Consider the following 922,746-nt stretch of genomic DNA (forward strand, 5'->3'; position numbering starts at 1 on the left):
AAAGTAGCCGCTTCATCTGCACTGTTCTTGTCACCTCGTCCCATCCAGGGGGCTGAAGCTAACGCAGCCAATTCTGTTACTCGGACAATTTCCAACGCCAGTTCGCGTTCCATTTTTCCCACTTCCTTTCCAGTTTTCAACAGCATACATGGAAAGTACTCCCAAATCCATCGCAAATCCGTATGGAAATGATCTATATACACCCTTTACGCTTCGATTAGACGTTTCTCCCTTTTTGTTTTGATGTGATCAGTTAATATGACTAGTGCTCATTTTAAAGACCTTCATCATATAAATACCTTTAACGATTGTTGAAAAAATTAAAAATATCCTTTCGTTTTTGAAACGATACTCTCTTTTTCATAAGAACAGCTTCAATCGAAATAATTTTACCAAATAAAATTCTTTAAACATTGTTATAGCTGCACTTTATACGATTTAACCCTAGCTCAACTCCCTGTGAGCAACCTCATTGCGAAAACGATTTACTGACAGGCGCTTTTAACAAGAATATTCACGAAATCACTTGATATTAGGAATGAAATATTTAAACTTTTGTTGGTTAAGTTATGAATGTGATTACCCTAATCATCGTCATGACTGTGATTATTCTTCATTTAGCAGTATAGATACAGCTTATAGGAGGTATTGAAAATTATAAGTTTACATAATAAATCTTATGTTAAAATTTCATTTGGAATAATCCATTTATTTCTAACCGTATTAAAAAGGGGATTGCTCATTCTCGATTCTCAATGATAAATCCGTATAGTTTATACAGAAAAGACCAGAGAAAAGGAGTCCCTTTTCTCTGGTCTTTCTTCCTTAATTCTTAATCTTGCTGCACAGCTGTCATTCGATCGGTTCTAACTTCATGGGAGGGTGCAACTGATGAATCAGTACAACTCTCACTTGCCTTACATACCGCCCGTATAATCCCTCCATATCCGGTGCAGCGGCACAGATTGCCGCATAATCCCGTTTCGATCTGTTCCTGTGTAGGCTGGGGATGATGATCAAGCAGTGCCTTGGTGGCAATGACCATTCCTGGTGTACAATAGCCGCATTGAAACCCGCCCTCTTCTACAAAGGCCTGCTGTATCGGATGCAGACTCCCTTCCCGCTCCCCGTGAAGACCTTCAATGGTCGTAATTTCACTTCCTTCACATTGATAAGCCATAATCAGGCAGGAGTTGACCGGCTCTCCATTCATAAGCACCATGCATGCACCGCAGCGACCAACTTCACAGGATACCTTGGTTCCGGTCAGGTTCAGATGAGTTCGAAGCACATCCACCAGTCGGGTTGTTTGAGCAATGTCAAGACGCTTTTCGTCCCCATTCACTACTGCTGACCAGATGTTACCAAGCGGATTGCTCATGAGGGACTCACCCCTTCCTGTAAAGGTACATGTAGTGATTGAACCAGTTGTTCGCGCGGAACGGGCAATCGATTCACCCACACCCCGGTAGCCTGATGAATTGCTGCAGTGATTGCGGGAGCGAGTGCAACAGAACCAATCTCGCCAATCCCTCTCGGTCCAAAAGGATCTCCTTCGGGAAGGTCTTCAATAGCCTCAACCTCCAGATTGGTATGGATATCCTGAATCGTTGGAATCAAATACGTATCCAGATTAGTAGTTAGATATCGACTATCCTGCATGACAGCATCCTCCGTTAACGTAAACCCGAGCGCCATTACACTCCCACCTTCGATCTGTCCAATGAAGCCCATCGGATTAATGACAGGTCCTGCGGCTACCACATGCCGTGTATCGAGTAATTTGGCTTCTCCGGTTAAGGTGTTCACTTCTACCTCTGCGGCAACCGCCGCATACGTATATAGATAGTGTCCGCCCACGACATGGTCTGGCGTGGTTGGATAATCGAAATGAGTATCAAATACCCATTCATCCGCCGTGCCCTGGCCCGCCAAATTCGTATAGGCAGTAACAAAGCCCGATGACTCAGCCTCAATATCATCACTAGGCAGCTGGCCCTTACGCCATACACCGGCAGGTCCTGTCACCAGTTCATTAGCCGGAATGCCAGACAAGGCCGAAGCTGCCGATAGGACTCTGGAACGGAAAGGGGTCTGCAATCGCTGCAGAGCCATCCAGGCCATTGTTGTCGAACGTGAAGCGGTGCTTGATCCACTGTGAGGAACCCGATCCGTATCGCCAATGATGATACTTAGATCTGAAGTACTACATTGAAACAGATCGCAGAGCATAATCTCCAATGTAGCGATCAACCCCTGACCAAACTCTTCGTAACTGAAAGCCACTTCTATTTTGCCTTCGGAATTAAGGGATAGACGGCCTCCTGCCGGGTCCGGGATTCCGTAACCCAATCCGGCACCGTGCATGGCAATTGCCGCCCCTACGCCACGCTTGATCCAGGGAGGCTGAGAAGGATCTGCCTGGGGATGCTGATGCTTTTGCCATAATTCAGAACGATCCATGGCTTCCCATACTTGTGACAGCCCGTCTGTAGCCAGAATCCTCTGATTTAACGGACCAGGATCAGCCTTTTCCCTCATGTTCCGTCTGCGAAACTCCCATGGGTCCATTTTCATGATCTCAGCGAGTCGATCCATTTGGCCTTCCACAGCAAAGATAGCCTGATTGCCACCAAATCCGCGAAATTCACCTGATAGCCCATTGTTGGTATACACGGACAAGCCTTCGACATCCACATTGGGGATGGAGTAAGGGCCTAGACAATGCTCTGTGCAGAAGTTCAGCACAGGTGCTCCAAGTGTAGCGTAAGCTCCTGTATCTGCTGTAATGCGAACCCGGTGAGCTTGAATGATTCCTTCACGGCTAATTCCCGTCTGCATTTCAATTTTCATCGGATGCCGCTTCAGACCTGCACGAACAGATTCTTTGCGAGAATTATGCATTTTCACGGGACGTCCGCTGGTCAATGCTAGAAGTGCGCCATATGGCTGCACGTTCAATTCGTCTTTCCCCCCGAAAGAACCGCCAATGGGAGACGATACAACACGGATATCTTCCTCGGGACAACCAATAATTCGTGCGAGTTGCATCCGGTCCTTGTACCCGTGCTGGGTGGCTGCGTAGACATTAAGCCTTCCTTCCTCATCCGGGACAAACAGGCCGCCTTCGGTCTCCATATAAGCGTGCATTTGACGAGGTGTGTAATACGTTTCCGTGACGATATGTTCACATGCTGCAAAGGCCTGCTCCACATTTCCACGCTTAATTTCGGTGCGATGCAGCACATTACCCGGTCCATGTGGATGCAGCTCCGGTGCGTCAGGAGCAAGAGCTGCATCCGTGCTATCCAGCGGGATAAGCTCCTCATACTCCACTTGGATTGCACTGAGTGCCAGTGCTGCCCGTTCCGGGGAATCCGCAGCTACTGCCGCAAGTGCATCACCGACATAACGTACAACATCTTCGCAAAATACAGGCTGGTCAGGCGTCGCAATTCCAAAACGATTCAGGCCGGGTACGTCTTTGGAGGTAATGACAGCATAGACTCCCTCCATCGCCTCTGCTTCCGTAGTATCTATAGATAGAATGCGAGCATAAGGATAGGTGCTGCGCAGAACTCTTCCATGAAGCATTCCGGGTAGAGTCATATCCGTCAGGTACTGGAGCTGTCCAGTTACCTTTGGAATTCCGTCCGGTCTCAAGTGCCACCGTTTTCCACTATGTTCCCGATTCAGTAGCATGGTCTCTCTCCCCTTATCTTGATCAAGATTTGAATTAACGGTATAGTGCTTCCCATAATCCAGCCCCCAGCAAATTACCTGCAGTCTGTTTGCGGTAATGCTCAGTTGCAAATACATCGCCATAGGTCACAAATTCTGAAGATACTGCCCTTCCTAGCGGTTCTGCTTGCATAAGAGAAGCTTCTTCGCGAAGCAACAGTTGTTCCGACTCAAGTAAACGCATGGCCACACCGGACCCTCCACCTGCAGCGATCGCAACCTTTTTCCAACGACCATCTGTATCAATCTCTCCTTGAAAAGCAACGGTCACGAGAGATGCGCTAAACGTTTCTCGCCTGCCCAGCTTGCGATAAAATGCAATTTCTCTCGGATCAGTTGTTTGGTTCTTCGTATTGGAGACAGGCAACTTCTCCAGCGGAACCTGGATCGAGATTAACACGTCACTTGGATTGCGACTGCCGTCACGCCCCCCTTTTAACCAGGAGTCCAGTGTACGGATTTCCACCCCTGTATCCGTCATCCACTGCAGTTCTGCGTTGTATGCGAGCAATGCGGGTAACGCATCTCCGACTCCTGATACAATGTTGCCGCCAATTGTCGCTACATTGCGAATGGAGGGCGCAGCTATCGTTTTCACAGCTTCTTGCAATAACGGCAGATGATGAAGTAATCCGTCCGTGATACATCTATTCAATCGGGTCAGCGCCCCGATCACCATTCGATCTCCATCCACATATACGTCACTTGTTCCTGGAATACGGGCCAGACTGATCATATGCTCCGGTGCAGGGACAAGACCGCCTTCCCACTGGGTTCGCAGCAATGTGGCGCCTGCAGCGTAACAGAAACTTCCGTTCAACCTGTTCCTCAACATCCGGAGTTCTTCCAGATCTTCCGGCTGCCATACCGATGGCATCGCTCCTGATCCATATGCTGGTATTACCATCGTTCCATCCCCTCTCTCTTTTAAGCACGCTGTTAGGCTGAATTTAATCCGTATAGGTGTTGGCTAATGAAGTTAATCCATGCCGCAGGATCCAGATAATTCTTCAAATCATATGAGACTAAAGGAGTAGCGTCAATTAGCTTCACATCGATTTGGATAAATGTATAAATACGATCCACGTTTTGTGCTTCATGCATGATACGAGTTACGATACCTAACACTGTATCTCACGTGAAATCCTATAAACGACACAAAAAGGCCAACCAAACGAACTGGATGACCTGTTTATGCTAAGAGAGCAGAGATAAGTAGATAACCTACGACTCTTTGTATTCAATTGAGGGGACATGTTATTGGGTCGAAGTTACTTCATTTGAGCTGATTCATTTACATAATCCATGATGCGTTTCAGTTCAGACTCGGTATCAGCGTCCCAGAAACAAAAGTCAGGCAAAGTTACCTGCGTTCCTGAGAAGGTGTCATTGCGCATAATCTTCCGCGCCCCCTCATCTCCGCCAAGAGCAAGGAGATGTTCAAACATATGGGAGCGAAAGGCAACGGGAGGCTTCAGCCTCTCGCCGTCCGCAGCAGCTGCATAATCAGACAGTTTGTTCAATGACAGTGCTGCCGAAACCTGATTAATATCCTGAGCCCTTATTAATGGCTGGTCAGCCAAAAGAATCATTACACCTTCAGCACCGTACTCCGTGGCTTCCTTAAGACCACATTGAAGCGATGCGGCCATACCAGAGGAATATTCTGTACTGAGAGCAATTTGAAGCTTAGTCCCTCTCCTATAGGTGCTTGAACATTCAGATACGTGGAGTATGTTCTCAGGAAGCCATGCCAAGGAATCCTCCGGCTTCACCACACAGATGACCTGTTCCAGATCGGAATCGAGTGCCGCTTGAAGCGACCAGGCCGCCAATGCTCTCCCATCCGGCATAACAACTGCTAATTTATCCCGGCCAAGACGGGTACTCTTACCTGCGGCGAGCAGAATGCCCGTTACTCGCATGCGTACTCCCCCTTTGAGCAGAGCAGTCTTCAGTCACAGCAGCGCGCTTGCACGCAATCAGTTCAGCAGCAATGCTAATGGCGATCTCTTCTGGACCCTCTGCCCCGATACTGAGACCTACCGGAGAATGGAGATTGGGTACCGTTGGTAAATCATTCAATAGACGTGCTGTCCGTGTTCTGGACCCCATAATACCGAGATAAGCATATTCACTTCCCGACAGCAGCTCCAAGAATTCACGTTCACGTGGGAATTGATGACTCATCAGTATGAGATAATCCCCACGTCGTATATTCAGCACAGGTATGATTTCAGCGGGAAAGCCAAGAACAAGATCTGCATCCGGAAACCGTTCGGACGTACACAGACCCTCTCTCCAATCAGCAATGATGACACGAAATCCTGATACCCTCGCAAGCGTGGCAACAGGTATCGCATCATTTCCCGCCCCGATTATAATAAGACGCGGTTTAGGAGTGTATATGGTCTTTATCTGTAAAGGCAGGTTCCAGTACTCTGCCTCATTTGATTTTACGTCCTTATCAATTTCTGTCCTGTATGAATCGGAAGACATGCGCGGTACATCTATGGAAGGAACAAGTTTCCTATCGATTGAATCAACTCGATGCCATTCATATTGAATAAGGGAATAATTATGCTGAAAGTAACGGGTAAACTCGGCAGCTGAACCACATTTGAAACAATCGTGCATCTCAGTTAATGCACTTCTCAGTTCGCCGCAGACAGGTTCCAGCAGGACGACGATCAATCCTCCGCAGCCAATCGTTTCTCCCCAAGAGAGATCATCTTCAGGGCGCATGTCGTATTCGGCAAATGCCATGTGTCTCGTGTCCAGCACATGTTTAACACGCGCTTGCAGATCACTCTCGAGACATCCCGGGCTGATGCTGCCATACATTCTGCCATCTTCGGTCAAGAGCATAGAGACTCCCTGCTTACGGTAAGCATGACCTTCCACCTTGACCGCCGTTGCAAGTACACAGCGGGCCTCACCTGCTGCAATTGCACACAGATCATGCATTTCCATATTCGTCTCCACCTTTCCGAAAAGTCTTCTGCGAGCAGCAGTTATACAACATTTCCCTCTGAAAATTCCTAACTCAGATTCTCTTCATCAAACGTGCAATGCTCTTATCCGACTCGCGAAGCACGATGCCACGGTCTATGGTCTGGATCTTGCGGTTTTTGAGCACAATGCTTCCATCAATAATAACCGTGTCCACACAGCTCCGAGTCGCGGAGTACACCACGCGGGAATAAACATCTGTCTCATACGAAGGATACGTATGGAAATCATCCAGATCCAATAACAATATGTCTGCCTTTTTGCCCACTTCCAGACTTCCAATTTCCTTCGACAGCCCCAGCACTTCGGCACCACCCATCGTAGCCATGCGCAGAACCGTGCGTGCATCCATGATCGTAGGCCCATGAGGAACCTTTTGAATTAATGCTGTCAGACGCATTTCCTGAAACATATCCAGGTTATTGTTGCATGGTGCGCCGTCCGCACCGATTCCCACTGCGATCTGGCGGTTAAGCAGGTCAGGAATTTCCGCTATACCCGATGACAATTTCATATTCGAGCCGGGACAGTGGGTAACTTTTACCCCTCGCTTACGAATAATTTCCTTTTCCTCTTCACTAAGCCAGACACAATGTGCAAGGACCAGACGTGGGGTTGCCAGTCCGATATGATCCAGATAGACAATGTTACGCATTCCGCGTTCGTGTTCAACCAGTTCAATCTCGCCACGATTCTCCGAAGCATGCGTATGCACCTTCACATGATACTTGTTCGAAAGATCACGTACTTCAACGAGCAGTTCCTCTGTACAAGAAACGACAAATCGCGGACAAAACGCATATTGAATGCGACCGCCTCCGAAACCATTCCATTTCTCCAGTAAGTCGACACTTTGCTGCAGCGAGGTTGCCGTATTTTCACGCAGCGGTTCAGGCACTTCGTCGCCATGGTCCATCATGACCTTGCCTGATATCACCCGAATGCCGCTCTGTGCCATCGCCTGAAAAGCCGAATCCGTGTGGTGCACAGTCTCCATATCCAAAATGGTCGTGGTTCCACTCGAAATCAGTTCGCCCAGCCCAAGCATCGCTGAATAATAGACGGATTCCTCATCATGCGCTGCCTCGAGTGGCCAGATCCGTTGACGAAGCCAATCCATGAGCTCCAGGTCATCCGCACGGCCGCGGAAGAGTGTCTGGCACAAATGAATATGTGTCTGAATGAAGCCTGGCAGCAAGACTTTGCCACGAGCATCAATGACCTGATCAGCCTGAACGTCAATACGCTCGGCAATCTCTTTGATTTTGTTATCCTCGATCAGCAGATCGCCTGTAAATACGTCTTCTTCCGCATTCATCGTGACAAGCTGTGCACCCTTCAGCAGGATCGTTCCCATGATAATCTCCCCTATCGTATCTATGTCTTTTTTTGCGCTGTTTCATGAGAAACCAAAACCAATCCAAGCAGCAATCAACTGCGGTTACCAACCGATGGCCATGCCATCTCCTCTGGGATCAGCAGCACCACTAATCATGCCATCCTCACGGATAACAATTCCTTGCGACTGGCCCATAATGTCATCCCATGGAGCTCTGATCTCCACGTTATGCCCCCAGTTGGCCAGCGTCTCGCATACGTCATCATGATAGCGATTCTCCACCCGCATCGTGTCGCCTTCTTCACCCCATGTCCGTCCGTAGACCCAGCGTGGCAGACCGATTGCTTCCTGAATGGTCAGGCCATAGTCCAGAACGCCAGTAAGTACGGATAACTGCGTCTGAGGCTGACCTTCGCCGCCTTGTGTACCCATAAGCATATAAGGCTTCCCGTCTCGGGTGACAAGACCAGGCATGAGGGTATGAAAAGAACGTTTATTTGGTTCAAGCACATTCGCATCTGTTGAATCGAGTGAGAAAAAGGACCCTCTATTTTGCATAATTACGCCCGTATCTCCCGGAACGTAGGCTGCACCAAAATCAAAGTACAGACTTTGAATAAACGAGACGGCGTTGCCTTCCTGATCGACTACAGCAGCGTAGGCTGTATCCTGCCCGATCGTTTTGGACAAGAAAGGCTGTGCTACTGGAGGTGCGGACTGGATCTCATTCCATAACTCATCCCCGTAAGTCTTCGATAACAGCTGATCCAGCGGGATTTCACGAAAATCCGGATCGGTGAGATACCGGTCACGATCACGAAACGCCTTTTTCACCACTTCAGCCATCAGATGGTAGAACTCCGGCGAAGTACGACCTACGGAAGAGAGATCTATGTGTTCGAGCATATTTAACATCATCAATATGGAGAAACCCTGCGAGTTGGGAGGCATTTGGTGAACCTGATAACCCCGGTATTCCGTGCTGACTGGCTTTACCCATTCTCCTTTGTGAGCTGCAAAGTCCTGTGGTGCCAGCATGCCGCCATCTTCTCGAATCGCTGAAGTCAGACGATCTGCAAGCTCTCCTGTATAAAAAGAATCCCGTCCTCCCGCCTGAATCAGGCGAATGGAAGCAGCGAGTTCGGTCTGTACGAGCAGCTCACCTTCCTGAAGAAGTATGCCTTTAGGGGCAAATATCGCTCGCAGCGGCGAATGCCCCATAATGAAATCTTCATCCCGTTCCAGCCACAGACGCAGATTGCGCGACACAGGACACCCCTTCTCCGCATACTGCAGGGCTGGTTCAAGCAGCTGCTCCCATGGTAATCGCCCATAGCGGGACCACACTTCCCACCAGGCATCCACCATTCCAGGAACCGTTATCGCACTTAGCACCCCGCGCTGGGGAATGGCGTTCATGCCCATCGCTTTGAATGTATCGGCACGGATGCCTGCAGCCGAGCGGCCACTTCCGTTATAGGCGGTAATTTCTCCGCTTGCTCCATCGTGAATAAGGAAAAAGGCATCTCCGCCAAGTCCGGTCATGTGCGGATAAACTACGCCAAGTGCTGCGCTCACGGCAATAGCTGCATCATAAGCGTTACCACCCATCTGGAGAACCGAGCTTCCAACCGCGCTTGCCAGATAATGTGGCGAGGTGACCATCACCTCTCTGGACACGGGCATATGATTTAACATAAGGCTCCCTCCTTTCCGGCGTAAACGTCGAGTGCTGCCTGCACTGCCTCACCCGCAGGCAGACCGTGGCGATGACGGAGCAGAACAGCTTCCAGGGCACCAAGCACATGCAGTACGTTTTTGCGCTGACAGCTGAAGCCCATCGTTCCGATCCGCCAAATTTTCCCCTTAAGTGGACCAAATGAACTCGCAATTTCGATGCCGAAATCATGCAAAAGCATGCTTCGAACCGTTTCACCATCAATTCCTTCAGGAATATGGATACACGTAACCACCGGAAGTTTGCTGGACATGTCTCCATATATCTCAAGTCCCATACCCTGAATTCCGGCGACGAGCGCGCTTTCGTTGATCCGATGCCGCTCGAAACGGGCTTCCAGTCCTTCCTGAAGCAAAATTCGCAGACCTTCATGAAGACCGTAGAGCATCGATGTAGCCTCTGTATGATGATTCAACCGGGCAGAGCTCCAATAATCCTGCAGCTGACTCAGATCAAAATAGTTGCTTGCAATGGTTCGTCCCTCTGCCCTAGCGCTTGTCGCGTCACGGAGCCCGCGTTCGACAGTCTTGCGGCTCATCAGTTTTTTCTCCACGCGGCTGTTATATGTCAACGGGGCCATGCCGGAAGGAACGGATAAACACTTCTGAGTTCCTCCCATTACCGCATCCAGATACCAGGCATCCGTCTTAACGGGCGTACCGCCGATGGTAGCAACTGCATCAACGACGAGGAGAAGATCCAATTCACGACACACTTTGCCAATCTCGGCGAGAGGTTGCATCTGACCGGTCGATGTCTCTCCATGAACCATGGCCACTAGATCTGGCTTATGAGTATGAATGGCCTTGATTACTTCTTCCGGATCAAAGACCGATCCCCAAGTAGCTTCGATGAATACAACATCGGCACCGCAGCGCTCCGATATTTCTACAAGCAAATGTCCAAATCGTCCGTATATGGGGACCAGCACCTTATCCCCCGGCTGGATCAGACTAACCAGCACTGCTTCAATGCCGGAACGTGAGGTGCCATCCACCGGATAGCACCACTCATTGTTCGTCATGTATAATTCACGCAGCATGGCCATCGTTTCATTCATCAGTGACGTAAACTCCGGATCAAACTGTCCGAGGATCGGGAATGACAAAGCCCTTAGAACTCTCGGGTCGACTTCAACTGGCCCCGGGGTCATGATGGTTCGTAAGGACGGGGATAATTCTCTATAGCTGGACATGGTCAATCAACTCCCGTAACCGTATTTATAGAGCAGCTGAACGAGAACCCGAAATCCTCGCATCAGGTCCTCCTCAGCTGTGAATTCAAGGGGACTATGACTGATCCCGGCCTGGCTTGGTACAAAGATCATCGCTGTCGGGCAGGCAGGCTGAAAAATCTGTGAATCATGACCAGCTCCGCTAGGCATATGCATATAGGACAGCTGCTCCTGCTTGCAGATGTTCTGAATATCCGCTGTAATCTGTTCGTTCATTGGAATCGGAGCAACTGATAAGTGTTCTTCCCAGTTCAATTCGAGCTGCAGTTTGGATGCAATCTGGAGAAAGGCCTGGAGCATGTCTTGCCAGCACCGATCGATACTCTCCTGCCGGATATGACGGATATCAAGCGAGAATTCGGCATGTGCCGCGACCACGTTACCTACACCAGGTTCAGCAGTGATTCGGCCGACCGTTGCCACAAGCGGTTCACCTGCTGCCATAGCAATCGTTCTAACCGCCGTAATCATCTCGGCTGCTCCTGCCAGTGCATCCTTGCGCCATGACATAGGCGTTGTACCCGCATGATTCGCTTCGCCACTAAGCGAAATGCTCAATCGCTTCTGGCCAACGATATCGGATACAATTCCAATCGAATGACCAAGTCGTTCAAGCACCTGACCTTGTTCGATATGCAGTTCGATAAAGGCACCATACTTTTGAGCAGCCGGTCTGTAACCACTGTCTGACCCGAATCCGGCTTCGCGAATCGCTTGTGAGAAAGGTATTCCGTCCTTATCCGTCAAATGTTGAATGTCTTCAAGAGAGGTAATTCCCGTAATGCTTCGTGATCCCCAATACGCAAATGGAAATCGGCTTCCTTCCTCTTCACATAGCGAGACCACTTGAAGCGTACGCTTGGGCGCCCCGAAGTGTCGTCGTAAGTACTCCAGGGCCAGTACTCCTGCCGCTACACCGTAGGCGCCGTCATATCTTCCACCGTAAACGACAGTATCAATGTGCGATCCGGTCACAATGGGGAGCTGCTCATCCCCTGCTGCAGAATCTGCGGCTTGTAGCGTGCCATATAGATTGCCGGATTGGTCGAATTCGGGAGACAGTCCCATGTGCTCCATTCGCGCAGCTAGCGCATGCTGTGCCTCGCACCAGGCTTTGTCATACAGCAGGCGAGTTACACCGCCTTTGGCATCAGCTCCGAACGTAGACAGCCAATCCAGCATGGCTTGCAGCTTCACTTCTGCCAGTTGCGGCAAGGGAAAAGTCGGCTCTTCCGTCCCGGAACCCATGAACGTTTCAAATTCGGTCATGATACTCCTCCGTTCCGTGTTCTCCACTCTTCCCGTAAGAGCCAGCAGCAATAAACTGCCCTGCAGGATTAGGGGGTAGCCCTCCCTTTGAGCTGTATACGCTGGTCCCTCGGCAGAACACTTCTGCTATGGCACAAGCGAATGTACGTCCGATATACGGACTCTGTTTATGGGTATATAGCAGATCGTCCACTTTTAATGTGGTACTCGTATTCCAATCAACAAGCACAAGATCCGCGTCTTTACCGATCGCAATTTCTCCTTTGTTCTCAAGCCCCAGCCTTCTGGCAGGCTGCAAAGCAAGAACCCTTCCGAGTAAAGGCAAGCTTACACGGCGGCCAAGATGCCCTTCATCCAGCATGATCAGCAGCGTGCTCTGCGCACCGGAAATACCGCCCCATATCTCAAAAAAATTGTCCGACTGTTTCATGGATGGTGGGCACGGTGAATGATCGGATGCGATGACGTCAATAAGCCCGGATGCCAGCGCGTCCCATAATGTCTCTTGTTCGGCGCTGCTGCGGAGAGGTGGAGCACACTTCGCCACAGCACCCAACCGAGCTACATCCTGTTCTGTGAGCGTCAGATAATGCGGGCAAGTTTCCGAGGTGACGTCCTGACCGCGCTCCTTGGCTTCCGCAATTCGTTCTAATGCTTCTCTCGTACTGATGTGCACGAAATGCAGCGGACACCCGGTTTGTTCTCCATATTGAAGCGCCTTGGTCACGGCTAAGACTTCAGCTTCCGCAGGACGGGATTTCACATAATCCATTGGTCCTGTCTTTCCTTCGGCAATGCTTCTCGCACCAAGCTCTGCAACCATTTCCTCATCTTCGGCATGAAGGGCAAGTACGCGATTGAGCCTCGCAATCTCATGCATTCCGTCCAAAAGCGTTTGCTCATCGGCTCTCGCAAAGATGTCCTCTCCTTCTCCGCCCGGCTCCGACATAAATGCCTTGAATCCGGCTGCGCCGGACTCGGCTAAGTTCATTAGCTGCTGCTGATTACCCGGAACCAGTCCACCCCAGAATGCATAGTCGACATAGGAACGGTCCTGGGCAGCCTTCATTTTCATATCCCAAGCTTCCGGACTTGTCGTTGGGGGTACTCCATTAAGCGGCATATCAACATAAGTGGTAATTCCCCCTGCAGCGAGCGCAGCCGATCCCGAACGAAACCCTTCCCAGCTGGCCAGCCCCGGTTCATTGAAATGAACATGGATATCCACTACGCCAGGCATAACGGTGAAACCAGCTGCTTCTATTACTTCCGTTCCTGCATCAACCTTCAGTTGCGTGGACAAAGCCGTGATTTTCCCATCTGTGATACCAACATCCAGTTCCTGCACACGATCTCTTAACACGACCTGGGCCCCTCGGATGATCGAATCGAAATTTGTCATTTGGATGCCCTCCCTGTGTTAGAACCTGTGTTCAAATTTCTTCAGCTTCCGCGGTATGTACTGTAACCTCCTGGAGCGATTAGTAAAGGGATATGATAATGACTTGTAGTATCAGATACGGCAAAACGGATCGGTACAACCGTCCATAATGCTTCCACCGATTCTTCGGGTGAACGAGTCGCATAGTACTTTTCGACGTCAAAATGAAGCTCATAAATGCCCTGTTCCAGACGGCCTCCATCCAGTAAGGGTGCATCCAGACGGCCATCACCGTTGGTCACCGATTCAGTAACTTTTAATCTGGACTCCGACTCTCCATCCTTTTGTACAAGATGCAGTACGATCCGAACTCCCTCGGCTGGTACTCCTCTGGATGTATCCAGTACATGTGTAGTTATGCGTCCTCCAGCCTTTGCCATTACGATCTACCTACTCTCTTCGAGTCATTGCCATCTGTTTCAAGATCATTCCTGGTCATTGAAAACCCTTGAAATCCGTATGGCGGTCTGGGCTCGGTATACACCTTGCCTTCTCCTTCAGCTACTTCTTCCAGCACGGTTTCCCACGTCCGATTGTTGGATTCAAACGATACCTCACTCAATTGCTCGAATCGCTTCAATACACGGAGTCCGATCTGATACAACAAATGTTGAATGGATGCAGAACGGCATTCGTGGAACACGGCAGCAGCAATATCACTTACTTGTTCAGCGGCCACATACCGTCCGCGCATATCGTCCATTCCATCTTTTGGGTCGTGGTACCGCCAGTTGATATCCAGAAAAATAAATAAGGGACGATCTCTTGTCTCAGGCAGTGAGGTATATTCATCCTTGATAAATCCCGCAAATTCACTACCCTTAACCTTGATGAGTCGCAGATCAGCTACACCGCTGAAGTGGTTACTCAGCTCAATTTGATTACCGTTTCGCGCAGCCTCTATTGCAGCCGTACCCCGATCATTTTGCGAATAACGGAATACTATCGTGCTTGATCGATAACTTCCATCGGCTCCGATGGGTACATCTTCAAAAGGGATCTGATCCGCTGTCATCTGGACTTTCATCATTTGAGGGTATGTCTTAAGAAACAGCTGACTCACATACGCAAGAAAACCTTCAACCGTAGCCCCGGTATAGCTCGCAGCGTGTTTGAGAATAAAATTCTTCATGGAATCCGTTGCCACGATACTGGAATTATCTCCTTCCTTAAACGAAGGCAAGAATGCATCTCCTTGTACGGCTACCTTGATGTTCATGCCGAAGAGAACGTTGCTTCTTCCGGTAAATGGGGATTCCGGTATTGATCCGATCCCGGTTAGCGGTTTGGCATAGGAGCGATACAACCACACGTCGCCTTTGCCGTAATACATGGTTCGTTTGGGGACCACAGCAGGCTTCGGATTAATTTCATGTTCATGCCCAATTTGAACCAGCCACTTCTCCAAACGGATGGATGCAATTTTGAATACTTCATCTAAAGCCGTGTGAAATTCTTCATCCCTATTCCGTGAGCGACGCTGACGCATCGATTCGAGAATGGATTGAGCAGTATGACCTTTTACCGCCAATATGAATGGAAAGCCGAATCGGCTTGTATATTCCTTGTTTAATTGGTTCAGTTCGCTATACATCTCAGGAGAGAGGGAGTCCAGTCCTGCACCTGCTTGTTCCTTCACCGAATTGCTGCTCATGCTGATTCTTGCGCCGAGATCAGGATGGTTGCACAGCAGCTGCAAGATGACCTTGTCGTCAGACGTTTCAACAACATTCTTCATGACATTCATCATGTGATCCAATGAATCAAAGGGTCGCAAAGTCCAGGAACGTTCAGCTACCCACGGTGATTCCTCAAATAAGTTACCAAAGGTATGCACGAACTGTGTGACAGACCAGCTGTTAACGAGTTTCATAAAATCGCTCATGTCAGAACCTCCGGTCTTTTGTGAATTGTTGTTCTTCATTCTAAGGTTCAGGGTAGGATGCAGCAATAATATCTACGCAATTTTGTAATATAACATAACATCATATTCGTGAACTGTTATCTGTGCACAGGGATTAAGGGTACCCATGTCATATAAACTAAAAAAACCGTACGCCTGATAAGGGGCATACGGTTCTTGTTCTGTATTATTATCATTGTAATGAAGCACAAATGTCGGAATGGAGGGATTTCTTCGAGTTGTGTATCTCTAAATGGAATCCGTTCACTCTCTGTCTAATGCATATTTATGGTCTTGCAGTTCTTTTATCCCGGCCAAATTTACGGAACGTAAATACCAGTTTTAACTTTAGCAAGTCATTCGTTTTCTTAAAGTCCATCTGCAGCAGGCTTCCGATTTTCTCCATGCGATAGGTAATGGTGTTGCGGTGAACAAACAGCTGCTTCGCAGCTTCGTTGATCAGTCCATCATTCTCAATGAAAGATTCGAGTGTGTTCATCAATATGTGATTAGGGTCGCCATCTCTAGCCAGCAGGGGTTCCAATACTTTATTACAGTAATTCTCCATAATGTTATCCGGGACATGTTGGAACACATAGGCAAACTCCAACATCTCAAACTGGAGTGCACGATCCTTCATTCCGAAGCGACGTGCCAGCTGCCGAGTATCCAGGCATTCCTGATAAGCTTCACGCAATGATTTGGGCTCATGTTTCATTTTGCTAATCCAGAATCTCGGCACAGATGCTCCTTTTGCCTCCTGGGCAGATAATACATCCGCGAAGCGACTGAGCAGAAACCCCGATAGTTCCTCCCCATAATCGCGCCCTGTCGGACATGTATAAATTGACAAAATGCCATCTTCCATCTGAAAATGCTGCGACGCCGTAAATTGCATCAATGGATTATACTGCAGTTCACGATGAATTTGCTTCAGCAGTTTCCCCTCGGCGAAGACCGAAGGTTCCAGCGTAATGAGCACGCATTGATAGGTACCCTGAAACAGATGAACGCCTTTGTTCTCACTCAGTCTGGTCAACTCTTCCACTGTCATTTTGTTATCGAGGTATTGGGTTAACAGTGTACGCATCTCATCCTGCACGGTCGGATTAATGTGTTCCCGGTAGGTCATATCCATATAAAAAGCCAGTACGTCCGCGGCCTGCTGAAATAATTCTTCCTCTGCCCGCAGGGAAAGTGCTGAATCAGTAAACACGAGCAGGAACCCATACTCTTCATCATTTTGTTTGATGGGAACCCGATGACAACTGCCCTGATTCCATTTCACGCGATGCATGACGGATTTCCATGGCCAGCCCTGCACCAATGACTCTCCGGTCATGCCCTCACTACCATAGAGTACGTGTCCTCGGGAGCCTATTACTGCAAGCGGGTAGTTTAATACGGTCGCAAGCTCGGCAAACACATTTCGATGCTGCTGCTGTTGTTGTAATGCAAAATGCATCAGCTTCTTCTGTTTCTGTACAACTTCATGCAGCAATCGGTGGCTACGCTCATGTTCCGCCTTAAACAAAGCATTCATTTGATCCGAAAAGGTGAATTGAAATGGCAGCTCCAGCAGCGGCAAGCGTAAACGATCCGCTTCTTCAATAAACCCTTGAGGAATGGACTGCCAGAAACGCCCAAGTTTAATGCCGAGTCCTGCACATCCGCGGTCATTCAGTCGCCGCATTAATCGAAGCGCATCGGTTTCGTTGTCTTTCATGATAAAAGCAGTAGTGAACAGCAACTCTCCGGATTTAATCCAATCCGCGATATCTGGAGCGTCCATGACGTTAACGGATTTCATCATCCGTGAAGTCCCTTCCCCGCCGGCAACGAGCCTGGCCTCAGATAACGGGTATACTTGCAAAGCCTCTTTAACCGTAAGCTGCATAGACACGACCTCCCATATATATAACTCAACTCGTTATACTTTTCTCTTAATATGGAAATAAAAAGCCCATTCCATGGTCCACAACCCATTTTATTCATCAGAATCAAACTATTTGTTAAGTATTATAACATCAATTTTGAATTTAGAGCTTACATGATAAAAATAAAACCAATGACAACATTGCAGCCTGAGCTTGGCAATGTATCATTGGCTTTATATCGTGTATTGAATGGATTGATTTACGATAAATAAGTTCTTAAATCTCTAGCGTTTCCGGGCTTAGCCATAATTTCATTCGGGATAGTACCTCTTTGATATTCAGCGGCTTGCTAATATAGTCCGAAGCTCCTGCTGCAATACATTTATCACGATCTTCTTTCATGGCTTTAGCCGTTAATGCAATGATCGGCAGCTTGGTAAGCTTCAATCGTTCCCGAATTTGACGTGTCGTATCGTAACCGTCCAATTCCGGCATCATGATATCCATTAAAATGATATCGGGATTGGCTTCCCCGCTTTCCAGCATCTCGAGACATTCATACCCGTTCTGGGCGGTAATGATATGCATGCCATACTGTTCAAGTGCATTCGCAAGGGCATATACGTTGCGAATATCATCATCTACGACAAAAACCTGGCGTCCCCTTAATAGTGATTCTTCCAGAGGTGTCAGCAGAATCTCATCCTTTGATGTGTTAGACAGAGATCCCACGATTGGAATCGTTGTAGCTACCTCGTTCAGGAATAGTCGTGAAGCGTTCTTTGTCTCAGGCTCCTCAGGTCTCAATGGCAAGAAAAGGGTAAATACACTGCCCTGTCCTTCTCGGCTGGTCGCCGAAATGGAACCTCCAAGCAAAGTGGCAAGGGATTGGGAAATGGACAAACCGAGCCCGGTTCCACCGTATTTCCTTGCAGTCGCACCATCCGCTTGTTTGAATGCGTCGAAGATTTGCAGCAGCTTATCGTCAGCAATGCCGATCCCCGTATCACTGACCGAGAAAGCAATAACATCCGTTTCCGGGCCACCAGCCTCCGGGCTTGCCAGATTCATTCGGGAGATAGTCAGGGCAACTTCGCCCTCGTGTGTAAACTTGAATGCGTTCGAGAGCAGGTTTCTTAGAATCTGATGCAAGCGCATCTCATCCGTGACTATGGTTTCCGGCAAATGGCCTTGCATTTGAATCCTGAAGTCGATTCCTTTCTGCTCAGCGGTTTTTAAGAAATACTGATTCATCGTTTCCGGCAGCACGCCGAGATAAACATCGCCAAGATCAATGTCCATCTCACCTGCCTCCACTTTGGAAAGATCTAAAATGTCATTGATCAGATTAAGCAAATCTTTGCCTGAAGTATGAATGACAGATGCGTATTTTTGTTCTTCACTACTCAAGTGCTCATGTTTGTTTTCAGCCAAAATCTCGGACAGGATAAGCATACTATTCAGCGGGGTACGCAACTCATGTGACATGTTAGCCAAAAATTCGGATTTGTATCCCGAACTTGTCCGCAGTTGGTCAGCTACACTCGCAAGCTCGCTCGCTGAGTTCTCGGCTGCATTTTTTTGCACTTCCAGGCGCTCGTTCAGCATATGTAGCTCTTCGGTTTGCATTTGCAGTTCTTCTGTCTGTGACAGCATTTCCTCGGTCTGCACCTGAAGCTTCTCCGACTGAGCTTGAAGCTCCTCGTTCAGTACCTGGGATTCATCATATAACTGCTGCAGTTCCATGCGAGTCGCCGTGGAGTGGAGAGATACACTGAAGATTTCTATTAATTCACTAAGCTGTTCAAGTTCTTTCTCCTGTAATGGCTTTAATGAAGCCAGTTCTATCACCGCGATCGTTCGGCCTTCGAAGATCACAGGCACGACTGTAAGAGATGTTGCAGAAGCATGGCCTAGTCCCGAAGAGATGCGAATATAGTTCTGCGGCAGATCATTCATACGCAGTATCCGTTTCTCCACCGCACTTTGACCTACAAGCCCTTCGCCCGGTGCAAGTGATACTTTGCCAATGGAGCGCTCTTTGTCCCCGTCTGCTGCATAAGCAGCTACGCGCAACAGCCGATTATCTTTTGAGTAGTACAGTACACTGTAGGGAACCTCCAGCAGAGTGGCAAGCTCGCTCAGGAACAGACGTGACAATCCCTCCAGATTAGTCGGGTTCTGCAGGAGTGTGGCGATATTCGTAATCTGATCCTTCACCCGATTCTGCTCCTGCACCTTATCGAGCAACATGTTAGTCTCCCGTCCAAGGTCACCTACTTCATCCTCTGTTCGCACATGAATCCGTTCTGCTAAATTGCCCCCTTGGGAAATATCGCTAATGGTTTGTCTTACGTCGCGCAGCGTTCTAACAATATTACCAGACACCATGATCGCTGCTCCGATTGAAAATGCAGCAATAGCAGCCCATAGGGTGTACATGATCGTAAGCAGGGTTGAACTGCGTTCAGCAAGATTGCTTACTCGTGCTTCCGTCAAAGCAATTTCGGTATTCCGAAAACTTGTAAGTTGAGAACGAAGTAAATCGATTTCGTTCTTACCCGGATCGGATTGAAAAAACGTAATCACTTGCTCCTGATCACCCTGTTTTTTCAATTCAATGGACGGTTCTGCTGCAACCTCAATCCAGCGTTCAATATGCGTTTTAATCGTTTGCAAACTCTGTTGCTGGGATGGATTATCACTGATGAGCCCGTATAACTGGTCATAGTTCGAATTCCACTCCGAGAGTGCATGGTTGTAGGGTTCCAGGTAGCTGTCTTTACCTGTTAGCATGAATCCTCGCTGTCCTGTCTCCATATCGAGTACATCCTTCTCAATGGCATTGGTCAGGTTATGTACTTCGAGGTCATGATGACTTATAAAATCGTTTTCTTTTTGCAATTCGTTAATCTGAGCCGATAGAACCAGCAAGGCGGCTCCAAATAACATCACAACCACTAGATAGCCCAACAAAATTTTGGAGCGTATCGTAAACCTTCTCTTCTTCGACAACGCGGAAACCTCCAATGGAATCAATCAATTCACCGCACAACAATTTAGATCTGCTTATGTAGTTTATATGGATACATGAAGTCTGACAAGCATTATATCCGATCTAATCTTATTTCGACATTGACATAGTTCAAGGTTGTCATTCTGGGGTTAAACGCATTTCGGTGATATAGATAAAGTCTGAATGTTCTGAGGTTGTAAGCTGTGCGGAATTCATACATAGTCAAGAAGGTTTAGACATATTCTTAACAAGAAAAAACGACCTGCTTATTCAGGCCGTTTCTTCCTCTAGCGTTTTTAACTGTAAAAAAACTTAAGCTTTCGGAGCAATCATTTTCGCCGGATCCACATACTGATCGAACTGCTCTTCGGTAAGCAACCCGGTCTGCAAAGCAGCCTCTTTCAGAGACAATCCTTCTTTGTGAGCCAGCTTCGCAATCTTGGCTGCATTCTCGTATCCAATGTGCGGATTAAGAGCAGTAACCAACATAAGCGAATTGTTCAGGTTATGTTCGATTTGATCCAGATTAGGTTCAATACCTACTGCGCATTTATCGTTAAAAGCAATGATGGAGTCCGCAAGCAGTTGTACGGATTGGAGGAAATTGTAGATAATGACCGGTTTGAACACATTCAGCTCAAAGTTACCCTGACTTGCCGCGAATCCGATGGCTGCATCGTTCCCCATCACTTGCGTTACAACCATTGTCAGTGCTTCGCTCTGGGTTGGATTCACTTTGCCCGGCATGATGGAACTTCCCGGTTCATTCTCTGGAATACGGATCTCTCCGAGTCCACTGCGCGGACCACTTGCAAGCCAGCGCACGTCATTGGCAATCTTCATCAGATCAGCTGCAAGCGCTTTAACAGCGCCATGAGCATAAACGACTTCATCATGACTTGTAAGTGCATGGAATTTGTTCGGTGCCGATACAAAATCCTTACCTGTATGTTTTCCGATCTCCTTGGCTGTATAATCGCCAAAGTCAGGATGAGCATTGATTCCTGTTCCCACGGCGGTACCACCAATGGCCAGTTCCTTCATATAATGAACACTGTCACGAATCATGCGCTCACTCTTGTCCAGCATTGCTTCCCAGCCACTAATCTCCTGTCCGAGTGTGATAGGAGTAGCATCCTGCAGATGGGTACGACCAATTTTGATAATATCCTTGAAAGCTTCGGATTTGTCTGCAAAGGTGGATTTGAGTACAGCAATCGCTGGCAAGAGCTGGTCTTCGACAGCAAGTACACCTGCAACATGCAGGGCTGTCGGGAACGTATCGTTGGAGCTCTGGGACATGTTAACATCGTCATTCGGGTGCAAACGCTCTTCCTTGCCCTTCTGTTCAAGAAGTTGGTTACCCAAATTGGCGATGACTTCGTTCACATTCATATTGGATTGCGTGCCGCTTCCAGTCTGCCATACAACAAGCGGGAAATGATCGTCAATCCGACCGGCAATGATCTCGTCCGCTGCATAGGCAATCGCATCCGATTTGGCAGCAGACAGCTTGCCGAGCTTATGGTTGCTCGCTGCAGCACTCTTTTTCAAAATGGCAAGTGCACGAATGACTTCCATCGGCATATGCTCGTGACCAATCGGGAAGTTTTCCTTACTGCGCTGCGTCTGAGCTCCCCATAGTCTGTCTGCTGGTACCTTCATCTCTCCGAGCGTATCTCTTTCAATGCGGTATTCCACTTGATTTTCCTCCTCCAAAAAGATGAATTATGTCTCTCGAAAATTTAATTATCTTGTCATATTATACATGATTTTCGTTCAGGTTTTCACCTTTTCGACAAAATTGTAAGCGTACATCAAAACACGCAAATGATTATTGATCAATGAATTTACGAGTAGATTGGATACAAACGACTGGCTTGTTCAAAGATCTCACCAGGCTCAAGTCCAATTAATCCGATTTCTTCGGCTGGTAGGCCTTGTACATTCGGTGCATTAACCAAGTTCATTTGGGGTTCAGGACAGAAGAATCCACCTTCCGTGTTGTTGTTCCAGATCATCCAGTGTTTGTAAGATGCTCCCACATCATAAACCAATTTATCCCCTGTACGTTGGTTCGTGAGCTCCATATAATTTCGACCATTCTGTGGTTCCGCTGTATAGTGATTATCCATGGATTCGAAGAATGGGCTGACACCTTCTGCCTTTAGTTTCTCCTCATTCGGTGAAAGCGGTTGAAATTGGCCAGTAGGCAAAGAACGTTCATTTAGCTCACGGCGCTGACCAATGGTGATTTTGGTGGTATAATCCGACACATCACTGTCGGGTACAAAGGCCACATTAATGGCTGTGTGGAACGCAAACAAATTGGGCATAAGCTCTTTCCCGTTATTGCGAACCTTCAGCTGTTGTTGAAGCCCTGTGCTGTCAAGAGAATAGCGAAGCGTTACCGTGAACGTGAATGGCAAATATTGATGGAAAAGGTGTCCTTCTTTTATTTCTTGGCTCAGCAGGATATAACTCTCCAGTTCAGTCGTTCCATATCCTTCTACCTTCCATTCTGCTTCGTGCAAAAATCCGTGCAAATGATTGCCCGTAGCAGGTTCATTCACAGGTAATTGATAGATTTCGCCATTCCAAGGAAAGCGGCCATCTTCATATCGATTCGGTGGAGAAAGAACGGGAATGCCGTAAACGGCCGGAGCAGCCTTGAATGCATCCATATTATTCAAATCAGGTTCACGAAGATAGCGATGACCGCGCTCTGTATCACGAAACGCAACCAGGTTAGCACCCACGCTTGGGATTACGGCCACCTCAAATTGATTGAATCGAAGCCATACCGCCGGAATTCCGCCAAATTGCTCCTCATACGCTGAATTCTGCTGTGTCATTGTTATATGTACCTCCTGCATACTAGGGTTATATTATACGGCTCGAATATATCATGACTGGGCACAAAATACCAATCTGTGATATAGAACATTTTCATCGTCAGGCGACAAAAAAGACAGCTGCGCTGTCGGCGGCTGTCCTCTAAATGGCAATTCCGATTCGTTTAATCGACATATTTGCCGTGTTCCGGCACAGCATTCTGTTCGAAATTCATATCTAGCTGCTCAAGCGAATCACGCAAGAAATCACCTGTCAGCGAATGTCCGTGCCCTGTGACCACTACGCGCGGCTCCAAGTTCCTGATTACATGAACGGATCGATGAGCCTCGTCCCAGTCCGTTGTAAAGTATGCAGGTGGGCCATGCATTTGTTCATCCTGCAGCAGCACACTCCATAGCGATTCCTGTTTTACCGAAATAATGGCGTCCCCCGCAATGAGGAAACGGTCCTCCTCGCGAAAGAGCGACACATGACCAGGTGTATGTCCTGGTGTGTGGATCCAGCGCCATCCAGGCATACCAGGTACCGTATGATTCTCCGGCAGGCTGAAGATACGATCATCCAGGTTAATTGCTTCATTCGGATAGGCAAAAGACAATCTTGCCATCAGTCCCCCACCTACGGAAGGATCGGCTGGTGGATAATCTTTAAAGCCCGTTAAATAAGGTAACTCCAGTGAATGGGCAAAAACCGGCACACCCCAGAACTGTTCAAGCTCTATCACAGTACCTACATGGTCGAAATGACCATGTGTCAATATGATGGCGGACGGTGGTCCCTGAAACCGTTCTGCAGCGATCCGCACAATATGATCTGTAAATCCCGCCATCCCGCTATCCACTAGAATCCAGTTCCTGCTTCCCGGTTCACCGATGAATACTACATTAACAAATAATGTACGCAGACTGAGGATATCATGCGCGACTTCTTCAAGCCCCGTCATTCCTGCTGTGATCAGATTGTCAGATGTCATCCACGGTTACCTCCCATTCAGGCGATTGTCCCTCTGTTTGCCATCCATAGACTGCCCCTTTTTGGGATATCTATTCCTCTCATCTAATAAAAATTAGACGATGCATACCCGTTCGGGCACACACCGTCTAGTATAGTCTGTTCATTCACATAATAGAACAACTTCCTCTGTTCAGATTATGCAGGAAAGGCATCCAAAGCCGCGTCAAGCAGCTTGTCATATACATCGTCGTCGTTTTCGAGCAGCTCGTCCATACGCAGAAGTTCTTCTTCATCACCGGATTGCTCCGTGAAATGGAGGCTATAATCCCAATCTTTGCCGTTCTTGCTCATGAACGTTACCTCATAAATGGACTTTTCCCCTTCTGCACGAAAAACGGTTGTTCCAATATAGGATTTCTCGTCTTCCCGACGCATCTCGGCACGAATAATTTCGATATTCACCAACATACACTCCTTTAATCTCTCATCTGTAACAGGTCTACAACAATTATGGTAAACCTAGTTTGGTAATTATTATTGGTTAATTGTACAATATATATCGTAGCAACGTATACCTTATTCAAATGAAGGCCCTCGGGAGTATCCTTACATACATGAAATGAGGGCTTCATGTTCCAGTGAACGAGCTACGAAAACCTTATATACAGGAGGAGAATATAGCATGAATAATAATTTTGAGCTTCATCTGCAGCAGTACGCGGAACTAGCTGTCAAGGTGGGAGTAAACGTCCATCCTGGACAAACACTCGTTGTAAATGCACCAATCACTGCAGCACATTTTGTACGCAAGATCGTGAAGGCTGCCTATGAAACAGGTGCCAAGCTGGTCAAAGTAAACTGGAGTGATGAAACCGTAACACGTCTTCATTATGATCTCGCACCGGATGAGGCATTCTCTATCGAACCAAAATGGTTTGCGGGCGAAATGACCGAACTCGTTGAAGAAGGTGCTGCCATCCTGCACGTCATCGCGGAGAACCCTGATCTCTTAAATGGTGTGGCTCAAGAACGTATCGTGACCAGTCAAAAAGCGCGCGGAAAAGCACTGGAGAAATATCGTGCCTATCAGATGGCTGATAAATTCAGTTGGTCCATCGTTGCGGTCCCATCTCCAGAATGGGCTGCCAAAGTATTCCCGGATCTGCCTGCGGAGCAGCAAGTGGATAAGTTGTGGGATGTTATTTTCAAAACCGTTCGTATTGGCGAACAGGATGCTGTTTCCGAATGGAAAACACATTTGCAAAACCTGGATTCCCGTGCCGACCTGCTCAATACGAAAAAATATAAAAAACTTCACTATACTGCCCCTGGAACGGATCTGACCATCGAGCTTCCTGAAGGACACATCTGGGTATCCGGTGGCAGTGTGAATGAACAGGGTCATGTCTTTATCGCCAACATGCCAACAGAGGAAGTATTTACGGCTCCGCTGAAAACGGGTGTCAATGGCACCGTTCGCAGCACCAAGCCACTGAGCTATGGTGGTAATCTGATCGATGGATTCTCTCTTACTTTCGAGAATGGCCGTATTGTAGATTTTACTGCCGAACAAGGACATGACGCCCTGCAAAATCTCATCGAAATGGATGAAGGTGCACACTATCTCGGTGAGGTAGCTCTTGTTCCTCATAAATCACCAATTTCCGATACGAACATTTTGTTCTATAACACCCTGTTTGATGAAAATGCATCCAACCACTTGGCCATCGGTAATGCCTATGCATTCTGCCTGGAAGGCGGCAAAACCATGTCGAAGCAGGAACTGATCGATAATGGTTTGAACTCCAGCCTTACCCATGTGGATTTCATGGTTGGATCGGCTGACATGAACATTCACGGTGTCACTTCCGAAGGCAAAGAAGAACCGATCTTCCTGCAAGGTAACTGGGCATTCTAATTTTTTCGCTACATGGAGAGAGGAGATTACTCCTCTCTTTTCCTGCGTAAGCAGGTAAAATTATAGATACGGAGGTCACTACCATGTTAAGTTTTGAACAAAAATTGGATCGTTATGCCGAGCTGGCTGTCAAGGTGGGGGCCAATGTTCAACCTGGTCAAATTCTGGTCATCAGCGCCATGATCGATACAGCTGAATTTGTACGCCTGCTCGTTCGCAAAGCATACGAAGCCGGAGCCAAACAAGTCATCGTAAAATATGGAGATGAAACCGTCAATCGCCTAAGATTCGAGATGGCTCCGCTGGAATCATTCCAGGAACCACCAAAGTGGCATGCTGCAGAGCTTGAAGAGCTGGCAGCGAACAATGCTGCCTTTTTGACTGTACTTTCATCAAGTCCAGATCTGCTCAAAGGGATCGATCCTGAACGAATTTCGACCCATCAGCGTACATATGGACAAGCCATGGCCAAATATCGACAGTATCAACAGGCTGACAAAATGAGCTGGACAGGTGTAGCCTGCCCTTCACCGGACTGGGCTGCAAAAGTGTTCCCCGACCTGCCTGCTTCTGAGCAGATGAAGCAGCTATGGGAAGCCATTTTTGCCGCTGTCAGAGCAGATTTGGATCATCCAGTTGAAGCTTGGGAACATCATATTGATCTTTTGGAACATAAAGCGATAGCCCTAAACAGCAAAAAGTATAAAGCACTCCATTTTGTCTCTCCTGGAACGGATCTAACGGTTGAATTACCTGAAGGTCATATCTGGGCACAAGCAGGCAGTGTAAATGAACAAGGGACTCGCTTCGTAGCCAATATTCCGACAGAGGAAGTATTTACGGCTCCTAGCAAACACGGTGTCAACGGTACTGTGTCCAGCACCAAACCGCTGAGTTATGGCGGAAGTATTATCGATCGTTTCTCTCTCACCTTCGAGAATGGCCGTATCGTTGATTTTCACGCGGAAGAAGGTCAAGACACACTGGAAAGATTAATTAGCATGGATGAAGGATCTCACTATCTTGGTGAGGTTGCACTTGTACCCTTCCATTCTCCGATCTCCGAGAGCGGCATTCTATATTACACGACGTTGTATGATGAGAATGCTTCATGTCACCTCGCGATCGGCAGTTCCTATGCGTTCAATATGGAAGGTGGAAAAACCATGTCCTCCGAAGAACTTGCTTCTCGGGGCATGAATTCCAGCATTACGCATGTAGACTTCATGATGGGTTCTCCGGAGACCAATATTTACGGGATTACGGCAAGCGGAGAGCGGGAAGCAGTCTTCCTTAATGGAGATTGGGCATTTTAAGCTTTTTCCAATTCATAATCATGTTATATTGAAATTTTTAGGCTGTCTTGCAGACCAGATTGAGTGGTTTGGCGGACAGCCTCTTTTGGTTTCGGGGTTCACCTTTCTAAGGTTGTCATAGCAACCTCCCATTGTATCGTTTCCATATAATGTTGTAAAATGAAATGATACCAATGTTTGTGGATTGTTCACCAGAAAGGAGAACATCATGGCCAATCGGCTTCAATTACTCTTGGCCTCAGATTTCCATAATTTGAGCCCCACACTTCAGGAAGAAGTGTATTACGAATACTATAATATGGTTCACGGACTCATCGTTTATATCATCAAGGAACGTGCTGCAGCAGAAGACATTATTCAGGAAGCATTCATTAAAATTATTAAAAATAAACCCTCTTTCGAGAACGAAATCAAACTGAAAGCCTGGCTTAAGGTCGTCACCCGGAATACCGCCATTAATTATCTTAGAAAAAATAAAAATAACCGTAACCAACTGGATACGGATAGTGTTTTTATAGATATGGAGACGATCAATCAGACGGCAGCTTCCGTAGAGAGCACCGTGGAGACGCAAATGATGCAGGAATCTATTGAGTTCTATCTGGAGCAACTTAAACCGGAATACCGGGTATTAATAGAGCTGCGCTGGAAAGAAGGTCTCTCCTATCGGGAAATGGCTGAGCTGTTGGACACTTCGGAAGAAATTGTGAAACAACGTTTGTTCAGGGCCCGAGGCAGTATCAAGAAGCAATTACATAAGGAATGGGGTGGGACCATTGAGCAAAGGCAAGTCAGATAGACATATTGAGCATTATCATACAGAGCAGGAAGAAGAATATTTTGATGCCGCGTTTGATCTGGCCTTTGATGAGGCTTTCAATCAGGCTGTCTCTGCTACCCCTGCCCCCGACTCCCAGCAGATACATCAATCCTGGCTCCGTGTTCAAAAGGAAATTACCCGGATTGCCGTTAGAAAGAAAAGAATGCGTACCTTGAAATTATCCGTTGTGGTAGCTGCCTCCCTAACGATCGGGGGCGTCATTTTCAGTCTGCCCTCCGGAACGCAGGCCGTTTCCCCATTTGTTCAATCAATCAAGGATTGGGGCAATGGCATGAAATCCATCATTATTGAAGATCGCACCGCACAGCTTGGCGCAGATCCTTCTACCGCAAAAACACTCCCACCGCCTGAACCCGGACTTAACGAAGCTCCTATAATTGCTACTGGCGAGGAGGCCGAGAAGTTGCAAGAACAACCCGTGGAGAAAGACATTTTATTTGATGATATCGTCGTAACGGAAGAAATAGCCCGCTCGGGATTCAATGGTGACTTTTTGTTGTCGAGAGCTATACCCGAGCGTTTTAAAGAGATAAAATTTGAACTTACCGTGAATCCTGAAATTCCGTTTGATTCAGATGAGTATTATAAATCCGATCGTATGAGAGTCCGTTACACGGGTGATAGCGTGAATGGTGAAGAACAAATTATTCAATTTGATTATTACCATGTTAAACCTGGGCAGGTCATCCAAGGGACCATGCTTCGTGAAACCAGTGTAGTCAAATTAGCTGACGGTAGTGATGCTTTTGTATCCATCGGCCCGCCATATAATACCTTTCAGTGGATGATGGGTTCGGTCAACATGAGCTTGTTTGGAACGGTCACGAAGGAAGAAATGATTGCCATTGCCAATGACCTGCAGGAACAAAAATTCCCTGGCAGCACGAGACAATGAATCAAAATAATACATTATTTGAAATATGGATTGTATTTTCAGAATTCGTTCCGTCATTCGCAGTATGTGTGCTAACGACCCGGTAGTAATAACCTGTAATCACCGTCCAGCTCGACTGTGCTGACAGGGATTGTGTTTGTGTTTTACTTTTGGTACCAGACCGATACGTCACCCAATTTGAGCCCGTCCAGCGTTCCAGCCGGTAATCGACCTGAAGTGATTTCATTTCCTTGTAGGTGGTTGTTGATGTAGTGACGTTCGCTGTCAGCCCTCCTCCCGGAGAAACGTTCCCTGCTGCCTGATATATATACTTGAGAGCTGCCAGTGAGTGAACAGTTTGCTCCTCTGGCGGTGGTGGTGCAGTGAGTGCACCAGATACAATGTCAGGACTAGCTGCGGCAGTGCTGCCAACAGGAATGGATAGAATTGCAGGTACCGATAATGCAGCAACGAAGGTGATTTTCAAAAGGGATGACAGACTCATTTTTAACATATGTATTCCTCCTCCAATGTCATATTTGATTTTGTGTAAGGTATAAACGGACAGAGTAGGTCATAGGTTTCAAAAATAAAAAAGACGCTCCGACCTTCATGTCGGTAGCGTCTTTTCTTACTGTGAAATCTGCAGCGTGAGTGAAACCTAAATATTTTCCATTTCGTATAGGCTTTAGAGAGTCATACCCACGTTATTTATAACTCAATGATACTCGTGGCGATATTCGAGCAAAATTCGCTGTCATGCTCCACAAAAAGAAGTGTTGGCGAGTGTTCAAGCAGCAAGTCTTCAATTTGCATACGTGAAATGACATCAACAAAATTAAGTGGTTCATCCCAAACGTGCAAATGTGCTTCCTCACTGAGGCTTTTGGCAATCAGTACTTTCTTTTTTTGTCCAGCACTAAACGTGGAGATATCCTTATCCAGCTGCAGCCTGGAGAAATCCAGTTTCCGTAATATTGATTTGAAGAGACTTTCATCAATACCCTGTGACATCGCGTACTCGGATAAGCCTCCCGCGAGACCCGATGTATCCTGTGATACGTACGATATTTTAACCTGAGGATCCTTGCGAAGATGACCTGTGTAGTCAATATCCTCGCCGCAAATTAACTTTAGAATGCTTGACTTACCTGAACCATTCTTACCGTAAAGAGCGATTCGGTCCCCTTTTTCAACCGTTAAATAAATATCCTTACAAACGATATTGGAGCCATATGCAATCGACACATTTTCCAATTGAACGATTTCATTTTTGTGATACTCCAATTGATGAATCTGCAGCCGCTCCGAACTTTCGATATTCTTGAGAAGTTTGGATTTTTCTTGAATGGCAGATTGCTGCCGTTGTTCGATGTTTTTGGAACGTTTCATCATTTTGGCAGCCTTGTGCCCAATGTAGCCTTTATCCACTTTGGAACCGGAGTTTCTAGTCCCATTTTTGGACTTTTCAACCTCATGTGACCAACCGCCAGTCCGTTTAGCGGAGTCGGATAAGCGTTTAATGTCTTTCTGTAACTTTTCGTTGCTTGCAAGTTCATATTGATCCTGTCTCTTCTTATTCTCCCACCAGGCGGAAAAGTTGCCTTTTTGAATCTCGATATTTGTTTTATTGATCGAAAGGATATGGTCTACGCTGTGGTCCAGGAAGGATCTATCGTGCGATACCAGGATAAAACCACTTTTTTTGCTTAGATAGCTGCTAACGAGCTTTCTGGCATGCATGTCAAGATGATTGGTTGGCTCATCAATGAGCAAAAATTGATTTTCCTTCATGAACAAGGCAGCCAGCATGACTTTCGTTTGCTCTCCATTGGATAGGGAATCGAATGGTCGATACAGAACATCTTCGGAAACTTTCAGAAGGTTAAGCTCCCGCACCAGTTCCCAATGCTGATAGTCTGGATAAACATCACTTATCACATCAAGCGTCATCGAGTCTTTATTCTCAACTGGGAAAGGAAAGTACTCGAAATCAACCTGAGCAGAGATGGTACCACTATATTCATATTTGCCAAGCAAAAGGTTAAGGAAAGTTGTTTTCCCTCTCCCGTTTCTTCCGGTAAAGCCTAATTTCCAGTCGGAGTCCAATTGAAAACTCACATTTTCGAAAATATTATCGTAACTGCCGTCATAGGCAAAAGTCAGGTTTGATACGTTTATCATTGACATAAGGGATCATCCTTTTCATTTATATTCAGATGGCTAAATAAATGAGGTTATGATCATGACATGATTCCCTTATTGTATCCCATCTTGAAAGAATCCAAGCATACGAAGCTCAAAGCCAGGTAAAACGATGCGTGAATGGATAAAGCTCCGAATTCCGATTCATGATTTGGTGAACCATGCCAATGTTCATATCCAGTGACAGGTCCACATAAACATCTACAACCTCTAATTCAGTCATAACTCTATCCCCCTTTAAAATCATATGGCTTCAACTTTTAGATACAGAAAACTTAACATGGATAGGATTCGTGGGTCAAGGATGTGGTTCAGAGTTCGCAGAACGATCCGTGCGCAGCAAAGGGAGCCCGTTCTTATCCGGATCTGGACAAGTGCTCGCTCCCTTTAGAATGGATTTCTATTCAATAACACGGCAATCTGCCATGACTTCCGGTTTATAACGCATACTGTCTGTCTCCGTAATTTTGCGAATGACTCTGCAGGGTACACCTGCTGCGAAGGAGTCTGCCGGAATGTCCTGGGTCACTACACTTCCGGCACCAATTACACATCGGTCTCCGATGGTAACTCCTCCGCATACCGTTACATTAGCAGATAGCCATACATCGTTTCCGATCGTTACGGGTTTGGCGTAACATAACGTCTTCGGGTCACCGTTCTGATCTAGCATTTGCCGGCGTTCAGACGCAACAAACGGGTGAATTGGAGTAACAATCGTTACATTAGGTCCAAAACTGGTGTAGTCTCCAATGGTAACCTTAGCATCGTCCTGAATGGTTAGATTGTAGTTCGCAAAGAAATGATGACCGATCTCTGTGTGAACACCATAATGAAAGAATACAGGCCCTTGAATGAAGCAGGATTCCCCTTTGCGACCAAGAATCTGTGTCAGAATCGCTTCACGTTCCTCTGCCTGATCCTCGAACATCTGGCTGTATTGATGGCTCAAGTTGTGCGAACGAAGTTTAATGCTCTTTAGTTCCGGGTGGCTGGGACTGAATAAAATCCCGTTCAATATCCGTTCTTCCTCAGTCATGTGATCAACTCCCATTCAATTCACGTTTTTTTGAAGGTCCATACAGTCTTGGATTGTCAGGAGAACACCGTTCTCCTCGTTGGATTTCGTAATAAAACGTGCTGCTTTTTTGGTATTCTCACAAGCATTGCTGACGGCAAAGCTGTATTTGGCAATAGACATTAGCTCTACATCATTCTCTCCGTCTCCAAAGGACATCGTTTCTTCATAAGTTACGCCGAGCAGCTCCTGCAATTTTTTAACCGTCTCTCCTTTATGCGTATGAAGTGCCGTGATATCAAGCCACTTTGGTTCTGAATCCACAATGTAGATTTGGCCGCCAAGTGTCTTTTCTACATGTTTCCTTAAGGCATTACTCCGTTCCTCTGTATCGTATACTGTTATTTTGATAAAACGGCTGTCGATCTCCTGGAATGAGTCAATCTTCTTAACCTGTTCGTATGAGCTTTTAACCACGTTGTACATTCCCTCGGAGATGGAAGAGTGAACATATGCTGCATCGCTTGCACATACAATGAGGGTCATGTCTGGGGCAAAACGTTGTATCGTTTCAATGCTTTGTAATGCAAGCTCACGATCAATGCTGAATTCTTTTACAACTTCCCCATCTTTCTTAATTCTGGCTGCACTATCTCCAAGTACCCATATCCCCTTGCCATGTTCTCCAAATAATTTTTCTACCCGTTCACACTGTTTTCCTGTGCATGCCACAAAGGTCATTCCCTGCTTCTGCATTTCTGCATGCACTTTGTTGAATAATTCAATATCGAATAATCCCTTGTTGTTCAGGAACGTCCCATCTAAGTCAGTTACTACAAGTTTAATCATTTAGCAATCCCCTCTTTGTTTAAGGCTAGTTCATTACACTTTTCATACAAACTTTATAATGTATGTTTATAAAGAGGACAGAAAAATAAGATGATCATGTTTACTTGGCAATCGGTATGCAATTAATAAACTACATAGCAAGCGTAATCCATGTAACTGGTTTCATGTCAACCCTCTTTTTTCAGAACCATACATCTGTCACTCAAACCAATCATCGATTGAGCGCATGGGTTTCACTTCAATAGACTGTTTCGACAAAGCTAAACACGCATAGGCTGCGGCCCAGATGATAACAGCTAAAATAACATATGCCATTTTCTCACCTCCCCACTTTCTGAGATTTTAGGAGTATGCGATTCACGGTTTCCGCGCTAAATAACATCAATACGAGCAGAACAAGCACTACAACCGGAAATGAATCTGTACTGGTCTTCGCTGCAAGAAACCCAAAGAGCGGAGGAAGCAGCGTCGTACCGCTATAAGCGACAGCCATCTGGTATCCCATTAACTTAACGGAGTTTTCTTTCCCGAAGCGAGCCGGCGTTTCATGCAAAAGTCCAGGGTAGATTGGAGCAAGACCCAGCCCGATTAAAATAAAACCTGCTACCGAAAACGATGAAGGAAGCGGAAGTAACAAAAGAAGACCTCCCAAGATCGTGATCCATTGCCCATAGCGAATCAATAATCGGTTATGGACTCTTAACGAGATAAAACCTGTAATGAACCTGCCAAACGTAATACCTCCGTAATAAAGAGAGATCCAACCCGCCGCCATCTCTGCCGAGATACTTCTCGTTCCAACCAAGTAACTGGCTCCCCATAAACCTACTGTGGTTTCAACCCCGCAATATAACAGAAAAGCGAGCAACGAGGGCTTAACCCCTCTTAATCTCAAGACGTTCCCCGGCATACGTAATTCCGATTTCGTCTCGCTATCGGCCATCGTTGTTGGTGCAGTTTCGCGCAATGCAGCTACCCTTTTCCACAACGGCAGCGTTATAAGAAGTACGATAACCAGTACGAACTGGATGACACCAACTGCAGCATAACCGCCTCTCCAGAAGTTCTGGTCTGCTATATAACCGGCCATGATGATGGGACCCATGGTAGCGCCAACGCCCCAGAAGCAATGCAGCCAGTTCATATGATGTGCTTGGTAATTTGCAGCGACGTAGTGATTCAACGCTGCATCCACAGCTCCTGCGCCCAAGCCGAGTGGAACGGCCAAGATCATAAACCATATCATGGAAGGTGCCATGGAAAATCCAATTAACGAAATTGCGGTTAGCAAACAACTGAACAACGTAATGTTACCTGTACCCATTTTCTGAATCATCTTCCCACTTGCCAGACTGGAAACGATGGTGCCTGCGGCAATAATCATGGAAATGAACCCTGCTGAGCCTACGGACGAACCTATTTCTGGCCATATGACCGGCCATGCAGATCCAAGCAGCGAATCCGGAAGCCCGAGACTTATAAAAGCCAGATAGATTACGATGAGAAACCAGGTTGCCATCTTTGTAACTCCTCTCTTGATGTAGTTCATCACCCACGTTAATAAATATACTTTATAAAGTATTTAAGATAAATATGCGGGATATGGTCTTCCTTTGTCAATACTCATCCTATGAGCAACATCAGATATATATATTAATCTTCAGCCAAATCCGGAAAACCGTAACATTTAATCGAACTTTTATATTGAATGTTCATTGGGGAGAAAGGCCTTGCAGAGTTTAATATCCATGCACCTTAGCCCAAAGTTTGAAATCTCAAAACATGAAAAAAGCAGCCAGGATGAAATATCATCACTAGACTGCTTCGATTAACTCATTCGGGAATAAAGCAGCTTGGCTTAAGCCCCTTCTTCCTCCACTAACATTTCTAACTTAATTACATTTACCCGTGAAATCCGCTTATGCTCCGTCTCCTGAATGACGAATACATATCCTCCATATTCAACGGATTGACCAACTTCAGGCGGAATCGTCTCCACTCTGGAGTACAACCAGCCACCAATCGTGTCATAGTCGCTCCGATCCATATCCAGTTCGAATCGCTCACTGACTTCTTCAATCAGCATCATGCCATCAATGGAGTATTCCATCTCATCCACTTTCTCAATGGCAGGACGCTCCTGATCGAACTCATCCTGAATCTCGCCCACGATCTCTTCCATAATATCCTCAAGCGTTACCATTCCGGAAGTTCCGCCGTACTCATCAATCAGAATCGCAATCTGTGTCTTGCTGCGCTGCATTCGCTTCAGCAGATCACTGATTGGCGTCGATTCCGGAACGGCAAGAATTGGCCGGATTACAGAAATAGTATCTGTGAGCTGGGACCGCATCAGGTCTTTGATGTGAATAAAGCCGATAATGTGGTCCTTGTCACCGTTATAGACGGGATAGCGGGTTCGCATGCTTTCACTGGCGATTTCCAGATTTTCCAGCATGGACTGATTGGCATTCAGACAGATCATTTCCGTCCGCGGAATCATAATTTCACGGGCGGTTGTTGCCGTAAAATCAAATATATTATCAACAAGCGCCAATTCAGTATTGTCAATTAAACCGCTCTTATTGCTTTCTTTCATGAGAATACGTATTTCATCTTCACTATGTGCCGAGTCATGCTCCGAAGCAGGTGCCATTCGAAACAATCTCAACAGGCTGTTCGCCATACCATTCAAAGCCCAGATAAAGGGATACATCAATTTGTAAAAGAACGTAAGCAGTACCGCAGACCATAACGTGACCGTCTCCGATTTGCGGATTGCCATCGTCTTGGGAGCAAGTTCCCCGAGTACAATATGCAAAATCGTAATAATAACAAATGCAATCACAATCGATATTCCGTGTACATATACTGGGCCGAGTCCAAACGCGGTAAACATGGGCTCAAGCAAGTGTGCAATGGCAGGCTCTCCGAGCCAGCCGAGTCCCAGTGAAGCCAGCGTTATGCCCAATTGGCACGCAGACAGATAGGCATCCAGGTTACGTACAATATTAGAAGCATAAATGGCTCTTTTGTTGCCTGCTTCCACCAAAGCCTCAATTCGGCTGCCGCGGACTTTTACCATCGCGAATTCTGCCGAGACAAAAAAACCGTTCATCAGTACAAGCAAAGCAATTAAAAATAAATTTAATATACTCGGTAAGGGGTCACTCAAATTGTCATCCTATTCGCCGTCATTCTTCGGCAAATAGGTCCACCTCCTTCGAAAATGTAGGATATTAGCCATTCTGCCGCTCATATGCAATTTCAACTTCCCAATGCTTCCACCTCCTTCTAGTTTGTGTCGAATAAAAGGATATGCTTCTTTTATTATATAACTCTAAACTACACAGTCAATCCGTGTCCTATGACAACGAAATGATGCTAACCAGCAAATTACTTTACAAAGGTAGCGAATACGCCGTCTTATTTACATTTGCTAACTAAGTATATTGAACAATCCCGAATGGATTATTGTTTATATCTTGTACACGGAAGGTGTCTAAATCAGATTCAAGGAAAATGTAAAACGTAAAAAGAGTATTCCCGTTGATATCCTAATTCAGGGAATACTCTTTGATGTTACTGCGAGTTAAGTAAGTAACGTTATGTGTTTATTTTAACAGGGAAACGGGACGCCGGATCCCATCGCCACTGTGGTTCTTCGCCTTGTCTGTTCCACAAACCGCCAATCCACATTTCGTCTCTTCGTAATTTTGCATAGTCTGCTTCTTCAGCGAGTACCTGGATGCCGAGCTCAGTCAGAGATAATACTGCATTGCGGAAATTTTCATCGTGCTGTGTAAAATCTGGGAACGTGTCTGCTCCGCTAATCTGTAGCAGAGCATGAGGCTCCTTGGTCATTCTTCTTAGATGTGCCCAATATTCTAAGTCTCCCATCCCCAATACATGCAACTGCTCACTCACACGCTTAAATAGTGGATATGGATGATCAACACCTCGACTCACAGCTTCCAGGGTCGCTTGTTCGATTGCACCCAGACCATTCATCTGTGAAGGCAGGCGGGTCAAGTGAGCCTCAAATGCAGCATGCGCAAATGGGAGAACCGTACTGTTTTGTTTTAAATAATCCATGTGATCCTGAATATCGGAAGAGGTGTACGCTTGCCAGAACTGACTTCCCGCCTGAATTTCCTCCGTCCCCATGACATGCCACGTACCAGACAAACGTCCGATCTGTCCGGGAGTTAGCTGGCCCAGTCCCCGAAAGTTCTCAATTTCCGGATAAGCATCAATACATAACAGGTTCAGCTTGGTGTCCCCAAGCGATTGACCATTAAAATAGTGCAGCAAATAAGATAACATCGCCTGATCATAGAGATCATATTCAAACCAGAGTACAATCTCCTTGTACTGATGAAACGCATGCAGCTTTCGCTCCAGCTCCGCGATTTGCAGATATTCCGTCTGGGGGATACCTAACTGCTGTTCCAGATAGGCAGCGCGCTTGCTTCGCTCCACCTCGTTCCCCATATCTTGGACGACAGGACCAAATGTATAAAGTTCCCGCCAGACCATAACCTCCCCTCCGATCCCGCTTTGCCGCAAACGATCTGCAGCATGGTCTCCATTGGTAATATGCAGCATGCCTTTGCCCCCTTCATAAAGTTCATTAAATACGGTTATAACGTCCGCAACGGGTAATGTACGCCTCAGCTTCGCCCGGGCATCAAACAACCGTTTCTTCAATGCCGGAACAGATACGCTAAGGAAATCGGAAATTTCCTTAAGTGAATATCCCTGAAAATAGAACATGTCCACTACATGCCGCATGGATAACGGCAGACTGGATATGGAATCGCGAAGAATCCGATACCTTTCCTTTTGCAAAACAAGCTGTTCGGGGTTATCTCCCTCTGTGCTCGAATCGATTTTGTACAGTAACTCCTGTACAGGGGAAGTGCTGTGCTGTTTGCGCCTTAACCAACGGTAACACTGTCTTTCAACGATCACTTTGAACCATCCTGGAAAAGCTTCGGCTGTCTCCAGCTTCGACAGATTAGCAAATGCTTCTGTGAACGCCTCCTGTACAATATCCTCAGCCCAGAAAGCATCCTCCAGTTTGTTATAGGCAACAGCGAGCGCCATTCCGCGGAACTGTTTCATTAACTGCCCATAAGCCTCAGGCTCGCCCCGGATGGCTCCCTCAATCCACTCGTTCAATGATGTAAACTCCTCTCTGTGAGCGTCTTGCTCAGCCTATATATGTATAAGTGCCATGATTGCGAGTAAAGGTTACTATACTCTCCATTATAACGAAAAAAACTGTCCCACTTGTGGATTTGATTCCACATGCAGGACAGCCTGGTTAAACAGTCTTTCTAGAGAACCCCCGTTTAATAACGAATTAGAATCTGCTTGGAGCTTGAGGATAGTTTCCGATAACGCCTGGATATTGGTACAACAATGGCTCATCAAACGTAGCATAATCGAAGTTAACCATTAACAGCATAATACGTCTTCCTGTCTTAGGATCGCTGATAATGATGTGATCACGACCTGCAGCTTCAATAATGCCTTGGAAAATGCGAGCATTCCATTCTTTGTTACCTTCATATGTCATGTAGAATGTACCAAATTTGCCGAGGTTCAGGCGCAGGATATTTTCGATGTATGATTGTTCAAACTGCGGCGCAGTTGTCGTTACAACGCCACCAGTTGGCGTCATTGGACTGCCGCTGGATACAAGCGGCGGTACGCTTGTGGAGCTTGGAGAAACCATGCTTGGTGAAACCATACTTGGAGATACCATGCCTGGTGTTGGGGACATCGAAGGCGCGCCATTACCGATTTTATAGGATGTTCCTTGAACTTGCGAGTTGGCTTGTTGACCCAGTGCCTGTGTTGTTGGTTGATATGGTTGATTAATCATTGTAATTCCTCCCATAATTTAATAAACTTCCGGACAATCTTCACCTGTTGGACTGAAGAAACAGTGCGCTTTGAAACGGCCCGTATTTTGCTGGTTATACCAGGTTGCAGGACAATCGCCTACAGGTCTGAAAAACCACAGGGCATTGCTGGCCGGCCAGATCCGTTCTCCATTGATTACACGTTGTGCCAAGCGAATCTCGGATTGTCTAGCCCGCTGATAGAAGTAGCCTTTTTGGGTTGATTCGAACCCACCGGGGTTTTGGAATACCATGCGGTTAATATCACGAATATCCCCAAAATCCAAACAGTCCACCAGCACCCGGTTCACACCCACATTACCTACGAGCAGCATGCCCTGTTCGCCGTCACCTTCAGCCTCTGCCCTCATCAGTCTTGCCAGCAGCTTGGCGTCTTCTGAGTTGGCTTTAATAACAGCCATATTCTGTTTCCTCCCTTGCTTCAGCTCTCTTCATCACCGTACATCGTATTGTGCAGGAGCCTATTCGGTGACACGAATCCAACTTTTTCCCACAAAAAAATCCCGGAACCTCACCCCATGTGAAGTCCCGAGACAAAACATTTCCTATATAACCAGCCTAATTAAGGCTTGGCATTAATCCAGTAATCGTACGCATGTACCATATTACCTTGATACGCTTCATATTCCTTCAGCAGTTCAGGCAGCTTCGCCAGCTGCAGTTCCATCTCGGCAGCTCCTCTTTCGTAAAATGAAATATGGGTGCCTTCGTGATTCTCTTTCATTTCTACCGAAATCAGCAGCGGCTTGCCCAAACGGTCGGCGATTTCCATCTCTTGTCTGACCACTGCCGCAATTCCATTGGACCCTTCAGCCGTGTTACGGAATGCCATGAGAGAGACATGATCCAAAGTGCGGATCATAAACTCACTAACAGACATGTCCTGTCCTGGCAAAGGGAACGTATCCAGCCAAACAGCCAGATCTGCACTGGTCTCCAAGCTGCTGTCTTTCTTCGTTTCTTCCTGGAAAAAGGCGATATTGGAAGCCCACTCTGTCAAAAGCGCATCCCGGTCGGAATTCCATTCCGGCAGTGTGTAGGGCTCGATATCCAGGTGAATGCCCTTGAATCGTTCTTCGGGTTCAACTTCGGCATTATAATTTTTCACATAATTGATCAGTCGCTCGATCCGTGGTCTGTTCTCGGATCTACCCCAGATCGGATGGCCGCCCATGGCATGAATCTCAATTCCTTGTGCCTGAGCTCGTTTTACAAAACTGCGGTAACTAGAATAGGGCTGGTCCAGATCAAGTCGGACATATAAAAAATTAATATTCTGTGCAGTAGCGAATTCAAGAATATGCTGACCGCCATCATCCGTTACCTGCGAGGCCTCCCAGATGTAAGTTCCGCGAATCTCAGGCTGTAAGGTTGGCTTCTCCGGCGCAGGCTGTTCTTCGGGTTCAAGCTGTCCCCAGTATACAATATCATGTACAGCAGAACCCCCATATGAAGTGTGATTACGTAAGGATTCCGCAACCTCTGCCATGACACTCTCAAGCTGTGCCGCTCCCTTTCCGGCAAAAGTCGTAAACTCTTCACCAGGCATTGGCTTCGTATTTACGCCAACGGTGACTGACGCACCACTGGCATCGGCCCAATTCATTTCCTGTTCAATAAGTTGAATAATGCCATTGTTCCCTTGTGCGTTATCGCGGTAAGCTAGTAAAGTAACATGATTAAACTGTTCCATAAACCAGCGTGATAACGGCGGGTTATCCGTATCATCTGTTGTTTTTGTACCAGCGATCGTATAAGAATCCAGCCAAAATGGCAGATCCACATTAATGTCGATTGCACCATTTGCCTCGACCTGTTCGAGCAACAATTTCATATTGGCTACCCATGACTGAACCAGAGGTTCTGAATCATCTCTCCATGCAGGCAGAACATAGGGTTTGATGTCCAAATGGATGGCATCAAATCGTTCTTCTGCAGCTACTCCCTGATTATAATCAGACACCCTTGCAGCCAATCGGAGCATTGGCGCCTCACGGTCATGGACAGCCCAGGACGGGTCCCCTCCTAGTGCTTCAACAGCAATACCCGCATCACTGGCTTTGGATATAAACGTGCGATATACGTCATCGGATACATTCATATCCACGTTCACATAGAGTCTGTTAATCTTATGTTTAGCTGCGTTAGCCAGCAGCTCGTCTCCTCCATCATCTTGGACAGACTTGGCCTGCCATACCCAGGCTGCCCGTATGTCGCCCGTGCCTGCCTCCACAGGCGAAGCAATTCCTGTCATTATGATCCCTCCAATCAGCAGTAATAGGCCAATGATCTTCCGGGATGAATTCCCGAACATATACTCCCTCCATTCCTGTTCTGTTGTAAAATCACATTCATTATAGCAACCGATTTCTGAATTTCAAATAAGCCCAAGTGCTTAACTTGGGCTTACGGATGCTAGAGCATTCAATTTGTACAACAGACCGAGGGAATCCCGGTTCTAGTCCTCATATATCATTTTTCGAGTCATGCCCCCATCAATCATCAGATTGGTCCCTGTGACAAAGGTATTGCTTGGATCCGACAAATATAAACATGCGCGGGAGATATCCGAAGGGACGCCTACGCGTCCTGCAGGATGCTGTTCATGATCTTCCGGCTTCAATTCGTCCACACTGCCCGTCTCAATCCATCCCGGACTGATACAATTGACCCGAATGCCGTCCTTGCCAAGTGAGACCGCCATCGCATGTGTCAGGGCCACAATGGCTCCTTTGGACGCTGCGTAGGCCTCTGTCTCCGGTTCAGACATAAACGCACGTGTCGATGCCATATTAATAATAGCGCCACCATGTTCATTTTGTTTCATATGCTTGGCCGCTTCACGGCTCGCGAGGAAGCAGCTTCTTACATTCGTATTAAGCACATCGTCCCATTCCTCCAAGGTCAGCTCGTAGGGTGACTTCCACCTGGCTACGCCTGCATTGTTCACGAGGATGTTGATTTGTTTAAATTCTTCCATGGTTGTACGAATCAAATTCGTAATATCCTGCTCCTTGCGAACATCACATTGTACGAAGATGGCTTCACCGCCTTCATTACGAATCGAAGCAGCAGCAGCGGCGCCTTCCGCCTCCTGATAATCGGCAAGTACAACTTTGGCGCCAGCAACCGCGTAAGCTTCGGCAACGCTGCGTCCGATCCCCTGAGCTGCTCCCGTTACAACAACGACTTGATCTGTAAATGACATGATTAACTCCTCCTCTATTAAGAGGCTTCTATCATCACATTCGAATATGTCGAATCAAGAAACCTTATTATTATAAAGACCCTCTCCTTATATAAAAACACGATACCACCTTTAAGAAACGCTTGTCCAAGAAAATTAACATTAAAAAAAGCTTACGCCACTATGGCGCAAGCCAGCCGGATTATCCGCGTACACGTTCTGAATACAGGCGGTTGTAACGCTCGAAGCCTATATACCGTGTTCCCTTGAAAGAAAGACGGCCTTCATCTCCTTCGGAGCACAATCCGTACTCTTCTCCGTTCACCTTGAATTCGAGCCGATCTCCGCTCTCTACTTCAAAGGTAATGTAATACAGCGTACGGGCTGAACTGCCTGGTTCAGCTTGCGACTGACTGATCTGCATTCTTCTGCCCGTTATCCGCGAAGGTACAGTAAGCAGAGGCTCTGCGTTGTTGCGCCCCCATCTCCATACTTCTTTCCCCACAGACAGTAGCACAATACCTATAATCAGAACAAATACGACTGGAAAGACGGTTCCGAAAAAATCAAACATCCAGGATGATTCAATGCCCATGTCTCTCCCCTCCGTTCTTACACCTAGGACAGCCAGAGTCTTGACCCGTCTCCTGTAAATATATATGCGCGAGTCATATGGAACTTGTTATCGGGAAGCAAATTGTAAGGAGCTACTTTGTATCCTTTCAAACTTGTGTATGATTATTGCTTACGTTAACATAGGAAATCTGCGTTAAAAAAATAATCATTTAAAGCGGGGTAGCAACATCAAAATGAAAAACAACAATAATTCTTATGTAGATGTATGTACGAAACCAATCCCGTGCTTAGAAAACGCTGATTACGAAGCATACATGTTTAATTTGAATGATCGCCGTATACATTCCCGCGTTGCAAAAACAACGCCCAAAAAGGTCGGATAATTTGTAACTTTTTATAAAAGAATCGGGGATAACCCAATCCAGCCCTATGACGACCAAGATCCCATCGATTTTTGGTTGTTAGCACGAGGAATGGTAACAACTTTGGACATTTCATAGTTCCCAAATCAATTCTTATTAAAAAGAAGATTTTATCTAATGACGGTGAGGGTGGTAAACGTGTGATGTGTATTTATCCGCCATGGGACATACCTACAAGTCCTCAAGCACAAAAAACTCAGTCCTGGCAGCTAACGTATTTCCTTCATATTCCTTTAGTCGAATCCATAGACATTAATCACGCAAGCTCGATTTACAATTTTATCCAATCCATCATAGGGCCTTGTACAATCTTCTGTGAAGATAATTGAATATATTATTCTATCTCAAAACCAGGAGGTAGAATAGATGGCCCGATTTCTTGATGGAAGAGTTTCGATAAATGCCCCTTTGTTAGGATCAATTTATACACCACTTCCCTTATTGAATGCACCTTTTCGTTTTGGACAGATAGGTCTTCAAACCCAAGGAGCCGGAGCTAATTTAAGAGTTCAGCTCGCAGGAACAGTGAGCGTTTTACTCCCACCTATTCCTGTTGGTATCACAATTAGAGTGGTCCGAGGAGCACTACCTTCAGATCCAGTCGTATATCTAGCCACTTATACACTACCTATGATCGCTCCATCTAATATAATTACGTTCTCAACCAATGATTTTAATCCACCGCAGTTAGATCAGTTGACATACACTGCATATATTTCTTCCAATATGGCAAACGTCGTTCGAAATGGTCCTGAAAATTTTGATGGATTTGTTGTTTCAGATTAAACTAACATTTCTCAACCAGTAATTATTCTGCTGAGACCCTCAAATTTTCAGATGTATCGAAGTACAAAACCAATATAAATAAGAAACGCCCCCGATCGGGGGCGCAATGTTGATATAACAGTATTTCTTTATCTAGGTGGATCTTTAAGCATACATCAGGTTCATGAAACCGCGGGTTGCTTCTGCTCCCTCCGCTTGTTCCGGTTCTTCTGGCTGAGTGTATTGTGCCATGCAGGCCTTCACTTCTTCTTCGGTTGTGCAACGGTTGGCATCATCGCAATTGTAGCATAAGTGAAGCATGTATCTCGTTAATTCATCCGCCTGCGTGAATTGAGTTTGTTCATTGGTTCTCATCTTCATCACTCCCATCTCTTCTTGAATTCAATATAACATCATTTAATCTAAGTTATTGTGATTTATTTCACAAAGTAGTTAAAAAGAAAAGAAACCCGACGGTTTCCCTTCTATATAACACCTATTTTTAACATACCTACAGCACTTTCCACTGTATACCACCATCCACAGTCTGCAGGAGCAAGGATCTCTTGGTATCCATATTCTCAACCAGAATCCAGCCGAGTTTCGAGGAAACCATCTGCAGCTTTACGATCTCCGGATAATCCTCAAGAATACCTTCGAGGACTTTACTGCCCGGAAGTGCCTTCCAGCTTTTTCCCGAATCCTTGGTCTGGTACGTCGTCCCTGACTGAACTACCCATCCTTCTGAAGCATTAAGGAAAGCGGGAGTCAGGTTACGATTGATTCCCTTCTGCTTATTCAGGCCGAAGGTCGATAACGTCCAACTCTTACCACCATCATCTGTGAAGTATCCGTTGAACTTGGTGTAATCCCCGCTGGAACAGGATAAAGGCATCCAGGCCCCCTTCGCTTCCCGACCAAAAAACTGAGGTGAACCAATGTTAAAATTGCCACACCCATTGAAGTCATTCCGGTCAAAAAATGTCGGTCCATTCTTCCAGTTCTCTCCGCCATCTGTAGTGACATACAGCTTCGGAGTTCCAAATTCAAGGGCCGTCAAGAAGCCGTGTTTCGGATCTGAAAAAGTCAGGCCCGTTGTATATCCACGTGTCGGAATCTCGGCCGAAGCCGGCTGATCGTCTTCATCGCTGGATGACATCTCCTTCCAGGTGATGCCTCCATCCTCGGTAACATACAGCTTTTTATCCTGCTTCCCGATTGCAGTATCCACCGTAGTCAGAATCCAGCCTTTCTCCGGGGATACAAAGGATATCGCAGTAACTTTGTCCGTCTTGGATAAGGAAGACAAGCTCCAGCTTATTCCCCCATTATTGGTGCGCAAGACCATCGTATCGGTTCCGCCCAACCCTTCACGCACGATCCATCCATGGGTACGATCCACAAAATAAATGCTTTGACCATACTGCGGGTTGGCCGGAAATTGCACATTCTCCGAAGGAGAAATATTCGTCCAGGTTACACCCTGATCCTGAGTGTAATATAAACGCAGTGCGTTCCTTGTAACACCCCATGCCAACCCACCGTTGTCATTAAGCAGCTGAAAGTCGGTCAGACGTGTCTGGATCTGGTATTCCGCCGTATCTGCAGTCGCTTGCGTACTGTTATCAGGAGGAACAACCGTTAAAGTCTGTCCGGTATTTCCGATCTCTTCCTGCTCTTGGGGCGGTTCTGCCACCGGGGTCTGACCTGAGTCGGTGCAGGCAGCCAGTAGGGCAGCTATTCCTATAGACAGCAATGCTGTCTGCGCGATTTTGGTCCATTGCAAACGCAAGTGGAGTTCACCTCTCTCATCCAATAGCAGGCGCGCATGCCTGTCCGATCGGTATACATTTTACGATTCATCAGAATCCACTTCTCCCATTCTACCACAAACCATGTCGAAAAGGCTCATCTTGGGTAATAGGGTATCAGAAGGTAACCGGTATCAAGTACTCGTTCCATAGTTGTATGCCCATGCCGTACTTTCGACTCATTCTTCCTTAAACAGACAACTAAAGTGAAATATTTTATAGACATCGCTTTCTTTTCAAACATTTATACCTTAATATGGATGGAAGTCTACCCCAAAAAGGAGAGGATATGAACATGTTAAACAGTGCATTGCTCAAACCAAGTCGCGTAGTCATTATTGGCATGGGCGCGGTGGGAACAACAACGGGATATACGCTGATGTTAAGACAGCGCTCATCCGAGTTGGTATTTGTGGATGTGAATCATGATAAGGCTACAGGCGAAATGCTGGATATGAACCATGGGCTTCCATTTACCGGAGGCGTCAAAGTATGGGCTGGCGATTACTCGGACTGCAAAGACGCAGACATCATTATCATTACGGCCGGAGCCTCCCAGAAGCCTGGAGAAACCCGCATTGATCTGCTGAAGAAAAATGCAAGCATATTCAAAGATATCATTGAACGTATTACAGAAGTGAACTCACATGGTATTTTGCTTATAGCCACCAATCCTGTAGACATATTATCTTATACATCCTGGAAACAGAGTGGCTGGCCTGCTTCACGGGTGATTGGCTCCGGTACTTTGCTGGACAGTGCCCGGTTCCGTTACCTGATTGGTAAGAACAAAGGCATTGATCCCCGCAGCATTCATGCACACATCATTGGGGAACATGGCGATTCCGAAGTACCTGTGTGGAGTCTAGCCAACGTGGCCGGAACAGATCTGGAACTCGACGAGGAAACACAGCAGGATATCTTTGATCGCACCAAAAATGCGGCTTATGAGATTATTAATGCCAAAGGAGCCACTTCCTATGCAATCGCACTTGCTTTGGATCGTATTGTAGCAGCCATTTTGGGCAATGAAGGATCAGTCCTGAACGTTTCCACATTGCTGGAAGACTACAACGGCGTCTCCGATGTGTATCTCGGAGTTCCATGCGTGGTGGATCGCAACGGCGTACGTGAAATATTGCCGCTTCCTTTGAATGAGACAGAGAAAGTCGCTTTCCAGGCATCAGCCAACAAATTAAAGGAACAGATTGCAGGATTGGAATAATGTCAATAATTCTAATATAACCAAAGGACCATCTGGATCACGTTTCCTGCTGATTCGGATGGTTCTTTCGTATGATTATATAATCGGTGGACATGTGATATACTTTATCATTATTTCAGTTTACATAATATTTATTTCGTAAACATAAATCATATATTTGACTTTAACCCTCCTCGAGCGAATACTGCATATTGCAATAAATTGAATTTCGTTAATGTTATATCGCTCGAAAACGAAAAAACCTGCCCTCTCGGACAGGTCTGAATCGATACACATTACTTTTCGCTTGCAAACTCCGGAAGCCTGACGTCCAGCAGAGCCATTGCCTCTTCCTTCTCACGGCTAGTGACGTGCGTATAAACGGTTGTGGTTTGAATCGATGCGTGACCAAGCAACTCCTGAACCGTACGCAGATCGGCGCCACGCCGCAGCATCATCGTTGCGAAAGAGTGTCGCAGCTTATGGCTGGAATAGTGCAGACGTTGATGAGTCGGAGACTCCTGTTGGAAACGTTCGAAGGTTTCCGTAGATATGAGCTGAATACTGCGAATGGATAATCGCTTCCCCTTTTGCGAAACAAACAATGCTTCTTCCTTCGCCCGCCATGGAGACAAACGCTCTTCTACAGCCAAGGTTAACAGCTCCGCAACCATCTCCGGAACAGGGAGTGTACGCCATTTACGGCCTTTACCGAAGACGTCCAGCGTACGGCGCTCCACATTATAGTCTTTACAGTTAAGCGCGTGGACTTCACCCACCCGTAATCCCATATATCCCATTAACAGAAAGATCGCAAGATTACGTGTACGGTACTTTCCTTCTACGGATTGCAAAAATCGCTCCAGACCGCTCTCATCCAGAAAGACGGGGGCCCGATTTTTCTCGGTTTTGGATTTTTTGATTCCTGATGCCGGATTATTCGTTAACACTTCCAATTCAATGAGCGACTTGAAGAAACAATTTACCGCTGCATGTTTGCGGTTTCTCGTCGCATCGCTAACTCCACGTTCGCGGGCACGTGACAGAAATGACAAAACATGCAGCTTCTTCACCTGTTCCAACGACTTCCCTTGAATAGAAGAGAGAAATTCAGCGACGTCACCCGTGTATGATTTGACAGTGTGTCCCGTGTAACCGGCGTCCTTCATCCATATGTGAAAAGCTTCAAGTTCATCAGCGTATTGTTCCTGAATTTCTTCACTCATCATCGGTATTCGTCACCACGATTCATTCTAGTGTATAAGTAAGGCAGGCCAATTCTGCTCACTAATGTTCTTGAAATAAACTACGTTTCATTTAATCAACAATGACGACATCGATTAGTGGGCTGATCTCCTTCGGACAACCTTCGCTGCGCGCAAGCACAAATGATGGAAGCGGATTTTCATACAAACCGTTAACAGATTCACAGATCTGTACATACAGGTCCATATGTAAAGTTTCCCCTTCCCCTGATACATCGATCACGGGCCAGTCCTTCGTGGTGCATGCCGGCCAATTGGCCAGTTCATGAGCAGGTATGATGCTTAACTGCTGTACAGCCGGTGCAATCCGGTAAACGCCTCTGAACTCAGGCTCCTCACCAAGCTTGTCCACAGCAAGTGTGGAAGCTGCTTGCTTGTCGGGTGCGGAGTAGAGTGAGTAACACCATGGAGACACCCCCCACGCAATAGCCATAAGTCCTTCCTCTAATAAAGTGTCCGAGAGGTCACCCTCTCCGAATTGTTCAATTAAATTATGATTACCAGAACCAATAAGCTCTCCCACTCGTTTCGACATGCGCGGCAGATCCGCCAATATAAATCCGCCACTGCCATACCCGTCAAATACATGATGATCTCTGCTCCATGCGGATGAAACGGCAGATTGATCTTGATTTGCTTCTGACGGAAACAAATTCATTAAAACCGTAATAACCTGCGCGTATTTCACCATCGCCTCTTGTTCAGGTTCCAGAGGACCTTCGGCAATCCGGGGCGTCTTCAGGTGCAATGAAATCCGAAGCTCGTAATCACCTTCTGCAAAATCGGCCCATCCCCACTGTATAGCCTGCTGGATCCCTTCTACGGAGTCTAGAGAAATCGTGCTTTCAGGTTTCAAAGAAACAGGATATTGGACCGAACCAAGTTCCTGACCATATATGATCGCAGCGTCATCCCGGTGAATAGGTGCATCAAGCTGCTGTGCAATAACGGATACTTTACGTCCATCTTTCAACTTGCGATCCGGATCAATTTCCAGCTGAAAGGCGATCTTCTCCTCAGGATGTGAGATATTCACTTTCGCCTCTGCAAGTACGATAGAGTCTGCTAGTGCAAATCCGAAATTCGGATTCAGGTGAAGCTGATTGGTATGTATTGATGTGGTCATGATACATCCCCTCTCCTATGTCTGATGGCATGTCACATTCCTCAATATATGTCATATTTGAACTGGCCGCAACCCCGAGCTGGATATGGTCGAGTATGGACATGTACTTTAATAGATACTCGAATATAGGTCTAGAGCCAACTTTCTTTTTCTTATTTCATCCTTGACTATATAACAGAAAACCCCATATTGCTCTAGTGTAAGCTAGGCAGTATGGGGTGGTGGGGTAGTAAGTATGCAGCAGGACTATCTAGTGTTACATAGCAATTATATTTATTATTTATTTCCCTTTGGCTTCATCAGCTGCTGATCCCCTTCGCAGAGGATTCAGGTGACTGTAGTGACGTCCATACATGAAATAAATAAACAAACCGATAACCAGCCAAGCGAAAAATGTGATCCATGTCAGAGCAGCTAGACGTGTCATCAGATATACACAACCAATCGCACTCAGTATCGGAATCCATGGAACAAGAGGCACCTTGAAGCCGCGTTTGAGCTCAGGGTTGTTTTTTCGCAGAACGATAATGCCCAGACTCACAACTGCGAATGCAAACAATGTACCGATGTTGGTAAGCTCCGCCAGATGACCAAGTGAAATGAAGCCTGAGAATAACGCAATGATGATACCTGCCACCCATGTACCTGTCGCTGGTGTTTGACTTTTACCACTGATTTTCGAGAATACCGGGGAAAGCAATCCATCACGTGACATGGAATACAATAGACGGGTCTGCCCATACATCATAACGAGCAAAACGGTTGTTATCCCCGTGATTGCACCAAGAGCTACAATCCAGGACAGACCATGCAGATTCACGAATTCAAACGCAAAAGCAACCGGATCGCTAACATTCAGCATGTGGAAAGGCACGATGCCTGTCAAGATCAAAGATACAACGATATACAGCAAAGTGCATATCGCCAAGGAAGCAATAATGCCAATCGGCAAGTCCCGCTGAGGTCGTTTGACTTCCTCCGCTGCCGTGGACACCGCATCAAATCCAATATAGGCAAAAAAGACGGTCGCCGCACCAGCGGTTACCCCTGAGATGCCAAACGGCAAAAAAGGCTGCCAATTGGATGGTTGTACATAAAACACACCCACTCCGATAAAAATCAGCACGACAATAATTTTGATCGCTACCATAATACCATTGGCACGGGCTGCCTCCTTGACTCCACGGGTGAGCAGAAAGGTGATCAGTAACGTGATGGCTGCTGCGGTAACATCGAAATAGGTCCCTTTTCCAGGATTGTATGCACTGCTGAGTGCATGGGGCAGCTGTAATCCGAAGCCTGACAGCAGTGACTGAAAATAACCGGACCATCCGCTGGCCACGGCCGCGCTGGCGAATCCATACTCCAGAATCAGATCCCAGCCGAGAATCCAGGCAATGACTTCATCAAAGGCAGTGTAACTATACGTATATGCACTTCCTGAGGCAGGTACGCTGGATGCGAATTCGGAATAACAAAGTGCAGCGAATGCACAGATGATGCCTGCAAGCAAAAATGAGAGCACTAATCCAGGACCTGCATAATTTGCCGCTGCGACTCCTGTTAATACAAAAATCCCTGTACCGATAATTGCCGCTACTCCAAGCGTCGTTAATTCCAAAGGACCCAGCGCCCTCTTTAACGCACTATTTTCTTCTCCAAAGGCAATTGGCTTTTTCCGAAGCAGCGAAGATCGTTTCTGATTCTCTGACATAGACATGTTCCTCTCATTACAAGCGTAGATTGAAGTATACCTTCATAGCTGCTTCATCTCGATCTGTTCTATAAAAAAGTCGTTTGTTCTATATTACCGGTCACCTACAAAAATCTATCGTATTCTACACGTTGTCGCGTTGCTATACTAAATTTTTTTTGATCACTGTACTATTTTGTGCTTTTGAGGCGAATAATATCATGAACTGATGGATAGGTAGCAAAATGAAAATCGATTTAAATCAAAACTGCGTATAATATAAATTATGCGCAGTTTTTTAAAGCCTAATTTTAGCTTAAATCAAGCATTAACTGGTTGTTATCTGCATTATCAAAAATAGTGGCTAATTTCGTCTTTTTTCACTGACCTCAGCATGCAAAAGTTGTCTTCTATATAAGGAATGAAGCGTTAAAACGCGACAAAGAGCCTCATCCATAGACGCGGCTCTCTTTCTTGTTTATTAGAATGACATGAACTTCTGTTCTGAGCTTCTGTACGTGAGATCACTTATTTTGCTCTGCTTTTCGCTTGGCTCGAAATCTTCGAACCTTCATCAGATTACCACACATTTTATCATCACAGTATTTCTGAGTGCGACTTCGGGTGTCGTCGTAGAAGATCCAGCGGCAATCCGTATTATCACAGACTCGAATTCTCGCCCCCTCCCCTTCTGCAAGTGTTGTTGCAAAATCAGCTGCGACCTCTGCCAAAACGTGCGCCCATTGAGAGCCGACAGATACCCACTCTACTTTCAGCTTTTGATCAACATAACGCAGCTTTTGGTACCCGCGCCCTTTATCCATCATGGAGTTAAGCCAATTTTGATTTTCTTCTGTTAATAATGCCCCGTGTGAAAGCTCAGTTGCCAAAGTAAGTAATTCATTTCTGATCATTCTCATCAAGTTCTCTTCTTCTATTGAAGCAGGTGTGGGCGCCTTCAGGCTCCACTTCTCCAGAAAACGTTGCTGCCACTCTGATTTCGCTAATCGATCCTCTGACCGATCTCCGCCGCGCCAATCATGATAATCACTGTTAATAAAGTCTGTCCAAAGTCTATCCATGCGTACCTCCGTAGAATGTAACTATCTAAAAATAAAAATGATGGTTACAAATATCCGTCATTGTGTTACATTAATTGTAACTACTTTGAACAACTTTAGCTAGTTACCATGAATTCAGGGAGGTATATCAATGAATACAACAGCAACAGATCTATTGCTCATTCAGAAAGATAGTACCTGGAATCAGATCGATTGGATCGTCCCTCTGTCAAAAGCGATTGAAGGACTGACAGCCGAACAGGCGGCCTGGGTTCCTCCGTCCGGTGGATCAAGCATCTGGCAGATGGTCAATCATATGTATTATTATAACCATCGTTTGTTGAATCGGCTTGAAGGAACCACACCTTCTCAACCTCCAGCTGATAGCAATGTTTCTACTTTTGGCGACTCTGGAGATCCACAGGACAATGAAGGTTGGAATCAACTCATGCAAGATCTTAATACAGTGGCTGCCGGACTTCGGGTGAAAATAGCCTCTTTACAGCCATCTGAGCTGGAAGCTTCATATATGGATACCGAGACAAAGTGGGGGCATGAACTCGCCCGCTGGGTCCTTCACGACGCGTATCACGCAGGTCAGATCGTGCTTCTACGCAGACAGCAGGGAAGCTGGAATATCATTTTCTAAAAAAAATGCTTGAACTGCTAGCGCTTACAGGAATAAGATGAACTTATTAATGTTACAACTTGTACTATAACCTATAAATTGAATAGGATCTTCGGGGTAGGGTGCAATTCCCGACCGGCGGTGATGTTCCACTCGGAACCAGCCCGCGACTCGCTGTTGACTGCTAAGGACAACAGCGACTGACTTGGTGAGACTCCAAGGCCGACGGTACAGTCCGGATGAGAGAAGATCAACACTTGACATACCGCTTCAGGGGGGAGGTTTCTTTCCTGACGATATGTTCATGGATGAGCCCCCGTTTATTTGGTGTATGCCAAAACGGGGGCTTTTGTCGATTTTGCCAACTGAAGATTCCGTGTTCTGACGAAGGAGTCCTGAATATGGAAAAGACACAGCATGCATCAACTGTTTATCGCAAGGAACAAAGCAATACCGGATTTTGGCTCGTTGTTCTCGGTGCAGCCCTTTGGGGCGTAGATCCATTGTTCCGCATTATTTTGCTGCAAACGATGACCTCTACTCAAATTGTACTGGTGGAACATATCATCGTGAGCTTAGTCGCCATACCCGTCTTATGGAAATTCCGCGCTGATCTGAAAAATCTGCGAGCCCGTCACTGGATCGCCGTTATCTTTATCTCATGGGGCGGCTCAGCACTGGCAACGGTTCTATTCACACTGGCGTTAACGCACAATGACCCTAATACCGTCTTGTTGCTGCAAAAAATGCAGCCTATCTTCGCGATTGTTTTGGCTAAATTCTTACTAAAGGAAACACTGCCGCGCCGATTCGGTTGGTTATTCATAGTGGCTCTTATAGGAACTTATCTACTTACGTTCGGCTTCACACTTCCGCTTGGAAACTGGAACAATTGGATTCACGCGGGCAGCCTGTTGTCACTTGGTGCTGCTGCCTTATGGGGCGGCTCTACGGTCATGGGCCGACTGATGCTGGGGCAAACCCGTTATGAGACGGTTACCTCTCTCCGCTTCGTCGTAGCTCTACCCTTGCTGATCTTCATGACCTGGAACGAAGGTGCAGCGTGGACCTTACCATCAGGTGCAGGAGAACAGGCAGCTGTTGCGCTCAACATTCTGGGGCAGGCGTTATTACCAGGTTTACTCAGTCTATTGTTGTACTATAAAGGTCTCTCGTCCACCAAAGCTTCTGTGGCCACACTGGCTGAGCTAAGCTTCCCGATGGCCGGTGTACTTGTAAACTGGATTGCATTCCAAACCTTCATCACATGGGAACAACTGCTTGGATTCATCCTCATCTGGATTGCGCTGTTTGCTATATCCAAACAGCAGGAACGATCTACCACAGCCGCAGACGCGGCTCCTAAGCTTCGAACAGAGTAATGAAGATCATATTTGCACTTATTAAGGCACTGACACATCCTTCTGGATCTGCAGTGCCTTTTGTCTTTTTATAATTCCAGTGGTACGATGACATATGGAAAGGTAATTATTCTATTTCATTTTTACGGAGAGGAACGATCATCATGTCTTCATTTTCATATACTTCCTATGATGCCATAGGTCTGGCTGAACTGGTTCGCTCACGGGAAGTCTCCCCCGTTGAATTGCTGGAAGCGGCTTACGCTCGCCTTGAAGAAGTTAACCCGCAGCTTAATGCGGTCATTCGTACATATGAAACACGCGCACGCGAGGAAGCCGGCTACGTTCGTCCTGGTGAACAGCCTTTTGCTGGCGTTCCATTGCTCCTCAAAGACATCTCGCAATCGCTGGAGGGGGAAATTCTGACTTCCGGTTCCCGTCTTCTGAAGGATCATCGAGCATTACGCAATTCCAACTTTGTATCCCGGCTCCGGGATGCAGGCTTCGTTATTATTGGACATACAAATACACCTGAATTCGGCCTCAAAAATATTACCGAGCCACGTCTTCACGGTCCGAGTCGCAATCCATGGAACACGAATCATTCACCGGGTGGTTCAAGCGGCGGTGCAGCTGCCGCTGTTGCTTCCGGTATTGTCCCCATGGCCGGAGCCAGTGATGGCGGAGGTTCAATCCGGATTCCTGCTTCCTTCAGTGGACTATTCGGACTAAAACCTACCCGTGGAAGAACTCCTGTAGGACCAGGTGTTGGCCGTCAATGGCAAGGTGCATCCATTGATTTTGCGTTATCCCGTACTGTACGAGACAGTGCCGCCCTACTGGATACACTGCAGGTTATTCAGCCTGAAGCCGCGTTTCATGCTCCGCTCTTTCCGGGCAGTTATTTGGCCGATATGAACTATCCTCATCAACGCAAACTAAGAATCGCTTATACAACCAATTCACCAGTAGGCACCCCTGTTAGCGAGGATGCAAAGGAAGCAGTGTACAAGCTGGTTCGGTGGCTGGAAGAACAAGGTCATCATGTTGAGGAAAAACTGAGCCCCGTCAACGGCGTTCGGCTGATGGAGAACTATTATATGATGAACAGTGGTGAAATGGCGGCGATGATCTCCTCCATGGAGCATGCGATGGGCAGATCTTTGACGTCTAGCGATATGGAGATTGAATCTTGGGTTCTGGCTGAGGCAGGAAAAAAAGTATCGGCTGCGGAATTCGTTCACAGTCTTGCCGAATGGGACGTAGCTGCCGCGCAGATGTCTACACTCTTCGAGCGTTATGACTTCTATATCACACCCGTTAATGCCTTTCCTGCACCAAAAGTTGGAGAACTAACCCCTCATGAGGAGCAAATTCAGCATCTGATGCAGATTAGCGAATTGGACAAGGTGCACCAGCAGCAATTGATCTATGAAATGTTTGAACCGAGTCTTACCTACACCCCTTTCACCCAACTCGCTAACCTGACAGGCCAACCAGCGATAAGCGTGCCGCTGCACCTCACAGCCGATGGCTTACCTATGGGCGTACAGGTTATGGCAACCAAAGGGCGTGAAGACTGGTTGCTCCATCTGGCTGGCCAGTTGGAAGCATCCGAACTTTGGATCGGAATGAATGGCAATCCGCTTTTCCCTTTATAAGAGAAAGAAAATGGACAACAATCTAGCTCCGTGACCAATTGAGAATATCAAGAGATCACGGAGTTAGTTGTCTTCAATTTTCTACTTACAATGAAATGTGTATGGCGTGTTCGTTTAATTTTAAGATCGGGAATGGCATACCATTTTTCAAATCATCAAAATTTCAATCAAATTAGTTTACATAATATTTATTGTGTATACTTATTGATATTTTCGTTCCATAATTAATTAAGTATATTTATATTTGAACGTCGCATCCGTCAAAAGGTACATCTCATTCAATGAGTTGAACGGCATTATGAATTGCATTTTGCTGTTCTTCTGAGAATCGGCTTTCATCTCCATCCCAATCCCCTAAAGCACAACAAAAAAAGCCGCTGCTTAGCGACTTTGTGTAAACGAAATTTAGTTTTACTCCGCACGAACCATCCGAACAGCCATATATTGTTGCCCTGGAAGATCTATACGGAATGTTCCTTCATAGACTCCGTCCAGCCTTTGGATAGTCATATTCCAGGTGTCGATCAAATCCACCCGGAATTTCGTCCCGGGGACAAGATGAAATTCGCGATATCTAGGCCGATTGAAGCCGAAATAATACAGTAGATATTCTGATTCCGCTCCCGCTCTCGGTACGTCCCATTCAGATGGGAGAGGATCAAGTTTTGCTCCAGGCGCTTCCTCCAATAACTGACGCAAGAATGAGATTCGATCCGGACTGCTTCCGTGCAGCTCCCCTCCCTTGGACCACCATAGCACTTCTTCATCATTGAGATACGTTTCCCCATGCCCGACGTAACCTCCACGCATCGCACCTTCCCAGAATCGCCGAACCATCTCTTCACCTGTAATATTACCCCATCCTTGATCAATGTCACCTTCATATGCACATTCATCAATTACAATAGGTTTGTTCCATTTCTCGCGCCATTCATTCGTAGCTTCAGAGGTTTTGTATACATCAACACGTTGAATACTGCAATGAGTTACCCATGGTTTTGAATAATCGTAGAATGTCATGCAGTTATGATTTGAGATAAGATGTCCATACGGGTCCTGATTTGTGACATTGTGTGCAAACCGCTCCCAGTCATCCAGTGACTTGTCTTGCATCAGATCATATTCGTTCGCAAGAGACCACCACACGTTATGAAACGAAGCCAATCTGGCCACGATATAGCGCAGGTATCTGTCGTCCGTATCTGCGTCCATTTTTGCGTATCCCCACCTATCATACGGATGGAAAAGGATCAAATCGGCCTGAATACCAACTTCAGCTAAGTCGTCGATTCGCGATTCCAGATGGCGGAAAAACTGTGGATTAAAACGTTCTGTATCCCATGTACCATCTTCCTGACGTTCAAAGGCCTCCAAACTCGGCTCATTATGGTTAAACAAGTAGGATTTCGGAAAAACACACATCCGAATTTTATTGAATGGAGACACTTTCAGAGAACGCAGTGTCCTTTCCTCAATCTCATGTTCCTGATGGGTCCAAGCATAACAAGTCGTTCCAATGGGGAGGTATGGCGTTAGATCTGAATATGCAAAATGGAATGTGTCCCGTACCCTCACTGGCCCGTGATTACCCTCTTTAGCTGGGGTACATTCAAATGATCCCTCTGACGCATCCAGCCATGAAAGATTGCTTGACATTCGGAACGTCCATGTACCGAGTGTTTCTGGCATGAACCGAACACGGTAAACATCCTCGCCGTCATAAAATCCGATTACATGCAAAGTTTGCCCATCGCTTATAAATTCAGCACTTAATTCCACATCAACATACGGGTTTCCTGGAGCTGGTCCCCTGAATTCAAGTTCAATTCTGTCCCACTTGGCTACGGACTCGGAGTAATGGACTTCGGTAATACTTTTTTGGTTGGACACCTGCATGTTTACCTCTCCTCTTTCCCTGATTTAAACTTGTAGATTTATAAATCAACGTGAGTAATCCTTGTCCTATCTATGTATTAGCTCTGGCAGAATTGAAATGTTGTGAATATATAATAGGACAGTTCAACAATACCATTTAATAATGAACCCTACAATAATATTTAGTATAATTTCATTTCTTTTTTTGATAAAAATTAGTTGTATTTTTTAGTCCCATTTTATATACCCTTCGTACATATCTCTATATTGAATAAAATTATCTATAATCTTCGCCTTTCCGGAGCATAAATCTGTATTGAAAACTAAATTTATTCTTTTACATCATAATAAAATTGTTAATTAAACTTAATTTTATTGTTTTTGTTAATATACAATTTATGAACAATCCCATAAGAAGTGAAGAGTTGAGATTACCTTTGAGTATTTTATTTTAGTTTATTTGAACGTCTGCCTTCTTAAACAGTATCCTTACTTTTTCTTCTCCCACATGTCAAAAAGAACAAGTTTCTGTCCTAAGGATCGCTGGTATTATCGGATTGGCTTAATATGTAAAATCTCCAATTCAGGATGTTATTTATTATGAATACATCCGCATACATGACGAGTTATTGCAAGATTACTCCACTGCCCCGGTGGCAGCGATTCGAAGATCAACTTCTACATCAAATTGCGCACGGGACAACTCTTTTCCCCAATTGTCCTGCACTTCCTTGTACGATGGGTACTGATATGCCCGCGCAAAGAATCCGAAACCGACAGGGTCTATTTCATATTGCTGGAATTTTTCAATGAGCTTCTCAATGGCTACTTTCATTTCCTCACTCAACTTTTTTTCCATGTCATTGAAATTATGCAGGAGTTCAAATTCAAGAAACTTTTCCGTGATGGCAATAATTGATTTTACGTTTACCTTGTATCGAAATTCCCCGTTCTCATAAGAAGATTTAATCTTGACCGAGGTACCCCCCAGAGTAAAACTTACTTTATCCACGTTATCCACGTTATACGGAACCGTTTGTTGGAGTTTATCCACTGGAAAAGTGAGACTGATTCCAGGTCCCGCCTCCTTTTTCAAAATTTGAAGAAGTGAACTTTCCTGGTAGGTCAGGGACGTTCGGTACTGGGCTTGATGTGAAAGGAGAGTCGTTCCTTTAAGTATAATTTTGTTATTCTCAATTTTGATTTCCGAGACGGCAGGGGTCATCGCCCGGTCATACAATTGTCGATGCAGCTCTTGCGCAGTTGTTGAGACTGTGGCTGAACTTTTGCTTCCTGATTCGACAATCGCTTTTAAAAAGATGAGTATTGGCGGCTGATCCTTCGATTGGAAGTTAAAGATATCAGAAACTGGACCATCAACTGCGATGATCCTGTCGGTAATTGTATTACGCGGGTCGCGGAACGTAACATCCATTACCTTAAACCAATCCTTGTATTTAAGTAATTCTTTCCCTACAACTATGACCTGATAATTTCGTCCCGCTACCGAACCTGGAAATTGAGCATCCTGCTGATTCTTGGACTGTCTTAATCCCTCAGCTATCCCTTCTGCTTCGCGGCTTTTCTTTTGGATGTCTTTGCTGAATACAGGAGCTGAGACATAATAATGAAGCTTTTGGTCTTCGACATCCAAGCCGAGTGCCAGTGGAACGGTAGCATCTTCCAAATTAGTTTTACCACTTCCGCACCCTGTGATTGAACACAACCATATACAAAGTACAATAGAAATGATTATTTTTTAACCCATTTCATGTTCGTTTGCCTCCCTTCCATTTTTTATAGATGATTACATACATAAGAAGGACTGCGGGCAATACGAATTCCATCACAAATCCAATGAAATTAAGTGAACTGTTGACTTGTGCAGCTGCCATAAAACTGGGGCGATAGATGAAAAAACTGATCTCAATGACAATACACCATATGGCAAGATGAGTTTTGTCCCGGCCTTTGCCCAACAGTGAAGCAGAACATCTGGATACAAGGTGCATGGCGGGAAGCCAAATACATGAGAATACAAACAAATAAAATGCAATAAATAACACTTCAACCCGTTCGATGAATTGAAATTCAATCGACTTCAAAATGCTGATCACCGGATCATTGTATTCCCCGATCTCATCAGGACTAAAATATACAAAGCAAATAATGGTGATCCCCAAATACGCCAGGCAAGTAAGAGTATTGGAGATTAACATAGCCGTCATGGCCTTTTCCTTTTTCACTAGATGAGGGTACAAAAACAAAACCTGTCCAATGCCCAGCAATGGATAGATCATGATCTTTATGGATGAAAGTACAGGAAGCCAACCCTCTTTAAATAGCGGAAGCAAATAAAGCCAGTGAGCACGATGCAGCGTTGACAGATAAACCAGGGGAATCCATATGGAAAACATCGAAACAATTTCGGTGTACCGCCCGATCACCTGAAATCCATGCTGTGCGATCTGATAGGTGGGAATCAGAAGCAGCAAGACCAGAATATATATATACGTCGTTGGCATCAACCAGAGTTTGATGACCAGCGTAGCAACCGCGTAACCATCATAAGCGAGCAGCAAATAATAGGCCATAAAAAGAAAAGTAACCAGTTTGGCTGCCCACCCGCCCATATAACGTCGAACTAATTCAAGTATTGTACTGTCCGGATTATGTTTCATCAATTTCACCATTGCTATGGAAGCTAACATCACCAGCCCCCATCCTAGAAAGATCGTCATCCAACCATCCGTTCCAGCATGTCTTGCAAGTTCTCTTGGGAGAGCCAGGAAGGCAACACTGATCTGGAAAGCAGAAATCATAAGGATGAATTGAAGCGTCGTTATCGGGCGATATGTCTTCATGTACTAATCCTTCTCCTTCCATCCCCTACTATTTCCTTGTCGCCTTGTCTGGCTAGATCGCGTGCTGATCGGGCGCGTGTTCATCATCCATAACGGCAACCGGAGTAAGGTATCCTTCCAATCCACGGGTCTGAATGGAGCAATAGGCGTACTATAAGAAGCGTTAAGCGAGTTTAACGTTATTAATCTGCCGATTATGGTCATCATGCCGACAACCAGTCCAATGAAGCCGAACCAGGTGGCGAGAATCATCATCATAAAACGCATTAATCGTACAGCCGCCACCATATCCTGATTCGGAATAATAAATGAGGATATCGCCGTAAACGCGACTACGATAACCATGACATTGCTAATCAGACCGGCCTGTACAACCGCCTGACCAATAACAATACCGCCGACAATACCTACTGTCTGACCTATCGGTGCTGGAAGCCGAACCCCTGCTTCTCTCAGCATCTCAAGCGTGAGTTCCATGATGATCGCTTCCACGAATGGAGGAAACGGAACTTGGCCTCTTGATTCACCAAGCGTTAGCAGCAGCTTCATAGGTATAATTTCATAATGAAATGAAATAACGGAAATGAAAAAGCCCGGCAGAAAGATGGCGATAAAAAAAGCAAAAATTCGCAATATTCTAAGAAATGACGAGATGGACCATCTGGAACTATAATCATCAACCGTTTGAAAAAAGAACATAAACGTAACAGGAGCTACCACTACACTCGGCGAACCATCAACGACAACGACACACCGACCTTGAAGTATTTGCGAAGCAGCCGTATCCGGTCTTTCAGTTGTAATGATCTGGGGAAGCAAGGCAAGCGGTTGGTCTTCAATAAACTCAACTAATTCGCCCGTGTTAATAATGGCGTCTACATCAATCGATTGAATGCGTTCTTCAAGAACTTTTATGATCTCAGGTTCAACCACATCCTCCAAATAAAGCAGGGATACAGCCGTCTGCCCTCGTGTCCCAACGATATACCGTTTAAGCTTTAATTCTTTGTCCGCGATATAACGTCGAATCATGGCTATATTTTGAGAACCATTTTCTATAAATCCCTGATGTGCCCCTTTCAATGAAGGTTCTTGTTGAGGGTCCTCAATTGCACGTTGAGGAATACCTTTTGTATCCAATACAAAGGCTTCACTTCGCCCTTCAATAAAAAGCACACTGTAGCCGATCATAATGGAAAGTTTGAGATCCTCCCACTTAGAATAAGGCTTTACGTACCCCACTGTTGTGATGAAGTCTTCCGATGGATTACCGGACTCTAGCTGAAGTGGAGAAAGAACATCATGATTAAGTATGGTCTTGTCAGTCATTTCATCCATGTATATGATGGCAGCTTGTTCACCGGTTTGTTTGATGCAGAGCTTTCGAACGATCAAGTCAGGAGTATTCGTAAAGATATCTTGAATTCTGGCGATGGATTCGCCCAAACTTGGAGTGATGCTATCATCTTTTGAGGTTGTGCCAGATGGTTGGGTAATTTTCTCATTCCACTTCCTTCTTCAAGCAGCATTTCCTTATTATGACGATTATTCTCGTGTATATGCATTTTGCTTAGGGAAGACAAACTCCAAGCTTGAAATAAAAAAAAGTCGCTAAACATAGCGACTTGTAATTGTGTAACATTATTTTTCATATTAGACTTTGAATTTCTCCGTCAACTCCTGAAGTCTTGCAGCCATTCGCGCCAGGTAAGTGGAAGATGAACTGATCTCTTGCATGGAGGCTAGCTGCTCCTCGGCTGCTGCAGATACGGCTTGGGCTCCTGCTGCTGTTTCGTGGGACAGATGAGAGATGTCCTCAATTGCTGCTACAACATTGGAAGTCTCCTTCACAATATGTTCTGCCATCATAGACACTTCTCCTACTTTGCCATTAACCGTGTCCACGGAGAGGTTAATTTCTTCAAACAGACGTCCTGCATGATCCATGATGACCATCCCCGTTGAGACCTCACCCATTGCTGCACCCATGGAACCTTCTGCTTGCTTGATTCCTTCATGAATGGATCCAATCAGTCCGTTGACCTGTTCGGCAGATTGAGCTGCCTGCTCAGCGAGTGTTCCCACTTCCCTGGCTACGACTGCAAATCCTCTACCGTGTTCGCCCGCTCGGGCCGCTTCAATGGATGCGTTTAATGCAAGCAAATTAGTTTGCTTTGAGATGTCAGAGATCACCTTAATGATCTGTCCAATCTCCTGCGAGATTTGAACCAGATGGTTGATGCCATCTGACACGTGGTTGACGGATTGATGGATGGTGCTCATTTGCGATACGGCTCCCTGAATGGCTTCCCCGCCTTCTTTCGATTTTTGGGCAACGTGAGCTGTTGCTACAGCCGTAGTAGAGGCGTTGTCTGCAATATGACCAATGTTCCCAGCAACATCCTGTATGGTAAGCAGGCTTTGTTCAACGAGCAACACCTGGCGATCAGCACCTTCCGCCATCTGTTCAATGATTTGTGTAATATGCCCTGTTGACGTTGCACCTTGTTCAGCATTCGCAGATAGCTGCTCAGAAGCCGCAGCAAGCTGACTGGATGAATCCGCAACTTCAGATACAATCCGATTCAGGGATCCTACCATTTGATTATAGGCCTCTCCCAAATCACCAAATTCGTCTCGCGAAGCAAGTGATGTATTACGGCTCAAGTCCCCTTGGCCTACTTCAATGGAGAACTCATTCAACGTTTGTAACGGCTTGGTAATGGAACGTACAATGACTACAGTGAGTCCAAAGCCAAGCAGCACAAAGACTAAAATGACCAGCAGCGTATTATTCCAGATGGGTTCAGCCGCTTGTACGACCTCGATGGGAGAGCGATCGCCAGCAATCTTCCATCCTGTCAATGCGTTGGTGATGTACACCAGTTCGCGCGTTTCTCCATTCGGAGATGTTTGTTCTATCTGCCCGGATTCTTCATTCAGCATGGATGCCGGAGACCCTTCGCCCTCTTGAGGAACTCCCTGCTCGAGATTCGTGGAAACGTCCTGCGGCGCATCTCCCGATTCCGGTGCTTCTCCTTCCGTGCCGGAACCCTCCGATCCCCAAGACGGTGACACAATCATGGAACCATCAGCACTAAAAATAACGACAAAGCCATTATCCCCAATCTGAATATCTCCTACGGTTTCCTGAAGTGTGCTTAAGTCCAGTGTAATGGAAACAACGGATTTTCCGTCACTGGACGCTTGTGCCATGTCTACAATGGTACGGCCCGACTCTTCAGAGGTATAAGGCTCGGACAACACAACGTTTTCAGGGTCAGCGATTGCTTTGGCATAAAATTCATGATCCTTTGGATTGTAATTGCTTGGTTCGTTATGGTTACTTGAGCTATATGTAAATTGACCATCATCCGCAACAAATACCGCGGCTTCCACTTCCGGATGGTTATTTGTATAGGCATTTAACAGCATATCGGGATTTTCGGCAGATGAAAGGGACTCGAACAACTGCCCAACATCTGCTATTTTGCTTTGTATGTATTGATCAACCATGCTGCTTACTAATGAAATGTCTGTATCCGCCATATTGGCAAGCTGTGTATCCACCTGATTCTTGGCCGTGAAGTACGAGAATCCGCCGATGACCAAGCTAGGGAGCAATAGCATGGCGAGCAGCGAAGCAGCAAGCCTTGTTCTGACCGATCTCAATTTTCTGAATTTCATGTGCATTTCTCCTTATGTACGATGTACGCTGTATGATGTATTTGCTCTATTAAGCAAGTTAAAACGATTGACTCAGTGAACTTGATTAAGCTCTCCTTGAGCACAAATCAACTATAAAACAGGTAGCTTAAATGAAACTGAATCCATCCATGTATAAGGTATAAGTCGCTTCAGACTCTACATGGTTAGTCTCAATTCCAGTGAGATACAAACTGACAGGTACCAATTACACAAAAAATAAGAAACAGGGACACGTCATTACACGCGTCCCTGTTCCCTTTGTTTTAATACTATTGCTCTGCATTCGTCTTCATATTATAGGCAGGAGTACACAACATTTCGCAAACGTCTCTGAATGTAAGGCTCTTGGCTATTAAGCAGATGCTGCGCATACATGACGGTGAGCCCGGAGTCCGGATCAATAATCGCCATGCATCCGGCAGCACCGCTCCAGCCAAATTCGCCATGAGGGCTTAGAGAACCGCTTTCTGACTTGGAGATATGCGTACGGACCCCGAGTCCAAACCCATATCCCCCCATATGATCCCAAGAGTAATCAGGGCGGGTCATCTCATTCAGATGATCTGTCCGCATCAATTCCACGGATGCCTGTGACAAAATCCGAACACCTTCAGGAGTGGTACCCTGACCAGTGAGTGCGTTCAGGAACAACGCATAATCGCGAACGGTAGATAGCAGTCCCGCGCCTCCGCTCTCCAATTCCGTACCAACACGGAACCCATTACCGTCCATGCGGATGGCTTTTTCGAGTTCATCATTGTATGCGTACTGCGGAATCAGACGTGACTGCTGCTTATCATTCAAATCGAAAGCTGTATCGTTCATGCCGAGTGGTCCAGTGATCTCTTCCTGCAGATATGTCCCGAAACGTCTGCCGCTTACCACCTCGATCAATGCTCCCAGCACATCGTGACACATGCTATAGTTCCAATGCGTGCCTGGCTCAAACAAAAGCGGTTCCTTCGCGAGCGCTTTCGCAAAATCACGTGTTGGCAGTTTTCCATTGGTACTTTCCACTGCCTCTTTGATGGATGGCGAACCAACGTCATACGAGAAGCCCGCCGTCATTGTAAACAAATCACGTACCGTAATGGCTCTTGTTGCTTTCTCCAGTCTGATCTCGCCATTCGGCATGATTTTCTTCACATTCATCTCTGCAAACTCCGGCAGATAGTCGGACACTGGATCACTAAGCAGCATATGCCCCCTTTCAACAAGTTGCAGTGCTGCAACGCAGGTCATGATTTTGGTCATGGAATAGAGATTAAAAATGGCACCATCGGCGATTGGTGTTTTCTCCTCCAGGTTAGCGTAACCATTACGATAGTGGAAAACGGTGTCATTTTGATGAATGATCATCACTTCTGCCCACGGAATCCTCCAGGATGTGATGCGATCAATAAATGAAGCAAGCGGTTTAAAGTCCATGTTTATCCGTCCTTCTATGTAGAATCGTTTATCATTGCACACTGTGAACCATGGCCACTCCACGAATCACATATTACTACTATACGACCATTTGTAAGCGTTGACTACCATCCGAAATAAGTTGCTCCACAAAAAGAAAAAAAGCCGCTAAACTAGCGACTTGAAGTTGAAACATATCTCTCTAACAGCAACTAACTCCGTCTTACACTTGATCTTATGTTGCCTTTTTGGTGTTGTAACTACAATTACAAGATTTCGATATACCCTTCTGTTCCATGCACACGAATTCGCTGTCCGTCTTGAATACGTTTCGTTGCATTCTCCACGCCAACCACTGCAGCCAAGCCGTACTCACGTGCAATAACGGCTCCATGGGTCATCAGTCCACCAACTTCGGTGACTAGCCCTTTAATGGATACAAATAGCGGTGTCCAGCTAGGGTCTGTAAAAGCGGTAACGAGGATATCTCCATCTTCCAGCTCAGCTTCCTCCATGTTCAGAATCACACGTGCACGCCCTTCGATAACACCGGAAGAGACAGCGAGACCTATTAATGCTTCGGCTGGGAGGTTATCTCTTTTATACTTACCCGTAATGATTTCACCATCTGACGTGATCACACGTGGTGGGGTCAATTTTTCATATCGCTTGTATTCGTCTTTTCGCCTGCTGATCATCTGGTCATCCACTTTACGGGTTCTAACCACTTCGCGAAGTTCTTCAAAAGTAAGATCATATATATCTTCTTTTTCCCGCAAAACACCCGCCTGAACTAGCCGCTCAGCTTCCTTGAGCAAAGCTTGCTTATAAATGAAGTAACGATGAACCATGCCGTATTTGGGGTATTCTCTGTACCCGCTCAAATTTCGAATGATGTCAATCTTTTCTTTTGTTTCTTTTGCTTTTTGCTCTCCATCAGGCAGTTGCTTCAATCGGCCTAATAACTCCTCTTCCTTTCTCAAGGCCTCCTGTCGCCCTTGCTCAAACTTCCGGCTCCCTTCATTAGGCTCAAAGTTTTTGATATTACCCAGAATCAGGGGAACTAGTGTCAGTGGTTTTTCAATCCAGCGAGTTCGGGTTAGATCAATCTCTCCGGCACAGCGAATTCCATATCGATGAAGATAGGCATGGATTGCTTCTTGCGCCTCCTGACCACCCGTGAATTGAACAAGCTCATCCAAGAATTGATCCTCTTGTACATGTTGTAAGTATTGAACGACCTCAGGAAAAGGACGAATCACATCTGCGACGTCCAATAACGCGAGCCCCATTTCGGAAGTGATATTGTTTGGAACAGACTGGGAGATTGCATCTGCAGCGTTTTTTTCACCTAACCATTCGTTCATTTTGTCATTCAGCCAGAACGAAGCGTTCATACCCGTTGTGATTACAGCTGAACTTCGCGGGTCAAATAATATTTCCCTAAGTTCCTGGATATCTTCCTGGATAAAATCAATCAAATTAGCTCCAGATTTTGTTTGAATGTTTTGTTCTAACTCTTCAATAGATGCTTCATTGTTCTTAATCAATTCAGTAACGATGGACGGATCTTGTTCATTGATTGGTGTATGAGAGCGTGCTGGAGGCAACTCTTTATTGCCTCGGCCGGAATTCTCTACGTGATTGTCGTTCGGTAATGATTCCACAAAATCTCCTCGCTCAACTACAGTCAATAATGCGTCTTTGATAAGCGGATCGGATTTGCCAAGGGCATTCACTATGTTATCTCGACTAACAGGTGAGGCTAGCATAGGCGTTACATCCACGAACAACCTCCCGCCCGCTACGCGCATGGGTGCAGGTGTCGTCATGAGATAAAATGACAGTCCCAGTGGTTTGATGGGATCGGTCATCATTTGTTGATGTGCAACTGATACGTACACATGATTTTCTTGATCATTCACTTCAGGGATCGGAAATAATGTTGTAATTGGTCGGCTCTGGACAATGTAGAAAGTGCCTTCGGACAAGCACCACTCCATATCCTGCGGACAGCCAAAGTAAGCTTCAATTTGCCTTCCTATCCGAGCTAGCTCCAGAATGTGTTGATCTGTAAGTGTCTGGTTTTTTTGCTGATCAGAATGAATTGTCCGCGTCTCAGTCCCGCCTTCTTTTCGAGCATAGATTGCGATTTTTTTGGTTGCAATTCTTTTATCGACAATTTCTTCTTCCCGTACCTTATAACAATCCGCAGATACCAAGCCAGAAACCAGTGCTTCTCCCAAACCATAGCTGGCATCGATCGATAAGAGTTTTCGGCTGGACGTCATGGGATCGGCAGTAAATAGAATTCCTGAAGCCTGAGGGAAAATCATCTTCTGAATTATAACAGCCAAGTATACCTGGCTATGATCAAATCCGTTCTGCATACGGTAGATCACAGCACGATCCGTGAAAAGGGAAGACCAACATTTGCGAATGTGCTCCAGTATGGCTTCCTTGCCGATGATGTTCAAATAGGTATCCTGCTGACCTGCAAAAGAAGCATGTGGCAAATCCTCGGCAGTTGCACTTGAACGTACCGCATATGCATGTTCATCTCCATACTGGGTGAGGTAGCGGCTTACTGCCTCGACAACATCGTAAGGAATTTCCGAATTTAAAATGATCTGCCGAATCTCTCTGCTGATTTCACCAATTTGATCTCGCTCTTCTGCATGAAGCCTCGTTAGTCGACTGAGTAAAGAGTGGTATGTTTTGTTCTGTTCAATGGCTTGCTGGAATCCCATCGTAGTAACACAGAATCCGTCTGGAACTTGTATCCCTTCCCTCTTCGATAATTCCCCCAGATTCAATCCCTTCCCGCCAACAAGCGAAAGCTGTGTCTTTTCGATCTCCTGGAAACTGAGAACCAAAGAACTCATTCAACATCTCTCCTAATCATCAAATTGAAAAAAAATCTTTTGACAAGATTTTAGCGGCATGTTAAAATAAAAATATAAGATGTAATATTTATGCGAACTTGCATAAATACACTCGTGAACTGATCATACCATCGTGTTAATTTATATGCAATATTAAAAAAAAAGGACCTGACTAATATGTCTGGTCCTTTTTTCGTCTTTCTTCAACTTATCCAAGTGTAATGGGCTGTCACGATTTGCGGATAACTTTTAATTCGTCTATGAATGAACGAAGTGTATTGGTTAGGAACGAATCTCTCCGGTGAATGAATACAGTTGAGACCTCATTATACGTTTGAGAAACAGGATATGCGTGCACTTTGCCTTCTTCAATCAAGTGACTTACAGATGATTTGGGAGCAATTGTGATCCCGATCCCTGCGGTAACACTACCGATTATCGTTTCAAATGTGCCGAACTGCATAATCTTTCTTGGAACCATACCTTCCTCCCTTAACCAGCCTTCTAACCGCTCGCGATAACTGCACCCTTTGTTGAATAACAACAGCGGTGTGTTCGTGACATCTTCAATTGTAAAAGAACTGCTCTTGGTAACAAGAATGAGTTCCTCCCGAAAAACCTCACTCGCCTCAATCAAAGGATGATTGATCGGTCCTGTAACAAAAGCCCCATCCAATTTAAAATTCATCACATCCTGAAGCAATTGTTCACTCACACCTACATTCAAGGAGAAATCCACATTGGGATACTTCTCAACATAGGAGGATAGTATGCCAGGCAAGCTGATCATCGTTTCTACGATTCCAATGTTAAGAATACCTGAAGGGGCATCCGCGCTCTGAAAAGTACGTTTCATCTCATCAAACTTGGCCAATATTTCTTCCGCGTATATCAGCAACCGTTTACCTTCCGCGTTTAGAATCATTCCCCGTTTATGCCTGGTGAACAACATGGTCTTTAATTCTTTTTCAAGCTGCTTGATTCTTGCGGTTACATTGGACTGAACATAACTTAACTCAACAGCCGCCTGGCTTACGCTTCCCCGCTCCGCAACAGTTTTAAAAATCCTCAAGTCATTTAATTCCAAATTGCTCGTTCCCCCATGTATATGATCATGCAGTTAACCATCTATCTTATCTATCTATCTCGTTCACCTATCATTTTAAATGATGATAAGTACGATTTTCAATCATTTTACTCCCCACTTTTTATATCATATGATTCACATGGATCAGATTGGACACCAATAATAAATGGAGTTGTCGTAATGAACAGAAAGAACGTTAGTCTGGGCACTGCTCTGTGCCTGATTGCCAGCATGTCTTGGGGTGCCATGTTCCCCGTAGCGCACAGCGCATTAGAATTCATGGATCCGCTGTATTTTTCGTTTTTCCGCTATTTCTTCGTGACGGTTGTACTCGTGATATTGCTTGTTTTCAAGGAAGGGAAATCCGCATTTCGGTTGGAGGGAAAAGGAGGAAAGCTCCTTTTTTATGGAACGATGGGCTTCACCCTGTATAACTTCATGATTTTTTCCGGACAGGACTTGATGGGCGATTCAGGTACAATTATTGCCTCTATTATGGAAGCACTTATGCCCATGATTACCATTGTCATTCTATGGTTCAGAACAAAAATCAAACCCGCACGATTCATGATGATCAGTATCCTGATTGCTCTAACAGGTGCTTTACTCGTCATTACCAATGGGAGTCTTACCTTTTTTGCAATGGCCGCTGAACACCTTGTCCCCGTCCTCTTTATATTTATTGGAGCGGTAGGTTGGGTTCTGTATTCACTGGGAGGAAGCCAGTTCGGTGAATGGTCTGTTCTGCGATATTCTGCATTAACTTGCTTGCTGGGGACGATTGTTTCCTTCTTTATTGTTGCGTTAGGTTCCTTGTTCGGTTTACTGCAGACGCCTGATTGGCATACGCTGTCTTCTGTTAAGTATCAAATGACGTTCATGGTTATTTTTCCTGGTCTTATAGCTCTGCTGAGCTGGAATGCAGGAATCAAAATGCTCTCCACCGTAAACGGGATCCTATTTATGAGTGTGGTTCCGGTAACCACCTTTGTACTCATGGCCTTACAAGGCTACAAAATCAGTATGAATGAATTCTACGGTGCACTACTTGTTATTTTTGCCTTGATTCAGAATAATTACTATCAGCGAAAATCTTTAAGGAGCCTGGACCTAGCTGAAAATGGAGCACTAAAGAAAGCCTTATAAAGACACTATCAAACCTACGCTCCGCACCTAAGCGGCTTGATTCGGTTATTCAGTGAACAATTCGGAAATAATTCTCTCATGCCGATTCTTCAGCAGCGTTGTTCTCGTCGTGATACTGCAAGCAGCAGCCTCAATGTAACATGTCTGAGGCTGCTGCTTTTGTGATGAGAATCATCTTACTACTTCGTATCTTTATACACATATCGTCTAATAAAATAACTTGGCGTACAGCTCCATGCATGACAATAGCTGTTGACCAGGTTGCTGCCGTAAGGAGAATATGTTTTATCATCCGGATTGTATAACTCCCAAAAGGTATCCGCCCCGTCTTTCAACATGCCTCCCCAGTATGTTCGAATTTGTTCAAGCGCCTTTTCCTTCTCTCCGCATAAGAGCAATGCATCGACGTAGTGATGAACCATATACGGGGTTGTCATGCCAATGGCATTGGCATGATGCTCCAGTCTTTCGAGCAATGCTGTGGCGTTTGGAACATCAATTACCTCTGCGAGGATCATCCATACTTGGGATGCCCAAGACACCTGTCTCTCTTTTCCGCTGATGAAGTACTTCTGTTCCTCGTCCCATAGATATGCGAGTGCTGCATTCACGGCTTTCTGAATTTGAACGTTAATCCAAGCCTCCTGATCCACCAAGTCCAGTTCATGAGCAATCTTCAATCCTCTTCTCATGCTATAAATGAGCACCGCTTGTGCCCCAGCCTGCTTGTTGAGTTCATCATGCCAATCCAGGAAGCAATACCAGGTGTCATCGTCTTGTACGATCCCCTGCTCGTTCAGCCTTGCGAGTGCAATGTGAATCTGCTCGTACGCTACTGGCCACAATTCTTCCAGCGTATTCCGATCCCCTGTCGTTTCATAATAATCATAAAGAGTGGCTACAAACAGCAGTGCGTAATCGTACAGATAAGTCTCGTCCACATAAGGCTCCGGATACTCATATAAACATGCCCCAACTTGACCGCCCTCAAGCCGTGATCCGGCAAAGAGATAAAGGCATCGTTTGACAAGTTCATTACAGCCGAAGGTTTCATAGTTGACGAGCGCCTGCAAGCGAAGGTCTCCGATCCACAAACGACGATCTCGCTTGGGACCATCCTCGAAGACAGTTTGCATGCAATCTCGCAACGTTTGCACAGCAACCCGATCGATGTTCGCCATTTCCAGTCCGATGTCTTGTCCCAATGGGGGCACTGCTGCCAAATCTGCTGAGGTAACTGTCGTGCAGTACAGATCGGTAAGTTGAACGTCATAACGAATCGAGGTTTCAAGGACGTCAATCTTCAGATAACGGAATGCATAACGGCGATCCAGCGTGATCGTTCCCGGCAGCACATCCACATTGATGATCTCATCCTGCAGCCAGGACCGGCTAAGCCATCCTTTGTATTCACTGAAATCCTCTCCGACTTCGCATGGCATTTCACCGAATGTCAATCGAAGGCGGAGTGGCGCATCGGCATTACTCCGCACGTTCTGAAGGGATATTGTTAAATAACCGACATGATGAGTTCCAAAATCCAGCGTGATGCAATCGCCTTTTTTCAAAATCTGATCGTAAACTTGAGCAGCCGAACCTACCGGTTCAACGCCCCACCCTTGGAAAGCATCCTCATCTTGAACCACATGCACCATGCGTTCCGGGTAAACTTTCTGTTGATGCAGTTCAGGGGTTAGTTGTTTTGCTTGGTCTAACCAGGTCGTTTTTATCATGTGTTCATTCATACACATATCCTCCTTATCCCTTGACCGCTCCAACGGTCATGCCGCCAATGAAATATTTTTGCAGGAACAGAAACGCGAGCAGCAGCGGCAGAGCACATAGAAAACATGCTGCAAACAACACGTTCCATTGTGTGGGATTTTGCTGATCCCCAAGAAATCCAAGCATGGCGAGTGGCAATGGAGAGTCATCTGCTCCCGAGATGAAGATCGTATTGAAGAAGTAATCATTCCAAATCCACACACCCTGCGTAATAATGACGGATACAGTCACAGGAATAAGCAAGGGAAACACCACCGTCCAGAAGCGTTGGAACAACCCTGCCCCATCGATATGTGCAGCCTCCTCCACTTCTTCAGGAACACCACTTCGAATGAAGCCGGTATACAGGAAAGTGGAGAACGGAAGACTGCACGTAATAAACATAAAGATGGGCGTATATTGGTTGGTTGGAATATGCAGCGCATTGATCATCTGCACGATCGGGATTAATACCATCTGTGCAGGTACAACGAGTCCCGACAAGAAAAACAGATACATGAACTTGCTTAATTTTGTCTTCAAACGCGCCATCGGATACGAAGCCATGGCTGCGAACAGAACCACGAATATGACCGATACACCCGTCAATACAATGCTGTTCCAGAGCGCTTCAGGGAAATGCATACGCTCGAAGGCTGACTTATAACTTGCGAGAGATAATTCCTGAAACAATGCCAGCGGGTTTGTATTATTGCTAGGATCACGAAGTGAAGTCGAAAAGGCGATAATCAACGGAATGAGGTTCAATGCCATAACGACGAGTACAACAAGCTGAACTGACCCTTTGCTAAGCCACTTACGAAGCATCATGCAGACACCTCCCGTTTGTTCATTTTCAGCACAAAGACGGCGGTAATCACGATAATTACGGCAAATGAAATGACACCAAGTGCCGATGCTTTACCGAAGAGCTGTTCCGTAAATGCCATTTTATAAATCGTATAGATCAGCGTATTAGTAGCCGTTCCGGGGCCGCCATTCGTCATAATAAACGGGAAATCGAAGGCTTTGAGGCCATTGATCAAGCTTAGCGTTACGTTAATGGTAATCGCTGTTGCCAGCAATGGAATCTTGACATGGCGCAGCAATCTCCAGGAACCACAGCCGTCCATTCGACCGGCTTCCAGCAGATCAGTAGGAACGGTCTGAAGCCCTGCGAGAAAGATAATCATCGTTGTTCCGATGGTCTTCCAGATTTCGACGAAGATAATTGAATATAAGGCAGTCGAATAGTCCCCCAGGAAATTCAATTCGTTCGCGATACCTAATTTATCGAGAAAGGAAGAAATCAGTCCGTAATCCGGCATATAGACGTAGCTCCACAAAAATCCGACTACAATTGCACTAAACAATGTGGGAATATACGCCAGGGAACGATAGATCCCGGTTCCTCTTATTTTCATGTTTAACAGCAGAGCCAGTGCCAACCCGATGATATTGCCGGCGATCACGGTGACAAACGTATAGATCAGCGTATTTTTTAATGAAATGCCAAGGATATCGCTGCTGAACAATTCCTTATAGTTGTCGAATCCGATATAGTTGTAGGCTTGGGCATACCCGTTATAGTCCGTTATGCTGTACTGGAACAACCGCAGGATCGGGAAGATCCAGAAGGTCAGGTAGAAAAGTAATGCCGGTAAGGCAAACCAGTACATGGACTTTTTCATTACAGTAGAGCTCATCCTGCTCCATCCTTTCCAAGAAGGCCTGCAGCAAGGGAAGAAAGACTACCTTTCCTTCCCTTTGCGGCAGACAGCATCATTCTAGTTTTTCCACAGCTCTCTGAACTTGGTTTCCATGGCGTTAGCCACATCCTCAGGCGTTGTTTTCTGACCTGCGATGATTTCAGCAAACTTCGATTGCATAACATCCGACACTCCCGCCGGCCACATCTGATTGCTGAAATAAACGGAGTTTCCGGTTTGTTGATAGTTATCGTTAACTTCCTTGAACAATTCGTTCTCAAGCTGCACATCTTTGTACACGCTGATTGAACTGTTGGCTTCCACAAACGCATTGAAAAGATCTGATTCACCGTCGAAAAGGTAGTTCAGCACTTCTTTGGCAGCATCCAGGTTCGCCGATTTCGCGTTCAGAGCATACCCGGCTGACGTTGCCGCGGATACAAACACCGGCTGTCCAGACTCGTTACCCGGCAGTGAGGCAAATCCGCGTGTAAATTCAGCTGCACCCTTGGAGGTCATGGAAGCGTAGTCCCATGTTCCGGTTAAGGTCATGGCTGCTTTGCCATCGATGAACAACTGTGCAGATTGGGCACTTCCAATGCCAAGCGAGTTTTTAACCACATAGTTCTTATCATAGAGTTCTTTATATTTGGAGATCGTTTCGATCCACTTAGGATCAGTCAACGATTTCTCACCGTTTTGCAGCTTAACATCAAAATCCATCTCACCCGGATAGACAACGTTCGCAGCGATTGGATACATGCCGAATTGAATCATCCATGGGTCTTTATCGCCCATTGCTATTGGAGTTACGCCTGCAGCTTGCAGCTTTTGGCACAGTTCGAGGAAGGAGGACCAATCCCTCGGAAACTCGGTATACCCCACCTGTTCTAACAATTCCTTGTTGTAGTAAACACCCAGAAAATCAAGTCCTTCCGCTACTCCATACGGCTTGCCCTCGTAGGACATGTCTTCCTTCGCACCCTGACTGATATTATCCCAGAACGTCAGGTCAGACAGATCTGCAGCGAATCCTGCCTTCGCAAAATCATTAACGCCGCCAGCCGCATTCTTCGGAAAGATCCAGAAAATGTCCGGACCCTGTCCTGCTGCAAGCTTGGTTCGCACAGAAGTGTTGTACTGGTCGTCAGGCAGCTTCTGCACTTCCAGCGTGATATTCGGGAACTTTTCCTTGACGAGGCGCGGTAAGGTTTCCAGCTCAAAATCCTCTCCTTCAGAGGCCTTGTTTCCTGATAGCATCATTGTTAACGTAATGGCCTTCCCGGACTCCTCTGTTCCCCCATTGCTATTATCCGTTCCACTCTCTTCCGAGCTACCAGAGCTGCATGCACTCACGAAGATCATGAGAAGCACCAGCGTTAAGGACCAGAGTCGTTTTCTTTTTTTCATCTTGTCATTCCCCCAATTCATGTTTATTCTTGCTTTGTGCACATTCTCATCATAAGGCGCGCTCAAGTGCATTTGCTTTGGCTCGTTTGGTGCACTATTTTTAGATTTGACAATGGCGGGAGGAGCACGTATGATTCTGTTCAACATCAAAACTAAACTTTTTCTGGTCCTCGTCCTCGTGTCGATTGTGCCGATTATCGTTGTTTCTGTCAGTTCTTATCGAAGTTACACAAAGCTGGTGAACGAACAGACCTCACTCGTGACGTCGACAACCATCGGCAACTCGGTAAAAAGTATGGAAGAGATTTTGCAGAACATTGACCGAATATCCGTCACGTTACTTCAGCAATCCTCTAATGCAACCGCTTACAGCACAGTGAGTGACGAACTCATCAAATTAAACGGGACGAACGACCAGTATGAAATCTTCATGATCCGCAGCAAATTGAAATTAATCTTCGAAAACATCCTGCTTGGCTACAATTACATCAATGGGTTATACCTGTTCACGCCAGATGGCAAATGGATCAGCTATGGCAGCAGCGGCACCGACCTGAGCCTCGATTATATCGCTCTTCGCGATGAGTGGTACCTGGATACGATCCAGCGTAAAGGCGATCTATATATTGGTGAAGTCGGCGTCAAACCGTATATCATTAACGCGAAGGAATCAATAGGATTCTCCAGAGCCCTCTACGATCCAAACAATAATGAATTTCTTGGTGTGTTTATGCTGGATTGCAGTATGAACATCTTTGACGGACTGAACCGAAATCCGGCCCCAAGTCTGTCCAATCTGTATCTGGCAAATGATGCTGGCGAGATTCTCTATTCATCAGATGGAAGCAAGATGGGCACGCCTCTCTCTGCTTCTCTTGTTACGGCAACTCAGCAAGTCGCCAGTAATGCCCAGTACAAATCCATACAGGATAACATGATGACGGTGATTCAAAAGGTACCAGGACGCAATTGGAACGTGATCGCCAATATCTCCATGGATCGGCTGTATGAGGAATACAATATATCGCAGAAGCTCTTGTTCTATGTGGCTGTTAGCTGTGGAGTCATCTTCCTGCTGCTTTCCTTCTTTCTGTCGAACCTGATCACCAAACCCATCATTGAATTGACCAAAATGATGCGTAAAACCAAATCTCATCGATTCGCAACTATCAAACCTCAAGTGGCCAGGCAAGTCGATGAGATTGGCATTTTGTATCACGAGTTCAACAAAATGATGAAAGATATCGACACCCATATACGGGAGAGCTACCAGAATAAAATTCTCATGCTGGATTCACAGATGAAAGCGCTCGAAGCCCAGATTAACTCCCATTTTCTCTATAACACCTTGGAATCAATCAATAGTATCGCAGAGATCGAAGAAGTCGAGAGCATCGTGGTGATGACCAAGTCGCTCGGAGACATGTTCCGGTACAGTATCAAAACAGAAAGCGAATTGGTCATGCTCAGCGAGGAACTTAAACATGTCGAAAACTATATGGCCATCCAGCAAATCCGGTACGGTGACAAAATCAGTTTCGATCTTCATGTGGACCCGGACATACATGGCCGTCGCATGCTGAAACTGCTGCTGCAGCCCCTTGTGGAAAATGCCATTTATCACGGGCTTGAGAACAAACGCGGAAAAGGCTCCATCTCCATTACAGGCTTCTTTCAAGGTGACCGAATTGTATTTCAAATCAAGGACGATGGTATTGGCATGTCAGAGTCACAGGCGGAAGAGCTTCGACAACTGCTCCTGCAACCACCTGAGTTTGTCGCCGTTGGCCAGCGGCAGAAGCAAAGTATTGGCATCAAAAATGTGCATTCAAGAATTGCACTGTATTACGGAGAGGCCTACGGACTTTCCTTCGATACCGAGTTGAATAAGGGAACACAAATTACGATTGAGATTCCAGCCGATTGGGAAAAGAGGTGACCGAACGATGTACACGTTTATCATTGTGGATGACGAGCCGTTGATACGCAAAGGTCTGTTGAAAAAATTAGAGACTTTCGATCATACGCTTAAGCTTCTTGGCGAGGCGGATAACGGTGCAGATGCACTCGCTCTGATTGATTCATCCAAGCCGGATATTATCTTTACGGACATGCGCATGCCCGAGGTTGATGGCAAGCTGCTAATCAGAACGGTAAGGCAGCAATATCCGCGGATGAAGCTTATTGTCATTAGCGGCCATGCCGATTTTGATTACATGCAGGAGGCCATCTCAGCCAAGGTCGTCAATTACCTGCTGAAGCCTTTTAGCAGAGACGAGATTCACAGTACGCTCCACCAGGCCATCCATGCTATCGAACAGGAACGCTCCTTGGAGCGCGAGGTCATTCTGCGAACCGTCGAAACAGAACAGATGAATATTGATGCTGATACGCAGGCCTTCCTGAATGTTGTGCTGGCTCCCAATGCATCCAGCAAAAAGCCTGCGTTCCGTTCTGCAGAATTTGCTGCTATCTTCGCATCTGAGCAGTCTGTTCTAATGACGGTCTATAGCCCTCAACCGCTCTCGGCACAGCAGCTGCCTACATTTTCAAATGGTCTGTACATTCCTCATCCGCAATCGGAGCAGCTGCTGTTTTTCCTGATTTATGAGCAGGGATGTACAATTCATGAATTGCAGAAAAAGGCGCTTCAAACAGCAAACGTGATTTTGACGAAAGCGCAATCTGCAGACATCTGCATTGGGATCAGCTCGCCGCTCACAGGCATTGACGGTGTCCGAGAAGCGCACCACCAAACCATCCTTGCCTTAGATGAACGATCCATAACTGATTTTGGCAAGTGTTACGTGTATTCCGAGAGAAACATTCCGTTCAGTCCTCTGAAGTGGACTCGAATGTTTGAACTGCTGTTCTTCATTGAGAGCGGAAATTCACAGAAGGTTGACGAACTCATCACCGATTTTTTTGCCTTCTACATCCGGCAGCCTGACACCTTGCTTACTCATCTGAAGGAACAATGCAGGGAGATTATTACAGAAACTAAGCGACTGTTAAATGACTATCTTCAAAACGGGAGCAGCAATAATGCTTCCTCAAGTCTTGAGGCTGTTCTAAACGTCTCGTTTGATATGGAATGCATCCGGGAATACATGAGAAAGGTACTGACAGGAGCAGCACTTCTGCTGAAAGATGATAATCCCTACGCATCGGATCAGGTAATCGATAACGTCAAAAAGTATATAGATACTCATTTTGCCAAGGATTTAACGCTGGAATGGGTATCGTCACTGTTCTATCTAAACCCGAGTTACCTCAGCTATCTATTTAAAGAAAAGACCTCCGAAAACTTTACCGATTACGTGAATCGTCTACGCATCGGGCATGCCAAACACCTGTTAGCGAGTACGGACGACAAAATCTACCGTATTGCCAAACAGCTGGGTTACGATAATCCAAAGTACTTTTTCCGGGTATTTAAAAAAGTGACGGGTTGGACTCCAGAGGAATTCAGAAAACACCATAAATCCTTCTCCGCAAACAACAAGGAACCAGGCCATGTTTGATGGCCCAGTTCCTTGTTGTCGTAGTGCTGATTAATAGCTTAATGATCAAGTAATGTTGCAATCTGATCGTGAACTCGGACAATGACCGCAGCAAGTTGTGCGCGTGTCAGCGTGCTCTTAGGTTGCAGTAGTCCATTCGGCGAACCCTGGAATACACCGAGCTTGATGGCTGTTGCCATGGCTGGTCGGGTCACAGGTGTTAGCTGAGCCTGATCCTTGAAGTCTTCCAGCCAGGAATCCATTTCGGCTTCCGACAGCTCTGTATTTACCCCAGCCAATTTCAATGCTCTGACAAGTACCGCCGCCATGTTCTCTCTGGACATTGGAGCGTTAGGCTCGTATTGCCCTTCTTCCATCAAGTCATACTTCACGGCAGCTCGTAATACCGGATCAAACCATTTTTCATTGGATGCAGATGCTTCCGGCTCGATGCCTAACACATTCAGAGCGACCATTAACGTTTGGGCGGATGTTGTCGTTCCCTGCGGCTGCATGCGTTGATCCGAAACGCCATTGATCAGAAGCAAACTGCTTGCTTTAGCTATATCTCTGGCATACCAAGCCGATGAATCAACGTCAACAAAGCTGCGTGATGCCTGAATAGCTGCGTAGGTTCCTCCTTGATTAAGCAGCACGTTCCATACCTTGTTACCATTTGTATCCTGAGTCAAGACGCCGGGGACTGGAGTAAGTGCTCCTTCTTCTCCAATATATGCAATTGTTGTGGCGTCTGCAGCAACGTTAGCGTCAACCGGCAGAGTTGCGGTGAAGAATATACCTTGCTTAGTTTTAATGGTCACATTCCACGGCTCCCCGATTATCTTCACGCCCGATTTTTGAATGCGTTTTACCTTCTGTTGGTCCGTCTCACTTCCCTTTTCTACAGAGACGGCAGCAGCGGGATTCCCTCCCGAATCAATCTCGCCTTCATTCTCGGATTCTGATGCGGGTGTTTCGCCAGGAGTACCAACACTGCCCGAACCTGGCGAGCTTGGCGAACCAGGATTCGTTCCCGGATTCGTGCCTGGGTTTCCTGGATTAACCTCCGTATCTTTTACAGTGAACGATAATCCGTCGATTCGAAGATCTGGTTCATGGAACACCAAGTACAGATCATGCACACCACTCACGGCAGAAGAAATATCGACTTCTACCTCAGCGTATCCTAATTCCTTGACTGAGACGTTAGCGGTACTAATCTTGTAAGAGACAGGCTCTGTCACCGGTACATTCCATACAGCAAGTGGGACAGAGTCAGGCTTATCTGCATGTAATGAGATCGTTCCCCCTTGTGCATTGGATGCGACTGACGCTTTCACCTTCTGAGCACCTGTCAGATTGACCTTCGGTAAAGCAACCCACGATCCGTTTTGCTTCGAACGAACGGCATAGTAGCCTCCTACGATCGCTTTTGCTTTTAACTGGGCTGCAGTGCGTTCTTTGGACACTTCGTGATAGACGACTTCGTTGGAAGCAAATGCATGATCAAATACATTAATAGGCTCGGTGAGAGATAAAGTCGCCACAGACTTCCCAGTAATGTTTAATGATTTGGAAACTCGCACGTCCGCATCTGCCGCCGAAGTTCCAATCATAAAATCATAGCTTCCTTGCTCAACGATCCAATCGTTCCAATTCACATCCCATAATGCGAGCGTTTGTGGATCGACCTCAAGCTGCACTTCTTTCGTTTGACCTGGGTCGAGATGGACCTTATCAAATGCAGCCAATTTCTTTTTCGGCGCATGCGCACCGTAAGCGGAACTGCTGTTACGGGCGTACAACTGAACCACCTCGGACGTCTCAACTTCACCCGCATTCGTAACACGGACTGAAACCGTAAATGGCTCTTCCCCTGTAACCGAAGAAGGTACGTTCAACGAATCGTAGGTAAATTCCGAATAAGACAGTCCATAACCGAACGGATAGGTCACCTTGGCGTCTGTGTACATGTACGTCAACCCAGATTCAATGGGATCTGCATTTGTCATATCTACTGTGAAACGAGGGTCGATCGTGTCGAGACCAGATGCGTTACCTTCAGGCACGACGTAGGAATTAATCGCCGGAAAAGCATCCATGCCCGCATACCACGTGGACGACAAGCGGCCTGTCGGGGCGTATTCACCATACAGCACCTGGGCCAGTGCATACGAATCATATTGACCGCCGTACGGCTGATATACAACGGCGGATACATTTGGATTGTTTTGAATGCGTTCCATACTTACAGGAAAGCTCGATTTAACAACAACGATCGTTTTCTTACCTTCGGCTGCAAAGGCAGCAGATACATTATCAATTAGTGCATAATCAGCCTCACCCATATCCAGGCTTGAGCGATCATTGCCCTCGCCTGCACTGTGACGTGGTGGTGCTCCTACGAAAACGATCGCATAATCGTCTTCAGCAGCTCTTGCTGCGGCATCTTCGCCCGCACTTCTCACAATGCTCTTCTCAAATTTAGCCACGTCGGGGCGATTCGCAGCATTTTCTTTGGTTCCTAGCGGTGAAGGTGCAGTCACGAGCTTTCCGTCCCCATCTACTTGGATGAAGCGCCCATTGGCATAATACCAGTTGGTAAAGTCGCCGGAGAATCCAGTACGGTAGCCATTGGCAACAATAGATACGGATCCATCCTCATTGTTTTCCATTCGCAGCGTTGGCGGGATGGCACTCGTGTCTCCCATCATATCCGGAAGGCTCCAATCGTTATTTGTCAGATTCAGGCTCGTGCCATCCGTGTTACCCACCGCTGCATTATTGGTCGCAGGCGAAGTAATCCAACGTTGATTATGGAGTGACAGCAGACTCGCCCCCGCTTGACCCCAATCATATACACGGAACAAATGGGAAGAACTGTCCTCTGCTGGCGTATCCGAAGTCGTGATGAGCTGCGCTCCCTCCGTTCCGGCATTTGGACTGTACACATCTGCCGTAACGGTTTGTTGGTTGGCTTTGGAGGTTAGCATAATGACTTCACCTCCAGGGGCATAGTTTACGTTACTGCTTCCGTTCATTTTGATGATGGAACGCAGTGGAGATTCACCGGAGTTCTCCAGTTCGGGTGTTGCCCCGACTGAGTATGTCGTTTTGAAACGGGCATCGGCATACACGCCGGAGACAGCAGCACGATTTCCTTTGTCGAGTGGAAGCGTACTGTCATTTTTGAGCAACACAATACTTTCCTGAGCCGCACGAAGGGCAACTTCCTGATGGTCCAACTGGTTGTAGTCAGAAGGTGGAGATGTTCGTACGTCTCTCGCTTCACTCGCGAACGGATAATCTTTTGGAATGCCTTGCTCATCGGTTTCATTAAAAATTCCCAAACGCACAAGTTGGTTTACATGGGGTCTGGCCGCTTCAATAAGCTCTTCCTTGGTAATACCGTACTCTCCTTGTTCCACAAGGGCCACAAGGTCAGTCACATCGGCAGGAGTGGTACCTGAAGGCCGTCCCGCATTGGCTTTGGCAAGAGCCATGAGGACGGTTGCATGACCACGATCTACAGCATACCGATCATCGTACCCGTTCCCAAGTTGGTTTGCGTTAGATACAATGGCATCTCCATTAAAATCAGGTGAGCTGTATACGCCATATTTGGCGTTCATATTGGCTAATAGCTGCAGCGGAGAAAGGATATTAGGAATGCCGTTCGTCCGTCCATACGACGTCATCGTACCAGCTAACGCACCCGATTCGAAGCCCGGCAGAGCCGCTTTCGTTTGATACTCGAATAACGAACGTGCTCCCGCGCTGTTATTGGCGGTTTGTCTAAACCATTGTGCATTATAGACGGAATAATGCTTGGTTCCTACGGCAGCCCGCATCCAGAATCCATCCTCACTGGCCGGCTGGTCTACTCCGCTTAGACCGGTAGCCATCTTGTCAATCAGCACTCCCGCCATGTTCGGGTCCTCAGAGAATCCTTCATCGAAGCGGCCGCTGAGCGGATTAATCCGCATGTCACTGACAACCGTGAATGCAACGCTTAGAGATGCATCGTTACCCCCATGTATATTGGACTCGCCCTGTTTTACCTTCAGTTTACTGATTTTCTCACTGCCCATTACTTCTCCGATATCGGACAAAAGTTCCTTATTCCAACTCTGTCCCATGCCAATAAGCGCCGGAAAATCTGTCGATACCCCCTGAACGTTATCTGCAGCAGATAATGCGCCTGGAATCACCTTGCCCGCATTCGGTCCTTTCGTAAGGGTATAATGGTTACGAGAACCTGTAACATATACTGCTGGTCCTTCTAGTCCGGTGTAATCAAAATAGGTATCCACGAAAGAGTTTAAATGCTCCGGATTACCGTCAAACAAAGGCATACCATCAAACACGCCTCCTTGCTGAGTTTTGAACTCAACTTCGTTCGCAGCTGATACAGATGACGGTATAGTGGCCCATGAACCCATCATCAGACTCGCAATCGTTACCAATGAGAGCATCCTCTTACCCACTTTTTGTCTTAAAATCCTTGGCATGCGCTGTAACCCTCCCCGTATTTTGTAATCGCTTTCAGTTATCGATTATAAAGGGGCTCGCAGTGCATTTTGTTTGTGCGTTGAAGTACAGTATTTTTAGGTTAACGTCATACGGAGAAGCCAACACAAAAAAAGCCGCAAGTATGCGGCTGCAATCTCTTCGTTTAATTCTATAATGATCGTAGATCATCTCACATCCATTTTATATATTATACTGCCATCATTAATCATCATTTTTAATTTTCTTCAAGCAGACAACAGCTTTTCCGTTTACCCTACCTTCTCCCAGGTCACGAAGGGCCTGAGATGTTTCACTTAAAGCATATTCCCGATCAATACGTGGAGTAACCTGTCCTGATTCAACAAGTTCCTTCCATATGGTCTGGTCTCCATCGTTTGGTTTATGGATAAGAAGAGTTAATTTCTTGTTTTCCAGCCAAGAAACGAACGGACTCCATACGAAGTTAAGCAAGATATGCAGCATCGGGCCACCGATCATGACATAGGTGCCCCCCTTCACTAACGCTCGCTTCAACGCAAAAGCAGATCGGTTGCCGACTACATCAAGAATCAAATCATATCTTGCTCCACTCGCTGTGAAATCCTCTTTGGTATAATCCACGACGTGATCGGCGCCTAATTCAAGAAGCATATTCAGCTTCTCACCACGATCCACAGCGGTTACTTCTGCTCCCTGCAATTTGGCATATTGAATGGCGAACGTTCCAACTCCGCCTCCAGCTCCATTAATTAGAACATGTTCTCCCTTTAACAGGTTCCCATGATTCCTAATTCCTTGCAGAGCTAGAACGGCCGCTTGGGGAATGGATGCTGACTGCACATAAGTGATTTCCGCTGGCTTGGGAGTCAGCGCCTCCTCATTCGCACATACATACTCCGCGAACCCTCCCCAGCCACAGCCGGACAGATCTCCGAACACCTCATCTCCCGGTTTAAATCGTTTGGCAGCGGGTCCAACCTTGATCACCTTTCCTGCAATGTCTGCTCCAAGAATCGGGTAACGCGGGTGACGAAACGCACCGATACGGTTAATAAATGGTTTCCCGCGAAGGAGATCCCAATCCCAGGAATTAACCGAAGTCGCATGGACCTCGATCAATACTTCATTGTCCTTTGGCATCGGAACGTCTACCTCTTTTACTTGCAGGACCTCTGGCGTTCCGTAGGTATCGTAGACCACCGCGTTCATTACTGCTGCATTCATTTTTGGGGATATTCCGGTGTCAGTCATCCTTATTTCGCTCATGGGCATTCTCCATTCGATAGACAATGTGTTTCACCTTCAAACAACTGATACGCTCGGAAAAAAGTGTAGTTTCATTTTGAGGTTGCAGATGCCGATTTAATGTATAGATTGGAATTGAACCGTTTAGAACAGCTATTCCAGCTGGCTTGACTCTGGTATTGTACCAGGGTTTATCGTGATCCATAGCAGATATGGTTTTTCACGAACAGGGGGGAATAATAATGTTTATCGATCCATTTGATCAAGTATTTGAAATTATGAAGCAGTCTTTTCCCGAATCAGAGTACAGAGAATATGCGCACCAGAAGAGATTGCTGGCTAATTCACGTTATCAACTACTGACTGAGAAGAACGAGCAGAATGAAGTGATCGGCTTCCTCGCAGGATGGGAGTTCGAAAAATTCAGGTATATTGAGAATGTAGCCGTCTCTCCTGCCATTCGCGGTGGCGGCATCGGCAGACGGATGATGGAACGTTTCATTAAGAAGTCGGACAAACCCGTTGTATTGGAAGTTGAATTGCCTGAGGATGATCTGAAACGAAGAAGAATCGGTTTCTATAAACGACTGGGATTCCACTTGGAAGATTATGCGTATGTTCAGCCGCCTCTCCGTGAAGGGCAGCGTGCCTTGCCTCTTCAGATCATGAGTTATCCGGCCCCTTTGACTTCAAGTGAGTTTGAAACGGTTCGAAACGTATTGTATAAGGAAGTGTACGGCGTCTCCGACTCTTACGCGTACGCATTAAATAGATAAGTGCAGATAGAAGGGAAAACCATGAAAAACGATTATAAAATCAATGAAATCGCAAAGCTCTACGGCATAGGTGTTGATGCGCTACGTTATTATGAGAAATTGGGATTACTGTCTCCTGTACGGGATAGCAACGGATATCGCCTCTATCGTCTTCAAGATATGTATAAATTGAACATCATCCGTGACCTGCGTCAGCTGGACTTCCCCATGCAGCAGATCAAAACGTATCTGGATGATCAACGTGTTGAAAATACGCTTGAATTGTTGTTCAAGGAACAAGAGCTGATCCAGGCGCAGGTTGCCAAGCTTGAAATGACGCAGCAGATCATTCAGAGCAGAATCAAGGTACTGACCGAAGCGATGCAGATCGAGACGGGCGTTTTCACGATCAAAACTTACTCTGATAGACCATGCTTGCAATTAAATACACGGATTACCAGGGATGAAGAAATGGATTATGCCATTAAGAAGCTGCACCAGAAACATAAAAGTCACGTGTTGGATTTTGGAAATCAGTTGTACGGGGCATCAGTTTCTCTTGAAGACTTGAAGCAAGGTGTAAAAGATATATTTAATTCGGTCTTCTTTATATTTAATCCGGATGAAGCAGAACGAATTGATCCTGATTATTCGCTGCCTGCTGGTGATTATTTGTCACTCTACTATCGGGGTCATTATCGTCAAAGTCACGAGAAAATGCTGGACGTTATGACGTATGCAAACGAACAAGGGCTGAACATATCCGGAGATCCTTTTGAAATTTATGAAATTGATAATCGGGATACCATCGTTTCCGATCAATTCTTGACGGAAATCCAGGTGAGAGTCATAGCCGGATAAAAATAGGTAAAGAAACAAATAAGCCGATCCGATAATGGATCAGCTTATTTGCTTATCTCATCCGTTAAGCACGCTTGTTCTCAACAGATTTCATGCGGTTTTGATCATCATCCTGCCGGTCATGACTGAATTCTTGCCCGGCTTCTACTTCACCTTGACCTGAAACGCTTCGGGCAAAATTGGTGAACTGCCTTTTATGCTCGTCCAGCTCGTGTTTCTGTTTAAGAAGTTCCTGTGGATCCTGATTCGTCATCTGCTAACCCTCCTACACCATCAAAATAGTCTCCACATTATGAGTTTTGCTGATGTTTGGATTCATCTTGAATTTCTTCACGGAATCCGGAAATGCTATGTTTACGGCGCTCATTTTTTTCCTCAATCTGACCTTTTTCCCGAGCCGGAATTTCATCACCGAATTCTTCGAGATAATCCTCTGCTTCCCGGTAATTTTCGATCGTGTTTTGAACCGCATTTTGCAAATGCTGCACGTTGTCTTCACGGTTATCCGGTTTGCTCATACATCTCACCTCCCCAAAAATGGAATCAGTGCTGTTTATTCGCACTACAGAAGTGTTCCATAAGAGAGCGAAGCTTATGCATGGAATTCAATCTCCTTTCCTTCGATAATACAATGGCGAATGGCCTGTGACCGCTTTGAATACACGACCGAAATGGGTTACACTCCCGAACCCTACCTTCCTCGCAATCAAATTGACCTTGAGGTTTGAGCTCTCGAGCTGCTTTTTTGCTTCCTTGATCCGCACACTATTGACGTATTCCACAAAAGCGAATCCTGTCGCTTCTTTGAAGGAACGACTCAAATAATAAGGACTGATATAGAACTTATCTGCCAGCAAATGAAGCGATAGTTCCTCCATGTAATGGTCGTTAATATAACGGACAATCTCTGAAATTCGCTCATGCATGGGACTCGGTGATACCAGCGGTTCCGCATCATGCTGCCTGAATTGTCTACAGCACATGATAAGCAGCTGCACGGCAAGTGTCTGGGCATACAATTCGAAGCCGCTTCCGCGCTCTTTCATCTCCTGCATAATGGCTCTTGTATGCAAATCTATCAGCTCTCTACTGCGCAGGGAACCTTTCAAAATCAAATAATCCCGCTCCAGCATCGGCTGAAGCACTTCTTCATGGGAACCGTCTGCGGAAAAATACTGTGCATGCATGTTAATAATAAGCCTCTCATGCTTCGGCCGTTCCGCATTGGTTGTGCGATGCAGAACGTCTGGAGCAATGATGACCACATCGCCCTCGGCGATGGTAATGGTCCGGTCCTGAATAAAAAACTCCCGCTCCCCTGACATCAGTACATAAATTTCATACGTGCTGTGAAAATGGCTTACCGGCATGTGATGGCTTAATGCTTTCCGGTGAGATACCAGAAATGTATTCTCCGAATTCTCAAAATATAGGTTCCCCATTAAAGTGTGTGCTCCCTTCCGTTCCGTCCTGGATGTTTATATTATATCGCAAGAAATAAGAAGAAATAGGCAGATTCCGCAAATCATGTACATAATCCGGTGATAAAATGGGAGTACAACCAACCAAGGAGGAAGGATACATGCAAACCACCTCATCTACCACGACGCCAATTCAATGGGCGTTAAAAGCCTGTGAAGCAATTATGGATAAATTCGAGCCGGAACATCTTCCGCCAGACCGATTCCATTATCATCAGGGTGTCTTTTTATCTGGGATGGAGAAATGTTGGCGACAAACTGGAGAACAAAAGCTCTATGATTACATGAAAGGCTGGGTCGATAGTCAGATCCTGGAGGATGGCAGCATCAAAAAGTATAAGTCTGACGAACTCGACGACATCCAGCCCGGTGTTCTTCTCTTCACTCTCTACGAGCAGACGGGAGATGAACGGTATAAACAAGCGCTGCACACCTTAGTTCCTCTTCTGAAGTCCTGGCCGACCAATGCCTCAGGCGGATTCTGGCACAAGGGACATTATCCGAACCAAATGTGGTTGGACGGTTTATATATGTCTGGACCCATCGCGGTGCAATTCGCCAAAACATTTGGTGAGAGCGATTACATCGATATGATGACCTATCAGGCACTGCTTATGGAAAAGCATACAAAAGATCCTGTCACTGGCCTGCTCTACCACGGATGGGATGAAACAAAAGAAGCCAAATGGGCCGATCCTGTTACGGGCCTTGCTCCGGAATTCTGGGGCCGTGCTATAGGCTGGTATCCGGTCGCACTGCTTGAAATGTTCGAATACATGCCAGAGGATCATCCGGACAAAGACAAACTCGTAACCATCGTACAGGACCTGCTGATTGCTCTGACGAATTACCAGGACCCTGCTACCGGATTATGGTATCAAGTCATCGACAAAGGGGATCATCCGGATAACTGGCATGAGAATTCCTGTACGGCACTCTTTGCACATGCCATTGCCAAAGCCGTTCGATTCGGCTATCTGGACCCTAAATATTTGCAGTATGCATGGAAAGGTTATCAAGGCGTAATTGACACACTTCAGTTTGACGAGAACGGGAACGTTATCATCGGTAATATCTGTATTGGCACGGGAATCGGCGACTATGATCACTATATTGCTCGACCAACCAGCGAAAACGATCTGCACGGGGCCGGTGCCTTCATACTCATGTGCGTAGAAATGAATCTGGCGGCAAAATAGGTTGAACGCCAAGAAGACAGGGACATAATCTCTGTCTTCTTTATTTTCTTCTTGTTCTCTGAAGAATGAAAACCATGACGATATTAAGCGGTTCTCCGTGTACGTTTCCAAAAAGCTCTGGACGATGCTCTACGGGACATTATATTTGCCGATAACAACATGCCCATAATGACAATAATACCGCCGACCATTTGAGAAATCAGCAGTTCCTGACCAACCATGACGGATAGAATTGCAGTGAATATAGGCATCAAATTCATTGTAATACTGGCTTTCCCTGGTCCAAGCTCCTTAACGCCCTGGTTCCAGAATAGAAATGAGCCGATGGAAGGGAATAATCCCAGATATATAATTCCGGTTATTCCGAAAGTCGTGATGTTCTCCATATGCAGCGGCTGGAAGAATAACAACGGAATCATACATATAACACCGATGAATGCTGTAAAAGCAACGAACGTAATTGGCGGGAGATGTTGTCCTCTTTTGCCCACTATCGAATAGACCGCCCATAAAAACACCGCCAGCAGCATAATGCCGTCTCCTTGGTTATAATGCGTACTGAATAACCCAAGTAAATGGCCTTTCGTTAGCACAGTCAGGACACCGAGGAACGATAATACCAACCCTGCGCCCTGCCATCCTGTTATTTTTTCTTTCAGGAAAACCAGAGACAACACGATCATCACGGCTGGAGTTAGACTGTTAATCAAGCTGCCGTTTGTAGACGATGTGTGCTGTAATGCCGTGTATGTGAGAAGTGTGTAGGACACAACACCTACCAGGGATAAGAATAACAGAATGCCCCAGTTATTCTTCCATACTTTCAGCCAGTTTGGTTTCTCCACCAGCTGCGCGAGCGGAATCAATACAATTGCCGCAATCACCCATCTTAGAAAAGATGCCCAGATCGGCGGAAAGTCGGATGTTACGGCCTTTCCAAACATCAGGTTTCCTGCCCAGAATAAATTAGCCAAAATCAAAAATAACCAAGCTCTTACTTTCATATCATCTTCCTCCTATCCGCTTGTGTTCTAGATTCCGGCATCTAAAGTGTGATGTGTCAATGGAATCAGATACGTTTAGTTACAGCTCCTCTGTTTCTGCTTTGCTATAAACATGATACAATACAGTCAAATATAAATAAAATGAATATAACTTATGAGGGAGTTACCAAATTTGATATGAACAAATCTCTTCTGCAGTTAATCGTTACGATATCGGAGACCCGCAGTTTTACACTCGCCAGTGAAAAAATGAACATGACACAGCCCGCAGTCAGCCGTGCAGTCACAACTCTGGAGCGCGATCTCGGAGTTACGCTTCTTATCCGAGACCGTCGTCGCGGTGTTGCACTCACACCGATCGGTGAACGTATGGTCCGGATTTTCCGGGAAATCCTGCAAGGTTATGAGAAAATTGATCAAGAAATCTCGAGTGAAAAAGGATTGGAGATTGGCTCCGTCCGTATTGGTGCTTTCCCTGTAGCTTCGTCCTACTTTGTCCCAAAACTGATCCGTTACATGAAGCAGCAATACCCCAACCTGGAATTCAGTATCATGGAAGGCACGATTGCGGAGGTACAGGATTGGTTGGATAATCGACAGATTGATGTAGGCCTGCTCATTCCTTCCGAAGAGACGACAGATTCGTTCCCTCTGTATCGTGAAGGCATATATGCTGTCATGAGAGATGATCATCCTTTAACAGCGAAAGACATCATTCACCCTGAAGATCTGCGGGAGGAGCCCATGCTTCTCTGGAAAGCCGGGTATGAGCCGCCTGTCCTGAAGTGGTTTGAAAGTGCCGGAGTCACGCCACAAGTCGAATACATCCTTTACAATTACAGAACGTCACTTCAGATGATTCTGGCTGGCGAAGGATTGGCTGTCATGTCCGAGTTGTCCCTCCTGGATTTGCCGCCGGGCATCTGTCTGAAACGCCTGTCACCAGAAGCCTATCGGGATATTCATGTTGCCACGAGTCCGGAGAATGAACGTACCCTTGCCGTAAATGCCTTTATTAACGCTGCTCAAACCTTATTTCCATTTGAAACGGATCGGAAGCCTTTGATTGTCGTTTGAGATTAAAATAATTTTAAAAGCATTAAAAAAGGGCCGCTAGATTTAGCGACCTTTTGTTGTATCTATGTTTATGTCTTGCCAACAAGCTTAAGTATTAGTGAATATCTTTCTTTTTGAAGCTGCCGCCCTTCACTTCTGCTACATCATACACGACAACAAAAGCATTCGGGTCAATTTCATGAATAATCTCTTTAATTTTGCTCTCTTCCATACGGTTGATTACACAAGTGATTTCTTTGAACTGTTCATTGGAGTATCCGCCATAAGCATCCGTATAGGTTGCTCCACGACCTAATCGGTCACGAATGGTTTCGACCATGATTTCGGGTTGATTGGTGATAATTTTAAACGTTTTGGAACCGCTCAAGCCTTCTTCAACGATATGAATCACTTTAGAAGCGATGAAATAAGCTAGCCCCGACAAAATGGCCCCTTGCAAACCAAATACAGATGATACGACGATAAATACAAACATGTTTAGGAACAAGATTAGATCACTGGTACCAAAAGGAACTTTTCGTGAAAGCAGTACAGCAAGCATATCTATTCCGTCCAAAGCCCCGCCGTTACGAAGTGCAAGACCCATACCGAAACCGATGATAATCCCGCCGACAACGGTAACCAGCAGTGTGTCCCCTTCAATAATTGTAGGTACATGGTGCATCAGACTGGTACTTACTGCGAGTGAGGCAATACCGATAATGGAATAGAGAGCGAAACTTTTACCTATTTGCTTATATCCCAGCCACACAAAAGGAATGTTGATTATTCCAATTAGCATCCCCAGTGGCAATCCAAACAATTGTGAACCAACGATACTCAGACCCGTCACACCACCGTCCGAGACATTGTTGGGGATCAAAATGGCTTCAAGACCGTATGCCGTAATAAAAGCCCCGATGATGATCAATAATACTTTTGAAAAAATTCTTGCCTTATTCGATTTTGTTTTCTTTCTTTGATGCATTCAATTTCCTCCTTGGATAAGAACTCATAAAATATAGTTTATATTAATAATCACCAATTTGACAAATTTTTCGCATGTATTATGACTGTTAGTATTGCTTTTTTTCGTTCCTGTTACCCATTGAATCCCTCCACAAACCTTAAAAGTAAAGTCCTGAAAATATAAAAAAAGACACAAAAAAGCCGCTATATCAGCGACTTAAGGCGTGACGCATTTTATAACCACATACACTCAACTACTTGTCATTAAGTCCTTTCCCATCAAGGATATGCGGGATGTACTTTTCGACTCTCGACTCTCGGGTCTTGGATTGTTTGGGTGAGGAGAAATGCATAATATAAGCTCTTTGACGTCCTGGTGTCAGCTCTTCAAAAGCTGTTTTTAGATCGGGTAATTCAACGAATTTGTTGGCTAACTCCTCAGGTATGGTATACTCGTCATGCTTTTTAAGCTCAACTTGCAGACCCGCTTTCTCAATTTGTACGGCTTCCTCAATATAATCTTGGATGATCAGCTGCATTTCTTGAATCGTCTGAGCATTGGTGAACCGAATCTGACGTGCCGCCTGCACATTCTCCGTTTGCTGAATCAGGATCCCATGAGGGTCTTTTAGCAACGCACCTTTGTGAAACAACAGGGCACAATACTCCTTGAATCCATGGATCAGAACGATATTTTTACCGTCCAATGTGTAACAGGGATGCATCCACTTAAAATCTTCAGTCAGCCCGCAATCCAGAACGATCTCTCGCAGCAGCTCGAATTCTTCTTTCCAATTCTTCAGCTTGTTGAAATAGGGATCAATTTTTGTATTTCTTTCACCTTTTAACATCAATGTCCCTCCTTTGATTATGCCAAAAGCTTTTCAAGCTCATCGCACCATTTACTCCAGCCATATTTAGCACCAGCCAGTGCTTGAGGGTTGGAAATTCCGGTTTGCTCCAGGTGAAGGTTTACTTTACCGTTTCCTAAGTCATGTAATGTCCAGGTAACCGTATGTTTCTCCCCGCTTTCCCAGGTATAGGACAAGCGATGTGGTTCTTCCACGATTAGGACTTCTCCTTCAATAATTCCGTTCCAGTACTCTGTAGCTTGCGTACGGAATTGAAAACGGTGCCCAACGACTGGTTTGAAATTATTGTCCATCCCTTGACCGGTATGAATGTTGGCCACCCACTTGGCAAGCTTGCTAGAATCCGTTAAGGCTGACCAGAGCTTCTCGACCGAAGTCGTGTACTGATAATCCAGTTCCAATGTTAAACTCATTCTTCTTCCTCCTTTAATAGTTGGTCCAAGCGCATCATATTTATACTCCAGAACTTGCTGTAGAAAGCCACCCAATCTTGAACTTCTTGTAATGGTGAAGCATTCAGCCTATACCTCGTTTCCCTGCCGACTTTTCGGTCAACGACCAGATTCGCCTCTTTAAGAATGGTCAGGTGCTTGGATACCGCTGTCCGTCCCATCTCAAATTGTGAGGTCAACTCGTGAAGCGGTACTTCCTCTGCTTCGGTTAACATCTGCATCAACCGGCGCCTGGTTGGATCTGCAATGGCATCAAATACATCACGTGATCTTTGGTTCTCACTCACACCACTTCCCTCCAATCTGCTGTATCAGAACATGGATGATACGGAGGATTTGTTTGTAATGTCACTTTATATTTCTGTGAAATGTCCTAATCAGACACCTTTTGGTGTCGAATTGATTATATGACACCAAATGGTGTCGTGTCAACAACATCTGAAAATTAACCTGTGAGTGGCTTTTTTCTCGGTTCACAGCAAATTTCCAAATAAAAAACACCTCTTACGAGGTGTTTTTACGTTTCTCCAGTTAGTCAATGGGTCTTTATAAAAGGAAAGTCTATGTTCTGAACGACGTTTATTGATAATTGCTCCCAGCAGTATTTACGCTACGACTTTCAATTCTTTATTTCTGATTTGATAAGAATGGTATACACTATTCCTCCAAAGAATAAACCGACTGTTAGTCCGTTCGCAGAAGAATATACCACGTGGAAAAGATCACTGTGATAGAAGACCAGCATGACATTCAGAGCATACTTAACTACAAAGTTAAGCAGGACAATCACCAGAGGAAGATAACTTGTCTTCTTATAAAAGGTTGTATTCTTGATATAAAATGCTTGAAAGTTTTTGTTCAGGACATATCCAATCAGAAAGCCAGGAACGATAAAGATAACATAACTCGTTAAGGTTAGACCGATATGAGAGAATGATGTCGTTATGGTCCACAGACCCCATATCATGAATATTAATGGGGCAACAAACATCTTGGCCAAGTTAACCGCTCTTTCCTGTGAATTTTTTACGCCCAGTATAAATAAAGCCACTAAGAGCATCCATACCCAGGTTGGTGTGTTTACAATAATCTGTTGGACTGTGATGTTCATTATATTTCCTCCTATTGTCATCTCATGCACTTATGCAATGAAGTTTTTTTGAACTTATAATTCAATAGTAAAGAATTTTATGATACCCCACATCCACATAGCGATTGATTCTGGTCTTGCAATAGCTCTATCTAGAGATATACATGTCACCAGTCAACCTGACTTTTGTCATAAAATCAAGAAAGACCGGCTGAACTCTCGCCGGTCTTTCTATATATTGCTTTACTTCACTGGTCACTCTACCATACCTGTTCGGATTGCCAAAACGACAGCTTGGGTACGATCTTCAACTTCAAGTTTTTGGAGAATTCGATGGATATGAGTTTTGACTGTACCTTGGGAAATGTATAGAATTTCAGCAATTTCAGAATTACGGCGGCCGTAAGACATTTGTTGCAGCACGTTTAACTCGCGTTCTGTCAGCAAATCTGACGAATTCGTTACTTGCCCTGATTGTATGGGTTTTCCATCACTATAGATAGCTTCAGCCAGTGCTTTGCTGGCCGTTGGTGTCCTGAAGATCGCATTCCCTTGAAATGCCCAGCGTATACCTTCAAGGATTTCCTTCATATCCGTGTCCTTTAACAAGTAACCTACTGCGCCAGCTCGTATACCTTCGATAACATAGGTTTGCACATCAAAGGTGGTTAAGAGCACTATTTTAATTTTTGAATTATCATGCAGAATTTTTTGAGTTGCTTCAAGCCCCGATGAATGCGGCATCTGAATATCCATTAATACAATATCGGGATTCATTTTCATTGAAATGTGGTAAGCTTCGTTGCCATCGCTCGCTTCCCCCACGCATTCCATATCACTCTGAGAATCTATGATGTATTTTAACCCTTGTCGGACAAAAAGCTGATCATCAGCAAGTACAATCCGAATTACATCTTTCATAAACATTACTCCTTCTCTTCCACAATAGCCATACGTTCAACAGGGAGCATAACTTTTACACGAAAACCATGAGGCTCGACTGATGAAATAGAAACACTTCCACCCCACTCTTCACATCGCTTTATGATTCCATTCAACCCATAACCCAAATGTCCCGCTCCTCCCTTTTCAGTTGTTCCATTATCTGTGACTGTAAGTTGTATTCTGTCACCAGCTTCATCAATATCAATCCAGGCCTGATCTGCATCTGAATGACGAAGGATATTGGTTAACGATTCTTGTAGAACTCGATATAGCACAATACTCGTTTCAATTGGCCATTCGGATAACTCCGAGTTTTGATTGAATTTGAACTGCACGGAAGATCTACCTTGTGTTTGAGAGACCAGGCCTTTGAGTGCAACGATTCCCAGGCCCATTTCGTCATTGGTCCATTCCTTGACAGCTACTCGTACTTCGGCCATGGCTTGACGTGCAATGCCAAGTAACTGGTTGATGGAATCCGAAGCCTTTTCAGGTTCCGCTACATGCATAATCTGTAGCGCCTGTAATTGTACAATTAGAGATGTTAATTGATGGCCGAGTCCATCGTGAATTTCTCTTGCAAGTCTTGTCCTTTCTTCTAACGCTGCATAACGTATCGAATGTACAGTCGCTTCCTGAAGCTCCTTATGAGCTACCTCCAGCTCCTGATGTGCTCTATCTAGTTCTTTAAGATGAAGAGTTGTCAGTAGATGAGCATCTCTTCTGATTTTGATACTTCGAGCAACGAGCATCACGCCAAGCAGTCCTAAGATCGTACTCAAAGACAACGTATTTACCCAAGCAATACAAGATAACGTAATTAAGCCCATAATCAGCGAAACACGGGGATACACTCGGTTCATCATCAGGATAATAAAGTAAAGCGGCCATAGTAATGTGATATGTGGTGAGTCAAAAACATAGTGGAGAACTAGAATAATCGAGATGATCATCATTGAAACAACATAATACTTCACTTCATTCCACCACGTTGTCTCTGCCCAAATTAAGACCATGTACAGCAGCAATACAAGAAACCCACCAATTAAGCTGATGGGAGCCTGATTGATATATTCATAATAATAGGATAATGCCAAGAGCAAAGTTCCAAGTATACGAATCAAATTGATGTATAATTTCTCTTCCTTCAAAGTAGATGCCACGGAAAACCTCCCCATCTAATGAATTGTCCAGCAATTAGATACTATACGTTAAGCTCAATACTCAGGACAAGAGTGTTGATTCCATAAAACCGAACAGCCTATAAAATTTCGGCATCCATGGGCTTCAACCCATTCCCCTGTTCAAGTGCCTACATACAATACCTTAGACTAATGAACAGGAGTGATGATACATGACATTTTTACCTCCCTTTGGACCTGGTGGTGGGTTTGGTGGACCAGGTGGACCTGGAGGTCCTGGTGGAATTTTCGGACCGGGTGGACCGGGTGGTCCAGGAGGCCCATCAGGTCCTCCCCCGTTCACCGGAGGTGGAGGCGGTGGACCTCAAGGTGTGCAGCCCCCTCCCGGACCGCCGCCTTCATTTGTTCCACAGCAGTCGCCTTCATTGTTTGCAGTAGATCCAAGAGCAATCTCCGGGTGTCTGTTCCGCTACACATATATTTGGCCGAATCGCGGTCCCGGTTTCTGGATGTACCCGGTATTTGTCGGCAGAAATTCGGTAGCCGGCTTCCGCTGGACTGGATTCTTCTGGGTGTACAGCGGCATTGACTTGCAGCGGATCAGCTCATTTAGCTGTTTCTAATACTTAAACACCCTGATTGTGGTTGTTTCCACAATCAGGGTGTTTTACATTGACCAGGGTCTTGCTACTTGTTGATAGACTCCAAAGAACTCTTCATTTTACTAATCGACCAGAGCGCGATCGGGAACCCAATGCCGAAGATCATGGCATAGTAAGGCCAAATCTGATTTATTTCAATGATATATGAAACGTTTGGCCAGATAAAATCAGCCATGGCCAACATGATCAGTATCAAAGGAACGAATAGTGAATTCATGCTTCGAAGACGAAAAGCTTCTGCAAGTCCTTGTGCTGAAACATATAGAAGCAATGCAAGTCGAAAGAAAATCGTAACGAACCAAACAATGGCAAGGATGATTTCAAATCGCTGAAGAAACTCACCAATACTAATCGTCCGATCAATAAAAAAAGTAGGGAACGTCAAGTCCGCCACGACACCAGCGCTGATCACAGCGATGATCTGCATAACCATGAAAAAGTACATAGCTCCACTAATTAGAGCACTTACGATCACCGATTTTCTCCACTTTTTCGGATCAGGGAAGTGATGGGCAAAGAAAAGAAACAATACCGCCTCCAGATAAGGAAAAGCAAACAGATTAATGGATGCGAGAACGACAGGCTTCAGTCCGTTTTCCAAAACAGGAAGAAGGTTTTTGAAATCTGCATCCGAAAAGAGTGTGATCCTAACCAACAAGTATAGGGCCAGAAGAAAAAAGATAAGAATCTCCGCACAACGCCCGATGACAACCGGACCCGAGCGAACGGCAAAATAGACAGCTAGGAGCATAATAAAATATATGGCATCATAAGGAGTTTCGGGCATTATTGAGGTCGTGACAAAGTCTCCCAGATTTCGAAGGGTCATGATGCACTCCAAAAAGGGAAAGGCAAATATAAAAATGATGCTTATGGTCCCGCCCAAGGGACCAAAGACATTTCGGAGATACTCAACGAAGGTTCTACCCTTCATTTGCCTGACGATGGAAGTGTATAACGGTATCAAAAGCAAATGAAAAGCCAGGGAAATCGGAACGGAAAGCCAGGCATCCTGTTTAGCAACTGAAGTTATCGCAGCTGGAAGCACCAAATATGCACTTCCGATCTGATACAACACAAACCATGTGATGGCTTGTCGAACAGTTAATTTGCTACCCACTCCCGTCCCCCCCTTTAAGATAAAATACTAGCAATGTACTGGCTTACCGGTTGAAAAATCATCCGGATACCCGCTAACGGACTCGGCAGTTCAGCGTGTACGATGTTCAGAACGATCAATATCGCCCCTGCAGTGAACAATATGGAGCTAACCACCATTTCGCGCACATGATGCTTCTCCTTCAATTGACGAAACTCATAAAACATGGTCAGGATCGAGATGATAAGTACCGCATACAGCATATACATTCACTCCTAATGTTGCGGTTCAGAGTCGATGGGATTGGTAATTTTCCCAACCCGGTTTAAATGGAAATGGATATCTAGCTTTACCTCAAGTTTTTGAAATTTCTGCTTCCAATCCGCTCTCCATTGATGCCACTGACGAGGGAATTTTTGATGAAAGGCTTCCCCGAATCCGAATATGTCGGAGCCAATCTGCTGCGCTTTTTCGATACCTTCCTTCAGGATCTGTTCTTGTTCTTCTCTGGCTGCTGCCTGAAACTCATTAAATGTCTTCTCATCCTTTAGGTCAGCATCACATGAAACCTCTCCGATGTTCGCTTCTGTTTCCACGACAAGAGAGATACTCGGTTCATTCTCTTTTATTTCCGGATGAATCCTGACGTTGTTACGTATGATTTCAAAAGCAAATTCCCCTTCTGAGTTTGGGCATCCGATGGAGGCTACAGAACTGGAAACACGGTTCGATATGTAGGTAAACGCCTTGCTTTTGGATTCTTCTATCCAGCCGATCAGACGGTCTCCCTGAAAGACACCAATGCCTGTAAATAAATAATTCGCATGTTGTGGTGACTTCGTCACATTATCCACGTTCAATCCTTTGTCTAGATTGTTCAGTCGAATGCCAGTCAAGACCGGCTCAATGCCATCTTTCTTTAGACGCTGCAGAAGGTCTTTGACATTGACCGCGGAAGTGGGCGCCCATGTCTTTTCAGACACATTTAGAGCTTTATACATATCCATTGCAGGCAAAACCTCGGTTGGAGCCACAAACGTAACCGCATCCTTAGCCGAACTGCCTCTGACAACCGCCAAATGAAAATCAGGCCGCACTTCATGATCACGGAACAGAAAATCCAGCGGCTTTTTGATTCCCTTTTTTGCTGTATCTTCGTCAAAGATTACAAACTTTAGATGAGACAGATACATCTTCCGTGATGATTCCGTCGTGAGTTTTCGGAGGGCTTCAAACAGCGTATTTGCACGGCTAGAAAAAACGATTGTAGGTGACCGTTCCATCGCCCGATTACGAGACATTTGAGAGGGATCAACCACTTGCAGACTGATCTCATATTGGCCATCTACGGTATCAATACCCATAGCCATCACGACGGATATTTCGTTTAACTCCTTACTATTCCAACAACCCGTAACAATGACCATAAGCATGATGCACACTAGCAATGTAGACATGGTGGATCGGTACGAGTTCATTGGCTTACTCCTCTGGTTTGTTGTTTTGATTTGCTTTGTTCCTAAATGGAAACCGCAGTACGGCATCGCTGTGTTTCGACGATTGAAAATTGGCTATGGGGCTCATATACGGAACACCGAATGAATGAAGACTATTCAAATGCACAAGGAGTATAAGCATGCCCACCGTCAATCCGTATACGCCAAACATGGCGGCCATTCCAATGAAAGCAAACCGTAATATCCGAATGGGAATAGCCATGGTGTAGGACGGGATAACAAAGCTTGAAATCGCTGTAATGGCAACAACAATGACCATAACGGGCGAAACGATGTTTGCTTCTACAGCGGCCTGTCCGATGACAATGGACCCAACAATCGAAACAGCCTGACCGACCGTTCGCGGCATTCGTAGACCTGCTTCTCTCAGGATTTCGAATATGACCTCCATAATCATCGCCTCAACAAATGCAGGAAATGGTACACCTTCACGTTGCGCAGATAAACTCAGTAATAGAACGGTTGGGATCATGTCCTGATGAAATGTAGTTAGTGCCACATATATTGCTGGAGCCAGCAAACATATTGCCAGGGAGATGTACCTTAAGACTCGAATGATGCTGCTGTAAATAAAAGATTGATAATAATCCTCCGCGGATTGAATGAAATCAACAAATACTGCAGGCGCAAGGATGACAAAAGGAGTTCCGTCGATAAATATCGCAATTTTCCCTTCCATCACACCTGCTGCAATAGAGTCCGGGCGATCCGAATTATAAAAGATTGGGAATATGGTCATTTGCTTTTTCTCAACTAAACTTTCTTCGAGGTACTCCCCTTCAAGCACGCGATCCACATTCATGTTTTTCAGTCTGGATATCAAGTCCAGTACCAATTCATCATCGGCAACTCCATGCATATACATGACCGATATGTCTGTCTTTGTTTTTTCGCCAACCTTGACGTTCGTTAGCCGAACTCTTGTATCCTTCACTCTACGACGGACCATCGTTGTATTCGTACGCACATTCTCTGTAAACGATTCTTGAGGACCTCGGATCACTGGCTGCGTCTTCGATTCCGTTATACTGCGTTCTTCCCATCCAGGTATGGAAACGACCAATCCGTCCCCAATCCCGTCGATTAACAGGAGCAGTCCACCTGATAGAATCTGATCCAGCGCATCTTCAATACTGTTAGTGAAACTTGCTTCACCAACGTCAAGAACACTATCTTTTAAGAAAGATAAACGGATATCATCCGATGAAGTCTCGTGCAACGGACGAATTACGTTATCCTGTATCTTCTGCATGTCTGTCATACCGTCCAAATAAAATAAGGCGGCGTGGTAACTACCCACCGTGATCTCACGAACAACAAAATCCGAACTGTTTCCCATGAAGTCACAAATGAGATCTATATTTTGATGAATTTGCTTAGAAAACTCGCGTTGTAACTTCATTTTCACCATCCCCCTTGGATATGTAGTATTGGTACAAATTCGAATAATAAACTTCTCCCCGGCAGAATCACGGTATCCGCATAAGCTAAAAAAAGACCGTCCAATTGAACGGTCTTCACTAGTACACATATATTACATCTTTATTCCAACCCTTTTTTGGCGTAATCCGTTAAGAATTCAACGGTTTGCGGATCATAGTGAGAGAAAAATGCACTTTCCTCTGTATCCAGAGCAGCGATTTTATCCATATCCTGAGCGGTTAATTGAAAATCAAAAACGTTAAAATTCTGTTCCATTCTATCTTTATTGACGGTCTTCGGAATTACAACCACACCACGTTGAATGAGGAAGCGCAGAGCGACTTGCGCTGTCGACTTGTTATATTGATCCCCAATCTCTTGCAAAGTAGCGTTCGTGAACAGATCCTTTCTTCCTTCTGCAAAAGGACCCCACGATTCAATCTGCGTATTGTATTTCTTCATAATGTCATGCGCCTTAATCTGTTGGTTGAAAACATGTGTCTCCACCTGATTCACTGCAGGTACTACTTCACTGAATTGGACCAGGTCGATGTATCGATCCGGATAGAAATTGCTTACTCCAATAGCTCTGATCTTACCAGCCTTATAGTATTCCTCCATTGCCCGGTATGTTCCATAGTAATCACTGAACGGCTGATGGATCAGAAGCAAATCCAGATAATCAAGCTGGAGTTTTCTCAGGGACTCTTCAATTGAAGCTTTCGCCCTTTCATAACCTGCATTGGATATCCAGACTTTCGTCGTAATGAAGAATTCTTCTCTCGGCACACCGCTTTTCTGGATGGCACGACCCACAGCTTCTTCATTCCGGTAAGCCTGGGCCGTATCAATGGAACGGTATCCAACACTTATCGCATCCAGTACACATTTTTCACATTCGACCTGATCTGGAATTTGATAAACTCCATATCCGAGAATCGGCATCTGTACCCCATTATTTAACGTCACATATTCCATTCTGCATTCCTCCTATTCAAGCTATAGCTAATCCAAGAATCGCCTAATCCTATTATGCAACAAATGAAATATTATCAGTTATCTCATTTGTCTCATATATTTGCCTATTCCTCTTACGCGGATAGTTTGGGTCTTTCATCTATCAAATTTATAGAATCAGTCATCAAGTTAAACATAAAGGTTTACATAATAATTAATATGAATACTCATAGATTTGAAGAAGTATGTTCCATAGAGTAGCACTCGTTCTTTCTATACTCCTAAATGTAGTTGCAGCTCCCTTTATATTTGGTATGAGAATAAGAATCGCGCCTCTAAGGAGTTTTGTTACATAAATGAAATTCTTCTGGTCAAAGATCTAACTTATTGGTGATTTCCTATAAATCATTGAAATTTGATTCGCTATATGTTCTGAGCTAAAGTGAATTCCGTCGCGAATCCACCACATGATGATTCCGATAATTGAAGATGTCAGGATTTCGGTTGATACCAAGCGCTCTGGTAATCCCCTCCTGATTTGAGCTTTATCTCGTCTCGTTTCGATCAAATTTTTAAAAAGATTGAATAGTCTCGACTCATACCTCTTATGTTCAAATAGTACTGCGAATAGCTTCCTATTATCATAGATATAATCCAAAAACTGGGTGAGGTCGTCTTCGTTATCAAGAACTTCAGACTGTACAAGCGGCTCCAACTTTATCGACAAGTCGTCAAAGATCTCATTAGTGACCTTCATTATCAGATCATTAATATCCTCATAATGAAGGTAGAACGTCGCTCTATTTAACTCTGCGCGATCAGCAACTTTCTGTACGGTTACCTGTGAAAAGGACGGTTCTTCGATCAGTAGTGAACGAGCGGCTTGTTTGAACATATTTTTAGAACGAACCGATCGAGGATCTTCATTTTTTCTTATAGACATTTTTTTCTCCTTTGTCGATTATATGATTTTTCTTACTCGTTTTTTTATCCCCTGTTGTTTAAACGACGATCTGCATGAAATTGCGAATGGTTAGTACTTTTTCATTGTGATACCATTTATTTTATTGATACTGTGTTGATAAAGCAATGCTTGGAAGGAGCACCTTAATGGAACAAGAGAAACCCGATGTAAAAAAAGGAATACTATTATTCATTCTAATTTTAGGTTGTTTTTTATCGACCTTAAATCAGACCTTGCTTAATGTAGCACTTTATGATCTCATGGATGTTTTCAACGTGTCAGCTACAACTATACAGTGGCTTGCAACTGGATTTATGCTCGTTAACGGTGTACTTATTCCCGCCACCGCTTATCTAATGAAGCGTTTCACCACAAGACAGTTATTTGTCAGCTCTATGCTACTGTTGTTGATTGGAAGCATTGTATGTGCAATATCTCCTAGCTTCAGTATTTTACTTACCGGAAGAATGATTCAAGCCGCGGGTACAGGAATCATTACACCGCTTATGATGAGTGTCATTCTTATCGTCTTTCCTATTGAAAAAAGAGGCAGCATTATGGGCTTAATCGGCTTTGCCATCATTTTTGCGCCGGCAATAGCCCCTACCTTGGCTGGTTTCATTATAGAATATGTATCTTGGAGATGGCTCTTTATCGGGCTAGTGCCTTTCGCGGCAATTGTCTTATTACTATCGCTAAAATACCTGGCTAACGTTTCTCAAACCGTCAAAGCCAAGCTTGATGTAATGAGTGTTGTATTGTCTACAATCGGATTCGGTTGTGTATTATATGGATTCAGCACCGCTGGAAGTAAAGGCTGGGCTTCCTCCAGTGTGATCCTGTCTTTAATCATTGGGCTTGTGTTTACATTTCTATTTTGCATACGGCAAATCAAATCCAAAGATCCTTTATTAAACCTGGATGTATTTAAAAATAAGATCTTTACATTCACTTCCGTCATAAATGTACTCGTTACAATGCTTATGTATGCGGACTTGATTCTGCTCCCGATGTATCTTCAGAGCGGTAGAGGCTTTACCGCTTTTGAAGCCGGCCTGTTATTACTTCCCGGTGCGGTGATCAATGCACTGTTATCTCCGGTTACAGGCAAGCTGTATGATCGATTCGGAGCAAAACCACTGTTTATTACGGGACTACTCTTCATTATTCCATCTATGTGGGCGGTAACTGACTTATCTAGTGACACTTCATATGTGTATTTAATGATCCGTACCATCTGTCTACGAATTGGCCTTAGTTTTATTACAATGCCACTCAATACTGCCGGTTTGAACGCCTTGCCAAGACAATTGGGCACACACGGCTCTGCGGTCAATAATACGGTTCGACAATTAGCAGGCGCAATCGGAACAGCCGTAGTGATGACGATCTATACCGCTCAAGCAGCAAGTCATTCGGTTGATCTACAAATTCAAAATCCTTCAGCTTCATCCGACTTTATCGCAACTCTTGCCTCCATACTAGGCTCAGGTGATGCATACTTCTTCATGATGATTATAGGGATCCTTGCACTCGTGATGACGCTATTCATACCTCGTAAGAAAGCGCAGCATCAAGTAACTGAACATGCTCTTGAGAAGAAAGAGAGCGTACTATCTAAATAACGAATTCAATCATAATAATAAGAAGAAGATATGATCAGCAATATGCTGTGCTATATCTTCTTCTTATTTGTTAGCTCCAATCTGTATGCGGCAATACATAATGAACATCCTGCAATTTGGACAAATCAGTTGTCACATAACAATGTGAACACTTTCATGAATTATGGTACTTAGTTCGGTACAAGTTCTTGGCCTTGGCTCGGACAAGAACTTGTACTGATAAAATAAATATGCCTCAAAAATAGCGATTTCAACGGGGATATGCTCTTGTCCCTAAAACAAAAGCTACTATGATTAAGCAACAGTTTTAGCCTTACTTGTCTACCGTATACACGAACAACTAGTTCGTGCCTACTGCATCACCCGAAACGATATTTCTCCAGCCTCCCAGATGAGACATATCCACCGCATCCTGAGCAGCCGAAGCTTCACATATGAATCCGGATACCACCCTGCCGTCCTGAAGCATAATTTTCCCTATGCCTAAGGGAGCAGGAATGGCTGCTGTGAATGAACCAAAGGAGGAAAGCGGCATGCTCCACAGTTCCAAGTCAATGGATTTCCCTTCTTCAAGGGAATGCACCAGCCCCGGCTTGGCAGGACTTGTGTTCAGTTTGTACAGACGATATTCTGGAGCCGTTCGGGTTTCCTCCACAAAAAAGGCTCCTAACCCGGTCATCTGGGGTTCCAGTGACATGCCTCTCATATGCAGTCCACAGACAGCTACCAACAGACGTTCTTGGTGCGGCTCAAGTATTCTTGCCGCTTCAACCATGGAAGCTTCCTGCTCAGGCAATGTGAACAGGGTTATTCCAAAAGGCATATTCTCTGCAACCTTGCCTGCCGGAACAGCAATGGCGCTCAAATCGAGCAAATTGCAATGATTGGTATACAATCCCATGTGACTGTTGGTTTGAATCGGATCCTGCTGCACTTGTTCTCTTGTCCATGTTCCTCCGCAAGTGGGCAATACAAGGACGGCGTTATGCAGCAATTCTGCCGTGCTTCGCCGAATTTCGGCTAGACGGTGCTGTGCACGGAATAGTGCAGCAGCTGTAAATGTTTCCTTGCTGCCTGTTCGGAGCACTTCCTCCGTTACGGGAAACAACGCTCCTGGATGCTGATTGACGAACATCTCCAGATCGGCCCATCGTTCAGCAACGAGCGGTCCTTCATACAGAAGTGCTGCAGCCTCCTGCAGCATGGATATATCGACCTCTTCGACATGTACTCCGGACTGCATCAAGGATTGTTTGGCGGCTTGCCAAGCCGTCTCGTATGCTTCTGCGAAGGGACCGAAGAAAGTCAACTCTCCCTTAGGTAACAACCATTTGGCAGGTGCAAGGGTTGGTCCCAAAGGACGTACTTTGGAAAAAGCATCTTCGGCATGCGGGCCCCTTACGATCCGGTCTACGGAAACAGCATCTTCGAGGTGATGGGTAAAAACGGTAATGCAATCAATGCTGCGGCATGCAGGCACCAAACCAGAGGAAGGCCATGCGCCTACTGCAGGTTTGTAACCAACCAGACCATGCAGCCCAGCCGGAATTCTGCCTGATCCGGCGGTATCTGTCCCAAGGGAGAAGGCTGCTTGCCCTAACGCCACTGCCACCGCCGAGCCTGAACTGGATCCTCCGCTGATCAGTTCGGGCCGCAATGCGTTACGTGTCTCCCCATAAGGACTTCTCGTACCTACTAGTCCTGTGGCGAATTGGTCCAGATTGGTTTTACCGACAGGTATCGCACCAGCAGCAATAAGTCGTTCAACAACAACGGCATGTTGTTCCGAAACCGATGAGAACTCAGGACAACCAGCCGTTACAGGCCACCCTTGAACCTCAATGTTATCTTTGATGGCAAAAGGAATGCCCCACAGTGGATATTCGGTAATGGACAAGTATGGAAGTTTCTCCAGGTACGGCGTAATGCGTTCCATGGATGGCTGCGTGATCCAGGCATGGTAATCCTCCGTATCCTTTGCCCGCTTGATGATACTCTCCACCACTTCCGCTGGTGTGAAGCTTCCTCGTAGATATCCTGTACGCAGTGCATGAATCGACATGAGTTTGGGAATGGCATTTACCGTCATCGTGCAACCTCCTCCTTGATCGTTGGAATGATGGCAGCGATCCAGTCTCCCGACTTGATCTGATCACCTGGCGAGACATAAATGGAAGCAATAATTCCATCCGTTGGAGCGAGCTGCGGAAACTCCATTTTCATACTTTCTTCTATTATAATAGTGTCTCCCTTTCTCACTTCCTGGCCAGGTTCCACCAGTACCTTCCATACACTGCCCGACATCGAACTGCTTATGCCCAGACTCCCTTCCGGCATCTCCACTTCTTCCAGGGCTGCGGCTGCTTCAGGCTCGGATACGTACTCGGCAATACCGAGTTCCTTCCAGTAATTACGTTCAGCCTGGAACGCACTTTGCTGCTGCTGACGAAAGGTTCCGGACTCGTTCTCAATGGTTTTCAACCAGTTCAGATAGGACCCCAAATGGAATTTGGTTTCCTCCACTTCAAGTTTAAAACCTCCTCTCGGGAACTCCTCACGCATTTTCAGCAGCTCAGCTTCCGAAACAGGATAAAATTGAAGCTGATCAAAGAACTGCAGCAGCCAAGGTTTTCCTGCCTCAAAATTGCTTGTTTCCCTGAACGAGTTCCACATTTGTACAGTACGCCCGACAAACTGATATCCTCCCGGGCCTTCCATGCCATATACGCAGAGGTATGCACCGCCTATGCCAACGGCATTTTCCGGTGTCCACGTCCGTGCAGGATTATATTTGGTGGTTACGAGTCGGTGGCGCGGATCCAGTGGTACGGCAACAGGTGCTCCAAGGTACACGTCACCAAGTCCCATGACGAGATACGAGGCGTTGAATACAATCTCCGCCACCTCTTCGAGCGAACCGAGTCCATTCATGCGCCGGATAAACTCCAGGTTGCTGGGGCACCAAGGTGCATCAGGTCTAACGTTTTGCTGATAGCGCTCAATGGCGAGTTGCGTCGCTGGGTCATCCCACGACAATGGTAATTTGACGATTCGCGAAGGTACTTCAATGGTTTCCAGCTCGGGAAGCTGCAGGTCCAGCTCCATGATCCGTGCCGCCGCTTCTTTTACCGTCATACGGGAAGCATCCAGGTGGATTTGCAGAGAGCGAATGCCTGGTGTCAGTTCGATATAAGGAATGTTTCCATTCTCTTTAATTGCTTCCATGAGTACGTATGCCTGGAATCGATATAACAGGTTCAACTCGCGTTCTCCGTATTCGACCAGAATATTTTCATCACCAGAGCAGCGTACGGTAATGGAGAAACGTCTGCCTTCCACCGCTTGGGCCAGAATCGGCATATACTCACCAGTTGATGTTTCGGGTAAAACCGGCAATTCATGCAGAACGTCCAGCTCCCGTATATACTTCTCTTGTTCCGCTCTTAACTGTTCGGCTTCCTCAACGGTCACGAGTCTGAAACGGACTTTGTCACCAGGGCTCAGTTGACCCAGCTTCCATAATTCAGCGGTGGCCGTTGTCACCGGACAGACAAAACCACCAAGACTGGGACCATCCGGACCAAGCAGGATCGGCATATCGCCTGTCAGATCCAGTGCACCGACGGCATAGGCGTTGTCATGAATGTTGGAAGGGTGCAGTCCTGCATCTCCACCATCGGTTCTTGCCCATAGCGGGGCCGGACCGATCAATCGGACACCTGTTCGGGAACTGTTGAAATGCACTTCCCATGTTGTCTCAGTCAGCTGATTCAGATAAGCCGGAAGAACATATTCGTCCGTACAATGAGGTCCCGGTATCACACCAATCGTCCATTCATTGTTGTATTGCGGTCTGCGTTCTGTACGGAGTGGAGCAAGCAGAACCGGAGCATTTACTCCTCTTTCATGCACGCGGAGAACTGCACCCGTTCGCAGCGCACTCCCCCTGTGCCCACCGAATCCTCCCAATGTAAATGTAGCTGAGCTGCCAAGTGTGATCGGCATGTCGAGACCCCCGGATACGAGCAGGTATGTTCGCATTCCCTGTTTGGCTTCACCCAGAGTCAGTACTGCACCAGGAGATGCCATCGTTGGTGTGTAGGGTTCAACGTGGACGCCATCCAGTTCGGCTTTCATATCCGCTCCTGTCAGGCAGAAGGTCATTTCGTCCCTGAAGCGATAAGTTCCCCCACGCAAGGTCATTTCCAGTCCGGCCGCTTGTGCGTCATTACCAAGCAATCTGTTACCAATGCGGAAAGCAAGCTGATCCATCGGGCCGGACGGCGGTACGCCGATATCCCAGTAGCCGATTCTGCCGGGACTATCCTGCACAGTCGTCTGAACGCCTCCGTCCAGAACTTCGATCGCAAGCTCCCTCGGTTTAAAGCCCGAAAGCATTCGGGTATATACTTCTCCATTAGCGAAGGCATCGTTATCCAGAAATGCTTCAATATAAGCCTGATTGGTGGTGACACCGTATACCCGTAGTTCACGAAGCGCACTCTTCATTTTGTCTATAGCTTCCATGCGCGTGCTCGCGTGCACAATTAATTTGGCCAGCATCGGATCATACAAGGTAGTTACATTCAATCCAGGCTGAATCCAGCTTTCAACTCGCACGTCATCAGGCCAGTGAATGGCATCAATGCGTCCATCGCTTGGACGAAAATCATTCATGCAATCCTCAGCATACAGACGTACCTGGAGACTGTGTCCTGTTGGTGCGGGAACCGTAACGTTCAATGAATCGCTCTCGTGCGCTGCCTCATTGACCATCCATTCCACCAAATCAATGCCAAGTACCTCTTCTGTCACCCCATGCTCCACTTGAAGTCTGGTGTTCACCTCGAGAAAATAAAACCGCTGCTCATCAGGGTCGTACAGAAACTCCACCGTTCCCGCGTTACGGTATCCTGCCGAAATTGCCAGTCTGCGGGCACACTCGTGCATCTCTTGCCGGATTACATCCGGCAGGCATGGCGCAGGAGTTTCTTCAATGATTTTCTGATTCCGCCGTTGCACTGAACAATCCCGTTCTCCCAAAGCGACCGCTTCACCGTTACCTGTGCCAAAAATCTGAACCTCAACATGACGTGCACGCGCAATATATTTTTCAATGAACACGCCCCCGTCATTAAAATTGGCGGATGCCAAACGTGTTACGGATTCAAATGCTTCCCTAAGCACATCCTCGTGTTCGCAGACCCGCATGCCAATTCCACCACCACCGGCAGTGGATTTCAACATCACAGGATAACCGATGATTCCAGCTTGTTGAACCGCATCATTCAGCGATTGTATCAGGCTTGTGCCCGGCAGTAAGGGGACGCCAGCTTCTGCAGCCATTGCTCGTGCCGTATGCTTCAAGCCGAAGAGCTCAATATGTTCAGGAGAGGGACCGATAAACGTAATACCTTGCTCCGCACATGCTCTGGCAAAAGCCACGTTCTCACTCAGAAATCCGTACCCGGGATGAATCGCATCTGCCCCTGTCTCTGCTGCGGTCTGGAGTACCAATTCGGCGTTGACATAACTTTCTCTAGCAGGGCCTTCTCCGATAAGTACTGCTTCGTCGGCAAGCTCAACATGAAGGCTGTCTCGATCTGCCTTAGTGTAGATGGCTACACTGGAGATACCCATCTGACGCAAAGTCCGAATAATGCGTACCGCAATGGCACCCCGATTCGCAATCAATACCTTATTAAACATTGGCGCTCACTCCTTCTGCATCCCATATAAGGACTTTGGCTGGTGTTGGGTTGTAGGCATTACATGGATTGTTCAACTGTGGGCAGTTACTGATCAGCACGGTTACCGGTGCCAGGGCAAGGAGTTCAACATAGCGACCTGGTGCAGATAAACCATCAGCGAAGGTTAACTCTCCTTCCGGTGTCACTGGCACGTTCATGAAAAAGTTGACGTTCGGGGCGAGGTCCCGCTTGGTATATTCATCCCGCTGAGAGAGCATTAACATAAAGGTGTCACGACAGTTGTGCATGGGCAGCTTTTCATGCGCATAGCGGACGGTATTGCTCTGAGCTGAGCAGGCGCCGCCGATGGTGTCATGCCTTCCGCAGGTATCCGCTGTAATCTGCAACAACTCTCGGCCTGATTCGGCGAGCAGAGTCGAACCTGTTGTCAGATACAGATTTCCTTGGCGGGTAATCGTTCTTATTGCGCTGTAATGATCTGACGGATCCTCCGTGGAATAAAACAGCGTATCAACAGCTTGATTGCCTTCCATATCAACAATGCGAAAAACCTGGCCTGGGAGCAAATCATGTATCCAGCCATCACCTGCTGGTATAACTTGTTCATACAAAGCCTTTTCGGTCAATAATGGACTCTGGACAGGTTGAAATGTACTCATATTAGTTGGCTCCCTTCAGCAAAATATTTGCATTCCACGTATTTTCAAAGGCTCTCTGATTCTCATCACAGTGCAGTACACACGGGTCCATCTCAGAAACAGGTTCGGCATCTGCCACGGTAACAACAATCGATGCGTCCGGGTATTGTCCAGAAGGATCAAGTGGATGAGGTGTGTTCGATAACACGAGCAGAATATCCATTTCTGTGCGGATGGTCACCGAGCGTTCTGACGTTTCCTGCAGCGTGTACTTCATCGTTCCGTCCAGCTCACAAACGACTTTGGAGAAAAAGTTGACCGGAACCCCGATATCGCGCGGTGACAGATTGTTCCGGAACAATTCAACCTTTAAGTTCTCTTCCCCACTTCTCAGCCAGTCATTGCGCTGCTCCTGATATGTTGTCTTCCCATACTTTTCATCCGTACCCTCTCGGGTTGTATACCCCGATAATGGATCATGCCAGCCTACCGAATCCTCTGTAATGGAAGCAAGCGCCTTTCCCTGATCCGTCATCAATATATTGCCACTTGTCAAAAAAGCGGTATGTTGGGCTTTAAGCGTATCAGGCATGTTGTACCTTTCCGCTGGATCATGGGCGTGGAAGAACAATGCGGATAAATTGGCACGATCCCCTGTTGCCTTTAAAGTAATTGATTTTCCTCTTCCTACATGAGCAGACCATTTGCTTCCAGGCTGCATCGTCATTGTAAATAGGGTTGTCATTGTTCATTCCTCCAGTAGAAAAGTATAGAAAAAAGCCCGGGAGAAACATCAAAGATTGCTCTTTGATCGATTCTCCCGGGCTTTTGTCCCGCCGTGTACATCAGGTGTAATCCCCAATGCGTTTTCTCTCGGACCAGTCAGCCAGTGGATGGCTCGGAACCCTAGAAAACATTTTATTTATTTGATGTTATGAATACTAACATGTAAAATTACATTTCACAATACTTTTTTTAAAAATATACGATAAAGAAACCAATTTCACTTGCACTTTTTTCTTAAACTTCTCAAAATTACGAAATACCTACTATAGAAAATGCACTAATGTTCGTATATTTCTAAAAAAATAACTTGATTTTTAATAAAACCCCTGTAAAAATGTGAAGTGTCATGACATAGCATTACGATGTATCATTCTCGATTCTGAAGGAGGTTTTATTATGTCACAAAATATAACACTAAAAAGAAATCTCTCCTTGAGCCATGTGGTGACCATGGGGCTGGCCTGGATGTCTCCCATGATTTTTTTCACAAGTTTCGGCGTGCTGCATGAGGGTTCACAGGGCATGCTCCTGGCTGCCTATGTCCTTGCTTTTGTAGCCATTTTATTTACAGCTGGCAGCTACGGACAGATGGCCAAGGCTTTTCCAGTGTCAGGTTCCGCATATACCTATGTAAGCCAGGCCATGAATCCGTTTATCGGTTTTCTGGTGGGCTGGGTGATTCTGCTTGATTATCTGTTTTCCTGCATTGTAGCTGTACTCATGTTTGGCATTAATCTACATGCTCAGTTTCCCTCCATCCCTTCTCCTGTCTGGATTGTACTTCTAACCCTAATTGTGATGACCATCAACATCATCGGCATCAAAACGTCAGCAAACGTCAATAAAATCTTTGTTCTGATGCAGATCATTTTTATAGCTAGTTTCTGTGCCTTTCTTGTATACAAAGCTGTGACACAAGGGGTATCTGCAGGATTTAATCCTCTTCATTCCGTGGAAGGTGTTCCTTTCTCCGCCGTAATGGCAGGCGCATCTCTTGTCTGTTTCTCTTTCCTTGGCTTTGACTCCATCACAACAATGGCAGAAGAAACGCGAAAACCTGAAAAAACGATACCTCGAGCCATCCTGATTATCGTTAGCGTCGCCGGTATCATGTATTTTGCAACGGCATATTTAATTCAACAAATGTATCCTTCGTTCACTTTTACACATATGGACGCTGCAGGATTCGAATTAATGCAGGTTATAGGAGGAGGAACGCTTGCATCTATATTCACTTTTGTCGTGATTTTCTCCGTGCTCGCACAGGGCATGTCCTCCATGACAACCGTTTCAAGGCTGCTGTTCGTCATGGGTAGATCCTCCTTGCTTCCTCGGAAATTCAGTTCGGTTCACCCCAAATTCCGTACACCTGTGTTCAACATTGTGCTGGTCAGCGTCATTTCCCTAGCTGCCTTATTCATTAGTCTGGAGACAGCCATCATGTTTGTCAGTTTCGGTGCGCTAACGGCCTTCCTGTTCGTTAACCTTTCCGTCATCTGTCATTACATCATTCGCGAGAAAAAACGCAGTATGCAGGACTGGATTCTACGAATGGTCTTTCCCTTATTAGGCGCCATGTTCATTCTATATCTCATCACTCAACTTGAAGCTTCTTCCTTGCTCCTTGGTGCGGGCTGGATCGCTCTTGGCCTCGTTCTGTATGTGAATCAACGAATGAGATCCTCTTCCGTATCCAAGGCATTGCCAGAGATTGAAGAGGCCATGTGAGTGGAATCAATCATTCATTCGTGAGTTTTCTCCCCTTGTGTGTACCATAAAAAAGAACCTGAATTCAGTATTCAGGTTCTTTTTTTTAACGGTACCAATATTTAGATTTTCACAATGCAAGAGCTACGAAGTTTTGCTAAGCTATGCGAGAGTTTTGCTCATAATAAAATCGGTTTGCTCTTCATCCCCCATATAAAAGGAATGAGCTCCTGTCTGGATAAATCCCATCTTGTTATAAAAAGCAATTGCCTTCCTGTTCTTCTCCCATACCCCTAACCATATTTTGCTCTTGTTCTTGTCCATCGCTACTTCAATTGCTTTATTCAATAAATGCTTACCAAGCCCATAGTTTTGGAACTGATTTCTTATATAGATCCTTTCAATTTCAAGGAACTCTTCACCCATTTTCTCGGATTGTGCATCATTGACATTGACCTTTAAATAACCAGCTAGTTCTTCGTTGTAATTAATAAAATAAATGTCTGAAGAAGGATTGGCTAACTCTCCTTCCAGCTGTTCTAAGTGAAATGCTTTTCCCAAATATGCCTCCATATTCTCAGGCGTATTCTGATCTTTGAATGTATCATGAAACGTGTCTATACTGATTTTCTGGAGTACCTGCAGATCTTCACAACTGCATTTTGTAATTTTTATTGTCATTTTAAGCTATCGCCCCTTTATAAAATAAACGGTCTTCGTAGTCCGTTTTCTACTTTTGAACCCTCATTTTTTTGTTGCAAATGCAATAAAAAGTGGTTATATTAAATCCACTTCAAACATGTTGTATTTGCAACAAAAAAACTAAAAAAGAGGTAGAGTGAATTGAAATATGTATTTTTTTGCGTTGGAATCTTGATTTTGACTCTTGGCATCTCACTCACAATCCATTCCGACCTCGGAACCTCTCCTTTTGACGCTCTTTTGATAGGTTTGTCCGTTCAGGTGGGGCTCTCTGTGGGCAGCTGGGAAATTATCATAGCGTTACTTCTACTATGTTGTAATTCGCTCATACTGAGAAGCAGACCGGAAATTCTAGGATTGTTAACCGCATTTGTTACGGGGATTGGCATCGATATTTGGCTTTTTCTATTGCGCAGCTGGAGTACACCTGAGTTGTGGCTTCATAAATTGGTATTCATAGTTATCGGCCTGATCCTCATTGGAATAGGAACTGCCACATACTTATTGACGCATTTTGCACCGATCCCTCTGGACCGATTAACATTAATTGTACAGGAACTAACTCGAACGAATCTCTTTGTAGCTAGAACGTTCATTTATCTTATTTTCCTTGGATTAGCATTGATCCTAAAAGGTCCAATCGGGATAGGAACGATCCTAACCGTTTGTTTAGGCGGATTCATATTGAATATCTTTATGCCTTTGACCAAAAGAATTTTGGAACGTTTCATCCATCAGGCCAGCTCATGGTCAGATTCATGAAATATTCCCGTGCGAACAGTAAACATAACAAACGGTCGCTATTTCCATTATAATCATACTTATTCCACTAGCTAAATCGCATATATTCTTAGAACCATAAGGAGATATTCATGGACATACCCAAAGGTACATATGGCTTTCGATTTGCTGAAGATCCGGAATTGCATTTATGTATATTATACGCGGCAGGCTCCGATACCATCAGCAATCCTTCCTATCATTGGGACGGGTTGACGCGAAATGATGGACCTCTCCTCCTTTTCCAGTACACGCTTTCTGGCCAAGGAGTATACGAATCAGGAGAACAGCTGCACTGTGTCTCTGCCGGACAGGCTTTTCTTGCTGAAATTCCTGGACCCCATCGTTATTACTATCACCCTACATCCAGTGAACCGTGGGAATTTCTGTTTTTGCTTTTCCGCCCGAATATAATCCTGCCTCACTGGCGTAAATTTTTGCGCGAAGCAGGGGAAGTCCCTTACCTCCCAGCAGACTGTGCACCAGTAAAGTTGTTGCGAATGATTGTGAACGACGCAGCAGCCGGCCGAATCTCCGATCCCTTGATCGCATCTTCTTCGGTATACCAATTCATGACCGAGCTGGCCAGATTGCAGGTTACGACTCTGCGGAACAAGTATACTTGGCCGGATAACGTCAAGCGTGCAGCTGAGTTCATAGAACAACATTATTCACAAATGATTAGTATCGATCAGTTAGCCGAACATGTCTCCTTGTCCAAATACCATCTGATCCGGCGCTTCTCGGCCAGCACAGGACTTACTCCCGTTGCTTATTTGACTCGAATTCGCATAGATAAAGCCATGGAACTGCTTCGGGGAACCGAGCATAGCATTGACTTGATTGCCGAGCGTATTGGGTATTCCAGCGGAAGTTATTTTATTAAAGCATTTCGTACCATGACCGGACTTACACCAGGAGAATTTCGCAGCGGCGGCGAGAGCCTTGCTTATCGCAAACTGTTCTTTGATTAACAGCAATATAGTACTATTCAGCTTCCAAGATTACTATAGATATTGCGTATCTCCTTGATTAAGATGAACATAACCAGAGCAATAATTAATCAGTTAAAGGAGATTACACATGAATCACAAGCATGCAGCACCCACACCACCGCTTGGTTGGAACAGCTGGGATTGTTACGGTGCGGCCGTAACGGAGGAAGAAATTCGCGGGAACGCGGAATACATGGCTGAACATCTCAAATCCTTCGGCTGGAACTACATTACCGTCGACATCCAATGGTATGAACCTTATGCGAATTCCTCTCAATACCGCGCTTTTGTTCCTTTGGTGATGGACGAATATTCCCGGCTTATGCCTGCCGAGAACCGCTTTCCCTCTGCAGAAGGCGGCCAAGGATTCAAGCCATTAGCCGATTATGTACATAGCCTTGGATTAAAATTTGGCATTCACATTATGCGTGGAATTCCAAGGCAGGCTGCACATGCAGCTACCCCTATTCTCAATACAAGCGTTACAGCACGCGAAATTGCACATACCAATTCCATCTGTCCTTGGAATACGGATATGTATGGCATTGACGCATCGAAGGAAGGTGCACAGGCCTATTACGACTCTCTTTTTGAACTCTACGCCGAGTGGGGCGTGGACTTGGTCAAGGTAGACGACATCGCTGCCTCTAGACTGTATGATACCCATCAGCCTGAGATCGAGCTAATCTCCAAAGCCATTGAACGCTGTGGCCGTCCCATGGTACTGAGTCTCTCTCCTGGTCCCGCTCCTGTGGAATACTCCGCGTTCTTCGCTGATCATGCCAATATGTGGCGGGTCACGGATGACTTCTGGGATCAATGGCCGCTGCTGCTGGATATGTTTGACCGCTGCCGAACTTGGCAAGGTATCCCGGAGGCGGGCTGCTGGCCGGACTGCGACATGCTCCCGCTCGGCCATATCGGAATCCGTTCCGTTGACGGAGGCGGCGCGGATCGCTGGACTCGCTTCACACGGGATGAGCAGCTGACCATGATGTCGCTCTGGAGTATCTTCCGCTCTCCGCTCATATTCGGCGGTGAGCTTCGGGACTGTGACGAATGGACCCTATCCCTGTTAACCAACAAGGAAGTGTTGCGCATGAATCAGGATAGCCATGGAGCCAAGGAAACGCTGCGCCAAGGCAATCTCATTGTCTGGACTGCAGAAGCTGCTGATCAATCCCGTTACGCTGCATTATTCAATGTAGGTGATTCTGAGCTTCCGGTAAGTCTCTCTGTTGATGACATTGATCTTACGGGTTTCACCTCAGGCACCGAGCTGTGGAGTGAAACGCCAGCGGAACTTACAGGAGACGTTCTACAGACGAATATTCCTTCGCACGGCGTACGACTCTATCGATTCTATTGATCCTGAGTTACATGGTTTAGAGCAACTCCGATAACGAAATGAGCCAGTCATCTGAAATATAATGGCGACTGGCTCATTTCTTTTTTTTTATCCATTTTTATTATCATATCGTTGCTTTTTTCAATTGTTATAAGAAGTATATTGTTCTTTATCCTTTGGTCGCGCCGGCAGAGATCCCCTTTACGAAGTATCTTTGCAGAGCAACAAAAACGATCAGTACAGGTACAACCGACAAGGCAGTTCCGGCAAATATCATATCCCATCTGGAGGAAAACTCACCGATATAGCGGTAAATTTCGACAACCATGGTTTTGGGCTCACCTGAAGGAAGAACGAGCATTGGCATGAGAAAATCGTTCCAGATACCCAAGCCGTTTAGAATAATCATACTGGCCGTAACCGGTCCGAGCAGCGGGAATACAATTCTCCAGAATATGCTGTAACGACTGCATCCGTCAATTTCTGCCGCTTCTTCAATCTCCTTTGGTATCCCTTTGACAAAGCTGGTGTATAACAGGCAACCAAATCCAATAGCTCCTGCGATATAAACCAATATCGGACCAGCGAGACTGCCATAGAGGCCCAGCATTTTTAATTCTTTAAATAACGGAATCATGTATGCCTGAAATGGAATCATCATCCCTGCCAAGAAGTAGAGAAATACAAAATTCGTCCATCTGGCATTTCTCCTTTCAATGGCATAGCCAGCCATAGGAATGATCAATATCTGCATCACAATGGAGACTACGGTCAGGATCAGGCTATTCAGGATCGCCCTCGGGAACTCTGTTTCAGTCAACAGATACTTGAAATTCTCAAGATACAACGAAGTTGGAAATGAGAGCGCATTGCGCATGATTTCACCATTGCTTTTGAAGGCAGACATTAAATTAAAGAAGATGGGAAAGAAGAAAAGGATAGCGAATATCAGAATAACGACGAAGAGCATGACATCCGTTGTTTTTTTGCGTGTCTGCATACTCATGTTAATACTGCACCTCCCGCTTGCGAAGGATTTTCACTTGAATCACGGTGATAACTAGAATAATCACAAATAGCACCATGGCAAGAGCTGTCCCGAAGCCCTGTCTTAATTCCCCGAATCCAACTTTGTAGATGATATAAGTCAATGTTTCTGTTGCGAAACCTGGTCCTCCATCGGTCATTACGGCAATTTGATCGAATATTTTCAGCGCGCTAATCATCGAAAGAACCATACATACGGTAAGGGACCCTGCAAGCAGTGGAAAGGTAATGAATCGAAATTGCTGCCAGCCATTTGCACCGTCTATATTGGCTGCTTCGGACAATTCTGCGGGAATACTCTGAAGTCCGGCCAAATAAATGATCATATAGTAACCTGCCCCCTTCCATACGGTTGACAGGATCACGGACAGCATAGCGTATTTCGGATCTCCCAACCAATCCACTGTCCAACTTCCGAGTCCAATTTGGTTCAGAATTTGATTTACCACACCAAAGTTGTAATTCAGGATCATCGCCCAAACGAAGCCCATTACAATTCCGCTCAGTAAGGTAGGAAAGTAAAATATGCTCCGAAACAAATTTTTGAACCAACGGACTTTATCCACCATGAGGGCCATGGCGATCGCAGCGATATTTTCCAGAACAACCAGACTCACCGTCATGATAAGCGTATTTTTCAGGGCATTATGAACCCTCGGGCTGCTCCATATCTCAATAAAATTGGCAAAGCCGATATAGCGGATATCATCACTTATGCCATCCCAGGAGGTAAAGCTTAGATATGCACTCCCCAGAGTAGGCACAATAACAAATAGCGTGTACAGAATTAATGACGGAAGTATAAAAACAACAGCAAAAGCATGATGCTTTTTCTTCCGTTTACGAGCGGATGCAGCTGCCAAAGTTGCTTTCTCCGTTGATGCAGGTATTCCCATTTCATATACTCCTTCCTTATCCAAGGAGATCCACCGAGCAGCGGTCCCCATGAATTAGTTTTACATCGAATTCGCCTTGACCTGGTTATCGTATTCCGCATCAACCTGTTCCATATACGTTTTCACATCACCATCATTAAGGACCATTTCCTGCAGCTTTTTATAGAACCAGTTTCGAAATTGTGGCGGGATTAAGTTCTCTCCCCACCAATTGTTAATCGCCAAGGACTTCGTTACATTCGGATCTGACATCAGATCAAGGGCCGTCTGCATCGCTTCTCCGGTTTCATATGTCACTTCTGCTTGAGTAGATGGGATTCCGTTAACACTAGCAAGATACTGAGAATACTGCTCTGGCTCGAAGAAGAAACGAATGAACTCCTTGATGGCTTCTGTCTTTTTCGGATCCTTAGCTGCCTCAGCAGAAAGTGTCCATCCGGCAGGTGATGGAAGTCCGATCACATTCACGTGACCCTCCCGGTCCGGAACCGCATAGAAACCATATTCAAAGCTTGGATCTGCTTCTTCGATCTGTGAGAACATCCAAGTACCCGAGTATAGTTGTGCCGCCTTTCCTGTAATTAGAAAAGAAGCTGTTTGGTTATCAGGAGTACTTAGCCAACCTTTGTCTACATAATTTTGGAACAACTCTTTGTAATCCGTCATCGCCTGCACGACGTTTTCATCTGCGAAGCTGACAGCTTGCTCTGTCTTTTTGGAATTCCATTCTGGATCTTTCGCATATACCTCATCAATCAGAAACTTATTCACCCAGAATCCCATATGAAATATATCTTTGCCTCCAACAACGATCGGAGTTATACCGGAGACCTTCAGTTTTTCCTGGATAGCAATGAATTCGTCATACGTTTTGGGGAGCTCAGTAATCCCCGCATCGGCGTATGCCTTTTTGCTGTATATAATCCCTTGAGGCACATTATTGGCTATAGGTGCATTCCAGATTTTCCCGTCAACCTCAGGTGGTGAATCAAATAGTTCAATTAGGTCAGAAGGAAGTTCCACGATTTTACCTGCATCCGCAAAAACCTCTGTATCCCTCATCTCAACAAGGTCAGGGAACTCGCCGACTGCATCCTTTGTTTTCAACCAGTCCAGGTAGGAATTGCTTGTGTTCTCGCTCATATCCTTAATTTCAATACTTGGATTCGCCTCCGTGAATCTTTTGATGGAATCAGCAATCGCCTTTTTGGCAGCAGGATCACCTGAAGCATACCCAATGGTGAAACTTACTTTGTCACTGCTGTTCGTTGACCCGTTTTCATCGGAATTCGGACTACTGCTTGTGCTGCAAGCGCCTAAGGTCATAGTCACTGCGAGCAACAAAGCCGACAACTTGAATTTTGATTTGTTCAGCATATCGTACAAAACTCCTTTCCATATCAACAAAGTTAAAATCAGCTTTCCCTTACAGGTAAGCGTTTTCGTATCTAGAATAGCATTGCCTGGTTTTTGTTTGTATGAACTTTTTAAAGCCTCATGTGCTGTAAATTTAAGAATAAAAAAAGAGCGGACAAGATCATTCGCTCTTAAAGTGGCGCTATTCAGGAACAGGAAAGCTGAGCAGCACTGACGTCCCGATATTTTCCTGACTGCTCACAGAGAGGCCATAATTTTCTCCATACATCGATCGGATTCTTTCATGTACATTTTTCAGCCCCACTGATCTGTTATGCGGATTGACCGTGTACAGACCTTCATTAATGCTTTTCAGTTTTTCTTCGCTTATGCCTATACCATTATCATAAATAACAATGACCAGATTCTGCTCTTGCTTCTCTATCGTTACCCCAACCGTCCCTTTTTTCCTTTCACGAAGTCCATGCTGAATGGCATTTTCGACGATAGGCTGCAAACATAATTTCAAGATCGGCCATTCCATTTGTACGTTAGGGGCAATGTCACATTGCAGTACATATCTGTTTTCATAACGAATGGAGATGATGTAGAAATAATCATGCAGATGTTCAACTTCTCTCCATAGACTTACACGATCTTCTCCGTAATCAATGACATATTTCAGTTGATTGGATAAGGAATGAATCATGTCAGCGACTTCTTCAGCATCCTTATCTACTGCATTCATGCGAATCACTTCTAGTGTGTTATACAGGTAGTGCGGTCTAATTTGACTTTTTAGTGCGTTTAGCTCGGTCTGCTTTTGTTTGATCTGAGCGACATAAGCTTCATCAATGTGTACTTGCAACCGCTCAACCATTCGATTGAATCCATGGGTCAGTCTGCCTATTTCATCATTGCTGGTTACAGGGAGTCTGGCATTCAGCTTCCCGGACTCCACTACAGCCATTTGCTGAATCAACTTGCGAATAGGTGCCGCGAGCCGGCGTGAAAACCATGCCCCCATAACCATTAACACAATGGTGCAAATGAGGATGGCCAGATATACGGTAGCCCTGGCGGAGAAAAGCTGTTCAAACAACCCGGCTCGATGAATAATTGCAACCAATTGACCATGAATAAAAGGGATGTCTTCCCGGAGCACCAGCATTTCGGTATCCTTACTTTTGGAGATGAATTCATCCAGTGTCCTATCCTTTTGGTTGCTGAAATACATCTCATTCTGATCATTGAGCAGAACTAGTTCATCCTGAGTACCGAGGGAAACCTCATTCAGAAATTGCTGGAACATGGTGGTATCGACGTCCAGGAAGAGCGTACCAACCACTTTAGGTTCCCGTGTTAGGCGTCCGGAGGTATCAATCAGATTACGTGCAAGCGTAAATACTTCGCGTTTGGAACCAGTAAAGTAATCATCCTTATGCGTCGGAATAAGCGAGGCTTTTGAAGGCTGGCTTCTCATCGTTTCTTTCCATTCATGAACCGGAAGTGTATCCTCTGTCAGGCCTCTATTCTCTCTTTCTTGAGAGTAGATTTTGCCGTCTGACGACCTCATAAAATAAGCAGCTGAGATATAATTGTCGCTAAACACTAATGTCTTCAGAAACGAGTCGATGGGAATTGAATTGATCTGTTCCAGCTCATTGACATTGAACGTTTGATTTTGATTTATGTTTTCGGCCAAACCCTCGTAGCGTACGTTATACATGAGCTTGGAAATATCATTATATTGCTGAAATGCTGAGTTCAGATTGTAACTCATATACATAATCATCTGCTGTTGATTACTTGTAGTGTACCGTTCCACATAGCTTGAGAATATTTGCACGGAGAAATAGCTTAGCGCAAAGAGTGGGATTAACCCCACCAAAATAAAGGAAGCTGAGAATTTGACAAATATGCTTTTGGTCAAGAAACGCATGAAGGAAACACCTTCTTTATTGGTTATGTTTCAAACTGGCGGAAGGACTGCCTATAGTCTTGCGGCACCTTTCCATATTTTTTCTTGAACATATCACTAAAATGCCTTACGTTGTTGTAGCCTACACGGTCGGCAATCTCATAAACCATAAGTTCCGTCTCCATAAGCAGCTTTAGTGCGTGGCTCATACGCACTTCTGTGACATAATTTTTAAAATTTTGGCCGGTGTGCTTTTTGAAGAAACTGCTGAAATAGTAGGGGTTCATATAGACCAGGGCCGCCATGGATTCCAGGGAGATGTTACTGTCATAGTTTTCTTCTATATACGATTTGACTTTCGTAAGCAATGCTCGTTCTTTCCCAGGCACCCTACCCGCAAGGCGCTGCTGCATTTCCATTAATACCGCTTCGACCTCTTGAGCAACCTCTGCATAAGAGAGACAATCCGTGAATTTTTCAAGCAAGCCTTGTTGGTATTCCTCTAACTCTCCGCCGAATTTCTCCAATTCCTGAATCAACGTCAAAACTGCATTGTATACTCCTGTCAGCGCGAGGCTTTTGTTGTTGCCCACTTGTATCCTGATTTGATCAAGGAGTTCCTTAATCAACGGTTCGATCTTCTCTCGCTCCATAGCGGTTAATGCTTTTGCTAAATGGGATTGAAGAACGGTTATGGACCTGTTTTCTTTATTTACTTCCGTCGCTGCTTCTCCAAAACGAATAACTTGATTGGATCCCACAAAAAATTTTCTGTTAAGCGCTTTCAACGACTCGCGGTATGTTTCTTCTGCTTTCTCAATACCTTCCTTGCTCGTACCAACTCCGCACGAGACACTTAGCTTCAAATATTGCTGAATCTTATGGCGAAGGTCTTGTGCCAATTGAAGAGGATAGTCTTTCTCCTCATGCTGAACCAGTATCGTAAATAATCCTTCCTTTTGAACTAGCAAACCATTTCCCTTCATCGATTCCTGACCCAATGTCTCTCGAATAATGTTGGACACTGCAAAGTTCACCAAATGACGCTCACGCTCTTCCCACCGGGAGGTGACGACATAATCGTCCATTTCCAATACACAAACGGTAATAAAACGGCTAACTACGATGACACCCAATTGTGTCAAGTCAGCTATGGTATTCGTATCACCGTCCATTAATCCGTCAAGAAGCTGCTCAATGGTATTAACTCGATTTTTTTCCTCATAGTAATTTAACATCTTTTTGTTTCGTTCACCGTCCGATGTTTCGCGGATCATGGAAACGGCTTTCCCAACTACCCTCTCCAGCTGAACTTTGTTTATTGGCTTTACCAGATAATCCAGTGCTCCTAACTGAATCGCTTGACGGGCATATCCAAACTCTTGAAAAGCACTAATAAATATAACCTTGCCGCTGTATCCCTGTTCATTCAACTCCGTAATTACTTCTATCCCACTTCCACCTGGCATACTGATATCACTAATAATAAGTTGGGGATTATGTCTGGCTATCAGATCTCGTAGTTCGGTCCCATCATTAGCTTCAGCCACAATCCGAATTCCAAGCTGTTCCCAGGATATCAGTTTTTTTAGCCCACGCAATATGATAGGTTCATCATCTGCGAGTAATAGTTTTATGTATTGCATACAATCACCCTCCTTAACTCAGCTGAAAATGAACAACTCAACTCTTCATATAGAACATAGGGGTCCAACCTAAACTTCGCATCTTATCCCAAAATGAATAGAAGCACACAGAAGAAGATATGATCTTATTGCATCTCATTGTACGTTTTTTTCAGCATTTGTGCTGCACAATTTTCACACGTCGATTATACAACGATTGTGTTCCAGTCATATGAAACAACCCACGACTTGATCGGTAGTGGGTTGTTTCTCTACATTATCGTTATCAATCTACCAAATATATAAATCCGTACCTTTTAGTTTAAATATCGCTTCAATAAAAAAATAATCTCCATAAATGATAGACTGATGGTGACTTTTGGCGTGATAAGCTGCCGAACCGTTTTGGAGAATACAATCGCAGCCGGGAGTCCAATCGGTCCGTAACTGATCAAGCGTTAGTAACAGCTTCAGCGCTGCATCCTGATATAACTGTTTCTCGTGAGTTCCAACAACTTTGGCGATCTCAATCAAGCCACAGGCCGCGATGGCCGCTGCCGTTGAATCCTCCAGTACAGGCCCTTTAGGCTGCCTAAAATCAATAGGAATGATTCCGTGTTCAGGGATGTTCGCGATAAAATAATGAGCTACTTGTTTAGCCGTATCCAGATACTCTTCTTTTTGCGTCCAGTTGTAGCTCATCATAAAACCGTACAATGCCCAACTCTGTCCCCGTGTCCAAGAAGAACCTTCCTCGTATCCCTGTCCTCCATAGGTTTTGACGACCCCACCCACCGCCGGATCCAATTCAACAATATGGTTAACCGAACCGTCTGGTCTTACAAAGCTATTCATGGTGGTATCGGCATGTTTCATCGCAATGTGCTGAAAACGCGGATCTCCTGTTTCCTTGGAGGCCCAATATAAGAGTGGTATGTTAAGCATACAGTCAATGATCGCCCATCCCCTTGTGTCTTCGCCCTCAATATCATTCCAGGCTCGGATGAATTCCCCTGCCGGATTGTACCGGCCAGCAAGTAGATTGGCGGCATGCAGGGCCCTATTGCGCGAATCTGGATTCCCGGTAAGTTTGTAATTGGCGACACTAGTCGGCAGCCACATAAACCCTACGTCATGGTGCAGCCCATCAAACTCTAGAAAGCAGCTATCTAATTTTACTTCAGAGATTTCAGCAATTTGTTTGTATTTTGGTTCCCCGGTTGCATTAAACAACTGCCACATCATGCCTCCCCAGAATCCATTCGTCCACCAACATATTCCGTCGTCAGCTGAACAGGTTGGATTATGGACTGATCTGTCATCATGTTCACCATCAATGGTCGTATATGGGATTTTGTTTTTGGATTTAACACTGACCCAATCCATTTTTGCCGTGATTTTGTCTACAACGTGATTTACCCATTCCGTTTTGTCGTCTAATGTAAGCATACATCAGTCCTTCTTTCTTCTCGAGAAGTTGTCTTTGCCAATCTGGTACACATATCGAATTTAGAATACCACTCGTCTTGAAATGTCTGTATGCAGTTTTTTAAGCTTCATATGCTATAAATTTAAGAACTACGTAAAGGCGAGCAAAGTCACCTTTATCCGAAACCACTAATCATATAGATGCATATTTTAGCTCAAGTAGATCAGATTCGTGCTTCAAAATGAAAAAGAGCAGCTGCCCGCTGCAGCTCCTCTTCATTGATCTCTATTATGTAATGCTTTTTAAGATGAGTACCTTCTTCTTGATAATAATTGCAGTCCCATGGCAATCTATTCTCAGGATTCATTTTTTTGATCCAAGACCTCAACTATTTTTTCAAGCTTCATATAGATCGCACGCAAGTAAACAACAATAAAGAGCAAACCCAAAATTAAGATTATAGCGAGCATAAATTACCTCCTCCATTAAATCCTATTAACAAAGTCATGGATAATCCACTTTACACTCTGATTATACATAAAAAGGTAATCCTGTGCAGTTAGCTACTGTTAGCTCGCTTGCAGTGGTTAAATAAAAAACCGATAAACCCTATCCTCAGGGTCTACCGGTAATGCAAATTTTCGATATAATCAGATCACTTACAATGTTTTCAAATACCAAGTATCACATGCATAATGTTCAGATCCATTCAAGGGCTTGTCTAATGCAATAAATCCATTTTTCGCATAAAACTTGTTGGCTGCAGTCATATTGCTCAGCGTTTCCAGGTAACATTGTTCATAATGATCTTTCGCATAATCAAGGACAACGTGCAGTAATTCGCTTGAAATACCTGTACCTCTGGTTTCTTTGAATGCATACATTTTTTGCAACTCACAAATCTGAGGATAACCGTCAATCGGACCAATACCACAGCCCGCTACGACCGTAGAATCTTGCACAACTACCCAATATTTAGACCCTGCATTTTGGTACAGATGATAGAAATCTCCCAAATGTGGATCTGTCCAGGCTGTCCCTGGTTTGTTTGCTCCGAATTCGATCAAACACGTTCTGATCAGATGTTCCACCTGTTGATTATCTCTTTCTTCAATCTCTCTGATCAACATAAAAGTAAACCTCCGTAAGTATGTTCCTTTTCCATTTACGCCAAGTAATCATCAGACGTTCTGAATCGTATGGCTGGACAGCCAATAATGTTTCAATTCATAGACAAGTATCGCCCAGTAATCGACTGTTCTGCATGGATGATCTGTGAAGGAATACCTTCATATACAACTTGTCCACCCTTGCTTCCTCCATCCGGTCCCATATCGATAATCCAATCGGCCTGGCTGATCACATCGAGATTATGCTCAATCACAATAACCGTGTTGCCTGCATCCACGAGACGGTTCATGATCTCCAGAAGATGACCAATATCCGACATATGAAGACCTGTCGTCGGCTCGTCCATTACATAAATACTGCCTTTTTTGTGCAGTTCACTTGCGAGTTTGATTCTTTGGCATTCCCCGCCTGAGAGTGTGCTTAACGGCTGGCCAAGTGTAATATAGTTCAATCCGACGTCGCTCATCGCCTGAAGCTTACGTACCACCTCTTTTAATTGAAAAAACTCGAGCGCTTGCTCAACGGTCATCTCCAGCACTTCAGCAATCGACTTGCCACCAAGTTTGTATTCCAACACTTCGTCTTTGAACCTTCTGCCTTCGCATACGTCGCATGGCAGCTTCACGCTGTCCAGAAAGGAAAGGTCTTTATATAAGACACCAAGTCCTTGGCAGTTGTCACACGCTCCCTTGGAATTGAAGCTGAACAAGCCCTGATTCACCTTATTTTCCTTGGCAAACGCTTTGCGTACGTCATCCATAATGCCCGTGTACGTTGCCGGGTTCGACCGTGTGGATACACCTACTGCTGACTGGTCGATTACTATTGCATCTGCATGCTGACTGAGAAATACGTCGTTGATTAGCGTACTTTTTCCCGATCCGGCAACACCTGTAACAACAGTAAGCACTCCGGTCGGAATATCAACACTTACATTCTGCAAGTTATGCAACGTCGCATCTTTAATAAGCAGTTTGCCAGATGGCTGCCTGCAGTCGTGTTTTAACTGCAAAGGCCGCTTCATGTGGGTGCCAGTCAGGGTGCCAGATTCCAGCAATCCACTGAAACTTCCTTCATATACAATGGTACCACCGCGTTTACCAGCGTAAGGTCCGACGTCCACGATATGGTCCGCAACCTTGATGACATCCGGATCGTGCTCAACAACAATCACGGTGTTACCTTTGTTGCGCAGCTTTTGAAGCAATTCATTCAATCGGTGTACGTCACGAGGATGCAAGCCAACACTGGGTTCATCGAAGATATAGGTGACATCGACAAGACTGCCGCTTAGGTGCTTCACCATTTTGACACGCTGTGACTCGCCGCCGGATAACGTATCAGTCTCACGATCCAATGTCAGGTAGTCCAGTCCAATATCCACTAGATGCTGCAGCCGTTCCAACAAAGACTTGATGACCGGTGCTGCAACGGCATCATTCATTTCCCGGATGGTGCGAATAAGCTGGCCCACTTCCATGGCAGACATCTCCGCAATATTCCATCCATTAATTCTGCAATTGAGTGCTGCCTGACTAAGTCGCGCACCGTTACAGCTGGAGCAGGGACCTTCAGAGATAAACGGCATGACCGCTTTTTGAGTACGTTCCGATTTCGTCTTCACATCCTGCTTGATGTACTTGTTCGTGAATTTCTCAATAACACCTTCTACGGTAATATTCGTTGCTTTACCAGCGAAATCCATTTTTACTTTTCTTGCCTTACCATATAAAAGAAGGTCCAATTCCGCTTCCGAGTATTCGCTTAACTTCTTATCGGGATCAAAGTCTCCTGATTGCAGCACCATGTTCCAATCCCAGCCATCCACGGCATAATCCGGTAGCATGAGCGCCCCTTCGTTCAGAGATTTCTCCATGTCCACAGCCTTGTTCATATCCACGCCAAGTCTGCGTCCGATTCCGTTGCACTCGGGACACATGCCTTGCGGATCATTAAACGAGAACATGTTTACTGGCCCGACATAGGGCTGTCCAACGCGAGAGAATAAAAGACGAAGAATAGGCGAAATATCGGTGATTGTTCCCATTGTGGAGTGAGATCCGCCGCCGAGCCGCTTCTGGTCCACAATCACCGCCATGCTCAGATTTTCAATGGCATCGGTATCTGGCTGCGGAACACGAGGCAGAAACGTACGAACGAACATACTGAAGTTTTCATTCAACAATCGAGTGGATTCTGCCGCAATTGTATCAAAGACAATCGATGACTTGCCGGATCCGGATACTCCGGTGAAGATCGTAATTTTACGCTTTGGGATGCGCAAGGATACGTTCTTGAGGTTGTTCTCCCTTGCACCAGTGAGTACGATGTACTCCTGATTAGATTCGCTCATGCGTTAGAACCTCCGATTTATTATAGTTTTTTGTAGGAGAATGCCATTCTTAATGCATATTCATTCATTAATAATTACAACTTGCAGTAAGGTGATTATTTTTTGGTAAATTTCTATTTTCAAAGATACTTTTAGGTCTGTCCTAATTATGGATTAATAATAAGAAACCATTTAGGGACGTTGTGATTGTAAGACGTCATTTAGTGTCGTGTCAACTTGTCTCTATGAGATTTCTTATGAGATTTCTTATGAGCTAGCCATAATCTGAAATATAAGCTGTCGATTTAATCAAACGTTATATTTTTTATAAAATCGGTGTTTTCAATTTAAGGAAATGAAAAATAAAAGACTATTTCACAGACAGATGTACTTGTCAGGAAATAGCCTCGAATATAAACGTCCTTATTTGATGCTTCTACATCATATCATTGTTACTTAGTTCCAAGCATTTGAATGACACGCAGAATCATTGTTGCTGCCTCGGCACGGGTTGTTTTCCCTTGTGGCTTCAAGGTTCCATCCATATATCCATTCATTATGCCTTCGGCTATTGCTGCAGCCAGTGCCGGGCGAGCCCAGTCCGATATATTGGTAGCGTCCTTGAAATCAATGTTATGGCTGCTTGCATCAAGCTGGGCTCCACGCACAATAAAGGATGCCATTTGCTCACGAGTAACCCATTCATTGGGCCCAAAAGTGTTATCACCGTAGCCGTTGGCTATTCCAAGACCACGAGCGACAGCAATTGCCTCATGCGCCCAGTGAGCATTGGTGTCTGTAAAGTCGGATTTCTCCGCCGATTCCAATCTAAGTGCCTTAACCATCATACTGATCAACTCGGCACGGGTAACATTGCGGTCAGGTTGAAAAGATTGATCCGGATATCCGTTGATGGCTCCAAGTGAAGCCAACTCGATAATGTTAGCGGCTCCCCAATGTCCGTTGATATCATTGAACATGTCAGCAGGTACAGGATCAGCCGTTGCGCTTGCACCTGAAACCAATATAGCAAATGTACCCAGAGTAGTCGTTGTTCCGGATATGATTCCATTTGCCCGATCCACTGTCATATCATTGAACAGCATCCATTGCTTGGTCTGTTCATTATAGCTGTACAATCCAATGGTCTGATTCGATTCCACCTTTGTATTGTCGAAAGGTAAGGTTAACGTAACCGGCTTGAGGAATGTGCTGGACGTGGTCCGGAATGCCTCCCCAATGAATTGGAAAGCAGTATTTCTCACGAGCTCTGCAGCGTTAGATACGCTTGTGAAGCTTAATTCCGTACTCGCTTGTACTGCTCCATTTGGGACTTGAAGTCTGATGCCCTGGAATGTAAATTCTCCGCCACGAACAGGAACGATCATTGCATTACCCGCCGTGTTTCCACTATTCCCGTTATTTCCTACATTACCTGTCGAGCTTCCGCCACCACCGCCACCAGAAGGATTCGAAGGTGTAGGTGTTGTAGGTGTTGTTATACTACCACGCGTGACGGACAGGTGATACGTTTGGATCGATCCATTTCGCGCAGTCACGATGATCGAAATCTGATTTTGTCCGGAAGACAATAATATCGATTGTGGCTGATTATTGGAATAAAAATTACCATTTATCATCAAAGTCGCCTTGCCATCTGTAGGCTTGGCAGTGAGATCCAAGCTTGCCACATCCGCTTCCACAGTTACGCCATACTGCGTTACTTCTGGTTTGAAGACTGGTGTGATTGTGCCACGGTTCACAGTCAATTCATCCAAGGTTGCTACATCAATCAGTTTACCCGCTCGCATATCCTCTTTCACGAGCGCAAAGTCAGCAACAATCTGCTGGGAATAATCTTCAGCAGCATTTAAGATCACTGGTACGAGTGCGTCCCACATTGGAACAATCTCTGTAACGAACCGATCTTCATATTTGTAGTTCAACGTATCTGAAACTTGATCGAGACGTGAACTCGCATACGCATAGGATTTGGCTGAATCTATCAAGTATTGCTCCAGCTCTTCTTTGCTTTGGAAAGGTTTGTCCGTATAGTCGCCCTTAAAGGGTGAAACTTCACGAATCAAGTAGGATCGTTGAGCTGCGGCCAGCGTACCAAGATAGGCATCAACATCAACCCCCATGTTCAAATAGGCATCTTTAGATAAGGAAGCGTCAGGAGTCTGTTCCTTGACATCAAGAAGGATATCGTCCGCAAGTCCGTCACTTGGACCTTCGATCAGCACGTTGTAGCGCTTGACGCCAATACTGCCAATCCCCTGGTTGATACGCCTTACTGCGTCTTTCATGGTGAAATATTCATTAAACTGTTCATCGGTCAGATTCGGAAAGTTATTTCTCACTTCAGCTTTGTACGCTTCCCATCCAGCTTGAAGTGCGGTCACCTCCGCTTCTGTAGGCTGCTCGAATTTATCCGGATTGCCTGCAATGTTAAGTTTACCGTCTAGCGCACGTTTTCCAAGCAATTTCTCAAGCGCTTCTTCATAGGATTTTTTGGAGACACTGTTCATGACTGATTTGGTATATGCTGTGACATCGCTAGATGTCAGCTTGGTATTCTTAAGATTATTATTGTTATGGATCGCAATCAGCGTATCCTTGTACGTTTCCAGGAACACTCGGGAAACATCCCGATAATCAGACGTTTGCAGGTGCTGAATACCTGAACTGTCTTTGTCGTATTGAACAACATATACGCTAGTCACAAAGCGAAGCAGTTCTTCATAGAAGCTTCCGATGCCCGCTGAATCAAAATCATTGAGACCAAACACCATCTGATGGGTACTATCATTGAATGTGCCCACATTTTGAATATGCGCATCGCCTTCCGTGTAGGTCAGAATATCTTTATTGTTCCAACCTTCAATCCACTCTGCTGGTGAAGCGATCAGACCTGATGCCAGATCGGCTTGGAATAGCGAGTTGGTACCCCGTAAAAAGGTGTATTCATTCGCAGCAAGACCTTCTGTTCCATATTTATACTCTTTAATTAACGGATCGTTGAAAAATGTGTTATCTGCAATAATGCTTTGTACAACTGTATTCTTACGTGTTTCACCAGTTAGAACTGGCTTAGTATAGCGGCGAAGTGTCACTTCCATCGGTTCGGAAGCAATCCACTCATCCCCTTGCTGCACGGATTGCGAATTCAGAATGATATGAAGTTTCGCTTCGTCCATCAATGCAGTATCTGCTTTACCCGCTATAGAAATGGTAACGGATTGATCTTCTGCATTACCCTCCGCTGTCAAATTCCAGTTTCCAGACGGAAGTCCTGAGATCGAATAGGCATCTGGTGTTAAGATCCCATCCACGGGTTGACCTGTCGAGAGCGAAATGCGAACCTGAGCATCCAGGTCCCTTGCGCCGCTCATACGAATAACGGCCGAGTTTGCATCCGGTAATGCAACAATCTGATTATCCGGCGTAAATTTGACCAAAGTGACTTGATTTGTGCCCTGGTAAACGCTAACAGGTTCGAACGGTTTATTCGGTTGGTCCCATGCACTTGGGTTAATCTCAAACGTCATTTGGCTATCAGAAGAGACGTTACCTGAACCATCACCTAGGATATTCAAATGAATCTGATCGCCACTCGCGCTTGCCTCAGCAAATATCCCATCTGGCAGACCAAAAACGCTGAAGTCGCTGGAGGACCATTGTCCTTGTTTTAACAAACCGCCAACAGCAGTTAGTACAATCGTGTTAAACTGCGGATCTATGTCCGATTCGGATGTCATCCGAATGACCTGATTCTGTTCAAGAATAGCGTAAGCTGCTGAAGTTCCAGAATTGCGAACGGGTGCACCTTTAACTTTCTCAAAGTCGTTGCCATTATTGCGAGTATCCCAGTTGTTGCCACGATTCGGGAACGATGCCGCTGTTGTCTGTTGGTCCGGGTTCAGTGGATCAAAGACAAAACGTTGAATTGTGCTCTGTTTGCCGCTTTCTGGAGCCGGACTTCCCAGATAGGCTTCTGCACCATAACCTACGAAATCGACGATATTCACGTTCAACGCGTCCGCCAATGGATCGTTTGCGATGAGCATTTGCGTTGTGTTTAAGAGAACCACTTTACCACTTTTGTTGCTTAGTTTGATGTCAGCACCTTCTGCGTCGGCTTGTGGAAGTGCAGCACCAACATTCCCGTTACTACCAAGAGACACAAGATAATAACCATAAGCGGGAATCGAATCATTGATTGTTCCCAGAGTGGCTATTTTCCAGTTGTTCTTCTGACTATCCGCGTACTGTATGGACCAGCCATTTAGTGAAACAGGTACACCTGTCGGATTATGTAATTCGACAAAATCATTGCTATACGCATCTTCGGCGTCATCCAACTTGCCTCCATAGAATTGGCTGATGACGATGTTCTTCGCCAAATGCTCCGTGGTATATGAAGCTGCCCAAGCAATGCTTCCTCCTGCCAGCGACCATAATGCTTGTACGACTAAGGCCGTTGCAAGTACGGTGGCCAACCAACGTTGTCCATATTTTCTCATGCTGTTCTTCCCCTCTCCCAATCCAAATACACGTTAGTATAGCAAGCTTGTGTCAGGTGAGAGTTAAGCTATATCAATGCTTGGTAAAATAAAAGATAAGTACGTACTTCCATTCAGTCATTTGCAGCAAGGCTGAACAGTTGAATAGAGATTCCCAATAAAAAAAGGTCGCCAGGTTGGCGACCTTTACGGATTATTAAGATCAAGTATTAAGCTCTAAGACTGAGTTCTTTTACGCAATAGGTGTCCCAGGTGGTAGTCCAATGTCTGGTTTTAACAACACCACATCCCCTTTTTCGGGTACACCTCCTAGAACCAAAACCTCCGACTTGAATCCGGCTATCCGGCGCGGAGGGAAATTTACAACCCCAATGACTTGTATGCCGATAAGCTCTTCCGCTTTATATCTTTTCGTAATTTGTGCACTCGATTTCTTGATCCCAATCTCTTCTCCGAAATCAATCTCCAGCTTGATCGCAGGCACTTTTGCTTCTGAAAATAATTCTGCGTGAGTAATCGTCCCAATCCGCATGTCCAGCTTCATAAAATCTTCAATTGTTGCCATGTATAATCTCCTCATCTTTTGTTCTATTCAAATATAATACACTATATCCATTTTTCTTTAGCTACGAAATGATTTGAGGATCGTATCCAAAAGTGCATGCCCATACCTAACAATGTAATTAATCCACCTGTTGATTGAAATGCAGATATCGTTTCACCCAAAAATAGATATGCGAGAATAATAGCGAGAACAGGCTCTCCAATAATTCCTACAGAAACCGTCGTTGCACCTATCGTTTTTAATAACAGGTTAAAAATATTCTGACCAAAAATGGTTGGGATTACGGCCAGCAAAAAGAAATAGGTCCAATCCGAAGAGCTGTAACCCACCATTGGGATATGCTTGATCAAGCAATAAACCAGCATCACGGTCCCGCCCAGGAAAAAAACGAGGATACTGTATACATTAGAGTCTATTTTACGACTTACCTTTTGCCCTGCAAGCATATAAGCAGAAACCAAAATGGTTCCCACCAAGGATAGTCCGTCTCCTAAGATCGCCTCTCGCGAAATCCCGAGATCGCCCCAAGCAATGATAATTGAACCAATGAGGGCAGCAATTAAACAACAGATCGTTAACATGCTATTTCGTTCTCTGAACATAAAATAGGAACCAATCATTACGAATAAAGGCTGCAATGACAAGATGACCATGGAACTCGCCACCGAAGTATGAACCAAGGATTCCATCCAAAATAAAAAGTGTAATCCGAGAAATAGCCCTGCTACCACTATGGTAACCCAATCTTTTTTGGTCATCTCAGAGATTCGAAGGGATTTCCAGGGTACAAAAGGAAGCATAATGATTACGGATATGTACAATCTGTACATTCCAGCCACAGCAGTTGCCGTATCTGATGATTTGATCATAATTGATGAAATTGAAACAGACAGGATGCTGATTAAAAGCAATATATACGGATGAAACGGTAATGACGATTGTTTGATTTTCACATGTAAGGCCTCCAGGATGTTTTATCAATCGTCTGTGCACAGGATTGTATTGATAACCTTAAGATCTGATATAATAATATCATCGCTTATAGTTAATTAGTGCAATAATATCTTTCATTTATATCGAAATATCGTCATTTGAGAGGAATTTAGGCTATGGAGAAACCCTTGCATGAGACCATCCAATATCCCGATACTTCATTCCCTTATATCATGTACACGCATACGGTTCACGATAGCATCCCTGAAGGGAGAGGATTTAACGATCTGCATTGGCATGAAGATTTACAGATTACGTTGGTTACCAGAGGAACATTGGTGATCCAGGTTAACGGGATGGATCATGAATTACATACAGGTCAGGCCATTCTGATCAATAAAAGCATTCTTCATGTGACGACCCATTTGACGCATAACGGACAGTATGTCAGTTTTAATTTTCCAGAGAAACTACTGGCTTTCTACTCGGATAGCTCCATGGAGAAAAACTATGTCCTCCCGTATACCAACTCGTCCTTTGTATCACTTGTAATCAAAGGCGAAGTTAAATGGGAAATCCAAGTATTAGAGATGCTGCAGGATATGAAAACAAAATTTGAGATGACCAAACAATGGGGCTGGGAGTATGAGGTTTCCATTCAGACGGTACAGCTGTGGCTGATTATAATCTCCAATTTCTCGCTATCGACAGAGGAAGCATCAGAGAACGCGAAGCGGCAACAGGAGAGACTTCAATTCATGCTCAGTTTCATCCACCGGCATTATGCAGATCCGATAACTTTACAGGAGATCGCAGATGCAGCACATCTAAGTGTATCGGAATGCACCCGAAGTTTTAAGCGTACAATTCATATGACTCCTTACGCTTACTTAATTAAGTATCGAATTAAAAAAAGCTGTGAGTTATTAAGCTCGACCGACTATACAATAACGGAGATAGCCCATAGAGTGGGCTTCAATCATGTGAATCACTTTATTCAGTCTTTCAAAAAACAGCATCAACGAACACCTAACAACTTCCGCAGGGGGCGAATGAAATGATTGAAATTACGACTGAACTGGTACGTGAATTGATCCAGAGTCAATTTCCCCAGTGGAAGCACCTAACTATTGCACCCGTAGACAAAAGTGGACACGATAATCGGACCTATCGATTAGGAAATGAGATGACGGTTCGTTTACCGAGTCATGAACGATATGCCTCTGCTGTTCAGAAAGAATTGACATGGCTGCCTGTATTCAAGCCTTATCTCTCCTTACCAATTCCAGCACCGATCGCAAAAGGTGAGCCTACGGCAGAATATCCTCTTCCCTGGTCTGTTAACCAATGGATTGAAGGCAATACCGTCACAGTTGAGAATATAGCTGATCTGAACACATTTGCTGAGGATCTCGCTCGTTTTCTAATTGAACTGGAGGCGATCGATGCAAGTGAGGGCATTCCCGCAGGCATCCAAAATTTTCATCGCGGAGGAAACCTGGCTGTCTACGATCAGGACACCAGATCCGTCATTGACGTTTTGCCCAGTCACTTCAATCCAAAGCTGTTATTGGAAATATGGGAGCTTGCGCTTGCCAAGAAGTATGAAGCACCGCCGCTCTGGCTGCACGGTGATGTTGCTGTAGGAAATCTGCTCGTACAAGACGGCCGATTGTGCGGAGTCATTGATTTCGGAACGATGGGCGTGGGTGACCCTTCCAGCGACCTGGTGATGGCATGGAACTTTTTTGATGATACCAGTCGTGATATTTTCCTCCGCCGAATGAACGCTGACCAAGATATGATTAACCGTGCCCGAGGTTGGGCATTATGGAAAGCACTTATCACCTATGCCTGGAATGAACCAGATTCGGAGTCATCGAACTGGGGAAAACGGGTTATAGATGTGATCAGCCGAGATTATAAATCACTATAGTCCCTATAGTCCTTGTATTGCATCTAAGATAAAAATAAAAACCGGATTCCTGATAGTGGAATCCGGTTTTGTTATTAAGGATATATATAATAGCTAACTAAGCCAGTCTCATTTTGAAATCCTGATATCCGAATTCACGGACAACTTCACAATCTCCATCTTTTCGTTTTACAGCAATGGCTGGCAATGGCATTCCGTTGAATGTATTCGTTTTGACCATGGAATAGATCGCCATATCTTCAAAGACCAGACGATCGCCTTCTTTCAATGGCTCATCAAACGAATAATCTCCAATGACATCACCAGACAGGCAAGTTTGACCGCCAAGACGGTACAAGTGAGGCTTCTCTCCTGCTTCTCCGGAGCCAACAAGCGGCGGACGGTATGGCATTTCCAGTACGTCTGGCATATGACAAGTGGCTGAAGTATCCAGAATGGCAATGTCCATTCCGTTTTTGTGGAAATCCAGCACAGAGGTCACCAGATAGCCCGCGTTAAGCGCAACTGCTTCCCCTGGCTCCAAGTATACTTCCAGGCCATATTTGTCCTGCATGCGTTTGATGCATGCCTCCAGTCTTGGAATGTCATAATCCTCACGCGTAATGTGGTGTCCACCACCGAAGTTAATCCACTCCATTTGAGGCAGCCATTGTCCAAATTTCTCTTCAACCGCATTCAACGTCGTTTCCAGATCGTCGGAATTTTGTTGGCATAATGTATGGAAATGCAAACCGGAGACGCCTTCAAGCAGTTCTGCGCGGAAATCCTCCTGTTTGGCACCGAAACGCGAACCCGGAGAGCACGGATCGTAAATCTCGTGCCCTTCCTGGGTTGAGCATTCAGGGTTAATACGCAGGCCAATCTTGCGACCAGCCTGAAGTGCTTTATCCTTAAATTTCGCAAGCTGCGAAAAAGAGTTGAAAATAATGTGATCGCAGATTGAAATAATCTCATCGATCTCGTCTTCGCGGTAGGCTGGTGCAAATACATGATTCTCTTTGCCCATTTCCTCGTGGCCCAGACGGGCTTCATACAGCCCACTTGCCGTTGCCCCGCTCAGATATTGTCCGATTAGTGGATACATCGCTGTCATGGAAAATGCCTTTTGAGCCAGCACGATTTTGGCACCTGTACGCTGCATGACACCGTTAAGGATCTTCACATTTCTCTCAATAAGCGCCTCATCAACAACAAAGCAGGGTGTCGGTAATTGCTCAAACCGCATCTTAACGAACGAGCTCCGATTCTTTGGCTTCTTCTGGCAGTTCGTCAACAAGAACCGGGTTGAAGTCTTCTACCCATGGAAGTCCCCATTTGTTCAGCTCTTCCATGAATGGATCCGGGTTGAACTCTTCCACGTTGTATACGCCTGGTTTGTTCCATTTACCTGTCATGACCATAGCTGCACCGATCATTGCTGGAACGCCTGTAGTGTACGAGATGGCTTGGGAACCAACCTCTTTGTAGCACTCTTGGTGATCACAGATGTTGTAAACGTAGTACGTTTTGTCCTTGCCGTCTTTTTTGCCTTTGAAAATGCAGCCGATGTTCGTTTTGCCCACAGTACGTGGTCCAAGGGATGCCGGGTCAGGCAGTACCGCCTTCAGGAATTGCAGCGGGATGATTTGTTTTCCTTCGAATTCGATAGGTTCGATGGAAGTCATGCCCACATTTTCAAGTGCTTTCAGGTGCGTCAGGTAGCTTTGGCCAAAGGTCATGAAGAAACGAATCCGTTTCAAGCCAGGCATGTTTTTCGCCAAAGATTCCAGCTCTTCATGGTACAACAGGTACATGTCTTTTTCGCCAACTTCCTTGAAGTCGTAGACACGTTTGATTTCCATCGGTTTGGTTTCGATCCATTCACCATTTTCCCAGTATCTACCGTTTGCCGAAACTTCGCGGATGTTGATTTCCGGGTTAAAGTTGGTTGCGAATGGATAGCCATGGTCGCCGCCGTTGCAGTCCAGGATGTCGATGTACTCGATTTCGTCAAAATAGTGCTTCAGGGCATAGGCAGAGAATACGCCAGTTACGCCTGGGTCAAAACCGCTGCCGAGCAGTGCAGTGATTCCTGCTTTTTCAAAACGTTCTTTGTAATCCCATTGCCAGCTGTATTCGAATTTTGCCGTATCTTCTGGCTCATAGTTTGCAGTATCCATATAATGCGTTTTGGTTGCAAGGCATGCATCCATGATCGTCAGATCTTGATAAGGCAGAGCCAGGTTCATGACGATATCCGGTTTAACTTCGTTGATCAGAGCAATCAATTCGTCTACATTGTCCGCATCCACTTGTGCTGTAGTAATTTTTGTTTTGCCACCGTCCAGCTTGGCTTTGAGATCATCACATTTGGATTTGGTACGACTCGCGATACAGATTTCCTCAAAAACTTCGCTATTTTGAACGCATTTGTGTACTGCCACAGAAGCCACGCCGCCGGCGCCGATGATTAGTGCTTTTCCCATTTTTACATTCTCCTATCCCATATGTAGATTTTTTTGGTTTTTGATTCAAATGTCCGTTCCAAGGTCTTCTCATTTTCCAACTTCAGTCAATTCCTGACAACAAAAAAAGCAAGGTGAATAAATGCCGCAATCCGCGCATCATCACACTTGCTTGTCGATATACATCGTGAAAAAACGTAAAGTCTCCATAACCAAAAAAGTTCAAAGAACTCCTCTGGTGGAAAGCTCCCTCATGTATATCAATATCAGATCAGAGTCTATATAGCAAATAATTCGCCTTTACCACTCTTATTGACCGTTTCACAAGTTGATGTGCAATTGCACTGGTTGTAAAGTAACCAACTTATAAAATTTGAGCTTTTAACTCAATCAATAAGGCAACATAAGTTGCCAATCGGCGTTTGACCCGGCTGTCCGTATGGCCTTGACTCCCTCATGGAAGTGGTCAAAATTATCTGCTGGAAAGTGCTCGTTCCAATTGATATAACTGCTTTCCAAAATCACAGGTTAAACAATAACAAACACTTTTAAAAAAATCAAGGGATAACTCAAAAAAAACTTATTTCCTCATTCTGGTCGAACTTTTTACTCGATCAGCTGTCCATTTTTCCGTTAAACTTTCCGAGTTTGTTTTGGAAATTAATTTGGTTTCTCATCTGCTCAGATGCATGTTTGTAGTTTGCACAATGTAACATCAACATATGATTGATCATCTTCTTCAGTGAAAAATAACCATTTTCAATTGGTCAATAACCGTTTACTTAAGAAATGCGAATCATCCCTCCTGTCGCAGATACAATAAGTTATCCATGAAATCATGTTAATCAACAGGCATTAGTATAGTTACTAAAGATATCGAAACTTTACACCTTTACCCATTTATAATGTTGTCCCATTTCTTTGTACTTATTTACTTTAGGAAACTATCAAGCATCGGGTTCATTCTTCTCTCTCAATCTTGCCCGCTATAATCTGAGGTGGATCAGATTGTCTGACAAGATAAAATCCATCCTCATTCACTTTGGGAGTAACTTTAACTTTGTCCCCTACTTCAAGCTGCTCAAGGAGCTCCGAATCTTCAACAATATAATGGATTAGATTGACCTTTTTTTCTCTAAGATCAGCAAAAGGATGAACCGCATCTTCTCTAGATATATTTTCCGCTAGCAGAATTCGATCTTTTTCCTTCTGAAGGATGTAATCCCCAATTTCACTTTTCCAGAATATTTCGCATCCACTAAGTGTACATAGAAGGAAAAGTAGCGTCACTCCTATGACCAATTTTCTCAATCGTATTCCTCCTCACAACACAACTACCTTCTACATATCAGACGTTTCAATTGGAAGGTTTGTTGCTTCTTCAGCTAACATCCATCAACAAAAAAAGCCGCGATATGCGGCTTTAACTCATGCGTTTTTTAAAAATGCTCAAGAACAATTTTACCGACTGTCCGCCCGGTTTCCAAAAGATAATGCGCTTTGCGTAGATTCTCTGCGTTAATCGGCTCCAGTCTCTGAGCAACGGTCGTGCGGATAACACCCTGGTCCACAAGACGTGCAATATCATTCAACAGGTTATGTTGTTCAATCATATCCGGCGTCTGATAGGTTGAACGGGTAAACATGAATTCCCATACAAAGGTTGCGCTTTTATTTTTCAGTAGTGTCAGATTCAGTAATTCATCTGTTTCTACAATAGAACAAATCTTCCCTTGAGGAGCAATGACTTCGGCCATGTTTTGCCAATGCTGCTCTGTACTGTTCAAGCAGAACACATAATCAACCTGATCAATACCAAGCGCCTGAAGCTGAGACACAAATGGCTCATAGTGATTAATCACAACATCTGCACCTTGTTCCTTCACCCATTCAATCGATTCTGGTCGGGAGGCCGTACCAATCACCGTTAAACCGACATAGTTGGCCAGCTGAACCGCAATGGAACCCACACCGCCAGCAGCACCGATAATCAAAATTTTCTTGCCCGTATTTGTGGACTTCTCCATGGGTATACCTAATCGATCAAATAATCCTTCCCAAGCCGTAATTGAAGTTAAAGGCAAAGCTGCTGCCTCCGCATAATCCAAACTGGACGGTTTTGATCCTACAATTCGTTCATCCACAAGGTGAAACTCGCTGTTTCCTCCGGGACGCACGATGCTCCCCGCATAGAAAACTTCATCGCCTGGTTGAAATAATGTAACTTCTGGTCCGATTTGCTCTACAATGCCCGCGACATCCCATCCAAGTACTTTGAGCTCATTCTCGGTGCGTTCCTTCGGCGCTCTCACTTTGACGTCCACAGGGTTAACAGAGACTGCCTTCACTTTCACGAGTAGGTCTTTTCCGGTTGGAACCGGCTTCTTCACTTCCGCATCAACGAGACTATTGGTATTGTCTATGGGCAGGTATTGATAAAGTCCTACGGCTTTCATCGTTTCTTGAGTCATTCTATATTCGCTCCTTTAAATTGAAGTTATATGATTCTACTGTAAAAAAAATGATTTACCAAGGAAGCTGACTATCCATATAGTAGAACCCGCCTGTTGGACCGTCTTCAGACAAGGTAGCCAGACGCACAGCAGTTTTTGCACCGTCCTCTGGGGACAACTCTGCCTTTTCACCGCCCATTTGTGTTTTAACCAAACCGGGATGTACGGAATTCACTTTAAGATTCGTTCCTTGCGCTTTTTGAGCCCAATATGCTGTCAGCATGTTTAATGCTGCTTTGGATGCTGAATATGCAGGTGTAGCAATCCGCTGTGCAAGCTCATTGGTAAGCAGAAATTGTATGGAACCGAGAGCGCTGCTCTGATTGACTATTCGACCAGCTTCACTTTTTAGAAGCAGAGGCATTAAAGATTCTGTGAGATAATAAGGACCAAATGTATTGACCTCAAACGTCTCACGTAGTGCATCGCCTTCGTATTCCTCTTTTTCAGCCCATACCCCCGCATTATTGACCAGGATATCCAATCGTCCGTATGTTTGACTAATCCATCTGGTTACCTCCGCAATATGCTCTGAGTTCGTCACATTCAGCTCTACACCCACGGCTTCGATGCCTTTCTTGCTCAGTTCATTTGCTGTTTCTTCAGCTGTTGCTTGGTTTCGTGCAGCCACCAAAACCGTAATGCCTAATTCCCCCAACTGTCTTGCGACCTCATACCCAATCCCTTTGTTCGCTCCAGTAACCAATGCAATTTTGTTCGTCATTTTTTGTTCCTCCTCCGAAGTTTTATGATTATTTGTTAATGGTGACCAAACCCGATGTTTGCACATGTCTTACACTTCTTAGATGATCCACGTAAGCCTCTTGGCTAATGGCGATCTGCTCATCTGTGATATGATTGGCGTTATGGATGGCAAATGGCGGCAGATAATGGGCTCCAACATAGTTGACGAGCGCCTCCATTGGTTTTGCAATATCACGAATTGTAAATAGATTGTAGCCTCCAGGTTGGTACGAAGCAGCCGTTCCTGACGTCGAAATGGCAATGCCGATCTCTTTTCCTTTAAGATGCTCTCCACCCGGGCCGAATGCCCAACCATATGAGAGGACTTCATCGAACCACTGCTTCATAAGTGGAGGTGTGCTGTACCAATATAAGGGGTATTGGAAAATAATCCGGTCATGACGATCCAACAGTTCTTGTTCATGGATCACATCGATTGATTTATTTTGATAAAACTCATCGAGCACATGTACTGTCGTATCCGGCTGCTCCCTCATCGTATTGGCCAATGCTTTATTAATTCGTGAATTTTGCAAATCCGGATGAGCTAGAATAATTAAGGTTTTCATTTTTAAACATTCCTTTATTTTTATATGAGAATGATCGTTCTAAAAATGACACAAAAGAATGTCCTACATTAAGGCAGGAGCTGGCTCCTGCACTTAACAATCTGCCATTGCTTTTATTGAGTACAACCGTTCTAAATATCTCGTCAAGAAAGCAACAATTTTACTTACTTCTCTAACAACAGCATGCTCATTGTGGAAATACGCTCTAGCTTTTCCTTAGGCACTGATGTCCGGGCCATTACCCTTATACCGATTAAAGCATTATGCAAGTACTCTGCTAATTCTTGTGCACCATACTGGCTTGAGAACTCCCCATTTTCTTGCCCCCAGGAAACGATCTCCACAAGAAGATGCTCCACTTTTTCAAAAGCCCCAACAGCTTTGGCATCTACATCCTCATCCCGGCAAGCCATTTCTACTGCAGAGTTCACAAACATGCATCCAGGTGGCTCGCCCTCATCAGTGCTGCTCATATAATCAAAGATAAATTGAAGAGCTTCCTTGGCTGTCTTGGATTGTTTGACGCCTGCGGCCAATTTGGCATCGGTACGATTGCCGAACCGTTCCATTGCTTTGAAGAACAAGGTACGTTTATCGGTGAACGTATCATAAATGCTTCTGCGATGAATACCCATGTGCTCAACAAGATCACTCATCGACGTTTTCTCATACCCCTGCTCCCAAAACAGCTTCATAGCTTTATCCAAAACTTCGTTTTCCTCAAACTCTTTGCTTCTCGCCATTTCAAATTCCCTCCGATCATCTTGCCATCATAACATTTTTAGAATGATCGATAAAGAATGTCGTTGGAGTCTTATTTTCTCCTTCAAACTAGGTTTAGCAGATCATTCAGCATCTCTGACATGGAAGGATGAGTAAAGATTGTATCACGCAGAACAGTATACGGCTGAGATGAGTTCATGAATACGGAAACGATATTCACGACTTCACTGGATTCTGCACCAAACATGGTGAACCCGAGCAATTGCTCCGTTTTTGAGTCAACAATTGCTTTTAGTAGACCATCAGTCTGTTTCAACTGACGAGCACGCGTGGAAGCCGTGACCGGTAATTTGACGACCCGAATGTCATATCCTTGCTGCAAAGCTTCCGTTTCCGAAAGTCCAACACGAGATAATGGTGGGTCGATAAATACCGAGGTAGGCACCGTCTTCCGGTCGCTTGTTGTCCGCAGTCCGGTTCCAAACCAGTGATCCTTTATAATCCGGTAATCATCCAGGGAGATATAGGTAAATTGTGGGCCTCCATTCACATCCCCAAGTGCCCAGACATGCTGCTTGTTCGTCTGCAGCTTATCATCTACCTGAATGAACCCGCGAGCCGTTAGTTGTATTCCAGCAGCTTCAATATTTAATCCATCTGTATTCGCTGCTCTTCCGGTTGCCACCAATACGGCATTACCTCTCCATTCCTTCAGGCCATCGGGAGATGATAGATCGAGTTGGACCTCGTTCTTTTCTATGTCTTCAATCTGAACAACGTGCGACTGAAGTTCAATTCGGATCCCTTTTTGCTCAAGTACCGTTCGAACTTCACTCGCGATATCCTGATCTTCTCTAGGCAAAAATGTTGCACCTTGTTCAAGGATGGTCACCTCCGTACCAAAACCGGCATAAATAGAAGCAAATTCAAGACCAATGTACCCGCCTCCAATGATTGCCATGCGTTCAGGAAGCTTACCTAGATTCAACAGTTCCGTACTGGTGTATACCTTACTGTTCTGAATACCAGGTATATCGGGAATAATCGGCTTCGCGCCTGTATTAATAAGTATCCGGCTTGCTTCCACCAGGATCGTCCCATCTTGTGTTTTTATTTCTACGATATGATCTGTGAGGAAAGAAGCCTTCCCCGTTATAACGGTAACTCCAGATTGTTCATTCACCATCTTTAAATTCTTCCCACGCAGCATAGTCACCAATTCGTCTTTTTCCAAGATTGCCTGTGCGTATCTCTCTTGACGAGCTTCCGTATTACCCAGACCATATTGTGCAATCAAATGTGATTGATGGGCCAAGGCTTTGGTTGGAATGCAGCCTACATTAATGCAGGTTCCGCCATACATTTGTGAAGACTGTTCAACGACAATCACGCTAAGTCCTTGTTTGGCAAGATAAGGAGCCAGTGTTTTACCGGCTTTGCCAAAACCGATAATGAGTACATCCACTGTATGGTCCATCTCAAATCAATCCTCCCTCTTTCCAATCCCTATTTTGAGAATGATCGTTCTACAAAATGGGGATTGGTTTGTCTTTCCTGTGAATTGATCCTAACATAATGAGAACGATCAGTAAAGAATTATTTTTACCGATCGTTCTCATATTGTGTTACACAAGGACTTATGCGGGTTTTTCCACGATAACGGTAACTGAATTCCTCCTATTTATTACAGTGGATTCAACAGGATAATAACTCAATCTTCGCAGAAAAAGTTCTTGTATTTTTCTTAAGGATCGTGAATTTCTTAAAACAATGAGGGTGATCTGACATAAATGATAAGGAATGTAGAAGCAAAGTACGTAGAGTGTTTTTTCTATTGTGAATTTTTCATATGTTTAAATATTGTAATTAGAGTTAATTGAAATCTTTGCTTCGTGGTTTCAAACCTTTTGTCATCCATTTTGTTCATTAATTAAACAGTTAATGGTAGGGATTAATTGAAAATGGAGGCTCTCTCTAATGAATAAACGGTATTATGACATTTTCTCTGTTGTATTGACTGTGCTCTTGCTTCAATCTGCTTGTGCAGCATCCGATGGAGAATCGATGAACAATCCAAGCCACACACATACAAACAGCAATACACCAGCTATTCAAATACCTGCCGCAACCCATGCTGCCAATAAAGAGGAAAGATTAATTGATCCAGAAGGATACGAATTCAAGGAGATTGGAGCGGAAGATTTTAAAAAAGGCGTTTTTATTGATTTTGAACGGTACAAAAAAAACTTTTTTAACGATGACATTATTTCGAAATTCAAAGGCAATCTAGAAGGTATTGTTGAAAATGATATAGAGAAGTTTAAAATTCATCTCTATGAAGGTTCTCAAAAGGAATCTCTCTTCTTCCATGAAGAAAACGTTCAATATATGTTTAATGATCTGGACCTGCTAGAGAAAATAATCATTGATGGGCGTGAACAAATTCGGATAGGCGTTCAATATGCCAAGAATTATTCGGATGGGACTGTTGAGAATAAAGCCATTACATACTTCTTTACAGAAAATAAAGAAGGCGAATGGCGTATCGAAAACATTGATTAGTTCTTGATGTGAGTTCGTTTAAATTAACTTTGAACAAAAACAGAAAGCAGCTGCCACTGCAGCTGCTCCACGATTGAAAATAAACTTTGATCTGAAACTAATGATACATTGTCAAACACCTTCTCAGTGTCTTCTACTCGTCAAAACGCACAGTGAACACAAGCGCCCAATCCGTTTTGCTTAATGCTTCCTCTGTGAAGTCTCCAGCAAATACCTGGTTTGAACTTGTGGCATGCATAGCAAACGTAGGAATCGGGCGATCGGTTGTATATGTTAAAGTTTCGGTATGTTGAATCAACCCTCGTCCTTTCAACTCCGGATTCCAAGGCAGAGTAAACGTAGCTAACCCTGAACCTGTACTGATCTTAACAATACATGTTTCCTTTTGCTCCTCTATTCTTACTGTATCAATGGATATAATAACTTCGATTTCAGTGCTATTCTCCATTTGCCCTTCTGGACTAAAAAACAAGTCTCCTATAGATCCTGCAAAATCGACTTTCTCTCCATTCTTCCAAATGTCCATATCCAAATTGGCCCTCGGTTTCTCTCCCTCATACTTTAATTTGAATGCACCGGACATCGTGCCAAGAAAAGGTTTTAATTTGGCAGCTTCTCCTTTGGTCAGATCGACTGGCGTTAACGTGAGGCTGTTGGAGATCTTTTTGTCAGGTATAATGGTATCTTCACTTTCTCCAGAACAGCCTGTTAGTACCAACAAGAAGAGCAATATGTAAATGGTTAATCGCAATTTTTCTCACCTCCAATCCAAATTCAGATCAAGTTCACTATTTAATTTTATTGTAGCATACATTTTTTACATATTTATCTATAATCATAAAGCAACCTATCTCCCATATCACGGTTATAAACGTTATTTACTTCAGAACATCATGAAAAGTTAAACTTCCTCTGTATTACTCACGTTCTATAATAGAAAGGAGTTGCTTAATATCCAGGAAACCTTCACAACACTTATCTGTTTACTATTACTAATACTTATAGTATGGAAACAACGGCATCTATTAAAGACCTGTTCACCGAAGCAAATTATAGGAATTATCGTTACTTAGGCTTTAGCAATCTTCGTTGCATTTGTTTGTATTTACCTAGGAGGGAATTGGATCGCAGACCTCTTCCCGATAATATTCCTTAGTGTTTTTGTTTTTGTTTTAATTGTGATCACCACACTCTCCATACTTCATTTCTGTTCACTTAAAATCTTGTCCAAAATCACCAATGGCGTTATGGGTCGTTAATGATCTTACAATCTAACGACCATATTGAAAAAAGCAGCCGATCGCACGGATCGGGCTGCTTTATTGTTATGCTGTTATCTCGTCGACATTGATCTCATAACCTATGGATGCACTGGAGCTAACAAACGCTGAAAACAACTTTTGGCTATATTCATCTACGGTGTAACTGTACTCCGGATGCCATTGAACAGCCAAAACAAATTTATGATTTGGCATAATAACGGATTCAACAAGTCCATCTTCAGCGATTGCCACTGCAATCAACTTATCGGATAACATTTTGATCCCTTGATGATGATAACTGTTCACTTTAATCGTATCTGCTCGAACAATGTCATGCAGCAAATTATTTTTTTCAATATGTACATCGTGTACAAGATTCGTGTATGGAGGAGTCTGCTTATGATTAACGGTATTGCTTACCGTAAATTGTGTAGGGATGTCCTGATATAACGATCCGCCGAGTATCACGTTAAACAGCTGTAATCCCCTACATATGCCAAAGGCAGGCTTATCGAGGTCAATTACTTTCTGAAATAGGAGTGACTCCATCATATCGCGTTCGATACACAACTCCCCGCAGGTATCCTCTACATTTTCATGATAAAGCTCCGGATTAAGATCATGCCCGCCCGTAAACAAGAACCCGTCAAACTCATTCGCCAATGTTGTGATAATCTCAAGATTCGTAGTCAACGGTAGCATTATTGGAATCCCGCCCGCGCCCTCTATTGCTTTCATATAATCCGGAAGCATCCAGTAACTATTTTTGTTGGAATCATACAGCGGCAGGACTCCAATCATGGGCTTTTTCATGGGTTTACCTCCTAATGGTCATCTTCTTGTTGATCGCTTGGTTGGAATAGAACATCTTTTTCATTCAATTTTATCAGATCTCGTTATATACTAACTCACCGAATTATTGTATTTTTCTACCTAACCCAGTTTATTCGTTGCTCACTTGAAAAGGCAAAACAGCCCCTGAATTGGAACATGCTGTTCTTCAGGAGCCGTATCTTGTTCTGAGTATTAAACATCTTCAATCCATCGCTTGATGTATTTAGATCTTGGTCGCCGAAATCGAAAAGGCTCATCCTTAACTTCGAGCAAATAATACCGATCTTTAGGATTGAAGCACTCTGTGAGATATTTCTCCAGTAAATCGATATCGTCGTCCGTTTTGATCAAATATATTTTATTGTGCAGATGTTTTACGTCATACAGCGATTCCAGATGTGATTCAATACAGCGCTCTGTCCAGCCTGGTTTAGAAGGTTCATATGAAAAAAGAAAGATATTCGCAACCATATGCTCCTTATCCCCTTTCAACCGCAATCCTATCGTCCTTGAACAGAATTTTTAACATCGGAGGTGCAATCAGTGTTGTTAGAATAATTGTGATGATGATCGTGGTAAAATGCTGCTGCATAAGTAAACCGGCCTGTAATCCCGTCGCGGCTATAATTAAGGCCACTTCTCCACGTGATACCATTCCTGAGCCGATTGACAATGCCGACCGCATATTGAATCCCGTAATTCGGGCACCAATTGCTCCACCAAACCACTTTGTACATACGGCCATAATCGTAAGAACGATCAGGAATCCCATTTGACTCCCCACTCCATCGAACGAAACGTTTAACCCTATGCTTACAAAAAAGACAGGTACAAAGATAGAATATGCTATAGGCTCGACTCTTTTCTCTACATGATGTTTATGCTCCGTTTGGGATACTGCAATTCCTGCCGCAAATGCACCGATGATCCCCGCGATTCCCATTTTCTCTCCGAAATAAGCAAACGCAAAACAAAAAACCAAGGCGATCGAGAGTACCGGCTCTGAAACGCGTAGTTTGGACGACCAACTGAGCACTTTAGGAACAACTAGCCATCCCAATGCACCCACCACTGCAAAAAAGATGATTTTCTTACCAATTAATAAGGGGATGGAAACATCGCCGCTTGCTCCAGTTCCAAAAAAGCTAGTTAACACCGCCAGCAGCACCACCACCAAAACATCATCCACGACGGCTGCTCCAAGAATTGTTGTGGCTTCTCTCGAGTGTAATTGATTCATTTCTTTTAATACCTGAACAGAGATACTAACGGATGTGGCACTAAAGAGAACTCCAATAAAAAGAGAATGAATCGGTGACATGCCAAAGAGCTGGCCTGCAGCGTATCCCCCAATTACAGGCAGTACGATTCCTCCAATGGCTACAGCCATAGCCGGCTTCCAGTTTTTGCGTAATTGCTCCAAGTCTGTTTCCAATCCTGCCATAAACATAAGAAGGAGAACACCAATCTCAGCGAAAAAGTGGATGAAATCACCATTGCTGATCCACCCCAATACAGCTGGCCCAAGTACTATCCCCACAATTAGTTCACCAAGCACCGACGGTTGACCAAGTTTAACCGATATATGTCCTGCCAATTTTGTACCTATTAAAATCAAAACAATGTACAGCACAAATTCCATTCAATTAAGCTCCCTTATCTTCAATAATATTTGATCCGGATCAACAACGATAGATTAACACAAAAAACATGTGTATAAAATATCGATTTTAAGGCCTTTAACAGCACCTCTGATGCTTTGGAAAGGGTGTCCGAATCCCTGTATACGAAAAACACTATATAATATCTTAAAACGAAAAATAGAGCTTGGTTAACTATCTGCTTTCTTTCAGCAGTCATCACCTGTAGCATAACCTTTTCTTATCCCATTTTATAATTAAAAATGAATCAAAAAAAACAAAAAAAGCCGCTAAAATAGCGACTTATCATGCCTAACATAACGAAGAACACACAAGATCAAACTAGGCCGCGCTTGAAGTAGCCTCTTCTTCTGAATTCAACTGAATGGTACGCTGGCATATTCTTGTAATTCCAAAAGCCAGCAAAGCTAACACCACGGCTACCGGAGGCACCCATGCCACACCACCAAGATTAACGGCAAGTCCACCGACCCCAGAGCCGAGAGCAATGCCCACATTGGCCGCCACAGGCAGCAGTGTGGATGCAAAAGCTTTGGATTCCGGTGCAATCGTTCCAGATACGTCAAACAGGTATAACTGGGATGCAGCGCTCATTGACGACGACAGACAGCCGATCAGGAACAGGAACGTCAAACCTAGCCATAAATTGGACACAGCGAAACTCAGTCCGAGGAAAATAACCGCTTGAATGACGAAAAGCCACTTAAGTTTGGGTAGAAAATCACCCTTGGCTATTTTGGCACCGATCCAATTGCTCAGAATGCTGCACGCTCCGTAGATCAGGAGTATGGCGCTTATCCAACGTACGGGTACCCCCATAGACTCGCTGAGGAGCGGTGTAATATAAGTGAAAGTGACGAAGATACAGCTGTTACCCAGCACTGGAATTAGGCAGGCTAACAATATGCGAGGCTTCATAAAGAGAGCCATCTGATCGCCAAACGAACCGTTAACGGTAGTCGTGCGGCGTGGAAGGATTCGGAACATGAATACAAACGGAACAACACCGATGCATGCAGTAACTACGAATGTCATGGACCAGTTCAGATGCTGTCCAATAAATGTACCGAGCGGCACACCTAGTACATTCGCGATGGAAAACCCTCCCAAAATCCAGGCGATAGCTTCCCCTCTCCGATCCCGATGAACGGCGTCGCTGGCGATTGAGATCGAAAGCGATATCGTAAGTCCGCAAGCAACGGCCGAAACGATGCGAATAGCCATCAAAGAAGGGAACGTTGTTGAGAACACGGTTAATACATTCAACACAAGCACAATGGCGAATCCGATTAAGATGGAGCTTCTTCTGGATATTTTGGCCAAGGATGCCACGGCGAATGGTGTCCCCACTGCATAAGCAATAGCGAATCCGGACACCAGCGCACCTGCAGCAGCGAGAGATACTTTCATATAAGTTTCGATTTCTTTCAACACACCGACAATGACATACTCGGTTGTTCCCAGTACAAAGCTTACGAGCGTGAGCGTTAAAATAAGTAGATTTTCTCTAGTTCTGGTCATCAAATTAATTTCACTAATCCTTTCTAATGTTGCAAGCGCTTCAATTCTTGAGACAGCTCCTACTCTATGTATTTTCTGCTTTCCCATCCCTTCGGTTTCGATATATAGTACATATTGGATAGTGAAATTGTACTGTCAGAGTTGCCAGACGACAATCAAGGTTGTTGTGGTTTTGATTTAAAACATTATGAATGTTGTCATTTTTCATCATAGAACCTCGAAGGGAAGACATAGATGGATACACGCCACGAACCCGGCCAACTATATGAAGATCAGGATTGTATCATTATTTATGTCGGGAAGCTGGCGGACAATCCCCAGTGGAGTTTTCCGACTCATAAGCATGACGACCTGCACGAGATTATTTACGTTAATGAAGGAAAAGGTTCATTCACCATTGATGGTGCAAAGCATTTGGCCCAAAAGGGAGACCTGCTCGTATACAATAGAGGCACACTTCACGAAGAAAAGTCTGACCCCGAATATCCGTTATCCACCTTTTATTGTGGCTTTCGTTTCAGAGAGGGTATCCAGAGCGATGCCGATTGGGTCGTACCTCCAGGTGGTGAACCAATCATTCGCGCAAACCGGTATTCGGAAGAGCTGCATTCGTTAATGCAGACCTTATTCAGTGAATTCTCCATTCGTGAGGATGGATACGAGCGCATCTCCCAGCATGTGTTGAAAGCCGTACTACTGATCATCGGACGCATGTCCCGCCATCAACAATCTGCTGGACAGATCATACGGGGCAACACCCTTGCTGCGAGTATTAAGGACTATCTGGATACGAACTACAGGCAAAACATTAAACTGAAGGAACTCGCTGAACAATTTCATATCGACTTCTATTACCTGATTCATATGTATAAGAATTGCTACGGCATTTCCCCCTATCATTACTTGATCCAACGACGAATGGGTGAAGCAACCCGGCTGTTAGTCTCGACCAAGAAGAAAATATGGGAAATTGCCAAATTAGTTGGGTATGATAACCCCAATTACTTCACCATCCTATTTACCAAAACGGTCGGCGAATCCCCGCGAAGCTTTCGCAAGCGAAACCAAAAAGATATGTTTGGGGATGCTGCCTCCCAATCATAAAGAAGAAATCTCCCTGACCTGTACTTCCTAAACACACCATTCCGGCTGGTAAGTTAAAATGTACAAAGGCGCTCCCTATAAGAGCGCCTTTTGACGTTTGATCATAACCTTATATTTAATCTAGAGTGTAAATCGACGGACCAAATTTTGCATATTTTCAGCTGTTTTGGATAATTGCACGGATGATGCAGCAATCTCCTCCATGGCCGCCATTTGCTCTTGGGCTGCTGCCGAAGTGGTCTGGGCACTGTCAGCAGATACTTTGGAGATATTGGCCATTTCTGCCACAGAAGCAGAGACTTGCTCCGTACTTGCTGCCAGCTGCTCTGATACAGCAGATACATCCTGGATCTGATCCACAATATGAGTCGTATATTGTTCAATGTTCGATATGGTTGCAGAAGCCTCGCGGCTGATCCGCATCCCTTCGCCGACTTGATTTCGAACGTTATCATTCATTAGTGATGTGGATTTCTCAATCAGGTCGAACATTTTGCCGATGGTTGCGCCTATTTCTTCTGCGCTTTGTTTGGATTGCAAGGACAGCATGCGTACTTCACCTGCAACGACAGCAAAACCTTTTCCATGCTCTCCTGCCCTCGCTGCTTCAATTGAAGCATTAAGTGAAAGAAGATTCGTTTGGCGAGAGATATCCGCAATCGCCTCGTTCATTCTGCCCGCTTCAGCTGATAGATTAGACAGCTCGTTAATTAATGCCGAGGCTTCTTGGACGGCCACTAGGATGTGTTCCATTTGGTCGCCGACTTGGTTGATGGTTTTCCCACCGTTTGCGACAGCACGCTCTGTCTCTTCAGCTGAATCTACAATGGCACTGGCAGACTCTGCGATGGTACTGATCCCTCTGGCCATTTCTTCCACTGCATTCGCTGTTTGTTCAGAACTTTCTGCGCCAACGACTGCGCTTTCAGCGGTCTGCTGGATCGTTTCAGCAACATGTTGAACAGAAGCGTTCGTTTGTTCGGTGCTTTCATGTATCATTTGCGAGGTATGGTTTAAAAGCGACGATGTCTGATTAAGTTCAGAAACGACAGATTGTAATGAAATGGTCATCTGGTCAAAGTCATTCGCCAGTATACCAAATTCATCTTTATTCCTAAGATTAACCCGTTCCGTCAAATTTCCTTCCCGTACACGACGGGTTGCCGTTCGCAATTTTTGCATAGGTACCATGAAGGATCTCAAAATAAAGAATATGATCATTCCAGCCAGCACTGTAGAAATGATAATTACGGTAAGACTAGTGACCAGGATTGGTTTCGCAGCTGCGATAAAATCTTCATGGCCCATCAAAGTGATAACATTCCAGCCGGTTAACGCATTAACGCCGTTATTAACCTCCAAGTCATATTCCAGATCTGTTCGGACAAATTGGGAGAATGCCATGGGTTCATCAGGACTTGATGCCGTATTGGGATGGACAGGTATTCCTTCAAAAAGTGGTCCGCCGAGCATCACTCCTCCACTATCTACAATGGCACCAGCCCAAGCTGCGATGGTTCGATTGGAGTCAACTATAATCAAACTTCCATTACCCCCAACATCCACGTAGGAGATCTCTTCTGCTAATGGTGCCAGATCAAGCTTTATGCTTGCTACGCCTTGTCCACTTGAGAGAGCTTGGGATATCTCGACATATATCTCCCCCGAATCGGAGTCTTTCATAATGCTGGAAAAATAGACCGATCCATTATTATTTTTACCATTGGTGTACCAATCTGTACTACGTGGATCATATGTTGTCTCTCCGATCTCTGGAGAAGTAATAAAACGGCCCTGATCGTTACCTACAGTAATCGCTAGAATATCAGGATATGTATCTGCTAACTGGTTTAATTCTGCTTGCACTGCTTCAATGTTTACCTGACTGGCGTCAGCACTTACCAATCGATCTATATAACTTAACAGTTCTGCTTTTGTCCCTACCAGATTATTAATATGCTGTCCTGCCATTGTTAATATGGTATTCATCGGATCTGTCATGCTTTTTTGGACCTGATCCTGTGCACTGTGATAAGAGAAATATCCGATAAGTGCTGTTGGAATGATAAGTACCGTGAGGAAAGCTGCAATGAGCCTGGTGCTCATTAAATGTGAAACAGATGCTAGTCTCTTTATTAATGACACTTTATTCTTTTTCTTTTTTTCGTTCAAATGGATCTCCCTCTCATGTTAAATTAAGAACAAAACTATATATCGGTATATCTAGTAAATAATTTAATTAATGGTATTTATTAATTTTTATTAATAGCTAATATTGCTTTGTAAACGACTTTGCTCCAGTGATGAAAGTCCCCCCCTTATTGATAATTTATTGATGTATGTAAACGCAAAAAAACCCATATATATGCACACTCAAAGAAACTTTGAGCATGTATATACACAGGTATTGCCTGATAAAAATCAGTAACAAGCCTTATTTGTTTTGTATTATAGCATAGATAGGACCGTTATGTTAACCATAATTTGGTTTGTCATCGACATATACTCGGATCAAAATGTCCTGATCATGGTTACCAAAACCAGCTCCATACAACGTTAATCCCCCTACATGATCTGCCTGCTCTTCAACCGCAAACCTGAGTGTCCAGAACGGTTCTCCCAGCCTCACATCATTCAGCGTCACGTCTGACATCAACTCTCCATCTATCGTTGTCCCGAAAGCATCCACTCGAATTGTCTTCAATAATCCATATTGATTCACGTTGCGATGCCACCATTCCGGTGTATATTTTCCTCGTGCCGCCCTGCCGAAATCCGCGGGACTTGTCCACGTTCCGAGCTCAATGCCATTAAAGCTGAAGGTAATATCTGATGGCCAATCATCTCTTAAACCTGGTGCTTCAGAAGCCAACTCCATGGATATTTCTATAGCGTCCGCACTGGGATTGGGATATAGATAGTTAGGCGTTTTATACTCCACATAACCTCTCCCGAACCACAGGATGGAAGCTTGAACCCGTTCAGGATCCAGGAAGTAGCGCGGATCGTCCCATACCCCAATTTCCTTCTCTCTCGTACCCAGACCGCAAGTGGGATGAATATCAAACGCAGTATAATGACCAACCGAGATGGTCTGTTCCCTCATATTCGTAACTCTGCTGGCTGCGGGCAGCTCAATTTCAATCTTTTTTTGTTTGAGAAAACACATTTTGTGTGTTCCTCCATTACGCCGGACTCTGTGGCTTCCGATTAATTCGGCTTCTTCCAATTTTCGGATATGCATTGTAACAATGGACGGGCTAAGTTTGATCTGTGCGGCGATATCCTTGACACTCATCTCTTGATCGGCTATCAACTCCATAATCCGCCAGCGAACTTCACTGGCTAGCGCATCGTATAAAGGCATAAACCGGGACTCCCCGTTGGATTGAATCATTTTTTACACTCTCCTGCTCACACTCGGTGAAATCACATTTATATAAATTTAAAGAATATTAATTGAAATTACAAGTCCCTTCTATTGAAATGGACAGTGGGTTGGTGTTTAATTTCAGTAGCTTCCTATTATTAGAATTCTTATTTTTATGAATTTATCATCGAGGTGAAATAACAAATGAAGTTTAACAATCCCGTCATCAAAGGGTTCTATCCAGATCCAAGCGTCTGCAGAGTAGACGATACGTATTACCTAATTTGCAGTTCATTTCAATTTTTCCCCGGAGTACCGATTTTCGAAAGCAAAGATCTGATTAACTGGAAACAGATTGGTCATTGTCTAACGAAAACGAGTCAGGTACAACTTGCACATGTGAACAGTTCAGGAGGCGTATTCGCTCCTACCCTTCGGCATCATAACGGGCGATTCTACATGACGACCACGAATGATACGACCCGCCAGAACTTCTATGTGTGGACAGACGATATCTATGGCGAATGGTCTGAGCCCATATTCGTGGATCAGGGTGGAATCGATCCGGACTTATATTTCGAAGACCAAAAGGCTTACTTTATGAGTAACGGTTCTGACGATTTCGGCGTCTCGGGGATCGTTCAATGTGAGATCGAGATTGAAACGGGCAAAAAGCTTACACCGAGCCGGACCATATGGCAAGGTACCGGAGGACGTTACCTGGAAAGTCCTCATATGTATAAGATCAACGGTCTTTATTATCTGCTGGCTGCTGAAGGAGGTACCGAATACGGTCACATGGAAACATATGCACGCGGATCCTCTGTCTCCGGTCCTTTCGAAGCTTATCCTCACAATCCGGTGTTAACCAACCGTAACCTGGGCGGTTATGAGCTGCAAGGTGTTGGACATGGCGATCTGGTTCAGGATGTTGAGGGAAATTGGTGGCTCTTCCACTTGGGATTCCGGCAGATCGGACAATGGCAGACGTTTCACCATCTTGGACGCGAAGTTTTTGTAGCACCTGTGACCTTCAATGAAGACGGCTGGTTTACAGCGGGTCACAATGGAACGACTTTATTAACTTTTGAAACAGACCGGATATCCGAATCTGTCGTTCAGGTGGAGAAGAAGTCATTTACTTTTGACAACACGGAATGGGACAAGGATTGGTGCTATCTCAGACATCCTCATCCGCAGAATTATATGCTGCAATCCAACAAGCTAACGCTTAAAGGAACGGACGTCTCGCTGGATCAACCGGGCACCCCTACCTTCATCGGTATACGACAAAAGGACTTCAATGCCATCATTTCTTGTGATGTTAGCCTTACAGACGGAGAAGCAGGCATCACCCTGTATATGGATGAGCACCATCATTATGATCTGGCTATACGAAAAGACGCTGAAGGTTATAAGGTGATCGAGCGCCTTAATATCGGAGATATCAAATCGATTGAAAAAGAAGTGCATCTCGGAAGCCGTAACCAAGCCACATTGAAGATCCGGGCAACCAATGATCGTTATACCTTTAGCTTGGATAACCAGGGTAAGGAGATTGAATTAGGCAACGCACATACGAAATACCTATCCTCTGAGGTAGCCGGTGGGTTTACAGGCGTAGTCATCGGTTTATATGCCTATGGCGAAGGATCTGTGGCAGAATTCTCAGAATTCAAGTGCGACTATAAATAATAGCCAGATCTACAAGTTAAACAATAGAAATTTACATTTCTAACTTTTGTCTAACTGCATGTAAAAAAAGCGAGGATGTCCTCAAAGTCAACACTTTGGAGACATCCTCGCAGTCTTATACAACTGGAACTAAACTAATTTAAATTGAAAACTTACATCGTGCTCGTATCAATCACGAATCTGTACTTCACATCCGAAGCAAGTACACGTTTATAAGCTTCATCAATTTGGTCAGCCGAGATGACTTCGATCTGAGGTGTAATGTCATGTTTCGCACAGAAGTCCATCATTTCCTGGGTCTCCCGGATACCACCAATCATGGAACCTGCAAATGAACGACGGTGACCGATGAGAGACATGACGTTTACTGCGAGCGGCTCACCAGGTGCACCTACGTTTACGAGTGTACCATCCAGCGTAAGCAATCCGAAATAAGCGTTAATGTCAATGTTGGCACTTACCGTGTTAATGATCAGATCAAAGGAACCTGCAAGCTTCTCGAACGTTTCTGCTTCACTTGTGGCGTAATAGTGGTTTGCACCAAACTGCAAACCATCTTCTTTTTTATTCAGGGATTGGGACAGAACAGTCACCTCGGCACCCATGGCATGTGCAATTTTGACAGCCATATGGCCGAGACCACCCATCCCTACAATCGCTACTTTTTTCCCTGGAGCTGCTTCCCAATGGTGAAGCGGCGAGTATGTTGTGATACCTGCGCAAAGTAACGGTGCAGCGGCTTCGAGTGCAATGTTATCCGGAATTCGAATAACGAAATTTTCGGTCACGACGATGTGAGTCGAATATCCACCTTGTGTGGGTTCACCGTATTTATCAACCCCACCATACGTTTGAATATTGCCTTTGAGGCAGTACTGCTCTTCTCCTCTGCGGCAATTTTCGCATTCCCCACAGGAGTCAACCATACATCCTACGCCTACTCGGTCACCCACTTTATATTTTGAAACTTCAGTTCCTACTTCTGTGACAATACCTGCAATTTCATGTCCAGGAACCAGCGGATAATTCACCGGGCCCCATTCACCGTGAGCCGTATGAATGTCAGAGTGACAAATGCCGGCATATTTGATTTCAATCAGGACATCATGTGTGTCCAGATCGCGTCGTTTGATTTCAGCCGACCGGAACGATTGATCCGGTCCGTCCACAGCACGTGCTTTAGCAGTTATCATCATTGAAACCTCCTAAGATGTCATTTTCCAAGAGAATACACCCATTCAGTGGCAAGAATCATGATTGATATAATGATCAGTCATTCCTTCTTTTTCTCTCGCAAAATCATCTTAATCCCTCTAGTTAACTCTAGGTCAAATATCTTTTCTAAATTTTTTTTATAGTAATAGTTAAAGATAATTCTAAGCTCCCTTATTGTCATTGCTGACTTTGACATCCTGTATATACCGTGATAAGATTCCCCACAGAAGCTAGAGTTAACTCGAAGTCTATGCCGTAAGAAAAGGAGATCCGTATGACATACTCAATCAGCGAAGTTGCCAAAGAATTGAATCTCACCGTATATACATTGCGTTATTATGATAAGGAAGGGCTTATGCCTTTTGTCGAACGTACCCCTAGCGGAGTGCGCAAGTTTAAAGAATCCGACATTGATTTTCTGAAAATTATTCAATGCCTGAAACTCACGGGTATGCCGATTAAGGATATCAAGGATTTCATTGAATGGTGTTCCGAAGGCGACTCCACGCTGCAGGAGAGATATGACATGTTCATTGAACGCAAAGCCAGTGTGGAAGCACAAATGGAAGAACTGAGAAAGACCATGGAAGTCATTGAACACAAATGCGCCTATTATAAAACTGCCATCGCTGCAGGAACGGAAGATATCCATAAAAAAAATAAAATGGGTCAATCAGTGACGAATTAAAGAAACACCAAAAACCTAGAATCCATTCGGACCTAGGTTTTTTGGTGTTTCTTACTGAAAGGTTACGGATTCAATTTGATTGTTCCAGCTAATCACAAATTGAATGGGATCACTTTTCTATCTAATTATTACCCAGTAAGGGTAATTACAAATTATTCTAAATACCAGGCATCAGTTCCTTATATTCCGTAGGGCTGTATCCGGTATACTCCTTGAACACCTTAGAGAAATAATGCTGATCACTGAAGGATAGAAGGTCCGATAATTCCTTAAACTTCATATCAGGTTGCTGTTCCATCAGCCTGCAGGCTTCCTGAATTCTCAGCCGGGTATAATACTGAACAAAAGTGGCTTGCGTTACGTTTTTGATCACCCTGCTAACATAAGATGGACTGACGTGAAACTTCAAAGCGATGTCGTTTATGGATAAGTGGGAATATTTATTGAGTTTGATGTACTCATCCATCTGCTCGAATAGAAGCTCCTTGCTTTTTCGGACATGCGACTGCAGCATATCAAAACACTGCCCTGTCCATTCCTGTAGTTCCCGGCAGAAGTCGGCATATGTCGTTGCTTCCAAGAGCTGTTTGGCCCGGTGCTCCAGACCAAGCCTGATCCCCGATCCTTGTTCTTCGTACAGATGAGCGAACGTATCCACCAATAACCCTATGAAACGTTCCACCTCTCTCACATGCACATGCTCCTCCGCCCATCGGTCCAGCAGCTCGGACAACTTCAGAATGAACCGCTCTTTCTGATAAGCCTGTATCATTTGTACAAATGCGGATTCCAATGCAGAATCCACACATCCTGATTCCAGTCTCGCCGTCGATACTGGATTTCCAGTGTCGAGTGCCAATCCTTGTTTTAACCGCTGCTGTGCAGATAATATCGACGTTATTTGATGATAGACTTCAGGCAGTTGTCCCGACTCGGAGGACAGCAGTTGCCCTCCAATCATCGCATCCATGTGATACGTAACCAAATGACGCCGTAATGATTCCAGACATTCATGCATGGAGGAATAAGCAGCAAGCGCTCCCTTGTTTACGAAAACGATAAATTGATTCGGCGTTTGACTACGTAACACACGACAAGACTGGGGAGCAAAAAGAATCTCCACTGCATCAAGAAGCGTCTGCTGTGTCCATTGTTCCTTCCCTGGTGTAAATGGCTGCTTACGCAAAATAATCATCATCTGAGAAAGCAGCGAAAAATCCTCCCCCTTTTGCACTTCAGCATAACACTGAGGGTCGACAATCTCTTGCAAGTCATTTGAATTTTTGGATTTCTGTTGATCAAGCTGGTCAATTACCCGTCTCATGACCTCTTCTAACGCCTCTTGCTCAACCGGTTTCAGCAAATAGTCGAACACCTGCAGGTTGAGTGCTTTTCGTGTGTATTCAAAGTCGCTATAGCCACTAATTAGAATCACTTTCAAGTCCGGGTTCTCCTTCTTCGCTTGCTCAATCAACGATAACCCATCCATCTTCGGCATCCGAATATCGGTTAGCAGCAGATCAATGGGTTCAAGCTGAATTGCAGCCAGGGCATCCTCTCCATTCGTTGCCGTAGCCACCACATGAATGGGAAGGGTAAGCGCATCCAAAAGCATTTTTACATTACGCAGTATTGGCTTGCTATCATCTACAATCATGACGTTATACATCACATGTCTCCCCTTTGCCTAGTAAAAGTCCTTTGTCAGCGAACCAATGATTTGAATGGTGGCTCCGTTTTCGCCATGTGCGTGATTGTTGAAAATGTTGAAAAACAGCCGATTACTATACATCAGTTTAAGCCGATTGATGCTATTGAGCATCCCCATATTACCAAGGGACGTTGGATGGTTGAGAAGATGGTTCTCTCCAGCAGCGGATTCCTGAACCTTTGCGAGGATCTCCTGCATTTTATCAAGTGGGAAACCTTCTCCGTTGTCTTTAATCTCAAGTGCCCATAGTCCGTTATATTGTTTCACCGTAATTTGAATACGCCAAGGCGGTGCAGTATTGGAAAAGGCATGTTCAATGCAATTTTCTACGAAAGGTTGAATGACCAGCCTCGGAAGTCGAATTTCGCTCGTTAAAGCGTCGGCATGAATCTCCCACTCCAAATCTTCTTCATACTTCTGCTGTACAAGTGATAAGTAATGTCTGGTATGATCCAGCTCATCAGCCAAAGTCACATGTGCGTAAGGCGAAGAAACAATATAGCGTAGACTGTCCGAGAGATGTTTGCACATATCCGATACAACCTTGGTCTTTCCCTCCTGTGCTGCGATGCTGATGAGATACAGGACGTTGTGTATAAAATGAGGAGCAATCTGAGCTTGCAAAGCCGAATTACGTGCCATGACTTCTTCATGTAATGCTGCCTTTTCCCGGTCTATGGATTGCTGCAATCGTTCCATCAAATCCTGAAAAGCTTCATTCAACAGCAGCAAATCATTGTTCTTCGGTCTCTCGTCGACCTTCAGATTCATATTGCTGTAATTGATACGCCAGATCTGACTGCGAAGCTTGCGGATCGGAAGCAGCAAATTGCGTGTAGTCAAGAGGATGTATACAAAAGAAACCAGCATCAAGGCTGTAATCAGTAGAATCGACATGCTCTGTACCGAATGGATTGAGCCTAATACCGAATGTTTGGGTGTAACGATATAGGTAATCCATCCTGTGCTGGGGGACGTCGAATGCGTGACGTAGTTGTTCTGTTTGTCCACGTCCAATCCCTCGTCGGATAACGGTTTGGTCCATTCTAACAAAGTGGTTCCCGATTCCGATCCGGTCATTTGATTACCTTGCTGGTTTAGAATATACACTTCGCCTGCAGCAATTCCCTCCGTGAGTTTTTGGATATACGCCTGATCCATTTGAATACTCAGATAACCGTACACCTTCCCGTTCTGATCATTGATCGTGCGGACGAAGGAGATCGTATCCTCTTGACGCACCAGAATGAATCCGTTCCCTTCCCACTCTCGTCCATCGCCGCTGGTAGCTACCATATTGCTGAGCATCGCGGGAAGATCTCCACTCCCCAGGTACGAGGTGAGCAGCACCCCTTCCTTGTCATAGATCGTCATGTCCTTCATATTCATGCTGGGTCCGATGGCCTGAAACATAATGTCTTTCAGCTTCCGGATCTGATTCAGCCTCTCGTAATTACTATGAGCCGTGGAACTCTTCTCCATCGTTGCGAAGATATCCTTGCTGGCCAAAATTCGCTGGGACAACTGGTTCTGCTGCTCGACATAGAGATCAACCTGCTCTCTGACCTTAGTCGCTGTCACAAGCATATCCTGCTCCGTTTTTTGTTTGAGCGGGCGGACAACGATCATGTTTACATAAACGATAAAACAGCCCAGCACGAACATTAGCAGGGCCAGAAATGTCAAGAATACCTTCGTTTGCAAACTGAATTGAGTTGCCCGATGTATCAGCTTTATCATCCTTCTAAATGTCCTCCTGTTCCCCCATCATGATGCGTCTCTCAACCATTTATGTCCTACTGTATCATGTGAACGATTGAAATGATAGCGATTTCAAGTTCAGAATATTACACATGAACGTTCAAGCACAGACATGTACCGGGAACAGATAAAAATTTATAATCGAATTTGTAAACGGATTCATTAAACGTTTTAGAGGGGGATTTGCATTGAAGAATCATAAAAGAAAAAAAGCAGCAGCTATTGTTTTGGCCAGTTTATTATCCATATCATTAACCGCCTGCGGATCTGGAGGAAGTGATTCCGGAACAGCTGCTGGCGGAGACAGCAAGGGTTCCAAGGTCACACTGGAACTCGCCATCTCCAAGAGCTCGCAGGACTCTGCCTTTATTCAGCAGGACATTCTGGATGAGTTTGAAAAACAGACGAATGTACGTGTGAATCTGCAGCTTATTCCAGCAGAACAGACCACGACCGTACTGCAAACCAAGCTGGCTGTCGATGAAACGCCTGATATCATTCAATACAACCTGGCGAGCGCCGTGACGGATCTGAACCTGGAACGCAATTTTGAAATTCTGGATAACGAGCCTTGGGCAAGCAGAATTGTGAACAAGGACGTCCTTTCTTCCGGAGGTCATCTCTACAGCTTCCATGTCAGCCAGGATACAGGCATGCAAGGTGTTGTTTACAACAAACAGATCTTTGCAGACCTTGGTTTGTCGATTCCGACAAACTACGAAGAGTTTTTGGCTATCTGCGAAAAGATCAAAGCAAGCGGCATCACGCCCGTATTTATGCCATACAAAGACGCCTGGGCTGCCAACATTTGGCCAGCAGCAGCTTTTGCCGACTTTACAGCCAAGAATGATCCTACGTTCTTTGATGACCTGAACAGCAATAAGAAAAAATGGTCTGATATTCCGGAGTTCAAAACCTTCCTGGAGCAGCAGTACGAAGTGTACACCAAAGGCTACACCAACACAGACGTGCTTAGTGACAGCTACGATATGGCCGTGGGTAAATTCCTGAACAAGGAAGTAGCCATGATGTTTATGGGTGACTGGTTGATCGAAGGTGTGGCCGAGCAGGACCCTAGCATGGAACTCGGCGTATTCCCTATTCCGTCTTCCCAGGATGCGAGTCTGGGCGCGAGTCCACTCGGCGGACAACTGTTCATTCCGAAGAAATCCAAACATCTGGAAGAAGCCAAACAGTTCCTGGACTTTATTGCTTCAAAGGAAGTTGCTCAGCAGATCGTTGATTCGAAAGGTTATGTATCCAATTTCAGTGACGTAACAACGCCTGAGCTGCCTGCCTACAAACAGGATATCGTAGACAATTACATTACACCTAAGAAAACAGTGCTAACTACTGATGCTTATATGCTTGTTGACCGCAGTGAACTGTACAGATTACTGCAGGATCAATTTGCAGGCGGACTGACACCGGAAGAAGTACTGAAGGCGTGGGACGAGAAGTTCAGCCAACTGATGCAAGACAAAGGTGTGGCCGGTTTCTAAGAGAATAAAAAACCGGGCAGCATAGAATCTTGTTTCCTATGCTGCCCGAGCTATAACGGAGCGTGAGACATGAAAAGGGCTAAAAATCTGTATTCGTACTACATGATATATCCGGCATTGCTGATCTACTCCATCTTTTTCGTCATCCCTGCCATCGCAGGATTTTACTATTCATTTACGGATTGGCGGCTGGATCGACTGGAACTTCAGTTCATCGGTTGGGACAATTTCAAGAAGATCTTCTCTGATAAAACGCTGATTCTGGCATTGCAAAACACGGCGATCTTCGCGATTGTCACTGTAGTTGGCAAAAATGTCATCGGTCTATTGCTGGCCGTAGGACTGAACATGAGATTAAGAACCAAAAATCTACTGCGTGCCATCTTCTACTCCCCTTCCATTCTTAGCATTCTCGTCATCAGTATTTTGTTTACACCGATGCTGCGAACCGAAGGCACAATTAACAACTTGCTCGAAGCTGTAGGCTTGCATTCATTAAGCCAGGCTTGGCTGACCAATCCGTCCATCGTCATCTGGACCATCGCCATCGTCTCCATTTGGCAAAGCGCCGGATTTCAAATGGCCATCTATCTGGCCGGCCTGCAATCCATTTCCCAGGAATATTACGAAGCTGCTACCATTGACGGGGCCAGCTCATGGAAAAGCTTCTTTAAAATCACGCTGCCACTTCTGCTGCCAGCCATTAATATTAACTTGATGCTGACCCTAATCGGTGGACTCAAAGTATTTTCGGAAGTCTACGTCATGACCGGCGGCGGCCCGGGCAACGCTTCTCAGGTTGTGGGTACCATTATTCTGCGCTCCTTCGGTGAAGGCAACTGGGGACTCGGTACCGCAGTCAACACACTGCTGTTCGTTGTTGTCACCATTATCGCCATTCCACTGTTGATTTTCATGCGTCGTAAGGAGGTTACCGAATAACATGGGCTATACTCGCAAACTTGCCATCCGCAATTACATTGTGGAAGGATTCCTGATTCTGGCCTCCCTGATTGTTCTCTTGCCGCTCGTGATCCTGATCTTCGGTTCATTTAAAACAAGCGCCGAAGTACTCAGCTTCTCCCTAAGTTTACCTGATACATGGCAATTCTCGAATTACGTGCGGGTCTTCGAAGAAGGCGGCCTATCGAGGGCTTTTCTCAATAGTATCTGGATTACTGGCGTATCCTCGGTAATCAATATCGTAGCATCTTCGGCTGCATCATTCATTCTTGCACGCAGAGAAACAAAAGTCTCCGGAGCGATCTATATGTATTTCTTCATGGGGCTAATTGCTCCAATGTCGATCATTACAACGATTCGGGTTGTACAAGGTTTGGGCTTCTACGGAAGCATAACAAGCGTTATCCTGATCTATGCCGCTCTTAATACGGCGTTCAGTGTGTTCTTGTACAGCGGTTTTATCAAAACCATTCCGAGAGCGCTCGACGAAGTTGCTTTTCTGGAAGGTGCAAGCGTGTTCGGCGTATTCTTCCGGATCGTCACGCCGCTCATTCTGCCGGTTAACGCGACAGTGGCAATAATGGTGTTCATGTCGGTATGGAATGACATTACGATTCCGGTTTACTTCCTGACAGACAGCTCCACGTGGACGATGCCGCTTTCAATCTACAATTTTTACGGCAAGTACAGCCGGGACTGGAATTTGATTTTTGCCAATCTTGTACTGACTTCGCTGCCTGTATTCATCCTGTACTTATTCGGTCAGAAATATATCGTAAGCGGCCTCACGGCTGGAGCAGTCAAAGGCTAATCAGCTCTACAACCAGAGCTCCTTTTCTTAAATGCTACCCAAAGAAACCCACCTTGTTAGGTGGGTTTTTGTCTTTTAACTTTTGGCTTCAACTTAATAGGGATATCATATCCTGCTCTAAGCCTCGCTCTTCTTTATTACCCGCTTGGGCCTTGTCAAATCGTAACTGTGCTTAATCATTCCCTGCACATCCTCCACAGGCAGATTGCCTTCCACATTCACCGTGTTCCAGTGTTCCTTGTTCATATGGTAACCGGGAATCACCTCCGGGAATGCGTTTCGCAGGAAATCCGAACGTTCCGGATCACACTTCAGATTCACACTGACATGTCCGTTGTAGTTGTGCAATATGAGTGCAAAAAGTTTTTGGTTTCCTTGGTGGCGTATCGCCGTCCATCCTTCTCCAAATGGATGATCTTCATATGAACTGGGATAAGACAAGCAGTATTCCGTTAATTCTTCCAACGTCATGATCTTTTTTCCTCCATTATAGAAATCCTTCCATCCCATTTTGTATGAACCGTTGGTTATATGCAAGTTTACTTCATCGTGAAAGACAAAAAGGAACCGGCACTTCATGCCGATTCCTATGTATTGCACATATGATGTTATTGCTGTACTACACCTCTTGGGCAACTTGTGGTAATTTATCCGGTGCTTTGTGGTTCATGATTGGAATCATGGCCAATGCGCCAATGAGAAATAAAAAACCTGCTCCGCTATAGATCGTGCTCAGCGAAAAGGCATCTTTTAACGCTCCTGCGAAGGACATGGAAATGACCATCATGCCTACGAACATCGGATTCAAAACGCCATTCACGCGGCCAACAATGGAAGCCTCCGACCATTTCAGAATCATGGTGCTAATCCCAATATGAATGCAAGGAAACACCAGCCCATTCAGAAATTGAACAGTCAGCGTGACGGGGACACTTGTCGAATAACCCACGATGGCTGTACAGACTGCACCCGCTACCATTCCAATGGCTAGCAGAATTTGTGGTGGAACCCTCTTCGCAAACGTAGCTACTATTCCCCCACCAATTAGCATGGCTGCACCATTCACCATCAGGAGATATTGCAGGAATTCCTTGCTCCTGTCGAGCTGCTCTGTAACAATGAACAGATTGAGCGCTTGGGCTACACCAACGGAGAGACCAGCAAGTATAAACGCTAGCCCGAGCATCCGGAGCACCTGACTTTGCCAAACGTAACGAAACCCTTCCACGAATTCTTTTCGGAACTGCCCTTTAACCGCAACCGTTTGTGTCTGCATCTGATCCTCGGGCAGACGAACAAGAACGAGTGCGGACAGCAGGAAAACGAGGCCCATAACAGCGATGGATATTTCCAGGCCGAACGTGCTGTATACGAACGTGCCAAGCATCGGGCCAAGCACCATAAAGATGGCCATCAGCGATTGGAATAGAGCCATGCCTTGCTGCAGCTGTTCTTCTGCAACATGGTACTTAAACAATCGCATGCTTGAAGGTTGAGAGAACTGAGACAGAATTGCCGAGATAAATGCAACGAGGTAAACGGAGTGCCATGAGCCGTAATGTATGGTCAGGAGAACTGCAAATACCGATACGGCAGATAATACATCGCACCAAATCATCGTTCGTTTCGGCCGCCAGCGATCAGCAAAGGTACCTCCGATGAACGAAAAAACAAAAATCGGGGCAAACTCGGCCACACTGATGAGTGAAATGGCGTATGGATCATTATTCGTTGTCTCCGCCACATACAGTAGAATTGCAAAATTCCGAACCCAGATGCCGATCTGTAGGAGAACGCTGGATAACAAGATTGTCTGAAGAAACCGATTGCGAAACAGGCTTGTTGCATTAGTGCCTTGGACGTGCCTATTCAATCTCCTCAACCTCCATTTGTCATAAAGATGCCCATACTTTAATGATATGACGTCTCCTTTCACATCAATAATTATACGGACATCAACTTCCCACGCCTCCGACTAAAGACTGATTTTTCCAATTCGGATGATTTTCTCAAATTACATCATGATGTCCAATTCAGCACTTCGGACCATCCGAACGCAGCTGTTCATCCAGCCACATGAGAGCAGATTGCAGCCTCTCTTCCGGTACGGTTTCATATCGGTCTCCCAGAGAAAGTTCAAATGAACAATGCCCGGTCTCGCTATTTTCTTTTAGATACGAAGTTAACCCTATTTCAAACTGCCGCGTCATTCTGGTAAGAATGGGTTCAGCCTCTGCCGGAGTTCGTTCGACGTGCACATGAAACATATTCGACACGGGTACTTCGGGCAGCGTACGTATTCCATAACATTGATTCAGCAAAGAAGCGAGCTGCTTCGCTTGTTCATAATAGATTCCCATTTTATTGATACGTTGATCATAATAATATTGAGCACTTAGAATATAAGGATACAGACCGATCAGATCCCCGCCAAACCGGCGTTTCCAAACTCGGGACTCTTTCATCATATCCGTATCTCCAGCCAATATGGCTCCTGCTATACCGCCAATGCCTTTGTAAAATGATACATACACACTATCAAACAAGCTGCAGATCTCTGCTGCCGACTTCTGATAGTAAGGTGTGATCTCAAACAGTCTCGCTCCATCCAAATGCAGCTTGATTCCGCGTTCACGGCAATAAGCCGAGATGGCTTCGAGTTCTTCATATGCAGGCAGCTGGCCGCCAATTTCCCGCTGTGGCAATTCAAGCAATAGACAGGCAATGTCGCCTTCGATGGCTTGGACATCATCCAATCGTATCAATCGGTCCTTGTCCCCAAACAGAACCGCTTCAATCTGATGAAGTTCCTTCAGGGTGTTCTCTTCATGAATTTCAATGTGACACAGGGGATGATAGGCTACACGCTTCAGTCCCTTTTGATCACAATAAATACGCAGCGCAATCTGCTGCGACATGGTACCACTTGGGAAAAAGATGGCTGCCTCCTTGCCCAGTACTTCAGCCATCAGTCGTTGGAAGTGTTCAATGGTTTCTCCGCTCCCGTAATGATCGCTGTCTATCTCACCATCAATGTGCTGAAATGCTTCCTGGAGAACCCTGATTTTGCGACTGCCATGACCGCCAACGATATACTCAGCCTCTCTGAACGCTTCCATTAATGAATCCGGTGTATCGCTCAAGCCATATCCTACAGTATCTTCAGCAGATGTCTCTTCGAAATCACCTTTCGTTTGATTACCCGTATGTTTCCCCATCTGGCTCACACCTCTCTATTTAAACTTTACTAAACCATTGCCATTCGCGAAACGCCGTTATATCATGCTTTGCTTTTACTTCCGCCAAAAAGTTGAGCAGTCTGCCTTGTCTGTAATATTAAATGCAATAATTCTCTCCAGCAGAGCAAAATCCACCGGTTGACTCCATTTGATTCGAATCAATTCTTTCGTATGATCATAGCCAGCCTCCACAATCTCATCTGAAAACTGAAGAATGCCTGCCTTCTCGGGAGCAATCGCCATATGCTGTTTGGCAACACTGAATCCGATAATGAAGGTCTCATGATCCGTAAACATTGGCTGATTCCAAGCAATCTTCGCCTTTAGGTTAGGAAATTTCGTAGCCACCCAATTCAGTACTTCTTCGGCTCGAGCACGCTGGTCCGGGTTGTCCATCCGTGTCAAAAAATCTTCAAATTCGTTCAAGTAAATTCCTCCTATATGAAATTAGTTAAGTTCGTTTGTTTATTGGTTGACTTACTCTTTTCATCAAGTATACACGTTCGTTACAAGTCTCCAAACATAAATTCGTTTGATTCATGCTGTATCACTCTGGAACAGCTTAAAGTTCTTGCCGCTAAGCGGACAACTCCTTCAAGTGAGCAACATATCATATGGCAAAATGATAGATTGGAGGAGTTGCTATGGTTCGTACACTTGACGCCCGTACATCGCTGGGGTCAGCAGGTATTACCCCTCTCAACGTTCCGCTTGGCGCAAATACACCTACACTGCTGGGGATTGTTGGTCTTAATATTTTCAATCCGGGGCCGATTATTCGAACGCAATTCAATGGGACCTATCGGATTTCGGTATCCAATTTGTCTTCCTTGCCTTCTTCCATTCGTTTTGAAATATTCAGAGGGGCAACATATACGGGCCAACCGATCTATGTGGTTTCCCAGCCTGTATTTCCTAACGACAGTACGATTCTGGCGAGCTTTGAAGGTTCGGATTACAATGTGCCTGCACCTGCCAATGGACAGCTCATCTACTCCTGCTTTGCAACGTTTGTCCCTGTATCCGCATCAGAACAAGCCACTCGCCTTGGACCGGAGTGCTTCAATGCGGTCGCTTACAGCGACGATTAACTCCACATTTCGATTGCTCCTTAGCTTCGAAGAAAGGAGGACTTCAAATGGTTAAGACATTAGATGCAAGAACGTCTCAAGGCTCTAAAGGTCAGGGCGTTCTCACTCCCAGTTTCACAAACGGCGTTCCATTATTGTTCGCCCAAGTTGGGCTGCAAGTAAGTAATCCGGGTCCAATCATCCGCACACTTTTCTCAGGTATCGTAACGGTAACGGCCAATCAATTATTTAACAACGGTTCTCTTGCCATCGAGGTATATCGTGGTCTGGGAGTCTCACAGCAGCTTGTATACCGTGCAGAAAGGACTGTCCTCGGCAACCCTTTCTTCAGCCCGTGTGTGCTCAGTTTTACGGGCTCCGATTATAACGTAACTCCACCAGGAAATGGCCAGCTCGTCTACTCTGTCTATGCGACATTCTCCTATGGTCCGGATACCGGCGTAAGCAATGTCCGGCTCGGGCCGGAAAGTTTTAACGCAACTGTGTATTCCGATGACTAAGTTGATGATTCGGACAAAAAAACGCTATCATGTCTCGTACGTATAGACTACTTATAAGGATGCTCGATCCAAATCCAGTGCTCTCCGATGGTCAGAGCTGGAGGGATCAGGCATCCTTATTCTTGTTTCGTATTCAATTTTGCTTGTTAATGACAATGGAAAGACTATAGTTCGCATGTTCGTTCAAACGAACAAGGAATTGATCCAAAACTTCATTCGATGGAAATCTGGCCTCCAGAATGTAACATCCGTTTCCGCTCACTTTATAGTTATTTAGTACAAAATCATTTTCAGTTTTAACAAAAGACAGGAACGACTGATGATGTGGATTCGTCAGTTTGATCGTGATAAACGCATGGATTAAACAGTTTAATTTGACTTGATTTACTTGGACGGTGTATTTTTCAATAATTCCGTTTTCCTCCAGCTTCAACACTCTCGAAGCAGCTGCTTGGCCAGTGAGATGAACCTTCTCCCCCAACTTTTTCATCGTAATGCGACTGTTCTCTGACAGCTCTTGAATAATTAATTGATCTATGTGATCGAGCACTCGTTATCCTACCCCTTTAATTTTAGTATCATCACCAATGAAAACCCAATTCATGAGATAAGTAAAGCTTACTCAATTCTACATACAAACCCATCATGAAAAGAAATACTTTCATAATTCAAGTAAATGAGAAGAAAGACTTGATTCTATGCATGTACGCAGACATCCGGAGGTTGTAAGCTATTTATATATTCATGATCAAAGGAGAATTACAATGAAAATAACTCAAATCCGAAATGCTACAATTATCGTTGAGTATGCAGAACAACACTTTTTAATTGATCCATTCCTGGCTGACAAGGGCGTGTATCCTCCATTCCCTAATTCTGCGAGGCAGGATCAGAAGAATCCATTGGTCGATCTTCCGACATCTGTTGAAAATATAATCCGTGGCATCGACGCGGTTATCGTTACTCATCTTCATTTGGACCATTTTGATGATGCCGCAAAAGAAGCGCTGCCCAAAGACATCAAAATGTTTGTACAGAACGAAGCTGATGCGACTGAAGTTAAAAATGCTGGCTTTAACAACGTAGAGATTCTTCATGAAGATTCAGTATTTCAGGGAATTCAACTCATTAAAACAAAAGGGGAGCATGGGAGAGGAGAAGTCTTGAAGCTTGCTGGCGAAGTATGTGGTGTAGTCTTTAAACACACTAGTGAGCAGACTTTATATGTAGCTGGGGACACCGTTTGGGTCGAATCTGTTCAAGAAGTGATCCACACTCACAAACCTGAAGTTCTTGTTGTTAATGGAGGAGATAATCAGTTTCTGGAGGGTGGTTCCTTGGTTATGGGCATAGACGATATCTATAAAGTATATCAAGCTGCACCAGACGCGAAAATCATTGTAGTCCACATGGAAGCAGTTAACCATTGGGGTCTTTCCAGAGAAGATTTAAGAAGCTTTTTGAAGGATAAAGGGATCACCAATAACGTTGCTGTTCCTGAGGATGGGGAATCCTACGTATTATAATTCAGCTATAAAAAATTGAACACTCCTCCGTCACTTCGTGACGGTCAGGAGTGTTCTTCTACAGCTTACTTCACAGAAAGCAAGCTGTCCGTAAGAAATTTCAGTTGTCCTTCCAAAGTGATCGGATCGTTATATGTGTCCGAAGTGTTATCCAGCTGGAAGACATGTCCTGCCTTAACAGCAGGCAGATTCTCCCACAATGTATTGCTGTATACGACTTCGGCATCACTCGTATCTCCCGACCACGGGCTGGTAAAGATGATGTCACCTGCATATTCCGGCAGCACTTCCATGGAGATCGATGCAAAGCCTGTTCCACTGTCAATCGCTTCTGCCTGAGCCTTGGTTGGGGCCTTCAAGCCAAATTCGCCATAAAGGATTTCACCACCACGACCATAGTTATGGCCGAATACGTATAGTCCCTTCGCATATGGATTCAGAATGGAGACAGTACGATCACCTACTGCAGCTTCTACTTTGGGTTTCCATTCGTTAATCTGAGCTTCCCAGTTTGTAACCCATGCTTTCGCTGCATCTTCCCTATTCGTCAGCTTGCCTAATTCAACCATCAGATCTTTATAGTTGAGTTTGCCATACTGGATCTGCACCACAGGGGCAATTTGAGACAATTGATCAAGGCCCTCTGTGCCCTTATAAGCGATGATCAGATCCGGTTTGAGGCTTACCAGCTGTTCCGCTGTAGGCTGCTCACCCAGATCGGTTGTTCCTTCACTTATTAATTGATCCTTAATATACTTATTGCCCATTGCTCCAGAGAGAGCTCCTACCACGGGAACATCCAGTGCTACAAAGTATCCTGTCGTAAACGCCGTCAAATCAATGACACGCTGCGGTGTTTTCGGTACCTCAATTTCTCCTGCATCCGATTGGTATGTAACGGTCTCCCCTTCGTCAGTTGTTGCTGCTTCAGCTGCTGATGCTGAGTCAGTTGTCTGCTCTGTCGTGTTTGCACTTGCATCCGTCGCTGTACTCGTCGTTGCGGTTTGACCGCATGCACTTAGTACCAGCAGCACGGTTAGTGCCAGTATAAGCAAGACCGAATTAGATAGTCTCAACAATGTAAACCCACCTTTTTTTAATTGATATTGATAATCGTTATCACTTTATCATGATGCAGTCTATTTGACAAGCTAATTCTAGTTCTCTTTGTAAAATGTAGTTATATTAGATGTTTCACCCCGTAGTCAGACTTCCATTCCATGATCAAAAAAGCCGCCAAGGGCGACTTTAAAGACATGATTTTTAGTTTCCGACAACTTTATATTCGCTCGTAACCTTCTCCTGTATTAGCTCTCTTTCAAGGAAATATGATCAACTACCATCCAGTTGTTATCCCTATATTGCAGCGTTAATTTTACAGAGGTGGAACCCTCATTCGAACGATATTTACTTACCACAAGTGTGGCCTCATTCTTCTCGTTTGCCAGCTCGACCTTTTCAATCCGCAGTAAAATCCCTCGAAGATTGCTTGGATTATCTTCATATAAACTTTCCTTAAGCAATTGTTCATAAGTTAGGTTATAAACATCCACCTTATATTTCGTTCGTAAGAATTCCATTACATGTTGTCCATCCGAATCACTTAATGCAGGAGTCTGAACATCGTCTATTGATATATACTCCATTGATCTATTAAGAGCTGAATCCGTCAATATGACCTCTTCCAATGCTGCAAGATATAGTTCGCTTAAGCTAGTTACAGCCTCTGTGTTTGTAAACTTGCTTGCACAAGATGTTGTCAAACTAACCAGTGACAGAACATAAATGAAGTACAATAACTTCCTTGGGATGACCCTCACCTCCTATGGATTCCTTAACTCATTAACGGCAATCTCACGGAACATGTTGCACAATAAAAAAAGCAGTCCTCAGTGGACTGCCCGTTCGATTTTTACATTTTCAGATCCAATTGAAACTGATCCAGCTCTTCTTCTGCATCACGCATTAATTCCACTAACTGATCAGCGTATTCTCCAAGCACAGCCCTGCTGGCCTCAAAGTTAAGCCATTGAATGGTTAGCGGAATTGAAATGAAGCCAGTAATGACATCCCATAACGCATCGAGATTCCGCCCGTAAGAGTCATCTAACCCCAGCTTCGCCTGAAGAATATCATGCAGCTCTTCTTTTCCATGAATATCATTTCCATCAATGATTACTGTCTTCATACCATCCTACCTTTGGTCATTTGATTTGTTCAAACGTACGATAATGATCGGTTGTCTTGTATATTAAGCCATCACTGGAATAGAGGATTCGGTCACTCCCCCGGGTTCCACCGGAATAATTGATATCTGCCTCGTACCACGTTCTTGCCTTTTTCTTAGGTAACAAGCCTTCCCGATTCTGAAAAATATCACCGCCGATACTTTTGCCTGGGGCCACATCTTGCAGATTTCCCTCACTTGGTTCCCAGCCTAAAGCTCTGGCCTCCTTCTTGGTAATATAATTATCTGGAAGTTCCTGATGCTCGGTAAGATAATTGGCAACTTCGTCAAATTGGTTCAAGACAGCATGAGTCTGGGTCGAATCATCTACAGATAGCGATTCAAGCGAACAGCCTGCGAACAGCATCGTCGCAAGAATAATGAGTACAGCACCTAACCATTTTTTAATATTCACTGCTTATAATCTCCTTTTAATCTTCTTAACTCAAAAAAGTATATACCAATCTGGACACAGTTCCAAGTATAGCTAAAAGTTAAAGGATTGAAGTATATTTCAGTCATCTGCCATTACACCCGTCCCGGGTGGAGTAGGTCCCGTGACCATCGCTACGCTGATCGAACATACGATCAAATCAGCCTGCATGCAATCCAAAAAAACTTCATAATATGTACGAAAGTACGCAAAGCTCACTCTTTTCATGAGTGCTTTGGGTGCTTCTTTGTATATAGACATAAAGGGTAATGATCATTGACAGTGCGTGCGTCTGCTAATTCAATTTTCGTTAATACTTATCTGTTCATGTTCTTTTTATTTTTTGGCATATTGTAAAATGGCCGTCGCCGCACGAATACGAAGTTCCTCGTTCTCACTCTGTAATGCATTCTTTAGTATGTCGAGAGCTTCCTGTACTGTTCCGTCATCTACGCCAACCGAATGTTGAACTGCCGTTTCTGTTTCGGGAGTTCTTGAAATCCACGGATCCAATTGAGCCTGTGATCGTGGATACTCGAATGTTGAAATGATCGAAGCATTCGAGATCAGAGTACGTACTTTATCGTTTATCTCTGTCAGTGGAATTCTTCCCAACCACGTTATTCCTCGCCGATGACATATCGAATCTTCCTCAATGCTAACGGAATCATCGTAAAAATAGTCGCCCACATCCCCAACATATACCCACTCATCGTCATGAATTAAGACATGGTCTCCATCCTGCATGATGTTTACAAACATCTGTAGGGTACCTATTACTCCGCTCAGTTCCGAGTCAGGTATTGCATAATGCTGCCCGATTTGTTCTTTCCATTCTTCAGCCGATAGTTGTTCCAAATCCCCTGTAGCTGGCCAATCGATCCCGATAAAGTTATCTTCCAGGAATGCTGCAGTTCGATCCGTTCCGTGTATGATGGATTGAATGTGAAAAAGGTTCATGCTGCACTTATCCTCCTCTGATGCTATAAGCGTATTTTACGTTCTACACATTATAAATCGTTTCATTTGGCTTATTTTTTTGTTTCCGAAATGCCGATGGTGTCTCGCCAAAGGCTTCACGGAATTTTCTTGTAAAATGTATGCCACAGTCAAATCCAACATCCGTAGCGATCTCTGCGATTTGCCGGTTTGTCCCAGCGAGAAGCTGTGCTGCCTTCTCCAACCTGAACTTGTGAACTGTATTAAGAATCGTATCTCCTACCTGCTCCTTAAATAAATGGGAGAGGCGTGAGGTGGATAAACAGCATCGGTTCGCAAGTTCCGGTATGCTTATCTTCTGCGCAGGATGCATCTGCAGATAGCGCAAGATCTCCGCAATTCGGGGATCCATCGTCGCCGGAACATCCGGTGGATAGGTGTGTTGAATGTGAATCAACGTCTCTTCCAGGGCCAGCTCGGATAATCGGCGATATTGTTCCGAACGGCCTTCCGAAAATCCGTGACGCACCAATCTTCGAAGTGCATTCTGCATATCATGCCGTACCTCTTCCGAAACAATCCGCTGGTAGATGAAACGAGCTGACGTTTCGGGAAGCTTCAACCATGTACTCCAATGGGGATCGGGTATGAAGTGTACCCATATAAATTCCCAATGTTCGTGCTTGGTTCTATAATGGTGCGGAAGCCCTGGCATAAGAATTGCCACATCCCCCGCTGTGCAGGTTATCGAATTCTTGCCATGCTGTATTTCTCCTTCACCGGAAAGCGTATACATTAATAACCAGTCGATGCTCCCTGTTGGTCGATGAATCTCATATCCGTTCAACTCCTTATAATGACCTGCGATCAATATTCCAAAGGGCCTGTGTCCAACTATAGCATAATCCGCATGTTTTTCAGCCATTATCACACTACCTCGCTATGATCTATTCCATATAAAATATAGCTGTATCGATATTTCTTTTATTTTTGAACACAGTAGAATTCATCGTAAAGAACATATCACAAGGAGGTCGTCACAGCAATGAGCCACGTTTCGAAATTATCATTAATAGATGCGGACCGTAAGAAAATCCATCCGGGTAAATTGGGCATGCATGGTGGAACCAATCCCAAAGGAGAAGCCTTTGGATTCACCAATTATTATATGACTCGTAATGGCGAGCCCTTCATTCCGATCGTAGGTGAATTCCACTTCTCCAGGTTTTCATACTTGTACTGGGAAGAAGAACTGCTGAAAATGAAGGCCGGTGGAATTCACATCGTCGCCACATATGTATTTTGGAATTTCCATGAGGAAGAAGAAGGGATTTTTGAATGGGGTGGGAATCGGAATCTGCGCCATTTCATCGATCTCTGTGCCAAACTGGATCTCCCCCTCATCCTTCGTATCGGTCCATTCTGCCACGGCGAAGTTCGTAATGGAGGAATTCCGGATTGGGTAGTTTCCAAGCCTATTGAGATCCGCTCCAATGATCCCGAATATCTGAAGCTGACACGCAGACTGTATCGGGAAATCGCTAGTCAAATGAAAGGCAGCCTGTATCAAGACGGAGGACCCGTTATTGCCGTGCAATTGGAAAATGAATTCATGCACGCCGGAGCACCGAATGATGCTTGGGGTTACAAAACCGGTAAGTTTCTGTCCTCCGGAACCGGAGGTACAGCTCATCTGGCCGAGCTGCGCCGTATTGCCGAGGATGCAGGCATACATCCCCTGTTCTTCACGGTTACCGCTTGGGGCGGAGCTGCCGTTCCCGAGGAAGGATTTTTGCCCATGCTTGCAGGATACGCCTATACGTCATGGCTGCCAGACCAGCCTCCAAGCAAGGAATTTGTGTATCGGGATCTTCATATTACTCCGGCAGAGCCTGTTCATTTCGACACGCCCGAATATCCCGTTGCGTATTGCGAAATGGCTGGTGGTATGCAGGTTAGTTATAATGTGAGACCGTTCGTTCCGGAAAATAGCATCGAGGCCATGACCCTTGTCAAACTGGCCAGCGGCAGCAATCTGCTCGGTTATTACATGTATCATGGCGGCTCCAACCCCGTCGGCAAGAAAAGTTATCTCAATGAGCAGTTCCTGCCGAAAATTACGTATGACTACCAGTCTCCATTGGGTGAATTCGGCAGAGTCGGTGCATCCTATGATCGCATCCGCGCCATCTCTTTGTTTCTTGAGTCTTTCGGATCGGTCCTTGCTCCGATGAAAACGGTTCTGCCTGAAGGTCAGTCTACCATCGATCCAACAGATACAGAGACATTACGCTGGTGTGTTAGACATCAAGACGGCTCAGGCTTTGTTTTCCTGAATAATTTTCAGGACCAGGTCGACATGCTCCGCCGTAAAATACGAATCGAATTGGAAACATCCAAAGGCAGCGTTGCCTTCCCTGCTGAAGGTGAACTTGAGCTTCCTGAAGGAATTGGATTGATGCTGCCGTTTAATCTGGAACTTCATGGCATTTCCCTACTTAGCGCAACGGCTCCACTGCTCACCATGATTGATACAAATCGAGAAAAAACGGTATTCTTCTATGCACATGAAGGAATGACACCGGAATACGTCGTTTCCAAAACGAATCTAAAGGATGTGCAGTGTAGTGGAAGTGAGATATCGGACCAAGGGTCATATTATGTGATTCGACCAAACGTGGACAAAAATCATTCAGTTAACTTCCTAACCACAGGTGGTGATTCCGTAAGTTTTGTGCTGCTTTCCAGAGAAGAAGCGCAAAAAGCATATACCTTTGAACTATGGGGACAACCAACGCTGGTTATCAGCGATTGCCCCGTAACAGTCAGTAATCATCAGCTTATCTGCACATCGACAGGATCTTCCCGTATTGCTGTTTCGCTGTATCCGAAGCCAGAGCAAGATTTGCAAACCCAAAGTTGCAGCACTGTTCATTGTCAGAACGGGGGTTCCACTCTTTTTACTACCTATACAATAGACCTGCCTGAATATACACCAGAGGTGTTGATGAAGAAACCAGCGGAGAAATCGGCCTTGCTGCAATTTGCCGGAGAATGGCCGGCTCATGTTCATGATGTATGGCTTGAGGTGGATTATGAAGGTGATGTGGCCGAAGCGTTCCTGAATGGCCGGCTCATGACAGATCATATTTCTTACGGCAAGACCTGGTCCATAGGCTTAAAAGAATTCTACACTCAGCTTGAATTCTCTGAATTGCACTTATCCATAACGCCGCAGCGCAGAGGAACGGTCCATACTTTTGTCAATCAGGCACAAATTGAGCGCTTTGAGGGAGTTGAGATCGCCGAATTCCGCCGCATTGAAGCCATTCCGCAATATCAAGTCGCGTTGTATCGGGTTAAAACTGCTGCGATTGAACAATTATCCGTCCCATTCTCCAGTTAAGATAATCTAAAGTCCTGAATGTGTTCAGATCGAACAATTCAGGGCTTTTTGTCATGTGTTTTTCCAATTCTTTCGTTGAAAATGCTTAGCTTCGTGGTATCCTTGAGTAGAAAATATAGGCAATACACATACATATTTTTCCAGAAGAAGCATGAGAAGTGAGGAGATTCTTTTGAGTAAACCAATTCGCTTTGGGATTATAGGATTCGGCTGGAGAGCAGAAGCATATCTGCGGATTGCGAAGCAGCTCCCCCATGTGTTCAAAATTAGCGGAATAGTCGTGCGTGATTCGGTCAAATATGCGGAGGCTGCCAAACGTTGGGGCGTCACCCTTTACGAGTCATCCTATGAGATGGCCCGTCATTGTGATTTTCTTTTGGTTGCGGTGTCCAAAACATCCGTTCCTGCCGTCCTTGAAGAACTTGTTTCATTACAGGTTCCTCTCTTGGTTGAAACACCGCCGGCTTTTGATGAAGAAAGCTTGAGGACAATGTCCTCTTTTGCCGAGAAAAACGGTCAGATCCAGATTGCAGAACAGTATCCCCTGCAGCCGCATCAGCTCGCTCGAATGTCCCTGATCCAGTCAGGGAAACTGGGTCAGGTTCATCATGTTCAAGCATCCATAGCACACGGTTATCATGGGATCAGTCTGATACGTAACTGGCTGTCGCTCACGGATATCAGCTGCGAAATTGTCGGCCGTCGCTTCGAGCTTCCGATTCTGGAAGTACCTTACCGAGGTCGACAAGTCCAGGATCGAATCGAGAATGAAGTTCAAGAGATCGCCATGTTGTCTTTCCATAACGGCAAGAGTGCTGTGCTGGACTTCACCCGTTCTCAATACTTTTCGCCTCTTCGTCAAAACCGGGTTCTGATTCGCGGGTCCCATGGGGAGATCCGGGATAACGAAGTTACAATCAGCTTAGGTACCGATGCGTATGATACATACTCCATCCATCGAATTCAAAGCGGCATGGAAGGAAGTTTGGGACCGCTCTCTCTCCGTGAGCTACGCGCAGGACAAGAGTGCCTGTACCGAAGCCCCTTCCCTTCTGCCCCGTTTTCCGATGAAGAGCTGGCCATGGTTGAAATTTTGACGCGCATGTCTACCTTTGTGAGAGAGAATATTTCTTTTTATCCCCTGACAGAAGCTCTTAAGGATGTGCGCTTGTCTCTAGCCATAGAGAAAGCAATCGCAACTCAGGAATCGGTAAGCATCTGATTTTAAATGTTTATCTGAACGAATCGTTTAACGAAATCGCTCTTTGAAAGGTGTTTCTTACATGTTTGCAATCGTCATTACAGGCTCTATATTCTTTTTTCTTGGAGTGTGGTATGTCATGTATCTTATATCCCAACATTCCAAAGATCCGTGGCGTTTATCAGCTCGAGTCATGAGATCTGTCTTAGCCATATCCATCATTATTCTATTGGTTCAAGATTACATCGTTAAAACAGTACCGTCTAATACCATATTAATCGTCGTTTTTATTGCTGTTTTGATAGCCACTAGTTCATTGACAGATAGGAACAGAGAGAAGAAGTAAATAAGTTTAAACCCGGAAAAACTTAAAAAAGATGAGATCGCTATTTCATTTGGAGATACTGCAAAAAGCTCGTTAGCAATATATGATCCAAGTAAAGACAGTTTCCACGGCAAAAAAAGAACTTACTCCCTAACAGGAATAAGTTCTTTTTTGGTTACTCATTTAGTATTTCGGACCAATTAGGATCTTTATATCGTTTATCTACCACTTCTCTCACTAGGCTAAGCTCTTCTGGAATTTGATCTAACCCCTCAATACGGTATTCGAAAGGACTATTCGTTTTACGGTCTCCCATGCTTATAAATCCCTCTCTCCAGTGATCAGGCAGGCTGTTCTCAAGTCTCGATGATCCTCTTTTGCTAACATTATATTGTTTACCTGCCGAATCATATGCTTTCCAAGCATCATTACGAATTTCATTATCCATCTCTCCGTAGAATAAAACAGCTAATTCATCAGCTTCGCCACCACTTTGTGATTTCTCCAACGAAGTCCCAATGACGTCCAATCTATCCTTTAAAACATTAAAAGACTTAGGCTCTGTTAACTCCGCAGGTTTAAAGGAAAACTTGCTACCATCCACTTCTGCAATAGAGTATCCATCCATTACAAAACGGTAAGGTTCATTTTCAGGGAGATACTTAAACGTATAGCTCCATCTCATTTTTCCTTTTTCAATTACGCTATAGTCAGATGTCATCAGGCTGTCCATGTAACCAGATTTCCATGGATTTACTGAGTGTATTTCTTCGTTTTTGAGATTCTCAAAGTGAAAGCTCAATGTTTGTTTTTCCCACAAATCACCGGGGGATCGAGCCATTGCTGCATCGTCAAGCTCAGTCTCCAGTTCGAATCGTACGCCCTGAACCATTCGTGTGATCCTTTTTAAATTGACAGTCAATCCATGTGGTGTTGTGTAAGTTCCAGAAAGTTCCTCTGTTCGGGTCTTACTGTTCGCCTCTTTCATATCCAAGTCAAAGCTAAAATTCCAGTTTCCTTCTAATGTATGTTGATTGCCGTTTCCAAGATTATTAATATTCCCCTCAATCGTAATCTTGTCCGTTTGGAGCGGTTCACTAAAGAACTCCACCATATAATAAAAATCATTTGTATAACCCATATCGTACATACTGCCTACGGTGTTTCCATGAGCATCTTTAATAGTAATGGTGTTCGGTTCTCCAAGACTCAGCTTATGCCGATCATGCTCTCCTTTTTTATCAAAAAGTTGGAGCGCAAGCGTAACTCGTGTAGGATCCGCTACAACTTCCTCAATGACAAGCGTATAACCCTTGTCCTTTACTTTAATATGTGGGTTATGCACCAATCCCAGCTCTTGTGCTCGCAGGAGTCCGATATCGGGGTTATCTTTGGTAAATAAAGATCTGATCATTCCGGCAAAGGTTGGGACTGTATATATCATGACCGCCCCTAGAGCAAATAAGAGAGCTATCGACGCAGCAACCCATCTCCAACGATTAAAGCGAGCGTGCTTTTTCGACCTTTGCTCAGGTAATGAAGAAAGAGCATTCTCCACAGCCATTTGGACTGCATCGGGGAGGATGACGTCTTGTGATTTCGGCTTAAGAAACTGTCTAATTTCGTGATCAAGCGGATCATGATAACTCATATTTATCTTCCCCTTCCCCTAGCATGAGCTCAGAAAGTAGTTTTCTAGCCCTGAACAGACGTGACTTTACAGTACCTTCAGAAATTTCGAGTACCTTCGAAATGTCCTTAACCGCCATATCCTCGATATAAAAGAGCGTGACGATGGTTTGAAGCTGTTCATCCAGTTCATCAATCACCTCGAATAGCTCAACCTGTTCATACTCATCCTTGTATGAAGTCTTTCTCAAGTCGTAAGGGAGCAGAGATACTCGCTTCTTTTTTCTATTCATTTGATTGCACTCATTGATTAGTATCCGAATAATCCATGTTTTAAAATAAGCGGGTTCTTTTAATGTATGTATACTCGTAAATGCTTTGGTAATGGTCTCTTGTATCGCATCTGCACTATCTTCGCTGTTCCTTACAATTGATCTTGCTATAACATAGAGGCTCTGCTGAATCGTCCGTATTAATGATACAAATGCTTGCTTATCCCCTTTTCGTGCAAGTTCTGCTTTCTCGGCTAAATCCACGAAGAATTCCCCTCCTCCTCAATACTATCTAATCATTAGATCGTCAAAGGCTTCATCTGGTTCACAAAAGGTTACTTTTATTTTCGAATAATGTTTAAATTTTTAATTCCAAATCAAAAACAGCCGAACATAATCGTTCGACTGCCTTCTGTGTCTACATAGTATATCAAGACTGCTCAATGTCGTCTTCGTCTTCATCCGCTCTATATTCCAATAGATCTCCGGGCTGACAATCCAGCGCCTTGCAGATTGCCTCCAAAGTAGACAAACGTATCGCTTTCGCCTTCCCGTTCTTCAATATGGAAATATTGGCGATCGTGATCTCAACTCTCTCCGCAAGTTCGGTAACTGTCATTTTCCGCTTAGCCAGCATCACATCAATATTGATTATAATAGCCATGTCTTCACCTCAAACCACTAGGTCATTTTCGGATTTAATATCAATGGCTTCCTGTAACAGTCTTTGGAGAACAGCGGAAAACACTGCAATGACCAGTGAAGCAAAGATGGGAACCATTCCGATAATAATAAGCCCTGGAGCATCATCTTTATCTGCTACCAGAAAAACGAACGGCAGCATCACCAGATATAGGCTACTAATTACAATAGCACAATATTTTATGATTTTTAAAGATCTGACTGAGAATGAAGAAAAGGCTTCGTTCTTATCGATGTAGCTCAGGAGACGGAATGATTGGAACAGCGCAATGATAAACGGTATGACCGAGATATACATAATGATCACAATAGGATATAGCGAACCGGCATAATTCGGATTCACCGGATGATTCGCTAACCAAGGTATGCCGAAGATACACAGAGCTAGAATGGGAAGCCCAATAAGCAGAACAGCCATTTTTAGAAAGATCGTTGAACCTCGTTTCACAAAAAGCACCTCACTTGTTTTAAGTGATTTGAATTTATCACATTGTTTATCGTTTTACAATAAATAATTATTGATTTTTATTGTTTTATTATTGTTAAGCAATTAGTTGTGATATAATAACGACCAACTATGAAGAATAAAAACGGTGGACAAGGCGGTCCTTACTCATGAAATTGGAACGATTAATCTCTATGATCTATAAGCTGCTGAACAACGAAGTTGTCTCTGCTTCCATGCTGGCCGAAGAGTTTCAGGTATCCCCAAGAACCATATATCGGGATATCGACGTGATTTGTGCCGCAGGCTTTCCGGTGGTTTCCTATCAGGGAATGAACGGCGGGTATGGCATGATGGACGGATATAAAATGGACAAGAGCCTGCTCGGATCGTACGATGTTCACTCTCTAATAACGGTTCTGCGCAGTCTCTCCACTGTATTTGCAGATGAGCGTGCACAAGGCACGATTGAACGCCTGCAAACGGTTGGCTCTGAGCTGCAACCCCCGACCCTGGCGGTGGACTTGGAAACTCATCGGACAGATCACCATGCGCTTCGCGAGCTGCGGTCTGGGATAACGAAGCATGTCGTTGTCCGCTTCGATTACATTAACAACCGGAATGAACGCACAGCCCGTGAGTTGGAACCGGTGATGCTTTATTTTAAATATCGAAATTGGTACGTATATGGATTCTGTCGAGTACGTCAGGATTACCGGGAATTTCGTCTATCTCGAATGATGAATCTCTCACTGACCCAAGACTCATTCCTACCGCATCGTGAGGTGCCAAAAGAGCGTTCTTTGCAAAACGAGGAATGGCAAAATCAGATAAGTGACGTTGTCTTTCGGGTTGCGCCTGAAGCATTAGCAGAAGCGCTTGACCATTTTCATCAGGCAGAGAAGCAATTTAACGAAGACGGAAGCATGACCATGCAAATTTCCGTATACCAACCCCTACAGGCAAGGTGGCTTCGATCATTTCTGCTGAGTTTGGGCAGTGGAGTCGAAGTGATTAAGCCGCGAGAACTTCGCGGGATTCTGAAAGAACAGCTTCAACAAGCCATTCTGCTATACGAAGAAGTATGACACGCTGTTGTCATACTTCTTTTTTTATAATCACAACAGATAACAAAACAAAAATCATTGTACAACAAAAGGAGACCATTCAAATGACTAATTATCCGATTGAAATGTTCAATTACCACACTTGGGCCAATCAAATCATCCTGGGCAGAATTAAGGAATTGCCCTCATCTGTTCTTAGTCAGGAATTAAACAGTTCGTTCCCCACCCTCGCCCATGCCCTAAGCCATATTTACGCAGTAGATCAGATGTGGTATCTCGTTTTATCAGGTATGCCAATGGGTGAAGCGCTGCAAGAGTGCATGCCATTAAATGACAAAACATTCCTTACCGTGGATGAGTACTTGGATACCTATGCCGAATTGGCAGAACGATACAATGAATGGATACAGCGTCAAACTGATTTGGAGCAAACTATCACACTTGATAATCCATACGCCGGCATCTGCGAAACAACGTTGTCCAACATGCTGCTGCATGTAGTGAATCACGGTACTTATCATAGGGGCAATGTTTCTACAATGCTGCGTCAAATGGGACATGCGTCCACCATGAACGACTATTGTCTATATTGGTATCAGCAACCTGTACAGTCCAATTAAATCAACACCGAATCAGGATCGTAAGGATTGGAGTAGTCGAACAATGGAAATTCAGAATTTACTATCTGTAAACTCAAGAGAAGACTTAAGATTATGGTTGCAGACCCACTGCAGGACTGAAACTTCCTGCTGGGTCATTGTAAGCATGACTCCAAAGCCGGGTACGCTATATTATTTGGACGTGGTGGAAGAGTCCCTTTGCTTTGGTTGGATTGATGGGCTGAAGAAGAAAATTTCTAATACAGAGCTTGCACAGAGACTGTCACCCCGAAGCCATAATAGTTCCTGGACTGAATTGAATAAAGAACGGGTTAGGCGTCTAGAAAAGCTAGGATTCATGCGAGATGAAGGAAGACACGTGCTGCCGAACATGGCAATCGATTCTTTTCGCATTCCTGAGAATATAGAGATCCGGGTTAAAGAGGATACACGGACTTATGAGAATTTTATGGCTTTTCCCGCTTTATATACAAGAGTACGCATCGACACAATCCAGAGTGTTGAGAATCAACCCGCAATGTTTAATCACAGATTGGATAAATTCATTACACACACAAGAGTCAACAAGATGTACGGTCAATGGAATGACGGTGGGCGCCTTCTATATTACTGAATGGTATTTCCCGCCTATCACATTGAAGTGATATAGGACAGTCACCATTTTGCCTCTGGACGATATCCTATAGGTAAAAGGAGGACTGTTCATGTCGCTTTTGTATCAACATTCTGAACTGGAGAATGACAATGCTCCTCTGGAAGCATGGAAAAAGGATGCATACCGCTTGTTTGCCTCCAAAATGAGTGATCGGGAAGCACGTTTCCCTTGTATTCCGGCGACTCAGGCCTACGCCATGGGGCATCTACGGTATGGTTTTGTTTCTGGTTCAGATCACCAGCCCTCGTATCGTAAACTTGCGGAGATCATTTCAGAATACGGCCGGGCATCGCGTTCTTTTGGTGAATACTCATCCCTCATTGTTTTTCTTGAATTAAGGGATACAACGAGAACGGTTTTGGAGTATGAAGCGTTTTTTTGGGAGCTGCTAAGCCAGGTCAGTGATTTGGATGTAAAGCCATGGCCGGAAGATATACCGGAGAACCCGGAGAATCCCTTATGGGAGTTCTGTTATAACGATGAACGTTATTTCGTCTATTGCGGGACCCCTGCTCACACGTCCAGGCTGAGCCGAAGTTTTCCTTATTTTATGCTCGCTATGACGCCTCGCTGGGTACTGGATCAATGGAATGCTCACCCCAAGAAAGCTGCTGCCATTGGTCCTAAGATTCGTGAAAGACTTGCCGAATACGATGCTGTACCCGCTCATCCGGAATTAAAACAATACGGAGCACAGGGGAATCTTGAATATAAGCAGTATTTTCTTAGAGATGACGACACCTCCCCTTCTCGTTGTCCTTTTCTTCGCGCTCTACAAGCGGAGAAGATCCAGGAATAGAAGTTTACCCTTCCTTGTCCTAAAAGAGGCCTCCTTCGAATAAGCTGTACTCTGCAGATATTAGAAGGAGCGTCTCATTAACCGGATTCAGGAAAGGGACATGATTATGGACATAGAACTGTATATCAAATATGTTTTGATTGGACTAGCTATCGCCATGCCAGTCGGAGCAATCACCGTAGAGATGACCAAACAAGGCTTAAAAAATGGTTTCATTCACGGCTGGGCTGTTGGTTTGGGCGGGATGACCCTGGACACAGCATTGATCCTCGCGATGTATTTTGGATTCGCCTCCATCCTTTCCCTACCGTATGTCCAGATTCCTCTATGGCTTGTTGGAGCCGCTTTTCTTGCCTATCTTGGCTATGATTCGATCAGAAATGCTGATCAGGATATCACACCAACCGACGAGAAAGTGAAAAAATCGTTTTGGAAAACGTACCGTAATGGCCTGCTTGTAGCCATCTCCCCAGGTAATCTGATCTTCTGGGTATCCGTATTCGGAGCCGTGCTGTCTGATTCCTATCGTTTGGCTGGGAAGGAAAGCTTCGCTATTGCGGCTTGTGGGGTGCTGTGCGGTATTCTGATCCACGACCTGGGTCTGGTCTCACTGGTTTCTATCACACGAAAAGTGATGAGCCGGCGAATGATCCATTGGGTTTCGGTTGCAGCAGGCATACTTCTGCTCGGTTTTTCGTTTTATTTTTTGTATGAATTTATGCTTTCTCTCTGGAGATATATTCAGTAACCGCCTTAGTTGGTTGGACAACCCTCCAAATCCTAAAGAATACCGAGATAGATAAGGAACCCGTTTATAGGGTTCCTTTTTTGTTGTCTCTTCCTAGATATGTGCTTCCTGATGGGCGCTATATCGCTGTTTACACGGCAAAAAGCAAGTAATGAACACCGGCGCAACGGATGACTACTCGCTGTAACGTCACGCTATTCCGCACTCTACGGGCTATCTCCACAATCAGGGACTATCGACGGTAATTTCATCCCTCCACTATGATACAGCTAAGATTGCATCCCCATATGAGACTCTTGAGGAAAGGAATGATGTCCGATGCAAAGAAATACAAAAGCTACCACACTCATGTTCCCCGCCTCCAGAGCACCAACGCTGTTAGGCAGAATGGTAAGAAACCGATGGTTATATTTCATGCTTCTGCCCGGCCTGCTGTACTTTCTTTTATTTAAGTACTGGCCCATGTATGGAATACTCATCGCCTTCAAGGATTACCAGCCATTCCTTGGCTTCTGGGATAGTCCTTTTGTAGGGCTCAAACATTTTGAACGTTTATTTAACGATCCTAACTTTATCGTTCTTTTCCGGAATACGCTCATGCTTGCCATGCTCAACATTCTGTTTTTCTTCCCTTTACCTATTGTTATTGCACTCATGTTAAATGAACTTCGCCACCACTTGTTTAAGCGAACGATTCAGACACTGGTGTATATTCCGCATTTCATGTCATGGGTAGTTGTCGTGGGGATTGCTTACATTTTCTTAACTACAGAAGGCGGTATCGTCAATGATCTTCTGGTGTACTTTGGCTGGGATAAGATTAATTTTCTGGCGAGCAATGAGTGGTTTCGAACCATCGTTACTGCTGAGGTGATCTGGAAGGAAACGGGCTGGGGAACGATCATTTTTCTTGCGGCGCTTTCTGGGGTCGATCCACAGTTGTATGAAGCAGCGCGGATGGATGGAGCGAACAGACTTCGCCAGCTCTGGCATATTACCCTGCCTGCTATTCGCAGCACCATTATCATTCTGTTGATTCTTCGTCTGGGGAACTTCCTGGATACCGGCTTCGAACAGATCTTCCTGATGCTCAACGCCATGAACCGGGAAGTCGGGGAAGTATTTGATACTTACGTATACTCCGTAGGGATTAGCCAAGGGCAATACAGCTTCAGTACCGCAGTCGGTTTGTTCAAGTCTCTAATTGGATTGGTGCTCGTAGTTGTAGCTAATCATCTGGCCAAGAGGTTTGGTGAAGAAGGAATTTACTAAGGAAGGAGCTCATCATGAAATGCCTATCAAACCTAGCGTGGGAAGTCGGATTTTCGATGTACTGAACATAACGCTGTTGACTGTATTTGCACTGCTCACGGTACTCCCCTTCGTTTATGTTATTGCCGGCTCCTTCGCCACTCAGAAGGAATTATTATTACGTGGGTTCATTTTATTTCCAACAGAGTTTACACTGGATGCATACAAGTACATTTTTTCAACCCCTACTCTTGTCAAAAGCTTGCTTGTTACCATCTACATCACCGTGTTCGGCACGCTGATCAACATATTTTTGACCTGTTTGATGGCCTATCCATTGGCTCGTAGGGACATGGATTTCCGCAAACCGATTCTCATGCTGATCGTTTTTACGATGTTATTCAGTGGTGGCATGATTCCAACGTTTCTTGTGGTCAAACAGTTAGGTATGATCAATACGTACTGGTCCTTGCTTATACCTGGAGCCATTAGCGCTTTTAACTTGATCATTATCCGGAACTTCTTTCAGCAGCTTCCCGAGAGCTTGGAAGAGTCAGCCAAGATCGATGGTTGCAATGATTTAAGCGTATTTTTTCGCATCGTACTGCCTCTTTCCATGCCAGCAATCGCTACCTTCTCCCTGTTTTACGCCGTAGGGCATTGGAATACTTACTTTAGTGCTGTTCTCTATATTAACGATAACACCAAATGGCCAATTCAAGTACTATTACGGCAGTTCGTTATTTTGGCTTCTGGCGGAATCGGGGACTCCACTGCCATGGAATCAGACTATGTTTCCCCACCGGAGCAATCCATTAAGATGGCTGTCATTGTTGTATCCACTCTACCGATCCTGCTCGTGTATCCATTTTTGCAAAAGCATTTCGCCAAAGGCGTATTACTTGGTTCTGTAAAAGGCTGATCGTAACTTAAATGATGAAATCACGATTAGGGGGATTTGAATATGAAAAAATCATATCGGAAGTCATTGATTAGCACTGGAGCTCTCATCGCTTCATTAAGCTTAATCTTTACAGCTTGTGCCAGCAACAATTCCAACGAGACTCAGGGCACAGGTACGGGTGGTGAGCAAGGGACTCTTCCCTTGACTATGATGCTGCCTACGTATAGTGCGGAACAGATGAATGCGAACAGCTCCATTTTGGCTCTGCTTGAGGAGAAAACGAACACGGATCTGACCGTATCCTGGGTCCCCTCATCATCCTACACGGATAAATTAAGTGCTACCGTTGCCTCCGGCGAGTTGCCCAAAACGTTCGTTGCTTTGGAGCCAAAAGCTTCCTTTATCATCAATGCTGCTCGGTCAGGCATGTTCTGGGAATTGGGACCGTATCTCGACAGTTATCCAAATCTGAGCAAGATGTCTGATGTTGTGTTAAGCAACTCATCCATTGACAACAAGATTTATGGCCTGTATCGCGAACGGGATATTGCCCGTTTCGGTCTGATGATTCGCCAGGACTGGCTGAACAATCTGGGTTTGGAAGCTCCGAAAAATGTGGATGAACTTTATGATGTTTTGAAAGCGTTTGCCACAGAAGATCCGGATCAAAACGGCAGACAGGATACCGTCGGTCTCGCGGTAGGGATGCAGGGAAATAATATCGCCGGATTCAAAGACATCTTGGTCTATCTGGGAGGCCCAAATGAATGGGAACTGAAAGACGGGCAGTTAATCCCGGCCCACATGACCAGTGCGTATATGGATACCTTGAAGTTTTACAAGAAGTTATATGATGAGAAGCTTATCAATCAGGATTTTGCGCTCGTTCAGGATGGTCGATCGGTGATGTACAAAGGTAAGGCAGGATTGTGGATTGACAACATGGTGGATGGAAAGAACATTGAAGAGAATATCAAGAAGGTCACTCCCGATGCCAAAATCGATCTGATTAACCGGATCTCTGGCCCGAACGGAGACGGCACGCGAGCAGGCACAGGTTATTTGGGAATGTATATGATTCCGAAAACAAGTGTCAAAACGGAGGAGGAATTGAAGCAAATTCTTGCATACTTCGATAAGGTATCGGAGAAAGACATGCAAAACCTTTTAAAATATGGCGTTGAAGGTAAGCAGTACACGGTTGAAAATGGAGAATACAAGCAAAACCCGGATCCCAAGTTGCGGTCAGAAATGACAGATAGCAACCAGTTTATGATATTGCAGGACCAGGTGGAGAACTTCGGTACCGAATTGGAGAAGCTCAGCACAGAATTGTTCAAAGATAACGCCACTTTTGCCATTCAGAATCCTGCCTCTCCTTATATCTCTAATACCGCCATTGAGCTCGGCAATGAACTTAATAAGATCATACAGGATGCCACGGTCAAATTCATTATGGGTACCGCCAGCGAAGAGGATTGGAATCAGGCGGTGGATAAGTGGCTGCAAGGTGGCGGAAGCAAAATTATTGAAGAGATCAATGCAGATTATGCTAAAACTGCCACTAAGTAATATCGGGTACCATCTCGTAAATTCACAAATAGCCCCTAGGACGCTGAATTTTATCTCACGACCTAGGGGCTTATTTTGTCTAAGAGAAGCTGGCAGCACGTTATTGTTCTTCCCTGTACTTTCCGGGAGTCGTTCCCGCAATTTTCCGGAAGGAGCGAATAAAATTGGCCGAGTTATTGTACTGCAGGCGCTCTGCAATTTCAGCAATTTTCATATCCGTCTCCTTAAGCCACTTCTTAGCCATATCCATCCGGTACATTGTCAGGTACTCTCCGAAGTTTACCCCCGTCTCCTGTCGAAATACCCGGCTCACATAATGAGGGTGATAATTGATTCGAGCTGAGCAACTTTCCAAGGTTAACTCCGAATCGAATTCCCGTTGAATCATGTCGATGATGGCTTCCGATATATGTTTAAACTGCGTTTCACGGCGATGCTCCAGTTCCTTGGCGTATGGCACAACAAATAATGTCCAAAACCAGGACTTCATCTCCGTAACGTTCCGCAGCTTAAATAATGTATCAATTAGCGAGGACTCATCTCCCTCAATGCCTTCCATTGGAATAGCAAGCTCATGACCGAATTTGAGAAAATTCACCAGCAGCCTCAAAAGTGACAACTGATAGTGCTGAAATGGTGTTTGGGCCGGAAACAGTTCCTCCATAAAATGTTCCAATTCGATCTCGGATTGGGCCAGATCTCCTGCTCGTATGGCATCGAACAGCGCTAGTTCCCGGTTATGTGGAAATCTGCCCGGATCATTCTTCTGCGGCTGCACGTCCTCTATAAACAGAATGGACTCTTGCCCAAGTCCCACACTAAATTTCAGTGATGTCATGGCTTCATGCAATGCATTCCTTGCTTGGTCAAAAACGTGAAATGGACGACTAATTCCGATACTAACCCGGATCCCCAGATATTGGGCAATAGCTTTCTGGACCTCCACACACAACATGAACAACTCTTCCTTAAGCTCTACACCCTTGTTGGATGATCCGATCAGGGTGACTTGGTAATCAGTGGTCACCACCGGTACCAACCTGTTATCACCTGGTATCAGTTCACCGACCATATTACTGATTGCAAACAATAATAAGTCCCGATTCCTCTCCTCATAGCGCGTACCTATAAGGGTATCCATCTGGATCGCCACCAGGCTCATGGACGACCATGTCTGCTGCACGCCATACAGTCCCAATTTCTCTTCAAAATCAGTATGAGCAATCTCACCCTTCAGCAATTTATGCATGAAGAACTCTTTCAGCTGTGATTGTTGGCCCTGGAGCTCGTTCATGACAACAGAGTGGTTACGGATCAGATCGTTTACCCGTTCTCCGATCACTTGCAGCTCTCCGGCAGCTCTCTCCCGCCCTGCTTGCGGGGTGGCAACAGCTGCAAGGGTTGAATAGATGGATCGAATCGGGCTATACATTCTTTTTGAACCGAACCAGGCCAGAATTAGAGTAATGAACAGGATCAAAAAGCAAACGAGTAAGGTAAGCCAGCCAATGATCTGATTCTGTTGGTTCACTTGTTCGTTAGAGGCTACCGAAACATAAACCCATCCATTGTAGGAAGATTTACGATAGGTGACGGTTACCTTCTCCCCCTCATGCTTGGATATGTACTGCCCGGTGGTGGATTCGGTTTCTTGAAGCTGTTGAAGATAGGACTCACCCGACATATTGCTTCCTGGTGACGCACCTCCATCACTTCGATGAATAAGCTTTAAATCGCGATCCAATATGAAAGCGTTTGCTATTTTCCCGTTTTGAACGGATAACGTTCTTCTTATCACGTCAGGAGACAGCGATACACTAATCAGGCCTTTGGGATTCGCAGCGTTAAAAGGATATTTTTTGACGAAATAGACAGACTCCGACGAATCCGGCAGATTGTCCTGCCCTCTGCTCCAGAAAGATCCAGCCTGCTCATGAGAAAACTTCTCGAGTTGTGACTTGAATTCAGGGGAGCTGTATTCATTCACACCGGTGCTTGTGACTAGCCATTTCTTGTTCAAACTGTACAAATAGATCTCCTTAATTCCCAGCTCGTACGTTTGAATTGTAGCAATACCCTTATACAGCTCATGAACCATTTCAAAATCCTCATTCGTAATCGGCTTGCTGAATGCCTGTCTAACGATCGGAGACTGCAAAAACTGCGTTGCCGAGTTATCAACGGTTCTCAGCATTTGCTCTACACCCATCTGCGTTTGCTGCAGCAGCAATTTATTACCTTCATTCACCTTTTCCTGAACGGTCAAAGAGGAATTATAGTATGAAAAGCTACCAAGAACAATTACCGGGAGAGTTCCTATGACAATAGAAAACAACAATAGCTTCCATAAAAAAGAAAGGGAACGTAATTTCATAATGCCTCCTCGGGAGATTCCGGTTTATTACATTATTACATTAGTTCCCAGATGAGGATACGTCAATCCTTTTTAACGTTACCTTGTCACCACGCTGGATTCTGTCTTCCTTCTCTGACTCTATTGACTCTATTTTTCCAGTTTCGCAGCTGCCTCCAGCAGAAAAACTCCGCTTAGCTGAGCCGTAAGGTGGAGCGGATTCTGGGCGGGTTGACCCCATGCCTGACCGAATAATCCATTTTTCCGGCTGCCTTTCCATAACACATCTGCATTCCGGAAGATCGCTTTCTTCAAATTCTTGTTATGTCCAGCATCATACAGCTCCACCATGTAACGGATCAATATGCCTTTGAACAAAGCACCATCTCCATCCCCATCCTCCAAGAAAATCCCCGTTTTCTCATTCGTCAGAGACTTCAGGGAACCTGCTGCTGTCTTCTCTGCATCCTGCAAATACGCCTGATCTCCCGTAATCCGGTAGAGCTCCACTCCGGCACCTATGAACGTACCCTGGTTATAGGTGAAGATCCAGGCCTCATTCACATCTAGCGTGCCATCGTCACGCAGTACCAAGCCATCTGCGACGAGTCCAGTTTGCGGATTTACGAGATAGCGTTTTTCCCATTCATATATTTTTTGAGCCCATTCCAGATCCTGAGGATCTCCAAAACGCTCATACAGCCTTGCTGCCAGAATGGAAGCCGGACCATTTGAACACGCATTACGGTTGTATCGCTGGTCCTTCTTCCAAGCCATGCCTCCCAAGTCATCCTCCCACCAGGCAGTCTTGATATCTGCCCAGAGTTCCAGCACGTAATCTTTCATTTCTTCACTGCCTGTGGCATCGTAGAGGCGTAGAGCAGCAAGAGCCAGCCATTCCATATCATCATAAAATTCATTATGAAGTGAACCATTTCGTTCAATAATACTGCGCACCAATTCTTCCGCCCGTTCTGTATACGCTTCGTCTCCTGTTCGTTCGTATCCGTCTACCAGTGCATCAACAGCATGAGCCTTCCACCAATAATTCAGAGGCTCTTCACCTTCCGGTGTCGATGGATAAGCGTTATTCATCATTTGTGCTTCATCGTTCCAGTAGTATTCATGCAGTTTCTCTTGCGCCCACTGCGCTTGACTGGCATAGTGCTTTTTGCCTCCACCACTTGCACCCATCGTAGTAACCAAAATAATACTGAGCACCACCGTCAAACTTACGATTTTCTTCTTTCGCATTCGGATATCCCTTCCTTTCTTAAAGTCATCAGATTATTCCTTCACTGCTCCGAGAACGATACCGTGGATCAAATAACGCTGTAGAAAAGGATAGATTAGTAGTATGGGGATCATCGAGACCAGAATTTTGGCAGAATTCAATGTCGTGTTCGAAATTTTATTGTACTGCTGCAGCTGTTCTACAGAGAGATTCTGCATTTGGTCTCGCGTGAGACTAAGCCGCTGCAGATAAGTCTGAAGCGGTATTTTGGAGCTATCGTTAATGAGAATGATTCCGTCAAAGAAGTTATTCCAATGTCCAACGATGACAAATAACATAATGGTCGCCAAACATGGCATGGAGATCGGGATGAAAATGTTAAGCAGAATTTTGATCGGACCCGCTCCGTCAATAAAGGCAGCCTCTTCGAGTTCCTTGGGTATTCCTTTGAAGAAGTTCATCAGAAGGATCACATTGAACACGGGTACCGCACCCGGCAAAACCAGCGCCCATATGCTGTTAATTAGCCCAAGCTTGCTAATTACCATGTACCAAGGAACAATTCCTCCGCTGAATAACATCGTAAACACGATAATCCACATGTAAGTGTTCCGGGATCTGAATTGTGAAATACTGCGTGACAATGGGTAGGCCATAAGAATGGTCAAAATCATATTGATGGCACCACCAAGCACCACCCGTTCAACTGAAATCAGAAACGCATTCCAGAACTTCGTATCTTTTAAAATCTGTGCGTAGGACGAGAAGTTCAGCTCCACCGGAAGAAAGTAAACCCGGCCTGCATTCACTGCCGTACTGCTGCTGATGGAAACCATAATCGTATTTACGATCGGGGCCAGGGACATGAAAGTGATCAAGATCAACGTGAACATAATCAATAGTCGGGATAGCCTGGAACCGAGTGTTTTGGATTGAATCATGCTAACCCTCCTAGAAAATTCTGTACCCCGCATACTTGGAAGCCAGTTTATATGAAATGACAATCAGAACAAAGCTGATCACCGATTTCATTAAACCAATGGCTGTTGCGAACGAATACTGCATATTGATCAGACCCATACGGTACACAAAGGTATCAATGATATCACCCGTTTCATATACGAGCGGATTATACAGGTTGAAAACCTGATCGAATCCGGCATTAAGGACGTTTCCGAGACTTAATGTACCCAGTAGGATAATGGTTGGGAACATGCCGGGCAGTGTAATGTGTAGAGTCTGTTTCCAGCGATTCGCACCATCCATTGCAGCAGATTCATACAAGGCAGGGTTAATTGCCGTTAATGCCGCCAGATAGACAATGGTTCCATAACCGAATTCCTTCCAGGTATCCGTTACGATCAGGAGCGGTCTGAACCAATCATTGCTCGCCAGAAACATAATGCGTTCCAAACCGAGAAGCTCAAGGAAATTGTTAATCATGCCGTCAAAAGAAAATATCATGGTCAGCATCGTGCCCAAGACAACCCATGACATAAAGTGCGGTAAGTACACAATCGTTTGAATCGAACTCTTGAACACTTTCAGACGAACCTCATTAAGCAGAAGGGCAAATACGATAGGGACTATCAATCCCAGCACAATTTTCCCAACGGCAATCACCAGTGTGTTGATAAAAATCTGCTTCGCGTCCGGCAGTTGAAACATATAGGTGAAATTGCTAAGCCCCGCCCATTTGGAACCGAATATGCCTTTGGCAGGAATGAACTTCTGGAACGCCATGATCACGCCGAACATGGGCACAATGGAGAAGATAAACAGCATCACCATGCCGGGCAGAAGCATTAAATGATAAGTCATTTCGTCAAATCGCTTACGTTTCTTTTGGACTGAGCGTACTTCCCTTATGGGCTGTATCGTCGTTTCTGCTCGCGCCATTGCGACTTTCACCTCCATCTTGCCATATCTATAGGCAGGTCATACTGCTAAAGGCAGGAGCGGAAGTCTGGCATCAGGCTTCCGCTATACTCCATTCCTGCTTCACACAATTTGTTATCACCTCTGAGCCATCTCGTTGACTTCCTCCGTAATCTCATCTCCGCCTGTGCGCTTCCATGTATCAACAAACGTATCAAATTCGTCAATAGGAGCTTGCCCCATAATGATCTTGAGAATCGTTTCTTCTTCCAACTTTTGCAGGTTCGCCCACTTCAGCTTCATCGTCTCCGTCGTCCCATAAAAGCCTGCAGGAGTCACTTCCAGGTTGGTGTTATTCGCTTCTCGTTGTCCTTCAATTCGAGATAGGTATTCGCCATAGGTGTTGACGTCAACGGCATTGCCTTTCTCTTTGAATTCCTGATAAGCCTTGAACGAGACGACCCGGTCTTCCTGAACGGCAGAAGCATCTCCGGACTCATCAGCTTTCATTAGATCTTCGTAATAGCGCTTCAGCACATCGTCATAATCGACCTGCATTGGAATCTGAGTAGGATCGTTATTCCAGCGGCTCGCATCAGTCAACATCTCATCAGGATGTTCCTTCTTATAGTTGATCGCATCATCCGTTAAGGAATACAGGAAATCCGTAGTCAGATTGACCGATTTCATTATGGCTTCAGGATGGGCGAAATTCTTGTTCACCACAACGATCCCTCCCCCTACAGGATCCTGACGAATTGTTCTGAACTTACCGTCCTGATCCAGCGGTGCAGATACCGCGACCCATACGGCTTCAGGATTTTGCTTGATGGAATCCTTATAATTGGTGTAGCCGATCCACCATGGATTGAATACGATTCCCGCCTGTCCGTTGATCACCAGTGCTTCTTTCTCTTCACTCGACCGAACTGCAAATTGTTTATCAATCAAGCCTTCTTTGTACATGGCGCTAACTTCAGCAAGTGCCTGCTTCATCTCAGGCTGAACGGATCCGTATACCACCTGACCATCTTTCTCGATCCAATTCGTTGGAAACGCGCCATGCGTAGCGAACATTGGGCTAAAATTCATCGCATTCGAATCCATTACCATGCCCACCGTCTTGCCTGTGCCAGATACGTCCTTTTCCACAAATGTTCTGGCGAGATTCCACACATCTTCCGCGGTTTCCGGCAGCTTGGCACCCACCTTATCTACCCAATCCTTCCGAATCCACAGCAATTGATGCTGATTACCGATATTCGTCATCGGAAGCCCCATAATTTTGCCATCCACCTTCACCTGATCGAGCAGCAAGTCGCCGTAGGAGCCATAGATGTTTTTCACACCTTCGGATGCTGTCTTCTCATAAACCTCAGTCATATCGGCAATCAGATCATTATCTACCAACTGATTAAATATTTCCCGGCTGACTAACATGACGTCAGGCAATTCACCCGTGGTCATGGATAAGGACAGCTTCTGATCCATGTCGTCCGTTTCCCAAGCCACCTTCGCTTTGACATTCACCCGATCTTCTACATATCGTGTGGCCAAATTGTCCTCAATGGTATCACCAGGCGGCAGGTTGTTCACATGATTGGTATTACGACCGATCGTGAACTCGACTGGCGTCTCATATTTGCCGTAAGGTTCGTAGTCCTGCTCCGATATCTGCGGCTGGGCGTTGTCACTAGTCCCCCCACTGCAGCCACTGAATACAACCAGTACCATACAGGCCATCAGCAATGAAGCGATTTTGCTGCGTTTGTGCATCCTGTCATCCCCTTTATGTGATTTACTTGAATAATCAAATTGTATGCGTTTCCATTTTTCGCGTATATGCAATTTTTTTCGGATATGTATCACTTTTTTCATGACCTCTACCATATGATGGTCTCTGTCATTTCTAACACGGAAACAAAAGAAACGGCTGCCGCAGCAACCGCCTTCATTTTTTAGCATTTTATTAGGAGTACTACTTCTGCTTACAGTGAAGATGCCGGAATCACCATGGACACTTCTGTTCCGGAACCGGGTTCACTCCGAATAACGCAACCATAATCCTGCCCATAATAGAGCTTCATTCGATCATTTACGTTACGTATGCCGCATCCCCCATTTTCACTGGTTAACAACTGTGTGATCTGTTCTGAGGTCATGCCTACGCCATTATCCGTAACAGCTAATCTGATGCCTTCGCTCACTTGCCGAACCGTAATCTGAATGCAGTAATCCTTCGCTGCTGTCTCTACAAAACCATGCTTAATGGCATTTTCCACAATCGGCTGCAGCACAAAATGAATGACTTGTTCCAGCTGTACCGCTTCGTCAACATCATAATCCACGTCAAACAGACCATCATTCATAATGAGCTGCAAATCCAGATATGCCTTAATATGCTGAATCTCAGCCTCAATTGTGGTCATATGCCTTCCTTGGTTCAACGTTGTTCTGTAGAAACGTGCTAATGCAGATACCATATAACTTGTTTCAATATCTGCCTTCTTCTCGGCCCTCCATCTGATAAATGAGAGTGTGTTATACAGAAAATGAGGATTAATCTGACTGATTAGCCTGTTATATTCACTTTCCTTCTTGGCAATCTCGGCGTGATAGACCTGTGAGATCAGACTGTTGATCCTTCTGAGCATCTTACCGATCCCATTCGTCAGCTCACCAAATTCATCACGGGATGAGCTCTGAATGATCACATCCAGATTGTTTCGTTCCACCTTATCGACTTTGGTCTTGAGGCGAAGAATTCGGCGTGTAAAGTTAGTGGAGATGATATATATCAGCAGAAAGGTAATGATCAGACTAAGGACAATGACGAATAGCGTAATTTGAAAAATGCTCATTGCATTCGCGTAAGCATTGGTATTCAGCAAATTGTAGTAGATCGTCCAGCCATTGCTCGCAAGGGAACGGCTTAAGCTCAGGTCTGTCATTTCCCTTTTCTCCAGATCGACTGCGCCAATCCGCTTTCTGTTTTCCTGAAAAATGATATGTTGATCCGGATCTTCCATATGAACGGATACGTGCTCAGACAGATTATCCAGATCGCCAAAAATGCTGTCATGCTGTATCGATATGACCATAAAGTTGCTGTCTTTTGGATTGCTGATCAGTTCCTGAACCAGGTAGACCTTCTCTCCGTCCACAATCCAGCGTCTGCCCCGGAAACCATCGTACCAAGCTTTGCTCCTGAGCTCCCCTATGGGCAAAATGTTATTGCGAATCCCGAGCAGTTCTCCGGATGTGTAGAAAGTGATCCCTTCAATATCATCGTCCATCATTTTGATGTTCGAGATCATCGGCTCCATAATATCACGAAAATCCAGGTACATCTGATAATAATTTTCATCATAGTCTTTGGTGAATATCTGGGAGAAATCTCGATTAAGTACCATAAACTCACTTAGCGTATTGTAACGATTGATTTTGTAATCCATAATGCTGGCTACCTGCTCCAGGCTTGCTTCGGCTTCGCTTCGCAGCTCTTTCATCTGAATACGATAGGATTGAATGAAGGAGAGCAGCCCAAGCAGAAGAATGGGAATGAGGGCAATGACCAGATGAGATAGCAATAATTTGTTGCGGAACCTGATGTCATTGAACCTGCTCTTGATCCACCCGATCATGAAGCACCCCGCACTCTCTGAACTGTAAAGGACTAACGCCGAATTTGTTTTTGAACAGCTTGGCAAAATATGAATGGTTATCGATGCCGACAGCCACCGCAACATCATTAATTTTCATATTGGAGTGAACAAGCAGATGGCTCGCACGGCCTAACCGGTAATCCGTCAAATATTTGGAGAAGTTCTCTCCGGTTTCTTTCTTAAACAGAATGCTTAAGTATCCTGGAGACAGGTACACATCGTGAGCTGCTTCTGTTAGGGAGATATCTTTCTGATAATGATCCTTCACATAGTCCTTAACCTGCCGGATCACCTTCATTTCCATGGTTTCAGGCTCAGGCTTCCCAGTGGTCGGACTCATCTTCGTAATATCCACCATCACCTGCAAAAACTCTTCCTTCATAAGAGGTTTGAGCAAATAATTGACAACTCCCAGCCGGAGGGCACTGCGTGCGTATTCAAACTCATCGTATCCGCTGCAAATAACAATATCGATATTGGGCTGTGTTTTGCGTGCGATCCTGCTAAGTTCCAGTCCGTCCATGAGTGGCATTTTGACATCGGTAATCAAGATATCAATCGCATTTCGTATCAATAGCTGCTCTGCTTTCTTTCCGTTCTCCGCTTCCATGATATGAAAAGGAAATCCATACAGGGCAATCAAGTCCTTGATTCCTTCTCTTTGAACACACTCATCATCCACAACAAGAACATTAAACATCAAGACATCTCCTTTGCGCGTGAAAGTGAGAGGATAACCAGCAGAAATATCTCTTCGTTATTCATGGTATGTCAGTTACAACGTAGTATATCATAGAATGAAGAAAGGGCTTTCATTTATATGCGTATTTTCAGATCCGTGTTTTATTAAATAAAAAGAAGCCGCTATTTAAGCGACTTCTTCTCTCATGATGATCAATACATCATTCCCCGTCTGACTCATCCTATTGAACTGACCTGGAAGCTTCGTTTAAGAAACGTGGATTGCCTTTTCCATAACAAAATCATCCATGACAAAGCCATTGCCGATATCTGCAACCTGTTCGCGAACAGTCCGGAATCCTTTTTTCTCGTAGACAGCGATACTTGATTCGTTATGGCGATTGACAGTCAACCAGATCAGATTAATGCTTCGTTCCATGCATAGCTTCTCCAGAAAAGCGAACGCTAGGCTTGCGTAACCTTGGCCCCTGTGTTCCTTGCCGATGTAAAACTTACTCAGGAACATCTTACCTTCCTCTACTTTTACAGACATGTATCCTACAGGCGCATCATCACGTTGAATGAAATAATATTCATAACCCTGCTCATGGATTTGTTCCGTAATCGCTGATACAGATTGGTATTGTTGGATCATGTAATCAATCTGTTCGAGCGTAATAATGGATACGTAATATTCCTGCCATATCTCGGCGGCCAATCGGGACAGCTCAGCGATTTCTTCTGGTGTACTAACTTTCGGAAATATAAGATTCATGGTTAGCCTGCCTTTCTTAACTCTCTCATTATTCATTCAGACTCCCTACATCGTATCAAATATTCCGATAGAATGTTAGTCACACCTATGTTCGAATCTATTCACCATTACGTATTTAATATCGGGATCTCGCTGAGCAGATCTCTCATATGAATCGCGTCCCACGGCATATGCTCGGTTATACCCAGTCCCACGACCTCAGTTTCCTCAGACAGCTCCTTAAGCAAGTGCAGAAGTTGAGGTAATTGCATGGTTCCTGCAGGTGAGAAAACATACGGTTCATCAGGATTAGCAAATAGTAGAGAACGGAATTTTTGGGGGTCCAGTACATCCAGATCAATATGGACAGCGAGATGTTTGATCCCACTTTCTCTGATCCATTCTTTTATCCCTTCTGTGCTGCTCGATAACTCTTCTGTTCCGGCTGTTTTGATTCCCAGTCTTTGAATGACTTCTGTATCCGATTCCTCAGTGTATACACCCATTCTTTCAAATGCTTCCGAAATCACTTCCATCTCTTGTTCTGTAGGAACTGCCAATCCCGCCATAAAGATATTTTCGGGCTTCAGAGGAACCTTCACATGTCTCGAGAACTCCTCATCTCCCTCACCCAGAAGATTCCCGAGCGGCAGTGTATGTCCGTTATCATAGCCAACATAACGCACTAAATCACTGTGTGCATCAATCCAAATTAACCCAAGATCCCCTCCATATCGTTCGTTCAGATAGGCAAAGGGAGCTTGTTCGACCAAACAGTCGCCACCAAACATAACAATTCGATCCGGCTTGTGAGCTTGGATGATATGCTCGGCAGCCTCCAGCTGTTCCAGCAGTTGTGTTCTTCCATTCATGCCGTTTTCGTTCACAAGCGGTGTTCCATCATAAGCATGAACAGGAACCTTAATTAGCGGTTGATCATTATCTGGGGCGAGCCAAGCTAGAAGTTCGGCTCCAAAAGAATAGTTAGGATTATTGCCCCCCTGCCATTGCGGCATTAGTAAGCGTATTGTTTTTGTAGACATATGATACTCTCCTTTACTTGAAAGTAAGGCTAGTATAAACTGAACAAATATATAATCGTAGTACGCACTTTAATGATAGGTACTACCCGAAAGGATAGTGTACGTATGAGCATGACTGAATATAAAGGTAAAGTGAAGAACATTCAGGATACCCCTTTTGGTTATACCGTGTCTGTAATCGGGGGTAAATGGAAGATGGTGATCCTCTACCTTTTGGCTGAAGGTCAAACCGTTCGATTCAATGATTTGAAGAGGCAGATTGGAGCGATAACCTATAAAATGTTAAGTTCACAACTCAAAGAATTGGAAGCCGATGGCTTGGTGAACCGGAAGGAGTACCCGCAAGTTCCTCCCAAAGTCGAGTATAGTCTCACCGCCAAAGCAGAGAGCTTGCTGCCGATTATGGAAGAGTTATGTGAATGGGGAGTTAAGAATCAACCATAACGCCGATCTAGGGGTTCAATGATTTCTTGGTTTGCAATTCACTGTTGAACCTTGTCCATATCCACTGGTTCAATCGGTATAAACAAAAAAGGGTTCCCTTTTAAAAATTCTCTGATTAATGCTTGAGCGTACGGTTGTTCATCCACTAAATTTGACGTTTCTTCTGGATTAGAGGCGTGATGACAGTAGTTCTCAATCATGAACATAATGAAGAAACATTCCAAGTCTCGTAGATAATCTGTCCCCAGTTTTCTCACGTTCTCGTAACCTTGGATAAAGGTCATTCGTTCTCTGGGATAAAGTCCAATTAAACTGCCTGCCAGATCATAGAGAAAATAGCCAAAGCCACATCTTCCAAAATCGATTGGATACGGTAGATCATCCTTGAAAACGATGTTACCGGCATGCAAATCCGCATGAATTATTCCGTAGTTTTGTTCATTTTTCTCCATACCCACAAGTCTACTTAATATTTTCTCGATAGCATGTTGATATTCCGTCCAGGCTTGATCCGACAAAAATCGTGTATAATAACGCTCAAGCTTCGCCAACTCCGTTCTAAAAGAGTCTGCTCCCCAGATGGGGCGTACAAAGTTGCGAGGTAAGTTAAAGCCCGAAACAGCTTCATGAAGCCTCCCCATCATCGCTCCCATTCTAGAAACAATAGCTCCCGTCATTTCGCCCTTCACATGCTCTCCTTCCACCCACTTCATCACCGTAACATACGGTCGTCTATAACCCTCAATCGTATCCACCTCTACTACATGAGCACCTGTAAGAGAAACGATCCCCGCTGGGACATGAATGTCATCCACTGTATTCAAGGATTGAAGAAATATAAGTTCTGATTGTATTTCTTCCTTGCTCCAACGATCTGAATGAATTCGAAGCAAATAAGTATCGGGTGTACTTGTTTCAACTTTGTAAGTGATCGTATCGGATACGTGTATGAACTGAATGCGTTCCCATGCCAAATCATACTGCTGTAATGCATTTAGTGCTACATTTCTGGCTCTAGCCAGTAGAGATTCTCTTTCTTCCATCGTGTCATAGCGAAAAAAATCTTTCATTTGTTTTCTTTACTCCTTTTCGTTCGTTAATTTGGTCATGTTCCTCATATGAATAATTATAGGTATCCTGTTGTTTGGGATATAGGTAACGTTTCATTAGAAACCGATTTTTACCTGTCAAGGGATTAATATATTCCTCATACCATGAGAAAAACCATGACATCAGGACTGTCATGGTTTTATCTTTCAGGCATATTAAAAAGATTTTTCTATACGATAAGATCTTATGTAACTTCATATCCATCAGGCTATCTAGTAACCCCTATACGGTAATTTTTAAAGTCGTCAAAAGCATCTCTGTGCTGCTGGTTAAACAACTCCGGCATGAATTCAGGGTGGAAAAATTTCAACTCAAGGCTCTCTTCATTGCAGGCAGCTAATTGTCCACCGATTACTTTTCCATGATACATAAATGCAATGGTCTGAGCCTTATCACCATTAGGATATTCATCAAAATACTTTGTATATACGCCAACGAGTTCCCCTATGGATATGATTAAACCCGTTTCCTCTTTTGTTTCTCTAACGGCTGTTTCTACTGCTGATTCTCCCAGCTCCATTGCGCCTCCAGGAAACCCCCACGCATTTCGGTCCCGCCTTCTCTGAAGTAGAATCTCTTGTGTCTCATTCTCAATAATCGCGCCTGAAAAATTTAGAATAATCATATCTTTTCCGACCTTACTTCTGATCCATTTAATATAATCCATGGTCCCTCCGCTCTCTATTGATTGAACTCAAACACAAACGGATCTTTATGATGAATGCAATACTCAATTTGTTCTTCAAAAGATCGCCAAGTAACCATTCTCTTCGCATCCTCAATATCGAAATAACCTAAATCGATACTTTCACTTGATGTTCTCAATTCCCCTCCAATTGGTTTAGCCATAAACAATGTACTGCAAATTGATCCCTTTACATCTTGGAAGATTCCACAAAACCTAATGATTTCAATATCTATTCCAGTTTCCTCTTTCGTTTCTCTTATCACAGCCGAAGAAAGCGGCTCTCCCTCCTCAACATGGCCTGCTGGCATTTCCCAACCTCTTTTTGGTCCATTGATAAGTAAAATCTTATTATCCTCATTTAATACGACCGCTACAGCAGTTACTCTATGTTTAGGATGTCTTTTCATTAAGTGTTCCTTTCTGATATGTTTTCGCTAGTTTCATGTCTCGTTGCAACCCCAACGAAGGCTAACTAAACTAAATGATTCAGAGTTCTAATACCGTTACAAGCTCGCCGTGGCACACTTCACCGTTCTCGTTGAAGCCTAAACTTTCATATAACTTCTTGGCAGCCAGGTTATCTGGGCTATACGGAATCCAGCAAAGTTTGGCAGGCCCCGCCGGGAAAGTGCGAATGAATTCAATTACCTCTATCATTGCTTCACGGCCATATCCTTTATTCTGGTGTTGCTTGTCGATCATGAGCCGTAATATGCAGTAGTTATTATCAGCGATGTTGGGGAGATCATAACCTGTAATTCCATACGTAATCATTACAAACCCAACAGGTTTATCTGCATAGATTGCAAATGGAAAAGGCGAGCCTCCATTGGTCGCTAAAACATAACAGGAAGCTACACTTGAAAGATTGGATGCCACATATTTTTGCTGTTCTTCTGCAACTTCCAAGTTAAAGATCGTACGTCGGTTATCCAATGTAATCTTTCTGAGCGTAATCACGATTGATTAGTCCCTCCCTTACGGATTGTCAGATCTTATTGAACTGAATACTACGTCCATGTCTGAAAGAATTTCCTTTTCACTTCTATCTTATTGTGCTCTGCCCATTGGTGAAGTTCAATTAACCCTTCCTGCTCTTCATTCTTATCAAAATAGAAACATAAATCCATCGGCACTAACCGCCTGCCATGCAGCTTGAAACCAATTCTCTGGTTGTTCATATAGATACACTTGATTTGAGAAGCATCGTATTTGTTTGCCTTCGGGGAAACAACGTAATCTGTTCCGAACGTAAACGTTAGTTTCGTAAATAACATTTTTAACAACACAATGATATAAGTCAAAACGTATATGGTAAAAAACGCGAGAAAAATCGTAGACCATCGCTCATCGCTCCTGTTGAGACTAACAAAAAAATAAATTTCCAACATAGACATGGTTATCAAATTCCGTTTAACTCTTGGATAAAATGTTTTAAATGTTCTCTCCACTCTCCCGTTCCTTTCCGCCTAAAATTCACACCGCAAGATTGATCCTCTCAAATAATAACCCATAATACACCAATAAAGATATATTTTTATAGATGAAAAAGTATATCTAACACCCATCAGCCTAACATGCAGATTACGAAGCCGAAAAACGAGTTGATTGGAATGAATTCATTTCAATTATTGGAATTGCTGTACTTAAAACAAAGAAAGCCGCCATATCGGCGACTTCTTCTACAATCATATGCACTATAGATAATCCACATGCTACGTTGCAATGCTGTTTCTTTTCATATTATCAATCTTCCCTTACTTTATTTCGCACCTGCCTGAAGCAGAATCTCCTCGATTTCCTTGAAGCCCTTCTTCTTGGCATGGATCAGAGGCGATACACCATCACCATCCGCAAGATTCACATCTGCTCCATGGTCTATGAGTAGTTGAATCGTTTCCTGCTGCCGTGTATTCCCATCGTTCAACAGGATCGCTTCAAGTAATGCCGTCCAGCCCAGTTGATTGACATGATTCACATCTACTGAAGTTTCAGTCAGAAGCTCCCGTATCACATCCACATATCCGTGCTCTGCAGCGGGAATCAGTGCTGTTCCTCCATATCGATTCGTCATCGATGGATCGGCTCCCGCATCAATTGTGAGCTTCAAAATATCCAAGTACCCTTCAGCACCAGCGTACAGAAACGGATTGTTCTTCATATCGTCCTGAATGTTAACATCTGCTCCAGCCTCAATCAGCAATTGAGCCGTTACCAGATCATTGTTGTAAGTCGCAATCATGGTAGCTGTTCTTCCGCTATCATCTTGAGCATTGATATCGGCACCCTCTTGAATTAGCCTTTCAATCCTCTCATGATCTGATTCCCCTGCTGCTTCTAGAAGCTGTTCATTCAGAGAAACTGCCTGCTCCTCCACCGTGGAGTTGTTATTTTCTGCCGGAGCACAGCCTTGGACGACGAACATCGTGCTGATTAGAATAGCTATCAATATTGACTTGCTCATACTGCCTCCTTACTGTAGCGTCACTGTTACCTCCGAAGCGACACTCCAATCCCCCACTGGGCTTACTTCATAGGTAATGTCTGGATTTAACTTGCCATCGTTAACGAGGTCGAAAACTCCTGTTGCACCTTTCCGGCTTGAATATTTATATGTCGCCGTCAGAGTGTCACCGCTCGGGGAGGTTAACGTAACACTTCGACCCGAAAACAGCTCATCCCCAGGATCTTGTGCAAGTGTAACTTCAATGGATGTTTCACTCACCGCCTGTGCACTTGCAACTTGCAGCGCATCAAACGATTGTGCGGTGAATGTCGCATTATCGATGTTCGCCCAATCCGAAGATACTGTATATTGGACACCGGATTGCAGGGTCTGTCCGTCAGGCAATCTGAACTTCGGTTCTTGTTTGCCGTCTGTTGATTGCGTAAACGGAACATATCTGGCCACGATCGGTTCTCCGCCTTCCGGCGTAATCATGACTTGTCTTGCTTGCATGGAAGAGATTATCTGGTATGTTTGTCCTCCAGCTTGTTCCTGGTCGTCCAGCACGAACGCATTTGCCCCTCGACCACCACTGTAAGCTGAGATGATATAACCATAATCAACTACACCGTTTTCCTGCAACGCTTCAATCTCGAACGTATCGTTCGTTACTTGACTAACTTTCGTCATATTTAATTTTGTTCCACTGCCTTCGAAGGAACCAGCATCTTGCCCTTTATAAGTAAGGTTATATACCTCACCCGCTTTTTGAACAGACGTTGGAACGATGTATGTTGCAATGGATCCTGTTTTCAGGCGAGGCATATTGGTTAACGTCAATCCACCACTTAGCGCAAAATCCATTTGTGCTTTGGCAAATACTTCATCAGCTGCCGTGAGTGGTTTATCAAAAGTCACGATTAACGTAATGGCATTCAGCGATCTGACGCTCTCAATCTGAGCCTGCTCGGAAGGAATGGCCTGGCGGGCCGTATTCAGCAGCAACGCTGTTTCGCCGCGAGTAGACGAACCATTCTTGGCATAGAACGTGCTCATCCAATGGTGAACGGATTTCACGTCACGCTGCATCGCTTTGGATACAACCTGTTCAAGTTCTGCATCCGATACTTGGCTTTGCGGATTGAATTGACCCTCATTTGCCTCCATGATGCCCAGTTCAACGAGCTTTGTTGCATAAGGCGCATACCATGCAGCCGGATTAACGTCCGTTAGTTCTACGCTTTCTCCAGTCTTGTCTTCCAGACTGAAGGTTTTGTACACCAGTGAAGCTAGTTCTGCGCGGGTAATGGCTCTTTGTTCACCCATGGATTGATCGGCATATCCGTTCATGATCCCCAGGCTGTTCAATTCCTTGATGGCAGCGTCGATCTGCTGGCTGCTAAGCTGTGCCGTTGTTGCGGCGACGTTTGTAACGTATGTAGCTGCATGTACTTGGTTTGCAGCAAGCGGGAATACTGCTGTACCTAATGCAGTTATGGTCAGAAATGTAGCGATTTTTCGGGTTGTCGGATTCATGGTTGAATTCCTCCTCTATAGGTTGGTCTTGCCTGTATCTATAGAATAGAGGACAAAAAGAAACTCCCAAGGTCAAAATTATTAACAAAATATAAACTGAAGCTAATTTTTCTCGAAACTTATACGGTAAACCGGTAGCCCGCACCCCATACGGTTTCAATGTAATCCGGATTTTTGGGATCTGTCTCCAGCTTACCGCGCAGCTTGCGAATATGAACAGTAACTGTTGCTATATCTCCGCTGGAATCCATGCCCCAGATCCGCTCGAACAGATCGGATTTACTGAACACACGGTTCGGATGACTCGCCAAAAATACAAGGAGATCGAATTCCTTGGTTGTAATCGCGACCTCTTCACCGTTCAAGAAAACGCGGCGCGATCCTTTTTCGATATGAAGTCCGCGAATGTGAATCTCATCCTGCTCGACCGGTTTGCTCATGCCAAGCAGTCTCTCGTAGCGGGTTAGATGAGCCTTCGCTCTAGCAACCAACTCGCTTGGGCTGAACGGTTTTGTAATAAAATCATCGACTCCCAAATTAAAGGTTCTAATCTTATCGATCTCCTCTTTTTTTGCGGAGACGACAAGAATCGGTACTTCCTTCACCTCGCGAATGCGCCTGCAGCATTCGAAGCCGTCGAGCCCCGGAAGCATCAGATCAACAATGATCAAACTGTACTCTCCCTCCAGAGCCAGCTTCAAGCCTTCCTCTCCATTATGACAGAGCTCCACAGTGAATCCGTTAAGCTCAAAATAATCCCGTTCCAGTTCGGCAATGGTTGTTTCGTCCTCAATGATTAATATGCTTGTCACTCCCGCTACTCCCCCTGTTCCATAAGCCTTTTCAATTGAATATAAATCGTTGTACCTTCACCAGCCATACTGTCTGCCCAGATGAATCCTCCGTGTCCATCGATAATCTGACGAGCGATTGCAAGTCCTAGTCCGCTTCCCCCTGTCGAGGAATTGCGAGATTGCTCTGCCCGATAAAAACGCTCGAAGATGTGAGGCAGCGCCTCTTCCGGTATCCCCTTGCCATTATCCTTAAACGCCATCGTAATCCATTCGTTATCTGCTTGAAGTGTAATGCCGAATCGTTTGTGTTCATTCTCCATATACTTCAGTGCATTATCAACTACATTAACGACAGTACGTTTTAATTTATCGAGATCCACTGAAGCCATAACTGGACCTGACGCCTGGTTGTCCCAATCGAGTACAACCCCGTTATCCTCCAGATCGTATCTCAGCTCTTCAATGCTGTCTTCGAGGAAATCAACAAGGTCTACGACCTTGAACAGGAAAGGCTCCTGATTTAAATCCAGCTTCGAATAGAGGAACAACTCGTCCACCAACTTATCCATGCTGACTGCCTTGGAATGAATGATATTGACGTAGGTTTCCATTTTCTCCGGAGTATTCGCCACCCCATCACGAATCCCCTCAATATAGCCTTTAATGTTGGTGATCGGTGTCCTGAGGTCGTGAGAAATGTTGGAGATGAGCTCTTTGCGATTCGCTTCGTCCTGCTGCCTTAGTTCATTGGAACGCTGCAGTTGATTCCGCATACTCTCAAACGCTTCGCTGAGCTGGCCAACCTCGTCATTGGAATTAAGCTGGAGCTTGAAGGAGAGATTCCCTTCCTTAATCTGCTCTGCGGAGTTCCGCAACTGATTCAGCGGTTTAATGAAGCTGCGAGTAATCCAGCGGAACAACAGCAGATTTGCAATAATGAGCACCCCGATGAGCAGGATTGACATCACGGGCAGCAGCTTACGGGTCAGTTCGGCAAAAGGACTCCGTTCACGAATGACGAAGATGCTTCCCCGTTCCCCATCCGTATATTTAAAGTCGAATTTGGCATAGGCATAGAAGCGTTCACCAATATTAAACGTACTGCGAATCTGATAGTTGTTCAGATCATAGGCAGGCAGTGCCTGCTTCAGTTCAGGCTGGTTGAATGTCAATGATTCGAATATTTGGCTGTTCTCGCGTCTGACATAGAGACCTGACTTCTCGGCTCGAAGTTTCATGTCGTATTCACGCAGCAAAACTTTGTTTTGCAGCTCATCAGGTTCATTTTTGGCCATAAACTTCATCTCTTGAAAGATCGATTCTCCCTGTTCAGTGAGTGGGTTAATCTGATAGTGTACCTTATAAATATCACGAAAGCTCTGCAGATCTCCTGTTGCCGCAATCGTATATAGACTTGCTGTAAGCAGGATAAACAGCAGACTTATCACGAGCATGCCCGTGAAGGACAGCAGCATTTTTATTCGAATGGACATGGGTTCCCCTTTTTAAGCATGGAATAGGATTAGTTAGTGCACATGTTAACACAAGATGGATTCAATTGCCCAGATGCAAAAAAGCTTTATGATCACATGAATAATGTTTGGAAATCCTATTTTGTATAGGCAATAGCAAAAAGCCAATATGGAATGCTCTCCATATCGGCTTTGATTTGTTTCTGTTACATAGATATGCGTTCGTAGCTTTTAATACAGCATAGGATGTTACTGCGAAACTTCAATGTTCTTGATCACCTTGGCTGGATTCCCTCCAACAACCACGTTGTCCGGCACGTCCTTGGTTACCACGGCTCCGGATGCAATGACAACATTATTGCCAATGGTGACTCCAGGATTGATGGTAGCTCGTCCGCCTACCCACACGTTATCTCCAATTGTTACCGGCTTACCGTATTCGGGCCCTTCATTTCTCTCCAAAGGATCAATTGGGTGTGTCGCCGTATAAATATGAACACCTGGCCCAAATAAGCAGTGACTGCCGATTCTTACCTCACACACATCCAAGATGGTGCAATCGAAATTGGTGTAGAAGTGATCACCCACATGGATATTGTAGCCATAATCAAACCGGATGTTAGGCTCCATGCTTAAGTGCTCACCAGTTGATCCCAGCAATTTTTTCAAGATGTCTGTTCGAAGTTCCTCATCCGTTTCGGTACTCTGATTATACATACGAGTCATCCGTCTTGCGTATGCTCGATCACGCGTCAGTTCAGGATCCCAAGCTTTATATAGCTCTCCATTCAGCATCTTCTGTTTTTCCGTTTTCATATCCACATTCAACATCCCTTTCCATATTGTATTAATCATGGTTATATCCGTTTTTCCACAAGCTGCAGCGAATACGAAAGGCTTTCCAGAGTCATTGATAATAATCCGAACATATAATCCTCATCTGGGTCATTCAATAGTCTCATCTGAGGCATATGCATCTCTGGTATGTACTTCAAGCATTCCTTCCGGATAATCTTTACATCCTCCGGCTGTACCAGCGTTCCAGTTAATGCAAGGGTTTCGGGGTTCATTACGGCTATCAGACTTGATACTGAACGTGCAGCAAGTGTATGGAACGTATCCCGATTATGGAGTAACCTGAACTGCTCATCATGAGAAAGGCCAAGTGGCAAAAAAGCGATTTCTCCGGCAAACTGGGTATTCCCCCTGTGTATATGCCCATCTATCATGATCCCGGCTCCCGGTAAGGAGCCTTCGATGAAAGTCGCAACAACAATCGAATTCTCATCCTGGTATTCCCGCTTCTGATAGAGACCGTACACGGTTAAATTCATATCATTCTCGACAACAACTTCGACCTCATATTTTTCTCGAATGAATGCTCCCAGTGGAACACCAACCAGACGAGGAATGTCGGATACATTGACAACACCTTGGTGGACTGCACCTGGAACCCCGATTCCCACGGCTCGAATTAAGGGGAATCTCCTTAAAAGGCTATCAATTATTTCATAAATAATCCCTTCATTCATTTGATCCTTTTGAATTTCCCGATACCCTTCCTCGACAGTCTCCCCATACAAGTTGTTTACGGTAAACAAGATGGAGTGGAACTTGACGCCCGCTTTAACAATCAAACAAGCAATATATGAAAAGTTTTCATTAAACTTATAGATCTGAGCTGGTCTGCCTCCATTCGATTCCTCCATGTCCAGTTCAACGAGTTCACCGGCTTCAAGCAGTTCTATTAATATGCTGCGACAGGTTGCTACGCTTAATCCTGTAGCCTCGGCAACCCTTGATTTCGTACCTTGTTTCAACTTTTTTAACGTTTGCCGGACCAATTCCTGGTTCATTTTTTTAACGCGCATGGTGTTGTTGGTAATCATGTTACTCATCATCCCTTTTCACCTCCAATACTTACAAAATAACTTTAATTAAGTATTAACATAAGTCATTTCCCCTTTAAAGTCCACCTCAATATTTACTCATCCAAATATAATGTGAATGCAATTACCCAGTTTCCCTTCCCTATGAGCAACATTTCCCTTAATGCAAAATTGCACAATGGGCAACGAATTGATATTATAGATGTGTTCATATATTAATTTGGAAGTGGAGGTGGATACATATGAAGCAAAGTTTACGTGCCATGAAGAAGGAAGCGACGGCAAGTGCCTTATCTGAAGCTGCTTTTCAATTAGCCTTAGAACGAGGAATGGACGGTTTCGTGGTTGAGGATGTCGTGCAGCGTGCCGGATACTCCCGTAGAACGTTTGCCAATCATTTTTCATGCAAGGAAGAAGCTGTGGTCATGGCAGGCGAGCACTTTCACCGAATTGATGAGTATTTGGAAATGATTAATCAGCTGCCCGAAGATATAACACCACTTGAGGTCATGTATCAGTTTATTAAGATGCAATTAACAGAAGAAGTCCTTGGTAGGATCTATAAGATTATTGAGTTATCCAAAACATTTCCGAGCTTGAAGCCTCACACACTAAGCCTGTTGAATCGGTTGCAGACTGCCGCTCAAGAGGCATTAAATGAACTATTTAAAGGTCGTTATCCGATTGGATACAATCACTTTCTTGCAGGTGCCGTTTGTGCGGCCATCATCCCTCTTCTGGATGGGAGCGTTCGAGTTCAGCTGCCTGGGATTCACTTGGAAGAGACTGATGAATTGATCATTTCATTCGATGAATACATCAATTCTGCTTTTACGTATTTGCGCGAAGGATTCTAATTCATTAGAGATATAAGGAGAGAAATCAATTCGATGTCAAAATTACTCTACAGGCTGGGGAAAACGGCCTACGATAAACCGTGGTATTTCATTATGGGTTGGATTTTGGTGCTCGGCATTGTAGGAACAGCGCTTGGCATAAACGGTGTGCATGTTTCTTCAGACATCAAACTCGAAGGAACAGCATCCCAGAACGTCTTGGACAAATTGGAAAAGGAGCTTCCTCAAGCCTCTGGTGGTCAGGGCAGCGTTATATTTAATATCCCGGAAGGCGAGCGTTTGGATACGCCTGAGAATTTGGCAGCGATCAGTAAGGCTGTAAGTGAGGTTTACAAACTGGATTATGTTATTAACCCTGCTGAGCTCGCCGCTGCCAGTGGCGCCGATGCCTCAGCTATGCAGGAACAGGCCAGTCAGAGTGCTGCTGGAGCAGGCGAGCAAAGTGCGGATCCAAGCAACCTGCCTCCTTATGGACCACTCATGATTGAAGGAATGCCAGTACCTGGCGTGTTGATCTCGAACGCTGGTGATGTGGCGCTGTTCCAGTTTCAATTCACAGTGCAGCAAAACTCCCTGCCTAAAGGTGTCACGGATTCGGTTGTGAACGCAGTTAGCGAAGCCGAACAAGGTACAAACATCTCGGTTTTGCCAAGTGATTCCCTGAAAGAAGTGGGCATACCGATTGGAACCAACGAAATCTACGGATTGGTCATTGCGGCAATTGTGTTGTTCATGACACTGGGATCCGTTGTTGCCGCAGGTTTGCCGATTGTCATTGCCCTGTTCGGGGTTGCGGCTGGTGTTGGTGGAGCATTTGCTGTCTCCAACTTTGTCAGCATGACATCCTTCACGCCTGTACTCGCTCTCATGATCGGACTTGCCGTTGGTATTGACTATGCATTATTCATCGTCAATCGTCAGCGCAGACTGATTTTCGACCAGAATCTGAATGCCCGCGAAGCGGCCAGCAGAGCTGTTGGAACAGCAGGAAGTGCCGTGTTCTTTGCTGGATTAACAGTCATTATTGCACTTTGTGGGATGCTGGTTATTGGTATTACCTTCCTGAGCATGATGGCTATCGTCGCATCGGTTACCGTGCTGTTCAGCGTACTGATTGCCCTTACTCTTCTCCCGGCATTGCTGGGTCTCCTGGGTGAGCGCATCTGCTCTCGTAAAGCAAGAGAGAAAAATCAGGCCAACGCACACAAAAAATCAAACGGGTTTGCAAATCGCTGGATCTCCGGTGTCGTTAAATTCCGCTGGCTTGTCATTGTAGCTGTTATTGTCGTTCTGGGTACGGCTGCAATCCCGGTAGCCAAAATGGAACTGGGCATGCCTTCTGGCGCTACCGCTAACCTGGATACTACTGCACGGCAAAGTTACGATGCCATTACGAAAGGTTTTGGTGAAGGATTCAACGGTCCCCTGCTTATTGTTGCAGAACCTACTGACGCTTCCCAAACCGTATCATTACAAACATTGGGCGCCATCGCCCAGGATCTGCAACAATTTGAACATGTCTCTGTCGTCACACCAGCAGGAGTGAGTGAAGATGGCAAAATGGCTATTCTGAGTCTCATTCCAGATTCGGGTCCTACAGACGCAGCAACCAAACAGCTGGTTGAAGAATTGCGTTCTCCTGACTCTACCATTGCAACCAATCACGGTATGAAGCTTGGTGTTACCGGACTTACAGCAGTCAATATTGATATGTCAGCCAAATTGGCTGAAGTTTTCCCGGTATATATCGGAATCATCGTTATTCTGTCCCTGGTCATCCTGCTCTTGGTCTTCCGCTCCATCCTGGTTCCGATCAAGGCAACGATTGGATTCTTGCTTAGTATTCTCGCTACGTTTGGTCTGACTACTGCCGTATTCCAGTGGGGTTGGGCGAAGGCGTTGTTTGATTTTGACACGGGCGGTCCTCTGCTCAGTTTCATTCCAATCATGGTAACAGGGATTCTCTACGGTCTGGCCATGGACTATCAGGTCTTCCTTGTTTCTTCGATGAGAGAATCTTACGTCCATGGTCATCGTGGAAATCAAAGCGTAATGAATGGCTATCAAATGGCAAGCCGCGTTGTGGTTGCAGCTGCCATTATCATGGTATCCGTATTTGCAGGCTTTATTTTCACGCATGATATTATGATTAAACAGATTGGATTCGCCTTGGCCTTGGGCATTTTGATTGATGCATTCGTTGTTCGGATGGCGCTGGTTCCGGCAGTCATGTCTCTCTTCGGAGATAAAGCCTGGTGGCTGCCGAAATGGCTGGATCGCTCGCTTCCCAACCTCGATGTTGAAGGTGACAAGCTCATTGCTGAACTGAATGCAAAGGAAAAACAGCAAGTCAAATAGGATAGGATTTCACCTGTCTATTGCGTCATTTCTGGACTAATTAAGTACGTTATATACGCAACGTTTGTTGTATTTATTATTAGTTTCCCAACCAAAATAAAGCACTTTCTTGGCCATCACTTGTCATACGACAAGCTTAAAAGGCCTTGAAGGTGCTTTATTTATGTGCATTTTTTTGTACTCGGATAAGCAATATTTATTCAATTCACTCGCTGATGCACCAGGTCTTTCTGAAAGGCAAGAACCCTTTCCCAGTCGCCACTGAAAATCGGAATGCTGTAATACCCTACCCTTTCATATAGCGCTGCAGCTTCTGGCTGAAGTGGCCCCGTCTGAAGCTTCAGATTAGTATAACCGAATTCCGCAGCCATACGCTCGGCTTCCGCAAGTATGGCCTGAGCAACGCCTTTACGACGATAACCGGGTCTTGTATACATACGCTTAACCTCAACCGATTGATCATCCAGCGGCCTAATGGCACCGCACCCTACCGGATGCCCATCCAGTCTGGCTACAATAAAAGCAGCACGAGGCGTTTCGACGTCCGATGGTTGAAAGCCTGCGGTTCCATCCCCGCCGTATAACAAGCCCAGCTCACTGCTTAATTCCCGGATCAACTGTACTGAATCCTCGCTGCGTACGTCCTCAGCAGCCGCTTGTACAACCAACGACATATGCCAAATCCCCTTTACTCTATTGGTTTTATTGGTATTATGGATGTGTATAAAATAACATCTGTTGAACGCAGCGTCAATTGTTCCATCGATAGATCTTTTGTATAAGGAAGTGGCTGCAGTCGCTCTCTCATCATCTCGGGAGTTTCTTGATCTTTGTTCATCATTTCCCTCCAATTGTTCAGATCAATGACTTATCCTCATCAGAGTCAATTTTTGTGCATGCGTTTAGGTAATCATATCATATGGATTAAATCTCCAATTCCTTTTTCACCAATCTCCTCTCTTCTGATATAGTCTCAGGCTATAGCTAGATATAATTTAATGGAATTACATTATAACTTCACATCTGTGATAACTTTTTTGTAACACATTTGAAGAGGGGTTATGTAGATGACAAAAAGCAGTGTATTGGGTTACCCGCGAATTGGCGCTGATCGGGAATGGAAAAAAGCACTCGAAGCCTTCTGGTCGGGCAAACTGGATGAAGACACGTTTCACACCCGTTTGCAGGAGATCCGATTAAACCATTTGCGCAAGCTGCATGATCAAGGAATCGATCTCATTCCAGTCAACGACTTCAGTTATTATGATCACATTCTTGATACAGCAGTGATGTTCGGGATTGTTCCCAAACGATTTACATATGACGGCGGTGCCGTTCCTTTGTCCGTGTATTACGGCATTGCACGAGGCACCAAGGATGCTGCAGCCAGCGAAATGACGAAGTGGTTCAACACCAATTATCATTACATTGTCCCCGAGCTGAATGATGTAACTCCGGCACTTACTGAGAATAAACCTCTGATCGCTTACCGCGAAGCCAAAGAGAAGCTCGGGATTGAAGGCAAGCCGGTCATCGTCGGACCATTAACCTTTCTGAAGCTCTCCAAAGGGTATGACAAATCCGAGACTGAAGCCTGGCTGGGACGTTTACTGCCACTCTACACACAGGTCCTTCAGGAACTTGCTGAAGAAGGTGTTCAGTGGGTTCAGATTGATGAACCCGTTCTGGTTACCCAGTTGAACAAGGATGACTTACAATTGCTCCAGAACATCTATAAGACGTTCGCAGACGCAGTCCCTAATTTAAACATATTATTGCAAACTTACTTTGAATCCGTAGATAATTATAGCGACATCATTACCCTTCCCGTACAAGGAATTGGACTGGATTTCGTCCATGGGCTCTCGGGCAACCTGCAATCCATTAAGACAAAAGGCTTCCCGGCTGATAAAGTTTTGGGCGCAGGCATTATTGACGGTCGTGGAATCTGGAAGGCTTCACTTCAAGAGAAACTGTCTTTGCTTGATGAGCTGATCGAACAGGTTGCACCCGAGCGTATAATCGTACAATCGTCTTGCAGTCTGCTGCATGTGCCTGTTACAACAGAACGTGAGTCCAACCTCGACCCTGCGCTCAAGAGCTCGCTCGCCTTTGCAGATGAGAAGCTGAAGGAAATAGCTCTTTTGACAAAAGCATGCACATCAAGACATGCCGACATTCTGCATGCGATTGATAAAGCAGATCAGGCGCTGCTGCCTCTTAAGCAGTCACAAGAACGTAATCGCATCGACGTGCAGCAGGCTGTCGCAGCTATACGTTTGCAAGAGCCTTCGCGCTCGCTCCCGTTCGCTAAACGTCACATTGCTCAGCAGGAAAAATGGAAGTTGCCTCTTTTTCCAACAACTACGATTGGCAGTTTCCCTCAATCTGCGGAGGTACGCAAAACTCGTCAACTATGGCGTAAGAGTGAATTAAGCAACGAACAATATACCCAATTTATTCAGGAACAAATTGATGCCTGGATTCAAATTCAGGAAGAGATTGGACTGGATGTCCTCGTGCACGGGGAGTTTGAACGCACGGATATGGTGGAATTCTTCGGTGAGAAACTCGCAGGATTTGCCTTCACTCAATATGGCTGGGTACAATCCTACGGTTCCCGGTGTGTTAAACCACCGATCATTTTCGGTGACGTAGCCTTTGTTCAGGCAATGACGGTTGAAGAAACCAAGTACGCTCAGTCGAAGACCCAACATCCGGTAAAAGGAATGCTGACCGGACCCATAACCATTATGAACTGGTCGTTTGTCCGGGATGATATTCCGCGCGAGCACATTGCTTATCAGCTGGCCTATGCGCTCAGACAGGAAGTGGAAGCACTTGAACAGGCGGGTATTGGTATGATTCAGGTGGATGAACCTGCTGTTCGTGAAGGCCTTCCACTCAAACAAAATGAGCAAGCTGATTATCTGGCTTGGGCGGTCAAAGCATTCCGCATCTCCACATGTACGGTACAAGAAACAACTCAAATTCATACCCACATGTGTTACTGTGAATTCCATGACATGATCGATTCTATTGAAGCCATGGATGCTGATGTCATCTCCATAGAAACATCACGAAGTCACGGCGAGCTCATTCACAGCTTTGAATTAAACACGTACAAACTCGGCATAGGCCTGGGTGTGTACGATATCCATAGTCCTCGTATCCCGAGCGTGGAAGAAATGACAACCATGATTGAGCGTGCCTTGCGTGTGCTGGATCCCAAGCTGTTCTGGATTAATCCCGATTGCGGCCTGAAAACCCGCGGACGTGAAGAAACGGTTGCTTCCTTGCGCAACATGGTTGAGGCGACCCAAATTGCTCGTGAACAACATCATGCCATCAAAACAGTTTAAAATTAAATAAAGAGCAGAACGCCCCTCCTTCATATGGGGTGTCCTGCTCTTTTTCATTTCTTGCTTTTTTCAGAAGTCTTCAGTCCAGTTAACCTTAACCCTGTAAAAAATCAATCAATGCTTCATTAAATTGTTCAGGGTGGGTCGCATTAAATCCGTGTGGTCCACCTTCTACAACCACCAGACGGCTGCCTGGGATCGATTCATGAGTACGTTGTCCACTCACTTCCAGCGGAACAATGGCATCTGAATCACCATGGATAACCAGTGTCGGAATATTGAATTTCTCCAAGTCCTGACGGAAATCGGTAAGGGCAAAGGCAGCAATACAATCTAAAGTTCCTTTAGGGGAAGCCAGAGCTGCAATATCCCGGTTATAGATACGGAACGGTTCGCTCACGAGGTCCGTACGATCTCCTGCAGCGAAAAAGTTAGTTGTGAAACCATCCAGGAATGCGAGACGATCCCCTTTTACGCCGTTTTGAAATTCTGCAATCGTTGCATCATCCAATCCACCTTGAGGGTTGTCTTCAGTTATATAGAGATAAGGAGGAACTGCTCCCGCAAATACAGCTTTGGAAACACGTTCGGTTCCGTAAGTTCCGACATAGCGAGCTACCTCGCCGCCTCCCATGGAGAACCCTACCAGTGTAACATCGCGCAGATCAAGGTGCAGAATCAATTTATGTAAATCCGAAGCAAAGGTATCATAGTCATAACCATCCCAAGGTTGGGAAGACTGACCAAAGCCACGACGGTCATACGTAATAACACGGTAGCCTGCTTCGATTAGGGCAGGTACTTGCTTCTCCCAGGATCGTCCGCTCAAAGGCCATCCATGAATAAGGATGATGGGTTTTCCCGCGCCAAGATCTTCATAATACAGTTCAATTGGTTGTGCATTCTCTTCGCCTACATTTACTTTAGCCAAGGAAAATCCCTCCGTTAGTTATTATATTTTTGTTTGTTACTATTTAAATGTTACATATGCAAACGTTGATTGTCAATCGTACCCAAGAATTAAATAGGGTATGCCATTGGAACTGAATACATCGAATAATCATTGAAATGACAGTCATTCTATCAGCAAAAAAGCCGCCTTGTAGGCGACTTATAGTGCAAACATATTTCTATTTCTGTGCTTATATGATGCTTGTCATATTTAATGAGCGTTAGTGGTTGCTACGCCAGGTGCTGGCGCTCTATGCAAAGCCACACGTACACAGGTTATCCCCCATGTAACCAGTGCAATTAAAAGAAGATTAATCACGACTGAAGTCACTGGCGCTCCGCTATAGATGAGTCGGACATACCCCCGTACAGCGTTGGATGCAGGCAGAAAATCTCCGATGTGTCGATAGAACGGCGTGAGCATTTCAGTTGCAATTATGTTGCCTGCTGTCATGAGCTGGAAAGGAATCATGGCTACGTTAAACAGAGCTCCTAATCCACCAAATAATACAAATGACATTTGAGTCAGACATACGCAGGCGATGTATACGAGAATATGGAATCCCCACATTTCCCAGAAGGAAGCGACAGGGGTAACAAACAACATGGCTACTGTCGTAATAATGAGCGGCGCTACAATACACACCATCAGTAAAAGAAGCTGTCTGGCCCAGAAAATTTTCCATCGGTCGTATTTGCGGCTAAGGATCATCGTCGACAGATTCAATTGAATATTCATGGTCATCACTGCGATATATGTGATAAAACCAAGGATCATGGGCAGCATGCTGAGTGCAAAATTGGTGATGTTGTTAGACTTAACCACATTTGTCGTGACCACTTCTTTTTGAACGTTCCCTGATAGCTGAACGCCTACGCTGGTAGATATACCTTCAGCCGACCCTTCCAATATGGATCTGGAAACTTCCGAAGCTGCCTGATTGACATAATACGTTAATTGCCCTTCCCCTTGGTCCAGGTTCGCAGCGAACTCGGCAGGAATGCTTACGATCATGCCAATATCCCCATCATTCATGACTTGCTCAGCTTCCTCAAGAGATGCATAGTTCTCTGTTTTGAAAGGGACTGTTTCCTGAATGATCTTTTCGATTTTCTGTCCATTCGCTCCGTCCGAGTTAATAATACCTATTTTAAGCTGGTCCACTCGTTCAGTTGCTCCGTTGTATCCCGTTAACCAGACAATGGTGAATATCAGTGGAACGACCAAAGCAAAGACCAATCCGATCTTGGTTTGTAGAATCTTCAAAAAATCTTTTAATACTGAAAAAACAGACATGAATTTCTCTCCTTCTTGGATATAGCTCCAGTTGCAAATTAATAGGCTAGCATATAATAGGCCATGCATGTATCTCTGCAAAAAAAGTCAGCTGACGAATCAGCTGGAGATTCCTTTATAAATTTTGTTGAGCAGTACGGCAAGTTGTTCTGCTCCTTCCGGGGTAATTAATTCCCTTAATGACTGATCCATATCATTCATCAGAGGTACTACCTGTAAATATAGCTCTTTCCCTTCCTCGGAAAGCCGCAGCAGGATGGCACGCCGATCAACAGGATCGGTGCTTCGAATAATAAGATCCTTATGTTCCAATCGTTCCAATGTCTTGCCGACACTCGTTTGATCTTTACCGTGGAGTTCGGATAACTTCTTCTGTGTAATGCCTTCGTTCTGATACAATTGTTCGAGCATCCCATATTGTTCAGGTGTTATGCCGTAATCCTGCAGTAGATGGGTAACTCTTTTTTTGTGGACAAAGTACGTTCTGGATAGTAACAATCCAATGGGATCTTTCTCTTGATGAGTTGACATCAGGTAAGCCCTCCCTGAAATACTAGCATAGCCTATTAATATTCTTTAAGAAGAATATCCCTAATTTGAACCTTTGTCAATCTAATGTTTCTGAGCCGTATGTCCTTCTCGGTTAAAAATAAAAAAGCCGCCATGTTGGCGGCTCAGCTGTTCTTTCGTTTATAGGGTAAGCCATTTTACTCGAAGCGATACGTCCAGAATGCTTCTCTGCCGAATCTGCGCTGGATTTCTTCATCATCCAATTTCCGGTTGCCGACAAGCTCTGCAGCCTGAAATTGCGAACGGTGAGCCTGAATGGCTCCCATTTTTTGCTCCAGATATCCCCTCACATCGACATGTACATCTGCCTTTCCGATGGCCTGCTCATGATTTTTGGAGAAAGCTACACAATATACGATTGGTCTCTCTTCTGCCGCTAGCCGGGAAATAGTCCGTATGACTGCGGCACCGGTAGCATCATGGTCGGGATGCACACTGTAGCCTGGATAGAAGGTAAAGACGATGGTGGGTTTAAGCTCCTCTATCAAATCCATGATGCGGCTATCGAGCAGATGAGCGTCCTCGAATTCGATCATCTTGTCGTGAAAACCAAGCATTCTCAAGTCCTGAATACCAATCGCCTGAGCGGACTCTTCGAGCTCCACCTTGCGGATGGCAGGCAGAGTGACCCTGTTCGCAAATGGCGGAATGCCCATATTGCGTCCCATCTCGCCTAAGGTCAGGCAAGCATAGGTAACGTACGCACCGCCATCAATATATTTTGCGAGCGTTCCAGCAACGGAAAAAGCCTCGTCGTCAGGGTGGGGATATATCACTAAAATGCGTTCATTTTCGTATGGTTTATTGTTCATGCTGTTTCGATCCTCCGCTTCCATCAGAAACTCTCCCGACTAAGTTGAAAGGCTACAACCAATTTTCCTTGGCTGTCATGACCAGCCAAAATCAGTCGATCCTTTTCATTCTCATCAATATGGGTAAGGCCTTCCGCATAAACCCAACCCGTCGTCGTTTTTAAACCAACCCGGTATGGGTTCGTGCCTGAAATTGATCCCTGTGTGTATCGAATGGCCGCATTGGAAATGAAAGCCGACGCAGGGTGACGAGTACTATCATAATGATTCGCATACGCACCTGTTGTCATTTCGAGGTGTAAGTATAGATCCTGATCAATGAAAGCATTGAGCCGGGCTTGGACATCTTGAGGTTGTATAAGTTGCATAGTGATCTCCTTATGTGGTCTGAAAGATAAATACTTAATCCATTTTACCATATGTCCATGGAGAATTAACAATTCGTAATCACCTGACCGCTTACATTACATCGGTGAGCACTAATATGTCCTCTAAATGAGCCTCTAAGTAAATAGGTTTATTGCACTCCTTATGCTGTATACGTACCAAATTCCGCAGTGAATGTAATTGCGGTCCCGCGCACAGTCGGATCTTCCGCTTCAATAGCAATGTCACCATTCATTAACTGTACAATCCGATGACATATCGCTAATCCAAGGCCTGTACCTTCTGTCCGGCGTGTAACGCTGTTGTCAACTCGGTGAAATGGTATAAACAACTGATTCCGTTTATCCTGAGGAATTCCGATCCCTGTATCCCTGATCCTAAATTGAAGCCGGACCTTACCAGCATCTGTGGAGAGCCGTTTGGCCTCCAAGGCAATGTCACCTTCATCCGTAAATTTCACTGCGTTTCCCAACAAATTTAGAATCACCTGTCTGAATCTCCCATCATCTCCGATTAGAATCTCTGGAATATCCGGATCAATGGATACGTTGACTTGCAGTTTCTTATTCAGAATTCCAACATGAAGAATATCCAGCGTCTCCGTTACGGCTTCCCTGACACTAAAGGCTTCCTTCAGGAGCTGTTCATGATTCGAATCCAATTTGCTATAATCCAGAATATCATTGACGATGCGAAGTAGAGACTTCCCACTTTTTTGCAGTGTGGCGACATATTCCTTCTGTTTATCGGTAAGATCGGTTGCAGCCAACAGATCCGTGATTCCCAGCACGCCATTCATCGGGGTCCGAATCTCGTGATTCATGGTGGTAATAAACTCACTCTTCACCTGGTTGGCTATTTCCATGGCTTCCTTCTCGATCAAGAGATGCTTCTGTTCGTTAAGCAATCTTCTCTGTACTGATAGTGAAGGGAATACGACCTCCTCCGAAAGTAGATGACTATATAAAGGTGATTTCACAAATTCCGTGTCAGTCATCATATACTCATGCTCTCTCATCATCTTAAGCTGCAAAGATGAAGAGATGGCGGCTGCATTATATGCGCAGACAGATACCATCCCGTATTCACGAACTACGCCGCATGTTTGTCGCTCATAATTGACCAAATTTCCCTGGATCTTGTCTTCGTTATGCTCCCCCCACGTCATTACATTGGCCCACGTACGAATGGACATGTTATTCTCTTGTACATTCCCCATTACCTGATGAAAATGAGTGAGAATATGCTGAAAACTAAAATCCCCCCGTGATCCGTAATAATCCACGTTGTTTGCGTAATGAAGGTACCTAAGCTGGTCACCGGAAATAGCATCGTTGAGCTTATTATAAATATGATGATATGTGTCTGCTTCTTCTATCAATAAGATGTGATGACCTTGGTCTATACCCGTTAGAATATATGATACCGCATTATCAACATAACGATCGAAATCCTCGAACAAGTAAATGATATGGCCTCCGTCCGTGACGCTGGTCAACGAGTTTAACGGTACTGCTTGTTTGTTCATATAAGGACTCCTCGGATCTTGCTTTTATTTTCTACTATAAGGGATAAAGATTCATACGTCACTTCTATTATAGGAAAAATACGGAACTGCCGAAGTAAACGAAAAAGGCCGCCATAGTGGCGACTTATAACGAAATCTATCTTGGCATCTATTTTTCCTTATGGAACATTATACGTGTTTCAGTGATATAACTTGGATTATTCTCCAAACTCTCTCTTCATTTTAATCAGCTTCTCTAAATGAGGCTTAATGGCTCTCTGAGTAAAATCCTTAATCTGCTCTTTGGTTGAAAACTCTCCCCATTCGATAGCGTAAATAGCCTTTCCCTTAAATTCTTGCAGGGTATCGTCCAGCGCTCTCAGCTCTTTGTCCATGGAATGGAGCATTTCTTTTGTATCCTGAGGAATCTGTTTGGGCACCTACGGTTTAAGGCTTGAGAGATCACCTAAGTTTTATAAAATAACAAAAATCCTGACAACAATAGTTGTCAGGTCTGACAGTACGCTGGACACATATTTAATTACTATCATTCTTGGTAACAATTAAAGTTTTAGGTGATCCATTCTTTATGGAAATGGAGTAAGGCCCTTCATTAAAGTTAAAGCTTTTACTTTCCAGGGTCTCCACATCAATGTCCTTATAACTTGTCAGGATTTCATCCATGGTTTCCTCACTAACGTTCAGCGCATGTAACACGAGAACAGGATATTCTAGATCCGCACCAATGTAATAGATCTCGTTTAAAGTCCCATCCTCTTCAATTTCAAAATGTATCTTGTTCGAATATTGATTGGCATCATTGATCATTGCTGGATCGGATACCGTAATGACCGTGCCTTGTCCATCGTAAAAGGTTGTTCTCTTGAAATCCAGGCCTTCCGTCGAGATCGGCTGAAGGAACCCTACGTCTTCATTTTGACTGACAAGGTTGTTAAATGCGGTGATGAACTCCTTCAGTTCTCCTTCCGGATTGTACTTTTTCTCTTCGGCCTTGGGTGCCTCAAACAGCTTTTTCTGAGATTTAAACAGAACCTGACCCTCTTTGGAAAATTCAATTCGCACCGTTGCGCTGCGTTCAATTCCATCTTGTCCATCATAGATCCATACATCATAGGGATTATTGGTTTCTTTCTTAGCGGGCTGACCCGCCAGTTCTTCTACTTCGGGCTGGCTCATGCCTTCCTGAATCTGTTTGTACACTTCCGGGGTTACCCCCTTCTGCCCTCCACAAGCAACAAGAAACCCGAAAAGCATGAATGTTAATAAAGTGTAATGCCATTTCTTCAAACCTAATCTTCCTCTCTCTCATATGTAGAAATCCTAATTTTCTCTCATGAAGCAACTTTTGTATATAAATTTAAACCATTTTAGGTATTTTGACACGTATATGCCTATACGAAAACACGAAGATATTCATTATTTAATTTCTCTTTTTTCTTCTGTTTCGTCTCTGTATGATTAACGGTAGCTCTACATATGTACGTATAAAAGACAAACATGAATTCTACATCATTATTAAAACAAGGCACCGGAAGGAGAACCCACGATTTGAAAGCTTTTATTCAATTGTTGCATTTTGGCTATCATCAGGCGATGAGCTGCATTTTCCCTGTGGCCATCTTCGGAACCTTAGCCATCACCAGCGTGATCGAGGTTCCATTCTTTCATCGCTATGATGCCATTCTCCTGATCTTGCTTGGCGTCCAGTATCTCATGTACCGTAGTGGGTTGGAGACCCGGGATGAAATTAAAGTCATATGTGTGTTTCATATTATTGGACTGGTACTTGAACTGTACAAAGTAAGCATGGGTTCATGGTCATATCCTGAGCCTGGATTCACCAAAGTATTTGGAGTGCCGCTGTATAGCGGGTTCATGTATGCGAGTGTGGCAAGCTTTATGTGTCAGATCTGGCGCAGGTTACGCATGGACATGACAGGCTGGCCCGGTTTTGCACCCTCCTTTCTGCTCGGAGGAGCCATCTATCTCAACTTCTTCACCCACCATTTCATTCCTGATTTTCGTTGGTGGCTCACGGCTCTGGTCTTCATCGTTTTTTGGAAAACATGGATCATCTACCGGGTACGAACCAAGACATATCGCATGCCTTTATCGCTTGCTTTTGTCATTGTAGGTTTCTTCATCTGGGCTGCAGAGAATATTGCTACATTCTTTAATGGCTGGAAATACCCTGACCAGCACGATGCCTGGCAATTGGTTAGTTTTAGCAAAATCAGCTCATGGTTCCTGCTTGTGATCATTAGCGTCATCATTGTCGCTCAGCTTAAATATGTCAAAGCCAATCGAACTAACATTGAGCCCGACTAAGTATTAAGACTAACATTAGAAATGATCTAACCGTCCAACAACTACTCCTTTAGCAAAAATTAGGAGCCTCATCCCCGTCTGAAACGTATAAGAAGGATAGTCATTCTAATCGAAAGGGGATTTTGACGGATGAAGCGACATTCTTGGCTCTTTGGGTTGATGTTATTGTCTATCATTATAATGATGACCGGGTGTCTTCAAACCGAGGCAACAAACGAAACCGAGCAATCCATACCTAATGAAAATACGATTCTTACACCTACACAAGAAGCCACCATTGCAGCGGAAGTCTTTAAGACAAAAGAATATACCATCGACGAGGTCCCGGAATCGCCCTTACCTGAAGATGTTGTGCTGGAGAGGTATGCCGAGATGGAGCCTTACTATGCTGAACGTTATGAGGATAAACCAGTGAATTATAGTTACGTATTGCTGGCATTGAAGGCAGCACAGATTCAACAGGCCTCACTTCAACCAGAAAATATGAAGTTCACTGTGTATCAGGAGCTCGAAAATTACGTCGATCTGGACTACACGATGGATCTGGTGTTGGATCAGCAAAACGGAAATCTGGAACGTGTTCCATTGGAAGGACGACTTTCCCTTATAAAAAAAGATGGTACATGGCTAATACAAGCTGACGATTTTGATAACAAGGCTTTCTTGAAGCTTATTCCTCAATAACATCACAAAAAGGGCGCCAATGCTGGCGTCCTTTTTGGTGACTGATATAATTCTTTTTCTTCTAAAATTACTCTTTAAGTTCTACTTACTCAGACCGCTCCAGGTCAATTTAGCATGGTTTACTTTTTTACAACGACTTTAACCGATGATCGCGATGTGTTTCCTGCTCGATCTGCTGCCTCATAAGTAATCGTGTAGACACGATCCTGACCTTTACCTTTTCCAGTACGTTCGGCACGAAGCTTAAACTCAAAATCAGGAGTGCCGTACACTGCTCCCTGAATGTCAGGTGATTTGTTTCCATTTCCCTTGCCTTTATCTGGTTGGTTGCTTGTAATGGATATAAGTTTGACAGAGGCTACCCCTGTTCCTTGATCGGTGGCATCGGCTGTAACACGGATGGTCTCCATTTTGTTTGCATTTTCTTTCAGAACCGGTTTATTCACTTTAAGCCTCAGCACCGGTGCCGTGGTATCTCTAACGGTTTCCGCCGAGAAGTTGATGCTATAGGATTTCACGCCACCGTCCTGCCCCGTAACCTTCACCACAGCCTTACCCGGTACAGCCGCAGCTTGCTTCACTTCAACAACAGATCTGCCGGATACAGCATCGGCTGAAACAAGAGGCAGGGCGCTGCCAGCTTTAACTTCAACCTCATAGTTTTTCTGAGACGAGTTAAATCCTGATAGAGGTTTACCATTGACGTCTAAACTGGCCAGATCCCGATTCGCATGAACCAATGAAACATCTAACGATGGATTCCATGCATCAGATCCTGCAAAATGCTTAGCCGGAAGGTATTGTCCCGCTTCTTCCGCAGTCAACTGAGTGGACCAGTTACTTCTTCCTTTGGCATTGGCACCGGGTCCATAACTGGCATATTCAGCGAAACGGGCGGTCTTTTCATTATCAGCGTTGCTCCAATTATTCCAACCTGCAGGACTGATATGATCATCCAAATAACTGTTAATGTAGACAACACTCGCGTTCGGCCGCCACGGTCTGCCAAGAGCCACATTGCCTGTCAGTCCAGATTCGGCAGTAATTCGACTGTTTAGAAAAACATACCCTGGCTTGCCTTCGGCTGTGGAGGCCGCAGTCACATACCCGTTACTTAGACTATGGATGATGCTGTTCTCAAAGAGAGCAGCGGCATTACCAAATATGAAGTCGACATCGCCTTCGATGTAACTGTCAACATAGTATTGTCTGCCGTCATTGACATATAACGTATCCTGCCAGCCTTTCAGACTGACATCCCGAAACACAAGCCGATCCCCACGTGCCAATAGCGCTACCGCTTGCCCGGCATGATCACCCGCATCATTCTGTATTGTCAGATGTTCAGCTGTAAAGTCATTCGTTTGAATCCTGAAGCTGTAGCTGTTCGATGTACCTAGCGGATTGCCATTCCCGTCTAGTGTGCTAGCCGAATCCCCATAGACCAAAATGGTCCCTTCACGGCTCTCTCCAATCATACGCAGGTGGATTTTACTCGATGGCACATTTAATTTTTCACGATAGACTCCATCTTTGATTCGGATAATGGTAGGTATAGTCGCATTGTCAGGACTTGCATCAATGGCTTCCTGTACTCGCTCGAATTCTGCACTACCATCGGAAGCGACGGTTAAAGTGACTGCCGGGGTTTCAAATACTGAAACAGATGACATCCCCTCTCCTGCGTCGTTATTTGCTGTCACCAAATAATAGTATGTCTTCCCGTTGGTTAGGCCCGAATCGGTATAAGATGTTTCGGTCACCTCGGCAGCAACCGATACGTAAGACCCAGCGGGGGAATCACTACGTTTTACAGCATAGCTGTCTGCTCCCTGTACGTCTTCCCAGGTTAAAGTGATTCCACCATCTTCCGGCTCTGCATGTAATCCTGTTGGAGACATGAGGGTTCCGTCATCAGCGGACGGTCTTGCTCCTGTAGGGGCAGACTCGAGACTATGCGTATCTCCGCTTATAGCAATAATTTTGTAATAGTAAGACACACCGTTCGTGAGCCCTGTATCTGTGTATGAAATTTGGGACTGGGCTTCAGCTACCACTTCATACGTTCCGTTTAAATCATTGGAGCGCTTGATCTGATAGGTTGCCGCTCCCTCAATCGGTTGCCACTCCACCTCGATTGAATTCGGCTGGGGTTTTACGACAGGCTCAGGTGTAGACAACGCTCTGGACGGTGTAACCGCAACAGGCGCTGAATCTGCTCCTTCACCACCAATGCCAGTTGCCGAAACGACATAATAATAGGTGACTCCATTATCCAGTCCACCATCCCGGAAGGAAGGCTGCGTCAGTTTCGCCGCTACAGAAGTAAATGGGCCTTCTGCCTGAACGCTGCGTTTAACCGTGTAGTGACTCGCCTGTTCGATGGGCTGCCATGCCAATTCTGCCTGTGCATCTCTGGATTTCCCCTCCAGTTGCTCTGGAGCTTCGGGTTTCACGGCATCCTCTGAAGGTGTGACTTCCACTTGGTTGGAGGGTCCGCTTTCTCCTGAAGCACCCAGTGCAGTGACGACATAATGGTATGTTGTACCATTTACAACAGTGTCGTCAATATAGCTGGTGTCTGCGACTTCAGAAGCAATTGGTTCGTAAGCTGACTCTCCCCCTGTGCTTCGTTTGATATTGTAAGTTGATGCTCCTTCGGCTTCGTCCCAGTTGAGTCTAACCATTCCGTTTCCGGGCTGTGCAGTGAGTCCTTTAGGTGCTGCCACAGGTTCAACGTAGAGACGAAGGTTATCATAATATATTGTGCCTTTTCCTGTACCAGGGGTTTTGGCCAGAATGCGACCAATTCCATCGGTGAGCACATCCGCCTGAAACGGAATGTTATCCGCTACTCGTACATTGTCGATATAGATATCCGCTTTTTGCATAGCTACATTGCCAGTAATCTTCAGGTTGTACCATTGATTGTTTGCAGGGGCGTCTAACAATTTATGATCCACGCCGTCTTTCTTATAAACCAGCGTATAGGTGTCTTCCGCTGTGGGAGCAGCCGGTTTACGAATTTCAATCGAAAGAGGCGTGCGGGTTCCTGCGTTATTCTGCAGCTGCAATACATAAGCTGTTCCAGGCCAGGAAGGTGACATAAGATCCGTTTCCAATACAAAGCTGCCGAGCTGAGGTTGAAATGCACGTGTAAATTGTGTAGTGCCTGGGGCATTATCATACAGTTTTAAAGACTTTGTCGACGTATTACCGGTGGTTCCAGAAGGTACTTCCGCCACCTCAACCCGATGGTCCGCATCTTGAGGATCAGGGAGCACGACATACCCGGGTGGTGTTTGGTTAACCTCAAGTCCTTCATAGTCATCATGAATATATTCGATGGTTTCAAGCTCACCTTCGGGAACGGCGTGCGCTTCTTCCGAGGAGAAGCTCGTTCCTTTGTCATTTACTGCTCTCACGACGTAATAGTACGTCTTCCCGACAGTCAGGTCCGGATCCGTATATGAAGCAGATGTTATTCCGCTCTGGAGCTCCGTGTAAGGCCCTCCGGAAATTTCCGCACGAAAAACAGAATACGAGACAGCATTGTTCACCTCATCCCAGGATAATGTGACCGATTTGGGTCCTGCTTCTGCTCTTAGTTGGGTCGGAGCTACAGGGAAATCTGCATCCAGCTGCTGAACAGCTGCACCAGAGAATACAGATGTATTCAGTTTATCTACTTCGTCGTCCGGTTTGGAAGCATCCGCCGCAAGTCCGACGTAAACGGTGCTGTTCACGGGGAAACCTACAGCATTCAAAACGGACCAGTCTGCTCCGTCTTTGGAGACGAGAGATGTAACTTGATCACCGAGCCTCACCAGCTTCACCCAGTAAGGGAGCGTGATGAACGTCTCTGGTTCCTGAACGGAGACATCCGCCCCTTCGGTTTCACGCGTTAAATGAATCGCCTTTTGCCCGCCTTTGACATAGGACGCCATTAAGGCGACAAATGGAGAGGAAGCGTCCAGACTCTCGCGGATCATTACACCTGCTTCTGCTCCATCATCCGTGGCTGTTACGTGATCGACTCTAGCAACGATCTCACCATTCCCCTCCAGCGTCTGGTAGGCATAGTGAAAATGATCCGAAGTGCCGGCAATGTCACCTGATGATTTTACAGTTACATCCGTTTCTAATGCACCAAGCTGTGTATGGCCGGCAACGCCAGGTGCTCCAATGTCTGTTGAAGCCCATGGTGCAATACTGCCTTCCTTATTCACATGTACGGTGACATTATTCGATTGGGTTGCTGTTCCCGTATCGTCAATAGCTCGAACCGTGAGATAATGTGTACCATCTTTTACATTGTCCCAGCTCAAAGCATATGGAGGCGTATCATCTTCGCCCAACTTAATATCATTTTGATAAAATTCCACCTTGGAGATTGTGCCATCCGGATCAGAGGCCGAGGCCACAATTTCGATGGAAGACCCCTCTGTTGCAATCGTATGGTTGGCAGGAGAATCAATCGAAGTTACAGGGTTCGCTGACCCATTACCTGTTATGCTGTTCAGATACATTTCAAGATGGGTATATCCCGATTCATGAATTTCATTTCGGTCAGAGGCATCGTTTGGGTTCAACCCTTGAGCGATTTCCCAATCATTCGGCATTCCGTCATGATCATCATCTGCCAGTGTGGATAATACTTCTTCAAACTCCACATATCCTCCCACTTCTTTTTGGGAATTGATATGCTGACCGGAACGGTTTTTAACATCATTAACGATTCTTGCATCAATCGCATCCCTTCTCGGCAGGACAGCTCCAGCTTCGGCAAGGACACGATCATACGCCGTTTCTGCATCATCCATTGGTGACGGGTTGGTCATGATAACCGGAGATTCAAGCTTCGATTCCGGATTCGCCAGAGTCCCGACCCCAAGCCAGTTATCCGCAGTAATCTCGGGATATCCGTCCACTATATTGCCGCTAACATGGAGACGGGTATTGGCACTTACATCAAGGAAAAGCTGATCCCGTACGGAACGATACGTATTGGGGCCGTATTTGTAATAATTGTTCATCAAATTGTAGTTGCCTTCCTCACCACCATAAGCAGAGAAAAACCCCCAGTTGTATACGACATTGTTGTATGATTCAGTATTAAATCCGGGAGACCCGGCAAATCTCGGGTTACGGCTTACATTGTGGGCGATGATATTATGATGGAATGAGGTGTTGTTTCCGCCCCAAATGCCGGCATATCCATGCCTGCCCTTTTGGTGAGTCGTCATCAGCATGCTCTCGGCAATGACGGACCACTGTACGGTTGTATTTTCGTTTACATACATGCTAAGGACTTCATCCACAGACCAGGTGAAAGAACAGTGATCGATGATGATGTTTTTATGATATCGCCCGCCAAATACATCATCCTCACTTGGGTGTTTGTCTCCAAGCCTGAAACGCATATGTCTTACGATAATGTTATCTGCCTGAAATGTGGTCCAATAATCGGAGACGGTGATCCCTTCTCCAGGCGCAGTCTGCCCAGCCAGGGTAAGATTGGAACCTGATATAACCAGAGGAGCTTCCAGATGAATGGTTCCACCCACTTTGAATACGACAGTTGTATCATTTTGACGAACGGCTTCGCGAAGAGAGCCGGGGCCCGAGTCAGCCAGGGTAGTTACTTCGTAAACTGAACCTCCCCTGCCGCCAGTCGTATACATCCCACCGCCTTCAGCTCCAGGAAAAGCAGGCAGCATACCTGAATCTCCTGTTTCTTCCGCAGCAGCCATTCCCGGCAAAACACTGAACAGCATCGATACGATCAAGATGAGCGACACAATCCTTTTCAATTAAATCTTCCTCCTCCGGTTTCGTATACTCCAATTGGCAAACGCAGCACTGAGAGGCAATTAACCTTCAGCGGATCCAATCACCCCCTTCATCCAATGTAAGCGTTATCACAATTAATCAAATTGAATAACCCGTATTGTCCTGTGAACAAAAAAGGTGTAAGGAGTATGTTATGCCCGTATCGTTTTGATCCATTTAACGGATACGGGCATTTACAGGTGGAATGAACTATCCCTTTCGATTTAACATATATTCATATTCGGTGCAGGCCAGCAAGAAAGCTCCCAGTCCCTTTTGATCGTTGGTAATAATGGGTTCACTAATATAATAAGCATAGGTACCGTCCCGTCTCGGTTCTCCTCCAAGACCTGCAACCTGACAGTTTTTGTACAGATTGATCCAGCCTTCTTTGGTTTCCATGACAAATTCTGAAATTAAACCGGCGTAGGCATGGTCCAGCGAGTTCACCCAGTTTTCGTCCTGTAACCAACCGAGTCGAATGCCTTTGGCCATGGCATACACGATCATGCTGGAGGCAGAAGCCTCCAGATAATTTCCTTTTCGAGTTCCTTCATTAATTACCTGGTACCACACCCCGGAAGAAGAGTCCTGGAAACTTCGCAGTGCTGACATCGTATCATTCAGAATTTCAATCAGCTTCGCGCGGTCCTGATGAGTGTCCGGAAGCAATTCCAGTACATCAACCAGCGCCATGACGAACCAACCCATGGACCGGCCCCAGAAGTTGGGCGATTGTCCGGTATTCGGATCACTCCAAGGCTGCGTTCGCTTCTCATCCCAGGCATGGTAGAGCAGACCTGTCTTCCCGTCACGGTTGTGTTGTGCGCAGAGAATAAACTGCCTTGTCACATCATCCAGATCCTGCTCATCTTTCTGTTCGAACTGAAGCATATATTCAAGATAAAACGGCGTGCCCATATACAATCCATCCAGCCAAATCTGATAAGGATACACTTGCTTATGCCAGAACGCCCCTTCTGATGTACGCGGGTGACTGCGAAGCTGCTCCCTTAGAAGAGAGGCAGCCACTTGGTATTTTTCCTCGCCAGTCATCTGAACCAATCCAAACAGCAGCTTGCCGTTATTCAGATGATCAATATTATGCTCATCCTGGCGGTATCCGCGAATTGTTCCATCACTTTGTATGAAGTAATCCATGTTGTCCCGAATGTACTCTGCATACTTGCTTTCGCCGGTCACTTTCCACAGCAGCTCAAATCCCTTCAGAATAACCCCATAATCATACGACCATTTCCCATGATATCCGTTTGCCTCATACAGTCTGGGCGTACGCTCCATAATGGTATCTGCGGTATGCACTGCCCACAGGCATGGAGACTGAATCTGAATCATGGCTTATCTTCCTCCTTCGATGAGTCATGATTTTATTTGTTCTGCACAGCTTGATATGCAGCCTCATATTCCGTAATAATCTTATCGCCACCGGACTTTCTCCAAGTTTGCACCGCATCCTGGAATCCTTGCAAGTCCAACTTGCCGAGAATGTATTTGTACGTAGCATCCGTGATGATTTTTTGCAGTTCCGATCCTTGCTCCGAGAACGTCGCAGATTCAAGAGAGTACATCGGATTAAGCACTGCATACTTTGTGTTCTCCTGAATTAAACGATCAGACTCCACCCGTAATGGGTCAGAATCATGAATGTCGTATCCATTCTCATTCGGACGTGAGGAAGAGAACGGCTGTACTTCCTGTTCCCAGAGCTTGGTATCGGTAATTGTTGCCGCATTGCCCTCCAGGCTGTAGTGTACATCCTTAATACCATAAGTCATTAATGTATATATTTCTTCACTCATCAGATCGTCCATGAATTTCAAGACCTGTTTTAACTCAGCCTCATCCTTCACTTCCGATTTGGGGAATGCCAGCAGCCCGCCTACACCATTGGACGTGGACCAGATGGCCCGATCACTTTCGTTACCTGTAGAAGTAATGTCGTTTACCATGATCAAATCCATGTCATCCTGTACACCTTTGGCCAGGTTGAGCAGGTTTTTACTATCAAACAGCGCACCAACATAGATTCCCGCTTTCCCCTGAGCAAAACCCTCCTGCTGATCTTTTTTGGCCGTTACTGCAAAGTCCTGGTTAATATAGCCGTTGTTGTACAGCTCCTTCATATAATCCATTGCTTTAACGTAACCTTCGGATTCAAACTCGGGCGTTACCTTGCCATCCTCGCTGACCGCCCATCCGCTCGGAGTTCCAAAGTATGAACCCAGTGTCTTGAAAGCACCGAATACAAGATCGCTGCGATCAATGAAACCGGTCGTATCTTTGCTGCCATTACCATCAGGGTCCTGCTCGGTAAATGCTTTGGCAACTTCCATCAGCTCTGCAGTTGTTTTGGGTATAGGTAATCCCACGTTATCGAGCCAGTCTTTGCGAATGATAACACCGTTACGGGAAACCTGTTTCTGCATTGGAATGCCATACAACTTCCCATCAATCGAAGCAGAGTTTCTCATATCCGCAGATATCTCTTTCAGATTCGGGAATTCGTCCAGATAAGGTCCCACTTCCCAGAAGACACCGGCCTTCAGGGCATTTCGAACCGACGAATTCTCCAGAATCGTGAGTGAAACAATGTCAGCCAGAGAGCCAGAGGCTAAAGAGGTGTTCAAACGCTCCTCTTTCGAGGCATCCGGAATCCAGGAAAATTGAATATCCGTATTCGTCAGTTCCTCGATTTTGTTCAACACAGTATCCGTTGGCGGCGAAGCAGAATGCAGTATGTTCAACCAGCTAATAATAGGCTTTCCTTCTGCATTCGTTTGCGGCTCTGCATTCTCTCCCCCGCAGGCACTGAGCAGCAGACTGCCACAAATAGAAAGCGCTATCAACTTGGCGTAACGGAATTTCATGTACATATCCCCTTTACATGTTTTGAGTTTTGTTGTTATCTATTTCAGCTATTCTAAGCGAGTTAATAGACTCCATCTTCACCAAACTTTTTGGCGAGCTTATTGGCTATGATCACCAGAATCAATCCAACCAAGCCTTTGAACAAGCCAACCGTAGTACTAAAGCTTAATTGCCCGTTCTTCAAGCCAGCCGTGAAGATGTACGTATCGAAGATCTCTCCAACTTCCCGATTGAGTGAATTAAGAAGCAAATACATATGTTCAAAACCAAGCTCAAGCGTATTACCGATCTTCAGAATTAACAACGTAATAATAACGGGGCGAATGGCTGGCAGAGTCACATGCCACATTTTACGTAACCGGCTCGCGCCGTCCATATCTGCCGCTTCGTAAAGCTGCGTGTCTACTACGGTAATCGCTGCAAGATAAATGATGGTGGACCATCCGGCCTCTTTCCAGATGATTTGCAGAATGTACATGGGACGAAGCCATTCTGGTGAGGTAAGGAAGCTGATTTTGTTTCCGCCAAAAGCAGCAATCATCTCGTTGACAACCCCGCCATCCACACTCAGAAATACATAGGTAATGGAAACGATGATGACCCAGGACATGAAGTGTGGAATGTACACAATGGTCTGAATTGAATTTTTAAACATCTTATGTCTGACTTCATTTAGCATCAGGGCAAGAATAATGGGAATCGGAAAAAAAATGATCAATTCAAGTGCAAACAATATTAGTGTGTTGCTGAGCAGCATGGCAAAGGTTGGTTCGGTAAACAGCCGAATGAAATGCTTGAATCCGACCCACGGGCTATCCTTAATACCGAGATACGGCTGATAGTCCTGGAATGAAATGATCAGTCCACCCATCGGAAAATACTTGAAGATAACAAAGTAGACAAACCCCGGAAGAATCATCAGGTATAGAAGTTTGTTGGCGGCAACACTTCTTAATTGATGACCGATTCCGGTTTTTCGATGCAGTTTGCCTTGTAACGAAACAACTGAGGAATTGGAATCTTTCACTGCTCGCTGACCTCCTTGATCGGTTAACATGTGTTCGAAGTCAAGCATATCCGCTCAGATTCATTCCGTACATAATCATTAGCTATCATGCTTCCGGTAGTCATGACATAAGGGCTTGTGACAAGGCTTTTTCCCGTGCGGATTGTAGCTTATGATTATTAACTCGGTTAATGATTATCATGCTGATTCTCCTTGAACTCTCCTCTCAAACCGGCTGCAGCAAGGTCTTAGGATATGATTATATACGTTATCCATAACCCTTGATATGGTGGGAAGAGATCAATTCTTAAGGAGGAACCTATCGACATGTCAAAAGCCGTACTCAAGAAGGAAACGCTCGGAAGCGTCATATTTAACGTAGTGAACTATACACTTCTTCTCCTTTTTGCCCTTGCCTGTCTCTTGCCTTTCATTAATGTGGTTGCCAGTTCATTTGCCTCAACCCAGGAGATCGTGCAGAAGAAATTTATTCTGTTCCCAACGTCATTTTCGCTCGACGCCTATCGGTATATCCTGTCTACTCCAACCATCTTCAAAGGACTCGGTGTTTCCATCTTCATCACCCTCATCGGTACCGCTGTCAGCATGACACTTACAGCACTTATGGCGTACGGATTATCCCGACGGTATCTTCTGGGGAGAAACGTCATCAACTTTATCGTCGTATTTTCCATGTTGTTCAGCGGTGGCATGATTCCCACCTTTTTAATCGTCAAAGCAGCCGGGTTGATCGACTCCTACTGGTCCATGATAATCCCTACAGCCATTAACGCGTTTAACCTGATTATCATGCGCAACTTTTTCCAAGCCTTACCGGACAGCCTGGAGGAATCCGCCAAAATTGACGGTGCGAATGACTTCCGCATATTGTGGCAGATCATGCTTCCACTAGCTCTGCCATCGATTGCCACATTATCCCTTTTTTACGGTGTCTCCTACTGGAATACTTATATGAACGCCATTCTGTATCTCAATGAATCCAAAATGTGGCCGCTGCAGGTACTTCTTCGTCAGATCGTCATTGTATCGAGTGGAATGGAAGGCAATAGTTCTGCGGTTGATATTGTACCCCCGTCACAGACCATTAAGATGAGTGTAATCGTCGTTGCAACCGTCCCCATGCTCATTGCCTATCCTTTTGTACAGAAACATTTCACAAAAGGAGCTTTACTCGGATCAGTAAAAGGTTGATCGATATGCTGCTTCTCGATATAAAACCAATCCCCTTAGGCCAAGAACCTAAGGGGATTGGTTTGCTTACATTACTCCAAACGTAATCGCCATGGTGGAATAACTCCCTTACCTTCACAGCTCTAGTTTCATTTTTCGATAGGCGCCCGGCGTGACATGCTCTTTTTTGCGGAACGATCGAATAAAGTTCTGCGAATTCTGATAGCCGAGACGTTCTGCGATATCCTTGATCGGCATGTCTGTATCAACCAGCCATTTCCTCGCCACTTCAAGCCGGAACCCCATCAAATAATCGCTGAAGGTCATCCCATATTCTTTGCGGAATATGCTGCTGAGATAATTGGGGGTATAATGCAGCCTTTCGCTAATGGATTCGAGTGAAAGATCCTGATCATATTCCGTACGAACAATAGCAGCGATCTGATCAGCGACCGAACGAAATTGGTGGTTCGCCTTTTCCTGCATACTAACAACCATTGGATAAATGACTTCATGAACCAAAATATGCTCGATCTCCTCCGGGTTTAGCGTGTTCAGGAGCCTCTGGTACAGCGTGGCATTGCTCTGAGTTAACAAAACTTCTGCCCCGATCAGCTGCTCCAGATGGATCAGGTTGTTCACGAATCGAATCAGCGTGATCTCCAGGTTCATTGGATTCTGGCTATGCTTCATCATATCGGCCAGAAGAGGATACAGCGTCCGGGTTGCTTCATCCTTGTCTCCAAGCCGAATGGCATCAAAGAGCTGGGATTCCAGCTCCTTGGGGTAATGAAGTAACGTTGGTCCGGTATTCCCTCTAGAGATATCTTCATAAAAGATGACGGATTCCTTACCCAGTTTCAAGCGCTGATATAACGCTTCAAGACTCATTGCACATGCTTCACGGCTGTTCATTAGATCCTCATAAGGTGCACTAACACCCACACTCACCGAGGCATTCCAATAATCTCTCGAAGAAATGATCATATTCTTCGCATATTGCGAGATCAGGTTCCGCATCTCAGCTACTTTGTCCGAACTGCAAAACAATAACGTCGCTTGAGTGCGCTCGTTCAATACGACGGGCAGCATGCGTTCTGTCTCCGGAATAATCTCTTGTACCAATTGGTTTACTGTAAGTAAAAGAATATCTTTGTCCGACAGTGACCCTTCACCGCATCGATCCACTTGGATCAGCATCGTGATGAAAACCGTACTGCTGTCGATGTTATATCCGAATCGCTCCAGATTCTTCTCTACTTCTTCTCTTGTCAGACGGTTCTGTAGTAAATTAAGAACAAATTGGGATTCGAGTTTAGGTTTTTCAAGCTGAATGAGCTGTTCCAGATCCTTTTTCTCGGATACGATTGAATCGATCGACTGAATAATCCAATCGACTTCATCCTTGACCATTGGCTTGGAAGTGTCTGCCAGACTCTTTTGAATTTTGCGAAAAGGCTTGGTGAGATAGATGGAAATGATGTAAGCTATAATGACCATAAGCCCCATGATCACGATCCCCATCACAATAAGACCTATTCGGATCGGCGTTAAGGCGCCGCTGACTTCTTTGGGGTCAAGCAGCGTAACATACGTCCAGCCATTGTAATCTGATCGTGCGTATAGGGCGATGATTTTATCCCCCGTCGTGCCTGGCAGTTCCAATTGCCCAGTCTGTGCTTGATTGACAGTACGCTCGCTGATAAGTTTCATTTGCTGGTTGGATAAGTGCTCTTGATCCGACTTCGTTGTGTACAGGGCCTCCCCTTGTTTGTTTAAAATATAGATGGATGTATTCGGCTTAACCAAAAGCGAACGATTAAGCGTCTGAAGGGAGAGATCTGACAAAGCAATGGCTTGTTTTTTCTTGGAATGTACAGGAAGTCCCTGCAGGAGCCGGATACCATCTGCCGTTTTCGTCCAATATAAGCCGCTGCCTTCCTGCTCTGCGAACTGATTCTGATACTCCTGTGTCTCTTCAGAAGTCAATCGGAACACCGTACCATTGGACAAACTCCACTTCTGCTGCAAGCTGACTAATGTGTACTGAACTCCTTCAAGACCCATCGTAGCAATATAGCCCAGTTGAGACTTCAACTCCCGATACGCTTCAAATTCCTGTTCCGTCATCGGACTATTGATGACCGATCGAAATGACGGAGTCGTGCTATAGGTAGCAAACGCATATTCTATGGTTTGAATTTTCTGTTCCAACGTATTACGAATCTGTGTGATTAGGCTCTGTTGGCCGTCTCCTACCCGGTCCACGACTGAATTGGTGGTTGAGATATAGATGTAACTCCCAAAGCTGATAACAATACCAACACTAAGGAGCAGAACCGGAATAAAAATATTGTAAAACGTTTTACTTTTTCTCAAAGTACAGTTCCCTCCTTCCAACATTGTAGCGTTATTCACTGGTTATCCATCGGCATACAAATATCGAAGATCAATGATTCATTCAAGTGTAAGCGATTACAAATAAAGGAGGAGAAATTCTTGCTTTCTCCCTCCATTTGGTAATATTCACTTGAATTTTAACACAGCAAATGATATGAGTTTAGACATAACGTATTAGAAAGTAGCCAAATATTGCACAGGAGTGATTGAATCATGCTGCCATTTTACGAGATTCGCAAAGATGATTTTGCAATTATCCGCAATGCCAGGCAAATCGCTTTTCCCACACATATGCACAGTGCAATTGAGGTATTGTACGTCTTCTCAGGCACACAGTCTGTCGAGATTAGCGACGTTTCTTATGAATTGCAACCAGGTGACGCAGCTGTCATTTTTCCGGATATCATTCATCGATATGTTAAAAGTGGTCAACAAACTGCAAATGCCATTCTGCTTATTATTAATCCCAAAGTATTTGAAGGCATTTTCCCCGATTTCAATCAGCTTCAGCCTGTAACTCCCTTTGTTTTGAAGAAATATGTACATAAAGATGCGGTGTATGCATTTAGAAAGGTGAAAAAAGAAGATGACTATGCCATCAAGCTTGGTTGGGCCCATATCATCTTGTCGCATCTGCTGTCTCAAACCCAGCTGGAACAGCGACAACGAACTCCTGTACTGGATATGCCTCATAAAATTATGGAATACATGGCTAATCATTTTACGGAGCCCCTCTCCCTGGACACACTTGCTGCCGAGTTTAATGTGAGTAAATATTATATATCCCACATCTTTTCCACACGGATACAGATGAATTTTCGCAATTACCTCTCCATGTTGCGGGTCGAATATGCAGCCAAATTAATCCGAACTACGAATGTATCCTTAACCACTGTAAGCAGCAGTGCAGGCTTCGAAAGCCAGCGGACATTTAATCGCGTTTTTCAAGCCATGTATGGAATTACACCCAGGGAATTTCGAAATAATGTGAGCACCTACTTAAAATGACAACAAACCAAAATAGGAATTAAAAAAAGGCTCCCTTCAAGGGAGCCTCCTTCATATTAAAATCCATATTTATTTAGCAAGATATCCGCCGTCTACGAAGACTGTAGTTCCTGTAACGAAATCATTTTCGGCCAAGAATACGACTGCATGTGCAATTTCTTCCGGTTTGCCCAGACGTCCAATCGGATGTTTAGCAACCAGGCTATCATAGAACTCACCAAGAGCTTCTTTGTTTACCATGCCACTTTCCACAAATCCAGGAGCAACTGCGTTGACACGGATATTACGGTCAGCATACTCCAGAGCGAGTGATTTCGTAATTTGGTTGACTGCACCTTTACTAGCCGCATAAGGCATGGATGTTGGTTCACCAACGGAGCCTAGGATCGAAGAAGTGCTGATTACAGATCCTCCGCCCGTTTTCAGCATTTCACGGATCGCATATTTCGCACCGTAGAATACGCCGTCCTGGTTGATAGCAATGACACGTTTGTATTCTTCGTCAGTCAATTCGTGCGAAGGCTTTTGCACACCAATGCCTGCATTATTGAAAATGACATCCAGTTTACCAAACTGTTTCACTGTTTCTGCTACCAAGTTTTCAACTTGTTTTTCGTCGGCAACATTGACTTTAATGAACAGTACATCATCATTATATGTTTGTTTTAATTCCTGCTCGGCAGCTTTACCGTGCTCTTCATTATAATCTGCAATAACAACCTTCGAACCTTTATCCAAGAAGGCTTTTACTGTAGCCAAACCAATTCCGGAAGCTCCGCCTGTAATGATTGCTACTTTGTCTTTAAGATTAGTCATGGTGATTCCTCCAGTAATTGTTGTAATTTAGACAAAACTAAACGTGATTTATATGTAACCATAATCATATGGTTTAAGCAATAACGTGAGTTTTGTCATTTATTTGACACAATTAATCGTACTCCTGTTAATGAGTATTGTCAAGCTACTATATATTTACCAGTTAACATATTAAGTAATATTAAGCAGAAATATTGAAAGCAACTCGCAAAAAAACTCCTCATTCCCTTGCGTTTGTTAGTGTGTTCCAAATCACTGGGATTATGTACCCCGCACGGGCGGGCTGTCTTATTTTCTGTTACAATATGAAGCGGAAAGGAGTGAGACTCATGCTAGATTCAATTGATAGTCATATTCTACGAAGACTGGCTCAAAACAGCCGGATATCCTATACCGATTTGGCCAAAGAGGTTGGATTGTCTGGTGTTGCCGTCAAAGAGCGCATAGACCGGCTTGTCAATCAAGGAATTATTGAACAGTTTTCCATTGTGATTAGTGCCGAAAAGCTCGGCAAAAAGATATCCGCCTATTTGGAGCTTGAAGTGGAACCTGCACATTTGAATCAGATCATAAATGTGCTGAAACAAAATGACCGAGTTGCTGTGTTATACGAAATGACAGGCCCCTGCATTCTCCATATACATATTCTTGTCGAGAGTATTGAAGAGATGGAACAATTCATGAATGAATCCATCTATTCGCTGGAAGGTATCGTCCGCGCTGAAACCCAGATTCTGATGAAACGACACAAAAATCAGGATGGATTGAATATTTAAAAAACAAGAACCGTCAGGCATAAAGACCAACGGTTCTTGTTGTTAATATTAAGGTATTATTGCTTTATGAAATGGGTTAGTTTGTCTTCGAAAGCTTGGCTTGATAGAAATCGACGAAGTACTCGCTTACCTCCGCTGACTTCTGGGCATTTAATTGAATAGGAGCAATCAATCTAACGGTTTCTCCATTGAATGCAGCCTTCGTTTCTCCAATCTTTGCTGACAGTGTATTGCCATTATACAGAATTGAAACCATTTTCGTTTTTGGCTCCCATTCGATCTTGGCACCAAATTGTTCAAAGCTGCTGCGTAATGGCGTCATAGTCCGTTCAGCTTCTCCAAACAATTTTTTGTCAATAATAGCATGAACTCCCCAGTTCCCATCGACCACCTGAGTAACTCCGAAATCGGTGGTTACCGACATTAAAGAGTAAGCCTCGTCTTCGGTTAGTTCCATGCCTCTCACCAGAAACGCCTTGGTTTTATGCGCCGCATCTTTCATCGCCTTGTCGAGGGAAGATTTATTGAAGATTTCCTTCTGGGCATCCTCACCCAGTTCTTCAAGATGGTTCGCGTAGCTGAAACCATGGACTACCCACTCGTTCTCATTTTCCAGCAGCGGGAAATTTAACGACTTTAATTTGTTATCCAGCTGATCCTTTTTATGAAGAATAATCTGAACATCTCCGGTTACAGAAGTTTCAATGGCTGTTCCATTTAATTCAGAGTCTCCTTGCCCTGCGTGCGGATCACCGATCGACAGCAGTGCTCCCGGGACGGAAACCGGATAGTACATGGTTGCTCCTTCGGTAACACGCCAGTCATCGATATTTCCGCCATAATAGGAAGGTGGAACGGAATCAACGATATCCGCTTCCTTCGGAGCTACACTCATGGTACCGAAATGGAGCCGAACAGGCACTCGAACGTCTTTCAGAACATTATGATTTTCCTCCACCGTTGTATGGTCGACAACCACACCTGGATAATCTATTGTAGGATGCACAGTTCCATCCGGATCCGTTTGAGGTGTCCATCTGTAGCTATACAGTGCCTTAGCATAATCCGTACCGCCTTCTGAATCCATCTCGTAAATGGTCACAACCTCACGAGTCACCGGTTCTTCTTCCATCTCGCCATATAGCAGCCCCCAGTTTGCAGCCACGTTGGAACCATACGTTTTCCCTGCATATTCGCCGTTGCCATTAGGACGAAGTTTCATATCCAAAATCTTCACTTCCAGTACATCTCCCGGTTCCGCTCCTTCAACCGCGATTGGGCCTGTCATGATATGTACTCCCGGACCACGATCTGCTTCCGTCTTCTCGGATTCGGTCCAATGAAAAATATCTTCGACACCTGCGTCACCTTTGATCATTCGTTCATAATCGTCACCGGAATGGTGAGTAATCGCATCCACCGTAACGATATCTCCGGAGTTGACGGTTAGTACCGCTTCACCCTTGCCGATATTGCCCCACCGGACATTTTCTGAATTCGCCTTCAGGACATGTGTCTTTGGCTTGATCGACACTTGATCAATGTCAGCATTAACTACATTCACACCTGGTATTAGCAGTGAACCAATGGATAAAGCAGCGAAAACCTTCCATTTCAATCGATTTCCCATTCATAACTCCTCCTGTCATCTTCTCATGTCATATTAGTTAACTTGTTATGAACCGAAGTATAACAGACAATCCGAAAGTTAACAATATAAAGTTTTAATCGTTTTTTGATTTATTTTCTTAATATAAACAGCGAAAATATATTAATATTATTAACTTTTACAAATCCTCCAGAGATTCTATGATCTAGTAACACAATAAAAGAAGTCGCCACTTGGGCGACTTCTTAAGCGTCTCATATTACACCGTGTTCAGTTCCACTGACCACTGTTCCCCCTCTTCTAATTGAAGCAGGAATGCACCGTTTTCCATGGAGATTGATTTGAATTTCTTCTCCCCGCGCTGTTTACATAAGGAAATATCAACCCAGTCTGGAAGCTGAAGTTTCGTAGACACCGGCCGAATGGCGGCTAACTCGGCTTGAAATGTCCCTGACACGCGGTCCCATGTTAGCGACAGAGTGCCTCCGTGTATGCGCCAATTCTGAAGCTCTCCACGCAACATTCTGGCAGGAAGTGCCGGGAGCAGCTTGATCCGTTGAGGCGAGACCATAAGCAGCATTTCCTGTACGGCATTAACCCAGCCCATATTGGCATCCAGCTGAACTGGAGCTGTATCTAACGTCAGGCATATTCCCATATTGCGCCAATCGTTATGAAGTGTGAATCCGTTAGATAGAACACAGGACCGGGCAAGATGATCCAGACTGTCCAGAGCCCGTTCTCCGTCGCCCAGCCGGGCATAAATCGATGACATGTGAGCCAGGGACCATCCACTCTGTGCTCCAAGTTTCCGCTGGTGTACTGCTTTCTCGAAGGCTTCAAATAGTAGTGGGTCGTCTTCAAGGCTGACTTCCTGTCCTGGAAAAACAGGGTATAGATGGGACAGATGACGATGATCTTGCCGATCCTCAAACGCAGGATGAAGCCATTCCTTGACAGCCCCCTCCTCATTCAACATGTATGAAGGCAGACGTTTAAGCATGGCTTCCCACTCTGGTATTTTGCTGGTGTGAGCACCGATTATCCGACTCGCTTGTATGGTATGCTGCAATAATTCCTTAATGATGGCGACGTCCATTGTGGCATTAATGGCTGTAGGCATGGGATGCGCGAGCTGCTTTCCATCCATTGGCATGAAATTCTGCGGTGTGTTCTCGGGTGAAACGGATGGATATATCATATACATTCCCTCTTCGTCCAGCACCAGAAAATCTTCATAAAACTGCACTGCCTCTCTCATAAAAGGCAACGCCTGCTCACGCAGAAATTGCAAATCACCCGTATACCAAAAATGCTCATAATAATGTTTGGCCAGCCACCCGGCTGCTCCGGTCCAGTTCATGATGACAGGAACAATCTGATTAGGGATGCCCATGTCTGGCGTAGTTCCAGCGGGGATGTAGATCCCGCGACAGCCATAGAGCTTGCGTGCATTTTCCTTGAAGACATCCATCAAACCGTTGTAATACCGAAACAAAGACAGGTTCATGCAGGACAATCCCCCAACCGCCGAATGCCAATACATCATCTGCACATTTTCATTCGCCATGTGATGACCCCAGATTAATCGGTAATCTCCTCCCCATAGTCCGTAAAGACCAAAAGGTATATTTCCTTCCTCAGAGGTTCCGCTAATGAATAAATATCGACCATATGCCCACATCTTGCGAATCAGCCCCAAGGGAGCTTTGCCTTCATAGGCATTTAGCAGAAGCTCTTCATTACTGAGTCCGTCATCAGCCGCATCATCCAGATCAAGCTCTACGGAGTGAAACAGCGGCTGATGAAGCTCCTTGTGTCTGGATAACATTGAATTATAATCAGCATCTAACCCTGCCAGCTCCTGCTTCAGCCGTGCCCATTCCTCTTCTCGCTTGCCTGTAACAAACAGTTTAACGAGAACGAGCACATCGCCTGACGTTTCGAACGGGAGTACTGCGTGAACTGCTTGTCTTCCGCTGTCATCATGCTGATCCTTGTCTGGAATGGCAACCCCTTTTCCCGGGAAATGTAATGCTCTCCGGGATGGCCTCACTCCAGCCCCAGGTTCATCTTCCACACAGATTAGACGCATTACAGCGCCATAATCCTGTCCATCGTCATTTCTGCCACCATAAAATACGTATTGCTCATCTTCATCCGTTCTGACCATGACGGACATCTTCAGTTCCTTAAACTCTTCATCTTCCCGCTCATGGTCACCTGGTGGAAATTGAAGCCCCACACTTCCCGATATCATTGGCGTACTTCCTGTTTCCCGAACCTGTGGAGAATCACTCGTGCTCAATACTTCAGCGTTTATTTTGAACACCACACAATCATCTGCACGAGAGACAAAGAGACTCCTTGAAATTTTTCGTTCCCCTTCCTCCCAGCAGACATGAATTTCTCCCGTTTCCATATCCAATTCCCTGCGATAATGGTGAAAAGCGTTGTCACAATTCATGGTGAGTGACAATTCAGCCAGAGGAAAACGAGAGGATAGTTTGGAAGCATATCCTTCCGCTTGCACAGCACGGGTCAGATGCCAGCTTGCCTCCGAATATTCCCCAGCATCCATAAGTCTCCGAGTCTCCTGCAATGTGTGACTGACGTCGGGGAGTTCATCCTTTCTTCCCCAATGCCATAGTTCACCATGCTGCAGTAAAATCACCTCTTGATGTATACCACCTCGCACAGAGGCACCCATTATTCCATTACCGGAAGGAAGAGCCTCCCGCCACATCCCCTTCCACCATGAAGCGGGATACTTTAGAATCATTTTGTTTTTGTCGGGTCTGCCCGCTTGAAATCCGATAGATTTCTTCACGCTTTCCCTGCTTCCCGCATCTCCATTTCAATACTGGCCAGCAGGAATGGCGCGACTCCCATTTGGGCATCGCTAACGATCTGTTCGCTAATATAGTAGGCATAAGAACCGTCACGATATTTCTTGCCTCCGAGTCCAGCCCCATGACAAATGCGGTGCAGGTGCACCCCCTGTTCATCCTCCGTGACAAAGTGACGGAGAATACCGGCATACGCCAGATCAACAACTTTGCGATCCAATTCAGCCAAATAATGCAGACGCCGACCTTTGGCGAGGGCGTAGGTCAGCATGCACGAAGCCGATGCTTCCAAATAATTGCCTTCCCTGCCGTTCTGGTCCATGACTTGATACCACAGTCCGCTCTCCTGATCCTGGGCATGGGCGATTGCATAGGCCATTCTCCCGAAGATGCCCATAATCTGGCCGCGCTGAGGATGATTAATTGGAAAATGCTCCAATGCATCCACTACTGCCATCGCATACCACCCCATCGCCCTGCCCCAGACGTGGAACGATTGACCCGTGTCTTTGTCGCACCAGCGCTGTTCCCTGCTCTCATCCCATGCATGGTGTAGCAGACCGGTTCGCGGATCCCTGGTCTTCCGCTCAATCAGCAGAATCTGACGCGCGACTTCATCGAAGGTCTCAGGGTGATCGAACACACGGCCATACTCAGCCAGAAACGGAGAAGACATATAGATCCCGTCAAGCCACATCTGGAACGGATATATTTTTTTGTGCCAGAATCCACCCTCACTGGTTCGGGGCTGCCCTTTCAGCTGGGCGACGAGTCGTAAAATGGCTTGATGATATTTCTCTTCCCCAGTTTGCTTCCACATGGAAAAAAGATTTTTACCTTCATTGATCATGTCCAGGTTATAATCCTCAAGTTGGTAGTTACTGATCGTGCCATCTTTATCGATCAGGCCATCCATGTGATGGCGAACCAATTCATTGTATCGAGGTTCACTGTTCCATACTGCGGCACGTTCCAGGGCCAGAAGCGTCATTCCGGCAACGTACCCCCATTTCCCCGCAATTTTGGGGTGATTGCCATCCCGGCATTCGGAGACCAGCGTATCCGCAATTTTGGCAGACATTCTGCGATTTTGAGTAGAGACCTTTGTTAACGTTTCAACCAACGTAATCGCTCCTTTTTCGCTCGCGTTTTATTGCTCAAGCAAATTCGAATCTAATCGGGATCAGGTCAGGGGGTGAAGCCCCTCCCATTGAACTGACCAGCTTCCGTCCTGCGGAAATCCCGGATTGTTCCCACCTTCCTGACCGCTCCATCCGGCAGCCATCATTGCTACTGCAGTTAACAGTCCACCATTTCCAGGCAGATACGCCCATAATCCTGGCCTTTGATAATTGTGTCCATTGGGCAAATAGGTGTTTTTGGTGGCATCCATCAATAAAAAATCAATCGCTAGCTCAGGTTCTCCCAGCCTTGCCGCTGTCATCGCACACATCGGAAAGTCCCATCCCCATGCGGATTCCCAGTCCCAGCATTCTTTCACTTTGAGAAGTGTATTTTTCATGATTTTTTCGTCGATCAGCGTTCCAGGAAGCAGGCCAAGCGCTCCGAGCATGGAAGGATGATCATGGTTCTTGGCAGTAAATGTGTCAGGACAATTCTCGTGCGCAAGATAAACTCCATTCTCATGCACAGGACTTGCCATATGAGCCGCAACCTTTTTCCAATCCGGATTCGCTGGCCGCTCCAGCCGCTCCGCCCACATAGCGGCAATCTCAAGCCCGAATTTCCAGTATTCCAGCTCATATGGCGGATTCAGACTTTCATTCATGGCATGATTCTCCTGAGCCGGAATCAACGGCGGTCCAAGTACATATGCCTCTTTATCTGTATCCCAGTGGGCAAAGGAAACCATAAAATCAGCGGCCTCGAATACGATGTCCTTATACCGTTCCAATACAGACCTCTCAGGCCGGGCCAAATAACACATCTCGGCAAGTGCCATCGGATGAGGTTGCTGCCAGATTAACCCCGGTGCTACCGGTGACGGGCTCTGTTCACCGTTATATCCGACCATTTTGGGCCAGCGCGCACCAGAATATCCCTGTGAACGTGCCAGTTCACGAGCTTTGGGCAAAATGGAGATGTACCAATCCATACTTCGACGAAGCAGATCTGTACGGTTCCACAGAGGAAAATGTGCAGCATGCCACCAGTGCATTTCCAGATGCATTTTACCGAACCAGCTATTATACATGTAGCCCGTTTCCTGAGGCGGCATGGAGCCACCACTGTGTACGGCACATAGGAACTGGGACAGCACAATTCGTCGCTCCAGTTCTGCTGCTCGGGGATCTTTACTACCGGATAGATCCATAGCTGCCCCACTGTTCCAGAACTGCTCCCAGTGGACCGAGCTGGCTTGGAATACGGCCTCGGCTGGTTGAACTGATGGATTTGACGCAGCAAAAGCAACACTGCAAAACCAGCGATCCGAATGCTGCAGCGCTTCGGGAATAAGCGTGAACTCATGTGCTCCGGTCTGCTCCAGACGCCCCTTGTCCCAGATCCACCGCACTCCATATTCGTCTTCATCCAAGATCCGTTTCAGTGAAGCTGAATCCGAATCGTTCTCCATTAGCTCGGTGCGATGTCTGCTGTCCTGTTCCCAATCGGGAAAAACGGACTTGGACCAGCTCCGATGTGTCATATCAGGACAGGGGAAAACAAGGAACAAATGCAGACGCCCCTTGCGGATTAATTCTGAATGTACACGAATGCCGATGCCATCATTCTCCGGATCACAGGCAGTCTCCACCAGAACCTTGAACCCATCTACGGTGAACTCACTGTGAAGTGTACCAGTCCACAGATCTAATTCCTGTCGTACCGGATTCACATGTGACGTATCTGCTTCTTCTCCATCCTCTTTCAGTATTCGGAACGCGAGGCGTCCCAGTTGAAGACGATGCGGATTCTGCCGCAACCAGTGATAAGCCTCTTCTCGGTTCTCAGGTTTCATTGGATACTCCACTTTCCATCCATACGTTTCAAACGACTGGTAGACGATATCCTCATCGCCGAAAACCTCATGCCCTCCGGTATAATGCCACCCCCAATTGGACTGCGTGCCAAGAGGGATTTCGTATGCTTCCGGAAAGGTCTGAAGGCCGGTAAAATCAGCACTAAACGCAAATTCACCATTGCCGACAGACAAAGGAGACCTGGGCTCAATCTGGGTCAATATCGGATGGTTTCGAGTGACAATCGTTTTACGGTTCATGTAAACTGTCCCTCCTTCTCTTGATTCGGATGTGAGACTAGGATTCCAATAGGGAATCCCTGCGGGCCCGCATCATCTCCCTGTATTTTCCCGGAGTAATATCCTTGGTTTTGCGATATACGCGAATAAAACTATTCTCGTGCTGGTACCCCACCATAGAAGCGATTTCAGATATTCTGTAGTCGGTTTCCAGCAGGAGCTCACACGCCCGGTCCATACGCAGCTTCGTAAAGTAACCTAGAATGGTATCGTTCATTTCCTGCTTGAACAGCTGACTCGCCAAACTTGAACCGATACCCGCATGCTCAGCAATGTCCTGGATGCTAACCGGGTCTTCCAGATGGTCATTCATGAATGCAATCATCGTTTGGCAAACGATATAATCCTTCCTGAGCTGCATACTGTCATACCATGCTGCGAGCGCTTCTGCCTCATTGCGCAGCAGTGACCATGCAGACTCCAGATTCATCGTCCGAAGACCTGAAACTCGGAACCCGCAAGCTTCAGGATCCCGTTTCATGCGAATTCGTTCCAGCGTCTCCGCTACTGATTCAAGAAAGGATATCGCCGAGGACGGGTGCCACTGTTCACTCTTCATTCGGTTCAATGTTTTATCAATGAGCCTGATTGCCTCTTCACCGCTGCCAGCTTCAATCGTTTCAGTCAATTGGGTCATGAGTTCATTTTCCTCTCCACGTCCAGGTTCTTCATGACCAGAAATGTCCTCAAACCGTATCACTTGTTCATATCCGCGGTACAACCTGAAACCCAGAGCGCTGTCCGCTTGCTGCATCGCCTGTTGAAGTTCCTTGAGACCGCCTTGATCCTCGCTTACACCTGCGGAGACCTGGAACTTGAGCAGTTTCGGGATCATCCTTAGCGCTTCACCAATTGAAGTGGATGCATCCATTTCTCTGCCGAGTTCAAGCGGTTGCAGCATGATTATCAATCGGTCCCTGCCGAGATCTGCAGGAATGAGACGCCACTCCCCTGACAACAGTTCTGCCAGGATATTGGCAATGGCAAATTTCAGAAGGGATTGATCCGACTTCTTAAACCTTTCGCACCATGCATGATAATTATCAATAGACAACATAGCAACTGTCAGCGGACTATCACTCCATTCCTTGAAGTAACGGTTCCACTTTTCACCCATTTCCCGGTAACCCGTCATGTGTCCCGCATAGATATCGGTCAGAAATTTGGAAGATGCTTCAGGAAGTGTTTGTCTGAGATTAATGGCTTGCTGTGCATGGTCCGTCAATAGTTGTCCTGTTATTTTCTCGAGATCAATTAGCTCTGGACTGATACGGTGACGATCATATCCGCTAAGTAGTTGTCTCATCCGTTTCACCGGTTTAAAGGCTGCTCTGTTATAAAAAGCAATCGTAGCGGCGCCTGCGGCAAGTGCCAGCAATGAAACGAAGAACACAATGTTCCTGATATTCTGGGCATTGGACAGTAAACTTTCCTGGGAAATAATTGAAAGATAACGCCAACCTGTATACGGGGACATCGTCTGTGAAGCGAGCAGTAATTGGCCCTCGTGCTTGAACTCACCAAGCTTTTCTCCTTCCAGAGTCGCGAGAACCTGTTCCACAGCTTCCTCTCCAACTGGATAGTTGCCAAGATCATATAATGGCTTATTTTCGGCATCGAGAATGAAACGATGATTATCGAGATCAGAGACGGAGGAAAGAAGCATGTGCTTGAACATTTGATCCGTTTTGAAATTGATGGCAATGATTCCTTTAAGTTGACCCGCCAGCATAATCTTGCGATAAAGTGTAATCTGGGAGGCAGGAATTCCCGAACCTGCAGCAATCTCCCGCCGCTTCACCAGCATGGGTCGGTCATCTAATTCAGCAGCCACACCTACCCAACCCGAATCGGGAAAATTGACTTTGCTTGAACTATAGCCCTGGGGAAAAGCGACCATGCTCTCCCTTTCCACATCATAAATGTAAGCGCTTTTAATATAGGAAGTACTGCTAGTTAAGGTTTCAAGAAACTGTACCAATTCGGTGACATTGTGGTATGACCCCTGAACCTCACTCGCGAGAAACTTATACACATAGTTATTCAGTGCAATTTTTACAGCAATCTGGTCACTTTCCCGAATAACTTCATCAATATCATTCATACTGATGCGCAGCATCTGGTGCTGCGGTTCACTGAGCTCCTGTTGTAAAACCGACTTGGCCGAGTAATACGTTGTCATGCCTACTGCGATAATAATCATGAAGACAACAATGGTCAAAATAAGCAGCAGCCGGGTCTGGGTATTGGTGAAATTGAATTTTAACCACTTCAAAAAGGAAAGGGTCACAGCTATCTCCCACCTTATGTGCAATATACCGCAATTATACAGTTTCGCCCTGCCCGGTGCGACCCGGCCTAACAGCCTATTTTGACTTCTTCATGTATCTTGATCTCATACTTGCCACTGTTTTGCTGTTTTCACCATCATTTAATGTAATTAAATGTTCACTCACTTCTTGCATTCTGCATAGACACCGTATTCCCCCAGCCGCCTAGTACCTCTTCAATGGATATGGGACGATGTTCGGAGACCGAACGCCATACGGCTTCCCCCGCAGCGATGGAATAAGCTCCATCCACGGCTCCGGATAGAATCCGGAAAGGACGGTGTTGATCTTCTCCAAGAAAGATATCCTCCAGAAGTAATGGATCCCCTCCACCATGTCCGCCTTCCCGATGTACGACGTGTATGGTCTCTTTGGAACCAAACAGGGGGAAATAGTCGATGGTCTGAACCGGTGTCGGAAAAGGAGTACGCGCAGGCATGTGATATTCAAGTGTTTCCAGGCGCCCCTTCGTACCGTTCACGGCCAGCCGATAGCCTTCATAAGGAAGGGAAAAATTGACCGAATAACTCATGAGTGCCCCGCCACTATATCTCACAGATGCTGTATACGTATCTTCGATCTCAATGGTGGAATCAAAAATGCATTGATCCGGACGGTATGCTGTGTACGGAAAGTCTGTAGTTGCCGAACCTAGCAGGTTTAGATGATCATCCGGAACGCGGATCTGCCGACTGCGCGGTGTCCAACGGGAGTAGTACGCGCAATCTTCCGAAACATTGCACGTACGACAATGCCGCCCATCTTCCCGTGCCGGATTCCACTCCCCATCTGCACCATAATAATTCAGTGCTCCATAAGCAAAGACTTCCACCGGCTTTTGGTTAATCCACCACTGAACCAGGTCAAAATGATGGGTGCTTTTGTGTACGGACAGTCCACCTGAATAAGTCCGCTCACGATTCCAGCGCTTGAAATAGCTGGAGCCGTGATGCGTATCAATATACCAGTTGAGATCGATGGAAGTGACTCGGCCAATCTTGCCATCTTGTATCATTTCCTTAATCCGCATGTGAATGGGCATATATCGATAGTTAAATGTTACGATGACTTTGCCTTTACTCAGTGCTTCAGCATCGAGTATTCGCCGGGCGTCCGCTCCGGTTGTCGCCATTGGCTTCTCGGTAATTACATCCAAATCCCGCTCCAGCGCGGCGGTAATATAGTGGACATGGGTATCATCCCTGCCGGCAACAATAATGCAGTCTGGCTTGGTATCCTCCACCATGGACGCAAAATCAGATGCTCCATACACAGCAACTTCCAAGTGATGCGGAAAGCGCGCACGATAGGCTTCGAATCGTGCGGGATCCGTATCCAGTAGTGCCACGATCTCCGAATTGTGAGTGAACAACTCATGTATAGGCTTGGCGAACTGCCCCAAAGCTCTGCCGCTCACTCCGCATATAGCATATCTTTTTTTCACTTCTTCACCTTCTCATACCATTCCTGGACCCGCTGGGTGACCACTTCGCCTCCTGAGGTATTCCATTTCTTCACGTATTCATCATAAGCCTCCAGAGGAAGCTCTCCGATAACGATCTTGGTCAATACTTCCTGAAACAGCTTATGTGACTGGATATCAGGAAACCCTTCATACACGGAAGCCGGGAGACCATCACCCGCAATTTGCCGGGCATCAGCTGTGCTCACAACGAACATGTCTTTCACCATTTGCTGTTGGTCCTCAGGATAAGTCTCTTCAATACGTTTGTTCATGTCCTCAGCGGTAGTCAAGTTCTTCATACCCAAGGCAAGCGGTTTGTTGTCGGCAGGCGGAAGAATGACTTTACGTCCATCTTTGACTTCATGCTGCTCCCCTTCCAGGCCGAAACGGACAAATTCATCATGTTCAGGGTTGTAAAAGAAATCAAGCAGCTTCAATGCATTGGGTGCATTATCCTGCTTCGCGGCAGGAATCATCCATTCCGGCTCACCCATGCTCTTCTGCGTTACGAATGCTTCGAAGCCTTCGGCTTTTGGCAGCGGCATCGCTGCGATATAGGCATCCGGTGCCTGTGTCTGCATGGCGTTAAGTCGATCCCGAACATTCGCCGGAAGGTGGTACCAGCTGCCCACCAGGTTATTGTTAATTTTGGCTTGCCATACTTCCCCTTTGTTCAAAAACGTTTCATTATCGAGCAGTTTTTCTTCATATAACATCCGGATGAATTTAATTGCTTCTCTCATGTTATCTGTTGTCCCGGCATACTGAATCTTGCCATTGTATTCATCCCATTCCGGATACCCTTCCCACATGGCGACTCCGTACATAGCAAATAGATGGTCCATCCATCTTCCGAATTCTCTTCCGCTTGTTGGCAGTTCATCTGCTTTGCCATTGCCGTTCGGATCCTTGTCACGGAAGGCTTTGAGCATTTCAACATAGTCGTCAACGGTTGCTGGCATTTCCATGCCTACCTTATCCAGCCAATCCTTGCGAATCAAAGGTGCACGTTCGGGGACAAGGAATACTTTAGGTACATAATAAATTTTGCCGTCAGGAGAAGCTGAGCGAACAATATCCCAGGCTTCTTGGGGAATACTTTCCCAGACATGCGGAGCGTACTCAGGGAGCAGATCATCCAGCGGCAAGGCTCCGCCTTGTTGGATCAACGTTTGTTCAACGCCACCGATCGGGCGCAAAATATCCGGCAGCTCATCGGAAGCGATCATCAGGTTCAGATATTCCGAGGGTTCCGAGCCGGGAGGCGTCGTAATCAGCTCGTATTGGACACCCGTCTTCTCAGCGACATATTTCACGTGTGGATCGTCAGCTGCGGGCATGCTCCCGATACCCATATGACTCTTGAATACTTTTACGATTGGAATACCGGAGCTCCCTTCAGCAGAACCACTCCCTGAATTGCTGGTATTGGAACTGCAGCCGGCGACTACCAGCATGGCCATACTGAGCACAATCGGTACAAACTTTTGGGTCAGTCGTCTTCTCATCGAATCATCCCCTTGATCATGATTTATTCTTTCAGCGATCCAAGCAGCGAACCTTTCACAAAATATTTCTGTAAATAAGGATACACCAATATAATGGGAACGCTTGCAAAAAGAATCGTTGCTGCTTTCAATGTGGTGGTGTTGAAGTCGTAATCATCAAGGAACATATTGACCTGAGCCAGTTCTTCCGGACTGGTCAAATAGGCACGCAGCTTCATCTGAAGCGGCCACAGATCAGGATCCCGAACGAAGAGTACGGCGCGTTGGAACGTATTCCAATATCCTACGGCATAGAACAGGCTGACTGTGGCAAGAACCGGTTTGGACAGCGGCAGATAGATCTGGAACAGGATTCGAAAATCGTGACAGCCGTCAATCCGGGCAGTATCATCCAATTCCTTCGGCAAGTTCATGAAGAACGTGCGCAAAATGACCATGTTGAACGTACCGATGACCCCCGGAATAATTAGTGCCCATATGGAATTCATCATTCCCAGCTCTCTGACCGTCAGGAAGAAGGGAATCATCGGCGCATTGAAGATCATCGTGATGACAATCCCGAGCATGACCTGTTTGCGGATTAGAAATTCTTTGCGTGATAACGGAAAGGCGGTCAGCACGGAAAAGAGCATACTCAGCGCTGTCCCTGCTACCGTTATGAATACGGTTACACCAAACGATTGCCAAAGACCCGAACTCTGTAAAATATGTTTCCAGGAAGCCATGGTAAAGCCGACCGGCCACAGAAAAACTTCCTTGGAATCGGCGGCAATCGGCGAACTTAAGGATACAGCGAGCAGGTGAAGCAATGGCAGGATCATGGTTAAAGCTGCAGCTGTCAAGAACACATAGTTGGCGACTTGAAAGCATTTTTCACCAAAGGTTTGTTTCATCACCACAACCCCTCCCCTGTCTTTTTGGCCAATCGATTGAAGACCCAGAGCAGGATAAACCCGATGACGGATTGGAACAGTCCAATGGCTGTCGTGACACTATACTGCCCCTGCAGCACACCTGAGCGGTATACATATGTCTCAATAATATCCCCTACCGAATAGGTCATTGGCGTCAGCAAGTTATAGACCTGATCGAAACCAAGCTCCAGGAAATTGCCGATATTCAGCAGGAACAGAATCAGGATCGTTGGGAACAACGCGGGCAGTGTAATATAAATCGCCTGTTTCCACTTATTGGCTCCGTCCATGACGGCAGCTTCATATTGGGTTGGATCAACACCACTGATGGCTGCAAGATAAATAATGGTCCCCCATCCCACTTCCTTCCATATGGAAGACAAGACAACAATGGGCCGGAAATATTGCTCCTGCTGCATATACAGAATGGGCTCGAAGCCAAACCATCCACGGACAGCGTTTACAAAACCACCCGAGGCAAGAACTTCAAAGACGATTCCACCCACAACGACCCAAGAGAGGAAATGCGGTAAATAGAACAGACTTTGCAGGAATCGTTTGGCCAGCATCTTCCGTACCTCATTAAACAGCAGCGCAAGCAGGATAGGAGCTGGAAACCCGACGACCAGCTTGTAAAACGCTATCAGAGCTGTGTTTCGAAGTACATTATAGAAGTCCTGATACGTAAAAATAAACTTAAAGTTATCCAGGCCTACCCATGGGCTGCTCCAGATCCCTTTCATGATCTGAAAATTCTGAAATGCAATGACGCTTCCTCCCAAGGGGATATACTTAAAAATAATGTAAAACAAAATACCAGGTAAGATCATGACATACAGCATCCAATGTTTCCTCATGTTTCGCAAATACCCTTTTTTGACGCGTTTGCCCACTGTAACTCCGGGTTGCCGTGCAGGTGTTTCCGTGAGCTCAGCCATACGATCTCGGGCCCCCTTTAGCAGTTAATAATGTGAATGATGAGCAGGATCCTCTGTTCACATCATATGGGCGAGCAGCATGATCAACAATCGTGCAATCGGCCAAATCATGAACCAATCGCTTATACAGCAAGCTTTTGCAGGATCGGTTCATTCGGTGGAGAATCGGTTGGTAAGGGTAAAAGCATCAAAAAGGCCGCCTCATATGGCGACCTAAAATGCGTAACACTTTAGCTTTTTTGTTCGGGTTGCAATTCTTAACACGCTGAGTGTAATCAGTCTTCAATCATTAGAGATCCGCTGTCGTTAGGATCCTCAATCTCCTTAATTACGATAAGTACGCCTTCTTCGTTAAATGCCTTTATTTTGAGTGGAGTGCTTGCAGACGAGGGAAGTAATACAAACCATATGTTTCTTTCAGCCCCCACCTCAACCATTTTAGCTTCAGTAGAAATCTGTTTTCCATTTTCCTTCGTTTCGACCGTTATCCGCTTGATTGCAGGGTTCAGTACATTTCCGAATATGATAGGAAAAGGGGACTCGATGTGCTCCAAGCGAGGCATACTCATATAGTCCAATGCGGGTGGATTTGATGGAGATTTACTAATCCCGTATCCTCCTCCCCATCCCCATTTCCAACCAAAAATCCTCTTTCGCACATACTCTATTTGAAGGTTACTGGATTCTGTGCTTGCTCTTTGTGTAAATACAATCATACCGCCTTCCACTGGCTCTTCATGGATAAATTGTGATGTATACTGTTCAGATCTAAACTTTTGAATCGCCATTTCCGGAGTTTTCCCAGTAGGGATATGTATGGTCTCATCCATGCCAAGCAATTTTGACATCCGTTGATCTGAAAATCCACCCGGTCTATCGTTAAGATAGACATAAGATAAAAACGAGGAGATCAAGAAAATAATCACAACTAAAAGTATCCCGATCCGTCGTTTCATTCGAAGTTGCATTATCTCCGAACCTCCTTGTTTATTTAAATCAACTTATGAGAAAAATAAAACCCTTCTAATATTACCATATTTAACCTCTCGATTTCTGATTTATATATAACAAAAAAACCTTCAAGCACAGTGTCTTGAAGGTTTTTTCGTTGGATATTAAAGAACTTTTTCCAAAAAGCTGATGGTTCGTTCATGCTTCGGATTACCGAATATTTCGGCAGGCGTACCCTGCTCGATGATATATCCGCCATCCATGAAGATCACCCGATCGGCAACTTCACGGGCAAATCCCATCTCATGGGTTACGATCATCATCGTCATTCCCTCGCTTGCGAGGTCCTTCATTACGCCCAAAACCTCACCAACCATCTCGGGATCCAGCGCGGAAGTCGGTTCATCAAACAGCATGACGTCTGGGTTCATTGCAAGCGCGCGAGCAATGGCAACCCGTTGTTTTTGACCACCCGAAAGCTTGTTAGGGTAACTGTCCGCCTTATCCGACAAGCCTACCCGCTCAAGCAAGCGCAGCGCGGTTTCCCGAGCTTGCTGCTCGTTCAGCTTACCAAGCTCTCTTGGTGCGAACATGATATTTTTGAGCACGTTGAAATGTGGAAACAAGTTAAAGTGCTGAAATACCATCCCGATATTTTCACGAGCTTTATTGATATTGGTTTTCGGATCATTCAGATCCTGGTCATCAACGATAACCCGGCCTGCAGTGATCTCTTCCAATTGGTTTATACAGCGCAGAAACGTACTTTTCCCCGAACCGGACGGGCCGATGACACAAACCACTTCACCTTCGGAGACCGTCATATCGATACCTTTCAGAACCTGATTCGAGCCAAAACTTTTCTTCAATCCTTCAACCTTAATTTTACCCACGGCGAACTCTCACCTCCAGATAGTCAGCGATTTTAGTCAATGCAATGATCACAATCAGATACATGATCGCAACGGTCAACCAGATGTCAAAAGAGGCGAACGTTCTTGCGATGACAATTTTACCCGATTGCGTCAACTCCACCAGACCAATGACGGACAAGATCGACGTATCTTTCAGTGTAATGACCATCTGATTGATGAATGATGGAATCATAATCCGGATGGCCTGAGGAATAACGATCTTCATCATCGCTTTGCGGTAAGGCAGACCCAGTGAACGGGCGGCCTCCATCTGTCCACGATCAATCGATTGAATCCCCCCGCGAATAATTTCGGTAACATATGCTCCTGCATTCAAACTAAGCGTCAGAATGGCTGCCAGGAACAGAGGCATGGTGAAGCCCAGCGCCTGCGGAATCCCGAAGTATATAAAGAAAGCCAGGACAATCAATGGAATCCCGCGGAATACGTCCACAAATACGGTGGCTACACCGCGAAGGAACTTATTATGTCCCACTTTCATAAATCCGAAGATCAATCCTAGAATAAAGGCAAAAAACAATGAAACAATGGTGTATAAGAGCGTGTTACCCAGACCTTTAATCAGGGATGGCAGGGATTTCTGAACCAACTCCCAACGCCCCATATTGGCAGTTGTCGAAGCATTTTCACCAACATAGGTCTCAGTAATACGTTTATACTCCCCGTTTGCCTTGATATTTGTTAGTCCATCATTGAACATTTGCAGAAGTTCCTGGTTCTTCCCTTTACTTACGGCGAACCCATAGGAACCTCCTATTTCGGGTTCTGTAACCGTTTTAAGACCGTTATTCTGCTTCACCCCGTAAGCAAGTACAGGATAATCTTCAAAACAGGCTACGGAGTTTCCGGTTTTGACATCATCATACATTTGTGAGGAATCATCAAACGGAACAATTGTAAAGCCATATTTCGAGGCAATAGACTCTGCAAAAGTGTATCCTTCTGTTCCCGTTTTCACGGCGACTTTTTTGCCTCGGAGGTCCTCATAACTTTTTACGGAATCGTTATTGACGCTAACGCCCATAACTACACCTGAGTCGAAGTATGAATCTGAAAAATCAAACTTTTGTTTTCTCTCATCAGTAATACTCATTCCCGCAATAACACCATCGACCTGATTTGCCTCAAGTGCCTGCACGGCCGCGTTAAATCCGAGAGCTTTAATTTCATACTTAAAATTCTGATCTTTGGCAATGGCATCGAGCAAATCCATGTCGATTCCGACAAAATCACCATTTACATCCTGAAATTCAAACGGAGCAAATGTAATGTCTGTGCCGATGACATAAGTTTTGCTGGTGTTAGACTCTGCATCAGCAGCCCCCGCCCAACCGGATAGTCCGGTTACCAAGAGCAGCACTAGCGAAAGTACAAAAAACGAGACCTTTGTTGTTTTCATATGTCCTCCCCTTCTCGGTCTACTACGTTACTGTGTTACATTTTTTTCAGACGTATTGCCCATTATACAGTCATATTGTTTTTGTGAAAATAAACATTTTAAATTTTAAGTATTGATTTCTTTTCCAATATGATGCTCGACCGGTGGCTAATTAAGTATAGTTTTGCACTCACTCTTTATTTACCGTTGTAAAGCGCACTCGTCCTTTCGTTCATTCCACAACCCAACCAATTTTTGGTGCATGTTGAATATGTGTTTTTTTCGTACGGAATTCACCCGTAATATGTTTATCATTTACAATAATCCCTCTTTCAATCAAAAATGTTTTGTCTCATCCATGTACTTATAACTCTCAACAGGTGCACCTTCCATTACCTTATTAAGCACTCGCTTGAAACACTTTTTCTCGACGTTCCCGCGAAATTTGATGTTGACGTGTCCTCCATAGAAAAGGAGACCCCGCAATCAGAATATTACCAATCAGTTCAATGCCTGCATGTCACCTGAGCATATGTCCATACTGGATGCTAAGCTGGAACAGTTTGCACCGGATAAGCCTGCTGGATGAAGCTGAGGATCTACTACACCGTAATTGCTAGATATTGCATGGGGCTCATGTGAACAAAAGGGCTCAGCTCAATCAGAGCCTTTCAGGCTTGCAGACGTCGGACTTCGGTTTTATGGACATTTCTAAGATATGGATTAAGCAAGAAAAACGAGAAAGGACTTCTGTCAAAAGACGGAAATCCTTTTTCTATGGTTACTTCTATTTCATATCTTCCTGGTACAATGCGAACCCTAAGCTAAATATGAAATGGATCTACCCACCACTATCATTGACTATGTTGTAAATCTTGCTCCATGTCCTTTCTGAGCCACAGCTCCCGGAATGGTTCGCAGTTCTGAATCAGTTTATCGAAAGGTCCGTGACCGGCCAATCTTCCTTGGTCCATAACTACGATCTGATCGACCTGCCGGATGAAGTTCAATCGGTGTGCGACGATAATGACAGTTTTACCGCTGAACTCTTTCAGGACAGTTTCCATGATGCTTTTCTCCGTAATATTGTCCAACGCCGACACGGGTTCGTCCAGAATCAACACGTTTCTGCGCTGTAATAGGATTCGAGCAAAGGCAAGCCGCTGCCGTTCCCCGCCGGACAACTTCAACCCTCTCTCGCCAACAAGCGTGTTTAATCCCTCTGGCCATTTCAGAATGGTATGTTTAAGATGAACTTTATCCAATAATTCATAGAGAACTTCATCCGGAACCGATTGATCAAAACAAATATTGTCCCGGATGGTTGCATCGAATATTGGCGTCTCCTGTGACAAATATGAGATATGATCATAGTAGCTATTTAGCTTCAGCTCATCGATATCAACGCCATCCACAAGCAGCTTGCCGCTGTTCTTTTTCACCAGACCGGTCAACAGCTTGATCAACGTTGATTTTCCGCTCCCACTCATGCCAACCAGTGCAACGGAAGACCCTTGGGGAATGGTCAGCGAGATATCATGTAAGATCCTATCCTGACCATAACCGAATGAGACGTCGCGAAACTCTATATTCCCCTTGAGCCCCATCAATTCATGACCACGATCCAGGTTGCGGTCCTCTGGAGCTTGAATGAACGCTTCAAATCGCTTATAGGTCACTTGATTCAGCCGATAATCCACGAACAGGACATTAAAAATGGCGATAGGTGAGTATATCTTTTCTATAAAAAGAAACAATGCCACAATAACGCCTATGGAGGAGTCTCCTATAATAACGCTCTTCACCCCAAAGAACAGGATGACAAGCTTGATTACGGTAATAAAGACCTCAAATATGGCAAAAAAAGCTTCATGAATCATCCGCAGCTGCGCGCTTTTGTTAATCATTAGCCGTGCTGATGCGCTGAGTTTCGCCATTTCCTTCTCATATCGCTTGTTCGTCCGAAACACGACCAGTTCCATGAATCCACGTACAGAGTATCTAGAGATGGACTCCTGTTCGTTTAATATCGTTGATTTCATTCGGTACAGAAATTTCAAGATGAGGTTCGTTACTCCAAATACGACGACATAACCCGCCGCAATAATGAGCATAATCCGTGGATCGTAGAAACTGATAAACAGCAGACTGAACAAAATCGTCGGTAGCAGTTCATGTAATGTCTTGAGATAAAAGCCATAAATGATCTCATTCCCTGCTTCTGCACCATTTTCGATGACTTTGATCATTTGACCTGTTCCCACGTTTTGATAAGCCTGATAATCGATTTTTGCTATTTTGGCCAGTGCCATGATCTTTAATTGCTCGGTCAACCGCTTGGACAGATAAACGCTTGGATACTCATCCGCGTAGTTCAGAACGACCGTCCCCACCAGAAGTGCTCCGTAGATCATAATCAAGTGGATCATATCGTCCATCCGATTGACCTGTATCGCCGTATCCAATATCTTCTGGAAGAAGAAAATCCCCAAGCTGCTGAATAGCTGAATGGCCCAGCCTAAGGCAATGTATAGAAATATCCACCATTTTAATTGAAATAAACATTGTTTTAGCACTGCTCTCTTGCCCCTTTATCTTCTAAAATGAGAAAAAAGCCAGGACGATTCCAGTCATGGACTTCTGCTAGACCTTCTCTATGAGAAGGACGTTGTAGGTCCCATGGATCTGGTGTGTCCTGGCCGCGAACAAAATGATTGCCTGGGCACCATCCAAAGTTTCCAGTTTCATGCGATCAAATGGGCATACGAACCCCTTGATAGCCGGTACGCGTTTTGATCCGGCCCGAAAACTAGTTACTTCGAACGATACGGTAAGACATTCATTTCACCTCAATTCAAAAGATATGGTCTAGTATAGCCGTTGGCCTCCCTTAAAATCAACCAATTATTTCAAGTGAATCATGCAAGTTTTATATAAAAACTTGCAACTCAATAAGAGAACAAGCTATGATCATGATAGAATGAAAACCTATGTATATTTTCTGGAAATAACGTCAAGGAGGAGAAGATGGAAGACATTATTTTGTGGTTAAAGTATTTGTTTTTGGGTGTGGTCCAAGGAGCAACGGAACCCATCCCTGTATCTTCTAGCGGACACCTAATCATTGCACAACGGCTGATGGGGATGAAACAAAACGGATTATCGTTCGAAATTTTAACCAACACAGCTTCACTAATAGCAATTATTTTTATCTTTCGTGAAGATATCAAAAAGCTGATTGTTGGCGCTGTTCAATACCTTCGTACACGTGACCAACAATACAGGGCAGAATTTATGTTTGTGCTATACATTATTATCGGTACGATTCCCGCAGCGCTCGCTGCAGTACTGTTCAAGGATCGCATTGAAGAAGTTTTCGCTTCCGTACATACCGTCTCCATTGCTCTATTAGTTACCGGTGTTGCCTTATGGCTCATTCGCAATCTGCGCGGCCGTAAACGTGATGGAGATCTGTCAACCAAAGATGCAATTCTGGTTGGTCTGGCTCAAGCCGTTGCCCTGATTCCGGGGATCAGCCGTTCCGGAGCAACGGTAATAGCTTCCATAGCTGTCGGCATGAAACAGGAAACAGCCTTGAGGTTTTCCTTTATGCTCTACATCCCGATTAGCTTGGGTGGTCTGGTCTTGGGAGCGTCCGACATTGCAAACGACCCCAATCGGTCAGAGCTTGCCATTCCTTATCTTATCGCCTTCATAACGACACTCGTAGTCACGTATTTCTCAATGAGATGGTTCATGGGCATTATGGCCAAAGGAAATTTAAAATATTTCTCCTACTATTGTTTTATTGCCGGAACATTATTACTTATCTTTTTATAAATTTAATATCTGTACTTCAAAGGAACATCAGGCGTTCAGCCAGGTGTTCCTTTTTTATTGATCAATTCGGAGCAAAAACTGCTTAAGTTAATATCTGATATTTATGTATATGAACAAAGCGCATGACAAACCCCATAGAAGACATAGGCCTGTCCTCTATGGAGTCCGGTTATACACGTTAAAGATTAGTGCGGCAAGTTTCCACCTGTTTGTGATGCAATCATGGATGGCGCAAACCCGTTCAGCATTTGCTGCATGTCCTGCTGAGGCAGTTGCGGTACCTGATAGAAACCGTTCTTATTTTGATAAATCGAGATCTCATAGGCCATCTCGATACAGTTTGGCAGCGAATCTGCCAGTACACGACGTACCACCGGGTTTGTTGATTCCAGCGCAGCCGATGTTTTCATTACTGCTCCCGATTTTACTGCATTCAACATGCTCAGAGAGATGCTTTGGTCGCAAATTTCAGTTGCGGAGAGCATTGGCTTCATTGGTTGGCTTGGTTTCATGCCATACGTGAAGTCGTTATCCTGTGACATCTTATAACTTTGCGTTGGTTTGGATGGGTCTTGTCCTGTTCTGAAGCATTCCAGTGTAATGTTGTACTCTTCGGACATGAATTGCTTTTGACGCAACAAAATATCACGAAGTTCCGGATCTTTAACATGTTGACTCAGCATTGTATAGGTATTTAACGTATTGATTGCTCCAGCAAGCACCTCATGGACATCAAACATCTCATGTCCGCCATGATTGAGTTGTGGTGGGATTGTTCCTGTTTCAATGTTTTGATGGTTTTGCAATTGCATGTAGAATTACCTCCGATTAATCTGTTATTTTTGGATGTCCCATTTCGCAGACTAATGTATTATGAAGTTTAGATCTTCAAGATATTCGGCATAAATTTTGGTTAGTGTATGTTACAAAAAAAGAAAGACCGTCACAAGTGGCGGTCTTTCTTACATCCATTTTATTTAAACAGCAGTTGATTCAATGCAGTAACAGTCATCTCATGAGTTGGTTTAAAATCATCACTTTCCATATATTGCAGCAGACTGTGAATAAATTGTCGCCCTTCGATCTGACCAAGCAGTTGATCATAATCCAGTGCCCCAACTAACACTTTACCGTTGCCTACTTTGCACTCAAATAACAGTCCAAGCTTATGATTACGCTCAAAGTTATCGATCGTCTGTACAATCGGCTGTAACTCTGCCGGGAGGTCGTCCATAATGATTGAACGCGAATGGGTAACAATATTCCACCATGGATATGTGGAATGCATCTCGCTCGGGAAATGCTGAAGAGCCGGATGATCATTCTGAATCAGCAAACCCAGCGTACCTACCGGAACAGGTTTATTCATGCTTTCCGAGATGGATCGGAACATGGGATAACACCAGAAATCAGTACTATATAAACCCTCAATAGCGTTGGTAACCTGTCCGGGAGAAGCCAGCAGAAGAACTGAGTCCCCCTCCTCCAAACTCTGCAGAGCTGCTTTTGTCAGCTCCTTGTATACAGGTGCATCAGCAAACTGACGATCCTCTTGGTCAGGGTAGACCCAAATGTTATAGGATTTATAAATATCCGTATTCGATATGGACAACTTTAAGGTTACCTGAGTCATATTCTCTACACTTGGAAGAATTACATTAATGTTCCCAAGCTTCTGGTAAGGCTTCATGTGATCCTCTGTAATGAGCTGTTCTCCTTCAGATATAACGCGGTTTCCTTGAGTACATTCCCATCGCAACGTTTCCCCTTTCAGAGGGACCTGACGATAATAACTCAACTCTACCGATGCGTTGAATGTCTCACGAGCCGCATAGTTGTACTTCTCAAAGCGAGCCAAAAGGACAGCATCCGAGCAGAAGGTTCGCCATTCTTCAGCACTGATTAAACCTTTGGAGTCCATAAAAGCGTCCAATATGCCAACAAGGGCCGTCCCTTGTCCGCTAAAGTCCTGCAAATCGAGCAGTTGGAAGCCTGCAAGGCGCTCGGATCGGAAAGCTGCCTCAAGCTCTTCCTTGTAACAATCTACAGCCAGTTGACCTGAGGCACGGAAGAACGATTCAGCGAGATGCCCCATGCCCTTGGCCTGTAAACGTTCTCGAAAGGTTTCAAAGTTATGTGCTTTGATAGAGCCTGTATACTTTTCAATCTCCGCAAAATCCGGATACATGGCATACTGGCCAATCTCGTGAGAGACAACTGGAAGATGCGGAATGAGCTCCTTGTCCGTTGCAGCCGCTTTCACGGTTTTGGAGACTGTCCCGTATTGGATCTGAATCTCCTGTTCCTGTGAATGGGAATCCTCTAGTCCAATTTGCTGCTGAGGGCGGATGTGCTCGTCATAATCCTTCATTGTGCCAGGCAGATCGGTTTGAACATGGCCCAAAGGAGCATCACACATCGCATAGGAACCTCTGATCAAGCGATCGCGGGAGAACCGCACACCACTGAAGAAATCTTCTTCCTCCAGAATAACCGGGGTAAACTGAAAATTGTTGGAGCCTTGAGTATATAGATGGCGTTGATCGTATGCCTTGTACTCTTTCAGAATGGCACTTAGCTTTTCCTTGCTCCCCCATAGCTCATTCCCCAGTGACATCATGACAAACGAAGGATGATTCCCGAAGCTGCGCAGAATGGCGAATCCTTCTTCAATCAAATAATCCTGCTCTGCCTGGTTATGGTTCGCATCACTCTCATCCGTAATCGTTCCCCAAAATGGCAGCTCGGGTTCCATGTAAATTCCCAGCAGATCGGCTGCAATAAATGCTGCTTCAGGTGGACAACAGGTATGGAAGCGATAATGATTAATACCGTAGGATTTCGAAATCCCCAGAATTCTCACCCATTCGTTCACGTCCGTTGGTGCATAGCCAGTTAACGGGAAGATCAATCCATCATGCTTGCCGCGCAAAAAGGTTGGCCGATTATTGATTGTAAACTTGTCTCCACTCGCCTTGAAATCCCGCAGTCCAATTACAATGTCACGATCATCAATGATTCTCCCATTTTCTTCGCGCAACGTGATTGAAATTTTATATAAATGAGGTGCATCGTCACTCCATAAGAGCGCTTCATCTCCCAATGCATAAGAGATACTCATTTCGTTATGATCAACTGGATACACCTGCTCTGTAACTTCATGTAGGCCTTCTTCCACGTTGGAAGCTTGCTCATAAATGGCGAAACTCTTGGCAGACACTGCAATTTGGGTACCCTGAAACGCTCCATCCATTTTCACCGAAAGCGTTATCGATTTATGCATCGCATCGGTGTAAATTTGCACATCACTCATACGTGCTTCATTACTAAACTTCAATTCCAGTTTACCCGTAATGCCGTTCCAGTTGGTCTGTGTATCCTTGGAGGTCATATGCCCGCCTTTGGTTGGGTAGCTCGTGTTGTCCACCTTGATCCTAACCGTATGTGTACCTGCAGAGAGCCCTTCATTCAGAACATACTCATGGGGCGTGTTGAGACTATTACGTGTACCTAGTGGAATATCATCGATCCAGACCGTTGTCACTCGTGTACGCTCCAAGTGCAGACAGCAATACTTTCCTTCCAAATCCTCAGGAACCTCAAATTCCCGCTCCAGCCAGAGCCATCCCTCGAAGGCGTATTCGTCCGTGAGCGCTCCAACCTCAGTCAGCTCGTTTTTCTTTCCCTTCCTGGCATGGGACGTTGTATTTGGCATGGATATCGTGTCGTCATACGGAGAATTAATCCCCAGCTTGTTCTCGTCAAGCTGCATTCTCCAGACTCCTTGCAAGTTAATAATGGGCAACATGATTTCAACTCCTAATTATGGGTTAACCGCACTTGTCTATCATTGTATCAGAGAATCGAATACCTATCTGTGAAATTTAAATATAAGGATAGTTCTGTTTACAAAAAAAAAACCTGACCCCAGGCAAATAACCGTCCAGGGTCAGGCAGACTACCAACGAATAATCTAGTTTTGTTCCAGAAGACTTAAGATTAATTTGACCGATTCAGCCCGCGTTGCCGTTTGCAATGGTGCAAATCGATTACCGCCTACACCGTCAATCAAGCCGGCCTCAACCATGGAAGCCACGTAAGGCGCTGCCCAAGCAGGAATCTGATCCCGGTCTTCAAAAGAAAGCGAAGCCGTGGTACCTTCCGGTGTGCTGCTTGCACGAGCAATCATGGTCACCATTTCAGCACGGTTCAGTGGTTTATTCGGCTTAAATGAGCCATCCGTGTATCCACTGATAATGCCTGCTGAAGCTGCTTCCACAATATATGGAGCAGACCAGATTGGAATCTGTTTTGCATCTGTATAGGTTGTTACCGTGCTGCTTGTATTCAGTTGCATAGCTCTGCCCAGCATGGTAATGAACTCTGCACGTGTTACTTTTTGATCCGGACGGAAGGTTCCATTACCATAGCCTTGTACAAAACCTGCAGTCAAAGCTTGATCGATGAGCGACTTCGCCCAGTGTCCTTCCGTATCTTTCAGCTGTGGCGGATTTCCATTGCTGCCGCCAACAGTTCCAGTGCCAGGTTGACTCGGATTAATGGTGTCCGGCTTGCTTCCCTGCTCTGTTCCTGGCTGCGACGTTTCAGAACCTGTTCCAGGTGTTGGGGTAGTGGTTCCAGACCCGCCACTGTTTCCAGAACTGCCACCTGATCCAGGGTTCGATGTACCCGGTCCTGGGTTCGGCGTTTCCGTATTCGTCTTCTTGATCATACCAAATTGATCAATAATAAACGGTATAGCGTTATTTTTATTCTGATCAATCTCATACGTTACGGCTGTAAGCTTGTTACCGTCTATAGTGATGCCCACAAAGTTTTGAACCTGTCCGCGTTTCGGACGACGATCATCATTTGGATCTGGTCCATACTCCGCAGCATGATTTTCTTCTGCCCGTTCGAACAAGCTGTAATATGCTTCTCCAAGAACAGGATCCTGATTTTTATAGTATACTTTCGGTCCGGCTGTTGCTGGAATCAGATAGATGGTGCCATCCGGGTTCACCGAGTATTCAATCTGTTTACCGTTCAATGTCTCCGTAATCTTAACAGCATCATTCGCTTTTCCAGTTTTATCAATCGGTTTGGTACGGGCGTAGATATGATCATGCCCCTGTAACACAAAGTCGATATCCAGTTCTGCCATCAGCGGAGCGATTTTGTTACGAACCCCGTTTGGTCCGATAATATCCGAATCCGTCGCATGATTGGACGTTGTATATGGGCCTTTATGGATGTTGACGATGATCCAATCAGCTCCGTTTTTGCGAGCTTCTTTTACATCGTCCTGCAGCCACTGTACCTGTTCTGCCGAGAAATTGTTATACTCTTCTGAATCCTCATTCGAATTCAACACCACGAAGTGTGCATTACTGTAATCGTACGAATAATAAGCACCTGTCTCTGTTGCCGAGTTTGCTGGCACATCCAGGTTAAAATGATCGATAAACGCGAAGTTCTCATCTTCGTGGTTACCCGCTGATGGAACAATTGTTGTATTCAAAAGGCTTGATTGAGAATGACCGAGCAGCCAGTTCCACTGCTCTTCTTTAACACCTTTATCAACAATATCTCCATTGTGTACCACAAATTGAGCATTCGGAATGGTAGCAAGTGCTTTGTCCAGTGTCTCGGAGGAAAGGATCGCTTCATCCTCATCCTTCGCCTGCGTATCGGCCAGGTCAATAAATGTAAAGGCTCCTGTCTTCGGCGCTGTACGGAACGTGCCCACCTTGCTCCATGTATTGCTGGAAGCTTCGCCCACTCTGAAGTAATAGACCGTATCTGGCTTAAGATTCGTTGCTTCCGCTTTGTGTACAAGTTCTGTAGACGAATTCACGGACTGGCTGGAACGCCCTTCAAAAGAAATGGCTTTAGAGAAGTCAGCCATGTTTGCTGTTTTTTCAACAACCTGAAGATCACTTGCTGGAACCTGTTCGGATGTGTACCAGGCAAATCCTTTGCTAGTTGTTGGATCTCCATTAAACGTAACCGTAACCTTGCTCACTTGCTCATCATTGGATTCACTGTCTTTCGTAATTCCGAATGTATCTACGACAAAAGGTTCAGCATTATTTTGCTGTTGATCGATTTCATAAACGATCGCTGTAAGCTTGCCGCCATCCACAGTCAGTGAGGTGAAATTCTGCACCTGACCTCTTGCTGCACTCGTTGTATCTCCATACTTGCGGGCATGATTCTCTTCTGCTCGTTCAAACAGGCTAAAGTATGCATCGCCCAGTGCGGGTTTCGTATTTTTGAAGTATACTTTGGCACCTGCCGTACCTGGAATCATATAGATGGTTCCGTCCGGATTAACCGTGTATTCGATGCTTTGTCCTTTAAAAGTTTCCTCAATTTTGGAAGCTTCTTCTGCTGTTCCATCCTGCTTGATCGGTTTGGTCCGAGCATAGATGTGATCATGTCCTTGAAGCACAAGATCGATGCCAAGCTCATTCATAAGTGGAGCAATTTTATTTCTAACACCGTTATCACCAATAATATCCGTGTCGGTAGCATGATTGGACGTTGTAAACGGTCCTTTGTGGATATTGACGATGATCCACTCAGCTCCAGCAGATTTGGCCTGCTCCACATCCTGCTTCATCCACTCCACTTGTTCGTTCGAGAAGTTCGCATAATCCGTCGAATTTTCATTGGAGTTCAGAACGATAAAATGCGCATTACTGTAATCATAGGAATAATAAGCACCTGTGACCGTCGCCGCATTCTCTGGCTGTTTTACATTAAAGTGGTCATAAAACGCATAGTTTTTGTTCTCATGATTACCCGCAGAAGGTACGATCGTTGTTCTCATCAAATCCTCTTGTGAATAACCAAGCAGCCAGTTCCATTCTTGTTCCGAGGTCCCATTCTCGACAACATCACCGTTGTGAACGACGAACTCTGCATCCGGGACGGTAGCTAATGCCTTTGACAGCGTTTCCGCTGATAAACTCGCCTCTTCCTCATCCTTCGCTTGCGTATCGGTTAAGTCGACAAAAGTAAATGCTCCGTCAATCGGAGCTGTTTTGAACTCCCCTGTTTCACTCCAGAGGGCAAGCCTCTCATCACCTACACGATAATAGTATGAGGTGTTTGCTTCAAGTCCGGTAGCTTCTGCTTTATGAACCATTTCTCCCGGAGAGTTTCTGGAGATGATCGCTTCACCACTAAACGTTTGTGCCGCATTGAAATCAGGAGCTCCGTTCTCTTTCTTAACCACTTGCACATGACTATTGGTCGAAGCAAGCGGTGTATACCAGGTAAATCCTTTACTTGATTTGGCATCACCGTAGAACGTAGCTGTTACTTTGCTAATATCGATTGCCGGTGCCTCAGCTAACGCTCTCAGCTCCATATCAAAGTACAGATCTGAGCTTCCATCGCTTTGCTGATGTACCTCTACTGCAATGATATTCTCCCCGTCATGCAGGAGCGTTTGAAGTGGTTCGGTCAAATCCACATCTTCATACATGACCGGCAGATCTTTTGAAGATGTTGCTTTGGTGGAATAGTTAATCTCACCATCAGGCATACCGAATCGGCGAACTTCCGTTCCATTCACATATAGAACAGCACCATCATCAATGCCGAAAGTACCCAGAATTTGACCATAATTTTGGATTTGATCCTGGTTTACGTTCAGTGTTGTCCGGAAATATGTAGTACGGTGTTTCAAATCTTCGTTACCACCATAGTCCACTTCTGTCTGTAGCGGTCCGAAATATGTCGTTGATATGCCGTTACCATTGTCTTTGTAACCAAAAGGAGCATTGTCTACTGCCCATGTATTGTCTTCATAGACAGCCTGCCATACCGATTTTAAATCTTGACCTTGATCAAAATACTTCCACGTTGAATTTTTGCTAAGTAAGATGTCTGCTTGAGGTTCAACGGTCTCTGCTGCCTTGACTGCTGGGACTGCGCCCAGTCCCCCGAACCATCCAATAATCAGTGCGGTTGATAGCAGGATGGCTAGAACCTTTTTGAACAATGGGTTAATCATCATGTTCTCCTCTCAATTGGCAATAATGTGAATCTAGCGATATTTCATTTGTGATTACTAGATTAGCCAGCTATATCATACGAGAGGAATATGTTGATTTTTGCATGTTTACGTAAATTACATGTAAATAAATCCATATCAGATTGGTTGAAGGGAATGTTGTCTGCTTTTGACCCGAGGAAAATGTTCATTTACAATCTTCGTTTTTTAATTTAAGATGATTTACACAAAGTAAATGTTTACACAACGTAAACCAAAAGGGGTGCCATTTTAGATGAGCGGCTTGCCGAAGTCAGCCAGATTTCCACTGTTTATTTTAATGCTAAACTTATTTATTGCTTTATTAGGTCAAGGTATGGTCATACCCATTTTGCCAGAGTACTTAAAAGAATTTAATGCTGCTGGCGCAGCAGCCGGTTACCTCATTGCCGCTTTTGGGACAGCGCAGTTTATCTTCTCACCGATCGGTGGACAGCTTTCGGACCGGTGGGGACGAAAATCAATGATTATCTCCGGCCTGTTTCTAACCGTTATTGCTGATCTGCTATTTGCCTTGTCGACAACCTTACCCCTGCTGTATATCGCACGATTTATTGGCGGTATCGGCATTGGTCTGATGGTCCCTGCTAATATGGCTTACGTGGCAGATATCACCACACCTGAAACTCGTGCCAAAGGCATGGGATATCTGGGCGCATCCATTAACCTCGGAATGGTACTCGGCCCTGGACTGGGTGGTTTAATTGCCGAATTTGGCATAAGAGTACCTTATTTTTTTGCCGGAGGACTTGGACTTGTAGCTACACTGCTTAGTCTGTATATGCCAGAGACCCTTCCCAAGGAGAAACGGAAACCAGCCAGTGCATTGGTACGCCGCGAGCCAATCCGCAATCAAATACTGAACTCATTCCGCACACCCTATTTTCGTTATCTGCTCCTTATTCTGATCATGACATTTGGTTTGATGAATTATGAAACCGTCTATGCTCTTTTTGTGGAACAGAAGTACGGATTTGATGCCACCAAAATTTCAATTATCATCACAGTCGGTGCAGTGATCGGTATCATTGTTCAGATCTGGCTGCTGGACATTCTTATTAAGAAGCTCGGTGAAATGAAGCTGATTCGATTATCTCTTCTGATGACTGCAGTTGCTTTGTTGCTGATGATCATCAAGTTCAATCTAATATATTTGTTGGCCGTATCAGCACTCTTTTTCGCCTTTAATGCCTTCTTGAGACCTACGGTAAGTACACTCATTGCCAATTCTGCCGGAGACCGCCAGGGATATGCTGCAGGATTAAATACAACCTATTCCAGCATAGGCAACATTATTGGACCACTGTTTGCTGGATTGCTGTTTGACAAACACATTCATATTCCTTATATTGTTGGTGCACTTATCCTTGGGCTCGCCCTTGTCCTGACGATGCAAAAAACAAACCATGTGAAAGAACAGGTTATCTCCTATGACTGAGAACTGGCACCAAAATTTCAAAAACAAAAACAGGGAAGCTTTAATTGCAGCAGCCAAAGAATTATGCATGAAGCAGAGCTTCCTTAATGTAAATATCAAAGATGTATGCAGCGAAGCCGGTATAAGCCGGGTTACCTTTTACAAACACTTTCAATCCATGAACGAACTGATTCTGGCGGTCCAAGTTGAGATTTTGGAGAGTATGACCGGATACGTGAAAATGGCCGCTTCAACGGAAATGAGCGGCAAAGAAATGCTTGCTTCCATGCTTGAAGCCTGGGTAAATTACGCCTCCACTCATCTCGGATATATCAAGTTTGTATTATTATTCGACCTGCATTATGAAGCCTATGATTCCGGCCAAGAGTTGAAAGAACAATACAATCTGTTTATTAAGCGGAAAAAGGAACAACATTTCCTGTTAGATGCCCTGGAGACTGGATATAGGGATGGTACGCTGAAGAGTGACCCTGATCCCCTTAACACTGCCCACTTTATCTTTGTATCCATGATGAGTATGCTGCAGAAAATGAGTCTAGCTTCAGAAGAAGATCACGTTACCGTTCAAAGCGATCTAAAATTCGCTGTCCGATTCGTTGAGATGCTGGTACAGCATTTGAGTAATTGAAGAATGGCATGAACACTAAACCTATATAATTGAAAGAAGACGATAGTGCTTGCAAAAGCTGCAATTCAAAAAAGACCAATCCAATTGGATTAGGTCTTTTTTGTATGTACAGCATCCATTTTCCCTTAGCAGGGTATGATCATTCAGATGAAATTCGGTTTATATCCGGGTCATCGCCGCTGTGTATGTAACCCTTCTGGGAATATGTAAATATAAATCTAAGGCTAGTCTTCATTTCCTCCTTTCAATTTACGATAAATAGTATGGGGTTATACGAATAACCATGTTGTTTTAACTACTTCCAAGGGGGAACAGAATATGAGACAGACTCGCAAAAAAAAGATGGATTTAAGGCTCAAACTGTATTTAATTATTCTGGTGCCATTACTGGCCATGGGCGGTCTCATCATGTGGACGACCATCGACTCCAGTGAGAATGCATCTGTAATGACCATGCAGCATAAGAATCAGCAGTTAGCAGTAAACACCGCCTCCCTGCTAGGCGAGGAATCGGAATCAATCAAGACATTAACATCTACGGCTTCAGAGGAAAGCGATGAATACAAAAGTCTTAGAGACGAACTCGTTAAAGTCCGGCTTCAATCGGGGGCCCTCTATGTATATATGTATAACAAAACCTCAGACGGGTGGATTTACACGGTAGATGGAGCAGATTGGGACGATGCGGAATATAGCCCTTATGGGACGGCAATGGAATTCAATCCCCAGATTCAGGAACGCTTGTTAAGCGGTGAAGTCGTTACTACAGGCATTGTGGACGATCCAACCTGGGGGCAGCTCCTCTCCTCGTTTACACCCATCAAGGATTCACAAGGTGAAGTTGTTGGCTATCTGGGCATTGACATTTCCGCTGCAGCAGTGAATCAAGTGTCCGCTGAATCGGTGAATAATGCGTATCGGACCATTATCCCGATTTTTGTGGTTGTACTGATTCTATCGCTGGTCATGATGCTATTGGTGGTAAGAGGCATCCTCAGACAAGTACGCGATATTAAGTCGAGCCTCGAACAGGTCGCGGATGGTAATCTCAAAGTTGTATCCACTCATATGAGCAACGATCAGCTAGGTGACATCAGTGATCTGATTAACGTCATGGTTGCGCAGTTGACGAACATCCTGATGGGAATACAGCAAGGTTCGAATACGCTGCAGCAGTCCTCGACAAATATTGCAGAAACGGCTCAAATGAACCAGCGTCAGACCGAAGAACTCTCCAGAGCAATCGAGGAAATCGCTATAGGCTCCATGAAACAGGCAGAAGAGACAGAACACTCCGTCCAGCATTCAGAGAACCTTGGCAAAATTATGGATGAAGTAGGTTCATACGTGCAGCAGTTCACCCATACTTCAGAGCAGCTGTCTGCCGTACAAGTGCAAGTTACACGTGAACATGAGGTTCTGCTTGAAAAAGGCCGGGAGAATGCCAAGCGTGTTGAGCATCAGCAGGAAATTTCCAGGTCTTTGACCACTCAATCGGAACTCGCTTCCTCCATTAGTGGACAAATCCACAATATCCTGAAACAGACCCAGATTCTATCGCTGAATGCTTCCATCGAGGCAGCCCGTGCTGGCGAGGCAGGTAAAGGTTTTGCAGTCGTTGCTGGTGAAATGGGGCAGCTCGCTCAGCAATCGGAACGTTCAATCCAGGAGATTGATGAGATTCTAAGTTCGTTTGTTCAAGAGATCCACCGGATGGGCAGTCATTTTGAAGCGAATATGGTGGCGGTCAAGGAGCAGGAAGAGCAGATTGCTGATTGTCTTCAAGCATTCAGACAAGTTAGCCGCTTATCAACTGAAGTGCACGAGCTTGCTCAGCGTTTGGAAAACCGTACAATGAATATGCATTCCATTCGTCAGGAAGTGGAACAGCACCTAAGTTATATCGCTTCTGCAACGGAGGAAACTTCGGCCATGGCTGAAGAAGTCACCGCCAGTGCTGTGGAGCAGCAGCGGTCTGCGAGCGAACTGTCGGATATCTCTGGTCATCTTGCCAGCCTAGCAGGCAACCTCAAATCATATTCCGATCAATTTCAGATCGAAGTCACGAAATCAGATCCAAAATAATGAAGTACCCCGCTACCTGACGAATCAGGCGGCGGGGATTTCTTATGTCATTTGCCTTATGTAATAAACCTGATTCTATGCCATTCTGTCTTAGGGGTTCTGCCTTCGTATCATTTGGCAAATGTATCGGTCATCCATTCATAAAATCTTTCCTTTTCTTCAAACTGTGGATAATGAGCAGAATCCTTGTAGGTAATAAACTCCTTTTGATCGGCATCAATCTGGTCAAAATACTGCCGAGCAGCATTCGCCGAAGTCATATAATCATAATCTCCCATAATAAAATAAAATGGTAAATCAAGTTTCGTAACCCGTATTGGCAGTGGTTTCTCAAACACTTCTTCTATTAAGTTACGCTGGGAATGTGTTATACCTTGGATATAGCGAATAACATCCAGCCCATTATATTCACTGCTGAAGATCATGCGCACAATATTGCCGTCAGGAGAATTCATGAGCCGTGCAGCGCCCCCATATTTTACAACATAATGACGAGGAGTTAAGGATTTGCCATTCCCGACTTCTTCAGCTACCTGCTGCAATTCATTTACATCATCCCAATTTTCAGCTGCCTGGGCTTCGCTTAAAACATAGTTCAAGCTATCCATCTCGCTTCTAGTCGTATCCCCCATCTGACCAATCCCAATATAAGCTGCATATTTCGTCGGAGCTAGATAAGCTGCCTGAGTTGCAATATATGTGCCATATGAATGGCCAATCAGGATAACTTTTTTTTGCCCGAACCGCTCTGAAATATAATCCGTTAAAGCGAGCAAATCATTGACCAGCATGCCAGAAGACAGTCCAGAATAATCTTCACCAAAATGATAGGACTTGCCGCTTCCTCTCTGGTCGTAATTAACAATCGTAAAATGTGTCTCCAACAAATCCTGGTACCGACGTGCGTAAGGAATCTCAGAAGCTCCGGGGCCTCCATGAACATTAATAATTACCGGATTATTTCTGTCCTCGCCACGTATCATTATTTCATGAGTGGTTCCATTTAGCTTTACTTTTTGCAAAAGGCTTATGCTGTTATTTCCTTTGACTGAAGATGTCCACGCGGGAAAAAAAGGATGATCAGTCCCAATGTCATAACGCTCAAGACTATGACTCCTGTCCATTTCAAAGTTCTTTTCATGTTGAATGAATTCCACCTTCCTAAGAATGTAATCCCATCGTACTGGTTTGCCCACACTCTGTTATCCTTCGGAGGTCTGAAATCGCTTCGGTCTTCAGAAGAATTTCAGTGTGAAAAGTTAAAAAACCGCCAATCGGCGGTTTATTTTTGATTTCATAATATAGTGAACAAATCCAGACTAGACAAATTCCCTATAAATCCTTTCTCGCAAACAAACGAGTGGTTAGAACATAGGATGCGCAGAAGATGAAGATAATTCCAATCGATATCATGGCTATAACCTGCCCATTTACGCCCTTCTCACTGACCATATTCATAAGCACGGCAAAGGGCTGCGCGAGAAGAATGAGTGCAACCATGAATATGGCATTGATAATGCCGGCTCCCTTTTTACTAAGTGCATAAAAAAGCGGCATATAGATGGAGACCAGCACCAGTACCATGCCTATGGAAACCAAGATGTCCATGAGGCTATAGCTTGGCTTGTTCAGCTCAGGAAAATTCAAGTCAACCAGCCAGTGAATGCCGAACGAGGCGAGCACACCAAATAAGGTATATAGTATCGCAGACAAATACTTGGCTTGCACGATGTTTTTGCGGCTAACCGGGAGGGTAAGCAAGAAATTGTGATTATGGTTTTTGATATCAATCATGGTAGCCAGGATCACCGAACCAAATGCAGTGTAGATCCCGACAAAATACATCGACATTTCGCTCTTGGGTATGAATGCCAAGCTAAACACTACGAGATATAATCCAATCGTCCACAGTGAACTTTTAAGCGCTATGAAGTCTTTGCGAAGCAGGTTAAGCATGTTTGCGTCCCCCTTTTGCCGTAAAATAGATCAGATCTTCTAAGGATGGTCTTTGCAAAAGGGCAAAGCTTCCAAATAACCGTTCTGCCTCTTCCCTGTTGTCTGCCAGTGCCTCAAAGCCAACTGGCGTCTCTCGAATTCCGATAAATTGATCTCGGATATCCCCATCAAGGAGCTCCATATCTCCCTTAACGATCGTATATTTCTCAAGTACATCATCTTTCGTTTCGTTAAAAACGAGTTTGCCCTGATTGACGAATGCAATATAGTCCGCAATACGCTCCAGATCCGTCGTGATATGTGTTGAGAAAATAATGGATCTTGTCTCGTCCTGTATCAGATCTGAGAGCAGATCCAGAAGTTCTCTTCTAAAAACAGGATCAAGCCCGGACGTCGGCTCATCCATAATGAGAAGATCGGCATTGTGTGACAGAGCGATAGCGAGAGAAAACTTGATTTTCATCCCCTTGGACAAATCAGCGATTTTCTTCTTCGGGGACAATTCAAATTGCTCCAGGTAGTCGTTGAATTTCTGCTCATCCCACTTTTTATAGAAGGGTGCAATCATCTTTTTCATTTCCCGAATCGTAAGATGTTCATAATAAAAGCATTCATCGGAAACAACACCAATGCGCTGCTTAATGTTTACTTCCTGTGCAGGCATCTCATGTCCCAGTGTCCTGATCGTACCCGAGTCTGGGTGGATCAAGCCAATGATCATTTTGATCAGGGTGCTTTTCCCCGCCCCATTAGGTCCGATGAGTCCTGTAATATAACCTTGCTTTACATTCAGGGATACGTTATCCACCTTAAATAAGGGATACGTCTTCGTTAAATTGCGCAGTTCAATCGCATTCATGATGAAGTTTCCTCCTCGATCAACAAAGTGAAATGATCAATTACATCTTGCTTCGTCATGCCTATTTCCTGGCTATCCCGAATAATCTCCAGCATCTTCTCTTCCATTTGTTTCATCCGCTGCTCCCGAATAAAATCCTGATTGGCACCGGAGACAAAACAGCCCTTGCCTACGACGGAATCAATCAATTTCTCTTTTTCCAGCTCTTCATAGACACGTTTGGTAGTGATCACGCTAACTTGCAGATCCTTGGCGAGCTGCCTGATGGAGGGAAGACTATCCCCAGCAACCAACTCCCCGCTCAAAATACTCTGTCTGATCTGGGTTAATATCTGCATATAGATGGGATCGCTCGAAGCGTTAGATATCAGAATTTTAATGGTCATTCACCTCATTGGTGTTTATTAAGTATATAGTGTGTATATATAATATATACACACTATATACTTATTCGTCAATCCATATTTGCCCAACTTGTTGGATGTCTCTGCATAACAAAAAGGACGGAAAATTCCGTCCCTTCCCTATCACCTTATAGATCACGCCACATGAATTGGATCTTATACCTAACATGATGTTGTGTTCAACTATTGAGAGTTACAACACACCTTCACCCTTTGGTTGAGTGCTTATTTCAGAGAAGCTGGAAGTTTGACGCCAATCAGTTTGCCTTCGGCCTGTATGATGATCATGCCACCCGTCTTCAACGTTTCTTCGTGCAAGTCAGCCCCGGTTTTCACACGAAAAACCGGCTGACTTGTCAGCATATTGATTCCAAGCAGCGTTCCATTCCGCTGTGCACGATACATCCCTTTGCCATATATGCTAACCTGGGACACAGGGGCATCGCCATTCCACTGAACCGCACTGCCGTTTACCAGTTTGATACCCTTTAATTCACTATCTGTAACAGAGTCTCTATAGATCAGACGTTCCTGAACAATGCCCATCAGTTCTCCTTGAACCCCGCCAGGTCGATTAAACGTCCTCATTGGAGCATCTCCATTTTTGTAGGTACTCAGATCGTATTCAGCAATCGTGCCGGCTTGTTCAATGTATATCTTTCCGTCATTAGCCAATACGCTTCCTTGACCCCGCTCAAAAGGCGGGTCGCCGGGCATCTTCCAAGTAAAGTCCAAACTCCCTTTAAGTGCACCGGTCTTATGATTATAGGCATTTACCTGTACTTTCCGATCCGGGACAGATTCATAATCTTGAAGCAGCGGAGTGTAATAGTCGACGGAGTACACCAATCCGTTTTTAATTTGAAGTGCCTCTCCCTGTCCGAACTCACTCCATAGCTTTTTCCCAGTTTTCTTGTCATAGGCATTCAATTGCACAGAAGTCAGTGCCCCCTGTACGAAGAACGTTCGCAGCACAACCCCATCCGATTCATGCAGATAAGCGGTACCATTACCTTCGGCTAATGCTTCATCAACCTCCCACCTCAGCTTGCCTGTCTTCCGATCAAAAGAAAACGTGGTGCTACCTTTAATTACGTAAAGTGTATCCGCTGTAGGAATTAGCGCTTCTGTGCGTTCAAGTGTGTCCAACCAAGTCGATGTGCCCGATTGCCATACAACCTTTCCTGTTATGGCATTTACAGCATATGGCTTATGGTTCGAGGACAGGCCATACAATATGCCTTTATCGTAAACGATGCTAGGTGTCAGATTACTACCATACGTCCACAGCTGCTTACCTGTTGCTGCATCCCATGCGACCAGCTTGCTGTTGGAAAAAGCAAATACCTTACCGTCTTCAGCAACCGCCTGTTGTCCGAGATAGGCTTCATTCTGCTCCGTATAAGGGTCTACCTTCACTGTCCAGGAAGGTTTAAGTTCAGGCACCGTGAATTTCGAATATGAATTCCAATTGTATATCGATATATCTGCTTTATCTGCAGAGGCCTGCGCAGGAAAAGCAGCATAGCTCCCGCTCACAATACATACTGCTGCTGTTATTCCTGCCACAGTACGACGAAAAAGAGGTTTATTTCGTTTCTGATAACGCGACGTAGTTTGCATATGAAGCATGAGTATTCCTCCCATTAGTAAAAGTAATTTAGTCGTTTCTCGTTTATGACTAGTCTAGTAGAATGTAAACATCTGGAATGCAATTAGTATACTAGATGATAAATTTGGGAGCAATTAACAGACCATATCAGTAATTATCCATTACTGCTAATTAAGTGCATTACAATCGATCAGAACCTGAATATTTCAAGCAGCCTACTTGCATACTACATCAAGTAATTCAAACTACACTTAGGAGGCTACTCACTTGAATCAATTTTCACAGTCCCAACAAATTACCCAACTGGCCCAGCAGCTTACACAGCAGACTCAGCAGGCATCCATGCAATATCAACAACTGTTGAGACAGGAGCAAAGCAACGCACAACAGCTTGAACAACTCGCTCAACGCGAGCAGCAAGCGGCTCATATTATTCAAACAGCACTTCAAGGGCACCAAACAGCCATCCAACAATTACAGCAAATCGCCAATCTCGCTCAACAGCTCGTGAGCACGACTTCTCAACATGTCTCATACTTAGAACAACCTTATAACAACCCGAATGTCGGCATTCCTGGTCAAACGTTCGGACAGTTTCCAAACCAGCATCGTCAATAACATATGTATAAAAAAAGGAACCCACCAATATGGGTTCCTTTTTTTGCAGCTATTATTCCATGTAAGTAAGTGCTCAGGCTCAGGCATTCAAATCATGCAGTCCCGGGCTATGTTCATTCGGAAGCTCCGGCATATGTGGGAGTGGGAATCCCTGTGGAGGGTCAGTAACTTTCAGTTCGCCGCCATTCCGACTAGGTGATTGGCCGCTATATATTTCAGCAATCCGGGTATTGTCCAACCGGAAGTTAAACTGGGCATTATGGAAGCCGAGGTCAACGTATTTCTGGCATTCCGGATATTTGTTGATATCGTAGTTCGGAACGGGAAACACCTTTCCCCAATTCACACCCAACGTTTCAAGGGCCTTCGCGAAAGCATTTTGATGTGCATTATCACGAACAATCAGGAAACCCAACGTTTCACGGAACGCTTTGTTTGTGCTCATTTCATAGATTCTAGTTTTTTGTAATACTCCCGTCGATTCCAACACAACGTTGTCCAGCAAATTGCTGACCAGATTGCCATGATCATACACATAATTCCCAAGCCATGGGTTACCGGCAGCATCTACAGGCAAAGAGCTCTGAGCCCCCATAATGTAGTGATGCGGATTTGCGTGCTTGATGGCTTCGTCCAGTGGAGCCCCGTCAATACCCGCATCTCCTGCTCCTTCTGCACCTGCTCCGGTTAATAGTTGATTTATCGTTTGCTGCACCAATTCAATATGGCTTAATTCTTCGAGAAAAACACCGCGCAGCAGGTCTCTGTACTGTGTTGCTTTCCCTCTGAAATTGCTGCTTTGAAAGAAAAACTGCATCATGGTCCGCATTTCGCCAAATTGTCCACCAAGGGTTTCCTGCAGCACTTTTGCTGCAGCCGGATCGGGCTTGTCCGGGACGATCATGTTAATTAAGTCTTCGCGATAGAAAAACATGGTTGTCCTCCATTCAAGTAAATTGCAAACCTAGTTTCTGCCTTATTCCTCGATTTATGTGATTACCTGAACAACCAATGTTTGGTTAAAGACGGGAATATAAATTTTTATATGTGGTAAACAAAACCTGGTAAAATGACAAATTTAATTTGGAGGAGAACAACAATGGGCATTTTAAGCGGCAATCCCAAAAATGAACCGATGCATTACGGGGAGATCTTCAGTGTTTGGCAATGTTCGATGGTAGCCAAAGCCGCAGCCGACACTTCACTAGGATTGGTTGCAGCGAGTCAGGTCATTGGACAATCCATCCGGGAAGATATTGGGGCATTATTCGCCAAATATCACGTAACCAAGACAGTTTTGGGTGTGCGCATTCTGCAAATGAATAAAGAAAAAGGATGGCTCATCCCTCCACCTCTTCAGATCAAAAGACCTGATTCAGACAAAGCATAATAAGTATTATCTCTGACCCCCTATAAAATTCATACAAGGACAAAGAAGGAGAAGCTTGCCTCTCTATTCTTTGTCTTTTTTTTGCTATACCCTTTGTTTAGAATCATACCGGCAGGTTATATACATTTAGAATTAATCAATCATACCACTGGAGGGATTCATATGTTTAGACATCAGAAGGAACTACAATTCGAAGTAAAAGTAGATCGCCCGGATCCCGTATTCGCTCGTCAAGTCCAGGAAGTATTGGGTGGACAATTTGGGGAAATGACCGTAATGATGCAGTACCTCTTTCAAGGATTTAATTGTCGGGGCGAAGAAAAATACAAAGATATGCTTATGGATATAGGCACAGAGGAAATCGGCCACGTTGAAATGCTCTGCGCTTTGATTAGCCAGCTGCTGGATGGCGCCACACCTGCTGAACAGCAAAAAGCAGCGGAGGACCCTGTTACTGCTGCCATTATGGGAGGAATCAATCCTCAACATCTGCTGGTGAGCGGACTGGGCGGCTTACCTACGAACTCTACCGGCGTACCTTGGAATGGTTCATATATTGTGGCAAGTGGCAACCTTCTCGCAGATATGCGTTCTAACCTGCATGCCGAGAGTCAGGGGCGTCTTCAAGTAGCAAGGCTCTATCACATGACCACCGATGAAGGCGTTCGCGCAACGTTCCGCAAAATGTTGGCTCGTGACCGTTATCATCAGTACCAGTGGATGGCTGCCATTCAGGAGCTGGAAGAAAAGAACGGCGTGGTTGTACCTGCTTCCTTCCCACCTGAAGCAGAGCAGGAATCTCAACCTGAAGCCTATGAGTTCTGGAATCTTTCGGAAGGTACTGAATCCAGTGAAGGCTTATGGGCGAAAGGAAGTGCTCCAGATGGTACTGGAGATTACGTGTACGTTTCCAACCCGGTTCCAAAAGGACAAGTCTACGAGCCTGTCATCCCGGCCACAGAACTTCATCATGATTTGGATGGAAAAACGAGCGATAAGTAATCGTTAATCCATTGCAATCATCATTTTATACCCATCAAAAAATCGCCGATTATATGATAAAAAATGAAATGTATCATCCTTATAATATCGAAGAACAAATCGATCATGATTTGAAAAAGTCGGATACAGCTCTGAAATTAGCAGACATCAAATAAAAGGTTAAAGTAAAACGACTCAGTGTCTTTACTGAGTCGTTTTATTGTTCGCTTTTCCATTTGCCACTATTACTAACTAAATCAGATCTTCATTTCAACTTTATGCTCGTTCCTACTCATCCCTTATTTGTTTTCATTCTTTTCTTCAGGAGAATAACAATTAATAATATGCAGGGAATGAAAATTTGAAAAATCGGTGAAGAATAGAGCAAAGCAACACCTCGCCCAATTTCAAGGTGCTCTGTAAAATTCGGAGACAAAAATGACATTCCATACAGCATAATCCCTACAGGCAATACCCATTTCCGATAACTGGCTCCGGTGACTCTTTCAAGCCCAATTACTGCACCTTGGAAAAATGCGGCTATCTTGATCCCCAATCCCAAAAACAGGAGCAGCGTGAATAGTGCGTCCATCCGTTCAAGTACCTCTGTCATGTCAATCAATTGAACGGTTTGCAACAATGGGAGTGTGCTAAACATTGCGATGTCGGGTCCCATAACGAAAATAATGAGTTGATTGATAAATGTTAGACTGACCGCGGTAGCAATGTATGCTATGATTACCATTTTGTTCAGATTCTTCCCCTTACGAGCATAAGGATAAAATACCAAAAACAAAACGACTTGGCCGAATGGAAAGGATATAATTTCTGGAATGGCAGCGTTGAAAATGTTCCCCCACCCATTTTCCATTACAGGCAAACTCAAGTCTGTATGGAAAAGACCTGTAGCAGGAATAAGAATACTAATTAACACGTAACCCAGAACCATTACAGGAAACAATATCATGCAAACGAGGAACAGTACACGATACCCGTACCGCACGGTATTGGATACAACCAAAAGAGTGATTACACTGATCAACCACATGGGTGTTTTATTCAACAATGTCAACGTAGTTACCTCACTGAGATCCCGCAAATTCCGGGATGCTTCATAAGCGAAATAACCGATAAACGATAAGCATAATACCGTTCCCGGTATCTTGCCCATATAGCGTTGTAACAGAAGGAACAAATCCAGTTCAGGTTCCTGCTGATGAATGATTAGATGAATAATTAACAGCAATAAGCCAGCAACCGCTCCAATCAGCATAGCTATCCATGCGTCCTGCTTCGCTTCTCCGCCGATCAGAAACAAGGTTGTACTTCCAACTTCGAACAGGGAAAGACATACGGCCAATTCGGATACACGCACAGTTCCGGCTGAATTCATAATTACACATCTCCTTGGCGTTAATGTTCCCCTTGGCTTTCCTTATAAAGCAACCGACTAAACGAGTCCTGAAGCAAACCGGTTCGACTTAAAATAACGTCCGCTTCTACATTAATGTCCATCTGTGCCAACTCCTGCGGCCACTTATCTTTTAATGTATTCCAGCTCTTTGGATGTCTTTGATGAATTTTGTTGGCAATGCCCAGCATATCCACATGGAGCCGCTGACTTGCATTCCAACCCTCCATAATCTGTGATGTAATGATTTGCTCAGCTTGCAGCTGCAATTCGTCAATAATGTGGGGGTTTGTTATATCTACAAGTGTTGTACTCTCATCCAGTTCGGCTCTGACTTTAGCTTTCACTTGAATGCTGTAATGATTGCCTGACTTAATAGGCAGAACCTTGACGCTTGCTTTTCGGACAAAAAATGAATTTACTTCACCACGTTTATTGACATAACTCAAGTTCGTCCTGTTCACTCGGTCCGTTAGCCATGAGATGCCCATGCTCTCTCTTTGATTCAATACTCCGATTTCCTTACCTTTGTAAAACACACTCAATCCTTCTAGTTTCAGCTTGCTCGGCGTTGATGTCTGCTTAAATATATCAATAGACTCCAGTTGACCAACATTTTGTCCACTAACCGTGATGATGGGAATTCCAGCGGCTCCACTATCGGAGGTTATTTTCAAAGCAACTTCATGCAGGTTCATAATAGGATAGAACGATCCCATCTCATTGTTACGCTTTACGATCTCGGATAACGCGCGACCCGGATGCTTTTCAGGAGGGACCAGTTTCTTAAGGTACTCCCTTGCCTGCCCATCTGCAATGATCACCTTAACCGATTCCCTGGCATCAATATTGCGGTAATAGTCATCCAAGATCTCTGACAGTCCATATTGTGCGGCTTCTTTGCCAATTAATATGACATTGTTATGTGAGAAGTATAACTTTTTGGGATTCTCCAGACTGCTTTTAGCTACTGCTTCCCGAATCGTTTTCCCTTGAGAGGAAAAGGTAGTCACCGCTGATTGTGATCCACCTGAAGATCCACTCGTACTGCTCGCAGGTGGAACAATGATCTGATAGGTAATAATCCAATTACCGTTCTGTCTGTCATACCCTGCAGCAGTGGTAATACCCAGCTCATTCAATTCGACACGATTACCACACCCGGCAATTGAAATCGCTAAAACAAGGAGCATTAGTATGTAGAAACGTCGGATCACACAGCAGCCTCCCTCTTATCTGTCAGGTTTAGGTTCTTGAATATGTTCTACAGTGTTGTCGGAGCCTGAAGGATATTGATGCGCCGATTGCCTCGTTTTGTTCTGTCCCGCTTTTTCATTCGGCCGTGTCTTCATCGCCCACCAAGGGACCCGCAAGATCAGATCCTTCATGTTGGACTTGTAAAATGGACTGAAAGGCATCATATAATCCGCACCAAATGACTTAAGCGATATCAAATGAACCAACAATGGCACTGCACCTACCAATATGCCGAACAATCCAAGGGTACCTGCCAGCAGCATGAATGGAAAGCGCATCAATCGGACTGCTGTTGCCATGCTGAAGTATGGAATAACAAAGTTGGATATGGCCGTGAACGATACCACGATAACCATCGCTCCGGAGACCAATCCCGCTTCTACTGCTGCTTGGCCAATGACCAAAGCACCTACAATAGATATCGCTGGTCCAATCGCTCGTGGCATCCGAACGCCCGCCTCGCGGATGACCTCAAACGTAATTTCCATAAGCAACGCTTCAAGTAACGCAGGAAACGGAACACCCTCCCGCTGTGCGGCAAGTGTAATCAATAAGGTGGTAGGAATCATCTCTTGTTGGAATGTGGTTAATGCTATGAAAGTAGATGGAAGCAGCAAAGAGACCAGAAATGACATTAATCGAATGGCCCTCAAAAAAGTAGAAATATCATAACGCTGGTAGTAATCTTCTGTCGTTTGAAAAAAGTTAAAAAAAGTGACTGGCGCAATAAGAGCAAAGGGTGTTCCGTCAACAAGAATGGCTACTTGTCCATCGAGCAAACTGCCTGCTACGGTATCGGGTCGCTCGGTATTAATCATGGTTGGAAAAGGGGTAATTGGAGCATCCTGAATGAATTCTTCTATGTAACCACTCTCAAGAATACTATCGGTACGGATGGAATTTAGCCTTTTCTTCACCTCTTCTACCACTTCCGGCTTGGCGATGCCATCAATATAAGTCACAGCAACTGAAGTTTGAGTAACGTCTCCAATATGGTGCATTAGAAATTTCAAATCAGGTGTCCGAATTTTCCTACGAATTAAGGTCATATTCGTATTAATTTCCTCTGTGAACCCTTCCTTCGGTCCCCTTACCACGGTCTGTGAAGTCGGTTCTTGCACTGACCTTCTTTCTCCCCCAGAGACAGGGACTGCTATGGCATAATTCTCACCATCAACCAGAACAACCACATGTCCGGTTAGAATAGCTCGGTAAATCAGATCAGGTGAATCCAGATTTTCAATATGACCCATAGGTAAGGTTTTTCTTACGACATCATCTGCTCGTAACTCCTCAATAGATGGGGCTGTGTTAACAAGATGAACGACATGTTCCATTAACTCTATGAGCAGGACTGGGTCTGTTAAACCTTCAATATAACAAACCGCGAGTGGGGTATCGCAGGCTGCAGATTCAGCAAATTCACGAACGACAAAATCAGGGCTATCCTTAAAAGCTTCTCTTATAGTGCTGAGTGTATTAGAAAGTGATGGATCCAGTTTTGCAAATGGCTTTGGTTGATTTTGAAAGGATTTCTCGCTCTTCTGAGGTAATGGTTGTGATTGAAATACTCTTTTCATCCAGCGGAATAGCATGTTCTCACCTCCTTTATTTTCCGTATAATATGGTTCATATTTGTAAGTATTATGCAAAAAATAGACGTTGTCCTATCTCCAAGCTTCCGTGAATAAGCTAATAAAGTACATGAAAGGAGAGAACAACGTTCCATGATACTAGGTTATATTTTGCTTGGAATCTCATTATCAGCCCCAATCGGCCCCATCAATGCCGCTCAATTGGACAAGGGTGTCCGTGGTGGATTCATGCCTGCCTGGTTTGTTGGACTCGGCGCGATTGCTGCTGATATCATTTTCATGCTGCTCGTTTATTTCGGCATTATACATTTACTTGATCTGCCTTTTGTAAAGGCTTTCTTATGGCTGTTTGGTTTTTTTGTGCTTGTGTATACCGGTGTGGAAAGCATCAAAAATGCAGGAACTCTTACGCAGTCGAATATGAGAGGGGACGAAGCAGCGCTATCCAAATCGTTCATGAATGGATTCCTAATGTCACTGTTCAATCCCCTATCCATTATGTTCTGGCTCGGCATTTACGGATCCATTCTGGCCAAGGCCGTGAATGATTCAACCGTGGAGCAGACGCTGATTAACAGCGGAGCCGTTATTCTGGGTATCTTGATCTGGGATATATTCATGGCCGCCGCTGCGAGTTTATTTCGCAAGTATCTTACCTTAGGCGTACTCAAGGGTATATCCATTATCTCCGGCCTCTCTCTCATCGGTTTCGGTTGTTATTTCGGAGCCAAAGCCGTTCAGTTTCTTTTTTTCATTTAAGTTTGCTCTTGCGAAGCCGAATCCCGGTAATGTGGAAGCTGGGACTTTCCAAGGTATTGTGTGGTTCTTTTTCTCCCTGATCTGTGGTGGAAGACTCTTCATTTTTCTTCTTCTTACGAACCCTTTGCACAATCATATCGCTAATACCAATAAGTAAGACTAGCAGCAGGCTGATAAAGAAGCCCGGTCGACTCAGCGAATGGAAAAGAGTACCTGTTATAGCGAGGCCAATCAGTACCAGTCCAATCCATCGTTTGACAACGCTGAACCTCCCTGCTTTCAGGAGTCGGCCAGAAGATAACAAAATAAACAACCAATTGTACATGAGCATCAATCCGGCTGCAGTTGTTACATACTCATACACCTTGCCAGGAAGCAGCAAAGACATGACGATGGTCACGATAAGCCCGCAACCTATCAGTGACAGCGCGAATAATGGATACTTCTTCTTCCATTTTCGCGAGAATAACCTCGGAGCGTCACCTTCCTGGGCCAAGGTCAACATCATGGAAGTCACTGCGTAGAGTGATGCTGTCATGGTAGAGAAACCTGCTACAATCAACACACCATTGAACAAATGTGGAACAAATGCCAAATGATCACTGCTCAGTGCCAGTACAAAGGGACTCTCTTTGGGATTGAAGGCACCCAGTGGTACCATCGTCAAAGCCAATCCGATCGACACAACGTATACCGTTGAAAGTGAGATCAGCATCACTTTTCCCGCCTTGGGAGCCTCTTCCGGTTTTTGAAGGCGGTAAGACATGATTCCAAGAACCTCAATTCCCCCATAGGCATAAAAGGCAAATAGAAACGCAGACCACAGACCAATCCCGCCTTTCGGGAAAATCTCAGTCATGCTTAGCGGTACGTTATGCTCGTACTTTGTTCCCCCAATCCATCCTGCGAGAAGCGCGATGGCAAGTACCAAAAACATAAGAATTGCTGCGATCTTAATAATGGCAAGTACATTTTCAACCCGGTCAAACCCTTTATTCCCGAAGAACACGATGCAAAGTCCGACAATTCCAAATCCGGCAGCAAATATCCAGAGAGGTACATTCGGAAACCAAAAACGCGAGAAAATGGACAAGGCCGTCAACTGACTTCCCATAATAAGCAGCTCTGAAAACCAATACACCCATCCACTGGCAAAGCCTGCCCAGCTTCCGAATGCCTTCTTGGCATAGGAACGAAAAGATCCCTGCTCCGGATGATCTGATGTCATTCTCGCCAAGGCATCAAAAACAACATATGTACCGAGAGCAGCCAAAATGTAACCCAGTAATACTGCCGGGCCACCGATCGAAATTGCGAGGCTGGAGCCCAGAAAGTATCCTGTACCAATTGTGCCTGCTACACCAAGCAAGCTTAGCTGCCACCACTTTAGTTTCTTTTCCTCCGTTGAGGCCTCTGATGCTTTACTCATTTCTTCATTCCTCTTCTGTAATATTTTGGAGCGCTTAAGGTATCCTTTCCCAATTGACCCTTTTTCATGTTGAAGACGGGAAAACAAAAAAAGCGAATGATAGGGCAAGCCCTTCATCCGCTAATATATTTACACTGATTATTGGATTGGAATTAAACCTACAACCGGATGTGGCACATAGGGTTCTTCCAAGAACGCAATTTCCTCTGCTGTCAGCTTCACGTCCAGGGCTGCAACTGCTTCCTCCAGATGTGAAATTTTCGTCGCACCGATAATAGGAGCTGTTACAGGCTGCTTCTGCGTCAGCCATGCCAGAGCAATGTGAACCCGCGGTACACCGTGCTTGCTAGCGATCTCAGCAACCCGCTCTACAATGGAGCGATCCGTATCGGCAGTAGAGTCGTATTTGGATTTTTGGACCTGATCCGTCTCCGAGCGATGCGTTGTTTCCGACCAGTCACGTGTCAGTCTTCCTGATGCAAGCGGACTGTAAGGAATGACTCCGATTCCTTCCTCCTTGCATAGTGGAAGCATCTCCCGTTCCTCTTCACGGTACAGCAGGTTCAAATGATTTTGCATGGAAACGAATTTGGTCCAGCCATTGCGCTCAGCGACAAACAAGGCCTTTTGGAACTGCCAGGCATACATCGCAGAAGCACCAAGATATCTTACTTTTCCGGCTTTGACTACATCATGTAATGCCTCCATGGTTTCTTCGATTGGGGTATGGTAGTCCCAGCGATGAATTTGATACAGATCCACATAGTCCGTTCCAAGCCGCATCAGACTCTTATCGATTTCACTCATGATGGCTTTACGGGACAATCCGGCGCCGTTCGGTCCTTCATGCATTCGTCCATGCACCTTGGTGGCAATAACAACCTCGTCTCGTTTGGCATAGTCCTTCAAGGCCCGCCCAAGGATCTCTTCACTTGCACCCAGCGAATAGACATTCGCTGTATCAAAAAAGTTGATGCCGAGCTCCAGAGCTTTCTTAATGACTGGCCGGCTATTCTCCTCGTTCAGTACCCATTGATGAATCCAGCGGCTGGCATCCCCAAATCCCATGCATCCCAGGCAAATTCTGGACACATCTAACCCTGTCTTCCCCAGCTTCACGTATTCCATTTCTTCGTCCTCCTCGTTATTCTTTTCTTATGTTTAGTCGTCTATATTCGGTTGGCGATAGTTCAAAGCGCAGTTTAAACACTTTGGAAAAGTGAGTCGTATTTTCAAACCCGCAGGCGTAACAAATATCCGTTACCGATTGTGTCGTCTCGAGCAGAAGCTGACTGGCCAGATCCAATCTGCGGTTACGAATCCATCTTAGCGGAGAAGAGTTATACAATGCCCGAAATTCCCGCTTGAACGTTGACAGACTTCTGCCAGATAAATAGGCCAGATCTTCAATGGAAACGGGATTGGTCACATTCTCTTCTACAATTTGTGCAATCTGACTCCGTTCAGTAGGATGAGGATGCAGTAGCTGTTGCAGCAAATTCGTATTTGTTTCAGCAAGATGAAACAGCAGCTCCATGAACTTGACTCCTATCAATCCATCGCTGATTGAATCAGATTGGTTAAAATAAGACTTAAGTGAGGCAATATATGCTCTCATTGGTGCGTTAACTGGAACGACAGATACCGGAACGACATCATCGGTGGAATGATTGGTCTTCCATTCTGCAAAATCTGCGAACTTATGAAGTATGTCCCCATTCAGATAAAACATTATATAATCGAGCAGATATTCAGTACCGGGCTCACCAGACTTCTCGTATTCTACCTTGATCGCTTTGTGCAAGAATATCATCTCATTGCTCCGAACCGTATGCTTCTGATTCCTGTATTTAACCGTATATACGCCTGATTTAACAAACAGCAGCAGATGATCTTTCAGAAAAAAGCTTCCTTTGGTTCCCTGCGTATGCAAACAAAATTGGATGACCGTTAGCCCATTCCATTTTAAGCTTCCCTCTTTGTCCGGTGCCAGTTCCATCCCTTTTGGAGCACTAATCAATTTTCCGGTTCGTACACCCATTCATACTCCTACCTTCTGTCATCTCCTGCATACATAACATTAATGCTTTTCAGCAAGAAATACTTTGCTCTGAAGCTCAAGTCACGTGATCATTTCGTTCATTTTTCTCAAGGTAATGCATCCGTCAACGCTAAATCAATTAAACCAAAAACGGGTTCCAGCAACCTGGTCCCCGTTCTCTCTTCCATTCGATTGGACTTTGAACAACTTACCCTCTAGGGTATTTATCCTTATCTGCTTCCGTAATCGCTCGAATGATTCGGCATGGGTTACCTGCAGCAATGACTCCTGCCGGTATATCCTTCGTCACTACGCTTCCCGAGCCAACTACCGCATTGTCTCCGATCGTTACACCTGGCAGAACAGATACGCCTCCGCCTATCCATACATTGTCCCCTACTGTAATCGGGAGAGCAATTTCCAACCCTTGATTGCGCTGTTCTGCATCCAATGGATGGCCAGCAGTGTAAAAACCGCAATTGGGTGCAATGAACACATTATCCCCAAAGGTAATCTTCGCCGCATCCAACATCACTGCATTGTGATTACAATAAAAGTTTTCTCCAATCTCGATGTTGTAACCTTGGTCACAATAAAATGGTTGTTCAATCCAAAACTTCTCTCCTGTTTTCGCCAAAAGTTTTCTCATAATGCCTTCTCTTTCGGATATCATGCGCGGACGAAGATGGTTGTAGTCGTAGCACAGCTCTTTTGCTTCAAGGCGTTCGTTGACCAATTGTGGGTCGTTGTTATTATCATATAAAAATCCTTTTTGTGCTTTTTCTTTCTCGGTCATCGTCATTTGTGTAAGCTCCTTCGTTGTGTCTATTAGGGTATTTCTATGTATGGAAGCAACAATGTACAATACAATCTATTATAAATTCATCCATTAGAAAAATACAAAAAAAACACGAGTGACCTATTAGATCACTCATGTTTCATTCAGCTGCTGCCGAGTTCTCTCTATTCATTCAATGCTGTCTTGATTAAGGCATTAACCCGTGAATTGAAGAGCAGACCGATATGGGACACAAGCGAAACCTGTATGTTATTCGCTCCGCTCAAACGGGAAAGTGCAGGAGATACGATCGTGTCACTGGTAGAGTAGATTGAAGTCACAGTTACTCCCTGTGGCGCTGAAGTTGTAGTCAAACGATTGGCCCCTCCTAAAGTAATCAGCTTGTCTACCTTGGAAGAACCACCTCGATTCAATATGTAATATAAACTATTAGCCCCGCCCATACTATGAGCCACAATGTTGACCTTACTATGACCCGTTTCCTCTAGCACACGATCTACGAATTGACTGATTGCTGCAGAATTCAACAGCTGATTGCCTTGCTTGCTCGGCAGATCAATAGCGAATAACTCATTACTGGACCATCCTTGCCCACGCAGATAACTTTCAATAAAAGTGAAATTGCTATCGGAACCTGTTAATCCATGAACAAAAACGACAGGTGTCCGTTCTGTCGCTGCCGCTGCCTTCGAACTTTGACCGATACCAGGTACAGAGATGACTATTATTATACTCATGACCATGGCAAAAAATAATTTACTCTTTTTCACATTATTCACTCTCCTAAATATAATTTACACTATATATAATATAAGTGAATAAATGGTATTTAAATGGATCTTTAGTCTCAATTTTAATAGATGAAATGGTTAGTAAAGATTTCCTTTAGCCATCCATCCCCTTCTCTGTTATGCTGAATGACGGCAAATTTCAATTTACAGGAGGAACTTCCTAGATGAGACAAACGATTAACCGCATCACTCTTTTCTTCTTTGCCATGATCCTTGTGGTATCCCCTTTTTCGTGGAGCAAAGCCCATGCTGCCGATTCGTACAAATCGCTAGATTTGTATTTCCCGACAGATATTGATGGCCACTGGGCGTACGATACGCTCGACAATTTCGTTAACGCTGACCTTCTTAACGGTTACAGCCTGGGCAATGGCGAGGTCGCTCTTAAGCCTAATCATCCCATCACTCGTGCAGAATTCGTAGCTATTCTTGTTCAGGCTACAGGACTACATAGTTCAACTCAAGGAAAATCCTTCAGTGATGTAAAAGCAGGCAAATGGTATGCGGAGTCCATTCGGATTGCCAGTTCACTTGGCGTCGTTGGAGGTGTAAGCAGCACTGAATTCGGACCTGACCTCCCGATCACACGCGGTGATATTGCGGTAATGGTCGTACGTGCCTTCTCCGATACGGTTGAGTTTAAAGGTGCCTCCAAAACCTTCAAGGACGTTTTAAACTACTATGCTGCTTCCGCCATCACCAAAGCGAGCCAGGCTGGTATTGTTTCAGGAATGACAACGACAACGTTTCAGCCTTTCGCAAAAGCAACGCGCGCCCAAGCTGTAGTCATGCTGGAACGTGCTTTACAATTGGAGCAAACAGAGCTTCCGGAGACATCTGAACTGACCGCAATTGCCTCCACTGCTACGAAATCGGAGATCCAAGCCATGGCGGAGCATAAGTATGATCAGTTGTCCGTAACCTATGCTACCTATTACACAGGATATCAGCTTTCATCCAATTTTACGTCTCTGGAGGATATCACTTCTGCAGTAGATGAGGAAACCACTATGGATATTGAAATGCTCTCCCAACCGAATTTTACCGTCATTGAAACCTCTAACCGCTTGGCTGTATTAGAGGCAGAGGGTGGCAAAATGAAAGTAACAATCCATTCGGGTACAGAACAACAGGAAGAAACAGTTTCCATGGACGGATTGTATAAACTCAAAAAAATGAATGATAACAGCTGGAAAATCTATGCCATTCTTCCTTATGAAGAATAGTCGCTAGTATATCATGTAGTCCATAAATACCAAAAAACCACTGAATGCTAATTCAGTGGTTTTTGTGTCTATTAGATTATATTCATACAGCCATGATCACTTAATTTAACCATTCAACAGCGTCATCTGCTCCTTAAGATATCGGGTACCATGAATCCCATTTTTGGGGCTTACATTCTCAATGCGTACCAGATCTTCTGGAGTCAACTCGATTTCCAATGCTCCTACATTTTCCTCCAGATATTTGATCTGTTTGGTTCCAGGGATTGGCAATGCTCCATTGGCCAGCGTCCAGGCAATGGCAAGCTGGGAAGGTGTGCAATTTTTTTCGCTGGCTATTTTTTTAATTTGATCAACGACCTCAACATTCTTTTGGAAGTTTTCACCTTGGAAACGAGGCATATATCTGCGAAGATCATCCGCAGCCAGATCCTCAAACGTACGTAATTCACCTGTAATAAAACCACGGCTTAGCGGACTATAGGCCACATGAGTAATGCCCAATTCTCTAACGGTTGGAAGAATTTCATCTTCAATATCCCGGCTCCAGAGTGAATATTCACTTTGTAAAGCGGAAATAGCATGTACCGCATGCGCTCGGCGAATAGTCTCTGCAGATGCTTCCGATAGTCCAAGGCAGCGTACCTTTCCAGCCTGAACCAATTCGGACATTGCGCCAATCGTTTCCTCAATAGGAACATTGGGATCTACCCGATGCTGATAATAGAGATCAATATATTCTACGCCTAATCGGTGCAAACTTTCATCCACTGCTTGTTTTACATAATCAGGATGACCACTAATTCGCTCATAATTTGGCGTATATGAAAATTTGGTAGCAATGATCGCCTGGTCACGCCGGCCTTTGATCGCCTTGCCCAGAAGTTCTTCGTTATGGCCATTTCCATAAACATCTGCCGTATCCAGCATCGTTACACCCATTTCCAGAGCACGATGTATCGTTTTGATTGAAAGCTCATCGTTAACCTCACCATACATGCCCGGAGACATCCCCATTAATCCCAGTCCTATCGAAGATACCTCCAAATTACTGTTTCCCAATGTACGACTAAACTTCATCCCAATCTTCCTCTCCTGTTTGAATAAATGTGTTTTAAACTGGACATTTCCTGTAATAGTTTATTCTCTGAATCCTCTTTGTCTTTTTCCATATCATCATAGATTGATAATTTTTGATTCACCGCTTCTAAAGCTTGATTAAGATCGTTTTGTCGTTGATGCAATTCTTTTTTATACTGCGTGAGTATCGCTTTTCTGAGAGGTATCGTTGAAGCACCTTCCATGGCAAGATTGACCATCTGCTTCAATACAGACACTTTCATGCCTGTAGCTCGAAAACAGGACATCACTCTCATCCAGTCCAGATGCTCTTCTTCAAACAATCGATTTCCATTCTGATCCCTATTGATATATGGGAGCAAACCTTCTTTCTCGTAATAACGAATTTTATGTGCCGGGCAACCTAGCCGTTCCGATGCTTCTTTAATAGTAAAGCTCATATCGTTTTTTCCTCCTTTGGATTCACGTGTCCGGCAGGTTCTTTCACATCATAAGTATTAATGTGCACTTTAAGTCAACCATCTATTTTTTTTGAATTTTTCCTATCCTTTTTTTCTATTAAAAAGGATTCAACATGGGTGTCTAGTCTAAACCAACCTGTCCGGAACAAAAATATAAGAACCTTGAATTTTCAAGGTTCTTATATCGGTAAGTCAGAAAACTATCGTATATAGTTATAGAAATATCGGAGTTACAGATCGGGAACCTTTAAACGTGTCGTTTGCACCCACAGCAAGCTGACCATATTCAATAGTTAATCCATCTTGCCGATAAGGATAGTTTACCGTCTATCCATCATTTCGTAACTAGCCTGTTATGCCAACCTTCTTGCTTTAAGCGCCAGTTCGTAGGCGTATCCCCTTCCCATAGCCGGAATGCCCGATAAAATGAATTCTGGTCTTCATAACCAATAAGAAAGGCCACTTCTTTGATATCAAGTGACGGATCAGCTAAGTATACTCGCGCCTGCTCATGTCTGGCTTGTGTCAGAAGCTGCTTGAAGCTGGTGTTCTCATCGGTGAGTCTGCGCTGTAATGTACGATCACTTACGCCTAACTCCTGCGCTACGATTTGGATATCGGGACGTCCACCTGTGAGACTCCGTTTGAGAATCCATACAACCGCTTCTGTCATGGATTGAACCTGTTTCTGTTCATCTAGCGAGCGATCAAGTATGGGCGTCAGCATCTCAATCAGCTCTTCGTTATATGAGATGAAAGGCAGATCCAGATCTTTTTGACGCAATATTAATCGATTGCTTGGTGCACCCATCCGGATATCGCAGCCGAAGTAAGCCTCCAGAGCCTTCACATCCCCCATGGGCTGTGAAAATTCGACCTGCAGCGCATTCAAAGCCTGCCCCGTTCCTCGTCGTCCTAGCTCCAGAAGAAAGGCCAGCGTGATTCCAACCAAGACGGGAGGCCCGGACTGTCCACCATTCATCCACTCCAGTTCAATAATGCAGCGATCATTCTCCTCGGTAATGCGCAAACTCTCGGGAGGACACATCTGTTTGTAACGGGCCATACGATACAGTGCATCACGGTAGTCACGAGCATGATAAGTGGCTAATACACTTGGTGGATAGTGGGCTGTTTCAAAAGCGGTTGCTAGTTTGATAATTCCTTCAGCCGTGTCACCTATGAGGTCGGAATAAGCATGCCAGATTGCAAAATATTCGTCAGTATTGACGATTGCATTCGTAATCTTGGTGAGTGGCAGATGTGCTTTGCGGGCTACGACATGGGAGTCGATCCCCAATTGCTCCAAACCTGCCCAGAATCCGGCTGGAATCTTAATACGGTCATTGGAATGCGGCTTCATCTTTCGGTCTCCTTGTATGGATCATAAGTATAAACAAGAATACTCCTTCGTTCACCAGATGTCTAATTTCATGATCATATCAACAAGAAGAATAACCAAAACATATTAGCCCCTAAACTGACCTAACGCATTTGCCTTGAATGCAAAAAAAGCCGCCATAATGGCGACTTCTTGTTCTTGCAATATGGAAGCAGTTTTACTTCATATTATTTCTTAATAATTCCTTGTTTGAGCAGCTCGTTCACATTGAGCGATTGGTCATAAGGAACATCGATCTTGCCTTCATTCACCAGTTGAATGATCTCATCCCGATAAGGGCTTGCGAGATCGATTCCAACGATCTCCCAGTTATTGTCCACTTCCGGAGAAATCTCCTGATGTTCTTGAATGTATTCAACCAGGTAATCCCGAATGCTGCGCGGTGATTCCCAATCGCGGTTTGCTTCTACCAATTTGTAAGCTTTCAGTGCACTGCTGTATCGATAGTTGTTTACAGCAAGCTTCAGTTCTTGCGTATCAGCCAGAGGCTTGCCTTGGTACATTACATCGACGATACGCTGCCCTGCAGGCTTGGACAGGTCAATTTTGTAGTCTACACCAGCAAACATATCATACAAATAACCTGGAACTTCAGGATCGAAGCTGATTGAAACGTCTCCCTCTTTCCACTGGTTGTAGTGTGAAGCAGACCACTCCATATACGCCTTCAGTTCTTTACCCGTAACCTTAACGGTATAGAGCACATTATCGAATTTGTAAATGTCGAAAATATTCGCATACGTGATATTGCCTTTTTTCAGATTGGAGGTGTCTTTGAAGAGTGCAGCAGCTGAAACATCGGCTCCGCTCACTTCCATCTGAACCTTGTTGATAAGATCAACCACGGCTGTATCTTGAAGCTTGCCTTCAGGGATACCATTAATTTCATCCACAGGCTGGAAGTCCTCGGTTGCCTGACCAAAGATACCGCCAGACGAGCCTTCCGCTCCCGCAGATCCACCACCTGTAATGAATTGGATCGTAGCTTCGTGCTCTTTCTTCACCAGGTCACGAATCGCTGGATCAGGTGTGTAGGAAGCCATGTCAACCACTTGAACCTGACGGTCCGTCACTTTATTTTTACCTTGATCTTTTTTCACTTCGATATCAAAACGCACAATGTCACGGCCAAGGTTACGAGGGCCACCGATCACGGTTTGTCCGATTTTTTCGTTAACCACGATATGCATGTGTCCAACGAGCATGGCATCAAGTTCAGGCACCATGTTTACAATTCGTTCAGCCGAGTCTGAAGCTCCGTCTTCGTCGAATTCAGCAAACATGCCGGCATGCGCACTCGCGATAAGTACATCTACTTTTTCCTCATTTTTGAGGTATTGTGCATATTTCTTCACCGTTTCACCCATATGCTCGAACGTAAGGCCGTCTACCTTATCGCCGTCCCAACGAGGTACATTCGGTGTCGTTACACCGATAATCCCTACTTTTATACCATCCACATTGATAATCGTGTACGGCTCTCCAAGCGTTCCGCCATCTTCTGTCTGGATGTTGGCTCCAAGTACGGGAAAGTTCAGTTCGTTCATAATTCGATCCACATGATCCAGTCCAAAATTGAATTCATGATTACCGAAAACCATGGCATCATACTTCATCGCATTCATGGCTTTGGAAACAGGATGTATAACATCCGTGTTTTTACGATAGATATCATCCGTTAAAATATTACCTTGATATGTGTCCCCATTGTCAATCAACAGCACATTAGGGGAGGTCTTTTTCACTTCATTAACATATGTAGATATCCGTGCGAGCCCGTTATTTGTTGTTTCCGCACTGTCTTCATAAGTATAGCCCCACAGATTTCCGTGCACGTCAGAGGTGCCCAGGATGGTGATTGTAGTGGATTCAGCTTCCTCTTCTTTTTGAGGAACCTCACTCCCTGTGGACGGCTTCTCAGGAAGCTTTAACGTTTGGCCAATTTGAAGGACATTCACGTTTTTCAATCGATTGAGCTTTTGCATCTCTGCTACGGTTGTCCCATTTGTTTTGGCGATGCTCCACAACGTATCTCCTTTTTTGACGGTGTACGTCTCGGCAGCCGCAATTCCACCAAAAAGAGTGGAGAACACCAAAACCATGATGACAATCCAGCTGAGCTTACTACGATGCTTCATAAATCCCTTTCACCTCTTGTCTTATGATGTGTATTACCAGGTCTATCCTTTAGATCATAACAAGATAAATGAAAAAATTGGAGATTAAATTTACGTTTTGGACTAAATTATTACATTTTGCAACACATTCTTGTCGTTCCGGTAGGATTATTTTATATTTTATTGATATCGATCCAATATTTAGGAATTCCCCGAATCATTATATTGTCATAAAAAGAAGCCTGATCCAATTAAGGACCAGGCTAGAATATACTATCCCTCTACGATATCTGCTTGTAGAGCAGTTGCGACTTCAATCATCTTGGGAACCACAGCTTCACTGGAAATGGCCACGTATAGATCCCCCGAATATAGCCGGAAAGGAATGTCCATGTTATCCTGCTTCCACATAAAGAATTCACCATCAATAGACATGGTACTTTCGGTTCCTTGAACGGTATACACCTGTGAATACGCAAAGTCAGGCTGAGTTGCAAAGTACGCCTTGCATTCTTCGAGAGTAATGGATGGTTGCTCATTCTCTTCTTGCATGGATCGGGTGATACGAAAACGCTGATTCATTGATATGCCTCCAAATTGAATAATTCAAGTGTATATTTTCAACCTCCATTGGAGGTCCTGATGATCGTCATATGAACTCTATTGCTGAACAGTACCTTTGCCAGTTTTCACCGTCTGGACTTCATACATATTTACGGTTGTACTGATCAGATATGCTGGTTTCTCCTGCCCTCTTTTGTTGCGGTGGCCCTGGATATGGGCATCGCTTTTCTCCCAGTTTTTCCACGCTTCTTCTGATTCCCAACGAATCAAAACCATAACCTCTTCATGTTCCTTGCTCTTCTTGTTGACCATGACACTAAAATCAATCAGACCAGGCATGTCCACCACTGGAGTTGGACCATTAAAACGTTCCAGTACCTTATCACTGTGCCCTTTTTCTATTATCATGCTGCGCGTTTGAATCAACATCATTATTCCTCCTGATTGCAGTTACACTGTACACCCACCAGCCTAACGCATTTTGGTTTACTCTTTCAACTATTGTAGCCCAATTGAAAATGATTATCAATAAAGCCGCGTTTAGTTATCTTGTAATTGGAACTCTATGAAAATTTTGCTATACTACACTATGCTAGATTACTGTCCATACGTCTTTTTTCTACTATTTTATGAATGTGGAGGAAAATAAAAAAATGGTACGTAAACACATAGGTAAAACCATTGCTGCCACCCTCATCAGCTTGTCCTTGCTTGGAACGTCGGTAAACATCGGTGATGTGCAAGCAGCACCAGCCATATCGGTCAAGTTGGATAATGTAGCACTCCAATTTGATGCTGCACCGCGAATTGATAAAGGAGTTACGTATGTCCCCTTCCGTACCGTAGGTGAAGCATTGGGAATCCAGATTACGTGGAACAGCAAAACGCAAACCGTCAAAGCCGTAGGCAGTGTTAAAGGTCAAGCCACAGAGGTCCTCCTTCAAGTGGGAAGCACCACAGCTACCGTTAACGGCACCAAAGTGAAGCTGGCCGCCGCCCCGGTTCAACGAGAAGGACGCGTGCTCATTCCGCTGAGTTCGTTCAGCAGTCAATTCGGCGTGGGTGTGAAATGGGATCAGGCCACACGTACAGTTTCTCTCGTATCTCCGCAACGTGAAATGCACTTGAGAGCATTTTATGCTGTTCGGGCATATCATGAAATCGATCTGGTCCCATCCATGAACTCTGTAGCTTTTGGCTGGAGTCGAATTGACCGGAATGGCGAATTCACGCTTCAAGGGGAGGAGTATTATCTGCCTGAGGCAGCCGGCGAAGTGACCCCTCAGTCCATCGTGGCGGATGCTGCAGATCAGAACATTAAACCATACCTTATGGTATATGCATTGGATGGCCAAGGTGAGCTAACCAAAGTTTTGAGTGACAGCAATCTGCGCGAGAAATCGATTCAGGGTATAACGGATGCCGTTTCAGAGAATGAATTCGGGGGCGTTGTTCTTGATTTCGAAGGATTAGGTTTCAAGCTGGATGCCAAGCAGCAGCAGAAGCTGCTTAACGACTATGTCAAACAGTTAAAAGCTTCCTTGCCAGGTGACATCTCGATATCACTGGCTGTACCGCCTCTAAACAGTGCATATAAAGGCTATGATTACAAAACGCTCGCTTCCTTGGCAGACGATCTTATTATTATGGCTTATCAATATAACCCTGCGGGTACCAAGGCACAGGTTCCTGAACCCAACAGTCTCGTTGACCAAGCCATCCAGCTTGCACTTAACGCAGGTGTTCCAAAAGATAAGCTGCTGCTTGGGATCAACTTAAACAGTGAAACCGTCTCCTCCGTTGATGACAAGCTTGGATTAGCCAAGAGATATAATCTTAAAGGAGCTGCATTCTGGCGTCTCGGGTTATTCCGTCTATTCAGCAATCAGATGGAAGACGCGGTGAATGCGTCGGTGATCAAAGAATAATTTTTAAAAAAAATTCATGTTTATGTAAAATTTCATGTGAATGCATCAAGCCATTCACATGAAAAGAGTCCATGCGAACTTGTCTTCTATGAATATACTATTCTATCTTATCGGATAGGAGGTATGCAGAATGACTCAGTTTCTGGATGCAAGAGTCTCGATCAATGCAACGTCGACCAACTCCATCTCTGTACCCATACCCGTGATCAATACGCCAACGTTATTTGCTCAGATTGGTCTTATTACTGCGGGTACAGGAGCTAATCCCAGAGTTCAACTCAAAGGAACGATTACGGTACAGTTGCCTCTGGCGCTTTTTGTCGTGACAATTACCATAGTGAGAGGTACGCTGGCGACAGACCCGATTATTTATTCGGCTAGCTCCACTTATGGATTGAGCGGTGTGCTTGCACCTGAAATCATTACTTTTTCTGCAAATGACTTCAACCCGCCCATCACACCACAATTAACGTATTCAGCATTTATCAGTACAAACTTGCTCGGAACCGTCCGGGTGGGTCCAGAGAATTTTGACGGCTTTCTCGTATCAGACTAATCATTATTTGATTTCCATTCACAACCCTACCGGTACAAGTGCGGTAGGGTTTTTTTTGATTAAAAAAGCCCCTTCACAGTTGAAGGGAATGCTTACCACAACAGCTGTAAAGGGGACTACTCTAATCAAACGATATTACGAATACTGCTTCAATACCTGCCCCAGAATTTCAATTCCCTTCACAATCTGTTCATCGGAAGGTGTGGAGAAATTCAATCGGATCGCATTGCAAGGTTCACTCTCATCAACGAGGAAGGCCGTGCCTGGAACAACAGCTACACCACTGGCTGCAGCTGCCTTGGCATAATCCAGCATCGGAATATGAGCAGGCAGATCACACCAGAGGAAAAGACCGCCATCCGGCTGGGTAAACGTAATGGAATTCCCCATGTGTTCCTTGAGTTTGTCCATCATCAAGGCAGATTTTCTGCGATAGATCTCACGAATACTGCTGATGTGTTCGGCATATTGGTATTCTGCCATGAACTTGTATGCCAAGATCTGAGGAAGCATTGCCGTATGTACGTCTTCTCCCTGTTTGGCAACTACCATCTTTTGCACAACTTCGTTCGGTGCCAGCACATAGCCAACCCGTAAGCCGGCAGATAGAATTTTGGAGAAGGAGCCCACATAGATAACTAGCCCCTCTTCGTCCATGGATTTGATGGTAGGTACATCTTCTCCGCTGAATCGAAGCTCACCGTATGGATTATCTTCCAGAATCATCACACCATACTGTTTGGCAAGAGCATAGATGGCTTTGCGTTTCTCCAGACTTGTCGTTACTCCCGTCGGATTTTGGAAACTCGGAATCAGGTAGATCAATTTCACATTCTGCTCCGTCTGCAGTGCATGTTCAAGCTTGCCGATATCAATGCCGTCGCTCTCCATGGGAACGCCAACCAGTCTTGCACCTGAAGCCCGGAAGGAGTTCAACGATCCAATAAAGCTTGGGCTTTCACAGATGATCGTGTCTCCCTCATTACAGAATACTTTGCAGGCAAGCTCAATACCTTGCTGTGCACCCGAGACAATAAATAGCTCGTCCGAATCTGTACCTGTGTTATAGTTCGTCTTCAAGTGATGGGTCAATGTATCGCGCAACGGGGCGTACCCTTCGGTTATCCCGTATTGCAGAGCCGTTACCGGATCCTGCTCCAGTATGGACTGTGTGAAGGTCCGAATGGCTTCAATGGGAAAAGTCTCCGGAGCGGGATTTCCCGCAGAGAATGGAATAACATTCTGACCCGAGGATGCCTTCAGGATCTCTCGAATAATGGATGGCTGCAGCGCAGCAATCCGGTTTGAAAATGAATAGTTCATCTTAATATAGTGCCTCCCTACTTCAAATCTGACGCTCAATATTACTTCTACATTCTTTTCTATTATACGAGTACTTGTCAGTTTTCAAAATGGTCTGCTTCAAATTCGTCAAAAACAATAAAAAAGAGGTCGACATAGGCCGCCCCTTTCAGATCCATCATTATGACATGTTTTCCCATTAACCGCGAGCTGCATTCATCTCCGATAACCTTGTAGCCTTGACCAGATATGTTGCCAAACCAGGAAATAAGCGGGCCAAAGCGGGATAATATTTGTTGGTTTTGGCAAAAGCAAGCTTTTGGATTCTCCTTGCCCGCCGAAGCAGCTCAGTAAATTCATCGCTCGCGTCTTTCGTATATCCTTCCTTCCACTGTGCAAATCCAATTTCCTCTTGCAAGTAACGGTTGGTCCACTCCGCACACAGAATGGAAGAACGCAGCGCAATAGACATGCCATCACCGCACAGGGGAGGGATCATCAGCATCGCATCTCCAATATGCGGGAACTGAGACCAAGGCTCAGGCACGTTCGACAAGTGAAGCGGGGCTATGGAAACCTGAGTTCCCTGAACAGGCTCTCCATCTGCCAGTCTTGCTGCGAGCCTGCCATTGGTTTCAGAGGAAGCCTTCAGGATATCGGTTACAGACTTGCCGCTTCCCTGCACCGTATCCAGTGTTAACAAGGCTGCTACATTCGCATAGCCATTCTCGATCGGTGAAATGCCGACGTATCCTCCCTCACAAAAATAAAGTTCTACCCTAGCAGGCATGTCGAGTCCGCTGTAATGAGACTTTACCCCTACATATACGGTTTCATCCCTGATTTCAGGCGGAGACGTCATTCCACGCGGCTTTTTGGTCCCATACGCCCCGATGACAGCCTTCGTTCGATAGCTTAATCGTTCATTCCCTTGTTTGACCTGCACCTCGTAATGATCATCTTCAAGCAGCTGAATACCAACGATGGTTGCTTTTGTTATAATTTCGGCTCCCGCAGCTTCAGCTTGCTTGTGGAGAATTCGATCCAGTTCATGTCGACTGATGCCATAAGCCGATCCTGGCAGGGGAGCTTCAATCTGACCGCCCTGAGGCATAATGATCTGTGCATGATCCATCATGCTGGGCTTCACTTCCTGAAGCTGAATATTTAGATACTCCAGCATTTCTTTGGTCTCTGGTGACATGAATTCACCGCAGGTTTTGTGCCTGGGGAATGACTGTCGATCCAGCAGAAGCGTACGATGACCTTGTCTGGCCAGCTGCAGGGCGCATGAACTTCCAGCAATTCCAGCGCCAAGTACAATGATATCTAGTGGTTCGGACATCTAGTATCACCTGCCTTTAAGTTGAATTTTGAGCAGCCATGACTGTAATGCCACCTTCATTACCCTGCCTGATGATTCGGTATTACGACAGAGTAGCGGAACAGCGGTTTCCATTTATAGGTCATGGTGTCATGGTTCAATTGCTGTTTTAACTCCTGCCAATCCTTAGCCGTGAAGCCTTTGGCAACAGACAGCGGACCGTCATGACGGATATAACGATTTCGTGAGATCATCCGGGTTGTAAGCCATACCGCGGTATAGGACACCGGATGGCGGTGGATATCGTTTATCACAACGCCATGCCTGGAGACACGCAGCATATGTGAAACGATTTCAAGCAGCTGCTGTCCCTCAAAATGATGTACAAACTGCGATCCTGTAACGATATCTGCCGATGCATCCGGCAGTTTCATGACATCGGCTCGCTGTACATTGACCCTTGGTTCATTTTGAAAGAGCAGTCTTGCCTCTTCACAAGCTTCCTCGGTCAGATCGACCAACGTGATCGTGAGGTCAATACCCTTCTGCTTCGCCCAATGCAGCAGCTTCTGATTCACGTCTCCTGAGCCTGCCCCTACATCCATAATGCTCAGTTTAAGAGGTCTACCGACAGATATCCATAATTTCTCAACACCGTCAAGAGTAGGCCCGGGAGCGGCAAATATTTTATTGAGCCGCCGCAGGTGCTGCAGTGCTTCACGCAATTCTTCCCCGCCCATGGAGAAATCATCCATCAATTCATCTTCCTTCGCACGGATCGACAAGTTTCTAAAGAAGGACATGATCCTTCTCCTTCAGCGCTGGCGTATAGGACGGTACGTAAGTAAATTTCATGAGCTCAGCGGTCAGCCCAGGTCCAAAAGCCATTGCCACACCCTCCGTTGAAGATTGATTACGGGCTTTCATATCCTCACGCATGGCATGAAGTACAAATAAAATGGTATTGGATGATAAGTTGCCTACGGTTCTAAGAATTTCCCTGCTGTACATTGTCTGTTCTGCTCTTAAATTCATGACTTCCTGAACGGAGTCAACAATCCCCCGTCCGCCTGGATGAATAGCCCATAGTTCGGGTGAACTGTCGCTCCCGAGCAATTGATAGAGCTCGTTCTCCAAGTGAGCACCCAGTAGTTTGGGGATGCGAGGTGATAAATACAGATCGTAACCTTGATTGCCCACCTCCCATGTCATATCCTCCGTTGAATCAGGAAGCAGAACGGAATATCCGGTTCCAAGATCGAGGTAATGCCGCTGCTCGGATTCCGGAGCACCAACGATACAAGCAGACGCTCCGTCCCCGAAGAATGAGGCTGCAAACAGCGCCCCTCTCTCCTTAACCGGTTGAAAATGCAGGGTGCAGAGTTCAACGCACACCACCAGCACTTGTGCATCAGGTGTTCCTTGGACGACATCACGAGCCATCTGAATGGCTTTTAATCCCGCCGCACAGCCCTGGAAAATCAGTGGTAACCGGTTTACGCGGGGGGATAATCCTAAATCGCGAATTAGCATGACATCCAGACCAGGCAGATACTGTCCTGTGCAGCTAACCGTTATGATATGTGTAATCTGTTCAGGAGACATGCCCGCATCCTTCAATGCCTTCTGGGCAGCCTCCATCCCAAGCGGGAGAGCCTCCCGTTTGTATGTATCCATTCGTTCCTGCGTGGACGGAATCTGAGAATGCTCACCAGAAGGCAGGTAACGACAATCCTCAAGTGATCCAAGATAACTGGGTTCAACCGTATAACGTGTTTCTACGCCGCATGACCTGAACACTCTTTTGGCAAACCGGGCTAAATCCTGTTGATCCTCAAGCGATGAGGCAATGAGTTCAGCAATATCGGACTGGGCAACTTCATGAACAGGTAGTGCAGTTCCCATGCCCAGGATGGCGATATCGGTATGGCTATGCAAGGATTGATTCATATTAAACCTCCTATGATGGATGAGTGATATCCTTTAATTAACAACACTTACCCTTAACAGCGTCGTTGTAATCTGTCGTATCCGTTATATTTATTTATATGGTCTATGCTGACCCACATGCTCCATTCATGTGCTCTTCTTCGAAAAGTGTAAAAAAAAGAAGCCGCCCAAGGGCGACTTATCTAAAATGAGTGGACTTGCGTCCAATTATTTATTCAATTCATCGCCAATGATGACGACTTCCGTTTCCAAATTCACATTGAACTGGCTTCGCACCTTCTCCTGAATGAGCGCAATCATATCGATGTAGTCCTGCGCCGTGGCATTGTCCACATTCACGATGAAGCCCGAATGTTTGCGAGATACTTCGGCACCGCCGATTCGAGTCCCCTGAAGTCCGCAATCCTGAATCAATTTGCCGGCGAAATGGCCTTCAGGACGTTTAAAGACACTTCCGCAAGAGGCGTATTCGAGTGGTTGCTTGGACTCTCTCGCATAAGTAAGTTCATCCATCTTGGCCTTGATCTCTACCGGATCTCCCGGCTGCAGCTGGAACTTCACCTCGATGATGATGTCCCTTTTACCCATAAATACACTTTTACGATAACCCAGCAGCAGCTCCTCGCTCTGCATCGTGATAATTTCGCCTGCCTCTGTCACGACAATGGCAGACTCGACCACATCAGACATCTGTCCTCCGTATGCTCCTGCATTCATAAAGAGCGCTCCACCTACAGAGCCTGGAATGCCGCAGGCGAATTCGAGTCCGGTAAGACTTGCGTCTAACGCCTGGCGGGATACATCGATAATTGCTGCACCGCTCTGTGCAGTCATGGTATGACCATTCACGTTGACCTGATTAAGATTTTTCAGCGACATGGTAATCCCCCGAATGCCGCCATCTCTGACAATCACATTGGAGCCGTATCCCAGTGTAGTTAACGGGATATCATGCTGAACCGTAAGCTTCACAATGGTGGCTACTTCATCTATGGTCTCAGGGAATATCAGAATATCTGCTTCCCCGCCGAGTCGCGTGTACGTATAATTTCGGATCGGTTCGGAATATCGAATGCGGTCTTCGTGAAAGTTGTCAAACAGGGTTTTGCTTAATAACTGATATGAATTCATGATTTTCTACCACCTTGTCTTGATTGCATCGTATAGGTTATTTTACTCTGAATAGCTCCATTTTGTCGCAATTAATTCGAATTAATAATCAATTTTCTAAAATCATGTGCAGGACTGGAAAAAGCCGCCATATGGCGACTTCGGAATTCGTTGTCTTGCCCTAATTCATTATAACTCATTTCAACTAAGCGAGCATTATGCTTGCCCTTCCCCCTTTTTGCGTATAAAAGTGAGTAGCAGCAGCACCAAAGGAATAGCCCCGAATAACAGAATAAAGGAGTCCCCCAGAAGGTCTCCCAGAGCCAATATTCCATTTACATCGTGTGGTATCATTGCGATGAGATAGACGACAGGAATCAAGAGGAAGACAATTGCAATGAACTTCTTCGGGAGTCGGAATAGATCAACAATTCCTCTCGAAGCACAATAATGTTTGAGTCCAAAAGTAGAGAAAATTTGCATGATCCAGATGACAAGCAGCCAGGATTCGAAGCGTTCGAAGATCAATCCTTCGATTTCATAACTTCGAACCAGATCGAGTGTCGGCCAGGACCGGCTTTTAACCCCGTCCAACGACAAACTTCCGACTACCATCAAAAAGGTTACCAAATAAAACATCATCGAAATGGAAATTCCCCATACCATGGCCTTACGACTTTCTTTGGGATTTTTAACATAGGCATTAATAACAATCATGACTTCAAAGCCGTTGTATGCCATCAAGGCTGGCCTTAAGTCTTTCACTAGCGGCATGACTCCATCTCCAAGCAACGGTCTCAGATTATTAAGTTCAAACAACTCACTTGCAAACAAAATCTCAATGACAAATATAACCAGAGTGATGGGAAGGATGATCTCAAAGACCCGTATCATAACGTCGAGGCCCCCCGTTATCATGTATATGCCAATCCACATGAATGCCATGACGATTGCCCACTGAGGCGTACCTTCCAATAGGTACATACTCGTGACTTCCGCCATGACTCTAATTTCAAAAGCGGAGGAGATCAGAAAATAAAGAATGATGGCCAGACCTAATACATAAGCAATCCATTTTCCCGTAATTTCGCTAGCAAACTCATACACAGTCTTACCGGGAAACTTCATGCACAAGGTACATAGAGCCCATCCAATACCGATAAAGACCAGTCCAGAGAACATTAACGAGATCCAAGCATCAGGTGTTCCCCCGGGAACGCCGACCGTTCTTGGGAGCGTTAAGATGCCCGCACCAAGCATGGCGTTAATGATGGTTACCGTCGCCTGGGTCAAACTGAGGTCCTTGCCGGACTCCTTCATCCCGTCACCCCCTCTTTTGTGCGTAAAAAATCTGACAATATTCACGATGTATGTAGAGTTTCCCAATTGTTCTATTTCATTCTTATAAAAGCACAAAAAAAGGGCACTAGGCCCAGAGTTTCATTGATCTATTTAAGGTACCTATCCCTTTACAGCCCCTAATGCCACACTGCCTATAATCTGCCTAGAGAAGATCGCAAAGACGATGATGATCGGCAAGATGGAAATCGCAACTCCCAGATATAACAACCCATAATCCATGCCATAATAGCCCTGAACCAGAGCAACGAGTACCGGAAGCGGATATTTGTCCAATGAGAAAAACAGAACGAGCGGTGTGAGGAAGTTGTTCCATGAGCCGATAAACGTAAATATGCCCAGTGCCGAAATGGCAGGTCCCAGAATAGGCAGCACAATCTGATTGAATGTCCGAAACTCCCCTGCGCCATCCACACGTGCCGATTCAATGATCTCGTCCGGGATACTGCTCTCCATAAATTGTTTGATGAAAAATACGTTAAAGGCATTGGCTGCCGCAGGTAAAATAATAGCCGCGTAGCTATCCAACAGCCCCAGTGTACTGAACAGCCGGTACATCCCGATCAGAGCCAGCTGCCCAGGCACCATCATCGTGGCGAGTAAAAACATGAACAGCCAGGTCCGTCCCTTAAACTTGAATTTGGCAAATCCATATGCGGTTAATGAACCGATATACAATGACAGGACGGTTGAGGTGCCGGCAATAAAAAGACTGTTCGCAAATCCGCGCCAAATGTTAATTTTGGAAGCCATGTTCAAATAATTATCCGCTACAAATGGTCCGGGAAGGAAAGTAAATGTGGATGCAATGGTCGCATTATTATGCGTGGAATAGATAATCATCAGATAAAACGGAACGATGCAGATTACAGCCAGACCTGTTAAGAACAAGTAAATGATCACTTTGCCGATCGTAAGTCGCTTCGTACTGACATAATGCTGGATGGCTGCATTCGGTTGTTCAATCGATTTTGCGGTTTGCATAATGCTTCCCCTCCCTATGAACGACTCTTCCGACTGGTCATGATGAAGGATACAACGGATAAGAGAATGATAATGACGAACAGGCAGAATGCGATAGCTGCGCCGTAACCGAAGCGTGTGCTTTGGAATGCCACATTGTAGAGATACATTATACTGGTCATGGCTGCACGGTCCGGGCCACCACTTCCATTCGTGAGCGTGAAGGGCTGGTCGAAAATCTGAATGCCTCCAATAATGGAAGTAATCATCTGAAAGAGAATGATCGGCCGCAGCATCGGCACAATGATATGAATAAAAATGTGTTTCTTCTTCGCCCCATCTATCTGAGCGGCTTCCTGTAGTGCCGGGTCTATTCCCTGAAGCCCCGCAAGGTAAATGACCATTGAATATCCGAAATATTGAAAGAACAGAATGGCTGACACAATGAGTCTCATAAACCAGGGATCATTTTTCCAGTTGATCGGGTCATCAATCAGCCCAACCTGAACCAGGAAGTGATTCAGGCCGCCAGACTGCCAATCAAAGATTAGGCTGACAAGCAATCCAAGTGATGCTGCCGTAACGATATTCGGGAAAAAATATACGGCTCTGAAGAAGTCTCTTCCCTTAAGCAGCTTGTCGTTCAGGATAAAAGCTAGAACAAGAGAGACGGTGAGCTGCGGGACGACAGATACCCCCCAGATAAATAAGGTGTTGAACAACGTCTTATAGAACAGCGGATCTTGCAGAACAGCAATATAGTTTCCTATCCCAACGAATTCAGGCGTGGTGATGCCATCAAAGTTGGTAAAACTGATGTAGAGTGAGTACAGAATGGGATAAAGTCCAAAAATAGCGAAAATGATAAAGAATGGAGCGATAAAATAATAGCCGTAGTGGTCTTTGCGAATAGATTTGGCAAACATGATGTGTTCCTCCAGTCATCGGATGATTAAAAGGTTTCGTTCTCCTCGGCTAATCCACTTCCAGCTCAGGAAATCTCAATTTCACATCGCGATTGATTCGCTTCACCGCTTCTTCTTTGGTCTGGATGTCATTATTGAGATACAACTGAAGGACATTTTTATAAATGTCACTATTAATAATGGAGTCATACTTGGTTCGCTCGTAAACCGGAACCTGCTTGGCTGCCTCGGAGAAAAACTCGAAATGCTTTTGCCCTCCCAAATAAGCTGAAGTTACAGATGGTGCCAGCTGATCATTTACGACCATGTTGCTTGTAAAATAATCCTGTTCCTTCGCCAGCTCAGACAGGAAATCATGGTCAAAGTTATAAAACTCAATAAACTTCCAAGCCGCATCCTTTTTCTCACTCTGACTGTACATTGCGATATATGTGCCTCCTGCGCTAAATGCAGACGGACCAGATGCAAGCCCCCACAATCCTTCGGTATCCGGCGCATTCGCCTTGAAGGTATATTGCAAAGCCCAGGTTGCTCCAGGGTAGAACATCACTTCCCCCTTTTGCATCGAAGCGGCATGCCCCGCACTTCCTTCTTCATACTCTGCAAGCACCTTTCGCTGACGAGCTTCCCGCACAAGGTCCAGTACCTCCATATACGTTGGATCGATGACAAGCTTGCCATCCTTTACCCATGGGATTCCATCATAGGAGTTGGATATGGCATTCCAGTTTGCCAGTGCATGTACTTTATTTCCGCTCTCCTGCTGCACCCTCTCTCCAATCTCAAATATTTCTTCCCATGTACCGATCTGCTCGCCCACTTTTACGGGGTCGTCCGTTCCCAAATATTCTTTGGCCAAATCCCTGCGATAATAGATGCCTCCTGGCGTTCCCTGATACCCAATGGCCCGAATATGGCCTTCACTGTCCTTCTCATTTGCCTGCACGAAGGGGTATTGTTCTGGAATCAGCTCCTCGGCGTTATACGGGGATGAAGACAGATTCTCCAGATAAGGTACATCAATCAACTCTCTGATGTTGGCATTTTCGATCATAAATACATCAGGTGCTTTCGACGTGGTCTGCAATGCTGATTTTAATTTGGTAATGTAAAAGTTTCCGGGGATATTAACGAAATTCACCTTGATGTCTGGATACTTTTCTTCGAACTTCTCAATCGCATAACCGGCTTCATCAGTAAAACTCCAAACCGTTATTTCTTCCTGCTTGGATGCTTGCTCTCCCTTGGACTGACAACCGGATACGATCATCACTGCACTTACAAGTGCAATAATCGAGAGATACTTCAATTTAAATGTCTTCATGGGCCCCCTCCTTCAATAAAAGGAAACGCTTACATTTTATTCGAGTATAGTGATTTTGGAGAGGGCTTTCTCCTCAAATATTGTGAATCATCCTTCATATTTTGTGATATGAGTCTGATGTTTCTTCCTGAATTCAGACGGTGTACAGTCATTATATTTTTTGAACAGTCGGTTATAGGAATTCACATTGTTAAATCCATGCCCGATGGCGATATCCAAAATGGAGGTCTGACTAAACAATAATGCCCATTCCGATTTGATAATACGAAAGTGATTCAGGTACTCCATCAACGTGACTCCCTTATTCTCCTTAAACAACTTGCATACATGAAATTTGCTGAATTTGATATGCTCAGCCACGTGATCCAGCTTGACGGGTTCAGCGTAGTGCTCCTCCAAATATTCACAGACGGACTCAAGAAATTCGAATCTTTTGGCTCCGTTACATGTTTCTTTGGAAGCGCATGATTCCGTCGTTGGTTCCTTGGTACGCAGCAGGTGGACAATGAGATCATACAGCCTTGCTACCATTAACCAGCGGTATCCCGGCTGCTGCTTTTTCTCCTCTTCGGAAATGGCCTTAATATACTGGTCCAGATTCTTCTCATTACAGATGGGCGACGGAATCATTGCTGTTTTATGAAAAAGTTCGCGGAGGTCATGGGATTCATGATCTGCTGCCACATTTCCCGTCAACCATTCCAGTCGAAACAGGATAATTGTTAAATAATCGGTGCCCGGCAAAAAACAGTGCACATCTCCCGGCTTGATCAGAAGGACGTCTCCATGCGCAAGCTCAAATACCTGGTTGTTCACTCCAATTCTCGCGCGTTCTCCATTCACAACGACCAATTCAACTTCTTCATGCCAGTGTGCAGCAAAATTGAATTGTTCACCCGTGTGAATTACCCGGATTGGAAACCCTTCTGTCATATGACCTGTTTCAAGAAACGTTGGAACTCCCATCTGATCACCCTTTCCATATTTTCCAATTTCCAAGCCCTAGTAATCATATTATGCATGAAGAGCGGGATTCCTTTCGAATGGATCAGGAAAATAAATTCACAAATAAAAAAAGCCGCTCGATATGGCGGCTAAGAAAAGGTTACACCATTGTCACTGCACGAACGGACTGACGTTCCACACATTGAATATCCAAGGTGAATACAGGCTTAACTTGCTCTCCGTTCAACATCTGAATGAGCAAATGTCCGGCAAGCAATCCGGCATCTGTCTTAGGTTGTCGAAACGTCGTTAGCGGCGGAGAAACATATTGTGATACATGGATATTGTCGAATCCAACGACAGATACTTGCTCCGGTACTGAAATGTGATGCTCGCGGAATGCTTCTAGACCACCGATTGCCATGTCATCATTTGCAAAAAACACAGCCGAGGGGAGACCATTCTCTATCAGCATTTTGGCAGCATGATAACCGCTCTCTTTGCAAAATTGTCCACCCAGTCTCCATTCGCTTTTTTCTTCGATGTCGGCTTCGCTCAGCGCTCTCAAAAAACCTTGATAACGAAGAAGATTACAATCCGAACTGAACGGTCCGTTAATGTAAGCGATCGTGCGATGACCTTGATCAATCAAATATTTTGTTGCCAAATATCCCCCTTGCTCATCATCCATTAGAACATTAACGATATATTCATTCGCAAGTTCCCGATCCATCACCACGATCGGAAACTCCCTGGCTGCAGCTTCCGTGAGCAGTTCATTAGGAATATCCTGCGCGATCACAATGGCTCCATCGATTCGCTTTTCCCGAATATATCGGTTCGCCGTGGATTTCTCACCGCCCATTGAACTGCATACAATCAGATCATAACCATGACTCTTAATTGCTGATTCGATGCCGGGTACCAAATCCGAAAAATAGGGACTGGACATGTCGTGAACCATCACGCCGATGGTTTGGGTATTTTTACGTTTTAATTCCGACGCTGGTCCATGTTTAACGTAATTGAGTTCGCTGGCTGCACCGAGCACCTTCTGTCTGGTCAGTTCACTTACATTGTCTTTCCCATTAAGCACACAGGATACGGTAGAACTGGCCACACCAGCCCTCTTTGCTACATCTTTAATGGTTATCATTATAATGCTCCCTCAAAAAACCAATCCTTTTTGTTATTAGAAACAACATCGTATGTCTCATTCACTGCATTTTATCACGCTATCTGGTGCATGTCTCCTCGGCATACCCTTGTTTATAGAAAAAAGGTACCGATCCGTATTTTCTACCTGACCAGTACCTGTAAATTATTAGATTAAGCCTTTTATGCCCTCTTCGAGAATGCCCATCACCGTGATCGTTTCTTCATCTTTGATGACTTTATCCTTGCCGTGAATGATGGCCTCATAGATATCATCGTACACACGGGCATAATCTCCCTTTTCAGAGACCACCTTCTCCTCATGATACACACCTTCCTCATCGATATAGGTTAGCGTGCCATAATGTTGGGGCAAATCCACACCAAAATCAGCATGTCCTTTAGGGAGGTAAAATAATTTCAGGTGTTCTTCCTGACGGTCTTCCGATTGTTTGACAAACACTCCGTTTTTACCATATACGACCAGGCTCGGTCGTGGCTTCAAACGGAAAAAGCTCGATTTAACGGATACCTTCAGGGTTGCATAATAAAAGTCCAGATCAAAGTAATCGTTCATTCTGCCAGCACCCAGTAATTGACGCACATCAGAGTGAATCTTGTCCGGTTGACCAAAATAGGATATCACTTGATCAATCGTGTGCACTCCATGTCCGTATAAGTAACTGTTGTATGGAGAGAAGTGGGCCGTACCGTTCGGCGTCTCGGGGCGATAATAATCATAGTGCATCTCCACTTCAAGCAGATCCCCAAGCTTCCCGGATTCAATAACTTTTTGAGTTGTCAGAAAATCCGAATCATATCTTCTATTCTGATAACATTGAATGACCAGGTTTTTCTCTTTGGCATATTGAAATATGGATTCCGTTTCCTCTTTGGTTAACATGAATGGTTTCTCAACAAGCACATGTTTACCATGGTCGAGTGCCATCTTGGCATAACTATAATGAGATTCGGTATGCGTACAGATCACAATCAACTGAATCTCTTCATCATTCATCAGGATCGAAATATCGTTCGTATAGTGAACCCCTGGCACCTTGTCCCAATCCGTTTTGTCCGGATTCCGGGCGTAGATCGTTTTTACGTTTAAGTGTTCCCGATTCAATGAAAAAGGAAGATGATAACGGTTTGTGCTTTTGCCATTCCCAATATAACCAATCGTTAACATGGTTGTTCCCCCCTGCTGCTCTTTTTCTTTTATTATAAAAGAAGAGCGCTGTACGTAAAGGTTAATCATGCATAATGGTACATTTGACCAAAGATCAGTTACTATGGCACATTAATATTGGGCAAAATGTTCAATTAAACATCATTTCAGCTCAAAAGAAGTATAGAATCCGGGGTGAGCCTATTGAAACTGCTGATGCAATTGTCAGAAATGCAGCACTTTACACCTAACGAACAGAGCATTGCATCTTATGTTTTGAGTCAGCGGGAACGCATGCTTCATTGCAATATTCAGGAGCTTGCTCAAGTTACATACACATCGCATTCTGCCATAAACCGTCTAACGCGCAAACTTGGGATGACAGGTTACAAGGAATTTATCATCACCCTTGCCCGTGAATTCCAGCAAAGTACCCAGAATGGTTCCAACCACGTTGATCCCAATTATCCATTTGTTGTCGGTGAATCCACCCTTCAGGTGGCTGCCGAAATTGCCGATTTGATGAAAGAAACGATCTCAAAAAACGCTGCCATTCTGGACGACGGCCTGCTCGCCCAAACAGCACTTCTTTTTAACCAAGCAGATCGAATCTTCATCTATGCCTTGGGTGATTCGCAGATCCGGGCCAAAAGCTTTCAAAATAAGTTGTTCAAAATCAACAAATACGCAATCATTGCGACGGAACTTTCCGAGTGGGCACACCATACTATCAATCTAACTTCAAGAGACTGTGCCATGTTTCTCACGTATCACGGGAAGTCATTAAGCTACATGAAGGCAGCACGTCACTTCAAACGTGAAGGTATTCCGTTTGTTACAATAACAGCAGCACCCCAGAGTGAGTTGGCTAAATGGAGTACCTTATGTTTACAGGTTGCCAACGACGAGGAGAAGTTCGCCAAGATCGGAACCTTCTCTTCGCAGATTGCCCTGGAATATGTGTTAAACGTGCTGTACGCCTGCATTTACAATATGGACTATGCCAAAAATAAACAAACGGCCACAGAGTCTCTCCAGAAATTTGCCATGAGTGACATGATGAATGATATATAAATAAACATACGAAAAGAACGAGGTGCCCGCATTGAAATTTAGTGAATATGTCGTAGGTCAGCGCTACGAAACCAAATCGATTAAACTGTCCAAAACCGATATTATGGAGTTTGCGAAGATTTATGATCCACAGTACATGCATTTGGATGAGGAAAAAGCCAAAAAAGGTCGTTTCGGCAGCCTGATTGCTTCGGGCATGCAAACGATGAACATCTCCTTCAAGCTATGGATTGAGGTAGGCGTTTACGGAGAGAATGTTGTCGCAGGTACAGGGATGAATCATATTCAGTTTATCAAGCCTGTATTTCCGGATGATGAGCTGAGCGTGGTCGCCGAAGTGATTGAACTGCTCCCAAGACGAAGAGGCAATGGCATTGTTACCGTGCAGCTCACGACCTATAATCAAAATCATCAAAAAGTATTTCAGGCAGATTTAAGCGCGTTAATTGATAATTGAGTTCATGGTAGAATGATAAGGAGCAGTTGATCCAGCCATCGCTGCATGAACTGCTCCCTATTATGATTATATGATTACGATTCATTTCGGCAAACGCCTTACAATAACAATGATCCGGAGTACATGTCTTCTCGATCTTGCATATGCGCAAGTTTAGCTTAGATTGATTTTGCGAATGACATCCAAAGGTACCTTTGGCTCTCGCTCTTCGTTTAACAAGCCATTAATCTCCTGCTGCACATCTGTGAGCTGTGTATAACAATAGCCTGAAATATAGGGAACCGCTTTGATTGCTCCCGTAATTGAACGGAAGCGTTCAATAAAGGCTTCAACTGATTCGACCTGATTGCCGTATCCCCACCCCTTGTCTGATTGAAAAGCTATGCCGCCAAATTCACTAACAATAATGGGTTGGCCCTTGTAATGATGTCCTTGGGCATACGCATATTTCCACTGATTGAAGGAGATCTGATTGTTTACAATCGCTTCCTTATCTTGATACTGCTTCTGAAATACCTCGCCCGCCTCCACATAATCATGAAGTGTCAAAATATCCGAAATGGTATGTTCCCAGCCATCATTCGTCACAACCGGACGATAAGGATCCATTGTTTTGGTCAGATGATAGATGGTCTGCGTGAACTGCTGCTGTCTAACATCTTGGGCAATGGCTGGAATTCCCCATGATTCATTGAACGGAACCCAGGTAATTACACTTGGATGATTGTATTGTTGTGGCACAATCTCCAGCCATTCCTTCGTGAATCGGGTAACCGCCTCGTCATTAAACTCAAACGTGGAAGCCATCTCAGACCAGACCAGCATTCCTTTTACATCACACCAATACAAAAAGCGTGGATCTTCCAGTTTCATATGTTTACGAAGGCCGTTGTATCCCATCTCAGCTATTCGATCAATATCCAAAATCAAGGCTTCCTCTGAAGGCGCGGTCAGATGGCTTTCCGGCCAATAGCCTTGATCCAAAATCAGTCGTTGATAGAGCGGACCATTATTCAATTTAATCTGCCCGTTCTCTATCGATATTTTCCGCATGCCGAAATAGGACTGGACACGGTCGATCTCCTGCTCATGTTCATACATGACGAACTCAATGTCATATAAGTTTGGTGATCCTGGAGCCCAAAGAAGCTGCTTCCATGGACCTCCTGCCTCGTGCCGCACATCAATCTCAAGTGTGGTCCAGGGTCTGTCTGGGGAGAAGTTTACCGTTTGTATATGCTGACCTTTCAGCTCAATACGTGTCTCCAAACGCAGATTGCTTCGGCCTTCAATTCCGCTCAGTTGAAAATCCAAACGGATCATATGCCGGTCGATATCAGGCGTCATTTTAACTGAATCGATTCTTGTTTCATGGACAAATTCAATCCAGACACTTTTCCATATCCCGGTACTTTGTACATAGAAGCATTCAAAATTTTGATCCACCCAGCGTTGTTTTCCTCTTGGCTGTGCACAGCTCTGACTATCTTCTACTTCGAGGATGATACTGTTCTCCGCACCATAACGGATATAAGGCGTGATATCGAAGGAAAACGCAGCGTAAGCTCCCTCGTGTTCACCTGCAACCGTTCCATTCACCCAGCATTTTGCGTGATAATCGACTCCCTGAAAGTGTAGTATAGTCCTTTTGCCTTGGGCCTCTATAGGAATTGTCACCTGCTTGCGATACCAGACTCGTGGATGAAATGTTTCGTCGCCAATTCCGCTGGCTTTGGTTTCATACGTGAAAGGAACCTGAATGGTGCTCCCTTTCGGGAATTGAGCCTCATCATACCACTGCTCTCGTACCCCCACCTGATTGTCGTCAAAGCTAAAATCCCACGCTCCGTTCAAATCCATCCATGGTGTGCGAACAAATTGTGGTCTTGGATAATCTTTGATATACGATTTCGTTGTCATTTGATTCCCTCCGCTCTTCACATCGTTCGTTCAATTATTTCATAATTTATAAATCAATTGAACATTCGTTACATATTTATTGTATTTATACCGGGATTATAGCGAGACTACAATCATATGTCAACGCTTACAAATCCGATTTCCAACTATTTTTGCATAAAAAAAGCATTAGATACCATGTATACGTATCTAATGCTTTTGTTTCACTGTTCCACGCCAATCACCAAGGAGCATTGTTAAATTGCTCTTCGGTGATTGGCATGTCTATCGTAATATAGTTTGGCTCCGAGGAGCTGGTAAACGTTCATGCGTTTGTTAACCTTTGCTGATCTTGCTGTTGTTTGTCCTAGTCTTCGTTGTTCTTGCGTTTGTTTGTTTGCTATGGCTCGTTTTCCCCGGCTTGGTAAACCATTCGGACTTGGGTTTGCGCGCGGGGTTCTTCTTAGCCTTGGCAGGTTTATTGGTCATGGAATGGTTGGCTGCAGCCTTCGATCCCTTGCTGTTTTTTACAAACACAGGAGCACTCGTCATCGGATAAGGATGATCTTTGACTTCCGGAATGCTCTTCTTGATTACCTTCTCAATATCCTTGAGGAACGGCATTTCTTCCTTATCGCAAAAAGAGATTGCCATACCACTGTTCCCTGCTCTACCCGTACGGCCAATTCGGTGTACATAGGTTTCCGGAATATTAGGCAGGTTAAAGTTGATGACATGAGAGAGCTCTTCAACGTCAATTCCTCTTGCCGCAATATCTGTCGCTACCAGCACTCGTGTTACTCCGCTTTTGAAATTGTTCAGCGCTTTTTGTCGATCGTTCTGAGACTTGTCACCATGAATGGCTTGAGCAGTCACATTTACCTTGGTCAACTCACGTGTAACACGGTCAGCGCCGCGCTTCGTGCGGGTGAACACCAGTGCCGAAACAATGGATTTATCCTGCAAAATATGATTCAACATATGTTGTTTCTTGCCATTCTCCAATAAATACACAGACTGTTCAATTCGGTCTACCGTAGAAGACACCGGTGTGATTTCAACTTTAACAGGATCTATGAGTAACGTTTTGACCATTTTAGTGATTTCCGGAGGCATTGTAGCTGAGAAGAAAAGGGTTTGTTTCTTGCTCGGCATCTTGGAGATGATTCGCTTCACATCATGAATAAAGCCCATATCCAGCATCCGGTCAGCTTCATCTAATACCAAAATCTCAATGGATTTCAAATCAATACGTTTTTGGTTAACCAGATCCATCAATCGGCCTGGCGTTGCGATAATAATATCTGCACCTTGGCTCAGCGCACGCTCTTGCACCTTCTGTGAAACACCACCAACGATAGCGGCGCAGCGAATATCCGTGTATCGGCTATACGTCTTAATGTTATCCGCAATCTGGATAGCCAGCTCTCTAGTTGGGCTCAAAATCAAGGAGCGAATACGGCGTCCTTGTCTGGGGCCACCAGCCTTTTGGCTTAATAATTGAATGATTGGCACCGAAAACGCTGCCGTCTTCCCTGTTCCTGTTTGCGCACAGCCAAGCAAGTCTCTGCCTGCCAATACGGCTGGGATCGCTTGTTCCTGAATAGGTGTAGGGTTCGTATAGTTCGCTTTGTTCAATCCTTCTAAGATTGGGGGTATAATATTCAAGTCTTTAAATTTCATTGAGTCTCCTTCATGACGTCCATATCTATTAGATGTGTCTTGTTTTCACACGTAACGAATAAGGATACCATTAAAAAGACGATCTGTATATTATCTTTTAATCCCAATGTCAGCTCACCAGTTTCAACCCAACCGCAGATCCAAGCACCATGGCAATAAACAATATTCTAAGTGCGTTTCGGGATTCTCCATAGAAAATCATGCCAAGAATCGCTCCTCCGGAAGCACCTATACCCGTCCAAACGGCATACGCCGTACCCATCGGCAGTGTTTTCATGGCCAGAGACAGCAGCCAGAAGCTTAACCCAAAGCCTGCAACTAAGAGCAGGATGGATATCCAATTACGGTCTTTGTTCCATTTATTAATCATCAATACACCCAGCATCTCGAATAGGCCTGCCATAATAAGAAATACCCAGTTCATGAATGATGCGCCTCCTTCGTTTTCTGCTTGCTTACCATTTTCAGTCCGATTACACCGAGCAATAACACACCAATGAGTATCATTTTCCCAGCCTGGACAGCAGCACCGAATAACAGGATCTCCGCCAGCACCGTGCCAGCCGTTCCCAATCCGACAAATACCGCGTATACCGTTCCGACATCGAGTGTACGGGAAGCCGCAATCATCAAGGAAAAGCTGACGGCAATGGCGATCACCGTTGCTCCCCATTCCAACAGACCACTCGCATGCTTTAAGCCAATCACCCAACCCACCTCGAAAAGGGCTGCAATAATAACAGACAACCAGGTTTTGTTCATTTTTGACCTACTCCTTTTTTATCAAATTTCATACAACAACAATTAGTATGTGTATTAGAGAGCAAAACAAAAAAAAAGCCTGGGAAACAAACTGCATTCAAGCAGTTTATCTCCCAGGCTTTTATCCCTCCGTGGCACAACCATCAGGTTATGAGCTTTCTCTCGGACCAGACCGATCTCACCCGCGGAACCCTAGAAAGCATGTCGTATGATTTTATGTTTCCTATTATACACACTTCTCCCCTTGGGGCAAGTCTTTTATGATTTGATTACAATTCCCATTAATCCAACGAAGGTCGCCGCTTGATAGGGTGAAATAACGCAGCCGTTCAGATCTTCCATGTTCAATACCAGGGAGTCAAATTGGCAATTGCTAAGATCCAAGCCTTTTAATTTCGTACCTGTCATGAAAGCCTGATCGATATTGCAATGTTCCAGCAGGATTTTTTGCAATGCTAGATAGGCAAAGTCAGCACTAATTAATGAACATTCAGCAAAAGCGACTTGTTTAAGGTGGGCAAATCTAAAATTGGAGTAATCCCCCACACTCGCAGCAAATTGAACGTTTTGCATCCTGCTGGTGGAAAAATCCGTGCCGACAAATTTACAGTTGGTCCATGCGGTTCGGTGCATGATAGCACCTGAGAAATTGACGTTGGAGAAATCGCAATTTTCAAAAACAACATCCGTAAATTCAAATTGCTCCAGCGAGGAATCAGAGATCATCATATTTCTGAAAATGATATTCTCGAAGGATACTTTGAGTGCTTCCTGGTTATCCAGTGAGATATGTTCAATGAGTTGATTCTGGTATTCTGTTTTGGACTCCAAAACCTGGATGGTCTCTATGGTCATCGATTGTTCCTGAATTTTCGGGCTATCTATTTTCATACTTCTTTCCCGCTCCTTTATAAGCTACAATTCTCACACGACTGGTATCCAGAAACCACTGCCATTACGCTTAAGTTTTGGCCAAACCTTTTTCCCATGGCATCAATCTTGATTTCAGAGCAACATGAAATAAAACAGCATAAGTTGATGTTATGGCTGCTACAATGCTTCATCTTTCTGCAGATACGGTTTATTCCCTGGAATGGACTTTTTCACATATATAGCAAACAACAATAAGGCTACCAAAACAGATAGAGCGCTGACACTAAATAGAACGCTGTAGCTCATGTATTCCGAAACCAAACCCAGCAAAATCGCGCCCAGACCAATTCCCAGATCCGTTGCTGTCGAGAAAAAGGCATTGGCAGCACCTTGACGTTCCTTCGGCGCCATACGAAGTGTTATGGCCTGAAGAGCAGGCTGCGCAGATCCAAAACCGATGCCGTACAGAACAGCAGAACACAATACCCCAAACAAACTGGTTGAGAAGCTCAGGACAAGTAGTGCTGCCATCGTAATAATAAGAGACGGCACAATCACAGCCACCTCTCCAATGCGATCGGAGAGTTTTCCTGCGATTGGACGAGAAAGAGCAAGCGTTGCTGCGTAGATGAGAAAAAAAGTGCCGGAATTGACCTGAATCTCAGCTGCAAATAACGGAACAAACGTTGTAATTCCTCCATACGCCACAAAAAGAAAAAATATTGGTGCCATTACAGGCAATACGGATTTTTCGAATATCTGAATCTTCTTCTGATTCGCTGCCGGCGTGAAAGGTATTTTAGCTGCAAGCGTCAATGACAGTGCAACGGCAGATAGAACAACTGCAAACAGGAACATGCTCTGATAGGATTGGCCTTGCATGATACTTAATCCAATCATGGGGCCAATCGCCATCGCGAAAGTCATGGAGGTACTGAACCAGCCCATCCCTTCTCCACGACGATTAGCCGGAATCATATCAGTGACGGCAGTCATCATGGAAGTTGTCGACATTGCCCAGCTTATACCGTGTACCATTCGGAGTCCCATCAGTACCAAGACGCCACCAACCCAGTTATACATATACATGGATGCAATGAAAACGAGCAATCCCACAATCATAAACGGACGTCTGCCGAATCGATCCAGTAACCCACCGACAAACGGCCTGAATAGGACAGAAGATAACATTAATGCTCCCATTGCCAGTCCCACTTGCTGTTCATTGCCGCCCATCTCTTTAATAAATAGCGGGAGCGTAGGATACAGCATATAAAAGGCAGTGAATAAAAAAAGCAATCCCAATGTCATTAAAATAAAGGACCTGGTCCATAAACGTTCCAACCATTTTCCACTCCTTATCAGTCAGCAAGAATTAAACGATTAAAAAAGTCGCCTGTAAGGCGACTTCATTCAATTTATTTCAACTCTAACTTAGGTTACCCGTCACCGGATGAGGGATATAGGCTTCCTCCAGGTAACTGATTTCTTCTGGTGTCAGCTTCACTGAAAGCGCGGATACCGCATCTTCAAGATGATGAATCTTGGTTGCACCAATGATGGGTGCGGTTACTGCATCTTTTTGCAGCAGCCAGGCCAGAGCAACCTGTGCTCGTGCAATACCCCGTTTTCCAGCCACCTCAGCTACCCGTTCGACCACCCGGCGATCGGCTTCAACCATTGTACTTTCATAGAACGCTTTTCCAACCGGATCAATCTCCGAACGGGCAGTCTGTTCATTCCAGTCCCGGGTCAGTCGTCCTTTGGCTAGCGGACTCCACGGAATAACACCTACCCCTTCTTCAAGGCATAGTGGCAGCATTTCACGTTCTTCTTCACGATATAACAAGTTTAAATGGTTTTGCATGGAGACGAATTTTGTCCATCCGTGTCGCTCGGCAGTATGCTGGGCTTTCATGAACTGCCAGGCATACATGGAGGAAGCACCGATGTATCTGGCCTTCCCAGCCTTCACCACATCATGAAGGGCCTCCATCGTTTCTTCAACGGGCGTTGTGTTGTCCCAACGATGAATCTGATACAGATCCACGTAATCCGTACCCAAACGTAAGAGACTGTTATCGATTTCGTTCATGATCGCTTTTCTCGACAGTCCTGCACCATTTGGTCCCGGAGACATCCGAAAAAACAATTTCGTTGCCAGGACAATCTCATCCCGGCGGGCAAAATCCTTCAACGCACGTCCAACAATTTCTTCACTGGTTCCGTCTGAATAAATGTTCGCCGTATCAAAAAAATTAATACCCGCCTCCAGCGCTTTTTGGATAAACGGGCGGCTCTGCTCTTCGTTCAGTGACCAGGGAGCCATCCCACGTTCCGGGACGCCGTAACTCATACACCCAAGACACAGTTTCGAAACGTCCAGACCTGTTCTTCCAAGTTTAACATATTCCATAAATCACGCACTCCTAACATTTTTTATTTGTCGTTGAGGTACCTTTTATTTTCTTCCGAATTTAAGGTAAACCAATAACGAAGGTATGCATCCTTGAAGACTGGATTTCCTTCCATTTTGATCTGGGACTCCAGCCTGTCGATTAAAATTTGCTTCAAGCATTTCAATACTTCCTTGATCAAATTATTCATCCAACTTTCTACAAACTCCTGTTAACTCGCAGCAGAAATTGACTCTCCAACATTCTCATAAACGTCACAGACCTGTTCTTCTCTCCAGTTCTTCCGTATATCGAGCACCCATCAAGGTGATCTTCGAGGCCGCTTCATTTATACTGTGTACATCCTCAGGCTTGAGCTCAATATCTGCGGAATTCAGATTTTCTTCCAATCTGCTCAATTGGCGCGTGCCTGGAATCGGCACTATCCAAGACTTCTGAGCTAGCAGCCACGCAAGCGCTATTTGGGCCGGGCTGGCTTGTAGTTCCTCGGCTTTTTCTTTTAGCAAATCAACCAATACCTGGTTCGCTTCTAGCGCTTCAGGTGTAAAACGAGGCAAAATGTTGCGCAGGTCACCTTGTCCAAATGTCGTTTTTGCGTTAAAACTTCCTGTCAGATATCCTTTACCCAGAGGGCTGAATGGAACGAAACCAATCCCCAGCTCCTCCAATGTAGGGATCAACTCCTCTTCAGGGCGTCTCCACCACAGGGAATATTCACTCTGTACTGCCGCAAGAGGCTGCACAGCATGTGCACGCCGGATCGTTTGCACTCCTGCCTCGGACAATCCCCAATGTTTTACTTTTCCTTCCCGGATCAAATCCTGAACGGCTCCTGCCACTTCCTCGATTGGTACATCCGGATCGACCCGGTGCTGATAATATAGATCAATGGCTTCAATCTGCAGACGCTGCAGCGATTCTTCCGCCACTTTGCGAATATGTTCGGGCCGGCTATTCATACCGCTCTGTTTGCCGTGCTGTATATCGAAACCAAATTTGGTGGCTATGACGACTTGATTTCGAACGGTTTTAAGCGCTTCTCCCACTAGCTCTTCATTGGTATATGGACCATATACTTCAGCAGTATCGAAGAACGTCACACCCCGCTCCACTGCTTCTTGAAGAACGGAGATCATCTCCTTCTTCTCCGAAGCAGGACCATACCCATAGCTCATTCCCATGCAACCAAGGCCAATGGCCGAAACCTCCAGCCCGCTGTTTCCCAATGTTCGTTTGTGCATCATTCATCATCCTTCCTCATTTGATTATTTTCATTAGTGATAACAATCCAGATACTCGGACATCATACTCTCTCACTTGCTTGATTCTGTGAGGTTAGTCTCATTATGACGAAGCATGCTTACCAAGCGGTATATCATTTATCTTAATTGATTGCCCAATCCTATCAGGGGTCCTTTTGTATTCGATAATTAAGTCGTATAATGAAACGAGGTTAGAGCCGCAAGGAGGAGTCCAAATGACTGAGGAACTGCTTCAACAGAAACGGGAACTGAGCGAGTTGGTTGAGCGCCACTCCGTTCGTAATGGTGCCATGGAAACGCCGATCCCTTCCCTGTTTTTCTATCATCATACGAGTATTACTGAACCGGCATACAGAGTTTATAAGCCTGCTTTTTGTGTTATCGTGCAAGGCCTGAAGGAAGTATTGCTCGCGCAAGAGCGCTTTGAATACGGTCCATCCAATTATTTGATCGCTTCCATGAACCTCCCGGTAATTGGGCAGATTATTAAGGCATCCGCTGATGCACCCTATCTAAGTCTTAAGCTGGAGTTCACGAAGAATCAGATTCTGGAAGTACTGAATGAATGCAATATCCAAGTCACTACCAAAGAAAACGCCAGACGAGCCATGTTCGTGGGACAGATGGAATCTTCCATTCAGGATGTTGTGCTTCGCCTTATCCGCTTACTGGATACTCCGGAGGAAATCCCTTTCCTTGCCCCATTGTACATCAAGGAGATTTTGTTCCGTCTTCTCCAGGGACCCTACGGAGGCGAGTTGGCCCAGATCGCGGTAGAAGGCAGCAGTACGTACCGGATCAGGGAAGCCATCGAGTATATCGTTCATCACTGGGAGCAGCCTTTTCGCATCGAAGATCTTGCAGAGACAGCCAGCATGAGCGTATCCTCGTTCCATCGGCACTTCAAGGAGATTACGGCCATGAGCCCGCTGCAATTCCAAAAACAACTGCGATTACAGGAAGCTCGGCGCCTTCTGATGGCTGAGTCTGCCGATGCGGCAGATGTAGCATTTCGGGTTGGCTACGAAAGTGCCTCCCAGTTTAGCCGTGAATATTCACGTATGTTCGGCGCGCCTCCACGAAGTGATATTAAACGACTGAAGGAAAAATACGATCTGATCTTGAGCGAATAATGTCTCAAGTGTTTCAATAAAAGCGAACAAAAAAAGGACGACAAAATGTCGTCCTTTTTTCAGTATATCGCAACTATTCATCCTACATTTTCACTGTTAAACCAGTGCTTCAGCCAGTTCCCGGGTTTCACTAGGTTCATGCATTAATCGTGCGATATCACGAGCCAGCGCATCCACATTCTCCTGCTCAGTCGCCCAGCTTGTGCAAAAACGAACTGCACTATGTGTGGCATCTACCTTCTCCCAGAAGGTGAACGTGTATTGACTGCGTAATTTCTCAAGCAAAACATCTGGCAAGATTGGAAACTGCTGATTGGTTGGTGATTCATATAAGAATGGGATATGCTGTTCGTCAAGCGAATCGTGAATTCGCATGGCCATATCGATGGCATGTCGCGAAATTTCCAGATACAATCCGTCTTCGAATAACGTTTCGAATTGAATGCCCAGCAATCTGCCTTTTGCGAGCAGACCGCCCTTCTGCTTGATCATGTAACGAAAATCAGGCTTAAGTGCATCATTCAGGATGACTACAGCTTCCCCCATCAGGGCTCCGATCTTGGTCCCCCCGATATAGAACACATCACATAGACGGGCGAGATCAGCAAGGGTCACGTCACAGTCCGGGGATGCAAGTGCGTATCCGAGCCTTGCCCCATCCACAAATAACGGGAGTCCGCATTTCTTACTTGTCTCAAATAATGACTGCAATTCAGCCTTACTATACATCGTACCGTTCTCGGTTGGCTGGGATATGTAAACCATTCCTGGCTGTACGCAGTGCTCTGGAGAAGACTCACTCATATGCGCTTCATAGACTGCTTTCACTTGGTCAGCTGTGATCTTCCCGTCTTCACTGGGAACAGTAAGTACTTTATGGCCAGTTGCTTCAATTGCCCCCGTTTCGTGAACGGCGATGTGGCCCGAAGTAGCCGCAATGACTCCTTGATAGGGACGCAGTATGGATGCAATGACCGTTGTGTTGGTTTGAGTGCCTCCGACCAGAAAATGCACATCAGCCTGCTCACTGTCGCATGCTTGACGAATAAGAGCTCTCGCCCGATCACAGTGGGGATCTGTGCCATAACCGCTCGTTTGTTCCATATTGGTCTCGATCAGTCTTTGCAGAATGCGTTCATGCGCACCTTCGTTATAATCACATTCGAATCGTATCATCGTGTTGTCTCTCCTGCCTTCTTCGTTAACTTCTCTTGTATGTTCATCATGGAAGCATAGACCTCTTGGATCTCTTCCTCATTCAAATCCTGCATTAACTTCAATATTTGCTGGTCAGATCTATCGTTTAATTCGGCGTAAAGTTCCTTGCCTTTATCCGTCAGACGAATGAGACTGACCCGGCTGTCAGCTTCCGAATTCACTTTGATGAGCAGGCCTTCCTTGGACAGCTTGTTCACAATCCGGCTCATATAACTGCGATCGATGGTCAGTGTATCCACCAGATTGTTGGCAATACTTTCTCCACGAATGCCAATTTCAATGATGACCCTTACCTCGGCAAACGAATACCCTGTGCCAAGGATATGCTTATCCAATACACCAAGAATATTGGTATAAAAACGGTTGAAACGCCGCATGTCAGCCAGAATATCAGAATGTATATGCTGAGAGTCGATGTGAAGCCCTCCCTTTTAGTGGACATTGTCAACATTATAATAAGTTGATTAGTGGACGTTGTCAACATAATGATCACGTCTGCCGACGAATAATACGATTGAAGCCCTATTAGACGCAAATTAAACAGCAAAAAACCGCGCAAAATGCGCGGTTCGGTCACAACAACCTTTTTCTATGAATGACTGTACTGCACCTGATGAAGTCGGCTGTAGATCCCACCAGCAGCGACCAACTCCTCATGGTTCCCCTGCTCGGCAATGCCATCGGAGTTCACAACCATGATGCGGTCTGCATTCTTAATGGTTGTCAGGCGGTGTGCAATGACCAGCGTAGTTCTGCCCACAGACAGTTCTGCGAGAGCTTTCTGAATTAAAGCTTCCGTTTCCGTATCCAGAGCCGATGTAGCCTCGTCAAGGATCAGAATCGGTGGATTTTTCAAGAACATGCGGGCGATGGACAAACGCTGCTTCTGTCCTCCTGATAGCTTAACCCCACGTTCACCGATGATCGTATCGATGCCGTCCGGTAATGTAAGAAGTAATTCCTCCAGCGATGCCCGGCGCGCAGCATCCCAGATTTGCTCATCCGTTGCCGCGAGATCCCCGTAGGCGATATTCTCCTTAATGGTTCCCGAGAACAGGAATACATCCTGCTGAACGATACCAATATGCTTGCGAAGGGATTGCAGCTGGACATCTCGAACATCAACACCATCAACCGTGATTCTACCCTCTTCCACTTCGTAGAACCTTGGGAGCAGACTGCAGATCGTTGTTTTTCCTGCACCGGAAGGCCCAACGAATGCAACAGTTTCTCCTGGTTTAATAGACAAACTGATATTATTCAATATACGGCGGCTGGATTCATAACCGAACGATACATTCTCAAAACGGATATCGCCCCGAACATGTTTCAGCTCAACTGCGTTTTTGGCATCCGCGATTTCAGGCTCCGTATCAATAATTTCCAGATACCGCTTGAAGCCGGCAATTCCCTTCGGATAGCTCTCGATGACCGCGTTGATTTTCTCAATTGGACGGAAGAAAATGTTGGAGAGCAGCAGGAATGCCATGAAGTCACCCATGTCGATTTTGCCATCAATAAAGAACCATGCACCACTAATCATCACAAATACAGTAACCAGTCTCATCATCATATAGCTGACCGAGATGCTCTTCGCCATCGTTTTATAAGCAAGCAGTTTGGTTTGGCGAAAGTTTTCATTGTCGACGGAAAAGAGTTTTTTCTCATGTTCTTCATTCGCAAATGATTGAACTACACGAATGCCGCCTACGTTATCTTCGATCCGGGAATTGAAATTACCCACGTTGCCAAATAGACGCCGATACGTTTTGGTCATGCGTCCACCAAACACGATAATGACCCAAGCCATGATTGGTATGATAATAAATGTAATCAATGCCAGCTCCAAATTAATATTCGCCATGAGCCAGAATGAACCAATCAATGTCATAACGGCGATGAAGACATCCTCCGGTCCATGGTGAGCAACCTCTCCGATATCATTCAGATCATTTGTTAAATGACCAATCAGATGGCCCGTTTTTCGATTATCAAAGAAACGGAAAGACAACTTCTGCAGGTGAGCGAACATCTTCTCACGCATGTTGGTCTCAATGTTAATACCAAGCATGTGACCCCAATATGTAACAACATAATTCAAGGCTGTATTAAGTGCATAGATGGACAACAATACAACACAGGCCAGGATAATAAGCGGCCAGTCCTGACCAGGCAGTAATTCATTTATAAATTTGCTAACGGCCAGTGGAAATGCCAGTTCCAGCAGCCCTGCGATCACTGCACATCCAAAATCAATAACAAACAGTTTCTTGTAAGGCCGATAATACGAAAAGAAACGACGAATCATTCTTATTCACTCTCCAAATCCTTATTAGGGCTTTCATGTTCATCCTGCAGCTCGAAGAGATGAATATACTCATCGATAACCTGGTCAATGGCTTTCAGTTCACCACTAATCATTGGACGAATATGCTCATATTCAGCTTGACCCAGCTGTCTTGCCAAGGTCGTTCTCCGATTTTGCATTTGCTCCAGAAAAACCAGAATGCGGCCACGGCGGAACGTTTGCGCTCCGTTCCCTCGCTTACCGTGATGTTCACCATGTCCTCTGCCCCTTCTGGACCGTTCACCACGCTGCTCTTCTTCTCCGCGTCCACGTCCTGAACGCACATTTTGACGTTCTGCAGACTCATTTGCGTATTGTTCTCTCATTTCAAGAACACCTCCACACCGTATACATTTGTATACGAATTAATATGTATACGATTGTATACGCAGAAAACCATTCTGTCAACCTGTTTTTTCCATTTATGAGAGTGTCCTTTTCTATGAAAAAAATGCTGAGGACACATACAAATGTTCTTGTATGTAATCCTCAGCAGATATCGGCTAGACCGTTGAAGACACTGTAACCGTCTATCTATGTTTTTCTGCAGCATCGATCGGCAAGGTGATGACAAATGTTGTTCCCTCGCCCTTCTTACTCTCCACCTGAATGTCTCCTTGATGAAGTGAAACAATCTGTTTGACGATGGCAAGTCCCATTCCACTACCCTCGTATTTACTGCTGTGGGAACGATCCGCCTTGAAAAAGCGCTCAAAAATACGCTGCTGATCCTCTGTTTCAATTCCAATTCCGTTATCGGATATGCGTATGATCACATCAGAGTGATCCCGTCTAATGCTGACAGCCATTGTGCCATCATCTTCGGAAAATTTGATGCCATTCCCGAGAATGTTCATCCAAACCTGATCCAGCTGATCGTGGTCTGCTGTTACTTTGATCGCCTGCAGATCCAGCTCGAACTCAATGTTTCGGGCAGTCCATTGTGGCTGCAGTGCCACGATTACGCGCCGGATCTGTTCATCAAGATTGCGCTCCGTAAATCGCAGTGATTGCGAATCGGATTCCAGCAAGCTCAGCTTCAGCAAGCTGTCACTCATTTTGGACATCCGCTTTGCTTCAGCAATAATGATATCCAGATAGCGGTCTCGTTCATGCTCCGCGAGATTGACCTGCTTGAGCGCTTGGGCATACCCGGAGATGGACGTAAGCGGCGACTGAACCTCGTGTGATACATTAGCAACGAATTCTCTGCGCATTTGCTCTAGGTGCTGGAGATCATGAGTCATTTCCTCAAAGCTTCTAGCCAAAGTTCCAAGCTCTCCCGTTTGCTTAATATTCAGCCTGACATTGAAATCTCCTGATGCGAGACGCTTGGTTGCCTTGGTAAGCTTGTTAATCGGCTTAACCACGAATATGGAGGCAACCAAAATCAGCAGACTTCCGATAACCAAAGAATAGATAAAGAACGTGGATATCCATTTTACGTTGAAGGAGGCATAGGGAGATACAAGAGGTTGAACAAATAATGCTTTTGTTCCTGACTCCGTTCTTAATGGAAGTCCCAAATAACCGGTATACTCTTTGGTTGCATTAACCCGAACGATGTCCCCATTCAGTACGTTTTGGATTTGCTCCGCTGACACTGGAGCTGGGGACTGTTCACCCAGCTTACCGTAGGAGCGGAACTCATTATTCTCATCAAACATGCGAATATGATAGGTATCCAGCTGCTTCATCTCAGCTACAAACCAGTCTGCTTCACGCTCAGGTATCGTCTCGTAGATCCGTACGATATCCTGCCCAAAGCTTAATAATTTGTCCTGCAAATTTTCGTTCAGATTCTCGCGGAACACCAAAAAAGTAATAATAAATGCGAGAATGATACCCGCGATAACAGAAACAAGAAAAGTCAGGACCACACGAATATAGAGAGATCTGATCATCCACAAACCTCAAGCCGATACCCAAGACCACGAACGGTTTCAATTCGAAAATCCGTTGAAGCCATAAACCTTTCCCGCAAGCGTTTAATATGTACATCAATCGTTCGATCATCTCCAGCGTAATCAATTCCCCAAATTTGATCGATCAGTTGTTCACGCGTATATACCTGTCCAGGTGTCCCCGCAAGTTTGTATAGAAGCTCGAATTCTTTGAGCGGCAGCGCAAGAGACTCCGTGCCATTAGTGATTTTATAGGTTTGCTTATCCAAAATGAGCTTGCCCAGCTGGATCGTTTGTGTTGAACCAATCCGGTAGCGCTTCAGCAGTGCTCTGACCCGAACCGTCAATTCCAGCGGGTCAAACGGCTTGGTCAGATAATCATCTGTTCCCAGTTCAAAACCCTTTACCTTCTCCCATGTTTCACCTCTTGCAGTCAACATTAGCAAGGGAAGGTCAGGACTTGCCCTGCGCAGTTCCTTGCATAATGCCCAGCCATCCATGATCGGCATCATAATATCAAGCACCACCAGATCGACAGGTGTCGAGGCATAAACCGCCAGGGCCTGCTTGCCATCTGCAGCTTCTACCGTGGTGAAACCATCATTCTTCAGAAATAAACAGACAAGTTCGCGAATGTTCGCATCATCGTCAGCAACAAGTATTGTCGGCATGTGTTTCTCCTTTTCCTCCATTGCATTCTAAGTAGTCTCAACTATTATACTATTAATTCACTTGGTTGACCCCCTGTGGGATGTTTGTCCGGACTTCCGCTTTGAAACTCTCATTGCTTTTCATAGGTTGGAGCAGTTGTATGGAGATTGCTCAATCTACGCTGCATGTCTGCCTTGTTCTGTTGAAACTGTTTGAGCCGATAACCGTTAGCACCGGACGGATGAGGGAAGCCCCACAATATCCTTTTCCCCTGTATCCGTTTCTCATCAAGCAATTGACGAAGCACAGCTTCAACTGACTTCCCGAGCGGAATAACCAAGGATTCGTTCAGTTGATTCCACTCAGGCAGAAAAGACCCAAGCACAGCTTCATATAGAAAGTTATTCTGGGTAATGGCAGGCTGATGTCCCGTATAATTTTGCTGTTTCACTAAGATTGGATACCGAATCAGGGAAGTGGTGTGCAGAAGCGTGCATTCTGGATCAAAAAGCGCTTCTACATGAGGTACATTTAAAAATTGATGCAGGCCTATATCCTGAAGCATTTGAATTACGTTTGTTCGCATGACTCCAGCCATTCTGGCGGCAAACTTTGCTTCCTGACAGGCTGTTTCGTAGGTGGCATGACGCTTCAAGGCTTGGATAGCTGTTCGAAAAGCAATCTCCATCTGCTGCCAGCCAGGTGTAATGCCAACCAGCATAACTTTGGCGGAGGAATTGATGTATTCATTATGCGGAGAATAGTACATCTCAACGTCTCCTGTTGATCCCAATTTCAGATCATTAATGAACAGATCCGCTTTGGAGTACCTCTGTTTCAGGGGAAATGACTTCAAGATCCCGATCAGACGTTGATGTTGGATAGAATCGATCAGCAAAACGTTCCCTCCTTTACTTCAAGCATTTTGCAGTTAGAAAAAAACCGCCCATAGGCGGTCTTGAAATTGGATATTTCTATACGTAGCATGCCCATAACATCGGAGTTACGCTGGATTCAGCGTATACTTCACTCGCATCATAATATGCTGCTCATGATCACCAAACTGATTACCAAAGAGGTTCATTCCGCCCTGGTGTCTGGCATTGGGATCAATTCCAATGCGGAGTCGCAATTTTGGTTTGCCCTCCAGTGCCAGATTAGTCAGAGAAATGTCGGAGACCTTCTTCATATCCAATGTGGTCCGTTTCTGGTCTACTTGCCATGTCTTCAAAATTCCATACTGCGTAGAGCCGTTGTACCACCAATCCGGATTCAGCTTGCCCCGCCTGTCACCCAGATCTCCCGGACTTGTCCACATACCGATCTTAATTCCGTTCACCCAAACAGAAATATCAGACGGCCAGTCATTATTGTAATGAGACACTTCAGAGCACATTTCCATGGACAATTCCAATGATTCAATCATTGCCCCAGTAGGAATATCCATCGGAAGCAAGTATTCCAAATACCCTTCACTTAACCAGATAATCTGAGCATTCACATGCTCGGGGTGATAGAAGCTTGCCGGGTCATCCTCTTTGAGAATAACACCTTCACCGCTTGCCATGCCACATGTTGGTGTCACCTCGCAGTCACTGTAATGTCCGATCGGCATCTGCACCTCATACAAATGCATATCCGACGTCGTATCAGCCGCCACCTGATTCAGAACAATGTGTATATCCTTATAATTGAGACTGCACAATTTCATGGCTCCACGTGATGCCGGAAGCATCTCTGTATGTATTAAGTTGGCAGCTTCAAGCACCTTGATATGATTCGCGACTGTTGATATCGGTAGACTTAGCGCCTCGGCAATTTCAATAATATTTAACTTGTTCACATGTAACAGCTGGAGAATATCAATCCGAGAACGGGTCGACAAGGCATGGGTGACACTTACCAGTTTATCCGGGTCATTGAAACTGAGTTGCAACACGTAACCGCTCTCCTTTTGAAATTATAAATTAGCATCATTCTAACCAATAACCAAAGTGAACACAATCCACTCTCTTGATTAACCACCCCAATAAGGATGACCTACTCTGTAACCAAGACGGCTTTACGATCATAGGTGCTATCGTTCACATGTTTAAGCATAAAATCTGCCAAATTGGCACGTGACAGCTTGAGTTTCCGAGACTTGTCCGGGTGGATCTCCGTTTCGTGAATATACTTTCCATTATAACGATCCATCGTGAGCACGGGAGGCTGAACCAGTATCCAATTCAGCTTGCTGCTGGTTACGAGGTTGTCCTTGTCCAGGTGATCGCGAAGCAGATTGGTCATGACGTTCGGGATGACATATTTGTATAAGAAACCGAGCTTACCGGCCTCTCTGTGAGTACCAATAAACGACACATGAATCAGTTTGCCTGCTTCGTTATTTTCCATCGCCTGGATGATATTTTTCAGAGCATCAATAAGAACGAGATCTCTTTTGAACATGCTCTGTGCACCAAGAACCGAAAAGACTGCATCAAATTTTTCGTTTTTCAGGACAAGATCAACATCCGTATACCGGGTTACTTCACCCTGCACGACCTTTAAATTTGAATGAGAAATACCCAGTTTGGAAGGGTTTCGGACAAAAGCAGTTACGGTATGCCCTTCATCAAGTGCACGCTGCAGCAGCTCCTTTCCCGTTCTTCCGGTCGCTCCAAATATGATAATGTTCATGGATCCCACATCCATTCTTCGTTGTTATTTACATGAAACCTTTGTAAGAATACGAGCGAATCAATGAAAATTGTTTGGCCAAAAAATGAGGGGCATAAGGCATGTCATTGCGAAGCCAGGCTACAATGGTTCCGATCAGTGCCGATGAACTGTACCAAATCGCAATTTCCTTATGGATGCCTGCCTGCGCAAAAACACTTTCCATCTCCAGCTTCTCTATTTTCTCTGTAACGAGTCTAGTTAGCAATTTCAACAACCGTTCTGTGAAAATAGGGGTTCGTTTGGAGGCGAGCACGACACGATAGAATTTGGGATGATCGGCAAAATGCTCAAGCACTTTCACCAGAACCGGCCAGGCCTCCTCTGTCTCATTATTGTCAAACCGGTGGTACTGATCAACGATCCGTTCAATATGCTCGTTCATTTCGTCTGCCATCTTCTCCATCATATCCGTAATATCACGATAATGAAGATAAAAGGTTACCCGATTAATGGTCGCACGTTCGGCAATCCGGTTCACCGTTAACTTCTCAATATCCACTTCCTGCAGCAGATCTACGAAGGCATCCCGAATAAGCTGTCTTGTCCGAAGGATTCGCGGATCGGTAGCTGACTTGTTATCGTTTTTCATAACGTATCACTCCTTCAATTTAAGAAAATTACAATTTTAAATAATGAGTCGTTTATTTTCGCAATAAGCTACATAATTAAACATTCTGTAAAATAAGCAACGGATATGCCCAGAAGTGTAAATTGTAATCTGCGGGAATATGTATATAATTCAATAAATACAATGTAAACTATACAACACGTTGTAAATTTAGTCACGTGTAGATTGAAAGGATGGAATGGATTGAGTCAGGCTAGATTAGATGATGAGAAAAACATCAAAAAAGGTCCCATACTGTTTGTCATGATTCTGGGTGCATTTCTTGCCACATTGAATCAAACCCTAATGAGTGTCGCCACTCCGGAGTTGATGGGTGATTTCAATATCTCCGCTACAACGGCGCAATGGTTAACCACCGGCTACATGCTGGTGAATGGCGTACTTATTCCAATTACTGCGTATTTCATGCAGCGCTTCTCGACAAGGCAGCTCTTTCAGGCTTCCATGTTCATTTTCCTGATCGGCACGATCATATCGGCATTAGCGACTAACTTCGGTACACTGCTAACAGGTCGTATGGTGCAGGCTGCTGGAGCAGGTATTATCATGCCGCTGCTGATGCATGTCATTCTCACATTGTTCTCCCCTGAGAAACGAGGAGCTGCCATGGGAATGGTCGGCTTCGCAGTCGTTTTTGCCCCGGCAATTGGGCCTACCCTCGCTGGATACGTGCTCGAGAACTATTCGTGGCAAACGATGTTTTATGGAATGATTCCATTGACGGTCATTGTTATCGTTTGTGCATTTGTATATTTGAAAAATGTATCAGAACGCATAGATACGAAGTTCGATACGCTTAGTGTGACACTATCGACAATTGGTTTTGGTGCACTGTTATATGGATTCAGCCGCGCAGGAGGCCTGGGATGGTCCAGTGCGGAAGTGCTCATCTGTCTTGTGGCCGGAATTGTGGCCCTGGCCTTATTCACTTGGCGTCAGCTCGTTTCTGCAACCCCGCTGCTCGACCTTCGTGCGTTCAAGTATAATATGTTCTCCTTGACCACGATCATTAATATCGCAATTACGATGATCATGTATGCAGACATGATGCTGCTGCCTCTGTATCTTCAAAATGCACGTGGTTACACCGCACTCGAATCCGGATTATTGCTGCTTCCTGGTGCTCTCGTCATGGGATTCCTGATGCCGGTTACTGGACGTTTGTTCGACCGCTTCGGTGCAAAATGGCTTGCCATCATCGGTATGGTCATAACAATCGTAACGACGATCGGCTTTATCGATCTGACCGATTCGACCAGCTACACATACTTGGTTCTGATGTCCACTGGACGCCGGATTGGTATGGCTCTGCTCATGATGCCAATTCAAACAGCAGGTCTGAACCAGCTGCCACCAAGACTCGGTCCTCATGGTACAGCGATCTCCAATACGGTCAGACAAGTCGCTGGCGCGGTCGGTACTTCATTACTCGTGAGTGTCATGACCAGTCGGACAACGACACATGTACAGGATATGATCGCAAGCGGTGCTGCGAACGGCTTGTCCCGGGAACAATTGGCGATGGAGTCCATGATTCAGGGAATCAACGATGCTTATGTCGTTATTATCGGCATAGCAGTAGTAGGGCTCGCACTCTCTTTCTTTATCAAACGTACGAAGCAGGCCACTGAAGAAGAAGTGAAAATGCCTGTTAGACAGAAAGTTTCCATGAATTCGAACTAAACTGAGAATGATAGTAACCTAAAAAAAGCGGCAGATCAGGACGAACTTTATGTCCTGTCTGTCGCTTTTTACTTGAATTAACGTTAGCCTAACCTTATTTGAGCATCTTCAGCGGTAAATGCGTCAAGGACTGTCCTGGAGCAGAAGTGGACAGATTTCGTTCAAGCTCAAATGTGTCCACAGCTTCTATACGATCAACCCTCTCCACAAAGGCAGTTAATACAAGAGTGAGCTCCATCCTTGCCAGCGGTGCCCCGAGACAAAAGTGTGGGCCATTGCCAAAAGTGAGATGTTTTTTATTGTTGCGACGGTGAATGTCAATTTCAAACGGGTTATCAAACATTCGCTCATCCATATTCGCCGCGCTCATCCAGGAGATGACGACGTCCCCTTTCTTCAGATCAACACCAAGCAACTGATTGTCCTTCTTGACCGTTCGATGTCGTTTCGCATTATGGAATCGGTATCGTAGCATTTCTTCCACGGCAAGCGGAACCAGTTCCGGGTTCTGCCTTAACTGGTCGTATAGATTCCCCTCGTCGTACAAGAAAGAATAAAATGTGCTTGAAACCATATGGCTTGTCGTTTCTATACCAGCACCAAGCAGGAGCATCGTTGTACGGACGACTTCATCATCCGTGAATTTCTCTCCTTCAACGTCAACATTCAACAAATCGGTAATAATATCTTCACCGGGATTCTCCCGCTTCTTCACTACGAGTGGATACAGAAATTGATAATACTCCTGAGCAGCAGCCTGTTTCTTTATTTCACTTTCTTGCGCGTTCTCTTCAGAGGTAGGTTGGAACAGGATGTCCACCCAGCTTTTAAACCGGTGGCTTTCCGTGAGCGGAATCCCGAGCAGGTCCGCCATGACCATGGCAGGCAGTGGAGCAGCAAGCTTCTCGACGATATCTATAGTTGTATTAAACTCAAGGTCTTCCACCAGCTGCTTCGCAATGTTGCGAATACGAGGTTCCCAGTTTTTGAGACTGCGGGGTGTAAAGGCCGCAGATAACAATGAGCGACTTTTTTGATGTCTTGGCGGATCAATGCTTGAAATGTTCAACTTGTCTGGAGGTGTGCCTTCCTTGTTCTTCGCCCCAACAGCTATGGTTGTTCGGGTTCCCTCGGCGGAGAAATATTCATGATTGCTTAGAACCTGTTTAACATCATCATACCTAAATACATTCCAGGTATCGGTATCCTCATGGTAGTGCACTGGGCTTTCGGACAACATTTTTTGATACCATTGGATGGGAAAAAACTCCTCGGATCTGGACTGAAATCCGGTGATATCCTCAACTCGAATCACTTCTTTGTACATGCTGATGCCACCTCCTGGAATATTTTTTGATTGAATGCTAGTAGTAGAGTAAAGGTTCTTGCCTTGGAATTATCGTAAAGGCCCCTCCTCCTTCTTCGGTACATGAATTGACAGTTCAGCACCTAGTTAAATTTTATACGATTCGTCTATTTTATGATATAAACCATTCGAACTAAATTAAAAAAACCCTCTAAATTAGAGGGTTTAATTTATACGATCCGTATATTAAATAGTTTAATATGTTGTTTACCAGCTATTTTGCAGTCTCCATCTTTCCATTCATTTCAATAAACCACCAGCATGACTGAGCAATCGTTCTGGATTGCACCTGTTCAGATCCGGAATCAAAAGCAGCTTGAAAGGCTGTTAACGTAATCCTCAGCATTGAAAAATTAAGTGTCTCTTCCCGAAACAGGGACCATAGTCCTTGGGTTAATTCCTTAGCCTGGATGGATAATTGCGATTTCTGAATAGATCGATTAAACTTCTCCAGCTCAGCAAGCAGATGCTGCTTATCCGGTACAGTCTGCTTGAATTCAGGATTGATAACAGCCAGACTCGCTGCATCAATAATATGCTCCTGCTTGTCCACCATGTCTCTCAGCAGAACCTCGGTATAGTTCAGGAGCTTCGGCACAAGTGCTTTCCAGTGAGGCTGGTTCAGATGGAAGTTTCTCCACGTATTCGAGATCTGGTGAACCATCCCGAAACAAAAAATGGCCCCTTCGCAGGCGTATGGCCTTACTTCTTCACCAAATAACTGTACCAATCGTTCAGCAAGCCAGTTTAACTGGATTCGTGTGAGATTTTCGACATCAAATTCCCCGGAATAAAATCCTGTCCAGAACAACTCAACCACTCGCTGTTTGTCCGGGGATATCATCGGCACCACGATCTGTTCTACCAGCAAGTCAAAGTCAGAGTTATGATTTTGTGCCTCAAGTTTCTGACGAATCATCATATCTTCCTGGATGCGCTGCTCAAGGATCGCAAGAACACAATCATCCTTGGAACTGAAAAATTTATAAAATGTGCCTTTCGATACACCTGAATGATCAAGGATCATCTGGATGGTTGTATTAGACACGCCATTTTTCTCAAAAAGCATAAGTGCCGTGTCCAAAAGCAGTTGTTTTCGTTTATTCATAGGATAAGGACCTCTCAATCTGCCAACTTCTCCATATCATCCTGCAATTGAATTAGCCGTGTACGAATTGCTTCCATACGACTCTTCACTTCGGCTATTTGATTCTGCAGGTCTTCTTCAATGTCGATATCCCGGAATAAATGGGCATCATCCGCCGGAGGCGTCCTGAGCTGATTCAGTTCAGATTCGTACTTGATCTGCTGCCCTTCGGCTTGTTTCAATTCGTCCTCCGCTGCACCGATCTGATACTCCAGATAGGATATATCGGAAGAACTTGCTTGAGTTAATCGCTGTGAATAGGTCATGGTTCACCTCATCATTTCCTTCTTAAGATTAATCCATCGCTTTGGCGAGATCATACGGCTGGATATCGATATCCAGCTCCTGATTCAGAGCCATCTTCGCTAACTGACTGCCAATAAAGGGGCCCATCGTTAAGCCGGAAGCACCAAGTCCGTTGGCCGCGATCAGTCCCTCCCATCCAGGAACAGATCCCATTACCGGGAGAAAACCTGGCGTAAACGGCCGGAATCCAACTCTTACCTCCTGAAACGTGCTGTCCGACAGACCAGGTGCGAGTTCCAACCCTTTATTCAAAATTTCCTGCATACCACCCGGTGTGATTCTGGTATCGTAACCTTCAATTTCATTTTCATGTGTTGCCCCGATCACGATTTTGTGCTCGCCAAATGCCAAAAGATATTGATCAGAAGGTGGCATAACCACAGGCCAACTTTCTGTGTCTACCTGATCGGATACCTGCAAATGCATAATTTGTGCTTTTTGGTAATGAACCTTAAAGTGAATACCCAGAGGCTTCATGATCGAATTGGCCCATGCTCCGGCACATACAATGACTTCATCTGCCAGGAAACGCTCTGTATCAACCGACACTCCTGTTACTCGACCAGAATCAAATAGAAGAGCAGCATCCCCATGAATGAGGACGGCTCCATTCCGCTGCGCGGATCGAATTAAGGCATCTCGCAGGGCGCGCCCATCTATGCGCGCTGCACCGCTAATATATACCGAATGATATTGTTGATCCAACAATGGAAAACGTGCATGCGTTTCCTCTTCGTTAAGCCTTGTAATGTCCCCGACTTCCGGTGCATCTGCTCTTCGAAGATGGGCACGCTCCTCCATCTTGCCGATCTTATCGATATCCGAATGGATACTCAATGCCCCCACTCGGGCATACCCGGTTTCCGTTTCTCCCTCGCTCTGCAGTTCTTCTATGAGTCCGGGGTAAAAGCGTGCGCCGGCCTTGGCAAGCTGGTACCAATCCTGGTTGCGCCTCTGCGACAACCAGGGGCAGATGATGCCTGCGGCAGCATCCGTAGCTTGTCCGATATCACCACGATCCACAAGGATGACTTCCGCACCCATTTTTGCTAACTGATAGGCTGTCGAAGCCCCCAGTATTCCTGATCCTACTACGATGACTTTCTTCATGCTTGCATTCCTTTCCTCTATCACTGCTTCCATTATAGCGTATACTGTTTCGCATCCGATTAGCAAGAGATCCTCATTTCAATATGCCAAACTAAAAGGTTTTCGCTCTAGGATTCAATGTTGCAATCGTGTTATTTAAAATAATGTTAATTATGTAATATAATTCAAATTAGGTTTCTTTTAACGCTGTATCCGCGCCATCAACGCACAAGATCCTTTAACGAAAAGAGGAATAACTCAACGATGCCGAAACCTAGCATGGAGAATCCACTGGATGCCGAAATGCCACTAATGATTACAGGGCAGATCCAGATGAATGCTGATGAATTCAAGCATTGGAGCGACCATTCACGGGATTACACCATTGTACAATGCATCGGAGGAACCGGGCGAATCGCAGCCAAAAATCATGAATTCTTGATCCGTGAAGGAACCGCTCTTATTATGTTTCCTGAAGTTACCTATCGTTATCACAACCTGAGTGATTCATTGCTGTTTGATTGTCTTACGTTTAATGGCTATTTGTTGCCGCGCTTCCTGCATACCTTGCAGATCGGGGAGCTGCGCGCCTTCAAGCCGGATGGAATGCTTCATATCCTGCTGCATGAAATAACGTTGGCGCTGCAGTCCCGGCACAAGGATCAGATCTGGCACGTATCCGCACTGCTCTACATGCTTCTGGTCAGATTGACGATCGAAGGAGATCGTTATGGTGCTTATGAACGCTCCGATGCACGCTTAAAGCTTGCCGGACTCGTTACTTTTATCAAACAGAATTATCATGAGGATATCTCGCTTTCCATGCTGGCTCAACAGATGAACGTTACCGAACAGCACTTAAACCGGATATTCAAGAAGGAATTCCAAATGACTCCACTTGAGTATCTGACACGATATCGTCTGCTGAAAGCCAAGGAAATGCTCATCCAGAATGATGCCATTACCGCTCATGATATTGCCAAAGCAGTCGGTTTTAACAGCGCCAGTTACTTTGGTTCCGTATTCAAGAAATACGAAGGTATCTCTCCGATTGAGTTGCGCAAGCAATACCTGGGTTAGAGAATCTCCACGTCTATCTCAGCCAGCGAGGATAACCGCAGATCATGAAGCTGGAATTCCAGATCGCGAGTTACCTCGTTCGGCACAATAACGCAGCGGACCCCCGCGGCCTTGGCTGCCTTCAGCCCATTAGGCGAATCTTCAAAAACAACCGCTTCCGAAGCCTTGATCCCCAGACTGTGCAGAGCCAGAAGATATAATTCCGGATCCGGCTTGACCCGCTTGACATCCTCAGCCGTATGAATGACGGCAAATTGTTCGAATATGCCCAGCTTGTGCAAATAGCCATGCACCCAATCACGCGTGGAGCTTGAAGCAACGGCAAGCTGAATCCCCTTATCACGGGCTGACCGAAGCAATTCATGCACTCCCGGCAGGATGGTTGCCTGCCCCAGGTAGGATGTATACTTCTGTTCCGATAACAGCTTGATCTGATCATGATCAATCGGTTTTTGCAATGCCTGTTCCAGGTACAGAAACGGATGAAACTCTTCAAAGTTGGTTCCTACATTTTTGGACCAGAGCTCCAGTCCGAGTTCAATACCGTGCTCCTGATAAATATCCCGAAAAGCATAATACCAGGGTGTCTCTGTATCGAGGATCAGTCCATCAAAATCCAAAATAAAAGCTTTTATCATTAACCTCTTCTCCCTCCATTAATCGGCAGGGGAAATGGCTTAGAAGCGTGCAGTCAAATCAGGACTTGTAACCTCCAGGGACAAAAAGCGACAGGTACAACCTGTTCCCGTTGGTGACTGTGAAACCACGCCAGCCTGAATCTCCCCCTGTAGCGGCATGCCGAAGTAGCGTATTAATTTCCACTCTTCCCCATCAGGTGAATAGAAAAATGAAATGCAGCCCTCTACCTTGCGTACGCGCAGGTATGGATCGGGTACGGGAACTTCAATCGAATTGCAATCGTCAGATGAACCGTCCCGGGTAACCACCGACACAATGGTTGCCGCTTTTCCATCATACTCAAAACAAAGCTTGCACCAGTTTCGTTCATCTGCCATGACCATCAGACATCCGGAGTCATACTGGTGTTTCATGTCCACGGTTAATTGAGTGGTCAGTTCAAAATCACCTGAAACAGGTATCGCCAGGAATGGTGCGGATGTACGGACGTTAATGCCCGCGGGATCCTGGAAAAAGTCTGTATCTGCCTGAGTCTCCACAATGAGTACACCCTCTTCTGTGAAAGACCAGCTTGCAGGTTCATTCATCCAGTTCATTTGGCTTCGCTTTTCTGTTGCAAATACGTTAGACATCTCTTAACCTCCCAAGTTCGTTTTCTGTATTACATATTCTTCCTATATACAGAAAACCCCTTCTCCTACATATTTTTGTAATTTTCGATCGCTTGGGTATGTTTCTGTGGATCAGGCAGGAATAACATAATGACCATCAAGATGACGTACAGTGCAAGAATGACGCTGAACAAAAGTACGGGATGATGATGGTACAGCAATCCTGTCAGATAACCTGATGGAATGGCAGTCAGTGTCATAACCGTCTGTACGGCAGAGAACATATCGGCTTTTTCATGCGTGCCCAGTCTGTTCATAAGCAGGGAATCCCGATACGTCTGCAGTATGAAATTACCGGCTGCAAGCACAATTAATGTCAGGAACAGCATGGCTATGCTTCCAACAGGTATCAGGAGAAACAGCACGGCTCCGATTGTACTTAATATGATGGAAAACCCTACATACTTCTCCTCTGATCGTTGTTTCAGGCGTGGTATGATGACCAGATACAGCAGCATGACCGTTAATGCGGTCACTACCGGGATAAATGAAATCACACGATCATTAAACTTGAGCTGTTCCTTGAAGAAAATGACCTGAAAAAAATTCAGCTGCAGAATCAGATTGGAAAGCACGGTAATCAATATGATCGGAAAGAGTCTTCGTTTATAAAACGATCTGCCAAACAATCGCAAACTTGAAGCAAGGCTGTACAGCACCCTCGTTTGACTATGCATGCCCATCAGCTCTTTTCCAACCTCGGTTTCATCGGTATACCGATTGCGAACGAAGAACATCGCGGTCATCAGAATGCCTCCGACGAAATAGATGCTGGCCAGCGTTGGCACAATACCAAAATCAGCAATAACTACGCCTGCGATTGGCGTTAATACTCCCGCTGCCGTGATAATCATGTTAAGAATGCCGAACACTCTGGAACGCTTATGTTCCTCGACATCCTCAATGATTAGACAGTTGAAGGATACCGTTACAAATTTTGAAGTGGCATTCAGTAGGTAAGCAATCAGAAACAGCCAGAAATTATGCGAAAACGCCCAGATGAACATCGGAATACTCCACGCAACCAGATCAAAGATCAGCGTTGTCCGTTTCCGGCCCAGCTTATTCGTAATAGAGCCCGCAAACAATTGAAATATAAAGGCGAAATAAAGATTCACCGAATTGATCAAACCGATTTCAATGTCCGAAAGCCCGGCTTCCTTCATATATAATGGAGCATAAAACAGGACAATCGTACCCGGGATAGCCCATACCGGTTCAAGTAAAATGGAATACCGCGGATTTCTCGGCAAATCCTGAAGCAGCTTCAATCCATATCCCCCTCTTTCTGCGGATCTTGCCGCCGCGGTGGTTATCCTTCGCAGCGGCAATCCCGAGACTTCTATACTCCTATAAAATGAGAGCTGTTTTGACCGAATTCATCGGCAGGGGCTCCCCGGTACGCAGATGATATCCCACCGTACCGTTGAATGCCTCCTCATAATCAGATAGCAGCTCCTTGGCCGTCACCATGTGCTCCAGCTCTGGAATGCTTTGCGCGAATTTCAATGCCGTACTAATCATCGAATGCACGGCTACGGCGCCAATAATGCTTATCCCATCATTAATCACGTCCGTTGATTTGAATGTCACCTTATAGCTGTCGTCATAGCCCATGGGAATGATTCTTCCCCCTTTGGCAATCATCTCAAATCCAACATGAAGCTGATTCCCTACCGCATCGACTACGATATCAAACTTTTTGTTGTTATTGATTTCGTACACGTTATCCAGCGTCAGTTCCTGAGGATAAAACACATGATCAGCTATTCTTGAAGCAAACTCTTTGCGGTACGGATCTACTTCTGTGCCAACGGTCAGCCGTGCCAATCGTTTGCTTACAAGCTGACACAGGGAACCAATGGCGCCCGAACCCAGAACGAGCACTGAATCACTTGGCTTAACACCTGCTTTCATAAACGTTTGCAGCACACAACCAAGCGGCTCAATCATCATCGCTGTCTCCCAGCTCATGGAATCCGGAATTGGGTAGATATATTTCTCATCCCCCACGTAATATTCCGCAAATGTACCGTGCGTGGTCATGCCTACCTGATAGTCATCGAAGTTTTCGCAATAGATAAACAATCCTTCGCGGCAGTAGGAGCAGGTTCCACAGGATTGAGTGGGATCGATCAGAACCCGGTCGCCTACTTTAAATCCGCGGACTTCGGGGCCCACCTCCACGACCGTACCCACGCCCTCATGACCGATAATCGTTCCCTTGTTTGCCGGAACTTTACCTTTGACAATGTTCAGATCCGTGCCGCAGATGCCTGAGCCATATATTTTGACTTTAACCTGGTTCGGTTTTTGAATGCTTGGTTGTTCAACATCAAGTAACGCTACCTGTTTATGATCCTGATATACGAGTGCTTTCATGGATTATTCCTCCTAGTCGAATCCCCCATAGGGATGAAGTTATAAACGTTTTCGAAATTGTTACTGAGCAAGGTGTTCCTGTTTACGCAGCTCTTTCCAGTCCGAAAGAGTCTGCAAGAGTGCTTCTTCCACCCATAGCAATTCTTCGCGCGTATGGGCGTCCGAGAAAATAAAGTACCCCTTGGTGAAAATGCCGAAGTGTGCCATTTTTTTTACGATAAACTCACGGAAGGGGTCCGATTGGAAGTTATCCTCCGTAATCGAGTGAATGTAGAAGCTTGCATAGGTTCCCTTCAGCGCCAGTTGGTCCGTCAGCCCAAGAAGTACAAGTTCTGCTTCGATCAGATCCATGATTCGGATTGTGGCATCCCGCCAGCTTGGCCATACCTTCGCAGCTTTCATCAATCGTTCACATGCGATGGCTGCTGCAAGTGCAGTGGTCTCACTGGAATGGGCATTACTGAATCTGACTTGTCCTGACAAGGACATCAAATGCTGAGGTCCCATCACGGCTGCGAGGGGCAGTCCGTTCGCCATCCCTTTGGAGATACAGAGCAGATCCGGCCAGATGTCATACTCTCCTGCTGTTGCCTGCTTGCCCATCCGAATGCCCGAAGTGACTTCATCAAAAATCACAATGATATCCAATGATCGGCAAAGGGAAACGACTTGCTCCAGCTGTTCACGCTTCCATTCATTGGGACAGAGCACAATGCATGCGATGTCTTCCGGTGACGCTGTAATCTGAGCTTCAATTCGCTCTGGTGAAGGCTTGTCTACCCAGATCGTTGTACGTTCAATATCTACTGGTATACCGCGCTCTTTCGTTTCGCGACCATAATAACCATAGGCTGACCAGTCATGCCACCCGTGATAGGCTGTTGCAATCACCTTGCTTTTGCCGCTTCCTGCCCTAGCTAGACGCACGGCTCCACTGACAGCGTCAGCACCGCTCTTCGTGAATCGCAGTGAAGGGTATCGCCCACCAAACCGCTGCAGGATGAGGTCAGCACACTCCAGCTCAATGTCAGCCGGGATGGAATAGCTTGTCCCTTTTTTCAACTGATGAATGACGGTCAATTGAACTTCATGCCGTGCATGTCCCCATGGTGCCGTACCCATCGCCATCTCGCAATCCAGCCATTCATTCCCATCAATATCGATAAAGCGGGAATTCCGTGCTTCTGCACAGCATACGGGCGTGTGGCCTGGAAACAACCGTTCAGGTGCTTTGGCAAGTGTACTGCATCCGCTCGGAATAACCTTTTCGACGTGCTCTAACCACTCCAGATTCCGGGTAAACCTTACGGCACGGTCCAGCGTGCTCTCTTTTGATTTCACCTATGTTCCCTCCCTGTACACTTGGTTTAAACGTTAACGGACCTTGGTTCCAGGCCAGCAGCCATCATAGATGCGATCCATCGTAATGACATTGCCATACAAATCGATAATCAGGTCCTTGGCCCGGTGTGCATGTCTCATCTCGATCCAATACCGGTTTTCCAGCAAGCGGGCAAAGTTATCTACCAAAAACAGTAACCGGTTCTCACTATTGATCAGTTCCTTGCCCAGTACCTGCGGCAGCCAGATCGCCCCGTTTGAATTGAAGCGGTTGGAATAATCACGTACCTCTGCAATAGGTGCAATTTCCGCTTCCTCAAGCTTCGTCCAGAACGTATCCGCATCACTTCGCACTTCAGCAAGATCAATGCCGACAATCGGCAGATGTTGGTGCTCGGGTTGATTATCAAGCTGTTCTTTCAAGTGGCTGAACACAAACGGCCAAACATCAGCCTCGATCTCACTGCCCCACTTTTTCCAGAAGCGGGCCAGATTGTTTTTCCGGTTGAAATTTCGATGAATGCCGCTGCTGCGCTCCCAGTGGTAAGCGCGAATGTTCGGATTAATGACCGTATCATAACCGGCGGCACGTGCACGCATCTGGTAATCAAAATCCTCGTATCCATTGAAGAATTTCTCATCCAGGGTACCGATCGTCTCGTAGACTTCCCGCTTCATGCCGAACATGGCGAATACAACCAGCTGCACCGAGAACGTCTCTTTCGGAATATCTTCAGGGGATGCATTCAGGTAAAGGTGTCTGCCGATGGTGTCTGCAAAAGCAATACCACAGTGCTGCACGCCCCCGGTTTGCGGATACAGCAGCACACCGCCAATCATGCCGATTGTAATATCGCTATCCAGCGTCTCTCTCATCATCGACTGCCAATCCGGCTGTAGAATCGTGTCGGAATCCAGAAAGAAAATATAATCTCCCTCAGCTCGCCGCAGTGCACTGTTAATGGACACCGCGCAACCGAGTGGAAAATCATGCTGTAGAATTTCAATCGTTACCCCTTCTCGAACTTCCTGCTTCAGTTTCTCCAGATGTTGAAAGACTGCCGAGCCGGAACCATCGTTGATGAAGATAATCTGTGTGGACGGGCTAACCGTCCGAAGCAGTGAATCCGTGAACAGGTTCAGAATGTTATAATCCTGGTTAACTGGCACAATAATCGTATAAAGCATGGGATCCCTCCTAATTGGATATGATGAAATGCGTTCAAGCTGTTAACTCTGGAAAATATGTCTGGATACCAGCCTCCTTGTTCCGAATATGCTGTCTTAATTTGGTAATGTTTTGGATCTACTAGAAATTTATATCATTTCTTGTAATTATAAAATCTTAAATTCTGAACTCTATTAATATTTGAATATGATCAAAAAAAAACACCTCTGGAGTAATCCCGCACTGCCCGCGCGGTTGACTCTCCAGAGGTATATTTCAGAAGTGGATAAACAAATCAGTTTCTGCCGTAATACAGCTTGCGATTGGTGATATCCACCAGGTACAGAATGTCGACTCCATTGGCATTGCGCTCAACACTGAGCCTTTCTATCGGCTTGCCGGAAGCAATCGATGTTTGGGTCCATCCACCGTTGCCATCCGGAACCGCCATATATGCACGGTCCGTGCCGCTATATTTCGTATAATAGACCCGAACATTTGACCCCGTCCACGTTATATCAATTCCTGCTCTCGTTGCCGTAGCATTGTATACCGTCTGCTGCGTCCATCCGCCTGCATCATAAGAGGCATACTTCACGGAGAAGTTCGTGCTTCCTTCCTCACGGTATCGGTAGACAATCTTCGGATTGCCTGCTGAATCTACGGCCAGCTTGGCGCTCTGGATTCCCGGTCCCCCTGGATCGCCTCCATCCTTGACGTAGGCCTCGGTTGGAGCAAACGGCTGAACGATATCCACATTACTAAGCGATACCGGCGAAGGTATAACACTGCCATCTGCTTTATAGAAAGTACCTGTAGAAGGTCTGTATTTCACGTAAGACAAATCATGACGGAGAGCACTCGAAACAAAAGCAGACCATTCGAACAGGATGTGTAAGTCGCCTTGTGCATCGAAAACCAGATCATTGGGGTAGAATGACCGACCGGCATTCGCACCGACGACCGCCTCTTGACTCCAGCTCGACTGGGCATTGTTCCAGCGATACAAAATTCCAGGACGATATCCAGTCGTGTCATCGCTTGATCGGATCAGAAGATAAACATCACCATTCGGTGCTGTAGTCAGAACAGGGTATGTCCCCTTGAAAGTGGAGAAGGAAGGCATATCGGAAGAATGATTCTGCGGGGCGCCTCCAACGGTATCTGACCTGAAATAACGCCAGCTATCGTTGTGCATGGAAGCAAATACATGAAATCGGCCGCTGCCGTCGCGGGCTATGGAAGGTTGATTGTGCCCGATGTCATCACTATACTGAGCAACGGTACTGCCATTCATCACCGGAATGTTGGACCACGTTCCTGATCCATCCCGTCTTGCAATATTTACAGTATGTGTGCTCTCTGTGCCTCCCGGGCCGTTGTATGCCAAGTAGGCATACTCATTTCCCGTGCCATATGTCTCAAGCGGCGTCCACCATCCCGCCTGATTGCTTGAATCCATGGCATAAGGTACCTCCGTGAGTGTTGCTGCTGCCATACCGGTGCTCGTCGGCAGTACGGATATGAGCAGTGCGGCAACGGCGCCTATCTTCCAGAACCTTCTTTTTCCCAAGATCATTCGCCTCCTTCATGAATGGTGTAACATGAATTCGTAGAGAAAGGATCCCCGGCCGGGAATAATTAAAGCGCTTACAGTTTACTGGGTGCTTGTTAGCGCCATCATCATGGTAACATGAGTTTTCCGTTGTACGTCATATACAAAATCATGCTTTTGATAGAACAAAATTTTGATATTTAAGCTTCAAGATATAATGGAATAGAACATTTCATCACTTCCGGTTTTGCTAAACGTTTTCGAAATATTCAATCGACAAAAAGACCGAATGGGTTACCATTCAGTCTCCTTGGCTCCGAGGTTCGTGACGAATTGGCGCAATGCATGAGATACCCATTTTCGGGTGTGAATGACTAACTGGATTTCGAGTCTGAATTCGCCATGCTCCAGTGGCAATACGGTAAGTTCCTCCCGCCGAATCTCATCGAGCGCAATCATTTGAGGCAAAAGCGAGATACCCGATCCTGCCATAATACTTCGCTTAATCGCCTCAGGGCTTCCCAGTTCCAAGCCTACTTTGTAAGGAATACCGTTCGTCCTCAGCACTCTCTCCAGCAGCTGCCTGTAGTTGCAGGTATCCTCGGGCATAATCCATTCTTCGTCAGCCAGATCGCTCAATTCAATTTTCTGCTTGTTCGCAAGGGGATGATCTGTGTTAACGATGAGGACCAGCGGCTCTTCCCGGATGGTAATCCACTGCAAGCCTGATTCAGATGATGCATTCGCCAGAATAAGTCCCACATCGGCTTCTCCCTCTTTTACTTTCTGCAAAATCATGTCTTCCCGATCGGTCTGCAGCCGAATACCCAGTTCAGGATACTGCTTGCGTGTCGTCTGAATTGGGGCAGGAAGAAAATAGGAAGCGAGCGAATCCATCGTTGCGATAGTAAGCGAACCTCCGCCCTGTTTGGTCAGCTTTTCCTGCGAATGTTCATATATCTCCAGGAGTTGTCCGGAGAGCTTGAACAATTCTTCCCCTGCAGAAGTAAGTCGGATTTTATTGTTATTGTAACGTTCGAATAATTTGACCTGATAGATCTTCTCCAGCTTTTGAATCTGTGTCGTTACACTCGACTGTGCATAGCCAAGCTCTTCTGCCGCCTTGGTGAAACTTTGCCGCACGGCCACTTCACGAAAGGTTTGAAAATAATTCAAATCCATGTTCTTGAACCCTTCCTTATCAAAATAATCGATAACACCTATCATCTATTATAGTTAACTATGATGCCAATTCCCATGGTAAAGTGAATTTATTGTCATTTCAACATAAATGGAGGCCATATTATGCTAACCGAACAACAGATTCAAGGTATTTATGTACCGGTAATCACCCCTTTTACGAAGGATAATCAGCTCGATATCCCTTCCTTTCGGAACTACATCACACATATGGCGAATAGCGGAATTCATGGTTTGGTTATTAACGGCACTACTGGAGAGTCACCTACGGTTTCATGGGATGAAGTGGAGCAGCTCGTTCAAGTCACGAAGGAAACCTTGCAAAGCATAAATAAAACGATACCTATCGTCGTTGGGACCGGAACCAACGATACAGCATCAACGGTTAAACGAACACAAATGGCTGGTGAACTCGGTGCGGACGCCGTTCTTGTGGTAACTCCCTACTACAACAGACCAACAGAGGAAGGCATTTTTGAACATTTCCGAGTGACTGCCGAAGCGGGAGTACCCATTATTGTATACGAAATCCCTGCACGCACGGGTGTCCGTGTCTCGGTGGATACGATGAAAAGAATCATGAACTTAGACGGGGTTATTGGCCTTAAGGACAGCACCAACGGCGTGGAATTAATGTCGGAACTGGTACGAAGCGGATCCAAACCTATCCTGTGCGGGGATGATGCATTCTTTTACGACATGATAAGTAAAGGTGCTGCTGGTGGCATGCTGGCATCTGCCAATATTAACACGGAGCAATTCATTGAGGTGTATGATCGCTTCATCGCTGGAGACAAGGATGGCTCGCTCGAGCTGTTCAATGAGCTCGCTCCTTTTATTGACCACCTCTTTGCAGAGCCGGCTCCTGCCATGCTCAAATGGCTGCTTGTCAATCAAGGAATCATTACTTCCGATCAACTGCGCCTGCCGCTCATGCCGGCATCTGATCAATTAAAAGCCAAAATGGATCAATACACGGTGAGCAGTAACGTAGTAGGTTAAACCTTATAATTAAACGTCCATGCATAGACAACAAAAGCCGCAGATCTGCGGCTTTTTCAATATGCTTCATCATGAAATTCTAAATACAAGAACTAGCCGAATTCGTAATCATCACCTACGTTCTTACTTCGCAACAAAGCCATGATAAAAAGTATCCACCACGAGTGCCGCTGCCGACTTTCTGGCAATATCGCCACTGATGACCTGCTGCCAGGTAAGAAACAAAATGGAATACAGTACATCGACAATCCAGTTCTTATCCACATTTTGACGAAAGTACCCTTTTTGCTGCAGCAGACCGACTACATGCAATATGGGTTCTCGCAACTTCAGATCGGCCCCCTCGATCTCAGGATTGTAGTGAATGGTTGCATCATGGGTTAGAAAATAGATTTTATCCCCTAACGGAATAAGTGCTTCGATGAGCTCCGGTATGTACTTCTCACAGTTCTCTTCATCCAGTTGGATATTCTGCATCGCCTGATTAACAACCTCAATGGCACGTAATCCCAGATACACCATCAGCTGCTCCCGGCTCTCGACGTATCGATGCAATGTAGCAATGCCGATATTGGCCGACTCGGCAATTTCATTCATGGACGCATTCGGTTTCTCAATCAGCAGCTTGGTAGCTTCATCCAGAATGCTGTTTAGCCTCGTTTGTTTAATGGAGGTCATTTCTTTTTTCATTATCGTTCACACCTTTTGGAGAGATTCAAGATTCATTCAATCCAATGATTCAATTATCTCTCATATGATCGTCATATCTACATGGCATTATAACACAAGCATCTTCTATGGTGGTGTGTTCAGGGTAACCAGGTATCCCATGAAGACAAAAGTAAAAACGAACCCAGAGTCCTAGTAAGGATCTGAGTTCGTCACATACCGCTGCAGAAATGCTATTCATTTGATGAATAATTTAGTATAAGGGCTTCACGTGTCTGTTCATCATAACGGATCCAGAGCTCATCGCCGATCTCTACACCGAATACAGGGTCTATCGACTGATAAATTTCATAGCTCTGTCCACCTCGATCTACAGTAATCAGCGCCAAGGGGCGCTCGCCGGCTGTGATTCCTTCATACGTGACAGAGCGAATCGTTGCCGCACCCTGTTTGCCTTTCGCTAAACGAAGCTCACGCTCATAATCTTCACGTTTCATATGCATTGGAATCCGCGTGCCGTTCTGAACAATAGTCCCCGATGGTACGAACAGGCTGTTTGTTTTGCGGATGCTGTCCTCACCACTTGTTATGATCAAATCCATGATCAGCAGTTCCCGATCCAGAAACTCTGTCTCCTTCTTCTCGATTCGGACAACTTCAGCTTCCAATGGTAATTGATCGGTGAGTTCGGAAGTACCCACGCCATAAGACTGAAGGCGAACCTGGCCTCCAGCCATAATCAACGTTGCAGCGGTCCCTTCACGGTAGTTGAAGCCTGGGGGCTGCACAACCGGCACCTCGTATTCTTCTTCATCCGCTGTAAAATGGAGCAGGAGGACCTTGCCGCGATTGAGGAATCCATAATGATCAATACGTTCAAGAACAGCATGATGTATGGTTGATGGCATCTGGGCCTGTACATCCTCATCGGATATCAACATGGCCTTGTCCTTTTCCCGATTATAGCTGATAACTACCTGATCGCCGATACGATTAACATTCAGGAGAGAGATCACCTTTTTGAGTTCAACCTCCTTCCGTTCACCATCCACCTCGAAACGAATTTTGAAGCGAACCAGCGGCTGATTGTTGACGTAGGTGCCTGTCTCTGCCATCTCCATGATCGTACCATTCAACAGTTCACCCTCGTTAATCAGCTGTGTTCGCCTTTTAAATATTAGTGGCAGGACGAACTGTGGCACGATGATTACTAACAGCGGAATGGCGAGCCAAACTGCCCAGTTGAGGACAAGCCCCCCCCCATCACCAATATGACCTAGGAAACCACGGAAGGATAACTGTCCTTCATTCGCTGTTCTGATCCATTCGAGCATCTGATCCTTCGTCTGAATATGGACTAGTCCTGTCTCCACGTTCATGGCGCCTGCCACTTGTTCGCCGCCCGAGTAATAGAGCGTATCATCTTCAAGAGCTTTGTAAAATTCAACCTCCGTGTTCTTCAGATCCTCATATGTTAATTGCCCCACCATTGCTCCTACATCCATGAAAGACTTTTTCTTATCATTGTAGATATAACCGCGAACTTCACCTTGTTTCTCATCCTCCATGGAAGATCCAACAATGAAAATCTCCTGGTCATTCAATAAGAATACACTCGCTTGGTATACCGGTTTGGGAGTGTTAACGACAGATCCCCACTCATTCGTTTTGGCATTATAGAAACGGACTTGTTTGGGATTGGAATCCTGGGCGCGAACCAACCGGGTGTATTCAATGCCGAATGATTCGGCAAACGTATTGGAAGCCTGTTCCTGTGCAAGGAAAATACCTACATCCTCAGTCTGGACCTTCACAGCCGGAAGTCCATCCTGTTGAAGAATTCCACTCACATAGGCCCTTTGGCCATGTTCAAGTACGACTTCAAATAAAGGAACAGGTAGTTCGTTTTTGAAGCTCCCGTCTACATCAGAGATACTATCCGGATCCGACGGAAGTACATCTGGACTATTAAGAATCTCTAGTTTTACTTCTGCGTCCCTGACCTCTGCAAGGTATGTCGTTGAACCTGATGTTTCTCCATTCACAATGAGCCTGCCACGCCATGCATGTAAACCTGCCCAAGGAGTATCGAGCTGCATTGTACTTCGGGCTAATTCTGTCACTTCTCCCGTATCCCGTACGTGAGTCAGCTGTAAGCTCTGACTGCTATCTAATGTTGGGATGATCACACCGTTATTCTGATATGTAGTTGCTGCTAATGGACCTTGTGAATTGGCACGGATCATTTGTTCTTTGATCAGGTTTCCCGTGTTAGCCTCATATAGGTGGAGCCTCGAATACTCGCCGTCCATTTCATCCGTTAAAGCTACAATTTTGTTCCCCCCATCAAGATAATACATGCCTGTCAGATTGGAGTATTGATCTTGGACTCTCATAACCCCACCTCGATAATCATTCCAGATCTGTACAGTTAAGATCATCGCAGGAACAAAAAATACGAGAATTGTAAACGGAATTCTATTCTTCTTCTTTTTCAAAAAACCTCCCCCTTTCGCACATCTAAACATTATTAATAATTTTCATGTTATAAGCAACTTTTTTAAAATTCAGAAAATGAAAAAAGCCGCGAATATCGCGACTTCTTCTGAATCATACCAATATGGAAATGAGGATCGGCAGTGAGATCAGTGACAGCACGGAGCTCATGACAAAGGATGATGCCGTCTCAACCTCAAGTGTATCGAACCTCGATGCAATCATCGCAGCTACGGCTGAACCTGGAAAGGATACAAGCAGGATGACCATAGTCATGTCGGTGGATGATAATCCCATTAACAATGCAAACATATACGTAAATAACGGCAGAGCAATCACTTTCAACAGCGAAATGCTGATGGCATTCAGGCTGAATTTGATCCGGTTAATACCCACCGTTACCCCGATTGCAAACAAGGCTGCTCCGGATGTAATGCTACCGATCTGATCAAAGGAGCTTTGCAGCAGCTGAGGTGACTGGAAGCCAACAAGTGTCAGGATTACACCCAGAAGCGGAATGCAGGCAAGCGGTTCTTTCAGACCATGGATGATGGAATGGACTGTAAGTTTAAACAAGCTCTCGCCATGACCACTCTGCTTGCCCTCTTCCGTTTTCTTCCCCACAGAACTGACAATGGTCGCAATTGGATCAAGCAGCGCATTAACTACAATGCCCGTAATTGCAATTGGAATGGTGACTTCAGCGGCACCGAACAGGTTACCCAAAACCGGAATCCCCATAAATGCAAACGAAGGTTGAGTAGCATTCAACGAAAAGATCGATGACTGGCTAAGGTTTACTTTGAAAATGAAACGCATCACCAACAGTAGTACAACATAGAAGCCGATGATTCCCAGGAATATGGTCATGAAGAATGGCCACTTATCAATCAGGGTCTCTTTTTTTGTCGTTGTGATACCAATGAACAAATGTGCCGGCAGCGCAAACTTGGTCACTAGTGTATTCAGGCCTTTGGAGGATGCGGAGTTAAATACTTTGAAGTAGCCTCCAAAAAAACCGAGTAAAATTACAAAAAATATAGGGATTAATATAATGAAAATGTCACTTACTGACATGTTGGTCAAACCTCCATTTATGATCTGAGCATTTGCAACAATTCAACAAATGACAATAATTTTGATCATGTGATATGTTATTTTCAATTTTGGACACAGCCAAGGAATACCTGTACGCATGGACAGGTATTCCCTTCGGTGTGACGTATTGTCATATTAAAACCATTGCGTGTTTACGTTTATTAAACTGCTGCAAGGATAGGTCTGTATACAGGATGCCACATGGCTTCCTTAATGGCCTCTTCCACGTTTTCAAGTTCCCGGCGGGCGACGCCGTCTTCTATTGCTGCTTTGGCTACAGCAACTGCCACTTTGTAAGAAACATTCTGCAATTCTTTCACTCTTGGCAGCAGTGGTGCTCCTGGTTCAGAAGAATCCACTGCACCAGCAACCGCGATCGCCGCTGCTGTAAACATATTTTTCGTAAATTTCGAAGCTTTGGATACAATAGCTCCCAGTCCCAGACCAGGGAAAACAAACGCATTGTTGGATTGACCGATCTCAAACTGGATGTCATTATACATTACGGGTTCAAATGGGCTTCCTGTCGCGATCAATGCTTTGCCATCTGTCCATTCAATTAGGCTTTTCGGAGCTGCTTCGGCAAGGGATGTTGGATTGGACATCGGCATAATGATTGGACGTTCCACATGCTTCGCCATTTCCTTAACAACCTGTTCATTGAAGGCACCTGTAACACCAGATGTACCGATAAGAATGGTCGGTTTAATACGGCTAACAGCTTCAAGCAGATTTACCTGACCCTGTTCATCCCGATTCCAATCCTGGATTTCCTCCGCTTGACGTACATATGGCTTCTGGAATTCAAACAATCCCTCGATCTCGTCCGTCAAGATACCACGATAATCGAACGCCCAGAAACGATTCTCTGCTTCTTCCTGTGTAAGTCCTTCTTCCATCATGGCATCTCTGATTTGATCCGCATTACCAATACCGGCAGCCCCTGGGCCAAATACAAGCACACGATGCTCACGAAGAGGTACACCCGTAACTTGAACACCTGACATCACAGCAGCAAGTGTGACTGCACCCGTTCCTTGAATATCATCATTGAAGGTGAGCAGCTCTTCTCCATATGTATGGATGATATTTCTGGCATTTACGCTGCCCATGTCTTCCCAGTGAAGCAGAACGTCCGGGAACCATTTGGTCGTTTCCTTCACAAAAGCTTCAATAAACTGATCATACTTCTCACCGCGGATACGTTCATGACGATTTCCCACATATAATGGATCATTCAGCAATGTAGGATTGTTGGTTCCCACATCAAGTACCACTGGAAGCACTCGGCTTGGGTCAACCCCTACGGCAGCGGTGTACACCGCCAGTTTACCGATAGCAATGTTAATTCCGCCTACACCCCAGTCTCCGATGCCAAGGATGCTTTCCGAGTCGGTTACCACAATGAGATCCACGTCTCCAGCTTGCAGACCGCTGTTCCGGAATGCCTCCTCCAGGCCGTCCATATCGTTAATGGATAGATACACTCCGCCAGGTCTGTGGTATTGATGGCTATATTCCTGAATCGCTTGCCCGACCGTAGGTGTATATACAATCGGCAGCATTTCACTAAGATGTTCTTTTAATAAACGATAAAAAAGGACAATGTTTCGGTTGAACAAGTCATTCAGCATGATGCTTTTGCGCAAATTATCAGATTCATTTTGCAGCTGCTGGTATACCCGGCTCACCTGTTCTTCAATATTTAATACCATTGGCGGCAAAATGCCGTTCAGGTTAAGTTCTTTTCTCTCTTCTTCGGTAAAGGCAATACCCTTGTTCAGCATTGGATTGGATAGAACATCTTTACCTCTTAATTGTGTTTTCAGATTCCCGCTCGAATCAACAAAAAATGTGTTCATTACTAATAGCCTTCTTTCATGATGTCTCTTTAGTTTCTTTTTTACACTAGGTAACTTAAAGTTAGTTGTTAACCTTCCGATGACAATTATATGACTTTTTTTCTTTGATGTAAACGAAGTTGTGAAACTTTCATGAAAGGAATTTAGTTACTATTCGATAAATAATATTTATCAATTTATTATTTTTCAAGAAAATCATTTTATAGCATTCTTTGGCTTAAAGATGAGGAATGCTGACATGACACAGACATAAGAAAAAACCGCATTGCTGCGGTTACAGTAAGAATATTTGTGAGAAATGGAGTGTTACGGGATGTAAGCATCCACAACCTCTACCTTTTTCGCTGCCCCATCCTCTATGTATCTCACATCTATTTCGCTACCTCTCTGAAATTTCGGGACATGAATGATCGGAATATACGTCTTCACAATCGTTTGAAAGGTCTGACCATCTTCCTGGGTGACTAACAGATCAAGACGCACGCCAGGCCGTCCATCCATGCTGGATGAAGTCTCAGCGATATCCTGGATGATTGCAATTGCAGGAGTTCCGAATTTTAGAATCTCCTTTTTGATCTGCATCTTCTCTTGACCCGTACGCATTCTTTTGGTGACATTTAGGACGAGAATCAATCCTGTGGTCAACCCGAACACAACTATCACTATACCAATGATTATGGTCATTGCTGCTGCTGTCATTTCGTCCTCCTTAAATGAGACTTCTTACAGATTACTTCAAGATTAGATGTGATATTCCTGCAAATGTTTGAAGCAGTCAGCCTTGACCTGGTGTGTACACCAGGTTTTATTCAGACTTATCTTTAATTAATTCATAGTTATATGGGGCGCTCACAGGAGCGCCTTTTTACTTCAATGGATGTTACCCTTTAGATTTCCTTGTCTGCGAAAGGACGAAACTGGTCTGTAACGGTGAGTAGTTTACTACCTTGCAGATAAAATGTATCATCTGCTTTCCACGTATGGCTTTTCTTATTCTGCCTCCGGTGATAGACATAGTTATAGGGTGAGGTCGCATAGGTTTTGAAGCCCCTCTTCCTGCATTGCCTCAGAAACGTAACATCTTCCCCCACGGAACGGTCGGTGAATCGAACCTTCTTGAGCACTTCTTTTTTGAACAGGATCGTGCCCCCCTGCACAAACTCTACGAATTTACTGGCTTCCTTAGGGGATCGGATCAGAAGTTTTTTGGAAGCGCCGAGATATACCAGACAAGAATGTTTGCCCACGATATCACTTCGGGTCCGTTTTAATGCGCCTACTTGTTCTTTCAGATAATAGGCAGAATAATAATCGTCATCATCAAACTTAGCAATTAACGAGAAGCGAGCACGTTCAATCCCCGCATTCAAACATTGTCCTAACGAAATTCTCTCAGGAACCTGATATACGTTTATATTGGCATGGCCTCGAACACGGTTTCGATATGATTCCAGATTCATGCCGTCATGATTCAGAATGATAATTAACTCTTTATTCCGATAATGTTGCCTCTTAAAATTCGTCAGAATATTATCAAAAAACTGTGACCGGTTCGTACATACAATAATGGAAACCCCATGTCCACCCTCTTTATTGTTCAAGGCTTAACCTCTCTTCTATGAATGATCTTTCATCATATGTAGAAGAATAGATCGGGTGTAGGCTTAATAGAAAAGAATTATAGATTGAGCCTTGGCTTGTCGCCAAGGCCCTCAAATCATGGTTACGTGCCAAAATAAATGTCCAGTTTCCCTGTTGGTGGCGTAGTCGCCATCCACACGGCAGCCAGATTATCAGGAGCTGCGGTAGCAGCCGTAATATAATCCCCAATGAGTGGTGTTGGAATCGGGTTATTTCCATTCGGATTAAAAGAAGTCGTCGTGAGTCTACGGTTACTGAACGTGGCCCCGCCGTCAAATGATTCAGCAACGAATACATCCAGAAGGAATCCGTCGATCCGATTGGTCATATAAATGACCCGAATCGTTCCAGCAAACGGGGACACCGTTATAAAAGGAAAGAAGTTCTGTGTACCCGGAGGGGCGCCCGTTATACTTATGGGCGTGGACCATAGCAGTCCATCGGGAGATTCGCTGAGGAACACATCCGTGTAACCATTACGTGCATCGTTCCAGACCCCGTATACGGTTCCACTGTTCGGTCCAATGGATATATCAGCACCCAGACACAGGTTGGTTTGAACTCGAAATGCGTAATTGGGCACAGGTAGTGGCGAAGGAGCAGGAACGACCGATGAGATAAAGGTGGGCTGACGCTGAATGGGAGGCTGGTAATCAATTCCACCGTCATAAGATATCCTCAGTAATGCAGAAGGACTGGCAGGGCCTGTAAGAATATATCCTGCATATACTTCGCCAGAAAAGCCTACAGCCAATGCCGCACGGTCATGTATCCCACGAGGGTTAGACTGTCGATCTGGCGGATCCCAAGACAGACCCTGCGTTACGGATCTTTGGGTGAAAATGGCCGAAGAAGTTGTAGCGAGCGGAGTGTAGCCCACGTATGCATTACCACGATAAGGACTCCCCGGAGAACGGTCCACGGCGATGAAAGGTTCATCATTATGCACAACTGTGCCGAAACCTGCCTGTACAATCACAGGAGGTTGCCACGTTAGCCCATCGTCAAAGGAAGTATAACTGACAATCGTCCCGTCATTGATTCCGTTAAATACGTGAACCGTCACAATAAAGGTGTTCGGAAATGTATAGTCAATCGTAGGTGCCTCTGCTCCGGAATATCCGGCAGGCTGTGGAAGCACTGTAGTCGACCATGTGTTTCCACCATCGATTGAACGATAGAAGCCAGTTAGCGTGGGCCCTGTGCTGGTGTCCACCGCAACGACGCACATAATATTCGGATTTAACGTATTTACAGCAATGGAAGGTTCAAACTGGTTGCCTGCCAAGGCTCCGGTAATATTAACAACTGGCAAAGTGCTCACCTCACGTCCTTAAGGGATATTTGTGAATCGGTCTATGATTGACATTTCCGACTGTAGAACCCGTTGAATCACCTGACCTGTAGAATCTACACCGTAAACATTAATCATAGTACTCGTTGCGCTGAAAAAGTCACTTTGAACCTCAAAAAAAGCGGCATTAATGAGTGGATAAATGATTGTTCTGGTAATTTGCGGGCCTAATGCAAACAAATCATGACCAACGGGTACACGTACCGTTTGCGTTGTGTCCCATCTGAATATTTCAAGTTCAATATTAATAGGGGTATCCAGAGAATCATTAATGCAAGTTATCAGAACCTGAGTGGATTGCGTCGCACCATTGACCGGGTTATAGATCAATCCTGTACTATTCGGCAAAACATTTCACTCCCTTCTCAGCAGGAAAAGGTACTATTCTTCCGTTTAGACTATACTATGTTCCAATCTATCAACCGTCACGGCTAATATAAGTGTCCCCTCGAATGTTCCTGTTCCTTTTTTTTCATTCACTGCGTAGTCCTGCGCATCTTGCCCCTCCGCTGATCAAAACAAAAAAAGCCCTGGTAATTTCCCCAGGACCTTTCCATATATAAGATTGCGATTTATTTAGGTTGAATTATTGATATTTCAGTTTTATCCCCACGAGAATATCGGCTGAGAGCGCTGCACCTGCCTCATTATTTCCCTCTTCAATAACTTCCCACTGCCGGCCAATAAGCATGCGCAGCAATTCTATCTCTTGAGCGTTTAATCGGATATGCCGCAGCGTTAACTCCTCTTGGCTATAGTCCCGATCAATCTTACGATCAAAACGAAAGTCCAGCACCCTTTTCAGTCCGTTGATATGCAAAAACTTAAACTCGTATCCGCTGCGAAGAGCCTCCGCCCAATCCTCGGCAGCTTCTTCTGCCGTCTGCAACCGTTCTTCCACATCCATGGTCGGTTCCTTGATCTTGGACAGCAAAGGTGCGAGATCTCTCCGACGCAAGCGATCGATGATAACCTCAATCGATTCACCACTTGTCAGAACATTCTCCACCAGCATCCCTACAGGAATCGAAAGCCGCACCTGACTCATGCTCAGGCCCCCTCTTCTCGAAGATGCTCATTGAACCAGGCATTGATCTGTTCGAAACTGTCCACTCGTAGTGAAGGCTTGCCGCTTTTGAGCAGCGAATGATTGGAACCAGGGTAGCGAATCAGTTTGGTTGTTTTGCCGTAACGTTTGAGCGCGGTATAGAGCTCCTCCGCCTGGGCAATCGGAGTCCGATAGTCCTGCTCTCCATGCATGATAAGAAGCGGTGTGTCGATCTTATGTGCGTAAGCCAGTGGTGAACGGGACCATAACAGCTCGGCATTCGCCGCCGGATTACCCCCAATGACTCCTTCAACATAAGATATACCTATATCACTGGTACCGTACATGGACAGCCAATTGGAGATGCAGCGCTGGGTAACAGCTGCCTTGAACCGATTGCTATGGGCAACGATCCAGTTTGTCATAACCCCTCCGTAACTGCCGCCTGCAACACCCAGACGTGATTCATCAAATTGCTCGTATGTGTCAAGGGCATAGTCAACCGCCTCCATTAAATCACGAAAGTCTCCACCCGCGAAATCACCACGGCAAGCTCTTGCAAATTCCTGTCCGTACCCCATACTTCCTCGCGGATTCACCCATAGGATGGCATACCCTTGTGCTGCAAGTGTCTGCATCTCATAACTGAAAGTACCCGTGTACATTGCATGCGGGCCTCCATGGATTTGTAAAATTAATGGAGTTTTGGCACTCGAATCATGCCTCGCAGGTTGCAGCAGCCATCCCTGGATGCGCCAGCCGTCTGTGGATGTAAATTCAATCCGTTCAGGTACATTCACTTGGAGCGCGTTTATCCATTCGTCGTTTCTTCGGGTGAGTCGGTCCATTTCGCCAGTCTCAACATCCACGCGATACAGCTCCGCAGGGTGGTCAGCTGTTAGAGCAGCAATGACGAGTGTGGCTCCATCGGGTGACAATGTGTATTGATACACATCCTTTTCACCTTTTCCGGTCACGGGCTGACAGTCGCCATTTTCATGGATGCGGTACACATCCACGCTTCCATCATGCGTACCAAGTACAAACATACCTCGTTCAGGATGGTTAGCATCCCAGACCGGAGATGGAGACGGACCGGCAGACTTCATATCTCCGAGTGCTGCGTTGCCTAACTGCATATCCAATTTCGATGTGATCGGCTTGAGCGTTCCACCTTGCACGGGGACTGCGTATAATCGGTTATGACTGCCGCTGCCGAATTCCCGGTCGCTGGCAATCAGGTTGAGTACCTGACCATCGGGAGAATAGGAGAACTGGCTCACCAGCAGACTGGAATCCGTCACTTTGGAAGGCTTATTCACTCCCGGTCGAATAGTGTATACGTCTGTAAAGTACAGAAGGTCCGCATCAGCTCCTTTATCCTCCACCTGCTTCGAAATAAAGGCAAGACTCTGACTATCCGGGGACCAAGCAGGTCCACTGACGTTCCAGGTTCCGGTGGTCACTGAAGTGATCTCTCCACTTCCCACCTCATAAACAAACAGATGGCTGTATAGTCCGTCCCACCAGCCGGATCCCTCCGCTTTCGGCGTTGTACGTTCATACACTTTGCCACGCAGCTCAGGTGCTGTTTCATTCTTCGGTTCATCTTTGCCCTCTGCGTCTTTGATCTGCACTTTGCTGGTGAAGGCAATATACAGGCCGTCAGGTGACCATGCGTAATCCAATATTTTTCGTTCCGGCGGAATAAGATTAACAGGTTCGTTCTCACCTGCCGCAAGAGTCCATAGTCCTTTACCTCCATCTTCCAAACGCAAGAAAGCAAGCCGTGTTCCATCAGGTGTCCAGCTTGGCGCTGTGTCCTTGGTGCCATCAGTAAGCTCGGTATCATTGCTTCCATCCAGCGAGATTCCCCGAATCCGGGTGTTGTACTCGTTCTTTTGCCGATCTATGGTCTGCTCTACGTATGCCACCTGTCCATTCGGATGGATTACGGGTTGGCTAATGGAACGATAGTGATATAGATCCTCCGGCATGATCGGTCGGTTGCTCATATGAAGCTCCCCTTTCTCCAGTGCTGTTATTTTTTATTCGTTTCCGTACGTGGATCAAGTACATCGCGCAGCCAATCACCGAGGAAAATAACACCAAGTACTGTGAATGTGATGGCTAGTCCCGGGAATGTGGCTACCCACCAGCTTGTGGCTACATATTGTCTTCCATCACTGAGCATGCCTCCCCATGAGACGTCCGGCGGCTTAATGCCCAGACCGAGGAAACTAAGCGAAGCTTCCATAATAATGGTGGTTCCAACGTTCATACCGCAGATGACAATAAAGGAAGACAGGATGTTTGGCAGAATATGTTTTAGAATCAAGCGTCCATTCTTGGCTCCAATAGATCTGGCTGCATGAACAAAGTCACGCTCCTTAATACTGAGAACCTCACTTCGAACGATACGGGTAAACGGAACCCAGTTGGTTACACCGATGACAAAGATCAAGGTCGTTATTCCCGGGCCAACGATAGCCATCACAACGAGCATGAACAGAATGGTAGGAATCGCCATGAAGGCATCTCCCACCCGCATGATGACCGCATCGAGCCATTTCCCATAAAATCCGGATAGCAGTCCCAGGATGGCTCCGATCACTCCCGAGACAATGACTGCCCCCATACCTACGATTAATGAAACGCGTGCACCATATACGATTCGGCTCCACATGTCTCGGCCCAGGTTATCCGTACCAAGCCAATGCTCCGAGGCTCCTCCATCCATCCAGGCAGGAGGTTTAAGGCGATTAAGTGGATCGACAGCTGCAGGATCGTGACTCGTTAGCAGAGGTGCACATATGGCAATCATGACGACCAACAAAACAAGCACAGAGCCAAGCATTCCGGTCTTGCTGATGATCAGTTGTTTCCATATATAGCGAAATCCCCCTTGGCTACGTGAACTCTCCTTTTCCTGTTCCGCACCCGAAATTGGCATTTCATTGCTCCCTGTCATAGGTTGCACCTCCTTTTAGTCGAATTTAATGCGCGGATCAAGCAGCCGGTAAGCTACGTCCGTCAAGATATTGGTTACAACTACGATTACGGCAATGACAAATACGGCTGCCTGTACAATCGCCATGTCATGTGTATTAACGGCGACGACCAGAAGCTGTCCAAGCCCCGGCCAAGAGAACACCGTTTCCGTAATTAGTGTTCCGCCGATTAGGCTTGTAAACTGTAAACTCATTATCGTTACCACCGGGATCAAGCCGTTCCGAAACGCATGCTTCCCAATCACGACCATGCGGCCAAGCCCCTTGCTGCGTGCCGTACGAATATAATCCTGACTTAGAATTTCCAGCATACTGGAACGAATTAGACGGGTCATCTGTGCGGCTAAACCTACGCCAAGGGTAAATGCGGGCAAGATCAAATGCGACAGACCACCCCGGCCCGAGACGGGCAGAACGCCCAACATAACGGAGAACAACAGGATCAGCATGATGCCCATCCAGAAGTTCGGCATGGCCTTGCCGATCACGGATATTCCCGAAATGATCAGATCGGTAAACGTATTGCGCTTAACCGCCGAAATGACACCCAGCGGCACTGCCATCAGAACGGCAAAAAACATAGCTGCTACGGCAAGTTCAAAGCTGGCAGGCAATCTCTCTAGTACAAGCTGCAGGGCTGGTTGTCCATAGCGAAAAGATTGACCGAAATCGCCCTGCAATGCACTGCCCAGGAATTTCACATACTGCGTGTAGAGCGGTTGATCCAGCCCAAGCGCTTCTGTTAGCACCGCGCGGTCTTCCGCTGTAGCGGTTTCGGGCAGCATCAGGGCAACAGGATCACCCGTGACCCTGACCAAAATGAACACAATCAGCGATACAATAAATAATACCGGTATGACTTGCAGTAAAGATTTGAATACGTACTTCCCCATCCTCATTCACCTCCATGCGATACAAAAGAACGGCAGGAACTTGGTCTACCCAGTCCCTGCCGTTCACGGCCTATCGTTGCAATGACCAGTTGTTCTGCCGGGTCTTACTGTGCTGCAGTTGCAATCTCGTCGGCATAGAACATTTCATCACTGCGCGGCGTGAAGTTCACGCGTGCATTCGTTCCGTAGACCCCTTCCATCTGGTACAGATACACGGCTGGACGTTCTTCTGCGAAGATTTGCTGTACTTGCTGGTACTCTTTTTCCCGAGCCTCAGGGTCCATGTTCACGAGTGCAGATTGAAGCAATTTCTCCACTTCCGGATTATTGTAATCCGACTCTCCTTTAGCTTCTTCCAACATGTAGCGGTTGTAGTTATTTGAAGCGTCGAACAAGGAGTTGCCGATACCAATCATGAAGATTTCCTTGAATGATTTGGAACTGTAACGTTCACTGAAAGCACTTGGCTCAAGCACATCCATATTGATTTTGAAGCCTGCTTGCTCCAGCATGGCAGCAACAACTTCAACCTGTTCCTTATATTGCGATGAAACGGAAATGGTCATCTCGGCTTCGCCTTCGGCGTAACCCGCTTCTTTCAGAAGCTGTTTGGCTTTTTCCAGATCATATAGCGATGTTTTGTATAATGAAGGATCTGCACCAAAGTTACCTGGCGTTACGGATGTACGGGTGACGATACCTGCTCCGCCAGCAATGCTGTCGACAATACCTTGTTTGTCGATGGCCAGATCAATGGCTTCACGAACTTTCGGATCAGCTGTAATGCTGCCTTCTGTTTGACGGAAGATCAGCTGCAGTACGCGCTGGATTGGCGCTTTGACAATTTTCTTGTCTGCTTCACCTTCAATACGGGCAATGTCTGTAGATGGAATCGATGCAGCAACGTCAACTCCACCCGCGAGCAGTTCGGATACCCGTGTGGAAGCCTCAGGGATTACGCGGAATACGACTTCATTCCATTTCGGTTCATCGCCATAGTAGTTCTCATTCTTCACGAGTACCACACGATCATCTTTGGTCCATTTGCTGAATTTATAAGGTCCGGTTCCTACCGGCTGTTTCAGGAAATTATCCATGCCATTATCCTCGATATATTTGGCAGGCAGGATGCCTGCTCCCATTTTCGAGAGGCGGTTAAGCAGCAGCGGATCTGGTCCGTCCGTAATGATATCTACGGTATGCTCATCAACCGCTTTGACTTCAACGATATTTTTGAAATAGCTGTTTTGTTTAAGCGTTTCATCTTTGGCTACACGCTCGAGTGTATATTTGACGTCTGCTGAAGTGAATGGATCGCCATTATGGAACGTAACCCCTTCACGCAGGTTGAAACGCCAGGTGGTGTCATCCATTTGTTCCCAGGATTCAGCAAGTCCAGGCACTTTATTTTGTTCACTGTCGTTTTTGATCAGATAATCGAATACGTTAACCAGAACTGCCTCACTGGATGTATTGTTGTTGTTATGTGGATCGAAGCTCTCAATATCGGTAGCTGCTGCAATCGTAAGTGTTGTGCTGGCAGCTCCGCCGCCTTCCGTTTCACTTAATGACGAGTTGCTATCTGTGCCTGTACTTGTTCCACCGCATGCGCTGAGCACCAATGCTACAGCTAGTAATGTAATCCACATGCCAGTCCATTGTCTTTTTTTCATTCGGAACGTTCCCCCTCAGAAGTCGTGTTTCTTGCCAAAAACTCAAGTGCTATGGATGACAGCAAACCTACACCATAAGGCATTGCCGTTTCATCCAGATCAAACATCGGATGATGCAGCGGATATCTTGTCCGCTCTTCCTCATTGCCCGAACCAAGACGGAAGAAAACGCCAGGAATCTGTTCGCAATAGAAGGCAAAATCTTCACCGCCGGTAGAAGGTGGAATGCTGCTCCATCCTTTTGCCCAATCCAATCCATCAACAGTTTCGGTAAGCAAGTCGACCATCGCATGATCGTTCACCACAACCGGATATCCATCGCCGTAAACGACCTCATGTCCTGCGCCGAAGGAAGCGCACACCCCACTAACGACTTGTTCAATCAATGCAGGCATACGTTCACGAAGGATGGGTGAGAGTGTGCGGACCGTACCGATCATCTCCACCTCTGGCGCAATAGCTGTGCCCATATACCCACCAGTAATCTTGCCAATGGTGACTACAACGGGTTCCAGCGGATCCACCAAACGACTGGCGATATTCTGCAGCGCTGTGATGACCTGAGCGGATACGGCAATCGCATCGATCCCTTCATGCGGCCGTGCAGCATGTCCACCTTTGCCGAATACACGAATCACCAGACGGTCTGCCGAAGCAAAAGCAACCCCTTTACTGACACCAACGGTGCCCGTATCCTGGCCAGGTGTCATATGCAGACCTGCGATCGCATCCACCTTCGGATTCTCCAGTACTCCGTCCTGAATCATGGCCCGTGCACCGGCTAGCCCCTCTTCTGCTGGCTGGAATACAAACTTGATGTTGCCCGACTTCGGTCTGCCAAGACCGGTAAGCAGTTCAGCCGCTCCCATCAAAATGGTGGTGTGGGCATCATGACCACACAAGTGAGCCTTGCCTTCAACCTGGGAACTGTACTCCGCTGCTTTCTGGTCCTGGATCGGAAGAGCATCCATATCTGCCCGGAGTGCAATGGTTGGACCATCCGTTTCCCCCCGTAGCAAACCTACAACCCCGGTCTTGCCTACATGACGTGTCACTTCAAGCCCGAGGCTTTCCAGATGCTCAGCCACGATGCCTGAAGTACGCACCTCTTCGTATCCGATTTCCGGATGGCGATGAAAGTCTCTCCGCCAGTTCGTGAGCTTTGGCTGCAGCTGCTGTGCAAGATTCAATAGTCTTGTTTGTTCCATTAGTGCTCATTCCCTTCTTGTGGTTCCGATGAGACCAACCGTGAATAGATGGCATCAGCGGAAAATGCAATGTGACGTTTCATCGTATCTCGTGATTTCACCGGATCACGTGACTTCAGTGCTTCAAGGATCTCGGTATGTACTCCTTGGTTAAGGACCCGAATGTTCTCATCGTATGGCATCAGATCCAGTGCAGGGTTGATCTTGGTTCGAATCTGTCTGACTGCCGTTTCCAGGTAAGGATTCCCTGATGCCTTGGCAATTGTCAGGTGAAACTTGACGTCCAGTGCCCTGAACCATTCCCGTGTACATTCTGGCTCGGTACTCTGTTTGATGTAACCTTCCAGCAGTTCCAGTTCGCCTGCGGTGATCCGCTCAGCAGCCAGAAAAGCGCCTTCCGGCTCCACGATTGTCCGATATTCAAACACATGTAACATCTGATCCCAGTCACGCATGATTTCTTCCTTGGTTCTTTTGTGTGCATTGGCCGTGATGGGAAGTACGAATGTTCCTCCCTTGGCACCAACACGTTTTTCAATCAATCCCTTACTCTCAAGAGCAGATAAGGCTTCACGAACCGTAATTCGGCTTGCATTGAAAATTTCGGCAAGTTCACGTTCCGAAGGGAGCTGATCTTCACTCATGATTTCTTTAAGGATAATAGCTTCCTCCAACTGTTCTCTGATGAACTCACTGACCTTTATTGCAGAAACTTTCTCAAACTGGAAAGTCGCTTGGTTGAACATATCAACACTCCGATCGATATAATGTCTAAACCTTATACCATTAAACTCTTACTCATAATATAATTCCGACTAAACAGATATGCAATGATTTTTTTTCAAAATATCACAATTTTTTTTGAATCCGACGAAAATCCCTAACCTAATAACGAAAAAGACGCTGCCGATTTACAGCAGCGTCTTCCCATTCGTTTAATTTGTGGTGCTTCGAAACAATTAGTTTTGCTCGTTCAAGTACACTGCTTTTCCCGTGCGGGCAGATTCATAGAGAGCTTCGAGAATTTGCGATACAACCAGAGCTTGTTTAGGTGTAACTACAGGCTCTAGATCCTTATCGATAGCTTCAATCCATTTTCTCATCTCCACATCTGGCGCACTTTCCGACTTCCCGTCGTAGAACGCTACTCCGTCTGCACTAAGCGAGATCTCATTTGTATAGAGACGGCTGAATTTCTCGCCGTTAATGCGCAGGCCGTTCTTCATGTCGGCACCAGCTTCCGTTCCGCTAAGGCTGCATTTTGCTTCATCCACATCCAGGGAATTTAGCGCCCAGCTGGATTCGAGCATAATGGTCGCACCATTTTCCATAACGATCATGCCGAAGGCGGAATCTTCAACCGAGAATTTCTTCGGATCCCACGGGCCCCATGCATTTGCTGCATTTTCTTTTTGGGATAGTTCATGATAGGTCGTGCCCAGAACTACTTTGGGTTTGTAATTGTCCATCATCCAGAGTGTCAGGTCCAGTGCATGTGTACCGATATCGATCAATGGTCCGCCGCCTTGTTTTTCTTCATCGAGGAAAACACCCCACGTTGGTACGGCTCTTCTGCGAATCGCATGTGCCTTGGCATAATAGATCGATCCCAGTTCGCCTGCTTCGCACATTTGTTTCAGGTATAAGCTATCTTCCCTGAAGCGGTTATTGTATCCAATGGTCAGCTTTTTACCTGTACGTTCAGCTGCTTCAAGCATGCTCTGTGCTTCAGCGGATGTCTTCGCCATCGGTTTTTCACACATGACGTGTTTGCCAGCTTCAAGCGCAGCAATGGAGATTTCAGCATGCGAAATATTCGGCGTGAGTACATGAACGATATCAATCGTTTCATCCTTCAACAGCTCCTGATAATCCGTATATACTTCGGCTTCGGCACTGCCATATTTCTCTTTGGCTTCTTCAGCACGTTCAGGAACGATATCACAGAATGCAACCAGTTCAACATTATCTAGCTTACTCAAACTTGGCAGATGCTTGCCATTCGCAATTCCGCCACATCCAACAATCCCGATTCGATACACTTTACTCATATCCATTCACCCTCACTTTTGATTTGGTTTGTTTCATCTTCCGAAAAGCAGACGGGGTCATCCCCAGGCGCTTGCGGAAGACGGCATGCAAATAGTTGGCATTGGTAAAACCGGAGACAAGCGCAATTTGTTCAATTGATCCATTGCTTTCCTCCAGATTGCGGCACACCGCGCCAAGGCGAATATCCTCCAGCACACGGCTGAACGGCATTCCTGGCTGCACCTGATAAAATATCCGCTGCAGTTGTCTGGTGCTGATATGTAGCTTCTCTGCCACATTCTCCAGTGTTACGGCATTAGAATAGTTGGCCTCCATATACTGGACAGCGTATTCATACCTGTACATGGACATATCCCGCTCCGGTGCTTCAACCCGGATTTCGCCGTTATCATGGGCACGAACGGTTCTCAGCAGAATGCTGATCACAAGCTGTTTAATGGATGTATAATACCCGATCAGTTTACGATCACATGCTTCATACGCTTCCAAAAAACAGTTCATGGCCCGGTGATAATCATGCACCGGAACGAGGGGCAGCGCCTTGAGCTTGGCGATCGTTTCCTCGGATTCTGCGGCTTCCCACGGATCTACATCCTCTCTGGGCTGCTCGACAATATCCACATGAAGACACAGTTCATCCATGTCCTCATCGGCATCAGCCTCCTGATAGTGAACGACGCCAGGCCCGGTCAAATATAGCATGCCTTCGGACAAGGAATGCATCTGGTCTCCCAAGATGACTTTGCCCTTGCCCCGCGGAATAAAATGAAATTCAAATTCCGCATGGTTATGAAAATCAACGATTCGACCTGCCGGAAATGACGTCAAGTGAAATCGTAAAACCCGTATTTCGTAATGTCCCCAAGCAATGGATATGTCCAAACGCTCGAGGAGATCCTGTCGTTCAAGCATTTTTTCAAAAGGATATCGGTTCAATATCGTACCTCCCCAACCAGCCTAAGCTTTCAAATCACGGAGGGAGATCCTGCGTCCTTCCTTGGCAGAGGTGTTGGCAGCTTCCATCAGGCGTGTCAGCTCGGCGGCAATCTGCAGATTCTCAGCAGCCAAGGAATTGTTCTGAATATGGGAAATCCACTGCCTGAATGCGCTTTCTCTTTTCTCCAGCAACGGAAGCTCAGTCCACTCCTTAACCGCCTCTGTACCCACATTGGTCCGGATCAGCAGCCTGTCGTCAGGTGTACCATACAACAAGGTCCCTTCCGTACCATGAACTTCAATGGTAAATGGCGAGTGACTGTTCACAAAACCGGCCTCAACCACGCCGATCGCTCCAGAATCCGTAAATAGGGTTGCAACTGCATTATCTTCTACCTCTTTGCCAGTGACATAGCCGAAATTGGCACTCACGCCTGTCACTTCCTGGCCCAGAAAGAGTCTGGTTAGATACATCGGATGGCACCCCAGGTCAATCATAGCACCTCCCTGACATTCCTCCAAGTTATAAAAATGCTGAGGAAGCCAGTCTGCAATTGCTCCATTATGAGACAGGCGAACTCGGACATAAGTCACTTTTCCGAGCAAACCTTGCTGAAGCACATCCTGGATGGTTAACGTGTACCCGTCATTCAGACGTGGTAAGGACACCGTCATTTTGACTCCCTGCTCACGGACTTCAGCCAGGATGGCATTCACCTCTTTTACCGTTGAGGCAATGACTTTTTCCGTGAAAATATGTTTACCTGCTTTTGCAGCAGCGGTGATGACGTCCTTGTGGTCACGGGTAGGTGCATCCACGATCACGGCGTCAATATCCTTCTGTGCCAGCATCTCTTCAAGAGATGAAAAGTAGGGGACATTCAGTCGTTCGGCAGCTTCCTTCCCTCGCTCGGAATTGTCATCCCATACCGCTGCAATTTCAGTGTCTTCATGTTCCTGAGCCTGCTTGATATAATCCCATGCGTGCACATGCCACAAGCTTATTTTACCAATTCGAATGGTCAAATCGTCTTACCTCCTAGTATATAATATCCTGACATCTAAATATAAGTTATCACAGACTTCATTACATTTTAATAGAAACAGGCGACAACAAATATATAAAATTACGACATCCTATTCAGAGTCGTCATTCTGAGTTCAACAAAATAGGAAGGCACCTTCTCCACGATATTGCGTGTTAGAAGCCGTAATGTTTGGGTTACAAGGCCAGCCATGTAAATCTAAAAAAACAGGTGCTCATGCAAATGCATGGGCACCTGGTCTTGATCCAATTACAGATTTTGACTCATGATTTCATTTGAGATTTAAGGAAGCAAGTTCTCTTCGCCAGGTGACTCTGGTTCTGGCTCGAGTTCGGGTTCCGGTTCAGGGGTGTTCTCTTCCCCGGCAGTTACGTATAACCGGCCTGGTGCTTCGGTCTCGATTTTGTTGCCCGCTGCATCCTGAACGCGAATAACAATGACTCCACCCTCAAGGACTAACGAGGAAGGTGTAGTATATGTGACCGTATAATGACCAGGCTCTGTTTCCACTAGTGGAATCTCCGATCCGCCTTCTGCATTCAGATTCAGTGGCAGCTGGATTCTGAATGCAGCCTGCAGTCCTGGAGCACTGTCGAAGGAGACTGTCACGGTTTCTCCCGAAGCAATTCGTACGTCTTCGGCAGGTGCAATATTGGTCAACTCAGGCAGCGTGGTTTCCACATAAACCTTACGGGTTAGCGTTGTTTTATTGCCCGCGACGTCCGTCGCAATGACCGTAATCGTGTTCTCGCCTTCATTGACGAGAATACGATGACTGAAGCTTCGGTCTCTCTCCAACTTGACTGTCTCGCCGTTTACCGTAACCTTGTTGAGGAATTGATCCACTGCGCTGCCCGTAACATGCACTACTTCAGCGTTGGTTCGGCTTCCTTCCTCAGGCGTAATAAGAGTTAACTGCGGCGGCGTTTGATCTTGGATAATGACAACGGGAAGCGAGCGATCCGTTACTTTTCCATCAATGATTGCCTCTGCAGTAAAGGCATTGACCCCCGAACGAAGTTTGGCGTCAAACTTGAACGTTCCGTTGGTTACCGTTGTTGTCCCTGCGACATCTTTGCCATTGTAGATTTTGATCTGAGCTCCATTCGCCGGAGAAGTACCGGATACGGTGAATGTCGATTTATTCGAATAGGTATTGCTTGGTGGAGTAATAACTGGTGCGTTTACCGGATATCTCACCACCGCCCGAACCATATAGTTCCCTTCTTCTGTCGGTGCTGTGCTCCACACGCCGCTTACGCGCTGCCAGCTTCGCCCGGCATTGGTGCCGTTCTCATCGGTAGCTAGTCCTGGCGCACTTGTCCCTGCTACGGATTGTACATACACGATATAGAAATCTCCGCTCGTGATGACTGGTTCAGGGAATTCAACGCTGGTCCACTGATCGTTGCGCAGTGCTGTTCCGTCATACGGTCCTGCCAGTAAACGTCCAGGTGCTCCATCTGCTCCGGATGCATCATAGACAGCATATTGGAATGCGGTTCCACCAGGTACAGGCCACTCTGTGTTCCAGAACCGGAACGATGCGCCCGTTACTTGAGCGGTTGCTTGCTCAGGTGTCATCCGAACAGCCCAGGCATTATCTGCGGCTACAAAGGCTCTTGCATTCTCCGCTGTACCGTCATCATATGCGATTTCCCCAGGGAAACCGATAAATGGCTTCAATGCGACACTCGCATCAGCTGTGCCATTCCCTGGTACTGTCACATTAACGGTTTTACTATAATAGTCTGCAGCTCTGACGGAGACGGTATAACTCCCTTCCAGCACATCCAGTACGAAACTGCCGTCCGACCCGGTGCGAACCTCACCGACCTGGGCATCCTCCAGTACCAGCACGGAAGCATCAGCGAGAGGTTCGCCTGTCCGCTCGTCGGTAACGATACCTTCAATCGTACCATGAGGTATAGCTTCCAGATTGAAATTGGCTTTTGCGCCACTACCATCGGTGATGGTTACTGCTTGTGTGCGTGGATAATAACCATAAGCCTCTGCTTTCAATGTATAATCACCCGCCACATGAGTGAAGCTGTATTTCCCTGTGGATGGATCTGTTTTCACCGAACGTCCGGTTTCAATCACCGTAACCGTTGCACTTGCAGGCAGGCTTTGCGGATTAATAGAACCCGTTTCAGGTTTCTCAGCTTCAGGCTGCTGCTTGGATTGATTGAATTCTGCTTTATCGGTTCGTGTAACTTTGTACCAGGAATTGTCATAATCCGGTTTTGGCTTGTCACTGCTGAGCGTTACCGAACTATCCTGTGTTACCGTCTCCGGAGCAATACTCAAGATGCGGAAATCGTCAATATACCAGCCTGTCTTGACCACACTGCTATCTGAAGTCAGGCGGAATCGGAATTGAACTTCGCTTCCAGTCAGCGCACTCAGGTCATAAAATACCGGTGTCCATTGCTTGCCATTCGAATTATGAGAGAACTTGCCCAGCTCTGACCATGTGCTTCCACCATCAGATGAAGCTTCCACATAGCCAAAATCATATCCGCCCTCAATTTCATACCAGTGGTTGAATGTCAGGGTGGCATCATTGGTATCCGTTAAATCCACAACGGGTGATACCAATGAATAGTTTGAACCGTTCTCATACGTACTGTCCAGATCAGTTGCCCAAACATTTGGCGGAGAAACGGCACTCGCAGGTCCATTGACTGGAACGCCGCGTTCCCATTCATCCTTCGTTCCCGAATGGGTCCAGCCATTATCGTCACTTCCGTCAAATTGGTCGACATAAATGTCTTCCGGCACCTCAACCGAGATGGATACCTCATTCGACTTTTCACTTTCATTACCGCTATAATCCAGAGCCGCAACGGTGTAATAGTACGTTGTATCCGTTACTGTAGCCGTATCCGTAAATGTTGTCGCTCTTGTATTTCCGATCTCCTCGTATTCGGTGCCCGAAGTTGTCGAACGATACACGACATAAGATTCCAGATCCTCATCGTCAGGTCCATTCCAGGATAACGCCACATTACCCAAAACGTCAGCCGTAGCGCTCAGCTCTACAGGTGCACCCGGAGCGATATCATCTGGTGATTGTACAGAGAAGTCATCGATATACCAGCCTGCCTTCTGTACAGAGTTGTCACTGGTCAGATTAAACTGAATGAACACCTGTTGTCCCGCATATTCACGCAGGTCCACATACTGGGTTTTCCAATCACCGCCTGTGCCCGTAAAGCTTAACAGTTCTTCAAATACATAGTCACTGTCTTCCGTCGCGATGTATACCTTACCGAAGTCAATATTGCTCTCCAGATCAAACCAGTGTTTGAACGAGAGTAATGCCCCTTCAGGACTTTCGGTCAGATCAACAGGTGGCGCGAGCAGATAGGTGTTGCTATTTGCTGCGTACGTACCCTCCAGGTTGGTGGCAATGACCTTCTCTCCGGAGGCTGCACTGCCAGGTCCGCTGATTGGCGCACCCCATACCCATGTGCTTCCTGTGCCTCCTGTTGTGAAGCCTAGCTGATCTTCTTCAAAATCCTGGACATATCCAGGCTGGACCCCATTGGATACAGCCACTTTGTACACCTGACTGTCAAATCCGTTGTTGCCGTAATCGTTAACCCGGATATAATATTCCACGCCTGCAGGTTCAATCAAGAATGCCGGAATGGTAGTCGAATACGTTCCGTCCTTGCTGTCCCCCGCTATGCGGTCCATCGGCAGATAGACATACTGGCTTGTTCCCGTCGTTTTGGCAAATGCCTCTACGGAGACCACTCCCACATTATCCGTTACATGAGCCGTCAGCGGAATATCGAGTCCGGTAAAAGCTGAATTCACAGGTGTATGCTGAAGTACCGGTTCTTCCAGATCATCTCCTGCCGTTACTACTCGTCCGGATACAGTTCCTATTCCTTCAAGCACGGAACCCACAGCGTCCAAGGCGTTGATAATGCCATGCCCGTAACCGTTGTTGGGCGAGGTCGGATATTGACTGTCCGTGCGCGGTGTTGCTGTATCCATAATGATCTGTTCCAGCTGATCCACGCTCAGGGAATGATTGGCCTGAAGCAGTAATGCAGCAAGTGCTGTCGTATGAGGACCCGCCATGGAAGTTCCATCCCAGCCTCCCTCGTACACTCCGCCAGGAACAGCAGATCGGATATTGACTCCTGGTGCCGAGACTTCCGGCTTGATCTCATCATATGGAGATGGACCCAGAAGTGAGAATGAGGCCAGATTACCGTTAATATCTGTTGCTCCTGTGGCGAAGCTTTCCGGATAATTTGCTGGATTCGCAACTGAACCCGGGCCACCTGGATTCGTTAATCTCACATTACCTGCCGAGAACTCAGGGAAAATCTGTGCATCGCGCCAGGCTTGTACCATGGGCCGGAACCACTCGTCCAGTCCTGCGCCACCACCCCAGGAATTGTTGACCACATCCGGGGCGAGTTCAGGGTGAAGGTTGCCTTCGGCATCCACTGGAGCTATTAGCCACTGCCCACCGTCCAGGATAATGGCATCGGTAGTTTCCGGATTGAATATCCGCACACCGATCCATTTGGCACCTGGAGCCACACCGATCTGATTACTTCCATCTTCCTCTGAACCCACCATCGTACCCATCGTATGTGTACCATGCCCGTCTTCATCCGCAGGCAGGGAAGCGTTACTATGTGGATCATACCAGCTAAGCTCTGGGTCAACGATATTACCAGATGCATCGATTCCTCTCCATTTGCTGCGAAGAGCTGGATGATTGTAATCAACCCCACTATCCAAGTTGGCAACGACGATGCCTGTTCCATCGATCCCTCTCTCCCAAACTGCGGGTGCATTGATATAATCGATATTCCATTCGACATTTTCTGTTGCCAGGTTATCCTTTGATGCAGATGCAGAGTCCTTGGAAGTTGCTGCATCTTCTTTGGCCGGTGTTTTTGCAGGATCTGCAGCCGGAGCAGCACTTGCCTTTTCTTTGTTCACCTCAGCTTTTTGCAAGTAACGCGTTTCGTTAGGGAGTACTTTCTCCACTTCAGGCAGCAGAGCAATCTGTTCCATGACTTCCTTGGTACTCGTTACAGCGAGAGAATTGACGATAAAATAGCTTTTATATTCTTTGACCTTGCCCTGGTCAATTTCCTTCTCGAGATAGCTTTCGAGCGTGTACTGCGTCCGCGAAGCCGTTTCCCGGAGAGAGCTGACAACCGAATTTCGTACGGACAGCTTGGTCGCTGAAGCCGTCTGTTTCTCGATCGTCGCCTTTTCCATGGCCTGTTTGGAGACCGCTGACGTGTCGACCTGCTCCTTCATTTTCACAAGATAGGTGACATAGTCGTTATCCTCAAACTGTTTGGTCAATTTCGCGTTGACTTTGGATGTCGAAACCTTGGCCAGGCTTGATTTCATGTCGATTTTTTGTGATGTGGAGTTTTCAGCTGAAACCGGATGTACAATCGAAAATGCAAGGAGAAGCGAGAGGCCCATGGAGATGGGCTTGCGTAACCGATTAATCTTTATCAAACTTTTCCACTCCTTTTACCCGGTTTTTGTATTATTCTGGTGCTTATGCCCTTCTCAATCAAAATCAAAATGGAATGACGGCCTTTGCGGACACCAATAGACGCCCGAATCATTACATAGAGCCTCACCTCCTTTAAAGGTCTGGTTACACAGGCGATATGAAACGGTAGCAGCAGATTGTAAGTCTTGGAAGTTTAGAAATGGAAGATTGATAGGCTCAAACATGAGAGTGAATGTCGATAAGCATTCATATAGGAGGGTAATCACGAGCGTTAGCAGAAAGCTTTGCCAGGGAGTGAATGAAACGTACATTTGCGATTCGTTCGAGTGATGTAGGAATCTCTTTAAATAACGTGTAATAACCAAATTGCAATTTAATTGGATTTTTATGGAATAGTATATCGTCACCATTTGATATGTACAAGCACTTTTCTAGAAAATTATAGAAAATAAGCCTTTTTAATGCTTTTATATGTCTGATGTCTCTCTTAACTAAAATCGTTTTTTCATAATTGCGCATTATCGAAATTTTGATAGACTCTAACCATGTCTTTATGACTAAGACTTGCTGCGTAACAGACAATTGAAATGCATGGTACCATCCTCGGGTAATCCATTGGAACAACAAAAAGAACCGGCAATACTGCCGGCTCCATCCTTCTCTTAGTCCATTTCAATCTTAAATACGACAGGCGATTCACTCTGCACATTTGTTGTAGTGATCGTCAGCGCATCTGCTGTTCTTACCCATTGAGGCTGTTCATCAAACCCCAATATCTCAATGCTTTTGATTATTCCCTGGAAGTGATGTGAATTCTCCTTAATGGATCGAATACGAACCTCTCCATTGTCCGGATAGACAAGAACCGTTGCGTAGAGACTGCTGTCTTTTACGGTAAAACGAATATCTTCACTGGTGAAAATCTTGGTATCCCCGTCTGTGAATTGGCCTTCCTTCACTTCAGTCGGACCTTCGCCGTAAGTACGCCAGAAGGTAGTATCATAGATGGCCTCTCCATTCACCTCGAGCCACTCACCTATGGCTAACAGAATATCCCGGTCTTCCTTCGGTATGCTGCCATCCGCTTTGGGTCCAACGTTGAGAAGCAGATTACCGTTTTTGCTTACAATGTCGACCAGATCCCTGATGATTTCATTCGCTGTTTTGTAGTTGTTGTTTTCCGTGTAGCACCAGGAGTTTTTGGCGACAGCCGTATCCGTTTGCCAGTAATAGGGCTTGAGATCGGCGAACTGCCCTCGTTCCACGTCGGGAACAGCACAGCCCAGAACAAACGCGTCATGTTTGTAGTTAATCACTACAGGAATTCCCCACTCTTCTCCTTTGTTATAGTAATACGCACTGAATTTTTTCAGATAGGGCTTGAAGGCTGCAGTCTGAATCCACCAATCAAAGTAAAAGACTCGCGGCTGATATTGATCAACCAGCTCACAGCAGCGAACCAGCCAGTCTTCCAGAAACTCCTTGGAAGGAGGCGATCCATACAGATCATGATGGTCTGGTTCAGGCATGGCAGGCCAATAAAAATCTCCGCGACTAAGGGGTTCCTGGATATCCGATTCGAATTCCTTCCCGTGGGACATGAAGAACCAGTGCTCTGCCCGGTGCGAGGAGACGCATAATGTAAGGTCTTGCTTCTCATAAGCGGCCTTCATCTCCCCCAGAAGATCCCGTTTGGGTCCCATTTCAACTGTGTTATAGTGGGAAATGGAGCTTTTATACATTTGAAATCCATCATGGTGCTCAGCGACAGGCATCACGTATCTGGCTCCAGCCTTTTTAAATAGCGTGGCCCATTCGTCTGCATCGAATTTTTCCGCACGGAACATGGGGATGAAATCCTTATATCCAAAATCCTTCGGGTGGCCATATACTTCAAGATGGTGTTCATGGGCTTTGGAACCCTGGATATACATATTACGTGAGTACCACTCACTATCATAAGCCGGAATGGAATATAGTCCCCAGTGAATGAAAATGCCGAACTTGGCATTCTTGTACCAATTCGGGACCTGATAATTACGAAGTGACTTCCAGTTATCCTTGAATCGGCCTTCAGCAATGGTGTCTTCAATCTTTTGCAAATATTCGGTATGGTCCATACTCTGTTCTCATCCCTTTCGTTATTCTGTTCCCTTGTATTGTAGCGGCATGATGAAGGGTTAGACATGCAGAACACTAACTTTTGGATGCACAATATTAACCTTGTAAGGAGATAAGCACATGAATCATCAGACACTGCTTACGAACTACCTATCCAACCTGCAGGTGGAACTGTTCATGGTCAACTATAATCGATGCGATGCCGACTGGCGTGATCTGGATTATACTCCCGACTACAGCAAATTTTATTGGATCAGCGAGGGAGAAGGATGGTTGAAGATTGGAGATCAAGAGTATTATCCTGTACCTGGACAGCTTTTTTTGATGCCTGAGGGGGTCACCCAATCCTATTCGGTCATTAGCGATCAGCCTTTTCTGAAGTACTGGTGTCATTTCAGTGCTAAGGTCGGGGGAATCAATCTCTTTCAGATTCTGAAGTTCCCCCATTTCAGTTCCATAGAACACCCTGAGTTGATCAATGAAATCTTCAAACATATACTTCTGCATGCCAGATCCGGTGAAGTGTATGCTCACATGATGGCCAAGAGCAAACTAATGGAGCTTATATCCCATTACCTGATGAATCTGGATTTGGAGCAGATCACGTATTTGAATATACCCGTCATGGAGAAAATGTCTGCCATACTGGCCTATATTGATGCCCATATTGAAGAAAATATCACCATACAGGATCTGGCGCGGATCGCTTATATGCACCCCAACTATTTCATTCGCTTCTTCAAGCAGCAGGTTGGCATCCCGCCCATCCACTACATTACGGGCAAAAAAGTGGACAAAGCCAAGGAGCTGCTCAGCTGTACGCCGAACACCATTACCATGATTGCCGAACATCTCGGATTTCGGGATTTGTATTATTTTTCAAGGCTGTTTAAGAAGCATACCGGCTTAACCCCGACTGAATTCCGCAAACAAACGACACTGCTGGTAACATAAGACTGGTTATGTATTCCTACACTAGAACTTCAAAAGGAGTTCCCTGAATAAGGAACCCCGTGAGTTATAACAGCTTGTTATGGATTTCAATGACTCCTTGCCTGGAGGAGTTTCTTAATTTCTTTTAAATAGGCATATCCGTACTCTTCATCCGGTTCAAGGTATGCCCCTTCCGCCCACTCGTTCCAGGCATTGATGAACATGAACCCACTCTTGTTCCCATGCCGGCTTCGTTCCAGCTGTCTTGACAGATACACCCCAAACTTTTCAGGAGTGGAGCCGATGGTACTCTGCCCGTCCATGCCGCGACGCGGTGTATTATCCCAATTTACAAAAGCACCAGGGTAGATAATCTCCCTGTTTCGATGCGGTGATCTTTCCAGAATGGCAGACCATACCTTATCGTAGTTCACCACAATATGCTTGTAACTGCCGATATTCAGCTCGATCCAGATTTCGTTTGTGTGACCATGGGCAAAGGTATAATGCGGCTCAAATTCCATGCTTGCGTCAAAAACCTGACTGTTGTAGGTCGGGAAACCGCCTATCGTTTCAACAATATGAATACCCTCAAGTCCGTGCTTTACAGCCAGCTTGCGCCAGTATCGAATCATATCCTCACACCGAGGGATGTTGACAGGCCGATAGATAAGGAACATGGGTTTACCATCCACCCGGATATACCGTTTGTCTTTGAATGCCCTCACCAAATAGTCAAAATGTTCTTTCCAGTCGTTCTCGTCCCCATAGTCCTGTGAGATGAGAACGTCCGATTCCTGACCATCCCATTTACGTGTCCAGGTTTCATTTGCCCACGACAGGCAAAATGGAAAATCGGGTTCTCCGGTTTTTATAATCTCATCAAACGGCTTTTCGAGCAGACGCTTGCCCTTAAACCAATAGTGATAATAACAAAATCCATAAATTCCGTGATTCCTTGCAGTATCTGCTTGCCATTTGCGCACTGCAGGGTCGGTCAGATCATAGTAATTCTCTTGTAACGGTTTCCTGGGCTGAACATGCCCTGAGTATAAGGGAACTGACTTTTTCACATTGGTCCATTCGGTGAAACCTTCTCCCCACCACCTGTCATTCTCGGCAATCCGATGAAATTGAGGTAAATGCAACGCAATAAGTTTCAATCGAGATTCCTCCATACGTCAGCGGGATTTATCGGAATATTCGATCCAGAAGCTGCAGGCTGCTCTGAAGATAGGATTGATTGTATTTGACATAAGCCATTGCCCTGGAAGCCGCCAATCTTCGCTGATCCACCCGGTTCCAGTAGAAGTCAAACTTCTGGGTGAGCTCCTCCTGCGAGTTATAGCTTGGGAACACGTCCGTATCCAGATTTCTATTCGTAGATATCGAATTCAGCTGAAACGTACCACATGCAGCTACCTCCAATACGTTTCTAACCGGAGAGTTGTCCTGAATAACCATTTTGCTACCGTTATATAACGCAGCTCGGTCCTCATGAGCATGTACGGGAATAAATGATTCGAATCGCTTCCACCCTTTCCCCTCCACTCGAACCACTTTGCCAGATAACAACGCGTAATTGGCCAAATGAACAAGGATGCTGCCTGGCTGAGCATCTCCAATGATATAGACGTCCGACTCATCATGCTTAAGAACGGACTGCGGATAATATACGTTAGGATTCGGCGGAAATGGAACTTCATAACATCGTGGGTTACTCATGCGTCCATAGGTTGGAATGTTCTGTGCTTCTTGTGTAAACACATAGTCGAATACGGAAATGAATGATTCCGAATGCTTCACACCAGATAGGTCGTGTAACCAAATGGCCTTTTTGACCGGTGAATTCCTCAATGCTTCCACGCTCTCCTCTGGCAGAATCTCTCCCTCCTCCCCGCCCAATACGAGAGCCAAATCCGTTTGGGAAGGTTCCAGATAAGGTCCAATAGGCTGAATCGCCTTAATCTCATATATGCTTTTCACCAGATGTCTCAAACTCTGTTCCACGAGAATGGAAATGGAAGAGGATGCTCGATCATTACAAGGCGTAATGAAGAGAACATTTAATTGTTTGTAGACGACATCCGGAGGAACTTCCTTGGGTGGACGAATGACATCCTGTAGAGTTTCCATCAAATGCTGCTGCAGATCCGCCTGTTGGATGGTCAAATGATGCTGAATTGACTTCAGTTTCCGATTCAAAGTGGCATTCATCTGTCTCATCAGCAATCGGTTGGGTTGCTCTGCAGAGAGCTTGCTTTTATGAGATTTGACTTGCATCCGTCTCTTTTTATTGATGACCGATCCCTCCCGTCTCAAGCGGATTGACGCTCACTGCCTACAATATGCATGGAAGACTGGCTAGGTTTCTAGAGTTGTATATTTAGGTGTTCAACCAGGAGTATTGGGAACTCTCCTCATAAATGTGCAAGAACCCCGTGTCCATCCGGTTCTTGTCCTCATAAACTATATCAAGACCAGATGGGAGTTGATATGTTTGCCAACATTTAATAGCATTCTCGTTACGGGAAGCCAGACCATCAATCAGGATCTGCAGGTGAATGGAAACCAGACCATTGCGAACAGCCTGCAGATTAACGATAGTGCATCTATTACGAATAATCTTGGTGTCGGTGGGGTGATCGAGGCAGGGGATAGTGTAAAAGCAGCTACCCAGATCATGGCTCTGAATCAGCCAACGCTTCCTGCTGTCCTACCGGCTGTGCAGCAATTGTTATATTATAATCCGGGCGTCTTGAATCAACCCGGCCTTGTCTTGACAGGAACGAGTGGAAATCAATATGTATTATTCGTCGACGATAGCGGAGGAACACCAAATCTGGCTATTCAGATGATATAAAAAATGTAACGTATACAAAAGGCCGATATGCAGAGTGATTTCTCACCTGCATATCGGCTTTTCTCTGTTCTCATGATGGGTTGGGTATCAAGATAGACCAGGCGCTTTGTGGCTCCATTGTCAGGTTCAAGAGCTCATCATTGTGAAGCTTCAATTGAATGTTTTCAGACGCCTCTCCCTCATTGAAGAGCACTACGGCAATCGAACCATCCTTGTTACGGAAGGCAACGTTGTAGATTGACCCGCGACTGGAACTGGAGTCAATCCGAACGGCCTGCGGGCGAATGATTGCGCTAAAATGAGCCAAGGCATAATAATCCAGTGTATACACAAGCTCACCTGTTTGCTGATTCACCTGCACGATTCCCCGGCAAGTACTGCGACCAAAGCCCGGAACCGTCGGCCCGTTGTTTTCATCAAGTGCCATATTCCATAGTACAAAAGACTTGCTGTAGTTGCGTAATATCTGAATTCCCGTACGCATGACATTAGAGAAGGCTTGTTTGAATGGAGGAATCCATTCTCCTCCTGACCCCTCTGTGAAATGTACTTCCTTTTCGGCGTATGCTTGATACACCTTCGATTGTGCCGATGCTTCCCCCCCGTACCAGTGCCAGGCAACGCCGTCAACTTCCTCTCCCGCTTGCTCCAGCACCGTAAGTGGATAACCCGGTTCATCCCAGTTGTGATCATAACAGAGAATTTTGCTCTGAATGCCTTGGCTGACAAAGGCAGGTTTCAGATGATTTTTGATAAAATCCGCCTGTGCTTCTGCTGGCATTAGCATGCCTGGGTAATGGCCTGGCTCATACAATGCTTCATTCTGAGGTGTCACTGCATGGACAGGCAATCCATACTCCGCGTATGCTTTGATCGTTTTGGCAAAATATTCGGCGTACACCGGATAATACTCAAGCTTCAGTTGTCCCGTAATCATCGACCCGCTCGTTTTCATCCAACCCGGAGCACTCCAAGGCGAAAGAAACAGCTTCAGATCCGGATTTAATTCGAGCGCCTTCCGGGTCAAGGGGATTACATCCTCCTCATCATGCGCAATACTGAAACGGGCGAGAGCCGGATCCGTTTCCCCTTCAGGCAGATCATTGTAGCTGTATACCGTTCTGGCATAATCCGAAGCGCCCATTGGATTGCGAATGACCGACAAGCCGATGCCATCTCTGGGGTGGAACAGCCTGATCATCAGCTCCTCCCTCTGTTCTTCGCTCAATTTCTGATGAATCAGATACGCTGACGAATCGGTAAATGAAGCTCCGAAACCATCCATCTCCTGAAAAGTATGCTGATCATCCAGCTTGACTTCGATTATCTCCCGGTCTGCTTGAAGCGGTTGCAATTGTTCCTCTGATACAGGCTCAAATAGTTCATGTTCTCCTGTTGATCGATAGATCCTGAATTGGCTCATCTAATCCCCTCCGTTTTTTTATTGGATGCCTAATTTCTCCTTATTCTGTTTCATCTTCTCACTGCGAACCTTCACGATCTCATCCCAGCGATTTTCATCCAAGAATGACTTGTAAGCGGCAAGTGCACCATCAAATGAAGCATCATCCTTCGCTCGAACCATGCTTACGAGTGTCGAATTCCATTTGGTGTTGATGGCAGACAAGGCACGTGCTTCCTGTGTTCCTTGATCCGGATTGATATTCTCCAGAATAAAATGAGGTTTCAGCTTGCCTTTGCCCCATTCCTGCATTTGTTTAATCGACTCCGGAAAAGCATCCGCACTTAGCGCTTTGTGACGGTCATGACCGAAGAACATGAATTCGCCCATGCGATAATCCTTTTTGAACTTATCCGCATTATTGAGCTGCAGGTCCTTCACCGCTGGCAGCAATTCAACCGTACCGTCCGCTTGGGTCTGATAGGTTTCACCTTCGATACCGTAGTTCATCAGCGTCTGCCCCTCTTCGCTGAGCAGATACGTGAAGATTTGAATGGCTTTCGCCGGATCCTTGCTGTCCTTGGAAATAAAGTTGATCATCCAGCCCGTTATGCCCGATTGATTCAGCGTTGGAGCGTTGCCTTTGTTGCTCTGTGGACCGTCGATTGCAATATACTCCTTGCCAGGGTTAGCACTCATATAAATTTGAAGATTTCCCCCTTGCTGTGGTGTGCCATCCAGCAGCATCGTTGCATATTTTCCCGATTTCACTTTTTCCTCGAACGCCGTACCGTCATCTGCAAAACTGTCATCACTGATATTGCCATCTCTGTACACGGTGTTCAGCGTTTTCAACCAAGCGAGATAGTCCTCATCAAGATTACGATCATAGAATTCGCCGTTCTCGTTCTCCAGAGGTACACCGATGAAATCCTGCAGTGTATCTCCAAGCGAACCTGTACCCTCTCCAATAGAGTTAAATCCGAATGGGGTCAGTGTTGGAAACTTCTCTTTGATCAGCTTCATTACACTCTGGAATTCTTCTGGTGTTCCAATGACTGGACTTCCCAGTGCCTCATACACATCCTTGCGGATGACAAATGCTGTTTTGGCCGGGATGTTGCCGCTATCATAATCGGCTTGTGTATTAGAATAGTTCGGATATCCGTAGGTCTTGCCATCAGCCAGCTGGAACCAGTTAAGGGTATCTGCCGCAGCTACCTTATTGAAATACGGATCGTATTTCTCAGCCAGATCATTCAGCGGCAGTGCCCAGGTTGCAGCCTTTTGCACGACTGGAGAGTTCGAGTCGAATACAGTCAGCAGGTCTGGCATCTCCCCACCGGCAAAAAAGGTATTTAGTTTCGTATCATCACCTGTAATGAATTTAATGTTGATGTTCAGGTCCTCTTTGATTTTCTTCGTAACGATGTCTTTACCAAAATCAGTGTTCCACCAGTCCGCGTTGACGTACCAGGTTAGATCCGTAACCTCTTCTTTTTTGTCGAGCTGCCATGCTGGCTTCTCTGGATCAACCGTGTATCGGTCTTCAATGGAAACCCAGTTCCCCTCACCGGAGCTACCTGCTCCTCCTCCGCATCCTGTAACCAGCAATACCGCTGTCAGCAGGGCAGCACTTAGTTTAATTCCCGTCTGACCGATGGCCTTCTTCATGTTCAACATATGGATTCCTCCTCAGAATGTGGTAAAACCTGGACAAGCATTCAAAACCTTCATAGATCCAACTTGAGTTTGGCTTACTCTTTGACAGCCCCCAGCATCATTCCTGATATAAAATATCTCTGAAGGATGGGATAGATCAGCACGATTGGCAAAGTGGTAATAACGATCGTGGCGAGCTGCACGCCTTTGGTCGTCGTTTCAATGACCGCAGAGCCTCCGATATTTTGCATGGATTGCGTCTGGGATTGCACAATAATTTCATATAACATCATCTGCAGTGGATATAATGACTGATCCGTAATGTACAACTTGGTTGTCATGAAGTCATTCCATTGTCCCACTCCATTAAATAGCGCAATCGTAGCCATTGCTGGCATGGAGAGCGGGATGAAGATTTTGAGGAAGATATGCCAGTCTCCAGCGCCATCAATTTTGGCTGACTCCTCCAGAGAATCCGGGACGTTCCGGAAGAAGTTCATCAGAATGACGACATCATAGAAACTGAACAGTGCCGGAATGATGTAAACCCAGAAGCTGTTAAGCAGTCCGAGTGATTTGATCAACAGGTACGTTGGAATCATCCCCCCTGAGAAGAACATCGTGATAACACCCATGGCAACATATAGCTTCCGGCCCCGTATGTATTTTTTGCTCAGGCCGTAACCCACCATCGCACAGAAAAATACGTGAGTAACCACTCCAATTGTCGTTTTGGAAACGGATATCAAGAAGGCTTGCCAAATACTTGAATCATTAAATACAGCACGGTAGTTCTCCAATGAGAACTCTGGTGACCAGAAGATGAACCCGCCCTCCGCCAGCGCCCTGCCGGAACTAAAGGAAGAAATAATCACATTCCAGAGTGGGACCACAATAACAATCGTACATATGACCAGCAAAACAATATTCAGCGTATCAAAGATCCGGCTATCGAGATCTTCTTTTGCCACCTTTCCATTCACGCGTTACGCCTCCTTCTAGAGCACAGATTGATTATCGTTCAGCTTGCTCGTGATCTTGTTTGCGGTAACCAGCAAAATGACGGACACAATCGAGACGCCGAGTCCAACCGCTGTCGCATACGAAAAGTCACCCTGAGACATCCCCATACGATATACATAAGAGTTGATGACTTCTGCTTTTTCACGGTTTTGCGAGTTCATCAGGACGAGAGTCTGGTCCAGGTTCGAGCCAAGTAAACCGCTTACAGTTAGAATCAGATTCAAGCTAATGATGGATCTCATGTTCGGAAGCGTAATGTTCCAGATTTGTCTTAGCCTGCTTGCACCATCAATTTTGGCAGCCTCATAGTACGTGGGGTCAATCTTCGACATAATGGCCAGATACAAAATGGTCCCCCAGCCGGCCTCTTTCCATATATCCGATAACGTAGCAATCCACCAGTACTTTCCGGCATCGAGCAGGATGTTTTGCGGCTGTGAGATCAAGCCCAGACTAAGCAGGATCTGGTTGAATAGCCCGGTCGTTGAGAACCAGGTGATGAGCATGCCCCCAAGAACGATCCAGGACAAAAAGTGCGGCAAATATGAAACCGTTTGCACAAATTTCTTGAACCGTCCACTGTTCAGCTCGTAGATCATGATTGCAAGAATTATGGGAATGACGAAGCCGATCCCCAATTTGAGAAAACTGATGCCCAGCGTATTCACAACCGCGTCCCAGAAATATTTATCCGACAGGATAATTCTGAAATTCTCCAAGCCAACCCACGGTGCGGTAGCGAGCGTATCAATGACCGTATAATTCTTGAAGGCAATCGTTAGACCGTAAATCGGAATGTAACAAAAAATGATCATAAAGATAATGCCTGGTATAATCATCGACTGAATTTCCCACTGTCTGCGATAGTCGACGACGAACTCCCTAACCCGCTGCCCTAGCGGCTTCCTGTGTTTAGGATCAGGACCAGTCGGTGTATTCCCGGCTGCCTTCTCAACAGCTAATTTACTCACGTTCCATAGCTCCCCTCTGTCTTTCCACACTCATAAAAACGTTTTTATTTTTGTGCATAAAAACCCCCTTATTCTGCTTCAATCATTTAAAAAAAGACCGAAATGACCTTGCACAACTATGCTTCAATATCATTCCGGCCGATCTTTACGTGGCTTGAGCCTCTTACGATGAGTTCACCCGATAATTTTTGAGCTACACCTTGCTCTTTCTTCTTGATCATGCCAACCAATTGGTTAATGGCCAGTATTCCTTGCCTTGCAATCTGATTCCTTACTGTCGTGAGTGGCGGTGAAAAATATGGGGCAATATCAATATCGTCAAAACCCACCACGCTTACATCTTGAGGAACTTCATACCCTTCGGATTTTAATGCATGAATGCAGCCAACTGCACTCAGGTCATTACCTGCGAGAAATGCGTCGGGACGTTTGCCTGGATGCAGGTGCAAAAAGGACTTAATGGCACTGTACGTGCCCTCTTCCTCAAAATACCCCTGAATGATATAGTCATCATCCACCGGGAGTTGGTATTCACGCAAAGCTGCCAGATACCCGTCTCTACGCTGCACGCTGTCAAACATCGTATCCACACCGGAGATGTAAGCAATCTTCTTGTGTCCAAGTGAGATCAGGTACTTCGTTGCTTCGTAAGCTGCCACATAAGAGTCGAATATGATACTTCCCATCGTTTCACTCTGATAGACACGGTCCAGGAAGACTGCCTTGATCTTGTCTTTTTGCATGGACAGAATATCCTGCTCATCAATGCGCAGTTCTTCATAAATAATGACACCATCCACGCGGCGCCCCATAATATTGCTCATGATGACCTGTTTATCCTTAGTGACAAATACATTCAGCCCATATCCGAGGCGGTCACACTCGCGGGACATCGACTCAACCAGTTTGTAAAAATACGGTCCTGATACACTGGTCGTGAAGAAGCCCAGCATCTTGGTTTGTCCCGATTTTAACAATTTGCCATTCAGATTGGGAACGTAATTTAACCGCTCAGCTACCTTCAGCACGTGAGACTTGGTCTCCGGGTTCAGTACGTCCACACCATTCAGAGCATTGGACACGGTGGATATGGAAACACCCGCTTCCCTTGCAACATCTTTGATCGTAATCTTAGCCATAATGATTAGTCCTTTACTATAAAAACGTTTTTATATTGTTAAATTAGCATAAAACCGCTTTCAGCACAACACTTTAATTTTTTTTACGCTGATGCTTTATGCTTTTTCTATGTGTATGAGCTGTAAATCTGCTCCAATTGCTCTCCCAAACGATCCAGACGAACGAACCGATCCGCGCGTACAACTTCCTTCTGCTCCACCAGAACAAGCATAATTGGAACGGTGAAAATGAGGAACTTCGATGCCACCTCTTCCACCTGGTTCGCATCGATGTGTCCCAGAGCAATCGAAGGATAAGGCTGTAGCAGTTCTCTGATCTTGGGCAGCAAGGCATGACACACACTGCATTCCTGCCGGCTAACATACAGTAAAGTCAAGGTATGCTGCTGGATAAACGAATCAACCATGTCCATGGACGTTAACTCATGTATTTCTTTCATTTGTGCCTCCGTCTCAATCCAAACTGATATAACAAGTATGAGTGTACCATGATTAAATGCTCTTATAAAATGCACAACGGAGTGAATCATCTATTCAATACCAAGCGAAGTTCCATGAACCATAAAATCTCACTTTCCAAAATACCCCAATTTGAATTACACTAGAAGTGTATAACCATCTTAATTGAAATGAGGTTTATCTATGAAAAGAAAAAGCATGCTGCTCCTCGCTGCCCTCTGTCTATTCGCTTCATTCGCTGCTTCCGCCTCCGCTGCTTCAGTTGACAACGGATTCAACCTACTTTCGGATCGACAAACGGGTACAGTTAAATAAGAAGTTCTTTAGTTCTTAACTTCTTAACAAACTCTCAAAAGCTTACTTCTTAGTGATTACATATAACGAATCGGCTTCATGATGGCATGAAAAAGGACACGAACCTGTAAATTCATACAGGCTTGTGTCCTTTTCATTTGGTGTCAATCTACCTTAGCGCCATATGAACGCATAAATAATACAGCCTGTTCCCTGTCTATACGAGCACCCTTGACGTCCAAGGATTTCAGATCAATGCCTTCTAGGTTAGCTCCGCGCAGGTCCGCTCCCATTAGTTTAGCCCTGCTCAGTGTTGCTCTGGTCATGTCACAATCTCTGAGATCCGCCCTTCCAAGGTCCGTATCCGAGAAATCCGTCTCGTAGAAGCGAATGCCGCGCAGATCCTGCTTGCCCAGCTTCGTGTGTCTCAGATTCGTATAGGACCAGTCCCCCTGTATAAGAGTAACGCCATCCATCTGTGCTCCCGAGAAATCAGAACCGGTCATTTTACAGGACGTAAATTTGGAGACAAAAAGGTTAGCTCCACTGAATGTACAGTTCTCAAAAGCAGATTCCGTATGAAACGACCCGTTCATGCTCGCTCCTCTGAAGTCGCATTCGATAAAGCGGCAATTGCTCGTCTCGATCTCTTCCATGGAGGCATTCATAAAGGTACACTGCTTGAAAACACAGCGCATCAGCTCTCCGTATCTCAAGTCGTGCCCGTCAAAATGCACTGCTTCATATTCCTGATCCTTGTATTGGTACACGATTAAACCTCCTGCTTACATCTTCATTCTATTCATCCAAACTTTTTATACTATACCATACCCCTGTCAAGTACCTGCCTAAGTGACCGTAAAAGTCAAGGCATTTAATTTGCCACGATCACAGCTAACAAAAAAAGGCGTCTCTTCTGCTACTGTGCTTTACAGTAGGCTGATCGCCTTTTTCATCATGAGTATAAGGTTTATTTCCAGTCTCTCTTCTTCAAATAAGATTCAAAAACAAATGTTCCAAATGGCAGCAAACCAGCCACGACACCCATGAACCAGCGTGCCGCCTTCCACCTGTTTACAACAGCCAAATGTACCAATGCAATAAGATACAGAGGGAACAATATCCCATGAATCATGCCCATAATGGCCACCGGAGAAGAGATATCCGCGAAATATTTCAAAGGCATGGCAATAAAAACAAGCAAGAGCAAGGAAACCCCTTCGCATATTCCTGCAATTTTGAATCGGCCGATCACTGTCTTCATTAAATTCCATCTCACCTTTCCAATCCTGGTTTGTGAATTATGTAACGTTCTCCACATTCAGTATAACGCATGGCTTGGAAGCATAAATGGTTCAAATTTGAATAATTATTGAATCTGCATCCCCATCATTGAACCATTCCTTCAGTTCAATGAAAATAAGCCGCAAAAGTTGCGGCTAAATTCAAGTCGTTTCACGCTCAATCAGTTGATAACGCAGACGCTCAGAATGCAGTTCCTCCTTCCCCAGTACGGCCCAAAGTTGATGGAATGCCTGGGTTGCCTGTTCTGCGATCGGATTATGTATAGTCGTTATACCAAGTACACGGGACAATTCGATATCGTCAAACCCGACAATCGCGAGCTGCTCAGGAACCTGGATATTCTGTTTGCGCGCTTCGCACAAAATCCCAATCGCTGCGTAGTCATTTGAACACAACACAGCTTGTGGAAGCTCAGGAGCTTGGACCAGTCTACGCATGGCTTGCTCTCCATCTGTTGAAGTAAATATGGAATATTGATACGCCTCACGCATCACTGGGAGTCCCTTCTCCTCCATAAAGGATTCATAGGCCTGTCTCCGGCTCTGGGTGTTCAAGCTCTCGGCTCTGCCAAAAGCATTGGCAATTCGCGTGTACCCCTTGGAAACGAGGTGCTCCAGCGCCAGTCTGTATCCTTCGGCCTGATCCATCGCTACAGACGGAATTTCATCTTGTCCCATACGCTGCCAGGAAACAATCGGTCCATATTCGCAATATGCCTTCAGTTTCTCCGGAGGATTCACACAGGTCATAATCACCAGCCCATCCACCCGCTTGCTGCGCAAATCTTCGAATGCCTGCAGCTCAATCTCCGCATCGCCACGCGTCGTGTAGATCAGGGTCTGGAACCCGTAATCCATCGCTGTATCAATGAACTGGTTCATAAACGCCAGTATGATCTCATTGGTTGCCGATGTGACGATCCCTATCTGTTTGGTTTGTCCGGTAGACAGCGAGATCGCATTGCGATTCGGAATATAATTCAATTGTTTCATGATTTCCGTAATTTTCTGACGGGCTTCGGAGCTGACATGCGGAGAATGATTAATCACTCTGGATACCGTCGCTTTCGAATAGCCCGACCGCTTCATAATTTCATCGAATTTGGACATTGGATCACCTTTCTTGCCTACTGCCTATGCTGAATTATAGTATGCCTCATCCAAAGATGAAAAGTAAAACTTGACGTGTAACCCGTTCCAACGTTTAAGCTTTTTTTGTGCAGTGCTGCGAATCTAACAAACAATGATGACGAATGGAGCGATACGCATGAGCAATTCTCAACTTCAAACATTTCATTTCCCCGATAACTTCCTGTGGGGCGGTGCCATTGCAGCCAATCAGGCGGAAGGTGCATATAACGAAGGTGGCAAAGGGCTGTCTACACAGGATGTTGCTCCCAGAGGAATCATGGGTCCCATCACGGAAGAACCAACCGAAGACAACATGAAACTGATCGGGATTGATCTATACCACCGTTACAAGGAAGATGTCAAATTATTTGCTGAAATGGGATTCAAAGTGTTCCGTACTTCGATCGCATGGTCCCGCATTTTCCCAAAAGGGGACGAGCTGGAGCCTAACGAAGAGGGTCTGCAATTCTATGATGATCTCTTCGACGAATGCCATAAGTATGGCATCGAACCACTGGTAACGCTATCCCACTATGAAACGCCTCTTCACCTGTCGAAGGAATACGACGGCTGGGTTAACCGTAAAATGGTCGGATTTTATGAGCGTTATGCTACCACTGTATTTAAACGGTATAAAAATAAAGTGAAATACTGGCTCACATTCAACGAAATCAATTCGATCCTGGAAGCCCCGTTCATGAGCGGAGGTATTTACACCCCTAAGGAGAAGCTCAGTAAACAGGATCTGTACCAAGCCATTCACCATGAGCTTGTAGCCAGCGCTTCAGCGGTGAAGCTCTGTCACGAAATTATCCCTGATGCTCAGATTGGCTGCATGATTCTAAGCATGCCAACCTATCCGCTCACGCCGAACCCGGATGACATCATTAAGGTGATGGAATTCGAACATAGCAACTATTTCTTCGGTGATGTGCATGTTAGAGGTCGCTATCCAGGATACATGAAACGTTACTTCCGGGAAAAAGGCATTGAAATCAAGATGGAAGCCGGTGATGAAGAGATCCTGCTTCATACCGTCGATTTCATTTCCTTCAGCTATTACATGAGCATCTGCCAAACGGCCGATCCGGAAAAACAAGTCCCAGGCGAAGGCAATCTACTTGGCGGTGTCCCTAATCCTTACCTCCCGGCTAGTGAATGGGGCTGGCAGATCGATCCGCAGGGCCTGCGTTATGTCCTGAACATGTTCTACGATCGTTATCAGAAACCCCTATTTATCGTGGAAAATGGTCTGGGTGCAGTGGATGAACTTATTACAGGTCCGGATGGCGAGAAGACGGTAGAAGACGATTATCGGATTCAATACTTGAACGATCACCTGGTTCAGGTTGGTGAAGCCATTGAAGATGGTGTTGAAGTTATGGGTTATACATCCTGGGGATGCATCGATGTCGTGAGCGCTTCATCTGCCCAGTTGAAAAAACGTTATGGTTATATCTATGTAGACCGTCACGACGATGGATCAGGCACGTTGGAACGTTACCGCAAAAAGTCATTCCACTGGTATAAGGAAGTCATCGGAACCAACGGAAAAAGCCTTAAACGGTAATTATTCCATCATGAAAATGAATCAGTTGTAGATTGGCCCCTCATACAGAAAACACAGACGCACGCACCGTCATTATATACGAGCGACTTCATCTGTGTTCTGTCTGAGGGGTACTTATTATATTGAATGATTCACGTAATCTGAATGATGTTAGGCTCAAGCTCTTTTAAAGTTAACCACCGCATGCCCGCTTCAAAATGCTCCTGAAAAGATTCATTTAAAATGACTTCTGGGAAAACAGGCATGCGCTGCCCAGCTCGATACGATTCCCAGCCCCGAATAAATGCCTCTGCTTCTACCTGGCTCTGATAAACAACAACTCTGTCCGGTGCGAGAACCGCATTAACGATTTGAATAATTTTATATACCGATTCAGCAAACACTTCTGACTGCATGGGACTGTACCAGTCCATATCCAAGGGAAGAAATTTGATCTCACCAGCCATGCCGTTCTTGCCTTTAACCACTTTTCCATTAAGGTAAATGCCCATGCCCGGAGGATAATGGGTCGGAAAGTAAATTCCGATCACGCTGTTTCCCTCATCCATTTCCTCCTGAGAACAATAACCGCTAACTGCAGCGTTCACGTCATTTTCCACCATGACTGGCAGTCCAAATCTTGCTTCAATCTCCTCGGCCATACGAACACCCTTCAGCTGCTGATGACTGCTTACCGTGATCTCTCCGTTCACCGTTTGCCCGGGAATCCCGATTCCAATGCCTTTGATAGAAGGATGCTGAGTGAGAATTGGTTCAATGATTCCGAGAAATTGTGTTTGATCAAATACAGGCAGTGTATGTTCTTCCTTCAACAAAATGGTGTTCTCCAAATTGATGACGGTTGCCGTAATGACATCCTGCCCCTGCTTGTCATTCATATAGATCACCAGGGCCAGGCTGAAATCATAATTATAGCGGTAAGTTAGCGCGGGCCTGCCCCCGTTGGAGGGAATTGTCTCATCCTCGTAGAGTTCCCCGAGTTCGCACAATTCCTTAACCAGTGAATTCACCGTAACCACACTCAATTTGGTCAAGGACGCAAGTTGTGGCTTGGTTGCTGTCTCCACCTGTTTCATGACTTGGCGCACGTTGTTTATATTAATCTCTTTCATCAAATTAGCATTTGCTATTTTCATAAGCGTTCCAGCCTCCAAATTTCGAACCTCAATGTAACCACTATACAATATCTTGAAAGTGATTAAAAACGGCTGCTATGAAAACGAATCGTTGACATGACCCATGTTCTGCGTTGTTTCAGGTTTACGAATACAAAAAGAGCACACCGTCTATGCTGGTTCGATAGACTGGCGCACTCTTTTCGTATCATTCTTATGCAGGGGCCTGTACCGATTGTTCCTTGCGGCTAATCGCATATATGGCCGTGACCAAGCCCAGAAGAATCAGAATCGAACCTACCCAGCCGTTATACAGAATGGTGGAATGATCAATCACCATCCCGCCAACATACGTGCCGAGGGCAATCCCTGCGTGGGCAATTCCGGAATTGGTGCTGATCAATGATTCCGCTGTTTCTGGAGATGTTTTGATAATTAGACTATTCTGCACTGGCGTAACCGTCCAGCTCAAGGCACTCCAGATGCTCAGCAGGATGAGGAACGCAATTAGAGGCAGTTCAACACTGAATGGGATAACAGCCATACTCACAATGAAAGGAATTAACACAATGACGATGGCTTTTGCTGGATGCAAGCGGTCCGATAGCACGCCCCCAAGTCCGCCACCGGCAACAGCCGCGATGCCAAACATCATGTAGATAAAGGTAACCATCGTCGAACTTGCACCAATCGTTTCCTGGAGAAACGGTGTGAAATACGCATATAACGTCAAATGACCCGCCAGAACCAATAAGGTAGTCGCATGAATCGCGAGCATCCTCGGATTCCACAGTGCAGCAAACTGACGTTTCAAAGAGACGACAGGCACCGGCTGAACCCGCTGCATGACAAGACCAATGGCTACCATGACAATTGCAGTCAAAATGGCAATAAAAATAAAGACTTCACGCCATCCGGCCAGATTACCCACAAATATTCCGAGGGGAACCCCGAGAATGAGTGATGCACTCCCACCCATCGTAATAATACCTACCGCACGTCCTTTGTACTTCGGTTCCACAATGCGAGCAGCAAGTGTCAGAGACAATACGAAAATGAGCGAGCCTGTCGCAGCACCGAGTGCCCTGCCTGCCATCAGCATATAAAAGTTGGCACTGAAAGCGGAAATAAGATTGCTGACCAGGAAGATCAGCAGGGTGTACATGTATACCTTCTTACGCTCAAATCTGGCCGTTACGTTTAACAGAATCGGTGCAGATATGGCATATACCAACGAAAAGATGGATATTAAATAACCGGCTTTCGCCAGAGTCAAATGAAGATCTGCAGCAATCAGATCGAGAATACCGCCCAAAATAAGTTCCACGGTTCCAACCACAAATGCCGCAATTGCAAGCAAATACACTTTTTTATTCATTTCATAAATCCCCCTCAAAAGTTACAACTACGATAGTAACCTATAAAGGGTGAAAATTCAATAAAAAAAACTATTCCATAAAAGAATAGCTTTCTAATAGATCAACCGGGCCAGCAGCTTGGATATTTCTTCATCCTGCAGTAGTTGATCTCCATATTTTTTGGTGATTTGAGTGAGGGCAATATCATGATAAAAATAATCCGTCATCGCTTTGACAATCGGCTTGGACGTCGTCTTAATCGCTTTCCAAGAGTCATTTTCAATGCCTGCGAACAGCAGATAGGCATGGTCTACAATCAGCAGCTGCAATGGTTCCAGCTTGTCCAGCATGGGAATTAAAGCGTACTTGTTCGTTAAGGATGTCTCTAATCCTCCCACCGATAACACCTCAACATGCACACCTTGCTGTTCCTTTTGTTCCAACAGTGTACGGTAGTTCTCCATCTTCTCATTCCAGGCCAGAAATAGAATTGATGTATCGGCCTCTGCCATAAGCTGTTCAATATTGGAACCAATCGATGTTTCATCCTTCAGTGTCCAAATATGCTCATCCGTGAACGTTCGTTTGATTTTATAAGCATTCAATTCCTCGATATCCTTCTCAAAATCCGCTTTGATCTTCAAAATAACGGACTGGAGATCCACGGCCGTATACAATTTTTTCTTGCCATTCATGGTGGTCAATACAATCCCTTTATCGATAAGCCGGTTTAATACTTCGTAAATTTTGGCTTTGGGCACATTGGAGTGATTGACGATGGATGATGCATCGAGTGGTTCCTCTTGAGCGAAGATGGCCTCATACACCTGACTTTCGTACTGCGTAAAACCGAATTTCTGTAACATGTGTGGACCTTCGCTCCTTCTGGATATGTATCGTTCTGTATGTTTTCAGTTTAGACATCGGCTTCGCCCTTGTCCAGTTTCATATAACGGACTTCGGGTGGTTATATTAAGATTCGGGTACACATTTTGATTATAAAGGAGCTGTATCGTCCATGGAAAGCACCCATGAATTTGTACAAAAGGTAAATGAGAATGCCGAGAAGGCCCGTCATAACAAGAACAATGGTAAAGGAACGCCGAGCGACAAGCTGCCGACCAAACAGCACGGAACCAAAAAGTAAGTTAAATGAGTGGATTCTAGTATTTTGGACTAAGCTTCCTTCGTAATCATTGTTCCCGTAAGTGAAAGGATCTCGCGGTAGAGATCCTTTCCTCTCAATCAAACCGAATTCACTTCCAAAGCTTTCTTTATTGATATCAGCCTGTTTATATAGCATGGAGTAATTCGTCTAGCACATCCTATCACTGCTTTTCATTTAATATAGAGAACCTATAATAATAGAAAAGAGATGATACGATGGCTTGTCGAACTTGTAAAACAGCACCTCGTCAACCAGATCTCGTGTTAATCTACTGGTCCAGAAACCCGCTTGTACCGGGATCTGCTCGAAGAATCAGAAGTGTTCGTGTGATTGGAAACACATCACCATGCACATTCTCCCTGGTACCCGGTGCTTTGTTAATCAATGCTCTAAACTGTTTGCTGGACCATGACATCGGTTTTAAAGTCGTATATCGTAAAAACACATCCCCGATCTCCGGGGTTATACTATTGAAACGCAAATAAGTAATGAAGTCATTCCGTTTTTAAAACACATGGATTACACTATAGTCCTAATATATTGAAAGTATATTCAAGTACCAAAAGTGCCACAATACAAATTCAATTGTACTGTGGCACATCTTGTTTATTTATTGGCATTAATGGCTTCATTGACTTCCTGTGTAATCTGATCTCCGCCAAGCTTTTTCCAGTTGGCTACAAAGTTATCGAATTCATCAATCGACAGGTTGCCATAGATGATTTTCAAAAATGTCTCCGCTCTAAGCTTATCCAGTGTAGCCTGCTTCGTATTCATGGTTCTCGTTGGAGCATATATAAATTCATTCATCACAATCAGGTCATTGTCACGATAGTATTTGATAACGCCTTGTGAGCTTTCCGGTCCAAAGATGCGTTCCATATGCCATTTATCCAGATTACCGTTACGGTAATCCATAATATCATCATAGAACAGCTTCGCTTCAAGCCCAAGTCCAGAAATGTCTCCGGTTTTCAGGGCCTGTTCCACTTCGTCCTGAGCCTTTACGTTTTTGTTGGCAGGCAGATTGGACACCGTTGCGTTATGAAAACCAAGTCCGGTTAAGCCATTCAAATAATCTGCGCGCTCCTTCTCTGCCGATTCTCCGAACATCTTCTCTGCCTGGAAGTTCAGGAGTTTAACGAGTGCTTCCGGATGCTCATACCCTTTGCGGACTGCGAATATGCCGCCCAGACTGAGGTGGTTCTGTGTTTTGGCTGGCTGATCATCGATGGATTGTACTGGATAAGGCAACCAATCGACATTCTGGTCTTTCTTAATCATACTGCTGACTTGAAATGGGGCCCATTGCGGTAAAAAGAACATGCCAGACTTCCCTGCGTTCACGTCCTCCATCATTTTCGCAAAATCCTTCACCCCGAATTCGGGATCCAGCACGCCCTTTTGATACAAATTCTGCAGTTCTCTCAAGCCTTCCTTCACCTCGGGCTGAATGGTACCATTCACAACCTGCCCAGATGCGTCCTTGATCCAGGTTTCGAGATACCCATGATACCCCAGCAAGAACGCATTGATGGGCAAATCCTTATTCAGCGCGATCCCGTACGTATCATCTTTGCCATTGCCATCCGGATCTTCGAACGTGAACGCTTCTGCAATCTGGATGACATCCTGCATCGATTTTGGCGCTTCAAGCCCTACCTTTTTCAACCAGTCCTGTCTGATCCAGATCATGTCCGATGAATCAAGTGAACCCGGAAAACTCACCATGGCGTAGATCTTGCCATCTTTGGTCACGGGTTTCAATCCTGCTCCGTCTTCTGCAGACATAAATTCTTTGACCAGATCCGATGCGTACTTATCATATACTTCCGTTAAATCTTCAAGCATGCCCGCTTCATGTAATTGCTCGAACTGCACCGCACTTACTTTCAATACGTCAGGCAAATCTCCGCTTGCAAGGGTCACATTCATTTTATCGTTGTAATTGGCATCCGGCACAATCCAGTCATATGTTACTTCAATGCCGAGCTCATCCTTGTAACCGCGGGTCCAAATATTGTTCGCATGTGTATCCCCTTGAGCGAGCGATTCCTTACCCGTTTCGTTCATCGTCGAGGTTAATTTAATTGGCGGGTCATACTTGGTGAGTGGTCCTCCAGCATCCTGCTGTGTACTGGGCTTGGTTTCGCTCTCTGCGTTACCAGCATCTGATGAACAGGCTGCAAGAGTCCCTGCCAGGATCATGCTAAGCGATAACAATGAAAGCCTTTTGAATGACATATTCATACGACGAATCCCCCTTTTTGTTCCTCCCGTGAGGTATGTGTTCATTGTATAAAGAAAGCGCTATCAGTTCGAGTGGATCTCGTTTACATCTGGTATCTTTGATTTACCATTTAAAACGGTTTTTAACTTTTTTGATCCCTATACTCCTGAGGCGTACAGCCGATAGCTTTTTTGAAAAAACGATAAAAGTAATGCTGATCACTGAACCCGACCTTGGCGGAAATTTCATGCATTTTACACGAAGAACCGAGCAGCAGTTCCTTGCTTCGTTCGATGCGGCGATCATGAATATATTCCGAGATGCCCTTACCCGTGATTCGTTTATACCAACGAGACAAGTACGAAGGATTGAGAGAGACTTCCTGCGCAATACGGGTAAGAGAGAGATCGTCCTCCAGATGATGCTTGATGTATTGATGGATCGAGATCAAGATTTGAGACTGGTCATTCAGGCGGGTATCGCTCCGCTTCGATATAATCCATTCAAAGGCAGACTGATAGAAGATGATGAGTTCGGGCCATGGTGTATGGATATCAAAATGCAGCATGCGGGAGAGACCCACCTCTTCCTTCGCAGGTTCATATAGACCCAATTCATGAAGCAGGTCAATCAAGATACTCCCGGCTTCGGTGTATACCTTCATTCGAAAGAACGGATCTTGAAGCCCCTCCTTCGAACTCTCAGTCCATTTCTGATAAGAAGTAATCCATTCACTGTCCCCCGCTGCGACATGCTGCTTGACCTGATCCAGATGTAGAGACGCAACCGCCTGCTGGCTCAGTGGATTTGGTACCACGTTTATATCCGGCTGTACGTTGACACGAAGGAGCTTTTCCATCCCGAGTCCAGGTCCTTCATGAATGGATAATCGCAGCTGCGCGATCGCCTGATTCAATTCCATCCAAGCTACAGCCTGTTCACTCACCATGATCGATACAGAGAGGTTAAGGCAATCTGCACACGATTGCTGCACAGACTCAAGCGTTCCATAGACAAAGCGAAGCGTTTGCTCCCACTGTTCCTGTGCATTCACACGATACGCGGCTGGCTGGATTAAACAAGCAATAACCTGATAATCCAGATCAATTGCCTTGACTGTCGACTTATCCTGAAGCAGCTCCTCTGCCACATTTGCCACAGCATACCTGATTAAACTTCGATCGGCCTGCGTCTGATAGTTGTTCCATTCCTCCACTCGAATAATGACGGGAATAACACCCTCCCCTGAGCGAAAAGGAAGCTGTACGGCATCCAATTCTTCCTGAAGCGAGGAAACATCATGCCTTTCCGTTCGTTTCATAAGATCGAGCATTAATTGGCGCTGCAGCTGGGGCAGGGCTCTTGGCAGCTTGCTGCGGAACCAGGCATTCTGGTACCTGAAATCATTTTCTTCCGAGATTTGTGCTAAAGCACGTTCTACTGCCGTACGAATCTGACTCATGCCCTCCGTCTTGAGAAGGTAGTCCACCACACAGGGATTGCGTATGGCCTGATGTGCATAATCGAATTCGTTATGGCCTGTCAGCAGTAATACTTTGCATCTGGGCCATCGGTCCATGATTTTCTCAATGAGCTCCATGCCATCCATTCCAGGCATACAGATATCGCTAAGTACAATATCCACCTTCACAGAGTTCAACCACTCGATCGCTTCGAAGGCTGAATGGGCCTTGATAATCTCCATGTCCTGAAGATTCGCCTTCTGAAAGAAGGCATATAGTCCGTCCAAAATGACCGGTTCGTCATCAACGATCAGCATCCGCTGCATGAGGCAGCTCCCCTTTCCATGGAACATTTACGATAATACATAAACCACCCAGGTCACTGCGCCTTGCAGCAAGACCGCACTCTGAACCAAACTTGATTTTCAGCCTCTGGTTCACATTGATAAGCCCCGTAATTTCCTCATCTTCCTGTCTCTGCGCAGGCTCCCCAAAGGACTGATTCAGCTCAGCTAACATCTTGTCCGTTAACTGATCACCATCATCTTCAATCAGAATGGACAGCCTGTCCTCCGCCGTCTGATAGGAGAGTTTAAGAATACCTCCCTGACTTCGTTTGGCAAGTGCATGTTCGAAGACATTCTCTACGATTGGCTGAACAATGACTCTCGGGATCGCAATCGATCTGTACACAGGGTTCATATCCTCAATGAGCAATTGTACCCTTGATCCGAATCGGATCTTCTGAATCGCAGCATAGACCATCGCATGGTCTACCTCTTCACCGAGCGATACTTCGGTATGGGAGTCACGTGACATATACCTGAAATACTGACCCAGATAGTCGGTAAACTCCTGGATTAATTCAACATTCTCCACCTCTGCCATCTGTTTAATACTGAACAGACTGTTGTATAGAAAGTGAGGTTGAATCTGGGATTGAAGATGTTTGAGCTCTGCTTCACTCGTTCGTATTCTGGCAACATAATTTTCTTCAATCAAAAGATGTAAGCGCTCTATCATATGGTTAAAACGAGAGTATAAATATCCGAATTCATCCCGTCTTGAATGTGGAATGCGAATGTCTGGCTGCCCTTGCTCCGCCATTCTGAATCCTTTGACGAGTGCAGATAACGGCTTGTGGATCGATTTATAAACAGATAATGAGAAGATGATAATAATGACCATTGACATTACGGTTAACATCCATAACCATAACTTATATCGTTCCAGTGGTGCCTGAAGCACTTCTTCAGCAATACTGGAGGTTAGTGTGAATGAATGATCCGAATCATAGAGGGAGTAGTACAAATGATCATCGGAGTGGTATCTCGTTACCTGCAGCGCATCCTGCGATTCGGTTGGGAGCATCTGTAACAGTCCGGTAGAGACAGCCTGCTCTGAGGAGGAAATGACAACTTCGTGCTCATCACCAAAGCTCAGCGTGATATCACTTCCACCCGTTTCCGACAACTGCTGCAGCCTTTTCTTCAGCTCATCCGCAGATAAGCGTATTCCCAATATAAAATTGGGCGGCTCCTCGTGATTCATATTGTACGGATTGCTCTTCAGGAAATAGAGATCATCTGCCGAAGTCGATAACTCCCCATTCAGATTCCCCATGGTCGCAAGCAGAACTTTCCACTCGTCGTCCTCAACGCTGCGGATGCCATCCACTGCACTTACCCGCTTATGAAGCGCAGGAACATAGTACACCACATCACTGATGTATGGACTGGTCACCATGATCTGACTGAGTTTCTTATGTATGTCATTCAGACTTGATGTAATCTCATATCGGCTCATAATGGGTGCTCTGGTACTTAATGTGGACATCGGTTCATCGAACGAAAATTCATTCACAAGACTGCTCATTCGCTCCAATTCGAATTGCAGATGATTGTGGTAGAAGTGCAGCTTGGAATCATGCGCATTTTCCACTTCGGTCTGCATTTGCTTGGAGCTATACTGTGTAATTACAATGCTACTTCCATATAGCGGGAGAATAACCAATACAAAAGCAATCATCAGTTTGACCACAATGGAGTTGGTCTTCCAGTTCCCCCCCAATAATCTCATTCCCCTTCCACTCCTCTCCTCAAGCAGCAAAAAAGGAGCCGGAAATCGGCTCCTCTACTCGGTTTTCCTCCTACCGATCTTATCCCTTTACACTGCCGACAACAAGCCCATGGACGAAATATCGTTGCAGAAATGGATAGACGAGCAGAATGGGAATAACGGATAAAAAAATCTGGGACGCCTGGGTCGTTCGATCCGACACCTGGCTTAACAGCGTTGCATCCTCCAATGTCATCATTTCACTCTGGATCATCGTCACTTGCTGCAGCATGGATTGCAGATACGTTGCGAGTGGATAATGTTCCGGGCTTTTCATATAGATCATGCCATCAAACCAGGCATTCCAGTGTCCGACCATGGCAAACAACGTGATGGTTGCGATACTTGGCAGAGAAATAGGCAGATAGATGCTCCACAGTGTACGGAAATGCCCTGCACCATCCATCCACGAGGCTTCTTCCAATTCTTTCGGCAAACCTCTGAAGAAGTTAAGCATCAGCAGTACATTGAAAATGGGCACGGCCCCAGGTAATATCAGTGCCCAGATCGAATCCAGGAGACCAGCTTCCTTGACGACCAGATAACCTGGAATCAACCCTCCACTGAACAGCATCGTGAATACAAATATCCAGGCATAGAATGTTCTGGAACGAAATCTGGAAGCTTCTTTGGAGAGAGGAAAAGCTACAAGAATTGTGAAGATCAGATTCGTGGCAACTCCCAATACCACCCGAAGCAGACTCGTGCCAAACGAGTTAAGGAACTGTTGATTTTCCAAAATGTACTTATAGGACGATAACGTGAAATCCACGGGCCAGAACGTAACACTCCCTGCTTTGACTGCATCACTCGAACTGAAGGATATCGCCAATATATTCACGATCGGAAACAGACAGAGCAAGGCAAGAATCGTCAGGATGACGTAGTTAAAACCTAAAAACCAGCGATAGGCTCTCGATGCATGGTGCATGATTCTGCCTCCTTTCTAAAATATGCGATAATTGGCGAACCGATAGGCCAGGAAATAACCAAGTCCGATAAAGATAAATGAAACTACCGACTTAATGAGGCCAAGTGCCGTAGAAACTGAATATTGGGCATCCTGCAAACCGATTCGATAGATCATCGTATCCAGGATATCACCGGATTCATAGACGAGCGGGTTATACAAATTGAACACCTGATCGAACCCACCATTAAGTACGTTTCCAAGACTCAGAGTAACCATTAGAATGACAATGGGGCGAATCCCCGGCAGTGTAATATGCCAGGTCTGCTTCCATCTACCTGCCCCGTCCATGACGGCGGCTTCATAGAGAGACTTATCAATGCTGGTCAATGCTGCCAAATAGATGATGGTGCCAAAACCGAACTCTTTCCATTGATCAGTAATGACAAGTATGTACGGAAACCAATCGTTGCTGGCCAGAAATTGAATGGGCTCTAGCCCCAGTGCCTTAAGCAGCATATTCACAATTCCACTGCTCGGGGATAACACATCCACGATAATGCCCGCCAGGATTACCCACGAAAAAAAGTGGGGCATATAAATGACCGTTTGAATCGTTCGTTTAAATCCAGTTTTGCGTACTTCGTTGAGCAGCAAGGCTACGAGCACCGGAATCACAAGGCCGGAACTAATTTTCATGACAGAGATGAATACCGTATTCCACACGACCTGGCCAAACCCTGGAAGATCAAACAGGTATCTGAAGTTATCCAAGCCTACCCAGTTCATGTTCTTGAATCCGGCAATCGGAGAGAAATTCTGAAAGGCAATCGAGAGACCTGCCATTGGAATGTAACCGAATACAATAATGATGATCAAACCTGGCAGAATCATAAGATGAAGCGGAATGTTTCTGATAAATTGTTTGTAGTTGGAACGCATGAGCTGTCTCCTCCTTCAAAATTTATTATAGGAGCAGGCATGCTGAGGAAATAGTGTAGGTTATTTACTTTGGGTATCTTCTGTTGACTCTCCATCTGAAAATACAAAAAAACCGCGATTACTCGCGGTTTCTTCATGAATAACGTTCTCTTCCTAGGGGAGAAACATAAATGAAACTACAAATCCAAAATCAATACATTCACTGAATGAGCGGGTAACTGAAGAACTACGGATTCACCATTCAGTCCAATCTCCTGCTCATATGGAACCACCTTCTCATCGTTCTTCTGGTTCACATTCGGAACATGAACCAATGATTGATCTCCGCTGAGTGTGATCAACCGTGCTGCAGATTTCACATTCAGATCCTCAAGATGGACATGTGTAGCTTTGTCCACGCTATCTGCATTCACCAGTTTTACATATACATGCTTCTGATCTCTCGTAACGGAATGGAACACCTCACGGTTATATGCTTCGAGCTTGTAATCCAGCACTTTGCTGGTTGTATATCCGTCTGTGTAGGAGCAGATCAAGCTCTTTCCTGTTTCGCCGCCATAATTGACAGTGATCGTATAATCGGTACCGCTCTCCAGCGGTTCATAATTCGCAGCTCTCAGGTTACCCGCTGCTGAACTTGAAGAATAATCACCGAGAGTATATCCTTCGATACCTTGTTTGTACACTTTTATTCCCGTTGCATCACCACCGTAACCAATCGCATATTCAATGACATCCTTCTTGTCAGATGAAATATCCGTAAGTCCCACCCCAACATAGAAACCGTCGTCACCCGACAAGCGCTTGGTTTCCACCTGCACCTTATAATTGGTCCATTCATCATTCAGAAGATATATCCCGTTCAGGCCGCTGGTTTGCGCCTTCAGGATAAGTCCGTTTCCAGATTCAAATGTATATCCTTTCGAACCAGGAATCAGACCCCACGCCTCACTCAGCTCCGTCTGCTCCCTGAAATCTTCACTCAACAGCACGCTGCCATCCTGATTGGATGTGACCGTAACCCTTTTCACGACAATTTCTGCATTACCGGTCGCAATCTCAATCCCTCCATGAGGGATGAGTCCCACCTGTTTCCCCTTGCTGTACGTCTTAAACGAAGTGCCGATCACTTGATCTCCAACGTATTTGGCAAAAAGGTGCTGAACGTAGTAGTTCGGTGTATACCATACCGTCTCATCGTCAAACCAGATGCAATCCGGTGTCCAGCGATAGGTTCCATCCGTCAGCACTTTATTGAACAATGGCGCGTAGGCAGCCAAACGAACGACATCTGCATTGTTTTCGAAGCCGGTCATGATTGCTGCTTCAGCAACGGCACCCGCCAGTGTATTTTTGTCCGTGGATGCGTACTCTCCAACAAAAACTTTGGAAGTCTCTTTCCAATTAATTTGCCCTTCTTCTTGGTATGCCCGATGGTAGTAGTTATAACGATCCACGTTATTCATCAAGTAATCATTGGACCGATAATAGTGTTCGTCTGCAATGGTATCCATGTAATCATCCTGCTTCTCATACCAGGTTACCGTTTCTTCAATGACCTTCTGTCCATCTGCAAATGCAACTTGGGCCGAACCCGTAAGGTTACCGCTCAGGAACTTCCAGCCTTGTTGGTATGCATCATCGTCCGCTTGTGCACCAACGGTTGAAATAATATGCAATTCATGATCCGGATAGTTTAGCTTCATATAATCATCAATGGATGCTTTGAACACTTCAAAGTTGGCGAAAAATTCGGTTCCCCAGTTCTCGTTACCTACACCAAGGTAGCGCAGATCGAACGGCTCAGGGTGTCCCATTTGGCTGCGTATTGCCGCCCATTCGTTATGTTCAACATCTGTACTCAGGGCAAAATCGATCAAGTCAGTGAAGTTTTTGATGTAATAGTCTCTTAATGCGCCGCCAGCCGGATGTGCGTAATCCGAACGTGCCTGGCACAGAACTCCACAGGCCATAACGGGAACCGGAGCAGCATTCAAATCTTCCGCGAGCTGGAAGTACTCCATGTATCCAAGACCCATTGTCATCATGTAACCCCAGACATTGTAGTTCTCTTTGCGCAGCTCTACCGGACCAACCGAGTCCTTCCAGTCGTACACATTATCCCATATGAAGGACCCCTCCGAGATGCAGCCTCCCGGAAAGCGTAGAAACTTGGGATGCATATCAACGAGAGCCTGAACCAGATCCTTCCTCAGTCGATAGTTCGGATTCCCCTTGTAGTTAGCATGTGCTGATACGGAAATGCCTGCTTCATCAGGAACTGCGCCCCATACGTCTCGTGGGATCAGAGACACCATATCGATGGAAATATCTCCTTCAAACGTAAGCACGAGCTGTCCAAGTGCTGTCTCTGTTCCAGTAAGAACAAGAGCCTGATTTCTCGTATCCGAATCGACGCGGACTGCACCGTACTTTTTCCAGGTACCTCCTCCATCTACATGAACCTTGACGGAATCACTGATTGCAGTTTTCGAGCCATCCTGCAGTTGTATGGTGATCGTACCGGCCGAATCTGCTTTTGCCCAGATGGTGAAGTCGTATTGTTCACCTTTTTTGATGGACATGGCACAATGCTGATTGGTATCGGAAAAACCGCGATTTCGTATCGTAGCGCCATCCTGAACCGTCACATAGTAAGCATTTGCATCCGGGTCTTTGAGTTTGAAGTGTTCATTCAATCCACCTTCGTGATGCACATTCATTTTGCTGGTATCGCCAGACCAGGCGAATAACGGATCCCGGTTCCGCCCCGTCGAACATCCGCATTCACCGGAGGTATGTGAGTATGTATCAAATGCAAAAGACTCAAATGAACGGTTCTGAACCAGCTCGGCATAGATTCCGCCATCCGCCGCATTGTTAATGTCCTCGTAGAACAAACCGTACATGACCTCGCTAATATCAGCGACTTGCTGATCGCCGTGGATTGTTATGGTATAAGGCGGCAGATCCTCCGGCAATACGGATACGTCAAAACGTTTACTCAGCGTGCTTTCGCCTTTACTCAAAATCGCATTCAGGCTTGCTTCCTGTGCCGAGGTTATGAGCTGCACTTCTCCATCATGTGATAGCACTTCAGGGCGATTGGACTGCCAGCGGACCTTCACTTTACCTCCTAGCAAGTCAGCAGGCAGCGAGATGTTCTTCGTAATGATCCGGGTCGGAAATGACAAATATTTATCTCCTGCCAACGCAACAATCTCTTCATCGGTTAATGATTCACACATGACTTCGATGACTTCATCCATGGTTAATCCGGCCTGATATATCCGAAAATCGGACAGCGATCCGGCAAAATCCACATCGGCTGCATACTGAGAGCTACCAATATAATTCTGGCTGTAATTGGCCGAATCCGTGAAGGAATCGAACCATCTGCGCAGCTTCGCATAATTACCACTGGACGTCTGACTGATAGACCCATCCGCTATTTTCTCTCCATTCACGTAGACGATCGGGCCAGCACTGCTAAGCGTACCTCCCTGAGTACCCGCTACCGACAAAGCGATATGCATCCATTCTCCCGTTGCAAATCCTCGGCCCGGATCCACAACCAAATCCCCTTCTGCAGACATCGTTCCTCTCAGTTGTCTTGTCAAAAACAGATTGGGGCTCTGTTCTCCTTTTCCAAAGTCAAAAATGCGTTCCCACACACTGGACCCCTTGTTCAGATGCACCCACGCTGTCACAGTGATGCCTGTTTTATCACTTACATGTTGAAATAGATCTGAAGGTAACTGTAGATACGACGTTCCATTGTCCCCCCCTGCAAAAGTAGCGGCATTCCTTCCACTCACTTTCGACACTGACGGTACGGAAAGACCTGCAGCAATGCCATTCTTGCCTTGGCCAGAGTAATCTTTACCAATGTTGCCCGCATCCTCAAACTTGTAGTGTGCAATGATATGTTCCTGATAACTGCTCATTGTTATGCCTCCTATGTAGATCGTCAATTAATTCATAAAAACATGAATCATTAATAAATTTATAAATATATTATCTACTCGTTATAGTACTCATTTCGAATTAGATTTTCAACAAAAAACTTCTAATCGGTGTTAAATTCGAAATAAATTCAAACTTTAGTTATTCATTTCGCTTTTTTTAACTCATTTCAACAACATGGTTTACAAAAATATAAATTAATTGATATTATAGCAAATGTAAGCGCTTGATTCGAGCAATAACAGAAAGGAGGACTGCACTACCACGTTTATCCGCTTTATTTTTAACATGTTTTATATTTTGTGAATGAAGAAAGGGGACACGTATGAAGCGTTATTTGGTCATTGCACTTAGTACGGCATTGCTCTCTGCACCAGCTCTTTCGCCAGTCTCCGCTTTGGCGGACAATACAGCCTCAACTGCTTTTAATTCGCAAAGTTCCACTATATTAAACGAAAATCAGTTACCTGCATTTAAGAACGTCTCCGTTCATGACCCTTCTGTTATTAAGGTCGATGATATGTATTATGTCTTCGGCTCACATCTACAGGTGGCTAAGTCCAAAGATTTAATCAGCTGGGATTCCGTCGCTTCTGGCGTTACGGATGACAATCCCGTCGTTCCCAATGTAACCAAGGAATTCGCTGAAGCTCTGCAATGGGCTCAGACGGATACGCTCTGGGCAGCAGACGTCATTCAACTGGCAGATGGAAAGTTCTATATGTATTACAATGCCTGCAAAGGGGATTCTCCCCGGTCTGCCCTTGGAGTCGCCGTAGCTGACAACATTGAAGGCCCATACAAGGATCAGGGACTTTTGCTGAAATCAGGCATGTGGGATGAAATTAGTGAAGATGGCACCATATATGATGCCACCAAGCATCCTAACGTGGTCGATCCGGATGTGTTTTTTGATAAAGACGGTAAGCTATGGATGGTGTATGGTTCTTACTCCGGGGGGATTTTCATTCTGGAAATGGATGAAACAACCGGCAAACCACTTCCTAATCAAGGTTATGGCAAGAAGCTGACCGGAGGCAACCACAGCCGAATTGAGGCCCCTTATATGCTCTACAGTCCCGAAACCGATTATTATTATCTGTACTTGTCTTATGGAGGACTCGCTGCTGATGGTGGATATAACATTCGCGTTGCTCGCTCCAAAACACCTGACGGTCCCTTCTACGATGCTGAAGGCAACGATATGATCAAGGTGATGGCAGATAAGGATAAGCCGTTGTTCGATGACAAATCCATTGAACCATTTGGCGTAAAACTGCTCGGTAACTACCTCTTCGAGAGACAGATCGGCGACCCCGGCACCGGCCAGGGAACAGGATATGTATCTCCAGGACACAACTCTGCTTACTATGATGAAGAGACCGGCAAGCACTTCCTCATCTTCCACTCCCGCTTTCCGAATCGCGGAGAAGAACATGAGGTACGGGTTCATGAGATGCATATGAACTCCGAAGGATGGCCAGTCGTATCTCCTTACCGTTATGCAGGCATGGAGAGCGATTCTGTTCAATTGACCGAACAAAGTGCAGCCGGTTCATATAAGTGGGTTAATCATGGGAAGGATATCACAGCAGAGATCAAATCCTCCCAGATCGTTCAGTTTGCGGCAAACGGCCAGGTTACTGGTGCTGTAACAGGAACATGGAGCCTCCTGGAGGACAACAAGGTACGAATAACGTCCAACAATGTGGTATACGAAGGCGTCTTCACCCAAGAATGGGATGCGGATTCTCAGCAGAACGTCCTGACCTTCAGTGCTCTCTCTTCATCGGGTGTAGCGGTCTGGGGAAGTCAGATGAAAGCCATGAAAGATCAGGATGTGGTACAGGCTGTCAAAAAGGATCTGACGATTGGAAATACGGAGAATATCTTCTATGACCTCTCCCTTCCCATCACAGGTACACGTGATAGTCAGATTACATGGAAATCTTCTCTTCCCTCTGTCCTATCGGCTGATGGAGCGGTAAACCGGCCACGCAGCGGCAAAGGGGATGCCAAAGTAAAATTGACCGCAACCATTCAGAAAGGTAAGGCCTCGGCCAGCAAAACGTTCAGCGTAATCGTGCCTGAACAGGCAATGGGCCCGCTGCTGGGCGAGTATACGTTTGACAACAAAAAACTCGCTAAAATCGCACAGGATTTCAGTAAAAACGGTTATCATGGCCAGACCTTTAATGTAGTAAGCTCAGCAATTAGCAGCAAGAATCAGGCTGCTGCCTTTAACGGAAAAGACAGCTACATTCAACTGCCTGGACTCCTCACAGACACCACGGACTTCACGTTCAGTGCTTGGGTAAACTGGGATGGAGGCGGGGCTTGGCAGCGTATATTCGACTTCGGCAATGGCTTGACCAGACATATGTTCCTTACACCATCCCAGCATACCGGTGCTCTGCAATTCACTATTCATGATCAGGGTCGGGATCAGAGTCTTATCGCGACTGAAGCGCTGCCCACCAATCAATGGGTTCATGTCGCTGTCACATTGCAAGGAGACACAGGCACCTTATATGTAAACGGCAAATCAGTAGCAAGCAGCTCTGAGATCACGTTCAATCCGAAGGATCTACAAGCTGCGGAAGCCTATCTGGGCAAAAGTCGATATGCTGCCGATCCGTTCTATCAAGGCAAAATGGATCAGGTTAGAGTGTATGACAAGGCGCTAAGCGCCAAAGACATCCAGCGTCAAGCAGACGCACATCCTTGAACGGTTGAGTTTCTAATGCATCAACTTCTGAATTAATTCAAAATGATACCACCTAAAAGCAGTCACCTTAGAACTCCCCTCTTAAAGTTAGACAAATATTATTATGCAACTTGTTTGGCATGTTCTCGGTATTATACCGGGCTCATGCCTTTTATTTTGACTTAATATGTTGTGATTGTAGTAAACCATGTATCGTGCTTGCATTCATTTTTATGAATGAATTACAACACCCCCCCCACTGCATCGTTTAACGGACAGTAAGCTTCTATTTACGAATAGTAATCCCCTAAATGATATGTATTCTAATAAATCTCCTATAAATTTCAATTTCACTGTAACATTAGTCTCCATTCCCCGTTGTCTAAATAGAAGGAGGAGGAAACTTGAAATGAGGAGTGATCTATATACCGAACTATTCAAACAGTACCAGTCCTCCCTGTATCTCTATCTATACCGAATGTGTGGATCTCCGGAGACAGCTGAAGAGTTAGTTCAAGAAACCTTTTACAGAGCTATGGTTTCCATGAAAGCCGAGCATGCTAAATATGCTAGAGCTTGGTTGTATAAAGTAGCTCGGCATTTATTTATCGATTGGTACCGTAAATATCGTGGAGAAAAGCAAATGAATCAAGAGTTGGAGAAGCAAGGCTTAAAAAATACATATCGGACTCCTGAGGAAGTACTGACTGCTCGTGAACATACCATTCGTATTCAACAAGTGATGAAGAAGCTGCCCGAACAATATCGAACCATTTTGTTACTACGTGAAATGAACGAGTTATCTTATAAGGAACTTTGCGAGATCCTGGATATGAATATGAACCAGGTGAAGATCACTCTTTTTCGTGCCAGAGAACGATTCAAAGCAGAGATGCTTCAAATGAAAGGAGATGTTTGAATATGTCTAAAACACCACATGATGAGGAACGTTTATTTCAGGAAGATGATTTTGAACAACAGCGTCCTGAATGGGGTCACAAGCAATTTAAACGAATGGTATGGAAAACAAGATGGAAATTTTTTCTTAATGCAGGAGGAGCGCTTTTTCTAGTTTTTTTGGTCTATCACATTTACGTCTCAGCTCTCCATATCTATTTTGATCAATCAGAGGTACGTAACAATTTCTTGCGTTCTATTATCTCTGTTGTTGAAATGCATGGTGATGGACTGCGGGTAGAAAAAAGAATATCTGCTCAACCTTTTGAAGTAACTCCTTTTTTAACTCAGAAAGCTAATCTGAAAATTTACCGACACGTGGGTTCATGGGAGGTAATCACAGGTGAGATTCAAGCTAAGCTCAGTATAACCGGTAAGTTTACCTATTCTATTACCAATACAGGAGCGTATTTGAATGGCAATAACCCCGGGCCTTTCTATCTCCCTTACTCACTTGTTGATGGTAAACCTGATCATAATGATTCTGAGGAAAATAGCAGCCTCAAACGGCTAGTTGAAATTGATGATGGACATGTAGCAGAGATGTCATTATCCTTGAAAAACCTAGCGTCTCCCGATCAACTGATGAAGCTTCTTTCAGATTACGATGTTGCGGTGACTGCTATGCCGATTTATTCAGGCGAATCCACCCAGCCTGGTGCTTCCTATTCACTGGCAGGTATGTTCGATTATAATATTCCACATCTTACCCTTAAACCTCTTTATGAATTTAATGAGAACGGTGCAAGGTGGTTTAACTACTTCGTTCCTGAAGATACAGGTCAGATGCAGGAACAGATTGACGCCATGATGACTGAACTAAAATGGATGATTAATCATCTTGATTACAACGAAGCTACACAAGATAAACAGCGGCTTGCCTACTTAGAGAAGACAGGAGTTCAAGTATATGGTGCGGTTGTTACAGGTCCTGTGCGGGAGTTGGAGAAACTTACAAAGTTAGCTGAATTCCATCATTTCCAATTGAGTCGTGTAGAGGTATGGAACTGGGATTGAGCTAGCAAACGGGTAGTTCCTAATCGTATAGTGCGGTTATGTTCCATATAAGTAAGAGATGATAACTGTTATTCCAAAGTAACATCTCTTACTTATAATTAGTAATGTTTCTATACTCTTCTTTTCTTCTAAGTTTATGTTTTAAATTAGAGACAAGAAATACCGATCCTTCAACTTCAAAAAATCGCTAGCATTTACAGATGAATTGTAAACGTCGGCTTGCTTCCAAAGCGTCCACAAAGTCAGTCCTTTTAACTCGATAAATCGAAACCGATTTACCCGGGATAATGAATAACCATGCTTAATCGGTTCTCCGAAACTCCAGAGTTCTTATAACGATGCGGCTTGTCTGCTCGAAAGCGAATGGACTCTCCCCGTTTCACCGTAAAATCTTCTCCCCCGACATGAATCGTAATTTCTCCTTCAAAGACGGTAATCAACTCCTCTGTTCCATCAACGTGCGGCTCTGCACTCCATGAAGCTGCCTCATCCATCTCCAGGACATACATTTCGAATCGACGACCTTCTTCAAAAGAAAAATGCGGATAAATCCGTACTCTTCCATTTTCCTCCGTTAACACTTGAATATCATCGCCCGTCACAATCGAAGCATCCGATTTCGGTTCATGAATCAATGTAGTGAATGATACTTTGAGGCCGTTCGCAATTTTCCACACTGTTGCGATGGAAGGGTTCGATTCTCCCCGTTCAATCTGACCTAACATGGTCTTGCTGATCCCTGACATTTCGGCAACCTTATCCAGACTAAGTTTTCTTTGCTCCCTGATCTGCTTCAGATTTTGAGCAAGTACAGCGTTGATATTTTCCATTCTGTAATCACCTCTTTAAAAATTAGTATTGTGCAATATAAAGTCCATATCGTACAATGGTAACGCACAAACGTTATAGCGTACATTTCATGCAATTATAGCACACAACAATCTTTTTGCGGAGGTCAATCATGATTATTCCTTTATTGACGTATGCCATTGTCGCATCATTTACACCGGGTCCCAATAACATTATCGCCATGACCCAAGCTAGACATCGGGGATTTGCCAAGACATTGCCGTTTGTTGGTGGTGTAGCCGCGGGTTGTCTACTGATTATGTTTCTATCCAGTTATTTCAATCTGGTTCTGCAGCAGTATATTCCGAGAATCAGACCTGTTTTGAATATGTTAGGATGTGTCTATCTGATCTATCTGGCATTCAAAATTATGCGTAGTACGTCTGCAATCCAGGGAGACACTCGCACCAATCCCTATTCATTTTGGTTTGGCTTCACTCTACAGTTCATGAATCCCAAAGTCATTTTGTATGGTTTAACCGCAATCTCGGTATTTGTCTTGCCGCTTACCCAATCAGATGCTCACATGATTATATTCTCTGTATTGTTAACGGTTGTGGGGATCAGTGCCAATATGACATGGGCGTTATGCGGGGTAATATTTCAAAATGTACTCGTGAGATATGAACGCCAGTTTAATATAGTGATGGGTATTCTCTTAATTTATAGTGCAATTTCAATGTTAAAATAAACTAAAAAACGTCCACTCATGTGCTGAGTAGACGCTGTAAGATTACTAGAAGCCGGATTCCCACCAATGCTCCGTTGGATAAATTCCGGTATGGATCTGAACCTTTTCTCCAATTCTCGGAGTTGCGATATCGATATTTGCATCACGTGCTGCCTGGGTAATCCGTTCAACCGGATCCGTCCAGGCATGGTAGGCAAGGGTGAATGCCCCCCAATGAATGGGAATGAGCAGTTTTCCTTTTACATCAAGATGGGCTTGTACGGTTTCTTCCGGCATCATATGTATGTTGGCCCACCGTTCGTCATATTGTCCACATTCCATCATCGTCAAGTCGAATGGCCCATACTTGTCACCGATTTCTTTGAAGTGAGGTCCGTACCCACTGTCTCCACTAAAAAACACCTTTGTTTCATGTCCGGAGATCACCCATGAGCACCATAACGTGGAGTTACGATCGAATAATCCTCTCCCCGAAAAATGCCTTGCAGGCGTGCATGCCAGTGTCAGGCTCTTGAATTGAAGCTCATCCCACCAGCCATGCTCGGTAATTTTATCCGAAGGCACACCGATTTGAATCAAACGCCGGCGTACGCCAACCGGCACGATAAACCGTTCGGTTTTATTCATCAACCTCCGAATGGAGGAATAATCTAGATGATCATAATGATCATGAGATAGGATGATGGCATCCAGTGGCGGAAGATCTTCTGGCTGAACTGGCAAATTAACATTGTAGCGCTTTGTCCCCACCCATGATACCGGAGATGGACGGTTACCCAGCATGGGATCAAAAAACAATCTGGTTCCTTCCATTTCAAGCAGAAAAGCCGAATGTCCGAACCATGTCACTTGTGGATGAACATCAGTATTTACCGTTTCACTAAACTCACTTTTCAATATCGGTATATGACTCAAAGGTCTTCGTTCCTGACCACTTTTAAGGGAATCCCGAAGCATGCTCAGCATAGCCTTTAAGCTCATATTCATCGATGTTGGAATCTGATTTTCGTATTTGGTCATCTTATTACCTTCTGTTCTGCATAATGGCTGGTTCACTATGAAATAATGGATTCATTAACCCGGGATTGGAACTGCTCCAGTGCGCGCTGAGCCTCTGAAGCTGTAAGGCCGTGCCGAAACAGATAATCCTGTATTTCCTTCACTTCTGCTTCATCACCAGCTTGAACCCCATTGATTCTTCGAATCACTGCATCTTCCATACCTTCTCGCTCGGGTCCTGCAGGCTCACATAGCCAATAGTCAGTTCTTTTAACATGACCCTCGCCCGTCCAGAGTAAATTTTCATAACGTATCACATCCCAATCCCGATATCCAGACTGAATCTGCTGAAGTTCGGAATATAACATATCGTAGATCAGGTTACACGGAATGTGCCCGAAGTACTTTCGATACTGTCTCAGATTATATCCATCAATCCATTCGGTCAAGATAAAATGTCCTGGAGAGTAGGCATACAGTTTGGGGACATGGCGGTTGCTTTGCATTGACATGATGGCATCACACTCGAGTTCTCCACCGATCTTTCCACGCTGGGTATACACTTTGAGGCAGTATTCCTGTACTTTATAGACAACAGACTGTTTTCCCAGCAGCGAAGCCTGCATGTTTAAGTGCCCGTTCTGCTCATAACGCGATAGCATATCCGCCATATGTGGTGCTAATGGTTGAATGATTTTCATAAAGAGTTCTCCTCGATCGATTATCAAAACTAAAACGTTTTCCATTCTGTGTGATGAATCTTACATCACTTCACTATTATTGTCGCTAAATTAAAAGTTGAACATATCCAATTTCGTCAGAACATGAACTATTTGCTTGCAAGTTCATATATGTGACAATTGATGAGCCACAGCTGACTTTTTTCCACTCTAATAGATGGAACCCGTTTCATGTCAAGGTGACAAAATATAAAAAAACGATGTCCCTCCAGCCGCAGCTGGAAGAACATCGTCTTATGTTATGTGATATCGAATTAATGCATAGGACCTTGTTGGCCTTGTTGAGATCCAACCTTCACTCGTTTAACAAAGAAAGAGGTCACCAGACCGATCACGGCAAGAACCAGTGCAAAGACAAATGCATTCTGTACCCCTGACGTGAAACCAGCGAGCTGGTTTTCCGGGCTTTCCGGATTAGTTACATTGCTCAAGAAACGAGTCTGACCTGCACTCAGAATACTTACCGCAACCGCAGTACCGATCGCACCGGATACTTGCTGCAATGTATTCATAATTGCTGTTCCGTGAGGGTAGTACTCCGGTGGCAACTGGTTGAGACCGTTCGTTTGAGCAGGCATCATGATCATGGAAATCCCGATCATCATAAACACATGCATAGTAATGATTGTACCCAAAGCTGTCGTCGGCGTAATGCCTGTGTACATGAACAGAACAACAGCCACGATCGCCAGACCAATAATAACGAGCCATTTTGGACCAAATTTATCAAACAAACGTCCCATAACCGGAGACAAGAATCCGTTCAGCAAGCTGCCCGGCAGCAATACCAGACCTGCAGTCAGTGCTGTAACAGCCATACCTTGCTGCAGATACATTGGAAGGATCAGCATTGAAGACAACATCATCATCATACAGATGAAGATCAGGATCAAGCCGATCGTAAACATTGGATATTTGAATGCGCGCAGATCCATCATTGGCTGCTTCATTCGTAACTGACGGATGCTGAATAACAGCAAGGACACTACTCCGACAACCAGGGTAATTACCACGACCGGACTGGTCCAGCCTCCGCCTGTATCCCCATGTCCACCTGCACTGCTGAATCCATATACAATTCCGCCAAAACCAAGGGTAGACAATATAATGGAAATAACATCAATTTTCGGCTTGGTCAGTTTCGAAATATTCGGTAAGAACAACAAGCCGCACACCAGTGAGATAATGAAGAACGGCAATGAAATCCAGAAAATCCAGTGCCAGCTCAGATTAGCCAGAATCAATCCGGAAATACTCGGACCACTCGCTGGCGCAAACATGATTACGAGACCGATTAATCCCATGGCAGCACCACGTTTTTCAATCGGGAAAATAACCAAAATCGTGTTAAACATCAAAGGTAGCAATAGAGCTGTACCTACAGCCTGCAACACCCTTGCAACCAAAAGCAGTTCAAAACTTGGTGCGATTGCAGCAACAATTGTTCCCGCAATCGAAAATATCAGAGACGTTGTAAACAACTGTCTCGTTGTAAACCATTGTAACAACATACCGGAAACCGGCACCAAAATACCTAGTACGAGCAGGTAACCTGTCGTCAACCATTGAATCGTTGTGGGTCCAACTTCAAGCAGGGTCATCAGCGGCGTCAGTGCCACATTAAGCGCTGTTTCACCGAACAGGCCAATGAATCCGCTCAATAGCATCGCGAATAATATGGGCAGTACCTTATATTGCTTTGTTTCTTCTTGGTCCTGTACAGAACCAGCTTTCATGGAAACCTCCACGATCCATCCTCCTCAAACGTTATAACTGTTTCTCTCTTTGTGCAGACTTATTGAATCCCTCTGGCATTCTTAGCCACACTTGACAAATAATCAGCAGCCGTCAGCAGAGGCTGTTTATCCTGATTGGTCAGACTGATAATCAGTGCTCCCTCCATTAAAGAGATGACCAAAAGACCCGTTTCTCGTGCTTTCTCCTCACCAACGCCCTCCATCATCAGATGTTTCGTAATGATGTTCTGCCAGTTCGCGAATACACCCTGACATGCCACACGCAGTTGATGACTGATACAGGAAGTCTCCACGGCCGCCCAAAAGCTGAATGGCAGAAAACCCGTGAAACCAGCCGCTTCTGTTTCATCAGCCATGTCATGTATAAATCGCTGGATGGCGTCCCCTGTGCTCTCATGGGCTGCAAAGGTATCCTCGAATTTCTGCATGATGTGTTCATTGGCTTTCTGGATGCACTCGTGAGCGAGCTCTTCCTTGCCGTGCGGAAAATAATGATATAACGATCCTTTCGGCGTACTGCTCTCCTTAATAATCTGATTAAGACCGGTCGCATGATATCCTTGTGAAAAAAACAGTCTGGCTGCTGTGCTGACAATTTGTTCTTTAGCATTAGACTTTTCACTCAATGGAGCCACTTCCTTAATCTGAATTATAACAATCGGTCTACATAATTAAACCCGTTTCCAGAAGTACTGTCAACAACTTTATCAAAGAAATGTTATGAAAACGCTAACAGTTTGTTATCTTCATATTAAAAGCAGCGATAGACTTGATTATCGGCTAGGAATAATAAAAAAAGGCGGCTTTTCGCCGCCTTGATCCTAATATGTCTGCTCGTACTCAATCTCTGAAACATCATCATTCCGTTTACCTGCCCAAACGTCCTGAACGTACCGTCCTTCAACCTGAAGCTGCATGATCCAATGACGGGCTTCCTCAAGACTGGCTCCACGCGCCTCCTGGTACATTTGGCGTAACGTCCCTTCTACTTCAGGGGCCATATGGGTTCCATCTCCACAAATATATATTCTTCCATTCTGATCAAGCAGCCGAACCAATACTTCGGCCTTCCTGCTCATCAGATGTTGAATATAGGTTTTGGGTTGATCCGCAGCCCGTGAATAAGCGGTATGAAGCTTCACCACCCCTTGCTGTTCAAACTGTTCCAGTTCATCACGATAGATAAAATCACCATCATTTCGGCATCCAAAGAAGAGATGTGCTTCGCCAAGCTCTGCTCCCTTTTGCTTCAGCGCCGCCCTCGCTTGTAAAAATCCTCTAAATGGAGCTACACCCGTTCCTGGACCTACCATAATGACCGGGGTATTCACCTCTTCCGGAAGGGCAAACCCGGATTCTGGCGTACGAATAAACATGAAGATGGATTCTCCTGGTTCCAATTGGGACAAATAGGTGGAGGCAACACCAAGGTATTCCCCTTTGCCGCTCCATGCAGGCTCTCTAACCACGGACACCGTTATGCTAGCCTGTTCCCTATTTAACAGCGGTGAGCTGGAGATGGAGTAATATCTTGGTTTTAGAGGTGGCAGCAGTTCAAGAAAATTCGCAAACGGAAGCTCACAGGCTTCGTATTTTTCCAACAGATCCAGCATACTGACCCCAGCTCCAAGGATGGTTCTGGCATAACTTTCATCTTCCAGCATCATCTCCAACTCACGCTTGTGTGGTGGACATATGGTATGGTTAGCCATTTCCCTCAGCTGCATTCTCGTTGCCGGACCCTGCAACTCTACACAGTGAACGAGCAAGTCACGTAGTTTCACTGAACGGCCCAGAGGCAAATGCATCAGATTCGTTCCTCTGGTCGTTAGTTTTATGCGTTCTTCACCTGTAAGCTCAAACCGTTTCAATACACGTTTAACATGATCAGGTTGATTTTTCGGCAGTACACCGAGATGATCCCCCTCTCTGTAGGTTACTCCCTCAGGTAAAATGATCTCGATGTGGCGTGTACTTCTATCGCTTTTCGGAGCATGGAGTTCTTGGTTTACCCGCACGAATGCGTGAGCCGCACCATAGGTCTGTACGAGTGGAAACTCCGTATTATCCTGAACCCATTCCATGTGCAGTGCATTTTGTTTGGTGGGTTCTTTATCAATAATCTGAATACCTGGCACATCACGTAATGACTGCCACGCCAATTCCTCCCACTCCTCAACTTGTTTCTCCATATCGCCTCCTGCGTCCATTTCCCCGCGTGTTAACCATCGCTCGCCTCCGAGCAACGTTAATTGTTCATCCAAGTAACGAGGAATACTCTGATAGGTTCCGGACCAACCCCGATCTCCGCAACCGAGAACCGCATACCGAATTCCCTGGACACTAGCCGGTTCAGCATCTCTTAACCAATCCACAAATCCTTTGGCATTATGCGGCGGTTTGCCATTATAGGAAGCCGTAATGATCAGTATGATAGCCTGCTTCGGCAGCTTTCCGCTCCATTCATCCAGCGGGCACACTTCAGCTTGAATTCCGTTAGATTGGGCCTTTTCACCAAAATTGCGGGCGATCCCCTCCGCTGTCCCCAGGTTGGAGCCATACAGGACAAGCAGCTTCTGATATGACTGATGTGCTCCTGTTTCTGTTTGGCTCGGTAAAGGACTCATTCGTTTCACATCTTTTGTTCGCTGGCCAGACTTCATGGGAGAGCTCTCTTTCACCTGTGTGCGAGGTTTAACCTGAATCTTAAAATCGCCGGGTTTTAACGTTAATGTCTGTTTCACATCTAATTGATAATCGCTGTAATCGATCAGTTCAAAATGCTTCAGAATCATCCCCAGCACAAGTGTTGCTTCATAGAGTGCAAACTGCATCCCGATACATGCTCGTTCCCCGTTACCAAACGGCTTGTATGCGTGATGAGGCACCTGGGAACTGTCTTCAAATCTTTCGGGTCTGAAGTGTTCAGCGTCTTCTCCCCAAGCATCTGGATCCCGATGCAGTTGTGGGAGCAGTATACTGAGACTTTCCCCCTTCTTCACGGCATACTTTCCGCCGATCATCGTGTCTTCTTTGGCATAGACGTCGAATCCCGGGGCTGTTGGCCATAATCGTAATGATTCATTCAGAATCATGCGGATATATTGCAGCTGGAGCACTTCTTCATACTGCGGTGTGTCACTGGTCAAGATCCGATCAACTTCAGCGTAAGCTTTTTGCAGAGAATCAGGATGTTTTAACAAGAAATATAGTGCAAAGGACAATAAGCCACTGGTGGTTTCATGCCCTGCAATCAGGAAGGTAATAATCTGATATCGAATATTTTCATCATCCAGCGCTGCGCCAGTTTCGGGATCTCTTCCATTTAACATACGGGCAAGCAGATCAACGTCTTGATGATCCGTACTGGATTTCCGCTCCTCAATAATGCGGTCCACCAGTGAGAACATCGTTTCAATATCATCCTGGAATTGGCGTTTCGTTTTGACCATGAGCATGTTTTGGATTTTCAACCTCGAGCTTTTTTGCATCGCTTCATTCAGGGCCCGAACCATACTTACGATAAATGGACTGTGATCCTGTCTGTAAAAACTGTTAAAACGATAATTGAATCCGCACAATCCTATCGTATCCAAGGTAAGTCTGGTCTGGTCATGTCATCGGCAACGTCAATCGTATCTTTCGGATTGAGCCGTTCCCATTTATGGATGAGCTGTTCGGCGATGTCGATCATCATGGGATGATATCCTTTCATCGCCTGTTTACTGAAGGTGGGCAGCAGGATATTGTGTGCCTTTTTCCAGTTCGGCTCAGAGGTCCTGCTCGTAAATAACCCGTCACCTCCAAAAGCACGCACGTTCTCCAGTTCGTTATATATGAATTTGTCAAAACGGGTTACATCACACGCTTCTGCAACAAGTTCATGCCCGGAGATCATCAAGCCGGAGTAGCCTGGCACGGTAAGACGGTAGATGGGACCAAGCTGTTCAGCGAGTACTCCAAGTGACAATGAGGGTTTTTCTTTATCAATCAGTGGCAAATTACCGAGTGGCCCATACATTTTAGGCTGTGGTACAGTTACGGCTTCTCTCATGAATTAACGCCTCCCATGGGTTACATACAGATAGATTTGGATCGATCAAATACACTTTTATAATTAAAATTGATAGTTATATCTATCATTTGATATTATAATAATTCATTTTATATCCATATTCAACTATTCATTTACTGCTGCATTCTAGCTAGAGAACGCAAAAAAGAGGTATTTGCCTGCAGGCAAATACCTCTTGGAGAACATCGCTTCATTTATTAAAACAAAATTGAACTACTCTACTGAAATTAAAGGATTTATAACTTACCTGAATTATCCCAGGCCTCGGCGTTCAGCTCACTATTAATGCTTACGGCCGCCAAAGCACCCAACGAAGCAGCGGTAATCGCCTGATACATTTCCGATGCAGCATCTCCCGAACTAAAGACACCCGGTATTGACGTTTTGGCAAACGCATCTACCTTAACGGTCCCTGACTCCGTTACTTCACACCCCAGTGTTTGAGCCAGATCCGAACCGATGACAAGCTTTGGTGCGAAGAAAATGCCTGTACACTCCACGGCACTTCCATCCTCCAGCACAATTTGCCGAACCATTCCGTCCTCCGACTCAATGGATTGAATCGGTGCGTCCAATACAGGCACCTGATGCTGTTTCAACTCTTCTCGCTGTTCCTCTGTCAGTCCATTTGCTCCGTTCGTTAATATGGTGAACCGGTTCGTCCAACCGGATATCACTTTGGCCATGTGTACGGCTTTATCACCACTCACAATAATGCCCAGTGGCTGATCCCTTAACTCCCAGCCATCACAGTAAGGGCATACAAAGGCACTCTTGCCATATACCGCGGACAGTCCGGGAATGTCGAGTGGCTGGTCTTTTTTACCGACTGCAAAAAGAAGCTTCCGGCCTCTTACCACCTTGCCTTCTGTCGTTGTCACTTCAAATGAACCTTCAGTACCTGTGACGGCAGCGGCCGTGTCCTCCATGATATGTACAGAAGGATAGGCGAGAATCTGCTCTTTGGCAATTTGGCGGAATTCACTAGGCGTTGCCCCGTCTCTTGTCAAGAAACCGTGAGTTTCACGAGTCACCTTATTACGCGGTCGACCATCATCGATAACGACAACCTCTTTTCTGGCTCTTCCGAGTACCAGTGCGGCATTCAGACCGGATGGTCCACCGCCAATGATAATCACATCTACTGTTTTATTCATTTTAAACACCCTTTCCAGATACTTAAAGTCTTTAATTAACTCAAAAAAATCTTTTTATTCATACGATATGGATCAAAATAGTCTAACCTGACAATAACAACCAGATAGGCTATAATAAAGAGACTGAAATTAAAATCAATTAAAGACCCTTGATATCTACAATAAACCCTTGTTTGTAATTACGCAAGCATATTTTTCTCATTTTTTATCATTTTTTTGTTTTTTTCATGAATTCTGTAGCACAGAAATTCAATTTTAACAATTAAAAAAAACCTTGTTTTTAAATTGTTCACAATCAATTGACAGTATTTTTAAACTAAAACGTGTTTTAATTCACATAGTAAACTAAATGCTATAATAAGGGCACGAGATATATAAGTATAGATATAGGAAGTGAGCATTTGAAAACATTGAATAAGGGGTCTCAACCCAAAATTGAACTAGAGTATAGCTCCATTCCGAAAGTATTCATGGACACGATCAAAGTCGGAATCATCAAGTCCAATCTGATCGCCATGCTTGCCGGTTTGTGTCTGGCATTGTATGTATTTGATGCCTCATTCATAGCCAACATTGTACCGATCATACTGTCTGTCATCGGTTCCTCCCTGATCATCGGGGCTGCTGGTGTGTTCAACAACTTGTATGACCGGGACATTGACGCCATTATGGAACGTACAAGAACGCGTCCGACCGTTACGGGTCAGGTCGATACCAAGTCCGGACTGATTCTGGGGATCACCATTACGGTGATTGGGGGCATTCTACTGTATATTGCTTCACCTTCAGCAGCAGTATTCGGTATCTTGGGATTGTTGCTTTATGTCTTCCCGTATACCATGTGGACCAAACGCACAACAATATACAATACCGAAGTAGGTAGCTTATCCGGTGCCGTTCCACCACTGATTGGTTGGGCGGCAATCTCACCGGAGCTCGGACATTTCGAAATCTGGGCTTTGGTGGTTACCATGCTCTTGTGGCAGATGCCACACTTCTACGGTATTGCCATCCGCCGATTTGATGAATATAAGGCAGCTGGTGTCCCAATGCTTCCTGTTGTGAAAGGAATCAGACGCACATATATTCAAACGAATGTCTATCTGGTATTGTTATTGCTCTCCAGCTTTTTATTCTGGCCGCTTAGCCCATTTGTGGCGATTGTAGCTTTCTTGGTCAGCTTGGCATGGCTCATTCTTAGCGTGGCAACATTTGATCGTACCCAAACCAAGAAATGGTCACATAAAATGTTTATTTTCTCCATTAATCACATTACGATTGTATTCCTGGTGATCATCGCTTATTCCCTGATTGCACAGCTGCTCAGATAAAGAATTGCAGCAATGTTGAATACAAACAAGCCGTACAGACAAACTCTTGTATAGAGTTGACTGTACGGCTTTTTTATATGGTTGTTTGTCTGATCTTATCCCACTTTCACAGGTGCTTGTTCTCCCTGCCAGAGCAATTGCATTTCTTCACTAGTCGCAAGCAGCTCGCTCAAGCTTCCTTCTGCTTCAATACGGCCATCTTTTAACACAATAATATGATCTGCCTTCGCAAGTGCTGCACGCCGGTGTGAAACGGCAATACATGTCACATGCTGCTCGCAGGATAATCCCTCCCATACCTGCTGTTCCGTCTCTACATCCAGTGCACTCGACAAATCATCGAATATATACAGGTCCGCTTCAGTCATTAGCATCCGTGCTGTGGCTGCACGCTGAATCTGTCCACCTGACAGCATCACGCCTCTTGGACCAACAGAGGTTTCCAATCCCTGATCGAGGTGATCAATATCCTTCTTCATTACAGCCAGACGAATGGCACGTGTGAGCGATTCACCTACTCTGCCCTTTTTGCCCTGCACAATGTTTTCTTTCAATGTATCACTGAACAATCGAGGGACCTGGGGAGTGTAAGCCGCCCGGGGCGGCATCAAGAATGTCGCCGGATCTACCTCCACCCCGTTCCATCGAATACGCCCCTCCTGTTTCGGCAATAATCCGAGCAGCGTTCTCACCAACGTGGATTTTCCCGATCCGATTCGTCCGGTAATTACAATAAATTGTCCGCGTTTCAGTTGGAGGTTAATATTTTGAATTCCATTTGGAGAATTAGGATACTGATATGTCAGATTGCTGACTTCCAGTTCTCTAAGTTTATCGTCCTTTCCTCTCTGTTGTTCAACAGGTTCCGGCGGATCCTCATACAGATAGATCTCTCTTGATTCGATGATGCAGTCTTCCTCACCAGGACGAAATAGCTTACGCATGCGGTCAAAGGAGACCTTCAAACGTTTATGCTGGAATACCATGTACCCGAATAAGGAAATGCTAAAGCCTATGTTTGCAAGATACGATGTAAACAAGGCAAAGTCACCTACAGTGAATTGTCCGCTTCTCATTTCGGCTGCACACATCAGCAGGATTAATCCTGTACAAATGCTGAGTACATGCTGATTCAGGGATCTCATCCACTGTTTGAACAGATTATCCCTTAAGGCTGCTTGACGGCGATCCTCATTAAGTTGATTGAACCGGGCTGAAACATGCTGCTCTGCCTGCCCCAGTTTCAGAGCTTGCACCGCACCAAACGTTTCTGCGATAAAACTCGTAATACGCCCTGTCGCTTCCCGATTTTTCTGGGCATATTTACGTGCGCGATTCCCTGACAGATTGTTCAGCAGTGTGACCACAAGTAATGGCAAGACGGCAACCAGTGTGATTTTCCAGTTAATACTCGCCATAATGACGATGGATACAATTGCAAATACGAGCCTTCCCCAGAAGTCTACCCAGGATTCAACATACTCGACAACTTCGTCCACATCATCACGAAAGCGACTCATCGCTTCTCCCGGTGAAGCCGGAAGATTACGTCCAGGCCACCGCATAATGCCGGCCAGCATATTGGTACGAAGAATGGCCTGAATATGAAAGACGTATGTAATCCACGCATAGAAAGCGGCAAAGAACGTACCCACTCTGACTAACCTTATTAGCGCAATGAATATTAGCGGAACTGCCAGCCATAAGTAGTCATTGGATCCAATCGTGACCCGGTCAAAAAACCACTGCATCCCAATACCAATAGCTAATGGCAAGGAATGAAATATACACCACAGTAATCCGTTAATCATAAACAATACAGATCTAAACCGAAACAGTCTTCCCATAAATCCTGCTACATTCACGCAAGTTCCTCCTCTCTGCCCGTCATTCTCAGTCGTGCATAATGTGAATTCGGATTATTCGCAAGTTCTTCTCTGGCACCGAATTCCAATATCCGGCCATCTCCCAGCACCATGATCTGATCTACCTGTTCAAGGGTAGCCAGACGATGCGCAATTATAATTCCCGTACATTGCTCCATCAACTGGTTGACAGCCGACTGAAGCATGTGTTCCGTAGCCGCATCCAGACGTGAGGACGGTTCATCCAGAATGACCAGGCTCGGCTCAGTCAGAAATACCCGGGTTAAGGCAAATAACTGCGCTTCCCCTGCGGACAAGGAAGAACCACCCGCAGTCAAATGAGTACCCAGCCCATTGGGCTGGGTATCAATCCATTGACGCAGACCAAGTCGATCCGTCGTTTCCAGGATCATGTTATCCGACACCTCTTGATTGAACAGTGTCAGGTTATCCCGCAGTGTGCCATCGAACAGCTGAACATCCTGCGTAACCATACCCACCCGTCTGTACAGCGCCTTCAAGCTAAGCTTGGAAATATCCTTGCCGCCAACGCGGATAACACCGCGGTCCAGATTATACAAACGAAGCAGCACCCGGCTCAGGCTTGATTTACCGCTGCCTGTGCGACCAATAATACCAAGCCTTTGCCCAGGCTCAATCTTAAAATGGATATCCTGTAGAACAGGCTTATCGATGTTATAGCTGAAGTGTACATGTTCAAATTCAAGACCCAGCGCTCCACTCGGCAGCTGATCCTGGTTTCCGTCTTTGATTTCACTGCTTAGGGCAAGCAGTTCCCTGGAACGAAGCATACCGGATTTCGCTTTTTGAAACTCCTGCACCTGATCTCCCAGCATCTCAATCGGTTCATTAAGCATCTGGGTATATTGATAGATCAGAAACAAGGTTCCGAGGCTGATCGCCCCTTGCATAAAATAATGAACACCCAGCAAGAGCACTACTGTGACAGCAACGGCAAATAAAATCACGGTGGTATTCCACGGAATTACACGAAGCATCCAGGCTTTCCGGCCTTTCAGGAATACGATTCGCATTAATTTGTAGAAACGGCTCATGACATACGGCACGTGTCCGTTCGCCTGTACATCCTCAATTCCGGCAATCCGCTCTTCGATCATGCCGAACAGCGATGCACTTGCTTCACGCTCATTTTTGGAAGATTGGACACCGAGGTTACGGATAAATACCATAAATAAGATCGATAATAACGTAAACACGGTCATGACGATTGCAATAGGTATATTCACCGTGAACATAAATCCGAGTATGCCGGCAAGCAATACAAAACTCCCGATGACCTGAACGATAAACATGGCGAAAAAGTTTGAAATGCTCGTTACATCTCCATCGACACGTTCAATCATCTCCCCGGGTGTTTTCACATTGTGGAAACGCATATCCAGATGCAGACAATGTTTAAGCAGATCTCCCCGCAGCTGATTGGTTGCACGCCACGACACATCATTTCCAAAATAACTGACTGCCACCGTAATCAACTGATTACATACAGCAACGACCAGAAAGAGGCCTGCGAGCTGAATCAGACTTGTGAGTATTCCACCGTTAGCAGCTGTATCAATAAAACGCTGGATGATCTGCGGATTCAGTAGCTGTAAGCCGGTAGATGTCAGCAGCATTACCAGCAGCAGAGCGAGCCGCCCTTTTACAGGCTTCAGGTAACGCAAGAGCCAGGTCATGGATCTTTTTTCTTGTTTGGGCATACTGCCCACCCCTTTGCGTCTATTTATATTCCTATTTCAATGAACTTCCATTACGCCTTCATGGTTGATGGCTAAGACGAATCATGCAGAACAACATGAAATACCATCTCTTGCACCCAAAGATCATATTTGACTTGTTGTTTTACCATCTCGTATTCTCCCATCCCTTCTGGCAATCTTCCCGGAACCTTTGTACCCACTGCTCGGATACCTCATCCGCGATAGGATCAAAAGCGGGAGGCGAAACAGTAACGTCAGCAGACGAAACATCTAAGTACTCCAGCACCTTCCGAACAGTCCCTTCATAATTTTGTACGAAATCCTCGTATACGATCGTTAAAGGAACAATGCCTGACTCCGAAAGAAAATCTTCGATGGCAGCTTCACACATGCTGCTCTCAACAAGCAAATGTTTAATCGCATCAAAATGGTATTGATCTGCAATATCTTTCTCTTCAGCCTGAGCACCATGCTGACGATGCCACTCACCTGAAACAATGGCCCGCCACCAGGAAACAGCCAATCTCACTTTGTTTCGGCGTGTCATGTAAATATGCTTCGTGCAGTTCGGAAAACCTGTACTCCATACTTCCGCCCTAGGCGTTTCGGATGGCAACTGATACAGTTTGCGAATGGCATCGATCCAACGCTGTTCAAAATTGATTTTGATGCCAAATACCCCATTAGGTGTTGTACCCAGCTCCCAGATTTGCTCCAGATCTGCGTGCTGCAACGTTTCCGGACTCTTGTGCTGGAAATGCAGCCATTCACCAGGTTTACCTGCAACGCCTGTTGAACTTAAAGCTTCACCGAGCAGTGTACTTCCTGTGCGCTGGGAAAACCAAATCGTATAACTTTGAGAAGGTTTACTCATACTTTTACCTACTTTCTTCCCTTAGGATATAAAATGAATTGAAGCCCAGACCTACAAGATCTCCTTTCCATGTGAACTCATTGGCGGGATGCATGCAAAAAAGCCATAGATGAACTGATGTTCATCTACAGCTTTGTATCACAAGAGAACCATATGAAATCAAAATCGTTTCCGGATTTCTCCTCTGCATCGCAATAATGAATAGTGTTCACGACAGGGGCTGCACAAGCACGACTGTCCACACACTGACATTACTCCCAAGATCGTATCTATGCTCATGCTTATTCAGTTATTGAATGTATATCCCTTATTAGCATGAACATATTCATCTACCCACCCGTTACACATATTTGTTATTTATCTTATTCGTTCCACCACATTACGTCAAGAACATTTTGTCTTAATTGTAATTTCCTACATATCGATCATCATATGTGGTTAGCTTAACGATCATACCCCAGATTAGGAATCGTTCTATAAACAAATTTCATTTGATTGACCTTCCATACACCTTCATGGTATACAAGTTCAATATTTCGATCATAGACATAGTGAGATTCACCTGTTAGCGTATTTCCAAGAACGAATGATTGGGATAACGTCCCTATGGTAGGACTCGTATAATAAACGATGTTCTCAGGTACATCATACTGAATCCATTCATTTTGCAGCTCCTGCCCTCCAAGAATAGATCGGACCAACTTCTCTGTAAAATAGGGTTTGAAATACGTTTGTATATGTTTAATCTCAGACAACTTTGACGTTTCGTTCAATTTTTCCGACAATAAATTTAACCTGCCTTGGCTTATTTTAAGAGAATCGGTTATCCGGGATTCATCATTCTGGACATTCACAACCACCGTCTGATCATCTAACATGATTGTAGCCTGCTTGCTCTTATCATCCCAGTTCAGCTTCGCTCCAAAGGTCTGACTGACAAATTTTAAGGAAACATACGTCACGCCTCCAATTAATAGCACGGGCGAATCCATCGTTATTATCTTGTCATTTACGCGCGCATTTTTGAAGTTTACAGCCAGCAAAATCTCCTTCTCTTTTGTTTTAATCTGTATAAATCTATCTTCCTTATACCATTTTATATCTCCCCCCAGATTGCTGGATACAACTCTTAAAGGGATTAGAACCCGATTATTGAATAGTACTCCATCATCAACCTCTACTGTAGCATTCCCAGCAAAGGCAGGTGCAGTAAATGAGACAATCATTACAATTGCCAGCAATGATATAGCAAGTTTTTTTAATTTCATGTAACATCCTCCCATGGAACAAATGACATAACCATTCTTTCTGGAATAGTTAACGTTAACCAACCATAGAAAGTTGGCACTTCACATAAAAAGAAAGCTGATATGGGATAACAAAAAACCGCTCCCTTATCTAAGATAAGGGAGCGGTTCTATTGCCCATCAAGTGCTGGCTCGTTCAGAGATAACGCTTTTCGAGATCAATGATGAATCTGTTTCTTGTGGTAATACGTCTCCATCACTTGCATAATGGACTCGCTCTTAATAGGTTTGCTTACATAAGCATCCATGCCTGCCTTCAAGCATTTATCCATGTCGCCACGGACGGCATTTGCCGTAACCGCAACAATATATGGACATGCTTCAGGGTCCGAAAGTTCCTTAATCGCTTTGGTGGCTTCAAATCCATCAAGCCGCGGCATATGCACATCCATAAAAACAATATCATATGCATGATGTTTGACAGCTTCAACAGCCTCCACACCATCTGCTACATGATCTACAAAATGTCCCTTTTTCTCTACCATGCGGCTAAGAACAAGCTGATTAACCTCATTGTCTTCCGCAATCAGAATGCGCAGAGGCGTACTTCTATTCTTTTTCTGCTGTTGATCAAACTGGTTGCCACCTTCATCATTGTTTAGTTTGAAGGAAGCCGTAAATATAAAGGTTGTACCAGGTTCATCCGATTCCTCGATCCAGATATCGCCCTGCATAAGCTCTACCAGCTTTTTGCTGATGGCTAGCCCCAGACCAGTCCCTTGAGGTTTACGGGTCATAAAGTTCTCCAACTGGTAGAATGGCTCAAACAATTGCTGTCTTTTCTCTGCTGGAATCCCTATGCCCGAATCCTTCACTTTAAAATGAAGAATGACGTTATTGCTGCACTGCTCCTTAACTCCGACTTCAATTTCCACGCTGCCTTCTGGCGTAAATTTGACCGCATTGCCGATGATGTTAGTGAGTACTTGTTTCAAACGGTAAGCATCGCCATAGAGTGGAGTCGGTATGGCCTCGTCCAAACATAAACGAATATCCAGCTTCTTTTCACGAGCAAGTGGTTTCACAATTTGCACGGTCTCTGTCACGATTTCTCCAAGATCAAAAGGATCGTCTACCAGATCGGTTTTACCTGACTCAATTTTGGAGAAATCCAGAATATCATTAATGATGGCCAGCAGAGAATCTCCACTCTTCTGAATAATATGAATATATTCCTTTTGCTCCCCACTAAGTCCCGGAGTATCCAGAAGCAGGTCTGTCATACCGATGACGCCGTTCATGGGTGTGCGAATTTCATGGCTCATCATTGCCAAAAATTCACTTTTGGCCTTGTTCATTCTCTCCGCAGTCTCTTTGGCCACAAGCAGCTTTTTCTGTTCGGTAATATCCTTCGCAATCAGATAGAATCCGACATTGGTCTTGTTGATGATGATCGGAGCAAGTGTAGCCAACACTTCTGTCTCACTGCCATCCGTGTGACGAACGGCGTTAATTTCCTTCTCAGCTAATTCGTAGTTGCTTCGCAGGATCATTCCCAGATTGACAGCTCCGATGAATCTGCTAATGCTCGTGCCGATCATCTCTGACACAGGACAACCTGTCATCTTCACCGCTACAGGATTGGCATTCATAATGTTGCCGTCCATGTTAAACGAGATAATGGCATCATGATTATATTTCTTAAGTGAAGTGTAACGTTCCACGGATTCCTGCAATTTAAATTCAATGAGTTTCCGTTCGGTGATGTCCTGCAACGTTCCGTTCAATTGTACTGGCTGGTGATGTTCATCAAACGTAATCAGCCCGCGCAAATGAAGATATTTCTCACTTCCATCAGATCGTATATGTTTGTATTCGAAATCAAGCGGCTCACCTTGCTTTGTGCCTCTGATTTTTTCTTGCAAGGATGCTGCATCTTCAGGGTTCATCACCCGAAGAACATCCCTTGCACGGTATCGTTTGTGTGTGCGCTCGAGCTCGAAAATTTCAAGCACCTGATCTGAAGTAGCGATTTGGTCATTGACCATATCCCATTCCCAACTACCAATCATCGCAATCCGTTCGGCCTCTGCACTGATATCTTCATGTTTCTTACGTTCGGATATGTCTCGTCCGATGGTAAGTATCTGCCGTTCTTGCCCGGCATCCCCAATAATCTTGTATGTGGTCTCGAACCATAGATAATGTCCATCTTTATGGCGCACCCTGATATTCAGCATATTCCCGGTAGTCAAGTCCATATGTGAGATCTGTTCCAGGTCAATTGGATGGAAATATGCATTGTTATTCTGGCCAATAATGTCTTCTGGAGAGTAACCCAGCAGATCTCGAACCGAAGGTGAGCAGAACCGGCAAACCCCTTCAAAATTGGCGATGTAGATGATCTCCTGTGCATTATCCGAAATCAGTTTGAACATCTCTTCACTGTGCAAAAGTTTTTGTTCGGACAACTTACGATCCGTGATATCTACAATATGACAAATGAAATAAAGCGGCTCATCAGTTGTTTCATCCCGAGCCAATGATATATGCAATGAAATCCAGAGTACGTCACCATTTTTTTTGATGTAGCGCTTCTCGTACGTATACTCTTTCGATCTGCCTTCAAACAAATCACAAGCATAGATGACATCCTGCGGGCAGTCATCCGGATGTGTAATATCCTGGTAGCTTAGACTCATGAGTTCCACACTGGTGAAGCCCATCATGCAGCAAAATGCAGGGTTTACTTTCATCCATTGACCGGACGGAGCCACGAGTGCAATTCCAATAGGTGCTTGGTTATAAATCTGCTCGAACAATTCGTGATGGTCGACCTTTTGAACCTGCATTTTAAGATCTCCTTTTTGAAATATATACTCAAGTAATAGATTGTCGAAATTTCAAATTTTGTTTCATCTTGTCCGTTCCGTAAGGAATGGTGGTTTTAGAACCATAATAACTGCTTAGTACCCAGTATTATAGCGATTGAAACATGTCTTTCCAAGAGATTTGTGTCTTTTAAACGGAAACAAGGCCTGGATCCCATAGACATGGAATTCCCGACCTTTGTCGCTAAAGTTCATTATAAGTCATATGGTGCAACGAAATCGCGAGTAAAATCTGTCAGCGCTCACGCCCAACAATGTAATCCAACAGATGCTTCAAAAAAGGGATAGGCTTTGGCATTTCGGCAAGTGCATCCGTTGCGAGACAATAATGTTCCCACATCGCTTTTTTCGCTCCATTCTCCCCAAGGATGGAAACGAAGGTTGAATTGTTGTTACGAACATCCTGCCCGGCCGGTTTACCCAGCATCAGATTATCCCCGTCCAGATCCAGCAGATCATCCTTGATTTGAAAAGCGATACCCGCATGATAGGCAAATTTCTTCAAGGAGGAAATTTCAGAATCCTTTACCTGTGCCAGAATAGCAGGCATGACCAGCGCTGCTTCGAAGGCAATGCCTGTTTTGTAGAAGCAGATCATGTTCAACTGATCCAACGTCAGAGCTTTTCCTTTGGAGTTCAGGTCCATCGCCTGCCCCATACACATATCTTCTGCTTTTTCAGCCGAATATCGAATCAAGGTTAGCACCGTTGCAGCATCGAATTGACTGAGCGAGGATTGTTCTCCAATGGCTTTCTGGATCAGAAAGAGGCCTGTTAATTCAGCTGTGGCACTGTTATGCACCTGGTGCAAGGTTGAACGGCCCCGCCTGGTTGAAGCATTATCCTGCGTCGGCAGGTCATCAAAAATGAGGGAAGCGGTATGCATATACTCCAGTGACCTTAATAGCGGAACGATCGACGCTTCTGTCAGCCCATACTCTCGCACACCCATAACCCATGTTAAAATCGGCCTCAGACGTTTGCCACTCCCCTGCAGGCTATAATTGGCTGCATCAATCAGCGTTTCTTTCATTTCCGGAATTTCATTCGGTTTGGATATTTGAACTTCCATGTTAATCCGTTCACGAACCGTTCGAACAGTTTGAATAAAGTCTTCTTTTTCCTTCTTGTCATTTTTCAGATGGGCAATAACCTGATCCCTGAGCAATTTATCGAGAAAATCTACGTCATCCGCTTTTTGAACCATTCGTTGAACGAGATCGTTAAATCCAGGCTGGCCCGAAGCAAAGATGTCCATAATTTCATTATATTTCGCTGGTCCCAGCCTTTCCTTGCTGCGCTTGAGGCCATTGATCGCACGATCCAATATGACCTCACGCGTCTTCGCATCCGAGTCATACACGCTATGGATCAAGTGAGAGATCACCGTCCAATAGAGCTCATATGGATTAATTAAGTCAGGACGCAGATCCCGGTATTTCAAATAATACGTATATGGGGTCACTGCCCCCTCTTCCAAGTCGTCAAACATATCTGCAAAATCATCGGCCAGTTGATTGTAAATTCCATAATAGAACGTGCGGAGATCAAAGCCTTCATCCTCCGAAGCACTCAGAACGGAACGAACAATTAGCCTGGATGAAGATGATTTGATAATAATCGGGATATAGAGCTCTTCATTGGTATAGTTCGCATTGGTAAGTTTCTTGGCCCGGTCCAGCTCTTGCGATTGAAAAAACACATAGGATTGCTCGAAAAAGGTTCGCTGCATTTCAGGTCGTTGGTAATTCTTGATGTATTCAAATGCCTCCCGCAGTTCCGAGTGAACATAGCGAATGACTTCCTCATTGTCTCCGTTCCATTCGCCAATGTCAGGTACAATTCCGGTAAGCAGCGCCTTCCGTATCAGAAGGGAATACTGCTCTTTTTCCTGCGAAGTCAGTGCCTGTGAATCCAACAGATCATCAATGAAGGGATAGGTTAACCCATATGAATACCCCAATCTAATGGCTGCATCAAATCTCTTCGAACGTTCCGGGATTGGCGTCGTCTCATCAAGTTCATCATTCACATGCAGAACAACGCCAAGAATGATCTTAATCAGCTTGCGTTGGGCCTGCTCTGCATCGAGCTCCTTCGGAATATTTGAAGCGACGTTTTCGAGTTTCTGAATCAGCCAGATTACGGCAGTCTCCACGTTTTCCTTCTGAGCCCAGCGATACAATGCCGCTAGACTGATAAAATCGGGCTGGCCCTGGCCTTTCGCTCGATCGGTACGCATGAAATATTTCTTCGTATCTTGCGCAATCCGCTGAATACGAGCCTGTGTCTCAGGAGCATCCAGCGCCTTGCCCAGATCTCTCATATAAATATAGGAGATGCTGCGGTCCAGATACTCATCCAGTTTGCCGGTCACGTTCAACCAGTGGATATATCTATATACATCCCGGGAATCGGGTTTTCTTGTGCTTCGTGATATCCAGGGTAACCATGAGAATCGATGAATATGTTTCTTTTGCCATAGATGAAAATCTTGTTTTAGAATCGTTGTATACGTGTTATTCATTAGCTGGTCATGAAGGGAAGTAAAGTATTCGGCTGCCTTATGCTCGGCTATCTGATATCCTGCTTCGGCATGATCGATAAGTGCGTTATTCATAGGATGGATACCTCAACTTCTATTAATGTTAAACATGTATCCATGAGAGGAGTATGAGGGTGCTCCATGGACGAAAACTGTTGTGAATTCATGCTGTACCAAATTCGCAAGCTCATGTTCATAACCTTTATACGGCGCTTAAACCGTTTGGTTACGAAATCGTCATGGTCGCTCCACTGAACCTTGTTTTTACAGAATAGAAGCCCACACTTTAACGGCAGTAACAGCAATGAGAACAATTAAACCATAGCGAAGCACCCTTACATTGATCATTGAACTGACTCTTGAACCGAGTGACGCCCCTATTAGACTCCCTATAACGGTGTAGATGACTGGCTCGATCGGAATGCCTCCAGCACTGATTTTCCCGATGACTCCACCAATCGCGGATATTAACACGATGGCCAGGGACGAGGCAATCGTCGTTCTTGTAGGAATACGGAGCACCGTCAGCATGAACGGAATCAGAATAAACGCACCTCCCGCGCCAACAATTCCCGAGACGACACCCACTGCCAGAGCCGAACCTGCCGCAATCCATCGGTTAAATTCCACAACATCAGAAGAATCTTCTGTACCTCTACCCGGAATCAACATGAGGATAATGGCGATAACCGCCAATATGCCGTAAATCAAATTAATGACATCTCCATCCAGATGGCCGGATATGATGCCACCGATCAAGCTGCCGATGAGAATACTGATGCCCATGTATACCACGAGCGTCCTATTCACCAAAGCATGCCCATCTCGGACCTTCCTCTTTTTTCTCTGAAATGCGACTACACCTGCCAACGAGGAAAAGAATACCTGGAACATGCTAATGGAGGAAACCTCATGAGCAGTAAAAGGCTCAATTCCCATAAGAGAGGGAACATACAGCAACAGCGGGTAGTTAATGATAGCTCCACCAATACCCAGTAAACCGGAAAAGAAGGAACCGACCAGACCCAGTATAAACATGATGATAAAAAGCAGAACATCCATCGGTAATTCTTCCTTTCTTGCGCTTGAAAAACCTTGTCAAAAAACTGTATACGCGGCGAAATTTATCGGCTATAATAAAAACCAAGTAAATTAATCAGAAATGAGTGATTAAGCATGCTTAATCTGTTCAAGACTCTTTTTGAAAATAAATGTCCTCACTGCAACGAAAAATTGCATGTATGCAGTGATTCGCTCTGCGCCACCAAGACTTGCAGCCAGTGCAATTACAAGGAAGAAAGCTACGGCTCTCTCGGTGTACGCATTGTGTATGACACCACAAAATGATAAAAAACATTCCTGCTCATTGTACCACGTCTCCGCTGGCTCGATAAGCGGTAAGCCCCTGAGAGCAAGTGAAATCGAATAATCCAGCATGTAGAAATATAAAAAAAGGTGCTAAACGAATTACTTCGTTTGGCACCTTTTTTTGCTTCATATTCGAAATCCGGCTTATTCATTTCCTAATCCGCTTAACGGATCTTTTAGATTGTTGATATTATTAATCAGATCCGGAATTCCGGTCTTTTCCCAGTTTTCTGCAGTAAAGCCCTGCTCTGATATGGTGGTCTCGAAACGATCCACAACTTCGGTTAACTGATTGTTATAACTGACCAAATTTTCATGGATGCTCTCACCGATGGCCGGAGCCGTAAGCTGGGAGAATTCACTGGCTTCTGCTTGAATCTGATCAATTTTCGTTTGAATCTGCTCGGTAATCTGAGGATTGTTGACGGCATCTGATGCGAGCTGCTGAAGCTCTGCGCCAGCACTGGATATTTGCTCGATATAGTCCGTTGCTCCGCTAACATAGTTTAAACTTTCGTTTGCCTGCTCCACTACCGAACAAGCCGAGATGACAAAAATACTTGCTGCAATAAAGCCTGTCATGATCAGTGTTTGCCTTCGTTTACGTAAAATCATGAGCATCTTCCCTTCCTTGTATCAGAAGTTATTTACTTAACTGAATGATAGCTGTTCCGGATACCCGAATGCAAATCGGTCTGCACTCATAGGATTGAACATGTATAATGGAAGAATCATACGGTAAAGGGATGTCATGAATATGCTTCAGGCTTTGAATCAGCGCTTGAACCGCATCATGCCACTGATTACTCCAATCAGCATTATCATAGGCGTACTTTGCGGAAGCTTTCTTTCTTCGTACACTTTTTTATCCCCTTGGCTTTTTGCATTTATGACGTTTGCAGGAAGCATCAGTCTAGGGTTCAGGGATTTTCTGAATGTTTTGAAAAAGCCTTTTCCCCTGTTTGTTTGTCTGTTCATATTACATTTGGCGATGCCTCTGATCGCGCTGGGTATGGGGCATCTGGTTTTTCCGATGGACGCTTATACGATAACCGGACTGGTTCTGGCAGCCGTAATTCCGACAGGTGTAAGCAGCTTCATCTGGGTTAGCATTTACCGTGGCAATATTGCACTGACGCTATCCATCATTCTGATCGATACCATGCTGGCCCCTTTTGTCGTTCCGGGTGTTCTTTCACTGCTGATCGGCACCAGCGTTACACTGGATATGGGAGCAATCATGAGCAGTCTGTTCTGGATGATCGTCGTGCCATCGTTGGTGGGCATGCTGCTGAATGAATGGACCAAAGGAGCCATCGTACCGGTATGGGGACCAAGGCTTAATCCACTTTCCAAGTTGTTTATGGCGGTGGTAGTTGCTATCAACGGATCAGTAGTTGCTCCATATCTCGCCAATTTCAACTGGAAACTGGCAGGCCTTGCGGCAATCATCATTTTCCTGGCTTCCTTAGGCTATGCACTTAGTTATTTCATTGCAAGATTGCTGGGCTGGAATGAGGCTGACCAGGTGGCACTCGTATTCAATGGAGGCATGCGCAATATCAGCGCAGGAGCGGTGCTTGCCGTATCCTATTTCCCACCTCCCGTTGCTGTGCCGGTTGTTCTCGGAATGGTATTTCAGCAAATGCTGGCTTCCCTGACAGGTTATCTGCTTGGACGTCGCTCACAACTACTGCAAAATGCAGATAAAACGTCGGCTGCCTAGGGACGTAAACCAAAAAAACGCCAACAACGGTTGGCGCTTTTTTATATTTAAAATATGATTTTTTTATTTCGGTTGAATGTATCCTTCAGCTTTAAGCAATTCCGCGATCAGAACCGCACCGCCTGCTGCTCCGCGGAGCGTGTTGTGGGACAATCCCACGAATTTATAATCATAGAGCGAGTCTTCGCGCAGTCTTCCTGTGGATACGCCCATTCCGCGTTCAATGTCACGATCAAGCTTCGTTTGCGGTCTGTTTTCTTCCTCGAAATACGTAATAAACTGTTTCGGTGCACTTGGCAATTCCAGCTCTTGCGGACGCCCCTTGAATTGCAACCAACGCTCCAGAATTTCATCTTTGGAAGGTTTTTTCTCAAAGTTGACAAACACCGTAGCCAGATGCCCATCCGTTACCGGAACCCGGATACATTGTGTCGTGATGAGTGGAGACGAAGCTTTCACAATCTCGTTGTTCTGCACGCTTCCCCAGATGCGAAGCGGCTCTTGTTCACTCTTCTCTTCTTCGCCACCAATGTATGGAATGACATTATCCAGCATTTCAGGCCAATCCGTGAAGTTTTTGCCTGCTCCTGAAATGGCTTGATACGTGGAAGCAACCACTTGAGTCGGGTTGAACTCACGAAGCGCATGCAGTGCAGGTACATAGCTCTGAATGGAGCAGTTTGGTTTAACTGCGATGAAACCGGTTTTGGTGCCCAGACGTTTACGTTGTGCTTCAATCACTTCCAGGTGTCCTGGGTTGATCTCTGGAATAACCATAGGTACATCGGCAGTCCAGCGATGAGCCGAGTTGTTGGAAACAACCGGAGTGCCTGTTTTGGCATAAGCTTCCTCAAGCGCTTGAATCTCATTCTTTTTCATATCTACGGCACAGAAGATAAAATCAACCTGGCTGGCAAACGCTTCAACCTGGGAGGCATCCTGTACAACGATTTGTTTCACAGCTTCCGGGATAGGAACTGCGAGTTTCCATCTGCCCTGAACGGATTCTTCGTATGTTTTGCCTGCAGAGTTGGCACTTGCTGAAATGGCTGTTACTTCAAACCATGGATGGCCATCCAGCAGGTCCACAAAACGCTGGCCTACCATTCCTGTTCCTCCGACAATACCGACTTTCAATTTTGCTGTCATATAATCATCATTTCCTTTCGGTGTGAGTTCGATAATAGCAATTTTCATTCCTGCATCGGTTGATGGGACTTCATGATTCTTCCCTTAGTAAACACTATTCAGGTGATTCCAAAGCGTGTTGCGAGCACCCCGGAAAAACCAAAAAAATCCCACCCCCAAGACAGAAGTCTCAGGGACGAGATTGAACACTCGTGGTACCACCCAGATTCGCCCATATGTCGCCATATCAGCCTCTAAGAGTTAAGGATACAACCATTAATCAGTTGAACAGCCTATACTCCAGCTCTGTAACAGGAGCTCCTGTCACACCATCCCTTATATGCCAAGTTCCGATGTGCTGCTCTGAGTCTTTATTCAATAAAAATTCTTTACCCCTTTTCAGCTGCCGGGGCTCTCTGAGAAAGAATACTTTTATTTACTCGTCTCTTCATCGCATTTGATATTGCGATTATAATATCAAAGTTACCATTGCGAAGTAAACATATTTTTTATAATTTGCTGCAAATGGATATTTATTTACTACGTTTTAGTGACAAAAGCATTCGTTACCAATAGAGTAAGCCTGCAATATACGTTAGATCACCAGATTTTACCGGATTAATTGAAGTGCCTAAACATTCTGCAATTTAGCCCCACTGCGTCGCAAGCTGTTTGAGGTATGGGGACAGTACTGGCTGCAGCTCCTTACGCATGAGCCCGATCTCCAAAATAGCCTGAATGTAACCGAACTGATTGCCAATATCGTAGCGGCGGCCCTCAAGCTCAAGAGCGAGCAGCTCCTCCAACTGACTCACTTCTTTTAACGCATCGGTTAATTGATATTCTCCTCCTGCGCCTCTCTCGATCCGATCCAAAATGGGAAATATCGATGGTTTCAGAATATAACGTCCCATTACCGCAGTTCTTGATGGTGCCTCCTCCATTGAAGGTTTCTCCACCAGATTCGTAATTCGGTGAACCCGATCTTCCGCACCCGCTGAATCGATAATTCCATATTTGCTTACATCTGCAGGCTGCACTTGACGTACACCCACGACCTGACTGCCGGTCTTTTCATACAAATGAATCATCTGTGCAAGTGCCGGCGGATCGGAAACCATAATATCATCCCCCAGCAGCACAGCGAACGGATCCTCTCCCACAAACTGCCGCGCACATCCGATGGCATGCCCTAGTCCCAGTGGTTCTTTCTGGCGGATAAAATGAATGCTGGCCATATCACTTATCGCCTGCACCTGTTCGAGCAAATCCTGTTTACCTTTGGCATAGAGGGAGTGTTCCAGTTCCACCGATTTGTCAAAATGATCCTCGATCGATTTTTTGTTGCGTCCGGTCACAATAATAATATTTTCAATACCCGATTGAACCGCTTCTTCAACAATATATTGAATGGCGGGTTTGTCCACAATGGGCAGCATTTCTTTGGGCTGAGCCTTGGTTGCTGGCAGGAAGCGGGTACCGAGCCCGGCTGCCGGGATGACTGCCTTTTTGATTCTCATATCATGAAACACTCCTTTCGTTCGTATCTGTATTCGGATAGGGCGCTGTCGCGGACACAACTCGGAAAACCCAATATCGACTGGCGATATAGTTCAGGATCATGCCCAAGAGGGTCGCTGCTGCCTTGCTTATGACCAGATTCAAGTCAAGTATGTTGTTCGAGAGAAACAAGATCAGGGATGATAAGGCGAGGACGATTAGATTTGTAATCACAAAACGCAGCAATTCATTATTCGGACCTTGTCTTCGTGCATCCCTGAATGTCCATCGTCCGTTCCACCAATAACTGTTCAAGACCCCGCAGCTATAGGAAATGACCTGGGCAATGAGAGCGGGTGTTCCCAGCGCAGCGAGCATGGTAAACACCAATGCATCCACCGCCGTATTCATCACACCCACGATCCCGAATTTGATCATTGTGGCCAACCGATTAATCATGGTGAGCAACTCTGCCTGTCAACCGTACTTGCCCGGGCTGACTCTCAGATTGATACACGTCACGCACAATGTATAAGGGTCTCGCCTTGGTTTCATCATAGATGCGGCCAATGTACTCCCCAAGAATGCCCAGCATAATTAGAATAAATCCATTAAATATCAGCATGATGCTGACGATGGAAGGCCAGCCTTTGATCGTTGAATCGGTAAAAATAGCAGAAATGATCACGCTGAGCATGTAGATGAATCCGCCTACGGACAGAATAGCTCCCAAGTAACCCGCAAGCTTGAGCGGTTTATACGAGAATGAAGTAATGCCATCCAGACTCAGTTTCAGCATGCGTTTCAGCGGATATTTGGTCTCTCCTGCCAGACGCTCATCCCGTTCGTATTCGATCGCAGTTTGTCTGAATCCAACCCAACTGACCAAACCACGGACAAATCGATTTTTTTCCGGAAGGCGTTTCATCTCATCGCACACTTTGCGATCGATTAGGCGAAAATCTCCTGTATCCACTGGAATATCCGTATCGGTTGAGGCCCGGAGTACGCGGTAAAACATGCTTGCAGACCATTTCTTGAAGCGGGTCTCCCCGCTTCGTCTGGTCCGGCGGGCATACACTACCTCATAGCCCTCTTTCCATTTGGCAATCATGTCCAGAATCAGTTCGGGAGGGTCCTGAAGGTCTGCATCAATAATGACAACTGCATCACCTGCTGCATAATCCATCCCTGCGGTAATCGCGATCTGGTGACCGAAGTTGCGAGCAAAATCGATTAATTTCACACTGTCATCCCAACGTGCGTAGTCACGGATCATCTGCGCACTTCGGTCGACACTGCCATCGTTGACAAACAGCAGTTCATACGTTTCTCCCGTACTGCCCATAACCTTTTTCACACGTCGATAGGTTTCTTCAATGACTGCCTCTTCGTTGTACATCGGAATAATGATGCTGTAACGGCACTTTTGAGCCATATTCGTTCCCTCCCTTTTCAATTTCGGTTCGTTCCACTTAACCATTTCTATAACTTCACTTCGTATAGGGTGCTCTGTCCGCCGAAGCCAGCTCCGCTATCCGTACCTGTCATCCATTCTGATGTCGGAATTTCGGTACCATGTTCCATGATCCAGCTGCTGAGATCCGAATTGCCTCCTCGGCCGCCCATGCCGCCAACCATGAAGTATTTCACTTGTCCGCTCTTCACGAGCTCTTCCAGTTCGTCCGTGGTATATACCGGATCAGAACCGGAGAAACCTCCGAGTGTAATGACAGCCTCGTTCTCATCAATGATGTAAGGAGCTGCCTGGTTATAATCTGTCGTTGCAAAAAGATAGGTCTCTCCTGTGTTATTTTCTCTGAGATAATTCAGTGTTGTTGTATCTACTTCTTCGTTCCTGTTTCCGGCTCCGCCTCGTCCGCCAGTAGCTCCCATCCCGCCACCACCAAACATGTTTCCACCAGATGCCGGAGGTGTTCCTGTACTTGAATTATCATCAGCAGCTCCGCTGTTAGAAGCACCAGGGAAGGATGGATCCGAATCACTTGTAGCATTAGGTGGAGTCATCTCGCTGTCTCGATCACCTTGTCTGTCTCCCATAGCCATGCCCATGCCGCCGAATATCCCATTTGAACCCGTAGGGCCCGCCGCAGGAATCATGCTGTTGCCACCGTAGGTAATTGGCGTGAACGCCCAATAGACTGGACCAATAAGCATAACCATAAACCCTGCCACAATGATTCCTTGCTTCCATTGATGTGAACGATTGAGCATCACGATTAGGATGAGCGTGATCACAATACCTGCAATTAATTCGCTGATCGACCAGCCTGCACCAATGGTGTCATCATAGACCTGCATGATATACCAGCCGAAGATCGTCGTAAGCAGAACGGCAAGAGGAAGCAGCCAGGCTTGCCAGCCATTGCGTTCTCGATAGGCTTGCCACATGGCTACAAATCCGGCTCCGGTCAAAGCTGCAACCGGCGGGGCCAGCATGATCAGGTAATATTGGTGGAAGAAACCAGCCACACTGAAGAACGCTGCAACCGGAAGCAACCAGATCAGCCAAAACGCAGCTTCCTTATGTTTCATCGTAATATTTCTCCGTCTGAGACCCGCAAAGAGAGCAATGCATCCCAGCAGTACCGTTGGCAGAAGCCAGCTGGCCTGCCCGGACAATTCGGTCTGGAACAATCGAAGCACACCTTTCTCCCCTGTGCCGAACATGCCACCCATTCCGCCACCATTGCCTCCTCCGAAATTCCTTCCGTTTGGCATTTCAGCGCCGTTCGGCATCTGTCCGCCTTGTGGGAAATTCATTCCGTTCATTCGACCCATCTCACCCGTTGAACCGTCGTTCGATGGGTTGCCTGTAGCAACGGAGTTGTCTGATGAATCAGAATCCGGGGCTGCTGTCGAAGCATCGTCACGGCTTCTACCACCTGCCATGTTAGGCATGCCTGCGCCAGCGGTTCTGTTCTGCTGACCTGTAAGACGGGACAGACCGTTGTAGCCAAATGCAAGCTCCAGCACCGAATTCGTTTCGCTGCTTCCGATGTAAGGCCGCTGACTCTCCGGTATAGAATCGACCGTCACTGCCCAGGATAAGGAAACCACTGCCAGTACTGCGGTACTACCAATAAGCAGAAGGATCTTCTTTTTCCATTTCGCTTGGAATGCAAGCAGATAGAAGATATAAAATGCCGGAAGAATCATGTAGGCTTGAAGCATTTTCATGTTAAATGCTAATCCAATAAGGCCAAATGCTACGAGGACCCGCCACGTACTGCCCTGCTTGGTACCTTTGAATAAAAACCAGGAACCGAGCAATAGCGTAAACACCAGCATGCTGTCAATATTGTTGGTACGGCTTACTGCCGCCACAACCGGAACCGTAGCCATGGCCAGAGCAGCAATACGTGCCGCCACAAGTCCAAAGGTTGGTTTTACCATGAAATAAATGATCAGTACCGAACCGATTCCTGCTAATACTTGCGGCAAAATAACACTCCATCCATGCAATCCGAAAACATAGGCAAAAGCCGTCTGAATCCAAAAAACGACGGGTGGTTTATCTACCGTTACCGAGCCAGCCGAATCAAGGGATGCATAGAAGAAATTGTGGAAATTTCTCAGCATGCTCCCTACGGCGGTCGTATAGTAGGAATTGGCATATTGATCGTTCCAAATCCCGTATCCGTTCAGAATTGCCGCCAATATGACAATCGGCAGAAGGACCAGATCAATCCTTCGTTTGGCATGTTTCAATGTCAATCACTCCTTCTCGTTCTTCATGATTGTATTGTGACATGCCAAAATAAAATTGGGATGAGTCCCCGCTGAATGTTAACTGAGGATAAGTTCCAAACCTTTCAGCTAATTTTCAGTTTGGCAAGCGATAATACAATATAATGCCCTTAAGATGGAGGCATTCAATAAATGGATTTAACAGGGAGGCATGCCCGTTTATGAAGTTAAGTACTGGGATAAAAATCCTTTTGGCCGATGATGAACCACATATTTTGCAATTTTTGGAGCTTGGATTGAGCAATGAGGGCTTCGATGTACGCACAGCTCCAGATGGTGCTGCAGCGCTCGAACTTGCGCTTGAGTTTCGTCCGCATATGGCCATTTTGGATGTCATGATGCCGGAAATGGATGGATTCGAGGTGGTTGAACGACTGCGCAAGACCGGAGCCCAGGTTGGAGTCATCATGCTTACAGCCAAGGATGAAGTCGAGAATCGGGTTAAAGGTCTGTGGCTTGGTGCTGACGATTATATGATCAAGCCCTTTGCCTTCGATGAGCTGCTCGCCCGGATTCAGGCAAGGCTGCGCAATCAGTTTCCATTGCTCATTGGGGCCGTAACACATGGTCCTTTCCGAATCGACGATCAGCGCAAGGAGATCACGTATCATAATCAGATTCTTGAGTTGTCCCCTACCGAATATGAACTATTGAAGTTCATTGTTCTGAACCACGGCATCGTGCTAAGCAAGGCAACAATTCTTAGTCGTGTGTGGGGGTATGATTTTGGCGGAGAAGAAAATATTGTCGAGGTCTATATACGTTCACTGCGTGACAAACTTGGGGATAAAGAGCACAAACTCATTCGCACTCTTCGGGGTGTTGGATACCGAGTGGATCTCTGATGAGTCATTCGAGGAAATCAACTACCAAATCTCTACTGGGACGACTGCAGCGGTTGATCTGGCCCCGTTCGCTCCGTTCTCAGCTGCTCGCACGTTCTCTGTTTATTCTTGCAGCCTTATTCTTGTTAATTGGCATTTTTCAGTTCTGGATTATGGAAAGCTTCCTGTATCGCAATCAGGCCAAAACGATGGAAGAGCAGATCATGTCCATGCCTCCTGTCTGGCTCGGCTTATCTTCGCGGAATGAATCATTCAACAACCCATTTGCCGGACAGGCAGGCACGGATGCACGCGTGTCGGGTAACAGGATGCTCTACATTCCCGATCGTTCACTTGCCCTATTCGATCAAAATGGCACATTCGAGGATATATTCGGTAAAGAAGACGGTCTGGCAGCTCCCCAACTCACTGCCGCCGAATACAAAACAATTACGAACCAATTAATGGACAAACGACATGCTCCATACCAGATCGTGACGGATCGTACAGGCAGTGAGCAATTAATCGTTTTTGCCTCGCCCGGTCCACGCAATAGGGATTTCACCATGGTTCAGATGGGTACCCCTACGAAACCAATAAGAGATTTGATTGTCAAACAGCTGCTCATCTTCGTCATGTTATCTCTTCTGGCGATGGTCGCGGGTCTCATTCTCTATACCAGAACGCTCCGCCGTACACTGATTCCGTTGTCCAGTATGGTCGATACCGTACAGCGGATCGATGCAGGCAGCTTGGCAGAACGCCTTCCCGCCACGCAGGGTCAACAGGAAGTGGATCAGCTCGCGCAGTCGTTTAATGGCATGCTCGAAAGGCTTGAGCAATCATTTGAAGCGGAACGTGAATCCAAGGAACAGATGCAGCGTTTCCTGTCCGATGCTTCCCATGAACTGCGGACTCCATTGACGTCCATCCACGGATTCATTGAAGTTCTCCAGCGGGGCGCAGCGTCCAATAGTGAACAACTTTATAGGGCACTGGACAGCATGTATGGCGAGTCTGTTCGAATTAACAAGCTGGTTGAAGATTTGCTTATGCTAACCAAGCTTGATCATGCTCCGAAGCAAGAACAGGAGATTATTCAGCTGGATCATTTGCTGCTGGAGATGCAGCCACAGCTGAACATGATGGCACGGGAACGCCATGTACACTTCGACCTGACTGCCGGTTTATCCATCATGGCTGAGCCGCACAAGCTGAAGCAGGTGGTACTCAATTTGTTCCACAATGCGGTGCAGCACACGCACCCGGAATCCGGTTCCATTACTGTGACGCTATATGCTGTTCATAACAAGGCAGAACTGACCGTAAACGACAACGGCACCGGCATTGAGCCAGAACATCTTCCCCATATTTTTGAACGCTTCTATCGAACCAGCTCTTCCCGCTCCAGAAAGGAAGGCGGCGCCGGCCTTGGTCTGGCCATTACACATTCCATTGTGGAAGCACATGGCGGGAGTATTGCGGTGAATAGCAAGTTAGGTGGCGGAACAACGTTTACCATTTTACTGCCTTTGTATGAGACAACTTTCGATCATTAGCATGACCAATAACCCTTCCCAGCTCCTTAGGGACTGTGAGAGGGTTATTGGCTTAATACTCATTCTTTTCAATTCTAAGCTCCTACGGTAAGTATATAGTCTATTTTTTCAATCCAATAATGTTGTTCATCTGCAAGCACTGTTTCCCATCCAAGCTGCATAGCAGGTTTGAAGTTTTTTGATTGATCATCCACAAATATAATACGAGTTCTCAAGTTCATATGGGATTCTACGATTTCATAAATCTCTCTATGGGGTTTGCAGAACCCAACCTGATTTGAAATGGTAATACTTTTGGTGTGTTTTTCGATCGTCAGCAATATCGGTTTAACCCATTCATGGCAATGATTACTTAGCAGATGTATGTCAGCGTGCTGACTCCATCGTTCAAGATAATGTATCGCAGGTAATGTTTCTGTCGTACGATTTAGTAATTCATACGCATAGGTTTTGTCTATCTTGGGGTATTGCAATTGCAACCAGATCCAGAACTGTTCCTCTTTCAATTTTCCTGTCCACAGGTCTTTCCGAATAGCGCTCAGCTGTTCAATGAATATAGGGAAAGTCGTGCCTGCATGACCTGCGAGCTCCCGCCAAAATGAAGAGGAAAGATTCGTAATCAGAACTCCAGCTATATCCAAAACAAGCTGAGGCTTATCTTCCATTCCATCACCTCTGTTAAGATAGACTTCTCACGTAAATGTTCCTTTTCCATATCCCTTACCCACACTAACTTTCCGGTTTCCATGACTGTATCACCTTATGATTGACATCGATGGCATGGATATTGTTGAACGTCTCCATGAGACTAAGCTCTGATTCGTTTTGAAAGGCTACTGGCATTCTCACGATAAACGTATTATTTATTGCTTTTACATCCTGGGTCTCTCCATTGATATAATCAATTTGAAACTTGACAATGGAGATGTCGGAATATAAGGCACCCCATATGAAATTTCCGCGATTGTTTTTGGGCTCCGCGACAACGAGGAACGCAGGACCTAAATCTGAACTGGCCGTCCAACCCGACTCACTGTCCGCATTTACATGAAATCTTCCACGCTTTTGCTCATAGGCTGCGAATACATACTGTGTTTCGTCCAGGTAAAGAACCGACTCATTCTTCTGATCAACATTCACAATCTTCACCTGTGTCTTCCAATTGGATTGGACAGCCTGGTCCAATGTTGGATATCCGAAGATCCGATTCGAGAAAAGGTTGAGACCTGCAATGAGCAGCACAAGCAGACTGATGCTTATCCATATTATTTTCTTCATGTTCCCCCCTTTTACACCTTACCTTCTATTCATTTCACGAGCTAACACTTGCACACCATTAACAGGTTTCCATCCGGATCCTGAAAGTTAAACCAATGATCATGCTCAATGGGTGTTGTTATATGAACATCTTTGGATTGCATAAACGCAAAGGCTTCCTCAATATCTTCCGTATCAAAATGGAATGCAGGCGTTTTGAAGGTATGCTCCTCGGCATAAATTTTGCTGTCCAGTACAATCCGTGTTCCGTTCATCGGAATGATATATAAGTGTCCAAACAATATCTCGCCATCCGTAGGCAAGCCCAAGATGTCACAATACCAATCTCGCGCGCGCTCAATGTTACGGACTGGAATAAACACTGTACCGATCTGATTTAATAGAGGGCTCATGCCAATCCCTCCTTCTCCATGAACTCCTCCTTAGTCAACCCAAACAGGATCATGTCATGGTACTTGCCATTCGTGTATATAACCTTGCGTCGTACGCCTTCCTGAACGCAACCCAGCTTTCTCATCATGGCTGCTGAAGGTTCGTTCCCTTCAAGGACACTATCATTGAATTTATTCAGTCTTCTCTCGAAAAAGGCATACTTCAGCAGAATGCGAACGGCTCGCGTTCCAACCCCTTTGCCCCGATGATCACGGTCAACCTGAATACCAATGCTGAATGTGCCGTTCCGCTCGTCTATACTGTTTATGTTAGCGCCCCCAAGGTACTCTCCATGCCAATCCTCAATCGAGAACATGATGCGTCCATGTGTACTGGAGAAATTGGAGAAGTTTTCTGTAAAATGTTTGGCCTCGGCAGACGTCGGCGGCAGTTCTACTGCACATTCGAGCAGACGACGAGCAGATGTATCAAAACGATTATAATAATGAGCTTCCCAATCTTCCTCGCGCAGAGCACGCAGCCGGATCAGCTCATCCTGCCAAAAGTACTGACTATAGTCAATCTCTCTCATTTCTTCATCCCCATTTCCCTTGTACTCACCATCTGTTGAACTAAAGCTATGATAACCCAAATTGTGGAATCTGTGGTAGATCTTTTTCCATGAGTGCACGCCAAACAGCCCCCAAGCAAAACATTCTGCCAGGAGACTGTGATTTATTTTTATATACGATGAAACACTCCGATTATTCCGAGTATTGGGGCTTCGTCACGCGATCAGGAACCGATTCGTCGAAGACATCCTGACCTGGATAATCTCGTACTTCCCCTTCATGGAGCTCGTGGTTCTCATAGTCAAACCGATGTGCGGATCGCTGATCCACTCGCCACGGAGAACTCTTTCCAAGTGATTCTGACAGTAACGATGAGCCGTAAGGACCTTCCGGAAACTCCTCCAGTGCCAGATCATTCCGCTGCGACTCCACCGTAGACAGATCGGTATATTCACTCCGCTCTTCCTGCAAAAATTTATCCTTCATCGTTCGTCCCTCCATATCCGCTTTGAGGTATCCAAAGCACGTCTATTTTGAGCGAAAACCATATTAATTATGCATAATCACTGGAAAACACTGCGTTTCATGCCTTGATTCATGGGAGGAATCTGTGCTGTGCTCTCTCGTCATCACTTACGTATCGATATGAACAAAACAAAAACAATAAGGCCTATACCACAGATGATCGTATCCCTTTTGGACCATACCAACAGGGTGGAACGTACGCCCAGCATGGGATTTTCTCGCACTTTCCGCATTTCCATGGCAATCGTCATATCTTCTGCTCGCTGCAATAACGACATTAATAAAGGGATAACCATCGGTCCCAGGTCCCGGACCCGAACCGTATTGGGTTTCAGGGCAGCTTTACCGCGAGACCGGACAATAAGGGAGAACCGCTGCCACTCGCTCCAGATCATCGGGATAAACCGGAAGATCAATGAAACGGCAAGTGCAAACGAAGCAACGGGCAGCCTGATTTTTTTACCTATGCCCAGTACCCAGTTTAACCCTTCTACCATTCGGCCATAAGGCGTGGTAAGGGAAAACCAGAGACTCGCCAAAGTAACGATAAACAAACGATACACATTCAGGAGAGTTGCCTCCGCCTGCAGCAAGGAAAAACCGAATCGTAAACTCCCTCCTTCTGCATCAAGCGTGGTTCCAGATAACGCTGTAGATATGATGAAGAACAGTAATAAGGGCTTCATTAACTTCACGCAGCCTGCCAGAGTCTGACGAGGCAATACACTTAGCGCCAAAATGACCGGTATCAGTGTGAGGGACAACCCAATCCAGCGGTGCTGCAGCATCGCTGCAGTCACGAGCAGAATGTACAGCAGCCATTTGAGACGTGGGTCCATGTTACGGTAAAGGTCTTTGGGTGGAAGTACCTCTTGAGCTTCAATGGAACGCTCCGTTTTTGCAGAGTCTTGCTGGCTCCCTTCACTTGTCTCTGGCACACTTGTCTGCTCTTCCCGCTGGTAAAGTTTATCCGACGCATTAAATGGGGACTGAGCAATACCTGCAGCCATCTCCTCTGGCGTCAATGCCGTGGGCAAATCAATGCCAGCCGCTCTAAATTGCTGGGCAAGCCGCATAGAAGGCGGCAACCCAATCTCAGCCTTCTCCAGGAGTTCGGGTTGCAAATGGAGTTCTCTCGGTGTAAGATCCGCAATCAACTGCCCTTCTCGCAGCAATAGAACACGATCCGCAACCGGCAAAAATGTATCCAGGTCGTGCGTGGCCACAACCGCTCCCTTACCTGCATCTCGGTGCCGTTCAAGCACGTCAAGCAGAAGCAAAACGCTCTGTGCTTCCAATCCGGCGCTCGGTTCATCAAGCAGCAGCCACTCAGGCTTCGTTGCCGTCCCGAGTGCGAGGCCGAGCCTTCTTCGTTCACCCCCGCTCAGCGCAAAAGGAGATCTATCCGGATTGAAGCGCTGCTTCATCTCAGCTGGATCCGTTGGCGGATCCCATTGTACAAGCGACTCGGTCATCTGGCGTTTCTTTTGCTCTTCCGATAGTGGGTACGGGCGAAGCGAGTACGAGAATTCCTGTTGAATGCTTCGGGCAAATAACTGCTGCTCGGGAAACTGGAACACCAATCCCATCTGCAGCAAAATAGACCTTGGTACTTTGCCATTTTGCCAAAATGGTTCACCGTTCAAAGTAATATGACCAGTACTTGGCAGTTTAAGACCTGCTATGGTCTGCAATAAAGTGGTTTTACCGGATCCTGTACAGCCTAATAACAGGGTTATCTCACCGCTGTTAAACTGAACGGAAATGTCCTGCAAAAGTGCCTTCGTTCCGGATTCAGGCGCTTCTACGGTTACGTGATCTAGTCCAATAGTCATCGAGCAGCCTCCTTCACCAGTTGTTCCGGCCTGAGTGGTGTGGCGGCTTGATTCAAGAACCCTTGCTGTTTGAGAAGGAGAGCTGTTTTTACTGTAAAGGGTGGGTCCAGTCTCAGTCGCTCACAGGGTGTGCGTCCCTCAGCCATGGTTGCCGGGGTAGTCTCGACCGTACCTCCATAGAAAAATGACGATGGTACCCCATCATATACACTGTGTCCTTGTTCCATCGCCATAATCCGGTTGCTTAGAGTTGCTTCTTCCAAGTGATGCGTAATCCAGATAACTGCGGTTCCTTGCCGGACGACTGATTCCACAATGGATTCTATTCGCTCTCTCGCTCCCGGATCCAGCATAGCTGTAGGTTCATCCAGAACGAGTACATCCGGCCTTGAGGCCAATGCTACCGCAATATTAAGCAGCTGCTTTTGGCCGCCAGACAGGCGAGATATGGCTGTGTCCGGGGAATATTGAAGGCCTACCATATGTAAAGCGTCTTCTCTACGCCGTAATTGTTCCTCTACGGAATCAACGAACGGCGACAGACTAAAATGAAATTCTTCCTCAATCGTATCTCCAAGCACCTGCGCATCTGGCTGCTGAAGCACTCCGCGAACGGCAAGCCCAGGAGCCGCCTGTCTAGTTCCGCCTGATAGTTGTGTGAAGCCGATTAGCACTGCGGCCAGTGTACTTTTCCCGCTGCCATTGGCTCCCACAATACTAATCCATTCCCCGGGATATACGTTCAGGGAAACCCCATCGACTGCCTTGCGAACTTGGCCGGATTCGGCCGCATAATGGACTCGTGCATGTTCTAGTTTAATTAAAGGCATAACGTCCTGCATCGAAATTTGGTCCTTTCCCTTTTGCTTCTTTTGTGGTACGATCCAAATCGTTAACCACCGTTTCTTGTTTTGGTTAACAATAAGATTACCAAAATCGAAAGGATTGTTCAATCATGAAGTTATCTTTACGTGGTATTGTATTCAGTGCACTCATGGCAGCTATACTCGTTCTTTTTGGTTACATAAGTATTCCCATCGGTTTCTCACCCGTCCCCATTACGCTGCAGACGCTTGCCGTCATGCTGGCGGGAGGATTACTGGGCCCGTTATACGGTTTTCTAAGTATTGCTCTCGTCGTTATTTTGACGGCTCTCGGGTTCCCGCTTCTGCACGGGGCTGGCGGCCTCGCCGTACTTCTGGGTCCAACAGGCGGATACGTCATCATGTGGCCTTTCGCCGCCCTGCTCATTGGATTGCTGCTGGCACGAATCAAGCTGAGAGGAATCGGCGGTTATGTACTGGCATTTATCGTGTTTGAACTGTTCGGATCGCTGCTGATCTATGTCTCAGGCGTACCTTGGCTGGCTTATGCCTATAAAATGTCTCTTCCGGAAGCCATGATTCAAGGTTTCTATCCTTACATTATCGGAGATCTGATCAAAGCACTCTTTGCTGCAATCATTATCGCTCCAGTTCGTATGGTATACCCGCCGCAGCGACTGACAGGTAATTTGAATTCGACCATTGTGAAGGCAGATTCCTAAGGAACACATAATATAACTATTGCTCAAGCCAAAAAGTCGTTTCCGCGTGCAAGTAGGTACTTACGTCCACGCAGGAAACGACTTTTTAAATAGCAATGAGAAACTTAGCTAATGAAATGAATCATGAAAGTGATTCTTGCTCCCCAGCTCTAACGACCAGTTAGCGAACAGGAATCTTTTAACGCGATGTGTATCCTGCATCGGCATGAATTGTTGTGCCAGTCACGTAAGAAGAAGCATCGGATGCCAGCCACAGACTTGCTTGAGCTATCTCGTCAGGTTGTCCAAAACGATTCAGCAAACTGAGCTGCGGTGCATACTCTTCTGCCGTGAAGCCGAATTGATCCAGTGCACCACGCAGCATCGGCGTGTCGATTGCGCCTGGAGCAACCGTGTTGACACGAATATTGTGCGGTCCATTTTCCATAGCGGCAACTTTGGTCATGCCGACAACACCGTGTTTGGCAGCAACATAAGCGATGTTGTTTGGTTGAGGACGGAACCCGCTCACGGACGAAATGTTAATAATGGATCCGCCCTTGCCTTGTTTAAGCATCTGCTGAAGCTCATATTTCATGCAGAGCGCAGTACCTGTCAGGTCAACCGACATCAGGCGGTGCCAGTAGGCTTCGTCGAATTCCGCTGCTGGTTTATCATCCGGAGTAAGGGCGGCATTGTTCACAGCCACATCCAGTTGTCCGTACGTATCCACTGCAAATTTAACCATAGCCTGTACTTCTTCGGATTTGGAAATATCCACTTTCACGAAAGCGGATTCACCGCCTTCCGCACGGATTGCTTCTACAACAGCTTGTCCCTTTTCTTCGTTAAAATCCGCTACCACGACTTTGGCTTTGGCTGCTGCAAACAGTTTGGCTGTTGCTTCGCCCATGCCCATGGCTGCACCTGTTACGATTGCTACTTTTCCTTCCAAAACGGGAAATGTCATTATGAATACCTCCAATTTAATATGAATTCTAAACAATCCTCAATATATCCATATCATTACCCTTATTCAATCCGTAATATGCCCTTAACTGTATGTTAATGTACAGAACATGACATTCTGTTCATTAAGTTGCGTCATTATGACAATTCAACCATACTATAATAGAGGTGAATATAAGATGACCGTGCAGCTGGACAAGCGCATTCTGCGCTCCAAATCCGATATTAAACATACGTTTTTGCGTTTACTTCAGGATAAGCCTTTTCATCAGATCTCCATTTCGGAGATTGTAAGGGAAGCGAGCTATAATCGGGGAACATTCTATGCCAATTTTGCAACCAAAGAGGATCTGCTAGGTGAAATTATTCAGGAGGTTCTCGAAGAATTTGTTAATCAAATCAAGTATCCCTATCGGTACATAACGAGAGTAAACCTGAAAGAAATGCACACCGAGGACATCACGTTGTTTCTGTACTTGAAAGAACATGCTTCTATATATAAGCTGCTGCTCAGTGACCATATCCAGGTTGATTTTCGCTACCAACTGGCGAAGACGATCGAAGAACTGTTTGTCGCTGAATATGAATATGAACTGGAGGAAGGATCACGGATTGATCCGAAATGGCTGTTTATCTACCGGGCGCATGGCGTTGCTGGACTGTTGATTCGCTGGATTGAAGAGGACTTCCCCACCACTCCTCAATATATGAGTACTCAGATTGTAGAATTAATGCTGCTGTCTACAGCCGTCTTCCATGTAAAAAAGTAATTCCATGAATCTGCTCTAACCCATTCCATTCGAGACAAATGTAAAATGAAAGGGCAGCGCCGACGGCGCTGCCTTTTTTTAGGAATATACACGGACTTCAATCAACTCGGCACAGGAACCTCCATTGGTCTCCTCAATGATGATGCGCAAATTACTTGTCGATACAAGGTTCTTCAACGCAATACGGTTAGTACGTCTGCGATTGTCCTTCACGGATTCAACCAGAACCCGTTTGCCTTCCACCTCTGCCTCAATTCGGTACGCTTTTACGAGCTCCGGAATGATCTCGAATGGAGTCAGGTGATGATGCAGATTAATGAGATCTTCATTCACATCATCATTCCACGTCAGAAGAATCTCACGGATAGACACCGCATTTTCCCATTTCAACTCCACCCAGGCTTCCCCATTCTCGTTCTCATTCAGAGGAAGAGACATCCAGGAATGAGGACCGCCATAAGCGCGTTTATAGCCATCGATTACTTTTTCCGGCAGATAGGAATCCGTCTTCCCTGTGATTTTAAAACAAAATGGCTTGCGGTTCAGTGCCTTCATGCTCCAGGCAACAACGGGCTGAGACTCATCATGATCCTCCAGGGAAGCGACCGCGTGCGGGGCAGCCCCCTTCTCAAAAGCCAACACACCGGATACTTGCTGACTGGATTGATAGAGTCTAATCCTGTCATTCTGTCTGATTACAACAAATGCATTCTGCGAGTGGACAGGCTCCCATTGGATGTTGACATGAAGCCATTGCTCTTCACCCTGAGCTACAGGAATGGTCGTTTCGGTAATCTGTTTTGCTGGAACGTAGTTCTCCTCCCGCCCTGTATCCCAAAGTTCTACTTGGAGCTCTGTATCTTCCTCTGCCGATACCAGTAACTCCATCCCCTGAAGCGAAGGATCAACAGGAAAAATAATTCCGACGTCTCTCTCCAGTACATATGATGTATCCGGTTGGGTAACTTGAATCGTTCTACAGAATGTGGATGCGATAACTGCAGCCCTAGGGGCCAAATCCTGACCGTCTTCATTTCGCACACCGATAATCGATGCATCCTGTCGCAGCAGCGTCTGCTGCAATTCCTCCAGATGCTGGCTATAGATCAAGCGTGGCGATACCCCCTTGGCTGCACAGAGCGCAGCAGCAGTTCCCGCGGCTTCACCCATTACTGCACAGGTAGCCATAACTCTTGTCGTTCCAAAAGCCACATGTGAAGCACTTACATTTCTTCCCGCAAAGAGCAGGTTCGACACATTCACCGAATACAGTGAGCGATAAGGAATATGATAGATGCCGTCGGCATGCATATGCTTGGAACCGCTGGCTTCGGCGTACATGCCCTGCGGTGGATGCAGATCAATGGACCACCCGCCAAAAGCAATCCGGTCGGCAAAAGGCTCCTGAGCAAGAATATCATTTTGATTGAGTACATAATCTCCTACAAAACGTCTGTATTCTCTTTTGCCCGGAATAGAACCCACCCACTCCAGTGTCATCGTTTCTGCATCAAACTGTCCTGAATTCTTAATATAATCCCAGATGCCATAAATGACCGACCAGAGTTCGTCCCGGATCCGTTCGTTCTCGTGAACCGTGTCCAGTTCCCCTCCCCATTCGATCCACCAATAATGACAGCCTGAATCACCGCTGCGAATGACACGTTTGATTGGAATGGGCGTTTCCTCAATGTTCTTGGCAAAGGACGGAGGCACGAATCGGACAGGTCTACCTGCATCCTGTGTGTAAAATAGCAGCGTACTTCCCAGCGTTATCTGATCAGCCGTCTCAGGTGCCCACTCTTCTCCATATTCATGTGCCGCCTCACGGCCCAGACGATAGCGAGCTCCAGCCAGAAATCCGACTAGGCCGTCTCCTGAACAATCAAGAAACACCGGACTTTCAAAACGAATGCGCCGTTCCGATCCCATCATCCACCCCGTTACCGAACGGATATGACGGTCTTCCTCCGATCCATCCGCCTCCACCTCGTGTACATCCGTATTCAGAAACAGGGTGATCCGCTCTTCTGCTCGAACGGCTTCCATAAGAACCAGGTCCCACAAATAGGGATTGCCTTCCGGATTGCGATACTGATTCTCCAGGAACAACTCTCCCATGATGCCCGTCTCCCGGGCATACCGATTCGTTCCATGTGCTGTTGCTCCGCAAACCCAAACCCTTACTTCACTGCTTGAATTACCGCCAAGCACTGGCCGGTTATTAATTAGTGACACCGTACTCCCCAATCTCGCCGCCGCGATGGCAGCACAGATACCTGAGAGCCCGCCCCCGACAATCGTAACGTCACTGGTAATCTGTTCCGTTCTCATTGTTCATCACCCTTTCACGGCGGAATTGGTCAACCCCTGAATGATGTAACGCTGCCCTATAGCAAATACAATGATCATGGGGATAATCCCCGCTGATGCAGCAGCCATCATGCCATTATAATCCACCGTATTTTCCAATATGAAATTTTGTAGTCCCAGAGGAACCGTATACAGATTCTCGTCGATCAGAAACACAAGTGCATTCTCATAATCGTTCCACTGCCAGGAAAAATCAATAATGGCCAGTGTGGCAAGTGCCGGCTTGGCAAGCGGAAGAATCAGGCGAAAGAATATGCGGAAGTGTCCCGCACCATCAATGAAGGCTGACTCTGATATTTCATTCGGAATGGACAGGAAGAATTGACGAAGCATGAACACCCCGAAAATAGTGAACAAGCCAGGCAAAATCAATGCCAGATGTGTATTATAGATTCCCGCCCACTCAAACATGATGAATTTCGGAACGAAAAGTACTTGCGGCGGAATCATCATCATGGATAGATAGAGCAGAAACAGCGCATTCCGACCCTTGAAATCTATCCGGGCGAACCCATATGCGGCAAAAGCGGAAAGAAAAGTTGCACCTACCATGCCAATGATGGATATCTTGAGTGAATTCAAATAATAAGTACCGAAGCTTTTGGCGCCGGACCATACTTTTTGATGATGCTCCCAGGTCAGATTGGATGGAATCCATTCAATGGGATACTTAAAAACTTCAGTAGGAGTCTTCAGCGAGGTGCTGATCATCCATAGAAAAGGAATAATCATGACCACGGCCAGTGCCAACATGATGATGGTGATGAACAAACTGCTTGGCTGCAGGATGGATAGGCGTTTTTTGATTTCCATTTCTTCTGTCTCCCCTCATCATTTTAATAATGGACCCAGCGTTTTTGCCCTACCCACTGAAGAACGGTAATCAGCAGAATAATGGCGAACAGTGCCCAGGAGACCGTTGCAGCGTATCCCATATCGTAATAACGGAACGCATTCTGGTATACATACAGAGACAGGATGGTTGTACTATTACCAGGTCCGCCCTGCGTCGTGGCCTGAATGATTCCGAATGTTTTGATAGCCATGATCAGTCCGGTAATCAGCAGCAGAAATGTGGTTGGACTTACTAAAGGCCATATGATTCTGCGCAAAATCTGAAGCGGTCTTGCTCCATCGATCTTGGCTGCTTCCAGCAGCTCTGATGACACTTCCTGTAAGGCAGCAAGGTAAATGATCATATTGTATCCGAGCATAAACCAGATCCAGATGATATCGATGGCGTACATGGAGGAGGTTGTCGTGGAAAGCCATCCGGGTGGGTTATCTACGCCAATACTGCGCAAGAAACCGTTGATCGGACCCTGATTCGGCTGAAACAGCAGCATCCAGACAAATGCCACGGCCACTCCGCTCGTGATATAAGGCATAAAGTACAACCCGCGCAGCAGTTTTTTCAGATAAATCTTTTGATTCAGGATGACGGCTACAATAAAACCAATCACAATCGAGACAGGCACAGCGAGCAAAAATATCAGGGTATTACGCAAGGATAAAAAGAACAGCGGGTCTTTCATCAGTCGCTTGATATTGTCCAAACCTATAAACGTCATATCCGGGTTCATAAATTTGTAATCCGTGAACATGAGACCAAAAGAGTAGATGGCCGGGATCAGGAAAAAAAGCAGAACGCCCAGCATGTTTGGACCGACAAAAATATATCCCAGCATGCGCTGTCTTCTCATCCAGTTGTTATGCATTGTTCTTCGCCTCGTTTCTTCCAGGGATAAACCAAGTCTACCAACCCGGCAATGTTCCCATAAGTAACAAATCCACCTTGTTCATAAAACAGAATGATGCAAAAAATGCTTTGCCACCGGCGGTCTGATCATAAAAAAACATCAATTTGTTCTATTCTGCAAATTCCTGTCCATCTGCCGCCAAAACAAAGAGACTGCCCCATGAACGTGGGGCAATCTCTTTAATTTTCTACCTTTTGGAGTACACGAATAATGTTGCTCTTTTTATTTGGCCGTCTTGAGATAATCATTATGTCTGGAGACCATTGCAGAGATCGTTGTATCCAGATCCTGTACGCCGAGAAAATACTTTTCGTACTCCTGCGCTCGCAAATCCATCACTTCCTGAGGCACGGTCCGGACATAGGTAGGCGTTTGATAATCAAACATGACATACATGAGTGACTCCAGATCATACGTATCTTTCTTGTCCCCCAGCATGCTCTCCATCGCCTTATCCTGATCTGCATCCTTGGAAGCTGGGAATCGGCCTCCCTCAGCCATTGGGGCCATGCCGCCATCCGCATACCACTTCAGAAATTCCCAGGCTGCTTCCTGATGTTTCGATTTGGCATTAATGGAGATGTAATCTCCCAGTCCACCCCGCATAACATACCCTTCCTTATCTTCAGACAAACGCGGTACCGGTGCGAAGGCGATGGTGAAATCCCGCGGGTAATCGGTAAAATTGTTCGAGCTGCGGAGAAGCCAAGCCCCAATGTTAAGCATAGGTACTTCTCCGCTCAGAAACATCTGCTCCACTGGCATTTTCGACGTCAGCTGCTCTCCGAGCGGCGGTGTCGTCTTATCCTCAGCCATCATGGCATTCAGGGTTTCCAACCACTTTCTCACCATGGGATGATCCAGGTTGGACGTTCCGTCTACTTTGGTGTACCCTTCCTGTGACAGGACGGAATCCATCGAATCAACGAACGGTTCTGTGTTTTGAATGAACCCGTATCCACTATCCTTTTTTAGCTTTTTCGCATATTCTCTCATCTCATCCCATGTCCAATCCTTCGGAACAGGCAGATTGGCCGCATCGAGTGCTTCCTTGTTCAATGCCACGAAATAGGTGCTCTTTGTGGTAGGCACACCATAATACTTCCCATCAATTTTCCAGCCCTCTGCATCAGGACCCATTTTCTCGTCGATGTTGTAGTCGGTGAAGGAACTCAGGTCAGCCGCAGCACCGGATGCGACTCTCTTGGCCGTATGGGAGATCGTATAATTCACAAATAAATCCACATCCTGACCTGTCATGATGGCGGTATCCAGTTTAAGATTGCCTTCGTCATCATTCACATAACGTACATATTCAATCTGTGTTTCGGGATGCTCCTTGTTCCACACATCGATGACTGCCTGCGGCCCCGCTTCAGGCGGTACGCCTCCCCACATTTTCAGTTTGACTGTATCACCCGAATTGTCAGACGCACCGGTCTGAGCATTGGAACCTGAATCATTGGAACAACCTGCGATCATGCCCACAACTAGGACAAGTGATACCATTCGTGCAACCAAGCCTTTTTTTCTCACCAAGAGACGACCCCCTCGTAAATTCTGGATTGAAGTTTGCAACTTAAGGATAGCAAATGAGTGAGAATGGCCGTAAGTAACAGAATCATGATTGCCATGGAACAGAAATACACATTTGAAACCGCTATCATAACTCAAGTGAGTCATTTTGTTCTATTTCTGATGACGGTATTGACTCGGGGTTGTACCCGTCATTCGTTTGAAGATTTTGATAAAATAATTATCGTTCATGAAGCCAACCTGGTGGCCAATCTGGTTCACAGGCCAATCGGTATCCGTCAGATACTCGATCGCTTTGTTAATTCGTGTTCGATGCAAATAATGAATCAGAGTCTCCCCAGTCTTCTTTTTAAACAGGGCACTCACATAGTTTTCACCCATCATGACGTAACGTGCGAGGAACTTCAGTGTAATATCCTGATCATAATGCTGTTCAATGTATTGGATGATCTTATTCACTTCCGGATGCGTAATTTTCTCTTTGGGCGCTGTGGCTGCTGGACGAATGGCGCGCTCTTGTGGCACTCCGTTATTCGATAATTCCTTACTTATTTTAGCAAGGGTTTCTCGCAGATCCTTCACACTCATCGACAACTTCAGAATGTAATTGGAAGCTCCATATTCCATGGCCTGCCGCATGGATTCAAAATCACCCATGCATGTCAGCATGACAAATTTGGATTGGATGCCAGCCTTCCTTGTTTCCTGAAGTAACATTAATCCGTCCATTTGCGGCATGACAATGTCACACAGAACAAGATCCGGAGGATCCTGTTTAATCATTGGTAACGCTTCCAATCCATTGCTTGCTTCTCCTGCTAGCGTGAACCCCATGTCCTCCCAACGAATGATCTCCTTCACGGACTCCCGGACGAATGTCTCATCTTCCACTAGTAAAACTTTCCACATCGTAGTCCCTCCATTCCGTTAATCCTCGTCATTCTTGTCTTCTAGATTTTGGTTCGCATATGGTTCGGACAGCAAAACAGGCAGATGAATCCGGCACAGTGTGCCCTGTTCCAACGAGATTACCTCGAGTTCACCTTTGTCCTTGAACAGAAGTCTTAGACGCTCCCTGATATTCTGCAGTCCAATACTCGGTCTCTGACGACCCTGCTCCCTGTTATCCTTCGAATGATCCATCCCTACCCCGTTATCCTCCACCTCCAGCGTCAAACGTTCAGGCATGGCTGCATTTCTAAACATCCGGATCTGGATCCGGCCTCCCTCAGCCATATTGCCAATCCCGTGTCGAATGGCATTATCAATCAAAGGTTGCAGACTGAGCTTGGGAACAAGGGCATATAGCAGCTCTTCGTCATAACTAAACTCTATATCAAATACATTTCCATATCTGACTTGTTGGATATACAGAAAAGCTCGCGTCAGATCCATTTCATCACGTAGGAGAATGAGATCCACATCTGAATTGAGGCTGGTTTCCAGCAGTTTACCGAGTGAAAGACATATTTCCACCGTTTCTTCATTCCCGTTCCGCAGGCCAATCCATTTCAGTGTATTGAGCGTATTGAGCAGAAAATGAGGATTCATTTGAGCTAGAAGCATCTGAAAATGGACGGCATCCTTCTGCCTTTCTTCGATACGAAGCTGTTGAACCAGTCGGTTCATATCTACCATCATCGTATTGAAGGTGCGTGTAAGATCAAGCACCTCCCCCCGGTGATTTTCCTCTGGCAGCCGAATGCGGAGATCCTTACCAACCGCTTCTTTCATCTTGACCTGTAGACGGGACAACGGTCTTGTAAATGTATAAGCAATCATGAAAGCAATAGCAATAAAAAGCGCCGTTATGGCATAGAAAGTTGCGAAATAATGCTTCTTCAGGCTTTCAATCTCACCAAACAACAATTGTAAGGGAATGCGGTTTATCATGTACCAATCCAGTGAAGGCAGATAACTATAATTAATGAGTGACTCACTTGACTTGTCAGTCCAATATCCATTACTCGGTTCGCGGGAAACCTCACGAATAACTTCACCCGGCAGCTTAGACTCGGAATTGGAACGTGCAATCACTTCGCCCTGTCGGGTCATGATAAAATAGAGCTGGTCACTCTCGGACTTCTGCAATACAGACTGAAACCAGTAGGAGAAATCAATGCTGATTCTTGCCAGTCCGTATGTATTGTTATTCCGGTCACGCAATTTGGCATACAAAGATAATAGGGTCGGGCTCCTGGTCACATCACGGGATACGTAATTCTCGTCATTCGACGTCCATACATATGAAGTTCCACTGTTCTGAAGGGCCAAGAAGGAACGATCTGATGCAACGGTGTCATAATCTAGCGGGACTTTGGGCTGATAAGAGGTGTAGATATGCCCGTCTTCATCGAGCAGCGTAAAATAAACAGATGGATTGTATAGAAAAAAGCTGTTATTCAACCCTTTGAATTTGTCCTCCATACGTTCCTTGTTGTCCAAGACATTGTGCTCACCAGGATTTTGAAGAATTCGGCGAACTTCAGAGTCCTGTTCAAGGAAGATCAATGTTTTGAAAGCGATACTGAGCTGATCTTCCAGTGACTGGTGGAGATTATCCAGCTGTTCATGACTCTGTTCACTGATCTTCTGCTGCACAAGCGATTCAATTTTTTCGTAATTGTACAGATTGAGAATGCTGAATGGGAGCAGAATGACAAGCGCAAAACCTGCAAACAAACGGTATTTGAGCTTATGTGGGATCATCCGTCCCAACCATTTCCGCATATGTACCGACTCCTTTTGCTGTCCTCTGGTGAGCTTATTATATCACCCTGTTCATGCAGCTGGATGGCTGATTTTGCTAATGATATCTTCATTTTAAACAACCGGATACCCCAGTCATAGAAACATATTTCTCATTGCATAGAACATATCTACACATTAAAGCCTGTTTCTTATCGAAAATACATGCTTTCCTCTCCGAAAAGTTCATTCATCCTATTATCGTGAAATGGATCACTAATTTACAACTGATTTCTGTTCCAATTATGATGGTATCCACTTCTAATATTCTATGTTATATTAACATCTACGAAAACGCTTTCAATACATATTCTGGAGGTGATTCTTCCTTCGTACATCCTGTCTGGACTGTTTTATAACTGAGCTTTTTCTCCATCTGAGCAAGCATAATTCATCAGTTCAACTATTCCAAGAATGAAGGAGACACTGTTAATGAAGAAAAATCGTAGAAATGTTCTATCCCTCACTCTGGTCATAGCCCTGATTCTGTCTCTGTTCTCTTCTGCCATGGCCTCTGCAGCTCCTGATCACAAAGGCAAGCCAAGTAAACCTGCTGCCCCAACCAAAATCCAGTCCTACGTCAGCGCCATGGAACCTGGGTGGAATTTGGGTAATTCGCTCGATGCTGTGGGCGAAGATGAGACGGCCTGGGGTAACCCGAGAATTACCAAGGAACTGATCAAGCAGATTGCGAAGCAAGGTTATAAGAGCATTCGCATTCCTGTGACCTGGGAGGCCCATATCGGTGAAGCACCCAACTATACCATTGATCCTGCATACATGAACCGTGTACAGGAAGTTGTGGATTGGGCACTCGATGCCAACCTCTATGTCATGCTTAATATCCACCATGATTCCTGGCGGTGGGTCAGTTACATGGAGAAGGATCACGACCCTGTGCTCGCACGCTATAATTCCATATGGACCCAGATTGCTAAGCAATTCAAAAATGCTTCTTCCAAGCTGATGTTCGAAAGTATTAACGAACCCCGTTTCACAGAAGGTGGAACGACGGATACCGCGGTTGGTTACCGCATGCTCGATGAGCTTAACACCTCTTTTCATCAAATTGTAAGGTCTTCAGGTGGAAACAACAAGACACGTCCACTTGTACTCCCGACCATGCACACCTCATCCGCACAAGCCGATCTGGATGCATTGAATGAGACGATTACGAAATTAAACGATCCAAACATTATTGCGACAGTTCACTATTATGGCTTCTGGCCATTCAGTGTGAACATCGCTGGTTTTACCAAGTTTAATGAAGAAGTACAAAAAGACATCACAGATACATTCGATCGCGTATACAACGCTTTTGTAGCCAAAGGTATTCCAGTTATTGTTGGTGAGTATGGCCTGCTGGGCTTCGACCAGCATACTGGCGTCATCGAACAAGGTGAGAAACTGAAATTCTTCGAATTCATTGGACAGTATCTGCGTCAAAAGAAGATGACCACCATGCTGTGGGATAACGGGCAGCATTTCAGTCGTACAAACTATACTTGGTCTGACCCTGCTCTCTATAACACGATGAAAGCGAGCTGGAAAGGTCGTTCGTCCACAGCCGAATCCGATCTGGTCCACCTCAAAAAAGGAGCAGCCGTTCAAGATCAAACGATCCGATTGAATCTGAATGGAAACACCTTCAAATCTCTCGCTAACGGTAACAAGAAACTGTCTAAAGGCAAAGATTACACCATTAAGGGTGACGTGCTTACTCTAAAATCCAGTCTGTTAACCAGACTGACCGCTTCCGGCAATCTTGGTGTCAATGCGAAGCTTACAGCGAAATTCAATAAAGGGGCCGACTGGAACCTGAATATCATTACGTATGATACACCTGTGCTGAGCGATGTTACAGGAACTACGGATTCTTTTGCAATTCCAACAACGTTTAACGGAAACCAGCTGGCCACCATGGAAGCAACTTATGCAAGCGGAGGTAACGCCGGTCCGCAAAACTGGACTTCTTTCAAGGAGTTCTCCTACACCTTTAGCCCGGATTACAGCCGCAATGTCATTGAACTGAAACCAAACTTCTTCAACGAAACGAATGATGGTGAGGTTATTCTCAAATTCCACTTCTGGAGTGGCGAGGTACTCACCTACAAAATAACGAAGAACGGTACCAATATCGTTGGTCAAACGTCTTAAGTTGCAAATGCGAACGTTCTGTTCAGAGCAAGGCTCTGGCAGAACGTTTTTGTTTTGGCTAAATGTCCGAATAACGTACAAGTCATGCCTCATACCTTTACAGTAATTTGGCTTGAGGAGGCAAAATCATGTTTAAACGGGTAGACCGCCTTGCAATTGAACTGCCGATCTCCAATAACCCTGACCCCAATGGAGCAAGCGCAGTTCAGGAACTGCTTGGTGGAAAGTTCGGCGAGATGTCCACGTTAAACAACTACATGTTCCAATCCTTCAATTTTCGGGGCAAAAAAAAGCTGCGTGCCTTTTATGACATTGTGGCAAGTATTACGGCTGAAGAATTCGGTCATGTGGAGCTTGTCGCCAATACCATTAATCTGATGCTGGTTGGCACTACCTCTCCGGGAGATCCAGATACTACCCCGCTTCGTGCAGGCAAGGATGCTCGTATTACTTCCCATTTCATTGAATCGGCTCAGACTGCGCTCCCTTTTGATTCCATGGGCAGACCCTGGAACGGTTCGTATGTCGTGAACAGCGGCAATCTGATCTTCGACCTGCTCCACAATTTTTTCCTCGAATGTGGTGCACGTACTCACAAGATGAGAGTGTACGAGATGACGGATCATCCGACTGCCAGGGAGATGACCGGTTATTTGCTCGTTCGTGGTGGCGTACATATTCTCGCTTATGCCAAAGCGCTGCAGATTGCAACCGGCGTGGATGTGACCAAGATGTTCCCAATTCCCCGCCTCGACAATAAGGTGTTTGACACGACCCGGAAATGGGAAGCCATGGGCGAACATCGCAGGCTCTACACCTTTAGTGACAAGGACTATCAGAACATCGCCCAGATCTGGAAAGGCACACATCCGACAGATGGCGGAAAACTCGAGGCATTTGCAGGACTGCCCGGACACAGTGGTGCTATTCCCGATCTGCCGGACCTGCCGGAAGAATTCGCCCCTGGCGTATCTGCGGAAGATCTGTTACAGATTGCAGAACGGCTGAAGCGGCAAGCAGGTTTGTAGTGCAGAACATATGCCAAGCGGTCATCTCATTATTCGAGATCACCGCTTGTTATCTTTGCATGACCGTCCCATTACAAAACAAACGATATGTTTCCGCTTCGGCTGTGTATGACATATGATGCTCCCAACCCGCGGTAAACCAGTTGGACCGGATTCAGGCTGCTCGTAACCACATAAAGCCGCTGCGGGCACCAGCTATGGCATAATTGAATATCCTGACAACACTCTGGCAGATTTCTTTCAAATACAAAAGCATGTCTTACCGCCCACTCCGAAGCAATGGGCATCCCGTCTGCCGAACCAGAATTATAAAGGCGATGCACACGAATTTTTCCAATCAACTCAGTCAGCTGCTGTTCCTCTTCTGCATTGTGGACAAGCACGATTACACCGATTCCTCTCTTCAGCAATAAACGAACAAACTCCATTCCTGCTGAGCTCTGTCCCGTTGAAACTAACATTACAGCGTCCTCTGACATCATACTCCCTCACCTTCGTCTCCAAGCCAGCAATCACACCCTCTGGCAAGATATGAGCGAATCATAGTCCTGTTCTAACAGGGCTGCAAGGCACTAAGAGAACGATTTGCTGCGTAAATCAGCCGTTTCTGGCGAAATTCCAGTTCATTTTATCTGCAAGCTACTCCTGGCTTGATCTAGCTTCATTTTATCGCGGAGAAAATCAGCTAATGAAATAAACAGATGTAAACAGCAAAAATAGCAGACTGATCTAGATTTAATCGCTTACATCACGGAAATATTCACCCGGAAGCACTTAAATGCGGTAAATAAAAGATCCCAGCATTTTACTTCATCGTCGCTCAGCCGTAACATAGACCACAGTACAAATATCATAATATTGCATTGGTCATATGGAGGTTGTTGGCGTGTTTCCGAGTTGTGAATTCATAAATCAAATAACAATAAACCATGAAATGAAGATTACTTCCATGGAAATCATTCGGTACGATGTGCGAAAGTTGCCGTTACTCCCCAATGAACATTCAAACAGCTATTGCGGATTGTTCAAAATCTCGTGTGGAGGCATTCACGGATTTGCAGAATTTGCTTTACCGAGAGGTTCAGAGCCCGCTGATCTGGTCAAATGGGCTTCGGTATTCGGTTTGTTAAAAGGGCTGGATCCGAAGCAAGCGATCCATTACATCACCGAACACCAAAGTCTGTGGGGGGAGGTTCGTGTTCATTTTCTTCTAAAATGTCTGGACAATCTCATTTCCAATCTGGAGAACAGTGAACATATGGCTATGAGTCAGGATCAGGTACGTGCCTTTCTTATGAAGTATGCACTGACTTATTATTCGTTTTAGCGCTGCAGCACTTGTCAGATTCAAAAAAAATCAGGCAAAGAGTCTGGTCGAATCACCAGCCCTCTCTGCCTGATTTATTTCATTGGTTAGTTGAATTTCACAACAAGTATGGTTTCCCCATTTGCCTGCACACTGCCAATCTTGCCCGTCTTCACTTCTTCTATCGTTTCATTTCCGTTCGGGATCAGAACGGGAGTGATTAGTGGCAGCCCGGCAGCCTGAATACCATTCATGTCAAACTCAATCAGTAATTGTCCAGCGGTGACCACATCTCCGCTTCTGACATGAGCGATAAACCCTTCTCCCTTTAAACCAACGGTGTTGATTCCAACGTGAATAAGCATCTGCAGGCCAGTCTCATGCTCCAGAATGACAGCGTGTTTGCTCTTGTTCATCACATGGGCTACAACGCCATCAAAAGGTGCAAACACTTTACCCTCCGTAGGCTCAATGGCAATGCCCTCACCCATATGTTTCTCTGAAAATGCAGGATCAGGTACGTTGGCCAAAGCCACCGCTGTACCGGTCATCGGCGAAGCAATTTCCAGCTTATCCACTTTGGGCCGATGTACCGCTGCTTGATTGTTACGATCATCCATACCTGCGGTTTGGACAGTCGAAGGTTCATTCTCATTTCCATTGTTCGTTGTCTCCTCTGCAACAAGTGGCTGATCCTTGTAACCGAAGAACCAGGTTAGCGTAAAGGCCACACCCACAGCAACCACATTGACAAGAATGTACAGGGGCAGCTGACTGTTCAGATACAGCAATGTTCCGGGAATCACCGTTACGGCCATGCCTGTGCCCTGAAGATGGAACAAGGACGCCAGAAAACCGCCGACTCCGCCACCAACCAGTCCCATAATGAACGGTTTCATGAAGCGCAAGTTTACCCCAAAAATGGCAGGTTCGCTGATTCCGAGAAAAGCGGATAACGACGATGGCAGTGCCAGAGCCTTGAGTTTCGTATTCTTTGTTTTTAATCCTACCGCTAAACAAGCTGCTCCTTGCGCAGCCATTGCAGAAGTTACGATGGCATTGAACGGATTATAACCTGTATTCTCCAGCAGCTGGATTTCCAAAAAGTTAAAGATGTGATGTACACCGGTAACGACAATAATCTGATTGAAGAACCCAATAATAATTCCGGCAATACCGAATGGAAGGCCCAGAACGGCTGTCGTCCCATGAAGCACCCACTCTTCAAGTGAATGAAATACAGGACCGATTGCAAAGAGTCCCAATGTGATCATCACCGTCAGTGTGATAAAAGGCGTGAGGATCAGGTCCAGCGCCTCCGGCACCCGTCTTCGCAAAAACTTTTCGAACTTTGCTCCAATAAGTCCCACGAAAAATGCAGGCAAAACGGATCCCTGATAGCCTACCACAGGTATAAATCCGAACATGTGCAATGCTTGAGCCGATCCATCTGCCACAGCATAGGCATTCGGCAGAGCCGGATTCACAAGCATCAGACCGAGTACGATTCCGAGCACAGGGCTGCCGCCAAATACGCGGAATGCAGACCAGGCCACCAGTGCAGGCAGGAATGCAAATGCAGTATCCGTCAGAACTTGCGTAAACAACAGGAAATTAGGCGAAATGTCCTCAGGGGTTGCACCGAACAACGACAGAATTTCATTCTGGGTAAGCAGTCCGCGCAGCCCCATGAACAACCCTGTAGCCACCAGCACAGGAATAATGGGTACGAACACATCTCCGAACGTGCGGATCGCCCGTTGAAATGCATTGCCTTCCTTTTTCCCCTGATTCTTCACGTCTTCCTTGGAGGTACCTTCGATTCCTAGCTTCTCGACCTCTTCAAAGATCCGGTTCACGGTACCCGTACCAAAAATGATCTGATACTGTCCGGAATTGAAGAAGGCACCCTTGACCTTGTCTATATTCTCGACCTGCTTCTGATCGATCTTCTCTTTGTCATTCACCATAATGCGAAGGCGTGTCGCGCAGTGGGCGAATGATGCGATGTTATCTTTGCCCCCAATGGCTTGAATGACTTCCTTGGCTATTTGTTGATTATCCGACATGGTATTTCATTCCCCTCACCTGATATCTAGTAATCCCATTTCGTCGCTTTGAATTCAGCCTTGCCCTCACTCGCAAAGAAGCGAATTCCCGTACTTTCGGGGCTCGGGAAAATTCGGCTTGTGAACACCTCTTCTCCATCGTTGACAAAGATTTCAACTGATGACGTATCCACAAATAGTTGTAACTTGATCCGATCTCCGTTCAGCTTGCACTGGCGTACCGTACCATTCATGCCTCCCATTGGAGCACCTGATAAGGATCGGTCCAGTATCAACTTTTGCTGGAGACGGTCGTATTGCAAGATGGTCTTTTCTTGACCGCCTGTTCGAAATTCAATCCCGAATCGTTCAGCATCAACATGACTGATTTCACACTCCAGCTCATAGGCAATCCCGTTGAATGCAGCAACGGTTTCAGATCTGCTCTCAAGTGTCGTCTGATAACGGAGCCCCTCGGATTGTTGACGCAGCTTCTTCATTTCATCCACAGGACGCTGAATGAGTTTGCTGTCTTTCAGGGTCAACTGGCGTGGGATCGTAAGACAATGTGCCCACCCACTCGCATCGGTTGGATACTCCACATCCGGAAGTCCCATCCATCCAATCATTATGCGTCTTCCATCTGGCGCTTCCATCGACTGTGGAGCATAAAAATCGAACCCGCGATCCAATTCCTGAAAACTTTCGTGATCAAACTCTCTGGTCTGTAGATTCAATGGCTCGCCAATCAGGTAACCTGACTGAAAAATGTTGTTATACAAATCCCCTTCACCATCGATACCCTGCGGTGAAAAAAGAAGCACGCCCTTGCCATTCATCTCAAAATAATCCGGACACTCCCACATATAGCCGAAATGTGAGAGATGAGTCTGGATATCACCCAGAAACTCCCACGCTGTGAGGTCGGATGATCGATACAATACCGCGCATCCTGTCATGTCTGTCCGCTGTGCGCCGATTACACAATAATAGGTATCTCCAACTTGCCAGACCTTCGGGTCTCTGAAATGCTCGGTGTACCCTGGCGGTACTGAGGAAATAACCGGCTGCTCTGCTTTCACAACTGAACCGCTTTCATCCATTATCGCCATGCACTGATATGGATGTCTAACCCATGCTTCATCCCTGGTGTTGCCTGTGTAGAGCAGATGCAGCTTGTCATCCTTGACAATGGCACTTCCTGAATAAGCTCCGTGCGAATCGAATGTATCACCCGGACGGATGCCGATTCCCACCTGCTCCCAGTTCACAAGATCTGTCGAGCGGACATGATACCAATATTTCATTCCGTGCTCTGTTCCCAGAGGAAACCATTGATAGAAGAGATGATAGTATCCTTGGTAGTATGAGAATCCGTTAGGATCATTGAGTAAGCCCGTAACAGGTTGAATATGATAGGACTGTCTCCACGAGCAAGCGGAAATCAACGCTTTCAGCTTATCGATCTCTCCTTCTTCCGCCTGCTCAATGAATCTGTAGCGCTGCTCTCTGGTCATTTTCATAACATATCTCCTATCCTTGCCCAAAATCATTAAAACAAAGAGGAACCGGTTCCAATATAATCAAAAAAAAATAATTCCACGGCATACAGCCACAACCATCATTCCTATTCGAATATATAAGACGAATGGAACCGGTTCGATGGAATTATCATAAAGGATATGTTTATACGTTGTCAACGCTTTCTCGGGGAATCAATTCCACATCAAGTATGGTTCGTTTCTCTACCGGCTCGCCTGTAACCTGACGAATCATATGGCTCGCAGCCAGTTTACCGGCTTGCAAATAATGAAATTTCACTGTTGTCAGCGCCGGATGAATCATTTCCGTGATATCATATCCGCCAAATCCGGCGACCGACAATTCGTGCGGTATTCGAACCTTATTAGAGAAGGCTGTCTTCATTACACCAAGAGCAATGTTATCCGTTGCGCCTACAATGATGGTCGGTTTATGGTCTCGAAGGATGGCTTCTGCTGTAACAATCGCTTCGGACATTTTGAAGCTTGTCTCATAGTAGGTAACATCACAGCCACCTCCACCATATTCGGCGATGGCACGCTGAAATCCCTGTCTTCGATGTATACCTACAGCCTGGTCCTTCTCCGTTACTCCAATATAAACGATCTGGCGGTGCCCCTTCTCAACCACATGTTTGCCCATTTCATATCCGGCTTGATCATCGTTGTGAACCAGACTATGCAGACGTTCATGCTGTTGTCCCACCAATAACACCGGAATGCCAATCTCTTCGACTGCCTTCAGATGTGCTTCAGTCACTTCAGCAGCAAGTAGAATAATGCCGGATACCTTCTGCCGTGCAAAATCATAAATGGCGTCTATCTCGCGGTCCATATCCTGACTTGTGTTGGCAATCAACATCTGATACTGATTGTTTCTTAATTCCTCATCAATGCCGATTAGCGTCTGTGAAGTTGCAAAAGAGTCCAGCCTGGGGACGACCGTCCCGATAATGCTGGTTTTCTTTGCTTTGAGGCTCTGAGCAAAGGTATTGGGTACGTAATTGTATTGTTTGATAATTCGCTCAATCTTCTGGCGTGTGTCTTCACTGACCGAGCCACCATTGAGGAATCGGGAAACCGTGCTTTTGGCCACGCCTGCCAATTGAGCAATATCGGAAATGGTTTTGTTCATAGTTACTCCTCTTGTGTACAGCTTGAATGAAAATGGATAAAGTACCCTACTTATTATACTTGGTTGATATCATTGTGGCGAATATCATTGTGATGCAGTACAGCGTTATTGATTTACGGTTTCACTTCAATTCATTGCATGCATAATGTGTACATGCTAGTATAACTTCAATTCATATCGTGCACGATGGAATATTAACACAACAATAAACCATTTACAGGCTATGACGGAAAGAGTAAGCGGAATCTGGCGTTGATTACAGGGACGTGGTGCCAAAGACTGAGAGCACCCGAAGCAACCATCCGCCGAAGTTCACTCCCGAGCCGATTGCTGAAAAGCAGCTTCTTCGAGAGCCAGCTTCTAGGACAATCCGTTCCTTGCGTTAAAAGGTCAAAGTGAGAATCGGCATGCCTGCAATCAGGCTGAACCGTTTCTAATTAGGGTGGTACCACGGCTTCTTCGTCCCTTGCGGATGAAGGGCTTTTTTTGTTTTTTAATAAAAATGAATTCATATCCAACGTAACGGAGGAGTAGTTGAAAATGAACGAGAACAAAACCTTGGAACAATTACGAAGCCGATTGAATGAGATTAACCATGATCTGCTTCACTTACTATCAGAACGGGCGCAAATTACACAGGAAATCGGTCAGATCAAGGAAAAACAGGGCGTTCCCAAGTTTGACCCCGTTCGTGAGAAAGAAATGCTGGAAGAATTGACTGCAGCCAATCCTGGGCCTTTCCAGGATGAGGCCATCAAGCTGCTGTTCAAACAGATTTTTCAGGCTTCCCTGCATCTGCAGGTCGACGAGCACAAGAAACAGCTTCTAGTCAGCCGTAAAAACCAACAGGAGGATACGATCGTCTCCATTGGTGATATCAAGGTTGGCGCGGGCAAACCAATAATGATTGCCGGACCTTGTTCCGTCGAGAGCTACGAGCAAGTCCGGGAGGTTGCCAAAGCATTGAAAGAAGCCGGGATTCCGGTTATGCGCGGCGGAGCATTTAAACCTCGTACCTCCCCATATGATTTTCAGGGATTAGGCATTGAAGGACTGAAAATTCTCAAGGAAGTGGCTGATGAGTTCGGTCTCAAAACGATCAGTGAGATTGTGCATCCTGGCCATATCGAGCTGGCAGCGGATTATATCGATGTGATCCAGATCGGTGCCCGAAACATGCAAAACTTTGAGTTGCTCAAAGCAGCGGGCGACGCTCATATTCCCATTTTGCTTAAACGGGGTTTGGCAGCAACCATTGATGAATTCGTGCATGCTGCAGAGTATGTCGTGTCCCGTGGGAACAAACAAGTCATGCTGATTGAACGAGGCATTCGTACTTATGAAAAAGCCACACGTAATACCCTTGATATCTCTGCCGTACCTATTCTAAAACAGGAAACCCATCTGCCCGTTCTGGTGGATGTAACCCACTCTACCGGACGCAAAGATATTCTGGCTCCGTGTGCCAAAGCTGCCCTGGCGGCTGGTGCCGACGGCGTTATGGTGGAAGTGCATCCGAATCCAGCGATCGCGCTATCCGATAGTGCGCAGCAATTGAACATCGAACAATTCCATCAGTTCCTCTCCTCTGTGAGACAATCCGGTTTATTGAAGGATTAATAAATGCAGAATGAAGTGAATCTTATTTTGTAAAAGCAAACAAATTCAAAAAAAGCCTGAAGGAACTGCCTATTCATCAAGTATGAATGAGCATTCCTCAGGCTTTCTCTTATTCTAACCATTTTTCATACCTCAATGATAATAGGCAGGATCATTGGTCTTCGTTTCGTCTGGGCGTAGATGTAATGTCCGATCTCGTCCTTAAGCTTTCTTTTGATGACATTCCACTGGTTCACTCCGGCTCCAGTCAGTTCTTCCATTCTGGACAGTACCAAGGCGTGAATCTCCTGCATAAATTCTTCCGAGTCTTTCACAAACACAAATCCTCTGGAAATGATCTCTGGAGATGTGACCATTTGCTTCTCCGTTTTGCTAAGTGTTGTCACAATGACCAGCATACCGTCTGATGATAGCTGTCTGCGATCCCGCAGCACAATATTACCTACGTCCCCCATAATCAAGCCGTCAACCAGACTGTTGCCCGAGGCAATTTTGGGACCCGGTGATGCTACGCCATCCTTGTACTGAATCATGTCTCCATTATTTACGATGAATACGTGATCAGGGTCTATGCCAACAGATTCAGCAAGCAATCTGTGCTGGTACAGCATGCGGAATTCGCCGTGGATAGGAACCAGGTAATCCGGCTTCATCAGTGTCAACATGAGCTTCAACTCTTCCTGACTGCCATGCCCCGACACATGCATGCCCCCGGACCCACTCGAACCATATAGTACTCTTGCTCCTAATACATACAGGTTATCAATAACGTGGGCTAAATTGCGTTCGTTGCCCGGAATTGCTCCTGCCGCAATAATGACGGTGTCTCCTGCTGCCACTCTCACATGAGGGTGTTTACCTGTCGCGAGCCGTGACAGTGCAGCCATAGGTTCACCTTGGCTTCCTGTGCAGAGAATGACCACTTGTTCGGGAGGAAACTGATCCGCATCAATCGCTTCAATCAGCAGGCCGTCAGGAACATCCAGGTATCCTAGTTCACTTGCAACCGACACAACATTAACCATACTTCTGCCCAGCAAGGCCAGTTTGCGGCCGGTCTCAAACGTGGCATTCACAATTTGTTGGACCCGGCTTACATTGGAAGCAAAGGTGGAAATGAATATTTTTTGCCTGGCTCGAATAAATGCATCCAGAATGCGATCCCCTACAACACGCTCCGAAGGTGTAAATCCAGGCCGTTCGGCATTCGTACTCTCCGACAGCAGCAGATGAACGCCTTGCTTACCAATCTCCGCCATTCGATAAAGGTCAGGATAAGGCCCATTAACGGGTGACATGTCGAACTTGAAATCGCCGGTATGTACCACATTTCCACCAGGTGTACAGAAGAAGACGCCCAGGCAGTCCGGGATGCTGTGGCTCGTTGCAAAAAAGGAAACGTCGATATCCCCCAGCTTTACAGTGGAGTGAGCATCAATTGTATGAAGATCTGCGGTTCGCAGCATGTTATGCTCTTTCAGTTTCAGTTCAATCAAGCCTCGAGTAAGCCTGGATGCATACACGGGGATATTCATTTGTTTCAAAAAATAAGGTATGCCTCCAATGTGATCTTCGTGTCCATGAGTAACAACAAGCGCTCTCACCTGGTCCAGATTCTCCAGCAAGTAGGAGACGTCTGGAATAATCAGATCGATGCCCGGCAAGGTCTCATCGGGAAATTTGGAACCACAATCGATGACGATTATATCCTTGTTGTACTGAATAATGTACATGTTCTTACCGATTTCGTTTACGCCGCCAAGTGCGGCGACATACAACTTATTGTGGGCTAGATTCAATTTTAATGCATCCTCCTTTTCATTTTGCTGCAGTAACTGGGCTATTCTACAAGCCTGTTTATGTATTTGTAGTATGTTATTTCTCGCTTCACTTATGCATTGCGAATGATCGCCACGCCAAAAAGCCCACAATGGATGCGAGCTCCACTGCGGACTTTTATCAGTTTAGGATGAAGTAATACAAAATTGCTTTACAAGATTAAGTTAAACGAGCGATTTACCACGCTGCAGCAAAACATCTTCTTCATAGGTTTTGATCTCGGAGATCCATTTCTCGCGAACAGGCACTCCCTGCTGGGCACAATAATAATCCCAGATGGCACCAAATGGATAGGATTTGAATTCTTCGGTCAGTGCAAGCCGAACCGTATAATCACCTTGCAGTTCAGCGGCTTTTAGTGCATCCACCGGTTCCAGCATGGCACGCAGCAGAGCTTTGATCGTGTTACGCGTTCCGACAACCCAGGCAGCTACCCGATTGATACTGGCATCAAAGAAATCAAGACCCACATGCGTCGTTGGCAACAGGTCGTGACGAATAAGTTCACGTGCAATTTCCAACAATTCATCGTCCATAATGACGACATGGTCACTATCCCAACGCATTGGACGGCTCACATGCAGCAGAATGCCACTTGTAAAGAGTGCAAGGGAGGACAGCTTGTTGGAGATGACCTCTGTGGGATGGAAATGGCCTGCATCCAAGCAGATCAAGGTCTCATTTTGCAATCCATATCCCATATAAAACTCGTGTGACCCAACCACGTAAGCTTCCGAACCAAGGCCGAACAGTTTACTCTCAACCGCGTCCAGATTATGCTTCGGATCAAGCTTCTCTGCAAATACTTCATCCAACGAATCCTTAAGGCGTCTGCGCGGTGTCATGCGATCAACCGGATTATCCTTGAAGCCATCAGGAACCCAAACGTTCGTTACACACGTCTGGCCCAATTGTTCACCGAAATAAGCGCCGATGCGCCGAGACGCCTTGCAGTGATCAATCCAGAACTTGCGGATCTCCGGATCAGGATGACTCAGTGTAAACCCGTCGCTTGATTTCTCGTGTGAAAAACACGTCGGGTTGAAATCAAGCCCCAGTCCCTGCTCCTTCGCCCATTGCACCCATTTTTCATAATGCTTGGGTTCAATCTGATCCAGCTCCACTTTTTCGTCCGTATCGGTATAGATCGCATGCAAATTGACCTTATGCTTGCCTGGTATCAGCGAAAAGGCCTGTTCCAGATCCGCCCGAAGTTCAGCAGGAGTGGTGGCTGCACCCGGATATTGACCTGTAACGGAAATGCCTCCCGTCAACTCTCCATCCTGGTTTAAAAAGCCTTTCACATCATCACCTTGCCAGCAATGCACAGATACCTTAATCTCTGCAAGCTTCTCCAATACCTCATCCGTATCAATTCCATGCTGGGCATATAACAATTTGGCTGCTTCATACGCTTGCTTGACTTGGTTATCCATTCGCAGAAACCCTCCTCTTAACGTGTAAATGCTGCCGGTACACCGCCATCAATGGTCATCATGCATCCGGTTGTTTTCTCGGATTTGGAAGAAGCAAAAAAGGCAATTCCTTCCGCAATATCTTTCGGATAAATATTTACGAGCAATGTCGTACGCTTACGGTAGTACTCCTCCAGTTGATCGGGCTCAATACCATACGCTGCCGCACGTTCGTTTCTCCAGGAACCATTCCAGATCGCAGACCCTTGCAGAATCGCGTCAGGAAGTATCGTGTTGACACGAATGCCATATTCGCCGCCTTCAGCTGCAATACAACGTGCAAGGTGAGCTTCAAGGGCTTTCGCCGAGCTGTATGCCGATGCACTTTTACCAGCATAGACCGAGTTTTTGGACCCGATGAAGACCATACTGCCGCCAATTCCCTGCTGTTTCATCAGCTTGAACGCTTCACGGGCAACGAGGAAGTATCCGGTACCCAGCACATTCATGTTGAGGTTCCATTCCTTCAGGGATGTTTCGTCAAATGGACTCGATGTGGCAAGACCCGCATTGTTAACGATAATGTCCACTCCACCATATTGTACAGCTACTTCAGCGTATGCCGATTGCACAGCTGCCTCATCCGTTACATCCATTTTTAGCGCATATGCGCGATTCGCACCATATTGGTCATTGATTTCCTGGGCTACTTTTTGAGCCCCTTCCAGGTTCAGGTCAGCCAGAACGACGTGAGCTCCCTCGGATACCAGCCTGCGTGCAGTCTCACTGCCGATCCCACCGGCGCCACCTGTAATAAACGCTACTTTCCGGGAGAATTCCGTCTCGGCCGGTGCAAGGGACAATTTATACAATTCAAGCGGCCAGTATTCTACATTGTAAGACTCATTTGCACTAAGGGATACGAATTTACCCAGGCTCGTCGCGCCCCGCATTACGGCAATCGCACGGTGATACAGTGCTCCACTTACTTGGGATAGCGCCCAGCTCTTGCCTGTGTTGATCATGCCCACACCCGGGATGAGAATAACGCGAGGGGCTGCTTCAAACATGACATCGCCGTCGTTTTTGTTGCTTTCAAAATACTGTTTGTACTGCTCTTTGTATTGAGCTACGCCTTCGGTCAGCTTGGCTTTCAGACCATCAATATCCTCGGCATCCGGCGTCCAATCGATAAATAACGGAACGACTTTGGTATGTACCAGATGATCCGGGCATGCCGCCCCCACCTGTGACAGCTCTGGTGAATTGGCTCCACCGACAAAAGCAAGTACATCGTCCTGATCGTCATAGGACAGAATCATTTTTTTGCTATCCGATACTGCACCGCGGAGCGTTGGCATGATTTTGGCTACTATCTCACGCCGCACTTCAGCAGCAAGCGCCGGATGTTTAACGCCACCAAACAAACTTCCTTCATCCACACGAGCTTCAATGAACGCTTCCGCCTCATTGATAATCTTGATGGTCTGTGCGTAACATTCCTCGGACGTCTCTCCCCAAGTGACGAGTCCGTGCTTCTCCATTAGAACCAGTTCCGCATTCGGATTCGCGAATACGCTTTCAGCAATCATCTTGGATAATGTAAAACCTGGGCGAACATATGGGACCCATACAAACCGATCTCCATAAATCTCTCTCGCCAACTCTTTCCCGTTATCTGCACAGCACAGACTGATAATTGCATCCGGATGTGTGTGGTCCACGTGGTTATATGGAAGAAATGCATGCAGCAAGGTTTCGATCGAAGCACGCGGATGTTTGGAATCTATCATGCAATGACCCAAATATTCAACCATCTCTTCATCCGTCATCGATTCACGTTCAATCAGGGGACGAATGTCTTCCAGAGCCAGGCCTGTAAAATGCTTCGCTTGCATCGAGCCCAGGTCTGAGCCACTACCTTTCACGTACATAACTTCTACATCGCGCCCACGAAAATCCTTCACTGTTGTTTTGGTAGACGTGTTTCCTCCATAGATGTTGCATACACTGCGGTCTGCGCCAATCAGATTGGATCGATAAACTAACTGCTCAAGTCCCGTTGTTTGCTCAGAAGCCTGTGAAGAATTCCATAAACTCTGTACCATTCATTTCCCTCCGATAATGTTTGTTTTATTCCTAATCAGAGTTTATCATCTTTGTTTTGTTTTGAAAACAAAAGATTTTAAATATAAACGGAAAAAATCAAAAGATCAAGCTCCCTCTTAATACGTTTAATCAAAAGACACCCTGACGTTTCCGTCAGAGTGTCAAGAATGCAGTGAAAAACCAATAAAATTTCAAAATGCCTATTAAAATTCAACAATCCTTACCTGAACAATATTGATTGAAATAGGTATAGATTCAGAAAATTCCCGCTTTTTGGGAAGTGTTTTTAATTCCGTAAGTATCATTGACCACCGTATTACCATAGCTCGTCAAGCTACCGTTAGGTCCTGTTGCCAAATCAAGATAGTTTAGTCCAGAGCTATTACCGTACCAGGACCATGCAAGCCATCCTACCCCTTTTTCCTGACCATATTTCATGATTGCATATTCATCGACATCTCCATTGGTATGATATCCTCCGAATTCCCCAATGATTAACGCCAGCCCCTTGTTCAGCACATTTTCCATATTGGATTTGACGGTGACCGCATCCTTGCCTGCATATTCATACATGTGAATGGAAAACACCGTATTTTTCTGTGAATCCGCGGCGAATACGCTTTGGCCGTAATCGACGATCGATTGAGGATACTGACCCCAGCCTGCTGCATCTACAATCAAGGTATTTTTAATGCCTGCATCTCTTAATTTCGGAATAGCCTTTTTGTACCCGTCAGCCCAGGCGCTTCCGTTCCATGTTCCATACCACTCGTTTGCAATATTTACAATAACCCGATCTTCCTTCCCGATCAGTGCTTCCTTGATACTAATCCAATAGTTGACCGCTGCATCCAACGAATTGTAGTCATCTTTGCCAGTGGCATCGTGTACTTCAAGGACAGCGATCATCTTGTTCGCATGTACGACATTAATGATGTTTTTTACGGAATTCAGATCATCTTTGGTGTATTGTGTACCGTTCGATAAAACAATTCGTACCGTATTGGCGCCTTTTTTTGCGATCGCAGGGATAGCTGTGTTCAAATCATTTTTGAACCAGGAGTGCCCATGATTGATCCCCCTCATGTAAAATGGTTTACCCGTAGAATCGTACAATTTGCCTCCGTTCACGTAAAAACCTGAAGCTGCTGCGGCTTTGGGAGCCGCGCTCCCCAGAATGACAAACATCAGTGCTGCAATGATTGTTAAGATTGTACCCTTTTGCAACTTGGCCATGGCATATAACCTCCTGAGTTTTTTATATTTCAATTAACCCTGCACAAGGCAATAAGTTAACTAAAATCGAATTGATCAACTAATTAATAAAGTTATAACAAGGAATAAATTCAAGTGTTTTATTTATAATTTACTTTATCGTTTAAGTTATAAAATTATAATAAATTGAAAACGCTTACCAGTCAACTCATTCTTACTCTTTATGGAAAAAAGAAATACCCGTCCAATGATGAAGAAGTGGACAGGCATTTCTTTTTTTCCATTGCAATTATTTACGCCTTGCAAAATCAACAAACCTGAATTTGTCCGGACGGTGCCGGGATTCCGTGAACTGAAAAGGACTCGCATCCTCCAGATAGACCTGGCTGCGTACAACGACAACATTGTGGAAACCTTCCAGATCCATCAGTCTTCGATCTTCTTCGGTAGGCTCTTCCACCAAGATCTCTTTCTTGGCAAAAGAAATGGACAATCCAAGCTCGTCCTCAATGTACTCATAAATGGAGTCATTACATATCTCTTTGTTCAATCCCGGAACAAGACGCTGACTGATATAGTCCTTGTCCAGAATGACACGTTCTCCATCCACATTTCTTACGCGCACGATTTTCCATACCTGTTCGCCCATTCCAAAATGAATGGTTTTAAATAAGGCTTGATCTACTTTCTGTTCCTCAAGATCCTCAACATGGGTTCTTGCCCGATGTCCCATTTTCTTGGCCAGTTCCTTGAAGCTGACCAGTCCCGAAATGGGGAAATCAATTTTTCGAATATCCAGTACAATGGATCCCTTGCCTTGAATTTTCTGAATATAACCTTCTTCATACAGCATTTTCAGCGCTTTGCGTATCGTCTCTCTGGACGTCTGATAGCTTTCGGACAAATCAAGCTCCGATGGCAAAAGCGAACCCGCCTCGATCTCTCCAGTCCGAATATGAGCTGCGATATCTTCGTAGATTCGGATAAACTTGTTATTCATCATTCATCACCATAGTTCATTACCCTTTTTATCATATTAGCAACCTATTATAGCATTATTGAGGGGGTTAATGCACTTGATGGATGGTTCTCCAGGCACGGCTGATAAATAACTGTCTACAAGGAGTGACTCAGAAACCACTTGTACAAGTCCGGATTACTGTATGTCTCATCCCAAGCATTATGATTACCTTCCGGATAGACTGTCAGCTTCACGTTTGCCTTTATCGCTTCAAGGGCATCCACAATTCCCTGTGATTCCGAGAGAGGAACAACATCATCCTTGGCACCGTGAAATGCCCAGATCGGCACATCACGCAAGGCTTCCGCCTTGGATGGATCTATTCCCCCGCACACAGGGGCAACGGCAGCAAAAACATCGGGATAATCGATTGGCAGATGCCACGCCCCGTAACCTCCCATGCTTAATCCGGTAAGATACACTCTCTTCGGATCTGCAGGATGGTTCTCCAGCACATGTTCAACAATGGCGTACAGAGCTTCCTTTTCCATTGCCCAGAATTCATCCTCTGGACATTGGGGTGATATGACGATAAACGGAAAGCTCTTGTCCTGATCTACAATGTGCGGAAGTCCGTTCGCTTTCACCTTATTCAAATCACTGCCGCGTTCGCCTGATCCATGAAGAAACAGAATAACAGGCCACTTCTTATCTGCTGGTCGGTCTTCCGTATCGGGAATGTGCAGCAAATAGTCCAATGTCAACGTTTTGGTTATTTCCTTGACGATTCGATGCCCCGTCTGGGTCATGACTGTCCCCTCACTTCTATTCTCTAATCTTCTTCAACGCTTCGTCCAGAGCTCCAACCACCTTGTCACACCAAACGTCAAATTCAGGATCTTCGGTTTGCAGCTCTGGATGATCCAGCATATAATGTATCGTTTTCCGAATTCCCTGATCGGCTCTCGTTGTTGCTACAAATTCAGGTACAAGCCTCTTGAGTTTACTATTGTCGAACACCACCGTGTTGGCCTTATCTCCAAGCAAACCGCCGCGAAGGTCCTGATCGCTGCATGCAGCCAAAAATTCCGAAGGTACATGAACCGCATTCAGCTTGACACCAAGTACTCCTGCGATAATCTCATAGATTTGGTTCCACGTCACAGACTCGTCTGAGGTAATATGTACAGACTCACCAATGGCATGGATATTCCCCATAAGACCGATAAAACCTTTGGCAAAATCACTATTATGCGTAATCGTCCATAGGGATGTGCCATCACCGTGAATGATTACGGGTTTACCTTCGCGAATCCGCTTGAGAACCTGCCAGCTTCCTTTGGCTCCATGCACGCCCAGGGGCACAGACAGGTCACCATACGTATGGCTTGGACGTACAATCGTCACCGGAAAACCATGTTCCCGGTACTGCTTCATCAGATAATCTTCGCAGGCGATCTTATTGCGTGAATACTCCCAGTAGGGGTTGGATAATGGTGTGCCTTCCGTAATGCGATAGTCGGCAAGCGGTGTCTGATAGGCTGATGCCGAGCTAATGAATATGAATTGTTTGGTTTTGTCTTTGAATAAACGATAATCTCTCTCGAGCTGTGACGGTACAAAAGCTATAAAGTCTGCAACGACATCAAATTCAAGATCCGCAATGAGTTCTGCCACCCGTTCTTCATCATTGATGTCGGCCTGCAGCACATTGACTTCAGCGGGCAGATCATCATTACGATTGCCGCGATTGATCAAGTAAAGCTCACAACCCTGACTGGCGAGCTGATGCGTAATTGCTGTACTGATTGTACCCGTTCCTCCAATAAATAGCGCTTTCATATTAGGCCACCTCCAGATGGAATGTCTCACAAGTACATGATAGCACGCATGCAAAAGAGGAGCAAAGCCAGCTTGTCACTGACTCTGCTCCTCTCGTTTAAACGACCTTAATTGTTCCGTATATCATGTACATGCCGCAGTGAATTTCATATTCTCCAGGCTGCAAATTTTCATCAACCGTATAGTAGTTGTCTCCTTTTTGCATGTACAAATCCATTCCCAGATCTTGTGAACCAACCGATTTCACATGGGTGACTGACCGGGTAAGAATAAAATTAATTTTAGTGGGAACTCCCGCTTTAACCTCAATCACCCCAGGCTCAAATCCGTCATTACTCACATTCACATCAATGACTTCATATCCTTCCAATTCCTCAGTCGTCTCCGCTTGTGCTGTAACCGAACTTCCTGAACCGGGAGACATGTCCTTGCCCATGAAATAAAAGAGAAATGACCCCAGTAATACAATAACAGCAAGGCCCAGCGTAAGCCACGGCCACATTTTCTTGATCGAGCTATTCATATCAGCATGCCTCTTTTCCTGAATTAAAAGTACAGCCTATATCATACCTTAAGCCGCTGCAGATAGAAATGGCTCCTATGGGCCATGTCAGATCAACCTTAGCAAGTGAGGGTTGGATATCCAACTTAAAACTTCGTTTTATCAAAAAAAGCCTGATTGCTCAGGCTTCTCTATGTTTATATTTATATCCATGATAACTCTTTCGCATTCCCAGCTTGATAGATTCGTTAAGAGGAATACTGCGGAGCACTTCGACTCCGTTTCAGCCGCATCTTATATAGCTCTGGCAGCGCAACGCCGATCAGAACGATAATGACGCCAAACCACTGCAGTCCGCTGACATGCTCATGAAGTACGACGGAAGATAACAACACTGCAACCGGAAGTTCTACTGCTCCCAGAATGCCTGCCATATCGCCCCCAATATGAGGAACCCCAATAGCGAACAGGACTGGCGGAATGAAAGCACCGAAGAAACCGAGCAGTAATCCGAACACAAGCAGCTGGCTCCAGATCAGTCCGTTAAACAGGAACGTCGGTGGGAACAGAATGCAGAGCAGAATTAATCCGCCGGTAACCATCCACGCGCTGCGAAACGCAGGATGTGCGGACGGCACGGCTTTGCCGCTAAACAGTACAAACAGTGAATAACTCACAGCTGCCATCAGTCCGAGTGCAATTCCCAGACCGTTAAACTCGCTCAGTCCCTGCTCCAGGAAACCTGCAGCAAGGAGTGTACCTCCAAACAGGATAATCAGAGTTAGGAAGGTTACTTTGTCTGGACGTTGGCGTTTACTTACCGCCTGAATCAACACGCTAATCCAGGTGAATTGAAATAGCAGAATAATCGCGAGGGATGCGGGAATGTAACGTAATGACTGATAGTATACCAAACCTGTTATAACTGTTGGCGTTCCGGCAGCCATTAACAGCAGACGCTGCTTCCATGTCAGTCGTGTAAACACACTGGTCGCTGCTGATGATGTTTTGCTATTTTGTGATCTGCGTTTTGTTTTAAATTTCGTGAATAGTGCCAGCAACCAGGACAGGATGAACCCTGTGACCAGCTGTGAACCGACAACCTCTCCGAGTTGATATCCTTCACCGTATGCCAGCACAACTATAGTTGATAAGATGCCATAGCTCATCGCTCCAGCGAGAACGGACAAATAGTACTTCATTATGAATGAACCTCCTGATGATCGATAATACGTCCGCATGTCTAATCCATGCCAAGGCCACACCCTACCACCATCCAAACGCAAAAAATCCTAACTTCGAGCAAGGAATAAACGAAATTCCTGGCATCGTAGTTAGGAAGTATAGGCTTCCCGTAGAGACCCTCGCCCTGTGTACACTTTTGGCCTGCGAGGTTATACGAAATGAAGTATGCTTTTGTGATGTTACGTATGTGACGACTTTTCATATATTACATGGCAGGTGAGATGGTGTCAACCCCATCATTCATTGAAAAATGAAATTGGCCAGCTAGGGGGTATCGAACGATATCATTCACGGCGTTATCTCATTCAGGAGATTCCCAAGCCAGCGTTTGTTCCAACCCCTCCTGTAAACCTTGCAGATCCAAGCCGTCCACGGCATAAGCTTCCCGGATCAATGGCGGCGCCACAAATTCATCGTATTTGCCTAGATACGGGGCCTCGTCTTCCGCCAGCAGTCCTGAAGCATCCTCAACGGTTCGGCATTCACTCATAATCTCTGCCAGAAGTGTCCGTGCATCCACTTTACCAGAGACGACAAAATAATAAGGCTCCATAGGTACGACAGAACGCAGCGCAAATCGATCAGACAGATTATGCTTCATCAACCGTTCCAGTGTTCGAAATGATTTGCTTCCCACCCAGGGGAGAACGTACAGGGAATCACCGCCAGCCGGAATAACCACCTGCTTCAGCAATCCGCTCTCCCGTGCCAACCGGCGTGCACGCTCCAAGCGATTCACCGCTTGTGGAGACAGATAAGGATAGATCACTGAATCCGACAGAACTTCACGCATTTTCTGAATGACCAGCGTATGAATGTCACCCCCCGCTCCAAGCCATAGGGTGTCCACTTTGCCTTTGGCCGCCTTCACATATACGGCTTTGTGTTTATGACCCACTTCTTCCACTTTCCACAGCTTTCCTGCAAGCGAGAAGCAATAGCCGGGCGGTGGAACTGTCGTAATCGAACCGATTTCCTCTGAACCATTCAGCACCTTGTGTTCCTCATCATCTTTGAAAACAGCATAAAAGCGATAATTATTCACCGTTTTCTCGCCAGTGAGCCCAATGATTAATGTCTGTTCTTCGGTCCACTGCAGATGATCGGTTTCAATCAGATAATTTAAGAACGTCTGGTACTGATCGGCCCGGATCTGACTGAACGGCGCAAGAGACAGCACGGCATACGCGAGTTCGCGTGGCTCTGCCTCCCCCATGCTTTTCAGCATGCTCATCGTCTGATGGTAGAGAACACCCATTGGCATTTGGCGAGCCTCAAGCGGTTCGACCCATTTGGTCTTCACATACAGTTCTATGACTGCAATGGCACGAAGCAGCGTCCATGGCATGCGAGCTGGAAGCTGCGCTTCTTCATCCTCTTCTTCCGGACAAACGAATAACATTTCTGAAGCCATGTCATCCCGTCTTCCTGACCTCCCCAGACGCTGGACAAAACTCGATGCGCTGTAAGGAGCACCTAACTGCACAACCCGTTCCAACTCACCGAGGTCGATCCCCAGTTCCAATGTTACCGTAGCCGCAGCTACTGCAGGCCCCAACCCGGTCCGCAGGGCCGCTTCCGTCTCTTCCCGAAGCATGGCCGATATGCTTCCATGATGCACATGAAACACATCCCTTTCTTCTCGCCGTGCAGCGACCCTTCTCATTTCAAGAATGGTCACTTCGGCATCCGTCCGGCTGTTGGTGAAGATTAGCGCCTTTTTGCGATGTGTACTCTCATAGATGAAATCGTAATAGGCTTTGCGTGCGTTGTGCAGATGTTCGGCCTGCTCCTCATCCCGGGCATCAGGAAAAGAGAAATGCTCCACCCGCAAGCGCAACTTGCGGCCGCCTGGAGAAGACACGACATCTACCGCTTCCTGCGTTCCTGCTGCCAGCCAAGAAGTTGCTGCCTCATAATCACTCAGCGTCGCGGATAGTCCCACTCTGCGGGGTCTGCAGCCAGCCATCCGCTCAATCCGGGCCAGTTCACTCAATACCTGAATGCCCCGATCTGCTCCCATGAATGCATGGACCTCGTCAATAATAACGTACCGCAAATCATGAAACAGCGCTGGTATGGCATTGGGACGGTTCATGAGCAAACCCTCGAGCGATTCCGGTGTAATCTGGAGCACGCCGGACGGATTGCGCACCAAACGTGTTTTTTCCGCTTGAGGTACATCCCCGTGCCAGTGCCACACCGGTATGTTGCCCTCGGATAACAGATCCTTCAGGCGCTCAAATTGATCATTAATCAGTGCCTTAAGTGGCCCGATATACAGAATGCCCACCGATTTGGAAGGACGTTCATACAACTCGGTCAGTGCAGGAAAAAAAGCTGCTTCCGTCTTGCCTGAAGCCGTTCCTGCCGCGATCAGCATATGATGCGGAGTATCGAAGCAAATATGACAAGCCTCAATCTGTGCAGGGCGGAGCGAATCCCATCTTTTTTTATAAATAAATTCCTGGACAAAAGGCGCCAGTCTGTAAAAAGAATTATCGCTCATAATTCAAATTCCGCCAGAAAATCGTCCATCTCATCCGGAGCAGTTGATGCTGTCGTTCCTTTTCCTCCATCCTGTGGCGCTGCTGCCCGCTCACCAAGCAATTGGGCATAAGTCACTTCCGGATTCTGGTGGAGCGTATGCAGTACATCCATAAAATCTCGCACTACTTCACGGGTCGTTAGCAGCTCATCCGCCCCAAGACGGTTCACCGCAGTTTGCATGAAATCAACCAGATCTTCATCCGTCAAGCTGGCCTGGTAACCAAAATGAAGGGCATGAATCTGACGCAGCTTCTGCAACAGGATGAGAATCTCTTCATGGGATAACATCGCCAGCTTCAGGATAGGTCCTGTGTAATTCGCGTATTCTCTCGCTGCATACCGACCATCAATCAGTCTGGAACGAAGCGCCTCATAACTAAACAATCCGCGTCTCTCATCCTCCACAAATTGCGGCGTACCGCCAACAAAGATGCCGAGGTGCTCTGCCTTGCCCTGCATCGTGTCATTGAACATGGTCAGCAATTTCTCATAATTGCTTTGCCGGGAGATGCTATTTGTAATCTTGTACAGATTCACCGCTTCATCGACAAAGAGCAGCAATCCTTTATAACCAATACGCGCCGTAAACTCCGACCATAATTTGAAATAATCATACCAATTGTCATCATCAATGATCACGCCGACAGCAAGTTCCTTCTTGGCTTCCGTCTTGGTGGCATACTCCCCTCTGAGCCAGCGAAGCGCAGCCTGTTTGCGATCATCATCTCCCAGCTTGTATCCGTTCCAGTACGAAGCAAGCACTTTGGCAAAATCAAAGCCGTGCACCAGGTTCTGCATTTCGTTCGTGACCTCGTAAATCTGCTTCTCCACTTCTAACGGCAGGGCAGGATCATCAGGTCTCAAACCCTGGTTCTGCATCGTTTGCTGCTGTAAGGCAGCAATCCACTTCTGCAGGATCGGTTCAAGTGCTCCGCCATCCGGGCGTGTGCGCGTGGACAGACGGGTCATTAGTTCACGGTACGTTGCGAGTCCCTGACCTTTGGTCCCTACCAATCTTCGCTCTGGGGACAAGTCTGCGTCTGCTACAACGAACTCCCGGTCCATCGCATAATTGCGAATCATTTGTAAGAGAAAGCTTTTTCCGCTACCGTACCTTCCTGTAATCAGCTTGAACGCGGCTCCGCCTTCGGCAATGTTATCCAGATCACGCAATATCGCGTCCACTTCGGGTTTGCGGCCGACGGCAATCTGCTCCAGTCCAATTCGCGGCACAACTCCCGCTGTCAATGAATTCACCAGTGCGGTGGTCAGCCGTTTCGGTATTTTTAGTTCTGTCACTGTCCTCTCACCTCTTCACATGTTCAAATACATTCATATATTCAGAAACTATCCGGTCACTTTCGATCAGCAGGTCGCCAATGGTTTCCATGGCAAGATCATTAATTTCATCCAGCAGAAGTGCAGGCATGGTTCCATATTGTTCAGCCACACGGTTCAGTTCAGTATCTGGCTTCTCGCCGAGCAGAGCATAAATGGCCAGCACATGCTGAGGAGCAAGCTGATCCGCCAAGTGGAGCCAATCCTCATCCAAATCCCCGGCACTTTCTTCCTCCCACTGCAAACGGACTGACGTAGCACTTGTTGCGATGACTTTAGCAGGTTCAGGTAACGCCTGATGTTCGAAGGGAGCCGCTTCCTTTGCCTGGTCGACATCTTCCTCAATCGTTAAAGCCTGGCGGACATATTCGCTCTCCTGCTGTAATGACGTCAGTTTCTCCGGATCAATTCGAATCATTGGTTTCTCGGCGGCTTCTGCTTGTTTAGCAGCATATACCTTGTCCAAATAACGTTCGATCAAGCCTGCGAGTTCAGGTTCAAGAGTCTTTCCGCGCAATCGGCCTCTGAATCCGAGCAGTTCCCGGCATTTGTTTTCGGTACAGCGAAAGATGCGTGTAACCAACTGAACAAAATCCGAATTCTCTCCAACCGGAACATAGGATAAGGGAACCGTTTTCCCATAAAGGGTATCGTCATATACCGCTTTGCGAAAGAGCACCCGCTCCGTTGTTCTCGGCTTACCCTGTATAAACTGGTTCGCGATCCCTTCCTGACGTGTTCGTAGAAGATAGGAATCTACGAGCACCATAACCTTGGGGATAAACTCTTCCAGCACTTCCTGGCCGCCATCCCTATAAAATTTGCTGAGCGTGATGTCATAGTCATAATATCGACGCAGCAAATTCAACGAAACATCGGAGATTCGATTCTGCAAAATCCGCTGCATCTCCATATCCTGTATCTCAGCGGGAAGATATCCGCTTGAAATGTCGAGAATCTCGGACAACGGCATGTCCAGTTGATGAACCAGCGTGTAATCCACGAGCCATTCCTGCATATACATGTCCAGCTGCGGATTCCGTACACGGTAATGTATCCATAACTGTTTCAGTTGATCGAAACCCGCTTGAGGATCTCTCCACCCTACGCCGTTAATCAATTCATACGTATGAACGAATACGTAGGACAGATCTGTATCCGGGAAACGTCTTTGCCTCACTTCCGACCTCCAGTACAAGTACCACTCGCGCTGGGACTCGTTCATGACACCATAAGTCGGCCAGTAGCTCATAAAAGGAACAAACGGAGCAGGTTCTCCCTCGGCTTCTTCAAGCTGCCGCGCCTCTTCCACGAATCGCTTCTCCGAAGACAATATGCTACCGCCAGTCTGGCTTGAATGAAATTGCCTGTGGGGAATGGTTGAACGTTCAGGCACCGGAACAGCCGAAGCTTCTGGTTCTTCGGTCAGATCGATCTCCATAAATTCCAACTGTCTTGAATGGTCTTTCATTGAAACTGTTTCACCATCCTCCATAATACCTAATACGAACAAGTGTATCCATATCCATCATTATAGCACTTGTCCTGTGACAATGGCGATGAGAATGCATTTTTCAAAAAAAGAAAGAATGGCGCTTAAACTGATCTCCAGTTCAAACGCCACCCTATAATTGATCAACTGCCTTAATAAATGAATTTGTAATCCGTGATGGGATATCAGACCATGGTGATCCGATTTTTCCCTTCACTCTTGGATTGAAGCAGAGCCTGCGTTGCCTTTTCAATTAAATCAGACACTGCCAGACTCTCTTCAGGTACCATGACAGCACCGCCCACACTGACGGTAACGACTTCATCCGGGCTGGACGGATCCCGCTGAATTTGAAGAGCAAGCACATGTTGTCTGATCTCTTCTGCAAGCCGGTCAGCCTGCTCTGACGTCGTGCCCTTAAGCTTAAGCATAAATGTGCCTCCTCGGAGGCGGGAGATCAACGCTTCATTCTGCTCACTAACGACAGCCAGCACTTCGCCTATCCACTGCAGGCAGAGATCTCCGCCCTGAAGACCGTAGGTAGCATTGTAGGATCGGAAATCGTCGATATCAATAATCAGCAGTCCCAGACTGCATTTTTCTTGCAAACACTCATCCCAATCTTCCTGAAGCTGAGATTTAAATATGGATTGAATCGGCATCTCCGTTAATGGATCTGTATTAAGATAGTTTTGCAGTTGATTGGTTGTCTCTGTATAACGTTCCTGATCGTGGTTGGATACTCCGCTGTTCAGAACGACCATGACGGAAGGTTTGCCTGCGTGCGTAACCGAAGCAAGTGTAACTTCCAGGAGCAGGGAAGCTCCTGCAGCTGTTGTGAAATAGGATTGATTCGTGTACAAACGTGTATCATCCCATTTGAGCTCCTCCAGATTTTGCTGCAAGATGGCTCTTGCATTATCAGGTACGAATTGGCTGAAGTCCATGCCATTCAGAAGTTTGGAGTTTTCATATCCCAGCAGTTCAGCTGCCCGGTTATTGCAGTATATAATTTTGCCATCCGTCAACGTAAAGAAGGCTACAGGTGAGAACTCCATCAGCTGCAAATAGCGTTGTTCATTTTGCCGCAAAATACGAGCATTTTGCAGTGCCTGTTCTTCGGCCTGAACCAGCTGATTTTCCGTTTGACGACGCACAATGCTTTTGAGCAAAGGCAGCACATTCAGCTCTTTTGTTGTCCATGGATAGGAGGTCGATTGTACAACCTCTCTCCATTTTTCAAACGATTTACGCGGAGAGAGTCGCATCCCGTCATCGGTCTTTATTACTGCTTTGGCAGGGTCGCCTGCCCAATCGACAAGCTGAATGACCTCAGGCCGGAACCAGATCATATAATGATGCTGCCCGGGGGAAATCGCAACATAGATTACGCCAGACACTTTGTCCTTGTAGGCAGACGCAGGTCCGTACTCCAAACTCAGCTTGGACGTATGGTAACCGTAGTCCTCTGATTTACCCGCTAGCCAAGCTGAAAGCTCACGTACTTGTTCACGTGTCGGTGTATCGCCATACAACATTAACTTGTCCTGATAGCAAATAGCAGCCCCGGAAGCACTCATGAGACCAAGTAACGTCTGTTCTTCACTCTGAAGCTCTTCCAGAATTCTGGCAGGGCTGGTATTCCCGATAAATATGCTCGAAATCCGGGAGGCGGCTTCCCGCGACCTGATCTCTGCCTGATATTCATCCAGCTGTTGACGCTGGAACAATTCACTGGAGAAAAATGCGCCGAGGAAGTTGCATAAGTTTCGCACACGATGAGGTACATATCTGGCAGAGTAATGATGGCATGTAATCAAGCCCCACAGTTGATTGTCATGAATCAGAGAGATCGTTACTGTCGCACCAACGCCCATATTCTGTAAATATTCAATATGCAGTGGTGATACACTGCGCAGGACCGAAAGACTCAGATTCAGTGGTCTACCCGTCAAGGGCTGCAGTGTAGGGATAATCTCTACAGGCTGGTAATTGACATTAACGATGGTACGCAGCCAGTTCCGCAAATACAATTCACGCGCTTGTTTAGGAATATCCGATGCCGGGTAGTGATGTCCTAGAAATGGTTCAAGCTGTTCCTCACGCGCTTCGGCAATGACCTTTCCATTCCATTGTTCGTCAAATTCGTAAATCATGACTCGGTCATAACCAAGCATTTCCTTCACTTGCTCAGCTGCAATCTGACTGGCCTCAATTCGGCTGTCCGTGCTCTTAATCCGTCCAAAAAAGCGTGAGATCCACTCAAAATCATTACCTTCCATCGTTCTGCTCTCATTGTAAGGCTCCATCTCCAGTATGAGCAGACCTTCGCTCTCATGGATCACCGACGTGAACACCTGATCATGTCCACCGATATTGATCGTGAGATCCATATATTGCAGATCTGAGGTTACAGAGGCACTGAAGCTGCGTGCAAGGATCTGGTGAAGACTCTCTCTGCCAATCAGATTTTCGAGAGGCAGACCAAGCACTTTATCAGTTTTAATGCCGAGAAGCTCTTCTGTATTCTGACTGCATTGTACAATTGTGGGGACATTATGGGTATTCACAGCCAAAAGCACACCATGAGGCTGAATGAAGCCGGGGATATGAATCGGTTCTTTATCACAATTGTTAAGATCTATGGGATCATTGGTGTACGTACCTTGATGAAGCAGCGTACGGTTCAGCAGATTATTATCTTTCCTGGACTTCGATTCGGCCATGGCCTGAAAAAAACCCTCTCACGATATCCCCAATATATAAAATTAAAAGGATTCTTTCATTGCAAGTATTCGCTAATTACATTACAAGTTTATATATTTCATTTGGTATTAATCCATTGGTCAAGTAACCGGAATGTTTCCGATGCAGTATGGACCATGACGTCTTGTTCTTCCTCGCTGTGAGCGAATTGAACCAGCTGCTCCATGAATTCAGCCCATTTTGTTCTGGTTTCGGAACCATAAGCGTTGAAATATTCTAGTCCGCGATCCGCTTCAATCGGCAAAAACTGTGAAAGACGTTTGGTAATGATTTGGCCTCCGTTAGTAGACCCTTCAATGACGTACAGATACCCAAACAATCGTGCTGGCGAAGATATATCCGGCAATTCCTCACATCTTGGCAGCTGCTTGATATCGTCATCACTGGAGCCTAAATGACGCAGGTCGTTTTCAAGCAAAATGGCTTTGCCCCGGATCCCGTAATCAAGTCCAGTATTCTCCCAAAACGGCTGCTCCAGAGCATGTTCTTCCAATGGTTTTAAGAAACCATAAAATTTCTCTAAATATTCCTTATACTCTTCTAAGCTCACGGTTTGATTCATAATAGCCTTCGCATAGTCGTTCTGTTCCACTTGTCTGTGATAGTGAGCTGTCTCACTCTTCAGACGTTCCATAATGGTACTGGCAGTCATGTAATCACACCTTTCTCTACTTCCTTTATCAAAATTAAAACCCAAACGAGAACCACATGTTCAATGCAGGTTGTAATGGATGCCTACTTAATCCAGATAAAGATTCTATGTAAGTATACTTTTTCTCACAGAAGAAAACTACTTGTACCCCGCACCGTTACCTTTGAGACGTTATATAAGGTTGTTAATGTACGTTCGCCTCGTATGTATAGTCTATTATCCTTGTATCACGAGGTAAAAAGGCCCCGGAGATTATGTTTACCGGGAGCCACCATTAATTTATATCCACTATTGACATTGGTCAATCTAGCAATGAAATGGACCACCCCTTATTTCGTAGCAAGTCTACAATGGTTAATGCTGTCATTTCATAAGAATGATACACTAAGGATATATTCTGTCATTGGAGGTACATATTCATGGAGGTAAGCGTTCAAGAAATTATCGATCATTTGACTGCTCATGTTGAATTGCGGGATAACACCGTGGATCAGTTAATTAGCGGATCGATGGATCAGCTCGTCACTGGTATCGTTGTTGCATTCATGCCCACTCAGCAGGTCATTGAACGTGCAGTACAACAGGGAGCCAACCTGATCATCGCCCATGAGCCCCCCTTCTATAACCACCATAGTCATACCGATTGGCTAACCGAAAATCCTGTCTATCAGACAAAGCGTAACCTCATTGATGAAGCCGGAATTGCCATTTATCGCTGCCATGATTCCATTCACCAAGTTCAACCCGACGGCATCACCGAAGGTTTAGTTCAAGCATTGGGATGGACAGCCTTCCTCGAGCAAAGGAAGCCGGAAGCAGATATTCTATCTTTTGATACGGGTATGACGGTTCAGCAAATTGCAGAACATATCAAACATACACTTCAGATTGAATATGTGCGTGTTGCTGGTAACTTGGAGATGACTTGCCAGCGTGCAGCCGTTTTGGTCGGCTTTCGCGGTAATGGGAATCTAACCATCCCCCTACTACATAACGAACGCTTGAACCTGATTATCGCAGGCGAGGGATTCGAATGGGAAACACCGGAATACATACGTGATGCTGTACAGCAAGGCAGGCAGCAAGCCCTTATCATGATGGGACATGCCGAAAGTGAGTCTTCCGGGATGAAACTCCTTGCCACGAAGCTTGATCAAGCTTACCCTGAATTGCCTGTAACCTTTGTTGGAGAACAGCCTGTATATAACGTGCTTTAATTGATTTTGGATTAATCGCCGCCCTCTGCGAAGAGGGCCTCTTCTAGTTTTCATCAAAAAAATTCTTAGGTGCTGTCTGATTATGTTTAGATTGTACAACCTCCACTTCGCTCACATATGGATTTTTGTACTCCAATGTTGTACGCTGATTGCTATGGTTTTGGAGTTCAGGACATTTGTCCTTGGCGATTGGGGCACTTCTATCATTTAATAGAAGTCGAAGTAACACAGTGATAAGGAGCGTACAGCATGAAAGGAATTATTTTTGCATTACTTGGCGGTGCCTGCATTACGCTGCAAGGTGTGGCCAACACACGGATTAGTACGGACATGGGTACATGGCAAGCCGCCACCATTACACAGTTTACCGGCTTTATCTTGGCAGCCATCATTTTGCTTTTTGTCCGTGATGTCAATCTTCAGGGATTAAAACAAGTCAAACCGCTATATCTCGCCGGAGGTGCCTTCGGTGCAGTTATTATTTTCAGCGAAGTATCTGCCATTCAACAAATTGGGGTAACCTTCACGATCTCCGCCCTGCTGATTGCACAGCTGTTCCTGACTTTTCTGGTCGACAGTAACGGGTGGTTTGGTGTAGTGAAGCAGAAGATGAAGCTTCCGCAATTTCTAGGCATAGCACTCATGATTACGGGTGTTGTTATTATGAAACTGTAGGTTTCTTTTTAGTTTGCACAAGAACAGGTCGGGGGCGAAGTACTATATGGAAGAAGTCCATGATGAACACCAATTGTTGCACTACTTGAAGCAGTACCAGCTCGAAACGGTATTTCCCGAGCCCCTGCGTCCATCGATGACCGTATGTCATTTTGAAAAATGTGAATTGATCTGCCGCCAGGGTGAAGCATCCGAATACTTATATGTGCTGGTGGGAGGCAAAATCAAGATTTTTACCACGTCCGCCCAGGACAAAACTCTCGTGCTCTGCTTCAAAACACCACTTGAAGTTGTTGGGGACGTGGAGTATGTCCGGGAAAGCCATATCATTAATACCGTGCAGGCTGTCACGCCTGTCGTCATGCTGCGTATCCACTACCAGCAACTGGCTGAACATGCAGGTGACTATGCCCCTTTGCTGAAATTTTTGCTAAAGATCATTTCTCATAAGTTCTACATTGATTCGAACTTTTCGAGCTTCAACCTGATGTACCCGGTTGAAGTGAGGTTAGCCAGCTACCTGCTGTCCATCTCCACCGAGGAGGCAGGTGCCGTGGAACATGAGGGTTTGGATTCGTTTAATCTGACCGACATTTCCAATCTGATCGGTACAAGCTACCGGCATCTAAACCGGGTCATTCAGAAGCTATGTACGGACGGGTTCATTGAACGCAATCAAGGATTTATTCAAATTAAGGATCGAGCCGGTTTGCGTCAAATTGCAGGTCACAACATCTATGAATAAGGAGATTACAGCTCATGATTGTTACGGGTATATTGCTCGCATTACTTGCAGGTTCACTCGTCAGTCTGCAAACCGTTTTTAATAGTAAAGTCAATGAAAAGACCGGGTCATGGTCCACGACAACGATGGTTCTTTTCACCGGATTTATTGCCTCTTTCCTGATTTCACTGCTGGTGGAAGGCAAAAACACGTTCAGCTTCCAGCATATGCAGCCATGGTACTGGGTAAGTGGTGCTATCGGTGTAGGCGTCGTATTCTGTCTCGTTCAGGGAATGAAGCTGCTCGGACCTACCTTTGCCATATCCATTGTCCTGACCTCCCAACTGAGTTTTGCCCTGTTGTTTGATTCGATGGGCTGGCTCGGACTGGAGAAGATCCCCTTCTCCTGGAATCAGCTTCTCGGCGTACTTGTAATTGTGGGAGGAATTGTCGTGTTCAAATTTGGCGGCAGTAAAAGTAATACAGCGGAGAAACCCCGTAGAGCTCTGCGGTCCAACTCTTAATTACACATGCAGAAAAAGAGTGTCCTGCCATCATCAAGATGGACTGGACACTCTTTTTCTTATAGACACAAGCATATGCATGAAGTCTTATACAAACTCTACGTTGTGGTACACTTGCTGAACATCTTCCAGATCTTCCAGGGCATCAATCAATTTTTCGAATTGAGCCTGTGCATCCTCGGGAAGTTCAATATGGTTTTGCGCCAGCATTGTCAGCTCGGCTACAGTGAACTCGGTAACACCAGCAGCTTTGAAAGCTTCCTGTACGGCGTGGAATTGGTCTGGCTCTGCGTATACGATCACGGATTCATCCTCATCCACGATATCCCGCACATCCACGTCTGCTTCAAGCAGGATTTCCAGCACTTCTTCGGAGTTTTTGCCTTCTACACCGATGACCGCAGTTGGATCAAACATGTAAGCAACCGAACCGCTGACGCCCATGTTTCCGCCGTTTTTGTTAAACGCGGAACGAACTTCAGGAGCTGTCCGGTTCACATTGTTGGTGAGTGCATCCACGATGACCATCGCACCATTTGGTCCGAAGCCTTCATAACGCAGCTCTTCATAGTTCTCATCCCCGCTGCCTTTAGCCTTTTCCATCGCGCGATCAATAATCGCTTTTGGTACATTATACGTTTTCGCACGTTCCAGCACGACTTTCAGCGCACGGTTTGCCTCCGGGTCTGGTTCACCCTTCTTGGCAGCTACATAAATCTCAACGCCGAACTTGGCATAAACCCGGCTTGTATTTGCATCTTTTGAAGCTTTTTTTTCCTTAATATTATTCCACTTACGACCCATATCGTTTCCGCTCACTTTCAACATGTAATCTGCATTCTACCTAGTTATTATATCTTGTTGAGACTGCTTCAACAAGTTCAGTATGACGAAATAATGGTAATGTTTCATAGCAAACGGTCGTCAGATGCAGCCTGAAACGTCATTTGCCCTTTCATTAACCTTCTCGCTCTCACCCAAATATACTTCAGTTCCTATAGTATGACGAGCCTCGCCATTTACCAGATCAATCAACGAATCTAGCACAAAGAGCATTCCCACAGGAATGCTCTTCTAACGAACGCAATTCAATCAGGCATGAAACTGCTGGCCGTCCAGCACTTCAGGCACATAACCGGCACGAATAACAAAATCACCGAAATGTTCCCCTTCATGACGTTCTCTCGCAAACTGATGCACCATCGGAGTCAACGTATTCAGGATCTCTGCTTCACCAATGTTTTCTTTATAGAGCTTGTTCAGGCGATGACCAGTAAAGCTGCCACCCAGATACATATTGTATTTGCCGGGAGCCTTCCCGATAAATGAAACCTCGGCGAGCATTGGGCGCGCACACCCATTAGGGCATCCAGTCATACGAATGACGATCTCTTCGTCTCTCAGCCCTGCTTCATCCAGAACGGGTTCCAGCTTGTCGATCAGGGACGGCAGATACCGTTCGGACTCCGCCATGGCAAGACCACATGTAGGAAGTGCCACACACGCCATGGAGTTTCGGCGCAGTGCAGAATAATGAGCCCCATCCGTAAGATTATACTGCTGAATCAACGCTTCAATTTTTTTCTTCTTCTGACTGCTAATGTCCCCGATAATCAGGTTTTGGTTGGCTGTCAGCCGGAAATCGCCGCTATGAATCTTGGCAATTTCACGCAATCCGGTCATAAGCGGGTAGCCGTCGATATCTTTTACCCGTCCATTTTGGATAAACAACGTATAATGCCATCTGCCATTGCTGCCTTTGACCCAGCCGTAACGATCTCCGTTATGATCAAAATGGTAAGCACGTGCTGCTTCCAAGCTCCACCCCAAGCGATTCGTCAATTCCTCCACGAACCAGGCGAGCCCGCGGTCATCAATGGTATATTTGAAGCGTGCGTGCTTGCGTACTGCACGATCTCCATAGTCCCGCTGAATCGTGACCGTTTTCTCCGCAACATCAATCATTTGCTCGGGTGTACAGAAGCCGATGACTTTGGACACTTGTGGATACGTCTTCGGATCACCATGCGACATCCCCATTCCGCCGCCTACCGACACGTTGAATCCCTGCAGCTTGCCGTTCTCCACGATAGCGATAAACCCTAGATCCTGTGAAAATACATCGACATCATTCGATGGAGGAACCGCAATCCCGATCTTGAACTTCCGCGGCAAATATACTTTACCGTAGATTGGTTCCACTTCCTCGTCACTCGCTCCGGTATCGATCACTTTCTCCCCGTCCAGCCACAACTCATGATAAGCCCGAGTACGCGGATCCAGGTGGTTGCTCACCTGACATGCCCACTCATATACTTCTGCATGCACATCGGACTGATTCGGGTTCGGATTACACATTACGTTCCGGTTCACGTCTCCACATGCCGCAAGTGTGCTCAGCAGGGAATCGTTCACTTCACGAATCGTGTTTTTGAGATCCCATTTCAATACACCATGAAGCTGGAAAGACTGACGTGTAGTCAAACGAATGGTTCCGTTCGCATATTTATGGGCTACTCGGTCCATCATGAGCCATTGCTCAGGAGTTACAATTCCGCCAGAAGCTCGTACACGCAGCATGAACTGGTAAGCAGGCTCAAGCTTCGACTTGTTTCGTTCGTTGCGCAGATCACGGTCATCCTGCATATAGCTCCCGTGATGCTTCATCAGCCGGTTGTCATCCTCCGGAATGGAACCGCTAATACGGTCCGCCAATGTTTCGGTGAGACTGCCGCGCAAGTAATCACTTTTGATCTTTATATCTTCCACATCACTGTTAGCGCGCTGCGGATTTAATAAGTTATTATAAGCCATGCTGCTTTCTCCTCTCGTCTCTGCGGGTGCCTTCATCCGGTATTTCCGAATTAATACACGTCCCGCTGATAACGTTTTTCCTGTTGCAACCTAGTCAGATACTCTGATGCCTGCTCAGAAGTCAAACCGCCCTCTTGTTCAAGAATGGTAGCAAGTGCGCCATGAACATCATGAGCCATCTTTTTCTCATCACCACACACATAGATGACTGCGCCTTCCTGAAGCCATTGATACAGCTCTTTGCTGTTCTCCAGCATCCGGTGCTGCACATATACCTTATGCTCCGTATCCCGAGAGAAGGCCACGTCCATCTTGGTGAGCACGCCGTCTTTGAGCCAGCGCTGCCATTCGGTTTGATAAAGGAAATCCGTGAGGAAATGTTGGTCCCCGTAAAACAGCCACGTTTTGCCCTCCGCTCCCGTTTCTTCACGCTCACCCAGGAACGATCTGAATGGGGCTACTCCCGTTCCCGGTCCAATCATGATGATTGGGGCATCCGGGTTCTCCGGCAATTTGAAGTTCGGATTATGCTGAATGTATACGGGCAGGCTGTCTCCTGTCTCAATACGCTCTGCCAGATGAACCGAGCATACCCCGTAACGCTCTCTTCCGCGCGCTTCGTAACGTACTGTACGCACCGTGAGATGTACTTCATCCGGGAATGACTTCGAACTGCTGGCGATGGAGTATAAACGTGCAGGGATTTTACGAAGAACGGCAACAAATTCTCCAGCCGGTATGCCCTTCAGATTATAATCCTGTACCAGATCCAGCAGATCGCAGCTGTTCATAACATTGCGGAACTCGGCGTCATTCGCGAGCAAATTTGCAAGTCCGCTGTCAGGACTTAGTTTTGCAAGCTCCTGAGCTACCGGTTTGGTGACAGACGTAATTTCGAAATAGTGCAGCAATGCTTCATATACCGATACCTGCTCACCGGATTTGTTCACCGTTACACGTTCATCGGCATTCCATCCCATGGCTGCAATCAGCTCATCTACCAGACGAGGATGATTTTCCGGGAATACGCCCAGGCTGTCTCCCGGTTCGTAGTCCAGATTGGAGCCTTCCAGAGACAATTCGATATGACGAGTCTCCCGGTCTGATCCCCTGCCGTTCAGATTAAGATTCTCCAGCACTTCTGCCTTGAATGGATTGGTCCGATTATACTCGGATTCCCCGCCACTCACCGCAGCGACGACAGCTTCGCTAGAGATGGTACCCGCAGTCGCTGGCGTGCTGCTAAGGGAGGCAAGAACGTCATTCATCCATTCCGCTGCCGCTTCGTCAAAATCAACATCACAGTCTACACGAGGAACAATTGGCGTACCACCAAGCTCCTGCAGACGAAGGTCGAAATCTTTGCCAGTCTGGCAGAAGAATTCATACGACGTATCTCCCAGCGCCAGCACGGAATATTTTAATCCATCAAGCTTCGGAGCACGTTTGCTGTTCAGGAACTCATGAAGTGGAATCGCATTATCTGGCGGCTCGCCTTCACCGTGAGTACTGACAACAATGAGAAGATTCTCAATTTTTTTCAGTCCGTTCGGTTTGAAATCTCCCATGGCTGATAACGTCACCTGAAGACCTTGCTCTTCCAGTTTCTTAGCCAGCTTCTTGGATAATCCGCTGGAATTTCCCGTTTGGGATCCGTAAAGTACCGTTACTTCCCTGGAAGCCGGAGGTACACTGACAGCCGATACCGCTTCCGCTTGTACGTTTGATGCAGCACCTGTTCCGGCCGCTACGGCTGCGATCCCCTGAATAGCTGTTAAATATCCGCTAAGCCAAGTCTTTTGTGCATCGTTCAGTGTAGGAATAAGACGGTTGAGCAGCTCAACCTGTTCCTGATTAAAAGGGCTGTTTGTCACTTGAAGTTCCACCATTTGCCACCTCGCGCATTGCTTCAATTTTAATTCCTACTAAAATGATCAAATTTATTTCTACTCTCTAGAACCTAACACACCGGGTGTTGGGGGTCAATTTCAATGATTTTATAACATTTATCAGTTTCGCTGATAAAGGAACAATATGTACGAACCAACTCCATTTATGGTCATGCAAAAAAGGCTTACTAAGACCTTCAATCCAGGTCTTAGTAAGCCTACTTTTCCTTTTGTTCGCTAGTTTGTTTTCGTCAGTTTGGCCAGACCAATTTGTCCATCATTGCGTACACAAGCGCAGCCGATTCAGCACGGGTTGCTTCGGCAAGCGGCTTGACCTCGCCGTTGTAACCGCTAACGATGCCCAGATCCACTAGAATGGCCACACTATCCCGGGCATATGGACGGATTGCAGAAGCGTCGCGGAAACGAGTAAGGCTATCTGTGGAAGCCGATTCGGGTTCGACCAGCCCTGCCACCTCCAGCGCTCTTACCGTCAGCGTCATCATTTCCTGACGGGTGATGGTGGCTTCAGGCTTAAAGCGCCCATCTCCCATGCCGCCAGTAATGCCAAGTGAGCGAGCGGCATTAACTGCTTCGTAATAAGAAGCGTTAGAGCTGACATCCGAGAACGGAATACCAGATGTACCATTTAAGCTGAGTGCCGTAATCAGCCACTGCACGTACTGACCACGCGTCATCTCTTGTTTCGGATGTAATTGACGTTCGCTGCCGTTTTCAGCTGCATCCAAGACGCCGCGGACAGCCAGTGCCTCCAATGCATTCTTGGCCCATGGCACATCGGTAATATCTGTGAATTCCTGCTGCACAGATACGGCTGCATAATTTCCTGCTGCCGACACCACGGAGAATGCTACTTCCCTCTTCTCTTGATCGTAACGGCTTTGCGACAACGGGGTCGCCACATGGTTCGCATTCAACGCGAACGCTACGATTCTATCTCGCTCTACACCTTGCAACGTTCGGTAAGGCAGGTGAAGCTTCAGCTCATGTGTTTCTGGCCAAGCATCGCCATCCAAAACGAGTTCAAGGCGTACTCCATACTGCGTACCGAGTTGATCGGCGACTGTTTTTGGCAGTTCCATGCGGATGAATCGCACCTTAGCCAGTTCGTGGCCTGCCAAGTCTTCTGTTGACAGCGTCGCAGGAAGTTCTAGTGTTCCCAGTTCCGTAACGAGCTGGAACACATGCGATTCGCCTTGATCCGCCAACGCCGAGGCTGGCAGAGACACTTCATAAGTGCTTGCCCCTGAGAGTGGTTTCTGCCGAAGTTCAACCTGACGGATACCCTTACCTGTAGGAGGTGCAACTTGGAGGGCTTCTTTGATTACAGAAGCATCCACTTTCGTCTGCACAATCCCATCCTTATCTACCACCCCTTCTAACTCAAGAATGGAGCGATCTTTTTGTGGTCCAGGTTTTGGCGAAGCATTCCCTGGTGTCGGAGTACCAGACCCCGGTTGTCCTCCGGAATTGCTCGAGCCTCCGTTAGAATTTCCACCTGAACCATCGGATCCGGATCCACCCGGGGAAGGCGTATACGCTGGTACGTACACCGTTAACGGCTGGGTCATGGCTTTGCTGTCATCCGAGGTTCGAGTAACCTCCAGTTCCAATGTCACCGCAGTTTCCTTGGTTGGCGGCACGATTGTTCCATCGGTTTGAATGACGGATGGTAACGAGCTGGCAGCGATCTTTACTGTAAAACCTTGCGGTACAACCGGCAGTTTTAACTGCTTGGCACCTGCAGAAGGCTGCTCTAATGTTGTAAGGCGTGCAGCCACATCAGCAGCGGTCTCTTCAGCGGTACGCATTAGATAAGCAGAGGATACACCACGAATGGTACGCCCCGAGGCATCAAAGGCCTCCACTTTGTAATAGTAATCGGTGCCAAGACGCAACCCGCTGTCGATGTATTCCCGCAGACTACCACTGTAAACGATAGTATACTCACCCTGTTCCTTGTTCGAACGGTAGAGCTTGTAACTTGCCCCACCTAGCTGAGCATCCCAGCGAAGCTTAGCGCTCTTCGCATCCGATATATCGGCATCCAGTCCGGCCGTGTTGTCCATCGGTGGTAGTCCATCCGGTTTGGCAATGACGATCCAGCTGATCAGCGGGTCCTGTGATGCCGTATTGCGCACCGTCAGTTCAAGCTTATTCTCTGTAACGGCAATACCTGTATGAGCTCTGACATTAGCAGGTGTATACGTCACCGGACCCGTGTTATTGCCGTTGATCAGGAAGTTTGCTCTGCGGGACGTATTGGTCCACGGATCGTTGAAACCTGCGTACACATCATAAGTTCCATTCGGCACTTCAAAGGTATAGGTTAGGTCGCTGCCCTTGGGCGAATTGCTCACATTGCCGCCGTTCAAATAGCGCACGGTGGAGTAAATATCCCCGCCAGCTGAACCGGATGGCAATGCATCAGTACTAACATAACCCCAATTACGTCCTTCCGCCGGTGCATACAGCTGGTCAGCCGTTCCCGGATTGGCAAGCGAACCTTTCATATATTCACCCATTAGTTTGTAATCAGCCGTTTCATAGCCTCCGCTGTTCACAAAATAGAGTGCATTCTCCGGTACGACATATACACGGACCGCCTGTTTCTTGTTGCCGTACTCCGGTGTCGTTACCTGCAGCGTGACCGGTCCCGGTTTGGCAAAATCCCCTGCTGTCATCGCCCGGTTATCCACCGTCCATACTGCTGGTGTTGGGACAAGCGATCCTCCATCACGCACGTTAACCGTTGTTGGCAGAGAAGGCACTTTCCCCAGAGGTACGGCTTCAGGCAGCGGATCGGCGATGTCCACCTTGCCCATTGAATTCAGCAAATCAGGTGTCCAGCTGTCGTACCATCGAATTGCAATGTCGGAGCCCATGCCAAACTCAATCGGCAAGAATACGTATTTAGCCCCGTCATTTGAGAAGTTTCCGCCGTTCCACGTATCCCCCACGTAAATGAATTTCCCTTTTTCCGGGTCAACAGGAATGACTGATGTAGTCTGCGTGCCGAACGCCTTGCCTGGATCAGGATCGCTCGGCAGCGTACGTATAAACGGATTCGTCATCGTGGACCATGGACCAAAAATGTTGTCCGCCACGGTTACCTTGTTTTCGTTCGGTGACCATCCTGATGCACCGGAGGTCAAAATGTAATATTTGCCCTGATACTTGAACATAGCGGGTGCTTCGCGTTGTCCACCCGGGAATACTCTGACGTAGTCAACGCCGTATTCCGCCTGATACGTAGCATCGCGCACCGGATTGCCATTCTCATCCGTTAGACCTTGCTTATGCCAACCTGTCACATCGCTGTAATCTTCGTTCAGTTTGGAAATATACAAGGTCAAATTTTCCTCACTGGAATAGATCAGGTATGCCGTACCATCGTCGTCCTTGAATAAAGTCATGTCACGTGCCATGCCCCGATCACTTGGGAAGTAATCTTTCTCCCCTTCCGGAGCTCTGTCCATTCGGTAGCTCTTCTGGTAAACGAACGGCCCTGTTGGCGAATCGCTAATGGCATAACCAGCCTGTGCTTTTCCGTAATTGGCACTATCGTTGTATGGATCCTTATCTCCATCCATGTGAGCCCACATGACGTACTTTTTCGTTTTGTCGTTATAGATCACCTTCGGACGTTCAATAATTCGCCCTCTACGGATATCTGCCCAAATGTTTACCCTATCTTCACGCCCTGCATACAACTTGGAAATCAGCGGATCATTCTCGAAATCATCCATGGATTGTATCATCGTGAGTGCCATGCCTTCATCCGTCCAGTTCAGCAGATCTGTCGATGAATACGCACGGACCCCAACGGCTGGCCATCCTCCTGTATGATACTCCCCATACCAATAGTACTTTTCGGTCTGCTCATCGTAGAAAAAGCCCGCCCCATGTGCGTCGATAGGTTTACCACCCAGGTCAGGCCATAACTGGCCCGGTGTAAAACTCGTGCGAATTGTGGCAGCGCTGAGCGGTGCCGATGCAGGAGAAGGAACCCCTTCCACAGTTGCCTGAAGAATATAATAATATCCTGTGCCCATCGTCAGGCCGTCATCGTTAAATGTGTTACCGCCACCGCTATATACCTCCTGATACGTACCGCCTGCACTGGTGGCCCTGGATACGGAATACGTCACTTCGGAACCAGGCAGCGGATTCCACCCGAGAGTAATCGACGTATCAGTCACAGCCGAAACGGTAAATTCGGCGGGGGAATCCATTAGGTACGTTGTCACCTCTGCAGCTGCATATTCGGATTCTCCGGCGGCGTTATACGCCGTTACGCGATAGCTGTAGCTTTGGCCGGACACAAGACCTTGGTCCGTGTAAGTGAGTGCCTGGCCTTCGTACACCTGCTCATATTGCTCATTGCCCGCTAACGATCGATCGATGCGGTAGCCGGTTGCCTTATCCACAGCTGGCCAAGACAATTTCACGCTTGAAGTATTAAGGGCTTGGGCCTTCAAATCACCTGGAGCCTGAGGTGAGGTAGCTGCCGTCCGAACCTCAAGCGGTGCCGACCATAAAGATTCTGTCATTCCCCCGTATTCGTAAGCGAGCTTGTAATAATACACCGTATCGGTGATTAAACCATCGTCTACGTAACCCAGTGATGCGGTATCCGTGACCAGGGAATATCCACCTTCAGGCGAGGTGGAACGATACAGGCGATAGCTGGTCGCGCCTGCTGTCTCGGTCCATTGCAGCGAGACCGAAGATGACGTCTGACCGTTGGCTGAGAGTACAGTATCGTTTCCCGGCGGCGGCTCGGCGATGGCTACGTCATCTGCATGAACGGATTGCCAGCGATTTCGTATGCCGAGGCTGCCCGCACCGTATGTAGTATCAATCAGATCGAATACCAACCGATTTGCTCCGTTTTCGACGATGTACCCGCGAATGGAATCACCTGACAGTACTATTTTCAGGGTATACCATGTATGTTTGGCAAAAGAATAATCCACCGACTTTAAGGTGGTATCCACTCCATTCACCCGCTTGGAGAAGACGAGTTTATTGGCTGGAACCTGCATTTGAAAATAATAAAAATTGCTTTTATCCTGAAACCGCGGCAGCATTCCCGGATATCCCTGACCATCTCCCGTGTAAAAGCGCATGGACACCGTCATGTCGGACATGATGTCGCCCGTGGAGATGATGCCTTCCCCGGTATCGCTCTGAAAAAGCGTCTGGTTCGATGCGTCTGTAGGATCTGAGGTTACCTCCCACAGACCTGAGCTTACGTTCCATGCGGGTGATGCCGAGTAATCTCCATCGGAAAAATCGTCCTGCAGCAGTGTACCAGGCATGCTGTAAGGATCAGCATATGTCTTGCCTGGCAGCATCAAAGGTCCGGAAGATAACACGAGAGTAGCAGATAACATGAATATCAACGGTTTTCTGAGTTTATCCAATATCCATTCTCTCCTTTGCCTCGGAAAATGAAAGCATGGTCTTGATCACACGGTACTGTTAATCAGCATTATCTGTGTATCCAGCGCGTGGTAAGGCGTTTCACCTCCTTCGTTTAATGAAATCGGTTTCATTCGAGCGCAAAAAAAGACCTGTCTCCCCTGTTAAGAGCAATGATCCCAATACGGATTACCGTGTCTTCTTTGCCTTAAGTAGTGAAACAGGTTGCTTATGTCATGTGAATGTAAGTGCTTTCTCGCATTATATTATCGCCTTATTGACGCTGTCAACCACATCACAGCTCGAACATTTTTCGCGGAACAACGCAAAAAAACACGCATTCTGCCCGCTTCCGCAAGCAAAATACGTGTTCTTGATCATTGGTTCGAGCTTGTTCGCAATTCCGCTTATTCGACACCATTCAGGCCAGGGCCAGAACGGAGCATTCTCTAATTGCGACAAATCTCACCTTTTTCATTTCGACATCAATTTAGAATACTTTGGTTGTCCACGATTCACAGTTCCAAGTTTCCGTCACAACATCACGATAGAATTCAGGTTCATGCGAGATCAACAGAATGCTGCCTTTGTAGGCTTTGAGCGCACGTTTCAGCTCATCCTTGGCATCCACGTCCAGATGGTTCGTAGGCTCATCGAGTACAAGCAGGTTGGTTTCGTTGTTGATCAGTTTGCACAGACGCACTTTAGCCTTTTCTCCACCACTCAGCACAGCAACCTTACTCTCAATGTGTTTCGTGGTCAGACCACATTTCGCAAGTGCAGCACGAACCTCGAATTGTGTATATGACGGGAACTCCTGCCAGATCTCTTCGATACAGGTATTGTAGTTCGCATCCTTCATCTCCTGCTGGAAGTACCCGATCTCCAGATGCTCCCCGCGCTGAACTGTTCCTTCCAAGGCAGGAATTTCACCCAAAATGCTGCGCATCAGAGTGGTTTTACCGATTCCGTTTGCACCCACGAGTGCAATCTTCTGACCACGCTCCATACGCAGATCCAGCGGTCTGGACAATGGCTCGTTGTACCCGATCACCAGCCCTTTGGTTTCAAAAATAAGCTTGCCGGATGTTCTGGCATCACGGAAGTTGAACTGTGGCTTCGGCTTCTCCTTGGCGAGTTCAATTACATCCATTTTGTCGAGTTTCTTCTGTCTGGACATTGCCATGTTGCGTGTCGCCACACTAGCCTTATTACGTGCGACAAAATCCTTCAGATCCGCAATTTCCTGCTGCTGACGCTTGTAGGCTGATTCCAGCTGCTGCTTTTTCATTTCATAAACTTCCTGGAAGTGATCATAATCGCCCACGTAACGGGTCAGATCCTGATTTTCCATGTGGTAGATCAAGTTAATGACACTGTTCAGGAATGGAATATCATGCGAGATCAGAATAAATGCATTCTCATACTCTTGCAAATAACGCTTCAGCCATTCGATATGCTGTTCATCCAGATAGTTCGTCGGCTCGTCGAGGAGCAGAATATCCGGCTTTTCAAGCAACAGCTTGGCGAGCAGTACTTTGGTCCGTTGACCACCGCTCAGATCATTAACGTCCTTATCGAGACCGATATCCGTCAGACCCAGACCGCGTGCAGTCTCGTCCACTTTTGCATCAATCATGTAAAAGTCCTGGTTGGTCAGAGTATCCTGGATGGTTCCGACATCCTCAAGCAGCTGTTCCAGTTCCTCAGGAGTAACGTCTCCCATCTTGCCATACATCTCGTTCATTTCCTGCTCCATGTCGAACAGGTATTGGAACGCACTGCGCAGGATATCACGAATGGATTGTCCCTTGTTCAGCACGGCATGCTGATCGAGATATCCAACGCGCATGCGTTTGGACCACTCGACTTTGCCCTCATCGGGCTGGAGCTTGCCAGTAATAATGTTCATGAAGGTGGATTTACCTTCACCATTGGCCCCGATCAGTCCAATGTGTTCGCCTTTCAACAGGCGGAAAGATACGTCGTTAAAGATAGCACGGTCACCAAAACCGTGACTTAATTTTTCCACATTTAATATGCTCATTCATGACACCTTTTCTATATAGACTTCATTCCTGTATATTATAATCGTTATAACCTGCACAACTCAACGCCATATTTGCCTTATATGCATGAATCGGTTAAAATTTGGCCTTAAACTACTATAGAACGGAGCTCTCTCAGGCGAGCATCAGGTGAACATTATGATTGAAGTAAAACAATCCAAATTGGGTGATGGCGAATTTAATCGAGGGGTTTTTGCCACAGTGGATATTCCCAAAGGCCAATTGATCCATCAGGCCCCGGTTGTCCCTTATCCCAACGAAGACCACGAACATGTCGAAAAAACAATCCTGGAGGATTATGTATTTGAGTACGGTGCCAACCACACCGCCATTTTGCTGGGATACGGCAGCTTGATCAATCATTCGTACGAGCCCAACGCAACCTACGATATCAACTTTGAAAACCATACATTTGACTTCTATGCTTATACAGATATCAAAGCAGGCGAAGAGATTCTGATCAATTACAATGGCGAAGAAGAAAACATGGACCCGCTATGGTTCCTGGACGATTATGAAGAACGAATGCGTGAGCTGAACGAAGCTGAGGAACACAACGAAGAGAATGATGAGAACAACGACGCGAAATAATCTTGGTAAAAAAACGAGCAATCCAGTGATCAGGGACAGAACTGAAAAATTACAGCGTTACATCTCGCTGAAATCCTGCTAAGCACTCTGGCTGCTCCCTTCTCACAACGTAAACAAGCAAGCCTTCCATACAGGAAGTACTTGCTTGTTTGGCGTGGAATAAATCCGTTCAACGGGCACCGTTCTCAATCCATTATGGGCGGATCGATGTGCAAATCCTCATCAGGTGTCGTTTTTCTCCACTTCGTAAATGCCACTTCAAACCCCGCACGCTTGGGTGAACACAGGAATGGACCCGCTTGCTTGTTCACCGGATAAGCAAAACGCGCAACCCGAATGGTTCGCCAAGGATGTTCGTCCGTACGTGCCCGAATGACTACCGCTTCGTTGTGGTAGGAAGCTCGAATGGTAACCTTACGGCCACCCCATTCCGGAACAGGGGATAACGACCAGTCCGAGAAGTGATCCGTTACTACAGCGCCAATATGAACGACCCCGTCGTTCACTTCCACGCCAGCCTTGATCCATTGTTCACGACTGTGCCAGAGCATTAAACCTGCCTGATCATAAAGTTCAGTAAAAGAACTTAGATCAAACGTAATTTCGACAGCTTCATTTCCGTCCCACGGCGTCAGAAGGGCATGTCCATTTTGATGACTGAATCCGTAGAACGTATTCTCCCAAAAATCACTGCCTTCCTGTGCCTCCACGATGAAACGGTCTCCCTCTGTACGGGTTGCAACCGGTTCAGTGGTCCATTTGGCATCTGGTGTACCCAGAAATTGTGCTGCAGACATGTATTTAACACCCTCCCATAATCAAAACGTCAAATCAAAGAGCTCAAATCCGATGCAGCCGTAGGATATGCAAAATTCATGGTGCTTAACTGATCAGCTGTCAGTTCGAATTGAATGGCCATGGCAAACAGGTTAATCAGCTCTTCGGTCTCGCTGCCGAGTACATGGGCCCCCAGAATGCGTCCTGAGTCGTTATCGATCACAACTTTGGCCATGGCATACTTCTCATTTGTCCGTTTATAAGTATACCATTGCGACATGTCATTTACCTTCACCTTGTATCCTTTCTCTTCCGCTTGATCCACAGTAAGACCAACAGAGCCAAGCGATGGTACGGTAAACACGATGGACGGCATAACTTTGTAGTTCGGCATAGTATGATTGCCCTTCAGCAGATTAAAGGCGACAGCCCGTGATTCCTGACCGGCCAGAGGCGTTAGGGGAAGCCCCTTCGTTGCTGCAACGTCTCCGGCTGCGTATACTTTGGGGTTGCTGGTGCTTTGTAGATACTCATTCACGGAGATGCCTTTCTCACTATAACTGACCTTCCCCTTTTCCAATTCCAGTCCATCCACATTAGGGATACGTCCCGCCCCATGCACGACCCGTCCCCCATGCCACTGATGATCGGCTCCGTTACGGATACCACTGACCACGAAGGTCTCCCCCTGTTTCCGAATGGACTTCACTTCCGCATTCAGATGAACGTGAATGCCGATCTCTTCCGATTTTTGAACCAGCAAGTCAACAAGCTCTGAATCAAACTGCTCTAGAGGTCGCTGTCCCCGGTGGATAATGTGTACCTCGCTTCCTGCTCTTGCAGCGATGTGGGCAAATTCAAACGCAATGTAACCTCCACCCACCAAAACCAGTTGATCCGGAAGCTGATCCAGTTCCAGAAAATCATCGCTGTAAAGAAGATGTTCTGAGCCATCTATTGGGAGCGGTGCAGGTTGCGCGCCAGTTGCAATCAGAATATGTTTTCCATGCAGCACTTCATCTCCCACACGAATGTGATCTTCATCTACAAAAGAAGCCTTGCCATGGAAGGTATCTATGCCGGCCTGTTTGAATTTATCCTCGCTGGCTCTCGGAATGCTCGCCGTAAATGTTCGTTTGAAGGCCATAAGTTCCGGCCAGTTGATGGTCGTTCTTCCCTGAACACCCTTCCCCAGCAGTCGTTCATTCCAGTCGATCAGTTCAGCAGCTCCTGCCAATACTTTCTTCGGATCGCACCCTCGCAGGGCGCAAGTGCCGCCAAATTCACGCTCATCAATCACGGCTATTTTCCACCCGGCTTCAGCACAGCGAGATACAACTGAATTCGCTGCACTACCGGTTCCTATTGCAATTAGATCGTATACTTGTGTCATGAGTTGTTCCTCCTGTTCCCTTTTCCCAAAACCTTTTATTCTCATCTATTACCCCAAAAGAACACCCCAATAATCATCACCATGCACGGAGATCTTCTTCCGATCCGACCAGACCTATATAAATTATTTGCGTTGATTTGGAAGCAAGGTGGTATAATGAAAGAAGAGCAACTACATCATTTACATTTCAGGATTATTTTCAACATATAAGGAGTGAGCACGATGCATATTCAAATTACAGATCTGGCTGCAGCGAGATTAACCGAGAGCTTGAATGACCAACCTGGCTACTTCAAAGTGTTCTATGACACTGAAGGTTGTGGATGTAACGGAATTCTGGTCCTCTTGATTGTGGATGAGCCTGCTGCACTGGATGAGCAGATCGAGACCAATTTGGTTCCATTCTATGTTGATCCAAAACAGCAATTAAATCTCGAACAGCATATGAAGCTGGATACGGAAGAAAACTATCCTTCCTTCACATTGAGCAGTGATTCCGGTGTACTTAGCAGCAACGTTCGTGTTCGGGACACGCGAACTGTGAATGCGGGAAAATCCACTACACCTGATGCGTGCATGCTGTAAACAATAACCGTTTATTTTCTTAAACAATCGTTGAACATTAAATATTCAGATAAGCAAAGACTCTGCATTGAATGCAGAGTCTTTTTTATGTTCTACTTGGCCAAATGACCAAAACTATGAATCTCGCATGATTTGTTTACAACTCGGAAACAATTGGAGAACCTATGGATATAATCCTCTAGTATACTCGGTATATAGAAAAGCATGTCTGGTATCAAACAGATGCAGCATGCTAGAGATTCATTAACCCGAGGAGGAACATCATGAAATCATTCACACGCAAATCTATCATATCCACTCTACTCATAGGCTCTGTCGTAGCAGGCGCTGCCTTCACTGCCTTTCCCTTTGTACCATCCATGACGCCAGTCGCATCGGCTGCAAGCTCCAGTTTCACTCAATTTTTGCATGATAACGCGCCAAGCCGCACCATTAAAACTAGCAGCAGCGGTCTCGCAACAGTAACGAATCTAGCCAGCACTGTGGTACTCGTGAACAAAAAAAGAAATCTGCCTTCAACCTATGCACCAAAAGATTTGGTTGTACCGAATATTCCATTCAGCTTCTCCGGCTCCAGCCCGAAGAAACAAATGCGTAAGGTCGCTGCTACCGCGATCGAAAAGCTGTTTGCAGCAGCCAAAAAAGATGGCATTGACATCAAAGCCGTATCAGGTTACCGTTCCTATTCGACACAGAAATCCATCTTCGAACGAAATGCAAGTATCAAAGGTGAAGCAGTAGCCAACAAGACAAGTGCTCGCCCAGGGCAAAGTGAACATCAAACCGGACTTGCCATGGATATTTCCAGTGCATCCGTAGGCTATGATCTGCAGCAAAGCTTCGGCAACACCAAAGAAGGCAAATGGCTGAAAGCCAATGCCCACAAGTACGGATTCATCATTCGATATGGCAAAGATCAGGAGAAATTGACCGGCTACTCTTACGAACCTTGGCATGTACGTTACGTTGGGGTCTATATCGCTGGGGAAATTACAAGTCAGAAGCTTACTCTGGAACAATATCTGGAGCGCGCCAAATAACGAATAGTTTGCCTTACACGAAGAAAAAAATGAATGAATCAGGAGCCGGAGCCCGGAAGGGGGCATTCTGCTCCTGCATTCTGCACGATAACAACATTGTGCTTATGGTTAAGACATCATACGTTTCTGCAGCAACATTCTTTTGATCAAAAACTGACCATTCTTTTGACCGCGAGAGGCAGTCGTTTCAAACCTTCGGTTCCCGCCCAGGAACCCGCTCCTGCCAAGAGTGCATTATGACACAAATAAAATGCAGCATGATAGGCAAGCGTGCCAACGATGATTTCCATGACCAAGAATTTTTTTAGTGTGGAAGATTGGATGACATATACCTTGAATTCGTGATAGGAGCTCTCCCTCCTGAATCTGGTGATGAACGTCCTCATGTTTCACCTCTACTGTTTTTATTATAGGTTATGGCCCTTTGGTCTTGTCTTATTCGAAAATAATACTTACCAAAAGTAACCATGCGTGTTATAGTCAATTTATACTTTATACATAAGCGAGGTAAACCACCATGAGTGCACTTGAAAACTTGGTCAAAAGCCGTAGATCCGCCGTTATTTTTGAAGAAGGTATCGAAATCCCGGAAGCCGATTTGCAGCAGATGTTCGCATTAAACAAATTTGCTCCATCAGCCTTTAACCTTCAGCATACCCACTACCTGGTCTTGACCGACCCGGCCCAAAAAGAAAAAGCATACGAAGCCTCACAGCAATACAAAGTAAAAACAGCCTCGGCTGTCATCGTTGTTCTGGGAGATATCAAGGCTCACCACCACATCCGCACGATTAACGAAGGTTTACTGCATTTGGGTGTACTCAATCCATTTGAATATGAACAGGAGTCCCAGAGTGTTTTTGATTTCTATGAAGCCCGTGGCAGTGTGTTTCAGCGTGAAGACGCCATCCGTAATGCCAGCCTGTCGGCGATGCAGCTGATGCTGATTGCACAGGATATGGGATGGGATACGTGTCCCATGATTGGTTTTGATGCCGATGAACTGCAGAGCAACCTGGATGTTCCCGAACATTACGTTCCTGTCATGATGATTACGATCGGTAAAAAGTCAGAAGCCAAACAGCGCCCTCGCGGCTATCGCAAGCCCATCAACGAGTACGTCAGCTTTAATAAAATGCATGCAGAGTAACGCCATTCAAATAGATCTACCAAAAAAGCCACGGTTCCGTGGCTTTAATACATTTCATAGATCAGCTGCTCTGATAATTGAAGGTTCTCATCGAACTCTGCATAGATGTACATTCGGCCTGCTGGTGTATCACCCGCGTCATACCCGAGCCTGATAACCTCACAGTCCTGGAATTCCACATCTGCCAGAACCAGTTCTGATAAATCCTCATCCGGATGAGCTTCGGCGATTAACACCAGCGCCTGTTCAGCAAGCGACTGCCATCTCTCCCACGCTTCTTCCATATATGGTGTCAGTTCTTCCATCTCTGCCTTAGTCGAAACCTGTGCGGTAACGACGAGCTCACTTCCCTCCTGGATTGGCAAATTCAGTTGATAGTTGGAGAATGTCCCATTGTATTGAAACATACCCATTCCCTGAACTGTATGAGCAGGTTCCGTCATCAGATTATCCACAGCATGCAGTTTCTCCAGCTTGGAATTATGACTGCGGTCCAGCTCTGTGAGTTTGTTCTCTGAACAATAGAGTTCTCTAAGCTGCGTATTATGTTGAATATCCAGCTTGCGGATATGGTTGTTGAAACACCGTACACTCTCAAGCTTCAGGTTAGAACTTAAATCCAACTCTTTGATATGGTTATCATGGCACCGAAGTTCATTTAATGCTGGACAGTTCGTTATATCCACACTTGTAAGATAATTACTGGCGCAGTTGAGCCGCTTAAGCAGTGCATTATGACGAAGCTCAAGTGAAAAGAGAGCATTATAGCTGCAACCCAGTTCTTCAAGCTGTACCTGCTTGTCCAGATCCAACTGGGACAGCATGTTCCAGTGACATTCCAGATACATCAGTTTGGGATTATGACTTAAATCCAATTGTCGCAGTCGATTGAAGCTACAATCCAATTCTTCCAATTCGGGATTCGAGCTAAGGTTAAGCGAGAGAATTTGATTTTCCTTGCAGTGTAAGATTCTGAGCTTATCATTGCGTCCTAGATCCACAGACGTTATTTGATTGTAGCCACAGTCCAGTTCTTCGAGGTCTCTAAAATATTCAATCCCGCTCAAACTTCTCACATCTTGACTCGTGAGTTGCAATGATGTTACCTCTTGGATGTCACTCTCCTGAATAGAATCCCGCTGATTACAAAAGTGGTCCAATACATACTGTCTGAAACGTTCATCTGTAAAGGCATGTGTAATATCCATATCCGGAATCTCCCTTCCTCATTTCATATCGAAACGTCCATCAAGCATATCATTCTTATTCTATGGTGTACCGCTTCAAGAATCAATCAGGAAGCTTACATACAAGACCTAGAACCCAGCGTTAAATGAAGTCCCTTTCCTGCGACTCTCCTTAATCGAAAAGAGTTATGCAAATTTTTTTATACCATGTTAACATCCATCAAGTAAGATAATTCCTTAGGGAAGGGAAGATAGAAAATGGAAATGTCTATGGAAGATCTGGCGGCATGTCGAATCGCTTATGTAAGACAAGTAGGTCCTTATGGTTCTGCTAACGTCCAAGCTATGAACCAGTTGAAACAGTGGGCAATTGAGAAACAATTACTCACTGAAACAGCAATTTTATTTGGCATACCACAGGATGACCCAACAACGACACCACCGCACCATTGCAGATACGATGCGGCAATCGTGCTCCATGAACTTGAACTCCCTGAAGATGACTCGATCGAGATTGGAGAGCTCCAGGGTGGCAACTATCTCATCTGCAAGGTTAGGCATACGGCAGAAGGTATTCAGCAAGCATGGAATGATATGATTCCTTATTTACAAAACAACCAGTATATCATTGATCAACAACCAGTTCTGGAGCGATATCGATGGGATCTCCTCGAACAGCATGAGTGCGAAATTTGTGTGCCTGTGAAAAAGGTCTAATCTAATACGTTGGAAAGCACAAAAGGAGTGACTTCATCAATGAAGTCACTCCTTCTTCAATCTACTCTGTAAAAATATTAAAATGCCCAGTTGCCTTTGCGGAATACTGGCTCAATTGTGCCATCCTGCAGCTCGCCGTCAATGTCCAGTTCAGCCGACCCAATCATGAAATCGACGTGAGTCAAACTCACATTACACTCATGTTTAAGCAATTCCTCGTTAGACATCGTTGTGCCATCCTTCATGTTAAACGGATATGCGCTGCCTACAGCCAGATGGCAGGATGCATTCTCATCAATACCGGTATTATAGAAAATACGATTCAGGTTGGAGATAGGTGAATCATGCGGCACAAGTGCCACCTCACCCAGATAACGCGCTCCTTCATCCGTAGCAAACAGGTTTTTCAGATGCTCTTCACCGGAAGCCGCTGTGAAAGCCACAACCTGTCCGTCCTTAAACGTTATTCTCATCTGATCTACCAGCTGTCCGTTCAAGTTCAGAGGCATCGTACTGCTGACATAGCCATTAACGCCGCTGCGCTTCGGCATGGTGAATACTTCTTCGGTTGGCATATTCGCAACGGTGTACACGCCCGCTTTGTTCTCACTTCCGCCGCCACCCCAGATGTGATTATCTACCAGCTCAATTTTCAAGTCCGTTCCTGGTGCACGGTAGTGCAGGCTTTTATAATTTTTCTGGTTCAGCTGATCACTCTTCGTGTTCAGGGTATCCAGATGCTGTCTCCAGTTCTGGATGGCATCACCGCCATCCACGCGATTCATTTTGAAGATGGTGTCCCACATCACATTGATGCGGTCTTCCTCAGGTATATCGGCAAACACCTTATTCGCCCATGCCTTGGTCGGCGCCTTGATCAGGCACCAGCTGATTTCATGGTTGCGCGTATATTTCGAATAACCACGGCGTGCCTGGGCAGCCGCCTTGGTAGCACGTGAAACCTTGTCGGAATCAATTCCGTTATACAGTTCCGGGTCCGGTACTTTGATGGTTAAGGTAGCGCCACCAGCTTCTGCAAATCTCTCCATCATGTCTCCCTTCCATGCCGGATAGTAATCGAAGCTGTCGTCAGAACCTTGCTGGAAACGACTGCGTGTAATTTGATCGTCTTCAAAATCCACCTGTACATACTTGGCGCCGGCAGCGTATGCCTTGGCAACGATCAAGCGTGTAAACTCAAGCGTTTCAATAGGAGCTGTGACAAGCAGATCCTGTCCTTTTTGAATGTTCACGCCTACTTTGACCACCAGTTCTGCGTATTGTTCCAACGATTGCTCAAACGTTTGCTCGAAATTACTCATAGGTCCATTCACTCCTGGTTCATATTAGATTAATTCATGTTTTACGCGTTTCTCTTTTCTTGCTCGCGCAGTTCAATCCGGCGGATCTTGCCGGAATTCGTCTTCGGCAAATCCGACACAAATTCAATTTTGCGTGGATACTTGTAAGGTGCGGTCCATTCCTTGACGTGATTTTGCAGCTCTCGCACCAGTTCTGGTGAACCAAGGGACTCGTCTCTGAGCACAACAAAGGCTTTGACCACATTGCCCCGAATTTCATCCGGACTGGCAACAACGGCACATTCCTTCACGCTGGCGTGTTTCATCAGCGCCTCTTCCACTTCAAACGGTCCTATCGTATATCCGGAGCTGATGATAATGTCATCGCTGCGGCCTTCAAACCAGAAGTATCCTTCTTCATCTCTGCGTGCACGGTCTCCTGTTACGAAATATTCCCCGCGCTGATTCGCTTCCTTCCGTCCTGCATCCTTATAATACGTACGGAACAAGGCAGGCATATCCTGATGAACGGCGATATCACCCACTACCCCTGCTGGCTGAGGTTGTCCGTCCTCGTTAACAATCTCGATGAGTCCCGGCGTAATCGATTGTCCCATGGACCCGATCCGTACTGGTGCACCTTTCAGACTGCCGATGAGCAATGTACTTTCGGTCTGACCGTATCCATCACGAATGGTCAGGTCGAAGTGACGCTGGAAGATCTCAATCACTTCCTGATTCAAGGGTTCACCAGCTGACACCGCACTGCGCAGTTTGGACAGATCATAGTGACCGAGGTCATCCGCTTTTGCCATCAGACGATACTCCGTAGGCGTGCAGCACAGGACGTTGATGCCATGCTCCTGCATTAGCTCCAAGTAGCGCTTCGGCTGGAATGACCCGTTATAAACCAGTCCAGTTGCTCCTCTTCCGAGTACGGAAAGGAACGGACTCCAGATCCATTTTTGCCATCCGGGTGCGGCCGTCGCCCATACGATATCCGATGGCTGAATATCAAGCCATAACGTGGAAGCGATACGCAGGTGGGCATAGCCCCATCCATGGCTATGTACAACTCCTTTTGGATTTCCGGTCGTGCCGGAAGTGTAGGCCAGAATGGCGATATCGTCACGATGCGTCTCTACCGCATTCATCTCGTCCGATTGACCTTCCATGAGCTGCTGCACATTAACCCAGCTATCAGCGGGAACGCTGCTGTCGCCAGATGGGGATGCCACGATGCGGTGAGCCAGCGCAGGCAGGTCTGCATCCATCTTTTCCACTTCAGCCGTCGTTTCGGACCATACAATTACAGCACGTGCCTCGGAATGACGCAGGCGATATTCCAAGTCCTTGGCACGCAGCATTTCGGAAGAAGGAATTACGGCAATTCCGAGTTTCAGACATGCGATATAAATCACATAGGCAATGATGCGGCGTGGTACCATGACCAACACCCGATCTCCTTTTTCCAAGCCCAAATCACGCAAACCTCCCGCAAGGCGGTTGGCCTGTTTCAATAACTCTCCGTACGTGATCTCTTCCAATTCGTTATGATCGCTGAGCCATCTAAGTGCAATCCGGTCTGATGGATGGTTCTCCATCTCGGATGTCAGGTTATAGGTTTCAGGCGAAATCCACTGTTCAAAATTCAAATGGAGCCTCTCCTTCATATTTCAAATGTATAGCTTCTATATATTATACCCTAAATCCTAGGACCAGGTGCTATGATATGAACACCTTTTTGAAAAAAAAATAAACACAGGTCAATTATAATGAACACTCATTACAACTGACTTGTGCTTATTCTCACAATTTTAATCCTGATTGCCGAACGTTTTTCGCTTCATTTATTTTACCAGGCGTAATTTCCAATCCCGTTCAGAATGCCTTCAATCTCATTCAATTCTTCGGTTGTCAGGCTAGGTGCGTTCAATGCGGCAACATTCTCTTCGATCTGTGAAACACGGCTTGCGCCAATCAACGCAGAAGTAACGCGGTTGTCACGGAGAATCCAGTTCAACGCTAATTGGGATATCGTTTGTTCTCTACGCTCGGCAACGGCCTGAAGGGCTTCAAACTTGGCAATCCGTTCGTCTGTATAGGCTTCTGTTCTCATATTGCCTGTTGGGTTGGCACGTTCTTCCTTGATCTTGTCCACGTATTTGTTCGTCAGTTGACCTCGACCCAGAGGACAAAATGCAATCGAGCCCACGCCCTGCTCATCCAGTACGTCCTGTAGTCCGTCTTCGATCCAGCGGTTAAGCATGGAATAGTTCGGTTGGTGGACGAGGCAAGGCGTTCCCAGATCACGCAAAATGGCGACCGCCTCTCTTGTCTGATCCGCATCATAGTTGGATAATCCGACATACAGCGCTTTGCCTTGTCTTACAATATGATCCAGGGCAGCCATCGTTTCTTCCAGCGGTGTATTCGGATCCGGACGGTGATGATAGAAAATATCCACATACTCAAGCCCCATCCGTCCAAGGCTCTGATCCAGGCTGGCAATCAGGTTTTTACGGGAGCCCCATTCGCCATAGGGACCTTTCCACATGTAATATCCTGCTTTCGTCGAGATAAGGAGTTCATCCCGGTATGGAAGCAGATGTTTTTTGAATAAGACGCCAAAGTTCTCCTCGGCAGATCCTGGAGGTGGTCCGTAGTTGTTCGCCAGATCAAAATGGTTAATTCCCAGATCAAATGAACGCAGAATCATCTCTTCCTGAATATCCAGCGTGCGGTTTCCCCCGAAGTTCTGCCATAGGCCAAGCGCAATTTGCGGCAGTCTGATTCCGGATTTGCCGGAACGTGCATACTTCATCTCATCGTAACGCTGTTCATTAGCAGTATAAGGCATATTATTCTCTCTCATTTCTTGTTAAAGTTGTTGAATACCCTCTCATCTTAGTCAGTTTTGGTCCAAGACGGTATGGCATATCGCTATAACCATATGGAATAATACTTGTTATCTATTCGTATAATCACATCTATAATTCATATCCTTATACTAAAATTATGTTAAAATGCAAGATGAAATGAATTGCACAGGAGTGAATGCCTTGATTACATATATGTTCAAAAACAATCCGTTTCAGGATCTGCAGCTCCTTCATTACGGAACCGAACCCTGTACACCAGGTCACCACTTTGGCCCAGCCATGCGAGATCATTACAAAATCCATTATATTTTGGATGGGAAGGGCACTTTCGAAGTCGGAGGCAAAACTTATGAGCTGCATAAAGGGCAGGGCTTTCTCATCGTCCCCCATTCCGTGGTGCACTATAAGGCTGATCAGGAAGATCCGTGGGAATACAGCTGGGTTGCTTTTCAAGGAAATGCCTCCCATTCGCTATTACAGCAGGCCTGCCTGTCTGAGCAGCATCCGATCTTCGAACTGGAAAATGACGATGAGATGCGTTCCTGTCTGCATCGCATGATCAGTTCCCGGAATTCGCATAAAGGATGGGAGATTAGCATGACCGGATGGTTATATCAATTTTTCTCCATTCTGATCGATCATGCAAACGAAGACATCCTTCCACCGGAGCAAGAGTTCTCCAAAGAAACATATGTCACCCAGGTCATGGACTTTGTCGAGATGAACTATGCGAACCCAATCACGGTGCAGTCCATTGCTTCTCATATCGGCTTGCAGCGCAGCTATCTGTGCTCCTTGTTCAAAGACCGGATGGGCACGAGCATTCAGTCCTATTTGGTCAACTACCGGATGCGCAAGGCTGCCGAATTGACTCTGGATACCGGGTTAACTATCGGGGATATTTCCCGCTCTGTCGGATATACTGATCAGCTTCTCTTCTCCAAAATGTTCAAAAAGGTAATGGGAGAAGCCCCCACCCATTACCGCAAACACAAAACAGCACCTTCCCGGTTAAGCGGTTAACGGGAGGTGCTGTTCTTTTACTTACATATAAGCTCAGACAGTATAACCTGTCCAACGCTAGTAATCCATTCATTTTCCAGAAGAGACTACCTCAACTACATTTGCTCCTGCATGGATACACCGACGACATGTACTTTAATTTCATTGACCAGAATGCCTGTCATCTGTTCCACGGCCTGTTGTACATTGTGCTGGAGCTCCTTGCACACTTGATGCATCTTGTAACCATACTGCACATTAATACGCAGCTGGATGGAGGCCTGGTCGTCTTTTACATCGACGTCAATGCCTTTCTGCAGGCTTTTGCCGCTGATGCTCTTCGCAATGCCTTCGGTCAACCCAACGGACATGGAAGAGATGCCAGAGGTGGCCTGTGCTGCAATACCCACAATCTTGGATACGACATCGTTAGAGATGTGAATGGCACCCATCCGGACGGATTGAGGTTCGATGTATTCGGGTTCAATATATTCTTTAGGGATGATTTCAGACATGGTTCCCACTCCTTCTATGGTTGATTGATTTAGATATAAATGCAAATGAAATTTTTACACGTTAACGGAGAGTGCAGTACCAATCTGGAGAAGCGAAGCGCTCGCCTTTATCACCAGAGTTTCTCCCTTATAAAATTAATCAAAGAAACTCGGGGATAACAGCGATCGGAAGATGGTACTGCAATCGGAGTGACTGAGTGTAACAGCCCTTTCGTTTAAATCCTATAATCAGGCATTCTGCCATTTCTCCTTGAAGAACAGCTGGTAGACCCTGACCAGGATAATTTTAACGATCATGTAGACTGGGATGATAATCAAGATGGCAATGATCCCGCCGAGATCCCCTGCACCCAGCACCAATATAATGGTGGTCAGCGGATGGATGTCGAGCTTTTTGCCAAACACATACGGAGCGACCAGATTGTCCTGAATTTGCTGGGCCACCAGAATAATAATCAGCGACCAGATCGCCACCGATGGCGACTGAATCAGACCGATAATCACAATAGGGATGGACGACACGATAGCACCGATAAACGGAACAAAGTTCATGATGACCGCGACGACGGTAAGCAGCAGTGCATACGGCAGACCAATGATCAGAAAACCAATATACATCAGTACGCCAAGTGCTAGGTTAACCAGTACTCTTCCGACAATAAAGCCACTCAGCGCCTGATCAATCTCGAGAACAACCTCACGGCTGTCATTTTGGAATCGTTTTGGTGCGATATGCACCAGTTTGCGGCCGAATTTCTCTCCCTGTTTCAGCATGTAGAACAAGATGATCGGGAATGTAAACAGAATGATCGCAAAGCTGGAAATGAGCGAGAACAATCCACTCACATAGTTGGTCACGAAGGTAAATCCTTTATTAATATAGTCTGTAAGCTGAGAAAGCGGCGTGGATCCCTCCGGGAACAATGCCTGGATCGCTCCGTTCTGCTCCAGTTCTCTCAACTGTACACTGAGTGAGTTAATCAAATTCGGTGCATTATCCACCAGATTGATCAGCTGTTCACGCAAGGACGGCCATAATCCCACAATGAACAGGACGAGCAGCACACCGAAGACCAGATAGATCAGCAATATGCTGAGTGTTCGGTTCAGCTTCTTCCGTTCCATGTAATTCACAAGCGGCCTTAACAGATAATAAAAGAATACGGACAGCATCATCGGCACCGTGATAACCGTAAGCATGGTCACAAGCGGCTGAAATATAAAGCTGACGCGTGATAACAGGTAGATATTAACGAGCACCAGAGCCAGCGCGATGCTGAACCGGACAAACGAACTTCCTTTAAACAAAATGTTCCCCTCCACATAACCTTTTCTTTTTTCAGGATTTTTCTACAGATTTTTTCTGCCCTCTTCGTTGCCCGTTTAAATATACATTCAACTTCTTAATTTGGGATTTGAATGGTAAACACGGTTGTCTCCTTACCTCGCTGGGACAGGATCAGTCGACCGCCCATCTTCTCCGTATTTCGCCGGGCAATCGCGAGTCCAAGTCCGGTTCCGCCCGTACCGGTGCGTGCTTCATCTCCTCGTACAAATGGATCAAAAATGGTGCTCCACAGTTCCTGGGGAATACCCACCCCCGTATCTGCAACCTCAATGACTACATGCGTGTCCAGTGGAACCAATTCCACCCGCAGCTCTGTTCCCTTCGGATTGTAAGACAGCGCATTGGTAATGAGGTTTTGAATGACCCTAGATAACAATTCAGGATCGTATCTGGCGTAAATCTCCTGATCAGGTACAAGCACGTGAAGTACAAAATGCTTCTGTTCGATCTCACCATAGGTATCGGCCATGACTTCACGCACGAATTCTCCGATCTCTCTCTTTTGGATCTGCATGTGATAATCGGGAGAGTCCACCTTGAGCAGTTCGAGCATATTCTGTATCATTCGTGCCACCTGGACAGACTTGTTATAAATATATCCAAGATAACGCTGCTGTCTTTCCTTGTTTTCTCCCCGTCCCTCCACGAGGGCCTGAGCATATCCCTGAATGGAGGTAATTGGTGTTTTCAGATCATGCGACAGATCCACAATCAGCCGCTGTTTACTCTCTTCCGCATATCGCTTCTCTGCCGAGGTGTTTTCAATGACATCTGCCATATAATTAAACGTCTCGCCGATCTGGACAAATTCCTTCTCTGCCGAGATGGACAAACGTGTACTGTAATTCCCCTGAATCATCTGTGTAAGTCCCAGTGACAAAATACTTAGTGGTTTTTTGATTCGACGTGCGACCCAATAACTGTATACAAATATCAGCAGCAGGACGAAGCCAACTCCGATCATGATGTAAAAAGACAGGGGATGCTTCAGATTGGTAATCAGCAGATTTTCATTCATGCGGATACTTACCAGATCACGCGGTATTTTCAGCAGTACATACTTCGCCTCTCTCTCTGCTGCGTATGGAGAAATGGAATAATAATACGTAGTATCGCTCCGATTCTCCAGTCCGGCGTACAACTCCGACTCACTGTAATGTTTAACCGCATCCTGCTTGGCACCGATCTGGCGAATGACCGAACGATCTGCATCCAGAATTTCAATCCATCCTCCACTATCCATCAGACGCTGGATTTCCTTGCTTGAAGAGTCATCCTCAAGCCTCTTGTTCAATTCGGCTGCATAGACATGCGCCTCGACATTCAGGTCAGGATCAACCACCTGATCCGAAATGCGAAAATCCACGACGTCCAGCGAAACCATGAGATAGACAATCAAGACGAGCAGCAGCAAAAAGAAGTTGAACAACAGGAAGTCCAGTGTCAGGGATGTTTGCAAAAGTCGCTTTTCTCTAGCTTTCCGATGGCGCTTCAATTTTGTATCCGAGTCCCCTTATCGTTTTTAAATATTCCGGTTGCCTGGAGTCGCGCTCGATCTTCTCGCGAATGTTGCTGATGTGGACCATAATGGTGCTGTCTTCATGCGCGTAATAGTCTCCCCATACCGCCTCGTATATTTTCTTGCGCGTAAATACCCGGCCAGGCTGTTCCAGCAGCAGATCCACAATTTTATATTCCGTGGAGGTTAGAGTTACAGGTTTGCCCGATCGAAAAAGCACACATTTGGAGCGATCCAGCATAAGTTCACCGAGAACAAGATTCGTCTCCTGGGGTGCAGCGGATTCCTGGGCGTCAAATTGATTCACACGTCTTAACAAAGCTTCTACACGAGCAACAATCTCCAGCGGATTAAACGGCTTCGAAATATAATCATCCGCACCGAGTCCAAGTCCGAGAATCTTGTCATGGTCCTGGCTTTTGGCGGATAGAAACAGGACGGGCATATGATGGGTTGCCCTGATTTGCTTGATTAATTGAAGTCCATCCATTACAGGCATCATAATATCCAAAATGACAAGATCCACCGGTACAGAACGAATGCATTCGAGCGCCTCCGCTCCATTCGCGGCAGTCCTGATGTCATAGTCCTTTTCAAGGTACAGTTGAAGCAGTTCCACGATCTCTGGTTCATCATCTGCAATCAATATGGTGTATCTCATGTTATTCCTCTCATTTCTTCATTCCTTAATCATCAGCTGTGTATTCTTTTACATGTATCCTACTACTATATACCACGTCTCTTAAATCCACCTAAATCAAATCTAAAGATAACCTAAATAAAAGCCCTGGCATATGCCGGGGCTCGTGATTCCATCCATGATCTCCATGATACTGAAGCTTCAACAACTACTTCATATGGAGCCAAGGCTCAACCTTTTTATTCAGACTTTTCTTATCATATTGCAAATACTGGCTTGCACGGTTGCGAACCGGATCACCTGCGTAGTAACGCTCATATAGATCATGCCTCGCCCCAAGTGCACTTCCGGTCAGATCCCAAGCTAGCTGAAACAGACGGATTTTCTCTGGCGCTTGAAGTGTCACTCCACCAAGATATTTGGCCATCAATGGTCCTACCGTTTCATCCAGATCGAATCTGCCCGACGGGATCTGAATTAGTCCTCCGGCTGCAATGGTTTTCAGAATTTCGACCGCTCTCGGGTAGTATCGGCTGCCCAAATTACGGGCTGTCTCAATGTATTTGAATGACGGGAGCCAGTTGCCATGCGCATCTGGCTGTGCCTGGGCCTCAGAAGCAATGATTAAGCCCTCAATGGTCTGCATCTGGCTGATCATCTCTCCGAGTTGTTCCTGTACATTCAGGAATGAATCCACACCGATCTCCTGCGCAATGGCTGCCGTGACGGCTGTGATAAATTCCAGCTTGGAGTGCAGCCGAATGATGCTCTGATGGTAGGCCAGACTGGAAGAGGCTGCGTTACAGCGAACCTGCCACACGGCTTCCGGATTGTTGTGCAGCAATACACGCTCCCATGGAACCAATACATCATCAAAAAATAATACAGCGTCCATCTCATCATAACGGGCACTGAGAGGATGAGCAGCATCCAACTGCGGAGCGGCAAAAGATTCCCGGCAGATCAGATGTAAACCCGGACTTCCCACAGCAACAATCACCATATGTGCCAGTTCCGGCAGATGCCCCGGAATCCGCTGAATCGGATATGCAATGATATCATCTGCATAAGGAGCTGCGGTCGCCACCATCTTGGCACCCCGAACAATAATCCCTTCTGAGTTGGTTCTCACAATCCGCAGCATGGCATCTTCATCTTCCCCAACAGGCAGGGATCGGTTGATCTGCGGGTCGCGCTGGACAATCGTCAGGAATGCATCTTTTCGTTTTGCCTCCTGATAGTAGGCTGCTATCTTATCTGCATACATGGCATCATGCTGTGCCATATCTTGACGTGTGGCATACCATCCGGCAAGACGGGACCGGGCATAATCCGACAGTCTGCTCATGACTCCATAGGTTCGATCCGACCAGATTCGAAATGCTGCCGCTCTACTGCTGACATCTTGAGTAGAGTGTGGCACCCGAAAAGCCTGATGCACATAACTTCCCGTCTGTTCATCCCAATATGCCACTGTTTCTCGTGTATCGGGTTCATCCACCAAATCGAACAAGTTCTCAATGGTCTGCAGTGTTCCCTGAAAGGCGGGGTGTTCGGTTACCCGGACACGCTTGCCATCCAGCCATACGTTTCGCTCATCATTCAATCGGTGTATGTAAGCTTGTCCGCGAGACATCGTGATGCTCATGATACGTCCTCCCTCTCAGGCAAAAAGTCTACTATTGCTACAAGCCTCAAAGTACAACTGTCACATGCTGAAGTTATGTATGATACACAATATGATACAATTTGTATCTAAAGAAATAGTACTGTGTCCAGGATAGAAAAGTCAACAAACACCGAACGATGCGTCCGATGTTTGTTGACTTATGTCAGTTTAGATTAATTTGGAGTACATATGGCGTAAATACCGCCAGCGCACAAGCGCAAAGAACAGGATCTGCATGGAGGCAAAAACGAAGAAGATACGCAGGCTATATCCCATAACCGAAAAATCGACCAACTGCTGCAGCGCCACAAATGCAATCGAACTATGAATCAAAGCAATCAGTAATGGTAGGAAAAACATAAGCAGCAGCTGCTGAGTTACAATTTTACGAAGTTCAGGACGACTAAGTCCCATCTTTCCAATCATGCGATACTGTGCCTCATCCCTTTCCAGATCCGCGTAGAGTCTAAAATAGGTAAAGCTTGCCGCAAAGGTGAAGAAGACAATACCGATCAGACCGCTCAGGATCAAAATGATCCCGTTGGTTTGTTTCGAATTCAGCCAGTCCACAACGAGAGCGCTGAACATGAAGTAGCCTTTCGTACGCGGCTGATTCTGAATCGAATTAACCAGTTCAGGGGCGAAGGCCCGTGTGCCCATCCAATCTTCCACCACAAATTGAGTCATTTTATTGGAATAGAAATCTTCACTCAAGTCTAGGAAATCATTGTACGCTCGCCTCATCTGTTCAAACAATTCATCGGAAACGACGTAGATATCCATTTTGAAATCAACAGGAATAACGATTTCGGTAGCTGGAGGAGACAGCTGAACCTGTTGATGATACTGTTCAACTTCAAGATCGACCTGTGTTGGTGAGAACCCCTGCTCCACTTGTTTACGCAGCTCTTTGCGTGCTGTCAGATTCGATGGCGTCATAAAGGCCCCATTTTCCGTATCCAACGTGCGCTCTTCGTAACCAAGGGCCTTGGCCAGATGGTTGTATTCACTCAATTTGATAATGTAGCCATTGTTGTTCTCGTACAACGGGGCGTAGCTGCCTTTAACATAGGGAACCTCATGGTCAACAAGCGTTTCCTCAATCTGCCTGATATCCTCCTCTGCCTCAGGAGCATTCCATGAATCCGTGTAAGTAAATGCATACGGATTCGTCATCGACGACAACCCTGGATCAGCGATCGCCAGCATGGTGCCAATGCCGGTAAATGCCGAGGCTGAAATGACACTTACCATGAAAAACATGACAGCATTATCTTTCATGCGATACGTAAGCTCGGATAGAAACAGTACATTGGTTTTGCGGAAAAACAAACGCTGATTACGTTTTAATGCCCGAATGACATACACACTGAGCTGCGTGAACAGCAGGTATGTACCTGCGATAACCATAATGACACTCCCCAGGAGCAGCGGGAAGGAGAACGTCACCCATACAAAAGCGAATACCCCTGCATAGCCACCGCCAATCAACAACACGGATAGAAACGCGAGCAAGCGTGATGCCTTCGGCTCCGGTTTCGGCTTTTCCTCCGATTTCACCAAATCAATCAGCGTTCCCTTGCGGATAAGCAGAGAAGAAGACAGTGCAATGACAGCAAACAGAATAAGGAACGCGACAGCTGTCAGAGCAATTGCTTTTAATGGAAAATAAAATCGTAGACTGTTCTCCACAGCCAGCAGTGAACCGCAGATGAGCAGTATCAGTTTTCCGAAGATCATCCCCAGTCCAATACCCGCTGCAATGGCGGCGATCCCAATACACATGTTCTCCATAAACAGAAGCCGGTTCATCTGTTTGCGTGTCATCCCAATGATCAGGAATATACCGAATTCCTTCTTGCGTGTTTTCAGAAATGAACCGACCGAGTACAGCAAAAACAGGAATGAAAAGATAAAAATAATGATCTCTGCAATCATAAAGCCCTGATTGGCAAGCACAGTAACCGTTTCACTTGATCCCCTCAAGCCATCCTTCAAATCCGGGTGAAACAGAAGCAGTGCATATGTGAAAAATATCATGACGGAAAATGTGCTGCTCAGAAAATGAGCCAAATAAATCCGTTTGTTGCGAACCACATTATTAATGGCGAACTGGCGAAAATTCATGTCCTGACCCTCCCATTAGGGATAACACATTAATAATCTTTTGATAAAAAGCTGCCCGGTTATCACCATAGTGAATCTCATTATAGAGTTTGCCATCCTTGATGAAGACGACCCGACTGCAGTAGCTCGCTGCAACTGCATCGTGTGTAACCAGCAGCATCGTCGCCTGATCCTCCTGATTGCGAAGCTCCAGCATCTCCATGACATCACGTGCCGCCTTTGAGTCCAGATTGCCTGTTGGCTCATCCGCCAATATTAGTTTCGGGGAATGGATTAGTGCTCTGGCAATGGCTGTTCTCTGTGCCTGTCCACCAGAAATTTCATAGGTCCGCTTGTCCAGAATCCCCTCAATCCCCAGCTTGCTTGCGAGCCGTTCCACACGAGCGTTCATCTCCCCCAGCGGTGTTCCATCTAGCGTAAGCGGCAGCACGATGTTCTCCTTCACCGTAAGGGTATTGAGCAGATTGAACGATTGAAATACAAATCCCAGCTCTTTGCGCCGGAACAGCGCAAGCTCATCCTGGTTCAGCTCGAATGGATTTTTCCCGGCAATGCGCAGTTCTCCCGATGTCGGATGGTCGATCGTGGAGATCATGTTGAGCAGTGTCGTTTTGCCGCTGCCGGATGGACCCATGATTCCTACAAATTCGCCTTCCTGAATGCTAAGGTCAATCCCTGATAATGCCTCATAGGACACAATCCCTTTATAGATTTTGCTGATCTGTTTTACCGAGCATATTTCCATATGTACCACTCCTTTTTTCATTGAACTTAAGTCAACCATGACATACTCGCGTCTATTCATTCACTATTAAATCTTTTTTCACCCTTGTTGCCCTGACTTCTGACTTCAGTTTACCCGAAGTTTCGGCTAATCTCCTATGGCTTAACCTTTCACTTGCATGACAAAGTTGTAAGGTTGCTTCTATATAAAACAAAAAAGACATCATTACCCCGGGGTAATAGACGTCTATGATCTTGAACAATCCTCTAGGAAAACAATATAGAAAATCACCATACATTCTTTAGATACTAAATGTAATCCGAACCGTCGTCCCTTCACCGTATACCGATTCCAGATCGATCCGGTGATTCATCCGGGTCAGGACCTCTTTTACGATGTACAGCCCCATGCCGGTTGACTCCTTGAAATGACGGCCATTCTCTCCAGTGAAGAAAGGCTGGAATACCCTGTTCAGATCAGACTTTGGAATCCCTGCACCATGATCTTGAACTTCTAGAATAATGGACCGTTCTGCTTCATATGCACGCAGGTATATCTTTTGTCCGTTACCAGCGGAGTATTTGATAGCATTGGATAACAGCTGAACGATGACAAAACGAATCCATTTGGCGTCCGATTGCACGATTAGCGAGTCATCCATCTGAATCTCGGGATAGACATGATTGCGAATGAAGAAACGCTTCAGCTCATGGATGGCCTCTTCGCCTGCTGCCTTAAGTGTAACCGGTTCAACACTGAAGTCCTGTTCAAATGTGTCCAAACGCGCTACGTACAGTACCGTTTCCAATCCGCGTCTCATCTGATCTGCTTCCTCACGAATACTCTTCAGACGTGGATCATCGTCCTCCTGATCCTGCACAGTCAGTTCAATTACCGATAAAGGTGTTTTCATTTGGTGTACCCACTGATTCATAAATGTGAGATATTCCTGCTGACGCTGCTCCAGGCGGTGGAGATGGGCATGATAATGACCATATTGTGAGTCCAGCAGCTTCTCCAGCGCTACCGATAAGGGAACCGTCTCTTCGAGCGGGACAAATTCATTAAGCGAATTCATGGATTGTGTCATTCGGGTATAGAACGACCGGTGAGACATATAACGGTAAGTCAGGTAACCTGCATATAAAAATAACCCCAGTGATACGGCATAGATTGCCGTCAACACATGGTCGTAACCGTCGTACCAAAACACGCCGACGACGGTAAGCAAGATGACGACCACCCAGCAAGTCAAAGCAAGGTGTTCTCTCATAAACAGCTTCATGATGATGAAGCCGTATTCCAGTTCGCATTTAAACGATAACCGGAACCCCTTACCGTTTCCAAAGCGTCTATTATGCCTATTTCGGCCAATCGCTTGCGTACACGGGTTACATTGACACTGAGTGTATTGTCGTCTACAAAGGAGTCATCCCACAGTTTCTCCAGAATGGTCTCCCTGCTCACGAGCTTCGGACTGCGACGAAGCAATGTTTCAAGCAGTATCGTTTCCTTCTTCGTCAGCTGCACTTTGCGATCACCGAGCTGAACCTCTAGCCTCTCCAGGTATACCGTCAACCCTTCCAGCTCAACCTTGCGTTCTTCGTCACGGGCTGCATAATCTCCATATACACGTCGCAGCTGACTTTTGATTTTGGCCATCACAATCTCATGTTCGAACGGCTTCGTAATATAATCATCCGCTCCGTTTTCCAGCGCCATCACCTGATCCATCTTGCCACTCCGGGCAGAAATAAACAAAATCGGACATGTGGACATCGTACGGATCTGACGACACCAGTAGAACCCGTCATAGCTAGGCAAGTTGATATCCAGAAGAACAACATGTGGCTGGATTTGCTCAAATTGCTGTAACACCCGCTCAAAATCCTCTACCAGAACGGCTCTGTCCCCGTAGCGTTCAATATGGGATTTCAGCAGTCCTGCAATTTTGGGATCATCTTCAACGATCATTATGCTATACATAAATGGGCCGCACCCCTAACCTGTAATAATGAAATGTAATATGTTCTCTCTCATTCCAAAATCATAACACAGGATGGATTATTCGGCATGAACCTGTTTGCGCCACTGCACTATGTCTGCGTTCAATTGCTTGAGGTCACCGGATGGCTGCTGCTCATCAGACAGCTTGTACGACTGCTTCAGTGCCAGAATGCGATACACGCTTTCATCAATTCGAGATTCGGTGATTTTGCCATTCTTCACCGCATTTTTCAATGTGTCAAATATCGTTTTGGCACTTTCATAGCTGTGAGCCACGAGCAAAATATCACTGCCTGCCTGAACGGTCGCGATCGCAGCTTCATTCAGTTTATAATTTTTGGCGATTGCACCCATGCTGAGATCATCTGTAATGACGACACCGTCATAATTGAATTTGCCCCGCAGATGTTCGCCAATAATGACTTCCGATAACGAAGCAGGATGATCCGGATCCAGTTTAGGGAATAAAATGTGAGCCACCATTACGGCTTCTACATGCTCTTTCACCGCGGCCTGAAACGGAATCCATTCCAGCTCAGCCAGCTGCTTCTCTGTTTTATTTACCACGGGAAGATCCAGATGGGAGTCCACCGACGTATCCCCATGACCGGGAAAATGCTTCACGACCGGAATCATTCCCTCGCTGCGCAGACCTTTCATCTCAGCAACGCCGAGACGAGACACCAGTTCAGCCGAACTGCCAAAGGAACGGTCACCAATCACCGGATTGTTCGGATTGCTGTTGACGTCCAATACCGGAGCAAAATTCACATTAAAACCTGCAAGTTGGATCTGTCTTGCCAGTAACTTACCCATCGTTTCTGCCAGTTCGGCGTCTTTCGTCGCTCCGACTTTACCATTTGACGGGATACTCTCCACTTCATCCGGCATTCGGCTGACCTTCCCTCCCTCCTGATCCACACTCATGAAGATCGGCACGGGATTGGAACGGTTTGCTTCTTTGATGGACTGCACAAAATCCGCTGTTCCCTGCAGAGTCGTCACGTTATTCCCATAGAAAATGATGCCTCCTACCTTTTGGTCCGCAATCATTTGTTTGGCCTGGTCATCCAAAGCAGTCCCCTGGACCCCAGCCAAAATCATCTGTCCAATCTTTTCATCCAGCGAGAGCTGGTCCAGCTGCTCCTGAACCGGATCTGCCTCTTCCTGAGGAGAAGCATGATTCTCCTCATTGTTCTCCTGAGCTTCCTCCGCATCAGAATCACCACTGCCTTCTGGTTCAGCTTGTTGTTCTGTAGTAGAGCCTGCAGAGGAATTCGCTGTGGAGCCGGGCTTTTGTGTTCCTCCACATGCGGTAATGAGCATAAGGACTGCAATAATCAGAAAGAACATTTGCACCGAGTGTCTTCGTTTATTTTTTATAGAACCGTTATGTACATACAAGGAATGTCACCCTCCTAATTCATGTTGGCATGAGTACCGTCATGTTCAGGCATAACATTAACATAAGCCACTCTTTTTTCAAAATCACCAGCTGTAATTAAAGAGTGAGATATGAATCTGATTAGCTAAAAAAATCTTTGCATTTGAGAGTCGTAGTATGGTTTCTAATGATTTTTCCAACGAAGTGCGTGGTTGTTGTATGGATCAACGGAGAACGTAATTGCGGGCGAGAAATGGTATTCTGTTGTGAATTTTTCATATGTTGAAATTATTATTATAGAAGGTTGAAAAAGCCGCCTTTCGGCGGCATAAGGTTGTTGTTGAGTGCTCGTTTTTTGTCATCATGCTATGTGGAAATGTAGAAGAATGCTGATGAATGGTTACTACTTCAGTGTTTTCAACACTTCAGTTGTAAATGGAATGATCTCGGACTGGCGTCCTTCACGCACTTTTGCAGGCCACTCCGGATCACTAAGCAGTACACGTCCCAGAGCGATCAGCTCAAACTCCTTGTTCTCTAACATTGCATTTAATTGGTCCAAGTGAGCATCGCCAGTTCCCTGATTCTCGGTTGATCGGTCCACGAATTCGGCTTCCAGACCAACGGACCCAACGGATATCGCAGGTTTCCCGCTTAATTTTTGTGTCCAACCGGCAAGGTTTAACTCAGATCCCTCGAATTCCGGCAACCAGAAGCGACGAGTCGAGCAATGAAAGATATCTACACCTGCCGCAGACAACGGCGCAAGAAATTGCTCCAGCTGTTCAGGGGTATCCACCAGGCGAGCATCATAATTGCCCATTTTCCATTGAGAGAAACGAAGTACGATCGGAAAGTCCGGTCCAACCGCCTTGCGACACGCTTCAATAACCTCAACTGCAAATTGTGTGCGTTTGACCAAGTCACCGCCATACTTGTCTGTACGTCGATTGGTATGCTCCCAGAAAAACTGATCAATCAGGTATCCGTGAGCGCCATGCAATTCTATGCCATCAAACCCGATCCGCTTCGCATCTGCAGCTGCTTGTGCAAACGCTTGTACCAGGCCTTGGATCTCTTCTTCGGTCAAAGGTTCCCTGTTCTCTTCCCCTGCCATGCTGATGCCAGAGGGGCTAACAGGCTCTGCTTCCGCATGAGGCAGATCGCCTGTACGACGGGCCGTGCCCACATGCCACAATTGAGGCATGATTTTACCGCCTGCGTCATGGACGGCCTGGACCACATTCGACCAGCCCTGGAGAGATTCATCACCATGAAATAATGGGATACTCGCACCGCTTACAGAGGAAGGATGGTTAATCCCTGTCCCCTCCGTAATAATGAGCCCTACACCGCCAGCTGCTCTGCGCTTGTAATATTCAGCAACTTCCGGCCCGGGTACACCCTCTGGAGAGAAACCGCGAGTCATGGGTGCCATGACGATCCGATTGGACAATGTAAGCTTGTCTGAAGTGAAGGGTGTAAACAACGCTGAAGGTATATTCATTTGTTTATAGCTCCTTTATCTTGTGGAATGTCAGAACCCAATTACCTTTCCATTTTATAGTTTGTGAGTTTTATTTTCAAACTCGCTAATGAGATGGTCTCTTATGTAAGAAAAAAATAGAGCACCCCCGCAGCAAGTAGCAATACAATTACGCTGCTGCACGTGTATGCTCTGTGTTTACCGTCTTAATCCTTTTGCAGGTTAACCAATAATAGAAATGAAGCATAGTATATACTCCTTACTTTGCCTTTGCGTTCCCTTAATCCGAATTCACAGGAATGTCATTGCGATGAACTCTGAGTATTTTGCCCGATGAAGTTGAGACTACGTCCGGATCCGTGCCCAAACCGAAATAGAAATCCCCTTCATGCTCTTCAAATGACTTCGCATACGTGTCCTGGTTAAACCGGAGGATTTCATGCCAATTGATCAGGTCCGTGGTTTGGTACACCCGGTTAATATACAGATTTTTATTTTGGAACGTGTAGGTGAGTACATACACTTTACCGTCGCGCAAAAGCAAGTCTGTTGGCAATGCTTTGGCATCTGGCAAAATCACGCGTCTAGCCTGATTAATGGCAGTCATGACATTTAAGGATTTGGGAAGTAGCTGACCATCATTGAATACGCCACCCGCGATATAGACTAACTTGTTATCAAAGTTAACATTTTTTCCGATTTTGTTATACGGAACCGTGCCCTGTTGATAGGTCAGTCCCGGCAGGATTTTGTTACCATAGATCACAACGTCTTTCTTCTCCAGATTCGCGTTAATCTCCAGGAAATTGGTCTTGTCATTCCAGATTTTATTGGCAGGATACATCATGCCGGATGCATACAGCTTGCCCCCCAGCTCAAACAGCGTATATGCCCGTAGCCCGAACGTATTAATGTTTGCAAACTTCTGCCAGCTTACGCCCATATCATGTGAAATCAGAATTGTAGGCTTATCCTCTGTTCCGAGAGCGGCAAACATTTTGCCTTGAAACAGGGCAAGATCATAAACGTGTACCCCAAGCGGAAGGTTACGGTATTTCGTCCATACGTCCTCATCCAGCCGATAAAAGTTCCCGAGACTCCAGTGCTCTCCGTCGGAATCATTTCCCGGAATATAGAGCTTGTCGTCCAGGACCTTGTAGATATCAATCTGTTCCTCATCCACGACCATTTTGGTCGATGGAACAATTCCTGGATTGCTATTGCTGACTGCCTGTCTATTAAACGATGAGGTTGCTGTATCAAAGTAAATGACCGGGATGGGACCGGAGTTCGGCGCTACCCCCATATTGCTGCTGTTGCCATGACCCAAATAGATCTTGCCTCTGTACAACTGCATATCCCACACATTGTTGGCGTAAGGCGTTTTGGCAAAGGGTCGTCCAAGTAGCTCAACCTTGCTTGTCACATCGGCAGAACTGATCGGTACATTGGATACTTTCGCCATAGCCCGTTCAACAGTCGGCTTGCGCTCGGCCTTGTCACTGTTTTTGGGCTTGGCACTCCCTGTAAGCATCCAACCTACGCTTGCAACGATGGTCAAAATAAGAGCTGCCCATTTCGTGTTATTGTGCATGCCCGCTTCCTCCTTCGTTTTGATAATGAATGCCTTTTCATATAAACGATACAAATTGTATCTTTTTATATTATGTAAAACAGAACAAGCATGCAATACATTCCGCCCTTTTCAACAAAAATAGACAGCTACATCCGAAGATGAGCTGCCTACGCAAGTATTCCATTTAGTCATATGATTTCGTTTTAATACATAGAGAAGATTTCTGAGTTGTTGCTACTCGGCTTTGACCAGGATTTTCACCTGATTTTTCTCCTTCAAGAGAGCCTCAAACCCTTGATCCACCACTTCATCCAGCGAGATGCGCTTGGTCACCAGCTTGTCTGCTGGGAAGAAGCCTTTATCCATCAGACTAATCACAGCCGGGAATACATCCCGATAACCAATAATGCCGTTCACCGTACGTTCTTTCATGACGATAGAGTTCGGCAGGATCGGAGCCGCTTTCTCAAAAATGCTGACGATCATCAGCTCTCCGCCAATACGTGTCGAGTCGATCGCTTGCTGCAGCACAGGTGGAACACCTGTAACTTCATAAGCAACGTTCACGCCGCCTTGCGTACGTCTATGAATCTCTTCCACGACATTGTACTGGGTTGGATCAATAACGATAGCGCCAAGCTCTTCGGCTTTCGCTTTGCGCTCCTCGGACAGCTCTACCACGTAAATGTCGGAGGCGCCGGAAGCTTTCAATGCTTCAATAACGAGCAGACCGATGGGACCCGCACCAAATACAGCTGCAGTATCGCCTACTTTCAGCTTACTTTGACGCACAGCATGCAGGGCAACAGCAGAAGGTTCCACCAATGCTCCCTGTTCGTAGGAAATGGAGTCAGGGATGGCGTGTACCATATACTCTTCAGCTGTAACGTATTCGGAGAAACCTCCGCCTCCTCCGGCGAGACCGAGGAATCCCATCTGGTCGCACAGATTGTATCTTCCCTGTTTGCAGGCTTCACAATGTCCGCATGCATATATAGGTTCAACGACAACACGGTCTCCTGCTTGAAAACGGGTAACACCTTCACCCACTTCAACGACTTGTCCCGAGAACTCGTGTCCCATCACTACAGGTGCCTGTTCGCCTGTTAGCGGATGCGGTGCTTGGGCTGGAATGAAAATCGGTCCTGCGGTATATTCATGCAGATCACTGCCGCAGATTCCGCACCATTCCACTTTTATTTTAACTTTCCCCTGTGCCGGGCTAGGTTCATCGATATGTTCGAGACGTAGATCTTTAACACCATGCCAACGTAATGCTTTCATTCATTTCATCTCCCAGATCATAGGTTTAAATATAATCGGAAACGTTTCCGTAGTTAAATATGTCATAGTTTAGATAGTCTGTCAAACACATTTTCCCATAAATACGTCGAATTCATGAATTTTATGCCTTTACATGCTGCATGATAAAACCTGCTTTGATTGCCTCTATCCAAAGCTTTGCAAATTATAAGCTTAAGAACGTTTGGAATAAGTTAACACCGTGCTTACGGTTATAGCTAATGGAAAGTCTATTGACTTACAAAAAGTGTTATAATCAGAGTATACACATGAATTCAACAAGAAATTACTTTAGATTCGGAATCGTTTCCGATGAAGTGAGGTTACCCAAACGTGAGCAAAGATCAAAAAGTCACCATTAAGGATGTGGCGGAGTTAGCGGGAGTGGGAATTGCCACCGTCTCAAGAGCCATCAATAATTCTGAAGGTATCAGCAGCAAAACCAGAGATAAGGTCATGCAGGCCATTGAAGAGCTCGGTTTTGTTCCCAACACCTCCGCTCAGAGTCTAAAAATACGCCAGACCCACCAAATTGCCTTGGTTGTACCTGATATACGAAACGCGATCATTCCAGAGATCTCCTGGTCTGTTGAACAAACAGCTAAGCAGCACGGCTACCACGTGGTACAGATTAATACGGCGGGGAATGCCCGTACAGAACTGGAAACCATCCGAAATATTAAAAAGCTGCATGTGGACGGCCTCATATTCATGCCGCTTGCTTATCCCAAAACGCTGCCAGGTTTGATCGATAAGGCTCCCCTTCCCATCTCCATGATTAACTACGGCAAGAGGCTCGAACCCGGCATGAAGGCAGATATCGTTTCTCTATCTCAGCCTGAGGGAAAGCTTGTAATGGAACATTTAATTAAAATTGGACGAACCCGGATTGCCTATGCGGGTGCCCCCAAGGACATCATAGAAGAGCGTTATCGGGCGTATGAACAAGCTCTGCCTCATGTCGATATTTCACTTGTCTATTTCGGAGAAGATTTCTCCCTGAACACCGGAGCAAACGCTGCGGATTACTTCCATGGATTGACCCATATGCCAGACGCAGTCTACGCCATCAATGACATGGTAGCCATCGGATTGGTTAACCGGTTCAAAGAATTGGGTGTACGTGTACCCGAAGATGTCGCCGTGGTTGGGGTCGATAATAATCAATGGACTACCGTCTCATCCCCGCAGATCAGCTCGGTTTCCATAATGGGTGAAGAGGTTGCCAGGCTGGCGACAGAATTGCTGCTCAAACGAATTCGAGAGATGAGCACTACAGACTATGAGCATATCCAGTTTGAACCCAGACTTATCGTACGTGAATCAAGTGTAGCGATGATTCGTCCCTCTTCATCAGGTTCCTAAAGGTGTATCCTAGTAGATGATGAAATTCCCATGCAAAAAGGTGTCCTTACAGCCATTAATCACGGCCTGAAGGTCACCTTTTTTTTGATATCTGTATCGCTTTAATGAAAACCGAAATCTAGCATGGTTTGTTACTACTTCACGATCAACTGTCTAATCGGGCTGCCTTGTAGAAACATCTCGATGTTCTCTACCGCATGATTGTAATAGATTTCATAATTTCCTCGGGTCACATAACCCAAATGCGGTGTTGCCAGCACGTTAGGCAAGGTTCGCATGATATGATTAACAGGCAAAGGCTCCTGTTCAAAGACATCAAGTCCTGCCCCGGCGATCTGACCATTTTGCAATGCCTCAACCATAGCCTCCTGATCCACAATTCCCGCACGGGAAGTATTGATCAGCAATGCTGTCTTTTTCATCCGCTGGAATTCAGCCTGTCCAATCAGATGACGAGTACGTTCACTTAGCACCAGATGAATGGACACAATATCACTTTGCTCCAGCAGCTCTTCCTTTGTTTCGCACCAGATTACGCCTTGTTCTCCGGCTTGTCCAGGTGTCAAATGCTGACTCCAGGCCATGACGTTCATGCCAAAAGCCTTGGCAATCATGGCCATCCGCGAACCTATCTTGCCCAATCCGAGCAGCCCGAGAGTCTTTCCGTACAAATCCATGCCGACCGTACTCTGCCAGTTGCGATTGGATTTCAGCGCATTATTTTCTGTAACCAGCTGCCTGGACAGTCCTAGGATAAGTGCCCAGGTTAGTTCCGTCGGTGGATTGGAGCTGCCTTCTGTCCCACACACCGTGACCCCATGGCGTTCCGCAGCCTTAAGATCAATCGAGGCATTTCGCATCCCTGTTGTAATCAGCAGCTTCAGCTTGGGAAGCCTGGATATAACCGATTCAGGAAACGGAGTACGCTCACGCATCAGGATGACGATATCCACATCCTGCAGCTCCTGAATGACCTTTTCTTCCGAGCCCATGTAATGATTAAAGGTCTGAACCTCAACCCGATCCTGGACTGAACTCCAGTCAGCCAATGACAGGGCGACGTTCTGGTAATCGTCCAATATGGCGCAACGTAATTTCGTTTGCAATCTGTACCCCTCCTCCAAAATGCGTTATATCCTACACCTACCCGTATTGTACCAATTCGACTCCGGTCTGCCCAATGTCCTTAGACATAAAAAAAGAGCCGGAAATATGTTCCGCCTCTTCAATTCATATTAACATTTTAAAAATTAGCGCCGTGATTACAATCGCAATCGTGACCTTTGATAATCCACGAACTTTGTATACAAACCGATCTAATTTTCCCTGATCATTGGTAAAGAGAGATGCTTCTATCGCCGCCAGAGCCAATAATCCGAACATGATGAGACTGAATGTTATGATGCCTACTCCACCAAGAGTCGTTATCGATACACCTAGGACATAAAAGATAATAAGATACAATCGCCAATATGTAGTAAGTACCATGGAATTCCTCCTTGGAATTGAATGTTACTATATTTACGTTTCACTTTACATATAGTCTCATATAATCAATATTCTCCTATTGATTTACGATATTGGGGTTTATCAAGCACCCAACCCTTAACGCAAAGCATCCAGTTCAATTTCATGACTGACGTATAGCTCCATTCTGGATCTCAGTTGATGATATCGTTCGATCAGCACATGATCCATTCCGAGTGCATTCGTAATCACACCTAATATGGAATCATCCACATGTGGTGTACTCCAGCTAAACAGCTGCTGATACAGGTTCATCATGGATTCTTGGTTCTCCTTAACATATCTAAGCGGGTGTGAGATGGATTCAAGTTTTAACTGCAGCAAGTCGTGAAGCACGTGAAACCGATGCTCCTCAGCCATGCTTCTTGTTAAGCCTGCTTGGGAAGTCTGCACACTACTCGCTTTATCTGTAAATGTAGCTAAGCCCGCTTCGTCCTTCAGATCTCTGATCAAATCCGAAAATGTTAATCCAACCATGGGCATAGCCATGTAAGCCCACCAATGACTGCCTGTTCCATTACCGTACAGCTCCCAATTCGGATTCCATAACATACTTCGAATATGTTCTTTCTGAGAGGTTCCGTACATCGCAATACCCCATACCAGCCCGCCATTGCAGTCCACTGAAGCCTGTTCTCCCCACGCCAGAAGCTTCGGCACCATGTTCTCGGCAGGAGACCATTTTGCACATAATGCAGGGAGTATTTCCGGGAAAAGAGTATTTCCGTATACTTGCTCGAATTTATCACGCAACCGCTGATGTTGATCCTCACAAGGCATATGCAGCAAGGCCAAACAAGCATCTTTAGACAAATACCGGTCTTCTAACATTACACAATCCACAAGATATTCGGTGCTGAGTTGATGCCCCATGTAAGCCAGCACATGCAGAACGTCACCGGGAGTTCCCTCTTTTAGCTTTCCATTCACAAAACTACATTGATGAAGCTGACGCGCAAGCTCCATATCACCGCAACGCATGACGACTTCCAGCAGCAGTACATATCGATAATCCTCCGGATGCTCCAAATATAACTGGAGCAAGACCTCCGCGTCCTCCCGGTTCCCATACCTCGCAATAACTCGGCAATAGGATTGAATCACCCCCGTATCCAGAGGATGGCCCGAACGAAACCATTCCAGCAATTTTTCGGTGGGCTGAATCATATCGATTCCCCTCCAATAATCCATAACGCCGCCTCAATACTTTGCTCCACAAACAAGCGCTCCGGCCCCGATTTCATCAACACAGTAAGTCCAATCATTGAAATAACCAGAGATTTTGCAGCTGCACTCGCATTCAGATCGCCGGACAATTCTCCGGACCGCTGCCCCCGTTCGATCGTCTCCTGAAAAATCACGCCCAGATACATCTGATGCTCTCGGGTTAGAACGACGAATTTCGAGTCGTGCGGTGCCAGTTCAACCATCGTATTAATGCAAAAACAACCGTGACTCGGCTTGGACACATCCCCCTCCGCCCCAATGTGCTCAAACAGCGCACGAAATGCCTGTTTTACAGAACCTTCATGCTGAAGCCTCGATCTAATTTGCGCGGCATGCAAAGTGGTATATCTGCGCAGCGCTGTCTCGAATAACTCTTTTTTGTCCCCAAAGGCAGCATACAAACTGGGACGTTGAATACCCATTGCAGATGTCAGGTCAGTCAATGACGTTGCTTCAAATCCTTTATCCCAGAAAATGTGCATGGCTGCCTCAAGCACTTTATCGGTATCAAACTCCCGTTGTCTCACCATATTCTTTCTCCTTTTTATGTACCAATCGATATGTTATATCGTAGCTTTCATCCAGAATGATGTCAATTCCACTTCTCCAATAATTGATTGAAATAAATAACATACAACTGCGTTGAAAAGTTTGTAATTGACATTCGGATTACATATACAGTATGTTAATCCAGAACTAAAGTGTACTGATCAGTACATAATAAAAATCAAAAATTTATATTGAAAGGTGACTCTCATGAATACTCCGATTCAACAGTTACATCCATCTTCAAAAGCTCATGCTGGCATGTCCCGACTTGTTGCGCTCCTCTTTGCTCTGTGCAGCGGACTTTCCGTAGCCAGCATTTATTATGCTCAGCCCCTTTTGGATGCCATGGCCAGTGAATTCCGCATCTCCCACTCACATATCGGCGTCATCATCACGGTGACCCAAGTCTGTTACGCCATTGGTCTCTTTTTTCTTGTTCCTCTCGGTGATCTTGTTAACAGGCGAAATCTCATCATCGTGCAGATGCTCTTCTCTGTTGTGGCGCTACTTGTCGTTGGCACCACATCATCCAGTTCCATCCTGTTCACGGGAATGGCACTCGTCGGATTACTGGCTGTTAACACTCAAGCCCTCGTTGCCTTTGCCGCAGCACTCGCTGCCCCTTCGGAACGCGGACGAATTGTAGGCCTCGTGACTAGCGGAATCGTGATTGGCATATTGCTCGCTCGAACGGTTGCAGGCACCTTGAACGATTGGATTGGCTGGAGATCAGTTTACCTGTTCTCTGCATCGCTAACATTGCTCGGAGTAGTCGCCTTACTCTTTCTTCTGCCCAAGCATGAGCCTCAGCGAACAAAATTAAAATATGTACAATTGCTTATTTCGGTAATTCAACTCTACCGCGAGCTGCCTATGCTTCGAATCCGCGGCGTGCTGGGCATGCTGATTTTTACCGCATTCAGCATATTATGGACTGCCATGGTCCTTCCACTCAGCGCACCTCCATTCTCGTTGTCACATACAGCCATTGGCGCTTTTGGTTTGGCAGGTGCTGCGGGTGCACTGACTGCTGCCCGTGCCGGCAAGCTGGCTGATAAGGGTCTTGGGCAGCACACAACTGGATTCTCTCTTCTACTTCTCCTTCTGTCCTGGCTGCCGATCGGATTCGTTCATCAATCGTTATCGTTTCTAATCGTTGGCGTCATCGTTCTCGACCTCGCTGTACAGGCAGTCCACGTCACGAACCAGAGCCTAATCTATCAGGTTCGCCCTGAAGCACAGAGCCGTCTTACTGCTGCTTACATGATATTTTACTCAGTTGGCAGTGCAGCCGGATCTATCGCTTCGACTATGATGTATGCCTGGTCAGGATGGACGGGGGTATGCTGGCTGGGAGCAGGAGTGAGTGCAGCCGCATTCCTGTTCTGGGCTATTGACCGTTATTTACAACGAAATAAAATCCAGTCCTCTTGTGTTCCGACACATCAAGGAAATTGAATTATTTCTCTAACTTATTCCAAACAACGATGAACAGTGTTGCAAGCGGACCACATAAGAGGGAGATCAGAAACCAGTTAAGCCCACTTCTGTTTTTCCCTTGAGCAAGTCCGGCATTGATTAACGCCAGGGTGCCCCAACCAACAACATATTCGTTATCCATCACTCATCACACCTTATCAAGTAATTGTCGTCTGACCTATTCATTCTTCTGTTCCAATATAGCTTTCAGATTCATATTGCGGCTTTGGATAAAAGCATGCATATAATTCTTCAAGACGAGACGCTCAGCCAGTCTTCCCAATACACCGTATGGTGCTTCAAATTTCAGCATGTCTTTCATGCAAGTGGTCTGGTCATCGATCTTGCTAAAATGATGTTCATGACGCATACTCTGGAATGCCCCACTTACCATCTGATCGACAAAAACATGCGGACGTTCATATTGCACAATACGGGAAGTCAGTTTCTGCCTTATGCCAAAATGAGTTGCCTGAAACGTCACCGTGTCACCAGCATCTATTTTGCCGGATGTTACACCCGAAACAGCGCGTTCATGTGTATGTTTCCATACCGTCTGTGTATGAACATCAATATCACGGGCATAATCAAAACATTTTTCAATTGAGGCACGTATCGTGATTTCGGTTACCACTTCAATCAAGGTTTATCGCTCCTAGGGTAAAATGGATTTTGTACCCAGTATACGCCTGCTCTCCGTAGAGAACAATGCACCCAAAGCCGTTACACAAAAAAAGGGTCCCCTGTTATTATGCAGGAGCCCCGTTGTCACTCTAAATTTAATTAAACTTAAATAATCAGTTCTTTAATGGCGATGCTGCGTTCTTTGGACAAATCACGATACTGCTCGGACTCGACCTTAACCAGTGGATTGAAGATGTCGGACGTATTATTCATGATGATTACCCCTTTTTCACCATTGCTCAGAAGTACTTGCTTACCGATAAAGTTCGGAAGAAGGTGCTGCATCAGGGCCTGAACCGGCTTTTCATTCAACTTGCCAAATCCCATCGCATAAATGTCACGCAGATTGTTGATCAGGTTCGGATTGCTGCCACCGTGAATGCCGGATCTCATACCGATGTATACGTCAGCCACTGACACGATCTGCGTGTATGGATGGATTTCATTTTTATCTATTTGCATCGGATACCCCGAGCCATCTTCACGTTCATGGTGCTGAAGCGCTACAAGCGCAGTAGCCTCATCCGTCATGGAGCTCTTGATGATATCATGGCCATAAATGGTATGACGCTGTAATTCAAGCTGTTCATCCGCCGTTAACGGTTCCATTTTGTTACGAATTCGATGGGACACTCTACATTTGCCTATATCATGCAGATAGCCGCCACGGCTGATCTGGTAGCTTTCCTTCTGGGAATAACCCATCCAGTTGGCAAGATAGAAGGACAGTAATCCAACCTGAATGGAATGCGTGTAGTTATTTACATCATCACGTTCCAGCATCATCAGGAGATGTACGACATCCTTTTGCTCATCTAATCCGTCCACCATGGGCTGCAGTGCATCATCCACCATGGTAGCATTGAATTTACCTACAGTGAGTGCTTCGAGAAATGCATTTTGGTAATTATGTACAGTCTGTGTAAATTGGGATTTCATTTCTTCTTCAGGCGGTTCTTCCTTAATACTCGAACCGACTGCATTACTCGAACCGGCTGCAAATTTGGCCGCAGCGGCAAAAAACTCAGCTTCTGTTATTTCTTCTTCACGTGATTCAATATCTACATAGTCCACACGGTGCTGCATGAGCAAGGAAATATCCTCACTTTTGATTACAGTCCCTTTCCCGAGAATGTGCAACCCCGCATCGCTAAATGTATCCTCAGTCAGACGGTCTCCGTCTTGCAGGTTCATAATATGGATTCTCAATCGGTATTCCCCCTGAACAATTCATTATAGTAACAGTACCCGATGGATTGGGTCCCCAAAATACCTATACTTCTTTATATCGATCATTTTCTTGATTTTATGCATAGTTCAAACGACCTTAATCGCAAAAGGAAATACGAACGAGTAAGACTTTCTTCTCATTCATATTTCTAAAATAATCCCGGTTTTGCCCAATAAGGAACATCGAATGTTACCTTTCTTAGGATTAGAGAAAAATAAAGAGCCCAAACTTCCGTTTGGGCCCTTCCCTATAGCGTTAAATTTTGACCGATGCCAGACTGGCTCCACTGACAAATAAGCGTTCGATGCTTTTCTCAACCGCAGGATCAGGTATAAGCGGTGGTGCCTGATGCGGCTTCACCCGGGCATCAATAATCATCTGGTCGCACCCCCAGTGCTTATGCGTATAGCTGCTGTTTACACCATACATGTCGTGGGATGGATTGCTGCGCGTAAATGTAGCCCATAAGAAGTTACTGAGGCTCGCGCTCAGGAAAGAGCTGTCATCGCACAGAATGATCAATGGACAGGAATCGAGTCCTCCTTGTTCCTTCAGCATATCCGTAAATTGCTGCATTTCCCGCGCCGTCTCTTCATAACTCGTAAAAGCTGACGTCTGAATCGATACGATTCCCGGCATAATCAACTGCGCATTGGTATAACCACGAATATTCTTAAAGGTATCCGGCACTTCTGTGCACAGCTCCCGAATCTTCTCACCGTAGGCTGCAAAAACAACCTTACTACCGGTATTTAACCCGGTTCCTGAGTAATCCAGTGTATCGATGGTTGTATTGGTATGGAAATGGATATCCCGCTGCAGATTCATGCGCTCCAGAATATAGGTCAGGAATTCCACTTCGCGGTGGGTATCCAGCGGCTGCTGATCCTCAGCTGTAATAAACAGATACTTGGCCAGACTAAGCTGCCCCGTACCCAGAATACGGTTAGCAATGGTCAACAATTCCGTCGGCTGCTTCACCGTCTGGTATGGCGTATAACGCTCACTTCCGATTGCGAATAACAGAGGGTGCACCCCTGCAGCGTCTACAGCATGTACTTCTTTGACACCCGGAATCTCCTGTTTGATCGCATCGCCCGTAATTTCATGGATCAGATCACCAAATGCCGTATCCTCCTGCGGAGGACGACCGACAACTGTAAATGGCCAGATTGCATTAGGCTTCGCATACACTTTGTGTACTTTCATCAGCGGGAACTCGTGTGTCAAACTGTAATAGCCCAGATGATCACCAAACGGCCCTTCCGGTTTCGTTTCACCTGGATAAATATCTCCGGTAATGACAAAGTCGGCATCATTGCTAATACAGTATCCATCCTTGTAGCTATAGCGGAAACGACGACCAGCGAGCAGACCGGCGAAAGTCAATTCACTGAGGCCCTCAGGCAAAGGCATAACCGCAGACAGGGTATGAGCTGGAGGGCCACCGATAAAGATACTGACTTTGAGCGGCTCCCCCTTTTTGACAGCCTTCGCCTGATGTATACCAATCCCGCGATGAATCTGATAGTGCAGCCCGATTTCCTTGTTCATCGCATAATCATTGCCGCTCAGCTGGACACGATACATACCCAAATTGGAGTTCATGATCCCCGGTTTATCCGGGTCCTCCGAATAAACCTGCGGCAATGTTACAAAGGCGCCACCATCCATAGGCCAGTGCTTAATCAGTGGCAGATCCGAGATTTGAATTTCCTGAGCCGACACAGGCAGACTAATCGACTTCTGTTTGGGCAGCGCCTGCCAGGCTGCAAGACCTGTGCTGATGTGCTGCAGAGGCGTCTTGAGCGCCTTCATTGGATCGTCCCGTACTGCCATGACGCGCTGTACGCCTTCGAGCGTGTTACGGAACATGAATTTGCAGCGTTCGAGCGTGCCAAACAGGTTGGATACCGCTTGAAACTTCGAACCTTTCACATTTTCAAACAACAGCGCCGGGCCTTTCGCCTCGTGCACCTTCATATGTATCGCTGCCATTTCCAGATTCGGGTCTACTTCTTCCTTGATCCGGATCAGATGTCCATGCTGCTCCAGATCGTTGATGCAATCTTCCATATTGCGATATTTCATGGGATGGCTCCATTCTTTTGATATAATATATTTTTATGTTCATATATTCACATGGACGTGCAAACAATTAAATTGAACAAACCGCCTGCGTCCACGTTCTAATCTACTTCATCCTAAAAGATCACTCTTCACGTCTCTTCTATTTTATCAAATGATCTGCTAGTAAACAAAAAATATATATTATCCTCACTGATAAAGGTCAAAGATGGAGATCCCGAACATTACACTTCCGGGTACATGCAAAAGGCCAGCTAAGAACCTCGGTTCCAAGCTGACCTTCTTATCCCTCATACGAAAGATAATATTAAATTCCCTCAACAATCCGCTTCGCTCTAACTTTCACCTCACGATAAAGTTCATCCTCATCGATCGTTAAGAGCTTCCTGCCTCTCATCAGAACCTGTCCATTTACAATCGTCGTATCTACGTCTGCACCATTTACGCTGTATGCAAGTAGAGATTCCACGTCATGTACAGGCTGAAGATGGGGCTTCTCCAGATCGATCAGTATCAGATCCGCCTTTCTCCCTGCCTCCAGCATACCTACATCTTCCTGAAGCTTAAGCAGACCCGCGCTGCCCCGAGTAGCCATCTGCAGCACTTGCCTTGCCGGCAAGCAAGTCGGATCTCCGTAATCAAGCTTTTGCAGCCATGTTGCAGCTTTGATCTCTTCAAACATATCTACAGTCGTCGCACTACCGGCTCCATCTGTTCCGAGTCCGACATGAATCTCCTGTGCAATCATGTCCGTGATGGGAGCGATGCCGCAACCCAGCTTCAGATTGCTTACCGGATTGTGGGCTATGCCTCCACGCATGCCTTTCAGCCTGCCGATATCTCTGCGATTGAGATGCACTCCATGGGCAAGCAAAACATGTGCGTTCTCGAACATACCAGCTTCCTCAAGATATTGCGTTGGCGTCACACCATAACGTTCACGGATCTTCGCGACTTCTTCCTTGGTTTCGGCCAGATGGATATGAAGAGGTATATCTTCCTGTTCGGCCAGGGCAATAACTTCCATTAGCGGTTCAATAGGACAGGTGTATGGCGAGTGTGGCCCATACATCGTTGTAATTCTTCCATCCGCCTTGCCTGACCAGCGTTGAACGAGATCAATGGCTTCCTGCATCCTACGGCCGCCATCATCCTCCATAAATACCATTCCCCGTGTGAGAGATGCCCGAATGCCCGTTTTTATTACGGCTTCAGCGATCTCATTCATGTGGATATACATATCTGCATAGGCTGTGGTACCTGATCGAATCATCTCGGCCATGGACAATTGGGCTCCCCAATAGATGTCTTCAGGCGTCATCTGTGCTTCAGCAGGCAGCATTTTGCGGTCCAGCCAATCCATTAACCTCAGATCATCCGAGAACCCCCGAAGCAAACTCATTGGGGAATGCTGATGTGCATTAATCAACCCCGGCATGGCAAGCATGTTTTTTCCGTTCATGATGTCGTCACCCGGATTGGCGGCAAGGTGATGCGAGATCTCGGCAATCCGGTCTCCTTCAATACGAATATCCCCCAGGAAGGGGGCCTCTCGGTCTTTCATGGTTAGAATCATCGCTTGCTGAATCAATATGCCCATTCGTTTCACAGCTCCTCTGGATTCAAATAAATAGCTCAGATCCACAGGATAAGCCTTCACGTAACGGAAAGGTCAAGTCATGAATATTTCTGCATCGTGATCTTTCGATAACTTTGGATGAAAGGTTTGGGGTCCATTTTCACCATATAGGGGTACACCCCGGTACTTGTATGGAGGTAGAAAAATCCCCCCTCATTTCCCATTCTTCGAAAGGACATGTCGAATACATCCTTGATATGAAACTCGCGATATTTCGTTACAATTTTGTCCGAGTACAGGATCATGGATCGTTCGTTCGACTTGATCTCTTGTGCGAGACCTGTCACTTCCCTCTGTACTTTATAATAAGGCAGTACTGCAATACAGGTCATGATCCCCCTCCGCTCTTGTCATGATTCTGGTTCCATCATAGCAGATTGGAGAGGTGAGCCAAAATAATCAACTTGAATTACGATCTATAAAATTGAAGCTTGGAGCGCACTTATGGGGTTTATCCAAATGCTCACTTGATAACGGTCACGACATTCAGCGGAGATGGGAGCGCATTTTGAACATCTTGCAGGGTGAGACATTGTTCAATATGGAAGACGCCGTGGGCCAACTCAGTCCGGTACATTCGTTCCGCAACCGCTGCAGCCACTGCTGCCGTCGCATCGGCTTCGCGCTCACCCACCAGCAGGTGCTCTATTCGAACCGGTTTGCCTTGCTTCCATCCAGCTGCATCCACCTTGACCGCAAACATCTCTTCTCCGCCGGGAATGAGATTGAATGCCTTGACCGTTCCGCTTCGGATGGAAGGGTAACGCAGCAAGCTGAACACCCCTACTCTCTTTGTAATCGCCATGGATCTTGTAATCCAGCGGGAATCCAGGCATAAGCGTGTGGACACGGTTGGAATACGCAGCGTGCGGGCAACCGCATGTTGATCCGAAAAGTTAAACCGATATGCCTTTCTGCGTCCCAACTTTGGTCCAAAATCAATCCATTTGCCATCCTGGAAACTCCTTACCTCCGTTGGCTTACCATCCTTCATCACAGTATAAGTCGCATTCATCTGATCAACAGTCCACTCCACCGCTGCCTTTCCGTGCTTCTCCCCCAGTCCCAGCATGACGGTAATATCTGCTTCATCCACCTGATTCAGTTGAGCAGCAGCTTCACGTACAAGCAGATTCGTCACGCCAGGTGACAGGCCCACACTCAGCATGGCTGTTGCCTTGTGATGCTGCATTTTCTTATGTAATGTTTCCACTTGAGCAAGAAAATCCACCTTGGCCGAGATATCCATATAATCCGTTCCTGATTGTGCGCATGCCTCCACAAACCGCGTATCCGATTGATCGACACACATGATGACCAGCTTAACTGATTCCAGCATGACTGGATCGATAGCTTGCCTCACATCCAGCTGCAGCGGCTTCACAGTCCCTCCTGTAGTGCGACTGAATTTCTCCGCTCGATTCATTCGAGTTCCCGCTGCCCACACCTTACCCGGGAACAATTGCCCGAGCTGGGTGCATATCATTTGTCCTACTTGGCCATAGCCGCCTACGACCCAGATCTGGTCTTTATTTGCCTTAACATTAGATTCGAATTGCATAATAACCCTCCACCCAAAATGCTCCAAAATAGCGTGTAATATGAGTAAAACCACATTCAGAGAGCAGCGCCACGGTCTGCTCGGACGAGATCGGATCAGACTCCCTTCCCAGAGAAGCCACAAACCGATCCCACTCTTCCCGAGTTATTCCCGCACATAACATGTGGTCCCTCCATGCGTTCATCATGACCTTATGGGCAGGTGAACTCAGATCAGCGTTGACGGCGGCAAGAAGCAGCGGCGCTCCGGATTTAAGCCTCGCAGCGAGACTGGTCATAAATTTCCTCTTCGCCTCCATACCCTGAAGGAAATGCAGCATCAGCATGCTTGTTGCCCCTTCGTATAACTCATCCAGCGGCAGTTCTTCCACCGTTATGCCTTCCAGTTTCACTCTTGGACCTAATCCTGCTTCAGCAACCCTTCGCTTCGCTAACTGAAGCATGGGTCCGGAAGGATCTACACCGGTGAAGGTCCACCCTGGGTGTCTATCTGCCAGCAAGGTAATCTCTTTTCCTCCTCCGGCACCGGCAATGAGTATCTTAGATTCGTTGTTATCCGTTAACGATGCAGCCAGCAGCCTCTCCATCAGATCATGCATATGAGAATATCCCGGAATCTTCAGGGAAATGGATTGTTCATAACGGTTTTCATCTGCTGTCTTCCAGCTCATCAGGGATGAGTGATCCGCGTTCATGGTGCCACACTCCTTCTATGTTGAAGTTAGACTTGACTCCTGATTCGTCTAATTTCATTATAAAAGAGTACGATAAGCCTACAATCCCAGAACAATGGGATATCCCACGCGGGAGAGGAGACACCTTATATGAAATCAGCATTAGAGCAAGGCAGAACATCCATAACTTCTCTCGAAAAAGGATCCTGGACCTCCCGAACCTATAGGGAAGCCGTACTGAAAGCAATCCAAGCCGTTGTCCCCTTTGATGCATACTGTTTCACGACAGTGGACCCACAGACCCTGTTATCCACTGGTGCTGTGACGGAAGACGGCATTGAAGCGATACATGATTGGCTGTTCATTAACGAATATACGGAAGATGATGTACATAAATATGCAGACTTGATTCGCTGGAACAAGCCTACTGCCCTTCTACAGGCATCAATCCATGATATGCCCGAACGAAGTTTGCGATATCGTTCGATCTTGCAGCCTGCTGGTTTCGGAGATGAGCTTCGAGCAGTCCTCATATGTGACGAGACGTGTTGGGGTTACCTCACCCTCTATCGAAAGGTAGATCAGCCTTTCTTCTCGGAAGAGGAAGGGCAATGGATTGAAGAACGGACCACTTCCATAGCCAGGATGTTGAAAAGGACCAGTCTGTCACTTATGGATGAGATCAAACAAGGTAGTCCAGCCGATCCGGGAATTGTGATGATAACCGATACCTTTCAGTTATTGTCTTCCAATGCCTCCGCACAATATTGGCTCACCCAATTGCAGCGGCTTGAGTCAGTGGGCCCGGACATTCTGCCTCGTCCAGTACGGGCAGTTAGTTCTCATTTGTTGAGCCAGACGCTCGAAGAGACTGTATCTTCGGAGTTGTCCGCAAAGTCACCTTCCAAAGTATGCATACAGCTCCTTGATGGTCGCTATCTTGTGCTACACGCAAGTCGCATGCAGCAGATGACTGGTCCGGATCAGATCGCCGTTAGACTTGAACAGGCCATGCCACAAGATTTGCTGCCCCTGCTTGCGGAAAGTCACGGTTTATCCGCGCGTGAACGGGAATTGCTCGGATATGTGCTGCGGAGCTACTCTTCCAAAGAAATCGCTGCAGCGATGAATATATCTGCGTATACAGTCCAGGATCATTTAAAATCCATTTTCGCCAAGACAAGCGTATACTCCCGCCGGGAGCTCATTTGGTATTTTGTATCCCGTTTCCAACTTAAGGATGATCGTGCTGTTTAAGAAATGACGTAAGAAAAAAAGAAGCGTAATCCATCTACGGATTACGCTTCTTTTTTTGTTCTAGTCGCTTGAGTACACCAGCCAGCTCCCGCTCCTCATGCTTTTTTTATTGATAAGTCATACCTAGGATTTTGCGGGTTTGGTTCCTTTGGCTGGTTTGATCTTCTTCTCCTGCAGGATTACCGTTTCCTTAGGATGTTCCACCGGATACAGTTTACGGAACAATAACGTCTGAAGGACGAGGAATGAACCGCCAACTGTCCAATAGAGCGGCATGGCTGCAGGTGCTGACAGAGAGAAAAAGGCCATCATCAGCGGTGAAATGTATCCCATGATCGCAAACTGTTTCCGCTGTTCAGGTGCCATATTGGCCTGTGAAACTTTTGCCTGAATCAGGTAGATCACCGCAACCACAACAGCAAGCACATAATCGGGTGCCCCGAGTTTGAACCACAGAAATGAATGTGAAGACAGCTCTGGCGTTAGCCGAATGGCCGTGTATATCCCCGAAAGGATAGGCAACTGTATCAGCAGCGGCAAGCAGCCGATATTCAGTGGATTAAAGTTATGCTTTTTGTACAGTTCCATCGTCTCTTGGGAAAGCTTCTGACGATCTGCAGCGTCATTCTTGCCTTCGTATTTTTTCTTGAGTGCATCCATCTCAGGCTTCATGGCATTCATGATCACTCGGGTTCCCTGCTGGGATTTGGCCTGGCGCATCATCAAAGGCAGCAGCGCAAGCCGTATGACCAAAGTAATCACGATAATCGAGACGCCGTAACTGCCACCAAAGATGGTTGCAATGTGCTGAATCAGATACGACAGCGGAAATACAATATAGTGATTGAAGAATCCAGGTGTTGAAGCGTTAATCTCCGATACATTGTTGCTACATCCGGCCAAAAGCATGACTGCAAATAAAATGGCAATCAGCCCATAGATCCGTCCCTTGCCAGATGTAAAAGTGAATCCCTTGCTTGTCTTATGTTCCATATATATCCTCCTCGTTGATTAGGTTTCAATGTGTCCAACGAGGATTTACAATCTGGCTCATCTTCATCCGGTGCTTCTCTACGTCTGATCATCCTGGTTAAATCTTCAGGTCTATGCTGTCCATCCAGCGTCAATGCAGGGAGTCCGGATTCGACGCCGTCTCCCCCTCCGCCTTCCATCCAGTACTCTGTCAACCCACAGTGCAGATGGGCAATATAGGCATAGCTCACGGTGAAAATAAGCCCTATTGAGAATAAATAAGGTAATAACTCCTGAAGTTCAAACAAGGGATTCACCCCCTTTATAGGTTCATTTTTATATTATAACACTTACATATCTGTTTTGCATAAATTCACGGCTCAAATGTCATAATCAATCGCTATTCTGTTCTCAATTTGGACAATTCCTTCGCAGCCCTAGTTCTTGCCACGTTAAATGAAGGCCAGGAACTGTTGTTTACTCTCTCATTCATGTAAGCTTCACGCTCCAATAAATGATCCTTCAGCGCCGGGAATTCCTCTTGCGCAAACTTCCGTAACTGCGGAATCGCATCCGCTGACAAATTCGCCAGATAAGCTGCATCAATGTTCCCTGTCTTATGGTAACGTTCCATGTTCAGCTCGGCGATGCGGTTATCCATACCCACATAATTGACGGCTGCATAGGCTGTAAGTGACAGTACAATATACCAGCGAAGCAGTGGAATGGATGTATATCGGATGCGTAAACCGGCTATGAAAAGCAGCAATGCCAGAAAAATCATGAATGCATGTACCAAGAATCGAATATACGTGTACCCGTAAGCCTGTTCGTACAGATGGAGACGCATAAACGCAGAATACAGCATGATGGCTGTGCAGCCCACAAGGATAAGCAGAAGCACCTGATGAATAATCGAAGCTGTTCTCCCACTCGGTCTAGTACATTGGAGTGCAACAATTAAAATGAAAAAGTTAATACTGGTGACCAGCACCAGCTCAGCAAAACCACTGCGGGCATATTCTGCATAAGACAAGTCAGAGGGAAGATGCCCACTCCCTGCACCAAATAGGTAGGTAAACTGTACAAATACAAACAGTACATACACACAGTTAATAACGAATAGCATGGTGCCCACGATGATGGGATCCAGCTTCAACGTCTCCCTGCCGGTACGGATGGAATGAGCATGGGTTTTGGGTTCACCTGTCTTGCTCGATTCGGTTTCTGTATTCTTCTGGCCTGCATGGTCATGATCGGAGACTTGCACTGCTGCAGGCGATAACAGGGTTGCATTTTTCCAATGGGCAGTCTCCCTCTTCTCGGCTTCGTATTCCATAGGTTGAACGAATCCCCATACATAACTAAACAGCAAAATGCCGCCTATCATAATCCAGAGGATTCTTGGAAATCCGGGTGTTAGCGTCAGATGGTTCAACCATTCCGGAAAACCGGACAAATATTGATTGAATACACCATCTGCGGAAGTCAGCAATGCAATCACCACAACCAGGATCGGGAAGGATGCGGCCAGTCCAATGAGAACTTTGACCAGAACTGCTTTCTGGGACTTCTCCATTCCACGTCCCCTTGCTTTTACCACAATGCCCCCGATGGTCCCCCAGTGGCGAATCAATTGTGGCAGCAAATGATCCAGGGAAGTACCGATGATTCGGAGATCCCACCACTGCCTCCGTTTACGTCCAGCCAAATAAGTCATATGTAAAATAATCAAACCGGGGACAAGCAGAAAATTGAGAACACGCAGCAGCACATTGTCAAAAAGTAAAAAGGTTAGCGCGAGCATGAGTACGACTGCAGCCATCCATGCGTCAATCAGGGTTAATGTCCGGATTCGATCCCTCGCAAACACATACATAAATGCATAAAAGAGAAGCACAAAGAGCAGATACGATACGCCTGGCTCTCTTCCATAAAACAAATACTGATGAATAACCGCCAGGAGCAAGGCAGACAACAGCGTAACCAAAGCACGATTCGGTGAAGCCAGTATTTTCTCAATCATGGGAAAAACCTCCATTATCTTTCTAGACTTTATTCTAGATGATAAAATAAGAAGATAAAGAGAAATTATAAGAGATAAAATTTCTTATTTTAGTCCGGTTGCAACAACAGCTCTTTTCCCAAGGAGGCTTGAAATCGTGAAACTGCATCAACAATATTTGCTGCTTCATAACCGCTTTGGTGATATGTCCGAGCATGAAGCTACGCTCTCCGATCTCGCAGAACTGCTGGATTGCACACATCGAAATACCCTTACCATTGTCAAAAAAATGGCGGCCTGCGATTGGATTCGCTGGATCTCCCAGCGTGGTCGAGGTCGCAGGTCAACACTCACGCTGCTCGTACCAGCCGAACAGATCGCAGCAGAATATATGATGCAGGCCCTCAATCGCCGGGAATTGCATCAGGCCGCTGAACAGGTGCGCGCCTTCTCCACCTCAACCATGATGCGAGAGCATTTAAACCACTGGCTGCTCGGTTACTCGGGCCATCATACCGAAGCAGGAGAGCATAACGAGCGAATTGATACGTTGAGACTGCCACTGCAGCAGCAGCTTCATGCTCTTGATCCGCTGTATATTAATCTGCTTGCCGAGTCCTTTGTCACCAGTCATGTGTTTGATGGGCTGGTTCAGCGTAATGAGCAAGGGGACATTGTTCCATGTCTTGCCCACACCTGGGATGTTAGCCCAGATCGGAAAACCTGGCTTTTTCATTTGCGTAAAGGTGTCTTGTTTCACCATGGAGGACGATTGACTGCAGGAGATGTGGTGCATACGTTTGCCAGGCTGCAAGCTACCGAGCGACGGACATTGTATCGGGATGTGAGCAAACAGATTCTGTCTGTCGATGCCCTGAACTCGCTCACCGTAGTTTTCCGACTCAAAGCACCGCATGAATTATTCCTGTCCTTTCTAGCCACAAGCCGTGCAGTCATAGTCCCTTCGGACAGCATCATGAAGCCTGGCGATGACAAGTCAGTTGAATCTACATCCATGCAAAAGCCTGTAGGAACAGGCCCCTTCAAGGTGACATTATGGGATGAACACCTGTGCAGACTGGAAGCATTCCCAGCCTACTTTCAAGGAAGAGCCCATCTGGACCGGGTGGATATTCTGCAGATTCCTTGGAGTTCCGAGACCGAATGGGGAGAACATGCCGAAGCGGAAACGCCTTTCTTCCACCTTGTTCCGAATCCAGCTGTCGCTAAGGGAGCTGACTGGACACAAATTAGTGCAGGTGTCATGGTGAACAAGCTGCTCACTTGTAACACGCAAAAGACCGGACCGCTAAGCGATCCGGCTGTACGAACTCATCTATATGAATGTATTTCTGGCGTGGTGCAATCCTCTGAAAATCCCTTGGTCAAGGATCAGTCGATTCCTTTACAGCTGGCTACCATTCCACAATATCGCAAGGATGCTGCTCTCATCGCAGCCAAACTCGAACAATGCGGATATGCTTGCAAGATTCATACGGCAACGATGGAACAATTCAAAGGTCCATTGCGGCTGGAGTCCGATCTCATTTTATTCTCCCTGATCCGGGACCGGGATGAAGAATTGCGCAGGACTGACCTCTATCTAACCCTGTCGGAACATCTGGATGAATCCTCACAATGGCGTGTGAAGATGATGCTGCAAACCGTTATCGAGTCACGATTAATGACAGAACGAACTGCAGGACTTGACCGGATTGAACAATTTTTGCTGGATCATCATCTGATGTTTCATTTATCTGAGAAACCTGTGGAAACCGCCTATTTGCCTTCCGTGCGCGGCCTTTCGTTTAATAGTCAGGGCTGGGTCAACTTGCGCCATATCTGGTTTCCATCTGGAAGTACAGTGTTAGAAAATTGAAAGGCAAGTTACCGTTCAATGAATGTCTGCATGATGATAGATCTGCTCATTGTATTGGTGTCGTCGTTGGTCGGCTTTTATTGTTCTTCAGTGAAACGGTGTCTTTGCGGCGATACACTCCAAGAAGCAATCCCATCATGGCATAATCAAAGATGAGATGGTTGCCGTATCCTATAAAAGGAAAGACCACACTTAAAATCGGAACTCTCCCCGTGGTCATCGCCAGCGAATAAACCATTTGCAGTGTGAAGATGGACGTAATAATGACGATAATCATCCGACCAAAGTCATCCCGAATGCGAGGGAGCGTATTTACCATACTTGCAACAAACCAAATGATAGCCACCAATAGTCCTATTCCGGCTGCCCAGCCAAACACATCGATGAGCAGCACACCTGGGTAGTCAAAATAACTCGTTTTAAACCTGTCAAATGCTGTATCAAGTCCATTTCCCCACCATCCAGCTGATTGAAGGATGTTCATGATTGAAAGGTTGTAGTAGCCATTTCCCATTGGGTCATCATCAAGATTGAACACAACAGAGAATCTTTCCAACCGATGGAATGAATCTGTGGTGAGCAACAACAAAAATCCGATACATGCAGTTATAACTGTTGCTATGACTGTATAGAGCCATTTACGCGTGATCCAACCAAATAATACTAGTGAAATAATCACGAACATCATAAGGCGAACCAAATCCGATATTTGAAACAACAGAGCTGCCGGTAACGCCACCATCGCGATGTAGGATAGTATGGTCTGCACACCAAAATGGGAACGAAGCTTATCCATCAAAATAGCACCAATGGCAAGTGGTAATACCCACATTGCAGCAGTGGTCAGATCTAATACAAAACCAAATCCGGTGATGTATCTGTTGGTCCCATTGATGCTTGGTGATATCATTGGATTGATCCACAACATGAGATTAAATAGAATGTAAATCCACCAAGCGGCTCTTCTCCATTTACGATAATCAAAAAATATAAAGAAGGACATGAACATTATCCCCATGACGGTGTAAACTACATGATTGTAATATATGGATTGGTACATTGTATTTGTGACATTGGTTGTAAAAATCCACATCAGAAACAGGCTAACGATGGCTAAACTGATTAATCCGATGATCAGCCCCCAATGCATCCGATGACGATACAGCCTATGCATGCTTTTGCCTACTGCTCCGGGATCACCCATTTGCTTTATGGCATACTCAGCAGCCTCTTCCTGAGTTAAGCCCTCCTGTTCCTTGTCCAGCATCATCTCTCTTATGTGGTTCCCCAATTCATCCCGCAGATCGGTATGTACTTCACGTGCTTTGACTTGACTACACATCTCGTCCAGATAACGTTTAATCTTATCATGCTGATCCGTCATGTTAAGCCTCCCTCCCCAAGTACACGATCCACAGCACGCCGGAATAAAAGCCACTCGTTTTTTTTGTGCTGTAAAGCCTCTACGCCCTTGTCTCGAATGGAATAGTATTTACGTTTTCGGCCATCTACCTCCATCCAATAGGATTCCACCCAACCTTCAATCTCCATGGCATGGAGGATGGGATATAATGTGCCTTCTTTCAAATTAAATACACCTTCCGATTGACGGTGAAGTTCCTTGATCAATTCATAACCGTAAAGTGGCTGATTGTGCAATAACGTCAAAATTAAAGTTTCTGTGCTTCCTTTAATCATTTGTTTGTTTACATTCATATGATTTCTCCTCCTTCCTGTCATTCAATTACTTACATCGGAAACCTATGCATAGTTAATCTAGGTATTATACTACCTTATTCTTCCTTTTCTGTCTATCCATCGTTACGATCTGCTTTGTGATAAAATAACCCTATTAAGGAGGGTGACTCTCATGAGTAAACTGATTTTCTTTCTCGGCGGTGCCGGCAGCGGCAAAACGACCCTGGCCAAAGCTCTTTCCCGCAAATATAAGGCAGCCTTCTTCGATATGGATATCCTGCTCCGCCCAGCAGCCGAGGCAATCATGACGCTTCAGGGACTGGATCCATCTGACAGGGATTCACCTGAATACAAACGCTTATGTCGTGATCTGGGATATCGCATTACAATGGATGCGGCACTGGATAACGTTCAATTAGGAATCGATACCGTGGTCGTCGGACCGTTTACCAAAGAAACCGAAACAACGAATTGGATTGAGCAAGAGCTCAGCCGAATCGGACGTTCGCTCGAAGATACGGATGTCCGCGTAGCGTACATTTATTTGGCGAACGAAGAGTTGTATCACAAGCGGATTATGGCAAGACAATCTCCTCTTGATGAATACAAGCTGGCTAACTGGGACACCTTCACCGCTTCCCTTGCCCGCAAGCAAGTGGCCTGGCCGCTGCCTACTTCGTCCGTCGTTTATATCGATAATTCAGAGGAAGATGTGAATGTGGCTCTATCCGAAGTTGAAAGACACATGTACGGGTAATGTTGAGATCATTATTCTATTCCAGCAAGTAAATAGACAAAAAAGGATTGGTTGGTTCCCAACGGGTTCCTTTCCAATCCCCCTAACCCCATACATAATTGAGGCTAATCGTTCAAATTTTTTTTCCATTCTTGTATTAAACTATCCAAATCAACATTGTATGTTTCTTTAACTTTTGTCATATCGCCATAAATCACCATAAATTTTTCTTTTCCATAGGTTTGAATTAAATAATGGACGAATGAAGCTGCTTTGTTATAATCATTCAGATCTTCGTTGTAATCTGGATCTCCTGCTTTATATTTGAGAGAGTCCAATGGATTTTCCCATCCTTTCCTAGAGGCCATATTAGCCCACACGTGCATCACTGCTATTAAATCTATGGGGTTAGATGGTTGATATGGTTGTCCCGAGTATTTTTCATAATTTTGAATTACGTTATAGAGTAGGGCATTTTCGTTTCTTCTTTCATATGTGAAAATGAGATCCTCTTTAGACTTGTTGTAAACATACAGCCGTTTCTCTGCCTCAAATTCATACATTAAAGCTTCAGCAAGCCCTTCTGTTAAAGGATAGAAATCCGAAAACATCCCCATTTGAAAAGTTATTGCGTGAACAGTCTCATGTACTGCTCTGTAAGGTGGAACTTCGAAGACCTGATACAACTCAATTGCGTAATCATCTCCTGATTGGTATGTGAGGCCACCATAATTAGGCTTATAAGCATTTTTATGTGGATAGATTGTAAACGTCAGCGGATAATTCAATGTGTAATTCATCCAATTTTCTACATAACGAACACCTTGATTCAAATAGTTTTGATACTCAACCACCTGTCGATGATTCCAGTCTTCTTTCTTATATCTCGCGTTGACTTTATCTGTATGAACTTCAAACCAAATCTCTTCATATGAAAATATATAACGATAACTTGTATCCATAGCAGTGTTAGGAGTTTCGATAAATTCACTCCAGTATTGTCCTAATAGATTTAAGTCTTCATTTCGATCCTTCAAAAATATATCTACAACAGATTCTAACTGTTTCTCATGATCCAGATATTGAATAAACATTAGGGCAATCTGTTGTGCTTCTCCTACAATTTCTTCTTCGAGATAATTCGGGATAAACCATGCATCCCCGAAATCTGGATATTCCCAAGATTTAGCTGTCTCAATCCATTTACGGATGCTTCCTACGAATAGCTCAGAGGACTCACCCTCTTCCCTATCATCTTGCCAATATAATTCCAATCCAACACATAACCAAGCAGGAAGTTTATAATCACTCAAATAACTTACGATTGCACCTTGAGAATTTTCCCGGTCTTCAGACACAACTATACGGGTCAAACTATTATTAAAGGGGACTTCACCATCTCTATTGAGATAAATTTGAATTGTTTTCTCCTTACGGGGAATATCCAGATAATCCTGCATATTTCGGATAATAATTTCCGTTTGATTTACAAATGCTTTGTTATGAGAATCGTTAGTGGTGTTAAAGTAATACTCAGCGTTTTCAGTGCTAGTCTTAGAAACAAATCCAAATGTAGCAATCGAATCTATACTCTCAAAAGTTAACTCTTTTACATGGTGTCTCGATACAAAATTCCCCCATAACAATACGATTAATATAAAAAATACAAATAATGTACTAACCAGAGGGCGTTTTGTTATAGCAATCTCTCCTTTCGTGGAAATAATATGTTTCTATTTCAATACATCTTTTCCTGCTTAGCAATATATAGAATATTATCCCATATTTATTTTATATTTCTATATAACTCTTCACTGTGATCTAACTCACTTGGTAAAATAACTAAAAAATAAAGCTAGCCTTCCAAAAAGTCTAATGTTTCTGTTTTAGACGTTTATATGTTTCCGAAATGATGACCCTTACATAGAATGAACTATCACTAGTCAGGAGGGGTCGCAATGAACAGAAAGAAGCATAGATGTCATCCACCCGTAACGAAATGTTATTACAAAAAGATCACCAAAACTTGTGTAACCAAAATCAAATATGTTCCCACCAAGGTTAAAAAGCACTGTCATGTTACTGTTAAATATGGTGTAATCAAAAAAAGAAATCATCATTAATAATAATCTTCTTGCCCTTCTCGATGGAGAAGGGCTTTCTTAGTACCAAAAAAACCGGGGGCATGATGCCTCCGGTTTTTCTTCCACATGACATTAGGTTTTGGATAGTTCAATAAATCCTTCACCGAACACGTCGCGAACATCGTGAATCGTGATAAACGCGATCTCATCTTCAGCACGTACAATTTTCTTCAACATGGGAACTTCCTGTTTGCTAATGACAATATAGAGAATTTCTTTCGGTGTTTTCGTATAGTAACCATGGCCCGACAGAACCGTTACACCGCGATCCATTTTCTCGATGACCTGCTTCGCAATCGCATCCTGCTTTGTCGAGATGATGGTAACGGCCTTTTTTGGATTCAGCCCTTCGATAATAAACTCCATCGTTTTGGTTCCAACAAACAGCATGACAATCGTACACATGAGTCCCTGTGCCCCGATAATGAAGAAAGAGGAGAACGCCACGATCAGATCAAAAAACAGAAGCCCATAGCTGATGTTCCAATCCAGATACTTATTGGCGAGTCTCGCCAAGATGACGGTTCCCGCGGTTGTGCCGCCAACTCTCACAATCAAACCAATCCCGAGACCGGCAAATAATCCCCCAAAAATCGTATTGATCCACAGCTCATGCGAATCAATTGTCCAGCTCTCGGTCAGATGCAGGAACAAGGAATTGAATACCACTGCAATAATGGTATATACCGTTGTGGTCTTGTCCAGAAACCGGTAACCCACAATTAACAATATCCCGTTCAGAATCAAGTTCATTAAACCTGGTGACCATTCGAACAGATAATACAAAATAATGGTGATCCCCGTTACGCCACCCTCAGCAAGATCATTTGGAATGACGAACAGATTCACCGCCAGGGCAAATAAAAAAGCCCCCGCCATAATAAATAAAATATCCGTTATTCGTTTCTTCATCATGTATTCCTTCCAATCCTTCAGAAATCAACCTATCCATCAGGCTCATAAGTTGTCATGTGCACTCACAATGATAGATTCTACCATGTCACCAGCAAAATTTGTATACATAATACAAATTGTTGCACGAAATGTGCAAAGGATTCAGCAAATTGCCTTCTGGGCAGCTAAATCCGGAGCTCGAACTAGATTCGAACCATGACAAATGTCATGTGTCATCCTTGATATTCATCATTACACATGGCTGACGTTTATGACTTACCGGATGAAATGGATTCTTTTACAATGATAAAAACGCTTCCCTCCAAGATACATCAGGGGAAACGCCGGGTTATAGCCGTGCTTGGTTATAACGACTGAAGGAGGACTATCATTCATGAGCAGAGCAAAAGAAATGGCACTGAAAAAAGAAGTTACCCCTTACGAGAAAAATGATCTTCGATTAAGTATCCGACAAATCATAAATACGATCCTTCCACTTTTCTTATTGTGGGCCGCCGCATATTACAGCTTATCCGTTTCGTATTGGCTAACCTTCCCGATTGCCTTGGTGGCATCCGGATTTGTACTACGAACGTTTATCATTTTCCATGACTGCTGTCACGGTTCCTTTTTCAAAAACAAACGCGCCAACGACATTCTGGGTACCATTACAGGCGTCTTGACCCTTACTCCCTACCAACAATGGAAAGCTGAACATTCCATCCACCACGCTACCAGCAGTAATCTCGACAAACGTGGAGTAGGCGATATCTGGGTCATGACCGTTGAAGAATACAAAGCGGCATCTCCTTGGGGACGGCTATGGTATCGCATCTATCGTAATCCGTTTGTCATGTTTGGACTCGGTCCAATCTATGTATTCCTGCTTGCTTATCGTTTTAACCGCAAGGCTGCTCGTCGCAAAGAACGCATCAACACACATCTGACTACGGTACTAATCATTGCGCTTTATGCATTCATGTCCTGGTTGGTCGGATGGCAGGCCTTTGTCATGGTGCAGACACCTGTCTTTTTCTTCTCCGGTTTCTTCGGAATCTGGCTGTTCTACGTTCAGCATCAGTTTGAAGACACCTATTTCGAGCATGAGGATGAATGGAGTTACGTCAAGGCTGCTGTTGAAGGCAGTTCATACTACAAGCTGCCGAAGCTGCTGCAATGGATCAGCGGTAATATCGGATTTCACCATGTGCATCACCTGAGTCCGCGTGTACCGAACTATTATTTGGAAGAGGCACATAATGCGACACCACCTCTGCAAAAGGCAACGACAATTACCCTTCGTTCCAGTCTGGTAGCCCTTCGCTTCCGTCTGTGGGATGAGGAATCCAAACGATTTATCAGCTTCAAGGAAATCAAATCGTTATACCGTAAACCATATGCTCAGCCACCTATACGCGTAAACAATCAAGCGGGTCTGACAGAGAAGCCTTAAACTCTGTCGGATTCGTTTTCTTGTATTCAGGCTGAAGTCGTGCTACAGTCAGGCTAAAGTTGGAATACAACGCAAAGTCGTGCAAGGAGGAGAATTTTCATTCAAAAGTGGATGCAGCTCTTTTATAAAAATACAGGCTTGAATCCGTATGTGTGGCTCGTCTTTTTCATCCTGCCCTTCTATTATATTTCGCAATACTCACAACTTTGGACTCTGGTGACAGGAATTGTGATCATTCTTGTCTTCTTTGTCTGTTATTTGCTTGCCTTCATCACCAAGGGTTGGCAGGTATATATGTGGATCGGCTTCCTGATTGCCATATCCATTACGATGACGATCGCGTATGATTATGCGTACTTCTCGCTATTTCTTGCTTTTTTCATTGGGAATATTAAAAATAAAGCCGGTTTTTTTACCCTCTATTCAATCAACCTGGCAGCCAGTTTTTTAACTATTAATTATGGCTTCATTAATCAGAGCTCTAGATTACTCAGTCAGTTTCCGTTTGTATTTATTAGTCTGATGGCATCGATTCTGCTTCCGATCAGCACGTATAACAAAAACAACCGTGAGCAATTGGAGGGTCAGCTGGAGAGTGCCAACAAACGACTGGATGATCTGGTCAAAATGGAAGAACGCCAGCGGATTGCCCGTGATCTGCACGATACCCTTGGACAAAAACTTTCCTTGATCGGCCTTAAAACCGATCTGGCGAAACGTTTGCTTCGTGTCAATCCCGATCAGGCCGAGCTGGAGCTAAACGACTTGCGTCAAACGGCAAGCACAGCGCTCAAGGAAGTTAGGGAAATGGTTACTACGATGCGTGGAACACAGCTGGTTGATGAATTGTACCGTGCTGAGCAGATCCTGAAGGCTGCTTCAATCGAGTTCAAGCTGGATGGTAACCCCAAGCTGCAGGACACCTCTCAGCTTAACGAGAATGTCATTGGTATGTGTCTGAAAGAGGCCGTTACGAATGTGGTCAAGCATAGCCAGGCAACACTATGTACCATCAGCCTGAAAGAAACACCTTCCGATAACATATTGACTGTTCACGACAACGGAATTGGAATGGAACATAGTAAAAACAAAGAACGCCGTGGTACAGGAATTCTTGGCATGAAGGAACGACTGGAATTTGTTAATGGTTGTCTGGATATTCGCTCCGGAACAAACATAGACGGAACGCAGCTTATTATTCAGGTACCGAAGCTGGTTCGCAAACCAATCAAGGAGGAATAAACATGATCAGAATCGTCATCGCCGAAGACCAACGCATGATGCTGGGTGCCCTCTCCTCCCTGCTTAATTTGGAAGAAGACATGGAAGTGGTTGGCCGGGCAAGCAACGGGCAGGAGGCTCTCGAACTCGTCCAGCAGCATGCACCGGATATATGCCTAATGGACATTGAAATGCCTATCAAAAGTGGGCTGGAAGCTGCAGAGGAATTGAAAGGAATGAACTGCAAGGTTATTATCTTAACAACCTTTGCTCGGACAGGATATTTCGAACGTGCACTAAAAGGCGGGGTGAGAGGTTACCTGTTAAAGGATAGTCCGATTGAGGAATTGGCTGAAGCCATACGCCAGGTCATGAATGGACGACGGATCTTCGCCCCTGATCTGGTTGACGAGGCCTATGTAGAAGAGAATCCACTTACGGAGCGAGAAAATGCTGTTCTCGGCCTCATGGCTGATGGTAAAAATACGAAGGAAATTGCCAAACACCTCTTTATTACGACCGGCACGGTCCGCAACTATATCTCCATCATTTTGAACAAATTAAATGCAAGCAATCGGATTGAAGCCATCACCCGTTCCAAAGAAAAGGGCTGGTTCAAATGAAAGTACCGCTTCAACCCATTACGACACAAATAATAGCTTGGTCAGGAGCTTCCACTCCCAGCCAAGCTATTTTATTTACGTATATTATTTGACCGATGCAACCATACCTAATGCGTCATTCGGCACCTGGTTCGTTTGCAGCTGATGGATCTGCTTGCCTTCCTGCCATGAGATCGTGACATTCACCGTTTTCCCGCCACTCGGATATTCCACGTTGACGAAGCCTTTGTCCTTCGGAGCAGGCAGTGTATGTGATTCCAGGTACTCGACCATTTTCTTGGCAATCCCCGGGTTGTTCATGTTATCTTCGGAAACCGATCGAATTTGCAAGGTCCATCTGCCTTCCTTCCAGGTTAGATACTGACTCCCTGCTGCACCTTCGGCCATGCCTTTGATTCCATGTCCAAGATTAACTGACATTTCATCGGGTATGTTGCCCAGATCGGTATCCGGGAAAATCCCTGTACTAGCCGGGTCCTTATAGGTCTTCACTTCATAGGATGCGAGCACATCCGGTGCTTGTTTTGAAGACGTCAACGAAGCATCATTGACCGGAATGGACTGATCCACGGAATAGAAATTCACTTTGAATGCATCTGACGAATTGGCAGGAATGGCTGCTGCCAGATGTTTTCCTTTATCCAGAGCGAATGAAGTTGGCAGCACGGCATTCTTCATCTTCAACTGGCTGCGAATTTCCTGAATGACATCGCTCATGCTGGGCTGCCCTTGTGTACCAGTTGTTTCACCTGCGGATGTACCGGCACCCTCTGAGCTATTCTCATTATTGGCTGAGCCTGCTGCCGTGTTGTTTCCTTCTGAAGTGTTCGAAAAATCGGCCCCACCGCTCCCGGATTGAGTTTGCTCTCCTGAAGTCGAGGTGGGCGTATTGCTTGCCTGTGACGTATTGTTATCCTGCCCCCCACAACCTGCAAGCGCAAGTAACACAGCAGTGGTAACAGGAATGATGACCCAACGTTTTTGCTTTTTCATGATGATAACCTCCTTGATGTCTTTAATTCCAGTGATTACGTTTCAGTAAAAGTTGCATAAAGTGTAACAAGATTAACGTTTATCGTTCCAGAAGTTAACCGGCTGTACTTTTTTGGTCAATACTTTGAACTGGTACCCTTCTGCTTTCAATGTTTTCAACAATTGCGGAAGTACCTTTAATGTCGCTTCCTGATCATGCATCAGTACAACCGGTGTTGTACCACTCTTTTGCACGTTGTGAATCTGTTTCATCATACTGTTGTATACCTTTTGGTGATCTTTCTTGTATTTCCAATCCTCGGAATCCACATTCCAATCCCAGAGATGGAATCCACCCTGAGCAAGTAACACATTACGGTATGACGACTTGAGATAAGGCTTACTGCCGTATGGTGTACGAACAAGACTTGTTTTCACCCCGGCAACTTTGTTCAGTGTCACATTCGCCTGCTGCATTTCCTTCAGTCCGCTATATGCCGATTGATAAAATTTGCTAGGAACGTGTGTCACGCCATGAAGACCCAAACCGTGCCCGTCTGCAACAATACGTTTTGTTGCTTTCTGATATTGCTGCATTTGTGGCCCGAGCATGAAGAATGTCGCTTTGGCATCATACTGATCCAGGATATCCAGAAGTTGTCCGGTGTGGGCTGTAGGCCCATCATCAAACGTAAGATATATGATCTTCGCATTCGCTTTTGCTCCAGCAGATTTGGAAGCACTTGGCTTCGCGGAAACCGACTGAGGCAAAAGGAGTGGAATCATAAGTAAGATGGCGAGTGCAGCAATAAATGATTTGCGAATATGTAACATAAATATAAATCTCCCTTGTGTCTCGTATTTCCCCGGGTGTCTACGAATCTCTCATTGCATCCCTTGGCGATAATCCTAATACTAACAAAAAGGACATGCCTCGTTCTCGCTTCAAATGCTACGTTCGAGTTACACTTTTGTCAGATTAGCCAATGAAATAAAACGAAATTGATAGATTTGCAGTGAAAATCATGCCCGTCAGGATAGATCATTTTTGACATATGTTTCATTAACCTATTTTGAATGATCTGATAGATTCAGATTAGAAGTTGTTTCTTCTTTGGTCCATTTAGAACAAAAAAACACAGCAAAAAAGCCTGCACAAGGCAGGCTCTTCATATGTAGAACGGTATACTCCATTCACATGGAATACGTGTGACTATTGTGAACTCGCTATTACTCTGCAGGAGCGGTGAATGAACGTTTACCGAACTCAGCGTCAAGCATGTAGAAGGCATTGCTGTCTTTTTCAATACGACGCAGCTTCTGAATGATGCTGTCAAACAACGCTTCTTCCTCTACCTGCTCATCAATGAACCATTTCAGGAAATACATTGTGGCATGCTCGCGTTCATTCAAGGCAAGGTCAGCCAGGTTGTAGAATTTTTTTGTGTTTTGCTGTTCATGTGCGTATCCGTGCTCGAACACATCCAGCATGGAAGTATACTCATTTTTCGGTTCCGGCAAAGCTTCCAGCGTCGCGCGTTGTCCGCGATCATTCAGGAACTTGTATATTTTCATGCCATGGAATCGTTCTTCTTCAGCCTGTACAATGAAGAAATTCGCGAAGCCGTCCAGACTTTCACTGGAACAGTATGCTGCCATCGCGAGGTATACATGGGCAGAATAAAATTCAAAGTTCATCTGTTGGTTCAATGCTTGTGTTAGCTCTTTACTCATGTTCGACACACCTCATGCTTTCTCTAGGAATGGTCCTATTCTATCATAATGAACGTTCGACTGAAATGGATTATCTACCTAATCGGCTAATGAACGTTTAATGACCTTTATATGAGATATGCAACGAGTCAAAAGAAAAAGAAAGCTCTGCCGGCATGGCAGAGCTCTCTTCATTCATTTGGAGAAATGAATTATACCAAGAACGCTTTGGAGATGATAACCAACAGGATGAACAGAACCAGAATGGCACCTACAGAAGTGAAACCTCCGTATCCGTAGCCTCTCGTTTCTCCACCTAATACTTCGCTCATTGACCGTACCTCCTCTGCAACAGGTATGGGATATCTTATGCAGGAAGAACGGGTTTGACCGGGCGAATGCCCTATTATTTAAAATTGCACTTCTTAATAACGGGGAGATTCCACCCGCATAATATCGAGGAAAGGTACTTTTGCCATGAACTCCTCTTCGGTGTGTTCTACATGTACCAGCCGAGTGCGGGAATCCAGCTTAACAATAACCCCTTGTACCTGCTCTTCCTTCCCCCATACCGTCAACAGTACTTCCGAACGCTCATGAAACGCTTCAACTAATTGATTCCCCAACTCTTCCAGCTCAAATTCATCCCGGGTAGGTCTTTTTGCAACTTTTGTTTTTGCCAATGTGGAGCCTCCTCTACAGCTAATCCGACGTCCCGATTCCACGGGTTGTTTGCCGAGGGCATATTCAATTAGTATACCATTCATTTGCGTTCGTGTAATGTCATGACAGTCATTTGGAGCAAATTTTCCAATTCAACACTTTAAGCTGATTGACCCTATTCTTCACGGTATTCGATAACAATCGTGTACTCGTTCGATCGAGCTTCACCGCTTCGTCTCTGTCCGTTCAGTTCATAGGTATACAGGGCAGTCAGGAAACCATTCAGCGTTCCCGTCTCCTCTGGAGATAGCTGCGCTACATAGGAGATATTTTTCTCCGCACCCGGGGCCAGTTCTCCCAGATGCAGATACCTCGGCGAAGAGTATTCGGGTATGTTCCATTGAACCTGACCTTCCGCCTGACCGCGCCATTTGGCTCCCGTTGGAAGAACGCCTGTCAATTGTACACGTGCAGACAGGGAACCTGTATTCTCGACCCGGACCTGAAAAACAACGGATCCTCCCTGCTCGACTAAATTGGGGTTCACTTCAACGTGAACCTTGATCATCGGGCTTTTCAGGTAAACCGTTGCTTCGTTGGAAGCGGCCATGCGCTGCACCGTTCGTGAATCCGGCATGCGATACGTATACAAGAGCCGCGCCTGGTTAACCAGCTCGAATGGGTCAGACCTCGCAGTCACGTGTTCATTAATTCTTGCTTCAAATTGAATGTTGATGACAGATCGTGCAGTCAATGTCCCCAGGCTAACTCCTTTGACCGGATTGGCCCCAGGCCGCTTGACTCCATTCCAGCTGAGGCTCCCTTCCACAAAAGTCATGCCAGCTGGCAATGAATCCGATACCTTGGCATCCACCGCATAATTGCTTTCATTCGCAATGGTAATGTCATATCGTATGGTGTCATCGACTGAGGCAACTACCGGATGCACCCTTTTCTGAATCGAAATAAAAGGCTGAATGACTTCAAGGGTAACTTCGTTTGAATAAACGATCTCCTGCTTGCCAGCAGAAGTATACTCCAGCACCGCCTGAGTTGGAATACTTTCAGCATCTCTTACCGAAACAACCTGGACCCGATATTGAATACGTATTGAACTTCCGGGCTCAATATCACCGATCTCTATGCCAGAATCCGGAGTCATCTGGGGGGCGAACATTCCATTGATCACAACACTTGCGGGAATAAACACAAGGCCCGGGGACAAAGCGATGGTAACCCTGGCACCTGTAGCTGTCAAAAACCCCGGATTGCTCACAATAACACTGTACAAAACAATATCGCCTGAAAAGGTCTGGATATGATCCGTCTGAAGGGACACCTCCAAACGGGATGAGGCCAGAGTGACCTCAACCGTATTGGAAAATTCTCGGCCTGTAACTGTCCTGCCTTCTGGAGTTAGAAATTCATAGTCTACCTGCGCCTGATTGAGCAGCTTCAATGTCGGAGGTAATCGCACGATGGAAACTTGAAAGTGATAGCGCAGTGTAGCTCCCGGCGTAACCTCTGCAGGAGGCAGCCCAAGCTGAGGTGAAGCACCGGGTAATGGAATTCCATCACGAAGTACACTATTCGGAAGCAGTGACGTTTCTTCCGAGAGCGGATCCACTACGTACACGATGGCGGTTCGGTTACCGGTATTCGTAATCTCAATCTGGTAAGTTAGCGACTGTCCCAGTGCAGCAACAGTGACATTGGCTTCTTTTCTCACTTCAAGCTTGGGTCCAACCCATGGTGTAACAACGGTATTAGAGTAGGCCACCTGTTCCAGTTCAGTCGTACCCGAGCTGAATCGAACCAGTGACTGATTCTGTAGCCAGTGGGACAACGGACCGGAAGTTTGGCTCATATCACCACGACCTCTACTCTGAATGTCACGGTAACCGAAGCACCAGCAGCAATCGAGCCGAGCGTTATTCCCGTATTTGGATTGCCGGTTGGTCTTGCCACTCCATCTACCGTTACACTTCCCGGTACAAACACCGTTCCTACCGGTACAGGGTCAACCATGACCACATTATTGACCACTTCTATACCAGCGTTTGTAACAACAACCGTATAAGTTATTACATCACCGACAACAGCATCAATGGCGTCTGTACTTTTGACAACAGTCACATTAGGTGCAGATACTGGAATCACAAGGACGTTGGAAGACACCGTACCCGTCAACTGACGGCCATCCGGCGGACTGAACGTATAATTGGCCACGGCCTGATTCACCAGCTGCTGATTCTGCGGCAGTGAATCCACAGTAACCTCAAGGGTGACGGTCACATTAACAGATCCCCCTGGCGGTATGGTACCTACAACAATGCCTGTTTCCGGGTTGGCTCCTGGCTGCGGAACACCATCAATCAATACACTGTTCGGAAGAAGCACAGCCCCATCCGGAATATTATCTGTCAATGTCAGATTGGCAGCCAGATTTCCACTGTTGTTAATGGAGAAAGAGTAGACAATGGTATCACCAATTGTTGCATTGGACGTACTTGCGGTTTTGGTTACAGCGATAATTGGTTGATAAATCGGTGTTACCACGATATTCGAGTATGAAGCACCCGAGAAGACACCCGATGTGAAACTTACGGCAGACTGACTGCTCACAACAGGTGGTGTAGGCAGCGTATTGACTCGCACTGCATAGGATATTGCTGCTGAGGCTCCTGGAGCCAGTGTTCCAATGGCGATGCCCAGCGCTGGGTTAGCCGATGTACGCGGAACACCGTCCACCAGGACACTTCCGGCGACAAATGTGGTGGCTGGATCGATGGGATCGGTTAACACCACATTGTTAACGGGATCTATCCCGTTATTGGTTACAACCATTTGGTATACGATCGTGTCGCCAACCACTGCATCTACCGCCGTTGTTGTCTTCGTTACGCTCACATCCGGAGCTGATACCTGAATGATAAGGGAATTGGATGTTAGACTGCCTCCCAATGTTCTTCCGTCTGGCAGCGTATACGTAAAAGTTGCAGAAGCCTGATTCGTAATGGATTGACTCAATGGAAGTGTGACAATGACAACTGAGAACATGACCATGGTTGTTGTTGAAACGACGCCCAGCGGAATTCCCGAAGCCGGATCGGCACCCGGTACAGATGCACCATTGACGATAACGCTATTGGGTACAAGTTCGGTTCCAGCAGGGATCGTATCGGTCAATGTAATGGAGGCTCCGTAGTTCCCGGCATTGGAGATGGCGATGCTGTACACAACGGTATCCCCTACCGTGGCTATCGCCTGATCTCCTGTTTTGACCGCAGTCAGAATCGGCTGGAACACCGGTGTTGTGACCGTATTGGAGAAAGTGGTGGCTGAGAACGCCCCTGATGTAAAGCTGACCGTGGATTGATTGTTCAAAACCGCACTTGCAGGGAGAGCTGTAACCTGCACACTAAAAACAACGGTCACGGTAGCACCAGGTGCGATGGAACCAATGGTAATTCCCGTTGAGGGGTTAGCACCAGGACGGAGAACCCCATCCACAAATACGCCGGTCGGTGCAAGAACGGTGCTTGCCGGAATCGGGTCCGTGAAGACTACATTATTGACCGTCGCAATTCCGTTATTTGTCACTGCTACGCTGTATGTCACAATATCACCAACGGATACCGCTGTTGATGTCGTGGATTTCACCACATCTACATCCGGAGCCGACACGGTAATGGTAAGTACATTGGACAGAACAGAGCCTGTAATCGTCCGACCGTCCGGCAATATGAAGGACAGAGCGACCGAAGCCTGATTCACCAGCTGCTGCGGAGACGGCAAGGTATCAATAACCACGGAAAAGGTAATGGTTGTTGTCGCACCGGCAGCGACAGTGCCTGCCGAAATGCCTGTGGCTGGATTGGCGGCTGGCAGTGGCTGGCCATTCACAATGACACTGTTCGGAACGAGAATGGTTCCCGCCGGGATATTGTCCGTCAAGTTAATCTGGGCCCCATAGTTACCCGTGTTGGAGACAGTGACCGTGTAGCTAACGGTATCACCTACGGTAGCGTTCTGTGTGCTTGCCGTCTTGGTTGCAGAGAGAATGGGCTGGAACACCGGCGTGACCACTGTATTGGAAAACGTCGTACTTGAGAATGCCCCTGAAGTGAAACTTACTGTGGATCGATTACTCAGCTGGCCGCTTGGCGGTATCGCATCCACCCGAATGCTGAAAGTTACGGTTGCGGACGTTCCTGGAGCAAGTGTGCCGAGTGATATACCTCCTGCCGGGTTGGCTGCAGGTTGTGCCACGCCATTCACCGTCACACTGCCTGTGACAAAGGAGGCTCCGGCAGGAATCGGATCCGAAAACTGAATATTATTTACCGGTGCTATACCGCTGTTCGTTACTTGAATGGAGTAAGTGACGGTATCACCTACGGCAGCCGCAGTTGAAGGTGTACTCTTAACAACGGCAACGTTTGGAGATGAGACCGGAAACGTCAGTGTATTGGAAGTGGCTGTTCCTGTTAGCGTTCGTCCGTCAGGAGGTGTAAAGGTAAAGGAAGACGTAGCAAAGTTGCTGAGCTGCTGTGGAGACGGAAGTGTATCCACGACAACAGCGAACGTGACAACCGCTGTTGCCCCAGCAGCAACAATGCCTACCGGAATACCCGTTCCCGGCGTCGCTCCAGGCTGTGGCACACCTGATACCACAACACTGTTGGCTACAAAAGAAGTCGCAGCAGGAATCGTATCTGTGACGGTAACATTGGCCTGTAAATTGCCCGTGTTGCTTACAGTCACCGTGTATACAACCGTATCACCAACGGTGGCATTAACTGTATTGGCCGTTTTGACGAGTGAAATCTGCGGTTGGATAACCGGAGTCTGTGTCGTATTGGACGATGATGACCCCGAAAATGAACCGGATGTGAAGCTGACCGTCGACTGGTTATTAATCTGCGAAGGGATCGGCATGGTAATCGTCACCTCAAAAGTTACGGTAACCTCAGCTCCTGGAGCCAAAGTACCGATTGGAATGCCGGCGGTCGGATTGGAGAGCGGGAATGAAGTCCCGTTCACAATGACGCTTCCGGGTACAAATGGGGTATTCGGAGGAAGAGGGTTGACATATACCACATTGTTAACTGCTACGGTTCCGTTGTTGCGGATAACAGATGTGTATCTGATGACATCCCCGACTACGCCGTACTCTACATTGTCACTGTTAACAATCGTTACATTGGGCAGAGAGACAGGAATCGAGATGGTGTTGGATGACGAGAATCCGGCAATCGTTCTTCCACTTGGAAGTGTGTAGGAGAATGAAGCGACCGCCTGGTTAGTCAACTGTCTTGAATCTGGCAAGCTCGTGACCGTTGCGACAAAAGTAACCGTTGTGCTTGAGTTAGCTGCAATGGATCCCAAACTAATCCCTGTTGCCGGACTTACACCAGGTGTAGGGACCCCATTAATAATGACACTGTTCGTACTGAAAACAGCTCCAGCAGGAATAGGATCCGTCAAGGTAACCGAGGCCGCAATGTTACCTGTGTTGTTAATCTGAATGCTGTAATTAAAGGTATCCCCCACCGTCAAGTTGGTTGTACTTGCTGATTTCACCACTTGGATGACGGGCTGAAATATAGGTGTACTAACCGTGATCGATGATGAGACCCCATTAAAACTGCCTGACGTAAATGCTGCGCTAGCACGGTTCGTTACTGTTCCTGTGGAAGGAACAGATGTAACTCTGGTCTGGTATGTCACGGTGACACTGCTTGAGCTGTTCAAAGTTCCGATAGCAATGCCCGAGACCGGACTTGCACTTCCAGCAGCTGTTCCATTAATGGTGACACTGCCTGGCACAAACTCCGAGCCGGTCGGCGTATCCGAGATCACCAGATTTTGGACCGCACTAACTCCCGCATTGGTTGCAATAACGGTATAGGTAAGAATGTCACCTACAGTCGCATCTGGTGTATTTACGGTTTTGCTAATTGAGATGTTGGGGGCAGATGCAGGTATGCGAACAATATTCGACTGACTGGCGCCTGAGAGATTACGTCCGCTCGGAAGCTGGTACGTATAAGTTGCAGTACCCTGATTCTCCAGGGTCGGCGGAGATGGAAGTGTACTCAGTGTAGCGCGGAACACTACCGTTGCCGTGGCTCCTGGCGAAAGACTGCCCAGCGTTATTCCGGTTAGTGGGCTGGTTCCCGGACGCGCAGTACCATTCACCGTTACGGAATTCGGAACAAACGTCAGTCCAGCAGGAATGGTATCGGTTACCGTAACTTGAGCTGCTATGTTTCCGCTGTTTGTCACCACCAGTGTATAAGCAAGCTGATCTCCCAGCGTCGCATTCGTTTGACTCGCCGACTTGTTGATCGCAATGATTGGCTGGTACACCGGAGTAGTAATCGAATTGGAGTTGGATATGCCCGTAAATGCACCTGAACTATAGGACACAGAAGCCCGATTAAGCAGAGAACCTGATGCGGGTAAGGATTGAACCGTAACCTGAAAGGTCACCGTCGCGGAACTTCCGGCAGTCAATGTTCCAACAGATATGCCACTGTTCGGATTAGCCGATGCTACGACGGCTCCCCTTACGGTCACACTACCTGGAACAAAAGTGGTTCCTGCAGGGAGAGAATCCGTAAGAATCACATTGTTAATCGGCTGAATGCCGCCGTTCGTGGTAACCACGGTGTAGGTGAAAGTCTCCCCTACGGCTACATCACTGACGGAAGCGGATTTAACCGCGGTTACATTGGGTAATGTCACCGGTATTGTCAAGGTGTTCGATGCTACTGTTCCTGTTATGGTCCGTCCGTCAGGCGAGTTGAAGGAATATGAAGCGGTAGCCTGATCCACAAGGGTTGGCGGTGTAGGCAAGCTTGTGACGAGCACTTGAAAGGTGACAGTATTCGCGCTGCCTGCAGCAAGACTTCCCAAATTCACACCAGTTGCCGGATTGGCACCTGCTATTACGTTTCCGTTCAGGCGGAAGCTGCCGGCTACATACGAACTACCACTTGGAATGTTATCCGTCAATGTGACGTTAGCCGCAACATTCCCTCCGTTGTTTACCTGAAGCGTGTACGTTACCGTGTCACCTACCGTGGCGTTGGTGGTACTCCCTGACTTCACAATGGACAGGTTCGGTGAATATACAGGAAGTGTGGAGCTGTTGGAGGGAATTACGCCTGTTATGGTCGGACCTCCTGCCACACTCTGAAACGTAAAAGCCGCATTGGCCGAATTCACAAGCTGCAAGATGCTTGCATCCTGTCCGATAAGTGCCCGGTAGGTTACAACAATACTGCTGGACAGGGCTAATGAACCCAGCGGAATGCCTGCGGTTATATCCAGTGTTGGACGGGATACACCTGCAACTGTGACGCTCCCAGGAATAAAAGTTAGTCCAGCAGGCAACGAGTCTGATAGCACTACACTGGCGGCGCTGGCCGTACCTGCGTTGGCAACCGTAACCGTATAGAGAATACTATCCCCTGCTACCGCACCGGTGGCCGTTGATCCCTTCGATACGGTAATTCTTGGTGCATTAATATCAACCTGAATGGCATTGCCGTTAACGATGTATGCATCTCCGGATGTTGTTAACGTCAACACGGCTGAAGATTGATTGTTGATCAGTCTGGCTGACACATCCACATTGGTTATGTCCCAGCCCTGTCGTCCGCCAGAAATGTTAGAGCCTGGTGCACCGTTGATCTGGTTCCGGGTTCCAAAGGTTCCTGTCGTGTTGAGTGCTCCGGTGTCTCCGTTAATTTGGGATGCAAAAAAGTTGGCTGCCAGGTTGTTAGGCCCCGACAAAGCAACCGAAGTCGCCGACGTTGGTCCAAATAACGCCTGGTCTCCGGTGCGATTCGCGTCACCTTCCTGCGCACTGAACAGCGCTCTTCCTCCGAGCGTGCCAGAGATCGGAGTCGCAAATCCTGTCAGTGTGGTAACCACCGGTGCTGAAGTCGATTGGACAAGTACTCCGCCAGCCCGCAGTGACATGTTACGGAATGGCAGGTTCGGATTTTGATAAATAACTCCTAGTGTCCAGCCTGCATGGTTGGCCGTGGCATCATTGTTGATAACGATCGTTCCCACAACCGCTCCGGTGATATATGTACCCGCTCCCCCACTTTGTACAAGCGACGTAACATTGGCAGAACGCACATATCCGGCGGCGCCGTTCCCCAGATCGAATTGATTGTATGTCGCCGGGTCAGGAGTAACGCTGGATGTTCCTGCTGGGGTGATAAACGTGACCGGATTGTTAATGGCTGCACTCAGGTTCACATTGCCATTAATATAACTTCCGCCCCAGATCAATTCTGCGTATAGAACTGTACTGCCCGCAGGAAGGACGAGTATCGCAGCTGAGCTGTTGCTCTGATACAAGCTTGTCGTACCTGCTGGATATGTCCCAAAAGTCAAGGCCGTATTGGTCGTCGTGAATGCCCCGATACTGTCCTGTGTTCCTGGCACCCCTGCCGTATCAGAACGACTCAAACCAAGTGTATTACCTGTAAACGTAATTGCTCCCGTAGCGTTGACGGTTGAACGAACGACAAGAGGAATAGAGATCACCTCCTTCATCAAGGATTGTAATCATCGTATGAGACGGAGCCTTGTATCAGTCTATGAGGTTCATTCCGAAATTTGTTTGTCCCTGTGAAAAGTTTCTGCTTCGTTCTGCGTATATGTCACTTTGTTTCCACCCATTTAATTGACATTTGCGTTTTGCACAATCTGTTTTATAATCAACTAATACGAGAGTCATTCTGTCGTACCATTATGATGCAGTCAGCGGTGATATATGAAGAGTTTGTCTACACATAGCAACCATATTCCAACAGAATATGAATTCAAGCATTCCAAATGGATCAAAAAAATGCTTCATGCTTATTGGGTTGTTGTAATCACACATTTCGTTGTTCAGATCGGCTGTTTCCTATTCCTGGATTATGATCGCACTCCTGAGGATTTTATCATTCATGTTCTAATCTGGCCCACAGCCTCAGGCATTGCTTCCATTTTGATTGCCAGTTGGATTGATCAGCGCTTCAGTGCCTTTTCGTTCTATGCCATGTCAGCGGCCAGCACAGTTGTTGCCTGGACGATCATTCATGTCAATTATGACATTCGAATTATTCAAGCGATCAGCCTGCTGCCCATCTTCACTTCGGTTTTGTTTTTTAGCAGAAAACGGGTCTGGACCGCATGTTTGATGCAAACGACGGGTTATGTTTTGGTTTTGTTTGATTCAGGATATCGTTCCTATCTGACTTCCTTTGACATGGTTTCCATCCCAGCCTTTCTCGTTGTCGGTACATATGTAGCTCAGGTCATTGTCACAAGTGGTGTTGAAGTACTGGATGATCTCAAGGACAGCATGTTAGCCAAGCAGGAACTGATTGTACGAAATGCCATTATGACCAAGCAATCCAAAACAGATGGGCTTACCAATTTGTATAATCAGAGCTCATTCAAAGACTATTACGATAAAGCATATGAGTATGCCAAGAGCGGTATGAGCCTTCATTTGGCACTAATTGATATTGATGATTTCAAATCAATTAATGACACCTATGGACATCGGGTGGGTGATATCATTCTGGAGAAAGTTTCGCATGTCATCCAGGAGAACATCACTTCAAGCGATATTGCAGCCCGTTATGGCGGTGAAGAATTCGCATTGCTTATGTTTGAACAGTCTTTCGATCAGGCTTACGCGCTCGTGGAACAGATTCGTCAGAAAATAGCCCTGATGGGCCATTTGGAACTGGAGGGGAATTCCATCACCGTAAGTGTGGGACTCAAAAGTTTCAATGCCCGGCTGACCAAAGAAAAGCTGTTTGAAGAGGTGGATGCCTGTCTATACGCTGCCAAACGGACAGGTAAAAACAAAACCGTGACTTCCCTTGACCTAGTTGAGGTTTAGTGAATACAAGAGACATAAAAAAAAGTTGTACCGCAAACCGAATTCGGTTGTGCAGTACAACTTTTTTACATCTAGAATATTCGTCTTACTCGGCCCATTCCCAACGGTGAGCATATTGCTCCAACTTGGGATGAAGCGTACCCGGCTGGCCATCGATAAGGAGACGCAGTTTCGTAATCCAGTCCTTGAACGAGTCGAACGATGCAAATAAATTCGCCATTTCAGAAGTGAGATACAGAAAATGAGGTGCCGGATATTCAGCAGTCAGATGACGCAGAGCCGAATCAATCGGCGTGTACTTCTTCCTCTTGCCTTCCAGTCCCTCCACCTTAATGCGGAACTCGGAATGATCTCGCTTCCACTCATGCAGGCGGTCCTCTCTTCTATAGTACGGCTGCACTCCATCCTTGCTCATGCGCTTGACGGTGCTCTCGTGCAGCGGATAGAGTACCAACTGTGTAAAAGCGCGTGTATCCGAAGTGGATGCCGCATGTTCAAGTTGTTCATTGGTCACATGCTCGAATGAATCGTAGAAAATCAGTGTACCTTTCCGGCTTGCTGCAGGCGGTTCGTAACCGTATGGAACCGTTGTATAATTTCCAGACATGATCTTCCTCCAGTCCGTTATAAATGCTTATTTGTTATGGGTATCCTGCTCAGTCTGATCTTTGTTCAAATCCACATAGAATGTCATTTTATTCTTGCCCGAACGCTTCGATTCATACAAGGCTTCATCAGCCATACGGATAATTTCACTCGGATTGCCGCTGTTTGTCGGATACTCGGCACCGCCGATGCTGCATCCAATGTGGATCAGCTCATATTCAATGATAAAGGGTTTATTCAAGCTCTGGATAATCTCATCCGCATATGCTCGTGCCTCTTCTTTGGGATTAGCCCCAATGGAACGGAGCACGATGAGAAATTCATCACCGCCCAAACGAACTGTTATTCCTTTGTCGTGGCTGAGGGCCATCAGACGCTGGGCCACTTTTTGGAGCAGGACGTCTCCGGTTTGGTGTCCGAGGGTATCATTCACACTTTTGAATCCATCCAAATCCAGATAGAGGAAAGTCAATGTATGATCCGTACTCTCCGTCTCAAGTGATTCCTCCAGATAAACTTCAAGCGCTGTCCGGTTCGGCAAACCTGTCAGTTGGTCGTAATGGGCCAAATTCTGCATAAAAACCAGTTCCGAGTCTTTATTGGTAAGTGCGGTTAGCATGCCCCTGAGCGAGCGACATAACACTTCGATCTCCTTAATCCCCCTGTTTTCCGGAATCTGTACCTCATTACCTGCACGAAGTTGGTCTGCCACTTTAGTTAATCGTGTAATTGGCGAAGAGATTAGGCGAGAAACCAACCATCCAATGAGCGCAAATAATACGGTAACTGCAAGCCCCGCCCAAACGTTGAACCATAACATATCGGATACGGAAGCAAAAGCCGTTGATTTGAGCTGGCGAACGACAACAGTCCAGCCGAGACCGGGATAATCCAGATGACCCTGGCTGTATGCGAGTCCGGTAACATATTCCTTACCGTCAGCCCACTTCTCTATGGACCAACTCGTCTTGTTGGTCTCTGCTGCTTCCATCCCGGACAACTTCAATGGTTTTCCAACCCATTCCTCAGGACCAAGCAGCACCGTATGCTCTCTCTTGCTTACAATGAACATCTCAATGTCCTTTTCCCGGTATTTCAAAGGCTCAAGAACGCCTTTCTCCACTTCTTTAGCCCATTCCCAGCTTAAATGCGCAGCCAGTACGCCAGCAATCTCACCATTTTTATATTTCAAGGGAAAACTGATATCGACAAATTGCAGTGGTTCTCCTGTAGGGTTTGGAAGCAGCTTGGCTAGAAGCACTGCGTTATGTACGTCTCCAATAAACTTACCCTTGATTCCTTCCTGATACACAGGTCGTTCAGACAAATCTTCACCGCGCAATATGCCGTCCGTTGAGGCTAGTACTTTTCCTTTTGGATCCATGAATCCAACCCAGGAGAATGAGGGAAAGCTATTCTGTAGCTGATTCAGCAGCATCTGAATATCAGCAGGTTCGAAGCGGTCTTCGAGGGCAGCCATCTGGCCAAGTAGATCCAGTTCTCCGGAACGCGCCCACATGAAGCGATCCAACTTGTCTGTTGTTTGAGAAGCCGTGCTGGTCAAGGAATGACCGATCTCGGTTTCAACAGCGACCGCTGATTTTTGACTGAAAATATAACCGATCGTTAATGTCACCAGCAAGGACAATATGGCGAAGGTCACGGTAAGTATCGTTCTGAGTTTGTAAGACATGTTGGCCTCCAATAATCGGTGAAACCATTTTGCTTTTTCAACACGAAACATGCTGTAAAGGGCACACGGGATGTCACCTATTCGTTTTCATCTTTATCGGAAATAATGACCTGTTTTATTATACATGCTTTTGCATTATTCGGTTCAAGTTGCTCCGTCAAACAACCGTGTTTCTTCCATTCAAAGAATAGTCACGATTCTGTATATACATACTTGGGTTATGAATATAGAGAGCAAGCATATCATCCAATGATGAGATGATGATTCAGCATGTCTGTCGTACAGAGAGAACTTCAACTAGAAATTGGGGGTGTAATATTGAGCCTGCTTCATCTTGCTGTTATTTTCCCTTTTGCCATGGGGATTTTGCTTACGATGCTGAACCGCTTTTTCCGTAGAATACATATGGGGTGGCCAGTTCTTATTGTTCCGGCAGTTTTGTTCGGTTATTTTGCAAGCCTCATACCTTCCGTGTCTCAGCGAAATATGATATCCGGTTATGTGCCCTGGATTCCGTCACTTGACATTGGATTTAATCTATATCTGGATGGCTTAAGCCTGCTGTTGACACTACTTATTACCGGGATCGGAGTTCTGGTGGTGTTTTACTCCATTTACTACATGGACAAAAAAGAGGATTTGAACCGCTTCTACCTGTATTTGCTCATGTTTATGGGGGCCATGCTGGGGGTTGTACTGTCCGATAACATGATTGTATTGTACGGATTCTGGGAACTTACAAGTATCACGTCATTCTTGCTAATCGCCTTTCATTACAAACGCAAGGCTTCCACTTCAGGCGCACAAAAGTCGTTTTTGATTACCGTGTTTGGCGGGTTCGCCATGTTAGCGGGATTCATGATGATGTATTTGATGACTGGAACGTTTAGTATCCGTGCAACCATTACGGAATGGGGACAGATTCAGGATAGTGCATTGTTTTTGCCTGCACTGGTGCTGATTCTGATCGGGGCATTTACCAAATCCGCGCAATTCCCGTTCCACATCTGGCTGCCGGATGCGATGGAGGCTCCAACACCCGTCAGTGCATATCTGCATTCGGCCACGATGGTTAAGGCCGGTTTATACGTTATAGCCCGCTTCACTCCCATTTTTGGAGGAGAGGGAACCTGGTTCTGGCTGGTCACTGGCGTAGGTCTCCTGACCTTGTGTTATGGATCGTTCCTTGCTGTGAAAAAGAACGACCTTAAGGCAATTCTCGCTTATTCCACCATCTCGCAGCTTGGATTAATCATGTCCCTGCTCGGTGTCGGTTCTGCTGCACTCTACTTCGGTTATGGCGATTCCTCTGCCGTTTATACGGTTGCAATTACAGCAGCCCTGCTTCATCTCTTCAATCACGCAACTTTCAAGGCAGCGCTGTTTATGGTCGTTGGCATTGTTGATCATGAAACGGGTACACGCGATATTCGGAAGCTCGGAGGGCTGGCTTCCTTTATGCCCATCACGTTCACTGTAGCGCTTGTAGGAGCACTTGCCATGGCAGGCATTCCGCCTTTCAACGGTTTCTTAAGTAAAGAGCTGTTCTTCCAAGCCATGGTTGAAGTGACACATCTGCGCATCTTCGGACTTGGTTCATGGAGTATCCTATTGCCTGTACTCGCTTGGCTCGCCAGTGTATTTACTTTAATCTATGCGCTGATCATCGTGTTCAAAACGTTCCTCGGTAACCGCCGCACGGAGCTTCCGGCGGAGAAGCTGCATGAAGCTCCGGTGGGTATGCTGATTCCTCCGGTCATCCTCGGTGTACTTGTCATTACTTTCGGACTCTTCCCGGATCTGCTGGCTGGATCGCTTATTAAGCCGGCGATGGCCTCCGTGCTTCCAGCGCTACTTGAGGGGAACGAGCATTTTGACGTTCACTTCTCCTTATGGCACGGAATCACACCGGAATTAATCATGACCATCGGTGTTATTATTCTTGGTATCACGTTGTATAAACTGTTACCTCGCTGGAGAAATGTATATGAACATTACCCGCAAGGCCTGACCATTAACAATATCTATCATGTCGTGCTGGATAATGTGCAGCATTATGCTCGCAAATGGACAGAAGCTTACATGAACGGATCTGTCCGCAATTATCTGGTGTACATCTTCTCGTTCACCGTTGCACTGCTCGGATATGCCTTTTTCCGTTCAGGCGAAAATATTACCTGGAATTTCAAGGGGCATGCTCCCTTCTCATTCTATGAAGCAGTCCTGCTTGTCGCTCTGATTGCTGCTGCAGTCTCCATTCCTTTTGCGAAAAATAGACTCTCTGCGGTCATTATGACTGGTGCTGTCGGGTATCTGGTCACTCTGCTATTTGTATTGTTCCGTGCACCCGATCTGGCATTGACCCAGATGATTGTGGAGACCGTATCGGTTGCGCTGTTCCTGCTGTGCTTCTACCATCTGCCTGAGCTTCAACGTGGGCGGTCCAGCCGCAGGTATCTCAGCGTGAACATGATTGTCGCTATTGCGGTGGGGATCGTAATGACCTTCGTAGCTCTTGCCGCAAGTGGAACAGCTTCACTGGAGAGCATCTCCAATTTCTTCATTCAGGAGAGCTATGACCTTGCAGGCGGCAAGAACGTCGTCAATGTACTGCTCGTAGACTTCCGCGGATTTGATACGATACTGGAAATTATGGTGCTGGGAGTAGCCTCACTATCCATCTATTCCATGATTAATCTGAATCTTGAAGCCAAGGATCTCGGAGCACGATTGAAATTCCGCAAAAAAGAAGAAACCAAAGATAACGATAATCTGGATGAAGAAGCGGATAATACGAAAAAATATGGCAATCAGGAACGCAGCTCATCTACCTGGGATACCGTTCCCTTACAGAGTAACGATGTGCTGCTGCAAACAACAACCAAAGTGGTCGTGTTTATCATTCTGACCTTTGCGCTGCATTTGTTCTTCGCAGGACATCATAACCCAGGCGGCGGTTTCATCGGCGGATTGGTCACGGCTGCTGCACTGGTCCTGATTGCTCTTGCGTTCAGTACGGATACGGTACGCAAGGCGCTGCCAATCGATTTTCGTACGTTAACGGCTGTTGGATTGGCTATTGCCCTGTTGACAGGGGCAGGTTCCTTTTTATTCGGAGCTCCCTTCCTCAGCCAGACCTTCGGATATTTCGAACTTCCTTTGCTGGGAGAGACAGAGCTTGCTACCGCGATGCTGTTTGATCTCGGCGTATATATCGCTGTCCTTGGCGTCACCATGACCATCATTCTACAGATCGGGGAGGATCGCTGATATGGAAATATTGATGTGCGTTGCCGTTGGTATACTGTTTGCCGTCGCCGTCTTTTTAATCTTGTCACGGAGCCTGCTCCGAATCGTATTAGGTATGTCCATTCTCACGCATGGGGTGCATCTGCTGCTGATTACGATGTCTCGCCTTAAAACAGGTGCCCCTCCCTTGCTGGGAGAAAAGGCAGGTAGCTATGTCGATCCGCTGCCTCAAGCGCTGATTCTGACTTCCATTGTCATCAATTTCGGGCTAACCGCTTTCTTCTTTGTTCTGTCCTATCGCTCTTATCTAAAATTGAGAACAGACGACATGGAAGAAGTAAGGGGGCGTCCATATGAATAATCTTGTGGTTCTGCCTTTGCTGCTGCCGCTGATCACAGGTGTGATTACCATACTGTTTTTCCGCAAAGTCCGCATTCAGCGCATCGTCAGTGTCATGGGGACGCTGTTGACTGCCGCTGCCTCAACCGTATTAATTACACAGGTTGCCAGTTCGGGCGTACAGACCCTTAATATGGGCGGCTGGGCCCCGCCTTACGGTATCGTTCTGGTAGCTGATATGGTATCTGCGTTGCTCGTTGTGGCTGCTTCCATCATTGCTCTAGCATGTCTGCTGTATGCTTTTCGAAGCATCAACAAAGAGAGGGAAGAACATCATTTTTACGTCTTCTTTCACTTTCTCATTGCAGGCGTGAACGGTTCTTTTCTGACAGGCGACCTGTTTAACCTCTTTGTCTGTTTTGAACTGATGCTGATCTCTTCCTATGCGCTAATTGTGCTGGGAGGAACGGAAAGACAGCTTCGCGAAACGATTAAGTATGTTCTGATCAACATTGTTTCTTCCGCCTTATTCGTCGCCTCCATCGGCTTCCTCTATTCGATAACAGGCACACTGAATATGGCGGACTTGTCCAATCGGATTGCCGAAGTGGGTCAGAGTGGTGTAGTTACCCTGATTGCTGTCCTGTTTCTCATTGTGTTCAGCATCAAAGCCGGCCTGTTTCTCTTCTTCTGGCTGTCAGGCTCCTATGCAGCTCCCCCTGCAGTAGTAACGGCATTGTTTGCCGGATTGCTGACCAAAGTAGGGCTATATGCGATTGTGCGCACATTCACACTCATTTTTTATCATGATCCGGATTTCTTCAATGCACTAATTGGTTGGATGGCTGGCGCAACCATGATCCTCGGGGTCATTGGCGCCATCTCCTATCGTGACGTGAACAAAATTTTGGTCTATAACGTGGTTGCAGGTGTCGGGTTTGTGGCATTCGGCATGGCTGCTGCAAGTCGTCAGGCACTGGAAGGCCTACTCTTCTATATGCTACATGACATGTTGATCAAAACGCTGCTCTTCTTGCTGGGAGGTGCCCTGATTGCCGTTGCGGGCACGTCTAAACTTGAAAACATGGGGGGATTGCTCCAACGCTATCCGCTGTTAGGATGGATGTTCTTCATCAGTGCACTTGCACTGGCTGGTATTCCTCCATTCAGTGGTTTCCCGGGTAAGCTGCTGCTCTTCGAGGGTGGTTTGCAGGCCGGTCTATATGGTCTTACGGGAATTGCGGTGCTCTCCAGTCTGCTGATGCTGTACTCGGTCCTGCGTATTTTCATTCAGGCCTTCTGGGGCGAACCTCCAGCAGGCATCGTTAGACGACCTTACGCTGTAAACGGACTTTTAATCCCTGCCGGCATCCTGTTCATATTTATTATCGTCATGGGCTTGGGGGCTGAAGGAATGTTTCAGCTAACCTCCCGCGCAGGCGACATTCTACTGCATCCCAATATTTATATTGATGCAGTATTGAAGGAGTAGATGCTTATGGCCTTTCAGATCATACTGAATCTGATCATTGCCTTTGTATGGATGTTTCTGAATAATGCCTGGAATGGCGTTGGTTTTCTTATTGGTTACCTGCTGGGTCTGCTGCTAATCGGGAGTATGCGGCGCTTCTTCCCTCAGCGCTTCTATATCGTTCGAGTCTGGGCCATCATGAAGCTGCTCTACCTGCTGTTCAAGGAATTAATACGAGCCAGTATTGAGGTCATTCGTCAGATTATCAAGCCCAGGCTTGAAATTAGTCCCGGCATATTCACCTATCAGACTCAATTGTCCTCCGACTGGGAGGTTACCTTTTTATGCCTGCTCATCTCGCTGACACCGGGATCATTACCACTTGAGATATCTGGAAATCAACGGAAGCTGTTCATTCATGCGCTGGATATCAAGGATGAGCAGAAAATGAGAGATGATATCAAAAATACGTTTGAAAAAGCCATTATGGAGGTGACGCGATAATGCTATCCTCAATGTTATTTATATCCCTTCTTGTGCTGTCCTTGGCAATCCTGGGTTGCTTGTACCGTGTGTTGCGCGGTCCTTCCATGGCTGACCGGATTACTGCCCTGGATACCATCGGCATTAACGTCATCGCCATTGTGGCTGTACTGTCCATGATGCTACACACGCAGGCCTATCTGGATATCATCCTGCTGATTGGTATTCTTGCTTTTCTAAGCACGGTCGCATTCGCACGTTATATTGAACGGGGGGCGGTATTCAAAAATGAAGGAGATCGTTAATGGAACCGCTGAAATAGCTATCGGTCTGATCGTTCTGTGCGGAGCTCTACTGAGTGCACTTAGCGCATTTGGATTAATACGATTACCAGACGTTTACCTGCGGGCACATGCTGCGACAAAAAGTACAACACTCGGTGTGTTCTGCGTACTCATCGGAACATTTTTCTTCTTCTGGTACTTCGACAACTACATTAGTGCACGTGTACTTCTTGGCATTGTGTTTGTCTTTATTACCGCTCCGGTTGCCGGGCATTTGAATGCACGCGCAGCATATCGGACAGACGTTCCACTCTGGGAACAGAGCGTACAGGATGAACTTGAACCGCTGCTCAAAGGTAAAAAAGTCAACCATGAGGCCAAGGATATGATGGAATGATGAAGATTCCCTTTTTTCATATTGGAAAAATCAAAAATAACCCCGTAGGATGCGCACCAAATGCGTGCAGCTACGGGGTTATTTTTCATGTTCAGTGACGCGGTATTTATATAAACCTATTCAGCCAATCGTAAGCCTTAGCACCACTGATTTCGTGCCCGCCTGCAAAGAAGTCGGCACCTAGAACATCCAGTGCCCCCTCTTGTGAATAAATCTCCTTCAACCTGGCGAAAGCTTCTCTTGCCGCGGCCTGTGGAAATACCCGATCTTCCCTTCCTGCTTCAATGAATAATGGTCTTGGCACGATCAGACCAATAATATCCGGCATCTCCGCTTCCCGCAAGATGCCTGGAATGTAATTATCAAGACAGTGGTTCCGGTCCAGAATACTTGCTCGAAAGGTGCTGGTATATCCGCTGATTATCGTGGCCCGGAATCTTACATCCAGCGCGGAAGTAAAGGCAGCAACGAGCCCTCCACCCGAGATGCCCATGATGCCAACCCTCTCTGCATCAACTTCAGGGCGGGTGGACAAATAATCGAGCACCCTCATCGTCTCGTAGACACGATGCCCGGCCAGTGTCTGTCCGGCCATAAGCAGATGGGCTGCAATCTTCGTGCAGGAGCTAATTCCTGGCGGTTCATCCTTATCCTCTTCCAGTCTTCGATCACCTAATCCGAGCAGTTCAGGAGCAGCAACCATGTACCCTCGCTGTACCAGGGATAGAGCAAAATCTTTATGCAGTCCCGGTGCTGCCGCTCGCGGAGAACCGTCAGGCTCCATGCCGCTTATCTCCCTGCTCCCATAACCATGGCCATGACAGGCAATCATGGCAGGCACCGGTGTATTTATGTTACTTAACTCATTAGGAATCAATACGTATATTGGCATTCGCAAGCCTGCATAAGTCGTAATTTCCACGCGTTCCCTCACGTAACCATCGCAGGCAATACGCTCCAGCACGACAGCATCCAGCTCTGCATCATTTGCCGGAAAACCACCCAGCCGTTCACGTATTCCCGAACGCAACTGTTCACTCCATTGTTCCAGAGGCTGTCCCGCCTGATATGCAGAACGTCCGCGCTCAGTCGTTTGTTTTTGCAGATAAGATTCAATCGCAGTCACTAATGGTGTACCTCCTTGTTCATTCGCTGCACCTATCCATATGAAATAAAACAATATGAATGATCTAAACGAATCAAGATCCATACTTTTTCCAGTTCATTATAGTGCAAGCCCAATGCCCATGAATTTAATATTCATGCCGGATTACCCCGAAACCCTGCTATTCTTATGAAAAAAAGAGACATTCCCCTGGCCTGCAACGCAGACTTCAAGAATCTCCCTTTATTATATGGTGGCTGCTTTATAGCAACGATATACACGATGAGTAACCAGAGTAATGTTGATCTAGCGTTATGTTTTTTGACCTGGGAGCCACCAGTTCCATTTCCCCATCAACTTCATTAGTGCTGGCACGAGCAGCAAACGAATGATGGTGACATCAATGAGCACTGCAGCAGTAATGCCAACGCCAAGCTGCTTCACTCCTTCCACATCTCCAAAGGCAAACGGAATAGTCACAGCAAGCAGAATGGCAGCCGCCGATGTAATCAGTCGACCCGTTGACGCAAGTCCATGCATGACCGCCTGGTCACTGTCTCCTGTCAGACGATAGATCTCCTGTATCCGGCTAAGCATAAACACGCCATAGTCCATCGAGATGCCGAAGACAAGTCCTGCGATAAACACCGGAATCATGATGGCAATCGCCGAGGGCTCCATCCCCAGATGACCCTGATTGAAGACCAGCACCAAAACTCCAAAAGAAGCTGTCAGGCTGAGCATATTCATCAGAATCGCTTTGATTGGAATCAGCAGCGAACGAAATGCCATCAGCAGTACAATGTAATTAGATACGATCACGAAAACCACCACCTTGGGCAGTTGTCCCAGAATTTCCTGCATAATCTCAACTTGCGAAGCAGCTTCTCCGCCATAACGAATGGATATACTCTGAGCGCCGTGTTGAGCGTCCCGGTCATTCATCATGTTCAGCCAGTCTGCAGCTTGTTCTGATCCTGGTGCTCCCTTAATGGTAGCCACCAGACGAATAGCATCCTCAGATACATACGAGGAGAGAAGCGAATCGTGCAATACCAGCTCGCTGCTCGCGCTTCCAGTCTGCAGTGTTCTGTTCTGTCCTGGCCTGTACTTCTGATCCATTCCCCAGACGGATTCAATCTGAATGACATCCTCATCCTTTTGCAATTCCCTTACCTTTCGAAGCGCCGTGTTCCAGTGTAATGCGGTTAACCTCTCACCCGTTCCTCCAATGAGAATATCGACGGAAGCGATGTTCTCCTGAGCGAAAACCTGCTGCACCTTCTCTGCAGCTTGCCTGGATTCTATTGTTGCTGGCAATGAGGTTGCATCTGGAATCGCCAACTCCAACTGCTGAACCGGAAGCAGACAGAAAAGCAGAATGCCTGTACCCAACAAGGTCATGCGTATCGGTTGTTTCATCACTGTGCCAAACCAGTGCAGCCATATCGAGGGTTTACGCGGCGGCGTACGGATTGAAAAATGTTTTTTTCGTTTAAAAATCCGCTGCGCATAGAGTGTAAGAATGGCTGGTAGCAAGGTCACATTGATTAACACGGATATCATCAGGACCGTCATGGCACCGAGCGAGACACTTAGAAACATGGGAAGTCTAATCCATACCAGCGACAATAGGCCAAGCAGCACACAAGCTGCAGAAAACAAAACAGCCCTTCCGGCTGTACGCAGTGTCCTCTGGATAATCTCATACGAAGCCTGCCCATGATCATGCGGATACAACTGCATCTCATCCCTGTATCTGCTTAGAATAATCAGTGCAAAATCGATGCTTAACGCCATTCCCACCATCGGTATGACATTGATAACGAAATTCGACAGTTCCACGTAATGCCCCATGAGTGAGGTTATACCCATGGCTGTGACCACACCGACTACACCCATAATTACGGCAACAAGTGCCGCATATAATCCTCGAAAGGCAAAACATAGAATGAACAGTGCAATCGGTAAGCCAACGATTTCCGCCCGCTCCAGATCCCGAAAGCTCAATTGATTCACATCCTGCTGAACGACAGGCTTGCCGGTTAAACGAATAATTCCTTGATCCTCTGCTCTAGTTAAGGAACGAAGTTGCTCAATGGGCGCATTCATTTGGTGCGCCGGAACATTAAAATCCAGGAGTGCATATGCCGTCCCGTCTCGCATCATTGCGCTTCTTCCATCCTCAAGCGGAGAGATTATGGTTGAAAGATTGGGAAGAGAGCGTACCTCCTGTAAATGCCTGTTGATCCAATTCCGAAATTCTGTCCCAGAGGTGCCTGTCTTCTTTTCATAAACAACAATAATCGGATCATCCGGTATTCCGAAATCATCCTTGAGAATACGCTCAATATGCTGTGCATCTCCATGAATCCGTTTCAACCCATGATCCTGAACAACACCGGGCAGATTCCATGCCCATACGGCGGATATCCCGATCATAAAAACCCAGCTGATCATGATGAACCGTGGATATCGGCCAATAAGGTAAGCAAGGCTGCGATAACCCATATCCAAGCTCCTCTTCTATCCGATTGGCATTTCATCATTCATCTATGGCAAAGCAAAGGGCATATATGATGATTAAGTAACGTACCAGAATAGTACAAGTCTATTCACGCCAGGGTGAGTTTATGTTCAGCAAACAAGGAAAGACGGACAAGACCTGCACGTTCGCACAGGTTGTCCGTCTTGATTAATGGATTAAGATAATCAGCCATTTGGATCCTATATGAGAAGATGAAAAGTAAATGACCATGTGAATTGAGCTTATACGGGCCGTACCACCGTAAATCGCTCGCCAAGTTTAGCGTAATCATTGCCGGCAAGCCGACTTACGGGTTTAAGGTGATCCATCAAAATGTAATGATGAGCGGGGTCATACACTTTTTCATTAAAATGATACTGTACGATGCGAACGAGAAGCAGATCCGTTACAGGTTTGCCTTCGTCATTAGAAATCGGTACATGTTGATATAGACGGCATTCCATGCGGATCAGTGCTTCCTGTATCCCGGGCACCCTCACAACTGAACTTGGTACCGTCGTCAGGTTAGTACGCTCCAGCTCACTCTCATGCGGTTCAAGCAGTGCTGCTGTCTCATTCATTTCGTTAACGATTGATTCGTCACAGATATGTACGACTAGCTCTTGCCCTGTAATTGCATTGCGGGCAGTATCTTTCATGACTCCATCCTTACGGTTTATGGAAATGGACAACAACGGCGGATCAGAGCTAACGACATTAAAGAAACTGAACGGAGCTGCATTTACAACGCTGCCGTCCTCTGAGACGGTTGTGACAAAAGCAATCGGGCGCGGCACTACCGAACCACTCATCAGTTTATAATTATCCCTGCTCGTCAGATCATTTGGATTCAATGTGTACATCATAGACCTATCCCCTTTCCTAATCGGGAACGAATGGTTCCCATACAGACACTGTTACTTCGTAAGTATATATCGGGTCATACTAAAAAAACAAAAAACTCCCTGATGCCCATGACACCAGAGAGTTGTACGATGATGTGAAGCACACATCATGTTCCATTCATTTATTTAACAATGCTTTTCTGGATATCTTCCAGAATTTGCGTGTTCGCTTGCACTCCGCTATACAACCAGCTGCTCGTGCTCTCAAACTCGTATACTTCTCCGTTTTTGACAGCAGGAATACTTTGCCACACTGCATCTTTCAACGCTTCTGCCCCTGTACCCTTATCACTGTTAACCAAGAAGAGATAGTCAGCATTCATATCTGCGATTCTTTCCAAGGAAACCTCGGACCAGTTACCTGTTGCTTTTGCCGATATTTCCTTCACAACTTCAGGCTGTTGCAGTCCGAGTTCATTGTACATGACTTCACCACTGGAGACATTGTTACTAACAACATAAAACTTGTTATTGAATAGCCACAATGCTGCTGCAGTTTTTGTACCACCTGTTGCGGCAGCCACTTTTTCCTTAATTTCTTTTGCTTTTGCATCGTAATCGTCAAGAGCTTTTTGAGCTTCATCTGATTTGTTCAACAGCTCTCCTATTTTCAAAAGAGCCTGACGCCAATCCTTGTTCACATCATCACCAAGTACATAAGTCGGAGCAATTTTATTGTATTGTTCGTACTTCTCCCCTTCTACAGTACTTTCAGAACCCATGATGATCAGGTCCGGCGAGAAGCTGGCAACAGCTTCAAAAGGCAGTTCGCTTGCAATTGTAGGAACCCCATTCAGATTTTCTTGAAGATAATCCTGCACACTGCTGCCATCACGGGCTGACCATTGTGCAGCTGGTTTAACGCCAAGTGTTACCAGATGATCTTCCAGATAGGAAGCGATAATGCGCTGAGGATTGGCTGGAATCGTTACATCATGACCCTGAGCATCTTTTACTGTACGTTCTGTTGGAGCTTCTGTCTGTGTCTCAGTCTCCGTTGTTGTATTCGTCTCTCCTGCTGCAGTTCCATTATCTGCGGACTTCGTTCCGCATGCAGCCAGCCACAATGACATGACCATAATCGTGATTAGCAGCATGATCCCTTTTTTATTACTTTTCAACACGTAATTATCCCCTTTCATGATGAACACCTCAATATGAGCTGGTATGGAAAATTTAAAAAGGGCCCTATTCTCTCCGGTATATGATCCCTGTATGTACTTGTCCATTTCCATTGACAATGATAATTGTTATCAACTAAGTTGTCAATCCGATTTTACTTTTACAACGGCCGATATGTCCCGATCAATGCACCTTTGGGCGAATGCCCCCATATGATGTTTTCAGAATACGACAACAGGAAGGATGTTCGTAGATGGATTACATCAATTATACCTATGCAGGTTACGGTGAAGACCGCTCTGTACAGTTTCCTCCATTATTCCCGGGTGGCAGTCAGGGAGGGCAGCCCATCCAAGGAATTCCCGGAGGACAGGGATCTTTTCCCCCATACTTTCCAGGTGGAAGCACCGGCGGACAGCCACCTTTCTTTCCAGGAGGCGGTCAAGGTACGGTTCCAGGCGTTCCCGCACAGTTGTCGCAAGGCAATCTGCCTACCCTGTTAGGCGCCTATCCACGTCCGGTTGGGCAGCCACCAGCTGAGATGGTATTTCTCTACAATCTGATCAAAAGCAGCCCCGGGCTTCTTCCGTTGTTTATCCAGCAACAACCACAGAATTTGACTCAGGCTGTGCAATTCGCCCAAACAGGCGTAACCGCCCCAAGAGATCAGAATCAGCGTGTACTGCAGAACTTTTGTTACAACCGGTGGTCCCTTGTATTCACCTACAATGACGTTTTTCTCATGTGGCCTGCCACTAATATCTTTGGTTTTGTCGTCGGTTACTTCTATCCGTTCCTAACCCCTGGCATTTTACTCAATACGCAAATCTTGTTCGCTCTTTGCTAACACACAAGCGCCCCTCCCGAAGTTTAGACCTTCGGAAAGGGCGCTTTGATATTTTATATAGGATTACGGGACTGCTGACGGTGCCCATGCTTACCTACCATAACCAGATAGAGCAGTAACGCCCCAAGGTCGGCACATGCGATAACGATCCCCATTGGTACCGCGGTTCCCTCTCCTCCCAAGCCTACGAGCGGAGCTACGATCCCGCCAAACAAGAATGTCATAACCCCTATTAGTGCAGAGGCACTGCCAGCTGACTTCTCCTGGTTAGCCATGGCCAGCGCGAAGGAAGCCGTGTTGACGAGACCCACACTGGAAACGACAAGAAATAACGGAATCAATATGGAGATCAGATTACCTCCCAATAGGATGGCAACAAGCAGAGATATGCCCCCCACAGCAGCCGCAACCAGACCGGCTATGAGCAAACGCGTTTCGGACACTCTACCCGCCAATCTCCCAGCAATCTGGCTTGCCAGAATGATTCCGAGACCATTAACGGCGAAGCAGATACTGAACATCTGCGGAGAGACGCCGTAAATCTTTTGCAGTACGAATGGTGAACCCGATATGTACGCAAACATTCCGGCTGCTACAAATCCTTGAGTTAATGCATATCCCATGAACAGACGGTCCGATGCGATCTGCCGGAATGTGACCAGAGTCTGCTTCAACCCTCCGCTGGATCTTCTTTCGGACGGCAGTGTCTCTCCAAGTCCAAAAATAACGGCCAGCAACGTAAGCACTCCAATGAGACTCAACAAAATAAACACACCACGCCATGAGGTATAAGCGAGCAATTGCCCACCGATAATCGGTGCTGCGATAGGCGCTACCCCGTTAATAAGCATCAGCAGGGAGAAGAAACGGGTTAACTCCGGTCCGGAATACACATCCCTTACCACTGCCCGGGAAATAACGATTCCGGCTGCACCGGCTGCTCCCTGAATAAAACGCAGCACAACAAACGAACCCATTGTCGGACTCACCAGACATAGCATGGAAGCGATCGTATATAGTACAAGTCCTGCAATAAGCGGCATACGGCGTCCTCGTACATCACTAAGGGGACCTGCCAGCAGTTGCCCTGCAGCAAGCCCGACCATACAAGCTGTTAAACTAAGCTGTGCATACGAAGGAGAGGAATTGAAATCCTCAGCCAGTGTAGGCAGTGCGGGCAGATACATATCCAGGGACAACGGACCGAAGGCAGACAGTGTCCCCAATATTAAGGCCATACGCACACGTGATGATGATTGATGATTTAAGGAGGCTGATGTACTTTTCATAGTGAATAAACTTGTTCCTTTCCTTACGATGTTTCCTGTTTTCTTTAGTGTTCTCCGTCTCCAAGCAGCCGCAGCAGGTTGGATGGCAGTGTAAACTGCTGATTGTTAATGATAATTCGGCGCAGCTCCTCTTCATCCCGTTCATTCTCTGCATCCTTGATCTCTTGAATCTCCCGGTGCAGCCTCTCCATCTGTTGATCAAGGGCATTGGCGGAATCTGCTGCACTTTTCAGTTCCTTGGTCAGACGTTCAGGAACGTCCTTATTGTATTTATAAAAGATTTTATGTTCAAGGCTCGCCCAGAAATCCATCGCAATGGTACGGATCTGAATCTCAACGCATGCCCGCTCTTCACCATTGGACATATAAACAGGCACATCCACCAAAAGGTGCAAGCTTTGATATCCATTGGGTTTCGGATTCTGGATATAATCCTTCACTTCAAGCACACGCAGATCACTCTGATTGCACAGCATATCCTTGATCCGATAGATGTCCGAGATAAAGGAGCATGTGATGCGAACACCGGCAATGTCCTTGATATTTTTCTTGATACTTTCGAAGGTCAACTCATGATTTTTGCGAAACATCTTATTCATGATACTTTCAGGAGACTTCAATCTGGATTTCGTATGCTCAATCGGGCTGTAATCATGCAAGGACTGAAACTCTTCCTTTAACACTTCAATTTTGGTTTCCATCTGATCCAGAGCAAATTTATAAATCATCATGAATCTGGTAATTTCGTATTTGAATTTCTTGAATTGGTCAATCGGATGTGGAGCGTTCATCATGGTTTTCTTCCTTTCTTTTATGCACACTTGAGTGATTTACAGGTATAAGAAATCAGGCTGTCGCACCTGTCTCAAATTCATTATAAAACATATGGAGCCAATAAACGAATTTGTGACACGTAGGCAGTTGGGATTAACGAGAGGTATGGGATCGGATTTTTGACACATGCTACATGTTATTCCATACTCTGCACCTTGTAATATCCACATCTATTGACCATGAAAGAGGCTGATTTTTCTTGTTGTATCAAGTGACCTATTCCTCCAATGAATTACGGGTCAAAGCGTATATGTATCTGCCCGAAGGCTGTATAATCTCTTCTCCTTGCCACAAGCAGGAGACGGAGGAACGTGTTGGAACATGCAGTACGGACTTATTAAATGATGTGAAATTACAGCTGCTGGCAAGTCGGTATCCCCCGAAGCAAACCAAGAACAATATGCAAAAACGTTGGCCTGTCCTTATCTATTGTCGCGGAGGACTTGGCAACTATGGCGGTGTAAAAACGGCCTGGGTGGAACAGTTTGCGCACAAAGGATACATCGTGTTCGCTCCCTCTTATCGCGGTAATGAGGGCAGCGAAGGCCGGGACGAGTATGGTGGTCATGATATTGAAGATGTTCGTGCCGCTTACCGGCTAGTACAAGCACTTCCATATGCCGATTCAACGCGCATTCGCTTATGGGATTCTCCCGCGGGGCCATCAACGCCGTCCATACAGCCACCTTCTTCAACGAAGGCCCCCATCATGTACATAAACTTGTGCTTTGGAGCGGTGTTGCCGATGTCGAACGGACATATCATGAACGAACGGATCTGAGACGCACATTGAAACGTATTCTGGGCGGATCGCCCCGTGCCGTTCCCGAAGCTTATCTTGCCCGTTCTCCGCTGGCTGCCGTCTCCAAGCTTCGCTGCCCCGTACTGATCATGCACGGGACAGAAGACACCCAGGTCAACTATAGTCATGGAACCCGTATGTATCATTGGTTGAAACGAAGAGGAATCAAAGTGACCTTTCATGCCTATGGGGGACAGAATCACTGGTTCCATGACAATATCCATGCAGCTGCAGTAAACAACATGTTTGATTGGCTGGCTTCCCCTTAGTTCCACACCAAAAGTGAACGCGTCGTCTTTATTTTATAAGATGATGCTGTATACTTGAGGGGTTGAGCATTTATTGAAAGGACGGATTCACCATGCAACAACCTCTGCAAAAGTATTCACTTCTGCTTCTATGTCTTGCAGCTGGAATGGTCGATGTCATTGGATATCTGGGACTGGGGCATGTACTCACTGCGAATATGACCGGTAATATTGTACTGCTGGGAATCGCAATTGCCCGTGCGCAGGAATTTATCGTGCTGCGTTCCCTTATTGCTCTGGCAGGCTTCATCGCCGGTAATGCCATTGCTGCACGCATGATCGGTACCAATCAGACCAAAAACGGATGGTCACCCCGAGTGACCCGTGTTTTTGTCGTTGAAAGCATCCTACTTCTGGTGTTCGCCATCGTCATGATCAGCCCATATTCAGAACAGCTCGCCTATCTGTTAATCGCAGTACTGGCTGCTGCTATGGGCATGCAGACTACAGCTGCGCGGCGGATCGGTATCGCCGGAATCTCCACCACAGTCCTGACGAACAATCTTGCTGCAGTCGTCGAAGATGCCGTAAGCATTCTGCAGCGTCTCCGGCACGCGAGTATAGGTTCACTGATGAAGGCTTTATCCAATGACTCGTATTTGCGGGTGTTTGCCGTAATCATTTATCTGATTGGTGTCATTGTCGCGGCGCTGATGTTCCACAACATTCCTATGGTTGCTGTCTGGATACCGGTACTCGTTGTTGGAGGCGTGACTTTGATTGCCCTCTACCGGTTTAACGATAAGCAAGCTGGCACACCCGAGCGTTAAGGTTTGATGTTTTATATGCCATGTTAATCTTGATGTGAAACATTCAGAGCGGCATGTAGTGTTGGTATCCATTCTCAGATACCCTCAATTCTTGTAGCGGATGTCATCTCCGGTTATCCGGGATGCCTCCTGCCGAATTAGCTGTACCAGATGCTGCGCTGCAGGTGATAACACCTCACCAGCTCGGGTACACACGGCAATCTTATTCTTCAGATGAATTCCTCGAACATACACACGTGAAAGCCTTCCCTCACGAACATCTTCCTTCACTACCAATGAGGATATAAAGTTTGCCCCATAACCAGCCTTTACCGCACTGATCGTCTCATTCAACCCGTTGAACTGCAGCGCAATCCGTGGGGCAGCCACGTTGTTCATACTGCATAGTGAGAATAGCCGCTCACGTGTCGCACTGCCCTCTTCTCGCATGATGAAAGGTTCTGCTACCATTTGGGCCAAGTTCACTTCCCGATCAGCATACGGATGCGATGGATGCACTACAAACCACATATCATCCTCAAACAATTCATCCCAATGTACGCCTTGATGCGTAACCCCACTCCCACCGTATACGGCAATCTCTGCCTCATATCGCAGCAGTTGATCGAAGGCCATCCGGGTATTGGTCGTACTAACCACCAGTTCTACATCTTCGTGCGTTTGCTTGAACTTCGCAATCCATCCAGGCAGCAAAAAATTAGAAGGCAAGTACGTTGCCGTTAACCGAACGATGCCTTTTTTCCCTTCCCGCATATCCTGCACAAAGTTCTCTACATCCTGTTCAAGCAAAAACAGACGTTCTGCGTATTCTTTTAATTGCACACCCACATCGGTAAGAACCAGTCGTCTACCTTCCGAAACAAATAAACGAATGCCCAGTTCATGTTCAAATTTCTTCACCTGTGACGAGACTGCAGGCTGGCTAATATTAAGTTCTTCTGCGGCGCGGGTAACGCCACCAAATCTTACGATGGCATGAAACAGTCTTAGTCCGTGCAAATTCATTTCTGTCACTCCTGTATCCTCAATATATAACTTTAATTTATGATTTCATATATAATATATATTTTATTTATGAATCTGCAATCATTATAGTTGAATTATGAAATTCAAACTATAGTTTCGGGAAAGGAAGAAACCTTAATGACAAACGCAGATTGTTCTTCTCTTGAGCACACTTGGAGTCAGGTCGACGACTATTTGAATCAGATGTTGATTTCCTCAGATCCTCTGCTGGAACAAACGCTTCGCAGGAATACGGAAGCCGGATTGCCAGCCCATGACGTTGCTCCTAACCAAGGGAAATTCCTACAGCTCCTGCTTCAAATCCACGGATCGGCACGTGTGCTTGAACTAGGTACGCTTGGTGCTTATAGCACGATCTGGATGGCAAGAGCACTGCCTGAACACGGGAAAATTGTTACTCTAGAAGCTGATCCACATCATGCGGAAATCGCACGTACCAATCTGGTGCAGGCTGGGCTAATCGACAAGGTTGATCTGAGAATTGGACCTGCATTAACAACCCTTCCTGACGTTCAAGAAGATTACAGGGAGCCTTTTGATCTGATCTTCATTGATGCAGACAAACCGAGTAATCCCGAGTACCTCCGATGGGCACTCCGTCTGTCCCGGCCGGGAAGTCTGATTATCGGAGACAACATCGTCAGAGACGGCGAAGTGATCTATGCAGAGAGTACAGACCCCAGAGTTCAGGGCGTACGTCAATTTCTGAAGCTGATCGCCGATCACCCTCGTCTTGAAGCAACTGCACTGCAAACGGTAGGCAGCAAAGGGTACGATGGATTGGTCATCGCTCGTGTAATTGCGTAATTGAGCCTTATGACAAAATAAACAGTGGTCAATTCTTCCGCAAATCCCCCTTTCCTGTTAAACTGAAATCACTGCACTGGTAACGACTGGGGGATTACACTTGAGAGTTTTACGACAGATCCATGCTGAAATTCGGGGCTGGTCCCGAAATATTCAACTCTTTTTTCTGGCAAGCATCCTGTATCAGATCGGAAATGGCATGTTCTCGGTTTTGTACAATCTGTACATTCAGGGTCTAGGCTACAATGATACAATGAACGGCCAGATCGTTAGTATACAATCGTTAGCTACAGCGATCATGTTTGTACCTATCGGGCTTGGCGGTGATCGTTTCAGCCGAAAAAGACTACTTATCGCAGGAGCTTTATTCAGCGGAATATTCCTGATCGGCCGGTCGTTTGATTATTCGACGAGCGGCTTAATCTGGTTTGCTGTATTTTCAGGACTATTTGCAGGCGTATTTCAGGTCCTGGCCATTCCTTTTCTTGCAGAGAATGTGAAGAAGAGTCAGCGGTTGAAGATGTTCAGCTACTACTCCTCCCTTGTACTCGCCTCACAGGTGCTCGGAAGTCTTGGCGGCGGAGTATTTGCTGACCTTCTGCATACGCTGGGAATCGCCAAGGTTACTGGACTGCAAACGGTATTGTTCATTGGGGGTGCAGCAACGCTGGCCGCATTTATTCCGATGCTGTTTGTATCCGAAGATAAATCTTCCGTACAGACAGTGACTACTGATCATGCAGTTTCTGCGACGACTGTATCTGAGGATAAGAATTCGTCAATTCCCGATCAGCCTGGGAAATTACAGGACAAAAACAAAGATTCCCGACTGATTGGTCAGTTTGTTATCACCCAGTTATTGATTGGCTTCGGCTCCGGTCTGGTTGTCCCTTATCTGAATCTGTATTTTACCAATCGCTTTTCCGTCTCGCTAAGTGCCATGAGCTTACTTATTTCGCTTGGACAGATTATGACGATCGTCTCCATGCTGATCGGACCGACGCTTGCCGCCAAAGTCGGAAGTGTCAGAGCTGTAGTCATATTTCAGGTCTTGTCCCTGCCATTTTTGTTGTTGACCGGCTTCACTAACGTACTTTTCATTGCTTCCGTGAGCTTTTTGTTCAGACAAGCTTTGATGAATGCAGCAAATCCAATTCAATCTGCCATTCTGGTAGACAGGGTATCCGACAAGCGTCGCGGAATCGCCAATTCCCTGATGCAGACTGCATTTATGACTGGGTGGGCAACGATGGGACCTGTTCAATCCTACCTCGTAACCACATATGGCACTTACTGGGGCTACGCCATTACGTTTAGTATAACGGGAGGTTTATACGTGATTTCCTCGCTGATGTACTATATGATGTTTAAAGAACCCAAACCCTCAGCACGTGTACGGTTAAACTAATCAAGCTGTGGTCAGTTCGCTTGACATGTAGTAGTTCGTTCATAGCGAATTGTGCGGGATACATATTTAATCATCAGGAGTGATTTTCATGATTCGTACTCTTCATGCAGACTCATACTCACTGCTCAAACAATCTGATTCAGCAGAAAGACAAAGCGGATGGAACTGATGCATAAGCTCAGTCCCTCCGCCTTTTTCCGATTCATTCTTAGTCTGAGCGTCTCGTTACTCGGCGGACTTCTGTTCACAGCCATTCACACCCCGATTCCCTGGCTGCTCGGCCCGATGGTATTTATGCTGCTCGGATCGCAGGTAGTTAAACTGCCGCTCCTGTGGCCTACGTCCATCCGGGATTATGGGATTCTGATTGTCGGATATTCCATTGGGTTAACACTGACAGCAGATGCACTGCAGGGCATTCTCCACCAGCTTCCCGTGATGCTACTTATGACCCTGCTGTTGATTGGATTATGTACATTAACCGCATACATCGCATCCAAGCTGACTGATTTTGACTTCCCTTCTCTCCTGGTCGGCAGTATTCCAGGCGGGTTGTCCCAAATGGTATCGCTTGCGGAAGAAATGAAGTCCATTAATCTGACGCTGGTCACCTTCCTGCAAGTGACTCGGTTGATCATGATCGTGTTCTGTGTACCGTTCTTGCTGTTCAGTCCGTGGATTGGCGGTACGACGGGCGCCGCAACTGATCTGCAAGCGGTCCAGGCTGCGACATGGATGAATCTCTTTCCGGAGATCCTGCTCTATGGTCCGCTCTGTGTAGCTGGTGCCTGGGTGGCCCGTAAGTTTCGCTTTCCTACAGCGTTTATGCTTGGGCCGATGATTGTCATGTGTATCATTCATCTGACTACAACGATGCATACATCACCTCTGCCATCTTCCTTGCTGAATATTTCGCAGCTGATGATTGGCAGCCATGTGGGTCTCATGCTAAGGCCTCAGCATCTGCAGCGCAAAACACAGACCATTACCCTCGCTGTGCTCAGCAGTGTTCTCCTCATTGCCGGCTCGCTTGGGCTAAGTTATGTACTCATGCAGTTATTTTCTCTTTCAGCCGCTACCTCACTACTCAGCATGGCACCAGGTGGAATGGATCAGATGAGTATCATGGCCCATGAAGTGAACGCCAACTTGTCCGTAGTGTCAGGGTATCAGCTGTTCCGAATCCTTTTTATTTTCTTCATTGTATCCTCCGTATTAAAGCTGCTTCTCACACACATGCTGAAGAAAAAAGAACATGCTCGTTCTTCCGTATCCTGAGGGACAAGCACGCCAAAAAAAGAGTATCCTTGGTTGTTATCCACGGATACTCTTTGGGCTTTTTTTAAGTGTTGAATTTGTTTCGTGCAGGATTGGTCTCCTTTTCCATCCAGTGCAGGATATCAAATGCCTCCTGATCCGAATCTCCACACATTTCAACCGAAGCCTGGAGTCCACTGCAAACAGCCGGACGTTCCGGGTGACCAAAGATGCTGCATCGATTATCGGCTGTCAGTTGTACGCAGCGTACACCTGCGGGTTTACCATCTTTCATGCCTGGTATCGGTGAAGAGATGGATATGGCGATACAACATGCGGCACAGCCTGTCCTGCATTCCAAAATAATTCCCCCTTTACTTCAGTTCTATCTTGATGTTAAATGTCATTCACGATTCACCCAAGTCCAGGTCCGTGCCAATCCCTGGGCAATCCTGCGGTTCATGGCACTATTATCGAAGTATCCCCCATGACTGAGCGGATTCCAACTCCCAATCAAGCCACCCGAGTTAATCTCTATATCTTCCTTAACCGCGGCTTCATAAGCCGGATCGATAGGTCTTAAGGGATATCCAAGAATATCGTCCCGATCATAAAAATTAACCCATTCCCCCTCAAGCCCGGGAAAGTACTGCTGTGCCGCCATGGAGGATGGCACCTTAATCGGACTGCTAAAGTCATGATAACGAAGACTCCAAAGCGGCAGTGTCGTTCCGAACGAATAGAAATTGGTCAACGTATCTCCCCGCTCCAATGCAGAGGTCACATCCACAATCGATGGCACCCGACTCGATGGAAACTGGAGATCATAAAAAAAATTGCTAGCAATGACAGCACCTAGGCTGTGGGCAATCACGCAGAGCGGAGTCTCGGGTCCGTTGCGCTGTGCTAGTGCATGCATGGCCCGGTTGAGGGTACTGTGCACGGCGTCATAATTATGGCCTTGATGCTCCACAGGCTGATAGGCAACGGCATCCGCCAAGTAGTGGATAACAAATCTGCGCAGCACCTGATAATTCAACCGCTGAGAGCTTACTAGCTGCTGGAACAGCGCTTCTTCCCTTTCTTCAAAGACGTCTGCCCAGAAGACCGGCTCAATATCCAAATATTTCTCCGCTGCACCACGCATGACCATCACTTGATCAAATTCCTTATGCAAACGTGAAATCAGTTTATCCGCATAATCATCCTTTTGCATACCCAGCCCATGTATAACCATCACTGCTACACGAGTCATGGCTCTCCTCCTATCGTCCTTATCACTAGGAACTCTCCTCAGAACCATATGAATAATTCATCCATAACATGCATACACGTGGAGATCAACGATAGTCTATTTCAAATTTTAGTTATACATAGTGTATCATGACCCCAAAGAAAAACGAACCAGTTACAGGCTCGCATACCTGTACTGGTTCGTCTTTAATAGAAGAAAGCGGATAATTTTATTAGCTCAGGTCGGTAATTAGCCCTTCAAATGAACGGTTAGTATACCATTGCGATTCGATGAAACGTCACCTGTAGTGACTTCTACCCGATCAACCATATCCTGACCATCCGGAATAATGATTGGTGTAATAAGAGGATATCCAGCAGCTTCAATGACATTACGATCAAATTCGAGCAGCGTCTGTCCCGCTCTTACATGTTCACCAGCTTCGACATGCATGTTAAAGCCCTCGCCTTTCAGCGATACGGTGTTGATTCCAACATGGATCAAAATTTGCAAGCCACTTGCATGTTCCAGAATGACCGCATGTTTGCTTTTGATAACATGTGCAACTTGGGCATCAAACGGGGCAACGACCCGATTGCCTGAAGGTTCAATGGCTACCCCTTCACCCATCTGTTTCTCGGCAAAAGCCGGATCCGGCACCTGGTCGAGCGGAACTGCTGTTCCTGTTAATGGTGCCATGACTTCAAGCGTGTTCACCGGTTCGTCTCCCACTTGTGCGTTTGTGCGCGTCCGTTCGGCTACGGCTGCATCCGCACCGGAAACCTTTGTAATGCTCGCGGAGACTGGTGTTGTTTTGCTTCCGGTTACCGCTTCAGCATTAGTACTGCGATCTTGCTTTCTCAATTTCGCTCTGCCGAAAATTACCGTCAGGACGAATGGAACAATGAGCACAATCGCCATGCCGATGAAGAATACTCCCCATTTGTTCGGGAAAATGGACAGGAATCCGGGAACCCCGCCTACACCGATGGAAGTCGCCTGAACATTATTCATGGTCAACAGAACGCCACCAATGGCTGAACCAACCATACCGAAGATAAACGGATAACGATAACGGATGTTTACCCCGAAGATTGCAGGCTCTGTAACGCCGAGGAACGCTGATACGGACGAAGTAGCCGCAAGTCCCCGCATCTTCTGTTCGCGCAGAACAAGCATCATTGCAAGTGCCGCAGATCCTTGGGCGATATTGGACAGCGCCAGCATCGGCCACAAGAAGGTACCTCCCTGACTACCAATCAATTGCACATCTACCGCCAGGAACGTATGGTGCATACCGGTAATAACCAGCAATGCATATAGACCACCATAGATTAGACCACCAAGCGCAGCATAGGATTCATAAATATAGATCAGGCCTGATGTAATCGCATTCGCAATAGCGAACGTAACCGGACCAATGATGGTAAACGCAAGGAATCCGGTAATAAGCAATGTTACAGGGGCAACGACAAGCAACTTAACGGAGTCATGCACTCGTTTGTTCAGGAAAATCTCAAGTTTGGCCAGCAGGTAGGCCGAAACCAATACCGGTAGAACCTGGCCTTGGTAACCGATTTTCTCAATATGCCAGCCGAAGAGATTCCAGGTTGGCACGGTGCCTTCATTTACTGCATTCGCATAGCTGTAGGCACTCAGCAGGTCAGGGTGCACCAGGATCAGGCCAAGCACGATCCCCAGCAGTGGGCTTCCGCCGAATCTTTTTACTGCTGCCCAACCAATTAAGGCAGGCAGGAAGGTAAAGGCTGTGCTCGCAATGGTATTAATAATGGACGCGAGGTCCTTCCATGCTGGGTAGACATCAACCAGCGATTGTTCATCAAAGAATATGCCCGGCCCTGTCAAAATATTGTTGATTCCGAGCAGAAGACCTGCCGTAATAATGGCAGGCAGGATCGGAATAAAAATGTCCGAAAGCGTTTTGATTGCGCGCTGAATCGGATTTTGCTTTTTGCCGGCAGCCGCCTTCACATCGTCCTTGGACGCACGGTCACCGCCTGTAATCTGGATCATCTCATCGTATACCTTATCGACAAGTCCAGGTCCGATAACTACCTGAAATTGTCCTTGCGATGAAAATTGCCCTTTGACCAGGTCATTCTGATCCAGACCTTCAGTATCCACTTTACTCTCATCATACAAGGCGAACCGGAGTCGTGTGACACAGTGCGTCGCAGCTTCGATGTTTTCTTTTCCACCGACAGCCCGTACGATCTCCTCAACCTGTTTTCTATCGATTGCCATATTGTCACTTCCTATTAGTTAATGTGAATTAGTCCTGTTGTGGTACAAGCCACATATAAGATGCGTACGGGCTGAGTGAGATGACCTGATCCAGAGCAGGTGCCTCCTCTGTGTTGCCAATCAGTAATTCAGCCGTTTTACCGGATACATGATCGTCCCAGACCGCTGTTGGTAATGAGAAGGATACCTCTCTCTCGCTAAAGTTGGACACAACGATCAGTGTTGCATTTCCATTTGTCCGGGCATAAGCGAATACTTCGGGATGTGCATCATCCAAGCGTTCATACAAACCGTCTGTCAGTACGGGAACCTGTTTGCGCAGTGCAATGAGCTTGCGGTAATGATAATAGATCGAATTCGGATCAGCCAATTGTTCAGCTACGTTTATCGATGGATAACGTTCATCAACTTTGATCCATGGTGTACCTGTTGTGAATCCGGCGTTCTTGCTGTCATCCCATTGCATCGGTGTACGGGAATTATCTCGGGAGCGCTCTTTCACAATGGCAAAGGCTTCTTCCGCTGATTTTCCGCGTTCCTCCTGAAGCAAACGGTACATATTCGTGGATTCAATGTCACGGAATTCGCTTACGTCATTCCAGACGGGATTCGGCATTCCGATCTCTTCACCTTGATACACATAAGGCGTGCCCTGCATGCCATGGATGGTTGTTGCCAGCATTTTGGCACTCTCGGCACGATAGTCCCCATCATCTGCGAAACGGGACAGCGCTCGTGGCTGATCATGGTTGTTAAGGAAGAGCGCGTTCCAGCCTCCACCAGCCTGCATTCCTGTCTGCCATTCACTGAACAAGCGTTTCATCGCTTCAAAATCATAAGGCATCAATTCCCACTTCTGTCCATTCGGATAATCCACCTTCAAGTGATGGAAATTGAATGTCATTGAAAATTCACGAGAAGCCGGATTCGAATAGCGGATGCAATGTTCCAGCGTTGTGGATGACATCTCGCCAACCGTCACCATGTTATAAGGACCGAACACTTCCTCATACATCTCGGTGATATATTCATGAACACGTGGTCCATCCGTATAGAACTTGCGTCCATCGCCTGGTCCTTCGCTGCCATCATCATTCGGGAAACGCTGATCCTTGGAGATTAGGTTAATGACATCCATCCGGAAACCGTCTACACCCTTTTCTGCCCAAAACTTAATCATGTCCCGTACAGCCTTGCGAACCTGTTCGTTTTCCCAGTTCAGATCGGCCTGAGTTTTGTCAAACAAAGTCAGGAAGTACTGACCTGTCTGCTCGTCGTACTGCCAAGCCGGTCCGCCAAATTTGGACTGCCAGTTGTTCGGTACTCCGCCGTCCGGAGCGGGATCTTTCCAAATGTAATAATCCCGGTATGGATTATCCTTGGATGAACGCGCTTGCTTGAACCATTCATGTTCCGTTGACGAGTGGTTTACCACAATATCGATCATCAGTTTCATGTCACGAGCTTTCAAGCCCTTCAATAATTCATCAAAATCTTCCATCGTACCAAAGTCCGGATTAATCTCATAATAGTCCGCTACGTCGTAACCATTATCATTCTGCGGAGATACATATACCGGCTGCAGCCACACAATATCAATTCCGAGGTGCTGCAAATAATCCAGCTTCTCGGTTAGCCCCCGAATATCCCCGGTACCTGAACCCGTGGTGTCGTTGAAGCTCTTGGGATATACCTGATACACCGTGGAGGTTCTCCACCACGATGAGGAAGTTGTATCGTTTGAACTCATGTTAACGCCTCCAATAAATTGTATTGCTCATGATCAATATTTCAGTTAACTACATTTCTATATTACATAAGTAAACATGTATATACAAGTTGAATCTAAATTATACCTAGAATATTCCTCTTCTACACATTCCCCATTAATGTTAGCTCTGTAACAACAAATTTGAAGGAGATGTTCGCCAGCTCCCTGATACCTGTATCGGAACACAAAAAAGCGAATAACACGTCCTACATAGGACGTGTTATTCGCCTTAAACCTTTTATTCATATCGTCTTGCGAGCAACGGTTGCAATGAAAAGCTCTTACTCAAAGAATGAAATAAAAACCATTATTCATCCAGTACAATTTAGAGCGTGATCGATTCGCCTGGTGCGAGGACCTGACCTTTCAGTCCTTTGGCAGCAAGTTGCTGTACAAACTTCTCAGAATCCTGACGGATCACCGGGAATGTGTCATAGTGCACCGGAATGGTCAGTTTCGCGTTAAACCACTCTGCAGCTTGCAGTGCATCTTCTGGGCCCATTGTGAAATGCCCGCCAATCGGCAGAAAAGCTACGTCGATCTGATGACGATCACCAATCATTTTCATATCGCCGAACAAGCTTGTATCTCCGGCATGCAGAATCGTTTTACCGCCTATGTTAATGATAAATCCTGCAGGCAGTCCTGCGTACATGATTCGCTGTTCCTCTTCAAGCACAATCCCCGAAGTATGAAATGCCTGAATCATTTTGGCTTGAGCAAAATCCAGATCTACTGTTCCGCCCATATTCATGCCAATGGTGTCCAGCCCTTTCCAGGACATATATGTAGCCAGCTCCACGATGGCGACCACTTTGGCATTATTCGCCTTGGCAATCGGTTCGGCGTCGAGAATATGATCCATATGTGCATGCGTCAGCAAAACAGCATCGGTTTTGATGTCTTCCGGCTTGGTAACGGCCAGTTCATTGCCACGCAGGAACGGATCGATAATCAAAGACTTCTCCTCCGTACCCAATTGTACGCTGGAGTGTCCATGGTACGTCATTTTCAACATCTTAAGTCCTCCTGACGATTCGATGTGAGCAACCTTGTTGCTCAATTTCGTTGCATTCACATCCATCTTAATGGCATTTACCTATTTTATTATAAAGCAAACCGTTAACGGGAAGCAAAATGTCGCCTTCAGGATTGCATTCGGTATACTCTGGCTTCATAGGGTTGGAGCAGAATGGTACCCTCATCCGTTGAATACCGTCTTTTCACATTGCTGATGATCAGCTTGGCACCGTCCTCTGTCCAGCCTTCCGGCCAGTGCATCTCCGGTTCATGCCCCCGAAAATTAAGGATAATGAGCATCTTCTCGTCATCCAGGGTACGTGTATATGCATAGATGTCCGGGTCATCAGGCAAGAGCAGTTCATACTCACCATAGATCAGCACTTTGCTCTTCTTCCGGAGGGCAATTAGCTTGCGATAATAGTGCAATATGGATCCAGGGTCATTTTCGGCAGAAGCCACATTGATCTCTGTGTAGTTATCGTTGACCTGAATCCATGGTTCGCCTTCCGTGAACCCTGCGTGCTCCGTGTCATCCCACTGCATGGGTGTGCGTGCGTTGTCCCGACTTTTCAGCCAGATGGCCTTCATAATGTCATTTTTGTCCCGCCCTTGGGCGATATAATGCCTGTAATAATTCATCGTCTCAATGTCTCGATACTGCTCAATATTCGGAAAGGCGACATTTGTCATGCCGATCTCCTCACCCTGATAAATGTAAGGCGTTCCTTCAAGGGTAAGCATCCAGGTAGCCAGCATCTGGGCAGACCGAACTCTGTAAGGGCCATCGTCTCCGAAACGGGAAACCGGGCGCGGCTGATCATGATTGCCCATATAGTTGGCATTCCAGCCTCTACCATGCAGTACTGTCTGCCAGCGACTCATGATTTCTTTCAGTTCAGTCAGCTTCCACTCCCTGTAATTCCACTTTCCTATCCCGGAAGATTTGGCGTCCACAAACATATGCTCAAACTGAAATACCATGTTCAGCTCGTTGCGATCTGTCCCCACGTAAGCAAGAGCCTGCTCGGGGCCCAGACCTGACGTTTCTCCGACGGTCATGGGACCATACGGCTTTAGAATCATGTCGTTTAACTTGTTCAATATGGAGTGTACTTGTTCCAGGTTGGAGAACAGCTGGTATGCTGGGACAACTGGCAGATTCTCAGGATTGTGTGCACTAGGCAATCCTTCCGCCTTGGCAATATGGGCTACCGCATCAAAGCGGAATCCGTCCACCCCTTTTTGCAGCCACCAATGTACCATCTCATACATTTCCTCGGCCATCTGTGCATTGTTCCAATTCAAGTCTGGCTGATGCTCCGAGTACAGATGAAGGTAGTATTCATTCGTTTCGGGATCATGCTTCCACACGGACCCGCCGAAATAGGATTCCCAGTTATTCGGAACCTGACCGTTTTTACCCGATCGCCAAATGTAATAATCCCGCTTGGGGTTCACTTTGGAAGAACGGGATTCGGCAAACCAGGCATGCTCATCCGATGTGTGATTCAACACCAGATCCATCATGATTTTGAGCCCTCTGCTGTGAGCCGCTTCGAGTAACCGGTCAAAATCCTCCATCGTGCCGAATTTGCGCATAATGGCATAGTAATCGCTGATATCATAACCGTTATCATGTCCGGGAGATTCATAAATGGGACAGATCCAGATGACGTCGATCCCCAGATCCGTCAAATAATCAAGCTTTTCATATATGCCTTGCAAATCACCGTGACCATCACCATCCGAATCCTTGAAACTGATGGGATAGATCTGATATACAACACTCTCTTTCCACCACACGATGTGGATCACCCCGTTTCTGCTCTTCACTAGTTTTCATCCGTACATTCGCATAATTCCGATATCTGTCATGAACATAGGTCATTTAGGTACAGAACAACCCGTTAATATGTTTTATCCGAAATGCCGTCTGTATAAACACAAACGTGTCCCGAAGCACACAAAAAAGACCAGAATGAGTTCCCGCCTGAGTGGCAAACTTCTATTCTAATCTTCTTGTCTTCATGAGCTGTATAAACAGACGGAATACAATATTACCGATCCAAGCACCAATGGTATTCAGGATGATATCATCCACGTCAAACGAACCCACACGTAAAACCAGTTGCGCCAATTCAACGGCAAGCAGCAGCACAATAACGGTCATTGTAAATTTCAACCCCGTTCGGCATGGTCGGAACAACCACGGAATCCATATGCCTAGTGGAATAAACAAAACGATATTACCGAACAGGTTCTTCACCCAGGCCTCCGTACTATAACGTTCCCTCTCTAGTAACAAGGGTCCGATCGTCTCGAGAGGTACCAGATTGTATTGATAACGATCCCCTGGAGCCCTCCCATGGATAAATAACAAATTCCCCATAATCCATAGGTATACTATTGCAAAAACGGCAACCAACATCATGATCCAGGGTTTGTATATTCCCCTACCTTTTTGCATCGACCAATATCCTCCGGGAATGATTTCCGCAGCGCGGCTTCCTTATTTTACCGGAATATAGATCTTCATGTCCAACTGCTCAGGGGTGGATTTCCACACATCGGTTATCTCAAAATCAGGACCTTCCCTGCGTTCATAATTGGAGTGGGGCAGCCAGCTGCCATAAATCATCTTGCGTATATCCTGTCCAGAACCATCCACTGTGAATTCAGCGTACAACCCACCTGGGATCTCAAATGCTGTATAACCTGGTTGAAGTAGTGCCCTGTCAGATGAAGTTTCCTCACCAACAAGAAATGTGAATGCACCATCATCCTCAAATTGACAGGCGACGCCATAGGCCAAATCAGGACGTACTCGTTCAGGAATATTCATGAATTTCTGTTCTGAACCGAAATCATGATAGAATCCCGGAATCTCGTTATAATGCTGGTCGTTATTCAAATTCGTGTGGTAGGCGTAACCCATGATCTGAATGGCCTCCATGGTTACAAGTCGTGGTTTGTTCATGATAAACCCTCCTCCAAGCCGAGTACGATAGTCATTAAAATCAATGCTTCGCTGCATCTTTGCAGAAGCGGGCAGCTCATTCAACTTGCGAAAGCGGGCCGGTGTCTCCCCCCAATGAGCTGTGAACGCCCTGGTGAAAGCCTCCTGGGAATGATATCCCCAGTTCAAGGCTACATGGAGGATGCCATCTGCCGAGTCGAGCAATTGCTGAGCTGCTTCAGTCAGCCTGCGTTTACGCACATATTCGAGTACGGTAAACCCAGTGATCGCCTGGAATAAACGCTGAAAATGAAACGCTGAAAAACCCGCGGCTGCCGCTGCCTCCCTCATGTTGAATTCATCTTGCAAATGATCCTCGAGATACCCAATAGCCCGTTGTATTTGCGAGTAATGATCCATAACGAGTGATTTCCCTTTCTTGATAGAAATAGAGATGAATGCTGTCCCTTTGATAAGATTATCGCTTAACGGAATTTTACTTTTTTGATATTGCGTGCGGTATTAAATCCTTTTTCACATGAAAATAACACAACAAAGTCCCCTTGCATCAAGGGGACTCCATCTCCTAACTTAGTTACCTTAACCTTTCCAATGTCCCGAAACCGGATGAATCCCCCAGATATCGGTAGCATATTCACTAATGGTTCGGTCACTGGAGAAGATACCGGATTGAGCCGTATTAAGAATCGTTCGATGTGACCAGCCGGGCACATCACGATAAGCCTTATCAATGGCCGCGTGAGCATCTGCATAGGCAGCAAAGTCACGCAATACAAAATACTCATCTCCATGTGCCAGCAATGAATCATAGATATCCCAGAATTCGCCTTCCCGACAACAGAATGGTCCTGGATGAACGAGCTGTTCTACCACTTCACGAATGCGTTCATCCTGCTGCACAATTTCGTTTGGACGATAGCTGCCGGAACGATAATAATCCAGCACTTCATCCGCTCGCAGACCGAAGATAAACATGTTCTCTTCTCCAACCTGCTCAGCCATCTCCACGTTAGCCCCATCCATCGTACCAATGGTTAACGCGCCGTTCATCATAAACTTCATATTGCCCGTACCCGAAGCTTCCTTCCCTGCAGTGGAGATTTGTTCACTGACGTCCGCAGCCGGAATAATTTTTTCAGCCAGAGAGACGGAATAATTTTCGAGGAAAAATACTTTCAGCCGGTCATTTACCGCCTTATCCTTGTTCACGGTATCCGCAACCGTGTTGATCAGCTTGATGATTTTTTTCGCAAAATAATAACTTGGTGCAGCCTTCGCTCCAAAGATGAACGTACGTGGCACGATATCGAATGACGAGTCATTCTTAAGACGATTATACAGGTGCATAACATGTAAAATATTGAGAAGCTGGCGCTTGTAGCCATGCAGCCTTTTCACCTGTACATCAAAAATGGAATCCGGATTAACCGCCGTTCCGGTATGATCCAGAATGTATGCAGCAAGTCGTTCCTTATTTTCATGTTTGATGGACCTGAACTGCTGCTGGAATGACGCGTCGCCTGCATATCCGGTGAGTTCATTCAATCTGCCTGGCTCTGTCATCCATTCACTACCGATCGTATCGGTAATCAGGTTGGACAGTTTGGGATTCGCATGCATTAACCAGCGACGATGCGTTATCCCATTCGTCTTATTGTTGAAGCGCTCCGGATATAGGGCATAAAACGGCGCCATCTCCCGCTCCTTCAAGATTTCGGTATGCAATGCAGCGACACCGTTAATGCTGTGACTGCCGACAATCGCCAGATGTGCCATACGAACCTGATCGTTCGCAATGATAGCCAAATGTTGGATACGCTCCTGCTCTCCCGGATAACGGTCCAGAAGCATGCCGCAGAATCGCTTGTTAATCTCTTCAATGATCATATAAATGCGTGGCAGCAGCTTGCTGATCATGGATACTGGCCATTTCTCCAGCGCCTCACTCAGCGTCGTATGATTGGTATAAGAGACGGTACGCGTCGTAATGTCCCACGCTTCATCCCAACCATAACCCTTCACATCAATGAGAATCCGCATCAATTCCGGAATGACCAGCGTCGGATGGGTATCATTGATGTGGAATGCCACCTTGTCTGGTAACCGGTCATATGAAAGTTCCAGTTTGTTAAATGTACGCAATGCACTTTGGACGCCGGCAGAGCACATGAAATATTGCTGTTTCAAGCGAAGCAGCTTGCCCTCGTACTGGGAATCGTCCGGGTATAGAAACTCGGAAATCGACTCCACCGACCGGCTGTAATCCAGGTAACCATAATAGTTCGAAGGGGTATCCAACGAGGTTTCCCTCTTCGGCTCTGCACTCCACAGGCGAAGTGTGTTCACATGCGGCTGACCGTATCCAATAACCGGAATATCGTAGGGTACCGCAACGACGGATTCCGCATCCTTGGTCACAAAATGATAGTGTCCATCCTGCTCATAGGCCTCTACCCGGCCCCAGAACTGAACCTCGACCTTTTTGTCCGGACGTCTTACTTCCCACTCATTACCCTTATCGAGCCAATTGTCCGGAAGCTCTACCTGGTTACCACCGATAATTTTTTGCTCAAACAATCCGTATTTATAACGGATACCACAGCCATGGCCAGCGTAACCGAGGGATGCGAGCGAGTCCAGAAAGCATGCCGCCAAACGTCCCAATCCGCCATTACCCAAGCCGGCATCCGATTCTTGTTCCTCGATATCCTCCAGCGAGAAACCCAGCTCAACGAGACTGTCGCGAACCAGTTCCAGTTCATTCACGTTCAACAAATTGTTGCCCAGCAGACGTCCAATCAGGAATTCCAGCGAGAAGTAATATACCTGTTTATCCTGGCGCTGCTTGAATCCCTGATTCGACGCTGCCCAGTCCTGACCCGCATACTCGCGAATCATGCTGCCCAGAACGTGATAGACGTCTTCGTTCGTGGCTTCTTCAAGTGGTTTGCCCAATTTGCTGACCAGATTCCGCCCAAAAATACTCTTGAATGTTTCCTTGTTGTCAAACAAAAGCAGGTTCCTCCCGGTGAAATTCTGTAGGATGGTTTATTTCATACGCTTCACTGCTCAAATCCAGCATGTGCCCGTTCCGGTTACGAATCGATCTTCCGATCGCCGTTATCCCTGGATTTTTTCAACTTTTTAATAAGGTGAAAATCCAGGGATAAATGCGAACGCGTTGCTTCTCCAGAATCGACTTCGTCCCCTTCACTACTTCTGCTCTTTCTGCTTGAGCATTGCAATTACGCGTATAACCATCCTTCAGAATTTATATTTTATTTATAGATGATATCGGTTAACAGCTGGTATTAGATAATAGTACTCTTCGCCAAGATATACGGGTTCGACGGGTCCCCGATGAGCGTCTGCCCACCGGTCAGTTTCACGTCTTTGTCCAGAATGACATTCTCCAGTACCGCATCTTCACCGATGTAACATTTCTGCATGATAATTGAGCCTTTAATTCTGGCTCCCTTCGCTACGTGCACACCCCTGAACAAGATGCTGTTCTCCACTTCTCCGCCCACAATACATCCATTGGCAAGCAGTGAATGTTTGACCTCGGCGGTGTCGAGATATTTTGCAGGTGCCTCGTATTTAATCTTGGTCTGAACGGGTTCTTCTCTGAAAAGTTGTTCATACAACCCCGTATTCAACAGCTCCATACTGTTGCGATAATAACTGTCAATGGAATTAATCACGGCATGGTAGCCCTCATAAGCATATGCGGCAATTTTTAATCCATCCGGATTTTTCTGTATGACATCACGGAAGAAATGGCTCTCGCCATGATCAATGCAGCGCTGGACCTGGCGCAGGAACAACTCCTTTTTCATGATGAAAATTTCTGTATATATATTCGGGTGATCGGCGCTTTGGTGAATGTCCACCACATTACCGTTCCCGTCATGTTCAACTTTGACACAGGCATCGTGCTCAGGCAGCAGTTGATCCACTCTTTTGCAGATCAGCGTCACGTCTGCTCCCTTGTTCACATGATATCGATAGGCATCCTGCAGATCTACTTTGGTCACATGCCGACTGCCGGCATGAACCACATATTCCCCCGAACCGCGGTGGAAGAAATCGAGATTATTGTGAAAATGCTGCAAATCCCCCTGTGACGTATCCGTTGGATCATTCCAGTCCGGCGGCAAGATGAACATGCCTCCGTGCTTGCGATCCAGATCCCAGGGCTTGCCGTCACTCAGGTGATCCATTAACGAACGGTATTTACGGCGGACAAACACACCAATACTCTCAATGCCCGCATTCATCATATTGGATAATACAAAATCAATTAGACGGTAACGCCCGGCATAAGGCACCGCGGCTCCGCAGCGAAAGTACGTCAATTCCTTCAATTCCTCAAGTTCCTGATCAAGGTTAATAACACCGATTAATGGTTTCATCGCATGCACCGTCCTTTGGGCTCAGTTTAGACTTTAGTTGTCATTCCCTGTTGAAGCTGACGTTCCAATTCTTCATGGTCCACAAGCAATACGTCACTTTCATCCTCAGGCGCAGGGGATAGGTAGGCACCATCTGGAATGACCAGTCCTTCGGCAATAATGGCTCTGTGAATGCGGACGTTCTTCCCGATCTTTACCCGTGGCATCACGACAGAATCAATGACGGAACTGTGCTCTCCAACCTCCACCCCGTAGAACAGTATAGAGTGGTTAACCTCCCCATGCACAACGCTGCCTTCACTAATTATGCAATTCCGCACCTTGGCCGCAGGCGAAATATACTGTGCAGGCTGATTCGGATTACGGGTGTAAATGCGCCATTCGGGATCATTCAGGTTGAGCGGTGTTTCCTCATCAAGCAGATCCATGTTGGACTCCCACAAACTGCGGATGGTACCTACGTCTTTCCAATAGCCTTCAAAAGGATAAGCGTATAAGGATTTTTCATTTTCAAGCAATAAGGGAATGATGTCTTTGCCAAAGTCGTATGAGGTGGATGCCTGTTGTTCGTCCTGGATCAGGAAACGTTTCAGTACATCCCACTTGAAGAGATAAATACCCATGGAAGCAAGTGTGCTTTTGGGTTCAGGAGGCTTTTCTTCGAATTCGTAGATGCGGTAATCATCGTGGGTGTTAAGCAGCCCAAACCGGCTGGCTTCTTCGAGCGGAACGTCAATGACCGATATGGTGCAATCCGCGTCCTTTTCCTTGTGATACCTGAGCATTTTTTCGTAATCCATTTTGTAAATGTGATCCCCTGAAAGAACGAGTACATGCTCTGGATCGAATTGTTCAATGAAATTCAGGTTGCGGTATATCGCATCTGCTGTGCCTCGGTACCAGTTACTCCCGTCTTCACGCTCATGCGGTGGAAGGACGTATACTCCGCCATTTTTGCGATCCAGATCCCAATCGCTGCCAATGCCGATATATGAGTGCAATACCAGAGGTTCGTATTGTGTTAGTACTCCAACGGTATCGATGCCTGAATTGGAGCAGTTGCTTAGAGGAAAATCAATAATCCGGTAGGTCCCGCCAAAATATACAGCCGGCTTCGCCAGTGATTTGGTCAACCCTTTTAACCTTTTGCCTTGCCCTCCTGCGAGCAGCATCGCTACAACTTCTTTTTTTGCCATCATTACAGCCTCCTCCACGCGCATTCATTCTGGTTCATTTCAGAGCCCATAATCCAATATTCTGTTGTGTGGACGCTGTTGTCATGATTAGGAGCACGCTGTACAGACAAACCGTATTGATTGATATCGCATTCTCGCCCGAGATTGTAGCGGAACGTAATTTGTTGTTATGTCTGAGTAGGATGATCATTACAGAGTAGCCTTGACTTGCCGTGCAGAGGTGATTGGTGGAATTGAAATTAAGATGTACCCCGTGAGAAATGCAATCCGTAATCCCTAAATAACATTAAACACGAAACGGGCCGAGGAATCTTGCTGGAAACGTAAGACAAAAGTTCAGGCTGATATCACTCCTTTTTGATGCTGCTGTGATTCAATTATTGTATTCGCTGTTGAGAATCAAAATCCTTTTGCTTTTGTACGATTGATTAAAATGGAAAAATAAGTAACTCCCCGCCTTGGGCATGACAAAAAGCCAGGACTGCGCCCGGCTCATTGCCTGTTCATTTTTCGCTTCTGAATAAACACTGTTCAGGATAATGATACTCGTATCTATATAATTTTGCGAAAAAGCTCCATCACTTCTTCTCGCGAAGGCTGATACGGATTGCCGGGAGCACAGGCGTCTTTCATCGCATTATCTGCAAGCAGCTCAAGATCGGGATCCGTCACGCCCAGTTCGGACAATTTCTCGGGAATGCCCACTTCCCTGGAGAGCTGGCGTATAGCGTCAATGACATACATGGAGCACTCTTCATCACTTTTATCCTTCACATTCATGCCGATGGCTTTGGCGATATGCCGGAATTTGCCGGGCACATGCTTCGCGTTCATCTCCTCCACATAAGGGAGCAGCATGGCGTTACATACACCGTGCGGCAGATCGTACACACCTCCAAGTTGATGTGCCATGGCATGCACATAGCCGAGACCCGCATTATTAAAAGCCATTCCTCCCAAGAAGCAGGCATAGGTCATATGTTCCCTGGCTTCAAGATCGCTCCCGTCTCTGACCGCTCGCGGCAAATATTCAAAGATCAATTCAACCGCTGCGGCAGCGGTCGCACTGGTCACTGTAAATCCGCCTGGCGTTACCATCGCTTCCACCGCATGGGTCAGAGCATCCATGCCAGTTGCAGCTGTCAGACTGGCTGGTTTGCTAAGCATCAATTCCGGATCGTTCACTGACAGAGAGACCAGACTGTTTCGATCCACCATCACCATTTTCACCTTGCGTTCTTCATCCGTAATCACGTAGTTAATGGTCACCTCACTCGATGTACCGGCAGTCGTATTGAACGCTACAAGCGGTACAGACTTATGATGCGATTGATGCAATCCTTCGTAGTCCCGAATATGTCCACCATTGGTAGCGACAATGCCGATAGCCTTCGCTGCGTCCTGGGGTGAACCTCCGCCTATCGATATAATGGCATCACAGCCATGTTCCTGATACACTTTGAGGCCTTCATGCACATTTTGACACGTTGGATTGGGTTGTACTTCATCATATACAACGTAGTCTAGCCCTGATTTTCTTAATATAGACAATACCTGTTCAGCTACACCGGAAGAGATTAACTGCCGATCGCTGACAACTAACGCTTTACGAATATCCATGTCCTGAATCATCTTGCCTGCTTCCTGTAAACATCCCCTGCCCATCAAGTTCACGGGCGGAACATAATAAGCATGTGTTGCCATCTGAACCAGCCTCCTGTAACCCCTGATTTACTGTCTTTATTGTACCTGAATCCGTTTTCAGATATAGTGAAATAAATCACATTCATTGGAGAAATGTTACACTTTCCCTTTCCTAATGCTGAGTCTCTCCTTCCTTTTTTTTATTTCACAAGTTATAGATACGTGCAAAAAACGGCCTGAAACCAGAGGTTTCAAAGCCGTTTTTCAAGTATTATCATCTTAATCATTTACCCTCAGCACTGTATGGAACGATCGGTATCATGTCTGCATATAACTTGCTTACAGAGCTTTATCGTCTACTCCATCCAGCCATGCTTCAATATCACCGATCACGGAAGAGACACAGCCGTCCTCAAACGGTGAATTAAGACCAGCCAATTCAACCAATCCTGTGAAGGAGAGACTTCCGCCCGCTTTGCACAGGGTCAGATAATCGGCCCATGCAGACTTCATATCCTCGTTACTGCGTTTCCAGAATTGGAAAGCGCAGATCTGAGCCAGCGTATAGTCGATGTAATAGAACGGCGAGGAGAAAATGTGCCCCTGCTTATGCCAGAATCCACCCTGCTCCAGATAGGCATTATCCTTGTAGTTGATGTGTGGCAGATACGTTTTCTCAATGTTGCGCCATGCTTGTTTGCGCTCAGCCGGCGTTGCATCCGGGTTGGCATAGACGAAGTGCTGGAATTCATCCACGGCAACGCCATAAGGAATAAAGAGCAAACCGGAGGACAGGTGATCAAACTTGTATTTGTCCGTATCTTCCTTGAAGAACAATTCCATCCACGGCCATGTGAAAAATTCCATGCTCATGGAATGAATCTCTGCCGATTCGTAAGTCGGCCAGTTGTATTCCGGCACCTCAAAGTGACGGCTCTCATACACCTGGAATGCGTGACCGGCTTCGTGTGTCAGGACATCGATATCGCCGGATGTACCATTGAAGTTCGAGAAAATAAACGGTACTTTATAATCATTCAGGAAGGTGCAATATCCACCGCCCTGCTTGCCCTTTTTACTAACCAAATCCATTAGTTCGTTCTCCGTCATCATCTGGAAGAACGTATCTGTCTCAGGTGACAGCTCAGCGTACATTTTTTTACCATTTTCAATAATCCAGTCCGGATCCCCTTTAGGAGTCGGGTTACCTGTCTTGAAGCTGAAGCCCTGGTCATAAAAATAGAGCGTATCGACATCGATCCGGCTGCGCTGACGCTCTCTGAGCTTCGTGGCCACGGGTACAATATAATCACGAACCTGCGCTCTGAAATTGGCAACCATCTCTGCGTTATAATCGGTACGATTCATGCGATCATAACCAAGTTCCACATAGGATGGATAGCCTAGTTTTTTGGCAATTTGCGTACGTACCTTTACAAGCTCATCGTAAATGCGGTCAAATTCCGCTTCGTGCTCAGCCATGAATGTATATCTTGCTTCCGAAGCGCGTTCCCGCATGGAACGATCTGTAGACAGTTCAAACGGATGCAGCTGTGGCAAGGTACGTTCTTCGCCTTCAAACGGAATTTTTGCGGAAGCAATCAATTGATTATATTCTGTGGACAGCTTGTTCTCTTTTTGAAGATCCTCGATAATTTCCGGGCTGAAGGTCTTCAGGGACTGTTCTGCCAGTTGGAACAGCTGTGTTCCCCATTTTTGCTCCAGTTCCGCACGGAATTTCGAGTTAACCAGTGCCCGATAATAATCGGTGATGTACTCTTGAATAATCGGCGAGCTTTCATCCAGAAATTCGTTTTCTGCTTTGTAGAATGTATCATTCGTGTCAATGGAGTGGCGGATATAGACCAATTGTGCCATGGTCTCAAAATCACTGCGCAATGCATTAATCTGATCCATGAATCCGCTCTGCTCATCCACCGTAGCCGCAGCTTCAAAACCTTTCAATAGCTCACGGAAAGATGTTTTGATTTTTTCCAGATCGGGACGTGTATACGTATATTCACTAAATTTCATTTATGTACACCCTTTCCTGTTAGGCATATTTCGGGAAATATCCCGAGTTGGACTAATCCCTATTATACAAAAGAGCAGCCTAAAAATCCCATCTTTACGAAAAATATTTGTCCATCGGTCAAATTGTGCGACACCTCTCGTTATATATATTACGTGCTTATGTAAGGTACAAACTTATATGTAAGTAACGAAATGTACAGAGCATCAGGATAACATCTTACAAAACAAATAAACCTGCCTCGCATACGCGCGAAGCAAGCTTATGGCTTGTCTCATGTCCATGTAATTTATGGTTTAGCTATTGTCTTTGTCAAGAATCTGAAAGAACCAGCCCATTCCGATCATTCCCACAACCATTACTGCAATTAGAATAATGATGTATGTCATGAATGTACCCCTCCCTGCATCCGATTGATCAACATACTATAAACAGTTTACACGGTGAAACGCCTTTTGAATTGTCCTAACATTGACAAAAATACGACATCTTTAATTTTAACATAAACTAGTATTGCACAACTATTGGATCTGCATCCAACTGGTCACATCGAAATTCTCATCAAATGAGCATGACTTACCAGAAGTTTCATCCGTCATATTTACGGTGTATACTATAATCCTATGATTCATAAATAAAGGATTGAATGCAGCATGTAGTATGGATTTATGCAAATCGCTTACGTAGAAAGGTTGAAATCAATGTCGACTCGTATCACCTTACGCCATCTATTTATTACCATTATGCTTGGCCTCATGCTGATTATTCTATCCGCTTGTGCCGATGGAGAAGCCCATCTGACCGTCAACATGGATGGTTCAACGGATCTGGATATCCATCTCGGTGTAACCGAATCCGCGCTCGGGAAGATTGGACAAGACAATCTGATGCCCCTGCTTGAGGAAGTCCTGAAGAAAAATAACTTCCAGGCTGAGGTCGTAGACGAAGGAGAACGGAAGCAACTCTCGGCAACAACACACTATGAGAAAAGCAATACCGCTGCTAGCTTCGATATGTCCAAACTTCCAAAAGGTATCCAGGTTGAGCAGACAACGGAACCAGGCTTCTTCACTTCCAGATTCCATGTTACTGCCACCGCTGACCTGATGGAATCCATGCCGGATGGGGAGATTAAGGATCAGATCAACAAGGTGCCAAGCTTCCTTAAAAACCTGCTGCTCAAGGATGTGAACTTCGACTTCAAACTGAGTCTGCCCATCCAAGCCGAAGATTCCAACGCGGACCTGGTTGAGGATCAGGGGAAGACACTGACCTGGCACCTTTCTCCCCTCAATTCGAATACACTGGATTTGACAGTACAGGTTCCCAACATTCGTAACATTATCATTACTGCAGTCATTGCTTTGATTGTTGTCGCTGCTCTGCTCATCTGGTTCTTTGTCCGTCGCAAACGGACAAGACGCCGCCGTATGGGATAACTTTACCCGGTAAATGTGAATACTGGAGCATAATTGGATGTTTGACTTGCCAAACCGTGTTATGGATAGTAGAATACATCCGTACTGTGTGAACGGTTAAATTCATTATGGAATAACTAAAGAGGTGACAGGTTTCATGAATATCCGGGAATGCCCACTGCCTGGTATCGGAGTTAAGTACCAGTTTGATACAAAAAGCGGCAACCAACTGGTTATTATTAAACACGAAGATGGACGCCGTGAATTGTTCTCCGTTGATCCAAGCGATCAGGAAGAACTTACATTGATTGCGGAACTGGAAGATGATGAATGCGTAACCCTCTCCGGGTTGATCGGAGGATGGTCCTGATTCCTTGCGGTCATGGACTACGGTTATAGACCAAAGAACCTGCCCCTTTAACCGGGAGCAGGTTTTTTGGTTTCATTTTAATTTTTCAAGTGTCCAGCATTCACCTATTAGCCCGGATATAGGGCACCCAGGTGCGCAGTACACGAGTAATTTCGGATGAACTGAATGGCTTGCTAATAAAATCCTGCATTCCGCACTCCAGGCATGCCTCACGATCACTCGCACCCGCAAATGCCGTTATTGCAGCGATGACCGGAATCTCGGGATGGCTTTGTCTTATTTTACAGGTTGCTTCAATTCCGTCCATGATAGGCATTTTGATATCCATGAAGACGATATCGTAGGATTCCCTTTCGAGTGCGCGCACCGCTTCCTCTCCATTCTCAACGATGTCACACACTCCGCCCAGCTTACGCAGCAACTCTTCCATCAGGTGGCTGTTCACCGGCTGATCCTCCGCAATCAAGATGCGAATATTTGCTGCAAGCAAGGATTGATCATCTTCGATCCAAGTATGATCTGAGGCTTCCATTCCATCACCAGACTCGTCCTGCCACTTCTCTAGCAGCAGAGTAAAATGGAATTCGGCTCCATTACCCATTTCACTATGCACCCCAATGGCACCATCCATTAATTCAACCAGCTTCTTGCTAATCGCAAGTCCAAGACCAGTTCCACCGTATTTGCGATTAATGGCCGGGTCAAGCTGGGAGAAGGATTGGAACAATTGATGCTGTTTGTCCATGGGGATGCCGATTCCCGTATCCTTTACGACAAAAGAGAGCTGGAGTTTGTTCGGATCACCATCTTCAGGGACGTTCACACCCACACGAATCTGAATGCTCCCTTTCTCCGTGAATTTAACCGCATTGCCCACGAGATTGATCAGAATCTGACGGATTCGGGTTTCGTCCCCCCTAACACGCTCAGGAATCTGATCAGACATCTCACAATACAGTTCTATATTTTTTTCGGCAGCTTTTAGGGCAAACAGTTCGACAACACTCGCCAGCATCTCCTGGATATCCACTGCGTCGCGCGACAGATCCATTTTACCCGCTTCGATTTTACTGAAATCAAGTATCTCGTTGAGAATGTGAAGCAGCGACTCCCCACTATCAATAATGATCTCAGCAAATCCGGATTGCTCTGCATCAAGCTCTGTTTCTTTTAACAGATGGGCCATACCCATAATCCCATTCAGCGGAGTACGCAGCTCATGGCTCATAATCGCAAGAAACTCGGATTTGGCACGGTCCGCCTGCTCGGCTGCTTCCTTGGCACGAATGATGTCATTTACCGAAGTCATATCCCGGAACACCAGCACTCCTCCGCGGGTATTTCCTTGATCCATAATCGGTTTCAGCTGAAATTCCGCGAGGAAGCTGGAACCGTCCTGCCTCCAGAAAACGGATTCCGATCTAGGCAAACTGCGACCTTCCCGAACAGCCTTTACAATGGGTGTTTCATTGACCGGATAAGGAATTGCCTCGTTTTGCATCTGCAAAATAATCTGCTCGAAGTGTAACCCATTCATCTCGGTTGGACAGAAACCCATCATCTCAGCTGCAGCCGGGTTAGCAAATATCAATTTTCCGTTTTGGTCGAGTCCAATCACGCCTTCAGACATCGCATTCAGAATCAGGGCACGTTCGTAGCTTAGATTCTCAATTTCCTCCACATATCTTTTGGACTCTGTGATATCACTTGTAATACCGTACACCCCGACAACTCGATCCTCAAGGATTATGGGAACGTTGATAACTCTGGATTCAATTCGGCGTCCGTCCTGATGAATAAGCCCAATCTCATAACTCTGGGCTTCTCCTTTGACAGACTCTTCAAAATGGTATCGGGTCTTGGCCAGATCCACAGGATCAATAAGATGATCAAAGGATTGACTGAGCAGTTCGTCCTTGGAGTGTCCCGTCAGATGCTCTTGGCTAACATTTGCCTTCAGCAAATTCCCATCCAAATCAAGCGAAGCTACGCCTAACGGGTTACAGTCAAAGAGTGACTGATACTCCTGTAGACTCTGCTCCTGCTTTTTGCTCGCCGTAATGTCACGGGTCACCGCAATCATCTCCTGCAGATTTCCCTGCTCGTCATAGATGTAGTGAGTTATCGTATCGGCCCACACTACAGAACCATCCTTATGCAGCAGACGGTAGCTAATACGGTCTGGTGCCAGACCCTGGATCTGTCCTGCAACATACGCCTCCACGAGTGGAATATCGTTCGGATGAATGCAGAATAGTCCGGATTGACCCACGATTTCTTCAGGCTTATACCCCAGCATCCCAAGACTGGCTGGTGACACATACTTGAAAGTGCGTTCCTGATCAGCACGATGTATGGCAATAAGATCGAGAGAAGACTCCGTAAGCATACGAGAGATTCGAGTGCTCTCTTCCAACTGTTTGCGCTGTTCAATCAAGTGCTGCTCCGCTTCCTTTTGCCTCGTAATATCCGCTGCCTGTACAAGCAAATAAAGCGGATTGTTGTTCTCCTCATCCCTAACAATGCAGGCCCGTATGGTCGACCACAGAAGAGTACCATCCTTACGCTTTAATCGAACTTCAGTCTCATACATCTGGCTTACCCCATTCGTCATATCCCAGAAGTTGGCCCTGAATCTCTCCATCTCCTGATCTACATCATGGATCATATGTACAATCGGTGAGTCGATTAGCTCATCTTCACTGAATCCCAGCATTTCGCAAAACGCAGGATTTAGCTGGAGCCAACATCCGTTCACATGCGAAGCAACAGCAATGCCGATTGGTGCATATTTATATAATTGCTCAAACAGAGAGCGACTCTCTGTAATTGGATTCGACACCGCTTATCCTCCTTTTTTCAAATTATTCTTTCATCCATATTATTCGTAATTAACAGCCTGCGCTGTACATAACTTCATCTATAGAGTAGTACCCCAAATAGGATGATGATTAAACGATATCTACTGAATCTTTTGCATGAATCGACATTTTGTGTGCGTTTTTCCCCGGATTGTTCAAACGGAGTACAATTCCGGGTGCCAATCGTCATATATATTAAAAGATACGCGTGAGGTTCCGGTTAACACAAGCCCGAACATTCAACGAAACGGAGGTTGTCATGTATGATCATCGTTGCGAATCAACCCGTTGATTTGGTACCTACTCACTGGTCTGCTTTTGAATGGCATTGGTTGCAGCAGCTTCAGAACAGACCGACCATATATTCCTATCAATCCATGGATCATCTGCAATTCGAATGGAAGCTTCGCGCCTCTCTGGTTCACGCAGCTGAGGGGTTGAATGCCAGCGGGGTCAGCTTTGCTTCATTTGAAAAATCCCGATGTAATCCCGCCTACTGGAATCTCAACAATGAGGGAGGATTTGAACTCAGACCGGATGTAACTCCGGCCGAAGGCATTCGGGACATTTGGAGGAATGGCTCCCTGTACGCGTTTGAATGCGCAACCGCAACGGTCATTGTGCTGTACGGAGGCGTGCTTGGAAGTATTCGCGAAGAGGCCTTCAATTCGCTCTTTCGCAACTTGCTGCTCTTCGATTGGCACTACGATAGCGATCTGCGCTTAACTGAGAAGAACGGCAGCCATACCGCACTTCCGGGGGATGTACTCTATTTCAAAAACCAGGATGTCTCTTCCGAAACGCCAGAGTGGCAAGGGGAGAATACGATTATGCTCCGTGAAGACCTGTACTATGGTCATGGCATCGGTATCGCCTCCGGGGGACAGATTATTCGTACATTGAACCAATTCCGCACTCCCGGAAGTCAAGTTTCAGCCTACTTGATGGATAACGTGATTTATCCCGATTTTTATTATCTATCCCGATTCGCCGAAAATAGTGATATGAATGCACCTGCAGGAACTACGCCTGTATTGCCGGGGCAATTATATGTACGGATTGGCGGCAGCCGGTATCTGCGAACATGAAGCTGAACGTTTGGTTAACGTGGATTCAGAGAAAAGTAAAACGTTTGTCCGCAACCTAAATAAAGCCCAATGAAAAAACAGATTCACTGTCTTTTCATTGGGCTTCTTTGCATAGCATATTGGAAACCACAACGGCTTGCCAAACTTCGGTACGTCAGGTACAAATCAAACTGTTATGCGTTTGGGTCCAACTGGACAACAACCTGCTTGCCACTTACCTGAATACCTGTTGTCTTGCTGCCGTATTCAGCCAGAGATTTACTCAGTTGCTCAGCCCACTCCTTACCTGCGGCGCCTTCTTTGCTTCCGTGAACCTGTATGACCAGTCTTACCGAATCACCTTTTTTCAAGATACGCTCCGCTTGAGCTTGTTTCGTATCTCGGTCATGGTCTTCCATCTGCAAGTTGAGACGGATCTCCTTAACCTTGCGTTTATCCGGCGATTTACCGGATTTTTTCTTCTCCTGTTGAGCTTCCTGTTTGGCTGCTCCAGCACGGATGAGTTTGCAGGGTGGCGGGCTTGTCATCAGCGACAGGCATACCAGATCAACTTTATGCTGCTTGGCAAGGGCCAAAGCTTCTTTTGTGGACATGATACCGAGATCTTCGCCGTTCAGTCCGGTCAATTCTATCTCGGATGCTTTGATATTTTCGTTCTTAATCATGGTGTACCCTCCTTTACGGGAAAAGCCTGTCCTGACCTATGACAGATCAGAGCAGGCTTGGATCAGATTAACGCGATATTCGTGTTCGATGGTTCACTTACAGGGTATTGAACGCTTCGGTCAGAACAGGAACGATTTGCGATTTGCGAGACACAACGCCTTTCAGCACTGCCTTACTATCGGAAAGTGTCACATTGTATGCTTGTTCAACCGCTTTGGTAGACTTACCGTAAGCCAGTGCAACGGAATCATTGTTCAGAATGTCCGTTACCACGAATAGGAACAGATCGAGACCTTTACTTGAAATAATCGCTTCGATCGCTGCTTCAAGTTCAGGTTGTTTCACAAGCACATCGTTAACGTCAACAGCGTTCACTTGTGCAATTTCCACTTTGGCTTGTCCCATGGCAAATTCTTTGGCATCCAGGGAGATCAGTTCTGCAATTGTTTTCTGGCTCAGATCCGCACCGGCTTTCAGCATATCCAAACCGTAGCTGTCAGCATCCACACCCGCAATGGCAGCCAGCTCACGTGCTGCTGCTACATCCTGCTCCGTGCAAGTTGGGGATTTGAACAACAGGGAATCCGAAATGATCGCGGACAACATCAGTCCTGCAATTGGTGCGCTAATTTCAACGCCGTTTTCTTTGTACATTTTATTCAAAATGGTTGCTGTGCAACCTACTGGTTCTGCACGGAAATACAGAGGCTGACTTGTTTCGAAGTTAGCAATGCGGTGATGGTCAATAACTTCAGCCACGGTCACTTCCTCAATATCGCTTACACTTTGCTGACGCTCATTGTGATCGACCAGAATAACCTTGTTTACTTCGTTCGCAGCCGTTTTGATCAGACGTGGAGCTTCCACTTTGAAATGATCGAGTGCAAACTGGGTTTCGCCGTTCACTTCACCAAGACGCACAGCTTCAACGTCCTGTCCCAGTTTAGTTTTGAGATCCGCATACGCAATTGCAGAACAGATGGTATCCGTGTCGGGATTTTTGTGACCAAAGATTAACGCTTTTTCCATATTTATAGCCCTCCGTCAATTGTGATTAGAATAATCATGTCATAATTCAAATCATACCTTACTGATTATAGCGTCAATAAGACTTAATTCCAAACCCTTAACAGCGTTTTGATTGAAATTCGTTCTCAGGGTCTGCTTCATACTGGAAAAGGGAGAATGCCTGCAATACTATTTGGAGGCTGGTTGAGCCACGTTCGCAATCAGATGACTCTCCAGCTTCTCCCCTTCACAGAGTGCCTGTACCAATGCACGGCCGGATTCCGGGGTCATTTTGCCATACCAGTCTCCCTGCGGATACACGATCGTCACGCAAGCATCGTCACATTGCCCGTTACAGCGTGTTCGTGTTGTATGAATAAATCCACCGGCCTGCTGCTTCTGAATTTCATCCCGTACAGCCTGAGTGACTTCCTCTCCTTCGTTCCGCATGCAAGTACCACCGTTGCAGAGCAGGATGTGGTGCTGAAGTTGATCCAGATTATAAATAGCCAAAACTCGGTTCATTCCCCTCGACTTCTATGATATGTATTGATAATCAAGTATCTTTCATAAAAATATAAAGTAGCACACGGAACCTGGTTACGCAATGCAAATATTAATCTGCCAAGCCTTCTCCAGTCTCTCCCCTTTTCACATGAAATGTCTGTAAACTGCCATCCTCACAGATCTCAAGCAGGTTCAATTGCTCACCGTACGCGCATCCGCCATCTATGCCGATCTTGTCACCACTAGGGTCAAACCAGATATCTGCACGATCATGCAGGTGCTTCACTGGTGTGTGTCCAAATACCACCGTATTCGGGATGGATGTGGGCCTTGAGTAAAAGTCCTCCCGAATCCAGATAAAGTCCCGTTCAGGCTGGCTGCGCCAATCCTCTACATCCGGATTGATTCCTGCATGCACAAAGATATAACCTGGTACTTCATGAACAAGTGGAAGCTCACTCAGAAAACGGAGGTGATGCTCGTATCGGCTGCGAATCCAGTGCTTGGCTTCCATGTAGGCAGTCCAATCCATCTGCTCTTCATCAAAACGGATCTCCACGTAACTGCCCAGAGTCTGCAATCCGCCATTGCGAATCCAGTGCAGATCATACTCTTCCACGTCATTCATTAGGGCTTTGACCATCATCGCATCATGATTACCCTTAATCACCACAACACCATGTTTCTCCCTAAGTTCCATGATCTGCTCAACCACCTGCCGACTTTTCGGTCCCCGGTCCACATAATCTCCAAGGAGAATCAGTTCATCCTGATTGAGGTCAACATGCACTTGACGAAGCAGCGCATTGAATTCATCATAACAGCCATGAATATCACTTATGATACATCTGCGCATGTGAATTCCTCCTCTCTGCTTACACAAGAATACAATTGAAGCCCCGCATAGCGGGACTCCAACCCCTAAGAATATAAATTCCAGTTCAACCGGCTCTAATCCTTCTTGAGACCAAAAGCTTCAGCAATCAGGCCAAAAGAGCGCAGGCGTGCATCAAACGAATGAATGGCTGATGCAATAATGACTTCGTCTGCTTCATGACGTTCAGCCATGGCCGTAATTTTGTCCTTCACTTGATCCGGTGTACCAATAATGGAGAAGGAGCGGCGCTGGCGAATCTGTTCCATTTCCATCGCGGTATAAGGATAATTATGCACTGTTTCCAGCGAAGGAAATGAACTCTGCTCTAATCCTCTGCCCAGACGCAAAAAGAACAGTTCATTACTACGAGCCAGTTCTGCTGCTTCTTCCTCCGTCTCTGCGCAGAAGGCCGCTACGGCAATCATGGAATGAGGTTTGTCATTCAGAATGGATGGTTTGAAATGTCTGCGATAGTATTTCATCGCTTCTTCCCCACCAGGTGTTCCGAAAAATTGTGCAAATGCATAGGACGTACCCTGTGCTGCAGCAATTCGGGCACCTTCCGAACTGGAGCCCAGCAGCCATACTTCAGGTACAGTTGGTACAGACGGTCCGGCTACCAGAGATGCAAAACGGTGATCCTCTGGCAGCTGCTCGTGGAAATACCCGCCCAGGTCAGCAATTTGCTGCGGGAAAAATTGTACATTGGAAGCCTTGCCCTCATTCAGAGCCCGGCTCGCAATCGGCATGCCGCCTGGCGCTCGGCCAATGCCAAGGTCAATTCGTCCAGGGTGCAGTGCCTCCAGTAGACGGAAGTTCTCCGCGACTTTGTAGGCGCTGTAATGAGGCAGCATTACGCCACCGGAACCGACCCGAATCCGATCGGTATGAGCTGCGACATGAGCGATCATGACCTCCGGACTGGAAAAGGACAGTGCTCCGCCGCCATGATGCTCGGACATCCAGAACCTGGAGAACCCCAGTTCATCGGCATGCTTCGCTAACGTCACAGTCTCCTGAAGGGTGTCCTGCACACTGCGTCCTTCATTGATATGTCCATGTTCAAGTACACTAAGTTTCATCTATATTCATTCCTCTCGTCGAATGCGTTGCTGGCTGTATTTTTCTAATGCAAAATTCACACTTACTTCATTGTAACATTATTAATTACAGTTTCAAAATCTCTTTATTCTTATCTGTGGAATTGCGATTAAAAAAACTTGTTCCTCTTCTTCTTTAATATACACGGTCCCGTTTACACTGAATAAAAAAATGCCACCAGCAACAGCTGGTGGCACTTCATATTATAATCAAAGCTTTATATTCTGATTATGGTGCTCGTTTGGGCAGCAGCTTCACATACTCGTCAGATAGCTTCATGAGGCTGAGTACATGCTCGTAATCGGAACGATACGGCTCCAGATCGGTAACCGGTTCATATGTTTTAAGCGAATAAGCTGTTCCGTCATCAAAACCTGCACCTGGTATAAACATAATGTCATTGTTGACAAACGAGCCTGTCGGCAAGTAATACCGAATACCGAATGCATTGTGGTCCATATTCAGCAGATCATGCCCAAATGCAGTGAACTGTTCTTCTTTTAACGATACACCCATTAGGTTCATTACTGTAGGCAGAATGTCGAGCTGACCACCAGGCTGTTCAATCAATTGACCTTTAACCTGGTTTGGCGTGTGAATCAAGAGTGGGATATTAAAACGGCTCACTTTGCCATCATACGGAACATTCAGGCTCGCTTGAATCTGTTCGGTAATCTCGTCATTTGCGGGCAAGCCGAAGTGATCGCCGTAGATGACGAGTGTCGTATTCTCCCATAACCCGTTCGCTTTCAACTGATCAATAAGCTGACCTACTGCATAATCGGTGTAATTAATCGCCTGCAAATAATCATGAAGCAACGTGTTCGTGATCGTTGAAGGAATGGTAATGCGCGCCCGATCCGCTGGAACCGTGAACGGTGAGTGGCTCGATGCTGTAATGAACTGGGCATAGAACGGCTGGTTTGCCGCTTGATGTGCAGCCATTTTCTCCACACCTACACGATATAACTCCTCATCCGAAGGACCAAAATCGTTAAAACGGTCATTCTCGAAGCTTGGCTTATCGAAGTATCGATCAAAACCGAGAGCCGGATACATCTTGTTCCGATTCCAGAACGTCACGTCATTGACGTGGAACGTCTCTGACTGGTAGCCTTCGTTGCGAAGCAGCTTCGGAAGACTTGGCAGCTCGCGGTCACTATACCCGGCAGACATCGGAACGACCCCGGTTGGATAGATGGACGTATTGGACATAAACTCGGCATCCGAGGTGTTTCCCTGACCGATCTGTTGGAAAAAATGAGAGAAATAATAGCTTTCTTTGGCTAAATCGTTCAGTACCGGCGTCAATACTTGACCATCCAGTGAAGCGTTAATCGGGAAATTCTGAAAGGATTCCAATTGCAGTACAATCAGATTGCTGCCTTTGGCCTGACCAAAATATTTGGCTTTGATCGCCGATCCCTGGTTAGTTTTGTCCTGATATGGATATTTGCTCACCAGTTGATTAATCTTGTCAATCGTTTCATTAATATTGCCGTTCGCTATAGCTTCGTTTTCCTTGCTGGTCAATATCGCCGAGGAGACCTGATAATTCAAAAATCCGAGATTTTCAGCTCGTACCAGTTCGTTATCAATGGTTTCGCCTTTGACAATAAAACTGCCTGACAGCACGATACAGAATGCAGCCGTAAGAGCTACCCCCAGCTTGCCCCAGTATCTTCTGCGCATTTTTCCGAAATGCAAACCGCTGTCCCGGTAACTTCCGTTCCTTACACCCGAATGCCTGCGACGCATAATGAGCCAAACCGGCAGCGCAAGCACGATGTCAACAAAGAACAAAAAATGGGAAGGACGTATCAGTGGTCCAATACTCCCCCGTACCTGAGCAACCTGCCCGATCTCGCTGAGTGCCGTGTATGTGGGTACAGAGCTAAAATGCACGTTATACAGCGTTGCCGCAAATAGGACGAGGGAAAAGAGCAGGTTAAACCCGCCGTACACCATCCGCTTCCAGCGTTTCGGCACAATGAGATCCAGGATGCACACGACGGTCAGAGCTCCCAATGCATCTGTCACCAGACCGATCCCGGACAGCCCTTGGAAAAAGAAATACCGCAAAAGCGACAGCTTCAGCAGCATAAGGATAAACAAAACGGCAAATAAGATCCGTGAAGAGGTCCGTTCATTTTTGGAATTTAACATGGTCGCTTTCAACCCTTATCTGAAATTTTACGTTCATTTAACAAAACGCATATTTCAGTATAACAGTTTTGCTATTTGTATTCCATGAACGGACCCGAATTCCTGTAACTAGCATGCTGCAGCATCCGGTCTGAATTGAAATTAGGACAAGAACGCCTATTACAATTTATAATTTACATATAGGAAGACGTTCATTGAATCGTGCCAATCGCCTAGGTTAAGCTGTCGTTGATATATCATCAACCTGTACGTCACTGTTCTGCATTCGTGCAATGAGTACGGCCTGAGCAGCAGCAATTCTGGCGAATGCCACCTGTTTAGGCGGACAACTTACGTAATCCATTCCCATACGCTGGCTGTAGGTAAAGGTACTGAGGTCAACATGTTCCTCCGCACAGAGACCTACGATCAACTGAGGTTTACGAAGCCGAGCCTGAACGACAGCGCGTTCCAGTAGTTGTTCTCCCCCATCCAGATGCAGAATCTCTGCTCCAAATGACAGGAAATCAGCCTGCCTGGCTGTATGGGCCACGGTCAGAGCCATCTGAGCCCCTTCAATCAGCGAGCCTACCCTGTAATGGCAGTGACGTCTCTCCTCCCCCAGAATCTGTTCAGCCACTTGATCAATCAGTTCTCTGATTATTTGCAGCTCGCTACCGGGCCCTCTTGACGTTACGAGAATTTCCGGGCGAACCCACAATCCCTGGCGAATGCATTTGAGCGCCGCACGAAAGATGGCTTCTGCCTGCATTTCATAGATTTCCGGGAAAACGGTTCCAATATGACACCCATGCTGCCTGCTGATCGGATGCTGCTCATGCAGCCGCTCTACAAGCTGGATCATTCGACTTAGCTCCTGCCGGTGCACATCAAGTCCTCCTGCATGGCCTAGCTGTAATGCCTCTTGACGTTTCACCAACTCATCCACATCCGGGAGAATTTCATATAATGGAGGATCGAATAGTCTTATCGTTACTGGTAATCCATTCATTTCTTCGAAAATCTGCTCTACATCAGACTGCAGCATAGGCAGCAGCCGTTCCAGACCACGTTTGCGCTCAGCATCGGTTTCTGCCAGCACCATCTTTTGTACATAAGGCATCCGCGAGGAAGACAATAACATATGATCGGTTCGGCAGATGCCAATTCCGTCGGCTCCAAGCGTGCGGGCTATGACAGCATCACGAGGATGACTTGCATTTGCGAGTACCGTTATATTTTTCACATCATCTGCCCATTCGAGCAACTGCTGAAGTTCAGATGTGGGAGTTACGTTAGATGACTCGACACGCAGCAGTGCCTCTTCCCTGGTTATCAAACCTTCATTTGCAAAATCCACTATGGTCCTGATTACAGCTTCAGAAGTTAAACGTGCATCCCGGGCTTGTAAAAGGTAAAGCTTCCCGGACTCAATGACAAATTTAATTTCTTGAACAGTGGTGTTCACTCTCTCCAGCTCACGGCTCGCTTGCAATAGCTGGTCAACCAACTCTGGTTCCGCATGCCTGACCTGCTCCAGTTCCTCCAGGTCAGACCCTGAGCCTGTAAACGTCATGTAATCGCCATAGATCCCTCTGGCCCCAGTCAACGGATGACGTGAGTAGATTGTACCGGTTCCGCAGCGATCTCCACACTCTCCATTCACCATCACTTGAATCAAAACGGGCATACTATAGGCCATCGAAGTGGAGCTCAGGCTTCGGTTATGCAATCCTAAATCGGAAAGGGAGAATGCATGGATGATCCTGTGCAGTTGAAGCTGCACATCCTGAGGGAAAGAGGGATATCCCTGTTCTTCAATAACGCCTTTATATTGCGCAATAGCATACTCAAGTCTCGTTTCATCCAAACTCGTGATATCGCCCAATCGTTCATCGAAAACCTCATGTGGGATGCCATAAACCAACCAGCCATAATTCTGCAGCAGTACCCGGTAACAGTTGAGTGCATACGGGCGGTTGTTGATGCGCTTGGCAAGAGCTTCTACTGTAATGTCATTAAGACCTACGTTAAGCAGCACCAAGGAGTTCGCATCCCGGGGAAGCACGTCACTGGATTGCACAGCAAGCAGAAGCGGAGCCTCCGGATCACCAAAGGCTGTGCCCGTATAGCGTTCCAGGTGCTGAACTGCCCTGTCTAGATCTTCGGAACCTTCGGCAAAAGGTGGTTCTGAGTAGCTAAGGAACTCGTGACAGTGTTCCGTTGTAATGGTGAATCCTGCCGGAACAGGCCACCCCGCCTGGCATAACTCCGCAAGCGCGGCTCCTTTACTGCCCAATAGTCCCTTCATCTCTGCCGTGCCTTCTTCCAACAGAACTACCCGTGTCGTCATTACAGCGCTCCCATCCGCCATTCCATGGCTATGCTTAGAGGTATTCGCATGTTGCGAATTACCCTCTTGTTAATGGTATGATGCAAACGCGCAGTCAAGGACATCTGTGTACGCATTTTGTACTCAGAATGTAAACGTTTATCAAAAGAGTTTTATGGTAATATATAGCTTGACTCAAACAAATCAAACTTAAGAATGGCGAATCCTATGATTACAAGGCTGGATCAATACGATAACTGGGGAGTGAGTATCATTGTTTAGCAAAGTTGGTCAAATCATGTTGTATGTTAACGATCAGGACAAGGCCCTTCAATTTTGGACAGAAAAAGCAGGCTTTCACGTGGTCTCCGAAGTCAACGGCGAGGGTATGCGCTGGATTGAAATTGCTCCTGAAGAAGGTGCCGAGACAACCCTTATCCTTCACGACAAGGAATTCGTAGCCAAAATGTCCCCCGAGTTGAATCTGGGTACACCTTCGCTCATGTTTTTCACCAAAGATCTCGATAGGCTCTATGCAGACTTGGCCAGCAAACAGGTTACGCTAGGTGAACTGGTTACGATTCCGGGCGGAAGAGTCTTCAACTTTGCAGATGATGAAAACAATTACTTCGCTGTGATGGAAAGAGAGTAGATTCGTGAAATCTGGAGATGTGCTCTCTCCATTAGGCGGCGTTATGATTGCCACCCTTCATATTCACACAAAAAAGGCGTCTGACAAAGAGTCAGCCGCCTTTTAACTGTTATTCATATATATGATCTAATTGATACAGCTCCAACACATGCTCCGTTTCGAAGCCTGCTTTTCGGTATAACGATAGCGCACCAAAATTCGTTTCATCTACACATAAGCGGATTTCACTTACTTGGCTCTCCTGATTCAACTCATATAACGCCTTGTTCAGTAAAAGCGACCCCAGTCCCTGCCTGGAGTGATCCTGATTCACGGCAATATATTCAATACTGCCCTCATTAAATTCAGGATCGGCTTCGGCGTAGACATATCCGCGAATCTCCCCTTCCGAGCCAGACAATACGTATAAATGATGATGATCCTTGCTTGAGCGCTGAATGAGTGTTTTAGCATCGTAATACGTTCCGGCAAAGGTGGAATCATGTAACTGGATAAAAGATTCATACTGACTGGGAGCAATGGTCTGAATCCTGTTATTTGTGCCCTGATCCAGGCCTACTTCATTCAATGAGCGATTATGCAAAATAACCTGCCTGCTCTTGAGTTTAGCTCCCTTGCCCTTCATAAACGTAATGGCATTCGCATGATGTTCATTATGAAACCCGTAGACTTTCCGGATATGAATCCGATTTTCGCCTAGCTTGTTCGTTCCCTGCTCCCACAAACGCTCTGCTAATTCTTGCCACTGCTCTGGAGCACACTGAATAAATGGACCCCACAACTCTACAGTCCCTGTATCCGTATCTGTATCCATCCCGAGGACTCCTGTCAGCTGCCCATTCTCATCCAGGGTACTGATCCACAGGTCCGGTTGATCACCGAAAGCATCCATCATCGCCTGCTCAATTTCAAGCGCATCCTTGCCGCAATAACCAATATGATGCTCATGAAGCTGATTCATCTTCGCAATAAAATTAGCGATCACTGACTTGTCCATATACTGAATAATATTGCGTTCCATGACTGCTCTCCTTCCAAAGGTGGTCGTCTAGGCCAACACACGCAGGATATCATCGATTTTCTTTCCATGGGAGATAACCCCGTAATTCATCCAAGTTAGGAAGTCCACTTCGTATACACATCCGTTTCTTACTGCTGCAAGCTGCCGCCATTCCCTGCTGTCCAGCAGCTTCCGTTCATCTCCGATCGTTGCAGAATCCAGACAGTCAAATGTAATAAATAAATGATCTGCCTGCAATAGCTTCAATTGATCAACGCTTATGCTGATTCTACGTTCCTTCAGTGCCCATTGCTGCACCAGAGGATGTGGAGATAACCCCAAATCCTGATACATCACAGGTCCAACATAACCCTGCTGTACTCCGTACAACACAATTTCAGAGGCAGTGATCCGCAAAAAAGCTACCGTTTTTCCTTGCGCAGATCGTGTTAGTAAAGCCTTGGCCTCACGAGCCTTTTCTTCATATGAACCTACGACGTCCCTAACCCGATCTCCTTTTCCCAATACATCCGCTGTTGACCTTAATATGGAGCGCCAGTCCTCTCCCTTATGATTCAAATAAAACGTAGGTGCCACTTGTTCGAAACGGTCCAGATTCCACCGCTCATAGCCATCACTTAGCATAATAAAGTCCGGCTTATGGCTCTCTTGGAACATGGCATCCTGATGGGTCACATCGAATTCGGGGACATCTTCCATCCCCAAGTAGTGCTGCTTGCCCCACAAATGGTGAGCGTATTGAAGCACGGGCTCCACGCCTAGCGCTAATACGAAATCTTCGAGGTACGGTGCAAATACTCGAACATCCTGACGATAATGACGTCTGTATACTCCCGGTGAGATGCCAGCATATTGCTTAAACCGACGACTGAAATAATATTCGTTACTGAATCCAACACTTTGGGCAATATCGTGCAGCCGATCATCTGTCAGCTGTAATAATTGTTTGGAACGTTCCAAACGAATCGAATTCACATAATCCAGAGGAAGCTTGCCGGTCATCTCCTTGAATTGTCGCGTATAGCTGGACCTGGTAAGCCGAACACCCTCAGCCAGTTCATCCACCGTAATGGATTGGTTGTAATGATCACGGATATAGCGAATGGATTGTTGTAAGCGAGTCCGATGATCCATGGAAGCATTGCTCGAATCATTTTGCAGAAGCAGCATCCGGAACCATTCCTGAAAACGAAGCTGCCAGTCCCAATGTTTCATCCAATCCTCTGTCGCCTGTTGCTGTAACAGTTGATCCAATATATCCAGGCAGGAGCTCCAAGGCGTGTAGGACAACTCAATAGGCGATGATGATGCCGAGATGACTTGCGACTGTGGAAAAGTAGGGCTTATCTCTACGAGTGGAGTGGTAGATCCCACCTTGCTTGCCTCACCAGCGGCCAGATCAAGCTTATAATAATGGAGCTTGGATTCTGAACCATCTCCAGTTTGCAGAGGTAAGACGGGTATATCGGAAGGGAAAAACAGAATTGTCCCTTTATTTAACTTGTAGATGACATCTTGCGCCATCAGTTCTCCCTGTCCTTGGGTTACGACAACGATCGAATGGCCCTTCGACGATGTGCATTCTAAACAATTGTAAGGTTCCAAGACAGAGTTTTGAACGTATTGAATATGCTGAAGTGAACACAGCCAGGGCATGGGGAGTATCTGTTCTATGGTATGAGGCATTCGTCATCTTCCTTAATTGAGAATAGTTATCATTAGGAATAGTCTAAACCAAAAAAGAAAGCTCTTCAACCCTGGTTGAGGAGCTTTCTTTTTTTACTTTACTTTCTATGGCTGTTTATTACGGTGTCATTTTTTCCAGAAGATCATCCATTTTCATCGAGTTTGCTGTAATTGCACCTGATTGCCAGTGAGATCTCTCCATCTTGTACACTTTATTGCTTTTCACGGCCGGCAGAGACTTCCACAGCTTGCTATCCAATACCTTGATAGCTTCCTGATTTTCCGGAGAGGACCAATCTCCATCCGAAGGGAATATGATGATTCGGTCTGCATCGATCTGCGGGATCGCTTCCTCGGATAGAACCTCCTGAAAAGCTTCCATACTTCCAGCCAGGGCATGGGGTGTCAGGCCAAGCTCTGAATATATGAACCCGGTGTAGCGGTTTTTTACTCCGAACAGCACCAGGCTGTTATCATCCACATTCAGACGAACAACCGCCACTGTCTCGTCTCCAACGCTTTCCGCAAGCTTAGCTTTGGTATCCTTGATTTTCTCTTCGTAAGCCGCAGCCACTTCCACACCTTTTTCCTGTTCCCCTACAATATCCGAAATTTTAGCCAGAATCTGCTCGGAATCCTGCAGGATGCTCTCAGGTAAACGATATGTCGGTGCCACTTTGGAATACATCTCATATTTCTCCCTGTCCACTCCACCATCCACAATGATGAGATCCGGATCATATTCCAATAGAGCTTCAATGCTGCCTGTAGTATCAAATTGAGGCACATCCAGATTTAGATAGTCCTGTACGCCCCACATCGGATTATACCACTGCACGACAGGTGTGATATCCAGAGCCTTGAGATAGTCCTCCACATAGATCCCGGCAATACGCTGCGGATGAGCCGGAATCGTTACATCTCCGAATTCATCCTGTACCACACGCGTTTCTGCTTCTTGGTTCGGCTCGGATGAATTGCCGCTGCTGGCCGTTGTGCTCTCCGTCACTGGCGACTGAGCCTGTTCCTCCGTTGCTGCGGAATTCGAACTGCATCCCGCGATAATTGATGCCATGACCAGAACGGTGATTCCCCAACCTTTGATCCCTTTATTGAAACTTGCCATGCTACTCTCCACCCCTATGTAATCAGCTGTATTAAAGAGAATTCGAATCTACAATGATTATCATTCTCAATTAATGTCTAAGGTGAATTGTACCTCATGCCTTACTGCACTCACAATACACATTTGAATCCATTTTTTTATACAAACGAAAGATGCAGGCCACCCTTGCCCCTGCTAGAGCAGAGGCAGTTTTCCGTTATGGTAACTCTTAAGCAAATGACCTACGAAGGAATGCTCACTCTCACCCTGCAGCATTGCAGCCCCAATAAGACCAATATCATCACTCACATAACCAGCCAATTCGGGATCACCTGTATGGTGCAGCGTCTGTTTGAATGCCTGTTCCCTCGATGCACGAAGCAGTTCGTCTTCCGCGATAGAATCAGCATCTTGTACCCACCTCTGATATGCCGACATCCATTCATCTGCAAAAACCGAATCATCGCGCTTGTCCAGGTAGCTATCGATATCCAGCCCTTGAAACATATCGTTAGTAATCAGCCTGCCTTCATTAAGTTCGTTAAGGAGCTTCTCCGCCTCTCTTCTATTCATTAGGTAATCCCTCCATCTTCTGTGATGCTGTACATTTCAGGTATTTCGAATCTTCGTATGCTGCGGGTCGGATCGGCTGTAAAATGATCCAGCCCCCTCTCCTCGTACTCCCGCAGAAGGTGTTCAAGTATGCGAGCTATTACGCCGCAATCCGCCAAGGCATCATGCCTTCGAATGCCGTCTGTATTGATATTATAATGCCGAATTAGATAATCCGTGGATATGACTTCATGTACTTCAGGATGAATATAGGTAAACATCGCTTTAGTATCCAGCACCTTATTGCTAAACATTGTCACGCCAAATTGCTCGCAGTGGCGCTTCAGTATAGGTAGATCATACTCATACCCGGCATGAGTTACGAGAATCTTCTCCCCGATAAAGGTGGAAAATGAATGATAGGCTTCTGCAAACGCAGGAGCAGTCATCATATCCGCATTTGATATGCCCGTTAACTCTGCTACAGCATCCGGTATCAGTTTGCTAGCACGTGACAGCATGGAGAATGTTGGATGGCCAACCTCTCCACGTTTGTATTCCATCGCGCCGAATTGGGTTATGCTCTCCCGATCAGGAAGAATGCCTGTTCCCTCCAGATCAAAAATGCAGTATAAATGCTCATGCAGCTTAGGGACGTGTAGATCGTCGATTACATAATGATCAGGGTTAAATGTGATTTTCATATGTTCTATTCCCCTTGCCACAGACGGGTGACCTGTACCAATTCATGCCCCATGTTAAACTCCAGCTTATAGATATCCGGCATCGTCGTACTTTTCCAGAACTCGTAACCGTAGGACGTGTCGTAATGTTGGAAGATCAGGGTCATCACATCTCCATGTGTCCCGATCGCTACTTTTTGTCCCGCATGTGTGTTCAGGATTCGATTGATTACGGCTACGGCCCGAGAACCTGCCTGTTCACCTGATTCCCCGCCAGGGTATGAAAAAGAAGGCTCCTGGTACAATCGTAATTTGGATTCAAAAAAGTTGGCGTGCTTTACACGTTTATCGGATAATTGGCGTTCGCGCAAATCTTCCTCCATCAACACAGGGGCGCTCGACCTGTCAGCCAGTTCCTGAATGGTATCAACTGCTCGCCGATATGGACTGGAATAATACCATTGAATCTTCTCCTGACTGAGAACTTCTGCAACAATGGCAGCATCTCGGCATCCACGCTCTGTGAGTCCTCGCTCTCGTTCCTGTCCTTCCACATAGGCTGATTCTGCATGACGCACAAAATACAGGGTAGTTCTGAACTCTTTACTCATCCGTCAGCCATTCCTTTCTTCTTCTCAATCACAAGGAGGCAAGTACTGTCTGGCAAGCGTGCAGGTTGTCCGTCTTCCATCATGAACACAATACGTCCCTCAAGTGCCTCGGTATATCCTTTCTGCAGAAAATGCTCCAGCTTAATAATCTCTGCCTGCTCACCAAGCGCTTCACGAATACAATTCTCGTATGCCGATGGAGTGAAAATGCCAAACTGTTCCTGAATTTCGTGAACGTATGCTTCTTCGCCCCACGTATACGTATACAGGAATTCCATGGCATCATTAATGTTAAGCACTGCCTCATTCTCAGCGACCCGTTCAAATGTAATCTGCCGGCCCTGGAAATCCTGAGCATATCGTTCCAGCCACTGCATACCATCCGGTTCCAAAAACCGAATCCGTCTTTTCTGCTCATGAGGTTCTGTCATAATGCCATCCCGGATCAATATTCTTCCACCTGGCGACAATACATGAAACGAACTTCGAAGAGCTGCGACAACTGTATCCGTGTTAAATCTCCGCCCATCCCGCTCTATATAGGAGTACAATTCATGCAGGATTGACGAGAAGATTACCGTATCCACCGTGCCTGGCTGCACGTATTGATCCAGTCCGAGGGCATCCCCCTTCATCACTTGCCAGCGGTGACCTTCTCGCTGCTTCTTGCGCTCTAGCGCTTCGATGACATTGGCAGAAATATCAATGCCAATCGGCTCCACTTCCGGCTTCTCCTGCTCAATAAGATCCAGCAGAACTCCGCCGCCTGGACCGATATCGAGTACACGCTTGCCAACGATGTAGTCAAGCAGTACCTTTTTATAATCCCCCGAGCTGTTCATGTCTGCCAAATACGTTTCTTCATTATGGAACCTGTCATACGCATCCCGCCGCAGTCCGAACAAATCAAACAGCAGCAATACGGCCTTCTCATATAGCGGTGATTTCTCAGCCTCAATACAGAACGCAATCAGCTTCTCGGCCGCCGGCGAGAACTCAAAGGTCACAAAAACCGTATCCGGCAGATCCGGTTGACGCACTACGCGATGGGTCAAATGAGGATAAACGACCGGCTGCCCCTCTTCAATCTGCTTCCATGACCATTGTTCGAGGTACTTTTCAATCATTCGTTTTTTGTAAATATTCAGCTTCTTGACACCTTTATAGTCGTAATACATCGTATTCATTAATGGTTCAAAACTGATATGACGTACCTCGTCTGTGTCATTTCCGGTGTGAGTCATATCTTCACGATGCAGTGAGAGAAGGAACACTTTTACCATTTCCTGCAAGGAAAAATCCTTCAGTGCAGATTCCACATACCACAATGTACGGTGAGACAGAGGAGCCAGCATTTTATCTACATCAAGCTCTGTTTGCAGTTCAGCGTAAGCCTCATCCAGCGCCTCGCCTTCGCGAATGGACGAGCTTCGGAGCCGGGATAAACGTTCCTTCAGAGGCCAGTCTGCATGATTCGGTTCGCTGATAATCCACCCAACGATTCGCTCGACTTCCGCTTCAACCTGCCCCCATAGCTTCGGATCAACGCCAGCAATGATGCATTCATTGAGCGCCATCAGAACCGTGTGCAATTCTTCAGCTGTCAGCCAGCCATGAGTGATAAAAGCATGCAGCGGAGCATTCTCGGCAAAAGGTATCTCCCCGCGTATGTATTGTCCAATCAGTCCATGCGTTGCAATGAGAGCATAGATCATTTGCTGTCTTGGCGTAGCTTCTTTCTTCTGAATTGGATTCGCCTCATTAACCTGGGCCACAGCTTTATCGTCACTACCGATGTTTCCCGTACTGCGATTAATAACGTACTCCCTGTATAACTGCGCAGAACCCTTATTATGTACAAACAGATTCACCCCTGCGCGCTGCCACGCCTTCCTTTGCTGCAATGAGCCTGCCTTGGCTGTCTCTGACCAGACCAGTACTTCCTCCACGACCTCTCGCACCCAGAAGGAAACGTTCAGCTGATCCAGTATGTGCAAGGTCCGCTCGACGTAGTCCAGAACGGGATTGGTTCCCTCAAGCTCAGCCATGGAGTGAATGCGTTCAAGATTAATATGGGGTTGCTCGGCCGCCGCCAGCAGCTGCAGCCATAATTGCTGCTTATCCTCTGGGATGTTGCCTGTTCTATACGAATGTATGGCTTCTAATGAGTGCAGCATGTTGACATTCACCTCGTTATTTTAGTTCAATTCATCTGTCTAGATGGTTCAATCGATCCTTCACAAGTTTCAGCACCTTTTCTGCTTCATTCCCCGGTAAGCTCTCTTCCAGGCGAGCAGCTGCAACGGGCAGAATCCATCGTTCGATCTCCTGCCAGGTTAAGCCTGATAGATGCAAGTAATGGTTGATGTACCCCTTCACTATCGTATCACGAGATCTCTCAAACCCCAATCGTATCACAGGGTCGGCATCCTCCGGCAGCGATGCGCTCGTTAATATGACCCAACTGCGTGCCACATCACCTGCAGGATCGCCCGACATGCCTGTCATCCAATCGATAACATCGTAGGCGTTCTTCATCTCGTTCATCATCACATTATCGGGATGATAATCACCGTGACAGATCTGTATTCGCTCAGGGAGACGGGTTAGATAATCAAGTATCCGGGCTTTGTCCTCTGCAGACAATAGCTGTGTTCTCTGAATCGCCCCTGACAAAACCTGTTTCTGTGAAGGCAGGACTCTCTCATCATCACTTTGGGCATGTAGCTCCTGATGACAGGCAGCCAGATGATGTACCCGTTCTTGAAGGCTTGAAGGCTGACGGAACATCATGGAGAACATCGTCTGACCTTCAATTCGTTCAAAAACAATACCCGTGCGATCCCCTTCAACTATAATATTTCGTGCCTGAGGCACGGATAATTTCTTGTCATTTAACAGCTGGGTAATTCTGAATTCATTCTGGATGGCTTCAAGCGGAAAGTCAGTTTGGTACAGTTTCAAAATTTGATTGGACGAGTAAGAGAAGATGTCCGCAGTTCGACCTTGACCAATAAGCTTCATACTTTAGCCTCCATCGGTTATTCGAATTCCTTGCCCCTGATTTTGCTAAACACCATGACATCTACCAGGGTACCTGAACTGTCCCGGCGCATACTCCGCAGTATGCCTTCAAGGGTGTAACCTGAACGCTCAGCGACCTTGGCACTACGTACATTCCGAGAATCACAGCGAATCTCCAGACGGTTAGCGCGCAGATATGTCGTTGCAAATTGCTCAATTCCTTGGACAGCTTCCGTCATTAATCCTTCACCTGCACGTGACGATCTGATCCAGTAGCCGATCTCGAAGCAGCGTGCATTCCAATCGATACGATGCAGGCCGCTGCTGCCTACAAAATCATTAGTTTGCCTATCTCGCAAATGAAGAACTAGATCTGTCCGCTCCAAAAACTGTAATCTGGCTTTGCGAACATGTGCTTCGGATTCTTCAAGCGAAGGTACCTTTTCGGCAAATGGCAGCCATGGCCGCAGCTGCTCAATACTCTCGCGAATAGCCTCGTTGACTTCCGCGCCGTCTCCCCACTCTGGAGCTCGGATCGTGAGACGAGCTGTGTCGAAGTGCTCGGGAAATGACAGCATTATTGGATTTATTGGTTCCATGTTAGACATAACCTCCTACTCCTCTACTTGGAATATCGAATCCACAATAAGGGGGAGGTTATCCCGTACGGAGACAGCTCCAAAAACCGAACGTGCATGCACGCCCTTTACCTCAAATACATCCATCATTAGATCTGAAAACCCGTTCAACACCTTGTGGTGTTCCTGATAAGAAGCCGACGCATTAACAAAACCCTGGACTTTGACTACTCGTTTCACCCGATCCAGTGAACCCAGCACATCCTGGACCACAGCGAGCACCTCAATCCCGGCATTTCTGGCAAATTCGTATCCCTGTTCCGTCGTGAAGTCCTCTCCCAATTTGCCACGCTCCACCGTATCCGGACCTTTCCCTGATACATACATTAACCCATTTACAATAACTGCATTGGCATACTTCGCAGCTGGAGCGCTTGCCTCAGGCAAAATAATTCCCAGTTCACTCAATCTCGTTGCTATCATCGCTTTTCCTCCCAAGAGACAAATGTCAAAATATAAACCTATCAATATATTACTATTTTGGATAAACATTAATATACGCTCGATCTTAGGCTTAAGCAATGATCGCTTCGATCATGATGGACGTTTACCTTTCAGTTTCTATGAATGTCACTTTGATGATGTAACGTCATACTCTAATCCCGCTACGTATAGTTTATCAGATCATTGGATCATCCAAAAACGCATCTAAATTGTAATCCTCATTTTAGGATTAGTTATTATATTAATCCTAATCTTTTGAAAACGTTATATTGTAATTCCTGTCATTCTCTATTACGATAGTTACAAACAAGTACATAAATGATCTGTTTACTCAAAGGAGGACGTTATCTTGAATGCACCCTTATTTCGTGATCCCATCTTCGATGGAGCCGCTGATCCGGTGGTTGTATGGAACCGCGCTGAACAAACCTGGTGGATAATCTATACCAACCGCAGAGCTACTGCAGGAGGACCGAAGTTTGCCTGGGTTCATGGCACGGATCTCGGCGTTGCCTCATCCTCCGATGGAGGACAGACGTGGACCTATCGTGGTACGTTAACCGGCTTGGAACTTGAATGGGGACATAATACGTTCTGGGCGCCGGAAATCTTCTGGCATGATAACACATATCACATGTATGTCAGTTATATTCAAGGCGTGCCCCATGACTGGCCGAATCATGACCGCCACATTTTACATTACACGAGCCCGGATCTACTGACCTGGACATATCATGGCAAACTGGAGCTCAGCTCGGACCGTGTCATTGACGCCTGCATATATCCACTGCCGGATGGTCGTTTTCGGATGTGGTACAAAGATGAGGCAAATGAATCTCATACCTATGCCGCAGACAGCACGGATCTTTACCATTGGGATGTTATCGGTCCCGTTATTACAGGTCGCGCCCACGAAGGTCCCAACGTTTTCCGCTTTCATGACACCTACTGGATGATTGTGGACGAATGGAGAGGACAAGCTGTATACCAATCGGATGATCTGGAACACTGGGCATGGAACAGCATGATTCTCGATCAGCCGGGGACACGTGAAGACGATGGCGTTATCGGTTTGCATGCAGATGTAGTGGTCCAGGATGATGCAGCTTATATTTTCTACTTCACTCATCCCGATCGCATTGAAGGAGTAGATCATGCCAGTGAGCCTGCTCGTCGTTCCTCCATTCAAGCCGCACGTCTGGATGTTGTGAATGGGGTTATGGTCTGTAATCGGGATGAAGAGCTGCAATTACAGCTTCGTCCGGAGACAGATGATAGTCATATTTCTGTTTGAATCCCATGAAGTAGATGATTAACACCCTTTATATTGTGAAACAAATACAGAAAAAGACCTGAACAAGTTCCTGCTGCTGCAGGCTTAATCAGGTCTTTTTGTACGATCTGTGCATGATCCTGCAATCGCTGGATCGATTATGATGGACGCAACTTCCCATCCCCCTGCCTGTATGTTCGTGGAGACATCTGTACGGTACGTTTGAACACTTTGCCAAAATGAGAAAAGTTGCTGAAGCCTGCCCGCCAGGCGATTTCCGTAATGGAGTCCTCGCTCTCGCGCAGCAGTCGCTGCGCTTCCTTCACACGAAGCAAATTCAAATAATCAATGAAGGTAAAACCCGTGGTTTGTTTAAACAATCGACTGAGGTAATGCGGACTAATTCGGAATTCTGCTGCGACTTCCGGCAGCGTTAGAGGGTTCCGATAATTATCATTCAGGTAGCGAACAACGGCTTGCGTCTTGGGATGAAGGACTGGCTCGCTCTCTACTGGATATACCCTCCCCTGCTCCTGATTACGATACGCAATTAATAGCAATTCAATGGAGCGGTGGCGCAGCACAAGGCTGCTTCCAACCTTAGGCTGAATTATCTCATCGATCATTTCATGAATGATCCGTTCTGCCGTTTCGCTAATAGGTGATGGAAGCCGTAACATCGGAACTTCCCATTCAAAGGGCTCCTTTAACCCCTCCATCAACGCAGGAGCAATACTCATTTCTTCAAAAAGCTCCTGCTTCAGATACAGTACAATTCGTTCATGATCAGGCCTTCCGCTTTCCAGTGTCTTATGTACGGCATTCCGGTCAACGAAAACAAAATCCCCTGCTCTGACATGGTATGAACGGTCTTTAATAAAATAGATGCGTTCGCCCTTCAGGAGATAATAGAGCTCATAATGATCGTGGAGATGATCCGCGGTCATGGAATAATAACCCACCCTACGATCATATTCAATATCCAAATATCCGGTGGAATCGTGATAATCCGCTCGAAACGGCTGTGACATGAAGCAGCCCCCTTTTCAAGGATTATAGCAAAATAAGCGGGGTTTGAAAGCGATTACGCAAAAAATGCGGCGAAAGAAGTATTCCCTTGTTATAGGCTAGAGCTATATTCAAGGAGGCGATAGATATGAGTAGCAAAAAACGCTATGTATTGGTCGGGACCGGTGGCCGTGCAGAATTTTTTTATGGAGCATTAGCGAAAAACTTCCGTGAACAATCCGAGCTTGCAGCTTTTTGTGATATTAATCAAACGCGGATGAATTATGCGAATCAACTGCTGCGAGAACGATATCAATACAATGAGGTTCCTACCTATACAGCAGACCAGTTTGACCAGATGATTGAGAACGAGAAACCCGATGCCGTCATTGTGACCAGCGTTGACCGTACGCATCACAAGTACATTATTCGTGCGATGGAGCTTGGATGCGATGTCGTGACTGAGAAGCCCATGACCATCGATGAGCACAAATGCCAGGATATCCTCGATGCTGCCAAACGGACCGGACGAAATATCCGGGTTACCTTCAACTACCGATATGCTCCCCATCATACCAAGATCCGTGAGCTGATCATGAACGATGCCATCGGTAAAGTTACCTCCGTTCATTTCGAGTGGCTGCTCAATACCCGGCACGGTGCAGACTACTTCCGTCGCTGGCACCGCGACAAACGTAACAGCGGAGGATTACTCGTTCATAAATCCACCCATCATTTTGATCTAGTCAACTTCTGGATCGGCTCCCAGCCTGAAACGGTCTTCGCCTTCGGTGATCTCATGTATTATGGACGGGAAAATGCAGAAGAACGAGGCGTTACCCAATTTTATAACCGCGCCACCGGCAACCCGCTCGCTAAGGAAGATCCTTTTGCCCTCCATCTGGATTCGGATGCTCACCTCAAAGCGATGTATCTGGATGCGGAGCCCGAGGACGGCTACCAGCGCGATCAGAGCGTATTCGGAGATGGCATTAATATTGAGGATACGATGGGCGTGCTCGTCCAGTATCAGAACAAAGCCATTTTGACGTATTCCCTTGTCGCCTACCAGCCGTGGGAAGGATACCGTATAGCCATTAACGGCACCAAAGGCCGGATCGAGATGTCCATCGTTGAACAGTCCTATGTCAATTCACTCGGTGACAAAAGTCTCGAAGGTGCGCTGATCGGCAAAACGCTGCGTGTGCTGCCCATGTTCGATGCTCCATATGAAGTGCATGTCGAAGAGCAAAAAGGCGGCCATGGCGGAGGCGATCCGGTACTGCTCAATGATCTGTTTGGCGAACCTGCGGAGGATCCGTATGCACGTGCTGCCAACCATATTGATGGAGCAAGATCAATCCTGACCGGTATTGCAGCCAACCGTGCGATTTCAACCGGGTTGCCGGTCCACATCAAGAGTCTGGTTCAGTTTTAATTTGATGGAAAGTTGATCGTAGAACGGTCAAGATTCAAGGCTGCGTATTTACGCGGTCTTTTTTCCATTTGCACTCTCTTCTGAAGAACCAAAAGCAAACATTGAATGATCGCCAAGTTGAAGGAGGAAATGGATGTTCTTTTCATTAAAAAGCCGCTTAATTGCCTTAATTCTTGTCCTGTTCGTCCTCTCGTTCGGTACGCTCTCCTTCCTGTTGTTTGCGGAATCCCGGGCTGTGATCCGTTCCTATATCGAATCCTCGGCCCTCGAAAAAATGGAGGAATACGGCTCTTACATCGATATGGTACAAATGCAAATTTATGATGTAGCCTCTCTCGTCTTCAATAGCGATATGGCGAAAAATTGGGATAACGCCATGAGTGATCCACAACTGTCCGAGGGGGAGAAAATGCTGGCTAACCTCGCCATGAGCCGCTTTCTTACGCAGGCCACGAACAGCTATACCAGCATTTCAGATGTGTCCATCTATCGGTTAAACGGGCTTCGGATTGGCGGCGAGAATCAGGTCGTAAGCGACCTTTCGTTTTTGCAAGAACCATGGTATACAAACTTCTTCACATCCGGAGACAGGTGGCTGGCTGCTCATACCGACGTTCATGAAAGGGTCAGGGACCATGGCAACCCGGTGGTCAGCCTGCTTATGCCTCTGGGTACCTTCCATCATGCTACATCGCGTAATGTCATGAAGGTCAATGTAAGCGAGTCTTATTTCCTCGAACCCCTCAGCCGGATTCATCTGGCCAACAATAGCACTATTTTTCTGCTCAATGAACAAGGTCGGCCCCTCCTCTCCCAACAAGCTCATGAGCTTGGGGTCGGAACTCTATCGGGCATCGAACATATTCGAAACAGCACACCAAAATCAGGCGTTGAATACCTGACCAATGATGTAGGCGGGCGAGACATGATGGTGTACAAAAAACTCGGGCGCACAGGCTGGATGCTGGTAGGTCTAGCGCCGGAAAAAGAGATGTACTCCTCTCTGCACAAACTCCAAACGACAACATTCGTGGTGACAATTGCCATCATCCTGGTGTCCCTGTGTGCTGCGGCCTGGCTGTCTTACGGCGTAACCAAGCCCTTAACCCGTCTGGTTCTGGCGATGAGACAGGTACAGCGGGGTGCGTTTGATCAGGCCGAATCCCTGCTCCCCCCAGATCAGAATGTTAAGAGCGAAATTAGTTATGTGATATCTACCTTTCGCTACATGATCGTCCGGCTCAGACAGCATATCCAGAATGAATTTGAGCTGAAGCTGCTTCGACAACAGGCGGAATATAAGGCTCTCCTGATGCAGATTAATCCGCATTTTATGTTCAATACGCTGGAACTGGTCAGCAGTCTTGCGATGCAGCGCCGAACGGACGATACCGTGCAGGTCATCGAGGATCTCGGGAAAATGATGAGGTACTCCATGCATACGAATGATGATCGTGTGTCACTGGCCGAGGAACTTACCTACGTCCGCCACTACATCTCCATTCTTCAAACCCGCTTCGGTCCCAGGCTCGATATTTCCACCCAAGAATCGGGCAGGCTGGATCACCTCGTTATGGTCAAGTTTATTCTGCAGCCGCTGATCGAGAATGCAGTCAAATACAGTTTTCAACATCAAACGACTGCTCAGGTGCGTATTCGAATCTGCAGGAAGAATGAACGGCTGCAGCTCCAGATTAAGGACAATGGTCCAGGGATGCCTCACGACATCATCTCCAGACTGCAGGATCCTGAGACTGTTACAGCACAGCTCGAACCAATGCTTCGCAATTCGAGCTGGCATATCGGACTTGGCAATGTGATTGCCCGGTGCCGGCTGCATTACGGTTCCCTCTTTGCCATCCATATTACGAACGGGGATACCCAGGGCACTTGTATTGAACTGGTTCTGCCCGTACAGGAGGAAAATCATGTACAACGTATTGATTGCTGATGATGAGATTGAAGTCCGTGAAGGACTGAAGCTGAAAGCCGACTGGGGTGGAATGGGTTTTGCGGTCTCAGGTGAGGCCGCAAACGGAGTGGAAGCCGCTAGGTTGCTCCAATCGGGACACTATGACCTGCTCCTGACAGATATGAATATGCCGGTCATGGATGGAGTGCAGCTGCTGGACATCTGTAGAACCCACAATCCATCCATCGAAATCATTATCATCACGGGATATGAGGATTTTCAATATGCCAGAGCCGGTGTACGGAACCATGCCATGGACTACTTGTTGAAGCCGGTAACCCGGGGAGAACTGAAAGCAGCCTTGACCAGAATCAAGGAGGAGTTGGATAAGAAACGCAAGGCTCGGGATGAATCCGAAAGGATGCAATGGCGTCTGTCCCAATACTATCAACAGATGAAAACACACTTTATTCTGGATCTCGTCAAGGGTAACAAGCTCCCTCCTTCTTCACTGCCTGAACGAATCCGATTATTTCATCTGGAAAAATGGCAGCATTCCGAGGTCTGCTTCCTGACTGCCGGTTTGCGGGAAACAATCCATACTCCTGCTTCTGAAATCCGGATTCCGGAGGACATGCACCTCCCATTCCAAATGGTCTGTCATGAGATTGCTGAATCTTATACAGGAACTGCACTTGTATTTCAGGACACAGCCCATCCTGGAATCATGCATTTCATGATATTGGACGGAATGCAGCATGAATTTGCGGAAAGGCTCCACACACAGATCATGTCCTATCTGACAATGGAAGTGCAGATTGGAATTGGACTGACGGTAGCTGGACTCGAACGCTGGAAGGAAGGGTACGTCCACTCCCTGCTGGCATGGAACCTGGCCGGACGTCAGTCTGGACAAGCTGAGACAATAGAGGTAACCGATCACAGTCCACTGATTCCCGAGGAGATCAACCGCGCCATGCATCGATGTCTTCTTCGAGGGGACCTGGATTCCTTTCGCAGCATGATCCGAAATGAGCTGGACGATGCCTTTCGCAGATCCTCTTCCCGTTTAATCCGCTGTTTATTGCAAATTTCACTGCTAATGGAGTCTGCCGCCATGGACTACATGCAACATGCTCATGGCACACCATCTCGCTGGATCACTCCTGAGTGGGTACTGTGGCTGGAGACTCCCGAACAAGCAGAACGGCTGCTGATGCAGTGGGCACAGGATTTTGTAAACGGACAGCATCCACCCGAGACCGCAGAAGCAACCATGATTGAATCAGCGAAATGTTACATCGAAGAAAACTACATGCAGGAAATTACGCTCACCTCTATCTCGGAGCAATTTAACTATCATCCTTCCTACTTCTCTGAAATGTTCAAGGAAGGTGCAGGCATCTCATTCATTCAATATTTGACGGAAACCCGGATGAAACACGCAACACGCTTATTGAAGGAAACTCAATTGAGTGTATGGGATATCACTGAGCTTACAGGCTTCTCTTCCCCAAGCTATTTCAGCGCTCGCTTCAAAAAGATGCACTGCATGAGTCCTTCCGAATACCGGTTGCTTCAATCCGAAAAAATCACTAGTGAGAATCCGAAGAAATGAGATTCCGGCCGCATTGGCTCCCAGGTAAGATGAGGTTATCAGAACGTTCACCGCTTATCATGTAAGCGGATTCAGTAATTGGAATTGAGAATGTTCAACCACTCTTAGCCTGAAGGGAGGCAAATCATGAAAAAAATGTCCACGCCCTTATACGGCCAGCAAAATAAAACAGCCTACTTGTTCCTATTGCCTTGGCTGATCGGACTATTCTGTCTAACGCTGGGGCCAATGGCTGCATCGCTGTACTTATCCATGACCAAATTCAATCTGTTATCACCGCCCACGTGGACGGGGCTCAGCAACTATGTGCAAATTTTTAGTGAAGACGATACATTTCGCAGATCGCTGGGGCTTACCTTCTTTTATGTATTCTTGTCCGTCCCGCTCCGCCTGGCCTTTGCTCTGCTGGTAGCGATGGCGCTAAACAAAGGCATTCGCTGCCTCGGTATTTATCGAACCGTATATTACATCCCTTCCCTGCTGGGAGGAAGTGTTGCCATCGCCATTGTATGGCGTCAAATCTTTGATGGCAACGGGCTCGTTAATCAATTTCTGAACTGGTTCGGCATAGCGGGACCTTCCTGGATTGCACATCCCGACTATGTCATTTATACCATCGTAACCTTATCCGTGTGGCAATTCGGGTCGGCGATGGTGATCTTCCTGGCTGGCCTGAAGCAGATTCCTGCCGACCTTTACGAAGCGTCGGATGTGGACGGGGCGAGCAAGCTGCGTCAATTTTTCCGCATCACGCTGCCCATGCTGTCACCCGTCATTTTTTTCAACCTGATCATGAGCATGATTAATTCCTTCCAGGCCTTTACACCGGCATATGTCATTGGAGATGGTCGCGGAGGACCACTCGATGCCACCATGTTCTACACCTTGTATCTGTATCTGAAAGGCTTCTCGTTCTTTGATATGGGTTACGCCTCAGCACTCGCCTGGATCATGCTGGTCATTATCGGTATATTCACTGCAATTGTCTTTCTTACATCCAGGTTCTGGGTATTCTATGGCGACAATCAGGAGGGGAGGTAATGCATATGCCGTTCAAACGAAAGCTGATTCAAACCGGAAGACATACGGCCATCATCCTCCTCGGGCTGCTGATGCTGTACCCGGTGTTATGGCTGATCTTCAGTTCGTTCAAACCTAACCAGCTAATCTTTACGAACAGCAGTCTGATTCCGACCAGCTTCACACTGGATCATTACGTGAATGGCTGGAAAGGATTACAGGGCGTTTCCTTCGGCCGATTCTTCGGCAATTCGGCACTCATCTCGGTCATGAGCGTCCTGGGGAATGTTATCTCCTGTTCGCTCGCTGCCTATGCTTTTTCCAGACTCCGATTCAAATTAAAAACACTGTGGTTCAGCATCATGCTGGTCACGATTATGCTGCCTTACCATGTAACACTTGTACCTCAATATATTCTGTATAACGAGCTGCAGTGGATCAATACGTATTTCCCGCTTATTTTGCCGAAGTGGCTGGCACAGGACTCCTTCTTCATTCTGCTTATGGTGCAATTTATCCGTGGCATTCCGCGGGAACTCGACGAGAGCGCAACGATTGACGGGTGCGGACAATCCCAGATTTTTTTCCGAATCGTGGTGCCTCTCCTTGTTCCTGCATTGATCACAACGGCAATCTTCACCTTTATCTGGAGCTGGGATGATTTCTTCAGCCAGATGATTTACCTAAGCAAGATCGATCTGTTCACCGTACAGCTGGGCATACGTTCCCTGTTTGATCCATCAGGACAATCCGATTGGGGAGCATTGCTTGCCATGTCCACGTTATCCCTGCTGCCTGTAACGATCATCTTTCTGGTATTTCAGCGCTATTTTCTCGAAGGCATTGCTACTACAGGTCTGAAGTAAGTTCTATTTTCGCAATCACCATATTCGTTAGGGGGATGAACAATGTTTAAGCGACTCATGATTGGAATGGCCGCCTCACTCCTGCTATTTGCAACTGCCTGCTCGGGTACGGATCATACAGGTGCTGGCGGTAATACGGATCAAGGTAACGAATCAAACGGCCAGGTCGAACTGCGCATGATGTGGTGGGGTGATCAGAAACGGGCAGATATTACAAACGAAGCTCTTCAAGTCTTTCAGGAAAAACATCCGGACATCAAAATTGTAGGTGAATTCGCTCCTTCCTCTGGATATTTTGACAAATTGAATACACAGCTGGCATCAGGGACGGCACCCGATGTATTCTTCCTGGGTGGCAATGTGGTCGATTATGCCAAAAAGGATGTCTTGCTCAACCTCGATTCATATGTCGGAAATGAACTGAACCTGGACGGCATGGATACCACCATGGTGGAATACGGTCGTCTTGACGGGAAGCTTCAGCATATTTCAGCAGGCGCCAACGCGCAAGAATTGTAATCAACAAGGCGTTGTTCGAAAAAGCTGGCATCCCTCTACCTGAGACGGACTGGACCTGGGAAGATTATGCGGCAATCAGCAAGGAGCTCTCTGACAAGCTCGGCGATGGCATATTTGGAACGTATAACTTTACGGTGGACGGTATGGATATCTACCTGAAGCAGCGTGGCAAACAGCTGTATGACATGACCAACGGTACATTGGGTTTTGCACAGGAGGACATTCTCGAATGGTTCCAATATTGGGAAAAGGCATCGGCCGACGGTGGTGTAGTCACACCTGAATTGCAGGTATCCAATCCGCATGATGACACGAGCAAATCGCTGCTGATTACAGGCAAAGCGGCCATGACCCTGCTTCCTTCCAACCAGCTCGCTGCATTCCAGAGCTTGACGGAGGATCCGCTCATTCTGCATCCGGTTCCGCGCGGACCCAAGGGTACAGGTGTTGTATTTGAATCCAGTCAGGGATTGTCCGGCTATGCGAATACGAAACATCCCAAAGAAGTAGCCATGCTGATGGACTTCTGGATCAATGATCCGGATGCAGCCCGAATTCTTGGCAATGATCGCGGCGTCCCGGTTACGGAAACCAATCGTAATCTTCTTCAGGAAGAAGCCGGGGCCGTTGAAGAACTCGTTTATGACTATACCAATTTTGTATCTGAAGCCACCAAAACGGAGCCTTTTGACGTGAGTTATAACCCTCCTGGATTTGCGGAATTCTCCAAGCTGGCTCAGACGACAACCCAGGAAATCGGATTTGGACGCAAAAGTGTCGAGGAGGCCGTTTCAAGCTTCTACAGCGGTACTCTCCGGATATTCGAATCCAACCAATAACAAAAACCACCACATCCCATTAGGAGGCGAACATGGCAGAAGCACTATTGAACCGGCTGCGCCAGATCTCCATTCAAGACTTTGTGCAGCCTGGCAAACCCGAGGATGAGGAGATCATGAAGGAGTGGCAGGAATCGGGAGTTCGTTTTGCCGCTTCGGGAGGAGGCCTGGAACAGGCTTATTATGCAGCAATAGAGAAGCTGCTGGCCTGTATCGTCCCCATGAGAAGCGGAGATCCTGTTCTCCAGGAAGGAGGCATCTATCTCGGTTGCTGGCTGGAGAGCACGGGCACAATTAACGCAGAACTGCTCTCCCGCCTACTTCCTTCCGTCTCCCGAGCAACCTATCTAAGCTTTGCAACTCATCAACGGGAGGATGGGTTACTGCCTTACAAACTGACAGAGAATGGCCCCTCTTTCCGCCAGATTCAATTAGTTACTCCGCTTGCAAGAAGTGTATGGAATCACTATCAACTTCACGGTAAAGATCGGAGTTTCCTGAGTACAATGTATACAGCCATGACACGTTATGACGAATGGATTACGCAGCACAGGGATACCCGGGGAACCGGATGTGTAGAGGCCTTCAGCACATTTGACACCGGACATGATCTATCACCCAGGTTCTGGCATGTGCCCGATACGCCATACCAGAATGATCCCGGTGCATACCATCCGGATTCTCCGATATTGCCGTTCCTGGCACCAGATTTAACCGCCAATATCTATTGCCAGCGCATGTACCTGTCACGTATAGCAGAGGAGCTTGGCGAATCGGGTCAGGAATGGAAAGCAAAAGCTGAATTCAGTCTGGACCGACTCTTTCGCTACTGTTATGACGAAGAAGATCAGTTCTTTTATGATCGTGATCGCAATGACAAGCTTGTTCGAGTTCAATCGGATGTCTTGCTGCGTGTCATGGCCTGCGAGGTGGGTGACCAACACTTGTTTGACCGAATATTACGAAGATATCTGCTCAATACAAGCAAGTTTTTTGCCCGATATCCCTTTACGTCCTTAGCCATGGATGATCCCAGGTTCGACCCTTCATCCACCTATAACAGCTGGGGTGGGCCGTCCAATTTCTTAAGCCTCATTCGGGCTCCCCATGCCTTCGAAAATCACCATCGCTATGTGGAGTTGACATGGGTGCTGAATCCGATCCTGGGTGCGTTATCCAGAGCAAAGCGTTTTGCTCAAACCCTAAGTCCATGGACCGGTGAAGAAGGCTTCACGGAAACCTACTCCCCAGCTATCCTGTGTCTACTTGATTATGTGGAAAGGTTATGCGGCATTATGCCTGTCGGTTCAGAGCAGTTGTGGTTTACCGGACTCCTTCCCCCGGCTATGGATCATGGCGGAGAAGTTGCCGGGAGTACAGCCTACAGCCGAACGGTTGACGAGCAACCGTTTGAACTGGTGAATACCCCAGATCAGATGGTGGTCTATCGAAAAGGCAGCATTCATATTCAGGCTCCGGCTGGCATCCGGCTGATTACCAATCGTAGTGGAGGGCTGGAAAGTATCATTGGGATGAGTGCGCGAACGATTGAGGGCGAGCTTACCTATCAGGGGAAATCCTTTCCGATTCGAATTAAAGGAAATGAGATGCAGTGCTTTATTAAGGATGGTTTGCAAACCGTCCGGGATATTGGCATGATCTATCCAAGCTACCAATAGTAAAAAGGCGCAAGTGCAGAGAAGTCCCCGTGCACTTGCGCCTTTACTATTCCAAAGTATATTCATTGCTGAGGAGAATGTGTCCATTTCTCCCGGTTAATGATGCTATTGAGAAATAGACTCCCTCAAGCTTTTCGCTGCCACGACGGGTGGCGATAAAACTCAATCGTATCAATGAAACTTACGTTGTATTCTCGCTCCACTTCCGACAAGTCCAGCAGTCGGCGGTCAATTTCTTTTAATCCCATGACCACGTCATGCCGCAGCAGGTCCATTGCAATTTTGCCTACAAACCCGCCCTCGTTCTCCTTGTGTCGATTACGAAACTCTTCATTGTATATGAATTCCGGGGTAAAGGACGACTCAACAAACGCATTGACGAGCGTTAGCTCTTTTCCTTCCAAGTTCACCGCAATATAGTAATTTCCGCGGTCATCCTTGACCAAATCTTTACTCAGTTCCACGTTCATTGGAATCACTCCCTCTATCTTAAATAATGTGCCAATATGATAAAACATGGGCAGGCAATTGCTCACAACCGGACCTGATCCGCTCATATAATAGGTATAAACGGAGAACGGAGGATGACTTATGAAGTGGCATCATCTCCATACAGGCAAAACGCTGCAGCAGCGTCTGGCGGAGCTGCAGGGACATCTGGCCGAGCTCAATACACCGCGGTCAGGACTTGAACCAGGCCGGATCAAACGGGTGTATTCCCGCAATTTTATCAAAGTGAATCGACAATTGTTTATTCCGCTCAGCCTGTTGTCCATCCGTGTGTTTGATACGCATCAGACACGCCGGGGTGTTCGAGTAGGCATTCGCACCGTGTTCCCATCCAAAAATGCTTTTCGAAATATTAGACTGGTTGGCGTGGGACTTGATTATCTCGAGCTGCAGGGAACCGGCAAATTTCCTTCCCGCATCCTGTTTCCCTTGAGCCAGATCGAATCCATCCATCGTCCAACAATCAATAAGAAAAAGCAGACACGTTAATCCGCTCTGTGCCCTCTATAATCCATACTTCCCATATCATTATAACGCAACCTGTATCGATTTGCCTGCTTAGGGCATCACGGCAAAAACGGTGAGCACAGAATTTCTCTGTGCCTCACCGCGAAGTTCATCAATTAAAGCTTATCCATATATGAGCATTGCACTTTGCTCTACTTGGGTTATCTCATTATATCCCTGTCCACACATCCTTGGCATAACGACCTTCCTGCTGTAAACGTTCGAGCCACGCATCTGCCTCATTCGCGGGATTGCCACTAATATCGGTGTATGCCTGCTTGAGTGTTGCCTCCACATCAGGGGCCATCTTGCTGCCGTCTCCGCAAATATACAGATGCCCGCCCTGCTCAAGCAGAGGAATCAATTTTTCGGCGTCATCTCTCATTAGATGCTGAACATAACATTTGTCCTGTCCATCGACTCTGGAAAAGGCAGTGTGAAGCTGGACAAGTCCTTCTTGCTGTGCTGCTTCAAGCTCATTTTTATACAAATAATCATGCTCCGGGTTGCGGCATCCAAAGTACAAATGGGCTTCGCCCACGTTCTGTCCTTGTTCCTTGAGAACCCGTCTTGCTTGCAGGAACCCACGGAATGGTGCCACTCCCGTTCCTGGACCCACCATGATCACAGGCACTTCTGCATGAGATGGCAATTCAAACCCGGATTCAGGCGTTCGGATGAACATAACCACCTCTTCACCCGGTTTCAAGGTTGCCAGATAATTGGAAGCAATACCTTTATACTCCCCTTGTCCGCTCCAAGCCGGAGCACGAACTACACTGACCGTAATACTGGCCTGCTCTGGCTGTACCCGAGGCGAACTGGAGATGGAGTAATATCTCGCTTTGAGTGAAGGCAGCAGTTCCAGGAAGCGTTCGAACGGCATTTCGCACGCCTCATACTTCACGAGATAATCCAGCATCGATACCCGCTTGCCCCGCACTTCTTCCATATAAACGGATTCATCCAAAAGCGCTTCAAGCTCCTTCTTGTGCGGCGGGCATACGGTGTATGCTGCCAGCTCTCTCAGCTGGGCACGTGTTGCTGCCTCCTGCAATTCCACGCTGTGGCTGAGCAAGTCAACCAGATTAACCGGCTGATGCAGAGGCAGGTGCGCGGCGCTTCGACCGGATGCATCCAACACCAGGTGTTCCGTACCCGTAAAACCATAACGCTTGAGTACACGCTCCACGAGTTCCGGTGGATTTTGCGGGAGAACACCCAGATGATCGCCTTCCTTGTATGTCATTCCTTCAGGCAGCTGAATCTCCAGATGACGCGTGCTCCGGAGGCTGCCAGCATCATGAAGTTCCCGATTCTCCAATATGTGAGCCACATGGGCATCGTACGTATCTGCAAGCGGCGTCACCGCATGCCCACTGACAAATTGCACGGACAACGAGCTGCGCTCACTGCCTGAGCTGCTGTTCAGCTTCAGTCCCATCGCCTGTGCCAGATCCGGCCACAATTGTTCACTCCAGTCCTCAACCTGCTTCTCGAAATCTCCGCTGGCATCACTTTCGCCAAGTGGGGATAACCGGGTTGCCCCCTTAGAAGAGAGCTGTTCATCAATCAAACGCGGAATACGCTGATACGTGCTGGCCCAGTTATGATCCCCGCAACCAAGAACAGCAAAGCGTACGCCTTCAAAAGCCTTGGCATCTGCATGCTGGATCCATTCCACAAAATTCTTGGCATTGCTTGGCGGCTGACCATTGTAGGATGCACTGACAATAATAACGGCACCATCCTTCGGCAAATTGCCTACCCGATTGTCCAGTGCCTCTACTTCGCTACGAAAGCCCTGATATCGCGCAGTATCTGCAATTTCACGTGCAATGCCTTCCGCAGTACCCAGGTTGGAACCGTACAGGACCAGCATCGGGGTATGATGGGCATTTGCCGTATCCAGCTCTTTTCGTTTGATCGCAGGAGATGACTCTTCCAACGCAACACCCGGTACAGTCATGACAGGCTGCCCCCCACGTGCACGAACACGGATAGTGAAATGATCCGGCTTGAGCGTCAAGGTCTCTTTCACCTTCAACTGATAATCCGTATGATCAATGAAGTCAAAATGTTTCAGTACCATGCCCAGCACAAGCGTTGCCTCCTGAAGCGCAAACTGCTGCCCGATACATGCCCGCTGACCGTTACCAAAAGGCTTATACGCATCGTGCGGTACCTTGCTTGGATCCTCAAATCGCTCCGGACGGAACTCTTCCACATCGTCACCCCAGGCATCACGGTCACGATGCAGCTTGGGAATGAGCACACTGACGCTGTCCCCTTTTTTCAACGGATACTCTCCGGCGAGCACGGTATCTTCTTTGGCATAAAGGGAGAACGCTGGAGCTGTCGGCCACAGACGAAGTGCTTCGTTCAGTACCATGCGGATATATTTCAGACTCCGAACCTGATTGTACGTTGGAACCGGATCCTTCAGAATCTGGTCAGCCTCGGCTTGTGCCTTAGCCAGCTTATCCGGATTTTTCATCAAGTAATAGATGGCAAAGGATAATAGTCCGCTCGTTGTCTCATGTCCTGCGATCAGGAACGTAATGATCTGGTAGCGGATATTTTCATCATCGAGTGTTTCTCCCGTCTCCGGGTCCTTACCGCTCAGCATATGGGATAACAGATCGTCTGCGCCCTCCTGAGGTTGTTCTTTGCGCTCGGCGATAATATGATCGACCAGCGCAAACATGGAGCGAATATCTTGCTCAAATTGTTTCTTCTTGCTAATCATCAGTTTGTCCTGAAGACGAAGGCGCTGCAGTGAACTCATGGATTCATCCAGTGCGCGCACCATGCTTGTAATAAATGGATGGGGTTCTTCCCGATAAAAGCTGTTAAAACGATAATTGAATCCACATAACCCGATCGTATCCAGCGTTAGACGTGTCATATCATCGGGTACATTCACCGTTTCATCGGGATTCAGCCGAGACCATTTCTGAACAAGCTGCACGGCCAGATCGATCATTTTATTATGATATCCTTGCATTGCACGCTGACTGAAGCTAGGCAGAAGCACATTATGTGCTTTTTTCCAGTTAGGTTCATCGGTCCAGCTTGTAAATAAGCCATCTCCAGCAAACGCACGAACTTTGGCAAGCGGTGCCCATACACGCTTATCGAATTTGGATTCATCCGTTACCTCGGCAACCAGCTTATGGCCCGAAATGTACACCTCGCTTCGCCCCGGGTATTCCATTCGAAAGATCGGTCCGTATTCCTCAGCAAGTTTAACTAGGGATTGCACCGGCTCATCAAAGTTCAATTGTGGCAAGTTACCCAGTGGTCCAAAGGTTTTGGGCTGGGGTACTGACAATGGCGGCATAAATCTTCACTCCTATTCCAACTCATATGTTTGACCTGATCATGAATAATGACTCTGTTACTTAAGCATTCGAATGAAAAAGGTATACCATCATTTTCTACAAGTACTCACGTTTGATTCAAATCATGATAAAACATAACAGAACCAATTGACCAATTTGGTATATCGGTCAGTTTTGAGTAAAAAAAATGAGGTGCTTCGTTATCTTACTTTTACCCTAACATTTCCAGTTCTAATCTACAACAGTCTCAAAGTCATAGGACCATCGGGTCGCCCCTGCTCATTGACCTAAGTGGTTCCTTGGCCTGAAATCTATTCAGGCCTTCGCCACTCTTGATTTTCAAGGCAACTTCGCTATGTAATCTAACATTGCTTCAACAGTTCCCTGATTTTCGTTTCCATCATCGAAGGTTCAACTATGGTTTCATAGCGGTCACTAACCTCGCCATCCGCTCGGACTAAAAACTTGGTGAAATTCCACTTGATCCCGTCCCCCTGATACAAAGCAGGATGGTTCTCCCTTACAAAATGATCCATCCACCGCCCTTCTTCCGTTTCGAGATCATATCCCTGAAATGCTGCCTTTTCGATCAGATGACGAAACAGCGGGTGACTGGATGTTCCGGTAACCTCGATCTTATCAAATATCGGAAAGGTCACATGAAAATTGCTTTTACAATATTGGGTGATCTCAGCATTATTACCCGGCTCTTTATGGTTGAATTGATCACAGGGAAACGCCAAAATCTCCAGTCCTTGCTCGCCATACTTGTCATAGAGCTGCTGCAGCTCCGAAAATTGTCTGGAATAGCTGCACTTGCTGGCCGTGTTGACAATGAGTAGTACCTTTCCCACAAACGTTGATAAATCAGCAATATGCCCATCCTTCGAAGAAACCTGATAAGAATAAATATGATTCATACATAGCGCCCCCCATAAGATGTAAACTAAAATTAGCTCTTTACATAAGTATATCTACATTCATCTTATAGTTGAAATATATAAATCATATTAAATTGATAGTTAAAATCTATAACGCATGTGAAATTATAACGAAAAAACAACTGTCCTGAGTAGAGAAAATCTCTACTCCATTGGACAGTTGTGGTGCTGGATTTTTAGATAATTAATAGTTTTAGAAGATTCAGACGTTCACTTCATCCCATAATCAGGCCGTATACTACACCCGGACCATGTACGCCAATCGTCAGATCGTTTTCGATATCGGAAGACCGACTTGGACCCGAAATAAAATGAATACCTGCAGGAAGATTCTCTCTTCCCACTTCATCAAAGCGATTCAGCGTCTCACCCAATCGGGTACGCAGGCGTTCTACCGGAATGATAATGATTAATACGGTTGGCAGAAGGCTCACTGCACGTCCCTTCTCTGGTGAAGAAAGTACTGTAACTGAACCTGTGTAAGCAGTCGCATAATCCGCCATGACCACGCCAATATCAGCCTCCGCGGCACGGGCTTTCCAGTTTTCATCCGGCTTGCTGTTCCATACAGAAATCTGCACTTCCGGCAGGTTAGCTTCAAGTAGCAATTCATCCAGTTCCTGTTCGTTCTGCCGAATCACATACTTTGCTCCCAGTTCATTCGCTTTGGTTGTAATAAACGCGGAAGCTTCCTCCAGATTCTTCACCCGAGCAATGTGGGCACCAACACTCACAAAGTTATCAGTAAATGCCTGTATACGTTTCTCTTCATCCCATTCCAGTTCATTCCAGAATGACGGAGCACCTCGAAAAGGCTGCGTTGGCGCATGTTTTTGGCGGGGCCTTCTTAACTTGGAAGCAATACCATTCATGAACTTCTCCTGTTTCTCACGCGACTGCTTCTCCAATTGGTTCAGCCAATGCTGATGCTCAGTGCTCATGCCTGTCGCCTCCTTGCTCCCGTTCTCGCAAAATGTGTTCCATCCGGTTGCGGACGCTGCTATCCATTTCTTTTGGATTTTGATCCAGTTCCTGATCCAGCTTGCTCCACTGCTGGCGGAATGAACGTTTGGCCAGGCTCGGTGCAACTCGGTAGGTGTTCCAGCCCTTGAGCGGACCAAGCTTGAGAGAGATTCCCTCATTCCGCACAACAGCCTTCTGGCCAATCTGACCCAGACGAATAGCTGCACTGAAACGTTTGGAGCTGGACACCACTGCGGCAAATCCCTTCATACCTGCTCCCTCCAGCTTGTTCCCATGGCCCTCTTCAACCTTGCGTCTGCGTAAATACACGAGCATATCATGTAAAGGTATCTTGACAGGACAGGCCTCATAACAGGCCCCGCATAAACTCGAAGCACTGGCAATGTCGTTCCACTCGTCTATATTCCCATTCAGTGCAGGCGTCAACACCGCACCAATCGGACCGCTGTAAGTTCCACCATAGGCATGACCGCCTATATGACGGTATACCGGACAAGCATTAAGACAGGCTCCGCAGCGTATACAATTGAGCAGTTCCTGAAATTCAGGATCACCCAGCTGCAAGGATCTACCATTATCCACGATGATGATATGCATTTCATCAGGACCATCCCCATCCTCTGTTCGGCGAGGCCCGGTTATGCCTGACATGTACATCGTCAATTTCTGCCCTGTTGCTGAACGCGGCAGCAGCGTGGCCATTACTTCAAGATCGGTCCAGGATGGAATAATACGCTCCATTCCCATCAATGTTATCTGAGTTTTGGGTACAGTGGATACCATGCGGGCATTGCCTTCATTTTCGAACAGCACCATGGAGCCCGTCTCCGCAATAGCGAAGTTACAGCCCGTCATGCCAATGTCCGCTTCAAGGAATTTTTCCCGCAGCTTTTTGCGTACAAATCCGGCGAGCACGGTTGTATCCGGTTCAAGGGTTTCCCCTGCTTCTTTTGATAATAATTCTGCAATCTGGTAGCGATTTTTGTGAATGGCCGGGATTACGATATGTGATGGTGCTTCGCCAGCCAACTGGATGATATATTCACCCAGATCGGTCTCAATGGCTTCAATGCCGGCAGATTCAAGCGCATGGTTCAGATGTACTTCTTCCGACACCATCGATTTCGATTTTACCACTGAGGCAGCTTCCTTGTGGGCCGCTATATCAAGCGCAATTGCAGCTGCCTCGGCCGATGTATCTGCAAAATGGATATGGACACCGTTAGCACGGGCGTTGTTGACGAATTCATTCAGATAATAATCCAGATGTGCGATGGTGTGCAGTCGAATCTGGCGGCCACGTTCCCGCCATTCATCCCAGTTTCCGTGCTCTTCCGAAGCGGATTTCTTTCCGTTCCGCAGACGTTCTGTTGTGAACTTGACAGCTTTGCGCAGAAAATCATCATTGAGCGCGAGCTCCGCACGCTCCTTGACAGACACATCCATTACACCAGGCTGACTCATCCTGTTCGCACCCCCTCATACAGTAATTCCGCCAAATGCATGACACGCACCGGTTCATTCCGGTATCGCAGATTACCTGCGATATTCATGAGACACGCCATATCCAGTCCAACAAGCACCTCGGCATCGGTCTCTTTGATATGATCGACTTTCTCGGTTACCATGGCGCCGGATATGTCCGACATTTTCACAGCAAACGTTCCCCCAAACCCGCAGCAGTCCTCTCCAAAAGGTAGGGGTACAAATTCCAGCCCTTTCACTGCAGACAACAGTGCCATCGGTTCGTCTTTCACCCCGAGCAGCCTGCTGCCATGGCACGATGGATGGTAGGTAACCTTGTGAGGGAAATGAGCTCCCAGATCCGTTATCCCGAGGACTTGCACCAGAAATTGTGTAAATTCATAGGCTTTCGCTTCGAGCCGTTTTGCCTTATCGAGCCACACCGGATCATCCGCAAACAACTCGGGATAATGGTGAATCATATAGGTGCAAGACCCGGAAGGACAGACTACAAAATCGCTGTCATCAAACGCTTCCAGAATGGTTTTGGCTGCCACTCTTGTCTCATCCCAGTACCCGCTATTATAAGAAGGCTGACCGCAGCAGGTTTGGACAGGTGGAAATTCCAACCGAACGCCGTGAGCGGCAAGCAGTCTGACCATCGCTTCTCCGACACGCGGGTAGATGGCATCGCTGAGGCAGGTAATGAATAAGGAGACCTTCATAAATACACGCTCCCATAATCAATTAGTAGTAGGTCTATTGAAGTTAACGCTAAGTATCAAAGTCAGAACGAGCAGACTACGTGCCCGTTTGCTTATACAGTCGTAATTTGGATGTCATAGTCCTTCAAACGTTTCATGAGATTATTATCCAGTTGCTCATTGAGAATGACAGCATGAACTGCATTTAATCCGGTTACCCTGGCGAACGCACGCACACCAAACTTGCTGGCATCTGCGAGCAAAATAACCTGGTCGGAGATGCCGACCATCTTCTGTTTCAACCTGGCTTGCAGTTCATTGGACTCGCTAATTCCACCACCATCCAGATGGACCCCCTTGCAGGACAAAAACAGTTTATCAACGTGATACGTTTCCAGTGAACGTTCGGCGAGCGGTCCGACAAACGATAGCGAACGCTGTGCCAATTGGCCCCCGGTAGAGATCACCTCTATCTTGTCCTTGCTGCTAAGTTCGGTCGCTACCTGAATCGAGTTGGTTAACACCGTCAGCGGAATATCCGGCATGTTCGCAGCCATATAACCTGCAGTGGTGCTGGCATCCAGGAGTATTCGATCCCCGGGACGAATCATGGCAAGGGCTGCCTGAGCAATTCGCTTCTTCTCTTCCGCATGCGTCGTTTCCCTCACGCGATAGGGGATCTCCGGCTGATCATCCTTGATGCTCACAGCCCCCCCATGGGAACGTTTTAATCGCCCGGCTTGTTCCAGCCGATCCAGATCGCGGCGAATGGTCTCTTCGGTTACCCTACAGCGATCACTTAGCTCGGACACACGCATGCTTCCGCTTTCATTAACCATCTCGACAATCCGATCATACCGCTCAGCAGCCAGCATGGTTACACCTCACTTCCGGCTTGTGATTTCAATGAGTCCGTTAACCTAAGAAATCTGCCGTAAGCCTCTTCCCAAATCGATCTGTCTTTCGGTTCATACTCCGTTACCGGGAACGAATCACGTATGACCCTGCGCGCCTCCCAAATGTCCTTGAACGCTCCGCTGGCAATCCATTGGACAGCCATGTTCCCGATTGCACTTCCTTCTGCCGGACCTGCCCATACCGGTCTGCCAATAGAGCTTGCCGTCCACTGGCATAGCAATTTATTCTGGATGCCTCCGCCGACCATGTGCAATCCATTGAAAGACTGACCCGATATTTGTTCCGTCCATTCCAGCACTCTTCTGTATTTCAGCGCAAGGCTCTCCAGGATGGATCTGGCAATAGCTCCTTGATCCTGTGGTTCTTGCTGCCCAGTATCTCGGCAATACTGACGAATCCGAATGGTCATGTCACCTGCTGGCATAAACAGATCGTCATCAGGATCAAATAAACTTGCAAATGGAGGAGCCACTTCAGCTTGTTTCAATAATTCAGCGTAACTGATCCCCTTCCCCTGACGCTCCCATTCACGCATGCTCTCCTGCAGTATCCAGAGTCCCATAATGTTTTTAAGCAGACGGAATGTTCCGCCAGCTCCGCCTTCGTTCGTAAAGTTCAAGGCCAAACTTTCGGCAGTAATGGCAGGATGATCAATCTCCGTTCCCATCAAGGACCAGGTTCCACAGCTCAAGTAAGCAAATGAACGATCCGTTGCCGGGACAGCGACCACTGCTGAACCCGTATCATGCTCGGCTACTGCAATAACAGGAATCGCTGATATCCCCAATTCACCGGATATACTGCTGCGTAGTTGACCGACTCGTGTACCCGGCATCACCGCTTCACCAAATAGCTGATCCGAGACCCCGATGTGGGCAAGCAATTCTCCGTCCCACTGCCCGCTCACCGGGTTGTAGAGCTGTGTTGTCGTCGCATTGGTAAACTCATTCACCGCTTCTCCAGTCAAAAAGTACCGAAGCAGGTCCGGAATCATAAGGAAACGATCTGCTGCACCCAGCAGTGGTGAACCGTTCCGCTGCAGGGTTGCGAGCTGGTACAAGGTATTAAAACTTAGAAATTGAATACCTGTTCGCTCGAAGATCCGTTGGGAGGTTAACTCATTGCGAATCTGTTCCATCGTGCCGCTAAACTGCCCATCACGATAATGATAGGGGTTACCGAGCAGTTCACCATTGTGGCCCAGAAGTCCAAAGTCAACTCCCCAGGAGTCGATCCCCAAACTGTCTGGCTGCTCTCCCTGCTGCTTGACCAGGTGCAGACCTTGCAACAATTCATGATGTAAACGCAGAATGTCCCAGTGCATTCGCTCACCTGCTTTGACCGGCTCATTCTTGAATCGATGAACTTCGGTGGCCGTTATGACCCGATCATTCAAATGACCCAGCAGCGCCCTACCGCTTCCAGCTCCCAAATCATATGCCAACACGCTCACTGCTCTACACCAACCTTTCTATACAAATGTTGTTTATTCCCTTACTTATTTGTTTGTTTATTTTTGTTTTATACTGTTTAGCTTTATTTCACGAGTATATCACTGATGTAAGCGTTTGAATACCCTGTGTTTTGTTCTTTCCCAACAAAAAAACGACCTGATCCCTTGGATAAGTCGTTCTTCTGGTTCGATTACGTTTGGATTACGTATAAAAGCGGCCATTGCTTACGCCGGACTGGGGCTGCACGTCTCTCTCGAAATGCTTGAACCTTGTGCCCTGATACGTCAGCATGCCTTGATCATCTTCCACCAGCATGCCGTAGTTGCTTCCGCCGACGTTCAGTTCCACACGTTCTCCATTATCCAGTTGAAATGTTGCATAGTACCAGGTGGAAGCACTACTGTCCCCGCTCCCTCCGGTAACTTGGGTTCTCTTCGCCACCACTGTGCAGTGCAGCGTGAGTAGAGCTGCAGCATTATTAGAAGACCATGTTCGGACCCCTGATATAATGACGTACACAATCACACATGCAATAATGAGAAATATAGCACCAATAAATATGGATCCAAATGCACTCATGGCCCCAAACTCATTAAATCCCGAAAAAAACCCCCCCTGATTCCCCTCAAATCCCGGCACACTATTCATGTCGTCAAATACACCGAAGCCGTCTGTGGTTAATAGGCCCAGCGATGAGAATATGCTGATCGTCGTCATTATCATCGTTCCTTTCCGGCTCCAAAATAAGATGCACCGTCCCTTGCCAAGGAGACGGTGCACGCGGACAACCTTACTTGCCTTGTCCGTATACTATATGAGCGTAATTAGGAATACAGACGTTCAAGTTCATCAACCAGACTGCCAACATACGCCACGGCAGCTCGGATCGGCTCGGGTCCGGACATGTCCACACCCGCAAGTTTCATTAGCTCTTGAGGTGCGAGACTACCGCCTGCTTTTAATGCTTCAAGCCAGCGATCCACGGCAGGCTGTCCTTCCTCGCGAATCAGGCCGGCAGCTGCGGTCGATGCTGTCAAACCGGCTGCATAGGTGTACGGGTACAGACCCATATAATAATGAGGCTGTCTCATCCAAGTTAGCTTCGCCCCTTCATCCACAACCAAGTCTGGGCCCCAGAACGCGGAGAGAATATTTCCTTTGAGCTCACTGAGCAGCTTGGCTGTAATCGGTTCATCCTTGGTCGCAAGTGCATATACTTGGCGCTGTAATTCACCTTCAAGCAGGTGGGTTACGAAATTATGGTAATACGTGTTGAGCAATTGCAAGATGACCCAGCGACGCATTCTTGGATTGTCAGAACGTTTTAACAGATGATCAGCCAGCAGCATTTCATTCATGGTAGATGGTGCCTCGATGAAATACAGTGAAGGCCTCGTATTGGTAATCCGCTGATAGCGTCCAGCAAGCATGAAATGCCCGGCATGCCCTACTTCATGAGCGAGCGTAAAAGCACCGCGCATATTGTTAGCCCAAGAGATAAGGATGTACGAATGCGCACCATAAATGGATGAACAGAAAGCACCCGTCGACTTGCCGGCATTATCTGCGTAATCCACCCAACGTTCGCTGAATGCCCGCTCCACTATTTCGCCGTATTCAGGTCCAAGCACAGCAAGCGCTTCACGGATGAGCGTGCAGGCTTCCTCATATGTAATGGCAGGACTGAATTCCGGATCCAGCGGGGCCTTCAGATCACAGAACATTAGCTTGTCCAGTCCCAGCTCGCGTTTCTTGAGAGCCGCAAGTTTGCGCATATGAGGTGCAAGTTCCTGCTGAATAATATCCAGGATATTGTTGTACATTTCTTTGCTAACTTGCTGCGGGCTAAGCAGCATGTCGGTGACGTCGTCGTAACCGCGGAGCCTTGATAAAACAACCTGTTTCTTCACTTCGGTTGCATAACCTTCGGCAAATGTATTTTTGTAATCATTTAGCTTGGAACTAAAGGCTGCATAAGCAGAACGGCGCAGCTTGGTATCGGAAGACATTTCGTAGTTATTTTCATAGAAAGACCAGGACAGTGGACGGTTATTGTCTTCTCCATCCAGCGCATCGTCGAAAGTCATGTCTGCCAGTTTACCACGCAGGTAAATCCGGTAAGGTGAATCCAATACTTCACCGAGGGAAGCCAGCACCTTCTCCGTCTCCGGTGAGAGACGATGTGCTTTTTCCTGAAGTAAAAGATTCAGGCTGCGAGCATAGGGCTCCAGTCCGGGAAGTTCTGCAATATAACGTTCCACTGTACCCTCGGGAAGATCCGCAATTTCCGAATGGACAAAAGACAAGGAAGACGACAGAGAAGACAGAATATCTCCCGCCTTGGCCGAGTTCTCAATGTTTACCGGATTGGTACTATCCTCTGATTGTTTCAGTCGTGCGTAGGATGCAGTCTTCACAATTCGTTCCTGAAGTGCTTCACGAGCGTCCAGACAAGCCAGCAGCTGTTCGGCACCTTCGCCCAGACGTCCTTTGAACGTTTCGATATTGACAGCTGCTTCAGGGAGTGATCTGAGTTCCTGTTCCCACTCCGCATCTGTCCCAAACAGATCTGTGAGATTCCATGTCGTTTCCTGGCTTACTTCGTCGCGTGTACGTATTTTTTCCATCAGTATATGTCCTCCTCCTTGCATTTCCAATATCTCTCATCGTATCATATTACGACCGTTTATACCTGACATCTCCCAAATTGAGACTTTGGGTTCAAGCCGAATCAAAATAAACCGCTGAGGTGTGGAATACTCCATATCTCAGCGGTTTATTTGACTTAGATTTATTTGACCTGGACTTATTCTGATTTCCAGATTACATTTTCTCCGTAATTTTTGCCCCAATCGTACATGGCTCGTAGGACTGGCATCAGACTATGTCCATGGTCTGTCAAGCTGTACTCTACCCGAGGAGGAACCTCTGCATAAACCTTACGCTCAATCAGCCGATCTTCCTCCAGCTCCCGAAGCTGGTTCGTCAGCATTTTCTGGGTGATATGTGGGATCAATCGCTTCAATTCACTGAATCGCTTGGTTCCTTCCAGGCCCAGATGCCACAATATAATGAGTTTCCATTTGCCGCCAATAACAGCAAGGGTCAATTCCTTCTCACAGTTGATTTCTTTCAAATTAATCCGTTCCTTGACTTCGGCTGCCATGGCTCCGAGCCCCCTTAGCTTACATTCTTATATCAATAGGTACATTATTCTGATATAGCTTACTCTTAATTCTACTACAGCATGGCCCGAATGCATAGGAGACGTGACCTATCACCTTATCAAGCATGACAGAAAGGACCGGCTCCCCTCTTATTTAAGGGATACCGGTCCTACCTATGTTTTGCTTCAAAATCTATAAGCGATCTTCTATTCGAGATTCGCGTGACGGCCAAACATGTCCGCCCCAGTCATCTCTTTCTTTTCCATCAACGTGAGCACTAGAGCATCCATAGCTAGCAGTAATCCCTGTTCAAAAAGGGAACCCATCGGCTGAATCGTGACTGCTGCGCCTGATGTTGCCGTGTCCTCTTTCGCAGATGCAGGAAGACGAACGACGGTGCTAGCCAATTGGCCAATAGTGGACTCCGGCTTGATCGTGATCAGACCGACAGGAGCACCGGCTTTACTGGCCTTTTGAGCCATTGCCGCCAGACTGCCCGTTTCTCCCGAACCCGAGCATAACAAAAGGAAATCCTTCGGACTGATGCCTGGTGTGACAGTCTCCCCGACGACGAATACCCGGGACCCCATCTGCATCAATCTCATGGCAAAAGCCTTTCCCATCAAACCGGAGCGTCCAGCACCTGCCACAAAAATCTGTTCAGCAGCCAGAATATGCTCAGCCATCGCCTGCATCTCCGAATCGTCGATCTGGCTTAGTGTACGTTCCAGCTCCTTCAGAATGTCTGCTGCGTATTGTCTGCTGCTCATTCCGTTACCCTTGTTGAACGAGACGTTGCATTTCAGCCGCAACTTTGGCTTTGTCTGCTTGTCCAGTGATTCCGCCGCCCACAATCACCAGATCCGGTTGTGCTTTGATTACTTCAGGCAATGTTTCCAGCTTGATGCCACCAGCTACAGCCGTTTTTGCGTTTTTCACAGCAGCTTTGATCGTTTGCAGATCTTCGAACGGGCTTTGTCCTTCAGCTTGCAGGTCATAACCTGTGTGTACACAGATGTAATCTACGCCAAGCGAATCAACTTCACGAGCACGTTGTTCAAGGTTAGGTACGTTGATCATGTCCACAAGAACTTGTTTGTTTTGTTTCTTCGCTTCTGCTACTGCACCTTTGATCGTACTGTCATTGGTTGCCCCAAGCACAGTGATCAGATCCGCACCAGCTTCAGCTGCCTTCATGATTTCATATCCACCAGCGTCCATGATTTTCAGATCGGCCAAAACTTGCAGGTTAGGAAACGCTTCTTTCATCGCTTTTACCGCGTGCAAACCTTCATTAATAACGATTGGTGTACCAATCTCAACGATATCGATATATTGTTCCACTTCTTTAACCAGAGCGATACCTTCAGGGATGTTTACCAGATCGAGTGCGAGTTGCAATTTCATGATTCATTTCTCCTTTGTTGTTCAAGTATGAGTATTGCTGTATAGGATTTCTAAATAATTAGCCTGCACCAATCAGCCTCTTCAGATGCATGCAAAGTTTATCTTGGCTACTCATTCATTGTAGAGGCTGACTTTCCATTCAGGAAGTACGCACTTTGAAGTCAGGTAGTTACCTACACGATACTATTGATTAATTTATATTGTTATACGAAGCCTAATGATCAAAATCAATCAAGGAACACCCTATAGAGAAGTAGCGAAAACAAACCTTTTCCTCAACATCATTAAAAATACCCTGCCATAAGGCAAGGTATTTTTAATGTATCTATGCATGTACAACTGAATCAATACGGTTTAGAAATAAACGGGTTTTACACATACCGGCTTGGATGCACCTGTACTATGTCCTGTGTATTTCAGACGTCCGCTTTCTTGATCTACAGTGAACGTAACGATGTTGTTGGTATCACGGTTGGCTGCAATGAGCAGTTTACCATTCGGTGTCAATGCAAAGTGACGTGGATGTTCACCTTCTGCAGACACATGTTCAACCAATTTCAAATGTCCTGTTTCAGCGTCTGCTGCGAATACAACGATGCTGTCATGTCCACGGTTCGATCCGTATACAAAACGTCCATCATTCGATACAGTAATCTCAGCAGTTGTATTTTCAGCGCCTTCGTAGCCATCCGGCAAGGTCGACACAGTGCTTACCTCAGTCAGTGTACCTGCTGCTGCATCATAACGGTAAGACGTAATGGAAGAATCCACTTCGTTAATCACATAAGCAAATTGACCATTCGGATGGAACGCCAAGTGACGCGGACCTGCTCCTGCATGGGTTTTTGTTTCGCTATGCAGTACAAGCTCATTGTTGTCAGCATCGATTGTGTAGATGGCAATCTTGTCAGCACCCAAATCCTGTACCATCATGTATTTGCCATCCGGGCTGAAGAAAGCAGAGTGAACGTGAGGCTTGTCCTGACGCTCTGGATGTGCACCTTTACCCTCATGTTTTTTCTCGTCCAAAAGCGCTCCGACTTCACCGCTATCCATCAACGATTGCAGACCTACCAGTCCACCATGATAGCTGGAGAGGATCAGGTAACGTCCCGAAGGATCGCGCTGGATATGACATGGTGGAGCCGAGATGGAATCATTACGATTAAGCAAGGATAGTTTCCCTGTGGAAGGATCAATGTTCAGAGCAACCGCTTCGGACATTTTGTTTCCCTCTGGAGATACAGCTTCCCCAATCGCATACACTTTGTTGTTTTCGGCATTTACGTTTACAAACGTTGGGTTTTTCACACCCGAGATGCCGTCCAGCTTGCTTAAGCTGCCTGTATCCTCATTCAATTCATATGCGTAAATGCCCTCATTTTCCGCTTCGGCATAAGAGCCGACCAATACGAGCAAGCGTTTTGATTCACTCATTACAGTTTCCTCCTCTATGTGTATGTAGTCTAGTTGCACCTCTTCTATAATAAATCTGCCATATCAAAATAGCAATCCGCCCCCCCTTTCCATGCTCAACATACAGGCGTTCGTGCACGTTATTGCAGAAATATCATGCGGGTATCCATTCACGATGCAGGACAACTTCTGCTATGATTAGATAGGTTTTTCATCATGAAAGGACTGAACTCGGTTGCTGCAATCATTTTTGCTTACGCTGTACCATGTTTTTTTGCCCATATCCCTGCCAGTCATCGGAGGCATTCTGTTAAAACGGTTCAAGAATTGGGATACCCGGTCACTGTCAACCTTCTCCCTCTATATTCTGAGCCCTGCGCTGATCTTTGATACGCTGCTGCATGCCGAAATTACCTGGACGGACGTCACAGGCACGTTCTGGTTTTCCATTATTAATCTGATCGCGTTATGGGCACTGGCCGAACTATTAAGCCGGATCTTCCACCTGGGTGCAAACGAAAAAGCAGGACTAACCCTTGTCTCCACGTTTACGAACTGTGTGAATTACGGGCTCCCGCTCGTTTTGCTTGCCTTTGGACAACTGGGGTTGGACAAGGCTTCGGTCTATGTGATCGGACAGATGATTATTGTGAATACAGTCGGGATCTTTTTTGCAGCCAGGTCGGAATTCACAGTCAAACATGCCATTTTGTCCGTGTTCCGTATGCCGTCCATTTATGCCGCAGCCATTGCAATCGTTTTGCGGTCCACCGGCATCAGTCTTCCTGAAGCTCTGGATGGTGGTATCTCGATGCTTGCAGCGGGCTATTCCCCAGTCGTGCTTGCCATATTGGGTGCACAGATGTTACGACCACGCGGTTCCGCAGAGCCATGGCAGTCTAATGTGCGGCGTGCTTTCTGGACTGGACTTGTCGTACGTCTCGCTGCTGCGCCGGTACTATCTTACCTGATCTTGACCGCACTTCAGGTCGAAGGCACCTTATTTAGCGTGCTGTTGATTCTGGCATCCATGCCGACGGCAGTGAACGCAGTGATTTTGGCTGAACAATTCAATGCCTCACCGCAATTTGTATCCCGCTGCATTCTATGGACAACCGCTGCATCCATGGTTATTCTGCCGGTTATGATTGTGATGTCTTCCGGATAAGCACGGGTGCTGGTCCAGGAGACATCGCCGCTAGGCGGCGCTTCTCCAATCTTCGTTCATGGCGACGCCGGAGAGCTCTGACATAGAAAAATTTGACCACAAAATACGAAATGGACCCCAGGATCACGCCAAAGACAGACATGCCTGCGAGGATATCGAGCCCACCCAGCAATAGTTCGCTTAGCGCAGACCAATTGCCTCGAAACAGCTCCATGAAGGCACTCTCGTGAACTGGGCCCTGTCCCATGCTGTGCGCTGGCAATATCCATGACCCGATCTGCTTGGCAAGCGGCATGAGCAGAATCGGCAGAAACGTCAGTTTTCCAATCACATTGCCTACGATGGCAGCCGGAAGTGAACCGCCAGACAAACGCACAATGGGGTAAAACACGAGATAGATCAGTGATGCCGTGGAGATAACGATCAATTCGAGCCCAAAACCGATCGCAAATCCGGTGGAAACCTTATGTGCTCCTCCGGGAGCGCGTAACAATTTAAGAAAATTCAGCTTCAACGCACGTGTTAAACGCGCGAATCGGTTCGCTTTGCTTTTCTGTGAATTCATACTGAACTTCCCCTTATTTTACACAAATGACGGCTCGCGCCGTCTCTTCATATCTATTAGACTGCTCTAACATCGGCTGTGACAATGACAGGCTTCGTTTCGATGGTTACATTCCCTGCAACCGCTCTTGATATCATACATGACTCTTCGGCCTTATGTGCAAGTCGATCCGCTTTGGCCAGCTCAGCCTCTGTTGCATTAGACTGCAGCACAATGCGTGGTCGATGCACAATTCGTTCATAGGTAAATATGTTATGGGTGACATCCACCGTTGCTTCCGACTCCAGTGTCAGCTCATGCGGTGTAATATCCGACCGTTCCAGCATGGCCGCCAGGGTAATCAGATAACAGGTGGAGGCTGCACCCAGCAGCATTTCATCCGGATTGGTTCCTGTACCTGGACCCCCCATCTCCTGAGGGATGGATATGACCGACTTTAATCCTCCCGCATCAATCGTGCCCTCACTGTTACGTCCGCCGTTCCATACGGCTTTCAGATGAAAAGGATGTTTCATTTCACTCATTCCTTTCTATAACTACACTCGTTTACATGGTATGGATTGTTCGTTCAGTGCGCTAACATGCTCTTCGTTCAACCCCACATCGGTAATGACCTGTGTCACACTGCTGAGTTCTGCGACTCTTGTAAAAGCCTGTATATCAAACTTGCTCGAATCGGCGAGCAAAATAACTTCATCCGCAATACTGATCATCTTCTGTTTCACCAAAGCCTGCAATTCGTTCGATTCGCTGATGCCTTTGGTCAAATGCACTCCTTTGCAAGACAGAAATACCTTGTCCACATGATAGGCATCCAGTGAACGTTCAGCGAGCGGGCCTACAAAAGACAATGACTTGGAAGCAAGCTGCCCTCCCGTGGCAATAACCCTGATCTGTTCCTTGCTGCTCAGTTCAGCGGCCACCTTGATGGAGTTGGTCAATACAGTGAGCTGAATATTCGGCAGCCCTGCAGCCATATACCATGCCGTTGTGCTCGCATCCAGTGCGATTCGGTCGCCTGGCTGTACCATCTTGATGGCCTCTTCAGCTATTCTGCGCTTTTCCTCAGCATGCGTAATCGCACGTTCAGGATAAGGGATCTCCGCTTGTCCTTCTTCTTTGTATTTTACACTTACCGCACCGCCGTGGGATCTCCTCAGCCTGCCAGCCTGCTCCAGCTTGTCCAGATCGCGGCGAATCGTCTCCTCCGTCACCCCGCAGCGCTCACTAAGCTCGGTTACACGCATGCTTCCCTGCGCATCCACCCATTCCACAATTTTCTCATAACGTTCAGCCACGAGCATTATTCATTCACTCCAAACCGTTGATATCCAAGATGAATCCTGTACATCCCATCATACCACAGCGCTACCTGAAGGAGAATTTTAATCGGGATGAAGAACGTGCAAAAAGAGGGAGCCTATGCTCCCTCCATAACATGCTGAGATCTATTATTTATCGTCTGCCAAAGGGAACCAGCCCGGTGTGTTAATGATGGCATTCCACAATCCGTCAGGGATAACCAGACGCTCTTGATCCGCTTTTGTCAAAACGGTCTCGATATCTTCTTCGCGTCCGCTCTCGATTTTCTCTACCCAGTCTGGTTCAATAATCAACTCACGTCCGATGGCAAGCAGTGGCACGCCAGTTTGAAGAGCCTCCGCTGCCTCGTCTGCCGTATGGATTGCACCTACACCAATAACCGGCAATTTGCCGCCTACACGGTCAAGGATAAATTCCATTCTGGAACGGGTATCTGCTTCGCCCCGGCGTGGTTTGGACCAGAACTCGTTCAGGGATACATGCAAGTAATCCAGATTTTTTTCTTTCAGTGCGTCAATGAGTGCGTAAGTCTCTTCCATAGTCAAACCCGGTGTTTCGGGTTCTTCAGGAGAGAAACGGTATCCGACAATAAATGGAAGCTTGGTATGTTTCGCTACAGCCTTATTCACTTCATCGATAACGGCCAGTGGGAATGTCAGACGTTTCTCAATGCTGCCACCCCAGCGGTCTTCACGACGATTCGAATGTGGAGAGAAGAACTGCTGGATCAAGTAACCATTTGCACCGTGGATCTCAACACCGTCGAATCCGGCTTCAATGGCTCGACGTGTCGCTTCACCGAAATCGTTGATAATGGACGTAATTTCTTCGTCAGACAGTTCTCTCGGTAGAGGCGATCCTGGACGCTCACTGGCAACTGTGCTTGGCGCAACCACTTGACCAGCAGGTACAGCTTGTTCCGGAGTGAGACGTCCGGCATGGAAGATCTGAAGTACTGCTTTGGAACCTTGCTGCTTTATCGTGTCAGCGAGTTGTTTCAGGCCAGGAATGAAGCTATCGTCATAAGCGGCAAATTGCGCCGGAAATCCGATACCGTTCGGTGTAACATACGTTACAGCAGTCACGGACATGCCTGCACCGCCAGTGCGACGAGCATAATAAGCCAGTTCTGCATCCGAGACAGTACCATCAGGATTCGAGGACATATGGGTCATAGGAGCGAGTACGATCCGGTTTTTGAGACTAATGCCGCTCGGTAGTGAAACTTGTTCAAACATTTGGCTATACTTTGGATTCATTCGTGGTTCCCTCCTGATATTAATATCTCTTTAAATAGATATATGAATACGTATTTCGATTACTGTAACCATTATAGTTACTATTACTCCATATTTCAACTTTTCATTTTTCAAACCGTTTAGACGATTCAATTCCTCCAATTATTAAACACATTCACGTCTCATCAAGCTCACAGCAAAAAGGGCGAAGTGACTTGCTACACTCCGCCCCATGGAGACCCATCCACAGAATGCGTCTAGAAATTGCGTACATATGCGAGTTTCAGATCCATCTCTTCCACACATTCATAACAATCATGTTCATCATTAGCTACCATAGGTGTTACCGGATACAGATTCATATCTGTCGTATTGTACGATTTGAGAAGTGGCAGCAGCTGTGTCACTCGTGTATTAGCGGGGTCAAGCCAGGTGTTGATTTCGCCTTCCGAGAGAATCGCCGGCATTTTGTTCCCAAATTCCCGGGTTACCATGTTGGCACCAGTCATTAGCATTGTGCAGGTACGAAGCGGCTGTTTGCGGGTATCTTTCCAAATTTCATATAGCCCTGCGATACCAAACAACCCCCGATCAGGCATTACCACTCGTACCGCATAACTTTTTTTACCTTCCTTACGCCAGTAATACAGTCCGTTACAAGGGATAACGCATCGTTTCGTTTCTACCAGTTTGTAGTAGGATGGGTTCTCATGCACCGTCATCAGGTTGGCATTGACAGCATCACGTCCCCAAAACGGAATAAACCCCCAGCGAAATTCATCCAATACCCGTTCACCGTCCTGATGCAAGATGATCGGCGTATGCTGCGTCGGACTAATGTTATAGCGGTTCTTGTAATAGTACATCACGCGTTCAATCTTGAAATGGTCCCTCACTTCATCCAAATCAGCGGCCAATGAAAAACGATCGCACATGCTTAACGCTTCCTTCCCTGTGTGAATTTGAATGTATTGTTTGTTATTAAAGGGAAATTATGCATGGCAATATTCAAAGTATTGATGCGCAACCACTGCGTACAAGACGTTACATCAGAGACACTTATGAAAATGACAAGATCATGCTAATCATCACAACATGATGTTATACTCCGCTGAAAATATCCATTATACAATGAGTTAGAAGCACCTTACGTTTATAGGATAGTGTTGATGATATGACCGTTTCAAGCATATGAACTTCATATGCCGTTTACTATTTCGACAACAAAGGAGATAATTCACATGGAATTCAACCGTCCCGTTCGAATGGGCGTCGATTATTATCCAGAGCATTGGGACTCTGCGTTATGGGAACAGGATGCCCGTTTGATGGCCGATAGCGGTGTACACCTTGTGCGTGTGGGTGAATTTGCGTGGAGCCGTATGGAGCCTGCGGATGGGCAGTTTGATTGGAAGTGGCTTGATCAGGCGCTGGATACCCTGCACAGTCATGGATTAGAGATCATCATCGGAACCCCCACTATGACACCACCACGTTGGCTCACTGAGAAATGTCCGGATATTCTGCCTATCCTTCCCAATGGTCAACGATACCACGAAGGGGTTCGTGGCCACCGCTGCTATAACAGTCCGAGCATGAGAACGTACAGTGCACGCATCGTGCAGAAACTGTCTGAACGCTATGCCAAGCACCCGGGAGTAGTGGGATGGCAAACAGACAATGAATTCAGCTTCACGGATTGTCAGTGCCCCGCCTGTGCGGAGTCTTTTCGCGAATGGGTTCAAGCGCGGTATTCGACATTGGAACAAGTCAATCAACGCTGGGGTACTGTGGTGTGGAGCGGTGAATACAGTGATTGGGAACAGATTACACCGCCCTATGGGGGATCCACGTTTCAGAATCCTTCATTTTTGCTGGACTATTCCCGTTTTCAGTCGGATTCCATCGTTGCCTTTCAGCAGATTCAGGTAGACATCATTCGCCGCAATTGTCCAGACCACGTGATCACACATAATTTCCATAGTTATCCGCAAAAAGCGGATCAATATAAGATTGCAGCAGAGCTCGATTTCGCTTCCTTCGATTATTATCCGAATCCATCACCAAACAAAACCGAAACGGCACCATACAGCGGGGCGCTGTCTCTGGATCTGACACGTGGCATCAAACGCCGCAATTTCTGGATTATGGAACAGCTAAGCGGGCCGCCAGGATGCTGGTTTCCGATGTGGCGCGCACCTCGTCCAGGTTTTCTACGTGCTTACTCGTGGCAGACTATAGCCCGCGGAGCGGATGCGGTTGTGCATTTCCGCTGGCGGAGTGCTACGGCAGGAGCAGAACAGTTCTGGCATGGCCTGATAGACCACAGTAATGTGCCCGGTCGGCGGTTTAAAGAATTTCAGCAGCTGTGCACGGAGGTGAACAAACTCGGCGAGCGTCTGCAAGGTTCAACGCTAGACAACGAAGTTGCCATCCTGCATTCGCATGAGCAATTATACGCCCTGCACATTCAACCTCAGGCTGAGGGATTGAATTACTACGAGAACATAAAAGTATGGCACCGTGCCCTGACCAAATTGGGAATCAGTTCGGATGTCATCCACTCTTCCACATCACTGGACGGATACAAAATCATCATTGCTCCTCATCTGTACCTCCTGGACGAGGAAACAGCAGAGCGACTCCAGGCTTTTGCAGCTGCAGGAGGAACCCTGATCCTAACACATCGTTCCGGCGTTAAGGATGACTATAATATATGTGTGATGGCCCCGCTTCCGGGCTTGTTGTCCGCTTGTTCCGGTGTGAGAGTGACCGAATATGACCCAGTAGGCGGCGACACCATCACGATTCGGGATGATCAGGGCAATGAATATGCAGCATCCCAGTGGGCAGATGTACTTGAACTCGATACGGCACAACCAGTCGCTGTATATGCGGATCAATTCTATGCCGAAAGTGCAGCTGTAACGTGGAACCCTTGGGGTGAGGGTGAGGTCTATTACATAGCCACCCAGCCAGAAGAGGCTTATCTGCGCAAGCTGCTGCGAACGATTGGAGACAAACGCCAGCTTGCGGGAATTGAAGCTCTACCTGATGGGGTACAGATCACCACCCGGACGGGTCCAAATGGATCATTTCGTTTTATTCTGAATTTAAGCCCCGAACCTGCTTCCATCCAGTTGAATGCTACCTATACGAGTGCGCTGGACGGTCTAATCAAGGAAGATCAGCTGCTACTGGACCCGTATGACCTTGAAATCCTCGAAATCGAAAAATAAGAAGCATCCTCTAATGGTGTTGTGAGATAGAGAAACTAAAAAAAAGGCCTGGGTACACGATATGTGCACCCGGGCCTTTCACATTTGTTCATTCAATAAATTAATAATAATTACAATTACAGTTTAATAAAATCAGCCATGGAACGAACCTCAATCGCACCAGCTTTCGATACTGCACCAGCATTCTGTAATCCTTCTCTGGACATGAATTTGACCTTCACCGGAATGCCAGGAATGAGATCGAAGAAGTTATCGGAGAACACGCCTTCAGCTTCTGTAGAGATCCATACCTGTTTAGCCAGTGTGTCACTTTCCAGAACCAGATATGAACCATCGTTCTTTTGCACTTCAGTCACTTGGATCGAAGCTTGCTTCAAGCCAATATCCTTCGACGGGGCAAAATAGTGTTCCTGCACTATGTCAGCGTGACCCTTCTGCTTCAGATCCAATCGCAACAGGGTTGTTGCCGCATCGTGGCCTTGGAGCCAGTCGGAGTTGTTCAGGGTCAGGATCTGTTTACCCGAATTCGATTCCAGAGTCACTGCGTGCTCTTCCTCCCGGTATACCGTACCATCGAACCCTATGAGGCGCACTTGCAATTGGCCTTCAACCGGCTGCAGCTGATCCGAAATCAGGTAAACATCCGTTCTGTCTTCCTTCGTACCATCCACTGAGACCAGTACGTCACTAAAACTGCGTTTGGCATAATACTGCAATGCCTTCCAGTTACCGAAGTAGTCCATGCCTGCCCACGAAGCGACCGGCCAGCAATCATTCATCTGCCAGTAGAGTGTTCCCATACAGTACGGTTTACGACGGCGATGTGCCTCAATGGCTGTCTTCATCGCTTCAGCCTGAAGCACTTGACTCATGTACAGGAAGGATGGGAAATCTTTCGGTTCATGCATATACATGTCCATGTACTGTTTGATCAGACGGTTACCTGCGCCGTTCTTTTGATGAGCCAGCATCACTTCGGATTCCAGTGCCAGATCCTCTTCCTCGGCATATTTACGAACAGATTTGTATTCCGGGAACGACTGGAAGCCATATTCACTCATAAAACGGCCAACGTAAACGTTGTAGTTTTCAAATGGTTCAACGCTGTGCCACACGCCCCAGTAGTGAATATCCCCTTCCGACGTCGATGGATTAGCATGCTGCTTCTCATCACCCGTCAGAGACACCAGTGGCGAAGAAGGCCAGTAATCTACGCCTGGCGCATAGGCTTCAACCACTTCCGGAAGAAGCTCGTGGAAGATGGCTTCATAATCTGCCCAGATCTTCTCGCGCTGTTCGGCATTATAATCCTTTTTCCAGCCCCAGCCGCCGTCTTCAATGTAATGGGCCCAAGCCGAGTCGATTTCGTTATTTCCGCACCACAGTACGATGCTTGGATGGTTGCGCAAACGTTTAACGTTATCGATGGCTTCGTGTCTCACGCTGTTCAGGAACGCTTCGTCACCCGGATACATACTGCATGCAAACATAAAGTCCTGCCAAACCAGCAAGCCGTACTCATCGCATAATTCGTAGAACACATCTTCTTCATAGATACCGCCACCCCATACCCGCAGCATGTTCATGTTGGACTCGGCTGCTGAGACAATCTCATGCCGATAACGCTCTGCCGTAATCTCCGTAATAAAGCTGTCATTTGGAATATGATTGGCGCCTTTCGCAAAGACGGCAACACCATTCAATTCAAAGTAGAAAGAAGCTCCAGCTTCATCCTTGTCCCGCACCAGACGAATAGATCGAAGTCCTGTCTTAACCGTCGAATCGGCCAGAACCTGTTCTCCCTTGAGCACTTCCGTAACAAAGGAGTACATATGCGGGTCACCCAGTCCCCGGCTCCACCACAGCTTCGGTTCGGTAATCGAAACTGGAATTTCGATCGTTTGCACCCCTGCTTGCAGTGAAGCAGCCTGTTCCCATGTCTGACCATCCGTACCAATACGAATGATTGCTTCAATTGGGTTGAACGTTTCAACTTCCACGATGGCCGTCAGCGAGGCTGCGGAAGCGGTTACTTCATTTTGCCGAATGAATACATCATTGATTTTCACTTCGGACCAGCCTTCCAGCCGCGCTTCACGCCAGATACCACTGGTTACGAAGCGGGGACCCCAGTCCCAACCATAGTGATAAGGTGCTTTCCGGGCAAAAATACTCACTCGTTTATCACCAAGTCCACCGACATCGGACTGATCATTGGATGCAGGCAATGCATATCCTAACTTCTCCAGCTTGGGCAGATCTTCTTGGATCGGTGAGCGAAAACGAATTCGCAGTACATTACCACTGGACTTCACAATGGACTTCACATCCACATTCCACACTCGGAACATGTTGTCGGCGGATAATACGTGCTGGTCATTCACATATACATCCGCATATGTATCTAGACCGTCAAATACAATCTCCAGATGTTCCTGTGACAACAAATCCTCGTTTATATCAAACTCTGTCCGGTATTCCCAATCCTTCTTGTCAATCCACTGAATCTCTTTCTCATTCGTTCCATAAAACGGGTCCGGAATCTTATCCAGTTTCAGCAAATCCGTATGGACACAGCCGGGCACCTGAGCCGGCAACCATTCTTGATCCTCACAAGCCTTGAACGTCCAATTTTGAAAAATCTGTGATTGTATTTTACTCATAACAGCCTCCGTTTATCGATGAAGTGTCTTAAGCGAATCATTTTGTTAGGTTTTGTTATTAAATTATCGAATAACTTACAAAACAAAATTAACATGATAACCCACTCAACGTCAATCCGTTTTTCTGAAATAACAAAATAGGAAAACAAAAAGACATGAGCTGTTCATTGCTCATGTCTGCTTCCATATCCGATAAGCATTTATTCACCTTGATCTTGCTCACGACTGGCGTGGTACTCATCCCGGACAACCAATTCGGAATAGATTAACTTGCGTTCATACGGCTCATGGGGATGATCCATACGCCACATTAGTTGATCCACTGCCCTAATGCCGAGGTTTTCCTTGTTGATATGAACCGTGGCCAGAATAGGCTCATCTGCACTCGTATTATCAAACCCGGTCACTGCACAGCGTTCAGGCACCACAACGCCTCGACTCTGCAAGGCTCGCACTACCATGACTGCCGTATGATCATTGGTACAGACGATCACTTCAGGAATATCTGCTAACGGCATTTCGGTTATCGCCTTCTGAATGACCTCAAGATCCGGTCCCAGCAAGTCGGCTTGCTGCATTACTGACAGCTGCATTTCTTCCAACACCGTCCGGTATCCCAGCCATCGCTCTCGAAAGCTTGCAGCATCAGGAAGCTGGCCGGCAAACTGGAATCGTCTGTACCCCTTGCTTACGAGCATCAGCACCAGCTCTTTCATACATTTGATATTATCCGTAAATACGGTATCCCCGTGAATGGCCGGGTCTTCATGATCCACCATCACGAGCGGGATTTGAAGTCTATAAATCTCAAGCAGTATAGGAGTGGAGATGGAGCCTACTGTTATAATGCCGCTAATCGCTTCAGGATTAAGTACCGAGAACATCCGGTCCGAAGAGGGTTCGGTTAATGTTAATATATCCATCCCCTGTTCGTTAAGGCGTGCAGAAATACCGTCAAATACAGGCCCCCAGTACAGTGAGGAGCGATTTTGGGAACGAATATTGGGGAACAAAATCAGAATCGTGCCTGACTGCACTGGCTTGCTGCTGCGTACAGGCTGTGACTCAACAGGAAAACGCTTGGTTTCCGTTTTGAAATAACCCAGTTGACCTGCTGTTTTTACAATCATCTCTCTGGTTTGTTCACTCACCCCAGGTTTTCCCGTCAGAGCACGTGAGACTGCGAATTTTGACACCCCCGCAGCATCGGCGATTTGCTGCATGGTCACTTTTTTGCCCATATTACCCACTCACCCGTTCTCCCTTAATTTACATTCAGTGTAGCATAAAAAACAAAGTTCAACAAAACAAGTTGTAATTTTGTTTGGTTTGTTAGTCAAGAAGGATTGTTATTCAAACCAAAAAAGGGTTCGTCCACTCTTCAACGAAGAGATGTCCGAGCCCTTTTGTCTCATGCTGATTTTAAACCCCGGAAGCTCCCTGCTCCCCAAGGTCTGCAGGTATCGTCCCCCGCTTCCTGCGCCAAAATCTGACGTCCATTGTTTTGATTTCTGTTATTAATACACCCAGGAGCATCAATGCGGCTCCCGTATATCCTTGCAGCGTTAGTGTCTCTCCCTGAAAGCTAAAAGCAAAGGCTGCCGCAAACAGCGGTTCAAGAGAGAAAATGAGACTGGTCCGGGTAGGCGATGCATGACGCTGAGCCAGTGTCTGCAGGATATATCCAATACCACTGCACAGTATCCCAAGTCCGAGAATAGCTACCCAGGATTCCGGGCTATCTGGCAACCGTGGACTCTCGAACAGGAAAGTGGCCCCGATTCCCCAGAGTGCTGCAACCCCCAACTGAATGGTACCGAGCGTTAAGGGATCATGTTTCGGAATATACCTTCCAGCGATCATAATATAAATTGCATACGTTAGAGCAGCCAAAATACACAGGATATCACCGGTATGCAGGCTAAGCTCATGCTGTAGTGTTAGCAGACCAAGTCCGGCAACAGCCACAATAATGCTAATCATCAGTCTTCTATCCGGCATGCGTCTATGTAAGATAGTGCTTAGGATCGGCACAAAGATTACGGCCAAACTAATCAGAAATCCTGCCTGCGAAGTCGTTGTCCGCTGTACTCCATAAGTAATCAGCACAAAAGCTGCAAATAATGCAGTACCCATGATGGTACCTGCCCCAAGTGTTTTCAGATCCATTCGGAACAGTCTCCGGTGGAAAATGACCGCTGCGGCAATAAAAGCGATACTGAAGCGGAATGCGACCAAATTGAGCTCTTGCATGGACTCCAGACCTGACTTCATGAATAAATAGGAGGAACCCCAAATAACGGTTGCTAGCAGCATCTGCAGATCTGCTCTTCTTGAAAAATTGACTTGTTTTCCAATGACTCTACCCACTCTGCTTCAACCTTCATTCTATGTTTTGTTCTATGCTGAGTCCGTACCAATTAACTCGCCTTGGCAAGTATAAACGATCTCTTTCCATTATAAAAATGAATATTTATAATAGTATTTATGAAATAATTTCATGCATTACTCACCGGAAGGAACGGATTGAATTATGTCATTGGTCAAGTATGAAATTCTGAATGCCGTCGTAGAATACGGAAGTCTCACCAAGGCTGCGGATGCCCTTAATATTACTCAGTCTGCTATCAGTCATGCCATTGCCAGTCTGGAGTCGGATTGCGGATTTACATTGTTGAATCGAGGCCGAACTGGTGTAAGGGTTACTGCTGAAGGGGAGCGGATTCTTGGTTACACTCGTGAAATTTTGCGTTGGAACGAGCTCATGAACCAGGAAATATCCCTGATTCGCGGAGCTGAAGTGGGTACAGTACGCATTGGTACATTTGCCAGCGTATCGACCCAATGGCTGCCTGGAATACTGAAGCAATTCCGCTTGCGGCATCCTGGTATAGAGATCAAACTGTGGGAGGGTGACTATGCTGAAATTGAAGCCTGGCTGGCTGGCGGGGCTATTGATCTCGGCTTTTTATCCCTTGGCGAACCGATGTCTTATGAGACCATCCCATTGCAAAAAGACAGGATGATGTGCATCCTGCCCCTAGGTCATCCACTTGCAGATGAGACTTCTGTATCGTTTGAATTGCTCCTGGAGCAGCCTTTTATTCTGCCCCGCTGGGGTGGTGACAATGAGATTGAACGTTTGATTCGGCATCACACCGCCAAGCTGAATGTAGTTTATGAAGTTGCTGAAGATCAGGCCATTATGGCCATGGTTCGAAACGGACTCGGGATCAGTCTCCTGCCTGAGATGGTATTACAAGGTCATACGAATGAACTGGCACTTGTACCACTCAGCGGCGACCCTTACCGTACCATTGGACTAGCCTGTCCTTCTCTTGCCAATCTGTCTCCAGCCACCCGCCGTTTTATTGAAGCTGTGCAGGAATGGCTGGCGCATACCCCTTAGTCAGAATAGGGGAGTGCGCCTCCCCTTCCCCTTAACTCGCATTACTTACAAATTGTATAACTCCGATGCATATCATGAGTATAAAGAGGAAAGCCAACACAACAGCAAAGCCAATCAGAAATCGCATAGCGGGTGAACGCCGGTTTCCCTGAAGATGATATGCCAAGTAATCCAGCTTCTGCTCAAGCCGATCCATTCTTTCGTTCATCTGTTCCAGTTCTTCATTGGAACTCATGATATCATCCCCTCTTATTTAATGCTGACTTAAAAAATGTTTTACTCCCAGATGCGATCCAGTTGATCCGAATAAAAGCGGATTGCCTTATGATAATCATGTATGCCTTGATCCGACGATGTATCCGCCAGCTGAACCAGCAGCCGTTTCATGGCTTCCGCATGTTCCCCAGTATTATAAAGTACCATGGCATAGAAGACTTCAAATTCCCGCTGCTCCGGAAATTCTTCGATCCCCGTTTCCAACCACTTCTTAGCCTGTTCATATTGACCCAAAGTCCGATATGTACTGCCGAGACCCAGAATGGCTCCTGCTCTGTCTTTCCCCTTCAATCCCCGGCTTAGCGCTGTTTCATAATATGGTACGGCTTCGCGTTCCAATCCAAGTGAATCATGCGCCCAGGCCAATTGATACCATACGTCCGCATTGCCCGGTTCCTTCTCAGCCATGATATGCAATAACTCGATTGCTTCCTGCGTCTTGCCTTCCTGTCTTAACCGTATTGCTTGTTCTAGTTGACTCATATCTCTCCCTCTCTCTCCCAAACTTACCCAATTAAACACATACAACATCTGTTAATTATATCAAAAAAACACCTCAGGCCCTTCATGAAGACAAATTAGCTTGTCTACACGCTGTACCATAAGGCGTTCGTTTTGATGTGTTTACCTCCAGGTCGTATTCACAACCATCAAGATAAAAATAAGCATTAAATAGTTAACCGAAATCAAAAAGTTGATTTTGGCCCATTTCTCGTCATCCTTCGTCTTCAACCCGCTAAGGGTATGGATGAACCAGGCCACACTGCTTAGCAGTGACACGATTAGAAAAACAAGTCCAACGTAATCGTAGTAGTACAACAAAAATACAGCAGGGAGCAACAGGAACACGTAAGGCACCATTTGAAACTTGGTCCGTTTAATCCCCTTCACAACAGGCAAAAGTGGAAAGCCGGCTGCACGATATTCCTCAACTCGCCGAATCCCAAGCGACCAGAAGTGTGGCGGCTGCCATAGAAATAACAATGCGAACAGCAACCATGCACCCATATCAATTTGATTGGTCACTGCACAGTAACCAATTACCGGCGGCATCGCACCGGCTATGCCACCAAGGGAAGTGCTCCAGGTGGAGCTGCGCTTCAGCCATATCGTATAGATCACGATATAAGCAAACCACCCAAGAAGTGAAAGCCAGCCTGACAGCGGGTTCACCCAGATGTATAATACAGCAAAACCAGCCAACCCGAGAATGATACCGTACCAAAGTACAAAAGCGGGACGAAGATGGTTGATATATTCAATGCGTTTCTTGGTCCGTTCCATCTTCTGATCAAGTTCTCGATCCCAGTAATTGTTGATGACACACGCCGATGCGATAACGAGAGTAGATCCAATAATGACAAGCAGCAGGGATAACCAAGAGATATCCCATTTTGATGCGACCCAGAATCCTACGGCAACCGCAAATACATTGAGCCTCAGAAGTCTGGGCTTTGTTAATGCAATCATGTCTTTAAGCATGAGAAGCCTCCTGAACTATGTAAAAACACCATTCCAATAATGATACATGTACCTACAATGAATTACAATCTTCTTTAACATTTTGTCATAATCAAAAAAGCATCCCTCACCGTTCTCACGAACAGGAGGAATGCTAACTAAGCTCTAATGTTATGGGATATATTGCTGAACGATTTTTGTAACCTTTCCATCTTGCACAGTAATGTGATATGGGAATACGGACAGATCCACAATGTTTTTGTTCTCGTACAAGGATTCAAATTTGCTGAGAGCAATCGGTTCATTCCACTGAATCTCTGTCCCTTTTACCGTCCCATCCCGATCATACAGCTGCATCAGCACTTCGGCATTGCCGCTAACTTCAATCTTGTCCTGCTCCTTGCTGTCGTTGATAATATAGTATCCATCCGGAGCTCCATCTATACCCGAATCAGGGTTGCGCTGCTCAAACACTTTATCCGCTTCTTCTCCCTGATACCATCCGATTCTATCCACGATCAAATAAAGTTTGCCATTATCCTGCTGCAGCTCATCCACATAAGCTGTATACATCTCGGAATTGGCTGCCTGAGCTTCTTTTGCGGAAGCCTGTGAGGAACCGGCACTCTCCTCGGCATTCGCCGGTGTAAGCAAATATGTAGTAAGCACAATGATACCAAGCAATAGCGCAGCAGTACCAAGTATTTTTAATTTCCATTGTTTCGCCGCGTTCTTCATAGGCAGCATCTCTCCTTATATGAACGTTACTATTTCCTTAACCGGAAGGGTTTGGCTTCAAACGGTCATGTGAAAATTCGTTTCAACTTTTACTAAAATCATCATACTTGTTTACAATCATTTAAAAGTATCAGCGAGATGAAAAATAGTTACAATAAAAAAAGAACCTCAAATGCTTCGCATCCAAGGTTCTCTTGGTATTAATGAGTGTGCTGTGCAAGACGGACCAGCATATGGGCCAGCATATGTCGTTCCTCTTCCTTACCTACATTCCATAGCTCCTGCAGCAATTTCTCTTCACGATTGCGGGGCTCTTCTTTGGCTGCCAGATAGTCAGCTACCTTCTCTGCAATTTTGGCCATCTGTTCTTCACCCAGGCCAATGGATTCTCCCATAGCAATCCGTTTACCCAAATACTCTTTAAAGGCATCGAAGTTCTGCAGAATCTGTTCTCTTTCCTCAGGCGCAATTTTGTCGATTGCGTTCTCTACCTTCTCCGTTGCCACTTGACCATCTTTATGAATTACATGATTACTCTCATTCATTTTGAATTCCTCCTTAAGCGTAATATTTGGCTTGTCATCTATAATATAAACGTCTCGCTGGAGTTTAATCAGGCTATTTCAACACTTCATTTATTAACGGGTTGTTGCATCATTCGACCGCCATATGGATATACTTCCCCAAACATACAACATAGCACTCAAATAAAACAAAACATCAATCGTAAGCCAATCGATCAGCAGTCCACCGATAATCACGGCAAATCCTGATGCAGCTGATGTCCAGAAATGATAATTGCCAACCGCTTTGCCCCTTTTACCTGGCTCCGTATAGTCTGCAAGCAGCACCCGTTCACTCATTCGCTGCATGGCATTGCATAGCCCCATGATTGCCTGCAGCAGCAATACCCATATATAGCTTGTAATCCACGGAAAAGCAACCATTGCGCCAGCCATGCCCAGTGAACTCATCATGAGCCACCGTTTTGCATACGTGTCCAGCCGAGGGGCCAGCCACTGTGATGCGGCCGCTGAACTAATTGTAAAAACAGCAAAGGCAAGTCCATATTTGGAAAAGCTGTTACCGAGATTTTTAAGAAACAACAAATAATAAGGATAAATCATACCCGAAGCAAGGGTAATCACGCTCTGTGATCGGACCAACCATTTCATATTCATTTACCGTTCCCTCCGTATTGCTCCATAAAATAGTTCATGAATACATGTTCTGGATCATACTGTTCCTTCGCTGCAAAGAAATCATCCTTGTGAGCGTAGGCTTGATCGAATTGATCTGCTGTGGCATATGCCTCATAGGGCAAATAATAGGTACCTTTGAAGCGGATCACTGAATCTATGATCTTCTGCAAACTAGCCTTGAACTTACTCTGTTCTTCGTCTGACAGCGAGGCATGGAATAGGCATACCAGACCAAACATGTCCTGTGTCGCATAGGATAGAACAGCTTCATCGTCTTTTGGTACATAACGAACGGTTATGTTCAGCAGATCCAGTTTCTCTTGGGAAACGATATCCCCCATCTCCTCAACGAAAGCTGGAAAAGCATCCACAGGAATAAAATACTCCTGCAGCAAATCGTTAGTGCCGGGCTGATGATATTCCATAAACGCAGATGGAGAAGCCATCGCATTATTCCGGCTGATCTTCGTTCCGTCCTGTGAATCGAAATATCGCTGCTGCAGTTCCCAAAACCACTCTCTGCCCCAAACCGTTCCGCGATTAAGGTTAAATAGAATCTTGGCCGGCAGCACGCCCGGTTCACGGACAGACATTTTATTATAATCCTGAAGTGAGGCTTCTGCATCGATCGCATAATTAAGAGCATACATGTCGCTAAAATACCCTTCGCCCGGCTGAAGTGAAATACGGGCCAGATGCATCCGCATATCCGGATCGCCAAGTACATTATTACGGAAATACGTTGGATACGCTGCGGCCTGCACCCGGTCTACGTTAAGTTGATATAATTCATCGTCCGTCAACGTCAGCGTTACATCCAAAATCAGGCCAAAGAGTCCATATCCGCCTAATGCCAATGGAAATAGTTCCGAATTAGACGTACGGCTCACTTCCCGGATCTGCCCATCTGCAGTTAGGAGACGAAATGATTCCACACTCTGAATCAGTGATCCGTTGCGAAGCTCCCTCCCGTGGGCATTTACACTAATCGAACCTCCGACCGTAAAGATATTTTGAGACTGCATATTTTTGAGCGAAAGTCCATAAGGATTGATTGCTCGTTGCACATCAGCCCATGTAGCTCCGGCCTGAACAGTTATTATTTTGGCTTCTGGCTGAATGTCTAGTACACGGTTATAGGAAGTCATATTAATAACGATGCCGTCCCGGTAATAAGTATGTCCGCCCTGACTATGACGTTGTCCTGCAATGGACACCGTCAGATGATTCTCCCTTGCATCCTTTAGCAGCTCTACAAGCTGCTGTTCCTGATGACCCTGTACGACTCGTTCCACTTTTACCGGGTGTAGGCGACTGTAGTCTGTAATGAGATATGGATTCTGATCTTCTCCTCCCGTTCTCCAATACGTCCAAATACATAAAACGAAGAGCAGCAGGAGCACACCCATTTTTTTGAACACATAACTACCTCCTTAACCCAAAACGTTTCAAACCTATTCCAGCGGTTAATCGTTTACATATACATTACAACGTTTGGAGATGTTAAGGAACACCCTAAACCTGATTGAATAAGGAGGATATATGTATGAGTGAACCTAAAAAAGAAAAGAAAAACAAAAATCTTGAGCCCGGCGTTAACACTGTCCTTCATCCGGATCCCGACAATCCTGGCCCGACAGACATGATTGAGGATGCGGTTGGAGATATCGTAGACAATATTTCTGGACATCCCAAAGACAAGTCTGCAGCAATCGAAAAAAATAACTCAAACCAATAGAATTTCAATCGTAAGCCAATTAAAAAAGTCCTTCAACCTAAACAGGCTGGAGGACTTTTCATGTGTCTATGAAAGGGAAACCTAGTCACGCTTTGCTTGTGTCTACAACTGCTTCACTTTGTTTTCCTTTTTAATCTTCTGTAACTCTTTGTGAATCCAGATGGCCGCTATGGAGCCTTCACCCATCGCTACCGTAGCTTGCTCCGCATGAAGTCCCAAATCCCCTGCAATCCAAACATTCGGGGCAGCCTGCAAACTGCGACGATCGGCTTCAACATGTTTATTATCAGCGATAACCGCTCCAAGCTGCTCTGCAAGCTCGAAATGCACCCGGTTGCCGCCAAAAGCAATAAATCCTCGTTCTGATTCATAGATCTGCCCATCTTCAGTCAGTACTCCTGTAATATGTCCGTCTTCTGTTTGTTGAACTTCCTGGACCGCAGCTTCAAGATAACGTACGCCTGCCTCCTTCATACTTCGGTGAAGCTCGGCAGAGATCGGTTTCTGTTCATGGTTGATATACAGAAGATCATCAGTACGCTCGATCAGAATCATGGCCATATTGGCACCCGCTTCTCCTGAACCCAGCAGTATAGTGCGACGATCCTGAATTTCATAACCATCACAGTCCGGGCACACGTAAACTGATCTGCCCAGCGTTGGCCTGAGTCCCGGAATCGCAGGGAACCGATCGCTAAGCCCGGTTGCCAGCAGCACAGTCCTTGCTGAATAGGATCTGCCGGAGGAACCCGTTAATTGAATCTGTTCTCCAACCCGTTCTGCTTGAATGATACGATCCTTTTCAAATGCAACTCCGGTTTTCTCGGCTTGCATTCTGCCTTTGGATCGCAATTCTTCACCTGACACACCCTCTGGAAATCCCAAAATATTATGATAGGTTCGGCACAGGGTTGACCTGCCTTCTCCAGCATCCACCACCAGCACCTGATGCGAACTGTAACGTCCCAGCTGAATGGCAGCCTGAAGTCCTGCGAGCCCGCCACCTACGATGATGCAATCATACTCTCGCAACCTTCATCTCCTCCAGTCCATCCTTTTGTCTTGGTCTCTGTAGATCGCTTCCGATCCTTCTATACATTAAACCGCTCAATCAGACTCAAACGTCCTAGCTCTAGCTTGTACAAAAAATAAATAACCCAAACCGTCCGCATGGTTCACGGTCAGGTTTGGGTCCCTTATTCCTTATATTTGATTAAAATAGATATGATTCAAAACGGGAAGCGTTAGAAATGGCATTCCAGACATCCGCTGTTTCCCCGCCCATGTACCAATAAGCCAGCCCAGCTATCTTCCGGTCTGTACTCATTCTTACTTTGGCAGTTAAGGAGCGGCTCTCCTCTGCCCAGATGTATCTTGCCAAGCCGTTACTTGAATAACCAATAACATATTGCTCCAGACTTGCATTCCACTGTCTCACAGAGCCCACAGCACGTGCCCGTGTTCCCTGCTCCGCAAGGGTAATATCCCATGAACCTGTTGCCGGGCTAGCCGATGACCAGTCTCTGGTGTAGAGCGGAAGCGCCAAAATAACTTTGGCACGCACAACGTCAGTAAGCATGGTATCCAGTGCTCTTTCTACCCAAGGAAGTGAGGCAACCGATCCAGCTATAGGATCTCCATTCCAATGTTCTTCATATCCCATAAGAACCATGTAATCAGACACGGCGCCAAGCTTGGCATAATCGAATGCTTCGGTCCAGTCCGTACCCAGATCAGGAGATACATCCACCGAAACGACAGCACCAATCGTATGCAGCGAAGCCGCAAGCGACGTCACAAAAGCAGTCATGCCTGCCCGATCCGCTGGCAATACGTTCTCAAAATCCACATTAATGCCATCCAGCTTGTATTTCTTCACAAATGCAGTAACCTGAGTGACGACCGACGTCCTGTTGGCTGAACTGGATAACATCTGGTGCGTCATCGCAGCATCCGAACGATTGCCAAGCAGCGGCCAAACTTCCCGATTGGTAGACGTTGCCCATGTGAGCAGCGTAGAGTCTGTATGGTCTGTAATTTGCATGCTGCTGTTCAAAAAGAACCACCGGGGAACCAGTGTATTCACCTTGGATTGTTCAACCTGCTTCTTGAATTCCGCAGTAGTGGAGTTATACTGCCAGCCCAGTTGTATTCCCAAGGAATCAGCATTCCCAAGCTGCTGCGACCATTCTTTCTTTTGTAAAATGGCATCCAGCATCACGGCAGCTTCCTCGCGAGTCACCTGATCCTGTGGTCGGAATAACCCATCGCTACCACGCATCAGTCCGAGCTGATACACCTTCTGTACATAAGGCTTCGCCCATACGGAAATATCCGATGCATCAGCATAAGTCGTAGACAAAAGTCCTGTTGATCCGGAAGTCTGTTTCAACATTCTCACGAGCAGGGCAGCCGCCTCTTCTCTCGTAATCGATGCGTTTGGTTGAAAGGTTCCCTGCCCTTTCCCCTCCAGGATGGAAAGATTGGTCATTGCAGAAACATTGCCATAATACCATGCCGTAGTACTAGTATCATTGTATGGACTAATATTATTTTTAACAGGTTTCAAGCCGAGCAATCGAACTGCAAAAGTCGCAAATTCAGCTCGTGTCACGGCCTTCTTGGGTTCAAACCTGGTTTCTGACGTTCCGGCAGCAATACCCTCGTTCACCAGATGAGTTATCGCATCTTTTGCATAACTGGTGCTAATATCCTGGAACTGCTGTTTTGCCGTTGCTGCTTCCACGGAAATGGGAAAGCCCGGTAACAGTGCTAGTATCAATAGAGCAACCAACAAGACTGTTGCCACTTGTCGACCAGCATGTTTCTTTATTCTATTGTTCACATCAAAAAGCCTCGCTTCATTGGAGTACGATCTTACATCATCGTATCAAATTGAAGCGAGGCCGTATGTGTTTAAATGTTGGAAATCTATTTAAAGCTTAATACTTATTTGTGTACTTTTACACGCTCTTCAACCGGCTGGAATTCTTTCTCGCCTGGTGTAGCTGTTGGTTTACCAAATGGCATCTGAGCGATCAGTCTCCAGTGCTCAGGAATATTCCATTCTTGTTTCACTTTCTCATCAATCAGTGGGTTGTAGTGCTGCAGTGAAGCGCCAAGACCTTCCTGCTCCAATGCTGTCCAGATTACGAGTTGCAGCATGCCGTTGGATTGATTAGCCCAGATCGGGAAATTATCCGCATAGGCTGCAAAGTTCTGTTGAAGTTGTGCAATCACATTGTTGTCTTCGAAGAACAATACTGTACCGTATCCGCTGCGGAATCCGGCCATTTTCTCAGCTGTGGATTTGAAGGCTTCTGCATCCCCAACTACTTCACGCAAGATTTCTTCAGTGTGGTTCCACAGTTTATCATGTTGTTCACCCAGCAAAACCACTGCACGGGAAGTTTGTGAGTTAAAAGAAGTTGGCGTATACTTTACCGCTTCCTCAACGATTTCTTGAATTTTCGCATCCGAGATCGTGGATTCCTTGCTGATTCCGTAATAGGATCTTCTGTTTTTCAACGCGTCAAAGAAAGATTTAGACATAACGATTCGCCTCCACAATTGGTTTATTATTATATTTTTAAACTAACATTAGTAACTATAATATAGTAACATACATTAGTCAACATACTATTATATCTTCACTAAATATACAAATTAACCTTTATCGGTCTCCCGATAATCCGCACGGTACTTCTCTTCAGTCGAAGAGTTGCTCTTGGTCTGATCCTTATTTTTCTCTTCTTGCTGTTCCATATTCAGGTCCTCCAAGGGAATGGGGTCCACTGTCTGCTCTTCTTCAAACTGGTCAAGCAAACTTTCCTTCTCCGTGGGATATTGTTCGGGATTATCATGCGCATGCTCCTTATTCGATTCTTTATTCTGACCCGGAATTTGATTTTTCATTCTTGTACGCCTCCTCTGGTTTCATTACCCTTTCTTTACCTTTTCTGCATGTCTTCTAAACACAGCAAAAAGACCACCCTCAGGTTATGGGTGGCCTTTAATCTCAATATTCACTATTTAAGCAACGACCTCTTCTAGGCTTAACTTTGCTTCAAAAATGATATTCTGCGCATCTGCTCCTGATCGTCCGCGAATCCAGATTACCCCATCCATCGCTTCCGTCCGTTCCACGACCAGTTCTTCCTGCATTCGAATTTCCCGGTGATATGATATCTGCATGTGTGTCAGACGAGCCGTAAGTTCTTCAGCAGTAAGTGCGTCACAGCATACATCGGCGTATCTGGCATTATTCATATGACCGTTGCTGTCCGTGCTGCTGTATCTAACGATTAGTCGATAGTCTTCCTGTGGTGCCAGTGCTGTAGGAAGCATCACTTTCTCCGGGGGTTCACCCAGCGATAATTCGGAATGTGACTTCACTTCAAAAGGCAGTGCCGTAGGTCTCAGAATCTTTCGTTTCTCGAGATCGACAAGCGCCCAGGAAGTCCGTGCCTCCGCGATATGATTCCCCTTTGTATCGGTAAGAACATAATCTCTCAGCCACATGACGCCTTTGTTGCCTTTATGCCAGGTCTGGAGACTCACTTCTTCCTCCAATCGAGCTTGGCGGAATATGGTCAAATCCGTCGTGAGTAACATCCACCCTAGCCCCTGATCCAGCATTTCCGATACAGTAATACCCATCCGGGCCAGATCGCGGTCTGCTGCAAGCTGCATATGTTCCAGCAATGCGGAAGGCCGATATAATGACTTATAGTCCGATTCGGATGATCCGATTCGGTACTGAAATGCATAAGGTAGTTCCGTTGTCATTACGTTAAAGCCTCCTTCGATTTGTACCAGTTATACGTATTGATAGGGGTTATATCATGCCGTCCCATCACTAGGTCCGGTGTAAGCGAGTACGATAGAGATCAGGGGCACAGCCCACGTTTTGTTTGAATATTCGGCTAAAATGTGACAAACGCTTAAACCCCGACAATCGACTTGCCTCAGTTACCGAAATATCAGGTTGAAACTGAAATAACAGTTTGGCCTGATTGATACGGCGGTCATACAGATATTTAAATATGGTGCTGCCTGTCATTTCCTTGAACAACCCTGCCAAGTAAGGCTTGGATAAATGAAGCTCGCTCGCCAGATCATCCAGACCGATATCCTGCATATAATGCGTATCTACATAACCCATGATGTGCTGGACGTGGCGCTCCTTATCCGATGAAGGACGATGATCCACCACGATACCATGGCAAATGCCAGCCACAAAATATAACAAATCGCATAAACGTACTGTCATTCGTTCCTGTCTGAACTCGCCTGAATTCACAGATAGTTGATCCAGGTTCAGCAGCAGGGATTCAAATTCCCTACGGATGTCACCCGTCAGATTAATTCGGCAGTTTCGCAGCTCATCAAAAGGCATAAGTACCTCGCTGATTCGATCTGGATGAAGGCTGCTGCGAATAAGTGATGGATCAAAGTGCAATGTAGTGCGTTCATATAAACCGCCAGGTACCGGATGTGCCCGATGAAGCGTCATCCCATGCATTAGAATCAGATCTCCTGGTTCCAGGCTGTACACACGGTCGCCTATAATATAAGTACACTCTCCGGCATGAAAATAATAGACCTCATAATGCGGATGAGAATGAAATCCGTCAGACGCTCCGTTGTAAAAAGTGCGTGTTGAACGATAACTGTATTCCAGCGGTGCATTAAACTGATGCATACGTGTCATTTTGAGCGCCCCCTATGGGAGAGGTTTTCTTATCTAGCATAGAAGCCATGAACGTACCGTTGTTCACGGTTCAACTCATGGCCTCTTCAAAATCTCTATAATTACAACAATTGCTCAATGCTGGCCTGAACTGCATCCATGGAATCCACAGGTTCGAAGCGTTTGACTACTTGCCCGTCGGCATTGATCAGAAACTTCGTGAAGTTCCACTTGATTGCATCTCCGTGCAGCCATTCAGGTGCCTTGTCCGCGACCATTAACTTCAACAGTTTGGCTTGCACATCGGACTCGTCAAATCCTGCGAACGGTCCTGATTTTTTCAGGAAGTCATACAGGGGATGTGCCGTATCGCCATTCACGTCCATTTTGGAGAACATGGGGAATTTCACACCATAATTAATCTGGCAGAACGAAGCCGCATCTTCACTGCTTCCGGGCTCCTGTTCAGCAAACTGATTACATGGAAAACCGATAACCTGAAGACCTTGATCCTTATACTTATCGTACAGCTTCTGAATATCATCGAATTGATGTGTATATTTGCATTTGCTTGCTGTATTCACAATCAGCACGGGCTTTCCTTCATATTGATAGAGCGGGAATCGTTCTCCGCTAGTTTTGGTAACTGTAAAATCGTAGATTGTTGCCATAAGTTCGGTGCACCTCATTGTTATGTAGTATGTAGAATGATACGTGTCCTCTATTATATACGAAATGATCTCTGCTGTATTAAAAAAAGTATGGACATCCTCATTTCAATGCCACAAACAACGTAATCTCATTATCGGGGCTATCGGGCTGGTACCGCTCATCCCAGATCTCAAAATCATAGTCCTTCGGCTCATTCCCAGACTCACTCATCCACTGACCGTATAGGTAGTCATATGCGAGGCTAAGCTCCGATTCAGGCCCTTTGTGAGTGTATGTTACATATGGGTTTGCAGAAACTGCGTGACTCATCATACCAACTGGAATATCATCAGCTGAATGTACTTCATAACAGAGCAGATGTACGAAGTCATCCACCTTCGGATTGAATTCACAGTGCAGAGGGTAAATTTGCATCAAAATGACATTGTGATTTTTTCTATTGTGTATTTCATCTTTTCTACCCACTAGCTCCTGATAGACACGCTTACCGTGGCCAGATTCAAACGTTTCAACTGTGGCTTCGATTTGATAGCCTACTACTTGAAAAGCAGGTAAAGATATTACTCGAGCTTCCATGTAATCCCTCCCTCGGTTAGAACTACCTCAATGGATAGACCAGTTGGATCGGTTCTTCGGTAAGTCCCTCTTGAAACAGATAATTATGATCCGCTCCTACAATACACAGAATTCGCTTACCCGGTTTCGAATCATATGTATTCTTCACCCGCTGAATCATGATTTGATTACGCACAACCCAGCGAACATTGTTAGCCGTTGGATTGATTTGATTTAACCATTCATATTTCAGGCTGGTCATCTCATCAAACTCTACCGAATTGAAGGGTATGTTTCCAGAAGCATGTGTACTCATTTGTTTGAGAAACCATTCATCGTCTTTTTTCTCCAGCTCTTTACGTTCCACTTCAGAGTAACCGCCAAATGGATCGAAATTATTCCACACATCTAATTCAAACCAGTCAATGGGTACAAATTCAATGTTGTTGTTCTCGCACATTGGAAATATGAGTTCCCAATACTCGCTTGCCGGCTCTCCCCAATATCCCTTGTTATTGCGGTCCTCGATGTATTTCTGCCAGCTTAACGGATGTACTTCTCCGCATATGACATCCGGCTTAAATTCAGTAATAAGAGATTCGTATAGGGCGAGTGAACAATCATATTTTTCTCTCAATTCCGGATTATGAATGGTTCCGAGTATACCTACAACAGTCATTTCCCTCACCTTCCTCTATCAAAATAAGCTGCCCGTTGAGGCAGCGTTTTATAGTTCTGAAGCATTTGCCATATGAAAATAACCCATTACTTTCCTTTTTTCATAGAAAAAAAGTTAAAACTGGCCTGTAGCAAGCATACGCTCTCGGGTAATAGGAATGAGAGATAACACAACCTCTTGAGCTGCCTTATAATCATTGCTGGATAATGCCTGCAGCGTATCCCGATTAATTCCGATCGCACTGTAGTGTTTGATATGTGGAGTTCGCTTGAAGCGAACGATGGAATACATGTAAAGCTTATCCCGAAAGGAATCAAATGTGTTCAGCATGACGCCATTGTTCAAGGATTCAACGATCTCCCGCATGAATAGAAAATGATGTTCGGTGTATAAAGGATAATCATTCTTTTTCTCGGCGGTTCGCTGGACCTCCACATGAGCTGCAAGCGATTCAAGATTTAAATAGATCTCTCGGTTCGGGTTTTTCATCATTTCGAAACTGTAAAAAAGCATGGATTGAATCTGTTCGATCAGATCAAGAAATTCCTTCCCGCCTACATCCTTAACCAATACTCCGCGATTTTTGAGAGCAGTTACATAACCTTCTGATTCAAGACGAGCAATGGCATGACGAATCGGTGTACGGCTCATCTGGTACTCCTCCGCCAATTCGTTCTCGGATAGCAGGGTTTCGGGCATCAATTCTCCGCAAACCATTCGCTCACGCAGCATCATGTATGCTGTATCGACAAGCGATATTTTGTTCATATCATAATCCCTTTCTCCCATTGATGAGGACTTCATTTGAAATTTAACGCGATCTACACATTTCACCCTATATTACCAGTCTTAGGAGAAGTTGCGCAACCGACTGAGGCAAGAAGGAGTCCGAGCACTGTATCCCAGTGTCTGGACTCCATTTCTTTAAACCAGATATTTGTTTTGAAGAGCTGTCCTCTGCGCTGCACTAATGCCTAGTCCCTCTGTAAGATACTGTTCGAAAGACCCATAGTTCTCGTCGATTGCTTCAAGTGCAGCTTGTATAAAGGCCGCTTTCATCATTTCCGGAATTACTCCCTGTAATTCAGGCATTTGATCCATATATTTCTGATAGTCCTTGTTGTTTCCGGATAAGAAGCGCTGCATAAGTCCGTCCACCGCGAGATTCGTTAGCTCGTAATCTTCAATAACCATATCACGCGGAACCCCCAAGGTGAGAAGGATCAGTGCACATACAACTCCGGTCCGGTCTTTACCAGCGGCACAATGGAATAAGGAGGTATCCCGCTCTTCTTCTAGTAGTTCGTTTAGGATAAGTGCACACTTGTCTGTGTTTAATATCATGGCTTTGTAACCTGCATGCAGATCATGTCCGATCTTCTGCATTTCCTCAGGACTTGCTTCTGCCATAAAGGGAATATTCGTGTTGATCGCATGACCAATGGCTGGGCTTGGACGGCTGGCTACTTCAAAATCGCTGCGCAGATCACAAATCCAGTCAATACCAAGCGCGGCTGCCGTTTGCATGTCCTGCTCACTAAGCTCATGCAGATCAGCAGATCGCAGCAGCATCCCCCAACGGGTCGTACGACCATCTTCTGTAAGGTAACCGCCCATATCCCGGAAATTAATTACGCCATCCGTGTAGATCATGCGATCGTTAATGGTTGACACCGACCCATTCGTAAACTTCACATGATAATAGTTGCGGCCAGGAGATGCCATTCTCGTAAATACCGCTCCTGACGGGTCAATCTGTATATTAAGCAGCGTGCTGCTGGACTCCATAAATTCCGGACTAACAGAATGATAGACTGCCGCCGCCTCCATGTTCTCTGCCATATTCCAGGCTAATGTAATTCCATTATTATCGCTGTATTTAGCCTGAACCGTTGGGCCCTGTTTCAAAAGTGAATTAGATGTTGACATTAATATTCCTCCTCAAAGTGATTTGCACGTTATGGATTTGAATAAATTAGTTCTGACGTGTTTTTAACTTCATTTTGTATCGGTTTGCCACAAACTCCACGCTGAATACCATGGCGAAAACAACCAGTCCGACAAACAAAGCCGCCGCAAAGTTATAGGATTTCATGGCATGTGTCATCTCGTAGCCAATACCTCCCGCTCCAACCGCGCCGAGAATTGTGGATTCGGCAATGCCGCCTTCCAGCTGCAGCACGCACCAGGCAATAAAGGCTGTCTTCACCGTAGGCAAAATACCCTGCATGACAATTTGCAACCAGCTGGCACCCGTAGACTGCATCGCTTCGAGTACGCCCTTGTCGATTTCCTCCAGTGACTGGGCAAATACTTTGACAAGCATACCTGCTGCAGACACAGCAATCGCTAGCACTCCGGGGAGTGGTCCGAGACCAACAGACACGATAAAGATGAGAGCCCACACGATGGTAGGAATCGCACGAAGCAAGGAAGCAGCACTTCGAATGATCCAAGCAACGAAAGGATGAGGCGTCAAATTGCTTGCAGCCAAAAAGGAGAGAAAGAACGCTACGACAATCCCCAGCACCGATCCAAGAATGGCCACTTGCAATGACTCTACAGCCGCGAGCAGGACATGACGCCAGGCCGAGAAATCAGGTGGAAACATGGTTCCCATGTAACCGCCTAGTTTCGTAAAGCCTTGGGCAATCTTGGAATAGTCGAACTGCAGCTGAACGAGACTGAACACAAAAAGTACAGCAATAAGCGGCAGACCGATCACTAACAACTTGTTCCTTTTCGGCCTGGGTGGCTCTGGCATGGAAGTATACAGTGTAAAAGATGGCTTCACTTCGTTCATTTGCATACTCATATGATTCGCTCCCTTACACGATTGGTGATCGTTTCCACAACAAGAACGATAACAAGCACAAGCAGCACGGCCATGCTCGCTTCCTGATATTGAAACAACTTCAGTTTGGATTGCAGGATAAAGCCGAGGCCACCGCCTCCAACCATGCCTACAATCGTGGATGCGCGTACGTTGATTTCGAAGTTGTACAAGCTCCAGCCGATAAACCCGGGAAGGAATTGTGGAAATACGGCTTGGGACAACACTTGAAAATAACTTCCACCAGCAGCACGAACTGCTTCTACCTGCCCCATATCAATCTCTTCAAGCACCTCGGCGAAGGAACGCGTCAGCATCCCAATCGAGATCAAAATTAGCGACATCGTACCAACTACAGCACCAAGTCCAAACGCTGCAACAAGCAGTATCGTCCAGATAATGACCGGAATGTTACGAAACAGCGATGTAGCTGCACGAACAAATACCTGAAGGTAAGGGTGCGGACTTGTCGTGGCCGCGGCCAAAAAGGATAACATGCCTGCTACAACCGACCCGATGACCATCGCTACCACACTCATATAAAGAGTCTGCAGTGCAGGTTCAATGAGCTGGGAAAGCGAAGAAAGATCAGGTGGAAGAAAATCAAAAAAGATAAATCGGAAGCTCTCTCCTACCCCTGCGAACAAAGCTCCTAATGAAAACTCTGCCCCGATGGAAGACCAGATGATAAGAGCCAACAGCACGATGAAGAAGAATATCGTCTGCGTGCGTTTCATTTTTCGGGCAGATTGCAACTGAGCCGCATTCATGTCAGGCTGTCTCCTTCACTTTGGGATTGGTCTGGTTGTAAATGAGCCGGATGATATCTTCCGTCAATTCATCAGGTGTTCCGTCAAATACCTTGGACCCCTTATGAATACCGATGATACGGGTTGCGTATTTCTTCGCAATATCTACCTGATGCAGATTGCACAGGCAGGCAATGCCTTCCTCTTTGCAGATCGTATACAAGTAATGCATGATCGTCTCCGAGGAAGCAGGGTCAAGACTCGCTATCGGTTCATCCGCCAGTATCAGATCCGGCTTCTGCGAAAGTGCACGTGCAATGCCGACTCTCTGCTGCTGTCCTCCACTGAGCTCATCTGCCCTCTTGTACATCTGTTCATGTAAACCTACACGGTGGAGCATGACCTTGGCTGCCTCTGTATCTGCTTTGGAGTAGAGACCCAGTGCGCCTTTCAGCGAATTCATGTAGCCTAATCGTCCATGCAGCACGTTATTAAGAACGGATACCCGGGTGACCAGATTATATCCCTGAAAGATCATGCCCATATGACGGCGGAGTTCACGGAGCTTTTTACCCTTGAAGCCCATGGTTTCACTGCCTTTAAATTGAATCTTTCCGTTTGTCGGCTCGATCATTCGGTTCAGGCTTCGCAGCAAGGTGCTCTTCCCGGCGCCACTCGGTCCAATGACGACAACGAACTCTCCGGCATTAATCGTCAGGTTCAAGTTATCAAGCGCTTTTGTTCCGTCCGGATATATCTTGGACAACCCTTCCACCTGTAAAAGTGTCATATTATTTCCTCCTTATCTTTCAAGTTTGAATCTTATTTCTTCAACAATTCCTCTGGGGACATATCCAGTGCTTTGGCGACTTCCCGGATTGGATCAAAATCACTGTCACTGCCTTCTACAAAACGGGCTGCGCCTACACTCTCGAGGAATTTAGGGTTTTTCGTATCATAGTTCAGCATAAGCTCTCGTAGCTGTGTAACCAATTCTTCTGGCAAGTCTTGACGATACAGCAGTGGAGCACCTCCGACAATCGGATCCGACTCGGCAATCACGCGGAAATCTTCCTCTTTAATAAGTCCTGATTCTGCCATCATTGGCACCATGAGACTTGATGTACCAATTGCATCCGCATTGCCGTTTGCCAGTGCAAGCAGTGATTTGTCATGTCCACCAGAGAACGCTACACTGCCGAAAAAGGAATCCAGTTCCTTGTTAGAAAGACCAAGCTCTTTCATCAATGTGGCACGTGGGTACAGATTACCTGATGTGGATGCCGGATCAGCAAACAAAAAATCTTTTCCTTTAAGGTCTTGTACACTTTGATATGGTGAGTCATTACGAACGAGGATGACCGTATTCGATTGTTGATCACTTTCGGAGCGGACAAGCAGTTTGGCATTGGCTCGTTCCGTTGCGATGATGTAACCAAACGGCCCGATCAGTCCAATTTCAATTTTGCCTGCACGCAGGGCTTCGATAACCATGTTATAATCTTCAGCTACAAAAATTTCAGCAGGGATACCGGTTGCTTCTGTAATATCTGTTGCTAGCTGTTCCTGGGAACGGTTCATCTCGCCCTCTTCGCTTGGCATAATACCAATTCGGATGACTTCGGGCATTCCGCCTTCACTGGAGCTTGAGCTAGCTGAGGCACCGCATCCCGACAGGTTGACAAGCATAAATACAAGCGAGAGGATCAAGCTTTGATAACCTTTGCGTTTACTATTTTTCACAATGTATACCCTCCTGAAATGTGGTTGATTCCATACTGATATTTCTCTGGTACACAAGTAGGATACAAGTTGAATGTAAGAAGAATGATTTGGTAAATCACTGAATTTGTAAAACATTCTAGGGTATTAGTAATCATAAAAATGCATAAACATACTAAATTATGGGATAAACCACTATCTTCAGGGAGGATATATGTTCGTTTCTGAATGGAAGGAGAAGTATCGATTTACTCATATAGGAGGGATGGATTTATTTCCGAAACCTAAAAAAGAAGCAGACAATGAACGGCTACACAAGCCCGTCATTGTCTGCTCATCCTTTAAAATATGTGGAAATAAAGCTGTGAAGCTTATATCTGCGATTTACAATTCTGAGAAATCATAAGCTGCGTTTATTACTATTTCCCTTTTACAATTCCATAATAGATCAGATTTTCGTACTGGCCCTCTTTCTTCACATGATCAATGAAGACACCTTCCTGGGTCATGCCTATCTTTTGAAGAACTTTTCCAGATGCCGGATTAGAAACAAAGTGTCGTCCGTACACTCTATGAAACTTTTTCACATGAAAGGCAAAGTGCAACATCGCTTGTGAAGCTTCTATCGCATAACCATTTCCCCAATACGCCTCACCGATCCAATAAGAAATTTCGCCATGATCGTACCGATGATCACAAGATAAGGCTATCGCGCCATATAGTGTTCCTGTTGCCTTATCACAAATCGCAAATTCATAGTGCTTATCCCTCTCGAAATTGTGTCGATGATGCTGAATCCAGGATAACGCACAATCCAATGTATAGGGATAGGGTAACGTAAGTGTGCTTTTATAAATATTGTAGTTGTTACACAGCTCCGTGACGGTTGCAGCATCAGATTCGTTGAACAACCTCAGGCACAGCCTCTCCGTAGTCAACGTTTGTTGAATGTCATTATACTGCATGAGGGCCCCTCCTCCATGATCTGTAGCTATTGATTTCCTTCGCATAAATTAAGAATGGAGTAACTCAAGTTTTTTTGTATCCGTTAAGATGATCAGTTTGTGATGATACAGATGCAGTCTTTTCTCAAAATCCACTCGATTTCTCTCAAAATCCCTTGTCCATTTGTACATCATTTTTAACATATGTACATCAGGTGTGTAATGACTCTTTTCAATTCCTAGATTTTGTTTGATAAATCGCAAAACGATTCTCGCTTTTCGTTTCCACAAGGGTGTATCCAAAAAGATAATTGTATCTGCCATGTCCCATAAGCATCGGTAAGATGCCCGATCCGTTCCTTCGAATATCCATGCTCCGTGACGATCAATGTCCTGAATCACCGTAATTTGCTCATCCGATGTTCGTTTATTTCTTCCATGAGGTGTCTCATGATGGACGATCGTATCCAGCTCATACCACGGTATATTTATTTTTTGAGAGATTTCCTTAGCCAATGTCGTTTTGCCACTCGCCACAATACCCAGGATTAGAATCTTTTTCATTTAAGTCTCTCCTATGAATTACGCTCTGTGGACCGTTCCGAACGAAATTTTCATACTGGGTGCATACGTTAGCCAGGATTCCTGATTAAATCTCTTGGAAAACATTAATTCAGCTTCATATTGCTCGCGTGCTTCCTCTGGCTGTAATTCTCGATTCACTAAGTTGTGCATGCTCTCATCGAAATCACCGGGTTCCTGTCCAAACCCTTCTTCTTTCAATGAAGCAAACAGAGCGATTTTGCTATCCATACCCATGTTCTGATCCAAAAAATTAACCTTATCACTCATCCTGCATTCCACGTTCTGTAATCCCAATTGACTCATTCGTACAGGCAGCCTTATCCCAATGTTACCATCCTTACCTGTACGTCTGTAGTCGTTTTCAAATAGCTTTTGCAGGACGCCTAGCTTAACTACGTTGCTTTGTTCAACACCATCCAGGTGACAGTTCGCCATATTACCAATCCAATGAGGTTCGAAACAGATGACTTTTCCTTGATCCTTTACGCTTTCAATCATCTTCTGTAGGATCACATTCGAGTTATTCATATGTAATAAAAAAGCATGACTCACGGCAATGTCATACTTCTCTTCTACCTCTAACTGTTCAATATCACATGCTATAAACTCAGTCTGAAACGAAACGTTTGAGAACGTCTCCCTCGCTTCTTTTATCAATTCCTCCCCCTTGTCCACTCCTGTATAGCTTGAGCCTTCAGGCAACAATGGAAGCAGTTTAAGACCTAGGTAACCGAACCCGCAACCGTAATCAATAACGCTTACAGGTTTGGTGATTTTCCACACACTCTGTACAAGAAATTGCAGGTAATCGTCATTATAATACAGCCCACGCGTATTCCTCAGATATTCGATTTTGTTGTCCCAGTAGTATTCAGACATTATCTCATGCTCCCTCTCTTTGGTACGTTATTTATAGAACTATTTATACATCGTTATTCATCTGTCCCTCAAATCATCTGGAAGTCTTATCATGAATCGATCCCGGTTTCTATGGAATTGATACTGTTCGTATAGTTCATGTGCATCTAATGTTCCGAGTAATCCCATTACATTTTTGAAACGGTCTGACTGTGTGATTACTTCAATGAGTTTCTTCCCTAGGCCCTGTTCCCGATAATCCTCATGGATAAAAACATCACAAAGCCAAAACATGGTAGCCTCATCGGTTACCACCCTTGCAAATCCCACTTGGATCTCTGCTTTGTAGATTCCATAACATATGGAAGAATGGATGGATTTCTCAATGATTTCTTCTGAGCGCTTGTTCGCCCAGTAGCTTCCTGCAAGAAAGCCTTTTACCGTAGGAAGATCGATCTTCTCTTTGTTATCACTAATAAGATATTCTCCATATACGAAATCCATTGACTCAGCTCCTTCGGATATGTTTCGTTCTTCCTACGAAAATTTTCCCCCTAAAAATAATGCCACTCTGTGATCTTTACAAATCGTTCCGCCTGTTCTATCAATTGAATTTTTTATCTTATTTAATAAGATATCTTTTTGTTCATTAGGAAGCTGTCTATGCTTCGAATTCGTGTTAAGCAATGCAACGTAGTCGTCGCTTGAATATGTAAGGAATTGACTATATTCTCTAACCATTATATTTGTAAAGATTCCTGTCTCCTCCGTGATTGCTCTTCTTTCTTCGATGGTTTCTTCGGGGGGTTGGAACGTTGAATCGTCTAGATGTGGTGCAAGTTCTTTATAGTGAGATCGTATTTCATTATGGAGCTCATCAAACATGGGCACATGTATGGTCCAAAAAAAAGCAATGGAACCCGAACTCTCAAGAAGTTCCCATACTTTACGGTAGCCAAACTTGGGTTCGATAAAATGAAATGCTGTACCTGAAATGGCTAACTTAAAAGGGCCTCCTTCACCGTTCCATTCTTCAAAGGAGCTATTAATCACCTTGATCGTTTCATAGGATTTAAATTTCTCTGCAGTGAACTGGGCCAATCTGTCACCATATTCAATACAGGTAATCTGTTTGTAATCTCTTTCAACCATTCCTCCCGTGGCTTGGCCTGTCCCGCAACCAATCTCCAGAATTTTATCTTCTCTATCCAGATTTGAATAATCAAATATATCGTTATACATTTCATATGGGTAGGTAGGTCTATATTTTTCATATTCATTTGCAATTGAATTAAACGTCTCTTTATTCTCCAATTCAATAACCTCCTACGGTTCTAATTTAATATTCATCTACATGAACTAAAGAATGGATGGCAACTATAAGACGAACTTCTTGACTGATAGGACTTGAATATTCTTCAAATTGCTGACTGATCTTCCTCATCTCCAATAAGTTCAGATCAAAGTTGGCTCATCCATTCCTCTCTTAATAATCCCATACGGATCGAATCATAGTATGTATTATTGTAGAAGCGGCACTTCCGAAGTCTTCCTTCCAGCTGCATACCCAGTTTCTCTGCGACCTTCATCATTCTTTCATTTCCTGACCAAGTTGTTAATCCTACTCGGACTATAGGCAGCTTATTGAACAAGTAGTCAATCCACATCTTCAAAGCAGCCGTTCCATATCCACCATTCCAATACTCAGGTTTATATATGACGATCCCCACTTCCATCCAATTGGATGGTTTGTGCTCCCAATAATAATTCACTGTGCCTACGATCTCATCATTAATTTGAATGATCATTCTATGAGAAGGCTCACAGTCTTCTAGCATTTCCTTACTCGTATATTCTTGAAATACAGCATAACTGACATACTCCAATGGAAAATAAGGTGCGTCCCACTTTTTCCACTCCGGTTGTTCTTCACCATATATCAGCTCGTAGAGCTCAGGGATATCTTCGTGCTCTATCTGCCTAATTAGAACTTTATGATCTAACACCATGTTTTCACTAATGATCATAGAAATTTTAACTCCTATTCTTTTTCGATGTATTAGTCCTATGCCTATCAGTAAATCAGTTCACAATCATGATGTTCCCAAACGTCAAACAAATTCCCGTCCAGATCTTCAAACACAAAGAACTTACCATACTTGCCTTCATCACTAATGTTTCTGACGTTAACACCCGCTGTTTTCAGGTCGTTATGTAGAGACAGGATATCATTGGTGAAGAATGTAATTACCCACCTTTTTTGATTGTTTATTTCGAATACAGCTCTGGTATCATTATCACTTTGAATCAAATCCAAGATCGGTCTATTCTCCCTAAACAGACTTAGATAGCCTTCTCTTCGGTTTCTGATATTGAATCCAAAATGTTTAACAAACCAGGTAGCGGATTGCTCCACGTCGTTAACCGGAATCACATTGTAGGCGATCCCTATTATTTTCCCAACTTTCATAAAGCCCCCCGGATTCGTTTGAAATTTTGTCTATCAATTTCATTCCTATGAATTTAAAATATATTTTTCAAATGTAGTACTGGGCTTGAGACGCTCTCGGATAAAATACTTGTAAAGACGGTAACTAATAGTTGGTCCCGGTTAACAAATATATATTGTCCTCTCTTGCCTCCCATTCCCATGGCATAATAAGTCTTATCTTGGTCACCGTCTTGCTTCTTGTTATACAACATCCACCAATGATATCCATACTGTGATTCTGCAAAAGTATTGTGATTAGTTGATGTTTCAATCCAATCTGGAGGTTTCCGTAATTGTATACCAATCTATCTAAATTCAATTGCTGACTTCGCTCAGTTTTTCAACAAACTCATCTTTCGTTAATCCGAACAGGATATAATCTAAATATTTTCCGTTAACATAGGCTACCTCGCGGCGAACACCTTCCTGCACACAACCGAGCTTCCTCATCATTCTGGCTGATCCTTCATTTCCTTCAAGAACATAGTCATTGAATTTATGGAGTCTGCGTTCCAGAAACGCATATTTTAATAAGATGTTCATGGCACTTGTGCCATATCCCTTCCCACGGTACTCCTTATCAATAACAATGCCTATACTAAATGTTCCATTTCTCTCATCGATGCTGTTTAAATTAATGCCGCCTATACTCTCCCCATTCAGGTTTTCAATCGTAAACATAATTCTTCCGTTCGTAGAGGAAAAGTTGGCATTTTGTTCAACAAATTTCTTGGCTCCTGATTGAGTAGGCGGCAATTCCACTGCGCATTCCAGCAGAATCCGGGCAGGAGTGTCAAAATCACTGATATAGCAACCTTCCCAGTCCTCTTCCTTTATCGCGCGTAATCTTACGTTGTGATCTTGCCAGAAATAATTGGTGTAATCAATTTCTCTCATCGTGACCTCCTTAAGTGTCTGTACTTATGCTCCCACACGGGTTCCTGCACACATCTGGTTTGCTCTAAGATTCCTAGCTTATCCGATCCATTTTTCGTTGGTACGCTTCTTCTAATACCTCCTTCAGCCCTTTACATTTCCTTGATATAAACGTTTCCCAAAATACTCTTCCCTTCTCGGCCATCTCTTCCTTGGTTAATTCTCCCCGCACATAGTTTCCCCAACACCCGTCTTTAGTTAACTTGTCCCAGCCCATAAAATCAGCAAATATTCTATCCCTATTTGGTATTTCAGACCCCATTGATTGTAAAATTACATTCTCTGGGCACAACCACAAAGCGGTACACACGGACATAAAGCCGCCATGTAATTCTTCTATCCCTTCAAAGCCTGCTGCTTTTACTGCTACTGACCATGCATCATGTTGATGATGCGGGTGGATCACCAGAATATCTGGATATTTATAATTGATATGTTTAATAAAAGCCCCTTCCCAATAAGCACCTCCGTGCCCGGAACAGATAAGAAATTTACAAAAACCCTGTTTGGATAAATTAAAGATGATCTCTTCCAGCATGGCTGTTAGTATATTAGGGCTTATGGTTACAGTACCTTTAAAATTCGCATGTTCTTCGGATGTGTTAAAAGGAAGTGCCGGAAGCACATAGGCATTAAGTACTTCGCCATAGGCCTTAGCATATTTTTCTGCAATTAATGTATCTAAGTGCATTGGTAAATAATCTATAATTCCAATTCATATTTAAGCTGTTTTTTGGTATTTCCTCCGATTATTTCAACCTTCTCTTCTGTTTCTTTAAATCCACACTTCTCATAGAACACTCTTCCTATATCATTGTCTTTGGCTACCCAGGCAAACAGATGCTTTATCGGTGCTAACACTTGAATATATCTCTGAATAAAGCCTGTTCCAATTCCCAACTTGTGATATTCTGGCCGTATATAGATTCGGATTAATTCATACTCTTCTTCATGAACTTGAGTTGTTTGGGCAAAGCCAACGATGACGTTATTATATTCCGCTGTTAAAAACTTTCGTTTGGAACTCTGCAGATCTCTCTCTACAGAACGACTTAAGTTCTCCGTCGAATAAGCAACACTTAGAAAGTTATGAATGTAATCTTTGGAGTAAATGTCTCCATAAGTGAACATCCAGGTATCATGCGCAATGGTTTGGATATGAGGGATATCCCCATTTGTAACAAATCTATATGTAATCATGTGGTCACCCTTCTTCCAATTCACATTTTGGAACCTATTTTTCTCTCCTCCGATAACTTCCTGGAAAGCCGGAAACGAGCAGCACAAATCCGATAAAAAACAGGAAGTAGACAAGCCAGCCTGATCCATTGTCATTCAGTGATACGATCTCTCTTGGATTGCCGCCGGACGCATAACCTGCTTCCACAATCGCTGCAGATAATCGTACGGAGATTCGCTCTATGGTTGCCAAGCCTACACTTCCCAGCATCAGCGCCGCACCTAGTATCTTATTCGTATTATTCATAAGTTAGCTCTCCTATTCAGCAAATTCTGCAAAATCTCGTTATCTTCATTAAGGACGATTACACTTGCAGAAACGATAAATTTCATAACACTCCTCCCAGTTTGATTTACTATCGACTCTCAATACTAAAAAACATCCTTCAAATCTATGTAATCATATTTACTATTATTTTAGACAACACACCAACTTCATCCATGATAACCCATATAATTACATTTGCGAAGTCGTCTAATGAAAAAAGGCAACCTGGCTGCAGGTTGCCCTCTTAATATTGAAGATGACTCTTAAACTATTGATTCACTTGAATAACGTTTATTTCGCGCCGCTGCTCCAGACAACTCTTTCGCTCATAGCTTTATGCTGCGCAATTAGGCAGAGCTCTGCCGCCTTGAAAGCATGTTCCTGTGTCATGGCTGTCTCCGTCCGCTCCAGACAATCACGAATGAGATCTCCGAAGAACGGATAGCCGACCTGTCCTTTGACACTGTAACGGTATTCACCTTCATGGTTAACCAGATAGACCTGATCTCCCGCCCGCTCTCTCCCGACGTCGATATATTTCCGCAATTCAATATACCCGTCAGTTCCCAGGATTACAGTGCGCCCATCTCCCCATGTTCCGAGACCGTCCGGTGTGAACCAGTCTACCCGGAAGTAACCGGATGCCCCATTGTTGCCAATAAGAGATGCTTCGCCGAAGTCCTCCAGTTCAGGGAATTGTGGATGATGGAAATTATGTACCCGACTGAACGCAACTTCCGCATCCGTGCATGAAGCGAACGTGAGAAACTGTTCAATCTGATGACTTCCAATGTCACAGAGGATACCGCCATATTTATCGTGCTGGAAAAACCAATCCGGACGTCCTGGAGCATTCAATCGATGCGGTCCTGTGCCCATCACCTGCACAACCTTACCGATGGCTCCTTGCTCAATCAGCTGCCCGGCATAGATCGCACTTTCCACGTGCAGGCGCTCACTATAATAAACCATGTATTTCTTTCCGGTCCGTTTCACTTCTTCCCTTGCCCTGGATAATTGGTCCAAGGTAGTGAATGGGGCCTTGTCTGTAAAATAATCCTTGCCTGACGCCAAAACTCTCATGCCCAGAGATGCGCGTTCTGAAGTGATGGCTGCTCCGGCCACTAACTGCACCTGATCATCTGCCAGCACTTGTTCTTCCGAAGCTGCGGCCTGTGCTTGTGGGAACTGTTTGCGAAATGCCTCCACTTTGGCTGGATCAGGATCATATACCCATTTGAGCGTTGCCCCTGCCTCAACCAAACCTCCAACCATACCATAGATGTGCCCATGATCGAGTGCTACAGCAGCAATAGTAAACTCACCTGGACCACATACAACCTCTTTTTTCACACTTTTGGGTGCATAAAACATTCCATCTTTAGCCACGTCATCTCCACCTTTTCATTAGATTCAAGTACAACGATTGTTATAACAGGCCTACTTAAATGTTTGCGTCAGATCCGCAGGCTGGCTGCTGCTGTAACCTTTGTCTTTCTTGGTGTTCGAACTGGCAATACGCTCCTGCAAATGTTCATAAAATAACTCTTCATCAATGGGCAGCTCAACCCAATTGTCCGTCCAGGTCGAGAGAAGCATCGCATTGGACAAGGTTAATCCGTGTATGCCTTCTTCTCCTGGAGCAATGAGCGTGGCACCTGTTCGGATGGCATCAATCCAGTTACGAATGAGTCCTGGGTGGCCGGATTCGGTACCCGTAATCGGAACTTCACACTTCCAGCATTCCGGCTGTCCGAAACCTCCCGTAAACCGTTTGTTAAATTCAGGCTCGGACTCCCGAAGACGCCAGAATGTCAGCTGACCATCTTCAATCACGATTTTACCGCGGTCGCCGTTGACCTCGAATCGGTTGGTACCTGGAGCTTCACCCGTAGTTGTTACAAATACACCTGTTGCTCCGTTTTCATACTCCACATAAGCCGTCACATCGTCTTCCACTTCAATATTCCGATACTTGCCGAACGAACAGAATGCACGCATTCGTACAGGCATCATGCCGATGGTCCACTGCCACAAGTCGAGCTGGTGAGGATCCTGATTAATCAGCACGCCTCCTCCTTCACCAGCCCAGGTCGCCCGCCAGCCACCTGAATCATAATAGCTCTGGGATCGGTACCAATTCGTAATAATCCAGTTTGTGCGTCTTACTTCCCCGAGTTCTCCTGAAGCAATAAGATCTCTCAGTTTGATATACAGAGGATTCGTCCGCTGATTGTACATCATGGAAAACACTTTGCCGCTGGCTGCAGCAGCTTCATTCATTTTGCGCACCTGTTTGGTGTATACACCGGCCGGTTTCTCAATCATGACATGCAGGCCGTGCTGAAAAGCCTGAATGGCCTGTTCGGGATGATCATAATGAGGAGTTGCAATAATGACCGCATCAATGGTGCCGGATGCCATCATCTGCTCCGCATCTTGCCAGTAACTGACCGAAGCTGGGAAATTACTGGCTACCCAGCTCTCCATCTCCTTTCGGACATCACATACGGCTACCAACTCTGCACCAGGCACATCTCCGGCAATCAGGGTTCTGGCATGTGCGGCACCCATGTTTCCAATGCCAATTACGGCTACTCGAATCAAACTCATACCTGTACCTCCTCTTCCAGACGACGCTCGATTTCGCCGAATATCTCAGCAAAATGCTGTAACATCGCTTGAGAATTAAATTCTCCACTGAAATCTTCAATACCGTAATATCCATCATATCCCACTGATTTTAGGTCACGGAACACTTGCATCCAATCCACGATACCTTCAGTTAGCGGTGACCAATGACATCTCCATTTCGCGGATACAGAACTCTTCGCACTCTCTCCGTTTTGCTCCTCCTTGTACCACGCTGCATTCTTCACATGAACGTGGGCAAGGTAAGGACCCAATAGTTCCAGTCCCATTCGATAATTTTCATATCCTTCATGTACCATGTTGCCCGGATCATACAGCACGCCAACATGCTGGGCATCCAGCGACTGCACCAGTCGGTAAGCCAGTGAAGCAGTTGGAGCGATCGTCTGGTGATGCGTCTCTACCACGGCTTTGACGTGATACTGCTGAGCCATCTCCTGCACTTCGGATAAATACCTAACAGCTCGGCTGTACAGCTCAGGATAACTGGTTGTACGATCATATCCCGGCACACCTACACGCATCATGGACGCACCCAGATCAGCTGCTGCCTGAAACGCCTGCTCTGTCGCTTGAAGATCCCCACAGCTCAGATACGGTACTAATGCAATGGAACGTCGACCGTGTTTTGCAGTCGCCTCACGAAAATCAGGGACCTGTTCCTCCCACTTGGCCGGATCAATCGAACTCCGATTATGCCTCCAGAAAGATGGTTCCTCAGTACGTGCTTCTTCCGGTATTCCGCGGAACCTCCACTCGATTCCGTCAATACCTGCCGATGCTGCCGCAGCAGCCAGTTCTTCTGCGTTCAGGTCCGGGGTCGCTACAGTGAATACAGACAGTTTCATCTTCGTCATCTCCTTATGTAAACGTATTCAAATTTATTGGATAAACGAATTGTATCATTCCTGCATATGCACAAATAGTGTTCTGCTCCAACAGATGAATAAGAGATAAACGTGAGGCAATATTCCCCATTCAGGGATAACTGTAACTCGGCTGCGGAGGATGTCGCCATACCTCTCCAGAGTCATTCATACGCAAAAAAACATCCCATCCAGATGCTTAATCTGAAAGGGATGCAATGGTTCGTTCATATATTCAGTCGTTATCTATTTTCGATCAAAAAACACATGCTCAGCATGCAATTTTCCTAGACGGGTCGTCATGATTCCGAACGAATACTTCGGCTGGCGACGCCGATCCGTCGGTGAACCCGGGTTGAATATCAGCACATCGTTGACGGTATGCATCAATGGAACGTGCGAGTGGCCAAATATGATGGCATCTACCTGCTGACCGGCAAAGGTATGAATGGCATTCTGTTCCGTCGTTTTCGATCCCTGGTGCCCATGCACCAGACCTAGACGCAAACCGTCCGCCTCCACAATACGGGAAAATCCCAGCTTCTTGCCAATTTCAGGTGGATCTGTATTGCCTGCTACGCCTGCAACGGGAGCATACTCGCTCAGCAGCTTGTATACACTCCAATCCGACCAGTCTCCTGCATGTAAAATGAGGTCAGCCTCCGGCAGGACTTGGAGCAATGGTTCCGGCAGCTGCTTTGCTCTTTTGGGCAAATGTGTATCCGAGATCACGATTATTTTCATATCCAAACACACCTTCCTGGTTCAGACAATACCCTACTCTGCAAACGGAGGCACAGTCTCCATCTGGGAGCAGGAACGTTCCATATCTTCAAGCGTAATGGATGCGAAGAACTGTTCGACTTTTGCCTCTGCCACCTGATACAGATTCGTCAGCAGACTGTCTATGCGAAGGCCAACATCACAATTGGGGTTGCAATTGCCATGAATCGGAAATAACGGACCTTCGTCCTTGGCAGCCTGATAGATCATGGACAAGGTAATTTCATTAGCTGGCTTGGCGAGGTAAAAACCTCTCGTTCCGGGAGAGGAGTCGACCAGACCTGCCTTTTTCAGCCCGCCCAAAATACGTCTGACGACAACAGGGTTGGTGTTGACGCTTCCTGCAATCATAGCGGAAGTGATTCGTTCAGGCGCGCTGGAGGACAACAACAACAAACAATGCACACTGACCGAAAAATGTGTACTCATGATTAACCACCTTTAACGTAATATAATCCTGGTGCTTCAATCTATTCAGGGAACAGACTCTGTTCCGGACGTGCCTTGATTTTCAGCTGCCGCACGCTGTACTCCAGCTGCTTCACAATATCATCAAGCTGTTTGCGATCGATTTTCGTTGGATCATCCACGGGTCTGGCCGTCGACTTAAGATCCCGAATGGTGAGCTGCTGCTCCTGCCATTTATCCATCAGATCGGCAATATTGGCATAAAAGCGTTCGTAGTCCTTGATGACCAGGTCAAGATATGCGTCGACTTCATCCGGGTCATAACCACGGAGCTTATAATTGAATTGTTTTTCATGAATTGATAATGCATCGAGCTGTACGCCCAGTTGTTTAAACAATTGTCTCTGTTTATCCAATCTTCGTTTCATATGTTCATCCATCTTGACAACCTCCATTATAAGAAAAACGTCTTACGACGTATGTTCAAAAGTAGCCGGGACCGTCTCTTCAAGGAGTACGGTGCAATACGACTTCGCGGGGAAATCGCGGCAGTTTCTCTCTCTATTTTTTATAACACATTATCGGCCAGATATAAAATCAAACGCCTCTTCAAGGATACAAAATGATTGTATGCCGCCAAAATCGGGTAAGGACAGACTACACACCCCCAAGCGGGAAAGGAGCATGTCGTTATGAGTACATTAACCAAAGATCAACTTCAGGAACTCAAGAACACCCTTCTGGAACAACGTGATAATCTGCAGCGTCATTTTGAATCCAACATGGAAGATGGAGCTCCGACCGAGTCGCTTAAAGATTCTACAGGCGAGCTGTCATCATACGATAATCACCCGGCTGATGCGGGGACCGAGACGTTTGAACGCAGCCGTGATCTGGCCGTAGACGATACATTAACGGATGAATTTAACCAGGTGATCGATGCCCTGGAACGAATGGAAAAGGGAACCTACGGAACATGTGTCACTTGTGGACAGGATATTCCGTTTGAGAGGCTTCAGGCCATTCCATACACGGCCTACTGTATTGACGATACACCTAACCGGGAGCTCAGCAATGATCGCCCTGTGGAAGAGCAGGTGATGACCATGCCACCAACGGGTGCCGGAGAGGTCAGACAGCGGAACGCTGGCAAGTTCGATCATGCCGAAGCCTGGGAAGCTGTGGAGGATTACGGCACATCCAATTCGCCAGCTACCGCTGCCAAACGTGAAGTTCGGGATTACGATGAAAACATGTAGTTCTGACGATGATTGCCGTCCTCTCTCCATGTATATGTGATATGGTTGAGCAGTCATCATCGTCCTCATCACACATCAAAAAGCCGCCATCAGGCGGCCTTTTCTTTGTTGTCGCATGGGTCTACCTTGATCATATTTCCTTTGCATCGTCATTCGGATCAGAATCCTGATCTCCCGGCTGATGCGGTGGGGCTTTACTTTTCTGAGATTCAACTGGTTCATCCACATGTTGGGACAACGTCGCAAACAGTTGAAAAACCTCCTGATCTTCCGTCTGTTCATTCCGCTTCGTATAAGGCTCACACATTTTCGTGATATCCCTGTACAGCTTCTCTACTTCCTCACGGCTCGCATATAAGGTCATGTCCGAGATTTGTCCAAACATGTTCTCACCATGCTCCGCCTGTTTCATAAACATTTGGCGGCTCTGTTCATACATTTCATTTAACAGTTTAAGCGTCTCTGAACGAAATACCTGCTTCAGTGGCGAGTGGTCCTCATCTTCGTGACGAAGATGAATTTCTCCCTGAAAGGGTTCGTAGTATTTAGCAATGATTCCATTAATCTCTCGCGTGGATACGATGGTAAGCAAACCAATCTTCTCCAGCTTTTTCACGTGATAATGTACTTTCGCCGGCACTTCCCCCAGCTTATCAGCTATTTCTTTTACGGTAGAAGGTCTTCCCTGTTTATTAAACATATTCAGGATCTGGATCCGATACGGGTCGGAGTAGATCTTGATCTCTTCGATCGTTGACAGTACTTTCTGCTGCATACCTGTATCCTCATTTCCGGGGTACCTGTTGTCCTTATATATGCATATTATACCGTTCAGTCCGGTTCCCGGTCAAAACAGGTCTTACAGAAAGATACAGGAATTAGGTTATATACTACGCCGAAATGTTTTGCTGAGCAGGAGCGATATGGCTGACATGGCAAGCAAAATGCCAAAAGTAATAAATAACGCAGGCGTGGAGGCCCATTCTGCTGCTGCACCCGCAACCAGACTTCCAAGCGGTACAGCACTTAGGCACAGCATACTCTGCAGTGCAGATACCCTGCCAAGCATACCGGGTGGCGTAACCTCCATCAGATACGAAGCAAGAGGTGTAGTAGCTAATGGTATGCCGAACCCCATCATCAAGCAAAACATAGCTGCAAGCGGTAGCTGATAAGTTGACATATACGCAGGAAGCGCGGTCATTGCATAGCTAAGACCCAGCATGATGATTCCACTAATAATCAAGACACTCTTCCGATAGCTGCTGCCTCTGTGAGTCATCCACAATCCACTCAGCACCATGCCCCCCACCATTAACCCACTAAGCAAACTTAACCCCCCTGCTCCAGCATGCAGAATATCGATAACATATGGAGTTCGGAGAACATTGAAGGGCATCAGGCAGAAGTTAACGAAGGCAAATAAAATGGAGGTAATAAGCAGCAGGACGTGTTTGCGCATAAAATGAAAGGCTTCCACCATATCCGAAAGCAAACTTCTGGGAGTATCTGTGGAAGATGACTTCTCCGCGGATACTTCTTCCATGCTGGGATCGGATGGATAGACAACTCGGCTCATTAGCACAGCACTTAATGCAAATAGGCCAGCATCCATCAAAATCGTCCACGTCATTCCGACAGTTGCAATGAGCGCACCTGCTACGGCAAGCCCGGCAAGCTCGGCCAGTCGAGTAGCCGAAGACGACATGGCATTGCCGGAAAGAAGCATCGATTGCGGGAGCAGTCGCGGTACACTGGACATCTCGGCAGGTGAAGAGAAGCATTCAAGCAACGAATTCATAATCGTGACAACGAACAAATGCCATACTTGCAGTTCTCCCATACCAAATAACAGAGCAGTTATACCAACAAGCAGTCCCCGGCCCGAATTCGTCAGAACGATGACCTTCTTGGGAGACATGCGATCCACGACCGCTCCTGCAAAAAGGCCGAGCAGAATATTGGGCAGAAAGTTGACCGCGAGCAGCGTACCCATCAATAGTTTAGAACCTGTCAACATGTACACCATCCAGCTATATGCAATCGAGTCAATGGAATCACCGAACCTCGCTACCATCTTCCCCAGCATAAACTGCATATAAGGTTTGACTTGTATTAACTCACCAATCCCTTGCTTATTAACCGCTGTGCCTTCGCTCATTATCCATTCCGCCCTTCAACGTTAAAATAATTTTAATGTTAATATTATTTTAACGGAGGATTCCTGGAAATCAACCCCTTCGTGAAAATTTTTTTAACGTTTAGCTGATGTAGTTCACACTAAAAAACTCCACCCTTAAGGATGGAGTCTGGTTTACTCAATTTATCAAATCAATGAAACGCGCTGCCGAGTCCGTGCCGATTGCAAACAGGCGTCAATCACCCGCATATTCGCTATCGTATTTTCCGGAGTAAACGGCAGTGGTGTTCCATCTAGCACAGCTGCAGCAAAGGCTTCCGCCTGCAGAACATAAGAATTAGATACGGATACCCGTTCTTCCCGACTGACCGAATCCGTGTGAACAATAATTTGTGGTGGGATATCGCTATTCTCCCAGCCGAAGACTTTTGGCAATTCAATTCGTCCGTCTGTCCCTAGGATCTCCATCTCGGCCCTCCCGGAAGCCCACATGCCGCAATCAAACGTTAACGCCACGGATCCCGGAAATTCCACAAGCCCCGATGCCATCATATCCACTCCATCATGTTCATCGGAGAATAAGGCATGTACCGTAACTGCTTCGGGTTCCTGTCCCAGGTACATGCGTGCTGCCGAAATGGGATATACGCCAAGATCAAACAGCGAGCCTCCGCCCATTTCCCGTTTGAACCTTACATTATCCTTATCATCCGCCGTATTACATGTAAAATTGCCATGGATGGCACGAACGGCACCAATCTCCCCACTCGCGATAATCTCCTGGACACGCCGATGCTTGGGATGATAACGATACATGATCGCCTCTGCGAATAGAACGCCGTGCTCCTTGCATACCTGAATCATTTCGGCAGACTCGTCCGCATTCAGTGCAGCTGGCTTCTCGCATAATACATGCTTTCCGGCCTGAGCGGCTTTTATCGTCCATTCCTTGTGCATATGGTTAGGCAACGGAATATATACGGCTTCAATATCGGGATCTGCAATGAGCTCATCGTAACTTCCATAGCATCTAGCAATGTCCAATTCTTCGGCGAGCGCTTCAGCCTTTTCCTTGCTTCGACTCGCAATAGCAAGCACTTCTCCCCGTTCGGATTGCTGGATTGCCGGAATTACCGCATTCTTGGCAATGGTGGAAGTACCGAGTACTCCCCACTGTAGCTGCTTATTCATGCTCATCTTCCTTTCGTCCCGTAATTGTCCTCTTCTGCCTTGTGCAGCATGCCTAGACAACGGTCTAGGTCAGCCTTGACCTGCTTTTTGTACAATTCGGCCTTTTCCGCTCCATCATCCGTAAAGTGATATAAAACGATTTCCTGAAAATCCACTTTGGGATCGCTGCCCTTCAACTTCTTCGTCCGATAAAATACACCCTGCTGTACCAGTTCATGCAATGCCCGATATACCTCACTCTGAGGCGGCACATATCCGTAATCTTTAAATTCCTGCTTCATGGCCTCCAGCATTTCGTAACCGTATCCTCTGTGCTGTTCAACCATGGTAATGAGATACAGCTTGATAAATGCCCGCTGGGCGATCATAAAAGCCATGCTTGTTCCCCCTATCCTCTACCGCTCTACTTCATATTATAAAACTTGTGTTCGGTTTCTGCCATCTTTCTCCGTTTTTCCCGTTTATGCAGCTGGTGAGAACAAATCAGGAAGGATACTCAGAATAGTGTGGCAGAACGGCTTTAGGGTTTTTTATTGTGAATTTTTCATATAATGAGTTTTTGAAACAAGAACCAAAAAAAGATTCAGTTCGACAAAAGCAAAAGCTGACTTTCATCCACAACCATAGATCGCTACCTTTATGAATGATTCACTTCTATTGTGAATTTTTCATTTGTTGCCTCTTTCACTTTCTGAAATTGGCCTTCGGTACAGTGCCCACGATCCATTTCCCCCAGCTTACACGCGAAATGCACCAAGTGAGCCCACAGGATAGGGCTAAAGCAAGAACCCACGTCAGAATCATTCGTACGGTCGGATTTAGGCCCCATGCAACATAAAAGGATTCATCCGGAATGTAACTGTAGCGCAGCATAAGCATATGCATGAGGTAACCGCCGTAAGAAACGCTGCCAATCCATCCCAGCCAGCCAACGGCCAGGAGGTTATGCAGTTTGCCTGCGAGCTGATACATGACCATGATCGACGCGATTAGAAAGAGAGCCATATCCGGCCTGATCAAGCTAACGGTATAAAATGTGATCTGAATGCCTTCAGGCTTTTGAAATTCCAGCATTAATAGATATGTAAACCGAAGACCCATGGTTATAAACACGGCCCAATATACCCAGCGCAACCGATGAATCCACATGTTCCAGCTTTCAACAGATAATCCGGCAGCCGCACCTAGTACAAAATAAAAAAAGAAATACAGGAAATTGCGGTCGGCATAGGTTGTGAATACATCGGTCAGTACTGGAATATTAAGTCGCTCCATGACTCGTGCAATATTCCCCAATTGATCGGCTAACACGAGGTATACGGCTCCCGTAATCAGGACAGCAATCAGGCGTCCCCGTGAATCGTAGCGGTTATATACATATCGTACGGCCTTTAGAAACAAGGGGAAAAGCAAATAAAATTGAATCAGCATGATAATGTACCAAAAATGAGATGTGGTCTTGCCGGTAAGCAGCTTCAAACCAAGTTCAGGGAGATCCTGCCAGCTAATACCGACCCACCCCTGTGGTGTCAAGGTGAAGTACACCAACGACCACACGACATATGGTGCGATAACATCCGTTAATCGTTTCTGCATGAAACGGCCGTATTTCAGCTGCTCTCCCGTGTTATAGAACAGGACCATGCCCGTGATGAAAATAAATAAAGGGACGGCAAATTTGGAAGCCATCAACAGGATTGCAAGCAAAACCCCATCTTCCAATCCTGCTTCCGGAACCAGAGAAAAATGGGCAATGGAATGCTGGAGTACAACAGCTGCAAAAGCAATCCCCCTTAAACTTTCAATTTCAGCAATTCTTTCTTTTTGTGGCATAGCGTTCAGCCGCCTTTCTTGGTTTTACAGTAAAAAATAAGTACAATGATAGTCGTATAAAAGATGAACGGAGGGATTCCTATCGCTGATTCCGAACTAGATACCCCCACAATTGACTCCAAATATGTACAACAGCATATGGCCAATGAGCGAACGTTTCTGGCCTGGGTTCGTACCGGAATAGCCATGGCCGGTATCGGATTCCTGGCTGCCGGATTCGGATTTAATTCTTCCTCTTATGACCAGATTGCACACATTGCCGCCATTATAACCGGAGTGATCTCACTCGTCAGCGGCATTGCCATCATTCTGTGTTCTGCTGCTTCGTATCACCGCAAACGCAGGCAAATTAATCAGCAAACCTTTCAAGCCTCAACCCGATTGATTCGCTTCCTGACGCTTACACTGTTGGTCATTGGCCTAGCGCTTGCTGTTCTGCTCTATGTATTGTTATTCCCTGCTTCTTAGACTTGCCTCTACACAGCATCAACAATCATCAACATTCCAGGATGGAATTACAGGGACAAAAGCCGGCTTCCCCGAGGGAAACCGGCTTTTGAGCGCCTGACGGCTCACATTGACCAAATCATGATTTATATGTGTTACTCCTGTATAGCCTTGGATACAAATTCAGTGTACTAGTCTGAACAATCCAAGCTTATAGGAACGTGTTGTTTCCAAATCGTGCTGCTTTATTCTGAGCTTCCAATCTGCGTTCTTCCATGTCCAGATCCGGACGCTCTGCTGGCACATCCGTACCATGAGCAGCGTATCGATCACGATTCAGATAGCTGGTATTGCTGAATACATCATAGACATCCGAATCCCGATCGGTGGAATCAACCAGAAGGAGAATTTTGCCGTTTTGTACATATTCCTCATACTGTCTGGCATCCTCTTCAGGAATACCCAGTCCCACAAGTCCACCGACCAAACCGCCGGCACCGGCACCCACTGCCGCTCCCGTAAACGCAGCTGCGATCGGACCTGCCGCCAAAATCGGACCTATCCCTGGGATGGCCAAAGCCCCGATACCAGCCAGCAATCCGGCTACGCCTCCTAATACGCCTCCCGTGGCTGCACCTGCCGCCACGCCTTCAGGCGCCTTCGTTCCCGTCTCTTCCCGGATGGCCTTCAACTCGTCCCGATCCTGCGTCACTACCGAAATTTCGTCTGAATTGAATCCTTGTGCTTTCAAGCCCTCTATGGCCTGAGATGCCTCACGTTCTGTATCAAAAACACCTACGATTTTCTTCTGCATAGTGAATTCCTCCTAATCATTTAAGAGTTCGCTTCGCTATGTTATTACCCGTAAGATTTTCTTTCAAACGCTTCCTGCCCATTATATCGTGCACAAATACGAATAATTCAGCTTCAATTCCAGAGAAAATATAAGCTCCTTAAGTCATTCTCATCAAGGGCTCTCTCTGAAAAGTCGGACCAATATTCAAGCCTTCATATATGAATGGTGAGAGGACAGAAGTCACATCGTTCCTAGCCGCGCGGCTTCGCCCGATTGGTCGCCATGGCCTCCAACGGATTATCTGGCCAGTAATGCTTCGGATATCGGCCTTTCAGGTCTTTTTTCACCTCGAAATAAGTCTCCCGCCAAAAGTTCGTCAAATCCCGGGTCACCTGTACAGGCCGGTGCGCAGGCGACAACAGATGCAGGGTTAACGGCACCCGACCTCCAGCAATACGCGGTGTATCCTGCTGTCCGAACATCTCCTGAAGCCGTACCGCCAGTGTAGGGTCTTCGGGTCGACTATAATCAACCGGAATGCGTGATCCGCTAGGAACCTGAATATGGGTTGGCGCTTCCCGGTCCAACTGCTGCCGTTGTTCCCAGCTCAATCCGCTAAGCAACACGTCCTGCATGGACAGTTTCTTCAGATCGGAAGCTGAACGCATTCCTGCCAGAAAAGGACTGAGTTGATCTACGAGTTCCGCTGATACATGATCCGCCGCGAGATCCGGCCACCCCGGCAAATGATGATGCAGAAAACGCAGTCTGTCTGCCAGCTGCCTGGATGATTTGGTCCAAGGCAGACAATCCTGACCTTCTGTCCGGATTCCAGTTAGGAGTGCTTCCAGCACCTGATCTTCCGGAGGCTGTGTGATACTGCTCTCCTTCATCAAAATTGATCCAATTCGCAGCCTTCGATGAGCCCGCACACTTCGTGTACTGCGATCCCATGCAATCTGCACATCCTCTTCTATGAGATCAGCACCATAGCCTAACAAAAGCTGCTCACGCACCGGTGCAGCCAGCAGGATGCGTGCATCCGCGCCCTGGTCGTCCGCCTCGGCAGCGACCAGATAGGCTGAACTGCTCAGCGACTCTGCCTGGCTGAGCCTTACCCCTCGGCCGCTGCTCAGCAGGTAGCGGCCGTCCTCCCGGCGCTGTCCGATCCGGTCCGGATAGGCGAAGGACAGCAGCAGCCCACAGCTGTCCTCGTTCGGCCGTTCCGGATCCTCCGGCGCCGGGCCGAGAGCCGTCCGCAGCTGGCGGCTCTCCTGCATAATGCGCCGTACGGCAGCGATGTCTGCGACCGACGCTGCCGCTTGCGGCGTACCGCTGCTGTCCGCAGTCAGCAGCGCTTCCACGCGCGGGCGCAGGTCCGTGCCCGCGCCTGCACTGCCACTGCTGCGGAGGCCGCCAGGCTCCTGCAGCAGTGCCGCCAGCATGCTGGCGTAGCTGGCCAGCCCAAGCTCCGCCGCGCGGAGCAGCATGCTGGCCAGTCGCGGATGCACGCCAAACGCGTTCATCCGCCGCCCGAAGGGCGTGATGCGGCCTGTGTCATCCAGGCCGCCCAGCTGGCGCAGCAGCGCCTGTGCCTGGCCGTAGGACGCGGCAGGCGGGATGTCCAGCCACTGCAGTTCTGCAGGGGACTGGACACCCCAGGCGGCAAGTTCCAGCGCCAGCGGTGCGAGGTCCGCGGAGGCAATCTCCGGTCTTGCTGCTTCCGGCAGACCGTCATGAACCTCTTCGCTCCATAATCTATAGCACACCCCTGGTGCAATTCGCCCTGCACGACCCCGACGCTGATCGGCTGAAGCCTTGGACACCGTCTGGGTAACAAGACGACTCATGCCAGTACGCGGGGAAAATACGGATGCACGACTCAGTCCGGCATCAACAACCACTCTGACACCCGGAAGGGTAAGGCTTGATTCCGCAATGGATGTGGACAGTACGACCTTACGACTTCCTTCCACTGCAGGGCGCACAGCCTCATCCTGACGTTCAATCGGCATGCTGCCATACAGAGAATGAACCTCGACATGAGAAGAAAGATTCAGCTTCGAAAGTTCCCGTTCTGTCCGGTGTATCTCTCTGGCTCCTGGAAGAAAGACCAGTATGTCTCCTTCCTGCTCTACGACAGCTTTTACAACCGCATGAGCTGTGAACTCCTCTAGCACGGCAGAAGCCGGTTTCGGTACATAACGGGTTTCCACAGGAAATGTGCGTCCTGGACAATCAATCGCGCGGGTTTCTTCACCAAGCAGTGTACAGATTGGGTCAGGGTCCAGCGTTGCCGACATAATCAGCACCTTCAGGTCTGGACGCAGCATCGCCCGTGACTCCAGAGCCAAGGCCAGGCCAAGATCACCGTGCAGATGACGCTCGTGAAACTCATCAAAGATAATCATCGCTGTATCTTCAAGCCCCTGATCCTGCTGAAGCATGCGTGTAAGGACCCCTTCTGTGACTACTTCGATCCGCGTTGCCTGACTGACCCGAGTGTCCATGCGTACACGGTAACCTACCGTCTGTCCTACTTTTTCATTCAGAGCTGCGGCCATCCGCGCCGCGGCTGAGCGCGCCGCAAGTCTGCGGGGCTCCAGCATCATGATCTTACGCCCGTTTAGCCATGGTTCCTCCAGTAAGGATAGAGGTACTACGGTTGTTTTACCTGCCCCCGGCTCCGCAATAAGTACACCCGTATCCTGCTCTCGAAATAGCTGTTTCAGCTCAGGTAAAACCTGTTGTATCGGTAACTCTAAATTCATATTATCGCTCCTAATTCATAAGGCACCATGCAATATATAATCAATCCAATGTGAATGTTAGCATTATAACAAAAAAAGCCGTTCCAGAGGAACGACTACTTGGATCAAGCGTATTAACGAAGCAATGATTCGGCGCCATCAATCACAATCTCTGCACCCGTAATATGTTTGGATTCAGACGATGCCAGGAACGCGACGAGATTGGCCACATGCTCCGGCTGTCCAGGGCCATCTGCGAGCGGCTGTTCCCCTTCCGGGAACTCCATTGGAATAACGATTTGGTGCAATTCATCCGTTTTTACCGTGCTTTGATCGATATTGGTTGCGATGGCTCCCGGACATATGACATTAACCCGAATTTTGAACCTCGCCAGTTCCAGTGCAGCCATCTTCGAAAACGCAACCTGTCCTGCTTTCGAAGTACTGTACGCCGACATCCCAAAGCTGGTGAACCGTTGGTTACCATTAATGGAACTCGTAATTACAATGCTTCCCCCGCCGCGTTTCTTCAGATGTGGGAGAGCGTACTTGATTGTAAAGAACGTACCATCCAGATTGGTCGTAATGATCCGCTGCCAATCCTCCACCTGAATTTCCTCAATTGGCGCCGAGACACCGTTAATACCTGCATTGGCAAACACAATGTCCAAACCGCCGAACAACTCCACGGTTTCCAGCACCGCTTTTTCCACACGGGCCGGATCGGAGATATCCACGTCAAATGCGCGTGCAGCACCTGGATGTACGGCATTAATTTCGGCTTCCGTCTGAGAAATCCGGTCATTCACCAGATCAAACAGCGCAACGTGAGCACCTTCATTTGCCAATTTTAATGCTGTTGCCTTACCAATGCCGGAACCGGCCCCAGTAATGATAGCTACTTTGTTTGCAAACCGAGACTTGTCGTTATGTTGTGTCATGCTCCATTCCACTCCTTCTCAGCAATTATGTAAGAATGTACATCCAAGACTTGTGTATCAGCATGATGCAGCATGCTAACTAAGTAGATTCTTCACAAGATTACCCAAAAAGAGCGCCTTTTAAATCAATACCGACAAGTTTTTTCTCAGTTGATTTTTACCGCTAAATTAAACATGCTTAAGACGAATGACTTGTCTAAAATTAGACATCTACCATTCCAGCTCAATGAAAGCGGCATCATCTTCAAGCCCCCCCGTATGCGTAGCATCCAGCAGTACCTGAATGTGTTCATCCGGGATATATGCCTGTATGGCATCCAGGTCATTCAAACCATCCGTATACAGCTGCAGACGAATTGATTCATTGGATAGCTTCGCCTCATAAATATGAGGCTTGCCTCCAACTGGCCCTTCCAGGGTTGACCAGCGTTCATTCGTCCGGCAGTGGTTCTGAAAAGCTCCGGATTGTTCCTGACCATTGCGCCAGAGACGTATACGTGAATCTCCTTGCCAAGCCATCCAGATACGGCTTTTTCCCATACCCCGAGACAGCTCAATTCGACCACACACATACATTGCCTGGCTGCCTCTGCTTCGTTTCTCCATTAACACTTCGCGCAAAAGCAGGGGCGAGTTGTCCAATGGCTGAATTTTCTTCAGCTGCTCCGATGCCGGAACCGTCAGTTCTTGAAGCAGATGCTCCATCGCTTCTGCCGAAGGATTAGAGGTTGTATCCAACCACTCGAGGAGCGCATTACCCAGAAAACGCGCGGCAAAATCACCAAGGTAACTCATGCCTACACCATCACACATGACGAATGTACATACATTTCCGTCCATGCGAACGGCAGCAAAGTCTTGACCCGAATCCCCCTGATGAACTGTCTCTGCAGCTCTTCCATAGCCATAGCGACACTTCAAAGCACCCTGATAACGAGTAAGCGGCTGTTCTCCGGTCTGTGCGCTAACATAGCGAAAGATTCCACGACGCTGCTTTCCTTGGCTTCCTTTCTCACCAGCAGGCAATGCTGCCAATCGCATCGTTCTCAAATGATCCCCTCCTATCTCACAGGCGTAGCAGCAGACATCTGAAACCCGATGGACACCAGTTCTGCACATGTGCCTGGCAGCATCATCAATGCACCGGGTGCGAGCAAATAGTCCGCCTCGACAAGCATTTCACGGTAACTTTCAGGCAGAACCGAAGACATATTACGCAGCTTCTCTCCATGCTCATCCTGAAGAACGGTTTCCGGCGAAATCCCCTTCCATCTTCTCGGTTCAGGGATAGGACCTTCCAATAGGTGATCGGATATGAAGATATTTTCAACAAGTACATTGCCATCAGGCACACTCATGCCCATGATCCGTTTGGCAATCGGTTCAGGGTCTTCGCCCGTAGCCACGCCATCCGTCATATGACAAACCAGCGGCGCAGGACAATCCTGCATGTTCGGTATTTCAGCCTGCAGAATCTTCTCTGCTTGCAGAAAAGCTTTGGCCGAATCCGAGAAACGTTTAGGTGTCAGGTCTGGCAATGAACCCACTGCTGCAATTTCGTCGATTCCCTTGATTCCATTCAACAAGTCATAGACATCATCGCTGTATGCAAGGATGGCAATCCGATAGCGAGGCGTTAATCGATTTCCTTTGGTTGAGCGAAACACCATCTGGCGTATGGCCAGGGCCAGGGCATCATAGACGACATCAATCCTTCTGCGGTTTTCCAGAACCATATTCATGGAGGCACTGATATCAATGAGATAAATAATAAGTGCGGGTGTGCGCTGGGATGCTTGTATTGTATAGTTCATCTGGGCCTGGGCCACCTCCGTCGTTCACATAATTTACAAGTTGGGTAGATTATAGTTGTTATTGCTCAAAAATTTATTAATTGCACTCATTCGCGCTGCGACTTTGCCTACCCCTTTGAAGTATGAGGCATCCGTGTTATACAAATTTTTAAAATCACGGGCATAAGACTCCGCATTTTCGATCTTCTTACCCTTTTGAGCATTATACGCCTTGTTATAGTGAGCAATCAGTGTAACCACGTTCTGAGCACGTTTTTTCTTAAGTGCAGCTTTGTTAGCAGCTTCCTGGGCTGCTTTTTGCGCTTCCAGTTTGCGCTGAGCTTCAGCCGCTGCCTTGCGCTCCGCTTCCTGCTTCGCTACTTGAGCATCATGCTCTTTCTTCCAGACCAGATAGGCTTCATACTTCGCCTGCTTGTCATACTTCTCCTGCAGCGCCTTCTTGGCTGCTTCTTTCTTCTGCTCTTCCTGCTTAGCGAGATAAGCCTCGTATTTTGCCTGTTTATCGTATTTCGCCTGGAGAGCTTTCCGTTCTTCTTCCTTTTGCTGTGCTTCAGCCAGTTTTTGCTTTTCCTCGGCTTCAAGCTTGGCCGCTTCTGCTTCCTGCTTCTTCTTCGCTTCTTCCTCTTGCTTCAGCGCAGCAGCTTTTGCGGCTTCTGCTTCTTCGGCAGCCTTGATTTCTGCCAGTCTTGCTGCTTCTTGTTCCTCCTGCTGCTTGACTTCGGCCTGATCAGCCAAAATTTTGACAGTCGGCACGGTACCAGCCAACAATACAACAAGCACAGCGGAAGAGATCATAAACTTTTTGGATCTGTAAAAAGGAACGCGGACAGGCTGTGCGGCTTCTTCCTTGGGAGCCAGCTTAGCATCGAGCTCGTTGATGGCAGCCTCAACTTCCATCTGCATCGCACTGTTAGCCGGAATGAAATGATACAGAGAACGGTATACTTCCAGGGCTGCTGCAGGCTTATCTTCATCCTCAAGAGCACGCGCCTGCAGGAAGAGTCTGTTCACAACAGCTTCCTGCCCCGGCGGCGCTTCAGGTATCGACGTGGACGAATTTTGTCCATTTACTGACTTCGAATCTGCTGCGCCAGTCTCCGGTGCACTTGCGATTGTTTGGCTCGCCGCTTCTGCATTTGCTGCACCTGTTACTTGGTCCTCAGGTTCCTTTACTCCAGCCGCTTCCGCCTGACTGGCATTTGCTGATGCCAAAGCAACAAACCATTCACCAAATGTTGGGCAGCTGCTCAAATCGTGACTCTCCCAGGCACGAATGAACAGATCGGATATTTTGGAACCCCATCGCTTCTGAAGTGAATCCCGCATAGCAAAATAGCGTTCACTCAGCGTTTGCATTTCATGCTGGTCAAAATAACTTTCTCCCCATGCTTTCTCCACAATGGTCGAATCAGACCAGCTTAGCATCTCAGCGATAATAACTGCACCAGCAAAACGATCGGCATATGAGCTCCACAGACCACTGTGTACTGCCCGGTGAGCTGCATAACCAGGAGAACCAGCAAGTAGAGCATCTGGACGATCCATTTTGGAACCGTACATTTGCTCTACATCGACAAGTTCAACCGCGGATGGGGCTCCCAGGTTTTCCACTTCGGAAAAAAACGGAATCATCACATTGGGTGCGGACAAATCACAATGAGCAAGTCCTCGTTGCTCCATGGCCGAACCAGTCCCTGCTAGCGCTCTAGCCAACTTCAGACTTTCTTCTGCAGTCAGCTGTTTCTGATCACTGATTACGTCAAACCAGGTCAGACCCTGCACCCACGGCATCATAACCGCGTATAACAAATCGGGATGTTCACCAATGAGCGCTCCGTTTCTTTCCGGAGTGAGCACATCACGCTTGCATACCTGCAAACCTGGCAGTTCACTATAAGGCTCCATATGCTCAGACTGATAGACCATAGCCGGGATACGGAATTTAGGGAAAAATACTTTTAGTGCTTTGGCCCCACTTATCGAACCATTTCGGGGTATTAACTGGTAAACGATCCCTTGCCTTCCGGCTTGGGCGTATGCCAGACCGGGCGCTGCCGGGTGCTGCCCAATGGTATAGGCAATGTCATTGATCACCACTTCATCCCCGGGATTCGGTTGAAAAGACATGCTCATCCCTCTCTCTGTCATTCTGTCATAGTGCAGCAAAAACCGGGAGTCGTAAAACGCCCGGTTTTTGCTGCAGTTATACATCTTCAGCTTGCTGCCTGCGTACGATCCAGTGCCGGGTCAGACATGACATCGGCCTGATCTATGTAAAGCAGTTTAGCGAGCTTGGTCAGCTGTACGGAATTTGTTGGCAATAGCCGTCAGTTCCGCGCTGATGCTGTTCAGCGTTTGAACGAAAGATTGCATTTGTTTGCTTGCTTCCTGGAACTCCTGGAAGAAACGTTGTTTCGTCATACCTTCCCATTGTCCTTCCATGCTTGTGATGGACTGAGTCAATGTAGAAACGATTTGCTGACTTTGCTCACCGCTTTGTTTGAATTGGTTGGAAACCTGATCAAGTTGTTCTGGGGTAACTAAAATGCGTCCTGCCATGTGTAATTTCCTCCTTGGTTTGTGCAATTAAATTTTTGCTTGTTCAAATTGTACTATACCAGGATCGATCGAACAAAAGCCGAAGGACCTAATCCTATTTACCCCATTTTTGGTGATTGAAACTTCCCCTAACAGACTATTTACATAAATAATTCACTTTCTGCTGTGCTTATTTCGCACTTCTGTAAACTGTCTAATCAGGATACCACAGGTTCGGTTCCTCTTCTCCCCCGAAAGGTGGGATCTGTGAATCTCCACGCTACAGGTTCAGGCTGCATCGCCTGGATCAATGTAGCGGGGGAACCGTCGGGCGGCGCAGCATCCTGCACCCGGTATACTGCCGCCACCGCGGAAAGGGGATCGGATACTACAGCAGCAGCTGCGGCGTGTGTAGGCATGATTTCTCCTACACGATTGTTTTCAAGAACGTTAAGCATATTGACCGCATTGCCATAGGCTGTGTTCACATGACTCAGCACTGTACGATACTCCATGTCTGCCTGCTGGAATAACAAGGCCTTGCGTCCCAATTGCACGCTTAAGTCCATAAAACGACGCACCGCATCTTCGCCGAGTCGCTTGCTGTGACTCCATTCACTCATCACCGCAGCGCGGGCCTCAATATCCCACTCCAGCGAATGAATTGCCTGTTCCAACACTGTCATCTTTTGCTGTATTTGCTCCGCCGCATACTGAATCTGCCTGCTCAGTGCCCGAAGCACATCCGGTTCCACACGAATGCGCATTTACCATCACCTTTCCTCTTCCCCTGCAGGCTGTTTAAGCCAGTCCAGCAGCATCTCGTGAAACTGTTCTCTCGTCGTCAGTGCCGCAACAAGCCAATCATCTGAAGCGGCTGTACTCATGCGGAACAACCAGTTGGATACAGAGCTAGCAGCGAATGCTGCAGACTGCGACTTCCAACCTTCTCCGTTCCATACAAGCAATCGCAGTTCACCGTCTGATTCTTTGTTAACCAGACAACGTGCAAGAGCTAGCGAGCCTTCCGGATCGTTCGTCTCCTGTGCCAGTTCATCAGCAACCGCGGATTCTTCTTTGTTGTTAAGCTCGTTCATAACATCATAGAATTTTTTCTTGGAGCACATCAATGCCGGCTTCTCCGCTGGTGAATGGCCACTCCACTTCATCCTTTGAATCAGGAAGTCAATCGCTTCACGAACGTTCCCGAGATCGGATAACCGGTAGGAATCCGGTTCATCAGCAACACGGGAAACTTCAACGACCCGTTCGTCCGTGCAATGGATATAGCTTTCATACGAAGTGCCGCTGGATGTGTAGCGAATCCAGCAAGCCCTGTCTGACAATCCAGCAATGGCTACTCTGGAGAAAACGGTCGGTGTCATGATCAGCTCATTGCTGTCCTGATCCTGAATCAAATATCCCTTTTCGAGCAGAGAAGTTTTGACGTGCTCCCATTCCACAGCAATGTCTTCTGCCATGTAACCGCGGAAGGGGTCTTCAACGCCAAGCAATCGGTCTGAACCGAGAATCCCGGCCAGGAAAAAAAGTTCTTTTATTTGCAAAGTGACTACCTTTTGCTTGGAATCATGAACCGTCAACATTATGAGCCACCTCCCCTCAAACTACAACATGCCATCGGTCACGAATTTCAGAAATCCAATCTGTCATTTTCCAGGTGTCATCACAAGGAACTGCACCTTTAACCCTGGAATATTTGCGTTTAACATAATAACCTTGACCTGGTGGCAGTACCTTCAGCCCAGCTGAACTGCCTCCAGATTCGGTATAAGGAATACGGAAGAACGAGAGATCGTTAGGGTCTAAAGTCCCGAACAACAATCCACTCTGGGAAGCCTTAACATCACTTACCCAGTCTGAACCAAACGTTGGGAAATCCGCTGGAACACCCGAAAGTATAACATGTATTCCACGATCCCGTCCTTGACGAACAATCGCTCCCAATTGATCTTTCACGTTAAAATCATTCAACTGTTTAGATAGGGTATCTGCATCATCGATCACAAGCACGATTTCAGGTCCACCCTTTAACTCGCCTCTTTTTAGAACCTCATCGTACAACTGTTGGATCACAGGCGCAAGCTGTTCTTCACGAGACACATGTCCGCGGACATGGGACAAGCTACTGATCTCTCCCAGTCCGCCGGTACCATATCTCATATCTACCGTATATATTTGTATATCTTCAGGAGAAGCATGATAAGCCAAAGATAACATCCATGTCAACAAAAATGTCGTTTTACCGCCCTCCATGGGACTTGTGACCATAAAATGCGGACCTTCACGCAGATTCAGCAAGAAAGGCTCCAAATCATCAGTCAACAAGCCTACAGGAACATTGATAGTCGAAAATTCTCCTGGTTGCGCAAACGCCCCCGTACTTACAAGTAAATCCTTGAGTTTCACTTCTTCAGGAAGCGGAGCAATCTGCGGAGCTTCTTCTCCTGTCCAGCTATTCCGAATCTCTGCGATCATTCCGCGGAGAGCAGACGAACGTTTCCCTTCATCCTCACCGGACGATGGCAAAGCCGCTTGGAACATTAATGGTGGTACCTGTCCTTTCACAAGACCTCTGCCTGGTGGAAGCTGGCTTGGTGCCTTGGAAGGCCTTCCAACTGCATAATAATAGTCACTTGGATCAGATAGTTCAAAGGAAACCGCGTTTGGTATATTGCTTCTGAACTTCTCGAAGACATCTGTTACCCGATTCGCAGTCAGAATGAACGTAATTCCAAGACTTCCACCTTCACGAAGAATCGTTTCCAGCAGTTCATTCTCTTCTGGGTAAGCATTGCGGAAAGATAGATAACCATCAATTACAACAACAATCTGCGGAACAGCTGCATGTGCTGTACGACGATAAGCCGAAATCGTTTTAACCCCTGCCTCCGAGATCATATCCTTGCGCTGTGCTGACAGCTTCAGAATATACCGGAATAGACGTTTGATCCGATCCTCCTCTTCGGCCATCAGTACGCCACCGATCTGCGGCAGTCCTGTAAAGTCCTTCATCATCCGTCCCATATCGATAATGTATCCATGCCATGGATCCGTACGACGAGAGCGTGCAAGTGACATCAGCAAAGTCTGGACAAACGTCGTTTTACCCAAACCAGGCATGCCGTACACAATCAAATGCCCTTGATCCACGGGGAGTGCAAGAGGCATCTGACGCTGGTTAGGCAGATCGTCAAGCAGCCCAACGACCGGCTTCAAGCCGCTTGCTCCGCCGTCAAGCAGTAGCTCGCTGTGCTCTTCATCCTGCCAATCCGCTAGACTGTCCCATTCCAGCGTCTCTGGAAGCGGTGGCAGCCATGGACCAGGCAATCTTTTGATTCCTGCATCTGCGGCAGACTGTGCCACATAATCGATGAAGACCTGTAGTTGTTTAGGAACATCTTCGCCTTTGAGGACTGCCCTGCGTTCGCCAGTCAAAAGTGGTTCTCTCTTACCATTAAGACGTACTTCCATGACAGGCAGTACCGTTGTTGTGTCCTCCTGCTGGTTGTATGGCGCACCACTCCAGGCAAACTGCATCTCCTCAAATACCTCATCACTGCCGACCTGGAAATATCCTCGGCCCGGCTTGGTAATCCATGCTGCATTAGGGATCTTGATCATATCCCGGCTGTCTCCCTCGCTCTGTACACGAAGACAGATACGGAAACGGGAGTTACTCCATATTTTGTCATCCACTACGCCTGCCGGCTTCTGGGTTGCCAGAATCAGATGGACACCCAGTGTTCGGCCAATAGCCGCAATACTGATCAACTCATCCATGAATTCCGGCTGGTCCCGTTTCAATTGAGCGAACTCATCAATAATAATGACCAAATGAGGCAATGGCTGTTCATGTCTGGAACGTAAAATCTTGTAATATTCGTCAATGTGCTGAAGGTTACCGGCATCATTCAATATCTTCTGTCTTCTGACCAATTCGGCCCGAAGTGAGATATTGGCCCGTTCAATCAGGTTGCCATCCAGGTTGGTAATCGTACCCACCACGTGAGGCAAACCTACGAACGTATTGGACATCCCCCCACCTTTGTAGTCAATCAACATAAAGGCCAGGTCATGGGGATGGAACTCGGCAGCCAGGGAAGCCACGATGGACTGAATGACCTCACTTTTACCTGAACCCGTCGTACCTGCGATCAATCCGTGCGGGCCGTGACCTTGACGTTCAATTTTGTCATGCAAGTTGATGGCTATTTTCTTGCCACCTGCGCGCACGCCCATGGGTACAGGCAGCGTATCCGGATATCTTGTCTGGCCCCAGCGGGTGATTACATCGAGATCTTCAACACGAGAGGTGCCAAGCATATCAAATAACGGAAGGATTTGCGGGATGTCCGAAGCGGAAGATCGCTTCAGCCGAATGGGAGACATGTAACGTGAGAGTGCCTCAGCGGTCTCTTTTGATATCACGTCCGGTGTGTACGTCTGCTGTACAACGTCAGCGTCTTCCGTTTTTTTGATGTACACGCCCTTGCCTTTGGATGCTTCCATGATCAATTGACAATGCATCGGAAGGGATTCCTTGCGGTTTGCCAGGATAATGGTGCACACATCAATCTCCTGTGCAGATTCAAGCAATAATGGAAGAAGAGGCTCTTCTTCAATAAGCTGCGTGTCCGAGAGAACAACCACATAACATGGAGTCTGCACACTTTTCTTGTATCGATCTTCTTTGTTGTTCCGACGACGGTTTAGCACGGAAAACAAGCTGTCCGCCAATTGATGCGCACCGCTGTGCCTGTCGGCCATATAGCGTTGTCCCTGATCTTCATCCCAGATATGGGGTAACCAGCGTAGCCAGTCCCATTCCTTTGCTTCTTTCTCTTCATAAAAGGCAGCAATCTTCAATTCATCAGGCGAATGTCGCACCGTAAGCTGTGAAATGATGACGCGTAGGGAAGCAAGCACTTCTTCCCGATTCCCTACCAATCCCATCACTTTCGATTGAAACAGCGGGAGCGTAATGGAAGCATCGGGGACCGTCTCAAATTCTGCTGCAAGTTCATGAGCTGCCTCGATTAATTCATCTTTTTCATAACCATCCACTCGTGGAACCTGCAGTTTAATTCGAAACGGAATTTCTCCCGTACCAATCCGTACCTGCAAGAAATCGTCATCTTCCGGTGAACGTTCCCACAGGGAGCTGTTGCGATTCTTCACAACTTGGAGACAAACATTGGGATCCCCATGAATCTCGTACAGGCTCTTAACCTGCTCTGCCTGAGCTTCCTTGAGCTCTTCACGGTGCTTATCCAGTTGGGCTCGGTACATGGCCTTACGTTCTTCAATTTTTTTGCGATACGTCTTTTTGTTACTCAGATACACAAAGAACGGAATAGTGTATGACGTAAGCATCATCATGACAGTCATCATCTGAAACATCATATAATTGGGGTTGCCCATTTTGCCCGTCATGTTGATATATACGTAGAATCCGATACTGACCATCGTCATCATGATCGGTATTATAATAGAAATCATTGAAAACGTAGGTTTGCTCGGCTCCGTTGGAGGTCTGAGAATTTCCAGCCTTTCTTCCTTAAGAACCGGTGTCATTCTTGGAGAACGTTGATATAACACATTCACGAAGAGAAGACCTCCTTATAATTGGTTCGATAATGAATGTATACGTCAAATAGACTCATTCGTTGCTCTCCTGCTGAAATAACGAACGTCTTCCGTATACAGGTGCTTCTTCCGTAGTGGTTGAGAATGCCCGCTGAACCCGTACACAGCTTCCTTGCCGCAGGCCTGTTTCCATCAGCTGCTGCGAGTTCTGCGGAGAGAACCACAACCCTTCGGGAAATTTGGCTTCAAGGATGTATTGGATACCATCACCAGGTGCCTGTCCAAAGATCCGCACCCCAAGCAATGTTTTTAGATGTTCAATCGTACACTCATCCGGGACTTCAATATCGAACCATTCACCTTCCTCCCGGCCGGAATACACGGTAAGAATCATCATAATCCCTCCCATGGTCTCATATGTAAATTGTCCTAATGTCAAATTAAATCAAAAAAAAGCGGTTGAATCGCTATTCCAACCCTATTTTCTTACATTAACACCCTATTTGCAATGTACAACCTGTATTTTTGTTACATATGACCCACATAAATATTAAAATATCGTCCAATGGACTCAGAACTTTTGAGGCATTATTCACGTTAATTGTTGCGAGGATGCGAAAACACTTCTTTTTCTTCCATATAAATGGGAGAGAACATTTCGTATTCGGGACTTCCTATTCCTTCGTCCACAATCAAATTGTGAACACTTTTCAAACATTGCCCACCTTTATGTTTTCATAAGCTGATTTTAAGGTAATTTTAAGCATTGGAATTTAATATAACCAGTATGAAATAACTCTCGTGAGGTGATTTCTAGTGAGAACACTAATAACTTTTCAAAACAAATCAATCCCTGTATATTTCAATCAAGAAAACAAACAACCTATGCAAAAGACATTACGACTGCTTAGCAGTGCCCTTGAGCATAAAATCAGTAATGGTAAACGCGCTTTGCAAAAATGTCTGCACTCTTTGATTAGTATTGAGATTGTCGGTTGTGAGGCCATTCTGCACAGCCGCAGTGAAAATGACTCTCTAGCCTTGTCGCTGTATTAAAGCAGAGTCGGTAAAGAAATTGCATATGCAAACAGGAAAAGGAAGCTGTCCATGAAGACAAGCTTCCTTTTTTTGATGAAGGCAAGGTTCTCTATCTATTTTAATGCACTTTGCTGACAGCATAAGTAGTTTCATGCTCCTCTGCGATCTCGGCTCTGCGGATGCGAATGACGAACAGCCGAACCAGATTGGCACGTGTATGCTCTTCCTGACAAGTGCTCAATTTTCTCAGAATAAAACGGTCAATGGACATGGAATTCAAGCCCCTTTACCTTTGGATTTACGGATCGGTACTCCCGTGTATCCATAAATAACCAGATTGGACGAGTCCCAAACAGCTTTTCTCTCGGATTTCTTTTCGTCCAAATTCGTGATGTAAAAACGTGCAAAAGCCCGCCACCTCAAGCCAGGAGCGGACTTTCGCATTCCATGTCGATCTTTCTCGAATGATCGGTTTAATTGATGCCAGGGAAATCCCGGTATTGATGCTGCAGACTGATCCAACGGGTACGTGTGAATTTCTCGATGGCCCAATCGCCGCCAAAGCGGCCAATCCCGGAAGACTTTTCGCCGCCAAACATGACATGAGCCTCATCATTTACAGATTGGTCATTCACATGTACCATGCCGGATTCAATGTTTTGAGCTACCCGGTAACCTCTCTCCAGATTGCTTGTAAATACAGAACCACTTAATCCGTATGGTGTATCATTCGCCAGACGGACAGCTTCTTGCTCGTCCACTGCACGCATGAGAACGGCCACCGGACCAAAAAGTTCCTGTTGGACAATATCCTGTTCAGGTTTGACATCTACAAGCACCGTGGGTTCCAACACACTGCCCTTACCAGACCCGCCTAGAAGCAAACGCGCTCCATCTTGCTGAGCAGTCTGGATCCATTCCAGCAAGCGTTGTACCTCTTTTTCACGTATAAGGGGACCCACCATCGTTTCGGAATCTGAAGGATCGCCTGTTCGGATGCTCTTCGTTTTGTCCACGAACGACTTGACAAATTGGTCATATACATCGGCATGTATGATGATCCGGTTTAGTGCCATGCATATCTGCCCCTGATGAAGAAATTTGCCAAAAACCGCAGCCTCGGCGGCTCGTTCAATGTCTGCGTCTTCGAGTACCACCATTGCATTATTGCCGCCAAGCTCCAGGGCTGTTTCTTTCAAATGTTCTCCTGCCAGTTTACCGATCCCCTGCCCGACTTTGGTCGATCCTGTAAAGGAAATCACCTTGGGAATGGGATGGGAAACAAAATAATCTCCTATTTCACCACCACTTCCGGCAACCACATTCAGAACACCTTCAGGTAATCCGGCTTGATGAAATAAATCCGCAATCAACCAGCCTGCCGTAATCGGCGTGTCCGATGCCGGCTTAATAACTACACCATTCCCGAGTGCAATGGCCGGAGCAACGGAGCGAAGACACAAATGAAGCGGGAAGTTCCATGGTCCAATGACTCCGACCACACCCTTGGGTTCGCGAATGACTCGGTTTTCTTTGCCTGGTGTGTTTGAAGGAAGCAGCTCACCTTTCATTCGGTAGGGAAACGAAGCCGATTCATCCACTATGCGTTTCGCTGCGGCAAACTCCGATTCTGCCTTAATACGTGTGCTCCCCGATTCTGTAATCAACAGATTCAATATTTCTTCTTTGCGATCGGTCATCAAGGATGACACTTTTCGCAATATGCCTTCTTTTATACCTGGCAGGGACTTTCTCCATTCCAATGAGCTTTTTTGGGCGGCTTCGTATGCCCGATCTATGTCCGTCTTACTTGAAGAACGCCAGGTTGCAATCACTTCCCCCGTATAAGGGTTCATGTTCTCCATCGTTTTCTCACCGGAGCCTTCTACCCAATCGCCATTAATATACTGTTTGGTCCAAGTTGCAGATGTTTTCTCCATTAAAGTCATCTGGATGCGCCTCCTAATCAAGATTAGATGTTCTTCTTCTATAAGAAGTGTAGTACTTCATTAACCTGATTAAAGATTGCGCAAACGCGTCACTCAGACTCTACTATTCCGATGGAGGCGCCTCCTGTCTGGCAAAATCATTCAGATTTCCCCAGCCGTAGGCTATCTCAATCAGATCTTGCCCTCCTATTCGTATGGGTTGTGTATGGACAGGACTCCCACCCATCTTTTCATAAAAACGGCATGCCGAATTTCGCTCCAATGCCCAGATCAACAGACGCTTCATGTCCAGAGAATGAAGATACCGAACAACTTGCACGGCCAGTTGCTGACCAATTCCCTTTTGTTGTACATCTTCCAGCAAATAAATGGCATATAACTCCGCATCATAAGGCAGCTTACCTTCGCGCTCCCTTCCTCCGCAGGCAAATCCGACAATATTCCCGTCCGGCTGTTCAGCCACCATCAGAATCTGATTTTTTTCGTCAGAGCGTATGGTTTGCTCCCATTGGGATATTCTTGTCTCTGTAGTCAAATGGTCCAAAAAATCATCCGGTATAATAGTTCGATATGTCGTCTTCCAACTCTCTGTATGTACATGGGCAATTCCTTCTGCATCCCCTTCACGGGCTTGTCTGATCTGTATCAACGAACACTCACCTCCCTCTCAGATTGTAGTGATTGTACATTATTATAAGCATGTTGCTTCCATATACCAAATACATCCATAATGTCCAATTTAGGAGAGAGTAACGATCTGGCACTATGGCCGGATCGTTACTCTTGTGCCTATAGATACCTTTGAAGAGAGATCCAGCACGTCTGGATTGTACATACGGATACATCCGTGTGATACAGACTTGCCGATGGACGAAGGTTCATTCGTCCCATGGATGCCATAATGAGGTTGAGATAACCCCATCCACAGCACACCAAAGGGTCCACCCGGATTGGGTTGTTTATTTACAATGGTAAATTCTCCGCTCGGAGTCTGAGTGAGCATCTTGCCTGTTGCCACAGGATAGCCCTTGATTACCTGATTCCCATCGAGAAGATATAACATGTGATCTGACAGATCTACAATAATTCTGTAATCCGGCATTATGACATCCCTCCTGACCTATTCTATGCTGCAGCCATAAGGATGCCCGCCTAATTTAGAGCTCTTCCCAATCGTTTACTCTCCGGGCATGTTTGGATTTACGTGAATTCACAGGTTTGCTTGTTGCAGTCCGCCGCTTGGAAGCAACTGCTTCTTTCCGCTGCTGATACTGCAATTCCTTCTGCATTTTCAGGTAATTGTTTAGCCTTTTTTCTTCCAGAGACCCATTTTGAATGGCTTCGGTAACAGCACAGCCCGCTTCACGTGTATGACTGCAGTCCACGAATCTGCATGCTTCAGCAAGTTGCTCAATTTCACCAAACGCCTGGGAAAGTCCATCATTGCCCTCGTCCCACAGGTTCAGCTCACGCATACCAGGTGTATCAATGAGTACAGCCCCTTGGGGCAAAACGAACATCTCCCGATGGGTTGTCGTATGTCTTCCACGGCTATCGTCCTCCCGGACGGATTGGGCAAGCTGTACATTCCGTCCCATCATCCAGTTGACAAGAGTAGACTTGCCGCTTCCTGAAGAACCCGTCAAGGCTACTGTGGCCCCTGGCTGCAGATAGGTTTCAAGTGAAGCTTTTCCATGATCCTGGGCAGCTGACAGGGCCAGTACTTCAATGCCTGGAGCAATCCCTTCTACCATAGCCCTTTTTTCCTCAACATCAGTGCACAGATCACTCTTGCTCAAAACGATGACAGGTCTAACCCCTCCATTCCAGGCCATCATGATATACCTCTCCAACCGTCTAAGATTAAAATCATGATTAAGCGCTGCGACGATCAGCAACGTATCTACGTTTGCAGCAATCAGCTGCTCTTTCGTTACGGACCCGGCAGCCTGCCTAGATACACGGCTCTGCCTTGAGAGAATACCGTGAATTGTACCCTCTTCTCCGGGCTCACCTGTAATTGCTACCCAATCTCCCACTGCTGGAAGTGTCCCTGTCTCCAGATTGTCATGACGCATTCGCCCCGATACCCTTCCCCAGCATTCGCCTTCGGCTGTGATAAGACGCTGCAATTGTCCGTGGTCAGCAATGACTCGTGCAGGTTTTCTCATTTGCTGTTCTACCCCTGATTGCTGCCAAAATCCCTGCCATTTAGCAGACCATCCGTACTTTTCCAAGTGATTGTTCAACTGTTGATTTCCTCCCAAATTATGTTTTTAATAACTACCTACCCATGATGTGAACAAGCCCTCCAGAACGGATAAATGCAAATAAACCACGAGTGATTAACCACCCGCGGCAATTCGAAGTTAACAGAATCAAGATTATCCTATAGGCATTATCCACAGAACGTTAAGTTTAACAATCTGCAGCATGCAATACGGGACACCCTTCTTTCCGGTAATCAAAAAAAGCCACGGGTGCGTCACCCGTGGCTTCATCTGTACATGTAATTATACTCTACGCGAGTCTGGACATACCTGTCCAATTCACGTACATTTACATGTTTTGATCCGTTCCGGAGACGCTGTCCATATTCAAATTAACGTATACTGCCGTTAGGTTTGTCATATAACATCGCCTCCCTTGTAGATTTATCCAACATGTTACACATGGTACTCTGCTTTTGTCAAGCCCAATTATATGTTGCCTACCTCGTTTAATTATTTGCTTTTATTTCTTTTATTATGATGTTTATTTAACCTGATCCCAGCGAGTCCACATTTCCTTCGGATTAAGCTCGTAGATTCCATCTTCCCGGTACATAAATTGATGCATGATGAATTCCCGGCGGATCGTGGCAAAATCTTCATGGTACGTACGTATAAATTCATTGATTTCTTTCTCCGTATACTTGCGTCCGAATTCAAGCTGTTCAACCAAATGACCAAGCACGATCAGCTTCTTCTTGTACTGGGCAGGAATTTGACGCAAGCGTCCATCTTTGGAAAAGAAATTTCGCATGACCGATGCTTTTAGCGTTTCGTTCACATCACTCATATCAGCTACCTCCTCCCTTTTGAAAATAAAGTCAACGGAAGCTTGAGCGTGCTCCCGTATGAAGGATGGGTTGAGAGAGAAGAACACCGTATTTTTCTCCCTCCGTTCCTTGATCAATGCCGCTTCTCTTAACTTGGATGCGTGATGAGTAACTGTAGGCTGGGACAAATTCAGCTTTTCGGCAAGAGCCTGTCCGTGCAGTTCTCCCTGAGATAGCAATAGCAGCATACGCAGCCGGGTAGGATCCGCCAGGGCTTTGTGGTAAGCCACAATTTTCTCCAGTTGCATGGGCGTCGCCTCTTTCGTTTAGATGAATATCTAATTTGATGTTAATCTTTTCTCTCGACAAAGTCAAACCTGTTATTCGGAATTTTCTTCCGCCAATTCCTGGCGTGAACTGGCATTACATGACTATTTACGGTAGGATAATATTGCTTGAATGAAGGAGGAGTAAGAACATGGAAGATGTAATTATCATTGGCGGAGGCCCTTGTGGTCTATCTGCCGCCATCGAATGTGAACGGCTGGGTCTGTCAGCTGTCATTGTAGAGAAGTACAATATTGTACAATCCATCTATCTGTATCCAACCCATATGCAATTTTTCAGTACAGCGGAACTGCTCGAGATCGGAAATGTCCCGTTCAGTTCGCCAAACGACAAACCTTTTCGCTATGAGGCACTCGCCTATTATCGCAAAGTAGCCGAACACTTCGGCCTTCGTGTTCATAATTATGAGGAAGCCCGCGAAATCAAACGAAAAGACGATGCAACCTTTGAAGTACATACGGTCAATCGTCGCGGGGAAAGCCTTGTTCATCAGGGACGCAATGTCATTGTTGCAACTGGCTACTTCGACCACCCGAATTACCTCGGTATTCCGGGAGAAGACAAAGATAAAGTGACTCACTATTTCCGGGAAGCACATCCCTACACCCGTACGCGTGTAGCAATTATCGGAGGTAGCAATTCGGCTGTGGATGCAGCGATGGAACTCGTCCGTGTTGGCGCCCACATTGACATGGTATATCGGGGTACGGGTCTGTCCGAGCATATCAAACCATGGGTACGCCCACTATTTGAGAGCATGGTTCAGAAAGGCCGCATTACGCTCCATCTCGGTGCACGGGTTAATGAGATTTTGGATGATTCCATTCGCCTGCTTCATGCAGATGGATCAACAAGTGAGCTTGATAACGACTTCGTTCTGGCTTTGACCGGTTTCCGTCCGGACAGAAAACTCCTTTCTTCCGTAGGCGTTGAAATGTCAGATGACCTGGACAAACCTGTGTATAATGTGGAAACCATGGAAAGCAGTGTGCCGGGAGTTTATGTTGGCGGAGTTATCGCCTCTGGACGCAATGCCAATGAAGTATTCATCGAATCCGGACGCTGGCATGGAAGATATATTGCGGAGCATATCGTAAGTCGGCAACGCGGGCAGGCTGAAGGGAATTGAAATCCATGGATATGACCTCTTTGCTGTTGCTCGTGTTTGCAGCACTTGGTATTATCAGCAGCAATACACCTGTGACCGTAGCCATGGTATTTCTGCTTCTGTTACGTGTATTGAATGTGAACCAAGCTTTTCCCTGGCTTGAAAAATACGGGCTTACGCTTGGCATTATCATCTTGACCATCGGGGTCATGGCGCCCCTTGCCAGCGGTAAGATGAGTCTGCAGACGATCGGGGAGTCTTTCCTTCACTGGAAATCGCTACTCGCCATAGGTGTAGGCTTACTGGTGGCTTATCTGGGTGGACGGGGCGCTACGCTAATGAGCACGCAACCAACAGTTGTTGCTGGGCTTCTTATTGGAACCGTACTGGGGGTTGCCCTATTCAAAGGAGTCCCAGTAGGACCACTGATTGCGGCAGGGATACTGTCCCTGCTGCTCGGCAAATCCTGATTGAAGTTGGGACTTGACATTCTACTGACTGGCTGTATTTCCCACCGTTGTATGATATACTACTATTCATGCAATTCATGCATCCATGTCCATAGCAGAGAAATCAATTTAATTTGTATTCGTTTGCATAACCAAATTGATTCACCTCGCAATTATTAATGGCCGCAGGAGGATTCAGGTACCCATGTCACGTCAGTTTATTACAGAAGCCGTGATGGTGGCTATTTACGGTCAATTGCTCGCGCCGCCCGCGCCTGTTGAATATATTGTTCCTTATACCACCATCTTGGAGTTATATGAATTTCAGGTCAGCCCGGATCCTTTGATGGATAACCCGGCTGATGATCAGCATGTAAAATCGAAAATTAACGAGATCATTTCTTATTTTGAAGAACCGCTGAATAAGAAGAAGATCGAACGTGCCCTATCCGTTCCTTGGGCAAAAAGCCCGTCAATCCTGTTTGGTGATCAGGTGTCCATCGCCATAATCAATGCAGTGGATACAGCTCAATATGGTGAGTATTTCGATCCGATTGAGACAGAGCTGCTGCTTACTTCACAGCGCCTAAGTATCCCAATTCTCACGGATCAGGTTGAACTGATCGCACGAATTATAGAGTCATCGGCCCCTGTGCAAGTATTTGATATTGATGACTTTGATTTTGCGATGGACGAGGAACCTCTCGATCAGGTCTAGCTGATCTGAAGCATTCTGTATGCGCATGTGCTATAGCCAAAAGAAGCCTTTCCCCGTTGGAAAGGCTTCTTTTGGCTTGCCGCTTAATCTAATATTGTACGTTCAAGCAACATACGACTTAAGCCATTCAACACCGGAAGTGATTCCGGGTCAAAAAACTTCAACCCTGCCTCGCTGTTTACTCGCGACTCCACCAGACGATCCTGAATGATTCGTGCTCTGAACAGGGCAATTACATAATAATCTTCATCCCCGCTGGAATGCAGCTGTCTCAGGTCGGGACCCGAATGCAGTGTTTCAAGTGTCATGCTGTTTGCTGTCCATCCCGTCTCCTCCCACAATTCCCGATGAGCTGTATCTTCAATGGCTTCGCCAGGACGCATCTGTCCAACGGGAATACGCCAATGACCTTGCTCGGCGTGCTGGATCAACAACAATTCACCTCGTTCGTTTTCGGCCCAAACTGCAGCCTTCACCACAATATGGGAGCGGTGTGCAATATATTGGGCCAAATCTCGGGCTGGCGGATTCAATTCCTATCCCTCCTGTTCGAAGCCGGCAGAAGCCAGCGGTACAATCCATGCTTAGACACATTTCAATCCAGTTCCTTCAACTCATTACACAGGTTGAACTGAAGGTATTGCCAAAACAATCCTGATTAGACCTCAGTATAACGATATTCGATATCTTGTCCTTCTTCTACTACATCGACATGCAGCTTGTGGCCTTTCAGGTACCAATAATCGTGATCTTCCATAAAAAAGCGAATACCCGAAACTTCTGTTTGCTCAGCTGGGTGGCTCGGTTCCTCAACAGCAATTCCCAGTGAAAAACCAGGGTGGAGACCTCCACCGGAGCTATAACGCGCGAAGAATCGGATGCTGTCTCCTTCGTTCAAGTTCAGTTCTTCCTTATACCAGCGGGCAGCGCGGTCAGATACATGTATGGTACTCATTTGATGTCAGCTCCTTCTCTATATATATGTTACATCATATCGCTTGATGGGCTTGAGTTCAAACATTACACCACAGAAATAAACAAAAATAGCTGCTCATGCAATTGTGAAAAAAGTTTGACAGATCCCAAAAGGCGGTGTTAAGATGCAAACATACGAGATCCACATTCAATTTATTTCCAAAACAGAAAGGGTGATTACGGTGTTTAACATTCATATGGATGGTCTATTCAGCTCACAATTAAATACCGGAGCGCCCTCGAAATCGTTATTCCGTTCTTAAGTCAGCAATGCAGTAATCCTGAATAAGGTTAACTGCTGCGCACACTTACGATACTTATGTTCAGCGGTGGCTCTGCTCTCGGAGCCATGCGCCGTATGATTGATATCCAAGACATACCGCCTGCGTGCGGTATGTCTTTTTTTGTGGGTAGAAACCGGTAAACATGAGTAGATAACGTATTTCACTGACACATGAAAGGAAGGGATACCACTTGTTCTCTGTACTCAAAAACCTAGCCTGGTTCTTCCGGCTGGAACGCAAACGATACCTGATCGGTGTCATTTTGCTCATTCTCGTAGGTGTAGCCGAACTGCTCCCCCCTCGTCTGCTCGGCAATGCCATTGACGAGATTGTTCGCGGTTCCATTACTGGCGCCTCACTCACACGTTACATTCTACTTATCCTAGGAACAGTCGTTATTATCTATCTGACCACGTACATATGGATGCACAAACTGTTTGGTGGTGCGAATCTGGTTGAACGCTTGTTACGATCGCGTTTCATGGATCACCTGCTGCGGATGACCCCGCCTTTCTTTGAGAAGAACAGAACGGGAGATCTGATGGCTCGTGCTACCAATGACCTTCGTTCCATTGCCACAACAGCAGGCTTCGGCATGCTGACACTAACGGACTCAACTGCCTTCCTGGCAACTGTATTGTTCGCTATGGGTTTTCTGGTGAGCTGGAAACTGACACTTGCTGCAATTCTGCCACTGCCATTTATCGCCATTGCCATGATGATCTACGGGAAAGCCGTCCATCAACGTTATACCTTGGCACAAGATGCGTTCGGGGACATGAATGATCAGGTTCTTGAATCCATCGCGGGTATTCGTGTGGTTCGTGCTTATGTTCAGGAACGTCTGGACCAGAAGCGGTTTGCTGATGTCACCGAAGATGTATACCGCAAAAACCTGGCTGTAGCCAAGATGGATGCACTGTTTGAACCTACGATTCGGCTGTGTGTCGGTCTCAGTTATGTGATTGCGCTGGCCTATGGGATTTATCTCGTGTTTCACAATGAAATTACCCTAGGAGATCTCGTATCGTTCAATATGTATCTGGGGATGATGATCTGGCCTATGTTTGCCATTGGCGAACTGATTAACCTGATGCAGCGCGGCAGTGCCTCACTGGACCGAGTTAATGAAACTTTATCTGTAGCACCTGCTGTTCAAGACGTCGATCAGCCTGCACATATTACGAATCCTGAAGAGATTTCAATGCGTGATGTGACATTCCGTTATCCAAGTTCCACCGTCGATAATCTTAGTCATGTCAGCTTCTCGCTTCGCCGTGGTCAGACACTCGGTGTTGTGGGACGTACGGGAAGCGGTAAGTCTACCTTGCTCAAACAGCTGCTTCATGAATACCCTGCCGGTTCTGGCACACTAAGCATATCCGGACATCCGATTCAGGAGATCGCCAAGGATGACTTACACAGCTGGATTGGTTACGTTCCGCAGGAACAGGTGCTGTTCTCCAAGTCGGTTCGTCAAAACATTCAATTCGGCAAGCCGGGTGCAAGTGATGAAGTCATTATGGAAGCCATCCGTACCGCAGCCTTTGAGGGAGATTTGGGTACATTATCCGATGGACTGGATACCCTTGTTGGTGAAAAGGGAATTGCCCTGTCGGGTGGACAGAAACAGAGGGTATCTCTGGCACGTGCCTTTATTGCCGATCCGGATATTTTGATCCTGGATGATGCCCTATCCGCGGTCGATGCAAGGACGGAAGCTAAAATCATTGAAAACATACGCAACAAACGCTCGGGCAAAACAACGCTGATCTCAACGCACCGCCTGTCCGCCATTGAACACGCAGACCGGATCATCGTACTGGAGCACGGGAAAATTACGGAAGAAGGAACCCACCAGGAACTGCTTGCCATGAACGGCTGGTACCGTGAACAATATGAACGGCAGCAGGTGGAATCCAATCTGTCCACGTAGGAGGTCAACGTTTTGAAGTCGAATACAGGCAAAAGGCTGCTTCAATATGCCCTGAAAGCCAAAGGTACTTTTATTGCAGCATTAATCATGTTAACGATCGGTGTAGCCGCTGAGCTCGCCGGTCCGTTCATCGCCAAGTCGATGATTGACAATCATCTACTCGCCATTGAACAGCCGTTCTATGAGACGGAGGCTTCATCCGAAGCAGCTGTATACAACGGTAAGAATTACAAACGAGAAGGCAGATTCGAAGCCGGTGAAGTAAAAGGTGCCGAAGTCAGAGTACTGCAAGCCGGCAAAAGCTTTTATTTCGTTAATGAACCCGTAAGTGCACCCGATGGAGATCGTTCATATGAAAATGGAACCCTGACGGTTACGCGTGCGGGTGAAGTGACCGGCCAATATGCGGCAGAGCCGCTTTCCGCTGGTGAACTCTTTGCTTTTTACAAACCTGAGATGCCAAGCATCTATCAATTAATTGTATATTACATGATCTTTCTCGTGATCTCGGTCATTATGGAGTTTGGTAAAACCTACTGGCTGCAATCCTCAGCAAACAAGGTTATTCAAAGGCTTCGTAATGATGTCTACGCCCATATTCAAAGGCTGCCTGTGCACTTTTTTGATAATCTTCCCGCAGGTAAAGTCGTTTCTAGGGTCACAAATGATACTGAAGCCGTTAAGGATCTGTTCGTTGCCGTACTGTCGAACTTTTTCTCAGGGATCATTACGATTACAGGTGTATATGTCGCCCTCTTCCTGCTGGATTTCCGCCTTGGTCTGATCTCGTTGTTCGTTGTACCGATGCTGATTCTGTGGATTGTGCTCTATCGCAAATTCGCTACGCGTTACAATACCATTATTCGTTCACGGCTGAGTGAGATCAATGCGATTATTAATGAATCCATTCAAGGGATGTCCATTATTCGTGTATTCCGTCACCAGAAGCAGACCAAACAGGAATTTGAAGATTTGAATGATGATTATATGAAACACCAGAACAAAATGCTGAACCTAAATGCCTTCACTTCACACAACTTGGTTAACGTATTGCGGAATATCGCTTTTGCAGTTGTTCTGTGGTACTTCGGTTCCAGTGTGCTGGACGGCACTAGTATTATTTCACTGGGTGTTCTGTATGCATTCGTCGATGTTCTGGGTCGTTTGTTCCAACCGATCACCGGTATGGTGAACCAACTGGCGAACCTGGATTCTTCCCTCGTATCCGCCGGACGTGTCTTTGAGCTAATGGACGAACAGGGAGAACCTGTAACCGATGGCTCGATGCCAAGGTACAAGGGAAATGTGGTATTTGACGATGTATCCTTCGCATATAAAAAAGACTTCGTGCTGAACAATATTTCGTTCAAAGCCTCACAGGGCCAAACCGTTGCCTTGGTCGGTCATACCGGTTCGGGTAAAAGTTCGATTATTAACCTGTTATTCAGGTTCTATGATCCGCAAAAAGGCAAGATTACCATTGACGGTCAGAACGTCAAAGAGTTGCCGAAACAGTGTATTCGGCAGCATATGGGGATCGTGCTTCAGGATCCATATTTATTCACAGGAACCATTGCGTCTAACGTAAGTCTTGGAGATGAACGCATCACTCGCGAACAGATTGAGCAGGCGCTTCGTGATGTGGGAGCAGAACGGATCCTGGCACATCTGCCTCAGGGATTCGATGAACCCGTTATCGAAAAAGGAAGTACGCTATCTGCCGGACAACGTCAATTAATTTCTTTCGCCCGAGCACTCGCCTTCGATCCGGCAATTCTTATTCTCGACGAGGCAACGGCCAATATCGATACCGAAACGGAAGCCTTGATTCAAAATGCACTGGAAGTCCTCAAAAAAGGACGGACCACATTCATCATCGCTCACCGCCTCTCAACGATTCGTTCTGCTGACCAGATTCTGGTCCTGCACCGCGGTCGTATTGTGGAACAAGGGGCCCACGATGAACTAATGCAACTCCAAGGACGATATTATCAAATGTATCAGCTTCAGCAAGGGGCACAAGCGGTTGGCGTAGTAAACGAGAACAGCAGCTCAGACAAGGCCATCCAGACATCTGCTTCCTTAGCTGGAGGTAATCTGTAACGCCTCATTCATCAGACATTTATTGAACTACAATGTCTTTAAAGTTCCCCTTTTCCCCGCCCTGTGCGAAGACTTTCCGGTCTGCGTACAGGGCGTTTTTCTACTGTAAATAAAGCAAAGTGCATTTCCTGCTATCGTTAGATTACACTTTTTATTTTCCTCTTATTGACATTCAAGATATTTAGCCTTATTATACATACCAACGGTCGGTATCTTAAATTAGGAGGTTACTATGGCTAGGAACAAACACCCTGAACAGACCGTTCAGCACATTCTGTCCGTCGCTGCGCAACTGTTCACTGACAAAGGATTTGAGAAGACGAGTATTCAGGATATCCTTGATGCCCTCGGTATGTCCAAAGGCGCGATATATCACCACTTTAAATCCAAGGATGAAATCCTGAATGCTGTTATGGAGCAACAGTTTGACTACTCGGCGCGCATGCTGGATCAATTGGTGATTGAAACCCATGCAGCCACCGCACGAGAAAAATTAGTTCATATTCTGGAACAGGTTCTTTCTGATCCACAGGCCCATTCCCTGGATCGAGTTCTTCAAACTCAGATCAAAAATCCACTCTTTATTGTCAGAGGCATTCAGCAGGCCGTTAAAATCGACGCACCCGTTATTGCGGACATCCTGAGAGAGGGTGTTGTGGATGGATCGATCAGCACAGCTGATCCCGAGGCAACGGCCGAAGTATTTATGATGCTGGTTAACATCTGGATCAATCCTGCGATCTTTGGCCGCACGATCTCAGATACGAAGCAGCGCCTCCACTTTTTGCAGACGCTCATGAGATCACTTGGGGCAGACATCGTGAACAATGGATTGATCGAACGAATTCTGGCACACCATGAGAAGATTGGTGCATTTGTACACGAGTAGAATGACAGGGGTAAAAAATGAGGAGGCGTACGATTGAAACGTGATGGACTTATCATTTGTAAAGAAATGAAGTTAGAGACACCTGTTCATTTCCTCCATCTGGATTGGATGCATGGTAATGTGCATATTGCCACTGGTTCAGATCAGGATGATTTTATTCGCATTGTTCAACGGGCCAATATCCGCTTTCCTTTGGCTCGGTGTTATGAGGCTAGGATTAGTGACAACACGCTTCACATTATCGACGGATGCAAAAATGCATTCCCGCTCGGCATAAACTTTCAGCGCACATCACTGAGCATCCTGCTCCCTCCCCACACAATGAAACGAATATCTCTGAAAACCGTCGGGACACGGATCACGGTTGACAACATCGATGCGCAGCATTTGGATTGTCACTGTACATCAAGCAAGCTGAACTTATCGGGTTGTACAAGACACTTTCATTTGCGTGCAATCGGCAGTCGGATAGATGGTGTCAACCTGCATTCCAATCAACTCATGCTGCATGCGACCTCTTCTCCCGTCCATCTACATGGACAATTCACTTATATTCATTCGCGAACAACTGGCAGAACACTGACGATCCAGTCTTCCTCTATGCTACATTCGTTGGACCATGTCTCTACCAGCAGCCATATAGACGTTCAAATTCCGGACAATCACGAAGGATTCAAACTACACTTCAAGCAAACTGGAGGGCGCTTCAAAAGTGATCTTACGCTTCGGAATCTTGGAGATCAACGTATTTATGGTCACGGTATGTATCCATTTCAAGTAAAAGTTAGAGGCGGATCATTTCTCGTCGGGAAATATTCAGAACATCTATCATAAGCAGGAGGGATTCTTGTATGAGTATTGGCTGGATTGTAGGCAGCAGCTTGGCTACTGCCGTATTATTAATGGGGATTATCGGTTTGATCCTTGGCAGACGCAAAGGGAATATCGTGCGCTGGCCCTGGTGGTTTATCGGGTTTGGTGCAGCAGCGCTAGTGAGTGCAGCCATTAATTATCCGGGGACATAGCAGCTGCCCAGTTGTGCAAAAAGAAAAGACAACCTACAATTCGCCTCAAGGCTACTGAAGATTGTCGATCCATCCTTTTACCGTATACCCCATGTATAATACAGTCTCTCGTGCCAAAAATGGAATTTGGCTGCGCCAGGTCTGATAGGCTGTCGTTTGGGTTGGAGACGGAACGGCATCCATGCCTAGTTCGCTTGCCAGCTTCATGGCCCGCTTCATATGCAGCGGGTCACTTACAATCGTATAATTCTGGTATCCTGCCTTATCCCCAATCACGATGGAGTTGACCAAATTCTCCTCTGTAATTCTCGATTGTGTTTCGAACAGAATATCTGCAGGATCTACGCCGTGAGCAACTGCATAATCCCTTCCCACTTCCGCTTCAGAGCGCTCACCATCATGTCCAGAACCGCCGGTAAAGATGAGGTTAGGTATCGTCCCCTGACGATACAATAAAATTGCATGTTCAATCCGCTCTCGAAATACTGGCGAGGGATTATCCCCGTCTACAGCAGCACCAAGGATGATGGCGGCATCACTCTGTCTCGATGATTGCTCAGCCGTGTAAGCCATGATTAACCAGGCCGTAACTATGGCCCAGAGAAATCCCATGAGCATCAGGGATGTAATGGAAATGACCAGCCAGTTTCGCTTCCCTCTTCTTTTCCGTTTTCGTCCCTCTACCTTGCCGTCAATCACGTTAATTCTCCTCTTCCATGCTTCGGGCATGCAAGCTCTCGGAATGCATATGTTCAAGTCGCCGCAGCGCCGCAGCTGATTCCGCATTCAATCCAAGCTGTGCAATCCAGGCGCCCGTGTATTGTTGAAGGCTGATCTCCAGCTCCTGCGCACGGTCTTTGAAATCTTCCAGTTCCTTGATCATGCGTGATCGCCCTTCGGGACTAAAGGTCTCGTGTATTCGTTCCTTAAAGTAGTGATGCACAATGCTATTCCGCTGCTTCCATAATTCATTTAATTGACGGGTCTCTTCCTCTGAAAACGTAAAATGATGTCGAACTTCATGAATAAGCTGCCCAAGTGAACTGCTCATTTTTCGCTCATACAGATCTTCCAGATCTTCATCGGATACAGCCTTGCCTTGAGACATCTTCATTAAAAGGATCAGATTGACGAGCTGCTGCTCAAGAGCCTGTCCATAATACACAGCGAGTCCGTAGTATGCAAACAATTCTCTGGAGTGTTCGCTATCCAGCATGTCACTATTCTGCATGTCTGAGTTTTGCAAAAGCGAGCGCCCCTTTCCTTCCCGTACCATTTCCCGTTCTACGTTCCTCTATCGTAACCAAAGAAAGAGCAACATTCAAGTCGTAAGGATTAACAGCTTCTAACTCCGTATATCCCTTCTTCCAGACAGCCATACATGAATGGACAAAAGAACGAACGCATACAATACAGTCCAAATGATCGGTAATAAGATAGCTCCCCATTTTACTTCTTCAAATATCATCATCTCACGCACAAGATAGAAAGCTGGGGGTAAGACCTTGTTTAACCATTGCAGCCATTCCGGCAAATGACTTGTGAGTGAACCTTGGACAAAAGAAAGAAGCAGTAGAACAATCAATCCAGGCAGACTGCGACTAAACCGGGAAACATACGATTTTTGAAAGAAAAGACTTACACCTAAACCGAGCAGAGATAATGCCAAATGTCCGGACCACGCCATCATCCACTCCCCGCCAGTCGGCGGCCTCTCGAACATGCCAAACATCACAGGATACAACACCGTGATTACCACAAGCGCACACAGTATCAACCATGCACACCATAATTGACCAAGGATAACTTTTCGTCTATTTCCTGCATGCAGTACAAGCAATTGAATTTGCCCTGCTGGCTCTGCGTTCATTACTGTCAATCCCAGCCAGGCGGACCCAAAAAAGAGAAGCATGGCCGTAACACTGTAACTGTCCGCAACCGGGTTGGGACGATATGAGTAGATCAGGAGCATGGCGATGACATACATCACCACGGGTGCAAAATACTTCTGTGAACGGATGTAATGTCTCAGCAAATACCGAGTTAGATGGATCATGGAGATTCTCCTTCCATAATGTCCAACTGAGAATCGGAAGAAGTAGATGCAGTGACAGCTTCCTTCAGATAATCTGCAGGATGATACCCTTCCAGCAAACGGTCCATATGTACTCGGCTTTCCTCTTGCAAAACAGATACAATCGAACCACCAGCCGCAAAAATCTCACGGATCACATGATCTGTTGTACTGCGTTCCACTTTCCAGTTCCATAATACTTCGTTGCGATCATTTCTCTCCCCATGACGAGTGATCTGCAAAACGCCCTCCTGTTCAACAAGTTTCGAATATGTATCTAGCATCTCTATATCCGAGCCCTTCATTAAACTTTGGATTCGGACAGTGGGCTCTCCCAGCTCTTTTAGATCCGCGTGTTTCCAATGTCGTAATACACGACCCTTCTGAAGAACATACACCTGATCAGCCATATGCTCAATAAACACAGGTTCATGACAAGCCGTCACAATGGAAGTACCTTTCTTTTTCCATTGTTGCAGCAGAGATACGACCGCCTCCTGGGCAGGAATGTCCAGACCGGATAACGGCTCATCCAGCAGCATGAGTCCACCTGGACCTGGCAGCATCGCTTGAATCAAGTTCACCTTTTGAAGTGTTCCTTTAGATAACAGAGATAATTTCTGATCGAGCGCAGATCCAAGAAAAAACAACTCACTCAGCTCGTTTATTTGATGACGTAGCAACGTAGGGCGAATGCCACGTATACGACCCATTTCCCACAAGTATTCGGCCGAAGTGAAGGGCAAACGTGGCAATCCGTCGAGCGCATACATCTTTTTTTTCTCTAAAGTTTGAAACACCACACCTGAATCAGGAACTAGAAACCCTGCCAAAGTACGCAGCAGTGTGCTCTTACCTGAACCATTTCTACCCACCAACACAGCGCATTCTCCAGCTTCCACATGTAGATCAATCTCACTCAATACGGGTACTCCTCCGAGGCGTTTGCTCACATGCTGGAGCGCGATGCCTGCGGGCAACTTGTCTGCTTCATCATTCTTAGGTTCATCTGCTTCACGACCAGCTCCACGCTTCCCCCATTTCACGAATACATCACATCCGTTCAGGTGCCTGTACGCCAAGCAAGTACAGACTGCGGGCAATACGTTCAGCTGCGCACTTGGTTAAAGTCACCCGAAACGGCCTTACTTTAGCGGGGGCATCAGCGATCCGTTCAGCGTGATAGAAACGGTTGAATGCCTGGGCCACATCAATCACATACTTGGCAATTACCGAAGGTTCATTGCGCCCAACGGCTTTTTCAAGGTAAGCTGGATAATCTGCCAATAACTTAAGCAGCGTCCACGAGGCGTCTCCAACGTTTGCTGGGTGACTTGCACCATCATTGATCTCTGTATCTTTCGAGCTACTCGCTTGGCTAATCTCACTACTCTTGTTCGTATCCTTGACCTTGGCAAGCACACTGTTCATCCGAGCATAGGTGTACTGCACATAAGGTCCGGTCTCTCCTTCAAAACTGACTGCACTTTCCAAGGAAAAATCAACATCGTTCAGACGGTTGTTGCGCAAATCACCAAAAACAATCGCCCCTACACCTACGGCTTCCGCAACGTCCTGCGCGTTGTCCAGAGCGGGATTCTTCTCTTCAATGATCTGTAAAGCCCGAGCAACCGCTTCATCCAGCACTTCCTGCAAAAAGACGACTTTACCGCGCCGAGTGGACATCTTCCGCCCTTCAAAGCGCATCAACCCGAACGGAATATGCTCACAGTTCGCAGCCCACTCATATCCCATCCGGGACAATACGGCAAATACCTGTTTGAAATGCAGCTTTTGCTCTCCCCCAACGACATATAACAGCTTATCAGCCTTCATAACATCATGACGATAAACAGCTGTGGCCAAATCCCGAGTCGGATAGATGGTTGTTCCGTCTTTTTTGATAATCAGGCAAGGCGGCATATTTTCTTCCTCCAAACGCACAACTAACGCTCCGTCGCTCTCTTCCAGTAAACCCTTGGTTTTGAGATCTTCCACAACGGGTCCCATCTTGTCATTGTAAAAGCTTTCGCCGAGAGTATGGTCAAACTGTACATTCAGACGTTCATACATCCGGTCGAATTCCTTCATGCTCACCTCTACAAAGAACGTCCATAACCGTCTGGCCTCTTCATCTCCCTGCTCCAGTTTGCGGAACCACTCACGGGCTTCGGTCTCCAGGGTTGGGTCATTCTCCGCTTCGTCGTGGAACCGTACATAGAGTTCAAGGGAAGTGCGGATAGGTTCTGCCTGAAGCGCTTCTTCGTTACCCCAGCGTTTGTAGGCAGCAATTTGTTTCCCAAATTGGGTTCCCCAATCTCCAAGATGATTTACACTCACCGGGACATATCCCGCTTCACTGTATAACCGATATAACGCTGCGCCAATCACCGTTGAACGAAGATGTCCAATTCCGAACGGTTTCGCGATGTTGGGTGATGACATATCAATTAATACGCGTGCATCGCTGCCAATCTTGAGCTTACCAAATGAAGGATGGCCCACCCGTTCCAGCAATTCCGAGGACCACTTCTCCCGGTTAAACTGGATATTCACATAAGGCCCTGCTGCTACAGCAGTAAAGTCTGCTGTCTTTAGTTCGCTTGCTATCTCCGCAGCAATCGCTGCAGGTGCTTTCTTCCGTGATTTGGCGAGTACAAAACAAGGAAATGCTGCATCCCCGAGCTCCGGTTGTGGTGGGATTTCCAAAAGCTTGAGAACCTCTTCTTCTTCAAGCCCCGTAAGAGGAGCAAGATATGCTGCCGCTTGTTTCATTAACATGCTAAACACTCCTTTATCTGATATCGATTTATCAAAAACAAAAAAAAGCTCTCGTCTCTATAAAAGAGACGAGAGCTGATCTGACAGTTCCCGCGGTACCACTCTAGGTGAACAACCTCGCACTGCCGCATATCATATGGCATCCGAAGCTGCTCCGCTCGGTGCGAATAACGGCCGCATGCCGGATTACCCTCATGAAGATGCCTTGTCTTTCTTGCCCGAAAAAAGCATCACTTCGGATAACCATCTCACGGGTGCGGTTCACACAGGTCATGGCATACCGGCTTCCACCTGCTCCGGCTCGCTGTTAGGCATGATTCTGGTTACTCTCCCGATCATAGATATTCATCGTTTCAATTCATTGCCATCATTATACATATCGCTCCTGACTTTGGCAACTGTCGAGCGATTTCTGTGGTACAAGCCATCCGCTGCTTTAAACCAATTCTGTACTCTTCATGCTCCCCGTATGAGCTTCCAGTTTATTTTGATCGTAAAAATCCCCTCATGATTGCAACGGATCCGCACATCTGGTTTGATGTACTTTGCGTTGATTTCAAAAGGGGATTATGCCAATCATGTTTAAAGTCATTTGGCTGCTACATTCATGCATCTATAATTAGGCTACTGCTGCCATCAAACGGCAAGCTTCTGCACATTTACGGCAAGCTTCGGCGCATGCCTGACAGTGATCGTGTTCATGTTTGCTGCATTCTGCTGCACATGCTTCGCAAGCTTTTACGCACAGTTCACAAATTTCAGCGATAAAATCACTTCCACGCGTCATGGCTTGAGCAGCGAACCCACAGATTTCCGCACATTCTCGGTCCAGCCGGATACAGTCACGAAGCATGGCCAGATCGTATTCTTTCAAGCTGGATATGTAACATACATTGCAAGCATTCATGCACTCCAGGCAAGCATCAATACATTGTTGATATTGTTGTTGTGTCATTTAAAGTTACCTCCCAGGCAAAGTTTGCTATGCTTCTTAATACCCAGTTTGGAGGAACCTTGAATCATTAAGCCTGATTTACGGCTTCCATTTCCAGCAATTGATGGCGAATGACAGCCTGGTCAAAATGCTCACCTATGAACACAGCCACATTCGGCACGTCTCCCTGAGGCGTGATTTTCATGTAATCCGATTCTCGATACGCATACTGAAACCAGAATCGGCAAGCTGTGTCACTAAAGGAGAGAATGCCCTTGGCTCGATATACGTCCCGCGGCAATCCAGCTATAAACTGCTCAAAAGCTTCGCTGTTGACCGGTTGGTTAAAATAATGCGTGTACACCATAACATGATCATGTGATGCGTGCGGAGTGTGATGTTCATGATGATGATCATGACTATGACCACAGCCATGCTCTGCACATGCATCAGTATGGACGTGTTCTGTCGCAGCCTCTTGATGATCCGATTCAGCTGCTGCAGCCTGATAGGCATGCACTCCGTTTCCACTTTGAAGCAGCAGGTCCATGTCGACTTCACATCTCACGGCTTGAATAACCGGGGCAAAGATGTTCCACTTTGTGAGTAACTGCTGCAGATCACTGATTTCCTGTTCACCCACCCGGTCTGTCTTGTTCAGAATCAGTACAGAAGCACAACGAATTTGCTCCTGCATCAGCTTGAACGTCTGCCCTTTCTGCTCCTGATACAAACCTGTCAGATGTGCTGCATCCACAACGGTAATGAGACTTTTCAGCTCAAGACGCATGTACAAGGACGTCTCCGTTACAGCATCCAAAATTTCCATCGGGTTGGCTGCTCCCGTAGCTTCAATGATGATGACATCAGGCGACTCCTCCTGCACAAGATCAGCAAGCTGAAGACCCAGGTCTCCTCGAACCGTACAACAGATGCAGCCCCCGAGCATTTCAGTCATGGGTACTTCAGCATCTACCACCTGACCATCGAGGTTTACCTCACCAAGCTCGTTCATGACTACAGCAGGACGTAAGCCTGCTTGCTGCCAATGTTCAATCAACTGCACAAGAAGCGTCGTTTTCCCGCTCCCCAAAAAGCCTGACAATATATATACTGGTATGGACTTTTCTTTTTCACTCGTTACGCTCATTGCTATACACCTCTCTGGCTGACCATTGTATGGATCATTCTAATTCTATATCTAGCGAGTGTACACCATCCTGCATTCATTGTGCAATATGGATCAATTCTTCCCGGCGCATTGCCTGAAACTGCCGAATGGTCTATGCTATGAGAAAATATGGATTAGGAGGATGTCTCATGACCAACTCAGTGGAACAACATCGTCAAGAAGCACCGGACAAGGTCTCTTGCATGATTGTCACCGTATCCGATACCCGCACCAAGGACACGGATACCAGCGGACAACTCATGCATCAACTGCTGACCCAGGCAGGATATGAAGTTGTCCAATACATCATTACGCCGGATGAAACCGAGCGCATCCGCACCATCCTGCAGGATGCGGCCGTACGGGATGATATTGAAGCCGTACTGCTCAGTGGGGGTACCGGGATCGCTCCTAGAGATACAACATATGAAGCCGTATCCTCCCTGCTCGACAAGGAACTGCCCGGATTTGGTGAGATCTTTCGTTTCCTCAGTTACACGGAGGATATCGGTTCAGCTGCGATTCTGAGCAGAGCCGTAGCTGGAACGATTGGACGGACGGCTGTTTTCTCCATGCCGGGCTCCAAAGGTGCGGTCAAGCTGGCAATGGAAAAAATTATCATTCCAGAGCTGCGGCATGTGATGCGCGAAATATACAAACCCGTCTGAATGATCAGACGGGTTTGTCATTTTTATAGATTGATTTAATTCATCCCATGAATGAATATGCTCAATGCTGTTGCTGCTCTTTACTGCCTCTGCGGTCATTTCAACTGATTCAGCACATGCTGGAATACTTGGGTTACCTTTTCTCCATAAATGTCCTTCTCCCCACCTGAAGCGGTGTACACAAGTGACACATATCCTTTGCTCCGAATCGTTGTTTGGCCAAGTGCATTTTCAATAACTGCCTGCTCGTCAGAAATACCGTACATTTCTTTCATTCGCGCGGTTCGTGTGTCCGGATCACCAAAAATGTGAACCTTCACAATATGTCGGCCGCTCCCATTTAGCAGGTACATGTAGGAGATTCCGCCTTCGCCATCATCTGCGGACATGTTGTTCATTAACTTGATGTCTTTGGCAGCAAAGGATTTATCCAGCTCCTGAATCAGTGGGCCGTTTAACCCATGTCCCTGACTCTGGGCTCTCATATTGCCCTCTTCCGTCGCTTGCCCACTGTACACCTTTCGCTCCTGCTGAGCAGATTCACTTGAACAGGCAATAAGGGATCCCATACACAGTACGAGCATACATCCAGCCAACAAGAACCTCAAACCTCGTCCTACTGCCCAGTGCGCTCCTTTTCTTCCAATACGCATACGTTTCCTTCCTTTCGCACCACTTCTTGTTTCGTGGCAATCTTAGGTAGGATTAGCATGTCTAGGAGAAAAAGATCTTATTCGGTTGGTATGTCTGCCATCGTATTTACCACAGTACGCCCCACCGCACCACCCTGCAAAATGTTCTCCAGCGTGTGTGGCAGCTGTGCCCAAGTTATCTCCTGAATCCCCAGCTCCAGCGCACGGTCCGGCTTCCAATCCCCGCCAAGCAGGTTCCACAAGCGTTCCCGTCGCTCCATTGGACAATACACTGAATCGATCCCGATTAACTGAATGCCCCGCATGATAAACGGAAATACGGTAGACTCAAATCGGGACCCCGCAGTCAATCCGGACACGGCAACTGCCCCTCCATATTGAACCTGTTTCAGGCGTTCGGCCAGAGCTGGGCCAGCCGCAGGATCTACAACTCCTGCCCACAGCTGTTTGCCCATCGCCCCTTTGGCCGGGGCGTCAGCTTCTTCGCGTGAAATAACCTGTGAGGCGCCCAGATCTATAAGCAACTTCTCCTGCTCCTTCTTTTTACCGGTACTCGCGGTCACTTCAAAGCCAAGTTTCGCCAGAATGGCCACGGCCATACTCCCAACGCCGCCGGTTGCCCCCGTTACCAAAATGTTGCCCATGTCTGGTGTGACCCCTGCCTGGAGCAAAGCATCTACCGAAAGTGCTGCCGTAAAACCGGCTGTGCCGATTGCCATGGCTTCCTTCTCACTCAGACCCGATGGCAGCGGAACTAGCCACTCGCTCCGTAGACGAGCATATCTGCTGTAGCCTCCAAAATGAGACACCCCTGGCTCAAAGCCTGTACTGATCACCCGGTCCCCCGGGGCAAATCGTCCACTTACGGACTCTTCTACCGTACCTGCCAGGTCGATCCCCGGTACCATGGGATATTCACGAACAACTCCGCCTTTTTCGATTGTAGCGAGTCCATCCTTATAATTGACACTGGAGTACTGTACTTGTACAGTCACATCTCCATTCGGCAGATCTTCTTTTTTTAGCTGTTCTACAGCTGCATTAACTCCGCTTTGTTCATGACTTCGGACGACATAAGCCGGGAACGTATTCTCCATGTAAATCCTCTCCTTTGGTATTTTTTCTAATCTTAAGCTGCACTTCTTCTATCTACTATTAAATACACGAGCGGTCCAATCAGGGGTACTAACCCTGCTAATGCCCATATTCGAGATCTGCGGCTGAACAAGGCATCCCTATAGATTGCAACAACGGAGAGCAGTGTCAGCACAACAAAATCAATCGTCATAATATGTACAAAGGAAGATTGTCTGAATGCTTCCATATATACAGCCGGATGGCCTTGAATGAATCCGTAGCATGCCGTACCCAACGTCAACAATAAAAGTATACCATGAGTCAGTTTGTGTCCTGCAATCCGCCCAATTCCAGAGTTGCGGCGATAGCCAAAATGAAGATGCTCATATCCCCGTCTGCTCCGCTTTGGTGACGACCATGCGAAATAAGGAAGCAGCGCAAAGGCTCCCAAGCCAAAAGACAAAAGTACGAACGGCCAAACAGGCACACGGCTCCCACGCTCATTTGCAGGTGTTTTTAAGAGGAGACATGCGAAGATCGCTGGAAAAATACCCAGCCATGAAAACACGGTCATCAACCACGCTTCCTTGCTCTGCAGCGTAATCAGCTCTTTGAACACAGGATCGCTCCCCATAGGCTTTCCAGGAGCCCAAACCCATGCATATGCCAAGAAGGCCAGCCAGATCATTCCTAAGATCCATTTCATGATGTACACCTCCCTCACTGTTTCATCCCCCGAGGCTGCATGCTTGAAACAGAAAACGTAAGATTCTAAAATAACACGCGAAGTGTATCCTGTCCGTGCCGTCTATTGCAACTCCTTAAGGCTATGTAGATCGATAACTTATGAACGATGCAAATTTTGGCGTCTTTTGCCATTTCCCGAGAAATAATTATGCCCATGTCAAACAATACCCGTCGTCAACCCTTAGTATACTGCGTCTCCTAGCCCATCTGTCGTGACGTTGGACACAACTGTAATTCGTAAAGCCACACCTGAAGCTGATGAACGGTTCCAAAAACAAATCCGAAAGCAAAAAGGCATAACTCGGTAAACATACCGATTATGCCTTCTTCAGTTCTCATTCCTCTGTGGATTGAACGTGTTCAGCAATCAGCTTCTGCTTCATATTCCATGCTGCCGGGCTGATGTTCACACGGTAAATCTCCGGATTCAGTTTACGCAAATACTCTGGCCAGAACAGATCCATCTGTTCACGGTGGTATCTGCGGATTTCATCCAGCGTAGGCAGCTCATATACTTTCAACCCATTTACAAAGATTGGTTCAAGCATATTTACCGCTTCATAGCGCGTTACGGTCTTTTTGAGATACGGGTGTAGCGGGTTGAACAGCTTGAGCGGCCCGCCCTGAAGCGGCTGTTCTTCTCCTGGATAGCAGATATAGTCTGCAATGGCCCTACCATGCTTCGGATCAATGATCCGAAATACTTCTTTTTTTCCTGGGGTGGATACCTTCTCGGGATTAGCCGATATTTTGATCGTCGGCAGCATTGCACCATCCACTTCACGTTCGACCAGTTTGTATACCCCGCCGAGAGACGGCTGGTCGGATGCCGTAATCAGCTGTGTACCCACGCCCCATGTATCGATGCGAGCGCCCTGAGCTTTCAGGTTGAAGATCGTGTTCTCATCCAGGTCATTGGACGCCACAATTTTAACGTAATCGAGTCCTGCCTCATCCAGCATTTGACGTGCCTGAATGGACAGATAGGCAAGGTCACCGCTATCCAGCCGGATGGCATTCATTTTCTTGCCTTGGCTTTCGAGCATTTTGGCCGTTTTGATCGCATGAGGCACTCCACTGTTCAGCGTATCAAAGGTATCAACGAGCAGGGTCACCTGATCAGGCAGCACTTTGGCATATACGTCAAATGCCTCCTGCTCACTCATGAAACTCTGTACCCAAGAGTGGGCATGTGTTCCTGCTGTCGGAATTCCAAAACGTTCTCCTGCCAGCATATTGGACGTTGCATGGAATCCAGCGACATATGAAGCCCGGGCACCCCATATGGCTGCATCCGCTTCCTGAGCCCGTCTGGTTCCGAATTCTAGCAGTGTGTCCTGACTGGCCACCTGTTTGATCCGTGACGCTTTCGTTGCAATTAAAGTTTGATAGTTCATGAAGTTAAGTATTGCCGTCTCCACCAGTTGGGTCTCCATAATGGAGCCTTCTACCCGAATAAGCGGTTCATCAGGGAAAACGAGCGCTCCTTCCTTCATGGAATGAATCGTCCCCTGAAATGAAAACTGGAGCAACTCTTCCAGAAAGACCGGATCGTAATTTTCCTCTTGTTTGGATAAGTACTTGATGTCTTCCATAGTGAATCGAAGCTGGCTGATATAATTCACAATCCGTTCCAATCCGGCGAATACGGCATAACCGTTACCAAATGGAAGCTTGCGGAAATAGGCCTCAAACACCGCTTTACGTTTGTGAGTTCCATTCACCCAGTGTGCATACATCATATTAATTTGATATTTATCCGTATGTAAAGCCAGGCTAGTCGTCTGCATTTGTCTCATCCTCTCTGACTTCCGCTCGTGACACAAGTGATCCTGTGCACACGGGTCAACGTGTGGAGACTCCTCACTTTATTTCTAAACGTTTGTAAGGATACGAGTCTCCGGATTATTCCTGCTCATCATTTTATTAACGTCATCACTTAATGCCCCAGGCTAAGCCCTTGCAAGTAAGGTCTCACTAGCCTTAATGACCTGAGCCCCAAGGCTTGATCGGAAATGTCCGAGTGCCCATTCATGTCCCGCCGGGTTGAAGCTGGCAACGGAATCTTCATACACCGTAATGTGAAAACCTTTGTTGTACGCATCTACTGCCGTATGCAATACGCAAATATCCGTACATACCCCGATCAGTGCGATATCTGTAATCCCGCGTTCCCGTAACCTAAGTTCCAGATCTGTACCACAGAATGCACTGTATCTTGTTTTATCCATCCACCGAATATCTTCATGACGTTCCTGCATCACCTGTGCCAGACGGCCATATAACTGCCTTCCTTCAGTCCCTCTAACATTATGCGGTGGGAAAAGAGCCGTTTCCGGATGGTACGGATCACTCTCTTCGTGCAGATCAACTGCCATGATGACTTCATGCTTATTATTACAATATGCTTCCGTTATTGCGGCAACTGTCTCCTCAATCTCCACCGCCGGTTGCCCTACAGGCAAGGATCCGTCCACGAAATCACGGGTAAAATCAATCACAATCAGTGCTTTCATCGTCCACACTCCCTTTTGAGAATAGGTTGATCCAGATACACTCCTTAATGATAAACTTCCGAAATTAAGTATAGATCGACAGACGAGGTACAAGTTCCGTGAAACGATAAAGCTGTGCCGGACGCTGTGAATACTGGTTGGAACTTAGCAGGTTCCCTTCTTCGTCTCGTACCTCTTCCACAATTCCTTTTCGACTGCGAGTGGAAGTGATTTTCCGAATGAAATTCGGTTCTTCAAAATCAGGTACTACACTTTGAATGACCTGGTACAATTCGCTTAACGTAAAATCACGCGGCAGAAACTGTCGTGCAATCGTCGTTTCCAACATCTGCTGCTGAATACGGCGATATGCATCCTCAATGATTGTCCGGTGATCAAAAGCAAGCTCTAACTCCTGCAATGCTTCCTGTATGGTAAACAGTCCCACATCTTCAGCATCATCCGCCGCTTGGCGATGTTCCAGCATCCATTCTTCTACAAGCGCGAAAAACGCATGGGAGATAATCCATCCCCTCGGATCACGCCCGGGTTGACTATATACATTCAAATATTCCAGATGTCCACCGTCGACACCGGTCTCTTCCATTAACTCCCGCTTAGCAGCATCATAGATGGACTCATTTTCCTGACAGAATCCACCGGGCAAAGCCCAGCGACCTGCAAAAGGCCAGCCTTTGCGCTTGATTAGCATCACTTTCAGTTCGCGAATGGGAAGGGTCTTGGTTACCGTCTTGCGTTCTCTCTTGGTTAAGGTGAACATCACGATATCCGCAGGAACGCCATCGGGGGTACGATATTTCTTGGAACTATAGGCAAGAGCTGCCTGTTCATCGTTCTCTTCATTGACGAGTTCGTAGTTTTCGCTCATGGGCACCACCGACTACTTTCATTTTGATAATCTCATTATGACATAATAATATCGTTTGTCAACCTTTGGATTCCGTGCTTGGCGTTTTGGATCGTGCTACACGGAACGTAGCTGTGGCCATACATCCCAGTGTACCTGATGCATCACGAATTTCCGATTGGGCGGTGAGGCTCCGTCCGGCTTGGTGCAGCACCGTGGCTGTCACCATTAGTTCACCCTGTTTCATTGGTGCCAGAAAATGTACATTCAGATTGGTCGTAACACAGCTGTCCACAGCCATCGCTGCTGTGGCCACCATCCCCATCGCTTGGTCCATCAGGGAAGTGAGCACTCCGCCATGAATTATCCCCATCGAGTTCGTATGATGTTCCCCAGCCGTTAATGCGATCTGTACTTCCTTTTCATTCCCTTTGATATAACGACAACCCAGGAACCCCCAGAATCGTTCATTTCCCTCTGCGACCATTTTATCCAAAATATCCATTTTCCATTTCCCCTTTGTTGCACATTAAAGTTATCGACTAAGTTGTCTATATTTTTTATTGTATTTGTAATCTTGCTTCTGACTCTCGGATGCTATCTTCTTCATACAGATGATCTTTATTAATAAGCCTGCTCTTGCTAGCCTAGTCTTATTCCTATATGGCGTTCATCAGACGTACACGCGCAAAAGAACCCCACTGTGTGGAGCTCCTTCGAAATGTATTTCAAGATCGATTGTGTTAGCTCCCTGTTCGTATAAGTCAAAAAAGGCGCGGACCGCGTCCGCACCCTTCTTGTCCATTAACCGCAGCTGGTCGGAGGTGAATCCGTGCCTGCCTCCACATTCACTTTCTCGGAAACGGTATCCCGAATGACGGAGATGACAAGTTGAAGCAGGTAGTTGATATCGCTTTGGCTTTGCTGGAACTCGGTTACCAATGGGATGCTGTCCAGCTCATCCTGCAAATCTTCAATTTCCTGTTCAATTTTGCTGACCATCTCTGCATTTTTGAAGCTCTCGAAGGCAACGATCTCCTTCTGCTTCTTCTTGATTGTTGCAATCAATTGCTGGATACGCTCATGATCGCGAATTTTGGACTCAGCCTGTTGGAACTGTCTTACTTCCTCGCTTGTGCCGAGCATATCAGCCAATTCTTTGGCTTTTCCCATAATGTCGTCGCGTATGACCAGATTGCGCGTATCGTAGGTAGGCATTCCATAATGGTTGTACTGCACTTCTTCTTCCTGCGCCACTGAAATCGCTCCATTTCTATGAGATATTATAAGATGAATTCCTAGCAATATTAGCTCTAAACGACTGCTAATTACCGCTACGGCTACGGATCGTTCTTTCGATCGCTGTTGTCCCCAAGTTCCCCTGATTAAATTTATCAAATGTTAAAACTACGGGACAAAGGCGAACGCTGCCGCTTCTACAGAATCGATTCCGTCCCCTGCGCTACTTTCGCTGTAACGTCCAAACCCAATATTAAGCCACTCTAATTCATCTTATTCGGTTGTGTTGTATTACTGATTGGCGGCTACGGGCTCGGTGAGCAGGTTGCCACGGATATAAAAAGTCATCGGATCGGTAATTTCCACGTTCACAAAAGTACCAATCAATTCTTTGGGTCCTTCGAAATGCACCAGCTTATTACTGCGTGTACGTCCTGCAAGGACGTTGGAATTCCGCTTGCTCTCGCCCTCGACGAGCACTTCAACGATCTTGCCACGCTGCTGTTCATTGCTTCTGTGGCTGTATTCATTGATAGTTTCGTTCAGGCGTTTCAAGCGTTCCTTCTTCACTTCCATCGGCACGTTATCCTCCATCACCGCAGCAGGCGTACCTTCGCGAGGGGAGTAGATAAATGTATAGGCAAAATCATACCCTACTTCGCGCACCAGTGACAATGTATCTTCGAACTGCTCATCTGTCTCACCTGGGAAACCAACGATAATGTCCGTAGTCAGAACAACATTCGGGATGGCAGTCTTAATCTTATCCGCCAGCTGAAGATAGTGTTCACGGCTATACTTACGGCTCATTCGTTTCAGCACATCTGTACTGCCAGACTGTACTGGGAGGTGGATGTGTTCCACCAGGTTTCCACCCTTGGCAAGCACCTCAATCAGTCGATCATCGAAATCTCGTGGGTGACTGGTTGTAAACCGTACACGTGGAATGTCGATTTTGCGAATATCGTCCATCAGGTCACCGAAGCTGTATTTCAGATCCGTAAAATCCTTGCCATAAGCATTAACATTCTGTCCAAGCAATGTGATTTCCTTGAATCCCTGCCTTGCCAGCTCACGAACCTCGGCGATTACGTCTTCCGGTCTGCGGCTGCGTTCTTTGCCCCGCGTAAACGGAACGATGCAATATGTACAGAATTTGTCACAGCCATACATGATATTCACCCAGCCGCGCATGCCTTCACGCTTCTTCGGCAGGTTCTCGATAATGTCGCCTTCCTTGGACCATACCTCAACAACCATTTCCTTGCTGAAGAGTGCTTCCTGAATCAGATGCGGCAGCCGGTGAACGTTATGCGTACCAAAGATCATATCCACAAAGCCGTGCTTTTGCATGATCCGGTTCACGACGCCTTCTTCCTGGGACATGCACCCGCATACGCCGAGAAGCAGTCCTGGACGCTCCGTCTTCAGCGTTTTGAGGTGACCCAGCTCACCAAACACCTTATCTTCCGCATTTTCCCGGATGGCACATGTGTTCAGCAATATAATATCCGCCTCTTTGCGGTCCTCGGTTGCCTGATAACCCATGGATTCCAGAAGTCCCTTAATGGTCTCGGAATCATGCTCGTTCATCTGACAGCCGTACGTATATACGATATAGTGTTTGCCTTTACCAATCGTTTTCAGTTCGTCCGGTACTGCATTCTCATAAAGCACCTGAACGTCTTCCTTGCCCCGTTGTTTCTCCTGACGATGATTAGGCTCCGACTTGATGTTGATCTCACGGCCCCGAATTCGAATCTTTTTGCTGAATTCATCTTGCGAAATTACTTTGGCATCGGAGAAATCAAAATACTGGGAGTAATCCTTTTTTGAGTCTTTAGCCATTTCCTTCGGTCACTCCTTACAGCCTCTATTAATAAAAGTTTCAAGTTCTTAAGACGACACGCTGCATCAGGCATTTGTATATTCGTTCGATATGAGCAGCAACCGCTTCAAAAAGTCACTATCTCATATTTCCAAATTCGTTATCTCTCTTGGATTCTTATCGATTACGTGAATATGCACCAAAAGAGCATTACATCAAATTATAACATGAACTGGGCTGTAATTCCACATTCTAAGCCGCCATACATTTAACAATCCTAGCATACAAACTCTGCCTCATAAGTGACGCAAAATACACAAAAACCCGAGCACAACCTCTTCGCTGTGTTAAAACAGCTTCCCAGGATGTACTCAGGTTTTTTAAGTTGTTCCAACCGAGGAAAACTCGGTTGAATGATGGTTCATTTGATTAGTCGATGATTTCAGCAGTGTCGCCGTTACGCGCGCCAGCAGCGTTAGCTTCATCTGTGTCAATATGCATGTCCAATGCGAAAGAGTCAGATACACGAGCCAGTACATTTTCAAGTACCAGACCACGATCTCCGCCAAGGCGAACTTTCAGCATTTGTTTGTCCTCGATACCCCATTTAGCAGCATCGGAGGTGTGGAAGTGGATATGACGGGCAGCAACGATTACACCTTTATCGATCGTAACTTCACCAGCTGGTCCTTTGATTGTGATGCCTGGTGTACCTTCAATGCTTCCGGACTCGCGAACAGGAGCCTTAACGCCAATGGCGAAAGAGTCTGTCATAGAGATTTCCAGTTGTGTCTCAGGACGCACAGGTCCAAGGATACGCACTTTATCAAACTGTCCTTTGGAACCGATGACTGCTACTGTTTCGTTCGCAGCATATTGACCAGGTTGGGACAGAGGTTTAAACTCAGTCAATTCGTAGCCTTTACCAAACAAAATTTCAACGTGCTCTTGGGATACATGAATGTGACGGGCAGATACGCCCACAGGTACTGTTTTACTCATCGTGAATTTCACTCCTTGTTTATCTGTGGCCTACGATTAGGCTCTTAACAATCCAATGGTATTATACCCCTTTTTGACTTGAAATGAAAACGAACTGGTGAAAATTCATGAAATACACTTATTTCACAATCAATAATATCCTTATTTTGTAAAACAATCTGTGTTGGATGCAGTGCTCTCGCGAATGCAATTGGTGTTTATTACAAATTCCCTTCAGGCAGATGTTTCCCAAGATAACTCATGGCGTTATCCCACAGCCAACCGCGTACCAGCTTTTCGTCGTAATGTTGAAGAAGCGTTTCAATCAGCCTCGGATATTGGCCCGTGTGTTCAAGACCTTGAATGTAAGTGGGTATTCCATCAAAGTCCGAGCCCATCATTAGGTGCTGCTCCCCGCCAAGCGAACAGATCTGTTCAATATGAGGCAGCAAATGTTCGATTTTGACCTCGCCCTCCTGCTTCACAAACCAGGGAACAAACGTCAGCCCAATTCGCCCTTCCCTTGCAATGATAGCCCGGATCTGGTCATCCTTCAGATTACGTACATTCGGACAAACCGTATAGCTGTTGGAATGGGAAGCAATAAACGGACGCTCGCTCAGCTCAGCCAGCTCCCAGAACCCCTTCTCCGTGAGATGTGACACATCCAGCAGCATGCCAATCCGATTACACAGGCGGACCAATTCCCTGCCTCTCTCGGTCAATCCGGCTCCGCGCTTCTCCATCACACCATCAGCTGCCCAATTGGCATAATTCCAGGTGAGCCCTACTATCCGTACTCCCATTTGGTAACAAAGCTCTAGATAAAACAGGTTCCCCTCAAGTCCGTCTACACCTTCCAGCGTCAACAGACCCCAAGGATTAGCCGTTTGACCGACCTCACCAACCTGTTCCCGCCATAATAATCTGTTTACGCCCCCAAGCCGATCAGGGCTCTTCTCCACACGGGTGCGATATACTTCAAGTTGACCAACGACGTGTTCAAACTTGCCCCTGCCGAGCACTTCAGGCAAGTAAATGGCAAATGCCTGCAGACCCACATTCCCTTGTTCCATCCGCTCCAGATTAACATCCAGTGCACCATCTTCGAATGACAACGCAGACTGCATCAACATTTTGCTAAGCGCATCACAGTGAAAATCGGCTACTTGCCACTTGGTCATGATTAACCCTCCCTATGTAATCCCTATTCTTTTTAAACTTATAGACAGAATGCAAAAAAACCTGTCTACTCTGTAAACAGGTTCAATGCATCATCACATGTATTATCTGGGCTCCACAATCAGCTTAATGGCCGTTCGATCCTCACCGTCTATCACAATGTCTGTAAAAGCTGGAATACAAATCAAGTCAACTCCGCTTGGTGCTACAAATCCCCGGGCTATCGCTACCGCTTTAATGGCTTGGTTCAGTGCTCCCGCTCCAATGGCCTGCAGTTCAGCATTTCCACGTTCACGAAGAACTCCTGCAAGTGCGCCGGCTACGGAATTGGGATTGGACTTTGCTGAAACTTTTAATACTTCCATGGTAAGTACCTCCCTGGGAATGTTGAATGTTTGTTTCCACTTACTAGATGTTATTCGCGGGAGGTAAAAAAATTCCTTCTTTTTAGACGGGTTTCCTTACAAAATGGGACAATACCCCTATTCCATGCGCCACTCGTCTTCCATCAGTCGGATTTTTTCAATTTTGGTTGCTGCACCTGTGGACTCGTCAATTTCAACAAATACACCGTGGAAATGCCACTTGCCGTCATCAACTACAAAGCGTACTGGCAACTGGGTGTAAAATTTTCGCAGTACCGCTTCGCGCTCCATACCGAGGATTCCATCACGCGGCCCGACCATACCCGCATCCGTCAAGTATGCTGTCCCTCCAGGTAGAATACGGTCATCATTACTTTGTACATGTGTATGTGTACCTACGACCAGTGACGCACGCCCATCCAGATGCCAGCCCATGGCAATTTTCTCCGAAGTGGCCTCGGCATGCATATCGACCAGAATGCATTTGTGATCTCGGCGCAGCTCATCCACAATCTCATCCGCAACGCGAAATGGGCAATCAAGTGCGGGCAAAAACGTACGACCCTGCAAATTCACGATCGCCAGCTCCTTGCCTTCCCCTTTGACCACCGTGTACCCTCTGCCTGGTGTTCCTGGTGGAAAGTTGGCAGGTCGGATCATGCGTGGTTCGTCATCTATAAAATCAAAAATGTCCTTATTGTCCCAAGTATGGTTGCCAAGCGTAATCCCGTGCACACCCCAGTTGAAAAACTCATTGGCAATAGCCCCCGTGATTCCACGGCCCGCTGCTGCATTTTCTCCATTCACAATAACCACATGTGGTTTATATTTCGTCTTCAGATACGGCAAGTTCTCCTTCAAAGCCTTACGTCCTACATTACCCACAATATCACCGATGAACAGTACTTTCATTGCATTGCCTCCTTAATTCCCCGCAAGCTTACCTTGGTGTAACCAGTATCAAGTCTTTGCGGCATCCCTAACCCATTAGTTCTTCTTACCAAGCCCATTGATGGGCTTTCAACAGGAAAAGTGGCCCACTACAGCGGCCACTTTTCCGTAAAGCTCTATTTAGCGTATTCAACCGCCCGGGTTTCCCGGATGACGGTGACTTTGATATGACCCGGATAATCGAGTTCATTCTCGATCATCTTCGTGATGTCACGTGCGAGACGGAATGCTTCCGCATCGTCGATTTTCTCAGGCTGTACCATAACGCGAACTTCGCGTCCGGCCTGAATGGCATACGATTTCTCGACACCTTCGAACGATTCCGAAATCTCTTCCAGTTTCTCCAGTCGTTTGATATACGTTTCCAGTGTTTCGCGGCGTGCACCCGGTCTTGCTGCAGACAGTGCATCTGCTGCACCAACCAGCATGGCAATGACCGAAGTTGCTTCGCAATCCCCGTGATGGGACGCGATACTGTTGATTACTACCGGATGTTCCTTGTATTTCTTCGCCAGCTCCACGCCGATTTCAACGTGTGATCCTTCCACTTCGTGATCCAGCGCTTTACCGATGTCATGCAATAGACCTGCACGTCTTGCAAGTGTAACGTCTTCTCCGAGTTCGCCAGCCATCAGTCCAGCCAGATAAGCGACCTCCATTGAATGCTTCAAGACGTTCTGACCGTAACTTGTACGGAACTTCAACCGGCCCAGTATTTTGATCAGATCCGGATGCAGACCATGCACACCCACTTCAAAGGTAGCTTGCTCACCATATTCACGGATGCGCTCGTCCACTTCTTTGCGGGATTTCTCAACCATCTCTTCAATGCGTGCCGGGTGAATGCGTCCGTCAGCCACCAATTTCTCGAGGGCAGTACGGGCAATCTCACGACGGATCGGGTCAAAGCCCGACAGAATAACTGCTTCTGGCGTATCATCGATAATAAGGTCAATCCCCGTAAGGGTTTCAAGCGCACGGATGTTACGTCCTTCACGACCGATAATCCGGCCTTTCATTTCTTCATTAGGCAAGGTTACAACGGATACCGTTGTCTCTGCCACATGGTCAGCTGCACAACGCTGAATGGCAAGGGTAATAATTTCGCGGGATTTCTTGTCCGCCTCTTCCTTCGCCTGCTGTTCAATGTCCTTGATCATTTGAGCCGTCTCATGACGAACTTCCTGTTCTACGTTGGACAGTATGATACTGCGTGCATCTTCCATGGTGAGGTTGGATATACGCTCCAGCTCCGTCACCTGATTTTTGTAGATCATTTCGATCTGCTGCTGTGTCTCATCAATACGTTTCTCTTTGTTGGCCACTTGCTCTTCTTTACGTTCGAGTGATTCCATCTTTTTATCCAGCGACTCTTCTTTTTGCAACAATCGTCTTTCTTGTCGTTGAATTTCATTCCGACGTTCACGAGTGTCTTTTTCAGCTTCGGCCCGAATGCGATGAATTTCATCCTTCGCTTCCAGCACCGTCTCTTTCTTCTGTGCTTCTGCCTCTTTCTTCGCGTTCTCAACGATCTGTACGGCAGCTTGTTCCGCACTGGAGATTTTAGCCTCTGCAAGAGATTTGCGAATAAAATATCCGACTCCGAACCCAATAACGAGCGCGGCCACAACGAGAACGATCGTGATTGCAATGTCCATACTGTTCACCTCCTCGTTGGTTCCTCCAAGGCACTCCTTGGGTCAATTTGCTGTTTTCAAACTTACATATGTTTGGGAATAACGATACCTACGGCGATCCCCCGCCGATTTTCATTTCAAGTGTACATGTTACCACGTACTATTCGCTGCCTTCAGCGAATCCATAATCATGAAGGGTAAATCCTAAGAAACCGAAACCGCTTTTTTGGAAGGAAAAAGGGTTGTCCATTTCTTACAGACTCATGTCCATTTTAGTATTTGACGAAAGAAATTGTCAAGAGAATGCAGCACACTGTGTAGTCTCTGTTAATCCCATGGTAACAACTCGTCATCTTCAGAATCTTCGACTTCATCTTCTTCAATTAAACAATTCACAACTTTACGTACCATATCCATAGGAAAACCGCGTCGCATCAAGAAGGGAAGCGTTTTGCGTTTCTTCTCCGTAACGTCCCCTTTGACTTGGTTCCACTTCTTTCGCCCTGCGGTCAAAGCTGTCTCAAACTCCACATCCGCATCCACGCCTTCAAGCGCTTCAACAATGAGCTCATTGGCAATGCCCTTTTGACGCAGCTCTTGCCTTATCCACAGTTTTCCCTTCCTCTGGCCTGTCATACGCTGCCTTGTCCATTCCTTCGCAAACCCTTCATCGTCCACCAGCTTCTCCTGCTCAAGTCGATCCAGCACTTCTTCAATTAACGGTACGGCGAACTCTTTCTGACGAAGTCGCTGGCTTAATTCATGCCTTGTACGCTGTTTGTGCTCTAAGTAACGCAATGCCTGCACATAGGTCTGCTGCCGCTCATCCGCTACTATGATCTCTTCGAGATCTTTCTTCACAAATGTGTTGCCCCGAGTCATTCGATATTTGATCATTACATCTTCCAGAACAGTTATCGAGTACAAACCGAACGTGATCCGGTACCGGGCCTGCCTGCTTTTTGTTCGCTCTACCCGTGTAATCGTAAGTTCTTCGTTATCCGGAAATTGGGAGATCCCCTCCAGTTCTGCTGTTTCGTACAAATCATCATCATGTTGATCCATTCAGGTCTCTCCCTCCTTTTTGTTCAACTCTGTATCTTTCTAATTATGAAGTACCTATCTTCTTAAAGAAAACTGCAGACCAAAATGCAAAAAGCCGGGAATCCAACCCGGCACCAGCTCACTCAATAAATGTGCTAACAGCCCCTGTCCAATGGACAGGAGCTGTTAGACAGCGCGCGAGAACACGCGCCGTCTCCCCTAGCAGGATCGGATCAATTTCATCCTCCCCAATCCGAGAAGTCCAGTAAGAACCTTCTGGAGCCTCCCAGCAAGGAAGAATTACTCGTTAATCTCAAACAATTCTTGTTCTTCTGCTTCTTCTTTTTGTTGATCTTCGCTCGTAGGAGCAGGAACTACCGTCGTCAGATTGCTCGCTTCACGAATTTTTTGCTCGATCACTTGAGCGATCTCTTTATGCTCTTTCATAAACTGCTTCGCATTTTCACGACCTTGACCCAGACGTTCGCCTTCGTAAGAATACCAAGCACCACTTTTATTAACGATGTCGAGTTCTGTACCAATATCAATGATACTGCCCTCTCTGGAGATACCTTCACCATACATGATATCTACTTCTGCTTGTTTGAACGGTGGTGCAACTTTATTTTTGACAACCTTCACACGAGTACGGTTCCCGATGATGTCATTACCTGATTTAATACTCTCAATACGGCGAACATCCAAACGAACCGTAGAGTAGAATTTCAGGGCACGTCCACCAGGTGTTGTCTCAGGGTTACCAAACATTACGCCAACTTTTTCACGAAGCTGGTTGATAAAGATGGCAATGGTTTTGGATTTGCTGATTGCACCAGACAATTTACGCAACGCCTGAGACATCAGACGTGCTTGCAAACCAACGTGGGAATCCCCCATTTCGCCTTCGATCTCAGCTTTTGGTACCAAGGCAGCAACAGAGTCAACAACGATAATGTCAACAGCACCACTGCGCACAAGTGCTTCAGCAATTTCCAACGCTTGTTCACCCGTATCCGGTTGGGACAAAAGCAATTCATCAATGTTAACACCTAGTTTACTTGCATACGTTGGATCAAGAGCATGCTCGGCATCGATAAATGCAGCTTGTCCACCGACTTTTTGTACTTCAGCGATCGCATGCAATGCTACAGTTGTTTTACCTGAAGATTCAGGTCCATATATTTCAACAATCCGGCCTTTTGGCAAGCCGCCTGTTCCAAGTGCTATATCCAGAGCCAAGGATCCGCTGGGTATGATTTCCACTTGCATGTGAGTTGACTCACCCAGTTTCATGATAGATCCTTTACCAAATTGCTTCTCTATTTGACGGAGCGCCATATCAAGCGCGGCACGACGGTCTGACAATATGCTCACACCCTTTACTGTTTATAAGATAATGATACCTTGTTTTAACACGTTTGCCAAGCTTTTTTTCGAACATACATTCGTTTTTTTTTGTGAAGGCCGAGGCGCCTCTTCCTGGGCAAAACTTGCAATGAAACAGAAAAAAGAACCGCAAACAAGGCAAAACGCCTAATTCTACGGTTCTTCCGTCTGCTTAGATTATATCTGATAATCCCTGTAAAAGCAATTAAAGGTATACCTAGTCCATAGCGACAAGTTTGCGCCATAAGCGGTACAGAATAGCCTTGGTCGAACGGATGCGGACCGTCTCCCGATTACCGTTGATACGCAATTCGTGAATCTCCGTCTCTTTCCCCCGCTCAGCCAGAGCGATAAAAACCAGACCTGGTGGCTTACGCTCAGAGTATCCTGGACCTGCTACCCCTGTAACGGCCAAACCAAAATCCGAATCACCTATCATGCGTACCTGCTCAGCCAATACTTTAGCAACTTCAGGGCTAACAGCCCCGGGAGCATCTTCACCCTCCAGATAGTCATGGGGAACATTCAGCAGCTTTTCCTTTATCTCGTTGGAATAACATACAATTCCGCCTTTGAGCATGGAAGCACTGCCAGGAACCGAAGTCAGACTCTGCATGACAAGCCCTCCTGTGCAGCTCTCAGCCGCGCTCAGGGTCAGACCCATATCAGCCATCATTGTTACAATTGTATACTCTATAGGCACATCCTCGTTCGCGTAGAGGTGTTCAGGCAACCGTTCCCGAATCAGTACCTCCATGGCATCCAGCTTCTGCTTGGCCTCATTCTCACTCGGCGCCTTGGTGGACACCCGTACCGTTACTTCTCCCTCACTTGCATAAGGTGCAATCGTAGGGTCGGTTTGGCTATCAATCAGGTCAAGCAGACGGTCTTCCAATGCCGACTCACCGATTCCGGCAAATTTCAGCATTTTCGAATAAATTGGCATTTCTTTCGTAAGAACATGTTGGAACAACCAAGGTTTGACCTCCTGCTCAAACATGGGAATCAGTTCTTTCGGTGGCCCAGGCATGACAATATAATGCTTCCCGTTATCCGAAATGGCATTACCCGCGGCAAGGCCCGTTTCATTAGCGAGCGGGGTTCCTCCTTCAACCACGATGGCTTGACGCCGGTTATTCTCCGTCATCTCCACATTGCGATCCCTGAAGAAGCTTTCGATTTTATCCATTGCCATCCGATCAATATGTAGGCTGCGTCCCAACACTGCTGCTATGGCATCCTTGGTTAGATCATCCTGCGTAGGTCCGATACCGCCTGAGAACAAAATGACATCAGCTCGTCCTTGAGCAATTTGAATGGCTTCACTGAGACGATTCAGATTGTCCCCTACCACAGTTTGAAAATAAACGTCAATCCCGATAGCAGCCAATTCACGGGATAAATATCTGGCATTCGTATTTACGATCTGCCCGAGCAGCAACTCTGTTCCGACTGCGATAATTTCTGCCTTCATTCAGCATCCTCCTGTACACAATGTGAGTGATCAAAGGGCAATAGGATGTTTTCCTATTGCCCTTTGCGCAAGCTGTCCTTCATAAATTACCCGTTTTACCTTAAACTTTTACGCTTTTGATAAATTAAGCAAATTTTTGTTTTTGATGAAATAATCAATGCCAGACCAAATCGTAATGATCGCTGCAGCCCAAACAGCTATAACATCAACATGTATCCCAGTATAAGAGAACGGGAAGTTGTTAAGCAGAAGCAAAACGATGGCTACGATCTGTATTACGGTTTTCAGCTTGCCCCAGCTGCTGGCCGCGACAACCGATCCATCCAGCAGAGCAATTTGGCGAAGGCCGGTCACTGCAAACTCCCGGCTGATAATGACAACAGCAATCCATGAGTCCAGCTTACCCATCTCAACAAGTGAAATGAGCACTGCAGTCACTAACAGCTTGTCAGCCAGCGGGTCGAGAAGCTTGCCCAAATTAGTGACCATATTGTTTTTTCGTGCCAGGTATCCATCAATTCCATCCGTACTGGCTGCAATGATGAAGATAATGGCAGCGATCAGCTGATTATACGGAAGCGAAAGACTTCCGATCTGCATAGGCTCCGGATAAAATGGAAAGTCCACGAGCAGAAACACCATTAAAAAAGGGATTAAGCAAATTCGTGCAAGCGTAATCCGGTTGGGTAAATTCACAAGACGCCCTCCCTCTTATCCTCCAATACTCCAAACAATCATCTTAATCCCATATCCATCATCCGGAAGGTGAACATGTAAAATGCAGTGAGTACACCACTGATCTCATATGTAAAAACGCAAAAATAAAGTCAACCGTTCAAACGCAAAATCGTTTAAAACGTTCCGGCGACCTCCAAAAGATGTACTGCTTTTCACAAAGTCAGCAAAACGATGATGACTGGGCTTTATGCTTGATTGCTAGCAATGCACACTTAGTATAATATACGCCAATTGCAGTGTCAAAACACGTTTTTCACAACAAAAATGGACGTAACAAACTTATTTGAAGTTGGTATATTGCAAATCAAGAGGCAGATTGGCACCATTCAAAAGCTGCATAACCGCTTGCAAATCATTTTTACTCTTACCAGTTACCCGGAGCTGGTCCCCTTGAATCTGGCTCTTCACTTTCATTTTGGAATCACGAATCAGAATATTGATCTTTTTCGCGATATCCTGATCAATCCCCTGTTTAAAACTCAAACGCTGGCGTACTGTCCCGGATGAAGCTGGCTCCACTTTGCCATAGTCAATGTTCTTGAGCGGCAAATTCCGCTTGGCCATTTTCGATTGAAGTACATCAATGACAGCCTTAAGTTTGGTCTCATCGTCGGATACAATTGTCAATGCATCCTTGTCCAGTTTCAAGCTGCTTTTGCTGCCTTTAAAATCGTAACGTGTGCTGATTTCCTTTTCCGTCTGTGTAACAGCATTCGTTAATTCCTGCAAGTCCATTTTGGACACGATGTCGAACGAATTCTCTGAGCTCAATCTGGTCACCCTTTCAATTAATCATTTGTTCTGTGTAACATTATAGAGGATTCGCCCCGGAAAAGTCTAATTTTGAAGGGTAAACAAACGAAAAAGCATTTTCAGCCACCGCTTTTGCAGTAACCAAAAATGCTTTAACATACAGCAATCTAATATCGGCTGCGGTTGGGCTGTCTGAACATGTCGAGCACACCAAGAATGACGTGCGCAAGTCCGAAGCCCAAAATTCCGTAACCCCAAGCGCTTGGAGTCAAATAATAACCCAGGAGGCTGACAATGATTCCTAAACCTGTGACGATCCAGCTGACTGTCATAGCCATCCACCTCGCTTTACCGAAAGTTAACTGCAAGTGAAGACAAACTTATTGTCCCCCGCAGTTAATGCCCTTATTCGCCGCCTGTGGCAGAGCCTTCGGTTCCTGCATCGGCTCCTTCGACAGAGCTCGTATTCGTTCCGGTAGACGTGCCTGTGCTTTCATCTCCCAACTGGAGACGAATCCGGTTGGTGGCCTTCCCGTCCGTTACGACTTGACCACCAACTTCAATGGTCGTAGCTGCGGCATAACCAGACTTAATATACAAGCCGGCACTATCCAGATCAAAAGACAAACTGTCTCCATCGGCTGTCATACCAAATTGCAGTTTTTCTCCGCTTGAATTTTCACCTTTATACACTTCCAGCCAGCTCTGACCTGAAGCATTGATGGTAACCTTAACCGGCTGACCTGTACTCCCGTTTACTTTGAAATTCGTAATATTACCCGATTTACCATCTTCAGCAACCGTTACAGTTCCAGCATTATCAGCAGGCTCTTGATCTTCAGTGTCATCCGGGGTTTGTTCGTCCGTTTGACCTTCGGTACCCTCACCATTAACGTCGGTACCACCACCATTGCCGCCTGCTTCCCCTTCTCCCTGACCGGTTTCTTGTCCTGCAGACTCGTTATCCGGTGGAGTGGACGCTTGACCGTTGTCCTTCGTCTCATCAGGTTGATCATTCGGCGTTTGCTGACTATCTGTAATTTTGGTTTGATCGACGCCTTGTGTATCTGCATCATCTCTGTTCATGACCACATACACGTACAGTAAGGCAACAATCAGAATCGGAAATGTCCACATTAACGCTACAGACATCCATCGATTGCTGCGCTCTACAGGTCGACTCGAGCGTTTCTGAATTACGGGCTCCATCGTTGCTTCCGTTTCCTCTGCCGGTACATCTTTCTTGTGTCCCTCCAGCAGCTCATCAGGGTTTAGTCCCACCGTTTCCGCATAGGTTTTAATGAAAGCTCGCACATAGAAGCTGCCAGGAAGCACCTTATAGTCCCCAGCCTCTATTGCTTCCAAGTACCTCTTGCGAATTTTAGTCATTTCCTGTACATCATCGAGACTCATCCCTTTTTGCAGCCGGGCCTCTCTTAACTGCTGACCCAGTTCAGACATGCCATCTCCTCCTTATGTTTATCTTTTTCTCTTGGGTTGTTGATTATCTATTCCATGATTCCGTACGGAGCATTACAGTTCGTCGGTGTAACTGGCCGTAAACGTATCATAAATAATTTCCTCATTCGGATTGTTGCGAAGTTCAATAATGATATCAAAATCATTGTAGTCATATTCTGATTCCTGCACAAAAATATCAGGATGCTCAATGACCTTGGTACTCGGCATCGTCATAATATCCTGCAACAGATTATAATGCCGTTCACTGGAACGAATTGTACTTACAATACCATCAATGATGAAGACATTGTTTGGGTTCATTTCGTCCTCGGAGAGTTGGCTCCTTATGGTTTGACGAAGCAAAGTAGACGAAACAAACGTCCATCGTTTCATCGCACAGACGCTACCGGCGATAATGGATTCCGTTTTTCCGACACGAGGCATGCCACGAAGGCCAATTACCTGATTACCTTCCCTTTTAAATACTTCACCCAAAAAGTCCACGAGTAACCCAAGTTCATCCCGCGTGAAACGAAAAGTTTTGCGATCGTCCGAGTCGCGGTCAATGTACCGGCCATGACGGACAGCCAAGATGTCGACCAATTTGGGTTGGCGCAGAGCAGAAACCGTGATGCTGTTCACCTTTGCAAGCATCTCACCCAGCAAACGAATCTTCTCGTCGTCATCGGATTCGAGCAACATGCCTCTTGTTTTGCCTTCAACACCATTAATGGTCAATATATTTACTTCAAGCATCCCCAGCATGGAGGCAATGTCCCCCAACAAACCGGGTCTGTTCTTATGTATTTTATATTCCATATACCATTGTTTAGATTCCATTTAAACACCCCGTAATGCAATATTCCACATTGTTCGACAGCAGCAGATCGTGTCCGAAGGACACCGAACTGAGACATCTTCTAAAAATGGGTCACGTTAATGATATATAAAAAGAAAATGAATTACAAGAACAGGTCTGTAATCATTAGAGAAAAGCCCCCTTGCGGGAGCTTTCCATCGGTGAAGCTTATGCGTTTTGTTTGGCCAATTTGACCATCAGGCGCGCAATCGTACGACGCTCTTCGGCATCGCCGACATCCCATATTTCCTTCAATGCTCGGTTGGAATGGTTCGCTGGATCCACTTTCTCATCCAGAAAGTCACCAATCTCATACGCAAGTTTGTTGATGGTATCTTCACTCATCCCCATCTTCTCAGCTTGCTGTACGCGATCACCCAAGAACTTTTTCCATGTGTCAAAACTGCTGAGCACCGTTTTTTCTGTTGACATGATAAATCCTCCTTAGCTGTCGCATGAGATTTAAAATCAACAGTTGTAATATGTGCCTATCGAGCAATTAATATTCAGGATAAATCATCCAGCGAGCCGTGCGTCTTCAAATAGCCATACTTCAAGTAAGCCAGCCTCCATTTGGGCTAATGATCTGGCCGTTAATATAACCGGATTCCGGTAGCGCAAGAAAATAAACAAGTGAGGAAATTTCATCGGGTTGAGCAAGCCTCCCGGCTGGAATTTCCTCCTCCAGCATTTTCAGTTCATCCTGATCCAGATGATTCAGCATGGAGGTTTGAACAGCTCCAGGGGCAACTGCATTTACAGTAACACCGGAAGGTGCAAGCTCTTTCGCAAGAGCTTTTGTAAAGGCATTTACGCCCCCTTTTGTGGTGGAATACAGCACCTCACAAGATGCGCCTGATAATCCCCAGATGGAGGATACATTAATGATTCGTCCGTAACGCTGTGAAATCATGTGAGGCATCATGATTTGAGTACACATAAATGTGCCTTTCAAATTAATGGCCATCACTTCATCCCATATTTCTTCCGTGACGTCGGACAACAACCCATAATGAGATATGCCTGCGTTATTTACCAGAATGTCAGGCATTAATCCATGGGACTCCAATTTTTCACGCATACGCTCAATCTGTTCTCGGCTGCGGAGATCTGCGGACACTGTCATGACTTTGCCGCTGCCCTTTTCCATGCACCTTCTCGCCGCTTCATTGGCTGCCTCATGGGATTTCATATAGTGAATAACCACGTTCATACCGACCATTGCAAATCGTTCTGCAATAGCCGCTCCTATACCTCCGCTTGCTCCAGTAACCAGTACTGTCATGTCTCCAATCGGCTTCATTTGTCCGGTTCCCCTCTCCATATTACGGACTCACGACAAGCGATACAGCCAGTTGTTCCCAGCGAATATGCTCTTCCAGTCTGCGATTTACTTCTTCCAGTGTGATTGATTCATATATCGGAATCATGTTGAAAAAATCACCACCACGGAACTGCTCACGTGTAAATTCATGTGCTATGTTCTCCGGTGAATTAAGCATGCGCAAATATCCCCCGATTTTCTTTTTGCGTGCACGCTCAAAGTCCGAAGCTTCGAATCCTTTTTTAACAATAGCATCAACCTCTTCCCGTATGCGGGCCAGCAATAGATCCGGGTCTTTAGTATCACCACCAACGACAGAGAATGCATACTGCGGTGAACTAATGTATTCATGTCCGAAGCTATCCGAGATGAGATCTTCATCATACAGTTTTTGAAATAGGGCAGTACTAGCGCCGAACAGAAGATCCAACATTAATTTGGTCGTCATATCGCGTCGCAGCAAGTCTTCCCCCGAGAATCCAACATCCGTTTCCTTAAAGCCAAACAGACACTTGGGCAATGATACCGCGAGCCGTGCTTCTTTCCTGTCCTCCACGACTCCGGCAGGCTCCTGTTCAAATATCCGTTTGATTTCACCTTGGGGTTCGTAGTTTTTCTCCGCCTGGTTCGAACGAACCATATCCATGACTTCTTGAGGTTCTACCCCACCTACAACAAACAAAAGCATGTTGCTTGGATGATAAAACGTATTGTAACACGAGTACAGCGTTTCTTTGGTTATCGTGCCGATTGATTCTACCGTTCCTGCAATGTCGATATGGACTGGGTGTTTTTGGTACATCGCTTCGATCAATCCAAAATACACACGCCAGTCCGGATTATCGGCATACATATTAATTTCTTGTGCAATAATGCCTTTTTCCTTGTCCACATTCTGGTCAGTAAAATAAGGATTTTGCACAAAGTTGACTAATGTTTGTATATTTTCATTCACATGTTCTGTCGCAGAAAACAAATAAACGGTCTGGTCGAAACTCGTAAATGCATTGGCAGATGCCCCGTTGGACGCAAAAGTTGCAAAAATATCTCCTGTCGGCTCCTCAAACATTTTATGTTCCAGAAAATGAGCAATACCGTCGGGAACCTGTACTTCATCCTGACCTTTCACCTGAAAATGATTGTCTACAGAGCCATATTTGGTTGCAAACGTGGCAAAAGTTTTTTGGAATCCGGGTTTAGGCAATACATAGACATGAAGCCCATTATCCATGACTTCGTAATACAGCGTTTCCTGCAAATGATCGTAATGTATGCTCTCCACCAGTTATTCCCCCTTCTCATCCCGCAAGAAGTAGATCGTGTCCAGACGGAATTGCTCTGCCGCCTCACGAACGTTTTCTTTGCTGATTTGCTCAACCTGAGCGAGCAGCTCGTCAGCGGTCCGCTCCTTGCCCGATAACTGACGATTAAAGTCATACGCAATCATCTCAAAAGCAGAATCCTGCATTTCTTTGAGCAAATTACGGATCATCGCTTTGGTCTGAGACATTTCCAGATCGCTAATATTTCCATTTTTCATTTCATCTAACTGCTGATTGATGATCGTCACGGCTTTTTCATAATTGGGAATTTCAATTCCGGATTGAATCGTTGCGATGCCTTTATGTCCGTCATACCGGGAGGAAGCATAGTACGCCAGACTTTCCTTTTCACGAACATTAACAAACAATTTGGAATGTGGATATCCTCCAAGAATTCCGTTGTACATTAATGCTGCTGCATATTGCGGGTCGCCATACGTAATGGACGTGCGAAGTCCCATATTCAGTTTGCCTTGGTTAACATTTAGTCGTTCAACGACCGTCTCCACTTCTTTGTCACCGCGAACGGCCTGGTTTGTCACGTAGTTCGAGGAGTGGGTACGATTAACATCAAAGTGTTTTTGAACTAGACTCTCCACTTCTTCGAGCGTCGTGTCACCTACGACATAGAGATCCATGCTTGCCTGCTGCAGTAACGTCTGATAAGCGGTCGTAAGTACATCCGGTTCGATTGCCGGCAGATCCTGACGTTTCCCTAACGGATGCAAGCGATACGGTTCATTTTTACACATTTCCTCGATACTGCGTTCTGCCGCATAACGCATTTTATCATTAACAACAGACTCCAACTGCTTGCGGACGGTCTCACGTTCTGAATGCACATAGGCCTTTCTGAAATGCCCATCTTCCATAGCCGGCCGAGTAAGTACCTCTCCCAAAAACGCAAAGGAACGATCCAAAAGCTGTTCATCCCCGCCTACAAAGGAATCATTAATCGTGTCCATCCGGAATTGCACAATCTGATAGTCTCCACGCTTGTATACGTCAAAACCAAAACCAGCTCCATACAAATGCTCCAACTGTTCACGAAACTCCGTTGTTTCAGGATAGGACTGGGTTCCACGACGAAGCACAAATGGCGTCAGCGCTACTTTGGTGACCGTTTCTTCTTGCAGCGGGACTCCTGCATACAACGAGATGGCAAAAGTCTTGAAACGTTTAGTGGGCAATACATGGATACGAAACTCCTTTTGGCTGCCCCGTTCAAATCCTGATGTATTCAAATGTCAAAACCCCTTTACGGCGTCATTTGTTATGCAATATCTCGGTAACTCTCAAGTGCAACAACCATTTTAACCCATGCAAAAGGCAAGAAGCAACCGAAGACACGTCTTCTGGTTGCTTCCAACATCATCACATACAAAAGATATGCTGACCGATTGTTTTCACCTGAGGACGGGTCCAGATCCACTTGGAAGTAGCCGTCTTGGGATTAAAGTAATACAGGCAGCCGCCAGATGGGTCCCAGCCATTCATTGCCTGCTCAACCGCTTTACGGGCCTGCGCATTGGGTTCCAGATAGATCTGCCCGTCAGCTACAGCGGTAAATGCACCAGGCTGGAAAATGACGCCGGATGGTGTATTTGGAAAACTCGGTGATTTCACGCGGTTCAGTATGACTGCCGCTACAGCAACCTGACCTTCAAAGGGTTCTCCCCTGGATTCGCCATATACCGCATTGGCCATAATCTTAATTTCATTCTCGGATAAGCCCATGGAATTAGCGGATCCCATGTTGTCCTGCTCTTTGTTTGCATTGCCGGTTTTGTCCTCACCCTGGCCTGACGATTCTTTGTGCAGTGGCGGCTCGGTCGGAGACCATTGTTTAGTTGCGTTGTACAACCTCAGTTTAGTTTTAGCGCCAACCACACCATCTGCCTTCATGCCGAATTCAGATTGAAACCACTTTACGGATTTCAGCGTGCTGCTGCCAAAGTTACTATCGATTTTACCATTGTAAAAACCTAAGTACTTCAGTCTGCCTTGGAGCTCGTATACATCCTGCCCATAACTTCCATATTGTACGGTGTTACTGCTGAAGGTGGGCAGCGTCTTCTCTTCCACCTGGGAAGTATTCGGTTTGGATTCTTGGGTTGCCGAATGGTCAGGGAGCAAATAACGAATTCCCAATGCAGACATCAGCAAGATCGCAGTGAAAAGCCATATGTTCATTTTTCGCATCGACTGTGCTCTACCTTTCTCTTGTGGGATTAACAGAATCGCTAACGTTATTATGACAAGCCTGCTTGCTTCCTATGCACCAAATCACCCGATCATTGGACAACATGGCAAAACTTCAACGACCATAAAAAACAAAAAAAGCCCCCAACTTATTGTTGGGGGCATGCATAGATACATTTAATTGATGGTGCTTAAGAACTTATTTTGTTTTGTTGATATTGTTCCAGCGAGATTAGAACCTCCCTAGGCTTACTGCCTTCATACGGGCCAATAACACCACGAGCCTCCATTGAGTCGATCAGACGTGCGGCGCGAGTATAACCCACTCGCATGCGCCGCTGAAGCAAGGATACGGAAGCTTGCTTCGCTTCCAAAATAATTTGCACAGCTTGCTCATACAGTTCATCTTGTACTTCATCTGCCGCTTGAACGGAGTCATCGACTTCAGGAACAATGGATTCATCGTACTGCGCTTCGCCTTGTCCACGCACATAATTAACAATATTCTCAACTTCTTCATCACTCATGAAAGCTCCCTGCACCCGTACTGGCTTGGAAGCCCCCATTGGCATGAACAGCATATCGCCCCGACCCAACAGTTTCTCGGCTCCACCCATATCTAGGATTGTCCGGGAGTCTACCTGCGAAGACACACCGAATGCGATCCGAGACGGGATATTGGCCTTGATGACACCTGTAATGACATCTACGGAAGGCCGCTGCGTGGCGATAATGAGATGGATTCCAGCTGCACGCGCCATTTGGGCAAGACGGGCAATGGCATCTTCCACATCCCCCGCTGCAACCATCATCAGATCCGCAAGCTCGTCCACAATAACAACGATGTATGGCAACACAGCTGACGGATTATCCTTCATCAGGTTGTTGTAACCTTCAACGTTCCGTGTACCCGATTTGGAGAACAACTCATACCGCTTCTCCATCTCCACCACAATTTTTTTGAGGGCAAGCGAAGCTCTCTTGGGATCCGTAACTACCGGAGCCATCAGATGAGGAATGCCATTGTATACATTAAGCTCAACCATTTTCGGGTCGACCATCAGAAATTTCACTTCATCTGGCTTCGCTTTGTACAGAATACTTGTGATAATCCCGTTAATACATACCGATTTACCAGAACCCGTGGCACCCGCAACAAGCAAATGGGGCATACGGGCGAGGTTGCCAATGATGGTCTGACCAGAAATATCCCGTCCAAATGCAATAGTCACTTTGGACTCAGCATCCTGAAACGTGGATGTTTCCATAACCTCACGCATCGTTACAACTGAAACTTCGCCGTTGGGCACCTCAATACCAATCGCTGATTTACCCGGAATCGGTGCTTCCATCCGGATATCCTTTGCCGCCAATGCCAGTGCGATATCATCAGTCAAACTTACAATTCGGCTAACTTTCACACCAATATCCGGTTGAATTTCATATCGCGTAACGGCTGGACCTCTAACAACTTCTAGCACTTTCGCCCGCACACCGAAGCTCTCCAGTGTGGCTTCAAGCTTCCGGGCAGTTTGCATATAATCTTTTTGATCCCCGCCCTTACCGCCGTTATTAGGCTTCGCAAGAAGGCGGAACGAAGGGAGTTTGTACGGCTTCGGAGGTGGTGGAGGGGGTTTAACCGGCTCCATCGCCTGTCCCTCAACAGTTTCACTGTCCATCACCGAAGATGCATTATTTAATCCACCAGGTTGTCCTTCCAGGCTGTTCTCCATCACACTCAGGTCATCAGTACCCGCCTCATTTACAGGCCAATCTGCTCCGTCCACCAGTTCATCACTAATTTTGATCGGGATGTCGTCTTCTTGGCTGGAATCTGAAATGTCCTCGGGAAACGGATACGCATCGTCGAGATCATCATCCTTCACATGATCCTCGGATCTGACATGTTCGAAGAAATCCCGAATAATCGGAGCAGAACTGGTCGGCGGAGTATCCCTTCCAGCAGAAGCTGGAACCTCTGAGGCAAATGACGGCTCTTCTTTCCATGATTCTGCGACATGATCCGGCTCTGCGCGATATAACACTTGCTCTGCTGCCGGTGGCTGCTCTTGCTCCATCTCTCGGTCTGATTTGGTTGTCTCTCGATCCGCACCCCACTTACCAAACAATTGAAAGAAAATGGGTGCTTTTCGCTTGGGAAGATGCATTTCTTCCAAGTCATCCTCTTCATCCTCTTCGATATCCGCCGGAATAGGAACCACTTTACGTGCTGCTCCAGCTTTTTTTCCGGAGGATGTTGCAGCAGAACGTGCTGAAGGTCTGGACTCCAGCTTTTTGTAGATCGAACTGCCGGCATCCCATACCTTGGATCTGAAAATGCGTACCAGATCGACATAGGACAGATTCGTAATCAGCATAAAACTGATAATAAACATCACGATCATGATCAGGCGAGCGCCCAGACTGCCGAACAGCCACAAGAACAGAGCAAACTGAGCAGCCCCAATGTAGCCGCCACTTATGTCCTTATTTAACATGGAATCACGTTCACCTGGCGCAGGTTGTAGCAGTTCGGTCTGCATATCATTATGTACTTGTGTAATAACCGCTCCAGGCTCGAGAGCACCCACAGGGATAAGCTTCTGATGCATTGCAGATACGGTACTCATCAAGGTTAACGCAAACACCAGAAGAACAAGCCCGGTCTTACGAGTAGTCCAACCGCTTGGCCACTTTCGGTGAATCATAACCATCAATCCGTAATAGATCCCAACCAGCGGAATGGCAAAATAGAATTTCCCTAGCATTAATCCGAACATTTTGGATAATGAACGTCCTACCGTTGCTTCTCCGGATAGAGCGATAACCGCCAGAGTAATAAGCACAATTCCGTAGATTTCATATTTTAAAACGCCGCTGAACGCAGCGCCTTTTTTCTTCTTCTTTTTTCTTCTGGCCAAAATCAGGTCACCCCCAGAAGAATATTATACCATACAAATATAATCCGTACATATGTTCTTTTCTTACCCTATTTGTCTTTTTTCGTCATGTTATGTTGGTCCCGCGTTACCTGAAAGAGGAACTTTGGAGCCAGGCATATTGGCGGGATCAAGGTACGCTTCTAGCGGGCAGTCAAGCAAACGCACGATAACAGCTTCGCTCTCACTAACCGGTCTGATCTGCATCAATAAACCGTTGATCTTGACTTCACGCGTATCTTCCCCTTCATTCCACATCCCTGACCAGAGATGCTCCGGCGGCATTACAGTATACATGGTCATTGAGTAAGCCCTCCTGCCTGCAGAGTCTGTCTCTTGTCTCCCATGAGTTTGTTTAACTGGGCAATGGCTTGTCCGATGCCGCCAACCGCATCCATTAATCCGTATTTGACTGCATCAGCACTTCCTACGGCGGTACCGATATCCCGGTTCAATTCCCCTGTCTTAAACATGAGTTCTTTGAACATGTCCTCCGAAATATTCGAATGCGTGGTAACAAAGCGGACAACCCGTTCCTGCATTTTCTCCATATATTCAAATGTTTGAGGAACTCCAATGACAAGGCCGTTCATCCGGATGGGATGAATCGTCATTGTTGCACTTCCGGCAATTAATGAATAGGTTGAAGCTACTGCGATTGGAACCCCAATGCTGTGTCCTCCCCCAATAACAACGGTAACGGTCGGCTTGCTCAGAGAAGCAATCATCTCGGCAATCGCTAAACCCGCCTCCACATCTCCTCCCACGGTGTTCAGAATGATCAGAATCCCTTCGATCCGGGGGTTCTGTTCAGCAGCAACCAATTGCGGAATAATATGCTCGTACTTCGTGGTTTTGTTCTGCGGAGGCAGAATCAGATGACCTTCAACCTGTCCAATAATCGTCATACAGAAAATATTGGACTCTCCTGCGGGTGACTGAGTCTGTCCGAACTGCTGGATCGCTTCTGTAACGGGAGACAATCCTTTGTCATCTTGGGCAGGCATGCTCGGTGTCTCCGTCTCAGGTTGATTTGACTTGGATGTCTGCTTGCCATTTATATACTCACTCATTATGTTAATCCCCTTCCCCATAACTATATTAATGTCTTCCTTAGTATGGGGAATTTTCCAGCTTACTTATACCCGATGAACTGCCAAAAATCCCTTACATTATCCATGAAGCCAATCCACAAAAACCAAAAAAAGCCCCTGATCTACGAGGAACCGTCCAATATTACTCGTAGATCAGGGGCGACTGTGTGCCTGAATATATGATTTTAATGTATTTTAAACTTCCATGATAATTGGCAAAATCATCGGTCTGCGACGAGTTTGCTCATACAGGAAGCGTCCCAGTGCATCTTTTACATTCGTTTTGAGTGAAGCCCATTCGTTTACGTTCTCACTCATCAACTTTTGCAGCGTGCTGCTGACAATACGGTTGGCTTCATCAAGCAGTCCTTCGGATTCCCGTACGTATACAAATCCACGGGAAATGATATCCGGACCGGAGACAATTTTACCATCCTGTTTGCTCAGGGTAACTACAACGACAAGAATACCATCTTGAGATAAAAGTTTGCGATCACGCAATACGATGTTACCTACATCGCCTACACCCAATCCGTCGATCAGTACGTTGCCTGCAGTAACTTTACCAGCCTTGCGTGCTGCTCCGCCTTGAATCTCAACCACTTCACCGATATCCGTGATGAAGATGTTATCAGGATCGATACCTACAGATTCAGCAAGAACTGCGTGGCGGCGCTGCATACGGAACTCCCCGTGAATTGGCAGGAAGAATTTAGGCTTCATCAGGTTAAGCATCAGTTTGAGCTCTTCCTGGCTACCGTGTCCTGATACGTGTACACCGCTGTTCGCACCACTGTAATGTACATTAGCTCCGAGACGGAACAGTTCATCAATGGTACGGCCTACATACTTCTCGTTACCCGGTACCGGTGTTGCTGCAATAATAACCGTGTCACCAGGAAGAATGTCTACTTTACGATGAGTAGAACGTGCCATCCGAGTCAATGCAGACATTGGCTCGCCTTGACTTCCTGTGCAGAGAATAACAACGCGGTCAGCGGCCATTTTACCTACTTCTTCAGGTTCAATGATCATGCCGTCCGGAATATCCAGATAACCCAGATCCGAAGCAATACCTACAACGTTTACCATGCTGCGTCCAATGACAGCCACTTTGCGGCCAGTCACTTCTGCTGCATTAATAACCTGTTGAATCCGGTGTACGTTGGAAGCAAAGGTAGCCACTACAACGCGCTGGCTCGCTTTACGGAAGATATCTTCCAGAACGATACCTACATTTTTTTCGGAAGGCGTAAAGCCTGGTTTCTCGGCATTGGTACTGTCAGACAAAAGCGCAAGTACGCCATTCGTACCGATCTGTGCCATACGTTGAAGATCCGCATATTGACCATTTACTGGTGTGTGGTCGAATTTGAAGTCACCTGTATGAACTACAGCACCTTCTGGTGTTTCAACACATACACCAACGGAATCCGGAATACTATGGTTAGTAGCAAAGAATGTTGCTTTCAATACCGATCCAAGTTGGATCTCGGAATCAGCATCAATCAGAATGCGTTTTGTTTCACCCAGCAAATTGGCTTCTTTCAGCTTGTTTTCCACCAGTCCGAGTGTAAGCTTCGTTCCGTATACAGGAACGTTAAGGTGTTTCAGAACATACGGCAATCCACCGATATGATCTTCGTGACCGTGAGTCAAAATAATACCTCTTACTTTGTCACGGTTCTCAGTCAAGTACGAAATGTCAGGAATGACAATGTCGATTCCAAGCATATCTTCTTCAGGGAATTTAAGACCAGCATCTACGACTACAATGTCGTTAGCGTATTGGATGACGTACATATTTTTACCAATCTCGCCTACGCCGCCCAGTGCAAAAATCATCAGTTTATCGTTATTATTTTTCTTAGACAAATGAATCTGAACCTCCTATGGTAGTTGGACGTCGTACCTTATTATTTTATTTATTGTAAGTTAAAAAAGTAATCTCCACATCAAAGCCAATAGATAGGCATGTATGCAAAAGAACACCTTTATTCACGATATTTGGAAGAAGTTCTTCGAAGCAATTCCCCTTCACCAACAAGTTGGATTTGAAATGATTCCTTCTTAGCCGTTCCTTCCCTTTTCACCGCAAAGCCACATCTCGAAACGATGTCGCTTTCAATTTCAAAAAAATACCGCACCCAGTCACTTGACATCATTATACATGATTAAAAACAAAAAAAACAAGTCACTCTGTCGTTAAGCCTTAGGTTTCCCTCTGACAGCAAGGATGAAACAACCCCAAAAAACAAAAAAAGAACCACTTCTTCTCTCTGAAGAGCGGTTCCTTTTTGTTTAAATATGTTATAAAGATTAATAATTTCAAGACATACACTTGTTATTCATTAAACAAGGCACGGATAAAGCCCTGCTCATCTTCGGTTGGAGCAATGAGCGGTAGACGCACTGACCCAACATTCAATCCACGTAACGTCAGTGCATATTTCACTGCAACCGGGTTCGGCAAAGGCTGAGGACACTCAAACAAACCTTTGAACACCGGGAAAAGCTTCTGATGCAATCTCGTTGCATTTTGAGTGTCTCCACCGACAAAGGAATCAATCATCTGCTTCATCTCTGAACCAACCACATGGCTCGCGACGCTAACAATGCCGTATGCCCCCACTGTGATCGCTGGTAAGCCTGACGCATCGTCTCCCGTATATACTTTAAAGTGATCGGGTGCATCTGCAGCGACGAGTGTCACATGCTCCAAAGAAGCACATTCTTTCGTAGCCACAATATTCGGTATCTGAGCCAGGCGAAGCGTAGTGGCCGCAGACAAGCAGGCCGAGGTACGTCCTGGCACGTTATATAGCATCACAGGCAGTTTGGTTGAGCTCGCGATGGCTTCAAAATGTTGGAACATGCCTTCTTGGCTTGGTTTGTTGTAATAAGGAACGACCAAAAGGACCCCATCCACGCCAACACGTTCAGCTTCTTGTGTCAGATGGATCGAATGGGCAGTATTGTTAGACCCTGTTCCGGCAATGATTTTGCATCTTCCTGCAGCATGCTTCACTGCAAACTCAAAAAGCTGCACCTTCTCACTGTCGCTAAGTGTAGGAGATTCACCGGTCGTACCGGACACCACAAGTGCTTCAGATTTTTGATCTGAAATTAAATAGTCTATAAGCCTTGCAGTTTCCTCCCAATGAATCTCCCCCTGTTCGTTGAACGGAGTGACCATTGCTGTAATCAATCTTCCAAAGTCCAATTCGATTTCCTCCTTCAAAACAGGTCTGGCTCCGATCGCTTCTAATTACAGATGAAGTTCGAATGAGGTGTGAAGCGCCCTCAGGGCCTGAACCATATCTTCTTTTTTTACAAGTACCCAGATGGTTGTATTCGAATCTGCAGATTGCAATATCTGAATGTCAGCCAGTGTTAACGATTCAACGATTCTTGCCATAATTCCAGGCACACCGTTAATTCCACCGCCGATCACCGAAACTTTGGCACAGCCGGACAGACTTTGAGGTTTAAGACCAATCTCTTGTAATACTTGAATTGCTTTTTCAGAGTCACTGTCGAATACCGTATACACGACTCCTGAAGGGGTAACATTAATAAAATCAACACTAATCGAATTTTCAGCCATTGTTTTGAAGACTTTCAGTTGCAGCCGATCTGCGCCTCCCGGTACATCTACGGTGATCTGGGTTACATTGCTAACGTAAGCAATACCCGTCACATAACGATCTACTATGCCTGTCTGCACATCCTGGAAGCCCTCCGGATGAGTAACAAGGGTTCCTTCGCTGTCTGCAAAAGTGGAACGCACACGTACTGGAATCTGGGATTGCATTGCAATTTCTACTGCTCGGGGGTGAATAACCTTCGCCCCGTGATGCGCCATATTACAGATCTCGGCATAACTCACCACAGTCAACGGTCGTGCATCCTCTACTATCCGCGGATCAGCGGTCAAAATGCCGTTTACATCCGTATAGATATCCACCATCTCCGCATGAAGAGCGGCACCCAGTGCCGTCGCTGATGTATCACTACCTCCACGACCTAAAGTGGTAAAGTCCCCGCTCTCTGTCTGCCCTTGGAAACCGGTAACAATAACAACACGATCTTTTTGAAGCTCCTCCAGCACACGAACAGGACGGACATCCAAAATCCGGGCATTCCCGAAATTGTCGTCCGTCACAAAGCCTGCCTGCGCACCAGTCAGCACAGTTGTGGGGATGTTTTCATGTTCCAGAAGACTGCTGAGCGTTGTAGCTGATATGATTTCACCACAGCACAACAATAAATCTTTTTCACGTGCAGACAGTGCATTACCATTTTGCGCTGCCCAGTCAAGCAATGTATCTGTAGCATATGGTTCACCCCGGCGGCCCATAGCGGATACAACAATGACAAGACTAAGTCCTGCCTCAAGTTCACGTTTAATATGACGGAGCACGTGCTCTCTTGCCTGAACTGTAGAGAGCGACGTGCCTCCAAATTTCTGTACCATGATACGCATCTTAATTCCTCCATTTGTGTACGCAAGAAGACTGGACACGGTCAAATCAACAAATGGATCAACCCAGGGAGCGTTCCGATGCAATAAATTCAGCAATGATTACGACATTATATGCCGTTTTTCCTCTGTAGATTGCTCAAAGCAATTCACAAACTGAAGGTCGGTTGTCACCGATCACGACATGCATATCTTCATGAACGCATCCCGCTTGCGATCAATTCGGTGCAAGCAGGAATGCCCTTCAACGACAGGAACGCGTACACAGAAAGATGTTAAACTTTCGACGTATCGTCCCCCATGATTTTCTTTGTCTACCCTAACCAAGTTCATTTCTTCATGCGTATAACCGTTATCCTAGAACTTCTCCACTGCGAAATCAAACCCGTAAGCAGATGTTAAACTTGGTTAATAAACGATCAAGCCTGTGCAGAGCGTTCCACAATCATCGGCTGTAACTGTTTACCTTCCAGTGCACTCCAGCATGCCTCCGGAATAAGTTCCATTTTGGCCACTAACGAGTTTGGCTTCTTCACCGGATCATCCTGCCCAAACGGTACAAAGTACATATATTTTGCCACAAGCAATTTGGCGATGTTCGCGGCATTCAGTCCCAGACCATCATTTGTGGAGATGGCGAGCACTACCGGACGCTGATTCCGCATCTGAGCTTTGGCTGCCATCAGCACAGGGCTATCGGTCATCGCATTAGCCAGCTTACTCGTGGTGTTCCCTGTGCAGGGAGCTATCACGAGCACATCAAGCAATTTGGATGGTCCGAGCGGTTCCGCCTCAACAATTGTAGAAATAATATCATTACCGGTTATATCTTTCAACTGTTTTTGCCAGTTCTGAGCCGTACCAAAGCGTGTATCCGTTGTTAATACCGAATTGGAAATAATCGGAACGACATTCGCACCCTCAGCCACAAACCGGCTAATTACCGGCATAACCTCTTCAAACGTACAATGAGAACCTGTAATCGCATAACCTACCGTTTTACCCTTCCAGTTCATTGTTCAACCTCCCGTGCGTTTTGTTCTTCCAAAAGCAAACGGATCAACGCGTCGGCAATAATGCCGCCAGCCGTTTTGGGAGCAACAATGCCGGGGAGGCCTGGCGCCAGAAGCGCTTTAATGCCGCGTTTTTCAGCATATCTGAAATCGCAGCCGCCAGGAGCGGATGCGAGGTCAATAATGACTGCTTTTTGCGGCATTCTGGACAGGATTTGTGCTGTGATTATCATAGTCGGTATCGTATTAAAAAGCAAGTCAACTGCCCCGGTTTGAGCGGCCAAATCCGTTGTCATGAAAGGCTTCCAGCCCATGATGTTAGCCCGAGCTGCATCTTCTTCCCGCCTGATTCCCACCCGTACATTTGCCCCAAGACCCTGGAGCGTTTTTGCCATTGTGAATCCTGTTCGGCCAAGCCCAAGCACAATACATTCCGACCCGTGGATCGTGAAGTCCGTCTCCCGAATCGCCATGGCGACCGCTCCCTCAGCTGTCGGTATCGAGTTGTAGAGCGCAATGTCGTCACGATCCAACACCTCGATAAGCCGCAAACCGTTATCCACGCACAACTCACGCAAAAATGGCTTTGCCATTCCTGTGAAAACAATACAATGCTCTGGCAATGCCGCTATCTGTTCTTTTTTGAGGAAAATCGGCAAGTCACTGAATGAGGTGCTCACTTTCCCCTGATCATCACATCCAACCACGGGCAGCACCAGCACATCCGCAGATGCCAACACCTCATCCTCCAGTTCATGATGTTCGATCCCCGGAATAGAACGCTCCAGCTTGTCGAAACCGACCACACTCACTGTGGCATCCAGCACTGCGCATTTTTGAATGACTTCAAGCTGCCGCGCATCTCCGCCCAGGACTACTATCCGGACTCCGGTCAGCATCGGGACGTCACTCCTTTCACCACATGTATGCCTTATCGTATGCAGGGGCCCACAGGGGGGTGAAAAACATTTCCTATCTCTTCTCCAAACAAAAAAGCCTTCCCGCATGGGGAAGGCCCTTCATCATTCGTAGCCGTTTATTATTTTCCGGTATGACCGAATCCACCCTCGCCGCGAACCGTTTCCGAAAGTTCGCTCACTTCGGTTAGTTCAATAGCAGGAACAGTCTGAAACACGATTTGAGCAATACGTTCACCCCGTACAATCGTGAATGGCTCCTGGCCCAGATTAATCAAAAGCACTTTAACCTCGCCCCGGTAATCCGCATCGATGGTCCCTGGTGTGTTTAAACAGGTAATGCCGTGCTTGAACGCCAGGCCACTGCGTGGGCGAATCTGTGCTTCAAGGCCCGCAGGCATAGCCATAGCCAGACCTGTCGGAATCAGCGTGCGCTGTCCCGGCTGCAATACAACATCCTCCTGAAGCGCAGCAACTACATCAAAGCCTGATGCAAGCTCTGACATTTTTTGAGGCAGTTTAATATCTTCATTGCCCGGTAACTTTTGAATTTGAACGTAATGCAACAAAATCATCCCTTCTTAATCCAGCAATGGTGCGATCAGAAGCACCGACCATAGCAAGCGCAAACGGCTCCGCGAACATCAGGTCAAGTACAGCATCGATATCTTCCATCGTTACTTGTTCAATTTTGGCTATCATTTCATCCAGCGTATGGTGTCTGCCCAGCATCAGTTCGTTTTTACCCAAACGATTCATCCGGCTTCCCGTGCTTTCCAAACTGAGAATCAGACTACCCTTCAGCTGTTCTTTTCCTTTGCGCAGTTCATCTTCCGTCAGACCGTTAACTGCAAGATCCTGCAGAACCTCTTTGGTCAGGTCCAACACTTCTTTCGTTTGTTTCGGTGCAGTACCTGCATATATCGTAAACAGCCCGCTGTCCGCATGAGAACTGTGATAGGAATAAACGGAATATGCCAGTCCGCGCTTTTCACGAATTTCCTGGAACAGTCTGGAGCTCATTCCGCCACCAATGGCATTATTCAATACAACCATGGCAAACTGCAGTGGATCTCCGATTTTGCAGCCTGGAAACGAAATACAAATGTGATTCTGTTCGGTTTTCTTCTTGTGAAAGAGCTGCCCACTCTGGAACTTGGGAACGGTAATCTGTTCTGCCGCACCATGAACGTCAAATGATCCAAAGTGCTTTTCCATCAATTCAATCACACTGTCATCAATATTACCTGCAATACTAATGACTGTGTTCTCAATCGTGTAGTGCTCCTTCATATATGCACGCAGATCGCTGGAACCCATCGCTTTGAGTTGTTCTTCCGTACCCAGAATCGGGTAAGCCAGCGGATGCTCTCCATAAGCAGCCGTAGCCATCAAATCGTGTACCATATCATCCGGCGTATCCTCGTACATTGAAATCTCTTCGAGGATGACGTTTTTCTCCTTGATGAGCTCGCCATCATCCATTTTGGAACGGAAAAACATGTCAGACAATACATCTACAGCGATAGGCAGATGCTCATCCAATACTTTAGCATAATAACACGTGTATTCTTTCGAAGTGAATGCGTTCACGTTACCGCCGATAGCATCAAACTGTTCCGCAATTGCTTTGGCATCGTAACGATCCGTTCCCTTGAACAACATGTGCTCAATAAAATGTGATACTCCATTGTTAACAGGCTGCTCGTTACGCGATCCTGTCTTGACCCATATACCAAAAGACACGGAACGACAGGTCGGAATCTGTTCCATGACTACCCTGAGGCCATTGCCCAGCTGAATTTTTTTCACGGTTGGCCCTCCTACATCTCTATAATTGCCTTGATCTCCAAAAACGAAATCGACATTTGGTTCCAACTGTTTGATATTAACAAAAAAACGCCGCTCACTCAACCGCCGGAGCTTTTATGCGTTCAGAAGATAACGTCTCACTCACTGTACCGAGAGCGAGGCCTTTCCCACGAATCGACTCAATCATGCCTTTCAGTGCGCCTGACGAGGATGCAGTGGGATGCATCAAAATTAACGTACCCGCTTCCACTTTTGCCTCAATCTTATTTACAATCGAAGCTGAACTTGGCTTTCTCCAATCCACGGTGTCCAGTGTCCATAGGACCGTTTGCAACCCCATGCTTGAGGCAATGTCTACTGTTTTCTGATTAAAGTCACCTGACGGGGGAGCAAACCAGCGATTTTCCACTCCTAGCGTCTCCTTGAGCAGATCCTCTGTCTTGCTTATCTCAAGTCTGGCCCGTTCTGCACTCAATCGACTCATGTTTGGATGAGAGTAAGCATGGTTGGACAGTTCATGACCTCGTTTCTGAATCTCTTTGGCGAGCTCGGCATTTTTCTTTAACCAGCTTCCATCCAAAAAAAAGGTCGCCTTCACCTTCGCGGCATCGAGCGTATCAAGCATCGGGATAATATACTCATTGCCCCAAGCCACATTAATCATAAACGAAACCATCGGCTTTGCCGGATTCCCCCGGTATACCGGGTGAGCTCCAAGATCCTTGAGCTGGATTTCTGGTTCAACCTGACGATAAACATATGCAATTTTGGTATTGAGGTTACCACCAAGTGCCTTGCGATACGTGGCTTCCACATCAATCTCCAAGCCATTATAGCCCGGTATTGCCTTCCATACCCTGTCCACTTTGGCATTGACCGGAGCTATTTTTGTTTCGGCCGCTTTATCCCGGATCGCCGATAACAGGGCATCCTCTCCAGTCGCCTCTTGAAACATATCAAATGCATTTTGTGTCCCCGGGCCATCCCGAATCTCCGTAATGTATGTACGTACACTGCCTACTTGTCCGACCAGTATGACAGCCGCCACACCCGCCAGAACTGCAACCAGCTTTTTAGATTGGTTTTTCACAGTTCCATCCTCCCGCCGTCTTTGTCCCCATCATATGAGGACAAGGGCAAGAATATGAACAAATTCAGGCAGTCTTTTGAAATTCATTAACGTTAAGCGATTTTAGGCGTTAAAAAAAGAGCCAGAAATACACATTCTGTCTCTTCATTCAATGGATCTGTAAAAATTAAGCAGAGCTTAGGACTGTGCCGGAGCTTCAGCCGTTAATACTGCTTTGCGGGACAAGTTGATGCGACCTTGTTGGTCAATTTCCGTTACTTTAACGGTAATGGAATCACCTACGGCTACAACATCTTCTACTTTGGCAACACGCTCTGTTGACAATTGTGAGATGTGAACCAGACCCTCTTTGTTCGGCAGAACTTCGACAAATGCACCGAATTTCTCAACACGTTTTACTTTGCCGACATAAATCTCGCCGACCAGCACTTCACGTACGATTCCTTCAATAATCGATTTTGCCTTATCATTCATGTCCTGGTTGGAAGAAGCGATAAATACGCGTCCATCCTGTTCAATATCAATTTTAACACCAGTTTCCTCGATGATTTTATTGATAATTTTACCACCAGCACCGATAACATCACGGATTTTATCCGGATTAATATGCATAGTCGTAATCTTAGGCGCGTACTGTGACAACTGCTCACGTGGCGTTTTCATTACTTCGGTCATTTTGCCCAGGATATGCATACGGCCTTCTTTGGCTTGAGCCAACGCTTCGGACAAAATTTGACGATCAATACCATCAATTTTAATATCCATCTGGATCGCTGTCACACCTTCAGGTGTTCCTGCAACTTTGAAGTCCATGTCACCCAGGTGATCTTCCATACCTTGAATGTCACTAAGAATGGACACATGCTCTCCATCTTTGATCAGACCCATAGCTACCCCAGCAACCGGAGCTTTAATGGGTACACCAGCATCCATCATGGCAAGCGTACTTGCGCAGATACTTGCTTGTGAAGTTGATCCGTTAGATTCCAATACTTCTGATACCAGACGAATTGTGTACGGGAAGTCCGTCTCCGAAGGAATAACTTTAGCCAGAGCACGTTCACCCAACGCACCATGTCCAATCTCACGACGACCTGGAGCACGCAATGGACGAGCTTCACCCACGCTGAATGGCGGGAAGTTGTAATGATGCATGAAGCGTTTGGTTTCTTCCAAGCTGATTCCATCCAGAATCTGAACATCACCCAATGCACCCAAGGTACAAATGCTAAGCGCTTGTGTTTGACCACGTGTGAACAAACCGGAACCATGCGTACGTGGCAGCAATGATGTATCACACTCAATTGGACGAATCTCTGCAAGTCCGCGTCCGTCCGGACGAACCTTATCATGTGTGATCAAGCGGCGCACTTCTTCTTTGACGATATCGTGCAGCACTTCCTTCACGTCTTTGAGCAGTTCAGGAGTCTCGATGTATTGCTCTTCAAAATGAGCAACGGTTTCGTCATTCACTGCATCAATCGCGTCTTGACGAGCATGCTTCTCAGCGATTTTAACCGCTTCTACCAAGCGAGCACTCGCATATTCACGTACAGCACTGTTAACTTCAGCATTTACAGCGTGCAGTTTTACAGCCATTTTTTCTTTGCCGGCCACTTGGACCAGTTCTTCAATGACAGCCACAATGTTCTTGATTTCATCATGTCCGAACATGATGGCTTCGAGCATAACTTCTTCCGGAACTTCGTTTGCTTCTGCCTCTACCATCATGATGGCATCTTTGGTTCCTGCAACAACGAGTTCAATTTCACTGACTTCAAGCTGTGCAATGGTTGGGTTAATAATGAATTCACCATCAATACGTCCAACTTTTACGCCACCGATTGGCCCGTTGAATGGAACGTCCGAAATGCTCAGTGCAGCCGATGTACCGATCATGGCAGCAATCTGTGGTTCACAGTCCTGATCAACACTCATAACGATGTTGAGAACTTGTACATCATTACGGAAACCTTCAGGGAACAATGGACGGATTGGACGGTCTGTCAGACGACTAGCAAGAATGGCTTTCTCACTTGGTCTTCCTTCCCGTTTAATGAATCCGCCTGGAATTTTACCTACGGCATACAATCTTTCCTCATAGTTCACCGTGAGCGGGAAAAAGTCCAGATCTTTCGGTTCGCTTGATGCTGTAACGGTACACAAAACAACCGTATCTCCGTATGTTACTTTAACGGCAGCATTTGCCTGTTTAGCCAAACGTCCTGTTTCAAGCACAAGCGTTCTTCCACCAAGCTGCATTTCAACACGCTTTTCCATGAAATCCCTCCTTCTAATCGTTCCTAACACAATGGATTCTGCATTTTCTCAGTATTTCCTGCTTGTCCTGCATTCATTAACTTGCAAAACAAAAGCTCCTTGCGGAGCTGTCATCTACAAATATATGGCAACATGTTCATCTACAAAACAACCCAGCTGTAAACTCCGCTTGTCCCTCAATACAGAGGAACGACGGATAACAGCCAGGTTGGTTTTGAAAACATGTACGATAATTAACGACGCAATCCGAGTTTCTCGATCAATGCGCTGTAACGTTTAACATCTTTGTTTTTCACGTAAGCCAAAAGCTTACGACGTTGACCTACCATTTTCAAAAGTCCACGACGTGAGTGGTGGTCTTTCTTATGCGTACGCAAGTGGTCTGTCAAACTTCTGATGTTTTCCGTAAGGATAGCAACTTGCACCTCAGGTGATCCAGTATCGGACTCATGAGTTTTGTGCTCGTCGATCAGTTGTTGTTTACGTTCTTGAGTCAATGCCATCCTATTCACCTCCTTCATTATAATCGCCATTAGCCTCGTTACCGCCGGTGAGAGCGTGCAACCAAGCCAAGGTTGTCTGTTGTCTAAAACGACAACGTAGTACATTATATCATAGTTGCCTAACCAAAGTAAATGTAAACATACATTTTACTCGGAATTTCAACCTAAGAGTCTTGCAGCAGTCAAGGCATCTTCCCGAATCTGGCTAATCAGAGCATCGATCGAGTCAAACTTGCGTTCTTCCCGAATATAGTGTACCAGTTCTACCTTCAGTTCCTCATCATAGAGATGCCCTTCAAAATCAAGCACATGTACTTCAAACGTAGGCTTCATCCCGCTATCGTGGAACGTAGGCTTCACACCGAGGTTCATTACCCCTCGCAACGACTGCTCCCCATGATATACGCGAACAGCATACACACCTTTCGCAGGTGCCACATAATGGTCTGTTAATTCGAGATTTGCAGTAGGGAAACCAATCGTCCGGCCGCGTTTCTCTCCGTGGATAACCGTTCCTCTGATACTGTAAGGACGTCCAAGCCACTGACTTGCTTCATCCATTTCTCCACGTTTAAGCAAACCACGAATTAAAGAACTGCTGACCTTCTCCCCATTAAGCAGGAATGGAGGTACAGTTTCTACAGCCATCTCATTGCTGCCCAGCGAACGAAGCATCTGCTCATCACCGGCTCCCTTGTGACCAAAACGGAAGTCAAAACCAACTACCGCCGTTCGAGTCTGAAGCGGAATCAGCAGATCATGTACAAACTGCTCCGGTGTCAACTGTGAAAATTCTTTATTAAACTCCACAACATATAACACATCAACGCCCATCTCTGCCAAGATATCTTCCTTATCTCTCAGGGGCGTCAAGTAACCTTCGTAATCACCTTTGCGCATGACTTCTTTCGGGTGCGGATGGAAGGTCATTACCGCCGACTGCATGCCCTTTTCACGAGCAATGCGGACAGCTGACAGAATGACGCTTGCATGTCCGAGATGCATTCCATCAAATTGGCCAATGGCCAGCACCTGGGGTTGTCTACGCAATTCATCGGAAGTTAATGTCTGCGGATACGTTAGCATTACGGTTTTCATACAATCATTCACCTGCATTTCACTTGATAGACCGAGCTTAACATCACATGAACCTAAACTCAAGGCCTCATTATTCCGGTAAAAAAACCTTTACAGCTCGAACTGTTGGTTTATGTTTATCTCGTTCGAAGATACCGAGAAATGTGCCATCCTGAGCATATAACCGCAAAAGCCCTGGCTGTTCCACGGGCGGCTCCAATAAACGTGCAGACAATTTCTGACCTTGGAGAGCTCCTTTGGTGTTGTCCTCTAGAACTTTATGGGCAGGCATGTAGTCAACGGCATCATCTACCGAAATCAGCACTTCAGCCAGCGTACCTGCTGCCATGTGCTGTTCCACATCCTCAAATCGCAAACACCGATCCGCTGTAACTCCCGCAGAAATGGTACGCTCAAGCTGTACCATAGTAGATGGGTATCCCAGTTCTCGGCCGATATCCACGCACAGTGTTCGAATATATGTCCCTTTGGAACATAATGCCCGGAAGGAAATATCAATCGTGTCGCCATGCGTTTCGATTCCGGTCAGTTCAATCTCGTAAATCGTAACCTCGCGGCTCTTACGTTCGACGGTTTTGCCTTCACGTGCAAGCTCATACAGACGTTTACCGTCGACTTTCACAGCAGAGTACATGGGTGGAATCTGGGAAATCGTACCCTTAAACTGATTCAGGACCTCAAGCACCTGTTCTTCAGTAACTTGGACTGGTTCTTCCGAACGTTCAATAACCTCACCCGTCATATCCTCCGTGTCCGTGGACAGACCCAATCGTAGTGTTGCCAAGTACTCCTTCGGAAGTTCCTGCATGTATTCGACCACCCGAGTGGCCCGTCCGAGGCATAGCGGAAGTACACCTGTAACTTGTGGGTCCAATGTTCCTGTATGCCCAATACGCTTCATTTTCAAAATGCGTCGCATTTTGGCCACAACATCATGTGAGGTGAATCCTGCTGGCTTGTATACAGGCAAAATTCCTTCAAGTGGTTTTACCATTGCGCATTCACCTGCTTCAGTACTTTGGCTACAATCTCTTCCAATTCACCTTCGACACGGCATCCGGCAGCCAGTACGTGGCCTCCTCCGCCAAATGTCTGTGCAAGCGCAGCAACATCGACTTTACCTGCCGACCGAAGAGACACTTTTACAGCATTGTTGTTGATCACTTTGAAAAAGATCCCCACTTCCACGCCTTGAATATTCCGAGGGTAGTTTACAACCCCTTCGAGATCCTCATTAGCCGCTCCACAAGCGATCATATCTTCCGGTGTGATAACCACCCAGGCAATTTTTCCGTCCTTTGTCATTTGCAGACTCGAAAGTGCCTGATTTAATACACGAACCTGAGGTAGCGTAACCTGTTCAAGCAAAATTTGCGCGAGGTAAGGTCCATCCACGCCATGTTCCAGCAATTTGGATGCAGTTGTCATTACATTTGGACTGGTATTCGCGTACCGAAACCCGCCTGTATCCGTAAGCAACCCTGTATATATAGCCGTTGCAGCATCTTTGTTCAAGGTCACTGGGAACAAGTTTACAAAATCAAACAAGATTTCCGCAGTAGCTGCTGCATCCGGTTTAATGATATTTACCGTTCCATAAGCATCATTAGTGGGATGGTGATCAATATTTAAAATAACAGCATCTTCTTCAAAATAATCGCGAGTTAGGCCCACTCTTGCAAAGTCTGCACAGTCTACACAAATCACTGCTTTATATTTACGCTGCGGTGGTTGTTCGGTCATGTTCACGATTTCGTCTGCACCCCACAAAAAACGCATACGCTGCGGGATTTCACCTTCATTGATCATCGTGAATGTCTTCCCCAGACATGACAGCAGCCAGCCCACTGTTACTGTCGAGCTGACTGCGTCACCGTCCGGCTGTACATGCGACACGACCAGGTAATCATCATGCTCCAGCAGGAATTGCTTTCCTGCCTGAAGCGCCTGTTCATAAGTGTGCATTGCCGTCTCCTTTATGCTGTTACTGGGATTCGTTCTTGTCCGTACCGATGTCGCCAAGCAGCTTTTCAATCCGGCTGCCATAAGCGATCGATTCGTCGATCTTGAATATCAATTCAGGTACATGGCGAAGTCTAATTCGCTTGCCCAGCTCGGAACGCAAAAATCCATTTGCTTTGTCGAGTGCTTTAAGCGAGTTATCCTTTTGCTCCTGTTCACCGAAGACACTCAGATAAACTTTGGCTTGCGACAAGTCATTAGTCACGTCGACACCTGTTACGGTAATGAAGCCGATACGTGGATCTTTCAGTTCGGACTGGATAAGCACACTCAATTCTTTCTTGATCTGCTCGCCCACTCTACCTGTACGAATCTTGGCCATAGTTGTTCACCTCATGCTTCCTTGCTTATCGTTGTACCGTCTCCATGACAAAGGCTTCGATAACGTCGCCTTCTTTGAGATCGTTATAATTATCAAGAGTAATACCACATTCGTAGCCTTGAGCTACTTCTTTGGCATCATCTTTGTAACGTTTCAGTGAATCAAGCTTACCTTCGTAAAGGACGATGCCATCACGAATCAAGCGTGCTTCTGCTGAACGTGTAATTTTACCGGAAGTAACCATACATCCTGCGATGGTACCCACTTTACTGATTTTGAACGTGCTGCGAACTTCAGCATGACCGATTACATTTTCTTTGTAGATCGGATCAAGCATTCCTTTCATCGCCTGTTCAATCTCTTCAATAACGCTATAGATGACACGGTGAAGACGAATGTCTACTTGCTCTTGATCTGCAGTTATTTTCGCCTGATTGTCAGGACGAACGTTGAAACCGATCACGATGGCATTTGATGCAGCAGCCAAGATAATGTCGGATTCGGTAATTGCACCAGCACCGCTATGAATGATCTTCACGCGCACGCCTTCAACCTCGATTTTTGCAAGTGAGCCCTTCAATGCTTCAACAGAACCTTGAACGTCACCTTTGATAATGACATTCAGATCTTTGATTTCGCCATCTTTGATGTGTTGGAACAGATCGTCCAATGTTACACGTGTGTTGGTACCCAAATCGGATTCACGTTGCGTGATCGCACGTTTATCAGCGATAGAACGAGCTTTACGCTCATCTTCAAATACCATGAATGGATCACCCGCACCTGGAACTTCAGTCAACCCTGTGATTTCTACAGGAGTAGAAGGTCCAGCTTCTTTCAAACGGCGACCTTTATCATTCACCATCGCACGTACACGACCGAAGCAGTTACCTGCTACAAAGGCATCTCCAACTTTCAAAGTACCGTGCTGTACCAAAATACGGGCAACTGGGCCGCGTCCTTTATCCAGTTCGGCTTCGATCACTGTACCACGGGCACGTTTGTCCGGGTTCGCTTTGTACTCGTTCACTTCAGCAACGAGCAGGATCATTTCAAGCAGACCCTCCAGACCCATTCTTTGTTTCGCCGAAACGTTAACAAAGATGGTGTCACCGCCCCATTCTTCCGGAACGAGTTCATAGTTGGTCAGTTCTTGTTTTACTTTGTCCGGATCTGCACCAGGCTTATCGATTTTGTTAACCGCAACGATAATAGGAAGACCCGCTGCTTTTGCGTGGTTAATGGCTTCAACAGTCTGTGGCATAACGCCGTCATCCGCAGCAACAACGATGATGGTAATATCCGTTACTTGTGCACCACGAGCACGCATCGCTGTAAACGCTTCGTGACCCGGTGTATCCAGGAATGTGATTTTTTTGTTGTTGATTTCTACCTGATAAGCACCGATATGCTGCGTAATTCCGCCAGCTTCGCCGCCCGTTACATTCGTGGAACGAATGGCATCAAGTAGTGTTGTTTTACCATGGTCAACGTGACCCATAATCGTTACAACTGGAGGACGGGATTGCAGATCCGCAGGATCATCATTCTCTTCCACAGTCTCGAAACGATCGTCTTCAAGCACAATTTTCACTTCAACCTCAACACCGAATTCACCTGCGAGCAGAAGAATTGTATCGATATCGAGCTCTTGATTAATTGTAGCCATAACGCCCATACCAATGAGTTTTTTGATAACTTCGGAAGCATCCTTGTGGAGAAGCTTCGCTGTTTCACCGACAGTCATATCACCACGTACGATGATTTTCTTAGGTGTATTATCAATTTTCTCACGTTGTTGGTACTGTTGTTGGTTTCTGTTACGGTTGTTCTTGCCACCACGGTTGCCGCGGAAGTTACCGCCACGGTTGTCGTCATAACGACGTCCGCCGCCGCCACTGTTAGAACGGTTACCGTTGTTGTTATTACCGGAATTTCCTTGTCCGCCTCTGCGTTGACCTTGTCCTTGATTCTGTCCTTGGCCACCGCTGCGGTTGCCACCATTACCAGTGTTGCTTGGTCCAGCGCTTCTCACTTGACCGCCACCACTGTTGTTAGGCCGTTGTCCTGAACCTTGTGGACGTGAAGCTGTGCTGCTTTGTCCGCCTTGTGGACGTGAAGCTGTACTACTTTGTCCGCCTTGCGAAGGTCTGGAGCGATTACCTGTTTGTCCTCCCTGGCTGGAGCCTTGGGAAGAGTTAGTTCTGTTGCGGCTATCTTGGCCGCTGGGTCTTTGGGAGCCGTTGTTATTGTTTGAATTTGGTCTATTGTTCATACCTACCTGCTTTTCCTGTTGTATTTTTGTTTGTACGGGACTACCGGATGAATTACTGTTGTTCGGCGTGTTCGCTCCGCCGGCCGGCTTGTTGCTGTCCACTGTTTTTTCACTGCGCACGGAGGAAGTAGCGACTGGTTTTGCCTCGCTGTTCTGTTTGGATGCTGCAGTGGATTTTATATCTTTAAAAAATTGTTCCACCTTACCCACTGAACCATTCTCCATGACGCTCATATGATTGTTTACGGGAATATCCAGTTTTTTAAGAATGGTTATAATTTCTTTGCTACTCATATTAAGGGACTTCGCATATTCATAAACTCGCAATTTATCCTTGTTTTCCTGTTTACTCAATATACTCCACCTCCGACATTATACCGACTTGCTTGGAGATCATTTTTGCAAACCCACGGTCCGTTACCGCAAGAACAACCCGCGTTTCTTTACCGATACTTGAACCCAGACTATCCCGGTCAAATCCGATCACCAGCGGAACTTTGTAGGTTCCGCATTTGTCGCGAAATTTCTTCTGTGTATTGGCCGAGGCGTCACCCGCAACAATAACCATCTTAGCTTCGGAAGAACGGATCGCCTTGAGCACGATTTCTTCACCTGTCACCAGTTTGCCTGCGCGCATGGAGAGTCCCAGATAAGACAACGCTTTGTTATTCATCATGATCACGCTCCTGCGCTGCTATGAAATCATCTTCAACCGATGCGAAATCAGCAGCCAATTGCTCGTAAATTTCAGGTGAAACCTTGCCTTTCAACGCCCGATCCAAAGACCGGTTTTTGAGTGCAAGTTTAAAACAGGATTCCTTGCCGCATAAATAAGCGCCACGTCCGGACTTTTTGCCAGTCAAATCGATCAGCACTTCATCCTCTGGCGTTTTAACGATACGGATCAGTTGCTTTTTGGGCATCATTTCTTGACACGCCACACATTTGCGCAGCGGTACTTTTTTCTGTTTCATACGTTAGCGCCCCCCGTGCTTTACTTTAATCGACGGAGACGGAATCTTGGTGCATTTCTGAAGAAGAATCTTTTTCTCTGCCGAATTCCTGTTCCGCCTGGCTCTCGCTCTTAATGTCGATTTTCCAGCCGGTCAGCTTCGCTGCCAGGCGGGCATTTTGGCCCTTGATGCCGATAGCGAGGGACAGTTGATAGTCCGGTACGATGACACGGGCCATCTTCTCTTCTTCAAATACTTGAACTTCCAACACTTTGGAAGGACTCAATGCATTAGCCACATATTCGTCTACCTGTTCGGAGTAACGAACGATGTCAATCTTTTCACCGCGCAGCTCACCCACAATGGTCTGCACGCGCATGCCTTTAGGGCCTACACATGATCCAACCGGGTCAACTTCCTCATTGCGGGAATGTACGGCAATTTTGGAGCGGAAGCCCGCTTCACGTGCAACGGAGCGAATCTCAACGACTCCATCGAAAATTTCAGGAACTTCCAATTCAAAGAGTCGTTTCAATAGACCCGGATGTGTGCGGGATAAAATGATTTGCGGCCCTTTGGTCGTATTTTCGACCTTGGTGATGTATGCCTTGATACGGTCACCATGAACAAATTTTTCATTCGGCATCAATTCGGTTAACGGCAATGCCGCTTCGATTTTGCCCAGATCGATGTAGATATTGCGCAAATCCTGACGCTGCACCACTCCCGTAACGATATCCTCTTCCTTGTCAACGAAAGCGTTGTAGATCAGGCCGCGTTCGGCTTCACGAATCCGCTGGGTCACTACCTGTTTGGCAGTCTGTGCGGCGATACGGCCGAAATCGCGCGGCGTAACCTCAATCTCCGCAATATCTTCCAGCTGGAAGTGTGGGTTAATTTCACGTGCAGCAGGCAACGAAATCTCGGTGCGTGAGTCGAGGACTTCCTCCACGATTAATTTGCGTGCATATACACGAATAACTCCAGTGTTGCGGTTCATATCAACACGCACGTTTTGAGCGGTGTTGAAATTACGTTTGTAGCTGGAGATTAATGCCGCCTCAATCGCTTCAAACAGCACATCCTTGCTGATCCCTTTTTCCCGCTCCAATTCATTCATTGCTTCAATAAAATCCATACTCATGAATGTTGATCCCCCTTTCAAACATGGCATCTCATACGTAAAACGGCGAAAGGCTCAGAACTCATGAGCACCTTGCCGTTATCGTGAGATGTGTCTTTTTCATTAATAAAGTGAACAAGGCACTTAAAACAGAATGGCCAAGCGCGCACTGGCTACCTTATCATAAGGAACCGTGTACTGCTTCTTGCCTGCTTCGATCACAAGTTCCCCGTTATCAAAGGAAAGCAATTTACCTTCAAATTCCTTCATTCCATTCACTGCTTCGTAGGTAGTAACAAATACGTTTTTCCCTACGGATTTTGCAACATCCTCTGCTTTTTTCAGTGGACGTTCAGCTCCCGGAGAAGACACTTCAAGGAAATAGACGGTTGGAATCGGATCGTTCTCATCCAGCTTGGCGCTCAGCTGTTCGCTGATCAAGACACAATCATCGATGTCGATGCCACCCTCTTTGTCGACATACACCCGTAAAAACCAGTTGCTGCCTTCTTTGACGTAATCGATGTCAACCAGCTCGAAGCCTTGTTCATTCAAGTAGGGTTGGATCATTTCTTCCACGGTAGATTTAATCTTCGTTGTGCTCAAAACCGATAACCTCCAACTTAGGTTACGCCGACATGTTAAGCCGACAATTTCGTAATACCCAAGATTCTTGTATACCAAAGACTAAAGAGTGGGTTTCCCCACTCTTCAGAAATTCGTACTATCTCGTTCACTTCAGAAATTATAACATAGTCTGGTAATAGTGACAAGTAAGCGATCTTTCAGGTCAATTGCGTACTAATGAAGAAAAAATTACGCAACCACCTGACAGACGTTTTATGGACCACTTGAGCTTCCATTAAAACAGGGATAATTGATTGCTTTCGGGCAACCCCCGGAAACATCCCATGCCTGATAATAGTTCGACAATCGTTTTACTTGCCTTGGATTTTTGCTGAAAATCTTCAACGGACAAGAACTCACCATGATCTCTTGCCGCAGCAATATTACGTGCTGCATTATCACCGATCCCCGCCAGTGCAGAAAATGGTGGAACCAGTGCATTTCCGTCTACGATAAACTTCGTCGCTTCAGAACGATACAGATCAATCGGTTTGAGTGAGAATCCGCGAGCCGACATTTCCAGAGCCATCTCAAGCACAGGAAGCATATTTTTTTCTTTTGGTGGTGCCTGGAAACCCAATTGTTCAATTTCAACAATTTTTCGATAGATCGCATCGTATCCCTGACATACCAGTTCGATGTCAAACTCATCTGCGCGAACTGTAAAATAGGTTGCGTAGTATTCGATCGGATGATACAGCTTGAAGAATGCCGTGCGAACTGCCGAAATGACATAAGCGGCCGCGTGGGCCTTCGGGAACATGTACTGGATTTTTAGACAAGAGTCAATGTACCATTGTGGCACTTTGCAGTTTTTCATCTCGTCAATCCACTCCTGAGGCAACCCCCGCCCTTTACGAACACTCTCTGTAATCTTAAAGGCAAGACTTGCATCCATTCCCGCTTTGTAGATGAGGAATAACATGATATCATCCCGGCAACCAATTACCGTTTTAATGTTACACGTACCGTTTTTAATCAATTCTTGTGCGTTTCCAAGCCATACCCCTGTTCCGTGGGACAGCCCCGAAATCTGCAATAAATCGGCAAAAGACGACGGCTGGGATTCGACAAGCATTTGGCGCACAAACTTCGTCCCCATCTCCGGCACACCAAAGGTCGCAACAGGTGAACGGATCTGTTCAGGAGTTACTCCCAGTGCATCCGTAGAGTTGAACATGCTCATGACTTTCGGATCATTCATCGGAATGGTGGTTGGATCGATCCCTGTCAGATCCTGCAGCATCCGCATCATGGTCGGATCATCATGTCCTAGGATATCCAGTTTCAACAAGTTCTCTTCAAAGGCATGATAATCAAAGTGCGTTGTTTTCCACTCCGCAGTAACGTCATCCGCAGGATATTGGACAGGAGTGACATCCTCCACTTCAATATAATCCGGCACAACGACAATTCCCCCGGGATGTTGTCCCGTACTCCGCTTGACTCCTGTACAACCTGAAGCCAGTCGATTCAATTCTGCTCCGCGCCATTTCTTATGATGTTCTTCCTCATATTTCTTGGCGAAACCAAACGCTGTCTTCTCGGCAACTGTACCGATGGTCCCAGCTCGAAACACACTTTTCTCACTAAAGAGTACTTTCGTGTAGTTGTGAGCATGTGGCTGGTAATCACCCGAAAAGTTCAAGTCGATATCGGGAACCTTGTCCCCTTTGAAGCCCAGGAAAGTCTCAAACGGTATATCTTGCCCTTCTCCCTTCAGTCTGCCGCCGCAGTCGGGACATTCCTTCTCTGGAAGGTCAAATCCACTAGGTACGCTTCCGTCCAGGAACCACTCACTGTGCTTGCATTCAGAATTTACGCAGATATAGTGCGCAGGCAGCGGATTAACTTCCGATATGCCGAGGAATGTAGCCACAACCGACGAACCAACGGATCCCCGGGAACCAACCAGATACCCATCCTGATTTGATTTTTTAACCAGTCTCTCCGAGATCAGATAGTTGGCCGAGAAACCATACTTGATGATCGGGTTCAACTCTTTCTCCAACCTAGCCACGATGACCTCAGGAAGCTCTTCACCATATATCGACTTTGCCGTATTGTAGCAGGTGTTCCGAATTTCTTCGTCAGCACCTTCCAGAATCGGCGTAAACAACTTATCCGGGAACAGCTTGATTTCCTCAAAGCGATCAGCCAGTTCAATCGTATTGGTGACGACAACCTCATAGGCTTTGTCCTGACCTAGGAACTGGAATTCCTCCAGCATTTCTGCCGTGGTTCTAAAATGGGCATCCGGTTTGCGCTGGTCTTTCAATGGACTGAAACCAGTAATTCCGTGGATGGTAATATCCCGATAGATTTTGTCCCTCGGCTCCAGATAGTGCACATTGCCTGTAGCAATAACCGGCTTATTCAGTTTGGCTCCAATATCAACTACTTTGCGAACCGCAAGTTTCAGTTCCTCCGGTGTTGCCACAAGTCCCTTATCCACTAGATGCATATACATCGTGAGTGGTTGAATTTCCAAAATGTCGTAAAACTCAGCGATTTCTTCGGCCTCTTCCAGTGATTTATTCAGAACAGCCTCGAAGAACTCTCCTTTTTCACAACCGGATATAATGACCAGTCCTTCGCGCAAGCTAACTAGTTTGGACTTCGGAATACATGGGACACGCTTGAAGTATTCCGTATGCGACAGAGACACCAGCTTGTACAGGTTTTTCTTACCGACATCATTCAATGCGTAAATTCCGCAGTGGAATGGGCGTGTATTCGACAGATCAACCCCAACGTAATCATTCAACCGGTCCAGCATGGTTAAGCCTTTTAACTGGGCCGCATCATTCACAAGTCCATTCAGGATTCCAGCGAGTGCAATCGTATCGTCAATCGCCCGGTGATGGCTTTCCAGTGCAACTTTGTATTTGTCAGCCAGTGTGTTGAGTCGGTGGTTTTTCATTTTTGGATACAAAAGTCGTGCCAATTCCAGCGTATCCAGGACAGGGTTTGGCAGCTCTGGCATGCCCAGATTTTTGAGCGACGCCTGGATGAAGCCCATATCGAACCGTGCATTGTGCGCGACCAGCACGCCATCACCCGCAAACGCAACAAAGTCACGAATGACTGGTTCAAGCTCCGGTGCATCTTTGACCATTTCATCCGTAATGTTGGTCAATTGCTGAATGTTGTACGGAATCCGTTCGTGTGGGTTTACAAATGTGGCGAACCGGTCGATCTCTTTGCCCTCTTGCACTTTGACCGCAGCAATCTCGATAATCTTGTTCTGAGTGACGGACAGCCCCGTCGTCTCGATATCGAATACGATATAGGTCGCTGTTTTCAGATCAAGTGGCTGTGGTGCCAGGACAACGGCAACGGAATCATTTACTACATTGGCCTCTAGGCCGTATATCATTTTGATACCGTTTTTCTTCGCTGCTTTGGCCGCCTCCGGATAGACCTGTACTCCACCGTGATCTGTCACAGCAATTGCCTTGTGTCCCCACTCAGCAGCCGTTTTCACATATTTATCAATAGAGGTTACAGCATCCATGGTACTCATGGTTGAATGCAGATGGAATTCCACCCGTTTCTCCTGAGCTGTATCTTTCCGTGATGGAGGTGCTTTGATTTCGGTCAGATCCGAAGGAATCATGGCCAGTTCAGGAATTTGCATAAACCGGTCGTACTCTACGCGTCCGCGAACCTTGACCCATTTCCCATTGGCCAGGAGGCTCAGAATTTTAACATCCTCTTTTGTCTTCGCAAACATCTTCATCTGCATTGAATCTGTAAAGTCGGTCAGATAGAAAGTGAACAGCGTATTTCCGTTCCGCAGCTCCTTGCGGTCCAGACCAAAGATTGAGCCCTGAAGCGTAATTTTCTTCTCTTCATCCTGAACTTCCTGCATCGGTACAGCTGGCTCTTTGATCTCATAGCCCATCTGCAAGCGTACATCGCCCTGATCTTCGTCTTCCGGAGCTTCCATTTCGGTCACTTCACTCATCATCTGTTCGATGACCTGTCGTTCCTCAACCTTCTTCTGAGCCTGGAACTGCTCCATCGCTTCCTTATTACTTCCCACTTCACCAACTTGTAGTTTGATGCGGAGCGGAAGATGGAAATACTTCTCATAGAATGTTGCAATCGCCTGGTCAATCTGTTTCTTGCGCGCCAGCTCCATCGATGTAGAGTCACTCATGGTCAATTGCAGCAAATCTGCTTCACATTCAAAGGTAGCCCGGTTCATCCACCCATTTACAGATGGAATCTCGCGAGTGACCCATTCCAGAAACAGATTCCAATATTCACTGACGATATCACCTGACTGCACCTGCTCTGTATATTTAAAGCCGAATGTAATTTTGGCGATATGATTCATTTTCTCCTGAATATGCAGGCTAAAAGTACGATAGATCGGTGCAGGAACCAACGTATCCTTACAGATCAGGATATGCCATTCCCGGTTACTGCGATTCGTCTCTACCTGTTCAATCCATCCGTCCAAAAAATAGGGATCGGTCAGACCTGCAGGAAGCTCTGCCTGTTTCATCAACAATTCAAACCGTTTTCGTTTCTCCTCAAATCCACTCATCGTGTTCCTCCTTGTACCCCCTTAAAACATGAAAAGCTTCTGCAATCAAAAATGTCCCCGATCCGAACCCGCACCGACTCATTTTATCCGACAGAAGCCTTCCATTACTTACTCATACGGTGAATAGTCCTGATGTTAATGAGACCTAGTAGGCTCTTGCAAACACTACTGTGTTCTTCGCCTTTTCACCACAAGCCAGGCACGTATGCTTTTCTTCCGCAGGCTGGAACGGAATGTTCCGGCTTGTTGCACCTGTTACTTCTCTTACTTTATCTTCGCAAGCTTCTGAGCCGCACCAGCCGGCCAGCGTAAAGCCACGTTTGTTTTCCATCAATTCCTTCATCTCATCGAGCGTATCCACAGAGTAGAAGTTGTCCGACATAAATGTGCGTGCACGTTCTAGCATATCAGATTGAACCTGGGTTAGCATATTCTGAATTTCTTCCACCAGATTCGCCTGCTCTACTACTTTTTTCTCACCAGTGATCCGAGATACAAGCACACATACACCATTTTCCATATCGCGAGGACCAATCTCGAGACGAATTGGAACTCCGCGCATCTCGTATTCATTGAATTTCCAGCCTGGACGAACGTCGCTGCGATCATCCATTTTAACACGAATGCCTGCTTTTTTCAGTTCGGCGAACAATTCGTCCGCACGACCCACAACGGCATCACGCGTTTTTGGCGGTCCAATTGGAATCATCACGACTTGGGTTGGTGCTACTTTTGGAGGAAGTGCCAGACCACGATCATCACCGTGTACCATGATCAGCGCACCGATCAAGCGTGTACTTACGCCCCACGATGTCGTATACGCATGCTCAAGCACATTTTCCCGGCTGAGATACTGAATTTCAAATGCCTTTGCAAAGTTCGTACCCATGAAGTGAGAAGTTCCGGCCTGTACGGCACGTCCATCTTTCATCATCGCTTCGATGGAGTATGTATCCACCGCACCTGCAAATTTCTCTGATGGCGTTTTTTGACCAGTGATGACCGGGATTGCCAAATACTCTTCTACAACTTCGCGATAGATTTCGAGCATGCGCATTGTTTCTTCACGCGCTTCTTCTTCCGTCTCGTGAGCCGTATGACCTTCCTGCCAGAGGAATTCACTTGTGCGCAGGAATGGCAATGTTCTTTTCTCCCAACGAACAACGTTAGCCCACTGGTTGATCAGAACAGGCAGATCACGATAGGATTGAATCCATTTGGAATACATGTGACCAATGATCGTTTCGGAAGTCGGGCGAATTGCCAGACGTTCTTCCAGCTTTTCACCACCAGCTTCAGTAACCCAAGGCAATTCCGGGTTAAATCCTTCAACATGCTCTTTTTCTTTTTGGAAAAAGCTCTCTGGAATGAACATCGGGAAGTAGGCATTCCGGTGGCCCGTTTCGCGGAAGCGACGGTCAAGCTCATCTTTGATATGTTCCCAGATCTCAAATCCGTCCGGCTTGAATACGATACATCCGCGAACCGGGGAATAATCCATCAAATCGGCCTTTTTAATAACATCAATGTACCAACGGGAGAAATCCTCGCCCTGTGGTGTGATTTCAGTCACAAATTGTTTATCATTTTCCTTTGACATAAGACTCCAGCGTCCTCCCATAACGACCATCTCTGCAAATTCAGAGTGTAGTCAAACCATAATTATCCGTTAATTAAACGTAGTATATCATTATATGTTACAGCCAGCATCAGTACAAACAGCATGGCAAAGCCTATAAAGTGCACCATACCTTCACGGTTAGGATCAACAGGCCGACCTCTTAGTGCTTCAATCCCAAGGAATACCAATCGACTGCCGTCCAGGGCAGGTATTGGCAGCAGGTTGAAGATTCCAAGATACAAACTCAAAATAGCAGCCCATCTCGTTAGCTGTTCAATTCCCTGTTTGGCAATTTGACCTGTTACTTCAAATGTACGTACCGGTCCGCCAATGTCGTCCATGTTAAACTGATTAATCAGATGTTTGAAACCTTCAAAAATGATTTTCGTGGTATCCACCATAGCCAAACCAGATACTTTGAACGTTTCTGCAAATCCAACAGATCGGGTTGGCAGTGTAGGCACAATCCCTACCTTACCGCCCTCTTGTCCCTCTACAGTACGGGGCGTTATCGTTATATTAAACGTTTCTTCTCCCCGACGCAGGGTCCATTCCATCGGCTTGTCTTTCGATTCAGCAATCATAGCCACCATTTTTTGCGAATCAATACCTATAGCCGTACCATTGATGGTCTCAATGATATCTCCTTCTTTCAGGTTGGCCTGGTCGGCAGCGCCGCCCTCAAGTACTTCACCGATTTGCAGATTTTTCGGGTTTTCCACCGGAACTCCAGCCATTTGTGCATACACAGCAAACAAGACAAAAGCCAGAATGAAGTTCATCAATGGTCCGGCAAAAATCGCCATCGCCCGTTGTCCAACCGTCTTGCTGCCAAACTGCCGGTCTTTCGGAGCAATTTGTGTTTGTTTACCGCGACTAACGAGCATTGCTTGTGGATGTATGCGGTATTGTTGTACCTCTCCATCTACATCCAATTGCATTTTCAAAGCATTCTCCATATCAATGGAGATCACTTCGCCACGTATTACATTTTTACGATTATCCAATTGGTCCAAATAAATCATTTTCACTTGATCATCCGACGGTCTAACCGCAATGGTCTGACCCTCTTGGATTTCTACAAGCTCGGGGTCTTCACCAGCCATGCGTGCATATCCGCCAAATGGAAGCAAACGCAATGTAAACTGGGTCTCGTTTCTTTTATATGAGAACAATTTGGGACCAAAACCGATCGCAAATTCCCTTACAAGAATACCGGCGCGTTTAGCAAAATAATAATGCCCCCATTCATGAACCGTCACGATGACAAAGAACATGAGCACCGTTAGAAATACAACTTGTATGGTTTCCAATCCCTATCCATCCTCCTTCACGGCACGAACCGAAGTCTGTCCCTTTAGATTATCATTATTCCAAGGTGCCGCACAAGAGAATCACTTCTTCCATATTTGTGATGAAAAAAGGATTACAGACTAAAAGCATGTTTACGACTTTCCTGGTCACATCTTGCAATTTCTTCGAGATCAGGATTGTCCACATTGCGGTGTGCATCCAGCACGGAAGCAATAATATCCTCTATTTTAAGGAACGAAATCTCTTTGCGCAAGAAGCGTGCTACAGCAACCTCATTCGCGGCATTAAATGCCGTAGTTGCAGTCCCTCCCATTTTACCACACTCATAAGCGAGTCTTAAACAAGGGAACCGTTCCATATCCATCTCACGGAATTGCAGCTTGCCTGCTTGGGACAAAGAGAGTCGCTGTGCTGGTGAAGGCAGCCGATCCGGATAAGTTAACGCGTACTGAATCGGAACACGCATGTCCGGATTGCCAAGTTGAGCAATGATGCTCGTATCCTCAAATTCAACATAGGAGTGTATGATACTCTCTGGGTGAAGCAGCACGTCAATCTGGTCATAGGTCAACCCGAACAACCAATGAGCCTCTATCACTTCCAAGCCTTTATTCACCATCGTTGCGGAATCAATCGTGATTTTGGAGCCCATCGACCAATTGGGATGCTTCAGTGCATCTTCAACCGTAACATTCTGCAGCTGCTCACGTGAGTAATCGCGGAAAGAACCCCCTGAGGCCGTAAGGGTAATACCTGCTACCCGGTTACGGTTTTCTCCGTTCAAACATTGAAATATCGCAGAGTGCTCGCTATCGATCGGCAGCAGAGAGACACCCTTTTCCACAGCTCGCGCTGTCACAATATGTCCTGCCGTCACCAGTGTTTCCTTATTAGCAAGCCCTATTTGTTTGCCAGCTTCAATGGCAGCCAGTGTTGATTCGAGCCCTACGCTCCCCATGACAGCTGTAACCACAGTATCTGCGTCTGTCCCAGCTGCCACTTCTACCAAGCCTTCTTTTCCATAGAAGAGCTGCGTTCCCGCAGGTAAGTGCGGGGCGACCGTCTCAGCCAGTTCTTTGGTACCTACCGATACCTTTTTGGGCCGATAACGCTTGGCTTGTTTGATTAAAAGTTCAGTATTTCCTCCGGCAGCCAGTCCCTCTACCTGAAACAGCTCAGGATGCATGTCAACGACATCCAATGTTTGAGTTCCAATCGAACCAGTGGATCCGAGAATTGCTATTTTCTTCATGCTGCACCTCATCTTTATTTATCCATTGCGTGTATAATTTCGACTCCACTTGTTATACACGTCTTATGTTCAAAACATTAGTAAGGCAGAAGCATTAGTATATGTACAAATGGAAACACAACAATCCAGCTGTCGCACCGATCCAGAATACCTCCATGACCCGGGAGAAGGTTGCCGGAATCCTTAATATTGTACACACGTTTGTAAGCGGATTGAATTAGGTCTCCCATTTGGCCGACTACAGCACATGCGACCCCAATCACGATTGCTCTCTGCCAAGATAACAGACCATCCGACAACATCGCAAACACAACAGATGTTACAATGGCAATCGCAATACCGCCCAACGCGCCCTCCACCGTTTTGTTGGGACTTATTGAAGGCCATAATTTGTTTTTCCCCATAAGCTTCCCAACAAAGTAAGCACCAGCATCACTGGCCCAGATGGAGCCTAATAATAGGAATGTCCAAAAGAGCCCGTGATGCAGATGTCTAGACTCAGCAATATAATAAAAACCGATGCCTATATACAGCACACCCAAAAAGAGCATGGCGATAGTATTCACAGGAATCCTGTTCTTGGTTATTACTGAGGCCGTCATTAGAACAAGCATAACCAGCCAACTGATCTGGAACAACGTTAGCGGCCTACCTTCCCAAACCATTTCCCATGGAAAGACAAGCGCAAAAACACCTGCATATCCAATTAGGGCTACACCTGAAAAAGGTTGTACCCCCGTCATTTTCACAAATTCATAATAACCGATGAGAGCCATAAGCAGTACCAGGCCATGATACCAAGGTCCGCCCAGCATGCAAAAACCCAAAAACAACACACCTGCTACTATCCCTGTCGTTAATCGCTGTTTCAACGGCTTCATCCTCCATCTATTTCAAACCGCCGTAACGCCTTGTTCTGCGCTGATATTCGGCTACTGCTTCAAGCAAGTGCTGTTTGCCAAATTCGGGCCAGTATATATCCGTAAACCATAACTCGCTATATGCAAGCTGCCAAAGCATAAAATTACTGAGCCTTAATTCTCCACTCGTCCGGATTAACAGATCCGGATCAGGCATATCCACAGTCAACATATGTTTGTCTATGAGCTCAGGTGTAATGTCTTCTGCCGAGAGTTCCCCCGACTGGACCTGCAACGCAATCTGCTTCACACAGTCCGTCATTTCTCTACGACTTCCATAATTCATTGCAAAGTTCAATACAAGCCCCGTATTGTGTTCCGTAAGACGAATTGCTTCACGTAAGGCATTAACGGTATGTGAAGGTAACTTCTCTTCCTGCCCCATCATGCGTATGCGGACATTCTTTTCTATAAGTTCATCTAACTCGATCGCCAGAAATTCTTGTGGAAGTCTCATTAGAAAATCCACTTCTTCTTTTGGACGTGTCCAGTTTTCTGTCGAAAAAGCATACATCGTCAGATATTTGATGCCCAGTTCATCCGCCGCGATGGTTGCACGTTTCACTGCCTTCATGCCATTCTGATGCCCAGCTATGCGTGGCAGACCCAGACGTTTGGCCCATCGACCATTCCCGTCCATAATAATGGCAACGTGCTGCGGGATATTATCCTCGGATATAGTCAGCGTTTCCTGCTTTTCAGCCCCATTCCACCACGACCGAACCCGTTTGATCATTCCTGTTCCTCCAAAATCCCTGAAGTTTCTTCACCTGAAGACTAGAAAAAGAGACAAAACCCCACCGTATTGGAGGGGCTGCGCTTGTCTTACACTTCCATAATTTCTTTTTCTTTGGCAGCGAGTACCTTATCGACTTCAGCAATAAACTTGTCTGTCGATTTTTGGATATCGTCCTGATGTCTCCGGGACTCGTCCTCGGAAATCTCTGACTTCTCCATTTTTTTGATATCATCATTCGCATCACGGCGAATGTTACGAATCGCAACTTTGCCTTCTTCGCCGAACTTTTTCGTCAGTTTCACGAGTTCTGTTCTGCGTTCCTCCGTAAGTGGCGGAATAGACAGGCGAATCATGGTACCATCGTTGGCCGGTGTTAATCCCAGATCCGACTTCATGATCGCACGTTCAATTTCGCCCATAGAAGATTTGTCCCATGGCTGAATCATCAGTGTACGGGAATCTGGTGTGCTAATATTCGCGAGTTGATTAAGTGGTGTCATTGCTCCGTAGTACTCTACCTGAACCCGGTCCAGAAGAGCCGGAGTTGCACGTCCTGCACGCAAAGTGGCAAGATCACGACGTAACGCTTGAATTGCTTTATCCATACGTTCTTCGGCATGTTTTTTAACCGCTTGTGGCATTAATCTACACTCCCTTTAACGATTGTTCCGATGCGCTCACCGAGAACTACACGTTTGATGTTACCTTGTTCTGTAATGGCAAATACGATCAACGGAATGTTGTTGTCCATACAGAGAGAGGACGCCGTCGAATCCATTACACCAAGATTTTTGTTAAGTACATCGAGGTAAGTCAATTGTTCATATTTCTCAGCTGTACTATCCTTGAACGGATCGGCCGAGTATACACCATCAACTTTGTTTTTAGCCATCAGGATGACTTCTGCTTCGATCTCCGCTGCGCGCAGTGCTGCTGTTGTATCCGTGGAGAAGAACGGGTTACCTGTACCTGCTGCAAAAATAACGACACGGCCTTTCTCCAGATGACGAATAGCTCTGCGACGGATATATGGCTCTGCAATTTGCTGCATGGCAATTGAAGTCTGCACACGTGTAGGTACTTCAATCTGTTCCAATGCATCTTGCAGTGCTAGCGAGTTCATTACTGTAGCTAGCATTCCCATATAATCGGCCGTTGCTCGATCGATGCCGTTTTCGCTGCCGGCGATTCCACGCCAGATGTTTCCGCCACCACATACGATGGCAACCTGCACACCAAGTTCAACAACTTCTTTTACCTGCTGGGCGATCGACGAGATCGTCTCTGCATCAATACCATAGCCGTTTTGACCGGAAAGGGACTCTCCACTAACCTTTAAGACAACGCGTTTGAATACTGGCTGTTCCAATTGTTCACCCTCCACTTTAAACTTGAGCACCTTCGGTGTTCAATCAACAAAACTTCTCGCGCATGGCCTCCTGCTTAAAAAGAAAGGAACACGACTGTGTTCCACTCTTTTAGGAAAAACGAATTAACCGGTTAGGCACTGTTTTCCTGAGATATAAGGGAGCTCTGCTTCGAAGTTTTATCATTCTTATATCTTCGAAAACCAATTTTTGCTTACCGGTATAAAACCGTCTTATTTGTTCACTTGGGACATAACTTCTTCTACGAAGTTATCTACTTTTTTCTCCAAACCTTCACCCAGTTCGTAACGAACGAAACGACGGATAGAGATGTTCTCACCGATTTGGCTGATTTTTTCGTTCAGCAATTGGGAGATTGTTTTGTCTGGATCTTTAACGAAAGTTTGTTCCATCAGGCAGTACTCTTCGTAGTATTTACCGATACGGCCTTCAACCATTTTCTCAACAATTTTTTCTGGTTTGCCTTCGTTCAGAGCTTGAGCTTTCAAAATTTCTTTTTCTTTTTCCAGCTCTTCTGCAGGAACTTCTTCACGAGTCACGAATTTCGGACTAGCTGCAGCGATTTGCATAGCGATGTCTTTAACAAAATCTTTGAACTGGTCTGTTTTACCTACGAAGTCAGTTTCGCAGTTAACTTCTACCAAGACACCGATACGGCCACCAGCGTGGATATAAGATTCTACAGTACCTTCAGTAGCTGCACGTCCTGCTTTGTTTGCAGCTGCGGAAAGACCTTTTTCACGCAGAATTTCAGCCGCTTTTGTGATATCACCGTTTGCTTCTTCCAGTGCTTTTTTGCAATCGAGCATACCTGCGCCCGTTTTTTCACGAAGTTCTTTTACTGCACTCGCGTTAACTGCCATAATTAATTCCCTCCAAAATAAGTATTGTACGTACACTCTAAAAAAAGGGCAGTGAGAGGTTATCCACCTACCAACCACCCTTTTCATTTAGTTCATTCGTTATGTTCGAATCTATTAAGCGGAAGTTTCTTCGCCTTGGTTAGCTTCGATTACAGCATCAGCCATTTTACCTGTCAACAGCTTAACAGCGCGGATTGCGTCGTCGTTACCTGGGATAACATAATCGATTTCGTCCGGATCGCAGTTAGTATCAACGATACCTACAATTGGGATACCCAATTTGCGAGCTTCAGCAACAGCGATACGCTCTTTGCGTGGATCGATGATGAACAGGGCGCTTGGCAGGCCTTTCATATTTTTAATACCGCCGAGGAATTTCTCCAGACGATCTTTTTCTTTGCGAAGCAAGATAACTTCTTTTTTAGGCAATACAGCGAATGTACCGTCTTCTTCCCAAGCTTCCAATTGTTTCAAACGATCAATACGTTTTTGAATGGTTTGGAAGTTAGTCAGAGTACCGCCCAACCAACGTTGGTTAATATAAAATTGACCAGCGCGTTCAGCTTCTTCTTTAACGGAATCTTGAGCTTGTTTCTTAGTACCCACGAAAAGAATTGTACCATTCTCTCCTGCGATTCCTTTAACGAAGTTGTAAGCCTCTTCGACTTTTTTCACCGTTTTTTGCAAATCGATGATGTAAATTCCGTTTCTTTCAGTGAAGATATAACGATCCATTTTTGGGTTCCAACGACGAGTTTGGTGACCGAAGTGTACCCCAGCTTCGAGAAGCTGCTTCATGGAGATTACTGCCATCTTCACACACCTCCTAATATGGTTTTTTATTGTGTCCTCCGCCGGCATCATTTTTCGCCAAGACTCTCCATCAGGAAAGCACCCTCAACAAAATTAGCACATGCGTGTGTTTTAACACCGTTATTTAATATAGCATAACTGCTTGGCTGATGCAACAGTCTTTGAAATCAAAACTGCCTATTCGCACAGCGTATTTATGTTATGTGAAATCTCAGGACTATAATTACTGGTCCAATAGGCTATAAAATAAAAGAACCGTCTTGCCTGAGTGTACTCAGCTTGACGGTTCTTTTGTTATTTTGGCGATGATGGACTCGAAGCTTTCACCTTTTTCAAGTGCGTAGGTACCCACCTGAATCTTGGTATTGATTCGCTCTGCCTTTCCTGCCTTAATAAAGGATTCGGCATCATCTACTATCCCAGCCTTCTCCAGATTTCCGGCGACAATCGCCAAACTGTTACCAGAGCGCACTCTAAATGTGACCGTTGCCTTTTGAGGCGTATTCGGTGACGATGGCTCTGTTGCTTTGGGTTCACTCACATTATTTGGACTCTCATTGGCACCTGAAGCTGGCTGCTGAGGCTCCGTAGGTGCTTCCGGATTACTAGTATCCTCTGTCTTCTCGGGAGCAGCAGCTGTTTCCCCTTGCATTTCACTGCTCTCCTGTTTCTTCTTCTGTACCCATTCGGCTTCCGTATACAGTTCGTCCTCTGTACCGACAAGCTTCAAATCCATGCTTTTGGCAGCCGACTCCAATTCTTCCTTCGTCAGATTGGCTGCAGCCGAATCTGTTTCCAAACTGCTGTCAGATAGAGCGTTTTGCCCCACTGTGGCAAGCTGAAGCAGCACTGCTCCAATGATCATGCCCGTTCCAATTCCAATCCATAGGGAGCGCTTGTCCATCTCTTAGCCTTCCTCCCGTTCTGCCAGCTGAAGAATCAGCTGTACTTCTCCACGTTGTATGCCGGTCTGTTTTGCGATCGCATCCACTGATTTGCCTTCATCATACAAATGAAACACTTCTGAATATCGATCTTTGATTGACTCTCGCTCATTGACAGGTTCTTGGGCCATTTGTGTTGGCTCGGTTTCTGAATTCTGCTTTGCGACGTCTTCTCTCAAACTGGCCACAAGAGCCTGCGCCTGCAATGCATTGAATTCATCCTTAGATATATTTGAAACTTGGCGGGTTTCGGATTCTTTACTTTTTTCAAGTTCATTGAGACGCTTCTGCAATTCTTCAAGCTGCATTTGCATGCGTTGATCTGCAGCTGCCGCCTCTCCCTTCATTTCAGCAACACGCTGAATAAGGGCATCATTATCGTTTTCGATTTCAGCCATATAATGTTCAAGTGTGGATTCCATCTCTTGTACCAATTGTTGGCTCGGTTCTGGCGTCTTATTTTTCTTGGGCATGATGAATGCATATGCAATGGCACAGGCACCTAATATGACAATAATAACCCATGGTGACAAATTGGTTCCTCTCCTTTGGATATCGCCTTCAAAGCTCAAGTCTTCATTTTTGTAATACGGAAAGGATTACAATGACAGGTCTACATGCTTTCCTTTGTACGGATGCTCCGCAGGTTTGACTTGCTCTGGCATCTGGATCGTCTCCTGCTCATGGGAACCACCTTCATGCTCTCCATTACTCGAATGACCGTCTCGTACACCTGTATGTGCCGTTTCTTCCATCGCTTCACTGCGCTGTCTTGCCTCTTCAGCTTCCTTGGCCGTTTGCACTGCCAGTAAATTCTGATCCGTGACCGGCCGCTGCTGATATTCGCTCTGATACCGACCGGCTTCACTGGTTCTTGGTACTGCAATCTGCAACTCTACTGCCTTAAAACTCATACGCTCACCTCACGGTTTCGAATGGTTTTCTATCTGTGCCTGATGCTGTACTTAAACGTATGGAGTCATCGTAATGTCCCCGTCATGATAATAAAATGAAATTCTACTCACAGGATCTTTAATAAATTTGGTGTATCTGCCGATAACTATCTTAGAGCCTCCATAAATCATCTTGAGAATATCCACTCGGGCTCTGCTCGTATCTTCCAATACTTTTTCAATCTCGAATATACGTGACTTGGTTTCCTCGTTAAGACGAAGTGCCGACTTTTGTGTAGCCGTAAGCTTAACTCGCATTGCCATTTTGTCTGGACTCAGTTGTCCAGCAGCAGCTAATTGATCCAGCAGTACCAATGCTTTTTTCGTTTTGTCCAAGGAATCCATCTGTTCCCTGAGCCCTTTACGCAATTCACTCAGTTCATTACGCAATTTGGGGAGAACACCAACTTCAATCGAAGTTACTGTCGACATGCTGTTCCCCACAATTCGTGCAGAAACATTTTCGCCGGCCTGAATGGAACCACCAACAATAAGGCCTTTGGTACCTGCACAGATTACGCCCCTGCCTGCACGGATATTGGAATGCATAATGCTTTGGGAGACGAGTACATCTTCACCTGCATCTACATTTCCTTCCTGAATAAAGGTGCATTTGACATTATGCCCCGCCTGAACAAGCCCTTTGTTATATCCGATAATACCACCAGTGATCTCGACAGAGCCACCTGCTTCAAGCTCTGCGCCTTCAACACCGCCGACAACGCGAATGTCACCCGCTGCTTTTATTTTAAAACCAGTCAGTACATTGCCCCGTATGACCACCGTGCCTACAAAATCGATATTGCCGATATTGTAGTCTACATCGCCATTTATTTCGTATACCGGGAATACATTCAGTTTGTTCCCTTCCGTTTTGGTCACCAATCCATCCAAAGCGGCGTACATTGCAGATCCATCCGGATTAATAACAACATTCTTCCCCACTTTGAATCGTGCGTCCTTCCCTGGACGAAAAGGAATTTCCTCGCCTGTAACGGCCTGACCTACTGCACCATCAACAGGAGGAATGCGCTCGGCAATGATTTGACCTGATCTTACATTGTTTAACCGAGTTACTTCTTTGTAGTCCACCTTGCCATCTTCCACTTCCAGAGGCCGCCGTTCACTCGCATCGTCCATACCAACCAATACTTTGATGTATCCGTCTGTTCCAGGAACAGCCGCGATGCCTTCGGCAATTTTCAACTGCGTATTCATATATGCTTCAGGTTGATTCACAAACACGAGCAGTGCCTCACGCAGCACACCATACTTGATGCCCTGACCCGCAATAAACTGTTCCAGGTCATCCAGCGCGCAGGCGAAACCTTCTTCCTGCTTGGAAAACTCAAGGTAGGCCGTACTTTTATCTTCCGATAAAACAACGCTAAGGCATTGTTCCAAAGCAATTCGCTGTGTCAATGCAGTTCTTCCTCCTTTTAGACTTTCCACTCCCCGAAATCCGTATAATCAAGCTTTCTATTAATCTTTGCGCATTAACAAATCCTTCTGTTTTTCGAGCGTTCCACGAAGTCTCAAAATGGCTTTGGAATGCAGCTGAGATATACGCGATGGTGAAAGAGACATCACTTCAGCGATCTCACTAAGCGATAAATCTTCATAATACAAAAGGGAAACAACTGTTCTCTCTTTAACTGTCAGCTTATCGAGTCCCTGAACCAAAGCATCTTTCAAATAAAACTCGTTTACTTTGTAATCTGGATTTTTGGCTTTTTCATCGACCATTAAGGAAAGACGAGTCTCTGACTCTTCTTCCCGAATCGGATCTTCAAGAGAGCAAAGTGACATAACCGCCACTTCCTGGAGCATATGTTGGAAGTCCTTTGTCGACACGTCAAGATACTGACTCATTTCTTCATCACTTACTGACCGTAAATAGGTTTGCTCCAGCTGCTGATAAGCATCTTCGATTCGTTTAGCCTTTTCTCGCACGGAACGGGGAACCCAGTCTCCTTGACGCAAACCATCCAGGATCGCTCCTCGAACTCGCCATGAGGCATACGTCTCAAATTGAAGGCCTCGTTCATAGTCGAATTTCTCAAGAGCATCGATTAGTCCCATGACGCCGTTGCTCTCAAGATCATCTTTTGGAACATTTTTGGGTAATCCGACAGCCAAACGACCGGATACATAATTCACAATGTGAAGATATTTTTCAATTAAGGCTTTTTTGGCTTCAAGATCTCCGTGTTCTTTCCACTTTTCCCACAGATCAGCATGGTTCAAATGTGAAGCTTTACGCTCGTCCAATTGCTTTCACCCTCCTTATTTGTCTGTCAGGTGACGAACGGCCTGCGCCAATTCTTCCGGATCCTTGGTCCGTACCAGTTTAGGCGGATCCAATGGGGCGAAACCCGTTGGAGCTTTCGTCTCGGATGGCGGAATCTCTTCCCCAGAGGAGGCGTTCTGTCCATTCTTGAGCAAGTCGTTCAGCTCTTGTCCATCGTCTTCGAGTTTAATGTCAACCTGCGAACCTCTCATTTCTGGACCAATTTGGGGATCATAATCGAAACCCTTACTTCCTGCGGACGGGGTCAATAGCAACCCCAGCCCCCAGCGCAAAGCAAAAGCAACGGCGTACCAGGCTACGAATCCGATTAACCCGCGAATTAAACTGGTCATCAACAAATTGCTGCTGTACGCTACAAAAAAAGTCAGAATAAATCCGACTATGCCTGCTCCAAGATTAATGCGGTAGTTTCCTATCATAGTTTTATAATTCCTTTACACCCATTTGTACACTTCTAATATTTAAAATCCCTGTTTCACAGTCCATTTCAATGGTCCGGCCATAATTTCCACCGGTGTCTTCAGCAAGAAGAGGAATATTAAGCTTTTGCAACCAATCCCGGCAAGATTCCGCATTCCTCGGACCAATACGCATGGTATCTCCAGCTCCTGAAAAAGCAAACATCTGAGCACCACCTGCCATTTTGGACACGATTCGTGAACGAGATGCACCGAGTTTTAACATCTTTTCTAATAACTCAGGCAACGCCGTATCCGCATATTTAGCTGTGTTCAATTTTCCTTCTCTTGCAATCTCTGAAGAAGGAAGCATCACGTGCGCCATTCCAGCCAGCTTCAAATGCGGGTCGTACATCGTTAACCCCACACAAGAACCAAGCCCTGTCGTGCGGATTATGCCAGGAAGGTGAGCAATGTTCAAATCCGCCATACCGACTTTAACGACGCTTTTTTCTTCAATCATGATCCAGAGGCACTCCTAAAGATTCAAATATCTTGGCAAATGACAATGGATCGGGAATCAGGAAAAATTGACCTTCCACCTGATCTTCTCCTTCGAAGAACGATGTGTCAATCAAAAGTGCATCGTCTCCCATTTCGCCAAATTGGAGCAGCCCATAGCTGAGTATTGCCCCCGCCATGTCAATAGCAAGTCCGGGAACCGTTGGATACATCGACAGTTTTGTGAAATCTGCAAGTGATGAAAGATATGATCCAGCCAGAATATTACCGATTTCCGATAACGCAGACTGTTCCATATCCGTAAACATGAGACCTTCCTTCAGATCAAAACCAGCAAGCCGGTTCAGCAGCATCTTGGCGGCCTCCGGGGTCATCATGAAAAACAGATTACCTGGCGCCTCGCCTTCAACACGTAAAAAGACAGTCACCACGATTCGTTCGTCCCCGCCCACTTTTTCCGCTACTTCTTCAAAAGGGAGCATCTGTACTGTCGGTACGCCCATGTCAATCGGTCTATTTAGAAGTTGAGACAACGCCGTTGCGGCGTTGCCTGCTCCAATGTTACCGACCTCTTTGAGCACATCCATTTGGAATCCCTCAAATCGGTTGAACATCTCCACGTGTTAGCCCTCGACACTTTCCAGCTGTACAACCTCGCTTTTATTCAATACTTCATGCAGATTAAGCATGATCAACAAACGCTCATTTTCCAATTTAGCCACTCCGCGCAGATATCTCGCTTTGACTCCACCCACCACTTCCGGCGGACTGTCAATTGCACTGCTCTTAATGTCAATTACGTCATTGGCTGCGTCGACGATGAATCCAACCTGCATGTCACCTACTGCTACAATGACAATTCGAGTTTGATCCGTATATTCTGTTTCTGGCAGAGAGAAACGACCGCGCAAGTCAATAACAGGGATGACAACCCCGCGCAGATTAATAACCCCTTTTACGAAGGAAAATGTCTTAGGAACACGAGTAATCGGCATCATGCGTTCAATGGTCTGAACTTTTTCAACCTCAATACCATATTCTTCAGATCCTAATTTAAAGACGATGACTTTCAATTCTTCCATGAATAAAACCTCCCTATAAGTGTAAGGCTTAGTTGCTTATTTAATAAATGCGTTAGGATCAACGATGAGAGCTACTTGTCCATCTCCCAGGATGGTTGCTCCAGAGATTCCTTCAATAGAAGGAAGATAGGTTCCCATGGATTTGAGAACAATCTCGCTCTGTCCGATAAACTCTTCCACAGAAACGGCTGCTAGACGATCTCCTTTGCGGATGACAACAATTTCGGTTTCCGACTCATCCTCATCATTGAAATCAGGTACGCCAAACACTTCGTTCAGCGACAAGTATGGAATGAGAGATTCACGGAACGTAATCATTTTATTACCATGAATGTTGCGAACTTGTTCACGCTGCACAATGGCCGTCTCCACGATGGAGGACAACGGAATCGCATATTTCTCGGAACCTACACGTACAAGCATTGCAGCGATAATAGACAACGTCAATGGCAGTTGAACCGAGAAATTAGTCCCTTTGCCTGGTGTGGAATGAATGGTTACATTACCGCCAAGCGAAGTGATTTTGGATTTTACAACGTCCAAACCTACTCCACGACCAGAGATATCTGAGATTTTGTCAGCTGTACTGAAGCCAGGAGCGAATAAAAGTTGATTAACTTCATCGTCGCTCATCTTCGCACCCTGTTCTTCCGTTACAACACCGCGTTTAATGGCTGTTTGTAAAAGCTTCTCACGATAAATTCCTTTACCATCATCTTCAATCTCAATGAAAACATGGTTGCCACTGTGGAAAGCTCGTAGGTTAACTGTACCCATTTCTGGTTTTCCGGCAGCAATACGTTCTGTGATTGATTCGACACCGTGGTCCACAGCGTTACGCAGCAAATGCACCAGTGGGTCACCGATCTCGTCAATGACAGTACGATCCAATTCGGTTTCTGCACCGGTAATGACCAGATCAATTTTTTTATCCAATGTTTTGGCTAGGTCACGAATCATACGCGGGAATCGGTTAAATACGGTATCTACAGGTACCATGCGCAGCTTGAGAACGATATTTTGCAGGTCTGAGCTAACTCTGCTAAGATGAGCCACAGTATCGGATAGATCATTATTACCCGTTTCGCTTGCCAACTGCTCCAGGCGCGACCGATCAATCAGCAATTCGCTGAATAAATTCATTAGTACATCCAATCTCTCAATATCCACTCGGATCGTACGCGAAGGTGCGGCTGCCTGTTTAGTTGGTGCAGCAGGCTTGGCTGCTTGTTTTTCTTCTGGTTTTTCTTCTGTTTTGACCGCAGTTGCGATCTCTTGTGATACAGCTGTTGCTATTGCGACTGTTTCAGCTTCAACTGCAGCTGCAGCCTGATTGGTCATCTGCTGAAGAGTTTCCTGATCCAGCTGAATGACTTTGGCACTTTCTATCTCTGAAATGCTTAAAATGCTTTTTTCCAGTTCCTGCGCTTCTTTAGTTGTTATGTAATACAACGAGAAACTGCGCTCAAACTTCTCCTGCTCAATATCCTGAACCGTAGGGAAAGACTTCACGACTTCACCCGCACGTTCCAAGAGATCAAATACCATGTAGGCACGAACGCCTTTCAGCTGACTATCCTCACTAACTAGCACATCAATGTAGAAGACTCGATGCCCTTCCGCGATAGACTGGTCCAGAACGGAATATTGGAATTCGTCCAGATCAACAGCTGATGAAATGCTTTCTACCGGCTTAGCAGTTGCTGTAGCTGCTGGAGTTTCACCGCCTGTCCATTCACCACTTTCAATGGCTTGAAGAGAAGCGACAATTGCGGAAACATCAGCTTTACCTTCTCCACCACTGGTAATATCCTGAACCATGGATTCAAGCGCGTCCAAACTCTTAAACAGGGTATCAAAAATATAGTCCTGCATTTTCAACTTCTCATTACGTACAAGATCTAACACATTCTCCATTTTGTGTGTCAATGATGCCAAATCCTCAAAGCCCATTGTTGCGGCCATACCTTTCAAAGTATGAGCAGAGCGGAAGATGACTTGAACTATACCCAGATCCTCCGGATTGCCTTCGAGTTGAAGCATGTTGTCGTTAAGGGATTGCAGATGATCATTAGACTCATCAATAAACATGGATAAGTATTGGTTCATGTCCATTGTGAGGCACCTCCTCCATGAGTTACACTCCGTTTATTTCACTGCTTGAACAAGTTTTGGTGCGATCTCCTGCAAAGGCAGAAGATGGCGTACGCATTGCAGCTCTACAGCAGAACGCGGCATTCCATACACAACACAGGTCTCTTCATTTTCCGCAAAGGTAGACGTTACACCCGCTTCATACAGCTTTTTCATCATTCGCGCTCCATCACTGCCCATACCCGTCAGCAAAACCAAATGCCGCTGAAGCGACGTAAAAGGCAATAACGATTCAAACATCGTATCCACTGAAGGCCTATGGCCATTCACCGGATGTTCCTCCGTAAGCTTCAGGATATACTTTCCATCGGCTGTTTTACTTACTATGATGTGATATCCACCAGGAGCGATATATGCGGAACCTTTTTTTAGAACCATACCCTCTTCCGCCTCAACGACATGCAACGGACTGAAGGTATTTAGCCGTTGTGCCAGAGACCGGGTAAAATTGGGCGGCATATGCTGCACAATGATGACAGGTGCAGGCAAATCCGCAGGCAGTTCCTCAAGCAAAGTTTTAAGGGCTCTTGGACCTCCTGTAGAACAGCCAATAGCGACAATTTTGTTGAATGAACCTTCAGTCCCTGTTACTGCCTTTGGTAATGGTTGACTTGAGAATGCAGCTGTTTGCTCCATTGCCGACCGTATTGGTTCAGAATTCCGCAACTCCTTCGGAGTAGGAAGGGGCTTAATAGGTTTAGGCACCTTAGCTTCTCTTGTGTTAGGGATACGATTCGGACTCTTTGCAGCTTCCAGTTTTTTGTCCGACCGCTCTTTTTTCTGATCCACCAGCGGCATGTTTCGCTGCAGCACTTTGGACTGAAGTCGCTCACTTGGTTCACTGTTTGGCCGTGTAACCGGCTGAACAGGATCAATCCTTTTTTGAGCGGGTTCTCTGCGAACTTGTGCAGGAGCATCACGCTGTACTCGCTGAGATTGACGCAAGAGATTATCCTGTATCTCTTTCCTCTGTTTCAACGATTCCTCACGGTCTGCTTTTCGCTTGATTTCATTCATGGCCGCCCGCATCCGCTCGACGAGGGCCTTGCCTACCTGAGCAATATCCTGATCATGTGAAATGGAAGGCTTGCGTATAAAATCAAAGGCTCCTGCTTCAAGCGCCATGATGGTTTCCTTCATACCTTGTTCATTGATACCTGATAGCATAATTACTGGCACCGATGACTTCTGCATGATCGACTTCAGTGCATCCAGCCCATTCATCTCAGGCATTTCTACATCCATCGTAATTACATCAGGCTTTAAATCCACTGCTTTTTGAATTGCTTCCTTGCCGGTTGAAGCCGTTGCCGCAACTTTGAATTCCGGGTCAGCTTCAATTAAATCCGTGACAATTTTGCGCATAAAAGCGGAATCATCGACAACCAATACTTGATACACCGCCATGTTTTGTCCACCTCTGTTTCCTTTTTTCAAGAATCATGTTGTCTTCCTAAGCCACTTTTTCATAAATCCCCTGATTCCTGTCAAGGTTCCGGCTTCGTTAACCGCAGGTTCAGCCAAATAGCGAAGGGCTAGCCGCTGTATATCTCTGGAAGCTTTTGAATGGGGATAAGCCAAGCTATAGGGCACTTGTCTCTTCACGGCTTTAACGACATTCGGATCTTCAGAAACATACCCAAGCAGGGGGATATCCGTTTGCAAAAAACGCTTGGCTACTCCTGCTATTTTGTCCGCTACCTGTTCCGACTCCTGTTCATTTTCAACACGGTTAACGATCATCCGAAAAGGTGTAGCATTTTCCTGACCATGCATCACTTTTACCAGTGCATATGCATCTGTTATGGAAGTGGGCTCAGGTGTGGTTATAATCATACATTCGTCAGCTGCACCAATAAACTTCATATTCTCCCGCGAGAGCCCCGCTCCGGTATCGAATATGACATAGTCCATTTCCTGCGCAACCATTTCCACTTGCTCTGCAAAGAATTCCAAATCACGGTCCGACAACGAAAATAACTCTTTCATGCCAGATCCACCTGCAATGTAAGGTAGTCCATTCGCACCAAGCTGAATGATTTCCTGTATGGACTTCTGCCGATACAACAAATGATACAGATTATAGGGAGATGAAGTCCCCATAAGGACATCAATATTAGCCATACCAATATCTGCATCAAATACGAGTACCTTCCTGCCCAGCGTTTGCAGCGCAAGTGCAAAGTTCAAAGTGAAATTGGATTTCCCTACTCCACCTTTTCCGCTAGCAATCGTTAAGATCTTTGAAGAGCGGCCACTACGCTGGATTTTGTCCAATCCACTCGGTGCTGACACCAAACTTCGAAGAGAGGCTGCCTGGTCCTTCATTTCGCGAGTTCTCCCAGCAATTGTTTAGTCAATGAAGCTGGATCTGGTTTGAGCAAGTCATCCGGAACATTCTGTCCATTGGTCACATAGGCAAGTTTCAACGGGAAGTGGTGCAACAGATTAATCATAGGACCACAAGTACCCGTTTCGTCCATCTTGGTGAAAATGATCTTATCCAAACCATACTTGCTGAAATGTTCGGTAATTTCAAACATGTCCGCGCTTTTGGATGTCATGCTCATGACGAGAAAGGTTTCACTGTTCTCTACTGGTGCCAGAAGGCTTTGTAACTCTGAAACAAGCAATTCGTTTCTATAATTTCTTCCTGCAGTATCCATGAAGATCAGATCACAATCCTGCAAACGAGATATGGCTCGTTGTGTATCTCCTGGAGACTGTACCACCTCAAGTGGAACATTCAAAATGGAAGCGTAGGTTCTAAGTTGCTCTACTGCTGATATACGGTACGTATCCGATGTAATGAATCCAACTTTCCGATGATGCTTAAACATCTGCTCAGCAGCCAATTTCGCAATGGTCGTTGTTTTCCCCACACCTGTGGGTCCAGCAACATAAACGATTCGAGTGCCAGGCAATATTCCCGCATCGATACGTTCCTCCAGAAACGTTAAAATCTGTTTCTGAACCGACTGAACAACCTCATTTTCGTCCAACTCTTTAGCATTCAACTGCGTTTCAACCGCTTCAAACCATGACTCGAAAACTTCCGTCCGCACCTCTTGATTAATGAGCCGCTCTCTAAGAAAAAGAAACTCTTCAGGTACAGGGTCAGCCAATTCATTCTGTCTAGATAATTGAGTCATCATCTTTTTGAGTTCTTTCAGTTCAGACATCAGTTCTTGTTGGCCCTGTTTGTTTGGTTCCTGCACAGCCGGAGACGATGAAACCGAAAAATCCGCCCCTTCCGGTCGCGGTTTATAATCCATGCTTGAATCTAATTTACCGCGCTCTCTATCTGAATCGATGTTCATCGATTCAGCATGAGCAGCGGTTTCCTTACGTTTTGCATCGGCGTATTGTTCAACAACCTGGGCAGCCGAACCCGATTCATTTGCTTCGTTCACAAATGATCGAGCCGTTTGCCTGTACGCTTCAGGAACATACGAACGAGGTACTGACGCAACTTGGTTCTGTATCTGCTTCTTGGCTTCTTTTTTGTCTTCCTCTTCAACCGCAGCTACTACTTCAATTCTTTTTTTGCGGAACATTCCCATCATTCCGCCCACCTTAATTTCTTTGGTGGACAGAATGACAGCGTTACTTCCCAGATCTTTCCGAATTTGAAGCATAGCTTCGGGCATGGTCTCAACAATATATTGTTTTACTCTCATAAGTTCACCACTCCGACACTTTGGATTTCAACATTCGGTTCCAACTCACTATAGGAAAGCACCGGTATGTCCTGCATGGTACGTTCAATGACTTGACGCAGATACATACGAATGGTTGGAGAAGTTAATACGACAGGTTGTTGACCTGATTGGATTAATCGATTGACCTGTTCGGTCAATTTTTGATACACACTTTGTGTTGACGCAGGATCCAGTGCAAGGTAACTTCCTTGATCGGATTGCTGTACACTTTCGGCAATTTTCTTTTCCAATCCGGGTCCAACGGTAATCACTCTAAGTGTTTCACCTTTTTGGGAGAACTGTTGGGTAATTTGACGGGAAAGCGATTGTCTTACGTACTCTGTCAAAACATCCGGGTCTTTGGTATAAGTCCCATAGTCAGCCAGTGTCTCGAAAATCGTAACCATATCCCGAATGGAAATTTTCTCGCGCAGAAGCTTAGCCAACACCTTTTGTACATCTCCAATGGCCAAAACGGATGGAATCAGTTCATCGACAAGTGCAGCATAGTTCTCTCTGAGATTATCCACAAGCGCCTTCGTCTCTTGTCTGCCGAGAAGCTCATGCGCGTGTTTCTTAATCAGTTCTGTCAGATGGGTAGCCACTACGGAAGGTGGATCCACAACGGTGTAACCCGCAAGCTCAGCTCGATCTTTGGTCACTTCGTCGATCCACAGAGCAGGAAGGCCAAAAGCCGGTTCCGTAGTTTCAATTCCTGTCACAGATTCCTCTTCATACCCAGGGCTCATAGCCAGATAATGATTAAGCAGCAATTCACCGCCACCAACCACATTACCCTTGATCTTAATGACATACTCATTAGGTCTCAATTGAATATTGTCTCGAATCCGAATGACTGGGACAACGAGCCCTAATTCAAGCGCACATTGCCTACGTATCATAATAATCCGGTCCAGTAGATCTCCGCCCTGCTGGTTATCGGCCAGAGGAATCAAACCGTATCCAAACTCGAACTCGATTGGATCAACCTGAAGCAAGTTAATTACACTTTCTGGGCTTCTAACCTCTTCGATCTGTTGTTCCTCCTCCATCTGTTCTTCTGCCTCTTGTTTGGATTTCAGCGTATTTTGCATTCTCCATGCGGCAAAAGCCAGTATACCTGCCAAAGGTATGGTCGTAATGGCGTGAATTGGAGTGAAGAAACCAAGCATTGCTATTACAAAAGCTACAATATATATGAGCGTCGGGTATGTAAACAACTGCCCCGTAATATCATCTGCCAAGTTACCTTCTGATGACGCTCTTGTGACGATTAGCCCCGCTGCCGTAGAAATCAGAAGCGCAGGAATCTGACTGACCAATCCATCCCCGATTGTTAATACAGAATAGGTGGACAACGCATCTGCAAACGAGAGACCATGTACGGTCATACCGATAATAAATCCACCAATGAGATTGATCAGCAAGATGATAATACTCGCGATCGCGTCTCCTTTTACGAATTTACTCGCACCGTCCATTGCACCGTAGAAGTCAGCCTCTCTCTCAATTTTGGAACGACGCTCACGGGCCTGTTGTTCATTGATCAAGCCTGCATTTAAGTCCGCATCAATACTCATCTGTTTACCAGGCATCGCATCGAGTGTAAACCGCGCTGCGACTTCAGCTACACGTTCTGAACCCTTCGTGATAACGATAAACTGAACAACGACCAGTATGAGGAAGACGATAAAACCAATAGCAATTTGACCGCCTGCGATCCAGCTACCAAAGGTGGCTACGACAGACCCGGCGTCTCCTTCTCCAAGGATCAGCTTTGTTGTTGAAATATTTAATGCCAAGCGAAACAGTGTAGTAATCAACAATAATGCCGGAAAGATGGAGAATTGCAACGCTTCCTTGCTGTTCATCGCTACGAGCAATATCATCAATGCAAGTGAAATGTTGACAACAAGCAGCATGTCCAACAACCAGGTTGGGATCGGGAGAATCATCATCAACACAATGCCAATGATACCCGCAAGGACAGCAATATCTTTTGTTTTCAATGAATGTACGGCCTCCGATCCCTTTTATTTCGTTCTGCCCTTTAATTTATATACATAAGCCAGCACTTCGGCTACCGCTTGAAACAAATCAGCCGGTATGGCGTCGCCAATCTCGGCTCTCTGGAACAATGCCCGTGCCAGCGGCTTGTTTTCCATTGTAATGACACCGTGCTCTTTGGCAATCTCCCTGATGCGCAAGGCGACGTAATCCTGACCTTTGGCAATAATCTGAGGTGCTTCCATCTCAGACCCTTCATACTTTAGCGCTACCGCGAAGTGTGTCGGGTTCGTGATGATCACATCTGCATTAGGAACTTCCTGCATCATGCGCTGTACAGCCATGCGGCGCTGACGTTCCCTGATTTTACCCTTGATCAGCGGGTCACCTTCCATCTTTTTGTACTCGTCCTTGATGTCCTGTTTGGACATCCGAATGTTTTTCTCGTAATCGTATTTCTGATACATATAGTCGAACACTGCGAGTACCATTAAGGCCACTGCAATTTTGACACCCAGATTCAGGGTGATTGAAGCCGCAAAATGTAATATGGCATCCAAAGAAAAATGAGAAAGCGAAGCAATATCCGATTGATAACTTGTAATCGTACTGTAGACTAGATAACCGATAATGGACATTTTCAATATGGATTTTGCAAACTCCACTAATGAACGGAGTGAGAAAATGTTTTTGAAACCTTTGATTGGATCAAGCTTCTCAAGCTTTGGCTTCAATCCTTCTCCCACAAGTAGAAAACCAACCTGCATATAATTGACGATCAATGCAACAACCGCTGCGCCTATCAGTACGGGTGCTAGCAACAGCATAACTTCAATGCCGTAGCGCATCATAAGGGCCATCACATTCTCGCCGGTAATCTCCAAGCTCAGCCGATTCATAAAGATATCTGTAAATAACCGAACAATGCGTTCTTTGTAAAAATTACTGAATACCATCATGATTAAAAAGGTGAACAGGAGAATGGATGCTCCGGAGATCTCCATACTTTTGACAACCTGTCCCTTTTTGCGCGTATCCTGCCTTTTTTTCGGGGTGGCTTTTTCCGTCTTTTCCCCTGCGAATAACTGAAGGTCAAGTTGAAATTTCATTTGAATCCTGTCCTCCGTTTCCTTTAGCCCGGCCTCTGTCCGATCGTTCCAAGCAACTTTTCCATAGATCTAAACATCACTTCGAACAATTGGCTAAATACAAAGGCGAAGCTCGGAACCATCAAAAGCAATATGGCGATTCCCACCAGGACCTTTAACGGCATACCGACAGCAAACACGTTGAATTGAGGAGCAGTTTTAGCCAAAAAACCCAATCCCACATCCGTCAAAAACAAAGCCACTACAATGGGTGCCGACATTTGGAAGGCAAGCATAAAGGCCTCACCTAACGTATGAACGAGAAACTCAGCAATACTACCGTCGGCCAATCGTATGAAAAAGGCATTGGATAAGGGTATCCAGCGATAGCTGTACACAATGGCGTCCAGAAGGTAGTGGTGTCCATTCATCGTCAGGAAAAGCAGCATAGCAAAAGCATATTTGAAATTACCTGTCAGCGGCGCAGAAGCACCAGTCATCGGATCAAATACATTCGCCATACCGAACCCAATCTGAAGGTCAATGAATGTTCCCGCCGTCTGCACGGCTGTCATGATCAGATAGGCTACAAAACCTAGTAGTAATCCTATTAATATCTCCCGGATAATCAACAGAATGTAACTCAGATCGGTAGGCACTTCCTGATTCACGCCATAAACTACATAAACTGTTAATGTTACAAATGCCGACAGACCAACCTTAATGGAATTCGGCACATTTCGAGCTGAGAACACTGGAGCAGTTACAAAAAATGATGCAATTCGACAAAACATAAGCAGAGCGACAGGAAAACTTTGCAACAATGTCTCCATGTGCGAAAGCCTACCCTATATATCTGTATAAATTATCGAGAATGTTATACGTGAAATCTACCAAAATATTCAAGATCCAAGGTCCGAACAAGAGAACTGCCAGAAGTACGGCAATAATTTTCGGTACAAAAGCTAAGGTTTGCTCCTGAATTTGGGTCGTCGCTTGAAATACACTGATAATGAGACCCACAACTAGAGCAAGTATAAGCATGGGTGCGCTGGCCAGCAGTGACGTATAAACTGCTTTCCCGGCCAGACCTATAATAAATTCTGAAGTCATGACCGTCCTCCTTCAACTTTCCTGCTCATGTGTTAAAGCTCAGCAGCAGTGACTTCACTACAAGATACCAACCGTCCACAAGGACAAATAGTAATATCTTAAAAGGTAATGAGATCATGACCGGTGGTAGCATCATCATCCCCATAGCCATTAGTGTACTTGCAACCACAATGTCTATGACTAGAAACGGAATGAAAATCATGAATCCCATCTGGAATGCTGTCTTTAATTCACTGATTGCATACGCCGGCACCATGACAGTGATCGGTATATCTTGATACGTTTCTGGTTGTTCGGTCTGATTATATTTCATAAAAAGCAGTAGATCTTTCTCCCGTGTGTGGGAGAACATAAATTTCTTAATGGGATCTTGTGCCTTTTCAAGCGCTTCCGTTTGCGTAATGTCTCCTTTGAGATAAGGCTGAAGAGCTACCTGATTAATAGAAGACAGCGTCGGTGACATGATAAACAGTGTCAGGAAGAGCGCTAAACCGACAAGCACCTGATTGGGTGGCATTTGTTGTGTCCCCAAGGATGTCCGTATAAAACCGAGAACGATAACAATTCGGGTGAAGCTGGTCATTAACACCAGTATTGCGGGTGCTATACTTAACACCGTAATTAACAGTATTATGGACAGAGAACTCGTACTTGGTGTTCCCCCATCTCCGCTTCCGATTTGGATATCGATGTTCGGTATCGGTTCGGCAAAGGCAACCGTCACAGATGCCAGGCTGATAAGCCCCATCAAACAACATGCTAGCCAAATCTTTTTCTTCATGAATCCCTCGACCGATCTGTAGTATTGTCTTCTTCCAGGAGCTTTTCCATCTTTTCTTTTCGGTTAGGCATTTGCCGGAGTTTCGACTCGAATAGCTCATGAAAAGAGGCTGTATCCTCAAGTTCCATTTCCCTTGGTGGTTCTTTCTTACGCATGCGGGATGCCAACTTGTTGATTAATGGTGAAAGGCTTCCCTGTTGTGAAGAAGCTTCTCTCTCAAATGAATCAACGATTCTCTGTGCCTCTTCCAAATCTGAAATTTTGTCTAGCAATTGTATATTTTCGCCAACACCGACAAGATAAACATTGCCACCAATTTCTATGATCTGAAGTGACTTGTTTGGCCCCAGCCCCACACCACCCAAAATACGGACTGTACCACTCCGGAACCACTGCTGATTCCGTTTGTTCAAAAAGCGGAGCAGGTAGACGATAAGGACCAGGATGACGGCCAGGACGACAATCACCCATACAAGCTGAAAATAATAGTTGGTCCCAATGTCAGCTCCTCCAGGAGTATCACCCTGCGCCATCATCATGTGTCTTAAACTCCCAGCGTTTTGCTGATAGCTTCGATGACTCGGTCAGACTGGAATGGCTTAACGATGAAATCTTTGGCACCAGCCTGAATCGCATCAATTACCATCGCTTGTTGTCCCATAGCTGAACACATAATGACTTTAGCGTTCGCATCGATTTTTTTAATTTCTTTCAGTGCTGCAATACCATCCATCTCAGGCATGGTAATATCCATCGTGATCAGATCAGGACGAAGTTCCTTAAATTTCTCAATTGCTTGTGCTCCATCCTGAGCCTCGCCAACGACCTCATATCCGTTTTTGGACAAAATGTCCCGGATCATCATTCTCATAAATGCAGCGTCGTCCACGACTAAAATTCGGTTTGCCATCTTGATTCAAGTCCTCCCTAAATTGTGCTTATTGTAATTTCTGAATTCGGTCCCATTGGCTTACGATATCTATAACACGAACACCAAAGTTTTCATCGATAACGACTACTTCTCCCTTAGCGATCAGTTTGTTATTGACCAAAATATCGACAGGTTCGCCGGCCAGTTTATCCAGCTCGACAATTGAACCTTGTGAGAGTTCCAATATATCCTTAATTTGCTTCTGGGTCCTTCCTAATTCTACGGTGACTTTAAGGGGAATGTCCATCAATAAATTCAAATTATTTTCGTCCACCTGACCGTAGGCCCCGTTTTGCAAATTGGCGAACTGGACGGGTTGTACATTAACATTCCTGTTTGGCATACCGCCGTAGTGTTGTGGTGCACCATATGGTTGCTGTGGTGGCATACCGTAAGGCTGTTGTGGCGGCATTCCTTGCGGCATACCCATTGGTGCCTGTCCATATCCATTATAGTCTGGAGCAGGCTGCTGAGGCGCCTGTGGAGGCATTTGCTGTTGAACCGGTGGTTGCTCCGGTGCCACAGGTGGAGCTGCCGCGGCTGGTGCTGCATTCGATGGTGTCGTGACTGGTGCATTAGCCGTTGATTCTTGTGCACCGCCGATTAACATATCCACCATGTGTTTGGCAAAATCAACAGGCAAAAGCTGCATCAGGTTGGAGTCAATCAGATCACCAATCAGGAGGCGAAACGATACTTGAATCAACGTTTCGTCATGTGGGAGATTGCTGACACCCTCGCCACTTTCCATATTGAGAATATCAATGCCAGGCGGAGAGATATTCACAAAACGATTGAAAATTGTAGACATGGAGGTTGCTGATGAACCCATCATTTGGTTCATGGCTTCCTGCACTGCACTAATATGGATTTCATTCAGCTCTTCATCCGCAGGGTTTCCTTCGCCTCCAAGCATTAGATCAGCAATCACTTGTGCATCGCGCTTTTTGATAACTAGTGAATTGATGCCTTCAAATCCATCCACATAATTGACATGTACTGCAACATGTGGTTTCGGAAACGCCTCTTCGAATTGCGAACGGCTGATAATGGATACCTTCGGTGTTGTAATATCTACTTTTAATCCGAGTAGCGTGGACAATGCTGTCGCTGCGCTACCAAATGTAATATTACCGATCTCCCCCAATGCATCTTGTTCCAGTTCAGTCAAAAAGTCGTCAACTGTTTTTTCAGCCGGTTCCGTGCTACCCATCGATTCGGATTGCCGGAGCAAAGCATCGATTTCTTCCTGGGACAAATAATCCTTACTCGTCAAATTCTTCAACTCCTTCGGTGACAATCTTATCTATTTGTACAGCCACACGGTCTTTGATCGTTCCCGGACTGCCCATATACTTCAACCTGTCGCCCACTTTGATGGATAATCCCTCTTCAACCGGCTTGTTCAACGTAATGACATCGCCAACCGATAATCCGAGGAATTCCGAGATCGAAATTCTGGATTCACCCAGTTCCGCAACAACTGGCAGTTTGGCTTTGTTCACACGTTCTCTAAGGGCATCGTATTCTTCCGGCGCTCTTGTTTTCTTCTCCGAAACAAACCACTGATGTGTCGACAGCCTTGACATAATAGGTTCAAGAACGACATGCGGGATACACAAATTGATCATGCCTGTGGTGTCACCGATTTTGGTGCTCAGCGAGATCAAGGCAATCGTTTCGTTGGGTGATACGATCTGCATAAACTGTGGATTCGTCTCCAGTGCTTCCATTCTCGGCGATATGTCGAGCACTGTCTTCCATGCTTCCTGCAAACTTTCGAACGCTCGGCTGAAGATTCGCTCCATAATTGTCGTTTCTATTTCAGTCATTGAAGCTATTTTAGTCGGTGCACTCCCCGTACCACCCAGCAATCGATCCAACATCGCATAACCAACATTGGGGTGGACCTCCAGCACCATTCGTCCCTGTAACGGTTCTGCTTCAAATATGTTTAATATCGTCATTTTAGGGATTGAACGAATAAATTCATCATAAGGCAACTGTTCGACCTGAACGACATTAATTTGAACGAATGTCCGCAATTGGGCTGAAAAATAAGTGGTGAGAAAGCGTGCAAAGTTCTCGTGAATTCGAGTCAAACTTCGAATATGATCTTTGGAAAAACGAACCGCCCGTTTAAAATCATACGATCTAATTTTTTTCTGAGTTTCTTCCTTTTTCAATTCCTCGGCATCCATCTCACCAGAGGAAAGTGCTGCTAATAGGGCATCAATCTCATTTTGTGATAATACATCCACCATGTTCTCACCCCCTTACCGTTTTACAGCGTGCTCTGTTCATTACATTGATGCCATCAAAAAATAAGTAAAGTTCGTGCTGCTCAGCTTCGGTTCAGGCAATGCTTCATTAATCAGTTTTGTAAGTTTTTCATTAAACTGAGAACGTCCCTTGGCTGTTTTTAACTCTTCTGGCTGTGCATCCGCAAAAGTCTGAACAATAATTGGTTTTACGGTAATTTCTTTAATTTTCTCGAAATCTTCTTTCGCTGTAGCGTCAGTCAGTTTAAAAGCCAGGTTAACTTGTACGATGTGATTCGTGTCTGCCAGATTGGTTTTGATGTCGGTAATCTCGGAAGTAACCTCGACAATTTCATCGGCAGTCATCTTTTTGGCTTCAGCAGCCGAAGCTACGTCTGTTTCAGCTTTATTACCTGTTTGTCCTTGCATAAATACAAATACAACCACCACAATGAGTGTTATGGCAAGCAATATCGTTGCCAGCCAGGGCATCATCTTTTTCATCAGGATTCCTCCGTTTGCTGCACTTTGATAGTGGCTGCCTGAACCCCGATTTCACGGTTGTAATCTTTGATTTTGGAAATGACTTCATCTGCCTTTTCAAGGACAATCAGTCTCTTCCCAGTTACCAGAGTAATATACGTATCCGGCGTTTCTTCTACAATCTCTACCATCAGCGCATTTAACCACATGGGAGAACCATTTAACCGCGTAACCGAAATCATGCTAAGCCCCCTCTCGATCAATGTGGAGGAGCTAGCTCCTCCACGCATTAAAACTCTTTAATCAATCATTAACGTTTCAGGTTAACAACTTCCTGAAGCACTTCATCGGATGTTGTAATGATCCGTGAGTTCGCCTGGAAACCACGTTGAGCGACGATCATCTCTGTAAATTCACCCGTCAAATCCACATTGGACATTTCCAGTTGGCCTGCAATAACAGAGCCTGTTCCAAATTCGGTGCTGTTCGCTGTTACAATTTCGAATTCGCCATCAGCATTGGCATTTGCAGTAATGCGGTACAAGTTACCACCGATCTTTTCCAGACCTTCCGGGTTGGTTACTTTACCGATCCCCAGTTGTGCACCAGCTTCAGTAGTACCATCATCCATCGTTTGGTTGATGATTCCATCTTGACCAATAGTGAACGAAACTACTGTATCATCCAGAGTAATAGGCTCGCCACCGCTATCCACAACGAACAAACCATCTGAGGTTACAAGGTTACGGTTAGCATCAACATGGAAATCTCCAGCACGAGTCAAGAAAGGAACTTCTTGCTCTCCGCCAAGTGTTACCAGGAAGAAACCGTCACCGTTAAGACGCAAGTCAGTTGGATTGTTAGTGGTCATTGGACTTCCCGCTAGATGAAGCGTATCAATGGAACCAACGGATACACCCAAACCGATTTGCTTTGCATTTACACCACCGTTTTCATCTCCAGGCGCTGTTACTCCCGCTGTGGTTTGGCTCATAATATCTTTGAACATAACCCGACTTCCTTTGAAGCCAACGGTGTTTACGTTTGCGATATTATTACCAATGACATCTAGTTTTGTTTGAAAACCCCGCATCCCGGAAACGCCTGAGTACATTGATTTCAACATTTTAAATAAATCCTCCCAGCCTTAATTTGGTTACCGCATCAGTCGGTCAGCGGCGTTCCGGCTCCCGAGAAGGGCCAGCCGGTTAAGATATGATTACTGCACTATCTATTTGTGTAAATACGTTATCCTTCATGCTTTCGCTATCCATAGCTGTGACTACAGTGCGATTTTTAACATTTACGATAAATGCCATATCCTGCATCAGGATCAGAGATTCTTTTGCACCTTTGGCCGCAGCCTTGTCGAGTGCAGTTCCAATCTGCTGCATCTGCTCACTTTTCAGCTCAATTCCCCGCTGTTCCAATCTTTTGGCAGCATGGTTGCTAAGCTTCAACAGATTATCCTCAAGCACTTGAGCAAAAGGTCGTTCGGGAGTGATTGTTGTTTCACTCTGTTTAGCACGATTAAGCAAGTTCGGTGTTACTGGGCCTGTATATAGTTGTCCAACCGTTATTCGTTCACTCATAACGTGTTCCCACTATCTTGAACAGCTGTTTCAGCTTCCTCGCTTTCATTCACTGGTGCTGAAGCATCTGCAGTATTCTGAGCCTGGGTTTCTTCGTCTTCGCTTTGAGCAGGATTCGAAACCTGGATAATTTCATTCAGCTCAATCTCGTCCTCGCCCACTTTAGCGTACTGTACACCATCCCGTACGATGATTGAATCTACAATCCCCTGACGAAGTGTTCCGCTGTCCTCTTTATTAGAAGAAAGCCAGCTAATTTCTCGTCCGATCATGCTTGAAACCGCACCTAGAGACTGATTCAGCGTTTTGAGTTGGGACGAAATGTTAACAAGCTGTTCAACCGAACTGAACTGCGCCATTTGAGCAATAAATTCCTTATCCTCCATAGGCTGCATCGGATCCTGATTTTGAAGTTGGGTGATTAGTATTTTGAGAAACTGATCCTTCCCTAACTCCTTGGTAGCTGCACTAGTTGTTGCCGTGTTCGAAGCCGAGTAGTTCGGCCATGTATTATTAGTAGAAATAATTTCAGTAGCCAATATTTTCACCTCATTTCTAGTTAAGCTTTAGCAGTAAACGAGCCTCCTTGGAAGTCGTTTCCTTCCTCATTTTCACTGCGCCAATTCCGCAGTTCTTCCTGAAGGTTTGCCGTGGTTATTGCGTCATCCGTTTGCTCTTCACGTTCCCGTGACCGGCGCTGATCCTGCGAGTTATTTCCTTGCTGGCGTCCGCCGTCATGATACATTTCTGAACCTAGGGAACTGCTCTGAGTGACTTCGATTCTCTCCACTTGTATACCTTGGGATTGAAGCGAGGTACGGAGCTGTGTCATTTGCTGTTCAAGCATATCCTTCGCCATCGCATGTTCCGTCATGAAGCGTGCAACCAATTGTCCGTTCTGCAAGGTAATCTGAACATCCAACTTGCCCAGATGTTCTGGCCGAAGTGAGATCGTGGCTTCTGAAAATCCTTTTTGCTGTACGATATCCAGCTTATTCACCACAAATTGCGTCATTTCTTTGGCAAACTGTGATGCTTGCATTACAGGTTCAGCTGGCTTAGCTACCGTCGTACCCGAAGTACGCATGGATAACTCCCCGGCTGTAATCACTTTCGAATGATCCATTTCTCCACCTTCACTGGCAGTCGACGAGGTATTCGCATCTGAATCACCTGTCACTTTAAGCCCACTATTAGAAGAAGAAATTGCAGTCAACTCTTTTTCCGTAGATGGAGTAGCTTTGGTTTGAACACCTTGATCTTTTAATGTATCCACGGAATCAACGATTGTTTTAAGTTCTGTCCATCCTTTATTATTGCTCAGATCAACTCCAGCCTCCTGCAACTGATTCTGGAGGGTTTGAAGCAACTGCTTAAACTCAGCTGTATTTTTGGCTATAGGACTATCTGGTTCAGTCATACTTGCAACCAACTGAGTAAGTACATCCTGCAACACAAAGCGAACTGCAGCTGGGTGTTCAGTAAGATCCATCACTGCAGTAGCGTTAACAGTTGTTTGCGCATTTACTGTTCCATCCGCTTTTTCCGTTTCAACTGAAGCACCGTTTAACTGGGCATACATCTGTTGAATCAGATTTTGCAATTCTGCCAGTAATGCCGGGTCATTCTCCAGAACTTCATCTAGCGAATCCAAGTCACCAAACAACGAGTCCAGAACAGCTGTAAGAGACGTTTCTTCCCCTTCTTCATTAGTTGCAAGGGTTATAGCTAACGGATTTACAGTTAAACCTCCAGCAGTAGCCGAGTTGTTTTCTTCCGTGGTACTATTCAATGACTGTGCCAGTGTTTGCAAAAATCCACCATCGTTCCCTGCAACCCCACCTTTAGATTGCGTTCCAGATGAAGTTTGTGCTGCTCCTGTTGTCTTTGAAGTGGATACTGAGGTCATTTGGTATACGATTGACATTTTGTTTCACCTCCTTTCGGATTAAGATTGTTCTACCTACTTATTTCCCATTAACCGGTTTAAGATTTTCGCTGTTTCAGCTGAATCCTCTGTAGACATATTCTCAAGTAATTGTGAGCGTGTTGCATCGTCTACCGAATTCAAAATGGTCAATGTTTTATCTGGACTGAGTTTATACGTCTCTAGTAGCAATTTTGCGCCGCTTGAGGCTGACATTGAAGAGAACGTTTGGCTGAGCTGGGTTTTGTCCAGGTTTTTCGAATTAGTAGTAGATGTAGTTGTGGTCGCAGCCGTTTCTTTCTTCAATCTGGATTGCAAAGCATCTAGTGCCAGATCTCCGGATGGTTTGGCGTCCTTCATCATCATCGTGACATCTGCCGCTGTTTTTGGATCCATTTTCTCCAACACTTTCGTACGAGCAGTCGATTGCATTGCACTCAGAAGCAGTACCATTTCTTCATTGGTCATGTTCTGTAAAATCGGTGCTGCTTTGCTAGGACTCATATCTGCATACATTTTGGCCAAATCCTTAATCTGTTTCTGATAATCAGACTCACTCTCTGGAACCTCAGCTGCTGCAGTTTCCGCCGCTTTCTCCGCTTCATCCAATTTTTCTTGCAGATCACTTGCTTTTTTTGCTTCTGTCGTAGTAGCCTCTTTTGCTGCCTGGAGCTCTGTTTCTTTAGCCGCTACCTGAGACTTCAACTTTTCGATTGTTGCTTCAGCACTCTCCACTTGCTTTTCGCTTTCGTCCAGCTTTTCCTTTTCTGGATCCAGTACAGGATCAGGCACCCAATCCTTGACTACCGGAATTTTGTTAGCTAGCTCAAGCATGTTATTACGTATATCTACATTAAATAAGGTGAGCAGCACACCGAGCAGTACGACGGTGAAGACAATGGGGATCGAAATCATTAGAAACTTTTCCCAACCGCCACCTGATTCTTTCTCGATATCTGTGTCTTTAACAGCCATTATTTCATTCCTCCTTCACGAGACAACTTCGCTTGCGAAGCCCATCAGATTGCCCGTCCGGCCTTTGCAGCGAAGCGTACAGTAGCCATCTCGTCCAGATCGTTCTGTTCCCGGAGGAGCATCTCCTGCTGAAATTTGATTTTGGCTTTGTCTCTCGCTTCAAGCCACACTTTTTCATCAACCATCTTACCGTTCAAGAACGTCTGATTTCGCTGCACATTGACCTGAGCGTGTTTAACATCCGTATTCTTTTTGGTGATGCACTCATCCAGGTGATACACGTATCGCTGCATTTCTTGCAGACTGGATACAGAAGCAGTGCTCTCCGTTGCGGATTGAATGACACTAATCAGTTCTCTTTTATCATTCATAAGTTGTAAAAGATGTTCTTCTTCTGTTTGAAGTTTGCCGATTGCTGTGGATAACATCCACTCCGCTTGTGTTTTTTCATTGCTTTTCAGGTCAACTACCTTTTGGAAATGATATCGAAATTTCATCGTTTAACCTTTCATCTCCTTGCAAATTCAAGAATCAAACGTTCCTGCACTTCACTCAGTGTTACTTTTTCATCTACTTTTTGCTTGGTAAAGTTCCATATGCTTTCGATCTGATCCATCGCTTCATCAATAGCTGCATTCGATCCTCTTTGATAAGCACCAATGTTGATCAAATCTTCGGATTCCTTGTATACGGCCATCAATCGCTTCATATTATTAACGGCTTCCAGCTGCTCTTCAGGCGCGATATCTTTCATGACACGACTAATGCTCGCTAACACATCGATTGCAGGAAAATGTCCTTTGTTCGCGATGGACCGATTCAGCACAATGTGACCGTCCAGAATACCCCTAACCGCATCCGCAATCGGTTCATTCATATCGTCACCATCAACGAGTACCGTGTAAAATGCTGTTATGGAACCCGTTGGTCCAGTTCCCGCTCGTTCCAGCAATTTAGGCAAACTCGCAAATACGGAAGGTGTATAACCTCTCATCGCTGGAGGTTCACCTACAGCAAGTCCGACTTCCCTCTGAGCCATGGCATAACGAGTAACGGAATCCATCATCAACATGACATTCATGCCTCTGTCCCTGAAATATTCCGCTATCGTGGTGGCAATGACTGCCCCTTTAATTCGAATCAATGCCGGTTGGTCAGAAGTTGCGACTATGACGACCGAGCGCTCTAGCCCTTCCGGCCCAAGATCACGTTCAATAAAATCACGAACCTCGCGTCCCCGTTCACCTACAAGTGCTATAACATTCACATCAGCGGCCGTATTACGGGCAATCATGCCCATCAATGTACTTTTACCAACACCCGATCCGGCAAAAATACCAACCCGCTGACCTTTACCAACAGTCAACAGACCGTCAATCGCTCTAACGCCTACACCCATGGTTTCCAGTACACGCGGCCGTTCCATCGGATTCACAGGTTTATTCGATGTGGAGAACATCGGCATTCTTGAAGGCAGCAACGATCCATCCAGAGGTTGACCAAGTCCATCAAGCACTTTGCCCAGCAGCTCTGAACCAACCTGAACTCCAAGCGGCTTCCCGGTACCTACGACATCGCACCCCGGACCAATCGATTGCAATTCACCCAGAGGCATCAGTAGCACTTTGTTATCCCGGAAACCAACGACTTCTGCTTGAATCGGCTTCTCCGATTTACCCGGGTAGATGTAGCATACGTCACCGATGCTAGCGTCAGGACCTTCGGATTCAACCATGAGCCCGATAACCTGTGTGACCTTACCGTTAACCCGAACAGGATCAAATTGGCGTAAGTGCTCCATGTAACGCTGTGAACTAAGAACCTTCATGTTGATTTTTTCGCCCCTCATCCTCAAGTGCTATGCGGATCAGTTCTTTTTTGATTTCAGAAAGTTGTGTATCAATACGGGCATCCACGCTACCAAAAGACGAGCGAATGACACACCCTTTGTCTTTTACCGTTGCATCCGGCAATATTTGAAGTTCGGCTTGTGAGTCGATGGATAAGGACAACTCTTCACGCGCAGCTTGTACAAAAGCAAATTGTTCTGGAGCTACACACAAGGCAATCATTCCTTGTTCGCGTTTCCGTGACAGGTTCTGACGGATCAATTCGAGAGTATGGTCTGGTTCAACAGTGAGCTGTTTATCAATAACCTTCTCTGCAATTCCGCATGCCAGATCTACAAGGAAAGGCTCTGCTTCCTGGATAATTTGATCTTTTGCCACATAAGCCTCTTGCAGTACTTCCTGAGCTTCTTTCATCATCTGTTCGATCTGCACTTGGAGATCCAGTTCAGCTTGTACTTTGCCTTCATCAAAACCCTGCTGAAAACCTTGTGAGCGCATCGCTTCAATTAAATGTTCATCCTGCTGGCGCTGTTCTTGCCACCAGCTATCAATCTGCTCACGGGCTTCTTTAAGCATGCGTTCCGCTTCCTCGGAAGCTTCGCGTACCTGCTTTTCTGCAAACTCCTTGGCATCCTCCAGCATCTCCGCAGTCAGACGTTTAGTCTCTTCGTCTACACGGGCCTGTAACGCCTCTGTCTCTGCACCTTCTACTTCACTATCTGTTCCTTCAGCTTCAGGTCCACCATAATGATGATGATTTTCAAGGCGTTTGCGGTCATCAACCGGCACATACTGGAAAGATTTAATCAAATTAGACAATGATATCATCTCCTCCGCCGCGAGCGATAATGATCTCACCAGCTTCTTCCAGTCTGCGGATCGTTCCTACGATACGAGTCTGGGCTTCTTCCACATCACGCAACCGAACAGGTCCCATGAATTCCATTTCTTCCTTGAATGTCTCGGACATCCGTTTGGACATGTTGCGGAACACTGCATCCCGAACTTCTTCGCTCGCCACTTTGAGTGCAAGCTGCAAGTCTGCGTTGTCGATATCGCGGATGATACGTTGAATTGAACGATCGTCCACGTTGACAATATCTTCGAATACAAACATGCGTTTTTTGATTTCTTCGGCAAGTTCCGGATCCTGAATTTCCAGAGAGTCCAAGATGGTACGCTCCGTACCCCGGTCGACCCCATTCAAAATCTGTACGATCGACTCGATGCCGCCTGCGTTTGTATAATCCTGTGTAACCGTTGAAGACAACTTTTGTTCCAATACACGTTCCACCTGAGAGATAACCTCAGGGGATGTGCTGTCCATGACAGCCACTCTTCGCGCAACATCAGCCTGCTTCTCCTGAGGCAACGAGGATAGAATCGCTGCTGCCTGCTCGAATTGCAGGTAGGATAGTACCAACGCGATCGTTTGCGGACTTTCGTTTTGAATAAAGTTTAATATTTGGTTTGGATCCGCTTTACGTGCAAAGTCAAATGGTCTAACCTGCAGTGTAGCTGTCAAACGATTAATAACTTCAAGTGCTTTTTGCGATCCGAGTGCCTTCTCCAGAATTTCTCTCGCGTAAGTAATACCGCCTTGCGAAATGTATTCCTGAGCAAGACAGATCTGGTGAAATTCAGCCATAATCATATCTTTTTCGGAAGCATCCACTTTGCGAACATTGGCAATCTCCAATGTTAATTGTTCAATCTCCTCATCACGCAGATGTTTGAAGATTTGCGCCGACACTTCCGGACCTAGTGTAATCAACAAAATTGCTGCTTTTTGTCTTCCAGTCAAACCTTGACTGCTTGCCTTTGCCAATGCGTTCACCTCTATTCGTCAGCCAGCCACGTACGCAGCAGATTGACGAATTCGTCTGGCTTTTTCTTCGCCAAACTCTCCAATTGTTTGCGCACTTGACTTTCGTTCGTTACACTGTCCAACGTAATGGACGGGAACTCTGTTGCTACTGGGAGAGGAATCTCTTCTTCTTCCTCTTCGTTTTGTTTGCGTCGACGGCGTACGAGGAGGATAACGACTGCTGCGATTAACGCGGCCACCAATGCTCCTACGCCCCACATCATACCTGTCGATAGCTGGAATCCTGTTTCTGCAGCGGCTGCAGTCTGGAAACCTTGGGATATAACCGAAACTTTCTTGGTCAGATCAGCGTCTGTAATTACATCACCTGAATCTGCAAGTGAAGCTCGAACGATATTCACCAAAATATTTTCAATTGCATCCTGGACAGGTTGTTGTAATTCTGTTTGTCCTTCAGGTGGTTCAACGGCTACGTTAATGGTTAAGTCTTTTACAGTATAAGGACTGGAAATGATATCTTTGGCGATTCGATTGACTTCATAGTTTACAGTGCTAGATGATTCCTCCGAAGTAGAATTCCCCGTTGCATCCGCTGAAGGATAACCAGGAACTTCTTCTTGACCGGTACCTGCGACACCGCCTGTTGGAGTACTCGCACCTGTATAACTCTTTTGAATCTCCTGCACACTGATCTCGATGCCCTTCATATTCTCTTCATCGACTGGTGTAACCAGATTCTCTTTGCTTGTCACTTTATCGAAGTTAAGCTTGGAAGCGACGAGTACATTTACTTTGTCTTCGCCTACGATTTGAGACAGGAACTGTTTTACATTGTTTCGTACGTCATTTTCGAACTTCTTCTGCAAAGCCATGTTTTCCTGAACTTCGGAAGATAATCCACCGCTGCCTCCACGGGCAGTTGGAATCAACTCGGCTTCATCCGTGTTGGTGATCGTAATATTTTCAATCGGCAGGTTAGGAATAGCGGTTTTCACCAAGTTAAAGTATCCATCCACCGCTGCCTGATTCGGGTGATATCCCGGTTTAAACTGCAATGCTACGGAAGCGGATGCTTTGTCTTGCTCTTCCAGGCCAGCAAAGATATTATCTTTTGGCATATTGACCAAGACTTTTGCATCTTGTATACCTTGCATGCGCTGGAGTAACTGTTCGACCTCTCCGTTAATTGCATTGTTGTATTTAACATCGAATTCTTTGTCTGTCATCCCGATCGGGGATGAAGACTCCTCGAATGATTTATATCCTAATGAACCATTCTGAATAATCCCTTGTGATCCTATGTTGACTTTTGCAAGTGCAACATCCGTGCTTGGTACCGATATGGTTTTCCCGTCCGCGCTTAATTTGTAGGGAATATTGGATGAATCCAGGTAGTTAATGACGCCTGCAGAGTCACTGGAATTCAAATCGGTAAATGCCACTTCATATTCTGTTTTGGACAGTTGCATAGTTAGTACAACTGCAGCCAGAATTAAAAATAAAAAGGTGGAAACCAGTAAAACTTTCTGTTTTTTGCTGAAGCTATTCCAATACTGGGTTGCTTTATCCCTGTACTGGGCAATTCTCTCATTCACTCTGTCACCCCATCCGAAACTTTGCTTAGTCTGTCCCGAGCCATCAAAGTACTTCTACTACTAAAGTACGAGACTAGGCTCAGGAGCAGCATCGCAGCTGCTTGTTGTAATGATCAGCGCTGTTATCGAAGCGCAATCATGCTCTTTTTACATTTGCGTACGCATAATCTCTTGATACGCTTCGACTACTTTGTTTCGGACTTGCGACGTGAGTTGCAGACTCAACAGGGCCTGTTCTGAAGCGATCATTACCTGATCCACGTTCACATTCCCCAATAGAAATTGATTGGACATTTCATGTGCCTGAGTCTCCTGCGTTGCCACGGACCCTAATGCCTCTTGTAAGTATGTACCGAAGCTCTGAATGGTTTCGGCTGGTGTTGATGGTTTGCTAACGGAAGCATTTTGCATCTGCAACGGTTGAACTACCTGTGTGTTAAACATGTTGTTCTGAATCATCAATGTCCCTCCCCTTTATCCCATTATTCATGTTAAAACCTCATTACCATTACCGTAATCTATCTTCCGATCTCTAAAGCTTTTGTTATCATTGCTTTGGTTGAATTTAACGCTGTTACGTTCGCCTCGTAGGACCGAGAAGCTGAAATCATGTCAACCATCTCTTTCGCAATATCCACATTTGGCATGTACACATACCCTTCAGCGTTTGCATCCGGATGAGATGGATCATATACAGGTTTCAGAGGAGACTGATCTTCACGAATCTCTGATACTCTAACTCCCTCACCTGAGGCCTTATTACCCATCTGATTCTGTAGGATACTGCTAAACGAAGTTTTGTTTGGTTCGAGAACTACCATTTTTCTTTTGTAGGGAACCGCTTCGCCATTCGATACACTGGCGCGAGTCGTCTCTGCATTAGCGATGTTTGAAGATATAACGTCCATCCTCAAGCGTTGGGCTGTCAGGGCCGATGAGCTAATACTAAAACTGTTACTGATATTCACCTAAGTTATCTCCCTTCCACTCCAACACGCATCATTTTAATCTGTTCATTCACTTGTTGAATATAAGCGTTGTAACGCAACTGGTTCTCCGCCAGAAGGCTCATTTCTTTGTCGATATCGACATTATTCTGGTTATTATTCATGGATGTCGAATGATCCATTGTTACTACAGGTGTAGGAACGGAAGAGGAAGGTCCTATGACAAAATGCCTTGAGTCCGTTACTTTTCCCTTAAGAACTGGCATATCTCCATCCGTTTGCTGCTTTAAGATTTCTTCAAAAGATACGTCAGAACGCTTGTAATACGGGGTGTCCGCATTCGCAATGTTGTCTGCAATCGTTTGTTGTCTAGTGTTGGACGCATCGAGTGCACCTTGTAATCTTTTAAAGCTAATATCATTCAAAAGATTCACGATTTCCCTCCTCTCCTTAGAAATTATGGAAAAAGATTGAATCTTTTCCCCTAAAATTCGCTTATGTTTTTCGACAAAAACATTCGCCTTTTCGCGTTTTTCTAGGACTTAAGTAGAATTAACTCTGATGTTGTCGTATAACATAAGTTTCTTCGAGATTGGCATTTATTACAATAAGAAAAAAGCCCTATCTTTTCTGAAAGAGAGGGCTTTTTGTGTATTTTCTGCAAATTATGAATTTTTTCGCAAATGTTGAGGCCCAAAACAAAATCGAGTTCACATCTACAAAACACACACTTAAACATTCTTAAAATTTATAGCAGGCTCTTCCATCTTATTCCTAACGTCACTTCATCAACTTCGTTTGCAATTGGGAAAATTTATCTGAATTGTGTTAGCAATATTTGCCGTTGCAACAACGTTTTTATTCATCATAATTCCACAAGGAAGCATTCTATGAATTAAATAATTGACAAGCTGACCTTCTTGCTTTACTCGTTTACCCTGATATAACACAACACTTTCTTAACAATTAAAAATCCCGTTACAATTGGAAGTCAACGAAAATATTTTACTGCATTAGCGTATTGCTTCGATCGATTCTTTGCGCATTTGCGCAAGTTTTATCGACAATGTAATTAAACCGATAACCAGACTTGGATAAAACAGACAACCTTATATTGGCAATCAACCCATTCACTCACATGACCGCTTTTGGATTCTTACGACTTCGAATCCTGACAACTGCGGCACAAGTCCTACTTTTTCACTACTTTAAATGTAACTTCAATCTTTTTATCGGCTTTTCTATGAAAATCCATTAGTCTGGAACAAAAAAAGGGCAGTATTCATCTGCCATAAAGATAAGCGCTCACTACCCGATCAGGATTACTCCTGCAACAGAGTTCGTCTTATTTTTACTTACACAGTGAATACCACCATTAAACTTCTTAATTATAAATTGCTACGGTTACAGATAAAAGTCTTATTACAGAATATATTGACTCAGGTCACGGTCCTGTGCAATATCGTTCAATTTCTCGCGCACATACTCGGGAGTAATGACCATACGCTCCAGCGTGAGCTCAGGTGCCTCAAAGGACAAATCCTCAAGGAGTTTCTCAAGAATAGTATGCAGACGCCTAGCGCCAATATTCTCCGTATTTTGGTTTACGGATTCAGCAAGTTTGGCAATCTCACGAATGGCCTCATCAGAGAATTCGATTTCAATATTTTCAGTCCGCAACAAGTCGACATACTGTTTGGTCAACGCATTTTGAGGTTCCGTCAAGATAGATACGAATTCCTCCAGTGATAGGCTATTCAACTCAACCCGAATTGGGAATCGTCCTTGAAGCTCCGGAATCAGATCCGAAGGTTTGGCCACATGGAACGCTCCAGCCGCCATAAACAGAATATAATCGGTTTTGACAGGTCCGTACTTGGTCATCACAGTAGAACCTTCCACGATAGGCAAAATGTCCCGCTGCACGCCTTCACGTGAAACATCCGGGCCGCTACCACGCCCCTGGCTGGCTACCTTATCGATCTCATCAATAAAAATAATACCCGTCTGTTCAGCTCTGCGAATGGACTCTTGCGTAACGTCATCCATATCGATCAGCTTGCTTGCTTCTTCTTGGATCAGAACTTTACGAGCTTCTTTGATCGCCAGCTTGCGTTTTTTGGTGCGTCGCGGCAGCAGGCTTCCAAACATCTCCTGCATATTCATGCCCATCTGGTCATTTCCTTGCCCTGCAAACATATCCATCATATTCGGTGCAGTGTCCTCAACATCAATCTCAATAATATCCTCTTCCAACTTGCCGGATAATAGATCGAATTTGATCTTGCGACGCCGCTCTGCGACATTCGTGTCCGGCTCTGGTTCTTCCTGCTCGGGCGTGTTGTTTCCGTTATTGCCAAATATCATTTCAAACGGGTTACGTTGATTTTTGGACTTGGATTGGGAAGGAGCCAGGATATGTACGATACGTTCATTGGCAGCTTCTTCAGCCTTGTCTTTTACCTTTTCGGTCCGTTCCAGCTTAACCATCCGCATGGACGTTTCAATCAGGTCACGGATCATGGATTCAACATCACGACCAACATAACCCACTTCCGTAAATTTCGTTGCCTCCACCTTTACGAAAGGGGCTCCTACCAGTTTAGCCAAACGGCGGGCAATTTCTGTTTTACCAACACCTGTCGGTCCAATCATCAATATGTTTTTAGGTACGATATCATCCTGCGTATTTTCTGGCAAAAGGCTGCGGCGATATCGATTGCGCAAGGCAACAGCCACTGATTTTTTGGCCTGTTTCTGTCCTACAATATACTTATCAAGCTCTGCAACGATTTGTCTTGGTGTTAACGCTTGTGTTTGCATTTCGCTTCCCTCCTACCAGTCTACTTAAAATTCTGCATAGAAATATGTTATCAAAATTAGGGATAACCCCGCAAATTGATAGGAATAGCCCTGACGGCCATGCTCTATGTTTCAGTTTGCGGGGTTATCTTACAGTTCTTCTACAATGATATTATTGTTGGTATACACACATAATTCTGCAGCAACCTGCAATGACTCACGAGCAATGTCCTTGGCTTCCAGGTTTGTTGCATGACGTTTCAATGCACGTGCCGCAGACAGCGCGAAGTTCCCACCAGAACCGATCGCAATGACATCGTCATCTGGCTCAATGATTTCCCCTCCGCCAGAGATAAGCAGCATTCCTGTCTTATCCATAACGATAAGGAGTGCTTCAAGCTTGCGCAAAATGCGATCCTGCCGCCAGTCCTTGGCAAGCTCCACCGCAGCACGCTGCAAATTACCATGATGCTCTTCCAGCTTACCCTCAAACTTCTCGAACAGTGTAATCGCATCCGCTACTGAACCGGCAAATCCAGCCACAACCTGTCCGCGGTATAGGCGTCTTACTTTTTTGGCCGTATTTTTCATCACAACGCTTTGCCCCATGGTCACCTGACCATCGCCGGCAATCGCTGCCTTGCCATTATGACGAACTGCACAGATCGTTGTAGCATGAAATGACATATCCATGATTCAGCCTCCTCCCACGAAACTAATTTATACGCGTCCCGGAACGGTTAGACCTTCTGCAGCAGCAAAACGGGCAATACCATCCAAGGCACGCTGTGCAAGAGCTTCATTTTTTTCTTTTTTGTTACGGATCTTCGTCTCCAGTTTCGGCAGCAAACCAAAGTTTGCATTCATCGGTTGGAAGTGTTTGAAGTCAGCCGTAGTAATATACTGTGCCATACTGCCCAGCGTTGTCTCTACTGGCAACACTACAAGTTCCTGTCCAAGTGCCGCTTTGGCTGCATTTATACCCGCAATCAGACCTGAAGCAGCAGATTCAACATACCCTTCCACACCTGTCATTTGTCCTGCAAAGAACAGATTTGGACGTTCCTTGAACTGATACGTCGGACGCAGCAGTTTGGGAGAATTAATGAACGTATTGCGGTGCATAACACCATAACGCACAAACTCCGCATTTTCCAGGCCAGGGATCAGTGAAAATACCCGTTTCTGTTCTCCCCATTTCAGATGTGTCTGGAAACCAACCAGGTTGTACAGAGTCCCGGCTGCGTTATCCTGTCTGAGCTGTACCACTGCATGTGGCAGTTCCCCTGTATGCGGGTTAACCAGACCTACCGGTTTCATGGGTCCAAACAGAGCCGTTTGTTTTCCTCGCTTCATCATGACTTCAATCGGCATGCAGCCTTCGAAGTAAATTTCTTTTTCAAACTCTTTTAATTGGGCAACCTCTGCCGTAATCAGAGCATCATAGAAGATATCAAACTCTTCTTCTGTCATCGGGCAGTTTAGGTAGGCTGCCTCCCCTTTATCATAACGGGAAGCAAGGTACACCTTGTTCATGTCAATGGAGTCTTTTTCAATAATCGGAGCAGCTGCGTCGTAGAAATAGAAATATTCCTCGCCCATCAGTGCCTTGATTTGTTCAGATAATGCTGGCGAAGTCAGTGGGCCAGTAGCAACAACCACGATACCATCCTCCGGCAAGGAGGTTAGTTCTTCGTTGACCACCTCAATGAGAGGATGCTGATGAAGCGTGGAAGTAATTTCCCCCGAGAATCCATCACGGTCAACAGCAAGTGCTCCTCCCGCTGGAACTGCGTTTCGATCCGCTGCACCCAGCACCAGGGAATTCAGCATTCTCATTTCTTCTTTCAGCACACCAACTGCATTGGTCAAACCGTTGGCACGCAGCGAATTGCTGCACACCAGTTCTGCAAATTTATCAGTATGATGAGCCGGTGTTTTTACAACCGGTCTCATCTCATATAGTTTTACACGTACACCGCGACTTGCAATTTGCCAAGCTGCTTCCGTTCCTGCCAGCCCGGCTCCAATTACCGTTACAACTTGTTCATTCGTCAAAATCATTTACCCCCATATATGCTAATCCGCTGTTTCTTCTTCCGGCTCCTCGACCGGTTCCTGATGATCACAGGATGTACATTGCAAACGCGTCCCCTGCTTGTTTCGTTTCTCAACCATGAGGGAACCACAACTTGGACAAGGTTTGGCCGACGGTTTATCCCAGGATACGAAATCACACTCTGGATACTTGTCGCAGCCATAGAAGATACGTCCTTTCTTGCTACGACGTTCAACCACATGTCCTTCCTTGCATTTCGGACAAGTTACGCCAATATCCTTAATAATCGGTTTGGTATTCCGGCAATCCGGGAATCCGGAGCACGCAAGAAACTTGCCGAACCGACCCAATTTGTACACAAGCGGCTTGCCGCATTTCTCGCAGATTTCGTCCGAGACTTCATCTTCAATCTCAATCTCTTTCATTTCTTCTTCTGCGAATTCGAGTCTTTTCTCAAATGATTCATAAAATTCCGCAAGTACCTTGACCCAGTCTTCCGAGCCTTCTTCCACATGGTCAAGATCACCTTCCATATTGGCAGTGAACTCTACATTCAAAATTTCAGGGAAAAACTCCTCCATCTGCTCGATGACAAGTTCTCCAAGCTCGGTCGGCATGAATTTTTTCTCTTCAATTGCCACATATCCACGCTTCTGAATGGTTTCCAGGGTTGGTGCATATGTACTTGGACGCCCTATGCCCAGCTCTTCCAGAGTACGTACAAGTCTTGCTTCCGTATACCGGGGCGGCGGTTGAGTGAAGTGCTGTTTCGGTTCAATCTCCTGTTTCTCTAACCGATCTCCATTTTTTAGTGGAGGCAGCAAACGATCTTCTTCCGTAGTACCATCATCGTTACCTTCCACATAAACCTTCATGAAGCCCTGAAAGCGAACCTTAGAGCCTGCTGCACGGAAAATGGTATCTCCAGCTGCGATATCCACAGAGAGTGTATCGAGGACAGCAGAAGACATCTGGCTAGCCACGAAGCGCTCCCATACGAGTTTATACAGTCTGAACTGATCACGGCTCATAAATGATTTGATGGAATCCGGATCACGCAAAATGGATGTTGGACGAATAGCTTCGTGAGCATCCTGCGCATTGGCAGCCTTCTTGGAATAGTTTCTTGGCGTCTCAGGTGCAAAAGCTTCACCGTACTTGCCAACAATATATTCTTTGGCTTCTTCCTGAGCTGATGCCGCAATCCGGGTGGAGTCTGTACGCATATACGTAATGAGACCCACTGTGCCTTCTTTTCCGAGGTCTACGCCCTCATAGAGCTGTTGAGCAACTGACATCGTTTTGGAAGCCCTGAAATTCAATTTCCGAGCAGCCTCCTGCTGCAAAGAACTTGTCGTAAACGGAGCGGATGGATTCCGGCTGCGTTCTTTCTCTTTCACTTCTTTGACGGTAAAATCCGCGTTCTCAATTTGTTTCAAAATAGCTTGTACTTCGGCTTCGCTTCCCAGTTCGGTTTTTGCACCGTTCAATTGATGGAACTTCGCTTCAAACGGATTGCCGTCTGCTGTCAGCTTCGCCGTAATGCTCCAGTACTCTTCCGGAACAAAGTCATCTATTTCATTTTCGCGATCCAAAATGATTTTGACTGCTACCGACTGAACACGTCCAGCAGACAATCCTTTTTTGACTTTCTTCCATAATAGAGGACTGATTTTATATCCTACAAGCCGATCTAGAATACGTCTGGCCTGCTGTGCATTAACCAAGTCCATGTTAATCTTGCGCGGTGTTTTGAACGCATCCTTGACTGCCTGCTTCGTAATTTCGTTGAAGACAACTCGGCAATCCTCCGTGTCATCCAGTTCAAGTGCATGAGCCAAGTGCCATGCAATAGCCTCGCCTTCGCGATCCGGGTCAGCTGCGAGGTACACTTTTTTCACTTTCTTTCGTGCATCCTTCAGTTCTTTCAAAATCGAACCTTTGCCGCGGATCGTAATATATTTCGGATTAAAATCATTTTCCACCTCAACGCCGATCTGACTTTTCGGCAAATCGCGCACATGTCCCATCGAAGCCTTCACGATGAACTTGCTGCCTAAATATTTGCCGATTGTCTTCGCCTTTGAGGGCGACTCCACGATTACGAGTGAATCCGCCATAGGTTCATCCTCCTCTCAGTCATGAAACTGCTTGTTCCTTGTCAACCTTGTCAGCAATTAAATAACTTCCGTTAATAATCTATTTTCACATGCCGCGTGGTCACAGCATTGTCATACCCTTGCATATTTGGTTCCAGGTAATTGGCTAATCTGTTTTTTTATGATTAAAGATAACAGAACTGAATGCAAATGTCCAAAATCCCAACCGAGCTGCTCTACAAGTTGATCCAAAGATCTTTCGTCCTGCTCCAGCAGGGAGATGATCCGGCTCTCATCGGATGAGAGACTAACCTTAGGAAACATATCCGCAGGATTACCTTGTCCCTTTTCTGGGGAACGTCCTCTATTGTAAGGAAGTTGTTCTGGATTTGGCAAGTCCATTCGGTACTCTTCAAGCAGATCGTCCGCGCAAGTGACCAATTTTGCCCCCTGACGAATCAGATTATGTGATCCCCGACTCTTGGGTGATGTAATGGGGCCCGGTACAGCAAATACATCTCTCCCTGCCTCCAGCGCTGCATCTGCAGTAATAAGGGAGCCACTTCGGATATCCGCTTCTACTACCAGCGTTCCGAGTGTCAAACCTGCAATAATTCGATTACGCTCCGGAAATAGTCCTTGGTGAGCACGTGTGCCTGGTGGATATTCCGACAGTAGTAGACCCGTTTCGGCAATTTGCTCAGCTAGTTTTTTGTTCTCAGGTGGATAGATCTTATCAATTCCTGTGCCAAAAACTGCAATGGTTTTACCTTTTGCTCGAAGAGCAGCCTCATGACAGGTGCTATCAATCCCTCGGGCAAGTCCACTGACTATGGTCAACCCTGCACGACAAAATTCTGCCGTTAGCCTCTCGCCTACTTTGCGCCCATACACTGTTGGCATTCGAGTTCCTACCATGGCAATCGCCTTTGTATGTAACAAACTCATGTCCCCACGGCCATACATAACCCAAGGTGCCTGAACGGTTTCCTTCATTAATATGGGGTAATCTTCATCCAGATAGGTAATAACCTGAATTCCTTGTTTGTAAACCGCTTCTCGCCTATGCTCAATCCAATCTGTATCGAAACTTTTCGCAAGCCTGGCGGCCTGATCTTTACGTAAGCCGGCTTGAACCCAATCTCCTTCTTCATAATGAAGCAAATCCGGAAGGTTGTGCCGCCCTGTCATCAATTTCGAGATCGTTTTCTTCCCAACACCATCCATTTCATGCAATCCAAACAGAATCCAGCTTTTTTCCATCCTATAAGCCTCCCAAGCGGGAAGAACACTTCCCTCATATTGTGTAGGTTGTGACGACAGAATGCAAGCGTTTACTTTGTAGGGAGCAATTCAGCACCCTAATTTGACAAGTAATCCAACGCAAAAAAGCAACCCTTCGCCCTGTTTGAGGACAAAAGGTTGCTTACCTTTTCCGTATCACAATAGTCGGTTACGAAAGTAACAACATCTCCGCACCGTTTCTACTATTATAATGGAAAAGAATTAATGTGTCGTGCACAAATTTAAAATACCACGCTCTTCTAGCACACTTACCAGGGTGGAGCCCATCTCGGCTGGCGTTGGCGCAACTTTGATACCGCAAGATTCAAGCTTCGCGATTTTTTCCTTAGCTGTACCTTTACCTCCTGAGATAATGGCACCAGCATGACCCATCCGTTTGCCTGGAGGCGCTGTAACGCCACCGATAAATCCAACAACCGGTTTGGTCATATTGTCGCGTACCCACTCTGCAGCGTCTTCCTCTGCTGTACCACCGATCTCCCCGATCATGATGACAGCATGAGTCTGTGGATCTTCATTGAAACGTTTGAGGATATCAATGAATTCGGAACCTTTGACCGGGTCTCCCCCGATTCCTACCGCTGAAGACTGTCCGATCCCACGTGTAGTCAATTGATGAACAGCTTCATAGGTGAGCGTTCCGCTACGGGAAACGACGCCAACATGTCCAGCCATATGGATATAACCAGGCATGATTCCAATTTTACATTCACCCGGTGTAATAACACCAGGACAGTTCGGTCCGATCAATACAGTCTTTTTGCCTTCCATGAAGCGGTCTACCTTCACCATGTCAAGGACAGGGATGCCTTCTGTAATACAAATTACAAGATCAAGCTCTGCGTCTACAGCTTCCATAATGGAATCTGCAGCAAACGCTGGTGGTACGTAGATAACGCTCGCTGTGGCACCTGTAGCTTCCTTCGCTTCTTGTACCGTATTGAATACCGGAAGACTAACGACTTTGCCATCTTCCAGCGTGATATCAACATTGGTCCCGCCTTTGCCTGGCGTAACACCGCCTACCATCTGGGTTCCGTAATCCAATGCGCCCTTCGTGTGGAACATTCCCGTTGAACCCGTAATGCCTTGCGTAATGACTTTTGTATTTTTATCGATCAAAATACTCACGTTGCTTCACATCCTTACGGTTATTTTTCAAGTTCCGGACAGCTCCGGCACTAAGAAGCAATTTATATCATTCGATTCCATTGCTAGCGGGAACATGAATTAGACGGATTGAAGCATTCCGATCCAATTCATGAAGATTGCGAACCGCTCTTTGGATTGATATAAATGGCCCAGGAATGAACTTATTTTACGAGGGCAACAATTTTTTGTGCACCGTCGGCCATGGAATCAGCAGGTACGATATTCAGGCCGGATTCACCCAAAATCTGTTTGCCAAGCTCCACATTCGTTCCTTCAAGACGAACAACCAGCGGTTTCGTGAGGCCAAGCTGTTTCGCCGCTTCAACGACACCGTTTGCAATAACATCACAGCGCATGATTCCGCCGAAAATGTTAACGAAGATGCCCGCCACTTTGGCGTCAGACAGAATGATTTTGAAAGCTTCTGTCACTTTCTCCGTTGTTGCACCGCCCCCAACATCAAGGAAGTTGGCCGGGTCTCCGCCGTAGTATTTGATGATATCCATCGTAGCCATCGCAAGTCCCGCACCGTTAACCATACAGCCGATGTTCCCATCAAGTGCTATGTAGCTGAGGTCGTATTTGGAAGCCTCGATTTCTTTTTCGTCTTCTTCATCCAAGTCGCGCAGTTCCAAAATATCCTTATGACGGAACAAGGCATTGGAATCAAAATTCAGTTTCGCGTCCAACGCGATAACGTTTCCATCTCCAGTAACAACAAGAGGGTTAATTTCAGCAATGGAGCAATCTTTTTCCACAAATGCTGTGTACAATGCAAGCATGAATTTGACTGCTTTGTTCACCAACTCATTCGGAATATTAATGCTGTAAGCCAATTTACGTGCTTGGAACACTTGTAATCCAATAGCAGGGTCAATAACTTCTTTGAAAATTTTCTCAGGAGTAGCTTCAGCCACTTCTTCGATCTCCGTACCGCCTTCTTCGGAAGCCATCATCACGACTCGGCCCGTTGCACGGTCAACAACAACACCCACGTAGTACTCTTTGCGGATATCGCAGCCCTCTTCGATCAGAAGACGTTTTACTTCCTTGCCTTCCGGTCCGGTCTGGTGTGTCACCAGTACTTTTCCCAAAATTTCGGAAGCATAAGCTCGAACTTCATCTGCGCTCTTCGCTACCTTTACGCCGCCGGCTTTTCCCCGGCCACCTGCGTGAATTTGCGCTTTGACTACAGTCACCGGACTGCCCAGTGCCTCTGCGGCCGCAACCGCTTCATCGACTGTATAAGCAACCTTCCCATTAGGAACGGCAACTCCATACTGTTTCAGTACTTCTTTTCCTTGATATTCATGGATATTCATTCTCGAATCCTCCTATCAACATGACTGCAACAAGGCGGGTTGGTTGACTACCAAAAGACAAATGTTGACTATTTTCACTTAAACCCAATTCATTGTAACACGTTTTTAAAACGCTTTCCTTAAAAAAGTAATGGTTAATAGACAGCTTTTTGATATGGATATCATCCCATATTGTGAATGCTTGGATATAACTGGAAAAAACCTCGGACTAATATGTCTGAGGTTTCTCCCTTTCCTTGTTTCAAGGTTATTTTCTAGCTTCTTTCGTATTCGTTTCATGTACCTTCTGAAGAAGCCCTTTAAACTGACCCAGCAACGATTCAAATTCCGTACTGCTCAGGCAAGCATCCCCCTGAATGGAATCCGGAATGGACAGAGCCTTGTTGCGAAGCTCCTTACCCGAATCAGTTAACGTGATAAGCACTTTGCGCTCATCCTGTGCTGAACGTTCACGATGAATGAGTCCGGCAGATTGCAGGCGTTTTAATAACGGTGTCAACGTCCCCGAATCCAAGTACAACGCCTCTCCGATTTCTTTAACCGTGCATTCCTCTCGCTCCCACAAAACCATCAAGACCAAATACTGCGAGTAGGTGACACCCAGTACCTCGAGATATGGCTGGTACATCTTCGTGATTTCACGAGAACAAGCATATATGGCAAAGCATAATTGGTTATCCAACTTCAAAGCATCCGTTTGCATAATATTAATCCCACCTGCCTATTGTACATTGAATTTCTTATAGAAAGTTCTGTGTTAAGCCTGTCTTTTGCATGCTTATCTGCAGATACTAGAAACTCTCTATATATATTATCACAAATTAGAAAAAAAACAGAATAATTGAGCACAAGGGATTTTACTTTTCTATTTTATTGTGTTAAATTAAATTGCACAAAATATAATTGCAAGCATAAAGGAGCGGATTGACATGATGACTATTCAACAAAAAATGTATGAAACTACTGTAAAAGCAGTTGGCGGACGTAACGGTTATGTAGAATCCTCCAGTCCGGAACTTCGTTTAGATGTACGCACACCTAAGGAAATGGGCGGTGCAGGCGGAGAAGGTACCAACCCAGAGCAATTATTTGCAGCAGGTTATGCAGCTTGTTTTGATAGTGCACTAAACATGGTAGCTCGCATGCAAAAAATTAAGTTAGAAGGTACTGAAGTCACAGCTACAGTTCATTTCGGAAAAATGGAAGACGGTGGCTTCGGCATTGCGGCAACACTTGACGTTCTTGCAAAAGGCGTAGACAAGGCTACTGCGGAGAAGCTGGTAGAAGCAGCACATCAAGCCTGCCCATACTCCCGTGCAACACGCGGCAACATTGATGTCGAACTAAACGTACTATAGATCATTTTTGTAACACCTCCATTTTATGGACATTGATATGGTTGGTAATATTAACGATACATCCTATTCAGCCAATGATTTACTGATGTTATCCGGGTAGAGCGGAATAATAAAACTCAGATGTCAGGGTTAGAATCACAGCGATGATGAAGACAGGTTGACGCCCTGATTTCTTTTATATACAATGCTTATTAGAAGCTGAGGAAGCACCTTAATTCGCACACTGGCCCGCATTATGCGCAGCCAAGGACGAAGTGAGGTGTTTCTTTGTATTATGTATGGGAAATTATATAGTGCATGTTTATATGGAATTGACGGGGTATTAATCGAAGTGGAAACAGATTTGTCCAACGGACTGCCCCAGACTTCCATTATCGGCTTGCCAGATTCGGCGATTCGTGAAGCGGTAGAGCGTGTTCGTGCTGCTGTTAAAAATTGCGGTTATCAATATCCATTACAACGGATTACGATTAATCTTGCCCCTGCTGACCTGCGTAAAGAAGGCTCTTCATTCGATCTTGCCATTGCCGTAGCCTTGCTAATGACAAGTGGGCAGCTCGTGCTGCCGCCCCAGGAAAGAACTCTTTTACTCGGCGAACTCGCATTGGATGGCTCGGTTCGATCCGTACCGGGTGTACTTGCCATGGTGGATCTGGCCAAGCGTCAAGGCTTCACTTCTGTTCTCCTCCCTGTTGATAATCTGGCAGAAGCTTCGTTAATTAGCGGTATCAACGTCTATGGAATAGGTAATCTAAGAGACATCGCGCCAGATAAGCCTGATTCCGAGACGAAAGATGGGGTTTTGTCCAAAGCGGGAACGGTCGTTTTGAATAACTTTGCTCACCTTATTAACCCTGCTCCATACGAACAGAGTCTCTCCGTCCCCCATGCCAAGACTCAGGTTCCCGCTTCGTTAAGCGATGACTACAGTGACGTTCTCGGCCAACATCATGTGAAGCGTGCGCTGATGATTGCCGCAGCCGGTATGCACAATATATTGCTAGTTGGACCACCAGGGACTGGAAAAACAATGCTAATCAAGCGTCTGCCTACTATTCTCCCGCCGTTATCCGAGGAAGAATCACTGGAAGTTACCAAAGTACTAAGTGCTGCTGGGAAACTGAAAGAAACGTCAAACGGCTTGGTCACGGAACGCCCCTTTCGGTCACCACATCATACAATATCCACCTCCGGCCTCATCGGTGGCAGCGGTATTCCGAAGCCGGGAGAAGTCAGCCTTGCACACCGCGGTATTCTGTTCCTTGATGAGCTTCCAGAGTTCCATCGTCAAGTTCTCGAAGTTTTACGACAACCGCTGGAGGATCATACGGTCACCATAAGCCGAGCAAGAGCTGCTTTTACGTTTCCTGCACAGTTTATGCTTGCATGCTCCATGAATCCCTGCCCGTGCGGGTATTTGTCTGCTCAATCCGAGGATCAACGCTGTATATGCAGCCCTTCCCGCGTTGCAGCTTATCGGGCCAAAATCTCGGGACCTTTGCTGGATCGAATAGATCTGCAAGTCGAGGTTCCTCCACCCGGCGAATGGCGGAAAGCAGCACCTTCCCCCACTTCTGCCGAGATGCAAGCCAAAGTTGTCCACGCTCATCATATCCAGGCTAAGCGTTATGCCCACAGCTCTGTGCGTTGGAATAGTCAGTTATCCGGAAGACTGCTCCGCCGAACTGCACGTCTTCCTGCCGAGGCCGACCATCTGCTCCAGCACACACTGCAGGCCCTTAACTTAAGCATGCGTGCTCATGATCGCATTATCAAGATGGCACAGACGATTGCCGATCTGGATCATGACGGCGAAATTTTAACTGCTCATGTGGCTGAGGCGATTCAGTATCGGCAGTTGGATCTAAATTTGTTTTAGACCCTCAGCTGCTCTAGCTCATACTATATAAAATCACTTTAATAACGCCACAAAAAAACCGTTCAGGTTATCTCCTTCATTCCATTGAAAAGGAGACCTTGAACGGTTTAATGGTTAAGAAACGGACAGACATGCTGCTTACTTAATCAAAAAGGGTGAGTTTGTCTTTGGCAGGTGTGCGCTCTTTCGCAGAAGGAATGACATCCGGATAACCCATATAGACCATGCCAACAATTTTTTCACCAGCCTGAATTCCCAGTGGTTTGCGGAATTTCGGTGCATACAGGAACGGCTTGGTTACCCAGAAGGTCCCAATATCTTCACTCCATGCGGCCAGCATAAAGTTTTGCACCAGTGCACTTACTGCAGCAAAGTCCTCATCCCATATATTTTGTCTTGGATCCTCTTCCAGAACCACAAGCATGATCGACGGTACCTGCATAATGTTGGCTGAGAATTTGTTATCTTCGCCCATTTCTGCTTCAATCGCATCTGCGAGCTTCTTCCGTCCATCTCCGGTAAATAACAAAAATCTCCACGGCTCACGCAATTTATGGTTTGGTGCCCAGACTGCGGTATCCAACAACTCGATAATCTGTTCTGTAGGCACAGCATCTTTCTTAAACTTTTTGACGGTACGCCGGTTTTGGATAGCACTTCTTACTTCATTGACTGTATCAATATTTGTAGATTTGGTCACTGCACTTACCTCCCTATGGAAAATTCTCCATCACAGCAAATCGAATTGAGCTGCTAACGGACTTTTATAATAAATAAAATGCAATAAGCTTGGTTACATCCTTGATTATACAACGAACCGTTCTTCAGATTCAAAGGATGCCCACGGAATCAGTATTGACTTATTTTCCACACAAAAAAAGGTGTCTCTAAAATTTGAATTCAGAAGGGAATCCATTCATTTTAGAAAGCACCATGTTTAATGTGGTTTAGTTTATTATTTCAGAACGCATTTTCAATGTGCTCAATAGTTACAATCTGACCTGCCGCATCTAAAATTACAGCAGCCACATCAAAACGAATTTGCAATTCTTTCTCTCTAAATTTTTGAAGATATACGGCTGCCGTGGAACGAACCTGCTGCATCTTACGGATATCTACCGATTCCTGCGGTGTACCATAGTTTCCGGCTCCACTGCGGCTTCGTACCTCAACAAAGACAAGCAGATCACCATGCGAAGCGATAATATCAATCTCTCCACGGCGGCAACGCCAGTTTTGTTCAATAATTTGGTAACCTTGCTCACGCAGCCACCTGCAAGCCGCTTCTTCGCCTAACCTGCCTTTTTGCTGGCGCGTAAGTTTGGGAGTTGAATTATGTCCAGGTCCAAGTAGATGGCTCACCATGTATCCTCTCCCTCACGTCCGGAAGCCAGCCGGTCTGCCTGATAAATATAGGTTAACACCTCAGCGACCAGCTGATACAGTTCGGCCGGAATTTGCTCGTCCAAGTCAAGCTTGGACAAGACTTCCACCAATGCAGCATCCTCCTGAACAGGAACCCCGTTTTCCTTTGCTTTATCCAGAATTGCCTCTGCGACTTTACCGCGGCCTTTGGCCACAACGACCGGTGCTTCACTTTCGCCGGGTACATATTTTAAGGCAACAGCCTTTTTGGAAAGAAGATCTGGCTGCGACTCATCTTTCATACTCGCATATCCACCCCTTTGTAGCGATCAGGGCTGTAGTCGGACGCATTTATTTTACGCTCAGCACCCGGTTCCTGGCCAACTGGCCAGGGCTCTGTCTTAAAGGTTAGTAATTGATAGCCCAGCTTATCCAGCGCCTCTTGGATCACTCCTCGCCCGCTATCCAGAAGCGGCCCCATGCCTTCCCGATCGTTGAGTACCCGTAGGCTGACAATATTGTTGACGACATGCACATCTACCAGTGTTGGTCCAAGACTTTTCATGTCCAGATCAAACCATAATCTGCAATTAGATGCATCCAGTTCACCGCGCTGGCCCCGCCGGGATTGTATTTGCACGGAAGCTGTTTCTTCACCGTTAGGTCCGGTAATCGGGATGAACCAGTGCATCTGGGCAAAGGTAGAGCCTCGGTCGGTTGTCAGCAGCAACTGCTGACCGGTCAGATATTGCACAGCCTGCCCGGCGGCTTCCTTCAGGGCCGCCGGGGCACTGTCGCTGCTGGCAAGCTGCAGCAGCAAGCCCTTCAGCGAGTCCGCGGTGCCTGGACTCGCCGCCTCACCCACGCGCGCCTGCGCAGCCGCGCCGTGCACTGCCTGCTGCTCGTGCTCTGCACCGAGCAGCTTCAGCACGCGCCCCACCCACGGGTCCCCCTCGTGGGTGACAGGCGCGTGCTGTGCGGCAGCTCCCGCAGGTGCAGCCGCACTTCCCCCAGCCGGCTGCGCATCAGCGCCGGCTGGTACAGGCTGCGGCACGCCTCCGGCAGCCGCAGCCGCCTGGCCGCCCGCAGGTGCGGGGGCGGCCTGTGCTGCCGCACCAGGCTGTGCAGGTGCGGCAGTGGACGCGCTGCGCAGCGCGTCCAGCAGGGCCAGCAGCTTCGGCGCCAATTGCGCCGCCGTTGGTGCTGCTGTCCCGGTTTGCGCCGCTGCGGGCGAAGCACTCGCAGCTGCAGGCGTCTCTGCGCGGCCATCTGGTCGCCCAGCCGCGCTTCCTTCCTGCTGGCCGGCAATCCCTCGTCCAGCTGCCACATCCGCTGCCGCCCCAGGTATACCAGGGCGGCCTGCTTCCGTGGCACGCTGGCTCTCTCCAGGGATTCCCGTCCCTGCTTGAATGCCTACTCCAGCTTTTCCGGCCATTTCCGATGGTCCGTTTCCAGATTTTGTCCCAGCCTCAGGATGCTCTGTGCCTGAGCTGGTTTGTACACCACCGCGCACGTCTGCCGCTGCGCCGCTGTTTGACATCGGAACAGCTCCTGTTCCAGCTACTGCTGGCGTTGTTGTGGCACCCAGCGGCAATGGTGCCGCTGGGCCAGATGTTCCTGCCTGACGTCCCCCAGCAGGCAGCGTTTCGGGAGCATCTGTCTGCTGTCCTCCGGCCGCTGTTATAGGCAAACGACCCGACGTTGGCAGCTTTGATGTACCTGCCTGTTCACCCGTCACCACGGTTTTGCCCGCATTCTGAGTAAGAAACGTTTCCAGCTGCTCTGTTAACCCATTTAGAAGCTGATGAAGCGGTGGACCAAATACCGTCTGATGCAATCCTTTTACCGTTTCCGCCGTAATCGGCAGACCACGCTGAAAGGCAATACCCGTCGCCTGCACCCATTCTTCCACAGGTACCTGCACAGGTTTCGCAGTCATCATATTTTGAACCATGGCCACATTATCCTTCGTAAGCGGTAACCCGCTGCGCTGCATAGCAAGCAAAAGTTCCCGATTCCCTTTGGTATCCGGCAAACCTACCTCTTGAAGCAAATTGTTCAAGGATGCTTGCGGCAATTCAGACAACGTGCCAGCCAGCGGCTTCATAACAGTCACGCCATTCTCTCCAGGCGGCTGCACTTGAAGTAGTGTGGTTTCCCCTGGGCGAAGTGGTGTCTCGAGCTTGGCACGTACCTGCACACCCTGAATTTGCAGAACAGCATCTCCACCATCCTCTGAGACACTTACGACAGATCCACGTACAACCTGACCCTCCTTAAGCTCAAGCGGCTTGGCATTCCCCGGCTTGCTGTCTCCCAGGAGACCACGAATCATGGAGCTAATATTCACGGTGCTCTCCCTCCTTCCTTTACGTCTTGGTTAAAATAAAGTATGCTGCTCGCCGAGCAGATTGCCGAGAAAACTCCGTCTGTGCATCGGCGTGGCTCCAAGAGCCATGATCTGTTCGCGATGAAACTTTGTTGCATATCCCTTATGTATCGACAAACCATACTCTGGATATAACGTCTCCCATTCCTCCTTGCAGAGCCGATCGCGGGTTACCTTCGCAATGATGGATGCTGCTGCGATGGACTGGCTGTTGGCATCCCCTTTGATAATGGAGATCTGAGGCACATTTACGTCCACTTTTTCAGCATCAACCAATAGATAGTCAGGTACACCGTCCAAGGCCTCCACAGCACGCTTCATTGCAAGTCTAGTGGCCTGTTTAATATTGAGACGATCAATCGTTTCTGCATCCGCAAAACCAATACCTACGGACAAAGCCTTTTCCATAATTACGTCATACAGAGCTTCACGCTTTTTCTCTGTTAGTTTTTTGGAATCATTAACACCTTCCAGTATCAGATCACGAGGCAATATGACAGCAGCGGCCACTACATCTCCGAATAGACATCCCCGGCCCACCTCATCAATTCCTGCAATTCGCTCAAAACCACTCTCCCAATACTCCCTCTCATGAATCAGCAGATTACGGGGTTCGCTCTCTGCTTTTTTCTTCTTGGATTCAGATGGTTCAAGTGGTATCAGTTCATTCATTTCATTATGTTCAGTCATTGCTTTCATCTCCTCTACCCACGCATGCTCCTAAAATTTTCTCTCTATAAGCCATCTATAAAACTTCAATGACGACAATACTACATGCTCAAAGGGACACTCGAAACAATTCGTTTAGCTAACGATGTCTCCAGTCCCAGAGGACGGCTCCGGAATTCCCTAACCTCTTGACACAATAATATGTTCAGTCCAAGAAAATCACTTACTCTCTTGATCACACCCTGAACGTAGTACTCTGTTATAGACGCAGATTCTAGCTCTTTGTTTTTCAGATTAGCGAAAATTACATCATTAACACCTTGATATGCATATATGATAATAAGAGTTGGTTTCTTCATTTATCGGTATCTGAAGATTTAAATTGAAGATATCTTGTGATCAAGCAGGCCAATCGCTTGAACTCTCATCATAGCACGATTTCAAAACCTCAGATATACACACAAGACAATCTCATCCTTTCCTATTTGTGGTCGTCTTTCATCCCTGCTTTATAATCGCTGCTCTATCAAAGCTCTTTATTTTTTTGTACAAATGACAAAAGCGACCGCTCCCGGTAATCCGGTAACGGCCGCTTCTTTCGGCTCAATATCGTAATATGAAAATCAGTTTTAATATGGAGCTTCCATAGAGAAACGTCCCATCTTGCCTGCACGCAATTCACGCAGAAAAGCACGCGATGCTTTTTCCAGGTCCACACGTCCACCGCTAACGATACAGCCTCTTTTACGACCAACCTGTTCCATGATGGCGATAACGCTATCCGAATCATCCGCATCCTTGGAGAACTCCTGAAGCTCGTAGCGTTCCTCCAAAGCATCCCAGTAGTAGCGCATCAGGTAACTGATTGCAAAGAAGGCGATATCCTCGGCATTGAGGATTTCCTCCTTGATGGCTCCTGTGACCGCAAGTCGATAACCAACGTTCTGGTCCTCGAATTTGGGCCACAAAATACCTGGAGTATCGAGCAGTTCCATCTCCTTGCCTACTTTAATCCATTGTTGACCTTTCGTTACACCAGGACGATCTCCCGTCGCTGCAATATTTCGTCCAGCGAGCCGGTTAATCAATGTGGATTTCCCTACGTTGGGAATACCTACAATAAGTGCACGGACTGCACGCGGGTTAATACCCTTCGCCAGTTGACGGTCAATTTTCTCTTTGAGCAGCAACCGGGCCTGTGCCGGAATGTCTTTTACATTGGTACCTGTGGATGCATCCACAGGAAACGCAGTAATTCCTTCATTTTTGAAATGCGCAATCCATTCCTGTGTTACCTTGGCATCCGCAAGATCAGACTTGTTTAACAAAATCATGCGAGGTTTACCCTGTAAAATTTCATCAATCATCGGATTTCGGCTGGAGACAGGCAGACGGGCATCCAGCAGTTCGATGACCACGTCAATCAGCTTTAACTTATCCTGAATCTGGCGTCTGGCCCGGGTCATGTGACCTGGAAACCATTGTATCGTCACCTTGTCTTCACCTCATTATTTAATGATATATAAGCTAAAGCTACAATTCACTTGGTCCCTTCATTGGCAAAAACACGTTTCCGGTCACGGGTATCCCCATTCTTATTTTGCCCTCTCTGGTATGGAGTAAACGATATGTTTAGCTTATATATCCTGAACTTGATTAGTGGTTAATCCACTTGATATCACCGATCGGCCAGAAAATAACATCTGCACGTCCTACGATATCTTCTAGAGACACGTATCCAATCATTCGGCTATCCGTACTGTTCGGACGATTATCGCCCATTACAAACACATGGCCTTCTGGTACCTTGCCATCCGGGAATTGCTCATTCGGGAAGTCCTTCACATTATAGGTTCCGCCATTCGCTTCGGCTGCGTCAATCGCTCCCTGAATGTAGGTCTCATTCACTTTCTCTCCGTTTACCATAACCGTATCCCCACTCACCTGCACAGTATCACCCGCTACAGCAATGACACGCTTGATGAAATCACGTCCTTCAGAAGGGACATGGAATACGATAACCTCTCCCCGCTGTGGTTCCCGGATATCGTACAGGATTTCATTCACAATGACACGTTCACCTGTATGGAAATTCGGCTGCATGGAAGGTCCGTCCACGACGAACGGTTTGAATAATAACCATCGAATTAAAATAACAAGCACCAATGCGATCACAATCGCTTTGAGCCATTCGACGATCTCATTTTTGGCTTTTTTGGATCGACTGCCTTTCTCTTCGGCAGAATTGTCCTGGTGTTGAACTTCCTGTTCCATTATTGATCTTCCTCTCTTCACGGTACATGTTATAGCAGTTTACACATCCAGCTTTTCACATCATTCATTTCATTGAATTCATGCAAAATTCTCAAATCAGTTATGTACTTCTACACGAGCATTTCATTACAAATGATCCGCATATTACATATGCTCTAACTGATTACACAAGCCTCCCGGACTCTCACGCGTGTGCCGCCATACCATTTTACTCGGAAGTGTACCTCCGGTTCAACTTTTCCCGGACAAAAACGAAAAGGGCTTGTTTCCAAGCCCTCTTCGGTATCCGTTATATTAACGAATTTCTTTAATTCTCGCTGCTTTACCGCGTAGTTCACGAAGATAATAAAGCTTCGCACGACGCACTTTACCACGGCGAGCCACATCGATTTTATCGATTTTAGGGGAATGAAGCGGGAAAGTTCTTTCCACACCTACACCGTAAGAAATTTTACGAACTGTAAAAGTCTCACTGATTCCACCACCACGGCGCTTGATCACAACACCTTCGAACAATTGGATACGCTCACGAGTTCCCTCGATAACCTTAACGTGCACTTTCAAAGTGTCACCAGGACGAAAACTCGGAATATCTTTGCGAAGTTGTTCTTGAGTAATCGCTTGAACGATATTCATCTATGACTCCCTCCTTCCGTACAGGCGTTCATACTTCTTCCGGAGAACACCCTGTCTCCTTCATTATCCATAGAGGACCGCCGTATTCCACACAACAGAATTATTGTACCATGCCATATATCAAAACACAAGAAAAAATAAACATAATATCTCAAACAACTCTTCCACCCGAAGTCAACCACATTACGGAAAAAATAATGTAACTTTCTGTCAAGAATGTTCGTCTATGATATAGCTTGGTGGATTACTGAATGCCTGTCTGGAATTGCACTAAGAAATGAAATTGTATAAGGAGAAACAACTGAACTATGAAATATTGGAAAAGATTTACCCTTGCGTCTCTAGCCGCAATCACTTGCATCATTACGTTATATGCCTATGCTGTTAATCATCCGACAAATGCACTATCGCACAAAGCATGCACATCCTGGGACATGGTCAAGCGTAAAGCGTTTCTGATGTCTCACACGGACTACTCTAGCAAGACCGGTGTGAATCTGGCTACCTTTCAAGTTGCGCCTGATACAGCTACGGAAGTTCCTGTACTCATGTATCACTACATACAGCCCAAAGTGAATAATCACGAAACTGGAAACAAGTCCATCATTAATCTTGAGGATTTCGAAGACAATATGAAGTACTTGCATGATGAAGGATACACTACGATTACATTGGAGCAGTTAGAAGACTACGTAAATGGTCTGATCTCACTACCCAAGAAGTCCATCGTGATCACTTTTGATGATGGATATCAAAACAATTATACACTTGCCTATCCCGTACTCAAAAAATATAATTTTCATGCTTCTCTCTTTGTCATCGGCAGCAAGATTCAGGATCAGCCAGCTGATTTCGATCCTGCCAAAAAAACATTTATCTCCGAACCGGAGATGAAGGCTGCAGCAGATGTATTTGAGTTTAACAGCCACACCTATAACCTGCATCACAAGGGGTTTATGCGCTGCGGTGAGAGCGTGCCTGTAGGACTTGATACAAGCCTGCTGAACGATGATATCAAGATGATGAAGGAAAAGGGAATCGACACGCCCTATTTGGCATATCCTTTCGGTTACACCAGCACACAGATGATTTATCAGCTGCAGCAAAATGGTTATCGCATGGCCTTCTCGGTTCGCTCGGGTTTTGTTCAACCAGGTGATAACCCGATGAAGCTCCCAAGACTAACGGTGACGACTGGAACCGATTTAGCCACATTGCTTAACCCAAAGACAGATCAGTCGGACATACTCCCTCTGGTCGACATCAGTCAATAGAAGCTAAATCAACACTTCTCCGCCTGGATATAGAGTCGAGCTGTACAGTCTTTTGGACTGTGGCTCGGCTTTTTTTGAGGTCCATGGGGTCAGTTCAAACTTGGAGCTGGAATACAGGACAGCTTCACTCGCGTCATAAATGATGATCTGTTCCTTCCCGGTCTGACAGAGATCTGCATGTACGGCATATCCTTCTTTTCCGAATTCTGCAACCGTTTGCATATGTCCATCTACCAAAGAAGGCAGTACACCTCCACCTCTTCGATAAGCCAATATATAATCAAGACCTCTGTCATCCCAGTTACGTACAGGCTCTATGATCGTTAGCCAGCCACGTGTAGTCCGATCTTCCTTCCAGAGTTCTTTTCCCTCGCAATCCAGCAAAAACATTCCGTCTTTACCATGCTCATTACCGCGGATGATACGATCAAGACCAGCGATCTGCAAACCGGGCAGCCCGTCACAAAACTTCCCTAACGCGATGTGTTGCGATTCAATTGAATCGGCATAGCGCCATATCTCATGTCCGTAACGGTCCATCATTACCGTTACACTGCCGCCGATAACCATTTCAATATGACCATCTCCGTTCACATCCCCAAACCAGATACAGTCGGCATGATCGTCCAGATCAGTACAAGACCACAGCAAGGTTCCATCATGATCCAGCATGTCATAGCCTGCCATAACCTCATCTTTCCCATCTGCATCGATATCGTATACCCATGGGAAATGTCCTACATTACCTTCGTGCTTCCATAGAAGATTAAAATCATGATCAAGTGCCCATAAGGTTTTATAACGATCTTTGAGTATGACATCCAGCTTCTGTTCATCTCCGGTCAGATTCGTAAGAATAATGCAGTCATGCGCCTCGTCACCCGGTAAAGAATGTGTGTTTCTAATATCTCCGGTTTTCCCGTCCAAAATCAGAAACTGCTTACCCATGATACAAATGACTTCATTGTTCCCGTCTCCATCCCAATCCGCGATTTGAGCGGGGTAATCAGATCCCTGGCCGCCTGCATTCGGATCAGGCTTTCCCACCTGCCAGAGAAGCTCTCCATCCAGATCAAATGCCGTCAGACAGGATACCTGATGCGGAACATAACGGTCATCGATTCCGCCATCGGCTTGAACCAGCAGCATCTCTAATCGTCCATCTCCATTCAGGTCCCCGAGAAGCATTTTGCAGCGTTCCCCGGCTTTGCTTATATCTATTCTGCCGATCTCGTAAGGCTGATGATACATAATCTTCCTCCTCCGTTTTATCGTTATAGATTGCTCATCCTAAATTTAACATAAAGATCTCATCTATTTTTTATAACTCTTGTTCTGAATTCCATAAAAATAAACATTCACATTGTTTACTCTTGAAATACATGATCTATGCCTCATCATTTCATCCATTCCAAAAACTCCAGCCGATTGCCAAACGGATCGTTGACATAGAAGCGTTTTACGCCTTCATCCGTTCTCGCATCGTCATCCATGATATGAACCTGTTTGCCGCTTAAATGTTCCTTAAGTAAGTCTAAGTTCTGAACGTGAAATGCTGGATGAGCTTTTGTAGCGGGTACAAAACCTTTTTGTACTCCAATATGCACCTGATGGGTTCCACATAGGAACCATACGCCACCACGTTTTTTTAAAGCTTCAGGTTTTGGAATTTCTGTCCATCCCATAAGGTTATGAAAAAATCTCCGTGCTTCCCCTTCACATCCTTCTGGCGCAGCTAGTTGGACATGATCAAGACCATAGAAGTTATACGTCATTTCAAAACAGCCCCTTTACGTTTCATTTAGTGAAACAATGTTTCATAATTATATTTTATTATAGTCTGTATATTTAATCCATCTTTTTACAATTTCAACCGTTACAAAATTTGCACATACACTTCCACATCAACAAAAAAAGACCACCCCTTTAATCTAACGGGTGGCCTATATCTTGTATTCATAGCTACGCTACTTAATATGCGATCTTAAAATTTGTATCTACTCGGAAGTCCGTTCCATCTCAGAACGAAGTTTATCGAGCCATACCCGTTCTTTTTCTGTCAATTCAGCGGTATCCAGCATATCCGGTCTGCGTTCCAGCGTACGGATCAGAGATTGTTCTCTGCGCCATGCATCAATATTCAGATGATGGCCAGATAACAACACATCCGGTACCTTCATGCCTCTGAATTCAGGCGGTCGTGTATAATGCGGATATTCAAGCAGCCCTGTGCTAAACGAATCCGTCACAGCACTTGTCTCGTTTCCAAGTACACCCGGGATCAGACGAGCAACACTGTCAATGGCAACCATTGCAGGCAGCTCACCTCCGGTTAACACATAATCCCCTATGGATAATTCATCGGTGACGAGAAATTCGCGAATACGCTCATCGTAGCCTTCATAATGTCCACAGATAAAAATCAGATGATCTTCTTGTACCAGTTCTTCCGCTTTTTTCTGTGTAAACGTCTCACCTTGCGGACACATTAGAATGATGCGAGGAGGTTTGGTCGATAACACTGCTGACTCTTCGCTGCGCTTTTCAAGGACATCCTCCACAGCAGCAAAGATCGGATCAGGCTTTAATACCATCCCTCCGCCTCCGCCATAAGGTGTATCATCAACCGTATTGTGTTTATTCGTAGCATAGTTCCGGAAGTTTACTGCATTCAGAGACACGAGCCCCTTCGTCTGGGCTTTGCCAAGAATGCTTGTCCCGAATACACCTTCGAACATTTCTGGAAATAACGTTAGTACATCTACTCTCATGTTAAAGCAATCCTTCCATCAGATGAACCTTAACCAGTTTCTCATTCACATCGACATCAAGCACCACATCGTCAATAACGGGTAACAGGATTTCCTTGCCTGCCGCCGTTTTAACAACCCATACGTCGTTGGCTCCAGGCGTCAGAATTTCGGAGATTGTCCCAAGGTTCTCCCCTTCCTCTGTCACAACAGTACATCCAACGATTTGGTGGAAGTAATACTCATTTTCCTCCAGCTCAGCCAAGTTCTCTTTGGAGACTTTGGCAATGCCGCCTTTGAACTTTTCCACTTCATTAATGTTTCCGTACTCCTTCAATCGAACGATATACATATTTTTATGCAATCGCGCCGATTCCACATGAACCAGTATAGGGTGGTTATCGGATGTAAACAAATACAGCTCCGCATTTTTCGCAAAACGCACTTCCGGGAAATCGGTTAAAGGCATGATTTTCAACTCACCACGAATTCCGTGTGTATTGACGATTTTACCTACATTCATAAACTCTGCCATACGTTCCTCCTGCATTTCATTCAATATTATTCATAGTGATGATGTTCCTACGGACGTTCCGGTTACAGATCGTTTATCCGATCGCTGTTATCCTCTTATTCAAAGGTTAAAATTCAGTGATAAAGGTAAGCGCGTGCACTTTTTCAAAATTAATTCCGTTTCCTTCACCAATTCCGAAGCTATTCACATTTGACGAGCCAGTCAATCCGATTATTTAAGTTTCAGCATGCACGAAAAGGGGCTAGGACATGCATCCTAACCCCCTTTCGTATATCTTTAAGATATGATATCGACGGTAACCCGTTTATCCATCTTAACTGCTGCTGATGTGACGACCGTACGAAGAGATTTTGCGATTCGCCCTTGTTTACCAATAACCTTCCCGACATCGTCAGGATGAACAGTTAACTCGTAAACGACAAGCCGGTCTTTCTCAACCGTCCGAACCGCCACATCTTCCGGATGATCGACCAAAGCCTTAGCAATTATGCTTACTAATTCTTCCATAGATGACCCTCCGAATCAGCACCTTATTTAGTCAATTTAGACTCGTGGAACTTCTTCATCACGCCCGCTTTGCTCAGCAAGTTGCGGACAGTGTCGGATGCTTGCGCACCGTTTTGAAGCCATTGCAATGCTTTATCTTCATCGATCTTAACAACAGCCGGTTGTTCAACCGGGTTGTAGTAACCGATCTCCTCGATAAAACGACCGTCACGTGGGGAACGGGAATCCGATACCACTACGCGGTAGAAAGGAGCTTTGTGAGCACCCATACGTTTCAGACGAATACGAACTGCCATTTGAAAATTCACCTCCTTCAATGAAATCTGTATATTCCTCAGCAACCCTTGTAATCAACGGAAAGGAAACTTCATCCCTTTGCCAAGACCCTTCAGCTGCTTCATTGCCTTGTTCTTGCCGCCTTTAGGTCCCATCATATCCGAGAACTGTTTCATCATGCGGCGCATTTCATCAAACTGCTTGATTAGGCGATTAACCTCAGCCAGAGATGTACCACTACCTGTAGCAATACGTTTCCGGCGACTATGATTGATCATGTCGGGGTTGCGCTTCTCCTCGGTAGTCATGGAGTACACAATCGCTTCAATCCGGCCCATTTGCTTGTCGTCCACTTTCAGATCCTTGGCTTGCTTCATCTTGCCCATGCCGGGAATCATATCCATGATCTGATCGATAGGTCCCAGCTTCTTCACCTGATCCATTTGCTCCAGGAAATCCTCGAACGTAAATTCTGCATTACGCATTTTCCGTTCCATTTCCTTGGCTTTTTCGGTATCAATGTTGGATTGTGCTTTCTCAATCAGGGAAAGCATATCCCCCATGCCGAGGATCCGTGAAGCCATCCGTTCTGGATGGAAAGGTTCAAGAGCATCAAGCTTCTCGCCGAGTGATGCAAACTTGATCGGACAGCCGGTTACTGCTTTTACCGAAAGGGCAGCACCACCGCGCGTATCACCGTCCAGTTTGGTCAGAACGACCCCGGTCAAGTCAAGCTGCTGGTTAAAGTGTTCCGCCACATTAACAGCATCCTGACCAGTCATGCTATCGACCACAAGCAGGACTTCGTCCGGATTCACTACGCTGTGAATCTGGCGCAGCTCCTCCATCAGTTCCTCATCTACGTGCAAACGTCCCGCGGTATCGATAATGACATAGTCATTACCGTTATCCTTAGCATGCTGCAGACCCTGACGTGCGATCTCCACCGGGCTTGTCTGATCTCCGAGTGTAAACACCGGAGCCTTGATCTGCTCACCCAGTACTTGCAATTGCTTGATCGCTGCAGGACGATAAATATCCCCCGCGACCAGCAATGGTCGGCTGTTTTGCTTTTGCAGCATTTTAGCCAATTTACCGGATGTCGTCGTCTTACCAGCACCCTGCAAACCTACCATCATCAGCACCGTAGGCGGCTTGTTCGCTTTAGCCAGTTTCGACTGGCTTCCACCCATCAAGTCCGTCAGTTCCTTGTTAACGATGTCGATAATTACCATGCCTGGTGTGAAGCTTTCCATGACTTCCTTGCCGACAGCTTTCTCTTTCACCTTGGCGATGAATTCCTTGACCACTTTGAAGTTTACATCCGCTTCGAGCAATGCCAGACGTACTTCACGCATAGCTTCGGCAACATCTTCATCCGACACCTTGCCTTTGCCGCGCAGCTTGCTGAACACATTCTGCAATCGGGTCGTTAATCCTTCAAATGCCATGATCCCACCTCCTTAAGCTGTAATACTGTTTTTAGAACCGATACGTTCCGTCCCATTTCCTCATTCCCGGAGCTGGTGAACAATATCGTTTATTTGTTTGTTGTTATCAATGGAGACACCTGCGCGTTCCAGTGCATTTTGCAAATCTTCAAGATTGCGGCTGCGTCGTTCGTGCTTCTCTAGCAAGCCAAGCTTGCTTTCGTAATTTTCCAGCACCTGTTCAGCACGCTTGATATGCTCATATACCGCCTGGCGGCTGATCTCGAACTCGGCAGCAATTTCACCAAGCGAGAAATCATCATGAAAGTAATATTTCAGAAATGTTTGCTGTTTCTCAGTAAGCAAACGTTCATAAAAAGCAAACAGCAAGTTAATCCGGTTTGTCTTCTCAAGCCGGTTTTCTTGACTCATATCGGGGCACTCCCTTCGTCAAGGAAAAACACTTTACACTCTTGCAACGTTCCTAATAATACCGAAAACAAATCAGGATGTCAAGCAAAAATACTTGTCACGAAAAAAACATCTATTTGAAGCACCCAAAACATTGATTTGTAGCTGTTTTTCTTCATATCCAACACCTCCAAAACGAACAAAAAACGAATACGTCTTCGTTAAGAAGTCGATTCGTTTTTACGTTCCTATCTGAGAGGCGTAAGGTACAACAGAACAGCAAAGAAATGAAGAACACTGCCAGCGAGCACAAATAAATGCCAGATCGCATGATGGTATGGAAAGCCACGCCATACATAAAAAAGTGTCCCAAGTGTATACATCAGCCCACCTGCTACCAAGAGGACTATTCCCCCGGAAGGGATCGCCGCAACGAGCGGTTGCCAGGCAATGACGATAAGCCAGCCCATGGCAATGTAGAAAATCGTGGACATAAACAGGAACTTTTTCGTGAAGAAGGCTTTGAAAATTACTCCCGCCAGGGCAATGCCCCAGATGACTCCGAACAGACTCCATCCAAGCGTGCCGCGAACAGCTACAAACAGGAATGGCGTGTACGTACCTGCAATAAACAAATAGATCGAGGAATGGTCAAAAAACTCGAACAGATCCTTGGCCTTGCCTTCTTTCAGTGCATGGACCATTGTCGAATTTGTATAAAGAAGCAGCATCGTGATCCCGTAGATCGTGAAACTGACTACATGCCAGACCGTACCTTTCATACTCGAAAAAACAATTAACAGCACCAGTGCTGCTACACTGAGCGCAGCGCCGATTCCATGAGTCACTGCATTAGCGACTTCTTCACGGCGGGTATAGGTATAGGTATTGGCCATATCAACCGTCCTTTCTAACCCTTTAAGATGTCTACATTTTTCCATTATACACCTATTGCCGGTGACTTAACATGTATGTACACGCTCATCAACGGCAATAGGGTTTATCATTTTATCAATTTTTAGGTATTGGCTTCTTCTTCCTCTGAGACTTGAGCTGGCTGCTCCTGAATTAATCCGGCAAACAAGGCATGTACAAATTGCTCGGAATCGAATGGCTGCAGATCGTCAATTTTCTCACCAAGACCTACCATCTTCACTGGCAGATCGAGTTCCTGACGAATGGCAACGACGATACCACCTTTCGCCGTACCATCCAGCTTCGTCAGCACGAGTCCAGTCACGCCGCTCTTCTCCCCAAACAGTTTGGCCTGATTCAATGCATTTTGTCCAGTTGTCGCGTCGAGAACCATCAATACTTCGTGTGGAGCTTCCGGGATTTCACGCTGAATAACACGATAGATCTTGTTAAGCTCCTCCATGAGATTGGATTTGTTCTGCAGACGACCTGCCGTATCGCAAAGCAAAACATCTGCGCCACGCTGTTTGGCCGCTTGCACAGCATCATACATAACCGCAGCCGGATCTGATCCCGCCTGCTGCTTGATGACTTCAACGCCGGCACGCTGTCCCCATACCTCAAGCTGCTCAATTGCACCGGCACGGAACGTATCACCAGCAGCCATAATGACTTTTTTGCCCTGCTGTTTAAAACGATGGGCCAGCTTGCCGATCGTTGTTGTTTTACCTACGCCGTTGACACCGACAAACAGAATAACGGTAATGCCGTCCGGATTCATCTTCAGTTCGTTATTTTGCTCACCGCGCAGCAGGTCTGTCAATTTCTCGGACAATACAGGCTGCAATTCAGCCGCGTCTTCGATCTTGCGTTTTTTGACCTCAACACGCAGGTCTTCAATCAGGTTCATAACGGTATTGACCCCAACGTCCGCTCCAATCAGGATCTCTTCCAGTTCCTCATAGAATTCCTCATCGATCTTTTTGCGGCGAATAACGAGATCGGATACTTTCTCCACAAGCCCTTTACGAGTCTTCTCCAGTCCATCCTTGAACTGTTTTGTTACCGACTCCGTTTTGCTTGCAATGCTGTCTCTCAGCTTTTTAAAGAAACTCATAAAGCCCCTCCATAGTGTACGTAATCTTAGTGCTGTTTATTTAATTAACAAGTTCCTGATGCATATTGAATTCTTTAAGCACTGGCTATTTCGGCTTCCTCATCTTCCAGTCTAACCGAAACGAGCTTCGATACTCCGCCCTCTTCCATGGTGACACCATATAGTACATCTGCTTCTTCCATGGTGCCCTTCCGGTGAGTAACAACGATAAACTGTGTCTGTTCGGAGAATTCCCGCAAATACTGGGCGAAACGTACCACATTGGCCTCATCCAGCGCTGCCTCGACTTCATCCAGAACACAGAAAGGTACTGGCTTCACGTGCAAGATGGCGAATAGCAGTGCCATTGCCGTTAATGCGCGTTCTCCGCCCGATAAGAGCTGCAGGTTTTGAAGTTTTTTGCCTGGTGGCTGGGCAACGATATCAATCCCGGTTTCCAATAGCCGTTCCGGGTCCATCAGAACCAGATCTGCTCGCCCACCGCCAAATAGCTTGGTAAATACCGTACCGAACTCACGGCGGATTGCATCAAACGTTGTCTTGAAACGTTTAGCCATCTCATCTTCCATCTCACGGATGACTTGATACAACGTCGTTTTAGCTTCCACCAGATCATTTTTCTGCTCATTCAGGAACTCGTAACGTTCATTAACCCGCTGGAATTCCTCAATCGCCCCAAGATTGACTTCTCCCAAGGCTGAGATGCTGCGCTTAAGCTTCTGTACCTCTGCCTGAGTGCTCTCTACATCTTCCGGTACTGGATATCGCTCTTTCGCGAGCTCATAACCAAGTTCATAGTCGTCCATCAGCTTACGCAGTATGTTTTCGAGTTCGACATCAAGCCTGTTTACGGAAATTTCCGTCTGACGCATCTGTTCTTCCACCGCTTTTAACTGTGTACGCTGTTCCTTCGTTTCACTCTCAGCAAGTTCAAGCTTCTTCGACAGCTCACTTCGTGCAGCACGCTTGAAATCCAGCTGCTCGGAAGCTTCCGTTTTCTTCAACTTGAACTGGTTTAGATCTTCAATCTGTTTAACGCTCTCCACCTGCGTTTTCTTCAGGTCTGCTTCCATGGAAGCCTGCAATGTCCGATTCTGACGTAAATCTTTGACCAGCGACTCGACTTCACGCTCCAATCGGCGCAGCTGCTCTTCATTCGAGAACCGTTCCTGATCCAGTTTACCCTCTCTGACTTTCAGTTCGGTTAACTGGCTCTGCAGCTCTTCCTTCGCAGACTCATTCGCTTTGCGGGCAAACTCTGCAGCATGAATGGCACGGTGAGTTGCCTTCTCTTCCTCTTCAAGCTGCTCCAGCTTCTGCACAGCTGTTTCGCGTGCCGTATCCATCTCTTTGATTTCTTCGGTAAATCCGCTTTTCTCCTGACCAGCAACTGCAACCTGTTCCAAGACGTGACGCAGCTCGTGCTCGACCTGTTTCATTTCCATGGATGCCTGCTGCTCGGCATTTCTTGTATCATCACCCGACTGACGCAGCTCATCCAGCTTGTCCTGACATTGTTCCAATTGGGTTTTCACATCATCAACACTGCGGTGCAGCTTCACAATCTGGTTTTCGGTATCCAAAATATCCTGATCCAGTTGATCCAGCTGCCGTTTCCGGCTGAGAAGACTTACATTTTTCTTGTGCTGGCTTCCCCCTGTCATGGAACCACCCGCATTGACTACATCCCCTTCAAGGGTCACGACGCGGAAACGGTACTGACAGCGTGCCGCAATTTTATTGGCGTATTCCAGCGTTTCGGCAATAATGACATTCCCGAGCAGGCTTCCAATAATATTCGCATAACGGGAATCGAAGTGTACAAGATCCGCACCAATTCCCACGAAACCATCCATGCCTTCGATCATGGAACGCTCACTGGAACCAACGGTACGTGGACGAATGACATCAAGCGGCAGGAACGTGGCCCTACCGAGCTGACGCTGCTTCAGGAACGCGATGGCCTGTCTGGAGACCGACTCGTTCTCCATAACGACATGTTGAAGTGCAGCACCCATTGCGGTTTCCACAGCCAACTCGATTTTTTCAGGAACCTTAACCAGTTCCGCCACGGCTCCATGTACACCACTAAGAGTACCTTTACGGGAAGCTTTGAGGACTTCTTTGACCCCAAGCATAAATCCGTCAAAATCATCCTGCATCTCTTTCATCGTATCTCGGCGGGATACCTGAGCTTCGCGCTTCTGTTCCCATTTCCGAACCGTGCTGCGACTCTCTTCCAGCAGCTTCTGCAAAGATTGCAGTCGTTCACTTTCAGTTATATATCCGCCGCGCAAATCGCTAATCTCTTTACCCAATCGAACCACTTTTTTCTCGATTTCGGCTTTTCGAGCTTCGAGCGTTTCCTTCTGCTCTTCCCATTTGCCAGATTCTTCGGATGCGCGGTTCATTCGACGTTCAAGCGACTCTTTTTGCTGATCGGCATACCGAATCTCGTTGCGCGTCTGAGCCATCTGGTTCATCAGTTCCAGCAAATTCCCTTTAAGGCTTTCTTCCTGCTGCTGACTGATTCCACCAGTAACGCCTATGAGCTTCGCCTCTTCTTCAGACAGACGGTTTCTCACTTCAGCCAGTTCCTGCTCCAGCTTGCCAAACTTCTCGCGTAATGCAAACAGCTCAGCCTCACGTTCCCGATGTCGTTCTTCACTTGCAGCAAGTGTAACCGTAAGCTGCTCATGATTGGTTTGCAGATGACGAGAACGTTCTTTGAGCAATTCTCCAAGACCTTCACTTTTCTCCGTGGCCTCACTGAATTGCAGTAAGGCAGATTGAAGCTGTTCCGTCTCCGTTTCCAAAATTCGCAGTGCATTCCGGTCGCTCTCCAGCTTGGCATCATGTGTGGAAACAATTGCTGCAAGACCGACTTCTTCTTCTTTTAGCGACTGTAACCGTTCATTCGCCTTGCTCCAGGACGCATGAATCTGCTCAATTTGATATACATACATGGAAATTTCTTTTGATTTGAGCTGTCCACGCAATTCCTTGTAGTGAATCGCTTTTTCCGACTGTTCTCTCAATGGACCAATCTGGTCCTCCAGTTCTGTAACCAAATCGTGAATACGCAGCAAGTTCTGCTCCGTCTCATCCAGTTTGCGTGTGGCATCCCTCTTACGGGATTTATACTTCACAATACCGGATGCCTCTTCAAAAATACCCCTGCGATCCTCGGAACGAGTACTCAAAATTTCCTCGATACGTCCCTGTCCGATAATGGAGTAAGCTTCCTTACCGATCCCGGTATCCATAAACAATTCCGTTATATCTTTCAGCCGGCAGGACTGTTTGTTAATAAAATATTCACTGTCCCCGCTGCGATGTACACGACGTGTCACTGTCACTTCACCAAAATCAAGGGCAAGCGCGTGATCTTCATTATCCAAAGTTAACGACACTTCACCGAAATTGACGGCTTTTCTTGCATCGCTGCCGGCAAAAATGATGTCTTCCATTTTGCCGCCCCGCAGGGATTTGGCACTTTGTTCCCCAAGTACCCAGCGAATACCGTCTGAAATATTACTCTTGCCACTTCCGTTCGGACCTACGACAGCCGTAATGCCGCGAACGAATTCCATCTCTGTTTTGTCGGCGAATGACTTGAATCCACCCAGTTCAATTCGTTTCAGAAACATAGGGTATCCCGTCACCTCCTCTTGCTTATTTCATGTGCTCCTTCAGCGCTGATCCTGGATTAGGACTGAATTATTTTTCCCAATCCTCTCTTTACAAAAAAAAGAGCAAAAAGCAGTCCGGCCGATAATTTCCGCCGGGGCGGACCCGAGGGGCTGCTCTTTGCTCTTCGTTTGTCTATGCGCTACCCGGTAAAGCTCAGGCTTCCGGAAGCTTCAATCGATCAAGCGCTGCGGATGCAGCTTGCTGCTCGGCTTCCTTTTTGGAACGTCCTGTACCTCTGCCAAGCCGTTCTTGACCCATATGGACCTCCGAGACAAACTCACGTTCATGGGCAGGGCCCCGTTCTTCGACGATCCGATACTCAAGAGCTCCCATATTGTGATGCTGAGTGAGTTCCTGCAGTTCCGTCTTGTAATCGCTCATCTGAAGCTTGCCGCCCAGAACGATCAACGGAAAAACATGCTGGTCCAGAAACGTTCTGACTGGCTCCAGTCCCTGATCCAGATACAATGCACCGATGAAAGATTCAAACACATCAGCCAGCAAAGCCGGCCGTGTTCGTCCTCCAGTAAGTTCCTCACCTTTACCAAGGAGTACATACTGACCAAAACAAAGTGCTTCTGCAAATTTGACGAGGGAAGGCTCGCAGACAATAGATGCCCGCAGCTTCGTTAATTCACCTTCCGGACGGTTAGGATACAAATGATACAAGTATTCCGATACAGTCAACTCAAGCACCGCATCGCCCAAGAACTCCAGACGTTCGTTATCCTGGTGCTGACTGAATCGGTGTTCGTTTACATAAGAAGCATGGGTAAACGCTTGTTTTAGAAGCTGCCTGTTGTCAAATTTGATTTGAAGTTTGTGTTGTAACTGCTTCAGATCTTCACTCAAACGAACTAGCCCCTTATGCTTCAAATTTTTTGAGAATAATGGTGGCATTGTGACCGCCAAATCCAAACGAGTTGGACATGACTACGTTCACGTTAGTTTCACGCGGAACATTCGGAACATAATCCAGATCGCATTCCGGATCCTGATTTTCCAAATTGATCGTAGGTGCGAGTGTCTGATGAGTCAGAGACAATCCGCAAATTACGGCTTCCACGCCACCAGCTGCACCCAGCATGTGACCTGTCATGGATTTAGTGGAACTTACTGCAAGCTTGTACGCGTGATCACCAAACGCCTTTTTGATCGCCAGCGTTTCGGATCGGTCACCTACAGGTGTTGACGTACCATGTGCGTTGATGTAGTCCACTTCTTCCGGTTCAATTCCGGCATTGCGAAGAGCCATCTTCATGCAGCGTGCTGCTCCATCCGGATCCGGCTCAGTCATATGATGCGCATCGCCAGTCAGACCGTAACCGATCACTTCACCATAGATACGTGCACCACGTTTTTGAGCATGTTCCAGCGATTCCAGAATCAGAATTCCTGCTCCCTCACCCATCACGAATCCGTCACGTCCTGTATCAAAAGGACGGCTTGCCTTAGCCGGTTCGTCATTACGTGTAGACATCGCGCGCATTGCACAGAAACCAGCCAGACCCGTTGGTCTGATTGTCGCTTCCGCACCACCGCAGATCATTGCGTCTGCATCCCCATTTGCAATCATCTTGAAAGAGTCTCCAATGGAATGCGTTCCTGTAGCGCATGCTGTTACAACGTTGGTGTTTGGACCTTTAGCACCAAGAGAAATCGACATTTGGCCAGAAGCCATGTTAGAGATCATCATAGGGATGAAGAATGGGCTTACCCGTTTTGGACCTTTTTGCAGCAATGCGTTGTGCTGGTCCTCCCAAGTTCCCAATCCACCAATACCTGATCCGATGGAAACGCCAAAGCGCTCGGCTTCGATGTTCTCATTAATCTTCAAACCACTGTCTTCAACAGCTTTGAAACCAGCTGCTACAGCAAATTGAACAAAGCGGTCCATTTTGCGAGCATCCTTACGATCCATATATTCATCCGGGTTGAAATCCTTAATTTCGGCAGCAATTTGTGTCGTGTATTCACTCACATCAAAGGCCTCAATCTGAGAGATTCCGGACTTGCCTGCCATTAAACTTCCCCAGAACGTTTCCAAATCTTTTCCGAGCGATGTCATTACGCCCATTCCGGTAATTACTACTCTTTGTTTCAAACCGACTCACCTCTATATCGACTGCTTGCGCAATTATTTTGTGGGAATATCCGCAAGCGGATGCTCACCCATCCCGATCCGAAAATCAAGCTGAATCAGCATCGCTGCGGAATGAGAAAAACCAATGAATGATGAGAAGTCCCGCCTGTTCGAAAACAGGTGCGGGACTGAATTGACTTTAGGTATGAGATTGTATGTAGTTTACAACTTCACCTACGGTCGTGATTTTTTCTGCATCTTCATCAGAGATTTCCAAATCGAATTCATCTTCCAATTCCATGACCAATTCTACTACATCCAAAGAATCAGCACCCAAATCTTCTTTGAAAGATGCTTCAAGTGTAACTTCAGCTTCGTCTGCGCCCAAGCGGTCGACGACGATGCGTTTTACACGCTCCAATACATCGGACATCCGGTTCACCTCCTCCTTGGTATTATACGAGAATCGCAGGCAAAATGCCATAGAAGACATATGCGGCTCCCGGCCGGGGAACCCGGCCTTTTTCCGGCATTTCGGATCGTCCAGCGCCTGTTCCCCGACTATTAATTTAAGTCCGGGAAGTTTTACATGTACATGCCGCCATCGACGTGCAATGTCTGCCCTGTCATATACGATGAAGCTCCCGATGCCAGGAATGTAACGACTCCGGCAATTTCATCCGGCTGACCCAGTCGGGACAGTGGAATGCCACTCAGCATACCATCTACGAGTTCCTGTGACAATTCCTTGGTCATATCCGTCTCAATGAACCCAGGTGCTACACAGTTAACCGTGATGCCACGGGAAGCCAGTTCACGAGCGGAAGCCTTGGTCAAACCGATGACCCCCGCCTTGGCAGCAACATAGTTGGCTTGTCCGGCATTCCCCAGAACACCAACAACCGAAGAGATATTAATAATTCTGCCTGAGCGTTGTTTCATCATTGGACGAGTAACGGCTTTAAGGCAGTTAAATACCCCTTTGAGATTGGTCTCAATAACCTGGTCAAACTCTTCCTCTTTCATGCGCATGATCAGATTATCACGTGTAATCCCCGCATTGTTAATCAGAATGTCAACATTGCCCCAGGCTTCAAGAGTAGCTTTGACCATTTGTTCAGCTTCATCCATTACTCCAACATTCGCTTGAATGGTGATGGCCTGAACTCCCTTGGCACGAATCTCTTCCGCCACTTCTTCAGCAGCAGCCTGACTGCCTGCGTAGTTTACGGCTACATTGGCACCAGCTTCAGCCAAAGCGAGTGCAATGCTGCGGCCAATCCCGCGGGAGGCCCCTGTTACCAGTGCGTTTTTACCTTCTAATGGTTTAGACAACATAATTCCTCCTTTCCCCAAATAACCTGTCATTCAATCATTCAATCACTTTAATGCAGCTGCAGCAGCTTCAAGCGTTTCAAGACTGTTCACATTGTACAATTTTACGGATTTATCAGTTTTTTTAATCAATCCGGTCAATACACTTCCAGAACCAATCTCAACGAAGGTATCTACACCTTGCTCAATAAGCCATGTCACACTGTCTTCCCATAAAACCGGAGAATAGACCTGTTCTGTCAACAATTGTTGAACCTGTCCATTTTCCACAGGTCTTGCTGTCACGTTAGCGACTACTGGAACCTTGGCTGGCGAGAATGTTACGGTCTCCAGCTTCTCTGCCAGTTTCCCAGCAGCTTCCTTCATCAATGAGGAATGAAAAGGACCGCTCACTTCCAGTGGAATGGCACGCTTGCCGCCAGCTTCTTTCACCCGTTCCGCTACGGCAGCTACACCTTCTTTGACACCGGAAATAACAATTTGACCCGGACAGTTCATGTTAGCAAGTTCAACCGCATGACCCGTTTCGGATACGTCTCGGCAAAGCACCCCCAGCGCTTCCCGATCCGCACCCAGAACAGCAGCCATTGCTCCCTGCCCACCTGGTACTGCTTGTTCCATATATTGGCCACGTGCCCGTACAATGCTCACGGCGTCAGCAAACGACAGAACGCCCGCTGCAACGAGAGCACTGTATTCACCCAGACTGTGTCCAGCCGTATAGTCGGGCTGAATCCCTTTTTCTTTAAAAGCCTCAAGCAATGCAATACTTGCAGTGAGCAGCGCCGGTTGTGTATTTGATGTCTGTTTCAACTCGGCCTCTGGTCCTTCAAACACGAGATTGCTCAGCGAGAAGCCCAGCACATCATCGGCTGTACGGAATATTTCTGCTGCCGCAGGCACGGACTCATACGCGTCCTTGGCCATGCCTACAGCCTGTGATCCCTGTCCAGGAAATACAAATGCGATTTTGCTCATTAGATTTATCTCTCCCAGCTATCTAATTTACCAAACGAGTACAGATGCACCCCAAGTCAGTCCGCCCCCGAACCCAACCATCAAGATGGTGTCTCCGGCTTTCATGCGGCCTTCTTCAGCTGCCTCCACCAATGCGAGCGGGATCGATGCTGCCGAAGTATTGGCGTATTTGTCTACGTTGACAACCACTTTTTCTTCGGGAAGCTCAAGTCGCTGCATGGCGGATTGAATGATACGAATGTTGGCCTGATGAGGAACAAACAGATCTACGTCCGTGCGCTCCATGCCTGCTTTGCGCAGAACTTCATCCGTTGCTGTTCCCATAACACGTACGGCAAATTTGAACACTTCACGGCCATTCATGTAAATGTAGTGTTTTTTATTCTCAACAGTCTCTGCGGATGCAGGCAGACGGGAACCGCCGCCCTCCAATTGAAGCAGGCCACCACCAGCACCTTCGGCTCCAAGGTCAAACGATTTGAATCCACGACCTTCAGGAACTTCGCCAATTACCACTGCGCCCGCTCCGTCGCCAAACAATACGCATGTGTTACGGTCTGTATAGTCCGTGATCCGGGATAGACAATCTGCACCAATAACTAGCGCGTTGTTATACATGCCACTTTGGATAAAGCTGGTTGCTGTCGCAAGACCATATACAAATCCTGAACATGCAGCAGACAAATCAAATGCCGCAGCGCCTTTGGCACCGAGCTTATCCTGCAGAATGCAGGCCGTAGATGGAAAAGCAGAGTCCGGCGTAATTGTTGCTACGATAATCAGATCCAGATCACTGCCTGTCATTCCAGCAGACTCAAGTGCCTTCATAGCCGCTTCGTATGCCAGGTCCGAAGTCGCTTGATCCGGAGCTGCGATATGACGTTCCTTGATTCCAGTGCGGCTAACGATCCACTCGTCATTGGTATCTACCATTTTCTCAAGGTCACTGTTTGTCAAAATTTTCTCAGGTACATATTTCCCTGTACCAATAACCCCTACCGGGCGCAAATTATTCATGTCGTCACTCACTTCCCGCTAATTTCCTTAGATATGCTCTCCACCAATTGGTTCTGCACTGCAATTCTAGCTTGGCGAACAGCGTTTTTGATCGCATTGCCATCCGCTGATCCATGACTTTTGACAACTAGTCTACTCAAACCGAGAAGCGGCGCACCGCCATGCTCGGTATAATCCAGTTTCCGTTTCAGACCGCGCAGCTCAGGCATGAGCACCGCAGCAGCCAGTTTGCTTTTGAGCGAAGATGAGAACTGTTCCTTAAGCAATGCGAAGATGGCACCCGCTGTGCCTTCCAGTGATTTGAGCAATATGTTACCTGCAAACCCATCACAGACAAGAACGTCACATGCACCTGTAAGTACATCTCGAGCTTCCACATTACCGACAAATCGTATCGGGAGCTGCTCTAGTAGTGGATATGCGTGCTTCGTCAGTTCATTCCCTTTGCCCGGCTCCGTTCCAACATTGAGCAACCCTACTCTGGGTGAGTCGACTCCTTGCACTTTCTGCCGATATAGGCTACCCATAAGTCCATATTGTGCCAAATGTTCGGGCTTGGCATCCATGTTTGCACCCAGATCCAGTGCAAGCACGCCAACATCATCTATCGTTGGAATCATTGGCGCAAGCGCCGGTCGTTCAATGCCTTCCATGCGCCCCACCACGAGCAGTCCAGTTGTCATAAGCGCTCCAGTATTACCTGCAGAGATCATGGCATCTGCTTCGCCTTCCTTAAGCATGCGGCCCGCGACCACCATGGAGGCATCCTTTTTGCGACGGACTGCCTTAACGGGCTCGTCATCCGAACCGATCACTTCCGAAGCATGACGAACAGACAGGTTAGCCGGCTTCACAGCAGATTGATTCAAAAGCGGTTCAAGCTTGGCTTCATCGCCAACAAGCACGATCTGTGTATCTGCCCATTCCGTGGCGGCAGCAATTGCACCTTCTACCGTTGCCTTTGGTGCATGATCGCCTCCCATAGCATCAATGACGATTTTCATTCCAGATGACCTCCCTCTAGGCTGTCTTCTCCACCAGAACGGTAGATGACAAAGTTGCCTTGAAACACCATTTCCTCACCTACATAGGTGAACACTTCAACTTTTGCTTTCCCCTTTTGACCCGAGATCGATCTCACATACGCTTTCGCAATACATTTCTCGGCCAGATGAACCGAACGAACAAATCGAATATCGGCCGAAGCCGTCAATGCAATCTCGTCATTAATGACAGCGACTGCCAGGGAGTTAGCCTGGGCAAATACATAGTGACCACGAGCAATTCCCGTCCTAGAAAATACATGCTCTTCCTTAATCTCAAACAAGGAGATCCCACTTTTGTCCAGCTGCAAATCTACAATATCACCGATAATCTCATGCAGAGGCAGCGAGCGTACCTGGTCATACGAACGCTCTGCCATCAGTTTCATTCGTTCACGAAGTTCAGGAATCCCCAGCTCCAGCCGGTCGAGGCGAATCGTTTGAATACTCACCTTCAACTGGCGTGTAAGTTCCTGATCCGTTACAAACGGATTATCTTCGATCATTTTGGTCAATTGCTGCTGCCTCTGTCTCTTCGGTACACGTTCGATGCCTGACACCCCCCGCTGTATCGTATATGAAAGCGTCCCATGCCGGTCCGTTCTATCGTTTCATGTCGTTCTCTATAATTGAACCTCTGACCTATCAGAGGTTTTCAACACACAAATTTATGGTTCTTCTCTATGTAACCCCAAATCTTAGAACCTGGTACTAAGGCATAGTATATCTCATCCTGTGTCAAAAAGAAAGACTGGGCGGGGAAAAACCATTCTGTGCTGAACAGCCGCCCTCCTGCATTCTACTAATCTTTCTTCTTGAAACAGTTAACGGAAGTCAGCCATTCCCCTAATACGAATACTAATTTGAACATTCAAAAAAAGTAGTACCTCATCGAAATGAAGTACTACTTGATGTCTAACTATTATTGAGAGATGATCTCTCTTGCTTTGTACGTTCCGCACACTTTGCACACGTGGTGAGCAAGCTTCAATTCGCCGCATTGTTCACATTTCACCATGCCCGGTACAGCCAATTTAAAGTGAGTGCGACGTTTGTCGCGACGCGTCTTGGACGTTCTCCGTTGAGGTACTGCCATTATTCCCACCTCCTTATCAAAATCAACCTTTGCAGGTAGTTGTTACACTAGATTTTCATTTGCTCATTTAAAAAAATCCTTGAGCCCTGCAAGCCGCGGGTCGATAACTTCGTTATCGCAACCGCAGTCACCCTCGTTCAGCTCATGGCCACACTTTGGACATAGCCCTTTGCATGTATCGCTGCATAGCGGTATAAACGGTAGGTGCAGCAGAAAAGCTTCCTCGGCATATAGCTTCAGATCGATGTCCTCTCCATCCACATAGACAGTATCATCATCTTCAGACAAGTCCTCCGGCTGTTCTCCCTGCTTGAATTGCTCATGAAAATCAATATGAAGATGTTCACTAATCGGCTTGAGACAACGTGAGCACAACATGTCCACTCCTGCTGACACTTTGCCATGAACATCCACCACGCCCCCCGTTGCTTGTTCTGCAGATAAATCCGCAGTCAGCGGGGTAACGGCTGTGATATCTTGTCGGTTAGAAATCAGTTCCTTAATATCCCACTGTTCATTGAACTGCAGGGGCCGGTCACTGATAGCCACTTTGCGAAATGGCAATAACATTTCCCATCACTCCAAACGAAACCAATCTCATAATTCATGTTAAATGCTTAACGGCAGTTATACAGATCAAGCTGATCGTGATGCGCTTCATATCTTGACTGTATGTATTCTGACGATTCATCGTTAAAAGTATTATGAAATTGACTTAACAAACAAAAATCATTATACCGATTTTCCAAGACGTTTGTCAACACTTTTAACTTTACACCCTTTTGGAAAAGAAAGATACCCGAACGACAAAAACACTCTACAGCATTATAAACTTTCTCTGCGCCATACTACAAGTTAATCCTTTTGCTTGCATGACGGACACATTTCTTTAATTATTCGTGTGATGTAGATCACACGTCCCCCTTTAGACCCTATCTATACTTGCTATATGCCACGCATAATAGATAAATGGCACCAGGTTATCCATCTAAATTGTCAATCCATTTATAGGAGGAAAAATCCATGTTAAGCGAAAATACAATTCGAGTGATCAAATCCACCGTACCTGTACTTGAAGTTCACGGAGAGGCCATTACCAGCCATTTCTATAAAACGATGTTTGCACATCATCCCGAACTCTTGAATATTTTCAATCATGCTAACCAAAAACAGGGACGGCAGCAGGCCGCTCTTGCCAATATGGTATACGCTGCTGCCCTGCATATTGATAATCTCGCCGCGGTCCTGCCAGCCGTTCGTCAGGTTGCGCACAAACACCGCAGTCTTGGCATTGCCCCGGAACAATACGAAATCGTGGGCACCTATTTGCTGAAAGCGATCAAGGATGTGCTGGGTGATGCTGCGACCGAGGAGATTATTGCTGCGTGGGCCGACGCCTACAATGTTATTGCAGGTGTCTTTATCGGTTTAGAGAAGGATCTGTATACAGCAAGTGAAAACCAAAATGGTGGCTGGGAAGGTTTCCGGTCATTCCAGGTTGCCAAAAAGGTGAAAGAAAGTGACCTGATTACTTCCTTTTATCTAGTGCCAACGGACGGCAGTCCCATAGCCACATATCAACCTGGACAGTATATCAGCCTCCGGATGAAACCTGAGGGAAATGCGTATGCCCAAATTAGACAGTACAGTCTTTCGGACGCTCCAGGAAAACCGTATTACCGTATTTCTGTTAAACGAGAAAGTGCTCGGATGGAACGGCCAGATGGTGTTATATCGACATATCTGCATGATCATATCACAGAAGGAAACGTGGTCGAATTGTCTGCTCCTGCGGGCGATTTCACACTGAACACGGAGGATCCACGCGATGTCGTATTATTGAGCGGTGGCGTTGGGCTCACTCCGATGATCAGCATGTTGAACACCCTGGTTGACAGTGAAGTCCAGCGTTCAGTCACTTTTGTTCATGCTGCCCTAAATGGCGAAGTTCATGCTTTTCGAGATCATGTAAATACATTGGCAGAACAGCACGAGGACATACAGGCATTTTATTGTTATGCACAGCCAACACCAGATGACCGCACGCTGTCACGTTTTCATAGAGAGGGTTATGTTGATGCAGCCTGGCTGTCACAGATTATCCGCGAGCCCCTGGAATCCCATTACTATTTGACCGGTTCTGTCCCCTTTATGCAGACGATCTATGCGGCACTATGCGAGATTGGCGTTTCACCTGAGAATATTCATTATGAGTTCTTTGGACCCAAAACAAACCTGATTCCTGCATCGGAAGCCATATAATTTATCTTCAGGAGAAAATAATAAAAGATCAGCAGTGACTCCCCTGAAAGCACGGGCCGTATTCATCTGAATGCGACTCTGTGCTTTTTTGACGTTTTCTTAGCGCTTATTATTTGAATAAGGATGCTCGTATCCCCTATTATTAAACAAGACATTTCTGCTCGGCGAAGCAGCAATGAACTTTATCAACCAATTTGAACAAAAATTCCAGTCAGGTATTGAAGATATATAACTTGTAACTGAAAGGAGTGCCCGCTGATGAAAGCTGTAGGTGTTATTGTTGAATATAATCCGCTGCATAACGGACATGTCTATCACTTGAATGAGGCCAGACGGCTAAGCGGAGCAGATGCCCTTGTGGCCGTCATGAGCGGCCCTTTTCTCCAGCGAGGGGAACCCGCCATTGTGGGTAAAAGGGCTCGTACCGAGATGGCGCTGCACGCAGGCGCCGATCTGGTGATTGAGCTGCCGGTTGCTTATGCGGTACAACCGGCGGAATGGTTTGCCTTCGGTGCAGTCTCGCTGCTGCACCGCACCGGGGTCGTGGACTCGCTCTGCTTCGGCAGCGAGTCCGGTGACCTGGACAGCCTGCAGCGCATTGCGCGCGTGCTGGCTGTGGAACCCGCAGGGCTGCGCGAGGACATCGCGCGGCGCCTGCGGGAAGGCGCCAGCTACCCCGCCGCGTACGCAGGCGCGGCGGCAGCGCTGGCGCCCGGCGGCGTGAGTGAAGACGCCGCCGCTGCACTGCTCGGGCAGCCCAACAATTCGCTTGGGCTGCACTACCTGATCGCGCTGGAACGACTCGGCAGCGCGATCCAGCCATTGACGACGGCACGCACCGGTGCCGCGTACCATGAGGCGACGCCCGGACCGGGGGCGATCGCCAGTGCAACAGCCGTCCGCCGCCTGCTGATGGCGGACGGGCTCCAGGCCGCCGCGCCGTATGTGCCGGCGGCAACACTTGCCATTCTGCAGCGCGAATGGCAAGCAGGACGCGCTCCCGTACACTGGGAGCGCTTCGCCCAGCCGCTGCTGCACACCGCGGCGACCCGCCGTGCCTCCGAGCTGGCAAATATCGCCGAAGTCACGGAAGGATTGGAGCACAGGCTGCTCCGCACACTGGCTCAGCTTCCGGAGCCATCGGTCGAATCGCTGCTGGATGCACTCAAAACCAAACGGTACACGCGCACCAAGCTGCAGCGAATGTTGACCCATGTTCTGTTGAATCATGCCAAGGCCGAATTGACCCCGGACCAGCTAGCCGAAGGCCCCGGTTATCTTCGTGTCCTTGGATTCAATTCACTGGGCCAAAGTCTGTTGAAACAGATGAAAACGGCTTCCTCCCTGCCTGTTGTGCTGAAACCGTCTATCTTCACTCACAACCAGCTGGAGCTTGATGTGCAGGCACAAGCAGCGTATGCCCTCTCTTACGAGCAGACGGACACACGGGCCATGTACAGCGACTATTATGAGCCGCCAGTTCGATGCTAAACGTTTGTACAATAATTTGTTCATAAATGTTCTTATCAAAAAAATCCCCTATGTCGTGTCGTTTATTCAAACGATCGCATAGGGGATTTCAATTTATCTAATCTCACTCTTCCTTGATAACGCGCTTGCTCCTAATCACATTATCCACATCAACCTTTTATGATTTGGCAGACAATGTTTTCAGATAAGCGAGGGCATCGTCTACCGTATTCACTGGAACCAGCTTCATTTGAGTGCCAATCTGTTCCGCTTTGGCTTCGGCTTCCTGATAATTCTGTTTCGGAACGAAGAAAATCTCTGCCTCTTTTCGATCCGCGGCAACGATTTTATGCACCACACCACCAATGGGACCGACTACGCCTTCCTTGGTGATCGTGCCTGTGCCGGCAATTCGGTGACCTTGGGTAAGATCTCCGGGAGTAAGCTGATTATAAATTTCCAGGGTAAACATCAATCCGGCCGAAGGACCGCCAACCTGAGTATCCGTAAACGTAATTTGTTTATCCGAATCTTCAGGCTTTACTTTCTGAACGGTTCCGATCATTACACCCAAGCCGGGCCGAGTATCACCCGTTTTGCTGTCTTTGACTTCAATCAGTTTCACATCACGGCTAATCGTCTCGCCTCCGCGTTCCAATTGCATCTCTACCGTATCTCCCACTTTTTTGTCCTTCAACTGGGCAGATAATACCGTGTTATCCGGTGTAGCTGTTCCGTTCACGCCCAGGATAATATCGCCAGGAGCAATATCTCCCTGTGGCTTCGGGTCCTCTGATAAGCCAAACACGAAGATATGTTCAGGAACAATGGAATACTTAACACCCGCCTGCTCATAAGCAGCTTCCATAGCGGAAGATTGAGAATCGCTCATGAACCATACCTGTTCGGCAGAGTACTCTGCTTCCGTTTTTCCTTGCAGGCGGTCTTCCTTTTTGTCAATTTGCATATTTCGGTTAAACAGGGACGTACCCAGCAAAAACACATTGGCATACGTTGCCGACACGGTCGTCATCATGAATACACCACGTTCTTCCTGGTCTCCATCCTTAACCGTAACCATCGGTTTTACTTCATCCGCGCTGCCAGGCATATAGATGATATATGGCGTTGGCATATACACTGCAACGTAGACAACCAGAGCCACCACGATCACAAAGATCGAAGCTCTGAAGCCGCCAGATTTTCGAATCCGATTCATCGCATGAGCCCCCGTTCTTTGCGTTTCTTCCATAATTATAAGTCTAACATCCTCATTCTCACGCATACAATGGTACAGGCCGGATAGGCCGCAGTATTCTGTGGCTTGTCCGGTCAAGGCCGAACCGTCCTCTGGACGTCATTCGGCCGTCCAATCCGATTACTGCAGCCGAATGAATCGGCGCTATTTCATTTGAGGTGAAACGATGACAATGCAGACCGAGGTTACAGGATCCAACCCGATCAGGTCAGTACTCCTTAGTACCGGCGCTTTGTTACTGGTCGTCGCTGTAGTTGTATCTCCGAAAGATGCCTTCGATGCCTCCATTCAAGGATTGGACATCTGGTGGAAAATTATCTTCCCCGCAATGCTTCCGTTTCTGATGTTGTCGCAAATGCTCACTGCATTTGGTTTTACAGACGCTCTCGGCGTCTTGCTGGGACCACTGATGCAGCGTTGGTTTCGCCTCCCCGGCGAAGCTGGACTAGCCATTGCCGTCGGCATGTGTGGAGGATTTCCTGCTGGGGCGGACACAGCGTCCCGTTTGGTCCGGGATCAACAAATAACCGGCAAACAGGCCATTATTTTGGTCGCTGCAGCTCATTTCACCAATCCGATGATGATCATTTTGGTCATAGGTGCCGCTTTTCTTCACCAGCCTGCTGCCGGATACTTTCTGCTTATGATTCATTGGCTCAGCGGATGGATTGCCGCAATCATTGCCATTCGGCTCAACCGCAGTAGCCAAAAACATTCCACTGCAGCCAGTCCCCCCAAGCGCAGCCCGCACCAGGGGCTTTGGTTTCGAATGATGGACGCAGCCCGTGAAGCCCAAGCCCGAGATGGCCGCGGGTTCGGCAAACTGCTGGGTGACACCGTGTCTCATGCCGTACAGACACTAATGATGACCGGTGGTTACATCATCGGTTTTGCCGTGTTTATTCGACTTCTGGGCCTGTACATCACGCCCGGCAGTTCGGCTGCCCTCTGGCCTTCTGTATTGGAAGTGCATTTGGGCACATACCATTTAAGTCAAACGCCATGGGCACCCTTACTTACGATTTCCCTGATAGCTGCGGTTCTTGGTTGGGGCGGACTGTGCTCCCATTTACAAGTCTCAGCTGTGATGAAATCCGCCGGGATGGCATCCAAGAGCATGATCTATTTTGCTGCTGTACGTTTAATTCATGCCTTGATTGCCTTTTCCTTAAGTGTCTTCCTATGGCTACCCTTTAGCCGTTACAGTGCAGAGTTACGAGCTAAGTTCTGGCCTTCTGCAAGCGCGGATGAGACGACTCTGCTGCCGATGCAATCCCAGCTTGAAGGCAACAACGCTGCGGCAGAGATTTTATGGAGCAGCTTCCCAGTAGTATGTATCGGACTTGCGATCATTCTTGCCGTTATGATCAGCCTGTCCGGCTTGACCCACTGGTTTAACCGCCGTTTTTCTCGCTGATTTTCCGGCGAAGTGCTGTTTCTACTTCCGGGGACACCAGATCGGTTACATCTCCATGGTAATGGGCAATTTCCTTGACGATACTGGAGCTCAAATACGAATATTTCGGATTGGTCATCATAAAGATGGTTTCCGCATCCGGGTTCAGCTTGCTGTTGGTGGAAGCAAGCTGCAGCTCATATTCAAAGTCAGTCACGGAGCGTATGCCACGTACGATGACCTGAGCTTCCTTTTGCCGAACATAATTGGCTGTCAGGTCACGGAAGCTATCCACTTCCACATTAGGCAGATGGCCCGTAACTTCTGTAATGAGCGCTTTGCGCTCTTCCACCGTGAACAGTGGATTTTTACTCATATTATTCAGTACAGCCACGATGACGCGGTCAAATTGCTTGGACGCCCTGGCGATAATGTCCAGATGGCCCATCGTTACAGGATCAAAACTCCCGGGATATACGGCAATTCGTTCCTGCCTGTGTATCATTTCAGTCATGAGGAGCCTCCTCTTCTGCTATGCTGTTTTCTCCATCATTTGATGCCTCAGGTGCATAAGCGTAGATGGATACAGCTGTCTCCCCATACACAGCCTTGCGCGTTTGTTCAAACGGGCCGAATTGCTCAGGGTAACTATATTTGGATTCATATTCAAGCACGATCGTCGCTTCCGGTTTAAGCAGTTCCAGTTCATGCATCGTAAGCATCAGCTCATCCCCGTTTTTCATACGGTAAGGCGGATCGAGAAACACCAGATCAAATCGTGTCGTTCGCTTCGCAAGCGCCTTTAATGCACGGCCTGCATCATTACGGTATATGGCTGCCTGATCCTCCAGCTTGGTTGCCTTCAGATTGGCGCGGATCACTTCAATACTTTTAGATTCCAAATCAACAAAAACAGCCTTGTCCATGCCGCGGCTTAGCGCCTCAATTCCGAGACCACCACTACCCGCAAACAAATCCAATGCTGTACCACCCTCAAAATAAGGGCCAATCATGCTAAACAGCGCTTCCTTCACCTTGTCGGTGGTCGGACGTGTTCCATTGCCAGGAACAGCCTTCAGCGGTCTGCCTTTCGCACTCCCGGATACCACTCTCACTGATGAGTCACCTTTTCTCTCTATGTAAGTTTATTGATACAGCTATCGTACCACACTCGGGTTCAGTTTGAAAAATAGTCTGTCTCCATTCATTTCAAAAAATTGTTGACCCGTTGTTGACGCATATGTATAAAAAGGAAACATTTCGGCCATTCTATAATTATCGACATCACAAGTGTCGTAGACAACCGCGGAGAAGACTTACGTTTCCCCATAAGCTCTTCGTCCGGTTTCTCCTCTCCCATGAAAAATAGGCCCTCGAAGGAGGGCCTGTTTTTGTTTACTTTTTAATATGTATGGAAACTGGAAACCATTAGTTAAGACTGTATGCCTTCTTCAACAAGGAGTCACACTTCTTCCACTTCAACATCTGTTTCGGGCTCCAACCAGCCGATCTCTTTGAGCCAAACTTCCATGTCATTCAGAAACGCTGTATGATCCAAATGCGCTATTTTGTATTTCTTTATCTTCTCACTCAAAAAAGCATAAAAGGAATGACTTAACTCAACCCGTTGTCTTCTTTTACTGAACTCTTTGTAACGGTCCTCACTGACCGTCATGTCAAAATAAATCACCTGCTCTTTTTTGGCATATCTGACCGAAGACTCTCGTTCATATTCTTCCGGCAGGCAGCGAAAAACAAAGAACAGCTCGATATCACATGCAGGATATTTCATTTCAGCTTGTTCAAAAACAGGCTGTAATTCGTCAGATAGGGAGGCGACGTAGGTTAACCCGGATGTATCGGATGTTTTACTCAGTTTCACAGTAAGCCTCCTCCTTAATTTACCAGTTATTCATGGTTCTCCATCTCCCGGTATTTCCGATTGGAACGCCGCAAGTTTATCATGGGGAACAACAGAAAAACTACTGGTAAGAATAAATTCCAATTCTGCTTGATAATCATCACAATACTGAAGAACACAATCGCGAGCCAAACCAGTATTTCAATAGTCTCAACCTTGGTTAGCGTATACTTAAATGCTTTTTTGGAGATGAGACAAACAAGGTAATACACGAGCAAAGCATAAAACACACCCATACCTAGAATTGCAATTAGAGCGATAAACATTTCCATGAACATCCCCCTCTCACCTCCAATTCCCTTTCTTCATCCACTTTATTTTACCATATAAGTAAAAAACGTGTACCAACCGTGAATCCAAGAAATATACTTTCTTTCCATTTTATTTCTCTTCGGTAATAATCGTTGCATTGTAGATCACAACACGTTTTCCATTTAGATCAAATAACACTTTGTTGCCATATTCCGTATCCTGCACATCGATTTTCCCTTCGTAGGTCTGAATCAACTCACCGGAGTCACTGTACACCTTAACAATCCGCTCCAGACCCCCGGAGTTGTTGGATCTCATCGTTTTCAGCGCCCTTTCACCCGAAGCCGTATTGAAATACCAGATGAAACATCCCACAATGATGCCGAGTACAGCCAGTACGGTAACCCATACGCCCGTTTTTGCCTTTCTGCTCATAATGTCGCCCCCCTTCAATCCATGTCTCGTACAGTACGAAAAAGCTTCGATAACGGTTTCACAAAATGCAATTTTCCACTTTTCTTCCCACAACAAAAAACAGAGGCCTCCGATATACGGCGACCCCTGTTCTGTATTTATTTGAAATGACTTTTACAATGCACGAATGACAAATTCAAATTCCAGTTCGCCGTCCGAGGCAATGCGATATTCCGGATGAACCGGTGCACCCCAGCTATCATCACCGCCAACACCCATCTGTTTGCCAGCTACAGTAACCACAGTATAATGCACGGGCGGCAGCTCGTATACATGCTGAGCGTTTTCCAGTTCAAATGCCGTATACGGCGATACGTTCAGCTCAACCGGAGCTGCAGAAGCCTCAATTTTGAAGCCGCGTCCTGCATCATCAGTCAGTTTCGCCCAGCGTACTCCTGTGCGGTTGCCCGACTCCTGTGGTACCAGGTAAGGCGCAACCGTATCCGCCACTTTACTGCCGTGAATGCCCAAGCGCGCACCAAATGCACGATCCGCATAGTTTTCTTCAGGTCCCATGGCTAGCCACTCTACGTTGCCATATTCCGGTGACGTTTTGAAAGACAGGGCATGAATCGGAAGGTCAGGCAATCCTGCCGTTCCTTTGTAGGCGTTACGAACATGCACGCTTCCATCTGCACACACAGTATAAGCCACTTTCACCTGCACATCTGCAGAAATATTGAGCTTGTACGTGAATTCAATTCGATATTGATCTGGTTTCTGTTCTGCCTTCCACTCCACACATCTTGGCAGCAGGCTAGCCGCATACCACGCTCCCAGTTCGAAGCCCATTGCTGTTCCTTTATCATTATCCGTCGTTGCCCGCCAGAACAATGGTGCAGGAGGCTGTGCAATCGTCTCACGACCAGACAGTTTGAGGGATACCAATGTGCCGAAGGCTTTGGAGAACAACACGTGAGTTTGACCTACACGGACACCAATATTCACATCGCCTTCAACCACCTGAATATCATTTGTCAGATTCAGATCCTCTGCAGCTGTTGCAATGGAATCTTGTATGAAAATATATTGGCCAAACGCAACTTCATCCCCTTTATCCGCCCAGAGGGTAGCCGCTTTTAGAACGAATGCAACATTAACTGCATATTCGCCACCAGCCAGAGTGTCTGCATCCAGTGGAAGACTTACAGTTTTCTCGCTTTGTGCAGGCACATTAACTTCCAGCGTTCCGCGCAGCACTTCATGCCCCTCACGTTCCAGGCTGTACACCAGCTCGAATGCAGATGTATCCGCAAACAGGTTTCCGTTTACGATTTTGACCCCTTCACGATCCGGGAACAA

Annotated in this window: 807 protein-coding genes, 3 pseudogenes, 3 riboswitches and 1 other annotated feature (2 of these 814 running past the window's edge); of the genes and pseudogenes, 161 read left to right on the forward strand and 649 right to left on the reverse strand. The window is 46.2% G+C overall.

Going from position 1 to position 922,746, the window contains the following annotated elements; translation table 11 throughout:
- From glpX to MH144_RS04275, 19 genes are all read right to left on the reverse strand, one after another.
- On the reverse strand, positions 1 to 113 hold the start of the coding sequence (glpX, locus tag MH144_RS04185; protein ID WP_239299257.1) for a class II fructose-bisphosphatase. The gene continues 964 nt to the left of window position 1, outside the view; only the first 113 of its 1,077 coding nucleotides appear in the window; the start codon lies at positions 111 to 113; the stop codon falls past the left edge of the window.
- Positions 114 to 832: 719 nt separating this feature from the next.
- Positions 833 to 1,381, reverse strand: a complete 549-nt coding sequence (locus MH144_RS04190; RefSeq protein WP_239297800.1) for a (2Fe-2S)-binding protein — start codon at positions 1,379 to 1,381, stop codon at positions 833 to 835.
- Positions 1,378 to 3,702 (reverse strand): xanthine dehydrogenase subunit D, encoded by a 2,325-nt coding sequence (pucD, locus tag MH144_RS04195; RefSeq protein WP_239297801.1) that lies wholly within the window; start codon positions 3,700 to 3,702, stop codon positions 1,378 to 1,380. The genes MH144_RS04190 and pucD overlap by 4 nt, the downstream gene beginning before the upstream one ends.
- A 34-nt stretch (positions 3,703 to 3,736) precedes the next feature.
- Entirely contained in the window at positions 3,737 to 4,648 is a 912-nt protein-coding gene (locus MH144_RS04200; RefSeq protein ID WP_239297802.1) for an FAD binding domain-containing protein, read from the reverse strand.
- A gap of 364 nt (positions 4,649 to 5,012) precedes the next feature.
- Positions 5,013 to 5,666 carry a nucleotidyltransferase family protein gene (locus tag MH144_RS04205; RefSeq protein ID WP_239297803.1) on the reverse strand — a complete coding sequence of 218 codons (654 nt, stop codon included), beginning with the start codon at positions 5,664 to 5,666 and terminating at the stop codon, positions 5,013 to 5,015.
- A complete protein-coding gene (locus MH144_RS04210; RefSeq protein WP_239297804.1) occupies positions 5,632 to 6,714 on the reverse strand; it encodes an XdhC family protein in 1,083 nt (360 codons plus the stop codon). Before MH144_RS04210 ends, MH144_RS04205 begins: the two co-directional genes overlap by 35 nt.
- Before the next feature lie 73 nt (positions 6,715 to 6,787).
- On the reverse strand, positions 6,788 to 8,110 hold the full coding sequence (locus tag MH144_RS04215; protein WP_239297805.1) for a 5'-deoxyadenosine deaminase: 1,323 nt from the start codon (positions 8,108 to 8,110) through the stop codon (positions 6,788 to 6,790).
- An 84-nt stretch (positions 8,111 to 8,194) separates the two neighbouring features.
- Entirely contained in the window at positions 8,195 to 9,790 is a 1,596-nt protein-coding gene (gene ggt / locus MH144_RS04220) for a gamma-glutamyltransferase (RefSeq protein ID WP_239297806.1), read from the reverse strand.
- On the reverse strand, positions 9,784 to 11,025 hold the full coding sequence (locus MH144_RS04225) for a pyridoxal-phosphate-dependent aminotransferase family protein (RefSeq protein ID WP_239297807.1): 1,242 nt from the start codon (positions 11,023 to 11,025) through the stop codon (positions 9,784 to 9,786). Before MH144_RS04225 ends, ggt begins: the two co-directional genes overlap by 7 nt.
- A 6-nt stretch (positions 11,026 to 11,031) precedes the next feature.
- Positions 11,032 to 12,333 (reverse strand): Zn-dependent hydrolase, encoded by a 1,302-nt coding sequence (locus MH144_RS04230; RefSeq protein ID WP_239297808.1) that lies wholly within the window; start codon positions 12,331 to 12,333, stop codon positions 11,032 to 11,034.
- Positions 12,320 to 13,735 (reverse strand): allantoinase AllB, encoded by a 1,416-nt coding sequence (gene allB / locus MH144_RS04235; protein WP_239297809.1) that lies wholly within the window; start codon positions 13,733 to 13,735, stop codon positions 12,320 to 12,322. Before allB ends, MH144_RS04230 begins: the two co-directional genes overlap by 14 nt.
- Positions 13,736 to 13,776: 41 nt before the next feature.
- A complete protein-coding gene (uraH, locus tag MH144_RS04240; protein WP_239297810.1) occupies positions 13,777 to 14,154 on the reverse strand; it encodes a hydroxyisourate hydrolase in 378 nt (125 codons plus the stop codon).
- A complete protein-coding gene (gene pucL / locus MH144_RS04245; protein ID WP_239297811.1) occupies positions 14,154 to 15,659 on the reverse strand; it encodes a factor-independent urate hydroxylase in 1,506 nt (501 codons plus the stop codon). Before pucL ends, uraH begins: the two co-directional genes overlap by 1 nt.
- A gap of 304 nt (positions 15,660 to 15,963) precedes the next feature.
- The gene (locus tag MH144_RS04250; protein ID WP_239297812.1) at positions 15,964 to 17,574 is read right to left on the reverse strand and encodes a PucR family transcriptional regulator; all 1,611 of its coding nucleotides are present in this window, start codon (positions 17,572 to 17,574) and stop codon (positions 15,964 to 15,966) included.
- A gap of 256 nt (positions 17,575 to 17,830) precedes the next feature.
- Positions 17,831 to 20,569 (reverse strand): CHASE3 domain-containing protein, encoded by a 2,739-nt coding sequence (locus tag MH144_RS04255; RefSeq protein WP_239297813.1) that lies wholly within the window; start codon positions 20,567 to 20,569, stop codon positions 17,831 to 17,833.
- A 313-nt stretch (positions 20,570 to 20,882) separates the two neighbouring features.
- Positions 20,883 to 22,271, reverse strand: a complete 1,389-nt coding sequence (fumC, locus tag MH144_RS04260; RefSeq protein ID WP_239297814.1) for a class II fumarate hydratase — start codon at positions 22,269 to 22,271, stop codon at positions 20,883 to 20,885.
- Positions 22,272 to 22,420: 149 nt separating this feature from the next.
- Complete coding sequence (locus tag MH144_RS04265; protein WP_239297815.1) at positions 22,421 to 23,425, reverse strand: aldose 1-epimerase; 1,005 nt, start codon at positions 23,423 to 23,425, stop codon at positions 22,421 to 22,423.
- Between the two features lie 164 nt (positions 23,426 to 23,589).
- Positions 23,590 to 24,399, reverse strand: a complete 810-nt coding sequence (locus MH144_RS04270) for an MBL fold metallo-hydrolase (RefSeq protein ID WP_239297816.1) — start codon at positions 24,397 to 24,399, stop codon at positions 23,590 to 23,592.
- Positions 24,400 to 24,575: 176 nt separating this feature from the next.
- Positions 24,576 to 24,848: a hypothetical protein gene (locus tag MH144_RS04275; RefSeq protein WP_221192408.1), complete on the reverse strand. Its 273-nt coding sequence runs from the start codon at positions 24,846 to 24,848 to the stop codon at positions 24,576 to 24,578.
- A gap of 214 nt (positions 24,849 to 25,062) precedes the next feature.
- On the opposite strand from MH144_RS04275, the gene MH144_RS04280 reads away from it, so the two are divergent.
- The 4 genes from MH144_RS04280 (at position 25,063) to MH144_RS04295 (ending at position 29,350) form a co-directional block, all read left to right on the forward strand.
- Positions 25,063 to 26,298 (forward strand): aminopeptidase, encoded by a 1,236-nt coding sequence (locus tag MH144_RS04280; protein WP_239297817.1) that lies wholly within the window; start codon positions 25,063 to 25,065, stop codon positions 26,296 to 26,298.
- A gap of 83 nt (positions 26,299 to 26,381) precedes the next feature.
- Complete coding sequence (locus MH144_RS04285) at positions 26,382 to 27,614, forward strand: aminopeptidase (protein ID WP_239297818.1); 1,233 nt, start codon at positions 26,382 to 26,384, stop codon at positions 27,612 to 27,614.
- A 208-nt stretch (positions 27,615 to 27,822) separates the two neighbouring features.
- Positions 27,823 to 28,413: an RNA polymerase sigma factor gene (locus tag MH144_RS04290; protein ID WP_239297819.1), complete on the forward strand. Its 591-nt coding sequence runs from the start codon at positions 27,823 to 27,825 to the stop codon at positions 28,411 to 28,413.
- Entirely contained in the window at positions 28,391 to 29,350 is a 960-nt protein-coding gene (locus tag MH144_RS04295) for a hypothetical protein (protein WP_239297820.1), read from the forward strand. Before MH144_RS04290 ends, MH144_RS04295 begins: the two co-directional genes overlap by 23 nt.
- Position 29,351: 1 nt before the next feature.
- Here the strand turns inward: MH144_RS04295 and MH144_RS04300 are convergent, their stop codons facing one another.
- The 13 genes from MH144_RS04300 to MH144_RS04355 all read right to left on the reverse strand — a co-directional run bounded on the left by MH144_RS04300 (position 29,352) and on the right by MH144_RS04355 (position 43,116).
- Positions 29,352 to 29,843: a hypothetical protein gene (locus MH144_RS04300; RefSeq protein ID WP_239297821.1), complete on the reverse strand. Its 492-nt coding sequence runs from the start codon at positions 29,841 to 29,843 to the stop codon at positions 29,352 to 29,354.
- 197 nt (positions 29,844 to 30,040) lie between these two features.
- On the reverse strand, positions 30,041 to 31,519 hold the full coding sequence (locus MH144_RS04305) for an Lsa family ABC-F type ribosomal protection protein (protein ID WP_239297822.1): 1,479 nt from the start codon (positions 31,517 to 31,519) through the stop codon (positions 30,041 to 30,043).
- A 109-nt stretch (positions 31,520 to 31,628) separates the two neighbouring features.
- The gene (locus MH144_RS30725) at positions 31,629 to 31,757 is read right to left on the reverse strand and encodes a hypothetical protein (protein WP_275439953.1); all 129 of its coding nucleotides are present in this window, start codon (positions 31,755 to 31,757) and stop codon (positions 31,629 to 31,631) included.
- 177 nt (positions 31,758 to 31,934) lie between these two features.
- Complete coding sequence (locus MH144_RS04310) at positions 31,935 to 32,573, reverse strand: sugar O-acetyltransferase (RefSeq protein WP_239297823.1); 639 nt, start codon at positions 32,571 to 32,573, stop codon at positions 31,935 to 31,937.
- Positions 32,574 to 32,588: 15 nt separating this feature from the next.
- Positions 32,589 to 33,401, reverse strand: coding sequence for a Cof-type HAD-IIB family hydrolase (locus MH144_RS04315; protein ID WP_239297824.1), 813 nt, complete (start codon positions 33,399 to 33,401; stop codon positions 32,589 to 32,591).
- Between the two features lie 319 nt (positions 33,402 to 33,720).
- Positions 33,721 to 34,920: an MFS transporter gene (locus MH144_RS04320; RefSeq protein ID WP_239297825.1), complete on the reverse strand. Its 1,200-nt coding sequence runs from the start codon at positions 34,918 to 34,920 to the stop codon at positions 33,721 to 33,723.
- 339 nt (positions 34,921 to 35,259) lie between these two features.
- Positions 35,260 to 36,576: a hemolysin family protein gene (locus MH144_RS04325; protein WP_153978508.1), complete on the reverse strand. Its 1,317-nt coding sequence runs from the start codon at positions 36,574 to 36,576 to the stop codon at positions 35,260 to 35,262.
- 431 nt (positions 36,577 to 37,007) lie between these two features.
- Positions 37,008 to 38,585 (reverse strand): sigma-70 family RNA polymerase sigma factor, encoded by a 1,578-nt coding sequence (locus tag MH144_RS04330; protein ID WP_239297826.1) that lies wholly within the window; start codon positions 38,583 to 38,585, stop codon positions 37,008 to 37,010.
- Between the two features lie 184 nt (positions 38,586 to 38,769).
- Positions 38,770 to 39,294 carry a spore coat protein GerQ gene (gene gerQ, locus MH144_RS04335; RefSeq protein WP_183520124.1) on the reverse strand — a complete coding sequence of 175 codons (525 nt, stop codon included), beginning with the start codon at positions 39,292 to 39,294 and terminating at the stop codon, positions 38,770 to 38,772.
- A gap of 18 nt (positions 39,295 to 39,312) precedes the next feature.
- Positions 39,313 to 39,735, reverse strand: a complete 423-nt coding sequence (locus MH144_RS04340; RefSeq protein WP_239297827.1) for a cell wall hydrolase — start codon at positions 39,733 to 39,735, stop codon at positions 39,313 to 39,315.
- A gap of 161 nt (positions 39,736 to 39,896) precedes the next feature.
- The gene (locus tag MH144_RS04345; RefSeq protein WP_239297828.1) at positions 39,897 to 41,588 is read right to left on the reverse strand and encodes a hypothetical protein; all 1,692 of its coding nucleotides are present in this window, start codon (positions 41,586 to 41,588) and stop codon (positions 39,897 to 39,899) included.
- A gap of 204 nt (positions 41,589 to 41,792) precedes the next feature.
- Positions 41,793 to 42,542 carry an SDR family NAD(P)-dependent oxidoreductase gene (locus tag MH144_RS04350; RefSeq protein ID WP_239297829.1) on the reverse strand — a complete coding sequence of 250 codons (750 nt, stop codon included), beginning with the start codon at positions 42,540 to 42,542 and terminating at the stop codon, positions 41,793 to 41,795.
- A gap of 181 nt (positions 42,543 to 42,723) precedes the next feature.
- Positions 42,724 to 43,116 (reverse strand): DUF2500 domain-containing protein, encoded by a 393-nt coding sequence (locus MH144_RS04355; protein WP_095287123.1) that lies wholly within the window; start codon positions 43,114 to 43,116, stop codon positions 42,724 to 42,726.
- A gap of 214 nt (positions 43,117 to 43,330) precedes the next feature.
- Here MH144_RS04355 and MH144_RS31080 point away from each other — a divergent pair, with 214 nt between their 5' ends.
- The 3 genes from MH144_RS31080 to MH144_RS04360 all read left to right on the forward strand — a co-directional run bounded on the left by MH144_RS31080 (position 43,331) and on the right by MH144_RS04360 (position 44,305).
- Positions 43,331 to 43,480 carry a MepB family protein gene (locus MH144_RS31080; protein ID WP_481857315.1) on the forward strand — a complete coding sequence of 50 codons (150 nt, stop codon included), beginning with the start codon at positions 43,331 to 43,333 and terminating at the stop codon, positions 43,478 to 43,480.
- A 71-nt stretch (positions 43,481 to 43,551) separates the two neighbouring features.
- Positions 43,552 to 43,848, forward strand: a complete 297-nt coding sequence (locus tag MH144_RS31085; RefSeq protein WP_481857316.1) for a MepB family protein — start codon at positions 43,552 to 43,554, stop codon at positions 43,846 to 43,848.
- A 37-nt stretch (positions 43,849 to 43,885) separates the two neighbouring features.
- Entirely contained in the window at positions 43,886 to 44,305 is a 420-nt protein-coding gene (locus tag MH144_RS04360) for a hypothetical protein (RefSeq protein WP_239297830.1), read from the forward strand.
- 144 nt (positions 44,306 to 44,449) lie between these two features.
- On the opposite strand, the gene MH144_RS04365 is transcribed toward MH144_RS04360, so the two are convergent.
- Both MH144_RS04365 and MH144_RS04370 read right to left on the reverse strand, forming a co-directional pair.
- Positions 44,450 to 44,659: a hypothetical protein gene (locus MH144_RS04365; protein WP_239297831.1), complete on the reverse strand. Its 210-nt coding sequence runs from the start codon at positions 44,657 to 44,659 to the stop codon at positions 44,450 to 44,452.
- 136 nt (positions 44,660 to 44,795) lie between these two features.
- Complete coding sequence (locus MH144_RS04370) at positions 44,796 to 46,076, reverse strand: WD40/YVTN/BNR-like repeat-containing protein (protein ID WP_239297832.1); 1,281 nt, start codon at positions 46,074 to 46,076, stop codon at positions 44,796 to 44,798.
- A 314-nt stretch (positions 46,077 to 46,390) separates the two neighbouring features.
- On the opposite strand from MH144_RS04370, the gene MH144_RS04375 reads away from it, so the two are divergent.
- Positions 46,391 to 47,320: an L-lactate dehydrogenase gene (locus MH144_RS04375; protein WP_239297833.1), complete on the forward strand. Its 930-nt coding sequence runs from the start codon at positions 46,391 to 46,393 to the stop codon at positions 47,318 to 47,320.
- Positions 47,321 to 47,595: 275 nt separating this feature from the next.
- Here the strand turns inward: MH144_RS04375 and MH144_RS04380 are convergent, their stop codons facing one another.
- The 4 genes from MH144_RS04380 to MH144_RS04395 form a co-directional block, all read right to left on the reverse strand.
- A complete protein-coding gene (locus MH144_RS04380) occupies positions 47,596 to 48,528 on the reverse strand; it encodes a tyrosine-type recombinase/integrase (RefSeq protein WP_239297834.1) in 933 nt (310 codons plus the stop codon).
- Positions 48,529 to 48,616: 88 nt separating this feature from the next.
- Positions 48,617 to 49,690: a hypothetical protein gene (locus tag MH144_RS04385; RefSeq protein WP_239297835.1), complete on the reverse strand. Its 1,074-nt coding sequence runs from the start codon at positions 49,688 to 49,690 to the stop codon at positions 48,617 to 48,619.
- Between the two features lie 280 nt (positions 49,691 to 49,970).
- A complete protein-coding gene (gene bcaP / locus MH144_RS04390) occupies positions 49,971 to 51,404 on the reverse strand; it encodes a branched-chain amino acid transporter BcaP (RefSeq protein ID WP_239297836.1) in 1,434 nt (477 codons plus the stop codon).
- 503 nt (positions 51,405 to 51,907) lie between these two features.
- Positions 51,908 to 52,465, reverse strand: a complete 558-nt coding sequence (locus MH144_RS04395; protein ID WP_239297837.1) for a CGNR zinc finger domain-containing protein — start codon at positions 52,463 to 52,465, stop codon at positions 51,908 to 51,910.
- 130 nt (positions 52,466 to 52,595) lie between these two features.
- On the opposite strand from MH144_RS04395, the gene MH144_RS04400 reads away from it, so the two are divergent.
- The 3 genes from MH144_RS04400 to MH144_RS04410 all read left to right on the forward strand — a co-directional run bounded on the left by MH144_RS04400 (position 52,596) and on the right by MH144_RS04410 (position 56,094).
- Entirely contained in the window at positions 52,596 to 53,093 is a 498-nt protein-coding gene (locus MH144_RS04400; protein ID WP_239297838.1) for a DinB family protein, read from the forward strand.
- Positions 53,094 to 53,176: 83 nt separating this feature from the next.
- Positions 53,177 to 53,327: riboswitch (FMN riboswitch) on the forward strand.
- A gap of 146 nt (positions 53,328 to 53,473) precedes the next feature.
- A complete protein-coding gene (locus tag MH144_RS04405) occupies positions 53,474 to 54,454 on the forward strand; it encodes a DMT family transporter (protein WP_239297839.1) in 981 nt (326 codons plus the stop codon).
- A gap of 143 nt (positions 54,455 to 54,597) precedes the next feature.
- Positions 54,598 to 56,094, forward strand: coding sequence for an amidase (locus MH144_RS04410; RefSeq protein WP_239297840.1), 1,497 nt, complete (start codon positions 54,598 to 54,600; stop codon positions 56,092 to 56,094).
- A gap of 411 nt (positions 56,095 to 56,505) precedes the next feature.
- Here the strand turns inward: MH144_RS04410 and MH144_RS04415 are convergent, their stop codons facing one another.
- The 8 genes from MH144_RS04415 to MH144_RS04450 all read right to left on the reverse strand — a co-directional run bounded on the left by MH144_RS04415 (position 56,506) and on the right by MH144_RS04450 (position 69,920).
- Positions 56,506 to 57,990, reverse strand: coding sequence for a DUF5605 domain-containing protein (locus tag MH144_RS04415; protein WP_239297841.1), 1,485 nt, complete (start codon positions 57,988 to 57,990; stop codon positions 56,506 to 56,508).
- A gap of 616 nt (positions 57,991 to 58,606) precedes the next feature.
- Complete coding sequence (locus MH144_RS04420) at positions 58,607 to 59,695, reverse strand: Ger(x)C family spore germination protein (protein ID WP_239297842.1); 1,089 nt, start codon at positions 59,693 to 59,695, stop codon at positions 58,607 to 58,609.
- Between the two features lie 43 nt (positions 59,696 to 59,738).
- Positions 59,739 to 60,833: a GerAB/ArcD/ProY family transporter gene (locus MH144_RS04425; protein ID WP_239297843.1), complete on the reverse strand. Its 1,095-nt coding sequence runs from the start codon at positions 60,831 to 60,833 to the stop codon at positions 59,739 to 59,741.
- A 3-nt stretch (positions 60,834 to 60,836) separates the two neighbouring features.
- A complete protein-coding gene (locus tag MH144_RS04430) occupies positions 60,837 to 62,279 on the reverse strand; it encodes a spore germination protein (protein WP_239297844.1) in 1,443 nt (480 codons plus the stop codon).
- A 207-nt stretch (positions 62,280 to 62,486) separates the two neighbouring features.
- Positions 62,487 to 64,520: a methyl-accepting chemotaxis protein gene (locus MH144_RS04435; protein WP_239297845.1), complete on the reverse strand. Its 2,034-nt coding sequence runs from the start codon at positions 64,518 to 64,520 to the stop codon at positions 62,487 to 62,489.
- 315 nt (positions 64,521 to 64,835) lie between these two features.
- Positions 64,836 to 65,969 carry a serine hydrolase domain-containing protein gene (locus MH144_RS04440; RefSeq protein WP_239297846.1) on the reverse strand — a complete coding sequence of 378 codons (1,134 nt, stop codon included), beginning with the start codon at positions 65,967 to 65,969 and terminating at the stop codon, positions 64,836 to 64,838.
- Between the two features lie 245 nt (positions 65,970 to 66,214).
- On the reverse strand, positions 66,215 to 68,833 hold the full coding sequence (ppsA, locus tag MH144_RS04445; protein ID WP_239297847.1) for a phosphoenolpyruvate synthase: 2,619 nt from the start codon (positions 68,831 to 68,833) through the stop codon (positions 66,215 to 66,217).
- Positions 68,834 to 69,062: 229 nt separating this feature from the next.
- On the reverse strand, positions 69,063 to 69,920 hold the full coding sequence (locus MH144_RS04450) for a LysR family transcriptional regulator (protein WP_239297848.1): 858 nt from the start codon (positions 69,918 to 69,920) through the stop codon (positions 69,063 to 69,065).
- 180 nt (positions 69,921 to 70,100) lie between these two features.
- Here MH144_RS04450 and MH144_RS04455 point away from each other — a divergent pair, with 180 nt between their 5' ends.
- Positions 70,101 to 71,066, forward strand: coding sequence for a DMT family transporter (locus tag MH144_RS04455; protein WP_239297849.1), 966 nt, complete (start codon positions 70,101 to 70,103; stop codon positions 71,064 to 71,066).
- 179 nt (positions 71,067 to 71,245) lie between these two features.
- On the opposite strand, the gene MH144_RS04460 is transcribed toward MH144_RS04455, so the two are convergent.
- The 4 genes from MH144_RS04460 to MH144_RS04475 all read right to left on the reverse strand — a co-directional run bounded on the left by MH144_RS04460 (position 71,246) and on the right by MH144_RS04475 (position 75,949).
- A complete protein-coding gene (locus MH144_RS04460; RefSeq protein WP_239297850.1) occupies positions 71,246 to 72,811 on the reverse strand; it encodes an alpha-L-rhamnosidase-related protein in 1,566 nt (521 codons plus the stop codon).
- 13 nt (positions 72,812 to 72,824) lie between these two features.
- Positions 72,825 to 73,661 (reverse strand): carbohydrate ABC transporter permease, encoded by an 837-nt coding sequence (locus tag MH144_RS04465; protein ID WP_239297851.1) that lies wholly within the window; start codon positions 73,659 to 73,661, stop codon positions 72,825 to 72,827.
- Positions 73,658 to 74,536, reverse strand: coding sequence for a carbohydrate ABC transporter permease (locus tag MH144_RS04470; protein ID WP_145408595.1), 879 nt, complete (start codon positions 74,534 to 74,536; stop codon positions 73,658 to 73,660). Before MH144_RS04470 ends, MH144_RS04465 begins: the two co-directional genes overlap by 4 nt.
- An 81-nt stretch (positions 74,537 to 74,617) precedes the next feature.
- The gene (locus MH144_RS04475; RefSeq protein WP_239297852.1) at positions 74,618 to 75,949 is read right to left on the reverse strand and encodes an ABC transporter substrate-binding protein; all 1,332 of its coding nucleotides are present in this window, start codon (positions 75,947 to 75,949) and stop codon (positions 74,618 to 74,620) included.
- 130 nt (positions 75,950 to 76,079) lie between these two features.
- Here MH144_RS04475 and MH144_RS04480 point away from each other — a divergent pair, with 130 nt between their 5' ends.
- Complete coding sequence (locus MH144_RS04480; protein ID WP_239297853.1) at positions 76,080 to 77,888, forward strand: sensor histidine kinase; 1,809 nt, start codon at positions 76,080 to 76,082, stop codon at positions 77,886 to 77,888.
- Between the two features lie 7 nt (positions 77,889 to 77,895).
- On the forward strand, positions 77,896 to 79,473 hold the full coding sequence (locus tag MH144_RS04485; RefSeq protein ID WP_239297854.1) for a response regulator transcription factor: 1,578 nt from the start codon (positions 77,896 to 77,898) through the stop codon (positions 79,471 to 79,473).
- 38 nt (positions 79,474 to 79,511) lie between these two features.
- On the opposite strand, the gene MH144_RS04490 is transcribed toward MH144_RS04485, so the two are convergent.
- Together MH144_RS04490 and MH144_RS04495 are read right to left on the reverse strand one after the other, a co-directional pair.
- The gene (locus MH144_RS04490) at positions 79,512 to 83,963 is read right to left on the reverse strand and encodes a glycoside hydrolase family 3 C-terminal domain-containing protein (protein WP_239297855.1); all 4,452 of its coding nucleotides are present in this window, start codon (positions 83,961 to 83,963) and stop codon (positions 79,512 to 79,514) included.
- Positions 83,964 to 84,186: 223 nt separating this feature from the next.
- Positions 84,187 to 85,230 (reverse strand): NAD(P)-dependent alcohol dehydrogenase, encoded by a 1,044-nt coding sequence (locus tag MH144_RS04495; RefSeq protein ID WP_239297856.1) that lies wholly within the window; start codon positions 85,228 to 85,230, stop codon positions 84,187 to 84,189.
- Between the two features lie 221 nt (positions 85,231 to 85,451).
- Between MH144_RS04495 and MH144_RS04500 the strand changes: the two genes are divergently transcribed.
- Both MH144_RS04500 and MH144_RS04505 read left to right on the forward strand, forming a co-directional pair.
- Positions 85,452 to 85,985, forward strand: a complete 534-nt coding sequence (locus tag MH144_RS04500; RefSeq protein WP_239297857.1) for a GNAT family N-acetyltransferase — start codon at positions 85,452 to 85,454, stop codon at positions 85,983 to 85,985.
- A gap of 21 nt (positions 85,986 to 86,006) precedes the next feature.
- A complete protein-coding gene (locus tag MH144_RS04505; protein ID WP_239297858.1) occupies positions 86,007 to 86,825 on the forward strand; it encodes a MerR family transcriptional regulator in 819 nt (272 codons plus the stop codon).
- A gap of 64 nt (positions 86,826 to 86,889) precedes the next feature.
- On the opposite strand, the gene MH144_RS04510 is transcribed toward MH144_RS04505, so the two are convergent.
- The 3 genes from MH144_RS04510 to MH144_RS04520 all read right to left on the reverse strand — a co-directional run bounded on the left by MH144_RS04510 (position 86,890) and on the right by MH144_RS04520 (position 88,267).
- On the reverse strand, positions 86,890 to 87,078 hold the full coding sequence (locus tag MH144_RS04510) for a hypothetical protein (RefSeq protein ID WP_110822176.1): 189 nt from the start codon (positions 87,076 to 87,078) through the stop codon (positions 86,890 to 86,892).
- 37 nt (positions 87,079 to 87,115) lie between these two features.
- Positions 87,116 to 87,343, reverse strand: a complete 228-nt coding sequence (gene tlp / locus MH144_RS04515) for a small acid-soluble spore protein Tlp (protein ID WP_095358074.1) — start codon at positions 87,341 to 87,343, stop codon at positions 87,116 to 87,118.
- Positions 87,344 to 87,430: 87 nt separating this feature from the next.
- Complete coding sequence (locus MH144_RS04520) at positions 87,431 to 88,267, reverse strand: AraC family transcriptional regulator (protein WP_239297859.1); 837 nt, start codon at positions 88,265 to 88,267, stop codon at positions 87,431 to 87,433.
- A gap of 140 nt (positions 88,268 to 88,407) precedes the next feature.
- On the opposite strand from MH144_RS04520, the gene MH144_RS04525 reads away from it, so the two are divergent.
- The gene (locus MH144_RS04525) at positions 88,408 to 89,505 is read left to right on the forward strand and encodes a glycoside hydrolase family 88/105 protein (protein ID WP_239297860.1); all 1,098 of its coding nucleotides are present in this window, start codon (positions 88,408 to 88,410) and stop codon (positions 89,503 to 89,505) included.
- 83 nt (positions 89,506 to 89,588) lie between these two features.
- On the opposite strand, the gene MH144_RS04530 is transcribed toward MH144_RS04525, so the two are convergent.
- The gene (locus MH144_RS04530; RefSeq protein ID WP_239297861.1) at positions 89,589 to 90,509 is read right to left on the reverse strand and encodes a DMT family transporter; all 921 of its coding nucleotides are present in this window, start codon (positions 90,507 to 90,509) and stop codon (positions 89,589 to 89,591) included.
- 177 nt (positions 90,510 to 90,686) lie between these two features.
- Here MH144_RS04530 and MH144_RS04535 point away from each other — a divergent pair, with 177 nt between their 5' ends.
- Positions 90,687 to 91,586, forward strand: a complete 900-nt coding sequence (locus MH144_RS04535) for a LysR family transcriptional regulator (RefSeq protein WP_239297862.1) — start codon at positions 90,687 to 90,689, stop codon at positions 91,584 to 91,586.
- 94 nt (positions 91,587 to 91,680) lie between these two features.
- Here the strand turns inward: MH144_RS04535 and MH144_RS04540 are convergent, their stop codons facing one another.
- The 7 genes from MH144_RS04540 to MH144_RS04570 all read right to left on the reverse strand — a co-directional run bounded on the left by MH144_RS04540 (position 91,681) and on the right by MH144_RS04570 (position 97,056).
- Complete coding sequence (locus MH144_RS04540; protein WP_193722328.1) at positions 91,681 to 92,553, reverse strand: YitT family protein; 873 nt, start codon at positions 92,551 to 92,553, stop codon at positions 91,681 to 91,683.
- A gap of 235 nt (positions 92,554 to 92,788) precedes the next feature.
- Positions 92,789 to 93,385, reverse strand: a complete 597-nt coding sequence (locus tag MH144_RS04545; RefSeq protein ID WP_239297863.1) for a YdeI/OmpD-associated family protein — start codon at positions 93,383 to 93,385, stop codon at positions 92,789 to 92,791.
- Positions 93,386 to 93,402: 17 nt separating this feature from the next.
- On the reverse strand, positions 93,403 to 93,819 hold the full coding sequence (locus tag MH144_RS04550; protein WP_239297864.1) for an SRPBCC family protein: 417 nt from the start codon (positions 93,817 to 93,819) through the stop codon (positions 93,403 to 93,405).
- A complete protein-coding gene (locus MH144_RS04555; RefSeq protein WP_239297865.1) occupies positions 93,816 to 94,145 on the reverse strand; it encodes a metalloregulator ArsR/SmtB family transcription factor in 330 nt (109 codons plus the stop codon). The genes MH144_RS04550 and MH144_RS04555 overlap by 4 nt, the downstream gene beginning before the upstream one ends.
- 332 nt (positions 94,146 to 94,477) lie before the next feature.
- Entirely contained in the window at positions 94,478 to 94,969 is a 492-nt protein-coding gene (locus tag MH144_RS04560) for a DUF6622 family protein (protein ID WP_239297866.1), read from the reverse strand.
- Positions 94,970 to 95,203: 234 nt separating this feature from the next.
- Complete coding sequence (locus tag MH144_RS04565; protein ID WP_239297867.1) at positions 95,204 to 95,869, reverse strand: response regulator transcription factor; 666 nt, start codon at positions 95,867 to 95,869, stop codon at positions 95,204 to 95,206.
- Positions 95,870 to 95,874: 5 nt separating this feature from the next.
- Positions 95,875 to 97,056: a sensor histidine kinase gene (locus MH144_RS04570; RefSeq protein WP_239297868.1), complete on the reverse strand. Its 1,182-nt coding sequence runs from the start codon at positions 97,054 to 97,056 to the stop codon at positions 95,875 to 95,877.
- A 191-nt stretch (positions 97,057 to 97,247) separates the two neighbouring features.
- Here MH144_RS04570 and MH144_RS04575 point away from each other — a divergent pair, with 191 nt between their 5' ends.
- Positions 97,248 to 97,658, forward strand: coding sequence for a collagen-like protein (locus MH144_RS04575; RefSeq protein ID WP_239297869.1), 411 nt, complete (start codon positions 97,248 to 97,250; stop codon positions 97,656 to 97,658).
- A 64-nt stretch (positions 97,659 to 97,722) separates the two neighbouring features.
- On the opposite strand, the gene MH144_RS04580 is transcribed toward MH144_RS04575, so the two are convergent.
- The 6 genes from MH144_RS04580 to MH144_RS04605 form a co-directional block, all read right to left on the reverse strand.
- Positions 97,723 to 98,817 (reverse strand): GerAB/ArcD/ProY family transporter, encoded by a 1,095-nt coding sequence (locus MH144_RS04580; RefSeq protein WP_239297870.1) that lies wholly within the window; start codon positions 98,815 to 98,817, stop codon positions 97,723 to 97,725.
- A gap of 14 nt (positions 98,818 to 98,831) precedes the next feature.
- Positions 98,832 to 99,059, reverse strand: coding sequence for a hypothetical protein (locus MH144_RS04585; protein ID WP_239297871.1), 228 nt, complete (start codon positions 99,057 to 99,059; stop codon positions 98,832 to 98,834).
- Positions 99,060 to 99,071: 12 nt separating this feature from the next.
- On the reverse strand, positions 99,072 to 100,274 hold the full coding sequence (locus tag MH144_RS04590) for a Ger(x)C family spore germination protein (protein ID WP_239297872.1): 1,203 nt from the start codon (positions 100,272 to 100,274) through the stop codon (positions 99,072 to 99,074).
- 4 nt (positions 100,275 to 100,278) lie between these two features.
- Positions 100,279 to 101,715 (reverse strand): spore germination protein, encoded by a 1,437-nt coding sequence (locus tag MH144_RS04595; RefSeq protein ID WP_239297873.1) that lies wholly within the window; start codon positions 101,713 to 101,715, stop codon positions 100,279 to 100,281.
- Positions 101,716 to 101,855: 140 nt separating this feature from the next.
- Positions 101,856 to 102,713, reverse strand: a complete 858-nt coding sequence (locus tag MH144_RS04600; RefSeq protein WP_239297874.1) for an aldo/keto reductase — start codon at positions 102,711 to 102,713, stop codon at positions 101,856 to 101,858.
- Positions 102,714 to 103,071: 358 nt separating this feature from the next.
- Positions 103,072 to 103,635 carry a TetR/AcrR family transcriptional regulator gene (locus MH144_RS04605; RefSeq protein WP_239297875.1) on the reverse strand — a complete coding sequence of 188 codons (564 nt, stop codon included), beginning with the start codon at positions 103,633 to 103,635 and terminating at the stop codon, positions 103,072 to 103,074.
- A gap of 167 nt (positions 103,636 to 103,802) precedes the next feature.
- On the opposite strand from MH144_RS04605, the gene MH144_RS04610 reads away from it, so the two are divergent.
- A complete protein-coding gene (locus tag MH144_RS04610; RefSeq protein ID WP_239297876.1) occupies positions 103,803 to 105,281 on the forward strand; it encodes a DHA2 family efflux MFS transporter permease subunit in 1,479 nt (492 codons plus the stop codon).
- A gap of 340 nt (positions 105,282 to 105,621) precedes the next feature.
- Here MH144_RS04610 and MH144_RS04615 read toward each other — a convergent pair whose 3' ends face one another.
- The 4 genes from MH144_RS04615 to MH144_RS04630 are packed head-to-tail and all read right to left on the reverse strand — an operon-like array spanning position 105,622 to position 112,375.
- Positions 105,622 to 107,370, reverse strand: a complete 1,749-nt coding sequence (locus tag MH144_RS04615; RefSeq protein ID WP_239297877.1) for an allophanate hydrolase — start codon at positions 107,368 to 107,370, stop codon at positions 105,622 to 105,624.
- Positions 107,367 to 110,990, reverse strand: coding sequence for an urea carboxylase (gene uca / locus MH144_RS04620; RefSeq protein ID WP_239297878.1), 3,624 nt, complete (start codon positions 110,988 to 110,990; stop codon positions 107,367 to 107,369). The genes MH144_RS04615 and uca overlap by 4 nt, the downstream gene beginning before the upstream one ends.
- The gene (locus MH144_RS04625; protein ID WP_239297879.1) at positions 110,983 to 111,651 is read right to left on the reverse strand and encodes an urea amidolyase associated protein UAAP2; all 669 of its coding nucleotides are present in this window, start codon (positions 111,649 to 111,651) and stop codon (positions 110,983 to 110,985) included. Before MH144_RS04625 ends, uca begins: the two co-directional genes overlap by 8 nt.
- Position 111,652: 1 nt before the next feature.
- Positions 111,653 to 112,375, reverse strand: a complete 723-nt coding sequence (locus tag MH144_RS04630) for an urea amidolyase associated protein UAAP1 (RefSeq protein ID WP_239297880.1) — start codon at positions 112,373 to 112,375, stop codon at positions 111,653 to 111,655.
- Positions 112,376 to 112,445: 70 nt separating this feature from the next.
- Positions 112,446 to 112,551: riboswitch (guanidine-I (ykkC/yxkD leader) on the reverse strand.
- Positions 112,552 to 112,812: 261 nt separating this feature from the next.
- Between MH144_RS04630 and MH144_RS04635 the strand changes: the two genes are divergently transcribed.
- Entirely contained in the window at positions 112,813 to 114,144 is a 1,332-nt protein-coding gene (locus MH144_RS04635; protein WP_239297881.1) for an APC family permease, read from the forward strand.
- A 141-nt stretch (positions 114,145 to 114,285) separates the two neighbouring features.
- On the opposite strand, the gene paiA is transcribed toward MH144_RS04635, so the two are convergent.
- Positions 114,286 to 114,804: a spermidine/spermine N(1)-acetyltransferase gene (gene paiA, locus MH144_RS04640; RefSeq protein WP_239297882.1), complete on the reverse strand. Its 519-nt coding sequence runs from the start codon at positions 114,802 to 114,804 to the stop codon at positions 114,286 to 114,288.
- A 162-nt stretch (positions 114,805 to 114,966) separates the two neighbouring features.
- Here paiA and MH144_RS04645 point away from each other — a divergent pair, with 162 nt between their 5' ends.
- From MH144_RS04645 to MH144_RS04655, 3 genes are all read left to right on the forward strand, one after another.
- A complete protein-coding gene (locus tag MH144_RS04645; RefSeq protein WP_481857317.1) occupies positions 114,967 to 115,587 on the forward strand; it encodes a YczE/YyaS/YitT family protein in 621 nt (206 codons plus the stop codon).
- Positions 115,588 to 115,697: 110 nt separating this feature from the next.
- Entirely contained in the window at positions 115,698 to 116,579 is an 882-nt protein-coding gene (locus tag MH144_RS04650; protein ID WP_239297884.1) for a helix-turn-helix domain-containing protein, read from the forward strand.
- Positions 116,580 to 116,688: 109 nt separating this feature from the next.
- A complete protein-coding gene (locus MH144_RS04655; protein ID WP_239297886.1) occupies positions 116,689 to 117,969 on the forward strand; it encodes a glycoside hydrolase family 27 protein in 1,281 nt (426 codons plus the stop codon).
- 148 nt (positions 117,970 to 118,117) lie between these two features.
- On the opposite strand, the gene MH144_RS04660 is transcribed toward MH144_RS04655, so the two are convergent.
- From MH144_RS04660 to MH144_RS04710, 11 genes are all read right to left on the reverse strand, one after another.
- Positions 118,118 to 118,954 carry a carbohydrate ABC transporter permease gene (locus tag MH144_RS04660; RefSeq protein ID WP_239297888.1) on the reverse strand — a complete coding sequence of 279 codons (837 nt, stop codon included), beginning with the start codon at positions 118,952 to 118,954 and terminating at the stop codon, positions 118,118 to 118,120.
- 1 nt (position 118,955) lies between these two features.
- Positions 118,956 to 119,891, reverse strand: a complete 936-nt coding sequence (locus tag MH144_RS04665; protein ID WP_239297890.1) for a carbohydrate ABC transporter permease — start codon at positions 119,889 to 119,891, stop codon at positions 118,956 to 118,958.
- Between the two features lie 60 nt (positions 119,892 to 119,951).
- On the reverse strand, positions 119,952 to 121,268 hold the full coding sequence (locus MH144_RS04670) for an ABC transporter substrate-binding protein (protein ID WP_239297892.1): 1,317 nt from the start codon (positions 121,266 to 121,268) through the stop codon (positions 119,952 to 119,954).
- Positions 121,269 to 121,449: 181 nt separating this feature from the next.
- Entirely contained in the window at positions 121,450 to 123,189 is a 1,740-nt protein-coding gene (locus MH144_RS04675) for a cache domain-containing sensor histidine kinase (RefSeq protein ID WP_239297894.1), read from the reverse strand.
- Between the two features lie 23 nt (positions 123,190 to 123,212).
- Positions 123,213 to 124,814 carry a response regulator gene (locus tag MH144_RS04680; protein ID WP_239297896.1) on the reverse strand — a complete coding sequence of 534 codons (1,602 nt, stop codon included), beginning with the start codon at positions 124,812 to 124,814 and terminating at the stop codon, positions 123,213 to 123,215.
- Between the two features lie 270 nt (positions 124,815 to 125,084).
- Positions 125,085 to 126,242 (reverse strand): glycoside hydrolase family protein, encoded by a 1,158-nt coding sequence (locus MH144_RS04685; protein WP_239297898.1) that lies wholly within the window; start codon positions 126,240 to 126,242, stop codon positions 125,085 to 125,087.
- Between the two features lie 639 nt (positions 126,243 to 126,881).
- Positions 126,882 to 127,352, reverse strand: a complete 471-nt coding sequence (locus tag MH144_RS04690) for a GNAT family N-acetyltransferase (protein ID WP_239297900.1) — start codon at positions 127,350 to 127,352, stop codon at positions 126,882 to 126,884.
- 92 nt (positions 127,353 to 127,444) lie between these two features.
- The gene (locus tag MH144_RS04695) at positions 127,445 to 129,706 is read right to left on the reverse strand and encodes an ATP-binding cassette domain-containing protein (protein WP_239297902.1); all 2,262 of its coding nucleotides are present in this window, start codon (positions 129,704 to 129,706) and stop codon (positions 127,445 to 127,447) included.
- A 431-nt stretch (positions 129,707 to 130,137) separates the two neighbouring features.
- Entirely contained in the window at positions 130,138 to 134,211 is a 4,074-nt protein-coding gene (locus tag MH144_RS04700; protein WP_239297904.1) for a DUF2252 family protein, read from the reverse strand.
- Positions 134,212 to 134,443: 232 nt separating this feature from the next.
- The gene (gene csaA, locus MH144_RS04705; protein WP_239297906.1) at positions 134,444 to 134,776 is read right to left on the reverse strand and encodes a chaperone CsaA; all 333 of its coding nucleotides are present in this window, start codon (positions 134,774 to 134,776) and stop codon (positions 134,444 to 134,446) included.
- A 41-nt stretch (positions 134,777 to 134,817) separates the two neighbouring features.
- Positions 134,818 to 135,729 (reverse strand): DMT family transporter, encoded by a 912-nt coding sequence (locus MH144_RS04710; protein ID WP_343226018.1) that lies wholly within the window; start codon positions 135,727 to 135,729, stop codon positions 134,818 to 134,820.
- A 156-nt stretch (positions 135,730 to 135,885) separates the two neighbouring features.
- On the opposite strand from MH144_RS04710, the gene MH144_RS04715 reads away from it, so the two are divergent.
- Together MH144_RS04715 and MH144_RS04720 are read left to right on the forward strand one after the other, a co-directional pair.
- Positions 135,886 to 136,770 carry an AraC family transcriptional regulator gene (locus MH144_RS04715; protein ID WP_239297910.1) on the forward strand — a complete coding sequence of 295 codons (885 nt, stop codon included), beginning with the start codon at positions 135,886 to 135,888 and terminating at the stop codon, positions 136,768 to 136,770.
- The gene (locus MH144_RS04720; protein WP_239297912.1) at positions 136,767 to 137,645 is read left to right on the forward strand and encodes an aminoglycoside phosphotransferase family protein; all 879 of its coding nucleotides are present in this window, start codon (positions 136,767 to 136,769) and stop codon (positions 137,643 to 137,645) included. The genes MH144_RS04715 and MH144_RS04720 overlap by 4 nt, the downstream gene beginning before the upstream one ends.
- Positions 137,646 to 137,742: 97 nt before the next feature.
- On the opposite strand, the gene nspC is transcribed toward MH144_RS04720, so the two are convergent.
- The 8 genes from nspC to MH144_RS04760 all read right to left on the reverse strand — a co-directional run bounded on the left by nspC (position 137,743) and on the right by MH144_RS04760 (position 146,115).
- A complete protein-coding gene (gene nspC, locus MH144_RS04725; protein WP_239297914.1) occupies positions 137,743 to 138,870 on the reverse strand; it encodes a carboxynorspermidine decarboxylase in 1,128 nt (375 codons plus the stop codon).
- Position 138,871: 1 nt separating this feature from the next.
- Positions 138,872 to 140,110 carry a saccharopine dehydrogenase family protein gene (locus MH144_RS04730; RefSeq protein ID WP_183520271.1) on the reverse strand — a complete coding sequence of 413 codons (1,239 nt, stop codon included), beginning with the start codon at positions 140,108 to 140,110 and terminating at the stop codon, positions 138,872 to 138,874.
- Between the two features lie 939 nt (positions 140,111 to 141,049).
- Positions 141,050 to 141,400, reverse strand: coding sequence for a DUF3221 domain-containing protein (locus MH144_RS04735; RefSeq protein WP_239297916.1), 351 nt, complete (start codon positions 141,398 to 141,400; stop codon positions 141,050 to 141,052).
- A 128-nt stretch (positions 141,401 to 141,528) separates the two neighbouring features.
- Positions 141,529 to 142,560: a zinc-binding alcohol dehydrogenase family protein gene (locus MH144_RS04740; protein ID WP_239297918.1), complete on the reverse strand. Its 1,032-nt coding sequence runs from the start codon at positions 142,558 to 142,560 to the stop codon at positions 141,529 to 141,531.
- Between the two features lie 55 nt (positions 142,561 to 142,615).
- Positions 142,616 to 143,326 (reverse strand): SDR family oxidoreductase, encoded by a 711-nt coding sequence (locus tag MH144_RS04745; protein WP_239297920.1) that lies wholly within the window; start codon positions 143,324 to 143,326, stop codon positions 142,616 to 142,618.
- A 28-nt stretch (positions 143,327 to 143,354) separates the two neighbouring features.
- Entirely contained in the window at positions 143,355 to 143,915 is a 561-nt protein-coding gene (locus MH144_RS04750; protein WP_239297922.1) for an NAD(P)H-dependent oxidoreductase, read from the reverse strand.
- A 164-nt stretch (positions 143,916 to 144,079) separates the two neighbouring features.
- On the reverse strand, positions 144,080 to 144,658 hold the full coding sequence (locus MH144_RS04755) for a TetR/AcrR family transcriptional regulator (RefSeq protein ID WP_239297924.1): 579 nt from the start codon (positions 144,656 to 144,658) through the stop codon (positions 144,080 to 144,082).
- Positions 144,659 to 144,741: 83 nt separating this feature from the next.
- On the reverse strand, positions 144,742 to 146,115 hold the full coding sequence (locus tag MH144_RS04760; RefSeq protein ID WP_239297926.1) for an FAD-dependent oxidoreductase: 1,374 nt from the start codon (positions 146,113 to 146,115) through the stop codon (positions 144,742 to 144,744).
- Between the two features lie 500 nt (positions 146,116 to 146,615).
- Here MH144_RS04760 and MH144_RS04765 point away from each other — a divergent pair, with 500 nt between their 5' ends.
- Positions 146,616 to 147,200, forward strand: a complete 585-nt coding sequence (locus tag MH144_RS04765) for a hypothetical protein (protein WP_239297928.1) — start codon at positions 146,616 to 146,618, stop codon at positions 147,198 to 147,200.
- A 133-nt stretch (positions 147,201 to 147,333) separates the two neighbouring features.
- On the opposite strand, the gene MH144_RS04770 is transcribed toward MH144_RS04765, so the two are convergent.
- From MH144_RS04770 to MH144_RS04790, 5 genes are all read right to left on the reverse strand, one after another.
- Positions 147,334 to 147,951 (reverse strand): hypothetical protein, encoded by a 618-nt coding sequence (locus tag MH144_RS04770; RefSeq protein WP_239297930.1) that lies wholly within the window; start codon positions 147,949 to 147,951, stop codon positions 147,334 to 147,336.
- A gap of 574 nt (positions 147,952 to 148,525) precedes the next feature.
- On the reverse strand, positions 148,526 to 149,275 hold the full coding sequence (locus tag MH144_RS04775) for a gamma-glutamyl-gamma-aminobutyrate hydrolase family protein (protein ID WP_239297932.1): 750 nt from the start codon (positions 149,273 to 149,275) through the stop codon (positions 148,526 to 148,528).
- Positions 149,276 to 149,488: 213 nt separating this feature from the next.
- Positions 149,489 to 149,767 (reverse strand): hypothetical protein, encoded by a 279-nt coding sequence (locus MH144_RS04780; RefSeq protein WP_239297934.1) that lies wholly within the window; start codon positions 149,765 to 149,767, stop codon positions 149,489 to 149,491.
- A gap of 7 nt (positions 149,768 to 149,774) precedes the next feature.
- Positions 149,775 to 150,938 carry a cation:proton antiporter gene (locus MH144_RS04785; RefSeq protein ID WP_239297936.1) on the reverse strand — a complete coding sequence of 388 codons (1,164 nt, stop codon included), beginning with the start codon at positions 150,936 to 150,938 and terminating at the stop codon, positions 149,775 to 149,777.
- Positions 150,939 to 151,278: 340 nt separating this feature from the next.
- Entirely contained in the window at positions 151,279 to 152,478 is a 1,200-nt protein-coding gene (locus tag MH144_RS04790; RefSeq protein WP_239297938.1) for an MFS transporter, read from the reverse strand.
- Positions 152,479 to 152,712: 234 nt separating this feature from the next.
- Here MH144_RS04790 and MH144_RS04795 point away from each other — a divergent pair, with 234 nt between their 5' ends.
- Positions 152,713 to 153,582, forward strand: coding sequence for a helix-turn-helix domain-containing protein (locus MH144_RS04795; protein WP_239297940.1), 870 nt, complete (start codon positions 152,713 to 152,715; stop codon positions 153,580 to 153,582).
- Positions 153,583 to 153,702: 120 nt separating this feature from the next.
- Here the strand turns inward: MH144_RS04795 and MH144_RS04800 are convergent, their stop codons facing one another.
- Positions 153,703 to 155,688: a methyl-accepting chemotaxis protein gene (locus MH144_RS04800; RefSeq protein WP_239297942.1), complete on the reverse strand. Its 1,986-nt coding sequence runs from the start codon at positions 155,686 to 155,688 to the stop codon at positions 153,703 to 153,705.
- Between the two features lie 367 nt (positions 155,689 to 156,055).
- Positions 156,056 to 156,979, reverse strand: a complete 924-nt coding sequence (locus tag MH144_RS04805; RefSeq protein ID WP_239297944.1) for an ArsR/SmtB family transcription factor — start codon at positions 156,977 to 156,979, stop codon at positions 156,056 to 156,058.
- A gap of 177 nt (positions 156,980 to 157,156) precedes the next feature.
- Here MH144_RS04805 and MH144_RS04810 point away from each other — a divergent pair, with 177 nt between their 5' ends.
- A complete protein-coding gene (locus MH144_RS04810; RefSeq protein ID WP_239297946.1) occupies positions 157,157 to 158,647 on the forward strand; it encodes a glycoside hydrolase family 43 protein in 1,491 nt (496 codons plus the stop codon).
- A gap of 152 nt (positions 158,648 to 158,799) precedes the next feature.
- Here MH144_RS04810 and MH144_RS04815 read toward each other — a convergent pair whose 3' ends face one another.
- Entirely contained in the window at positions 158,800 to 159,840 is a 1,041-nt protein-coding gene (locus MH144_RS04815; protein ID WP_239297948.1) for an NAD(P)-dependent alcohol dehydrogenase, read from the reverse strand.
- Positions 159,841 to 160,136: 296 nt separating this feature from the next.
- Between MH144_RS04815 and MH144_RS04820 the strand changes: the two genes are divergently transcribed.
- Positions 160,137 to 160,550 carry a MerR family transcriptional regulator gene (locus MH144_RS04820; protein ID WP_095287210.1) on the forward strand — a complete coding sequence of 138 codons (414 nt, stop codon included), beginning with the start codon at positions 160,137 to 160,139 and terminating at the stop codon, positions 160,548 to 160,550.
- Between the two features lie 157 nt (positions 160,551 to 160,707).
- On the opposite strand, the gene MH144_RS04825 is transcribed toward MH144_RS04820, so the two are convergent.
- Positions 160,708 to 162,219: a response regulator gene (locus MH144_RS04825; protein WP_239297950.1), complete on the reverse strand. Its 1,512-nt coding sequence runs from the start codon at positions 162,217 to 162,219 to the stop codon at positions 160,708 to 160,710.
- Between the two features lie 18 nt (positions 162,220 to 162,237).
- The gene (locus MH144_RS04830) at positions 162,238 to 164,001 is read right to left on the reverse strand and encodes a cache domain-containing sensor histidine kinase (protein WP_239297952.1); all 1,764 of its coding nucleotides are present in this window, start codon (positions 163,999 to 164,001) and stop codon (positions 162,238 to 162,240) included.
- A 209-nt stretch (positions 164,002 to 164,210) separates the two neighbouring features.
- Here MH144_RS04830 and MH144_RS04835 point away from each other — a divergent pair, with 209 nt between their 5' ends.
- From MH144_RS04835 to MH144_RS04845, 3 genes are all read left to right on the forward strand, one after another.
- Positions 164,211 to 165,524, forward strand: coding sequence for an ABC transporter substrate-binding protein (locus tag MH144_RS04835; protein ID WP_239297954.1), 1,314 nt, complete (start codon positions 164,211 to 164,213; stop codon positions 165,522 to 165,524).
- A gap of 69 nt (positions 165,525 to 165,593) precedes the next feature.
- Positions 165,594 to 166,466 carry a carbohydrate ABC transporter permease gene (locus MH144_RS04840; protein WP_095287215.1) on the forward strand — a complete coding sequence of 291 codons (873 nt, stop codon included), beginning with the start codon at positions 165,594 to 165,596 and terminating at the stop codon, positions 166,464 to 166,466.
- A gap of 1 nt (position 166,467) precedes the next feature.
- Positions 166,468 to 167,298, forward strand: a complete 831-nt coding sequence (locus MH144_RS04845) for a carbohydrate ABC transporter permease (RefSeq protein ID WP_095287216.1) — start codon at positions 166,468 to 166,470, stop codon at positions 167,296 to 167,298.
- 117 nt (positions 167,299 to 167,415) lie between these two features.
- Here the strand turns inward: MH144_RS04845 and MH144_RS04850 are convergent, their stop codons facing one another.
- The 4 genes from MH144_RS04850 to MH144_RS04865 all read right to left on the reverse strand — a co-directional run bounded on the left by MH144_RS04850 (position 167,416) and on the right by MH144_RS04865 (position 170,933).
- Complete coding sequence (locus MH144_RS04850; protein WP_239297956.1) at positions 167,416 to 167,769, reverse strand: MmcQ/YjbR family DNA-binding protein; 354 nt, start codon at positions 167,767 to 167,769, stop codon at positions 167,416 to 167,418.
- Positions 167,770 to 167,917: 148 nt separating this feature from the next.
- Positions 167,918 to 169,171 carry an MFS transporter gene (locus MH144_RS04855; RefSeq protein ID WP_239297958.1) on the reverse strand — a complete coding sequence of 418 codons (1,254 nt, stop codon included), beginning with the start codon at positions 169,169 to 169,171 and terminating at the stop codon, positions 167,918 to 167,920.
- A 160-nt stretch (positions 169,172 to 169,331) separates the two neighbouring features.
- Positions 169,332 to 170,441: a threonine aldolase family protein gene (locus MH144_RS04860; protein WP_239299259.1), complete on the reverse strand. Its 1,110-nt coding sequence runs from the start codon at positions 170,439 to 170,441 to the stop codon at positions 169,332 to 169,334.
- A 150-nt stretch (positions 170,442 to 170,591) separates the two neighbouring features.
- Positions 170,592 to 170,933 carry an iron chaperone gene (locus tag MH144_RS04865; RefSeq protein WP_481857340.1) on the reverse strand — a complete coding sequence of 114 codons (342 nt, stop codon included), beginning with the start codon at positions 170,931 to 170,933 and terminating at the stop codon, positions 170,592 to 170,594.
- Positions 170,934 to 171,181: 248 nt separating this feature from the next.
- Here MH144_RS04865 and MH144_RS04870 point away from each other — a divergent pair, with 248 nt between their 5' ends.
- Both MH144_RS04870 and MH144_RS04875 read left to right on the forward strand, forming a co-directional pair.
- A complete protein-coding gene (locus MH144_RS04870; protein ID WP_239297962.1) occupies positions 171,182 to 171,628 on the forward strand; it encodes a hypothetical protein in 447 nt (148 codons plus the stop codon).
- 47 nt (positions 171,629 to 171,675) lie between these two features.
- Positions 171,676 to 172,128 carry a hypothetical protein gene (locus tag MH144_RS04875; protein WP_239297964.1) on the forward strand — a complete coding sequence of 151 codons (453 nt, stop codon included), beginning with the start codon at positions 171,676 to 171,678 and terminating at the stop codon, positions 172,126 to 172,128.
- 133 nt (positions 172,129 to 172,261) lie between these two features.
- Here the strand turns inward: MH144_RS04875 and MH144_RS04880 are convergent, their stop codons facing one another.
- Positions 172,262 to 172,678, reverse strand: coding sequence for an Lrp/AsnC family transcriptional regulator (locus MH144_RS04880; RefSeq protein WP_239297966.1), 417 nt, complete (start codon positions 172,676 to 172,678; stop codon positions 172,262 to 172,264).
- Between the two features lie 214 nt (positions 172,679 to 172,892).
- On the opposite strand from MH144_RS04880, the gene MH144_RS04885 reads away from it, so the two are divergent.
- A complete protein-coding gene (locus MH144_RS04885) occupies positions 172,893 to 173,654 on the forward strand; it encodes an MBL fold metallo-hydrolase (protein ID WP_239297968.1) in 762 nt (253 codons plus the stop codon).
- Positions 173,655 to 173,719: 65 nt separating this feature from the next.
- Here the strand turns inward: MH144_RS04885 and MH144_RS04890 are convergent, their stop codons facing one another.
- The 4 genes from MH144_RS04890 to MH144_RS04905 form a co-directional block, all read right to left on the reverse strand.
- Positions 173,720 to 174,733, reverse strand: coding sequence for an ABC transporter substrate-binding protein (locus MH144_RS04890; RefSeq protein WP_239297970.1), 1,014 nt, complete (start codon positions 174,731 to 174,733; stop codon positions 173,720 to 173,722).
- A gap of 228 nt (positions 174,734 to 174,961) precedes the next feature.
- Entirely contained in the window at positions 174,962 to 175,234 is a 273-nt protein-coding gene (locus MH144_RS04895; protein WP_239297972.1) for a hypothetical protein, read from the reverse strand.
- A 332-nt stretch (positions 175,235 to 175,566) separates the two neighbouring features.
- Positions 175,567 to 175,842 (reverse strand): barstar family protein, encoded by a 276-nt coding sequence (locus MH144_RS04900; RefSeq protein WP_239297974.1) that lies wholly within the window; start codon positions 175,840 to 175,842, stop codon positions 175,567 to 175,569.
- 16 nt (positions 175,843 to 175,858) lie between these two features.
- Positions 175,859 to 176,248 (reverse strand): ribonuclease domain-containing protein, encoded by a 390-nt coding sequence (locus MH144_RS04905; protein ID WP_275440010.1) that lies wholly within the window; start codon positions 176,246 to 176,248, stop codon positions 175,859 to 175,861.
- A gap of 190 nt (positions 176,249 to 176,438) precedes the next feature.
- Between MH144_RS04905 and MH144_RS04910 the strand changes: the two genes are divergently transcribed.
- Positions 176,439 to 176,507 carry a hypothetical protein gene (locus MH144_RS04910; protein ID WP_239299260.1) on the forward strand — a complete coding sequence of 23 codons (69 nt, stop codon included), beginning with the start codon at positions 176,439 to 176,441 and terminating at the stop codon, positions 176,505 to 176,507.
- A gap of 143 nt (positions 176,508 to 176,650) precedes the next feature.
- Here MH144_RS04910 and MH144_RS04915 read toward each other — a convergent pair whose 3' ends face one another.
- Entirely contained in the window at positions 176,651 to 177,274 is a 624-nt protein-coding gene (locus MH144_RS04915; protein ID WP_239297978.1) for a hypothetical protein, read from the reverse strand.
- Positions 177,275 to 177,317: 43 nt separating this feature from the next.
- Positions 177,318 to 178,178, reverse strand: coding sequence for a helix-turn-helix domain-containing protein (locus MH144_RS04920; RefSeq protein ID WP_239297980.1), 861 nt, complete (start codon positions 178,176 to 178,178; stop codon positions 177,318 to 177,320).
- A 120-nt stretch (positions 178,179 to 178,298) separates the two neighbouring features.
- Here MH144_RS04920 and MH144_RS04925 point away from each other — a divergent pair, with 120 nt between their 5' ends.
- A complete protein-coding gene (locus tag MH144_RS04925; protein WP_239297981.1) occupies positions 178,299 to 180,659 on the forward strand; it encodes a beta-galactosidase in 2,361 nt (786 codons plus the stop codon).
- Positions 180,660 to 180,831: 172 nt separating this feature from the next.
- Entirely contained in the window at positions 180,832 to 181,881 is a 1,050-nt protein-coding gene (locus MH144_RS04930) for a Gfo/Idh/MocA family protein (RefSeq protein WP_239297983.1), read from the forward strand.
- A gap of 479 nt (positions 181,882 to 182,360) precedes the next feature.
- Here MH144_RS04930 and MH144_RS04935 read toward each other — a convergent pair whose 3' ends face one another.
- From MH144_RS04935 to MH144_RS04950, 4 genes are all read right to left on the reverse strand, one after another.
- On the reverse strand, positions 182,361 to 183,836 hold the full coding sequence (locus MH144_RS04935; protein ID WP_239297985.1) for a DUF4179 domain-containing protein: 1,476 nt from the start codon (positions 183,834 to 183,836) through the stop codon (positions 182,361 to 182,363).
- Positions 183,823 to 184,350, reverse strand: coding sequence for a sigma-70 family RNA polymerase sigma factor (locus MH144_RS04940; RefSeq protein ID WP_239297987.1), 528 nt, complete (start codon positions 184,348 to 184,350; stop codon positions 183,823 to 183,825). The genes MH144_RS04935 and MH144_RS04940 overlap by 14 nt, the downstream gene beginning before the upstream one ends.
- Positions 184,351 to 184,516: 166 nt before the next feature.
- A complete protein-coding gene (locus MH144_RS04945; RefSeq protein ID WP_239297989.1) occupies positions 184,517 to 184,750 on the reverse strand; it encodes a helix-turn-helix domain-containing protein in 234 nt (77 codons plus the stop codon).
- Positions 184,751 to 184,759: 9 nt separating this feature from the next.
- Entirely contained in the window at positions 184,760 to 185,236 is a 477-nt protein-coding gene (locus tag MH144_RS04950) for a DUF2975 domain-containing protein (RefSeq protein WP_239297991.1), read from the reverse strand.
- 167 nt (positions 185,237 to 185,403) lie between these two features.
- Between MH144_RS04950 and MH144_RS04955 the strand changes: the two genes are divergently transcribed.
- From MH144_RS04955 to MH144_RS04990, 8 genes are all read left to right on the forward strand, one after another.
- A complete protein-coding gene (locus tag MH144_RS04955; protein WP_239297993.1) occupies positions 185,404 to 186,321 on the forward strand; it encodes a helix-turn-helix transcriptional regulator in 918 nt (305 codons plus the stop codon).
- 83 nt (positions 186,322 to 186,404) lie between these two features.
- The gene (locus MH144_RS04960; protein ID WP_239297995.1) at positions 186,405 to 186,920 is read left to right on the forward strand and encodes a DinB family protein; all 516 of its coding nucleotides are present in this window, start codon (positions 186,405 to 186,407) and stop codon (positions 186,918 to 186,920) included.
- 43 nt (positions 186,921 to 186,963) lie between these two features.
- Positions 186,964 to 187,533: a YdeI/OmpD-associated family protein gene (locus tag MH144_RS04965; protein WP_239297997.1), complete on the forward strand. Its 570-nt coding sequence runs from the start codon at positions 186,964 to 186,966 to the stop codon at positions 187,531 to 187,533.
- 91 nt (positions 187,534 to 187,624) lie between these two features.
- Positions 187,625 to 188,374: a YqcI/YcgG family protein gene (locus MH144_RS04970; protein WP_239297999.1), complete on the forward strand. Its 750-nt coding sequence runs from the start codon at positions 187,625 to 187,627 to the stop codon at positions 188,372 to 188,374.
- A gap of 112 nt (positions 188,375 to 188,486) precedes the next feature.
- Positions 188,487 to 189,122, forward strand: coding sequence for a LysE family translocator (locus MH144_RS04975; protein ID WP_239299262.1), 636 nt, complete (start codon positions 188,487 to 188,489; stop codon positions 189,120 to 189,122).
- 348 nt (positions 189,123 to 189,470) lie between these two features.
- A complete protein-coding gene (locus MH144_RS04980) occupies positions 189,471 to 190,394 on the forward strand; it encodes an ABC transporter permease (protein ID WP_239299263.1) in 924 nt (307 codons plus the stop codon).
- Positions 190,395 to 190,413: 19 nt separating this feature from the next.
- The gene (locus MH144_RS04985) at positions 190,414 to 191,295 is read left to right on the forward strand and encodes a carbohydrate ABC transporter permease (protein WP_095287743.1); all 882 of its coding nucleotides are present in this window, start codon (positions 190,414 to 190,416) and stop codon (positions 191,293 to 191,295) included.
- 42 nt (positions 191,296 to 191,337) lie between these two features.
- Positions 191,338 to 192,849: an extracellular solute-binding protein gene (locus MH144_RS04990; RefSeq protein WP_239298001.1), complete on the forward strand. Its 1,512-nt coding sequence runs from the start codon at positions 191,338 to 191,340 to the stop codon at positions 192,847 to 192,849.
- Positions 192,850 to 192,949: 100 nt separating this feature from the next.
- Here the strand turns inward: MH144_RS04990 and MH144_RS04995 are convergent, their stop codons facing one another.
- The 9 genes from MH144_RS04995 to MH144_RS05035 form a co-directional block, all read right to left on the reverse strand.
- On the reverse strand, positions 192,950 to 195,115 hold the full coding sequence (locus MH144_RS04995; protein ID WP_239298003.1) for a helix-turn-helix domain-containing protein: 2,166 nt from the start codon (positions 195,113 to 195,115) through the stop codon (positions 192,950 to 192,952).
- A 237-nt stretch (positions 195,116 to 195,352) separates the two neighbouring features.
- A complete protein-coding gene (locus tag MH144_RS05000; RefSeq protein ID WP_239298005.1) occupies positions 195,353 to 196,456 on the reverse strand; it encodes a glycoside hydrolase family 76 protein in 1,104 nt (367 codons plus the stop codon).
- A gap of 33 nt (positions 196,457 to 196,489) precedes the next feature.
- Positions 196,490 to 197,377, reverse strand: a complete 888-nt coding sequence (locus MH144_RS05005; protein WP_239298007.1) for a carbohydrate ABC transporter permease — start codon at positions 197,375 to 197,377, stop codon at positions 196,490 to 196,492.
- 10 nt (positions 197,378 to 197,387) lie between these two features.
- Complete coding sequence (locus MH144_RS05010) at positions 197,388 to 198,335, reverse strand: ABC transporter permease (protein WP_481857318.1); 948 nt, start codon at positions 198,333 to 198,335, stop codon at positions 197,388 to 197,390.
- A gap of 117 nt (positions 198,336 to 198,452) precedes the next feature.
- Entirely contained in the window at positions 198,453 to 200,090 is a 1,638-nt protein-coding gene (locus MH144_RS05015) for an extracellular solute-binding protein (protein WP_239298009.1), read from the reverse strand.
- 212 nt (positions 200,091 to 200,302) lie between these two features.
- Positions 200,303 to 201,958: a sensor histidine kinase gene (locus MH144_RS05020; protein ID WP_239298011.1), complete on the reverse strand. Its 1,656-nt coding sequence runs from the start codon at positions 201,956 to 201,958 to the stop codon at positions 200,303 to 200,305.
- Positions 201,927 to 202,679 (reverse strand): response regulator transcription factor, encoded by a 753-nt coding sequence (locus MH144_RS05025; protein ID WP_239298013.1) that lies wholly within the window; start codon positions 202,677 to 202,679, stop codon positions 201,927 to 201,929. The genes MH144_RS05020 and MH144_RS05025 overlap by 32 nt, the downstream gene beginning before the upstream one ends.
- Positions 202,680 to 202,928: 249 nt before the next feature.
- The gene (locus MH144_RS05030) at positions 202,929 to 203,435 is read right to left on the reverse strand and encodes a GNAT family N-acetyltransferase (protein ID WP_239298015.1); all 507 of its coding nucleotides are present in this window, start codon (positions 203,433 to 203,435) and stop codon (positions 202,929 to 202,931) included.
- Positions 203,436 to 203,542: 107 nt separating this feature from the next.
- Complete coding sequence (locus MH144_RS05035; protein ID WP_239298017.1) at positions 203,543 to 204,457, reverse strand: arginase family protein; 915 nt, start codon at positions 204,455 to 204,457, stop codon at positions 203,543 to 203,545.
- A 105-nt stretch (positions 204,458 to 204,562) separates the two neighbouring features.
- Here MH144_RS05035 and MH144_RS05040 point away from each other — a divergent pair, with 105 nt between their 5' ends.
- Positions 204,563 to 204,901 carry a winged helix-turn-helix transcriptional regulator gene (locus MH144_RS05040; RefSeq protein WP_183520378.1) on the forward strand — a complete coding sequence of 113 codons (339 nt, stop codon included), beginning with the start codon at positions 204,563 to 204,565 and terminating at the stop codon, positions 204,899 to 204,901.
- A 38-nt stretch (positions 204,902 to 204,939) separates the two neighbouring features.
- Here MH144_RS05040 and MH144_RS05045 read toward each other — a convergent pair whose 3' ends face one another.
- From MH144_RS05045 to MH144_RS05090, 10 genes are all read right to left on the reverse strand, one after another.
- Positions 204,940 to 205,971: a phosphotransferase enzyme family protein gene (locus tag MH144_RS05045; RefSeq protein WP_239298019.1), complete on the reverse strand. Its 1,032-nt coding sequence runs from the start codon at positions 205,969 to 205,971 to the stop codon at positions 204,940 to 204,942.
- Between the two features lie 248 nt (positions 205,972 to 206,219).
- Positions 206,220 to 206,678, reverse strand: a complete 459-nt coding sequence (locus MH144_RS05050) for an NUDIX hydrolase (protein WP_239298021.1) — start codon at positions 206,676 to 206,678, stop codon at positions 206,220 to 206,222.
- Between the two features lie 14 nt (positions 206,679 to 206,692).
- Positions 206,693 to 207,106, reverse strand: a complete 414-nt coding sequence (locus MH144_RS05055) for an NUDIX hydrolase (RefSeq protein ID WP_239298023.1) — start codon at positions 207,104 to 207,106, stop codon at positions 206,693 to 206,695.
- Between the two features lie 79 nt (positions 207,107 to 207,185).
- Positions 207,186 to 207,659: a GNAT family N-acetyltransferase gene (locus tag MH144_RS05060; protein ID WP_239298025.1), complete on the reverse strand. Its 474-nt coding sequence runs from the start codon at positions 207,657 to 207,659 to the stop codon at positions 207,186 to 207,188.
- Between the two features lie 802 nt (positions 207,660 to 208,461).
- A complete protein-coding gene (locus MH144_RS05065) occupies positions 208,462 to 209,163 on the reverse strand; it encodes an ankyrin repeat domain-containing protein (protein WP_239298027.1) in 702 nt (233 codons plus the stop codon).
- 9 nt (positions 209,164 to 209,172) lie between these two features.
- Positions 209,173 to 210,681: an S-layer homology domain-containing protein gene (locus tag MH144_RS05070; RefSeq protein WP_239298029.1), complete on the reverse strand. Its 1,509-nt coding sequence runs from the start codon at positions 210,679 to 210,681 to the stop codon at positions 209,173 to 209,175.
- 119 nt (positions 210,682 to 210,800) lie between these two features.
- Positions 210,801 to 211,493, reverse strand: a complete 693-nt coding sequence (locus MH144_RS05075) for a response regulator transcription factor (RefSeq protein ID WP_239298031.1) — start codon at positions 211,491 to 211,493, stop codon at positions 210,801 to 210,803.
- Positions 211,494 to 211,498: 5 nt separating this feature from the next.
- Positions 211,499 to 212,968 carry a sensor histidine kinase gene (locus tag MH144_RS05080; protein ID WP_239298033.1) on the reverse strand — a complete coding sequence of 490 codons (1,470 nt, stop codon included), beginning with the start codon at positions 212,966 to 212,968 and terminating at the stop codon, positions 211,499 to 211,501.
- Between the two features lie 228 nt (positions 212,969 to 213,196).
- On the reverse strand, positions 213,197 to 213,763 hold the full coding sequence (locus tag MH144_RS05085) for a sugar O-acetyltransferase (RefSeq protein ID WP_239298035.1): 567 nt from the start codon (positions 213,761 to 213,763) through the stop codon (positions 213,197 to 213,199).
- Between the two features lie 41 nt (positions 213,764 to 213,804).
- Entirely contained in the window at positions 213,805 to 214,848 is a 1,044-nt protein-coding gene (locus MH144_RS05090) for an ROK family protein (protein WP_239298037.1), read from the reverse strand.
- Positions 214,849 to 215,078: 230 nt separating this feature from the next.
- Here MH144_RS05090 and MH144_RS05095 point away from each other — a divergent pair, with 230 nt between their 5' ends.
- Together MH144_RS05095 and MH144_RS05100 are read left to right on the forward strand one after the other, a co-directional pair.
- Positions 215,079 to 215,693, forward strand: coding sequence for a TetR/AcrR family transcriptional regulator (locus tag MH144_RS05095; RefSeq protein ID WP_239298039.1), 615 nt, complete (start codon positions 215,079 to 215,081; stop codon positions 215,691 to 215,693).
- Positions 215,694 to 215,726: 33 nt separating this feature from the next.
- Positions 215,727 to 218,051, forward strand: a complete 2,325-nt coding sequence (locus MH144_RS05100; RefSeq protein ID WP_239298041.1) for an MMPL family transporter — start codon at positions 215,727 to 215,729, stop codon at positions 218,049 to 218,051.
- A 200-nt stretch (positions 218,052 to 218,251) separates the two neighbouring features.
- Here MH144_RS05100 and MH144_RS05105 read toward each other — a convergent pair whose 3' ends face one another.
- Both MH144_RS05105 and MH144_RS05110 read right to left on the reverse strand, forming a co-directional pair.
- A complete protein-coding gene (locus tag MH144_RS05105) occupies positions 218,252 to 218,725 on the reverse strand; it encodes a GNAT family N-acetyltransferase (RefSeq protein WP_239298043.1) in 474 nt (157 codons plus the stop codon).
- Positions 218,726 to 218,739: 14 nt separating this feature from the next.
- A complete protein-coding gene (locus MH144_RS05110; RefSeq protein ID WP_239298045.1) occupies positions 218,740 to 218,889 on the reverse strand; it encodes a hypothetical protein in 150 nt (49 codons plus the stop codon).
- Positions 218,890 to 219,118: 229 nt separating this feature from the next.
- Between MH144_RS05110 and metE the strand changes: the two genes are divergently transcribed.
- Entirely contained in the window at positions 219,119 to 221,413 is a 2,295-nt protein-coding gene (metE, locus tag MH144_RS05115; RefSeq protein WP_239298047.1) for a 5-methyltetrahydropteroyltriglutamate--homocysteine S-methyltransferase, read from the forward strand.
- Positions 221,414 to 221,507: 94 nt separating this feature from the next.
- On the opposite strand, the gene MH144_RS05120 is transcribed toward metE, so the two are convergent.
- The 8 genes from MH144_RS05120 to MH144_RS05155 all read right to left on the reverse strand — a co-directional run bounded on the left by MH144_RS05120 (position 221,508) and on the right by MH144_RS05155 (position 228,245).
- Positions 221,508 to 222,344, reverse strand: coding sequence for an alpha/beta fold hydrolase (locus MH144_RS05120; RefSeq protein WP_239298049.1), 837 nt, complete (start codon positions 222,342 to 222,344; stop codon positions 221,508 to 221,510).
- A 231-nt stretch (positions 222,345 to 222,575) separates the two neighbouring features.
- Complete coding sequence (locus MH144_RS05125; protein WP_239298051.1) at positions 222,576 to 223,661, reverse strand: YhgE/Pip domain-containing protein; 1,086 nt, start codon at positions 223,659 to 223,661, stop codon at positions 222,576 to 222,578.
- A 99-nt stretch (positions 223,662 to 223,760) separates the two neighbouring features.
- Positions 223,761 to 224,192, reverse strand: a complete 432-nt coding sequence (locus MH144_RS05130; RefSeq protein ID WP_239298053.1) for a MarR family winged helix-turn-helix transcriptional regulator — start codon at positions 224,190 to 224,192, stop codon at positions 223,761 to 223,763.
- A 176-nt stretch (positions 224,193 to 224,368) separates the two neighbouring features.
- Positions 224,369 to 225,043: a bacillithiol biosynthesis deacetylase BshB2 gene (gene bshB2 / locus MH144_RS05135; RefSeq protein ID WP_239298055.1), complete on the reverse strand. Its 675-nt coding sequence runs from the start codon at positions 225,041 to 225,043 to the stop codon at positions 224,369 to 224,371.
- Positions 225,044 to 225,066: 23 nt separating this feature from the next.
- Positions 225,067 to 225,411: a YojF family protein gene (locus MH144_RS05140; protein WP_239298057.1), complete on the reverse strand. Its 345-nt coding sequence runs from the start codon at positions 225,409 to 225,411 to the stop codon at positions 225,067 to 225,069.
- A gap of 161 nt (positions 225,412 to 225,572) precedes the next feature.
- The gene (locus tag MH144_RS05145) at positions 225,573 to 226,958 is read right to left on the reverse strand and encodes an MEDS domain-containing protein (RefSeq protein ID WP_239298059.1); all 1,386 of its coding nucleotides are present in this window, start codon (positions 226,956 to 226,958) and stop codon (positions 225,573 to 225,575) included.
- A gap of 197 nt (positions 226,959 to 227,155) precedes the next feature.
- Complete coding sequence (locus tag MH144_RS05150; protein WP_239298061.1) at positions 227,156 to 227,332, reverse strand: hypothetical protein; 177 nt, start codon at positions 227,330 to 227,332, stop codon at positions 227,156 to 227,158.
- Between the two features lie 142 nt (positions 227,333 to 227,474).
- Entirely contained in the window at positions 227,475 to 228,245 is a 771-nt protein-coding gene (locus tag MH144_RS05155) for an outer membrane protein assembly factor BamE (RefSeq protein ID WP_239298063.1), read from the reverse strand.
- A 261-nt stretch (positions 228,246 to 228,506) separates the two neighbouring features.
- Here MH144_RS05155 and MH144_RS05160 point away from each other — a divergent pair, with 261 nt between their 5' ends.
- Positions 228,507 to 229,286 (forward strand): DUF817 domain-containing protein, encoded by a 780-nt coding sequence (locus MH144_RS05160; protein WP_239298065.1) that lies wholly within the window; start codon positions 228,507 to 228,509, stop codon positions 229,284 to 229,286.
- A 129-nt stretch (positions 229,287 to 229,415) separates the two neighbouring features.
- Entirely contained in the window at positions 229,416 to 229,970 is a 555-nt protein-coding gene (locus MH144_RS05165) for a hypothetical protein (RefSeq protein WP_239298067.1), read from the forward strand.
- Positions 229,971 to 230,089: 119 nt separating this feature from the next.
- Here MH144_RS05165 and MH144_RS05170 read toward each other — a convergent pair whose 3' ends face one another.
- The 4 genes from MH144_RS05170 to MH144_RS05185 form a co-directional block, all read right to left on the reverse strand.
- Positions 230,090 to 235,783 carry a pectinesterase family protein gene (locus tag MH144_RS05170; RefSeq protein WP_239298069.1) on the reverse strand — a complete coding sequence of 1,898 codons (5,694 nt, stop codon included), beginning with the start codon at positions 235,781 to 235,783 and terminating at the stop codon, positions 230,090 to 230,092.
- A gap of 229 nt (positions 235,784 to 236,012) precedes the next feature.
- A complete protein-coding gene (locus MH144_RS05175; RefSeq protein WP_239298071.1) occupies positions 236,013 to 237,158 on the reverse strand; it encodes a glycoside hydrolase family 88/105 protein in 1,146 nt (381 codons plus the stop codon).
- 32 nt (positions 237,159 to 237,190) lie between these two features.
- Positions 237,191 to 238,690, reverse strand: coding sequence for an extracellular solute-binding protein (locus MH144_RS05180; RefSeq protein ID WP_239298073.1), 1,500 nt, complete (start codon positions 238,688 to 238,690; stop codon positions 237,191 to 237,193).
- Positions 238,691 to 238,752: 62 nt separating this feature from the next.
- Positions 238,753 to 239,610, reverse strand: a complete 858-nt coding sequence (locus tag MH144_RS05185; RefSeq protein ID WP_239299265.1) for an ABC transporter permease — start codon at positions 239,608 to 239,610, stop codon at positions 238,753 to 238,755.
- Between the two features lie 414 nt (positions 239,611 to 240,024).
- Here MH144_RS05185 and MH144_RS05190 point away from each other — a divergent pair, with 414 nt between their 5' ends.
- Positions 240,025 to 240,909: a carbohydrate ABC transporter permease gene (locus MH144_RS05190; RefSeq protein ID WP_239298075.1), complete on the forward strand. Its 885-nt coding sequence runs from the start codon at positions 240,025 to 240,027 to the stop codon at positions 240,907 to 240,909.
- A gap of 114 nt (positions 240,910 to 241,023) precedes the next feature.
- Here MH144_RS05190 and MH144_RS05195 read toward each other — a convergent pair whose 3' ends face one another.
- On the reverse strand, positions 241,024 to 243,267 hold the full coding sequence (locus MH144_RS05195; protein ID WP_239298077.1) for a helix-turn-helix domain-containing protein: 2,244 nt from the start codon (positions 243,265 to 243,267) through the stop codon (positions 241,024 to 241,026).
- A gap of 234 nt (positions 243,268 to 243,501) precedes the next feature.
- Here MH144_RS05195 and MH144_RS05200 point away from each other — a divergent pair, with 234 nt between their 5' ends.
- On the forward strand, positions 243,502 to 244,296 hold the full coding sequence (locus MH144_RS05200; protein WP_239298079.1) for a helix-turn-helix transcriptional regulator: 795 nt from the start codon (positions 243,502 to 243,504) through the stop codon (positions 244,294 to 244,296).
- Between the two features lie 69 nt (positions 244,297 to 244,365).
- On the opposite strand, the gene MH144_RS05205 is transcribed toward MH144_RS05200, so the two are convergent.
- The gene (locus MH144_RS05205) at positions 244,366 to 245,112 is read right to left on the reverse strand and encodes an SDR family NAD(P)-dependent oxidoreductase (RefSeq protein ID WP_239298081.1); all 747 of its coding nucleotides are present in this window, start codon (positions 245,110 to 245,112) and stop codon (positions 244,366 to 244,368) included.
- Between the two features lie 329 nt (positions 245,113 to 245,441).
- Between MH144_RS05205 and MH144_RS05210 the strand changes: the two genes are divergently transcribed.
- Positions 245,442 to 245,888, forward strand: coding sequence for an Lrp/AsnC family transcriptional regulator (locus MH144_RS05210; RefSeq protein WP_239298083.1), 447 nt, complete (start codon positions 245,442 to 245,444; stop codon positions 245,886 to 245,888).
- 76 nt (positions 245,889 to 245,964) lie between these two features.
- Here MH144_RS05210 and MH144_RS05215 read toward each other — a convergent pair whose 3' ends face one another.
- The 9 genes from MH144_RS05215 to MH144_RS05255 form a co-directional block, all read right to left on the reverse strand.
- Positions 245,965 to 247,518, reverse strand: a complete 1,554-nt coding sequence (locus MH144_RS05215) for an acetamidase/formamidase family protein (RefSeq protein ID WP_239298085.1) — start codon at positions 247,516 to 247,518, stop codon at positions 245,965 to 245,967.
- A 238-nt stretch (positions 247,519 to 247,756) separates the two neighbouring features.
- Positions 247,757 to 250,327 carry a glycosyl hydrolase family 95 catalytic domain-containing protein gene (locus tag MH144_RS05220; RefSeq protein WP_239298087.1) on the reverse strand — a complete coding sequence of 857 codons (2,571 nt, stop codon included), beginning with the start codon at positions 250,325 to 250,327 and terminating at the stop codon, positions 247,757 to 247,759.
- Positions 250,324 to 251,427 (reverse strand): glycoside hydrolase family 88/105 protein, encoded by a 1,104-nt coding sequence (locus MH144_RS05225; protein ID WP_239299266.1) that lies wholly within the window; start codon positions 251,425 to 251,427, stop codon positions 250,324 to 250,326. The genes MH144_RS05220 and MH144_RS05225 overlap by 4 nt, the downstream gene beginning before the upstream one ends.
- A gap of 102 nt (positions 251,428 to 251,529) precedes the next feature.
- Positions 251,530 to 253,587: a glycoside hydrolase family 65 gene (locus MH144_RS05230; protein ID WP_239298089.1), complete on the reverse strand. Its 2,058-nt coding sequence runs from the start codon at positions 253,585 to 253,587 to the stop codon at positions 251,530 to 251,532.
- A 37-nt stretch (positions 253,588 to 253,624) separates the two neighbouring features.
- Positions 253,625 to 255,916 carry a helix-turn-helix domain-containing protein gene (locus MH144_RS05235; RefSeq protein ID WP_239298091.1) on the reverse strand — a complete coding sequence of 764 codons (2,292 nt, stop codon included), beginning with the start codon at positions 255,914 to 255,916 and terminating at the stop codon, positions 253,625 to 253,627.
- A 158-nt stretch (positions 255,917 to 256,074) separates the two neighbouring features.
- A complete protein-coding gene (locus MH144_RS05240) occupies positions 256,075 to 257,400 on the reverse strand; it encodes a Gfo/Idh/MocA family protein (protein WP_239298093.1) in 1,326 nt (441 codons plus the stop codon).
- The gene (locus MH144_RS05245) at positions 257,397 to 258,929 is read right to left on the reverse strand and encodes an extracellular solute-binding protein (protein ID WP_239298095.1); all 1,533 of its coding nucleotides are present in this window, start codon (positions 258,927 to 258,929) and stop codon (positions 257,397 to 257,399) included. Before MH144_RS05245 ends, MH144_RS05240 begins: the two co-directional genes overlap by 4 nt.
- A gap of 23 nt (positions 258,930 to 258,952) precedes the next feature.
- The gene (locus tag MH144_RS05250; RefSeq protein WP_239299267.1) at positions 258,953 to 259,822 is read right to left on the reverse strand and encodes a carbohydrate ABC transporter permease; all 870 of its coding nucleotides are present in this window, start codon (positions 259,820 to 259,822) and stop codon (positions 258,953 to 258,955) included.
- On the reverse strand, positions 259,822 to 260,781 hold the full coding sequence (locus tag MH144_RS05255) for an ABC transporter permease (RefSeq protein WP_095287291.1): 960 nt from the start codon (positions 260,779 to 260,781) through the stop codon (positions 259,822 to 259,824). Before MH144_RS05255 ends, MH144_RS05250 begins: the two co-directional genes overlap by 1 nt.
- A gap of 79 nt (positions 260,782 to 260,860) precedes the next feature.
- Here MH144_RS05255 and MH144_RS05260 point away from each other — a divergent pair, with 79 nt between their 5' ends.
- Positions 260,861 to 260,998, forward strand: coding sequence for a hypothetical protein (locus MH144_RS05260; protein WP_239298097.1), 138 nt, complete (start codon positions 260,861 to 260,863; stop codon positions 260,996 to 260,998).
- A 58-nt stretch (positions 260,999 to 261,056) separates the two neighbouring features.
- Here the strand turns inward: MH144_RS05260 and MH144_RS05265 are convergent, their stop codons facing one another.
- From MH144_RS05265 to MH144_RS30945, 4 genes are all read right to left on the reverse strand, one after another.
- Positions 261,057 to 261,749, reverse strand: coding sequence for a hypothetical protein (locus MH144_RS05265; protein WP_239298099.1), 693 nt, complete (start codon positions 261,747 to 261,749; stop codon positions 261,057 to 261,059).
- Between the two features lie 147 nt (positions 261,750 to 261,896).
- Positions 261,897 to 262,625 carry an amino acid ABC transporter ATP-binding protein gene (locus tag MH144_RS05270; RefSeq protein ID WP_095287293.1) on the reverse strand — a complete coding sequence of 243 codons (729 nt, stop codon included), beginning with the start codon at positions 262,623 to 262,625 and terminating at the stop codon, positions 261,897 to 261,899.
- Complete coding sequence (locus tag MH144_RS05275) at positions 262,618 to 264,066, reverse strand: amino acid ABC transporter substrate-binding protein/permease (RefSeq protein ID WP_239298101.1); 1,449 nt, start codon at positions 264,064 to 264,066, stop codon at positions 262,618 to 262,620. Before MH144_RS05275 ends, MH144_RS05270 begins: the two co-directional genes overlap by 8 nt.
- Positions 264,067 to 264,899: 833 nt before the next feature.
- Positions 264,900 to 266,621, reverse strand: coding sequence for an ABC transporter ATP-binding protein (locus MH144_RS30945; RefSeq protein WP_239298103.1), 1,722 nt, complete (start codon positions 266,619 to 266,621; stop codon positions 264,900 to 264,902).
- 451 nt (positions 266,622 to 267,072) lie between these two features.
- On the opposite strand from MH144_RS30945, the gene MH144_RS05285 reads away from it, so the two are divergent.
- Entirely contained in the window at positions 267,073 to 267,885 is an 813-nt protein-coding gene (locus MH144_RS05285) for an undecaprenyl-diphosphate phosphatase (RefSeq protein WP_239298105.1), read from the forward strand.
- Positions 267,886 to 268,070: 185 nt separating this feature from the next.
- On the opposite strand, the gene MH144_RS05290 is transcribed toward MH144_RS05285, so the two are convergent.
- The 3 genes from MH144_RS05290 to MH144_RS05300 form a co-directional block, all read right to left on the reverse strand.
- Positions 268,071 to 268,697 carry a spore coat protein gene (locus MH144_RS05290; RefSeq protein ID WP_239298107.1) on the reverse strand — a complete coding sequence of 209 codons (627 nt, stop codon included), beginning with the start codon at positions 268,695 to 268,697 and terminating at the stop codon, positions 268,071 to 268,073.
- 161 nt (positions 268,698 to 268,858) lie between these two features.
- The gene (locus MH144_RS05295; RefSeq protein ID WP_239298109.1) at positions 268,859 to 271,693 is read right to left on the reverse strand and encodes a glycoside hydrolase family 2 TIM barrel-domain containing protein; all 2,835 of its coding nucleotides are present in this window, start codon (positions 271,691 to 271,693) and stop codon (positions 268,859 to 268,861) included.
- A gap of 165 nt (positions 271,694 to 271,858) precedes the next feature.
- The gene (locus tag MH144_RS05300) at positions 271,859 to 275,911 is read right to left on the reverse strand and encodes an S-layer homology domain-containing protein (protein ID WP_239298111.1); all 4,053 of its coding nucleotides are present in this window, start codon (positions 275,909 to 275,911) and stop codon (positions 271,859 to 271,861) included.
- A gap of 274 nt (positions 275,912 to 276,185) precedes the next feature.
- Between MH144_RS05300 and MH144_RS05305 the strand changes: the two genes are divergently transcribed.
- From MH144_RS05305 to MH144_RS05315, 3 genes are all read left to right on the forward strand, one after another.
- Complete coding sequence (locus MH144_RS05305) at positions 276,186 to 277,388, forward strand: MFS transporter (protein WP_239298113.1); 1,203 nt, start codon at positions 276,186 to 276,188, stop codon at positions 277,386 to 277,388.
- Positions 277,381 to 278,016: a TetR/AcrR family transcriptional regulator gene (locus tag MH144_RS05310; protein ID WP_239298115.1), complete on the forward strand. Its 636-nt coding sequence runs from the start codon at positions 277,381 to 277,383 to the stop codon at positions 278,014 to 278,016. The genes MH144_RS05305 and MH144_RS05310 overlap by 8 nt, the downstream gene beginning before the upstream one ends.
- A 318-nt stretch (positions 278,017 to 278,334) precedes the next feature.
- Positions 278,335 to 280,101 carry a methyl-accepting chemotaxis protein gene (locus tag MH144_RS05315; protein ID WP_239298117.1) on the forward strand — a complete coding sequence of 589 codons (1,767 nt, stop codon included), beginning with the start codon at positions 278,335 to 278,337 and terminating at the stop codon, positions 280,099 to 280,101.
- A 110-nt stretch (positions 280,102 to 280,211) separates the two neighbouring features.
- Here MH144_RS05315 and MH144_RS05320 read toward each other — a convergent pair.
- From MH144_RS05320 to MH144_RS05340, 5 genes and pseudogenes are all read right to left on the reverse strand, one after another.
- Positions 280,212 to 281,197 (reverse strand): annotated as a pseudogene (locus tag MH144_RS05320) (alpha/beta fold hydrolase).
- A gap of 236 nt (positions 281,198 to 281,433) precedes the next feature.
- Positions 281,434 to 282,057, reverse strand: coding sequence for an ABC-2 transporter permease (locus tag MH144_RS05325; protein WP_239298118.1), 624 nt, complete (start codon positions 282,055 to 282,057; stop codon positions 281,434 to 281,436).
- Positions 282,050 to 282,916: an ABC transporter ATP-binding protein gene (locus MH144_RS05330; protein ID WP_239298119.1), complete on the reverse strand. Its 867-nt coding sequence runs from the start codon at positions 282,914 to 282,916 to the stop codon at positions 282,050 to 282,052. The genes MH144_RS05325 and MH144_RS05330 overlap by 8 nt, the downstream gene beginning before the upstream one ends.
- Positions 282,913 to 283,296: a GntR family transcriptional regulator gene (locus MH144_RS05335; RefSeq protein WP_239299268.1), complete on the reverse strand. Its 384-nt coding sequence runs from the start codon at positions 283,294 to 283,296 to the stop codon at positions 282,913 to 282,915. Before MH144_RS05335 ends, MH144_RS05330 begins: the two co-directional genes overlap by 4 nt.
- Positions 283,297 to 283,545: 249 nt before the next feature.
- Positions 283,546 to 284,952 (reverse strand): outer membrane protein assembly factor BamB family protein, encoded by a 1,407-nt coding sequence (locus MH144_RS05340; protein WP_239298120.1) that lies wholly within the window; start codon positions 284,950 to 284,952, stop codon positions 283,546 to 283,548.
- A 247-nt stretch (positions 284,953 to 285,199) separates the two neighbouring features.
- Here MH144_RS05340 and MH144_RS05345 point away from each other — a divergent pair, with 247 nt between their 5' ends.
- Positions 285,200 to 285,550, forward strand: coding sequence for an AMP-dependent synthetase and ligase (locus tag MH144_RS05345; RefSeq protein WP_239298121.1), 351 nt, complete (start codon positions 285,200 to 285,202; stop codon positions 285,548 to 285,550).
- Between the two features lie 79 nt (positions 285,551 to 285,629).
- Here MH144_RS05345 and MH144_RS05350 read toward each other — a convergent pair whose 3' ends face one another.
- Complete coding sequence (locus tag MH144_RS05350; RefSeq protein ID WP_239298123.1) at positions 285,630 to 286,484, reverse strand: manganese catalase family protein; 855 nt, start codon at positions 286,482 to 286,484, stop codon at positions 285,630 to 285,632.
- A 165-nt stretch (positions 286,485 to 286,649) separates the two neighbouring features.
- Between MH144_RS05350 and MH144_RS05355 the strand changes: the two genes are divergently transcribed.
- Together MH144_RS05355 and MH144_RS05360 are read left to right on the forward strand one after the other, a co-directional pair.
- Positions 286,650 to 286,940, forward strand: coding sequence for a DUF3231 family protein (locus MH144_RS05355; protein WP_239298125.1), 291 nt, complete (start codon positions 286,650 to 286,652; stop codon positions 286,938 to 286,940).
- 162 nt (positions 286,941 to 287,102) lie between these two features.
- On the forward strand, positions 287,103 to 287,942 hold the full coding sequence (locus tag MH144_RS05360) for a manganese catalase (protein WP_239298127.1): 840 nt from the start codon (positions 287,103 to 287,105) through the stop codon (positions 287,940 to 287,942).
- A gap of 271 nt (positions 287,943 to 288,213) precedes the next feature.
- Here the strand turns inward: MH144_RS05360 and MH144_RS05365 are convergent, their stop codons facing one another.
- From MH144_RS05365 to MH144_RS05375, 3 genes are read right to left on the reverse strand one after another with little or no spacing between them, the layout of a single operon-like run.
- The gene (locus MH144_RS05365) at positions 288,214 to 289,314 is read right to left on the reverse strand and encodes a GerAB/ArcD/ProY family transporter (protein ID WP_239298130.1); all 1,101 of its coding nucleotides are present in this window, start codon (positions 289,312 to 289,314) and stop codon (positions 288,214 to 288,216) included.
- 20 nt (positions 289,315 to 289,334) lie between these two features.
- On the reverse strand, positions 289,335 to 290,549 hold the full coding sequence (locus MH144_RS05370; RefSeq protein ID WP_239298132.1) for a Ger(x)C family spore germination protein: 1,215 nt from the start codon (positions 290,547 to 290,549) through the stop codon (positions 289,335 to 289,337).
- A gap of 15 nt (positions 290,550 to 290,564) precedes the next feature.
- Positions 290,565 to 292,184, reverse strand: coding sequence for a spore germination protein (locus MH144_RS05375; RefSeq protein WP_239298133.1), 1,620 nt, complete (start codon positions 292,182 to 292,184; stop codon positions 290,565 to 290,567).
- Positions 292,185 to 292,316: 132 nt separating this feature from the next.
- On the opposite strand from MH144_RS05375, the gene MH144_RS05380 reads away from it, so the two are divergent.
- The gene (locus tag MH144_RS05380) at positions 292,317 to 292,943 is read left to right on the forward strand and encodes a LysE family transporter (protein ID WP_239298135.1); all 627 of its coding nucleotides are present in this window, start codon (positions 292,317 to 292,319) and stop codon (positions 292,941 to 292,943) included.
- On the opposite strand, the gene MH144_RS05385 is transcribed toward MH144_RS05380, so the two are convergent.
- The 5 genes from MH144_RS05385 to MH144_RS05405 form a co-directional block, all read right to left on the reverse strand.
- Positions 292,936 to 294,372, reverse strand: coding sequence for an amino acid permease (locus MH144_RS05385; protein ID WP_239298137.1), 1,437 nt, complete (start codon positions 294,370 to 294,372; stop codon positions 292,936 to 292,938). The genes MH144_RS05380 and MH144_RS05385 overlap by 8 nt on opposite strands.
- A 138-nt stretch (positions 294,373 to 294,510) precedes the next feature.
- On the reverse strand, positions 294,511 to 295,500 hold the full coding sequence (locus MH144_RS05390) for an aldo/keto reductase (protein WP_239298139.1): 990 nt from the start codon (positions 295,498 to 295,500) through the stop codon (positions 294,511 to 294,513).
- Between the two features lie 16 nt (positions 295,501 to 295,516).
- Positions 295,517 to 296,413 carry a helix-turn-helix domain-containing protein gene (locus MH144_RS05395; RefSeq protein ID WP_239298141.1) on the reverse strand — a complete coding sequence of 299 codons (897 nt, stop codon included), beginning with the start codon at positions 296,411 to 296,413 and terminating at the stop codon, positions 295,517 to 295,519.
- Positions 296,414 to 296,621: 208 nt separating this feature from the next.
- Entirely contained in the window at positions 296,622 to 297,209 is a 588-nt protein-coding gene (locus MH144_RS05400; protein ID WP_239299269.1) for a sugar O-acetyltransferase, read from the reverse strand.
- Positions 297,210 to 297,376: 167 nt separating this feature from the next.
- On the reverse strand, positions 297,377 to 297,955 hold the full coding sequence (locus MH144_RS05405) for an esterase/lipase family protein (RefSeq protein ID WP_239299270.1): 579 nt from the start codon (positions 297,953 to 297,955) through the stop codon (positions 297,377 to 297,379).
- A gap of 212 nt (positions 297,956 to 298,167) precedes the next feature.
- Here MH144_RS05405 and MH144_RS05410 point away from each other — a divergent pair, with 212 nt between their 5' ends.
- Positions 298,168 to 299,229 carry an S-layer homology domain-containing protein gene (locus tag MH144_RS05410; RefSeq protein ID WP_239298143.1) on the forward strand — a complete coding sequence of 354 codons (1,062 nt, stop codon included), beginning with the start codon at positions 298,168 to 298,170 and terminating at the stop codon, positions 299,227 to 299,229.
- Positions 299,230 to 299,334: 105 nt separating this feature from the next.
- On the opposite strand, the gene MH144_RS05415 is transcribed toward MH144_RS05410, so the two are convergent.
- The 6 genes from MH144_RS05415 to MH144_RS05440 form a co-directional block, all read right to left on the reverse strand.
- Positions 299,335 to 300,309, reverse strand: coding sequence for an aldo/keto reductase (locus MH144_RS05415; RefSeq protein ID WP_239298145.1), 975 nt, complete (start codon positions 300,307 to 300,309; stop codon positions 299,335 to 299,337).
- Positions 300,306 to 300,749 carry a MerR family transcriptional regulator gene (locus MH144_RS05420; RefSeq protein WP_239298147.1) on the reverse strand — a complete coding sequence of 148 codons (444 nt, stop codon included), beginning with the start codon at positions 300,747 to 300,749 and terminating at the stop codon, positions 300,306 to 300,308. Before MH144_RS05420 ends, MH144_RS05415 begins: the two co-directional genes overlap by 4 nt.
- Positions 300,750 to 301,104: 355 nt before the next feature.
- Positions 301,105 to 302,133 carry an AraC family transcriptional regulator gene (locus tag MH144_RS05425; protein WP_239298149.1) on the reverse strand — a complete coding sequence of 343 codons (1,029 nt, stop codon included), beginning with the start codon at positions 302,131 to 302,133 and terminating at the stop codon, positions 301,105 to 301,107.
- Between the two features lie 206 nt (positions 302,134 to 302,339).
- On the reverse strand, positions 302,340 to 304,310 hold the full coding sequence (locus MH144_RS05430; RefSeq protein ID WP_239298151.1) for a 5'-nucleotidase C-terminal domain-containing protein: 1,971 nt from the start codon (positions 304,308 to 304,310) through the stop codon (positions 302,340 to 302,342).
- 252 nt (positions 304,311 to 304,562) lie between these two features.
- Complete coding sequence (locus MH144_RS05435; RefSeq protein WP_239298153.1) at positions 304,563 to 304,871, reverse strand: hypothetical protein; 309 nt, start codon at positions 304,869 to 304,871, stop codon at positions 304,563 to 304,565.
- Between the two features lie 78 nt (positions 304,872 to 304,949).
- Positions 304,950 to 305,282, reverse strand: a complete 333-nt coding sequence (locus MH144_RS05440) for an antibiotic biosynthesis monooxygenase (RefSeq protein WP_239298155.1) — start codon at positions 305,280 to 305,282, stop codon at positions 304,950 to 304,952.
- 224 nt (positions 305,283 to 305,506) lie between these two features.
- Between MH144_RS05440 and MH144_RS05445 the strand changes: the two genes are divergently transcribed.
- Complete coding sequence (locus MH144_RS05445; RefSeq protein ID WP_239298157.1) at positions 305,507 to 306,781, forward strand: stalk domain-containing protein; 1,275 nt, start codon at positions 305,507 to 305,509, stop codon at positions 306,779 to 306,781.
- A 130-nt stretch (positions 306,782 to 306,911) separates the two neighbouring features.
- Entirely contained in the window at positions 306,912 to 307,337 is a 426-nt protein-coding gene (locus MH144_RS05450) for a hypothetical protein (protein ID WP_239298159.1), read from the forward strand.
- A gap of 135 nt (positions 307,338 to 307,472) precedes the next feature.
- Here MH144_RS05450 and MH144_RS05455 read toward each other — a convergent pair whose 3' ends face one another.
- From MH144_RS05455 to MH144_RS05510, 12 genes are all read right to left on the reverse strand, one after another.
- Positions 307,473 to 308,660: an aminotransferase-like domain-containing protein gene (locus tag MH144_RS05455; protein WP_239298161.1), complete on the reverse strand. Its 1,188-nt coding sequence runs from the start codon at positions 308,658 to 308,660 to the stop codon at positions 307,473 to 307,475.
- Positions 308,661 to 308,838: 178 nt separating this feature from the next.
- On the reverse strand, positions 308,839 to 309,984 hold the full coding sequence (locus MH144_RS05460; protein ID WP_239298163.1) for an NAD(P)/FAD-dependent oxidoreductase: 1,146 nt from the start codon (positions 309,982 to 309,984) through the stop codon (positions 308,839 to 308,841).
- A gap of 59 nt (positions 309,985 to 310,043) precedes the next feature.
- Entirely contained in the window at positions 310,044 to 310,766 is a 723-nt protein-coding gene (locus tag MH144_RS05465; protein WP_239298165.1) for a methyltransferase domain-containing protein, read from the reverse strand.
- Positions 310,753 to 311,913: a type III polyketide synthase gene (locus tag MH144_RS05470; RefSeq protein WP_239298167.1), complete on the reverse strand. Its 1,161-nt coding sequence runs from the start codon at positions 311,911 to 311,913 to the stop codon at positions 310,753 to 310,755. Before MH144_RS05470 ends, MH144_RS05465 begins: the two co-directional genes overlap by 14 nt.
- A 207-nt stretch (positions 311,914 to 312,120) precedes the next feature.
- Entirely contained in the window at positions 312,121 to 313,044 is a 924-nt protein-coding gene (gene murB / locus MH144_RS05475; protein ID WP_239298169.1) for a UDP-N-acetylmuramate dehydrogenase, read from the reverse strand.
- Positions 313,045 to 313,239: 195 nt separating this feature from the next.
- Complete coding sequence (locus MH144_RS05480) at positions 313,240 to 314,343, reverse strand: GerAB/ArcD/ProY family transporter (RefSeq protein ID WP_239298171.1); 1,104 nt, start codon at positions 314,341 to 314,343, stop codon at positions 313,240 to 313,242.
- Positions 314,344 to 314,484: 141 nt separating this feature from the next.
- The gene (locus MH144_RS05485) at positions 314,485 to 315,366 is read right to left on the reverse strand and encodes a carbohydrate ABC transporter permease (protein ID WP_239298173.1); all 882 of its coding nucleotides are present in this window, start codon (positions 315,364 to 315,366) and stop codon (positions 314,485 to 314,487) included.
- Positions 315,367 to 315,380: 14 nt separating this feature from the next.
- The gene (locus MH144_RS05490; RefSeq protein WP_239298175.1) at positions 315,381 to 316,271 is read right to left on the reverse strand and encodes a carbohydrate ABC transporter permease; all 891 of its coding nucleotides are present in this window, start codon (positions 316,269 to 316,271) and stop codon (positions 315,381 to 315,383) included.
- A 49-nt stretch (positions 316,272 to 316,320) separates the two neighbouring features.
- Positions 316,321 to 317,595, reverse strand: coding sequence for an ABC transporter substrate-binding protein (locus tag MH144_RS05495; protein WP_239298177.1), 1,275 nt, complete (start codon positions 317,593 to 317,595; stop codon positions 316,321 to 316,323).
- Between the two features lie 87 nt (positions 317,596 to 317,682).
- Positions 317,683 to 318,594 (reverse strand): helix-turn-helix transcriptional regulator, encoded by a 912-nt coding sequence (locus MH144_RS05500; protein WP_239298179.1) that lies wholly within the window; start codon positions 318,592 to 318,594, stop codon positions 317,683 to 317,685.
- A 106-nt stretch (positions 318,595 to 318,700) separates the two neighbouring features.
- Entirely contained in the window at positions 318,701 to 319,696 is a 996-nt protein-coding gene (locus MH144_RS05505) for a LacI family DNA-binding transcriptional regulator (protein WP_239298181.1), read from the reverse strand.
- 168 nt (positions 319,697 to 319,864) lie between these two features.
- Positions 319,865 to 320,884, reverse strand: a complete 1,020-nt coding sequence (locus tag MH144_RS05510) for a Gfo/Idh/MocA family oxidoreductase (RefSeq protein ID WP_239298183.1) — start codon at positions 320,882 to 320,884, stop codon at positions 319,865 to 319,867.
- A 183-nt stretch (positions 320,885 to 321,067) separates the two neighbouring features.
- On the opposite strand from MH144_RS05510, the gene MH144_RS05515 reads away from it, so the two are divergent.
- Both MH144_RS05515 and MH144_RS05520 read left to right on the forward strand, forming a co-directional pair.
- Positions 321,068 to 321,937 (forward strand): MurR/RpiR family transcriptional regulator, encoded by an 870-nt coding sequence (locus MH144_RS05515; RefSeq protein WP_239299272.1) that lies wholly within the window; start codon positions 321,068 to 321,070, stop codon positions 321,935 to 321,937.
- 31 nt (positions 321,938 to 321,968) lie between these two features.
- Positions 321,969 to 322,394, forward strand: a complete 426-nt coding sequence (locus MH144_RS05520) for a MaoC family dehydratase (RefSeq protein WP_239298185.1) — start codon at positions 321,969 to 321,971, stop codon at positions 322,392 to 322,394.
- Positions 322,395 to 322,547: 153 nt separating this feature from the next.
- On the opposite strand, the gene MH144_RS05525 is transcribed toward MH144_RS05520, so the two are convergent.
- From MH144_RS05525 to MH144_RS05560, 8 genes are all read right to left on the reverse strand, one after another.
- Entirely contained in the window at positions 322,548 to 324,314 is a 1,767-nt protein-coding gene (locus tag MH144_RS05525) for a glycoside hydrolase family 2 protein (protein ID WP_239298187.1), read from the reverse strand.
- 315 nt (positions 324,315 to 324,629) lie between these two features.
- The gene (locus MH144_RS05530; RefSeq protein ID WP_239298189.1) at positions 324,630 to 325,976 is read right to left on the reverse strand and encodes a DEAD/DEAH box helicase; all 1,347 of its coding nucleotides are present in this window, start codon (positions 325,974 to 325,976) and stop codon (positions 324,630 to 324,632) included.
- 109 nt (positions 325,977 to 326,085) lie between these two features.
- The gene (locus MH144_RS05535) at positions 326,086 to 326,400 is read right to left on the reverse strand and encodes a DMT family transporter (RefSeq protein WP_110822322.1); all 315 of its coding nucleotides are present in this window, start codon (positions 326,398 to 326,400) and stop codon (positions 326,086 to 326,088) included.
- Positions 326,397 to 326,738: a DMT family transporter gene (locus MH144_RS05540; protein WP_239298191.1), complete on the reverse strand. Its 342-nt coding sequence runs from the start codon at positions 326,736 to 326,738 to the stop codon at positions 326,397 to 326,399. Before MH144_RS05540 ends, MH144_RS05535 begins: the two co-directional genes overlap by 4 nt.
- A gap of 108 nt (positions 326,739 to 326,846) precedes the next feature.
- Positions 326,847 to 326,945, reverse strand: a riboswitch (guanidine-I (ykkC/yxkD leader).
- A gap of 51 nt (positions 326,946 to 326,996) precedes the next feature.
- Positions 326,997 to 327,629, reverse strand: a complete 633-nt coding sequence (locus tag MH144_RS05545; RefSeq protein WP_239298193.1) for a pentapeptide repeat-containing protein — start codon at positions 327,627 to 327,629, stop codon at positions 326,997 to 326,999.
- Positions 327,630 to 327,788: 159 nt separating this feature from the next.
- Positions 327,789 to 328,955 (reverse strand): MFS transporter, encoded by a 1,167-nt coding sequence (locus tag MH144_RS05550; RefSeq protein WP_239298195.1) that lies wholly within the window; start codon positions 328,953 to 328,955, stop codon positions 327,789 to 327,791.
- An 85-nt stretch (positions 328,956 to 329,040) separates the two neighbouring features.
- Positions 329,041 to 330,027: an aldo/keto reductase gene (locus tag MH144_RS05555; RefSeq protein ID WP_239298197.1), complete on the reverse strand. Its 987-nt coding sequence runs from the start codon at positions 330,025 to 330,027 to the stop codon at positions 329,041 to 329,043.
- 255 nt (positions 330,028 to 330,282) lie between these two features.
- Complete coding sequence (locus MH144_RS05560) at positions 330,283 to 331,269, reverse strand: aldo/keto reductase (RefSeq protein WP_239298199.1); 987 nt, start codon at positions 331,267 to 331,269, stop codon at positions 330,283 to 330,285.
- Between the two features lie 236 nt (positions 331,270 to 331,505).
- Here MH144_RS05560 and MH144_RS05565 point away from each other — a divergent pair, with 236 nt between their 5' ends.
- Complete coding sequence (locus MH144_RS05565) at positions 331,506 to 332,423, forward strand: AraC family transcriptional regulator (RefSeq protein ID WP_239298201.1); 918 nt, start codon at positions 331,506 to 331,508, stop codon at positions 332,421 to 332,423.
- A 96-nt stretch (positions 332,424 to 332,519) separates the two neighbouring features.
- On the opposite strand, the gene MH144_RS05570 is transcribed toward MH144_RS05565, so the two are convergent.
- The 10 genes from MH144_RS05570 to MH144_RS05615 form a co-directional block, all read right to left on the reverse strand.
- Complete coding sequence (locus MH144_RS05570; protein ID WP_239298203.1) at positions 332,520 to 333,599, reverse strand: threonine aldolase family protein; 1,080 nt, start codon at positions 333,597 to 333,599, stop codon at positions 332,520 to 332,522.
- Positions 333,596 to 334,018: a MarR family winged helix-turn-helix transcriptional regulator gene (locus tag MH144_RS05575; protein WP_239298204.1), complete on the reverse strand. Its 423-nt coding sequence runs from the start codon at positions 334,016 to 334,018 to the stop codon at positions 333,596 to 333,598. Before MH144_RS05575 ends, MH144_RS05570 begins: the two co-directional genes overlap by 4 nt.
- Positions 334,019 to 334,230: 212 nt before the next feature.
- Positions 334,231 to 335,949, reverse strand: coding sequence for an ABC transporter ATP-binding protein (locus MH144_RS05580; protein ID WP_239298206.1), 1,719 nt, complete (start codon positions 335,947 to 335,949; stop codon positions 334,231 to 334,233).
- Between the two features lie 2 nt (positions 335,950 to 335,951).
- Entirely contained in the window at positions 335,952 to 336,314 is a 363-nt protein-coding gene (locus MH144_RS05585; RefSeq protein ID WP_239298208.1) for a hypothetical protein, read from the reverse strand.
- A gap of 204 nt (positions 336,315 to 336,518) precedes the next feature.
- Entirely contained in the window at positions 336,519 to 337,892 is a 1,374-nt protein-coding gene (locus MH144_RS05590) for a sensor histidine kinase (RefSeq protein WP_239298210.1), read from the reverse strand.
- Positions 337,889 to 338,563, reverse strand: a complete 675-nt coding sequence (locus MH144_RS05595) for a response regulator transcription factor (RefSeq protein WP_239298212.1) — start codon at positions 338,561 to 338,563, stop codon at positions 337,889 to 337,891. The genes MH144_RS05590 and MH144_RS05595 overlap by 4 nt, the downstream gene beginning before the upstream one ends.
- A gap of 110 nt (positions 338,564 to 338,673) precedes the next feature.
- Positions 338,674 to 339,441 (reverse strand): hypothetical protein, encoded by a 768-nt coding sequence (locus MH144_RS05600; protein WP_239298214.1) that lies wholly within the window; start codon positions 339,439 to 339,441, stop codon positions 338,674 to 338,676.
- A gap of 105 nt (positions 339,442 to 339,546) precedes the next feature.
- Entirely contained in the window at positions 339,547 to 340,482 is a 936-nt protein-coding gene (locus tag MH144_RS05605; protein WP_239298216.1) for an ArsR/SmtB family transcription factor, read from the reverse strand.
- A 101-nt stretch (positions 340,483 to 340,583) separates the two neighbouring features.
- On the reverse strand, positions 340,584 to 341,222 hold the full coding sequence (locus MH144_RS05610; protein ID WP_239298218.1) for an NAD(P)-dependent oxidoreductase: 639 nt from the start codon (positions 341,220 to 341,222) through the stop codon (positions 340,584 to 340,586).
- Between the two features lie 28 nt (positions 341,223 to 341,250).
- Positions 341,251 to 341,853 carry a TetR/AcrR family transcriptional regulator gene (locus MH144_RS05615; protein ID WP_239298220.1) on the reverse strand — a complete coding sequence of 201 codons (603 nt, stop codon included), beginning with the start codon at positions 341,851 to 341,853 and terminating at the stop codon, positions 341,251 to 341,253.
- Between the two features lie 282 nt (positions 341,854 to 342,135).
- Here MH144_RS05615 and MH144_RS05620 point away from each other — a divergent pair, with 282 nt between their 5' ends.
- On the forward strand, positions 342,136 to 343,575 hold the full coding sequence (locus MH144_RS05620) for a DHA2 family efflux MFS transporter permease subunit (protein ID WP_239299273.1): 1,440 nt from the start codon (positions 342,136 to 342,138) through the stop codon (positions 343,573 to 343,575).
- 94 nt (positions 343,576 to 343,669) lie between these two features.
- Here MH144_RS05620 and MH144_RS05625 read toward each other — a convergent pair whose 3' ends face one another.
- From MH144_RS05625 to MH144_RS05640, 4 genes are all read right to left on the reverse strand, one after another.
- A complete protein-coding gene (locus tag MH144_RS05625) occupies positions 343,670 to 344,902 on the reverse strand; it encodes a cytochrome P450 (protein ID WP_239298222.1) in 1,233 nt (410 codons plus the stop codon).
- Positions 344,903 to 345,155: 253 nt separating this feature from the next.
- The gene (locus tag MH144_RS05630; protein ID WP_239298224.1) at positions 345,156 to 346,049 is read right to left on the reverse strand and encodes a TetR/AcrR family transcriptional regulator; all 894 of its coding nucleotides are present in this window, start codon (positions 346,047 to 346,049) and stop codon (positions 345,156 to 345,158) included.
- Between the two features lie 14 nt (positions 346,050 to 346,063).
- Entirely contained in the window at positions 346,064 to 346,354 is a 291-nt protein-coding gene (locus MH144_RS05635) for a hypothetical protein (RefSeq protein ID WP_239298226.1), read from the reverse strand.
- Between the two features lie 28 nt (positions 346,355 to 346,382).
- Positions 346,383 to 347,504 carry an NAD(P)/FAD-dependent oxidoreductase gene (locus tag MH144_RS05640; protein WP_239298228.1) on the reverse strand — a complete coding sequence of 374 codons (1,122 nt, stop codon included), beginning with the start codon at positions 347,502 to 347,504 and terminating at the stop codon, positions 346,383 to 346,385.
- 258 nt (positions 347,505 to 347,762) lie between these two features.
- Between MH144_RS05640 and MH144_RS05645 the strand changes: the two genes are divergently transcribed.
- Positions 347,763 to 348,563, forward strand: a complete 801-nt coding sequence (locus tag MH144_RS05645) for an AraC family transcriptional regulator (RefSeq protein ID WP_239298229.1) — start codon at positions 347,763 to 347,765, stop codon at positions 348,561 to 348,563.
- Here MH144_RS05645 and MH144_RS05650 read toward each other — a convergent pair.
- The 8 genes from MH144_RS05650 to MH144_RS05685 all read right to left on the reverse strand — a co-directional run bounded on the left by MH144_RS05650 (position 348,560) and on the right by MH144_RS05685 (position 357,501).
- The gene (locus MH144_RS05650; protein WP_239298231.1) at positions 348,560 to 349,201 is read right to left on the reverse strand and encodes an HAD family hydrolase; all 642 of its coding nucleotides are present in this window, start codon (positions 349,199 to 349,201) and stop codon (positions 348,560 to 348,562) included. The two genes, MH144_RS05645 and MH144_RS05650, sit on opposite strands and share 4 nt — an antisense overlap.
- Positions 349,202 to 349,240: 39 nt before the next feature.
- Entirely contained in the window at positions 349,241 to 349,834 is a 594-nt protein-coding gene (locus MH144_RS05655) for a DUF1349 domain-containing protein (protein ID WP_239298233.1), read from the reverse strand.
- Between the two features lie 65 nt (positions 349,835 to 349,899).
- Positions 349,900 to 351,144, reverse strand: coding sequence for an MFS transporter (locus MH144_RS05660; protein WP_239298235.1), 1,245 nt, complete (start codon positions 351,142 to 351,144; stop codon positions 349,900 to 349,902).
- A gap of 79 nt (positions 351,145 to 351,223) precedes the next feature.
- Positions 351,224 to 352,255, reverse strand: a complete 1,032-nt coding sequence (locus MH144_RS05665; protein ID WP_239298237.1) for a zinc-dependent alcohol dehydrogenase — start codon at positions 352,253 to 352,255, stop codon at positions 351,224 to 351,226.
- Positions 352,256 to 352,315: 60 nt separating this feature from the next.
- Positions 352,316 to 353,596 (reverse strand): aminotransferase class III-fold pyridoxal phosphate-dependent enzyme, encoded by a 1,281-nt coding sequence (locus MH144_RS05670; protein ID WP_239298239.1) that lies wholly within the window; start codon positions 353,594 to 353,596, stop codon positions 352,316 to 352,318.
- A 33-nt stretch (positions 353,597 to 353,629) separates the two neighbouring features.
- On the reverse strand, positions 353,630 to 354,784 hold the full coding sequence (locus tag MH144_RS05675; RefSeq protein ID WP_239298241.1) for a glycosyltransferase family 2 protein: 1,155 nt from the start codon (positions 354,782 to 354,784) through the stop codon (positions 353,630 to 353,632).
- A gap of 275 nt (positions 354,785 to 355,059) precedes the next feature.
- Entirely contained in the window at positions 355,060 to 356,337 is a 1,278-nt protein-coding gene (locus MH144_RS05680; RefSeq protein WP_239298243.1) for a BNR-4 repeat-containing protein, read from the reverse strand.
- A 276-nt stretch (positions 356,338 to 356,613) separates the two neighbouring features.
- Positions 356,614 to 357,501 (reverse strand): LysR family transcriptional regulator, encoded by an 888-nt coding sequence (locus MH144_RS05685; RefSeq protein ID WP_239299274.1) that lies wholly within the window; start codon positions 357,499 to 357,501, stop codon positions 356,614 to 356,616.
- A gap of 123 nt (positions 357,502 to 357,624) precedes the next feature.
- Here MH144_RS05685 and dapA (MH144_RS05690) point away from each other — a divergent pair, with 123 nt between their 5' ends.
- Entirely contained in the window at positions 357,625 to 358,521 is an 897-nt protein-coding gene (dapA, locus tag MH144_RS05690; protein ID WP_239298245.1) for a 4-hydroxy-tetrahydrodipicolinate synthase, read from the forward strand.
- Positions 358,522 to 358,644: 123 nt separating this feature from the next.
- On the opposite strand, the gene MH144_RS05695 is transcribed toward dapA (MH144_RS05690), so the two are convergent.
- From MH144_RS05695 to MH144_RS05790, 20 genes are all read right to left on the reverse strand, one after another.
- On the reverse strand, positions 358,645 to 359,211 hold the full coding sequence (locus MH144_RS05695; protein WP_239298246.1) for a TetR/AcrR family transcriptional regulator: 567 nt from the start codon (positions 359,209 to 359,211) through the stop codon (positions 358,645 to 358,647).
- A gap of 212 nt (positions 359,212 to 359,423) precedes the next feature.
- Positions 359,424 to 361,688, reverse strand: coding sequence for a hypothetical protein (locus tag MH144_RS05700; protein WP_239298247.1), 2,265 nt, complete (start codon positions 361,686 to 361,688; stop codon positions 359,424 to 359,426).
- Between the two features lie 112 nt (positions 361,689 to 361,800).
- The gene (locus tag MH144_RS05705) at positions 361,801 to 362,763 is read right to left on the reverse strand and encodes an AEC family transporter (RefSeq protein WP_193721676.1); all 963 of its coding nucleotides are present in this window, start codon (positions 362,761 to 362,763) and stop codon (positions 361,801 to 361,803) included.
- Between the two features lie 182 nt (positions 362,764 to 362,945).
- The gene (locus MH144_RS05710) at positions 362,946 to 364,646 is read right to left on the reverse strand and encodes an NAD-dependent malic enzyme (RefSeq protein ID WP_239298248.1); all 1,701 of its coding nucleotides are present in this window, start codon (positions 364,644 to 364,646) and stop codon (positions 362,946 to 362,948) included.
- A gap of 306 nt (positions 364,647 to 364,952) precedes the next feature.
- Complete coding sequence (locus tag MH144_RS05715) at positions 364,953 to 365,345, reverse strand: hypothetical protein (RefSeq protein WP_239298249.1); 393 nt, start codon at positions 365,343 to 365,345, stop codon at positions 364,953 to 364,955.
- A 188-nt stretch (positions 365,346 to 365,533) separates the two neighbouring features.
- A complete protein-coding gene (locus MH144_RS05720; protein WP_239298251.1) occupies positions 365,534 to 366,247 on the reverse strand; it encodes a glycosyltransferase family 2 protein in 714 nt (237 codons plus the stop codon).
- A 122-nt stretch (positions 366,248 to 366,369) separates the two neighbouring features.
- Positions 366,370 to 367,602: a beta propeller repeat protein gene (locus MH144_RS05725; RefSeq protein ID WP_239298253.1), complete on the reverse strand. Its 1,233-nt coding sequence runs from the start codon at positions 367,600 to 367,602 to the stop codon at positions 366,370 to 366,372.
- 18 nt (positions 367,603 to 367,620) lie between these two features.
- Positions 367,621 to 367,989, reverse strand: coding sequence for a hypothetical protein (locus tag MH144_RS05730; RefSeq protein WP_239298255.1), 369 nt, complete (start codon positions 367,987 to 367,989; stop codon positions 367,621 to 367,623).
- Positions 367,990 to 368,227: 238 nt separating this feature from the next.
- Positions 368,228 to 368,689 carry a hypothetical protein gene (locus tag MH144_RS05735; protein ID WP_239298257.1) on the reverse strand — a complete coding sequence of 154 codons (462 nt, stop codon included), beginning with the start codon at positions 368,687 to 368,689 and terminating at the stop codon, positions 368,228 to 368,230.
- A 2-nt stretch (positions 368,690 to 368,691) separates the two neighbouring features.
- Positions 368,692 to 370,704, reverse strand: coding sequence for a S9 family peptidase (locus tag MH144_RS05740; protein WP_239298259.1), 2,013 nt, complete (start codon positions 370,702 to 370,704; stop codon positions 368,692 to 368,694).
- Positions 370,705 to 370,730: 26 nt separating this feature from the next.
- The gene (locus tag MH144_RS05745; protein ID WP_239298261.1) at positions 370,731 to 371,660 is read right to left on the reverse strand and encodes an ABC transporter permease; all 930 of its coding nucleotides are present in this window, start codon (positions 371,658 to 371,660) and stop codon (positions 370,731 to 370,733) included.
- Positions 371,661 to 371,675: 15 nt separating this feature from the next.
- Positions 371,676 to 372,593 carry an ABC transporter permease gene (locus tag MH144_RS05750; RefSeq protein WP_239298263.1) on the reverse strand — a complete coding sequence of 306 codons (918 nt, stop codon included), beginning with the start codon at positions 372,591 to 372,593 and terminating at the stop codon, positions 371,676 to 371,678.
- 104 nt (positions 372,594 to 372,697) lie between these two features.
- The gene (locus tag MH144_RS05755; protein WP_239298265.1) at positions 372,698 to 374,266 is read right to left on the reverse strand and encodes an ABC transporter substrate-binding protein; all 1,569 of its coding nucleotides are present in this window, start codon (positions 374,264 to 374,266) and stop codon (positions 372,698 to 372,700) included.
- Entirely contained in the window at positions 374,263 to 375,474 is a 1,212-nt protein-coding gene (locus tag MH144_RS05760; RefSeq protein WP_239298267.1) for a M20 metallopeptidase family protein, read from the reverse strand. The genes MH144_RS05755 and MH144_RS05760 overlap by 4 nt, the downstream gene beginning before the upstream one ends.
- Positions 375,474 to 376,220: a FadR/GntR family transcriptional regulator gene (locus MH144_RS05765; RefSeq protein WP_239298269.1), complete on the reverse strand. Its 747-nt coding sequence runs from the start codon at positions 376,218 to 376,220 to the stop codon at positions 375,474 to 375,476. The genes MH144_RS05760 and MH144_RS05765 overlap by 1 nt, the downstream gene beginning before the upstream one ends.
- A gap of 213 nt (positions 376,221 to 376,433) precedes the next feature.
- Positions 376,434 to 377,525: a Gfo/Idh/MocA family protein gene (locus tag MH144_RS05770; RefSeq protein WP_239298271.1), complete on the reverse strand. Its 1,092-nt coding sequence runs from the start codon at positions 377,523 to 377,525 to the stop codon at positions 376,434 to 376,436.
- The gene (locus MH144_RS05775) at positions 377,518 to 378,462 is read right to left on the reverse strand and encodes an AraC family transcriptional regulator (protein ID WP_239298273.1); all 945 of its coding nucleotides are present in this window, start codon (positions 378,460 to 378,462) and stop codon (positions 377,518 to 377,520) included. Before MH144_RS05775 ends, MH144_RS05770 begins: the two co-directional genes overlap by 8 nt.
- A gap of 21 nt (positions 378,463 to 378,483) precedes the next feature.
- Entirely contained in the window at positions 378,484 to 379,488 is a 1,005-nt protein-coding gene (locus MH144_RS05780) for a Gfo/Idh/MocA family protein (protein ID WP_239298275.1), read from the reverse strand.
- A 302-nt stretch (positions 379,489 to 379,790) separates the two neighbouring features.
- The gene (locus MH144_RS05785; RefSeq protein ID WP_239298277.1) at positions 379,791 to 385,022 is read right to left on the reverse strand and encodes a S8 family peptidase; all 5,232 of its coding nucleotides are present in this window, start codon (positions 385,020 to 385,022) and stop codon (positions 379,791 to 379,793) included.
- 663 nt (positions 385,023 to 385,685) lie between these two features.
- On the reverse strand, positions 385,686 to 387,143 hold the full coding sequence (locus tag MH144_RS05790) for an alpha-L-fucosidase (RefSeq protein ID WP_239298279.1): 1,458 nt from the start codon (positions 387,141 to 387,143) through the stop codon (positions 385,686 to 385,688).
- 121 nt (positions 387,144 to 387,264) lie between these two features.
- Between MH144_RS05790 and MH144_RS05795 the strand changes: the two genes are divergently transcribed.
- Positions 387,265 to 388,098 (forward strand): AraC family transcriptional regulator, encoded by an 834-nt coding sequence (locus MH144_RS05795; protein WP_239298281.1) that lies wholly within the window; start codon positions 387,265 to 387,267, stop codon positions 388,096 to 388,098.
- 86 nt (positions 388,099 to 388,184) lie between these two features.
- Here MH144_RS05795 and MH144_RS05800 read toward each other — a convergent pair whose 3' ends face one another.
- Positions 388,185 to 389,240, reverse strand: a complete 1,056-nt coding sequence (locus tag MH144_RS05800; RefSeq protein ID WP_239298283.1) for a glycosyltransferase WbsX family protein — start codon at positions 389,238 to 389,240, stop codon at positions 388,185 to 388,187.
- Positions 389,241 to 389,268: 28 nt separating this feature from the next.
- Complete coding sequence (locus tag MH144_RS05805; RefSeq protein ID WP_239298285.1) at positions 389,269 to 390,360, reverse strand: glycosyltransferase family protein; 1,092 nt, start codon at positions 390,358 to 390,360, stop codon at positions 389,269 to 389,271.
- Positions 390,361 to 390,577: 217 nt separating this feature from the next.
- Between MH144_RS05805 and MH144_RS05810 the strand changes: the two genes are divergently transcribed.
- Positions 390,578 to 390,940 carry a hypothetical protein gene (locus MH144_RS05810; protein ID WP_239298287.1) on the forward strand — a complete coding sequence of 121 codons (363 nt, stop codon included), beginning with the start codon at positions 390,578 to 390,580 and terminating at the stop codon, positions 390,938 to 390,940.
- A 70-nt stretch (positions 390,941 to 391,010) separates the two neighbouring features.
- On the opposite strand, the gene MH144_RS05815 is transcribed toward MH144_RS05810, so the two are convergent.
- The 6 genes from MH144_RS05815 to MH144_RS05840 form a co-directional block, all read right to left on the reverse strand.
- Entirely contained in the window at positions 391,011 to 392,363 is a 1,353-nt protein-coding gene (locus MH144_RS05815; RefSeq protein WP_239298289.1) for a glycoside hydrolase family 30 protein, read from the reverse strand.
- 18 nt (positions 392,364 to 392,381) lie between these two features.
- The gene (locus MH144_RS05820) at positions 392,382 to 394,025 is read right to left on the reverse strand and encodes a type 2 periplasmic-binding domain-containing protein (RefSeq protein WP_239298291.1); all 1,644 of its coding nucleotides are present in this window, start codon (positions 394,023 to 394,025) and stop codon (positions 392,382 to 392,384) included.
- Between the two features lie 74 nt (positions 394,026 to 394,099).
- Positions 394,100 to 394,987 carry a carbohydrate ABC transporter permease gene (locus tag MH144_RS05825; RefSeq protein WP_239298293.1) on the reverse strand — a complete coding sequence of 296 codons (888 nt, stop codon included), beginning with the start codon at positions 394,985 to 394,987 and terminating at the stop codon, positions 394,100 to 394,102.
- Positions 394,988 to 395,002: 15 nt separating this feature from the next.
- Positions 395,003 to 395,998, reverse strand: coding sequence for an ABC transporter permease (locus MH144_RS05830; RefSeq protein WP_239298295.1), 996 nt, complete (start codon positions 395,996 to 395,998; stop codon positions 395,003 to 395,005).
- Between the two features lie 116 nt (positions 395,999 to 396,114).
- The gene (locus MH144_RS05835) at positions 396,115 to 397,137 is read right to left on the reverse strand and encodes a LacI family DNA-binding transcriptional regulator (RefSeq protein ID WP_239298297.1); all 1,023 of its coding nucleotides are present in this window, start codon (positions 397,135 to 397,137) and stop codon (positions 396,115 to 396,117) included.
- 107 nt (positions 397,138 to 397,244) lie between these two features.
- Positions 397,245 to 397,577: a thioredoxin family protein gene (locus tag MH144_RS05840; protein WP_239298299.1), complete on the reverse strand. Its 333-nt coding sequence runs from the start codon at positions 397,575 to 397,577 to the stop codon at positions 397,245 to 397,247.
- A gap of 202 nt (positions 397,578 to 397,779) precedes the next feature.
- On the opposite strand from MH144_RS05840, the gene MH144_RS30740 reads away from it, so the two are divergent.
- A complete protein-coding gene (locus tag MH144_RS30740) occupies positions 397,780 to 397,911 on the forward strand; it encodes a hypothetical protein (RefSeq protein WP_275439958.1) in 132 nt (43 codons plus the stop codon).
- A 143-nt stretch (positions 397,912 to 398,054) separates the two neighbouring features.
- On the opposite strand, the gene MH144_RS05845 is transcribed toward MH144_RS30740, so the two are convergent.
- The 3 genes from MH144_RS05845 to MH144_RS05855 form a co-directional block, all read right to left on the reverse strand.
- Positions 398,055 to 398,660 (reverse strand): pentapeptide repeat-containing protein, encoded by a 606-nt coding sequence (locus MH144_RS05845; protein WP_239298301.1) that lies wholly within the window; start codon positions 398,658 to 398,660, stop codon positions 398,055 to 398,057.
- A 200-nt stretch (positions 398,661 to 398,860) separates the two neighbouring features.
- The gene (locus MH144_RS05850; RefSeq protein WP_239298303.1) at positions 398,861 to 399,154 is read right to left on the reverse strand and encodes a DUF3817 domain-containing protein; all 294 of its coding nucleotides are present in this window, start codon (positions 399,152 to 399,154) and stop codon (positions 398,861 to 398,863) included.
- A gap of 181 nt (positions 399,155 to 399,335) precedes the next feature.
- A complete protein-coding gene (locus MH144_RS05855; protein ID WP_239298305.1) occupies positions 399,336 to 400,304 on the reverse strand; it encodes a LacI family DNA-binding transcriptional regulator in 969 nt (322 codons plus the stop codon).
- A 157-nt stretch (positions 400,305 to 400,461) separates the two neighbouring features.
- On the opposite strand from MH144_RS05855, the gene MH144_RS05860 reads away from it, so the two are divergent.
- Positions 400,462 to 401,895, forward strand: a complete 1,434-nt coding sequence (locus MH144_RS05860) for a glycoside hydrolase family 1 protein (RefSeq protein WP_239298308.1) — start codon at positions 400,462 to 400,464, stop codon at positions 401,893 to 401,895.
- A gap of 131 nt (positions 401,896 to 402,026) precedes the next feature.
- Here MH144_RS05860 and MH144_RS05865 read toward each other — a convergent pair whose 3' ends face one another.
- From MH144_RS05865 to MH144_RS05875, 3 genes are all read right to left on the reverse strand, one after another.
- A complete protein-coding gene (locus MH144_RS05865; RefSeq protein WP_239298310.1) occupies positions 402,027 to 403,031 on the reverse strand; it encodes an ROK family protein in 1,005 nt (334 codons plus the stop codon).
- Between the two features lie 193 nt (positions 403,032 to 403,224).
- Complete coding sequence (locus MH144_RS05870) at positions 403,225 to 404,388, reverse strand: MFS transporter (protein WP_239298311.1); 1,164 nt, start codon at positions 404,386 to 404,388, stop codon at positions 403,225 to 403,227.
- Positions 404,389 to 404,481: 93 nt separating this feature from the next.
- The gene (locus MH144_RS05875; protein WP_239298313.1) at positions 404,482 to 405,234 is read right to left on the reverse strand and encodes a TrmB family transcriptional regulator; all 753 of its coding nucleotides are present in this window, start codon (positions 405,232 to 405,234) and stop codon (positions 404,482 to 404,484) included.
- 152 nt (positions 405,235 to 405,386) lie between these two features.
- Between MH144_RS05875 and MH144_RS05880 the strand changes: the two genes are divergently transcribed.
- Complete coding sequence (locus MH144_RS05880) at positions 405,387 to 405,515, forward strand: DUF4023 family protein (RefSeq protein ID WP_095358309.1); 129 nt, start codon at positions 405,387 to 405,389, stop codon at positions 405,513 to 405,515.
- A 289-nt stretch (positions 405,516 to 405,804) separates the two neighbouring features.
- On the opposite strand, the gene MH144_RS05885 is transcribed toward MH144_RS05880, so the two are convergent.
- From MH144_RS05885 to MH144_RS05915, 7 genes are all read right to left on the reverse strand, one after another.
- A complete protein-coding gene (locus MH144_RS05885) occupies positions 405,805 to 405,951 on the reverse strand; it encodes a hypothetical protein (protein WP_239298315.1) in 147 nt (48 codons plus the stop codon).
- A 191-nt stretch (positions 405,952 to 406,142) separates the two neighbouring features.
- Entirely contained in the window at positions 406,143 to 407,786 is a 1,644-nt protein-coding gene (locus MH144_RS05890; protein ID WP_239298317.1) for an extracellular solute-binding protein, read from the reverse strand.
- Positions 407,787 to 407,908: 122 nt separating this feature from the next.
- Positions 407,909 to 409,555 carry a response regulator gene (locus MH144_RS05895; RefSeq protein WP_239298319.1) on the reverse strand — a complete coding sequence of 549 codons (1,647 nt, stop codon included), beginning with the start codon at positions 409,553 to 409,555 and terminating at the stop codon, positions 407,909 to 407,911.
- Positions 409,533 to 411,308, reverse strand: coding sequence for a sensor histidine kinase (locus tag MH144_RS05900; protein ID WP_239298321.1), 1,776 nt, complete (start codon positions 411,306 to 411,308; stop codon positions 409,533 to 409,535). The genes MH144_RS05895 and MH144_RS05900 overlap by 23 nt, the downstream gene beginning before the upstream one ends.
- 79 nt (positions 411,309 to 411,387) lie before the next feature.
- Positions 411,388 to 412,278 (reverse strand): carbohydrate ABC transporter permease, encoded by an 891-nt coding sequence (locus tag MH144_RS05905; RefSeq protein WP_239298323.1) that lies wholly within the window; start codon positions 412,276 to 412,278, stop codon positions 411,388 to 411,390.
- A 15-nt stretch (positions 412,279 to 412,293) separates the two neighbouring features.
- A complete protein-coding gene (locus MH144_RS05910) occupies positions 412,294 to 413,199 on the reverse strand; it encodes an ABC transporter permease (RefSeq protein WP_239298325.1) in 906 nt (301 codons plus the stop codon).
- Between the two features lie 176 nt (positions 413,200 to 413,375).
- Positions 413,376 to 417,146 (reverse strand): alpha-L-arabinofuranosidase C-terminal domain-containing protein, encoded by a 3,771-nt coding sequence (locus MH144_RS05915; protein ID WP_239298327.1) that lies wholly within the window; start codon positions 417,144 to 417,146, stop codon positions 413,376 to 413,378.
- Between the two features lie 344 nt (positions 417,147 to 417,490).
- On the opposite strand from MH144_RS05915, the gene abnB reads away from it, so the two are divergent.
- The 3 genes from abnB (at position 417,491) to MH144_RS05930 (ending at position 421,846) form a co-directional block, all read left to right on the forward strand.
- Positions 417,491 to 419,893 (forward strand): arabinan endo-1,5-alpha-L-arabinosidase AbnB, encoded by a 2,403-nt coding sequence (abnB, locus tag MH144_RS05920; protein ID WP_239298329.1) that lies wholly within the window; start codon positions 417,491 to 417,493, stop codon positions 419,891 to 419,893.
- A 388-nt stretch (positions 419,894 to 420,281) separates the two neighbouring features.
- Entirely contained in the window at positions 420,282 to 420,791 is a 510-nt protein-coding gene (locus tag MH144_RS05925; RefSeq protein ID WP_239298331.1) for an RNA polymerase sigma factor, read from the forward strand.
- A 2-nt stretch (positions 420,792 to 420,793) separates the two neighbouring features.
- Positions 420,794 to 421,846 (forward strand): anti sigma factor C-terminal domain-containing protein, encoded by a 1,053-nt coding sequence (locus tag MH144_RS05930; RefSeq protein WP_239298333.1) that lies wholly within the window; start codon positions 420,794 to 420,796, stop codon positions 421,844 to 421,846.
- Positions 421,847 to 422,121: 275 nt separating this feature from the next.
- On the opposite strand, the gene MH144_RS05935 is transcribed toward MH144_RS05930, so the two are convergent.
- Entirely contained in the window at positions 422,122 to 422,676 is a 555-nt protein-coding gene (locus MH144_RS05935; protein ID WP_239298335.1) for a helix-turn-helix domain-containing protein, read from the reverse strand.
- A gap of 131 nt (positions 422,677 to 422,807) precedes the next feature.
- Here MH144_RS05935 and MH144_RS05940 point away from each other — a divergent pair, with 131 nt between their 5' ends.
- Positions 422,808 to 423,386: a LysE family transporter gene (locus MH144_RS05940; RefSeq protein WP_275439959.1), complete on the forward strand. Its 579-nt coding sequence runs from the start codon at positions 422,808 to 422,810 to the stop codon at positions 423,384 to 423,386.
- 45 nt (positions 423,387 to 423,431) lie between these two features.
- On the opposite strand, the gene MH144_RS05945 is transcribed toward MH144_RS05940, so the two are convergent.
- The 6 genes and pseudogenes from MH144_RS05945 to MH144_RS05970 form a co-directional block, all read right to left on the reverse strand.
- Positions 423,432 to 424,406, reverse strand: coding sequence for an MBL fold metallo-hydrolase (locus MH144_RS05945; RefSeq protein WP_239298337.1), 975 nt, complete (start codon positions 424,404 to 424,406; stop codon positions 423,432 to 423,434).
- Between the two features lie 35 nt (positions 424,407 to 424,441).
- Entirely contained in the window at positions 424,442 to 425,086 is a 645-nt protein-coding gene (locus MH144_RS05950; RefSeq protein WP_239298339.1) for a hypothetical protein, read from the reverse strand.
- A 293-nt stretch (positions 425,087 to 425,379) separates the two neighbouring features.
- Entirely contained in the window at positions 425,380 to 426,861 is a 1,482-nt protein-coding gene (locus tag MH144_RS05955; protein ID WP_239299276.1) for a DHA2 family efflux MFS transporter permease subunit, read from the reverse strand.
- A gap of 59 nt (positions 426,862 to 426,920) precedes the next feature.
- A complete protein-coding gene (locus tag MH144_RS05960) occupies positions 426,921 to 427,508 on the reverse strand; it encodes a TetR/AcrR family transcriptional regulator (protein WP_239298341.1) in 588 nt (195 codons plus the stop codon).
- Between the two features lie 195 nt (positions 427,509 to 427,703).
- Positions 427,704 to 430,936 (reverse strand): annotated as a pseudogene (locus MH144_RS05965) (bifunctional cytochrome P450/NADPH--P450 reductase).
- A 257-nt stretch (positions 430,937 to 431,193) separates the two neighbouring features.
- Positions 431,194 to 432,114 (reverse strand): NAD(P)/FAD-dependent oxidoreductase, encoded by a 921-nt coding sequence (locus tag MH144_RS05970; RefSeq protein WP_239298343.1) that lies wholly within the window; start codon positions 432,112 to 432,114, stop codon positions 431,194 to 431,196.
- A gap of 401 nt (positions 432,115 to 432,515) precedes the next feature.
- On the opposite strand from MH144_RS05970, the gene cyoE (MH144_RS05975) reads away from it, so the two are divergent.
- Positions 432,516 to 433,445: a heme o synthase gene (cyoE, locus tag MH144_RS05975; RefSeq protein WP_239298345.1), complete on the forward strand. Its 930-nt coding sequence runs from the start codon at positions 432,516 to 432,518 to the stop codon at positions 433,443 to 433,445.
- Between the two features lie 95 nt (positions 433,446 to 433,540).
- Here the strand turns inward: cyoE (MH144_RS05975) and MH144_RS05980 are convergent, their stop codons facing one another.
- The 9 genes from MH144_RS05980 to MH144_RS06020 all read right to left on the reverse strand — a co-directional run bounded on the left by MH144_RS05980 (position 433,541) and on the right by MH144_RS06020 (position 446,592).
- Positions 433,541 to 435,310, reverse strand: coding sequence for an ABC transporter ATP-binding protein (locus tag MH144_RS05980; RefSeq protein ID WP_239298347.1), 1,770 nt, complete (start codon positions 435,308 to 435,310; stop codon positions 433,541 to 433,543).
- On the reverse strand, positions 435,307 to 437,052 hold the full coding sequence (locus MH144_RS05985) for an ABC transporter ATP-binding protein (protein WP_239298349.1): 1,746 nt from the start codon (positions 437,050 to 437,052) through the stop codon (positions 435,307 to 435,309). The genes MH144_RS05980 and MH144_RS05985 overlap by 4 nt, the downstream gene beginning before the upstream one ends.
- Before the next feature lie 142 nt (positions 437,053 to 437,194).
- The gene (locus tag MH144_RS05990) at positions 437,195 to 437,926 is read right to left on the reverse strand and encodes a Stf0 family sulfotransferase (RefSeq protein WP_239298351.1); all 732 of its coding nucleotides are present in this window, start codon (positions 437,924 to 437,926) and stop codon (positions 437,195 to 437,197) included.
- 443 nt (positions 437,927 to 438,369) lie between these two features.
- Positions 438,370 to 439,194 carry a copper amine oxidase N-terminal domain-containing protein gene (locus tag MH144_RS05995; RefSeq protein ID WP_239298353.1) on the reverse strand — a complete coding sequence of 275 codons (825 nt, stop codon included), beginning with the start codon at positions 439,192 to 439,194 and terminating at the stop codon, positions 438,370 to 438,372.
- 197 nt (positions 439,195 to 439,391) lie between these two features.
- Entirely contained in the window at positions 439,392 to 442,025 is a 2,634-nt protein-coding gene (locus MH144_RS06000; RefSeq protein ID WP_239298355.1) for a PAS domain S-box protein, read from the reverse strand.
- 274 nt (positions 442,026 to 442,299) lie between these two features.
- Positions 442,300 to 444,684, reverse strand: a complete 2,385-nt coding sequence (locus tag MH144_RS06005) for a polyprenyl synthetase family protein (RefSeq protein WP_239298357.1) — start codon at positions 444,682 to 444,684, stop codon at positions 442,300 to 442,302.
- 189 nt (positions 444,685 to 444,873) lie between these two features.
- The gene (locus MH144_RS06010) at positions 444,874 to 445,671 is read right to left on the reverse strand and encodes a sulfite exporter TauE/SafE family protein (RefSeq protein WP_239298359.1); all 798 of its coding nucleotides are present in this window, start codon (positions 445,669 to 445,671) and stop codon (positions 444,874 to 444,876) included.
- A gap of 108 nt (positions 445,672 to 445,779) precedes the next feature.
- Entirely contained in the window at positions 445,780 to 446,046 is a 267-nt protein-coding gene (locus MH144_RS06015) for a hypothetical protein (RefSeq protein ID WP_239298361.1), read from the reverse strand.
- A 75-nt stretch (positions 446,047 to 446,121) separates the two neighbouring features.
- Positions 446,122 to 446,592, reverse strand: coding sequence for a DUF6376 family protein (locus MH144_RS06020; protein WP_239298363.1), 471 nt, complete (start codon positions 446,590 to 446,592; stop codon positions 446,122 to 446,124).
- Positions 446,593 to 446,734: 142 nt separating this feature from the next.
- Here MH144_RS06020 and MH144_RS06025 point away from each other — a divergent pair, with 142 nt between their 5' ends.
- Positions 446,735 to 447,703, forward strand: coding sequence for a bile acid:sodium symporter family protein (locus MH144_RS06025; protein ID WP_239299277.1), 969 nt, complete (start codon positions 446,735 to 446,737; stop codon positions 447,701 to 447,703).
- Between the two features lie 63 nt (positions 447,704 to 447,766).
- Here the strand turns inward: MH144_RS06025 and asd are convergent, their stop codons facing one another.
- The 5 genes from asd to MH144_RS06050 form a co-directional block, all read right to left on the reverse strand.
- Positions 447,767 to 448,852 carry an aspartate-semialdehyde dehydrogenase gene (gene asd / locus MH144_RS06030; RefSeq protein WP_127535993.1) on the reverse strand — a complete coding sequence of 362 codons (1,086 nt, stop codon included), beginning with the start codon at positions 448,850 to 448,852 and terminating at the stop codon, positions 447,767 to 447,769.
- A 168-nt stretch (positions 448,853 to 449,020) separates the two neighbouring features.
- Positions 449,021 to 449,292: a binding site (T-box leader), on the reverse strand.
- 186 nt (positions 449,293 to 449,478) lie between these two features.
- Positions 449,479 to 450,351, reverse strand: a complete 873-nt coding sequence (galU, locus tag MH144_RS06035; protein WP_239298365.1) for a UTP--glucose-1-phosphate uridylyltransferase GalU — start codon at positions 450,349 to 450,351, stop codon at positions 449,479 to 449,481.
- A gap of 1 nt (position 450,352) precedes the next feature.
- Positions 450,353 to 450,790, reverse strand: coding sequence for a GtrA family protein (locus tag MH144_RS06040; RefSeq protein WP_239298367.1), 438 nt, complete (start codon positions 450,788 to 450,790; stop codon positions 450,353 to 450,355).
- Positions 450,783 to 451,769, reverse strand: a complete 987-nt coding sequence (locus MH144_RS06045; RefSeq protein ID WP_127535996.1) for a glycosyltransferase family 2 protein — start codon at positions 451,767 to 451,769, stop codon at positions 450,783 to 450,785. The genes MH144_RS06040 and MH144_RS06045 overlap by 8 nt, the downstream gene beginning before the upstream one ends.
- A 47-nt stretch (positions 451,770 to 451,816) precedes the next feature.
- On the reverse strand, positions 451,817 to 454,069 hold the full coding sequence (locus MH144_RS06050) for a glycosyltransferase family 39 protein (RefSeq protein ID WP_481857320.1): 2,253 nt from the start codon (positions 454,067 to 454,069) through the stop codon (positions 451,817 to 451,819).
- Positions 454,070 to 454,263: 194 nt separating this feature from the next.
- Between MH144_RS06050 and MH144_RS06055 the strand changes: the two genes are divergently transcribed.
- Entirely contained in the window at positions 454,264 to 454,947 is a 684-nt protein-coding gene (locus tag MH144_RS06055; protein WP_239298371.1) for a response regulator transcription factor, read from the forward strand.
- Positions 454,947 to 456,485, forward strand: a complete 1,539-nt coding sequence (locus MH144_RS06060; protein ID WP_239298373.1) for a sensor histidine kinase — start codon at positions 454,947 to 454,949, stop codon at positions 456,483 to 456,485. The genes MH144_RS06055 and MH144_RS06060 overlap by 1 nt, the downstream gene beginning before the upstream one ends.
- A 74-nt stretch (positions 456,486 to 456,559) precedes the next feature.
- Here MH144_RS06060 and MH144_RS06065 read toward each other — a convergent pair whose 3' ends face one another.
- From MH144_RS06065 to MH144_RS06095, 7 genes are all read right to left on the reverse strand, one after another.
- On the reverse strand, positions 456,560 to 457,150 hold the full coding sequence (locus MH144_RS06065) for an HAD-IA family hydrolase (RefSeq protein ID WP_239298375.1): 591 nt from the start codon (positions 457,148 to 457,150) through the stop codon (positions 456,560 to 456,562).
- Between the two features lie 64 nt (positions 457,151 to 457,214).
- Positions 457,215 to 457,763, reverse strand: a complete 549-nt coding sequence (locus MH144_RS06070; RefSeq protein WP_239298377.1) for a hypothetical protein — start codon at positions 457,761 to 457,763, stop codon at positions 457,215 to 457,217.
- A gap of 41 nt (positions 457,764 to 457,804) precedes the next feature.
- Positions 457,805 to 458,155 (reverse strand): VOC family protein, encoded by a 351-nt coding sequence (locus tag MH144_RS06075; RefSeq protein ID WP_239298379.1) that lies wholly within the window; start codon positions 458,153 to 458,155, stop codon positions 457,805 to 457,807.
- Positions 458,152 to 458,826, reverse strand: coding sequence for a GNAT family N-acetyltransferase (locus tag MH144_RS06080; protein ID WP_239298381.1), 675 nt, complete (start codon positions 458,824 to 458,826; stop codon positions 458,152 to 458,154). Before MH144_RS06080 ends, MH144_RS06075 begins: the two co-directional genes overlap by 4 nt.
- 73 nt (positions 458,827 to 458,899) lie before the next feature.
- Positions 458,900 to 459,193: a hypothetical protein gene (locus MH144_RS06085; RefSeq protein ID WP_239298383.1), complete on the reverse strand. Its 294-nt coding sequence runs from the start codon at positions 459,191 to 459,193 to the stop codon at positions 458,900 to 458,902.
- 143 nt (positions 459,194 to 459,336) lie between these two features.
- Entirely contained in the window at positions 459,337 to 461,067 is a 1,731-nt protein-coding gene (locus tag MH144_RS06090) for an ATP-binding cassette domain-containing protein (protein ID WP_239298385.1), read from the reverse strand.
- A complete protein-coding gene (locus MH144_RS06095) occupies positions 461,064 to 461,897 on the reverse strand; it encodes an ATP-binding cassette domain-containing protein (RefSeq protein ID WP_239298387.1) in 834 nt (277 codons plus the stop codon). The genes MH144_RS06090 and MH144_RS06095 overlap by 4 nt, the downstream gene beginning before the upstream one ends.
- Before the next feature lie 125 nt (positions 461,898 to 462,022).
- On the opposite strand from MH144_RS06095, the gene MH144_RS06100 reads away from it, so the two are divergent.
- Complete coding sequence (locus MH144_RS06100) at positions 462,023 to 462,613, forward strand: biotin transporter BioY (protein WP_239298389.1); 591 nt, start codon at positions 462,023 to 462,025, stop codon at positions 462,611 to 462,613.
- Positions 462,614 to 462,791: 178 nt separating this feature from the next.
- Here the strand turns inward: MH144_RS06100 and MH144_RS06105 are convergent, their stop codons facing one another.
- Positions 462,792 to 463,562, reverse strand: a complete 771-nt coding sequence (locus MH144_RS06105; RefSeq protein ID WP_239298391.1) for an SDR family NAD(P)-dependent oxidoreductase — start codon at positions 463,560 to 463,562, stop codon at positions 462,792 to 462,794.
- A 178-nt stretch (positions 463,563 to 463,740) separates the two neighbouring features.
- On the opposite strand from MH144_RS06105, the gene MH144_RS06110 reads away from it, so the two are divergent.
- Positions 463,741 to 464,331: a TetR/AcrR family transcriptional regulator gene (locus MH144_RS06110; RefSeq protein WP_239298393.1), complete on the forward strand. Its 591-nt coding sequence runs from the start codon at positions 463,741 to 463,743 to the stop codon at positions 464,329 to 464,331.
- Between the two features lie 78 nt (positions 464,332 to 464,409).
- Here MH144_RS06110 and MH144_RS06115 read toward each other — a convergent pair whose 3' ends face one another.
- From MH144_RS06115 to MH144_RS06140, 6 genes are all read right to left on the reverse strand, one after another.
- Positions 464,410 to 466,665 (reverse strand): FAD-dependent oxidoreductase, encoded by a 2,256-nt coding sequence (locus MH144_RS06115; RefSeq protein ID WP_239298395.1) that lies wholly within the window; start codon positions 466,663 to 466,665, stop codon positions 464,410 to 464,412.
- A 6-nt stretch (positions 466,666 to 466,671) separates the two neighbouring features.
- Positions 466,672 to 467,517, reverse strand: a complete 846-nt coding sequence (locus MH144_RS06120) for a carbohydrate ABC transporter permease (RefSeq protein ID WP_239298397.1) — start codon at positions 467,515 to 467,517, stop codon at positions 466,672 to 466,674.
- Positions 467,518 to 467,540: 23 nt separating this feature from the next.
- Positions 467,541 to 468,422, reverse strand: a complete 882-nt coding sequence (locus tag MH144_RS06125) for a carbohydrate ABC transporter permease (protein WP_239298399.1) — start codon at positions 468,420 to 468,422, stop codon at positions 467,541 to 467,543.
- 264 nt (positions 468,423 to 468,686) lie between these two features.
- Positions 468,687 to 470,000 carry an ABC transporter substrate-binding protein gene (locus MH144_RS06130; RefSeq protein WP_343226044.1) on the reverse strand — a complete coding sequence of 438 codons (1,314 nt, stop codon included), beginning with the start codon at positions 469,998 to 470,000 and terminating at the stop codon, positions 468,687 to 468,689.
- A gap of 153 nt (positions 470,001 to 470,153) precedes the next feature.
- Positions 470,154 to 470,909: a response regulator transcription factor gene (locus tag MH144_RS06135; protein ID WP_239298403.1), complete on the reverse strand. Its 756-nt coding sequence runs from the start codon at positions 470,907 to 470,909 to the stop codon at positions 470,154 to 470,156.
- A gap of 18 nt (positions 470,910 to 470,927) precedes the next feature.
- Positions 470,928 to 472,730 (reverse strand): sensor histidine kinase, encoded by a 1,803-nt coding sequence (locus MH144_RS06140; protein WP_239298404.1) that lies wholly within the window; start codon positions 472,728 to 472,730, stop codon positions 470,928 to 470,930.
- Positions 472,731 to 473,180: 450 nt separating this feature from the next.
- Between MH144_RS06140 and MH144_RS06145 the strand changes: the two genes are divergently transcribed.
- Together MH144_RS06145 and MH144_RS06150 are read left to right on the forward strand one after the other, a co-directional pair.
- Entirely contained in the window at positions 473,181 to 474,905 is a 1,725-nt protein-coding gene (locus MH144_RS06145; RefSeq protein WP_239298405.1) for a cellulase family glycosylhydrolase, read from the forward strand.
- A 128-nt stretch (positions 474,906 to 475,033) separates the two neighbouring features.
- The gene (locus tag MH144_RS06150) at positions 475,034 to 475,933 is read left to right on the forward strand and encodes a manganese catalase family protein (RefSeq protein WP_239298407.1); all 900 of its coding nucleotides are present in this window, start codon (positions 475,034 to 475,036) and stop codon (positions 475,931 to 475,933) included.
- A 71-nt stretch (positions 475,934 to 476,004) separates the two neighbouring features.
- On the opposite strand, the gene MH144_RS06155 is transcribed toward MH144_RS06150, so the two are convergent.
- On the reverse strand, positions 476,005 to 476,394 hold the full coding sequence (locus MH144_RS06155) for a hypothetical protein (RefSeq protein WP_239298409.1): 390 nt from the start codon (positions 476,392 to 476,394) through the stop codon (positions 476,005 to 476,007).
- A 488-nt stretch (positions 476,395 to 476,882) separates the two neighbouring features.
- Here MH144_RS06155 and MH144_RS06160 point away from each other — a divergent pair, with 488 nt between their 5' ends.
- Positions 476,883 to 477,260 carry a hypothetical protein gene (locus tag MH144_RS06160; RefSeq protein ID WP_239298411.1) on the forward strand — a complete coding sequence of 126 codons (378 nt, stop codon included), beginning with the start codon at positions 476,883 to 476,885 and terminating at the stop codon, positions 477,258 to 477,260.
- Between the two features lie 86 nt (positions 477,261 to 477,346).
- On the opposite strand, the gene MH144_RS06165 is transcribed toward MH144_RS06160, so the two are convergent.
- The 3 genes from MH144_RS06165 to MH144_RS06175 form a co-directional block, all read right to left on the reverse strand.
- On the reverse strand, positions 477,347 to 479,308 hold the full coding sequence (locus MH144_RS06165) for a sucrose-specific PTS transporter subunit IIBC (RefSeq protein ID WP_239298413.1): 1,962 nt from the start codon (positions 479,306 to 479,308) through the stop codon (positions 477,347 to 477,349).
- A 26-nt stretch (positions 479,309 to 479,334) separates the two neighbouring features.
- A complete protein-coding gene (locus tag MH144_RS06170; RefSeq protein WP_239298415.1) occupies positions 479,335 to 480,810 on the reverse strand; it encodes a glycoside hydrolase family 32 protein in 1,476 nt (491 codons plus the stop codon).
- Between the two features lie 163 nt (positions 480,811 to 480,973).
- Positions 480,974 to 481,963, reverse strand: coding sequence for a LacI family DNA-binding transcriptional regulator (locus MH144_RS06175; protein ID WP_239298417.1), 990 nt, complete (start codon positions 481,961 to 481,963; stop codon positions 480,974 to 480,976).
- Between the two features lie 540 nt (positions 481,964 to 482,503).
- On the opposite strand from MH144_RS06175, the gene MH144_RS06180 reads away from it, so the two are divergent.
- Entirely contained in the window at positions 482,504 to 483,583 is a 1,080-nt protein-coding gene (locus tag MH144_RS06180) for a bifunctional 3-deoxy-7-phosphoheptulonate synthase/chorismate mutase (protein WP_239298419.1), read from the forward strand.
- Positions 483,584 to 483,708: 125 nt separating this feature from the next.
- On the opposite strand, the gene MH144_RS06185 is transcribed toward MH144_RS06180, so the two are convergent.
- The 14 genes from MH144_RS06185 to MH144_RS06250 all read right to left on the reverse strand — a co-directional run bounded on the left by MH144_RS06185 (position 483,709) and on the right by MH144_RS06250 (position 503,509).
- Positions 483,709 to 485,382, reverse strand: a complete 1,674-nt coding sequence (locus MH144_RS06185) for a ribonuclease J (protein WP_239298421.1) — start codon at positions 485,380 to 485,382, stop codon at positions 483,709 to 483,711.
- 204 nt (positions 485,383 to 485,586) lie between these two features.
- A complete protein-coding gene (gene rhaA / locus MH144_RS06190) occupies positions 485,587 to 486,858 on the reverse strand; it encodes an L-rhamnose isomerase (protein ID WP_239298423.1) in 1,272 nt (423 codons plus the stop codon).
- A gap of 17 nt (positions 486,859 to 486,875) precedes the next feature.
- Positions 486,876 to 488,945 carry a bifunctional aldolase/short-chain dehydrogenase gene (locus MH144_RS06195; RefSeq protein ID WP_095358361.1) on the reverse strand — a complete coding sequence of 690 codons (2,070 nt, stop codon included), beginning with the start codon at positions 488,943 to 488,945 and terminating at the stop codon, positions 486,876 to 486,878.
- Positions 488,946 to 489,201: 256 nt separating this feature from the next.
- Complete coding sequence (locus MH144_RS06200; RefSeq protein ID WP_239298425.1) at positions 489,202 to 490,182, reverse strand: glycoside hydrolase family 5 protein; 981 nt, start codon at positions 490,180 to 490,182, stop codon at positions 489,202 to 489,204.
- A gap of 268 nt (positions 490,183 to 490,450) precedes the next feature.
- Entirely contained in the window at positions 490,451 to 491,161 is a 711-nt protein-coding gene (treR, locus tag MH144_RS06205; RefSeq protein WP_239299278.1) for a trehalose operon repressor, read from the reverse strand.
- Positions 491,162 to 491,277: 116 nt separating this feature from the next.
- Positions 491,278 to 491,931: a carboxylesterase family protein gene (locus tag MH144_RS06210; RefSeq protein ID WP_239298427.1), complete on the reverse strand. Its 654-nt coding sequence runs from the start codon at positions 491,929 to 491,931 to the stop codon at positions 491,278 to 491,280.
- Positions 491,932 to 491,947: 16 nt separating this feature from the next.
- Positions 491,948 to 492,964 (reverse strand): SDR family oxidoreductase, encoded by a 1,017-nt coding sequence (locus tag MH144_RS06215; RefSeq protein WP_154893394.1) that lies wholly within the window; start codon positions 492,962 to 492,964, stop codon positions 491,948 to 491,950.
- Positions 492,965 to 493,061: 97 nt separating this feature from the next.
- Positions 493,062 to 493,487 carry a cupredoxin domain-containing protein gene (locus MH144_RS06220; protein ID WP_239298429.1) on the reverse strand — a complete coding sequence of 142 codons (426 nt, stop codon included), beginning with the start codon at positions 493,485 to 493,487 and terminating at the stop codon, positions 493,062 to 493,064.
- A gap of 227 nt (positions 493,488 to 493,714) precedes the next feature.
- Complete coding sequence (locus MH144_RS06225) at positions 493,715 to 494,668, reverse strand: EamA family transporter (protein ID WP_239298431.1); 954 nt, start codon at positions 494,666 to 494,668, stop codon at positions 493,715 to 493,717.
- A gap of 344 nt (positions 494,669 to 495,012) precedes the next feature.
- A complete protein-coding gene (locus MH144_RS06230; protein ID WP_239298433.1) occupies positions 495,013 to 497,220 on the reverse strand; it encodes a DEAD/DEAH box helicase in 2,208 nt (735 codons plus the stop codon).
- Positions 497,217 to 498,560, reverse strand: coding sequence for an ATP-binding protein (locus tag MH144_RS06235; RefSeq protein ID WP_239298435.1), 1,344 nt, complete (start codon positions 498,558 to 498,560; stop codon positions 497,217 to 497,219). The genes MH144_RS06230 and MH144_RS06235 overlap by 4 nt, the downstream gene beginning before the upstream one ends.
- 7 nt (positions 498,561 to 498,567) lie before the next feature.
- On the reverse strand, positions 498,568 to 500,070 hold the full coding sequence (locus MH144_RS06240; protein WP_239298437.1) for a TerB N-terminal domain-containing protein: 1,503 nt from the start codon (positions 500,068 to 500,070) through the stop codon (positions 498,568 to 498,570).
- Positions 500,071 to 500,276: 206 nt separating this feature from the next.
- Positions 500,277 to 502,817, reverse strand: a complete 2,541-nt coding sequence (locus tag MH144_RS06245) for a diguanylate cyclase domain-containing protein (protein ID WP_239298439.1) — start codon at positions 502,815 to 502,817, stop codon at positions 500,277 to 500,279.
- Positions 502,818 to 502,915: 98 nt separating this feature from the next.
- Positions 502,916 to 503,509, reverse strand: coding sequence for a biliverdin-producing heme oxygenase (locus MH144_RS06250; RefSeq protein ID WP_239298441.1), 594 nt, complete (start codon positions 503,507 to 503,509; stop codon positions 502,916 to 502,918).
- 419 nt (positions 503,510 to 503,928) lie between these two features.
- Between MH144_RS06250 and MH144_RS06255 the strand changes: the two genes are divergently transcribed.
- From MH144_RS06255 to MH144_RS06270, 4 genes are all read left to right on the forward strand, one after another.
- Positions 503,929 to 504,726, forward strand: coding sequence for a Nif3-like dinuclear metal center hexameric protein (locus tag MH144_RS06255; protein WP_239298443.1), 798 nt, complete (start codon positions 503,929 to 503,931; stop codon positions 504,724 to 504,726).
- Between the two features lie 249 nt (positions 504,727 to 504,975).
- A complete protein-coding gene (locus tag MH144_RS06260) occupies positions 504,976 to 505,401 on the forward strand; it encodes a DMT family transporter (protein ID WP_239298445.1) in 426 nt (141 codons plus the stop codon).
- Positions 505,402 to 505,447: 46 nt separating this feature from the next.
- Positions 505,448 to 506,146, forward strand: a complete 699-nt coding sequence (locus MH144_RS06265) for a Crp/Fnr family transcriptional regulator (RefSeq protein WP_239298447.1) — start codon at positions 505,448 to 505,450, stop codon at positions 506,144 to 506,146.
- Between the two features lie 17 nt (positions 506,147 to 506,163).
- A complete protein-coding gene (locus MH144_RS06270) occupies positions 506,164 to 506,649 on the forward strand; it encodes a DMT family transporter (RefSeq protein ID WP_239299279.1) in 486 nt (161 codons plus the stop codon).
- Positions 506,650 to 506,736: 87 nt separating this feature from the next.
- Here the strand turns inward: MH144_RS06270 and MH144_RS06275 are convergent, their stop codons facing one another.
- The 5 genes from MH144_RS06275 to MH144_RS06295 form a co-directional block, all read right to left on the reverse strand.
- A complete protein-coding gene (locus tag MH144_RS06275) occupies positions 506,737 to 507,453 on the reverse strand; it encodes a YebC/PmpR family DNA-binding transcriptional regulator (protein WP_095287765.1) in 717 nt (238 codons plus the stop codon).
- Between the two features lie 288 nt (positions 507,454 to 507,741).
- The gene (gene cysI / locus MH144_RS06280) at positions 507,742 to 509,463 is read right to left on the reverse strand and encodes an assimilatory sulfite reductase (NADPH) hemoprotein subunit (protein ID WP_239298449.1); all 1,722 of its coding nucleotides are present in this window, start codon (positions 509,461 to 509,463) and stop codon (positions 507,742 to 507,744) included.
- A 50-nt stretch (positions 509,464 to 509,513) separates the two neighbouring features.
- Entirely contained in the window at positions 509,514 to 511,349 is a 1,836-nt protein-coding gene (locus MH144_RS06285; RefSeq protein WP_239298451.1) for an assimilatory sulfite reductase (NADPH) flavoprotein subunit, read from the reverse strand.
- A 254-nt stretch (positions 511,350 to 511,603) separates the two neighbouring features.
- On the reverse strand, positions 511,604 to 516,802 hold the full coding sequence (locus MH144_RS06290; RefSeq protein WP_239298453.1) for an S-layer homology domain-containing protein: 5,199 nt from the start codon (positions 516,800 to 516,802) through the stop codon (positions 511,604 to 511,606).
- A 488-nt stretch (positions 516,803 to 517,290) separates the two neighbouring features.
- Entirely contained in the window at positions 517,291 to 518,847 is a 1,557-nt protein-coding gene (locus MH144_RS06295) for an ABC-F family ATP-binding cassette domain-containing protein (protein WP_095287476.1), read from the reverse strand.
- 160 nt (positions 518,848 to 519,007) lie between these two features.
- Between MH144_RS06295 and MH144_RS06300 the strand changes: the two genes are divergently transcribed.
- Positions 519,008 to 519,460, forward strand: coding sequence for an SET domain-containing protein (locus MH144_RS06300; protein WP_239298455.1), 453 nt, complete (start codon positions 519,008 to 519,010; stop codon positions 519,458 to 519,460).
- 185 nt (positions 519,461 to 519,645) lie between these two features.
- Here MH144_RS06300 and MH144_RS06305 read toward each other — a convergent pair whose 3' ends face one another.
- Both MH144_RS06305 and MH144_RS06310 read right to left on the reverse strand, forming a co-directional pair.
- Positions 519,646 to 520,257 (reverse strand): DUF1349 domain-containing protein, encoded by a 612-nt coding sequence (locus MH144_RS06305; RefSeq protein ID WP_239298457.1) that lies wholly within the window; start codon positions 520,255 to 520,257, stop codon positions 519,646 to 519,648.
- 29 nt (positions 520,258 to 520,286) lie between these two features.
- A complete protein-coding gene (locus MH144_RS06310) occupies positions 520,287 to 521,630 on the reverse strand; it encodes a dihydrolipoyl dehydrogenase family protein (protein ID WP_239298459.1) in 1,344 nt (447 codons plus the stop codon).
- A gap of 222 nt (positions 521,631 to 521,852) precedes the next feature.
- On the opposite strand from MH144_RS06310, the gene MH144_RS06315 reads away from it, so the two are divergent.
- Together MH144_RS06315 and MH144_RS06320 are read left to right on the forward strand one after the other, a co-directional pair.
- On the forward strand, positions 521,853 to 522,215 hold the full coding sequence (locus tag MH144_RS06315) for an iron-sulfur cluster biosynthesis family protein (protein ID WP_239298461.1): 363 nt from the start codon (positions 521,853 to 521,855) through the stop codon (positions 522,213 to 522,215).
- A gap of 263 nt (positions 522,216 to 522,478) precedes the next feature.
- Positions 522,479 to 523,255 (forward strand): M15 family metallopeptidase, encoded by a 777-nt coding sequence (locus MH144_RS06320; RefSeq protein WP_095358384.1) that lies wholly within the window; start codon positions 522,479 to 522,481, stop codon positions 523,253 to 523,255.
- Between the two features lie 146 nt (positions 523,256 to 523,401).
- On the opposite strand, the gene MH144_RS06325 is transcribed toward MH144_RS06320, so the two are convergent.
- Positions 523,402 to 523,545 (reverse strand): hypothetical protein, encoded by a 144-nt coding sequence (locus MH144_RS06325; protein ID WP_239298463.1) that lies wholly within the window; start codon positions 523,543 to 523,545, stop codon positions 523,402 to 523,404.
- 227 nt (positions 523,546 to 523,772) lie between these two features.
- Here MH144_RS06325 and MH144_RS06330 point away from each other — a divergent pair, with 227 nt between their 5' ends.
- Positions 523,773 to 524,405, forward strand: a complete 633-nt coding sequence (locus tag MH144_RS06330) for a nitroreductase family protein (RefSeq protein WP_239298465.1) — start codon at positions 523,773 to 523,775, stop codon at positions 524,403 to 524,405.
- A gap of 44 nt (positions 524,406 to 524,449) precedes the next feature.
- Here MH144_RS06330 and MH144_RS06335 read toward each other — a convergent pair whose 3' ends face one another.
- Positions 524,450 to 525,613: a leucine-rich repeat domain-containing protein gene (locus MH144_RS06335; protein ID WP_239298467.1), complete on the reverse strand. Its 1,164-nt coding sequence runs from the start codon at positions 525,611 to 525,613 to the stop codon at positions 524,450 to 524,452.
- Positions 525,614 to 525,850: 237 nt separating this feature from the next.
- On the opposite strand from MH144_RS06335, the gene MH144_RS06340 reads away from it, so the two are divergent.
- Positions 525,851 to 526,309 (forward strand): AraC family transcriptional regulator, encoded by a 459-nt coding sequence (locus MH144_RS06340; RefSeq protein ID WP_239298469.1) that lies wholly within the window; start codon positions 525,851 to 525,853, stop codon positions 526,307 to 526,309.
- A gap of 77 nt (positions 526,310 to 526,386) precedes the next feature.
- On the opposite strand, the gene MH144_RS06345 is transcribed toward MH144_RS06340, so the two are convergent.
- From MH144_RS06345 to MH144_RS06355, 3 genes are all read right to left on the reverse strand, one after another.
- Positions 526,387 to 527,631 (reverse strand): aminopeptidase, encoded by a 1,245-nt coding sequence (locus MH144_RS06345; RefSeq protein WP_095287487.1) that lies wholly within the window; start codon positions 527,629 to 527,631, stop codon positions 526,387 to 526,389.
- 41 nt (positions 527,632 to 527,672) lie between these two features.
- Entirely contained in the window at positions 527,673 to 529,283 is a 1,611-nt protein-coding gene (gene mbcS / locus MH144_RS06350; protein ID WP_239298471.1) for an acyl-CoA synthetase MbcS, read from the reverse strand.
- A 182-nt stretch (positions 529,284 to 529,465) separates the two neighbouring features.
- On the reverse strand, positions 529,466 to 530,470 hold the full coding sequence (locus MH144_RS06355; RefSeq protein WP_239299281.1) for an aldo/keto reductase: 1,005 nt from the start codon (positions 530,468 to 530,470) through the stop codon (positions 529,466 to 529,468).
- A gap of 202 nt (positions 530,471 to 530,672) precedes the next feature.
- Between MH144_RS06355 and MH144_RS06360 the strand changes: the two genes are divergently transcribed.
- Positions 530,673 to 531,515 (forward strand): AraC family transcriptional regulator, encoded by an 843-nt coding sequence (locus MH144_RS06360; RefSeq protein ID WP_239298473.1) that lies wholly within the window; start codon positions 530,673 to 530,675, stop codon positions 531,513 to 531,515.
- Positions 531,516 to 531,610: 95 nt separating this feature from the next.
- Here the strand turns inward: MH144_RS06360 and MH144_RS06365 are convergent, their stop codons facing one another.
- The 13 genes from MH144_RS06365 to MH144_RS06425 form a co-directional block, all read right to left on the reverse strand.
- Entirely contained in the window at positions 531,611 to 532,009 is a 399-nt protein-coding gene (locus MH144_RS06365) for an Asp23/Gls24 family envelope stress response protein (protein WP_239298475.1), read from the reverse strand.
- Between the two features lie 228 nt (positions 532,010 to 532,237).
- Positions 532,238 to 533,317 (reverse strand): AI-2E family transporter, encoded by a 1,080-nt coding sequence (locus MH144_RS06370; RefSeq protein ID WP_239298477.1) that lies wholly within the window; start codon positions 533,315 to 533,317, stop codon positions 532,238 to 532,240.
- 95 nt (positions 533,318 to 533,412) lie between these two features.
- Positions 533,413 to 534,852 (reverse strand): sensor histidine kinase, encoded by a 1,440-nt coding sequence (locus MH144_RS06375; RefSeq protein ID WP_239298479.1) that lies wholly within the window; start codon positions 534,850 to 534,852, stop codon positions 533,413 to 533,415.
- Positions 534,830 to 535,537, reverse strand: coding sequence for a response regulator transcription factor (locus MH144_RS06380; protein WP_239298481.1), 708 nt, complete (start codon positions 535,535 to 535,537; stop codon positions 534,830 to 534,832). The genes MH144_RS06375 and MH144_RS06380 overlap by 23 nt, the downstream gene beginning before the upstream one ends.
- Before the next feature lie 187 nt (positions 535,538 to 535,724).
- A complete protein-coding gene (locus tag MH144_RS06385; RefSeq protein WP_239298483.1) occupies positions 535,725 to 537,164 on the reverse strand; it encodes a 4-hydroxyphenylacetate 3-hydroxylase family protein in 1,440 nt (479 codons plus the stop codon).
- Positions 537,165 to 537,353: 189 nt separating this feature from the next.
- On the reverse strand, positions 537,354 to 539,312 hold the full coding sequence (locus MH144_RS06390; RefSeq protein ID WP_239298485.1) for an ABC transporter permease: 1,959 nt from the start codon (positions 539,310 to 539,312) through the stop codon (positions 537,354 to 537,356).
- A complete protein-coding gene (locus MH144_RS06395) occupies positions 539,287 to 540,057 on the reverse strand; it encodes an ABC transporter ATP-binding protein (protein WP_095287496.1) in 771 nt (256 codons plus the stop codon). Before MH144_RS06395 ends, MH144_RS06390 begins: the two co-directional genes overlap by 26 nt.
- 280 nt (positions 540,058 to 540,337) lie before the next feature.
- The gene (locus MH144_RS06400; RefSeq protein WP_239298487.1) at positions 540,338 to 541,321 is read right to left on the reverse strand and encodes a sensor histidine kinase; all 984 of its coding nucleotides are present in this window, start codon (positions 541,319 to 541,321) and stop codon (positions 540,338 to 540,340) included.
- Positions 541,318 to 542,022, reverse strand: a complete 705-nt coding sequence (locus tag MH144_RS06405; RefSeq protein WP_239298489.1) for a response regulator transcription factor — start codon at positions 542,020 to 542,022, stop codon at positions 541,318 to 541,320. The genes MH144_RS06400 and MH144_RS06405 overlap by 4 nt, the downstream gene beginning before the upstream one ends.
- Before the next feature lie 78 nt (positions 542,023 to 542,100).
- A complete protein-coding gene (nagZ, locus tag MH144_RS06410; protein ID WP_239298491.1) occupies positions 542,101 to 543,447 on the reverse strand; it encodes a beta-N-acetylhexosaminidase in 1,347 nt (448 codons plus the stop codon).
- Between the two features lie 383 nt (positions 543,448 to 543,830).
- Entirely contained in the window at positions 543,831 to 544,934 is a 1,104-nt protein-coding gene (locus MH144_RS06415) for an NADH:flavin oxidoreductase (RefSeq protein ID WP_239298493.1), read from the reverse strand.
- A 259-nt stretch (positions 544,935 to 545,193) separates the two neighbouring features.
- Positions 545,194 to 546,507, reverse strand: a complete 1,314-nt coding sequence (locus MH144_RS06420) for a hypothetical protein (protein WP_239298495.1) — start codon at positions 546,505 to 546,507, stop codon at positions 545,194 to 545,196.
- A 216-nt stretch (positions 546,508 to 546,723) separates the two neighbouring features.
- A complete protein-coding gene (locus MH144_RS06425) occupies positions 546,724 to 547,773 on the reverse strand; it encodes a 2,3-butanediol dehydrogenase (RefSeq protein ID WP_239298497.1) in 1,050 nt (349 codons plus the stop codon).
- Positions 547,774 to 548,124: 351 nt separating this feature from the next.
- On the opposite strand from MH144_RS06425, the gene MH144_RS06430 reads away from it, so the two are divergent.
- Positions 548,125 to 549,156: a LacI family DNA-binding transcriptional regulator gene (locus MH144_RS06430; RefSeq protein WP_239298499.1), complete on the forward strand. Its 1,032-nt coding sequence runs from the start codon at positions 548,125 to 548,127 to the stop codon at positions 549,154 to 549,156.
- 134 nt (positions 549,157 to 549,290) lie between these two features.
- On the opposite strand, the gene MH144_RS06435 is transcribed toward MH144_RS06430, so the two are convergent.
- From MH144_RS06435 to MH144_RS06450, 4 genes are all read right to left on the reverse strand, one after another.
- A complete protein-coding gene (locus MH144_RS06435; protein WP_239298501.1) occupies positions 549,291 to 550,262 on the reverse strand; it encodes a D-2-hydroxyacid dehydrogenase family protein in 972 nt (323 codons plus the stop codon).
- Positions 550,263 to 550,386: 124 nt separating this feature from the next.
- On the reverse strand, positions 550,387 to 550,644 hold the full coding sequence (locus tag MH144_RS06440; RefSeq protein WP_239298503.1) for a hypothetical protein: 258 nt from the start codon (positions 550,642 to 550,644) through the stop codon (positions 550,387 to 550,389).
- A 117-nt stretch (positions 550,645 to 550,761) separates the two neighbouring features.
- The gene (locus MH144_RS06445) at positions 550,762 to 551,850 is read right to left on the reverse strand and encodes a hypothetical protein (RefSeq protein ID WP_239298505.1); all 1,089 of its coding nucleotides are present in this window, start codon (positions 551,848 to 551,850) and stop codon (positions 550,762 to 550,764) included.
- Positions 551,847 to 552,440 carry a TetR/AcrR family transcriptional regulator gene (locus MH144_RS06450; RefSeq protein ID WP_239298507.1) on the reverse strand — a complete coding sequence of 198 codons (594 nt, stop codon included), beginning with the start codon at positions 552,438 to 552,440 and terminating at the stop codon, positions 551,847 to 551,849. The genes MH144_RS06445 and MH144_RS06450 overlap by 4 nt, the downstream gene beginning before the upstream one ends.
- Positions 552,441 to 552,666: 226 nt before the next feature.
- Between MH144_RS06450 and MH144_RS06455 the strand changes: the two genes are divergently transcribed.
- The gene (locus MH144_RS06455) at positions 552,667 to 553,917 is read left to right on the forward strand and encodes an MFS transporter (RefSeq protein WP_239298509.1); all 1,251 of its coding nucleotides are present in this window, start codon (positions 552,667 to 552,669) and stop codon (positions 553,915 to 553,917) included.
- A 1-nt stretch (position 553,918) separates the two neighbouring features.
- Here MH144_RS06455 and MH144_RS06460 read toward each other — a convergent pair whose 3' ends face one another.
- The 8 genes from MH144_RS06460 to MH144_RS06495 all read right to left on the reverse strand — a co-directional run bounded on the left by MH144_RS06460 (position 553,919) and on the right by MH144_RS06495 (position 561,835).
- On the reverse strand, positions 553,919 to 554,080 hold the full coding sequence (locus tag MH144_RS06460; RefSeq protein WP_239298511.1) for a hypothetical protein: 162 nt from the start codon (positions 554,078 to 554,080) through the stop codon (positions 553,919 to 553,921).
- Between the two features lie 36 nt (positions 554,081 to 554,116).
- Complete coding sequence (locus MH144_RS06465; RefSeq protein ID WP_343226046.1) at positions 554,117 to 554,572, reverse strand: SRPBCC family protein; 456 nt, start codon at positions 554,570 to 554,572, stop codon at positions 554,117 to 554,119.
- A gap of 155 nt (positions 554,573 to 554,727) precedes the next feature.
- Positions 554,728 to 555,831: an HD-GYP domain-containing protein gene (locus tag MH144_RS06470; RefSeq protein ID WP_239298514.1), complete on the reverse strand. Its 1,104-nt coding sequence runs from the start codon at positions 555,829 to 555,831 to the stop codon at positions 554,728 to 554,730.
- Between the two features lie 277 nt (positions 555,832 to 556,108).
- A complete protein-coding gene (locus tag MH144_RS06475) occupies positions 556,109 to 557,944 on the reverse strand; it encodes a UbiD family decarboxylase (protein ID WP_239298515.1) in 1,836 nt (611 codons plus the stop codon).
- 304 nt (positions 557,945 to 558,248) lie between these two features.
- A complete protein-coding gene (locus tag MH144_RS06480) occupies positions 558,249 to 559,541 on the reverse strand; it encodes an amidohydrolase (RefSeq protein WP_239298517.1) in 1,293 nt (430 codons plus the stop codon).
- A 77-nt stretch (positions 559,542 to 559,618) separates the two neighbouring features.
- A complete protein-coding gene (locus MH144_RS06485; protein WP_239298519.1) occupies positions 559,619 to 559,912 on the reverse strand; it encodes a hypothetical protein in 294 nt (97 codons plus the stop codon).
- A gap of 131 nt (positions 559,913 to 560,043) precedes the next feature.
- Positions 560,044 to 561,141: a saccharopine dehydrogenase family protein gene (locus tag MH144_RS06490; RefSeq protein WP_239298521.1), complete on the reverse strand. Its 1,098-nt coding sequence runs from the start codon at positions 561,139 to 561,141 to the stop codon at positions 560,044 to 560,046.
- Positions 561,125 to 561,835 (reverse strand): class I SAM-dependent methyltransferase, encoded by a 711-nt coding sequence (locus MH144_RS06495; protein WP_239298523.1) that lies wholly within the window; start codon positions 561,833 to 561,835, stop codon positions 561,125 to 561,127. The genes MH144_RS06490 and MH144_RS06495 overlap by 17 nt, the downstream gene beginning before the upstream one ends.
- Before the next feature lie 129 nt (positions 561,836 to 561,964).
- Between MH144_RS06495 and MH144_RS06500 the strand changes: the two genes are divergently transcribed.
- Positions 561,965 to 563,071 (forward strand): helix-turn-helix transcriptional regulator, encoded by a 1,107-nt coding sequence (locus tag MH144_RS06500; protein WP_239298525.1) that lies wholly within the window; start codon positions 561,965 to 561,967, stop codon positions 563,069 to 563,071.
- Positions 563,072 to 563,194: 123 nt separating this feature from the next.
- Here MH144_RS06500 and yidC read toward each other — a convergent pair whose 3' ends face one another.
- The 3 genes from yidC to MH144_RS06515 form a co-directional block, all read right to left on the reverse strand.
- Entirely contained in the window at positions 563,195 to 564,064 is an 870-nt protein-coding gene (yidC, locus tag MH144_RS06505) for a membrane protein insertase YidC (protein ID WP_239298527.1), read from the reverse strand.
- On the reverse strand, positions 564,001 to 564,351 hold the full coding sequence (locus MH144_RS06510; protein ID WP_239298529.1) for a hypothetical protein: 351 nt from the start codon (positions 564,349 to 564,351) through the stop codon (positions 564,001 to 564,003). Before MH144_RS06510 ends, yidC begins: the two co-directional genes overlap by 64 nt.
- A 92-nt stretch (positions 564,352 to 564,443) precedes the next feature.
- Complete coding sequence (locus MH144_RS06515) at positions 564,444 to 566,069, reverse strand: DUF4153 domain-containing protein (protein ID WP_239298531.1); 1,626 nt, start codon at positions 566,067 to 566,069, stop codon at positions 564,444 to 564,446.
- 136 nt (positions 566,070 to 566,205) lie between these two features.
- On the opposite strand from MH144_RS06515, the gene MH144_RS06520 reads away from it, so the two are divergent.
- Positions 566,206 to 567,927: an ABC transporter substrate-binding protein gene (locus tag MH144_RS06520; RefSeq protein WP_239298533.1), complete on the forward strand. Its 1,722-nt coding sequence runs from the start codon at positions 566,206 to 566,208 to the stop codon at positions 567,925 to 567,927.
- A 46-nt stretch (positions 567,928 to 567,973) separates the two neighbouring features.
- Here MH144_RS06520 and MH144_RS06525 read toward each other — a convergent pair whose 3' ends face one another.
- Together MH144_RS06525 and MH144_RS06530 are read right to left on the reverse strand one after the other, a co-directional pair.
- The gene (locus MH144_RS06525) at positions 567,974 to 569,311 is read right to left on the reverse strand and encodes an FtsW/RodA/SpoVE family cell cycle protein (RefSeq protein WP_239298535.1); all 1,338 of its coding nucleotides are present in this window, start codon (positions 569,309 to 569,311) and stop codon (positions 567,974 to 567,976) included.
- Entirely contained in the window at positions 569,308 to 569,643 is a 336-nt protein-coding gene (locus MH144_RS06530) for a PadR family transcriptional regulator (protein WP_239298537.1), read from the reverse strand. Before MH144_RS06530 ends, MH144_RS06525 begins: the two co-directional genes overlap by 4 nt.
- A 154-nt stretch (positions 569,644 to 569,797) precedes the next feature.
- On the opposite strand from MH144_RS06530, the gene MH144_RS06535 reads away from it, so the two are divergent.
- On the forward strand, positions 569,798 to 570,382 hold the full coding sequence (locus tag MH144_RS06535) for a P-loop nucleotide/nucleoside kinase family protein (protein ID WP_239298539.1): 585 nt from the start codon (positions 569,798 to 569,800) through the stop codon (positions 570,380 to 570,382).
- A gap of 104 nt (positions 570,383 to 570,486) precedes the next feature.
- Here the strand turns inward: MH144_RS06535 and MH144_RS06540 are convergent, their stop codons facing one another.
- Both MH144_RS06540 and MH144_RS06545 read right to left on the reverse strand, forming a co-directional pair.
- Positions 570,487 to 572,007, reverse strand: coding sequence for a hypothetical protein (locus MH144_RS06540; RefSeq protein ID WP_239298541.1), 1,521 nt, complete (start codon positions 572,005 to 572,007; stop codon positions 570,487 to 570,489).
- 570 nt (positions 572,008 to 572,577) lie between these two features.
- A complete protein-coding gene (locus MH144_RS06545; RefSeq protein WP_095358422.1) occupies positions 572,578 to 573,417 on the reverse strand; it encodes a YitT family protein in 840 nt (279 codons plus the stop codon).
- Positions 573,418 to 573,793: 376 nt separating this feature from the next.
- Here MH144_RS06545 and desA point away from each other — a divergent pair, with 376 nt between their 5' ends.
- The 3 genes from desA to MH144_RS06560 all read left to right on the forward strand — a co-directional run bounded on the left by desA (position 573,794) and on the right by MH144_RS06560 (position 576,696).
- Positions 573,794 to 574,852 (forward strand): Delta(5) desaturase DesA, encoded by a 1,059-nt coding sequence (desA, locus tag MH144_RS06550; protein ID WP_239298542.1) that lies wholly within the window; start codon positions 573,794 to 573,796, stop codon positions 574,850 to 574,852.
- Positions 574,853 to 574,963: 111 nt separating this feature from the next.
- Positions 574,964 to 576,094, forward strand: coding sequence for a sensor histidine kinase (locus MH144_RS06555; RefSeq protein ID WP_239298544.1), 1,131 nt, complete (start codon positions 574,964 to 574,966; stop codon positions 576,092 to 576,094).
- A 2-nt stretch (positions 576,095 to 576,096) separates the two neighbouring features.
- The gene (locus MH144_RS06560; RefSeq protein ID WP_095287524.1) at positions 576,097 to 576,696 is read left to right on the forward strand and encodes a response regulator transcription factor; all 600 of its coding nucleotides are present in this window, start codon (positions 576,097 to 576,099) and stop codon (positions 576,694 to 576,696) included.
- An 84-nt stretch (positions 576,697 to 576,780) separates the two neighbouring features.
- Here the strand turns inward: MH144_RS06560 and MH144_RS06565 are convergent, their stop codons facing one another.
- From MH144_RS06565 to MH144_RS06595, 7 genes are all read right to left on the reverse strand, one after another.
- Complete coding sequence (locus tag MH144_RS06565; protein ID WP_239298546.1) at positions 576,781 to 577,689, reverse strand: hypothetical protein; 909 nt, start codon at positions 577,687 to 577,689, stop codon at positions 576,781 to 576,783.
- Positions 577,690 to 577,761: 72 nt separating this feature from the next.
- Positions 577,762 to 578,502: a polysaccharide deacetylase family protein gene (locus tag MH144_RS06570; protein WP_239298548.1), complete on the reverse strand. Its 741-nt coding sequence runs from the start codon at positions 578,500 to 578,502 to the stop codon at positions 577,762 to 577,764.
- 396 nt (positions 578,503 to 578,898) lie between these two features.
- Positions 578,899 to 579,402 carry a ferritin gene (locus tag MH144_RS06575; RefSeq protein ID WP_095287527.1) on the reverse strand — a complete coding sequence of 168 codons (504 nt, stop codon included), beginning with the start codon at positions 579,400 to 579,402 and terminating at the stop codon, positions 578,899 to 578,901.
- A gap of 191 nt (positions 579,403 to 579,593) precedes the next feature.
- A complete protein-coding gene (locus MH144_RS06580) occupies positions 579,594 to 579,713 on the reverse strand; it encodes a hypothetical protein (RefSeq protein ID WP_017688846.1) in 120 nt (39 codons plus the stop codon).
- 93 nt (positions 579,714 to 579,806) lie between these two features.
- On the reverse strand, positions 579,807 to 580,064 hold the full coding sequence (locus tag MH144_RS06585) for a YolD-like family protein (RefSeq protein ID WP_239298550.1): 258 nt from the start codon (positions 580,062 to 580,064) through the stop codon (positions 579,807 to 579,809).
- Between the two features lie 155 nt (positions 580,065 to 580,219).
- The gene (locus MH144_RS06590) at positions 580,220 to 581,911 is read right to left on the reverse strand and encodes a COG1361 family protein (RefSeq protein ID WP_239298552.1); all 1,692 of its coding nucleotides are present in this window, start codon (positions 581,909 to 581,911) and stop codon (positions 580,220 to 580,222) included.
- A complete protein-coding gene (locus MH144_RS06595; RefSeq protein WP_239298554.1) occupies positions 581,908 to 588,627 on the reverse strand; it encodes a DUF7507 domain-containing protein in 6,720 nt (2,239 codons plus the stop codon). The genes MH144_RS06590 and MH144_RS06595 overlap by 4 nt, the downstream gene beginning before the upstream one ends.
- 220 nt (positions 588,628 to 588,847) lie before the next feature.
- Between MH144_RS06595 and MH144_RS06600 the strand changes: the two genes are divergently transcribed.
- Positions 588,848 to 589,972, forward strand: a complete 1,125-nt coding sequence (locus tag MH144_RS06600) for a GGDEF domain-containing protein (protein WP_239298556.1) — start codon at positions 588,848 to 588,850, stop codon at positions 589,970 to 589,972.
- 85 nt (positions 589,973 to 590,057) lie between these two features.
- Here the strand turns inward: MH144_RS06600 and MH144_RS06605 are convergent, their stop codons facing one another.
- Both MH144_RS06605 and MH144_RS06610 read right to left on the reverse strand, forming a co-directional pair.
- Complete coding sequence (locus MH144_RS06605) at positions 590,058 to 590,579, reverse strand: hypothetical protein (RefSeq protein WP_239298558.1); 522 nt, start codon at positions 590,577 to 590,579, stop codon at positions 590,058 to 590,060.
- 27 nt (positions 590,580 to 590,606) lie between these two features.
- Positions 590,607 to 592,271 carry a diguanylate cyclase domain-containing protein gene (locus MH144_RS06610; RefSeq protein ID WP_239298560.1) on the reverse strand — a complete coding sequence of 555 codons (1,665 nt, stop codon included), beginning with the start codon at positions 592,269 to 592,271 and terminating at the stop codon, positions 590,607 to 590,609.
- Between the two features lie 318 nt (positions 592,272 to 592,589).
- Here MH144_RS06610 and MH144_RS06615 point away from each other — a divergent pair, with 318 nt between their 5' ends.
- The 6 genes from MH144_RS06615 to mnhG are packed head-to-tail and all read left to right on the forward strand — an operon-like array spanning position 592,590 to position 598,495.
- The gene (locus MH144_RS06615) at positions 592,590 to 595,541 is read left to right on the forward strand and encodes a Na+/H+ antiporter subunit A (protein ID WP_239298562.1); all 2,952 of its coding nucleotides are present in this window, start codon (positions 592,590 to 592,592) and stop codon (positions 595,539 to 595,541) included.
- A 1-nt stretch (position 595,542) separates the two neighbouring features.
- Positions 595,543 to 595,881 (forward strand): Na(+)/H(+) antiporter subunit C, encoded by a 339-nt coding sequence (locus MH144_RS06620; protein WP_239298565.1) that lies wholly within the window; start codon positions 595,543 to 595,545, stop codon positions 595,879 to 595,881.
- A complete protein-coding gene (locus MH144_RS06625) occupies positions 595,874 to 597,352 on the forward strand; it encodes a Na+/H+ antiporter subunit D (protein WP_239298567.1) in 1,479 nt (492 codons plus the stop codon). The genes MH144_RS06620 and MH144_RS06625 overlap by 8 nt, the downstream gene beginning before the upstream one ends.
- A 6-nt stretch (positions 597,353 to 597,358) precedes the next feature.
- A complete protein-coding gene (locus MH144_RS06630) occupies positions 597,359 to 597,835 on the forward strand; it encodes a Na+/H+ antiporter subunit E (protein WP_239298569.1) in 477 nt (158 codons plus the stop codon).
- Positions 597,835 to 598,119 (forward strand): Na(+)/H(+) antiporter subunit F1, encoded by a 285-nt coding sequence (locus MH144_RS06635; RefSeq protein WP_095287537.1) that lies wholly within the window; start codon positions 597,835 to 597,837, stop codon positions 598,117 to 598,119. Before MH144_RS06630 ends, MH144_RS06635 begins: the two co-directional genes overlap by 1 nt.
- Complete coding sequence (gene mnhG, locus MH144_RS06640) at positions 598,103 to 598,495, forward strand: monovalent cation/H(+) antiporter subunit G (protein WP_110822468.1); 393 nt, start codon at positions 598,103 to 598,105, stop codon at positions 598,493 to 598,495. Before MH144_RS06635 ends, mnhG begins: the two co-directional genes overlap by 17 nt.
- A 106-nt stretch (positions 598,496 to 598,601) precedes the next feature.
- Here mnhG and MH144_RS06645 read toward each other — a convergent pair whose 3' ends face one another.
- The 4 genes from MH144_RS06645 to MH144_RS06660 all read right to left on the reverse strand — a co-directional run bounded on the left by MH144_RS06645 (position 598,602) and on the right by MH144_RS06660 (position 604,156).
- Positions 598,602 to 599,621 carry an alpha/beta hydrolase family protein gene (locus MH144_RS06645; protein WP_239298571.1) on the reverse strand — a complete coding sequence of 340 codons (1,020 nt, stop codon included), beginning with the start codon at positions 599,619 to 599,621 and terminating at the stop codon, positions 598,602 to 598,604.
- Between the two features lie 291 nt (positions 599,622 to 599,912).
- A complete protein-coding gene (locus tag MH144_RS06650) occupies positions 599,913 to 602,111 on the reverse strand; it encodes an MMPL family transporter (protein ID WP_239299283.1) in 2,199 nt (732 codons plus the stop codon).
- A 258-nt stretch (positions 602,112 to 602,369) separates the two neighbouring features.
- On the reverse strand, positions 602,370 to 602,990 hold the full coding sequence (locus MH144_RS06655; RefSeq protein WP_239299285.1) for a flavin reductase family protein: 621 nt from the start codon (positions 602,988 to 602,990) through the stop codon (positions 602,370 to 602,372).
- Positions 602,991 to 603,154: 164 nt separating this feature from the next.
- Positions 603,155 to 604,156, reverse strand: a complete 1,002-nt coding sequence (locus MH144_RS06660) for an iron-hydroxamate ABC transporter substrate-binding protein (protein ID WP_239298573.1) — start codon at positions 604,154 to 604,156, stop codon at positions 603,155 to 603,157.
- A 251-nt stretch (positions 604,157 to 604,407) separates the two neighbouring features.
- Here MH144_RS06660 and MH144_RS06665 point away from each other — a divergent pair, with 251 nt between their 5' ends.
- Entirely contained in the window at positions 604,408 to 605,001 is a 594-nt protein-coding gene (locus tag MH144_RS06665; RefSeq protein ID WP_239298575.1) for a hypothetical protein, read from the forward strand.
- Between the two features lie 53 nt (positions 605,002 to 605,054).
- Here the strand turns inward: MH144_RS06665 and MH144_RS06670 are convergent, their stop codons facing one another.
- Positions 605,055 to 606,290: a multidrug effflux MFS transporter gene (locus MH144_RS06670; RefSeq protein ID WP_239298577.1), complete on the reverse strand. Its 1,236-nt coding sequence runs from the start codon at positions 606,288 to 606,290 to the stop codon at positions 605,055 to 605,057.
- Between the two features lie 44 nt (positions 606,291 to 606,334).
- Positions 606,335 to 607,081, reverse strand: coding sequence for a GTP pyrophosphokinase (locus MH144_RS06675; protein WP_095287774.1), 747 nt, complete (start codon positions 607,079 to 607,081; stop codon positions 606,335 to 606,337).
- Positions 607,082 to 607,323: 242 nt separating this feature from the next.
- Here MH144_RS06675 and MH144_RS30950 point away from each other — a divergent pair, with 242 nt between their 5' ends.
- From MH144_RS30950 to MH144_RS06690, 3 genes are all read left to right on the forward strand, one after another.
- A complete protein-coding gene (locus MH144_RS30950; protein WP_239299320.1) occupies positions 607,324 to 607,905 on the forward strand; it encodes an alpha/beta hydrolase family protein in 582 nt (193 codons plus the stop codon).
- Positions 607,788 to 608,195, forward strand: coding sequence for an alpha/beta hydrolase family protein (locus MH144_RS06685; protein ID WP_239299287.1), 408 nt, complete (start codon positions 607,788 to 607,790; stop codon positions 608,193 to 608,195). The genes MH144_RS30950 and MH144_RS06685 overlap by 118 nt, the downstream gene beginning before the upstream one ends.
- 92 nt (positions 608,196 to 608,287) lie before the next feature.
- Positions 608,288 to 609,004, forward strand: a complete 717-nt coding sequence (locus tag MH144_RS06690; protein ID WP_239298579.1) for a YoaK family protein — start codon at positions 608,288 to 608,290, stop codon at positions 609,002 to 609,004.
- A gap of 84 nt (positions 609,005 to 609,088) precedes the next feature.
- Here MH144_RS06690 and MH144_RS06695 read toward each other — a convergent pair whose 3' ends face one another.
- Positions 609,089 to 610,009: a LysR family transcriptional regulator gene (locus tag MH144_RS06695; RefSeq protein WP_239298581.1), complete on the reverse strand. Its 921-nt coding sequence runs from the start codon at positions 610,007 to 610,009 to the stop codon at positions 609,089 to 609,091.
- A 138-nt stretch (positions 610,010 to 610,147) separates the two neighbouring features.
- Between MH144_RS06695 and MH144_RS06700 the strand changes: the two genes are divergently transcribed.
- The 3 genes from MH144_RS06700 to MH144_RS06710 all read left to right on the forward strand — a co-directional run bounded on the left by MH144_RS06700 (position 610,148) and on the right by MH144_RS06710 (position 613,523).
- Positions 610,148 to 610,837, forward strand: a complete 690-nt coding sequence (locus MH144_RS06700; RefSeq protein ID WP_239298583.1) for an O-methyltransferase — start codon at positions 610,148 to 610,150, stop codon at positions 610,835 to 610,837.
- Positions 610,838 to 610,937: 100 nt separating this feature from the next.
- Complete coding sequence (locus tag MH144_RS06705; protein ID WP_239298585.1) at positions 610,938 to 612,245, forward strand: MFS transporter; 1,308 nt, start codon at positions 610,938 to 610,940, stop codon at positions 612,243 to 612,245.
- Between the two features lie 159 nt (positions 612,246 to 612,404).
- A complete protein-coding gene (locus MH144_RS06710) occupies positions 612,405 to 613,523 on the forward strand; it encodes an AbrB family transcriptional regulator (RefSeq protein WP_239298587.1) in 1,119 nt (372 codons plus the stop codon).
- 64 nt (positions 613,524 to 613,587) lie between these two features.
- Here MH144_RS06710 and MH144_RS06715 read toward each other — a convergent pair whose 3' ends face one another.
- From MH144_RS06715 to MH144_RS06775, 13 genes are all read right to left on the reverse strand, one after another.
- Complete coding sequence (locus tag MH144_RS06715) at positions 613,588 to 613,863, reverse strand: YkgJ family cysteine cluster protein (protein ID WP_239298589.1); 276 nt, start codon at positions 613,861 to 613,863, stop codon at positions 613,588 to 613,590.
- A gap of 42 nt (positions 613,864 to 613,905) precedes the next feature.
- Complete coding sequence (locus MH144_RS06720) at positions 613,906 to 614,757, reverse strand: chemotaxis protein (protein WP_239298591.1); 852 nt, start codon at positions 614,755 to 614,757, stop codon at positions 613,906 to 613,908.
- A 228-nt stretch (positions 614,758 to 614,985) separates the two neighbouring features.
- A complete protein-coding gene (gene treP / locus MH144_RS06725) occupies positions 614,986 to 617,001 on the reverse strand; it encodes a PTS system trehalose-specific EIIBC component (protein WP_239298593.1) in 2,016 nt (671 codons plus the stop codon).
- 28 nt (positions 617,002 to 617,029) lie between these two features.
- Positions 617,030 to 618,751, reverse strand: coding sequence for an alpha,alpha-phosphotrehalase (gene treC, locus MH144_RS06730; protein ID WP_239298595.1), 1,722 nt, complete (start codon positions 618,749 to 618,751; stop codon positions 617,030 to 617,032).
- Positions 618,752 to 619,097: 346 nt separating this feature from the next.
- Complete coding sequence (locus MH144_RS06735) at positions 619,098 to 619,790, reverse strand: metal-dependent hydrolase (protein ID WP_239298597.1); 693 nt, start codon at positions 619,788 to 619,790, stop codon at positions 619,098 to 619,100.
- Positions 619,791 to 619,918: 128 nt separating this feature from the next.
- Positions 619,919 to 621,628 carry a glycoside hydrolase family 13 protein gene (locus MH144_RS06740; protein ID WP_481857321.1) on the reverse strand — a complete coding sequence of 570 codons (1,710 nt, stop codon included), beginning with the start codon at positions 621,626 to 621,628 and terminating at the stop codon, positions 619,919 to 619,921.
- Positions 621,629 to 621,800: 172 nt separating this feature from the next.
- A complete protein-coding gene (locus tag MH144_RS06745; protein WP_239298599.1) occupies positions 621,801 to 622,262 on the reverse strand; it encodes a VanZ family protein in 462 nt (153 codons plus the stop codon).
- Between the two features lie 42 nt (positions 622,263 to 622,304).
- Positions 622,305 to 623,171 (reverse strand): AraC family transcriptional regulator, encoded by an 867-nt coding sequence (locus MH144_RS06750; RefSeq protein ID WP_239298601.1) that lies wholly within the window; start codon positions 623,169 to 623,171, stop codon positions 622,305 to 622,307.
- 180 nt (positions 623,172 to 623,351) lie between these two features.
- Entirely contained in the window at positions 623,352 to 625,784 is a 2,433-nt protein-coding gene (locus MH144_RS06755) for a glycogen/starch/alpha-glucan phosphorylase (protein ID WP_239298603.1), read from the reverse strand.
- 299 nt (positions 625,785 to 626,083) lie between these two features.
- The gene (gene glgD / locus MH144_RS06760; RefSeq protein WP_239298605.1) at positions 626,084 to 627,187 is read right to left on the reverse strand and encodes a glucose-1-phosphate adenylyltransferase subunit GlgD; all 1,104 of its coding nucleotides are present in this window, start codon (positions 627,185 to 627,187) and stop codon (positions 626,084 to 626,086) included.
- Positions 627,188 to 627,213: 26 nt separating this feature from the next.
- A complete protein-coding gene (locus tag MH144_RS06765) occupies positions 627,214 to 628,383 on the reverse strand; it encodes a glucose-1-phosphate adenylyltransferase (protein ID WP_275439963.1) in 1,170 nt (389 codons plus the stop codon).
- 552 nt (positions 628,384 to 628,935) lie between these two features.
- The gene (locus tag MH144_RS06770; protein WP_239298609.1) at positions 628,936 to 630,087 is read right to left on the reverse strand and encodes an iron-containing alcohol dehydrogenase; all 1,152 of its coding nucleotides are present in this window, start codon (positions 630,085 to 630,087) and stop codon (positions 628,936 to 628,938) included.
- Between the two features lie 279 nt (positions 630,088 to 630,366).
- Positions 630,367 to 632,061 carry a M3 family oligoendopeptidase gene (locus tag MH144_RS06775; protein WP_239298611.1) on the reverse strand — a complete coding sequence of 565 codons (1,695 nt, stop codon included), beginning with the start codon at positions 632,059 to 632,061 and terminating at the stop codon, positions 630,367 to 630,369.
- 666 nt (positions 632,062 to 632,727) lie between these two features.
- Here MH144_RS06775 and MH144_RS06780 point away from each other — a divergent pair.
- Together MH144_RS06780 and MH144_RS06785 are read left to right on the forward strand one after the other, a co-directional pair.
- The gene (locus tag MH144_RS06780) at positions 632,728 to 633,498 is read left to right on the forward strand and encodes a hypothetical protein (protein WP_239298613.1); all 771 of its coding nucleotides are present in this window, start codon (positions 632,728 to 632,730) and stop codon (positions 633,496 to 633,498) included.
- Between the two features lie 136 nt (positions 633,499 to 633,634).
- Positions 633,635 to 633,847 carry a cation:proton antiporter regulatory subunit gene (locus MH144_RS06785; protein ID WP_095287562.1) on the forward strand — a complete coding sequence of 71 codons (213 nt, stop codon included), beginning with the start codon at positions 633,635 to 633,637 and terminating at the stop codon, positions 633,845 to 633,847.
- A gap of 100 nt (positions 633,848 to 633,947) precedes the next feature.
- Here the strand turns inward: MH144_RS06785 and MH144_RS06790 are convergent, their stop codons facing one another.
- On the reverse strand, positions 633,948 to 636,689 hold the full coding sequence (locus MH144_RS06790; protein WP_239298615.1) for a PAS domain-containing hybrid sensor histidine kinase/response regulator: 2,742 nt from the start codon (positions 636,687 to 636,689) through the stop codon (positions 633,948 to 633,950).
- Between the two features lie 282 nt (positions 636,690 to 636,971).
- On the opposite strand from MH144_RS06790, the gene MH144_RS06795 reads away from it, so the two are divergent.
- Positions 636,972 to 637,796, forward strand: coding sequence for a protein-glutamine gamma-glutamyltransferase (locus MH144_RS06795; protein WP_239298617.1), 825 nt, complete (start codon positions 636,972 to 636,974; stop codon positions 637,794 to 637,796).
- A 173-nt stretch (positions 637,797 to 637,969) separates the two neighbouring features.
- On the opposite strand, the gene infC is transcribed toward MH144_RS06795, so the two are convergent.
- The 7 genes from infC to MH144_RS06830 all read right to left on the reverse strand — a co-directional run bounded on the left by infC (position 637,970) and on the right by MH144_RS06830 (position 646,453).
- Positions 637,970 to 638,461 carry a translation initiation factor IF-3 gene (gene infC / locus MH144_RS06800; protein ID WP_239298619.1) on the reverse strand — a complete coding sequence of 164 codons (492 nt, stop codon included), beginning with the start codon at positions 638,459 to 638,461 and terminating at the stop codon, positions 637,970 to 637,972.
- A 97-nt stretch (positions 638,462 to 638,558) separates the two neighbouring features.
- Positions 638,559 to 639,491: a manganese-dependent inorganic pyrophosphatase gene (locus tag MH144_RS06805; RefSeq protein ID WP_239298621.1), complete on the reverse strand. Its 933-nt coding sequence runs from the start codon at positions 639,489 to 639,491 to the stop codon at positions 638,559 to 638,561.
- Positions 639,492 to 639,659: 168 nt separating this feature from the next.
- The gene (locus tag MH144_RS06810) at positions 639,660 to 639,983 is read right to left on the reverse strand and encodes a (2Fe-2S) ferredoxin domain-containing protein (RefSeq protein WP_221806960.1); all 324 of its coding nucleotides are present in this window, start codon (positions 639,981 to 639,983) and stop codon (positions 639,660 to 639,662) included.
- 103 nt (positions 639,984 to 640,086) lie between these two features.
- Entirely contained in the window at positions 640,087 to 640,833 is a 747-nt protein-coding gene (locus tag MH144_RS06815) for a metallophosphoesterase family protein (RefSeq protein ID WP_239298623.1), read from the reverse strand.
- A 95-nt stretch (positions 640,834 to 640,928) separates the two neighbouring features.
- Positions 640,929 to 641,936, reverse strand: a complete 1,008-nt coding sequence (locus MH144_RS06820; protein ID WP_239298625.1) for an LLM class flavin-dependent oxidoreductase — start codon at positions 641,934 to 641,936, stop codon at positions 640,929 to 640,931.
- Between the two features lie 247 nt (positions 641,937 to 642,183).
- A complete protein-coding gene (locus tag MH144_RS06825) occupies positions 642,184 to 644,121 on the reverse strand; it encodes an LTA synthase family protein (protein WP_239298627.1) in 1,938 nt (645 codons plus the stop codon).
- 217 nt (positions 644,122 to 644,338) lie between these two features.
- On the reverse strand, positions 644,339 to 646,453 hold the full coding sequence (locus MH144_RS06830; RefSeq protein WP_239298629.1) for a putative PEP-binding protein: 2,115 nt from the start codon (positions 646,451 to 646,453) through the stop codon (positions 644,339 to 644,341).
- 253 nt (positions 646,454 to 646,706) lie between these two features.
- On the opposite strand from MH144_RS06830, the gene MH144_RS06835 reads away from it, so the two are divergent.
- Positions 646,707 to 647,084 carry a VOC family protein gene (locus MH144_RS06835; protein ID WP_239298631.1) on the forward strand — a complete coding sequence of 126 codons (378 nt, stop codon included), beginning with the start codon at positions 646,707 to 646,709 and terminating at the stop codon, positions 647,082 to 647,084.
- A 109-nt stretch (positions 647,085 to 647,193) separates the two neighbouring features.
- On the opposite strand, the gene MH144_RS06840 is transcribed toward MH144_RS06835, so the two are convergent.
- The 10 genes from MH144_RS06840 to MH144_RS06885 all read right to left on the reverse strand — a co-directional run bounded on the left by MH144_RS06840 (position 647,194) and on the right by MH144_RS06885 (position 656,827).
- Positions 647,194 to 648,105, reverse strand: a complete 912-nt coding sequence (locus MH144_RS06840; protein ID WP_239298633.1) for a GNAT family N-acetyltransferase — start codon at positions 648,103 to 648,105, stop codon at positions 647,194 to 647,196.
- A gap of 27 nt (positions 648,106 to 648,132) precedes the next feature.
- Positions 648,133 to 649,791 carry an AraC family transcriptional regulator gene (locus MH144_RS06845; protein ID WP_239298635.1) on the reverse strand — a complete coding sequence of 553 codons (1,659 nt, stop codon included), beginning with the start codon at positions 649,789 to 649,791 and terminating at the stop codon, positions 648,133 to 648,135.
- Positions 649,792 to 649,909: 118 nt separating this feature from the next.
- Positions 649,910 to 650,917 carry an ABC transporter substrate-binding protein gene (locus MH144_RS06850; protein ID WP_239298637.1) on the reverse strand — a complete coding sequence of 336 codons (1,008 nt, stop codon included), beginning with the start codon at positions 650,915 to 650,917 and terminating at the stop codon, positions 649,910 to 649,912.
- Between the two features lie 174 nt (positions 650,918 to 651,091).
- Positions 651,092 to 651,469, reverse strand: coding sequence for a hypothetical protein (locus MH144_RS06855; protein WP_239298639.1), 378 nt, complete (start codon positions 651,467 to 651,469; stop codon positions 651,092 to 651,094).
- Positions 651,469 to 652,152, reverse strand: a complete 684-nt coding sequence (locus MH144_RS06860) for a 3'-5' exonuclease (RefSeq protein ID WP_239298641.1) — start codon at positions 652,150 to 652,152, stop codon at positions 651,469 to 651,471. Before MH144_RS06860 ends, MH144_RS06855 begins: the two co-directional genes overlap by 1 nt.
- Positions 652,153 to 652,157: 5 nt before the next feature.
- Entirely contained in the window at positions 652,158 to 652,742 is a 585-nt protein-coding gene (locus tag MH144_RS06865; protein WP_239298643.1) for a histidine phosphatase family protein, read from the reverse strand.
- Positions 652,739 to 654,919, reverse strand: a complete 2,181-nt coding sequence (locus MH144_RS06870) for a class I SAM-dependent methyltransferase (protein ID WP_239298645.1) — start codon at positions 654,917 to 654,919, stop codon at positions 652,739 to 652,741. Before MH144_RS06870 ends, MH144_RS06865 begins: the two co-directional genes overlap by 4 nt.
- A 31-nt stretch (positions 654,920 to 654,950) precedes the next feature.
- Entirely contained in the window at positions 654,951 to 655,766 is an 816-nt protein-coding gene (locus MH144_RS06875) for an aminoglycoside phosphotransferase family protein (protein ID WP_239298647.1), read from the reverse strand.
- A 17-nt stretch (positions 655,767 to 655,783) separates the two neighbouring features.
- On the reverse strand, positions 655,784 to 656,374 hold the full coding sequence (locus tag MH144_RS06880) for a GNAT family N-acetyltransferase (RefSeq protein ID WP_239298649.1): 591 nt from the start codon (positions 656,372 to 656,374) through the stop codon (positions 655,784 to 655,786).
- Positions 656,375 to 656,380: 6 nt separating this feature from the next.
- On the reverse strand, positions 656,381 to 656,827 hold the full coding sequence (locus MH144_RS06885; protein ID WP_239298651.1) for a RidA family protein: 447 nt from the start codon (positions 656,825 to 656,827) through the stop codon (positions 656,381 to 656,383).
- Positions 656,828 to 657,197: 370 nt separating this feature from the next.
- On the opposite strand from MH144_RS06885, the gene MH144_RS06890 reads away from it, so the two are divergent.
- Positions 657,198 to 658,142 carry a glycoside hydrolase family protein gene (locus MH144_RS06890; RefSeq protein ID WP_239298653.1) on the forward strand — a complete coding sequence of 315 codons (945 nt, stop codon included), beginning with the start codon at positions 657,198 to 657,200 and terminating at the stop codon, positions 658,140 to 658,142.
- 137 nt (positions 658,143 to 658,279) lie between these two features.
- On the opposite strand, the gene MH144_RS06895 is transcribed toward MH144_RS06890, so the two are convergent.
- A complete protein-coding gene (locus tag MH144_RS06895) occupies positions 658,280 to 659,152 on the reverse strand; it encodes an AraC family transcriptional regulator (protein WP_239298654.1) in 873 nt (290 codons plus the stop codon).
- 125 nt (positions 659,153 to 659,277) lie between these two features.
- On the opposite strand from MH144_RS06895, the gene MH144_RS06900 reads away from it, so the two are divergent.
- The 7 genes and pseudogenes from MH144_RS06900 (at position 659,278) to MH144_RS06930 (ending at position 669,020) form a co-directional block, all read left to right on the forward strand.
- Positions 659,278 to 660,567, forward strand: coding sequence for a Gfo/Idh/MocA family oxidoreductase (locus MH144_RS06900; protein WP_239298655.1), 1,290 nt, complete (start codon positions 659,278 to 659,280; stop codon positions 660,565 to 660,567).
- Between the two features lie 133 nt (positions 660,568 to 660,700).
- Positions 660,701 to 662,518 (forward strand): cache domain-containing sensor histidine kinase, encoded by a 1,818-nt coding sequence (locus MH144_RS06905; RefSeq protein WP_239298657.1) that lies wholly within the window; start codon positions 660,701 to 660,703, stop codon positions 662,516 to 662,518.
- The gene (locus MH144_RS06910; RefSeq protein ID WP_239298659.1) at positions 662,496 to 664,097 is read left to right on the forward strand and encodes a response regulator transcription factor; all 1,602 of its coding nucleotides are present in this window, start codon (positions 662,496 to 662,498) and stop codon (positions 664,095 to 664,097) included. The genes MH144_RS06905 and MH144_RS06910 overlap by 23 nt, the downstream gene beginning before the upstream one ends.
- Positions 664,098 to 664,223: 126 nt before the next feature.
- Positions 664,224 to 665,138: a carbohydrate ABC transporter permease gene (locus MH144_RS06915; RefSeq protein ID WP_239298661.1), complete on the forward strand. Its 915-nt coding sequence runs from the start codon at positions 664,224 to 664,226 to the stop codon at positions 665,136 to 665,138.
- A 5-nt stretch (positions 665,139 to 665,143) separates the two neighbouring features.
- Positions 665,144 to 665,983 (forward strand): carbohydrate ABC transporter permease, encoded by an 840-nt coding sequence (locus MH144_RS06920; protein WP_239298663.1) that lies wholly within the window; start codon positions 665,144 to 665,146, stop codon positions 665,981 to 665,983.
- Between the two features lie 42 nt (positions 665,984 to 666,025).
- Positions 666,026 to 667,341, forward strand: a pseudogene (locus MH144_RS30955) (ABC transporter substrate-binding protein).
- 32 nt (positions 667,342 to 667,373) lie between these two features.
- Complete coding sequence (locus MH144_RS06930) at positions 667,374 to 669,020, forward strand: MGH1-like glycoside hydrolase domain-containing protein (RefSeq protein ID WP_239298665.1); 1,647 nt, start codon at positions 667,374 to 667,376, stop codon at positions 669,018 to 669,020.
- Between the two features lie 125 nt (positions 669,021 to 669,145).
- Here MH144_RS06930 and MH144_RS06935 read toward each other — a convergent pair whose 3' ends face one another.
- The gene (locus tag MH144_RS06935; RefSeq protein ID WP_239298667.1) at positions 669,146 to 669,490 is read right to left on the reverse strand and encodes a hypothetical protein; all 345 of its coding nucleotides are present in this window, start codon (positions 669,488 to 669,490) and stop codon (positions 669,146 to 669,148) included.
- Positions 669,491 to 669,611: 121 nt separating this feature from the next.
- On the opposite strand from MH144_RS06935, the gene MH144_RS06940 reads away from it, so the two are divergent.
- Complete coding sequence (locus tag MH144_RS06940; protein ID WP_239298669.1) at positions 669,612 to 670,019, forward strand: hypothetical protein; 408 nt, start codon at positions 669,612 to 669,614, stop codon at positions 670,017 to 670,019.
- 187 nt (positions 670,020 to 670,206) lie between these two features.
- Here MH144_RS06940 and MH144_RS06945 read toward each other — a convergent pair whose 3' ends face one another.
- The 13 genes from MH144_RS06945 to MH144_RS07005 all read right to left on the reverse strand — a co-directional run bounded on the left by MH144_RS06945 (position 670,207) and on the right by MH144_RS07005 (position 685,857).
- Positions 670,207 to 673,380 (reverse strand): bifunctional cytochrome P450/NADPH--P450 reductase, encoded by a 3,174-nt coding sequence (locus tag MH144_RS06945; protein WP_239298671.1) that lies wholly within the window; start codon positions 673,378 to 673,380, stop codon positions 670,207 to 670,209.
- A gap of 363 nt (positions 673,381 to 673,743) precedes the next feature.
- Positions 673,744 to 674,301, reverse strand: coding sequence for a glutathione peroxidase (locus MH144_RS06950; protein WP_239298673.1), 558 nt, complete (start codon positions 674,299 to 674,301; stop codon positions 673,744 to 673,746).
- Between the two features lie 236 nt (positions 674,302 to 674,537).
- Positions 674,538 to 675,263: a LutC/YkgG family protein gene (locus MH144_RS06955; RefSeq protein ID WP_239298675.1), complete on the reverse strand. Its 726-nt coding sequence runs from the start codon at positions 675,261 to 675,263 to the stop codon at positions 674,538 to 674,540.
- Positions 675,253 to 676,770, reverse strand: a complete 1,518-nt coding sequence (locus tag MH144_RS06960) for a LutB/LldF family L-lactate oxidation iron-sulfur protein (RefSeq protein WP_239298677.1) — start codon at positions 676,768 to 676,770, stop codon at positions 675,253 to 675,255. Before MH144_RS06960 ends, MH144_RS06955 begins: the two co-directional genes overlap by 11 nt.
- Positions 676,767 to 677,495, reverse strand: a complete 729-nt coding sequence (locus tag MH144_RS06965; RefSeq protein ID WP_239298679.1) for a (Fe-S)-binding protein — start codon at positions 677,493 to 677,495, stop codon at positions 676,767 to 676,769. The genes MH144_RS06960 and MH144_RS06965 overlap by 4 nt, the downstream gene beginning before the upstream one ends.
- 92 nt (positions 677,496 to 677,587) lie before the next feature.
- A complete protein-coding gene (locus tag MH144_RS06970; RefSeq protein ID WP_239298681.1) occupies positions 677,588 to 678,349 on the reverse strand; it encodes a DeoR/GlpR family DNA-binding transcription regulator in 762 nt (253 codons plus the stop codon).
- Between the two features lie 2 nt (positions 678,350 to 678,351).
- A complete protein-coding gene (locus tag MH144_RS06975; RefSeq protein WP_239298683.1) occupies positions 678,352 to 679,845 on the reverse strand; it encodes a rhamnulokinase in 1,494 nt (497 codons plus the stop codon).
- Between the two features lie 202 nt (positions 679,846 to 680,047).
- On the reverse strand, positions 680,048 to 680,563 hold the full coding sequence (locus MH144_RS06980; RefSeq protein ID WP_239298685.1) for a DUF2500 domain-containing protein: 516 nt from the start codon (positions 680,561 to 680,563) through the stop codon (positions 680,048 to 680,050).
- Between the two features lie 107 nt (positions 680,564 to 680,670).
- Positions 680,671 to 682,473, reverse strand: a complete 1,803-nt coding sequence (pepF, locus tag MH144_RS06985; RefSeq protein ID WP_239298687.1) for an oligoendopeptidase F — start codon at positions 682,471 to 682,473, stop codon at positions 680,671 to 680,673.
- 179 nt (positions 682,474 to 682,652) lie between these two features.
- On the reverse strand, positions 682,653 to 683,012 hold the full coding sequence (locus MH144_RS06990) for a winged helix-turn-helix transcriptional regulator (protein WP_095287596.1): 360 nt from the start codon (positions 683,010 to 683,012) through the stop codon (positions 682,653 to 682,655).
- A 207-nt stretch (positions 683,013 to 683,219) separates the two neighbouring features.
- Positions 683,220 to 683,783: a 6-phospho-3-hexuloisomerase gene (hxlB, locus tag MH144_RS06995; RefSeq protein WP_239298689.1), complete on the reverse strand. Its 564-nt coding sequence runs from the start codon at positions 683,781 to 683,783 to the stop codon at positions 683,220 to 683,222.
- A 4-nt stretch (positions 683,784 to 683,787) separates the two neighbouring features.
- Positions 683,788 to 684,420 (reverse strand): 3-hexulose-6-phosphate synthase, encoded by a 633-nt coding sequence (gene hxlA / locus MH144_RS07000; RefSeq protein ID WP_090993813.1) that lies wholly within the window; start codon positions 684,418 to 684,420, stop codon positions 683,788 to 683,790.
- A 354-nt stretch (positions 684,421 to 684,774) separates the two neighbouring features.
- The gene (locus MH144_RS07005) at positions 684,775 to 685,857 is read right to left on the reverse strand and encodes a lactonase family protein (protein ID WP_239298691.1); all 1,083 of its coding nucleotides are present in this window, start codon (positions 685,855 to 685,857) and stop codon (positions 684,775 to 684,777) included.
- Positions 685,858 to 686,071: 214 nt separating this feature from the next.
- Here MH144_RS07005 and MH144_RS07010 point away from each other — a divergent pair, with 214 nt between their 5' ends.
- Positions 686,072 to 687,004 (forward strand): AEC family transporter, encoded by a 933-nt coding sequence (locus MH144_RS07010; RefSeq protein WP_239298693.1) that lies wholly within the window; start codon positions 686,072 to 686,074, stop codon positions 687,002 to 687,004.
- Here MH144_RS07010 and MH144_RS07015 read toward each other — a convergent pair.
- From MH144_RS07015 to MH144_RS07035, 5 genes are all read right to left on the reverse strand, one after another.
- Positions 686,979 to 687,569: a DUF2062 domain-containing protein gene (locus MH144_RS07015; RefSeq protein ID WP_239298695.1), complete on the reverse strand. Its 591-nt coding sequence runs from the start codon at positions 687,567 to 687,569 to the stop codon at positions 686,979 to 686,981. The two genes, MH144_RS07010 and MH144_RS07015, sit on opposite strands and share 26 nt — an antisense overlap.
- Before the next feature lie 56 nt (positions 687,570 to 687,625).
- Positions 687,626 to 688,084 carry an OsmC family protein gene (locus MH144_RS07020; protein ID WP_239298697.1) on the reverse strand — a complete coding sequence of 153 codons (459 nt, stop codon included), beginning with the start codon at positions 688,082 to 688,084 and terminating at the stop codon, positions 687,626 to 687,628.
- A 21-nt stretch (positions 688,085 to 688,105) separates the two neighbouring features.
- Complete coding sequence (locus MH144_RS07025) at positions 688,106 to 688,873, reverse strand: DeoR/GlpR family DNA-binding transcription regulator (RefSeq protein WP_239298699.1); 768 nt, start codon at positions 688,871 to 688,873, stop codon at positions 688,106 to 688,108.
- Between the two features lie 147 nt (positions 688,874 to 689,020).
- Positions 689,021 to 690,151, reverse strand: a complete 1,131-nt coding sequence (locus MH144_RS07030; protein WP_239298701.1) for an NADH-dependent flavin oxidoreductase — start codon at positions 690,149 to 690,151, stop codon at positions 689,021 to 689,023.
- A 236-nt stretch (positions 690,152 to 690,387) separates the two neighbouring features.
- Positions 690,388 to 691,065 carry an SOS response-associated peptidase gene (locus MH144_RS07035; RefSeq protein WP_239298703.1) on the reverse strand — a complete coding sequence of 226 codons (678 nt, stop codon included), beginning with the start codon at positions 691,063 to 691,065 and terminating at the stop codon, positions 690,388 to 690,390.
- Between the two features lie 306 nt (positions 691,066 to 691,371).
- Between MH144_RS07035 and MH144_RS07040 the strand changes: the two genes are divergently transcribed.
- Positions 691,372 to 693,369 carry a beta-galactosidase gene (locus MH144_RS07040; RefSeq protein WP_239298705.1) on the forward strand — a complete coding sequence of 666 codons (1,998 nt, stop codon included), beginning with the start codon at positions 691,372 to 691,374 and terminating at the stop codon, positions 693,367 to 693,369.
- Between the two features lie 116 nt (positions 693,370 to 693,485).
- On the opposite strand, the gene MH144_RS07045 is transcribed toward MH144_RS07040, so the two are convergent.
- The 3 genes from MH144_RS07045 to MH144_RS07055 form a co-directional block, all read right to left on the reverse strand.
- Positions 693,486 to 696,032 (reverse strand): beta-mannosidase, encoded by a 2,547-nt coding sequence (locus MH144_RS07045; RefSeq protein ID WP_239298707.1) that lies wholly within the window; start codon positions 696,030 to 696,032, stop codon positions 693,486 to 693,488.
- A 200-nt stretch (positions 696,033 to 696,232) separates the two neighbouring features.
- On the reverse strand, positions 696,233 to 697,273 hold the full coding sequence (locus MH144_RS07050) for a LacI family DNA-binding transcriptional regulator (protein ID WP_239298709.1): 1,041 nt from the start codon (positions 697,271 to 697,273) through the stop codon (positions 696,233 to 696,235).
- Between the two features lie 181 nt (positions 697,274 to 697,454).
- A complete protein-coding gene (locus MH144_RS07055; protein ID WP_239298711.1) occupies positions 697,455 to 698,402 on the reverse strand; it encodes a DMT family transporter in 948 nt (315 codons plus the stop codon).
- Positions 698,403 to 698,565: 163 nt separating this feature from the next.
- Here MH144_RS07055 and MH144_RS07060 point away from each other — a divergent pair, with 163 nt between their 5' ends.
- Complete coding sequence (locus tag MH144_RS07060) at positions 698,566 to 699,441, forward strand: LysR family transcriptional regulator (RefSeq protein ID WP_239298713.1); 876 nt, start codon at positions 698,566 to 698,568, stop codon at positions 699,439 to 699,441.
- A 31-nt stretch (positions 699,442 to 699,472) separates the two neighbouring features.
- Here MH144_RS07060 and MH144_RS07065 read toward each other — a convergent pair whose 3' ends face one another.
- The 7 genes from MH144_RS07065 to MH144_RS07095 form a co-directional block, all read right to left on the reverse strand.
- A complete protein-coding gene (locus MH144_RS07065) occupies positions 699,473 to 699,676 on the reverse strand; it encodes an OadG family protein (RefSeq protein ID WP_239298715.1) in 204 nt (67 codons plus the stop codon).
- Positions 699,677 to 699,717: 41 nt separating this feature from the next.
- A complete protein-coding gene (locus MH144_RS07070; protein WP_239298717.1) occupies positions 699,718 to 700,200 on the reverse strand; it encodes a tetratricopeptide repeat protein in 483 nt (160 codons plus the stop codon).
- 141 nt (positions 700,201 to 700,341) lie between these two features.
- Positions 700,342 to 701,199: a heme o synthase gene (gene cyoE / locus MH144_RS07075; RefSeq protein ID WP_239298719.1), complete on the reverse strand. Its 858-nt coding sequence runs from the start codon at positions 701,197 to 701,199 to the stop codon at positions 700,342 to 700,344.
- A gap of 150 nt (positions 701,200 to 701,349) precedes the next feature.
- Positions 701,350 to 701,916 carry a hypothetical protein gene (locus MH144_RS07080; protein WP_239298721.1) on the reverse strand — a complete coding sequence of 189 codons (567 nt, stop codon included), beginning with the start codon at positions 701,914 to 701,916 and terminating at the stop codon, positions 701,350 to 701,352.
- Positions 701,917 to 702,116: 200 nt separating this feature from the next.
- Positions 702,117 to 702,461, reverse strand: coding sequence for a DUF3243 domain-containing protein (locus MH144_RS07085; protein WP_095287616.1), 345 nt, complete (start codon positions 702,459 to 702,461; stop codon positions 702,117 to 702,119).
- 93 nt (positions 702,462 to 702,554) lie between these two features.
- Positions 702,555 to 703,097: an MFS transporter gene (locus tag MH144_RS07090; protein WP_239298723.1), complete on the reverse strand. Its 543-nt coding sequence runs from the start codon at positions 703,095 to 703,097 to the stop codon at positions 702,555 to 702,557.
- The gene (locus MH144_RS07095) at positions 703,094 to 704,539 is read right to left on the reverse strand and encodes an FAD-binding protein (RefSeq protein WP_239298725.1); all 1,446 of its coding nucleotides are present in this window, start codon (positions 704,537 to 704,539) and stop codon (positions 703,094 to 703,096) included. The genes MH144_RS07090 and MH144_RS07095 overlap by 4 nt, the downstream gene beginning before the upstream one ends.
- Before the next feature lie 125 nt (positions 704,540 to 704,664).
- On the opposite strand from MH144_RS07095, the gene MH144_RS07100 reads away from it, so the two are divergent.
- The gene (locus tag MH144_RS07100; RefSeq protein ID WP_239298727.1) at positions 704,665 to 704,856 is read left to right on the forward strand and encodes a hypothetical protein; all 192 of its coding nucleotides are present in this window, start codon (positions 704,665 to 704,667) and stop codon (positions 704,854 to 704,856) included.
- A 102-nt stretch (positions 704,857 to 704,958) separates the two neighbouring features.
- Here the strand turns inward: MH144_RS07100 and MH144_RS07105 are convergent, their stop codons facing one another.
- The 32 genes from MH144_RS07105 to MH144_RS07260 all read right to left on the reverse strand — a co-directional run bounded on the left by MH144_RS07105 (position 704,959) and on the right by MH144_RS07260 (position 730,228).
- Entirely contained in the window at positions 704,959 to 705,888 is a 930-nt protein-coding gene (locus MH144_RS07105; RefSeq protein ID WP_239298729.1) for an NAD(P)/FAD-dependent oxidoreductase, read from the reverse strand.
- A 181-nt stretch (positions 705,889 to 706,069) separates the two neighbouring features.
- Positions 706,070 to 707,701 (reverse strand): S-layer homology domain-containing protein, encoded by a 1,632-nt coding sequence (locus tag MH144_RS07110; protein WP_239298731.1) that lies wholly within the window; start codon positions 707,699 to 707,701, stop codon positions 706,070 to 706,072.
- Positions 707,702 to 707,805: 104 nt separating this feature from the next.
- Entirely contained in the window at positions 707,806 to 708,408 is a 603-nt protein-coding gene (locus tag MH144_RS07115; protein WP_239298733.1) for a nitroreductase family protein, read from the reverse strand.
- A 114-nt stretch (positions 708,409 to 708,522) separates the two neighbouring features.
- Positions 708,523 to 708,771 carry a hypothetical protein gene (locus MH144_RS07120; RefSeq protein ID WP_239298735.1) on the reverse strand — a complete coding sequence of 83 codons (249 nt, stop codon included), beginning with the start codon at positions 708,769 to 708,771 and terminating at the stop codon, positions 708,523 to 708,525.
- Positions 708,772 to 708,888: 117 nt separating this feature from the next.
- Positions 708,889 to 709,644, reverse strand: a complete 756-nt coding sequence (locus MH144_RS07125; protein WP_239298737.1) for an acyl-[acyl-carrier-protein] thioesterase — start codon at positions 709,642 to 709,644, stop codon at positions 708,889 to 708,891.
- A 70-nt stretch (positions 709,645 to 709,714) separates the two neighbouring features.
- Positions 709,715 to 710,569, reverse strand: a complete 855-nt coding sequence (locus tag MH144_RS07130; RefSeq protein ID WP_239298739.1) for a helix-turn-helix transcriptional regulator — start codon at positions 710,567 to 710,569, stop codon at positions 709,715 to 709,717.
- A 101-nt stretch (positions 710,570 to 710,670) separates the two neighbouring features.
- Entirely contained in the window at positions 710,671 to 711,219 is a 549-nt protein-coding gene (locus tag MH144_RS07135) for a glutathione peroxidase (RefSeq protein ID WP_239298741.1), read from the reverse strand.
- 100 nt (positions 711,220 to 711,319) lie between these two features.
- The gene (locus MH144_RS07140) at positions 711,320 to 711,796 is read right to left on the reverse strand and encodes a GyrI-like domain-containing protein (protein WP_239298743.1); all 477 of its coding nucleotides are present in this window, start codon (positions 711,794 to 711,796) and stop codon (positions 711,320 to 711,322) included.
- A gap of 22 nt (positions 711,797 to 711,818) precedes the next feature.
- A complete protein-coding gene (locus MH144_RS07145) occupies positions 711,819 to 712,454 on the reverse strand; it encodes a hypothetical protein (RefSeq protein ID WP_239298745.1) in 636 nt (211 codons plus the stop codon).
- A gap of 114 nt (positions 712,455 to 712,568) precedes the next feature.
- Positions 712,569 to 713,222 (reverse strand): GntR family transcriptional regulator, encoded by a 654-nt coding sequence (locus tag MH144_RS07150; protein WP_239298747.1) that lies wholly within the window; start codon positions 713,220 to 713,222, stop codon positions 712,569 to 712,571.
- Between the two features lie 156 nt (positions 713,223 to 713,378).
- Complete coding sequence (locus MH144_RS07155; protein WP_239298749.1) at positions 713,379 to 714,383, reverse strand: tyrosine-protein phosphatase; 1,005 nt, start codon at positions 714,381 to 714,383, stop codon at positions 713,379 to 713,381.
- Positions 714,384 to 714,429: 46 nt separating this feature from the next.
- Positions 714,430 to 715,269, reverse strand: a complete 840-nt coding sequence (gene phnE / locus MH144_RS07160; RefSeq protein ID WP_239298751.1) for a phosphonate ABC transporter, permease protein PhnE — start codon at positions 715,267 to 715,269, stop codon at positions 714,430 to 714,432.
- Entirely contained in the window at positions 715,266 to 716,057 is a 792-nt protein-coding gene (gene phnE / locus MH144_RS07165) for a phosphonate ABC transporter, permease protein PhnE (RefSeq protein WP_239298753.1), read from the reverse strand. The genes phnE (MH144_RS07160) and phnE (MH144_RS07165) overlap by 4 nt, the downstream gene beginning before the upstream one ends.
- Before the next feature lies 1 nt (position 716,058).
- The gene (phnC, locus tag MH144_RS07170; RefSeq protein WP_239298755.1) at positions 716,059 to 716,826 is read right to left on the reverse strand and encodes a phosphonate ABC transporter ATP-binding protein; all 768 of its coding nucleotides are present in this window, start codon (positions 716,824 to 716,826) and stop codon (positions 716,059 to 716,061) included.
- Positions 716,827 to 716,858: 32 nt separating this feature from the next.
- Positions 716,859 to 717,779 carry a phosphate/phosphite/phosphonate ABC transporter substrate-binding protein gene (locus MH144_RS07175; protein ID WP_239298757.1) on the reverse strand — a complete coding sequence of 307 codons (921 nt, stop codon included), beginning with the start codon at positions 717,777 to 717,779 and terminating at the stop codon, positions 716,859 to 716,861.
- 398 nt (positions 717,780 to 718,177) lie between these two features.
- Complete coding sequence (locus tag MH144_RS07180) at positions 718,178 to 718,723, reverse strand: GNAT family N-acetyltransferase (protein ID WP_239298759.1); 546 nt, start codon at positions 718,721 to 718,723, stop codon at positions 718,178 to 718,180.
- A 48-nt stretch (positions 718,724 to 718,771) separates the two neighbouring features.
- Positions 718,772 to 719,266, reverse strand: coding sequence for a P-loop NTPase family protein (locus MH144_RS07185; protein WP_239298761.1), 495 nt, complete (start codon positions 719,264 to 719,266; stop codon positions 718,772 to 718,774).
- Between the two features lie 18 nt (positions 719,267 to 719,284).
- The gene (locus MH144_RS07190; RefSeq protein ID WP_239298763.1) at positions 719,285 to 720,166 is read right to left on the reverse strand and encodes a class I SAM-dependent methyltransferase; all 882 of its coding nucleotides are present in this window, start codon (positions 720,164 to 720,166) and stop codon (positions 719,285 to 719,287) included.
- Positions 720,167 to 720,223: 57 nt separating this feature from the next.
- Complete coding sequence (locus MH144_RS07195) at positions 720,224 to 720,649, reverse strand: GNAT family N-acetyltransferase (protein ID WP_239298765.1); 426 nt, start codon at positions 720,647 to 720,649, stop codon at positions 720,224 to 720,226.
- A 33-nt stretch (positions 720,650 to 720,682) separates the two neighbouring features.
- Positions 720,683 to 721,459, reverse strand: coding sequence for a class I SAM-dependent methyltransferase (locus MH144_RS07200; protein WP_239298767.1), 777 nt, complete (start codon positions 721,457 to 721,459; stop codon positions 720,683 to 720,685).
- Between the two features lie 146 nt (positions 721,460 to 721,605).
- Positions 721,606 to 722,172, reverse strand: coding sequence for a GNAT family N-acetyltransferase (locus tag MH144_RS07205; protein WP_239298769.1), 567 nt, complete (start codon positions 722,170 to 722,172; stop codon positions 721,606 to 721,608).
- Between the two features lie 47 nt (positions 722,173 to 722,219).
- On the reverse strand, positions 722,220 to 722,615 hold the full coding sequence (locus MH144_RS07210) for a VOC family protein (RefSeq protein WP_239298771.1): 396 nt from the start codon (positions 722,613 to 722,615) through the stop codon (positions 722,220 to 722,222).
- A 336-nt stretch (positions 722,616 to 722,951) separates the two neighbouring features.
- Positions 722,952 to 723,533 (reverse strand): GNAT family N-acetyltransferase, encoded by a 582-nt coding sequence (locus MH144_RS07215; RefSeq protein WP_239298773.1) that lies wholly within the window; start codon positions 723,531 to 723,533, stop codon positions 722,952 to 722,954.
- Positions 723,534 to 723,606: 73 nt separating this feature from the next.
- Positions 723,607 to 724,263: a creatininase family protein gene (locus tag MH144_RS07220; RefSeq protein WP_239298775.1), complete on the reverse strand. Its 657-nt coding sequence runs from the start codon at positions 724,261 to 724,263 to the stop codon at positions 723,607 to 723,609.
- Positions 724,264 to 724,274: 11 nt separating this feature from the next.
- A complete protein-coding gene (locus MH144_RS07225) occupies positions 724,275 to 724,772 on the reverse strand; it encodes a GNAT family N-acetyltransferase (RefSeq protein WP_239298777.1) in 498 nt (165 codons plus the stop codon).
- 34 nt (positions 724,773 to 724,806) lie between these two features.
- Complete coding sequence (locus MH144_RS07230) at positions 724,807 to 725,058, reverse strand: hypothetical protein (RefSeq protein ID WP_095287640.1); 252 nt, start codon at positions 725,056 to 725,058, stop codon at positions 724,807 to 724,809.
- A gap of 312 nt (positions 725,059 to 725,370) precedes the next feature.
- On the reverse strand, positions 725,371 to 726,453 hold the full coding sequence (locus tag MH144_RS07235) for a Gfo/Idh/MocA family protein (RefSeq protein ID WP_239299291.1): 1,083 nt from the start codon (positions 726,451 to 726,453) through the stop codon (positions 725,371 to 725,373).
- A gap of 66 nt (positions 726,454 to 726,519) precedes the next feature.
- Positions 726,520 to 727,692, reverse strand: coding sequence for a Gfo/Idh/MocA family protein (locus MH144_RS07240; RefSeq protein WP_239298779.1), 1,173 nt, complete (start codon positions 727,690 to 727,692; stop codon positions 726,520 to 726,522).
- Complete coding sequence (locus MH144_RS07245) at positions 727,689 to 728,579, reverse strand: sugar phosphate isomerase/epimerase family protein (protein WP_239298780.1); 891 nt, start codon at positions 728,577 to 728,579, stop codon at positions 727,689 to 727,691. The genes MH144_RS07240 and MH144_RS07245 overlap by 4 nt, the downstream gene beginning before the upstream one ends.
- Positions 728,580 to 728,843: 264 nt before the next feature.
- Positions 728,844 to 729,341, reverse strand: a complete 498-nt coding sequence (locus MH144_RS07250; RefSeq protein WP_239298781.1) for a metallophosphoesterase family protein — start codon at positions 729,339 to 729,341, stop codon at positions 728,844 to 728,846.
- 33 nt (positions 729,342 to 729,374) lie between these two features.
- Positions 729,375 to 729,809: an Rrf2 family transcriptional regulator gene (locus MH144_RS07255; protein WP_239298782.1), complete on the reverse strand. Its 435-nt coding sequence runs from the start codon at positions 729,807 to 729,809 to the stop codon at positions 729,375 to 729,377.
- Between the two features lie 41 nt (positions 729,810 to 729,850).
- On the reverse strand, positions 729,851 to 730,228 hold the full coding sequence (locus MH144_RS07260; RefSeq protein ID WP_095287646.1) for a DivIVA domain-containing protein: 378 nt from the start codon (positions 730,226 to 730,228) through the stop codon (positions 729,851 to 729,853).
- Positions 730,229 to 730,480: 252 nt separating this feature from the next.
- On the opposite strand from MH144_RS07260, the gene MH144_RS07265 reads away from it, so the two are divergent.
- The gene (locus MH144_RS07265) at positions 730,481 to 731,047 is read left to right on the forward strand and encodes a TraR/DksA C4-type zinc finger protein (RefSeq protein ID WP_239298784.1); all 567 of its coding nucleotides are present in this window, start codon (positions 730,481 to 730,483) and stop codon (positions 731,045 to 731,047) included.
- Between the two features lie 130 nt (positions 731,048 to 731,177).
- On the opposite strand, the gene MH144_RS07270 is transcribed toward MH144_RS07265, so the two are convergent.
- The 5 genes from MH144_RS07270 to MH144_RS07290 all read right to left on the reverse strand — a co-directional run bounded on the left by MH144_RS07270 (position 731,178) and on the right by MH144_RS07290 (position 736,211).
- The gene (locus tag MH144_RS07270; protein WP_239298786.1) at positions 731,178 to 731,822 is read right to left on the reverse strand and encodes an ArsR/SmtB family transcription factor; all 645 of its coding nucleotides are present in this window, start codon (positions 731,820 to 731,822) and stop codon (positions 731,178 to 731,180) included.
- 108 nt (positions 731,823 to 731,930) lie between these two features.
- Entirely contained in the window at positions 731,931 to 733,208 is a 1,278-nt protein-coding gene (locus MH144_RS07275; RefSeq protein ID WP_239298788.1) for an MFS transporter, read from the reverse strand.
- Between the two features lie 165 nt (positions 733,209 to 733,373).
- Entirely contained in the window at positions 733,374 to 734,378 is a 1,005-nt protein-coding gene (locus MH144_RS07280) for a Gfo/Idh/MocA family protein (protein ID WP_239298790.1), read from the reverse strand.
- A gap of 2 nt (positions 734,379 to 734,380) precedes the next feature.
- Complete coding sequence (locus MH144_RS07285) at positions 734,381 to 734,755, reverse strand: replication termination protein (protein ID WP_095287651.1); 375 nt, start codon at positions 734,753 to 734,755, stop codon at positions 734,381 to 734,383.
- Between the two features lie 307 nt (positions 734,756 to 735,062).
- Complete coding sequence (locus MH144_RS07290; RefSeq protein WP_239298792.1) at positions 735,063 to 736,211, reverse strand: acyltransferase; 1,149 nt, start codon at positions 736,209 to 736,211, stop codon at positions 735,063 to 735,065.
- Between the two features lie 138 nt (positions 736,212 to 736,349).
- On the opposite strand from MH144_RS07290, the gene MH144_RS07295 reads away from it, so the two are divergent.
- Positions 736,350 to 736,679 (forward strand): YidH family protein, encoded by a 330-nt coding sequence (locus tag MH144_RS07295; RefSeq protein ID WP_239298794.1) that lies wholly within the window; start codon positions 736,350 to 736,352, stop codon positions 736,677 to 736,679.
- Positions 736,680 to 736,869: 190 nt separating this feature from the next.
- Here MH144_RS07295 and MH144_RS07300 read toward each other — a convergent pair whose 3' ends face one another.
- The 11 genes from MH144_RS07300 to MH144_RS07350 all read right to left on the reverse strand — a co-directional run bounded on the left by MH144_RS07300 (position 736,870) and on the right by MH144_RS07350 (position 751,498).
- Entirely contained in the window at positions 736,870 to 737,472 is a 603-nt protein-coding gene (locus tag MH144_RS07300; protein WP_239298796.1) for a general stress protein, read from the reverse strand.
- Between the two features lie 233 nt (positions 737,473 to 737,705).
- A complete protein-coding gene (gene hrpB / locus MH144_RS07305; protein ID WP_239298798.1) occupies positions 737,706 to 740,225 on the reverse strand; it encodes an ATP-dependent helicase HrpB in 2,520 nt (839 codons plus the stop codon).
- A 113-nt stretch (positions 740,226 to 740,338) separates the two neighbouring features.
- Entirely contained in the window at positions 740,339 to 741,145 is an 807-nt protein-coding gene (locus MH144_RS07310; protein WP_239298800.1) for an SDR family oxidoreductase, read from the reverse strand.
- 210 nt (positions 741,146 to 741,355) lie between these two features.
- Positions 741,356 to 742,186, reverse strand: coding sequence for a protein phosphatase 2C domain-containing protein (locus MH144_RS07315; protein ID WP_239299292.1), 831 nt, complete (start codon positions 742,184 to 742,186; stop codon positions 741,356 to 741,358).
- 20 nt (positions 742,187 to 742,206) lie between these two features.
- Positions 742,207 to 742,959, reverse strand: a complete 753-nt coding sequence (locus tag MH144_RS07320) for a vWA domain-containing protein (RefSeq protein ID WP_175395969.1) — start codon at positions 742,957 to 742,959, stop codon at positions 742,207 to 742,209.
- Positions 742,960 to 742,992: 33 nt separating this feature from the next.
- The gene (locus MH144_RS07325; protein WP_239298802.1) at positions 742,993 to 745,086 is read right to left on the reverse strand and encodes a hypothetical protein; all 2,094 of its coding nucleotides are present in this window, start codon (positions 745,084 to 745,086) and stop codon (positions 742,993 to 742,995) included.
- Positions 745,087 to 745,242: 156 nt separating this feature from the next.
- On the reverse strand, positions 745,243 to 745,518 hold the full coding sequence (locus MH144_RS07330; RefSeq protein WP_017689071.1) for a WXG100 family type VII secretion target: 276 nt from the start codon (positions 745,516 to 745,518) through the stop codon (positions 745,243 to 745,245).
- Between the two features lie 197 nt (positions 745,519 to 745,715).
- On the reverse strand, positions 745,716 to 746,264 hold the full coding sequence (locus MH144_RS07335; protein ID WP_095287660.1) for a WXG100 family type VII secretion target: 549 nt from the start codon (positions 746,262 to 746,264) through the stop codon (positions 745,716 to 745,718).
- 6 nt (positions 746,265 to 746,270) lie between these two features.
- The gene (locus tag MH144_RS07340) at positions 746,271 to 747,101 is read right to left on the reverse strand and encodes a hypothetical protein (protein ID WP_239298804.1); all 831 of its coding nucleotides are present in this window, start codon (positions 747,099 to 747,101) and stop codon (positions 746,271 to 746,273) included.
- 16 nt (positions 747,102 to 747,117) lie between these two features.
- Complete coding sequence (essC, locus tag MH144_RS07345; RefSeq protein WP_239298806.1) at positions 747,118 to 751,122, reverse strand: type VII secretion protein EssC; 4,005 nt, start codon at positions 751,120 to 751,122, stop codon at positions 747,118 to 747,120.
- Between the two features lie 55 nt (positions 751,123 to 751,177).
- On the reverse strand, positions 751,178 to 751,498 hold the full coding sequence (locus tag MH144_RS07350) for a hypothetical protein (RefSeq protein WP_095358548.1): 321 nt from the start codon (positions 751,496 to 751,498) through the stop codon (positions 751,178 to 751,180).
- A gap of 422 nt (positions 751,499 to 751,920) precedes the next feature.
- On the opposite strand from MH144_RS07350, the gene MH144_RS07355 reads away from it, so the two are divergent.
- Positions 751,921 to 752,160: a hypothetical protein gene (locus tag MH144_RS07355; RefSeq protein ID WP_095287663.1), complete on the forward strand. Its 240-nt coding sequence runs from the start codon at positions 751,921 to 751,923 to the stop codon at positions 752,158 to 752,160.
- A 100-nt stretch (positions 752,161 to 752,260) separates the two neighbouring features.
- Here MH144_RS07355 and MH144_RS07360 read toward each other — a convergent pair whose 3' ends face one another.
- The 6 genes from MH144_RS07360 to MH144_RS07385 form a co-directional block, all read right to left on the reverse strand.
- Entirely contained in the window at positions 752,261 to 752,413 is a 153-nt protein-coding gene (locus tag MH144_RS07360; protein ID WP_239298808.1) for a hypothetical protein, read from the reverse strand.
- Between the two features lie 202 nt (positions 752,414 to 752,615).
- Positions 752,616 to 754,091: an aldehyde dehydrogenase family protein gene (locus tag MH144_RS07365; protein ID WP_239298810.1), complete on the reverse strand. Its 1,476-nt coding sequence runs from the start codon at positions 754,089 to 754,091 to the stop codon at positions 752,616 to 752,618.
- 103 nt (positions 754,092 to 754,194) lie between these two features.
- On the reverse strand, positions 754,195 to 754,740 hold the full coding sequence (locus MH144_RS07370; protein WP_239298812.1) for a GNAT family N-acetyltransferase: 546 nt from the start codon (positions 754,738 to 754,740) through the stop codon (positions 754,195 to 754,197).
- Positions 754,741 to 754,854: 114 nt separating this feature from the next.
- Positions 754,855 to 755,193: a L,D-transpeptidase gene (locus tag MH144_RS07375; RefSeq protein WP_183520853.1), complete on the reverse strand. Its 339-nt coding sequence runs from the start codon at positions 755,191 to 755,193 to the stop codon at positions 754,855 to 754,857.
- Between the two features lie 55 nt (positions 755,194 to 755,248).
- A complete protein-coding gene (gene rsgA, locus MH144_RS07380) occupies positions 755,249 to 756,340 on the reverse strand; it encodes a ribosome small subunit-dependent GTPase A (protein WP_239298814.1) in 1,092 nt (363 codons plus the stop codon).
- A 505-nt stretch (positions 756,341 to 756,845) separates the two neighbouring features.
- Entirely contained in the window at positions 756,846 to 757,439 is a 594-nt protein-coding gene (locus tag MH144_RS07385) for a DUF2087 domain-containing protein (RefSeq protein WP_239298816.1), read from the reverse strand.
- 170 nt (positions 757,440 to 757,609) lie between these two features.
- Here MH144_RS07385 and MH144_RS07390 point away from each other — a divergent pair, with 170 nt between their 5' ends.
- The 3 genes from MH144_RS07390 to MH144_RS07400 all read left to right on the forward strand — a co-directional run bounded on the left by MH144_RS07390 (position 757,610) and on the right by MH144_RS07400 (position 759,754).
- Entirely contained in the window at positions 757,610 to 758,608 is a 999-nt protein-coding gene (locus MH144_RS07390; protein WP_239298818.1) for a YpdA family putative bacillithiol disulfide reductase, read from the forward strand.
- A 5-nt stretch (positions 758,609 to 758,613) separates the two neighbouring features.
- Positions 758,614 to 759,057 carry a DUF441 domain-containing protein gene (locus MH144_RS07395; protein WP_095287669.1) on the forward strand — a complete coding sequence of 148 codons (444 nt, stop codon included), beginning with the start codon at positions 758,614 to 758,616 and terminating at the stop codon, positions 759,055 to 759,057.
- Positions 759,058 to 759,241: 184 nt separating this feature from the next.
- Positions 759,242 to 759,754, forward strand: coding sequence for an ADP-heptose synthase (locus MH144_RS07400; protein WP_239298820.1), 513 nt, complete (start codon positions 759,242 to 759,244; stop codon positions 759,752 to 759,754).
- An 83-nt stretch (positions 759,755 to 759,837) separates the two neighbouring features.
- Here the strand turns inward: MH144_RS07400 and MH144_RS07405 are convergent, their stop codons facing one another.
- Positions 759,838 to 760,287: an NUDIX domain-containing protein gene (locus tag MH144_RS07405; protein WP_239298822.1), complete on the reverse strand. Its 450-nt coding sequence runs from the start codon at positions 760,285 to 760,287 to the stop codon at positions 759,838 to 759,840.
- Between the two features lie 125 nt (positions 760,288 to 760,412).
- Entirely contained in the window at positions 760,413 to 760,709 is a 297-nt protein-coding gene (locus tag MH144_RS07410) for a HesB/YadR/YfhF family protein (protein ID WP_239298824.1), read from the reverse strand.
- 494 nt (positions 760,710 to 761,203) lie between these two features.
- On the opposite strand from MH144_RS07410, the gene MH144_RS07415 reads away from it, so the two are divergent.
- From MH144_RS07415 to MH144_RS07435, 5 genes are all read left to right on the forward strand, one after another.
- A complete protein-coding gene (locus tag MH144_RS07415) occupies positions 761,204 to 762,949 on the forward strand; it encodes an ABC transporter ATP-binding protein (protein ID WP_239298826.1) in 1,746 nt (581 codons plus the stop codon).
- A 12-nt stretch (positions 762,950 to 762,961) separates the two neighbouring features.
- On the forward strand, positions 762,962 to 765,052 hold the full coding sequence (locus MH144_RS07420; protein WP_239298828.1) for an ABC transporter ATP-binding protein: 2,091 nt from the start codon (positions 762,962 to 762,964) through the stop codon (positions 765,050 to 765,052).
- A gap of 232 nt (positions 765,053 to 765,284) precedes the next feature.
- Positions 765,285 to 765,941 (forward strand): TetR/AcrR family transcriptional regulator, encoded by a 657-nt coding sequence (locus tag MH144_RS07425; protein WP_239298830.1) that lies wholly within the window; start codon positions 765,285 to 765,287, stop codon positions 765,939 to 765,941.
- A gap of 33 nt (positions 765,942 to 765,974) precedes the next feature.
- Positions 765,975 to 766,775, forward strand: a complete 801-nt coding sequence (locus MH144_RS07430) for a DUF4097 family beta strand repeat-containing protein (protein WP_239298832.1) — start codon at positions 765,975 to 765,977, stop codon at positions 766,773 to 766,775.
- 17 nt (positions 766,776 to 766,792) lie between these two features.
- On the forward strand, positions 766,793 to 766,966 hold the full coding sequence (locus tag MH144_RS07435; RefSeq protein WP_239298834.1) for a hypothetical protein: 174 nt from the start codon (positions 766,793 to 766,795) through the stop codon (positions 766,964 to 766,966).
- A gap of 51 nt (positions 766,967 to 767,017) precedes the next feature.
- Here MH144_RS07435 and MH144_RS07440 read toward each other — a convergent pair whose 3' ends face one another.
- From MH144_RS07440 to argS, 5 genes are all read right to left on the reverse strand, one after another.
- Complete coding sequence (locus MH144_RS07440) at positions 767,018 to 767,665, reverse strand: YdcF family protein (protein ID WP_239298836.1); 648 nt, start codon at positions 767,663 to 767,665, stop codon at positions 767,018 to 767,020.
- A gap of 1 nt (position 767,666) precedes the next feature.
- Positions 767,667 to 768,197 (reverse strand): hypothetical protein, encoded by a 531-nt coding sequence (locus MH144_RS07445; protein ID WP_239298838.1) that lies wholly within the window; start codon positions 768,195 to 768,197, stop codon positions 767,667 to 767,669.
- A gap of 114 nt (positions 768,198 to 768,311) precedes the next feature.
- Positions 768,312 to 769,022, reverse strand: a complete 711-nt coding sequence (locus MH144_RS07450) for a hypothetical protein (protein WP_239298840.1) — start codon at positions 769,020 to 769,022, stop codon at positions 768,312 to 768,314.
- A complete protein-coding gene (locus MH144_RS07455; protein WP_239298842.1) occupies positions 769,019 to 770,086 on the reverse strand; it encodes an ATP-binding cassette domain-containing protein in 1,068 nt (355 codons plus the stop codon). The genes MH144_RS07450 and MH144_RS07455 overlap by 4 nt, the downstream gene beginning before the upstream one ends.
- Positions 770,087 to 770,093: 7 nt before the next feature.
- Positions 770,094 to 771,821 carry an arginine--tRNA ligase gene (argS, locus tag MH144_RS07460; protein WP_239298844.1) on the reverse strand — a complete coding sequence of 576 codons (1,728 nt, stop codon included), beginning with the start codon at positions 771,819 to 771,821 and terminating at the stop codon, positions 770,094 to 770,096.
- Positions 771,822 to 771,957: 136 nt separating this feature from the next.
- Between argS and MH144_RS07465 the strand changes: the two genes are divergently transcribed.
- Positions 771,958 to 772,332: a hypothetical protein gene (locus tag MH144_RS07465; protein ID WP_239298846.1), complete on the forward strand. Its 375-nt coding sequence runs from the start codon at positions 771,958 to 771,960 to the stop codon at positions 772,330 to 772,332.
- A gap of 108 nt (positions 772,333 to 772,440) precedes the next feature.
- Here the strand turns inward: MH144_RS07465 and MH144_RS07470 are convergent, their stop codons facing one another.
- Together MH144_RS07470 and MH144_RS07475 are read right to left on the reverse strand one after the other, a co-directional pair.
- Positions 772,441 to 772,776, reverse strand: a complete 336-nt coding sequence (locus tag MH144_RS07470; protein WP_095287680.1) for a four-helix bundle copper-binding protein — start codon at positions 772,774 to 772,776, stop codon at positions 772,441 to 772,443.
- A 67-nt stretch (positions 772,777 to 772,843) separates the two neighbouring features.
- Positions 772,844 to 773,905, reverse strand: coding sequence for a CobW family GTP-binding protein (locus MH144_RS07475; protein ID WP_239298848.1), 1,062 nt, complete (start codon positions 773,903 to 773,905; stop codon positions 772,844 to 772,846).
- Between the two features lie 170 nt (positions 773,906 to 774,075).
- Here MH144_RS07475 and MH144_RS07480 point away from each other — a divergent pair, with 170 nt between their 5' ends.
- Positions 774,076 to 774,594: a MogA/MoaB family molybdenum cofactor biosynthesis protein gene (locus tag MH144_RS07480; protein WP_239298849.1), complete on the forward strand. Its 519-nt coding sequence runs from the start codon at positions 774,076 to 774,078 to the stop codon at positions 774,592 to 774,594.
- A 95-nt stretch (positions 774,595 to 774,689) separates the two neighbouring features.
- On the opposite strand, the gene MH144_RS07485 is transcribed toward MH144_RS07480, so the two are convergent.
- From MH144_RS07485 to MH144_RS08000, 104 genes are all read right to left on the reverse strand, one after another.
- Positions 774,690 to 775,247 carry a hypothetical protein gene (locus tag MH144_RS07485; RefSeq protein WP_239298851.1) on the reverse strand — a complete coding sequence of 186 codons (558 nt, stop codon included), beginning with the start codon at positions 775,245 to 775,247 and terminating at the stop codon, positions 774,690 to 774,692.
- Positions 775,248 to 775,324: 77 nt separating this feature from the next.
- Positions 775,325 to 776,344 (reverse strand): acrylyl-CoA reductase family protein, encoded by a 1,020-nt coding sequence (locus tag MH144_RS07490; RefSeq protein WP_239298853.1) that lies wholly within the window; start codon positions 776,342 to 776,344, stop codon positions 775,325 to 775,327.
- A gap of 32 nt (positions 776,345 to 776,376) precedes the next feature.
- Positions 776,377 to 777,030, reverse strand: coding sequence for a hypothetical protein (locus MH144_RS07495; protein ID WP_239298855.1), 654 nt, complete (start codon positions 777,028 to 777,030; stop codon positions 776,377 to 776,379).
- 376 nt (positions 777,031 to 777,406) lie between these two features.
- On the reverse strand, positions 777,407 to 778,861 hold the full coding sequence (locus MH144_RS07500; protein ID WP_239298857.1) for a nicotinate phosphoribosyltransferase: 1,455 nt from the start codon (positions 778,859 to 778,861) through the stop codon (positions 777,407 to 777,409).
- Between the two features lie 162 nt (positions 778,862 to 779,023).
- A complete protein-coding gene (locus tag MH144_RS07505) occupies positions 779,024 to 779,587 on the reverse strand; it encodes a cysteine hydrolase family protein (RefSeq protein WP_239298859.1) in 564 nt (187 codons plus the stop codon).
- 64 nt (positions 779,588 to 779,651) lie between these two features.
- The gene (locus MH144_RS07510; protein WP_239298861.1) at positions 779,652 to 780,455 is read right to left on the reverse strand and encodes an NUDIX hydrolase; all 804 of its coding nucleotides are present in this window, start codon (positions 780,453 to 780,455) and stop codon (positions 779,652 to 779,654) included.
- A gap of 58 nt (positions 780,456 to 780,513) precedes the next feature.
- Complete coding sequence (locus tag MH144_RS07515) at positions 780,514 to 780,939, reverse strand: PaaI family thioesterase (protein WP_239298863.1); 426 nt, start codon at positions 780,937 to 780,939, stop codon at positions 780,514 to 780,516.
- Between the two features lie 299 nt (positions 780,940 to 781,238).
- Positions 781,239 to 781,652 carry a YlbF/YmcA family competence regulator gene (locus MH144_RS07520; protein WP_239299293.1) on the reverse strand — a complete coding sequence of 138 codons (414 nt, stop codon included), beginning with the start codon at positions 781,650 to 781,652 and terminating at the stop codon, positions 781,239 to 781,241.
- 312 nt (positions 781,653 to 781,964) lie between these two features.
- Positions 781,965 to 783,521 carry a tRNA (N6-isopentenyl adenosine(37)-C2)-methylthiotransferase MiaB gene (gene miaB, locus MH144_RS07525; protein WP_239298865.1) on the reverse strand — a complete coding sequence of 519 codons (1,557 nt, stop codon included), beginning with the start codon at positions 783,519 to 783,521 and terminating at the stop codon, positions 781,965 to 781,967.
- Positions 783,522 to 783,930: 409 nt separating this feature from the next.
- On the reverse strand, positions 783,931 to 784,503 hold the full coding sequence (pduL, locus tag MH144_RS07530) for a phosphate propanoyltransferase (protein WP_017689107.1): 573 nt from the start codon (positions 784,501 to 784,503) through the stop codon (positions 783,931 to 783,933).
- A 200-nt stretch (positions 784,504 to 784,703) separates the two neighbouring features.
- Complete coding sequence (locus MH144_RS07535) at positions 784,704 to 785,666, reverse strand: dipeptidase (protein ID WP_239298867.1); 963 nt, start codon at positions 785,664 to 785,666, stop codon at positions 784,704 to 784,706.
- Between the two features lie 102 nt (positions 785,667 to 785,768).
- Positions 785,769 to 786,029, reverse strand: a complete 261-nt coding sequence (locus tag MH144_RS07540; RefSeq protein WP_019005392.1) for a stage V sporulation protein S — start codon at positions 786,027 to 786,029, stop codon at positions 785,769 to 785,771.
- Between the two features lie 117 nt (positions 786,030 to 786,146).
- A complete protein-coding gene (locus MH144_RS07545) occupies positions 786,147 to 786,941 on the reverse strand; it encodes a TIGR00282 family metallophosphoesterase (RefSeq protein WP_095358572.1) in 795 nt (264 codons plus the stop codon).
- 155 nt (positions 786,942 to 787,096) lie between these two features.
- Entirely contained in the window at positions 787,097 to 788,638 is a 1,542-nt protein-coding gene (gene rny / locus MH144_RS07550) for a ribonuclease Y (protein ID WP_095287693.1), read from the reverse strand.
- Positions 788,639 to 788,944: 306 nt separating this feature from the next.
- On the reverse strand, positions 788,945 to 789,682 hold the full coding sequence (locus tag MH144_RS07555) for a regulatory protein RecX (RefSeq protein ID WP_239298869.1): 738 nt from the start codon (positions 789,680 to 789,682) through the stop codon (positions 788,945 to 788,947).
- A 279-nt stretch (positions 789,683 to 789,961) separates the two neighbouring features.
- The gene (gene recA, locus MH144_RS07560; protein WP_095287695.1) at positions 789,962 to 791,026 is read right to left on the reverse strand and encodes a recombinase RecA; all 1,065 of its coding nucleotides are present in this window, start codon (positions 791,024 to 791,026) and stop codon (positions 789,962 to 789,964) included.
- A 238-nt stretch (positions 791,027 to 791,264) separates the two neighbouring features.
- The gene (locus tag MH144_RS07565) at positions 791,265 to 792,521 is read right to left on the reverse strand and encodes a competence/damage-inducible protein A (RefSeq protein ID WP_239298871.1); all 1,257 of its coding nucleotides are present in this window, start codon (positions 792,519 to 792,521) and stop codon (positions 791,265 to 791,267) included.
- A 108-nt stretch (positions 792,522 to 792,629) separates the two neighbouring features.
- Positions 792,630 to 793,217 carry a CDP-diacylglycerol--glycerol-3-phosphate 3-phosphatidyltransferase gene (gene pgsA, locus MH144_RS07570; RefSeq protein WP_239298873.1) on the reverse strand — a complete coding sequence of 196 codons (588 nt, stop codon included), beginning with the start codon at positions 793,215 to 793,217 and terminating at the stop codon, positions 792,630 to 792,632.
- Positions 793,218 to 793,538: 321 nt separating this feature from the next.
- The gene (locus tag MH144_RS07575; RefSeq protein ID WP_095287698.1) at positions 793,539 to 794,030 is read right to left on the reverse strand and encodes a YajQ family cyclic di-GMP-binding protein; all 492 of its coding nucleotides are present in this window, start codon (positions 794,028 to 794,030) and stop codon (positions 793,539 to 793,541) included.
- A 149-nt stretch (positions 794,031 to 794,179) separates the two neighbouring features.
- The gene (locus MH144_RS07580; RefSeq protein ID WP_164848671.1) at positions 794,180 to 794,344 is read right to left on the reverse strand and encodes a hypothetical protein; all 165 of its coding nucleotides are present in this window, start codon (positions 794,342 to 794,344) and stop codon (positions 794,180 to 794,182) included.
- Positions 794,345 to 794,417: 73 nt separating this feature from the next.
- Positions 794,418 to 795,473, reverse strand: a complete 1,056-nt coding sequence (locus MH144_RS07585) for a helix-turn-helix domain-containing protein (protein ID WP_239298875.1) — start codon at positions 795,471 to 795,473, stop codon at positions 794,418 to 794,420.
- Positions 795,474 to 795,545: 72 nt separating this feature from the next.
- Positions 795,546 to 796,313, reverse strand: a complete 768-nt coding sequence (locus MH144_RS07590) for a DUF3388 domain-containing protein (RefSeq protein ID WP_095287700.1) — start codon at positions 796,311 to 796,313, stop codon at positions 795,546 to 795,548.
- 187 nt (positions 796,314 to 796,500) lie between these two features.
- Positions 796,501 to 796,764, reverse strand: coding sequence for a DUF3243 domain-containing protein (locus tag MH144_RS07595; protein ID WP_095287701.1), 264 nt, complete (start codon positions 796,762 to 796,764; stop codon positions 796,501 to 796,503).
- 121 nt (positions 796,765 to 796,885) lie between these two features.
- Positions 796,886 to 797,635 carry an elongation factor P 5-aminopentanone reductase gene (gene ymfI, locus MH144_RS07600; RefSeq protein WP_431523606.1) on the reverse strand — a complete coding sequence of 250 codons (750 nt, stop codon included), beginning with the start codon at positions 797,633 to 797,635 and terminating at the stop codon, positions 796,886 to 796,888.
- A 22-nt stretch (positions 797,636 to 797,657) separates the two neighbouring features.
- Positions 797,658 to 798,938, reverse strand: coding sequence for an EF-P 5-aminopentanol modification-associated protein YfmH (gene yfmH, locus MH144_RS07605; protein ID WP_239298879.1), 1,281 nt, complete (start codon positions 798,936 to 798,938; stop codon positions 797,658 to 797,660).
- Positions 798,939 to 798,941: 3 nt separating this feature from the next.
- Positions 798,942 to 800,222, reverse strand: coding sequence for an EF-P 5-aminopentanol modification-associated protein YfmF (gene yfmF, locus MH144_RS07610; RefSeq protein ID WP_239298881.1), 1,281 nt, complete (start codon positions 800,220 to 800,222; stop codon positions 798,942 to 798,944).
- 130 nt (positions 800,223 to 800,352) lie between these two features.
- A complete protein-coding gene (gene sleB, locus MH144_RS07615; RefSeq protein ID WP_239298883.1) occupies positions 800,353 to 801,180 on the reverse strand; it encodes a spore cortex-lytic enzyme in 828 nt (275 codons plus the stop codon).
- A gap of 191 nt (positions 801,181 to 801,371) precedes the next feature.
- Positions 801,372 to 804,101 carry an FtsK/SpoIIIE family DNA translocase gene (locus MH144_RS07620; protein ID WP_239298885.1) on the reverse strand — a complete coding sequence of 910 codons (2,730 nt, stop codon included), beginning with the start codon at positions 804,099 to 804,101 and terminating at the stop codon, positions 801,372 to 801,374.
- A gap of 90 nt (positions 804,102 to 804,191) precedes the next feature.
- Positions 804,192 to 804,422 (reverse strand): YlzJ-like family protein, encoded by a 231-nt coding sequence (locus tag MH144_RS07625; RefSeq protein WP_095358583.1) that lies wholly within the window; start codon positions 804,420 to 804,422, stop codon positions 804,192 to 804,194.
- Positions 804,419 to 805,126, reverse strand: a complete 708-nt coding sequence (locus tag MH144_RS07630; RefSeq protein WP_239299294.1) for a ClpP family protease — start codon at positions 805,124 to 805,126, stop codon at positions 804,419 to 804,421. The genes MH144_RS07625 and MH144_RS07630 overlap by 4 nt, the downstream gene beginning before the upstream one ends.
- Positions 805,127 to 805,408: 282 nt before the next feature.
- Complete coding sequence (locus MH144_RS07635) at positions 805,409 to 807,088, reverse strand: ribonuclease J (protein WP_095287708.1); 1,680 nt, start codon at positions 807,086 to 807,088, stop codon at positions 805,409 to 805,411.
- A gap of 469 nt (positions 807,089 to 807,557) precedes the next feature.
- Positions 807,558 to 808,436 (reverse strand): 4-hydroxy-tetrahydrodipicolinate synthase, encoded by an 879-nt coding sequence (dapA, locus tag MH144_RS07640; protein ID WP_239298887.1) that lies wholly within the window; start codon positions 808,434 to 808,436, stop codon positions 807,558 to 807,560.
- 45 nt (positions 808,437 to 808,481) lie between these two features.
- Positions 808,482 to 809,699 carry an aspartate kinase gene (dapG, locus tag MH144_RS07645; protein WP_239298889.1) on the reverse strand — a complete coding sequence of 406 codons (1,218 nt, stop codon included), beginning with the start codon at positions 809,697 to 809,699 and terminating at the stop codon, positions 808,482 to 808,484.
- Between the two features lie 416 nt (positions 809,700 to 810,115).
- Positions 810,116 to 810,712: a dipicolinate synthase subunit B gene (locus MH144_RS07650; protein ID WP_153978033.1), complete on the reverse strand. Its 597-nt coding sequence runs from the start codon at positions 810,710 to 810,712 to the stop codon at positions 810,116 to 810,118.
- Positions 810,709 to 811,608, reverse strand: coding sequence for a dipicolinate synthase subunit DpsA (dpsA, locus tag MH144_RS07655; protein WP_239298891.1), 900 nt, complete (start codon positions 811,606 to 811,608; stop codon positions 810,709 to 810,711). Before dpsA ends, MH144_RS07650 begins: the two co-directional genes overlap by 4 nt.
- 140 nt (positions 811,609 to 811,748) lie before the next feature.
- Complete coding sequence (gene dut / locus MH144_RS07660; protein ID WP_239298893.1) at positions 811,749 to 812,195, reverse strand: dUTP diphosphatase; 447 nt, start codon at positions 812,193 to 812,195, stop codon at positions 811,749 to 811,751.
- On the reverse strand, positions 812,155 to 813,438 hold the full coding sequence (locus MH144_RS07665; RefSeq protein WP_239298895.1) for a M16 family metallopeptidase: 1,284 nt from the start codon (positions 813,436 to 813,438) through the stop codon (positions 812,155 to 812,157). Before MH144_RS07665 ends, dut begins: the two co-directional genes overlap by 41 nt.
- 94 nt (positions 813,439 to 813,532) lie before the next feature.
- Positions 813,533 to 814,528: a polysaccharide deacetylase family protein gene (locus MH144_RS07670; RefSeq protein WP_239298897.1), complete on the reverse strand. Its 996-nt coding sequence runs from the start codon at positions 814,526 to 814,528 to the stop codon at positions 813,533 to 813,535.
- 177 nt (positions 814,529 to 814,705) lie between these two features.
- Positions 814,706 to 816,808 carry a polyribonucleotide nucleotidyltransferase gene (pnp, locus tag MH144_RS07675; protein ID WP_153978031.1) on the reverse strand — a complete coding sequence of 701 codons (2,103 nt, stop codon included), beginning with the start codon at positions 816,806 to 816,808 and terminating at the stop codon, positions 814,706 to 814,708.
- 233 nt (positions 816,809 to 817,041) lie between these two features.
- Positions 817,042 to 817,311 (reverse strand): 30S ribosomal protein S15, encoded by a 270-nt coding sequence (gene rpsO, locus MH144_RS07680; protein ID WP_056700672.1) that lies wholly within the window; start codon positions 817,309 to 817,311, stop codon positions 817,042 to 817,044.
- A gap of 159 nt (positions 817,312 to 817,470) precedes the next feature.
- Positions 817,471 to 818,409, reverse strand: a complete 939-nt coding sequence (locus MH144_RS07685) for a bifunctional riboflavin kinase/FAD synthetase (RefSeq protein WP_239298899.1) — start codon at positions 818,407 to 818,409, stop codon at positions 817,471 to 817,473.
- 70 nt (positions 818,410 to 818,479) lie between these two features.
- Positions 818,480 to 819,403 carry a tRNA pseudouridine(55) synthase TruB gene (truB, locus tag MH144_RS07690; RefSeq protein WP_239298901.1) on the reverse strand — a complete coding sequence of 308 codons (924 nt, stop codon included), beginning with the start codon at positions 819,401 to 819,403 and terminating at the stop codon, positions 818,480 to 818,482.
- A complete protein-coding gene (locus MH144_RS07695) occupies positions 819,397 to 820,374 on the reverse strand; it encodes a DHH family phosphoesterase (RefSeq protein ID WP_239298903.1) in 978 nt (325 codons plus the stop codon). The genes truB and MH144_RS07695 overlap by 7 nt, the downstream gene beginning before the upstream one ends.
- A 19-nt stretch (positions 820,375 to 820,393) precedes the next feature.
- A complete protein-coding gene (gene rbfA / locus MH144_RS07700; RefSeq protein WP_095358595.1) occupies positions 820,394 to 820,753 on the reverse strand; it encodes a 30S ribosome-binding factor RbfA in 360 nt (119 codons plus the stop codon).
- 25 nt (positions 820,754 to 820,778) lie between these two features.
- Complete coding sequence (infB, locus tag MH144_RS07705) at positions 820,779 to 823,382, reverse strand: translation initiation factor IF-2 (protein WP_239298905.1); 2,604 nt, start codon at positions 823,380 to 823,382, stop codon at positions 820,779 to 820,781.
- Entirely contained in the window at positions 823,375 to 823,704 is a 330-nt protein-coding gene (locus MH144_RS07710; protein ID WP_170948040.1) for a L7Ae/L30e/S12e/Gadd45 family ribosomal protein, read from the reverse strand. Before MH144_RS07710 ends, infB begins: the two co-directional genes overlap by 8 nt.
- Positions 823,694 to 824,002 (reverse strand): RNase P modulator RnpM, encoded by a 309-nt coding sequence (rnpM, locus tag MH144_RS07715; protein ID WP_095287722.1) that lies wholly within the window; start codon positions 824,000 to 824,002, stop codon positions 823,694 to 823,696. Before rnpM ends, MH144_RS07710 begins: the two co-directional genes overlap by 11 nt.
- A 25-nt stretch (positions 824,003 to 824,027) precedes the next feature.
- Positions 824,028 to 825,125: a transcription termination factor NusA gene (nusA, locus tag MH144_RS07720; RefSeq protein WP_095287723.1), complete on the reverse strand. Its 1,098-nt coding sequence runs from the start codon at positions 825,123 to 825,125 to the stop codon at positions 824,028 to 824,030.
- A gap of 123 nt (positions 825,126 to 825,248) precedes the next feature.
- On the reverse strand, positions 825,249 to 825,710 hold the full coding sequence (rimP, locus tag MH144_RS07725) for a ribosome maturation factor RimP (protein WP_095287724.1): 462 nt from the start codon (positions 825,708 to 825,710) through the stop codon (positions 825,249 to 825,251).
- 256 nt (positions 825,711 to 825,966) lie between these two features.
- Entirely contained in the window at positions 825,967 to 830,289 is a 4,323-nt protein-coding gene (locus tag MH144_RS07730; RefSeq protein WP_239298907.1) for a PolC-type DNA polymerase III, read from the reverse strand.
- A gap of 145 nt (positions 830,290 to 830,434) precedes the next feature.
- A complete protein-coding gene (gene proS / locus MH144_RS07735; RefSeq protein ID WP_239298909.1) occupies positions 830,435 to 831,889 on the reverse strand; it encodes a proline--tRNA ligase in 1,455 nt (484 codons plus the stop codon).
- 62 nt (positions 831,890 to 831,951) lie between these two features.
- Complete coding sequence (gene rseP, locus MH144_RS07740; RefSeq protein ID WP_239298910.1) at positions 831,952 to 833,223, reverse strand: RIP metalloprotease RseP; 1,272 nt, start codon at positions 833,221 to 833,223, stop codon at positions 831,952 to 831,954.
- A 113-nt stretch (positions 833,224 to 833,336) separates the two neighbouring features.
- Positions 833,337 to 834,476: a 1-deoxy-D-xylulose-5-phosphate reductoisomerase gene (locus tag MH144_RS07745; RefSeq protein ID WP_239298912.1), complete on the reverse strand. Its 1,140-nt coding sequence runs from the start codon at positions 834,474 to 834,476 to the stop codon at positions 833,337 to 833,339.
- A gap of 77 nt (positions 834,477 to 834,553) precedes the next feature.
- Entirely contained in the window at positions 834,554 to 835,348 is a 795-nt protein-coding gene (locus MH144_RS07750) for a phosphatidate cytidylyltransferase (RefSeq protein WP_239298914.1), read from the reverse strand.
- A gap of 16 nt (positions 835,349 to 835,364) precedes the next feature.
- Complete coding sequence (locus tag MH144_RS07755) at positions 835,365 to 836,132, reverse strand: isoprenyl transferase (RefSeq protein WP_095358604.1); 768 nt, start codon at positions 836,130 to 836,132, stop codon at positions 835,365 to 835,367.
- A gap of 89 nt (positions 836,133 to 836,221) precedes the next feature.
- A complete protein-coding gene (frr, locus tag MH144_RS07760) occupies positions 836,222 to 836,776 on the reverse strand; it encodes a ribosome recycling factor (protein ID WP_239298916.1) in 555 nt (184 codons plus the stop codon).
- Positions 836,776 to 837,504, reverse strand: a complete 729-nt coding sequence (pyrH, locus tag MH144_RS07765; protein ID WP_095287801.1) for a UMP kinase — start codon at positions 837,502 to 837,504, stop codon at positions 836,776 to 836,778. Before pyrH ends, frr begins: the two co-directional genes overlap by 1 nt.
- A 231-nt stretch (positions 837,505 to 837,735) precedes the next feature.
- Positions 837,736 to 838,386: a translation elongation factor Ts gene (gene tsf / locus MH144_RS07770; RefSeq protein ID WP_095287802.1), complete on the reverse strand. Its 651-nt coding sequence runs from the start codon at positions 838,384 to 838,386 to the stop codon at positions 837,736 to 837,738.
- A gap of 114 nt (positions 838,387 to 838,500) precedes the next feature.
- Positions 838,501 to 839,199, reverse strand: a complete 699-nt coding sequence (rpsB, locus tag MH144_RS07775) for a 30S ribosomal protein S2 (RefSeq protein ID WP_047842496.1) — start codon at positions 839,197 to 839,199, stop codon at positions 838,501 to 838,503.
- Positions 839,200 to 839,473: 274 nt separating this feature from the next.
- Positions 839,474 to 840,103 (reverse strand): peptidase, encoded by a 630-nt coding sequence (locus MH144_RS07780; protein WP_239298918.1) that lies wholly within the window; start codon positions 840,101 to 840,103, stop codon positions 839,474 to 839,476.
- Between the two features lie 3 nt (positions 840,104 to 840,106).
- Positions 840,107 to 840,715, reverse strand: coding sequence for a DUF6115 domain-containing protein (locus tag MH144_RS07785; protein ID WP_239298919.1), 609 nt, complete (start codon positions 840,713 to 840,715; stop codon positions 840,107 to 840,109).
- Positions 840,716 to 840,742: 27 nt separating this feature from the next.
- Entirely contained in the window at positions 840,743 to 841,057 is a 315-nt protein-coding gene (locus MH144_RS07790) for a hypothetical protein (RefSeq protein ID WP_239298921.1), read from the reverse strand.
- A gap of 51 nt (positions 841,058 to 841,108) precedes the next feature.
- The gene (locus MH144_RS07795) at positions 841,109 to 842,518 is read right to left on the reverse strand and encodes a DUF342 domain-containing protein (RefSeq protein WP_239298923.1); all 1,410 of its coding nucleotides are present in this window, start codon (positions 842,516 to 842,518) and stop codon (positions 841,109 to 841,111) included.
- 60 nt (positions 842,519 to 842,578) lie between these two features.
- On the reverse strand, positions 842,579 to 843,367 hold the full coding sequence (locus MH144_RS07800; protein WP_095287807.1) for a FliA/WhiG family RNA polymerase sigma factor: 789 nt from the start codon (positions 843,365 to 843,367) through the stop codon (positions 842,579 to 842,581).
- Positions 843,368 to 843,382: 15 nt separating this feature from the next.
- Positions 843,383 to 843,826 (reverse strand): hypothetical protein, encoded by a 444-nt coding sequence (locus MH144_RS07805; RefSeq protein ID WP_239298925.1) that lies wholly within the window; start codon positions 843,824 to 843,826, stop codon positions 843,383 to 843,385.
- Positions 843,827 to 843,830: 4 nt separating this feature from the next.
- The gene (locus tag MH144_RS07810) at positions 843,831 to 844,328 is read right to left on the reverse strand and encodes a chemotaxis protein CheD (RefSeq protein WP_239298927.1); all 498 of its coding nucleotides are present in this window, start codon (positions 844,326 to 844,328) and stop codon (positions 843,831 to 843,833) included.
- The gene (locus MH144_RS07815; protein ID WP_095287977.1) at positions 844,321 to 844,941 is read right to left on the reverse strand and encodes a chemotaxis protein CheC; all 621 of its coding nucleotides are present in this window, start codon (positions 844,939 to 844,941) and stop codon (positions 844,321 to 844,323) included. Before MH144_RS07815 ends, MH144_RS07810 begins: the two co-directional genes overlap by 8 nt.
- Positions 844,942 to 844,950: 9 nt before the next feature.
- On the reverse strand, positions 844,951 to 845,409 hold the full coding sequence (locus tag MH144_RS07820; RefSeq protein ID WP_095287810.1) for a chemotaxis protein CheW: 459 nt from the start codon (positions 845,407 to 845,409) through the stop codon (positions 844,951 to 844,953).
- Positions 845,410 to 845,445: 36 nt separating this feature from the next.
- Positions 845,446 to 847,524: a chemotaxis protein CheA gene (locus MH144_RS07825; RefSeq protein WP_239298929.1), complete on the reverse strand. Its 2,079-nt coding sequence runs from the start codon at positions 847,522 to 847,524 to the stop codon at positions 845,446 to 845,448.
- Positions 847,525 to 847,557: 33 nt separating this feature from the next.
- Entirely contained in the window at positions 847,558 to 848,970 is a 1,413-nt protein-coding gene (locus MH144_RS07830) for a protein-glutamate methylesterase/protein-glutamine glutaminase (RefSeq protein ID WP_239298931.1), read from the reverse strand.
- Positions 848,971 to 849,003: 33 nt separating this feature from the next.
- Positions 849,004 to 849,891: a MinD/ParA family protein gene (locus tag MH144_RS07835; protein ID WP_239298933.1), complete on the reverse strand. Its 888-nt coding sequence runs from the start codon at positions 849,889 to 849,891 to the stop codon at positions 849,004 to 849,006.
- The gene (gene flhF / locus MH144_RS07840; protein ID WP_239298934.1) at positions 849,888 to 851,243 is read right to left on the reverse strand and encodes a flagellar biosynthesis GTPase FlhF; all 1,356 of its coding nucleotides are present in this window, start codon (positions 851,241 to 851,243) and stop codon (positions 849,888 to 849,890) included. The genes MH144_RS07835 and flhF overlap by 4 nt, the downstream gene beginning before the upstream one ends.
- Positions 851,240 to 853,273 carry a flagellar biosynthesis protein FlhA gene (gene flhA / locus MH144_RS07845; RefSeq protein WP_183520904.1) on the reverse strand — a complete coding sequence of 678 codons (2,034 nt, stop codon included), beginning with the start codon at positions 853,271 to 853,273 and terminating at the stop codon, positions 851,240 to 851,242. Before flhA ends, flhF begins: the two co-directional genes overlap by 4 nt.
- Positions 853,274 to 853,297: 24 nt before the next feature.
- On the reverse strand, positions 853,298 to 854,380 hold the full coding sequence (gene flhB, locus MH144_RS07850; RefSeq protein ID WP_239298935.1) for a flagellar biosynthesis protein FlhB: 1,083 nt from the start codon (positions 854,378 to 854,380) through the stop codon (positions 853,298 to 853,300).
- Between the two features lie 23 nt (positions 854,381 to 854,403).
- On the reverse strand, positions 854,404 to 855,192 hold the full coding sequence (fliR, locus tag MH144_RS07855; protein ID WP_239298936.1) for a flagellar biosynthetic protein FliR: 789 nt from the start codon (positions 855,190 to 855,192) through the stop codon (positions 854,404 to 854,406).
- Between the two features lie 10 nt (positions 855,193 to 855,202).
- Positions 855,203 to 855,472 (reverse strand): flagellar biosynthesis protein FliQ, encoded by a 270-nt coding sequence (gene fliQ, locus MH144_RS07860; protein ID WP_024630226.1) that lies wholly within the window; start codon positions 855,470 to 855,472, stop codon positions 855,203 to 855,205.
- A gap of 25 nt (positions 855,473 to 855,497) precedes the next feature.
- Positions 855,498 to 856,253 (reverse strand): flagellar type III secretion system pore protein FliP, encoded by a 756-nt coding sequence (gene fliP / locus MH144_RS07865; protein ID WP_175396060.1) that lies wholly within the window; start codon positions 856,251 to 856,253, stop codon positions 855,498 to 855,500.
- Positions 856,250 to 856,786, reverse strand: coding sequence for a flagellar biosynthetic protein FliO (locus MH144_RS07870; protein ID WP_239299295.1), 537 nt, complete (start codon positions 856,784 to 856,786; stop codon positions 856,250 to 856,252). Before MH144_RS07870 ends, fliP begins: the two co-directional genes overlap by 4 nt.
- 11 nt (positions 856,787 to 856,797) lie before the next feature.
- Positions 856,798 to 857,163 (reverse strand): response regulator, encoded by a 366-nt coding sequence (locus MH144_RS07875; RefSeq protein ID WP_095287820.1) that lies wholly within the window; start codon positions 857,161 to 857,163, stop codon positions 856,798 to 856,800.
- 28 nt (positions 857,164 to 857,191) lie between these two features.
- Entirely contained in the window at positions 857,192 to 858,460 is a 1,269-nt protein-coding gene (fliY, locus tag MH144_RS07880) for a flagellar motor switch phosphatase FliY (protein WP_239298937.1), read from the reverse strand.
- Entirely contained in the window at positions 858,450 to 859,448 is a 999-nt protein-coding gene (gene fliM / locus MH144_RS07885; RefSeq protein ID WP_239298938.1) for a flagellar motor switch protein FliM, read from the reverse strand. Before fliM ends, fliY begins: the two co-directional genes overlap by 11 nt.
- A 39-nt stretch (positions 859,449 to 859,487) precedes the next feature.
- On the reverse strand, positions 859,488 to 859,949 hold the full coding sequence (locus MH144_RS07890) for a flagellar basal body-associated FliL family protein (protein ID WP_095287823.1): 462 nt from the start codon (positions 859,947 to 859,949) through the stop codon (positions 859,488 to 859,490).
- A complete protein-coding gene (locus MH144_RS07895; RefSeq protein WP_024630220.1) occupies positions 859,949 to 860,170 on the reverse strand; it encodes a flagellar FlbD family protein in 222 nt (73 codons plus the stop codon). The genes MH144_RS07890 and MH144_RS07895 overlap by 1 nt, the downstream gene beginning before the upstream one ends.
- 68 nt (positions 860,171 to 860,238) lie before the next feature.
- A complete protein-coding gene (gene flgG / locus MH144_RS07900) occupies positions 860,239 to 861,054 on the reverse strand; it encodes a flagellar basal body rod protein FlgG (RefSeq protein ID WP_239298940.1) in 816 nt (271 codons plus the stop codon).
- 82 nt (positions 861,055 to 861,136) lie between these two features.
- Positions 861,137 to 861,520, reverse strand: coding sequence for a TIGR02530 family flagellar biosynthesis protein (locus tag MH144_RS07905; protein WP_183520908.1), 384 nt, complete (start codon positions 861,518 to 861,520; stop codon positions 861,137 to 861,139).
- Positions 861,517 to 862,059 carry a flagellar hook capping FlgD N-terminal domain-containing protein gene (locus MH144_RS07910; protein WP_239298942.1) on the reverse strand — a complete coding sequence of 181 codons (543 nt, stop codon included), beginning with the start codon at positions 862,057 to 862,059 and terminating at the stop codon, positions 861,517 to 861,519. The genes MH144_RS07905 and MH144_RS07910 overlap by 4 nt, the downstream gene beginning before the upstream one ends.
- A 20-nt stretch (positions 862,060 to 862,079) precedes the next feature.
- Positions 862,080 to 863,447, reverse strand: coding sequence for a flagellar hook-length control protein FliK (locus tag MH144_RS07915; RefSeq protein WP_239298944.1), 1,368 nt, complete (start codon positions 863,445 to 863,447; stop codon positions 862,080 to 862,082).
- 36 nt (positions 863,448 to 863,483) lie between these two features.
- A complete protein-coding gene (locus MH144_RS07920) occupies positions 863,484 to 864,422 on the reverse strand; it encodes a MotE family protein (protein ID WP_239298945.1) in 939 nt (312 codons plus the stop codon).
- A gap of 44 nt (positions 864,423 to 864,466) precedes the next feature.
- Positions 864,467 to 864,919, reverse strand: coding sequence for a flagellar export protein FliJ (gene fliJ / locus MH144_RS07925; RefSeq protein ID WP_239298946.1), 453 nt, complete (start codon positions 864,917 to 864,919; stop codon positions 864,467 to 864,469).
- Positions 864,920 to 864,930: 11 nt separating this feature from the next.
- Entirely contained in the window at positions 864,931 to 866,250 is a 1,320-nt protein-coding gene (fliI, locus tag MH144_RS07930) for a flagellar protein export ATPase FliI (protein WP_095287830.1), read from the reverse strand.
- Positions 866,237 to 867,091 carry a FliH/SctL family protein gene (locus MH144_RS07935; protein WP_239298947.1) on the reverse strand — a complete coding sequence of 285 codons (855 nt, stop codon included), beginning with the start codon at positions 867,089 to 867,091 and terminating at the stop codon, positions 866,237 to 866,239. Before MH144_RS07935 ends, fliI begins: the two co-directional genes overlap by 14 nt.
- Positions 867,084 to 868,100: a flagellar motor switch protein FliG gene (fliG, locus tag MH144_RS07940; RefSeq protein WP_095287832.1), complete on the reverse strand. Its 1,017-nt coding sequence runs from the start codon at positions 868,098 to 868,100 to the stop codon at positions 867,084 to 867,086. The genes MH144_RS07935 and fliG overlap by 8 nt, the downstream gene beginning before the upstream one ends.
- Before the next feature lie 11 nt (positions 868,101 to 868,111).
- Complete coding sequence (gene fliF / locus MH144_RS07945; protein WP_239298948.1) at positions 868,112 to 869,695, reverse strand: flagellar basal-body MS-ring/collar protein FliF; 1,584 nt, start codon at positions 869,693 to 869,695, stop codon at positions 868,112 to 868,114.
- A gap of 147 nt (positions 869,696 to 869,842) precedes the next feature.
- Positions 869,843 to 870,154 (reverse strand): flagellar hook-basal body complex protein FliE, encoded by a 312-nt coding sequence (fliE, locus tag MH144_RS07950; protein ID WP_095287834.1) that lies wholly within the window; start codon positions 870,152 to 870,154, stop codon positions 869,843 to 869,845.
- A gap of 59 nt (positions 870,155 to 870,213) precedes the next feature.
- Positions 870,214 to 870,663 carry a flagellar basal body rod protein FlgC gene (gene flgC, locus MH144_RS07955; RefSeq protein WP_239298949.1) on the reverse strand — a complete coding sequence of 150 codons (450 nt, stop codon included), beginning with the start codon at positions 870,661 to 870,663 and terminating at the stop codon, positions 870,214 to 870,216.
- A gap of 5 nt (positions 870,664 to 870,668) precedes the next feature.
- The gene (flgB, locus tag MH144_RS07960) at positions 870,669 to 871,076 is read right to left on the reverse strand and encodes a flagellar basal body rod protein FlgB (RefSeq protein ID WP_095287836.1); all 408 of its coding nucleotides are present in this window, start codon (positions 871,074 to 871,076) and stop codon (positions 870,669 to 870,671) included.
- Positions 871,077 to 872,064: 988 nt separating this feature from the next.
- On the reverse strand, positions 872,065 to 873,465 hold the full coding sequence (gene hslU / locus MH144_RS07965; RefSeq protein WP_239298950.1) for an ATP-dependent protease ATPase subunit HslU: 1,401 nt from the start codon (positions 873,463 to 873,465) through the stop codon (positions 872,065 to 872,067).
- Positions 873,466 to 873,594: 129 nt separating this feature from the next.
- Positions 873,595 to 874,137, reverse strand: a complete 543-nt coding sequence (hslV, locus tag MH144_RS07970) for an ATP-dependent protease subunit HslV (RefSeq protein ID WP_095287838.1) — start codon at positions 874,135 to 874,137, stop codon at positions 873,595 to 873,597.
- 27 nt (positions 874,138 to 874,164) lie between these two features.
- Positions 874,165 to 875,508: an FADH(2)-oxidizing methylenetetrahydrofolate--tRNA-(uracil(54)-C(5))-methyltransferase TrmFO gene (trmFO, locus tag MH144_RS07975; RefSeq protein ID WP_481857322.1), complete on the reverse strand. Its 1,344-nt coding sequence runs from the start codon at positions 875,506 to 875,508 to the stop codon at positions 874,165 to 874,167.
- Between the two features lie 15 nt (positions 875,509 to 875,523).
- Positions 875,524 to 877,623, reverse strand: a complete 2,100-nt coding sequence (gene topA / locus MH144_RS07980) for a type I DNA topoisomerase (RefSeq protein WP_095287840.1) — start codon at positions 877,621 to 877,623, stop codon at positions 875,524 to 875,526.
- 111 nt (positions 877,624 to 877,734) lie between these two features.
- Positions 877,735 to 878,865, reverse strand: coding sequence for a DNA-processing protein DprA (gene dprA, locus MH144_RS07985; RefSeq protein ID WP_239298952.1), 1,131 nt, complete (start codon positions 878,863 to 878,865; stop codon positions 877,735 to 877,737).
- 243 nt (positions 878,866 to 879,108) lie between these two features.
- Positions 879,109 to 880,038 carry a succinate--CoA ligase subunit alpha gene (sucD, locus tag MH144_RS07990; RefSeq protein ID WP_095287842.1) on the reverse strand — a complete coding sequence of 310 codons (930 nt, stop codon included), beginning with the start codon at positions 880,036 to 880,038 and terminating at the stop codon, positions 879,109 to 879,111.
- 182 nt (positions 880,039 to 880,220) lie between these two features.
- Positions 880,221 to 881,381: an ADP-forming succinate--CoA ligase subunit beta gene (gene sucC, locus MH144_RS07995; RefSeq protein WP_095287843.1), complete on the reverse strand. Its 1,161-nt coding sequence runs from the start codon at positions 881,379 to 881,381 to the stop codon at positions 880,221 to 880,223.
- A gap of 247 nt (positions 881,382 to 881,628) precedes the next feature.
- Positions 881,629 to 882,084, reverse strand: coding sequence for a MarR family winged helix-turn-helix transcriptional regulator (locus tag MH144_RS08000; RefSeq protein WP_239298954.1), 456 nt, complete (start codon positions 882,082 to 882,084; stop codon positions 881,629 to 881,631).
- 226 nt (positions 882,085 to 882,310) lie between these two features.
- Here MH144_RS08000 and MH144_RS08005 point away from each other — a divergent pair, with 226 nt between their 5' ends.
- The gene (locus MH144_RS08005; RefSeq protein ID WP_239298956.1) at positions 882,311 to 882,739 is read left to right on the forward strand and encodes an organic hydroperoxide resistance protein; all 429 of its coding nucleotides are present in this window, start codon (positions 882,311 to 882,313) and stop codon (positions 882,737 to 882,739) included.
- Between the two features lie 274 nt (positions 882,740 to 883,013).
- Positions 883,014 to 884,618 (forward strand): YifB family Mg chelatase-like AAA ATPase, encoded by a 1,605-nt coding sequence (locus tag MH144_RS08010; protein ID WP_239298958.1) that lies wholly within the window; start codon positions 883,014 to 883,016, stop codon positions 884,616 to 884,618.
- Between the two features lie 142 nt (positions 884,619 to 884,760).
- Here MH144_RS08010 and MH144_RS08015 read toward each other — a convergent pair whose 3' ends face one another.
- The 8 genes from MH144_RS08015 to rplS form a co-directional block, all read right to left on the reverse strand.
- Positions 884,761 to 885,318: a nitroreductase family protein gene (locus MH144_RS08015; RefSeq protein ID WP_239298960.1), complete on the reverse strand. Its 558-nt coding sequence runs from the start codon at positions 885,316 to 885,318 to the stop codon at positions 884,761 to 884,763.
- Positions 885,319 to 885,578: 260 nt separating this feature from the next.
- Positions 885,579 to 885,983: a YraN family protein gene (locus tag MH144_RS08020; protein ID WP_239298962.1), complete on the reverse strand. Its 405-nt coding sequence runs from the start codon at positions 885,981 to 885,983 to the stop codon at positions 885,579 to 885,581.
- Positions 885,977 to 886,285, reverse strand: a complete 309-nt coding sequence (locus MH144_RS08025; RefSeq protein WP_239298964.1) for an EscU/YscU/HrcU family type III secretion system export apparatus switch protein — start codon at positions 886,283 to 886,285, stop codon at positions 885,977 to 885,979. Before MH144_RS08025 ends, MH144_RS08020 begins: the two co-directional genes overlap by 7 nt.
- Positions 886,282 to 888,333, reverse strand: a complete 2,052-nt coding sequence (locus MH144_RS08030) for a DNA ligase (RefSeq protein WP_239298966.1) — start codon at positions 888,331 to 888,333, stop codon at positions 886,282 to 886,284. The genes MH144_RS08025 and MH144_RS08030 overlap by 4 nt, the downstream gene beginning before the upstream one ends.
- A 30-nt stretch (positions 888,334 to 888,363) precedes the next feature.
- Positions 888,364 to 889,062 (reverse strand): ribonuclease HII, encoded by a 699-nt coding sequence (locus MH144_RS08035; protein WP_239298968.1) that lies wholly within the window; start codon positions 889,060 to 889,062, stop codon positions 888,364 to 888,366.
- Positions 889,063 to 889,670: 608 nt separating this feature from the next.
- Complete coding sequence (ylqF, locus tag MH144_RS08040; RefSeq protein ID WP_095287850.1) at positions 889,671 to 890,534, reverse strand: ribosome biogenesis GTPase YlqF; 864 nt, start codon at positions 890,532 to 890,534, stop codon at positions 889,671 to 889,673.
- A 163-nt stretch (positions 890,535 to 890,697) separates the two neighbouring features.
- Complete coding sequence (gene lepB, locus MH144_RS08045) at positions 890,698 to 891,315, reverse strand: signal peptidase I (RefSeq protein ID WP_095358707.1); 618 nt, start codon at positions 891,313 to 891,315, stop codon at positions 890,698 to 890,700.
- A 294-nt stretch (positions 891,316 to 891,609) separates the two neighbouring features.
- On the reverse strand, positions 891,610 to 891,951 hold the full coding sequence (gene rplS, locus MH144_RS08050; protein WP_018883527.1) for a 50S ribosomal protein L19: 342 nt from the start codon (positions 891,949 to 891,951) through the stop codon (positions 891,610 to 891,612).
- Positions 891,952 to 892,259: 308 nt separating this feature from the next.
- On the opposite strand from rplS, the gene MH144_RS08055 reads away from it, so the two are divergent.
- Positions 892,260 to 893,225, forward strand: a complete 966-nt coding sequence (locus tag MH144_RS08055) for a polysaccharide deacetylase family protein (protein WP_239298970.1) — start codon at positions 892,260 to 892,262, stop codon at positions 893,223 to 893,225.
- A gap of 3 nt (positions 893,226 to 893,228) precedes the next feature.
- Here the strand turns inward: MH144_RS08055 and MH144_RS08060 are convergent, their stop codons facing one another.
- The 21 genes from MH144_RS08060 to MH144_RS08160 form a co-directional block, all read right to left on the reverse strand.
- Positions 893,229 to 894,476 (reverse strand): hypothetical protein, encoded by a 1,248-nt coding sequence (locus MH144_RS08060; protein ID WP_239298972.1) that lies wholly within the window; start codon positions 894,474 to 894,476, stop codon positions 893,229 to 893,231.
- A 146-nt stretch (positions 894,477 to 894,622) separates the two neighbouring features.
- A complete protein-coding gene (locus tag MH144_RS08065) occupies positions 894,623 to 895,000 on the reverse strand; it encodes a VOC family protein (protein ID WP_239298974.1) in 378 nt (125 codons plus the stop codon).
- A gap of 222 nt (positions 895,001 to 895,222) precedes the next feature.
- Positions 895,223 to 895,996 (reverse strand): tRNA (guanosine(37)-N1)-methyltransferase TrmD, encoded by a 774-nt coding sequence (gene trmD, locus MH144_RS08070; protein WP_239298976.1) that lies wholly within the window; start codon positions 895,994 to 895,996, stop codon positions 895,223 to 895,225.
- 1 nt (position 895,997) lies between these two features.
- Complete coding sequence (rimM, locus tag MH144_RS08075) at positions 895,998 to 896,510, reverse strand: ribosome maturation factor RimM (RefSeq protein WP_239298978.1); 513 nt, start codon at positions 896,508 to 896,510, stop codon at positions 895,998 to 896,000.
- Positions 896,511 to 896,786: 276 nt separating this feature from the next.
- Positions 896,787 to 897,017, reverse strand: coding sequence for a KH domain-containing protein (locus MH144_RS08080; protein WP_024630185.1), 231 nt, complete (start codon positions 897,015 to 897,017; stop codon positions 896,787 to 896,789).
- 23 nt (positions 897,018 to 897,040) lie between these two features.
- Positions 897,041 to 897,313 carry a 30S ribosomal protein S16 gene (gene rpsP / locus MH144_RS08085; RefSeq protein WP_024630184.1) on the reverse strand — a complete coding sequence of 91 codons (273 nt, stop codon included), beginning with the start codon at positions 897,311 to 897,313 and terminating at the stop codon, positions 897,041 to 897,043.
- Positions 897,314 to 897,367: 54 nt separating this feature from the next.
- Positions 897,368 to 898,744, reverse strand: a complete 1,377-nt coding sequence (gene ffh, locus MH144_RS08090; RefSeq protein WP_024630183.1) for a signal recognition particle protein — start codon at positions 898,742 to 898,744, stop codon at positions 897,368 to 897,370.
- A gap of 60 nt (positions 898,745 to 898,804) precedes the next feature.
- Positions 898,805 to 899,155, reverse strand: a complete 351-nt coding sequence (locus MH144_RS08095) for a putative DNA-binding protein (protein WP_095287857.1) — start codon at positions 899,153 to 899,155, stop codon at positions 898,805 to 898,807.
- A 227-nt stretch (positions 899,156 to 899,382) separates the two neighbouring features.
- The gene (gene trhA / locus MH144_RS08100; RefSeq protein WP_239298980.1) at positions 899,383 to 900,030 is read right to left on the reverse strand and encodes a PAQR family membrane homeostasis protein TrhA; all 648 of its coding nucleotides are present in this window, start codon (positions 900,028 to 900,030) and stop codon (positions 899,383 to 899,385) included.
- Between the two features lie 122 nt (positions 900,031 to 900,152).
- Entirely contained in the window at positions 900,153 to 901,166 is a 1,014-nt protein-coding gene (ftsY, locus tag MH144_RS08105; RefSeq protein WP_239298981.1) for a signal recognition particle-docking protein FtsY, read from the reverse strand.
- Positions 901,167 to 901,240: 74 nt separating this feature from the next.
- Positions 901,241 to 904,816, reverse strand: a complete 3,576-nt coding sequence (gene smc / locus MH144_RS08110) for a chromosome segregation protein SMC (RefSeq protein ID WP_239298982.1) — start codon at positions 904,814 to 904,816, stop codon at positions 901,241 to 901,243.
- A gap of 196 nt (positions 904,817 to 905,012) precedes the next feature.
- Positions 905,013 to 905,711 carry a ribonuclease III gene (rnc, locus tag MH144_RS08115; RefSeq protein ID WP_239298983.1) on the reverse strand — a complete coding sequence of 233 codons (699 nt, stop codon included), beginning with the start codon at positions 905,709 to 905,711 and terminating at the stop codon, positions 905,013 to 905,015.
- 13 nt (positions 905,712 to 905,724) lie between these two features.
- The gene (gene fabF / locus MH144_RS08120; RefSeq protein WP_095287861.1) at positions 905,725 to 906,963 is read right to left on the reverse strand and encodes a beta-ketoacyl-ACP synthase II; all 1,239 of its coding nucleotides are present in this window, start codon (positions 906,961 to 906,963) and stop codon (positions 905,725 to 905,727) included.
- Positions 906,964 to 907,141: 178 nt separating this feature from the next.
- Positions 907,142 to 907,375 (reverse strand): acyl carrier protein, encoded by a 234-nt coding sequence (gene acpP / locus MH144_RS08125; protein ID WP_024630176.1) that lies wholly within the window; start codon positions 907,373 to 907,375, stop codon positions 907,142 to 907,144.
- Between the two features lie 152 nt (positions 907,376 to 907,527).
- A complete protein-coding gene (gene fabG / locus MH144_RS08130; RefSeq protein WP_095358716.1) occupies positions 907,528 to 908,277 on the reverse strand; it encodes a 3-oxoacyl-[acyl-carrier-protein] reductase in 750 nt (249 codons plus the stop codon).
- A 45-nt stretch (positions 908,278 to 908,322) separates the two neighbouring features.
- Positions 908,323 to 909,255: an ACP S-malonyltransferase gene (gene fabD, locus MH144_RS08135; RefSeq protein WP_239298984.1), complete on the reverse strand. Its 933-nt coding sequence runs from the start codon at positions 909,253 to 909,255 to the stop codon at positions 908,323 to 908,325.
- Between the two features lie 27 nt (positions 909,256 to 909,282).
- Positions 909,283 to 910,272, reverse strand: coding sequence for a beta-ketoacyl-ACP synthase III (locus MH144_RS08140; protein WP_095287980.1), 990 nt, complete (start codon positions 910,270 to 910,272; stop codon positions 909,283 to 909,285).
- An 8-nt stretch (positions 910,273 to 910,280) separates the two neighbouring features.
- The gene (plsX, locus tag MH144_RS08145; protein WP_239298985.1) at positions 910,281 to 911,276 is read right to left on the reverse strand and encodes a phosphate acyltransferase PlsX; all 996 of its coding nucleotides are present in this window, start codon (positions 911,274 to 911,276) and stop codon (positions 910,281 to 910,283) included.
- Entirely contained in the window at positions 911,273 to 911,821 is a 549-nt protein-coding gene (gene fapR, locus MH144_RS08150; RefSeq protein ID WP_239299296.1) for a transcription factor FapR, read from the reverse strand. Before fapR ends, plsX begins: the two co-directional genes overlap by 4 nt.
- Positions 911,822 to 912,237: 416 nt before the next feature.
- Positions 912,238 to 912,411 carry a 50S ribosomal protein L32 gene (gene rpmF / locus MH144_RS08155; protein WP_090923906.1) on the reverse strand — a complete coding sequence of 58 codons (174 nt, stop codon included), beginning with the start codon at positions 912,409 to 912,411 and terminating at the stop codon, positions 912,238 to 912,240.
- A gap of 63 nt (positions 912,412 to 912,474) precedes the next feature.
- Entirely contained in the window at positions 912,475 to 912,981 is a 507-nt protein-coding gene (locus MH144_RS08160) for a YceD family protein (protein WP_095358720.1), read from the reverse strand.
- 453 nt (positions 912,982 to 913,434) lie between these two features.
- Between MH144_RS08160 and hmpA the strand changes: the two genes are divergently transcribed.
- The gene (gene hmpA, locus MH144_RS08165; RefSeq protein ID WP_239298986.1) at positions 913,435 to 914,673 is read left to right on the forward strand and encodes an NO-inducible flavohemoprotein; all 1,239 of its coding nucleotides are present in this window, start codon (positions 913,435 to 913,437) and stop codon (positions 914,671 to 914,673) included.
- 258 nt (positions 914,674 to 914,931) lie between these two features.
- Positions 914,932 to 916,164, forward strand: coding sequence for a nucleotidyltransferase (locus MH144_RS08170; protein ID WP_239298987.1), 1,233 nt, complete (start codon positions 914,932 to 914,934; stop codon positions 916,162 to 916,164).
- Positions 916,165 to 916,321: 157 nt separating this feature from the next.
- On the opposite strand, the gene MH144_RS08175 is transcribed toward MH144_RS08170, so the two are convergent.
- The gene (locus MH144_RS08175; protein ID WP_239298988.1) at positions 916,322 to 917,362 is read right to left on the reverse strand and encodes a SepM family pheromone-processing serine protease; all 1,041 of its coding nucleotides are present in this window, start codon (positions 917,360 to 917,362) and stop codon (positions 916,322 to 916,324) included.
- Between the two features lie 205 nt (positions 917,363 to 917,567).
- Between MH144_RS08175 and MH144_RS08180 the strand changes: the two genes are divergently transcribed.
- The gene (locus MH144_RS08180) at positions 917,568 to 918,818 is read left to right on the forward strand and encodes a nucleoside recognition domain-containing protein (protein WP_239298990.1); all 1,251 of its coding nucleotides are present in this window, start codon (positions 917,568 to 917,570) and stop codon (positions 918,816 to 918,818) included.
- Here the strand turns inward: MH144_RS08180 and coaD are convergent.
- The 6 genes from coaD to lacZ form a co-directional block, all read right to left on the reverse strand.
- The gene (gene coaD, locus MH144_RS08185) at positions 918,796 to 919,302 is read right to left on the reverse strand and encodes a pantetheine-phosphate adenylyltransferase (RefSeq protein ID WP_110822714.1); all 507 of its coding nucleotides are present in this window, start codon (positions 919,300 to 919,302) and stop codon (positions 918,796 to 918,798) included. The two genes, MH144_RS08180 and coaD, sit on opposite strands and share 23 nt — an antisense overlap.
- A 1-nt stretch (position 919,303) precedes the next feature.
- Complete coding sequence (gene rsmD, locus MH144_RS08190) at positions 919,304 to 919,912, reverse strand: 16S rRNA (guanine(966)-N(2))-methyltransferase RsmD (RefSeq protein ID WP_239298992.1); 609 nt, start codon at positions 919,910 to 919,912, stop codon at positions 919,304 to 919,306.
- Positions 919,913 to 920,259: 347 nt separating this feature from the next.
- On the reverse strand, positions 920,260 to 920,679 hold the full coding sequence (locus tag MH144_RS08195; protein WP_239298993.1) for a hypothetical protein: 420 nt from the start codon (positions 920,677 to 920,679) through the stop codon (positions 920,260 to 920,262).
- 26 nt (positions 920,680 to 920,705) lie between these two features.
- Positions 920,706 to 920,990 carry a hypothetical protein gene (locus tag MH144_RS08200; protein WP_239298994.1) on the reverse strand — a complete coding sequence of 95 codons (285 nt, stop codon included), beginning with the start codon at positions 920,988 to 920,990 and terminating at the stop codon, positions 920,706 to 920,708.
- 109 nt (positions 920,991 to 921,099) lie between these two features.
- A complete protein-coding gene (locus tag MH144_RS08205) occupies positions 921,100 to 921,405 on the reverse strand; it encodes a hypothetical protein (protein ID WP_239298995.1) in 306 nt (101 codons plus the stop codon).
- A gap of 153 nt (positions 921,406 to 921,558) precedes the next feature.
- A protein-coding gene (gene lacZ, locus MH144_RS08210) for a beta-galactosidase, LacZ type (protein WP_239298996.1) crosses the window boundary here: on the reverse strand, positions 921,559 to 922,746 show its 3' end. Its footprint extends 1,860 nt past the window's final position; only the last 1,188 of its 3,048 coding nucleotides appear in the window; its start codon lies beyond the right edge, outside the window — the gene reads right to left on this strand; the stop codon is at positions 921,559 to 921,561.

The sequence above is a fragment of the Paenibacillus sp. ACRRY genome (assembly GCF_022346995.1).
Lineage (GTDB): Bacteria > Bacillota > Bacilli > Paenibacillales > Paenibacillaceae > Paenibacillus.

What these genes read in the sequence shown, in the direction of transcription:
- MH144_RS04190 (WP_239297800.1), bottom strand. Translation starts at nt 1,381, where the DNA reads ATGAGCAATCCGCTTGGTAACATCTGGTCAGCAGTAGTGAATGGGGAC.
- pucD (WP_239297801.1), bottom strand. Translation starts at nt 3,702, where the DNA reads ATGCTACTGAATCGGGAACATAGTGGAAAACGGTGGCACTTGAGACCG.
- MH144_RS04200 (WP_239297802.1), bottom strand. Translation starts at nt 4,648, where the DNA reads ATGGTAATACCAGCATATGGATCAGGAGCGATGCCATCGGTATGGCAG.
- MH144_RS04205 (WP_239297803.1), bottom strand. Translation starts at nt 5,666, where the DNA reads ATGCGAGTAACGGGCATTCTGCTCGCCGCAGGTAAGAGTACCCGTCTT.
- MH144_RS04210 (WP_239297804.1), bottom strand. Translation starts at nt 6,714, where the DNA reads ATGGAAATGCATGATCTGTGTGCAATTGCAGCAGGTGAGGCCCGCTGT.
- MH144_RS04215 (WP_239297805.1), bottom strand. Translation starts at nt 8,110, where the DNA reads ATGGGAACGATCCTGCTGAAGGGTGCACAGCTTGTCACGATGAATGCG.
- ggt (WP_239297806.1), bottom strand. Translation starts at nt 9,790, where the DNA reads ATGTTAAATCATATGCCCGTGTCCAGAGAGGTGATGGTCACCTCGCCA.
- MH144_RS04225 (WP_239297807.1), bottom strand. Translation starts at nt 11,025, where the DNA reads ATGTCCAGCTATAGAGAATTATCCCCGTCCTTACGAACCATCATGACC.
- MH144_RS04230 (WP_239297808.1), bottom strand. Translation starts at nt 12,333, where the DNA reads ATGACCGAATTTGAAACGTTCATGGGTTCCGGGACGGAAGAGCCGACT.
- allB (WP_239297809.1), bottom strand. Translation starts at nt 13,735, where the DNA reads ATGACAAATTTCGATTCGATCATCCGAGGGGCCCAGGTCGTGTTAAGA.
- uraH (WP_239297810.1), bottom strand. Translation starts at nt 14,154, where the DNA reads ATGGCAAAGGCTGGAGGACGCATAACTACACATGTACTGGATACATCC.
- pucL (WP_239297811.1), bottom strand. Translation starts at nt 15,659, where the DNA reads ATGAGCGATTTTATGAAACTCGTTAACAGCTGGTCTGTCACACAGTTC.
- MH144_RS04250 (WP_239297812.1), bottom strand. Translation starts at nt 17,574, where the DNA reads ATGCAGCTTACGGTTAAAGAGGCTTTGCAAGTATACCCGTTATCTGAG.
- MH144_RS04265 (WP_239297815.1), bottom strand. Translation starts at nt 23,425, where the DNA reads ATGACACAGCAGAATTCAGCGTATGAGGAGCAATTTGGCGGAATTCCG.
- MH144_RS04270 (WP_239297816.1), bottom strand. Translation starts at nt 24,399, where the DNA reads ATGACATCTGACAATCTGATCACAGCAGGAATGACGGGGCTTGAAGAA.
- MH144_RS04275 (WP_221192408.1), bottom strand. Translation starts at nt 24,848, where the DNA reads ATGTTGGTGAATATCGAAATTATTCGTGCCGAGATGCGTCGGGAAGAC.
- MH144_RS04280 (WP_239297817.1), top strand. Translation starts at nt 25,063, where the DNA reads ATGAATAATAATTTTGAGCTTCATCTGCAGCAGTACGCGGAACTAGCT.
- MH144_RS04285 (WP_239297818.1), top strand. Translation starts at nt 26,382, where the DNA reads ATGTTAAGTTTTGAACAAAAATTGGATCGTTATGCCGAGCTGGCTGTC.
- MH144_RS04290 (WP_239297819.1), top strand. Translation starts at nt 27,823, where the DNA reads ATGGCCAATCGGCTTCAATTACTCTTGGCCTCAGATTTCCATAATTTG.
- MH144_RS04300 (WP_239297821.1), bottom strand. Translation starts at nt 29,843, where the DNA reads ATGTTAAAAATGAGTCTGTCATCCCTTTTGAAAATCACCTTCGTTGCT.
- MH144_RS04305 (WP_239297822.1), bottom strand. Translation starts at nt 31,519, where the DNA reads ATGTCAATGATAAACGTATCAAACCTGACTTTTGCCTATGACGGCAGT.
- MH144_RS30725 (WP_275439953.1), bottom strand. Translation starts at nt 31,757, where the DNA reads ATGACTGAATTAGAGGTTGTAGATGTTTATGTGGACCTGTCACTGGAT.
- MH144_RS04310 (WP_239297823.1), bottom strand. Translation starts at nt 32,573, where the DNA reads ATGACTGAGGAAGAACGGATATTGAACGGGATTTTATTCAGTCCCAGC.
- MH144_RS04315 (WP_239297824.1), bottom strand. Translation starts at nt 33,401, where the DNA reads ATGATTAAACTTGTAGTAACTGACTTAGATGGGACGTTCCTGAACAAC.
- MH144_RS04320 (WP_239297825.1), bottom strand. Translation starts at nt 34,920, where the DNA reads ATGGCAACCTGGTTTCTCATCGTAATCTATCTGGCTTTTATAAGTCTC.
- gerQ (WP_183520124.1), bottom strand. Translation starts at nt 39,294, where the DNA reads ATGATTAATCAACCATATCAACCAACAACACAGGCACTGGGTCAACAA.
- MH144_RS04340 (WP_239297827.1), bottom strand. Translation starts at nt 39,735, where the DNA reads ATGGCTGTTATTAAAGCCAACTCAGAAGACGCCAAGCTGCTGGCAAGA.
- MH144_RS04345 (WP_239297828.1), bottom strand. Translation starts at nt 41,588, where the DNA reads ATGACAGGAATTGCTTCGCCTGTGGAGGCAGGCACGGGCGACATACGG.
- MH144_RS04350 (WP_239297829.1), bottom strand. Translation starts at nt 42,542, where the DNA reads ATGTCATTTACAGATCAAGTCGTTGTTGTAACGGGAGCAGCTCAGGGG.
- MH144_RS04355 (WP_095287123.1), bottom strand. Translation starts at nt 43,116, where the DNA reads ATGGGCATTGAATCATCCTGGATGTTTGATTTTTTCGGAACCGTCTTT.
- MH144_RS31080 (WP_481857315.1), top strand. Translation starts at nt 43,331, where the DNA reads ATGAAAAACAACAATAATTCTTATGTAGATGTATGTACGAAACCAATC.
- MH144_RS04360 (WP_239297830.1), top strand. Translation starts at nt 43,886, where the DNA reads ATGGCCCGATTTCTTGATGGAAGAGTTTCGATAAATGCCCCTTTGTTA.
- MH144_RS04365 (WP_239297831.1), bottom strand. Translation starts at nt 44,659, where the DNA reads ATGAGAACCAATGAACAAACTCAATTCACGCAGGCGGATGAATTAACG.
- MH144_RS04375 (WP_239297833.1), top strand. Translation starts at nt 46,391, where the DNA reads ATGTTAAACAGTGCATTGCTCAAACCAAGTCGCGTAGTCATTATTGGC.
- MH144_RS04380 (WP_239297834.1), bottom strand. Translation starts at nt 48,528, where the DNA reads ATGATGAGTGAAGAAATTCAGGAACAATACGCTGATGAACTTGAAGCT.
- MH144_RS04385 (WP_239297835.1), bottom strand. Translation starts at nt 49,690, where the DNA reads ATGACCACATCAATACATACCAATCAGCTTCACCTGAATCCGAATTTC.
- bcaP (WP_239297836.1), bottom strand. Translation starts at nt 51,404, where the DNA reads ATGTCAGAGAATCAGAAACGATCTTCGCTGCTTCGGAAAAAGCCAATT.
- MH144_RS04395 (WP_239297837.1), bottom strand. Translation starts at nt 52,465, where the DNA reads ATGGATAGACTTTGGACAGACTTTATTAACAGTGATTATCATGATTGG.
- MH144_RS04400 (WP_239297838.1), top strand. Translation starts at nt 52,596, where the DNA reads ATGAATACAACAGCAACAGATCTATTGCTCATTCAGAAAGATAGTACC.
- MH144_RS04405 (WP_239297839.1), top strand. Translation starts at nt 53,474, where the DNA reads ATGGAAAAGACACAGCATGCATCAACTGTTTATCGCAAGGAACAAAGC.
- MH144_RS04410 (WP_239297840.1), top strand. Translation starts at nt 54,598, where the DNA reads ATGTCTTCATTTTCATATACTTCCTATGATGCCATAGGTCTGGCTGAA.
- MH144_RS04415 (WP_239297841.1), bottom strand. Translation starts at nt 57,990, where the DNA reads ATGCAGGTGTCCAACCAAAAAAGTATTACCGAAGTCCATTACTCCGAG.
- MH144_RS04425 (WP_239297843.1), bottom strand. Translation starts at nt 60,833, where the DNA reads ATGAAGACATATCGCCCGATAACGACGCTTCAATTCATCCTTATGATT.
- MH144_RS04435 (WP_239297845.1), bottom strand. Translation starts at nt 64,520, where the DNA reads ATGAAATTCAGAAAATTGAGATCGGTCAGAACAAGGCTTGCTGCTTCG.
- MH144_RS04440 (WP_239297846.1), bottom strand. Translation starts at nt 65,969, where the DNA reads ATGGACTTTAAACCGCTTGCTTCATTTATTGATCGCATCACATCCTGG.
- ppsA (WP_239297847.1), bottom strand. Translation starts at nt 68,833, where the DNA reads ATGAGTTCTTTGGTTCTCAGTTTCCAGGAGATCGAAAAGACACAGCTT.
- MH144_RS04455 (WP_239297849.1), top strand. Translation starts at nt 70,101, where the DNA reads ATGAACAGAAAGAACGTTAGTCTGGGCACTGCTCTGTGCCTGATTGCC.
- MH144_RS04460 (WP_239297850.1), bottom strand. Translation starts at nt 72,811, where the DNA reads ATGAATGAACACATGATAAAAACGACCTGGTTAGACCAAGCAAAACAA.
- MH144_RS04465 (WP_239297851.1), bottom strand. Translation starts at nt 73,661, where the DNA reads ATGATGCTTCGTAAGTGGCTTAGCAAAGGGTCAGTTCAGCTTGTTGTA.
- MH144_RS04470 (WP_145408595.1), bottom strand. Translation starts at nt 74,536, where the DNA reads ATGAGCTCTACTGTAATGAAAAAGTCCATGTACTGGTTTGCCTTACCG.
- MH144_RS04475 (WP_239297852.1), bottom strand. Translation starts at nt 75,949, where the DNA reads ATGAAAAAAAGAAAACGACTCTGGTCCTTAACGCTGGTGCTTCTCATG.
- MH144_RS04480 (WP_239297853.1), top strand. Translation starts at nt 76,080, where the DNA reads ATGATTCTGTTCAACATCAAAACTAAACTTTTTCTGGTCCTCGTCCTC.
- MH144_RS04485 (WP_239297854.1), top strand. Translation starts at nt 77,896, where the DNA reads ATGTACACGTTTATCATTGTGGATGACGAGCCGTTGATACGCAAAGGT.
- MH144_RS04490 (WP_239297855.1), bottom strand. Translation starts at nt 83,963, where the DNA reads ATGCCAAGGATTTTAAGACAAAAAGTGGGTAAGAGGATGCTCTCATTG.
- MH144_RS04495 (WP_239297856.1), bottom strand. Translation starts at nt 85,230, where the DNA reads ATGAGCGAAATAAGGATGACTGACACCGGAATATCCCCAAAAATGAAT.
- MH144_RS04500 (WP_239297857.1), top strand. Translation starts at nt 85,452, where the DNA reads ATGTTTATCGATCCATTTGATCAAGTATTTGAAATTATGAAGCAGTCT.
- MH144_RS04505 (WP_239297858.1), top strand. Translation starts at nt 86,007, where the DNA reads ATGAAAAACGATTATAAAATCAATGAAATCGCAAAGCTCTACGGCATA.
- MH144_RS04510 (WP_110822176.1), bottom strand. Translation starts at nt 87,078, where the DNA reads ATGACGAATCAGGATCCACAGGAACTTCTTAAACAGAAACACGAGCTG.
- tlp (WP_095358074.1), bottom strand. Translation starts at nt 87,343, where the DNA reads ATGAGCAAACCGGATAACCGTGAAGACAACGTGCAGCATTTGCAAAAT.
- MH144_RS04520 (WP_239297859.1), bottom strand. Translation starts at nt 88,267, where the DNA reads ATGGGGAACCTATATTTTGAGAATTCGGAGAATACATTTCTGGTATCT.
- MH144_RS04525 (WP_239297860.1), top strand. Translation starts at nt 88,408, where the DNA reads ATGCAAACCACCTCATCTACCACGACGCCAATTCAATGGGCGTTAAAA.
- MH144_RS04530 (WP_239297861.1), bottom strand. Translation starts at nt 90,509, where the DNA reads ATGAAAGTAAGAGCTTGGTTATTTTTGATTTTGGCTAATTTATTCTGG.
- MH144_RS04535 (WP_239297862.1), top strand. Translation starts at nt 90,687, where the DNA reads ATGAACAAATCTCTTCTGCAGTTAATCGTTACGATATCGGAGACCCGC.
- MH144_RS04540 (WP_193722328.1), bottom strand. Translation starts at nt 92,553, where the DNA reads ATGCATCAAAGAAAGAAAACAAAATCGAATAAGGCAAGAATTTTTTCA.
- MH144_RS04545 (WP_239297863.1), bottom strand. Translation starts at nt 93,385, where the DNA reads ATGTTAAAAGGTGAAAGAAATACAAAAATTGATCCCTATTTCAACAAG.
- MH144_RS04550 (WP_239297864.1), bottom strand. Translation starts at nt 93,819, where the DNA reads ATGAGTTTAACATTGGAACTGGATTATCAGTACACGACTTCGGTCGAG.
- MH144_RS04560 (WP_239297866.1), bottom strand. Translation starts at nt 94,969, where the DNA reads ATGAACATCACAGTCCAACAGATTATTGTAAACACACCAACCTGGGTA.
- MH144_RS04565 (WP_239297867.1), bottom strand. Translation starts at nt 95,869, where the DNA reads ATGAAAGATGTAATTCGGATTGTACTTGCTGATGATCAGCTTTTTGTC.
- MH144_RS04575 (WP_239297869.1), top strand. Translation starts at nt 97,248, where the DNA reads ATGACATTTTTACCTCCCTTTGGACCTGGTGGTGGGTTTGGTGGACCA.
- MH144_RS04585 (WP_239297871.1), bottom strand. Translation starts at nt 99,059, where the DNA reads ATGCTGTATGCGGTACTTATCATCTCGATCCTGACCATGTTTTATGAG.
- MH144_RS04590 (WP_239297872.1), bottom strand. Translation starts at nt 100,274, where the DNA reads ATGAACTCGTACCGATCCACCATGTCTACATTGCTAGTGTGCATCATG.
- MH144_RS04595 (WP_239297873.1), bottom strand. Translation starts at nt 101,715, where the DNA reads ATGAAGTTACAACGCGAGTTTTCTAAGCAAATTCATCAAAATATAGAT.
- MH144_RS04600 (WP_239297874.1), bottom strand. Translation starts at nt 102,713, where the DNA reads ATGGAATATGTGACGTTAAATAATGGGGTACAGATGCCGATTCTCGGA.
- MH144_RS04605 (WP_239297875.1), bottom strand. Translation starts at nt 103,635, where the DNA reads ATGTCTATAAGAAAAAATGAAGATCCTCGATCGGTTCGTTCTAAAAAT.
- MH144_RS04610 (WP_239297876.1), top strand. Translation starts at nt 103,803, where the DNA reads ATGGAACAAGAGAAACCCGATGTAAAAAAAGGAATACTATTATTCATT.
- MH144_RS04615 (WP_239297877.1), bottom strand. Translation starts at nt 107,370, where the DNA reads ATGACGGTAAATGCCATTCCCAAACTCATGTCGATTCATGCACTGCGT.
- uca (WP_239297878.1), bottom strand. Translation starts at nt 110,990, where the DNA reads ATGTTTAATAAGGTATTGATTGCGAATCGGGGTGCCATTGCGGTACGC.
- MH144_RS04625 (WP_239297879.1), bottom strand. Translation starts at nt 111,651, where the DNA reads ATGAGTACATTTCAACCTGTCCAGAGTCCATTATTGACCGAAAAGGCT.
- MH144_RS04630 (WP_239297880.1), bottom strand. Translation starts at nt 112,375, where the DNA reads ATGACAACCCTATTTACAATGACGATGCAGCCTGGAAGCAAATGGTCT.
- MH144_RS04635 (WP_239297881.1), top strand. Translation starts at nt 112,813, where the DNA reads ATGTCACAAAATATAACACTAAAAAGAAATCTCTCCTTGAGCCATGTG.
- paiA (WP_239297882.1), bottom strand. Translation starts at nt 114,804, where the DNA reads ATGACAATAAAAATTACAAAATGCAGTTGTGAAGATCTGCAGGTACTC.
- MH144_RS04650 (WP_239297884.1), top strand. Translation starts at nt 115,698, where the DNA reads ATGGACATACCCAAAGGTACATATGGCTTTCGATTTGCTGAAGATCCG.
- MH144_RS04655 (WP_239297886.1), top strand. Translation starts at nt 116,689, where the DNA reads ATGAATCACAAGCATGCAGCACCCACACCACCGCTTGGTTGGAACAGC.
- MH144_RS04660 (WP_239297888.1), bottom strand. Translation starts at nt 118,954, where the DNA reads ATGAGTATGCAGACACGCAAAAAAACAACGGATGTCATGCTCTTCGTC.
- MH144_RS04665 (WP_239297890.1), bottom strand. Translation starts at nt 119,891, where the DNA reads ATGGGAATACCTGCATCAACGGAGAAAGCAACTTTGGCAGCTGCATCC.
- MH144_RS04670 (WP_239297892.1), bottom strand. Translation starts at nt 121,268, where the DNA reads ATGCTGAACAAATCAAAATTCAAGTTGTCGGCTTTGTTGCTCGCAGTG.
- MH144_RS04675 (WP_239297894.1), bottom strand. Translation starts at nt 123,189, where the DNA reads ATGCGTTTCTTGACCAAAAGCATATTTGTCAAATTCTCAGCTTCCTTT.
- MH144_RS04680 (WP_239297896.1), bottom strand. Translation starts at nt 124,814, where the DNA reads ATGCAATACATAAAACTATTACTCGCAGATGATGAACCTATCATATTG.
- MH144_RS04685 (WP_239297898.1), bottom strand. Translation starts at nt 126,242, where the DNA reads ATGCTTACATTAGACGACAAAACGGAATGGGTAAATCACGTTGTAGAC.
- MH144_RS04690 (WP_239297900.1), bottom strand. Translation starts at nt 127,352, where the DNA reads ATGTTGATCAGAGAGATTGAAGAAAGAGATAATCAACAGGTGGAACAT.
- MH144_RS04695 (WP_239297902.1), bottom strand. Translation starts at nt 129,706, where the DNA reads ATGAGCGAATCTAATCAGGAGTACATCGTACTCACTGGTGCAAGGGAG.
- MH144_RS04700 (WP_239297904.1), bottom strand. Translation starts at nt 134,211, where the DNA reads ATGAGAAAATATGGACAACGTTGGTTGGCCACCGTACTTGCAACGGCC.
- csaA (WP_239297906.1), bottom strand. Translation starts at nt 134,776, where the DNA reads ATGGCAACAATTGAAGATTTTATGAAGCTGGACATGCGGATTGGGACG.
- MH144_RS04715 (WP_239297910.1), top strand. Translation starts at nt 135,886, where the DNA reads ATGGAGAAACCCTTGCATGAGACCATCCAATATCCCGATACTTCATTC.
- MH144_RS04720 (WP_239297912.1), top strand. Translation starts at nt 136,767, where the DNA reads ATGATTGAAATTACGACTGAACTGGTACGTGAATTGATCCAGAGTCAA.
- nspC (WP_239297914.1), bottom strand. Translation starts at nt 138,870, where the DNA reads ATGCGGTTTGAGCAATTACCGACACCCTGCTTTGTTGTTGATGAGGCG.
- MH144_RS04730 (WP_183520271.1), bottom strand. Translation starts at nt 140,110, where the DNA reads ATGGGAAAAGCACTAATCATCGGCGCCGGCGGCGTGGCTTCTGTGGCA.
- MH144_RS04740 (WP_239297918.1), bottom strand. Translation starts at nt 142,560, where the DNA reads ATGACTCAAGAAACGATGAAAGCCGTAGGACTTTATCAATACCTGCCC.
- MH144_RS04745 (WP_239297920.1), bottom strand. Translation starts at nt 143,326, where the DNA reads ATGACGAACAAAATTGCATTGGTTACTGGAGCGAACAAAGGGATTGGG.
- MH144_RS04750 (WP_239297922.1), bottom strand. Translation starts at nt 143,915, where the DNA reads ATGAAAACCTTAATTATTCTAGCTCATCCGGATTTGCAAAATTCACGA.
- MH144_RS04755 (WP_239297924.1), bottom strand. Translation starts at nt 144,658, where the DNA reads ATGGCGAGAAGCAAAGAGTTTGAGGAAAACGAAGTTTTGGATAAAGCT.
- MH144_RS04760 (WP_239297926.1), bottom strand. Translation starts at nt 146,115, where the DNA reads ATGGACCATACAGTGGATGTACTCATTATCGGTTTTGGCAAAGCCGGT.
- MH144_RS04765 (WP_239297928.1), top strand. Translation starts at nt 146,616, where the DNA reads ATGAATAAACGGTATTATGACATTTTCTCTGTTGTATTGACTGTGCTC.
- MH144_RS04775 (WP_239297932.1), bottom strand. Translation starts at nt 149,275, where the DNA reads ATGAAAAAGCCCATGATTGGAGTCCTGCCGCTGTATGATTCCAACAAA.
- MH144_RS04780 (WP_239297934.1), bottom strand. Translation starts at nt 149,767, where the DNA reads ATGGTTGCGAATATCTTTCTTTTTTCATATGAACCTTCTAAACCAGGC.
- MH144_RS04785 (WP_239297936.1), bottom strand. Translation starts at nt 150,938, where the DNA reads ATGGAATTTGTGCTGTACATTGTTTTGATTTTAATAGGTACAAAATTG.
- MH144_RS04790 (WP_239297938.1), bottom strand. Translation starts at nt 152,478, where the DNA reads ATGACCAGAACTAGAGAAAATCTACTTATTTTAACGCTCACGCTCGTA.
- MH144_RS04795 (WP_239297940.1), top strand. Translation starts at nt 152,713, where the DNA reads ATGGATACACGCCACGAACCCGGCCAACTATATGAAGATCAGGATTGT.
- MH144_RS04800 (WP_239297942.1), bottom strand. Translation starts at nt 155,688, where the DNA reads ATGAGCACCAGGCTCATTGCAGCTTTCCTCACGGTACTTATCATTCCA.
- MH144_RS04805 (WP_239297944.1), bottom strand. Translation starts at nt 156,979, where the DNA reads ATGATTCAATCCAACGGGGAGTCCCGGTTTATGCCTTTATACGATGCG.
- MH144_RS04810 (WP_239297946.1), top strand. Translation starts at nt 157,157, where the DNA reads ATGAAGTTTAACAATCCCGTCATCAAAGGGTTCTATCCAGATCCAAGC.
- MH144_RS04815 (WP_239297948.1), bottom strand. Translation starts at nt 159,840, where the DNA reads ATGATAACTGCTAAAGCACGTGCTGTGGACGGACCGGATCAATCGTTC.
- MH144_RS04820 (WP_095287210.1), top strand. Translation starts at nt 160,137, where the DNA reads ATGACATACTCAATCAGCGAAGTTGCCAAAGAATTGAATCTCACCGTA.
- MH144_RS04825 (WP_239297950.1), bottom strand. Translation starts at nt 162,219, where the DNA reads ATGTATAACGTCATGATTGTAGATGATAGCAAGCCAATACTGCGTAAT.
- MH144_RS04830 (WP_239297952.1), bottom strand. Translation starts at nt 164,001, where the DNA reads ATGATAAAGCTGATACATCGGGCAACTCAATTCAGTTTGCAAACGAAG.
- MH144_RS04840 (WP_095287215.1), top strand. Translation starts at nt 165,594, where the DNA reads ATGAAAAGGGCTAAAAATCTGTATTCGTACTACATGATATATCCGGCA.
- MH144_RS04845 (WP_095287216.1), top strand. Translation starts at nt 166,468, where the DNA reads ATGGGCTATACTCGCAAACTTGCCATCCGCAATTACATTGTGGAAGGA.
- MH144_RS04850 (WP_239297956.1), bottom strand. Translation starts at nt 167,769, where the DNA reads ATGACGTTGGAAGAATTAACGGAATACTGCTTGTCTTATCCCAGTTCA.
- MH144_RS04865 (WP_481857340.1), bottom strand. Translation starts at nt 170,933, where the DNA reads ATGGACAACCCGGACCAGCGTGCTCGAGCCGAAGAAGTACTGAATTGG.
- MH144_RS04870 (WP_239297962.1), top strand. Translation starts at nt 171,182, where the DNA reads ATGGTTCGTACACTTGACGCCCGTACATCGCTGGGGTCAGCAGGTATT.
- MH144_RS04875 (WP_239297964.1), top strand. Translation starts at nt 171,676, where the DNA reads ATGGTTAAGACATTAGATGCAAGAACGTCTCAAGGCTCTAAAGGTCAG.
- MH144_RS04885 (WP_239297968.1), top strand. Translation starts at nt 172,893, where the DNA reads ATGAAAATAACTCAAATCCGAAATGCTACAATTATCGTTGAGTATGCA.
- MH144_RS04895 (WP_239297972.1), bottom strand. Translation starts at nt 175,234, where the DNA reads ATGGAATTCTTACGAACGAAATATAAGGTGGATGTTTATAACCTAACT.
- MH144_RS04900 (WP_239297974.1), bottom strand. Translation starts at nt 175,842, where the DNA reads ATGAAGACAGTAATCATTGATGGAAATGATATTCATGGAAAAGAAGAG.
- MH144_RS04905 (WP_275440010.1), bottom strand. Translation starts at nt 176,248, where the DNA reads ATGCTGTTCGCAGGCTGTTCGCTTGAATCGCTATCTGTAGATGATTCG.
- MH144_RS04915 (WP_239297978.1), bottom strand. Translation starts at nt 177,274, where the DNA reads ATGAACCTTTTTCACATTCAATCCATCATACACGGAACGGATCGAACT.
- MH144_RS04920 (WP_239297980.1), bottom strand. Translation starts at nt 178,178, where the DNA reads ATGGCTGAAAAACATGCGGATTATGCTATAGTTGGACACAGGCCCTTT.
- MH144_RS04925 (WP_239297981.1), top strand. Translation starts at nt 178,299, where the DNA reads ATGAGCCACGTTTCGAAATTATCATTAATAGATGCGGACCGTAAGAAA.
- MH144_RS04935 (WP_239297985.1), bottom strand. Translation starts at nt 183,836, where the DNA reads ATGAGTTATCATGATCCGCTTGATCACGAAATTAGACAGTTTCTTAAG.
- MH144_RS04945 (WP_239297989.1), bottom strand. Translation starts at nt 184,750, where the DNA reads ATGGCTATTATAATCAATATTGATGTGATGCTGGCTAAGCGGAAAATG.
- MH144_RS04955 (WP_239297993.1), top strand. Translation starts at nt 185,404, where the DNA reads ATGAAATTGGAACGATTAATCTCTATGATCTATAAGCTGCTGAACAAC.
- MH144_RS04960 (WP_239297995.1), top strand. Translation starts at nt 186,405, where the DNA reads ATGACTAATTATCCGATTGAAATGTTCAATTACCACACTTGGGCCAAT.
- MH144_RS04965 (WP_239297997.1), top strand. Translation starts at nt 186,964, where the DNA reads ATGGAAATTCAGAATTTACTATCTGTAAACTCAAGAGAAGACTTAAGA.
- MH144_RS04970 (WP_239297999.1), top strand. Translation starts at nt 187,625, where the DNA reads ATGTCGCTTTTGTATCAACATTCTGAACTGGAGAATGACAATGCTCCT.
- MH144_RS04980 (WP_239299263.1), top strand. Translation starts at nt 189,471, where the DNA reads ATGTTCCCCGCCTCCAGAGCACCAACGCTGTTAGGCAGAATGGTAAGA.
- MH144_RS04985 (WP_095287743.1), top strand. Translation starts at nt 190,414, where the DNA reads ATGCCTATCAAACCTAGCGTGGGAAGTCGGATTTTCGATGTACTGAAC.
- MH144_RS04990 (WP_239298001.1), top strand. Translation starts at nt 191,338, where the DNA reads ATGAAAAAATCATATCGGAAGTCATTGATTAGCACTGGAGCTCTCATC.
- MH144_RS05000 (WP_239298005.1), bottom strand. Translation starts at nt 196,456, where the DNA reads ATGCGAAAGAAGAAAATCGTAAGTTTGACGGTGGTGCTCAGTATTATT.
- MH144_RS05005 (WP_239298007.1), bottom strand. Translation starts at nt 197,377, where the DNA reads ATGATTCAATCCAAAACACTCGGTTCCAGGCTATCCCGACTATTGATT.
- MH144_RS05010 (WP_481857318.1), bottom strand. Translation starts at nt 198,335, where the DNA reads ATGGCGCGAGCAGAAACGACGATACAGCCCATAAGGGAAGTACGCTCA.
- MH144_RS05015 (WP_239298009.1), bottom strand. Translation starts at nt 200,090, where the DNA reads ATGCACAAACGCAGCAAAATCGCTTCATTGCTGATGGCCTGTATGGTA.
- MH144_RS05020 (WP_239298011.1), bottom strand. Translation starts at nt 201,958, where the DNA reads ATGATCGGGTGGATCAAGAGCAGGTTCAATGACATCAGGTTCCGCAAC.
- MH144_RS05025 (WP_239298013.1), bottom strand. Translation starts at nt 202,679, where the DNA reads ATGTTTAATGTTCTTGTTGTGGATGATGAGTGTGTTCAAAGAGAAGGA.
- MH144_RS05030 (WP_239298015.1), bottom strand. Translation starts at nt 203,435, where the DNA reads ATGAATCTTATATTTCCGAAAGTTAGTACACCAGAAGAAATCGCTGAG.
- MH144_RS05035 (WP_239298017.1), bottom strand. Translation starts at nt 204,457, where the DNA reads ATGTCTACAAAAACAATACGCTTACTAATGCCGCAATGGCAGGGGGGC.
- MH144_RS05040 (WP_183520378.1), top strand. Translation starts at nt 204,563, where the DNA reads ATGAGCATGACTGAATATAAAGGTAAAGTGAAGAACATTCAGGATACC.
- MH144_RS05045 (WP_239298019.1), bottom strand. Translation starts at nt 205,971, where the DNA reads ATGAAAGATTTTTTTCGCTATGACACGATGGAAGAAAGAGAATCTCTA.
- MH144_RS05050 (WP_239298021.1), bottom strand. Translation starts at nt 206,678, where the DNA reads ATGGATTATATTAAATGGATCAGAAGTAAGGTCGGAAAAGATATGATT.
- MH144_RS05055 (WP_239298023.1), bottom strand. Translation starts at nt 207,106, where the DNA reads ATGAAAAGACATCCTAAACATAGAGTAACTGCTGTAGCGGTCGTATTA.
- MH144_RS05065 (WP_239298027.1), bottom strand. Translation starts at nt 209,163, where the DNA reads ATGAGCAAGTCAATATTGATAGCTATTCTAATCAGCACGATGTTCGTC.
- MH144_RS05070 (WP_239298029.1), bottom strand. Translation starts at nt 210,681, where the DNA reads ATGAATCCGACAACCCGAAAAATCGCTACATTTCTGACCATAACTGCA.
- MH144_RS05080 (WP_239298033.1), bottom strand. Translation starts at nt 212,968, where the DNA reads ATGTCCATTCGAATAAAAATGCTGCTGTCCTTCACGGGCATGCTCGTG.
- MH144_RS05085 (WP_239298035.1), bottom strand. Translation starts at nt 213,763, where the DNA reads ATGAAAACGGAAAAACAGAAGATGCTGAATGGAGAGCTATATAAAGCT.
- MH144_RS05090 (WP_239298037.1), bottom strand. Translation starts at nt 214,848, where the DNA reads ATGATGAGTAACATGATTACCAACAACACCATGCGCGTTAAAAAAATG.
- MH144_RS05095 (WP_239298039.1), top strand. Translation starts at nt 215,079, where the DNA reads ATGAAGCAAAGTTTACGTGCCATGAAGAAGGAAGCGACGGCAAGTGCC.
- MH144_RS05100 (WP_239298041.1), top strand. Translation starts at nt 215,727, where the DNA reads ATGTCAAAATTACTCTACAGGCTGGGGAAAACGGCCTACGATAAACCG.
- MH144_RS05105 (WP_239298043.1), bottom strand. Translation starts at nt 218,725, where the DNA reads ATGTCGTTGGTTGTACAAGCGGCTGCTGAGGACGTACGCAGCGAGGAT.
- MH144_RS05110 (WP_239298045.1), bottom strand. Translation starts at nt 218,889, where the DNA reads ATGAACAAAGATCAAGAAACTCCCGAGATGATGAGAGAGCGACTGCAG.
- metE (WP_239298047.1), top strand. Translation starts at nt 219,119, where the DNA reads ATGACAAAAAGCAGTGTATTGGGTTACCCGCGAATTGGCGCTGATCGG.
- MH144_RS05125 (WP_239298051.1), bottom strand. Translation starts at nt 223,661, where the DNA reads ATGTCTGTTTTTTCAGTATTAAAAGATTTTTTGAAGATTCTACAAACC.
- MH144_RS05130 (WP_239298053.1), bottom strand. Translation starts at nt 224,192, where the DNA reads ATGTCAACTCATCAAGAGAAAGATCCCATTGGATTGTTACTATCCAGA.
- bshB2 (WP_239298055.1), bottom strand. Translation starts at nt 225,043, where the DNA reads ATGAACAATAAACCATACGAAAATGAACGCATTTTAGTGATATATCCC.
- MH144_RS05140 (WP_239298057.1), bottom strand. Translation starts at nt 225,411, where the DNA reads ATGCAACTTATACAACCTCAAGATGTCCAAGCCCGGCTCAATGCTTTC.
- MH144_RS05145 (WP_239298059.1), bottom strand. Translation starts at nt 226,958, where the DNA reads ATGAACAAACAAGCAGTACCGTTAAACTCGTTGACCAGCGTCACGGAC.
- MH144_RS05150 (WP_239298061.1), bottom strand. Translation starts at nt 227,332, where the DNA reads ATGGACAAAGAGCTGAGAGCGCTGGACGATACCCTGCAAGAATTTAAG.
- MH144_RS05165 (WP_239298067.1), top strand. Translation starts at nt 229,416, where the DNA reads ATGAAGCGACATTCTTGGCTCTTTGGGTTGATGTTATTGTCTATCATT.
- MH144_RS05175 (WP_239298071.1), bottom strand. Translation starts at nt 237,158, where the DNA reads ATGATTCAGATTCAGTCTCCATGCCTGTGGGCAGTGCATACCGCAGAT.
- MH144_RS05180 (WP_239298073.1), bottom strand. Translation starts at nt 238,690, where the DNA reads ATGAAATTCCGTTACGCCAAGTTGATAGCGCTTTCTATTTGTGGCAGT.
- MH144_RS05185 (WP_239299265.1), bottom strand. Translation starts at nt 239,610, where the DNA reads ATGATTCTTCCGGGGTTTGTCTACTTTGTTATCTTCAAGTATTTTCCG.
- MH144_RS05190 (WP_239298075.1), top strand. Translation starts at nt 240,025, where the DNA reads ATGTCAAAAGCCGTACTCAAGAAGGAAACGCTCGGAAGCGTCATATTT.
- MH144_RS05200 (WP_239298079.1), top strand. Translation starts at nt 243,502, where the DNA reads ATGCTGCCATTTTACGAGATTCGCAAAGATGATTTTGCAATTATCCGC.
- MH144_RS05205 (WP_239298081.1), bottom strand. Translation starts at nt 245,112, where the DNA reads ATGACTAATCTTAAAGACAAAGTAGCAATCATTACAGGCGGAGCTTCC.
- MH144_RS05210 (WP_239298083.1), top strand. Translation starts at nt 245,442, where the DNA reads ATGCTAGATTCAATTGATAGTCATATTCTACGAAGACTGGCTCAAAAC.
- MH144_RS05215 (WP_239298085.1), bottom strand. Translation starts at nt 247,518, where the DNA reads ATGGGAAATCGATTGAAATGGAAGGTTTTCGCTGCTTTATCCATTGGT.
- MH144_RS05225 (WP_239299266.1), bottom strand. Translation starts at nt 251,427, where the DNA reads ATGTCTGCCAAAATTGCGGATACGCTGGTCTCCGAATGCCGGGATGGC.
- MH144_RS05230 (WP_239298089.1), bottom strand. Translation starts at nt 253,587, where the DNA reads ATGAACCGTAAAACGATTGTCACTCGAAACCATCCGATATTGACCCAG.
- MH144_RS05245 (WP_239298095.1), bottom strand. Translation starts at nt 258,929, where the DNA reads ATGAGAAGACGACTGACCCAAAAGTTTGTACCGATTGTGCTCAGTATG.
- MH144_RS05250 (WP_239299267.1), bottom strand. Translation starts at nt 259,822, where the DNA reads ATGAAACAAACCTTTGGTGAAAAATGCTTTCAAGTCGCCAACTATGTG.
- MH144_RS05255 (WP_095287291.1), bottom strand. Translation starts at nt 260,781, where the DNA reads ATGGCTGAGCTCACGGAAACACCTGCACGGCAACCCGGAGTTACAGTG.
- MH144_RS05260 (WP_239298097.1), top strand. Translation starts at nt 260,861, where the DNA reads ATGATCAACAATCGTGCAATCGGCCAAATCATGAACCAATCGCTTATA.
- MH144_RS05265 (WP_239298099.1), bottom strand. Translation starts at nt 261,749, where the DNA reads ATGCAACTTCGAATGAAACGACGGATCGGGATACTTTTAGTTGTGATT.
- MH144_RS05275 (WP_239298101.1), bottom strand. Translation starts at nt 264,066, where the DNA reads ATGAAAACAACAAAGGTCTCGTTTTTTGTACTTTCGCTAGTGCTGCTC.
- MH144_RS05285 (WP_239298105.1), top strand. Translation starts at nt 267,073, where the DNA reads ATGGAAGACATTATTTTGTGGTTAAAGTATTTGTTTTTGGGTGTGGTC.
- MH144_RS05290 (WP_239298107.1), bottom strand. Translation starts at nt 268,697, where the DNA reads ATGCAATTGCAAAACCATCAAAACATTGAAACAGGAACAATCCCACCA.
- MH144_RS05295 (WP_239298109.1), bottom strand. Translation starts at nt 271,693, where the DNA reads ATGTTGCCCATTATTAACTTGCAAGGAGTCTGGAGAATGCAGCTTGAC.
- MH144_RS05300 (WP_239298111.1), bottom strand. Translation starts at nt 275,911, where the DNA reads ATGATTAACCCATTGTTCAAAAAGGTTCTAGCCATCCTGCTATCAACC.
- MH144_RS05305 (WP_239298113.1), top strand. Translation starts at nt 276,186, where the DNA reads ATGAGCGGCTTGCCGAAGTCAGCCAGATTTCCACTGTTTATTTTAATG.
- MH144_RS05310 (WP_239298115.1), top strand. Translation starts at nt 277,381, where the DNA reads ATGACTGAGAACTGGCACCAAAATTTCAAAAACAAAAACAGGGAAGCT.
- MH144_RS05315 (WP_239298117.1), top strand. Translation starts at nt 278,335, where the DNA reads ATGAGACAGACTCGCAAAAAAAAGATGGATTTAAGGCTCAAACTGTAT.
- MH144_RS05325 (WP_239298118.1), bottom strand. Translation starts at nt 282,057, where the DNA reads ATGCTTAACCTGCTTCGCAAAGACTTCATAGCGCTTAAAAGTTCACTG.
- MH144_RS05330 (WP_239298119.1), bottom strand. Translation starts at nt 282,916, where the DNA reads ATGAATGCGATTGAACTGCGCAATTTAACGAAGACGTATCCCTTATTT.
- MH144_RS05340 (WP_239298120.1), bottom strand. Translation starts at nt 284,952, where the DNA reads ATGCTTCATATGCAAACTACGTCGCGTTATCAGAAACGAAATAAACCT.
- MH144_RS05350 (WP_239298123.1), bottom strand. Translation starts at nt 286,484, where the DNA reads ATGTTTTTCTATCGCGAAGACTTAATTAACATGATCGTCCCGGACAAG.
- MH144_RS05355 (WP_239298125.1), top strand. Translation starts at nt 286,650, where the DNA reads ATGGGCATTTTAAGCGGCAATCCCAAAAATGAACCGATGCATTACGGG.
- MH144_RS05360 (WP_239298127.1), top strand. Translation starts at nt 287,103, where the DNA reads ATGTTTAGACATCAGAAGGAACTACAATTCGAAGTAAAAGTAGATCGC.
- MH144_RS05365 (WP_239298130.1), bottom strand. Translation starts at nt 289,314, where the DNA reads ATGAATTCAGCCGGAACTGTGCGTGTATCCGAATTGGCCGTATGTCTT.
- MH144_RS05375 (WP_239298133.1), bottom strand. Translation starts at nt 292,184, where the DNA reads ATGCTATTCCGCTGGATGAAAAGAGTATTTCAATCACAACCATTACCT.
- MH144_RS05380 (WP_239298135.1), top strand. Translation starts at nt 292,317, where the DNA reads ATGATACTAGGTTATATTTTGCTTGGAATCTCATTATCAGCCCCAATC.
- MH144_RS05385 (WP_239298137.1), bottom strand. Translation starts at nt 294,372, where the DNA reads ATGAGTAAAGCATCAGAGGCCTCAACGGAGGAAAAGAAACTAAAGTGG.
- MH144_RS05390 (WP_239298139.1), bottom strand. Translation starts at nt 295,500, where the DNA reads ATGGAATACGTGAAGCTGGGGAAGACAGGGTTAGATGTGTCCAGAATT.
- MH144_RS05395 (WP_239298141.1), bottom strand. Translation starts at nt 296,413, where the DNA reads ATGGGTGTACGAACCGGAAAATTGATTAGTGCTCCAAAAGGGATGGAA.
- MH144_RS05400 (WP_239299269.1), bottom strand. Translation starts at nt 297,209, where the DNA reads ATGACCGAGAAAGAAAAAGCACAAAAAGGATTTTTATATGATAATAAC.
- MH144_RS05405 (WP_239299270.1), bottom strand. Translation starts at nt 297,955, where the DNA reads ATGGTCATGAGTATAATAATAGTCATCTCTGTACCTGGTATCGGTCAA.
- MH144_RS05410 (WP_239298143.1), top strand. Translation starts at nt 298,168, where the DNA reads ATGAGACAAACGATTAACCGCATCACTCTTTTCTTCTTTGCCATGATC.
- MH144_RS05415 (WP_239298145.1), bottom strand. Translation starts at nt 300,309, where the DNA reads ATGAAGTTTAGTCGTACATTGGGAAACAGTAATTTGGAGGTATCTTCG.
- MH144_RS05420 (WP_239298147.1), bottom strand. Translation starts at nt 300,749, where the DNA reads ATGAGCTTTACTATTAAAGAAGCATCGGAACGGCTAGGTTGCCCGGCA.
- MH144_RS05425 (WP_239298149.1), bottom strand. Translation starts at nt 302,133, where the DNA reads ATGAAGCCGCATTCCAATGACCGTATTAAGATTCCAGCCGGATTCTGG.
- MH144_RS05430 (WP_239298151.1), bottom strand. Translation starts at nt 304,310, where the DNA reads ATGAAGCATCGTAGTAAGCTCAGCTGGATTGTCATCATGGTTTTGGTG.
- MH144_RS05435 (WP_239298153.1), bottom strand. Translation starts at nt 304,871, where the DNA reads ATGAATCAGCGTTTTCGTATCACCCGATCCATGCAAGAAGAGAATGAG.
- MH144_RS05440 (WP_239298155.1), bottom strand. Translation starts at nt 305,282, where the DNA reads ATGTTGATTCAAACGCGCAGCATGATAATAGAAAAAGGGCACAGTGAT.
- MH144_RS05445 (WP_239298157.1), top strand. Translation starts at nt 305,507, where the DNA reads ATGGTACGTAAACACATAGGTAAAACCATTGCTGCCACCCTCATCAGC.
- MH144_RS05450 (WP_239298159.1), top strand. Translation starts at nt 306,912, where the DNA reads ATGACTCAGTTTCTGGATGCAAGAGTCTCGATCAATGCAACGTCGACC.
- MH144_RS05455 (WP_239298161.1), bottom strand. Translation starts at nt 308,660, where the DNA reads ATGAACTATTCATTTTCAAACCGGATTGCTGCGCTGCAGCCATCCATT.
- MH144_RS05460 (WP_239298163.1), bottom strand. Translation starts at nt 309,984, where the DNA reads ATGTCCGAACCACTAGATATCATTGTACTTGGCGCTGGAATTGCTGGA.
- MH144_RS05465 (WP_239298165.1), bottom strand. Translation starts at nt 310,766, where the DNA reads ATGTCCTTCTTTAGAAACTTGTCGATCCGTGCGAAGGAAGATGAATTG.
- MH144_RS05470 (WP_239298167.1), bottom strand. Translation starts at nt 311,913, where the DNA reads ATGAATCAATCCTTGCATAGCCATACCGATATCGCCATCCTGGGCATG.
- murB (WP_239298169.1), bottom strand. Translation starts at nt 313,044, where the DNA reads ATGAATTCATATCAGTTATTAAGCAAAACCCTGTTTGACAACTTTCAC.
- MH144_RS05480 (WP_239298171.1), bottom strand. Translation starts at nt 314,343, where the DNA reads ATGAAGGAGTCCGGCAAGGACCTCAGTTTGACCCAGGCGACGGTAACC.
- MH144_RS05485 (WP_239298173.1), bottom strand. Translation starts at nt 315,366, where the DNA reads ATGCAAACCGCAAAATCGATTGAACAACCGAATGCAGCCATCCAGCAT.
- MH144_RS05490 (WP_239298175.1), bottom strand. Translation starts at nt 316,271, where the DNA reads ATGTTTGCCAAATCTATTCGCAAAGACCACTACGGCTATTATTTTATC.
- MH144_RS05495 (WP_239298177.1), bottom strand. Translation starts at nt 317,595, where the DNA reads ATGAAGACATTTAAATTGAAGTATCTCTCGATTATTGCACTTGTAAGT.
- MH144_RS05505 (WP_239298181.1), bottom strand. Translation starts at nt 319,696, where the DNA reads ATGATAACCATTAAAGATGTAGCAAAGAGGGCTGGTGTGGCCAGTTCT.
- MH144_RS05510 (WP_239298183.1), bottom strand. Translation starts at nt 320,884, where the DNA reads ATGTTAACGATTGGTTATATTGGGAATGGCAAAAGCACAAACCGTTAT.
- MH144_RS05525 (WP_239298187.1), bottom strand. Translation starts at nt 324,314, where the DNA reads ATGACAACGAAATCGTATATCAAAGATTATCCAAGACCACAATTTGTT.
- MH144_RS05530 (WP_239298189.1), bottom strand. Translation starts at nt 325,976, where the DNA reads ATGAAATTTAAAGACTTGAATATTATACCCCCAATCTTAGAAGGATTG.
- MH144_RS05535 (WP_110822322.1), bottom strand. Translation starts at nt 326,400, where the DNA reads ATGAACTGGGTATTTCTTATTATGGCAGGCCTATTCGAGATGCTGGGT.
- MH144_RS05540 (WP_239298191.1), bottom strand. Translation starts at nt 326,738, where the DNA reads ATGAACAAAACCTGGTTGTCTGTTATTATTGCAGCCCTTTTCGAGGTG.
- MH144_RS05545 (WP_239298193.1), bottom strand. Translation starts at nt 327,629, where the DNA reads ATGAAAATAGATAGCCCGAAAATTCAGGAACAATCGATGACCATAGAG.
- MH144_RS05555 (WP_239298197.1), bottom strand. Translation starts at nt 330,027, where the DNA reads ATGGAATATGTTAAACTTGGAAGAACAGGTCTGGACGTTTCGAAACTG.
- MH144_RS05560 (WP_239298199.1), bottom strand. Translation starts at nt 331,269, where the DNA reads ATGCACAAACGAACATTGGGAAACAGCGGGCTGGAGGTTTCGGCCATT.
- MH144_RS05565 (WP_239298201.1), top strand. Translation starts at nt 331,506, where the DNA reads ATGACTGAGGAACTGCTTCAACAGAAACGGGAACTGAGCGAGTTGGTT.
- MH144_RS05570 (WP_239298203.1), bottom strand. Translation starts at nt 333,599, where the DNA reads ATGATACGATTCGAATGTGATTATAACGAAGGTGCGCATGAACGCATT.
- MH144_RS05575 (WP_239298204.1), bottom strand. Translation starts at nt 334,018, where the DNA reads ATGCGGCGTTTCAACCGTTTTTATACCAATATTCTTGGTGTATTGGAT.
- MH144_RS05580 (WP_239298206.1), bottom strand. Translation starts at nt 335,949, where the DNA reads ATGATTCGTCGTTTCTTTTCGTATTATCGGCCTTACAAGAAACTGTTT.
- MH144_RS05585 (WP_239298208.1), bottom strand. Translation starts at nt 336,314, where the DNA reads ATGAGAGAACAATACGCAAATGAGTCTGCAGAACGTCAAAATGTGCGT.
- MH144_RS05590 (WP_239298210.1), bottom strand. Translation starts at nt 337,892, where the DNA reads ATGATCAGATCTCTCTATATTCGTGTGGTCCTGACTTTTCTTGTTTCT.
- MH144_RS05595 (WP_239298212.1), bottom strand. Translation starts at nt 338,563, where the DNA reads ATGCCGACAATACTTGTTGCTGACGATGATGCGAACATTCGCGAACTT.
- MH144_RS05610 (WP_239298218.1), bottom strand. Translation starts at nt 341,222, where the DNA reads ATGAACATTATCATATTTGGAGCGACCGGAAGAACGGGAAAGGAGCTG.
- MH144_RS05615 (WP_239298220.1), bottom strand. Translation starts at nt 341,853, where the DNA reads ATGAAAAACGATAACAAGTCAGCTACCGATCCGCGAATCCTTCGGACA.
- MH144_RS05620 (WP_239299273.1), top strand. Translation starts at nt 342,136, where the DNA reads ATGATTCTGGGTGCATTTCTTGCCACATTGAATCAAACCCTAATGAGT.
- MH144_RS05625 (WP_239298222.1), bottom strand. Translation starts at nt 344,902, where the DNA reads ATGTACAAAGAAGTGATTCGAGTTGAGGATATCACCGGATTTCAGTCC.
- MH144_RS05630 (WP_239298224.1), bottom strand. Translation starts at nt 346,049, where the DNA reads ATGAATAAACGAAAACAACTGCTTTTGGACACGGCACTTATGCTTTTT.
- MH144_RS05635 (WP_239298226.1), bottom strand. Translation starts at nt 346,354, where the DNA reads ATGACCTATTCACAGCGATTAACTCAAGCAAGTTCTTCCGATATATCC.
- MH144_RS05640 (WP_239298228.1), bottom strand. Translation starts at nt 347,504, where the DNA reads ATGAAGAAAGTCATCGTAGTAGGATCAGGAATACTGGGGGCTTCGACA.
- MH144_RS05645 (WP_239298229.1), top strand. Translation starts at nt 347,763, where the DNA reads ATGGAGAATCCACTGGATGCCGAAATGCCACTAATGATTACAGGGCAG.
- MH144_RS05650 (WP_239298231.1), bottom strand. Translation starts at nt 349,201, where the DNA reads ATGATAAAAGCTTTTATTTTGGATTTTGATGGACTGATCCTCGATACA.
- MH144_RS05655 (WP_239298233.1), bottom strand. Translation starts at nt 349,834, where the DNA reads ATGTCTAACGTATTTGCAACAGAAAAGCGAAGCCAAATGAACTGGATG.
- MH144_RS05665 (WP_239298237.1), bottom strand. Translation starts at nt 352,255, where the DNA reads ATGAAAGCACTCGTATATCAGGATCATAAACAGGTAGCGTTACTTGAT.
- MH144_RS05675 (WP_239298241.1), bottom strand. Translation starts at nt 354,784, where the DNA reads ATGCTTTATACGATTATTGTGCCAGTTAACCAGGATTATAACATTCTG.
- MH144_RS05685 (WP_239299274.1), bottom strand. Translation starts at nt 357,501, where the DNA reads ATGGATTTGAATTATTTTCAAACCTTTCGTGAAGTGGCCGTGCGGCAA.
- dapA (WP_239298245.1), top strand. Translation starts at nt 357,625, where the DNA reads ATGCTAACCGAACAACAGATTCAAGGTATTTATGTACCGGTAATCACC.
- MH144_RS05695 (WP_239298246.1), bottom strand. Translation starts at nt 359,211, where the DNA reads ATGAAAAAAGAAATGACCTCCATTAAACAAACGAGGCTAAACAGCATT.
- MH144_RS05705 (WP_193721676.1), bottom strand. Translation starts at nt 362,763, where the DNA reads ATGTCAGTAAGTGACATTTTCATTATATTAATCCCTATATTTTTTGTA.
- MH144_RS05710 (WP_239298248.1), bottom strand. Translation starts at nt 364,646, where the DNA reads ATGAACACATTTTTTGTTGATTCGAGCGGGAATCTGAAAACACAATTA.
- MH144_RS05715 (WP_239298249.1), bottom strand. Translation starts at nt 365,345, where the DNA reads ATGACAGCAGCAGCAATGACCATAATCATTGGTATAGTGATAGTTGTG.
- MH144_RS05735 (WP_239298257.1), bottom strand. Translation starts at nt 368,689, where the DNA reads ATGAGTCAGGTGCGGCTTTCGATTCCTGTAGGGATGCTGGTGGAGAAT.
- MH144_RS05740 (WP_239298259.1), bottom strand. Translation starts at nt 370,704, where the DNA reads ATGAGCAACCGACCGATCATGCCGGAGGATCTATATCACTATCGTTCC.
- MH144_RS05745 (WP_239298261.1), bottom strand. Translation starts at nt 371,660, where the DNA reads ATGACAGGGAGCAATGAAATGCCAATTTCGGGTGCGGAACAGGAAAAG.
- MH144_RS05750 (WP_239298263.1), bottom strand. Translation starts at nt 372,593, where the DNA reads ATGGGGAAGTACGTATTCAAATCTTTACTGCAAGTCATACCGGTATTA.
- MH144_RS05755 (WP_239298265.1), bottom strand. Translation starts at nt 374,266, where the DNA reads ATGAAAAAAAGACAATGGACTGGCATGTGGATTACATTACTAGCTGTA.
- MH144_RS05760 (WP_239298267.1), bottom strand. Translation starts at nt 375,474, where the DNA reads ATGGAACAAACAAGACTATTGAATCTTGCACAGCAGCTGCAGCCAAAG.
- MH144_RS05765 (WP_239298269.1), bottom strand. Translation starts at nt 376,220, where the DNA reads ATGTTCAACCAAGCGACTTTCCAGTTTGAGAAAGTTTCTGCAATAAAG.
- MH144_RS05770 (WP_239298271.1), bottom strand. Translation starts at nt 377,525, where the DNA reads ATGAGTAAAGTGTATCGAATCGGGATTGTTGGATGTGGCGGAATTGCG.
- MH144_RS05790 (WP_239298279.1), bottom strand. Translation starts at nt 387,143, where the DNA reads ATGGACCATACCGAATATTTGCAAAAGATTGAAGACACCATTGCTGAA.
- MH144_RS05795 (WP_239298281.1), top strand. Translation starts at nt 387,265, where the DNA reads ATGAATCATCAGACACTGCTTACGAACTACCTATCCAACCTGCAGGTG.
- MH144_RS05805 (WP_239298285.1), bottom strand. Translation starts at nt 390,360, where the DNA reads ATGCAAGTCAAATCTCATAAAAGCAAGCTCTCTGCAGAGCAACCCAAC.
- MH144_RS05815 (WP_239298289.1), bottom strand. Translation starts at nt 392,363, where the DNA reads ATGAGCCAATTCAGGATCTATCGATCAACAGGAGAACATGAACTATTT.
- MH144_RS05820 (WP_239298291.1), bottom strand. Translation starts at nt 394,025, where the DNA reads ATGTTGAACATGAAGAAGGCCATCGGTCAGACGGGAATTAAACTAAGT.
- MH144_RS05835 (WP_239298297.1), bottom strand. Translation starts at nt 397,137, where the DNA reads ATGGCTAAGATTACGATCAAAGATGTTGCAAGGGAAGCGGGTGTTTCC.
- MH144_RS05840 (WP_239298299.1), bottom strand. Translation starts at nt 397,577, where the DNA reads ATGAAAGAAATACATGAGTTAACGTCCATGGACATGGTTGATTCGTTT.
- MH144_RS30740 (WP_275439958.1), top strand. Translation starts at nt 397,780, where the DNA reads ATGAAAAGAAAAAGCATGCTGCTCCTCGCTGCCCTCTGTCTATTCGCT.
- MH144_RS05850 (WP_239298303.1), bottom strand. Translation starts at nt 399,154, where the DNA reads ATGAAGACAGTGATCGGCCGATTCAAAATTGCAGGAATATGCGAAGGG.
- MH144_RS05855 (WP_239298305.1), bottom strand. Translation starts at nt 400,304, where the DNA reads ATGTCCAAATTCGATGAAATTATGAAGCGGTCGGGCTATTCGAAAGCG.
- MH144_RS05860 (WP_239298308.1), top strand. Translation starts at nt 400,462, where the DNA reads ATGAGCAATTCTCAACTTCAAACATTTCATTTCCCCGATAACTTCCTG.
- MH144_RS05865 (WP_239298310.1), bottom strand. Translation starts at nt 403,031, where the DNA reads ATGAAAATAGCAAATGCTAATTTGATGAAAGAGATTAATATAAACAAC.
- MH144_RS05870 (WP_239298311.1), bottom strand. Translation starts at nt 404,388, where the DNA reads ATGAATAAAAAAGTGTATTTGCTTGCAATTGCGGCATTTGTGGTTGGA.
- MH144_RS05875 (WP_239298313.1), bottom strand. Translation starts at nt 405,234, where the DNA reads ATGTTACAGAAATTCGGTTTTACGCAGTACGAAAGTCAGGTGTATGAG.
- MH144_RS05880 (WP_095358309.1), top strand. Translation starts at nt 405,387, where the DNA reads ATGGAAAGCACCCATGAATTTGTACAAAAGGTAAATGAGAATGCCGAG.
- MH144_RS05885 (WP_239298315.1), bottom strand. Translation starts at nt 405,951, where the DNA reads ATGTCATGGTCCAGCAAACAGTTTAGAGCATTGATTAACAAAGCACCG.
- MH144_RS05890 (WP_239298317.1), bottom strand. Translation starts at nt 407,786, where the DNA reads ATGAATATGTCATTCAAAAGGCTTTCATTGTTATCGCTTAGCATGATC.
- MH144_RS05895 (WP_239298319.1), bottom strand. Translation starts at nt 409,555, where the DNA reads ATGCAGCGGATGCTGATCGTTGATGACGAACCGGTCATTTTGGACGGA.
- MH144_RS05900 (WP_239298321.1), bottom strand. Translation starts at nt 411,308, where the DNA reads ATGAGATTATTGGGGGGGAACTGGAAGACCAACTCCATTGTGGTCAAA.
- MH144_RS05905 (WP_239298323.1), bottom strand. Translation starts at nt 412,278, where the DNA reads ATGCACCATGCATCGAGAGCCTATCGCTGGTTTTTAGGTTTTAACTAC.
- MH144_RS05910 (WP_239298325.1), bottom strand. Translation starts at nt 413,199, where the DNA reads ATGCGTTCCAACTACAAACAATTTATCAGAAACATTCCGCTTCATCTT.
- MH144_RS05915 (WP_239298327.1), bottom strand. Translation starts at nt 417,146, where the DNA reads ATGAGCAGTTATCAGGAACATATCATTGCACACTACAAGTTTGAGGAT.
- abnB (WP_239298329.1), top strand. Translation starts at nt 417,491, where the DNA reads ATGAAGCGTTATTTGGTCATTGCACTTAGTACGGCATTGCTCTCTGCA.
- MH144_RS05925 (WP_239298331.1), top strand. Translation starts at nt 420,282, where the DNA reads ATGAGGAGTGATCTATATACCGAACTATTCAAACAGTACCAGTCCTCC.
- MH144_RS05930 (WP_239298333.1), top strand. Translation starts at nt 420,794, where the DNA reads ATGTCTAAAACACCACATGATGAGGAACGTTTATTTCAGGAAGATGAT.
- MH144_RS05935 (WP_239298335.1), bottom strand. Translation starts at nt 422,676, where the DNA reads ATGGAAAATATCAACGCTGTACTTGCTCAAAATCTGAAGCAGATCAGG.
- MH144_RS05940 (WP_275439959.1), top strand. Translation starts at nt 422,808, where the DNA reads ATGATTATTCCTTTATTGACGTATGCCATTGTCGCATCATTTACACCG.
- MH144_RS05945 (WP_239298337.1), bottom strand. Translation starts at nt 424,406, where the DNA reads ATGACCAAATACGAAAATCAGATTCCAACATCGATGAATATGAGCTTA.
- MH144_RS05950 (WP_239298339.1), bottom strand. Translation starts at nt 425,086, where the DNA reads ATGAAAATCATTCAACCATTAGCACCACATATGGCGGATATGCTATCG.
- MH144_RS05955 (WP_239299276.1), bottom strand. Translation starts at nt 426,861, where the DNA reads ATGAAAGCTGGTTCTGTACAGGACCAAGAAGAAACAAAGCAATATAAG.
- MH144_RS05970 (WP_239298343.1), bottom strand. Translation starts at nt 432,114, where the DNA reads ATGAATAAAACAGTAGATGTGATTATCATTGGCGGTGGACCATCCGGT.
- MH144_RS05985 (WP_239298349.1), bottom strand. Translation starts at nt 437,052, where the DNA reads ATGCCCAAACAAGAAAAAAGATCCATGACCTGGCTCTTGCGTTACCTG.
- MH144_RS05990 (WP_239298351.1), bottom strand. Translation starts at nt 437,926, where the DNA reads ATGAGTAAACCTTCTCAAAGTTATACGATTTGGTTTTCCCAGCGCACA.
- MH144_RS05995 (WP_239298353.1), bottom strand. Translation starts at nt 439,194, where the DNA reads ATGAAATTAAAAAAACTTGCTATATCATTGCTGGCAATTGTAATGATT.
- MH144_RS06000 (WP_239298355.1), bottom strand. Translation starts at nt 442,025, where the DNA reads ATGCAGGTTCAAAAGGTCGACCATCACGAATTGTTCGAGCAGATTTAT.
- MH144_RS06005 (WP_239298357.1), bottom strand. Translation starts at nt 444,684, where the DNA reads ATGAATAACGCACTTATCGATCATGCCGAAGCAGGATATCAGATAGCC.
- MH144_RS06010 (WP_239298359.1), bottom strand. Translation starts at nt 445,671, where the DNA reads ATGGATGTTCTGCTTTTTATCATCATGTTTATACTGGGTCTGGTCGGT.
- MH144_RS06015 (WP_239298361.1), bottom strand. Translation starts at nt 446,046, where the DNA reads ATGCTGGATTATTCGATTTCACTTGCTCTCAGGGGCTTACCGCTTATC.
- MH144_RS06020 (WP_239298363.1), bottom strand. Translation starts at nt 446,592, where the DNA reads ATGATTTTACGTAAACGAAGGCAAACACTGATCATGACAGGCTTTATT.
- MH144_RS06025 (WP_239299277.1), top strand. Translation starts at nt 446,735, where the DNA reads ATGCTTCAGGCTTTGAATCAGCGCTTGAACCGCATCATGCCACTGATT.
- asd (WP_127535993.1), bottom strand. Translation starts at nt 448,852, where the DNA reads ATGACAGCAAAATTGAAAGTCGGTATTGTCGGAGGAACAGGAATGGTA.
- galU (WP_239298365.1), bottom strand. Translation starts at nt 450,351, where the DNA reads ATGAGAATCAAAAAGGCAGTCATCCCGGCAGCCGGGCTCGGTACCCGC.
- MH144_RS06040 (WP_239298367.1), bottom strand. Translation starts at nt 450,790, where the DNA reads ATGATTAATCGGTTGGCCACAATGATCAAATTCGGGATCGTGGGTGTG.
- MH144_RS06045 (WP_127535996.1), bottom strand. Translation starts at nt 451,769, where the DNA reads ATGGCTCAAAAGTGCCGTTACAGCATCATTATTCCGATGTACAACGAA.
- MH144_RS06055 (WP_239298371.1), top strand. Translation starts at nt 454,264, where the DNA reads ATGAAGTTAAGTACTGGGATAAAAATCCTTTTGGCCGATGATGAACCA.
- MH144_RS06060 (WP_239298373.1), top strand. Translation starts at nt 454,947, where the DNA reads ATGAGTCATTCGAGGAAATCAACTACCAAATCTCTACTGGGACGACTG.
- MH144_RS06065 (WP_239298375.1), bottom strand. Translation starts at nt 457,150, where the DNA reads ATGGAAGATAAGCCTCAGCTTGTTTTGGATATAGCTGGAGTTCTGATT.
- MH144_RS06070 (WP_239298377.1), bottom strand. Translation starts at nt 457,763, where the DNA reads ATGAAGAAAATAATATGGATAAGCATCAGTCTGCTTGTGCTGCTCATT.
- MH144_RS06075 (WP_239298379.1), bottom strand. Translation starts at nt 458,155, where the DNA reads ATGAGCCCTCTATTAAATCAGATCGGTACAGTGTTTATTCCAGTCCGT.
- MH144_RS06085 (WP_239298383.1), bottom strand. Translation starts at nt 459,193, where the DNA reads ATGAAGGATAAATTTTTGCAGGAAGAGCGGAGTGAATATACCGATCTG.
- MH144_RS06090 (WP_239298385.1), bottom strand. Translation starts at nt 461,067, where the DNA reads ATGACTATTGGACTAGATCACGTAACCGTAGAAGCGCCTGAATCCGGA.
- MH144_RS06095 (WP_239298387.1), bottom strand. Translation starts at nt 461,897, where the DNA reads ATGCCTTTAATTAAACTAGAACATGCACGAGTCCATTATGCGGCCGAA.
- MH144_RS06100 (WP_239298389.1), top strand. Translation starts at nt 462,023, where the DNA reads ATGAAGTTATCTTTACGTGGTATTGTATTCAGTGCACTCATGGCAGCT.
- MH144_RS06105 (WP_239298391.1), bottom strand. Translation starts at nt 463,562, where the DNA reads ATGACATTTCCCGTTTTGGAAGGAAAAGTAGCAATCGTAACAGGTGCA.
- MH144_RS06110 (WP_239298393.1), top strand. Translation starts at nt 463,741, where the DNA reads ATGACCGTGCAGCTGGACAAGCGCATTCTGCGCTCCAAATCCGATATT.
- MH144_RS06115 (WP_239298395.1), bottom strand. Translation starts at nt 466,665, where the DNA reads ATGAGAACGGAACAGATTACCAGTGACGTTACGATTGTCGGGGGCGGG.
- MH144_RS06120 (WP_239298397.1), bottom strand. Translation starts at nt 467,517, where the DNA reads ATGGAAATCAAAAAACGCCTATCCATCCTGCAGCCAAGCAGTTTGTTC.
- MH144_RS06125 (WP_239298399.1), bottom strand. Translation starts at nt 468,422, where the DNA reads ATGCATAACAACTGGATGAGAAGACAGCGCATGCTGGGATATATTTTT.
- MH144_RS06135 (WP_239298403.1), bottom strand. Translation starts at nt 470,909, where the DNA reads ATGTGGAAAGTTTTACTAGTGGAAGATGAGACATTCGTCCGGGAGTCC.
- MH144_RS06140 (WP_239298404.1), bottom strand. Translation starts at nt 472,730, where the DNA reads ATGCGGAAATGGTTGGGACGGATGATCCCACATAAGCTCAAATACCGT.
- MH144_RS06145 (WP_239298405.1), top strand. Translation starts at nt 473,181, where the DNA reads ATGAAGAAAAATCGTAGAAATGTTCTATCCCTCACTCTGGTCATAGCC.
- MH144_RS06150 (WP_239298407.1), top strand. Translation starts at nt 475,034, where the DNA reads ATGTTTAAACGGGTAGACCGCCTTGCAATTGAACTGCCGATCTCCAAT.
- MH144_RS06155 (WP_239298409.1), bottom strand. Translation starts at nt 476,394, where the DNA reads ATGTTAGTTTCAACGGGACAGAGCTCAGCAGGAATGGAGTTTGTTCGT.
- MH144_RS06160 (WP_239298411.1), top strand. Translation starts at nt 476,883, where the DNA reads ATGGAAATCATTCGGTACGATGTGCGAAAGTTGCCGTTACTCCCCAAT.
- MH144_RS06165 (WP_239298413.1), bottom strand. Translation starts at nt 479,308, where the DNA reads ATGTCGGATAATCAACAAATAGCCAAGGAAGTCATTCAAGCCATTGGG.
- MH144_RS06170 (WP_239298415.1), bottom strand. Translation starts at nt 480,810, where the DNA reads ATGAAAATGACCAGAGAGCAGCGCTACAGATTCATTGAGCAGGCGGAA.
- MH144_RS06175 (WP_239298417.1), bottom strand. Translation starts at nt 481,963, where the DNA reads ATGAACAAAACCATTTCCGATATTGCTCAATTGGCAGGCGTGGCCAAA.
- MH144_RS06180 (WP_239298419.1), top strand. Translation starts at nt 482,504, where the DNA reads ATGAACGAGAACAAAACCTTGGAACAATTACGAAGCCGATTGAATGAG.
- rhaA (WP_239298423.1), bottom strand. Translation starts at nt 486,858, where the DNA reads ATGGATAACCAAGTCAAGCAAGCGTATGAAGCAGCCAAATTGTTATAT.
- MH144_RS06195 (WP_095358361.1), bottom strand. Translation starts at nt 488,945, where the DNA reads ATGGTACAGAGTTTATGGAATTCTTCACAGGCTTCTGAGCAAACAACG.
- MH144_RS06200 (WP_239298425.1), bottom strand. Translation starts at nt 490,182, where the DNA reads ATGGCCAAGTTGCAAAAGGGTACAATCTTAACAATCATTGCAGCACTG.
- treR (WP_239299278.1), bottom strand. Translation starts at nt 491,161, where the DNA reads ATGAATAACAAGTTTATCCGAATCTACGAAGATATCGCAGCTCATATT.
- MH144_RS06210 (WP_239298427.1), bottom strand. Translation starts at nt 491,931, where the DNA reads ATGACCCAGACGGGGCATCGAATCGTCAAGGAAATAACCAAAACGTTG.
- MH144_RS06215 (WP_154893394.1), bottom strand. Translation starts at nt 492,964, where the DNA reads ATGAAAGCGCTATTTATTGGAGGAACGGGTACAATCAGTACAGCAATT.
- MH144_RS06220 (WP_239298429.1), bottom strand. Translation starts at nt 493,487, where the DNA reads ATGAATAGCTCGATCAAGAAAATGTGGCCGTGGCTTACGCTGGGCCTT.
- MH144_RS06225 (WP_239298431.1), bottom strand. Translation starts at nt 494,668, where the DNA reads ATGAAGTACTATTTGTCCGTTCTCGCTGGAGCGATGAGCTATGGCATC.
- MH144_RS06230 (WP_239298433.1), bottom strand. Translation starts at nt 497,220, where the DNA reads ATGAGCGATAATTCTTTTTACAGACTGGCGCCTTTTGTCCAGGAATTT.
- MH144_RS06240 (WP_239298437.1), bottom strand. Translation starts at nt 500,070, where the DNA reads ATGAAAGACCATTCAAGACAGTTGGAATTTATGGAGATCGATCTGACC.
- MH144_RS06245 (WP_239298439.1), bottom strand. Translation starts at nt 502,817, where the DNA reads ATGGCCGAATCGAAGTCCAGGAAAGATAATAATCTGCTGAACCGTACG.
- MH144_RS06250 (WP_239298441.1), bottom strand. Translation starts at nt 503,509, where the DNA reads ATGACTGCCAGTACCATTATGGAACGTCTGAAGAGTGAGACAGCTCAC.
- MH144_RS06255 (WP_239298443.1), top strand. Translation starts at nt 503,929, where the DNA reads ATGGAGGTAAGCGTTCAAGAAATTATCGATCATTTGACTGCTCATGTT.
- MH144_RS06260 (WP_239298445.1), top strand. Translation starts at nt 504,976, where the DNA reads ATGAAAGGAATTATTTTTGCATTACTTGGCGGTGCCTGCATTACGCTG.
- MH144_RS06265 (WP_239298447.1), top strand. Translation starts at nt 505,448, where the DNA reads ATGGAAGAAGTCCATGATGAACACCAATTGTTGCACTACTTGAAGCAG.
- MH144_RS06275 (WP_095287765.1), bottom strand. Translation starts at nt 507,453, where the DNA reads ATGGGTCGTAAGTGGAATAATATTAAGGAAAAAAAAGCTTCAAAAGAT.
- cysI (WP_239298449.1), bottom strand. Translation starts at nt 509,463, where the DNA reads ATGGCTTATAATAACTTATTAAATCCGCAGCGCGCTAACAGTGATGTG.
- MH144_RS06295 (WP_095287476.1), bottom strand. Translation starts at nt 518,847, where the DNA reads ATGAGCATATTAAATGTGGAAAAATTAAGTCACGGTTTTGGTGACCGT.
- MH144_RS06300 (WP_239298455.1), top strand. Translation starts at nt 519,008, where the DNA reads ATGATTGAAGTAAAACAATCCAAATTGGGTGATGGCGAATTTAATCGA.
- MH144_RS06305 (WP_239298457.1), bottom strand. Translation starts at nt 520,257, where the DNA reads ATGTCTGCAGCACAATTTCTGGGTACACCAGATGCCAAATGGACCACT.
- MH144_RS06310 (WP_239298459.1), bottom strand. Translation starts at nt 521,630, where the DNA reads ATGACACAAGTATACGATCTAATTGCAATAGGAACCGGTAGTGCAGCG.
- MH144_RS06315 (WP_239298461.1), top strand. Translation starts at nt 521,853, where the DNA reads ATGCATATTCAAATTACAGATCTGGCTGCAGCGAGATTAACCGAGAGC.
- MH144_RS06320 (WP_095358384.1), top strand. Translation starts at nt 522,479, where the DNA reads ATGAAATCATTCACACGCAAATCTATCATATCCACTCTACTCATAGGC.
- MH144_RS06325 (WP_239298463.1), bottom strand. Translation starts at nt 523,545, where the DNA reads ATGGAAATCATCGTTGGCACGCTTGCCTATCATGCTGCATTTTATTTG.
- MH144_RS06330 (WP_239298465.1), top strand. Translation starts at nt 523,773, where the DNA reads ATGAGTGCACTTGAAAACTTGGTCAAAAGCCGTAGATCCGCCGTTATT.
- MH144_RS06335 (WP_239298467.1), bottom strand. Translation starts at nt 525,613, where the DNA reads ATGGATATTACACATGCCTTTACAGATGAACGTTTCAGACAGTATGTA.
- MH144_RS06340 (WP_239298469.1), top strand. Translation starts at nt 525,851, where the DNA reads ATGGAAATGTCTATGGAAGATCTGGCGGCATGTCGAATCGCTTATGTA.
- MH144_RS06345 (WP_095287487.1), bottom strand. Translation starts at nt 527,631, where the DNA reads ATGAGTAATTTCGAGCAAACGTTTGAGCAATCGTTGGAACAATACGCA.
- mbcS (WP_239298471.1), bottom strand. Translation starts at nt 529,283, where the DNA reads ATGAAGGAGAGGCTCCATTTGAATTTTGAACAGTGGATTTCGCCTGAA.
- MH144_RS06355 (WP_239299281.1), bottom strand. Translation starts at nt 530,470, where the DNA reads ATGCCTTATACTGCTAATGAACAGCGTTACGATGAGATGAAGTATGCA.
- MH144_RS06365 (WP_239298475.1), bottom strand. Translation starts at nt 532,009, where the DNA reads ATGTCTGAAATCATCCCTAAAGAATATATTGAACCCGAATACATCGAA.
- MH144_RS06380 (WP_239298481.1), bottom strand. Translation starts at nt 535,537, where the DNA reads ATGAGATACACCATATTGATTGCAGATGATGAACCAGAGATCGTGGAA.
- MH144_RS06385 (WP_239298483.1), bottom strand. Translation starts at nt 537,164, where the DNA reads ATGAGCATCACGATGTCTCGCGGACAAGCTTACATACACCGATTGAAT.
- MH144_RS06390 (WP_239298485.1), bottom strand. Translation starts at nt 539,312, where the DNA reads ATGAATTTTCGCCAGTTCGCCATTAATAATGTGGTTCGCAACAAACGG.
- MH144_RS06395 (WP_095287496.1), bottom strand. Translation starts at nt 540,057, where the DNA reads ATGGAAATATGCTCGGTAAAACAGATCAGCAAAATCTATAAAGGGATT.
- MH144_RS06400 (WP_239298487.1), bottom strand. Translation starts at nt 541,321, where the DNA reads ATGAAGCTGTTTATGAGAGAACACCTTGCTTTGACTTGCTGGGTGGTC.
- MH144_RS06405 (WP_239298489.1), bottom strand. Translation starts at nt 542,022, where the DNA reads ATGTATAGCATAATGATCGTTGAAGATGATCCCAAAATTGCAGGACTG.
- MH144_RS06415 (WP_239298493.1), bottom strand. Translation starts at nt 544,934, where the DNA reads ATGAATATACCTTCAGCGTTGTTTACACCCTTCACTTCAGACAAGCTT.
- MH144_RS06420 (WP_239298495.1), bottom strand. Translation starts at nt 546,507, where the DNA reads ATGCACAATAACACGAAATGGGCAGCTCTTATTTTGACCATCGTTGCA.
- MH144_RS06425 (WP_239298497.1), bottom strand. Translation starts at nt 547,773, where the DNA reads ATGAAAGCATTACGTTGGCATGGTGTTAAAGATCTACGTCTCGAACAT.
- MH144_RS06440 (WP_239298503.1), bottom strand. Translation starts at nt 550,644, where the DNA reads ATGGTACTTACTACATATTGGCGATTGTATCTTATTATCTTTTATGTC.
- MH144_RS06445 (WP_239298505.1), bottom strand. Translation starts at nt 551,850, where the DNA reads ATGATTCAGCCCACCGAAAAATTGCTGGAATGGTTTCGTTCGGGCCAT.
- MH144_RS06450 (WP_239298507.1), bottom strand. Translation starts at nt 552,440, where the DNA reads ATGGTGAGACAACGGGAGTTTGATACCGATAAAGTGCTTGAGGCAGCC.
- MH144_RS06455 (WP_239298509.1), top strand. Translation starts at nt 552,667, where the DNA reads ATGAATACTCCGATTCAACAGTTACATCCATCTTCAAAAGCTCATGCT.
- MH144_RS06460 (WP_239298511.1), bottom strand. Translation starts at nt 554,080, where the DNA reads ATGGATAACGAATATGTTGTTGGTTGGGGCACCCTGGCGTTAATCAAT.
- MH144_RS06475 (WP_239298515.1), bottom strand. Translation starts at nt 557,944, where the DNA reads ATGAAATATCGCAATATGGAAGATTGCATCAACGATCTGGAGCAGCAT.
- MH144_RS06480 (WP_239298517.1), bottom strand. Translation starts at nt 559,541, where the DNA reads ATGGGCATATTGATTCAGCAAGCGATGATTCTAACCATGAAAGACCGA.
- MH144_RS06485 (WP_239298519.1), bottom strand. Translation starts at nt 559,912, where the DNA reads ATGACCTGTATTGCAGTACTGCCTTATTATAAAGTACAGAGGGAAGTG.
- MH144_RS06490 (WP_239298521.1), bottom strand. Translation starts at nt 561,141, where the DNA reads ATGCAATTCGAATCTAATGTTAAGGCAAATAAAGACCAGATCTGGGTC.
- MH144_RS06495 (WP_239298523.1), bottom strand. Translation starts at nt 561,835, where the DNA reads ATGAACGCGGATCACTCATCCCTGATGAGCTGGAAGACAGCAGATGAA.
- MH144_RS06500 (WP_239298525.1), top strand. Translation starts at nt 561,965, where the DNA reads ATGAAATCAGCATTAGAGCAAGGCAGAACATCCATAACTTCTCTCGAA.
- yidC (WP_239298527.1), bottom strand. Translation starts at nt 564,064, where the DNA reads ATGGAACATAAGACAAGCAAGGGATTCACTTTTACATCTGGCAAGGGA.
- MH144_RS06515 (WP_239298531.1), bottom strand. Translation starts at nt 566,069, where the DNA reads ATGATTGAGAAAATACTGGCTTCACCGAATCGTGCTTTGGTTACGCTG.
- MH144_RS06525 (WP_239298535.1), bottom strand. Translation starts at nt 569,311, where the DNA reads ATGACGGATCAGCATGATAAGATTAAACGTTATCTGGACGAGATGTGT.
- MH144_RS06530 (WP_239298537.1), bottom strand. Translation starts at nt 569,643, where the DNA reads ATGAATGTAAACAAACAAATGATTAAAGGAAGCACAGAAACTTTAATT.
- MH144_RS06535 (WP_239298539.1), top strand. Translation starts at nt 569,798, where the DNA reads ATGAGTAAACTGATTTTCTTTCTCGGCGGTGCCGGCAGCGGCAAAACG.
- MH144_RS06545 (WP_095358422.1), bottom strand. Translation starts at nt 573,417, where the DNA reads ATGAAGAAACGAATAACGGATATTTTATTTATTATGGCGGGGGCTTTT.
- desA (WP_239298542.1), top strand. Translation starts at nt 573,794, where the DNA reads ATGAGCAGAGCAAAAGAAATGGCACTGAAAAAAGAAGTTACCCCTTAC.
- MH144_RS06555 (WP_239298544.1), top strand. Translation starts at nt 574,964, where the DNA reads ATGCAGCTCTTTTATAAAAATACAGGCTTGAATCCGTATGTGTGGCTC.
- MH144_RS06560 (WP_095287524.1), top strand. Translation starts at nt 576,097, where the DNA reads ATGATCAGAATCGTCATCGCCGAAGACCAACGCATGATGCTGGGTGCC.
- MH144_RS06565 (WP_239298546.1), bottom strand. Translation starts at nt 577,689, where the DNA reads ATGAAAAAGCAAAAACGTTGGGTCATCATTCCTGTTACCACTGCTGTG.
- MH144_RS06570 (WP_239298548.1), bottom strand. Translation starts at nt 578,502, where the DNA reads ATGTTACATATTCGCAAATCATTTATTGCTGCACTCGCCATCTTACTT.
- MH144_RS06575 (WP_095287527.1), bottom strand. Translation starts at nt 579,402, where the DNA reads ATGAGTAAAGAGCTAACACAAGCATTGAACCAACAGATGAACTTTGAA.
- MH144_RS06580 (WP_017688846.1), bottom strand. Translation starts at nt 579,713, where the DNA reads ATGAGCGAAGTATTAGGTGGAGAAACGAGAGGCTACGGATACGGAGGT.
- MH144_RS06590 (WP_239298552.1), bottom strand. Translation starts at nt 581,911, where the DNA reads ATGAGCCAAACTTCCGGTCCGTTGTCCCACTGGCTACAGAATCAGTCA.
- MH144_RS06595 (WP_239298554.1), bottom strand. Translation starts at nt 588,627, where the DNA reads ATGAAGGAGGTGATCTCTATTCCTCTTGTCGTTCGTTCAACCGTCAAC.
- MH144_RS06600 (WP_239298556.1), top strand. Translation starts at nt 588,848, where the DNA reads ATGAAGAGTTTGTCTACACATAGCAACCATATTCCAACAGAATATGAA.
- MH144_RS06605 (WP_239298558.1), bottom strand. Translation starts at nt 590,579, where the DNA reads ATGTCTGGAAATTATACAACGGTTCCATACGGTTACGAACCGCCTGCA.
- MH144_RS06610 (WP_239298560.1), bottom strand. Translation starts at nt 592,271, where the DNA reads ATGTCTTACAAACTCAGAACGATACTTACCGTGACCTTCGCCATATTG.
- MH144_RS06620 (WP_239298565.1), top strand. Translation starts at nt 595,543, where the DNA reads ATGGAAATATTGATGTGCGTTGCCGTTGGTATACTGTTTGCCGTCGCC.
- MH144_RS06625 (WP_239298567.1), top strand. Translation starts at nt 595,874, where the DNA reads ATGAATAATCTTGTGGTTCTGCCTTTGCTGCTGCCGCTGATCACAGGT.
- MH144_RS06630 (WP_239298569.1), top strand. Translation starts at nt 597,359, where the DNA reads ATGGCCTTTCAGATCATACTGAATCTGATCATTGCCTTTGTATGGATG.
- MH144_RS06635 (WP_095287537.1), top strand. Translation starts at nt 597,835, where the DNA reads ATGCTATCCTCAATGTTATTTATATCCCTTCTTGTGCTGTCCTTGGCA.
- mnhG (WP_110822468.1), top strand. Translation starts at nt 598,103, where the DNA reads ATGAAGGAGATCGTTAATGGAACCGCTGAAATAGCTATCGGTCTGATC.
- MH144_RS06650 (WP_239299283.1), bottom strand. Translation starts at nt 602,111, where the DNA reads ATGGGTTATCGCAGCCTTGCTTACCTTATTGGCCGATATCCACGGTTC.
- MH144_RS06655 (WP_239299285.1), bottom strand. Translation starts at nt 602,990, where the DNA reads ATGTACACATTGAATCCAAATGATCTGACGAGCAGGGATAATTATAAA.
- MH144_RS06665 (WP_239298575.1), top strand. Translation starts at nt 604,408, where the DNA reads ATGGATTACATCAATTATACCTATGCAGGTTACGGTGAAGACCGCTCT.
- MH144_RS06670 (WP_239298577.1), bottom strand. Translation starts at nt 606,290, where the DNA reads ATGAAAAGTACATCAGCCTCCTTAAATCATCAATCATCATCACGTGTG.
- MH144_RS06675 (WP_095287774.1), bottom strand. Translation starts at nt 607,081, where the DNA reads ATGAACGCTCCACATCCGATTGACCAATTCAAGAAATTCAAATACGAA.
- MH144_RS06690 (WP_239298579.1), top strand. Translation starts at nt 608,288, where the DNA reads ATGCAACAACCTCTGCAAAAGTATTCACTTCTGCTTCTATGTCTTGCA.
- MH144_RS06695 (WP_239298581.1), bottom strand. Translation starts at nt 610,009, where the DNA reads ATGAATTTGCACGGACTAAGACTGTTTCATGCCATCGTAAGATTTGGT.
- MH144_RS06700 (WP_239298583.1), top strand. Translation starts at nt 610,148, where the DNA reads ATGACAAACGCAGATTGTTCTTCTCTTGAGCACACTTGGAGTCAGGTC.
- MH144_RS06710 (WP_239298587.1), top strand. Translation starts at nt 612,405, where the DNA reads ATGGAACTGATGCATAAGCTCAGTCCCTCCGCCTTTTTCCGATTCATT.
- MH144_RS06720 (WP_239298591.1), bottom strand. Translation starts at nt 614,757, where the DNA reads ATGACTCGTGTAGCAGTGATGGTTATACATGGGCTGGGTATGCAAAAG.
- treP (WP_239298593.1), bottom strand. Translation starts at nt 617,001, where the DNA reads ATGGCAATCGATAGAAAACAGGTTGAGGAGATCGTACGGGCTGTCGGT.
- treC (WP_239298595.1), bottom strand. Translation starts at nt 618,751, where the DNA reads ATGAGTTCAAACGATACAACTTCCTCATCGTGGTGGAGAACCTCCACG.
- MH144_RS06735 (WP_239298597.1), bottom strand. Translation starts at nt 619,790, where the DNA reads ATGTTGAAAATGACGTACCATGGACACTCCAGCGTACAATTGGGTACG.
- MH144_RS06745 (WP_239298599.1), bottom strand. Translation starts at nt 622,262, where the DNA reads ATGCAAAAAGGTAGGGGAATATACAAACCCTGGATCATGATGTTGGTT.
- MH144_RS06750 (WP_239298601.1), bottom strand. Translation starts at nt 623,171, where the DNA reads ATGGATCATTACTCGCAAATACAACGGGCTATTGGGTATCTCGAGGAT.
- glgD (WP_239298605.1), bottom strand. Translation starts at nt 627,187, where the DNA reads ATGAAACCATTAATCGGTGTTATTAACCTTGATCAGGAACTTGAGGAA.
- MH144_RS06765 (WP_275439963.1), bottom strand. Translation starts at nt 628,383, where the DNA reads ATGGCAAAAAAAGAAGTTGTAGCGATGCTGCTCGCAGGAGGGCAAGGC.
- MH144_RS06770 (WP_239298609.1), bottom strand. Translation starts at nt 630,087, where the DNA reads ATGGCAACACATGCTTATTATGTTCCGCCCGTGAACTTGATGGGCAGG.
- MH144_RS06775 (WP_239298611.1), bottom strand. Translation starts at nt 632,061, where the DNA reads ATGAAATTTAGTGAATATACGTATACACGTCCCGATCTGGAAAAAATC.
- MH144_RS06780 (WP_239298613.1), top strand. Translation starts at nt 632,728, where the DNA reads ATGCAAATCGCTTACGTAGAAAGGTTGAAATCAATGTCGACTCGTATC.
- MH144_RS06785 (WP_095287562.1), top strand. Translation starts at nt 633,635, where the DNA reads ATGAATATCCGGGAATGCCCACTGCCTGGTATCGGAGTTAAGTACCAG.
- MH144_RS06795 (WP_239298617.1), top strand. Translation starts at nt 636,972, where the DNA reads ATGATCATCGTTGCGAATCAACCCGTTGATTTGGTACCTACTCACTGG.
- infC (WP_239298619.1), bottom strand. Translation starts at nt 638,461, where the DNA reads ATGATTAAGAACGAAAATATCAAAGCATCCGAGATAGAATTGACCGGA.
- MH144_RS06805 (WP_239298621.1), bottom strand. Translation starts at nt 639,491, where the DNA reads ATGGAAAAAGCGTTAATCTTTGGTCACAAAAATCCCGACACGGATACC.
- MH144_RS06815 (WP_239298623.1), bottom strand. Translation starts at nt 640,833, where the DNA reads ATGCGCAGATGTATCATAAGTGATATTCATGGCTGTTATGATGAATTC.
- MH144_RS06820 (WP_239298625.1), bottom strand. Translation starts at nt 641,936, where the DNA reads ATGAAACTTAGTGTACTTGAACATGGACATATCAATGAAGGACGCAGT.
- MH144_RS06825 (WP_239298627.1), bottom strand. Translation starts at nt 644,121, where the DNA reads ATGTTAAATTCCAAAAATGAACGGACCTCTTCACGGATCTTATTTGCC.
- MH144_RS06830 (WP_239298629.1), bottom strand. Translation starts at nt 646,453, where the DNA reads ATGACGACACGGGTAGTTCTGTTGGAAGAAGGCACGGCAGAGATGAAG.
- MH144_RS06840 (WP_239298633.1), bottom strand. Translation starts at nt 648,105, where the DNA reads ATGGAACGCAATATTATTCAGTATATGGACAAGTCAGTGATCGCTAAT.
- MH144_RS06845 (WP_239298635.1), bottom strand. Translation starts at nt 649,791, where the DNA reads ATGCCTCATACCATAGAACAGATACTCCCCATGCCCTGGCTGTGTTCA.
- MH144_RS06850 (WP_239298637.1), bottom strand. Translation starts at nt 650,917, where the DNA reads ATGGCAAGTTTCAATAAAGGGATCAAAGGTTGGGGAATCACCGTTCTG.
- MH144_RS06855 (WP_239298639.1), bottom strand. Translation starts at nt 651,469, where the DNA reads ATGAATAGAAGAGAGGCGGAGAAGCTCCTTAACGAACTTAATGAAGGC.
- MH144_RS06860 (WP_239298641.1), bottom strand. Translation starts at nt 652,152, where the DNA reads ATGAAAATCACATTTAACCCTGATCATTATGTAATCGACGATCTACAC.
- MH144_RS06865 (WP_239298643.1), bottom strand. Translation starts at nt 652,742, where the DNA reads ATGAGTAAAGAGTTCAGAACTACCCTGTATTTTGTGCGTCATGCAGAA.
- MH144_RS06870 (WP_239298645.1), bottom strand. Translation starts at nt 654,919, where the DNA reads ATGCTGCACTCATTAGAAGCCATACATTCGTATAGAACAGGCAACATC.
- MH144_RS06875 (WP_239298647.1), bottom strand. Translation starts at nt 655,766, where the DNA reads ATGAAGCTTATTGGTCAAGGTCGAACTGCGGACATCTTCTCTTACTCG.
- MH144_RS06880 (WP_239298649.1), bottom strand. Translation starts at nt 656,374, where the DNA reads ATGTCTAACATGGAACCAATAAATCCAATAATGCTGTCATTTCCCGAG.
- MH144_RS06885 (WP_239298651.1), bottom strand. Translation starts at nt 656,827, where the DNA reads ATGATAGCAACGAGATTGAGTGAACTGGGAATTATTTTGCCTGAGGCA.
- MH144_RS06895 (WP_239298654.1), bottom strand. Translation starts at nt 659,152, where the DNA reads ATGTCACAGCCGTTTCGAGCGGATTATCACGATTCCACCGGATATTTG.
- MH144_RS06900 (WP_239298655.1), top strand. Translation starts at nt 659,278, where the DNA reads ATGAGTAGCAAAAAACGCTATGTATTGGTCGGGACCGGTGGCCGTGCA.
- MH144_RS06905 (WP_239298657.1), top strand. Translation starts at nt 660,701, where the DNA reads ATGTTCTTTTCATTAAAAAGCCGCTTAATTGCCTTAATTCTTGTCCTG.
- MH144_RS06910 (WP_239298659.1), top strand. Translation starts at nt 662,496, where the DNA reads ATGTACAACGTATTGATTGCTGATGATGAGATTGAAGTCCGTGAAGGA.
- MH144_RS06915 (WP_239298661.1), top strand. Translation starts at nt 664,224, where the DNA reads ATGAAAAAAATGTCCACGCCCTTATACGGCCAGCAAAATAAAACAGCC.
- MH144_RS06920 (WP_239298663.1), top strand. Translation starts at nt 665,144, where the DNA reads ATGCCGTTCAAACGAAAGCTGATTCAAACCGGAAGACATACGGCCATC.
- MH144_RS06930 (WP_239298665.1), top strand. Translation starts at nt 667,374, where the DNA reads ATGGCAGAAGCACTATTGAACCGGCTGCGCCAGATCTCCATTCAAGAC.
- MH144_RS06935 (WP_239298667.1), bottom strand. Translation starts at nt 669,490, where the DNA reads ATGAACGTGGAACTGAGTAAAGATTTGGTCAAGGATGACCGCGGAAAT.
- MH144_RS06940 (WP_239298669.1), top strand. Translation starts at nt 669,612, where the DNA reads ATGAAGTGGCATCATCTCCATACAGGCAAAACGCTGCAGCAGCGTCTG.
- MH144_RS06945 (WP_239298671.1), bottom strand. Translation starts at nt 673,380, where the DNA reads ATGCCGCCATTGTCAGTACCCCAGCCCAAAACCTTTGGACCACTGGGT.
- MH144_RS06950 (WP_239298673.1), bottom strand. Translation starts at nt 674,301, where the DNA reads ATGAATCATATTTATTCTTATCAGGTTTCTTCGAAGGATGGGCATATT.
- MH144_RS06955 (WP_239298675.1), bottom strand. Translation starts at nt 675,263, where the DNA reads ATGAGCACTGAGCATCAGCATTGGCTGAACCAATTGGAGAAGCAGTCG.
- MH144_RS06960 (WP_239298677.1), bottom strand. Translation starts at nt 676,770, where the DNA reads ATGAGTCAGCCTGGTGTAATGGATGTGTCTGTCAAGGAGCGTGCGGAG.
- MH144_RS06965 (WP_239298679.1), bottom strand. Translation starts at nt 677,495, where the DNA reads ATGAAGGTCTCCTTATTCATTACCTGCCTCAGCGATGCCATCTACCCG.
- MH144_RS06970 (WP_239298681.1), bottom strand. Translation starts at nt 678,349, where the DNA reads ATGCTGGCTGCTGAGCGGTATGATCGGATTGTCGAGATGGTTAATGAA.
- MH144_RS06980 (WP_239298685.1), bottom strand. Translation starts at nt 680,563, where the DNA reads ATGACGACGATCAGCATATTCTCATCGCTGGGCCTATTAACCACAGAC.
- pepF (WP_239298687.1), bottom strand. Translation starts at nt 682,473, where the DNA reads ATGGAAAAAATACGTACACGCGACGAAGTAAGCCAGGAAACGACATGG.
- MH144_RS06990 (WP_095287596.1), bottom strand. Translation starts at nt 683,012, where the DNA reads ATGGCAGCCGAAGTCAAGGAACGGATTAATTTGAAAGAAATCAACTGT.
- hxlB (WP_239298689.1), bottom strand. Translation starts at nt 683,783, where the DNA reads ATGAGCAGCAGACAATACGCAGCAGACATTCTGAAGGAGCTGGAACGT.
- hxlA (WP_090993813.1), bottom strand. Translation starts at nt 684,420, where the DNA reads ATGAAATTGCAACTCGCACTCGATCTGGTAAACATCCCTGAAGGTATC.
- MH144_RS07005 (WP_239298691.1), bottom strand. Translation starts at nt 685,857, where the DNA reads ATGAGTGAATCAAAACGCTTGCTCGTATTGGTCGGCTCTTATGCCGAA.
- MH144_RS07015 (WP_239298695.1), bottom strand. Translation starts at nt 687,569, where the DNA reads ATGAATTCACAGAAAAGCAAAGCGAACCGATTCGCGCGTTTAACACGT.
- MH144_RS07020 (WP_239298697.1), bottom strand. Translation starts at nt 688,084, where the DNA reads ATGAAACATCCTTTTCATCTGAAAGCCGTATGGAACGGCGGACGTAAC.
- MH144_RS07025 (WP_239298699.1), bottom strand. Translation starts at nt 688,873, where the DNA reads ATGCTCGTGGCTGAACGTTATGAGAAAATTGTGGAATGGGTGGATGCG.
- MH144_RS07030 (WP_239298701.1), bottom strand. Translation starts at nt 690,151, where the DNA reads ATGAATCCAAAGTATAGCCAAATGTTTGAACAAGTTTCACTACCGAGC.
- MH144_RS07035 (WP_239298703.1), bottom strand. Translation starts at nt 691,065, where the DNA reads ATGTGCGATCGTTTTTCATTGGCCGCTGATTTGGATGAAGTGAGGGAC.
- MH144_RS07040 (WP_239298705.1), top strand. Translation starts at nt 691,372, where the DNA reads ATGGAATTCAACCGTCCCGTTCGAATGGGCGTCGATTATTATCCAGAG.
- MH144_RS07045 (WP_239298707.1), bottom strand. Translation starts at nt 696,032, where the DNA reads ATGAGTAAAATACAATCACAGATTTTTCAAAATTGGACGTTCAAGGCT.
- MH144_RS07050 (WP_239298709.1), bottom strand. Translation starts at nt 697,273, where the DNA reads ATGGGCAAAAAAGTGACCATGCAGCAAATCGCCGATGCTGCGGGGGTG.
- MH144_RS07060 (WP_239298713.1), top strand. Translation starts at nt 698,566, where the DNA reads ATGTCATTGGTCAAGTATGAAATTCTGAATGCCGTCGTAGAATACGGA.
- MH144_RS07065 (WP_239298715.1), bottom strand. Translation starts at nt 699,676, where the DNA reads ATGAGTTCCAATGAAGAACTGGAACAGATGAACGAAAGAATGGATCGG.
- MH144_RS07070 (WP_239298717.1), bottom strand. Translation starts at nt 700,200, where the DNA reads ATGAGTCAACTAGAACAAGCAATACGGTTAAGACAGGAAGGCAAGACG.
- cyoE (WP_239298719.1), bottom strand. Translation starts at nt 701,199, where the DNA reads ATGCTTAAAGACATGATTGCATTAACAAAGCCCAGACTTCTGAGGCTC.
- MH144_RS07080 (WP_239298721.1), bottom strand. Translation starts at nt 701,916, where the DNA reads ATGAAGAACGCGGCGAAACAATGGAAATTAAAAATACTTGGTACTGCT.
- MH144_RS07085 (WP_095287616.1), bottom strand. Translation starts at nt 702,461, where the DNA reads ATGAATGAGAGTAATCATGTAATTCATAAAGATGGTCAAGTGGCAACG.
- MH144_RS07090 (WP_239298723.1), bottom strand. Translation starts at nt 703,097, where the DNA reads ATGAATATGAAATGGTTGGTCCGATCACAGAGCGTGATTACCCTTGCT.
- MH144_RS07100 (WP_239298727.1), top strand. Translation starts at nt 704,665, where the DNA reads ATGAGTGAACCTAAAAAAGAAAAGAAAAACAAAAATCTTGAGCCCGGC.
- MH144_RS07115 (WP_239298733.1), bottom strand. Translation starts at nt 708,408, where the DNA reads ATGTCTAAATCTTTCTTTGACGCGTTGAAAAACAGAAGATCCTATTAC.
- MH144_RS07120 (WP_239298735.1), bottom strand. Translation starts at nt 708,771, where the DNA reads ATGAAAAATCAAATTCCGGGTCAGAATAAAGAATCGAATAAGGAGCAT.
- MH144_RS07125 (WP_239298737.1), bottom strand. Translation starts at nt 709,644, where the DNA reads ATGACAACGGAACTACCTTATGCATTTCAGTACCGAATCGGATCATCC.
- MH144_RS07130 (WP_239298739.1), bottom strand. Translation starts at nt 710,569, where the DNA reads ATGACACGTATGCATCAGTTTAATGCACCGCTGGAATACAGTTATCGT.
- MH144_RS07135 (WP_239298741.1), bottom strand. Translation starts at nt 711,219, where the DNA reads ATGGCAACAATCTACGATTTTACAGTTACCAAAACTAGCGGAGAACGA.
- MH144_RS07140 (WP_239298743.1), bottom strand. Translation starts at nt 711,796, where the DNA reads ATGGAAGCTCGAGTAATATCTTTACCTGCTTTTCAAGTAGTAGGCTAT.
- MH144_RS07145 (WP_239298745.1), bottom strand. Translation starts at nt 712,454, where the DNA reads ATGACTGTTGTAGGTATACTCGGAACCATTCATAATCCGGAATTGAGA.
- MH144_RS07150 (WP_239298747.1), bottom strand. Translation starts at nt 713,222, where the DNA reads ATGAACAAAATATCGCTTGTCGATACAGCATACATGATGCTGCGTGAG.
- MH144_RS07155 (WP_239298749.1), bottom strand. Translation starts at nt 714,383, where the DNA reads ATGTCAACATCTAATTCACTTTTGAAACAGGGCCCAACGGTTCAGGCT.
- phnE (WP_239298751.1), bottom strand. Translation starts at nt 715,269, where the DNA reads ATGAGTATGCAAATGAACGAAGTGAAGCCATCTTTTACACTGTATACT.
- phnE (WP_239298753.1), bottom strand. Translation starts at nt 716,057, where the DNA reads ATGAATGCGGCTCAGTTGCAATCTGCCCGAAAAATGAAACGCACGCAG.
- phnC (WP_239298755.1), bottom strand. Translation starts at nt 716,826, where the DNA reads ATGACACTTTTACAGGTGGAAGGGTTGTCCAAGATATATCCGGACGGA.
- MH144_RS07180 (WP_239298759.1), bottom strand. Translation starts at nt 718,723, where the DNA reads ATGCAGTATAATGACATTCAACAAACGTTGACTACGGAGAGGCTGTGC.
- MH144_RS07185 (WP_239298761.1), bottom strand. Translation starts at nt 719,266, where the DNA reads ATGAAAAAGATTCTAATCCTGGGTATTGTGGCGAGTGGCAAAACGACA.
- MH144_RS07190 (WP_239298763.1), bottom strand. Translation starts at nt 720,166, where the DNA reads ATGTCTGAATACTACTGGGACAACAAAATCGAATATCTGAGGAATACG.
- MH144_RS07195 (WP_239298765.1), bottom strand. Translation starts at nt 720,649, where the DNA reads ATGGATTTCGTATATGGAGAATATCTTATTAGTGATAACAAAGAGAAG.
- MH144_RS07205 (WP_239298769.1), bottom strand. Translation starts at nt 722,172, where the DNA reads ATGATCATTAGTGAAAACATGGTGTTAGATCATAAAGTTCTAATTAGG.
- MH144_RS07210 (WP_239298771.1), bottom strand. Translation starts at nt 722,615, where the DNA reads ATGAAAGTTGGGAAAATAATAGGGATCGCCTACAATGTGATTCCGGTT.
- MH144_RS07215 (WP_239298773.1), bottom strand. Translation starts at nt 723,533, where the DNA reads ATGAGAGAAATTGATTACACCAATTATTTCTGGCAAGATCACAACGTA.
- MH144_RS07220 (WP_239298775.1), bottom strand. Translation starts at nt 724,263, where the DNA reads ATGCACTTAGATACATTAATTGCAGAAAAATATGCTAAGGCCTATGGC.
- MH144_RS07225 (WP_239298777.1), bottom strand. Translation starts at nt 724,772, where the DNA reads ATGATTACATATAGATTTGTTACAAATGGGGATATCCCTCATATCCAA.
- MH144_RS07230 (WP_095287640.1), bottom strand. Translation starts at nt 725,058, where the DNA reads ATGAATAATACGAATAAGATACTAGGTGCGGCGCTGATGCTGGGAAGT.
- MH144_RS07235 (WP_239299291.1), bottom strand. Translation starts at nt 726,453, where the DNA reads ATGTTTTATGCACCCAAAAGTGTGAAAAAAGAGGTTGTATGTGGTCCA.
- MH144_RS07240 (WP_239298779.1), bottom strand. Translation starts at nt 727,692, where the DNA reads ATGAGTTTGATTCGAGTAGCCGTAATTGGCATTGGAAACATGGGTGCC.
- MH144_RS07245 (WP_239298780.1), bottom strand. Translation starts at nt 728,579, where the DNA reads ATGAAACTGTCTGTATTCACTGTAGCGACCCCGGACCTGAACGCAGAA.
- MH144_RS07250 (WP_239298781.1), bottom strand. Translation starts at nt 729,341, where the DNA reads ATGAAAATAATCGTGATCTCGGATACACATTTGCCCAAAAGAGCAAAG.
- MH144_RS07255 (WP_239298782.1), bottom strand. Translation starts at nt 729,809, where the DNA reads ATGAGTACACATTTTTCGGTCAGTGTGCATTGTTTGTTGTTGTTGTCC.
- MH144_RS07260 (WP_095287646.1), bottom strand. Translation starts at nt 730,228, where the DNA reads ATGGATGAACATATGAAACGAAGATTGGATAAACAGAGACAATTGTTT.
- MH144_RS07265 (WP_239298784.1), top strand. Translation starts at nt 730,481, where the DNA reads ATGAGTACATTAACCAAAGATCAACTTCAGGAACTCAAGAACACCCTT.
- MH144_RS07270 (WP_239298786.1), bottom strand. Translation starts at nt 731,822, where the DNA reads ATGCAGCAGAAAGTACTGTCAACGATCGAAGAGATCAAGATCTACTCC.
- MH144_RS07275 (WP_239298788.1), bottom strand. Translation starts at nt 733,208, where the DNA reads ATGAGCGAAGGCACAGCGGTTAATAAGCAAGGGATTGGTGAGTTAATA.
- MH144_RS07280 (WP_239298790.1), bottom strand. Translation starts at nt 734,378, where the DNA reads ATGAATAAGCAGCTACAGTGGGGAGTACTCGGTACTTCCACCATTGCC.
- MH144_RS07285 (WP_095287651.1), bottom strand. Translation starts at nt 734,755, where the DNA reads ATGGCTTTTATGATCGCCCAGCGGGCATTTATCAAGCTGTATCTCATT.
- MH144_RS07290 (WP_239298792.1), bottom strand. Translation starts at nt 736,211, where the DNA reads ATGCCACAAAAAGAAAGAATTGCTGAAATTGAAAGTTTAAGGGGGATT.
- MH144_RS07295 (WP_239298794.1), top strand. Translation starts at nt 736,350, where the DNA reads ATGGCCAATGAGCGAACGTTTCTGGCCTGGGTTCGTACCGGAATAGCC.
- MH144_RS07300 (WP_239298796.1), bottom strand. Translation starts at nt 737,472, where the DNA reads ATGCAGAAGAAAATCGTAGGTGTTTTTGATACAGAACGTGAGGCATCT.
- hrpB (WP_239298798.1), bottom strand. Translation starts at nt 740,225, where the DNA reads ATGAATTTAGAGTTACCGATACAACAGGTTTTACCTGAGCTGAAACAG.
- MH144_RS07310 (WP_239298800.1), bottom strand. Translation starts at nt 741,145, where the DNA reads ATGACACAACATAACGACAAGTCTCGGTTTGCAAACAAAGTAGCTATC.
- MH144_RS07315 (WP_239299292.1), bottom strand. Translation starts at nt 742,186, where the DNA reads ATGCGATTGGCAGCATTGCCTGCTGGTGAGAAAGGAAGCCAAGGAAAG.
- MH144_RS07320 (WP_175395969.1), bottom strand. Translation starts at nt 742,959, where the DNA reads ATGAACTATACAATACAAGCATCCCAGCGCACACCCGCACTTATTATT.
- MH144_RS07325 (WP_239298802.1), bottom strand. Translation starts at nt 745,086, where the DNA reads ATGTCTTTTCAACCGAATCCCGGGGATGAAGTGGTGATCAATGACATT.
- MH144_RS07330 (WP_017689071.1), bottom strand. Translation starts at nt 745,518, where the DNA reads ATGGCAGGACGCATTTTAGTTACCCCAGAACAACTTGATCAGGTTTCC.
- MH144_RS07335 (WP_095287660.1), bottom strand. Translation starts at nt 746,264, where the DNA reads ATGCGCATTCGTGTGGAACCGGATGTGCTTCGGGCACTGAGCAGGCAG.
- MH144_RS07340 (WP_239298804.1), bottom strand. Translation starts at nt 747,101, where the DNA reads ATGTTGACGGTTCATGATTCCAAGCAAAAGGTAGTCACTTTGCAAATA.
- MH144_RS07350 (WP_095358548.1), bottom strand. Translation starts at nt 751,498, where the DNA reads ATGATTCTTACCGTGTATTCCGGCCGGGAGGAAGGTGAATGGTTCGAT.
- MH144_RS07360 (WP_239298808.1), bottom strand. Translation starts at nt 752,413, where the DNA reads ATGTCCATTGACCGTTTTATTCTGAGAAAATTGAGCACTTGTCAGGAA.
- MH144_RS07365 (WP_239298810.1), bottom strand. Translation starts at nt 754,091, where the DNA reads ATGACTTTAATGGAGAAAACATCTGCAACTTGGACCAAACAGTATATT.
- MH144_RS07375 (WP_183520853.1), bottom strand. Translation starts at nt 755,193, where the DNA reads ATGCCGGATTACAGAATTATTGTAGATCTGTCAGATCACATGTTATAT.
- MH144_RS07385 (WP_239298816.1), bottom strand. Translation starts at nt 757,439, where the DNA reads ATGCAACTGGAGAAAATTGTGGCTTACCACAAAGCCCTGGCGGATCCT.
- MH144_RS07390 (WP_239298818.1), top strand. Translation starts at nt 757,610, where the DNA reads ATGGAAGATGTAATTATCATTGGCGGAGGCCCTTGTGGTCTATCTGCC.
- MH144_RS07395 (WP_095287669.1), top strand. Translation starts at nt 758,614, where the DNA reads ATGGATATGACCTCTTTGCTGTTGCTCGTGTTTGCAGCACTTGGTATT.
- MH144_RS07400 (WP_239298820.1), top strand. Translation starts at nt 759,242, where the DNA reads ATGTCACGTCAGTTTATTACAGAAGCCGTGATGGTGGCTATTTACGGT.
- MH144_RS07410 (WP_239298824.1), bottom strand. Translation starts at nt 760,709, where the DNA reads ATGAGTACCATACATGTATCTGACCGCGCTGCCCGCTGGTATAAGGAA.
- MH144_RS07425 (WP_239298830.1), top strand. Translation starts at nt 765,285, where the DNA reads ATGGCTAGGAACAAACACCCTGAACAGACCGTTCAGCACATTCTGTCC.
- MH144_RS07435 (WP_239298834.1), top strand. Translation starts at nt 766,793, where the DNA reads ATGAGTATTGGCTGGATTGTAGGCAGCAGCTTGGCTACTGCCGTATTA.
- MH144_RS07445 (WP_239298838.1), bottom strand. Translation starts at nt 768,197, where the DNA reads ATGCAGAATAGTGACATGCTGGATAGCGAACACTCCAGAGAATTGTTT.
- MH144_RS07450 (WP_239298840.1), bottom strand. Translation starts at nt 769,022, where the DNA reads ATGATCCATCTAACTCGGTATTTGCTGAGACATTACATCCGTTCACAG.
- argS (WP_239298844.1), bottom strand. Translation starts at nt 771,821, where the DNA reads ATGTTAATGAAACAAGCGGCAGCATATCTTGCTCCTCTTACGGGGCTT.
- MH144_RS07465 (WP_239298846.1), top strand. Translation starts at nt 771,958, where the DNA reads ATGGCATCCGAAGCTGCTCCGCTCGGTGCGAATAACGGCCGCATGCCG.
- MH144_RS07470 (WP_095287680.1), bottom strand. Translation starts at nt 772,776, where the DNA reads ATGACACAACAACAATATCAACAATGTATTGATGCTTGCCTGGAGTGC.
- MH144_RS07475 (WP_239298848.1), bottom strand. Translation starts at nt 773,905, where the DNA reads ATGAGCGTAACGAGTGAAAAAGAAAAGTCCATACCAGTATATATATTG.
- MH144_RS07480 (WP_239298849.1), top strand. Translation starts at nt 774,076, where the DNA reads ATGACCAACTCAGTGGAACAACATCGTCAAGAAGCACCGGACAAGGTC.
- MH144_RS07485 (WP_239298851.1), bottom strand. Translation starts at nt 775,247, where the DNA reads ATGCGTATTGGAAGAAAAGGAGCGCACTGGGCAGTAGGACGAGGTTTG.
- MH144_RS07490 (WP_239298853.1), bottom strand. Translation starts at nt 776,344, where the DNA reads ATGGAGAATACGTTCCCGGCTTATGTCGTCCGAAGTCATGAACAAAGC.
- MH144_RS07495 (WP_239298855.1), bottom strand. Translation starts at nt 777,030, where the DNA reads ATGAAATGGATCTTAGGAATGATCTGGCTGGCCTTCTTGGCATATGCA.
- MH144_RS07500 (WP_239298857.1), bottom strand. Translation starts at nt 778,861, where the DNA reads ATGCAGACGACTAGCCTGGCTTTACATACGGATAAATATCAAATTAAT.
- MH144_RS07505 (WP_239298859.1), bottom strand. Translation starts at nt 779,587, where the DNA reads ATGAAAGCACTGATTGTGATTGATTTTACCCGTGATTTCGTGGACGGA.
- MH144_RS07510 (WP_239298861.1), bottom strand. Translation starts at nt 780,455, where the DNA reads ATGAGCGAAAACTACGAACTCGTCAATGAAGAGAACGATGAACAGGCA.
- MH144_RS07515 (WP_239298863.1), bottom strand. Translation starts at nt 780,939, where the DNA reads ATGGATATTTTGGATAAAATGGTCGCAGAGGGAAATGAACGATTCTGG.
- MH144_RS07520 (WP_239299293.1), bottom strand. Translation starts at nt 781,652, where the DNA reads ATGCCTACCTACGATACGCGCAATCTGGTCATACGCGACGACATTATG.
- miaB (WP_239298865.1), bottom strand. Translation starts at nt 783,521, where the DNA reads ATGGCTAAAGACTCAAAAAAGGATTACTCCCAGTATTTTGATTTCTCC.
- pduL (WP_017689107.1), bottom strand. Translation starts at nt 784,503, where the DNA reads ATGAGTAAAACAGTACCTGTGGGCGTATCTGCCCGTCACATTCATGTA.
- MH144_RS07535 (WP_239298867.1), bottom strand. Translation starts at nt 785,666, where the DNA reads ATGACCAAGTGGCAAGTAGCCGATTTTCACTGTGATGCGCTTAGCAAA.
- MH144_RS07540 (WP_019005392.1), bottom strand. Translation starts at nt 786,029, where the DNA reads ATGGAAGTATTAAAAGTTTCAGCAAAGTCCAATCCCAATTCCGTAGCC.
- MH144_RS07545 (WP_095358572.1), bottom strand. Translation starts at nt 786,941, where the DNA reads ATGAAAGTACTGTTCATCGGTGATATTGTGGGTAATGTAGGACGTAAG.
- rny (WP_095287693.1), bottom strand. Translation starts at nt 788,638, where the DNA reads ATGGACATTGCAATCACGATCGTTCTCGTTGTGGCCGCGCTCGTTATT.
- MH144_RS07555 (WP_239298869.1), bottom strand. Translation starts at nt 789,682, where the DNA reads ATGGATCAACATGATGATGATTTGTACGAAACAGCAGAACTGGAGGGG.
- MH144_RS07565 (WP_239298871.1), bottom strand. Translation starts at nt 792,521, where the DNA reads ATGAAGGCAGAAATTATCGCAGTCGGAACAGAGTTGCTGCTCGGGCAG.
- MH144_RS07580 (WP_164848671.1), bottom strand. Translation starts at nt 794,344, where the DNA reads ATGACAGTCAGCTGGATCGTCACAGGTTTAGGAATCATTGTCAGCCTC.
- MH144_RS07585 (WP_239298875.1), bottom strand. Translation starts at nt 795,473, where the DNA reads ATGTCTGAACTGGGTCAGCAGTTAAGAGAGGCCCGGCTGCAAAAAGGG.
- MH144_RS07590 (WP_095287700.1), bottom strand. Translation starts at nt 796,313, where the DNA reads ATGGAATCTAAACAATGGTATATGGAATATAAAATACATAAGAACAGA.
- MH144_RS07595 (WP_095287701.1), bottom strand. Translation starts at nt 796,764, where the DNA reads ATGTCAACAGAAAAAACGGTGCTCAGCAGTTTTGACACATGGAAAAAG.
- ymfI (WP_431523606.1), bottom strand. Translation starts at nt 797,635, where the DNA reads ATGAAGCCGATTGGAGACATGACAGTACTGGTTACTGGAGCAAGCGGA.
- sleB (WP_239298883.1), bottom strand. Translation starts at nt 801,180, where the DNA reads ATGCGAAAAATGAACATATGGCTTTTCACTGCGATCTTGCTGATGTCT.
- MH144_RS07625 (WP_095358583.1), bottom strand. Translation starts at nt 804,422, where the DNA reads ATGACCATGTATACTGTAATGCCGCCGGAGCATCTCTGGTCAGGGATG.
- MH144_RS07630 (WP_239299294.1), bottom strand. Translation starts at nt 805,126, where the DNA reads ATGCCTGCCCAAGATGACAAAGGATTGTCTCCCGTTACAGAAGCGATC.
- dapG (WP_239298889.1), bottom strand. Translation starts at nt 809,699, where the DNA reads ATGCGTATCATGGTACAGAAATTTGGAGGCACGTCGCTCTCTACAGTT.
- MH144_RS07650 (WP_153978033.1), bottom strand. Translation starts at nt 810,712, where the DNA reads ATGAACTGGAAGGGTAAAACGGTAGGTTATGCGATTACAGGTTCTCAT.
- dpsA (WP_239298891.1), bottom strand. Translation starts at nt 811,608, where the DNA reads ATGCTGACCGGAGTCCGGATAGTAGTCCTGGGCGGAGATGCGCGGCAG.
- pnp (WP_153978031.1), bottom strand. Translation starts at nt 816,808, where the DNA reads ATGGAAAAGCGTGTTGAAATGCAGCTTGGTGGAAGAACGCTTGTGCTT.
- rpsO (WP_056700672.1), bottom strand. Translation starts at nt 817,311, where the DNA reads ATGGCATTGACTCAAGAACGTAAACAACAACTGATCGACGAGCACAAA.
- MH144_RS07685 (WP_239298899.1), bottom strand. Translation starts at nt 818,409, where the DNA reads ATGAAAACCGTAATGCTAACGTATCCGCAGACATTAACTTCCGATGAA.
- truB (WP_239298901.1), bottom strand. Translation starts at nt 819,403, where the DNA reads ATGGTAAAACCACTTGAAGGAATTTTGCCTGTATACAAGCCAGCAGGA.
- MH144_RS07695 (WP_239298903.1), bottom strand. Translation starts at nt 820,374, where the DNA reads ATGCACACTTATGAACAGGCGCTTCAGGCAGGAAAGCAATTCCTGCTG.
- rbfA (WP_095358595.1), bottom strand. Translation starts at nt 820,753, where the DNA reads ATGGCCAAGATTCGTACAGGTAGAGTGGGCGAGCAGATCAAGAAAGAA.
- MH144_RS07710 (WP_170948040.1), bottom strand. Translation starts at nt 823,704, where the DNA reads ATGATGAATAACAAAGCGTTGTCTTATCTGGGACTCTCCATGCGCGCA.
- rnpM (WP_095287722.1), bottom strand. Translation starts at nt 824,002, where the DNA reads ATGAAACAGAAAAAAGTACCGCTGCGCAAATGTGTGGCGTGTCAAGAA.
- nusA (WP_095287723.1), bottom strand. Translation starts at nt 825,125, where the DNA reads ATGAGTATGGATTTTATTGAAGCAATGAATGAATTGGAGCGGGAAAAA.
- MH144_RS07730 (WP_239298907.1), bottom strand. Translation starts at nt 830,289, where the DNA reads ATGAGTGGATTTGAGGAGAAACGAAAACGGTTTGAATTGTTGATGAAA.
- proS (WP_239298909.1), bottom strand. Translation starts at nt 831,889, where the DNA reads ATGTCAAAGGAAAATGATAAACAATTTGTGACTGAAATCACACCACAG.
- MH144_RS07745 (WP_239298912.1), bottom strand. Translation starts at nt 834,476, where the DNA reads ATGAAGAAAATAGCAATTCTCGGATCCACTGGTTCGATTGGAACTCAA.
- MH144_RS07755 (WP_095358604.1), bottom strand. Translation starts at nt 836,132, where the DNA reads ATGATCAAACGGGTTCGGTCGTGGTGGAATGGGGCTGAAAAGCAGGAA.
- frr (WP_239298916.1), bottom strand. Translation starts at nt 836,776, where the DNA reads ATGCCACAAGCGGTTAAAAAACATGCCGAAGAACGTATGGATAAAGCA.
- tsf (WP_095287802.1), bottom strand. Translation starts at nt 838,386, where the DNA reads ATGGCAGTTAACGCGAGTGCAGTAAAAGAACTTCGTGAAAAAACGGGC.
- rpsB (WP_047842496.1), bottom strand. Translation starts at nt 839,199, where the DNA reads ATGGCAGTAATCTCCATGAAGCAGCTTCTCGAAGCTGGGGTACACTTC.
- MH144_RS07780 (WP_239298918.1), bottom strand. Translation starts at nt 840,103, where the DNA reads ATGGACAAGCGCTCCCTATGGATTGGAATTGGAACGGGCATGATCATT.
- MH144_RS07790 (WP_239298921.1), bottom strand. Translation starts at nt 841,057, where the DNA reads ATGAGTTTTAAGGCAGTAGAGTTGCAGATTGCAGTACCAAGAACCAGT.
- MH144_RS07805 (WP_239298925.1), bottom strand. Translation starts at nt 843,826, where the DNA reads ATGATAGGAAACTACCGCATTAATCTTGGAGCAGGCATAGTCGGATTT.
- MH144_RS07810 (WP_239298927.1), bottom strand. Translation starts at nt 844,328, where the DNA reads ATGATTGAAGAAAAAAGCGTCGTTAAAGTCGGTATGGCGGATTTGAAC.
- MH144_RS07815 (WP_095287977.1), bottom strand. Translation starts at nt 844,941, where the DNA reads ATGTTCAACCGATTTGAGGGATTCCAAATGGATGTGCTCAAAGAGGTC.
- MH144_RS07820 (WP_095287810.1), bottom strand. Translation starts at nt 845,409, where the DNA reads ATGGAAGAATTGAAAGTCATCGTCTTTAAATTAGGATCTGAAGAATAT.
- MH144_RS07825 (WP_239298929.1), bottom strand. Translation starts at nt 847,524, where the DNA reads ATGGACATGAACCAATACTTATCCATGTTTATTGATGAGTCTAATGAT.
- MH144_RS07830 (WP_239298931.1), bottom strand. Translation starts at nt 848,970, where the DNA reads ATGGCGGTGTATCAAGTATTGGTTGTCGATGATTCCGCTTTTATGCGC.
- MH144_RS07835 (WP_239298933.1), bottom strand. Translation starts at nt 849,891, where the DNA reads ATGAAGGACCAGGCAGCCTCTCTTCGAAGTTTGGTGTCAGCACCGAGT.
- flhF (WP_239298934.1), bottom strand. Translation starts at nt 851,243, where the DNA reads ATGAGAGTAAAACAATATATTGTTGAGACCATGCCCGAAGCTATGCTT.
- flhB (WP_239298935.1), bottom strand. Translation starts at nt 854,380, where the DNA reads ATGAAATTTCAACTTGACCTTCAGTTATTCGCAGGGGAAAAGACGGAA.
- fliR (WP_239298936.1), bottom strand. Translation starts at nt 855,192, where the DNA reads ATGGAGACATTGTTGCAAAGTTTTCCTGTCGCTCTGCTTATGTTTTGT.
- fliQ (WP_024630226.1), bottom strand. Translation starts at nt 855,472, where the DNA reads ATGACTTCAGAATTTATTATAGGTCTGGCCGGGAAAGCAGTTTATACG.
- fliP (WP_175396060.1), bottom strand. Translation starts at nt 856,253, where the DNA reads ATGAAGAAAAAGATTTGGCTAGCATGTTGTTTGATGGGGCTTATCAGC.
- MH144_RS07870 (WP_239299295.1), bottom strand. Translation starts at nt 856,786, where the DNA reads ATGGCGCAGGGTGATACTCCTGGAGGAGCTGACATTGGGACCAACTAT.
- MH144_RS07875 (WP_095287820.1), bottom strand. Translation starts at nt 857,163, where the DNA reads ATGGCAAACCGAATTTTAGTCGTGGACGACGCTGCATTTATGAGAATG.
- fliM (WP_239298938.1), bottom strand. Translation starts at nt 859,448, where the DNA reads ATGGTGGATGTATTATCACAAAATGAGATTGATGCCCTATTAGCAGCA.
- MH144_RS07890 (WP_095287823.1), bottom strand. Translation starts at nt 859,949, where the DNA reads ATGAAAAAGATGATGCCCTGGCTGGCAACGATATTGCTTGCCATAACA.
- MH144_RS07895 (WP_024630220.1), bottom strand. Translation starts at nt 860,170, where the DNA reads ATGATTTCGGTTACGCGGTTAAATGGTTCTCCCATGTGGTTAAATGCG.
- flgG (WP_239298940.1), bottom strand. Translation starts at nt 861,054, where the DNA reads ATGTTGAAATCAATGTACTCAGGCGTTTCCGGGATGCGGGGTTTTCAA.
- MH144_RS07905 (WP_183520908.1), bottom strand. Translation starts at nt 861,520, where the DNA reads ATGAGTGAACGAATAACGGTTGGACAACTATATACAGGCCCAGTAACA.
- MH144_RS07915 (WP_239298944.1), bottom strand. Translation starts at nt 863,447, where the DNA reads ATGTCAATCGTATACCAAATGACCTCAGTATCCACTTCAAAGACAACA.
- MH144_RS07920 (WP_239298945.1), bottom strand. Translation starts at nt 864,422, where the DNA reads ATGGCTGTTAAAGACACAGATATCGAGAAAGAATCAGGTGGCGGTTGG.
- fliJ (WP_239298946.1), bottom strand. Translation starts at nt 864,919, where the DNA reads ATGAAATTTCGATATCATTTCCAAAAGGTAGTTGACCTGAAAAGCAAT.
- fliI (WP_095287830.1), bottom strand. Translation starts at nt 866,250, where the DNA reads ATGAAGGTTCTTAGTTCACAGCGTTACATGGAGCACTTACGCCAATTT.
- fliE (WP_095287834.1), bottom strand. Translation starts at nt 870,154, where the DNA reads ATGATTCAGAACAACATGTTTAACACACAGGTAGTTCAACCGTTGCAG.
- hslU (WP_239298950.1), bottom strand. Translation starts at nt 873,465, where the DNA reads ATGCAAACACAAGCGTTAACACCAAGACAAATCGTTGCAGAGCTTGAT.
- hslV (WP_095287838.1), bottom strand. Translation starts at nt 874,137, where the DNA reads ATGGATATGTCATTTCATGCTACAACGATCTGTGCAGTTCGTCATAAT.
- trmFO (WP_481857322.1), bottom strand. Translation starts at nt 875,508, where the DNA reads ATGATTTTGACGAATGAACAAGTTGTAACGGTAATTGGAGCCGGGCTG.
- topA (WP_095287840.1), bottom strand. Translation starts at nt 877,623, where the DNA reads ATGGCGGATTCACTCGTAATCGTGGAGTCGCCCTCAAAGGCGAAGACA.
- dprA (WP_239298952.1), bottom strand. Translation starts at nt 878,865, where the DNA reads ATGGAAAAAAGCTGGATTCTGTTTGGATTGCATGAAATGGATGGTGTT.
- sucC (WP_095287843.1), bottom strand. Translation starts at nt 881,381, where the DNA reads ATGAATATCCATGAATATCAAGGAAAAGAAGTACTGAAACAGTATGGA.
- MH144_RS08000 (WP_239298954.1), bottom strand. Translation starts at nt 882,084, where the DNA reads ATGCAAACGGATGCTTTGAAGTTGGATAACCAATTATGCTTTGCCATA.
- MH144_RS08005 (WP_239298956.1), top strand. Translation starts at nt 882,311, where the DNA reads ATGATGACTATTCAACAAAAAATGTATGAAACTACTGTAAAAGCAGTT.
- MH144_RS08010 (WP_239298958.1), top strand. Translation starts at nt 883,014, where the DNA reads ATGTATGGGAAATTATATAGTGCATGTTTATATGGAATTGACGGGGTA.
- MH144_RS08020 (WP_239298962.1), bottom strand. Translation starts at nt 885,983, where the DNA reads ATGGTGAGCCATCTACTTGGACCTGGACATAATTCAACTCCCAAACTT.
- MH144_RS08025 (WP_239298964.1), bottom strand. Translation starts at nt 886,285, where the DNA reads ATGAAAGATGAGTCGCAGCCAGATCTTCTTTCCAAAAAGGCTGTTGCC.
- MH144_RS08035 (WP_239298968.1), bottom strand. Translation starts at nt 889,062, where the DNA reads ATGACTGAACATAATGAAATGAATGAACTGATACCACTTGAACCATCT.
- lepB (WP_095358707.1), bottom strand. Translation starts at nt 891,315, where the DNA reads ATGGAACAGGAAGTTCAACACCAGGACAATTCTGCCGAAGAGAAAGGC.
- rplS (WP_018883527.1), bottom strand. Translation starts at nt 891,951, where the DNA reads ATGAATATCGTTCAAGCGATTACTCAAGAACAACTTCGCAAAGATATT.
- MH144_RS08055 (WP_239298970.1), top strand. Translation starts at nt 892,260, where the DNA reads ATGAAATATTGGAAAAGATTTACCCTTGCGTCTCTAGCCGCAATCACT.
- MH144_RS08060 (WP_239298972.1), bottom strand. Translation starts at nt 894,476, where the DNA reads ATGTATCATCAGCCTTACGAGATCGGCAGAATAGATATAAGCAAAGCC.
- MH144_RS08065 (WP_239298974.1), bottom strand. Translation starts at nt 895,000, where the DNA reads ATGACGTATAACTTCTATGGTCTTGATCATGTCCAACTAGCTGCGCCA.
- trmD (WP_239298976.1), bottom strand. Translation starts at nt 895,996, where the DNA reads ATGAGAGTAGATGTACTAACGTTATTTCCAGAAATGTTCGAAGGTGTA.
- rimM (WP_239298978.1), bottom strand. Translation starts at nt 896,510, where the DNA reads ATGGCAGAGTTTATGAATGTAGGTAAAATCGTCAATACACACGGAATT.
- MH144_RS08080 (WP_024630185.1), bottom strand. Translation starts at nt 897,017, where the DNA reads ATGGAAGAATTAGTAAGCATAATTGCTAAGGCTTTGGTCGATCATCCG.
- rpsP (WP_024630184.1), bottom strand. Translation starts at nt 897,313, where the DNA reads ATGGCAGTTCGTATTCGTCTGAAACGTATGGGTGCTCACAAAGCTCCT.
- ffh (WP_024630183.1), bottom strand. Translation starts at nt 898,744, where the DNA reads ATGGCATTTGAAGGATTAACGACCCGATTGCAGAATGTGTTCAGCAAG.
- MH144_RS08095 (WP_095287857.1), bottom strand. Translation starts at nt 899,155, where the DNA reads ATGAGTCAAGAAAACCGGCTTGAGAAGACAAACCGGATTAACTTGCTG.
- trhA (WP_239298980.1), bottom strand. Translation starts at nt 900,030, where the DNA reads ATGGCCAATACCTATACCTATACCCGCCGTGAAGAAGTCGCTAATGCA.
- ftsY (WP_239298981.1), bottom strand. Translation starts at nt 901,166, where the DNA reads ATGAGTTTCTTTAAAAAGCTGAGAGACAGCATTGCAAGCAAAACGGAG.
- smc (WP_239298982.1), bottom strand. Translation starts at nt 904,816, where the DNA reads ATGTTTCTGAAACGAATTGAACTGGGTGGATTCAAGTCATTCGCCGAC.
- acpP (WP_024630176.1), bottom strand. Translation starts at nt 907,375, where the DNA reads ATGTCCGATGTATTGGAGCGTGTAAAACGCATCGTCGTCGACCGCTTG.
- fabD (WP_239298984.1), bottom strand. Translation starts at nt 909,255, where the DNA reads ATGAGCAAAATCGCATTTGTATTTCCTGGACAGGGATCACAGGCTGTA.
- MH144_RS08140 (WP_095287980.1), bottom strand. Translation starts at nt 910,272, where the DNA reads ATGAATAATTTGCGCCCGGTAGGGGTTATTGGTACAGGGAAATATGTA.
- plsX (WP_239298985.1), bottom strand. Translation starts at nt 911,276, where the DNA reads ATGAAAATCGTCATTGATGCTATGGGAGGCGATCATGCACCAAAGGCA.
- fapR (WP_239299296.1), bottom strand. Translation starts at nt 911,821, where the DNA reads ATGATCGAAGATAATCCGTTTGTAACGGATCAGGAACTTACACGCCAG.
- rpmF (WP_090923906.1), bottom strand. Translation starts at nt 912,411, where the DNA reads ATGGCAGTACCTCAACGGAGAACGTCCAAGACGCGTCGCGACAAACGT.
- MH144_RS08160 (WP_095358720.1), bottom strand. Translation starts at nt 912,981, where the DNA reads ATGTTATTGCCATTTCGCAAAGTGGCTATCAGTGACCGGCCCCTGCAG.
- hmpA (WP_239298986.1), top strand. Translation starts at nt 913,435, where the DNA reads ATGTTAAGCGAAAATACAATTCGAGTGATCAAATCCACCGTACCTGTA.
- MH144_RS08170 (WP_239298987.1), top strand. Translation starts at nt 914,932, where the DNA reads ATGAAAGCTGTAGGTGTTATTGTTGAATATAATCCGCTGCATAACGGA.
- MH144_RS08175 (WP_239298988.1), bottom strand. Translation starts at nt 917,362, where the DNA reads ATGAATCGGATTCGAAAATCTGGCGGCTTCAGAGCTTCGATCTTTGTG.
- MH144_RS08180 (WP_239298990.1), top strand. Translation starts at nt 917,568, where the DNA reads ATGACAATGCAGACCGAGGTTACAGGATCCAACCCGATCAGGTCAGTA.
- coaD (WP_110822714.1), bottom strand. Translation starts at nt 919,302, where the DNA reads ATGATACACAGGCAGGAACGAATTGCCGTATATCCCGGGAGTTTTGAT.
- MH144_RS08200 (WP_239298994.1), bottom strand. Translation starts at nt 920,990, where the DNA reads ATGGAAATGTTTATCGCTCTAATTGCAATTCTAGGTATGGGTGTGTTT.
- MH144_RS08205 (WP_239298995.1), bottom strand. Translation starts at nt 921,405, where the DNA reads ATGAGCAGAAAGGCAAAAACGGGCGTATGGGTTACCGTACTGGCTGTA.